This window comes from Klebsiella sp. SYXHC3, from assembly GCF_057196925.1.
Map to the genome: position 1 here is coordinate 741,897 of NZ_JBXUNG010000001.1, position 698,598 is coordinate 1,440,494.

Consider the following 698,598-nt stretch of genomic DNA (forward strand, 5'->3'; position numbering starts at 1 on the left):
ACTTCTACCTGATACAGTCAAATTACTACACTCAACAGTTCAGGTAATACAAAATGAATGACCAATTCTATGAAACTCATGCACAGATACTTGCACTAAGAAACGCAATCGCTTTTATCGTTCAAACTTTGCCTAAGGAACAAAAGGAAGTTGTTCTTCGCGCACTAACCATACTTTCAAGTGTGAAGTTAATGCAAGGCATTGAACTTTCTTCAGCGAGCGATATCACAGAGAAAACTGCTGATAAAATGAACGATGCATATGAAGATATCTTTAAGGTGATTATCAGTCTTTCTACTCAAAACGTAGAGCCTGAGCAGAAGCAATATTTGCAATAGCTTCCCTTCAACCTCATTGTGGCCAGTATTAAAAATACCGGCCTTTCCTAGCTTCTTTTAGGTTAAGTTTAATATTCTTTTAGCTTGCAATTATTTAGTGCAGAAAACTACTTCGCACCAATTATGCATGTCAAGTCAAAACCATATGTAGTTAGCACCATGCGCCAGGGTCTAAGTTTCATGAATATCATAAATTTATATTATTGCTGAATAACATTCATGCTGCGGATAATTCCGCCCGAGTGTTAAGCTATTGAAAGAGTCATATCCCGACCGTCTTGGTTACCCGTCTGGAACTATCCTCTCCGGGCGGGATTTTTTTTCAGCACATCATTATCAAAGCCACTCTATGGAATGACTTCTGTAATGCCATAAAAAACCACCCGTAGGTGGCCTTTGTGATGACAACGAATTCAGTATTAATAAAGGAAGTCTCAACGCTCAGCTCTCTGGCTTACTCGGACGGAGCTTTGATTTTAAAATATATTTTTTTTGTTAAGCCTTGAACCGGTTTATTGATTTCATAACGCCATTGAGCCATTGCCGCAATGACTGCAGAGTCGAAGAGGTGCTGAGGTTCTGATTTTAGAATCCAAACCTTTGATATCTTCCCATCAACTCCTACGTTATATCTAACCGTCACATCTCCTTCAATTCTGTTAGCTAGTGCGTAATATGGATATGCTGGGCTCGGAGAATATAGCAGCTTTGGATGCGGGTTTTTAACGGGGCTGACACACCCCAGAAGCATACCACACAGGAAGATCGTACCGATAAATCCCTTTTTCATAACAACACCAATATCGTAAATGATAATCAACATTATCAAGGTACAGCCTTCACGTGTAGATGAGAACACCTATTAATAGTAGACATTGGGGTCCTCATCCGAGGAGAGGTTTCTGTAATGCTTAATCTTCCAACTGAAGTACACCGTGCTCTTCTGACTCGGAGTAGGCGACAATGCCCTCATAACCCGGCACAGTGCTGCCGTCATCAGCTTCAAATTCGGGGATGCAGGCCTGAGTGATCGTATAAGCGGGTTGACCATCCTGTTCGGCGAAGTCTGCCAGAGCTTTGATTTGCTCTGCGGTAAGAATTAATGGAGTCATGTTTTATCCTTTGATAGGAATATTGTTGGCGTTATCCCTTAGTGGGGTTAGCGAATGGGGAAGTTAATGAGGAACATAAGACCGATAAACGCGCACAGAATCCCAATAACTCCACCCACAACAATGAGCGCCCAAACGATAATGGTTCCTATGGTTGCAATCATTTCTTAGACTCTTCGGTAGGTTGTGGATAAGCAGCAGAAAAAAAATCATAAATATGTACCGCTTACGCTTGTTGTTTCTGAGCTGGCTCCTAGGCTAAAAGAGCCATTACATAAAAGACCTTGCGTTTACTTACCCGTGGACCTCAAGGATGAGGCCATTTATTTAACTCAATGAGTAGGGGTAATGCTCTGGCAGTTGGCCAGCACCGATTTGTTGTGCGTCAGGATGTCGCGCTTGGTCTGCTTATCCAGCACAGCGATATCGTGGTCGGTCAGGTAGATAATTCGTACCCAGTTGCAGGCCGTATCAACCACCACCGGGGCGGGTAAACTTTTCGCGCAGCTCCCGATCAACATCGTCATCAGGCATATGGCTAACAGTCTGCTGTACATTGCTGGCCTCTCTGGTGGCTTCCTCTTTCCGTTCAGCCGCGGCAACGCTGGCGGTGGCGTTCTCTTCGGCGCGTTGCTGTTCGGCTTTCGCTTCTGCTTTGTTGGTACCGCGAGCATGGCCAATACCGAATGCACCAGCGATAGCACCCAGGATGAGGGCCGCCAGCCCAGCAATAATTTCAAAACTCATTGCTGCGGCTCCTTCTGTTCGTCGGCCTTATCTTTCAATGCCGGCTGGCGTACGTATTGTGAGAGCACCGCCAGCACTACCAGCGCAGGGCTAATTAGTGCAACGATATTTGGCGGAAGGATGTTTTTGATATCCGGCGGCAGCATTGCCCATGCATGAAGTGCTGCATCCGGGAACGACTGCGCCCATACACCGACCAGCGCGCCAGCAGCTCCCAGACGAACAGACCAAGTTCTAAGTAACAGGCGAGCATGTCCCACAAACTCAAGCCGGGTATACTTTTTTAACAGCAACAACGTTAAAACAGCCACCAGCGCAAGCAGGAAGAAGATAATTAGCTTCATAGGTTTACTCTCTCCTTCACCCACCCGAAGAGAAATTCTTCATTGGCTTCCCGCGCTTCCGCAAGTTCGAGATACCGTGCGCCCTGACTGCAGTTCAACCCTTTCAGTATCACCGTGACCCCTGCGCTACCCCGGACGGCGAGGTAACTGCGCAGCGCGGCGATTGTGATGTTCCCAATGACGCCATCCGGTTTCAGGTCGGGATACAGTTTGCCGCGTTGGTTCAGTGCCGTCAGCCAACGCTGCAGGAACGTTGTGGAAACACGCGGCCCCATGTTGACGCCGGTATCGCATAACTCTTCTGCGATTGATGGTGACAATTCGGCGATCTTGTCAAATTTGGGTTCCAGCCAATACTGCTGCATATAGATTTCTTTCGCAGTTTCCCGAGGGAGCTCTTTCATATCGCCTTTGTAACCGTATGCACGCGCTGTGTTCTGCGTGATACCCCAGCGAGTAGGGCCACCTTTATCATTCGGGTTATTAACGTAACCCCCCTCTTTGCCGAGAATGGCTTCAATGATCTGGTCTGCTGTCATTGTGCTTTCACTCCTGTAATACGCTCCCAGAAATACGTAAGGGCGACAGAGCCCATTGCACCGCTGATACCAGCAGTCGCCAGAATCATGTAAATACTTAGGCCGCTCTCGATGCTAACTAACCCACCGATAACCCCGGTAAATCCAGAAACCACAATTTGCGCCAGAGCATTTATCCAGCTCCATTTTGCTTTGCCCTGCTTCACATCAATCAGGAATCGGACCAGCCCGCCCCACCCCGCAATGATCAGCAGAGCGAGCCAGGTAATCCCGGCAATGCTCTCTTTGTCTTGCATATGTTTAGCCATGGTTTCACCTCCGGGTTAACGGGGTGCTGTGTGTGTGAAAGGATCAGGACCGTCGGGCTGGTTTATCAACAAAGCTCGTCGCAGATGATTCCCGCTGTCCTGAAAATAAAAAAGGCCACCAGGAAGGTAGCCTTCAAAGCGAGCAGATTGGTAGTGTTACCCGGCTAAAAATCCGAGTCAAAACAATCCCTGCCTTTATGCAAGGAGCATTAAAAGGTTCAGGGGAAATACAGTGGGTTAGCGAGAGCTAAATGACCTAACGCTCTCCAAGTTCTGAAGATATTTTCCAATACACTTCCATGATACTATTTGAGTAGATGTCACCATCAGGCATTGAATCAGTTGCTCTCGCTGCATTCCTGAGCGTAGCTAAAATATGCTTCCCACGCTCGCTATCACTCGGCTCCCAGTAAGGCAGTTTAGTTCCATCATCAAACTCTAGGAAATGATAGGCATTTATCTTTTTTGCCCCATCCATTTTTTCATTGGCAATAGTTATGAGCTCGTCGACATCAACATGTTCAGCATTCTGAATCCTATAACGAATGTTTCCCAGCAACATTTGAGTAGCATGGTAAGCACGAGCATACTGATTTCGATCTTTTGCAGCCGCTACAAGTTCTTTGCTTAGAGAATAATGCCCATATCCCAATATGAGAAACCAAACAGCAGAAAAGACCAGGGCAGAATAAACCCAGCCATGGCTGATCATCCAATACATGGCACCAATAATAATTATTATTTCAATAAGTAGACGTTTCATCACTAAACCTAAACTTTAGAATATTTGTTTAGATTATCTGACAAATCATAGGAGAGCGTTAAGGTCTAGGTGCGAAAAGCCCCGCACGATGGCGAGGCTCTTAATTTGGTCGACAATCGAAGCTATGGCGACGATATCAGATTTATATGAAATATATGCTTTTCAGTTCGGTTTTGCAAGACTTACATCTAAATTTGTCGCCTTTTGTTGTGAACGTGATCGCGTAGTCGATATGAGCGCGTCGCTATCAAGCCTAACTAAGTTGCTGCGCATAGCCAGCCAATGGGGTAGATAGGTTTCTGTCCATGTGGATTTTGCTACGCCCACCAGTTCCGCCAGTTCCTTATATTCGTATGTGTCACGCCCCGCCAGTTCGGCTTGGACATCCTGCGCTGCCAGCCAGATAAGCTGACGAAGGCGGTCGACTGTTTTCTTTGCAATGCGAATGCCGGCCAACTTCTCGCTGAATTGTTCCCACGCCCACCGGGTGATTGTCTCCTGGTGCTCCCAACAGATATTGTCGCTGTAGTTCCAGAGCAACCAAGCTTTTTGATGCTTCTCCAGCGACAGGATGGCGCGGCGCCAGCTGGCAGTAGAAAACTCAACAGGCTGCACCAGGGCTATGGCTGAGCCTTTGGCGCGGGACTGCTTGCCAGGAACCGGAGGATTACTCGGCTTAACCATTCTCCCTGTTGCAGGGTCGACTACCTTCATCCGCTTATTGCTGCGCGCCGTCGCTTCAAACATTGCGTTCTCAGCAAAGGCTACCAGTTGCCCTTTCGTCGCACCGCTCAGATCGGCGGTGGCCACTATCAGCTGCTGGCGAACATACTCAAGGTACTGGGTATTCATACTTTCTCTCCTGAAGCCTGATAGATGCGGACGAAATTCTTCAAAATGCGGTAGTCAACTAAGACGGTGCCGCGGTGCCGGCAGAGGCGGAGCTTGTGCCAGCGGTCGCGGATGCGTTCGATAACGTCACGGCTCATGCGGCCTCCGCCATAAGCTGGTCATACGTCAGGTAAAGGCCCCAGCAGCTAAACAGCACATGTGCCTTAACAACGGCCATTTCCTCGTTGTTCCACCGGCAGAACCATCTGATCGCTCCCATCGTCTCGCTCTCAATCTGATGCGATCCGTTCAGGTGGATGGGATAGACCATGTCATCAAAGACAGCAGCAGTGGACATTGGGTATTGGATTTTGCTCATGCGGCCTCCCGTTGTTTTATTAGCGCACGGCGTAGCGCGCTGTAATGGCGCCTGATGCCTTCCAGTTCTTCGATGGTGTATCGGTGAGGAGTGTTGTTGTTTTCCAGATCTTCGACGCGCTCAGCACCGATTTTCTCTACCAGGCCAATGCGGTACTGCTGCTGGTTTCCTGACATCTGCACGTTGCAGTGATGGCACTGCTTGTGAATGTTGTCCTCGTTGTAGCGCAGGTGCGATGCTTTACCGCGGGAACGGTAATGGCCGGCTTCCCACTGAACCGTATCTAATGTGCCGCAGCTGATGCACGGCAGATCATGGTCACGTTCGCGTATGTAGTCATTAACGACTCGCTGTGTCATATCCTCCCAATGTCTGAGAGGCTTCACCGCGGCTTTGCGTTTACGCCATTCGGCGCGCTCTTTCTTCGCATTCGCCTGCACCTGTTTTTCGCGCTTCTTCTCCAGTTCCTGCATGGCATATTCAGCGCCATGCTCAGGACAGCACCAGCGATGATTTTCGAATGCAGGAGTGAATTTCACCCGACATATTTTACAGCGTCGTTGGGGTTTCTTTGCCATGTTCACCCCCATATCCGGTTGCGCCAGCGGGAATCAGGCCGCGGTGGATTCTTGTCTTCCACCAGCTGAGCGCTGACGGTCCAGGTTGTAAAATCTGGGTTTAAGCTACGTTCGACCTTTACCCCACGCTTGCGGTACTTATCCATCAGTTCATCGGCCTGCTGGGTTGTGCAGTCGTGATGGTGAAACCATGAATATTTCATCGCCTCACCCCGCAAAGCTGAGCAATTGATACGCTGCATTTTCAGCAGCATCACGACTGGCGAATTTTTGGGACAGAATCCACCGCCAGAGCACATCTAATGAGGACTGGTAAAGCTGGTGGAATTCAGTTTCGTCCATACTGGCGAAAGAAATGCTACGGGGATGCTTTTTCAGAGTGCCATCCGGCAGTTGTAGCGCATCGTAATGGCCAGCTTCGACGATTACCCATGAGCGATAGGCGTCAAAGGATTTGCAGATGCTGATGCTTCCGGCTCGTTTTTCTGCGATGCGGTCAAGATACTGCTCTGCAATATCCTGGAATACCGATTCCCTGCCACCATGGGATGCAAGGAATTTGGAATAACCGAGAATCAGCCTGCGCTCGTTCGAAGAGATTGCGCCGCCGGTAGGCTCCCAGTATTCAAAGCCCAGATTGAGTAATGCGAAATATCGGCGGTGAAACGTCGGGTTGCGGACAAGCTTATAATCGGCCTCCAGGACGGCGCCGAGCTTGCATTTTGATTGCAGAAAATCGCTGGTCTCCGGCGTTGCGGGGATCAGGATGCCTTGAGAATGTTTTATTAAGTGCAAGTGCGCCATGGTTTCTCTCCGTGGCGCAGTAGGTTAACGGTTGTTCAGGCCGTTGATTTCATATTATCAGAAGGTGGGATAACTCGGTAGCCGAGGCGATGCAGAAAACTGGTCATTGTGTTGAGATTAAATATTCCCTCGTCCTCAAGTAGCGGTCGCATAGAAGTAATCCCGCTAGCCGTGTACACCAGGGCTCGGCCAGCGGCCCTGATACTGCCCACAATTTCACCTGTAGAACGTTTAACCAGATCGTAATACTCGTCACTCTCTCTGCGCATCCCTACCTCCCGGAAGCAAAATCATATACTGTGTTTTTATACAGTATAAATTAATGTTGAATCACTTACATGTGAAAATTACACGGTACGAGGGATATGATGGCAGATGAAGATCACCCTACAAGCCACTATTTTCAAAAGAGATTATCACAATTGAAAGTTTGGGAGTTTTGTTTAACTTTCATGGCTAACGGAGTGAAAAGTTTTTTGCGCGGTTGTCGACGGCATATTTTGTGTATCGTATAAGCCCCTATTTACCAGTGCAAAAAAAAACCCGCCGAAGCGGGTTTTCTCATGCTGCCTTACCATTTCTCTCTGTCAACTTTGGCAAAATTGAAAGTAGAAGGCTATCCAGTTGTATAGTCTGGCAGTTTAGAAGAGACGACTACCACTGGGTAAGATGCATTGACGCCATACTCAAGTAGTGAGCTAACCCGCCAGGCATTAACTAACCACTTTATTATGGCTACATCGAACATTTATTTCAGAAACTTGTTATACACGAAGAACTCAGTATCTCGCACAAATCCATTACGCTCATACAACGCCTGTGCACGGATGTTATCTGTAGCGGTACTAAGCATAATAAATGCCGAATCGCTCTCCTTCGCCAGTTGCTCAGCACGTGAGATTAGTTTGTGTGCCACACCATGCTTCCGAGCTGACTCATCAACGAAAAGGTCATAAAGCAACCAAATACGCTTCATCTCAAGAGAGCAAAATAAAGGATAGAGCTGCGTAAAGCCTACCGCTTTCCCATCAACCTCGGCGTAAAAGATCACGGACTCATTAAGCTGAAGGCGCTTGAGAATAAAATCTCTGGCCTGCGAGGCATTTTCTTCGACCTCGTAGAAACGACGGTACCCGAGATACAGGGGAAGGATAGTATCCACATCATGTGGTTGAGCCTGGTAAATCTTCATACAAAAACCTCATAACCAATGAGCGTATAATTGTATTACAAATAATTTTTCCGATTTGTCCTTTTGTGGGCTTAAGTTCACTTTTCGCCCCCTATTCTCCTGTTGGATTAATTTTTCGCCATAAAAGATAAAACCCGCCGAAGCGGGCTTTATCATGCTGCAATGTCTTTTTTCAGGCACATCTCCGGCAAATTAGCCCTCACCAGCGCCTCAGCGAATGGGGGCGGCACAGCGTTGCCGCAGCGCGCAACTTGCTTATCCTTCGCATACTTAACGCCGCGGTAATCTTGGTCAATGATGTACCAGTCCGGGAAGCCCTGCGCGCGGTACAGTTCGTGTGGCTGAAGCATACGCATGCCGATATCAACGATGCGGTAAGTTACCCCGGCGATTTCCACCAGCCCGGTGCTATCGGCTCCACAATACTCTTTCAGGAACGCTAGAACCTGTTGCGCGCGCTGCTCGTCGTAATGCTCAAAAGCGAGAGTGGTCTCAACTTCCCCGACGTGCTGGCCGCCGGCGGTAAGGGTCGGCATCGGTGCATCAGTCCGCTGTCCATCACGACAGGTACCGCGTAACTTGACCAAGTGAGAGGCAACAACGGCATGGTGATCGACAGTCGTCACGGAATGGGCAGGTTCATCAAGGCTGACGCCGGCGCCGGTATAGTTCCCGCCGTAGTGCTTCGCCAGGAATGCGCTCACCGTTGCGAATTTATTGCCACCGGCGGTAACAGTGCCCAGCGGGTTGCCTAGTTGCAGCACGCGCGGCTCCTGCCCGGAGCGTTCGCCATATCCCATCTGAATCAGCGTCGGCGTCACCAACTGCGATTTGCCTCCACCGCCCGCCGTGATAGTCGCGTTCGGCACGTCCGCCCGGTGGCCGATGCTGGCGCCAAACTGCCGGGCAATAACCGGAGCGACGACGCAGGCACGGGACTCTTTCAGGATGGTGTGAGCGGGTTTATCGAGCGGACGTGGTTTCGCCTGATATTCGCTGCCGCCATTCCCAGCCATAAACGGTGCTAACGTCGGGACGGCGAGCGCGTAGCCGAGTTTTTTTGTTATGGTCTGAAGGGGGGCGCCTAACTCTTGACCACGAAAACAATCGTATTGCCCTTTTGTCGTAGTGTGGTTGCACTTGACGATGAACGGCTCGGCACTGTCGATAACAAATCGCTGGATGCCCCGGGCAATGCGTCGGAGCGTATTTTTCGCCAGCGGCTTTTTGCGGCCAAAAATCGACGGCGCCGGGATAGACCAGTCGATGCATTCCGCAGCTGTACGCCATGGCGCCAGTTTGCCAGCAAACACTGCTGGTGATTTCGGATCCCCGTGAGTGGCTTCCGGCCAGACTATCGGTTGCCCGTCTCGGCGCATAACCATGAAAAAGCGTTTCCGGATCGTTGGTGTACCAAGGTCGGATGCTCGAAGTTCACGGTAATCCAGGTCATAACTCAGACCTTTTACCAGCCGTGCAGCATCCTCGCTATCAAGCGAAATATTCAGAAACTCGCAGCATTCGGCCAGCGCCGGATGGTTCGCGGGGATTCCGGTTGTCAGCATGCCGACGAAAGCCTGGAATGTTTCCCCGACGCGTTCCGGGTCTGGCCGCATTTCAGCAGCCAGCAGCGGCCCCCACGTTTTGAACTCTTCAACGTTCTCCAGCATCATCACCCGCGGGTCTACATCCAGCGCCCAGCGAAGGACTATCCACGCCAACCCACGGATTGATTTTTCTACCGGCTTCGCCCCTTTCGCTTTCGAAAAGTGGCGGCAGTCTGGCGAAAACCAGGCCAGTCCGACGCGGCGGTCGGCAGTCGCAACCTTAGGGCGAACCTCATACACAGATTCGCAATAGTGCAACGTATCCGGGTGGTTCGTGGTGTGCATAGCCACCGCGTTGGGATCGTGGTTTATAGCAATATCCACGCTGCGCCCGATCGCCATCTCTATTCCAGTACTCGCCCCACCACCACCAGCAAAGTTATCAACGATGATTTCTCTCACGCGTATTTCTCCATGGCACTGGCCAGCGAACGGGCCGCGGCGATGATTGTCGGCACCGGCATTTTTTCAAGCCACATGCGGTTGATATGGTGCTGTAATCGGCGCTGGTGATGCGCCGGTAGTTCTCCGGCGCTTTCTACATGAGACAGAACCATTGCAACCTCGGCGGGCCAGACGGTTTCAGGCACATCCACCAGCAACAACTGTTCCAGCTCCAGAATACGTTTGCAGGCATACTGCAGCGATGGTTCCATTTTCTTGTTCATGCCTGCGTTCCTTCCAAAGCAACCGCAATAGCTTCAAAAAAACCATCACGGGTATTATTTGTCATCGCTGGTACGAATGCAGCCATCAACAGCTCCTGATCGCAGTTTTCGTCTTCAGAGAGCATCGCTATTTTTTTATCCAGACGATTCTTTGCGTCCTGCAGTTGCTCGTTCTTACTGGCGCGTTGGATGTAGTCCGCAATGATTGCGATCGCTTTGTTCGTCAATTTCACTGTTACTTCACTCATAATTTGCTCCCGATTTTCTCAATCGTTTCCAGCAAAAGCCGACGGCGCGTGTTCTCGGCAAAGTGCCGGCGTCCGGTGTCTTTGTGGTAAAACTCGTTCTTTCCCACCACCCACATACTTTCAGTCGCGTGCAGTTTTTTACGTTTCGGACCGTCTTTGGTTATTACGATCCCGGTATGAGTTTTCACAATTGTCATATGCCCTCCCGGTACGAAGGGCATGGCCTGCTGGCATAAATGGCCTCCTGAACATCCAGGACCCGTTGGAATACCGGACTCCCCAACAGGCTGTAATTCATCCCAACAGCTGCTTTCGGAACCAGACCAAAACGCTTCATGTCAAAATCGATAACGGCGCGCTGGTCGCGGAATAAACCGGATCGGCCATGACGAACGACTTCGCCAGTGGCTTCCGCCTCGCGGAAATACTTCAGGACGGTATCGCGGCTTAACCCCAGTTTTTTCATTGCGTCGGTGGTCGTTAGGCGCCCCTGATGTTTCGTGATACGAATCACTGCGCGGACATACTCCCGGCGCTCAACAGCTGACAATGCTCTAGCCATGTTTTCCTCACTTAACGACGCGCAGATGGCGGACGTTTTTGCGATAACTATCCCAGACAAAGTTCACCCACATACCACCGTCCATCTGCAGACGGTCAAGGATCCGCGCGCCGAGGGTATCCGTCAGGGATTCATAATTCAGGTTGGTCAGAATGCCGACCGGACGCATGGATGACAGGCGACGATCGATAACCTGGTTCAGAATGACCTTCTCGCCGCTGCTGCCACGCTGAATCCCTACCTCGTCCAGGATGAGCAAATCAACCCGGCAAAGGTCGTCCAGTAGAGATGCTTCTGACTGCCCGTCGTCATAGCACTCACGAACACGTAGCATCAGGTCAGGAATAGTCACCACCAATACGGAATGTCCACCAGCCAGCAGGTGATTGCCGATTGCCGCCGCCAGATGGTTTTTCCCGGTACCAGGAGCTCCGCTAAATACAAAGCTTGCGAACCCGGAACCGAAGTTTTGTGCGTAGCTTTTTGCCATCGTCAGCGCCCGACGCTGCCCATCTCCTGCAACCTGATAATTTGCGAACGTGCAGCTGCGGTGCAGATCCTGTATCCCGGCACGACCGAAAATTTTCTCTGAACGTGCACGCTGGTTCTGCTTTTCCAGTTCCTCGCAGCGTTTTCGACCTTCCTCTGCCTGCCATGTGCGCCACTCGTCAACGCTGGCGAACTTCGGCTCAACACCTGGAGGGATAAGCTTTCTCAGCCGTTCCATCGCACTACCAGTACCAATCATATTTTTCATATCTACCCCCTGAACCCGCTGGGAATTAACTTACTGGGCTGGGACACTAGATTCGGATCCCGCTTTCCGGCAGCCGCGGTTGCGGTCCATGGTTCCTCGTAGTGCTTGGACGGACCGAAAAATGTGGATGCCTGTTTCACGAACTCGGTATTGAGTTTTCCGGCAGCAGTCACGTATGCAGCGTATCGACGAACGCCATCGATGAGCTCCTGCGCTGTCGCGCCGGATTTAATTCGGGCAGTCCAGGCTTTGAACGCGTCAGCCTTGCTGTTGCCTCCGGCTCGTTTCGGGTATTCCCTCCAGGCCTGTTCAAACTCCTCCGAATAACTGCTTTTCGGCTTTTCAGATGGAGCTTCATCTGAAAATTCACTATCCGGGGGTGTGGCGGAGCCATGCCCCAAGAGATCTTTATCTTTTTCTTGTTCCTGATCCTGTTCCTGATCTTGGCTTCCTAGCCCCTTCGAAGCCCCTTCCAAAATTCGGCGTGGTTCTCGCTTGATATTCAAATGAAAATCATTTTTGTAACGCTCGTAAAACTCTGAAAGAAAACGGTTTTCAGTAAGTGATGCATACTCACTTCTGACTCCAGCGCAACGGTTATCACCTGGCTTTAATGCTTTGCCTACCTGATAGGCGGCCATTTCATGCACCCAGACCATCTCTGTGTCCTCGTCATAGCTACAAAACCCCGCTTCTATGGACCTATTAAGCCCCTTCGAAGCCCCTTCCAAGCCCAAGCCTGTTTCATGGGCGATGTAAAGAATTGGCAGGTAATACAACCCGAGCATGTTTGCGTGTGGCGAGGTCATCAGATAGAACGAGACCACCTGCGCTTCAGCGCCTTTTTTCCGCAGTTCCCGACCTGTTTTCCCCAGCCAGAATTGCGGTGCGACTGTTGCATAGTCACGCATAGATACCCCTGAACTTATGACGTTGGTTTATCGGTCTTTTCTGCGTGCTGAAAGACAATATCAACGCACTGAAAGACACATTTTTGACAGATGGATACGCCGGGGCCGGCGATGAGAACGCCTGCAATCTCAATGTTGCTCGCCCCGCAAAAGGAGCATTTATGGGTCGCCTGGGCGTTTACCTCAGTCTTTGTTCCTGACATACTTACCTCGCAATTACCTCTTCGTTTTTGCACCTGAAAGCCGTTGGTGTTACAGCACCGCGGCTTTCGCCTTTTTGATACCCGACATTACAAAACCCCCAGCATTGAAGTGACGATGGCCATCAGTGGCGCCGTTAGTTCTGGGTCAACCCGGAACATCTCGACAATTCCCTCGCTCAGTTCTTTCAGCTTTTGATGGCGTGGAGCACCCATAGCAACAGCAACCTTCGCTTCGCTGGTCTCCTTCTCCAGCCGTGCCAGGCGGGACATGAAATTGTCTTCAGGCAACAGGCGGTGGCGGTATTCCAACGGGAGGACGGCCATGATGGCTGGCGTCAGAAGACGCACATTCGCGCGATACTTTTCCGAATCGACCTCGTTATCCAGGTAACGGAAAAGCTTCTGGCGGGCGCGGCTGATGTCCGCGGGAAATTCAATTTCTTCCCCGCCCTGCTGGCGCCACTCATCGATGATGTATGCCGAAACAACATCCTGACCTTCAGCTGCTGCCCAGGCGCGAACGGCAGAACGAATGCCGTCGTGATCTGCCACTTTCGCCTGATTTCGCTTTATCAGAGCGCCGGGGTTGAATCCGGTATTTTGTTGAAAGGAAAGTGTTTGCATGGTCATCCCGCCAGATTTTGTGAAGACAAACCGTCGTTTGGATTTGGGTAAAGGTCTGGGCGAAGTTCATGCGGAGTAACGCCGGTTACCCGGAAGATTTGGAAAACCCGAGACTGAGGAACGGCTCCCCCATGGCGATGCTTCCAATGGCTAATCGTCATAGATGAGACGTCCAGTTTTTCTGCTAGCTTCGTTGCGTCACCAGCGATTTGTATGGCTTTTTCTAATGCGTTCATAAACCACTCCGTTAAAGTTACAGAGCAGATTAAACATTATGTTTATTTTAATGTCAACTTTATGAATGTTGAGGTGGTAAACATTTAGTTTAAAATCGTGATATATGAGAAAAAATACGCACCAGTCCGACAACCCACAGGTCCAAAGGCTCAATGAAATAATTGAGATGAAGCGCATATCCAAAGCGGATATAGCGAGAATTTGTGGCGTAAGTTCGCAATCGGTTAACAACTGGTTTGTGCGGGGAGCGATCGGAAAGAGCTCGGCCATAAAGCTCGCTGATGCTCTTGGCGTAAGCCTTGAGTGGGTTTTAGGTCAGGACGTGGATGCAAATGATGGTTTACGCCCGGACGAGAAGCGGTTGCTGGAACTTTATAACCAACTCCCCAACGAAGAAGAGCAACAGAACATGCTGCGGATCGTATCTCTGCGGCTCAAAGAGCTCGATGAGCTGTATGCCAAGTACATGGGGCGAAGGATCAGGGGCGATGAAGAATATTGAAGCTAAGAGTTGCTTATGAATGATGAAATGTTATACGCCAGAATTGCGTATATTATCCCATTTCAAAAAGGCCCCGGTGCAAGTAGAGAGCCGGTTTTATTAATTCGCGCGCAACAGCATGAAGAAATAGCATTCGATATATCTTTATTTTTTATAGGGTTAAAGCCTAGCCAAGTCTATCTCGCGTCTTATTCTATCCGCCCAGCCAAAGAAGATGAGTTATATCCTCAATTTTTCTTTCAAAAAAAATTCAGAGTTGATGATATTGAGGCTATTGGCGGATTTTTGCCAGTTTCTTTCGACGCTCCAATTACCCTACCCCACGGTATTCCAACCGGCCAATATCGCATCGATGCCACACTGAATGTTGAGGGCGGGAATGAAGCTGAAACTAGGGCGGCGGTGTCTTTCATTGATGTAAGGATTGAAGGCTAACTTATGGTTGGTGATAGTGCAGAAATATCAATTCCCTCCTATCAGCAAGGTAGTATAAGCTTCACTGTAGAGAGGAAGGGAATTTCTGCTTCCTCTAACAGTGGCAATGGTAGAGGGCCTGATATGGAATCGCGAATCGCTAAGCTTGAATCTGATGTTGAGTACATCAAGCGTGATATAGCTGAACTAAAAACAGACATCAGGTCTGTAGATAGCAGGCTGGCCAATATCGAAACCGGTATCTCATCCATGAAAACAACGTTTAAAGCAACGGGCGTCGTTGTAGCTGGAGTTTTCTCATTCTGCGTTTACGTTTTCGGTAGCTACGTATCCAAGATTATTGATGCTTTGAATGAATTAGTTCTTAAGTGATTCAGTGGTTTAAGCCGCCGATTTCACTATTGAATCATCAAGATATTATCTGCACATAATAACCCGGCCACCGCGCCGGTTTTTTATTATCCGTACTCTTTTGGTAGCGACAGAACGTCAAGGGCCAATTCCACAGCCAGATCGACCTGGTCTTCCTGCCACAACACCTGAATCATCTCTATCAGCGCCTCTCTTGACGGCTCTTTCTTCTCAACCAGTAACTGCATAACCGCTATCCCGATAACCTGCGCTATTTGCGGGTGCATCTCCGCGAAAAACTCTTCCTCATACCGCATACCATTAGCCCTCACAGATGTTTTTATAACCAAAGAATAGACCCATAAACATACTCCCTGCACTAACCCAGCCCTCGCTATAAACTTTTTGTTTATACATAATTACTCATAATGTTGACACAGCATTAAACATTGTGTTTAATTAACTCCAGCAACACCCCACCAAGGCAGGACGCCCACGAAGTAGCTGCCCGGAGCATACGAATGCCGGGATGAGGTGGAAATATCAATGCGCAGTAGGTAGCAACGTTCCGCTGGCCGGCGACAAGGCAGAGGTTGAAATGAGTAAGCAAGGCATCAGAGCCCTGATCATTTCGGCAGTTATCGGGCTCTTCATCTGGACGGCGCTAATCAGCGCACTGTGGGAGTTATATCAATGGTCGATTTTGCACGTAAACCCGCTCGTCAGCAGGCTATTCGGTTAAGCCCTCTGTCAGCATTCATTCGTCGGGTGTGTTACATGCTCGCACAAAAAGGTGACCCTTCATGAACACGATGTTCGCACTGGTTCTCACTGTCGGCATGCTGACTGGCGGAAATCAGGACGTTCTTCTCGGTGTATATGACAGCGAGTCGGATTGTAAGAAAGCTGCAGTTGAGCAGGGAGTTGAAGAAAACTGTTACCCGCTTAAGGGAGTATTAGCAGAAAACCCAGCCGCATTTACGGCTCAGATGTAGGGGGGAGTTATGCAGAAGAAATGCGCTTATTGCCGCAAGCCGATTGAGGAAGGCAAGGAAGTAAAAATGACCATCCTCATCATTCACGGTTCGCAACTGGCGCCACGGGAAAGAACCTATTGCTCTACGAAGTGCGGTCAATACGACCAGATGGCCAACGAGGCCTAACGTAAAACCCGCCGAAGCGGGCTGTACGTCCGGTGACACCGACCAAAGTTCCACCGGAAATTACCAAAAACCAATGAACACCCTGAATGGGCGCTATCAATGGCCCGAGGGATTCTACATCCAAAATTGAGGCTATCACATGGAATATTTTTACCTGATAAAAGCGACTCAAAAATCGGGTAAAGCCGATGCTGTAATCTGGCGTTCTGCAAAAACCGAATCCCGCGCGCTGCTGCAACTGGACGTTGACCTGGAAGATGCTGAGATTGAAACAGGCCGCGGCAAAGACTATCAAAAGCCAATCCGTACCGATTTCCCGGTATTTAACGATCTCCCGGCTGAAGGTGTTCTCGATTACTCATGGTGTGAACGCTACCAGCTCGCCGACGATGGTCGCACCTGGGCACTGAAGCCAGGACAAGAGCCTGTAGACGTTCATCACACCGATGATGCTGAAGTATCCTCTGAGCCTGTCACTGGCGAGTTGGTTGATGACAATAGTGCTGACGATGCTGGTGATGTCGATACCGTGGAATCGTTCGGCAATGCTGAATACGAAAACGATACAAACGCCCTGTTCAATATTGCTGAGCAGCCGTTCCGCATTAAGCTACTGGCGCAGTACATGGCGAACGATAACCACGTCTATCAAATCAGTATTCCGCACCGTAAAGAGCTCGCCGTTCTGGAAATGGATACCGATAACTCCGCAGTGCAGGATCTGATTCTCGCCGCTGAGAACGTCCAGGGGTTGAAGGATGCCGACATGCCTACCCTGTGGAAATTTACCAGCGCCAACAAAGCTGTATTTCCTGAAGGTAAGCGCCACGAACTGGGCAAGCGTATCCAGTTTGCAAAACTGTGGTTTGAAACTCCGCACATTGACCGCGGCAAACTCGTTCTCGAATGGTCTGCCGGAAATTACATTTCTTCCGTTCAGAAAACGGACACCGGCACGAATGCTGGCGGCGGTAATAAAACCGATCGCAACCCTGACTACACCCATACCCTTGATACGCTTGATGTTGAGATTGCGCTGGCCACAATGCCGATGGATTTCGATATCTACAATTTCCCGGCATCCATTCATCGCCGGGCTAAAGAAATCGTCCAGAAAAAAGAAAGCCCGTTCAAAGAATGGTCTGCTGCGCTGCGTAAAACCGCAGGCATCCTGGATTATTCACGCGCTGCCATTTTTGCCCTCATTCGTGGCGCCACCAGCGATATTCATCATTTCCCGGTAAGTCTGCAGACCTATATCAATGCGAACCTGACAGAGCATAAGCATGACACGCCCTCTGCTGAAACGCTTGAGAAAGCCGGGCATGTCTCATCTGCCGCCGTCGCTGAACGGTCAGCCGTGGATAAGATTCTCGCAGCTGAACGCGGTGAATATATCGAAGGGGTAAGCGATCCAGATGCACCGAACTGGGTAACGGAAGACCTGACTAAACCCAAACAGCCTGAAGTTTCAAACATGGGCAATGGTGTTTTTTCGATTGATGGTCTGATGGATAGCCAGCCAGCATCATCACCAGCACTTTCTATCGTGGACCAGGCGCGCCAGCGCGCTGCAGAAGAAAAATTACATCCAGCTAATTCCGGGGAAACCACCAGCGATGTGCAGATGGAAACGGCTCAGTCAGTCAAAGACGAAAATGATAATGCGGTATCAGCAAGCGAAGGCACTGATGCAACTGCTCCGCAAGCAGATGCCGTGAACATGCGCGACATTCTTGCTGAGCGCTGCCCTGACCTTACCGCGGCAGTTTTGCAGGACCAGCAATCAGCAACTGCAGAAGAAGAGCATGAGCCAGAGCCGGAAGCAACAAAATGGCCTGAATTCTTCGAGCCTGGTCGATATGAAGGTGTTCCGAACGAGGTTTATCACGCGGCGAACGGCATCAGTTCAACTCAGGTTAAAGATGCCCGTATATCTCTGATGTACTTCGAAAAGCGTCACGTCTCGAAAGTCATTGAAAAAACGCGTTCTCCTGTTCTGGATATGGGCAATCTGGTGCATGCGCTGGCGCTGCAGCCTGAACAGCTGGAAAAAGAATTCAGCATCGAGCCGGAAATACCGGAAGGCGCCTTCACCACGACTGCGACGATCCGCGCGTTTATCGACGAGTACAACGCCGGTCTTCCGCCGCTGTTGAGTGCTGACGATATCAAAGCATTGCTGGAGGCGCACAACGCCACACTGCCTCAACCGGTTCCTATGGGTGATGACGTTACCCAAACAGGTGAAAATTACATGGCCTTACCCGCTGAATTTCAGCGCGTAGAAGATGGCCAGAAAGTTACCGCAGCCAAAATGAAGGCATGCATCAAAGAATATAACGCCACTCTGCCCACCCAGGTGAAAACCAGCGGTAGCCGTGATGCCCTGTTAGAACAGCTGGCGATTATCAATCCTGACATGGTCGCTCAGGAGGCCCAGAAGGCGCAGCCGCTGAAAGTATCAGGCAATAAAGCGGATCTGATTCAGACCGTGAAATCGGTTAAACCGGATGCCGTGTTTGCCGACGAACTGCTGGATGCATGGCGCGAAAACCCGGAAGGAAAAATACTGGTTACCCGCCAGCAGATGAGCACTGCGCTGGACATTCAGAAAGCACTATTAAATCACCCCACCGCCGGCAAGCTGCTCCAGCATCCGAACCGCGCCGTTGAGGTGAGCTATTTCGGTATTGATGAGGAAACCGGGCTGGAAGTTCGCGTGCGCCCTGACCTTGAGATAGACATGAGCGGCCTGCGCATTGGTGCGGACCTGAAGACCATCAGCATGTGGAACATCAAGCAGGAAGGCCTGCGCGCGAAGTTGCACAGGGAAATCATTGAGCGCGATTACCACCTCAGCGCGGCCATGTACTGCGAAACCGCTGCTCTGGATCAGTTCTTCTGGATTTTCGTCAACAAAGACGAGAACTACCACTGGATCGCCATCATCGAGGCATCCGCAGACCTGCTGGAACTGGGCATGCTCGAGTACCGCAAAATGATGCGCGCTATCGCTACCGGCTACGACACTGGGGAGTGGCCAGCTCCGATCATCGATGATTACACCGACGAACTTAACGATTTCGACCTGCGCCGTCTCGAAGCGCTGCGCGTACAGGCATAAGGGGAAAAACAATGTCCAATTTAGTCGCAACTACTGAAAACCAGACCCAGAAGATCGACAACGTTTCTATTCTGACGAATGGTGAATTGTTCAACCGCCTGCGCACGCTTTCTGAAGTAATGGCCAACAGTGGAAATTTCGTCCCTGAACATTACCGCGGTAAACCAGATGCGTGCATGGCTGTAGTGATGCAAGCAGCGCGTTGGGGTATGGATCCGTTTGCAGTGGCACAGAAAACCTTCATCGTGGGTAACTCAGGAGTGCTTGGCTATGAGGCACAACTGGTGAATGCGGTAATTAACACCATGGCCCCAACCAAAGACCGGATCCATTTTGAATGGTTTGGTGCATGGGAAAATATCGTTGGCCGCTTCATTAAAAAAACCAGCGGCAAAGGTAACGACTACATCGCGCCGGGCTGGGATTTGAAAGATGAAGCTGGTGTGGGCGTCCGCGCCTGGGCAACGCTCAAAGGAGAATCAGAACCTCGTGAGCTTGTGCTGATGCTTTCTCAGGCACAAGTACGCAATTCTACACTGTGGGCGAGCGACCCTCGCCAGCAGTTGGCCTATCTTGCCGTTAAACGTTGGGCGCGACTGTATTGTCCGGATGTAATCCTCGGGGTATATACCGCCGACGAAATTGACGAACGCGAAGAAAAGGTTATCAACCCGGCGCAAACAGAAAAAGTCACGCTGAATGAGATAACAAACTCGGTTGGCGCTTCCATCAGCACGCAAGAGTCTGCATCTAACGTCGACGCAGTTGCCGATGGACTCCGCGACCGAATTGATACAGCTGACTCAGTGGATCAGGCCAAAGCCATTCGCGTAGACATCGAATCACAGAAAGCTCTGCTGGGTACTGCTCTTTATACCGAGCTGAAGAATAAGGCGGTGAAGCGTTACTACCTTGTTGATGCGAAGAACAAAGTTGAGGCTGCCATAAATTCACTTCCTAACCCAGGGGATCCGGAAGCCGAAGCGTTATTCGCGAAGGCAGAAAGCACCCTGACCTCATCGCGCCGCCACCTGGGTGATGAACTGTATGACCAGTTCCGTATCACCCTGGACGACATGAAACCGGAATACCAGGGCTAAGGGAGGCGGGAGGGTTCGCCCTCCCGGTAGCGATATGAGCAAATCACTTAATGCACGTTGTATCCGCCGCTGGGAAGTTGAATTTAAACCACTCTGCGACTCAAAGCTTAATCCGTACTGGCGCAAGCGTGACCTGCGCGGGTATATCCGCGAAGCTGCGCTTACCACCGCTTACAGCATGGTCGAGAGCATGGCTGAACGTAACGCCAAAGTTGACTATGACGGCGCGCCTAATAGCTGGAGCTATGAGTTTTCTCTCTGGTACCGCTTACGCCGGGAAAAATATCTCAAAGAAGCGCGCGACTACCTGAATGAAGAAGCCACCAACGACGAGATCGACGAAGAAATAGAAAACGAGCTGGAGGCCTGGAATGACTGAACGCGGAATGAAATTCTCCAAATTCACTGAGCTGGTAGCCCTAATCTGGTCCAACCCAATGACGCAGCGGCGCGACCCGGAGATTACCATCTCTATTCACTCGCCGGGCAGTATTGGTGCGTCGCCATCCGTTGCTGTCGAGTCCATTCAGGCTGGCTTCGACTGGGATGCTGGGCAGGTGATGATTTACCCGGCCCAGCCACTTACCACGCTGACGCCTGAACAGGTGGCGGACATAACCACCAGCGTGCGGAAAGGCCAATCATGGCACGCATTTGAGGCTTACAAGAAGCACAAGGCCCAGCTGGAAAACGCAGCGCTTGAGCATGCGAAAGTCGCCGGGCAGCGCGACGAGCTTCTAGCGGCGCTGGTTTCCTTGGCTGCTGTCGCTCGCCGCTATCTTCCGGATTATGACGAGCATCCAGAAATACAGAAGACTGATGACGCCATCTCCCGCGTCAAAGGCGGTGCAGCATGAGTCTTAAACATCGATTACCTGAGCTCGAAGCCAGCATCGACCCTGCGGCATTGCGCGCGGCCGCCGACGAATATTCGGATCTGCTGCTGACTTTGTGCTTGTGCATGAAGATGGCCGGCCCCACACGAGCGAACGTGCGCACCTGCGCCACCGCGCTTAAAAAGCGCATGACAACATGGCACAGCCAGAAAGAGCTCAACGCAATTCTGTCGAGTTGGGATCCCGTTGGCTATGTTCTCGGCCTCCGCCGTGAAGCGAACGACAACGCGCGAGCAGCTGGCGATCCGGTTGATGTATTTGTATGAGGTGGATATGCGACTGATAAACCGAAGCAAGCAATCACCGCTAGGGCGCCAGGCTTGTGATGCCGCACTGGCAAAACACGTTGAGCTTTATGGCGATTATGGTCGGCAGAAAATGAAGCGGACTTATACCGTCGTGGTGCAGGGTTCAAAAATCACTGTTGAAGTGGTTAACCGACGCTGCAGTTACGTGGCTACTGCTATGAGCTGCGCCCGTAGGCTGCAGCATCTTCCTGGACAATGTAACTAAGGGGCTTTTATGAATAACGCATCTCATTTCCAAGATGAAATATTGGTAACCAGTGACATTCTGTCCAGATACAAAATTTCACGCAGCACACTGTATTTCTGGAGCACACCATCCCGGATGCCATCGTACTTTTCTCAGCCGTTTCCGAAGCCAAAAATAAATGGCAGCCCTAAAAGATGGCGTTTGTCAGACCTTCTTGCCTGGGAAGACAACATGAGTATCAAACCAGAGGCTGGCCAATCAACTTCTCAAGATGACGCTGCCAAACAGCAAGCCAATGACGCTGATCATCCAAATAATCGTGGAGGTTATACCGCGCCATGACTCCAGACATATGATGCCCTAGTAGCTTTTCCACAACATGTGGTGGCGCACCTAATTCAGAAAGGCGCGTCGCCACTGTTCTTCTCAGATCATGAAGCGACCAAGGTTTCATCCCTGTTTTTGCAATAATCTGCGCAGAGAACAGAGCCACGTTTGGTTGAAGTGGCGGCCTGTCATCTTCTGGCCCCCTGTATCGTGACAACGTCACAACATGTTTTGAAACTGATGTTTCTTTTTCAGCTACCATCATCTGTATTACAGCCTCAGGAAGCGCCCTTCTCACCGACTTCCCAGTTTTATAGTCACTTGCCGGGATAGTCCATGTTTGTTCCTTGAAATCAAACCATTCCCATTTCGCTGTTCTGATCTCTGTACTTCGACACCCAGTCATAATGAGAAACTTCATTATCAATTGCTGCCTATATTTCATCTGAGGCAGAGCATTCCAAACTGTAATGATTTCATCATCACTTAACCTGCGGTCTTTTACAGCTGCTGTGAGCCCTACATCTGATCGTCTAAGGCTTTCAATAGGGTTCACGTTAATTACCCCACGGTTGGAACAGAAACGAAATGTGCGCTGCATCAAACCCAGCATTTGCCCTGTAACCACCCTTCGTCCCATACCGTCAAAAAGATTAAGCCAGTGAGCTTTAGTTGTCTGATCTACAATCATATTTCCGAGTACTGGAGCTATATGATTATTGAAGTCGCGGCGGTTAACTTTGATTTTTACCAGACCTTCAGGGATGCAGTAGTACTTCTCCCAGTAATCGAATGCTTCTTTCACTGTAAGCGCTTCTACTTTTTTCTGTTTCTCGAGTACTACTTGCCGTCTAGGATCAAGCCCTTCCGCTAGCCAAGCCCTGAACTGCTGCCTACGTTCTCGCGCATGAGCTAATGAGGTGGTTGGATAATCACCAATCGTTAGTTGAGCGGCTTTCCCGTTCCATCTGTAGCGGTAAAAGAATGTTATACTGCCGGATGTAGACAACCTGACATTCAGACCATGTGCGTCTGAAATGACCTCGATTTGGTCTCTTTTTTTGCCAAGAGCTTTTCTTAATTTTGTGTCGGTAAGCAATGTGTACACTCCGGAAGAAGATATACACATCAGTGTACACATTATGCGTAAATTGATAACCTTCAAATCTATGAAGAACACACAAAAATAAAGCGTTACATACTGGCAAGGCGTTGATAATAGCGGAATTATTGAAAAGAAATAAAGCATGACTAACAAACTTAAAACGGATTCATATGCCCTACGATAGCGTCTATCTCGAAAAGCGCCCGCCCGGCGCATTGCGCACCGTATGGCGTAAATTCTACGGCGATACCACCGCGATGATTGGTTTATACGGCTGCGGCGCGCTGGTGCTGCTGTGCGTATTCGGCGGCTGGTTCGCGCCTTATGGCATCGATCAGCAGTTCCTCGGCTACCAGCTGCTGCCGCCTTCATGGTCGCGCTATGGCGAAGTGTCGTTCTTCCTCGGGACCGACGATCTTGGTCGCGATGTGCTAAGTCGCCTGCTCAGCGGCGCGGCGCCGACCGTCGGCGGCGCCTTTGTGGTCACGCTCGGCGCCGCGCTGTTCGGCCTGGTACTCGGCGTGATTGCTGGTTCCACCCACGGTTTGCGTTCAGCGATAATGAACCACATTCTCGACACCCTGCTGTCGATTCCGTCGCTGCTGCTGGCGATTATCGTCGTCGCATTCGCCGGACCGCATCTGAGCCATGCCATGTTCGCCGTCTGGCTGGCGCTGCTGCCGCGCATGGTGCGTTCGGTCTACAGCATGGTGCACGATGAACTGGAAAAAGAGTACGTGATTGCCGCCCGCCTCGACGGCGCTTCCACGCTCAATATTCTCTGGTTTGCGGTTCTGCCTAATATTACCGCAGGGCTGGTCACCGAAATTACCCGCGCGCTGTCGATGGCGATCCTCGACATTGCCGCGCTCGGTTTTCTCGACCTCGGCGCTCAGCTACCCTCTCCGGAATGGGGCGCCATGCTCGGCGACGCGCTGGAATTGATTTACGTCGCCCCCTGGACGGTCATGCTGCCGGGAGCGGCCATCATGATAAGCGTACTGCTCATCAATCTGCTGGGCGACGGTATTCGCCGCGCAATTATTGCCGGGGTTCAATAATGCCGTTACTGGATATTCGTAATCTCACCATTGAGTTTAAAACCAACGAGGGCTGGGTAAAGGCCGTCGATCGGGTCAGCCTGACGCTGGCTGAAGGTGAAGTCCGTGGTCTTGTCGGTGAATCAGGTTCCGGCAAAAGCTTAATCGCCAAGGCGATTTGCGGCGTCACCAAAGATAACTGGCGGGTCACCGCCGACCGTATGCGTTTTGATGATATCGATCTGCTGCGTCTCTCTAACCGCGAGCGCCGAAAACTGATTGGCCACAACGTATCGATGATCTTCCAGGAGCCGCAATCCTGTCTTGATCCTTCCGAGCGTATTGGGCTGCAGTTGATGCAAAATATCCCCGGCTGGACCTTTAAAGGCCACTGGTGGCAACGCTTTGGCTGGCGTAAGCGCCGCGCTATTGAACTGCTGCACCGGGTGGGAATTAAAGATCACAAAGATATTATGCGCAGCTTCCCCTACGAGCTGACCGACGGCGAATGTCAGAAGGTCATGATCGCCATCGCGCTTGCTAACCAGCCGCGCTTGCTGATTGCTGATGAACCCACTAACGCCATGGAGCCAACCACCCAGGCGCAGATTATTCGCCTGTTGACCCGGCTCAACCAGAATAACAACACCACTATTTTGCTGATCAGTCACGATATGCAGATGCTCAGCAAATGGGCGGATAAAATTAACGTCATGTATTGCGGGCAGACGGTGGAAACCGCGCCGAGCGAGGAGCTGGTGACCATCCCTCATCACCCCTACACTCAGGCATTGATTCGCGCCATCCCGGATTTCGGCAGCTCAATGCCGCATAAAAGCCGGCTGAATACCCTGCCCGGCGCCATTCCGCTGCTGGAACAACTGCCGATCGGCTGTCGGCTGGGGCCGCGTTGTCCCTATGCGCAACGCGAGTGTATCGTCACGCCGCGTTTGACCGGCGCGCGTAATCATCTGTACGCCTGTCATTTCCCGCTGAACATGGAGAAAGAGTGAAATGGTCGAAACATTGCTGGAAGTTCGCAATCTTAGTAAGACCTTTCGCTATCGCACCGGCTGGTTCCACCGTCAGACGGTAGAGGCGGTGAAGCCGCTGAGCTTTACCCTGCGCGAGCGTCAGACGCTGGCGATTATTGGTGAAAACGGCTCCGGTAAATCAACGCTGGCCAAAATGCTGGCCGGGATGGTTGAGCCGACCACCGGCGAACTGTTGATTGACGACCATCCGCTGGCGTTTGGCGACTACTCATTCCGCAGCCAGCGTATTCGCATGATTTTTCAGGATCCCTCGACCTCGCTCAACCCACGTCAGCGTATTTCGCAGATCCTCGATTTCCCGCTGCGTCTCAATACCGATCTTGAACCAGAAGCCCGGGAAAAGCAGATTATCGAGACGATGCGCATGGTGGGCTTGCTACCGGACCACGTCAGCTACTATCCGCATATGCTGGCGCCGGGGCAAAAGCAGCGCCTGGGTCTTGCTCGTGCCTTGATCCTGCGTCCGAAAGTGATTATCTGCGATGAGGCGCTGGCCTCGTTGGATATGTCGATGCGCTCGCAGCTAATCAACCTGATGCTGGAACTACAGGAAAAACAGGGAATATCCTACATCTATGTCACCCAGCATCTGGGGATGATGAAGCATATCAGCGATCAGGTGCTGGTGATGCACGAGGGTGAAGTGGTCGAACGCGGCAGCACCGCCGATGTGCTGGCCTCGCCGCTCCACGAACTGACCAAGCGGCTGATCGCCGGCCATTTCGGCGAGGCGCTGACTGCCGACGCCTGGCGAAAAGATGGTAAATAGCGTTAACCTTCCTTCAGGGGCGGCATAATAGCCGCCCCTGCCATTTATCACTGCGGGAACACGCTCAGCGCCGGTAATGGTCGGCGGTCAAAGCGGCGCAGCGCATAATACAACCATCCGGTACCTACCCAGCCGATAATCCATGACACATCATTGCCGGCGAATATCCACGTCAGCGAACCATGGAACAGCGGGTTCTCAATAAACGGCAGTTGAATAAGCACGCCAATGATATAAATGGTAATGGCATACAAATTCCAGAAACCATAGCGCTGATGCGGATCGCTAAGCGCCGGAATATCGACCGCGCCTTTAGAAATAATGTAGTAATCGGTCAGGCTGATGGCGCTCCAGGGAACGAAAAAGGCCAGCAGGAATAACAGGAAATGGGTGAAGTGCTTTAAGAAAGCCGGTTCGCTAAGCAGCGCGATAATACACGAAGCCGCGACCATCAGGACGACGAAAGCAACGCGGCATTTCTGCGACAACGCCGTCTGGCGACGGAAACCGGAAACAATGGTGGTCAGAGACATAAAACTGCCGTAGGCGTTAAGCGTCGTGAAGGTGATCTTGCCAAAGCAAATAGCAAAGTAGATAACCATCGCCATCACCTGGCTTTTACCCAATCCCACCAGATAACTCACTTCATGACCGGGGAAAGCGCTGCCGGCAATCGCGGCGGTAAACACCCCCAGCGTCATAGATGTCTGGGTTCCCAATACGGTACCGAAAAACACCGAGCAGAACGTTTTCGTTGCCGATACATTGCGTGGCAGGTAGCGCGAATAGTCGGACACATACGGGCAAAACGCGATTTGCCACGACGAGGATAGAGACACCGCCAGCAGGAACATCGGCAGGGAGAAATGGTTATTTTGCGCCAGGCCGCGAGATCCGCCGACATCAGTAACGTAACGAACATATAGACGAAGGCCAGAATGCCGATAATGCTCGCCAGTTTACCCAGCTTATGAATCACCTTATAACCCAGTACGGCAATGACAATAATAATCGCGCTGAATAGCAGCATTCCAGCGACATTGCTGATATTCAACAGCTTTGCCATCGCCTGCCCGGCCAGTACGGTACCGCTGGCGGAGAAGCCAACATACATGATGCAGACCAGTACCAGCGGCACTACCGCGCCAAAGACGCCAAACTGGGCGCGGCTTATTATCATCTGCGGCAAACCCAGCCGTGGTCCCTGCAGCGCATGCAGCGACATTACCGCCGCCCCCAGCACCTGACCGAGGAGAAGACCTATCAGCGACCACACCACGTCGCCGCCCAGCACCACGGCTAAAGCGCCGGTGACAATAGCGGTAATCTGCAGGTTGCCGCCAAACCACAGGGTAAACTGGCTAAACGGATGCCCATGCCTTTCGCGCTCGGGGATGTAATCAATCGACCGCGTTTCACTTAATCCAGCCTGACTATTTTTTGACTGCCCATCTGTAGATGAAAAAGAAGACATAGGTACCTCGCTATTATTATTTATTCACTCCCCATCTGACCGATCCTGTATATACAAGCATTGACAACTGCCCGCACCGCACGCATCCTATTTTTGTGATGAATATGTAAATTCTTTGTATTGCAAAAAGTAACAAAACCATAACAATAACGTTGATAACGCCTGCGCATACCGCGCTAAACCGAGGTGTAACGCTCATGATCGTTCCCGTCCAACTATCCACTCTGCCCGTCACGCCCTGGAAAAATGGCGCAGGCGAGACCCGTGAGATAGTCTGTGTCCCCTCTCCTGACGCCCCTTTTTTATGGCGAGCCAGCATTGCCACCCTGCAAAATGATGGTCCGTTTTCCTGCTTTCCCGGCGTCGACCGGGTCATTACTCTACTGGCCGGGCAGCCGCTGCGCCTGAAAGGCGAAGCTATCGATCACGCTTTGACGCTTTGGCAACCCTGGGCTTTTGCCGGCGAGTGGCCGTTGCGTAGCGAAGGGATCCGCGAACCCGGTCTCGACTTTAATATCATGACCCAGCGCAACCGCGCCGCCGCCGAGGTACGGGTCGTTGATGATATACAGACTCCCGGCGACGAAGGCGTCGCTTGGGTATTACAGGGGCGCTGGCAACTTGGTGAACGGCAATGTGAAGCGCAATCGGGTATTTTCTGGCATCAGCAAACGCCGGGCGAACTCGCACCGCTCACGACGGACGCCCTACTGTTACTCACCACGATCGTGCGCCGTTAACCGCAGAAATATCGGTAACGCGTCGTGATCTCAAGGTAAAACGTAGTGATTATCCGGTGATATACTGGGGTAAGCGCATTTATCATTACGCGCTGCGTTGCGATAGGCGGCACAAAAAATCGTGACACAAGGGGTCTTCAGTGGGATATAATTCCCGGCTAAATTTGAGTTATTTTGAAATAACAACGTTAACCGTTTGATTGTTAGAGTAAAAATAAGCAATAACGATAAGGATTAAAGCTATGGGTTTTCTTTCCGGTAAGCGCATTCTGATCACTGGCGTGGCCAGTAAACTGTCCATCGCCTACGGTATTGCGCAAGCAATGCACCGTGAAGGGGCTGAACTGGCATTCACCTATCAGAACGAAAAACTGAAAGGCCGCGTAGAAGAGTTTGCTGCTGCGCTGGGTTCTAACATTGTGCTGCAGTGCGACGTGGCTGAAGACGAAAGCATCACCGCGCTGTTCACTGAGCTTGAAAAAGTATGGCCGAAATTTGATGGTTTCGTGCACTCTATCGGTTATGCGCCGGCTGACCAGTTAGATGGCGACTACGTCAATGCCGTCACCCGCGAAGGTTTCAAAATTGCCCACGACATCAGCGCTTACAGCTTCGTGGCGATGGCGAAAGCTTGCCGCTCGATGCTGAACCCGGGCTCCGCGCTGCTGACCCTCTCCTATCTGGGCGCTGAGCGCGCTATCCCGAACTATAACGTGATGGGTCTGGCAAAAGCGTCTCTGGAAGCCAACGTACGCTATATGGCGAACGCGATGGGTCCGGAAGGTATTCGCGTTAACGCCATCTCCGCAGGTCCGATCCGCACCCTGGCGGCATCCGGTATCAAAGATTTCCGTAAAATGCTGGCGCACTGCGAAGCGGTCACCCCGATCCGTCGCACCGTCACCATCGAAGACGTCGGCAACAGCGCGGCCTTCCTGTGCTCTAACCTGTCTGCGGGCATCTCTGGTGAAGTCGTTCACGTTGACGGCGGTTTCAGCATCGCTGCGATGAACGAACTGGAACTGAAATAAGTTCCCTATCCTCCTCACCCCGGTGAGGAGGATCTCTCTCCTTTCTCTGCTTACGCTTCTCTTCTGTTATTCCAATCCGCTATTTGTTAGTACGTATCAATATTTTCTCCTGCTTCAGGGTTACGCCAGGATAGTTGTGCATAGAGGTACCGCGAAACGGCGGTTCGCCACCTACCGAACAAGGAACGCCCATGGAGCAACGCCGCGTGTATGGCAAAAACCACTGGTATCACGAGACCCAGTCAACCAATAGCCCGGTCGAGATTCTTCCTCTGGTCCCGGAGGCCGCTGACGTTGATGACCGTTTTTTGCTCGATCTGCCACTCGCAGCCGATCTCAGCCACCCTCATGAAGGCTGGCTGGCGCCCGCGCGTCAGTTGACAAAGGTCCTTTTCCCGGACAACGTCACGGTAACCCGATTACAAACCTTCAGCGCCTACGACCGTCTTAGCACCGCCCTGACCGTCGCTCAGGTCTACGGCGTACAGCGCTTGTGTAACCACTACGCCGCCCGTCTGGCGCCGTTGCCTGGCCCTGACTCCTCACGAGAAAGTAATCACCGGTTGGCGCAGATAACCCAGTACGCCCGCCAGTTAGCCAGTTCTCCTTCGGTTATCAACGAGGTCTCCCGCCGCCAGCTTGAGGAGGTCGGGCTGACCAGCCGCGATATTGTGTTAATTAACCAAATTATCGGCTTCGTGGGCTTTCAGGCCCGCGCGGTGGCCGCATTTCAGGCCGCGCTTGGGCAACCGGTACGCTGGCTTCCCGGTATGCCGCAGCAGAATGATGCCCCGGCAGAACGCTTTACTGATGTCACTGGAGAGTGGTCCCTGGATATCGATGATGCCGACCTGCGTTACGCCAATGATGACAAGCAAGTCAGGCTCGCCGCATGGAACCGTCATCCCGGCCTGCAGCCTCTCGCCCCCCTTCTGGCAACGGATGAAGGCGCGTTGGCCCTGCTACATCAACTGCTGAATCAACTGGATAATTCTGCGCAGCCCTTAAGCGCAATGGCGGCGTTACTCGCGGCGCGAATCAACGGCAGCGTCAGCTGTTTTAACGCCTGGAGAGCTCGCTGGACAGGTGACAACGGATTGTTGCAGGCACTGCGCGGCGATGAACGAACGGTTCAGCACTGGGCGCGAAGCCATTCTTTGGAACACGTTTTCCTACAGGCGGCGCAGCTATTGACTCGTGCGCCGGACCGTTTTAGCGCCGCGCAGCTAACTCCCCTCACTGAATATGGGCTTTCCCGCGTTGAGGCTATCGATCTGCTGGCGTGGTGCGGCCTCTGCGGGTGGCTGAACCGGCTTAAAATCGCCCTCGGTGAGGTACGTCAAGCGACGTAAAATGCTGAAACAGCGCTTGCTGAGGCAGGCATATTCGCGTAAAAATGTCAGCCGCTCTTTTAGCCACGAAAAAACCTAATTATGTTTCAGGACAACCCGCTGCTAGCGCAGCTTAAACAGCAATTGCATTCCCAGACTCCGCGCGTTGAAGGGGTCGTTAAAGGTACGGAAAAAGGTTTTGGCTTCCTTGAAGTCGACTCGCAAAAAAGCTACTTCATTCCGCCGCCGCAAATGAAAAAAGTGATGCATGGCGATCGTATTATCGCCGTGGTCCATACCGAAAAAGAACGTGAAAGCGCCGAGCCGGAAGAGCTGGTTGAGCCTTTCCTGACCCGTTTTGTCGGGAAAGTGCAGAAAAAAGACGATCGTCTGTCTATCGTTCCTGATCATCCGCTGCTGAAAGACGCCATCCCTTGCCGCGCCGCGCGCGGCGTAGAACACGACTTCAAACAGGGTGACTGGGCGGTGGCTGAAATGCGTCGCCATCCGCTGAAAGGCGACCGCGGTTTCTATGCCGAATTAACGCAATTCATCACCTTTAGCGACGATCATTTCGTGCCGTGGTGGGTGACGCTGGCGCGTCATAACCTGGAAAAAGAAGCTCCGAATGGCGTTGCCACCGAGATGCTCGATGAAGGACTGGAACGCCGCGATCTGACGGCGCTTGAGTTCGTAACCATCGACAGCGCCAGCACCGAAGATATGGACGATGCGCTGTATGTCGAGCGCGCCGACGACGGTAAACTGCTGCTGACCGTCGCTATCGCCGATCCGACAGCGTGGATTGCCGAGGGCAGTAAACTGGACAACGCGGCGAAAATCCGCGCCTTCACCAACTATCTGCCGGGCTTTAATATCCCGATGTTGCCGCGCGAGCTGTCTGACGATTTGTGCTCGCTGCGCGCCAACGAAGTGCGTCCGGTACTCGCCTGCCGCATGACTCTGGCGGCTGACGGCGCCATTGAAGATAATATCGAATTCTTCGCCGCAACTATCGAATCTAAAGCCAAACTGGCTTATGACGACGTCTCCAACTGGCTGGAAAATATCGGCTCATGGCAGCCTGCTGATGACGCTATCGCGCAGCAAATCAAACTGCTGCAGGAAGTCTGCCAGCGCCGCAGCGAATGGCGTCAAACCCACGCGCTGGTATTCAAAGACCGCCCTGATTATCGCTTCGTGTTGGGTGAGAAAGGTGAAGTGCTGGATATCGTTGCCGAACCGCGCCGCATCGCCAACCGCATCGTTGAAGAGTCGATGATTGCCGCTAATATCTGCGCGGCACGCGTGCTGCGCGATAACCTGGGCTTTGGCGTTTATAACGTGCACACCGGTTTCGATCCGGCTAACACCGAACAACTGGCCGCTCTGCTGAAGACGCACGATGTGCACGTCGATCCGCAGGAAGTCCTGACACTCGACGGTTTCTGTAAACTGCGCCGCGAACTGGATGCTCAGCCTTCAGGTTTCCTTGATAGCCGCATCCGCCGCTTCCAGTCGTTCGCCGAAATCAGTACCGAGCCAGGCCCACACTTCGGCCTTGGCCTGGAAGCTTACGCCACCTGGACTTCGCCAATCCGTAAATACGGCGATATGATCAACCACCGTCTGTTAAAAGCCGTCATCAAAGGCGAGACCATTGGTCGCCCGCAGGATGACGTCACCGTGCAGATGGCGGAACGCCGTCGTCTGAACCGGATGGCGGAACGCGACGTCGCAGATTGGCTGTATGCTCGCTTCCTCAATGATAAAGCCGGAACCGATACCCGCTACGCGGCAGAAATCATTGATGTCAGCCGCGGCGGCATGCGCGTGCGCCTGGTCGATAACGGCGCTGTCGCCTTTATCCCGGCACCTTTCCTGCACGCGGTGCGCGATGAACTGGTCTGCAGTCAGGAGAACGGAACCGTACAGATTAAAGGTGAAGTCGTTTACAAAGTCACCGATGTTATCGACGTGACTATCGCTGAAGTCCGTATGGAAACCCGCAGCGTCATCGCCCGTCCGGCGGCGTAACGCTTTTATGGCCCCTGCCCAGGGGCCATACATTTCTCGTTTTGAGTGAATATCGCCAGCCGCGCAAGGATGTGCGTTTTTTTCGCTTCTCTTTTGCAACTGTTTTTTGCATCATTGATTTCATTCATTTTTGTAACCAGGATAATGCTATGTCTGATCTGAATGCCCGCCTGCTCGCCCAACGTATCGATACCGTGCTGGATATTCTGGTTGCCGGAGATTATCACTCGGCGATCCATAATCTGGAGATCCTCAAAGCCGAGCTGCAGGCGTTGTCTCACGACGAGCCAGAGAAGGACTCAGGGCAATCGAAAGCGCCGTGGGAAATCTAAATCATTCCTGTCCCCCAGCACGCCTTAAGGCCTGCTGGGCGCCGTATAGACCTCTAACTGTGATGTAGCTATGAACGCCCGACAACAAAGTATTTTGCAAATGGTCATCGATAAAGGCCGTATGAGCGTAGCCGATCTGGCCAGGATGACCGGTGTCTCAGAAGTCACTATTCGTCAGGATCTGAATTCTCTGGAAAAACAAAGCTACCTGCGCCGTACCCACGGCTTTGCGGTACCGCTGGATAGTGAAGACGTCGAAACCCGGATGATGACCAACTTTGCCATTAAGCGTGAACTCGCCGCGCGCGCCGCGTCGCTGGTGGCAGCCGGAGAGACGGTGTTCATCGAAAATGGCAGTTCAAACGCCCTTCTGGCTCGCACATTGGCGGAACGAGGCGATATCACCATCATCACCGTGAGCAGCTATATCGCGCATTTACTCAAGGAAACGCCGGGCGAGGTGATTCTGCTGGGCGGTATTTATCAGAAGCGCAGTGAAAGCATGGTGGGCCCGTTAACCCGCCAGTGCATTCAGCAGGTACACTTTAGCAAGGCATTTATCGGCGTTGACGGCTGGCAGAGCGAAACCGGCTTCACCGGCCGCGACATGATGCGCGCCGATGTGGTTAATGCGGTGCTGGAAAAACAGTGCGAAGCCATTGTGCTGAGCGACAGCTCGAAATTCAGCGTTGTGCATCCCTATCCGCTGGGCCCGATTTCCCGTTTCAATCGCATCATTACCGATAATAATTTGCACGACACTATCCGCCAGCAGCTCACCGACAGCGGTTTAACCGTCGATATTGTTAACCCCGCCTGATCGCTTCCGCCAGCGCCCGATAAAATGGCGTTGGCGTCCCTTCTGCGTCTGAGAGTATTCCGACCCGCAATTAAGATTTTTTACCTGACGTTAAATTTTAAAATAAGTAGAATTATTATTAGCGATATAACAGGAAGTGACTATCACCTGCGTGATTAGAGCAACACCTGCGCAACTTAAGTTTCATGGAATAACCCGTAAGTCATAGCCTGTTGCTATGCTTAAAGGAAGTTGTATCCATGAATAGATTATTCAGGAGAATAAAATGATGACTTCGATGAGCAAAAAAATGGCTGCGGCCGTACTGGCGGTTACTGTAGTAATGTCTCTGAGCGCTTGCTCTCACTGGTCTAAACGCGACCGTAACACCGCAATCGGCGCCGGCGCCGGCGCACTGGGCGGCGCGGTATTAACTGACGGCAGCACCCTGGGCACCCTGGGTGGCGCAGCGGTTGGCGGCATCATTGGCCACCAGGTTGGCAAATAACCACCCCGCATATTAAATTAATAATAATTTCGTAGTTACTGACTCACGCATCTACAAATAATTAAGGCCACGGTAAATACCGTGGCCTTGTTGTTTATTTCATAGAAATTATCTTAGCCACCCGCTAATTTCACTTTCATCCCTTTGGCTTCCAGCAGTGATTTCAGCAAGTCGCGTTTATCCCCCTGAATTTCAATCACTCCATCTTTCAGTGAACCGCCGCAGCCGCATTTCTTTTTCAGCTCAGCGGCCAGCTTCGCCAGCGCGTCGTCATCCAGATCGATGCCGGTAATCAGGCAGACGCCCTTTCCTTTGCGCCCGCTGGTCTGGCGTTGAATACGCACGATGCCATCGCCTTTCGCTCGTTGCGGCGCCGCTTTCGGCTCTTCGATACGGCCGCTATCGGTGGAGTAAACCAGGCGGCTATTAGAATCACTCATTACGCCCCCTGCTTCAGCGATGCGTTGATTGCCGCAAGCGTTGCCGCCGGATCGGCAGACTGGGTAACCGGGCGACCAATCACCATATAATCAACTCCCGCCTGCTGCGCCTGTTCCGGGGTCATGATTCGGCGCTGGTCGCCAGCATCGCTGCCTGTAGGGCGGATCCCTGGCGTGACTAACTTAAATTCCTGCCCTAACTCCTGCTTAAAGCGGACGGCTTCCTGCGCGGAACAGACTACGCCGTCGAGACCACAGCGTTTGGTTAGCGCAGCCAGTTTAGCGGCATGATCGGCAGGAGAAAGCGTGATGCCAAGGTCCTGCAAATCGCTGGCTTCCATGCTGGTCAATACGGTGACCGCAATCAGTAACGGCGCCTCTTTTCCGAACGGCAACAGCGCCTCGCGGGCAGCCGTCATCATACGCGCGCCGCCGGAGGCGTGAACGTTCACCATCCATACGCCGAGTTCCGCCGCAGCGGCGACCGCACGTGCGGTGGTATTAGGAATATCGTGGAATTTCAGGTCGAGGAACACTTCAAAGCCGCGTTGATGCAGGTCGCGAACAAACTGCGGCCCCAGCAGCGTGAACATCTCCTTACCTACTTTCAACCGGCAGTCGCGGGGATCGATTCGATCAACAAAGGCTAACGCCTTGTCACGGTTATCATAATCAAGCGCAACAACGACGGGAGAGGATGTGATAACGCGAGGAGAAGAGGTAGCAGTAGACGTCATGACCGGACCTTAATTGTGGATGAGCGCCGCCAGGGCGCAAAAAAGGTAAACGGGCAGCATTCTACCTGCGAAGCGGGGAAAATGACAGGCTGCTTTTTCCCCTCTACAGACAAAAACGGGCACGCGGCAACAGGATTGGGCATGGTAAAACCCAGAAAAGTATGTTGTAACTAAAGTCTGGCTTTTTTTAGAAGTTACTGACCATCCAGGCCGCGAATCGGCTTGATAGTCGCCCACGAGCGGCAGGACGGGCAGTGCCAGTACAGGGTGTGGGAAGTAAAACCGCACTTCTGGCAGCGGTAGCGCGGTTTGCTCCGCACCTGTTCACCAACCATGTTACGCAAAACCCCCAGACTCGCCTTCGCGCGCCCTTCTTCCGCCTCATTAAGATGGTAGTCCATCAGTTTATGGAACACGCGCATCGTTGGGTGGCGTTCCAACTGGCGAGTTACATAGCTTTGCGCCGCTTCCGCCCCCTCCTGCTGCTCGATAATCTGCGCCAGCATGAGTTCCGCCGTCGCACCGGTGTTCTCTTCTACACAGCGGCGCAAGAACGCTTCCCACTCCGCATGCTTACCCAACTGCTGATAACAGGTTTGCAGCATTTCCAGGGTTTCACCCACCAGTTCTTTATCCTGGCCAATCACCCGTTCCAGGCTTTCTACCGCTTTCGCGTAGTCGCCTTTTTCCATCCACACGCGCCCCATCATAATCGAGACGCGGGCGCTGTTGCGGTCCGCAGACGCGCCTTTCTTCAGCAGCGTCATCGCTTTATCGAGATCGTTGCTGGCCATCTGCTGTAGCGCCAGTTCACACCAGAAGTTGGCGATGTCGCTGCGATGTTTTTCTTTGCCCAATTTTACCAGCCGTTCGGCGACTTCAATGGCGGACTGCCAATCGCTGGTCAGTTGATAAATCTGCAGCAGTTGTTGTAGCGCGCCCAGGCGGAAGTCGGTTTCATCCACCAGCTGCTTGAACATATCTTCCGCGCGATCGTACAGGCCAGCGGCCATATAATCGCGCCCCAACTGTTGGACGGCGAGCAGGCGTTGATCGTAGGTGAGCGAAGCGCTCTCCATCAGGCTTTGGTGAATACGGATGGCGCGGTCAACTTCGCCACGGGAACGAAACAGGTTGCCAAGCGTCAGATGAGCTTCGACGGTGCCGGTGTCCTCTTTTAACATATCGAGGAACAGATCTACGGCTTTGTCCTGCTGATTGCTCAGCAGGAAGTTGACCCCGGCCACGTAATCACGCGACAGGCGACTAGCATCGTCCTGTTTGGACTGTTGTGCGCTCCTGCGCCCCATATACCATCCATAGGCAGCGGCAACGGGAAGAAGCAGAAACAACAACTCCAGCATAGAAGGTTATTCCTTGACCGCAGGGACGCCGGCATCAGCGGGCGCCGCGGCCACTGGCGCGATCTGCTGCTCCAGGCGTTTAATTTTACGCTCGGCGCGCGCCAACGACACACGTACCCGCAGCCAGAACAGACCACAGATCAGCCAACCAATGGCAAATCCGCCAGCAAACAGTACCGCCAGCAGCGTGGAGATACGGAACTCACCCTGGGCAAGCAAATAGTTGAACGTGACCAGTTGGTCATTTTGCGCGCCCAGCGTCACAGAGATGACGAAGATAGCTAATACCAGTAAGAAAATAAGTAAATATTTCACATGACTTCCCGTTCTGTGGGTGACGCGAGTAAAACGCGTTCAAGCCCTATAAAGTATCATTTTCACCGCAGTGGTGAAATGGAAAAGCATGACACCCATCATGATATGCGGCCAGATGCCGCGAAATTCAACATAAACGCCGTCAGGTTGCGCGTTTTTTGATATCGCTCGCCTCTTCAACAGGCGGGGTTAACGGGCCGCAAAAACGCTGCGTGAGCCAGGTCGCTGCGGTAACCAGCAGCCATGAAAGGCTGGTCGCCACGATAAGATCCTGCGGCCAGTGCATACCCAACGCCAGACGACTGCCCATGACCGCAGTAGCCCAACCCAACAGCAAACCGATAGTTACCCAGCGCCGGCGCGGCCACAACAGCCCTACCCCCAGTAGCGCCCAACTGGCGGCAAACATGGTATGACCGGACGGAAAGGCAAAACCGGTCTCTTTTTGCCAGTGTTTACGCAAGAACCCCGGTATTGTCTGTTGTTCAGCCAATTGCTCATGCACCAGTTTAGCGCGTTCTTTACGTTTTAACTCATAGAATTGCGCCACCGGAACCTGTTGGGTTCGTTCTAACCAAATCACAAACGGCCGTGGTTCCTGCACCCGTTCTTTGATCCAGGATTTAAGCCCCTGTCCTGCCAGGATAGCGGCGCCGAGAATGAGAAACAGCACCAGCGCTTCGCGCAGACGAAATCGTAAACACCACAAAAACCAGCCAAATAGCGCTACGTGAGTAATTATTCCCCACGGCTGGGTGACGGTTTCAGTCACCCAGTACCACATTTTCAACATGGCCGGTGCTTGACCCGGCTGCCACTGCCAGCCGGAGAGCCAGACTATAACGGGCATAACAAGCAATAGCGCCGCCCCGATGGCGGTCCTTTTGGCAATTAACAGCATCGTATCTCCTTCTCTTTCCTTCTGAATATCATAACGGAAAGTAGATCGTTTGTGCGCTTTCCGCGCAGGCGGTCGTCGGTAATTAGGAGAACGTCGCGGCGTTGTGGCAAAATAGTAGTAAACAGAAAGCACATTCAGGTGCTGTCAGAATCTGGAGAATCACATGCAGCTTAAACGTGTGGCAGAAGCCAAACTGCCAACCCCCTGGGGCGATTTCCTGATGGTGGGCTTTGAAGAACTGGCAACCGGGCAAGATCATGTCGCGCTGGTGTATGGTGATATTTCGGGGCAAGCCCCGGTACTGGCTCGCGTACACTCAGAATGTCTGACGGGCGATGCCCTTTTTAGTCTGCGTTGTGATTGCGGTTTTCAGCTGGAAGCGGCGCTGTCGCACATCGCTGAAGAGGGACGCGGGATCCTGCTCTATCACCGTCAGGAAGGCCGAAATATCGGTTTGTTAAATAAAATTCGCGCTTACGCGCTACAGGATCAAGGCTACGATACCGTCGAAGCCAACCACCAGCTCGGCTTTGCCGCCGATGAGCGCGACTTTACGCTATGCGCCGACATGTTCAAACTGCTTGGCGTAGAGCAGGTTCGCCTGTTGACCAACAACCCGAAGAAAGTCGAAATTCTGACCGAGGCGGGGATCAATATCGTCGAGCGCGTGCCGCTCATCGTCGGGCGTAACCCGAAAAACGAACACTATCTCGATACCAAAGCTGCCAAGATGGGGCATCTGCTGAATAAATAAATCAGCTCCAGAATGAATCAGGGCCAGCATTCGCTGGCCCTTTCTTTTACAGCATATTACGAATCACATAATGCAGAATGCCGTCGTTCTGATAGTAAGTCAGTTCTGTCGCAGTATCGATACGACAGCGACACTGAATGACCTCCTGCTGTCCATCGGCGCGGGTAATCGTGACTGGAACCGTTGCCGCAGGATGCAGCGCCTGCAGGTTACTGATATCGATCCGCTCTTCGCCGGTCAGCTGTAGCGTTTTACGCGTCACGCCCTGCGGGAACTCCAGCGGTAATATTCCCATGCCAATGAGGTTGGAGCGGTGAATACGCTCGAAGGACTCGGCAATGACCACCCGCACGCCCAACAGACGCGGCCCTTTTGCCGCCCAGTCGCGGCTGGAGCCTGAGCCATACTCTTTACCGGCGATCACCGCCAGAGGGGTACCTTCAGCTTTGTACAGCATAGCCGCATCGTAGATGGCGATAGGCTGCGTGTCCGGCAAATGACGCGTCATCCCCCCTTCCACGCCCGGCACCATTTCGTTGCGGATACGGATATTCGCAAAGGTGCCGCGCATCATGACTTCATGGTTACCGCGTCGCGACCCATAAGAGTTGAAATCACCGCGCGCCACGCCGTGCTCCTGCAAATAGCGTCCTGCCGGGCTATCTGCCTTGATGCTTCCTGCCGGAGAGATATGGTCGGTGGTCACTGAATCGCCTAACATCGCCAGGATCCGGGCGCCGTGAATATCTTCTACCGGTTTCGGCTCAACCTCCATCTCATCAAAGAACGGCGACAGGCGAATATAGGTAGAGTCATCCTGCCAGCGATAGGTATCGGAACGCTCAACCTGAATCGCTTTCCACTCCTCGGTGCCTTCGAAGACTTCGGCATACTCTTTACGGAACATGTCGGTGGAAACCTGCTGCACCGCGCGAGCAATCTCCTCGCCGCTCGGCCAGATATCCTTCAGGAACACCGGCTTACCGTCTTTACCGACGCCGAGCGGTTCACGGGTCAGGTCAATGTTCATATTGCCAGCCAGCGCATAAGCCACGACCAGCGGTGGCGACGCCAGCCAGTTGGTTTTCACCAGCGGATGGATACGACCTTCGAAGTTACGGTTGCCGGAGAGCACTGCGCCGACGGTCAGGTCACCTTTTTTGATTGCCTCTTCGATAGGTTCCGGCAGCGGCCCGGAGTTACCGATACAGGTTGTGCAACCGTACCCTACGAGGTTAAAGCCCAACTCATCAAGATAAGGCGTCAACCCGGCATGCGCCAGATAATCAGAAACCACTTTCGAACCCGGCGCCAGCGAGGCTTTCACCCACGGCTGCGGTTTCAGGCCGCGCTCAACGGCGTTCTTCGCCAGCAGGCCGGCGGCCATCAGCACGCTCGGGTTGGAGGTATTGGTACATGAGGTGATTGCCGCAATCGCCACCGCGCCTTCCGGCAGCGAATAGCGTTGCCCATTGAGCGTATAATCAACCGGCTGGCGCGATTTTTGCGTTTGATTCACTTCCAGTTCGTTACTGGCGGCAAACGCTTTCGGCACATCGCCCAACGCGACGCGATCCTGCGGCCGTTTCGGCCCGGCGAGGCTGGCCTCAACCGTGCCCATATCCAGCGCCAGGGTGCTGGTAAAGACCGGCTCATCGCCCGTCTGCCGCCACATACCCTGCGCTTTGGCATAAGCTTCAACCAACGCCACCTGCTCTTCGCTGCGCCCGCTCAGGCGCATATAGCTGAGGGTCACTGCATCGATCGGGAAGAATCCGCAGGTCGCGCCATATTCCGGCGACATATTCGCAATGGTCGCCCGGTCGGCCAGCGGTAACGAGTCGAGACCATCGCCATAGAATTCGACGAACTTGCCTACCACACCGTGTTTGCGCAGCATCTGGGTCACTGTCAGCACTAGGTCGGTCGCGGTGATCCCTTCACGCAGTTTACCGGTCAGCTTGAAACCAACGACATCGGGAATGAGCATGGATACCGGCTGGCCAAGCATCGCGGCCTCCGCTTCAATCCCACCGACGCCCCACCCTAATACGCCAAGGCCGTTGATCATGGTGGTGTGCGAATCGGTACCCACCAGCGTATCCGGGTACGCCACCCATTCGCCATTCTGCAGTTCGCTCCAGACGGCACGGCCGAGATATTCAAGGTTCACCTGGTGGCAGATCCCGGTACCCGGCGGCACAACGCTAAAGCGGCTAAAGGCCTGCTGTCCCCAGCGCAGGAAAGCATAACGCTCGTGGTTCCGCTCCATTTCAAGACGCACGTTGTCTTCAAAAGCGTTTTCATTACCAAAACGGTCCACCGTCACCGAGTGGTCAATCACCAGGTCAACCGGCGAGAGCGGATTCACTTTCGCCGTATCGCCGCCCAGACGTTTTACCGCTTCGCGCATGGCAGCTAAATCGACCACCGCCGGTACGCCGGTGAAATCCTGCATCAGCACGCGTGCCGGGCGATAAGCGATTTCGCGGTCAGCATGCGCTGTCGCCAGCCAGCCGGCCAGCGCCTGAATGTCCTGTTCGGTGACCGAATCGCCGTCCTGCCAGCGCAGGAGGTTTTCAAGCAGAACTTTGAGAGATTTGGGCAGTCGAGTGAGATCGCCCAGTTGTTTAGCGGCCAGCGCCAGGCTGTAGTAATGGTAGGTTTTGTCTTTGACCTGTAGCGTATCCTTACTGGCTGCTCGTAATGTTGACGACATAGCTCCTCCTTTATCACAGGGATGCATGCCCTGAACTCCTCAGGGTCTTTATTAAAGATAACACAAACCTGACATAACACTTTGATAACAACTCAAATTGCTAAAATTGACAAAACCGTACAATTCAGAAATTTTGACGAGAATAGTATTACAGCGCGGATATATTTGATGAGAGTAAGTAAGTTCCGAAGCTGTTCACTGAGCGGGAATAGAAAAAGAGCTAATCACGACAAGCCGTGATTAGCTCAGGATGGATTAACATTTAAAGCTGATAAGTCGGAAAATAATTTCTTCCACATTGTTTCACAATTCCGGGTGCTAATTTTACCAACCTCCTTTTGTCACAAAAGTGAAATATAACCTTCTCTGATAAACTGCTTTAGCTAATAATCCAGATGAATAATGCAACGATGCACCAGAAAGCGCTAAGCCCCACCAGCAGTGAGCCCCAGACCTGACTGCGCAGCGTTGGATCGATTTCCGCTTTGTCACGTTGGTATGACATCGCGAGCTTTGTATAATCGATATTGTTTATCATTTCATCACCACCAATTGCTAAAATCATCAGGTACAGATAAATCTTAATAAGATATATAAAATAGATCCAGCTAATTCAGGAACAGGTAAAAGGCTTTTAGCCGTTATTTTGATCGCAGCGGGTATAATGAAAAAGTAATGAAGTGAAATACGCAGAAATGTGATTACAACGAGGTTTATAAGTTCTGATAAGGTCCATAATAGAAAATGGCACTCCCCGGAGGAAATGCCATTTAGCAATACGATTATTTTTCCGGCAGTTTAATATCTTTGAACATCGCCTCTATATCCTCATTCGAACGTAGCGCCACGGCTGTGTCTACCACATCCCGCGTCAAATGTGGCGCAAAACGCTGAATAAAATCATACATATAACTTCTGAGGAAGGTACTTCGGCGGAAGCCTATCTTGGTGGTGCTGTGGCTGAAAATACCATTGGCATCAAGTTTTACCAGGTCCGGATCGGACACTGGATCGACCGCCATGCTGGCAATGACTCCAACGCCAAGCCCTAAACGCACATAGGTTTTGATAACATCGGCATCAGTCGCGGTGAAGACGATACGCGGAGTGAGCCCGGCGCGATTAAATGCGGTATCCAGTTCGGAACGTCCGGTGAAGCCGAAGGTATAAGTCACCAGCGGGTACTGCGCCAGCTCTTCAATGGTCACCGAGCCTTTAGAAGCGAGCGGGTGATCCGGGGTCACCACAATTGAGCGGTTCCAGTGGTAACACGGCAGCATCACCAAATCGTCGTACAGATGCAGCGCTTCGGTAGCAATGGCAAAGTCGGCATTGCCCTTCGAAACCGCTTCTGCAATCTGCGTCGGCGACCCCTGATGCATATGCAAAGAGACCCGCGGATAACGCTCAATAAAGCCCTTAATCACCCCAGGCAGCGCGTAACGCGCCTGAGTATGGGTGGTGGCGACGTACAATGAGCCTTTATCCGGCCAGGTGTGCTCCCCTGCCACGGATTTAATGGCCTCAACTTTGGACAGCACTTCGCGCGCGATGCGGATAATTTCCTGCCCGGCTGGAGTGACCTGAGTTAAATGCTTGCCGCTGCGGGCAAATATCTGAATCCCTAACTCATCTTCCAGCATCCGCACCTGCTTGCTGATGCCTGGCTGCGAAGTATACAAGCCTTCGGCGGTAGAGGAGACATTCAGGTTATGGTTAACAACCTCAACGATGTAGCGGAGTTGCTGTAGTTTCATGGCTGATATCCGTAAACGCGTAAAATGAATCCGCTTAATACACATTATGTTCAGACTGCTGCCTGCTGGCGGCAAAATGCCAGACATTCCCTGCGGCGCGCCGAACCAGCGCCACAACGCGTCCTGAAACCGATGATGTATAAGACGATTTGATAATAAAAAAGTGATTCGCTATAACCACTATATCATTTATATCTACAGTGTATAGATGGTAACAAAAAATAATAAGTCGGTTATAAAGCGGGAGCGACGAGGCGGTGCGCGTGGATAATCGGAGAGAAAATGGGCCGCATTGCGGCCCATTCAGAAGGTTACTTTTTCGCTTCAGTCCATTTGCCGTCGATAAAGAAAGCGGACCAGCCGGTCGCTTTGCCCTCTTTCTCGGAGGAGACGTACTGTTGCTTGGTCTTACGACTAAAGCGTACCAGCGTTTTATTGCCTTCCGGATCCTGCTGCGGCGCATCGGCCAGATAACGCAGCTTTTCAGGCAGGCGATCGCGGAAGCGGTACAACTCTTCCACTAATGGCGCACGCGTTTCACGTGATTTCGGGAAGGTGTTTGCCGCCAGGAAAACGCCCGCCGCGCCATCGCGCAGGACGAAGTAAGCGTCGGACTTCTCGCATGGCAGTTCCGGTAAAGGCACCGGATCTTCCTTCGGCGGAGCCACTTCGCCATTACGCAGGATCTTACGCGTATTTTTACACTCGTCGTTGGTACAAGCCATGTACTTACCAAAACGCCCCATTTTCAGGTGCATTTCGGAGCCGCATTTCTCACACTCCACGATAGGGCCGTCATAGCCTTTGATACGGAACTCGCCCTCTTCAATCTCATAGCCATCGCAGGTCGGGTTGTTGCCGCAGACATGCAGTTTGCGCTTCGGATCGATAAGGTAACTGTCCATCGCGGTGCCGCATTTCTGACAGCGACGTTTAGCGCGCAGCGCGTTGGTTTCGGCATCATCGCCTTCCAGCACGTTGAGGACTTCGTTTTCCGGTACCAGGTTAATAGTGGTTTTGCAACGCTCTTTCGGCGACAGCGCGTAGCCAGAGCAGCCGAGGAATACCCCGGTACTGGCAGTACGAATGCCCATTTTACGCCCGCAGGTCGGGCAGTCGATGCTGGTCAGCACCATTGGGTTCGGCTGCATGCCGCCTTCTTCAGGATCCTTCTCAGCCGTCTGTAGCTGGGAAGTGAAATCGCCAAAGAAGTTATCCAGTACCTGTTTCCACTCGGCCTGATGATTAGCCACCTGATCGAGGCGGTCTTCCATCTGAGCGGTAAAATCGTAGTTCATCAGATCGCGGAAGTTCTCTTCCAGACGGTCGGTGACGATTTCACCCATCTTTTCAGCGTAAAAACGACGGTTCTCGGCACGTACATAGCCGCGGTCCTGGATGGTCGAAATGATCGACGCATAAGTGGACGGACGACCAATGCCGCGTTTTTCCAGCTCTTTCACCAGCGAGGCTTCGCTGAAACGCGCAGGCGGTTTGGTGAAGTGCTGCGCTGGGGTCAGTTCCACCAGGCTCAGGCTGTCGCCCTGATTGACCACCGGTAACGTACGGTCTTCATCGCCTTTACGCAGCGCGGGCATCACTTTCGTCCAGCCGTCAAAGCGCAGCGTACGTCCGCGGGCTTTCAGTTTGAACTCGCCAGCCTGTACCGTCAGGGTGGTTGAGTCGTATTTTGCCGGGGTCATCTGACAGGCGACGAACTGACGCCAAATCAGTTGATATAATTTCTGCGCATCGGCTTCCATGTCTTTCAGCGATTCCGCCATCACGTTCACGTCAGAAGGACGTATCGCTTCGTGCGCTTCCTGCGAATTTTCTTTGCTGGCGTACTGATTCGCGTTTTCAGGCAGGTATTTTTTGCCGAAGTTATCGCTGATATAGCCGCGAACCATGTTCAGCGCATCCTGACTCAGGTTGGTTGAGTCGGTACGCATGTAGGTAATATGGCCGGCTTCATACAAACGCTGGGCCATCATCATGGTTTTCTTCACGCCGAAGCCAAGACGGGTACTGGCGGCCTGTTGCAGCGTGGAGGTGATAAACGGCGCCCCCGGCTTGCTGCTGGTCGGCTTATCTTCGCGCTCCAGCACGCTATAGCGCGCTTTTTCCAGCAGCGCGACGGCAGCCATGGTTTCGTCGCGGTTAACCGGACGGAACGGCTTGTCATTCTTGTGAGTCACCTGCAGCGGTAACGCGTCGCCGCCCGGCGTGGTAGTACTGGCGTCGATCTCCCAGAACTCTTCCGGAACGAAGGCTTTAATTTCGCGCTCGCGTTCAACGACCAGGCGGACTGCGACAGACTGCACGCGTCCTGCGGACAGACCACGGGCAATTTTTTTCCACAGCAGTGGAGAAACCATATAGCCCACGACGCGGTCCATAAAGCGGCGCGCCTGCTGGGCATTAACACGATCGATATTCAGCTCGCCCGGCTTCTCAAAAGCCTGACGAATCGCGTTTTTGGTGATTTCATTAAACACCACGCGGCTGTACCGTTGCTCATCACCACCGATAACTTCCCGCAGGTGCCAGGCAATGGCTTCCCCTTCGCGGTCAAGGTCGGTTGCGAGATAGATGTGGTCGGCTTTTTCCGCCAACTGTTTGAGTTCTGAAACTACCTTTTCTTTACCCGGAAGTACTTCATAATGCGCATTCCAGTCGTGCCATGGGTCCACGCCCATGCGGTTGACCAGAGCGCCACGTTCATCCTTTTTAGGCTTTTTAGCCCCTTTGGTGGAGGTAGAGTCGGCGCTCTTTTTGGAAGCTGAGCCACTGGTCGGCAAATCGCGGATATGACCGACGCTGGATTTCACCACGTAGTCATTACCCAGATACTTATTGATCGTTTTGGCTTTTGCCGGGGACTCAACGATAACGAGAGCTTTACCCATATTCACCTTTACCTAATTTAATTCATCCAGGAATACATCGCACATTGATTCACCATCCACTAGCGACGTGCCTGATATGTTGCGGCCACGTCGATGGATATCAACCCTCTGCACGCCCAGTTTCACATCCATAAAACCAGATAGCTGAGTTTGCTGGCTTTTGCGAGCCAGGTTGCATAGCACGAAGAATTTTTGGCCGAATGTCAAGCAAATCTGTTGCCAGATCGCTGAAAGCGTCACACTGTACCTGATAAAATTCGTTACGCAACTTTATTAGCATGCAAAAGCTAACTCCGCCAGTAAAGTGATGTTTCTTAGCCAGTTGCAATTACCCCTGCACAATCAATGGAAAATTTGCCCGTTGCCCTCTCGCGGCGTAGACTACCGGCGAAGAACTACAGGAGTCCGTTATGCAAGGTACAACCCAACCCATCGAACGCCAGGCGTTACTTGAAATTGCCAACCAACTCATTCGCGATCATGAAGATACGTTAGCCGGAATTGAAGCCACCAACGTCGTTCAGCGTAACGGGGTTTTGGTGTTCAGCGGCGAGTTTTATCTTGATGAACAAGGTTTGCCGACAGCGAAGAGCACTGCCGTATTTAACATGTTCAAGTATCTCGCTCATGAGTTGTCAGATAAGTATCACCTGGTTGATTAATCGCCAGTCATTGATGGGCCGGCTCTCGGCTTAAGCCAGCCAGAAACAACAACGCGAGGTATCAGCCTCGCGTTGTTTTTATTACATTAACGGTTTTTGTCCACGCTGCCACCAGCGCAACAATAGACGGTCAGCGCTTTCCGCCGCGCTCCCGGTAACGCGATCGAGCAATTTCTTACGCTGCTGATAACGCACGCTAATCACATCGTGATTATCCATCATGCTCAACAGGAGTTCATCGCTGGTTTGTACCGCATCCGCCAGCCCTTTTTCCAGCGCCTGCACGCCGTACCAGTGCTCGCCGGTCGCCACCTTTTCGATATCCAGCGACGGGCGCATCTGATGGACGAAATCTTTAAAAAGCTGATGGGTTTCATTGAGATCGTCGCGGAACTTCTGTCGACCTTCCTCAGTGTTCTCGCCCAACATGGTTAACGTGCGTTTATATTGCCCGGCGGTATGGAGTTCAATATCGATGTCTTTATTTTTCAGGAAGCGATTGATGTTGGGGATCTGCGCCACTACGCCAATCGAGCCAAGGATAGCAAACGGCGCGCAGACGATTTTGTTCGCCACGCAGGCCATCATATAGCCGCCGCTGGCAGCGACCTTATCGACCGCGACCGTTAGCGGGATTTGTTTATCACGTAAGCGCTGCAGCTGCGAAGCCGCCAGGCCATAGCCGTGAACCACCCCGCCAGGGCTTTCCAGACGCACCACCACCTGGTCGCGCGCCTTCGCCGAGGCCAGCACCGCCGTAATTTCTTCACGCAGGCCGCTTACCTCATGAGCATCCATACTGCCTTTGAAATCCAGCACCCAGACACGCGCCTTGCCGCTGGGTTCCGCGGTACCCAATTTTGCCCGCGCTTTGGCCTCTTTGGCTTCCTGCTTATGTTTTTTCTTCTGCGCTTTATGCCAGAGTTTTTGCTGCGGGCCATCCAGTAGCGCCACCGCCAGCTCTTCTTTCATCTCCTTATATTGCTCGCTAAGATTCGTTACCCGCAGCTCGCCGCGCTGCTTCTTACGCTGAGTCAGATTAACGATAATGGCGGCGATAACCGCAATGGCGACGACGATAGTCGCAGCCTTGGCTAAAAATAAGCCGTACTGAGCAAGTAATTCCACGTTTTCACCTTGTGTAAAGCACTGACGTTGACGCACAGTGTACATCAGCCTTTATCATCAAGTCTCTGCGCTTTCCGTGCGCTGCGAGGCGCATTCCCGTTTTTTTTGTCGCAATGAAATCGTTGCAAGATATTAATTCTGCGAAGAGTTTCCCTTTGACTGATTGCAATCATCAATCGTTTGAGGCATAAAGCGCAAAAGTAAGATACCGAATAAGACATGGCCGTACGCAGGCCAGCAGAGGAGTCGCCGTGCACTATCAACCGCAATATCACCTACTTAAAGACCGTATCATTCTGGTCACCGGCGCCAGCGACGGCATTGGCCGTGAAGCCGCCCTCACCTATGCGCGCTACAGCGCAAGCGTGGTCCTGGTTGGCCGCAATGAAGAAAAACTGCGCGGCGTCGCGCAAGAAATTGAACAGGCTGGCGGTATTGCGGCACGCTGGTTCACCCTCGACCTGTTGACCTGCACGCCGCAGGAGTGCCAGCAGCTGGCGCAGAAAATCGCGATTCACTACCCGCGCCTTGACGGCGTGCTGCACAATGCCGGCCTGCTTGGCGACGTCTGTCCGATGGACCAGCAGGATCCTGAGGTATGGCAGCAGGTGATGCAGGTAAACGTTAACGGCACGTTTATGCTCACCCAGGCGCTTCTTCCTTTATTACTCAAGTCCGATTCCGGCTCGCTGGTGTTTACCTCTTCCAGCGTTGGCCGCCAGGGCCGCGCCAACTGGGGCGCCTACGCGGCCTCTAAATTCGCTACCGAAGGGATGATGCAGGTCCTGGCCGAAGAGTACCAAAGCCGTCATCTGCGGGTAAATTGTATTAATCCCGGCGGGACGCGTACCAAAATGCGCGCCAGCGCCTTCCCGACAGAAGATCCGCAAAAGCTGAAAACCCCCGCCGATATCATGCCGGTCTATTTATGGCTGATGGGCGACGATAGCCGGCGCAAAACCGGTATGACCTTCGATGCCCAGCCGGGGCGTAAACCAGGGATCTCCCAATGAGCGATCAACGCTACCGCGAGCGCCAGCAGCGGGTAAAAGACAAAGTCGATGCGCGGGTCGCCGCCGCCCAGCAAGAACGCGGCTTGATCATGGTATTTACCGGTAACGGCAAAGGCAAAACCACCGCCGCCTTCGGTACCGTCACCCGCGCGGTTGGACACGGTAAAAAAGCCGGCGTGGTGCAATTCATCAAAGGTACCTGGCCTAACGGTGAGCGTAATTTGCTGGAGCCGCACGGCGTCGAGTTCCAGGTGATGGCCACCGGCTTTACCTGGGATACGCAAAATCGCGACAGCGATACCGCCGCCTGTCTCGATGTCTGGCAGCACGGGCGCCGAATGCTCGCCGACGATAGCCTGGATCTGGTACTGCTGGATGAACTGACCTACATGGTGGCTTACGACTATCTGCCGCTGGAAGAAGTGCTGACGGCGCTGCGCAACCGCCCAGCGCATCAAACGGTGATGATTACTGGCCGCGGCTGCCACCGCGAGATTATCGAGATAGCTGACACCGTCAGCGAACTACGCCCGGTAAAGCACGCCTTTGACGCCGGGGTCAAAGCGCAGATGGGGATTGATTACTAACCGCCAGCCTCGCCAGCAGTTGGCCGTTTAATGGCAGGCATACGCAGTCCTCGCCGAGCGCCAGCTGCTGGTCGAGGACGTTTTGCCGCGAAACAAAGCGTTTGCGGTACTCGGTCGGCGTCAGTCCGCAGTATTTGTTAAAGGCGGCGATCAGGTATTTGTGCTCCTGAAAACCGCAGCTATGGCTGATTTCGGTGATCGGCGTACGCGTATCACGCAGTAGATTGCGAGCCTTATTCAGCCGCACCAGGGTCAGATACTCTTTAAAGTTGTAACGACTCACCCGCTTAAACAGCCGGGAAAACCACGAATAGCTCATGCCGCTGTGCTCTGCCACTTCGCTCAAGGTCAATGGCCGGTCGTAATGCAGATTAATATAATCAATGCCTTTTTTAATCATCGACTCTTCGCGTAGCGAGCTCTCCTCACGCTCCTGAGGCTCTCCTGCCGTCACCAATGCATCAAGCAGCAAATATATCGCCGCGATACGCTGGAATGGCGTACGGTTATCGACAAGCTGTTGCAGCAGCGCCGTTAACCGCTGGCGCACCTGCCAATCCACGCTCTGCGCAATACGCCCGGCGGTACACCACTCCAGCCGCGGAGAAGGATGCATTTCATCAAACAGACCTGGCGAAAACTGCACGGTGACCAGTTGGCTACCGGGCATCTCCGCGCTGAGTGAATGCACTTCCTCCGCGTTGATATACAACATATCGCCCGCGCACAATTGCCACTCCCGCTGGCCGACGGCCAGCGTGAAACCGCCATGCAGGACGGTGATAAGCTCCGGCGCCGGGTGCCAGTGAGGTTCGCAGTAGCGCACCTCGGCGGCGAAGACGTTGAGTTTCTCAGCGTCGAAGGCGATCAGCTCGTAGCCGCTATTGGTCGCCGGCTGCCCGCTTTGTGTCACCTGACGGGGATGCGTCACTGAAAACGGGAACACGGAGTACCTCCTGAACTTTTGTTGATTAATGACCCGCCAGCACGGCATTGAGTTCGTCGCGATCGATATCCAGCGCCAGGAACTCAGTCAATGCAATCAGCAAACCACAGAACAGATCCGGCGCCAGACGGATAAGCTTTTCACGTACCAGGTCTGGCGCTACCCCGCTCTTCGCCGATATCAGCGCTACCACGCGGGCAAAGGCTTCCGGCTGTTGAATAAGCTGCTGCAGAGAATTGTCGTCGCGCAGCGGTACGTAGCGCGCAGGGCAATCAATCTCAACACTTGCCGTTAAGGGAAGATCGCGAGACGAGGCGCCCACATAGATTTGCCACTGCCCTGGGGTCACCAGCCAATCCGCCAGCCCCGGATGATAGCAGGCTAAATCAGCGACGGGCAGCGCAAGCTCAACGCGACGCGTTTCCCCTGCCAGCAACGACACTTTGCTAAAGGCTTTCAGCGCGCGAACCTCGCGGATCAGCTCCCCTTTCGGGGCCGTAACATACAGCTGTACAATCTCCTTGCCCTCGCAATCGCCGATATTCGTTAAATCAAAGGCGACATGCAGGGTTTCGCCTTCGGCAAGCCGCGATGCGGAAAGCGCAAGATTGGCATAGCTGAATTGGGTATAGCTCAGGCCAAAGCCAAACGGGAAACGCGGCGAAAGAAGGCGTTTATCGTAATAGCGATAGCCGACAAATAGGCCCTCGCCATAGTGATGGCGCAGGTTTTCCCCCGGATACTGTAGCCAGGCAGGCGTCTCTTCGAGAGTATTTGGCACCGTGACGGTTAGCTTACCGCAGGGGTTGCGCTTACCGAAGAGAATTTCAGCCACAGCGCGCCCCATCCCCTGTCCGGCGAAGAAGGTTTCCAGCAGCGCCCGGCATTCGCCAAGCCATGGCATCACCACCGCATCGCTGTTGGCCAACACCACAACCACGTTTGGCTGTACCCCGGCGACCTCACGGATCAGCTGTTCGTGCGCGGGAAGAATATTCAGATCCTGGCGATCGCCATTCTCGCCATCTTCACCGACCGCCGTGCTGACAAAAATCACTGCCACATCGGCGGCTCCGGCGACGTCACGCGCCTGCGCCAGCGCCTGCTCGTCGCTTTGATTGTCGTCTGGCGCGCCCGGCGCCCAAGTGACCTTAAAGTCATCCCCGGCAAGATCGAAAATCTCATCCAGCGGACGGTCGAGTAAATAGGGAACCGTGGTGGCACAACCCGAGCCCTGAATAACCGGCTCCTGAGCGGGTTTACCGATCACCGCGATGCGCGGCGTTTTGTGTGGCTTCAGCGGCAGCAGATTGTCATCATTTTTCAGCAATACGATGGATTCTGCCGCTAAACGCTGCGATAACGCATGGTGTGCGGCAAAGTCAGCACGCGTGTGCGGCCGGCGATGTCGTTGCACTTTATCAACCAGTTCCAGCATCCGCAGACACGCCCGGTCGACCACCGGCATCGGTACCTCGCCGCAGGAGATTGCCGCCAGCAGGGTTTGTTTGTCCCGGCGGGTTTCCGGCATTGCCAGGTCGTTGCCGGCAAGCAGCGATGCCGGGCGATCTTTAATACCGTACCAGTCGGACATCACCAGACCGTCATACCCCCATTCATCACGCAATACCTGGGTCAGTAAGAACGGATCCTGCGATGTTTGAACGCCATTAAGACGGTTATAAGAAGACATCACCGTCCAGGGCTGGGATTTGGCGATCGCTCGTTGAAATCCGGCGAGATAGATTTCACGCAGCGCCCGCTCCTCAATAATCGAATCCATTTCGGTACGCCGATACTCGGAGTTATTGGCGGCAAAATGTTTAAGGCTGGCGCCAATGCCTTCGGCCTGTAAGCCGTTAATCAGCGCCGCGGCGATATCCCCACTAACGACCGGGTCCTCTGAATAGTATTCATAGCCGCGTCCAGCCAGCGGGGTGCGCCGAATGTTAATTCCCGGCCCCAATAGAATACCCACCCCCATCTGTTGGCATTCGCGCCCCAGCGCTTCGCCCATCTCCCGTACCAGTTCAACATCCCAGCTACAGGCCAGACTGGAGCCATTCGGAAAACAGGTGGCCGGCAGCGAGGCGCTGAACAACGCTTCGCTGCCGCCCTTGGCGACAGGCTCGTCGGCGCTGGCCTGGTCGGCGGTTTGGGTAATCACCGAGATGAAGTCATCCATGCTCCACTTTTCATTGCCATCTATTTGCGCGCTGCTATAGCGCACGCCGTAGGTACCATCGGTCATCACGATATCGGGGATACCGTGCTGCGGCATCGATGCCGTGCGCCACAGGCCGCTGCCGGTCAGCAGCGCCACTTTTTCCTCTACCGACATGGCGGCGATAACGGTACTAAAATCGTTGTTCATCTCTCTGACTCCTTGAGGTTAAAGCGCGTTTTGCTTACGCAGGCTGATTTTCTGCACGATATCGCGATAGGTATTTTCATCTAACGCATAGCAGGCCACGAAGATGGCGCTGATGGCGAACATTGCGCCGGGGAAAAGCGTCATCAGAATATTGATGCCATTAATCGCATCGCTGGTCACATTACCCGCATCATAGTGATAGAGATCCAGCATCCAGCCCGCGCAGCCGCCGCCAATCGCCATCGCAATTTTGGTGATGAAGTTAAAGAAACCGTAGATGGCGCCCTCAGAGCGTACACCGTGATGCCATTCAGCATATTCGACGGTGTCGGCAATCATCGACCACATGGCGACAAAGCCCATGCCAAGCGTAATGCTGTAAAGACACACGCCAATCATTATCAGCCACAGGTTATTACCAGCAATGAAATATTGCATCAGCACTCCCAGCACGCCAATTAACAACGCCAGAAGCGCCATTTTCTTTTTCCCCATTAACGCAATCACTTTCTCAGAGATAATGGTTCCAATAATATAAGCGCCAGACTGAATCATGAAGAAAGTAGCGGTAAACCCTTCGCTACCGATAATGTATTTAATAAAGTAAATAGCGATCGCCATCCATACGGTATAGGCGATATAGAAAAACACGGTAAATAATGAAAGATGAATCAGTGGTGCATTACCTAATACCGCACGGAACATTTCGCGAAGCGTCGGCGCATTCATTTTATCCTCTTCGCCAACGCGTTCTTTGGTCATGCCAAAACAGGCAAGAAACATAAAAGTCGCTAACAGCGCAAAGCAGGAAACGGCAAAGACATAGCCCATTTGTTTGTCGTTAAAGGGCGAAATCAGCCAGTCTGCCGTTGTGGAAACAATCAGATACCCGACAATAGCCAACACAAAGCGATATACCGACAGCGACGAACGCGAGGCCTCATGCTGCGTCAAGCGGTTGGTCAATGCCGAATAAGGTGTGTTAACCGCCGTATAGGCCAGGCAATAGATGGTATAGGAGGCCAGCGCGAAATAAAATTTAACTTCCCCGCCAAATGGCACAAAACACAACACGGTTAAAAAGCCTAACGGTATCGCACCATATAATAGCCAGGGACGCAATTTGCCATATTTACTCTGCGTTTTATCAATTGCAAAGCCAATCAGGATATTAAAAATTGCGTCAATCACCCGGGCAATCACAAAGATCAGACTCGCCTGTACCGCGCTGATGCCATAAACATTAGTATAAAAAAACAGTAAGAATAACGAGACAAAACCGAACGATAAATTAGAGGCGAAATCGCCTAAGCCATAGCCTATCTTTTCTTTTACGCCGATGACCACATAGCTTGCCGATAACTTTGTTGTTGTACTCATTGCGGGCTACCTGTTTTGTAATCAGTGCCGACAGTATATGGCGACGCTAATAACATCACTTTGCGTTATTTGTCTGCGTAATTCCTGTTTCTTGTCTTTATGCGAAAGTGTGAAAAATGTCACAAGCGAGGGAAAAGAGGAGCATCCCGGCGGGAACCCGCCGGAATGTACAGCATTAGCCGTTAGTCTTGTTGCGGGTGCTGGAACGGCGGTTGCCGTTATTCCCCTGGCGAGGATTGCCGCTGGTCTGGCTATGACGCTTGACGGCGCGGCGGATTTGATTCGCTTTCATACGACGGCGATCTTTCTCCACCGCTACTTTGCTTTCGGTTTCCGCTGGCAGCTCCACCAGTTCACGAAGATAGTTGGTCTGCGCCAGATCCAGTTCAGTCCAGCCGCCGCGCGGCAGGCCTTTCGGCAGCAGAATATCGCCGTAGCGTACGCGGATAAGACGGCTGACCTGAACGCCGACGGCTTCCCACAGGCGACGCACTTCGCGGTTGCGCCCTTCGGTCAAGGTAACGTTATACCATTGGTTGATCCCTTCACCGCCGGTGAACTTAATCGTTTTAAACGCTGCAGGGCCATCTTCTAACTGTACGCCACGCGCCAGCTGGCGCAGTTTGTCTTCATCGACCTGGCCGAAAACGCGGACGGCGTATTCACGCTCAACTTCGCGGCTTGGGTGCATCAAACGGTTCGCCAGTTCACCATCGGTGGTAAACAGCAGCAGGCCGCAGGTGTTCACATCGAGGCGACCTACCGCAATCCAGCGCGCGCCGCGCAGTTTCGGCAGACGGTCGAAAACCGTTGGGCGCCCTTCCGGATCGTTACGGGTGCAGAGTTCGCCTTCTGGTTTGTAATAGGCCAATACCCGACAAATTTGCTCGGCAGATTCTTTTACCGAAATAAGATGACCGTCGATACGGATTTTCAAACCAGGTACGATTTCAACACGATCGCCGAGGGTTGCGATCTTACCATCCACGCTGACGCGTCCAGCTTCGATGATAGTTTCAATTTCGCGGCGGGAGCCATGGCCAGCACGAGCCAGCACTTTCTGTAATTTCTCGCTCATAGAGCTTCCTTTAGGTGTCGCCTTCCCAGGCGTCTGATATGCTTTGGCAACAACAGGCCATATAAAACCACCAACCTGTTGTTATATAAATACTTTACACATTTTAAGGCGCCATTCGTCAGCACTGTAAAACAGCGCGCGCGCCTGCGTGGGCGAACATACTACACTAACTTCAAAATGAATGCTTCACTGCGATACATTTCTCTGTCTATAGATTATCGCTCGCCGTCAATGCACTTGCCAGGAAGGGAAAGTCGGCAAATGGCGCCGGGTGACCAAACAGATAACCTTGCGCTTTCTGGCAACCGAGGTCGCGTAACTGGTTTTTTATCGCCTCATCTTCAATACCCTCAGCAACGACGGGTACCTTAAACCCCTGAGCCAGCACAATCAGCGATGCAATCATCGATTCTGCTTTATCATCATCGGCAAATTGGCAAATCAGACGGCGGTCAATTTTGATGCTATCAAATGACAGCGTATGTAAATAAGGCAAACTGGATAAATTGACGCCAAAATCATCCAGCGCGACGGCAATACCATGGCGGCGGAGATAAGCAATCATCCGGCTAATTCGCACAGCATCATTCATCAATAACCGTTCGGTTATCTCAAGACAAATATTGCCCGTGACCAGCCCATGACGATAAATCGCATCCATTAAATGCCAGGCAAAATCCTGTTGCAGGAGTTGAATCGCCGATACGTTGATATGCAGAATAAAGTTCGCCGGCGCCCCGCGGAGAATCATCGCGGAAAGCTCCCGACAGGCCTGTTCAATAATCCAGCGTCCCAGCGGGATTATCAACCCGCTCTCTTCCGCCAGGGGGAGGAAACGATCGGGAGGAATTTCGCCTACCGTTTCGGAGCGCCAGCGAAGCAAACATTCTCCTTCCTGAAAAGCGCTTTGATCCCGCAAATCCACAATTGGCTGTAGCATCAGATGAAATTCATGTTGCTGGATCGCATCATGAAGATGCTCATGGAGTTGGATATTATAAAGCTCAGCCTCATGCATCTCGCCGCTGAAAAACGTCGCAACGCCGTTTCCCTGTTTCTGCGCATGGCGTAATGCAATCCATGCCTCACGCAACGTTTGTTCAATATTCTCTGCGTGGATCTCAGTCTTCACCAGGCCAATATTGCCGGTATAAACGTATTTGCTTGCCGTAGGAGACGCTTCATTATTGACGTCGATAAATAGTGAGGAGAGCAGTTCTCTGTAGCGCTGACGCTCTTTTGGCTGAGTTTGTCCTGGAAAAACCACGATGAGCTTATCCACTGTATCGCGGGCAATCAGCGTATTCGTCGGCAGTAAATTATGCAGGCGAAGAATATAATCGCTAATAAATTTTTCACCATACTCCGTACTTAAGGAATTGATAATAGCGTTCATATTACTGATATGCACCAGCGCGAGCAGGTTTCTACCTTGATATAGCGATGTCTGACGCAGTAACCCTGTCCGTGAGAATAACCCGGTGGTTTTATCCTCCTCTATTTCACGCCGTTGGGCGTCGAAACTTTCTGCCAGCTTATGCGATAGCGCCATAAATGTGGTTTCCAGAGAGGCTATTTCCGGGAAATGTCGCTTATTATCTGGCGGCGTCCAGCGGTGCGTCGCAAGCTGATCCGCTTTACGGACAATATCTCGCAGAGGTTTTACCACCTTCGCCAGGCCATAGAAAACCACCAGCAGACCAAGTACAAAAATGACAAACAGCATGCTCATGGTAATGGCTATATATTTAATGATGGTATGGGTAATCATTCTCGCCGGGCTAATCACAATCCCCGTCCAGTGCAATATGTCATCACGGTCGGTGATTGGAAAAGCATCAACATAATATTCTTCTTTGCCGGAACTGAAAAACTGCAATCCCGTATGGTGATTCGCTTTTAACGTGCGACTGGCTGCCACAACAACCGGTAAATGAGTGTTTTCAAGCGTTTGTAGATTCAGCCGTGAGTGTTTTCCCCCGGCCAGCATATTTCGCGTCAATGATGGCACTGATGAAGAAATGAGCTCATTTTTTTCATTAACAATCAGCAGAATACTTTCAGGATGGGGTTTAAAATTTTCCAGACTTTTATTTAGTTCGTTGAGGTGCAACTCGCTGGCGACGACGCCAACAAACTGTCCCTGGCGATTGAATGCGGGCGAGCTGAACGCAACGCCAATTTCATTTTCATATTCATAATCGCGAAAGGGTTTTGTCCAGTGCGGACGCTGGTCTTTGGCAACCGCCGCATACCATTCGCGCTGCGTTATTTGATAATCCGCAAGCACCGCTTTTTCCAATGAGTTCACCGTCAGGTGACTATACGCCGTCAGATGGTGATCTGTTTGCGCATCTTTTACCGCAAGATAATCATTCGACTCGGCCTGGCCGCGCGCCACTTGAATAAAATCGCCATTGACCGCGCCAAATCCGACCAGATTCAGATAATGTTTGTTGCTGAAGACGTTATTGGTGGTATTGACCATTTCGCCGATCAGGCTGCGAACCGGGATCGCAGTACTGGATTGACGTCCGATCGCATGAACCAGTATCGCGTTCGATTGCGCGGGAACATCAATATAATCGTGGATGACTTCCTCGATATTGACTCTTTTCGCACGCAGAATATCCTCACTCACCTCATCAAAAAAAGCATAACCTTCGTAGTAGAGAAAAGCATATGTCGTCAGCAGCACGACGAGAATTGTCGTGGCTAAGGTAAATATGATGGCCTGAGTTAGGGTGAACGGGTAGCTGTTGACCGAAAGCTGTTTTTTTAATATTTGCATCGTTATTATCGCCGTTGGTCTATCTCATCATTCCGGTTCAACAACGAAAAACCCATTGGCAACGTCAAAACTATCAAACGTTTTCGGCCGGGAATAATAATATCCCTGGGCCAAATCACAGCCCATCTGCTGCAGTTTTTCTGCCATTTCGCGCGTTTCAACGCCTTCGGCCACCAGCGGCACGGAAAAACTTCGCGCCAACATTAACACCGAGGCGATAACCGCTTCGTTTTTTTTATCATCAAGCACATTGCTGACAAACCCGCGGTCAATCTTCAGACAATCAAATGGCAGCGAATGCAGATACGAGAGGCTGGAATAACCGGAACCAAAATCATCAATCGCGATACATACGCCAAGACGACGTAGATAAGACAGTATTTCGACAATTCGCCACGTGTCATGCAGCAAGACGCTTTCGGTGATTTCAAGACAAATATTGCTGTTCATCAAATCATTAGCGTGAATTGATTCCAGCAGATGCTGAGCAAAATCAGGTTGCTGAAGCTGAATTGCCGAGATATTGACGTGCAGTTTAAAATCACGCGCCGCGCCGCGCGTGATAAACGCGGCAAGTTCACGACAGGCGGTTTCAATTATCCATTTCCCTAACGGCACAATCATGCCGGTGTGCTCGGCAAGGGCGATAAATTTGTCGGGCGGCACGAAACCCAACACATTTGATTGCCAGCGGATCAGGCATTCACCTTCTTTACAAGGCCGCTGCGATTCAAATGAAACGATCGGCTGCAAAACGAGATGGAAACCTTCCGAATGGAGATCGTCGCATAACGCCTGATGCAGACGCAGATTATTCACTTCCTCTTCACGCATGGCGGCCGTGAAAAGTTTACTCGTACCGCTACGCTCCATCTGGGCATGCTGTAAAGCCAGACTAACATTCATCAGACATTCGCCGATGTTCTCTGGGGTTAATGATTCAATCAACATGCCAATATGGCCAGTAAATATATGCGATTCGCCGGGCATATCAGAAGCAGACATACGAAAAACAGAAGCAAGTAGCGCGCTGTACCAGTCGACATCCTTTTCGGCATACATGCCATCAAAAGCGATAATGAACAAGTCTTCTCGATCACGACAACATAATGCCCCTTCAGGCAATATTTTGCGAAGGCGTAAAGTAAACTGGTGAATAAACTGTCGGGCCTGAGTCGTACCGAGCACATTCTTAACCGAGTTGTAGTTGTTAACGTATACCATCGCCAGCATATTGCGATGACGGTACAGCGACTCACAATGCAGTAAACCGCTACGGGTTAAAAAACCGGTTTCGCTATCTTCTTCCAGCTTCCGGCGTTTAGATTCGAAAGTGTCTGGAATAATTGCATACAGGTTGCTCAATGCTGCATCCAACGATGCTATTTCCGGAAATACGCGTTTAGTTGGTTTATTCCACGGCATTAACCCCAGACGCACTTTATCTGCAACGTCCTTTAAGGCGCCGGTGAAATGAGAAATAATCATCATCAGAATCAATATCAGAATAAAAATAAACAGTGTCGTGGCGAAGGTCACAAGTTGACGCTGTTTATTCATTTCCGCCATTTCCGCATGCTGTGGCGCGATAAGTACCGCCTTCCAGTTCAGCAGATGTTGGCGGTCCTGCACGCTAAAGGCGGTCGCCAACAAAGACTCGTCCTCTGTACGCAAGGAAAATGACGTCGGCGACGGCTGCGCCGAGGTAAGCTTTGCTATCAATTGGCGGTCCTGCTGCCATTTATGTTGGTTGCCGGAACGCGCGACAATGCGATTGTTGTCATCGATAAGCAGAAGAGCATAGCTTTTATCCGGCAGGAGACTCTGTAAATAAGCGGTCATATCTGCAGGAGTGGCGCCGCTGGCGATCGCCCCGACGAAGCGGCCTTGTTTATCGTACACTGGCTGGTTCCAGCTCATGATCAAACTGCCGGTAGAGAGAGAGCGTTGCCAGAAACCTTGCGTTTGCTGGCGAGCGCGGCGAAACTGCGGTAAATCAGCAACATTAAACGCGTTATTGACGTTGACAATATTGGTCTGCGGGCTTAACCCACTGTATTTAACCAGGGAGTGATGATTATCACGCTGGGTTCGTTGTAAATAAATTTGATTACTATGATTGTCACGAATAACAGCAATACTGGAGCCATTTTCCGCAAACCACGACAGACTCTGGAAGGCGGGCATGGTTTTAAACGCGCTCGCCGTCAAATACACCATTTCAGGAACTAAAGTATCCTTATCGATGTTGTTACTTTCGCCCTGAATATATTGTAAAAATAGATTCGTTATTTGTCGTGGGCGATCGACGGCATCCTCAAGTTTATGCTGAATAAACGCATACTGAGAACCAATGATTTTTTTATCAATGGCACTACTGACCTGACGCGACTGATAGTTAAACAAGCCAGTCAAACTGATAATAATCAGTATTAGCGCCAGCAGTGAAACCACCAGCACGCTTTTTACCAGGGTGATGGGATAGGTATTTGGGGTCAGCTTTGGCATATATTAACGGTAACACTAGAAAGCATGAAAAAATTGAACAGTACTTTCTTCCTCTTAAACGCGTCAGAGTGTTGAATAGTCAGCTTATGCATAATATTGAATTTCTTTCTGGAAGCAATATCAGTGAGTGATATCGTAAGCGGACTAATAATATAAATAAGAAAGGAGCGACTCAATGCGGAAAGGATTTTAAAATAAATTTAAGCCGCGGGCGACGCGTGAAACGCCACCCGCGAGAAGCATCACTGGAAGGGTTTGATATCACCGACGCCTTCACGAAGCACCACCGGCGCGTCTTCGGTCAGGTCGATAACCGTCGTCGGCTGCTGGCCAAGATAACCGCCGTGAATAATCAGATCGACCACCTTCTCCAGACGGTCTTTAATCTCTTCCGGATCGGACTCCGTGAATTCATTACCTGGCAGCATCAACGATGTCGAGAGCATCGGTTCGCCAAGCGTTTCCAGCAGCATCTGGGCGATAGGGTTCGCCGGCACGCGCATCCCAATGGTTTTACGCTTTTCTTGCAACAGGCGGCGCGGCACCTCTTTCGTTCCCTTAAGAATGAACGTGTAGTTGCCCGGCGTATTGTTTTTGATAAGACGAAACGCCACGTTATCGACAAACGCGTAGGTCGATAACTCGGAGAGATCGCGGCACATCAGGGTGAAATTGTGGCCATCCGGCAACTGACGGATACGGCAGATCCGCTCCATCGCCCCTTTATCTTCGATTTTGCAACCCAGGGCATAACCGGAGTCCGTTGGATAAACGATAACCCCGCCCTTACGCACAATTTCCACCGCCTGATTAATCAACCGCGCCTGCGGATTATCGGGATGGATATAGAAAAACTGGCTCATACTTCCCTCTCAATTTGTTCAGCGGCCACTTCCCAACTGCGCCAGATCCCTTCCACGCCAGCGGGTAGCCAAAGTTTGCGCCCCAGTTCAATCCACGGGCAGGGCTGGTGGAAATCCGAACCCTGCGACGCCATCAAACCAAACTGTTTCGCGTAGCTCGCCAGCTGCGCGCGCTCATGCGGCGCCTGCTGGCATTGGGCGACCTCCATCGCGTCGCCGCCCTGCTCGCTAAAATGGGCCAACAGCCGTTTCAACCATTTGGCGGAAAGATCGTAACGCCCCGGATGGGCGATCACCGCTTTGCCGCCAGAATGATGAATGACATCAATCGCTTGTTTTATTGTACACCACTGCGGCGGAACGTATCCGGTTTTCCCGCGGGCGAGATATTTTTTGAATACATCGGCAATATTGCTCGCAAAGCCGGCTTCAACTAAAAAGCGGGCAAAATGGCCGCGGGTGACCGCGCCGCCATCGGCGAGCTTTAACGCCCCTTCCCAGGCACCGGGGATACGCGCTTTCTCCAACCGTTCGGCAATCATCTGCCCGCGCTGGTTGCGCCGCGCTTTCTGTTCACAGAGCAGTTGCGTCATTGACGGATGGTTGATATCAATATTCAGTCCGACGATATGAATTTCGTGATTTTCCCACAGGGTGGAAATTTCTACCCCGGTGATAAGCGTGAGCGGCAGTTCAGCCCGCGCAATTTCGGCACGCGCTGCCGGAATGGCCGCCACGCTATCGTGATCGGTGATTGCCAGCGTCCCCACCCGCATCTCATGCGCGCGATGTACCAGCTCTTCTGGAGTCAATCGCCCATCGGAGGCGACGGTATGGCTGTGCAGGTCATAAATGACCGCGTAATTAGTGTCGCTCAAAATGGCTCCTGGTGGACCTGAACTGAAATAAGCGCATTATGATAACGACTGAGAAAGAAAATCTGCAAACAAGGGTTGACTTTATTTTCATGGACTAGTTAACTAGTACGCAAGTTCACACAACGGGTATCTCTGATGAAAGCGCAAATTATTACTCTTCATAGCTGGTGGCGTCGTTCCTGGAATCGGGCGGCGTGATCGCGTTTTGCACTCAGCAAACAGATACCGGGCCCGCCACTGAGCGGGCTTTTTTTTGAACAAAATAATGAACAGAACAGGCGAGAATGATAATGCAAACATCAAAACCAGCGCTCGAGCTTCTCACCAGCGACGCCATCTATCGCGAAAACCCGACGGCGTTATTCCATCAATTATGCGGCGCGCGTCCGGCAACCTTGCTGCTTGAATCGGCCGACATCGATAGTAAAGACGATTTAAAAAGCCTGCTGCTGGTCGATAGCGCCCTGCGCATTACCGCTCTTGGCAATACCGTCACTGTCCAGGCGCTTTCAGCGAACGGCGCCGCGCTGCTTGGACTGCTGGATAACGCATTGCCGTCCGGCATTGAGAATCTGCGCCAGCCGAACAGCCGGGTACTCACCTTCCCACCGGTTAGCGCCCTGTTGGATGAAGACGCTCGCCTGTGCTCGTTATCGGTGTTCGATGCGTTTCGTCTGTTACAGGATTTGGTCAGCGTCCCGCAGGCCGAGCGCGAAGCGATGTTCTTTGGCGGCCTGTTCGCTTACGACTTGGTGGCCGGTTTTGAGGATTTACCACCGCTCAATACCGATACCGCCTGCCCGGATTACTGTTTCTACCTGGCGGAAACGCTGCTGGTTATCGATCACCAGACCAAAAGCACCCGCATTCAGGCGAGCCTGTTCACGCCGCTGGAGAATGAGAAACAGCGTCTTCTGCAACGTATCGCCCAGCTTCGCCAGCAGTTAAATGAACCGCCCGCGCCGCTGCCGGTAACGACGGTTGCCGAAATGCGCTGCGACGTCGATCAGAGCGATGAAGAGTACGGCGCCGTGGTGCGCAAAATGCAGCGCGCCATTCGCGCGGGCGAAATTTTCCAGGTCGTGCCGTCGCGCCGTTTCTCACTTCCCTGCCCGTCGCCGCTGGCCTCGTACGATGTGCTGAAAAAGAGCAATCCCAGCCCGTATATGTTCTTTATGCAGGATAACGATTTCACCCTGTTCGGCGCATCGCCGGAAAGCTCGTTGAAATACGACGCCGTCAGCCGCCAGATTGAGATCTACCCCATTGCCGGCACCCGTCCTCGCGGCCGCCGCGCCGATGGTTCACTGGATCGCGATCTCGATAGCCGTATTGAGCTGGAGATGCGTACCGACCACAAAGAGCTTTCTGAACATCTGATGCTGGTTGACCTGGCCCGTAACGATCTGGCCCGCATCTGTACCCCGGGTAGCCGCTACGTAGCGGATTTGACCAAAGTCGATCGCTATTCCTTTGTGATGCATCTGGTTTCCCGCGTGGTCGGTGAACTGCGCCGCGACCTTGATGTCCTGCACGCCTACCGCGCCTGCATGAATATGGGCACCCTTAGCGGCGCGCCGAAAGTTCGCGCCATGCAGCTAATCGCCGCTGCGGAAGGCAAGCGTCGCGGTAGTTATGGCGGCGCGGTCGGCTACTTTACCGCCCATGGCGACCTCGATACCTGCATCGTGATCCGCTCAGCCTACGTTGAGGATGGCATTGCCACCGTGCAGGCAGGCGCCGGTATCGTGCTCGATTCCGTTCCGCAATCCGAGGCGGATGAAACCCGTAATAAAGCTCGCGCCGTGCTGCGCGCCATTGCTCAGGCCCATCACGCGAAGGAGACTTTCTAATGGCCGACATCCTGCTGCTCGATAATATCGACTCCTTTACCTATAACCTCGCCGACCAGCTGCGGGCTAACGGCCACAACGTGGTTATTTATCGTAATACCGTACCGGCGCAATCGCTGATTGAACGTATCGGCACCATGGATAATCCGGTGCTGATGCTCTCTCCGGGGCCGGGAACCCCAAGCGAAGCCGGCTGCATGCCCGAGCTGCTGACCCGCCTGCGCGGCAAGTTACCGATTATCGGTATCTGCCTCGGCCACCAGGCCATCGTGGAAGCCTACGGCGGCTATGTCGGCCAGGCGGGAGAAATCCTTCACGGCAAAGCGTCAAGCATTGAGCATGACGGCCAGGCGATGTTCGCCGGTCTCGCCAACCCGCTGCCGGTGGCCCGCTACCATTCTCTTGTCGGCAGCAATATTCCGGCCGGGCTCACCATTAACGCCAATTTCAACGGTATGGTGATGGCGGTTCGCCACGACGCCGATCGCGTCTGCGGCTTCCAGTTCCATCCGGAATCGATTCTGACTACCCAGGGAGCGCTACTGCTGGAGCAAACGCTGGCATGGGCGCTGCAGAAACTGGAGCAGACCAATGTCGTACAGCCGATTCTGGAAAAACTGTACCAGGCCGAGACGCTGAGCCAGCAGGAGAGCCACGTGCTGTTTTCCGCCGTCGTGCGCGGCGAAGTGAAGCCGGAACAGCTGGCCGCCGCGCTGGTAAGCATGAAAGTGCGCGGCGAACAACCACAGGAAATTGCCGGCGCCGCTACCGCGCTGCTGGAAAACGCCGCGCCGTTCCCGCGCCCGGATTATCAGTTTGCCGATATCGTCGGTACCGGCGGCGATGGCAGCAACAGTATCAATATCTCAACCGCCAGCGCCTTTGTCGCCGCCGCCTGCGGTTTAAAGGTGGCGAAACACGGTAACCGCAGCGTCTCCAGTAAATCTGGCTCGTCCGATCTGCTGGCCGCGTTTGGCATCAACCTGGATATGAATGCCGATAAATCGCGCGCCGCGCTGGATGAACTGGGCGTCTGCTTCCTGTTCGCGCCGAAATACCACACCGGTTTCCGCCACGCGATGCCGGTCCGCCAGCAGTTGAAAACGCGCACCTTGTTTAACGTGTTGGGGCCGCTTATCAATCCGGCGCACCCGCCGCTGGCGTTGATTGGCGTCTACAGCCCGGAACTGGTGTTGCCGATTGCAGAAACCTTGCGCGTACTCGGTTATCAACGTGCCGCCGTGGTACACAGCGGCGGCATGGACGAAGTCTCGTTGCATGCGCCGACCGTGGTCGCCGAACTCAATAACGGCGAAATCCAAAGCTATCAGCTGACCGCCGCCGACTTCGGCCTGACGCCATATCATCAGGATCAACTGGCCGGCGGCACGCCGGAAGAAAACCGTGACATTCTCACGCGCTTGCTACAAGGTAAAGGTGAAGCCGCTCATGAAGCCGCCGTCGCCGCCAACGTCGCCATGTTGATGCGTTTACACGGGCATGAAGACCTGAAAGCCAACGCCCGGCAGGTGCTGGATGTGCTGCACAGCGGAGCGGCCTATAACAGAGTGACCGCATTAGCGGCAAGAGGGTAAATAATGCAGACCGTTTTAGCAAAAATCGTTGCCGACAAAGCGATTTGGGTAGAAGCCCGCAAACAACAACAACCGTTAGCCAGTTTTCAGAATGACATCGTGCCGTCCGAACGCCATTTTTACGATGCGCTGGCCGGCGCCCGCACCGCTTTTATTCTCGAGTGCAAAAAGGCGTCGCCGTCGAAGGGACTGATTCGGGAAGATTTCGACCCGGCGACCATCGCCGGGATTTATAAGCACTACGCCTCGGCAATTTCGGTACTGTGCGATGAGAAATATTTTCAGGGCAGCTTTGATTTTCTGCCGATCGTCAGCAAAGTCGCGCCGCAGCCGATTCTGTGTAAAGACTTCACCATCGATCCTTACCAGATTTACCTCGCGCGTTACTACCAGGCCGATGCCTGCCTGTTGATGCTTTCGGTGCTCGATGACGATCAATATCGCCAGCTCGCCGCCGTCGCCCACAGTCTCAATATGGGCGTCCTGACCGAGGTCAGCAATGAAGAGGAGCTGGAGCGCGCGATTGCGCTGAAGGCCAAAGTCGTCGGCATTAACAACCGCGATCTGCGCGATATGTCGATTGATCTGAACCGCACGCGGCAATTGGCGCCGCGTCTCGGCCCGGATGTCACCGTGATCAGCGAATCCGGAATCCATACCTATGGCGAAGTCCGCGAGCTTAGCCACTTCGCCAACGGCTTCCTGATTGGCTCGGCGCTGATGGAACAACCGGACCTCAGCGCTGCGGTGAAGCGCGTGCTGTTAGGTGAGAACAAGGTCTGCGGCCTGACTCGTCCGCAGGATGCGCAAGTCGCCTGGGAGGCGGGCGCCATCTACGGCGGCCTGATTTTCGTCGATAGTTCGCCGCGTGCCGTTAACGACCAGCAGGCACAGGCGGTAATGGCCGCCGCGCCGCTTAGCTACGTTGGCGTGTTCCGTGATGCAGCCATTGAAGAGGTCGTCACCCGCGCGACCAAATTGAAACTCGCCGCGGTACAGCTTCATGGGAGCGAAGATCAGGCCTGGATTGATGCCCTGCGCGCGGCGCTGCCGGAGCAGATCCAAATCTGGAAGGCGCTGAGCGTAGGCGAAACGCTGCCGCCGCGTAACCTGAACCATGTGGCCAGATATGTCTTTGACAACGGTCAGGGCGGGAGCGGACAACGTTTCGACTGGTCGCTGCTGCAGGGCCAGGACCTGCGTAACGTGATGCTGGCAGGCGGCCTTAGCGCCGATAACTGCGTAGAAGCCGCGAAAAGCGGCTGTGCCGGACTCGATTTCAACTCAGGCGTAGAGTCGCAGCCGGGAATAAAAGAGGCAAGCCTGGTGGCTGCCGTTTTCCAGACGCTGCGCGCATATTAAGGAGCAATGCAATAATGAGCACTTTACTGAACCCGTATTTCGGCGAATTCGGCGGTATGTACGTTCCGCAGATCCTGATGCCCGCCCTGCGCCAGCTGGAAGAAGCTTTCGTCAGCGCGCAAAAAGATCCTGAATTTCAGGCTGAATTCACCGACCTGCTGAAAAACTACGCGGGTCGTCCGACGGCGCTGACCAAATGCCGCAATCTGACCGAAGGCACCCGCACCACGCTGTACCTCAAGCGTGAAGATCTGCTCCACGGCGGCGCGCACAAAACCAACCAGGTGCTGGGCCAGGCGCTACTCGCCAAACGTATGGGCAAAACGGAAATTATCGCCGAAACCGGCGCCGGCCAACACGGCGTCGCCTCGGCGCTGGCCAGCGCCCTGCTCGGTCTGAAATGCCGCATCTATATGGGCGCCAAAGACGTCGAGCGCCAGTCGCCGAACGTCTTCCGCATGCGCCTGATGGGTGCGGAGGTCATTCCAGTGCACAGCGGTTCCGCCACCCTGAAAGATGCCTGTAACGAAGCGCTGCGCGACTGGTCCGGCAGCTACGAGAAGGCGCACTACATGCTCGGCACTGCCGCTGGCCCGCATCCATTCCCGACTATCGTGCGTGAATTCCAGCGCATGATCGGCGAAGAAACCAAAGCGCAGATCCTTGAGAAAGAAGGACGCCTGCCGGACGCGGTGATCGCCTGCGTTGGCGGTGGTTCTAACGCCATCGGCATGTTCGCTGATTTCATTGATGAATCCCGCGTTGGCCTGATTGGCGTCGAGCCTGCCGGCCACGGTATCGAAACCGGCGAGCACGGCGCACCGCTGAAGCACGGTCGCGTCGGCATTTACTTCGGCATGAAGTCGCCGATGATGCAAACTTCCGACGGGCAGATCGAAGAATCTTATTCTATCTCCGCCGGGCTGGATTTCCCGTCAGTGGGTCCGCAGCATGCGTTCCTTAACAGCACCGGGCGCGCCGAGTATGTGTCAATTACCGACAACGAAGCGCTGGATGCCTTTAAAGCGCTCTCCCGCCATGAAGGCATTATTCCGGCGCTGGAGTCGTCGCACGCTCTGGCGCACGCGCTGAAGATGATGCGCGAGAATCCGGATAAAGAGCAGCTGCTGGTGGTTAACCTGTCTGGCCGCGGCGATAAAGACATCTTCACCGTACACGACATTTTGAAAGCGCGAGGGGAAATCTGATGGAACGTTACGAGACGCTATTTGCACAGTTAAAAAACCGCCAGGAAGGCGCCTTTGTTCCCTTCGTCACCCTCGGCGATCCGGGGCCGGAACAGTCGCTGAAAATCATCGATGCGCTGATTGAAGCCGGCGCCGATGCGCTGGAATTGGGGATCCCCTTCTCCGACCCGCTGGCCGACGGCCCGACGATTCAGGGTGCCACATTGCGCGCTTTTGCCGCCGGCGTCACCCCGGCGCAGTGCTTCGAAATGCTGGCGGCGATCCGCCACAAGCATCCGACAATCCCAATCGGCCTTTTGATGTACGCGAACCTGGTGTTCAGCCCGGGCATTGATGAGTTCTACGCCGAATGCGCGCGTGTCGGCGTGGATTCGGTTCTGGTCGCCGACGTGCCGGTCGAAGAGTCCGCCCCGTTCCGTCAGGCAGCGCTGCGCCATAACATTGCGCCGATTTTCATCTGCCCGCCAAATGCCGATGACGATTTACTGCGCCAGATTGCCTCCTATGGCCGCGGCTATACCTACCTGCTATCGCGCGCTGGCGTGACAGGCGCGGAAAACCGCGCCGCGCTGCCGCTGCATCATCTGATTGAAAAACTGGCGGAATACAACGCCGCGCCGCCGCTGCAGGGCTTTGGCATCTCGGCGCCGGAGCAGGTTTCGGCCGCTATTGACGCCGGTGCCGCCGGGGCAATATCCGGCTCGGCCATCGTCAAGATTATCGAGCGTAACCTTGAGCAGCCGCAAAACATGCTCGCAGAGCTAAAAACCTTCGTGCACAGTTTGAAAGCAGCGACCAAAACCGCCTGACCCTTTGTCGCCCGGCCTCACGCCGGGCGGCTATTTCCGCTGCAGGCTGTTGGCGTATTTTCGCGTTAAGCGAAACAGCGCCAGCACCTCGTCTTGCGACCACTCCGCCAGCACCTGATTCATTAACCGCCGCCGCGCAACGGCAATAGCGTCGATCATCCGCTGCCCCTTTTCGCTAAGCGTCACCTCGCTAATCCGCCGGTCTTTGGCATTGGCCTGCTTGCAGGCAAGGCCCTGAGCCTCCAGCTTTTTCACCTGCCGGCTGACGGTGGTGTAATCGCGGCCTAAATGATCCGCCAGCTCAACTACCCCCACCGGGCCATAGCGCCATACCGCCACCAGTAGTGGAAACAGCATCTGTTCAAGCTGTACCCCTGCCGCCTGCAATATTTGCTCATCACGCAGCGGTTGATTCATCACGCTGATGATGTCTAACAGCGCGCCGTGAAAGTCGGTGATGTCGTAATTATTATGTGCATCTTGCATATATTAGTTAACCGCGTATAGTGCTCCTGAAGAATATGTGCATATTACACATAATTATCATCAGGGGATAATGTTATGAAAGCCGCCGTGGTGTTTGATCTTAACGAAGGTCCGATATGGGCCGATTTTACCGAACCGCAGCCTGCAGCCGGATACACGCTGATCGACGTTCGCGCCGCCGCTATTAGCCACGTAGTTAAGGGCCGGGCATCGGGACGTCATTATAGTTTTGACGGCACGCTGCCGTTTGTCGTCGGTATCGATGGCGTCGGTATGACCTCTGACGGTCAGCGCGTCTATTTTGCTTTCCCCAGTGCGCCGTTCGGCAGTATGGCGCAACGCGCGCCGGTCGCGCTGCAGAATTGCCTGCCGCTGCCGGATGCACTTGATGACATCAGCGCTGCGGCCATGGCCAATCCGGGCATGTCTGCCTGGGCTGCGCTTGTCAAACGGGCGCAGTTTCAGGCCGGAGAAACGGTACTGATTAACGGCGCCACCGGCAGCGCCGGGCAGTTGGCAGTACAAATTGCCCGCTACCTCGGCGCAAAAAAAATCATTGCTACCGGGCGTAATACGCAGGCGCTGGCTGCCCTCGCAGCCGATGAGTGTATTGATTTAACCGCCGATGAGCAGACGCTTAGCGCACAATTCGCCGCCGCCAGCGCCGGGCAAGTTGATGCGATCGTGGATTATTTGTGGGGACGCAGCGCAGAGTTGCTGCTGCCCATGCTGGCGAAATATACCCCCGGCGATAAGCCGGTGCGTTATGTGCAGGTGGGTTCCCTTGCCGGGGCGGATATCGCGTTAAATGGCGCCGTGTTGCGCGCCGCGCCGCTACAGCTCATGGGCAGCGGCATCGGCAGCCTGACCATGCCGCAACTGCTGGCGGCAACCGGGGAGATGCTGCAGGCGGCGGTTCCCGGTCAGTTTACCATCGCCACCACGCCGCTGCCGCTCCGCGATGTCGCTACGGCATGGCCGCGTGATAATAGTCAGAAACGCACGGTTTTCACTCTTGATTAAAAAAATGCACCTCCGCACAAACTCTGGGGTTGATATCTTAAATGAGAAATATTATCTTTCTCATTACCGAATAGTTGAGTGAACAACTCAGGTATTCGGTACGACATTGCTCACATTGCTTCCAGTATTTTTGCCCGCGTTTATCGCGGGCTTTTTTTTTGACTCAACTTCAGCTTTTAGTGGTCGAGATACAGATAATGCAACCAGCTGGTCATCCGTAACAGCACCTTACGCATCACCGACACGTGGGCAAAATGGTCGGTATACACCGCCGCCTGGGCACTGACCCCATCAGGTAAATGGGCAAGATCGCGGCTCGCCGCCAGGTCAATCATCACATAAACCCCTTCCCGACCGGGCGTGGCGCTTAAACCCTGTAATGCGCCGCTCGCCTGGTAACTACCGTCGGGAATGGTTGGCAGTACCTTTGTGACCTTGCCGGCATACACCTGCCCCGGTAAGCCATTAAACACCACCTCTGCCTCGTCCCCCTGCTCCAGGCGCAGGATGGCGTTCTGGCGAAATACCGCCACCACCTGGCGTTTCTGCTGCGGAATAAAAATCATCACCGGTTTGAACGGCAGACGAACTGCCGTGGTTCCCGGACGCGCCAGCACCTGAGTGACATAACCATCGCTGGGCGCGCGGAATACCGTCTGTTCAAGGTCATAACGCGCCTCGGCAATCTGCGATTTCAGGCTGGCGATTTGCGCATCCTCGCCATTGAAACGCGCCGAAAGTCTTTCGAACTCCTGTTGATACTGGGCTTTAGCCGCCCGCAGGGCCGCAGATTGCGCTTGATATTGCTGCTCGGCGTGATTCACATCCTGCTCGGAAAAAGGATTTACCGGCATCGACGCGCCTTTCGCATAGCGCTGATAATCCTGACGGGCGCGTTCATATTCCGCCGTCATCCGCTGGACGTTGGCAGCGGCTTCACTCAGTGCCGCTTTCCGGGTTCTGATATCCGCTTCGGCGGCACTGAGATCCGCCTCCAGTTTATTCAATCGCGCGCGATAACGGCTATCATCAAGACGAAACAGCACCTCGCCTTTGCGTAATAACACATTCGTTTTATCGGTAACTTCTACGATGGCCCCCGACACCTGCGGTACAATCGGGATCGACAATGCTATTTTTTGCGCGCGGTCGGTATACGGGTGATTATAATTCATGGTCAGAATTAGCGCGCCGACAATAAACACGCCGCCAAGGACTGCCGTTGGCACCGTCCATTTATTAACCGGGATGCGGAAAATTTTAAATACGCCATAGGCCAACGCCACATAGCTAAGAATAATGAGTAAATCCATACACTGGCCTCAGCGGTTATTTGACGAGTTTGTCGTTACAGTTATCTGTTGCTCCTGCAGACGCTTGAGCTCGCTTTCAAGTTGCCTGATTCGCTGATGCATTTCGGCGCTATCTTCGCCTTTATGCGCCATTCCCCACCCGCGCTCGGGGCGATACAGCGTGGCCCAGATCCACAACAGCGGCCAAATCGCATGCAGGGTAAACAGGCTCACCCAGCCGGCGACATGAATTGCATCCTGGTGAGGATGCTGGCGTTTCTTGGCCAATAAATAGGGAATATCATGAATAATAATAATGCCGTAAAATAAAATTAAAAACACGGCAATTAACACGCCTAAGGCGAAGTAGTCGAGAAACATAATAACACCTGGTAATAAAAAAGGTAAACCGTACTAACTACGCTGTTTTATAATTAGCAATGCCACTCACTGTAATAGTGCAGCTGTTCCGAGAATAATCATTTTCCGACTGATAGACCAAATATTGATAACGGTAAAAATCAGTACTTTTATCTTTCCGGAATAATATCTCTTCCGCCGAAACCGATAGTCCCTTGATAATATCGTCATATTCAATATGTTTTTCTTTTTCGGTTACGCTGGAAGCGCACGCCGCCAGCAGCAAAATTGCAGATAACGCAGCCATTGTTGTTATTTTCATCGAATTATTTCTCTGTATTTTTCGGCTGTAATAAATAATCCACGCAAATAATACCCAGCTACTGGCCAGAAGTCATATGACAATGACGGCAAAGATGTATATCATTTTTGATATAGCAAACCAAAAGAACCAACCTTGTGAAAGAAAAAGACCTGCGCATTGACGAACTCCGCATCGTTCGCATGATTGCCGAAACGGCAAGCGTGAGCAAAGCCGCCCAACTACTGGACATGCCGCAGTCGAATGTGTCGCGGGCGCTGAATGCGCTGGAACGGCGCCTGGGGCTGGAGATCTTTATCCGCCATCCACGGGCGTTAATCCTGAGCGAGTTTGGCGAGCAGTTCCTGCGCCGGGCGGATATTCTGCTGGATAAGCATAATGATCTGCTGGATATGTCCGGTACCTGGAAACGCAGCCTCAACGGCATGGTGACGCTCGGCGCGCCGATCGGCATTCAGGCTTTCCTTGCCCGATACCTTTTGCCGCCGGTGCTACGTTCGGCGCCTGAATTAACCGTCAATATTCTCACCCGCAATCCCGACGAGCGCGAACAGAAACACGGGACGCTTTTCGATAGCGATTGCGATCTGCTGATTAGCTTTTTCCAACCGCAGGACGAAAGCCTGATCGCAAGGCCACTCACTCGCTTTCGCATGGGGCTGTTTGCCTGCGCGGATTATATTGTGCAGTGGCCTCTGCACGATGTTGATGAGCTTGCGCAGCACCGCTGCATCACTTTGCGTACGTTGGGCGGGATCCGCAACAGTTGGCATTGCTATAACGCCGCGGGTGAGAGTATTCAGGTAGAGGTCAACGGTTCCAGCGTATGCGATAACATTTTGCCGGCTATCGAGCTTGCCAAGCAGGGCCTGGGCATCGTATATGCCCCTTTTTACTCCGTCGCGGCGGAATTAGAAGCGGGTACGCTACAGCCCTGTCTGCCACGAGAACGCGGCGTGAATATGCAGGCGTGGTTGATTTATCGTCAACGAGGCGTGTTGCCGCATCGCGTGCAGGTGATAATGGATAGCATTATGGAAAGCGCCAAACTGCACGCCCATCGGTTGGTCTGAAGAGGATAAAACTGGCCGCGAACGGCCAGTTTTTTTAAACCATTAGAACCGATAACCGGCAGAGAACATAAACACCCACGGGTCCAGACGGGTACTGACGGTCTGATTCTCTCCGTTAGCTTTAAATTTCACGTCGGTGTCGATATCCATGTACCACACTGACATGTTCAGCAGCCAATTGCGGTCAATCAGATAATCCAGGCCAACCTGTCCTGCCGCGCCCCATGAATCCTTCAGGCTCAGGTCGGAAAGCCCGGCGTCCTTACCGGTATCGTTGAAATCATTGTTAAAGAAGGTTGTATAGTTAATACCGGCGCCGACATACGGGCGCACTTTGCTTTGCGCATCGCCAAAGTACCACTGCGCCATCAGCGTCGGCGGCAACTGGTGTACGGTAGCGATGGTGCCGGTCGGCCCGGTACCGACCTTGTGGCGGAACGGCGTTGCCGCCAGCAGTTCGATACCGATATTGTCGGTCGCCATATAGGTAAAGGTTAAACCTAACTGGGTGTTATTACTGACGTTAAAACCGCCGAGACTACCCAGTACGTTGTCAGAACCCTCAGTCGGGCGAACCGTCGCCGAACCCGCGCGAATAAAAAACTCCCCCGCTTCATGCGCCCAGGCGCTACCACCAGAAAGCGTACCTAAGATCAATGCCGCCGCTGCAATTTTCTTCATATCCATGTCCCCATTATGGTTTTTATCAGCGGCAGCAAATATACCTACAATGAGTTAGTTTTGATCTGTTTTAGATCACACCAGGCCATTAGATTTAACATTTATTGATCCAGATTAATTTTTGCAGCACTCAGTAACGTTCTGATTTGTCCTTACATCAATTTTTACCCGTGAGAAAAATTTTTGCGTCCCCCTCTTGTCGCCGATCGTGCGGATAGCTAATTTAATTGCCGACAATTTGTGTTGATGCGTTTTTTTCAGGTGTAATTATGAGTGAAATCAACCCGTGCATGACGTGCGGTGCCTGTTGTGCGTATTTTCGAGTCTCCTTCTATTGGGCTGAAGCCGACGACGCCGGCGGCGTGGTACCTACGCAGCTCACCGAACCCCTTACCCCTTTTCTGCGCTGCATGAGCGGCACCAATCAGCGGCAAAGCCGCTGCACAGCCTTAAGCGGCGAAATCGGCGAATCGGTGCACTGCACCATCTATCATCAGCGGCCTTCCCCCTGCCGCGAATTTGCTATGTCAGGCGAAGGCGGCGAACTCAACGAAGCGTGCGATCGCGCCCGTGCCCGCTACGGCCTGCCGCCGCTGGGAACTCTTTACAAAGATATACTTACCGTGACAGCGGCAGAGACTGCTACCCAACCACGTTTTGCGGTACAATCCCCGGCTAGTTAAAACACCTGCAAGACTCAAGGAGAATGCATGTCTATCACGGCGAAGTCCGTCTACCGTGACACGGGGAATTTTTTTCGTAATCAGTTCGTTACTATTCTGCTGATTGCGTTGTTATGCGCGTTCATCACGGTAGTCATTGGCCATGCCTTTTCGCCCAGTGACGAGCAGTTATCGATCCTCAGCGAAGGCGATAACCTGGCGGGCAGCGCCGGCTTGTTTGAGCTGGTGCAGAACATGACGCCGGAACAGCAGCAGATCTTGCTGCGCGCGTCGGCAGCCTCAACCTTCTCCGGCCTGGTGGGGAATGCCATCCTCGTCGGCGGCGTACTGTTGCTGATCCAGCTGATCTCCGCCGGGCATCGCGTCAGCGCGCTGCGGGCGATCGGCGCCGCGGCGCCGGTTCTGCCGAAACTGTTGCTGCTTATCCTGTTCACCACCTTCGTGGTACAGATGGGGATGATGCTGGTGCTGGTGCCGGGCGTGCTGCTGGCGATTGTCCTGGCGTTCGCGCCGGTGATGCTGGTGCAGGATAAAATCGGCATCTTTAGCGCAATGCGCGGCAGTATGCGTCTGGCGTGGGCTAATATGCGTCTGGTGGCGCCAGCGGTACTGGGCTGGCTGCTGGCAAAAACGGCGCTGCTGCTGCTTGCTTCAAGCTTCGCAACGCTGTCGCCAAACGTCGCCGCCGTGGTCATTAATACCATCAGCAATCTGTTCTCTGCGCTGTTGCTGATCTATTTGTTCCGCTTGTATATGCTTATTCGCAACTAACTTTAATCTGGGCCGAGTATTCCGGCCCTTCCTGAACGACGGAATTGATGTATGAAGCAGTTTCTCGATTTTTTACCGCTCGTAGTCTTCTTCGCTTTTTATAAGATTTACGATATCTACGCCGCAACCACCGCGCTGATCGTCGCCACCGCGGTGGTCCCCATTTATAGCTGGGTGCGCTATCGTAAAGTTGAAAAGATGGCGCTGATCACTTTTGTGCTTGTCGCCGTCTTCGGCGGTCTGACTATCTTCTTCCACAACGATGAATTCATTAAGTGGAAAGTGACCGTCATCTACGCCCTGTTTGCTGGCGCCCTGCTGTTCAGCCAGTGGGTAATGAAAAAACCGCTTATCCAACGCATGCTTGGCAAAGAGCTGACGCTGCCGCAGCAGGTGTGGTCACGGCTGAATCTGGCCTGGGCGCTGTTCTTTATTCTCTGCGGACTGGCCAATATCTACATCGCGTTCTGGCTGCCGCAGAATATCTGGGTCAACTTCAAAGTCTTCGGTTTAACGGCATTGACCCTGGTCTTCACCCTGTTGAGCGGCGTCTATATCTACCGCCACATGCCGCAGGACGATAAGCACTAATACCTCTCAACGGTACGCGCTGGCCGGCGCGTACCGCCTTCTTTTTTCAACTCGCGTCCCGACCTTTGCCAAAACCCCGTTTTAACCGTACCGACGGGCGTATTCCCCTATTCTCTCTGCGCCGTTTTCATAGTAGCATCGCGCCTGATCTTCTTTGACTAGTACAGAGTATAGAATGACAACAACAGATCTCGCCCCGAAGGGCGAATTGGTTTTACGTACCCTGGCCATGCCGGCGGATACCAACGCGAACGGTGATATTTTTGGCGGCTGGCTGATGTCGCAGATGGATATCGGCGGCGCGATTATGGCCAAAGAGATTGCCCGCGGCCGCGTTGTGACCGTCCGTGTTGATGGTATGACTTTTTTACGCCCGGTCGCCGTTGGCGATGTCGTGTGCTGCTATGCCCGCTGCGTAAAACGCGGTAACACCTCAATCACCATTAATATTGAGGTATGGGTGAAAAAAGTATCGACGGAACCGCTGGGCCAGCGTTATAAGGCAACGGAAGCCCTGTTTATTTATGTGGCGGTAGACAATGAAGGCAAGCCGCGAGCGCTGCCTGCCGAATGATAAATGGCCCGGTTACCCGGGCCGTTTGTCTATTTACAGGAAGCCAAGCAGTGAGAAGAAAACATAGCCAATCACAATCACCACAATCGGCAGCACGTAAAGCGTAAAATACTGCTTCAGGATGGTATGACGCGGTACGACAATACGTTCGGCAAGCTGTTCACGAGACAGACCTTCCGCTCCTTTAGCCTGTTCCAGAATCAACTGATCTTCCACCCCTTCGCGTAGAAACTTCGCCTGGCGGCCCATCCGCGCGCCGGAAGCCTGCAACGCCATGCCAACAAACACCAGCGCGTAGATAATCCAGAAACCGATGTTCAACGCATGTTTGAACTCCGGCAGCGGCGAGTTGTACCAGAAGAAATTCAGGAACGGCGTATTAAAACGCACCATCTCAATCATCAGGTGGGCGAAATCCATCATCACCGCATCAATACCCGGTTTCTTTTCGCTATGCTCGTACATAAATTTCAGTACGGAAATCAGCGTAGACAGCACGGCTGGAATGAAGATGACCCATCCCAAAATGCGTTTAATGACCGCAATGCGTCCAGCTTGTTGATACGTCATGAGTTCCCCTTGTTTAAAACGCCAGACTCTCCATGCCGCCATAGAGTCAGGTATAAGTCTATCTTCGTCAGCGAATTTCGCCTGCTTCAGCGCGGTATGATATACCATATGGACAATTTCGTTATCTACTTACGCCAATGGAGAGGAACTTATGTCAGCGAAGCGTCAGATTCTTGCCGCTATTTTCGATATGGATGGCCTGCTTATCGATTCAGAGCCGCTATGGGACCGCGCAGAGCTGGAGGTACTGGACAGCCTCGGAGTGGATATTAGCCGCCGTGATGAATTGCCGGACCTGCTGGGGCTGCGCATCGACCTGGTGGTCGATTTGTGGTTTGCGCAACAGCCCTGGCGCGGCCCAGACCGCGCAGAGGTAACCGCCAGCATTATCCGCCGCGCCATTCAACTGGTCGAGGAGTCGCGGCCGTTGCTGCCCGGCGTGCGTGAAGCCGTGGCGCTGTGTAAAGCCCAGGGACTAAAAATAGGTCTCGCTTCGGCGTCGCCGCTGCATATGCTGGAAAAAGTGCTGGAAATGTTTGAACTACGCGACCAGTTTGACGCGCTGGCTTCCGCCGAACATCTGCCATACAGCAAACCGCACCCCCAGGTCTATCTCGATTGCGCCGCTAAGCTTGGCATCGCGCCGATGTCTTGCGTGGCGCTGGAGGATTCTGTTAACGGCATGATCGCCAGCAAAGCGGCGCGAATGCGCTCAATTGTGGTTCCGGAAGCAGAAAACAGCCGCGATCCGCGTTTTGTACTGGCCGATGTGAAACTGACGTCTCTGCAGCAGCTGACGGTAGCAGATCTGCGCGGCTAAGCGGCGTGCGCTGACATTGGTGTCGTCAAAATGTGTCAACCTTGTGACAAAGAGTTACACCGTCACCTCTTCCGTATACTGTATAAAAACCCTATACTGTATGAATTGACAGTTTAGGGTTTTTATCATGACGGCGGAAGGCCACCTCTTCTTTTCTATCGCCTGTGCGGTATTTGCAAAAAATGCAGAATTAACCCCCGTGCTGGCGCAGGGGGACTGGTGGCATATCGTTCCTTCCGCCGTGCTGACCTGCCTGCTGCCCGATATCGACCATCCGAAATCGTTCCTCGGGCAGCGTTTAAGCTGGGTCTCCAAACCGGTAGCCCGCGCCTTTGGCCATCGCGGTTTTACCCACAGCCTGCTGGCGGTATTCGGCGCGCTGGCGCTGTTCTATCTTAAAGTGCCTGAGAGCTGGATTATCCCTGCCGATGCGCTGCAGGGTTTAGTGCTCGGCTACCTCAGTCATATACTCGCCGATATGCTCACCCCGGCCGGCGTACCGCTGCTGTGGCCCTGCCGCTGGCGGTTCCGCCTACCGATCCTCGCGCCGCGCAAAGGCAATCAGCTCGAGCGCGCGCTGTGCATGGCGCTGTTCATTTACGCCGTCTGGATGCCGCAAAGCATGGCCGAAAATAGCGCCGTGCGCTGGTCATCCAATATGATTAATTCGCTGCAAATAACCTTTAATCGCTTTATTAGCCATCAGGCTGAACGATAAATACGCTAAATGATTTTTTGGTTATAACCCATTCCATTTGAGTATAAGAAAGCAATAAGGCCTTCTGCTACTCTTGGCGCCATAAGAGTTGGTTTCAGACCAACCCAGGTAACAAGATATCAGGAGAACGGGGATGAATTTTCCATTAATAGCGAACGTTGTCGTGTTCGCGGTTTTACTGTTTGCGCTGGCTCAAACCCGCCACAAACAGTGGAGCCTCGCTAAAAAAGTACTGGTCGGTCTCGTTATCGGCGTTATCTTTGGTCTCGGCCTGCAGCTGGTTTACGGCTCCGACAGCCAGGTTCTGAAAGATTCTATTCAGTGGTTTAATATCGTCGGTAACGGCTATGTGCAACTGCTGCAGATGATCGTTATGCCGCTGGTCTTCGCCTCTATTCTGAGCGCGGTGGCGCGCCTGCACAATGCCTCACAGCTGGGTAAAATCAGTTTCCTGAGCATCGGTACGCTGTTGTTCACCACCCTTATCGCCGCGCTGGTCGGCGTACTGGTGACCAACCTGTTTGGCCTCACCGCTGAAGGCCTGGTACAGGGCAGCGCGGAAACCGCCCGTCTGAACGCCATCCAGAGCAACTATGTCGGTAAAGTATCAGATCTGAGCGTTCCGCAGCTGATCCTGTCGTTTGTGCCGAAAAACCCGTTTGCCGATCTGACCGGCGCGAACCCGACCTCGATCATCAGCATCGTTATCTTCTCGGCGTTCCTTGGCGTCGCGGCGCTGAAGCTGCTGAAAGACGATGTGGAGAAAGGCCAACGCGTCCTGACCGCCATCGACACGCTGCAGGGCTGGGTGATGAAGCTGGTGCGTCTGGTGATGCAGTTAACTCCGTACGGCGTGCTGGCGCTGATGACCAAAGTGGTTGCCGGTTCCAACCTGCACGACATCATCAAGCTCGGCGGTTTCGTAGTGGCTTCTTACATCGCGCTGGGCATCATGTTTGTGGTGCACGGTCTGCTGTTAGCCGTCAATGGCGTCAGTCCGCTGAAGTATTTCCGTAAAGTCTGGCCGGTGATTACCTTCGCCTTCACCAGCCGTTCCAGCGCGGCTTCTATTCCGCTGAACGTGGAAGCGCAGACGCGCCGTCTGGGCGTACCGGAATCCATTGCCAGCTTCTCCGCCTCATTCGGCGCGACGATTGGTCAGAACGGCTGCGCCGGTATCTATCCGGCAATGCTGGCGGTAATGGTCGCGCCAACCGTTGGCATCAACCCGCTGGATCCAATGTGGATTGCCACCCTCGTGGGTATCGTCACCGTGAGCTCCGCTGGCGTAGCCGGCGTTGGCGGCGGCGCCACCTTCGCGGCATTGATCGTGCTGCCGGCGATGGGTCTGCCGGTCACGCTGGTCGCACTGCTGATTTCCGTCGAGCCGCTGATTGATATGGGTCGTACCGCCCTCAACGTTAACGGTTCAATGACCGCCGGCACGCTGACCAGTCAGTGGCTGCGCCAGACGGATAAAGCCATCCTCGATAGTGAAGAAGACGCCGAACTGGCGCATCGCTAACGTTAACAGCCACAAAAAAGCCGCTGAATTTCAGCGGCTTTTTTATTTTCCTATGAGGTCATGCCTCTATTTCACCTTCCTGGCGAATCTGATTAGCCCAGCGCTGCGCCGATTCCGGCACGGTGAACGCCGGCGAGCGGCGGAAACGCTCGCCCATCAGTACAAAGGCGACATATTTGCCCCGCAATATCCAGACATCGCGAAAATGGTCCATTTTAACGGCATGATCCGGCGGCGCAGGCTCGACGCGCGGCACGTAGCTAATGATAGGGCGATTTTGTTGGCGCAATGATTTCATAACAGATGGATTCACTAAGCAAAGCGGGAACATAAACCCCTATCATAGCCGATTGCCCCCCTTTTCGTCGCCCCTCCTGGCACGATGCGCATTTTAGGATAACTCTATTCCTGCCTGAGCAGCATCCTCAGCACAATGTTCTATAGTTAGAAGGGTTTTGGTTTAGCAACGACCACTTTTAGCAATGAAAGCAGGAGACGAGCAGATGTCAGATAAGCACCACGACCCACACAGCCGACAGGCTCCGGTACACGATAGCGATGAAGCAAAACCGGGCCTCGATTCACTGGCGCCAGAAGACCGCGAGTGGCGCCCTACTCCCCAGCCAACCGCGCCCGGGGAGGAGCCGACGGCGCCGGGTAGCCTGAAAGCGCCGGATACCCACAGCATTAAATTAGATACCCTCGAGCCACAGCGTAAAGGCGGTGAAAACTTTCCGCTGACCACCAATCAGGGGGTACGCATCGCCGACGATCAAAACTCGTTACGCGCCGGCAACCGCGGACCAACGTTGCTTGAAGATTTTATCTTACGTGAGAAAATTACCCACTTTGACCATGAACGCATTCCCGAGCGTATCGTTCATGCTCGCGGTTCCGCCGCGCACGGCTATTTCCAGCCTTACAAAAGCCTGAAAGAAATTACCAAAGCCGATTTTCTGTCCGCGCCGGAAAAAATCACCCCTGTTTTCGTCCGCTTCTCCACCGTTCAGGGCGGCGCGGGCTCGGCCGATACCGTGCGCGATATCCGCGGCTTCGCCACCAAATTCTATACCGAAGAGGGCATTTTCGACCTGGTGGGCAATAACACGCCTATTTTCTTTATCCAGGATGCGATTAAATTTCCTGACTTTGTCCATGCGGTGAAACCCGAACCGCACTGGGCAATTCCGCAGGGACAAAGCGCCCATGACACCTTCTGGGACTATGTTTCGCTGCAGCCGGAAACATTACATAACGTGATGTGGGCCATGTCCGACCGCGGCTTGCCGCGCAGCTATCGCACAATGGAAGGCTTCGGTATTCATACCTTCCGCCTGATCAACGCTGAAGGCAAAGCCACCTTTGTGCGCTTCCACTGGAAGCCGGTGGCCGGTAAAGCATCACTGGTGTGGGATGAGGCGCAGAAATTAACAGGCCGCGATCCGGACTTCCATCGCCGCGATCTATGGGAAGCCATCGAGGCTGGCGATTATCCGGAATTTGAGCTCGGCCTGCAGTTAATTCCGGAGGAAAACGAGTTCAATTTCGACTTCGATCTGCTGGATCCGACCAAGCTCATTCCAGAAGCGCTGGTGCCCGTTCAACGAGTCGGCAAAATGGTGCTTAACCGTAACCCCGACAACTTCTTCGCTGAGAACGAACAGGCGGCATTCCATCCGGGTCATATTGTGCCGGGTATCGATTTTAGTAACGATCCGCTGTTACAAGGGCGACTCTTCTCCTATACCGATACGCAAATTAGCCGCCTCGGTGGGCCAAATTTCCACGAAATTCCGATTAACCGCCCTACCTGCCCGTATCATAATTTCCAGCGTGACGGCATGCACCGAATGGAGATTGATACCAATCCGGCAAACTATGAACCCAACTCTATCAACGATAACTGGCCTCGTGAAACGCCGCCGGCGCCGAAACGCGGCGGCTTTGAATCGCTGGCGGAACGCGTTGATGGCGAGAAAATCCGTAACCGTAGCCCCTCCTTCGGCGAGTACTACGCCCAGCCTCGCCTGTTCTGGCTCAGCCAGACGCCGATTGAGCAGCAGCACATTATCGGCGGCTTTAGTTTTGAGCTGAGCAAAGTGGTCAGAGTCTGGATCCGCGAGCGGGTGGTCGATCATCTGGCGCATATTGATATCGGGCTGGCGGAAGCGGTAGCCAACAATCTCGGTATCGAACTCAGCGATGAGCAGCGGAATATTGCTCCGCCTGCGCCGGTTAACGGCGTGGAGAAAGACCCGACCCTCAGCCTTTACGCCGATGGCGATGGCGACGTAAAAGGACGAATTGTCGCGGTATTACTCAACGAGAAGACCTGCGCGCAGGATGTACTCAACCTGCTACAGGCGCTACAGGCCATAGGCGTTCACAGCAAACTGCTCTATTCGCGTATGGGCGAAGTCAGCGCCGATGATGGATCGCAGCTACCGATCGCCGGAACCTTCGCCGGCTCGCCGTCGTTGACGGTTGATGCGGTTATCGTTCCCGGCGGCGATCTGAGCAGCATCAGCGATAACGGCGATGCCCGCTACTATCTGCTGGAAGCCTATAAGCATCTGAAGCCCATTTTACTGGCGGGCGATGCGCGGCAGTTTAGTTCGCTGCTACAGGTGCCCGCTACGGGTGAAGAAGGGGTTATCGAATGCGACGCGATTAATACGCTTAGCGTCGATAAGCTGCTGACGCTACTGGCCGCGCATCGCGTCTGGTCAAGAAGCAGTAAAGTTGCGGCCATACCCGCATAATAAAAAGCCCGGCAGTTCATGGCTGCCGGGCTTTCCTCTCTTTATACGTCGCGATAGTTTCCGAGCCGATAGCCACGTTCCGCAATAGCGTACTTCAGTTCGCCGGACGTCAGCACGTCCAGTTCGGTCAGCCGCGGATAGCAGTAAGCGCTGCACATAATGGTGTTATCGACAAATGCCGGATGACACATCACTTCCAGCGAGTTTTCCTGCCGTTCAATCGACGCATCCAGTGTCTGCAGGAACAGCGCTTGTGAAACCGCTTCACCATAAAATTCGCTGCTGAAGCCATCGCTACTGCGCGCCGCATCCTGGTCGAGGCCATTCAGCGCCGCCACCTGACGATCGATACGCAAAGCGACGCCCTTTTCGCGCGCAAAGGCGGCGACAATGGGATAGATCTGCGCGATCATATGCACATGGTGGTGGCTGTCGATATGCGTTGGTTCGCAACCAAACAGTTCGATAAAACGCCGGTACTGACACTCCAGTTCGTGGGCGATCTCATCCAGCGGCAGGCTGTCCTCTTCCGCCATCTGCCAAATCCATTTGCCCAACCGCCCGTCGCGGGTTAACCCCGGCATCGCCGATAATGGCTCGCCCAGCGTCAACACAAAGTGCATGCCTACCGCCAGCTCAGGCAGGCTACGGCTTAATTGGGCGGCGTGGCCGATAGCCGCGCCGTTGACCAACGCCGTAGTCGATGTCACCAGTCCATTCTTGCAGGCTTCGATAATGCCGTAATTCTGCCCTTTGCTCAGGCCATAATCATCGGCGTTAACGATCAATACGCGTTCCATCGGCCGCTCCCGTTACTGTTTCAGTTTTTCGATAGTCACTGCAAAGTTCGGCAGCCACTTCTCATGGGCGAGGATCATCTCCCGCGCCAACTGCTCGGCATCACGATCCGAATGAATCAGCGGGCTTAAATTGAACGCCAGCAGCACATCATTGAGCTCACCGCTCATTGCCGCCTGGCTGGCCGCCACTTCAAAGCCTTTGATGGTATAAATCAGCCCCAGCACTTTTTCATCAAAATGCGTGATTCGCGGCGTGGGTTTCGCACCGTCGCGGCCCAGCGTACAGGTCATTTCTACCGCCCAGTCGGCCGGAATATTATCAACATGGCCATGGTGCGGAATATTCACATAGTGCTCGGTCTGCTTATCATTGTAGATGGCATTAATCACCTCGCAGGCGGCATCAGAGTAGTAAGCGCCGCCGCGCTGCTCAAGCTCCTTCGGCTTAATGTTCAGATCCGGATTTTTGTACAGTTCGAACAGCTGCTTTTCAACCTTCTGTACGACCTGAGCGCGCGCGCCGCCTTTGTAGTATTCGCCCATCTCAATCGCCAGCATCTCTTTCGGCTTGAAGTAATAAAGCAGATATGAGCATGGGATCAGGCGCAGTGAGCGAATCAGCCCTTCGCTAAACGGCAGGTCGAAGATATTTTTCACCGAGTTCGCGGTCAGACGGCCAGAAGCCACGCCGTCCAGCAGTTCATCGAAGCGCGACACGCCATTGACCAGCACATCGCGAACGAACACCAGGTGGTTGAGACCGAACAGATCGATATTCAACTCATCGCTCGGACTCAGTTGCAGCACATCGGTAATAAACATCTTCATACCGATTGGAATGTTGCACACGCCGATAAAGCGTTTGAAATTGGTATGGCGGTATACCGCCTCGGTGACCATACCCGCCGGGTTGGTAAAGTTAATGATCCACGCATCGGGGCAAATTTCCTGCACATCTTTGACGATATCGAAAATCACCGGGATGGTACGCAGACCTTTAAACAGACCGCCCGCACCGTTGGTTTCCTGGCCAAGATAGCCATGGCTTAGCGGGATACGTTCATCTTTTTCACGCGCTTTCAGCTGGCCTACGCGCAGCTGCGTGGTGACGAAATCCGCCCCTTCCAGCGCCGCGCGGCGATCGAGAGTTTTGTAGACTTTCATCGGCACGCCGGCTTTTTCCACCATCCGCTGGCACAGCGCATGGATGATATCGAGCTTTTCCTGCCCTTCTTCCACGTCCACCAGCCACAGTTCCGTTACCGGCAGCTCGTGATAGCGTTTGAGGAAACCTTCCAGTAATTCCGGGGTATAGCTGCTGCCGCCGCCAATAGTCACGACTTTTAATTTCTGGCTCATATCTCTCTCCCTTAGGCGCTACGCGTAGACGTAGACCGCTCTCCGCATAAATGCGGACAGTTAACTTGAATGAATAAACCGCGCGGTAAATACCGCTGCGAGTTAATTAATATTGGTCAGTTGTTTGCGATAACTGCTTGGCGTAAATGAGGTCAGCCTTTTGAACGTTTTAATAAACAGACTTGGGCTGCTATATCCTGATTCATACGCAATATCAGTGACCGAATAGTTGGTGATTTCCAGCTGTTTTTTCGCGAAATTGATGCGGATATCATTAATGATCTGCATCGGCGTCTTACCATAATAGCGCTGGGTCGCCCGGGTTAAATATTCTTGCGTTTTCCCGGACAATTGCACCATATTTTCCAGCGCGCTTTCGCCAAATTTATTTTTATCGTGCATATCCTCTACGGTATTTTTCAGCCAGTGAGGGATCACATCTTCAACGGGCTCTTCACGATAATGACGCAAGCGGTTAATGGTGTAAAACGAGACCAGTTCAATAAATTCGTCAAATTCAGTCTCACGAAAATTCAGTGAAGCAATAACCGACTCGATATAACTGAGAAAGGCGCTTTGCACCGCATAGACCTGAGAGGCGACCAGCCCGAACGGCAGCAGCGGCAGATAATGTTTCTCAAAGAAGCGTCTGCTGATGCCAACGTTAAGAATGCGCGTCGCACCAAATTCATAAAAGCTCTGATGGTGCGACCCCATTGGGATAAAGACAAAATCCCCGCGCTCCAGCAGCACCCGTTTGCCATTAATTTCCTGATAATAGCGCCCGGTTAAAACGATAGTGAACTCGTAGTAATCATGCTGGTGAAGCCCGCTCACGCTCTCCGTTTTGTTATAGATGACCACATGAAAGTTTTTCCCGTTGAAGAGCTGTTGTTCCCTGGCGGTACTGATCTCTGTGGTCATCATCTTCGGCTGCCTCATCGTTCGGATAGCCTATTGTACCTTCTCGTGCAGCTCGATCAATTCGGCCACCAGTTCACGGGCCAGCATTGAGGTCATCAGATGATCCTGCGCATGAACCAGCACCAGACTCACCTTCATCTTGCCCTCGCCTTCATCGCTTTCAATAAGCTGGGTCTGGACGCGATGCGCTTCACTCAGCGCCATCCGCGATTGCTCCATCATCGATTTCGCGGCGGCAAAATCTCCCTGCTTCGCCTGCTTCAGCGCCGCATAGGCCAGGCTACGCGCCTGTCCGGAGTTAATAATCAGCCCCATCACCACCTCTTCGAGGTCATTTTCCGGGGTTTCTACCGCGTCGATGTTATCCAGATCAAACATAATATTTCCCTCGTTTCTCAGGCGGTACGGGGAGAACCCGTACCGCTCGACATCAGAATTTCAGTGCGTTAGCAATATCTTCTTCGCTTTCTTCCTGCTCGATGGTGCTCTGCGCTTTGTTCGACAGGATGACGAACGGCAGGTACACGGCAGTAGCGACACAAAGGTTGAAGAGCGCGACCAACAGGGCTGCAACGCTACCATTACTGTTAAAGAAGGCCCCCAAACCGGTTGGCATCGTCCACGGCGCCAGGTTGGTCACCGGTGGGATAATGCCCAGGCTGTATGCAGCCAGCGTAATCGCGGCCAGAATCGGTTGTACCAGCACGAACGGGATGAACATGACCGGGTTCATGATGATCGGCAGGCCGAACAGAATCGGTTCGTTAATCTGGAAGATGCCTGACGGCAGCGCCAGTTTAGCGACCTGACGATGATCGGCGCGGCGAGAAGCGATGAAGATGGCGATAATCAGACCCAGCGTCGCACCGGAACCACCCAGCAGGATGTAGGAGTCGAGCATCGGCTTCGCCCAGAAGTGGAACTGTTTGCCGGCTTCAATGGCCGCGTCGACAGAGCCATACTGGTTATACAGCGCGATGTTTTCCAGCGCCCACGGCGTCATAATGCCGTTATCCAGCGCCGTCAGCGCCAGCGAACCGTGCACCCCGAAGAACCACAGCAGGGAGTTAAAGATAACGTACGCCCAGCCAACGACGCTGCCCATCGCCGCCAGCGGCGTGGAGATGGAGTCCATGATGATCTGATGGAAGTTGCTGCCGTAGTTTGACAGAATCCACGAAATAATGCCGAAGACCGACAAAATCAGGAAGCCCGGGATCAGCGCCGAGAAGGAGCGCGATACCGATGACGGCACGCTATCCGGCAGTTTGATGACCCAGTTGCGGCGAATGACAAAGGTGAACAGTTCCGCCACCACCAGGCCGATAATCATCCCGGAGATGATGTTCTGCCCGCCGAGCCAGTTGGCGCCGACGGCATAGGCTTCACCCACGCTATAAGGCGTGACGGTCATAAAGGCGGCGACCGCCAGCAGACCAGCTGCCATAGGGTCGACTTTACGCTCTTCGGCCAGCGCGGCGCCGATAAAGAACGGCGCCATCAGCGACATAATGCCCAACGTACCGTTGTAAACATTACCGCCGATGGCTTTAAAGCCGTTTAAGGTTTCAATGGTGGAGGCATCCAGGCGAATCCCCATTGAATAAAAGAAAGAACCTTCACCAAAGCTCAGAAAAACGTTGTTGATTAATACGAACATGGCCCCGGCGAGGGTCAGCGGCATTAATTTAATAAAGCCGTTTTTAATCGCATTAATGTGCGGTTGCTTTCCTATTTTAACTGCAAAAGGAAGGAGTACCTTTTCAAGCGAATCGATCACTTTACTCATAGTCAATACCCTTAAAAGCCGCAATAAAATATTACGGCGATGATGTATGAAATTACTCTTTGACGGGAAAATAAACTGTTGAATATAGTGGCGGCTAGTATTAATTAACCACCAGACGCCAACATATCGCGAGTTTAAAAAATAAAATTATTGTGCTGCAGCTTTCTTAATGGCCGCGACGGCCGCCTTCAATACACCTAAACCATCGACTTTACCGTACAGAATGGAATCAATGACCTCTACCGGCTTGTTTGGCAGCAGACGTTGAATTTCCGGCAGCATATAAGCGATTTGGGGTCCTAATAATACAACATCAGCTTCCGGTCCTTTTTCACCGGCCAGCGTTTCAGGATACGCTTCAATAATTACCGGGACTTCATACTTTTCCGCCTGGGCGCGCATTTTGGAGACCAGTAATGAAGTGGACATGCCAGCCGAGCAGAACAGATAGATATGTTTCTTTTCCATGAACGCTTCCTCAATGTGTAGGACCTGGGCTTCAGCAATGGCTGAGAGCCGGTAAGACTGGTAACTTGCGGTTAGTTTTGTTTATGCATTGAGTATACGGCAACATTTGGCGGCAGGATAATTCCCTGTTGAACAGAATTGTCTCTCATTGACCTCGCGTTTTGACTACCCTCACATTTCCCCCAAATAATTCGCGCAATTAAATAAGCATTAGCCGCCATAAAAAAGCCCGACCAATAGTCGGGCTTTCGTAGCTCTCAGCTTGTGACGCGTAGTTATTTGTTGTTACGCGGATCGGTGTCGTACTCGGCGCAGGTCTGGTAGCCGGAGTTCATCACGTGGCCGGTCTCGTCCAGCGCGACAAAGTAGGTTTCAATTTTACCATCCCGTTGACCCAGGATATAAGTCTGGCAGGTTCCGCGCGCGTGAATCATGGTGACTTCAGACGACGGTTTACCGGCAATCTGCATAACCTGGCTACGGGTCATGCCTTTTTTGACATCCTTAACAACTGGCTGTGTGAACTGGTCTTTGGTGCGGTCATAGGCCGTACACCCTGCCAGCATGGTTAATACTGCTGCTGCGCCCATCAATCCTGCTAATTTTTTGTTCATATTCCGTCCTCATTATGTAATCGGCGTGTTTTAAGCCTGGAATAAAAAGCGTTATTTTTCAAGCCAAACGTCGAATTCATGTAAATTCAGAACTTTTCTGGTAACCAGATGTGAGCAAAAAATCAGCGACGGAACGTACTCCACTACCGATGTTTTCCCGCACCATAAATAAATGCTATGCCATTGGTTGCCTTCTTTTCCGTCAGTCAGCGGTACCAGCCTTGTCGTTTCGGCAGCAAAGAGGTAGTTTTAGACCATGCTGGTTGCCATACAGGCTCACTTTCCGGAGGGCGTAATGACGCTTCAACAACAAATTATCCAGGCGCTGGGCGCGAAGCCGCAGATTGATGTCGAAGGCGAAATTCGACGCAGCGTGGATTTCCTGAAATCCTATCTGCAGACCTATCCGTTCATTAAATCACTGGTGCTCGGCATTAGCGGCGGCCAGGATTCCACCCTTACCGGCAAACTATGCCAGATGGCGATCGATGAGCTGCGGGCTGAAAGCGGCGATCGGAGCCTGCAATTTATCGCCGTACGCCTGCCCTATGGCATCCAGGCCGATGAGCAGGATTGCCAGGATGCTATCGAATTTATCCAGCCTGACCGTGTGCTGACCGTCAATATCAAAGGCGCGGTGCTGGCCAGCGAGCAGGCGTTGCGTGAAGCGGGTATTGAGCTGAGCGACTTTGTTCGCGGCAACGAGAAAGCCCGTGAGCGAATGAAAGCGCAATACAGTATCGCCGGCATGACCAAAGGCGTGGTCGTGGGAACAGACCATGCCGCAGAAGCGATCACCGGCTTCTTTACCAAATACGGCGATGGCGGTACCGACATTAACCCGATCTTCCGTCTCAATAAACGTCAGGGCAAACAACTACTGGCGCAGTTGGGCTGTCCTGAGCACCTTTATATGAAGCAGCCGACCGCCGACCTCGAAGATGACCGCCCTTCTCTGCCGGATGAAGTCGCGCTGGGCGTAACCTACGAAAATATTGATGACTATCTGGAAGGCAAAACGCTGGATGAGAACATCGCCAAAACCATCGAAGGCTGGTATCTGAAAACCGAGCATAAGCGCCGCCCGCCAATCACCGTCTTCGACGATTTCTGGAAGAAATAACGGCTTCCCGACACCCCGGCCAGCGCCGGGGTTATTTTTTGTCCTTTTCGCCGCAAAACTCGCCTGCTATACTGGATGCATGCACAGTATCAGGAGTTGTTGTGGCCAGAAAACAATCTGCCCCGCGTCTGGAATTTGAGGCGGCGGCAATCTATGAGTATCCCGAACACTTGCGCCCATGGCTGGAGGCCTTGCCAAAGCTGCCTGGGGTGTATCAGTTCCATGGTGAAAGCGAGACGCTGCCGCTTTATATCGGAAAGAGCGTGAATATCCGCAGCCGTGTGCTGTCGCATTTGCGTACCGCAGATGAGGCCTCCATGTTGCGCCAGGCGCGACGCATCAGTTGGCAACGCACCGCCGGTGAATTAGGCGCGCTGTTACTTGAAGCGCGGTTAATTAAAGAACAGCAGCCGCTGTTTAATAAACGACTGCGGCGTAATAAACAGCTCTGCTCCTGGCTGCTGGAGTCGGGTAAACCGCAAGTTGTGTATGCGCGAGAAGTCGATTTCTCCCATCAGCAGCACCTGTACGGCCTGTTCGCTAACCGCCGCGCGGCATTACAGGCGCTACAAACCATCGCCGATGAGCACCGTCTGTGTTATGGCATTCTGGGGCTGGAGCCGCTGAGTCGCGGGCGCGCCTGTTTTCGTTCCGCACTGGGGCGCTGCGCCGGCGCCTGCTGTGGTAAAGAGAGCGTCGAAGATCATAACCAGCGGCTGCTGGCGCAAATGAGTAAACTTCAGCTGGTGTGCTGGCCGTGGGCGGGTCCGGTGGCGCTGGAAGAGCGCGGCCCGGATATGGTTCAGTACCATATCATTCATAACTGGCTGTGGCTGGGCGCGGTAGATTCACTGGCGCAAGCCGCTAAACTCACCACACTGCCTGCCGGTTTCGATCACGATGGCTACAAGATTCTTTGTAAGCCATTGCTCAGCGGTGAGTATCCGCTGCACCTTCTTGGCTAATGATATCGCAAACGTAAAAAACCGCCGGCCCTGCCCAAAGCCTTAATGGCAATGATTGGGCAAGACCGGCGGTCTTCATTCCGCGCGCTGAGTTACTCAGCAGGTGCAGGCATTTTACCTTCCGGCGCTTTACGTTCTGTCAGATGCTTCTCAAAATTCGCATTGAACTGTTTTTTCTGTTCCGGCGTCAGGATGTTGTAAATCTTGTTCTGGGTTTCCATGCGGGAAAGCATCATCTCTTTATGCTGTGCTTCCATCTTATCAATCTGCGCGCTGGCTTTCGCTTTGTCGAAAGTATCGCTGGCGATCAGATCGTGCATGGCGCGACGTTCGTCAAGGGACGGACGTTTCATGTTCTGGCGTTGGCTTTTCATGATGTCGCGAACCTGCTGCTTTTGCGCATCGGTCAGGTTCAGGTCTTTGAACATCATATCGTGATGACCCGGCATACCTTTATGGTGCATCATCGGTTTGCTGTCGGTTTGGGTGGTAGCGGTAGTATCGGCTGCGTGAGCCAGGTTAGCAGCACCCAGAGCCAGCGTAGAGGCAACAAACAGAGCAGTAATCTTCTTCATGGTTATGTCCTTACTATCAGTTATTCTGACGGCGCATTGCCGTGTTGACGAGATTAACTTTACGCGCTTTATCGTCAATTAATCAGTGCAAGAGTAAAACAATGAAAGTGTAAAAAACATTTTCTCACCAATTGTGGAGAAAATAAGGAAAATGAGGAGGGATATGCAACAAAAAATAAATAACAGGCTGTTTTATAAGGAAACTGTGAAGATTATAAAACAGTGGAGATTAAAAACAAAGCATTTAACCAGGAATAATCTGCAAACCATATCAATGGCACAAATAAATAAGATTGGCGCGCAGTGATATTTCACTCGATATTCACAACCGCGAACGACAACGGCTGTGAATAGTTAAGAAAGGAAATTACAACCGCTCCAGCATCAGCCCAGCCCGTAGCCCTGGCGCCACGCCGGGGTTGGGAAACAGCACGTACTCTTGCGCCTTTTCGACGACATAGCGCGTTTCGCCATCCTCCGCCAGCAGCGTCCCGGCGCTGAACGGCGTAAAATTGAGCGTCTCCCCCGACATATGCAACTGGAACTGGTCACTGTGGCGCGTGATCTGCTGCACCACCCGGTAGCGCAGCGGCGCAGTCGCTTCTGCCACCGCCAAATCGCCCACCAACAGCCTGCTTAACGCCCGCTGCGTCGCTGAGAACTGGGTTAAATCGTTGTCGCCAAAAGGCAGCGCTTTGCCCAATTCCAGCGTACAGGCCAGCGCGGCAAAACGTTCGCAACTAAAGTGGGTAAAGGTTCCCGCCGGTTGTTGATGGAACACCAGCGCCTCCAGCCCGGCCGCGCCAAGCCAGCTGAGAAAATCTTCGCTCCACGGCTCCTCGCGTGCCGGCAACACCCCAAAGCGCGGATGCAGCGAGCCGCGAATAGCGGTATGCATATCCAGATGCCAGCGCACGCCATGGCTATCGCTAAAGAAACGCGTCACAGCGCTTTCCAACTGCCGCGCCCGCACCGTTTCCCCACTGGGCGCGAACTTGCGCCAGCGTTCGCCGAACATGCGGTTCATATCGCTATCGAGATAGCGTTTATTTTGCCGCAGCGCCGGCGGGTTGCCGAATATCACCAACACACGCCAGCGCAGCGGGAGTTCGCCGCTAAACAACTGCTGAAGCAAAGCGTTGACTATCTCCACCGGCGCGGTTTCATTGCCGTGAATACCGCAGGAGAGTACCAGTGAACGTTCGCAGCGCGCATGCGGGGTCAGCAGCAGGATGCCGCAATCGATCCAGTGCCAACGAAAATGGGCGGTTTCGCCATGAAAATGATGCGGCCAGCGCCCCGCCAGAGTTAGTGCCAGAAAGTCGTCCACGACGCCTCCTCTATTACTGAAACGGATCGAGGAAAACTCGCAGGGCCGAGAATCCCGGCCCCGCGAACTTTCATCAACTTGCCTGCGATGAAAAATCCAGACCCGGACTGAGCGTCTCCGGTAGCGCCAGTTCGGCAGATTCCAGGCTGGCCATCGGCCAGGCGCAATAATCGGCGGCGTACCAGGCGCCTGGACGATGATTTCCCGAGGCGCCGGTTCCGCCAAACGGCGCGGTACTGGCGGCGCCGGTCAGCGGCTTGTTCCAGTTGACTATCCCGGCGCGGGCTTCCAGCAACAGGCGCTCGAACTTATCGCGCTCGGAGGAAATCAATCCGCAGGAGAGACCAAAACGGGTGGCGTTAGCCATCGCGATCGCTTGCGCGAAATCGTCATAGCGCCACACGCACAACAGCGGGCCAAAGACTTCTTCATCCGCCACCTGCTGCACGTTGCTCATGTCGATGATCCCCGGCGTCAGCAGCGAAGTGCCGTCGCGCAACAGACGCGGCTCCAGTAACGTCTGTCCGCCGCTCGCCACGTGCCCAAGCCAGGCCTGATGCACCTTTTGCGCGGCCTGCGGCGATACCAGCCCGCCCAGGAACGGCTGCGGCTGCGCATCCCACTCGCCGGGAATAAGACGTTGTGACACCGTCACTAAACGCTGCAAAAACGCGTCGCCCGCCGTGCCGCGCTTGACCAACAGGCGGCGCGCGCAGGTACAACGCTGCCCGGCGGTGATAAATGCCGACTGGATAGTCAGGTGAACCGCTGCGTCAATATCCTGCGGCTCGTCAACAATCAGCGGGTTATTGCCGCCCATTTCAAGGGCGAGGATTTTTTGCGGCTGCCCGGCCAGCTGACGATGCAGTTGGAAGCCGGTCGCGGAACTGCCGGTGAACAAGAGACCGTCGATATCCGCCTGCTCGCTCAGCGCCTCGCCTGTCTCCCGGCCGCCCTGCAGTAGATTCACGACTCCAGCGGGTAAGCCCGCCTCAGCCCACAGTTTAACCACCGCTTCGCCACTTTGCGGCGTAAGCTCGCTGGGTTTAAAGACGATGGTATTACCGGCGAGTAGCGCCGGTACGATGTGTCCGTTAGGTAAATGGCCCGGGAAGTTATACGGCCCGAACACCGCCAGCACCCCGTGGGGACGGTGGCGCAACGTGGCGGCGCCGTCGGCCATCGCCGTCTCGCTCTCGCCGGTGCGGCTATGGTAAGCGCGCACCGAGATCGCCACCTTATTTATCATGGCGGTAATTTCCGTGGCCGCCTCCCAGCGTGGTTTACCGGTCTCAGCGGCAATAATCGCCGTCAGCTGGCTTTTGTTCGCTTCCAGCAGCGCCGCAAACTTCTCGACGATCCCCTGACGCGCGCTAAATGGCAGGCGGGCCCAGGCGGGAAAAGCCTGACGCGCGGCGCTAACCGCCTGCGCGACCTGCCCGGCGTCGGCGTCATTTCCCTGCCACAGCAGCGCCTGGTTGACCGGGTTATATTTACTGCGCTGCGGGCCACGCCCGCTTTGCCATTCGCCGTTAATCCATAAACTCATGATGCTTTCTCCTCCGGGATCAGGCGGACCATCCGTACGCGGTCGCCTGGATGGCATTTCAGCGTATCCAGCTCACGCGCGCTCAGCAGCAACGTTTCGCTATCCGGGTCGGCATGGACCAGGATGGCGCGGAACTGCTGATACTGCTCGTTGGTGACCAGACACTGCGGCCACTCTCCAGGCGCAGGCTGCCCTTCTTCCACCGTCAGCAGGCGGCTTTTGCGTATCGCCCGCACCCGGTCGATTTCGCACTCCAGCGTCGGGCCGCCGTCGAAAATGTCGATGTAGTTGTTAAAACGGAAGCCTTCTTTTTCCAGTACCGCACGCGCAGGCGCCGTTTGCGGATGAACCTGGCCGATGACCGCCCGCGCTTCATCGGAGAGAAAGTCGATATATAACGGATGTTTTGGCATTAGTGCGGCGATAAACGCTTTTTTACCGGTGCCGGAGAGATAGTCGGCGCGGGAAAATTCAATCGCGAAGAAGCGCTTGCCGAGGCTTTCCCAGAACGGCGAATAGCCATGCTCATCAATCACGCCGCGCATCTCGGCAACCACTTTGTCATTAAAGTGGTCGCGGAAACCGGCCATAAACAGCAATCGCGATTTCGACAACAGGTAGCCGTTACCCTCTTTACGCCATGCCGGATCGAGAAACAGCGTGCAGAGTTCGCTACAGCCGGTGTGATCGTTGCTAAGGAACAGCGTCGGCAGCGCGTGATAAACGTTGAGCTCTTTTGATGCATGTACCTGCGTGCCGACCCGATAGTTGTACCAGGGATCGTTGAGGCCAACGGCGACTTCAATCGCGCAGATCCCAACGACCGCGCCGCTGACGCTATCTTCCAGCACAAAGACATAGCCCTGCTCGCTTTTAGGCAGTTCGCCGCGCCAGGTCCGCTGGGAGCGTTCAATGCGGGCAGCCAACGTGGGTTCGTCCGCCGGCAGCGACGTCAGGCCGCCGCCGGTTTCTCCCGCCAGGGCCATCAGCCCCGGCAAATCGGCTTTTTCAACCGGTCGGATCACCATCATGATGAAACTCCCGCAAGGAAGTGACGGCAGGCCAGCTCAAAGCGATCGAGACCGGTGTTCACCTCTTCCTCGCTCACGTTAAGGGCCGGAGCGAAGCGAACGACGTTTGCCCCGGCAATCAGTACCATCAGCCCGTCTTCCGCCGCCTGGGTACTAATGGCTTTAGCTTTCCCGGCATATTCGTCGTTCAGTACACAGCCAATCAGCAGTCCCAGTCCGCGAATTTCCTTGAACAGGCCGTATTTGGCGTTAATCGCGCTCAGGCGTTCGCTAAACCACTGGTGACGCTGTTTAACGCCGTTCAAGAGCGCTGGGGTATTGACGATAGACAGTAACTCCCCGGCAACAGCGGTGGCGAGTGGGTTACCGCCGTAAGTCGTGCCATGGGTGCCGACGGTCATCACGCTGGCGCATTTTTCCGTCGCCAACAGCGCGCCGATCGGGAAGCCGCCTCCCAGCGCTTTCGCCGTCGACAGGACATCCGGCGTCACCCCGTAGTGCATATAGGCATACAACTCGCCGGTACGACCGACGCCAGTTTGAACCTCATCAAAAATCAGTAGCGCGTTGTGCTGGTCGCACAGTTCACGCAGGCCACGTAAAAATTCCGCTTTCGCCGGCACCACGCCGCCCTCGCCCTGCATCGGCTCGACGATCACCGCGCAGGTGTCGTCATTAATCAGCGCCCGCGCCGAGTCGAGGTCGTTATAGGTAGCATGTTGGATCTGCGGCGGCAGCGGCGCAAAATCCTGCGAATAGGAAGGCTGGCCGCCAGCGGACACGGTGAACAACGTGCGCCCGTGGAAGGCGTTTTTGAACGCGACAATGCCGCTTTTGTGGCTGCCGTAATGATCGTGGGCGTATTTACGCGCCAGTTTCAGCGCCGCTTCGTTGGCTTCGGCGCCGGAGTTACAAAAGAAAACGCGGTCGGCAAAGGTGGCGTCGATAAGCTTTTTGGCAAGGCGCAGCGCCGGTTCGTTGGTATAGCCGTTACCGGTATGCCAGAATTTTCCCGCCTGCTCGGTCAGCGCTTTTACTAGCTGTGGATTAGCGTGTCCCAGCGCATTCACCGCGATACCGCCGGCAAAATCGATATACTCTTTCCCCTGCTGATCCCACAACCGTGAACCTTCGCCGCGTACCGGAATAAAAGCCGCCGGCGCATATACCGGCATCATCCATTGATCAAAATTGCTACGCGTAATTGACTGAGACATATCGACCTCTTCCGGTAAATTAAAAGTAAGCACAATGTTAAAATTTATGAGTTATTACGCTGTAAATGTAGATTGCACGCATCGTGCCAGCCAGAGGCAAAAATGCATAAATTGAGCTCAATCACGCGATATCAATGAGTTACAGATACTAACTATTCAATAAAAATGCATAATTAGTGAATAATCATCAAATAAACGGCGCTGGATAGAGGAAAACGACGAGAAGTTATGCAGCGATAAGATATAATTCTGTAATTGTGATCCTCAACGAAATTTATCGTAGATATCTGCGCTTTTTTGGCGCGACATGCGCCAAAACGGTGCATAATTTGTGCGATTCGCTCGCCAACCGCAGTAATCGGTAGAATTAACCACCTGCCGGCAGCCACCATGATGAAATTCTGCTAACATCCTTGCACTATTCACCTTGCACAGTGGCAGCGACTATGAAATTCATCTCTTTTAATATCAACGGCCTGCGTGCCCGCCCCCATCAACTGGCCGCCATCGTCGATAAACATCAGCCCGATGTTATCGGCCTCCAGGAAACCAAAGTACACGACGATATGTTTCCTCTCGAAGAGGTTGCGAAGCTGGGCTACAACGTCTTTTACCACGGGCAAAAAGGCCATTACGGCGTCGCGCTGCTGACCAAAGAGACTCCGATAGCCGTACGTCGCGGCTTCCCGGGCGACGGCGAAGATGCGCAGCGCCGCATCATCATGGCGGAAATCCCTTCACCGTTTGGTAATGTCACGGTAATTAACGGCTATTTCCCGCAAGGAGAGAGCCGTGACCACGAGACCAAGTTCCCGGCGAAAGCGGCGTTTTATCAGAATCTGCAGAACTACCTCGATACCGAGCTGAACAAAGAAAATCCGGTGCTTATCATGGGCGATATGAACATTAGCCCTACCGACCTTGATATCGGCATTGGCGAAGAGAACCGTAAGCGCTGGCTGCGCACCGGTAAATGTTCCTTCCTGCCGGAAGAGCGTGAATGGATGGATCGCCTGCTGGGCTGGGGCCTGGTCGATACCTGGCGTCACGCCAACCCGGATAATCATGACCGCTTCTCATGGTTCGATTACCGCTCTAAAGGTTTCGATGACAATCGCGGTCTGCGTATCGACCTGCTGCTGGCAAGCTCGCCGCTGGCTCAGCGCTGCGTCGAAACCGGCATCGATTACGACATCCGCGGGATGGAAAAGCCTTCCGATCATGCGCCGGTATGGGCAACCTTTAAACCATAACTCTTCTTTGGGGCTCCGGCGCGGAGCCCCGCTATCCTGAGCAAAATCAATAAAGTGAACGGTATACATTGTCGCTCGCGGCAATTTACTATACTGTCGCGCGCACCCGGCGTTTCCTGCCGGACAAAACGAAGACAGGAGACCCTCATGCAAAAGAAGCCGTTACCCGACACGCTATAAACTGCTGTTTGCCGTACTCCTGTTTGCCCTGCTGGCATGGCTTGTTCAGCACGCCGGGCTGACGAGACTGTTCAGCCACCTTCACGATCTTCAATTGCTTATTCTGCACAGCGGTAGCGCAGGTTATGCGCTTTATATCCTGCTGTTTATCATCGCCACCTTATGTCTGATGCCAGGCAGCGCGTTAGTCATCGTCGGCGGTATGATATTCGGCCCCTGGTTGGGCACGCTACTCTCGCTTATCGCCGCGACTGTCGCCTCATCGCTGTCGTTCCTGCTGGCCCGCTGGCTGGGCCGCGAAGCGCTGCAGCGCTATTGCGGTCACCACGCCGTTTTTCAGGCTTTCGAGCGCGGTATTGCCCGCAGCGGCTGCGATTTTCTGATTTTCACCAGGCTGGTGCCGCTGTTCCCTTATAATCTGCAGAATTATGCCTATGGGCTAACGGCGATCCCCTTCTGGTCCTTTACATTTATCTCCACCATCGCCACCCTACCGGGATTGTTTATTTATACTTTTATGGCTAGTGAACTGGCCCGCGATGGCATCACCCTGGCTTTTATTGGCAAACTCAGCATCGCCGGCCTGATGCTCTTTGTATTAACTCAGGCCGCCAGGCGTTATGGCCGCTATAAACACATTAGTGTCGCCACATCCGCGGTAAGCGATAAAAATGGATAACAGAAAACGGCTGTGGCTCTTACGCGGCACTATCATCCTGCTGGCACTGGCAGCGCTCGTCGGCTGGTGGTTAATACCGGGCGTACGCTCCTTTGTGCAACATAGCTTCAGCGCGTTTGCCACCCTCGATCAGCAAGCGCTGGAGCGTTTTATTCACGCTTATGGTCCGCTGGCAGCCCTGGTCTCTTTCGGGCTGATGATCCTGCAGGCGATTGTCGCGCCGCTGCCGGCATTTTTAATTACCTTTGCCAACGCTTCGCTGTTCGGCGCACTGTGGGGCGGCGTATTGTCATGGGTCAGCGCGATGGCTGGCGCGGCGTTGTGCTTTTTTATTGCCCGCGTACTGGGCCGTGAAGTGGTAGAAAAACTAACCGGCAAGGCGGTATTACAGAGCGTAGATGGTTTTTTTAGGCGCTACGGCAAGCACACCATCCTGGTTTGCCGCCTGCTGCCCTTCGTCCCTTTCGATCCGGTGAGTTACGCCGCTGGGCTAACCTCAATCCGCTTTCGCCATTTTATGTTTGCCACCGGCGTCGGCCAATTACCGGCGACTATCGTCTACTCGTGGGCCGGAAGCCTGCTGACGGGGGGGCTGTTCTGGCTGCTCAGCGGTTTATCTATTTTGTTCGCTTTAGCTATCGTAGTCGCGATAGTCAAAGCGCAATACGTTGCGCATCACAACAGGAAATCGCCATGAATCTACCGCCGTTAACGTCGATTCCATTGATCCTGCGCCCGCAGGCGTGGCTACACCGTCGCCATTATGGCGCGGTGCTCAGCCCTATCCGCTGGTGGGGGCGCATCCCGCTGGCGTTTTATCTGGTCTCCATGTTTGTCGGATATCTGGAACGCCGACGCTCGCCGCTCGATCCGCTGCTACGCTCGTTGGTGAGCGCCCGTATCGCCCAGCTGTGTCACTGTGGATTTTGCATTGATATCACCAGCATGAAACTGGCGCAGCGCGCCGGCGGCAGCGAAAAACTATTGGCGGTTAACGACTGGCGCAATAGCGGATTATTCAGCGATAGCGAACGGTTGGCACTGGAATATGCCGAAGCGGCGAGCATGACGCCGCCCGCCGTCGATGATGCGCTGCGCGCCCGGCTGGCGCAGCAGTTCGATGCTCAGGCGTTAACCGAACTAACCGCGCTGATCGGCCTGCAAAATTTATCCGCACGCTTTAATTCTGCGCTGGCGATCCCGGCGCAAGGCCTGTGCCAAATCCCGAAGCCCGATGTTTCCGACACTCATCCCTAAGGAGTCAATATGCGCAGTCTGCGTTATTGTTTAATTTGGCTTGCCGCGCTGCTGCTGGCCCCGACTCTCGCCAACGCCGACGAGAGCTGGCAGAGCATCAGCCAGCAGGCGCGCGGCCAGACGGTGTGGTTCAACGCCTGGGGCGGCGACCCGGCGGTTAACCGCTACCTCGACTGGGTCAGCGCCGAGGTGAAACGGGATTACGCCGTCGATCTGCGTATTGTACATATCGCCGATGCCGCCGATGCGGTCAAGCGTATTCAGACCGAGGCGCGTGCCGGGCGTTCCCGCGGCGGTTCAATCGATTTATTGTGGGTTAATGGCGAGAATTTTCGCACATTGAAGCAGGCGAATTTACTGCGCAGCGACTGGGCCGAGAAGTTGCCTAACTGGCGCTACGTCGATACGCGAAAACCGGTTCGGGAAGATTTCTCCATTGCCACCGATGGCGCGGAATCCCCGTGGGGCGGCGCGCAGCTGACTTTTATCGCCCGCCGATCGCAGCTGGCTCAACCACCGAGCAGCGCACAGGCGCTACTGGCTTTCGCCACAGCGCATCCAGGCAGCGTCACCTATCCGCGGCCGCCGGATTTTACCGGCACCGCTTTCCTTGAGCAGTTGCTGGTTGCGTTGACCGATCGGCCGGAGGCCCTGCGCCAGCCGCCGCAGGAGACAAGTTTCGCCGAGGTGACCGCGCCGCTTTGGGACTATCTCGACAGGCTACACCCGCTGCTCTGGCGCCAGGGCCGCGATTTTCCGCTGTCGCCGGCGCGGATGGACGCGATGATGGCGCAAGGCACGCTACAACTATCGCTGACCTTCAATCCGCTGCATGCGCAGCAAAAAGCCGCCAGCGGCGAACTTCCGCCAGACAGTTATAGCTTCGGTTTTAAACAAGGGATGCTCGGCAACGTGCATTTTGTCGCCATCCCCGCCAACGCCCGCGCGACGGCGGGCGCACAGGTGGTGGCTAACTTCCTGCTGTCGCCGCAGGCTCAGCTACGCAAAGCCGATCCGCAGATCTGGGGCGATCCCAGCGTACTCGATCCCGAAAAACTCAACGACGCTCAGCGCGCCGCATTTTACGCCGTGCAGCCGAAAGCGACGCCGCCAATGCTGGCTGAACCGCACGCCGCCTGGGTTGACGCGCTGGAGCAGGAATGGTTGCGCCGCTACGGTACCCACTAATTGCGCTGACATGGGGAGCGATAGCGCTTATCTACCTCCCCCTGCTTCCCGCCGCCGCGCTGATGGCGATACCTGCCGTCGACGCCGCGGCCTGGCGGGCGCTATTTAGCGATCCGCAGTTGCCGCAGGCGCTGGCGGCGACGCTAGTCTCTACGCTGCTGGCGGTGAGCGGCGCGCTGTTCATCACCCTGACGGTGATTGGCGCGTTATGGCCAGCCGCCGGCTGGCAGCGCCTGGCGAGAAGATTACCGCTGCTGCTGGCAGTACCCCATGTGGCTTTCGCTACCGCCGCCCTGCTGCTATTTGCCGAAGGCGGCTGGCTGTATCGTCTGTTTCCCGCATTGAGCCCACCGGTCGATCGCTACGGTATCGGTCTGGGCCTGACGATGGCGGTCAAAGAGAGCGCGTTTTTACTGTGGGTGGCGTATGGCGTACTGAGTGAAAAACAGCTGGCGGCCCAAAGCGTAGTGATGAAAACCCTCGGCTACAACCGCTGGCAATGTCTGCAGTGGATTATTGTGCCGGCACTGCTGCCATCGATGAGCCTTGTTCTGCTGGCCACCGTCGCCTGGAGTTTGTCGGCGGTGGATGTCGCTTTGGTGATCGGTCCGGGAAATCCGCCAACGCTAGCGGTACTGGCGTGGCAGTGGCTTAATCAGGGCGATCCGCTGCAACAGGCGAAAGGCGCGCTGGCCAGCCTGCTGCTGCTGGCGTTCACGTTAATCTTCGCGGCCATCGCATCGGTAGGCTGGCGCCGTTGGCGGCAAACTATTCCCGCACTATGCGGCAAGCGCGCCGCCCCTGCCAACGCAACGACCGGACATATCCTGGCACAGGCGGTACCCGCCTGCGGTCTGGTTTGCGCGTTGTTGTTGGCTGGCATTTCACAATGGACGCAGCCAACGGCTGAGGCGATCGGCAACAGCCTCTGGCTGGCGTTAGGCGCCGCGATACTGGGGGCCGTGCTGTGTCTGCTGTGGCTGGAGTTCGGTCCCGCCAGATATAACGGACTATGGCTGCCATTAATCGTGCCGTCGCTGCCGCTTGCCGATGGTCAATATCAATTAGCGCTTGTGGGCTGGCTCGATGGTCAATTGATGACGGTATTATGGGGGCATCTGTTATGGGTCGTGCCATGGATGCTGTTTATCCTCTCCCCGGCGTGGCGTAATCTGGATCCACGGTTGCTATTGATTGCCCGTACGCTTGGCTGGCGGCGCGGACGCCTGTTCTGGTGGGTCAAACTGCCGTCAATGGCGCGACCGCTGCTTACCGCGCTGGCGGTCGGGTTTTCGGTGAGTATCGCGCAATATCTGCCGACCGTGTGGCTCGGCGGCGGACGGACGCCGACGTTGACCAGCGAAGCGGTCGCGCTGAGCAGCGGCGGCGACAGTACGCGGCTTGCCGCACAAGCGCTGTGGCAATTGCTGCTACCGGCGATCTGCTTTATGGTTACTGCGCTGATAGCCTGGTTTATAGGCCGTCGCCGCCGGGGATTACGCTAATGCTAACCGTTCACAACCTGACATTAACCCTCCACCGCCAACCGCTGTTGTGTGGGGTAAATTTTTCTGTCGCCCCCGGCGAGGTGTTGGCGCTGATGGGCCCTTCCGGCTGCGGTAAATCAACCCTTTTCGCCTGGATGATCGGCGCGCTTGCCGACACCTTTCGCGCCGAAGGTGAATTATGGCTCAACAAACGCCGCTGCGACGGGCTCGCCACTGAAGCGCGACGCATTGGCATCCTGTTTCAGGATGCACTACTGTTTGACCACTTCAGCGTGGGGCACAATTTACAGCTCGCCCTGCCCGCTGAGATCCGCGGCGCGGCGCGCCAGAGCGAAGTTGAGCAAGCGCTGGTGCGCGCTGGCATGCCGGGGTTCGCCTCGCGCGATCCGGCCACGCTCTCCGGCGGACAGCGCGCGCGCGTCAGCCTGCTGCGCGCCCTGCTGGCGAGGCCGCAAGCGCTACTGCTGGATGAACCTTTTAATCGCCTGGATGCAGAACTTCGCGCCGATTTTCGCCAGTGGGTGTTTGCGGAAATTGACCGGCTGGCAATCCCGGCGGTGCTGGTGACTCACGACAGCCAGGATCTCCCACCGGGCGGACGCTGTATTAATATTGCCGCCTGGCAGGCAAATTCCGCCTAACCTGCGTTATCGCAAAGAAATTCCCTTATCAGGAGCAGAGAATGAGCCCTCCTCTTTCTACCGTCGGGCATTTCGATGAAACGTGTTTCTCAATTGACCGCACTCGCCCTGCTCATGGGGCTTGCTGCTTCCTCTACTTTCGCCGCTGATACCATGCCAACGCTGGACTTTTCAACGCTGCAACAGCAGCACGGCGTAGCGATAGATACCCGCCTCAGCGCTTTCTATAACGGTTGGCCGCAAAGCGCCAACGGCCCACAGGGCCATGAACCGCAGGCGCTAAACCTCTCCGCTACCTGGCTTGGCGCAATGAGCGACGAACAACTGCGCGCATGGGCTACTCAGCACCGGCTGCAGGCCGATACGCCAATCGCGTTATACGGTGGCGCTGACGATAACGCCAGGGTTGCGGCGCGCCTGAAAGAAGCCGGATTCACCAAACTCAGCACGCTTAGCGACGCCTTCAGTCAGGGCGAGCGCCTGCAGAAGCTGCCGCACTTTGAGCAGCTGGTATATCCGCAGTGGATCCACGATTTACAGCAAGGTAAAACCGTTACCGCCGCCCCGCAGGGCGACTGGAAACTGTTTGAAGTGGCCTGGGGCGCGCCGAAATTTTATCTGCTGAATCACATTCCCGGCGCCGGTTATATCGATACCAATGAAGTGGAAAGCGAGCCGCTGTGGAACAAAGTGTCCGATGAACAGCTAAAAGCGATGCTGGCTAAACACGGTATTCGTCATGACACCACGGTGATTCTGTACGGCCGCGACGTCTACGCCGCCGCGCGCGTCGCGCAGATCATGCTGTATGCTGGGGTGAAAGATGTCCGCCTGCTCGACGGCGGTTGGAAAAGCTGGTCCGACGCGAATCTGCCGGTCGAGCGCGGCATGCCAGCGAAAGAAAAAACGGTGACGGATTTCGGCGCGCCGATCCCCGGTCAGCCGCAGTTAATGCTCGATACCGAACAGGCGCGTGGGTTACTACACCGCCAGGATGCGTCGCTGGTCAGCGTCCGTTCGTGGCCGGAATTTATCGGCACCACCAGCGGCTACAGCTACATCAAGCCGAAGGGCGATATTGCCGGCGCCCGCTGGGGCCATGCCGGCAGCGATTCCACCCATATGGAAGACTTCCATAATCCGGACGGCACGATGCGCAGCGCCGACGATATCGCGGCGATGTGGAAACAGTGGAACATTCTGCCCAACCAGCAGGTCTCGTTTTACTGTGGCACAGGCTGGCGCGCCTCAGAGACCTTCATGTACGCCAGAGCGATGGGCTGGAAAAACGTCTCCGTTTACGACGGCGGCTGGTACGAATGGAGCGGTAATCCGCAAAATCCGGTAGCCACCGGCGAACGCGGCCCGGACAGCAGCAAATAATCCGCCTACTGAGGGAGGTTGTGGCTTTGCGCCTCCCTCAGCGTCAGGTAGCCGCTCCAGATACGGGTGAAGGTCGTCAGCCAGCATAACGCGCCGAAACACCACGCCAGCCAGGTGAAGTGCGCCGGAAACAGGCAACACAGCACAAATAGCAGGATTGTCTCCGTTCCTTCAGTCAACCCGCCAAGATAATAAAATGATTTATGCGCATAGCCCGGATTGGCAATTTGATGCTTTGCCGCGAGTGTCGCAAACGCCAGGAAACTGCTGCCGGTGCCGATAAACGCAAACAGCAGCCAGCCGCCCGCCAGCGCATTTTGCGCCGGGTCGGCAACAATAAAACCGAACGGCACCAGCGCGTAAAACAAAAAATCGAGCGAGATATCCAGAAATCCGCCGGCGTCGGTGAGACCACGCCGCCGCGCCAGCGCGCCATCCAGGCCATCCAGCAACCGGTTCAGCACAATGGCCGCCAGCGCGGCGCCGTACCAGCCGAGCGCCAGAAACGGCAGCGCCAGCACGCCGATAGCAAAACCGAAAAGCGTCAGGCCGTCAGGGGAGATCCCCGGACGATCGAGCCCGCGGGCGATGGCATTCAGGACGGGCTTCAATCGGGGATGCAGGCGGCTATCAAGCACGGTGACGTTCCATCAGGCTAAAAGGTTGTCGGTACAGGGGAAAGACGGAGATAATACGCCATTATAAGCAAGGCCGGTATTTGAATGATTCAGGACAACTATGCAAAAAATCATTGATGTTGTCGCCGCGATTATCGAACGCGACGGTAAAATCCTGCTGGCGCAGCGCCCGCCGCATGCCGATCAGCCTGGGCTGTGGGAGTTCGCCGGCGGCAAAGTCGAACATGGCGAAAGCCAGCCGCAGGCGTTAGCGCGCGAACTGGAAGAGGAGTTGGCTATCGTTGCGAGGCCAACCCGCTATATCGCCAGCCATCAACGGGAAGTCTCCGGACGTTTGATCCACCTGCATGCCTGGTGGATTGGCGAGTTTAGCGGTGAACCGGTCGCTCATTACCATAGCGAACTGCGCTGGTGTACGCCGTCGCAAGCATTAGAATTTGATCTGGCGTCGGCGGATATTCCTCTGCTGAATGCCTTTATCGCTCAACAGGCAGGTTAGTTTCGCCTCCCATCTTCGGCCTGGGTCATCGTTTTTAGTTATGACCCTTGTCGGATTATAAATTTTTCTCCGCGCTCAATTTTTCCTTGTCAGCCTAACTATTTCCGGTGTTATAGTCGGAAAATCGGCTTTTTCAAGGCCGTGTATAAAAAATAACAAGCAACCACAACCGTAAGGGGAAATTACATCTATGGATCAGGCGTGTACTCTGGAAAGTTTTCTCGCCCGCGTTCAACAGCGCGACCCGCATCAAACTGAATTCGCCCAAGCCGTCCGCGAAGTGATGACCACTCTGTGGCCGTTCCTTGAACAGAATCCGCGCTATCGTCAGCTCAATTTGCTGGAACGCCTGGTCGAACCGGAGCGCGTCATCCAGTTCCGCGTCGTCTGGGTTGACGATCGCAATCAGGTGCAGGTTAACCGCGCCTGGCGCGTGCAGTTCAACTCCGCGATTGGCCCATACAAAGGCGGCATGCGCTTCCACCCGTCGGTCAACCTGTCGATCCTTAAGTTCCTGGGCTTCGAACAGACCTTCAAAAACGCCCTCACCACGCTGCCGATGGGCGGCGGTAAAGGCGGCAGCGATTTCGACCCGAAAGGTAAAAGCGACGGCGAAGTGATGCGCTTCTGCCAGGCCTTGATGACGGAACTGTATCGTCACCTCGGCCCGGACACCGACGTTCCGGCGGGCGACATCGGCGTTGGCGGCCGCGAAGTCGGCTTTATGGCCGGCATGATGCGCAAGCTTTCCAACAATAGCGCCTGCGTCTTCACCGGCAAAGGTCTCTCCTTCGGCGGCAGTCTCATCCGCCCGGAGGCTACCGGTTACGGTCTGGTTTACTTTACAGAAGCGATGCTCAAGCGCCACGGTCTGGGCTTCGAAGGGATGCGCGTCGCGGTATCCGGATCCGGCAACGTGGCGCAGTTCGCCATTGAGAAAGCCATGGAATTCGGCGCGCGCGTCATTACCGCTTCCGATTCCAACGGTACGGTGGTAGACGAAGCCGGCTTCACTAAAGAAAAACTGGCCCGTCTGATCGACATTAAAGAGCGCAGCCACGGTCGCGTTGCCGATTACGCGCGCGAATTCGGTCTGACCTACCTCGAAGGCCAGCAGCCGTGGTCAGTGCCGGTAGATATTGCGCTGCCGTGCGCGACCCAGAACGAACTGGACGTCGATGCCGCGCAAATGCTGATCGCCAATGGCGTTAAAGCGGTTGCCGAAGGCGCCAACATGCCCACCACCATTGCCGCCACCGATCTGTTCCTCGATGCTGGCGTGCTGTTCGCGCCGGGCAAAGCTGCCAACGCCGGCGGCGTCGCCACATCCGGCCTTGAAATGGCGCAAAACGCCGCGCGTATGGGCTGGAAAGCGGAGAAAGTAGATGCGCGTTTGCATCACATCATGTTGGATATTCACCACGCCTGCGTCGAATACGGCGGTGAAGAGAAGCAGACCAACTATGTCCGCGGCGCCAATATCGCCGGCTTCGTCAAGGTCGCTGACGCCATGCTGGCGCAGGGTGTAATTTAATCTGTGTCTTTATCCCCGACGCCCGGCGTCGGGGATATCAACGCTACTCCATGGTAATCACCACTTTCCCCAGGTGATTACCGCTATCGAGGCAGGCATGCGCATGCGCGATTTCAGCCATCGGATAGCTGGCGTAAATCAGCGGTTTACATTTACCCTGCGACAGCAGCGGCCAGACATGGTGCTGTAGCGCCTGAGCGATCTGCCTTTTTTCTTCCGCGCTTCGTCCGCGCATCGTTGAACCGGTCACGGTCGCGCGCTTGAGCATCAAGGTTTGAATATCAACATCATGGGCGATTCGCCCGCCCATAAAGCCGATAATCACCAGCCGCCCATCTCGCTTCAGTAGTTCCAGATTACGATTAAAATAGGGGCCACCCACGATATCGAGAATAACGTCGACGCCTTTACCATCGGTCAGTTGATTGATTTTCTCGGCGAAATCATCGGTTTTGTAATTGATAGCCGTGGCAAAAGGACGCAACGCCGCCACTTTTTCTTCCTGCCCAACGGTGGTATAGACTTTCATACCTAACTCATGACACAGCAGGATCGCCGTTGTCCCGATGCCGCTGGCCCCGCCGTGAATCAGCACGCTTTCATGAGGTTGCGCCCTGCCCAGCTGAAACAGGTTGGCCCACACGGTAAAGAAAGTTTCAGGTATCGCCGCCGCTTCGCTAAAACTCAGCCCAGGCGGTATTGGCAACGTTTGCCCCGCCGGTACCGCGCAATACTCCGCATAGCCGCCACCGTTGGTCAGGGCGCAAACCTTATCGCCGGGATGAAAATCCGTCACCTGCGCTCCTACCGCCACAACCACTCCAGCGACTTCCAGCCCCGGTATCGGCGTTACCCCTTCCGGCATCGGATAAACGCCCTGCCGCTGTAAGATATCCGGCCGATTGACGCCAGCGGCTTTCACCTGGATCAGGACGTCGTTATCACCAACCGAAGGGATGTCGCCTTCACCAATCTGAAGAACCTCCGGGCCGCCCGGGTGACTAATTGAGATATATTTCACTGCTCCCCCCTCATCAGATTGCTGTTACTTTGCATATTCGTCGAGCAACGCTTGTGCCGCCAGTTGACCGAGCGCATTTGCCGCAAAAGGACTGTCCCCGGTCAGCACTTTACGATCCTGATGCACACGACCTTTAATATCGCTGTTTACGATTTCCAGCCCCATCGCTTTCAGCGCTTCGCCAAAATACCAGGTCAGGTGACCGGGCATATAGCCGATATCCGGCGTTTGTTTATCGGCTGCATCCGGAAACGCGCAAATGGCATAACCGTTTAACGGATTCTCCCCATGACGTAACGCGAGAAACGCCGCCGGGCCGTGACAGAGCGAAATCACAAACCGATCGTGCCGCAGCGCCCAGCGCAGCGTTTCAGCGACGGCTTCGCTCTCCGGCAGGCCGATAAGCGCACCGTGGCCGCCGGGAATAAATACCGCCGCATAGTCGCTATCAGCATCCAGCTGCCCCACAACATTTGAAAGCGCCAGCGGCTGGCGGAACTGCGGCAGATAACGCTCGAAGAACGGCATAATCTTTTGGTCTTCGCGCGGCATCGCCCAGTATTCGAACTTGGCCATTTGCCCGGAGAGCGTCGCAATATCAAAATCGAAACCTGCGGCGTGCAGATGGTACATCGGCAGCAGCGTCTCTACCGGATGATTACCGGTCGAAAAGAGCGCGCCGTTATCGGTAGGCAGATAACGTTCATCGGCGGCGATAACCAGCACTTTTCGCTGTCCATTATAGCGCCGCGTGTAATCAGCGCCGCTAAGGTCAGACACCGGGCTGGTAAACTGACTAAGGGAGTAGGCTGAAGGGAAAAAAGCATTCTCTTCAGCGTGGTCAACTTGCGGTTGTTTACTGATTTGTTCGCTCATCATCTTTTCCTTTTCATCCCTTCTTTAACATCAATAACCCTATTTTAGAGCAGGGAGGCGGAAATGATATGTGGGAAAACCCTCATCCGGGTTAAGCGCCCTCAGGCGGAAGTGCATTTTAGCTAAGCCCCTCGTGGCGAGGGGCGAAGAAAATTATTGCGGACTTTCCGGCGCGATGTCCGCCTCCGGCTTTTTCCCTTTCGGCTTGCCTTTCCCTTTACTAAACGACTTTTTCGCTCCGCCTGGCGCGACCAGCCCGCGGAACTGGCGCACCGGCGTGCTCCGCGCCTGATCGATAAGCTGGAACAGCGTCCCCACCAGCGGCTGCATAAAGTCCTGATAGCGGCACTGTTTTTCGCTGATTTGCGTCAATACCGATTCCCAGTGGGCGGTCATATCCGGGCGCGCGGCCATTTCCGGCAGAGAATGGATTAGCGCCCGACCGGCATCCGATGAGTGGATATAGCGCCCCTTTTTATTCAGGAAACCGCGCTTAAACAGCAGCTCAATAATCCCGGCGCGGGTCGCTTCCGTCCCCAGACCGTCGGTTGCGCGGAGGATCTTTTTCAGTTCTTTATCCTGCACAAAGCGGGCAATACCGGTCATCGCCGACAGTAACGTCGCGTCGGTAAAGTGGCGCGGCGGCTGGGTTTGTCGCTCCACCACTTCACCTTTTTCGCACAATAGCTCATCGCCTTTGGCGACCACCGGCAGCGGCGTACCGTCGTTCTCTTCGTCGCGCTCTTTGTTACCAAGCAGCGCGCGCCAGCCCGCTTCGGCGAGGAAGCGCGCCTTGGCGACAAATTTGCCGTTAGCAATATCCAGGTCAATCTGGCACTTGCGGAACACCGCATCCGGGCAGAACTGCATCAGATACTGACGAGCGATCAGGTTGTATACCTTCTCTTCGTTATCGTTGAGTTTGACCTGACTGCTGCGCGCGGTCGGGATAATGGCGTGGTGCGCATCGACCTTTTTATCATCCCAACAGCGGTTGCGGATCTCCGGATCCATCACCGGCTGCGGCAGCAGATCCGGCGCATGGACGCTAATCGCATTCAGTACCGCATGGCGGCCGGCAAAATGTTCCTCCGGCAGGTAGCGGCTATCCGAGCGCGGATAGGTAATCAGTTTGTGGGTCTCATACAGCTTCTGGCAGATATCCAGCACGTTCTGGGCGCTGAAGCCGAAACGTTTGGCCGCTTCGATCTGTAACGCCGACAGTGAAAACGGTAGCGGCGCCGGTTCGGAATCGCGCTTATCGTTATAGCCGGTCACGATTGCCGGCTGGCCTTCAATGCGTTTAACCACATGCTCGGCCAGCGGGCGATGCAGTAAACGCCCCTCTTCATCCTGATAGGGTTCGCAGGCTTCGCTCGGCACCCAGGTGGCGATAAACCGCTCGTCTTGCGGCGTGACAATATGCGCTTTGACGTCAAAGAAATCTTTGGCGACGAAGTTCTCGATCTCTTCATCGCGACGCACCACCAGCCCCAACACCGGCGTCTGTACGCGACCAACCGACAACACTCCCTGATAGCCGGCATTACGCCCGAGAATGGTGTAGGCGCGGGTCATGTTGATACCATACAGCCAGTCGGCGCGAGCGCGGGCCAGCGCCGACACACACAGCGGGACAAACTCGCTATTCGCGCGCAGGCGGTTAATCGCCCGCTCAACCGCCTGTGGGTTGAGGTCGTTAATCAGGCAACGCTGCACCTGCTGGCGCTTTTCCGGCGCCAGCTGCAGGTAGTCCAGCACCTCATCGACCAGCAGTTGCCCTTCTCTATCCGGGTCGCCCGCGTGAACCACTTCCTGCGCCTCGCCAAGCAGGCGCTTGATGACGTTCAGCTGTTTCGTGACCGACGGTTTTGGTTGCAGTTGCCACTTTTCCGGAACGATAGGTAGATCGAGCAGGTTCCAGCGCGCGTAGCGTCCGTCGTAAACATCCGGCTGCGCCTGCTCCAGCAGGTGACCGATACACCAGGTGACCACCTGCCCGTTGCCGCACTCAATAAAGCCATCGCCTTTGCGATGCGGTTTCGGCAACACATCGGCGATAGCGCGACCGAGACTCGGTTTTTCTGCAATAAACAACCGCATCTAATCAACGGATCTCGATCATTGGACGCCCGCCGCGGGCGGTTACCAGCTCGCCAATGGCGGCAAGCTTAATGCCAAATTCCGCGGCAGCGGCCTGGACTTCGGCTTCTGCTTCCGGCGTGACCGCCAGCAGCAGGCCGCCGGAAGTTTGCGGATCGCACAGCAGATCGCGCCATTCCGCCGGCATCTCGCCCATCAAATGACCGTAGCTGGCAAAGTTGCGTCCGGTGCCGCCCGGCACCGCCCCGGCGGCAATGTAAGCTTCAACGCCCGGGAGTTTAGGGATATCGGCGTAGTTTAGTTGCGCCTGAACGCCCGCGCCGCGGCAGACTTCGCTGAGATGCCCCAGCAGGCCGAAACCGGTGACGTCGGTCATCGCTTTTACCCCTTCGATATTGGCAAATGCGGCGCCGGCAAGGTTCATCTGGCACATGGTTTCCGTCGCCAGCCCTTGATGTTCCGGCTTCAGCAACGATTTCTTCTCGGCGGTAGTCAGCACGCCAATACCCAGTGGTTTGGTCAGATACAGCTTGCAGCCCGCCTGCGCGGTGCTGTTTTTCTTGATACGTTCGGTTGGCACCACGCCAGTCACCGCGAGCCCGAAAATCGGTTCCGGCGCATCGATGGAGTGACCGCCGGCCAGCGCAATCCCGGCCTGCTGGCAGGCAAAACGCCCGCCTTCAACCACTTCGCGAGCAATCTCCGGCGCCAGCGTGTTGATTGGCCAGCCAAGTATCGCAATCGCCATAATCGGTTTGCCGCCCATCGCGAAAATGTCGCTGATGGCGTTAGTCGCCGCGATACGGCCAAAATCAAAAGGATTATCGACGATCGGCATGAAAAAATCGGTGGTGCTGATGATCGACGTCCCGTTACCCAGATCGTAGACCGCCGCATCGTCGCTGGTTTCGTTGCCGACAAGCAGGTTCGGGTCGACAAACTTCGCCTGCTCGCTATGCAGAATGGTTTCCAGCACTTTAGGGGAAATTTTACAACCGCAACCGGCTCCGTGGCTGTATTGCGTTAAACGAATAGCTTGCTCGCTCATGGACATCTCCTGTCATTGCAATCCCGCTATGGTAGCGCCCAAACGGCAAGGTGATAAGTGCGACAGTCCGAAATCGCGAGTGGTTGCTCATTAAGCAGACAAATATGCGTTTTTGCGATACCGAACAATTTTTTCAATGTGATTTTAACTTTTACTTACAGATGACAAAAATGTGACTAAAAACAAAACCATTGTTCTGGACATATAACACCGTAAGGAAATGTAGATGAAAAAGCGCGTTCTCGCCCTCTGCCTCGCCAGCCTGTTTTCCGTTAACGCTTTCGCGCTGGTCCCTGCCGGCAATGATGCAACCACCAAACCGGATCTCTATTATCTGAAAAATGCACAGGCCATCGATAGTCTGGCGCTGTTGCCGCCGCCGCCGGAAGTTGGCAGCATCGCATTTTTAAACGATCAGGCGATGTATGAGAAAGGACGGCTGTTGCGCAATACCGAACGTGGCAAGCTGGCGGCTGAAGATGCTAACCTGAGCGCCGGCGGCGTCGCGAATGCCTTCTCCAGCGCTTTTGGTTCGCCCATCACCGAAAAAGACGCGCCGCAGTTACATAAGCTGCTGACAAATATGATTGAGGATGCCGGCGATCTGGCCACCCGCAGCGCGAAAGAGAAATATATGCGCATTCGCCCGTTTGCGTTCTACGGCGTTTCAACCTGTAACACTACCGAGCAGGACAAGCTGTCGAAAAACGGATCTTACCCTTCCGGCCATACCTCTATCGGTTGGGCAACCGCGCTGGTACTGGCGGAGATCAATCCGCAGCGGCAAAACGAAATTCTCAAACGCGGCTATGAGTTGGGCGAAAGCCGGGTTATCTGCGGCTATCATTGGCAGAGCGACGTCGATGCGGCGCGGATAGTCGGCTCGGCGGTGGTGGCGACCCTGCATACCAACCCGGCCTTCCAACAGCAGTTGCAGAAAGCAAAGGATGAATTCGCCAAAACGCAGAAGTAACGTCATCGCCCTTGCATTCCCGGAGGCGGCGCTTAACGCGCCTTCTCCGGGCTACCAAATCGCAAAACGCTGTAGCCCCGGTAAGCGGCAGCGCCAGTAGTTTCAGCCAGCATGGTGAATAAATTAAAGGCAGGCCGCACGGACCGTGGATACTGTTATCGGTTTGCAACTTTTTTAAGGTTTTTTCCCGGAGGCGGCGCGCTGCGCCTTCTCCGGGCTACTAAATCGCACAGCGCTGTAGCCCCGGTAAGCGCCAGCGCCATCCGGCGTAACAAGCACTGACTCAGAAGCGCGTGACGAACGGCGCGGTATCCGGGCGCGTAAACGTGGTTGATGCTTTTAACTGCGGCGTGCCAAGGTAGAGGAAACCGACAATTTTGTCCTGTTCGCGGCAGCCAAAGCCTTCGCGGACAACCGGACTCTCGGTTAACGCACCGCTACGCCAGATACCGTTATAGCCCTGCGCCACTGCGGCCATTTGCATCGCCATCACCGCACATCCTGCGGACATCTCCTGTTCCCACAGCGGTACCTTCGGATGTTCTTCGCAGCGTGCGACTACCGCGATAATCAACGGCGCACGGAACGGCGCATTACGTGCTTTTTCAATGGCTTTTTCATCCTGCCCGGCGGCCATCGCCCCTTTTTCCAGCAGTTGGCTAAAGCGTTCGCGGCCATCATCGGCAATAATAAAGAACCGCCACGGTTGTAACGTGCCGTGATCCGGCGCACGCATCCCCGCGTGAAGGATATTTTCCAGCTGTTCACCAGCCGGAGCCGGATCGGTCAGGCGCGACGCGCTGCGGCGATTTACCAGTAGTTCGAGAGCATCCATCTGTGTAACTCCTGTGATGTCATTTTGCATAAAATTAACATGCGCATGGATTTTGTTACAGCCCGATGGGTGATTCCTGCTGACAAGCGTCGGCACTCTCTTTAGGATAGCCAGACGCGGCAGCCCCTGCGGCTGACCCATCATCAAAATATTAGGGAGAATACATGCGAACCCTTTGGCGATTTCTTGCCGGATTTTTTAAATGGACATGGCGAATACTCAATTTCATTCGCCAATTCGCGCTGAACCTGGTGTTCCTGGTGTTAGTGCTGATTTGCGTCGGCATCTGGGCACAGTTTAGCAGCAGCACCGCGGAACATACCGCACGCGGCGCGCTGCTGATGGACATCACCGGCGTGGTCGTTGATAAGCCTTCCGCCAGCAGCAAGCTCGGGGTCATCGGCCGCCAGCTGTTCGGCGCCAGTTCCGATCGTCTGCAGGAGAACTCGCTGTTCGATATCGTACAGACGATTCGCCAGGCGAAAGACGACCGTAATATCACCGGTATCGTACTGGATCTGAAAAACTTCGTCGGCGGCGATCAGCCCTCGATGCAGTATATCGGTAAAGCGCTACGCGAGTTCCGCGACAGCGGTAAACCGGTATATGCCGTTGGCAGCAGCTACACCCAGGGACAATACTATCTGGCGAGTTTCGCCAATAAAATTTGGCTCTCGCCGCAGGGTGAAGTCGACCTGCACGGCTTTGCCACCAACGGCCTGTATTACAAGTCGCTGCTGGATAAACTGAAAGTCTCGACCCACGTTTTCCGCGTCGGTACTTACAAATCCGCCGTCGAGCCATTTATTCGCGACGACATGTCGCCGGCTGCGCGTGAAGCGGACAGCCGTTGGATCGGCGAACTGTGGCAGAACTATCTCAACACCATTGCCGCTAACCGCCAGATCACCGCGCAGCAGCTGTTCCCCGGCGCTCAGGGCGTGATCGACGGCCTGCGTAAAGTTGATGGCGATACCGCGAAATACGCGCTGGATAACAAGCTGGTCGACGAGCTGGCCACCTCGACGGAAGTGGAAAAAGCGCTGACTAAGCAGTTTGGCTGGAGCAAAGCGGATAACAACTATCGCGCCATCAGCTACTACGATTACAACGTCAAAGCGCCAACTGAACAGGGTTCGGCGGTTGCGGTTATCTTTGCTAATGGCGCCATCATGGACGGTGAGGAAACGCCGGGTAACGTCGGCGGCGACACCACCGCGGCGCAAATCCGCGACGCGCGCCTGGATCCGAAAGTAAAAGCGATCGTCCTGCGCGTCAACAGCCCGGGCGGCAGCGTCAGCGCCTCGGAGGTCATCCGCGAAGAGCTGGCGGCGGCGAAAGCGGCGGGTAAACCGGTGGTGGTCTCAATGGGCGGCATGGCGGCATCCGGCGGTTACTGGATCTCCACCCCGGCGGATTACATCGTGGCGAACCCGAGCACCCTCACCGGCTCCATCGGTATCTTCGGCGTGATTAACACGGTGGAAAATACGCTCGGTTCGATTGGCGTTCATACCGATGGCGTCGCCACTTCGCCACTGGCCGATGTCTCAACCACCAAATCGCTACCGCCGGAAGTGCAGCAGTTAATACAGCTGAGCATCGAAAATGGCTATAAGCGCTTTATCACCCTGGTGGCTAATGCGCGTAAGAGCACGCCGGAGAAGATTGACCAAATCGCGCAAGGCCACGTCTGGACCGGTGAAGACGCCAAGGCCAATGGTCTGGTAGATAGCCTCGGCGATTTCGACGATGCGGTGGCGAAAGCCGCGGAGCTGGCGAAACTGAAACAGTGGCATATCACCTGGTACCAGGAAGAACCCACGTTCTTCGCGATGGTGATGGATAGCCTGACCGGTTCAGTGCGCGCGGCTCTGCCGGCCGCGATTCAAGCATACCTGCCTGCGCCGGTTGTGGCAGCCGCGGACGTTGTGAAAACGGAAAGCGATAAACTGGCGGCATTTAACGATCCGCAGAATCGCTATGCCTTCTGTCTGACCTGCGCCAATATTCGTTAATCCCCCGTCTGCCCCCGCCGTGGGGCAGCGTTTCAACGACATTAAATTCAAGCGCTTCTCTGCAACTCCCAGGGTTAGCGCTTTATTTTTTTGCCTGCCACTTTATACTGCGCCTGTTCACGTCCAACCTAAGCGATGCTATGCAAAAGAAATCGATTTACGTTGCCTACACCGGTGGGACCATCGGTATGCAGCGCTCCGATCACGGTTATATCCCCGTTTCCGGCCACCTGCAGCGTCAGCTGGCGCTGATGCCCGAGTTCCACCGCCCGGAGATGCCGGACTTTACTATTCATGAATATGCGCCGTTGATGGACTCGTCTGATATGACGCCGGAAGACTGGCAGCATATCGCTGACGACATTCGCGACCACTACGACCAATACGATGGTTTCGTTATCCTGCACGGCACCGATACCATGGCCTTCACCGCTTCGGCACTGTCGTTCATGCTGGAGAACTTAGGTAAGCCGGTCATTGTGACAGGGTCACAAATCCCGCTAGCCGAGCTGCGTTCCGATGGGCAAATCAATTTGCTCAATGCGCTGTATGTCGCCGCCAACTACCCGATCAATGAAGTTTCGCTATTCTTCAATAATCGTCTGTATCGCGGCAACCGCACGACCAAGGCCCACGCAGACGGTTTTGATGCCTTTGCTTCGCCAAACCTGGCGCCGCTGCTGGAAGCCGGCATCCATATCCGCCGTCTCGGTACCCCGCCCGCGCCGCACGGAAAGGGCGAGCTGATCGTCCACCCCATTACGCCGCAGCCTATCGGCGTGGTCACTATCTATCCTGGGATTTCTGCCGATGTGGTGCGTAATTTCCTGCGTCAGCCGGTGAAAGCGCTGATCCTGCGCTCCTATGGCGTAGGCAATGCGCCGCAGAACGGCGAGTTTATTCAGGTCCTGGCGGAAGCCAGCCAGCGCGGTATTGTGGTGGTGAACCTGACGCAATGCATGTCGGGTAAGGTGAATATGGGTGGCTATGCCACCGGCAACGCGCTGGCGCAGGCCGGAGTCATTAGTGGTTTTGATATGACCGTGGAAGCGACGCTGACAAAGCTACACTATCTGCTCAGTCAGAACCTTGATGGTGCGGCCATTCGAAACGCCATGCAGCAAAACCTGCGCGGCGAGCTGACCCCCGATGAATAAGGAACATGCTATGAGCCACCGCGCGCTGCTATTGGTCGACCTGCAAAACGATTTCTGCGCTGGCGGCGCACTCGCCGTCCCCGAAGGCGACAGCACCATTGATATCGCAAATCAGCTGATCGACTGGAGCCTGGCGCGCGGCGACGCCATCATCGCAAGCCAGGACTGGCATCCGGCCAACCATGGTAGCTTTGCCAGTCAGCATCAGGCGGAACCCTATGCTCAGGGCGAGCTTGATGGCCTGCCGCAGACTTTCTGGCCCGATCACTGCGTGCAGCATAGCGATGGCGCCGCGCTGCACCCGCTACTCAAACAGCAGGCTATTAACGCCGTGTTTCATAAAGGGCAAAATCCGGTAATCGACAGCTACAGCGCGTTTTTCGACAACGGTCACAGGCAGAAAACCGAATTGGATGGCTGGCTGCGCGCGCACGGCGTGACGGAGCTGAATATTCTCGGCCTCGCGACGGATTACTGCGTTAAGTTTACCGTGCTTGATGCGCTGGATTTGGGCTACACCGTCAACGTGATCACCGACGGCTGTCGCGGCGTCAACCTGCAGCCGCAGGACAGCGCCGTTGCCTTTATGGAAATGGCCGCCGCCGGAGCTACGCTCTACACCCTTGATGACTGGCTGGAAACCCAGCCCTGACCTCACGCCCGGCGCACCTCACGCCGGGCGGTATTTACCGCCTCGTTGACCTCGATAAATTGAGCTGTCTCGCAGTTTCCCCGGATAAGGGCTGATACTGTGGACAGGCTGTTTTTTCGCCACGCCATTTCCGTGGCGTGTGCTTATTTATACCCTAAATAATTCAAGTTGTAGAAAGGCGGCAAGGGCGCGAATCCCCAGGAGCATAGATAACTATGTGACTGGGGTGAGTGCACGCTGCCAACGCATCTGCAGCTTGAAGTATGACGGGTATATCATTGTCAAAGAGGAACTCCGATGAAACTTTTGCCCTTGCTGGCAGCATTACCCCTGCTCTGCGCCTCTGTCGTTTCCGCGCAATCTTTCATGTCGGTCGGCTACTTCAACGGCGGCGGCGACGTCACCGCAGGCCCCGGCGGCGATATCGACAAGCTGGATGTCCGACAAATAACCCACCTTAACTACTCGTTCGGGCTTATCTACAACGATGAAAAAGACGAGACCAACGAGGCGCTGAAAGATCCTGAGCGTCTCCATCAAATCTGGCTGTCGCCAAAAGTACAGGCGGATTTACAAAAACTGCCGGCGCTACGTCAGCAAAATCCCGATCTGAAAGTCCTGCTCTCCGTTGGCGGCTGGGGCGCGCGTGGATTTTCCGGCGCGGCGGCCACGCCGGAAAGCCGAGCGGTATTTATCCGTTCGGTTCAGCAGGTCATTGACCAATATGGCCTTGATGGCATCGATCTTGACTGGGAATTTCCGGTTAACGGCGCCTGGGGATTGGTGGCCAGCCAGCCGGCGGATCGCGATAACTTTACCGCGTTGCTGAAAGAACTACGTGCCGCCGTTGGCACTAAGAAACTGGTGACCATCGCCGTTGGCGCCAATGTTGAAAGTCCAAAAAGCTGGGTCGACGTGAAAGCCGTCGCCCCACTGCTGGACTATATCAATCTGATGACCTACGACATGGCCTACGGCACGCAATATTTCAACTCAAATCTGTATGACTCCCGCCATTGGCCGACCGTCGCCGCAGCGGATAAATACAGCGCCGATTTTGTGGTAAATAACTATCTGGCTGCTGGCCTCAAACCCAGCCAGATGAATCTCGGCATTGGTTTCTATGGCCGGGTACCGAAACGTGCCGTCGAGCCAGGGATTGACTGGAGTAAGCCAGACGCGCAGAAAAACCCGGCTACCCAGCCTTACTTCGGGGCGCAGCAAATCGAGTTGTTTAAATCGCTGGGTTATGACCTGAGCAAAGATACCTATGTGAAATACAACGATATTGTTGCCAAACTGCTCAACGATCCGCAGAAACGCTTTACTGAGCACTGGGATGACGAAGCGAAGGTGCCGTGGTTATCGGTAAACTCTGCCGATGGCAAAGCGCTTTTCGCCCTGTCCTACGAGAATCCACGTTCGGTGGCGATCAAAGCCGATTACATCAAGAGCAAAGGGTTAGCGGGCGGCATGTTCTGGGAATATGGCGCAGATGACAAAAACCAGCTTGCCCGACAACTGGCCGAGTCGCTAGGTATCAAGACGCAGTAAAACACACACCCCGGAAGCACTGCGCGACCGGGGTGACTTAAAGAGCCGCCCGGTTAAACCGGGCGCTCAGTGCAGCAGATTACTGCGGTTTGAACGTCGCAATCGGCTTCGGCACGATACCGAAATCCTCTTTCAATTGCTGTTTGCTCTTCATCACCATCTGACCGTTGGTGTCGATGGTCATATGCTGCGCATCCGTGTTGTTGCGCGCCTGCCACAACATCACCAGCTGCATGCTGTTTTCTTTTTGTTCCGGGGTCAGCGCAACGCCGTCCGGCCATTTTCCTAACTCCACCGCGGTGGCTAAACGTTGGTACAGTTCCGGCGTCATACTGGCAATAATTTGCTCGATATCCATCTTCTGCTCATCCGTCTTGGAATAATTTGCTGAATCGTTTCTTAGCCTTTAGTTCGCTCGCCGTTTTGCTCATCGGTGAAGCTTAAAGAGGCCGAATTGACGCAAAAACGCTCGCCGGTCGGCTGCGGGCCATCCGGGAAGACATGCCCCAGGTGCGCATCGCAATTGCCACAGCGAATTTCAGTACGCTGCATCCCGTGGGAGTAATCATTGAGATAACGAATCGCGTCGTCGCTCACCGGCTCATAGAAGCTCGGCCAGCCGCAGCCGGAGTCATACTTGGATTGTGAGTGAAATAGCGGCGCATCGCAGACCAGGCAGTGGTAGATGCCGTCTTTTTTGTTATGCAGCAACCGTCCGGTAAACGGCGGTTCGGTACCGTGATTCTGCGTCACATAAAACTGCATCTCGCTCAATTCTTGTTTGAGCTCGTCAGGAGATGGTTTATTAGCCATGTGATTACTTCTCGCTTTGAAAGGGCAACTTTACCCGTCGATTCTAACAAAACATTAACAATGAAACCTGTACTTTTGTTCTAAACTTATCCGATGCCATCAGGCAGCCAGATAATTGTGATACTAATCACATTTTTATCTTATATGACCTTTAAAATTCCGGACGCAGTCCCCATATGGAATTGGGCTCAAAGGGAGAGTGAGGCAAATCAATCGCGCAAAGGTCTGCTCAGGATTGATTTGTCGCAATGATTGACACGATTCCGCTTGACGCTGCGTAAGGTTTTTGTAATTTTACAGGCAACCTTTTATTCACTAACAAATAGCTGGTGGAATATATGACTATCAAAGTAGGTATCAACGGTTTTGGCCGTATCGGTCGCATTGTTTTCCGTGCTGCTCAGAAACGTTCTGACATCGAGATCGTTGCAATCAACGACCTGTTAGACGCAGAGTACATGGCTTACATGCTGAAGTATGACTCCACTCACGGTCGTTTCGACGGTACCGTTGAAGTGAAAGACGGTCATCTGGTCGTTAACGGTAAAAAAATCCGTGTTACCGCTGAACGTGACCCGGCTAACCTGAAATGGGATGAAGTTGGTGTTGACGTTGTTGCTGAAGCAACCGGTATCTTCCTGACCGACGAAACCGCTCGTAAACACATCACCGCTGGCGCGAAAAAAGTCGTTCTGACTGGCCCGTCCAAAGACAACACTCCGATGTTCGTTCGCGGCGCTAACTTCGACACTTACGCAGGCCAGGACATCGTTTCTAACGCATCCTGCACCACCAACTGCCTGGCTCCGCTGGCTAAAGTCATCAACGACAACTTCGGTATCGTTGAAGGCCTGATGACCACCGTTCACGCTACTACCGCAACTCAGAAAACCGTTGATGGCCCGTCTCACAAAGACTGGCGCGGCGGCCGCGGCGCAGCGCAGAACATCATCCCGTCCTCTACCGGCGCTGCTAAAGCGGTAGGTAAAGTACTGCCAGAACTGAACGGCAAACTGACCGGTATGGCGTTCCGCGTTCCGACTCCGAACGTATCCGTTGTTGACCTGACCGTTCGTCTGGAAAAAGCAGCGTCCTACGAAGAAATCAAGAAAGCAATCAAAGCGGCTTCTGAAGGCGCAATGAAAGGCGTTCTGGGTTACACCGAAGACGACGTTGTATCTACCGATTTCAACGGCGAAGTTTGCACTTCCGTGTTCGATGCTAAAGCTGGTATCGCACTGAACGACAACTTCGTGAAACTGGTTTCCTGGTACGACAACGAAACTGGTTACTCCAACAAAGTTCTGGACCTGATTGCTCACATCTCCAAATAAGTTGAGATGAATAAGTAATCAATAAGAGCGGCTTCGGTCGCTCTTTTTTTTGCCCGAAAGAGGATGGCGTAATGATTAATAAAATTTTTGCTCTCCCGGTGATTGAACAACTTTCTCCTGCATTCTCCCGCCGCAAGCTGGACGATCTTGAACTTATCGTCGTTGACCACCCGCAGGTAAAAGCTTCCGTCGCCCTGCAGGGCGCTCACCTGCTCTCCTGGCAACCGGCCGGTGAAGAAGAAGTTTTGTGGTTGAGCAACAATACCCCATTTAAAAGCGGCGTCGCCCTGCGCGGCGGCGTACCCATCTGCTGGCCATGGTTCGGTCCGTCAGCGCAACAGGGGCTGCCGTCGCACGGTTTCGCACGCAACCTGCCGTGGGCGCTAAAATGCCAGGACGAAGATGAAAACGGCGTGATGCTGACCTTCGAACTGCAGAGCAGTGACGAAACCCGCAAATACTGGCCTCACGACTTCACGCTGTATGCGCGCTTCAAGCTGGGTAAGACCTGCGAGATCGAACTGGAAGCCCACGGCGAGTTTGAAACCACCTCCGCCCTGCACACCTACTTCAACGTTGGCGATATCACGGCAGTCAAAGTGAGCGGCCTTGGCGATCGCTATGTCGATAAAGTGCTGAATGCCGAAGAAGGTGTGCTGAAGGACGGCATCCAGACCTTCCCGGACCGCACCGACCGCGTTTATCTCAATGCCGAAGCCTGCAGCGTGATTCATGATGACGTCCTGCAGCGCAACATCGACGTGATCCATCGCCATCACGGTAACGTCGTTGCCTGGAACCCGGGCCCGGCGCTTTCCGTCAGCATGGGCGATATGCCGGATGATGGCTACAAAACTTTTGTTTGCGTGGAAACCTGCTGCGTGACCGTGCCGCAGAAAGCCAGCGAAGAGAAACCCACTCGCCTGGCGCAGACTATTCGCGTTGTGAAGCGTTAAGACCGACAAGCGTCTGGCGTGAGCGGATGGCGCTTCGCTTATCCGGCCTACTTAAAACCGTGTTTACTGAGGCGATAGTGGGCTCGACCCGTAGGCCGGGTAAGGCCTAGCCGCCACCCGGCATAAACGCGAATTGTAATATAGCAAAACAGGGCATAACGCCCTGTTTTGATGCACAAAAAAGTCTGTGGAAGTGCACCGTCAGAAGGTATAGGTGATCCCGGTCGAAATCAGGCCGCTCCAGGATTTGTCCACCATCGGGCTATCGGTGATTTCGTCAGACAGACGAGTGTAACGGGCAATACCGTAAACGCTCCAGTCGCCGAGGAAACGATAGTTCGCCGCCAGCTCCAGATACGGGTTCCAGCTGCTGTCAGGATCGTAGCTGCGCATGCCGCTGCGATTCGACTCATGCTTCGAGACGCCGTAGTAGTATTCGTTCTGATTGTCGCTGTTCCACTCCACGCCAATACCCGGCGTCAGGGTCAGGTTGCCGTTGGTATAACGGTACAGCCAGGCCATATCCCAGGTAATGCCATTGCTGTTGTCCAGCGTATCGCCGGCCAGCGTCGTACGCAGGAATCCGTACTGAGTGTTATGAACGTAGCTCAAACCCGCCATCATGGTGGATTTGCGGCGGTCCAGCTTGCGCATCTGCGAATTGTCGCTGTCGCCCGGCTTGAAATACATCGGCGACCAGTAAGCGGTCACGGACAGTTTGTCGTTGGTATCATTCCACAGGTAGTAGCCACCACCCAAACCGTGGAACCAGAAGTTATCACTTTCATAACTAATGACAGGTACCGGGTAAACATCTGCATCATATTGTTTATAAGGATGCTCGACGACGCCCACGCCGGCCCCCAGCGTTAACTTCCCGTCAGCGTGCACTGCGCCAGCTGACGTCGCGATGAACACACCCAGTGCCAGAAGTTTGATTTTAGTCACGATCCATATTCCTGTTGTCAAATAATTAGCGCGTGCAGTTTAACGTCGTAGAGGTCATGCCTCAAATGCTTTACTTGCTCTTACACTAAACCGAACAATTTCCCACTACTTGATGACCGTCCTCTTGCGACTTCATGACACATTGATGAAAGGCTTTGGCAAGATATGCGAAAAATTGCCTGGTTTCCGGATGAGTTATTGATATGTCATTGAAATTGAGTTTTAGCGGCATGCAAGTTTTCTAAATGCATCTACGCTTAAATTTAGAAGGTGTAGTCGCAGAGCACGTTATCCAAATCGCTTCTGTAACCTGGCACGAGGGTTGCTGATAAGTAAAGGATGTCGTTCAGCCTGCTCCTTCCGGGGGCCCCCACTATTCATATGAACGGCTCTCAACCTGTGCTAAAAAACGAAAGGACGGCATGCCATGAATATATTCGATCACTATCGCCAGCGCTATGAAGCTGCCAAGGACGAAGAGTTCACACTGCAGGAGTTTCTTACCATCTGCCGGCAAGATCGCAGTGCTTATGCCAACGCGGCAGAGCGGCTATTGACGGCCATTGGTGAACCAGTCATGGTCGATACGGCCCTGGAGCCGCGGCTGTCCCGCCTCTTTTCAAACCGGGTTGTTGCACGCTATCCGGCGTTTGAAGAGTTCTATGGTATGGAAGATGCCATCGAGCAGATTGTTTCCTATCTGAAACATGCTGCGCAGGGTCTGGAAGAGAAAAAACAGATTCTGTATCTGCTGGGGCCGGTTGGCGGCGGTAAATCCTCGCTGGCGGAACGCCTGAAATCGCTGATGCAAAGGGTGCCAATCTACGTGCTGAGCGCGAATGGCGAACGCAGCCCGGTCAACGATCACCCTCTGTGCCTGTTTAACCCGCAGGAGGACGCGCAGATCCTCAATAAAGAATACGGCATTCCTAACCGTTATCTCGGCACAATTATGTCGCCGTGGGCGGCTAAACGCCTGCACGAGTTCGGCGGTGATATCACTAAATTCCGCGTCGTGAAAGTGTGGCCGTCAATCCTCGAACAGATTGCCATCGCCAAAACGGAACCCGGTGATGAAAATAACCAGGACATTTCGGCGCTGGTGGGGAAAGTGGATATCCGTAAACTGGAACACTATGCGCAAAACGACCCGGATGCCTATGGTTACTCCGGCGCGCTATGCCGCGCCAACCAGGGGATCATGGAATTCGTCGAGATGTTTAAAGCGCCGATTAAAGTATTGCACCCACTGCTGACGGCGACCCAGGAAGGCAACTATAACGGTACCGAGGGTATCTCCGCCCTGCCGTTCAACGGCATTATCCTCGCGCACTCCAACGAATCCGAGTGGGTGACCTTCCGTAATAACAAAAACAACGAGGCGTTCCTTGACCGTGTCTATATCGTCAAAGTGCCTTATTGCCTGCGCATCTCGGAAGAGATCCGTATTTATGAAAAACTGTTGAATAACAGTGAGCTGACCCATGCGCCATGCGCCCCAGGAACGCTTGAAACGCTGTCGCGCTTCTCTATTCTGTCGCGCCTGAAAGAGCCGGAAAACTCGAGCATCTACTCGAAGATGCGCGTCTATGACGGCGAAAGCTTGAAAGATACCGACCCGAAAGCGAAATCCTACCAGGAGTATCGTGATTACGCTGGCGTCGATGAAGGGATGAACGGTCTCTCTACCCGTTTTGCCTTTAAAATTCTCTCAAGGGTGTTTAACTTCGATCATGCCGAAGTGGCGGCCAACCCGGTCCATCTGTTCTACGTACTGGAACAGCAAATCGAACGCGAACAGTTCCCGCAAGAGCAGGCCGAACGTTACCTGGAATTCCTCAAAGGCTATCTGATCCCGAAATACGCCGAATTTATCGGCAAAGAGATCCAAACGGCGTATCTTGAGTCTTATTCCGAATATGGACAGAACATTTTTGACAGATATGTCACTTATGCAGATTTCTGGATTCAGGATCAGGAGTACCGCGATCCGGATACCGGGCAACTGTTCGACCGTGAATCGCTGAATTCGGAACTGGAGAAAATCGAGAAGCCCGCCGGGATCAGCAACCCGAAAGATTTCCGTAATGAAATCGTCAACTTCGTGCTGCGCGCCAGAGCGAATAACAGCGGACGTAATCCGAACTGGACCAGTTATGAAAAACTGCGCACGGTTATTGAGAAGAAAATGTTCTCCAATACCGAGGAGCTGTTGCCGGTCATTTCGTTCAATGCCAAAACGTCTACCGACGAGCAGAAAAAACACGACGACTTCGTCGATCGCATGATGGAAAAAGGCTATACCCGTAAACAGGTACGCCTGCTGTGCGAATGGTACCTGCGGGTACGTAAATCGTCCTGATAGCGACCAACCCGGTAGCTGCGGCTGCCGGGTTTCAGCACCACTGCTCGTATAACGAAAGACATCTACCCTAATCAACATCAGGGTACAGTTGGCAAATGCAGTACAGGAGGGCATATGACCTGGTTCATAGACCGACGCCTGAACGGGAAGAACAAAAGCGCTGTCAATCGTCAGCGCTTTCTGCGCCGTTACAAGGCGCAGATAAAGCAGTCGATCTCCGAAGCCATCAATAAACGTTCGGTGACCGATATCGACAGCGGTGAATCCGTCTCCATTCCGACGGACGATATTAACGAGCCGATGTTTCATCAGGGGCGCGGCGGGCTTCGTAATCGCGTCCATCCCGGCAACGATCACTTTGTGCAGAACGACCGTATTGAACGCCCTCAGGGCGGCGGCGGCGGAGGCGGCGGTGGTCAGGGGCAAGCCAGCGCCGATGGCGAGGGCCAGGATGAATTCGTCTTTCAGATTTCGAAAGATGAATATCTTGACCTGCTGTTTGAAGATCTGGCCCTTCCCAACCTGAAGAAAAACCAGCAACGCCAGTTGAACGAGTTCAAAACCCATCGTGCGGGTTTTACCGCCAACGGCGTGCCGGCCAATATCAGCGTGGTGCGTTCATTGCAGAATTCGCTGGCGCGGCGAACCGCGATGACCGCCGGTAAACGGCGCGAACTGCGGGCGCTGGAAGACGATCTCGATACCATTGCCAAAAGCGAACCAGCGCAGTTGCTGGAAGAGGAGCGGCTACGTAAAGAAATTGCGGAACTACGGGCTAAAATTGAGCGCGTGCCGTTTATCGACACCTTTGATTTACGCTATAAAAACTATGAGAAACGACCGGAGCCTTCAAGTCAGGCGGTGATGTTCTGCCTGATGGATGTTTCTGGTTCAATGGACCAGTCCACCAAAGACATGGCGAAACGTTTTTACATTCTGCTGTATTTGTTCCTCAGCCGGACCTATAAAAACGTTGAAGTGGTCTATATTCGCCACCACACCCAGGCGAAAGAGGTGGATGAACATGAGTTTTTCTACTCCCAGGAAACCGGCGGTACGATTGTTTCAAGCGCCTTGAAGTTGATGGATGAGGTTGTTAAAGCCCGCTATGACCCGGCGCAGTGGAATATTTACGCCGCGCAGGCGTCGGATGGCGATAACTGGGCAGACGACTCGCCGCTGTGTCATGAACTGCTGGCGAAGAAAATATTGCCGGTGGTTCGTTACTACAGCTATATCGAAATCACCCGCCGCGCTCACCAGACTCTGTGGCGCGAATATGAACATCTGCAGGCGACGTTTGAGAATTTTGCTATGCAGCATATTCGCGATCAGGAAGATATTTATCCGGTGTTCCGCGAACTGTTTCATAAACAAGGCGCGACCAGTAATACTTAGCCTCATAAATCAGCCAGATAAATACCCGTTCTGGCTGATTTTTCTGTAACTAAAACACATTAATAGCCAGCCACAGTTCCGTTCATTTACATTTCGATAATTGTCGAATTAATCCTTTACGCATTGGGCCTCTGGACGGCTAAAATAAATCTTGCACTATTTTTTCTACTATGCGTTAATGGCTACGTCGATTTGAAAGACAGAAAGATATTACCCAAGCAGTTACTCACACCTCCAGGCGCTATCGCTGATACCACCTTTCCTGAGTCTCTCCAATAGTATTAAGATTCTTCTGCAAATCAAATCCTGTATGCTTTGATACATTAAAAAAATTGGATAGAAGATGACTAATAAGATTTATGACTTAGTAAAACGGTTAAACGCCGGCTAAATTTGATGCGAACTTCTGATTTACGATAACGATGACGGCTTTGACCTGAGTAGATAAATAAGAAGCATCTCATTCAAATCAACACAAAATGGCATAAATTGATAACATAATCTGTCAGCTATGCTATTTTTAGTAGTAACGCAAAATATTTTTCCGTTTTGCAGTTCAGCCCACCAGAAATTTACATATTCATCTGTGGGTAAGTGACAAAATGTAAAAAAACATAATAATATAAAAGGATAAAATTATGATTAACAATATTCATTTCCGATGCCCGTGCTGCCATGGGTCACAATACAGAACCTCACATTTTGACGTGAGCGAAAAAAACCCCTTCGGCGCGAAATGCATTTTTTGCAAATCCGACATGGTGACTTTTGACAATATCGAATCTATCGATGTTTATCAGCCTGTCATGTCACAACTCGCCGGAAGCAAAATGTTTGCCTCCGCCGCCTCATGAGTGGCCTTTGGCCAGTCCTGCGCACTCTTCAGACACGCGTCATGAAGAGTGCCGCATTTTAGTTAGTCCGCCCTGCCTCATTCTCCGCACCTACACTACCTGTCAGCATAGTTAATCTGACCAGCCGTTCGTTCACCCACGCTCTGGTAGCCTGTTTATCCACTATGATAAAATCAGCTAAACGGGTAAGACGAATCCAAACATCATGAAATTACAGAATAAATTACTGCGACATGTTATTTCCGCAGGCGTTGTGGTGTTGACGTCTTCTTTTCTTGTATACGAATTAATCGCTACCCACCGCGATATGTCAGGCTATATGCGATACATCATAGAAAAAGGAGAATCGACCTTTCTCTATGATAAGTATCAGAATCAACTCATCATCTCTCAGTTTCTGCGTAAGCTGGATACTCCCCCAAACCAAACAGAGGTAGAACAGGTCTGCAATAGCGTACAACACAACGGGGATGTCAGTGGTTTGAATATCGCCGGATATACCTATCACCAGTTGCATGGCACGCTAAGCGCCGCGCATGCCGACTGCGGCAAGTGGCGTGGCGATATTCCTGCACTCCAGGCATTCGATCGCGCGGTTGCCAAAAATGATAGCTGGCAGCCAGAGGTTCCCGCGACGCTCAAATCAGAAAAACGCTTTCGCTATTACATAGACCTGGTAAATAAATACATCTACTTTTATGCGCCCGTCAGAATTAAAAGTAATCCGATACAGAACTGGAATTTTCTTCAGGACAGTAAACTGGGTATTAGCCAGGCCAGCCTTGATGGTTTAGAACAGGGTCGTTCGCTCATCTCGACCGTGTATGTTGATGCGATGACGGGAAAGAATATTTTATCGTTTTTAACGCCAGTGTATTTCAAGGATAAGCTGAAAGGCGTAGTGATGGTCGATGTGACCGCGCAAGAGATTGAGGCCTTGTTATACACCAGCGACCGACCTTTGGTGTGGCGCTATCTGGATATTACCTTGAAGGATTCCGATACCGGCGCGCTCATTGAGGTACATCATAGTAAAACGCACCTGTTGAATTACGCCCATTACACCCATCAGGTAGCAGAAAACTTACGGATAACGCTGTCTCTGGATGTTATGTATTTTCTGCTTAGTTCATGGAAACTCTTCCTGTTTTATTTACTCTCTACCGCCGCATTACTGCATCTGGTGCGGGTTCATTTCCGCCTTTATAACTCGGTATCGAAAGAGAATATCAGCGATACCATGACCGGCCTTTATAATCGTAAAATCCTTACCCCGATGCTGGAGTCGCGCCTGCAACGACTTACCGCGCAAGGGGTTAACGTGGTAACGATGGCCCTTGACTGCGATGGACTGAAAAAGATCAACGATACCTGGGGGCATAACGCCGGCGACGAAGCGATTATTCTACTGGCGCAGGCTATTTCCGCATCCATTCGTAGCAGCGATTATGGCGTGCGCTTAGGAGGCGATGAGTTCTTTCTAATTCTGATCGATTATCCGGAAGCTGAAGCGGAAAATATCCCGGCGAGGATCCGGCAATATCTGGCGATTCATGACCATCAACAGCGCGTCGATTTCTCCTGGGGCGCAGCAAGTCTTGCGCCAGAACAGTCGCTCAGCGAAGCAATGAAAGCTGCCGATGCGCGCCTGTATATGAACAAAAAGCAGAAAAAAAGCCCCGGCATTCGCAGATAAGTTTTCATTACCGCCGCGCGGGGTTAAGCTTTGCCTTTTCTGTAGAGGAACCATCGCAGCATGCAATCGCCAGAGACCGCCGACATACACCAGCAATTATGCCGCCTCCTTGATGAGCAACAGGCCCGCTATCGGGTCATGGAACATGAAGCCGTTGGTAAATGTGAAGCCGTATCTGCAATCCGCGGTACCGCGCTGGGACAGGGCGCCAAAGCGCTGGTCTGTAAAGTGAAAGGTAATGGGGTAAACCAGCACGTGCTGGCTATCCTTGCCGCCGATCAGCAGGCCGATTTATCTCGCCTGGCTCAGCATATCGGCGGCAATAAAGCCTCACTCGCCAGCCCGGCAGAAGTCGATGCCCTTACCGCCTGCGTATTCGGCGCCATTCCGCCGTTTAGCTTCCACCCTAAGCTAAAACTGGTCGCCGACCCGTTGCTGTTCGAACGTTTTACAGAGATAGCCTTTAATGCCGGCCTGCTGGAAAAATCGATCATTATGAATACCGAGGATTATCTGCGTATCGCCCGCCCTGAGCTGGTCGCGTTCCGTCGCGTCATTTAGCGCATCGTCGGTATGCGACAAGGTTCGCGGGCGGCGCTGGTAGCCTTATTTGCAGCAAATAAATTAAAAGCCTGTTTATTCACGCGATTATGCGTAGAGTAAGCAGGTTTTCTTTTTTTATTTTGGCAAGGACCTCTGGCATGTTCGATACAACCCTATTTATTTTGCTGGGGCTGGCGGCACTCGGCTTTATCAGCCATAACACCACTGTCGCTATCTCAATACTGGTGCTCATCATCGTACGGGTGACACCGCTTAACGTTTTCTTCCCCTGGATTGAAAAGCAGGGGCTGAGCATCGGTATCATCATTCTGACCATCGGCGTGATGGCTCCCATCGCCAGCGGAACGTTACCGCCCTCGACGCTGATTCACTCTTTCGTCAACTGGAAGTCACTGCTGGCGATTGCCGTGGGCGTATTCGTCTCGTGGCTTGGCGGACGCGGAGTCGCGCTCATGGGTTCGCAGCCTCAACTGGTCGCAGGGCTGCTGGTGGGTACCGTGCTGGGCGTGGCGCTATTTCGCGGCGTCCCGGTCGGGCCGCTTATCGCCGCCGGTATTATTTCGCTTTTTATCGGAAAGGCTTAGCCAAACTGGCGTGGTAGCGGCCCGGCGTTTGCCCTAACCCTTTTTTGAACATGGTGATAAAGGCGGTTGTTGAATCATAACCGAGCGTCTGGGCGGTTTGCTGTACCGTCTGTCCGCGCACCAACATCTGCAGCGCCAGGATCAGCTGAAGTTGGTGCCGCCAGCGGCGAAAGCTAAGCCCGGTCTCCCGCACCACCAGCCGCGCCAGGTTGCGTTCGCTCATAGCGAACGCCGCCGCCCACTGCGAGAGCGTCTGCCAGTGTGCCGGATCGCGGGCCATGGTGTCGGCCATCCGGCGGATCTTCGGATGTCCTGAAACCGGCAATTGCAGATGTTCTTGCGGTTGTTGCGGTAGCTCATCAAATAATACCTGCACCAGGCGCTGCGTAGGCGGCGCGTCAAGCGCCTCCCTGCCGCGTTCCGCAAGGGTCATAATCAACTCTCGCACCAGGGGAGAGATTTTTAACGTGCAGCAATGCTCAGGCATCGGCGCCGCCCCCGGTTCTATGAACAAAAAGCACACCTGTGCCCCTGGCGTTGCGCGATTGCTGTGTGGAAGCAGGCCAGGAACCCACACCGCATACAGCGGCGGCACCATCCACATGGCGTTATCCACTTCGCAGGTTAAAGCGCCGTGCAACGCGAGGATCAGTTGACCTTTGCGGTGCTGATGGCGCGGAATGAACTGCTCGTCGTCCACCACCTGAATGCGAAACGCCAGCGCCGCTTCATGTCCGCTGTCTGGTTCATAGCCGTCTAAACCCAGTCCAATCATCAAATTGTCCGATATTAGCGATAATCTGTCATTTTAGCTTGATTCAAACAACCGTTAAACAGGCTATTGTTACGACCCTGTTTATTAGTCTGAGAACGTTATGAGTCCTGTTTCTTCCTCTGCCAACGGCAACAAACTGCTGCTGATTGTCGGAATTTTATTTATCGCCGCCACGCTACGGGTAACTTTCACCGGTATCGCCCCACTGCTGGATGCGATACGCGCTGAATACCAACTGACGACGGCGCAAACCGGGCTGCTCACGACCCTGCCGCTGCTGGCCTTCGGGCTGGTCTCGCCGCTGGCGGCCGGCGTCGCCCGCCGATTCGGCATAGAGCGTAGCCTGCTGCTGGCGATGGTGATTATTTGCCTCGGGATCGGATTACGTTCGCTCCCCTCAGCAGCCTGGCTGTATATTGGTACGGCGCTCATTGGCTGCGGAATCGCGCTGGGCAACGTGCTGCTGCCGGGGTTAATTAAGCGTGATTTTTCCGGCCATGTCGCTCGTATGACCGGCGCCTACTCCATTACCATGGGCGCAGCGGCGGCGGCAGGTTCCGCGATGGTGGTACCGCTGGCGCTGGCGGGTTTTGGCTGGCGCGGCGCACTGCTGCTACTGATGGTTTTCCCGCTGTTGGCGCTATTACTCTGGCTGCCGCAAGCGCGCCGCCAGGCTACCACGCCGATGACCGGATCGGGTGCCGCGCACAATCGGGGGATCTGGCGTTCAGCGCTGGCGTGGCAGGTCACGCTGTTCCTTGGGATTAACTCACTGGTCTATTACGTTATCGTCGGTTGGCTGCCCGCAATCCTGCAGAGTATGGGCTACAGCGAAGCGCAGGCTGGCTCTCTGCATGGCCTGTTGCAGTTGGCAACCGCCGCACCGGGCCTGGCCATCCCGCTGGTACTCCATCGCCTGAAAGATCAGCGCGGCATCGCCGTTCTGGTAGCCTTAATGTGCGTAGTAAGCACGCTGGGATTATGGTTACTGCCCGGTCAGGCGGTGATCTGGACATTGATTTTTGGCTTCGGATCCGGCGCCACCATGATCCTTGGCCTGACGTTTATTGGTCTACGCGCCAGCTCAGCGCATCAGGCCGCGGCCCTCTCCGGCATGGCGCAGACTATTGGTTATCTGCTGGCTGCCTGCGGACCGCCGCTCATCGGTAAAATCCATGATGCTTACGGCGACTGGCATATACCGTTAATCATCGTCGCACTCATCGCAGTGGTCATGGCGCTGTTCGGCGCCCTTGCCGGAAGGGCGCGCGAAATTCATTAATCACAAGAGTCGGCAGCCAGGGCTGCCGATTTTTTATTGTCGGGCCGCGTGCAGGAAAGCCTGTACCAGCGGCGCCGGACGCCCTTCCAGCGCGTTGCGCTCGTGCTGGAACAGCGTGGCGACGAAGAACGGATGGGTAGTTAACTCCACGGCGCGGATCTCGCCGTTCTCATCCCAACCGGTCACCCGCAGCGCGCCCTGCTCCAGTTCATGGGCAAAGCTTTCGGCAATGCCGTAGTTACAATGATATCCCTCTTCAATGCTGTCACGGCCATAAGCGCGGGCAATCAGCGTGTTCGCGCGCAGCTCGATAGCGTCTGATTTTTCCACCAGCGAACAGCTTAATGGCGCAATGACCATTCGCCCTTCGCTATCGGTTTCGGCGTGCGCCGCATCCTGCCATCCCATAACATTACGGGCATATTCGATAATCGCGTGCTGGAAGCCGCCGCAGGTACCGAGGAACGGAATGCTATTTTCGCGGGCGTAGCGAATGGCGATAAATGCGCCCTCGGCGTTTTTATACGGGCTGGCGGGAACCACCCAGATGGCGTCATAATCGGTGAGCCGGTCTGTGCTGGTAATCTCGCTGGTGGCTATCCAGTCATAACTCACCGGTTGTTCCAGAACCGCGGCAGCGTCATCGATAGCCAGCGGAATCGCCTTATGGGCAATCACATCAGGGTTATAATCGCCAACAAGGGCAATGCGCAAAGGGGTGTTCATAGCAGGATCCTTATGTCTGAGGATTATCGGGCAACACAAGGAACCTCAGATTAGCGATATCATTCGCGGAACACAATGGTTATTTAGCGGCACGCTGCACGGGCAAGCCGCCAGATAGACATAACGAGGGGAGAATAATGATGATTCAATGTAAACGCGTTTATGACCCTACAGAGGCCAGCGATGGTTACCGCGTGCTGGTCGATCGCCTGTGGCCACGCGGAATAAAAAAAGAGGATTTGCATTATGACGAATGGTGTAAAACCCTGACGCCTTCCAGCGATTTACGCAAGGCTCTTCACGGAGAAGCGATTGACTTCTCTCACTTCCGCCAGCAGTACCGCGAAGAGCTTGAAACCCATCGCGATGAAGGGCTACGGCTCGCCAAATTGGCCAATCAGCAACCCTTAACGCTGCTCTACGCGGCCAAAGATACGCAACAAAACCATGCGCTGGTGCTGGCGGAGTGGCTGAAAAGCTTAATCTAACGGCGGCGAATTATTTCTTCGCCGGATGATCGCGCCGCCACAGTTCCCATTCATCGAGCGTTTCGCCACTGGGAAGTTTACAGTCGGTGCGTACGCCCTGAGGTGTCTGGACCGGAACCTGCTTACCGCCCTTCTGGTCGCAATAGACGGCGGCCGGATTCGCCATGCCGATCGAATTTGGCGGCGGCGGCGCATCAGGCTGTTGTGACTGAGCGCAGCCCGCTAGCATCAGCGGCAACATCATTACTATCCACTTCATAATTACTCCTGTTTTATTCAAAGCGACCTTTCGCCCTGAATCTCCACGGTTTCTCCATTTTAACTACACTTTTGCCCTTTAGAGTAGCGCTCGTTCTCGAATTGACCAGAGAACAGATCATTCCATAATCAATGAGTTTTGCCCCATCGCCCCCGATGGGGCTTTTTTTTACCGTCGCGATAGCAGATATCCCCCTGCTAAATGTGATACATTCGTTATAAATATGTTTGTTATTAGCTGTTCGCTGCGCCAGCTCGCAGTGCTGCGCTAACCTCCGGGGGCCGTTTCATTCATGTCAGATTTCATTCTTGCCCGCGTCTCACAGACGCTTGCTACCGAACGAACGCTCGAAACGTTGGTGCGACAACTGCTGGAAATGCTGGAACTGGTGACTCGTATGGAGTCCACATACCTGACGCGGATTGATTTAGAAGCGCAGCGCCAGTTAGTCATGTATGCCCACAACAGCAGCGAAATGCAGATCCCGGAAGGTTTTTCCGTTCCCTGGGACGAGTCGCTTTGCAAACGCGCAATCGATGATAACTGTATATTTTGCAACGAGGTTGGCCAACGCTGGCGGTCCTGCACCGCCGCGCAGGAACTCGGGATCGCCACGTTCTTTAGTATTCCCGTCCATCTTGCCGATGGTTCGTTATATGGTACGTTGTGCGCCACAAGCCGCGTCAAACAGCCCTATAATCTGGAAGGCGAGCAGGTAATGACATTGTTCGCCGGCCTGATCTCCCATTACGTGGAGAAAGAGACGCTGGTTCAGCAACTGCGTAGCGCAAATGCGGCGCTGGAGATGCACTCCAATACCGATGAACTGACCGGTCTGGCCAACCGCCGCGCGTTGTTTAAACATCTTAAAACGCTGTTTACCCAAGCTCGCGCCCAGCAGCGCAGGCTCCTGCTTATTTTTATCGACCTCGACGATTTTAAAGCGATTAACGATAAACTGGGCCACCCCTGCGGCGACAGTTTTCTCATCCAGATAGGTGAACGATTAAGTGCCAACGTACGTAACGAAGATACCGTTGGCCGCCTCGGCGGCGATGAGTTTTTAATCATTGGCCCGGCACTTGAATCCCCTGAGCAGGAAGCGTTTATTGTCCACCTGCGCCAGCAGCTTACCGGGCGTTACCGCCTGGCCGGATACGGTATAGAATACCCTGGCGCCAGCTTTGGGGTCATCGATGTCGATCCGCAGAATATGGACGTTGAACAGGCGCTACGCGCAGCGGATGAGGCTATGTACCACGACAAAAACGCACGCCGCATGCTGACCATTTTCGATATCGACCAGAAAGCATAACTTTCCAGTATGATAGATAACATTACGTTAAGAGACAGGAACTAAGCATGAAATTGGGTATTCTTTTTCCGGTGGTGATTTTCATTGTCGCCGTGGTCTTTCTGGGCTGGTTTTTTGTTGGCGGCTATGCGGCGCCAGGGGGGGCATGATGAAAAAGACAACCATCATTATGATTATTGTCGCCATCGTGGTGGTCGCCGGCACCGAATTGGGCTGGTGGTAATCTCAAATTTTCCCGCGGCCCCGGTATTGCGGAGTTGTCTTATCTACTCAATAAGTTAAGACGATACACTCATTTCATCAGCCGCTTCGCTGTGTTTATGCAGCAAAGCGGGCATTAACTGGAGAAGTGAGTAATGAAAAAACCGATGGTGTTACCGTTGATTATTGCGCTGTGCACGCTGTTATCGGGATGTATCGTGGATGATGGTTATCATCATCGACACCACCACCACCATCATCATGATCGTGGCTGGTGACAGATAGGATCATTCAAAAAGGCGAACAAGAGTTCGCCTTTTTTGCATTTAGTCCTGACGGTCAGAACCTAAAAACAGAAAGCCCAGCGGGATAGCAAATAACACGGTGAACACGGTACTGTAAACCATCACCATCGCCCCCTGCAGGAAGAACATCGAGGTTGTCCACTCCGAGTACGGCATGTTGTACTCGCTCACCACGCCACCGAACGTTGCGCGGCCCACGACGGCAAGCGCAATGGCAAAAACTGTCGCCATCGACAACAGAAACTTCTTGCCGTTTTTATTACTGAGGATTTTTTGCAGAATCATCCGGGTTCCCTTCTCTGTGAGCGATAATCGGCTGTATATGTAACACCAATGCAATAAAAATTGAAGGGTTTTTGTTACAACACAGCGATTATCGCTGGCAGATCGTTTCCGGGATCAGGACTGCAGCGTCGCCAGGCGGGCGGCAAAACCCACAAAGACCAGACCGATAAGGCTGTTGCCCAATTTCGCCAGTTTCTTTTTGGTTTTCACATAGCGCGTCACAAACGAGCCAGAAAGGATAAGGAAGCTCATGTAGACAAAGCTAATGATCTCCAGCGTCAGCGCCAGGATAAAGAACGCGATGCCCGGCGATGTCGCATTAACGTCAATGAACTGGACGAAAAAAGAGACATAGAAAAGAATCGCTTTCGGGTTAGTCAGGCTCAGGGTTAACGAGCGTTTGAGGATGGCGCTCCCCGGCTCAGCATCGGCGGCATCATGCCCCTCGCGCTGTTTAAATACCGAGTAGAGCATTTTGGCGCCCAGCCAAAGCAGATAAATCGCGCCAAGATAGCGCACAATATTAAACAGCACCGGGGTCGTTTTGATAAGCGTCGCAACGCCAGCAAAAGCCAGGAACATCAGAACCGCATCGCCGATAAACACGCCAGCGGCGGCAAGGTATCCTTTCTTCACGCCGTGCGCGATACCGGTTTTCAGTACAAAAAAAGTATTGGGACCTGGTACGAGAATGATAAAAATAGCCCCGACCAGGTAGGTCAGATAATTCAAAACACCAAACTCAGCGAACACGCTGCACTCCTTCGCTTTCAACAAAAAGTATGATCCGGCTCACGTTAACGCAACTGCGGTCATTTTGAAAGCGTGGAGCGCAAGTGTTGTACTAATATACCGAGGTTTCGCCAAGCGGGCGGGTTTTGAACCGGCGATGCACCCACAGGTATTGCTCTGGTGCACGCAGGATTTCTCGTTCGATGACCTTGTTGATATAACTGGCGGCAATCTGTTTATCTTCGCCGGGGTAATCATTCATCACTTCACTGATGTGCAGGCTGTAACCTTTTCGATCCAGCTTGCGCACCATACTGATACTCAGCATTTTTGAACCGGAGAGGCGCGACAGCACCCAAGTACCATTAGTCGTCGCCGCCTGTGGAACCGAGAAAAACGGCGCAAATACGCTGCCCTTCGGGCCGTAATCCTGATCCGGCGCAAACCACACCGCCTCACCGGATTTCAGCGCATGCACCAGCCCGGAAAGATTACGGCGGTCGATCATTGCTTTATTCGAGCGCAGACGAGCGCGAGTCTGCACCCACTCCATAAGCGGGCTATTGTGCGGGCGATACGTCGCCATCATCGGACGACACAAGCCCATTGCTCGGCCACCCAGCTCCAGTGACATAAAGTGGATGCCAACAACCATCACGCCTTTATCGGCGCTGAGCGCATTGTTCAGATTGGCGATGCCTTCGACGTCAAACCACTTCTTAACGCGTTCATCGCTCCAGAACCACGCCATACCCGTTTCGATAAGCCCCATGCCGAGGGACATAAAGTTCTCTTCCAACAGCTTTTCACGAGCTGCGCTGGACATTTCCGGGAAGCACAGCTCAATGTTACGCCGGGCTATGTGTTCCCGACGCTTCAGGAAGCGACGCGATAGTCGCCCTGCGCTGGTGCCGAGCGTATGTAAAACGGGATAAGGTAGTTGGACGATTAACCAAAGAATGGCCAGGCCAAACCAGGTCACCCAATAGCGGGGAAGCAGTAGATTTTTTTTAAAGGCGCAAGACATGGTTTTTCCTGTAAACATTAAAATATAGGGTAACGCTTAAGGAAAAAACGAGTCCCTTCATCCGTCATTAGGCGATACAACGAGTAAGACAATAGTAATCCTGGTAAATTCACGGCAGCAAGAAAAAATTACACTTAACGCTAAAATACATAATAGACACACAGATGTTACAAAATGTAAAGTAAAAATGAAGTCCGTTCATTCATATTTACGCTGATAATCATTTTCGCGCTAATGATTTTTTCCGATATAGGAATGAACTTAAACTGCTATCTGGCGATTTTACAAACACAACTTCACGCAGGCCACTGCTGACGCCCCCTCCCGGCACATCACAGCCCGAACTCAAACGGTCAACAAACATTCAAGCATCGAATTCATTCACTAAAAATCATCACTGTAGATAATAATATTTACAGGACGCACTGACTCATTAAAATTTTAGTTATTGTGAAATATAAATAAGAACAGGATTATTTATGCTTGCTGATAAATACTGACAAAAGTATATAATTGAGACTAATAGTCACGTTTGCAATAATATAAATTATGCCATAACTGTTATTTTTCGCCCTTTTCAGGCAATAAAACTCCATGACCAATGCCTCCTCGCCAAATAGAGGCGAACAAAACATGAGAGCCGATTTGCACATGCTCCAACCCGCCCTTACAGCGCCGCGAAAGGTGATGTAAAAGCAATCAGTTCTCATCACAGGTAGATATGAATCAAACTGTGAAGAGATTCATCACGCTATTACCACAATGAAAGCGACTATGTGAGCTAAAATGAGTTGTTCACATAAGTGGGTGGCGTTTGAGTCTGGCGTCGATTCACCTGTCAGGCGCCAGGGGGATTTGATCGTGCTTGCCGGCGCCACAGGATTAACGGCAACAGCGGATTGCATGGACGGAGAGAAAAATGCGTATTGCCTTAAAGTCGGCTTTAATGCTGGTCACGCGCGTCATTAACGCTATCAACCCAAGGCTGGATCTGCATCTACAGCGCACGGCGCTGATAAGCTACAAATTATCGCTGGCGTTGGATCTTCCTGCGCCGCAACAAAAAACCATCTTTCTGGCTGCGCTGCTACATGATATCGGCGTGCTTGGCGATAAGCGGCGCATTGATTCGCTAAACGCAATAGACAACCTTTATGACCCGCATCAAATCCGTGGCGTACAGATGCTTGCCGGGCTGGATACTTTTACCCCTATCAGCCCTATTATTGGCGATCACCACTTCAGCCCAAGCCGCAAAGGCAATCTGGAGCAGCATATCGTCTATTTCGCGGACTGTTTTGAGCGTCTACTCCCTTCGCAAGGCGTCGTTGCCCCGGACCAACAAAGTGCTCTCATCGCCCGCTTTGTCGCTGACTATCGCGACATCGATCCTCCACTTTGCGATAGACTATGCGAACTGGCGCAACACCCTACCTTCTGGCGCCATATGCAAGCAGAGCATATTCAGCGGTTGCTGGAGATCGTCGGGCCGATTAATGACGTATATATTGACATCGATGGTCTAAAAGATATTTGTTTGTTGATCGCCAAAATTGTCGATACCTACAGTAGTTTCACCGCCAGCCACAGCATCATGGTTGGCGAAATTTCTTATGCCCTCGCCGTCTATATGCATCTGCCGCCGCCGGTGTGCCGCAAAATTGAAATTGCCGGCTATTTGCATGATATCGGCAAAATATATATTCCACTGGCGATCCTCGAAAAACAGGCTGAACTTAGCGATGACGAAGCACAATTGATCCGCGAGCATAGCTATATGACCGGTGAAATATTACGAGATTTCACCGATCTGGCGGAAATCATCGATTGGGCCGCTAACCATCATGAGAAACTCGATGGCAGTGGCTACCCGCTGAATTTAAATCATCGTTATTTACAACTTCCGGACAGAATTATCGCCGTTGCGGATATCTTTACCGCGCTCGTTGAGGATCGCCCGTATCGGCTCGGTATGCCATATCAGGAGGCGTTACAACTTATAGAAGCTGATGTTATAAATGGCGCTCTGGATAACGATGTGTATCTTGTATTGCGCCAGCATGCCCAGGCGCTACATCACCTCGTCACCCGCATACCGCGCGTCTGAACCTTCCGGTTGGCTACGGGGCTCTATAATAAAAATACCCATTTCTCGTTCATCTGCCTGCAAGGAAATACCCGGTGAGAATCGCCACCATGACTAACTGGGCCTACGGGATCACCGTAGGGCTGACCATTGCATCCGGTATGGCGATGCTAATCGCTTCCGGCGCCGATCGCGCTGAACGCCAGGCTGTACAACAACGGGATACGTTCGTTCGTCTCGCCGATGAGGTAGAACGCGACGCGTGGGAGCTTTCGGATCTCGTGCGACTGTATGTCATCGAAAAACAACCGGAGACGCTGCAACAGTATCGTCAGCAGGTCCAAACGCTCGAATCAATTGAAAACCGATTGCTTAAACTAAAAGATGTTGGCGCCAGCCAGCAGGAGCTGGCGCTGTTGCACGATGGTCTGCGTATTGCCGATGAATTACAAGATGAACAGCAGACCGCCATCGATCGCGTCGCTCGTGGCGAAGAGAAAGAGGCGATTTTGCAGGTTTACGGTAAGCCTTATGAGCAGGAGCTGGAGCGGGTGCAAACGCAAATCGATCATTTCCGCCTGCTGCTGGAAGGGCGAACAAACAACGCCATGCAGCAAGCGACTGAAAAATCGCGCCTCTGGCGGACGCTTTCGGAAGCGATGGTTGGCCTGACCGCCTTGATGTTTTTATTTGTTCTCGGCTTTATTCTCAAACGCCGGGTGCTCACCCCTGTGGTACGACTCAGCGATGTGGTACAACGTCTGGCATCGCAGGATTATGCCGTCGAACCACCACACTTCAAACAGATCGATGAAATTGGCGATATGGCGCAGGCGATCCGCATCTTTCGCGAAAATGGCCTTGCCCGCCAGCGCCTTGAACAACAACGCGATGCCGACTGGGCCGTTCGTGACCTGCTGGCGCGCATGACTCAACGCTTGCAGGGATGTGAGTCATTTGAGGATGTGGTGAAGGTCGCTGAACTTTTCGCCCCCAATATCGCGCCGGGCGTTCCTGGCCGACTGTATATTCTTGATACCGATCCCTGGCAAATGCGCTGCGTCGCGCAGTGGCTTTCGCCGCCGGACGAGGCGGCCGTGTTTTATCCCGATAAGTGCTGGGCAGTACGTCGAGGCCTGAGCCATCCGCCGGTTAACGGCGAACCGGACATCGCCTGCTATCATCTGCCGCAAGAATGCAACGAGCAATCATTGTGCGTTCCACTTATCGCGCAGGGTGAAGCCATTGGCCTGCTCTCTTTTCGTAATGTCACTAGTGAGACAGCCCCCTCTCGCGCTTATCTTGAACTCATGGCGGAAGCGTTGGGCCTGGCGCTATCCAACCAGCGTCTGCGCAATGCTCTGCTGGAAAAAGCGTTGTTTGATTCTCTGACCGGGTTGCGAAACCGCCATCATCTTGAGGAAGCGCTGCATACGCAGATGAATCTGGCGGTGCGCAACAACAGCCCGCTGAGCTGCCTGATGATCGATATCGATCACTTTAAGGCGGTTAACGATAATTACGGCCATGAGGCGGGCGATCTGGTGATTAAAAACGTCGCGGCGATCATCCAGCGCGCGGTACGCGATCTTGGCATGGCATTCCGCTATGGCGGCGAAGAGTTTTTGGTGCTGCTTTCCGGCAGCGATGAGGCCAGCGCAGAAGCCTGCGCGACTGAAATTTACAATAATGTGAGAAGTATGACTTTACGCTGCGGGCTGACGGATATAGGCCAGGTGAATGTGTCTATCGGTATTGCCAGCTATCCGCAACACGCGCAAAGCGACAGCCTGCTACGTGCCGCAGATGCCGCGTTGTATCGAGCGAAAGAGCTGGGACGCTCGCGAATTATCCGCTTTGATATGCTGAAATCGGCATAACATGTCACCCCAAACGGGAGTGTATCGGCTCCCGTTTGGCACATTACACCGATTTGTCCACCCGGGTATCATTTCCCGACGTCAGGATGCGCACCTTATCTCCCTTGTTGAAGATAAGCCGACCGTCGTATCCCTGTAGCACCTGTATCACTTGACCGCTACTGGTTTTGATTAACAGTTCAACCTGCTGAGCGCCCTGCTGCCGATCCTGGTGATAGCGAGAGGCGCCAGCTCCGGCCAGAGCGCCTGCGGCGGTCATCGCCGTCTGGCCTTTTCCGTTGCCGAACTGATGGCCGACCACGCCGCCCAGCGTTCCTGCCGCGAGCGTACGAAGCGGCTGGCGCTGATGCGGAGTGCTAATAATATGGCTTTCCTGTACGACGCCATAATCAACCAACGTTTTAGTCCCGGCGACGCCGGCCTGGCTAAACAACGCGGCCATTCCCAGCGCAATAAAGAGAAACTTCTTCATGATGACACCCTTGTCTTTTCATTGAGGAAAGTCACTATCAATGCTCCGCCGGACAGCGGAGCATTAGGACATTGCTTAGTTGAGAGCCTGCTGCAGATCTTTTTTTACCTGCTCGCGCTGTTCAGCCGTCAGCACCTGATTAATGCCGAAGTAATATTTCACGCGGTAATAACGCGTCTGCTGATCCAATTGCGCAAAAGCGGCTAGCTGCTGTTTTACTTTCGCATCGTCCCATTTACCGGACTGAATCACACCAACCAGAGCACCATCCTGGTAACCACCAATTTTGATATTTTTGAGATTTGTTTCCAGCTCCTGACGCAGGGCCTGAATTTTGCTGACCTGATCGTTGCTCAGCTTGAGATGTTGTACCACCGGGTCCTGGGATAACGGCGGCACTTCGGCTGTCGTCGCGGCCTGAGCGGCAACGGAAAGACCCGCAGCCATCACTACGGCGGCCAGGGTGTTACGCAAGAAAGTATTCACAATAAATTGTCCTTAATACGCTTTATAAAGAGTGCGGATTATTACCGCCGGAATATGATCCATCTGTAACTAAGCGTTAAATTTAAATCTGGACAAATTTACAATAGATTTTATTTAATAGATAAAATAGCTGAGATGTCAGCAGCCAATCTTTTTTTAACTACACTTATTGCTAAATTTGATGCATATTCTCTTCGCTTCATCAGGAACCTCTTATGCCACCACGTAGCGCCAGCGATCTGTACGCCGAAATGAAAAATATGTCAGTAGAAGAGCGTATTCGCTTTTTCTCGCTTTCGCTTGCGGAAATGCATCGTGAGCTGCAAGAGAGCATCAGCGAGATTGAGTCGATGCAGCGAGCGCTGGCCGAAAGCGAGGAGAACCATCGACAGCTGGTTGAGACTGCACAGGATGCGGTGATTACCATCAATCATGCTGGGGTGGTGATTAACTGGAACCAGGCCGCGGAAAGAATGTTCGGCTGGTCCGCAGGGGAGGCTATCGGCAACAACCTGGGCGAGATGATCGTGCCGGAAGAGTTTCGCGAGCAGCATGCGCGTGGTTTAATGCGCTTTCAGGCGGCTCAGCCGTCGAATATCCTTAATCGCACCATCGAAATTACCGCCCTGCATCGAACTAAAGGCAAATTCCCTATCGAACTGTCGATCTGGCCGCATCAGCAATCAGGCAAGCAGATTTTCTCCGCGTTTATTAGAGATATCACCGACCGTAAACAGCGGGAGCAGGTGGTCTGGTTGCACGCCAACTTCGACGCGCTGACCGGATTACCAAACCGCAGGCTGTTGGTTAATCGCCTGGAGCTGGCGATTACTCAGGCCATCGCCAATGAGACAGAAGTGGCGCTGCTCTTTATCGATCTCGACCGCTTTAAGCCAGTGAATGACGTTTACGGCCACGCCGTGGGTGACGAACTGCTGCGGCTGGTGGCGTTTCGTCTACAAAGCGTTTTACGAGAAGGTGATACGGTGGCCCGCCTCGGTGGCGATGAGTTTATCGCCCTGCTCCCTGGTTTAAAAGCAAACGATCCGCTCCCCCGACAAACGGCGGAAAAAATCAGCAATGCGCTGACTCAGTCATTTTTGATCCACGAGCATGTTATTACGATTTCCGGCAGCATCGGCATTGCGCTTTTCCCTCACGATGCCGCGGATGCCGATACATTGCTGAACAGTGCGGATAAAGCGATGTACAGTAGTAAGAAGGCGACGCCGCGAGAGAGGTAAGTGAGATTAGACAGCCGTTCAACGGCAAAATACAGGACCTGGAAATGCAGCGGGTTGCTGATACGATCGGTGTAGATCTCCTCTTTTTCTCCCCACACGCCCGTCTTCTCTGACCACACTATCTCGCCCTGTAATGACGTCAGGCGGTGCTGCCGGCTGCCAGTGTCAAAAATACCCTGTGCCGCCGGCTGGAATCTTTTTTCCCGACATTATTCCATTTGCTAAAAGGGCTTTCGCATTGCAAAAACCAACAGTAGCGTGGATTTTTATCATTTAAAGAAATAGTTCTTACTCTCGCTAAAAAATAAACTCTCTCATTTTCGATTACTTTATAAAATTTCCACTATGCCCTTTTATTTAAAAAAAACTCAAGGTACTTCTTAGGTCTGCCTTTAAATGCTCTCTCTTTTCCATAGCTATAAGCATCGTTAAAATATTTGTAAGCTTCATCAAATTGTTCTAGCTCATAACAAACCATACCCAGATCGATCGATGGCGCTGTATCTATCTCCGACCCTCTCGTTTGCAACGTCATTTCGCCCCATTTTTTTGCCTCATTGTAATCACCAAGGTCAAAATAAGCACTGAATATATTTGCGGAAATCCAGTTAGCAACTTGCCATTCTGGTTTTGGTTCAGGCAAAATACTCCAGGCTTTTTCATATTGCTCTAACGCCTGTGCATATTTTTTGTCATCATGCAACTCATTTCCTTTTTCAACAAAGGAGTTAACTTTGGATTCAATTCTTGGATTTTCGAGTTCTTTCATAGTGCAATACTCCTTTACTGGAAATACTGATATTTTTCTTCTGGGCCAATAAAATTTTCAAAATGTTTATATCTATCAGGAAGCAAGACTCCCTAACCCCTATGATTTCTTATATTTTTTTTACGGTTAGATTCTACATCGTAAAAATAATCTTTACAAAATACATCTAACGCATTTTCGATTGCCACAAATTTCATTCCCTTGCCCCCCTTTTCCTGAATGGTTTCTTTAACTTTTCCATTTATAATTATATAACCACCCAATAATGTTTCTCTAAATGAAAAAATATCATATTGAGATGCTGAAGCATTAAATTTAATTTCAAATGGGATAATATCACCAAATTTATCTTCTTCTAGAAGAGATTTTTTTCATCTAAAATCCCATTACCAGGAAAATATACATATCTAAAATAATCTCGTAGTACATGACCATTACCAATTGAGACTGGAGTTATTTTTCGATTAAAGAAAGTACTACAAGTGAATTTAGAAAAAATATCAAACATCTCTTTACTTAAAAAATGGCCGTAATCTTTTTTATAATAATCAAATTTTAGTGCTCCAACATTCTTTTCACATAGTAAAAAAATGTTCTCAGGACAGGCATCATCCGTTATTCGATAAGGAAATGAATAAATAGAGCTTTCTATTTTCCAATTTTCATTAATTTTTAAATTTTCATCAACCACCCCTTGTAAATTTCTTGGGACGAGAGACGAGTCAAAATCATTCATGATGATATAATAAGACATTAATTCATTCTCCTGCACTTTGTTGTTGGAATATGCCCCATCCATATTTTATTCTTCATATCTATCTGTATACGTCTTACAGATAATCTTGCCCCTTTGGCATCTAATATTCCAGCATTGTAGCGATCTTGTACACGAGCGATGCGCTGACGAACTATATCACTATAATTATGATGATTACTGCTATGGAAAACATCCATTCCTTTCCCTGCTCCTTGCTTCATCGCTGATGCACTGCCTGGAATATGAATACCGTTAAATGCTGAGTTCATGTCTTTTCCTATACCAATATTATCAAAGAACGACTGATTCTCTTTCCAGATTTCAACAGGTATAACATGGTGGGCAGATAGTCTATCTCCTACTTTTCCTGCCATCGCTTTATCCAAGATACCACTGTCGGATAATCCTAGCGGATCCACCCATCCCAGCGGGTTCGGCGCATACTGATAAACATTCAGCCCGCCGGCTAATCCAATCGGATCAGACGAACAATCCTATCCCCTGGGCCAATCGTACCGTCAACCCGCACCAATCTAAGCTATAAGATAGAGTTCCCAAAGCGCAGCGTTGCTATAAAGGCCGGGAAGAGTTAATTTATTATCCGGCTTTGATTTATTATTTACATGGATTCCAAAACGAATAATCTCCTATATATATTTCATTCAATTTCAAGTTGGACGGAATGTTATCTATACTGTCAGCTATCTCATCAAATGGTGATGGTAATATAAATTGAAAGCCAAAATCCTCGTCTATAATAATGGAACCATTAAATATTCTTTGCCGATTAGTGATTTTTTTTACCTTACCAAATTCTTGACCGGCATATAATAAGTTTTTGTATAACCCTGTGTAATTTTGATTGCATCCAATAGAAAATATATTTCCATCAGGTTCGGTTGATATAGTTAAAGTATCATCCAATACATAGGCAAATCTCTTACTCGCATCAGGTAGAAGATATTCTTTGTACTCAACACAATGGTCAGCGTACATTTCAGCAAGATAGACAGATATATTTGTATTTAACAGCACATCGCCTAACGAATGAAATGATTTTATTTCTGCAGAAAAATCAAACATTTTACATCCCTCCATTTACTAATACACCGTCGACATAAACAGGAGAGTCCTTTATTATATCATAATTCTCAAAACCACCATGTCCTATACGTCCATATACGATATCCTCACCTTCACTATTAGTCCTATAAATCTTCCAGTAATCATTTCCATGAATATTATGTTGTTTTGCGTTACTACCAGGATGATAATCTAATTTATATGTTGTACCAGATTTTGTCATTTTCACATATTGTATATGTTGATTAGTCTCAGGCCTACCAGCCTATGGATAGATCTTCGTCCAACCTTTAGATGTTAAAAGGGAGTCTATTTCAGCCGGAGTTTTACCTGTTAATTGATTTACCCAGCTTTGGGTTATATTGTCCTTTACCGCGAAGCCACATTTTAGTCCCAGCGGATCGATCCAGCTTAATGGATTCGGCGCATACTGATAAACATTCAGCCCACCGGCTAATCCAATCGGATCCTGGCTAATAAATCCCGCAATTTCAGGATCATAGTAACGATGTCGATTATAGTGCAGCCCCGTTTCAGCGTCAAAATACTGGCCCTGAAAACGCAGCGGGTTGCTGATACGATCGGCGTAGACCTCCCCTTTTTCTCCCCATACGCCCGTCTTCTCTGACCACACTATCTCGCCCTGCGATGGCGTCAGGCGGACCGGCACGCCGTTCGGGTCACAATGATAGTGTCAGTTCTCCTTCTTCCCACTTCCTACGTCAGCAGCGCCAGCGGCTGAAAACTTCCCGGATAGTACACGTACTCGCGCATACTGCTGAACAGCGCTGCCTACACTTTGTATTGTTGTAACTGGCTGCTAGTGTAAAATGGAAAGCACCCTATGTGGAAAAATCCAACAGAGTGCTATAAGTTGATTTAGTATATGAATAAGCATTCTTTATTGAATTACACAACCCCTCATTATGATAAAGTAATAAACGCATCGTTTTCCAGATAATAATTTAATCCTGAAAAAAACTCATCCACCGTCGCATTTGATTTTTGATTCAGTGTATTTTTGAGAACATCCATAAACTGATCGCCGTAAAAAAACAACTCCAATTCATTTTGCTCAACGTATTCAGGATAAACGTCTTCATCATCACTAACTTCAGGATACCGATCCAGATAGCAAACAAGTTCGGGGGTAGCAACAGCTTCATATTCCTTTGTGTAAAGGCAAAAATTGTCTTTTGTGTATCCCTGATGAACAATTTTCGTAATTAATTCTTTTAAGCTATATGGCTTTATATACTCGAGTTCTTTCATTAGCATCTCCCTCCTGCTTTACGTACTCTGACTGGTTTTAGATTGTCCGTCAACCAACCATTCCGACAAACCGGGATATCTCCCTGTTGAACCAAATTGCATCTATGGCATGAATGTATTTAAAAAGAATACGATAAATAAACTTATCATGTTAAAAAGAAACCCAATGGAATAAAGGCATGCTGAAGTAGTAAATCAAGCATTAGTTAAACAACAAAACCGGGAAAGTCTAATCTTCTTCCCCGGTGTTTAATTTATCTATTTTTAATAATATCCAAACCATCGTCTAATATTTTAGTATTGTTAACATCACCCCCACGATCTATATACCTAGACCATTTCGGATAATATTCCTTAAACAAAAGGTTACCGTCCTCCGTTAAATCAGAACTATACAAAACAAGATCTTCTCTTAGGCTACCATCCTCTTCAAACGGTTCTATTATAACTAAATTGTTTTCCTTTAGAAAATTCATTAATACTATTGTTATAGTAGTTATTTGTTCGCGATAAGACAAAGATTTACTTCTTTTCAATAAAGTTGAGTAATTAAATCTTAATAAATCCATGTTGTCACCTCCATTAATCAAGACGTATTATTCTAGATATATCGTCAGAAAGTTCTATCAATTTTTTTGTAACTGGATGACGGACAAAACCACCTCCAGCACTCCGAATAATTTCCTCTTTTGAAGATTGGGCGATTTTAGAAGCTGTTTTGCTAGTTACCTCTATTCCTTTCCAGCCATCCTTAGTCTTAACGACAAAATCAAGGATGCGAGAACCTTTTGTTTTACCTAGTTTGATTTCATCATCAACAAGACCAACAATTTTTCCCTGAGCATTACGTAAATGCCGCTGACTAATAACATTTTCAACACCGAAGATATTTTGCAATCGTGTTAAGAGTTTTGCTTCTCGGGCATCTCCATTAACTTTATTTGGTATACACGTTAGCCCCCACGGATCCACCCATCCCAGCGGGTTCGGCGCATACTGATAAACATTCAGCCCGCCGGCTAATCCAATCGGATCCTGGCTAATAAATCCCGCAATTTCAGGATCATAGTAACGATGTCGATTATAGTGCAGCCCCGTTTCAGCGTCAAAATACTGGCCCTGAAAATGCAGCGGGTTGCTGATACGATCGGCGTAGACCTCCCCTTTTTCTCCCCATACGCCCGTCTTCTCTGACCACACTATCTCGCCCTGTAATGACGTCAGGCGGACCGGCGCGCCGTTCGGGTCACAATGATAGTGCCAGCTCTCCTTCCTGCCCGCTTCCTGCGTCAGCAGCGCCAGCGGCTGAAAACTTCCCGGATAGTACACGTACTCGCGCATACTGCCGAACAGCGCGGCCTGCGCTTTCTGCCGCTGCAGCCGGCTGCCGGTATCAAAAATGCTCTGTGCCGCCAGCGGTTCGCGGGTGATAGTGACCGTTTCCCCCGCCAGCGCATCGCCCTGCCAGTAGAACCAGCGCGTCTCTTCCGCCGTCTGCTTGAACACCCGGCGCCCCAGCCCGTCATAGCCGTAACGCACCAGCCGCTCGCCCTTGCGCACCGCCACCAGCTGGCGGTTATCGTCCCAGCTGAAATCCTCTTTCTCGCCGTTATGCCGGACATCGCGCCGCTGTCGCAGCTCGCCCGCGCGATCGAATACATAACGCACCCCGCGCTGCTACCCCTCGCGGAACCAGCCCCCGGCGCTCTCATTCACCGCCCGGGTCTGCGTCTGCAGGTGGCTGCCCGCCGCATCCTGCACAAACTGCCGCAGCGTACCGTCCGGCGCGGTATGGGCCGTCGAGCATCCCACCGGATCGTAAGCGTAACGATCGCTGCCCCACAGGCTGTTATTTAATTAGCTAATTCAGCGTGCAGGATAACGTTGTTCTTCATAACCATTAGGAAATACATTTTTAATGGTATCGATGATCGCGTTTTTATACGAAAATACAACTTCAAATTCTGTAAAAGATGATTCTGAATGTTCCTTTTGCTGAACATATATTTTCTTAAGAATAGAGTCTTCATAAACATAATCAGATACACTGCCCCCATACATCCCCCAATTGAAATCTTTTTCAATCAATCCATCATTGTATACTGACAAAGAGATGTTTCGCAGCATACCGCCACTGGTAAAACAAACCCTTTCTAAGTTATCACCTTCATAGATACAAAACTCTTTGTTAATTATATTTGCTGCCTGTCCAAACATTTCTATTAACGATATACGTTCCTGGCTATCAAAGTGATAGATATGTGTATTTTTTACATTTGCAGGTAATTTATTAAGTTTCTTACCTATCTTAAATCCAGCTCGTTCGATTTCATAGGGTCGAAGATTATATAATGCACCTTTACTAACTACTACTTTAGTTTCGTTGAGTCTAACACTATATGACATAATATAGTTTTCACTATCAGAAACAATCTTACTAAACTTATCTTCTAAATTTTTCAATATAATCATTTATCATCACGTGATTTTATTTTTTAATTTATAACTATAGCTAACCCCTTCAACTTTTCGGTTGAATCATTATTAGTTAATGAGTCAAAATCATTCATGACACTATCATAAAAATAATTAACCCTCTCGTAATTTGTTGTTAGGATATACACTACTTATATTTTATTCTTCATATTCATCTGTATCTCGACATCTTTAAAATACATTAACAATGATGAGCGATACAACATTTTTCTTCAGGCCAGTTGCTCCTATCATACAGCGACATTAACCTAAGATTAAAATAAAGCCGGAGAATTTAGATTACCGGCTGATATAAAGTATGGCAAAAAAACGCACCTAGCCAAAGAAAAAATACATATAATTATCTACCAATTCAGTTGGAAGATTATTACTTAGAACTTCCTTCACCCTAAGCAAATATTCATTTTTATAATTAAAATCATCATCCGTGGTATCACATTCAAATTCGCTCTCTTCTAATTCAATCAGAGCGGAATATGTATCCAAAAAATTCCCTAGTGTGTTAGTTAATTTATATATATTTTTTTGCACACTTCCATATACAGCTGAATTATCGTCTAATACATCACAAAACAGAACGTCGCCATTACGTTCTGCAAAGATTACATAGTTCTTATCCCAATCATTTGTTCCATTTGGTATAAGCCAGCCTGACTGTATATTACCTAAGTCATACATTTCAATTATCTGAATGAAAAAATCGCCACCAAAGGTGGGTTTATCTTCAAGGATAATATGTTCATAAAAATACAACATATCCCCATGTAAAGGAATATCATGGTTCGAGTAGCCTAAATTTTCTTCAGTGTAGGACATTATACCCATACTTCTTTTGCTCTTCTGAAATGTCTCAATGAAATTTTGTAATGAGCTATCAATAGTCATATTTTCTCTACCCCTCACATTTACTTCGCAGTCTTGATGTGGATTCTCTATCTATCAAACGTCCATTTGTAACGTTTTGAGTATTACTCTATGCCCCCTCAGTCCATGAACATGTTCATTAAATCCACTGGGATGGTTATGATTTTGTAAGAATACAATATTTCTTGGATCTCCTTGCCATTTTGTACCTAATGAACCGTTTCCTTCAACTAAATTTATATGATGCCCTGTATAGCCAGCCCTTGACATTACTGAAGTAAGATCTTTATTGGATGTTTTCAAAATTAAATCTCTTTCTTCACTACTCCAATTGCGTGTTCCAATCCCACCGTTTTGTAATAACGCTTTCTCATGGACCCATGCTCTAGATATTGCAGTACTCATTTAAAGAATCATATGGCTTGTATCTGATTAAATCATCAGCGCTCAGCCCCCACGGATCCCCCCCATCCCAGCGGGTTCGGCGCATACTGGTAAACATTCAGCCCGCCGGCTAATCCAATCGGATCCTGGCTAATAAATCCCGCAATTTCAGGATCATAGTAACGATGTCGATTATAGTGTAGCCCCGTTTCAGCGTCAAAATACTGGCCCTGAAAACGCAGCGGGTTGCTGATACGATCGGCGTAGACCTCCCCTTTCTCTCCCCATACGCCCGTCTTCTCTGACCACACTATCTCGCCCTGCAATGACGTCAGGCGAACCGGTGCGCCGTTCGGGTCACAATGAGACGGGAATTAATACCGGAACCGGCGTCACCGTAAAAATATCGGGCGACTGTCTGGTACTGATGGCTGACAGCAACAAGATGCAGGTGTTTCGAGAGGAACTTTATCAAATTAAACAGGCGGTTAAGGGAATGAGGGATATACTTATTTAGAGGATTAAACATTGGTTAAAAAATAAAATCCGGGATGATTTTATGATTATCCCGGCTTCTTATTTTAAATACTTTCGAATATCTACTAGAAAAAATAACCACCTCCCCAAGAGGTGGTTTATATACAACAATAACAAATAAAGACACATAAGATGATAAATTTCATAGCATCAATATACTGTCGCCTTCTTTATCCATGGCAAAACTACCTAGCGCACCAAGGTCCAAAGAGTAGATCTCATCTGTTCCTTTTCGCAAGTTTATAAAGTACCCTAAATCACCATCTTGGCCAATCAACAAATAATCAGGTTCAACATCCTGGATAGTATAAGTCAAATTTCGCTCAAGTAAATCAATACAATTGAAAACATAGAAATGTTCTCCATTTGCTCTCTGAAATTCATAAGCATCAGTATCTTTTACGTTCTCTATTATAAACTTTTTATATTCATGAGGTAGTAACATACCAACATGTTTTTCAACCTTATGTAATTCATCAATTATATCTTTTTTTTCCATCTTGGTTTACCTTTAAAGGAATATTAATTTAAATATCAAAGTAAATGTTGTCGCAGTTAGACTCTCTCAGTTGTTCAAAATACTTATATGAATCACTAATCGATTTTCTGGCCTGCTGTTTAGGGACGCCTGCATCAATCATTTCTTTATAACTTATATGGAACTCTTGCTTCAATGTTGTATCCCATCCTCCTGGTAAGGCTCTTCGTGTACGTTGAGCTGAGCTAATATTTGCATGAGGACTGCCGGAAGCAGATCTAAGCAAAGTTGCAGGAGCTGTATTCCTCTGGTAACTATTTATTCTTCTCTTAGCCCAAGCATCCTGAATTGGGTGATGACTTTGTACAAACCCATCACTTTTGCTATTTGTATGTCCAGGAGCTCTGTTTACACCAGGAGAAAGATTACCATGCGGATCAACATCACCTTCTTTATAACCATCCGGAGCTTTGCATTTAGCTAACCCCCACGGATCCACCCATCCCAACGGGTTCGGCGCATACTGATAAACATTCAGCCCGCCGGCTAATCCAATCGGATCCTGGCTAATAAATCCCGCAATTTCAGGATCATAGTAACGATGTCGATTATAGTGCAGCCCCGTTTCAGCGTCAAAATACTGGCCCTGAAAACGCAGCGGGTTGCTGATACGATCGGCGTAGACCTCCCCCTTTTCTCCCCATACGCCCGTCTTCTCTGACCACACTATCTCGCCCTGTAATGACGTCATGCGGACCGGCGCGCCGTTCGGATCACAATGATAGTGCCAGCTCTCCTTCCTGCCCGCTTCCTGCGTCAGCAGCGCCAGCGGCTGAAAACTTCCCGGATAGTACACGTACTCGCGCATACTGCCGAACAGCGCGGCCTGCGCTTTCTGCCGCTGCAGCCGGCTGCCGGTATCAAAAATGCTCTGTGCCACCAGCGGTTCGCGGGTGATAGTGACCGTTTCCCCCGCCAGCGCGTCGCCCTGCCAGTAGAACCAGCGCGTCTCTTCCGCCGTCTGCTTGAACACCCGGCGCCCCAGCCCGTCATAGCCGTAACGCACCAGCCGCTCGCCCTTGCGCACCGCCACCAGTTGGCGGTTATCGTCCCAGCTGAAATCCTCTTTCTCGCCGTTATGCCGGACATCGCGCCGCTGTCGCAGCTCGCCCGCGCGATCGAATACATAACGCACCCCGCGCTGCTGCCCCTCGCGGAACCAGCCCCCGGCGCTCTCATTCACCGCCCGGGTCTGCGTCTGCAGGTGGCTGCCCGCCGCATCCTGCACAAACTGCCGCAGCGTACCGTCCGGCGCGGTATGGGCCGTCAAGCGCCCCACCGGATCGTAAGCGTAACGATCGCTGCCCCACAGGCTGTCATCGCGCCGGGTCAGGTTACCCAGCCTATCCCAGCTGAAGCCGCTGGCGAACAGCGGTAAATCATTCTGCAACACCTGCTGCGACGTCAGTTGGCCGAGCCGGTCGTAGGTGAAATGACGCGTCACCTCCGCCGACAGCTGCTCGCTGACCCGCCGCCCGGCCTCATCGTAACCCAGCACGATTGGCGCATCGTCATTCAGCTGGATCTGGCTCAGCCGGTCATACTCATCCATGGCGTAACGCACCTGATGACCGCTGTCGCTGCGCCGGGAGACCAGCAGGCCGCGCTCGTTATAGCCATAATGCAGCTGAAAACCGTCCTGCTCCTCCAGCAGCACCCGCCCGGCGTCATCATAGCGCCACGCCAGCCGCCGCCACGGATTCTCACACAGCACCATCCGTCCGCAGGGATCGTAATGATACTTCGCCTGCAGGGTATCGCCGCTGCGCCGCTCGCTTAGCCGCCCGCCGTGGTCGTAACCGTAGCGCACCAGCCGCCCCAGCGGATCCTCGCGGCTGATCAGCCGGTTGCCTTTATCCCAGCCATAACGGGTTATCTGTCCCCAGTAATCGGTCTCCGCGGCGATGCGCCCCAGCGCGTCGCGGTCCAGTTGCCAGCGCTGACCGTTCTGGTTGATCACCGCCAGCAGGCGATCTTCCAGGTCGTACTGATAGCTAAGCGTCGCGCCATCCGGCGTCTCGCAGGCGGCCAGCATTCCGGTGCGGTTATAACGAAAACGGGTTATCTGGCCGGCTTCATCGGTGAAGTGAAGTGGTGAATCTTCCCGGTCGTAAGCGACGCGAATTTCGCCGCCCTGCGGATTGACCATCGCCACCAGCCGATCCTTGCTGTCCCAGTGGAAACGGCTGCTGCCGCCGCCGGCGTCAATACGCTCCAGCAGGGTGCCGCGCGCGGAATGCCGCAGTTGAGTGGTTCCCGCGCCGGCCTGGCTCAGCGCCTGCAAAAAACCAAAACGATCATAGCGATAGCGACTCTGCCCGGAACCCGGCACGTCCGCCGCGCTCAGCTGCCCGTACTCATCATACTGATAGCGCGAGGTGACGCCGGTAGGGTCCGTTCCCGCCAGCAGGTTGCCGCGTTCGTCATAGTCCGAACGCCAGCAGGCGCCTTTCTCATCAATCAGCGTCAGCAGATCGCCGTCTTCATTGTAGGCCGCCTGAATCTGGCTACCGTCCGGCAGATGTTCGGCGATCATTCGCCCCTGTTCATCATACTCCCAACGACGCGTGCTGCCGTCCGGCTCAATGAGTTCGACGGTGCGGCCAAAATCATCGTAGTGGAAGACGGTATTGCCGCCGGTCGGATCGATCTCCGAAACCGGCAGGCCGTTATCATCAAAGCTGACAGACGTTACATGGCCGTTGGAATCGGTGATTTCCACTTCGTTGAGCAAGTCGTGCCAGGCGAAATGGTAATCCCATACGCCGCCGTCACCCCAGGCGTGAACCACCCGCCACTCGTCATTGAACTGGTAGTGGAAGCCCTGGCCGTTACGGTCGACATGGCTGGTCATATGGCGCTGTTGATAGTAGAAGCGCCGCGGATGCGAAAGCGCATCGATCTCCGCGCTCAATTGATTATCGCTATCGTATTCATAGCGGGTCAGCGGCGTGATTTCGTCATCCAGCGCGTTGCGCAGGCGTAGCCCCCGCAGGCGGCCATCCTGCCAGGTGACGAGGATCTCCCTGCCGCTCATGCCGCGCGTGCTGAACTCGCGAATACGCTCAAGCTCGCGCCCCTGCCAGTCGAACTGCCAGCCGTTACCGTTACGGTCCGCCAGCCGGTAAATCGCCAGCCGCCCGCGCTTACCGCGAAACTGCAGCCGCGCGCTCCCTTCCTGCTCAACATGCCAGAAGCATTCGCCATTGCGGGTTTCCCGCCACAGGCGGCTGCCGTCCGGCAGGCCGACAATACCCTGCTCGCGGCCGTCGGACTGCGGCAGTGCCGCAAACAGCGTCATCCCTTCCGGCTGAGTCAGCACCGCGACGCCTTCATCGGCCAGTATTTCAAGGCGGGTGTCCGCCGGGGTTGACCAGCCGTAACCGCACAGCCCTTCTTCATCGAGATCCGCCGACGAGTAGCTTCGCGTCCACGCCAGCGGCAGGCGGCCGGGTAACAGAAAATCCTCATGTTCCAGGCTCACGCTACCGTCGCGGATATCAACCGGTTCGGCGCGTAGCACCCGGCATTTCAGGACGCCGGGATCCATGTTGCGAAACAGCTTCTGGCGCAGCTTTTTAAACCGCCGCATAAACAGCCGCCACTGCGGCGTTTTTTTAACTTTCTTCAACCCCTTGCCCAACCCGCTTAACCCGGCGCGCATCAGCAGCGCCATCAGGTTGATGGTTGGCGGCCCGCCGACAATCACGTTGTTGGGAATGGCGAGATTAAACGTCAGCGGCAGCGTCAGCGAGAGCGGCTTTGGCTTGCTCAGCCGCTTCAGGCGGAACGGCGGCACCATTCCGAGGATGTTACAGCTCAGTACCGGCATGCCGATGCGGGAAAACGGTTCACCATCGACGGCGACGGTTTTGCTGCCCATAAACAGCTCGTCTTCCATCTGCGGGCCGCCGGGCGCGCGCAGCGGCGGCACCCACACGCCGCCGACCGGAATATGTACCGCAATACCGCCGGTCCCCGCGCTGGCGCGTTTGATGCTGTTGACGTGTACGGTAGTGCCCAGCAGCGGCAGATAATCAAACACGTCGAAAACGATGCCGATATGCGGCGTCGGCAGCGGCCAGGGATAAGTATGGATATCCAGGCCAAGCTGCGGGTCGAAGTGAGCGCCGGAGTGCATCAGACGCGCCTCAGAACATGGCGCGCAGCAGCGCGCGCAGGAAGGTGCGCACTTCGGTGGCGAAACCGCCGTCCGAAAGGCTTAAAAACAGGATTGCCAGCAGCGTCACGGCAACAATAATAATAATCCGGGTCTTCATAGCGGGTTGCTCCCTGCATTTTCAGTGGATGATGCATCGGTATTTCCCCAGGCAGGCAGGCTTTGCCATTCACCCGGCGGGGCATCAAAGGGGTGGGCGATCTCCGGCAGGCCGTTCCAGTGCGGATGCAGCTTCTCCCGCGCCAGGCGGATCACGCGGCGAAAGCTGTCATCGCCGCCGCGGATCAGTTTTTCCCGCGCTTCGCGGATCAGCGCGAACGCGGCTTCCAGCTGTAGCTGTAACTGCCGGTCCACGCGTTTTACCTGTTCGACGGCGGGTTCCCGCGGCAAGCGGTCTTCCGCCTGTTGGATTAAGCGCTGTTTTTCGCTTTGCCAGCGTGTCGCGCAGGCCTCAAGCGCCTCGGTCCGTCGTTTATCATGGATGCGCAGCAGATCCTGGAATGCCAGCGGCAGCGTGGTCTGGGCGCGCTCTTGCCGTGGGATCGGCTCCGCCGCCTGGATGGCGTGGGCATACTCCTCCATCGCTTTTGCCCGGTGCCCGGCGAGGTTGAGACAAAAACCGGACATCCGCCAGCCTTCTACGGCAAATACCGGGTGTGGAATGGTTTGCGCTTCGCCCGCCGCCCGGCGATAGCCTTTCGCCGCCTGGAGATACTCTTTACGCGCGAACCAGGCGCCGGCCTCGCCAAAAGTGCTTTGGGTACGCAGTTGTCCTTTAAGCGCCGGGTCGGCAATTTCGCCGCTGATGGTTTGCGCCTGGCGGTAGTGATCGACGGCCCGTTGATGATCGTTACCTTTCAACCAACCGCCGGCGATCAGGTTATGCATCATCGCCTGCTGGTCGGCCCAACCGCAGCGCTGGGCGACGCCGAGCGCCATACCGCCGCGCGCGGCCACCTGCGCGGCGCTGCCTTTTTCCAGCAGCAGCATGGCGTCAGCCAGATAGCGGCGAAACAACAGGCGATCGGGATTCGGATCGCTCTGCCCGCGCGCGGTTTGATGCATCACTTTCATACTGTCGACGTCATCGGTCAGCAGCCGTACCCTGCGTGGATGCGCCTCATGCAGCGGCTGCCAAATCGGTTGCTCAAGCGTGTCGATAAGTAACAGTCTGGCGTTGCACGCCTCCTGCGCCAGCCAGCCGTTCAACCAGCGGTTCAACGCCTTTTCATCGCTGACGGCGGAGGGTTTCAGCACCAACACCAGATATCGTAAATCGTCATGAAATGTCGTCGCAAAATCCTGCAGCATCTGCCGCAACTGCGCCGGGCTATAGGTTGGGAGAAAGCGTTCGGCATCCCATATGGCGGCATCCGGCGTCGCTTCGTAGTGTTCCACAAACTCGCGCCCGAGCGCCTCGCTGTAGCCATAGCCGGTATCAAACGGCGTGGTTAGCCCCAGCAGCAGATCCGGCAGCGAGCGGCCTTCAGGATGCTGCTGCAGCGCGATAAAACCATCAAGCAGCGACTCGCCGCCGGCAGGCGTCCGCCAGATAAATAAGCGGATCTGCTCCGCCTGCTCGCTGGCGTCCAGCCAGCTAAGCTCAAGCTCGCTCATTACTTTTTCGGTCGGATTCTTCGCCGCGTTCATTCCCTTTCCCTGTCAGGCATTGAGCTCAATCTTCTTACCATTCACCATCACGCCGGCGGCGTTAATGGTGATCGTCGACCCGCCAGCGGTAATCTCCACGCTGCCGTTGCTTATCAGAATGCCGCTTTCGCCCACGTTGATATGTACGGTATCGGTAGCGCTGTCGGTTACGCTCCCTTGCGTAAAGCGGGTATCACCGCCGGTGATGCTCAGGGTACGCCCGGCGCCGATCGTCACCTCTTGCTTACTGGTGATGGTCTGCGTTTGCTTACCGGTCACGGAAATATCGTGATTGCCGGTCACTCCCAGCGTCTGGTTGCCGGTGACCTGCACGTTACGGTTCTGCTGGACGCTGACGCTTTCGTTACCCTGCACCTGACGGGTGCGATCCTGTACGACCGTCAGTGACTGCTTGCCTTCGACGGTCGCGGTATGGTCGCTTTTCACCGTGGTGGTATGGTTGCCGCTGATGGTTTCATCGCGGTTCTGCTCAACGCTTAGGGTCTCATTCCCCTTCACGCTTTCGGTACGGTTCTGCTCAACGGTGGTGGTTTCATTACCATTGATGGTTTTGCTGCGATCTTTGCCGACGGTAACGCTTTCATTGCCATCCACCGTGCGGGTGCGGTTCTGTTTGATATGGCTGGTTTCGTCTTTGCCGACGGTTTTGGTGCGGTTATTGCCGACATCATGGGTCTCGTCGTTTTCGACTTCAGTATCCATGTTGCGCTCAGCGTGCAGCCAGAGCTGCTCTTCGCCGGGTTTATCTTCAAAACGCAGGGCGTTGGCGTTGTCCGGCGAACCATCCTTTGAGCGGCTCATAAAGCCCATTTGCGTGGCTGCCGCCGGTAGCGCCCACGGCGGCATACTGGCTTCGTTATAGACGCGGCCAATGACAATCGGCCGGTCCGGCTCGCCGTTAATAAAGTCCACCACCACTTCATCACCGACGCGTGGGATCTGCACCCCGCCGTAACCTTGCCCGGCCCAGGCGCTGGAAACGCGCACCCAACAGGAGCTATTTTCATCGCCCTGGCTTTCGCGGTCCCAGTGGAATTTCACCTTAATCCGGCCATATTTATCGGTCCAGATCGATTCTCCTTTCGGCCCTACCACGCGGGCGGTTTGCGGCCCGTAGGTGCGCGGCCAGTCGGTCCTTGACGCGGGGACAAATGGCGTCGCGGCGGGAATAACGGTGAATGCGATGCGGTGCTGCGCGGTATTTCCGCCGCCGGAGGCATACTGATTCTCTTCAAAATCATAGCGGGCGCCCACCACCAGCCATTTAGCGTTATCAGCCATGTTAGGCGCATGCGTCAGGGTAAACGTGTGTCCCGGGACGATACCGGTCGCGGTGGCGATACCCTGCGTTTGCTGCTGTTCGGCCTGCCAGGACTGCTGACGAATACGGGCGTAGGCTTCGCCGTCGCCGTGCTCCATAAAGCGCCCCGGCCAGTCGTAAACGTCGATTTTGCCCGGCGTCGGCGAGACCGGATTCTGCAGCGTTTGCAGCATCCAGGCGTGGGGCTTGCGAAAATCATAGTCATCGGTGCTGTAAAGCCCCGGCGTGACGACGTGGCTCGCCATCAGCTGGCTAATGCCCTCTTCGCCGACCGCGCCGCCGCCCGGTTGTGCATGCCAGGGAATAGTTTCATAACCGGGGAAGGATTCAGCCTGCTGATAGTCATCCATCAGCACCAGGGTATGGCCGTCTTTATCGTGGCGGAACAGATAGCTAATACCTTCCAGCTCCAGCAAACGGCTGATGAAATGGAAGCTGCTTTCCGCGTACTGTACACAATAATCCCACTGCCGGTAGCTACGCGTAAGTTTGTCCTCAAACTTAACGTTATGCTCGCTAAACAGTTTGGCCACGATATCCGGCACCCGCTGCTGCTGGAAAATACGGAAGTTGCGGTCGCGCATCATCGGCCAGAAATCGGGTTCCAGCGTGGTCTGATAGACGGCGTAGCGCGTCTCGCCAAGATCTTCGGCGCGTACGGTAACGGCGGTGATTTTGCCGGAAAGATAACGCTCCTGTCCCCATTGGCCGGGAACCGCCACCGTCATGTTTTTGCCGAGCATGGCCTGACGGTCGATAGCAAAATCCTGGCTGAGTAAATCGACCTGAAAGTGGAAAGGTTCGGACAGTTTCTCCTGCCCGCTGAATTTCCAGAATAATAACGAGGAGCTGTCGACAGATGACAGGATCGATATCCGATTAACCATATGGATTCCTTTATGGTGCAGGCAGCCGCGGGGCTAATTCCTTAAGATTAATAAATTATCCTGAATATTTATCAGAAGTCATCTCTCTGCCCGAGATTTCACCCAGGAATACTCTTAATTATTCAACTCTGTGCTTTTGTTCATCTTTATACCGTCATTATTAGTAGTGGAGCTTTCTTAACAGGCGTTAATTACTGGTTTGACTTATTAGAAACGGTAATGAGGTAAGTCTGAAAATAGTCTCCTGGCGCGAAGAAATATGTTTAAACCGGCCCGGACGCTTTAAAATAACCGCGGCTGCGAACTGCCATCACAGCCATTTGCTCACCGGCCTGCTCTTGCATACGGTCGGCCGGTGAGCAATCCCTGGTCGTTAATCGCTCAGACATCCCCTGTCTCGTTAATATCAGATCCTTTACCTCAGTCATATTCAGATTGTTTTTACATAAAATCGTCGCGCTATTTTCGCCAGCTAAACGGCGCAGTCGCTAATATTAGCGATGAGGTAATCTATTGTTTATCAATCGGCTTCAGACATAAAACCCCCCGCCTGCCGGGCGCTGGCGCAGGTTTTGATAAGGTACGACCCTCTTGATCTCTGCCATCGATCTACAATACTGTATATACATACAGTAAAGATAATCGGTGATCATCATGCAGTTTTTCACACTAACCGAACTACGCCAGATCGTGGCACTCCCCCTGTTCAGCGATCTTGTTCCCTGCGGTTTTCCTAGCCCCGCGCAGGATTATGTTGAACGGCGTATCGACCTGAATGAACTGCTGATTCAGCATCCTGGCGCCACCTACTTTGTGAAATCAAGCGGTGACTCAATGATTGGCGCTGGCATTGGTGATGGTGATTTACTGGTGGTGGATAGCTCCCGCAAGGCCGTCCATGGCAGCATCGTTATTGCCGCAGTGGATGGGGAATTCACGGTTAAGCGCCTCCAGTTACATCCTGTTGTCATGCTAAAACCTGATAATCCCGCCTACCAGCCGATTATGCCAGGCAGTGAAGAGTGTCTGGAAATCTTTGGCGTGGTGACCTACATCGTGAAATCGGCGGGCTGATCGTGTTTGCCCTGTGTGATGTGAACTCATTCTATGCTTCCTGTGAAACCGTCTTTCGCCCGGACTTACGCGGCCGCCCGGTGGTTGTTTTGTCCAATAATGACGGGTGTGTGATTTCACGTTCTGCGGAAGCCAAACCGTTTGTGAAAATGGGTGAACCGTACTTTAAACAAAAAGATATCTTCAGACATCATGGCGTGGTTTGCTTCAGTAGCAACTATGAACTCTACGCCGATATGTCCAACCGGGTAATGACGACGCTTGAAGAGATGTCGCCTCGCTGTGAAAAATACTCCATTGATGAAGTTTTTTGCGATCTTACCGGCGTGCGTAACTGCCGCGTTCTTACCGAATTTGGACATGAGCTCAGAGCCACGGTGCGGCAACGCACACACCTGACGGTGGGCGTCGGAATAGCCCAGACAAAAACGCTGGCTAAACTGGCGAATCATGCGGCAAAACGCTGGCAACAGCAGACAGGAGGCGTGGTTGACCTGTCGAATGCGGAGCGGCAAAGAAAATTGATGGCGGCGCTACCGGTGGAAGAGGTTTGGGGAGTGGGTCGACGCATAGCGAAGAGGCTTGAAACGATGGGGATCCGGACGGTATTGCAGCTGGCTGACACGGATATCCGCTTCATCAGGAAACACTTTAATGTCGTACTGGAAAGAACCGTCCGTGAATTACGCGGCGAGCCCTGTCTCGAGCTGGAAGAGTTTGCCCCGGTAAAGCAAGAGATTATCTGTTCCCGTTCGTTCGGCCATCGCATCACCGAGTACGAAGAAATGCGCCAGGCCATCTGTAGTTACGCTTCCCGGGCTGCAGAGAAACTTCGTCAGGAACATCAATACTGCCGGTTTATCTCTGTCTTTGTAAAAACGTCGCCCTTCGCGCCTGATGAACGGTATTACGCCAATAATGCCTCGGTCACCCTGCTTACCCCAACGCAGGACAGCAGAGATATTATCGCCGCCGCGACGCGTTGTCTGGATGCCATCTGGCAAAGTGGCTGTCGGTACCAGAAAGCCGGGGTGATGCTGGGCGATTTTTATAGCCAGGGCGTCGCGCAACTTAATCTGTTTGACGAAAATGCGCCACGAAAAAATAGCCAAAAACTGATGGAGGTGCTGGACCGCCTGAATGCTGAGGACGGACGTGGGACGCTTTACTTCGCCGGCCAGGGTATCCAGCAACCGTGGCAGATGAAGCGGGAAATGCTCTCCCCGCGATACACCACCCGATATAGCGATCTGCCCACGGTTAAATGATTCCCCGACAGGCCAAACCTTAAATAAAATCAGGTTTGGCCATCATGGCGTCCGTGAGGTTATTTATGGAATATAAAATTACGCAGCGCGTTTCTCACTTCTCCTTCCGCGGTTGCAGAACAAGTTGATGATGGCTGGCCTCAATGACGCGCGCGCGGTCCGGGTCAAGATCCTCACGGGCAAGCACCAGCTTCCAGTCGTTTTTCGTCAGATCCGGCGCCCGGAACAGCGCCACCACGGCAACATACTGCGCCTGTTCATCCAGCGGCATGGTGAGACTCATCTCCGTTCCCGGTTTGAGCACCAGGCTGCGGCTGGCCAGTTGGTCGTCTTTTAATATCTCCTCCCCCTCCGCCGCCAGCTGCTGGTAAACCGTCTTATCGAAAGTCTTGCGATCCTTCAGCACATAGACCCGCACCATCACCGGCTGGGAGGCGCTGTTATCCTCACGGTTATCGGTGTTTAACGCATTGCGCGCGCTAAAATCCAGACGCAGCGTTTTCACCTGGCGATAAAATACTGACTTTACGGCGGACGAAGCGCCGTCGCTGATTTTCTGTGTTAGCCCGCAACCCGCCAGCATGAACGGCAGAAGAATCAGTGCGGATAGTTTAAGCGAAGTGATATGCAACACGTTGGTTTCCTTGTGATAATGATGCAAGCGGCATGCCGCGGTAGCCGCCCAGTTCCGTGGTAAACGTGGCCGGTAAATCCGGCGGAACCGCGTCCCCCTCCATGCCCAGAACGCCGCTTATGCCGAGCATAAACGGCGATTCACCGAGTACCGGCGCGGGTAACAGCGGCGTGGGAAGCGTTAAGGTGATTTTGGCCTTATAGCGCCAGCCGAGATAAACCCGCAGCAGAACCAGAAAGTCCGCATAGATTTGCCCTTCCGGCATCCAGCCTGCGGCCTCGGCGATATCATCGGTGTACAGCGCGATCAGCAACTGGCTGGCAATCTCGGTCGTTTCATCGCCCAGCACCGTGTAGCCATCAAGCAGGAAATCGTTATCGCCGTAAAAACCCAGCGGCTGCGCCGGGTACACCGTCCGTGGGCAGTGCGGCGACGCTTCCGCCCGCGTATGGGGCGCCAACAATCGTACCAGCGCCTGAATCCCCTCTTCGGTACGCGCGGGCAGGCGCATCACGCTGAGTAATGCCAGAAAGCGAGATACCGGCGCGGCAATATGCTGAGCGGTGCCGGGAATGCCAAGCCCGATCAGCCCCAGCAGGCTCTGTGAAGTACGGTCGCGACCGCCGTCTTCAAAGGTTGCCGGATACGAGTATTTGCGCCAGATGCGATAAAACTGGCTCAGAATGCGGTGGTTAAAAATATCGAGAAATGCTTCCTGCGCCTCATGCCCTTCTCTTTGCTGCGCAATATCATCCAGCCAGGCGGTGGGCAACGGCGAATCGACACCGTATAGCCCCATAAAGGTGGTGCGCAGCGTCGGCGGCGCGTCGGGATGCGCCTCATCATACTCCACCGCTTTGAGTTCGCTGACCGGAAAACCCATCCCCGGATGCGGGCGAAAGCGTACCGGATCATCCGCCGGGTTTAGCGTGCTGCCTAATTCCGGCGCGCCAGGTCGCGATTTTTCCAGTAGCTGGCAGAAGCGGTAAAAGTTGATGCGCTGAATATCCCGCTCCAGCCGCGGGCTCAGCCGGGAATGCGGCGTTTGTGGTTCTCCAGCCATTCGAGACGCTCTCCGGTAGGTTGCAGTATCAGAATCAGACGATTAAACAGATGGATGTCGGTATACAGGGCAAAGAAGCGGTTGAGCATCTCGCCAAACAGGCAGATGTCACCGTGCCCGGCGAAGCCGTTACCGTCGAGCGTCACCTCTATCTGCACGCCGCGTAGAAAGTGCCCCTCGGCAAAACGTTCCACCTCACAGTGGCTCACGTCGACGATCGCCTGCAGGCGACGGCGGTTCATTTCGTTGTCCGTCCAGTCGTACAACGCCAGCGCGCCGCGCAACACCTCGGCGTTATCCATCATCCACAGGAAGCTGCTACCGAGATGGCTCAGTACCCGCCAGTGAAAACGGTCGCGATCCGGTGGATAACACGGCAACGTCGGCGCGCTGAGATTGCGCACCTGGAGTCGCGACATTGTGGATTTGACCACCGTGTCCAGCAGCGTGCTTTGCAGCGCCCGCCGCGGCAACTGGCCGTTGGTGCCGATCAGGCTCAATGACAGGGTTTCATTCTGCGGCACGCGATGCTGGTCAAACGCCTCGCCGCCCAGCGTCAGCCAGGTATCATGCAGCCCGGACGGGCCACGTTTAACGCGCGTGTGGTAATAATATTCCGGCGCATCATGGCGCAACATGCCGCCTTTGTGGCGAAAACTGGTAAACGGCACATACGCCTGGGTGCCGGAAAGGCGGGAGGAAGTGACGGACTCCACCGAATAGATTTCGGTGTGTCCATCCTGGACGCGCATGGGGCGCAGCAAATACTCACTTTGTAGTGAATCCAGATGCAGCGGGTCCGACTCCAGCGGAAACAGGTTAATAACCGGGCTGCAGTGTAGGCGCAGATGTTTCTCTGACAACGCATACTCCTGCGGCCACGGTTTATCCAGCACGACCTCGATCTCAAACCATCCCGGCGCATCAGGAAACGTCATATTCTCCAGCCCGCACAGCGCGACCGTCATAAACTTTTCTCGAAAGCTGAAATACTCCAGCAGCAACTGGTAGCCGCTGAACCCGCCGCTTTGAGGCAGCAGCGCCTCATCGCTGCCAAACCCGCAGACGGCAAAATGGGCCGCCAGCGGCCTGCTATCAGCCTCCCCCGCCAGACGTATGCCGATGTGCGCCACATTCAGGGTCAGCGCTTCATGCAGCGCGCAGGCCAATGGCGCATCGGCATTCAGATACAACGGAATACGGCTCAGGTCGAGCGCCCGCCAGTCCACCAGCGCGCTACAGTCAAAACGCAGACAAATCGCCTGGCGGCCGTCGGCCTGCGCCCTGACGCTGGCGCGGGAGAGCGCGAGCGGCTGCAAAGTTAGCGGCTGGGTCGTGGTGTAACGGCAGCGGGTGCCCGTCTCGCCGATGGGCCGGGAGATCACTTCCGTTCCCTTCTTCAGCCGCTGCGGCTCTTTCATCTCCCGCCAGTCGACGCTGAACTCCACCATCGCCAATGACGGAATGGTACGGAGATAATGCGGCCAGATCATACTCACCAGCCCGCCGGTCAGCTCCGGCAGGTCGTCGTCGAGCTTTTCGCGCAGCCGCCCCATCAGGAAAGCAAAACCTTCGAACAGGCGCTCAACATAGGGATCGCGGGCGCCGGCTTTATCGAGGTTTAACGCCGCGGCGCGATCGGGATGGGCGCGGGCAAACTCCTCGCCAGCCTCACGCAGATAGCGCATTTCAGCGTCAAAATAACGCAGAGTTAAATCGTCCATGGAATATCTCAGATGTCAGAATTGAAAAACTCGCTGCTTGTAAAGCAGCGCTTGCAGAGTGAATGTCGCCCCTTATTCCTCTACGTCACCGTCGGCAAACGGTTCTGCTTGGGAGGCCTCCACGATGAAAATCTGTGTCGGCAACGTGAAGTTTCGCAGTTTCAGCAACGCCAGCGGGCCATCGCCGAGTTCGGTACGCAGCAGCCACTGCAGTTGCCGGTTATCCGGCGTATTGACCGTCAGACGAAACAGCCCATCGCCGATCTGCTGGCGCTTCATTCTCTCCAGCATACGCAGCGTGCCCCACGGGCCGCTGTCGTTCGCCAATAGCCGAGCGCCCGCCGCCACTGAGCTCCAGCTCAGCATCGCGCCGGGTTTGTTGATAGTCCCCGGCCAGCGGAAACTTTTCCATTCGGCAAGCTGGTTAAAGTAGTGCAGATTCTGGCCGTCGAGGGTGAGTTGCGTTTCAACAATGCCCGGCGTCGCCACCCCCTGTAGTTCAAACCCCATTCCCTGACTGCCGTCGGTAAACAGGATGTCGGACAAGGAACTCAGTTGATTAATCGCCTTCAGGAAGGCCGGATTGAAAGTCAGCCCCTGACTGTGCGCGCTATCGGCCACCCAGCGGCTACCCTCCCGGTTGAGCACGCCGCCCAACTGTCGGGCAAGAAACTGGTCGATTCGCCCGCTATCGCGACGGATGAATGCCGCCAGCATCGGTAGCGAGACATCGTTTTTGCCCGCGGCAAACGGATAGCGGCCGTCGAAAGCCGAATGCCAGTTAGCGACCACAGAACGCTGCCACGCCTCGTTCAGGCTGGCCGCCGATGGCTGCAGCACCGTTTCCCAGGCCTGCGTCAGCGGCTGGACGAACATAGTCTGGCCGAAACCGCTCCACTCTTCGCCAAGGCTGGCCGCCACCAGGCTGCCGTACTCCTGGGTGTCGGTCAGGTCGACGCTTTTACCCTGGAACACGGTCTGCGCCAGCTGCTGCATCATCGCCTGCGGGTCGGGGGCGTTTGCCACCTGCTGGAGCCGCAGGCGTACGCGGGTCAGGCGCGTCAGCCAGGTCTGTAAACTGAGGGTGCTGTCTGCGGCGACCACGCTTTGAGAGGGATTTTTGCCCATCAGCGCCAGCAGCGGCCCAAAGGTACTCTCCAGCGGGCCGCGCGCGCCGCCGGCCTGCTGGTCGATAAACGGCTGCTTATCCTTATCGAGTAGATTTTTTGCCGATTTCACCAGCGAATCCGCCACGCCCTCACGCTGCTGACCGGTCTGCCCCTGCCAGGCAAGGGTATTCATCAACGCAATCAGCGGCGACTGACGAACGTCGCCCGCCAACGTCAGCTGATCGGTCACATCGGCAATATTGCGCGCCGGATTCAAGCGGATGCTATTGAGAAAACCCAACCACGCCCCGGCGAAATCGGTGAAATAACGATCGGTCAGCCGCTGTTTCAACGCCTCCGGGGAGACGTCGCCGCTGACGGTCTGGCGGCTATCGCTCAGCACCCAGTCGATCTCATCGCGCCTGGCCGCCACCGCCTTATCGATCGCCTCGCGCACGCCGCCCTCCCACGCCTGACGGGTAAACATCCCCGGCACCACCTCTTCCGTGGTAAACAACCGGCTGGCATTGGTCTGCGGCGTCATGTCTTCCAGCGTCATGTCGGCATAGTTACGGCGCACCTGCAGCAGCATGTTCTCGTAAAGTGTGCTTTCGGCGTTGCGCCGCCCGATTTGCGCCAGCAGCACCTGACGCGCTTGCGTCACCAGCGCGGCGTCCGGGGTGATTCTCCACGTCGGCTGCGACGGCAAGTTGTCCATATAGAAGCCCCATAAATCGGGGGCGATGCTCTGCCATAGCGCCGGGGCGACTCCCTGACGCGTCTGCTGCGCGGCGGTCATTGCCTGGCGGTAAAACGCCGCATCGGCTTTGTCCGGACGCGCCATCATCAGATAGGCCTTTAACTGGTCATAACCCGCTTTCGCCAGCTGCGCCCGCTGCGGGCTGCGCGGCGGCAGGTTGACCAACACCGTCAGTTGCCGGGTCAGCGCCTGCGCCGCGGCGTCGCGGATCAGACGCTGGTTAGCCCGCCCATACCACGGCAGCAGCGCGGCAGAAAGCGGCGCATTATGATTAAGACCAAAGCGCTGATACCAGGGCGTGCCGTTGGCGAGCTGATTCTGTAGACGGCCGATATCGTTGCGCAGCACCTGCAAATCGATCAGCTGCTGGTCGTTAACGACGGGCTGCCGCAGCAGCTGTACCCGCTGGGTGGCGCTGACAATTTGCTGGCGGTTGACGATAAAAGAGAGCAGGCTTCCCGCCGCCCACAGAGCAATCAGCGCCAGCAGGCCGACGCCGAGGGAGCGGCGCCACGCCACCCCCACCGGCACGCCGCGCGCGCGGCCGCAGTCTGCGATGATACCCTGCCAGACGGCCGGGGCCGGCCAACGGTGGGGATAGAGCCCATTGTCCACCGCTTCTTCCGCCTTTAACGAGGGGCTGAACAGCAGACCACGGAGCGGGATCTGTTGCAGATGCCCGGTAAGCCACGGCGTCAGTAGCGTCTTCCAGCCGCTGATACCGCCCTCCTTCAGCCATTTAGCGACACGCAGCAGGTAATCGTGGGACGTATCAGTGCACAACTGCTGGGTCCCCTGCGCCAGCATGGCGGGCAGAATGGCGCGAAGCTGCCGTTCAACATCCTGCGGGACGGCCCGCGGCGGGAACAACGCCCCCAGCGTCTGGGTAATGCGCGTATCCTGCGGCCAGTCGCTGTCGTGGAGTTGCCACAGATAGACCGGCGGCTGGTAGCGCAGAACCTGCGCAACCTGCTCCAGCGTTCGCAAATCCCCGTCCAGGGTCGCGGCTGTGGCCTGAGCATTGTCCAGCGCCAGCACGATACCATCCAGCGGCCGGCGGCCGCGCAGCCGACGCAGGGCGCTGAGCCGCTCGTTATCCACCGTCGCCGACAGGCTACCGCCGTGAATTAGCACCGTACCGCGGCCCTCCAGCCATTGCTGTTGCGCAAGGCCTGGAGCGATGGCGGCAATCTGCGCCGCCTCGCCAGCGACCCACAGCAGGCGGACCTTATTGCGCCACAATCGGCCGTAGCGGCGACGGAGAAAGTGCTTTAAGGACGCAAACGGCTGCGCCGGTTTTGTCTGCTGGCTAATAAAAGTCCGCGTCTGACGCTGTTGCCCATCGGCTTTTTGCCTGATAAACAGGTGGAAAGCAATAAAGCCCAGTATCCAGAGACAGAGACCATACGCCCAGATCAGGCCACAGACGGTCAATATCTCGCGGATCGCCGTCCACTGCAGCGTGCGGTTGGCGTGCCAGTTCCACCATCCCAGACCGCTCAGCAGGACCACAATTGTCCAGACGGCAAGACACAGGGTCGCGGTAGCCGCTACGGTCATTACCGCGGCATTTTTTTCCTTGAACATAAAATTGATGATTCCCTTAGCCACGGGCGTGCATCATCACGCCCGTATAGCGTTATTAAGGATACTTAGCGGATATAATGAATATGGCGATAACGAATTAAGGCAGCAGTATTTTAAAAGCCTCGCTTTTTATATCGCGATATATTTTACCCAACACGCCCGATACCGTATTCAGATCTTTCATATCCGTTCGCGCCTGCACTAATATATCGCCAACATTAATATCTATAATCGCTTTTACCCGCTGGCCAAATTGTTTCACCGAATCCCACGTATCGTCATCGTTATCGTAAATAGTCCGCGACGCAAAATAACCGTGTGAAAACGAGGAGTGCAGCGGGTCGTGATTATATTTGGCCAGCGTGTCATGCACGTAGTTATCGTAAAAATCCAGCATCGTCGGCGAGCCCATCAGCGCCGCCCGCCGGGCATCGCCGCTTTTCTTGATCTGGATATATTCCGACTCCTGCGCCGCCACCAGCGGACCGCCAAGCTGGTTGGTCTGCGTGGTGGGGATCACATCCAGCAACACCTGGGCCAGCAGCGCCACGATACCGGTATGGGCAAAATCATAGCCCCACGCCGCGCGGTCCAGCCGATCCTTATCGATAAACGGCACTTCTCGCGGTCCTTCGCTTTCCGCGGGCGCCGCCGCCGACGGCATCGCGCCGGATGATTCATTCAGCGCCTGCTGATAAAAAGGCTTGCGCTGATAATACTTATCGGCGTATTGCGGGCTGGCAAAGCGCTCGGTGCGCCAGGCGGTGATCCAGCTCAGCTGGTCCGCCAACATCACCTCCAGCGCTTTGGCCTTCAGCGGCACATACACCGGATCCGGCAGTTTGCCCATCGGGCCGTTCTCCGGCGGCTTCGCGGCGGCGGCGGCTTTCGCCTTATCGCCATCCGCCTTGTCGTGAGCTGCCTTCAGCGCGGCGACCGGATCCCGGCCCTGAGCCACGGCGATGGCCACCACCTCCGCCTCATTGACGGCCGGCGTTTCGGTCTTCGCCCCCGCCTGCTGCGCCCCGGCCTGCTGCCAGGCGTTAAACAGGGCAATGGCCTGGGCGGAGATTCTGAATTGTTTTAATACGTCACCTTGCATTATCCGATAGGTTTTCTCTTTAGCCCCGCCAGGCATCACCTCCTCAGGTACGCTCAGCGGCGCCCCGGCGTCAAAGGCGGCGGCATACATATCGTGCAGCACAATCTTTGACAGCAGGCTGGCGGCATCGGTCTGCACCTTACCGAGTTCGGTGGGCTTACAGTCGCCGCCGACATCGGCATGCATCCCGGGGTAGACCACCTCCACTGCCCCGGCCGGATATTTGCCGTCCGGACCGCGAATGGAGTCCAGCGGCAGGTCGCCGTGCTGCTCGTGGCCGGCGACAAAGTGGTAGCAGCTTTTTAAGAAGCCTTTGGTGGTCGGCAGCCGCAGGCTGTTGGCCGCCCAGCCCAGATGCCCGGTGGCCGACGGCAGGATATGCGGCACGCCAACCGCGGAGACCGTATCCAGCAGCCCCATAAACTCGATACTGATGGGGATGCCCAGCAGGGTCGGGCCGCCGGGCACCACCGTCCCCGCCGGCAGCATATTTGTCGCATCGAGCGGCATTTTAGCGTCATCGAGCAGCGACTCCAGCCCGCGGGCAAAGGCGCGGGCGGTGGCGGCCCCCCGGCAGTAGCCGTAGACAAAGAGCTTGATTTTGGCGATGCGCCGCTGCGAGCGCTGGATATGCAGCCGCGTCGGTTGCCGCGGCCACTGATTGACCACGCAGCCCAGATGATCGTCGCAGAATTTTTCAAGCGCGCTTTTACGGTTGAACTTCTGGGTCAGCCGCGAGAAGGGCCAGACGGTGGCCATACTTTGCCGATATCTGGTCAGTTCGCTGTCTTTGATCGCGGTTTTGTTCACCGCATAGCAGATGCTGCTGTAGGTTTTTAGCAGTGCCTGATTGATACGGTCCTCACCGCCGTTGGCAAACAGTTCGCCGTCCAGCGAGTAGTGCTCTTCGCCAATCTCCGGAAAGCGCGCCCCGCAGCCGGGAAAGTAGTAACAAAAGAAACCATCGTTATCAGCTGAAAAGCTCTGATCCGTCCAATTGGCCGCATGGTAAAGGCGGCCAATATTGGTCAGCGGCGGATTACGCGAGCCATACACTTCATCAGCACCTTCTTTATTACAACAGGTACCGTCGAAGAACAGGCTGATATGCAGGCTGGCCGGGCAGCCCGGTTCCGTTTTTTTGTCCGAGGGATGTTCTGACTCTTTAACATACCCCTCCAGGTACTGCCTGGCATAGTTACCTTCAGTCTGCGTTCTGCTCGCCGGCAGACGGCCACGCTCGTTGTATTCGGTTTTCTGCTGCGTGGAGTCATCAGCTGGCGCTTTCCCCTTTTTATCATCCGGCCCGGGAAACTTCGGCGGTAAGCTGGCCGCTTCCGCGGTGGAGGTTTTAACCGTGACCGGGGTAGCACCGGTCTGAAAAGCCGCAATAAGCGCCTTCAGTGAATTCAGCGTGGACTCTGCGGTGTCGGACATACGATGTTCTCCTTAACATGCTTATAAAGTATATTTTTTGCTCTTTCCTTCCAGTCTGGCGGCGACTGGGGAACCGGATACTCCGGTTGTCCCGGTGGAATGCAGGAACGGACTATCCGCACCTTATCGCAGGGGAAAATATGCACATGAAAACCGCAAGCCTGATCCTCCTCCCAGCGTTCGATAGGGACGATGATCGGCCCATGGCGCTGATAGTGAGTTTCATAATCATCGGGCATCTCACTCGATTTCATCCAGGAGTTAGGATCGGAAGTCCAGGTGATTTTTGCCGTCAGGCCCGGCCGCCAGACATCTGGCACCATCACGCAGCAGAAGCCGCCGCCGCCGCCGTAGGAGTTCGCCCTTGGCCCGCCGTAGCCGTTCACCTGCACCGAAACGATGGCATCCGGGCCGTGGTTTAACAACGTTATGTCGGCGGCGCTCATGCCGTCGCGACTGTGGTCGCGACAGCCCGTCAGCAGGCAGAGAAAAACGGCGACCAGCACCGCCAGTCCGCCGGGCAAAATACGGATATGCTTTATCATTGATGTGTCCTTACAAAAGAAATTAAATGCGTCGTTATTAAGAGATGACGTGATGACAGAATTATATTTTTGCTGATATATATACCTCCCGGATATTTGTGATGATGATATTTGTAGCGGTCAAATAAAATGGGCCGCTATAAATATCTTCAGCTGTATTCTCATATCCGTTCGCGCCTGCACTACTATATCGCCGACATTAATATCAATAATCATTTTTACCCGCAGGCTTGCGTGGTGGGAATAATATCCAGCAGCACCTGAGCCAGCAGCGCCACGATACCGGTATGGGCAAAGTCATAGCCCCACGCCGCGCGGTCCAGCCGATCCTTATCGATAAACGGCACTTCATGCGGCCCTTCGCTTTCCGCGGGCGCCGCCGCCGACGGCAGCGCGCTGACCTGCTCATTCAGCGCCTGCTGATAAAAAGGCTTGCGCTGATAATACTTATCGGCGTATTGCGGGCTGGCAAAGCGCTCGGTGCGCCAGGCGGTGATCCAGCTCAGCTGGTCCGCCAGCATCACCTCCAGCGCTTTGGCCTTCAGCGGCACATACACCGGATCCGGCAGTTTGCCCAGCGGACCGTTCTCCGGCGGCTTCGCGGCTGCGGCTTTCGCCTTATCGCTATCCGCCTTGTCGTGAGCCGCCTTCAGCGCGGCAACCGGATCCCGGCCCTGAGCCACGGCGATGGCCACCACCTCCGCCTCATTGACGGCCGGCGTTTCGCTCTTCGCCCCCGCCTGCTGCGCCCCGGCCTGCTGCCAGGCGTTAAACAGGGCGATGGCCTGGGCGGAGATTTTGAATTGATCCAGTAAATCATTGGTCATTACACGATACTTTTTGCCTTTAGCCCCCCCGGGCAACACTTCTTCAGGCACGCTCAGCGGCGCCCCGGCATCGAAGGCGGCGGCATACATATCGTGCAGCACAATCTTTGACAGCAGGCTGGCGGCATCGGTCTGCACTTTGCCGAGTTCGGTGGGTTTACAGTCACCGCCGACATCGGCATGCATCCCGGGATAGACCACCTCCACCGCCCCGGCCGGGTATTTACCGTCCGGACCGCGAATAGAGTCCAGCGGCAGGTCGCCATGCTGCTCGTGGCCGGCGACAAAGTGGTAGCAGCTTTTTAAGAAGCCTTTGGTGGTCGGCAACCGCAGGCTGTTGGCCGCCCAGCCCAGATGACCGGTGGCCGACGGCAGGATATGCGGCACGCCAACCGCGGAGACCGTATCCAGCAGCCCCATAAACTCGATACTGATGGGGATACTCAGCAGAGTCGGGCCGGCCGGAACCACCGTCCCCGCCGGCAGCATATTTGTCGCATCAAGCGGCATTTTAGCGTCATCGAGCAGCGACTCCAGCCCTCGGGCGAAGGCGCGGGCGGTGGCGGCCCCCCGGCAGTAGCCGTAGACAAAGAGCTTGATTTTGGCGATGCGCCGCTGCGAGCGCTGGATATACAGCCGCGTCGGCTGCCGCGGCCACTGGTTGACCACGCCGCCCAGATGGTCGTCGCAGAATTTTTCAAGCGCACTTTTACGGTTGAACTTCTGGGTCAGCCGCGAGAAGGGCCAGACGGTGGCCATACTTTGCCGATATCTGGTCAGTTCGCTGTCTTTGATCGCGGTTTTGTTCACCGCATAGCAGATGCTGCTGTAGGTTTTAAGCAGCGCCTGGTTGATACGGTCCTCACCGCCGTTGGCAAACAGCTCGCCGTCCAGCGAGTAGTGCTCTTCGCCAATCTCCGGAAAGCGCGCTCCGCAACCGGGAAAGTAGTAGCTGAAGTAACCGTCCGCTTCCGCAGGCGATGTCTGAGTTGTCCAGTTGGCTGCATGGTAAAGGCGGCCAATATTGGTCAGCGGCGGATTACGCGAACCATATACCTCATCGGCTCCCTCTTCATTACAACAGGTACCGTCAAAGAACAGGCTGATATGCAGGCTGGCGGGGCAGCCCGGTTCCGTTTTTTTGTCCGATTGATGATGGGACTCTTTAACATACCCCTCCAGGTACTGCCTGGCGTAGTTGCCTTCGGTCTGCGTTCTGCTCGCCGGCAGGCGACCGCGCTCGTTGTATTCGGTTTTCTGCTGCGTGGAGTTATCCGCTAACGTTTTCCCCTTTTTATCATCCGGCCCGGGAAACTTTGGCGGTAGGCTGGCCGCTTCCGCGGTGGAGGTTTTGACCGCGACCGGGGTGGCGCCGGTCTGAAAGGCGGCAATAAGCGCCTTCAGGGCATTCAGCGTGGACTCTGCGGTGTCGGACATACAACTTCCTCCTTAATATGTTTGAAAATAACGCTATCTGCTTTTTTTTCTTCGTCAGGTTCAGGTTGTACTGGGTATTCAGGGGAATCACGCATATGACAGGAACGGACTATCCGCACCTTATCGCAGGGGAAAATATGCACGTCGAAACCGCAGGCCTGCTCCTCCTCCCAGCGCTCAATCGGCACGGTAATTGGTCCATGGCGCTGATAGTATTGTGAATAGTTGTCAGGCATATTGCTGGATTTCATCCAGGAGTTAGGGTCGGAGGTCCAGGTGATTTTTGCCGTCAGCCCTGGGCGCCAGACATCAGGCACCATGACGCAGCAGAAGCCGCCGCCGCCGCCGTAGGGATTAGCTCTTGGCCCGCCGTAACCGTTCACCTGCATCGAAACAATGGCATCCGGACCGTGGTTATAGACATTTATATCGGCGCCGCTCATGCCGTCGCGACTGTGATCGCGGCAGGCCGTCAGCAGGCAGAGAAAAACGGCGGCCAGCACCGCCAGCCCGCCGGGCAAAATACGGATATGCTTTATCATTGATGTGTCCTTACAAAAAATTAAATGCGTCGTTATTAAGAGATGACGTGATGACAGAATTATATTTTTGCTGATATATATACCTCCCGAATATTTGTGATAATGATATTTGTAGCGGTCAAATAAATTTGGCCGCTACAGACATTAATACCGGTTTTCCAAATGATAAAATCGGGCGATATTAGTCAGCGGCGGGTTTCGCGAACCGTAGACCTCATCAGCCCCCTCTTTATTACAGCAGGTACCGTCGAAGAACAGACTGATATGCAGGCTGGCCGGGCAGCCCGGTTCCATTTTTTTGTCCGAGGGATGTTCTGACTCTTTAACATACCCTTCCAGGTACTGCCTGGCATAGTTGCCTTCGGTCTGCGTTCTGCTCGCTGGCAGACGGCCGCTCTCGTTGTATTCGGTTTTCTGCTGCGTGGAGTTATCCGCTGACGTTTTCCCCTTTTTATCATCCGGCCCGGGAAACTTTGGCGGTAGGCTGGCCGCTTCTGCGGTGGAGGTTTTGACCGCGACCGGAGTGGCACCGGTCTGAAAAGCCGCAATAAGCGCCTTCAGGGCATTCAGCGTGGAGTCTGCGGTGTCGGACATACAACTTCCTCCTTGATATGTTTGATAAGTATTTTCTGAGCTCTTTCCTTCCAGTCCGGTGGAGACTGGGGAACCGGATACCCCGGCTGTCCCGGTGGAATGCAGGAACGCACTATCCGCACCTTATCGCAGGGGAAAATATGCACATGAAAACCGCAGGCCTACTCCTCTTCCCAGCGCTCAATGGGTACGGTAATCGGTCCATGCCGCTGATAGTTTGTTTCATAATCGTCGGGCATCTCACTCGATTTCATCCAGGCATTAGGATCGGAAGTCCAGGCGATTTTTGCCGTCAATCCCGGGCGCCAGACATCTGGCACCATCACACAGCAGAAGCCGCCGCCGCCGCCGTAGGGATTCGCCCTTGGTCCGCCGTAGCCGTTCACCTGCACCGAAACAATGTCGTCCGGGCCGTGGTTTAAAAGGGTGATGTCAGCGCCGCTCATGCCGTCGCGACTGTGATCGCGACAGGCCGTCAGCAGGCAGAGAAAAACGGCGGCCAGCATCGCCAGTCCGCCGGGCAAAATACGGATATGCTTTATCAATGATGTGTCCTTACAGAACTGATAATCGCCTATTGATGATCAAAAGGGAGGATGTTTCATTCCTCAAAGTGGCTTTCGAACCAGGAAGCTAAATCGCCGATAAAATTCTGCTGATGCGCCTGCCAGCCGAGCTGCCAAAGAGTGTTAAATTTCTCCTCCTGGGTGGTAAAAAAGGTGCTGAATTTTTCAGAAACCGTAAATTGCTGGGCATCGATAGCGACATCCAGTTTCATCATTTGCTCATCGCTGAAATTAATCTTGATCGCCTCCGGGATCGCTGCCTGAACAGGCGAACACTCGCCTTCCAGCCAGCAGATCTTGTCGTCTCTATCGCGATAGCTCCAGAGATAAACCGGTTCTAAAAACCATGCTTTTTGTTCTTCAGTGAGCACATGCTGCATCAGCAACGGGAACATGCGGGTATCGTAATAACGCACCAGGCCAGAACGGTCTTCCCATGCGCCGTCGGCCAGATTGCGCAGGTGGGCGGCGAGCGTTGAAAAACTCAGTGGTGAGAGGAAGATCAGCAGACCCGGCTTGCAGGAAAATGCGGCGATCAGATCGGCAATCCACTGACGATGCTGCCAGCAGGCTGGCTCCAGCCGCATCAATAAAGGCGCCATCTCCAGCAGCGGCTCTTCCGGTTGCCCCTGATAGAGTGAGAACCACTGCACCGGAGGGGAAAGTCTATTTAAGCCATCCAATAACGGGTTGTCTAAAACGCCTTGATCGGCAATGAGATAGACGTCGCGCAGCGCGAGTTTGCGCGCAAATTGTTCCAACTTGCTCATCCATTCCTGATCCATTAACGACATGTTCACTCCTTCTTGTCTTGAGGTTGCGGTGCCGGGACTGCTGCGGTGACGATGCCCAGTGAGAGAGGGTGACGGGGATCGCGGGCGATCCAGCCGCAAGACTGATGAAAGCAGCGGGCAAATATTGCCGCCAGCGCGATGGTGATGAGCGGCTCCATCTGCCCCGTCTCACCCCAGTTTTCATCCTGCAGCAGTTGGTTGCTGTTCCAGCCGCTTTGCACCAGTTCCGGGATTTGCGGTTGTGTGAATGCGATACAGGGATCGGGCGGGCGTTCGGCCCCGCTTTGCTGCATCGCCCGCTGACAGACAAGTTGGATATTTTCCACCGCGGCGCCTTCATAAACCTCGCCGCGGGTCAGCCGCGCCTCCCCCTCCCGGGCCAGTAACCACAGCACGGCGGATTCCCCCGCTGGTCTCGCCGAATCCACCGTCGCCGCCACCGACTGGCACCCCGCCACCAGAATGAAACATTCGTCGCCGGCCGCATTAATGCGCGCGGTAATCTCCGATAAGCTGGCCTCGCCCTGCCAGGGTTCCGCCATATGCGGCAACTGAGCGGTGGGACAGCGCTTGCGCAGCTCGGCGCAAAATTCTCGCCACGCCGGTTCGCTGCCCTGCCAGTAACAGCCGCTCAGGCCGGGAAGTTGATGTTCGCCACGTTGCGCCAGCCATTGTTGCGCCAGCATTCGGGCTAGCTGCTGTTCACGCAGGTCGATATCGACGATGTCCGAGTGGATCAGCCGCAGCGCCCGCGCACCGGCCTCCAGTTTCTCTTTTGGCGCCTTGTGTTCTCGCTTCAGCAGCGTCTGCCAGCGCTCGGGTTCACACCCCACCGGCCCCAGCAGCACCGTTTCCACCAACCCAACGCTATATTGATGCCGGGCCCACCACGTTTGATGATCGAAATCGATCAACCGCTGGTAGTACTGGGTGTAGTGAACCGACAGGCGGTAATAAAGCAGACGCAGCATCCAGATGATGAGGACCAAAAGCATGGCGCTAACGATTGCGACGGTTATTAACGCCCCGCCACGCGCTTCGGCAGGCATTAACGCCGCGCCTCCTCCGCTGATAAGCGTCATCCCCGCGCCGACGGACAACCACCGTCCGTTGTGGGGCGGCGTGGCGGTTTTGTAAGGCAGATAGTCGGTTAGCTGTCTCATAGCGCGACTTCGCAATCAGGGCGTGAACTCACCAGCGTACAGCCGCAGGCGCAATGATGCCCGTCAAGAGCCACCGGAGAACCATCCACTTCATACAGCGAGCTTCCTTCGGCTATGACCGTCAGGCCATGTTCATTGCAGCTCACCTGGTCGCCTTTGCAGGCGATGCCTTTACCAAAACAGAGATAATGGCCGCCGATCACCGTACCGCCATGCTCACGCAAGGTATCACCCTGCCGAATAATGGGTTTCAAGGTCTGTTCCTCCGGGTAAGTTATATCTATGAGCGATTGTCAGGCGGCGCGGGGCACAAAAGCCTGAGCCAGTTCTTGCGCACGAATCAGGCAGTCTTTACATATCGATGTGGGAAGATCGGGAAGCGGAAACGTCTCGCCGGCCGGCCCCTGCATCTTATGCGTGCCTTTAAAACTGAGCAGACTCGGGCTGTGAAGATGGATTTCTCCCTGCGGCGTCAGGCGGATGTAGCCGCCGCCGCAGCCCAGGGTGATGCCATTTTTGGCGGTAAGCTGCAGATGTCCCTGCGTTGACTGCACGGTAATATCCTTCAGTGAAGTGAGCGCCAGCGTGTCGCCGTGCGACTCTATCTCCAGCGGTCCTTTCACCGATACCATACGCATCCCTTCGCGGTGGGAAAGCAGCGAGATTGCGTTTTTGCTATTCACCGACAGCCGGTTGCCGCTGGCCAGCGCAATATCGCTGGCGCTTTGCAGGTACAAGCCTTTACCACTCTGTAGCAGCGTCGTTTCCGCCGTCACGATGCCGATACCTTTCGGCGCGCTCATCAGCAGGACGGGGCTCGCCAGATTGACGGCTTTGCCGACGAACTGCTTTAACGTGCTGACATCCGGCGGGGTGTTGTAGTGGGTGCGGGCTATCTCCTGCCAGTCGTTGAGCTGAACAACGGCACTGCTGAGCAATTGACTGGCGGGATCCATTTCCACGACCGCGCCCATCGCTTTCAGTTGTTCATCGGCGCTAATAAATATTCCCTTACCGCCGCGGATCGCGCCGTAGCTGTCGGTGCGTAACTCAAATCCCTCACCGCGCGGCGTATTCTGATGATCCACCAGGTGGCCGAGGTTGAGCTGGCTCTTGCCGCCATATTCGGTGCTGACCTTAACGTGCTCTTTACCCCGAGTATCATCGAGGCGAATCTTGTTGTTCGCCGGCGTGCGCAGCACGTTACGCTTGTAGTTGTAGAGCGTCACGTGGTCCTGGTGCGTGGAGTCGTGCAGCGCGCCGACAATATAGGGCCTATCGGGATCCCCCTGCTCAAAAGCGATCGCCACTTCGGTGCCCGCTAACAACGGCAGATGCAGGCCAAAGGTTTCACCGGCGTAAGGACGCGCCTGGCGCACCCACAGGCTTTCCTCCCCCGGCTGCCAGCGATCGCGATCGAACAATAAGTTCACCCGATAACGTCCGTCGCGATCGATATGGCCATAGAGATCGTTGATTTTGGTGCTGGTGACGCGCGCCGGCAGCGTCCCGGCCATTCTGGGTTTGCTGATGACCGCCGGGCGAAAGCAGTAAGTCTCTACGCAGGGAATAGCCTGAAACGTCATGACGAAGCTGCGGTCGCGACGGGCGCGACAGTGAATCGCAGCGATCGCCACCCCCTGGCGCCAGACGTCCGTCACCTCTTCGCCGCCGCTCACTTTTAGCTGCTGGCCGGGAGCCAGCGCCGCGCAGTTGGTTTCCCCACTCAGCCGCGTCTGCTGGTTGAGATAACGCTCATGACGAATACGGGCATAAAAGGCCCCGCTCTCCGGGTCCGGAGTATGCTGGAAGCGATTACCCGGCGTCAGATAGTTGTCCGCCCAGTGATAGGCTTCACCATAGGTGGTGCTATCGCCACGGCTGACATTGACGTTGAGATTCATATCCTCTGGCGCGTTACGGTAGTTATAGTCACGAGTAAAGACCGAACGCTCAACTACGTGGTGTCGGCTCTGTAAGTCCCACACCGATTCGCTCCCGCCGTCATGCTGCCCGGAGGGAGCGACCGAAGGCAACGACAGTCCCGTCTCGTAGTGTTGCTGGTCATCGTAGAACTCCGCCACATCAATATTCAGCCGGGTATCGGCGGTAAAGCGAAACCAGATCCCCACCTCGCCTAACAGGCGGGAGATAAAGGTCAGATCGTCCTCGCCATACTGCATCACCTGTTCACGCCGCGGATACTCATGCGCCAGTTGAAAGACAAAATCTTCCCCGCGCATCTGGTGACGGGTTCTGAGAATGTGCTCCACAATCTGCGGCGCCGACATATCCTGATAAATCCGGTTCTGATGGCTCTTCGACAGTAGCGCCAGACGCGGCTGTAACGTCAAGGCGTAGCGCGTTTCCTCTTTTGCGGTGGAAAGCCGTTCAAAAGAGGTGATCACTCCCTGAAGAACGCGCACCGGTTGCTGGATCTTAATGCCAAATCCCTGGTCAACCGGCGCCTGCAAGGTCAGCGAGGCGTTTTGCAGCAACATCTGCTGCGGGGTGATAGCTTTATCGCTGCTGGTAAATTCAATGGTATAGCGGAAAGGCTCACTTAAGTTTTCCTCGCCTTCAAAGCACAGAACATCCAGCAACGAGTTACAACCATGCACCTGTAACAGATGATGGCTGTGGTTGAACAACAGAGGCTTTATGTCACTCATGATTTATTTTCCTGTATCAAACGCCATGCTCTTTATCCCCCTTCCATCGCCTTCGGCCACGCTACCGCCCGTCGCTGTTTCCTGTTGATAAGGAGCCCAAAAGCGCACAAGGTTGGGCAGATTGTGTTGACCCCGGTACCCGGCAACAAAAACGACGGACAGGAAAACCTGTCCGTACGAAGAGTCATGAGATGGTCGGTTTAGAAAGCGCCATCCGCCGGAGTTGAAGCGGAGTTCGTCGAAACCTGACAGGCGTCGGGCTGCGGCACCAGGCTAATTTCGACCCGGCGGTTCAGCGCCCGGCCTTGCTGCGCATCGTTGCTGGCGACCGGACGGCTTTCGCCATAACCCTGCACCGCAAAACAGCTTTCCGGCACGTCGCCGGTATCGCGCATCCAGTTACGCACCGATTCGGCACGCTTCAGGGAGAGTGTCTGGTTGGATTTATCATCGCCTACGCTGTCGGTATGTCCGGCGATGACGATTAGCCAACCGGGCCTGGCTTTGATCCCCACCAGCGAGTTCACCAGCAGCTTGGTGGACCCCGGTTTAAGCGTCCACTTGCCGGTGTCGAATAGCGACATACTGTCGAGACGGACAATTTTCGGTACGATTTTTTCTACCGCTTTCGGCGGCGGAGGTGGAGGGACGTAGGAACGAATTGCTGCCAGTACCGGCTGACGCAGACGCTCGCCGCGATAGAGCCCAAGGCCCAGCGCCAGCGGCGCGCCATCACGCGCGAAGGCGTCCAGTTGCGCCGCATCCTGACGCAAAATCTGTACGGCGCGGGCTTTTGCGGCATGGTCGTCCATCGCCGTCCGTTCATAGCGCTGAACATCAAAGCCAACCCGCTGGAGGAGTTGCTGGTTGTTCCATGCGCTGCAGCACAGCGCAATCAGGGCCGCGAGGGAGAACAGACAGAATGCCCGCCGCAGAGCACGGCTTTTCGGCGTGATGCCGCCGCCCTGCGGCAGTATCGGTAAAATGAAATCCGGCAGTTTCCGCGCTTCTGCAGCAATTTCCGGTAACCAGGCTGGTAGTGAGTTGATGGAAGTATGCTCAGACAGCCAACGCTGCCATAGATTATCCGCCACGGCAGGCGCCCCGGCTGGCGTGAAATGATACAGTACGACCACCGGAGCGATCGGGGGAACATCGTCGCTTGCCGCCGCCAGTACGTTTAACGCCATCTGCTGCGTAAAGCGGGCAAGCGCATTTATCCTAAGCTGCGCCGCCAGGCGATGAGCGCCATCAGCCTGCATCAACCAGCTTGCGCTGCTGCACGGTACGCCGTCAGGCAGCCACACCTGCAACGTCTCTCCGGCACGCGCTGTCTGCCATAACGGTTCCAGCGATGCGCCGGACAGAGAGCTGTTCAGCAGTAACGGTATCGCCCGACGGGTATCGCCCCGCGCCTGGGCAAGCTGCCAGCGCAACTCGCGTAGCCGCCCCGCCAGCACCGCGTCATCATCATGTTGTTGCGGCTGCATGCAGAACATCACCGCCAGTTGCGCAATGAGCGCCGGGCGCTCATTGCGCACATAACGCACCGTCTGCTGCAACGCGGCGGTGGCGACTCTCAGCCAGCACCCCTGTGAGGTACGATAAACCGCGCTTTCTCCCGGCCAGTCCGCCGTGTCGCCGCAGACCAGCACAATCGGCAGTCGATACGGCGCCGACGGTAGCTCAACCAGCCAGTCGGCATCCGCAGGCCGCTCACGTTGTTGGCGCCCGACGTAGACCAGCCCGGCCGCTACGCCCGCCGCCGTCAACCCAACAGCCAGCACCCGGCCACCGGTGGATAACGGCAGAAACAGCAGGATCATCAACACCGCCAGCAGACCGCCCCACAGCCAGAGCAGGCGCTGATAGCGCGCGCTCATTGTCCGCCTCCCAGTCGCAACGCCGCCACCAGGGCATCCAGCCAGTAGTTCAACCCCAACCACAACGCGGCCACCAGCACCAGCGACACGCCAATACTGACCGGCCAACGACGCAACCAGTCTGCCAGACCGCGGCGGCCGGATAGATTCGCCAGAATCGGCTGCTGAGGATCGCCCGCAAACGGCGGTACACGCTCGTCAAGCGCGCTGACGAGCGCTGCGCGCGCCGGATCATTGAAGCCATACCGCCCCTTAAACCCCAGCGCCAGCACCCGATGGAAACAAGTCAGAACGAGGTTATCCGGCGCCGGCTCGCGCAGCACCTGGCGGATGCGCTCATAGAGCGCATCTCCGGCTTCCATGCCGCCAAAATATTTAACCTCAAGCGGCCGATCGTACCAGGCGATACAGGCGTCATCTTCCTCATTGCGCCCTTTCGCGGTTTCATCCAGCAGCGCACACCACGCATAGAGGATATGCTGACGGTTCGCCTCGCTGATATCAGCGGTCACCAGCTGCGCCATCACCTGTTCAATGTTGTCTACACAACGCTGCCAGAGATGTTTCCCCTCCCCCTCGGCCAGTTTGGCGCCAAGGCGCAGTTCCGTCACCGTTAGCCAGCTATCCGCCAGCAGAGCATCAATATTGATATCCTGGGTCATGAGCGCAGCACCGCATAGAGTTCGAGTTCAGGGTCGCCCAGCAGGCCGGGCACGTAAAAGACGCAACTCCCTTCCGCCAGCATCGCCTGCGCCGCCGGATGAGTCATATCAAGGGTGAAATACTGATTCTCCAGGCGCAGCGGGATGGCGGCGGGAACATGACTCATGGCTTTCAGCGGAATGCCGGGCTGCGAACCGTTGACCACCCGGTCAACCTCATCGGGGCTACCGGCTTTACACTGTTGCGGAAACTGCTCCAGCAGTTGCGCCGCAGGCAGCGCAGAGCGTACTGAGAGATAAAAGTCGGCCTCTTCACGCAGCCTTGGGTCGTGCAGCCGGGCATGCCAGCGCTTACGCCGGTCATCGTGCGTCATTTCAATCGCCACAACCCGGGATGGCAGGCTGGCTTCGAGCAGTACGCCGAGTAATTTGAACAGCGGTGGAAAGACTTCCGTCAACGCCTGATGGCGATAGGGCGGAATATCCGCCGTGGTATGGTCAAGGGAGAAGGTCAACAGGCTGCCCGCCAGGCTGGCCAGCGCTTCATACAGCCGTTCCGGATGTACCTGCGGATGGCGCAGGAAATGGTTCAACACCGGCTCCGCGCTGTTAAGCGCGTTCAGCAGCCAAAACAGCGATACATCCGCTACCGCAAAATCCGCCATCCTGGCATTGCTTTCCCTACGCATGGCCATCAGGCGTTGCAGGCGCACACCCAGTTGATTCGTCAGCTGTTCCGTTTGTTCGTGCAGCCAGCGGCTGGCCAACACTTTCAGCAGCGGCGGGATAAAGTCCTCATCCAACGACCAGCAATCCTGACTGTCGCGACGTAATCTGGCGACGGCGACGGTTTGATAATCGCCGTTATTGTCATCCGCTGTGCGCAGCGTCAGTTGCGCAAGCATCACCGCAATTTGTCGACTGTCTTCGCCGTATCTGTTGCGTACTTCTCGCCAGGCCAAACGCCAACGTACCGGCCGCTCTGCGCGTTGTTCCATCTGCAGGCAGTTGCCGCCGTTTTCATGCTCATGAGGCAGCGCCAGCACCACCGTTAATTCGCGGCTTTCCGCTTGCGGCAACACCATGACCTCAGGCAGCGCATCAGCATTATCGCTGTCGATAAGCGTTCCATCAGGAAAGCGTATATAGAGGTGGCTGGCCTTCAGCTTCCCCTGTTTTAGCAATGCGGCGTCAAATTCGACGCGGATAATCCCCCAGGGATTCATCACGCCCAGACGGGCGATACATTCGCTTTGCCAGGCCGCCTGATTCACCTGTTGTTGAAAATGTTGTGGGGAGATCATCTGGCCCCTGCCCCACAGTGGTCGTAATGTCTTCATCGCACCTCCTGTGCGTTACTCTTGCTTCTTCAATAAGGTGTTCATCAATCCGATATTTAATTTCACCACGCTAAATGATTGGCGAACGGTATTTCGAAAGAGAAAAGTTGAATTATTATTATTGATATTTATTTTTTCTTGAATGATTAGCGGATGGGTTTTAATATTACTGAAACGACTCACGCTCAGGGATTTAAGCAACAGCCCGACAACCCTCTGTTCAATTTCGTTATGCAGTGCCAATTGTGAATGAATACGGGCACTGAGTCGCTCACCCGGAAAGGCGTCGTTCATTACATTCCTTATATATCCGAACCGTTTCAGAATGAATCGCTGGTTTTAGTTAACCACCCAGATTAATGAACTATATTTAGATTGATATCAAGAATATTCACCGAGAGAATAAAAAACAAAGCAACTGACAATTGCAATATGACAATATATTGCGTTGCAATAGGTGCTTTTCGCAGTAAATTAAACCAGAAACTTACTAACGGACGGGGCATGCGCCAATGATGCCTATTCCATTGATATAAATCATCACTTATCGCCAGGCCGCAGCAATATTGGCCTGAAAGGCTTTTTGTCACAATTATATTTTTGGCGAATTATTTACAAACACTCTACCTCGTCTTAAAGCGCACTAGCCGGAGAAATCTCCCTTCTACAGTGGAGAATGATTTTATTACCGGCAAGTAATATTCATTTAAATAATAGAACCCATTATTTACGCGCAATAATGGGTCAATCTCTTTTTTTCCCTTGACTCGGCTTATCCTGTTGCCCGCATCAGCAACCCGACAATAAACGCGCCGCCAAGCCCGGCAGTGATAATACCAATCGGTAATTCTTGATTCGCTATCAGGCTTCGGCTGAGTATATCGCCGCCAGTGAGCAATATCGCGCCAAGCAAACCGCACATCGGCACGGCCATTCGATGCCTGACGCCAACGGCCCGACGCGCCAGATAAGGCACCATCAGGCCGACGAAACCAATAACCCCGGTTATAGAAACCAGCAAAGCGGTAGCCAACGCGCAGCAGAGGAAGGTTTCGCTTCTCAACCGCTCAACCTCGACGCCCAGCGAGCAGGCCGTCTGCTCCCCCGCCAACAGCGCATCCAGCGCCCGCCAGCGGCGCAGGGTAAATCCACTCAACAACGCCAGGCTCAATAAGGGAATGAACAGGTTGTCCCATCGCGCCAGTCCCAGACCGCCCAATGACCAGAATAGCAACGAACCAGCCGCCCGCTGGTCGCCGGAAAAGACCAGATAGCTGGTCAGCGCGCTGAAAAGAAACGACACCGCCAGGCCACAGATGATTAATTGTTCCGCTCGCCTTAGCTGGTTGACGCGAAACAATATCATCACCGCCAGCGCGGATAATATCCCGCCGACGAAAGCCGAGCCCGGCAGCGTGAGTGGCCCCAGTACATCGCCGAAGCGGGTGATCACCAGCACCGCGCCAGCGGAAGCGCCTGAAGACAGGCCAAACAAAAACGGATCGGCCAGTTCGTTGCGTGTCGTGGTCTGTAAGAGCAAGCCGACGATCGCCAGCCCCGCGCCGGTTAGCGCCGCCAGCAGGACTCGCGGTAGGCGTAAGTCAATGACGATAGTTTTCACTATTTCGGCAACGGGAGCGGATGCCAGGCCCAACGCGGATAGCACCTGTCGCCACGAGAGTTCCACACTCCCCCACTGCAGACTCGCTATCATCATGCCGCATAAAACGACGGATGCCAGCGCCGTCCATAGAACAAAACGTTGCATTGACGGCCTCATTTCACGTCCGTGGCATATAAGAGGTGCGCCAGCTTCTCAACCGCCGCAATATTCGCCGGACCCGGAGTCAATTCAGCATACTGTAGCTTAAGATAACGCTGCTGCCGGACGGCGGGCGTCTGTTTCATCAGGGGATGAGATTCGAGTACACGCTGCAGCGCCGCGGTTCCCGTGCCGGTTTGGTAATCGAGCAGAATAATCACCTGTGGTTCGCTGGCCGCCACCGCCTCCCAGCTCGTCGTGGTCCAGTTCGCGTCCAGAGTATCCATCACGTTGCGTCCCCCGGCCGCCTCGATAATGGCCGTCGGCATCCCGTACTTGCCGCTGGTAAAGGGTTTATCCTCGCCGGAGTCATAGACAAAGACCCGCTGCGGCGGTGTATTCGCTGCCCTGACAGGCAGGTTCGCCAGCCGACGTTTCCACCCTTCCACCAGCGCTTCTGCCTGTTGTTGCTTGCCAAAAATCTTGCCCAACTTGAGTTCATCGTTGTAAAGCAAACTCATGTCGGCTTTCTTTGCCTGCCCGCCGGCCTGTACGCAACTTTCACTCAATACCAGCGCGTTAATTCCATATGGCGCCAGCGTCTGCGGCGTCACATCGCCGCCAATTTTCATGCCGTAGTTCCAGCCGGCGAAGAAAAAGTCTGGCCGGACCGCCAGCAGCGTTTCCAGCGACGGGTATTTAGGCGCCAGCTCGGGGATGGCCCCCATCGCTGCTTTAAACTGTGGCGTGAGTTTATACCAGCCGGTGATGCCGGTTAGCCCCACAATCCGATCCTGGAGATCGAGCGCGAAGGCCATTTCCGCCATATTAAGATCGTTAATTACCGCACGCAGTGGGGGTTGATTAAAGGTGATGGGTTTACCGCAGCTGTCCACGGTAACGGGAAATGGATTCGCTAACGCTAACGGGCTACTTAACAGCAGCCATAAGATAGTTAAAAGTCTGTTCATATTTACTCGAGGCCATTAAGCGCGATGAGGAACTTCAAAAATGCGCAGCGCTTTACCGCTCACGGGATGCGCCACGCGAAAACTGGTCATGCCAAAAACCGGATAGCTTACGCTGGGGTGCAGCGCAGCCTCGGGTACGTCGCAAATCACCTGCTTGCCGTGGTGGATAACCAGCATTCGGTCGGCAAAGGCTTCAGCCGCGGCAAGATCGTGTAATACCGCAATCACCGCCACCTCTGTGCGCTTTACCAGGGTAAGCAACTCGCTTCTCGCCAGCGGATCGAGGTGATTGGTCGGCTCATCCAGCAATAGTAATTCGGGGGATTGCGCCAGCGCGCGGGCAAGCGCGGCGCGCTGACGCTGACCACCGGAGAGGTTGCCCAGCGGGCGATGGCGTAAAGGCTGCAGACCCGTATCACTAATAACGCTATCCACGATGCGCCGTCCCTGCGCCGAGGACGGTGATTCGCGATACGGTAAACGGCCCAATTGAACATACTCTTCCACCGTCAGGCGCAAATCGGGGATATCGTTTTGCGACAGGAAGGCAATATTCCGCGCGCGCGCTTGTGGCGACAGATGCCGTAGTTGACACCCCTGCCAGTACAGCGTTCCTTTATCCGGATTGACTTCGCCAATAATGGCTCTTAATAGGCTCGACTTACCGCTGCCGTTAGGTCCAATAACCGCCAACTTTTCCCCGGCTCGGAGTGAGAAATGAATCCCGTCAAGTATTACCGTCCCCTTTTTGACAGTCAGACTCAGCCCCTTGATGCTAAGTATTTCAGTATCACTCTTAAGCATACTTATCGATTTTATTATGTTATAACATAACAACTATGTACCACAGCCAGCTCGTCTCTGCAAAGGGGGTTGCATAATTTGTTATCGCAATACTTTAAAAAAGGTCTTCAGTGCCGGAGCGTACACTCCCAGGTCGCCTTCCGGACAGAGATTCGCTATCATCCCCCCTCACCCTTATGCAGCGCCTGCCCATGTCCACCGTCATTGATACCTTTATCGCCCCACCTTGTTCCGCGCAGATTAAGATCCTCTACGAGGACGCGCATTTGTTGTTGATCGACAAACCCAGCGGCCTGCTCAGCCTGTCGGGTAAGAACCCGCAGAACCAGGATTCAGTTCATCATCGCCTGGTGCGGGATTTTCCGGGATGCACGCTGGTGCATCGACTCGATTTCGGGACGTCCGGGCTGATGGTGGTCGCACGTAACAAAACGATCAACGCCGCGCTGTGTCAGCAGTTCAGCCAGCGGGCGGTAAGCAAGGTCTATCACGCCCTGTTATGCGGACATCCAGAGGAAGATGAAGGGATTATAGACGCGCCGATTGCCAAGGATCCGGCGCTGTTTCCGCGCATGGCGATTAGCGCGCGTAATGGTAAACCGGCGCGCTCGCGCTATCAGGTGCTATCACGGGAATGGTTGCCAATAGCCGGTGGTTCGCTGGCGGTAACGCGCGTGCGGCTGCTGCCGGAAACCGGACGCACCCATCAGCTACGCATCCACTGCCAGCATCTCGGCTATCCGATTCTCGGCTGCGATCTCTACGGAGGGCTGGTGGAGCATCAGGCCTCACGCCTGATGCTCCACGCCAGTGAACTGCATTTTCATCATCCGGTCAGCGGTAAAGCGATAGCGGCGCGCCAGCCCAGTCCTTTTTGATTCGTCAGGCGCAAATCACTTTTATCGCCAGCCCGCCGCGCGAGGTTTCGCGATATTTATCGTTCATATCTTTGCCGGTTTCATACATCGTCTCAATAACCTTGTCGAGACAGACCCGCGGCTCGCTGGTACGACGGAGCGCCATCCGCGCGGCGTTTACCGCCTTCACCGCATTGATGGCATTGCGTTCGATGCAGGGAATTTGCACCTGTCCGGCCACCGGATCGCAGGTCAGACCGAGGTTATGTTCCATCGCAATTTCCGCGGCGTTGCATACCTGCGCCGGGCTGCCGCCAAGCAGTTCTGTCAACCCTGCCGCCGCCATAGAGCAGGCCACGCCAATTTCGCCCTGACAGCCAACTTCTGCGCCAGATATAGAGGCATTCATCTTATACAGTGAACCGATAGCCGCCGCAGCCAGCAGATAGCGGGCAATCGAGTTGGCATTGACCGGGCGGCGAAACTTGTCGTAATAGGCCAGAACCGCCGGAATAATCCCGCAAGCGCCATTGGTCGGCGCAGTGACGACCCGGCCACCGGCGGCGTTCTCTTCGCTCACCGCCAGCGCGAACATATTGATCCAGTCGATAACGTTCATCGGGTCGCGGGAAAGGCTGTCGCTGGCCACCAGCTGTCGGCGCAGCGCAGCCGCTCTGCGCGGTACGTTGAGCGGCCCCGGCAGCACGCCCTCGGTATTCATTCCCCGCTCAATACCGTTATGCATCACCGCGTAAATGGCGGCGAAACCGGCATCGATTTGTCCCTTATCGCGCAACGCCAGCTCGTTTTGCATCATCAGGCCAGAGATGGAAAGGCCATTGTGCTCGCACAGCTGAAGCAGTTGATGGGCGGAGCGGAAATCAAAGGGGACCGGCGTTGCAACATCGTGAGTCTGGCCAAAACATGCCTCCTCAACGATAAACCCGCCGCCAATTGAGTAATAGGTTTTGCTGAGTAGCGGCTGCTGATGATCCCAGGCGCTGATGCGCATACCGTTCTCATGGCGTGCCAGCGCGCTATCATGAAATACGATGCTCTCCGGCAGCGGGAAATCGACCTGTCGGCTCCCCTTCGCCACCGGCAGACGGCCGCTCTCTGTCACCCGCTGAATAAATGCCGGGATGGCGTCAATATCGACATCCTGCGGACTATTTCCGGCCAGCCCCATGATGATGGCGACATCGGTCGCGTGTCCTTTGCCGGTCAGCGATAGCGAACCGTACAGATCGACGACAATGCGCGTAGTCTGCGCCAGGTTGCCGCGGGTCGCCAGCTCGGTGATAAAACTTTTTCCTGCATTCATCGGCCCCACCGTATGGGAGCTCGAAGGGCCAATACCAATTTTGAAAATATCGAAAGCGCTAATCATATTCACACCTCGGTTTACCGTGTAGTGAAGACCAGGTTTCATAGCCACGAAAAAAATGGGGCGACCATGATCGTCGCCCCGTTGCGTTACAGCGCCTGGGTGAAGGTTCGCGAAATGACATCCTGCTGCTGTTCGTGGGTCAGCGCATTAAAGCGCACCGCATAGCCAGAGACGCGGATGGTCAGGTTCGGATAATTTTCCGGATGAGCTATGGCATCCAGCAGCATCTCGCGGTTCATCACGTTGACGTTCAGATGCTGACCGCCCTCGATCCGCTCTTCGTGGTGGAAGTAGCCATCAAGCAGACCGACGAGGTTGGTTTGCCGGACGCTCGCCTCTTTGCCTAACGCCGCCGGGACAATCGAGAAGGTATAAGAGATCCCGTCCTTCGCGTAGGCGAACGGCAACTTAGCCACGGAAGTCAACGAAGCGACCGCCCCTTTACGATCGCGGCCATGCATCGGATTTGCCCCCGGCGCAAACGGCGTACCGGCGCGGCGGCCATCCGGGGTATTACCAGTTTTCTGACCGTACACCACGTTTGAGGTAATCGTCAGAATCGACTGCGTCGGCACCGCGTTACGGTAGGTCGGCAACACCTTAATTTTCTTCATGAAACGTTCAACGAGATCGCAGGCGATACTATCAACGCGCCGATCGTTATTGCCATACTGCGGATAATCGCCTTCAATCTCAAAATCGATCGCCAGGCCGCTGTCGTCACGGATGGGTTTCACCTTCGCGTGCTTAATAGCCGAAAGCGAATCCGCCGCCACCGACAGACCGGCAATCCCGCAGGCCATGGTGCGGTATACATCGCGGTCGTGCAGCGCCATCAGCGAGGCTTCATAACTGTATTTATCATGCATGTAATGAATGATGTTCAGCGCGCTGATGTACTGCACCGCCAGCCAATCCATAAAATGATCGAGGCTGGCCATCACTTTGTCGTAATCCAGCACGTCGTCCATCAGCGGCGCGGTTTTCGGCCCGACCTGGATTTTGAGTTTCTCATCCACCCCGCCATTGATTGCGTACAGCAGCGTTTTGGCGAGGTTGGCGCGCGCGCCGAAGAACTGCATCTGTTTGCCGATGACCATCGGGCTGACGCAGCAGGCAATGGCGTAATCATCACTGTTGAAATCGGCGCGCATCAGGTCATCGTTTTCATACTGTAGCGAGGAAGTGACGATCGAGACCTGGGCGGCGTATTTCTTAAAGGCAATCGGCAGCGCTTCAGACCACAATACGGTAAGGTTAGGTTCCGGCGCCGGGCCCATGGTGTGCAACGTATGCAGATAGCGGAAAGAGTTTTTAGTCACCAGCGTGCGGCCATCCAGCCCCATCCCGCCAATCACTTCGGTTGCCCAGATGGGATCGCCGGAGAACAGCGTGTCGAATTCCGGCGTACGCAGGAAACGCACCATGCGGATCTTCATAATGAAGTGGTCGATCAGCTCCTGGGCCTGTTGTTCATTGAGGATCCCGGCGTGGAAGTCGCGCTCGATATAGATATCGAGGAAAGAGGCGGTGCGCCCCAGCGACATCGCGCCGCCGTTTTGCGATTTCACCGCCGCCAGATAGGCGAAGTACAACCACTGTACCGCTTCCTGGGCGTTGCGCGCCGGGCGGGAGATATCACAGCCATATTTCGCCGCCATCTCCTGCATTTGCAGCAGCGCGCGGCGGTGCTCCGCCAGCTCTTCACGCAGACGAATAGTGGCTTCCAGATCCTGCCCGCGCTCGAGCGTTGCCTGCAGATCGGCAAACTGTAGCTCACGTTCCCGCACCAGGTAGCGAATGCCGTATAGCGCCACCCGGCGGTAGTCGCCAATAATACGCCCGCGGCCATAGCCGTCCGGCAGGCCAGTCAACACGCCGGATTTACGGCAGCGCAGCATATCGGGCGAATAGGCGTCAAATACCCCCTGATTGTGGGTTTTACGCAGCTCGCTAAACAGATATTCAAACTGGCTATCCATTTCCCGGCCATAGGCATCAAACGAGCTTTTAATCATGTTAATGCCGCCAAACGGATGTAGCGCGCGCTTGAGCGGTTTATCCGTTTGCAGACCGACAATTTTCTCCAGCGCCTGGTCGATATAGCCGGCATCGTGAGCGGTAATGGTGGTGGCGATATTGGTATCAAAATCAACCGGCGCGTGGGTGGCGTTCTCTACGCGAATGCCAGCCATCACTTTTTCCCACAGCGCGGTCGTCGCCGGCGTCGCCTGTGCGAGGAACGATTCATCCCCGGTATATGGCGTATAGTTGTGCTGAATAAAGTCACGGACATTAATTTCTTCTTTCCAGTCCGTACCGTTAAATCCGTGCCATGCTTCGGCGTACAGCATATCGCTGGTATCGATATTTACCTTCATGAAAAATAATCTCTCTACAGGACAACAACGTAATTAAGCAAATTCCAGGGATGCATTAATTTTGCCTAAATGAATGGCATCGAGCGCAATCATCTTCTCTTCATTGGTGGGTATGACTGCAGATATCACTCGAGCCTCGCGGGAAGAAATAATACGTTCACCGGCGGAGTTGGGTTGTTTATTTAACGCATCGTTCAGGCTGACGCCGAATACCGCTAAATGCTCAATCACCAGTTGGCGGATTAATACCGAATTTTCGCCGATGCCGCCGGTAAAAATAATCGCGTCAAGGCGGCGTAGCGAGGCGGCATGGCCGGCAATGTGGCGGGCAATACGATGCACAAAGGTTTTAATCGCCAACCGCGCGCGTTCATGCCCCTCATGCCAGGCTTTTTCCAGCACCCGCAGGTCGGATGACAATCCGGATATCCCCAACAATCCGGACTCCTTATTCACCACGCGTTCCAGATCGCTGAGCGTCTGGTTAGTTTCGCCGGCAATCCACGCCATCGCGCCAAAATCGACATCCCCGCTGCGGGTGCCCATCATCAAACCTTCCAACGGCGTCATGCCCATCGAGGTGTCCGCGCTGTGGCCGTTGCGTACCGCGCAAATCGACGCGCCGTTGCCAAGATGAGCAATGACCAGCCCGCTATCCTGCTCGGGTAAATCAAGCAGCGCCAGCGCGCGCTGAGCCACATAACGGTGCGAGGTGCCGTGGAAACCATAGCGACGCACGCCCAATCGCTGGTAATAGTCCCACGGCAGGCCGTAAAGAAATGCCTCTGGCGCCAGCGTCTGATGAAAGCTGGTATCAAACACCGCCACCTGCAGTACGCCGGGGAATAACTGCTGCGCTGATTCAATACCGCTGAGATTGGCGTAATTATGTAGCGGCGCCAGCGGCGACACCTGGCGAATATTATCGATAACCTCATCGGTAATGATCGCCGATTCGGTAAATATGCTGCCGCCGTGCGCGATACGGTGGCCAATTAACGCCACGCTATCCATTAAATCTCGTTTTTCTAATTCAAATGCGATCGCCTTCAATGCGCCCTCATAGCTGCGGTGAGCCAGCTTAGCCGGCTCTCCACCATTTATTGACAGGAACGCATTTTCAGAATTAATGCCATCTGCAATACCAGCCATTAATACTTCACAGCTGGCGGCATCAAGTACTGAAAATTTAATTGAAGACGAGCCGCAGTTAATGACCAGTACTACCGGATATTCATTCATGTCATCACTCCGCTCGTCCTGAGCTTAATTAAAACAGTTTGTAAACGATGTTCAGAATGGTCAGCAGACCGATTACCGTGACGAAGACGTTGTCCAGGCGGCCGCGATATTTAGCCAACGATGGCGCTTTACGAATGGCGTACATCGGCAGCAGGCACAGCAGTGAGGCAATAATCGGCGCGCCCATCGCTTCAATCAGATCGAGAATGTTCGGGTTGGCGTAGGCGACAATCCACGTTGAGCCCATGATAAAGATCATGCTGATGGTGTTGAGCTTGCCGCTGGAAACGCGGGTTTTATCGCCTTTGTAGCCAAACTTCAGCACCAGACCGTTCAGGCCTTCCAGCGTGCCGAGATAGTGGCCGAAGAAGGATTTGAAAATCGCCACCAGCGCAATGATTGACGCGCCATATTCAAGCACCGTGGCAAAGGTGGATTTGGTGCCGGACAGCGAGGCGAAGTGGTTCGCCAGGTATGAGAGCACCGGGATATTCTGCGCCTTGGCATCGGCCATATTCTGCGGCGACAGAGTAAACAGGCAGCTGAAGGCAAAGAACATTACCACGGCCACCATCAGCATGCTGGCGCGAGAGATAATCTGAGAACATTTGCGCTCGGTGAACTCGCGACCAAACTCTTTTTCATACTCTTCGCGCTTGGAAACCACGAATGAAGAGACAATAGGCGAGAAGTTAAACGAGAACACCATAATCGAAATACCCAACCAGACGGTAACCAGAATGCCATCGTGACCGGTTAGCGAAATCTCGCTTAAATTGACCTGATCGATAACCGCGGAGTTCCAGTAAGGGATCAGCGACAGCGAAATCAGCACCAGGCTGGCGATAAATGGCCATACCAGATAGCTCATCACTTTCACCATCAGGTCTTTACCGAACCAGATGACGAACGCCATTAGCAGCAGCAGGAACAGCGCGACAAAACCACGGTTCAGCGCCGGCAACTGCAGCTGGTTTTCCCAGAAGGTCATAAAGGTATTAGTGATTGTCACGCCGTAAATCCACAGCAGCGGGCAAATCGCAAAGAAATAAAGGAAGGTAATCACCACCCCGCCGGTTTTACCAAAGTGCTCTTCTACCGTTTCGGTGATGTTGCCGGAAGGATTTGAGCCGGATAGGCACAGCCGCGCCAGCGCCCGGTGGCAATAGAAGGCGATCGGGTAGGCCAGCACTAACATCAGTAAGATGGGGATCAGGCCGCCGAAGCCGGCGCGGATCGGGAAGAATAATACCCCGGCGCCAATGGCGGTGCCGAATAAGCCCAGGGTCCAGGTGGTGTCCGATTTGCGCCAGGACGACTCTTTTGTCTGGCTGGATACAATGCTATCTGTAGTACTCATATCCTATCCTCATCAAAAAGATTAAGCGTCAACTAAACCAGTAATTTGCGATACGCGAGACAGGTCGATATTACCGCCGGAAATAATGCTGACGGTTTTTCGGTTCTGGATATAGCTGTCCAGCTTACCGCTTAATAATGCGGCACAGGCTAACGCCCCGGCCCCTTCGGTAATCACTTTATTGCGTTGAATAAGTGCGACCATACTGTTGCGAATTTCGTCTTCGCTAACCAGCACAATATCGTCGACTAATTCACGCACGATCTGATAGGTAATATTTCCCGGACGAGAAACGTCGCAACCGTCAGCAAGGGTGGCATTAGTGCGATGATTGGTAATTTCTCCGGCGTAATACGAGGCGGCCATGCCGTGAACGTTTTCCGACTGTACGCCAATAATACGAATAGTCGGGTTGATCGATTTAATCGCCACCGCGATACCGGCAATTAAACCGCCGCCGCCAATCGGCACAATAACGTTATCGACATCATATAAATCCTCCATGATTTCCAGACCAATAGTCCCCTGGCCGGCTATCACTTTCGGGTCATCGTAGGGAGGAATAAATATACGCCCTTCCATTTCGACAATTTCGCTGACTTTGGCGATAGTGTCGTTAAAGTTATCGCCATGTAGCACTACTTCCGCCGAATAGTCGCAGGTGGCGGCAACTTTCGATTTTGGCGCGCCTTTCGGCATCACCACTTTGCCGTCAATACCGAGCATAGCGCAGGAGAGCGAAACGCCCTGCGCATGGTTACCGGCGGAACACGCCACCACGCCTTTGCGCTTTTCGGCATCGGTCAGCGAGCTGAGTTTATTAAACGCGCCGCGAATTTTAAAAGAACCGGTGCGCTGCATATTTTCAAACTTAAGGAAGATTTCGCCTTTGCATCGTTCACTGAAATAATTTGAGCGCGGCATCCCCGTTTTATATATTTTACCTGCCAATCTTTTTTTCGCTTCGAGGATATCTTCAATAGCAACCGGAAGATCGTATGTAATATGCATGAGAACCTCTTAACCTGGAATTAAAAAATAGCGTTAATGGGCAGCGATTGATAAACAGATCGCAGCTTAAGTTTCAATCAATACAAAAAGACAATTAGTCCACGGTAATTAATTGTCGTCGTCGGCAGCCGCTATGGGCTGAATATTCTTTCGCTAATTCAACTAACGCCGAGGCCGCGCTTTTAATGCGATAATTTTTCGACCACACTGCAGCATAATGCGCCACCGGTAACGCATCCTCGACAGGAATGGTAATAAATTGATTAGAGCCAAAAGGTGCGGTCATATCACAAGGAATAACCGTCAGGAAATCAGCATTGAGAACAAGATTATAAATAGTAACGACAGAGTCTGTTTTAACGATGTTTTCATTGTTGATGCCGCTGCGTTGAAGCGTGGCGAGGAGTTCACTGTAGTAACCCATATTAGTTTGCGGCAATACCCACTGTTCGTGCTGTAACGATGCCAGCGTGGCACTGCCGCTGCGCGTTCGCGATTTGCTGGCCACCAGCACGAACTCCGATTCAAATAGCGGTTCGACATGCAGATCGTGCAGCTTCATCTCATCGCTCAACGTGCCGATGGCGAAATCGAGACGGCCATCGCGAATCGCCGGCAGGAACGATGAAAGCTGCGCTTCGTACATCGAGACCTGTGCTTTGGGAAATAACTTTTTGAATTTATGGATCATATCCGACATAAAAGTGAAGCCGATCAGCGACGGGAAACCGAAAGAGACGTCAACGACGGTGCTGCAGGTCATGCTGTTCATTTCGTTAACCATATTTTTCATTTCGCGGGTAATCGACTCCGACCAGCTCAACAGCACCTGTCCGGCCTCCGTCAACGTAACACCGGTATTTTTACGGACAATAAGCTCAGTGCCGAAATAGTCTTCAATATCATTAATCGTTTTACTGACTGCAGGTTGAGTTAATCCTAACTCTTTCGCTGCCGAACCAATCGAACCACTTCTGATCACCTCCTGGAATACAACCAGGTGCTGAGTTTTAGGGAGCGGAATAGTATTCATATTGGTTATCCACGTTAATGACTTTGTTGACGGCGGAAAGTGTATCAAATGATGATCCGCTGGTTGTGTGAGACCACTCACAAAGCACTTTCACCTATAATCAACCTCATCCATGAAACAAAATAAAGCAATTAAAATCAATAAGATAAAAACAAAAACATGAAATTAAGCATGATTTTAGTCAAAGAAATATGAGGGGATAAAAAATATTTATGGGGATAAAAAAGGTTAATTTTTAAGCTAAATGCGAGCAGGGAAAGGGTAATTTTCAAGCAATAAAAGGAGATATTTCACATTAATTCCTGATTAAAACACAGGTGTAAACAATCAAATAAAATGAGAAAACTGTATTTATTTCGATTTATTACGGGATGAGGTCACAATTTTTCACGTTATTTGTATGTAAAGATATATTTAATTAATTAAGTTGAAAACAAAAACAAACAATGAATTATCATTTACAACATTATTTTAACCTCATTTTTTAGCTATTTTATAGCAGGTAATTCCTTGATTAAAATCAATATCGATTTTTCATCCACTCACAAACCTGCTAAATAGTGATTTGTGCTAAACATCACAAATCCAAAAACTAATCATCAATGTATCGCAGATAACACCAACCGGTTAACGCGCAAATCACCGCACAGATTGCCAACGCGACGCCGAGCGATTGCCCCCACCCCACCAATGCCAGCCCCAAGCCGATAACCAAATAATAGGTCAGGCCGAACAGCGCTCCGGCGCTACCACGACAATCAGCGTAGTCGCTAAGCGCCGTTCCCAGCACTACGGGGATCGCCATGGCATAGGCTGTCGCCACTGCGATCATCGGCAGCAAAAAGAACCATGAATCCGCTAACAGGCATACGCCTGCGCTGGCGAGCAATAACAGCAGACCGGCACAGATAAAAATAGGCCGCTGCCCTGCTCCACGTCGCAGCAACAAACGATTGCCCTGCGCGCCAACCAACGCCCCTGCCGCCAGCGCCATGCCGCTATAGCCAAAGGTCCGCGCATCCAGCCCCAGGCGGGCAAAAAGGAAAGGTCCCTGGCTGTAATAGCTGAACAAACCGATATTCAATGCCGCCACCAGCGCCACCGCAAAACGGATTTTCGCATCCGCCAGCATGCGCAGCATTAACGGCCAGAGCGCCTGATCCCCCGTTCGCGGCGGCCGGGTTTCCGGCATGATCACCGCGCACAGCAGCAACAGCGCCGCCGCCAGCAACGCCAGTGCGCCGAAGACGCCGTTCATTCCGCGCCAGGCCGTCAGCACGCCGCCAAGATAAACGCCAATTGCCGGGCTGATAGCCAGCGCCATGCCGACAAAAGAAAAGATCGCCGCCAACCTCCGGCCATCAAACGCATCCCGCAGCACCGTTTGCCCAACCACCGACCCGATTGCCGCGCCGAAAGCCGCCACGATACGAGCCGCCAGCAGTACGCTAAAATCTGGCGCCGTCAGCGCCAGCATGCAGCCTGCGGTATACACCGCCAGACCGAGCAATAACGCCGGCCGCCGCCCGCGCCGGTCGCTGAACCAGCCCCAGAACAGCACGCCAACGGCAAAGCCAATAAAATAGACCGCCAGCGTCTGCGCCGCATCGGCGGCGCTAACGGAAAAATGTGCGCTGATATCAGTCAGCGCCGGGCTATAGATAGTTTCCGCGATTTGCGGAAACATGAGTAATGCGGTAACCAGCGCCATCGCCGAACGACTTAACATATCCACCTCCCTCGTCAAAGGCGCCATTGTAGGGAGCGGCAAAAACGGCGATTATAAATATAATGACATTTAACATCGAGAATCAGACATTATGGCATGGCTCAGCGCGGATGCATCCTTTGACCCTGATACGCTCAGTGCGCCGCTGATTGGCGTGCAATCCACGCTTAACGGCGATCATGACGACGGTCTGCATCGTCATCAAATGGGGCAGATGTTATTTACCCGTCAGGGTTGTATCCGGCTGACGCTAAATGATGGCGCGCTATTGTGTATGTTACCGCCGACCCGCGCGGCGTGGATCCCCGCAGGCGTGACGCACCGCGCCCAAATGCAGCACATCGTTGATTACCGTTCGGTGTGGTTCGCCAATACGCATTATCCCGAGTTACCCGCCGCCCCGGCCATCCTCAACGTTACCCCGCTGCTGCGCGAGTTGCTCGAACGCATTAGCGCCAGCCCGTGGGATACTGACTGGCAACAGGGCCCGGCCCGGCACCTGGCGGCGCTCTGCGTGGCGGAAATCGGCGCGGCAAAACATGAGCCGATGATGCTAACGCTGCCGCAGGATAAACGTCTGCGCCATCTCAACGGCCATGGGCAACCGCCGCAGCTTCAGCAACTGGCGGCGCAATGCGGCGCCGGAGAAAAGACCATCAGCCGCCTGTTTCAACGTGAAACCGGCATGTCATATCAGCAGTGGCGCCAACAGTGGCGGCTGATGAAAGCCGTTGAGCTATTGGCCAGCGGTCAACGCATTACGGATGTCGCCCAGGCGCTGGAGTTTGCCAGCGATAGCGCCTTTATCTACTTTTTCCGCAGCCAGACCGGCAAGCCCCCCGGACAATACATCGCCAGGTAAATAGTCTGTTTTCGGTCAAAATGTTAACTCCAACACGCGAAGCGGCCGATATTCGGCTAAGGTTTTCTGATGGCCGTTCGCAGTGGCGCGAAGTCAGCAAAACGCAAAAATGGAGAATTATCGATGACGAGATCGGTTCTACGTCGCCCGGAAACCCTGACCTACCTTATTCAACTGGCACTGGGAGGCGCAATATTAAGCCTGGCGACATTCGCCGCGCAGGCAGATGACAACACCTCCCCGGTACCGCAATCGCCTGATGAACTATTAGGCCCGCTGTTTAACGACGTGCAGAGCGCGAAACTATTCCCTGACCAAAAAACCTTCGCTGATGCGGTACCGAACAGCGATCCGCTGATGATCCTTGCCGACTATCGAATGCAAAAAAGCCAGGCCAGCTTCGATCTGCGCCATTTCGTTGAGATCAACTTCACCCTGCCGCGTGATAACGATCAATACGTGCCGCCGAAAGGACAAACTCTGCGTCAACACATCGATGGGCTATGGCCAGTATTAACCCGCAGCACCGTCGAGGTCGAGAAATGGGATTCGCTGCTGCCGCTGCCGAAACCTTATGTGGTACCCGGTGGACGCTTCCGCGAGGTTTATTACTGGGATAGTTATTTCACCATGCTGGGCCTCGCCGAAAGCGGGCACTGGGATAAAGTGGAAGACATGGTGGCCAACTTCGCCGCCGAAATAGACCGCTGGGGCCATATTCCAAACGGCAACCGCAGCTACTATCTGAGCCGTTCGCAGCCGCCGTTCTTCTCCTTTATGGTTGAGCTGCTGGCCAGCCACGATGGCGATCGGGCGCTAAAGACCTGGCTGCCGCAGATGGAAAAAGAGTATCGCTACTGGATGGAAGGCGCCGATGCGCTGACGCCCGGTAAAGCCAATAAACGCGTGGTGCGTATGGAAGATGGCGCGCTGCTCAACCGCTACTGGGATGATAACGATACACCGCGTCCGGAGTCCTGGCTGGACGATGTCACCACCGCCAAAAACAATCCTAACCGCCCGGCCACCGAAATCTATCGCGACCTACGTTCCGCCGCGGCTTCCGGATGGGACTTCAGCTCTCGCTGGATGGATAATCCGCAGCAACTGGGGACAATCCGCACCACCAGCATCATTCCGGTCGATCTCAATGCGCTGATGTTCCACATGGAGAAAACCATCGCCCGCGCCAGTAAGGCCGCTGGCGACAGCGCCAAAGCCGGACAGTACGATGCGCTAGCGAACGCCCGTCAGAAAGCGCTGGAAAAATATCTGTGGAACGATAAAGAAGGCTGGTATGCCGATTACGATCTGAAGAGCCATAAAGTCCGTAATCAGCTGACCGCCGCGGCGCTGTTCCCGCTGTACGTCAAAGCGGCCTCCAGCGAACGCGCCGCGAAAGTCGCCGCCGCCGCCGAAAGCCGCCTGCTGAAGCCCGGCGGCCTCACCACGACCACGGTCAATAGCGGCCAGCAATGGGACGCGCCAAACGGCTGGGCGCCGCTGCAGTGGGTGGCGGTGGAAGGCCTGCAGAACTACGGTCAGAAAAAGGTGGCCATGGAGGTCACCTGGCGCTTCCTCAGCAACGTCCAGCACACCTATGACAGCAAGCAGAAGCTGGTAGAGAAATATGACGTGAGTTCAACGGGTACCGGCGGCGGCGGCGGTGAATACCCGCTGCAGGACGGCTTTGGCTGGACCAATGGCGTGACGTTAAAGATGCTCGACCTGGTTTGCCCGCAGGAAAAACCGTGCGATGCCCTGCCGGCGACCCCGCCGACGCAGACAGAAAGCGCCACCGGCCAACAGCCAGCCGCGAACGATGCCGTGGCGGCTGCGGAGAAAAAAGCCCAGTAATCCCCCTGCGCGCGGCGATATCTTCGCCGCGCTTTTCCCATCGACGTCACCCCACCATCCGCTCGACAGCCAGCAAAATGTCTTCTTGCTCTGAGGAGGACTATTTTGCTTGATCATGCAAAAGCAAACGATAATAATTCGCATTATTTTTAACGAAAAAGCATTTCGTTTATTTCCGCGGCGGCGCACAGGAGTGCCAGACCGCGCTATTCAGGATTATGGCATGATCTCCTCTGTTTACTTCAAACGCTCCGCGCTGGTGTGCGCCCTCGCGGCCGCCTTCCCTCTCGCCGCGCAGGCGGAAGATACTCTAATCGTTACCGCAAAGCCTGACGACTCCGCCAGCGCGCAGACACAAGGCTATAGCGCCAAAACGTCAACCGTCGCCACGAAAACCGATCAGCCGTTGATAACTACCGCCCAGTCGGTATCGGTGATCACCCGCCAGCAGATCGCCGATCAGGGCGCCAATACCGTAAGCCAGGCGCTCCAGTATACGCCGGGGGTTTATTCCAGTTTTGGCGGCGGCGCGACGCGCTTTGATACCATCTCGCTGCGCGGCTACCACGGCGGCGACGTCGATAACCTGTTCCTTGACGGCATGCGCCTGATGAGCGATGGCGGCAGCCATAACGTGCTGCAGATCGATCCATGGTTTATTGAGCGCGTCGACGTCATCCGCGGCCCCTCTTCCGCCCTTTATGGCCAAAGCGTACCGGGCGGGGTGGTCAATTTGACCTCCAAACGGCCGCAGTTCAGCCAGCAGGGTCACTTTCGCCTGACCGGCGGCACGCAAAATACCAAGGGCGCGGCCTTTGACTATACCGACGCCATCAATGACCAGTGGGCCTGGCGGCTCATCGGCATGACCCGCAGCAGCGATACGCAGTATGACCATACCCGTGAAGAGCGCTACGCGATTTCGCCTTCCTTGCTGTGGCAGCCGGATAGCGATACTTCGCTGCTGTTGCGCGCCTACCTGCAAAAAGATCCCTCCGGCGGCTACCACGGCTCTCTGCCGCTGGATGGCACCCGTTACGCGCACAACGGCCGTAAACTTTCACCCAGCACCAATGAAGGCGATCCGGGCGATGGCTACCAGCGCCGCGAACAGATCTACAGTTACGAGTTCAACCACCAGTTTAACGATGTCTGGTCGGCCTACTCCGCGGGCAGCTATACCCATACAAATGTCTCGCTGGATCAGGTTTATCAGGTTGGCTGGGTAGGTGACAGCGACATGCTTTCCCGCGGCTACAGCGGTTCCCGCGGGTCGCTGGACGCCTGGTCAACCGATAACCGCCTGCGCGCCGATTTTACGACCGGTGAACTGGCGCATACGCTGATCCTCGGCGCTGAGTATCATCGCTTCCGCAACGATTTGTGGACCGGCGCCGGCAACGCGGCGCCGCTCAATCCGTTCACCGGCTATACGCCGCAAACCGGGCATACCATCACCTACAGCGATAATAATAATCGCCGTTATTACCAGACCGGGTTTTATCTGCAGGATGAAATGGTATGGAACCGCTGGCATCTTGATGTTTCCGGGCGCTACGACCGCATCGTTTCACAGCAGGTAAGCGACACCTCAGGCACGTCGAACCGCCGCTCCGACGATCACATCAGCGGCCGCGCCTCGCTGCTGTACGCGCTCGATAACGGCCTTTCGCCCTACTTAAGCTACAGCCAGGCGATTACCCCGGCGATGCTGCCGGGCGCCGATGGTACGTTATTAAAACCCACCACCGCCGAACAGGTAGAGGCTGGCCTGAAATTCCAGCCGCCGGGCAGCAGCGATTTGTATAGCATCGCGATATACGACTTGATGCAAAAGGATGTCGCCACCCGCGACCCGAACATTGCCACCGCCACCTATATTCCCGCCGGGAAAGTGCATTCGCAGGGCGTAGAGCTGGAAGCACATAACCAGATTACGCCGCAATTGAGCACTATTGCCTCTTATACCTGGAATCGCCTGCGCTTCCAGGACACGAAAGACGGCACCGATAGTAATACGCCGCAGCTGTCGCCAGATCAGATGGCCTCGTTCTGGGCGCGCTATCAATTGCCGGCGGGCATTACTGTTGGCGCGGGCGTGCGCTATATCGGTAAACAGTGGGCTGATGACGCCAATACCGAACGTTTACCGTCAGTCACCCTGATAGATGCGATGGCGCGCGCCGACCTCGGAGCGTGGTCGACAGCGATGAAAGGCGCCTATATTCAGGTTAACGCGAATAATATCGGCGATCGTGAATATCTTTCCGGCTGCTACGGCACCGGCAACTGTTACTGGGGGGCTGAACGTAGCGTCACGGCAACCGTGGGCTACGATTTCTGACAACGTTGCCTCCGGGCACCTCCCGGAGGCAACGCAAGGATAGGAATTACATCGCGTCCAGCGCTTTCTGCAGTTTCCAGATATAGCGCGGCGCCTGTGGGGCAGGATGCTTTTTCGCCACGTGTTCAAAGAACTCATCGGCATCGAGATCGTTAATCTCGTCAATAGCGTCCTGGCGATTCGACGAGAAAGTACGCAGCAGCGCGCCCGCGCCGTTGGCATAAGAGACCACCACCGCATAGCGCATCACCTGCGGGTCCTTAATCCCCGCCAGCGGGCCGTTTTCCAGAATACTCAGGTAAGCGGCCCCCATCGAGATATTGCGCTCTGGGTTCTTCAGTTCGCTTACCGAAGGCTGACCACGCCACCCCATCCGTTGATAGACATCACGCCCGGAGGTCGACGGCTTCAACTGCATCAGTCCTACCGCGCCGGATTTGCTGACCACCGAAGGATTACCGCCGGACTCAATCGCAATGATCGCCGTTATCAGCTGCGGGTCTACCCCCCACGCGGCGCCGGCTTTTTCGCTGATCGGCATCCACTGCATCGACCGCTTCACCGGGACTTCCGGGTTCCACGGCGGATTGGTGTAATCGTGCTTCGAGCTACAACCGGCCAACAATACAAATAAAAAAACAAACCATCTCAATTTCACACATCTATCCTTATTGGCTGAAGTTTGCCGCACGGAGATGACAATACACGTTCCAGGCGGCATGATAACCCTTTCATTCTTTGCAAGGAATTGCCATGTCTCAGTTTTATCTGGTCGCCCCTTCCGGTTACTGTATCAATCAACAGGCTGCGGCCCTTGGCGTGGCCCGTCTGCAGGAGGCCGGTCATCAGGTACTGAACCAACAGGCGATCTCCCGTCGACAGCAGCGTTTCGCCGGCAGCGACAGCGAACGCCTGGCCGATATTAACCAACTTGCGGCCCTCGAGGGAAAAAACCGCATCGTGCTGGCGGTACGCGGCGGCTATGGCGCCACCCGTTTACTACCGCAAATCGACTGGCAGGCATTGTCCGCGCGCCAGCGGCAGGATCCGCTGCTTATCTGCGGCCACAGTGATTTCACCGCCATCCAGATGGGACTGCTGGCTAAAGCCAACGCTATCAGCTTCAGTGGGCCGATGTTAGCGGGCAATTTCGGCGCTGAAACCCTGAATGCGTTTACTGAACATCACTTCTGGCAGGCGCTGCGCGAACCGGAGTTTACCCTCGAATGGCAAAGCGATGGCCCAACCTGCCGCGCCGAAGGCACCCTGTGGGGCGGCAATCTGGCGATGGTCACGTCGCTCATCGGCACGCCGTGGCTACCGCAGATTGACGGCGGTATTCTGGTGCTTGAGGATATCAACGAACACCCGTTCCGCGTAGAGCGTATGCTGCTGCAGTTGCTCAACAGCGGGATCCTTGCCCGCCAGCGGGCCATTGTGCTCGGCAGCTTTACCGGGGCGCAACCCAACGACTACGACGACGGTTACGATCTACCCACCGTCTACGCCTGGCTACGTCAGCAACTCGCCATCCCGCTGCTCACCGGACTCGAATTCGGTCATGAACAGCGCACCGTGACTTTGCCTCTCGGCGCACGGGCACGGCTGGTCAACAACGCCTCTGTCGCAACGTTAACGATAAGCGGCCATCCGGTGCTGGCGGAATAAAAATTCCTCTGCGCGAGTATCCTGAAAACGCGCGGATTGTTAAAATGGTGTAATTTTCACCCCTTCACGCTGACAAGGAGTACGTGAACATTGGACGCCGCTGCGGTCATTAGTCTGTTTATCCTGGGTTCTGTTTTAGTAACCTGCAGTATTTTATTGAGTTCTTTCTCCTCGCGCCTCGGCATCCCGATTCTGGTTATCTTCCTCGCTATCGGTATGCTGGCAGGCGTTGACGGTATCGGCGGCATTCCTTTCGATAACTATCCCTTCGCCTATATGGTGAGTAACCTCGCGCTGGCGGTGATCCTGCTGGACGGCGGTATGCGCACCCAGGCCAGTTCGTTTCGCGTGGCGCTCTGGCCAGCGCTATCGCTGGCGACGGTCGGCGTGCTGATAACCTCCGCCCTTACCGGGATGATGGCGGCATGGCTATTCAAGCTCGATTTAATCGAAGGGCTGCTGATCGGCGCCATTGTCGGCTCCACCGACGCGGCAGCGGTCTTCTCGCTGCTCGGCGGTAAAGGGCTTAACGAGCGCGTCGGCTCGACCCTTGAAATTGAATCCGGCAGTAACGACCCGATGGCGGTATTCCTCACCATTACCCTGATTGAAATGATCCAGCAGCATGAAGCCGGTCTGAGCTGGATGTTTGTGGTGCATATCATTCAACAGTTCGGTCTGGGTATCGCTATTGGTCTTGGCGGCGGCTATTTGCTGCTGCAGATGATTAACCGTATTGTCCTGCCCACCGGGCTCTACCCGCTGCTGGCGCTAAGCGGCGGGATCATGATTTTCGCCGTCACCACGTCTCTTAACGGTAGCGGTATCCTCGCGGTCTATCTCTGCGGTTTCCTGCTCGGTAATAAACCCATTCGCAACCGCCACGGCATTCTGCAAAACTTTGACGGCCTGGCGTGGCTGGCGCAAATCGCCATGTTCCTCGTCCTGGGTCTGCTGGTGACGCCGTCCGACCTGTGGCCGATCGCGATTCCGGCGCTACTGCTGTCAATGTGGATGATCTTCATCGCGCGTCCGCTGTCGGTATTCGCCGGCCTGCTGCCGTTCCGCGGTTTTAATCTGCGCGAGCGAGTGTTTATCAGTTGGGTCGGATTGCGCGGCGCGGTGCCGATTATCCTCGCTGTTTTCCCGATGATGGCCGGGCTTGAGAACGCGCGGCTGTTCTTTAACGTCGCCTTTTTCGTGGTGTTGATTTCACTGCTACTTCAGGGCACCTCGCTCTCCTGGGCGGCGAAAAAAGCGAAAGTCGTGGTACCACCGGTCGGCTGGCCTATCTCACGCGTCGGGCTGGATATCCATCCGGAAAATCCGTGGGAACAGTTTGTCTACCAGTTGGGTGATGATAAATGGTGCGTTGGCGCAGCGTTGCGCGACCTCCACATGCCGCCGGAGACGCGCATCGCGGCACTCTTCCGCGACAACGTACTGCTGCATCCTACCGGCAGCACGCGGCTGATGGATGGCGATATTCTTTGTGTTATCGGCCGCGAGCGCGACCTGCCGGCGTTAGGTAAAATGTTTAGCCAGTCGCCGCCGGTTTCTCTCGATCAGCGATTCTTTGGCGACTTCATCCTCGATGCGGAAGCTAAATTCGCCGACGTGGCGCAGATCTACGGCCTCGACGGCGGCGAGGAGTTTCGCGAGCATCAGCAGTCGCTGGGCGATGTGATACAGCAGCTATTAGGCGCCGCGCCGGTCGTTGGCGATCAGGTGGAGTTTGCCGGTATGGTGTGGACGGTCGCGGAAAAAGAGGACGATCACGTACTGAAGGTGGGTGTGCGGGTCGCGGAAGATGAGGCGGAGTGATCCGCCTCACACAAAGTTACACTGTCACTACCGGCACGCGTGGCGCCAGGGCGCACATTAATTCATAACCGACGGTGCCGCTGGCCGCAGCGACATCGTCAATCTTAATCTCCTGTCCCCATAACTCGACCGGTGCGCCAATACCCGCATGCGGGCAAGGCGTCAGATCTACCGCCAGCATATCCATCGAAACACGCCCGACGGTGGTGGTGCGTACGCCGTCGACCAGCACCGGCGTGCCGCTCGGGGCGACGCGCGGATAGCCGTCGGCATAACCGCAGGCGACAATGCCGATGCGCTGCTCGCCGGATGTCTGATACAGCCCACCATAGCCCACCCGTTCGCCGCTTTTCAGCGTCTGTACGGCAATCACTTCACTGCTGAGGGTCATCGCCGGTTTCAGGCCGCTATTGGCAATATCCCGCCACTGGCCCGACGGCGATGCGCCATACAGCACAATTCCCGGACGCACCCAATCAAAATGCGCCTCCGGATGCCACAGCGTGGCCGCCGAGTTCGATAGCGAACGCGGGCAGTCCAGCCCCTCCGCCGCCTGCTCGATACGGCGCATGGGCTCCGCGATGCCCTCCGGGTTTTCCGCATCAGCGAAATGCGACATCAGCGTCATTTCACCGACGTTGGCGAGCGATCGCAGCTGTTGCCAGACGGTATGCACTCGCTCGGGCATAAAGCCCAGCCTATTCATACCGCTATTCACTTTAAGATAGATATCCAGCGGCGCATGCAGTTTAGCCTGCTGCAGGGCTTTAATTTGCCAGTTGCTGTGTACGCTGGTGGTCAGACGATATTTATCAAGCAGCGCCAGTTCATCTGCGTGAAAGAACCCTTCCAGCAGTAGAATCGGTCCTTTCCAGCCCTTTTCCCGCAGCAGGATTGCCTCTTCGAGATTGAGCAATGCGTATCCATCTGCGGCGTTCAGCGCCTGCCACATCCGCGCCAGGCCGTGGCCATAGGCATTCGCCTTGACCACCGCCCAAACGCGCGCCCCAGGGGCGGCGCGGCGAACAATCTGTAAATTCTGACGTAAAGCCGACAGATCAATGCAGGCTTTTACCGGACGAGACATGGAGGCTCCTTAGTTATGCACGCCGTGCAGATGCTGAGCGCGAGCCGGCGTAAAGCCCGGGCTGTAACGCGCCACGGCCAGATCATCATAAGGGATCGCCGGCGTACGCCCGGAGATCAGGTCGCTCAGAAGCTGCCCGGACCCGCAGGCCATGGTCCAGCCCAGCGTACCGTGCCCGGTGTTCAGCCACAGGTTTTTGTACGGCGTACGGCCAACCACCGGCGTACCATCCGGCGTCATCGGCCGCAGGCCGGTCCAGAAGGTGGCCTGCTCAACGTAGCCGCCGCGCGGGAACAGATCGCGAACCACCATCTCCAGCGTCTCGCGGCGCGGCTTCAGCAACTCTTTATTGAAGCCGACAATTTCCGCCATCCCGCCAACGCGAATACGCTTATCGAAACGGGTAATGGCGATTTTGTAAGTCTCATCAAGGATAGTCGATACCGGCGCGCCGCTCTCTTCGGCAATCGGAATAGTCAACGAGTAGCCTTTCAGCGGATAGACCGGGATGTCCACCAGCCCTTTGAGCATCGCGGTGGAGTAAGAACCAAACGCCATCACGTAGGCGTCGCCCTTAATAATTTCCTCGCCGCATTTCACACCGGCGATTTGATCGCCTTCGTAAAGCAGCGCATCGACAGAGGTATTAAAGCGGAAAGTCACCCCTGCCGCCTCAGCCATCGCCGCCAGACGGGTGGTGAAGAGCTGGCAATCGCCGGTTTCATCGTTTGGCAGGCGCAGGCCGCCGGTCAGTTTATGGCTGACTTCCGCCAGCGCCGGTTCGACTTCGCGCAGGCGGTTGGCTTCCAGCAGTTGATACGGCACGCCGGCCTCTTCCAGCACGGCGATATCGCGAGTGGCGTTTTCATACTGTTTTTCGGTGCGGAAAAGCTGCAGGGTGCCCCCCTGGCGGCCTTCATACTGGATACCGGTGGTTTCACGCAGCGCTTTCAGGCAATCACGGCTATATTCCGCCAGGCGCACCATACGCCCTTTGTTTTCCATATAGTGGCGGGTATCGCAGTTACGCAGCATCTGCCACATCCACTTGAGCTGGAACTGCGTGCCGTCAAGGCCAATCGCCAATGGCGCATGGCGCTGGAACATCCATTTAATCGCCTTCAGCGGCACGCCCGGCGCCGCCCACGGCGCCGCGTAGCCGGGAGAGATCTGCCCGGCGTTGGCGGCGCTGGTTTCTTCAGCGGGCCCTGGCTGACGGTCGATAACCGTCACCTCATGTCCCGCCTGGCTTAAATACCAGGCGCTCGCTACCCCAACCACCCCACTTCCCAGTATGACGACTCGCATAGCCACTCCGTAATAGTTAAAGAACAATCATCTAATTACAAATTGATAACCCAGATGAAAATATTATTCAACATACGCTTTATTTATGGTGACTTATCTCACACCAAACCGCACCAGCACTGACACCAGAGATTTACGATCTCCTGCTGCGCTTTATTTTTCCTCAGTATAAAATGCTGCACAAATGTTAAATTAAGGCCTTTAGGATTGTGAAATCGCGAAGAAAAGAAATTACCCGCAGACGCAGTTTGTTATGGCGTGTTCTATGCTTGATAAGAGGTTCTCCACAAAGAGAGAACCACCAACAACGAGGGCGCGCTAATGGCTACGATTGATTCCATGAACAGGGACACCACCCGGTTAAGCGATGGACCCGACTGGACTTTTGAACTGCTGGAAACCTATCTCGCCGAGGTCGATCGGGTGGCGAAGCTGTATCGTCTTGACACCTATCCGCATCAAATCGAGGTGATCACCTCCGAACAGATGATGGACGCCTACTCCAGCGTCGGGATGCCGATCAACTATCCCCACTGGTCGTTCGGCAAAAAATTTATCGAAACCGAGCAGGCATATAAACACGGTCAGCAAGGTCTGGCCTATGAGATAGTCATCAACTCCAACCCTTGTATCGCTTATTTGATGGAGGAGAACACCATTACCATGCAGGCGCTGGTGATGGCGCACGCCTGTTATGGGCACAACTCCTTCTTTAAAAACAACTATCTGTTCCGCAGCTGGACCGATGCCAGCTCAATCATCGACTACCTTATATTCGCGCGTAAATACATTACCGAATGTGAAGAGCGCTACGGCGTCGATGAAGTCGAAAAATTGCTCGACTCCTGCCATGCGCTAATGAACTACGGTGTCGACCGCTACAAACGCCCGCAGAAAATATCGCTGCAGGAGGAGAAGGCGCGACAGAAAAGCCGCGAAGAGTATCTGCAAAGCCAGGTGAACATGCTGTGGCGTACTCTGCCAAAACGGGAAGAGGAAAAAGCCATCGAGGCGAGCCGCCGTTATCCTTCCGAACCGCAAGAGAACCTGCTGTACTTCATGGAGAAGAACGCGCCGCTGCTTGAGTCCTGGCAGCGCGAGATCCTGCGTATCGTGCGTAAGGTCAGCCAGTATTTTTATCCGCAGAAACAGACTCAGGTGATGAACGAGGGTTGGGCGACATTCTGGCACTACACCATCCTCAATCATCTGTATGACGAAGGAAAAGTGACAGAGCGCTTTATGCTGGAGTTTCTGCACAGCCACACCAACGTAGTGTTCCAGCCGCCCTACAACAGCCCGTGGTACAGCGGGATCAACCCCTACGCGCTGGGTTTCGCCATGTTCCAGGATATTAAACGTATCTGCCAGTCGCCAACGGAAGAAGATCGCTACTGGTTCCCGGATATCGCCGGTTCCGATTGGCTGGAGACGCTGCATTTCGCCATGCGCGATTTTAAAGATGAGAGCTTTATCAGCCAGTTCCTGTCGCCGAAGGTGATGCGCGATTTCCGCTTGTTCACCGTACTCGACGACGACCACAATAATTACCTGGAGATTTCCGCCATTCATAATGAGGAAGGCTATCGGGAAATTCGTTCTAAGCTGTCGGCGCAGTATAACCTCAGCAACCTCGAACCGAATATTCAGGTCTGGAACGTTGACCTGCGCGGCGACCGTTCGCTGACGCTGCGCTATGTGCCGCACAACCGCGTGCCGCTGGATAAGAGCCGCCGCGAGGTACTCAAACACGTTCACCGCCTGTGGGGCTTTGACGTGATCCTTGAGCAGCAGAATGCCGACGGCAGCGTTGAGCTGTTGGATCGCACGCCGCCGCGGCAGAACGCGCTGTAAGGCTGAAAAAAATGCCCGGATTTTCCGGGCCTTTTTATAGAGTGAGCCGTACTTAGCGCATATTAATGGCTAAATCGCCGGGCAGCGTTTTTTGCATCCGATGCCAGATCTCGCCGCTGTTGTGGCCATAGGCGCGGACGATTTCGTACACTTTATCGTGCTGACTTTCTTCGCACACTTTCGCCAACTGGTGATAGAAACCCAGCGCCAGGCTACGCGCTTCCGGATTAGCAAAATAGTGACGGCCGATGCGGGTATACAGCCCCTTCATGCCGTTGAGGATCAGACCGTAGATCGGGTTGCCGGAGGCAAACGCCAGACCGCGGAAGATGTTGTAATCCAGCTCGGCGAAAGCGTCGGCATGATCTTCAACTTCACGGGCGGTAGACAGTACCTCCAGCGCTTTGTCCGGGTGCTGGCGGAAGGCGGTACGAATAAAAATCGTCGAGATATTGGTTCGCACCGACAGCAAGTTATCAATCAGTTGCGGCACGCTATCGTGGTCGAGGCGCGCCAGCGTCTCAAGAATATTCAGTCCGGAGGTTTCCCAGAAGTTGTTCACCTTCGTCGGTTTACCGTGCTGGATAGTCAGCCAGCCATCACGGGCCAGACGTTGCAACACTTCGCGCAGAGTTGTTCGGGTCACACCAATCAGTTCAGAAAGTTCACGTTCAGCAGGGAGAATAGATCCAGGCGGGAAACGGTTATTCCAGATACTTTCAATGATGTACTCTTCCGCGAAACCCGCAGGGCTTTGCGCCTTAATGACCATAGTAAGATTTCCATTACACAGCGTTGCAAATTGCACTCATCATACCAGAGCAGTCATACGCCAGATAGCATCTGAAAGTAATTAAAAGGGGATCGCCGTTTCATTTTCAGCTTTTGATTAACGCCTTCCATTACCTGTCATGCGCCGCGAAGAAAGTTGCTTCCCTTTTTACTCAACTGGTAATCTTGCAATAGTTACGCATAAAATCATGTTGTTTGACGGAAGGACCTCTGTCGTGGAAATGTCTTATGGCCGCGCCCTGTGGCGCAATTTTCTTGGCCAGTCGCCAGACTGGTACAAGCTTCTCCTGATTATCTTCCTGGTGGTTAACCCGCTGGCGTTTTATCTGCAACCATTTGTTGCCGGTTGGCTGTTAGTGGTGGAGTTTATCTTCACCCTGGCGATGGCGCTCAAATGCTACCCGCTACTGCCTGGCGGCCTGCTGGCGATAGAAGCGGTGCTGATCGGTATGACCAGCCCCGAACATATCCGCGAAGAGATAGCCAATAATCTCGAAGTCCTGCTGTTGCTGATGTTTATGGTGGCCGGGATCTATTTCATGAAGCAGCTATTGCTGTTTATTTTTACCCGTCTGTTGCTGGGGATCCGCAGCAAGATGCTGCTGTCGCTGGCCTTCTGCCTTGCGGCCGCTTTTCTCTCCGCCTTCCTCGACGCGCTCACCGTTGTGGCGGTGGTCATTAGCGTGGCAGTAGGCTTTTACGGCATTTATCATCGCGTCGCCTCCGCGCGGCCTGATGATAACGACATGCTTGATGACAGCCACATCGATCAGCATTACCGCGACGTGCTCGAACAGTTCCGCAGCTTTTTACGCAGCCTGATGATGCACGCCGGCGTCGGTACCGCCCTCGGCGGCGTGATGACCATGGTCGGCGAACCGCAGAACCTGATTATCGCCAAAGCCGCCGGCTGGCACTTCGGTGAGTTCTTTATCCGGATGTCGCCAGTAACCCTGCCGGTTATCCTGTGCGGTCTGATGACCTGCCTGCTGCTGGAAAAATTTCGTCTGTTCGGCTACGGCGAGCCGCTGCCAATACCGGTGCGCAAGGTATTGCAGGATTTCGACGACCGTAGCCGCCAGAGCCGCAGCCGCCAGGATCGGATGCGCCTTATCGCCCAGGGTATCATCGGCGTATGGCTGATTGCTGCCCTCGCCCTGCATCTGGCGGAAGTTGGCCTGATTGGCCTCTCCGTTATCGTGCTGGCAACCACCTTTTCCGGCGTGACCGACGAGCACGCCATCGGTAAAGCCTTTACCGAAGCGCTGCCGTTTACCGCCCTGCTGACGGTGTTTTTCGCCATCGTAGCGGTGATTATCGATCAGCATCTGTTTGCCCCAGTGATTGAGTTCGTCCTGCAGGCTTCGCCGCACGCTCAGCTATCGCTGTTCTATCTGTTTAACGGCCTGCTGTCGTCCATCTCCGATAACGTCTTTGTCGGTACGGTCTATATCAACGAAGCAAAAGCGGCGCTGGAGCATGGCGTTATCAGCCTGCAGCAGTTTGAAATGCTGGCGGTCGCCATTAATACCGGCACTAACCTGCCCTCCGTCGCCACCCCCAATGGCCAGGCCGCGTTTCTGTTCCTGTTGACCTCGGCGCTGGCGCCGCTGATCCGTCTCTCTTATGGCAGAATGGTGTGGATGGCGCTGCCTTATACCATCGTGTTAACGCTGGTCGGCCTGCTGTGCGTCGAAACCCTGTTGATGCCGGCCACCCAGTGGATGCTCAGCCACGGCTGGTTGACCACCCCAATACTGCCGTAATTGCGCAGCCCGTTACCCGGGTTCACCTCGGGTAACGAATATTCATTTACGTAATATTTTCCGACTAGCGGATGGCGTCGCGGTAGTTTTCGTTTACACTGCCATGATTTAGCATGTTCCAGGGAAATGATTATGTTGCAATACTTAAACCAGTGCTCACGGGGACGCGGCGCCTGGCTCTTGATGGCGTTAACCGCTTTTATACTTGAATTAGTGGCGCTGTGGTTCCAGCACGTGATGCTGCTGCAGCCCTGCGTGTTGTGTATTTATGAACGCTGCGCCCTGTTTGGCATTATGGGCGCCGGACTGGTGGGCGCTATCGCGCCGAAAACCCCGTTGCGCTACGTCGCGCTGCTGATCTGGCTGTACAGCGCCCTGCGCGGTCTGCAGTTAGCCTGGGAGCACACCATGATTCAGCTGCACCCTTCTCCGTTCCAGACCTGCGATTTCGCCGCGCGTTTCCCGACGTGGCTGCCGCTGGATAAATGGCTGCCGCAGGTATTCGTCGCCACCGGCGACTGTTCCGTGCGCCAGTGGGAATTCCTGACGCTGGAGATGCCGCAGTGGCTGGTAGGCATCTTTGCCGCTTATCTGGTCATCGGTCTGCTGGTGCTGATCGCTCAGCCATTTAAGGCTAAAAAACGCGATCTGTTCGGCCGTTAAGTTATCCTGCCAGATAGAAAACGCTCCTTCGGGGGCGTTTTTTATGCCTGTAAGTTGACGACGCCCCTTTAAAGATGCATATTAAATACATCTTATATGCATCCACTGAGGAGCTCACCATGTCTCACCTGCGTATCCCGGCTAACTGGAAAGTTAAACGCTCCACTCCGTTCTTCACTAAGGAAAATGTTCCGGCGGCGCTGCTCACCCATCACAATACTGCCGCTAACGTTTTCGGTCAGCTGTGCGTCATGGAAGGAACGGTAACTTACTACGGTTTTCATGACGAGCAGGCTACCGAGCCGGAGATGAAAGTCGTCATTAACGCCGGGCAGTTCGCCACCAGCCCACCGCAGTATTGGCACCGTATCGAGCTCAGCGATGATGCCCAGTTCAATATTAACTTCTGGGTTGAGGATGAAAGCCACGGCGAAGACGGCCTGTTCCACGCAAAGAAAAGCTAATCCCCTGATGCGCAAGCGGTTGATCATCGACGTCCGGATGTTTAAAGTCGTTACCCGAAAGGCTCGTCTTGTTTGAGTCTGAAATGGGATAAGTCACCATGAGCATAGTCTGGTATATGACGCTAATCTGCATTGTCGTAGCGTATTTAATGATGAGTTTCCTGCCCATCTGATCGCCGCAAGCAGTCACCGCGCCGGGGTGACCTGGCAACTCGTCAACGCCCTCTCAGCCCGGCCACCGCGCCGGGTCTATTTTTTTCTACATCTGCTTTACAAATATTCCTAAAGTTCCCCGCCCCCGCGCCGATGATGAAATGCCAAACACACCTGGTGATGATGACTTAAATGTGGGGTTTCCGATGAGTAGAAACGGCTGGCGTTCGCTTAGTGTTGTTATTTTTCCATGCGCTTTCTTGTGGGCGGGGATTATCTGGCTGGCATTGAGAATGATGGGATATTAATGCGAACAAAGAACCGGGCCGCGCAGGCAGGGAATGCCCGGTTCTAATATTTTGATGAGTTTACTGCGCCCAGTCTGGTTTGTTTAAAATAACCGGCCATGTGGTTGAAAAGTGGGGTAAAGTGAGTCGGAACTGGGCACAAACCAAAGCATTAGCGCAAGACGAATCATTACCCTAACCGGTTTTGAGTTGTTTTGCGCTAATTTTTTGCCCCATGCATGCCCCACCGCCAAATCCCCATCCGTTCTTTCCTCCATGATGATTTTGATGTGTACGGCGAGACACCGCCACCATACGAAATGAGTTAGGCATGTCAGTACATGCATTCGCTAATGCCATACAGGCATGCCTAAGGATAGAAGTGCGGAAACTAGCTTATGAAATATTTTAAATACTTTACCCTCATCACTATCCATGTAAACGTTAGGGATAGAATAAATGATAACGAAAAGTAGACTAACACTTTTTCAATATCACTTAAAACGAACCCTTTTGAGTTAACAACCCATTTAATTGCGTACATAAATGCATAGTGTGATAAGTAGACACCAAATGAGCATGCGCTAATTATGCTAAGGAATCGGCTATTTAAATTTTCAAATATATTTTTGCTTAATACAAATAAACCCACGCCAGAAATAAAGATAAATAGAGATCCGGTGTACCAGTGTAGCACATCATTAACTTTATGAGTCGCGATGTCGGTTGCCACGAGAATAAGTAAAGGTATGATTGTAATCATTAAGCATGGAATAACCCCATTGAATTTTACGTCATCTAATATGCCGCGTTCTAAAACCAAATATCCAACCATAAAATATGATATATATGAACCGGTGAAATCCCCTCCCATCCAAAACAATGCCCCCCATTCCCCGCCATAAAAACTGCCAGTAACTTTTATCTGGTTAAGCAGAACGCAAATTAGTATAAATATCAATATTTCCTTATTGGTCAATGATTTCAAGAGCCTGCCAAGGAAAGGAGCTATTAAGTACAATTGCGTTATGGAGTACATAAACCATAGTTGAGCCGCAGCGCCAAAATGACCAGGATAAATACCATTATAATTAATAAATGCTGAAGATACGGAGTCAATGAATCCAGATCCAGATGCATAAGTATTTACAGTATTAGTTATGACGGACCATAAGAAAATCAGAATAATAAACTGCGGTATTCTCTTTCTATAAAATGAAAGAATACTGGACTTTGCAGCCCTTGGAAGAACAAGGCCGCCTGAAATCATAAAGAATATAGGAACACCCAATCTATCAATGCTATAAAAAATGCTTCTTAATAGCTCACTGTGGATGCCGGCCTGCTCGTGTGAATGAGTAAAAACAACAAGGGCAATAGCAATAGCTCTAGACGCATCAAGCCAAAAAATCCTTTCCACGGATTAACTCTCTTATTAATATAAATACCACACCCCTTAATATCACAAATAGCATCATTATTTCCATTGAAAAATAACGACTTTGTAATCCAGATCAAATTTATTATGCTAATTCCCTCTGGGCATGACAGATGAAATTGATTTGTATACAAATTAAACCAATCACACCCGGATTTATAGTAACTATGTTGCATCACTCGCCTGAATAATCTATTTCTTCTGCACTCATTGATTCCAAAATTAGTGCATCCCGCTGCTCTTCCGTTACTTCTATTGCATCATCTGGGAGAGCGTAATTTGCGAAATCCATATCATAAAATCCCTTGGTGCTCTCGCTGTAATATATCGCCATTTTAATCCCCCTCACATTCCCATCTGATTAATGCTTTTGTTGAATTAGTTATGCGTCCTGTCTTGGGAGGATATCGACACAATGAACTGGACCATCACAGTATCCCGAAATATCGCTATCAAGGGGCATTTCACGCCACCAAAGACTGAAGAGAGTGGTATGCACCTGGTTCGTTCGGATCAACATGGAACAGCATTCTTACCCGGGCAGGGTTAAGACATCGCAGAGCTTACGAATCCAGGCACACATTTGCGTGTTGGGCATTAAGTGCAGGGGTGAACCCAAACTTCATTGCAACACAGATGGGTCACACTTCGGCGCAGATGTTTACAGCATTTACGGGAAATGGATGGCGGACAACAACGCTAATCAAATGGCAATTATGAATGCGAATTTCGGAGGTGATGCCCCGCTCATGCCCCAGGCATCAAATCAGTAATCAAAAACCCTTTCTAATTCAATGCTTCACTGAGCCCAATCCGGTTTATTTAAAATATGGTCCTGCCAGTCGACGACGGTGGACTCTTTAACCGCAATATGGCGCACGGAAATACGTTCGCCGTGCATCGCCACTTTTGAGCCGGTCACCAGCGGGTGCCAGTGCGGCAGCGCTTTACCTTCCGCCAGCAGGCGATAGGCGCAGGTGTGCGGCAGCCATTCGAAGGTCGGCAGATTATCACGCGTGAGTTTAATGCAGTCCGGTTCGTACTCGAAGCGACGCTCGTAGTTACGGCACTGGCAGGTTTTAATGTTGAGCTGACGGCAGGCGACGTTGGTAAAGTAAATCTCGTCGGTATCTTCATCCATCAGCTTATGCAGGCAGCACTGTCCGCAGCCGTCGCACAGTGATTCCCACTCCGCGTCGGTCATTTCATCCAGTGTTTTTTGTTGCCAGAAAGGTTGTTCGCTCATTGGGATGTCCGTCATTACAATTCAGGGTGCACCTTATAACCAGTCTGGCACGCCGATGCAAGTTTTGCCGCCCCAAAAGGCGGCAAGCGGACGTTACAGCACGCGGGTGGATAACGTCAAACCATTGAAGCCGACTTCCAGCTCATCGCCGCTGGCGAGCGGCCCGACCCCCTCCGGGGTCCCGGTCAGAATGATATCGCCCGCTTTCAGTGTAAAGAAGCGCGACATATAGGCAATGAGCGGTACGATCTTATGAATCATATCCGCAGTCGTCCCCTGCTGGCGAACTTCACCATTAATCTTCAGGCTTAGCGGCATATTTTGCGGATCGCCGTTGAACTCGGCGGCAGGAATAAAACCGGAGATTGGACAGGCGTTATCGAACCCCTTGGCTTTCTCCCATGGTTGCCCGGCCTTTTTCATCTTGCCCTGAATATCACGCAGGGTGAGATCCAGCGCTACGCCATAACCGGCAATCGCCTTGCGTACGTGGTCTTCGCTGGCCTGACGCAGAGTACTGCCAATCAGCACCGCCAGTTCAACCTCATGGTGCACCGAGCCCAATCCTTCAGGAAGTACCAACGGCTGGCGGATATCGCATAGCGCCGTTTCAGGTTTAATAAACAGCACCGGCTCTTCCGGCATCGCGCTGCCCATCTCCTTAATATGTTTTGCGTAATTACTGCCAACGCAAACCACTTTGCTCACTGGATAATCCAGTAACTCACCCTGCCAGTTATGATGTTGGTACATTATTTTCCCTCAATGGGTTAATCGGATTTATTCCCCTGTTCCGCGAGGTGTTTCTTAAGTAGATTCTCAGGAGGGGGAGGAAGTTGGAGGTAATAGCCCTGATCGACGAGCGCTTGTTTTACTTTTTCGAGGTCAGCGTTAGCCAGCGTCTTGCGCCCGTCGAGCGGCAGCAGCATGGTCATCTGCGGGGTGCCGAAGCTTGCCATCAGTTCCGGCGGGACGCGCGAGAAATCGTCCTTTTTTTCGACATATAAATAGGTTTGTTCACGTTTAGTACTTCGATAGATCACACAAAACATAGTTTTACTCGGAATTAGACCCGTGGTCACTTGCCTCAATATATGAGTGACTATAACATGCCTTTTAGTCTTCGGAATATCACCGCACTTCGGCGGATGATAAACAGCAAATTGAGTAAGGCCAGGATGTCAAATACGCCAATCGAACTTAAGGGCAGTAGCTTCACCTTATCTGTCGTTCATTTGCACGATGCAAATCCCGAGGTTATTCGTCAGGCGTTAGAAGACAAAATCGCCCAGGCTCCCGCTTTTTTACGTCATGCACCGGTCGTGGTCAACATCAGCAGTATTGAAGAGAGCGTCGACTGGCGCCCGATGCATGAAGCTATCGTCGCCACCGGTTTACGCATCATGGGGGTGAGCGGTTGTAAAATTTCCCGCCTGAAAACGGAAATCGACCGCGCCGGGATCCCGCTACTGACGGAAGGAAAAGAGAAAATCGTTCGTCAGGCGCCGCCGCCGGAACCCGTTGAACCGCCACCAGTTGCTACGCCGATCACAAAAACGCGTTTGATTGATCTGCCGGTACGTTCCGGTCAGCGCATTTATGCGCCACACTGTGATCTAATTGTTACAAACCATGTGAGTGCCGGAGCGGAACTTATCGCTGATGGTAACATCCATGTGTATGGCATGATGCGGGGACGTGCGCTGGCTGGCGCAAGCGGCGACAGAGATGCCCAAATATTTTGTACTAACCTCTCGGCGGAACTGGTGTCCATCGCAGGGGAATATTGGCTGAGCGATAACATCCCAGCTGAATTTTATGGCAAAGCGGCGCGCCTGCGTTTAGGCGACGGCGCTTTGACAATTCAACCGTTCAATTAATCCCTTTTTAACAAGGAATTTCTATGGCACGCATTATTGTTGTGACTTCGGGTAAAGGGGGCGTTGGTAAGACCACCTCCAGCGCGGCCATCGCTACTGGTTTGGCCCAGAAGGGAAAGAAAACTGTCGTTATCGACTTCGATATCGGCCTGCGTAACCTCGACCTGATTATGGGATGCGAGCGTCGGGTGGTTTATGATTTCGTCAACGTTATCCAGGGCGATGCCACTCTCAATCAGGCGCTAATCAAAGATAAGCGTACTGAAAATCTCTATATCCTTCCGGCTTCTCAGACCCGTGATAAAGACGCGCTGACCCGCGAAGGCGTAGATAAAGTTCTGGAAGAACTGAAAAAGATGGACTTCGATTTTATTGTCTGTGACTCCCCGGCAGGCATCGAAACTGGCGCGCTAATGGCGCTGTACTTCGCTGACGAAGCCATCATCACCACTAACCCGGAAGTCTCCTCCGTACGCGACTCCGACCGTATCCTTGGCATTCTGGCCTCCAAATCCCGTCGCGCGGAAAATGGCGACGAGCCGATTAAAGAGCACCTGCTGCTGACGCGCTACAACCCAGGCCGCGTGAACAAAGGCGACATGCTGAGCATGGAAGACGTGCTGGAAATTCTGCGCATCAACCTGGTGGGCGTGATTCCGGAAGATCAGTCTGTACTGCGCGCATCGAACCAGGGCGAGCCGGTGATTCTGGATACCGTTTCAGATGCGGGTAAAGCCTATGCGGATACTGTGGATCGTCTGCTCGGAGAAGAACGTCCTTTCCGCTTCATCGAAGAAGAGAAGAAAGGTTTCCTCAAACGCCTGTTCGGAGGATAAATTATGGCATTACTCGACTTTTTTCTCTCGCGAAAAAAGAACACGGCTAACATTGCGAAAGAACGCCTGCAAATCATCGTCGCGGAGCGCCGCCGCGGCGACGCGGAACCGCATTACCTGCCGCAGCTGCGCAAAGATATCCTGGAGGTCATCTGTAAATACGTGCAGATAGACCCAGAGATGGTCAGCGTACAGCTGGAACAGCGCGATGGTGATATTTCGATTCTCGAGCTGAACGTGACCCTGCCAGAAGCTGAAGAGTCGAAACCCTGACCCTGTTGTCGCATTAACGGCATCTCGCCGTAGTATTAAAAAAACCGGTCACGCAACGCGCGGCCGGTTTTTTTATGGCCTGAAGGGCGCTCAGGATTAGCGCGGGTAGTTGTTAAGCAGCGCGTTCAGACGCTCGGCCATCAATTCACCGCGCCAGCCGGAAACCAGCTCCGGCTCGCCGTTTTTGGTTTTCAGCTGCCAGTGCCAGTTCAGCAGTTGGTTGATCTGGCGGCGAGACGCCAGTAGTTCGGCGCTCACGCCCTTCTCGGCGCTCACTTCCTGTACCAGCGCTTTAATATCTTTAAAGGCTTTGCGGTATCCCGGCATATCGATCAGGTTTTGCAATGGCTCAGGCAGCGCCGATTCCGGCAAGGCCTGCGCTTTCTCAACCAGGCTAATCAACGTTTTGCCGTGGAAGCGAATTTCGCTACCGGATAAACCCAGACTATCAAGCTCACCGAGGCTGGTCGGCATATAGCGCGCCACGCTCCACAGATGCTCTTCGCGTACCACAAAGTTCACCGCCAGGTTACGCTCGCGCGCTTTGCGCAGACGCCACTCCGCCAGCAACTGCAGGCAGCCCAGCTGACGTGTACGCAGTTGCCAGGCATTGCCGATTTCCCGCCACGCCTCCGCCGGGTCAAGGACTTCCTGACGGCGCTGCTGCATCAGGTGACACTCGTTCAACGCTGCCGGCAGCCAGCCCGCATGGTCGGTTTCCGCCATTAATTTGCTGGCGATCGGCAACAGATACCAGACATCGGCGGCCGCGTATTCGCACTGACGCTCGGTCAGCGGGCGGGCCAGCCAATCGGTGCGTGATTCGCTTTTGTCCAGCGCGACGCCGGAATACTCTTCCACCATCGAAGCAAATCCCCACGACATCGGACGCCCGCAGAAAGCGGCCAGAATCTGGGTGTCGATCAGCGGCTGCGGCATCAGATTGAATGCGTTGAGGAAGACTTCTAAATCTTCGCTGCCCGCATGCAGATATTTGGTGACATTTTGGTTAAGCAGCAGCTCGCGCATCGGCGCCCAGTCGTTGATGGTCAACGGATCGATCAGAGAAACCTGTTTGCCGTCGAACAGCTGCAGCAAACCAAGCTGCGGATAGTAGGTGCGGGTGCGAACAAACTCGGTATCCAGCGCAACCGCGGGTGCCGAACTTGCCGCTTCACAGATAGCGCGCAGGCCATCGTCGGTGGTGATCATCTGATAGTTCAAATCATACTCTCTTAACTTGCGCCCATAAAAAACGCCGGCTTAGCCGGCGCAGGGCGACTCACTCGTTGCTTAGCCTTTATTGTCTACTTTAGCACGGGCTTCGTCACGCAGTTCTCGTCGTAAAATTTTGCCGACGTTGGATTTCGGCAGTTCATCACGAAACTCCACCAGCTTCGGCACTTTGTAGCCGGTCAAATGGCGACGACAGAAAGTAATCAGCGCTTCTTCGGTTAACGCGGCATCTTTCTTCACCACAAAGATCTTTACCGCTTCACCGCTGCTGCCGGAGGGTACGCCGACGGCGGCCACTTCCTGTACGCCGGAGTGCTGCATCACAACATCTTCGATTTCATTCGGATAGACGTTAAAACCGGAAACCAGAATCATATCTTTTTTACGATCGACGATCCGCAGGAAGCCTTCATCATCCATCACCGCGATATCGCCGGTATGCAGCCAGCCATCTTTAATGATTTCATCGGTGGCATCCGGACGCTGCCAGTAGCCCAGCATCACCTGCGGCCCTTTGATGCAAAGCTCGCCCGGCTCACCCGGCGCGACTTCATTATCGTCATCATCGACCAGCTTGGCTTCGGTCGATGGCACCGGCAAGCCGATGCTGCCGCTGTGGTAGTCGATATCATGCGGGTTCACGCTCACCAGCGGCGAGCACTCCGTCAGGCCGTAGCCCTCCAGCAGATACTGACCCGTCAGTTTCACCCAGCGCTCCGCTACCACCTGCTGCACCGGCATGCCGCCGCCGGCGGAAAGATGCAGCGAAGAGAAATCAAGCTGCTGGAATTCTTTATTGTTCAATAGCGCGTTAAACAAGGTATTCACCCCGGTCATCGCGGTGAAAGGATATTTTGCCAGCTCTTTTACCAGACCCGGAATATCGCGCGGATTGGTAATCAGCAGGTTCTGCCCGCCAAGTTCGATAAACAGCAGGCAGTTCATGGTCAAAGCGAAGATGTGATAGAGCGGCAGCGCGGTCACCACCAGCTCTTTACCGCGGTGCAGTAGCGGACCGTAGGTCGCATTCACCTGTTCAAGGTTAGCCAGCATATTGCGGTGGGTCAGCATCGCCCCTTTCGCCACGCCGGTGGTACCGCCGGTGTACTGCAGGAAGGCCAGATCGTCCGCGACGATTTCCGGCTTCACGTACTGCATACGGTAGCCATGCTGCAGGGCGCTACGAAATGAGATGGCGTCCGGTAGATGATATTTCGGCACCAGCCGCTTAATGTACTTCACCACAAAGTTAACCAGCGTCCCTTTGGCGGTGGAGAGCTGGTCGCCCATCCGCGTCAGGATGACGTGTTTTACCTGGGTTTTATCAACGACTTTCTCCAGGGTATGTGCGAAGTTGGAAACGATCACAATCGCCGCCGCGCCGCTGTCATTGAGCTGGTGCTCCAGTTCGCGCGGGGTATACAGCGGGTTAACGTTGACGGCAATCATTCCGGCACGCAGGATCCCAAACAGCGCCACCGGGTATTGCAGCAGGTTAGGCATCATCAGCGCGACGCGATCGCCCTTCTGTAGCCCTAAACCTTGCTGGAGATAAGCGGCGAAAGCGCGGCTGCGCTCTTCCAGCTTGCGGTAGGTCATCACCTCGCCCATGTTGATAAATGCCGGCTGATCGGCATAACGGGTGGTGGCGTGTTCAAACAATTCAACCAGGGATTGATAGCGGTCAGGATTTATCTCCGCCGGAACATCGGCGGGATAACGGTTTAGCCAAACCTTTTTCACTGCTTCACCTCTGAAATAGTTATTCGTCGTCATCACAGCCCCTGATCAACAAACATTTTGTTAACATTATATTAACTCAGCGTACCAGTTTATTAATTAGGCGTTTTTCAGGTTGCGAAGCGCGTCACTATTTATTTTTCTTATGAGACTTAAAAACACGAAACAGCGGGCTAGCCGCTGTTTCTATTCCGTTATAAAAACAACAAAATCATTCCGTTACGACATTTCTGACCTCGGCAGGGCCAGGGTTATACCAACCCCAACCGCCGTATCCGTAGCCCCAGGGGCGAGGGCCGAGCATCCACGGATCGATGGGCTGCGGCGGCATCACCACCTGCTGCACCACATTCCAGCGTTTATAGCCGGTGGCGTTCATCAACATGAATTTATACGGCGTTGCGCCAACTTTACCGTCGACAACGCCGCTAATCGGCCCAACCACGGTGACCAACTGGCCACGGAAATCGACCGGGTCGAGGAAACCGCTCACGTCGGCGAGGATACGGCCGCGCGAAGGTTCACCCAGTTCCGGTCGTGCGCCGCTATCCAGCGGTACGGTGGCAATCTCTAAGCGGGTTTTCCCCTGCTGGTTCTGCACGTTGACAACCTTACCGCCAAAACGTGCTTCCTGGCCGATATACAGCTGCGGCGCGTTCATCACCCGCACTAAATCCTGCTGCGGCGTAGGGCTGGTGCCTTTAATAGCATCCGGCACCGATACGCAGCCGCTTAGCGCAACGACAACCGCCGCAGCTAACAGCCAACGAACGCCCTGTTTTTGACCCGCCATAATGCGACTCCTTCTCTCAGTCTTCTCTCTACTGAGATTCACTCGCGGCCAGGAAGTTTCTTCCACGCCACTTCGTTTCGCAAATAAACGGGTTCCGCATGCTCAACGGCCACGGTTTTTCCCGCCGCCAGCAGCTGAATGGCCAGCGGCAGCATATCTTCTGCCGCCGGCAGTTCGACCTCGCCGCTGCTCAAGGTCAGCCCGCTCTCTTTCGCCAGATCCGGCCACGCCTGCCAGCCGGTGCCGACGGTAGCCCATTCGCCGGAAAGCCGCGCCAGGCGGTCGGCAACCGCAGCCGGTTTGAGGACCGCTTCTGTTTCTTCACCGTGCCAGACGCCATCTTCGTCGCGCTGATACTCGGCCCAGTAGACCTCGCCCATACGCGCGTCAATGGCCGCCAGCACACGAGTAGCGCCGGTTTTGCGCCACGCGCCCTGGGCCATCGTCGCCAGCGTAGAGACGCCGATCATTGGCAACTCAGCGCCCAGCGCCAGTCCTTGCGCAATACCGATACCAATACGTACGCCGGTAAAGCTGCCCGGTCCGCGGCCAAAGGCCAGCGCGTCAAGTTCATTCAGCGTAGTGCCGCTTTCAGTGAGGACCTCCTGCACCAGAGGCAGGATACGTTGGGTGTGTTCGCGAGGACAAATTTCAAAATGGGCGCTCTGGGCGCCATCATTCCACAGCGCCGCGGAGCACGCCTCCGTGGCGGTATCGATAGCCAAAATTCGCATGGGTGGTCACGCTCTCGTTACATATTCAAGGTATTGCAGGCGGTATATTTCTCGGCTGACGGACTCACCGCCGCCGCACCGCCCGAAATCCATTGGGGATAGCTGATTTACAAAATGGCGCGCAGCTTACCACATTTTGCGACGGATTACCTTGCCGGCGGTACAGCGAGAAAGCGCACTGCCCGGCGGATATCGCGGGTACGCGGCGCGGGTGGCAGGCTGGCCAGGAACACGGCGCCGTAAGGGCGCATCACCAGCCGGTTGTCACAGATAACCAGAACGCCGCGATCGTCAATATCGCGGATCAGGCGCCCCACGCCCTGTTTGAGGGTAATGACGGCATCCGGCAACTGCACTTCATCGAACGGGTCGCCACCGCGCAGTCGACAGTCTTCCATTCGCGCTTTGAGCAGCGGATCGTCCGGTGAGGTAAAGGGCAGCTTATCGATAATCACCAGCGACAGCGCGTCGCCGCGTACGTCGACCCCTTCCCAGAAGCTACTGGTCGCCACTAATAGCGCATTGCCGGCACTAACAAACTGCTGCAGCAGTTGACCTTTACTGGTCTCCCCTTGCAGCAGTACCGGCAGCGTCATGGTAGCGCGGAACTGCTCCGCCAGGTCGCGCATCATGGCGTGCGAGGTACATAGCATAAAGCAGCGGCCGTCGTTAGCTTCGATCAGCGGTTTCAGCATTGCCGCCAGATGGCGCGCCGCGCCGGGCTGGTTCGGCAGCGGTAAATTGCGCGGAACGCAGAGCAGCGCCTGATGTTGATAATCAAACGGGCTTGGCAGCAACAGCGTCTGCGCGTCATCGATGCCGAGGCGGGCGGTAAAGTGGTGGAGATCGTCATTCACCGACAGCGTCGCCGAGGTAAAGATCCAGCTTCCTGACTTTTGCGCCATCACCTCTTTAAACTTCTCCGCGACGGTCAACGGCGTCAGGGCGAGGGTAAAATGCCGCGAGGTGCATTCATACCAGTAGCTATAGCCCGGGTGATTGATCTCTTTAAGCCGCTTCAGGCGGCCACGGTAGAGCGTCGCACGCTCAAAGGCGGCGTCGAGCAGCGCCGAGCGGCCAAGCGAGAGTTTGGCGACGTCATAACACAGTTCAAGCGCGTCATCGAGCAGCAGCAGCGCGCGCTGAATGTGGCTATCCGCCAGCAGTTCGCGCAGATTGCCGCGATAGCCCGGATCGCCCAACTGCAGACGGAAATCCTGCGCGCTTTGCGCCAGACGATCGGCGCATTTTTGCAGCTGTTGGGTATCTTTTAGTTCAGTACGATAGGCAATGGTGATGTCTTTGGCCAAATCCAGTAGCTGGCGGCTGGAGAGCGACTGGCCAAAATACTGGCTGGCGATATCCGGCAGCTGATGGGCTTCATCGAATATCATCACTTCCGCTTCGGGGATCAGTTCGGCAAAGCCGCTCTCTTTCACCACCATATCGGCAAGGAACAGGTGATGGTTGACCACCACCACATCAGCATCCATCGCCTTCTTACGCGCTTTCACCACAAAGCAATCTTTATATAACGGGCAGTCGCTGCCGAGACAGTTATCGTTAGTGCTGGTCACCAGCGGCCAGGCCTGAGAATCTTCGGCGACGCTGGCGCAGGTGCTGATATCGCCATCCTGCGTCTGATTAGACCAGGAGCGCAGAAGAATTACGTCACTTAACGTTTGTACCGGCAGATCGCCGCCCGCCAGCGCCTGCTGTTCAAGGCGTTCAAGGCACAGGTAGTTTGAGCGCCCCTTTAACAGCGCCAGTTTGCCGGTGAATTTAAGTGCTTTAGCGACGGTCGGCAGGTCGCGGCTGTAGAGCTGATCCTGCAGCGCTTTCGAACCCGTGGAGATGATCACCTTTTTCTTCGCGCGCAGCGCGGGCGCCAGATAGGCGTAGGTTTTACCGGTGCCGGTCCCTGCTTCCACCACCAGCGGCCGGGAGGCGTCAATGGCTTCACTCACCGCTATCGCCATCTGGCGCTGCGGTTCGCGCGGCTTAAATCCCGGTATCGCCATGGCCAGCTGGCCGTCTGCTGCAAAATCGTCGATCACGTTGCCCCCTGGTTATTTGGACAGTGATTATGTCAGGGAGGACGGCGTTTCGCCAGCCCGGGTAGTGACGCGGGCGGAACATTGTGGCAGTCTTGCCGCAGCCAAATGGATAGAACAAAGAGGAAAGATAAATGACAATTACGCGTATTGATGCCGAAGCCCGCTGGTCTGATGTGGTAATTCACAACCAGACCATCTACTACACTGGGGTGCCGGAAAATCTCGACGCCGACGCGTTTGAGCAGACTGCCAACACCCTGGCGCAAATTGACGCGGTGCTGGAAAAACAGGGCAGCAATAAGTCACGTATTCTTGATGCCACCATTTTCCTCGCCAATAAAGATGATTTTGCGGCGATGAATAAAGCCTGGGACGCCTGGGTAGTCGCCGGTCACGCGCCGGTGCGCTGCACCGTACAGGCGACCCTGATGAAGCCGCAGTATAAAGTTGAGATTAAAATCATCGCCGCGGCGTAATTACTCGTCTTCGTCGTCATCTTCGAAGCGCGCTACGATCCGGTCGCCGGTGTGCGTGGCGCGCAGTTCATCGGCCACCAGGGCGATTGCCTGGCCGCTGCTCATTCCCTGCGCCATCAATTCCTGAATACGTTCGACCGCTTTTTGCTGTTGCTCATGGCTCAGCGAAGGTAAACCTGCAAACATCACTCACTCCTGCTACATTGTGGGGCGTAATTATTTCACGCCGTCCGCCATTTCGCCAGTGGGCGGCACATTAGGATCGAGGTTAATGTTGTCCCCCGCTATTATTACCCTGCCCTGGCGCCCGGATGCCGCCGAACGCTATTTCGCGCCGTTAAGCGCCGCGCCGTGGGCGATGCTGCTGCACTCCGGCTTCGCCGACCATCCGTATAGCCGTTTCGATATTATCGTTGCCGAACCGCGCGCGACGCTGGTTACCCGCGGCGAGCAAACCTGGGTCAACGACGGTGAAGGCGAATTTGTCTCGCAGGACGATCCGCTGCAGCTGCTGCAACAGCAGTTGAATCGCTGTCAGTTAACGCCGCAGGCCGATGATAACCTGCCGTTTCTCGGCGGCGCGCTGGGGCTATTCGGCTACGATCTTGGCCGCCGCTTTGAACGTCTTCCGACGCAAGCGCAGGCTGATATTGCCCTGCCGGAGATGGCGATAGGCATTTATGACTGGGCGCTGATCGTCGATCATCAACGCCAGCAGGTGTCGCTGCTGAGCTATGACGATCCGCAACGGCGCCTGCAGTGGCTGGAATCGCAAACGCGCCAGCCGGCTGAAGCTTTCTCCCTGACCTCCTGCTGGCAATCGAATATGAGCCGTCAGCAGTACGGCGAAAAATTCCGCCAGGTACAGGCGTACCTGCGCAGCGGCGACTGTTATCAGGTCAACCTGGCGCAGCGTTTTCAGGCCCGCTACCGCGGCGATGAATGGCAGGCATTTCGTAAGCTTAATGCCGCCAACCGCGCGCCGTTCAGCGCCTTCATTCGCCTGCCGGAAGGGGCGATTTTAAGCCTGTCTCCGGAGCGTTTTATTCAACTGCATCAGGGTGACATCCAGACGCGCCCCATTAAAGGCACGCTGCCGCGACTCGATTCCCCGCAGGAAGACGCTCGCCAGGCGGCAACGCTTGCCCACTCGCCGAAAGACCGCGCCGAAAATTTAATGATTGTCGATCTGATGCGCAATGATATCGGCCGCGTCGCCGTGCCGGGCAGCGTTCGCGTACCGGAACTGTTTGTGGTCGAACCGTTCCCGGCGGTGCATCACCTGGTGAGCACCATCACCGCACGATTGCCTGCTACGCTTGATGCCAGCGATCTGCTGCGCGCGGCCTTCCCTGGCGGTTCCATTACCGGAGCGCCAAAAGTTCGCGCCATGGAGATTATCGATGAACTTGAACCGCAGCGACGCAACGCATGGTGCGGCAGCATTGGTTATCTCAGCCTGTGCGGCAATATGGATACCAGCATTACTATTCGTACGATCACCGCCTGGCAGGGCCAACTGTACTGCTCCGCGGGCGGCGGTATCGTGGCGGACAGCGAAGAAGCCGCGGAATATCAGGAAACTTTTGATAAAGTTAACCGTATCCTGCATCAACTGGAGAGCTAGAACATGGCGGCTAACGCCCTCGATCTGGACGACTTTCTATCCCGTTTTCAACTGCTGCGCCCGCAGCCCTCGCCGCAGTCGCTGAACCAGCGCCAGGCGGCGGTACTGGTGCCGATTGTCCGTCGGCCGCAGCCGGGACTGTTGCTGACCCAGCGTTCGCCGCTGCTGCGCAAGCACGCGGGCCAGGTCGCCTTCCCCGGCGGCGCAGTAGATAACACCGACGCTACATTGATTGCCGCCGCGCTGCGCGAGGCGCAGGAAGAAGTGGCGATCCCGCCGGAAGCCGTTGAAGTGATCGGCGTGCTGCCGCCTGTCGACAGCGTCACCGGCTTTCAGGTGACGCCGGTTGTTGGCATAATCCCCCCGGACCTGCACTATCATGCCAGTCAGGACGAGGTGTCTGCGGTGTTTGAAATGCCGCTGGAAGAGGCGTTGCGCCTGGGTCGTTACCACCCGCTGGACATCCATCGGCGCGGTAATTCACATCGCGTCTGGCTATCGTGGTACCAACATTATTTTGTCTGGGGAATGACCGCCGGCATTATTCGCGAGCTGGCGCTGCAAATCGGCACTCGCCCTTAGCTATAATAAGTAATGAGAAGCCGCTCTCACTATTAGTAAAACCAAGGTTATCCATTAGTTTAATTCATGTGAATAGTTAAGCTGACAACCCGGTTCCCTCTTACACTATGCGCAGTTATTACATCGTTACCGCAACCGCGGTAACCCTGTCAGGAGTGTTATCGTGATTAGTATATTCGACATGTTCAAGGTGGGGATTGGTCCCTCATCTTCCCATACTGTAGGGCCGATGAAGGCCGGTAAACAGTTCGTCGATGACCTGGTCGAAAAGGGATTGCTTAATGAAGTGACGCGCGTCGCCGTTGACGTCTATGGGTCGCTTTCATTAACCGGCAAAGGCCACCACACGGACATCGCCATTATCATGGGACTGGCGGGCAATCTGCCTGCGACGGTCGATATTGACGCGATCCCGGCATTTATCCGCGACGTAGAAACCCGCGGCCGTCTGCTGCTGGCAAACGGGCAACACGAAGTCGACTTCCCGGCGGATGACGGCATGCGTTTTCGTAGCGACAACCTGCCGCTGCACGAAAACGGCATGACTATCCATGCGTGGGCCGGCGAGAAAGAAATCTACAGCAAGACTTACTATTCAATCGGCGGCGGTTTTATCGTCGACGAAGAGCATTTCGGCAAAGAAGACGCGAGCGAACTGCAGGTTCCGTATCCGTTTAAATCGGCACAGGAAATGCTGGGCTACTGCAAAGAAACCGGTCTGTCGCTCTCCGGCATGGTGATGCAAAACGAACTGGCGCTGCACAGCAAGCAAGAGATCGAGGCCTATTTTGAAAACGTCTGGCAAACCATGCGCGCCTGTATCGATCGCGGCATGAACACCGAAGGTGTGCTGCCGGGGCCGCTGCGCGTGCCGCGTCGCGCTTCGGCGCTGCGTCGTCTGCTGGTCGCCAGCGATAAGCTGTCTAACGACCCGATGAATGTTGTCGACTGGGTGAACATGTTCGCGCTGGCGGTCAACGAAGAGAACGCCGCCGGCGGCCGCGTTGTTACCGCGCCGACCAACGGCGCCTGTGGTATCGTTCCGGCAGTGCTCGCCTACTACGATCACTTTATCGAGTCCGTCAGCCCGGATATCTATATTCGCTACTTTATGGCGTCCGGCGCGATTGGCGCGCTGTACAAGATGAACGCGTCCATTTCCGGCGCGGAAGTCGGCTGTCAGGGCGAAGTCGGCGTCGCCTGTTCAATGGCAGCGGCGGGCCTGGCTGAACTGCTTGGCGCCAGCCCGGAGCAGGTTTGCGTGGCGGCGGAAATCGGCATGGAACATAACCTCGGCCTGACCTGCGACCCGGTCGCCGGCCAGGTTCAGGTGCCGTGCATCGAGCGAAACGCTATCGCCTCCGTGAAGGCGATTAACGCCGCGCGTATGGCGATGCGCCGCACCAGCGAACCGCGCGTCTCTCTCGATAAAGTTATCGAGACCATGTACGAAACGGGTAAAGACATGAACGCCAAATATCGCGAAACCTCTCGCGGCGGCCTGGCGATCAAAGTCCAGTGTGACTAAAACACGTCTGTGAAATGCGCCCTTTCCGGGCGCATTTTTCTTTTTCTCCCACCAACTTATCTTACCCACTACACTTGCTTTAAGCCGGCTGTTACTCTTATTCCTCTATTTAGCCGACAGGGCGCCTCGCATGCAAAATGCACAGAAGGTCATTTCGACATACCGCCGCAAGCGCATTCTGGTGTGCCTGGCCGTTGCATTTCTGACGCTTGCCGTCACCCTGACAATCCGATTTATTTCACAGCGTAGCCAAAATCAACAGCGCATCCAGACGGTGACCCGCAATATGGTGATCGCGATGGACAATATCCTGCAGCCGCTGGCGGCAAAACACGCTACCCTGCTGAGTATGGTGGGCAAACCCTGTCAGGATGTGCATCTTGAGCTGCGTAAAACCGCGGCCACACTGCAGACCGTACGCTCAATCATCCTTGTTCAATCCGGGATGGCCTACTGCTCCAGCATTTTTGGCCCGCGCCATGTGGCCATTCATCAGCTGCAGCCAACGTTGCCGGCAGTCAACCCGCTGTTGGCCTTTTCAACCGATAACTCGCTGCTCAAAGGCACACCGGTACTGATTCAGTGGTATCCCTCCTCCGTAAGCGGTGCCGACGGCGCGTTGTTAATTATCAATATTGAGCTGCTTGGCGAATTGATTCTCAAAGAAAAATCATCGTTGATAAGCGACATCAGCCTCACGGTAGGCAACAAGAGTTTTCTCAGCGATGTTGGCGTTGTTGCAAGCGATCGGTTGCCGGGTCTGCCGATAATTTACCGGCAAAGTTCCAGCCAGTTTCCCTTTACCATCAACATCAGCGGACCGGGAGCCTCCGCGGTAGCCTTAGAAGAGCTGCCCGCCGAATTACCGCTGGCGCTGATGTTCAGCCTGTTGATGACCGGTATCGCCTGGTTGACGACCGCAGGACGAATGACTTTCTCGCGCGAAATAACCCTGGGTATCGCCGCCCACGAGTTCGAGGTATGGTGCCAGCCGCTGCAGGATTTACGTACTCAGGAGTGTTGTGGCGTGGAAATTTTGCTGCGCTGGAACAATCCGCGCCGCGGAAATATCTCGCCGGATGTTTTTATCCCGATTGCTGAAGGCTACAACCTGATAGTCCCCCTGACCCGCTACGTCATCGCTGAAACCGCCCGCCGGCTGCATTATTTCCCGCAGGATGCCAATTTTCATATTGGTATTAACGTGGCGGCGCGTCATTTCAGCAACGGCGAGCTGCTGCGCGATCTGCACACCTATTGGTTCAGCGCTAATCCGGTACAGCAGCTGGTGGTCGAGCTGACCGAACGCGATGTCCTGCGTGAAGGCGATCATCACATGGCGGAGCACCTGCATTTTAAAGGCGTCCAGCTGGCCATTGATGACTTTGGCACCGGTAACAGTTCGCTATCCTGGCTGGAAAAACTTCGCCCGGATGTACTGAAAATTGATAAATCTTATACCGGCGCCATTGGCATTGATGGGGTCAACGCGACGGTAACCGATATGATTATCGCCCTGGCGCACCGACTCAAAATCGTCACCATTGCCGAAGGCGTCGAAACTCAGGAACAGAAGATTTACATGCGTAGCCACGGCGTGGATTTACTACAGGGATATTATTATGCCCGCCCGTTGCCGGTGGAGGATTTTCCGCGCTGGCTGGCGGAAGAGAAGCACCGTCTGGCGGCGACTGGGGGTAAAAAACAACCCGCCGGGCAAGTTTAGTCCGGCGGGTTCGGCATTACTCTTCTTCGTCGTTATCGTGGACGGTTTTAATGACCCGTACCAGATCGACGCGATAATCATTGGCTTCAACGATGGTGAACTGCAGCGGCGGCAGTTCGACAACATCGCCTATCCGCGGGATATGACCGTTCGCGGAGATAACCAGCCCGGCAACGGTCGCGATATCATCGTCTTCGTTGACCAGGTCGTCCAGCCCCAGCGCCTGCTGCAGCGCATGAAGGTCGGTTGACCCTTTGATTAACCACCCCTCGCCATCCAGTACAATTTCCGGCGTTTCATCCGCATCCGGGAACTCACCGGCAATCGCTTCCAGGACATCCAGCGGCGTCACCAGCCCCTGCACCACGCCAAATTCGTTGGTGACGATGACAAAGCTACCGCGCGCCCGGCGAAGCACGCCCAGCAGGTTGATCGGGTCCAGCGTTTCCGGCACCACAATCGCCGGAGAAGCGGAAGCCATTGCGGCAACGTTCTCGCCCGCTTCCAGCGCCACCAGCATCTCTTTGGCGCGTACAATACCAATGATTTCATCAAGTTCGCCGCGGCAAACCGGGAACATGCTGTGCGGGGAAGAAAGCAGCTGGCGACGAATTTCGTCTTCGCTCTGCTCAGCATCCACCCAGCTAATTTCGCCTCGAGGAGTCATGATACTGCGCAATGAGCGCTGCGCCAGGGTCAGCACGCCGTTAATCATATAGCGTTCTTCTTCAGCAAACGCCCCGTCCGGCACCGGCACTGCCGCCGGGCTATCGCTATCGTGCGCCACGGTCGCCTGTTTGCGACCGCCCATCAAGCGCAGAATCGCATCAGCGGTACGCGCACGCAGCGGCAACGTCGACTGGTGGCGGATAAAGTTACGCCGCGCCACCTGGTTAAAGAATTCAATGGTAATCGAGAAGCCAATCGCCGCGTACAGGTAACCCTTCGGAATATGGAAGCCAAAGCCTTCTGCCACCAGACTCAGACCAATCATCAGCAGGAAGCTCAGACACAGCACGACAACCGTCGGATGTTGGTTCACGAAGCGGGTTAACGGCTTCGAGGCCAGCAGCATCAGGATCATCGCAATAACGACCGCAGCCATCATCACCGGTAAATGGTTTACCATGCCGACGGCGGTAATCACCGCATCAAGCGAGAAGACGGCATCCAGCACCACAATTTGTAGCACGACGACCCAGAAGCTGGCATAGCCTTTGCCGTGACCGGCATCATGCTGGCGGTTTTCCAGTCGTTCATGAAGCTCTGTCGTCGCCTTGAATAGCAGGAAGATACCGCCGACCAGCATGATCAGATCGCGCCCGGAGAACGAAAAATCGCCTATGCTTATCAAAGGCTTGGTCAACGTGACCATCCACGAGATAACCGAGAGCAGTCCCAGGCGCATAATCAGCGCCAGCGACAGGCCGATGATACGTGCCTTATCACGCTGTTTTGGCGGCAGTTTATCGGCAAGGATGGCGATAAAGACCAGGTTATCGATACCCAGGACAATTTCGAGGACTACCAGCGTCAGCAGGCCAGCCCAGATGGTGGGATCCATTAAGAATTCCATGAGCGGCTCCCGTTAACGACAGCGGTAGTCATCGCGATGTCATGCACCGGCGAAACAATGGTTGCTGGTAAAAAAGCGTGTGTGGTTGAGGCGGCAGACGAGTGCCTGAGGGTGAAAAGACGTCGATGACGGTCCATACGGCGGGCTATGCCCTATACTCCTGAGTAATTAAACGGAAGATAAACATAGCAAAATATAGCGCAGAATTGGCAAAAATTTACCTGTCTTTGCAATAGCTAAGGCTATTTTTTGCGCTGCGAAATTATTGATTATTGAAGCGTAATTTACGGAGCTCCATCACATTAATTATTTTTTCACTATCTAAAATAATTCCCGGTAGTAATTAATTTAGATCTTACACCCTTACTGAATCGATTTTTCCACAAGAGTGATTCAGGATGTATCAGACCAGATGATGCATTCACCATAATAACGGAGGTAGCAAGTGACGATTGCTATTGTAATAGGCACACATGGTTGGGCTGCAGAACAACTGCTGAAAACCGCAGAAATGCTGTTGGGCGAGCAGGAAAACGTTGGCTGGATCGATTTCGTTCCTGGCGAAAATGCCGAAACGCTGATCGAAAAGTACAATGCACAGCTGGCAAAACTGGATACCACAAAAGGCGTGCTGTTCCTCGTTGATACGTGGGGCGGTAGTCCATTTAACGCGGCAAGCCGCATTGTTGTTGATAAAGAAAACTATGAAGTGATCGCTGGCGTCAACGTCCCGATGCTGGTTGAAACCTTCATGGCCCGCGATGACGATCCGTCGTTTGATGAGCTGGTGGCGCTGGCGGTGGAAACCGGTAGCGAAGGCGTGAAAGCGCTGAAAGCCAAACCGGTTGAAAAAGCGGCGCCGGTTCAGGCTGCCGCGCCGAAAGCGGCAACGCCCGCTAAACCGATGGGTCCAAATGATTACATGGTGATTGGCCTGGCGCGTATCGATGACCGTCTTATCCACGGCCAGGTTGCGACCCGCTGGACCAAAGAGACCAACGTCACCCGCATTATCGTGGTCAGCGATGAAGTTGCCGCCGACACGGTGCGCAAGACGCTGCTGACCCAGGTGGCTCCTCCGGGCGTGACCGCTCACGTTGTTGATGTCGCGAAGATGATTCGCGTCTATAACAACCCGAAATACGCCGGCGAGCGCGTCATGCTGCTGTTCACTAACCCAACAGACGTTGAACGTATTGTTGAAGGCGGCGTGAAAATTACCAGCGTCAACATCGGCGGTATGGCTTTCCGCCAGGGTAAAACGCAGGTCAATAACGCGATTTCGGTCGATGCGACAGATATCGAAGCATTCAAGAAGTTGAATGCCCGCGGTATTGAACTGGAAGCGCGTAAAGTTTCCACCGACCAGAAACTGAAAATGATGGATTTGATCGCCAAGGTGGGTAATTAACCCGGCGCTCGCGAGCCAACCTTCACTTTAAGACTTAATCAACAGGAGAAGTACAATGGAGATTACCCTTCTTCAGATTGTGCTGGTGTTCATCGTCGCGTGTATTGCGGGTATGGAGTCGGTACTTGATGAATTTCAGTTCCACCGTCCTCTGGTCGCCTGTACGTTAATTGGCGCCGTTCTCGGTGACATGAAAACCGGTATCATCATCGGCGGTACGCTGGAAATGATCGCTCTGGGCTGGATGAACATCGGTGCGGCAGTTGCGCCTGATGCCGCGCTGGCATCCATTATTTCTACCGTACTGGTTATCGCCGGTCACCAAAGCATTGGCGCCGGTATCGCTCTGGCTATCCCGCTGGCGGCGGCAGGCCAGGTTCTGACCATTATCGTTCGTACCATCACCGTTGCCTTCCAGCACGCGGCGGATAAAGCCGCTGAAAACGGTAACCTGACGGCCATCTCCTGGCTGCACGTTTCCTCGCTGTTCCTGCAGGCAATGCGTATCGCCATCCCGGCGGTTATCGTAGCCATCTCTGTCGGTACCAGCGAAGTTCAGGGTCTGCTGAATGCCATTCCGGAAGTCGTGACTGGCGGTCTGAATATCGCGGGCGGCATGATCGTCGTCGTCGGTTACGCGATGGTCATCAACATGATGCGCGCGGGCTATCTGATGCCGTTCTTCTATCTCGGTTTCGTCACCGCGGCCTTCACCAATTTCAACCTGGTTGCGCTGGGTGTGATTGGTGCCGTTATGGCCATTCTCTACATTCAGCTGAGCCCGAAATATAACCGCGTAGCGGGTGCCCCGGTTCAGGCGGCTGGTAACAACGATCTCGATAACGAACTGGACTAACAGGTGAGCGAAATGGTTGATATGACTAAAAATACCACCGAGAAAAAACTCACTCAGAGTGATATTCGTGGCGTGTTCATTCGTTCTAACCTGTTCCAGGGTTCATGGAACTTCGAACGTATGCAGGCGCTGGGCTTCTGCTTCTCTATGGTTCCGGCAATCCGTCGCCTGTACCCGGAGAACAACGATGCGCGTAAGCAGGCTATTAAGCGTCACCTTGAGTTCTTCAACACCCATCCGTACGTCGCGGCGCCGGTACTCGGCGTAACGCTGGCGATGGAAGAGCAGCGTGCTAACGGCGCGGAAATCGACGATGGCGCAATCAACGGTATCAAAGTCGGTTTGATGGGTCCGCTGGCAGGCGTCGGCGACCCGATCTTCTGGGGTACCGTGCGTCCGGTATTCGCCGCGCTCGGCGCCGGTATCGCGATGAGCGGTAGCCTGCTTGGTCCGCTACTGTTCTTCATCCTGTTCAATGCCGTGCGTCTGCTGACCCGCTACTACGGCGTAGCATACGGCTATCGTAAAGGCGTGGACATCGTTAAGGATATGGGCGGCGGCTTCCTGCAGAAACTGACCGAGGGGGCGTCAATCCTCGGCCTGTTTGTCATGGGGGCCCTGGTTAACAAATGGACGCACGTTAATATCCCGCTGGTGGTTTCCACGATCACCGGTCAGGATGGCCAGACTCGCGTGACCACCGTGCAGACCATCCTTGACCAGCTGATGCCGGGACTGGTGCCGCTGCTGCTGACCTTCGCCTGTATGTGGCTGCTGCGTAAGAAAGTCAACCCGCTGTGGATCATCGTTGGCTTCTTCGTCATCGGTATCGCCGGCTACGCGGTCGGCCTGCTGGGTCAATAATCATCACGTTGTAGGCCGGGGGCAGCTTTGTCCCCGGCTTTTTTTTAGCGTTAAAACGTGTACCTGTATGCAGGTCCACGCTGGCTGGAGGATCAATGGCAATCACGGAGCTGGTGCTCATTCTGTTTATCGTCGCCCTGGTGGCTTTCGCTATCTACGACCAATTCATCATGCCGCGCCGCAATGGCCCCACCCTGCTGTCAATCCCCCTGCTGCGTCGTGGACGCGTCGACGGGATGATTTTCGTCGGCCTGACGGCGATTCTCATTTACAACAATATTGCCAGCCACGGCGAAATAACCACCACCTGGTTATTATCTGCGCTGGCATTAATGGGGTTATATCTGTTCTGGATCCGTACGCCGCGAATTCTGTTCAAAAAGAGCGGTTTTTTCTTTGCCAACGTGTGGATTGAATATCCGCGGATTAAAGCGATGAATTTGTCTGAAGATGGCGTACTGGTGATGCAATTAGAGCAGCGGCGCCTGCTTATTCGCGTACGAAATATCGACGATCTGGAAAAAATATACAAACTACTCGTTACCAGTCAATAAGTTACAGATATAGCCTGCGCTATATTTCCGCCAGTCATTACTGTGGGAATATATAGCCATGGCTATATTTACCCGCCTCACCTCGTTATATTATTTAACCAATCCTTCACTTAATATTTTAAATGAAAATCGTTATCATTTATTGTAGCTAATATTATTTTTCTGTGATTGTTTTACCTTCTCAAAATATGTTAAGGTTGCGCCCGTCGTTGGGGAGTAGCCGATTTTCCGCAGGTGGAAAATGTACGTGTCAACATACTCGTTGCAAAACGTGGCACGTACGGGTTGAGCGGTCGTTCAATCAGGCGAGACCATAGATACATCACTGCTGTACGTTATGCTCAGGCTCCGCGTATGTTTACTGGGGGCAGCGATGTGTCATATGGATATTCCCCGGTCAGGACACGCTCATGAATATTTCTGCCACTATCCTTCTTGCCTTTGGTATGTCGATGGACGCGTTTGCCGCTTCTATCGGTAAAGGCGCCACCCTGCATAAACCTAAATTCTCCGAAGCGCTGCGCACCGGTCTTATATTCGGCGCGATCGAAACCCTGACGCCGCTGGTCGGCTGGGGGCTGGGCATGTTGGCCAGCCAGTTTGTACTGGAATGGAACCACTGGATCGCGTTCGTGCTGCTGGTGTTTCTCGGCGGGCGCATGGTGATTGAAGGTTTTCGCGGCGGCGATAACGATGAATGTGAAGCGCCGCGTCGCCACGGCTTCTGGTTGCTGGTGACTACCGCATTCGCCACCAGTCTTGACGCGATGGCCGTTGGCGTGGGGCTTGCTTTCCTGCAGGTCAATATTATCGCCACCGCGCTGGCTATCGGCTGCGCCACCTTTACCATGTCAACGCTGGGAATTATGGTTGGCCGCTTTATCGGCCCGCTGCTCGGCAAACGGGCCGAAATTCTCGGCGGTATCGTGCTAATCGGTATCGGCGCGCAGATTCTGTGGAGCCATTTCGCGCCGTAGCCCTTACGCCTCGTGCTGCCAGCAGTGAATCATGAAATCGGTCTGGCAGCCAAAGGTTTCCTGCTGGCGCAACGATTCACGGACTTCCGGTTTCGCTCGCCAGGCAAACGGCGTCATCTGCAGTAACGCTTCCGCCTGCGCGCCGCTCAACTGCATCGGATAGGCTAACTGCTGCTCATGACGCAGCGTAAAGCCCGGCATCGCTTCCCGGTTCTGTTCATGCAAACGAACTTCATCGTAGATCAGCCCTTTCAGCTCCATCAGATGACGCGGTCCCGGCGTGGCGGTAATCACCCAACCGCCTGCTTTTACTACACGCGCTAATTCGTCCGCGTTACAGGGCGCATAAATACGCACCACCGCGTCCAGAGACCGATCGGCAAAAGGCAACCGTTGGCTGGAAGCCACGCAGAATTCGACCTGCGGGTAACGTTTAGCGGCGGCGCGGATCGCCGATTTTGAGACATCGAGGCCGAAACTGCGTGCGGCAATGGCGGCGAAAGCATGGGTGTAATACCCCTCTCCGCAGCCGATATCCAGCAACTCGCCCGGCGCGAAAGTCCGCAGATAGCTGCAAATCGCCTCACGCAGCGGCTGATAATATCCGCCATCGAGGAAGGCGCGGCGCGCCTGCATCATCTCAGCGCTATCGCCCGGGTCGCGCGAACGTTTGAACTGCACCGGCAGTAAATTGACATACCCTTCCTTTGCCAGATCGAACTGGTGCCGCTGCGGGCAAATATAGCTATTTGCGCTGCGGCTAAGCGGCGCGTGGCATAGTGGACAGGTATAAGACATGATAACTCCGGTGGCGCTGAAAGGGCGAAAGTGTAGCGCTATTCGCCCTCGCAGACCACTGTTACAGCGCGGGAGCCGGATCCTCGCGGTTATGCATGACGATAAGATTCTCAGAGCCCTGCGGCATACCGTCGGGCATTACGTTTTCCAGACGCAACACATCGCCCATAATTTGGCTGAACACCGGCGCGGATACCGCCCCGCCGTAGTATTTACCGTTGCTGGGGTCGTTTATCACCACCACCAGCGCAAACTTCGGCTGACTGGCCGGCGCCACGCCGGCGGTGTAGGCGACGTATTTATCGATATATTTCCCGTCGGGGCCAATTTTCTTCGCCGTGCCGGTTTTCACCGCGATACGATAATCGCGTACCGCCGCTTTCGTCCCGCCCCCGCCCGGCAGCGCCACGCTCTCCATCATATGTTCCACTTCATGCACGATCTCCTGCGGCATAACTCGCGTACCGATAACCGGCGGATCGATACGGGTTATCGACAGCGGGCGTTCAATGCCGTAGCCGCCGATCGTCGCATAGACATGCGCCAGCTGCAGCGGGGTTACCATCAGTCCATAGCCAAAGGCGAAGGTGGCGCGATCCAGCTCACCCCAATAACGGCGATGCGGCATTAACCCGGAGCTTTCGCCGGTCAAGCCAAGCCCGGTCGGGTCGCCAAAGCCAAAGGCCTTGTAAGTGTCAATCAGATGCTGCACCGGCATCGCCAGCGAGAGGTGCGAAACTCCGGTATCGCTCGATTTTTGCAGAATACCGGTGAGCGTCAACTCAGGATAATAACCCACATCGCGAATGCGATGACCATCAAGGGTAAAGGGATGGGTATCAACCACGCTATCCGGCTGCACAATCCCCTGCTGCAGCGCGGTCATAATCACCAGCGGTTTGACCGTTGAACCCGGCTCAAAGGTATCGCTGATAGCGCGATTTCGAAAATCATCGAGCTGGGCGCTGTCGCGGTTATTAGGGTTGAAGTCCGGGTAACTGGCCATCGACAGGATTTCGCCGGTATCAATCTTGATTAATACCGCCGCGCCGGATTCCGCCTTATTCCACCGTACGGCATTATCCAACGCATCTTCCGTCACCGTCTGCAGGCGCTCGTCGATACTGAGCTGCAGGTTATGCGCCGGCACAGCGGCCTGCTCGGTAATATTCTCGATCACGTGGCCATGGCGGTCCTTACGCACCAGCCGACGCCCCGGCGTTCCCATGAGCTGTTTGTTAAAGCTTTTTTCAACCCCCTCGATCCCCTGATTATCCACGTTGGTAAAGCCCAGCAGGTTCGCCGCGACGTGCCCGGCGGGATAGAAGCGGCGTGATTCATCGCGCAGATAAACGCCCGGCAGGTGTAATTTATCGATCCACTCCGCCTGTTCCGGATTAACCTGACGCGCGAGATAGAGGAATCGGGCATGCGGATGTGACTGCACCCGATGAGAGAGGTCAATAAGATTGATATGCAACGCTTCCGCCATTGCCTGCCAGCGCGGACCATAGCCGACGCCGCCCTTTTCCAGCATGGTCTGCGGATCTATCCAGATAGCGCTTACCGGCACGCTCACCGCCAGCGGGCGTCCTTCACGATCGCTAATGGTTCCGCGCATCACGTCGATGGGTTCTTCGCGCAGCGAACGCATATCCTCTTGTTTAACCAGATTATCCGGAGAGACGATTTGCAGCCAACCTACCCTCGCCAGCAGAAATCCAAGACATCCCAAAATCGCCACACACAGCAACCCAAAACGGATAGGGAGAAAATTTCTGGCGGACTTACTTTTATTCTTTTGCACCGTAGCTCCAGTATTATTTTGCAACCACCTGATTTAACAGAAAATTGGCAAAACAGACTGCTAAACAGTGCTAATAAGGGTGATGTTTTGCAACAAAGCGCGTCGGAGGGGAAATATTGGAAATACTTTGCAACAGATGCTAAAAAGCCCCGCTATAGCGAGGCTTTCTTACAAGATGAGTGGTCTTGAATCAGATAGCAGTTACGTTAACTGCAGCCGGACCTTTCTGGCCGTCCTGAATTTCGAACTCAACGTTCTGGCCTTCAGCCAGAGTTTTGAAGCCGTTACCCTGGATTGCAGAGAAGTGTACGAACACGTCTTTGCTGCCATCAGCCGGAGTAATGAAGCCAAAACCTTTAGACTCGTTGAACCACTTAACTTGACCTTTAATCTTTGCCATTTGCAAAATTCCTTAAACTGTTTTCTTCACCCGCAGGTGCTTACATAGATAAAACTGACACATAACTGCATGAGGCACTAATATAAGGTTCGGCAGAGAAGCGGTATTCAACGACAACGTGTTTACTCAGGACTTCTTTACTGAAAATGCCACACATAAACAGAACTGTACCTCGTTTAACCCGAAACGTGTTATCACACACAACGTAAATAATGGCAAGCCATTTTTAAACGTGTCACGATCGTTCGCACAAATTATCAGGAAATCATTTGATCGCCTGCACATTTATGCGTCTTTGCCGCGCCTGGCTTATCTTTGCATCGTTACCAAACACACAATAACGTATGCCTGATAAATGCAACTTTTTTACCATAGCTCAACAACTTCTGTTCGTCCAGGTACGTACGTATACGAACTGCCATATTTGAGGGGGCGTTGCGGCATCATGTGCATAATGATGCGCAAATAACGTTAAAGAACAAGAGGAAATCGCCTTAACTCGCCGCGTAGTAGTGTTAATTAAACCCCTAACTCGTTACAGCACAAATATCCGCTAAAATAGCCCTTAATAATGAAATATTAATGACAAAGTATTGCCGTCAGGCAATAGAAACGTTTCGTTATTACTTTTTTTGATTAGCTCAAAAGATTATTCAATATGTGAAACAGAGCGTGGATGTTTAATTCATTAAACGGTAACGACCGGCCGCGAAATGGGGAATTACATAAGAATAAGTTATAGCAAAATTTTGTAGCACTCACAGGCGCGCACGCGATGTGCACACCTGTTCTTCAAACTTAACGTTCGGCAACGAGACGAATGAAATCGTCGTCGTTTTTCTCCTTCTCATCCGCTGAAGGTTCAGCAACCTCTTCTTTGTGCGGCGCATTGGCTTCACAGAGGCGGCGCAGCAGCGCATTTTGCCGCTTTTGTTGATCCAGCAGCGACTGCAGCAGTTCGATTTGCTCATTGCTACGTGAACTGGCGCGATTCACAAAGAACCATAACAGCAGCCCCACCAACAGCAGTACAACGGAAAGCGCCAGAGACGCCAGACTTACAATCCCAGGATTCAGTAACTCACTCATTTCACCACCTCAAAGAGAAGGCGTTCATTCTACCACCCGCGCGGCAGAAGAAAATCCGTCGGCACAAAAATGTCTTACCAGGGGATGAACTTGTTAATAGCGCAAATACCGCTGAAAAATTGCACATCCTGATCGCACATTACGTTAAGCATCTGAGTCCACAGCAGCAAACAACCCGCTATGACAACGATCAGCAAAACCCAGCGTAATTTTTTCACTCCACACTCCGTACCATAATCAGATGTTGCCAGGATAACACGACCTTCTTAAACCGCGGCTAACTGTAATACGAAAGGCAAGTTTAGGAATCATAGACTTGTATCAAATAGTGTTCGTGCCAGAATACACGGCAGGATCATACAAATAACGAGGCAAAAATGCGATTGATCATTCGCTCTATTGTCATACTGGCGATTGTCTGGATTGGCGTATTATTAAGCGGTTATGGCGTGTTAATTGGCAGCAATCAGAATGCTGGCGGGCTGGGACTGCAATGCAAATACCTGACAGCGCAGGGTATCACCACCGCACAATATGTTCATTCTGATAGCGGTATTATCGGTATTACCAACTGCCCTATTCTGCGCAAAAGCGTCAAGGTTATCGACCAGGGTTAAAATTACAGGAGCTACAGGGTAAGGTATTACGCTGTAGCTCATCATTCACTATCAGAACGGGTAACGGTTATAACCCATCTGCTCGGAAATCTTACGCGCCGCAGCGTGCAACATCGCCACATATTCGTGCAAACGTTCTTCAGAGAAACGCAGCGTCGGGAAGGAGATACTCAGGCCGGCAATCACCACGCCGAAGCGATCGAAGACCGGCACCGCAATACAGCGTAATCCTTCTTCCTGCTCCTCATTGTCTTCGCCATAGCCCTGCTCGCGCACCTGGTCCAGCACTTTCAATAGCGCGCTGGTATCAGTAATGGTTCGCTCGGTGCTACGTTTGTACTCGACGCCGTCCATGATTTGCTCGACTTCCGCCCGGTCGCGCCACGCCAGCAGCACTTTGCCAATGGCGGTGCTGTACAGCGGATTACGTCGGCCGATACGCGAATACATCCGCAGGTTGTACATGGAATCAATTTTGTGGATGTAAACGATGCTGTCTTCATCCAGCGCGCCGAGGTGAATCGTCTCTTTGGTCAGGCGAGAAATTTCACGCATCTGGATATCCGCGCTGCGGATCAGGTCAACGTTCTGCAACGCCCGCGCGCCAAGCTCGAACAACTTCAGCGTTAAAGAATATTTCTCAGACTCGCCTTCCTGTGCGACATAGCCCAGTGACTTCATAGTCTGTAAAAAACGATACACCGTGCTTTTAGACATCATCACACGCTGTGACAATTCGGTGATACCAATCTCACGCTCTTCGCCCAAAGCCTGCAGGATGCCAAAAACTTTTAATACTGAAGAGACAGAATCTGGCTGTTTATCCATATCAGCAGCTGCCATTGTTCACCTCATCGTAACTGTTTTATAAAATTCAGAACTGTTTTTTATTATAAATTCACATTATGACCGTCGCAATCGTTGTTCTGCGAGTTGGTTACAAATCTGCGACTTATGGTTGAATAATCAATGCTAAAATCATTAATCAGAAAATAGTTTCCTCTAAGACTTAAACTTCACATGGAAAAAAAACTTTTGGATGGCCTGCCGGTTCCCCAGCGTTACGGCGCCATTCTGACGATTGTATTAGGCCTGACGATGGCCGTACTCGACGGCGCTATCGCCAACGTCGCCCTGCCGACTATCGCCACCGACCTGAATGCCTCGCCGGCATCTTCAATCTGGATAGTCAACGCCTATCAAATCGCTATCGTCATCGCCCTGCTGCCACTCTCGTTTCTTGGCGATATGGTTGGCTATCGACGAATCTATAAAATTGGTCTGGTAGTGTTTACCATCACCTCGCTGATTTGCGCCCTCTCCCGAAGTCTCGAGATGTTAACGCTGGCGCGTGTGGCCCAGGGGCTGGGCGGCGCGGCGCTGATGAGCGTCAACACGGCGCTGATTCGTCTTATCTATCCTAAGAGGCAGCTAGGTCGCGGAATGGGCATCAACTCTTTCGTCGTTGCCGTCTCCTCCGCCGCGGGGCCTACCATTGCCGCCGCTATCCTCTCGCTTGCTTCCTGGCAATGGCTGTTTTTAATCAACGTACCGCTGGGGATTATTTCCATCTTCCTCGCCATGCGCTTTTTACCGCCCAACAGCAGCGCCAGCAAGATTACCCGTTTCGATCTGCCGAGCGCGATGATGAACGCCCTCACCTTCGGGCTGCTCATCACGGCGCTCGGCGGCTTTGCCCAGGGGCAATCCGGTTACCTGGTATTGGCCGAGGTCATTGCTATGCTGATTATCGGCTTCTTCTTTGTTCGCCGGCAGTTGCGCATGCCGGTCCCACTGCTGCCGGTTGATTTACTGCGCATTCCAATCTTTTCGCTCTCTATCTGCACCTCGATATGCTCTTTTTGCGCGCAGATGCTGGCGATGGTTTCCCTGCCCTTTTTCCTGCAAACCGTTATCGGACGCAGCGAAGTAGAGACCGGGTTACTGTTAACGCCGTGGCCGTTGGCGACCATGGTGATGGCCCCTCTGGCGGGTTATTTGATCGAAAAGGTTCATGCCGGGCTGTTGGGGGCAATGGGACTGCTGATCATGGCCTGCGGCCTGTTTGGCCTTGCGCTATTACCCTCTTCACCTTCCGATCTCGATATTATCTGGCGGATGGCGTTGTGCGGCGCAGGTTTCGGACTGTTTCAGTCGCCAAACAACCATACCATTGTCTCCTCTGCGCCAGGCCATCGCAGCGGCGGCGCCAGCGGTATGCTGGGTACCGCACGCTTACTGGGGCAAAGTAGCGGCGCCGCGCTGGTCGCCCTGCTGTTTAACCTGGCAGGCAATAGCGGCACCCACACCGCGCTTCTGCTGGCCGGTTCCTTGGCGGTCATTGCCGCCGCCATCAGCGGTCTACGTGTAACTCAACCGCGCGCCGCCTGATAACGAGCGGCCAAAAAAAATCCGCAGCCGGAAAGCTGCGGATTTTTATTTTCAGCGTCTGCACGGCAGATTATTTCAGGTATTCTCCGCTACGCAGCGCTTCAATACGTTTGTCCAACGGCGGGTGGGTCATGAACAGTTCGCTCATCGATTTCGCTTTACCGTTGATACAGAACGCCATCATGCTGCTGGCTTCCTGCGGTTCATAGCTGGTTTTCAAACGCTGCAATGCAGCAATCATTTTCTCACGACCGACCAGTTTGGCGGAACCTGCATCGGCATGGAATTCACGATAGCGCGAGAACCACATGGTGATGATGCTGGCGAGAATACCGAATACCAGTTCCAGTACGGTAGCGACCGCAAAGTAGATAAGCGGGTTACCGTTGCTGCTTTCACCTTCATCTTCACGGTTACCGCCGAGGAAACCGGCCGCAATCTGCGCGATAACGCGGGAAATAAAGATAACGAAGGTGTTCACCACCCCCTGAATCAGCGTCATGGTGACCATGTCGCCATTAGCAATATGGCTGATTTCGTGAGCGATAACGGCTTCCGCTTCGTCACGGCTCATATTCTGCAGCAGACCGGTACTCACGGCGACCAGAGAAGCGTCGCGGCGCGCGCCGGTGGCGAAGGCGTTGATGTCAGGGGCGTGATAAATCGCCACCTGCGGCATGGCGATGCCTGCCTGCTGCGCCTGCTGTGCGACGGTGTTCATCAACCAACGCTCAGTTTCGTTACGCGGCTGTTCGATAACTTCCCCACCAACCGACTTCAGCGCCATCCATTTCGACATCAACAGCGAAACGATCGAGCCGCCAAAACCAAACAGCAGCGCCATGATTAGCAGGCCGGTCATGCTGCTCGACTGGATCCCCGTCAGGCTAAGCACCAGGCCAAACACCACCATGACTGCCAGGTTAGTCAGCAGGAAAAGCGCGATTCGCATCATAATATTCTTTTTACCTCGATTTAACAAAACGCACTATGCGATACCCCATATCGTATGGGTCAGATACTAATTTTCAACGATCAGACCCCGCTAAGTCACGAGAAAGACACAACTTTACATTTTGTAGCATATCGCTGACACCCCAGGCGAGTGTTGACAATTTTGTTGAATAAAGTCGACAGCCGGATGAGGACAGAAAAAGAAACGGGCACAATCACCTGTGCCCGTTGAGGAGTTATTTGCTAACCGGCGGTTCTACCGGAGGCTGCGCTTTTTCCTGTTGCGCCAGGTCAATCGCGATATGCACGGTTTCATCAAGATACGGATCCGGCTCCTGATAATCCTTCGGCAGATCGTCTATCTTTTTGAGAAGCGGCTTGCCTTCGCGCTTAAGGCGATCGTTTACCCGCGCCAGACGAATCGCATCATCTTCTTCATTCTCTTTCTCACGCTGCGCGTAGTTCAGAGAAACGATATTGCGCTTATCTTTCATGGCGTTAAAGCGCGCAATATCCTTCATGATGTACTGGAATTCCGGATCTTTTGCGATACGGTCTTCATGGCGCTTAAGCAGTTCAGGTTCGAACGGTTTCATATCGCCGGACTTCACGTAGGTCGCCGGATCGATGCTATCCCACGGCAGCGCGTTATCTTCATACTGCTCGCCGGTATCGCGATCTTCTTTACCGGTTGGCATCATGATGTCCGGAGTAACCCCTTTACGCTGAGTGCTGCCGCCGTTAATGCGGTAGAACTTCTGGATGGTGTACTGCACGGAACCTAATGCCGGCCATTCCGGGCGCAGCATCTGATCGTAGATACGGTTCAGCGAACGATACTGCTGAACGGTGCCTTTACCGAAGGTCTGCTCGCCGACGATCAGCGCACGGCCATAGTCCTGCATCGCGGCAGCAAAAATTTCCGATGCTGAAGCGCTGAAGCGATCGACTAAGACCACCAGCGGGCCTTTATAGTAAACCACACCGTCGGTATCGCTATCTTCGCGGACCTTACCGTTGTTATCACGCACCTGTACTACCGGGCCGGATGGGATAAACAGACCAGAAAGCGAAACCGCCTCCGTCAGCGCCCCACCGCCGTTACTGCGCAAATCGATGACGATACTGCTGACGTTCTGTTTTTCCAGCTTCTGCAGTTGCACTTTGACATCATCAGTCAGGCCAACGTAGAAACCCGGGATATCCAGCACGCCGACTTTTTCTTTACCGACGGTTTTGACCGACATCTTAACCGCGCGATCTTCAAGACGAATACGCTCGCGGGTCAGAGTAACAATACGGGTTTTCGCCCCTTTGCCAGCCGGCAGAACCTCCAGGCGAACTTTGCTGCCCTTCGGCCCTTTGATAAGCGCGACAACATCGTCCAGCCGCCAGCCGATAACATCAACCATGCTCTTACCCGGCTGACCAACGCCGACGATACGGTCGCCAACGCTAATCGCTTTGCTCTTCGCCGCCGGGCCGCCGGCAACCAGTGAATTGATCACCGTGTAGTCGTCGTCCATCTGCAGCACCGCGCCAATACCTTCCAGAGACAGGCTCATTTCAGTATTAAACTGTTCGGTGTTACGCGGGGAGAGATAGTTGGTATGCGGGTCGATTTCGCGGGCGAAAGCGGTCATCGCCAGCGAGAAGACGTCTTCGCTGTTGGTTTGGGCCAGGCGACGAATCGCAAACTTATAACGCCGGGTCAGGGTTTCACGAATTTCTTTATCGTCTTTACCCGCTAGCTTCAGGCTCAGTTCATCGAACTTCACCTTGGCGTCCCACAACGCGTTAAGCTCGGCTTCATCCTTCGGCCACGGCGCCTTGCTGCGATCGAGGTTGAAGTTGTCGTTGCCGGTAAAATTCATCGGACGATCCAGTACCTTCAGGGCGTACTGGTAACGCTCAAAGCGACGCTTCTGCGCGAGGTTGTACAGGTCGTAGAAAACGTCCAGTTTGCCGCTGCGCAGTTCATCACCGATTTTATTTTTTTGCGCCGCAAACTGAGAAACATCGCTGGCCAACAGCACGTTATGGCTGTAATCCAGCAGATTCAGATAGCGGTCGAAAATCTTTGCCGAAAAGGCGTTGTCGAGATCAAACTGCCGATAATGGGAGCGGGTAAAGCGCGAGGTAACGCGCTCGCTCACCGTCGCGTGCTGCGGCTCTTCTTTCAGCACGGGAATTTGATCGACTCGGGTGATATCGTCCACGGCGAAGGCATGGCCTGATATTGCTAGCAGGCCCGCAAGCGCGGTGAGCTTAAAAAGTTTGTTCATGCCTGGCCCGGCCTCCGTTTCAGAACACCAGGTGTTCTGCGCGTACAATCATTGACATACCAGAAGTCAGCTGTACACGAACGCCATCTTTGGTGATTTCCACAACGGTGGCGTCCATTGCGTTGTTGCCTGCTTTCACCTTCAGAGCCTGACCGACGCTCAATACAGAGACGTCAGACACCGGGGTAAGACGTTGCTCTTCACGCGGTGCTTTGGCAGCTGCAGGACGCGGCTTACGCTGTTCACTACCTTCTTTACGGCGAGCCTGCGGCTGAGGACGCGGTTTACGCTCGCGGCGTGCACCTTCTTCCTGCTGGCCTGCCGCGGCAGCGGCTTCGCGCTTTTTAGCCTGCTGGCTGGCGCGCTGCGCCTGAACGCGAGCTTTGGCTTCTTCGAGCTGCTGACGGGCGTGAGCAACGTGTTGCTCTTCCAGTTCACCGCACGGGTTGCCGTCGAGATCGACGCGAATCGCTCCCGCTTTCACGCCGTACAGATAACGCCAGCTCGAAGTATAAAGACGTAAGGCAGCGCGCAGTTGGGTTTTGCTGAGATTCATCTCGCCGCCAACTCGCTCTACAAGATCCTGAAAAATACCGATTTTCAGGGGGCGCGCTTCGCCTTCAGCGCTGAAACACTGAGGAAAACGTTCGGCCAGAAACGCGATTACTTCTTTACTGCTATTCAACTTAGGTTGATTTTCCATGAAATTTCCTGATTACAACGGACGTAGCCAACAAGCCGCAGGCATGAACAGGCGTCATTATAATGACGTCATCGCTAAATGCTACGTTATCCGTTGATTATCCTGCGACGTGGGCAAAGATTTTTTGATAATCGGTCGCCGCAATCAGCGTTTCGAGGCGCGAGACCAGCTCTGCAAGCCCCTGTTCGTCTTCTGCGGTGAAGCGGGAATACGCCGTGCTATCGATATCCAGTACGCCGATAATCTGATTATTCACCTGCAACGGAAAGACGATTTCCGAATTGCTGGCGGCATCACAGGCGATATGGCCGTCAAACGCATGGACATCTTCCACGCGCTGGACGCGGTTCTGCGCCACGGCGGAACCGCACACGCCGCGGCCGACCGGAATACGTACACAGGCCAGCTTACCCTGGAACGGCCCCAGCACCAGCGTATCGCCTTCCAGGAGATAAAAACCGGCCCAGTTGACCTCTTCCAGGCGTTCAAACAGTAACGCGCTGGTATTTGAGATCATTGCCAAAAAACTGGTTTCTCCTGCCATAAGCGCCTGAAAATCGCGGTTCAGATCCGCGTAGAATTCTGTTTTGTTCATTTTTTAATCACTTAGTTGTCTTACTATCTCATCTGCAGATGCCTACTAAAATAAGCATTAAATGCCTTCGGGCTCAAGATGAATTCATTCCTGGGTTAATATAGTGGGATACATTCATTCCCGAACGTAATAAATGCTGATAAAAACACCCTCAATCACGCCGACGAAGAAGATTACCGTTCATTCGGTCAGTTCGCCAACGCCGCATGCGCACTATCAGCGCTGTACGCAGTGCGACATGCTGTTCCGCATACCGGTTGTGAAAAGAAATCAATGCGCCTGGTGTCCGCGGTGCAATGCGAAGGTACGCGACGGCCGCGATTGGTCCCTTTCCCGGCTCGCCAGTATGGCGTTTACAATGATGTTGCTGATGCCGTTCGCCTGGAGCGAGCCGCTACTGCGTTTGCATCTGCTCGGCGTGCGCATTGACGCCAACGTCCTGCAGGGGATCTGGCAGATGACCAACCAGGGCGATCCCATTACCGCTGCGATGGTGCTCTTCTGCGCGGTGGTTGCGCCCGTCCTGCTGGTGGTCTCCATCGCCTACCTTTGGCTTGGCAACGTGCTGGGGATGAACCTACGTCCGGTGCTGCTGATGCTCGGCAAACTGAAAGAGTGGGTGATGCTGGACATTTATCTGGTCGGTATCGGCGTCGCCTCCATTAAGGTCCAGGACTATGCTTTCCTGCAGCCCGGCATCGGCCTGATCGCCTTTATCGCGCTGACCCTACTCAGCATCCTGACGCTCATCCACATGAACGTTGAAGAGTTGTGGGAGCGTTTTTATCCCGAACGTCCGGCCATGCGCTACGACACCAATCTTCAGGTTTGCACCGGCTGTCACTATACCGGTTATCGCGACTCCCGCGGCCGCTGCCGCCGGTGCCATACCTCACTGCATCATCGCCGGCCGCAAAGCCTGCAGCGCAGTTGGGCGGCTTTGATTGCGTCGCTGGTTTTCCTGCTGCCGGCCAACCTGCTGCCGATTTCGATAATCTACGTCAATGGCGCGCGCCAGGAAGATACGATTCTTTCGGGGATCATTTCACTCGCCAACAGCAACATCGCAATCGCCGGCGTAGTGTTCATCGCCAGTATTTTGGTACCATTCACCAAAGTTATAGTGTTATTTACCCTGCTGGTCAGCATACAATTCAAGTGCGAACAGGGGCTACGTACGCGTATCCTGCTGCTGCGGCTGATTACCTGGATCGGCCGCTGGTCGATGTTGGATCTGTTTGTTATCTCATTAACCATGTCGTTGATAAACCGCGATCAGCTCCTGGCCTTTACCATGGGGCCGGCGGCGGTCTATTTCGGCGGCGCGGTGATTTTAACTATCCTTGCAGTTGAATGGCTGGACAGCCGCTTACTTTGGGACGCTCATGAGTCAGGAAACGCCCGCTTCGCCGACTGAAGCCAAAATAAAAACCAAACGCCGTATCTCGCCATTCTGGCTGTTGCCGGTCATCGCGCTGATGATTGCCGGATGGCTCATCTGGACCAGCTTTGAAGGTCGGGGAACGACGATTACCATCGATTTCCAGTCCGCAAACGGGATTGTTCCGGGACGTACCCCTATCCGCTATCAAGGGGTAGAGGTTGGTACGGTACAGGATATCTCTTTGAGTAAGGACCTCAGCAAGATTGAAGTTTCCGCCAGCGTGAAGAGCGATATGAAAGACGCGCTGCGCAAAGATACCCAGTTCTGGCTGGTGACGCCAAAAGCCTCTCTGGCCGGCGTTTCCGGGCTGGATGCGCTGGTCGGCGGTAACTATATCGGTATGATGCCGGGCAAAGGCGAACCGGAAGATCATTTCGTCGCTCTGGATACTCAGCCGAAATACCGCATCAACAACGGCGAACTGATGATTCATCTGCAGGCGCCGGATCTCGGTTCGCTGAACAGCGGATCGCTGGTCTATTTCCGTAAAATCCCGGTTGGCCGGGTGTATGACTACACGCTCAACGCCAACAATCAGGGGGTGACGATTGATGTATTAATCGAACGTCGCTTCACTAATCTGGTGAAAAAAGGCAGCCGGTTCTGGAACGTCTCCGGGATTAAAGCCGACGTCAGCCTGAGCGGCGCCAAAGTCCAGCTGGAAAACCTCTCCGCGTTAGTTAACGGCGCCATCGCCTTTGACTCGCCTGACGACTCCAAAGCGGCGGCGCAAAACGACGAGTACAATCTGTACGAAGATCTGGCGCACAGCCAGCGCGGGGTGCTGGTGACGTTGGAGCTACCCGACGGCGATGGGTTGAAAGCAGGTTCTACGCCGCTGATGTACCAGGGGCTGGAAGTGGGACAGTTAACCAAACTCAATCTCAATCCCGGCGGTAAAGTTACCGGTGAGATGACCGTCGACCCGAGTGTGGTCACCCTGCTTCGGGATAAGACGCTGATTCAAATGAAGAAGCCGAAAATCTCACTGGATAACCCAAGCGTTAGCGCCCTACTCACCGGCAATACTTTTGAACTGGTCCCTGGTGACGGCGAGCCGCGCAATCACTTTATGGTGATGCCAGCCGATAAAGCGCTACTGGAAGAGCCGAACGTCGCCACCGTTACTTTATCGGCGCCGGAAAGCTATGGCGTTTCCGCCGGCCAGCCGCTGATGCTGCACGGCGTTAAAGTCGGCCAGGTACTGGAACGCAAGCTAACCGCAGAGGGTGTCACTTTCCAGGTCGCCATTGCGCCGGAGTATCGCAATCTGGTACGCGGCGATAGCAAATTTGTCGTCAACAGCCGCCTTGATGTGAAAGTTGGGCTGGATGGCGTGCAGGTGCTTGGCGCCAGCGCCAGCGAATGGGTCGATGGCGGGATCCGCATCATCCCCGGCGAAAAAGGGGAAATGCAGAGTCGCTATCCGCTGTATGCCAACCTGGAAAAAGCGCAGGAAAATAGCCTCAGTGAAATCCCGACCACCACGCTGAGTCTTTCCGCGGAAACGCTGCCCGATGTGCAGGCAGGCTCCGTGGTGTTGTATCGCAAATTCGCCGTCGGTGAGATCATCTCGGTGAAACCTCGTAGTAATGCTTTCGATATCGATCTGCATATCAAACCGGAATATCGCCACCTGCTGACCAATAACAGCGTCTTCTGGGCCGAAGGCGGCGCGAAGGTAAAACTCGACGGTAATGGGCTAACCGTGCAGGCGTCGCCGCTGGCGCGCGCGCTGAAAGGCGCGATCAGCTTTGATAACCTCAACGGCAGCAGCGCCAACGCGCGCTTGAACAATAAGCGTGTCCTGTACGCCTCCGAAACCGCCGCCCGCGCGGTGGGTGGCCAGATCACGCTGCACGCTTTCGATGCCGGTAAAATGGCGGCAGGCATGCCGATTCGCTACCTCGGTATCGACATCGGCCAGATCCAGTCGCTGGAGTTGATTACGGCAAAAAATGAAGTTCAGGCGAAAGCGGTGCTTTATCCGGAATATGTCGGCACCTTTGCCCGTGCCGGTACCCGCTTCTCGGTGATTACGCCGCAGATCTCTGCCGCCGGCGTTGAACATCTGGACACGATCTTCCAGTCATATATCAACGTTGAACCTGGCCGTGGTTCGCCGCGCCGCGACTTCGAGATTCAGGACACCACCATCACCGATTCGCGCTACATCGACGGCCTGAGTATTATCGTCGAAGTGCCGGAAGCCGGTTCGCTTGATATTGGTACGCCGGTGCTGTTCCGCGGCCTGGAAGTGGGTACCGTGACCGGGCTGACGCTGGGCTCGATGTCCGACCGCGTAATGGTTAAGCTGCGTATCAGTAAGCGCTACCAGTACTTAGTGCGCAATAACTCGGTGTTCTGGCTGGCTTCCGGCTATAGCCTCGACTTCGGCCTGATTGGCGGAGTGGTGAAGACGGGTACCTTTAACCAGTTTATCCGCGGCGGTATCGCCTTTGCCACCCCGCCGGGAACGCCACTGGCGCCAAAAGCGCAGGATGGCAAACACTTCCTACTGCTGGAAAGCGAGCCGAAAGAGTGGCGCGATTGGGGAACGGCACTGCCTAATTAATTCCCAATGCCTCATAAACGCCCCGGTGTCCCGCGCCGGGGCGTTTATGATAAACTGCGCACCCTTTTTTCTTGTGGTGCGCTGCTCGTGGCTCAAAACGCTGTCTATCTTCCGGAACCCTTCCTCGCTCAAATGCGTGCGGCTATGCCAACGCATCTCTCTTTCGATGACTTTATCGCCGCCTGCCAGCGTCCGCTGCGCCGCAGCATTCGCGTCAATACGTTGAAGATAACGGTCGCGGATTTTCTGCAACTGGTCGCCCCTTACGGCTGGCAGTTAACGCCGGTTCCGTGGTGTGCCGAGGGTTTCTGGATCGAGCGTGATGATGACGATGTACTACCGCTGGGCAGCACCGCCGAGCATCTGAGCGGACTATTTTATATTCAGGAAGCGAGCTCGATGCTGCCGGTGGCGGCGCTGTTCGCCGATGGTGAAATGCCCGAGCGAGTGATGGACGTCGCCGCTGCGCCGGGTTCCAAGACCACGCAGATAGCCGCCCGGATGGGCAACCACGGAGCGATCCTGGCCAACGAATTTTCTGCCAGCCGGGTGAAAGTGCTGCACGCCAATATCAGCCGCTGCGGCATTAATAACGTTGCCCTCACCCACTTCGACGGGCGCGTCTTCGGCGCCGCGCTGCCTGAATGCTTTGATGCCATTTTGCTTGACGCCCCCTGCTCGGGCGAAGGAGTGGTGCGTAAAGATCCCGACGCGCTGAAAAACTGGTCGCCGGAAAGTAATCAGGAGATTGCCGCCACCCAACGTGAGCTCATTGACAGCGCCTTTCATGCTCTGCGTCCTGGCGGCACCCTCGTCTACTCCACCTGTACGCTGAACCGTGAAGAAAACGAGGAAGTGGTTAACTGGCTGCTGCAAACCTACCCGCAGGCGGTTGAAGTCCTGACGCTGGATTCACTCTTCCCGCAGGCTCGCGAAGCGCTCACCGACGAAGGTTTCCTGCACGTATTCCCGCAGATTTTTGATTGTGAAGGTTTTTTCGTTGCCCGCCTGCGTAAAACCGCCTCTATCGATCCGCTGCCTGCGCCTGGCTATAAAGTAGGCAAGTTCCCCTTCACACCGATGAAGGGGCGGGAAGCCGCCGCAGTCGCCGCCGCCGCTAATGCTGTTGGCCTGCAATGGCCAGAGCATCTTCGTTTATGGCAACGCGATAAAGAAATCTGGCTGTTCCCGCAAGAACTGGAAGCGTTAATCGGCAGGGTTCGTTTTTCTCGCATTGGGATTCGTCTCGCTGAAACACATAACAAAGGCTACCGCTGGCAACATGAAGCGGTGATCTCACTGGCCACGCCAGAGGCTCCTTTTGAGCTCACCTTAACGGAAGCGGAGGAGTGGTACCGTGGACGCGATGTCTATCCCGAAGCGCCGCCGCAGCAGGACGATGTCATCGTCACTTTCCAGGGAATGCCATTAGGGCTCGCTAAACGCGTAGGGTCACGTCTGAAAAATAGTTATCCCCGCGAACTGGTGCGCGACGGCAAACTCTTCGCCGGAAAGTCGTGACCGCGCGCTAAAAAGCGCACTTTTTGACTGGCGATTTACTCCCCGTTGTCTACGCTGAAAAATGACGGCCTAACTGGTCGTACCACAACTCAGCAGACAAACGGGGTGAATGATGAGTAAAACTAACGTACGAATCGGCGCGTTTGAAATCGACGACGCCGAGCTGCACGGCGAATCACAGGGTGAGCGAACGTTAAGCATTCCTTGTAAATCCGATCCTGACTTATGCATGCAACTGGACGCCTGGGATGCCGAGACCAGCGTTCCCGCCATTCTCAATGGCGAACATTCTGTACTCTACCGTAAACATTACGATCGCCAATCCGATGCCTGGGTCATGCGCCTTGCCTGACTCAAATAAACCCGTCGTCTGAGACGGGTTATTTATATCCCTCCCCCGCTGCGCTAACTTCCCCTACACTTACCTTATGTTTATTCGCTTATGAGGGCTGGATGTTCGCCTTAGTATTATTCATTTGCTATCTGGACGGCGGGTGCGAAGACATCGTGGTTGATGTTTACAATAGCGAGCGACAATGCCTCGTCGCGATGGACGATCAGCGAATTCGCCAGGGCGGCTGTTTCCCGGTAGAAGATTTTATCGACGGCTTCTGGCGTCCAGCGACGGAATATAGCGACTTTTAAACAGCCGACTGCAGTTGCACCAGCGTTAACTCGCCGCCAAATACCGCGCCGGTATCAATGTAGTGTTGGTTATCACTATCGTAACGATGTTTAAGCGGCGTATGGCCAAACCAAAAGTGATCGGCCCCGGCGATCTCACCGTGCCGCCCCGCCAGATGATCGGTCAAACGCTGGCGGCTCCAGAGTACCTGATGCTCTGCCACGGGCAACTGCCAACGGTAGACGCTGGCTGGATAGTCGGCATGGGCAATCACGTGGGTGGTATCCTGGCAGCGAAGTTCAATGATCAGCGGCAAATTCCAGCAACGAGTAAACAACAAATCAGCCAACCGTTTCTGTTCTTGTGAGGCCGTTTGATACCAGTCGCCACCGTTCATCGTCCACAGCGCCATCTCCCCGCTCGCCCGCGCATCCAGGGCCATCTGCTCATGATTACCGCGCACTGCTCTGAACCACTGGCAACGAAGCAAACCCAGACATTCCACGCTTTGCGGCCCACGGTCAATCAGATCGCCAACGGAAATCAGAAGATCCTTCCCAGGGTCAAATTTCAGCTTGCGCAACTGAGACATTAATAAATCAAAACAACCATGTAGATCGCCCACCAGCCAAATATTACGCCAGGCGCAACCATCTTCTCGCTGATACATATTTCACCCCCTCACTTAATTATACAAAATATGACTGAAAGCGATGTTGAAAATTCATACGTCAATCAACGTTAAACAAGGCGCAAATATAGTCTGGCGAGCCATTAAGGTTGTCCGATGAGATCCTTAAAATAAAGCTCAAATAATGACGAGGTATGACATCGTGACGGACAATAGCCTGCATTCATCATGCACACTTCAGCAACGCTCAAATTTGATTGCCGATCTGGTAATGGGGCGTATCACGCCCGCGCCTATCTGGCAAAAGCGCAACTATCGGCTTAAATTTTTTCTGCGTACGGCACTGTTCTATCAGCCGACCCGCGAGATGCTGGACACCCTTTCTGCGCGTGGTGATTTCCGCCAACTGCTGGCGGCGCAGGCTACGCTGCCAGGTAAAGTACATCGCCAGTATTTAGTGCGCGACCTTAACGCCCGTCAGCGTTCCCAGGCTATCATTAGCCACTATCAGTACGTCGACTCGCTGGGCGAGAACCGATTGGCAACGGCCATGATATCGCCGTCAGAACGACCGTTACTGACCCTGTCCGCTAAAGATGATGCGGCCTTCACGCTCTTTGCCTCGTCAGCCGGCAAAGCCGAACGAGAAGGTGAAACGACTCTTTGGCTTCGCGATAGCCAGCAGCAACTGTTAGCCAGCGCTACGTTTAGCGTGATTCACCATCAAGGAGAGTGGCAACTGGTCATCGGCGGCCTGCAGGGACCGCGCCGCAATGTCTCTCATGACGCAATTAAACACGCGACCCGCGCCTGCTACGGCCTGTTCCCCAAACGTCTGCTGCTGGAATTCATCTGGCTGTTGGCCGGCCAAAGCAATATTCAGGCTATTTACGCCGTCAGCGATAATGGCCACGTATTCCGCGCTCTGCGCTATCGTTTGAGCAAAGGTCGGCACTTCCATGCCAGCTACGATGAGTTCTGGCAATCAATTGAAGGTGTGCGTAACGATAGTTACCGCTGGCGCTTGCCGCTGAAGCTGGAAAGGAAATCGCTGGAAAGTATCGCCAGCAAAAAACGCGCCGAATATCGCCGCCGTTTCCAGTTAATGGATGATATGGCCGTACAGGTGGCTAATCTGCTACGCGTAAAATAAATATTCATCTCTTATTACGAAAAAATTTCGCCGTTTTAAATAACGGCGTTTTCATTTGCAGATACTTTGGTTAATATCGTGGCCTGTTGATAATTGGTTTAAGTTGGCCATTGACACCATGAGTAAAACTGAAATTTTCCTGCTACTGATTATCCTGCTTATTTTAGGCAGTGCCCTGTGGTTTATTTTCAGTGACGAGATATGGGTATTGGTCAGCTATCTGGAAACTTCACTCTATCCAACGTTAATCACCCCAGAATAACTCCATCGCTCAACACGCAAACCGCATTAATGGTATAGCATTCCATCATTGCCTTATTTTATTTATCATACAAATATGTATACTAGCGGCTTCCGATGTAGACCCACCTTTCACCTGCACTATGGGTCTGGTTGCGTGCAGGTGTCTTCTTTCTGTTGTTTTTTTACTCTCCCCCCCTACTAACTTCTTCCCTGGCATTTCGCCAAAAATATGCGCTAACACGACAATTGCAAAAATTATACTAAGCCCTTCTTTCTGCTATTCATAAAATTCAGAACAAACCACAGAAAAACAATCATAAACAAGAAGTTAAAACCATATAGAAACAAGAAACTAGCTCAAAACACCATTAATAACAATAAAACAGACAAATATAAAAAAATAAGCATTTTTCCAGACAGCGATTATATGTTGATTAATGGGATTAATCTCATCTTCACAAAAACAGGGTTTTACTTAGCGGCTTTCAATCCAGAGGTTCACCATGAACGTCCACACTTTTTCGCGCACTTTGCCTGGTATCTTTATCACAACAGCGCTTCTCGTTCAGGCGCCATGGGTCGCTGCAGCAGGGCTAACCACAGGTACATTGACGGGTCAGGTCGGGGTGCAGTTGACTATCGGCTCGGGCTGTACCGTCACCAATGGTTCCAGCGCAAGCGGCGTAAACAGCTGGGGTACCATTGATTTCGGCACCTATAGCGATTTGGTTAACGCCATAGATAGCAATCTGATTGGCAGCGGCGGCGCCAGCGCGGTCTCAATCATCTGTAGCAATAACCTTCCCGCAACGCTGACATTGAATAACGGTCAGCATGTAGGGACAACCGGACTGCGCCAAATGCAAAGCGCCGACGGCGATCAAATTGCCTACCGGCTTTACTCAAATAGCACCCGTCAGGCTGAATTTACCAGTGCCGGTATCGGTATCACGGGGACGGGTAGCGCTCAGGAAATCCCGATTTATGCCCGGGTGTTGCCGGCAGATCAAGGCGGCGTAACCGCCCCTGCTGAGGGTTTCTACCAGGACGTGGTCACTGCAACATTAACCTGGTAACGCTGTGGAGAAACGGATGTCATGTTGCGCACAATTTGGCTACTCATATTCTTTTTTTCGACCACAGCCGTCTGGGCTGACAGTGCGCAGAAAACCTTCAAAGTGACCGCGCAGATCACGACCGGCTGCCTGCTTGGCAACGGAACAGGGACCCCTGGCGCTGATTTTGGCACCTTAAATTTTGGCTCCATGTCATCGCTTTATAGCAATGTTGATGTCGCCAGCTCCGCTGGCGCGGGTTCTATCGTTGTCGCGTGTACGCCGGGGATGGCGATCTCGCTGGCGCTTGACTATGGCGTCAACGGCGGCTCTGCGGCTCAACGCTATATGTCCAACGCCACCGGCAGTACGCTGGCTTACCAGCTTTTTCAGGATGCTAACCGCTCTACCGTTTGGGGGACTGGCGCTCAAGCCTACAGCGTCGCCTCATTCCCCAACACGACACAAACTTATACGGTTTATGGCCGCCTTTTTGCCACGAATGGCTTCCCGGCGCAAGGTTCATACACTGATACCGTTACGGTCACGCTGACCTATTAAAATAAGACAGGTTGAATATGATTCATCGTTGTATTGTTGTTTTGCTGGGTTCATCAATAAGTCTTAACGCCTGGGGCGCCAGCTCGGTGCTGGTGTGGCCTATTTTTCAAACCATCAGCGCCAGCGATAAAGGCTCTGAACTGTGGCTGGAAAACCGCGGCGCGACGGCGGTAAATTTACAACTACGCATTTTCGGTTGGGATCAAAAAGAATCTAAAGATCTTTATGCCGATCAAAACGATGTGGTCTCCAGCCCCCCGTTCGCCAATGTTCAGCCAGGACAACGTCAACTTATTCGCCTGATGCGTGTGTCTCCGGTCGCCAGCGGCCAGGAAAAATCATATCGAATCGTGATTGATGAAATTCCCGCGGCGCAGCCGACAAAACAGACTGACAAGAGTTCAGCCGGCCTGAATATGCGCATGCGCTATGTACTGCCTTTGTTTATCTACGGGCAAGGCGCGCAACCGTTGAAGCTGGAAAGCAGCGTCGAACCAATACGAACCGCGCTAAGCTGGTCGCTTAGCGGTCAGAATCTGTGTATTAACAATGCCGGGAATCAACACGCCAGGTTGAGTAATGTCTACTGGTCAACATCAGCAGGAAAGCCGCAGGTCGAACAAACTCAGGGTTTACTGGGGTATGTGCTGGCTAAACGTCGCGTCTGTTTCCCGACATCAGGCCGCGCGGCGAACGCATCCGGGATGCGCCTGTTTGCGAAATTGACTGATAATAGTCAGGCGGTGGAAATTCCGGCAGCGCGTTAACCATGAGGCTTCTCATCGGAACCGGTGGTCTGCTGGCTATTGCTTCGGCAACGGCCTGGGCGGCTACCTATGATTCGTTACCCGCACCTGCGGCCACGCCAGGCACACAGCAGGAGTACGTGCTGTATCTCGGTATTTCCGTCAACGGCAACACGCCTGTGGGTACCGTGCCGGTGAAAGTGATTAATGATCGTTATTGGATCTCCGCTGCGGTACTCAAGCAGATGTGGATCCCTGTTCCCGACGGCAAAACGCTGGTTGACGTAGGAGAGATAGCGGAGGTCAAGGTCGTTTACGACCAGCCCGGGCAAATGCTGAAATTAACCGTTCCGGATAATTGGCTGCCGGAGCAGCATATTGGTAATAGTCGCGAGCAGGAGTATCTGCAGGCGATCAGTACCCCTGGGCTGTTGTTTAACTACGATTCCTATAGCCTGGCTTCTTCTGGCGGCGAGCGAACCACCAGCACCTCGACGGAATTTCGCCTTTTCGGCCCAGCCGGGGTGTTTTCAAACAATGCGGTGATCAGACAGAACTGGTCATCTCGTCACGACGATAGCCAACAAGGCTATATTCGCTACGATTCGCTGTGGAAATATAGCGACCCGGAAAGTCTGCTCAGCTACCAGGCGGGGGATGTGGTAAGTAATGCTTTAACCTGGAGTAGTTCAGTACGTGTTGGTGGTATTCGTCTCAGCCGTAACTTTGCGGTACGCCCTGACCTGATCACCTACCCTTTGCTCAATCTTTCCGGTAGCGCGGCGGTCCCCTCCAGTGTCGATCTCTTTATCAACGGCTACAAAGCCAGCTCAACGCAAATTAACGGCGGCCCTTATACTCTCACCAACGTACCCTACATCAGCGGCGCCGGCGAAGCGACTATCGTCACAACCGATGCGCTTGGCCGCCAGGTCTCCACTAGCGTGCCTTTTTATGTCTCCAACACTCTGCTACGCCAGGGACTCAGCGATTTCGATTTTACCCTCGGCGCGTTGCGTAATAATTACGGCACTAAAAACGCCGACTACGGTGCCGGCGCCGTCAGCGCGATCTATCGCTATGGCTTGACCAATTGGCTGACGGTGTCAACGCATACTGAAGACCGGCAAGGATTAACCAACGGCGGTATCGGCAGCGACATCACTATTGGCACGATTGGCACCTTGAGCCTGTCTGCCAGTGCGAGCCAGAGTGATAAGCAGGGCAACCAGTATTCCGCGGGCTATTCGTACTACGGCAATATCTGGGGGATTAACTATCAGCATATTCAACGCAGCGAGAATTTCGCCAATCTCTCCAGCTATCGCTCAACGACAACCCTCAGCCGTCAGTCAGACCAGGCGACATTAAGTCTCAGCCCATGGGGAAAAGTGCTTGGCGCATTTAGCCTCGGATATTTCGATATCCAGGCCCAGGACAACAGCCGCACCCGGCTGATGAACTTTTCCTGGAGCCGCAGCCTGTGGCGGAACAGCAGCTTTAACCTGAGCATCAACCGCGATTTGCAGGCAGACACCTACTCCAGCATGATGCAGATAACCATTCCCTTCGACAGTTTCGGTTCACTGCAGTTAAGCAGCCAGCGCGCCAGCTCCGGCGAGTGGGGGCAAAACGTCGCCTACAATCGTTCCGCCCCTGCGGAAGGCGGTTTCGGCTGGAATTTAGCCCACTCCATCAGTGGAGATCGCTACAGCCAGGCGGATCTGACCTGGGTGAATGATGTTTCAACCTTGAGCGGCGGTTATTACGGTTCGCAGCATGATAATCAGGGCTGGTTTGAAGCAGCAGGCTCGGTGGTAATGATGGATAGCAGCCTGTTCTTCGCGCGACGAATCAGCGATTCATTTATCGTCGTCTCGACCGCCGGCTATCCGGACGTCGCGGTCAATTATGAAAATCGAAAAGTCGGCACTACCGACGATAGCGGGCACCTGCTGATCCCGTGGGCCGCCGCCTGGTATCCGGGCAAAGTGACCCTCGACACTCTGCCGCTGCCAACCGACGTTGAGGCTAAAGTCGTCGAGAAACGCATTGCGGTGCGGGAAGCCAGCGGTGCGCTGGTTGATTTCCCGGTTACACGCGTGCGTTCGGCCTCGATAACTTTGGTTGATAAAACGGGTCATCCTTTGCCGCTGGGAACGGCCGTTGAGGAACTTACCAGCCAGCAGTCTGGCGTGGTCGGTTATGACGGTCTGGTGTGGTTTACCCATCTAAACCAGCAAAACCAATTAGTTATTCACACGGCTAACGGCGAATGCCGGGCTTTATTCACGCTGCCGGAATCTACGCCGGTGCCACAACGTATCGGCCCACTAAGCTGTGGCTAAGAATGAACGGAGATGACTTTGAAAGCGATTCTTTGGTTATGTTCATTACTCGTTATTTCAGGCTACAGCGGCTTGATACACGCAGATTGCAAGATTAAGCCTAGCTCGCCTAATTTTGGCTCAGTGAGATCGTTTGATGTGGCGGCAACTCCGCAAGGGGTAAGCGCCGGTGCAGGCTTTAGCTGTACCAACATACTATCGCTTTTTTCAACCAGCACCATTACCGCAACGCTCAAAGATTCGGCAAATAAAAGTGGCAAAATCCCTCGACTTTATAACAGCGCTAACAACGCCTGGATCCCCTATCGAGTTTGTAAAGATGCCGGCTGTAACCCGTCGTATCAAATTGATGGTGCAATCCCCTGGACCATTAACGCGTTGATTGATCTATTAGGCTTATTTAATACCAGTGACGGAACCATTCCGCTTTATTTCCAGACAATAGCAGGAAGTAATATCCCTGCGGGAACCTATAACGACACCTTGACCATTGAATGGAAATATCACTATTGCCTGATAGGCGCGCTGGGGATCTGCGTACCGGACGATGGCACGTTAACTTCACAAGTTCTTATAACTATGAACGTGACTAACTATTGCTATATTGATGACGCGCCCGATGTCGCCTTCTCCACAGCGGCTCTGGTAGCCGCTTTTAGCGAGGTCAGCGGGCAGTTAACGATCCGCTGCACGCAGAATGCGGCATACAGCATTAACCTTTCCAGCATCAACGCCCTTAACGGCAGTTGGCGGCAAATGAGCCAAACGATTAATTCGACAAATTATTACCTGCAATATCAGCTTTATAAAACCGACGGTAGCGCCTGGACGCCAACAGCAGATGTCAGCCTGGTGGGAAATGGCAACGCACAGCTAACAAACTTCAAAGCTCGGGTGAACGCCTCACAGAGCAATCAACCTGCTGGCGTGTACAGTGATACGGTATTGGTTACCGTGAGCTATTGATTATATTGTCACGTTTTTTTGTAAAGGGAATGTTAAGAATAACTTTGTTGTGATATAAGGGAAAAAGCTCAGCGTTCAGCCGTATGAGCATTAACAATGGATGTGTATAACTCGCTGAATAATAGATAAAAAGAGACCGAACACGATTCCTGTATTCGGTCCAGGGAAATGGCTCTTGGGAGAGAGCCGTGCGCTAAAAGTTGGCATTAATGCAGGCTAAGTCGCCTTGCCTTATAAGAATAGTTGACTGTGACAGGTTTTCCAGTCCGCGACAAAAGCGGTTGAAAAATTGCTGACAAAATCCGTTGCGCCAACAAAAAACCGCCGCGTTTTCTTACTGGACGCCGGCGGTTTTTTATCTTTAAAACAAAGTGATATAGGTAATTATCAGCAGAGCTTTTGCGCACGTTCGATAAATGGCGCCAGGCTCATTTTTTGTCCCGGATGCTGCGGGTCGTCGGCCTGGATGACAGAAATCGGCTGAGCGCTGGTCTTGCCGGCCTTCACTTCCTGCTCGGCGACATCATTCAGCGGATACTGCACCAGGGTGCTCGGGTTGATGGCGTACAGCGCATTACCCGGGCGGCAGGTTAACATGACTTCTTCACGGGTGAACGCCCAGTTGTCCTTACCCACTTCAAAACGGCTCACGGTAATCACCTGCGGCGCCGCCAGCGCGGCGCCTGAGCTTGCCAGTAATAACATTGTCAGAACGATTTTTTTCATCATTTAGCCAGTTAATTCAATTAGGTTGCCAGGTCGCGAACAGGCTGACGGCAAGTATCGCCAGCGCGGCAAGCGCCATTTCCAGCTGTGTAGTGCGTAAAATAGTTCGTTCCGCCCACGAGCCGTTACCTGACATTCGCGGTACCAGAACATACCTGTTCACCAGCGCAATTGCTACCATCCCGGCGACCAGCGCACATTTGAACAACAACACCGTTCCCCACGGTGAGTCGCCAATCAGCTGTCCCTGTATCAACAGCGTATTGCCAATCCCGCTGGCAATCGCGCCAGCCACGGCCAGATGCCCATAGTGTGAAAAACGCATCATGGCGGTTATCGCTACCTGACGCCAGCGCCCGCGCGCCAGTCGCAGGCAGTAGACAAATGGCAACAGCCCGCCGGCCCATGCCGAGACGCAAAACAGATGTAACGCGTGATTGGTGCGCTGTAATGCGCCAACCCAACCATCATGCATCGCCGCATGCCCCACGCCAGCCATCAACAACAACTGCGCGCAAAATAGCAGTAACAATAGACGCGCCGGGCGACGGGGTTTGATCCACGCGACCGCCAGCGCAATCCACGCCAGCACCACCTGCCACAGCCAAACGCCGCCAAACTGCGTCCCGATAACAGCGCGCCAGATTGTGGGTTGCCAGACATCATTCCAGCCATCGCCCATCAACCCGCCCTGCGCCATCAGCATCAAGGTAGCTGAAATAGCGCTAATCATTAGCAGGTAGCGCAGCAGTGGATAAAAGCGCTGCATCAACAGGCGACGCAGCGAGACTGGCGCCCACCATGCGCCGTACAGCGCGCAACCGAAGGCCGTCATCAATGAGATGAAGTGGACAAACCGCAGGCCGACATACACTCCCGACAGCATGGATTACTTCACGCTGAAGTGGTATTGCCCTTTGGTCTTATGGCCGTCAACGGAGACCACATGCCACTCTACGGTGTACTCGCCCGCCGCCAGCGGTTCATTCAGCGGCAGCGTTAATTGCGCTTTATTACCGTCGCTGCGGGCCAGTTTGCCGGTAGCGACAGGTTTATTCTGCGGGCCGCTGAGGGTCACGCCGCTGAAGGAGAGCTCGACGCCTTCACTAAATGTTAACGTGAGCGCCTGCGGCGAAACGGAGACCGTCGAATCGGCCGCCGGGATTTGTTGTTGCAGATGAGCATGAGCAAAAACGCTGGCGGTGGTTAACATAGCGCTGAGAAATACGGCGGCACTTAGCGCGCGTCCGGCGATGGTTCGCATAAACATCATTCCTTTTTGTTATGTATGTTGGACAGAGAATAACCCTGTATAATAGCAGAGTCGAGCTAAGCATCCGGGACTTGCCTTTCAGCGTCACGCTTAGTAACTTTTGCGCCGTAATGAAGGAGGTACTGATGGCAAATAATCTGGCAAAAATTTCGCAAGATGAAATGGACAAGGTCAACGTTGACCTCGCAGCGGCCGGCGTCGCCTTTAAAGAACGCTACAATATGCCCGTCGTTGCCGATCTCGTCGAGCGAGAGCAACCGGCTCACCTGCGCGACTGGTTTCGTGAACGATTGATCGCGCACCGTCTGGCATCCGTGTCACTTTCCCGCCTGCCGTATGAACCGAAAGCGAAATGATTGCTCATTCCTTGAGGATCCCCCCATTGGCAACCGCCGCACATTCTATTACGCTGGGGTTTTTGGCGAGGAGTAAGCCATGCTGCGCGTAATCGATACCGAAACCTGCGGTTTGCAGGGCGGCATTGTTGAAATTGCCTCCGTCGATATCATCGACGGCCGGATAACCAATCCCATGAGTCATCTGGTGCGCCCTGACCGCCCAATCAGCCCGCAGGCAATGGCAATCCATCGCATCACTGAAGAGATGGTGGCCGATAAGCCCTGGATTGAAGAAATCGTGCCGCACTACCAGGGCAGCCCATGGTATGTCGCCCATAACGCCAGCTTTGATCGCCGGGTATTACCGGAAATGAACGGCGAGTGGATTTGTACTATGAAGCTGGCGCGCCGCCTGTGGCCGGGGATTAAGTACAGCAATATGGGGTTGTATAAGTCGCGCAAGCTGAGCGTAGCCACACCGCCGGGTTTGCATCACCACCGCGCGCTGTACGACTGCTATATCACCGCCGCCCTACTGTTGGATATCATGCAGGTTTCCGGCTGGTCGCCGGATGAAATGGCCGACATAACCGGCCGCCCGGCGCTGCTGACTACCTTTACCTTCGGCAAATATCGCGGCAAAGCGGTGTCGGAAGTGGCGGAAAACGATCCAGGTTATTTACGTTGGCTGTTCAATAACCTGGACCGGATGAGCCCGGAACTGCGTCTGACCCTCAAACACTATCTCGGCGAATAACGCTACACTTCCACCTTGCCGGGCAAAGTCCCTTGCGCGAGGGCGATTAAAAAGGCGTACTCCAATGCCACGCCCTCGTAGCTTTTAAACCGTCCCGACTTACCGCCATGTCCGGAATCCATATCGGTACATAACAGCAGCAGATTGTCGTCGGTTTTCAGCTCGCGTAGCTTCGCCACCCACTTCGCGGGCTCCCAATATTGCACCTGCGAATCATGCAGCCCGGTGGTCACTAACATATGCGGATAAGCCTGGGCTGAGACGCCATCATAGGGGCTATAGCTCTTCATATAGTGATAATAGGTTTCGTCCTGCGGATTCCCCCACTCCTCAAACTCACCGGTCGTGAGCGGAATAGATTCGTCGAGCATGGTGGTCAGTACGTCAACAAACGGCACCTGCGCTACCACGCCGTGGAACAAATCCGGTCGTTGGTTAATCGCCACGCCCATCAACATGCCGCCGGCGCTGCCGCCCATGCCATAACATAATTTAGGGTCGCCATATCCCTGCGCCAGCAGCGCATCGCAGACGTCCAGATAATCGTTAAAGGTATTCTTCTTGTTGAGGAATTTGCCGTCTTCATACCACTGCTGTCCAAGTTCGCCGCCGCCGCGAATATGGGCTATTGCAAAGACAAAACCTCGATCCAGCAGGCTCAAACGGCTGGCGCTAAAATCAGCGTCCATGCTGGCGCCGTAAGATCCATAGCCGTACACCAGTAACGGGTTGGCCCCTTTGCGAAAGTGTTCGCGGTGATAAACCAGCGATACCGGCACCTCCACGCCATCACGCGCTTTCACCCACAGGTGTTCGCTGCGATAACAGGCGGCGTCAAAGCCCTGCACTTCCTGTTGCTTGATAACCCGCCGCTCGCCGGTATCCATATCCAGCTCAAATAGCGTATCCGGGGTGGTCATCGATGAATAACCGTAGCGCAGCCTTGACGTTTCCGGTTCGGGATTATAGGCAAGCCAGGTGACGTAAGCGGGATCGTCAAAGGCAATGCCAACCACTTCCCGCGTTTTACGGTTGATCTGCCGCAGGCTGGTCAAGCCCCGCTGACGCTCCTCGACCACCAGCCAGTCGGTGAATAGAGTAAAACCTTCGAGCATCACATCGGGACGCGCCGGGATCAGCGTCTGCCACTGGTCTTCGTCGCGGAGCACGGTGCGGTAAAGCCCGAAGTTTTTGCCCTCGCGATTAGAACGCAGATAAAACGCGTGCTGATAATGATCGAGGCTATATTCATGATCCTTGCGTCGTGGCAAAAAACACACCGGCTCCGCATCGGGAAGCTCCGGGTTAAGTAATAACACTTCGCTGGTAGTGGCGCTGGCAAGGTAAATCACCACAAACTGCTGGGAGGTGGTCTTATGCACGCTGACATAAAACGTGTCGTCTTTCTCTTCGTAGACCAGTACATCGTTATCTGCGGTGGTACCAACGGCATGTCGCCAGACCTGATACGGCAGCAGCGTCGTCGGGTGTTTGCGCACGTACCACAAGAAGCGCGAGTCGTTGCTCCAGGCGAATCCTGGCGTGACGTTTTCCAGGATCTCCGCCGACCATTCGCCGCTGCTCAGATCCTTAAAACGTAAGCCATACTGACGTCGTGAAAGGTAATCTTCCGCCACCGCCATCAGTTGATTGTTCGGCGCGACGCCTAATCCGCCGAGGGTGTAAAATTCGCTTTTCGCCGCCCGTTGGTTGGCATCAAGCAAAATCTCCCATTCATCCCACTCTTCTTTGAGCACTGACTGACGTTGGTAGATCGCATATTCACAGCCCGGTTCATAAACCTGGCGATAGCGGTAGCCATTTTTGCTATAGGGAGCGGAGACCTCCCGCTGCGGAATGCGATCGATGATTTCCTTCAGCACCCGCTCCTGCAGGCTGCTTTGCGAGTCCATCACCTTTTTACCGTAGTCATTTTCCTGATGGAGATAGTCCAGCACTTCCGGGCGCGCGCGTTCGTCATCGCGCAGCCAGTAGTAATTATCGATGCGAGTGTCGCCATGTAGCGTCATGGCGTGGGGGATCCGTTTAGCTTTCGGTAGCATGCGTTATTCTTCTGCGTCTTATTATGGAATCACAAAATCACTCAGGGCATCGTGCGCCCTGAACGATGTCGTGTCTATAAGGGTGGCAAAAGTGGCCAGCGATGCAAGCGGAACGCTCTCTTTTAAGAATCAAGCGCCTGCTTTTGCGCCTGAACATCGCGTTCTATCTCTTCGCGGACATCTTCAGGCAGTTTAAGCGCGTCACCGAGCGCATCCAGGTAGCTGCGCTCCATAAAATGGTCGATATCAATTACCGCGCAGCTGAGGTAGTAAATTTCCAGCGCTTCTTGCCCATCGCGCACGCTTTGCGCCAGCCGTTGCGGGTCGAGCGGCTGGGTTAAAACCCTGTCGATCAACACCCGGCCCTGCACGTCGATGTTCGCCGCTCGCAACTGCTCTTCTATATGCTGACGTTCACGCTCGTCAATATGACCGTCGCTTTTGGCGGCGAAGACTAACGCGGTAATCAGCCGCTCGCTGCGCGCATCGAGCACAACCGGTTCCTGGGTAGACGCTGTTGATGTCTGTGTCGCGATATCTGCCTGCTGGCCGCGCATTTTTTGCTGATACTTATTCCACAGCACGCTGCCGGCCACCGCGCCACCGCCAACCAGCAGCGCGCCGGTGCCATATTTCGCCAGCAGCTTACGCGATGATTTGCTGGCGACCAACAAGCCAGCAAGGCCGCCCAAGGCGCCGGGCAGCAGGTTTTTAGCGGATGAAGATTTTTCAGCGGAGACGGGATTGCCCTGCTGGCCCAGCAGGGACTGGAGTTGATTAAGCCAGTTAGCCATAACATTCCTCATAGCGCGAGATGCAATGCCATCAGCCTAAACGACAAGACGTCAGGAAATGTTATGACTGGCTAAAGATGCGAAAATTTCCGCTTCGCCGGTTATCAGGCGGCCTTTGCTTTGCGCGGCTTTTTCGCGGCGCCTTCTTCGGCGGCACCAGGCTGAGCTTCATCCTCTGTAGGCGCAGACTCCGGCATTTCTGCCGCCGCCTCAGCATGCTCTTCTGCTTCCGGCAATTTCCCTGACTTCAGAATGTGGTGTAAGGCGTCTTTGCGCTCGGCCAGCCACATCGACATATTGTCACGCTGAGCTTCATCCAATTCCAGCGGGCACGTGACCAGCCAGTCATTGAGCACCTCTGCCAAATCGAGCATTTTGTCGTAAGCATCGGCCTCTTTTTTGCTGGCAAAAGACATTTTTTCCTCACCTTCACGGATCACGACGTATTTGATTTCAACCGCCATTGTGCAGCCTCTTTATACTGTATTTATATACAGTATATCAAATTTCGCCGCTGTTCTCAACTTACGCGTGTAAAGACAGACGCAAACGTTTTCGTTTATAATGCGCGCCATGTTCTGTTTACGCTGAGAGTAGGTTATGACTTTATTAGGCACCGCGCTGCGCCCCGCGGCCACGAAGGTAATGTTATTAGGTTCCGGCGAGCTCGGAAAAGAAGTCGCCATTGAGTGCCAGCGGTTGGGTATTGAAACCATCGCCGTCGACCGCTATCCCGATGCGCCGGCGATGCAGGTGGCCCATCGTTCGCACGTCATCAATATGCTGCACGGCGACGCGCTGCGTGAACTGATCGCCTTAGAAAAGCCGGATTATATCGTGCCGGAGATCGAAGCCATTGCCACCGACACGCTTGTTGAGCTGGAGCAGGCCGGGCAAAAAGTAGTGCCGACGGCGAGAGCCGCAAAACTCACCATGAATCGCGAAGGCATTCGCCGCCTCGCGGCCGAAGAGCTGCAAATTCCCACCTCTGCCTATCGTTTTGCCGACAGTGAAGAGGGGTTCCGCGCTGCCGTCGACGAAATTGGTTTGCCTTGTATCGTTAAGCCGGTGATGAGCTCCTCCGGTAAAGGCCAGAGCTTTATCCGCTCGGCTGACCAGCTCAGCGCCGCCTGGCAATACGCCCAACAAGGCGGGCGCGCAGGCGCCGGACGCGTCATCGTCGAAGGGGTGGTAAATTTTGATTTTGAAATTACGCTGCTCACCGTCAGCGCCGTCGACGGCGTCCACTTTTGCGCCCCGGTAGGTCATCGACAGGAAGATGGCGACTACCGTGAATCCTGGCAGCCGCAGCAGATGAGCGATCTCGCGCTGCAACGCGCGCAGGAGATCGCCCGCAAAGTGGTGCTGGCGCTGGGGGGATATGGACTGTTCGGCGTTGAATTGTTCGTTTGCGGCGATGAGGTGATCTTCAGTGAAGTCTCCCCTCGCCCGCACGATACCGGTATGGTCACTCTGATCTCGCAGGATCTTTCGGAATTCGCCCTGCACGTTCGCGCCTTCCTCGGCCTGCCGATCGGCGCCATCCGCCAGTATGGACCGGCGGCATCGGCGGTGATTTTACCGCAGCTAACCAGTGAGAACGTGACCTTTAGCAATCTACAGGCCGCCGTCGGCGCGGGTCTGCAGTTGCGTCTGTTCGGTAAACCGGAAATCGCCGGCGCGCGTCGCCTGGGCGTGACCCTGGCGGTTGCTGACAACGTCGATGAAGCCATCAGCCGCGCCAAAACCGCCGCCGCCGCGGTTGTCGTGAAGGGATAAAAAAAGCCCGGTCGCTCACGCGTGCCGGGCTTCTGTCATTACAGGCGCAGAAATTATTTCGCGCCTTCTACCGCTTCGCGGGCCAGTTTGGTGATGCGATCGTAGTCGCCGTTTTCCAGCGCGTCGGCCGGAACCAGCCAGGAGCCGCCGATGCACAGCACGCTGTTCAGCGCCAGATAGTCGCGGTAATTCGCCGGAGAGATGCCGCCGGTCGGGCAAAAACGAATGTGGCCGAATGGACCGGCAATCGCCTGCAACGCTTTCACGCCGCCGTTCGCTTCCGCCGGGAAGAATTTGAACTCTTTCAGGCCATACTGCATGCCCAGCATCAACTCGGATACGGTGCTAATACCCGGGATCAGCGGGATGGTGCCTTCGCCGGTCGCCGCTTTCAGCAGGGATTCGGTCAGGCCCGGGCTGATAGCGAACTGCGCGCCTGCTTCAGTAACGGCTTTCAGCTGCTCAACGTTGGTCACAGTACCGGCGCCGACAATCGCCTCCGGCACTTCTTTGGCGATAGCGCGGATAGCTTCCAGCGCGCACTCGGTGCGCAGCGTAACTTCCAGAACGCGTACACCACCGGCAACCAGCGCTTTCGCCATCGGCACCGCGTGTTCCAGCTTTTTCACCACGATAACCGGTACGACCGGGCCGTTAGTCAGGATTGCTTCTGCAGTTGTTTTCCAGTTTTTCATCAGAGTTTTCTCTCGCCAGATCTACAAATCGAATCGTCTTAAAAAGTAATGCAGGTTGCGCCCTGCTCGGCTCCGGAGAGCTTCTCGCGCAGCGCGCCGAACATCTCGCGGCCGGTTCCGACCCGCGAGCTGCTCAGGTCCGGAATATGCGGCTGGCGTGCGGCCAGTTCAGCTTCATCTACCAGCAGGGTCAATTCGCCGGTCTGCCCGTTAACGCGAATCATGTCGCCATCGCGCACTTTCGCCAGCAGCCCGCCATCGTAGGCTTCAGGAGTAACATGGATGGCTGACGGTACCTTGCCTGATGCGCCGGAAAGTCGGCCATCGGTGACCAGCGCAATTTTGAAACGGCGGTCCAATAATACACCAAGTGGCGGCATAAGTTTATGTAATTCTGGCATGCCGTTCGCTTTCGGCCCCTGATGGCGTACAACGACTACGCAATCTTTATCCAGCAGCCCCGCTTCAAACGCCGGCAGTACGTCGTGCTGGCTCTCAAAGACGACCGCTGGCGCTTCGATAATCTGGTTCTCAACCGGCACCGCGGAGGTCTTCATGACCGCACGACCGAGGTTACCGCTCAGCACTTTGGTACCGCCATGGCGGGAGAATGGTTTCTCGAAGGTAGCGATGACCTGATCGTCAAGCGGCGCGGTCGCCCCTTCACGCCAGTCCAGCTCACCGTTATTCAGCCAGGGTTCCATGGTGTAACGCGACAAGCCGAAGCCGGCGACGGTATTGACATCTTCATGCAGCAATCCGCCTTTCAGCAGCTCGCGCACCAGTACCGGCACGCCGCCTGCCGCCTGGAAGTGGTTAATGTCCGCCGGACCGTTTGGATACAGACGCGCCAGCAGCGGCACCACATCAGAAAGATCGGAGAAATCATCCCAGTTAATGATAATGCCCGCCGCACGCGCCATCGCCACCAGGTGCATCGTATGGTTGGTGGAGCCGCCGGTCGCCAGCAGCGCAACGATACCGTTGACCACCACTTTTTCGTCAATCATTTTACCCAGCGGCATCCACTCATTGCCGTTGCCGGTCATGCGCGTCACCTGACGAGCTGCGGCGCTGGTCAGCGCTTCGCGCAACGGGGCGTCCGGATGAACAAACGAGGAACCTGGCAGCTGCATGCCCATAAACTCAACCACCATCTGGTTGGTGTTGGCGGTACCGTAGAAGGTACAGGTGCCCGGGGCATGATAAGAGGCGGCTTCGGATTCAAGCAGCGCCATACGGTCAACTTTACCTTCGGCGTACAGCTGACGAATGCGCACTTTTTCTTTGTTCGGCAGGCCGCTGGCCATCGGCCCAGACGGAATAAACACCGACGGCAGATGGCCGAAGGAGAGCGCCGCCATGGTCAGTCCGGGAACAATTTTATCGCATACGCCAAGATACAACGCGCCGTCGAACATATTGTGCGACAGGCCGATGGCGGCAGACATGGCAATCACTTCGCGGCTCAGCAGCGACAGCTCCATGCCATCCTGACCCTGCGTCACGCCGTCACACATTGCCGGCACGCCACCAGCCACTTGCCCTACCGCATTGGCGGAGTGCAAGGCTTTACGGATGATATCCGGATAATGTTCATAAGGCTGGTGAGCGGACAACATATCGTTATAGGAGGTGATAATAGCGATGTTGTTGCGCAACATGCTCTTCAGCGACGCTTTATCATCTGCCTGACAGGCGGCAAAACCGTGCGCCAGGTTACCGCAGGCCAACTGCGAACGATGGACGGTATCGCTTTTGGCTTGATTAATTCGTGCGAGGTAGGCTGAGCGGGTTTCGCGTGACCGTTCGATAATGCGATTTGTTACCCGTAACATTGTCGAATTCATAGAGGCTCCTCAAAATTTATCTGTCCGGCCACCACGCGATGACGACGAAAAATGGTGTAAATGGCACCACCACTGGGGCTCAGGGGCAAAATGTCTACAGGCAGTGTAATAAAAAAAGCCCCGGGGGTGAATCCTCCCGGGGCTTAAAAGATTAAAAATTATGCGCCAGACTGCGCCAGATCATGTTACCGGTAAAATAACTCTCCCGGATTAACGCTAGTCTTACTCGAATTCGTTCCAGGAACGGCCATCGCGAGTGATCATCGCCACCGACGCCACCGGTCCCCAGGTACCTGCCTGGTAAGGCTTCGGCGCATCGCCGTCGGCCGCCCATGCGCCGGTAATGGAGTCAACCCACTTCCACGCTTCTTCCACTTCATCGCGTCGCACGAACAGCGCCTGAATACCGCGCATGGTTTCCAGCAGCAGGCGTTCATAGGCATCCGCTAAGTGCGTCTGATTGAAGGTTTCGGAGTAGCTCAGATCCAGCTTGGTGATCTGCAGATTATGCTTGTGATCGAGGCCTGGAACTTTGTTAAGCACCTGAATATCCACACCTTCATCCGGCTGCAGACGAATGGTCAATTTATTCTGCGGCAGCTCCTGCCAGGTCTCTTTGAACAGATTCAATTCCGGAGTTTTGAAGTACACCACCACTTCGGAGCATTTCGTCGGCAGGCGTTTACCGGTACGCAGGTAGAACGGCACCCCAGCCCAACGCCAGTTATCGATATCCACGCGAATGGCTACGAAGGTCTCCGTGTTGCTGGATTTGTTAGCGCCCTCTTCTTCCAGATAGCCCGGTACTTTTTTACCTTGCGCAAACCCGGCGGTGTACTGACCGCGGACGGTTTTCTCACGCACGTTAGAGCGATCGATACGGCGCAGCGATTTCAGCACTTTCACTTTTTCATCGCGGATGCTGTCGGCAGTCAGATCCGACGGCGGCGACATGGCGATCATGCACAGGATCTGCAGCAAATGGTTCTGGATCATGTCGCGCATCTGCCCGGCTTGATCGAAATAACCCCAGCGGCCTTCAATACCCACTTCTTCCGCCACGGTGATTTCAACGTGATCAATAGTGCGGCAGTCCCAGTTATTAACAAACAAGGAGTTAGCAAAGCGCAGCGCCAGCAGGTTCAGTACCGTCTCTTTACCCAAATAATGGTCGATACGGTAAACCTGGCACTCTTCGAAATACTCGCCCACCTGGTCATTAATTTCCCGGGAGGTTTCCAGTGAGGTACCGAGCGGTTTTTCCATCACCACCCGCGCGGGCTTGGCATTCAGCTTCGCTTCGCCCAGGCCTTTGCAGATAGCGCCGAACGTGCTTGGCGGCATCGCGAAGTAGTTAATGGTGACGCGGTTTTCCTGATCCAGCATATCGCCCAGACGCGTAAAACCGCTGGTATCGTTGACATCAAGATTACAGAAGTCCAGACGACCGCTCAGGGTATCCCATAAACCTTCGTCGATTTTCTCTTTCATGAAGGTTTCTAACGCTTCACGCACAACTTTGGTGTAAGCGTCTTTATCCCAATCAGCGCGACCGACGCCGATGATGCGGGTTTCAGGGTTTATCTGGCCAGCTTTTTCAAGCTGATACAGGGAAGGCAACAGTTTACGGCGCGCGAGGTCACCTTTCGCGCCGAAAATGACCAGATCGCATGCCTGGGCCGTTTGCGTTACCGCCATGTCATTCTCCTCAGTTGATAGTCTGGTGCTTATGCCAGGCTAAATTTGTAATTTTCTTACGCTGCACTGTACTGTGTTTACGAATTTCCTGAAACCCTTGGCGGTGCTTTCCCGACGTTACCGCACATAGAGGAAAAGCGTTCGCCGACAAATTGGGCATCAGGCTAAGAATGTTCGTTGTTTCGTCTGGTTTTCAGTTAGTAAAATACGACTCTGATCATGTAATGAAAAAAAACGACATTTTTTCTCGTCATTCCTCACCGCTTCTGATTGCGGAGGGGTATATTCTTGCTAAAACGCCTGATGATTTCACCCATTAATGAAATCGTTTCCATTGATGAGCGCCTGTAAACAATGAACATGCTGGAAAAAATCCAGTCCCGACTGGAAAACCTTAGCAAATCTGAACGCAAAGTGGCGGAAGTCATTCTTGCCACACCGGCGCAGGCCATTCACTCAAGCATAGCGGCCCTCGCGCTGGAAGCCGGCGTCAGCGAGCCGACCGTAAACCGATTTTGTCGCAGCCTGGAAACCCGGGGGTTCCCCGATTTTAAACTGCACCTGGCGCAAAGTCTGGCACACGGTACCCTCTATGTTAACCGTAATGTCGATGAAGACGACAGCGTCGAATCCTATACGGCGAAAATTTTCGAATCGGCGATGGCCAGCCTCGATCAGGTACATCATGCGCTGGATATGTCCGCGGTCAACCGGGCAGTGGATCTACTTACCCAGGCGAAGAAAATTTCCTTCTTCGGCCTGGGGTCTTCAGCAGCCGTCGCGCATGACGCGATGAATAAATTTTTCCGTTTTAACGTCCCGGTCATCTACTCCGACGATATTGTCCTGCAGCGCATGAGCTGTATGAATTGTAACGATGATGACGTGGTGGTCATCATTTCACATACCGGACGCACCAAAAGCCTGGTTGAACTGGCGCAGTTAGCGCGTGAAAACGATGCCATGGTCATTGCCATCACTTCGGCCGGGACCCCGCTGGCGCGGGAGTCGACGCTGGCCATTACCCTGGATGTTCCGGAAGACACCGATATTTATATGCCGATGGTGTCGCGCCTGGCCCAGCTCACGGTGATTGATGTGCTGGCGACCGGCTTTACCCTGCGCCGTGGAGCAAAATTCAGAGATAACTTGAAGAGGGTCAAGGAAGCGCTGAAGGAATCGCGCTTTGATAAAGAACTACTCATTAGTAGTGATAAACAATAATAGTCATTATAAGTCAGAGACCAATTATGTCCCGGTAGCGTAGCAGTTCCGCCCGTTAGCGAATTTGGCGCTACCGAATCCATGTTCACGCAACACCAAAGTTGTTTCAGTCAACGGAGTATTACATGTCCAGAAGGCTTCGCAGAACCAAAATCGTAACGACCTTAGGCCCAGCAACTGACCGCGATAACAACCTCGAAAAAGTTATCGCCGCGGGCGCTAACGTCGTACGCATGAACTTCTCTCACGGTACCCCGGAAGATCACCAGCTCCGCGCAGACAAAGTCCGTGAAATTGCAGCAAAACTGGGCCGTCACGTTGCGATTCTCGGCGACCTGCAGGGGCCGAAAATCCGCGTCTCTACCTTCAAAGAAGGCAAAATTTTCCTCAACATTGGCGACAAATTCCTGCTCGACGCCAACCTGGGCAAAGGCGAAGGCGATAAAGAAAAAGTCGGCATCGACTATAAAGGCCTGCCGGCGGACGTCGTTCCAGGCGATATCCTGCTGCTCGACGATGGACGCGTGCAGTTGAAGGTCCTGGAAGTACAGGGGATGAAAGTTTTCACCGAAGTTACCGTTGGTGGCCCGCTATCTAACAATAAAGGTATCAACAAACTCGGCGGCGGGCTGTCTGCAGAAGCGTTAACCGATAAAGACAAAGCCGATATCGTTACCGCCGCAAAAATTGGCGTTGATTACCTGGCGGTCTCCTTCCCGCGCTGCGGCGAAGACCTGAACTACGCTCGCCGTCTGGCCCGTGACGCTGGCTGCGATGCGAAAATCGTCGCTAAAGTCGAGCGTGCGGAAGCGGTCTGCGACCAGGACGCCATGGACGACGTTATTCTCGCCTCCGATGTGGTGATGGTAGCTCGCGGCGATCTCGGTGTGGAAATCGGCGATCCGGAATTGGTGGGTATCCAGAAGGCGCTGATCCGCCGCGCTCGCCAGCTTAATCGCTCGGTCATCACCGCCACGCAGATGATGGAATCAATGATTACCAATCCGATGCCGACCCGCGCGGAAGTCATGGACGTGGCGAACGCCGTACTGGACGGTACCGATGCCGTGATGCTCTCCGCAGAAACCGCTGCCGGCCAGTATCCGTCAGAAACCGTCGCCGCGATGGCGCGGGTGTGCCTGGGCGCGGAGAAGATCCCAAGTCTCAACGTTTCCAAACACCGTCTTGACGTCCAGTTCGACAATGTCGAAGAAGCGATTGCCATGTCGGCGATGTATGCGGCCAACCACCTGAAAGGTATTACCGCGATTATCACCATGACCGAGTCCGGCCGCACCGCGTTGATGACTTCACGTATCAGCTCCGGCCTGCCAATTTTCGCCCTCTCCCGTCACGAGCGTACTCTGAACCTGACGGCGCTCTATCGTGGCGTGACTCCGGTTCATTTCGACAGCCATAACGACGGCGTTGCCGCCGCGCACGACGCGGTTAACCTGCTGCGTGATAAAGGCTATCTGGTCTCCGGCGACCTGGTGGTCGTCACCCAGGGCGACGTGATGAGCACCATCGGCAGCACCAACACCACCCGTATCCTGACCGTTGAGTAATCGCCTTCAGTGATGGGAAAGCCTCCTTACGGAGGCTTTTTTATGCTTGTTATCCTGGTAAATACAGGCATCACAACATGCCGGCGATGGTAGCATACGGAAATGTTTTGTAGGCCCGCGCAAGCACAGCGCCGCCGGGCAATATCCGCGGATAAAGAGCCGCTTTTGCGCCGGATGGCGGCTGCGCCTTATCCGGCCTACGGTCTGGTAAATGCAGGCGCCGTAGCCCTGCTCAGCGCAGCATACAGCTTACTTCTTCGGAAATAGTTCGTTGCGCTTGTAAGGCTCGGTTTCGCCCGGCTTACGCGTCTTCAGCAGTTTCAGGATCCAGGTATACTGCTCAGGATGCGGCCTGACGAAAATCTCAACCTCTTCGTTCATACGGCGCGCAATCGTCGTATCATCAGCTTCCAGCAGATCGTCCATCGGCGGGCGCACCAGCACCGTCAGGCGATGCGTTTTACCGTCATACACCGGGAACAGCGGTACTACGCGCGCGCGGCAGACTTTCATCAAACGACCAATCGCCGGAAGAGTCGCTTTATAAGTCGCGAAGAAATCGACAAATTCGCTATGCTCGGCGCCGTGATCCTGGTCGGGCAGATAATAGCCCCAGTATCCCTGGCGAACCGATTGAATAAATGGCTTGATACCATCGTTACGCGCGTGCATCCGCCCGCCGAAACGACGGCGCACGGTGTTCCAGACATAGTCAAATACCGGATTCCCCTGGTTATGGAACATCGCCGCCATTTTTTGCCCGCCCGAAGCCATCAGCATCGCCGGAATATCCACGCCCCAGGCGTGCGGCACTAAAAAGATGACCTTTTCATTATTGCGGCGCATCTCGTCGATGATCTCTTTCCCCTGCCAGTCAACGCGGGACATCACGCGCTGCGGATCGCGCATGCCGAGTTCGGCCATCATCACCATCGCCTGCGGAGCCGACATATACATCGCATCAATGATCGCTTCACGCTCTTGCTCACTTTTTTCCGGGAAGCAGTACAACAGGTTAATCTGCGCCCGACGGCGCGAGCTCTTTGCCAGACGCCCAACGAAACGCCCCAGTTTGCCGAGAATAGGATCGCGGAAAGAGGGAGGGGTCAGCGCAATACCGGCGAAGGCGAAAACGCCCAACCACGCGCCCCAATAGCGCGGCAGTAAAAAAGATTTCTCAAATTTTGGGATAAACTCAATGTTATTTTTTTTCGTTTCCATGCCCGGTCCGCAGAAGGTCTGCTCAATCAATAAAGATAATGGCTTAGTTTAGCGATACGTCACTCATCGCACAAAAGAAAAAGCCGGCGCATTACGGACGCCGGCTTTCTGTAATGATTATTCAGGCTAATCAAAGCGCAGTTGCGGGATAACCTCTTTGGCCTGCGCCAGATAATCGGTACGATCGGAACCGGTTAAGCCTTCGGTACGCGGCAGTTTCGCCGTCAGCGGGTTAACCGCCTGCTGGTTAATCCAGACTTCATAGTGCAGATGCGGGCCAGTAGAACGCCCGGTATTGCCCGACAGCGCGATACGATCGCCGCGTTTCACTTTCTGCCCCGGTTTCACCAGCAGCTTGCGCAGGTGCATATAGCGGGTGGTATAGGTTCGGCCATGACGCACGGCAACATAGTAGCCTGCCGCGCCGCTGCGTTTCGCCACCACCACTTCACCATCGCCGACGGAAAGCACCGGCGTGCCCTGCGGCATAGCGAAGTCAACGCCGCGATGCGGCGCGACGCGCCCGGTCACTGGATTCAGGCGACGCGGGTTGAAGTTAGACGACACGCGGAACTGACGCGAGGTCGGGAAGCGCAGGAAGCCCTTCGCCAGGCCCGTACCGTTGCGATCGTAGAATTTGCCATCTTCGGCGCGGATCGCGTAATAGTCTTTGCCATCGGAACGTAAACGCACGCCTAACAGCTGGCTCTGCTCGCGCTTGCCATCAAGCATTTCACGCGACATCAGGACCGAGAATTCATCGCCTTTTTTCAGCTTACGGAAGTCCATCTGCCACTGCATCGCTTTGATGACCGCGCTGATTTCCGAGCTGGTAAGGCCAGCATCACGGGCGCTGGAGACGAAGCTGGCGCCAACGGTGCCTTTCAGGACGTTGTTGACCCAATCCCCTTTCTGCAGCTCGCTGCTCATTTTAAAACCATTGGCGACGCGGTTATAAGTACGCGTCTCACGGCGCGACATCTCCCACGTCAAGCTTTGTAGATCGCCATCAGCGGTTAGCGTCCAGGAGAGCTGTTGACCAATTTTAAGATTACGCAGCTCTTTATCAGCAGAGGAGAGTTGAGCGATATCGCCCATATCAATACCGTACTGATTAAGAATACTGCTCAGCGTATCGCCGGTAGAAACCACATATTCATGGCCGCCGGAGTCGCTATCGGATTTGTCATCGAGCTCATCCTGCGGGATAGCTTCTTCTTCCTGCGGCGCCTGATCGATGGGTTCGGAAGCTTCCGGCAGCAGAGAGCGGATTTCGCTTTTTTCCAGCTCAATCGTTCTGACTATCGGGGCTGATTCCGGGTGGTAGATGTAGGGCCGCCAGACGGCGACCGCTAACGTTAGAACGCTCAACGACCCCAGCATAACGCGATGGGGTCGCGGCAGATTGTTGAATGCCTGAGTGACAGCGCGGGCTATCTGTTGCACGTATTCACTTCCTCGTTAATCTCCTTTCAGGCAGCTTGAATACTGATGCCCCAACTGGCTCAGGAACTGAGGGTAACTGTCTTTACCCAACTTAATTCCGATTCCAAGTGGATCCAGGGTTCCCATGCGCACGGAGGTCCCCCTGGCAACAGCTTCGATGACCGCTGGCCTGAATTGTGGCTCAGCAAAAACGCAAGTCGCTTTTTGCTCAACCAACTGTGTTCTTATTTCGTGTAAACGCTGCGCACCAGGCTGGATTTCAGGGTTGACGGTAAAATGCCCCAATGAGGTCAAACCGTAATGTTTTTCGTAGTAGCCATAGGCATCATGAAAAACGAAATACCCCTTACCTTTCACCGGCGCCAGCTCGTTACTCACCTGTTTGTCGGTTGCGGCTAATTTTGCCTCAAATTCCTTCAGGTTGGCGTCAAGTTTGGCTCGACTCTGCGGCATAAGTTCCAATAATTTATCGTGGATTGCAACCGCTGAGAGCCGCGCTATCTCTGGGGAGAGCCACAGATGCATATTGTAAATGCCGTGATGGTGATCGCCGTCACTTTTTTCGCCATTAGCATGTTCGTGACCATGTTCGTCATCGTCATCATCCGTCCCTTGGATGAGCAACGGTTTCACCCCATCCAACTGGGCGATGGTGACCTTTTTCTGCTCCGCAATGCTTTGCGTTGACTTGTCCATGAATGCTTCCATTTCTGGACCAATCCATACCACTAAGTCTGCGTTCTGTAAGCGTTTTACATCAGACGGGCGTAGTGAATAATCATGCTCGGAAGCCCCGTCAGGCAACAACACCTGAGTCTCCGTCACGCCATCGGCGATAGCGGAAGCGATAAAGCCAAGGGGTTTCATGGAAGCGACGACGGCGGCATTAGCTACCGGGGCATGAGCGAACAAAAAAGCGGCGCTAAGTCCAGCGCAAAGAAGCGTATTTTTATGTAACATAATGCGACTAATCATCGTAATGAGCGAAAGTGATGTGATATTATAACATTCAATCGCTAGTGCAACCCCTAATTTGACATGACGAATCTTGTAACGCTGGAAAAAGTCGCGGTCGTCTACGGCCAGCGGCGCGTGTTGTCTGACATTTCGCTAACGCTAAAACCAGGCAAAATTTTAACGCTTCTTGGCCCGAACGGCGCCGGGAAATCGACGCTGGTACGCGTAGTGCTCGGCCTGGTGACGCCGACCGAAGGTGCTATCCAGCGCGAGAAAAATCTGCGTATCGGCTACGTACCACAAAAACTGCATCTTGATGCTACTATGCCGCTGACGGTCAGCCGCTTTATGCGCCTGCGTCCAGGTACGCGCAAGCAGGATATTATGCCGGCGCTGCAGCGCGTGCAGGCCGGGCATCTTATCGATGCGCCAATGCAAAAACTCTCCGGCGGCGAAACCCAGCGCGTGTTGCTGGCGCGAGCCCTGTTAAATCAGCCACAACTGCTGGTGCTGGATGAACCTACCCAGGGCGTCGACGTTAATGGGCAGGTAGCGCTGTATGATTTAATTAATCAACTGCGTCAGGAGCTGAACTGCGCGGTCTTAATGGTTTCCCACGATCTCCACCTGGTGATGGCCAAAACCGATGAAGTGCTGTGCCTGAACCAGCATATTTGCTGCTCCGGAACTCCGGAAGTGGTCTCGATGCACCCTGAATTTATCTCCATGTTCGGCCCGCGCGGCGCGGAACAGCTGGGGATTTATCGTCACCAACATAATCACCGCCACGACCTGCAGGGGCGGATTGTACTGCGTCGGGGAAATGGCCGCTAATGATTGAATTACTGTTACCCGGCTGGTTAGCCGGCATGATGCTTGCCTGCGCGGCGGGCCCCCTGGGTTCGTTCGTGGTCTGGCGGAGAATGTCCTACTTTGGCGATACGCTGGCGCATGCTTCGCTGCTTGGGGTGGCGTTTGGGCTGCTGCTCAACGTGAATCCGTTTTATGCGGTTATCGTGGTCACGCTGCTGCTGGCGGGCGGCCTGGTGTGGCTGGAAAAACGCCCTCACCTGGCGGTCGATACCCTGCTGGGTATTATGGCCCACAGCGCGCTGTCGCTCGGTCTGGTGGTGGTGAGCCTGATGTCGAACGTGCGCGTCGACCTGATGGCCTATCTGTTTGGCGATCTATTAGCCGTTACCCCACAGGATTTAATCTCCATTGCATCAGGCGTAGTGGTGGTGGTCGCGATATTGCTCTGGCAGTGGCGTAACCTGCTGGCGATGACCATCAGCCCTGATTTAGCGTTTGTTGACGGCGTGAAGTTACAGCGGGTTAAGCTGCTGCTGATGCTGGTGACGGCATTGACTATCGGCGTGGCAATGAAATTCGTCGGCGCGCTGATCATCACTTCGCTGTTGATAATCCCGGCCGCTACCGCCCGCCGCTTTGCCCGCACGCCGGAACAGATGGCCGCGGTGGCAGTTGGCGTGGGTATGCTGGCGGTGACCGGAGGATTAACCTTCTCGGCGTTCTACGATACCCCAGCAGGGCCTTCGGTTGTGCTGTGCGCTGCGGCGCTGTTTGTTCTGAGTATGATGAAGAAAACGGCGAGTTGATTGAGAGGCTACCCGGTAGCGCAAAGCTACCGGGTTTCATCAGGGCATTTCCGGCGGGGTAATACCGAAGTGATTCCAGGCGCGCACCGTCGCCATTCGGCCACGCGGCGTGCGCTGCAGGAACCCCTGCTGAATTAAGTACGGCTCCAGCACGTCTTCAATGGTTTCCCGCTCCTCGCCAATAGCCGCCGCGAGGTTATCGAGGCCGACCGGACCACCAAAGAATTTATCGATCACCGCCAATAGCAGCTTGCGATCCATATAATCAAACCCTTCGGCATCCACGTTGAGCATATCCAGCGCCTGAGCGGCGATTTCCGCCGAGATAGAGCCATCGTGGCGCACTTCGGCAAAATCGCGCACCCGGCGCAGCAGGCGGTTGGCGATACGCGGCGTACCGCGTGCGCGGCGGGCGACTTCCAGCGCCCCTTCCTCGCTCATCTCCAGCCCCATATGACGGGCGCTGCGACCAACGATATGCTGCAGGTCAGGCACCTGATAAAACTCGAGGCGCTGTACGATACCGAAGCGGTCGCGCAGCGGCGAAGTCAATGAGCCGGCGCGGGTGGTGGCGCCAATCAGGGTAAACGGCGGCAGATCGATTTTAATCGAGCGCGCGGCCGGGCCTTCGCCAATCATGATATCCAGTTGGTAATCTTCCATCGCCGGATACAGCACCTCTTCCACTACCGGTGAAAGGCGGTGGATCTCATCAATAAACAGGACATCATGCGGCTCAAGGTTGGTCAGCATTGCCGCCAGGTCGCCAGCCTTTTCCAGCACCGGGCCGGAGGTGGTACGCAGATTCACGCCCATTTCGTTGGCGACGATATTGGCAAGCGTGGTTTTCCCCAACCCTGGCGGGCCAAAAATTAACAAGTGATCGAGCGCATCGCCGCGCAGTTTCGCCGCCTGGATAAAGATCTCCATCTGCGAACGCACCTGCGGCTGGCCGACGTACTCTGCGAGCAATTTGGGGCGGATAGCGCGGTCAGCGGCCTCTTCGAAACCAATGCTGTCGCCTGATACCAGCCGATCTGCTTCAATCATCCCTTACCTCACAACGCCGCGCGCAGCGCTTCGCGGATTAGCGTTTCACTGTTAGCATCCGGACGGGCGATTTTGCTCACCATCCGGCTGGCCTCTTGTGGTTTATAGCCCAGCGCCACCAGCGCGGCAACCGCTTCTTGCTCCGCGTCGTCGGCAGTTGGGCCGGCAGGCGTGGTCAGCACCAGATCGGCGGCCGGAGTAAACAGGTCGCCATGCAGGCCTTTGAAGCGATCTTTCATCTCGACGATTAAACGCTCGGCAGTTTTCTTGCCGATACCCGGCAGTTTCACCAGCGAGGCGACTTCTTCACGCTCAACGGCGTTCACAAACTGCTGCGCCGACATGCCGGAAAGGATAGCCAGCGCCAGCTTCGGCCCGACGCCGTTGGTTTTGATAAGCTCTTTAAACAGGGTGCGTTCCTGCTTGTTGTTAAAGCCGTACAGCAGCTGCGCGTCTTCGCGTACCACAAAATGGGTGAAGACGATGGCTTCCTGCCCGGCTTCCGGTAGCTCGTAGAAGCAGGTCATCGGCATATGGACTTCATAACCTACGCCCCCGGTTTCCAGTAATACCAGCGGGGGTTGCTTTTCGAGAATGATGCCTCTGAGTCTGCCTATCACGTAGCGCTCCTGAATAAAGGGCCGAAAGTTTAATGCGTTATCATAAAAAAAGGCTGGATGAATATCCAGCCTGATTTGTGATTATCGTAACCGCCCTCGCGCCAGATTGAGCCGGGTCTCGCTAATCTGAGCCAGGTTCTGACTGAGGTGGCAATGGGTGATGGCGATGGCCAGCGCATCCGCCGCATCCGCCTGCGGATTTGCCGGAAGTTTCAGCAAGGTACGCACCATATGCTGTACCTGGCTCTTTTCCGCGCTACCAATACCGACGACGGTTTGCTTAACCTGGCGGGCGGCGTACTCAAAGACCGGCAGGTCCTGGTTCGTCGCCGCGACAATCGCCACTCCGCGCGCCTGCCCAAGCTTCAACGCCGAATCGGCATTTTTCGCCATAAAGACCTGCTCGATAGCGAAATAGTCGGGCTGGAACTGGGTAATAATTTCGGTGACGCCGGCGTATATCAGCTTCAGCCGCGACGGCAGATCGTCTACTTTGGTGCGGATACATCCGCTGCCAAGGTAGCTCAACTGCCGTCCGACCTGGCGAATCACGCCATAACCGGTCACGCGTGACCCCGGGTCAATGCCGAGAATAATGGCCATCACGCGCCTCCAGTAATAACTCACCCGCAATACCGGCTACCGGCATCACAGCGTTGCGGCAACCTCATCGGAGATTTCGCCGTTATGATACACTTCCTGCACGTCGTCGCAGTCTTCCAGCATATCAATAAGACGCAGCAGCTTCGGCGCGGTTTCCGCATCCATATCCGCTTTAGTCGACGGGATCATTGAGACTTCAGCAGCATCGGCTTTCAGGCCAGCGGCTTCCAGCGCATCACGTACCGCGCCCATCTCTTCCCAGGCGGTGTAAACGTCAATGGCGCCGTCATCATAGGTGACAACGTCTTCAGCACCCGCTTCCAGCGCAGCTTCCATGATGGTGTCTTCGTCGCCTTTCTCGAAGGAGATCACGCCTTTTTTGCTGAACAGATAGGCCACAGAACCGTCGGTTCCGAGGTTACCACCGGTTTTGGTAAAGGCGTGGCGCACTTCGGCTACGGTACGGTTACGGTTGTCGCTCAGACATTCAACCATTACCGCGGTGCCGCCCGGGCCGTAACCTTCATAAATGATGGTTTCCATGTTCGCGTCTTCATCACCGCCGACGCCGCGCGCGATGGCGCGGTTCAGGGTGTCGCGAGTCATGTTGTTGGACAGCGCTTTATCTACCGCCGCGCGCAGACGCGGGTTGGATGCCGGATCGCCGCCGCCCAGACGCGCAGCGGTGACCAGCTCGCGAATGATTTTAGTAAAGATCTTACCGCGCTTGGCATCTTGTGCCGCTTTGCGGTGTTTGGTGTTGGCCCATTTACTATGACCTGCCATAAAAAACTCTCCAAAAAAGCCGTCTTTCCGCGGCAAACGCCGCGGGAAGTTACCCGGCGTTAATTACAAATTCTTCAATCGCCTGCCGGTTGCTCCACGATTTAGTTAGCGCGGCGGCATCCGACGCGCTAACCCAGCGGTAATCCAGATGTTCAGTGAAAACAATCTGGCGCTCATGGGGCAGCGCAAGACGGAACCAAAATTCCGTATTGCGCTCGACGCCCGGCGCATAGCGATGACGTAAGTGAGAAAATATCTCGAACTCCACCGTACGCTGACAGTCAATTAAGGCCAGTTGCTCGCGAGCAACGTCAATGGCGACCTCTTCCTTTACTTCGCGCGCGGCGGCCTGCAACGCGGTTTCCCCCTCTTCCAGGCTGCCGGTAACCGACTGCCAGAAAGCGGGATCGTCGCGTCGCTGCAACATCAGCACCCGCTTCGTATCTTCGGCGTAAATCACCACCAGAACGGAGACGGGCAGCTTGAATGACATCTTAGTTGTTCTCCGGAGACTCTTTTGCCTCTTTCGCCACAACCTGAATCCCCAGTTCGCCTAACGCGGCAGGATTCGCGAAGCTCGGCGCTTCGGTCATCAGGCACGCGGCAGCCGTGGTTTTCGGGAAGGCGATAACGTCACGGATGTTATCGGTACCGGTCAGCAGCATGGTCAGGCGATCGAGGCCAAACGCCAGGCCGGCGTGCGGCGGGGTACCGTATTTCAGCGCATCCAGCAGGAAGCCGAATTTTTCACGCTGTTCTTGTTCGTTAATGCCCAGAATACCAAACACGGTTTGCTGCATTTCACCGCTGTGGATACGCACCGAACCACCACCGACTTCGTAGCCATTGATGACCATGTCGTAGGCGTTAGCCACAGCGTCTTCCGGCGCGGCTTTCAGCTCAGCGGCGGTCATATCTTTCGGCGAGGTGAACGGGTGGTGCATCGCGGTCAGGCCGCCTTCACCGTCGTCTTCGAACATTGGGAAGTCGATAACCCACAGCGGCGCCCATTTGGTCTCGTCGGTGAGATTCAGGTCTTTGCCCAGCTTCAGACGCAGCGCGCCGAGGGCATCAGCAACCACTTTCTTGTTGTCAGCGCCGAAGAAGATCATGTCGCCGTCCTGCGCGCCGGTGCGCTCAAGGATAGCTTCCACGATTTCGGCGTTGAGGAATTTCGCCACCGGGCTATTGATGCCTTCAAGGCCCTTCGCACGCTCGGTCACTTTAATATAGGCCAACCCTTTCGCACCGTAGATCTGCACGAATTTGCCGTATTCATCAATCTGTTTACGGGTCAGCGCCGCACCGCCCGGTACGCGTAAGGCAGCAACGCGGCCTTTGGCGTCGTTAGCCGGGCCGGAGAAGACGGCGAATTCTACTGCTTTCACCAGATCGGCTACGTCTACCAGTTCCATCGGGTTACGCAGGTCCGGTTTATCGGAACCGTAACGACGCTCCGCTTCGGCAAAAGTCATCACCGGGAATTGACCGAGGTCTACGCCCTTCACGTCCTGCCACAGCTTACGTACCAGATCTTCCATCACTTCACGCACCTGCGGCGCGGTCATGAACGAGGTTTCAACATCAATCTGGGTAAATTCAGGCTGACGGTCGGCACGCAGGTCTTCGTCGCGGAAGCATTTGACTATCTGATAGTAACGATCGAAGCCGGACATCATCAGTAGCTGTTTGAACAGCTGCGGAGACTGCGGCAGCGCGTAGAATTTACCTTTATGGACGCGCGACGGCACCAGATAGTCACGCGCGCCTTCCGGCGTAGCTTTGGTCAGCATCGGGGTTTCGATATCGAGGAACCCGTGATCGTCCATGAAGCGGCGCACGAAGCTGGTGATTTTGGCGCGGGTTTTCAGGCGCTGAGCCATTTCCGGACGACGCAGGTCAAGATAGCGGTATTTCAGGCGCGCTTCTTCGGTGTTGACGTGGTTGGAGTCCAGCGGCAGCGCTTCCGCGCGGTTGATGATGGTCAGGTCAGACGCCAGAACTTCGATTTCGCCGGTGGCCATCTCGCGGTTAACGTTGCGCTCTTCACGCGCGCGCACGGTGCCGGTGATTTGGATGCAGAACTCATTACGCAGTTCGGAAGCCAGTTTTAATGCATCCGCACGATCCGGATCGAAAAACACCTGCACGATGCCTTCACGGTCGCGCATATCGATGAAGATAAGGCTACCGAGATCACGACGACGGTTGACCCAACCACACAGGGTCACTTGCTGCCCCACGTGGGACTGACGTAGCTGTCCGCAATATTCTGTACGCATGAGATATCCCTTAACTTAGCCGCAGGCGGATGTTGCCTGCCTTGCAGGCGACGAGGTCGCAGCTTTGCTGAATGTCACTACTGAATGAAAAAAGGCGGCTATTATACTGGAAATTCTGTCTGACGATAAGCCCGACGCAGTTTGTACGCTGCTTTGCTGCGCGCTTATTGCTTGTGCTCACATAAATTAACAAAATTTGTTACCCTTGAGCTGAATTAGCAACGGTATTGTAGCGGCCTGACAACAGAACAAGATACGGGGATACCATGTTAGAACTCAATGCGAAAAAGACCGCGCTGGTCATTATTGACCTGCAAGAAGGCATTTTACCTTTTGCCGGCGGTCCGCATCGCGCCGACGAGGTGGTGACGCGCGCGGCAAAGCTAGCTGAAAAATGTCGTCAACAGGGTTCGCCCGTCATCATGGTTCGAGTGGGCTGGTCCGCCGATTTCGCCGAAGCGTTAAAACAGCCGGTAGATGCCCAGACTGGCGCCGTAAAATTACCTGAAAACTGGTGGGTCTATCCGCCGGCGCTCGGCAAACAGGATAGCGATATCGAAGTCACGAAACGCCAGTGGGGCGCGTTCTACGGCACCGATCTTGAACTGCAGCTTCGCCGCCGCGGTATCGACACCATTATTCTTTGCGGTATCTCCACCAATATCGGCGTGGAATCCACCGCCCGCAATGCCTGGGAATTGGGTTTCAGTCTGGTCATCGCCGAGGATGCATGCAGCGCCGCCTCCGCCGAACAGCATCAGGGCAGTATGACCCATATCTTCCCGCGCATCGCCCGCGTGCGCAGCACTGAGGACATTCTCGCCGCCTTATGATTTATATCGGGCTCCCGCAATGGTCGCACCCTAAATGGGTGCGCCTTGGCATCACCGGCCTTGAAGAGTATGCCCGCCATTTTAACTGCGTGGAGGGTAATACCACCCTGTATGCCTTACCAAAGGCCGAGATAGTCGATCGCTGGTTTCAACAAACTCACGATGATTTTCGGTTCTGTTTTAAATTCCCGGCCACGATTTCGCATCAGGCGGCGCTGCGCGACTGCGACGACTTAAGCCACGAATTTTTTACTCGTCTGGCGCCGCTGGAATCGCGCATCGGCCAGTACTGGCTTCAGTTGCCCGCCACCTTCGGCCCGCGCGACCTCCCTGCCCTGTGGCAGTTTCTCGATACGCTACCGAAAAACTTCACCTACGGCGTTGAAGTTCGCCATCCTGAGTTTTTCGCCAAAGGCGATGCTGAACAACAGCTTAATCGTGGCTTGCACCAGCGCAACGCCAACCGCGTGATCCTCGATAGCCGCCCGGTACATAGCGCCGTCGCGCGCAACCCGGCGATGATTGACGCGCAAAAAAAGAAACCCAAAGTTCCGGTTCACGCGGTCATGACCGCGGAGCAGCCGATGGTGCGTTTTATCGGCAGCGACGATATGGCGCAGAATCGCGAATTATTTCGCGTCTGGTTACAGACGCTGCCAAAGTGGCATCAGTCAGCCACGCCATGGCTGTTTCTACATACCCCGGATATCGCCCAGGCGCCTGAACTGGTGGATACGCTATGGGAAGATTTACGTGCGGTGCTGCCGGGCGTCGGCGCCGCGCCGTCAATTCCGCAGCAATCCTCGCTTTTCTGATATCCTGCTATGATAGTCGGAGCCACCTGACATAATTAAAGGGAGTTTTGGGTATGGTCAGCGCGCTGTATGCGGTTTTGGGTGCGTTATTGTTAATCAAGTTTTCCTTCGACGTGGTACGTCTGCGCATGCAGTATCGCGTCGGCTATGGCGACGGTGGTTTTAGTGAACTACAGGTCGCTATTCGCGTTCATGGCAATGCGGTGGAATACGTCCCCATTGGGCTCATTCTGCTGTTGTTCATGGAAATGAACGGCGCGCTAACCTGGATGGTGCACGTTTGCGGTATTTTGCTGATTGCCGGACGCCTGATGCACTCGTACGGTTTCCATCATCGCCTGTTCCGCTGGCGGCGTTCCGGAATGAGCGCCACCTGGTGCTCGCTGTTGCTGATGGTGCTGGCTAACCTGTGGTATATGCCCTGGGAGTTGGTTTTCTCCCTGCGTTAGCGCACAATACGCCGTTTTCGTTTTTTCGGGTTTAACGTTATGTCTCACCGCGACACGCTTTTTTCCGCGCCGATCGCCAGTCTCGGCGACTGGACCTTTGATGAACGGGTAGCCGAAGTCTTCCCGGATATGATCCAGCGCTCTGTTCCTGGTTACTCCAATATTATTTCGATGATCGGCATGCTGGCTGAGCGTTTTGTTCAGCCAAACACTCAGGTTTACGATCTCGGCTGCTCGCTCGGCGCCGCGACGCTTTCCGTGCGTCGCAATATCGCGCATCCGGGATGCAAAATTATCGCCATTGATAACTCCCCGGCGATGGTAGAACGCTGCCGTCGTCATATTGATGCCTATAAAGCGCCGACGCCGGTTGAGGTTATTGAGGGCGATATTCGCCATATCGCCATTGAAAATGCCTCCATGGTCGTGCTGAACTTCACTATTCAGTTCCTCGAGCCGAGCGAACGTCAGGCGATCCTGGATAAAGTCTATCAAGGGCTCAATCCGGGCGGCGCGCTGGTGCTTTCCGAAAAATTCAGCTTTGAAGATGCCAACGTCGGCGAACTGCTGTTTAACATGCACCATGACTTCAAACGCGCCAATGGCTATAGCGAACTGGAAATCAGCCAGAAGCGCAGCATGCTGGAAAACGTCATGCTGACGGATTCAGTGGAAACCCACAAAGCACGACTGCGCCAGGCGGGGTTTGAACATGCCGAACTGTGGTTCCAGTGCTTTAATTTTGGTTCATTGGTGGCGGTTAAATCCGAGGAACGGGCATGATCGACTTCAGTAATTTTTATCAGTTGATCGCGAAAGGACCGCTCTCCCACTGGCTGGAAACGCTGCCCGCTCAGGTCGCGGCCTGGCAACGCGAAGCGCTGCACGGCAAGTTTCGCGAATGGGAACGCGCCGTTGAGTTTCTGCCCGAGCTGGCGCCCTGGCGTCTCGATCTATTGCATAGCGTCACGGCGGAAAGCGAAACGCCACTCAGCGAAGGCCACCAGCTGCGAATTGAGAATCTGCTGCGAAACCTGATGCCGTGGCGTAAAGGCCCTTATTCGCTGTATGGCATTAATATCGATACCGAATGGCGTTCCGACCTGAAATGGGAACGCGTGCTGCCGCATCTTTCCGATCTCACCGGTCGTACTATCCTCGATGTCGGCTGCGGCAGTGGTTATCACATGTGGCGGATGATTGGCGCCGGCGCGCATCTGGCGGTCGGTATCGACCCAACGCAGCTGTTCTTATGCCAGTTTGAAGCGGTACGCAAACTCATCGGCAACGATCAGCGCGCGCACCTGCTGCCGCTAGGCATCGAACAACTGCCGGCGCTGGAAGCCTTTGATACCGTCTTTTCGATGGGTGTGCTCTATCACCGCCGTTCCCCGCTGGATCATCTGTGGCAGCTCAAAGATCAGTTAGCCCCCGGCGGCGAGCTGGTACTGGAGACGCTGGTCATTGAAGGTGATGAGAACACCGTGCTGGTGCCCGGCGACCGCTACGCGCAAATGCGTAACGTTTATTTCATTCCTTCCGCCGCCGCGCTAAAACAGTGGCTGGAGAAGTGCGGATTCATCGATGTGCGCATTGTTGATACCTGCGTCACCACCAGCGAAGAGCAGCGCCGCACCGAATGGATGACGACGGAATCACTCGCCGACTTCCTCGATCCACATGACAGCAGCAAAACGCTGGAAGGTTATCCCGCGCCGCTGCGCGCGGTGATCGTCGCCACTAAACCAGAGACGCAGCAGTCACTGGCGAAAAAAGCAGCCGCGGCCAGAGCGTAATTGACCTCGAGCGACTACTGACGCTCGCGGGATAAAAAAAGGCCCCTGTTGAAATTGCAGGGGCCTGGTACGGGCAATCATCATATTGGGCGACATGATGTGCAGCAAAAAACGGTTAGCTTCGCGGGCTAATCCCGCGCGGCTGAAATAATTTGTTTCATTTCCGCCACCGCCTCGCCGTTAACGGCATAGCGGCAATATTCATCGGCATCTGCGTCGGTGGACATCGATAACCCCGGATTACGAAAGCGCATCGGTGATGGCAACCACTGCCCCGCAGAGCTATGCACCTCTTTGAGGCCTGCCTGCAGAAACTTTTGCAGATTGGCAGCCCGCACTCCCGCTCCGGCCATAATGATTGGAGTATCGCCCAGCGCAATTAGTTCCATAATTTTTGCAAGACCTTGCTCCGCCGTTGGCCGTTGTCCAGAAGTGAGGATACGCGCAACCCCCAGTTCAGCAAGCGAATGCCATGCCTGACGCGGGTCGGCGCACATATCAAAGGCCCGGTGGAAGGTCACCGCCAGCGGCCCCGCCGCCGCCATAATTTTTTGCATGCGGGGGATATCCACCTGGCCGTCAGCATCGAGTACGCCGATCACCAGGCCAGCAAAACCCAGATCTCTGACCGTCGCTACATCATCCAGCATGGCGGCAAACTCGCCGTCGGTGTAACAAAAATCGCCGCCGCGCGGACGGATAATCGGATGAACCGGAATCGAGATATTGTTTCGCACCGAACGCAGCACGCCCAACGACGGCGTTAACCCGCCCTCCTGCGGCGCGGCGCAAAGTTCAATGCGATCGGCGCCGCAACGCTGCGCCTCCAGCGCGCATTCCATGCTATAGCAGCAAACTTCCAGTAACATCGATTCCTTCTCCATTTTCATCACGGGCAACACAGCATGTCACGATTTTTCCCCGCAGACGCCGCGCGGCTTCACACTGTTAAGTATCGGATCGCTCGCTGGCGACGATTTGCTCGATCGACCAGGGGTGGAATTTAATGGTCACTTTGCCGTCCGTGACCGCCAGCGTCGGGTTCGGCAAACGTTCACGCTCCCCTTTCGGCGAACTGGTTTTCACGAAAAGCCCCGGCTGGCTGAGTCCATCATCGGAAAGCAAGGCCAGCGCGCGAGCATTGAGGGTTTCCGGGTCACCCGGCAAAACGATTTCGATATGTTCCCAGCCTTCGTGCGGGTAACGTTTTTCACCCGGCCAGGGCAACTCCACAACCGTAAAGCGCCAGTGGGCGACACAGATAGGTTCGGCAAGCTTAAATAAGCAAATGGGGCGGCCATTAATGATATTTTCCGATAGTAACGTGCCGCAACGCTCCAGCCCCTGCCGCCAGCGCTCCGCCGTCGTATTTTGATGACAACGCAGCGAAATATGGTCGGCGTCCAGCGGCGCAAGCTCCAATCCCAACCGTTCGGCCAGCGCTTGCAGCGCATCGCTAAAACGCGGTAAATCCGCCGAAATATCATTCAGTTCATCAATTTGCTGCCAGTTCGCCATCTTGCGCCTCGGTGATCGCTAAAAAGGCTAATTTATCCTGTTTCGCCGCCCCGACCAACCGCCAATCCGCGCGCCGAAACAACGAATGGTTATTGATTAAGCGTGCTGCCCGGCAACTTACGTGTGGTGCTGACGACGGGGCGCAAATGCAGTATACTCCCGCCTTAATTTGTCCATGTTCCGGCGCCGCCCCACAGGGGTTCTCGCGCCTTAAAAGTAAGGTATTCCGGTGAATATTCAGGCTCTTCTCTCAGAAAAAGTCAGCCAGGCCCTGATCGCGGCAGGCGCGCCTGCCGATTGCGAACCTCAGGTCCGCCAGTCAGCAAAAGTTCAGTTCGGCGACTATCAGGCCAATGGCGTGATGGCGGTGGCCAAAAAACTGGGCATGGCGCCGCGACAACTTGCAGAGCAGGTACTGTCTCATCTCGATCTGAACGGCATTGCCAATAAAGTCGAAATCGCCGGACCGGGCTTTATCAATATTTTCCTCGATCCAGCCTTCCTGGCGGACAACGTCAATCTCGCGCTGCAGTCCGAGCGCCTGGGCGTGGCGAAACCACAGCCGCAGACCATCGTTGTTGACTACTCCGCGCCGAACGTGGCGAAAGAGATGCACGTCGGCCATCTACGTTCAACCATCATCGGCGATGCCTCGGTACGTACTCTGGAATTCCTCGGCCATCGCGTTATCCGCGCCAACCACGTTGGTGACTGGGGTACCCAGTTCGGGATGCTGATCGCTTATCTGGAAAAGCAGCAGCAGGAAAACGCCGGCGAAATGGCGCTGGCCGACCTCGAAGGTTTCTACCGCGAAGCGAAAAAACACTATGACGAAGACGAAGCATTCGCCGAGCGCGCGCGTAGCTACGTGGTTAAGCTGCAGGGTGGCGACGAGTACTTCCTGCAGATGTGGCGCAAACTGGTCGACATCACCATGTCGCAAAACCAGATCACCTACGATCGCCTGAATGTCACCCTGACCCGCGATGATGTGATGGGTGAAAGCCTGTACAACCCGATGCTGCCGGGGATCGTTGCCGATCTGAAAGCAAAAGGCATGGCCGTCGAGAGCGAAGGCGCGACCGTGGTCTTCCTTGATGAATACAAAAACAAAGAAGGCGAACCGATGGGCGTCATCATCCAGAAAAAGGATGGCGGCTACCTCTACACGACTACCGATATCGCCTGCGCAAAATACCGTTATGAAACGCTGCATGCCGACCGCGTGCTCTACTACATCGACTCTCGTCAGCATCAGCATCTGATGCAGGCGTGGACTATCGTCCGTAAAGCCGGCTATGTACCGGAATCCGTACCGCTGGAACATCACATGTTCGGCATGATGCTCGGTAAAGACGGTAAACCGTTCAAAACACGCGCCGGCGGTACCGTCAAACTGGCCGATCTGCTGGACGAAGCGCTGGAGCGCGCACGCCGCCTGGTGGCTGAGAAGAACCCGGATATGCCGGCCGATGAGCTGGAAAAACTGGCCAATGCGGTGGGTATTGGCGCGGTGAAATATGCCGATCTGTCGAAAAACCGCACTACCGATTACATTTTCGACTGGGACAACATGCTGGCGTTCGAAGGTAATACCGCGCCTTACATGCAGTATGCCTATACCCGTGTGCTGTCGGTGTTCCGTAAAGCCGGTATCGACGAAAGCGCGCTGGCTGCCGCACCGGTAGTTATTAGTGAAGATCGCGAAGCGCAGTTGGCTGCCCGCCTGCTGCAGTTCGAAGAAACGCTGGCCGTCGTCGCCCGTGAAGGTACTCCGCACGTAATGTGCGCCTACCTGTACGATCTGGCCGGTCTGTTCTCTGGTTTCTACGAACACTGCCCGATCCTCAGCGCCGAAAGCGAAGAGGCCCGTAATAGCCGCCTGAAACTGGCGTTGCTGACGGCGAAGACGCTGAAGTTGGGCCTCGATACTCTGGGCATTGAGACCGTAGAGCGGATGTAAAAAACAAACCCGGTGAAAGCCGGGTTTGTTTTATTAGTCGCCCCGGTACGCGCAACGCGGCCGGGGAATCTATGCCGCTATCAGAAATATTTGCGCAGATACTCCGTCAGACAAAGAATCGCCATCGCCTGGCCGTACGGCATCGAGGTGAGCGGAATTTGCCGGTAAAAATCGAGATCGGAGCCCATCCCAGTACCAAACGAGGTTTGCAGCAGTTCCCCCTCTGGTGAAATATTTCGCACAATCCCGCGTATCGCCTTTTCGGCAACCTCGGTGTACTCCGCCCCGACATAACGCTTACGTATCGCTTTCAGGATGCCGTAAGCGAAGCCCGCCGTCGCCGACGCTTCAAGATAGGAATGCGGATCGTCGAGCAGGGTATGCCAGAGCCCACTCTCATCCTGACATTTCGCTAACGCGGCAATTTGCGCATTCAGTACCTGTAGCAGATAGCGGCGCACCGCACTCCCCTCTGGCAAATCCACCAGCTCAAGGAAGTCAGGGATCACGATAGTGAGCCAGCTGTTACCCCGTGCCCAGCGCGCACGCGCAAAGTTGTGCCGACCGTCGTAATTCCAGCCGTGGAACCACAGGCCTGTCTCTTTGTCCATCAGGTTCTGTACATGCAGCAAGAACTGATAGGTTGCTTCTTCAATGTATTGCGGACGATTTAGTAATTTACCGATTTTGGCTAGCGGCAGCACCGTCATCATTAGCGTGTCATCCCACATCTGCTGATGGTTCTCTTCCGCCAGGGTAATGTGCTGCATGCCTCCCTGCTCGGTGCGCGGCATCTCATGCATCGCCCACTCGGCCCAGCTATCGAGCCACGGTAGATACTCCTGGCGCCCGGTCTCTTCATAGCGATAAGCCAGCGTCAGAAACGGCGCCATGGTATTAACGTTTTTGGTGGTTGCACCTTCGGCGAAGCGATCGGCGAACCAGCCGTCAATGATATCGCACATCGCGGTATCGCCGGTTTGTTGATAATACTGGTAGATGCCGTACAGCCCAACGCCGTGGGTCCACTCCCAACCGGCCCAACCTTTGGTATCGATGACTCGCCCATCGTCCAGCCGCAGTAAAAACTGCCCGTTGTCATCCTTAATATTCACCAGGTTTTGCGTCACATTACGGATCAATGCCTGCAGCTCGCTGCGAGCGATAAAGCGCTCAGGCTGACGCAGTAATGGGCTATGTTTGACCGGCCAAACTTTCATGTTCTTAACCTCTGGTATATGTCGAATTCAAAGTGCCGCCCTGATTCAGCGCCGGGGCGGCAGGTTTATTGCGATTCAGGTAGCCAATGTTGTTATTACCCCACAGGCAGTCGTAAGGCATCCCCGCCAGCTGCTCAACCACCGCGCGGTTTTCCGCTGTCGCCCGCTCGGGCTGTGCGTAACCGATATCACGCATCACCATCGTCTCGGCGCGGAGCACGCTGTGCGTATGCAGATTGAGTTTAAAGCGCAGGGAGACCAGGAAGCCGCAGGCCAGCACCACCAACGTACCGACGCTAAGGATCAACAGAATGGTATGACTGACGCCTGCCGGCTGAATTTTTTGCCCGGAGACAAAGCCCGATAGTTGCATGATAATGCCAACCAGCATCACCGCCCCCGCCTGCGACGCTTTGCGGGTCAGCGTCATAATACCGGCGAAAATGCCCTCCCGACGCTGGCCGGTAATGACTTCGTCGACATCGGCAATATAGGTGTAAGTATTCCACGGCACGTAGTTAATGCCGCCGCGTCCGAGACCCGCGATAGCGGAAATGAGCAGTAATAATGAATAGACGTCGCTTAGCCCCGCGTAATAGAGCACCGCATAAGAGAGAGAGCTCAAACCAAACAGCACCACTACCATGCGATATGAAGGCGCCGGGCCAAAGCGAATGCAGAGCGGGATCATGGCGATAACCGCGATGAACTGGAAGATAGCCATCGTGCCGAGTAAGTTAGAGGCGACAGAAGCGTCCTGCATCAGCACAAAGACCACGTAATAGGTAAACACGGCGTTGAACACGTCCTGAGCGATATAACCGCCCAGATACATACCAAGATGCTGACGGAAGATTTTAATTCGCAGCGTAGAGCTGAGCTCAATAAACAGGCGATTAAGACTCTGCGCGAGCGTTAAGTTGCGCTTTTCTTCTTCCGCGCGTAACGCTGCTTCAGACCACGCTTCCCGCGGACGTTCCCAGGTGAAAAACCAGACGAAGGTCAGCATTAGCGCGCACAGGACCGAAAAGACCAGGCTCGCATAAAAAAATGAGCTGGCGTTATCTTTACCCAGTTGGGTGAGCAGGATCCCCGGTAAAAACGAGGCTAATATCGCCGACATTTGCGCCATGGAAATACGCGCGCCGGAAAATTTGGTCTTCTGTTTGAAATCATCGGTCATCTCCGGTACCAGCGTCTCGTAGGGCACCAGAATCATGGTATAGACAATATCAAACAGCAGATAAGTTGCGAGGTAGTACCAGAACCCCATATCGCCTACCCACATCATTGAGTAGCTAAAAACGCAGGGAATACCGAGCAAAATAAAAAATTTGCGTCTGCCGAACCGCTTACCCAGCCAGGTAGAGCCAAAGTTATCGGTTAAGAAGCCCATCAGCGGGCTGACGACCGCGTCGAGCACGCGCGCGGTGGCGAAAATGAGCGTCGCCTCAATGGGCGATAGCCCGCAGAAGGTGGTGTAAAAATAGAGTAGCCATGCTGCGGTCAGCGCGGTGGTTCCCGCGCCGAGAAAATCGCCGGAACCATAGGCGAGATAATTAGCCAAACCGATTTTTCGTGTTTTCATCGCCGTAAATCCTGTCTCTTTTTATTAGATAACTTCGGCCTTACCACGGGCTATACCGAAGTTTTGCGGATACATGGCTACAGTAAGATCATGAAAACCGGCTTACCTTTGCGTTTTTGCCAGTACCAATCATTCAGTGGCAAAAAAACAAAGGGGCGGGCAACATGCGTCACCGATTTATAAAACAGCGTTTCTTTTAAAGCAAAAGAGAGAATCATTTTTGCGAGTCGGCTGCCAGAATCTGATACCACACGGTCGGAGAAAGGCGTTTTTAACCGCGCGAATAACCCTTGTGGAAAAATGGAATTAGGAGTAAAGAAGGAAGAAAGGTCCCGTTGCGTATCTCAAGGAGGCTAGATGCCCTACTCTCATCTGTTAGTCGCCGTCGCCCCAACGCCGGAAAGCCGCATGTTGGTCAATAAAGCGGTGTCTATCGCACGTCCGTCCAATGCGCAGGTCAGCCTGATTACGCTGGCGACAGATCCGGAAATGTATAATCAGTTCGCCGCGCCGATGATGGAAAATTTGCGAGAGATAATGCAGGAGGAGACCCGTAGTTTTCTTAATGAACTCGCCGCCCAGGCGGACTACCCTATCAGCAAAATGACCATCGCCAGCGGCGAACTTTGCCACCACGTGAAGGATTTTTGCCTTCAGCATCACGTCGACCTGGTCATCTGCGGCAACCACAACCAGAGCCTGTTTTCCCGCGCTACCTGTTCAGCGAAGAATATCGTCGGCAGCAGCGGCGTCGATGTGCTGTTGGTTTCCCTGGAATAAGCTGATGCCGAAGCATCAGCCGTTTTGACTACGCGGAGGGAGTAACTACGGTTGGCTGCTGGCAGCTATCTTCAGGCGACTTTACCCGCTTTAGATCGGCAACGAACTGCGCCTGCCAGTTATCAATATCATTACTCTCGATCGCCTTGAGCATTTTGCCATGGCGAATAATTCGCTCGGCAAGCGGCATCGTTAGCGCGCGATCCAGCGCCGCCGCCACTTCATCGCGATCGTAGGGGTTGACGATGAGCGCGGAAGTCAGTTCATTAGCCGCGCCAGCGAACTGCGATAGCACCAACACCCCAGGGTTTTCAGGGTCCTGCGCGGCGACAAACTCCTTGGCCACGAGGTTCATGCCGTCGCGTAGCGGTGTGACCAGGCCCACGTCGGAATAACGAAATACCTTCATGAGCAGTTTGCGATCGAAGTGCTGATTCAGATAATACAGCGGCGTCCACCCCAATTGACCATAGTGGCCGTTGATGCGTCCCGCGGCGGTTTCCAGTTGGTGGCGGATATCCTGATAAGCCTGTACATCACCCCGCGAAGTGGGCGCTATCTGGGTATAGCGAATTTTCCCACGATGCTGGGGGTAGTTTTCCAGCAGCGCTTCGTAAGCCTGAAAACGCTCCGGCAGCCCCTTGGAGTAATCCAGGCGCTCAACGGAAAAAATATTCTTCACCCCTTTCAGTTCAGCTTTCAACTGAGCCAGCTTCGGCGGCAGCGGCCCGCTGGCGCTGCGCGCGACTTCCTGAGGTTCGATGCTTATTGGATAGACCGCAGTACGGAACGTCTTACCCCAGGCACGGTATTGCTGGTGACCCACTTCGCACAAGGTAGTTTGTTGGGCGACGCAATCAACAAACGCCTGCCGGTCGTTTTCGGTTTGAAAGCCCAAAAGGTCATAATCACACAGCTGCTCAAGTAGTTCGGCATGCGGGGGCAACGCATTGAATATTTCAGGCGTTGGAAACGGAATATGTAAGAAGAAACCAATGCGGTTCTTCACACCGTTTTTGCGTAATTCGCTGGCAAATGGCAACAGATGATAATCATGAACCCATACCATATCGTCATCGGCTAGCAGCGGCAGCAGCTTTTGCGCCACAGCGGCGTTAACCCGCAGATACCCCTCCCACGCCGGACGCTGAAAATTGACTAAGTCGAGACGATAGTGAAATGCGGGCCATAGCACCGCATTGGAAAACTGATTGTAGTAGAGCTCGTGATCTTCTTCGCTAAGGTTGAATGAGGCCCACGAAATATCCCCTTTACTCACCTTCTTCAACGGCTGGCTATCATCACCGATTTCCCCACTCCAACCAAACCACGTGCCGCCGCTCGCTTTCAGCGCACCTAAAATACCCACCGCCAGGCCACCTGCGCTGGCCTTTTTATCATTTGGCGTTGCAATACGGTTAGATACTACGACTAAACGACTCATGGTCATCCCTCCCGTTAGTGAATACATCCAGGCTTTGCATATTGCCGACAACATGGCGTAACCACTGATGTACGGCGGCAACATTCGCCAGCCGCCAGCGCGCCTGTGTGTCGCCTTGTCCAACTTTAATCGATACTCCGCCTAATTGATTAACCATAGTAAAACCCGCCTCATCAGTCAGGTCATCGCCGATAAATACCGGCTTTCGTCCCGCAAAAGGCGCTTCCCGCATAAACGCGGCGATTGCTTCACCTTTGTTAATGCCACGTGGTTTGATCTCAACGACACACTTCCCTTGCTGAATGGCCAGAATCGGATAACGCTGCACGATATCCTGCGCCAGCGCCAGGATGGCGCTCTGGTGTTGTGGTGCCTGACGGTAATGCAGCGCAAAAGCGATGCCTTTATCCTCCAGTTCACTGCCAGGCAGCGCCTGTAGCGCCGAAGTTAATGCTTCGCCGACCTCACGGCTCAATGCCGGCGGCAGTGATACATCGTGCCTTTTTCCATTGATATCGCGGCGTTCAGCCCCGTGGACGCCGGCAAGCGGCAGTCGCCAGTGACGGGTTAGTTCATCAAGCTCTGTTAGTGAGCGCCCTGAAATCAATGCCACAGCATCATGTTGTCGCTGTGCCAGTAATCGCAACATCTGAAGGACGTCTTCGGGGATAACAACCTGATCGGGATGAGGTTTGATATCGGCAAGCGTGCCGTCAAGATCCAGAAAAAATGCGTGGTTTCCGGTTAGCTCAGGCGGTACAGATATCTGGTCAGCCACCCTGTGTTCCTCCTTATCATGGCCAGCATTACGCTGGTTGTTAACTAATTGTTAGCCATGTAAGTATAGACAGTGTGACCAGCCTCGCCATTTTTGATAGTCACCGCCAGCGCAGCGGGCGCCGGCGGCACATTATGATGTAGACTTAAAAGTTGCGCGCAATTAAACCGCGCGTTTCGCTTTTTGCTTGTATCGGTCGAAGATAACCGCTGCCAGCAATATCACCCCGCGGACTACATATTGTGAGAATGGCGAAATATTCAGCAGGTTCATCGCATTCTCCACGGTACCCAGGATTAGGATCCCGGCCACCACATAAGAGATCTTACCGATCCCGCCTTTTAGCGATACGCCGCCCAGGACACATGCCGAGATCACAATCAGTTCATAACCAATTGAGGTCATAGGCTGGCCACTGGTCATGCGCGAAGCCAGGATAATCCCCGCCGCCGCCGATACCAGACCTGAAAGAACAAAGATGATGATCTTGGTACGAACAACCGGCACCCCTGCAAGTCGCGCCGCCTCCTCATTGCCCCCTATGGCCAGCGTGTTGCGGCCAAAGGTGGTTTTATTCAGCAGCAGTCCAAAGACGATCAGGCAGGCAACCGTCAGCCAGATTGGCGCTGGCAGCCCCAACCAGTTGGCATAACCCAGAGTAAAGAAACGTTCATCCTCAATGCCAACCGCTTTACCATCGGAAATAATATAGGCCAGCCCACGGACGATTTGCATGGTAGCCAGAGTTGTGATCAGCGCGTTGATCTTCAAACGCGCAATAACAAAACCATTTACCAACCCGCTGACAGCACCCAGCAAAAGCCCGGCGGCAATGCCAATCCATAAGCTTTCGGTCAGGTTAATCACTACCGCCGTCGTCACACCGGCGCAGGCAATGACCGAAGCGACTGACAAATCAAAATCCCCGGAGGCCAGGCAGAACAACATGCCGCAGGCCACCATTCCCGACATGGAAATCGCCAGCCCCAGCCCTTTCATATTGACGAAAGAGGCAAAGTTGGGAACAAAGATCACGCAGCCGATGAACAACACGGCGAAGACCACCAGCATACCAAACTGATCCCAGATTCGACCGAAGCTGAAGGAGGATCGTGCGGCGCTCGGCGTAGTTACAGATGACATCATTCACTCCTTACTCAGGCTACGGCCTGGCTGACTTTAGGCATCGCAAGGCTCAGCGCCTGCTGTTCATTCGCATCTTCATGCAGCAATTCACCGGCCACTTCACCTTCGCGCATCACCACGATGCGGTCGGCGACGCCGAGCACCTCTGGCAGGTCGCTGGAGGCAAAAACAACCGCCACGCCAGAAGCTGCCAGCGCATAGATAACGTTGTAGATTTCATGCTTTGCGCCGACATCAATGCCGCGGGTCGGTTCATCAAGCAGAATCACCTTCATCTCTTCCGACAACCAGCGGCCCAGAATGGCTTTTTGCTGATTACCACCGGAGAGATTCATAATTAACTGCTCAGCTCCCGGGGTTTTGATATTGAGCGATTTGATATGTTGTTCGGCATTACTCGCTTCCCAGGCATTGTTAATCAGGCAGCCGGCATGAATATGCTTACGCCGCGCGCTGATATTGATGTTGTCACGCACCGAATGTACCGGAATGATGCCCTCGGCTTTACGATCCTCCGGACACAGCATCATGCCCGCCTGAATCGCCTGCGCCGGTTTGCGAATATTTATCGCCTGACCATCAATATAGAGCTGACCGCTGGTAATTCTGCTGCCGCCAAACAGCCCCTTCATTAGTTCGCTGCGCCCGGCGCCGACCAGACCAAACAGGCCGACAATTTCACCGCTGCGTACCGATAAACTGATTGGCATTCTGACACCAGGCGCTTTAACCTGATCCAGTCGCAGCCGCTCGCTGCCATATTCACGCGCTTTCCAGCCATAGATATCGCCAAGATTACGCCCCACCATCGCCTGCACGAGGGCATCGTGATCCACCAGCCGCATGTCGTCAAAGGTCCGCACGTAGCGGCCATCTTTAAACACGGTAATGGCATCGCTGAGGGCGAAAATTTCCTCCATACGGTGCGAGACGTAAATAATCACTCGCCCTTCTTCACGCAGCTCGCGAATCACGCGAAAAAGGTTGTCGATTTCGCGCGCAGAGAGTGAGCTGGTTGGTTCATCAAATGCAATAATCTTCGCGTTACGCGCCAGCGCCTTGGCGATCTCCACCATCTGCCACTGGCCGATCGACAAATACTTCAGCGGCGTTTCCGGGTCGATATCCAGTCCCAGATGTTCCAACTGCAGCCGCGCTTCATAATTCAATAAAGACCGATTCACAATGCCGCCTTTATGCGGTAACTGACCAAGATAGATATTCTCGGCAACGGTCATTTCCGGGATCAGATGAAGTTCCTGATAAATAATCGCTACGCCAGCATTTAGCGCAGCGGTAGTATTCGTAAATGCCATTTGCTGACCATCAATTTGCAGATGCCCGGCAGTTGGAATGTAGTTACCGCTGAGAATTTTTAAGAGGGTGGACTTCCCGGCGCCGTTTTCACCCATCAACGCGTGGATCTGCCCGCGATAGCAGTCAAAGCTGATGTCAGACAGTGCTTTAACGCCCGGGAACGTCATGGTGATACCGCGAAATGAGAGATAAGGGATAGATTGTTGCATAACGACTCCGCTCTTCTACGCATAACCTCCCGCCAGAGCGGGAGGCAGAATGAACCCGGCCTTACAGCCCTTTCTTCGCCAACTCTTGTTTGAAGTTGTCGCGGGTAATCAGCACCACGTCAGTCACGGCGGTAAATTTCGGCGGCTCGGTGCCTTTGGTCACCCAGTTGTAGAGCATCTCACTGGTTTTATAGCCATGGATATCCGGGCTTGGCAGCAGAGATCCATAGAACCCCGTCGGCTGGGCTTTCGAAAGCTCGTTCACCGCATCAACACCATTAATACCGATGCCGATAACATCCGGCGCTTTAAAGCCCTGGCCTTCAGTTGCCCGTACGCCGCCCAGCACGGTGTTATCGTTCATACCCACGATTAACCAATGCTTAACCTGCGGATGCTGCACCAACATGGAGTTACCGGCATCGAACGCTCCAGGAATGTCGTTAGATTTGGTCGGTACACGATAGATCTGTTTTTCCGGGAACCCCGCTGCTTTCAATGCGTCAATCGAGCCAGTGGTACGGCGTCGGGCAGTATCCAGTTCATCGGCGGTAATCGCCATCACGCCGGTATCTTTCACGTCCCAGCCGCGTTTTTGCATCTCTTTATACAATTCCTGCCCCTGACGAGCGCCGATTTCGCTGGCGGCCATCATGACCAGCGGCACGCTCTCCATCGGCTTACCTTTGGCATTAACAAACTGATCGTCAACGGTGATAACTTTCATGTCATAGCCGCGAGCCTTCGCAACAATCGCCGACCCCAGTTTTGGGTCCGGCGTGCAGATGACAAATCCCTTCGCGCCGCTGGCGGCGAGACTGTCGATCGCATTAAGCGTCTTTTCACCATCTGGCACCGCGATTTTAATCACCTCAAAGCCCAAATCCTTACCGGCTTTATCAGCAAATTTCCACTCGGTCTGGAACCAGGGCTCCTCCGGTTGCTTCACCAGGAAACCGAGCTTGAGGTTTTCAGCCATAGCTGATTGTGACATAACCGCCGCGAGGCCAATGGCCGCCAGCGCTTTAGTAAATTTGTGCATGGTAAACTCCAGCTTTAATTCGCTTTTCTGTAGGGGAAAATCGGACTTAAATTTTTTATCGGTCTTAAAACAAGGCATTAGAAAAATCGCAATCAACATTGCCGTTGTTAAAATAGTTTTAACTGGAAATTATTTATCCATACGAGAGCGTCATCACACCGCAGAATTACAGTAGTTGCGTACATAAATTCAGCAAAAAATGACATAAAAAAAACGCTAATTGTCAGACAATTAGCGTTATGCGTGGCACAATAATCCATATCACCAGCAGACTTATCCTTGTAGGTTCGCTAACGCCATCCCGGGCTACTCTGTCCTGCGATTTGCCGCCAGCTTATATGTTATTCTTCCACTTCTAACAAAAGATGATCTATCACAAGTTCATTATCCTCTCGCTATTTTCGAATAATGAATAAGCTATGATCGATATATGAATTTACCGTTAAATCAACTTCATTAATACAAATTTACTAGCCCTACGAACCCTTGAATATAACCATTTAAATTCAATACATTACGATTTAAAAACCACAAAAAAGACAATTAAAACAAGCAGTAAAACTGATGTTGTAACAAATCGTAAATAACGCATGTTGAGAGTTTTCTTATTCGGAACATAAGGGTATTCTTGATGTAACGGCAGATATAAATAAATAGTCACGTGCAAATGGATTGCACCGTGTTTATTTCCTGCCTATTGCGTTGCGCTTGCAAAACTCGCCTGTGCGAGGCGATGGTAGCGCGTCATACTTCCCTTGCGGATAAATAAGGATATTGTTATGGCAGTTCCAGGAATGGTTCAGAAATTAAATACCCAGATTAATCTTGAGTTTCACGCATCAAATGTTTATCTACATTTAGGTGAATGGTGCGCGCAGCAGCGTCTCAACGGCACAGCAACCTTCTTGCGCACCCGTGCGCAATCCAGCGTGACGTTAATGATGCAGGTTTTTGACTATATGAAAAAGGCCGGCGCCTGGCCAATTGTCAAAGCCGACGAAAGCTATCCCCCGCAATGCACAACGCTTGAAGAAGTGTTTGCCAAAACTCTCGAAGAGTATCAGCAACGTAGCAGCATGCTGTCCGGCCTGGCGCAGGAAGCAAAAGCGCAGCGCGATGACACGACGTGGCGTTTTTTGACTCTGCTGGAAAAAGAGCAGCAGCAAGATGGGCTGTTACTGCAAACCGTCCTTGAAGAAATACGTACTGCTGATAAAGCCGGGCTCGGTATGGAGCAGACAGACCGTCGACTACTCAATCTCATCTCGCCACAAAAGCACTAATTGAATCTGGCCGTTCCAGACTGGAACGGCCAGGCAATCAACTTCTCAGAGATAAAGCTAGTGCGCCTCACCCTGCGGGGTAAATTTCAGTTCAATCAGTGCAATTGCTTTTTGTACTGCGCGCAGCGTCACCGGATCCGCCGAAGCAGGGTTACTCGCAAAATCAATCGCTTTTAACTGCGTCGCCATTTTTTCGCGCACTTCGACCGGGGCGATAACGTCAATCACATCAAGGATCTGTTTGATGACCAGCTGGCATGCGACGACATCGGAAACCAACTCATCTTGTTCAGTGAAAGGTTGAGACATTTTTTACTCCTATTTTCAGGAGCGTAATAGTAACCTAAATCGCACCAGATAAAAAAACATGTGCGGGAGCGGCGAAAAGAAAACGTACCGCAAAGATACTTATTCATTTTGCTATGGCAACGACACAATGGGTACAACAACAATTACGCCAAAAACAGGCGCTTTTTCCGCCCCGGCATTATTGGTGGCTGGCGCTTTCTTTATGGAATTTCTCGATGGCACGGTCATCGCTACCGCCCTGCCTGATATGGCAAAGGATTTTGGCGTAGCGGCGGTCGCGCTCAATATTGGCATCAGCGCCTACCTGATCACCCTCGCGGTACTGATCCCCGCCAGCGGCTGGATCGCCGACCGCTTCGGCGCGCGGAAAGTGTTTACGCTGGCCCTCGCCATTTTTACCCTCGCCTCCGTTTTCTGCGGTTTATCGCGCAACATCGAAAGCTTTGTGACAATGCGCATTCTACAGGGCGTCGGCGGCGCGCTGATGGTCCCCGTCGGGCGCCTGGCGGTATTGCGCACCACTCCCAAAGATCAGCTCATCAAGGCAATAGCCACGCTGACCTGGCCGGCGTTGGTCGCACCGATAATCGGCCCGCCGCTCGGGGGCTTTATTACCAGTTACGCCAGCTGGCACTGGATCTTTTTTATTAACGTGCCGCTCGGACTACTGGCGATGGCGCTCTCGCTACGCATCATTCCCAATATCCGTGAAGAAGAACGCCGCCCCTTCGATCTACCCGGTTTTCTGACGACGTCACTGGCGATGATAAGCCTGGTGGCAGCGATGGAACGACTCGGCGACCGACAGCCACAGAGCTGGCAAACGCTGGCGCTCATGGCGACAGGTATCGGCTGTATGTTTTTCGCTCTACGCCATTTCCGCCGCGCCGCCTGGCCAATGGTACGGTTGGACGCTTTGCAGGTTCCTACATTCCGGGTAACCATGTACGGCGGTTCACTGTTTCGCGCGTCGATAAGCGCCGTCCCATTCCTGCTTCCATTGCTATTCCAGGTGGGTTTCGGCATGGATCCTTTTCATTCTGGACTGCTGGTGCTGGCCGTTTTTGTCGGCAATCTCACTATCAAGCCTGCAACCACGCCGCTCATCCGCTGGTTGGGGTTTCGCCGCTTATTGCTGATTAACGGTGCGCTGAATGTCGCCTCGCTACTTGCCTGCGCGCTGTTAACGCCGCAAACGCCGGTATGGCTGATAATGTTGATCCTCTATCTTGGCGGGGTGTTCCGTTCCATCCAATTTACCGGCGTCAGTACGCTCGCTTTTGCCGACGTTCCTTCCGCGCAGATGAGTTATGCCAATACGCTGTTCAGCACCGCTTCACAGCTGGCGGTTGGGCTCGGTATCACTCTCGGCGCCATCGGCATCCGCATCGGTGAACAGTTGAGCGAGTGGTTGAATCTGGCGACTCTACCGGGAATTAGCTTCCGCTTGGCGTTTGTCTTTATTGCGCTGATTTGTTTGGTAGGGATGATTGATACGCTACATCTTACGCGAGATGCCGGCAGCACGGTATCCAGTAAAGAACGACCATAACAAACAGGCCCGCGTATTGATGCAGGCCTGTTTGAAAAGCCCTATTAGCCTATAATCTGGCGTACGAAAGCTTCGATTTCTTTATCCTGGCAGTTTTCGAAGAAGCATTGCTGGAACCGCGGCCCGGAAACGGCGGTTTTTACCAGTTCCGGATCGATAGCTCGTAAGGTATCAAGATAATTTTCTTTCACCACCGCCGCTTTCACTTTATTCAGGATCCCGGCATTGCGGACCTGCGGCTCTTTACGTTCCGGCGGATACCCCTCGCCATTACGGCCCGTAAAGGCCTTCTCAAAAATAAAGCGCACGTTCAATTCCGCCCCCCAGCCAAAGCCTTTAGCAAAAGGCAGCGACAACGCGTTACCGTTGTTGATTTGGGCAAACAGGAAGGCATCCGCAGGGTCGATACAATAACCACAGACCACTCCCGGATGGATATTCAATGACATCAACGCCCCCTGGCCAGTGCCGCAACCGGTCACCACGAAATCGACCGCTTTAGAATTCAGCAGGATGCTGGCCATGATGCCCAGATGGATATAGGTGAGATGATGATCGTGCTCATCGCTCATTCCTACGTTGTAAACCGGGAAGCCTTTTTCATCGGCAACGGCGTTTAACTCGTTGAGGATGATGGCATTTTTGCTAGCCTGGCTGTTTTCCATCATCAGTGCGATTTTCATGCTTCACTCTCCTGAATGCTCTGCGGGCACGGCCCGATAGTTCGTTAGCGTTAACAGGACTCTACTACTTCATAAATGCGTTTTCAAACTTTATGAAAAGCTGTTTTACAAAAATCTTAGCGCGTCACATTTTGAGCCTCCCTCAGCCCAGTTTTCCCCTTTCAGGTTCAGAACATTAAATATTCGTTGTTTCGCTTCGCGCGATAACTTACGAAATAAATATCAAATTAAAACCATTCTCATTTATTATTATATTGCCAATGCGTTTTATTCCCATTTGCATTTTTAATAATTAATTTTTTTAATTTACTTTTTGCAAATAAATTACTAACAAATTATAGTGACGGCACACTATGATTTAATCTTTATTTCCGGAGTGGACGCCATGCTGAAAGCAGAAATGATCGAAAAACTTAATGAGCAAATGAATCTTGAGCTTTATTCTTCTTTGCTTTATCAGCAGATGAGCGCATGGTGCAGCTACCATAGCTTTGAAGGTGCAGCCGCCTTTCTCCGCCGCCACGCGCAGGAAGAAATGACGCACATGCAGCGCCTGTTCGACTATTTGACCGATACCGGCAGCCTGCCGCGTATTAACGCTATTAGCTCGCCGTTTGCCGAATATGCTTCACTTGATGAACTGTTCCGTCAGACCTATGAACATGAACAGTTAATTACGCAAAAAATTAATGAACTGGCGCATGCCGCGATGACCAATCAGGATTACCCGACCTTTAATTTCCTGCAATGGTACGTAGCAGAACAGCATGAAGAAGAGAAATTATTCAAATCTGTTATTGATAAACTGACCCTTGCCGGTAAAAGCGGTGAAGGCCTGTACTTTATCGATAAAGAACTGGCAACCCTCGACACGCAAAACTAATTCCCACAGCGGCGGCCGCCCTGGCCGCCGCGCGCTCAATGACGGCAAATTTTACTCTCGCTGGTATTGAAACCCTCTTCCACCGCAATGAATTTACCTTTCTGCTGCAAAAACGTCACCAGCTGCGCCGCGTCCAGATCCTGCGCCGAGCAGGTGTGAAAGCGAGCATCTTCGCCAAATTGCCTCTTAATGGCCGCTTCGAGACTGGCAACGTTGTACGACTCGCCCGATGCGATCATCATCTGTAATACTTCATGACCGTGAATAGATGACATAACTCCTCCTGAAAAGCAGGCAGCATATATCAGCATGCGCCTGGCGGCTTTGCGCCAACGCAGTCTTTTCTGCCCCCCAGAGACGTAAAGATATAATTACACCACTTGTAACCATCATTTGACGAAATCACTCATTTCACATACTCTGCGCGACATAATTATTCGTTCCTTCCTTCATAGATAGAGAAAAGCGTGAAGAACCGCACTCTGGGTAGTATTTTAATCGTTGCCGGCACCACCATTGGCGCCGGTATGTTGGCGATGCCGCTCGCTTCGGCGGGAGTCGGTTTTGGCGTCACCCTGGTATTACTGATCTCGCTGTGGGCGCTGATGTGCTATACCGCCCTGCTGCTGCTGGAAGTCTATCAGCATGTCCCTGCGGATATGGGGTTAGGCTCACTGGCGGCGCGCTATCTCGGCCGCTACGGCCAATGGGTCACCGGTTTCTGTATGCTTTTTCTGATGTATGCGCTTACGGCGGCCTATATCAGCGGCGCTGGGGAGCTGCTGGCCTCCAGTCTGAATCAGTGGCTGAACTGGAACCTACCGCCTTCTGCCGGCGTATTGCTCTTTACCGGCATTGGCGGCGCAGTGGTTTGCATAGGGACTTCCCTGGTCGATCTGTTTAACCGCTTTTTATTCAGCGCCAAAATTATCTTCCTCGCGGTGATGCTGGTGCTGCTGCTGCCGCATATTCACCAGATAAATCTCCTGACTCTGCCGTTACAGCAAGGCCTGGCGCTGTCCGCTATTCCGGTGATTTTCACCTCGTTTGGTTTTCACGGTAGTATTCCCAGCATCGTTAGCTATCTGAATGGCGATATTCGTAAGCTGCGCCGCGTCTTTATCATCGGTAGCTTTATTCCGCTGGTCGCCTATATTTTCTGGCAACTCGCCACGCTTGGCAGCATCGACTCTCCGGCCTTTACCGCCGTGCTGGCGCAGAATTCCGGCCTGAACGGCCTGCTGGCAGCAATCCGCGACGTTGTCGCCTCGCCGCATGTAGAGGTGGCGGTACATCTGTTCGCCGACTTCGCTCTGGCGACGTCTTTCCTCGGCGTCGCATTGGGTTTGTTTGATTACCTGGCAGATTTGTTCCAGCGTAAAAATACCCCTGCCGGACGTATACAGAGCGGCGTCATCACTTTCCTGCCGCCGCTGGCTTTCGCCCTGTTCTATCCGCGAGGTTTCGTGATGGCGCTGGGCTACGCCGGCGTGGCGCTCGCCGTACTGGCGCTGATGTTGCCATCATTATTAGTAATGAAAAGCCGAAAACTGCACCCACAGGCAACCTGGCGTGTACCGGGCGGTTCGATTGCGCTCTGGCTGGTATTGGGCTGTGGAGTGGCGATAGTGGCCATTCAATTCAGCATTGTGGCAGGATTATTACCCGCTGTGGGGTAAACAAAAGGGGCCTGGTTGGCCCCTTTAGTTATTTAGCTAAACAACACTGCTTATACTTTTTGCCGCTACCGCAGGGGCAAGGATCATTACGCCCCACCTTGGTCTCATTTCTTACCGGTTGCTGCACGGCCGTCGGCTGAGCATTCTCCATCCAGTAATTATATAAAGCCAGCGCGGCGGGCTTTATGCTATCAACGCTTTCGACAAATTCATCCGCGGTCAGCGTATCGAGCGCTTCGAAGCGTTCTTCCGTTCCGTGTAACGCAATGGCATCAAGCTGTGGCTGCAGTTCCGCAGGTAACGTCGACCAGTCGCAGAGGGCAACGCCACGCATATAGCCGAAACACCACTCTTCAACAATGGTCAGTTCCTGGCCTTCAAACTCGCGGGTGCCAAACAGCGGATCAAACTGCTCCGGATAGTCAGCCAGGCGTTCAGCGATGTCGCTCATATGCTGCAGCGTCAGGTTAACGAAACGGTCGCGCTCGCGATCGTTAGCCCAGCGCGGTACATTATCCGCCCCGCCCCAGATAGCAAGCAGCCACTGTGCTGGTTCGATTTCGCTCGGCCCGGATAAGATAGCCGTTAATAGACCATCAAGTTCGGAAACATCAAGGATGGCGCCCTCGGTGGCATATTTCGACAGGATCTCATCCAGCCACTCAAGTTCACTTTCGTTCAGGGGTCCGGTTTTCATTACAGGCTCATGATGGTAGAAAAATGGCGCTTACAGTAGCGAAAATGGGAGGAGAAAACTACCCGCTCTCGCTCACACAGGTGAATTTATTAACGCCGGGCCTGCCCGGCGGCGGATCGGTTACATATCTTTAATGATATTAGCGCGCATCACTTCGTATTCACTTGCGCTAATAACGCCGTCATCAAGCATTTTCTTAGCCTGTGCCAGGCGCTCTCTGACATCATCCGCGGCAGAACTCTTGCCCATCGAATTACCGCCGCTGTTGTCATCGTTCTGTTCATCACCAAAGCGGTTGCTGCCAACGGTACCACGGGTAAAAATCATCCAAATCGACATTACCAACGCGGCCAGGCCGCCCAGCGCGATCACCCATACCCATACTGCGGCTCTACCCTCTTCGACGGTAGCGGCAATACCAATCAGACCGATCAGCATAATGCCGTAGGGCGCCAGCAACCACCAGCCGGATTTGTTGAGATCGTGCAAACGACGCACCGCAACCGCGATCCCCGGAATGATAATAATTAACCCGAAGATACCGCCAACGACGGGGATCAATCCCAGGATCGCGGACAATATAAAGTTAGCAATGGTAAAAACCACATATTCCTGGCGCGCGGATCGGCCGCGGAAAGTGGCATATTTTCGAAAACAGTTCCCGTAGCTTTCAAGCAACGTGGCCATAAGATCCCTCATATATAGTTATATTGCCATAAAGGCATCACATCCCCAAAGGACATTAATTCAGCATTATCTGCAACGCTGGTAATATATTACCTTAAATAGTTTACGAGTTTCCTGACAAAAATAGGGAGGGAACAGACGCCAAACTTCAGCGTAGATCAAGCTTATCCATGACCGATTTAACATCGTTAATGGCATCCGTGGAAAGCGGGGCTAATGGTCGCGGTAAACACTCTACTTCGGCTAGTTCAAGAATAGAGGCGGCAGCGGCAATCACTTTGAGACTACCGTGCTGTCTGAACAATGCCCATAATGGCTCCAGACGTTCGCTTAGTGCCGATGCCTGCTGCCGCTCGCCACTTAACGCTGCTGCGGTAATATTTTGGGCAATTTGCGGGAACAGACCGGCGCAAACGGAATACCACAGATTACAGCCAGCGTTAAACCCTGCCGCGGCAAAAGCGTCGCCGCTGACGCCAATACTCACTCGCTGCGGCAATCGCTGACGAAGCGTCGCCACTCTGACGCCAGCCTGGTCGGCCGGCAAACCGGGGATCTTGATTGATGCGATATTGGATAACGAAGCAATACGCTCAACAAGCGCATCAGAAAAGGCTCTGTGGGTGGTGCGCGGGTTATCATAGATACAAATAGGTACCGACACATGGCGGTTAACCGTCTGGAACAGTGTAAACACCTCATCATCCGTCAGAGGCTGGTAGTTCAGCACCGGTAGCAGCACAGCATCCGCCCCCGCCTGCTGAGCATCCTCAGCAAGACGTAGAATCATATCCGTAGCCATCGCGCCTATCCCGACCATCATCGGGACCCCTTGCGCATGTTGTTTTGCCGCCAGGACCACCATTTTGCGCTGCTCGCGGCTCAAATAGGCGTAGCTGCCGGTTGAGCCCAGAATGCCCAGCGAATCAACTCGCGCCGAGACCAGACGTTCGATGATTTTTATTAGCGCGCGACTATCTACTTCATTGTTGCGCATCGGCGTCAGCGGAAAAGCACACAATCCGGTAAACATATTTCCCCTACTCCTGTTGCCTGGTTCGAAAATCCCGTTAAGCGTAGCAAGCACCGCAGGTTTTGTCATAGGACAAATAACGTTTATAGCACTCGGAGTCTATCTCTGCAGGTGGAGTATATTAGGAATGATGTCAGGAAATGACGCTTCGGAAATGAAAAAACCACCCGGAGGTGGTTTCACGACACTGCTTATTGCTTTGATTATTCTACTTTATCCCAATGGTACCCGGAGTGGGACTTGAACCCACACAGCGCGAACGCCGAGGGATTTTAAATCCCTTGTGTCTACCGATTCCACCATCCGGGCTCGGGATATAAAGTGGAGGCGCGTTCCGGAGTCGAACCGGACTAGACGGATTTGCAATCCGCTACATAACCGCTTTGCTAACGCGCCTTTAATACCTAAACACCCGCTACTGCCGATGCTTTTAATTTGGAGCGGGAAACGAGACTCGAACTCGCGACCCCGACCTTGGCAAGGTCGTGCTCTACCAACTGAGCTATTCCCGCATCATCAAGTAGATTAGCTAATCACTTGATTTTGTTATCGTCTGGAAGACTGTGCCGCCGTTCGATGCGTTGCATTCTACTTATCTCACGCGGTGAGTCAACGGTATTTTTCGCAACTTCGTGTCGTTTGCTGAAATTTGCGTCGAAACGATCACTGTTCAAGCAAATCGCCGCGCGCAGCGTTCAAATATTGTAACATTGACCACAGCGTCAACACCGCAGCAACCATGAACAGAACGATACCAGCCCACTCCACCCACACATTAGGCCTCCACAGCATCCAGACCAGTGCCGCCATCTGGGCCGTCGTTTTCACTTTACCAATCCATGATACGGCTACGCTGCTGCGTTTACCCAGCTCAGCCATCCACTCGCGCAGAGCAGAAATAATAATTTCACGCGCGATCATTGTCGCTGCCGGCAAAGTCACCCACCAGGTATGATAGTGTTCTGCGACCAACACCATGGCAATAGCCACCATCACTTTATCCGCAACCGGATCAAGGAAGGCGCCAAAGCGAGTGCTCTGGTTCCAGCGACGCGCCAGATAGCCATCAAACCAATCGGTAACAGCGGCAACAAAGAAAATCAATGCGCAGACAAAAGGCGCCCAGCTAAAAGGCAGATAGAACGCCAGCACAAAAAACGGTATCAGAATAACGCGAAACAGAGTGAGCAACGTCGGAATATTAAATTGCATGGTAACGGGTAACTGTATGTTGTAAGTGTTAATTAGCCCTATGGTGCTACAGAGCCCCTAATGTTTCAACGAGTAGTAGATCTTTTCTGCCAGTCCGTGAGATATACCCGGAACTTGCGCAATTTCCTCTACGCTGGCTTTCTGCAACCCCTGCAGACCCCCCATATATTTCAACAACATTTGTCGGCGTTTCGGGCCAATACCCTCAATCGTCTCAAGTGTACTGGTACTTTTCACCTTCGCCCGTTTTTTACGATGCCCTGAGATAGCGTGATCGTGGGATTCGTCGCGAATGTGCTGGATAACATGCAGAGCAGGAGAATCCGGCGGCAGACTAAAGCCCTCACCTTCTGGCTCAAAGAATAACGTCTCCAACCCGACTTTACGATCGCTCCCCTTCGCCACCCCCAGCAGTAGCGGATGATTTTTATCCCATGGCACATCCAGTTCGGCAAACACGGCTTTGGCCTGACCAAGCTGGCCCTTACCGCCGTCTATCAGGATAACGTCCGGGATTTTATTCTCTTCAATTGCTTTACCGTACCGGCGTCGTAATACCTGATTCATGGCCGCGTAATCATCACCAGGGGTAATACCGGTAATATTGTAGCGGCGGTATTCCGCCCGTAGCGGACCATTGCTATCGAACACCACGCAGGATGCGACGGTTTGCTCCCCCATGGTATGGCTGATATCAAAGCACTCCATCCGCGTCACCGCCGGCAGCTTAAGTAGTGTCGCCAGAGCCTGCAGACGTTGGCTGACCGTTGATTGTTGCGACAGTTTGGTAGTAAGCGCAACGGCGGCGTTGGTGCGCGCCAGCTTCAGATAACGCGCGCGATCGCCGCGGGGTTTAGTCTGCACATTCACCCGACGACCGGCCAGCTCGGACAACGAATCCGCAAGCAGGGTTTTATCGCTCAAGTTGAAATCGAGTAAAATTTCCCCCGGTAAGGTTCGCATCTGGCTGCCCTGTAGATAGAACTGCCCCACAAAGGTTTCCACTACCTCACCCAACTCAGTGCCACCCGGAAATTTCGGGAAATAACTGCGGCTACCGAGAACCTTACCCTGGCGAATAAACAGCACATGCACACAGGCCATTCCGGCATCAAAAGCCACGCCGATAACATCCAGATCGTCACCATTATTGGAAACGAACTGTTTCTCCGTCACCCGACGTACCGCCTGGATCTGATCGCGGATGCGGGCGGCTTCTTCAAATTCAAGCGCCTGGCTGGCCTTTTCCATCCGGGCAATCAGTTGCGTCAATACCTGATCGTCTTTCCCGGCGAGAAACAGCCGCACGTATTCTACCTGCTGCTGGTACTCTTCTTCACTTACAAGTCCGGCGACGCACGGTCCTAAACAACGGCCAATTTGATATTGCAGACAGGGACGAGATCGATTGCGGTAGACGCTATTTTCACATTGGCGAATGGGGAAAATTTTTTGCAGCAGCGCGAGCGTTTCGCGAACGGCATAGCCGTTAGGGAATGGGCCAAAATATTCGCCTTTGGCGTGTTTAGCGCCACGGTGCATCGCCAGTCGTGGATGGGTATCGCCGCTGAGGAAAATAAAGGGATAGGATTTATCGTCACGCAGCAGCACGTTATAACGCGGTTGATACAGCTTGATGTAGTTATGCTCAAGCAGCAGCGCTTCCGTTTCGGTATGGGTAACGGTCACGTCAATTTGCGCGATCAACGCCACCAGAGCCTCGGTTTTACGCGAAGCCAGGTTGCTGCGAAAATAGCTGCTAAGGCGCTTTTTCAGATCTTTTGCTTTGCCAACATAAATGACGGTACCACCAGCATCATACATACGATAGACGCCCGGTTGGCTGGTCACCGTCTTGAGGAAAGCTTTTGCGTCAAAAACATTACTCACTGACTTGCTAACGACTCCGCATTGCACAGGCCATGGCGAATTGCCAGGTGAGTTAGCTCCACATCGCCATGAATGTTTAATTTGCTGAACATTCGATAACGATAGCTATTCACCGTCTTGGGACTCAGATTTAACTGTTCTGAGATCTCATTGACCTTTTGGCCCTTAGTGATCATCAGCATAATCTGCAACTCGCGTTCAGACAAACTGGCAAACGGTGATTCCGTTTTTTCCGGTTCAATCTGACTGAGCGCCATCTGTTGGGCGATATCGGAAGCGATATAACGTTGACCCGAAGCAACACAACGAATCGCATTTACCACTTCCTGCGGGGCAGCACCTTTACTTAAGTAACCGGCGGCGCCAGCCTGCATGACCTTCGCAGGCAGCGGATTTTCAGTATGCACGGTCAACATGATCACTTTGGTATCGACAATGGAGCGCGCGATTTTTCGCGTCGCTTCAAGCCCCCCAATACCAGGCATGTTCATATCCATCAGGACGACGTCCACAGGATTCGCACGGCACCACTTAACGGCATCCTCGCCGCAGCAGGCCTCACCGACAACTTTAATCCCTTTTATATCTTCCAGAATGCGTCGTATCCCTGCGCGCACTAGTTCGTGGTCATCAACAAGAAGTACGTTGATCAAAGGAATAATCTCCAGAATTAGGGATAACGCTACTGATAGTTTATCTCCCATATATTACCGGGTTTTATCGTAACTTTAAAAGCCCAAAAAGTGTCCTGAAGAAGATTTCCCTCCCATTTATGGCAATTTGTCTCCACACCAGGTGGAAACCTATACAGAACATATAGTTGGATTATGTTTCTTTTTTAACAATCTCCCTACAGAAGGCGCAAAAAAAGCAACAGAACGGGTTGCGGATTAATAGGATTCGAAAGATGTAACAATAATTAACTTCCGCCAAAAGCGGCGGAAAATATTAACGATGAGCACTTAGATGAACAGATATTATTCAGTAAATTTAACCGCTCAGCGCGCAACATCAGCAACACAAATCACGCGCTCCTTTTTTTTCTACTGCTTGTGGTATACTGCGCCGCCTTAACATTTAGTATTGCGCGACAGCGCTGATAGCAAACGAGGATATCGATGAGCACACCAGATTTTTCCACTGCAGAAAATAATCAACAGCTGGCGCAGGAAGTCTCCTGCTTGAAAGCCCTGCTGACGCTAATGCTTCAGGCTATGGGTCAGGCAGATGCTGGCCGCGTGATTATTAAAATGGAAAAGCAAATCGCGCAGATGGAAGATGAGGCTCAGGCTGCCGTATTCTCCAGCACCGTTAAGCAAATTAAACAAGCTTACCGTCAGTAAGAAAGGACCGGCTGAAAGCGATCGCTGACAGCCGGTTTCACGTCTGACACGCAGAACGAGCGATTCGCTCAAATTAATCCTGTTGCGACGGCATAACAGGCAATTTGCGTTTTGTTGGGGGCGTTAAATTTCCGCTGCATATTCTTCTGATGAAAATTGACCGTATTTTCTGAAATAGACAATATCATCGCCACCTCTGCCGAGGTCTTTCCTTCTGCGGTCCATTTTAGGATCTCCAGCTCGCGCCGGCTAAACTTCATCTCCGGCGGCATAACCATTTCATCCTCCAGCCGCAGCAACGCCAGCAGGCTAAGCTCGGTCAGCGTTCTTAGACGTAACTCTAATTCGTCCTCGTGATACGGACCCGGCTGCGCATTTTTAGCAGAAACCGATAAGAAGCCCAACGCATGATTTGGCAAGGTCAGACACTGCGTCACGCCTTTATTTAAACCATGATCGCGCGCGCCATTCCACAATTCTGGGGTCTCGCAAAAAAGCTGGTCATTCCATGGTAGATGTCCACGAAGAAAATTTTCTCTGCGTAATACCGGATCAATAGCAAAATAATTCTCCGCCTGATAATGTGACATCCAGGCCTGAGGATAAGTTGATTGCAACGTCAGTTTCGGGCGTGTAAAAGGCACCGGATGGCGCACACAGAGTGCGTAGTAGTCGTATTCCAGTTCTTCTGTTTGCTGTTGGAGAAGGTTATAAACCGAATCCCCATCATGAGTTGACTGGAATTGTTGCAGCATTTCCCGCCGCCAGCTGAAAAAATCAATGTCCCTCATAACCTACCAAATAACCCCTGATTGATAATCATTATTATAAATACATAAAACTAACACATAAATCTTATTTATATGTATAAAATAACGTAGCCATCGCATTATTCGATTTTCGCTGACGATTATTTATCGAACTAAGGAAGAAAATATGTTCTGCCTCGCCAGCAACGGCGGTGATTGGCAGGTTGTCCGATCGCGGCCCCCAGCCAATTGTGAGGACCACGATGAGAGAGAAGTGTTACTGCATGAGAAATTTTTCGAGGAACTGACGAGTACGCGGTTGCTGCGGGTTAGCAAATAGCTCTCTGGCCTTACCTTGTTCGACGATACGCCCCTGATCCATGAAAATGGCGCGGTCGGCGACATCGCGAGCGAAACTCATCTCATGGGTGACAATAACCATGGTGCGCTTTTCCTGCGCCAGTTGACGGATGGTGTTGAGTACCTCGCCCACTAACTCTGGATCCAATGCAGAAGTTGGCTCATCAAAAAGAATAACATCCGGGCGCATTGCTAACGCGCGGGCAATCGCCACACGCTGCTGCTGCCCGCCGGATAAACGACGCGGATAGCTATTCTCTTTTCCCGACAACCCTACCTTTGCCAGCAGTTCACGCGCCAGAGAAATGGCCTCGTTCTTATCTTCGCCTTTGACGATAACCGGCCCTTCAATAATATTTTCCAGCACCGTACGATGCGGGAAAAGATTGAAGTTCTGGAACACAAAGCCAACATGCTGTCGCAGACGGCGGATCAACCCTTTTTGCTGGCCAATACTACGCGAAGTATCGATAGTCACATCGCCTACGCGAATGGTACCGCTTTCGGGGTGTTCAAGCAGGTTAATGCTGCGCAACAGCGTGGTTTTACCAGAGCCGCTTGGGCCGATAATCGCCACGACCTCCCCTTCCTGAACCTCGAGATCGATACCGTGCAGCACGGTCTGCCCGTGGAATTTTTTCACCAGTTTTTTTACTTCAATCGCACTCATTTTGGATCACGCTCCTGGCGATTCAGCTGATTTTCAAAATAATTCTGCAAGGTTGATAGTACGGTCGCCATCACCCAATAGATCAGCGAGGCGGCCAGATACATCGTAAATACTTCCAGCGTACGTGAGGTAATTAACTGTGCCTGGCGGAACAGTTCCGGTACCTGAATCGTCGCCGCCAGCGAAGTATCTTTGACAAGGCTGATAAAGCTGTTAGAGAGCGGCGGCAGCGCCACGCGGGCAGCCTGCGGTAAAATAGCCCGACGCAAAGTCTGCCACGGCGTCATGCCGATACTGGCGGCGGCTTCCCACTGCCCTTTGTCTATAGAGGCAATCGCCGCGCGCAGCGTTTCCGCCGCATAGGCCGCTGTATTCAATGACAGGCCAATCATCGCCGCCGGAATCGGATCCAGCTCAATGCCGAACTGCGGCAAACCGTAATAGATCATGAACAGTTGGGCAATCAGCGGGGTGCCACGGAAAATAGAGATATACATCCGCGCCAGCCATCTGACCGGCCAGATTGACGACATGCGCATCAGTGCGAGGATAAATCCCAGCAGCAGGCCGAAGAACATACCGCCGATGCTCAGTTGTAACGTAAAAACTGCGCCCTTTAACAGGTAAGGCGCGGAGTCAATGACCAGTTGGATACTTTCTTGCATTCGATTTATTCTGCATTAGACGTGCGGATGATAAGCAAACAGCGCAGGCGCGCCACCGGTATGGATAAACAGAATCGGCCCCTCATCCTTAAAGCGATTCTGATTAATGCCATCAATCAGCCCGGCCATGGCCTTTCCGGTATAAACCGGATCCAGCAGGATACCTTCCAGCTGCGCCAGCAGTTTCACCGCTTCCATGCCTTCTTCATTGGGCGTACCGTATCCGGGAGCAAAATAATCATCCCACAAGGTAATCTCCGCTTTGGCCTGCAGCTCAAGACTGTTGGCAACGGCCTGCTGCAGCGTCACCACCTTAGGCAACTGGTCGGCAACGCTACGTGACACGGTCACCCCTATTAATTCTGCATTTGGCATCAGCTGTTCCAGGCCTACCGCCAGCCCGGCATGAGTACCCGCGCTACCGGAGGCAACCACTACCGAAGAGATCTCCACCGCTCCTTCACATTGCTGGGCGATTTCCAGTGCGCTTTCGACATAACCTAACGCGCCCAGGGCGTTAGATCCGCCGACCGGAATGACATATGGACGGTATCCCTGAGCTTCAATACGTGTCGCCAGCTCTTCAAGCTGCGCGTTGGGATCGGTTAATGCATCACACATCTCAACCTGAGTATTGAACAGATCCAGCAGCAGGCGATTACCGTTGGTCAGATAATTTTCAGCACGCGTGCCTATCGGATTTTCCAACAACGCGACGCAGTGCAGCCCCAGTTTCGCAGCCACGGCTGCCGTCTGGCGCACATGGTTCGATTGAATCGCCCCTGCGGTGATCAGCGTATCAGCGCCCTCACGCAGCGCATCGGCGGCGAGGAACTCCAGCTTACGCAGTTTATTTCCTCCCATCGCCATGGGGGTGACATCATCGCGTTTTATAAAAATATCCCGTCCGAGATGATCGGACAGGCGTGGTAGATATTCCAGCGGCGTCGGCGCGCCAATAAATTCCAGGCGCGGAAAACGCGTTAAATTTTGTAGTGACATGGCACCTCCAGACTCAGTTATCCTTATTATGCACGCAGTTGCTGGCGAAATAAAAAAAGGCGCCGTTATCAGCGCCTTTTTTCATCTTCAGACGTTACTTAGTGACGTCAGCACCAAACCATTTTTCTGAAAGCGCCTTCAGGCTGCCATCTTTCTGCATATCTGCAATAGCGGTGTCCACCGCTTTCAGCAGATCTTCATTTCCTTTACGTAACGCCACCCCGGACTCCTGACGGGAGAATGCTTCACCGGTTACAGCCAGAGTGTTGTTCGTTTTCTTGACCAAATCCAACGCTGCCAGACGGTCAACCAAAATGGCGTCAATACGGCCTACGCGCAGGTCCTGATATTTTGTCGGGTCATCATCATAGGTGCGGATATCAACGCCCTGTACGTTCTGGCGCAACCACTCTTCATAATTGGTACCCAGGCCAACGCCGACTTTTTTACCTTTCAGGTCCGCCGCGGTTTTAATCACGCCTTCGTTACCCTTTTTCACCAGCGCCTGAACACCAGAAATAGTATAAGGGGTGGAGAAGTCGTATTTTTTCTTGCGCTGGTCGGAAATAGTGACCTGGTTAATCACCACATCAATACGTTTAGAATCGAGAGAAGCCAGCATGCCGTCCCATTTGGTGGGTTTGAGATCGGCTTTCACCCCGATGTGTTTCGCCAGTTCATTGGCAAACTCAACTTCAAAACCGGTCAATTTGCCATCATCGCCTTGATAACTAAACGGCGGGTATGTACCTTCCAGGCCAACGCGTAGCGTGCCGCGCTCTTTGACCTGATTAAGCAGATTTTCAGCGGCGAAGCTTTTCACGCTTACACCAGCCATCAATGCTACGGCCATTGCGCCCATCAGCGCCTGACGACCCAGAAGTGCTAATTTCATAGATACCCCGAATATAATGAGATTTTCGTGTAGTGTAAGGCGTTTAGCAGCAGCCTACCAACATCTATCCGCTACATCTTATGCCAATTTATTATATATGCGGCTATTTAGGGTATAGCGAAAAAGCAACGAAATTATTCATATTTGCCAGTTATCTCCCATACTGCAAAGGTCAGCTTGATGACGCCAGGAGCATGGAAGATGAAAAATCCCACGTTGTTGCAATGTTTTCACTGGTATTACCCGGAAGGTGGCGAGTTATGGCGGGAAGTAGAAGCCCTTGCGCCAAATCTCAATGAAATTGGCATTAATATGATTTGGTTGCCGCCCGCCTATAAGGGCGCTTCCGGCGGTTATTCAGTTGGCTACGATAGTTACGATCTTTTCGACCTCGGTGAATTCGATCAGAAAGGATCGGTTGCCACCAAATACGGCGATAAAGCTCAGCTGTTAGCGGCGATTAATGCGCTAAAAGAACATCAAATTGCCGTACTTCTTGATGTCGTCGTAAACCACAAGATGGGCGCCGATGAGAAAGAACGCATCCGCGTACAACGCGTTGATGAACAGGACCGCACGCAAATCGCGGAAGAAATCATCGAATGTGAAGCCTGGACCCGCTATACCTTTCCGGGCCGCGGTGGCAAATATTCACAATTTATCTGGGACTATAAATGTTTTAGCGGTATCGACCATATCGAAAATCCCGATGAAGATGGCGTATTCAAAGTTGTTAATGACTACACCGGCGATGGCTGGAACGATCAGGTCGACGATGAAATGGGCAACTTCGATTATCTCATGGGCGAAAATATCGATTTCCGTAACCATGCCGTGACCGAAGAGATAAAATATTGGGCCCGCTGGGTCATTGAACAGACCGGCTGCGATGGTTTCCGCCTGGATGCCGTCAAACATATTCCGGCATGGTTTTATAAAGAGTGGATTGAGCATGTGCAGGGGGCCACCGATAAACCGCTATTTATTGTTGCCGAATACTGGTCACACGAGGTGGATAAGCTACAGCAGTACATCGACCTTGTTGACGGTAATACCATGCTGTTTGATGCGCCGCTGCAGATGAAATTCCATGAAGCCTCGCGTCAGGGCCGCGATTACGACATGAGTCAAATCTTCACCGGGACGCTGGTGGAAGCCGACCCATTCCATGCGGTCACGTTGGTCACAAATCATGACACCCAACCGCTTCAGGCGCTGGAAGCGCCGGTCGAGGCCTGGTTTAAGCCGTTAGCCTATGCGCTGATTTTACTGCGTGAAAACGGTGTTCCCTCGGTATTTTACGCCGACCTGTTCGGCGCAAGTTATGAAGATACCGGCGGAGATGGCCAGACATACTCCATCGAGATGCCGGTTATCGAGCAGCTTCACGAACTCATCGATGCGCGTCAGCGTTTCGCCCACGGCGTACAAACGCTGTGGTTCGATCATCCTAACTGTATCGCCTTCAGCCGCAGCGGCACCGATGAACATCCTGGCTGCGTAGTGGTGCTCTCCAACGGCGACGATGGCGAGAAAACGTTACCGCTTGGCGAGAATTATGCCAATAAACGCTGGAAGGATTTTCTCAATAATCGACAAGAGGTTATTGAGACTGATGACGAGGGCAATGCCGTATTCACCTGTAATGCAGGCAGCGTAAGCGTGTGGGTGATTGAAGAGGTGCTTTGAGGTCAGCGGGCTGGCTTTATAGCCGGCCCGCCAACATCGATTACTGCGCGGTCGTACTCGCCGTCTGGTTCTTTTTCCAGGCCTGCTCGCATTCCGGCGTTAAGCGTTCAACACGGGTTAACGTCATTCGATCGTATTCCAGCGAGTTTCCAGTACGTTCAATAGGATAAATATCGAGGCTGCTGGTCACATTATAAACCTGATTGTCGCGGTTCATTAATTTTCCCGGCTCAGCAATTACCCGCTGCCACTGACGGCAATCGAGAGTATCTCCGTCTTTGGTAACGATAAACGTCGCAATCGCCTCAGGACTTACCATTGCGCTCTGCGGTCCCTTCGATTGCCAGAACCCTTCCAGCCCTGCAGGCGCCGGCGCTTTGACCACCGCCTCATAGGTATCAACCTGAACGCATCCGGCCAGGGTAAGCAGCGCGCCAGCCATAACAATCTTTTTCATCATCCATCCCACAAACCGATAAAAAAGTATTGTGGCATTAAAGCGTTAAGGCCGCCACCCCTGCGCGATGCTCCCATTGCTTAGCTTCGCCGTCAATCTCAGCATTTATTCTTACCGATTATTATTAGTTGTATGAAACCTGAATGACAAATGCATTTTTTGAATAGAATACAGCCAACGCCAATTTAATAGGCTGCTCCTCCATAAGGATAATCCGAAAATAAATTACAATTCTGGCGACGACATGCCGCGACACCGGGCATTATTACTGTCAGGGTCTGTTTATTCTTTTTCTATGGCTTTACTTTGAGAATATTCCTGGCAAATTATGAGTATTATTAGCGAATAGTTTAGCTTGGCTAATGCTTTCCGCATAAAGTCAGGTGTTACAAAAATGGACTTCATCACACGGCCTGGGCCAGATGAATTATCGTTACGTGTTGATTGAGGATGGGTCATGTCAACGATTATCATGGATTTGTGCAGCTATACCCGGCTAGGTTTAACCGGATATCTGGCAAGCCGGGGAATAAAGAAGCGCGATATCATTGAGGTGCGTAGCGCACAGAGTTTGAAAGAGCGCTGCGAATCGCTGCGTCCGGCGGTTGTGTTTCTCAACGAAGACTGTTTTATACATCACGAAGAGAGCAATCAACTTATCCGCGACATCATTACCACCTACCCCGATACTCTATTTGTTATTTTTATGTCGCTGGCCAACATCCATTTTGATCACTATTTACTTGTACGCAAGAATTTACTTATCAGCTCAAAATCCCTTACGCCGAAAGACCTTGATAACATACTGGGTAATTATCTGCAGACCGATAGCGCCAATAATCTAAACCAATTACGTACCCGCATTCCCACTCTATCGCTCAGTCAGGCCGAATCGAATATGCTGCAAATGTGGATGGCCGGCCACGCTACTTCACATATTTCCAGGCAGATGAATATCAAAGCAAAAACCGTTTCGTCACATAAAGGTAATATTAAGAAAAAAATCCAGACACACAATAAACAGGTGATTTACCACATTGTTCGGTTGGCTGAAAACATTACTTCCGGCATTTACGTCAATATGCGCTGATGGCAAACTGGCGGCGATTACCGCCAGTTTCTGAATGGGGGCCTACTCTGCTTTCTCAACAAAGATGCCGTCCGGATGCCCCACTTCATTGAAAAACCAGATCCCCAGCGGGTAATCTTCCAGCGCTACAAGATACATGGTTCCTTCACTAAACGACTCAATTGCCAGTACTACCCCCGATCGACGTGGGCCACCGTCGGTCTTTACCGTGACACGATCGTTTACCTGCATAACTCGCCTCCTCTCGTTTTGAGCCAGTGTAGAACAAAAGCTGACTTCACGCAGCGTTCAGCCAGCGCAACTGGCGTTTTTATAGACCGTCTATACTTAAAGAGGCCCTTTCAGAGCCGAGCGAGGTAGTGATGATGAAATCCGCTAAAGACCACGGTGTGATGAATACCGACGGGATTGACGTTAATGTCGATGCCCTGCTGGCGGCGATCAATGAGATTAGCGAAAGCGAAGTACATCGTAGTGAAGATGATCCGCATCATGTCAGTATCGATGGCCGTGATGAACACACATGGCGCGAGCTGGCCGAAGCCTTTGAGCTTGATATTCATGACTTTAGCGTTACTGAAGCCAATCGCTAAGCTCAGGTGAAAAAAATCCCGACTCGCAGGAGTCGGGATCAAACTTGCTAATGCAAGAAGCACTTGAAAATTCGTTACACCGGGAAATCCGATGCATGGAAGACATTATCCTCAATTATTTTGCATGACAAGAAGTATTCATGATGAGAATTATTGAGAAATGCGGCTTATATGTACAACCTATTTAATAACCCAGGCGCGACAAGGCTTGCCTGTTATCGTTCTTTTACGAACGGTATGCTTGTGTCATACGTTTTTTAAGAATTTTCCCATACCGAAGAGCAACAACACGGCAATAAAGGTGAGCATCCTCACATTACCAGGCCCTACCCAGCCGAACAAACCCGATTACGTCCATTCTGCTTTGCCAGATACAGGCGATGATCGGCAATCGACTGCAGCTCCTCAAAGTTAAACTCATCTGATGTTTCGCTACTACTGATCCCCAGCGAGGCGCTGAGCCGCAAACTAACGCTATTGTGCAACAATATCTCCCGGCTATGGATACGCAGACGAATACGCTCAGCAATCGCACGCGCTTGCGGCAGTTGGGTATTGGGTAGAACGATACAGAACTCTTCACCACCAACGCGTCCGGCAATATCCTGCTCGCGAATCTGTCCCATAATAGTACTGCCAACCAACGTCAAAACACGGTCCCCTGCCTGGTGACCATGTTTATCATTGATGCCTTTAAAATAATCCAGATCCAGCTGTATGACGGATATCGGTTGATTATTCCGCCGGCAGCTTCGGGCCGCCGCGATCGCCCGTTCAAACAGAGCGCCGCGATTTAGCAGCCGCGTTAATGCGTCATGCCAGGCCTGCCACTCAAGGGACGCCTGCAACACGCTCATGTTGATGACCATACGGCGAATAACCCCCCACGACACAATCAACATGAGGGTAAACATTAACCACATCAGGGTCAGTGCGATGGAAATCGTCCCGAAATCACCACGCACTCCTTCCTTCAAAGTATGAATATGCAACAGTACGCCGTCAAAGTTGCGGATCTTTTCCCAACTGATATAGCGAGTTAACTGACGTATGCCGCCATGGTTATCATTGGTCAACGCATAACGAAGTTGTTCTTGTTCCTTTGGCGAGAGCGGCGTCAGGACATCATCCGGCGCCGAAGAGGCGAGCAAATTGAGCTGCTTGTCATACAGTTGATACTCGCCCATTTGCCCTCCTTTTACCGCACTGACCAGAAAATTCTGCAGGTCGCGGATGGAAAAATCCATCGCCAGCACCCCCAGCCAGTAGTGCTCATAATCAAGAGGGATCGAGGCCGTAACCACCTGCGGTTGCGTATACCCGTCTTCTTGTTGAGTCGTTTGCCAGAGGATCCCTCGCCCTGGATTATCACGCTGGGTTTGCCGCATAAACCATGCTGACCCCGTATCTCGCGAGAACTGCGCCAGCACCTGGCTGGAACTGCGCGGGGCATCGGTAGTGGTATAAAACCCGCTGCGAGAAACGTAGGACATGCGCTCGCTGAAAATTCTGTTGTTATTGGTCAAACGCAGAAGATAGCCCAGCTCAAGGGTAGCCATCAGTTCATTGCTGGCCTGAGGATTATTACGCGACAACAGATCATCAGCGTCGACAAAAGAATCTGAAACCCCGTATACCGTCAGAGTACGCCGGTTGTTTAGCTCGACTGACCAGATGGGATCATGACGTTTACTGATGTACTCCTGTTCGGCCCGGCGCAGAATGGCGAAATCCAGCGGATTCTCCAGTGCTGATTGCATGCTGTTGCGAAAAAAGAGCAGACGATTGAGATTAAATTGCAACAGCCCATCCATTTCATGGGCCACGTTCTCAAGATTATTACGTTGGTTGGCGACGTAGGCTTCTTCCAGTACGCGGATTTCTCGCCAGATGAGCAACGTTGAAAAGAACAGCACCACGATGAAACAGATATTGACCACTCGCCCCGGATTGAAGAGGCGATGAAACTTTTTTGGCCAGAGCGGCTTATCCATTATTTACTCGCAGTACGGTCAAAGAAACCAACAACATCAACGCTCCTTGTCCGAACGTAATCAATATTAAAAGCGCCCGCACCAGCGGGCGCTGCACATCTAATTATGCTGCGAATGTTGCCCTTCGCCGCGGACCAACTCATCTTCACGGAAGGCTTCACGCTGTACGACCTGTCCGTCATACCACCGGCACTCGACCATATCGTCGGCAATGCCGGTGACCACCATCCGCGGCCCGCCGTTTTTTCGTCTGACTTCATCACTGACCAACAAGACCATTTTTGCCTCCGGTATCAGGAAGAAACTGTTTCACCTTAGACGACCCCGGCCCATTTTGCGTAGCCGGCGCAGGGATTTATTTCGCTTTACCGCGTAACGCGGTGATAGCTTTAACGACGCCAAAGACGATAGCGCCAATGATAAATCCTAGCACCAGATTAGCGGCCACAGGCAATGTGGATGCCAGCATTCCGCTTAGCCCATGGGCAAAATTCTCGATGAAATGATGCAGCGGCGCTACGCCGTGAACCACGATACCGCCGCCAACCAGAAACATCGCCAGGGTACCGACGAAAGTCAGAATTTTCATCAATCGCGGCGCGATGGCCAGGAGCGCTTTTCCAACCCACTGCGCCAGTGCGCTTTTCTTCTCCGCCAGCCAATATCCCATGTCATCGAGCTTAACAATGACGCCCACCAGGCCATAAACCCCAACGGTCACGAGAATGGCGATGCCGGATAAAATCAGGATCTGATTAAGCAATGGCGCATCAGCTACAATACCCAGGGTAATCGCGACGATTTCGGCTGATAAGATAAAGTCGGTACGGATCGCCCCTTTTACTTTATCGCGCTCAAAGGCCTGCGGATCCTGGGCTGCAAGCGTTTCCAGCCGCTGCTGGCGCAATTTCGGATCCTCCTTATTCTTGCGCGCGTGCAGGTTATGCAGCACTTTTTCAAAGCCTTCAAAGCAGAGAAATGCGCCGCCCAGCATCAATAGCGGCGTAATGGCCCAGGGAATAAAGGCGCTGATGAGTAACGCCAGCGGCACCAGAATCACTTTATTCAGGAACGAGCCTTTTGCCACTCCCCATACCACCGGGAGCTCGCGGTTGGCTCTTACGCCTGTGACCTGCTGCGCATTGAGAGAAAGATCATCGCCCAGTACGCCAGCCGTTTTCTTGGCCGCCAGTTTTCCCATGACGGAGATATCGTCCAGCAGCGTGGCAATATCGTCCAATAAGGTTAAAAGACTACTTCCCGCCAAAATGTGCTTCCTTCAATTTCTGTTTATGAAACATAGAGTATGAGGCAAAAGCGCCCTCTCGCCCAGAGATGTCATTAGTCAACAAAAATATAACAAAAAAAGCACATTGAAAGCGCTCGCCAGCACGTTAGTTTTCACGTTAACTATATGTTCCCTTTCTATCTCTTTTCGTCGCGAGGAAGTATGTCTACCCGTCAGCTGTTACCCCTTATCGGCGCGCTGTTTGCGCTGTATATCATTTGGGGTTCAACCTATTTTGCTATCGCTATTGGCGTTGCCAGCTGGCCGCCGTTGATGATGGCCGGGATCCGCTTTCTCTCTGCCGGCGGCGTGTTGCTTATCTATTTACTGGCCACCGGCCATAAACTCCCGGCCCGCCGGCCGCTACTTAATGCGGCCCTGATAGGCATCCTGTTGCTTGCCGTCGGCAATGGCTTCGTCACCCTTGCAGAACATCAGCATGTACCATCAGGCATCGCAGCGGTGATGGTCGCCACCGTACCGCTGTTTACGCTCTGCTTCAGCCGTTTTTTTGGCATTGCTACGCGCAAGCTGGAATGGTTCGGTATTGCGATCGGTCTGGCGGGAATAGTGATGCTCAATAGCGGCGGCAACCTCAGTGGCAATCCCTGGGGCGCATTGCTGATTCTGATTGGTTCCCTGAGCTGGGCATTTGGCTCGGTTTACGGTTCCCGTATTGAATTACCAACCGGGATGATGGCGGGCGCGATTGAAATGCTGGCGGCAGGGATGGTGCTTTCCGCGGCATCCTGGTTCTCAGGCGAAAAACTCGCTCAAATGCCCTCCTGGTCTGGAATATTTGCCGTTGCGTATCTGGCCATTTTTGGCTCGCTTATCGCCATCAACGCCTATATGTATCTGATACGTAACGTAACGCCGGCGGTTGCTACCAGCTATGCCTATGTCAATCCGGTTGTCGCCGTGCTGCTGGGGACCGGATTTGGCGGCGAAAGTCTCTCATTTATCGAATGGCTGGCGCTGGCGGTGATTATTTTCGCGGTCGTGCTGGTGACACTAGGTAAATATCTCTTCCCTGCCCGCTCAACCGTTACGCCTTGTCAATCGGATCGATAAAACCGATTCCCTGAGTGTCGATCTGCGCGCAATCGCCACCGCCGCAGATCCACTCCTCCAGACGATCGCATAAAGCCTCATCGCTTAATTTCTGCCGCCCGCGGAGCGCGCACTCCCAGACAATCAGCACCCGCCAGCCTTGTGCTAACAACATCGCCAGGTCGCGGCGATCGCGCTGCACGTTAGCGCCAATTTTTTTCAACCAGAAATCGGTACGGGTCGCCGGTACTTTAAACAGATAACAGTGATGATGATGCCAAAAGCAGCCATGGGTGAAAATAACGCAGCGGTAGTCAGACAGCAGAAAATCAGGCCGCCCCGGTAGCGATGCCTCCTGAACGCGAAAAGTGAATCCGGCCTGCGTTAGCAGCGCCGCCAGCCGCTTCTCAATTGCCGTATCGCGGGTCGCGATAGCGCGCATATTTTTACTACGGGTGGCCTTATCATGAACGTCCGCCATCGCTATCTCCTGCAACGCGCCGCTTTACCGCCTCGGAAATTCGCGGCACCAGCAGCTTCGCTACCGCGGCAAACACCGGAACAATCACCGAGTTGCCGAACTGGCGATAGGCCTGGGTATCGGAAACCGGAATACGAAAACGGTATTCTCCCGGGGCTTCGAACCCCATCAACCGTGCGCATTCACGCGGCGTTAAACGCCGCGGGCGGCGCTGTTGATTTTGTGGATCGTCAAAGTGCTTTTCGCCCAATGGCTTATCCCAACCGCGATCGACCAGAATCTCAGCGCCATCTTTGTAGTAGCGCGCCGAAAGCGTTCGCGCAACGCTGCCTGGATTGGTCGGGTCGACCAGACCGTAGCCAAAACCGTTGCCACGCGCCTGATGTTTACGCGCGTAGCGGTAGAGATATTTCCATAAAACCGGCGTCAGGATGAATTTAGCATCGACGGTGGGATCCAATAACTCGCCAAAGGTCGGCCGCTGCGTCGGGTACAGGCTGGCGATATCGCGCAGCGTAAATCCTTCATGCAATTGTAAATCGCGACGGAAACCCACCAGCACGATACGCTCACGGTGTTGGGGTAAGAAATGACGCCCATCGATCACTTTTGGATCATCGACGCCCGCATGATCGGCATCCGCCACCTCATAGCCTAGTTCATCCAGCGTCTGCATGATAATACGGAAGGTTCTTCCTTGATCGTGGCTCTTCAGATTCTTGACGTTTTCCAGCACGAAGATCGGCGGACGGCGGGCGGCAATAATTCTAACGACATCAAAAAACAGCGTTCCCTGAGTTTCACAGGCAAAACCATGAGCGCGCCCCATGGCATTTTTCTTGGATACTCCGGCGAGCGAAAAAGGCTGACAGGGGAAGCCCGCGAGCAGTACATCATGTTGCGGGATCGCCTCACGGATAGACTTCGCCGCCTCTTCATCACTGATATCGGCGCGCTGGCTGAGAGTGATTTCGCGGATATCGGCGTTAAAGCTGTGCTCTTGCGGATCGCAATACCAGTTAGCTTTATAGGTACGTACGGCGTGTTTATTCCACTCGCTGGTAAATACGCACTGCCCACCAATAGCTTCAAAGCCGTGACGAATGCCGCCGATGCCGGCGAAGAGATCGATAAAACGAAAGGCATAGTCCGGATGATGGCGCGGCGGGGCCGGTAACAGGCTCGCCAGATGAGCGCACTCCGCGTTAGTCAATCTACTTGCCGCACGGCTCACCGTCGCCACCCGTTTGAGTATCGCCGGGCTCCAGTGCTGGTCGCCAACCGCGACCAGCTGTGCGACCAGGGTTTTGACATCATATATCGTCATCAACTGGCGCAACAACGCCTGCACGTGTTCCCCTGACGGTAAAGACAGGAGGTTTTCTTGGGATAAATTTTGCGGCATAACCTCAACCAGCACGGACAATTTTTGCAGAGAGTACCACAAATAGTCGCAACGGATTTAAACCGCTGGCGCAAAGCGGCGTAAAACCGCTTCATCCAACGACAACGGGTCGCCACGCAGTTCGGCGCTCAGCTTCGCCATAAATTGCACCAGAAATTGGGCGTTATGCACCGCCAAGGCTCTTCCCTGCTCCGTTTGCATGGTCTCAGGCAGACGGAGCAATTTGCTCTGGAAATGGTCGAGAGCATATTTCTTGTCATCAAGATCGCGCTGGTCAGCAAAGGGGTCGTTAGCATCAAACAAAATCGTGTTTAGCGCGCCTGAAACGGCAAAGACACGGGCCAGGCCAATTGCGCCCAAAGCTTCCAGACGATCTGCATCCTGGACAATTTTTGCCTCTACGCTTTGTGGCAGTATAGCCGCACTAAAGCTATGCGCTTCAATGGCATGCATAACAGCAGGATAACGGTCGTCTGGAAAGTCGGGAAAAGCGCTTTGCAGGATAGACCGCGTTTTCTGCGCCGCCATGCGTGAAGAATGATGACGTTGAGGATGGTTTTTAGCCAGGCTGACAATATCGTGAAAGTAGCAGGCCGTCAGGATAACCAACTCGTCAGCGCCGCTCTCGTCGACCAGTTGCTGCGCGGTACTCCAGACGCGGCGAAAGTGCGAAATGTCATGCGCCGCATCTTCCTGTGCATGATGCGTATTTAACCAGTTTTCAAATCGTTGTTGCCATTCAGCTAATAACATGAGCGTTTCCTGATGCCTGGGACTAGCCACGAGCATAGCAACTTTAATCGCGCTGTTCATGTACCTGAATAGGGGGACGCGTGTACCAGGCTATCGCCCCAAGGATTAACCCCACTGCCCCCAGCACCAAAAAACCCAGCAGCGCGCCAATCCATTTGCCCGCCGTTGATCCCCATTCACCATCAATGCTGGCGCCGGGAACACTTTGAATCCGCCCCACTATCCACCAGTACCGTACCATCGCCCACACAAAGTAAGCGCAAAAAGCGTAAAAAGCCCATAACGCCAGCTTTCCAACGGGCCCCCGTTTCGCTTTCGTGTCCATTAAATCCTTCTCCATACATCAACCACAACGCATCATCGTCAACCACACATTTGTGACGCAAATCACATTATACAATTATCATGCTTATCTGGAAGCATGAGTGTAGTACTGAGCGCTTTTGGACATCCGTGAACGCAGGAGCGGTACTCCCCTATATATTACGGCTGTGTTCATGCTTTTAAATAAGACGATTTGCTGAAATTCAGCGATGTTCGTTATCAAACAAAATTATTTCAAATGATGACTTATCACTTTATAACCGATGATATTATTATGCCATTTACAATACACATATCATTATCATGAAAAATTAAAAAACCTTTAGTATCAACAACCATAATAAGTCACTAATAAGCCATGGAAATATTCATTACCCAAAGAATAGAAAATACATATATTGAATATAAAATAAATATTTTGAAATATTTTAATATACTTTTATTACATTTTTTATTTAATTAAAAATGAACTTAAGCGGCTAGTATCGATTTGTCATTCCACAGGGAATTAGACAATTCATATTAATTATGATTAAAGGGAATACATAATGAAAAGAAAAGTATTGGCTATTATGCTGCCAGCGTTATTAGCAGCAGGCGCGGCGCACTCTGCGGAAATTTATAATAAAAACGGCAATAAACTGGACCTCTACGGAAAAGTTGACGGCCTGCACTATTTCACTGACGATGCTTCTGAAGATGGCGACCAAACCTACGTACGTTTCGGCCTGAAAGGCGAAACACAGATCAACGATCAGCTGACCGGCTACGGCCAGTGGGAATACAATATTCAGGCTAACACCACTGAAGGTGAAGGCGCTAACTCCTGGACCCGTCTGGGTTTCGCGGGTCTGAAATTTGCTGATTACGGTTCACTGGACTACGGCCGCAACTACGGCGTTATTTATGATGTTGAAGCCTGGACCGATGTGCTGCCGGAATTCGGCGGCGATACCTACACCCAAACTGACGTCTTCATGCTCGGCCGTACCAACGGCGTGGCGACCTACCGCAACAGCGATTTCTTCGGCCTGGTAGATGGTCTGAACTTTGCCCTGCAGTATCAGGGTAATAACGAAAACGCGGGTTCTGGCGAAGGCACCAATAACGGTGGCGATCGTAAACTGGCGCGTGAAAATGGCGACGGCTTCGGTATCTCTACTTCCTACGATTTTGGTATGGGCATCAGCTTCGGCGCGGCATATGCTTCTTCCGATCGTACCAACAATCAGGTGGCTGCCTCTGCCAGCAGCGCATACGCCGGCGGCGATAAAGCCGATGCCTGGACCGTAGGCGCGAAATACGATGCTAACAACATCTACCTGGCAGCGATGTACGCGGAAACCCGCAACATGACCTCCTTCGGTAAATCCACCAGCTATCTCGGCGGCGGTATTGCCAACAAGACGCAGAACTTCGAAGTCGTTGCCCAGTATCAGTTCGATGATTACGGTTTACCGCTGCGCCCATCCGTTGCATATCTGCAGTCTAAAGGTAAAGACCTGTACAACAGCGGCGACAAAGACCTGGTTAAATACGTTGATGTGGGTATGACTTACTACTTCAACAAAAACATGTCCACCTATGTTGATTACAAAATCAACCTGCTGGACGAAGATGACTACTTCTACCGCGCAAACGGCATCGCCACCGATGACGTTGTCGCGCTGGGTCTGGTCTACCAGTTCTAAGATCCCCTCATGACCAAAGCCTGCCACGCGCAGGCTTTTTTATTTTAACGGTCAGCCAATACTGCCTCGCGCGACGTCGGCATCAATTCACTGAATTCATTTAAATTTCGCCAAGGAAGTGGCTCAATAGCACTTCAGCAGCGGAAGGGATACTCGCGAGCGCACGAGAGCGGAAACGCTGAAATTTAGTCCTGGTCTGAGTCAGAAAATGAGAAGATTCTTTGGCGCCCTTGTCTGCTTCAGCGCTATGCTTTTTTGTAAAGGGATTGTCTCAGCGGGATATGCATCACTGAAAAGGATAAGCGTAAGTGATTGAATAGTGGCGGAGAGAGGGGGATTTGAACCCCCGGTAGAGTTGCCCCTACTCCGGTTTTCGAGACCGGTCCGTTCAGCCGCTCCGGCATCTCTCCGCTGTTGAGGTTGCTATAATGCCAGGTTCTTTGGCATTTTAATAGCTCCAGTCCCTTAAATTGAGTTCAAGTGACGACTTTGCGAGCGATATGATGTTTAAATGGCCGTGGAAAGCAGAAGAACAGACAGGCAATGGCGAAATCCCGTGGGAACAAGCGGTTGCCATTCCGGTTTTAGCAAACCTCACTCATCAGGAACAGCAACAGCTGTGCCAAATGGCAGCACGTTTTTTACAGCAAAAACGTCTGGTGCCGTTACAGGGATTTGAGTTAACCCCATTACATAGCGCGCGTATCGCCCTACTCTTTTGTCTGCCGGTGCTGGAGCTTGGCCTTGAGTGGTTAGATGGCTTCCATGAAGTCCTGATCTACCCAGCGCCCTTCGTCGTCGATGACGAATGGGAAGATGACATCGGCCTGGTGCATAATCAACGCGTTGTGCAATCCGGGCAAAGCTGGCAGCAGGGTCCCATTATCCTTAACTGGTTAGATATTCAGGACTCTTTCGATGCCTCAGGTTTTAACCTGGTGGTGCACGAGGTCGCGCATAAACTGGATTCACGTAACGGCGATCGCGCCAGCGGCGTCCCTTTTATTCCCTTGCGTGAAGTCGCTGGTTGGGAACACGACCTGCATGCAGCGATGAACAACATTCAGGATGAAATCGATCTGGTCGGCGAAAGCGCCGCCAGCATTGATGCCTATGCGGCAACCGATCCGGCTGAGTGCTTTGCGGTGCTCTCAGAATATTTCTTTAGCGCACCGGAGCTATTCGCACCTCGCTTCCCGGCGCTATGGCAGCGGTTCTGCCTGTTCTATCGTCAGGATCCGCTACAGCGTTTACGGGAAAACGATCTACTGGATGAAGACGACGTGCGCGTTGTTCATTAAAAGCCCACTTTGAACTAAATTTCGCCAATTGAATCAGCTGGTTAAATTTAGTGTTGACACTAAAATGCGAGGCCATTAGTATGCGCCTCGTTCACACGATTCCTCTGTAGTTCAGTCGGTAGAACGGCGGACTGTTAATCCGTATGTCACTGGTTCGAGTCCAGTCAGAGGAGCCAAATTTAAAAAGCCTGCTTTCGAGCAGGCTTTTTGCTTTTTAACATCCACGCCAGTTAAAAACTGCTTTCTACCGCTGAACGACTAATATTCACCGGCATCCCGGAGCGCCTCTGTAACGCTGAATCCGCGCGCCCGACATTCACGCCCGCGCCCTGTACAAACTCACGGATTGCCGGGGTGTATGGCAGCGGTACTTTACGGTCTGACTGAAATTCAGCGCGATTACGCGATAACGGTTCATGCACTTCCAGCCAGCGGCTACCGTCCGGTTCAGTCGTGTATTTTACCGGCTGATCGATAATCTGTACTCGCGTGCCAACGGGCACATTATCGAACAGGTATTTGATGTCATCGTTGCGCAGGCGAATACAGCCCTGGCTCACCCGCAGGCCAATGCCAAAATTGGCATTCGTTCCATGAATGGCATACAACCTGCCAATATAGATAGCATACAGCCCCATCGGATTATCTGGCCCGGCGGGCACCATCGCCGGCAGGGTTTTACCTTCTTTGGCATACTCGCGACGGGTATTCGCCGTCGGCACCCAGGTAGGCCCTTCCTGCTTACGTTCCACCGCCGTCACCCAATTACGCGGCGTCTCGCGCCCCGCCTGACCGATACCGATCGGTAACACCTCGACGGTAGTGCCCTCAGGCGGATAATAATAAAGCCGCATCTCGGCGACGTTTATCACGATACCGCTACGTACAGTAGCAGGCAGGATCAATTGCTGTGGGATAATCAACGAGCTTCCCGATTTGGGCAGATAGACATCGACGCCGGGGTTAGCCTCCAGCATATTGCTCAGCCCCTGCCCGTACTGCGCGGCAAAGGTTTCCAGCGGTTGGGTATTACGCTCGGGCACGTTAATTTTCATCGGGCTGCCAACCAGACGACTCCCTTCCGGCGGCAACGGATAACTTACCGCCAATGCGCTGTGGCTGGCCAACATCATCACCAGAGAGCAAAGCAACTTCATACGCCGCACCATCATTTTCCCTTCCTCAGTCGCGACTCACGTGAATGAATTATAGCTGCTTTGTCGCCTCCCGCTTGCCCGCTGGCCGCACTCAGATTTGATAATCGATCGCCACTTCCTCCGGCTCCATCGCCTGGCGCTTAATCTCATCCAGCGATAGTCCAGCATTGCACAGTTCAATGAAGCGCCAGACGTAGTTACGTTGTAACTGACCGCGTTTGAGCCCCAACCAAACGGTATTGGCATCAAAGAGATGGCGTGTTTCCAGCCGGGTAAAGGTATCCGCTTCGCGAGCATCGCCGGATTGCTCCGCCACCAGCCCCACGCCCAAGCCCAGCTCCACGTAAGTTTTGATCACATCCGAATCCTGGGCGCTGAGGACGATATCCGGCATCAGCCCTTTACGGGTGAAAGCTTCATCAATACGCGAGCGCCCGGTGATCCCCTGACGGTAGGTAATTAACGGCCAGCGCGCAATAGCCTCGAGCGTGAGCGGCGTAACCTCAATCAGTGGATGATCTTTTGGCACTAACAGACTGTGGTGCCAGCGAAACCAGGGGAATGCCACCAGCGTCGGGTCGTTACTTAAGCGCTCGCTGGCGATACCAATATCCGCCCCGCCGTTGTGCAACAACGCCTCGATTTCCTGCGGCGTCCCTTGCACCAGTTCCAACCGCACTTCGGGGAAAAGTTCGCGAAAAGCTTTAATTACCGGCGGTAGGCTATAACGCGCCTGAGTATGCGTGGTGGCAATAGTTAATACGCCTGAAGCGTCATTGGTAAAAAGATCGGCCAGCCGGCGAACATTGCTGGCCTCGTTGAGGATCCTTTCGGCAATGGAAAGCAGCGCTTTACCGGGTTCGGTCATCCCCAGAAGACGCTTACCGCGGCGGATAAAGATTTCTATCCCCAGCTCTTCTTCCAGCTCACGAATATGGCGGCTGACGCCAGATTGCGAGGTGTACAGCATATTAGCGACTTCCGTCAGGTTGTAATCCCGACGGGCCGCCTCGCGAATAATTTTTAGTTGCTGGAAATTCACCTTTTCCCCCAGGTCTTCAGACATAACATGATGTCTATTGTTAAAGTCTGTTTACCCGGCAAACAAATAATAAAAACCAGCAACTTATTCCTTAAAAGAATATAACCTAACTGACCAGCTGTAATTCACGATTCTCCAACGAAGGACGGCTGACCAGCGACAGCAGGATATCTTTGACCGCCTGAGCCTGAGGAGATAAACCGCCGCGCGCCGAGGTATTCAGTGAGAGCGACAGGCTCATCGACGGGGTGCTGATGCGCGCCATCCAGCCATTTGCCGTAGCACACAGCGAGCGCGCCGCCGATTCCGGCAGTACGGTAACGCCCATTCCACTGGCGATAGCGGCAGTTAATGTAGTGATGGATTCGATCTCGCCGATCACTTTTGCCGACAGGCGGCGTAAGGTAAAGGCTTCCGTCACCCTGGCACAGACAGCGCTATAGTCACGCGGTAAAAACAGACTCATCTCCGCCACCGCAGAGAGATCAACGCTTTGTCCCGGGCAGTTTTGCGTGCCGACCAGATACAAATCCTCTTTTAGCAACGGCTGGCTGACCACTCCCGCTACCGGCGAACGTTCGTACAACACCGCCATATCCAGTTGGCCGCCAAGCAGCTTGTCATTTAAAACGCTGCCGCTACATTCCTGCAGATAGACGTTGACCTCGGGAAGCTCATTACGCACGGTCTGCAGCAACGGCATGGTGATCGCCGAAGCCGCCGTTCCCGGCGCAAGGCCAATCGCCACCTGCCCGCTCAGCGTCTGGCCCACATTATGTACCGCCAGATGCGCCTGTTCACACTGACGCAAAATGGTTCGCGCGTGGGTATAGAGAATTTTCCCCGCTTCGGTTGGCGTAACGCCTCGTTTGGTGCGGATCAGCAGTTTCTGCTCCAGTTCACCTTCCAGGGTCGCTACCTGCTGACTCAGCGCCGGTTGTGCGATATGCAAGACTTCAGCGGCCTGGGTCAGACTGCCGATATCGACGATTTTCACAAAATACTTCAGTCGTCTTAAGTTCATTTTGCCTCCTGTAAGGGAATGCCACTACTGGCCATTAAGTTACAGGGATTTTGCAAGATGCTTGCCAGGTTTTACGTAGCCGCTCACCGCCCTGCTGGCGCGGTAAAATAAGGGTTAGTGATAATACTGCTGGCTTCCATGAGCGCATGATATGCCCCATCAGGGGTATAAATGCACCATTTTGGTGCGTTTCCGCCGGGGTCTACTCTAAAAGGGTTTTGATTGTTGAAATTGTCAGCAGTCGAACGCTTTATGGCGATTCAGCCTTTGACAACACCCTAAGTCATCGATAATATGCGCCCCGTTCACACGATTCCTCTGTAGTTCAGTCGGTAGAACGGCGGACTGTTAATCCGTATGTCACTGGTTCGAGTCCAGTCAGAGGAGCCAAATTTAGAAAAGCCTGCTTTCGAGCAGGCTTTTTGCTTTTATTTGCTTTATACACCTTCTGCTTTGATTATCACTTGCGTTAAGGTAGCGTCATCGTTCGTTTCACCAGATGATCCTGCATGTTTATCGTTACCGGCACCTTCCGCGATTTACCTTTTATTCAGTATGCCGAGTGCGGCTATCTTCGCGCTGACCCGGCGTTAAAATTTTGTCGGGTACGTTTCGCCAGGACACAATTACAGGACGCACTTTTCAACCAATACGCCGTCCCGTTCCCTTCTGCTCTTGCGGGCGCCGTCGTAAAACGTAAAGCCGAATATCTGGCCGGGCGCTACTGTGCGCACTATTTACTGCGACAAGCCGGCTGCTTAGAGCCGGTGTTAAGCGCCGCCGATCGCGCGCCAGTTTGGCCGGCAGGCTGGCGAGGAAGCGTCTCGCATAGCGAAGATATCGCCATCGCGGTGGTTGCCGCAGAGGCCGACGGCCGGTATCCCGGGGTCGATATCGAGCATCTGCAACCGGGGGTCATGCTGGAAAGCGCCGATATGTTTGTCTCGAGAACGGAACAGACGCTGCTTTCCTGTTGTGGGCTGGATATGGAGTGGGCACTGCTGCTGGCTTTCTCAGCCAAAGAGAGCCTGTTCAAAGCGCTATATCCGCGTGTACAGCAGATGTTTGATTTTGATGCCGCCGCCATAGTCGCAGTCGACCCGGCAAAACAGCGTTTCACGTTACGCCTCAATAAAACGCTCAGCGACGCCTTTGCCGCAGGTAGCCCGTTCAGCGGCGAATATCACTTCAGTGAAGGCACCGTTCTTACCTGCCTGTGCTAGCTGTTCATTTCGCCCCTTCGGGATTATGATGGCGCTAACTATTTGACCTGCATACAGTGATAGATAAATGGATGTCATCGGCATCATTATGTCAGCGGGGAAATCCTCCGTCGACGTAGCGCTTTATACCTTATTACCCATTATGGTCGTCATGCTGATCATAATGAAATATCTCGAAGTCCGCGGAATTCTCGACATCATCGTACGCTGGCTGGCGCCGCTGCTAAAACCCTTTGGGTTGACCGGCATGAGCGCCTTCGCGCTGATTCAGATAAATTTTGTGAGTTTTGCCGCCCCGCTCGCCACGCTGGCGATTATGGATAAACGTGGTGTTTCCGACCGACAAATGGCCGCCACCCTGGCGATGGTGTTCGCCATGGGCCAGGGCAACGTTTTCTACCCCTTAACGCCGTTTGGCCTGCACTGGCTGGCCGCAATCACCATTTCTATTGTCGGTGGACTCTGCGCCGCAGCGGTCTGCTGGTACGCCACCGGGCGTAAGTTATCCATTGTCGAGAGCAGCCGGGCAGAAGTACTCCCGGAAAGCGAACAAAATAATCACGGGCTGATTGCGGTGATCAATAGCGCCGGCGCCGACGCTATCCGCCTGGCGCTTGGCGCCGTGCCGATGCTGATTTTATCTTTGACCATCGTCGGCCTGATGCAGGCGGCTGGCGTCATCGAAATGCTGCAGCGCGTGCTGATGCCGCTGCTGCAATGGCTACATATCCCGGAAAACTTCGTTCTGCCCGCGCTGGTGAAATGTGTGGCGGGCGGTACCGCCTATTTTGGGGTTATCTCCGAGCTGGCGCAGCAGGGAAAAGTGACGCTCAGCCAGATTAACGCCTCCGCGGGGCTGCTCATCCAGACTTTCGACCTACCCGGCATCGGCATTTTCCTTGGCGTCAGCTCAAGATTTGTGCGTCTTTTCCGCTTCGTCGCCCCTGCCGCCCTCATCGGTATTGCGCTGCGGACGGTATTGCACATCCTGGTGTTCTGAGCCCAACGGTAGACGCTGATCAATCCGCTGCAGCAGGTAGGGGAAAAACGGGTTAGAGGTGGCGCGCATTAACGTATCAAGACCGACGCTCAGCGTCGCGGTCTCGCCGCGTAGCGAAATGGTGCCAAGACTAATACCGCTAAGGTTTTTCTCCGTCGGCTCGCGGCCATACAGCGAATCGGCGATGGGGAACGGCACCGCGATATGCGAAAGCGAGTACATATCCTGCGGCCAGGACAAATGCAGCGCCTGGGTTCTCTCGGCGGTTTGCCCCGCCAGTGTCAGGCGCGCGACGGTATCGAGGGTGTGCTGAGTCGCATTCGTCACGATCGTCGTGGAGTACGGACGCGGCGCCGGAGGTAACAAGGTATTCACCGCCGAATAAGTCGCCGGGCGAAACAGCGCCCGCAGGTTCGCCGCCTATTAATATCGAAAATCACCAGTTCGCTGCCGTTGTCCGGCAAATAGCGGTATAACGAATCAACCACTGCTCGAGTACTGACCGTAGAATCAATCACCGACTGAAAGGTTAACACCGGCGCGATAGAAGTTAGCCGCTGGCTCTGCGCCGCCTGGATAATCTGTTTTTGTAAGGCCTGGGTCAGCAGCCACGACTGGCGCGCTGCCTTTACCGGAAATGAATTGTACTTATAAGGGTTAAACTCCGGAATGACGTTTAGCCACGCCGCGCGCGCAAAGGCGGGAAACACCGAAGGCAGGCCAGCCAACCCGGCGAAACGGGCGAAAGCGGTGACGCCAATCATCGGCGAAAGTAGAATAATCTGCTGCGGCCTGACCAGCGATTTATCGGTCAGTTCATCAAGCGCATACTTCAACGCCAGCGCGCCGCCGTTAGAATATCCCACCAGATGCAGCGGCACATCCCCACCGGCAAGTCGCGTCGCTTCTCGTACCGCCAGGCGAGTTGTCGCCAGCCACTGTTGCCAATCAACGTGGGTTAATGCGCCAGGCGCGGTACCGTGGCCGGGTAAGCGCGGCGCCACCGCGACAAAACCTTGCCGTTGATACTCTTCCGCCAGATAGCGCACGCTGTAGGGAGAGTCGGTTAATCCATGCAGCAACACCACCGCCCCACGCGGTTTGCCGGATGGCAGTAGGATAAAGGAGCGATTCCAGTCTGGCGTAAAGCGTTGTGGGTAGACCAGGCTGTCGCGATAAAAGCGATTTAGCGGCGTTTTGTCAGCGGCTGATAGCTGGTCACTGACCTCACGCCGCAAATCAGCAAATATTTCATCTTCCCGCTTGAGATAGCTGGCAAAGCTGGCGCGGTCGATTTCACCGGCGGTCATCTCATCCCCAGACCAGGTATGCCAGCGCTGCAACGCGGGGCCGCGTTCCGATTCATAGATTCGTCCGATGAAAAACACCACCACAACAATAGCGGCGGCGACCAGCGCTTTTTTCGCCAGCGAGACTATCCTTAATCCAGATTGATTCAGAATCTTGTTAAATCGCATCAAAGCCATAGGTGTTATTTGCCTGTCCCGCTGCATCGCCGAGTTAAGATTTAACAACGTCAGCTAAACGTAAATTAAACCAATGGGTAGTTTCAGTTGTCTTTAAAACGATAACACGGCAATTATCATTCTGAGTGTAACAAGCCTGGGTGAAAACATGGAGTGGTGGGTAAAGAAAGTACGGAAAAATTCCTCTACAGCAACGACTTGCGTGGTTCTACAGAGCGGTCAGTTCGTGGTGATTGCTGAAATCGAAAGCCGATGCAGACTGCAGGAAGGCGATAAGTTAACGCCTGGCCCTAATGCGCTTTATTACATCAACAATAACGGCGCGGCGACATTAAGAGTGATAAGCGCAAGTAATTTTAGCGCCGGACGTTGGGCACAGACAGCCTGATCCTGGGTGGCTAAGCTTTTATTATCAACGAGTTTGAATATTTATCCGGGACAGTAATTTTCCTTCGCCATTTTCACGCTGTAGCATACTATCGTCAGTATCAGCAGACCTGAAACAAGGAGCGAATGATGAACCAGAAGGCCGTCAGTCTGACCCCGGAGCAGGCGCTTTCCCAGTTGGAAGCGCAGTATGAAAGAGCGGTTAACGCGTTGCGTAAGGCCATTGGCGAGTACATTCACCACAATATTCTTCCTGATGAAATAGCCCGTGCTGAAGGCTTATTCGTCTATCCTCAATTGTCTGTCTCGTGGGATGGCGCCGAGCACAAAGCCTTAAAAACCCGAGCCTGGGGGCGATTCACCCATGCAGGCTGCTACACCACCACCATTACCAATCCAAAACTCTTTCGCGCTTATCTGCTGGAACAATTAACTCTGCTGTATCAGGATTACGGCGCGCATATTAGCGTCGGCAATTCGCAGCACGAAATTCCCTTCCCTTACGTGATTGATGGCTCTGCGCTGACGCTGGATCGCTCGATGAGCGCCGGATTAACGCGTTATTTTCCGACCACCGAACTGTCACAAATTGGCGATGAAACCGCCGATGGTCTGTTCCACGCCACCGAGTATTATCCGCTGTCGCATTTTGACGCCCGCCGCGTCGATTTTTCACTGGCACGCCTGAAGCACTACACCGGCACGCCGGTTGAACACTTCCAGCCGTATGTCTTGTTTACCAACTACACGCGTTACGTCGATGAATTCGTCAGTTGGGGCTGTAGCCAGATCCTCGATCCGGATAGCCCGTACATTGCCCTCTCCTGTGCGGGCGGGATTTGGATCACCGCCGACACGGAGGCACCGGAAGAGGCGATTTCCGATCTGGCATGGAAAAAACACCAGATGCCGGCCTGGCACCTGATCACTAACGACGGTCAGGGCATTACATTGATCAACATCGGCGTCGGCCCGGCCAATGCCAAAAATATTTGCGATCATCTCGCGGTGCTGCGCCCTGACGTCTGGCTGATGATTGGTCACTGTGGCGGTCTGCGTGAGAGCCAGTCGATAGGCGACTATGTACTGGCGCATGCCTATTTACGTGACGACCACGTACTGGATGCGGTGCTGCCGCCGGATATTCCCATCCCGAGTATCGCCGAAGTGCAGCGCGCGCTGTATGACGCCACTAAACAGGTTAGCGGCATGCCGGGGGAAGAGGTCAAACAGCGTCTGCGTACCGGTACGGTGGTGACCACCGATGATCGCAACTGGGAATTGCGTTATTCCGCCTCGGCGCTGCGCTTTAACCTTAGCCGGGCGGTAGCCATCGATATGGAAAGCGCCACCATCGCCGCGCAGGGCTACCGTTTCCGCGTACCTTACGGCACGCTGCTGTGCGTCTCCGATAAGCCGCTGCATGGCGAGATTAAGCTACCGGGACAAGCGAACCGCTTCTACGAAGGGGCGATTTCCGAGCATCTGCAGATAGGGATCCGCGCCATCGATCTGCTGCGCGCCGAGGGCGACCATATGCACTCCCGCAAGCTGCGTACCTTCAACGAACCGCCGTTCCGTTAATCCGCCCACCCGCTTTGTATGGCATCATGCAAAGCGGGTATACCGCAAATCTAGCGAGAATAAGCCAGCGTTCGGGATAAATAATATCGATATAATGAGAAGCCCCCCAGGGCTGCGGCGATTACCGAATTCACCAGCCAGACAGCTGCAAAATTAAAGTACTCGAGTATGACGCTGTTGATGGCGTTGGCCGCAAATAACCCGCCAGCCGCCACCAGTGAAATAGCGCCATCGCGCCCCATGCAATACCGGCACATAATTCATTAAAAATACGGCTAAATACCGTCTGTGCGAAAATAACGAACAAGGTATTAACGAAGAAAACCACGCTAACAAAATACTCGCTATACTGGTGGGTGATAAATATTGGCAACAGGTACTCAATATGAGAGTAAAAATACATAAAGAAAAATTGCAGGGCAAAAACGGGGAATAACGCTGGATTAAACAGGCTAGCCGAGAGCTCGACTATCAGCGACCGGCGCCCCGCCAATACCATTCATCACCGCAGAAACGAGCAGGATCTCATGATTCGCATTCAGAGCCAGAAGCGCAAACGACAGCGCGCGCACCCCCACCCCGGCAAGGGCGGCATAAACGGCAGGAAAAATATCAGCCATGCTGCCGCCAAATAAAGCGAAAACGCGCTGTGAAATGACTTTAATTGAGACCAACACACCGGCAAATGCCACGCCACAACCTAAATTATCTGACACATAAATGGCATAGTAAGGATTGATAATAAAGCTGCCGAGGCTGAATATGAACAACGACAGCAAATAGTTCAGACTACGTTTATCGTGGCAGATAAAAGAGGATTTCATTTGTGCTCCACGCGCTTAGCTAATTTCAGCGGCAGACTCAATAGCCGTCGCCAGCGTCTCTAATGAATTGAGTAACTGCTCATGGCTACTATCGCGCAAAATGATATGGCCAATAAAATCGGCATTCGTCTTAATTTCGCCATTAAGGATGTCGCCGATTTTGGCTGAAAAGCTGGCTTCATGAAGCGTAATACCCGCCTGCAATGCCAATTGCTCAACATCTGGTAATGCCTGCAAGGTTCCTGATACGCGGGCCCGAAGCATGCGGATACCAGAGTAATAGTTCTGTTTGAGCGGCTCAGCCGTATATTTACCCTCCGCAGCCCAACATAGCCACAGCAGCCATGGATTGAAATTTTCAAAGCTCAACATCGCCAGATCCCAAATATGCATACCGGCAGGGCGCATATTGGTTTCAACAGCGGCCGTCGCGCCGGGAAGTAAAAATATTTCGTTATGCCAGGCGCCATTCGACGACGACACCAGTTCACGCATATGTTCGCCTGCAGAACGCAGCAGTATTTCATCCGCCGGGGTCAAACAGGCAGGCACCACCTGTTGATACTCCGCACGGTAGTGGCCTTCAGTAGTATGCTTTTCCGTGATCCACTGCTTACCCGCCACACTATCCCAACTAAATTCTTTCGCATTTTCGATAAGAGATTCCACCAGGATCCCTGCTTCGCGATAAGGCGCCAGTGAAGCCCAGATAGACTCGCATTGCTCAATATACTCAATCACCTGGCACCCGCGGCTATTGCCCTCCTTCGCTGGCTTGATAAACGCCTTACCGCCTAACGAATCGACCAGATCTTTAAGTTCATTCAATGATGTTACCGGCTGGCTGGTTACCGTCCGATAACCGGCGGGATGGAATGAAGCCCTGGCATCCAGTTGACGGAATATTTGCTTATCCAGCCCTGCTTTTGCTTGTTCTGGCAGCGCGCCGGGTAGTCTGTTCTTTTGCGCCAGCAGCGCCCCCAAAGGAACACCTCGATCGGAAAATGGTAAAATACCGATGGGAGAAAGTGATTCGGTTGCCAGATATTGATGAACGACATCCGCTGAGGCCGGGAGTTGTGTAACTTCAAGCGTTGTTTCAATCACCAGATCAGCAAATTGCTCATCGCTTGCTGTTTTTTTCTCAGTAATTAATACAACTTTGGCGTCAAAATATTTTTGTGCCTCAACGCGAATTTTAGCAACATCATAAATTCTGACGTTATTATATCCAACGACAATAAAGCATGGCGTATTCATGATAAGGCTTCCACTGTGCAGGTATTAAAAATTGACTCAATGACTCTTGCGATTTTCGTTTGCTCGCCAAAGACCACACCACTCAATGGCGAGGTTGTCGGTGAGTAAGAAATTGTGCCGCGCGAGGAGACATCCTGATTTTGCACTGGCACGCCAGCCGCACCGTTTGATCTTCTATACCAAGCAATTTGAATAAACGTTTCTCTTTTAAAGTCTTGCCCGTGATATTCTCCATCCCTGATAATACCTTGACTCGACACAACCCACAGTTTCCAGTTTTACAACCAAACCTCATGTTCTCCCTGCATTCTAAAAGGCTCACCACATCCCTGAAAGTGAATTCAGTTTCACTTTTCACAAACATCACTGACGGCATCTATATTTTCCTTATAGAATTTATTTGATGAGTACTTATATTTCCACAGCCAAAGTAATAACGCGACAATAGAAATTAAAGAAAGCACTTCTGTGTTAATCGCCACCGGAAAATAACGCATAACCAGAACCGTTAATCCTGCGCCAAGACTGACGGACAACTCTTTTATTAACAGAGAATTTTCTTGCGCTGCACAATAGTCAATATAACTCAATGCACATTCAGCAATTGATAGTATTGTTAGCCATACCGCTGCTCCCCAAAAAGTATAAACATGGAAAATGCCAGGTACTGCCAAAACGATCAAACCAAGAAGTATAATCACTATCGACAACAGCATTGCTTTATCGCCACTGCGATTAATAAGCGCCATTAATGGTATCTGTATTAATGCAACAATTGCGCTGTTAAAGATGATCATCATGCCATACCAGGCTGGTAGAGTCTGTCGATGAACCAGAATTTCCTGCGGCAGGATAGAGAATACCGCAAATAATTTAACCCCAGTAACAATCCCTGCTAATACCCATTTCAACTTTCCAGATTTGGCAAAGTTCTTCGTCAGTAGCGTCTGCGCCGTCAGGTCACTTGATAAACTAAAATGGCGTGCGGTTGGTAAACAAACGAGCAATAAAGCAGCAATTACAATATAAAATAATAATGGACTCCAGTGCGGATAGAGTAATAATAACCCGGCACACAGACTGCCGAGATTAAGCATAATTTTATTATTAGCCGCTCCTGCCGGGGTTCTGGCCGCATCATTCTTCACGATATAACCCAGCACGGCGACACCATAGCTAAAGAGGACCACCGCCAGCCAATTGACGCCCGTTGCAACATTTAGTGCTAATAATACTATTCCCAGCAGCGAGACCGACAGAGTAACTATTAATGCACGTTGACCAAACAGACCTAGCGTCAATGGGGTCAATATCAACAGAAACCGATAACCAAAAGCCAGTAAGGCATTACTGGTCGTGTCTAACCAAACATTGGCCTGCCCGAGCAGGGAAAACAGGGCAATTGCAGAGACCATCCGTAGTAACAATAGCTGGGCGGAAGACGCTCCCAACCTTTTGATAAATAATAAATAAAAGTTATTTTTTGCCGCTGTCATACACTCATCTTCAGAACCACAATTGATGGGCTAAAGATATATCGCGTTAGTGTAGTACTGTTCATAGAATGTTTAGCGAAATATTCGCTTTCCTTACAGGTAAAATCTCCGGTACAGTTCGAAGAGTCAAGGCAAGTATCAGAGGTAGCCCCATTTTTAGCTTATCCCAACTACAACTGGTGAATGGCACTGCCAAAGTCACCCAGATTGTTGATTTTATCAGCGCGGCAATCATCGGCGGCCAATTATTACCGGGCAGTCGTTTACCTTCCCTGAGGGAATTCTGCGACCAGGTTGAAACCAGTAAATTTACCGTTGTGGAAGCACTGGAACGTTTGCGTGCCAGAGGACTGATCACCTCTATTCAGGGAAGAGGATATTTTGTCAGCCATGCACGGCAAACGACTGAGATTGACGCCGACAAGCCTCTTTCGTTAGTCAGCCCCGATCTGCATTCAAGACTGAAACACGCTTTTGCAAAAAGTAGCGATATTCTTCGTCCCGGATGCGGTTTTTTGCCTGAAGAGTGGCTGGATACTGAATTTTTCCGTAAAGCGCTACGCCAGATTATCCGCAAACCGCAGCTAAAATTCTCTGAGTACGGTAATCCACGAGGATACCTGCCATTGAGAAAAACACTGCAGATGAAAATGAATGAGGCGGGAATTAGCGTACCGGTTGAGCAGATTATTATGGCGAATAGCACCATGAATGCCATCGACATGCTGTTCCGTATTCTGATCAAACCTGGCGATACCGTGCTGATTGACGACCCTTGCTATTTCAATTTTCGCGCCAGTCTGAGTCAGCATCAGGCCAATGTTGTCTTTATCCCTCGCGGTCATACAGGGGTTGATATTGATGAGCTTGAAACCTTATTAAAAGAGTCCCGGCCCAGGGCTTATCTCACCTCCGGACTAATGCACAACCCCACCGGGCAAAGTTATAGTCTGGAAGAGATGTTTGCTTTAATCACCGTATTAAACCGCTACGATTGTCATCTCATTGAAGATGACCTGTATCATGACCTGATGGAACCGGCAACCAAGCCAATGTCGGCGCTTGCCGGGCTCACTAATGCCAGTTATATATCCGGCTTCTCAAAATTGCTGAGCGCCAATATGCGGGTTGCTTATATTGCAACGAACCCATTGCTGGCTGAAAAATTAGTACAGCTAAAACAGCAGACTGGCGGCGTCACCTGTGAATTTACCGAGCAGACATTACATCAATTCTTCCGTGACGGTAGCTATAATCGCCATCAGCGCCGGCTTATTGGTAATTTGAGTGACGTCTCCTCGCGGGTAAAAAGCTGGCTTCAGGAAGCAGGTTGTCGTTTCCCGGTCGTCCATTCTTACGGGTTGTTTTTATGGGCTGAATTGCCTGAACATATCGATAGTGAAACGCTGGCTGAAAGAGCATTAGCGCAGGGTCTGGCTCTGGCGCCAGGTACGCTGTTTTGTCAAAAAGCAGAAGGGCTACGCTATATGCGCTTTAATATCGCCCATAGCCACAATGATAAAGTTGCCGCGCTGGTTACCCGGTTACTAAAACCCTAATCCCCTGCTGAGACAAACCTGACTATGTGGTTTGTCTCAATACCTTAGGCTGACCCCATCTGACCAGTAAAACAAAAAAGCCTGATGATACATTAGCATCATCAGGCGTTTTGATAACTTCACGAAGCATGACTTCATGAAGTCCTGAATTTGGCTCCTCTGACTGGACTCGAACCAGTGACATACGGATTAACAGTCCGCCGTTCTACCGACTGAACTACAGAGGAATCGTGTGAACGGGGCGAATATTAACGACCACGCTCAGCCATGTCAAAGGTGTTTTTTATAATGGTGTTCGTTTGCCGATTTATTCTTCACTTCGTCTAAAAAGTAACACTTATCCAGTATATTCATGACTTTTCTTCCAGCCGAGCCTTTAATCGCGGGTACTTCCACAACCAACGCCCGGTGATCATCCGGCGATAGAACAACAGGCCGCGCACCGCCCAGTCGAGCACCATACCCAGCCAGACGCCGATGACGCCCATGCCCAGCATGATCCCCAGCGTATAGCCTGCAACCACCCGGCAACCCCACATACCCAGCATCGACACCCACATGGTGTAACGCACGTCGCGCGCGCCTTTAAAGGCGCAAGGCAAGGTCCAGGAGAGCGACCAAATTGGCATAAACAGGGCATTAAGCCACAATAGCTCTTTAACCACCACTTTTACATCTTCTTCGCTAGTGTAGAACGAAGCGATCAGGCCGGCGAACGGCGCGGTGCCCCAGGCGATAAGCGTCAGGATAATAGTCGACAGCCAGAACACGAACCAGGCCTGACGTTCCGCCTGACCAACCTGCCCTTTCCCCAGCCGTTTACCGGTAATAATGGTAGAAGCCGATCCCAGCGCGTTACCCGGCAGGTTAATTAACGAAGCCACCGAGAAGGCAATAAAGTTCCCGGCGATGACGTTGGTCCCCATACCGGCAACAAACATCTGCGTCAGCAGCTTGCCGCCGTTAAACAGTACCGATTCGATGCTCGCCGGGATACCAATACCCATCACCTCCCAGATAATGGCAAAGTTAAACGGCTTAAAGTAACTCTTCAGCGAAATACGCAGCGCCGGGTTAAAACCTGTCATCAATACCCAAATGGTTGCCAACGCGCCAATATAGCGGGCAATAGTCAACCCCAACCCGGCGCCGACAAAGCCGAGCCCCTGCCTGGAGAAGATGCCGTAAATCAGGATACTGCTGATAATAATATTGAGAATATTCATCCCGCCGTTAATCAACAGCGGTATTTTGGTGGTCCCCGCGCCGCGAAGCGCGCCGCTACCAATTAAGGCAATGGCCGCCGCCGGATAGCTCAGCACGGTCAGTTCGAGATAGGTTAGGGCCAGCGCTTTAACCTGAACCGTGGCGTCGCCGGCAACGATATCGATAATCTGCTGGCCAAAGGCGTGAATAACCGCCGCCAGCACGATCGAGAACAAGGTCATGATCGCCAGCGATTGCCGCGCAGCCGCCCTCGCCCGTTTTCTGTCGCGCTTGCCGAGGCTGAAGGCCACTACCACGGTGGTGCCAAGATCAATCGCGGCAAAGAACGACATAATGACCATATTAAAGCTGTCGGCTAACCCCACCCCGGCCATTGCTTCTTTACCGAGCCAGCTTACAAGGAAAGTACTCAGCACGCCCATCAATAATACGCAGGCGTTTTCCAGCAGGATCGGTACGGCAAGGGGACTGATTTCACGCCAGTAGAGCACACGATAGCTCTTGCGCTTTTTAAACCAGGACGTGCGCGCTACGGCCTGGCGTACTGCTGAAGTGACGTTCAAGGGAGACCTTAGTGAGAAGAGTTGAAACAACATTTCAAATGATGATTGAGAAATGCTAATCCTGCAAAGTATTTTTCCTGGTAAATTGTCGGCAAATACGACAAATTGTTGATAGATGCGGCAGGCGTGACGCTGCAGTTGAATTGATGTTTGACAAAAATTTTTTCGCCGCTAAGATACCACTCCACACGATTCCTCTGTAGTTCAGTCGGTAGAACGGCGGACTGTTAATCCGTATGTCACTGGTTCGAGTCCAGTCAGAGGAGCCAGATTCAGAAAAGCCTGCTTACGAGCAGGCTTTTTGCTTCCTTATCGCAATACTTTCAATCTATCTCTATTCAGAAATTATCTACGCGTTCGATCATTCGTATTTGATGCTGTGCTCATCCTGCAGCCTGATTTTCACCAGCACCGCACCCAGCAACGCCAGATCCGCCAGCACCGCCAGAGCGTAGACAAAGCCTCCCTTTCCTGAATCGGCATAGTGATTGGTTAGCAGAATCGCCAGGGTAATAAAAACGATACTCGCTATCATCGGGATGTTCGGCATCATCCCCAACAAACCTCTTTCTGCCGCATGGGTTTGCCAGACAATGCCCAGCCCTAATCCACCAAAGACGATTCCCGGAATGAGCTCCAGCCAACCGTGTTCGCTATTCCATATCACCAGAACCAGCAACCAACCTATAGCGGACAGCACAAAGGCATAACACGATATTGTCACGCTATAATGCGCTGGCCACGGCTGCCAACGCGCGATTGCATAGCCAACAGCAAAAGCTCCCGCCAGCGCCAATAGCAACGCCAAACTGGCGATAGCGCCGATGATGGCGGAAATGCTCAATAACAGCGCGCCTGCCGCGAATAAGCTGCTTAGCGCGATAGCTTGCGCACGCGGTTCAGCACCGGATGTCGCTACCGCAGCACGCGGGTGCAGGAAAATACTCATTTTTCACTCCTGACATTCTCAAACGATGATGAATTAAATTCAGCTCTTATTTCACATTTCAGTAGACTAGCGCCTGTATAATTACCCACACAAACGCATAGATTTCAGCCATAGATGAGAAAAACTCAGCCATGAGAAAAAACCGTCTCCCCCCGCTGGGCGCGCTACGCGCCTTTCATGCCGTTGCCCGCTGCCGCAGTTTTAAACGCGCCGCCGATATGCTCGGGGTGAGCGCTACCGCAGTAAGTCATCAAATCAAGCTGCTGGAATCTGTGCTGGAGTGCCGGGTCTGTGAACGCAATGCCCTTGGCGTCAGCCTTACCGAAAGCGGCGAAATTCTCTATGTCGGAACCCAGCGCGCCTTTAGCGCGCTGGAAGAGGCTACCGCGCAAATTGTTCGCTCACACCAGCCGCCGTCGCTCACCGTCACCACGACTTCCAACTTTCTGACTCACTGGCTGGTACCGAGACTGGCAGCATTTAAAGCGAAATTCCCCGCCATTGACCTGCGGCTACATACCAGCGTCGAACGGGTGGATCTCAACCAGCGCAGCGTGGATGTCGCGATTCGCTATCGTGAAACGCCGGAGCGCGAACTGCACTGTACCTTGCTACATGAAGACCGATTTATCGTCGTCGCCAGCCCCGCGCTGGGTATTACACGGCTGGAGGATTTGCATCACGCGACCCTGTTCCACGTTGAACATCGTCACGTTCCGGCAGATTCGCCGGGCTGGGAGAACTGGCAACGCCGCTACGGACCACCGCAGCTGAATATCGACGCAGGGTTAACCTTCAGCGACGAGACGCATGCGCTACAGGCGGCGGTGGCGGGACAAGGCGTGGTGATTGCCAGCGAACTGCTGGCGCGCGATCTGTTGCAACGCGGGGTATTAACGGCGCCATTTGAAATGTTCTTACCGGGAGCAAACTATTATCTGGTGGCGACACAAGAGTTAGCCCAGCGCGCCGATATCAGCGCCTTGCGGGACTGGTTACTGCAGCAGATAGCGATGAGTTGAAACCAGAGATAGAGGCAGATATCGGACGATATCTGCCTGACTGAATTTTTACCAACCGCAGACGTTAGTCTCTTCGTCAGACTCATAACCGCGCACAATATTGATGAGCTCTTTCACCGCATCAGCGGCATGCAGTGGATCCTGAAGCGCCTCGATTGCAGCAAAATCTTTATCTACCGATACACCGTTATTATTGTTCGTCACCATCAGGCTGAACCCTTTGCCCTGTGCGTTATCGGTTGAAAGATCCTGAAGCAATTCCGCTACTGCCTGAACCGCGATATCAGGGACATAAAGCGCCATCGGCTTGAGATAAGTTTTCTCTCGTTTTTCATTATTGTTGTTATTGACTATCGCTAATGAGTAACCTTTATTTTCACTGTTCATAGACTCAACTTATCCCTCAATCAGAATTTTAGGGTCGACGTAAAAATCGACATTAAATACAGTATCGTCAGTTAATGCCTCAATGCAGTGCCATTTTTCCGGAGGAAAGACACCAAACTGCCCCGCTTCAATAGTCATCGTTTCAACAGGGTCTGGGCTCGTTTCATCGGCATAACCATAATAGCGTATTGCGCCCTGCATCACCGATAAACGCGGGTAGACGCCCTGTCGCGTACCGGCATCAAGATGGCGCTTCCAGATGGACGCGGGCGCGGTCTCTTTGGTCCACATGGGGGTGGAACGGGTCTGAACATAATGGGTAGGTATAATGATTCGTTGCATGATTTGCCTCTCTTTCCGCGCCGTGAAATAGCGCCGCGAATGGAACGATATATTGCATATCATATACCCCTTTCAATTGCTAAGGGTATTATTTTTTCGAATCTATTTTACCTACCACTATTTATACCCATTACGGATTATCGTTATTTAAAATATAAAAAAGCGCCAGTGATAGTTCACCGGCGCCAGTTTAAAGACTGAGGATTATCTTGTTTCAGTTGTTATTTAACTGCCCCGGCTTGCCAATTAAATAGCCCTGAACGAGATCGCAACCCAATTGTTGCAGCGAGGTTAATTGTTCCTCGGTTTCAACACCTTCGGCGACAATGCGCATATGTAAGCTTTTCCCCATACTGATGATCAGGCGCACAATATCGAGGTCATCTTTTTGCATAGGTATATTGACCACAAACGAGCGATCAATTTTGATCTTATCAAAGGGGAAATAACTTAACCGTGACAATGACGAATACCCGGTGCCAAAATCGTCAATCGAAATCTGAATCCCCTGCTCGCGTAACTGGCTGAGGATCTCCAGCGAGCGCGTATTTTCGTTAAATACATCAGATTCCGTAATCTCAAGATCAAGGCGCCGCGGGTCGAGGCCCGTCTTCTTTAGCACCGCAACCACCGTGTCTGTGAGTGAGGTATTGATAAGTTGAATCGGTGAGACGTTAACCGAAACTTTCAGTGGTTGCTCCCAGCGGGCCGCTTCCTCACAGGCGGTCTTCAGCACCCACTCGCCAAGTTGGTTAATCAGGCCGGTTTTCTCCGCCACCGGGATAAATTCCGTAGGCGGTACCATGCCCCGCAGCGGATGAAACCAGCGAACCAGCGCTTCGTAACCATAAATTTCACGCGACACCGTGTCGGCGATCGGCTGGTAGTAAACCTTGAACTGGTCATTTTCCAGCGCATGCAGCAGATCGTCCTCAAAGGATTTGTTGTCCTGTAAACGTTGCAACATGCCGGGACGGAAAATCTCCACATGTCCCGCACCGGATTTTTTCGCTTCATACAACGCCAGATCGGCACATTTGTATAAGTAATCAGTGCGGCTTTCAGCATCGGAGATTACGATGCCAATGCAAGCCCCGATGTTAATTAATGAATCGTAGATCTGGTACGGCTGGCTGATTTTCTCGCGGATCACATCCGCCCGCTCCAGCGCCATTTCTTCGCTCAGATCCTGCGATACCAGGGCAAATTCGTCGCCGCCAAGCCGGTACAGCGTCTCTGATGTTTTACGGAAGAACGACAGGCGGCTGGCGAGCTCCTGCAGCAGTTTGTCACCAGCATCATGCCCCAGGGTATCGTTAACATCTTTAAAATTATCCAGGTCGAACAGCATAACCACAGCGCAACCATGATAAGGTTTCACGTGATTAACCACTTCCTGTAGCCTCTGCCAGAAAGAGAGGCGATTAGGCATGCCTGTTAACGAATCGTGATAAGCATCATATTGCAACCGGCGGTTCTGTACCTGCAGTTTCTCTTTCGACAGCTGCAAGTCATTCGCGAGCAATTTCATGCGCACATGAGCGCGGCGCAAGTTGTTATTTTGCCGAAGCATCAATAGCCCAAGAGTGATACACATCGTAATCAGCAAGATTGAAATCACCGAATAGATGTAATAGAGATGCTGAATCTTATCGTGCGTAAGATTAACGACATCAAAGTCCTGCGCCAGGGTCATGGAGGCCAGTGAGGTCATCGGACCATCTAACTTACTCATGGTATGCAGCAGAGTCACCATCTGCTCAGGCGTCATGGTGTCCAGTTGCCGATCGAGTTGATCGAGGATCTGAATCAGACTGGTCACCGTTGCCTGCCGCTGCTCGCTTTTTCTGATAAACTGACCAAGATCGCCCTGTTGCAGCAGCTCGATCTGGCTCATCATTATTTCCAGGCGCAGGCGTACCTCATCGCGGTCGGTCCCCTTCACGTTCAGCGCCAGGGCGCTTAAACGAGCCTCCAGACGCATATATTCAGAGACCATCTGGGATACGGACCACGAGTCGGTATAACGTGTTAATTTTTGCAGCTCACTCTGCCGCTCATGCACCAGATAGGTAATGTATCCGGTGACGATAAAAAGCGACAAAATAATGGCAGTGAGTATTCGATTCAAGATCAGAGCCTTACTCAATTATAATCTTTGAAACCTGCCATGCCGAGCGGGAATAATAGATTTGGTTCTGTAACTCCGCGCTACTATCGTAGGGATAAACAATAAAAAGGGGCCCTTTGTCACGAATGCGCATATATTCACCATTCATCTTCAGCGCCAGGATCACCGGGAATTTATGAAAATCCTCCACCGGTACCTCAGTGGTATAATCGTTAAGGGCCATCACCTTCGCCGTCTTACCTTGCGCACCCACTAAGTCCATAAGTTTGCTAAGTGAAATACCATCAAAGCGCACTTTCCCTGAATACCACGGAGTGGTGGTGATCACTGTCTCATTGCCCAATTTTTCTAGCGCGGCAATGTCAAATACGGCGGTATCACCTTCGTTTGTATTGGTAATCTTTCCTGAAATGGTTAAAACGGGTTTGCCTGTTGGCGCAGGCAGTTTTTCTGCGAAAGCATTGGGTAAAACCAAAACATAAAATAAAACTGCAAAAATTAGACGCATATCACCCACCATATCCAGCGTTGGAGATAGTAATTGTAAACCATTTACGTGAATTCTTAAAAGCTGTCCCAGTAGGACCACAAAAATAAAATAGCAGTTATGGTCAACAGTTAACCCACGCCAGTGGTGGAAATTAAATGTTCGATTTAGACATTTTTTACTTTATTGTCTTTCATGCTGGTAAAAAACTTTTCAGCTGCGCTTATGCGCGGTAATCTCGTTAACGGCGCGAAGATAAGAAAGCGTCTCATTCAAATAATAACAAGTTAACAACAAACAGGACAGGCATGGACTCAACGCTTATTTCTCCCGACTCCGGCAAGGGGGTTGCTTCTCTTCATCGCGCTCGTCGTGCGGCATGGGGAAGCTTTGCCGGCGCCGTCGTCGACTGGTACGATTTTCTGTTGTACGGCATTACCGCCGCACTGGTGTTCAACCGCGAATTTTTCCCACAAATTGGCCCGGCGATGGGCACGCTCGCAGCCTTCGCGACCTTCGGCGTCGGCTTCCTCTTCCGCCCGCTCGGCGGCATTATCTTCGGCCATTTCGGCGACCGTTTAGGCCGTAAGCGCATGCTGATGATGACCGTGTGGATGATGGGGATCGCCACCGCCTGCATCGGCCTACTGCCTTCCTTTAACCAAATTGGCTGGTGGGCGCCGGTTTTATTGGTTATTTTACGCGCAGTGCAGGGCTTCGCCGTCGGCGGCGAATGGGGCGGCGCGGCGCTGCTGTCGGTTGAAAGCGCGCCAAAAAACAAAAAGGCGTTCTATAGCAGCGGCGTGCAGGTGGGTTATGGCGTCGGTCTGTTACTCTCTACTGGGCTGGTATCGCTTATCAGCAGTTTCACCACCGATGAGCAGTTCCTTAGCTGGGGCTGGCGCCTGCCATTCCTGTTTAGCGTAGTGCTGGTACTGGGGGCATTGTGGATCCGCAACGGCATGACCGAGTCGGCAGAATTTGAACAACAGCTGCAGAAAACGCCAGCCGCGGTGAAAAAACGCCTGCCGGTACTGGAAGCGTTGGCGCGCCATCCCGGCGCCTTCTTATTGATCATCGCCCTGCGCCTGTGTGAACTGTTAACGATGTACATCGTGACCGCCTTCGCCCTCAACTACTCGACACAAAACCTCGGCCTGCCGCGTGAACTGTTCCTCAATATTGGGTTGCTGGTGGGCGGTATTAGCTGTATTACCATTCCCTGCTTTGCGTGGCTGGCGGATAGGTTTGGCCGCCGTCGTATCTATATTACCGGGGCACTGATCGGAACATTAAGCGGCTTCCCCTTCTTTATGGCGCTGGAGCAGCACTCGCTGTTCTGGATCCTGTTTTTTGCCCTGATGCTGGCCAACATCGCCCATGATATGGTGGTCTGCGTACAGCAGCCGATGTTTACCGAAATGTTTGGCGCCAGCTATCGTTACAGCGGCGCAGGCGTAGGCTACCAGGTGGCCAGCGTGGTCGGCGGAGGTTTTACGCCATTTATCGCCGCCGCGCTGGTCACCTTCTCTGGCGGGTCATGGCATAGCGTGGCGATTTATCTGACGGTCGGCTGCCTGCTCTCCGCCGTTACGGCGATGTTGATGAAAACCCGCCATCCGGCATAAAAACGGAGGCTTTATGCGCGAACCACATAACGCAGGCTGTTTGCCCATCCGCTTCAATACCGGCGGATTACCGATTGTCCGTTGCGATGATCCCACGCTCGCCGAACAGCCTCTGTTCGAGCGCGCGCGCGGCGGCGAAGCCGTCGCTCAACTCTGGCAGGCGCCGCAAGGGTTCGTGGTTCCTGGCAGTTACCGGAAATTCGCCAATCTGGCCACCGTCAGTGAATCCTTTGCCGCCGGTGGCTGGCCGGTGTGGATGCGTCGATCCGGAGGCGGGCTGGTGCCGCAGGGGCCCGGGATCCTCAACCTGAGTCTTGCCTGGCCGGTAATCCAGCCATTAGGCGAAGCCGCCGAACCCATCTATCTGTTGTTATGTGGAATATTGCAACGCACGCTTTCGACTCTTGGCGTCGAAAGCCATTTTCAGGCCGTCAGCGGTTCTTTTTGCGACGGCCGCTATAATCTGGCCTGCGGTGAGGGAGAAAACGCGCGCAAGATTGCCGGTACCGCTCAATACTGGCGGCCCATAGCCGAAAGCCAGGGTCACATTGTCCTGGCGCACGCCGTGATATTACTGGATGCCGATCTGCAGGCCGCACATCAGGCGGCCAATGATATTGAGGCGCTGCTCGGCAGCGGTAAGGTCTACCGCGCGGACAAAACGATTACGCTCGCCGAATTATTGCCCGGTGAACCCGACCTCATCGAGCGATTCAGGCTGGCGCTAGCTAAGGCATTGCAACGGGTGTCTTAATAGCATCACTGGCGCGCTTTTTGACCGGCGGCAAGACGCAGACGGGCCTGCTGTTCGATATTCTCCAGCAGTTCCTGCACATCGTCCTCGCCGATATCAAGGAACTGCCCTTCCATCAGCGCGGCGTGAATATCTTCGCGAGTGACTGCAATCCCCATCGGCACTACATTCGGCTTCACCTCTTCCGCCGCCAGCGGATGCGGATAGCGGCGCCCGACCAGATTGTTGAAGACGATCGCCAGCAGCGCCAACATCATGGAGTTCAATAATACCGGCGTCAGCACAAACTGGTAGCCTTCACTGTGTACGCCGGCGCCGCCAAGGATGGCCGTGAGCGCCACCGCGCCGCCAGGTGGATGCAGACAACGCAAAAAGTACATTCCAGCGATCGCCAGCGCCGCCGCCAGGCCGCAGGCGATTGCCGTATCCGGCACCAGTAGTCCGACGGTGACGCCGATCAGCGCCGAAAGCACGTTGCCGCCAACGATAGACCAGGGCTGAGCAAGCGGGCTGCTGGGCACGCCAAATAGCAATACCGCCGAGGCCCCCATCGGCGCAATAAACCACAGATTTACCTCACCCAACAGCCAGTGGCTGAACATACTGGTCACCGCCAGTCCGGTTCCCGCACCGATCGATCCCAGCACAATATGCTTTTTAGCAACGGGTAAGGCATGAGGTTTTAAACGGCCAAGAAAAATACGCGCGCGAGAAAATAGCGGGCGCTGTAAAACGCGTAACATCGAACGAATCGCTCACATCATAGGAATAAATGATGTTTCATTGTCTTTATTTAACCATTCATTAACAACCATGTATTTATGATGCCTATTATTTGCAACTTTACCGGGCAGTGTGGGTTATGTGATTTTTACACCCTGCGTTAGAATCATCTTCCCCACCGGGGTTAAACCCACTCTACGGATTAAAGGTCACAATACGGTGAATAATAAGACAAATTTAACGAAAGAAGTGGCATGGGCCAGCCAGAATATGCCGCGTACCCTGCGTCAGGTGGCGGCCCTTCCTGACCTCAGCGAAGTGCGCCTGGCCTGCTGTATGCATCTGGATATGAAAATGATCCCGCTGGTGCAGGGGCTCCTTGAGAAAGGGGCGAAAGTCTTTTTGACCACCTGTAATCCAACCACCGTGCAGGATGAGGTTGTCTCCTGGCTAGTGGAGCGCGGCGCGGAAGCCTGCGCCTGGCGCAATATGAGCGACGCCGACTGGCAACAATCATGGGAAAAAGCCATCGCCTGGGGGCCAACTCACCTTTGTGAAATGGGTGCAGATATTACCACCCTGCTCCACCAGCGTGGCGAGTTCGGCAATGTCGTCGCCGGCCTTGAAGCCACCGGCTCCGGCGTCAATCGCCTCGGTGATATTCGCCCCGGCTACCCTATCTTTAACTGGGATGATCTGCCGGTCAAAGAAGGGCTACATAACCGCCATATGGTTGGCCTGACGGCCTGGCACACATTCTTCCAGACTACTCACCTGACCCTACATGAGAAAAAAGTGCTGGTGATCGGCTACGGCCTGGTCGGGCAAGGCGTCGCCGCCGCGGCAAAAGCCTTCGGCGGCCAGGTTATGGTGGCGGAAATCGATCCCGCGCGCCGTTTACAGGCCGCTTATGACGGCTGGCATGTCGTGGATTTACAGGATGCCATCGCATCAGCCGACGTCGTCGCTACCGCCACCGGCGGCAAAAAAGTGGTCAACAGCCTGGCGCTGGACAGCGCTAAAGATGGGGGGTTTATTCTCAACGTCGGCCACGTGGCGGAAGAGATTGACTGCGAACACCTGCGCCAGTTCCCGCATGAAGAGGTTATGCCCTATATCAACGCTTATCGGATGCCGGGGAAAACAATCTATCTAATGGCCGATGGCTCAATGCTCAACCTTACCGCCGGTTTTGGCGATAGCCTGAATGCGTTTGATGTCACCCTTGCGGTGATGGCTAGCGGCATTCGTCATATCGTTACCGACGGCATGCAGGCTAAAGCGGATGTTTATCTGCTGCCGCAAAGCGTGTGGCAGCAGGTGCTGTAAGCACTGTTTCGGGGGGCCGGTCGGCGCCCCGAAGCCGCTTAACGGGTTTCCGGCAGCACGATATTGCTCTCAGCCAGCGTCCCCATATTGTTGAACATTGCCCCTGCCGCCTCGACCAGATACATGGCTAACGCCGCGCCGCTGCCCTCGCCTAAGCGCATGCCCATCTCCAGATAAGGTTGCAACTGCAGGTGCTCCAGCGCAATACTTGCCCCCTTCTCCGCCGACAGATGCGACGGAATCAGGTACGGATGCAACTGTGGCGCGATCCGGCAGGCCGCCAGTGCTGAAGCGTACGATAAAAAGCCATCGAGTATCACCGGCAATCCGCAGGAAGCGGCGCCCAGCATGACCCCAGCCATCCCGAGCAAATCAAAACCGCCTACTTTTGCCAGCACATCAAGGCCATCGCCCGCTGACGGCTGATTGACCGCTATCGCCCGGCGTACCACTTCCGCCTTATGCGCCAGTTGCGATAGCGGAAGGTTTGCGCCGATGCCCACAACATCGCCGGCATCATGGCCGGTCAGCACGCTGACCACGGCCGCAGCAGGCGTGGTGTTCGCCATCCCCAGCTCGCCCACGCCGAACAGACGCACGCCCTGGTCCGCAAGCTGGCGGGTGTAGCGCATGCTCGCCAGTAGCAGCGCTTCGGCCTGCTCCCGGCTCATCGCCGCGGTACAGGCAATATTGCCGCTGCCGCGCTCCACTTTCATATTTACCAGCCCAGGGATCGGTTCGGCGTCAATACCGATGTCAACTACCTGAACATCAGCCCCGGCCTGCGCTGCCAGCACGCAAACGCCGGTATTCTTACGGGTCATATTGGCCGCCTGGATAGCGGTCACCGCTTGTGGCGAGACGGTAACACCTTCATGCCAGACGCCGTGGTCGGCGCACATGACCACGATAGTTTTGCGTGCAAAACGTAGCCCGCCCTGTAGCCCCGGCATACCGGCCAACTGAATCGCCAGTGATTCCAGACGTCCCAGGCTGCCGGGCGGTTTCAACAAGCCATCAATATGCTCACGAGCCCGCGACATCGCGCTTTCGTCCGGCCGCGGGATGGCCGCTAACCATTCACTTATTGTATTCATATGCTTCCTGTCAGCGCGGTGTGTACTCTATAGCAACGCCAGTAAAAAGATAACTTCGCCCAGTTCAATGGCCGCCCCAAGCGTATCGCCGGTCTGCCCGCCCAGCGTGCGCTTCAGCGCCTGGCCAAGCGCCGATACCACCAGCAGCGTTATAACCGCAGCCAGCAGGCCATGCACGCCCAGCAGCAACGTTGCCAGCGCCAAGGATAGCGCCAGGGTAATGACGGTCTGTCGGAAAGTCACCTTGCCAATAAATACGTTACCAAGCCCCTGCTCCCGGGCATAGCGCTGGCGGTACATTAGCAACACCGACATCCCTCGCGCCACGGCACAAGATGCGGCCAACGCGGTCAGCATCGAGGTACCGCGCAGCGCCAGTTCGCTAATGACGAGAACCTTCGCCATCAGCACAAAGATCAGCGCCAGTCCGCCGTGCGTCCCCAAGCGGCTATCGCGCATGATCTCCAGCATCCGTTCGCGGCGGCGGGCGGAAAAGATCCCATCGCAGGTATCCGCCAGGCCATCAAGATGAAAACCGCCGGTCAGCAGCGCCAGCGCCAGTACGGCAAACAGCGCGGCCAACGGCAGGCCGCACCAGGCATGAAGCGCCAGCATCACCAGCCCGGCAATCGCGCCAAGTAGTAACCCCACCAGTGGAAAAGTAACAATCCCGCGCTCATATTGATCGATTTCCAGCCCCTGCGACCAGCGGGCCGGAACCGGCAAGCGGCTCATAAAAGAAAGCGTGGCAAAGAACGATTTAATCATTTGATTTTGACTCCTATCCCTGAAACAACCAGCCACACCTCATCGGCAGCCGCGGCCAGCATCTGATTCACGCGCCCGGCAATATCACGAAAATGCCGCGCCAGCCGGTTGTCCGGCACGATTCCCAGCCCCACCTCATTGGTAACCAACAGCACCGGCGATGGGCAGGCGCGGCAGGCAGCAATCAGCTGAGTGATTTCTTGCGTGACTGCCTTTTCCATCGCAACGTAATCCCATTCATCAGGATCCGTTTCCCCACCTTCAGCGAACAGAATATTGGTGACCAGTGTAGTGACGCACTCAAGCAAAATGGCTTCATCGGGTACATTATCGGGGGTAATGAGTGGCGTTAGATCACGGCTGCGCTCTGCAGTACGCCAGTGCGGCGGGCGGCTATTGCGGTGATGTTGAATGCGTGCGGCCATTTCATCGTCAATAGCGGCTGAAGTGGCGATATAGAGCACCGACGCGAAGGATTGGATTAAAGATTCGGCGTGACGGCTTTTGCCGCTACGCGCGCCGCCGGTAATCAGTATCATCGCGGCGGTACCTGTAGCTGGGACAGCATGTGATAAACCCTTCCGGTATCAATAAGTTCACGGCGGCAGTATAACAAACTGTCGGCTTAAAGGGAGATGCTTATACGGAGGTTTAACGGCAGGAAGATGGAGGAGCCCGGCGGCCAGCACTGCCGCCGGAACTAATGAGTGGTTTATTCGCCGACTTTGGCTTCACCCATCACTTTGAGTTTTTTGGAGATGTCGCGACGCTCTTTCGACAGCTCGGCGTTTTTGATGATGTAATCGTCAACGCGGTCTTCATAATCGGTTTTCATGCTGGCGATGATACCCTGAATGGCTTCTACGCTCATACCCGGCTTGATGTAGTCGCTGAGGTTGTCCAGCAGCAGGACACGCTTCTGGTTATCACGGATCTTTTTCTCAACGTCCTGAATTTCACGCTGCAGCTTGTTCTTACGACGGAACAGACGAACAAACTCCAGAACGTCCTGGAAAGAAGGCTTAGTTGTTTCCATTTTTACACCCCTAATATTTGAGATTCGGATTCGCTAAAGCGACTGCCCTATAGGGCTAACATAACTGCTAGCAGTCGCTGATGACAATGTTTTTTCCTTTGCGTTTATCATAACCCTAAATGCTGCTGAATCGAAGCAACCTGTTCACTTCGCGCACGTATCTGTCTTTTATTTGCGCAGCGCGCGGCAAATAAGGTGCGACAGCAGCTCAAGCTGGCGCGCCAGCTCAATGGTCAGCCAAACATAGCCGTGAATCGGCGTTTCCGACAGATTATCGCCCTGATGCTCTTTGATAAGCTGTCGCAACTCGACCACAATCTCGTTGAGTTTCTCGGTGTTGGCGCGTACCGGCTGCGGGTTTCCCTCATACAAGGCATGGGCGATGGTCAGCAACGTTTGCTGGGTCATCCGTTGGGTTTCGCGCAAAGTCTGGGCGTTAAGCATCACAAAATGGCCCTGGCGAGAGGCCCAGTAAGCGTTGATCTGCAGTTCCAGCATGCATACCAGATTACGGCTGACGGTCTGAATTGCTTCGAAGATTGCTTTCTGAATATGCGTTTCTTTGCTGGCCGGGGTTATCAACCCACGCATTTTCACCACATCATTGAGCGCTTTCTGAAGATGTTTTTCCAGCCGCGGACGCTCAACCAGATTTGGCGAAAAACCGGCCTGATACAACCGATTAAACGTTGTAACGTAATTCGCCATCTGGATGCGCCAGTGCAAAAACGCCCGCTGCGGCCAGATACCGGTAAACAGCATCGCCAACAGTGAACCGAAGATGACATCGCCGCTTCGCCACAGCGCGGTGTTCATATCGCCCGGCGGCGCGCCCACCACCACCGCCAGCGTAATGCCAATCAGCAGCGCCTGATAGGGCCGCTTGCCGAGCGCCAACCAGCCGCAAAGGAACATCGCCACCGCGCACCACAGCACCATGATTGGCAGTGAGATAAGCTCGAGTTTGAGCGCCACCAGCCCCAGTACCGAACCGAGGATAGTGCCGCCAATACGTTCGAAGGCCCGCGGCACCACATTGCCCCAGAAAGAGATAGGCCCCATCACCACCACCAGGGTGATCAGAGGCCAGGTGCCCTCCGGCACGTTCAGCAGACGCACCAGCAGGAAGGTCAGGACAAAAGCCAGCGCGATGCGGATACCGTGTACAATTCGGTAATGACGATACAGACGGATCTCAAATGGCTTAAGTGATTTATCAGCGCGCACGGCCTGCTCCGGCAAACAGAAAAGGCCAATTGTAGCCGCTTTTTTCACGAGCGCACTGCGCTAATGTAAAAAACCTTGTCAAGATAAGGGATAACGACTTACGAGCCGATACGGTTCACCGCCACGTACATCTCAATATCCCAGTGACCATCCTGGTTGCCATCGTTAAGATAAATTTCAAAACAGGGCTTATCCGCGATTTGGAACTCTCTGCTCTGCAGCAGGCTGTCAAAGAACTGCAGCCACGGCGTGGAGAAGTCGTGGTTAATGACCCGCGCGCTGGCGCAGGCGTAATCGCCGCCGGCAATTGCGGTGAGGATGACCCCTTCACTATTCGGCGGGATGACGTAATCATCCGCCACGGTAACAACGGTGTCACAACGCAGTTTTTCCGCCGGTACCTGCTGCGGATTATCATAATAAACCGCGACCCACTCCTGCGCAGGCACCTGGTGGTGACTGACCCACGCCGCCAGTTGTTCAAACCCCTGCTTTACGGTCTGCTCCCAGGGGCCAACCATATGAAACCCGGCAATCTTGCGGGCATCGAGAGATTGAATGCTGTAGTTCATAGCGCCTCCAGTGTTGATAAAATACTGTATAAATATACACCAAATTTAGCAGCCGGATGAACAACAGTATGTGCGCGGATTCACAGAGTCGCCACAAGCGCGAAATGAATAAAGCCCGCCGCAGAGTGCGGCGGGCCAGAGGGTAACAAGATTAAATGCCGTGATGCAGATAATCGCTCAGGCGGGAAAACATCCCACCCTTGCCGACGCTTTCCAGGGTCACCAGCGGCCAATGCCCGACCACTTTGTCGCCATCGTAAAGCGAGATTTCGCCCACGCGTTGGTTAGCGGCGATCGGCGCTTCCAGATCCTTGGTATCCAGCACATATTTTGCTTTGATACGTGGAACTTCTGATTTCGGGATCGCGAGCCAGAAGTCCTGATCGGTGCCGAGCTTGATCTGCTCTTTGTCGCCATACCAGATATGTTCGACGCCGACCTGCTTACCTTTTTGCAGCACCTGCACGGTGTCGAAGTTCTGCTGACCCCAGTGCAGCAGTTTAGCCGCCTGCTCTTCTCGCCCTTTTGGACTATCGGCCCCCATCACCACGGCAATCAAACGACGCTGGCCATCGACCGCCGAGGCAATAAGATTGAAGCCCGCTCCTGAGGTATGGCCGGTTTTCAGGCCATCGACATTCATGGTTTTGTCCCACAGCAAACCGTTACGGTTCTGCTGGGTGATACCGTTCCACGTCAGGCTTTTTTCGCTATACATGTGATAGACATCCGGCTCGCCGTGAATAATCGCCCGCGACAACACCGCTAAATCATAGGCGGAGCTATGCTGGCCAGGCGCGTCGAGTCCGTGGACGGTTTCAAAATGGGTGTCTTTCAAATGCAATTTTTCAACGTAGCTATTCATCAACGCGACAAATTGCGGTTGGCCGCCGGCGACATAGTCAGCGAGCGCGACGCAGGCGTCATTACCGGAATCGACGATCAGCCCGCGGCTAAGATCGCGAACGCTAACCCGATCGCCCGCTTTAAGGAACATCAGCGAAGAACCGTTAAACACTGGATTGCCCTTGGCCCAGGCATCCTTACCGACGGTGACCATATCATCAAAGGTAATGCGATGGCTGTCGATGGCGCGGTCGACAACGTAACCGGTCATCAGTTTGGTCAGGCTGGCGGGGTTACGCTGTTGATGTTCATTACCGGCGGTCAGGATTTGACCGGTAGTGTAGTCCATCAGCACCCAGGAACCGGCCTGGATCGATGGCGGCGTCACGGTGACGGGCAAATCAGCGGCAGCAAATGCGCAGGAAACGCTCGAAGCGAGCAAAGTTACAGCAAATAAAAAACGGCCTTTCAACGGCATATCCTCAAGATTCACAGATTCGCCGTCCTTTTTACGGAAGTTCGCCTGAGAGATCAGGGCTAAATTGCAAGAAAATATGACATGACAGTAGATGCATCTGACCGTTACCCTTCTGATGGCTCTACAAATCGTTTACCATACGGAATGCCTTACACCATGGATAACGAATCGATTATGCAAGACAGCGCCAATCAGCCTGGATTTTTATTCCACGACTACGAAACCTTCGGTACCAGCCCTTCGCTCGACCGGCCGGCGCAGTTCGCCGCCATCCGTACCGATAGCGATCTGAATGTCATTGGCGAACCAGAAGTCTTCTACTGCAAGCCTGCGGACGACTACCTGCCGCAACCACAGGCGGTGATGATTACCGGAATTACGCCACAGGAAGCGCTGGCCAAAGGCGACAACGAGGCCGCTTTCGCCCGCCGCATCAACGATCTGTTCACGGTGCCGAAAACCTGTATCGTCGGCTACAACAATGTCCGCTTTGATGATGAAGTCAGCCGTAATATTTTTTACCGCAACTTTTACGATCCGTACGCCTGGAGCTGGCAGCATGATAATTCGCGCTGGGACCTGCTGGATGTGATGCGCGCCTGCTATGCCCTGCGCCCGGAAGGTATCAACTGGCCGGAAAATGAAGACGGTCTGCCAAGCTTCCGCCTTGAGCATCTGACCGTCGCGAATGGCATAGAGCATAGCAATGCCCACGATGCGATGGCCGATGTGTACGCCACTATTGCGATGGCGAAACTGGTGAAGACCCATCAGCCGCGCCTGTTTGACTATCTGTACAGTCATCGAAATAAACGCAAGCTGGCGACGTTAATCGACGTGCCGCAGTTGAAACCACTGGTCCACGTTTCCGGTATGTTCGGCGCCGCCCGCGGCAACACTAGCCTGGTCGCGCCGCTGGCCTGGCATCCGGATAACCGCAATGCGGTGATTATGGTTGACCTGGCGGGGGATATGTCGCCGTTGTTGGAGCTCGACGCCGATACATTGCGCGAGCGCCTGTATACTCCGCGAGACGAACTCGGCTATTTACCGGCAGCGCCAATTAAGCTGGTGCATTTAAACAAATGCCCGGTGCTGGCGCAGGCCAATACGTTGCGTCCGCAGGATGCCGACCGTTTAGGTATCAATACTCAGCGCTGCCTGGAGAACGCCCAACTGCTGCGCGCAAATCCGCAGGTACGTGAGAAAGTGGTGGCCCTGTATGCCGAAGCCGAACCGTTCGTGCCATCGGATAATGTTGACGCCCAACTGTACAACGGATTCTTTAGCGATGCCGATCGCGCGGCGATGAAGATAGTGCTGGAAACCGAACCGCGTAACCTGCCAGCGCTGGATATTACGTTTGCGGATAAACGCATTGAACGCCTGCTGTTTAACTACCGCGCGCGTAACTTCCCCGGTACGCTTGATGAAAACGAACAGCAGCGCTGGTTAGAGCACCGCCGTAACGTCTTTACGCCAGAGTTTTTGCAGGCCTATGCCGATGAACTGCAGGTGATGTATCAACAGTATGCTGACGATAGTGAAAAACAAGCCCTGTTGAAAGCGCTGTGGCAATATGCGCAGGAAATCGTTTAACCCGGGCCAGGCCGTCACCGTAGCCCGGGAGTACTAACTTAACTTTTCGCGCGGCTGGCGATGATATCGTCGGCCACGTTACGCGGCGCTTCTGCGTAATGATGGAACTCCATGCTATAGGTCGCGCGACCCTGCGACATCGAGCGCAGCGTGGTGGAATAACCGAACATTTCGGCCAGCGGCACATCGGCGCGAATAATCTGGCTACCGAAACGCTCCTCCATCCCCTGCACCATTCCGCGACGGGAAGAGAGATCGCCCATAATATTGCCGGCGTACTCTTCCGGCGTCTCCACCTCGACGTGCATCACCGGCTCCAGGATCACCGGGTCCGCTTTTCGCGCCCCTTCCTTAAAGCCGAAAATCGCCGCCATACGGAAAGCCATTTCGGAGGAGTCGACGTCATGATACGAACCAAACGTCAGGGTCGCTTTAACGTCGACAACCGGATAGCCCGCCAGCACGCCGGTGCCCATCGCTTCACGCAGCCCTTTTTCCACAGAAGGGATGTATTCACGCGGTACGACTCCGCCTTTGGTGGCATCTTCAAACACAAAGCCGCTCCCCGCCGCCAATGGCTCCAGGGTCAGCACGACGTGCCCATACTGCCCCTTACCGCCGGACTGACGCACAAATTTGCCTTCCACATCCTTCACCGTTTTACGGATGGTTTCCCGATAGGTAACCTGCGGACGGCCAATATTCGCCTCAACGCCGAACTCGCGTTTCATGCGGTCGACGATAATCTCCAGATGCAACTCCCCCATCCCGGAGATAATCGTCTGCCCGGACTCTTCATCGGTATGCAAGCGGAACGACGGATCCTCGGAAGCCAACCGCTGTAGCGCAATGCCCATTTTCTCCTGGTCGGCCTTGGTCTTCGGTTCAATCGCCAGCGAAATGACCGGTTCCGGGAACTCCATACGCTCAAGAGTGATGACCGCATCCGGATCGCACAGCGTATCGCCCGTCGTGACATCTTTTAGACCAACACAGGCGGCAATATCACCGGCATGCAGCTCGTCGACTTCGTGGCGATCGTTGGCATGCATCAGCACGATGCGCCCGATACGCTCTTTCTTGCCCTTCACCGGGTTAAAGACCGCATCGCCTTTTTTCAACGTCCCGGAATAGACGCGAATAAAGGTCAACTGGCCGACGTAGGGATCGGTCATGAGTTTAAACGCCAGCGCCGACAGCGGCTCATCGTCACTCGGGTGACGCTCCGCCGGTTGCCCCTTATCATCAATGCCCTGAATCGCCGGAATATCCAGCGGCGACGGCATTAACTCAACGACCGCATCGAGCATCCGCTGCACGCCTTTATTTTTAAAGGCGCTGCCGCAGAGCACCGGCTGGATTTCGCCGCCAACCGTGCGTTTACGTAGCCCGGCCACAATTTCCGCTTCGCTCAGTTCACCGCTTTCGAGATATTTATCCATCAGCTCATCACTGGCTTCCGCCGCAGCCGAAACCATTTTTTCCCGCCACTCCTGAGCCGTCGGCAGCAGGTCATCAGGCACAGGCGCATAGCTGAACGTCATCCCCTGCGTTGCATCATCCCACAGAATGGCCCGCATCTTTATCAGGTCGATGACGCCGGTGAAATGCTCTTCAGCGCCAATGGGGATAACAATCGGCACCGGATTGGCCTTCAGGCGATCGATCATCATTTGCACCACGCGGAAGAAATCGGCGCCCGGGCGGTCCATTTTGTTAACGAAAGCCAACCGCGGGACGTGATACTTGTTGGCCTGCCGCCAGACGGTCTCCGACTGCGGCTGCACGCCGCCGACCGAGTCATAGACCATCACCGCGCCGTCCAGCACGCGCATCGAACGTTCTACTTCGATGGTAAAGTCCACGTGCCCCGGGGTATCAATGATATTGATACGATGGGGCTCAAAGCTGCGGTCCATCCCGGGCCAGAAGCAGCTTACCGCTGCGGAAGTAATGGTAATCCCACGCTCCTGCTCCTGCGCCATCCAGTCGGTAGTTGCCGCGCCATCGTGTACTTCACCCAGCTTATGGCTCATCCCGGTGTAAAACAGAATGCGCTCAGTGGTGGTGGTTTTGCCGGCATCGATATGCGCGGAGATACCGATGTTGCGATAACGTTCGAGGGGGATGGGTCGGGGCATGATGCGTCCTTAGTCATTTTGACTGTCAATGAGCGGCTAAATCTGCCGCGGTTAGGTTTACGGCATCTATAATAGTACAACTGTACGAGTATACCCGAACTATCTTCACTATCACTGCTATCGGTCAGCTTGCGACGGCGCGCGTGGCACAAGAAAAGGAGTTTGGGTATAGTAGCCGCCAGCCGCCGATACGGGTTGCTGTTCGCGTGAACAGCACAACCGCCGACACAGGAATATTATGATCGCCAATCACCCCGAACGTGAACAAATTCGCCTCGAAAATGTTCTTTTTGCCCTGGGCAACCCCTTGCGGCTGGAAATCATTCGCACGCTCTCCGACGGCAGCGAGCAGAGTTGTAACGCATTGCGCAAAGAAGATATCGCTAAATCCACCATGACTCACCACTGGCGGGTGCTGCGCGACAGCGGCGTGATCTGGCAACGCCCTCAGGGGCGGGAAAATCTCATTTCGCTTCGCCGCGACGATTTGGATGCCCGTTTTCCAGGGCTGTTGGATACGCTGCTTAATGTGATGCGACAGGAGAAGTAAGCCATCCCTATGCCCCCGGTAAAGCGACAGCCGCCAGAGGGGAAAACCAGCGGACGCCAGAAACAAAAAAGCCGGAGGTCTCCCTCCGGCTTTTCTATCATAAAGCGTAATTATGCAACGTCTTCGTACTGCGGTACCGGGTTGCGGAAGCTTTTGGTTACGCACGCCAGGTAAATCAGACCGATACCGGCCCAGATCAGACCCAGGATCATCGAGCTCTCTTCCAGGTTAACCCACAGCGCGCCAACGGTCAGAGCGCCGCACATCGGCAGGAACAGATACTGGAAGTGGTCTTTCAGCGTCTTGTTGCGTTTCTCGCGGATCCAGAACTGCGAGATAACCGACAGGTTAACGAAGGTGAACGCCACCAGCGCACCGAAGTTAATCAGCGCAGTCGCCATCACCAGGTCAAAGTTAATCGCCAGCAGCGCGATCGCGCCAACCAGGATGATGTTCATCGCCGGGGTGCGCCAGGTCGGATGCACGTAGCCGAAGAAGCTTTTCGGGAATACGCCATCACGGCCCATCACGTACATCAGACGCGCAACGCCAGCATGCGCCGCCATACCGGAAGCCAGCACGGTGATGGTGGAGAAGATCAGCGCGCCTACCTGGAAGGCTTTACCTGCCACATACAGCATGATTTCAGGCTGTGAGGCATCCGGATCCTTAAAGCGCGAGATATCCGGGAAGTACAGCTGCAGGAAGTAGGTGGCAAAAATGAAGATCAGGCCGCCAATCAGCGCAGTCAGGAAGATAGCGCGCGGAATAACGCGTTCTGCATCTTTGGTCTCTTCAGACAGATTGCTGATGCCGTCAAAGCCGGTAAATGAGAAGCAGAGTATCGTCGCCCCGGTAATCATCGGGATAACGTGCGCATCGCCGGACCAGAACGGACGACTGCTGGCCAGCGTACCGGCGCCCTCGCCTTCAAATACGCCATACACCACCATGCCGAGGATCACGGCAATCAGTACCACCTGCAGCACCACGATAACGGTGTTGAAGTTGGCGACGGACTTGATGCTGCGCAGGTTAAAGGCGGTCATGAACGCGACCAGCGCGATAACAAACACCCACGATGGAATCGAAGGCACCAGCGCTTCAAAGTAGATTTTCGCCAACAGGATGTTGATCATCGGCGCGAACAGGTAGTCGAGCAGAGAAGACCAACCCACCATGAAGCCAACGGTCGGGCTAATGGATTTCTGGGCGTAGGTATACGCGGAACCCGCGGAAGGATAACGGCGTACCAGCTTCCCGTAGCTCAGCGCAGTAAAAAGAATAGCGATTAACGCAAAGGCGTAGGCCGTCGGCACGTGACCGTCGGTCATACCAGAGACGATACCAAACGTATCGAACAGCGTCATCGGCTGCATATAGGCCAGGCCCATCATTACAACCGGAACTAACGTAAGGGTTTTACGTAATTCCACGCGAGAGGTATTTGGAGTAGCGTTATGCGACATAGTTATCCCCTTTTACGGCGAAGGCCAGCGCGTAAGCAAAAAATTGCCCCATTTCTTTCTATTCCTCAGCGACAACGACTGTCGGTTTTTAGTAAATATCTATCCGGTACGAAGCCCGGCCTCTTGGTATTGAATGATGTGTCTTTCGACCAAAAAAATAACCGACACTTTAAAAAAAGCGTCGGCTAGTCTCTGGTTTTCAGGCTGCGTATTTTGCAACAACTTCTGGCTTAATGACAAGATGTTGAAAGGTTTATTAATAGGCTAAGAATTCTAACCGCCTAATATTCATACTATTTTAGTATTGTAGATCTGACGAATAGCACTATTTGCTAATATCGCTTGTAACCACCATTGCGCGGCAAGGCCAAAAACGTCTTCATTCCAGCCAATCCATGCCCGATACAGCCGCGCAGGTGTGCTAATACGTTTCTCGACCAATTTTCCATTCTCCAGCCAGGCCTCTGCCAGATAGCGCGGCAGGTAAGCCCAGCCCAGGCCGGCGCATACCAGCTCCAGCAGGCTATTCATATCATAAACCGTCACACTCTCCTGCTTTTCGCTTTGCAGCAACCCGGCATTGCAAATAATCGCCCGATATCGCTGTAACACCCGCAAATTCAACGGTTCCTTAGCCTGCGCCAGTGGATGATTAATCGCGACAACAAAACACAGATCCACATCGCCAAGCAGACTAAAACCATAACCCACCAGCGTTGGCGGCTCGTTAAGCGCGCCCAGCACCATGTCGACCTCGCCTGCCGCCAGAGCATCCCAACCGCCAGCGCTAGTGAACTGCAAACGGGTCACGTTGCGTTGTTGATAAAACTGTTCCATCAGTGAAGTTAAAAGAGAGAAAGGAAAAGTCATATCGACACTGATGGTCAGGGTATTTTCCCAGCCCTGATGTAGCCTGATGGCCTGCAGCTCAAGTTCGCGAGCGGTATGGAGTAGCTCACGTCCTTTCTCCAGCAGCATCTGCCCGGTGCAAGTAAAGCGCGCCCGATGACCGCTGCGATCCAGCAGTTGGATATTCAGATCGCTTTCTAATTTATGGATGGTATAGCTCAGCGCCGAGGGGGTTTTATAGAGCTTTGCCGAAGCCGCGGCAAAGCTCCCCTCTTTTTCTAAGGCATCAAGAATTACGAGAACATCCAGCAGTGGTTTCATCGCCCCCCCTTACGGTACGCGATCGTCTGCTGGCGATTACTCCATTGGCATCACCAGCGGATCGGGGTACTGGTATTCAAAGCCAAGCTCATAGCATATCCGGTTGCCATCAATGATTTTACCTTTACCCCCCTCCGGGTTATCGGTAAATACCGGTAACGGCAGCCCAAGTTCACGGGCCATCTGCGGATAAAAGACGCCGCGCGCCGGATGCTGCGGCGCACATATATTATAGATGTGTCCGCCTTTCGGGGCCTGAAGCAATAGCTCAATCGCGGCAATAACGTCCTGCAGATGCACCAGATTGACCCCGTGCTGGCCATCCGGGGCCGATTTACCGGCAAAGAAACGGCCCGGATGGCGCGATGGCCCAACCAACCCGGCGAGACGCAGAATATCCACCGAGGTACCCGGCAACGCATGCAGCCAGTCTTCCAGCTCTTTCAGTACCCTGCCGCTGGCGGTTTGTGGATTGCGCGGCGAATTTTCCTTCATCGTCCCTTCGGTATTGCCATAAACCGAGGTCGAACTGGTAAAAATAATGCGTGGAATATGCCGCGAGAGCGCGGTATCAACAATCTCCTGCACCGCCTGTAGATAAAAATCTTCCCCGGGGCCCGTGCGCCGCGCAGGTAACGTGATAACCAGCGCATCGACGTTCATCATCGCGTCCAGATCCTCAGCCTCACAGATCAGCTGGGGTTCAAGACGCAGCGGATATCCTTCAATACCGCACATCCGCGCCGCCTCCACGCCGTCCTGCGTCGTTTTACTGCCGGTGACATGCCAACCGCGTGCGCGCAATGACAACGCAAGCGGCATGCCCAGCCACCCTAACCCGACAATCGCGACCTTTTTCATACCCTGGCTCCTGACTCATTCGCTGTGCTGATACTAGGCTACGCTAGCCCGCGAGACCTGACAATTTGTTCGACGAATATGAAATGAATTAATGATGGAAAAAAGGGCTTGCTTTATGCGCCGCAACTGGTTTAGGTTAAAAGACATCAAATGCATAGTCATTCAAAGAGAATTTTATGAACAGCGTTCAATTTAAAAACCACCATCATCACCATCATCCTGACTAGTCTTTCAGGCGATGTGTGCTGGAAGACGTTTGGATCTTCCAGTGGTGCATGAACGCAAAGAGAGCCCCCGGAAGATTCACTTCCGGGGGCTTTTTTTTGGACCGAATTCGGACAGATTCAGACAGGTATTCAGAGGAAAACAACAATGTTAGACAACACCCGTTTACGCATAGCTATTCAGAAATCCGGCCGTTTGAGTGAAGATTCACGCGAACTGCTCGGCCGCTGCGGCATTAAAGTCAACCTGCATACCCAGCGTCTGATCGCCCTTGCGGAAAACATGCCGATCGATATTCTGCGCGTTCGCGATGACGATATTCCGGGGCTGGTGATGGACGGCGTTGTCGACCTTGGCATTATCGGCGAGAACGTGCTGGAAGAAGAACTGCTGAGCCGCCGCGCGCAGGGCGAAGACCCGCGCTACTTTACCCTGCGTCGTCTGGACTTTGGCGGATGCCGTCTGTCGCTTGCGACACCGGTGGATGAAAACTGGAATGGCCCGGCGGCGCTGGACGGCAAACGCATCGCCACCTCTTACCCGCACCTGTTAAAACGCTATCTCGATCAGAAAGGTATCTCCTTTAAATCCTGTCTGCTAAACGGTTCTGTCGAAGTCGCCCCGCGCGCTGGCCTTGCCGACGCCATCTGCGATCTCGTTTCTACCGGCGCAACCCTTGAAGCTAACGGCCTGCGCGAAGTTGAAGTTATTTATCGTTCCAAAGCCTGCCTGATCCAGCGCGACGGCGAGATGGACGAGGCGAAACAGCAGCTGATCGACCGTCTGCTGACCCGCATTCAGGGGGTTATCCAGGCCCGCGAATCGAAATACATCATGATGCACGCGCCGACCGAACGGCTGGAGGAAGTGGTGGCGCTGCTGCCGGGCGCCGAACGACCAACTATTCTGCCGCTGGCGGGCGATAAACAGCGGGTAGCGATGCACATGGTCAGCAGCGAAACTCTGTTCTGGGAAACCATGGAAAAACTGAAAGCGCTTGGCGCCAGCTCCATCCTGGTGCTGCCGATCGAGAAGATGATGGAGTAATCCAGCTATCCGCATACGGGACAAACAGGGGAAATGACCATGAGCTTCAATACCATTATCGACTGGAATAGCTGCAGCGCCGCACAACAGCAACAACTCTTAATGCGCCCGGCGATTTCAGCTTCCGAGAGCATCAGCAAAACGGTAGCCGGGATCCTCGGCAACGTTAAAGAGAATGGCGATGCCGCTTTACGCGAATATAGCGCCAAATTCGATAAAACCACCGTCACGGCGCTGAAAGTATCTGACGAAGAAATTGCCGCTGCCGGCGCGCGTCTCAGCGACGAACTCAAACAAGCGATGGCGGTAGCGGTCAATAATATCGAGACCTTTCACAACGCACAGCGGTTGCAGGTTGTCGATGTTGAGACCCAGCCCGGCGTACGCTGCCAGCAGCTTACCCGCCCTATCGCCTCTGTCGGCTTATATATTCCGGGCGGCTCGGCGCCGCTGTTTTCAACGGTGCTAATGCTGGCAACGCCAGCTCGCATTGCCGGCTGTCAGGAAGTGGTGCTGTGTTCGCCGCCGCCGATTGCCGATGAAATTCTTTATGCGGCGCAGCTGTGCGGCGTGCGTAATATCTTTAACGTCGGCGGCGCGCAGGCTATCGCGGCAATGGCCTTCGGCACCGAATCGGTGGCGAAAGTCGCTAAAATCTTTGGCCCTGGCAACGCCTTCGTCACCGAGGCCAAGCGCCAGGTCAGCCAGCGCCTCGACGGCGCGGCTATCGATATGCCTGCCGGCCCGTCGGAGGTTCTGGTGATTGCCGACGGCGGCGCAACGCCAGATTTCGTCGCCTCCGATTTACTCTCCCAGGCGGAACATGGCCCGGATTCCCAGGTTATCCTGCTGACCCCCGACGCCGACATGGGCTCCCGGGTCGCCGCAGCGGTTGAACGTCAGTTGGCTGCCCTGCCGCGTGCTGAAACCGCACGTGAAGCGCTTTCCGCCAGCCGTATTATTGTCGCTCGCGATCTCGCGCAATGTGTAGAGATCTCAAATCAGTACGGACCGGAGCACCTGATTATCCAGACCCGCAACGCCCGTGAACTGGTTGACGGCATTACCAGCGCTGGTTCGGTATTCCTCGGCGACTGGTCGCCAGAATCGGCAGGTGATTACGCCTCCGGCACCAACCACGTGCTGCCGACCTACGGCTACACTGCCACCTGTTCCAGCCTCGGTCTGGCGGATTTCCAAAAGCGCATGACCGTACAGGAGCTGACGCGTGAAGGCTTCGCCTCCCTCGCCCCGACTATCGAGATCCTGGCCGCAGCCGAACTGCTGACCGCCCACAAAAACGCCGTGACGCTACGCGTAGCCGCCCTTAAGGAGCAAGCATGAGCATTGAAGACTTAGCCCGCGCCAATATCCGCGCGCTGACGCCGTATCAATCCGCCCGCCGTCTTGGGGGAAAAGGCGACGTGTGGCTGAACGCCAACGAATTCCCCACCGCCGTGGAATTCCAGTTAACCGAACAGACGCTGAACCGCTATCCGGAGCCGCAGCCGAAAGCGGTTATCGAAAACTACGCGCAATATGCCGGCGTAACACCAGAGCAGGTACTGGTGAGCCGCGGGGCTGACGAAGGTATCGAGTTATTGATCCGCGCTTTTTGCGAACCCGGTGAGGACGCGGTCCTTTATTGCCCACCTACCTACGGCATGTATAGCGTCAGCGCCGAAACCATCGGCGTTGAGTGCCGCACGGTGCCGACGCTCGCCGACTGGCAGCTTGATTTACCGGGTATCGAAGCAAATCTCACCGGCGTGAAAGTGGTCTTTGTCTGCAGCCCGAATAATCCAACCGGGCAGATAATCAATCCGCAAGATTTCCGCGCCCTGCTGGAAATGACGCGCGGTAAAGCTATCGTGGTAGCGGATGAAGCCTATATTGAGTTCTGCCCGCAGGCGTCGCTCGCTGGTTGGCTAAATGAATACCCGCACCTGGTTATCCTGCGCACCTTATCGAAAGCCTTTGCGCTGGCGGGGTTGCGCTGCGGTTTTACGCTGGCTAACGCAGAGGTAATTAATGTACTGCTAAAAGTCATCGCACCTTATCCGCTCTCGACGCCGGTTGCCGATATCGCCGCCCAGGCGTTGAGCCCGGCAGGAATTGCCGCTATGCGCGCGCGAGTAGCGCAGATCCTTGATGAACGCGCTTACCTGGTCGATGCGCTGCGCGAGATCGCCTGCGTCGAACAGGTGTTCGATTCCGAGACCAACTACCTGCTGGCGCGGATAACCGCCTCCAGCGCGGTGTTTAAATCTTTGTGGGATCAGGGCATTATCTTACGTGACCAAAATAAACAACCCTCATTAAGCGGCTGTTTGCGTATCACTATCGGTACCCGTGCAGAGAGCCAGCGCGTGATTGACGCTTTGACTGCGGAGAATGTATGACCCAGAAGTTTCTCTTTATTGACCGTGACGGTACGCTTATCTCTGAACCGCCAGTTGATTTTCAGGTAGACCGGTTTGAAAAACTGGCCTTCGAGCCGCAGGTGATCCCGGCGCTGCTTAAGCTGCAGCAGGAAGGTTACAAGCTGGTGATGATCACCAACCAGGACGGCCTTGGTACCGAAAGCCTTCCGCAGGAGGAATTCGACGGCCCACACAACCTGATGATGCAGGTCTTCTCCTCGCAGGGCATTAACTTCGAAGACGTCCTGATCTGCCCGCACATGCCTGGCGATAACTGTGACTGCCGTAAGCCGAAGACCCAGTTGGTATTGCCGTGGCTGGAAGACGGCGTGATGGATAAAACTCACAGTTATGTCATCGGCGACCGCGCCACCGATATCGAGTTGGCGGATAACATGGGTATCACCGGCCTGCGCTATAACAGTGAAACGCTGAACTGGCCGACCATCTGCGAACAGCTGACCCGTCGCGACCGCTATGCTCACGTTGAGCGCATCACCAAAGAGACCCAGGTTGACGTTAAAGTCTGGCTGGACCGTGAAGGCGGCAGTAAGATCCACACCGGCGTTGGTTTCTTCGATCACATGCTCGATCAGATCGCCACCCACGGCGGCTTTCGCCTGGAGATTAACGTCGGCGGCGATCTTTACATCGACGATCACCACACCGTAGAAGATACCGGCCTGGCGTTAGGCGAAGCGTTGAAGCTGGCGCTGGGTGATAAGCGCGGCATTAACCGCTTTGGCTTTGTGCTGCCGATGGATGAGTGCCTGGCGCGCTGCGCGCTGGATATCTCTGGCCGTCCGCACCTCGAATATAAAGCTGACTTCACCTATCAGCGCGTTGGCGATCTGAGCACCGAGATGGTCGAACACTTCTTCCGCTCGCTCTCCTATACCATGGCGGTGACGCTGCACCTGAAAACCAAAGGTAAAAACGATCATCACCGCGTCGAGAGCCTGTTCAAAGCCTTCGGTCGTACGCTGCGCCAGGCCATTCGGGTCCAGGGCGACACGTTGCCATCGTCAAAAGGGGTATTGTGATGAACGTGGTGATCCTCGATACCGGGTGCGCCAACCTCAGCTCGGTGAAATCTGCGGTGAGCCGCCACGGCTATGAGCCAGTGGTCAGCCGCGAGCCGGATGTTGTTCTACGCGCCGATAAACTTTTTCTGCCCGGCGTCGGCACCGCGCAGGCTGCGATGGATCAGCTGCGCGAACGTGAGCTCATTGATCTTATTAAAGCTTGTACCCAGCCGGTGCTGGGGATCTGTCTTGGCATGCAGTTACTCGGGAGCCGCAGTGAAGAGACAAACGGCGTCGAGCTGCTGGGCATTATTGATGAAGAGGTGCCGAAAATGACCGATCACGGGCTGCCGCTACCGCATATGGGGTGGAACCGGGTGTATGCCAAAGCCGGCGATCGCCTGTTCCGCGGCATTGAAGAAGGCGCGTATTTCTATTTCGTCCATAGCTACGCCATGCCGGTCAATCCGTACACTATCGCCCAATGCAACTACGGCGAGGCCTTCACCGCGGCGGTACAGAAAGATAACTTCTTTGGCGTACAGTTCCACCCTGAGCGCTCGGGTAGCGCCGGTGCGCAGCTGCTGAAAAATTTCCTGGAGATGTAATGATCATTCCAGCTTTAGATTTAATTGACGGTACAGTGGTACGCCTGCATCAGGGCGACTATGGCCAGCAGCGCGACTATGGCAACGATCCGTTACCACGCCTGCAATCCTATGCAGACCAGGGCGCGGAAGTATTGCACCTGGTCGATCTGACCGGAGCAAAAGATCCGGCAAAACGCCAGATTCCGCTGCTTAAGACCTTAGTCGCCGGCGTTACGGTACCGGTACAGGTCGGCGGCGGCGTACGTACAGAAGAAGACGTTGCCGCACTGCTTGACGCCGGCGTGGCGCGCGTGGTGGTCGGTTCAACGGCGGTAAAATCGCCGGAGGTGGTCAAAGCCTGGTTTAAACGCTTTGGCCCCGAACATCTGGTACTGGCGCTGGACGTACGCATTGATGCCGATGGCAATAAACAGGTGGCGGTGAGCGGCTGGCAGGAAAACTCTGGCGTCACTCTGGAAGAGCTGGTGGAGAGCTATCTGCCGGTCGGCTTGCAACATGTGCTGTGTACCGATATCTCCCGCGATGGCACTCTCGCGGGTTCCAACGTCTCACTGTATGAAGAAGTCTGCGCACGTTATCCGCAGGTGGCGTTCCAGTCTTCCGGTGGGATCGGCGGTCTCAACGATATTGCCGCGCTGCGCGGAACCGGCGTTCGCGGCGTGATCGTCGGCCGCGCGCTGCTGGAAGGTAAATTCAACGTAACGGAGGCTATCCAATGCTGGCAAAACGGATAATCCCCTGCCTTGACGTCCGCGACGGCCAGGTAGTGAAAGGCGTACAGTTCCGCAATCACGAAATTATCGGCGATATTGTGCCGCTGGCAAAACGCTATGCCGATGAAGGCGCGGATGAACTGGTGTTCTACGATATCACCGCCTCCAGCGATGGCCGGGTAGTCGATAAAAGTTGGGTTTCGCGCGTGGCGGAAGTGATTGATATTCCATTCTGCGTCGCGGGCGGGATTAAATCTCTGGAAGACGCAGCGCAGATCCTCTCCTTCGGCGCAGATAAAATTTCAATTAACTCGCCTGCGCTTGCGGATCCAACGTTAATTACCCGCCTCGCCGATCGCTTTGGCGTGCAGTGCATCGTGGTAGGTATCGATACCTGGTTTGATGAACAAACCGGTAAATATCACGTTAATCAGTACACCGGCGATGAAAGCCGGACTCGCGTCACCCAATGGGAGACGCTGGATTGGGTGCAGGAAGTACAAAAGCGCGGAGCGGGAGAAATCGTCCTCAACATGATGAACCAGGACGGCGTGCGCAACGGTTACGATCTGGATCAGCTCAGAAAGGTCCGTGAAGTGTGTAACGTTCCGTTAATTGCCTCCGGCGGCGCCGGAACCATGGAGCACTTCCTTGAGGCCTTCCGCGACGCCAACGTCGATGGCGCCCTCGCCGCTTCCGTATTCCATAAACAGATTATTAATATTGGCGAATTAAAAACGTTCCTGGCAGCCCAGGGCGTGGAGATCAGGGTATGTTGAGTGAACAGCTGGATTGGCAAAAAACCGACGGCATGATGCCGGCCATCATACAGCACGCAGAATCTGGCGAAGTGTTAATGCTGGGATATATGAATGAGGACGCGCTGGCGAAAACGCAAGAAAGCGGCAAAGTGACCTTCTACTCGCGCACCAAACAGCGCCTGTGGACAAAGGGTGAAACCTCCGGCAACTTTCTTAATGTGGTCAGCATCACCCCGGATTGCGATAACGATACCTTGCTAGTATTGGTCAACCCGACAGGCCCGACCTGCCACAAAGGGACGTCAAGCTGCTTTGGGGAGACCGGACACCAGTGGTTGTTCCTCTATCAACTGGAACAACTGCTGGCCGAGCGCAAACATGCCGACCCGGAGAGCTCATACACTGCGAAACTGTATGCCAGCGGCACCAAACGTATTGCGCAGAAAGTGGGGGAAGAAGGCGTGGAGACCGCGCTGGCCGCGACGGTAAATGACAAGTTTGAACTGAAGAATGAGGCGTCAGACCTGATGTATCACCTGCTGGTGCTGTTGCAGGACCAGGGGCTGAATTTAGGGGAAGTGATTGATAATTTAAGGGCGAGGCATAAGTAAAATGTAACAGGTAGAAAATTACTCTGGTTTAATATGATCAACATTTAAACCAGAGTTAATGTATTAACAGACGATTAAGGATGTTGCGGTAAAGGCACATCTCTTAATTCAGAGAAACGGATAGCATCCTCTTTTTCATTCAGCACGAAATCAGAGTTTTTTACTGCATCCCGCAAATGTTGGTCGGAGACAGAATAACCCATCATTTCTAAAACCAGAAGCTTGGTTAAATCTGATGAAAAATAATGATTATTATTGCGTAATTGTTCAGCCTTCGCGCACCAGGAAGCATCATTCATCAGCAATGGGATTTTATACATTTCATTGTCGCTGGAAGGGAAGCCATGACCCTGACCCACCACTTCACCATGATCAGAAACATAAACCAATTTGTAATCTTTAAGATAGGTATCCGCGAGAGTAAAGATACTTTTTAAGGTATCATCTACGTTATAAATAGACGCATCATAATCATCAACCATCGGGTTACCCCCATCACCTCGGCGAGCAGAATAAGGTAAATGGTTGCCCATCAAATGAATGACGTAAAAGTTTCTCTCTTGTGATTCTTTAAAGTAATGCTTGATTGCAGGTAATAGTTTTTCGTCCTGCCCTTCGTTAATTGGGAAACGGGTATTATTTTCTTCAGGAGTTTGCAATACTTCCGCATATTTAGCCAGATAGCCAAAGGGTTTGTTCCACATATTGTTTTGCATTTGAGAGTCGAACCAATATGTATGGTACCCCTGCAACTCTGCCATTTCGATAAGATTCTTATACTTAAATAAATTACCACGCTGCAAAGGCGTTTCGAAAGAAACTAGCATTGGTACAGCAAGTCGTGTTTGCGCAGCCGGTGAATGCACATTGTTAACGACGCAGATTTTTCCATCTCTATCCATCTGCGATAAGTTTGGTGTGGTGTCTTTACCATAACCGTAGATGCCATAACGACCAGGATTGGATGATTCGCCGATGACATAAATAATATTTGTGCTGCCTGCTGTTTTATTCTTAATATAATCAGGATATTCTTCATGATCAACCTTTTTATATTTGACATCATCCACTATATTTTCAGCGATGATAGAAACAGAGGAAATGAGAGGACCAAAAAAAATCTTGTACTGGTCGATATATGGCTGAGAAATAAAAGTTGGTGAGTATTCGAGATTGTTAATGAAGAATTTTGCACCCCAAAAGCTGATACCATCGAATACTGGCTTCGAAAGAATAAGAATAAGACAGACAGCCAAAACTACACGCTCTTTAATAGAGTAGCATGCTTTCGGAATTTTAATCGATAACAGCGAGATCACGAACAGTATAAAAAGAAAACCGACCAGGAATTTGAGACCAAACGTCTGCACCGTACCTAATGATACAGAAAGACCTACGCCGAAGGTAGACATTACCATACTTGTGGAAAGGCCACCGTACTTTTGATAGATAAAATAGGTCAAAAAAGTAATTAATGAAACAAAAACCACAAGGCTATTTCTAATTATTCTGTTGCGAATGCAGAAAATTAAGCGCAGTAAAAGAAAAACAGAAAAGAAAGTGGTGAAAAACACATTTGTGGGATCAAGCCAGCACAAAGCAAGCGACAGAAAAAAAAGTATAAAATAGAGAAATCTTCTGGTTTTCAAGTAGCCTAAAAATTTAAAAAAATTGCTCATGCAAACTCCAAAAAAAATTCAAAAAAACAATTTCTATGATTCTGCGTGTTGTCATTTTATGATTTTAACACACCCTGGCGCGCAGTCGCCCATACACATGTCGAATTATTATTTCTGGCAAATTAAACCATATATAAATCATTACCACTTGCAGATAAACGATGACTTCCAGTAAAGATATTTAAAACCTAATAATATCTAACTATTCATATCAATAACGTGAAGCTGGTCACACCCTCCAATTCAAAGAATATCATTCATTACCGCCTATATGGATGCATTAAAATTTTAAAAGATCTCAAACAATCCAGCGAAATTTAAATTTAAAGGTAATCAGGCTGAACTAAATTCGTAAACAGCCACACCTTCTGGTCGTGGCTTTCCGTTAACATTAAAAAAATAGGCCCCAATTGTAAACAATTGGGGCCTGTATTAAAACTTAGTTTTCCAAAAATCTTTAGTCGTCAACCGGGTAATTTCAGACTGATAAGACTCAAGTCGTTTCTTTAAGGAAAATAACGTGTTAAAGCTAAGTAAACTTGCATTTAAAACAACACGGAAAAACTTCTCTTTTGAATGCGACAATTTCATTGCTGAACCATTCATTTGCGAAACATAGTAAACATCATTTCGCATAAACACCATATTAGTCGGGTTTTTGTGTGTTTCAGGTATTAAACGAGCTCTTTTATTAAAGAAATATTTGGGAATAAGATGGCCATTTAATGTCAAGTATCTTAAGGCCTTATGTATTTTATTTTCTTTTATATACAAAAAAGAATCTGTTTCAATTTTTAATAAATCACTTGAAGGTATATTAAATCTCTCATTAATAGTAAGCTGATTTATCTTTTTTCGTACTTCAGCGCAATCTACATTGTTTTCCCAAAAATCTATCCCACTCATGCAGTCTTTATAAGCTTGTACAACAGCCTGCGCACTTTCATAGCGGTTAGCCATCGATAGAATTATAACTTCACGCATGAAAAATGCTGAGAGCATTATTCTATTACGCCAGGTAACTTTTCGGCAGGAACTCATAAACATAGCTCGGAAGCTAAGATAAAAGACTAGCGGGTTCAGTTTTCTATTGAAATCCATCTGCCAGGATGCAATGCCATTGAGAGTGATAATCTTATGATTATCGTTCATTAGCCCAAATAGCATATCATCACCCCGGACAAAGAAAGGGAATGGATAGTATTTAGTATTCTTTATATTAAACGCATAAAACCACCATGCTCCATATCCCAAAGCCTCTTCTTCATCAAAACTAATAATACCTGAGCGCTCAGAGACATTTAAGCCTATCTTTGCCGGGCGATGAAAAATACCATCGCAGAAAACTACAGCACCGGCTTCATGCACAATTCTTGGCCTTTCTTCATAGAGCATAGCAGCCGATACAGCCAGATTATCATCATTTGACAGAGAAAGAAGTGCAAATGTACGTCGAATTGAATCGATTTCACATGCTGCATCATCATCCATAAATATACAATGTGTAAAAGTGCCTTCGTCCGTTAACTCACACAAGCCTCGAGAAAACCCACCGGCACCGCCAAGGTTTTTATTTTTGACTATATTTACTTCAGGATAATCGATACCATCAACATCATTACCATTGTTAATTAAATATAGTTGTATTTTATTTACATAGCGTGAATCAGTTAACAATTCATCACGAATACGTTTGACCGACTTAACAACTTGTTCTTCACGATTAAACGTTGTTATAACTAACCCGAGTTTGACATCTTTACAAGGTGAAGAGGTATAAAATGAAAAGGATTCAATTACGCTTTCTTCAAATGCTCGCCATCTTAAGTAGATATAGCCGGTATGTAATCCACTCAGTGAAAATTGCACTTCGCCTTCATCATTATCGATAATAATTTGCTCTAAAACTTCATCTTTACTATCGTTAAAGTGATTGATGTAAAGGCAACCTTTCCCACGAACTTTATATGTTACTAAAAGATTATCAATGGTTGTGTTTTCTTTCCATTTCTTCACACTAAGAGAGTTAAAGAAGGAATCAAAACTAATCACCGCATTTTTAGGAACGTGAATTTCTTTACTGTTTAAGTCAGCAAAAACCCGCTCTCCTGCACGGTAATATAACGACTCATCAGTACACAACCCAATGCTAGGAACTATAATATCCTGAACCAATAATCTCATGATGCCTCTTATTATCTCATTGCCTTGTTTCATAAATTAATATAAAACAATTAAATCATTCTAGAACAAATTATATAATGGTGTTAAATGTATTCCGCTTCTAAATACATACGCAACATTTAATATCGAAAAGTGATTACTCATTATATATTTCCTGATAGACTTTGAGCGTTTGCTCAATAACCATTGTTGACGTAAAACGGTCTTCGATATTTTGCCTGGCATTTTTCCCCATGCGATCTCGCTCATCGGGATTTGTGATCAATAAACTAATTTTATCAGCCAGTTTGCTGACATTGCTTCGCTCTACAACGAATCCATTATAGTTGTCTACTATCAAAGCATTGCAACCATCATTATCATAGACGACACAAGGCCGACCTACGGCCCCGGCTTCTAATAATATTCGCGGGATTCCTTCTGGGTAAAGTGATGGTAATGCAACAACATGCGCCGCTTCAAGCAATCCTTTGATATCTGTTCGAGTTCCCAACCATTCGATATCATCTTGATCTTGCCATTGCTGAATTTGTTTACGACTAATGGCATCTTCATCATTATCTACCAAGATTCCTGCCACTTTTAGAATACAATCGATGCCCCGTTGCTTTAATAAATTTTTTGCTTGGATTAGATCATTCAAACCTTTGCTTTTAAGCATTCGTCCAGCAAAAAAAATTGTTGCTGGGCTATCTTTTTTTTGGGTTTTAAAATTAAAATAAGATATATCTATGCCTGCACCATCAATTACAATGCTGTTATTTTTAGGTAAGTGCAGCAATGATAGCATTTTATGTTGATCGTTTCGGTGTTCAAACACCAATTTATAATTTATATTATTGAAAAGATAGCGATATAATTTTGTAACTATTACTTTTAAAGTTCTAAAAATAATTCTATTACTTTCGAATACACGCCCTAAGCCAACAAAACTATAAACCAAACCAACATTATTATATTTAGCCCATAGGCAACTGATGACCCCAGGCTTTATTGTTATACAATGTAATATGTCTGGTTTTACTTTATCAAGAATTTTTTTAGCTACCAAAAAATCTTTTATAAAAACTAATGGATTAATATTTTTCTCATCAATATAAGTATTGATGCAGTGAAAGCCCAAAGAACTCAATCTTTGAACTGTTGCAGCATCAGAAAAGTTAGCAATCACATATACTTCATAACCACTTTTAATTGCTGCAACACCTCTATCAACCCAATGGAGTTCGAAATACCAGGCAGAGTTAACAAAGTAGCAAAGTTTTCTTTTCATATAAGTTAAATACCTTGACCTCTGCGTCCTTTAACTCCATCACTAATCCCTTTTATTATACCACCGATGGCTTTTTTAGGGTCAGGATTTTTGATTCCTATCAAGATGTACTTAAACACCCTCAATAAAATATCAATCCTCGAAAATGGGGATTTTTTTGGGAACAGTACTCTCGACAGGATTAGATTTCTTACTAAATAATATAATTTCCAGGAGGGCACAGGCTTAGTGCTAGTATCTACATCATGTGTTATGATCAACTCAGGAACATATATTATTGGTATATCATTGAGCCTTAATTGATAGCTAAAATAAACATCGTCAAAATAGATAAACAGATCATCATAAATATAATCAATTGACGACTTTAGCAGTTTAACATCGATTAGCATTCCGACAAATGATACACTCGATACGTTTTCTTTGGATTGACCATTTGGAATGAATTTTTCAGGCTGTCGTAGATAGGCAATGTTCTCAAGAATCCCATGTGGATATTTTTTCCATGGTACATTCATCTTGCAAACGTTATTTTCTGTATCTAATACCTTACAGCAGTACACCGTTCCTTGCTGCACTTGCCATCCAATTAAATTATCATAAAAATCAGTATATGGGTAAGCATCATCATCGTAAAAAAGAACCCAATCACTACTCAGGTTTTCGGTTATCCATCGCGCTCCGTATTTAAAACCGCCAGCCCCACCACTGTTTATCTCGCGATGTAAAACTATTATCCGTTCATCACAAAAAGAATCAAGATAGGATTGAGTATCATCAGTTGACGCATTGTTAACCACAACGATATATTGAAAAGGCAACGCCAGCGTTGCCTCAATTGTTGTTTTTAACTTATCTAACCGATTATAAGTGACGATTAGAGCAACAACATTCATCTGACTTTAACCGTAAATACAGGCATAACTGAATTCTGCTCTAAAGACTTAAGATAAGTACGGCCAGTTTCCAGAGCTTCGGCAATTGTCACATCCATATCCAAATAACGGTAAGTACCCAGACGACCAACAAAAGTAATGTTTGCTTCTTGTTCAGCACGATCGAGATAATTTTGTAACATCTCCATTTCCCCTACCTGGCGAATTGGGTAGTACGGGATATCCTCGGGTTCACATGAGCGGCTGAACTCACGGTAACAGATTGATTTATCATGATTTTCCCATGGAGCAAAGTATTTATGCTCGGTTATACGAGTATAAGGAACCTCTTGCTCACCATAATTCATGACTGCACAGCCTTGATAATCACCTTCGGTGCGGAATGCATCAAAATCTAACGTGCGATAACCCAAGCGCCCCATATCATAGTTATAGAAACCATCCAAAGCACCACTATAAAAGACATGGTCATATTCATTACGGGACTGTTCATTAAACCGTGTATTTAGAGACACTGAAATATTCTCGTGAGCCAGTATCTTATCTACGATCACCGTATAGCCGTCTTTTGGCATGCCCTGATATTTATGATTAAAGTAGTTATCATCATAATTAAAGCGGACAGGCAAGCGCTTAAGAATTGAAGCAGGGAGTTCGGATGGTGACATTCCCCACTGTTTTATGGTGTAACCTTTAAAAAAGGCTTCATATAATTCTTTGCCCACAAAACGCAATGCCTGCTCTTCAAATGTTGCTGGCTCTTTAATTGTTTTATCACTTTTCTCATCAATCAATTTGCGAGCTTCAGTTGGAGAACAAGTGGTGTGGAAGAATTGGTTGATGGTATGTAGGTTGATTGGTAAGGAAAATACTTGCCCATTTACCGTCGTTTTCACACGGTTCACATATGGCATCATTTCGGTGTATTGGTTGATGTACTCCCATACTTCAGCATTGTCAGTATGGAAAATATGAGGGCCATATGTATGAACCATAACGTCGGTTTCAGTATCCCGCTCACTATAGCAGTTACCAGCGACATGTGGCCGGCTGTCAATGATTGTGACCTTATGACCAGCTTCAGCCAATAAGCGACCAATAACCGCGCCAGAAAATCCTGCGCCTACAATAAGAACATTCTTCTGCATTCGTTTTTCCATCAAGCCATCGAGGCTACATATTCATCAACAATCGAGCTTGCCTCACCGATAGCTTTCAACCGGTGATTTTCCACCCACACTACTTTATCGCAAATTTTCATAACGTCGTTCATGCTGTGGCTAACAAACAGGATCGTTACCCCACGTTTTCTAAATTCATTGATTGTTTCAATACATTTACGTTGAAATGCAATATCACCAACTGCCAGAACTTCGTCAATAATCAATACATCCGGGTCAACCTGACTTATAACAGAAAAACCCAGTTTCGCCAGCATGCCACTGGAGTATACACGTATAGGCTCATCAATGAACTCACCTAACTCTGAAAACTCGATAATCTTATCGAGCCTCTTGTTAACTTCTGCTCTACGCAACCCCAACAACGTGGCATTTAATTTGATATTTTCACGGCCAGTAAGTTCCGGATGAAAACCACCTCCCAGTTCAAGCATCGAAGCCACTCGCCCAACAACTTTTACTTCACCCTTGCTTGGCTTTAGCACGCCAGCAACGAGACCAAGGGTAGTACTTTTACCGGCTCCATTCCTACCAATCAATGCGACAGACTCACCTTTGTTCACACTGAATGATACGTTTTCTATCGCCAGATACTTACGCCCTTTAAGTAAGTTAAATGCCCGACGAGGGTGAAAAAATAAATCTTTAATGCCAGAGCCAATATGATGATAAAGGGGGTACTCTTTGGTTACATTGCAAAATTCAATAACGGTTGTCATCACAAAATCTCTGCAAATCGGTATTTTAATTTATTAAAGACCCACACTCCGAGCATCAAAACAACAATGCCAGAAGAATATAGATAAGTAATATGCATGTAATCCAGATTACCATTCATAAGAAGATCCCGCCAGGCTATGATCATGCTTGCCAGTGGGTTATAATCAATAATCCAGCTAAACTGCTGCGGAATCATGTCAGAATTATAGAGTATCGGAGTACAATAGAACATCAGCATAATACCTAAGGCGACAAATCGCTCCAGGTCACGGAAGAACAAATTTAAGGTAGATAAGATCAGTGCAAATCCAAATGTAAAAATAATCTGTCCGACAGCCAAAACAGGAATACCCCAAAGCCAACTAAGAGATGGTGACATCCCGTAAATATAGAGAAAAACTGCAATCACAGGAATTGTACATAAAAAATGTAACCCTTCCATCATCACATTACTTAGAGGAATAACTGACCGCGGGAATACCGTCTTCTTAATAATCTGTGCGTTTGATATAAAAGAAAATAATGAATTTGTTGCCGAACTTGCAAACCATTGCCATGGGAACAAACCGGTAATGAGGAAAACGGTATAATTTGGAATTTGAACTCTCATTACCATTTTAAATATAAAATAGTAAATCATCGCAAATAATAAAGGGTTTGCAATAGACCATAAATATCCAAAAATGCTACTTTTGTAGCGCACTTTTAAATCTTTATTGGTAATTACAATAAGTAAATCAAATAAATATCCTAAATTAAACTTCATTATTTGCACTCATTTTTTAGAAATTTACCACGCAACCATAATTTCCTCTGTCACTTCAGAAGGAAAAAGTGCATAGCTATCATATCAACATAATCATAACAAAGTACCCTGGCACAGTGCAGTGTTTATATCTATGGTATAGATAAACACTTCTCGCTAGCTATAGACCACTCAACAACCTGCGATAGTACCAGGCACTACTTTGTATATGTTACGGAGTAAACTATTTGGCTACGATGTATCATCATGAACGCCTATGGCTATCTATTCAGCTAATCAGGGACACGCTACCGCCATTGGCTATCGCAACCAAAACGCGTAGAATAAGTTTGATTTTAAAAAAAACCCATAAACCTCACAGGCTTACATCTAAAATGCTGTAGCAGAAGTTCATGGTTTCACTCCATCCCAAGCAGAAATTTTACTCCCACTCAGAAAGCAGTCACTCTCTATGTTTTAGAGTCGACATTCCATCAGGTTTGTCTCATTTCAGGCCACATAACCCCCCTCTTTGAGGCGTAACTCCACTTGAGTTATCCTACTGGAACCCAGCATCACCCTTGGCTGTATATCAGCCTATTATGGTAATAGAATCAGTAAGTTGCAATGTAAGCTTCTTAAACGGACACCATGTGAATGAAACAGCAGCATAGTATACCCCCGGGCTATGAGAATAAAAGAGAAAAAGCACTATCAACAGGTAAAGGAGATGCTTACTACCGTTATGTCCAACTCTATTTAAACATCCAGCTACAACTAAATACATACGTACACCAATGTGAGTGATTTTCACTCTCATATAAGACCACAATCCCCTGATGTTTGGCTTTTAACGTTTTTCCTCCAGGCCCTTTCCTAAGCATCAAGTAAACAAGGTGATCCATGCATCCGCCCTGTGTACAATAGGTGCTTATAAGTAGTGGGACATAACGTTCCTGGAGGATATGAATGAAATTTTTAGTCACTGGAGCTGCAGGCTTCATCGGCTTCCATGTATGTCAGCGCCTGCTGGAGTCTGGTCATGAGGTTGTTGGCATCGACAACATGAATGACTATTACGATGTTAGCCTCAAACAAGCGCGTCTGGATCTCCTGAAAACACCTTTGTTCAGTTTTTATAAAATTGATCTCGCTGACCGGGTAAACATGGAGCAACTTTTTGCGTCAGAGAAGTTTAATCGAGTCATTCACCTCGCTGCGCAAGCAGGGGTACGTTATTCGCTGGAAAACCCACATGCCTATGCTGACGCTAATCTGATGGGGTTCCTGAATATCCTCGAAGGTTGTCGTCATACTAAAGTTGAGCATCTGGTCTACGCATCATCCAGTTCTGTTTATGGCTTAAATCGTAAGATGCCGTTCTCAACTGACGACTCGGTGGATCATCCGGTATCGCTGTACGCGGCGACTAAAAAAGCCAACGAGTTGATGGCACATACTTATGCGCACCTGTATGGTATTCCGACAACCGGGCTACGTTTCTTTACCGTCTATGGTCCCTGGGGGCGCCCGGACATGGCATTGTTCAAATTTACGAAAGCCATGCTCGAAGGTCAAAGTATCGACGTCTACAACTACGGAAAAATGAAGCGAGACTTCACCTATATTGATGACATCGTCGAAGCTATTGTTCGTATTCAGGATGTCATTCCGCAGCCAGATCCAAACTGGACGGTTGAAGCTGGCTCACCGGCAACCAGCTCAGCACCTTACCGCGTATATAACATTGGGAATAGTTCGCCGGTCGAGTTAATGGATTACATTACTGCCCTGGAAGAGGCTATGGGAATGGAAGCGAAGAAAAATATGATGCCAATGCAACCGGGCGATGTACTGGAGACAAGCGCTGAAACGCAGCCGCTGTATGATCTGGTTGGCTTTAAACCGCAAACATCAGTAAAGGAAGGCGTGAAGAACTTTGTCGAGTGGTATAAAGCTTACTATAAATCCTGAGGACCGTTTCAGTAACAAAGTCGCTCTATTCAATTAGCGGCTTTGTTACATAAGAATGATTCATGCAATATTCATTTGGCCTTCATTGCCCTTCCTTAAATTCTTTGCAGATAGCAAGCATGTAATTTTTTAGTCAGAATGCCGCGAATTATGCTATTTCGATGTCGTTCAGCAGAACTTTTCGACATTACTACTCATTTCTTTTTGCAATTCAGGATTGTTGCCAGGAGGACACAGGAAAGGTCACAAAGGAAGAGGATGTGATGGCAGAACGCTAAGTTGTACCATTGAGCGTTCTACCATCTTAAAGAAGGTTAATCAGTCATTACCAAAGAGATCACGAGTATACACTTTGTCTTGTACATCCATCAACTCATCGGCCATTCGGTTAGAGATGATGACATCGGCTTCTTGTTTGAAAGCATCCAGATCACGTACTACCCGCGAATTAAAGAAATCTTCTTCTTTCATCACAGGTTCATAAATAATAACAGGAATCCCTTTAGCTTTAATTCGTTTCATGATTCCCTGGATGGAAGATGCCCGGAAGTTATCAGAACCACTCTTCATAATTAAGCGGTATACACCGACAACTTTTGGTTTCCGAGCCAGAATAGAATCAGCAATGAAATCTTTACGAGTACGGTTGGCATCGACAATTGCAGAAATAATATTGTTCGGTACGGACTCATAGTTCGCCAACAGCTGCTTGGTATCTTTCGGTAAGCAGTAACCACCATAGCCAAAGGACGGATTGTTGTAGTGGTTACCGATACGTGGATCCAGGCAAACCCCTTCAATGATCTGTTTGCTATTCAGCCCCTGACTTTCAGCATAGCTGTCAAGCTCATTGAAATAGGCCACCCGCAGCGCCAGGTATGTGTTAGCGAACAGTTTGATCGCTTCAGCTTCCGTGGAGTCGGTAAACAGAGTCGGAATTTCCTGCTTGATCGCCCCTTCTTTTAAGAGTTCAGCGAAACGCTCGGCACGTGCAGAGCGCTCACCGATAACAATGCGCGACGGATGCAGATTGTCATATAGAGCCCTCCCCTCCCGCAAAAACTCCGGAGAGAATATGACGTTGTCGATACCAAAACGCTCCTTGATGTCGCGAGTAAAACCAACCGGTATTGTTGATTTTATAATCATTACCGCTTGAGGATTAATCTCAGTGACATCACGAATGACGGCTTCGACAGTAGACGTATTGAAATAGTTTGTCTTGGGATCATAGTCGGTCGGGGTAGCGATAATGACATAATCAGCATCACGATAAGCATCATACTTATCCGTAGTGGCGCGGAAGTTAAGTGGTTTATCTGTAAGATACTCCTGGATTTCTTTATCAACAATCGGGGAGATCTTCTGGTTAAGCATATCAACTTTAGCTTGTACGATATCTAATGCGACCACTTCGTGGTGCTGAGCGATCAGGATACCGTTCGAAAGACCAACATAACCTGTACCGGAAATAGTAATTTTCATTCGATCACACTTAAATAAGTTAACTGGATAATGGCGGAAAGCCACAAAATTAAAAATGCTGTTGGCGGTTTTACGCTCTGACCAGAGGGATGTCAAGAATAAGCCATAAGGTCAATAATACATTAAAAGTCTAACCTTATGGCTTCTATCACAGCTCGCGCATTATTTGAGTAGTGCTAAGATCTCTTCAGTTTTTACCTTCATTAACGTGTCATCTGCTCTGGACTCAACGTTCAGACGCACCACCGGCTCCGTGTTGGACGTGCGCAGGTTAAAGCGCCACTCAGGATATTCAATACTGATCCCGTCCGTTGTGTCGATGTCGATGGCCGCCGGCTCATACTGCGCCCGGATGCGGGCGATCGCTTCCGCCGCATTCCCCAGCTTGCGGTTGATCTCCCCCGACGCCGGGTACGCCGCCTGGCGGTCCGCTACCAGCGATTTCAGCGAACTGTTCTTCAGGCACAGCAGCTCCGCCACCAGCAGCCACGGGATCATCCCGCTGTCGCAGTAGGCGAAGTCGCGGAAGTAGTGGTGCGCACTCATCTCACCGCCGTAGATGGCGTCTTCCTGGCGCATCCGCTCTTTGATGAACGCATGCCCGGTCTTCGACATCACCGGCTGGCCGCCGCTACGGGTCACGATGTCCACCGTGTTCCACGTCAGGCGCGGGTCGTGAATGATTTTCGCCCCCGGCTGCTTCTGCAGGAACGCTTCCGCAAGCAGGCCGACAATGTAGTACCCCTCAATAAACGCCCCCTCGTCATCGAACAGGAAGCAGCGGTCGAAGTCGCCGTCAAAGGCAATCCCCATATCCGCCTGATGCGCGCGCACTGCGTCGGCGGTGTCCTGACGGCACTCCGGCAGCAGCGGATTCGGGATACCGTTCGGGAAATGGCCGTCCGGCTGGTGATGCACCTTGATAAAGGTCACTGGCGCCCCGGCCGCCGCGAAGCGTTTCTCCACCTCATCAATCACATGCCCCGCCGCCCCGTTGCCGGAGTTCACCACCAGCTTCAGCGGACGGGTGAAGTTCGCCAGGTCCACGTAACCCATCAGGTGGTCAACGTACTCCTTCAGCACCGAAATCTGGCGCAGGGTCCCGCGACGTGCCGGGTCCACCGGCGGGAACTGGTTTTCCTCCGCCAGGCACTGAATATCGCGCAGCCCGGTATCGCCGCTGATGGGCTTCGCGTTCTCGCGCACCAGTTTCATACCGTTGTAGTTCATCGGGTTGTGGCTCGCCGTCACCTCGATACCGCCGTCCACCCCGAGGTGGAAGGTGGCAAAGTAGATCTCTTCGGTACCGCTCAGACCGATATCCAGCACATCGGTGCCGGCGTCCATCAGCCCTCGGGCCAGCGCCAACTTCAGCGACTCGCTGGTGAGGCGCACATCGCCCCCCACCACTATCTTCCCGGGTTTCAGAAATTCGCCGTAGGCGCGGCCGATACGGTAGGCAATGTCCTCGTTTAGCTCATCACCAAGCTCACCACGGATGTCATAAGCCTTAAAGCATGTTAACTGTGTCATTCTGCATCTTGTCCCGAAAAAAATTAGCAACGACCATACTGATCTTTAATACGGATAATGTCGTCCTCACCGAGGTAAGACCCCGACTGGATCTCCAGTACTTCCAGCGGAATGCGGCCCGGATTCTCCAGGCAATGCTCAGCGCCGATGGGAATAAAGGTGGACTGGTTCTCGGTCAGCAGGAACTGCTTGCCGTTAACCGTCACCTGCCCGGTACCGGCGAGGATCACCCAGTGCTCGGCGCGGTGGTGGTGCATCTGCATCGAGAAGGCGCCGCCCGGTTTCACTGTGATGCGATTAACGTTAAAACGGGGTGTTTGGACCACAACGTCGGAGCGGCCCCAGGGACGGTAAATCTCGCGGTGTCGCTTGTACTCGCTGCGCTGGTTTTCTTTCAGGAATTCAACAGCCTTCTTAACGTCCTGAGAGCGATCGCGGTTCATCACCAGCACCGCGTCCTTGGTACTGACAATCACCAGATTCTCCACACCAATAGCGGCTACCAGTTTTTCATCACTGTTGATGTAGCAGTTCTGACTGTTGTGCACCCACGCGTCGCCGCTAAGTACGTTACCCTGTTCATCTTTTGGACTGACGTCCCACAGGGCGGACCACGAGCCGACGTCGCTCCAGTCGGCATCGAGACCGACCACCACCGCGTCGGCAGTTTTCTCCATCACCGCGTAGTCAACTGACTCATCAGGACATTCGCAGAAAATGTCATGCGGGATGTTAATGAAATCACTGCCGTTGTCGGCTGCACTCACAGCAGCCTGGCAGGCTTCCAGGATATCCGGACGAAACTTGGCCAACTCAGAGATATACTTTTTCGCCCGGAACATAAACATGCCGCTATTCCAGTAGTATTCACCAGAGGCAAGATAAGCCTGAGCACGCTCCATGTCAGGCTTTTCCACAAAACGGGCAACCTGGTAAGGCGTATGCTCACCTTCATTTAGCGCCGTACCACGTTGGATATAGCCGTAACCGGTTTCAGGCGCATTCGGTACAATGCCGAAAGTTACCAGATGGCCTGCATCGGCATACTGTTCGGCAACACGGATAGCATCGTGGAAAACCGATTGGTTATTGATGATATGGTCAGCCGCCAGCACCAGCATCAACGGGTCGTCACCATTACGCATAGCCTGAAGAGCCGCGAGCGCGATGGCCGGGGCGGTATTGCGACCGACGGGCTCAAGGATGATGTTATTCGTCAGTTTGTTCAGCTGGCGCAACTGTTCTGCCACCAGGAAGCGATGCTCTTCGTTACAGATAACCATCGGCTCATGAATTTCAAGGCCCGAGAGTCGGGTGATGGTTTCTTGCAACATAGAGTTCTGCCCAAACAGGCGGAGGAACTGTTTCGGATAAAGCTCACGTGACATCGGCCAGAGACGACTGCCGGTACCACCAGCCATTATCACCGGAAGTAACATATTAATATCCTTTAGTTAAAGCTCAGTTATTTAACGCTCAGTAAATTACTGAGGCCAGAAGCAGACTGATATAGGCGTATGAGTTAATAAGTATGGTAATTATTTAAAATTAAAGATTAGATATATTTTTAGAAGGGAATATTTTAGTCAATTAATAAAATAGAAGATATATTTAAAGCAGTCAGGCCAAATGGCCTGACTATGACAGATAATATTATTCCAACCATTCAGTATGGAAAATACCTTCTTTGTCTGTACGCTTGTAGGTGTGAGCACCAAAGTAATCACGCTGAGCCTGAATCAGATTAGCTGGCAGAACTGCGGAGCGATAGCTATCGTAGTAGGCAATTGCTGCAGAGAAGGTCGGTACTGGAATACCATTCTGCACAGCATAAGCAACCACATCACGGAGAGCCTGCTGATAATCATCAGCAACCTGTTTAAAGTATGGCGCCAGCAGCAGGTTAGCAATCCCGGCATTTTGCTCGTAAGCATCGGTGATTTTCTGCAGGAACTGCGCACGAATGATACAACCAGCACGGAAAATCTTAGCGATCTCGCCGTAGTTGAGATCCCAGTGATATTCATCAGAGGCGGCACGTAACTGCGAGAAGCCCTGAGCATAGGAGACAATCTTACCGAGGTACAACGCGCGACGCACTTTCTCGATAAATTCCGCTTTATCACCAGCCGGCTGAGCATGCGGGCCGCTCAGCACTTTCGATGCCGCTACACGCTGGTCTTTAAGAGAAGAGATATAACGAGCAAACACGGACTCCGTGATCAGAGACAGAGGTTCGCCTAGATCCAGAGAGCTCTGACTGGTCCACTTACCGGTCCCCTTGTTCGCAGCTTCATCAAGAATAACATCGACGAGATATTTACCCTCATCATCTTTCTTGGTGAAAATATCTTTAGTGATGTCGATTAGGTAGCTACTCAGCTCACCTTCGTTCCATTCGGTGAAGGTTTGCGCTAGCTCTTCATTGGACAGCACCAGACCACCTTTCAGCAGCGCATAGGCTTCTGCAATCAGTTGCATATCGCCATACTCGATGCCGTTATGAACCATTTTCACATAATGGCCAGAACCGTCAGCCCCGATATAAGTGACACAAGGTTCGCCATCCTCAGCAACCGCAGCAATCTGCTTCAGTATCGGAGCAACCAGTTCATAGGCTTCTTTCTGGCCACCAGGCATGATGGAAGGTCCTTTAAGAGCCCCCTCTTCACCACCGGAAACGCCAGTACCAATGAAGTTAAAACCTTCAGCAGACAGCTCACGGTTACGACGGATGGTGTCCTGGAAGAATGTGTTACCACCGTCGATAATGATGTCGCCTTTATCAAGATAAGGCTTCAGCGAATCAATAGCGCTGTCAGTGCCAGCTCCAGCCTTAACCATCAACAGGATACGGCGTGGCGTTTCGAGGGATTCAACGAACTCTTGTACTGTGTAGTAAGGAACTAGTTTCTTGCCGGGATTTTCGGCAATCACTTCTTCAGTCTTTTCACGTGAGCGGTTGAAAATGGAGACGGTATAACCGCGGCTTTCGATGTTTAGCGCAAGGTTGCGCCCCATCACTGCCATACCGACAACCCCGATCTGTTGCTTGGACATTACATACTCCTGTCAGGTGTGGTCACTGCGACATATGCACAGCTTAAATGTGATGATAATGTTAGCTCAAAGCATAGGGTCCTCATAGCGAAAATTGATTAGTTGGCATAAAATATAACCCTATAGAACTAGAAATGAACAACGTGGAATATAAAATCAAAAGCTAATATGCAGATTTATTTATAAAACCCTTAAAAATAGTTAGAAAAATTATTTTAAGATCTAGCCAAATACTCCATCCACGGATGTATAACAAGTCATACTCAACTCTTTTTTCCATCTTTTCAAGTGTATCAGTTTCACCACGCCAGCCATTTATTTGCGCCAATCCTGTAATACCAGGTTTAACTTTGTGTCGAAGCATATATCCCTGAATCAAGGTACGGTACTGTTCATTATGGGAAACAGCGTGCGGTCTTGGTCCTACAACAGACATTTGCCCAAACAACACATTGAAAAACTGAGGGAGTTCATCAAGAGATGTGCTCCGCAAAAACTTGCCAACTTTGGTAACCCGGATATCATTCTTAGTTGCCTGAACTACCTTATCATCATTCTCCATTACAGTCATAGAGCGAAACTTCCAGACTTGGATAGGTTTGCCATCCATACCATATCTAATTTGTTTAAATATAACCGGACCATTGGAGCTTAATTTTACTGCCAATGAAATTATTAAAAGAATTGGCGAAATGAATAACAAAATAATCGAAGAAACCAAAATATCCTCAAGCCGTTTGAATACCATATTGATGCCATTCAAAGGAGAATCAAATAGAGGAACAACTGGCAAACCATTAATCTCCTCTGTCCTTGACTGAAGAATGTTAAAGGTGAAAACGTCAGGAATTAAAAGAACCGAACACGTAGTATCAGCTAATTGACTAACAATATTATTTATTTTCACCTCATCTTTCATGCTCATCGCAATATAAATGCGGTCAATTTTACCATCTCGTGCATTTATAATTAACTCTTCCGTAGTTCCAGCATATGGAATATTTGCATAATCAATGTCACTTCGTGGTTCATCATCATATATACCACTGACAACAAAGCCGAGCCAAGGTGCCTCAATAAAGCCTTTAAGTAAATTAACGCCTGCGGGTAAAGATCCAACAACAGCCACTCTTCGGGTATTATAACCAAGTTTACGAAGAATGCCTGCAAGTAAACGAATAGATAAACGACATGCAAGGAATCCGATACTAACAAAAAAATACCACTGGATAAAAAAATAAAAATTCATCTCAGTAGATAAGTCTAAAGACAAAAGCCCCAAAGTAATTAAAGAACAAAAAGACCAATTCTTAAGAAATAAATTAAATTCAGTGGAAAAAGCAACCCCACGCCACGACCGATAAAAGTCAGTAATTCCTCCTATCATCTGAAATATTGCTAATGCTAATAATGGCATCAATATATGATGATAGTCAAAGTTTATAGAATTGATTATGCAAACCAAATACAAACCGAAAAATATTATAATCACATCCGAGAAGCGTTGAGCCATTGAAATCAATGAGGCATTGGCATTTGAACGATTGCGATGATTAAAAGTAGACATGGAAATTTCCTTTAGATATAGACATGTATAACCTCAAATCAATCTATATGTACATCCTAACTGAATAAGCCATATTAATAATCATAATGTAGATATATGTTTAATCAAATATTTCACCATAATCAACAAGCATTATCAAAATATTGTTTTATATGCATATCTATAGCAAAACCGATATCATTTATCACTTAAGAGAAAAATATTTATTTAACTGCCATAGGTTACAAAACTAAAATTAACAATGCTAATATCAAAAGTGAAATAAAACTTACAACACTACAGAAGGGATATTTGTGAATTAAGATATTTTATTAATTTATCTCGTTCAGGGTAAGCAGTTTTGCTTGTGTTGTCACAATAACCGCTAGCTAACTCAATGGCTTTACAAAAAGAATCAAAATCATTTGCCACAAAAACATTACTTAGTGAAGAGAATCGGTTCGCAGAATCAGTTTGATGATCATTTCTATGTTCATTTAATGAACCAAGTCGAGGAACAATTACTATCGGTTTATTTAATTCAATAGCCCTAATTATATTCCCCATCCCCGCATGAGAAATAAAAACCGAACATTCATCAATGTACTTTGAAAATTCTTCCTCAGAGACAAACATTCTGACTAAAATATTATCTAGTTTTTTAGAATTAACCTCACCACCGGATTGTATAACTATTCTCTTTTGCTGTTTGTTTACAAATTCAGACCAGCGATATAAATAATCCACTAATCTAGAAAAAGGAAGTTGAGTGCCTACACTACAAAAAATCATTAAATAACCCGCCCGTGGTAACTAATTTTTTTTCCATCGCCAAGATGGCCCCATTGTGTCAAGACCTGATTACTAAAAAATCGTGCCAGTCTTCCAGATAATGATAACTTCTCAGTATTTGCTATACTATCAATCCAAATAGTTTTTCCTCCTAATAGTCTAGTAAAAAGCAGACATAAAAGTCCAGGAGCTGCTCCTGTTGAGATAGCTAGTGTAGGCCTGATCTTAAAAATATATAGAAGAATTATAATACTACCCATCAATATTTTGAATGGCTTGCTTTTATTGAAATCAGGTATAGTTTTTACATCCTTCCCTAAACATCTAATTCCATCAGAAGTAGAGGCGATATGAAATTCATGCCTTTCCAGTTTTAGTTCTTTAATTATTCGTGTCAACTGGACCCAATGCCCACCACCAGAGCTAACAAATAAAATCCGTCCCATCTTATAACCTCGTTATATTGCGTTGAAATCCGTTATTTTTCTTTTGATCTTTTCAGCCTGATATTTCCATCTGTTTTTACGCTCTGATTTTAATATTTTAGTTTTAACATGTAATTCTTGGGTATGCTCAACAGCATAAACGCAGCCCATACTTATAGACTTAGCGTCAAGGGATTCAACAAAAATCGCAGCATCACCAAATAGGTTTCGAAGAGTTGTAGTGTCTGATAAAACCATTGGTTTATCAGCACTTAAAGCTTCATTAGAAACACTTAGTTGCACATTATCACGTGTGGTCAACCCCAAAATTACGCTACTAGATAAGAACAAATCATCGTAAGCCTTTTTGGTTAAATATCCAGTAAATATTACATTGTCAGGAGCTAGTTTTATTACATCGGGAGAAATTTTTCCATTATGGTTTCCGGTAATATTGAAAGTTATATGTGGAAGCTCTTTCGCAGCACAAAGGACGACATCGAGGGGTTCATCGACATCAAATGAACAAGGAAATAAAATAGTGTTCTTTAAAGATTCACTATTCCCAGTTGAGTATGAGAAAGGCATATCTTCAAGAACAAAAACATTTTTTTTATTAATACCTTTATATATCAACTCAGTTTTAACCTGCTCATTATGAGCAACAAGAATATCTATTCTATTAAGCGCAGAACGTACAAATGGGAAATTAAACCATTTTGGCCTTAATGCACTATTATGAAAGTCACCAATCAAAAAAACACTGTTCCTTCTTAAACGTTTGTAAGCGATTCCAACAAAAACCATAAATGTTGGAGGTAATTGCATCCACACTACATCTGGTTTTTCACGCGCTAATATATTTATGGTCTTGATTATCTTTATAAGATAATCAAGTGGTTTTAATAATTTATGTCTAAATTTAGTAGTAATATAATAATCGCTATACTCCCAAAATTCTTTCATAACATCAGCTCTTCGCTGAAAGCTAACCCATGCAATCATAACGGATCTCACAGACACCTCTTAAATATTAAATGGCAAACCATACAGGAAAAGATGCTTCATATTTAATGTCACGTTTTCTATGGCATATGAATTTGGCTGGACTTCCCCCCCAAACTTCATAACTAGGAATGTTTTTTGTTACTACACTTCCCGGATATACGACAGCTCCTTCAGCAAGAGTAACACCTGGCATTATTAATACATTAGGAAATACCCATGAATTTGACCCAATTTGTACTCTTCCTTTTACAAGCTTTGCAAATGGATCATCTAAATCATGACCCATTGTATAAATTTTAACGCAATGCGAGATATTAACATTATCACCAATATCTAACCCACCTCTATTATCCAGAAAGCAGCCATAGTTAATCGTTGAATGCTTACCTATTGATAAACTGCCGATATCAAATATTTTAACTTTGCGATGAACCGTACTCTTATTTCCCACAATAGCTCTAAATAAAACACGTAACAAGAATCGCCTAACCACAAAAAAAGTCGATAGTGATAAGATAGCATTTAGAAAACCTATAATCACTTTTTTAGCATTCAACTTAATCAGTTTCATCATGTTCGCATCTCATTTGCTTTGAGAACCAATCCGATATTTTAATATCCTTGAAGTCAAGATACTGGAGTTCCTTAGGCGCAAAACTAGGATTATTGCCACCATAAAAAGTTGAAAACAGGACGCCGTCGATTTTTAAATTACGAGTTTTTCTGAATAAAACATCCCGCCTATCAATAACTAATTTATTGTTAACCCATAACTTCACAATTCCATTTTGAAAATTAACCGTATTGAGCTTAACTTTAAGAGTTATATTTTGCCATTCTCCGCGAGGATAAAACCATGGCAAGCCAGATAATCCAACCCCCCACTTCTGTTTTTTGTCTTCCTGAGGAAGATATGCATAAACTTTGCCCATACCATTCTCTACCCAAAGTAAACGAACACTGAATCCATCATATCCGTTTGGTATTTTTCCTCCAGTATTTCCATTTCCACCATATAGACCTGGTAACTTTCCCCCTTTAACGAAATCAAAAGATTTAGGAAATCGAACAGAATACTGTATAATAGCACATTCCTTATTTCTACTATAAAACGGGGCCCATTTAAAATTCATCCCTCCAGATGGAAGATGTTTACTTTTCATCGATTGAGGATCAAAGGAACCTGCTGGATAATACACTCTGAACGCACCTTCCTTTTCATCGAATACATAATAATTCCGGATCCCTTCAATATTCAGAATATCTTGTTTAAAAGTATCGTTAAGACCTAATTTTTTAAAATCCAACTCATCTGCTAAAGATTGTCTAGGCATTATTAAAGATAAGGCTATGCAGATAACGTTAAGATCAAACGTTATCCTTAAGCCATTTTGTAAATTCATCAATTGCATCTTTCACCTTTTGATGATTTTTAGTTATCTCTTGTTCCAAATTAACTCTTAACTGTTCTTTATCTTTCCTGAAACAGATCAATGCTTCATCAAAAGCTTTATGTTCCGCTATTTTCACTATAATATTTCCGTCCGAAATCATATCATGAACTTTTAGCAGTTTATTCTCAATTGCAACAGCAATTGTTGGTACACCTAAAGAAGCAGGAAGCAGTACACCATGCGCTCTAGAGCTGATGATAACTTCACTATTGCCAACGAATTCATTCATGAATTCAACTATCGAATAGTTTCTTGCATCCCAAACCAGCCAGTCAATATTATCATTTTTTGCAATTAAGTCCTCTTCACGTTCTTTATACACTGATACGAACCGAACCTTTTCACCATTATTAATCAAATAGTTACCAAATTTAATCAACTCTTTAGTAAAATCCTGCCCATTCTTATCATGTGGCCAATCTCTTAATACAATTGAGATATACCCCTTGTCAGAATAGTATGGCTTTTTTATCTGATTAGGGTACCAAATGTCAGATAATAAAGTAGGATCAGTAAATTCTGAAACAGACTCATTGCCAAGCATTTTACAATAGGCTTTACTTTTATCATCCCTAACCGAAACATAGTCACATTTATTTATTATTTCAACTGCACGCTGATATCCCTTGCCGTGATTATCAAATGGTCCTAAGCCAATACAAAATGCAGCAAGTTTCCTTGGTATATAAATTTTATCTAACCCGCCGCACGAGGATACCTTCAGTCGTTCTATCGCAGTGAATAGATTTTCTTGGGCTTTTATAGATTTTATAACTTTAGAAATTAAACTCGATTTGACTCCGGGAGGTGGGTTAAATGAAAAAAATTGCCCCCCCCCACCAAACACAACAACATCCGCTGAGATAGGTTTTTTTATATGTATCCAGTCAATATTAGAATTATATTTTCTTGCTAGTGATGGGTGTTCAACCCCTACTGAAATAAATTTTTCCGGCACTACCTTCTTTACTATATTTATAACACTCAACATCAGTACATCATCACCGATATTACCAGGGGCATACGCGCCACGAATATATATTTTATTTTTTTTCATGAACGATTTACTTCCTTATTTTTATCAAATCTATAGATTTGAATACTGAAAAAACCATAATAACAACACATGCTATAGCTTTAAGAATCAGGCTGTCAATTCGAAAGCTTACATAAATAGAAATCATGGGAACAAAAATCAAAGTTAAGACATGTATATTAAAAATCATGGATATGTCAATAATCTTCCTTTTTAAAAAATAAGGTATTGTAATTATGAAATGTATAAACTGTGAAAAAAACAACGCACCAGTAATTCCAACAGCTCCATATTTTTTAGTTTTCCAAGTCAACGCTACAAATATAAACGCCCATCCTAAATTGCTCAGCACGCTGAACCATGATAGATTTAATATAATTATTTTTCTAGCAACCCCCCCCTTAAATGATGTTAAAATTGCGCTAAATAATACAAATATTACGCTAACTTTAAAGTCAGAGGTTAAATTAAACTTCCCATAAATCCTTACAAACAAGTCAACAAAAATAATAAGAGGCACTGTGCATATTACCGTAAAAAGCCAACTCGAATAGAAATTAATTCTATCTAGCAACTCATTGTTTTTATCTTTATTTGCAGCCAACATAGGAATTAAAACAGCACCTAGCACAACAGAAACTTGCGTAAAAATAGAACTCCATTGCATTGATGCAGCAAAAACCGCAAGTTGGTTAAGACCATCTGAAAGGACTGACAATAGCTTATTAGAATACCACGTAATAGGAGCAACAATAATGCCGGTGAGGAAAACTGGCAACCCTACATGGGTAATAACTCCTCTTTCTCGCCATGAACTTTTAATAATAAATCTGACATGATTTTTTTTAAGTATAAAAAATATAAAAAGGATACTTATAATAAGAGTCACTGACTGGCTAATAATTACGCTATAAAATGCTCCGCTAATACCATATTTAGATGTTAATACATATGCAAATGGTACGGATATACCTGCATAAAGCAAATTGATCGCTGCATTTAATTTAAAATTTCTAAAACCGGAAAAAACGCCCTGAACCCACCCCAATCCAATCGTAAGAACAATAATACCAGCTGTACTGCTAACAAATATCAAATAGTCTTCATGAAACAGCAAGTATATAGAAAATTCATTAGGAAAAAAATTGGCGCAAAGACAAATAGTTGATGCGAACAACATAGAAAAAATTAATGTTGCCACGATTCCCGCGCCTACCTTATTTTTATCAAATTCTATATATTCAGCTATATGCTTAGAGGTGGCGGTTGTTATCGATTGAGAGAAAACATTCGCGAGCATCACTACCACGCTTTGTATTATCGCAAATATAGCAAACTTTTCTGCTCCTAAAATTCTAGCCACAATAATTCCAACAATAACAAATGAAATCTTATTTGCAAAAGTTGAAATCATACTCCAGGTTGAGTCTTTTAACAATCTCGATAAAATTGAATTATTTTGCATATGCATATACCCTATACAACTTCTTTTCTGTTAAGTAATATCATAACGGCTCCCCCAACAATAATCCCTAAGGAATAAGGGTGATAAGGTATAGCTGACACAAAATACATTATTAAACAAAATATTATAACTGCTTTTTTTACGTTTGCTTCAAGACCATTAACAGCAACCTTTGTAAATAAAGCAATAAGCATAAGTCCAAACAATCCATATTTAACATACATTGTTAAATATAAGCTATCAACGGAAATGTTTTGGGTCTCAAGACCACGGTATGCAAACCACGGGATATCAAAATATGTTCCAGCTCCCAATCCAAATATATAGTTATACCATGACATTTTATCAATTAAACTTAGAGCAGGTGAAAATCTGTTAGTGATCTGGAAGAGCAGTACATCGCCTGAAAATCCATTTACCACCCTATCAGCACCAACATAAACACTCACCCCCAAAAAAAGACCAGCAACAAGAATAGCGGATAGGGAGTATATAGCCATTTTCTTTACATCTTTAACGCTAACAAAGATTATACTTGCGAAGATGGCCAAAAGCATAAAGCGGGAGTTACCAACTAGCACACAAAGAATTGCTGCATAGAAACATAATCTAGCCCATTTTCCACATTCATTCTTCATGTTGCTAGTAAAATAATTGATAATGTATATCGCTGCAACGTAAGTTGATGCATCAAGATATCTATAAGAGTTATCTTCATAATATTCATCTTTATACACTGATACTCCAAGTCTCGGTAATATCAGATGAATAATGCTAAATATAAACATTACAAACAAAATCTTAAATATTGTATTTTTATTATAGCCATCAATCCTCAGCACTAACCCAGAGAAATAAACAGCTGTAAAAATCATTATAACTGGCCGAATATCTTTTAATAGATATTTATCTACAATATTATTACTGACAACAGACACAAGTATAATACATAGATATGTAAAAATACCGAAAAGAGTCGAGTACGGAATAGAGATATTTTTCTCACTACTATAACTCATGATGCTTTTAAGTATTAGTATAAAAAAACCAATCAGATAGAAATCAAAATAGTACACCCCTTGCAGCGATATAAAATCTGCGTAGGAGTTCCCTGTAGGTATAATGGCTATAATCAAAAGAAATATAAAAAAAGATTTTTTTGGCGAGCCAATCAACATTATAATAGAAAACACTATGAACATCGAGAAGATTATAAAAAACATATTCTTATTTCCTATTACATTTTTTCCCTATACACACTCCAGCTACATAATTAATTATCATTCATATTCCTTTTATTTTCCTATTGAACTCTTTCTTATTTATTCATTTCTATGGAGCACAAACCCGCTGAAAAACAGGTAATTCTTCGACGAATTACCTGATATTTCAATAACTATTTTTCATCTGTGTATGAATATCCATAACTACTATATCCATATGAATAATAGTTACTTGCCTTCTTCACAACACCATTGAGTATACAACCTTTAACGCTAACACCGCTGTGCTCAAATCTCTTAACACTAATTTCAATTTCTTTGGCTGTATTTTGTTCAAATCGTGCGATCAACAGTGTGGTGCCAACATAGTTACCTATTATTGCGGCATCTGTTACTGCGAGAATTGGAGGTGTATCCAAAACAACGATATCATAATGTGAACTGGCCCAATTAATCACCTCTCCGAAATGACGATGCATCAGCAACTCAGCAGGATTTGGTGGTACCATTCCTCTTGATATAAAATCAAAACCAATTGAGTCTATTTTTTTTATAGCTTTCGATATTTCAATTTTCCCAGATAATATATCTGATAGCCCATTATCATTACTCACATTGAATAGTCTATGTGTGTACCCTTTACGCATATCTACATCAATATAGAGAACCTTCTTACCTGTTTGTGCAATAACTGCTGCTAAGTTAGAGCTCACGAAAGTTTTTCCTGCATTCGGGCTTGCCCCCGAAATCATTAATACATTATTCCTAGCTTCCATCATTGCAAAATGGAGGCTGGTCCTAAGCCCTCTAATTGATTCTATTGCTAAATCAGCGGGATTATCCAATGCTAATAAAGCATTTTTTTGCTCAAGCTTATTCTTACTCCAATTCCGAGTTTTATCTGCTTTCTTAGCATATTCTTCTGAAACGGGGATGCTTGCATAAACATTAATCCCCAGTTCTTCTAGTTGTTCTGGTGTTTCAATCCCTCGACGTAAGAACACACGAACGAGAACTAAGCCAACAGATACAACCCCTCCAAGAATTACACCAATTAACACCACTAATATTTTATTAGGTTTGACGGGTTTTGGCTGAGTTACAGCTTCATCAATAATGCGTACGTTACCTATTGCACTTGATTTTGCAATATTTAATTCCTGCTGACGATTCAGTAATTGCATATATACTGCACGACCAGATTCAACATCTCGACTCAATCGAAGTATGTCTTGCTGTGTTTCCGGCATTGCTGAAACTCGTTTATTTAGTTTAGCTTTTTCATCTTGTAATGTTTTTCTCTTCTCCATTAATGCTTTATATGTCGGATGTTCTTTAGTATAAAGCTGAGATATTTCTGACTCTCTAAATGTTAATTCATTTAACTGATTGTCTACATTAACAATTTGATCAAGAACTGATTTTGCTTCTAGCGATAAATCTACCGAGTCATTTTTTTTGCGAAATGCATTCAATTTATCTTCAGCTAAATCAAGTTCATTTCGAACTTTTGGCAGTTGATTGTCTAAAAACTCTAAACTTTTTTCATCTTGTGCTGCTTGCCTTGCAATATTTTGAGTTAAATAATTATTAGTAATACTGTCTACAGTTTTTTTAATTAATGAAGCATCATCACCAATTAACGAAACATTTAAAATACCTGTATCCTTCCCTTGATCAGTAACATTAAGATATTTTTGCAACTCAGTTATTGCCTGCAATTTAGAAATATAGCTAATTGTGAATTCAGTACCAACATCAGCATTTATTTTGTCAATTTTTATTGAGATCGCTTTACCATCTACTAATTCACCTACTATTCCATTAATACTAAAATCATCACCTGATAATAAATATCTATTGTCCCCTAATACCTTTAGCGTCAATTCTAATGGTTGATCGTTATTCTCAGATAGGGGCATATTTAAATGTGAGATCGAAACCTCTCCACTTTTTTCCCCAGTAATCCGGGCTATCCCACGGCCAATTAACGGTATATAATTTTGCTGAATTTCAGTTTGTAAGTTTAAATCATCTACCGTCTTTCCGAGGATCATACGAGATTGTAATAATGCAATTTCTGGGGCAGATTGCGGTTGGCTATCAGGAAGCATTTGGCTAATATTACTTAGTATGGCATTGGCTTGCTTCTGCTCAACCTGAACGAGAGCATCAGCTTGATATATAGGAGTTGCAAAAAGTGCATAAATAATTGCTATTAATGTAAATAATGAAGTGACCGATATAATTAATTTTCGATGATCGATTAGCTCTCCAACTAATCTAGATAAATCGATTTCACTCGCATCGTTCACATTTGTTTTGTTAGCTGATGATGACATAACCTAATTCCTGATTTTATGCGCTTAGTTTTTTAGCCCAGAACTTTCCGGCTTGCTCAATTAATTTATAGACAGACAGGAACGCTTCTTCGCTTTTTTTATAGGGATCCGGGATTTCCCGTTGATCTATCCAATGTCCAAAAAGCATTGTTTTACCTCTTGCCTCTGGAGCAATCCGACCAATTTGTTCTAAATGATATTTTTCCATTACTAAAATCAAATCATATTGTCGCCCCAAAGAGGAAGTAAACTGCTGTCCACTATGCCCCTCCAAAGAGATTCCATGCTGAGCGGCAATTTTCACCGCGCTAGGATCTGCTGTATGATTAACGAGTGCTCCAGTACCCGCCGAGTCAATTTTTTTATTAGGTAACAAATCCCTGAGAAAGCGCTCCCCTATGGGCGAACGACAAATATTCCCAGTGCATACAATAAGAATTCTGTCAAACATTTCTATCACCAAGTTCTAATAAACTTGCCGGTTTCAGTCATATCATGGACACCAGTTATTGTTGGTACCAACTGGGAAATCACGCGATTCCAACGAACAATAGGAGCAGTAGTAACATAAACAATGTCATATGGTTGTAACTGGAATTCTGTACCCAGTACCATTGCTGAAGCATCTTGAGCATTAAGTTGATAAATATTAGCGATTTTACCTTGCTTATCATCTTTTAACTGTCGAATAACAAAGACTCCTGTAGCATCACTAAATGTCTGTGACATACCTTCGGCATTTCCTAGCGCTTCAGCTACAGTCATACCACTGCGATCCATTTTTAAAGTACTCTGTTTGCCAACCTCTCCCATTACAAACACTTTCAAGTCGTCATTTCGAGGAACAAACAAAATATCCCCAGGATAAAGGAGGTGGTTTTGGGTTAGATCGCCTTTTTGCATTAACGCATATAATGAGATTTTTGTATCCTTACCATTATGCGTAAGAACCACATTTCGCCAATCAGCATCAGGCGCAAGACCACCAGCAGTATTAATGGCATCCATAACAGTTAATGGAATATTCGTGATTGGCTGTTGTCCTGATTTTACGACTTCGCCCGTCACATATGCCTTTTGGGAACGAAATGCAGCAATGCTAACGTCAACTTGAGGGCTTTCAATGTAAGTAGTCAAACGACTAGCGATATCTTGACGTACTTGACTGAGGGTTTTTCCTGCCACCTGGACTTTACCAATATACGGGTAGAATATAGTACCGTCAGAATTGACCCAGTTGCCTGTATCGCTAGCGCTACGGTATTGCCCTGCTGGGGTAGTCAGTTCCGGATGATCCCATACCGTGACCATCAACACATCACCAATTCCAATACGATATTCATAGCTTTGGAGTAAGCTATCCAACTGCGGGTTAGGTCGAGCCAGAATAGTTTCTGGACGCAGTTGATCAATTAGGCCTGGCGTCATCGGATAAACATTTATCAGTTTATCCAAATCATAGTCACTATCCGGGAGTTCCACTGTGTTCTTGCGCAAGCTATTTAATCCCTGCCCTGGAACAATGGTACAACCCACCAAAAGACTCATTGCTAACGCCACTGCTGAAACCCTAATAATTTTTTTCTTCATAATGTCACATCATCAATAATTCAAATTTTACCAAGTTCTGAGTTGCTGCTTTGAGTCGCTACTAGCTTGAAGCTATTTTCTGTCCAACCACTAGTTTTCCCGCTCATTACATAGCTCTCATTCTATAAACTAAACGGAATCTCTATCCCGGCACTGGCGCCTATATCATCACTATCACTGTTATCGGCATTGGTGTACCAAAGATTTGTATTCAGGCGAACCGACTTATAAACATCGCCACTCCAGCCCAGTTGAACCCCTTTCAAAGTATCCGAGTGAGGGAATGCTTTATTAATCAATTGATTTTCAGGATTGACTTTCGCATATACCAAGCGTGTACTCCATCGCTGATTATCTTCCGTTACCAGTTCGACTTTTCCAGCCACTAATTGGCCATCCCCTCCCATTGCATCACCCAATGGGTAACCCTGTTGGTAGTAACCATCTTTATAGATGTGGTGGGTATAAATATAATCTGTACGACTCCTGTCATCACGAGTGTCATGGGTCTCTACATACCAGTTAACGGCATTTTTGCCCCAAGCATGATGCCCTTCAACCCCGGCAAGATACATATTAGCGGAAGGCAGATAGCCCGCTTCATCCTCACCAACCATCTGGCCATAGACACTGATCGGCCAACCAAGTGTCGGCTCCAGCTTGAATTTAAAATCGAAACCAGCTAGCTGGTTACCTGGTTCATTGTCGGTGCCGGTATTATCCTGACCGGTAAACCCATCCCAGAAGCTACTAAACGATTGTGGTCGCCCTTCCCCACCCCACTGCATAATGCGTGAGGCACCAAGTTCCAGCGACTGGAATGGTGAGAAGGTCAAACGACCACCAATGATTTTGGTATGCGGCACCGCAGTATACTGATTCATCTGACTGGCGGAAATTTGATACTGCCACGGACCAATCCAGCGTAACCACCATGTCTCCGGAGCAGCTTGCTCTGCGCGCTGCATTAATAAACCGGTCATTGGTCTGGCTGCATCGCCGCGGATCAGACTGCCTTCATAACCCGGCCCCCACCATTGCGGCACTTGACCGAAAGATAACCACTGATTCCAGAACTTGACGGCGCCATATGCGCCATTGGCATTAAAACGTGAACCGTTGCTAATACGTTCGCCGCCTTCAACATTGCCCTGCAGATGCACATCCCACCACTCACCGCTGTTATTAAAAGCAAGAGATAGCGAGTTATCTGCCGGCTGGCTTTGGCCAAAGCCCTGTGGCGTGCCTGGTTGGTCAGTCGACGTATAGCCGCTAACGCGAAAATCCGCCTTCAGATTAGAAAGCCGCTGATTGATGCGCGCCAGTACGACTTGTTCAGAGGAATATGAAGGTTTTGCTTTTTTCAACGCTCGGGTGATTTCTTCCTGACTGAGCGGCCAGGTGGAAAGACTGAGATGAATGACCCCACGATCGGAAAGCCATGCCAGATCGTTACGGAGTTCATTATCATTTTGCACCAATCCAGCTGCATATACCTGTGAGCTAACTGATGCAACCAGACCCAAAGCAAGTGCGATACGAGCAATTTTCATCATTGTTCAAGTTCCATTTACGAGTCCCTTCCCACCAGGTGGGTACGGCAATGGGGATTTTTAAGAATCAGGAGCTTATGAGTTCAACAAGCCTTTTTTTTACAACAGCGATCCATCGCCTCGATAGACAACCCCCTCAAAGTACGAGCGGTTTGCTGTAAACGGATGTGAACTTAACGCATTCATAATGTAAGCGATATTGGTTGCCAAGGCTACTTTCACGGACTCAATAATGTGCACATGATCAGAAGTCGATGACGTAGCTCGGCGTAGGGCTGATTGACTCAGGCCTTTTCAATACGAGGAGGACCGGGGAACTGGATACGCTACCGCCCTTGGCTTAACAGCTACCAACGCACTGTACCTCTTATCCAGCAATTTTCTTTACGTCCTGTTGTTGGTTAATTAACCACAACTATTATTTTTACCGCCCCGAGTTTACGAGATTCTTCCTGCAAATGGCAGTATAAATTTAACCACACAGACCTGTTAAGATGATATTTTTCATTTTCCCCGGCAGGATTTCATCCGTTAATAAGATTATTTGATGGATTCTTTCCCCATCCGGCATGATATTACCACCGCAACAGTATGGATACGTAACTGCATGATTATAAAGAAAATAAAATAATCCGCATGATTAATGCAAAAAAACAACTATAGAACAGTCAACTACAAAATATGATAGCCATCATTACCCACTTCGTTTATGGGTTCCAGAAAGATAACTCTGATTTCCGAAATTCCGTTTTGATTTAAGAATCATCCTAGCCGCAATATCATGATAGTTCGTGCTTTCAAGTATTCTGTTAACATTATTATGTTTCATCTTTATGAAAGCCACGATTCTATTATCCCTTAATTGTCCGCAGTCTGGCATTTTATCATACCAATCACCCCAGGCTGATAATGTACAGCTTGGTCGAATTGCATGATTAATATATATGCTTATGCAGATCGGCTCTGGTGAACGGTTTGTCCAATGGGCCGATCATGGTTGCAACTTCCCCCAGCAGCGATTGTGTTGGCGCTTTAGCCCCGGTGTTTAACAGCACAAGGGGAATGATTACCATGCTCAGCGCTCCTGCCCATGAGATCTGCGCAGTGCGCGATGAATGCGTACGCCATTGCAACAGCAGAAAAATCAAACTCCCGCAGGCTCCGAGGATAAATCCACTCACCACTTCCGATACCGAATGTGCATGCATCATCAAACGGGAATAGCCAACTATGACAGCAAGGGCATAACCTACGAATACGGCGCTACAGCGGACGGAGAAAGGCGCCCGTGAGGTTAACAGCCATAAAAGGATTGGCCAAAAAGCGGTAGAAAGTGCGGTATGTCCGCTGAAACCGGTAAAATCGATTTCCCGTATGCCAATACCCCAGCCCATAAAAGCCAGCTTTGAAATACACACGACAGTACCCGTAATGCCAAAAAGCAACGCCCATTGCCAGGCCAGCGTCCGGGATGCTTTACGCAGCGCCAGCACCGCAAACAGCACCACTGCACTAGGCAGTAGCACGGTACTATCGCCAAAAAAAGAGACTAATTGCCAGTTCATTTACGCTTCATCCTCTGACGATACATCCCTTTTCCCTGTATCTTATCCATGATCTCCCTATGGGCATATTCATCCATCAACATTACGTTTTTATGCATGTATCACCGTTGTTTAATGGGTAAACATGATCTCAGTCAAGTTTTATTTCGCATCGCTAGCTTTTGTTGCGTACATTTCGTTAAGAAAGCTCACACTAAGAAACTATCAGCTAAGCATTATTTTAACTCATCTGACCAAATGCCCGGCTCACGCCCTGCCCATCATCGATAAGCCATCAAATCCACATACTTGATAAGATTCAACTGAGATGAAAATCTCATTGCATTTACTGCACCGAATGCTAATAACCTCGGTCTCATTTCAGTTGGATCTTGTTACGCTGGCGCGACACCAAACATCTTGATGTTATCTGCACGCCAGCTCTCGCTCGTATTAAGCGATCAGTTTCACGCCAGCAGCTTCTTGATGCTCTCGCGGAATTTGGTCCCTTCTTTATGGTTACGTAAGCCGTAACTCACAAAAGCCTGCATGTAACCCATTTTTTTGCCGCAGTCGTAGCTCTCACCGGTCATCAACATGGCATCGACAGACTGTTTCTTTGCCAGTGCCGCAATAGCATCCGTTAATTGAATACGGCCCCAGGCGCCAGGTTCAGTACGCTCGAGTTCTTCCCAGATATCAGCAGACAGCACATAACGACCTACGGCCATCAGGTCAGAGTCGAGCGTTTGTGGTTCGTCTGGTTTTTCAATAAATTCAACAATACGGCCAATCTCTCCTTCCACTTTCAAGCCATCTTTGGTTTGAATGACGGAATATTCAGAGAGATCGCCAGGCATTCGTTTGGCCAGAACCTGGCTGCGCCCGGTTTCATTGAAACGCGCGACCATTGCCGCCAGGTTATAACGTAGCGGATCGGCGCTTGCGCCATCAAGAATGATATCCGGTAACACCACAACAAACGGATTATTGCCAACGGCCGGGCGCGCACAGAGGATAGAATGCCCCAGGCCCAGTTGCTGGCCCTGACGAACGTTCATTATCGTTACGCCTGGCGGACAAATCGCCTGAACTTCGGCTAATAGTTGACGCTTAACACGCTGCTCGAGTAGCGCTTCCAGCTCATAGGAGGTATCAAAATGGTTTTCTACAGCATTCTTAGATGAATGGGTGACCAGCACAATTTCTTTGATTCCGGCGGCGACAATCTCATCGACGATATACTGAACCATCGGCTTATCAACGATTGGCAGCATCTCTTTCGGTATCGCTTTGGTGGCAGGCAACATATGCATCCCTAACCCTGCTACCGGAATAATTGCTTTCAAACTCACCATTATTTCATCCACCTATATGGTTATAAACTTTCGAATTTTTGTCAGAACGTTGATGTCACTGGCATTTGTTTGTGATGGTACAGCATCGTGTCGCGCACGACTTTAACCAAAATCCTAAATTACTCTCTTAGTCCAAGAATACACGCAAAAAATGCTAGCTGACAGGTCGCTTTAAGAAAATTCTCACGCGTTTGTCCTGGTCAATCGGCCTTCGAATAAACAGAGCAAGAAAAACGCTTAATCCATTGTTATTAAACAATAATAATTGATCCATGTTCCTGGCGATAAGCTACTTACTCTGCAGATTTAACACCTTCTTTCTTAAAAATCACCGTGGTAAGCCACTACAGAAAAAGTCAAATCCCATGCGAACGAGCAATTTGGCGATAGCAATCAGCAAAATCGTCTAAACTTTGGACAAAAGCTTCGCTAACTAACCTTCTTACCCGTGGATTAACCCCTTGGCCATCGATGATACTGCTGATTTTATGCAACATTGAGCCATGTTAAGGGTCTTATTAAACGCAGGTCCTGACAAGCTACGGAATTCAGTAGGAATATTCCCCTTAATAACATTTTGGTGAAAAATACGGCAATATTTTGACTTTACCCGTTGTTAATAACCCCTCCTTATCCCTGCTATTACCGCACAGTAATTACAGGGATTTCTAATTAATTCCAAATCAGCCCAGATCGATCTTAAACACCCGATATTTAGCAGTGGTTAATTACGTTACCGCTTTCGTTTGATATGCCAGACTGGTGCGCGTTGCCGCGATAAATCGTTGCATTTTACCTGGCGCTTATCCATGATCGATAGATCATACGATTATGTTGTAAAGGTTCTAAGTGATTATGGAATGGATTGCCGATCCCTCGATCTGGGCTGGTCTCATTACACTGGTGGTTATCGAACTGGTTCTGGGGATAGATAACCTGGTATTTATTGCGATCCTTGCTGAAAAGCTTCCCCCGGCACAACGCGATCGCGCTCGCGTTACCGGCCTGCTATTGGCAATGGTGATGCGTCTGGTACTGCTGGCGTCAATTTCCTGGTTAGTCACCCTCACGACACCGCTCTTCAACTGGCATGACTTAAGCTTCAGCGCCCGCGATTTGATCATGTTATTTGGTGGACTGTTCCTGCTGTTTAAAGCCACCGTTGAGCTTAATGAGCGGCTGGAAGGAAAAGACAGTAATAACCCCACGCAGCGTAAAGGCGCGAAGTTCTGGGGCGTGGTGGCGCAAATAGTCGTACTTGATGCTATTTTCTCGCTGGATTCGGTCATTACCGCGGTGGGTATGGTTGATCACCTGGCGGTGATGATGGCAGCGGTCATCATTGCCATTACGCTGATGCTGATGGCCAGCAAAGCTCTCACACGCTTTGTCAACAGCCACCCCACGATCGTCATTCTGTGCCTGAGTTTCCTGCTGATGATCGGTTTTAGCCTGATTGCCGAAGGATTTGGTTTCCCAATCCCGAAAGGCTATCTGTATGCCGCCATCGGTTTCTCGGTGATGATCGAATCGTTCAACCAGTTAGCCATCTTCAATCGCCGCCGTTTCCTCTCGGCCAATCTGACCATGCGACAGCGGACGACTGAAGCGGTGATGAATCTGCTAAGCGGGCGCAAAGAGAATGCAGAGCTTGATACCGAGACGGCAACCATGGTCGCCGACCAGGGCGAAAGTCCGTTGTTTAATCCGCAGGAACGCTTAATGATTGAGCGCGTTCTCAATCTGAATCAACGTACCGTCAGCAGCATTATGACTTCACGTCATGATATTGAGCACATCGACTTAAGCGCGCCTGAAGAGGAAGTTCGCGCACTGCTGGAGAAAAACCAGCATACCCGTATTGTCGTCACCGGCGGCAACGATAACGAAGATCTGTTGGGGGTTGTTCATGTTATCGACCTGCTACAACAGTCATTACGCAATGAGCCGCTGGATTTACACGTTCTGCTACGCCAACCGCTTATTTTTCCGGAAACCTTGCCGTTGCTCCCGGCGCTGGAGCAGTTTCGCCAGGCGCGGACGCACTTTGCTTTTGTGGTTGACGAATTTGGCTCCGTTGAAGGCCTGGTAACCATCAGCGATGTTATGGAAACCATTGCGGGTAATCTGCCTAATGAAGTCGAGGAGATCGATGCTCGTCATGACATTCACAAAAACGCCGATGGCAGCTGGACCGCTAACGGCCATATGCCGCTGGAAGATCTGGTTCAGTACGTTCCGCTGCCGTTGGATGATAAACGTGAATATCACACAATAGCCGGATTATTGATGGAATATTTGCAGCACATTCCTGCCGCTGGCGAAGAAGTGAAAATCGGCGGTTATACGCTGCGTACTCTGGAAGTGGAAAGCCACAGGGTGCAGAAAGTACAGATTATCCCGCCGGTTGAAGTAGAAGATGAATTAGATTATGAAGTGTGAATGAAGTTGAGGGTTAAGCCGCCGCGAGTTGCTCGCGGCGGCTTAATGATTACAGCTTATCAAGCAGTTTCTTCACATCTTTGCCGTTCTGGCTATTACTGTTGCGTTCCGCCCACTCATTCAAACGCTGTCTGGCTTCGTCCTGCAACTGCTTACGCAGGATCTGATCTACCTGTAGGCTATAGCTTAGCGACTGCCACTTGCCATAGATACGTAGCGGGATTGCCGTCTGCTTGAGACGATCAATAAGCTTGCTTTCGCCTTTCCAACCGCCTAACACCCGCACGTTGAAATGCATGTCGCAATCCTCTGCTTGCAGATTCAGATTACCTTGCCCGGTCAACGCCATCATTGCCGACTGTCCCTGCAAGCCGTTAAGCGTGATTTGGCCATTATTCAGGGTCAAATCACTGCTTAATGCGTCAAGCTGGGTCGCGTTATCGAAGTTTTCCTGCGCCTGTACATTAGTGCTCCTCGCCACAGCCTGTTGTACTAGCTGCTGGAAGTTGAGCCCTTCGGTACGCGTATCCTTCATCTGCAGCTGTGCCTGTCCCTGCCAGTTGCGACGGAAGTCTTCTGCATCAATGCGCGGCCCCGAGAAATCACCTTTCAGGGATAATTTCCCCGTCAGGTTAATCGGGTAGTTAAACGCCTGCAAAATGGTACCGATTTCCACATTATCCAGTTGTGGCTGGAAAGCGACATGCGAAGTGTTGCCTCTGACATCCAGCATCCCAGGTAACGAGAGACGTCCCTCTCCCAGACTACCCTCCAGCTGTTTCACCGTCAGCAGCCCCTGCTGGTTAGTGATATCACTCTTCACCTGGCTGAATCGCATACCACGCCACTGCACCTGGTCCGCCGACAGCGCCAGTTGGCCGTTAAAGCCAAGCAAACTATGATAATCCTGTTGAATATCGCTATCAGCAATCACAGGGCGTAGCTGTCTCGGCTGGCTTTGTCCACGCTGATCGACATTCCCTTCATTGGCCGTCGCGCTTTGTGCAAGCAAACTATCCAGATTCAGGGTGGTCGCCTGCAGGTTTAGCGCCCAGTCAGGTTTCTCCCCCAGTACAACACTACCGCTGCCGGTAATTGCGCTGCCATTAGCAGTGAGATTGAGATTGTTGAAATCGAGTTTTTTCGCTTCTTCGATCCAGCTGGCTTGCAGACTTCCCTGCCCGCTCAGGCCGTCCGGCGGCAGCTCCGCCCCACGTACCTGCCAGTTAAGCTGCGAAAAATCCGCTTTTAAAGAGTGAGGGTAATCGCCGCCCTGAACCTGGGCGGTAAAGGACAACGTTAAGTCACGTTGATCGCGATTGACCCTGCCGGAGAAATCTACCGTCGCCAGATGGTTGTCATCCTGCTCCATCTGTAAGCGTATATCGCGCACGGTAACCTGTTCGCCATTTTCATGCTGGAAGAACAGGACGCTATCGGCCACCTGCAGTTTACGGACATCGTAGGACCATCCGCGATCTTGCGGCGCCTGCGGCAACGTATTGTCATGTGGCACCACCGGCGCGTTCTGGTTACGCACCGCTTCCGTTTTCGCGGTAAGCTGAATGACCGCGCCTTTCAACATCACCTGCTTCACCTGCAGTTGGTGAGAAAGTAGCGGCATCAGCGCAACATCCAGCCGCATGTTATCGGCACGCACAACCGGTTCGGAAGCGCCTGGCGCCGTCAGCGCCATACGACCGGAGAGAATACTCAGCTGCGGCCAAACATGCCAACGCAGCGGCCCGTCAAGCTTCAGTTGATAGCCGCTACGCTCCGCCACTTCCTGCACCATATAGTTGCGGAAGTCATTAGGGTTGACCAGCAGCACCAGCGCAGCGAGCCCCGCAACAATGACGGTCAACAAGATCATCAGCGTGGTCAGAATTCGTCTCATGGCATCCTCGATAAGCCGCTAACTTTATCAATCCTTGTCGATTCGACTCGCTACCGCGCCCTGCTGGTCGCGATATTTGGCATCTTCACGGCGGTTATATGGCCGCGCCGCCGGGCCCGAAAGCGGCTCAAAGCTCAGCGCGCCAATGGGCATTCCCGGGCGCAACGCCAACGGCAGCTTGCCGGAATTATAGAATTCCAGCACGATGCAGCCAGACCAACCCGGATCAATACGGTGCGCAGTGACGTGTACCATCAGCCCAAGGCGCGCCAGTGACGAACGGCCATCAAGCCAGCCGACGAGGTCAGCCGGAAGCGTTACTGACTCATAAGTCACAGCCAGCGCTAATTCTCCTGGATGAAGATAGAAAGCCTCGCCTTCCGGCAGTACGATCTCTTCGCTCATTACCCGGTCCAGCGCCGCGCTCACTTCCGCCTTCGGGCCGCTCAGGTCAATAAACGGCGCCGTATGACCGCGGAAGGTACGGAATTTATTGCCTAAGCGAACGTCAACGGTGGCGCCGTTAATTCGATCCACCGGCGGGCGCGGGCTGATTGCCAGGCGCCCTTCATCCAACCAGGCTTCTATATCTCGGTCACACAGACGCATGAGCTTTCTCCTTTAAGGCATCTAGCCCTTACGCTTTCCGGGAATAAGGGCAATTGGGATTCTCTTTGCACGTTACACAATTAGTACGTGTTATTCAAAGAACTGACTGATTTTGGCCTTCAGAATATCGATGGCAATACGGTTTTTACCGCCGCGCGGGACAATGATGTCAGCATATTGCTTGGAAGGTTCAATAAATTGCAGGAACATTGGCCGCACCGTCTTCTGATACTGCGCCATCACCGAGTCCATGGAACGGCCACGCTCGTTAACATCACGCTTGATGCGGCGCATCAGACAGATATCCAGCGGGGTATCGACGAAAATAGAGAAGTTTAATTCATTGCGCAGTCTGGCATCCGTCAACAGCAGGATCCCTTCGAGAATGATCACTTTCTTCGGTTGAATATGAATAGTTTCCGGCATACGCGTATGTTCAACGTAGCTATACACGGGCAATTCAATTGGCTGGCCGCTTTTCAGCGTCTGTAAATGCTGGAACAGCAAGCTATGATCCATTGAGCTTGGATGGTCATAGTTGGTTTTTACACGCTCTTCCATCGACAGATGGCTTTGATCTTTGTAATAGCTGTCTTCTGGAATAACGCCAATATGCTCATCGCCAACTTGTTCACGTAATTCACGATAAAGTGTGCTGGCGATAAGGCTTTTGCCCGAAGCCGATGCGCCGGCGATGCCTACAATGACGCACTGATGAGACGTATCAGTCATAAATTTTTGCGACCTGATTAACCTGGATGTAGATGGAGGGTGACGGTTGACCGTCAAACGCGGCAATTATAGGGATTTCAGGGCGGCGATACCAGTGATATGCGCCCTGTACGCCTATTCCTCGTCCGGCGCCCAGCCTTCGGTGTACCAGATATGCAACAAAGCATAGGAGCGCCAGGGTTGCCAGCGGCTGGCATAACGCGCAATACGCGCAGGCGTCATTCCGGGAAAACGCTGTTTAATCAGATAGTCATCGGGCAGAAAAATATCTTTTGCCTGCCAACCGCGCAGCGCATAGTAATTCGCCGTCCAGCGACCGATGCCCGGCAGACTCTGCAATTGTTTCATGCCGGTTGCCATATCAGCAGGCGCCGTCAACGGCAATTCTCCGCTCAATGCCGCTTTGCCAAGGTGAATTAACGCTTCCGCGCGGCGAAGCGGCATCCCTAACGCCTTAAGCGCCAAAGGGTCGGCTTGCGCCAGTTTCTGCGGTACGGGAAAAATAACATAACCTGGCGCTTCGCTTAACGCTTCCCCATAGACCGCGGCCACTTTCGCCGTCAGCTTCGCCGCCATCGCTACGCTCACCAGTTGCCCCAATACCGCGCGCACCGCCTGTTCAAACGCATCCAGCGCCCCCGGCAAGCGAAGTCCTGGTCGCGGCTGCGCCAGTTTGCCTAAGGTTTGCGTGACCTCAAATGGATCGCATGCTAAATCAAACAGTTGCGCTACACGCGCCAGGCACTGGTCTGCTACCGGTAACAGCCCATGAGAAAGCGTAACCTGGAACCCCTGGCTGCGTTCATCCGGTTTAACGGTAATCAATCCACGATGCCCATCTAAACTGAAGCTGCGGGTATATTGATCTTCATGGAAGGTTTCAATTCCCGCCACCGCACGCGCGCTGAGAAACGCGAACATCCATTTCCAGTCATAGGGCGCTCGCCAGGATAATAATGTCATGCACTCTCCTTATTAATCGCGACAAGCATAGATGCTCTAAGCCTGCTGCGCCTTGCTTTTAAATTCCAGTTGTCGGCATGGCGGCAATCCGCTAAAGTCGCCCCCCTTCTTCACTGGCATGGGGATTTTTCAGGTCATGTTTATTGGTTTTGACTATGGTACCGCCAACTGTTCGGTCGCCGTCATGCAGGATAATGCGCCACGGCTTTTAACGCTGGAAAACGGTAGCCCGCTGCTGCCATCAATGCTTTGCGCCCCGACGCGCGAAGCGGTCAGCGAATGGCTATACCGCCATCATAATGTCCCGGCCGACGGCGCAGAAAATCAGGCGCTACTACGACGCGCCATTAATTATAACCGTGATGAAGATATCGAAGTCCTGGGCAACAGCGTCCAGTTCGGCCTCGCCTCATTGCATCAATACGTTGACGATCCGGAAGAGGTCTACTTCGTTAAGTCGCCAAAATCGTTTCTTGGCGCCAATGGCCTGAAACCCCAGCAGGTCGCGTTATTTGAAGATCTGGTCTGCGCGATGATGCTACATATCAAACAGCAGGCGCAGTCTCAGCTTAGTGAACAGATTACCCAGGCGGTTATTGGTCGACCAATTAACTTCCAGGGTCTTGGCGGCGATGACGCTAACGCTCAGGCACAGGGTATTCTCGAACGCGCGGCGACGCGAGCAGGATTCAACGATGTCGTGTTTCAGTTTGAACCCGTTGCGGCGGGGTTAGATTTTGAAGCCACGCTCAATGATGAAAAACGCGTGCTTGTCGTCGATATCGGCGGCGGCACCACCGACTGCTCACTGCTGTTGATGGGGCCGCAATGGCGGCAGAAAGCCGACCGTCAGGATAGCCTGCTGGGCCACAGCGGCTGCCGTATCGGCGGTAACGATTTGGATATCGCCCTGGCCTTCAAATGCCTGATGCCGTTACTCGGCATGGGCGGTGAAACGGAAAAAGGCATTGCGCTGCCGGTACTGCCCTGGTGGAATGCGGTGGCGATTAACGACGTCCCGGCGCAGAGCGATTTTTACAGCGCCGCCAACGGACGTATGCTCAATGACCTGCTGCGCGACGCTCGCGATGCCGACAAGGTCGCACTGCTGCTTAAAGTCTGGCGTCAGCGCCTGAGCTATCGCCTGGTACGCAGCGCGGAAGAGAGCAAAATCGCCCTTTCCGCTCAGCCGGATTTCAACGCCGAACTGCCGTTTATTAGCGATGAGCTGGCTACCACTATCAGCCAGCAGGGGCTGGAAGAGGCGCTCAATCAACCGCTGGCTCGCATCATGGAGCAGGTAAAGTTAGCGCTGGAAAGCAGCCATGAAACCCCGGACGTTATCTATCTCACCGGCGGTAGCGCACGATCGCCGTTAATTAAAAAGGCGCTGGCCGCACAGCTGCCGGGAATACCGATCGCCGGCGGCGATGATTTTGGTTCCGTTACCGCCGGGCTTGCCCGCTGGGCGCAGGTGGTTTTTGCCTGAAACGCGAGCGCCATCCGGTAACCTGAGTTGACTTTGCCGCTTTTTCGTCCTAACTTGCAGGATGAAGGGTAAGGGAGGATTTCTCCTCCCCCTGGCGTCTTAGTAAGCCGGTAAGCTAATCACTAAGAGTATCACCAGTATGATGACCAGGTTCATCATAACCCTTTCCTTATTTAAGGCCCCTTCCTCAGGAGGGGCTTTCCTGTATTTAGCCTCCGCTAAATCAAGCTGACGTTACCATGCCGCGTCTGACACATTTCTTTTAGCGTTCGGCTTTGCGAGCCTCCTCGTGAAAGCCCGCCAATTCAGACCTTTCCATACGCTCTTTTCATAATTCCTCCATTTTTGCAGGGCGTTCCGTTACTAAACTAGTATCATTCAGCGAAAGCTTCAGAATGAGATAGCAAAATAATGAAAAGCAGTAACACACTTCGTTGGGGAATAGTCCTGACGGTAATTTTGGCGGCGGGAGCCGCCTATTGGTTCTGGCACGATCGCTCCGAAGAGACAACCGCAGGCGCTGCTGGCGCGAGTCAACAAGGAGCAAAGGCGCCTGCCGGGGCGCGTCACGGGCGTTTTGGGGCAACGCTGGCCCCGGTGCAGGCGGCCACTGCCACCAGCGAATCCGTCCCCCGCTATCTTACTGGCCTGGGGACTATCGCCGCGGCGAACACCGTGACCGTACGCAGTCGGGTTGACGGCCAGTTACTGAGTATCCATTTCCAGGAAGGTCAGCAGGTAAAAGCCGGCGATCTGCTGGCGCAAATCGATCCCAGCCAGTTCAAGGTCGCGCTGGCCCAGGCGCAGGGGCAGCTTGCCAAAGATAACGCCACCCTCGCAAACGCGCGCCGCGATCTCGCTCGCTATCAACAACTGGTCAAAACCAACCTTATCTCCCGTCAGGAGCTGGATACCCAGCAGTCGCTGGTGGTCGAATCCGCCGGTACGGTTAAAGCCGATCAGGCCGCCGTCGCCAGTGCGCAACTGCAGCTGGACTGGACCCGCATCACCGCGCCGATTGACGGCCGCGTGGGCCTGAAACAGGTCGACATCGGCAACCAAATCTCCAGTGGCGACACTACCGGCATTGTCGTTCTCACGCAAACTCACCCTATCGATTTGGTCTTTACCCTGCCGGAAAGCGATATCGCCACCGTGGTACAGGCGCAGAAAGCCGGTAAAACGCTGAGCGTCGAGGCCTGGGACCGAACCAATAAACAGAAGATCAGTACAGGTAGCCTGCTGAGCCTCGATAACCAAATCGATGCCACCACCGGCACCATTAAGCTTAAAGCGCGCTTTAATAACCTCGATGACGCGCTGTTCCCGAATCAGTTCGTCAATGCCAGAATGCTGGTGGATACCGAGCAGGATGCGGTAGTGATCCCCACCGCCGCGCTACAAATGGGCAACGAGGGGCACTTCGTGTGGGTGCTGAACAGTGAGAATAAAGTCAGTAAACATACGGTCACGCCGGGTATTCAGGATAGCCAAAAAGTGGTGATTAACGCCGGGCTGTCAGCGGGCGACCGGGTGGTGACCGATGGTATCGATCGCCTGACGGAAGGCGCGAAGGTCGAAGTCGTCGAAGCTCACAGCGCCGTGCAGGAACAACCTACCACCCGCCCGAGTGGTAAAAACGGAGCGGGCGCCTGATGCAAGTCTTACCCCCGAGCAGTACGGGCGGCCCCTCCAGGCTGTTTATTATGCGTCCGGTGGCGACAACGCTACTAATGGTCGCCATTCTGCTGGCCGGTATCATCGGCTATCGCTTCCTGCCGGTCTCTGCGCTGCCGGAAGTTGACTACCCGACCATTCAGGTAGTAACGCTCTACCCCGGCGCCAGCCCGGATGTGGTGACGTCATCGATTACCGCACCGCTGGAACGCCAGTTTGGCCAGATGTCCGGCCTTAAGCAGATGTCCTCACAAAGCTCGGGCGGCGCGTCGGTCATTACTCTGCAGTTCCAACTGACCCTGGCGCTGGATGTCGCCGAACAGGAAGTGCAGGCGGCCATCAACGCCGCGACCAACCTGCTGCCGTCTGATTTACCCAACCCGCCGGTTTACAGCAAAGTGAACCCGGCGGATCCGCCGATCATGACCCTGGCCGTGACCTCCAGCGCGATGCCGATGACGCAGGTTGAAGATATGGTGGAAACTCGGGTAGCGCAGAAGATATCTCAGGTTTCCGGGGTCGGCCTGGTGACGCTGGCCGGCGGCCAACGTCCTGCGGTACGCGTTAAGCTCAATGCCCAGGCGATCGCCGCGTTAGGTTTGACCAGCGAAACCGTGCGTACCGCCATTACCAGCGCTAACGTGAATTCAGCGAAAGGCAGCCTTGACGGCCCGGCCCGCGCGGTCACCCTTTCCGCCAACGATCAGATGCAGTCGGCGGAAGATTACCGTCGGCTGATTATCGCCTATCAGAACGGCGCGCCGATCCGTCTTGGCGATGTCGCGACCATCGAACAGGGCGCCGAGAACGCCTGGCTGGGGGCGTGGGCCAATAAGCAGCGGGCGATCGTGATGAACGTCCAACGCCAGCCGGGAGCGAACATCATCGCCACCGCCGACAGCATCCGCCAGATGCTGCCGCAACTGACCGAGAGCCTGCCTAAATCCGTTAAGGTACAGGTGCTTTCTGACCGCACCACCAATATTCGCGCGTCGGTCAGCGATACCCAGTTCGAATTGCTGCTGGCCATCGCGCTGGTGGTGATGATCATTTATCTCTTCTTGCGCAATGTCCCGGCGACTATCATCCCCGGCGTCGCCGTGCCGCTGTCGCTGGTCGGCACCTTCGCGGTCATGGTGTTCCTTGATTTTTCAATCAACAACCTGACGCTAATGGCATTGACCATCGCCACCGGTTTCGTCGTCGATGACGCCATCGTGGTTATTGAAAATATCTCCCGCTACATTGAAAAGGGTGAGAAACCGCTTGCCGCCGCGCTGAAAGGCGCGGGGGAAATCGGCTTCACGATTATTTCATTAACCTTCTCGCTGATTGCCGTACTGATTCCGCTGCTGTTTATGGGTGATATCGTTGGGCGATTGTTCCGTGAATTCGCCATTACCCTGGCAGTGGCGATTCTGATTTCGGCGGTGGTCTCGCTGACCCTGACGCCGATGATGTGCGCGCGGATGTTAAGCCACGAATCGCTGCGCAAACAAAACCGCTTTTCGCGGGCCAGCGAGCGTTTCTTCGAGCGGGTGATTGCCGTCTATGGCCGCTGGCTAAGCCGGGTACTAAACCACCCATGGCTAACGTTGAGCGTGGCGTTAAGCACCCTGGCGTTATCGATTCTGCTGTGGGTCTTTATCCCGAAAGGCTTCTTCCCAATCCAGGATAACGGCATTATTCAGGGCACGTTACAGGCCCCGCAGTCGGTGTCGTTCGCCAGTATGGCGCAACGCCAGCAGCAGGTATCCGATCTGATTCTGAAAGATCCGGCGGTTGAAAGCCTGACGTCGTTCGTCGGCGTTGATGGCACCAATCCGGCGCTGAACAGCGCGCGTCTGCAGATTAACCTCAAACCACTGGATGAACGCGACGATCGCGTGCAAACGGTCATCAGCCGTCTGCAGCAATCGGTGGCTAGCGTACCGGGTATTGAGCTTTATCTCCAGCCAACGCAGGATCTGACTATCGATACCACCGTCAGTCGCACTCAGTATCAGTTTACCCTGCAGGCTAACTCGCTTGATGCGCTGAGCAACTGGGTGCCGCAATTGCTGTCGCGCCTGCAATCCTTACCCCAGCTTGCCGACGTCAGCAGCGACTGGCAGGATAAAGGGCTCGCGGCTTATATTAATGTCGATCGCGATAGCGCCAGCCGGCTGGGTATTTCCATGGCGGATGTCGATAACGCGCTGTATAACGCCTTTGGCCAAAGGCTGATCTCGACAATTTATACCCAGGCCAACCAATATCGTGTGGTACTGGAGCACGACACCCAGGCGACGCCGGGGCTAGCGGCTCTTGATAATATCCGCCTCACCAGCAGCGATGGCGGTATCGTGCCTCTGAAATCCATCGCCAGCGTCGAGCAGCGTTTTACCCCGCTGTCGGTGAACCATCTCGATCAGTTCCCGGTGACCACTATTTCATTCAACGTGCCGGATAACTACTCCCTCGGCGAAGCGGTAGAGGCTATTTTGTCAGCCGAGCAGTCGCTGGATTTCCCAAGCGACATCCGCACCCAGTTCCAGGGCAGCTCCCTCGCGTTCCAGTCGGCGCTCGGTAGCACCGTCTGGCTGGTCGTCGCGGCGGTCGTCGCCATGTATATCGTCCTCGGCGTGCTGTACGAAAGCTTCATTCATCCCATCACCATTCTTTCTACCCTGCCGACCGCTGGCGTCGGGGCGCTGCTGGCGCTATGGCTGGCCGGTAGCGAGCTGGATGTGATTGCCATCATCGGCATCATTCTGCTGATTGGTATCGTGAAGAAAAACGCCATCATGATGATTGACTTTGCCCTCGCCGCCGAGCGCGAGCAGGGAATGCCGCCGCGCGAAGCCATTTATCAGGCCTGCCTGCTGCGCTTCCGTCCGATTCTGATGACCACCCTCGCCGCCCTGCTCGGCGCGCTGCCCTTGATGCTCAGCACCGGCGTCGGCGCCGAGTTACGCCGCCCATTGGGGATTGGTATGGTTGGCGGTCTGATGCTCAGCCAGGTACTGACGTTATTCACCACGCCGGTGATTTATCTGCTGTTCGACCGGCTATCGCTGTATATGAAGAGCCGCTTCCCGCGTCGTGAAGAGGAGGCGTAAGTGAAGTTATTCGCTCTCTTCATTTATCGGCCGGTGGCGACGATTCTTATCTCGCTGGCGATTACCCTATGCGGGATCCTCGGATTCCGCCTGCTGCCGGTCGCACCGCTGCCGCAGGTGGATTTCCCGGTGATCATGATTAGCGCCTCGCTGCCCGGCGCCTCGCCGGAAACCATGGCCTCGTCGGTGGCAACACCGCTGGAACGCTCGCTGGGGCGCATTGCCGGGGTCAATGAAATGACCTCGTCGAGCTCGCTTGGCAGTACCCGCATCATCATGGAGTTTAATTTCGATCGCGATATTAACGGCGCCGCCCGTGACGTGCAGGCGGCGATTAATGCCGCGCAAAGTCTGCTGCCGAGCGGGATGCCCAGCCGCCCCACGTATCGCAAAGCTAACCCGTCCGATGCGCCGATCATGATCCTGACGCTCACCTCGGATACCTATTCGCAAGGCGAGTTGTACGATTTCGCGTCAACCCAGCTGGCGCAAACCATCGCGCAGATTGACGGCGTCGGCGATGTCGACGTCGGCGGCAGCTCACTGCCGGCGGTGCGCGTCGACCTTAACCCGCAGGCGCTATTTAACCAGGGCGTCTCACTGGACGCCGTGCGCAGCGCCATTGATAACGCCAACGTGCGTCGCCCGCAGGGCGCGCTGGAAGATAAGACCCACCGCTGGCAGGTGCAGACCAACGATGAATTGAAAACCGCGGCGGAATATTTGCCGGTGATCGTCCACTACAATAACGGCGCGGCGGTACGCCTTGGCGACGTGGCAAAAGTGACGGATTCAGTGCAGGATGTGCGTAACGCCGGGATGACCAACGCCAAACCGGCGATCCTGTTGATGATCCGCAAGCTGCCGGAAGCCAACATCATTCAGACGGTTGATAGCATTCGCGCCCGCCTGCCGGAACTACAGCGTACCATCCCCGCCGCCATTGATTTACAGATTGCGCAGGATCGTTCGCCCACCATCCGCGCTTCGCTGGAAGAGGTCGAACAAACGCTGGTGATTTCGGTCGCACTGGTGATTCTGGTGGTCTTTCTGTTTTTGCGCTCCGGGCGCGCAACGCTTATCCCGGCCGTCGCCGTACCGGTATCGTTAATCGGTACCTTTGCCGCGATGTATTTGTGCGGCTTCAGCCTCAATAATCTGTCGTTAATGGCGCTGACCATCGCCACCGGTTTCGTTGTCGATGACGCCATCGTGGTGCTGGAGAATATTTCCCGCCATCTTGAGGCGGGAATGAAACCGCTGCAGGCCGCGTTACAGGGCAGCCGTGAAGTCGGCTTTACCGTGCTGTCGATGAGCCTGTCGCTGGTGGCGGTGTTCTTACCGCTGCTGCTGATGGGCGGCCTGCCGGGTCGTCTGCTGCGCGAGTTCGCCGTCACGCTATCAGTAGCGATCGGTATTTCGCTCGCCGTGTCGCTCACGCTGACGCCAATGATGTGCGGCTGGCTGCTGAAAAGCGGCAAACCTCATGAACCAACGCGCAAGCGTGGCTTTGGCCGCCTGCTGGTCACTATTCAGGGCGGCTATGGCAAATCGTTAAAATGGGTGCTGAAGCATAGTCGCCTGACTGGCCTGGTGCTGCTCGGTACGATGGCGCTCAGCGTGTGGCTGTATATCGCCATTCCGAAAACCTTCTTCCCGGAGCAGGACACCGGGGTGCTGATGGGCGGCATTCAGGCGGATCAGAGTATTTCGTTCCAGGCGATGCGCGGCAAACTGCAGGACTTTATGAAGATCATCCGCGAGGATCCGGCGGTCGATAACGTGACCGGTTTTACCGGCGGCTCGCGGGTGAATAGCGGTATGATGTTTATCACCCTGAAACCGCGCGACCAACGCCACGAAACGGCGCAGCAAATCATCGACCGGCTGCGGAAAAAACTGGCGAAAGAGCCCGGCGCTAATCTGTTCCTGATGGCGGTGCAGGATATCCGCGTTGGCGGACGTCAGTCGAACGCCAGCTATCAGTACACCCTGTTATCGGACGATCTGTCGGCGCTGCGTGAATGGGAGCCAAAAATCCGCAAGGCGCTGGCGGCGCTGCCGGAACTGGCCGACGTTAACTCGGATCAGCAAGATAACGGCGCGGAGATGGATCTGGTCTACGACCGCGACACCATGTCACGCCTGGGCGTCAGCGTGCAGGATGCCAACAGCCTGTTAAACAACGCTTTCGGCCAGCGGCAGATCTCGACCATCTATCAACCTTTGAACCAGTACAAAGTGGTGATGGAAGTCGATCCGCTTTATACCCAGGACGTTAGCGCGCTGGAGCAAATGTTTGTCATTAGTAACGACGGTAAACCCATCCCGCTGTCATACTTCGCCAAATGGCAACCGGCGAACGCACCGCTTTCGGTCAACCACCAGGGGCTATCGGCCGCCTCGACCATCTCCTTCAACCTGCCGACCGGCAAATCGCTGTCGGAAGCCAGCGACGCCATTGACCGGGCGATGACCCAGCTTGGCGTGCCGTCGAGCGTGCGAGGATCGTTTGCCGGCACCGCACAGGTATTCCAGCAGACGATGAACTCACAGGCGATCCTGATTATCGCCGCCATCGCCACGGTGTATATCGTGCTGGGGATCCTCTACGAAAGCTACGTGCATCCGTTAACCATTCTCTCAACCCTGCCGTCAGCGGGGGTTGGCGCGCTGCTGGCGCTGGAATTATTTGGCGCCCCATTCAGCCTAATCGCCCTGATAGGGATCATGCTATTAATTGGCATCGTAAAGAAAAACGCCATCATGATGGTCGATTTCGCCCTTGAAGCGCAGCGTACCGGCAATCTTCCGCCGGAAGAAGCGATATTCCAGGCCTGTTTGCTGCGTTTTCGCCCGATCATGATGACCACCCTGGCGGCGCTATTCGGCGCGCTGCCGCTGGTGCTATCGGGCGGCGACGGGTCCGAACTGCGGCAGCCGTTGGGGATCACCATTGTCGGTGGCCTGGTCATGAGCCAGTTGCTGACGCTGTACACCACCCCGGTGGTCTATTTGTTCTTTGATCGTCTGCGGCTGCGTTTTACGCGCAAGCCTGCTCAACCGGTAAGCGAATAAGATGACAGATCTGCCCGCCAGCGTACGCTGGCAGTTATGGATTGTGGCCTTCGGCTTCTTTATGCAGTCGCTGGATACCACCATCGTCAACACCGCCCTGCCCTCGATGGCCAATAGCCTTGGGGAGAGCCCGCTGCACATGCATATGGTAGTGGTCTCGTATGTGCTTACGGTGGCGGTCATGCTGCCGGCCAGCGGCTGGCTGGCGGACCGGGTTGGCGTGCGCAATATCTTTTTCAGCGCCATTGTGTTGTTTACCGCCGGTTCGCTGTTCTGCGCCCAGGCCAGCACTCTCGATCAGTTAGTGATGTCCCGGGTGCTGCAGGGCGTCGGCGGCGCGATGATGGTGCCGGTCGGGCGGCTAACGGTGATGAAAATCGTTCCGCGCGATCAGTATATGGCGGCGATGACCTTCGTCACCCTGCCCGGCCAGGTTGGACCGCTGCTCGGCCCGGCGCTTGGCGGGGTACTGGTCGAATATGCCTCCTGGCACTGGATTTTCTTGATTAACATCCCGGTTGGCATCATCGGCGCTATCGCCACATTATGCCTGATGCCGAACTACACCCTGCAGACCCGGCGCTTTGATATCCTTGGTTTTATTCTGCTGGCGACAGGAATGGCCGCCCTGACGCTGGCGCTTGACGGCAAAAAAGGGCTGGGTATCTCGCCGCTGCTGCTCGCCGTGCTGGTCACCGGTGGCCTGATGGCGATAGTTTTTTATTTGTGGCACGCCCGTGACAACGTTAACGCATTGTTTAGCCTCAAACTGTTTCGCAATAAAACCTTCTCGCTCGGTCTTGGCGGCAGCTTCGCCGGGCGTATCGGCAGCGGGATGTTACCGTTTATGACCCCGGTATTCCTGCAAATTGGCCTCGGCTTCTCGCCGTTCCACGCCGGGCTGATGATGATCCCCATGGTGCTGGGCAGCATGGGGATGAAACGCATCGTGGTGCAGGTAGTGAATCGCTTTGGCTATCGCCGCGTGCTGGTTTTCGCGACGCTCGGCCTGGCGCTGGTGAGTTTACTGTTCATGGCCGTCGCACTGGCCGGCTGGTACTGGCTGCTGCCGCTGGTGCTGTTCCTGCAGGGCATGATTAACTCCAGCCGTTTCTCGTCGATGAATACTCTGACGCTAAAAGACCTGCCTGATGAGTTGGCCAGCAGCGGTAACAGCCTGCTCTCAATGGTCATGCAGCTCTCGATGAGTATCGGCGTGACCATCGCCGGGCTACTGCTCGGCATGTACGGCCAGCAGCATATCAGCGCCGATGCGCCAGCTGTCCATCAGGTTTTCCTCTATACCTATCTGAGCATGGCGGTGATTATCGCTCTCCCGGCGCTCATCTTTTCCCGTGTACCGAACGATGTCGGCAGCAACACCGTCATCCGCCGACGCAAAAGGAGTGAATCGTGAAACTTTGGCGCCCGGGTATCACCGGTAAGCTGTTCCTGGCTATTTTCGCCACCTGTATCGTGCTGCTGATTAGCATGCATTGGGCAGTGCGCATCAGCTTTGAGCGCGGCTTTATCGACTATATTAAACGCGGTAATGAACAACGACTAACGATGCTCGGCGACGCGCTGAGTGAACAGTACGAGCAGCACGGCGACTGGAAATTTTTGCGCAACAACGATCGTTTTATCTTCCAGTTACTGCGCACCTTCGAGCGCGATAACGACGAACGTCCACCGGGTGGGCCGGGGCCGCATGGCGAGCCAGGGCCAATGCCCGGCCCTGGCCCGCGGCCCGATATGCCGCCGCACGGCTGGCGCACGCAATTTTGGGTTGTCGATCAACAAGGGCGCGTGCTGGTAGGCCCGCGGGCGCCGGTCCCGCAGGACGGTACCCGCCGTAACATTGTCGTCGACGGCGTGACCGTCGGGGCGGTGATCGCCTCGCCGGTTGAGCGGCTCACGCGCAACACGGATATTAATTTCGACCGCCAGCAAAAACGCACCAGTTGGCTGATTGTCGCCCTTGCCACCCTCCTCGCCGCGCTGGCCACCTTCCCGCTGGCCCGCGGGCTGCTGGCGCCGGTCAAACGGCTGGTGGAAGGCACCCATAAGCTGGCGGCGGGCGATTTCTCCACCCGCGTCACGGTCACCGGCGGGGATGAACTGGGCCGTCTGGCGCAGGATTTTAACCAGCTTGCCAGTACGCTTGAGCGTAACCAACAGATGCGCCGCGATTTAATGGCCGATATTTCGCATGAACTCCGCACGCCGCTAGCGGTCCTGCGCGGCGAGCTGGAGGCTATTCAGGACGGAGTGCGTAAATTCACCCCGGATTCGATCTCTTCGCTGCAGGCGGAAGTCGGCACGCTTACCAAGCTGGTGGACGATCTGCATCAGTTGTCGATGTCCGATGAAGGCGCGTTAGCCTACCAGAAAGAGTCGGTGGATTTAATTGCGCTGCTGGAGGTCGCCGCAGGGGCGTTCCGCGAACGTTTCGCCAGCCGCGGCTTGACCATCGGCGTCTCGCTGCCGGATAACGCTATCGTTTTCGGCGATCGCGATCGTCTGATGCAGCTGTTCAATAACCTGCTGGAAAACAGCCTACGCTATACCGACAGCGGCGGCCGCCTGCAGATTGACGCCAAACAAAATGGTCGCATGTTGACGCTCGATTTCGCCGATAGCGGCCCCGGCGTTAGCGACGAGCAGCTGGCGCGGCTCTGCGAGCGTTTTTATCGCACCGAGGGCTCACGCAACCGGGCCAGCGGTGGATCCGGTCTTGGGCTGGCAATCTGTATGAATATCGTCGCCGCCCACGGCGGCAGCCTGAACGCCGGTCATTCGCCTTTTGGCGGGGTTAGCATTAAAGTAGAGTTACCTCTGGAACAGGATTTATCGAGGGATGTATGAGCGAATTACCTATTGATGAAAACACGCCGCGCATTTTAATCGTGGAAGACGAGCCCAAACTCGGTCAGTTGTTGATCGACTATTTGCAAGCTGCGAGCTATGCGCCAACGCTCATTGCGCATGGCGATCAAGTACTGCCCTACGTCCGCCAGACGCCCCCGCATTTGATCCTGCTCGATTTAATGCTGCCGGGCACCGACGGCCTGACCCTGTGCCGCGAAATCCGCCGATTTTCCGAGATACCGATTGTGATGGTCACTGCCAAAATCGAGGAGATCGATCGCCTGCTGGGGCTGGAAATCGGCGCCGATGACTATATCTGCAAACCGTACAGCCCGCGTGAAGTCGTGGCCCGTGTGAAGACGATCCTGCGTCGCTGTAAACCACAGCGCGACCTGCAGGCTCTGGATGCGCAAAGTCCGCTAATTGTTGACGAAAGCCGCTTCCAGGCCTCGTGGCGCGAAAAAATGCTGGACCTGACTCCCGCCGAGTTTCGGCTATTAAAAACGCTGTCGCAGGAGCCGGGTAAAGTCTTCTCCCGCGAACAACTGCTCAATCATCTGTACGACGATTATCGCGTAGTTACCGACCGTACCATCGACAGCCATATTAAAAACCTGCGCCGTAAGCTGGAATCGCTGGACGCGGAGCAGTCGTTTATTCGCGCCGTCTACGGCGTTGGCTATCGCTGGGAAGCCGACGCCTGTAGAATGGCTTGAACATCGCGCCTCTTAGCGCAGAGAGGCGCGAAGGTTTACTCCCTCTTTCCACAGCGCTACAATGCCCGCCCTTAATGTGGGGACACTCCCCCGAATCGCCGTACCTGGTGCGGCGAGTCTGACCTGTCATCAGAACGAGAAAATCATGTTTAAACCGGAACTGCTTTCCCCGGCGGGAACGCTGAAAAATATGCGTTACGCTTTCGCTTATGGCGCCGATGCGGTCTACGCCGGCCAGCCGCGTTACTCACTGCGCGTACGCAACAACGAATTCAACCACGAAAACCTGCAGCTCGGCATCAATGAGGCCCATGAGCTGGGGAAAAAATTCTATGTGGTGGTTAACATCGCGCCGCATAACGCCAAGCTGAAAACGTTCATTCGCGATCTCAAACCGGTAGTGGAAATGGGCCCGGACGCGCTGATTATGTCCGATCCTGGTTTAATCATGCTGGTGCGGGAAAACTTCCCTGATATGCCGATCCACCTGTCGGTACAGGCCAACGCCGTCAACTGGGCGACGGTGAAATTCTGGCAGCAAATGGGGTTGACCCGCGTGATCCTCTCCCGCGAACTGTCGCTGGACGAGATCGCCGAAATTCGCAGCCAGGTGCCGGAGATGGAAATCGAGATTTTCGTCCACGGCGCGCTGTGCATGGCCTACTCCGGCCGCTGCCTGCTCTCCGGCTATATCAATAAACGTGACCCTAACCAGGGCACCTGTACCAACGCCTGCCGCTGGGAGTACAACGTCCAGGAAGGCAAAGAAGATGACGTGGGTAATATCGTCCACAAGCATGAACCTATCCCGGTGCAGAACGTTGAACCGACTCTCGGTATCGGCGCGCCAACCGACCAGGTATTTATGATTGAGGAAGCCAAACGTCCGGGCGAGTATATGACCGCCTTTGAGGATGAGCATGGCACTTACATCATGAACTCCAAAGATCTGCGCGCTATTGCCCACGTTGAGCGTCTGACCCAGATGGGCGTTCATTCGCTGAAGATTGAAGGCCGCACCAAATCCTTCTACTACTGCGCGCGCACCGCCCAGGTGTACCGTAAAGCGATCGACGACGCCGCCGCCGGTAAACCGTTCGACACCAGTCTGCTGGAGACGCTGGAAGGTCTGGCCCACCGCGGCTATACCGAAGGCTTCCTGCGCCGCCACACCCACGACGACTATCAGAATTATGAATACGGCTATTCGGTTTCCGAACGCCAGCAGTTTGTCGGCGAATTCACCGGCAAGCGTCATGGTCATCTGGCCGAAGTGGCGGTGAAAAATAAGTTCTCGGTCGGCGACAGCCTGGAGGTCATGACTCCGCAAGGTAACGTCAACTTTACGCTCGAACATATGGAGAACGCCAAAGGCGAAGCAATGCCTGTCGCGCCGGGAGACGGTTATATCGTCTGGCTGCCGCTGCCGGAGGATATGGCGCTGGAGTATGGGTTGCTGATGCGTAATTTTAACGGCGAGTCGACGCGCAATCCGCATAAAAATTAGTTTATTGGCGTTATTTTTTCATTATGTATGGATATTAGAATCGGATCACATACCGTTTCGTTCGAAGCAGGTATCATCCATTTCGCTGAAAAACATAACCCATAAATGCTAGCTGTACCAGGAACCACCTCCTTAGCCTGCGTAATCTCCCTTACGCGGGCTTATTTTTTATGCATCCTATTTTCCCGACTTTCTTATTCCATGACGCCATTCATGCGATACACTGAGGATGACGACTAAGAATGAGGCGATAAAGGATGACCCAATTTCCAGCCAGCTTATTAATTCTCAACGGTAAAGGCGCGAATGAGCCCCAACTGCGCGAAGCCGTTAATCTCCTGCGCGAAGAAGGTATCGAGATACACGTCCGCGTGACTTGGGAGAAAGGCGATGCGATTCGTTTTGTCGAGGAAGCCGAAACGCTCAGGGTGGCGACGGTGATTGCCGGCGGCGGCGATGGCACGATTAATGAAGTCGCCACCGCGCTGGTCCAGCGCGGCAGCAACATGGCGCTGGGAATACTCCCCCTCGGCACAGCCAATGATTTCGCCACCAGCGTCGGCATCCCGCAGGATTTAGCCAGCGCGCTGAAGCTGGCGATAGCCGGGCGCGACGTCCCTATTGATGTGGTTCGCGTGAATAACGAGGCCGGATTTATCAATATGGCCACCGGCGGCTTTGGTACCCGTATCACCACCGAAACGCCGGAAAAACTAAAAGCCGCGCTCGGCGGCGTCTCCTATCTGATTCACGGCCTGACGCGCATGGATACCCTAAAGCCGGACCGCTGCGAAATTCGCGGCGAGAACTTTCACTGGCAGGGCGACGCGCTGGTTATCGGCATCGGCAATGGCCGCCAGGCCGGTGGCGGCCAGCAACTGTGTCCTGAGGCATTAATTAACGACGGGCTACTGCATCTGCGTATTTTCACCGGCGAAGAGTTGCTGCCTGCGCTGTTTAGCACCCTCGCTAATCCCGATAATTCGCCAAATCTGATCGATGGCGTATCGCCGTGGTTTGAAGTCACCGCCGCCCATGAAATGACCTTCAACCTGGATGGAGAACCGCTGAGCGGCAAATCCTTCCGTATGGAAATCCTCGGCGAGGCGCTACGCTGCCGTCTGCCGCCGGACTGTATGTTACTGCGTTAAAACATCAGGGCGGGATATACCCGCCCTGATAACGTTATGAATATTCTACCCCTTCCCTGACGCCGCTTGCCTTACGGGCAAAGCCCGGCTGATCGACACGAATAAACGGGCACAGACAAAACGCCAGCAGATAGAGCGCGGTATAGGCCACCACCACGCCGATGGTGCTGAAGTGCGGCAGCAGCACCACCGCAATCGCCGGTGCGAGGAAGTTCGACAGCCCGGCCGACAGGTTGTAGACCGAAATCGCCGCCCCTTTATGCTCTGGCTCCAGCGCCGGAAACACCGCCGCCATCGGCACAAACGCCGCGACAAAAATCCCCAGCGCAATCGCCGGCACCAGCGCCATGGCGAAGTTATGGCCGAAGTGCTGCGGCAGGTAGTAAAACGCCAGGCTCGACAGCGCCATGCCGATGCAGCCGAACCAGCGCACCACTTTCATCCAGCCCAGTTTCTCCGCCACAATCCCCCAGAAGACGTTGGAGAAGATGGTGGTGAAGAAGAACGCCGCCCACACCTGCAGCCATTCGGAAGTGGTGAAACCGAGTTCATCAACGAACATCATCGGCATGACCACCGCGAAGCCGAACAGTGACAGGGTGTTGATAATACGCACGATGCTGGAGAGCATAATGCTGCGGTTGGTGTAGATAAGGGTCACCGCGCGCCCCAGCTCGGAGAACTTCTCGCGGGTGGTGAGATTCTGCATATGGCGCGGGGTTTCGGTGTTGCGCAGCGCCGCCAGGGCAATCAGCCCGCCGGTGACGCAGAACGCCAGCGCCAGCCACAGGGTGCCCATCTCGCCAACGTGCGGAATGGTGAAGCTTGGAATATAGCTGCCGAACACGCCGATGCCGACGGAGTAGACCGCCCAGAACCAGCCCAGGGCCGAGCTGGAGCTGTCGCTGCGGACGTTATGAATAATGGCGACGATAAACGAATAGAGGAACAGCGGATAGGCCAGGCCGCGGATGCCGTAAAACAGCAGGATTAAGGCGTAGTTGGCGCGACCGAGGCCGAAGACGAGGAACAGGACGTGGAACACGCACCACAGCACGAAACCGATAAACATGGTTTTACGCGGGGTGATAATTTCCGCGACCACGCCGGAGACCCAGGCCGAGAGGGCGGCGGCGAGGCCGTAGAGGGTAAAGGCGAAAGAGGCCTGCGCCGGGCTGAAGCCCAGCTCCTTGATGTAGTGCGAGAGAAAGGCGAGTTCAAAACCATCGCCGGTCATAAACACGGCGATGGCGACGTATCCCCAGATAAGATTCAGCGGCAGACCGAGCCACTGTTGGTGATTAACGGACATGGTGACCTCGTTGTTGTAGGGTGCAGGAGAATCACTCCGGCAGTTTCGCCGGAGCGTCATATGTCTTATTGCTGTCGAAAATGTCGGTCGTTGAGGTACAGAGACTGGAAATGGGCGTAACGCTGCATCAACGCCTGATGACGCTGCGGATCCGCCTGCCAGGTTTGCCAGATTTCCGGCTTATGACAAACGCTGGCCAGCGGTTTGCCCGCCGCCAGGCAGGCCAGACGCGCCGCTCCGAGCGCGCCGCCGGTTTCCCCGCCTTTATGCGTCACCACCGGCATCGCCAGTATATCCGCCAGCAGTTGCGCCCAGAACGGACTGCGGGCGCCGCCGCCAACCAGTGAGCACTGGTCGATACGGGTTCCGCTCTCCTGCAACACGCGCAGGCCGTCAGCAATACCGAAGCTCACTCCCTCCAGCACCGCATATCCCAGTTGAGCGCGCAGGCTGGCATGGGTCATTCCCCAGAACATACCGCGCGCCAGAGGATCGTTATGCGGGGTACGCTCGCCGGAAAGATAAGGCAGGAAGTATGGCGCATTGGCTTTTTCGTCTTCGCTTAACTGGGCGACCTCCTCCAGCAGCGCCACTTCGGTGGTGCCGGTCAGACGACAGAACCACTGCAGACAGCTGGCGGCGCTGAGCATCACGCTCATCTGGTGCCACAGGTTCGGCAGCACATGACAGAAAGCATGCACCGCCGACTGCGGCGCCGGACGATAGCGATCGGTGACGACAAACAGTACGCCGGAGGTACCCAGCGAGATAAAAGCGTCTCCCGGCGACACCGCGCCAACGCCAATCGCGCTGACCGCATTATCGCCGCCGCCCCCCGCCACCAGCACCGAAGGATTAAGCCCCCAGCGTTCGGCAATGTCTGCCGCCAGCGTGGCGGAAACGTCGCATCCTTCCATCAGTTCCGGCATTTGTTGCCGCGTCAGGCCGCACTTCTGCAGCAGCGCGTCGGACCAGTCCCGCCGCGCAACATCCAGCCACAGCGTCCCGGCGGCATCCGACATATCGGAGACTTTTTTGCCGGTCATCTTGTAGCGCAGAAAATCCTTCGGCAACAGCACGCAGGCGGTACGGGCGAAATGCTGCGGTTCGTGACGCCGCACCCACAGCAGTTTCGGCGCGGTAAACCCCGGCATTGCCAGATTACCGGCCACCTGATGCAGCTCCGGCGCCATCTCTTCAAGCTCGGCGCACTCCTGCGCGCAGCGGGTATCATTCCATAAAATCGCCGGGCGAATCACTTCGCCGCTGGCATCCAGCAGTACGGCGCCGTGCATCTGTCCGGAAAGGCCGATGGCTTTAATTGCCGACCAATGGCTCGCGCACTTCTCGCGCAGAGTGGCAATCAGATATTCCGTCGCTTCCCACCACGCCTGCGGCGATTGTTCGGACCACTGCGGATGCGGCCGTTGAATGGTCAACGGCGCGCTATGACTGGCGACGACCGTATTATTTTCATCCAGCACCAGCGCTTTAACTTCCGAAGTGCCGAGATCGATACCTAAATACATAGCGCCTCCTGCTGGGTCAACGCGTAGACGGCGGCGATTTGCTCACGCAGCAGCGCCTGAAAATCCGCCGATTCCGCCAGCTCGCCAAATAAGGCTTTATCAGCAGCGTACCGGGCGATCGGATCAGGCGAATTAAACATGGCGTGTACCGCCGATTCATCAAGAATTCCGTCCTGGTACTGATACGGTAAAGCCCCTTTATGCCACTGCTGCATAAAGACAAAGAACAGCGCCGGCAACATAGCGGTAGCCTGCGGGCGCACGCCGCGCTGGTAGCACTCCTGCAGGGTTGGGGCAATCATCGCCGGGATTTTTGAGAATCCATCGGCTGCCACCCGCTGGTTGGTGTCCTGGATATAGGGGTTGGTAAAACGCTTGAGTACCACGTCGCGATAGGTTGCCAGGTCGATGCCGTTATCACCCAGACACGGGATCACATCTTCGCTGACGTAACGGTCAGCAATGGCGTAGATGGCATCGGTAAGCGTACTCTCGTGAATATATTGCTGGCCCAACAGGGTTCCCGCCCAGGCAATACAGCTATGTGACGCGTTAAGAATTCGAATCTTCGCCTCTTCATAGGGGATAACCGACGCCACCATCTCCACGCCCACCGTCTCAAGCGCCGGGCGCTCAGCGCGGAAATTATCTTCCACTACCCATTGAATAAAGGTTTCGCCCATCACCGACGCTTTATCATCGATGCCGGTTTGCGCTTTGATACGTGGCGCCAGATCGGCGGCCGGGCGCGGCGTAATACGATCGACCATGGTGTTTGGGCAGGTCGCGTTCGCCGCCAGCCAGTCAATAACCTGCTGTTTACCGGTCAGTTGCAGAAACTCCACCAGCCCATCATGGAAACGTTCGCCGTTGTGGCGCACGTTGTCACAGTTGAGCAGCGTCAGCGGACCCGCATCGTCGGCGATGCGTTTTTCAAGAATCCGGGTGATGGTGCCATAAATGGTTTTGCAATCTCCCTGCAAATCGGCCTGCAGATCGGCGTTGCTGGTTTCCAGGCGATGCTGCGTATTGAGGTAATAACCCCCTTCCGTCACCGTGAAAGCAATGACTTTAGTCTGCGGGTTCGCGCCTTCATCAATCAGCGGCTGCAGTCCCGCCTGCCACGGCAGTAATTTTTGAATTGAGGCGATCTCTTCATATTCGCGCTCCCCTTCCGGGCTCACCGTCTCGAGGACGTAGCGCCCTCTCTGCTCCGCCAGCGCCTGCACCACATGCTCGGCGTCGTTACGAATATTTCCCGCCGCGATATGCCAGCGCGAATCGCCGGAAACCCGCAGTCGATGCAGGTACCACGCCTGATGGGCGCGATGAAAAGAACCGAGACCGATGTGAAGCCATGTGAATTGCGTATTCATGTTCTGCTCTCCTTGAGGTGATGCGGCTCACTGTAGATGATCATTTGAATCAAATAAGAGCTACGGATCACAAAAGAGCAATTACCCATTCAAATTACAAATGACCAAAACAGAGCAAAAGCTTGCCTGTTTGGAAAACCGCAGCCAAAATGCGGGTATCTGCGCTACCGCGCCCGCGTATTTAAGGCAGGACACCGTGAGTAAAGAAGACGACATCAGGCTGGATCAGAAGGTCCGTGCCGCATGGATGTACTACATTGCCGGTCAGAATCAGAGCGAAATCGCCAGCCACCTTGGCACCTCAAGGCCGGTGGTCCAGCGCCTGATCGCCGCGGCGAAGGAAGAAGGTATTGTGTCGATTGGCTTGCATCATCCTGTGGCGAACTGCCTCGATTATGCGCAGTTGTTGCAGGAAAAGTATCAACTCATCGAGTGCAATATCGTGCCGACCTACAACGAAGAGAGCACGCTGGATAGCGTTTCTTTCGGCTGTTATCAGCTGATGGCCCGCTACCTGCAGAGCGATAACGCCAAAATAATCGGCATTGGTTCTGGATTAACGCTGAAAAAAACCATTCAGCGCATTGATTTCGATAGCCCAAACAGCCGCTGCGTGGCGCTGATTAGCGCAATGAACGATGAGGGGAAATGCAACTACTACGATGATGTGCCGTTGCTGCTGGCGCGGAAAATTCAGGCCAACTACTATCAGTGGCCCGCGCCGCGCTATGCGCAAACCCGTCAGGAACATGAGATGTGGTGCGGCAGCCGCCTGTTCAGCAATGTTTCTGCCGCAGCGCAGCAGGCGGACGTTATTTTCGTCGGTATCGGCCCATTGGGTACCCAAAGCCCGATCTTCAAAGACGGGTTTATTAATAAAGTCCAACTGGATGAACTGACGGCGCGCGGCGGCATCGGCGAGATCCTCGGCCGCTTTATCGATGCCGACGGCGGCGTCGTCGACAGCGAAATTAATCGGCTGATCACCAGCTACGATATCCGCCAAAACCAGTGCCCGCGAATAGCCGTCGCCTGTGGCGAGAACAAGCGCCCGGCGATCCTCGCGGCGTTAAAAGGTGGCTGGATTAACGGCCTGGTGACCGATGAACATACCGCCCGCTGGCTGCTGACGCGCTAGCGCCAGCGGCTTTTCACGCCAGATGCTCGCGGCTGCTAATCAGCAGCGGCGGGATCTCTACCCGCTGCTGGCTGGCTTCACCTGCGTCGATGATATTGAATACCGCTTCCAGCATCGCCGGGACGTTCTGCTGCACCATGTCAATATCGTGACCCAATAGATAAACAAATGGGTCCCAGTCAAAACAGCCCATCGGCGGCTGCTCGACGCCGGTCAGCCCCAACTGCGCCAGCCATCTCACCACCCCTTCCAGCGAGATGGTCGAGTTAACAAAGAACCCCTGCAGATGTTCATCGGCGCTTTTGAAACGCGCCTGCATGCAGGCTTCCACTTTGCCTTTTGAATAGCCCGGAGAAAGAATATTCTCTTCCGGCACGCTCATGCCGCGCGCCTCATGAGCATCGCGAAATCCGCGCAAACGCTCCAGGGTGTTGTGGTCGCTGCTGCGCCCGCCGACAAAAAACAGCGGCGCCAGTTTGCCGTGGCGATTGAGGCTGTTATCAAGAATTTTATCGGTCAACGCGCGGGCGCCCGCGTAGTTATCGGAGATCACCGACGGTGCGGTGGAGCCCGGCAGGTCAAGGTTGACCGTCGGCACCCCCGCCTGCTGACATAGCTCGGTAATTTTATCCGGATTAGTCGCCCCGGTCGCCACCACCCAGTCCACCTGCCAGGAGAGCATCGCTTTCACCGCTTCGATTTCCAGCTCCGGTCGACGGCGAGTACAGGTAATAATCGGCAGCAGGCCGCGCTCACGCGCCATCTCTTCAAAGCCTTCCGCCACGGAACCAAAATAGCGGTTGTCGTATTTGGGGACAATCATCCCGATGACATGCGATTTTTTACTGCGCAACATGCTGGCCTGGCGATTAATCGCGTAGCCCTGTTCTTGCGCAATCCGCGTCACTTTTTCCGCAAGTTTGGCGCTGATACGGCGTTTTTTCCAGTTGCCATTGAGGATCGCGCTCACCGCGCTTGCCGAAACGCCGGATAATTCCGCCAGATCGTAGATAGTGATTTTTTTCATTTTCCCAACTTGCGTCACAAATTCATTTCGCTGTTAATTTCCCCACTTGCTCAATCGATGAAGCTGGCGCAACATTAGCTTCATCGATTGAGCAACCATGACGCTCGCTAGCGTATACACTCAATAATCGTTCAGACATCAGCAAATTGAAATAAATGGTGCTGATATTCAATAGCTTAACTTAGTTACTCCTGCTCTGACAGGCCAGATTGTTGTAGCAGGTAACCGCTCCTCAAGCTCGTCGAGTCCCGCTTGATGAGCAAAACAGACAACATGAAGGATTATAAAATGAACCACTCTGTATCCTCTATGAATACTTCTCTTAGCGGCAAAGTCGCCGCGGTCACCGGCGCCGCTTCCGGCATTGGTCTTGAATGCGCGAAAACCCTGCTTGGCGCGGGCGCGAAGGTGGTTCTGATCGACCGTGAAGGCGAAAAGCTCAACAAGATTGTGGCAGAGCTTGGCGAAAACGCTTTTGCTTTACAGGTCGATCTGATGCAGGGCGATCAGGTGGATAAGATCATTGACGGCATCCTGCAACTTGCCGGACGTCTCGATATCTTCCACGCCAACGCCGGCGCTTACATCGGCGGCCCGGTCGCTGAGGGCGACCCGGACGTCTGGGATCGCGTGCTGCACCTCAATACTAACGCCGCCTTCCGCTGCGTGCGTAGCGTGCTGCCGCATATGATCGCGCAAAAATCCGGCGATATTATTTTCACCAGCTCCATCGCCGGCGTGGTGCCGGTTATCTGGGAACCTATCTATACCGCGTCAAAATTCGCCGTACAGGCGTTTGTTCATACCACCCGCCGCCAGGTTTCCCAACACGGCGTCCGCGTCGGCGCGGTACTGCCGGGCCCGGTGGTCACCGCCCTGCTCGATGACTGGCCGAAAGAGAAAATGGAAGAAGCGCTGGCCAACGGCAGCCTGATGCAGCCTATCGAAGTTGCCGAATCGGTGCTGTTTATGGTCACCCGTTCGAAAAACGTCACCGTGCGCGACCTGGTTATTCTGCCTAACAGCGTTGATTTATAACCCCCGGTATCGGTGACTAAAAGGACGATTTTATGAATGGTGAGACTCAAACCCTCATTGGCGTCGATGTCGGCTCCGGCAGCGTACGCGCCGGGGTATTTAACCTCAGCGGCGAACTGCTGGCCCACGCCACCCGGGAGATCACCCTCTTCCGTAGCGCCGGCAGCGTGGTGGAACAATCCAGCCGCGAAATCTGGCAGGCGGTTTGCGACTGCATTAAACGCGCGGTTGAAAAGGCCGCTGTCTCTCCGCACTCGGTTGCCGGTATCGGCTTCGACGCTACCTGCTCGTTGGTGGTAATCGGTGAGAATGACGCGCCGCTGGCCGTCGGCCCCAGCGAAGAGGCGGATCGCAATATCATCGTCTGGATGGATCACCGCGCCACCGAACAGGCGGAACGCATCAATGCCACCCGCCATCCGGTGCTGCAGTACGTCGGCGGGACTATCTCCCCGGAGATGGAGACGCCGAAGCTGCTGTGGCTGAAAGAAAACCGTCCGCAGATTTTTGCCGCCGCGCGCCATTTCTTCGACCTGGCCGACTATCTCACCTGGCGCGCGACCGGCGATCTGGCCCGCTCCGTCTGTACCGTCACCTGTAAATGGACCTATCTGGCCCATGAAAAACGCTGGGATGCCGACTACTTTCGCCAGATTGGCCTCGCAGAGCTGGCGGAGGAAGACTTCGCTCGTATCGGCCAGCGCATTGTCGATCCGGGTACGCCCTGTGGTGATGGGTTAACCGCGGCGGCGGCTAAAGAGATGGGCCTGCCTGTCGGTACGCCGGTGGCGGTCGGGATGATCGACGCCCATGCAGGCGGCATCGGCACCGTCGGCGTACTCAACGGCGCGGTGAATAATATGGCCTACGTCTTCGGCACCTCCTCCTGCACCATGACTACCACCGAGAAAGCGGTGTTCGTTCCTGGCGTCTGGGGGCCTTACTATTCGGCGATGGTACCGGGTAACTGGCTGAACGAAGGCGGACAAAGCGCCGCCGGCGCGGCTATCGACCAGTTACTGAGCTTCCATCCGGCAGCGGTAGAAGCGCGTGAACTGGCCAAAGCCGCCGCCGTTCCGCTGCCGGTCTGGCTGGCGGATCGCGTGCTGGCGCAGGTTGCCTCGCCGTCGGAGGCGGTGCAGCTGGCTGATGGACTGCATGTCGTGCCGGAGTTTCTCGGCAATCGCGCGCCGCTTGCCGACCCCCACGCGAAAGCGCTGATTGCCGGGCTGGGGATGGAGCGGGATCTTGATAATCTGACCGCGCTGTACGTCGCCGGATTATGCGGAATTGGCTACGGCCTGCGGCAGATCCTTGATGCCCAACGCGCCTGTGGTATTGAGAACGAAAATATCGTTATCAGCGGCGGCGCGGGTCAGCACCCGCTGGTACGCCAGCTGTTGGCCGACGCCTGCGGCGTGACCGTGGTCAGCACAGCCTGTAGCGAACCCGTATTGCTGGGTTCCGCCATCCTCGGCGCCGTCGCGGGCAACGTCGCCGCCTCGCTACCGGACGCCATGAAGCGGTTCACCAGAGTGGATAAAACCTATCGTAGCGAACCGGCGTTTAGCTCGCTACATCAACGCAGGTATGAGGCCTACAAAGCGCTACAACAGGCCGGTCGGCTAATCCGCGAATAACATACCTCTTTAATTTAATAACAATAATGCTCCGCTGTTGTGCAGCGGAGCCGCTCCTCTGCATCCTGAAATCGAGGTTAACATGTCCGTTAATAACCAACAGTGGTTCGGTCTGCCGCTGAATCTTATCTGGGGATACGTCGCCATCGCCGTGTTTATGACCGGCGACGGTTTTGAACTCGCCTTCCTCTCGCACTACATCAAGGAGCTGGGCTTCAGCCCGGCGCAGGCCTCTTTCGCCTTTACCCTCTACGGCCTCGCCGCCGCCCTCTCGGCCTGGGTCTCCGGCGTGGTCGCGGAAATTATCACCCCGCGTAAAACCATGTTTATCGGTTTCGTGCTGTGGTGCGTGTTCCACGTCCTGTTCCTCGTCTTCGGCCTCGGTCGCGCCAACTACGCCTTAATCCTGCTGTTTTACGGCATCCGCGGCCTGGCCTATCCGCTGTTCCTCTATTCGTTTATCGTCGCCATTATCCATAACGTCCGCAGCGACAGCTCCAGCTCGGCCCTGGGCTGGTTCTGGGCGGTCTACTCCGTCGGCATCGGCGTGTTCGGCAGCTATATTCCGAGCTTCACCATTCCGCACATTGGCGAGATGGGCACCCTGTGGCTGGCGCTGGCGTTCTGCGTCACCGGCGGGCTGATTGCCCTGACGGCGCTGCGCAACACCGAAACCCCGCGCCATATGCAGAACCTCACCACCCGCGAGAAGTTCTCCGAGCTGGGGCGCGCGGTGACCCTTATCTACACCAACCGCAGCATTATGCTCTCCAGCATCGTGCGCATTATCAACACCCTGTCGCTGTTCGGCTTCGCGGTGGTCATGCCAATGATGTTCGTCGATGAGCTTGGCTTCACCACTTCCGAATGGCTGCAGGTGTGGGCGGCGTTCTTCTTCACCACCATCTTCTCCAACGTCTTCTGGGGGATTGTGGCGGAGAAACTGGGCTGGATGAAAGTGGTGCGCTGGTTCGGCTGCATCGGCATGGCGCTGTCGAGTCTGGCGTTTTACTACCTGCCGCAGCACTTCGGCCATAACTTCGCCATGGCGCTGGTGCCGGCAATTGCGCTGGGGATTTTTGTCGCGGCGTTCGTGCCGATGGCGGCGGTGTTCCCGGCGCTGGAGCCAGAGCATAAAGGGGCGGCGATTTCGGTCTACAACCTGTCGGCCGGGCTGTCGAACTTCCTCGCACCGGCGATTGCGGTGGTGCTGCTGCCGCACTTCAGCACCATCGGCGTGGTGGTGGCCTATACCGCGCTCTATCTGCTGGCGTTTTGTCTGTGCCCGTTTATTCGCGTTGAGCAGCCCGGTTTTGCTACCAGCGAAGCGGCTGAACCGCTGAACGTCAGCACAGTAAAATCATAAAAAACCCCGGAGACCGGGGTAAGTAAAATAGTCAATCCGGGCCTCGTGCCCGGATTTTTGCCTTACGCGATGGTGACTTTGCCATCCAGATAGACATCCTGCACCGCATTGATCAGCTTCACGCCTTCGCTCATCGATTTCTTAAAGGCTTTACGACCGAGGATCAGCCCCATGCCGCCGGCGCGTTTATTAATCACCGCCGTGCGCACCGCATCGGCAAGATCGGTTTCGCCGCCCGCCGCCCCGCCGGAGTTAATCAACCCGGCGCGGCCCATGTAGCAGTTCGCCAGTTGATAGCGCACCAGATCGATCGGGTTATCGCTGGTCAGCTTGCTGTAGACGCGATCGTCGGTATAACCAAAGTTCACCGCTTTATAGCCGCCGTTATTCTCGGCCATTTTCTGCTTCACGATATCAGCGCCAATGGTGGCGGCCAGATGGTTGGCCTGGCCGGTCAGGTCAGCGGAAACGTGGTAATCGACGCCATCTTTTTTGAATGCCGGGTTGCGCAGATAGGCCCACAGCACGGTGACCAGGCCGAGCTCGTGCGCGCGTTCAAAGGCGGCGGATATCTCTTCAATCTGCCGACGCGACTGTTCGGAGCCGAAATAGATCGTCGCGCCAACCGCAACCGCGCCCATGTTGAACGCCTGTTCGACGCTGGCGTACAGGGTCTGGTCATACTCGGTCGGGTAGCTCAACGTTTCGTTATGGTTGAGCTTAACGAGGAATGGAATGCGGTGCGCGTAGCGGCGCGATACCGAGGCCAGTACGCCATAGGTAGAAGCCACGCAGTTACAGCCGGCTTCGATGGCGAGTTCCACGATATTCTTCGGATCGAAGTAGAGCGGGTTGGCGGCGAACGACGCGCCCGCCGAGTGCTCTACGCCCTGGTCGACCGGCAGAATGGACAGGTATCCCGTTCCCGCCAGACGCCCGGTGTTGTAGAGGGTCTGCATATTACGCAGCACCGCAGGCGGGCGGTTGTTATCCACCATCACCCGGTCGACGTAATCCGCTCCCGGTAAATAGAGTTGATCGGCTGGAATAGTCATACAACGGTGCTGTAAAAGGCTGTCGGCATCTTTGCCAAGCAACTGCGTAATATCAGTCATAGCTATCTCCCGTAAGTGCTGGCCGCAGCCAGCATGTTTTATCCCAACCCAAAAATTTTGGGCAGGTTAAGCCTGGTACCGAGTTAGCATATTTTCCAGCCGGGAGCGCGTTTTTTCAGTAGATTCTGCTGTCTCGTTTCACTGCCATTTACCACCAGGCGTGGAAATGATGTACCGGGCCGATACCGTGCCCCACTTCCAGCGAATCGGCCTGCGCCAGCGCCGCCGACAGCCAGCCCTTCGCTTCGGCGACCGTTTGTCCCCAATCGGCATAGCGCGGACGCAGCGCCGCCAGCGCGGCAGATAACGTACAGCCGGTACCGTGGGTATTTTTGGTCTGCACGCGCGGCGCGGTAAAGCGCTGTTCGCCTTCGCGGGTAAACAGCCAGTCCGGGCTTTCGGCGTCGTCCAGATGTCCGCCCTTCATTAATACCGCCCCGCAGCCTAGCGCCAACAGCGCCCTGCCCTGTTCCAGCATCTCGCGCTCGCTTTGCGCATGCGGCGCATCGAGCAGCGCCGCGGCCTCCGGCAAATTCGGGGTGATCAGTGAAACGTGCGGCAGCAGGCGCTGGCGCAGCGTCGCAATGGCGGAAGGGGATAACAGCGGATCGCCGCTTTTCGCCAGCATTACGGTATCCAGCACCACGTTGGCAATTTGATAGCGGGCAAGACGTTCCGCCACCGCTTCAACGATATCGGTTTCCGCCAGCATGCCGATTTTCGTAGTATCGATTCGCACGTCGCTAAACACCGAATCCAGCTGCGCCGCCACGAAGTCCGGCTCAATGCGGTATACCGACTGCACGCCGCGGGTATTCTGCGCCACCAGCGCGGTGATCACCGAGCAGCCGTAAGCGCCGAGTGCGGAGAATGTTTTGAGGTCGGCCTGGATCCCGGCGCCGCCGCTGGGATCGGTGCCGGCGATGGTTAAGGCGTTAATCCGCTTCATGCCGCCACCTCCGCGTATAACGCGTCGAGGAATGCCGGGATAAAACTGCCGGGGCCGCCGTGTCGCGCCGCTTCACCTCCCGCCATTTTCATCAGGCCGCAGGCGGCTGCCACGTTTTGCAGCCGATCGCCGGGCATCGCGGCGCTTGCCGCCACAACCGCGGATAACGCGCAGCCGGTCCCCACCACCCGCGTCATCAGGACATTACCGCCGCTCACGGCAAGCGTGCGCTCACCGTCGCTGATGTAATCCACCTCGCCCGTCACCGCGACCACGGTATTGAGCTTGCGCGCCAGCACCTGGGCTGCGGGTAACGCCGCAGCTACGCTATCGGTCGTGTCCACGCCGCGCCCGCCGCCGCTGCTCCCCGCCAGCGCCATGATTTCCGAGGCGTTACCGCGAATCGCCGCAGGCCGCAGTTCCAGTAATTCGCGACAAAAATCGGTACGCAGCGTCAGCGCGCCGACGGCAACCGGATCCAGCGTCCAGGGTTTTCCCGCCTGGCGGGCGCTCTGCGCCGCCGCTCGCATCGCATTGGCGCGCTCAGTGGTTAAGGTCCCGACATTAATCAATAGCGCATCGGCAATGGCGGCAAACTGCGCGGCTTCCGTAGGATCAATCACCATCGCCGGCGAGGCGCCAATAGCCAGCAGGACGTTAGCGGTGAAAGTCTGGACCACATCGTTGGTCATACAGTGAACAAGCGGCGAAGAGGTGCGGAAAAGCTGCTGCAGGTGCGCGATATGCGCCGGATTTAGCGGTTGATGCATGGTTTGCTCCCGCCAGATGAGGAAGCAGCGCAGACCATGCGGTCTCTGACTTCCCTACGCTGGCATTATCCAGATCAGGTGGTACGGGTATTTCTCAGCCTTCACAAAGAAGGGCACCCCGAGTCATTTGGTACAAAATGGCGACTAACGTTCCGTTAATCTTTAATCAGGATAGTAATGCCAGCGATAAGTCTTGTAAACGGTAAAAGCGGTAGATCTACTGGCGATATGTCCCTTAATCGTACAACCATCTCCCGGCTTTGGCAGACTGGATAAACATATCAATGGTGAACTCTGGAACATCTACTGGTTCAGGCTTTTTAAATGGATTCCATGAAAAATTGACTTCGGGATAGTACGTTTCAAGATGGAAATTCGACATGTCGACGTTGAACTCTTTTTCATAGTCTTCAACCAACTCTTCAACGTCATCTTGATCTAACTGGACATCAAAATGAATACTCGAGTCTGCCGTGTATGTAGCGTATTTCTTGTTCCTGAGGATATAGGTCCCACTACGAATAGTGAACAACTTGATGACGCGTTTTTCGATATCTTCTACCATAGCTTATCGTTGCCCCGCGCGATGGTATTGTATTCAATGATCGTGTTGTAAATGATCTGCGATACATCAGCCACAATGATCACTTCACCAATGAGGGGAATAGTCCGTCCCACCCACGTTCCAATTTTCCTCACCATCCTCCTTTTTGCAGTCCATGGAGTATAACCGCCAATCCATGTAGGCATTTTTAACCCAAATGGGAACATTCTATTGCCAAATACTCGTCTGGCACCTTTCGATAGTCTGGATGTTCCAGGAATTGCCGTTCCGGGTTTAGCCCGTGTCGCCTGATCATTTATACCCGCATACAGTGCATATACAGAGGCAACATCTTTGATACCAAATTGATCAGCAGTATTGAAGACAAAGACCATGAAAAATAGTTCTGAGGCGGTAAGGTTTGAACGCCCCGCAAAAAAGTATGTTCCATTTATTTCCTCAACAGTATCCACTTCATAATCCCTTATGATCCTTGTAGAAAGCGCCATCATAATGGCTGATTTGCATACCGTCATTACGCGTCGTTGTATCATCCTTGTACGTTTGCCACAGAGACGCCACTTTTTCCTGCGCCATGTAAGCGATTACACAAAATTTTAGCTATCCGTGCGGCGGTTGATTTAGATCACAATTCACTTAATAACCATAAGACATAGTTACTACGCGTTACTAACTAAGCGAACACAGTAACCGCAGTAGTCGCCGCTGCCGTTAGTTTGCATAACATGTTAAAAATAATTTCGACACTAAGGTCGTTAATGATGAAAGTGAAACACGTTTCTATGCTGCTGCTGGCACTCAGCGCAGCCATCGCGATTGGTTGCAGTTCACCAGCGCAGCGTATGGCCGAGTGCGAAGCACAGGGGATCAGTAAAGATGCCTGTTATATTGCGGAACAAAACAAACAGGCTACGGTGAATGCCGCAGCGGAGAAACAGGCGCTGGAAAATGCACAGGCTTTATATCCCGTGCAGAAAGCGCAATCCAGCAAAAAAGTGAAGATCTTCAATGGTATGAAGCTGGTCACAAACTCAACCGGGCTGACAGTTGATGGCAAACCCGCGGCCTTAGACGAAAGCAATGCTGACGCGAAAACCTATTCTCAGGGTTTATACGTTTTTATTGTCTACCAATCAGGAAAAATTGCCGTCATGCAGGACGGTAAATTTTTAGGCTACGCCAAATAGCGCCGCTTCATTGTTAATTTAAAAGCGGCCTAAGGGCCGCTTTTTCCCTTCTCCGCAGTAGCCGACACGTCAAACGCCGAGCTAAATAAGCGACATTAATCCCATTGGATAAATCTCATTTTACCTACGAGAGTGTGGTTTTTTAATTAATGTATTTTTTTTGTAACCACAAACTTGCTCAATGTAAACAATAGGTTATAGTTCAAGAAAGCGTTACAAGCTGTAACACCACGTCAGATCGGAATTAACGAGTGAATCGCCATTAAGGTAAGAGGATTCCAATGAAATTGACCCCCATAGTAAAAGGATTGGCCATTGCTGGCTTGCTGTCATCGATCAGCTTGTCAGCATGGGCGGAAGTCGCCGCAAAAGAAGCGACCGCTGCCACTAAACAAGCCAACGACGCTCTCTATAACCAACTCCCCTTCTCAGATAACACCGATTTCACCAACGCCCATAAAGGGTTTATTGCCGCCCTGCCCACCGAGATCATTAAAGGAGAACAAGGTAACGTAGTATGGGATCCGCAACAGTACTCTTTCATCAAAGAAGGTGAAAAAGCCCCGGATACCGTCAACCCGAGCCTGTGGCGGCAGTCGCAGCTGATTAACATCAGCGGCCTGTTTGAGGTGACCGACGGCGTCTACCAGATCCGCAATCTGGATCTTTCCAACATGACCATCATCGAAGGTAAAGAAGGCATTACCGTCGTGGATCCGCTGGTGTCGGCAGAAACCGCTAAAGTGGGCATGGATCTGTATTACAAAAACCGCGGTAAGAAACCGGTCGTCGCCGTTATCTATACCCACAGCCACGTTGACCACTACGGCGGGGTGCGCGGCGTAGTAGATGAAGCGGATGTGAAATCCGGGAAAGTGAAAATTTACGCGCCGTCCGGCTTTATGGAAGCGGCGGTGGCTGAAAACATTATGGCCGGTAACGTCATGAGCCGCCGCGCCAGCTACATGTACGGCAACCTGCTGAAACCATCGGCCACCGGACAGGTCGGCGCCGGTCTGGGCACCACCACCTCGGCGGGTACCGTTACCCTGATTGCCCCAACTAATATCATTGAAAAAGACGGTCAGAAAGAAGTTATTGACGGTCTGACCTATGACTTTATGCTGGCGCCAGGTTCAGAAGCGCCATCGGAAATGCTGTGGTTCATCGAAGAGAAAAAACTGATTGAATCCGCGGAAGACGTAACACACACCCTGCACAACACCTATTCGCTGCGCGGCGCGAAAATCCGCGAACCGCTGCCGTGGTCGAAGTACATCAACGAAGCGATTGTACGCTGGGGCGACAAGGCTGAGATTATTATGGCTCAGCACCACTGGCCGACCTGGGGCAACGAAAACGTGGTCAACCTGCTTAAGAGCCAGCGTGACCTGTACCGTTACATTAACGACCAGACCCTGCGTATGGCTAACGAAGGGCTGACTCGCGATGAAATTGCCGCTAAATTCAAACTGCCGGATAGCCTTGCCAACACCTGGGCTAACCGCGGTTACTACGGCTCTGTTAGCCACGACGTGAAAGCCACCTACGTGCTGTATCTCGGCTGGTTCGACGGCAACCCGGCCACCCTCGACGAACTGCCGCCGGAAGAAGCGGCGAAGAAATTCGTCGATTACATGGGCGGCGCCGATGCCATCATGAAGAAAGCGAAAGAGGATTACGACCAGGGTAACTATCGTTGGGTAGCTCAGGTGGTCAGTAAAATCGTCTTCGCCGATCCGAAAAACCAGGATGCGCGTAATCTGGAAGCAGATGCCCTTGAACAGTTAGGCTATCAGGCGGAATCCGGCCCGTGGCGTAACTTCTACCTCACCGGCGCGCAGGAGTTGCGTAACGGCGTGGTGAAAGGACCAACCCCGAACACCGCCAGCCCGGATACCGTACGCGCGATGACACCAGAAATGTTCTTCGACTATCTGGCGGTGCACATCAACGGCGAGAAAGCGGGTAACGCGAAATCGGTCTTTAATATCGATCTCGGCAGCGACGGCGGCAAGTATAAGCTGGAGCTGGAAAACGGCGTACTGAACCATACCGCTAATGCGGAAGCGAAAGATGCCGATACCACTATCGCCCTCAACCGCGCCACCCTGAATAAGATCATCCTCAAAGAGGAGACGCTGAAGCAGGCCGTTGATAACGGCGATGCGAAAATCACCGGTAACGCCGATAAGCTCAATGAAATGCTGGGCTATATGGACAAGTTCGAATTCTGGTTCGACATCGTTACGCCATAATGTCCTGCTCCCGCGGCGCCCGGTCGCGGGAGTTTTCCCTCTCTGCTAGTAGGCTTCCGGCAATGGTCGGTCGATAGAAACCAGTTTGCCGCGCTTCATCGTGATATAGCCCCCGGCTTTCAGATCCGCCAGCACCCGAAAAACATGCGTGCGCGACAGATTAGTACGCTTAATAATAAACAGCGCCAGGCCTTCGTTTTCCCCCTGATGGGTACTCTGGCGATAAAGATAACGAAACAGCATCGGCCTGATGGTCTGATAGCTGGTCATCTGTCGGCGTTCGTTATGAAGATCGATAGTAAAGATCGACATATAGGTCAGAATGGTCGCCAGCTCCTGCACGCGTTCAGGGCCGCCGTGTAAAAAGATTTGGTCAAAGACATCATAAGTGACGTTAACCAGCTTCACCGCTGCGCTACCGATATATTCAAACTTCGCCAGCGGGCAGTACCTTTCCATAAGCCCTATCGGCATATACTCAATGGAATTACCAATATGAAGGCCACTATCCGGCATTAATATTGACAGCGAACCTTCAGTGCAAAAATAAATATATCCTGGCTGAATTGCTAATTTTTTATTAGCCGCAACCGTCAGGGCTTCCCCTTGCGCAATTATTTGCGGAAAAAAGGCATCAATGTTGAGTTGCTGATAATAGCTATGGATATCCTGAAAATTCACGCTATGCCCCTTGCTGCGCAGTCTGCTGTGGTATCGAGTATAGCAGCGAAGTGATAGCAGATTCGAGGGTGATTATTTCTTTGATAATGACCAGTCCCATATGGGACTATCAACGCAAAGTATTCGCTTTAAAATGGCCAGTAATTAGTCCGCATTTGAATTATCCGCTGATATTAAACATTGATAGCGGAACAAATAATCTAAGAGGCCATGCAATGAAATTAAATCAGATCGCTAAACATCTGGCTCTGGCCGGTGTTTTAACTTCGCTGTCGCTTTCCGCCTTCGCTGCCGCCCAGCAGCAGGACGCCACCCCGGCAACTCAGCAGGCAAATAACGCGCTGTACAACAAACTGCCGTTTGCCGATAAAACTGATTTCGATAACGCGCATAAAGGTTTTATCGCCGCGCTGCCGCAGACCATGATTAAAGGCGAGCAAGGCAACGTTATCTGGAACCCGGCAAAATATGACTTCGTCAAAGAAGGTGAAAAAGCCCCGGATACCGTTAACCCGAGCCTGTGGCGCCAGTCACAGCTGATTAATATCGGCGGCCTGTTTAAAGTCACCGACGGTGTTTATCAGATCCGTAATCTCGATCTCTCCAACATGACCATCATCGAAGGCGAGAAAGGGATCACCGTTATCGACCCGCTGCTGAGCGCCGAGCCGGCGAAAGAAGCGATGGATCTCTACTACGCCAACCGCGGTAAAAAGCCGGTTGTCGCCGTCCTGTTCACCCACAGCCATGTTGACCACTACGGCGGCATCCGCGGCGTGGTTGATGAAGCCGACGTGAAGGCTGGCAAAGTAAAAATCTACGCCCCGGCCGGATTCATGGAAGAAGCGGTTTCCGAGAACATTATGGCCGGTACCGCGATGAGTCGTCGCGCCAGCTATATGTACGGCAACCTGCTGAAGCCTGACGCCAAAGGCCAGGTCGGCGCTGGTCTTGGCACCACCACCTCTGCGGGTACCGTGACGCTGCTCCAGCCGACCAACTACATCACTAAAACCGGCCAGCAGGAAGTGATTGATGGCCTGACCTACGACTTCATGATGGCACCAGGTTCCGAAGCACCGTCGGAAATGCTGTGGTATGTCAAAGAGAAGAAAATGATTGAAGCGGCAGAGGATGTTACCCATACCCTGCACAACACTTACTCGCTACGCGGCGCGAAGATCCGCGATCCGCTGGCCTGGTCAAAATATATTAACGCCGCTATCGACCGCTGGGGCAACGATGCTGAAGTCATTATCGCTCAGCACCACTGGCCAACCTGGGGTAATGACAACATTATCAAGCTGATGAAAGGTCAGCGCGACATGTATCGCTACATCAACGACCAGACCCTGCGTATGGCCAACGAAGGCCTGACCCGCGATGAAATCGCCGCTAACTTCAAGCTACCGGAATCGCTGGAAAAACAGTGGTCGAGCCGCGGTTATTACGGCTCCGTCAGCCACGATGTGAAAGCGACGTACGTTTACTACCTCGGCTGGTTCGATGGCAACCCGGCGACCCTCGACGAGCTGCCGCCGCAACAGGCTGCGAAGAAGTTCGTTGAATACATGGGCGGCGCCGATGCCATCATGCAGAAAGCCAAAGCCGACTATCAGCAGGGGAACTACCGCTGGGTGGCGCAGGTGACCAGTAAAATCGTCTTCGCCGACCCGCAGAATGCCGATGCGCGTAACCTCGAAGCGGATGCCCTGGAGCAGTTAGGCTACCAGGCGGAAGCCGGTACCTGGCGCAACTTCTACCTGACCGGCGCGCAGGAACTGCGTAACGGCGTACAGAAGCTCCCGACGCCTAACACCGCCAGCCCGGATACCGTTCGTGCAATGACTCCGGAGATGTTCTTCGACTACCTGGGCGTACATATCAACGGCCAGAAAGCCGGCGCGGCAAAAGCGGTCTTCAACATCGATCTTGGTAAAGATGGCGGTAAGTACAAGCTGGAGCTGGAAAATGGCGTGCTTAACCACACCGCTAATGCGGTAGCAGACAACGCTGACGCCAGTATTACTCTGAACCGCGATACCCTGAACAAGATCATTTTGAAACAGGAAACGCTGAAGCAGGCTGAAGATAAGGGCGACGTCAAGATTAGCGGCAATGGCGCTAAGCTCGATGAAATGCTGAGCTACATGGACAAATTTGAATTCTGGTTCAACATTGTCACCCCGTAAGCGATAATCGCTGAATCTCCCTCGCGCCCTTTCTGGCCGCGGGGGATTTTTTTATCCATTCGCCTCGCATGTTCTGATTTGCGTTCCCCTCGCCGCAGGCCCAAAATGAGTTCAGGACTGTTTTATTGCGCGGAGGTATATATGACCGTTTATCACCATGCGCTGGTACTGATTAATAGCAGCCTTGATGGTGTTCCGTTGCTACAACACGCCGCCAGGATGGCGCAGGAAAACGGGATGCGGATTACCATCGCCCACATCAGCACCGACTACCGGGCGCTTAATTACGTGTCCGACAGCCTGCAGAATGATGAAGTATCGCAAGAGGTCATTCAGGCCAAAGCCCTGCTCAACGAGCTGGCGACGACCGTCGCCCTGCCGGTACAGACGCTATCGCTGGTGACGACCCGCCGTTTTGCTGATGTCGAAGAGTGCGTACAACAACGCCATATCGATTTAATTATCGCCGGACACCATAACCGGCTGCTGGGGGTGCTGTCCTCGCACTCGCTGGAGTACATCAACCATTTGACGGTGGACGTACTGATAAAACACCTGCCCTAGCGCAATGCGGACTGTAACAGAGAAAAACACTCTTCGATTAACGGTGCAAGCGCCTGCGGCCCACGCATCAGGGCCACCGTCCGCGTGAGCGCCGGCTGCTGCAGTTGCGCCACCTTTAACGCCGGATCGTGCAAATAGGTCGTATACAGCGCCGGGAGAATGGCCACCGCCAGCCGCGAACGTACCAGCCCATAAAGGGTTTCGATATAGTCTACCTGGTAACGCGTCGTTAAGGTCAAACGCTGGCTTTCCACCAGCGCCGCCACCAGCCGCTGAATATTCCCCTTTGAGAAAACGGCAATATCACGGCCTACCAACTGCTTCCACGGTAAATTTGGCTGCGCAGCGAGCGGATCGTCGCGGTGCAGTACCACCACGAACGGATCCTCGCGTAGCGGATAAACCAGTAGCTCAGCTGGTAGCGAACTGTCGATCGCGCCGATACCAAAATCAATCTCACCGCTTTGCAGCGCCCGCATTAACGCATCGTTGGTCTGGTCATGAAATTCAATGCGCAGACGCGGAAAGGCTTGCGCCAGGGTTTGCGGCAGCAGCGGAAACAGCAGTGAGCTCACCGACGGCACCAGCCCGATCCGCACCGTGCCATCGCCGCCCGCTTCCACAATCTGCTGCATATCAAAAAAAGAAGCCTGGGCCACGCTCAGTATCCGCTGGGCATGGGGTAAAATCGCCGACCCCAGTTCCGTCAGGGTCACCGCCGAGGCGGTACGATTGACCAGCTTGCCGCCGATCACGGTTTCAATCTGCCGCAGCGCGCTGCTGAGCGCCGGTTGGCTAATCGCCAGCCGATTGGCGGTATCGGTAAAATGGCGCAACTGAGCCAGGGTCACAAAATACTGCAGCTGCTTCAGCGAGAGCGCGGGCAAACGTTGCCAGGGTTCGTTCATTGTCAGGTTCGCTACCAATGGTCATACAGAATAACCCGAGCTTATCGGGCGATAAATTTATTCATCTGGGCAAACGTTTGCTGTGCCCCTAGAGTATCCGCATTATCCTTGTGGTGGAGTTGTTATGTCCAGCAATGCTGAAGTCCGTCGTCGCGCGGTGCAGGCCGCACGCGGCGAATCCCCGTTTGATCTGTTGCTCGTCGATGCGCAGATCGTCGATATGGCCACTGGCGAAATCCGCGACGCCGACGTTGGCATCGTTGGCGACATGATTGCCAGCGTGCATCCGCGCGGCAGCCGCGCCGACGCCCATGAAGTGCGCTCGCTGCAGGGCGGCTATCTGTCGCCTGGCTTGATGGACACCCACGTACACCTTGAAAGTTCGCATCTACCGCCCGAGCGCTATGCCGAAATCGTCCTGACGCAGGGTACCACCGCGGTGTTCTGGGACCCGCATGAGCTGGCAAACGTGCTCGGCGTCGATGGCGTGCGCTACGCGGTTGATGCCAGTCGCCACCTGCCGCTACAGGTGATGGTGGCCGCGCCATCCAGCGTCCCCTCTACGCCAGGTCTCGAAATGTCCGGCGCTGATTTCGCCGGTGCTGAAATGGAAACCATGCTCGGCTGGCCGGAAGTACGCGGCGTGGCGGAAGTGATGGATATGCATGGCGTGCTGAACGGTAGCGAACGGATGCAGGAGATTGTCCAGGCCGGGCTTAACAGCGGCAAACTGATTGAGGGCCATGCCCGTGGGCTCAGCGGCGCCGATTTGCAGGCGTATCTCGCCGCCGGCGTCACCTCCGATCACGAACTGACTTCAGCGGCCGATGCGCTGGAAAAACTGCGCGCCGGGCTGACTATCGAAATTCGCGGCTCGCACCCCTACCTGCTGCCCGACATCGTTGCGGCGTTAAAAACGCTGCCGCATCTCTCCTCGCAAATCACCGTCTGCACCGATGACGTACCGCCGGATATGCTGCTGGAGAAAGGCGGCGTTATCGCCCTGCTCAACCTGCTGATTGCACACGGTTTGCCAACGGTCGATGTGCTGCGTTTCGCCACCCTCAATGCGGCTATTCGCCTGCAGCGTAACGATCTTGGGCTGATTGCCGCAGGACGGCGCGCGGATCTGGTGGTGTTTGATTCGCTGGAGAAACTCGAGGCTCAGGAGGTCTATGTCGGCGGCAAACTTATCGCTCGTAACGGTCACCTGCTAACCCCCCTTGCCGCCGCGCCCGGCGTGACGCCGCCGCGTGATACCTTGCAGTTAGCCCCCCTCGATGCAGAAGATTTTGTTCTGCGAATTAAGAGCATTCGCCATGGCGTCGCCCGCCTGCGCCACATCAGCGGCGCGCGCTTCACGAAATGGGGTGAAGTAGAAGTACAGATCCGCGACGGCGAAGTACAACTGCCCGCGGGCTTTAGCCTGATTTGGGTGAAACACCGCCATGGCCGCCATCAGGCAACGCCGCAAATCGCCCTGCTCGAAGGCTGGGGCGAGCTGCGTGGCGCCATTGCCACCAGCTACTCGCATGACTCACATAACCTGGTGGTGCTCGGGCGTGATGCGAATGATATGGCGCTGGCGGCAAATCAGTTGATCGCTTCCGGCGGCGGAATGGCGCTGGCGCAACAGGGCGAGCTCCTGGCCCATGTGGCGATGCCGATTGCCGGAATGCTCTCCGATCTTCCCGCCGCCGAGCTGGCGCGGCAGTTCCGCGAGCTGCGAGATTTAAGCAGTAAAGTCGCCGACTGGGAGCCGCCATACCGGGTATTTAAAGCGATTGAAGGCACCTGCCTCGCCTGTAATGCCGGGCCGCATCTAACCGATTTGGGTCTCACCGACGGCGGCAGTCGCCAGATAGTTGACCCGTTGATAGCCTGCCGGGAGACTCCGGCGCCAACTCATCACAACAATAATCCTCAGGGAGCCTGAGCATGGCCGATAACACACTTCATACTTCTGCCCGTAGCCACTGGCTGGAGCGCCGCTTTGCGCTGCACTCACGGGGCGGTTCGCTACGCACCGAATGCCTGGCCGGGATCACCGGCTTTCTCGCCGCCGCCTATTTACTGGTGGTTATTCCAGGACTGCTGGCGATTGGCGGAATGGATAAAGGCGCCGCCACCACCGGCACCATCCTGGTCTTTGTCGCCGGTTCGTTATTAATGGCGTTTTATGCCAACCTGCCGTTTATCGTCGGTCCGGGCATTGGCGGCTCGGTACTGGTGGGGGTGACGCTGGCGGGCAGCGAAGGTATTGGCTGGCAGATAGGCCTCGGGATTGCCTGCTGGTCGGGGATCCTCTTCTTCCTGTTGACCCAATTCGGCCTGCGCGAAGTGGTCACCCGCTCGGTACCGCAGTCAATTAAGCTGGGACTCACGGCCTCGATCGGGTTATTCGTTGCGGTGCTCGGCTTTCGCAATGCCGGGCTGGTGCTGGCGAATGCCAAAACCAACGCCCTGATGCTCGGTGATTTTCTTGCCCCCGGCGCGCTGGTGGCGCTGTGCGGCCTGTTTCTGGCGATAGCGCTACAGGCGCGTAAAGTGCCAGGCGCGATATTGTGGGCCATTCTTTTCGCCACCCTGGTGGGTATTCCATTCGGCGTAACAAAGCTACCGGGCAGCTTTATTGATGTTCCTCACTCGCTGGCTCCGGTGTTCGGGCAAATCGATCTGTTGGGGGCATTAAATATCGCCTTCCTGCCATTCCTGTTCGTCTTTTTCGCGTCCGAGTTTTTCTCGACCATGGGTACGACGCTGGCGGTCGGCGGCGAGGCGGGCTTACTGGATGAAGAAGGCAACATGCCGCAGATTAATCGCCCGTTTATGGTCGATTCGATTGCCGCCGCGCTGGGCCCGTGGGTCGGTATTCCGGCGGCCACGGCGCTGATTGAATCATCCGCGGCAGCGGAAGCCGGCGGCAAGACCGGCCTCACCGCGCTGGCGGCGGCGGTGATGTTCCTGCTGATGTTGCTGTTTACGCCGGTGGCGCTCATGATCCCTAAAGAGGCCACCGCGCCGGCGTTAATTTTGATAGGCCTGAACATGTTTAGCGGCCTGCGCAAAGTCGATCTGGGGAACTTTACCGACGGACTGCCGGTGTTAATGATGGTGATGATTACGCTAATCGCCAACAGCTTCGGCACCGGTATTGCCGGTGGGCTGCTGTTTTATATTGTCATCAAAGCGATCGCCGGTAAGTGGCGTGAAATTCCGATTGGCCTGTGGGTGCTGGCGATCCCGCTAATCTATTACTTCGCGACCTTAGTTAAGCACTAAGCGCTTCACAATGTGATTTCACCTCTTGATATAACAAACGCACCGCGGCAGAGAGCTGTTTGCGGTGCGGACAAATCATGTTCAGCGGCGTTAAATCGCCCTGAAAGTCCGGCAGCAACCGCACCAGACGCCCTTCCCGCAGGTCGTCGCTGACATCAAGAAACGATTTATAAGCGATCCCCTCCCCGGCTACCGCCAGCCGACGGATCACCTCCGCATCATCGCTCATAATCGCGCCGTTCATCTCCACGGTATGCACTTCATTACCTGAAATCAGCGGCCAGCGGTCAAAAGGGCGGCCGCGTAATACGTACAACAGCGCGCTGTGCCGGGATAACTCCTCCAGACTACTGATTTGACCGTGGCGGGCAACCCACTGCGGTGAAGCCACCAACACCCGACGGTTTTCCGGCGCGACGGGCAGCGAGATAAACGAAGCGTCTTCGTGGTAGCCGTAGCGAAAAGCGACATCCACCGGATCTTTAAACACGTCGGTCAGATGATCGGAAAAGTGCAGCCGCAGGCGCAGCGCCGGGTGACGTTCGCGAAAAGCGCAAAACACCTTGAGCAGCAGGTTACGTCCAAGATCGGATGGCACGGCGATTTGCAGCGTGCCGCGGACTTCATCCCCCGGCGCCTGAATTTTCTGTAGCCCGGCCTGAAGGGTATCAAGCATCTGGGTGGCGTAGGGCAGCCAGGTTTCGCCCTCCGGGGTCAGGCGCAGGCTACGGGTCGAACGGGCAAAAAGACGAATGTTGAGCGTCGTCTCCAGGCGTTTGATCGCCGCGCTGACCTGCGCTGGCTGCTGCCCCGCCTCCCGCGCCGCCTCGCTAAAACTGCCTAACGCCGCCGCGCGGACAAATAAGGTCAGATCTTCCAGCCTGAACATGCCAATTCTCCCCTGCTTCAGAATGCTCCCAAAATAGCGATTTACCGCCTAACAACGCAAGCGGGACAAGACTTCAGCCGTGTTTTGCTTACACTTTTTAAAAAACCAGTGCTTGCCATTTCAGCAGCGCTTCAGGAATGATACGAGGCTGCTATTTTGAGTCCAGGTAATATTGAGGAAAATATGCGTAAAACAAAAATGATGCTTCTGGGCGTACTTCTTGTCAGCGCCAGCGCAAGCTGGGCGGCGCCGGCCTCCGGGATTGAACAGTATGCGATGAAAGAATTCACCGCTGATTTTACCCAATTTCATATTGGCGATACCGTGCCGGCGATGTACCTCACTCCAGAGTACAACATCAAACAGTGGCAATTGCGTAACCTGCCCGCGCCGGATGCCGGCAGTCACTGGACCTATATGGGCGGCAACTACGTTCTGATCACCGACACCGAAGGCAAGATCCTGAAAGTGTATGACGGCGAGATCTTCTATCATCGCTAAGTCCTCGACGCAGGCGCAATTGCGCATTCGCCCCGGTCGCGCCAGCGACTACCCTCGCCTGCGTCAGCTGTTTCTTGACGTGCGTCTTGCCTCATGGACATGGCTTAACGGCGATCAATGGCGGCTGGAAGATTTTGATGCCGTGGTGCAAGACGAACAGCTATGGGTCGCCGAATGCGGCGATGTGCTGGCAGGATTCGCCTCGGTGTGGGTTATCGACAACTTCCTGCATAACCTGTTTGTGGATCCGCAGTGGCAGGGAAAAGGCGTCGGTAGCCTGCTGCTGGAACAGGTTCAGCGCTCATTCAAGCACAGTGGTACGCTGAAGTGTCTGTCGCGAAATGAAAACGCCCTGCGCTTCTACCAGCATCACGGCTGGAAACTCGAAGCACAGGGCGCGTCTCCTGACGGAGATTATTGGCTGATGCGTTACACCCAGCCTTAAACGGCGCGGAAGGCAATCTCGCTCGGGATAACCTCGCCCTGCCAGTACATCTGCGCCGCCACGCGTCCCGCCAGCTGGCGGTAGATATCGGTAAACTCGCTTTCCGGACGCGCAATAACCGTCGGCGTACCTTTATCCAGATCTTCACGCAGCGTGATATGCAATGGCAACTGGCCTAGCAACTGAGTGTGGTACTTCGCCGCCAGCTTCTCGGCGCCGCCAGTGCCAAAGATAGGTTCGTGGTGGCCACAGTTGCTGCAGATATGCATGCTCATGTTTTCCACGATGCCTACGACCGGCACTTCTACTTTCTCAAACATCACGATGCCTTTTTTGGCGTCGATCAGCGCGATGTCCTGCGGCGTCGTCACCACCACCGCGCCGGTTACCGGAATGTTCTGCGCCAGGGTCAGCTGGATGTCGCCCGTTCCCGGCGGCATATCCAGCACCAGGTAATCCAGATCCGGCCACAGCGTCTCCTGCAGCATCTGCATCAGCGCCTTGCTGGCCATCGGGCCGCGCCACACCATGGCGTTGTCATCGGTCACCAGATATCCGATGGAGTTCGTCGCCAGGCCATACTTCATAATCGGCGCCATATGGGTGCCATCCGGTGATGTCGGGCGGCTGTCTTCCGCGCCAAGCATGGTCGGAATCGACGGACCATAGATGTCGGCATCAAGGATACCCACTTTGGCCCCTTCCGCCGCCAGCGCCAGCGCGAGGTTGACGGCGGTAGAGGATTTGCCCACCCCGCCTTTACCGGAACTGACGGCGATGATGTTTTTCACGCCATTAATACCCGGCTGGTTTTTCACCCGCTTCAGGGTGGCGATACTGTGAGAGAGCTTCCAGTCGATGGCTTTCGCGCCGGTGATACGCAGCAGCTCGGCGCTGCATTGCTCCTTCAACGCCTCAAACGCGCGGGTCCAGACGAACGGCATTTGGATCTCGATATGCACGGTATCGTCAAGCCAGGCGACATGGTGCAGCGCCTTTAGCGTGGTGAGGTTATGTTTCAGGGTTGGGTGCTGGAAATTAGCCAGAGTCCCGGCGACCATCGCACGTAGACGTTCGGGGGATTTGGCCTGGGATTGCGAACTCATCCCGACTCCTTTGTTATTGTGAGTTGATTCTTGTCCGTTAAGTTTACCTGAAAGGGAATAATTCCCCCACAATAAGCTTTGGGCTTACCAAATTATTGCCTTTCAGGTAACATCAAAAGCCCTTTTTACAACAGAAGATGTAATGCCCACTATGACTCAAGTCGCGAAAAAAATTCTGGTAACGTGCGCGCTGCCGTACGCCAACGGCTCTATCCACCTCGGCCACATGCTGGAGCACATCCAGGCTGATGTCTGGGTCCGTTACCAGCGAATGCGCGGCCACGAAGTCAACTTCATCTGCGCCGACGACGCTCACGGCACCCCGATTATGCTGAAAGCCCAGCAGCTTGGCATCACCCCGGAGCAGATGATTGGCGAAATGAGTCAGGAGCATCAGACCGATTTTGCCGGTTTCGATATCAGCTACGACAACTATCACTCGACGCACAGCGACGAGAACCGCGAGCTGTCGGAGCTTATCTATACCCGTCTGAAAGAAAACGGTTTTATTAAAAACCGCACTATCTCTCAGCTCTACGATCCGGAAAAGGGCATGTTCCTGCCGGACCGTTTCGTCAAAGGTACCTGTCCGAAGTGTAAATCCCCGGACCAGTACGGCGATAACTGCGAAGTCTGCGGCGCCACCTACAGCCCAACTGAGCTCATCGATCCGAAGTCCGTGGTTTCCGGCGCGACGCCGGTGATGCGTGAATCCGAGCACTTCTTCTTCGACCTGCCGTCCTTTAGCGAAATGCTGCAGGCGTGGACCCGCAGCGGCGCGCTGCAGGAGCAGGTGGCGAACAAAATGCAGGAGTGGTTCGAATCCGGCCTGCAACAGTGGGATATTTCCCGTGACGCGCCGTACTTTGGCTTTGAAATTCCCAACGCGCCGGGCAAATACTTCTACGTCTGGCTGGATGCGCCGATCGGTTACATGGGTTCCTTTAAGAATCTGTGCGACAAACGCGGCGACACCACCAGCTTCGATGAATACTGGAAGAAAGATTCCAGTGCCGAGCTGTATCACTTCATCGGTAAAGATATCGTGTACTTCCACAGCCTGTTCTGGCCGGCCATGCTGGAAGGCAGCAATTTCCGTAAGCCGACCAACCTGTTCGTTCACGGCTATGTCACGGTAAACGGCGCCAAGATGTCCAAATCACGCGGTACCTTTATCAAGGCCAGCACCTGGCTGAACCATTTCGACGCCGACAGCCTGCGCTACTACTACACCGCTAAGCTCTCTTCGCGCATTGATGATATCGACCTGAACCTGGAAGACTTTATCCAGCGCGTTAACGCCGATATCGTTAACAAAGTGGTGAACCTGGCTTCGCGTAACGCCGGCTTTATCAATAAGCGCTTCGACGGGATGCTCTCCGCCGAACTGGCTGACCCGGCGCTGTATAAAACCTTCACCGATGCGGCTGCCGCTATCGGCGAAGCGTGGGAAAGCCGCGAGTTCGGTAAAGCCATCCGCGAAATTATGGCGCTGGCCGACGTCGCTAACCGCTATGTTGACGAGCAGGCGCCGTGGGTGGTGGCAAAACAGGAAGGCCGCGACGCCGATCTGCAGGCAATCTGCACCATGGGGCTGAACATGTTCCGCGTGCTGATGACCTGGCTGAAGCCGGTTCTGCCGGGGCTGAGCGCGCGCGCTGAAGCATTCCTCAACACCGAGCTGAGCTGGGACGCCATCCAGCAGCCGCTGCTGGCGCACAAGGTTAACGCCTTCAAAGCGCTGTACAACCGCATTGAGATGAAACAGGTCGAAGCGCTGGTGGAAGCCTCTAAAGAAGAAGTGAAAGCCGCCGCCGCGCCGGTGACTGGCCCGCTGGCCGATGATCCGATCCAGGAAACTATCGCCTTTGACGATTTCGCCAAGGTGGATATGCGTATCGCGCTGATTGAAAACGCCGAGTTCGTCGACGGTTCCGATAAGCTGCTGCGCCTGACTCTCGATCTCGGCGGCGAGAAGCGCAACGTCTTCTCCGGCATCCGCTCCGCCTACCCGGACCCGCAGGCGCTCATTGGCCGCCTGACAGTGATGGTCGCCAACCTGGCGCCGCGTAAAATGCGCTTCGGCATCTCCGAAGGGATGGTGATGGCCGCCGGCCCTGGCGGGAAAGATATCTTCCTGTTAAGCCCTGACAGCGGCGCACAGCCGGGTCAGCAGGTTAAATAACCTCCGTAAAAGCGCTGCTCCGGCAGCGCTTTTTTATTCCCTTCACGCCTTCTGTTGCGACAACGCGCAATAGCCATAATAATCATTACTGTCTGCTCCTCTCTGGACGCGCAATACCACTCAACATAGGGAATCGTGATGAAATTTAACCGCAAGATGGCTGGCGTGCTGGCCGTATCTGTTCTGCTGGCGGCCCTCGCCGGCTGCGATAATAAAAAAGAAGAGAGTAAAACCTTTGCGCTGAATACCAACGGCGTCGAACTCAGCTTTACCTACCACTATGACGGCGACAAAGTATTGCGTCAGGATGCCGACAACACCATTCCCTATAAATCGATCGGCGCCGAAAATAAAGAACAGGCGCGGGCCATTATTGAGCCGATTAGCAGCGTGTATCGTAATCTACAGGGCGTAGAACAGACCATCGACTATAAAGATTCCTATGCGCTTGAGCATCTGACCGTGGATTTTAGCAAAGCGAAAATCAGCGAGCTGTGCAAACTGCCGGGCTCGATGTTCACCGACTGCTCACAACAGTTTGTTTCACTATCTGTGTCAACTAAATTGCTGGAATCGCAGGGTTTTAAAGAGGTGAAGAAGTAAAGAGGTGCAGGGCCCGGGCGCAGGCCCGGGTCAAGTCAGGCGCTTAGCCTTTGGCGTGCTCGCGTTCGGTAAGACCGCGCAGGAAATAGCGCAAAAACTGATCGCCGCATTCGCGGTAGTTTTTGTGGTCCGGCGCGCGCATCATGGCGGTGATTTCCGGCATCGACACACGGAATTTTTGCTGAGTCAGGATTGCCAGAATGTCGTCGGTCTTCAATGAGAAGGCGATACGCAATTTTTTCAGTACGATATTGTTATTCACCCGGCGCTCGACCGCCAGCGGCGGCGCCGACTCATCTTTACCACGCTTGTCGTAAATCAGACCGTTGAGGAAATTCGACAGCACGACATCCGGGCAGCGCGCAAACCCTTCTTCCTCTTCTTTTTTCAGCCAGGGTACCAGTTGTTCCGCACTCACCGGCGCATCCGCCAGCGCAAAGATGCGTACCAGACCGTTATTATTCGTTTTCAGGGTGTAGCGCAGGCTACGTAAAATATCGTTACTGATCATAATGCCTTCATGATGAAAAATGCTGGCGCTAAGTCTACCATGATTCCGCGTTTTTACAGCCCAATCGCCTCCTTCAGGCTTTTCAGATAGCGGCGGCTGACCGGCACCGTTTGCCCGGCGCGCATTAACAATTCCGCCTGCCCATTCTCCTCAAGGCGGATCTCCTTCAAATGCGCCATGTTAACGAGATATTGACGGTGGCAGCGCAACAGCGGCGTACGGCTTTCCAGCGTACGCAAAGTCAGTTCGGTAAACCCTTCTTTGCCTTCGCTATCGGTGACGTAAATCCCGCTCATCCGGCTACTCACAAAAGCCACATCTTCCATCTGCAGCAACCAGATGCGGCTGTGACCGGTGCAGGGAATGTACTTCAGCGCCTGCCGGGCATCATCCAACAGGGATACATCCTGCAGGCTGCGCTCCTGGCGCAGGCGGCTCAGGGTTTTCTCCAGCCGGGCGTTTTCGATCGGCTTGAGCAGATAATCAAAGGCGTGCTCTTCAAAGGCCTTCACCGCATATTCATCGAAGGCGGTTAAAAAGACGATATAGGGGCGATGCTCTGGATCGAGCATACCAACCATCTCCAACCCACTGATGCGCGGCATTTGAATGTCCAGAAACAACACGTCGGGACGCAGCTTATGCACCGCGCCAATCGCCTCGACGGCGTTGCCGCATTCGCCGACGATATCAATATCGCTTTGCGCCTCCAGCAGAATGCGCAGATTTTCCCGCGCCAGCGGCTCATCATCGACGATTAAAACTTTTAGCATGCATTCTCCTCCAGAGGCAGTCGCAGCGTAATGCGGGTAAAATGTTCCGCTTCGCAAGCGACGCTAATTCCGCAGTCGGCGCCGAAGCGCGTACGCAGTCTTCTGTCCACCAGGCTCATTCCGAGCCCGCTGGCATTAGGGTTATCCCGATACAGACCGGCGTTATCTTCCACATCCAGCTGTAACCAACGCTCATGCTGACTGGCGCGAATGGTAATTTCGCCTACGCCAAGATGCTGAGAAGTGCCGTGCTTGATCGCGTTTTCGACTATCGGCTGTAACGTAAACGCCGGTAGCTGCAGATGTTCAAGCGATGCAGGAACCTGCATACGTATCTGTAAATTATCCTGGAATCGCGCCTTCTCAATTTGCAGATAGGCATTCACATGTTCAATTTCGTCCGCCAGAGTGACGATCTCCGTTGGTCGCTTCAGATTTTTGCGAAAGAAGGTTGATAGATACTGCACCAGTTGTCCGGCCTGATCGCTATCGCGGCGAATCACTGCCTTCAGCGTGTTCAGGGCGTTGAACAAAAAGTGCGGGTTGACCTGAGCATGTAGCAGCTTAATTTCCGACTGGGTCAGTAACGCCTTCTGCCGTTCATACTGACCGGCAAGGATCTGCGCCGACAGTAGCTGGGCGATCCCCTCCCCCAGCGTACGGTTAATCGAGCTGAACAAGCGGTTTTTCGCTTCATATAGCTTAATGGTGCCAATAACCCGTTGATTCTCGCCGCGTAACGGGATCACCAGCGTCGAGCCCAGTTTACAGCCAGGATGAATTGAACAGCGGTACGGCACTTCGTTGCCGTCGGCATAAACCACTTCGCCGGTATCAATCGCCCTTTGCGTATAGGATGATGAGATCGGCTTACCTGGTAGATGGTGGTCATCGCCGATGCCGGTAAACGCCAGCAGCCGCTCGCGGTCGGTAATGGCTACAGCGCCGATATCCAGTTCCTGAATCAGCACCTGAGCCACCTTCATACTATTCTCTTCGTTGAATCCCTGACGCAGGATCCCCTCGGTAGAGGCCGCCACTTTCAGCGCGGTGGCGGAAAAAGCCGACGTGTATTTTTCAAACATCGCCCGCTTATCCAGCAGGATACGCATAAATAGCGCGGCGCCGACGGTATTGGTAACCATCATCGGCGCGGCAATACTCTGTACCAGGTGCAGCGCATCCTGAAAGGGTCGCGCAATGAGCAGGATTATCAGCATCTGTACCAGTTCAGCGAAAAAGGTAATCGCCCCGGCGGTAAGCGGGCTGAACACTTTATCCGGGCGGCCGCGCCTGATTAGAATGCTGTGCACCAGACCACCGAGCAGCCCTTCGACAATGGTCGACACCATACAGCTTAACGCCGTCATTCCGCCCAGCGAATAACGATGCAAGCCCCCGGTCAGGCCCACCAGGCCGCCGACCACCGGGCCGCCGAGCAGGCCGCCCATCACTGCGCCAATAGCGCGGGTATTTGCAATAGAATCTTCGATATGCAGACCGAAATAGGTCCCCATAATGCAAAAAATTGAGAAGGTGACATAGCACAGTAACTTATGCGGCAAACGCACGGTGACCTGCATCAGGGGAATGAACAGCCGCGTTTTACTCATCAGCCAGGCGATGACCAGAAACACGCACATCTGCTGGAGCAGCAGCAATACCAGATCGAACTCGTACATACCCGCAAACCACACAACCTTTGAAAGCGCGTAACATACACTGACCGCCGATAACTTTCTTTGAAGCGATACAAGAAAATGATAAATCATGGTGACGATCACACTTCCCATCGTCTCATTAGCGCCAGAAAGCGCAAAAAATGAACAATTGATAAACCCCTTCTACAGTTAAATCAGGAGAACACGGCGGGAGGGGAAAATGGCGCTGTATACGATAGGCGAAGTGGCTCAGCTTTGTGATATCAATCCCGTGACGCTGCGAGCCTGGCAGCGACGTTATGAACTTATTAAACCGCAGCGCACCGATGGCGGTCATCGATTATTCAATGACAATGAAATTGAGCGTATTCGCGAAATTAAGCGCTGGATTGATGCCGGCGTACAGGTCAGCAAGGTAAAAAACCTGCTACCTGACCGCGAAGAGGATGCTGAAGACGGCTGGCGCGAACAGCAGGAGATATTGCTCGGTTTTCTACAGGAAGGTCATTACCAACGCTTGCGCCTATGGCTAAAAGAGCGCAGCCACAGCTATTCCGCGCAAACGCTGGTCCATTACCTGATTAATCCGCTCCGCCACCGCCTGTTAAGCCCGCAGCCAACGCTACTGGCGCTGCGCAGCCTGCTCGACGGCATCTTGATCAATCATATCGCCCAATGTCTCGCCCATGCCTGGAAACGCCCCGGCCATCACGCGGTGGTGGTTGGCTGGAATACCGATGACACCACCCGACTGTGGCTGGAGGGCTGGAAAGCCTGCGAGCAAGGTTGGCGGGTCGACGTTGTCGCACATTCCCTGAACCAGATCCGTCCGCAACTGTTTCCCGACAGCACCCTACTGGTGTGGTGCCCCACACCGCCAGGTAGTCCACAGGCAGCACAGCTTCGCGATTGGGAACAGCGGGAAAACCTGATCTGGCTAAATAGCAATTAATGTTTCGTTAACACCAGCGCTTCACCGTATAATCCCTCCGTTAACAAAAGGAGCCTATCATGAAGCCTGCGAAAATCGCGGTCATTACCCTCTTCTTATGCATGGCCATCGGCGGGATCGGCGGCGTGATGCTAGCGGGTTACTCGTTTATTGTTCGCGGTGGTGTCGGCTGACCCACTGGTTTAGCCGTTCGAAAAAGCGATCGATGATGATCGCCGCCAGCGCTACCAGCAGCGCCCCCTGCAGCACGTAAGCGGTATTAAAGCCGCTGAGGCCGATAATAATTGGCGTGCCGAGCGTGTTGGCGCCCACCGTTGAGGCAATGGTTGCCGTACCAATATTGACGATGACCGAAGTGCGGATCCCGGCCAGCATGACCGGGGCCGCCAGCGGCAGCTCCACTTTGCACAACCGCTGCCAGCCGCTCATCCCCATCCCCTCGGCAATGTTCCATACCCCAGGCGATATCGAACTTAATCCAGCCAACGTCCCCTGCAGCACGGGCAATATTCCGTACAGCGCCAGCGCGATAAGCGCCGGTTGCCAGCCGAAGCCCATCACCGGTACCGCAATCGCCAGTACCGCCACCGGCGGAAATGTCTGTCCCATGGCGGCAATGGTCTCCACCAGTGGACGAAACTCTCGTCCGGCGGGCCGGGTGACGATAACCCCGGCCCCGATACCGATAACCGTTGCGACAAGGCTTGATAACGCCACCAGCCAAAAATGCGCCAGCGTCAGCGCCAGAAAACTCTCCTGCTGATAAACCGGGCGCGGCAGTTCCGGAAATAGCCAGCTAAACAGCGGCGCGCTATGGGGCAACACCAGCAGCAGCGCGATAAACAGCGCCACCAACCACAGCAGCGGATCGCGAAGCGCCTTCACGCCCCACCTCCATCACGTAACAAATCAGCAAAGTGCAACGTACCGCACGCTTCGCCCTGTTCATCAACCACCGGCAAAACGTCGCGACGGTGAGCGACAAACTGCGACAATGCCTCGCGCAACGTCATTGAGACGTTTAGCGCATCGCCCGCCAGCCGCTCATCCCGGCGTAAATAATCCCCGACGCCGCGTAGCGAGAGCAGCCGAACCCCTAGTTCACTGCGGCCAAAGAAGGTTTCGACAAAGGCGTTCTTTGGCTCCAGCAACATCTGTAACGGCTCTCCCTGCTGCACCACTTCGCCGCCGTCCATCAGCACCAGATGATCCGCCAGGCGTAGCGCTTCATCGATATCATGGGTGACGAGCACAATCGTGCGCCCAAACAGACGATGAATGCGCAACATCTCCTGCTGCAGCGCTTCGCGGGTCACCGGATCCAGCGCGCCGAACGGCTCATCCATTAACAGCACCTCCGGGTTGGCCGCCAGCGCCCGCGCCACGCCGACGCGCTGCTGCTGGCCCCCGGAAAGCTGATGTGGGTAGCGATCGCGTAGTAGAGGCTCCAGGCCTAATAACGCCATCAATTCATCAACCCGCTCGGTAATTTTTGCGCGCGGCCACTTTTGCAACTGCGGCACGGTGGCGATATTTTGCGCCACCGTCCAGTGTGGAAACAGGCCAATTGACTGAATGGCGTACCCCATACGGCGGCGCAGCGCCAGCAATGGCTGTCGACGGATATCCTCGCCGGCGAAGCGTATCACTCCGCTATCCTGTTCCACCAGTTGGTTAATCATCTTCAGGGTGGTTGATTTTCCGGAGCCGGAAGTACCAATCAGCACCGAAAACGCCCCCTCGCGCAGATGCAGGTTGAGATCTTTCACCGCGGGTTGCCCGGCAAAGGCTTTATTCACCCCGTCGAACTCAATCATGCGTTTCTCCTTTTAGTAACGCGCTCCACAGTGCAAACACGGCATCCACGACTACCGCCAACGCAATCGTCGGAATGACGCCCAGCAGCACCAAATCCAGCGCGCTGCTGAGGAGCCCCTGAAACACCAAAGCGCCGAAGCCGCCCGCGCCTATCAACGCCGCTACCACCGCCATACCGACAGTCTGTACGCTGACCACCCGCAGGCTGCGCAACAGGACCGGCAGCGCCAACGGTAACTGAACCTGGCGAAAACGCTGGGAGCCGTTCATTCCCATTGCGGTTGCGCTTTCCAGCGCCTCGCGTGGTACCTGTTGCAGCCCGGTCACCACCCCGCGTACCAGCGGCAATAACGCATATAGCACCAGTGCGATTAGCGCCGGCGCCAGGCCGGTTCCGGAAATGCCAATTTTGCCCAGTAGCGGAAAATGGCGCGTCAACCCGGCCAACGGCGCGATCAACAAACCGAAGAGCGCCACCGAAGGAATAGTTTGAATCACATTAAGGAAGGTAAATACTGGCGCCTGCCAGTGCGGTCGCCGCCAGAGGGCGAAGCCTATCGATAGACCCAATAATAATCCGGGCAGCAACGTCCCGAACAACAACCACAGGTGCTGACGCAGCGCGTCATTAAAGACATCCTCACGGTTAGCATATTCTTTCAGCAAAGAGAGTTGATCGAGCGACCCATGCCACAGCAGCAGGCACGGTAGCAGCCAAAGCTGCGCATTCAGCAGCCAACGCCATAAAGCGTGCGGAGTCAGGCGGCGGATAGTATCGCTGGCGAGTAGCAGACATAGCGCCAGCGAAAGCCATAATCCGCTTCCGGGAGAGGTACGCGCCAGCGGGGAGCCCTGTTGCACCAGCTGTAGCGCGATGTCTCCGGCGCCCCACATTAGTAGTGGCAGGAGCAAATCGGCAATAAGCAGGCTACCGAGCAGCGCCAGACGGCCTGGGATCCAGCACAATAACAACAGCAGCAGCGCGCCCGCCAGCTGCGCCGCCGCCAGCCACGGCATCTGCGTCCATAGCCAGCGCGCTTCACCGGAAAGCAGACGATTAGGGGCATAAGTGACGAATGGCAGCGCCGTCACGGCCAACAGCAGTAGCGTGAGCAGCAGCGCCACGCGGTTATAACAACGAATAGTCACTCGTATTTACTTCAGCAGCCCTTTTTGTTGCAGGTAATCGGCGGCTACGCTCTTCGCGTCACGCCCTTCAACGGCAATGCTGGCGTTTAATTTCTGCAACGTTTTTTCATCGAGGCTGGCAAACACCGGTTCCAACCACTGCGCCATCTGCGGATACACCTTCAGCACCGCTTCACGCACAACCGGCGTCGGGGCGTAAATAGGCTGTACGCCTTTTGGATCGCTCAGGGTTTGCAGCCCCAAAGCCGCTACCGGGCCATCGGTGCCATAGGCCATCGCCGCGTTTACGCCGGAGGTTTGCTGCGCCGCCGCTTTAATGGTCACCGCGGTATCGCCGCCCGCCAGCGACAACAGCTGATTCTGATTGAGCTTAAAGCCATAGGCTTTTTCGAACGCCGGGAGAGCATCGGCGCGCTCGATAAACTCCGCGGAAGCCGCCAGTTTAAAATCGCCGCCCTTCTGTAGATAGGCGCTAAGATCGGCCAATGAAGCAAGATGATTTTGCTCCGCCACTTCCTGTCGCACCGCGATAGTCCAGGTATTATTGGCGGGAGCCGGGGTCAGCCAGACCAGCTTGTTTTTTTCCGCGTCCAGCTTTTTAACTTTTTCATAGCCCTGTTTGGCGTTTTTCCACGCCGGGTCATTTTCATCTTTAAAGAAGAAAGCCCCGTTGCCGGTGTATTCCGGATAGATATCCAGCTCACCGGCGGTAATCGCTCCGCGAACCACCGGCGTGGTGCCAAGCTGGACTTTATTGACCGTTTTCACGCCGTGGCTTTCCAGTACCTGCAAAATGATATTGCCGAGCAGCGCCCCTTCCGTATCGATTTTCGAACCCACTTTCACCGGTTCCGCCGCCTGCAGCGGCAGGCTGACCAGCGCCACTAGCGCCAACGCGCCTGACCATTTCGTTGCCATCATCCTGCTTCCTTCTCTTCTTTTGCGCTCCGTTTACAGAAGCTTAAGAGAAAAGCGTAGTCCATTTGGCCGGCGAACGAAAAAAAAAGGCCGATTAATCGGCCTTTCAGGAGTAATACCCGGTTTATCCCCTTTGACAGGGCTATCGATTACAGCAACTCAAATTCGCTCTGCTTAACGCGGGCGGAATCCACCCCAATAAAGACGTTGAATTTGCCCGGTTCAGCAACGTATTTCATCTGCTGGTTCCAGAATTTCAGCGCTTCAACATCAATCGGGAAGCTGACGGTTTGCGTCTCACCCGGCTTGAGATTCACCTTCTTAAAGCCGCGCAGCATTTTCACCGGCCGGCTCATCGACGCGGTCACGTCCTGCAAATAAAGCTGGATCACCGTCGCCCCTTCGCGCTTGCCGGTGTTGGTCACCTGCACGCTGGCGGTCACGCTGCCGTCGCGCGGCATCGTTGGCGCCGACATTTTAACATCCGAAACGCTGAAGGTGGTGTAGCTCAGGCCATAACCAAATGGATACAGCGGACCATTCGCTTGATCAAAATAACGCGACGTGTATTTATTGGGTTTTTCCGGATTATACGGACGGCCGGTATTCAGGTGGCTGTAGTAGGTCGGGATCTGCCCCACCGAACGCGGGAAGGACATCGGCAGCTTACCGGAAGGGTTGTAATCGCCAAACAGCACATCGGCGATTGCATGGCCGCCTTCAGTACCGGCAAACCAGGTCTCCAGCAGCGCATCCGCCTGCTGATCCTCTTTCACCAGCGCCAGCGGACGCCCGTTCATCAGCACCAGCACCAGCGGCTTACCGGTCGCTTTCAGCGCGCTAATCAGATCGCGTTGGCTTTGCGGCAGGGTGATATCGGTCCGGCTGGAAGCCTCATGCGCCATGCCCTGCGCTTCACCCACTACCGCAACAACCACGTCGGACTGTTTCGCCGCCGCCACGGCTTCATCGATCATCTCCTGCGGCGAGCGCGGATCGACCTGCACCGCTTTCTCATACAGGTTAAGGAAATCGACAATGCCTTTATCGTCGGTAACGTTAGCGCCTTTGGCATAAATCACTTTGCCTTTATCGCCCAGCGCTTCTTTAATGCCAGTCAGCACGGTGACCGACTGATCGGCCACGCCCGCCGCCGACCAGCTGCCCATCATGTCGCGCTTGCTATCCGCCAGCGCGCCTACTACGGCGATCGTGCCGGATTTTTTCAGCGGCAGCGTATCGAGACGATTTTTCAGCAGCACCAGGCTTTCTCGCGCCACTTCACGCGCCTCTTTACGATGCAGACGGCTTTCGGCGTTGGTGTCCTGCGGGTCGGATGCTTTCGGCCCCAGATGGCTGTACGGATCGTTGAACAGCCCCATATCATACTTGACGTTGAGCACGTGGCGGGTAGCGTCATCCAGTTCGGCCATCGTCACCTTACCGGATTTCACCAGCCCCGGCAGATATTTGCTGTAGTACTCATCGCTCATGCTCATGTTGATACCGGACTTCAGCGCGACGCGCACCGCGTCTTCCGGGTCGGAGGCGACACCGTGTTTAATCAACTCTTTGATGGCGCCATGGTCGGAAACGGTGATGCCTTTAAAGCCCCACTGGTCGCGCAGGACGTCTTTCAGCAGCCAGGAATCGGAAGTCGCCGGCGTACCGTTGAGCGAGTTTAGCGCCACCATCACCGCGCCGCTGCCGGCATCGAGACCGGCTTTATACGGCGGCATGTAGTCGTTGAACAGGCGCTGCGGGCTCATATCGACGGTGTTGTACTCTTTGCCGCCTTCAACCGCGCCGTAGGCGGCGAAGTGTTTAACGCTGGTCATCACCGAATAGCGGTCTGCCGGGCTCTTACCCTGCATCGACTCCACCATCGCTTTACCCATCACGGTGGTCAGGTAAGTATCCTCGCCAAAACCTTCGGAGGCGCGGCCCCAGCGCGGGTCGCGAGAGACGTCGACCATCGGCGCCCAGGTCATATTGAGACCATCGTCAGCCGCTTCATAGGCCGAGATACGTCCGACGGTATTCACCGCGTCGAGATTAAAAGAGGAGGCCAGGCCGAGGCTTATCGGAAAGACGGTACGCTGGCCGTGCAGCACATCGTAGGCGAAAAACAGCGGGATCTTCAGGCGGCTTAGCTGCATCACCTGATCCTGCATCACGCGGATATCAGGCCGGGTCACGGTATTAAAAATCGCCCCTACCTGACCGTCTTTGATCATTTCCCGGATCGCCTCTTTCGGGTTATCCGGACCGACGCTGATTAGGCGCAGCTGACCGATTTTTTCATCGACCGTCATTTTTTTCAGCAGTTCGCTAACAAACGCATCTCGCGCCTCCGGCGTCAGCGGATGGTTACCAAACAGTTCATCCGCCAGCGCGGGTTGCAGCGCCAGGCTCACGGCGACGCCAACAGTACACAACCATTTCATTATTATGTATCCCTCTTTGATTCGGTGCTAATAGCCCAGCGAAAACGCAGCAAAAACCGCAGTTTGCCATATATATAAACAACGCGCCCGTAGAATGCTAAGGTTCTTATCTGATTTATAGAAACATTCATACACCAAATTGTCATACAAAGCGGTATGCTAACAGCGATATAGCTTTTCTGTGCCCACAAGGAGTGAATCATGTCATCTGCAACAACAATAAATAACCCTCCCTTTTTGGCGGAACTGGCGCGGCTGGTTGGCTCCTCGCATCTGTTAACCGATCCGGCGAAAACCCAGCGTTACCGGAAAGGTTTCCGCTCCGGCCACGGCGATGCGCTGGCGGTGGTGTTCCCCGGTACCCTGCTTGAACTATGGCGGGTGCTCAGCGCCTGCGTCCAGGCCGACAAAATTATCCTGATGCAGGCGGCGAATACCGGCCTCACCGAAGGCTCCACTCCAAGTGGCAATGATTACGATCGCGAAATCGTCATTATCAGCACGCTGCGTCTGGATAAGCTGCATCTGCTGGATAAGGGCGAGCAGGTGCTGGCCTACCCTGGCACCACCCTCTATTCACTGGAAAAAGCGCTAAAACCGCTGGGCCGCGAACCGCACTCGGTGATCGGCTCTTCCTGCATCGGCGCATCCGTCATCGGCGGTATCTGTAACAACTCCGGCGGATCGCTGGTGCAGCGCGGACCGGCCTATACCGAAATGTCGCTGTTCGCGCAGATTGACGCCGACGGCAAACTGAAGTTAGTCAACCATCTGGGAATCGATCTTGGCTCAACGCCGGAGCAAATCCTGAGCCGTCTCGACGATGATCGTATCAACGATACAGACGTGCAGCACGATGGCCGCCACGCCCACGATCACGATTACGTTACCCGCGTGCGCGACGTCAACGCCGATACCCCGGCTCGCTATAACGCCGACCCGGACCGCCTGTTCGAATCCTCCGGCTGCGCCGGCAAGCTGGCGGTCTTCGCCGTCCGTCTCGATACTTTTCCGGCGGAAAAACGCCAGCAGGTGTTCTATATCGGCACCAATCAGCCGGAAGTGCTCACCGAAATCCGCCGCCACATCCTCGCTGAATTCAATAATCTGCCGGTAGCCGGTGAATATATGCACCGCGATATTTACGATATCGCCGAAAAATATGGCAAAGACACCTTCCTGATGATCGATAAGCTCGGCACCGACAAAATGCCGTTCTTCTTCACCATGAAGGGGCGCACCGACGCGATGCTGGAAAAAGTCTCCCTGTTCAAGCCGCACTTCACCGACCGCTTTATGCAGAAGCTCGGTCACGCCTTCCCGGCGCACCTGCCGGAGCGTATGAAAACCTGGCGTGATAAGTACGAACATCATCTGCTGCTGAAGATGGCCGGCGACGGCATCGAAGAAGCGCAGAAGTGGCTTACGGAGTATTTCCAGCAGGCCGAAGGCGATTTCTTTGTCTGTACCGCGGAAGAAGGCAGCAAGGCATTCCTGCACCGCTTCGCCGCCGCCGGCGCGGCGATCCGCTATCAGGCGGTACATGCCGACGAAGTGGAAGATATTCTGGCGCTGGACATCGCCCTGCGCCGCAATGACACCGAATGGTTCGAACATCTGCCGGCGGAAATCGACAGCCAGTTGGTCTACAAGCTCTACTATGGCCACTTTATGTGTCACGTCTTCCACCAGGATTACATCGTGAAGAAAGGGGTAGACGCGCACGAACTGAAGGAAAAAATGCTGGATCTGTTGAAAGCGCGCGGCGCGCAGTACCCGGCGGAGCACAACGTCGGCCATCTGTATGAAGCGGCGGAGAGTTTAAAACGCTTCTATCGCCAGAACGATCCCACCAACAGCATGAATCCAGGGATCGGCAAAACCAGCAAACAAAAATACTGGGGCGAGGTGCAGAAACCGACGGAAGCACAATAATCGTTAACCAGGACTGTTCAGCCGCGGGGCTTCTGTATTACGCTGCATGCCGGAGAAAAAGACTCTCCGGCCAATTAGCTTGAGGAGCCCCCATGTCCGCCAAGGATAAGTTACAAGACGCCGACTTAGAGATCCGCGAAGCGTTGCCTGATGACGCGCATGCGATTGCCGCGCTGTACGTCTGGCACGTGCTTAATGGCCGCGCCTCGTTTGAAGAGATCCCGCCTACCGTCGACGAAATGCGCAAGCGAATCAAAACCGTGCGCGATAACGGGCTTCCGTGGCTGGTCGCGCTGTGGCGCGGCACCATTGTCGGCTACTGCTACGCCACCTTTTACCGCCCTCGCCCGGCCTATCGCTATACGCTGGAAGAGTCCATATACGTTGAGTCCGGCATGGGCGGGCGCGGCATCGGCAGCGCGCTGCTGACACGCCTCATCGCGCAATGTGAACAGGGGCCGTGGCGGCAGATGCTGGCGATTATCGGCGACGGACATAACAACGCCGGCTCGATTGCCATCCATAAGAAATTTGGCTTTACCGTTGCCGGACAGCTGCGCAGCGTCGGCTATAAGATGGGCGACTGGCGCGATACCCTAATCATGCAGCGCCAGCTTGGCGACGGCGACTGGACGTTACCGGAGTGATATCAAAATTCCCGGATTGCGGCGCAATCCGGGGGAAGGACAAATTAATCGTTCTGCGCGGTCTGCGTGCCGCCTTTCAGCATCGCTTCCGCCATCTGCGCTTCACGCTGCTTTTTATAGCTCAATGCGGACGCCGGAACCGGCATCACCTTACCGGTTTCAATCCAGGTCCGTAACCGGCTGGCGTCGGCAAAGTGGGTATATTTGCCAAACGCGTCCATTACCACCAGCGCCACCGGGCGTTGATTAATCACCGTACGCATAATCAGGCAGTGGCCGGCGGCGTTGGTAAAGCCGGTTTTGGTCAGCTGAATATTCCAGTTATCGCGATACACCAGATGGTTGGTATTGCGGAACGGCAAGGTATACGCCGGATGCGCAAAGGTGGCGGTATCTTCTTTGGTGGTGCTTAGCTGGCCGATCAGCGGATATTGTTCGCTGGCGATCAGCAGCTTAGTCAGATCGCGCGCCGTGGAGACGTTATGCACCGACAGGCCGGTCGGCTCAACATAGCGTGTGTGGGTCATACCCAGCGCCTGCGCTTTGGCGTTCATCGCGCGGATAAAAGCGTTATAACCGCCAGGATAGTGGTGCGCCAGGCTGGCGGCGGCACGGTTTTCCGAAGACATCAGCGCCAGCAGCAGCATATTGCGGCGGCTGATTTGGCTGTTAAGTCGTACGCGGGAATAGATACCTTTCATCTCCGGCGTCTGGCTGATATCAACGGTCAGCATCTCGTCCAGCGGTAAATGCGCATCCAGCACCACCATGGCGGTCATCACTTTGGTAATAGACGCCATCGGGCGCACCAAATCGGGCTGGCTGGCGTAAATGATTTTCTTGGTCGCCAGATCGACGATCATCGCGCTACCGGAAGCGATATCCGGCTGTGAAGCGGCGGTTACCGCAGTGGTTTTTGCTATCGCCTGGGGCGCAAAAGGCACAGCCAGCAGCAAAGTCAGGCTGAGCAAAGAAATTCGAAAATTCGGCATCATGGGCATTCTGAAAAGTATTTTTGCACGTTATAGAACGTACGCCGCGGCGTAAAGTGAGCTACGCCGCTGGCAAACGCCATCATACCGCGTCATAACGCCCTGAGGCCAATAAGAATCGTGAGTAAATGCTGCATTGCCGACATAATTATTCATTTCTGCCGGCAATGCATTTGATTAGAAGAGTCGGTACCCGTAGCCCCACAGCACGACGGTGATCGCCAGCAGCACTTCCAGCACCAGCACCCCGATAGCCAGGGTTGAGCTGGCGAAGCTGAGCCCCTCTTCCTTATTAATACTCAGGAAGGTCGGAATACCCAGATACAACAGATAACCGGTGTAAAACAGCGCGATGGTGCCTATCAGCGCGCACAGCCATACCAGCGGATAGAGCGCCACGATCCCGCTTAAAAATAGCGGCGTCGCGACGTAGCCGGCAAAGACCATACAGCGTTTGAGCGACGGCTGCTGCGGATAGCTTCTGGCCATCCACCAGATCACCCGCCCCATCACCGCCACCCCCGCTAACATCACGGCGTAAAACAGTACCGCTAATACCAACCCGGTCATCAGCGAGAGCTTAATCACCGTACCGTCGCCGAAGTTCCAGCCGAGCTGCGTCGTACCGATAAAGGCGCAGATAACCGGAACCGCCGCCATCACCAGCACATGGTGCGTGTAGTGGTGCGAAACGGTCTCATTTTCACTCTTGATCACGCTCATCTCTTGATTAGGATGAGCGAAGAGTCCCCAGACATGGTTCATAGCGTCCCCCTTGTCACGGCTTCGTACAGCACTGATCCAAGTATAATTCACTCTGTAGATTATTTTGTGTACAGCGATAAAAATCCGCTTCAGCGCGTTTTAATCATCAGGGTGTATGATTAAGGGACTGGTAAGAGTAGGAGTTTATGTTTATATGGATATCAATCACCTGATTTCCCAATACGGCTACGCGGCGCTGGTTATTGGCAGCATCGCAGAAGGTGAAACCATCACCATCCTTGGCGGCGTGGCGGCACATCAGGGTCTATTGAAGTTTCCTTTGGTGGTCATCGCCGTGGCCTTAGGCGGCATGATCGGCGATCAGCTGTTGTATTTCCTTGGACGTCAGTTCGGCGGTAAGCTACTGCGCCGCTTCTCGCGGCAGAAGGCGCGCATCCGTAAAGCGCAGCGCCTGATTCAGCGCCATCCCTATCTGTTCGTTATCGGCACCCGCTTTATGTACGGCTTTCGGGTTATCGGCCCGGTCTTGATCGGCGCCAGCCGCTTGCCGCCAAAAATATTTCTACCGCTGAATATTTTTGGCGCCATCGTTTGGGCGCTGATTTTTACTACCCTTGGCTATCTTGGCGGCGAAGCGATCGGCCCGTGGCTGCACCATCTCGATCAGCACGTTAAACACTGGATCTGGCTGATCCTCGTAGTGGCGCTGGTGGTCGGGGTTCATCTGTGGCTGAAACGCCGGGAAGCGAAAAGAAAAGAGGAAGATACAGAGGATGATAATCAATAGCGGCGCCGCGCGCCGCTATTGATGCCGTTATTTTGTCGTCTGGTGATAACCGCCGCCCAGTGCGGAAGTCAGCTGAATGCTGGCATCCAGCCATTGGCCGTGCAGACGCAGTGCGGTGATTCGCTCCTGTAGCGCAGGCAGCTTCGCCATGCTCACGCGGGAACCGGATAAGATTCCCGCATTCATCCGCGCCTGGGCGAGATTGACCACCCGCTGCGCGTCTTTCTCCACCTGCTGCTGCTGCTGGTTTTTCTCCATCAGCGTCTCTACCTGGCTTGCGGTTTTCGCTACCTGGTTCACCGCATCGACCACGGCTTTGTTGTATTTAGCGATCGACAGGCCGTTCTGCGCGCTGGCGATGTCGAGATTGGCATTCAGCCTGCCGCTATCAAAGATAGGCAGCGTCAGCCCGGCGGTGACGCCCATCTGCTGCGCCGAATGGCGGAACAGATCGCTTAAATGCAGCGCATCCTGTTGCAGGAACGCCATCAGGTTGATATCCGGATAAAACGCCGCTTTCGCCGCATCAACTTCGCTTAGCGAGGATTCAATATACCAGTGGGCTTCCTGCAGATCCGGACGGCGGGCCAGCAGTTCATAACCCAGTTCGCTCGGCATTTGCGCGCTGACTGCGGGCAGCGGCGCCGCTCGCAGATTGAGCGACTGGCTCTGGTTGTTGGTTAACGCCATCAGCCGCGCTTCAATCTCTTTCATATTACCCGCCACGTCGGCCAGCTGCTGATCGGTTTTGCTGACGTTAATGTCGTTCTCCGCCCCTTCGGCGGAGTTGGTGATGCCACGCTGATAGAGCGCGGTATCGACGCTAACAATATTATTCTGTTCGCTTTTGACCTGCTGCAGCACCGTTTTCACCGCTGCTTCGGTCTGCCACTGCCAGTACAGGCGCGCCACGCTGCTGGCCAGCAGCTCGCGGGTCTGCGCCTGCTCGGCGACCTGGGCTTTCACTTCGCCGATACGCGCTTTCACCAACGCACGGTTTTTCCCCCACAGATCCAGATCCCAACCGGCAGTCAGGCCAAAGGTACCATTGGTGTACCAGGGCCCGGTGTTGCCGTCGGTATCGGTAGCGAACGGTCCCATCAGGCCTTCCGCGGACATTTTCTGCCGTTCGATATCGGCGGAGAAATCCATCTCCGGACCAAGATTCGCCTGCGACATTCGCGCCTGCGCTTCGGCCAGTTTGATGCGCTGCGCGGCAATTTGCATGTCCGGGGCATTGGCTAACGCGCGCTGAATCAGATTATCCAGCTGGGCATCGTGGTAGTCTTTCCACCAGTCGGTGTGCGGCCAGCCATTTTTTACGGCGGCGGGAAGATCCATCGAAACATGAGATGCCGGGGTTTGCTGCTTTAAAGGGCCGCCAATGTCATGGGATGGCGCGCAGCCAGCCAGCGCGATGGCCAGTGGCAGTGCCGCCAGCACGCTTTTGCTCAGTGTAAGGTTCATTCTTCAGGTCGGGTTACTTATAAAGGTTGGTCATCATAAATTAATTGAATGACGTTCGTTAAGTAAAGCGTGTGCATTGACAATGAGTCAGCTAAAAATAAACAAAGTTATTATTGGAGTTGCAATGAGTCAGAACATTTATGACGATCCCGGTTTCTTTGCCGGTTACGCCACCCTTGATCGTTCGGTGAAGGGGCTTGACGGCGCGCCGGAGTGGCCGGCAATTCAGCGCCTGCTGCCAGCGTTAGACGGCCTGCGAGTAGTCGATCTCGGCTGCGGATACGGCTGGTTTTGCCGCTGGGCGCAGCATCAGGGGGCAAAACAGATAATCGGTTTCGATCTCTCCAGCCGGATGCTGGAGCGCGCGCGGGAGATGACCACCGGCGAAACTATCGAATATCGCTGCGCCGACCTGCAAACCCTGACGCTGCCCGCCGAGAGCTGCGATCTGGTCTACAGTTCGCTGGCGCTGCATTACCTGCCGGATGTCGCCCCGCTGTTCGCCACGCTCTATCAGGCGCTGGTTCCCGGCGGTACGCTGGTCTTCTCCGCCGAACATCCCATCTATACCGCGCCGCTGCAGCAGGGCTGGCAGGTAGATGAAAAGGGGCGGAAACGCTGGCCGGTGAGCCACTATCAGCAGGAAGGCGAACGTATCAGCAACTGGTTTGCCGAGGGGGTGATTAAACAGCATCGCAAACTCTCAAGCTGGATTAACGCGCTCATCGCCGCCGGTTTTGTGCTGGAGCAGCTTGATGAGTGGGGCCCGAGCGCCGAGCAAATCGCCGCCCAACCGGCGCTGGAGGAAGAGAAAGAGCGTCCGATGATCTTTTTACTGCGCGCCGGTAAACCGGCTTAAACGGCATGCGGCCCGGATCAACCGGGCCGCCGAACAGCTTATTCCTGCAGGCTACCGCCGTTACTGGCAATCACCGCCTGATACCAGGCAAAGCTTTTCTTCTTACGCCGTTCAAGCGTTCCCTGCCCGCGATCGTCACGATCGACATAGATAAAACCGTAGCGCTTGGACATCTCGGCCTTCGACGCGCTAACCAGATCGATTGGCCCCCAACTGGTAAAGCCCATCAGTTCAACGCCGTCAGCAATGGCTTCGCGCGCCTGCACCAGATGATCGTTGAGATAGCTGATGCGATAGTCATCGTTGATGCTGCCGTCGGCTTCGATTTTATCTTTCGCCCCCAGACCATTTTCAACGATAAACAACGGCTTCTGATAGCGGTCCCACAGTACGTTCAACAGGGTACGCAGCCCCAGCGGGTCTATCTGCCAGCCCCACTCCGAGCTTGCCAGATGCGGATTCGGCACCATGCTGAGAATGTTACCGCGCGCCTGCTGGTTCAGCGCTTCATCGGCGGTGACGCAGCCGGTCATATAGTAGCTAAAGGAGATAAAATCGACGGTCTCTTTCAGCGCTTCCCGGTCGCCGTCGGTGATGGTCAGCGTAATATCGTTTTCGCGGAAATAGCGCTGCATGTATCCCGGATAGGCACCACGGCACTGCACATCGCCGAAGAACTGCCAGCTGCGGTTTTGCTGCAGCGTTTCAAAGACATCTTCCGGCTTGCAGCTCAGCGGATACATCAACCCGCCGAGCAGCATATTGCCAATTTTCCCTTGCGGTACCAGTTCATGACAGGCTTTGACCGCCAGCGCGCTGGCTACCAGCTGGTGGTGGATAGCCTGATAAACTTCGCCTTTGCTGCTACCGGCCGGCAGCCCGACGCCGGTCATTGGCGCATGTAGCGACATATTAATTTCGTTAAAGGTGAGCCACAGTTTGACCTGATTTTTATAGCGGCTGAATACCGTTCTGGCGTAGCGTTCGAAAAAGCCAATCACCTTGCGACTGCCCCAGCCGCCATAGTTTTTTACCAGCGCCCACGGCATCTCGTAGTGCGATAGCGTCACCAGCGGAGTGATATTATGCGCGGCCATCTCGGCAAACAGCTTGTCGTAGAAGGCCAGCCCGGCTTCGTTCGGCTCGGCGTCATCACCGTTCGGGAAGATACGCGTCCAGGCGATCGAGACCCGCAGACAGTTGAAACCCATCTCAGCGAACAGCGCGATATCCTGCGGGTAACGATGGTAAAAATCGATCGCCACATCTTTAATACCGCTGTCGCCCGCAACGCGCTCCACGACGTCGCCGAATACCCCCTGCGGCTGCACGTCGGAGGTGGATAAACCTTTGCCATCTTCCAGATACGCCCCTTCGACCTGATTTGCCGCGGTGGCGCCGCCCCATAAAAAGCCCTGTGGGAATGTTTTCATCGCTCTCTCCTGTAATTAATGGCTGACGGACAACAGCGGCTGGCCGGCATCCACGACGCTCGCGGATACAATCTCAACGCTACGGTAATCATCGCTGTTGCTGATAATAATTGGGGTCGCCAGGTCGTAACCGGCGTCCAGAATAGCCTGACGGTCGAACTCCAGCAGCAAATCGCCGGCCTGAACTCTATCCCCTTCTTTGACATGGGCGGTAAACGGTACGCCGTCGAGTTTGACGGTATCAATGCCGACATGGATCAGTAGCTCAATGCCGCTGTCGCTCAGCAGGCCGATGGCGTGTTTAGTCTGAAACAGCGAGGCGACCTCGCCAGAAAACGGGGCAATGACCTTGCCCACCGCCGGAATAATGGCCACGCCTTTACCCAGCAGACCGCTGGCGAAGGTGCTATCCGGCACCTGATCGAGGGCCAGCACGCGGCCGGACATCGGCGCCAGAATATCGTTTTCCGCCGCAGGCGCGACGACGACGGCGCCTTCCGCCTGGCTGCGCGGTAAGCCGGCGAAGAAGGTCAATACGCAGGCGAGAATGAAAGCCACCCCGGTGCCGATTAATCCGCCCCACACGCTAAAATCAATACCGCCGGGCGGGATCATCTGCGCCGGAAAGAAAATGTTCGGCACCCCAAAGGAATAGGCGTAGCTATTACTGAAGGCGGTGATCGCGCCGCCAATCGCGCCGGCGATACACCCGAAGATAAACGGGCGACGTAACGGCAGCGTCAGGCCATAAATGGCAGGCTCCGTGATGCCAAACAGCCCGGCGGAAAACGCGGAACCGGCCAGCATCCGCTGACGCGAATCGCGCGTGGCCAGCAGTATCCCCAGCACGGCGCCCACCTGGGCTATCACCGCCGGCAGAATAATTGGCAGCATAGAATCATGCCCCAACACGGTCATGTTATTGATCATCAACGGTATCAGCCCCCAGTGCAGGCCGAAAATAACGCATACCTGCCATAGCGCGCCCAGCACTGCGCCTGCCAGCCATGGGGCAAAAACGTAGATAACCTGATAGCCATTGGCAATCATGTGGCTCAGCCAGGTCGCCAGCGGGCCTATCACCAGAAAGGTCAGCGGCACTACCACCGCCAGGCAGATTGCCGGAGTAAAAAAGTTCTTCATCGCGGACGGCAGCACCGCGTTACTCTTCCGTTCCAGCCAGCAGCAGACCCAGGAGGCGAGGATAATCGGGATCACCGAGGAGCTATAATTGATATAGGTCACCGGTATACCGAGGAAGTGCTCCACGGGCGCCCCCGTCTGACTGGCTTCAAAGGCCTGAATCATCAGCGGGTGGGTTAATGCCCCGCCGATCACCATTGAGATAAACGGGTTGCCGCCAAACTTTTTGCCGGCGGTGTAGCCAAGAAACAGCGGGAAGAAAAAGAACAGCGCATCGCTGGCGGCAAACCAGATTTTATAGGTCCCCTGCTGCGGCGTGAGCCATCCGCAGGTTAGCGCCAGCGCCAGCAGACCTTTCAGCAGACCCGTCGCCGCCATCACGCCAATAAAAGGGGTAAAGATGCCGGAGATGATGTCGATGAGTTGACTTAATACCGAGCTTTTCGCCGCTTTCTCCTGCGGCACCGGTTCGCTGTCGTCGCTTAACCCCGCCTGCTGGCGCACTGCCAGCCAGACATCGTGAACATGGTTACCGATGACCACCTGAAACTGGCCGCCGCTTTCTACCACCATGATCACACCGGGGTTCGCCTTCAGCCCTTCGGCATCGGCCTTCGCATTATCCTTCAATTTGAAACGCAGACGTGTCGCGCAGTGAACCAGACTCACAATATTCTCTTTGTCGCCGACGCGGTGAAGAATATCCTGCGCGAGTGCTTTATATTCCATGCTCTTTTCCTTACTGCCGCTGCCCACAGACAACCGGCGACTGAGTAGTAAAAATAAAAAAACCCGAGAACCACGCCGGTTGGCGTCGCGCTCAGGTTTTGCCTGCATCATGCAGTAACAATCCAGTTTTGTGGGGGAATTAACGCCCCTCTTTTCTTACCCGTTCAATATGAATGGCAAGAAACATAATCTCTTCGGTGGTCAGCGCCCGTTGATAATTCTTTTGCAAGTGCTTCGCCACCGTTTCCGCGCACTTCCACGCTTTGGCGTAGTTATCTTTCACCGCGCTGTGCAGCGTGACGTCGTCATCCTGCACTACCGTTCGCGTTAACATGCGCTGGGCGAAAAACTTCAGGTGGGTCACAAAGCGCTGGTAGCTGAGCGACTCTTCGTCATAGTTAAGCTGCAGCTGATACTTCACCAGTTGCAGGATCTCCTGCATCACCCGCGTCACGTGCATCACTTCCGGCATTTCGCTGTTGAGCTGCGCCGTCACCAGATGCAAAGCGATAAACCCGGCTTCATCCTCGGCAAGCTCGACGCCCAGCCGGCGGGCGATAATGGCCCTCGCCTCCTGACCCAGTTCGAACTCCTTCGGATACAGCCGTTTAATCTCCCACAGCAGCACGTTGCGAATCGCGACGCCGTTTTTCTGCCGCTCGATGGCAAAGTGACAGTGGTCAGTTAAGGTGATATATAAACTTTCCTGTAACTTTCCCAACCGCCCGCGGGCCAGGTCGATGATACGATCGCAGGTGGTCATCACTTCTAACGGTATCTGACTGAGTAATTCGCCTAAGCGGCCAACCAGTTCATCGCTTTGTAAGGCGAAGACTTTTTCAATTTTACTTTCGTCCAACGAGTCGCCCACGCGCTTTTGAAAGGCCAGCCCTCGCCCCATCACCACCTGTTCGCGCTGCTGCTCGTTGACCACTACCACCACGTTATTATTAAGTACTTTGGCGATTAGCATATGAACCCCAGAAACAAAAAAACCTGACCCCCGACAAATGCCAGGTAATCAGGTTTCGCCTGCCGAAGCAGTAGCAATCCAACTATTGCACTGTATCAACTTCTTGTGGCGACTCAAGCGCGAAGGAATAAAAACGTGATACAGCTCGCGTCGCATCGTGCAAGGATGAGTGCTAATTAATAAAGTGCGTACGGAATAACACCGCCTTATCTAATAACGTGCAATGGCGTTCGCTATCTCTGCTGAGGTTTGCAAGGTGCGAATTTCATTAAAGAGGCCAAGCGCTTCCGTGTATTCTTTGCGTAAATAGCCCAGCCACTGCTTAATGCGCGCCACGTGATATAAACCGGTATCCCCCTGCTTTTCCAGCTGGGTATATTTTTTGAGTAACTCAACCACCTGCGGCCACGGCATACGCGGTTCATTGTATTTAATTACCCGGCTGAGATTCGGCACGTTGAGCGCGCCGCGGCCAATCATCACTGAATCACAGCCGGTGACGGCCATGCACTCCTGCGCGCTTTGCCAGTCCCAGATTTCGCCGTTGGCAACCACCGGAATAGTCAGGCGCTGGCGGATTTCTCCGATGGCCTGCCAGTTGATACGTTCAGCTTTGTAACCATCCTCTTTCGTGCGGCCATGCACCACCAGCTCGCTGGCGCCCGCCTGCTGTACCGCGTCGGCGATTTCAAAGCGCCGTTCGCCGCTGTCCCAGCCGAGGCGAACTTTCACCGTCACCGGCAGGTGATCGGGAACCGCTTCGCGCATGGCTTTCGCCCCGCGATAGATAAGCTCGGGATCTTTCAATAACGTCGCACCGCCGCCGCTGCCGTTCACCAGTTTCGATGGACAGCCGCAGTTTAAATCCACGCCCCAAGAGCCAAGCTCCACCGCGCGGGCGGCGTTTTCCGCCAGCCATTGCGGGTATTGCCCCAACAATTGCACGCGCACCCGGGTGCCGGACGGAGTGCGACTTTGATGGTGCAGTTCCGGGCACAGTCTATAGAACGATTTTACCGGCAGCAGCTGGTCCACCACGCGCAGAAATTCGGTGATGCACAGATCGTAATCGTTAACCTCGGTCAGCAGCTCGCGCACCAGCGAATCGAGCACGCCTTCCATTGGCGCCAGTAATACACGCATATCGTTACCCGGAAAAAAAAGAGGCGCTATGGTAGCGCCTCTGTGCGTCGGTTGAAAGACCTCAATACCAGACCTTAGCGTGGTTCGAGGCAGTTATCCTCTTTCCAGCCGTAAAGCCACTCGATACCGCGGTAAAATTCATCCTGCGCTTTGCCCTTCCAGAGAAGATTACGTACCTGACGTTCGACCCCCGCCGCGTGATAAATCCGCCCCATTTCACGGGTTGACCAGACAATTCGCGCGGTACGCGGAATACGCACCGACTCGTACAGCGCGAAGGCGCGAGCGGCGTCGCCGTCGCACTGCTGCAGCGCTTTACCTATCGTTACCGCATCCTCCAGCGCCATGCAGGCGCCCTGCGCCATATATTGCGCTACCGGATGGGCGGCATCCCCAACCAGGGTAATGCGATCGTTGCCCCACTTTGCAACAGGCTCGCGGTCGGCGGTGGACCAGCGGCGCCAGGAAGTCGGCTTGTCGAGCATCTGCCGCGGGCGCGGATGAATCCCTTTAAAGTAAGAGAGCACCTCTTCTTTACTACCGTCGCGCACGCCCCACTCTTCGCTTTCGCGGCTATGGAAGGTGACCACAAGGTTGTACTGTTTGCCGCCGCGCAGCGGATAATGCACCAAATGACAATGCGGCCCGGCCCACAGTACCGGCGCGTTAATACGCAGGTCTTCCGGCATGTCGGCCGCCTCGATCACCGCGCGGTACACCACGTGGCCGGTGACCCGCGGCGCATCGCCGAGCAGACTCTGGCGCACCACTGACTTCACGCCGTCGCAGCCCAGCAGAATATCGGCGGTCCAGCTGTTGCCTTTGTCATCAAAGACCGTCACGTCATCGGCGGTCTGGCGGATATCCACCACCTGAGTTGAAGTCCGGTATTCCACGCCGGGATGGGTCAGCGCGGCTTCCCAGACGGTGGCGTGAATGTCCACCCGATGGATCACCGCATACGGGCCGCCGAAATGGTCACGGAAGGCCTGCCCGGTCTCGATACGCACTACCTCTTCCCCATTCACCGCATCCATCATCGTGATATGGTCGGTAAACACCGCGCGCTGGCGCGCCACTTCGCCGACGCCGAGGCTATCCAGCGCTGAAAACGCATTCGGCCCCAGCTGAATACCGGCGCCGATTTCACCGATTTCATGCGCCTTTTCCAGCAGCATCACTTTGATCCCCTGGCGCGCCAGAGAGAGCGCCGTCGCCGCGCCGCCAATGCCGCCGCCAACGATAATTGCTCGCGTCACTTTCGCCATTTTCCCTCCTCCCTAGGCCGGAATTTTGTCTTGTTGATTTTCCGGCGCGGCGGCGATAAACGCCGGTAACCGGGTACAGGCGTCGTAAACCGCCTGGCAGCGCGGATAATGGCTCAAATCACACCCCATCCGCTGCGCGTTGGCCCATTGCGGCACCAGACAACAGTCGGCGAGCGTTGGTCTATCGCCGATGCAGAAAGCGCCGGATTTCGATTGTCGCAGCAGTTGCTCCAGCGCGCTCAGCCCCTGCTGGATCCAGTGGGCATACCAGCGTTTTTTGTCCGCTTCGCTGACCTTCAACTCATCGCTAAGGTAGCGCAAGACCCGCATGTTATTAATCGGATGAATATCGCAGGCGATGGCGTAGACCATCTCCAGCACCCGCATCCGCGCGGGATCCTCCTGCGGCAGCAGCGGCATTTGTGGGTAGTGGCGGTCAAGCCAGTCAACAATCGCCAGCGACTGACCCAGCGATTCACCGTCATCGGTGATAAGCGTCGGCACCAGCCCAACCGGATTGAGCCGCCGGTACTCCAGCGCATTCTGCGCCCCGATGCGGATATTCACCCCAACGCTCTGATAATCGATGCCCTTGAGGGCCAGCGCGATGCGCACCCGATATGAGGCAGAGCTATTAAAAAAACTGTACAGCTTCATTGTTCACCTCACACCACGCGAACGGCGATAGGCGTCAGTCCGTCTACGTTGCCGGTAATCACATCCCCCTTTACCACCGCGCCGACGCCCTCCGGCGTGCCGGTGAAAATCAGATCGCCGGGCTGTAGTTCAAAAAAGCCCGAGAGATAGCTGATGGTTTCATTTACCGACCAGATGAGGTGGCGTATATCGCTACGCTGATGATCTTCACCATTCACCTGCAGCCAGATCCCGGCCTGATTCACCTCGCGCGCCTCGGCGGCTTTATGCAGCGGCGCGACAGGAGCGGAAAGATCGAACGCTTTACCTATCTCCCACGGGCGCCCCATCTGGCGCATCTCCATCTGGCGGTCGCGGCGGGTCATATCGAGTCCGGTGGCATAGCCCCAGATATATTCCTGCGCCTGCTCCAGCGGGATGTCGCGTCCCGCTTTGCCGATGGCGACCACCAGCTCAATCTCGTAGTGATAGTTGTCGGTCTGCGCCGGATACGGCAGATCCAGCGTTTCGCCAGCCGCCACCGGCACAACCGCATCCGCCGGTTTACAAAAGAAGAAAGGTGGTTCGCGATCCGGATCGAAGCCCATTTCACGAGCGTGGGCGGCATAGTTACGGCCAACGCAGTAAACGCGGCGTACCGGGAACTGCTCATCGCTGCCAACAACCGGGATGCTAATCGGCGCCTGGGGTGCAAAAACGTATTGAGTCATCATTGTTTTCCTTCTTATTAATAACGCGCTTCGCGGAACAGGCCTAAGGCCTCCTGTACCGGACGGTCCGAGAAGCTAAATAGCACGCACTCTTCGCTGGCGTTGAACGATACGCCGTGCCAGGTTGGCGCCACGAAGATGTCTTTCGCCTGGAATGCAAAGGTTTGTTCGCCAATCGTCACCTGGCCGCTACCTTCTACTACGTGGTAGATGGTGCTATCGGTGGTTTTCGCCACCCGCGACCGGAACCCTTTCGGCAACAGTTGCAGGAAAGCGCCCATCGAGGGCATCGGATAGCCGCCAGTGACCGGGTTGACGTAGCGCATCTTGTAGCCGTCCCATTCGTCGGCCTCGCCAAGATGGGTCAGGTCGTGCAGCGCCTCGCGGCTACGGTCGTAGCGGTAGTTAAAGATCGGCGAGGAATTTCCCACCTGATGGCGCAGCGGCAACATGTTGGCAGCGTAGCGCGGCAGGTAGTCGCCCTCTTTACGCGTCACCGGCTGCTGCTCCTGCGGATAATCTTCAGCAAAGCCGCAGCCGAGATAGTTGACCAGCGGTAAATCGAGACCATCGAGCCAGACCACCGGTTCATCGCCAGGATTGCCGTGATCGTGCCAGCGCCACTGTGGGGTCAGAATAAAATCGCCGGGGCGCATTGGCGTGCGCTCGCCGTCGACGGCGGTGAACGCGCCATGGCCTTCCACGATAAAGCGCAGCGCCGACTGATTGTGACGGTGGCTCGGCGCCACCTCGCCAGGCATGATGAGCTGCAGGCCGGCATACAGCGACGCGGTAATGGACGACTGGCCGCGCAGCTGCGGGTTCTCCAGCACCAGTACCCGACGCACCGCCTCTTTAGCGCCGATTAACTGCCCGCTTTCCAGCAGCAGCGGGCGAATTTCCTGATAGTTCCAGTACGCCGGGGCGCAGTTGGCATTCGGCGTTTGCGGCACCAGGTGGTGCAAGGATTCCCACAGCGGCGTCAGATTCTGCCCGGCAATATGCTGGTAGAACTGCTGGCGTTCGCGGTTCGATTGCGGAGTAGATAGGGTCATTATTGTTCTCCTTATTTATTCGCGACACCCGCAGAGGGCAGCGCGTCGGGTACAGATCCAGGACGGCGAACCGCCAGCATCAGCATGATGAGCATCACCGCGCCGATCGCCGCCGGTACCGCTATAACGTAAAACAGCGTGTCGAAAGAGAGATTCATCGCCATCATCATGCCGCCGGAGAGCGAACCAACGATGGCGCCGCAGCGGCCGATGGCGTTGGACCAGCTGACCCCGGTCGCGCGGCTCTGGGTTGGGTAAAGGGTGGCGGTCAGCGCATTCAGGCCCACCTGCGAACCACTCACGCCAATTCCGGTGCCGAAAATCGCCAGCGTCATCAGCCACAATCCGTTTTCGCTTAAACCGATCATCACGATGCACAACGCGCCCAGGCAATAACTTAGCGCCAGTACAAAGAAGGGATTGAAACGGTCCATCAGGATGCCGAGCAACAGTGCGCCGAGCGTGCCGCCCACCTGAAACGCGGCGGTCACCCACGAAGCGTGCTGTAAATCGATACCACGATGGTTAAGCAGCGTCGGCATCCAACTGGAGAGCAAATAGATAATCAGCAGGCTCATAAAGAACACCACCCAGAGCATCAAGGTGATCGCCAGTTGTCGGCCGGCAAACAGCTGGCTAATGCTGCCTTTCGGCCCGGCTGCCGGTTCGTCGAGCCAGAAATGGGTCTCGGGATAGCGCTCGCCGGTGATAGCGCTGACGGTTCTGGCGATGGTCGCCTGCGGCAGTCCGCGGCGAACCTGCCAGCGCGGCGATTCCGGCAGCGCCCACAGCAGCGCGACGGCCAGCAGCAGCGGCAGGATCCCGCCTAAGGCCAGAATGCCGTGCCAGCCGATATGCGCCACCAGTTGGGCGCTCACCACGCCGCCCAGCGCCGAACCCAGCGTGAAGCCGCAGAACATCAGGGTAACTAACGCACCGCGGCGGCGGGCGGGCAGATATTCCGAAGTCATGGTGATGGTGTTGGGCATCGCCCCGCCTAATCCCAGACCGGTGAGGAAACGCAGAAAAACCAGCATCTCTAGATTCGTCGAGAATGCGGAGAGCAGACTAAACAGGCCAAACAGCGCCACGCAAAACTCAATCACCCGTTTACGACCGAAACGGTCGGAAAGCGGGCCGCAGAGCAGCGCCCCGGCGGTCAATCCCAATAGTCCGGCGCCAAACAGCGGCGCGAGGTCGCTGGCGCTCAATTGCCAGTGAACACGGATATCGGGAGCGATAAAGCCAATGGCGGCGGTGTCAAATCCATCAAGCATCACCACCAGAAAACAGCAGATAATCACACGCCACTGCAGGGCGCCAACCGGCGCTGCGTTAAGTAACGTCTGTAGTTCACGTCGTTGAGCCATAATGATGCCTCAGTGCAGGTCAGGGTAGATGTTGTATTTATTTCTTTTATGTTGCGATTTTGTAACCATGGCGATGAAATGTACAATGGCTTTTCGGGCATAGACATAACCTGGAGGTTATCGGCTGATGGCGAACTGGACGCAAAAGTTGAAGCTGCAGCATTTGAAAATGCTGGTGGCGCTGGGTGAGCAAGGCAATCTCACGCAGGTCGCGAAAATGATGAATATTACCCAGCCCGCACTCTCTAAGTGGCTGACGCAATTTGAAGAAGAAGTCGGCATGCCGCTCTTTGAGCGCCACAGTAAGGGCCTGCGCCCTTCGGAAGGCGGCAAACTGCTGCTTCAGCACGCCCAGCGGCTAATCAACGATATGTCGCGCTCGCAGTACGAGATCGAGCGCTTTAAGCAAGGCGGACTGGTCGGCAGCCTGATGATCGGCTGCTCTCCCGTGGCGACAGACTGCGTGGCGCAGGCGATCCTCTCCCTGCTTAAAGAGATGCCGACCCTGCATCTGAATATCGAAGAAAAAGTGATGACCCCGCTGCTGCACGACCTGCTCTCCGGCGTGGTCGATGTGGTCGTCGGACGTGTTGGCGGCCGCGCGCTGGAACTGCCGCTCAACTATCGTGTGCTCTATACCGAACCGGTGTGCTTCGTCGCCCGTCCCGACCATCCGCTGGCTAGCATGCCGCGTCTGAGCTGGGCGGATCTCGCCGTCTGGCGCTGGATAGTCTGGCCTACCGGCACGCCCATTCGTCAGAGCATTGATAACGCGCTGGTCGATAACGGCGTCATGCTGCCGGAGAATACTATCGAGTCAGCCTCAATGAATGTCACCAGCAATTTGCTGCAAAGCAGCGATATGATCTCTATTCTTTCTTTGCGGCTGGCGCAGCATTACGCCGAACATCGGCAGCTGACGATTCTGAATTTGCCGCGTATTGAACAAAAAGGTAGCGTTGGGGTGTTCTGGCGCAAAAGCGAAGTACCATCGCTGGCGCTCACTCGTTTTCTGCACTACCTCGCAGAATAAGGCCGCTGTTCCCATTTTCTATGCTGACGATGCCTAGAATTCATGATGTGATCGGTAGCACATTTCAGGGTTTAATTGTATGATGAATGGCAGTTCATCAAGGGTTATTACCATGAGTAAGTCGCTGAATATTATCTGGCAGTACGTGCGAGCTTTCGTCCTGATTTACGCCTGCTTGTATGCAGGCATTTTTATCGCCGGGCTACTGCCCATCACGATCCCCGGCAGCATTATCGGCATGCTGATTTTGTTCGTGCTGCTGGCGCTGCAAATTATGCCGCCGCAGTGGGTCAACCCCGGCTGCAACATTCTGATCCGCTACATGGCGCTGCTGTTCGTGCCTATCGGCGTTGGCGTAATGCAGTACTGGGATTTACTGCGTGCGCAGCTGGGACCGGTGGCGGTGTCCTGCGCCGTCAGTACTTTATTAGTCTTTTTGGTGGTGAGCTGGAGCTCGCATCTGGTCCACGGTGAACGCAAAATCATCGGGCAAAAAGGAAGTAAAAAATGATCCATGAAATGTGGTGGTCGCTACCGTTAACGCTGATTGTCTTTTTCCTTGCCCGCAAGCTGGCGGCGCGGTTTAAATTTCCGCTGCTCAACCCGCTGCTGGTCGCCATGGTGGTCATTATTCCTTTCCTGCTGGTCACCGGTATTTCTTATGAACGCTATTTTGCCGGCAGCAAAATCCTTAACGATCTGCTGCAGCCGGCGGTGGTTGCGCTGGCCTTTCCGCTATATGAACAACTGCACCAGATCCGCGCGCGTTGGAAATCCATCATCACCATCTGCTTTATCGGTAGCTGCGTGGCGATGATCACCGGTACCACCGTCGCTCTGCTGATGGGCGCCACCCCGCAAATCGCCGCTTCCATTATGCCAAAATCCGTCACCACGCCAATTGCCATGGCGGTCAGCGGCAGTATTGGCGGTATTCCAGCGATTAGCGCCGTGTGCGTCATTTTCGTTGGGATCCTCGGCGCGGTGTTCGGCCATACGCTGCTTAACGCCATGCGTATTCATACTAAAGCATCCCGCGGCCTGTCGATGGGTACCGCCTCGCACGCCCTCGGCACCGCGCGTTGCGCCGAACTGGACTACCAGGAAGGGGCGTTTAGCTCGCTGGCGCTGGTACTGTGCGGAATTATTACCTCGCTGGTCGCGCCTTTTCTGTTCCCGGTGATCGTCGCTGTTGTCGGATAATTGTGATTTGCATCACATTTATAAATGCAACAAATTATCGTTGCATAAACAATGAGACTTATGTCACATATGGGTCCCGTGCGGGCCCGTACACTAGCTTCCCATTACATTGTTATGAGGCAACGCTATGCACTCTCGTTTTCAAGCTGCTTTGACTAATCTGGCGGCAGACCTGCAGGCGGCCATCGCCCCGATGCTCGCAGACCCTCACTTCCCGGCGCTGCTCGAAGCCGATCAGGTGGCGACGCTACAACAAGCAACAGGTTTGGATGAAGACGCGCTGGCCTTTGCGCTACTGCCGCTTGCCGCCGCCTGCGCCCGCGCCGATCTTTCTCACTTTAACGTTGGCGCTATCGCCCGCGGCGTGAGCGGTCGCTGGTACTTCGGCGGCAACATGGAATTCCTCGGCGCCACCATGCAACAGACCGTCCACGCGGAACAGAGCGCCATCAGCCACGCCTGGCTACGCGGCGAAAAATCCCTGCGCGCCATTACCGTCAACTACACGCCTTGCGGTCACTGCCGCCAGTTTATGAATGAACTGAATAGCGGTCTGGCGCTGCGCATTCATCTGCCGGGTCGCGAAGCGCACTCCCTGCAGCACTATCTGCCGGACGCCTTTGGCCCGAAAGACCTGGAAATCAAAACTCTGCTGATGGATGAGCAGGATCACGGCTTCCCCCTCAGCGGCGATGCGCTCACGCAGGCGGCTATTCAGGCGGCGAACCGCTGCCACGCGCCGTACAGCAACTCCCCTTCCGGCGTGGCGCTGGAGCTGAAAGACGGCACCATTTTCTGCGGCAGCTACGCGGAAAACGCGGCGTTCAATCCAACACTACCGCCGCTACAGGGCGCGCTGAACCTGCTGAGCCTTAACGGTTACGACTATCCGGATATCCAGCGCGCGCTGTTGGCCGAGAAAGCCGATGCATCGCTTATCCAGTGGGATGCGACCGTCGCGACCCTGAAAGCGTTGGGCTGTCAGAATATCGACCGCGTGCTGTTAGGTTAATTAGCCTGATAGCCTGAGCAGATTGCCGGATGCGCCTTTGGCTTCTCCGGCCTGGATTCGGTAATCTGCCATATTGCTGAAAATCCCCGCAATTAAACGATGGTTTCTTGCGCTTACCCGGCGGGTAAAGTAGCCTGAAGCTTCCCTCGTCCACCATTGAGTCAAGTTCATGTTAAAGCGTGTGTTATACAGCCTGTTAGTCCTGCTCGGCCTGCTGCTGTTGACCGTGCTGGGTCTTGACCGCTGGATGAGCTGGAAAACCGCGCCCTATATTTACGATGAGCTGCAGGATCTCCCCTACCGCCAGGTGGGCGTGGTGTTGGGCACTGCCAAATATTATCGCACCGGCGTGATCAATCAGTATTATCGTTATCGGATCCAGGGCGCGCTCAACGCCTACAATAGCGGTAAGGTTAATTATCTGCTGTTGAGCGGTGACAACGCCTTGCAAAGCTATAACGAACCGATGACCATGCGCCGCGATCTGATTAAAGCCGGCGTCGATCCGGCGGATATCGTGCTGGACTATGCCGGTTTCCGTACCCTCGATTCGATCGTGCGCACCCGCAAAGTGTTCGATACCAATGATTTTATTATTATCACCCAGCGCTTCCATTGCGAACGCGCGCTGTTTATCGCCCTGCATATGGGGATTCAGGCGCAGTGCTATGCGGTGCCTTCGCCGAAGGATATGTGGACCGTACGTCTGCGCGAGTTTGGCGCCCGGTTTGGCGCGCTGGCGGATCTCTATATCTTCAAACGCGAACCGCGTTTCCTCGGGCCGCTGATCCCCATTCCGGCGCAGCAGCATGAAGTTCCGGAGGATGCGCAATCCTACCCGGCGGTCACGCCCGAGCAGTTACTGGAGCTACAGAAAGAAAAATAGCCGCCGTCGTTTTATCGAATTTCAGGCATAAAAAACCCGCGCCAGGCGCGGGTTTTTTATATGTTCAATCTTATTTCTTACGCGCGTACTTCAGTGAATCCAGCGCCACAGCGAAGATGATAATCGCCCCTTTAATAATGTACTGCCAGTATGGATTGACGCCAATGTAGGTCAGACCATAGTTGATGACGGTAAAAATAATGACCCCGGTCACCACGCCGAAAACCGTACCCACGCCGCCGCTGAAGGAAACGCCCCCCACCACGCAGGCGGCAATCGCATCCAGTTCGTACATAAAGCCGAGGTTGTTGGTCGCCGAACCGATACGTCCGGCTTCCAGCAGCCCGCCGAAGGCGTAAAACACCCCGGACAGGGCATAAATCATCAGCAGGTTCAGCGCCACGTTAACGCCGGAGACACGCGCCGCTTCCGGGTTGCCGCCGATAGCGAAGATGTTTTTACCGAAACGGGTTTTATTCCACAGGATCCACACGAAGAAGATAGCGATCAGCGCGTAGAAAGTGATGTACGACAGGCGGAATGAACCTAAAGCGACAAAGCCCTGGGCAAACTGCGAGAAGTGGCTGTCGAAACCGGAAATCGGCGACGCGCCGACAAAGTCGTAGTACAGGGAGTTGATACCGTAAACGATGATCATCGTCCCCAAGGTAGTGATAAACGGCGTCACGTTGAGATAGGCAATGACGATACCGTTAATCAAGCCAATCACCGCGCCGATCGCGCAGACCAGCAGAATCACCAACGGAATCGGCATGGTCGCCATCTCCGGGAACACCTTGTTGGCGTTATCCACCGCCTGCAGCATGGTAGCCGCTACCACCGCCGCCAGACCCACCTGACGTCCGGCGGAAAGGTCGGTCCCCTGGGTGACAATCAGTCCGGCGACGCCGAGCGCGATGATAATACGTACCGAGGATTGCGTCAGGATGTTACTTAAGTTCAACAGACTTAAGAAGGTCGGGTCCTGGAAAATAATAATGGCCAGTAAGACCAAAAGTACAACGTAAATCCCACCCTCTTTCAGGTAAGTGAGGAAACTCTTTTTATTTAACGCACTCATGGAAAGCCCCTGATCTCAAAGGTGCAATGATGCAAGACGCAGAATTTCATTTTGCGTCGTGGTTTTGGTCTCAACAATTCCGGCAACCAGCCCGTTACTCATAACCAGAATACGGTCGGTAATTCCCAGCAGTTCCGGCATTTCGGAAGAGATAATAATGATGCCCTTATCTTTTTTGGCCAGTTCGGCAATCAGCTGATAAATTTCGAATTTGGCCCCGACGTCAATCCCGCGGGTCGGTTCATCAAGCATTAATATTTCCGGTTGGGTTAATAACCAACGACCGATAATAACCTTCTGCTGATTCCCGCCGGAAAGCGAACCGATTTGCGTTTGATGGCCTGGGGTTTTAACCCGCATGGAATCGATAACCCATTGGGTGTCGCTTTTCATCCGCGAATTATCCAGCAGACCGACCTTGTTTTTATACTTCTTGATATTTGATATCAGCGAGTTAAAACCAATATCGAGGTAAGCATAAATTCCCGTCGAGCGACGCTCTTCGGTCACCAGCGCAAAGCCGTGGTTTATCGCCTCGTTAGCGCTATGGTTATTAATTTTTTTGCCATGCAGGGTAATTGTGCCGCTGGCCTTTTCGCGGATGCCAAACAGCGTTTCAACAATATCGGTACGTTTAGCGCCCACCAGTCCGGCAATGCCGAGGATTTCACCTTTATGCAGATCGAATGAGACATCGCGAATTGACGGCTGGCGCAGCGAGGTCAGGTTACGAACTTCAAGGATTACTTCGCCCGGTTTGTTTTGTTTATCCGGAAAACGCTGGTTCAGCGAACGGCCAACCATCATCGCGATGATCTTATCCATATCCAGCCCCTCCAGCGGCTGGGTGGCAATCCACTGACCATCGCGCAGGATCGTAATCTCATCGCATAGCTGAAATATCTCCTCCATTTTATGGGAGATATAAACAATACCGCAGCCACGCTCTTTCAGCTTGCGGATTATTTTAAACAGGTGATTGACCTCTTTTTCTGTCAGCGATGAGGTAGGCTCATCCATAATGACGATTTTCGCGTCATAGGAGAATGCTTTGGCAATTTCAATCATCTGCATCTGCGATACCGATAAAGTCCCCACGCGAGCGCGCGGATCAATATCAATATCGAGTTCATCAAATATCGCTTTGGTATCGCGATACATTTTATCCTGATCGACAAACATGCCTTTGGTGGGGTAACGTCCCAGCCACATGTTGTCCATGACCGAACGTTGAAGTACCAGGTTTAATTCCTGGTGCACCATAGAAATACCGTTTTCCAACGCTTCTTTCGCCGAATGGAAATCGATTTCTTTTCCCTGAAAAAGAATACTGCCGGAATCTTTTTGATAGATTCCAAATAAGCATTTTAATAATGTCGATTTACCCGCGCCATTCTCACCCATTAATGCATGGATAGAGTGCGGACGAACCTTCAGGTTGACATTATCAAGAGCTTTAACGCCGGGGAAAGATTTGTTGATGTCACTCATTTCCAACAAATATTCGCCCGACTGTACGCTATTATTGCTGACCATAGTTATACCTGGCTGCGTTCGTGCCGATCCGCGACGATAAGTTATATCGCAGCAAAATCGGCTTCGGTATCAGGAATAATCGGGCGCGCGAGCGCGCCCGCAATGCATGAAGAACTTATTTACCGATAAACTGGCTGAGGTTGTCTTTATCTACGCCTACGTACGGTACGCGGACAATCTTATTCTCAATTTTCCAGTTGGTGCCAGCAGCGGGCTCTTTGCCGTCAGCCAGGTTCTTCGCCAGATCGAAGGTCGCTTTGGCCTGGTTGTTGGCGTCGTTCAGCACGGTACCGGCCATCGCGCCGGATTTCACCAGCGCCAGCGCTTCAGGCAGGGCATCGACGCCGAACACCGGAATGCTGCTCTTGTTATGCGCTTTCAGCGCTTCTACCGCGCCCATCGCCATCGCATCGTTGTTCGCGATGACCACTTCGATTTTGTTGGCGTTCGGGCCGGAGAGCCAGGCGTCCATTTTATCTTTCGCTTGCGCGGTATCCCACATGGCGGTATCTAACGCCAGTTGCTGAGTTTTAAGACCTTTTTCATTCAGCTCTTTGATAACGTAGGAAGTACGCGCTTCGGCATCCGGGTGGCCCGGCTCGCCTTTCAACAGAACAAACTGAATCTGACCATCTTTGTTCAGATCCCAGTTTGGATTCGCTTTCCAGTGTTTGGCGATAAGATCGCCCTGGATAATCCCGGATTCTTTGGAGTCGGTACCCACATAATAGGCTTTATCGTAGCTATCCAGCGCCTTGCGCGACGGCTCTTTGTTAAAGAACACCACCGGCACATTTTGCCCGCGCGCTTTGTCGATAACCGTACCCGCCGCCGCCGGGTCAACCAGGTTGATCGCCAGCGCCTTCACCCCTTTCGCCAGCAGCACGTCGATCTGATCGTTCTGTTTGGACTGATCGTTCTGCGAGTCATTCATCAGCAGTTGCACGTCCGGCGCAGATTTGCCGTCTTTTTCGATAGCTTTACGCACGACGGACATAAAGTTGTCGTCATACTTGTAGATCGTAACGCCGATACGGGTATCCGCGGCATGCGCTGCGGCGCCGAAAAGCATACCAGCCATGACGGCGGACAGAGCTAAGACCTTCTTATTCATGGAATCTCCGGTTTTATTATTTTGCATCGTTTTTTTTGGCGTGAAGATAGCTGGCGGGAGTTGTTACATTAGGGTTACCGCACAACGATATTCACAACGTTAATTCTGTCTTCCGTGTAGGGTAACGCTCCAGAAAAACGGCTTCATCAAGTGCCTAACCTATTGTTTAAGATGATGTTTAAACGCATCATCAGCACAGTCTGGTTCGGACTGGTCAACGCTGCCATCATAAACAGCGTAATGTTAATATACTGTGAATTTACTCACAGATTGAAAGCGGTTACATCGATGGATAGATTCAGTTAGTGATCGGCCCCACACTTTGCTTCTGCGTCACAGAATGGCGGCGCACCAGCGTGGGCATAAAACAGTGGCTGGCCTCACTATCGAGTTTTCCTGCCGCCCCTTGTAGCGCCAGTTCAGTAGCCAATTTGGCCATCGACATAATGGGATAGCGCACCGTGGTCAGCTGCGGATCGGTGTAACGGGAAATGGGAATGTCATCAAAGCCAATCAGCGAGAGATGCTGCGGCACAGCAATGCCGTTATCCTTGAGGGTGGTGAGCGCGCCAGCAGCCATACTGTCGTTATAGGCAAACACTGCCGTCAGGCCTAAATTACGCCCAAGCAGTTCCACCATCGCCGCTTCGCCGCCCTGCATATCCGGCGATCCCGAGCCAATCCAACTTTCCGGGGCGATAATACCCTGCTCCTGCAGCGCCTTACTCCACCCTTCACGGCGCAGTTCATCATCCTCAATGCCGTGGTTGGAAGAGAGATAGCCAATCCGCTGATGGCCGTGATTGAGCAGCATCCGCGTAGCCATGAGCGCGCCGCTGACGTTATCGAGACCCACACAGCGGTGCGCGAAGCCGGGTACAATGCGGTTAATCAGCACCATGCCCGGAATATGCTGCATAAAATCGCCGAGTTCGGCATCGCTTAACGCTTTCGAATGCACGATAAGCGCCGAACAGCGCTGGCGAATCAGCACCTCAATGGCGTTGCGCTCTTTTTCAGCTTCATGATAACTGTTGCCGATCAGGACATATTTCTGGTGCTGCTGCGCGACGGTATCCACCGCTTTCACCAGCGCGCCGAAAAAGGCGTCCGACACATCCATCACCACCACGCCGATGGTATCGCTAACCTGGGTCGCCAGCGCCTGGGCATTGGCATTGGGTCGATAGCCCAGCTGCGCGACCGCTTTCATCACCGCTTCCCGCGTATCCGGGCTCACCAGCGCGCTGTTGTTCAGCACCCGTGAGACCGTCGCTACGGAGACCCCCGCCTGACGGGCGACATCACGAATGGTGATCATGGAGACCCACCTTAATAGCATTACAATACGTCACACCCACCTCCTGTGTTCAGCAAGGTGGCTATTCTGGCAGTGACGCGCGCCGCGCTACGTGAGTGAGGTCACACCGCTGGAAACGGTTACATCCATTTTGTTAATGATTGTGATCGAGATCGTTATACGGATGTATCTCTTGTTGTTGTCCCTGAGGCTCTCAGGGTTAACTGACGCCATAGCCACTCAACGGGCCCCTGGCGGAAATGACGCAGCCAAAACTGCGAGAAGAGGAGATTAACGGCCCACACCGCCGGCACAAAGGCCAACAGCTGAAAACGGTCAAATTTCATAAACAGGCCGAGATGATAGAACAGCGTGGTGCAGATCAGGGTTTGCAGTAAATAGTTACTGAGCGCCATCCGCCCAACGCAAGCAATCGCGCCGACCAGACGGAAGCGGCATAATTGCGGCCAGAATCCCCACGCCAGCGCGGCATAGCCGATAGTTTGAAGCGGCGCGCCAAGTTCACGCGGCGCCTGCAGCAGAAAACCGCACCAGCGGTAGTCCCATTGCAAGTACCACTGCGCGGCGATGGCCGGCACATTCACCGCCATCCCGGCAATAATCAGCACCAACCCGACGCGGCGGTAGTGACTAAGGCTAAACTGCCCTTTCAACCAGCCGCAGCGCATTAGCGCCGCGCCCATTAGCATCATCCCCGCCAGCTGCCAGCCGTACTGCACGCCCAGCGCCACCAGGTTACCGGACAGCATATCCGCGCGATTGCTCACCGCCTCCATACCGCCTTTGAGCTTCCAGAACTGTTCATACTGCACATTCGCGGCATCGGGCACCCATGACCGGCTGGCGCCGTTGGCGGAAATCAATCCCAGCAATACCAGCACCGCAATACCGATGAGATATAGCACTACGCCGGTATTAAATAGCGATTTAACGTGTTGGGCATCGCGTACCATGCGCCAGGCAATTAGCCCCACCAGCGCATAGGCCAGCAGAATATCGCCATCCCAGAAAAAGAGGCCGTGAATAAAACCAAGTAGGGCAAGCAGCGTTAGCCGTGACTGGATCCAGCGTTTACCGCGTACCAGCAGCATTTGTAATCCGGCGCCGAACAGCAGAGCAAACAGGGTGAGGAATTTCACCTGCGCAAACAGGTCGAGGATTGCCCAGCTCCAGGCGTCGCTCAGCGAAATACTCCCGGCCCATGCAGGATTAAGATAGGCCGCCTTCGGCAAGCCGAAGGCGGTGATATTCAGTAGCAGAATGCCGAGGATGGCGACGCCGCGAACGAAGTCCAGCGTGACGTTTCTCTCCATGCACCCTGCTCCGAATTAATTGTGGTGACGTACGGCGCGCAGGAACTCCTGGCGGGTATTCTGGCTGGATTTAAACAGACCGCCAAGCGAAGTGGTGGTCGTGGCGCTGGTCGCATCGCGGATGCCGCGCGCTTTCACGCAGTAATGCACCGCGTCAATGGATACCGCGACGTTACTGGTACCGAGCAGGGTCTGCAGCGCAGTGAGGATCTGCTGCGTCAGGCGCTCCTGCACCTGCGGACGCTGGGCAAAGAACTGCACGATGCGGTTAATTTTCGACAGGCCGATTACCGAATCTTTCGGGATATAAGCTACGGTCGCTTTGCCGTCAATCGTCACAAAGTGATGTTCACAGGTACTGGTCAGCGTGATATCGCGAACCGTCACCATCTCGTCAACTTTCATTTTGTTTTCAATAACGGTGATTTTCGGGAATCTGGCATAATCCAGACCGGAGAAAATCTCATCAACGTACATTTTTGCGATGCGATGCGGAGTCTCCATCAGGCTGTCGTCACTGAGATCAAGATTCAGCAGCTGCATAATCTCAGTCATGTGCCCGGCGATCAGACGCTTGCGCGTTTCATTATCAATTTCTTGTACTGGCGGACGCAGCGGCGTCTCCAGCCCACGAGCGACCAGCGCTTCATGAACGAGTATGGCTTCTTTACTCAATGATGACATTTAGGTTCTCCTGCAGGTGTGGCGCTCTTTGCTCTTCTGAGGGCAAAGTTTGCACTCATTGTGCGTGAGGTGGCGCACATAATCCAGTAGCCGTCACGATAATTATTGAAATTGGCGCAACCTTTCATTTTTACCGCTGCGGTTGGACGTTGTCGATGCGCCACGCCAGCGAGCCCCGCCGCTACCGCGCGCAATCATAAGTACTGTAGATGTTCTGAGATGTTCTTTATAACTCGTATTAATGATGCAATAGCTTTGCGCGACGGGAAAGTGAAAGTTGCTCACCGGTTAATGAAATATCTGTATTATTAAGCATTACACATAGATACCCGAGGAGCCCTGCATGGAACTGCTTGAAGAGCATCGCTGTTACGAGGGTCGACAGCAACGCTGGCGTCATCACTCCAGTACCCTGAACTGCGCCATGACGTTTAGCATCTTTTTACCGCCGGCGACGGAAACCGCCCCGCCGCCGGTGCTGTACTGGCTATCCGGTTTGACCTGCAATGACGAAAACTTTACCACTAAGGCCGGCGCTCAGCGGATAGCCGCCGAACTTGGCATTGCGCTGGTGATGCCCGACACCAGCCCGCGCGGTGATGACGTCGCCGATGATGCCGGTTACGATCTCGGTAAAGGCGCAGGTTTTTACCTCAACGCCACTCAGGCGCCGTGGGCGGCCCATTTTCGCATGTACGACTACCTGCGCGATGAGCTGCCGCAGTTGATTAACCGTCAATTTAAGGTCGCCGACCGTTGCGCTATCAGCGGCCACTCGATGGGCGGCCACGGCGCGCTCATCATGGCGCTGAAAAACCCAGGGCGCTTTACCTGCGTCTCGGCCTTCGCGCCGATCGTCAACCCATGCAAAGTTCCGTGGGGACAAAAGGCGTTCAGCGCCTATCTCGGCGATGATGAGGCGACCTGGCAGGAGTGGGACAGCTGCGCACTCATGCAGGCAAGCCAGGCCGGGGATGCCATTCCCACATTAATTGACCAGGGTGACGCCGACCAGTTTCTCGGTACCCAGCTACAGCCCGCGGTGCTGGCGGAGGTAGCGCGACAGAAACAGTGGCCGCTGAGCCTGCGTATCCAGCCCGGCTACGACCACAGCTACTATTTCATTGCCACCTTTATAGAAGATCATCTGCGCTTCCACGCGAAGCATCTGTTTAAGTAACCCTCTATTTCCCTCCGCCGGGCATCCTCCGCTTGCCCGGCTTTATATCTTTGTCAGGAACTATCTTGTCGCTACGGGCGATAATTTGTTATTTAAAACACAACATATATGATTTAGCATATATGTACCTCCATGATAATCTGGTCAACCATGATAAAACCTATCCAGCTATTTAAAATTCTGGCGGATGAAACCCGTCTAGCCATCATCATGTTGCTGCGTGAGTCCGGCGAACTGTGCGTCTGCGATTTGTGTGCCGCCACCGGGCAATCCCAGCCGAAAATATCGCGTCATATGGCGATATTACGTGAGTCCGGACTGGTGCTCGACCGTCGGCAAGGGAAATGGGTCCACTATCGCCTCTCGCCCCATATGCCGGCTTGGGCGGCGAAGATCATTGCCGCATCCTGGCAGAGCATGAGAGAAGATATTGACGAATGGCGCAAGAAATCAGCGTGTAGCACCTGTTGATACATATATATAAACGCATATATCGGAGTAGAGAATGTTGTTGGCAGGTAGTCTCTTTTTATTCACGCTGGTGTTGGTTATCTGGCAGCCCCGGGGCCTCAGCATCGGCTGGAGCGCGAGTATTGGCGCAGTGCTGGCGCTGGTCAGCGGCGTTATTCATCCCAGTGATATTCCTGTGGTCTGGAATATCGTCTGGAACGCAACTGCGACTTTTATCGCGGTAATTATCATCAGCCTGCTGCTCGATGAATCGGGCTTTTTTGAATGGGCCGCGCTGCATGTCTCCCGCTGGGGCAACGGGCGCGGTCGTCTGCTGTTTAGCTGGATTATCCTGTTAGGCGCGACCGTTGCGGCGCTGTTTGCTAACGATGGAGCAGCGCTCATTCTGACTCCCATCGTCATTGCCATGCTGCTCGCTCTGGGGTTCAGCAAAAGGACAACATTGGCCTTTGTCATGGCAGCCGGGTTTATTGCCGATACCGCCAGCCTGCCGCTTATCGTTTCTAATCTGGTAAACATTGTCTCTGCTGACTTCTTCCGGCTTGGTTTTACGCAATACGCCTCTGTAATGGTTCCTGTTGATATTGCTGCCATCGCGGCCACGCTGGGCATGCTGCATCTGTTTTTCCGCCGGGATATTCCGGCAACCTACAACGTCACTTTGCTGAAAACGCCTGCCAGCGCGATTAAAGATCCCGCAACCTTCAAGGCTGGCTGGGTTGTTCTGCTTTTGTTGCTGGTTGGTTTCTTTGTTCTTGAACCGCAGGGGCTGCCCGTTAGCGCCATCGCCGCTGTCGGAGCCGCTGTTCTGTTTGCCGTTGCGAAAAAAGGTCACGCTATCAATACCGGTAAAGTATTGCGCGGCGCGCCCTGGCAGATCGTTATTTTCTCGCTGGGTATGTACCTGGTGGTCTACGGTCTGCGCAATGCGGGCTTAACGGAATATCTGTCGGGTGTCCTGAATATGCTGGCGGATAAGGGACTGCTGGCGGCAACGTTTGGCACGGGCTTCCTGACCGCTTTCCTGTCGTCGGTAATGAACAATATGCCAACGGTCCTGGTGGGCGCGCTGTCGATTGAAGGAAGCACCGCTTCTGGCGTTATCAAAGAAGCGATGATCTACGCCAACGTGATTGGGTGCGATTTAGGCCCCAAAATCACGCCAATAGGCAGTCTGGCGACCCTGCTGTGGCTGCACGTACTGTCGCAGAAGAGTATGACCATCAGTTGGGGATATTACTTCCGCACCGGCATCATCATGACGCTACCCGTGCTGTTTGTCACTCTGGCCGCGCTGGCGCTGCGGCTCTCTCTCACTCTATAACGAGACACTTATATGAGTAATATCACCATCTATCACAACCCGGCCTGCGGCACGTCACGTAATACGCTGGAGATGATCCGTAACAGCGGTAATGAACCCACCGTTATTCACTACCTTGAAACACCGCCGACTCACGATGAGCTGGTTAAACTTATCGCAGAGATGGGGATCGCGGTGCGTACTCTGCTACGCGAGAATGTTGAACCTTATGCCCAGTTGGGACTCGCGGAGGACAAGTTCACCGACGAACAGTTAATAGAATTTATGCTCGCTCATCCCATCCTGATTAATCGCCCTATTGTGGTCACTGAACGGGGAACCCGCTTATGTCGGCCTTCTGAAGTGGTGCTGGATATCCTGCCCGATCCGCGGCAAGGCGCTTTTAGCAAAGAGGATGGAGAAAAGGTGGTGGATGAAAGAGGCAAGCGGCTGATACCTGGCGGATAGCGGCGTACACGTTTTATCGGGGCTGCCGCCACTGAAGTTACTTCAGCGGCGGCAGACAGTTTATCGCTATCAGAAGCGGTAATCGACGGCCATAAAGTAGCGACGGCCATCTTCGGTATAGCTGTAATCGTCGCGGTTCAGATCTTTGTCGCCAACGTTAAGCACGCCGGAGCGCAGTTTCACGTTTTTACTGACCTGCCACGCGGCGCCGATATCGAACATGGTATAACCGCCTGGGGTTTTACCCGTCGCGCTTACTGCACGCTGCTCGCCGGTATAGTTGGCCGTGACGTAGAAAGACCAATCTTCAAGCGGCTTCCAATCGAGCGTACCGTTAGCGGTATGGAACGGCAGCGTCTGCAGCGGTTTATTGCCGCCATTGCTCAGATCGCGACCATCGTTATAGGTGTAGTTGACCGTCAGTTTCCACTCTTCGCCAAACGGCACTTTCACTTCGGTCTCTACGCCTTTAATCCGCGCTTTGTTGACGTTGAAGTAGCGGAATACCGGCACACGCTTACCGTTCACGGTCTTCCAGCCGACGAAGTTCGGGTAACCCGGCGCTTCGCTGGCGCTGGAGGTGCGCAGGATGTCGATCATATCGTCAACGTTGTTCTGGAAGGCGGTCACGCTGCCTTCAACCCCTTCCAGCCAGCCCTCTTCACCGCTGTAATACAGACCGAGCTCAAAGCTTTCGCTGGTTTCCGGCTTCAAATCCGGGTTACCGATAATGCTGCAGCTACCGCGACAGGAGTTGGTGGTCCAGTCCGGGTTCAATTGCAGCAGCGACGGCGCTTTAAAGGCCGTAGCCCAACCGCCTTTCACGGTCACGGTATCGGTGGCGTTATAGACCAGATACGCACGCGGGCTCCAGTGATCGCCGTAGGTTTGGTGATCGTCCATACGGATGCCGGTGGTCAGCGCCAGCGGTTCAAAGATCCGCCACTCGTCTTCGAGGAATAGCGCGTACTGGCTGGCGGAAGTCGATTTGCCGCCGCTGCTCAGGTTCACCGGATCTTTGAGTTTATCGTGGCGCCATTCGCCGCCGAGGGTGACGATCTGGTTGATCATACCCAGCGGCATCACATATTTACCATCGACCGCATTACTCTCAGAAGTAATAGTGCCCGCCTGCCCTGGATTTTTGTTATCCACTTTCTCGCCGTAGAATTTCACTTCGCTATTGCCGACATCCCAGCGCCCGTTATGGGTCAAAGAGTAGTTCTGACGTTCGAGGCGGTTTTTGTCGAGCGAGTCTGAATCGCGATCCTGGCGATCGAAACCGTAGCCGGCGGTAATGTCCTGATTCTCCGTTGGCGTCCAGGCGAACTCAACGTTACCGTCGCGGCTGGTAAAGCCTTCAATGCGCGGCGTTTCGCCCGCGGCGTTGCTGGAAGATTGCTGATCGTCTTTACTGCGTTTCGCCAGGCTGCCGTAGGCTTTCATCCCCAGCACGCCGTCAATCAGCGGGCCGCTGGTGAAGAACTGGCCGTTATAAGTGTCACCGCGATCGCGGTGTTCCTGAATGGTGGCATCGCTGCTGAGGGTACCGGTCCATTTCTGGCCGATTTTTTTGGTAATGATATTGACCACGCCGCCGAGCGCATCGGAACCGTACAGGGAAGACATCGGGCCGCGCACTACCTCAATCCGTTCGATGGAGTCCACCGGGATCCAGTTCAGATCGAAATCGTTATGGCGGAAGACGGCATTACGCGAGTTGACGCGTTTGCCATCGATCAGGATCAGCGTATAGCTGCTATCCAGACCGCGGATGCTGACACCCTTGCGGTTATCCCCTTCGTTGGTGAGCTGAACGCCAGGCACATCGCGCAACACGTCCTTCAGGTTCTGCACCGGCTTACGCTGCAAGTCCTGTTGGGTGATCACGCTGATACTGGCGGGGGCATCTTTGACGCTCTGTTCAGTCGCCGCGGCGGTGACAACCAGCGTTTCGTCATCATTTGCGGCCAGCGCCGGAAATGCCAATGCTACGACGGACGCGCACAGTCCCGCCCGGGCAAAAGGGTTTAACCTGAACATACCAAATCTCCATGAGGTCAACTACAAATCAAACAAAGGGTGCTGCTTGCACATCCTGTCGACACGCGGCTCTGGCGGCCGCGCGCAATTTTTTTACAGTCGATGTGGCTGGTCACCCCTTGCCTTTCGTAGTTGAGCGGCAAGATATGGAGATTGGCTTCATCCTGAATTTTCCGAAATGATAAGGATAATGATTACAATTATCAATACAATTATGAAGAAGTGTGTCCGTTTGTAAGCCTTGCTGGCATAAAAAAAGCCCTCTTTAAAAGAGGGCTTTATCGAAAGCGGTAGAGTGTGGAATTAGCCTTTAAAGCGTTCCGGGAACTTCATTTCGCTGTAGCGCACGAAGCGGGTACCTTTCACCAGCTTGTAACCAAACCAGATAACCAGGAACAGCGGAATGCCGATGTAGGTCGCAGCCACGCCGCCCCAATCAATAGTATCCTTGAGGAAGGCTTCGTAGTTCTGGCCAAGGGTGATGATAAGGCACAGTACGAAGGCGAAGATCGGCCCCAGCGGGAAGAACCCGGAGCGGTACGGCAGGTTATTAATATCGTTACCCTGCAACACGTATCCACGACGGAAACGGTAGTGGCTGATCGCAATACCCAACCAGGCGATAAAGCCAGTCATCCCGGAGGTATTCAGCAGCCACAGGTAAACCGTCTGGTTGCCGAACATTGAGGTCAGGAAGCACAGCGCCGCAATCACGGTAGTCGCATACAGCGCATTGCGCGGTACGCCGCCTCTCGACAGCTTCGAGAAAATGCGCGGCGCTTTGCCGTCGCACGCCAGGGTATACAACATACGCGTAGAGGCGTACATCCCGGAGTTACCCGCCGACAGCACCGCCGTCAGGATAACCGCGTTCATGATCGCCGCCGCAGAGAGCAGACCGGCGTGCTCGAATACCAGAGTGAACGGGCTAACGGAAATATCTTTAACGTCGTTACGCAGCAGGCTCGGATCGGTATACGGGATGATCAGGCTGATAATCAAAATCGCAAAGACATAGAACAGCAGGATACGCCAGAACACCTGACGCACCGCGCGCGGAATGTTCTTCTCCGGATTTTCCGATTCGCCCGCGGCAATACCGATGAGCTCGGTGCCCTGGAAAGAGAAGCCGACAATCATCGCCACGCCGATCATCGCCGCAAAACCGCCGGCAAACGGCGCGTCATCAATGCCCCAGTTGCTCCAGCCCGCCGGCGTGGTGCCTTCGAAGATGCCAAAAATCATCATAATGCCGACGATGATAAAGATAATCACGGTGGCAACTTTAATCAGCGAGAACCAGTACTCCGCTTCGCCGAAGCCGCGAACCGAGATCCAGTTCAGCAGGAACATGATGCCGAGGAATAAGGCGCTCCAGATCCAGCCGGGTGTATCCGGGAACCAGTAGCTCATCACCAGCTGCGAAGCAACGAGGTCAACGGCGATAGTCACCGCCCAGTTGTACCAGTAGTTCCAGCCCAGCGCGAAACCAAAGCCTTCTTCTACGTAGTTCTGACCGTAGGTGGCGAAGGAGCCTGAAACCGGCATAAACGCCGCCAGCTCGCCGAGACTGGTCATCAGGAAATACACCATCAGACCGATCAGAATGTAGGAAAGCAGCGCGCCGCCGGGGCCTGCCTGAGAAATTGTTGCGCCAGAGGCAACGAAAAGACCTGTACCGATGGAACCGCCAATAGCGATCATGGTCAAGTGGCGCGCTTTTAGCTCGCGGCGGAGCGTGGGCGCTTCTGTGGTTTTAGTTTCCGAAACCATGTGAAAATGCTATCCATCCAAAAAATGAGGCGCGATTGTAGCAGACGATCGTCCATCCATCCGGTACAAATGCAAAGTTATAAGAGAGCTTCATGATCTGACACAAATTATTAGTAAAGCAGTAATCCTGCATTGGCGCATAAAAAAACAGACAAAAAATCGTGGCTTACGTCGTTGCTAGCGCTACACCTCGCAGTAGCGGATAAAGCGCTGCAGCGCCTTGGAAACATGTTTTTGCCGATGGCGAATACGCCACAACGTGCGCGTCAGGCGCGGCAGCGGCAGCTTGAGCTCCACCAGCGTTCCGGCCTCCAGCTGTTCGGCAATGACTCGCCGAGACAGGCAGCTGATGCCTAGTCCGTGGCGCACCGCATGTTTAATCGCCTCTGAGTTGCCAAGCTCCATGCCTAACTGGAACGCGGGCAGATGCGACAACAGCACATAATCGACGATCTCCCGCGTGCCGGAGCCATGCTCGCGCAGGATCCACTGCGCTTCCGCCAGCCGTTGCAGCGTCAATTCGCCCTCTAAGAACGGCGAATCAGGGGCGGCGAACACCACCAGTTCATCTTCAATCCACGGCTCGGCGATAATATCCGCCGCGTGGCATGGCCCTTCAATCAGGCCAATATCGACGCGCAAATCGCTGACCGCATTGATCACATCCTGGCTGTTGCCGACGCTCAGCTCCAGCGGCAGTTCAGGGAAGTCGCGGCGGTAGCGGGCGATGATTTCCGGCAGAATATAGTTGCCGATGGTGCTACTGGCATAAACGCGGATTGCGCCATTATCGCCGCGAAACAGCTGTTCTATCTCTCCGGCGCGCTCCAGCAGCGCCAGCGCCCGCGGGTAGAGCAAGCGGCCATGCTCGTTGACCACCAGCCGTTTACCGACGCGGTCAAACAGCTGAACGCCGAGTTGCCCCTCCAGGTCGGTTAGCGCCGCGCTCACCGCCGACTGCGACAGCGCCAGCATCTGTGACGCCTGCGTCGTTGACCCGCTTTTCAAAACCTCAGCAAAAACTTCCAGTTGCCGTAGCGTGATATGCATAACTCACCTGTTTATTAGCCCAAGCTGGATAACCGTCAACGCTATGGTGACATAAATCAGCAGGGCTGTGGCCTGAAGGATGAAGGGTATAACCCAAAATCATTCGTGCTGCAGAAAGGCGGCAAGTGAGCGACAAATTCGTCAGGAACGAATTTGACCAGTCAAAGGCTGGCCTCCGGTGAGGGACAAGGATGTCCCTCATTAATCCCCAGGAGCTTACATCAGTAAGTGACTGGGGTGAGTAAACGCAGCCAACACATCTGCAGCGCGAAGGATGAAGGGTTTATCACTTATTCCGATAGATTATAAATATATAATCAATTTTATTTTTAAACCAGCCAGTCGTATTCTTTGCCCAGACAAAGGAGAAGGTTATGACAGCACTCACTTTACCCACTAAACATCGCACCCTGTGGCATTTCGTCCCAGGCCTGGCGCTGACCGCCGCGTTGACCTGCGCCGCCCTGTGGGCAGGCAGTTTCCCTGCTATCGCCGGCGCGGGCTTCAGCGCGCTGACGCTGGCAATCTTGTTCGGCATGGTGGTCGGTAACACCGTTTATCCCAAAATTTGGCAGTCCTGCGACGGCGGGGTGATTTTCGCCAAGCAGTATCTGCTGCGCCTGGGGATCATTCTTTATGGTTTTCGTCTGACGTTTGCCCAGATTGCTGACGTCGGCGTCAGCGGGATCCTGATTGACGTACTGACGCTGTCCAGCACTTTCTTTATCGCCTGTTTCCTCGGGCAGAAGGTTTTCGGGCTCGATAAACATACCAGCTGGCTTATCGGCGCCGGTAGCAGCATCTGCGGCGCCGCGGCGGTCCTGGCCACCGAGCCGGTCGTCAAAGCCGAAGCCAGTAAAGTGACGGTCGCCGTGGCGACAGTGGTTATCTTCGGTACTATCGCTATCTTCCTCTACCCGGCGATGTACCCGCTGCTGGCGCACTGGTTCACTCCGGAAGCCTACGGCATCTATATGGGCTCCACCATGCATGAAGTCGCTCAGGTGGTCGCCGCCGGTCATGCGGTTAGCCCGGACGCCGAAAATGCGGCGGTTATCGCCAAAATGCTGCGCGTGATGATGCTGGCTCCGTTCCTGCTGTTCATTGCTGCTCGTGTGAAACAACTGGCGCCAGCCGGTAACGGCGAAAAGAGCAAAATCACCATTCCGTGGTTTGCCATTCTGTTTATTCTGGTGGCGGTATTTAACTCCTTCCACCTGCTGCCGAAAGCCGTCGTCGATATGCTGGTCACCCTCGATACCGTACTGCTGGCGATGGCGATGGCCGCGCTGGGCTTAACCACCCACGTCAGCGCACTGAAAAAAGCCGGTGCGAAGCCGCTGCTGATGGCGCTGATGCTGTTCGTCTGGCTGATTGTTGGCGGCGGCGCGATTAACTTCGCTATCCACCACCTGATTGGCTAAGCAGTAAGTTTTCTCGTCGATATTCATTCATTGCTGTAACTCTCCGGTTAAGCCGCTATCATTACCCTCCCCCCAGCGGCTTAACTGGAGTTTTTTTATGAAATATATTGGAGCGCACGTTAGCGCCTCCGGCGGGCTGGCCAATGCCGCCATCCGCGCCGCCGAAATCGAAGCGACCGCCTTCGCCCTGTTCACCAAAAATCAGCGTCAATGGCGCGCCGCGCCGCTCACCGACGAAGCGATTGCCGAATTCAAAGCCGCCTGCGAAAAATATCACTTCGGCCCGGGGCAGATCCTGCCGCACGACAGCTACCTGATTAACCTCGGTCACCCGGTCGAAGAAGCGCTGGAGAAATCCCGCGAGGCGTTTATCGATGAATTAACCCGCTGCCAGCAGTTGGGATTAACGCTGCTCAACTTCCATCCGGGCAGCCACCTGCAGCAGATCCCGGAAGATGAATGCCTGGCGCGTATCGCTGAATCCATCAACATCGCGCTGGCGAAAACCGAAGGCGTGACCGCGGTTATCGAAAATACCGCCGGTCAGGGCAGTAACCTCGGTTTTAAATTTGAGCATCTTGCCGCCATCATTGACGGCGTTGAAGACAAATCCCGCGTTGGCGTCTGCATCGATACCTGCCACGCTTTCGCCGCCGGCTATGACCTACGCAGCGCGGAGGAGTGTGAAAAGACCTTCGCCGAATTCGAACGGATCGTCGGCTTCCAGTATCTGCGCGGCATGCACCTGAATGATGCCAAAAGCGCTTTTGGCAGCCGCGTCGACCGTCACCATAGCCTGGGTGAAGGCAATATCGGCCATGATGCTTTTCGTTGGATCATGCAGGATAACCGTTTCGATGGTATCCCGCTGATTCTGGAAACCATTAACCCGGATATCTGGGCGGAAGAAATTGCCTGGCTGCGGGCGCAGCAGACCGCCGAAGTGGCCTGAATCCAGACACAAAAAAAGGGCCGACAAATCGGCCCTTTTTTATTGCGCTTATATTACGCCGCTTTTTCAGCTTCCGCCGCCGGCGCTTCCGGGCGCTTCAGCACCGCGTAAGAGAGACCCGCAACCAGCGTACCGGCAATAATCGCCAGCAGATAACCCAGCACCGGAGTGATGGCGCCTGGGATCAGCAGAACGAACAGACCGCCATGCGGCGCCATCAGTTTCGCGCCTACCGCCATCGAGATAGCGCCGGTCACCGCGCCGCCAACGATACAGCAAGGCAGTACGCGCATCGGGTCACGTGCGGCGAATGGAATCGCCCCTTCGGTAATGAAGCACAGACCCAGAACCAGCGCCGCTTTACCGCCTTCACGCTGCGATTTATCGAACTTGTGGCGGGCAATCAGCGTCGCCAGGCCAAGCGCCAGCGGTGGCACCATACCGGCCGCCATAATCGCCGCCATCGGCGCATAGGTTTGAGTACTCAACAGACCCACACCGAAAGCATAAGCCGCTTTGTTCACCGGGCCGCCCATATCGGTACACATCATGCCGCCAAGGATCGCGCCGAGCAGCACCGCGTTCGCCGTCCCCATGGTTTGCAGCCAGTGGGTGAGCCAGGCCAGGATACCCGCCACCGGTTTACCGATCAGGTAGATCATCGCCAGACCAACAATCAGGCTGGAAATCAGTGGAATGATCAGAATCGGCTTCAACGCTTCCATACTCTGCGGCAGTTTCAGCTTAGTGCTGATTAACTTCGCCACATAACCGGCAAGGAAACCGGCGATAATACCGCCGATAAAGCCGGAACCGCCGCTCACGGCCAGCATACCGCCGATAAGGCCAGGCGTCAGACCCGGACGGTCAGCGATGGAGAAAGCGATAAAGCCAGCCAGTACCGGCACCATCAGCGCAAAGGCTGAACCGCCGCCGATTTGCATCAACGCCGCCGCCATGGTGTCTTTCACTTCAAACGCTTTAATACCGAACGCGAACGACAGCGCGATACACAGACCGCCTGCTACCACCATCGGCAGCATGTAGGAGACGCCGGTCAGCAGGTGACGATAAGCGCCAGCCGACTCTTTTTTACCTTCGCCGGAGGCCTGCGGTTTGCCGGATGGCTGGTACGGTTTTGCTTCCGCAACGGCTTTATCCAGTTCCTGCGCGGTTTTCTTCAGCGCCAGTCCGGTAGTGGTGCGATACATCGGTTTACCAGCGAACTTCGCCAGATCGACTTCGATATCGGCGGCGACGATCACCAGATCTGCCTGCTCCACCTCTTCCGGGGTAATGGCATTACCGGCCCCCACTGAGCCACGGGTTTCTACTTTCACCCACCAGCCGCGTTTTTTGGCTTCAGTTTCGATGGCTTCCGCCGCCATAAAGGTATGAGCTACGCCGGTCGGACAAGCGGTAACGGCGACAATACGTTTCTGCCCCTGGGCGGCGGCCGGAACGGCTACCGCCGCTGGCGCAACGTACGGCTTAGCGTGATCTTTCGCTTCACCCAGGAACAGCTCCGGATGGGCGACAGCACGGTTGATATCGCCCAGATAGACGTTTTTACCATTCAGCGCGCTATCGGCCGGCAGCGCGGTCCCCAGTACGATGGCCAGTTCGGCATCGTTCGGGTTATCAATCAGCTCAAGGTGCGCTTTCTGCGCCGCGGCGCTGAGCAGGGTCTTCGCCATGTAGGCGCGAGCCTGGCCAAGCCCGGCATCAATAATCAGCAGCGTTTTCATTATGCCTCTCCTGCTGTCAATTAAAGGGTTGTAAGTCGACGCGCGCCATCATTGCGGCCAACTGGGTACGATCGGTAATGCCAACGTTGCTCTGGCTGACGGCCAGGGCGGCGACGGCGGTCGCCAGGCGCAGGGTATGCTCGCTGGATTCACGCATCAGCAGGCCGTAAATCAGGCCGCCGACCATCGAATCACCGGCGCCGACGGTGCTGACGACCTCTACTGAAGGCGGTTTGGCAATCCATTCGCCGGAGGCGTTAACCCACAGCGCGCCCTCTTCGCCTAACGAAATCACCACGTGGGCGATACCTTGCTCGCGCAGCGCATGGGCGGCGTCGATAACATCTTTCATCTCCGGCAACTTGCGGCCAGCCCAGATTTCCAGCTCGCGGCGGTTTGGTTTTACCAGCCACGGCGCGGCTTTCAGCCCTGCAACCAGCGCTTCACGGCTGCTATCGAAAATAATGCACGGGCACTGGCTGCGCAGGCGCGTCATCCAGTCGGTAAAGGCTTCCGGACTCACGCCGGACGGCAGGCTGCCGCTGACGCAAACCATATCGAACTGCCCCAGCCAGCTCAGAGAATCATTAACGAAACGCTCCCAGTCCGCCGGTGTCACTTCGAAACCGGAGAAGTTGAAATCGGTCACTTCGCCATCTTTTTCCGTCAGCTTGACGTTAATACGGGTACGCCCCTGCACCACCTGGAAGCGGTTGGCGATACCCAGCTCGCTAAACAGCTGCTGGAAGCCATCCTGGTTATCTTTACCGAGGAAGCCGCCGACGGTGACGTCGATGCCAAGATCTTTCAGCACCTTCGCCACGTTGATACCTTTGCCTGCCGCATGCAGGCCGGTAGTACGTACCAGGTTCACTTCGCCACGTTCGATTTCCGGGGTGAAACCCACCAGGTCGTATGCCGGATTTAAAGTAATCGTTGCTACACGTCTGCTCATTTATGCGCCCTCCCCAAGGCCTGCGGCGATCGCTTCGCCAATCGCATCCAGCGCTTGTTGCGCATCTTCACCCTGCGCGGTAAAACGCAGACGGTGACCTTTTTTCACACCCAGCGCCACGACCTTCATCAGGCTGCGGCCATTGGCCGGCTTGCCGGAACCATCGAGGTTGGTAACGGTAATGTCGCTGGAGAATTGTTTAATCGTATTCACCAGCATCGTGCCCGGACGTGCGTGCAGCCCGTGCTCGTTGCGTACCACAAACTCGGCGTTCAGCACGTCTTCAGCAATGGCGTCGTCGCTGGTCAGCAGCGCCAGCAGCGTGGCGGCGTCGGCTTTTAGCAGATGCTCCGCTTTTTTATCAATAAGCAGATTGCTCAGGCGATTAAGCACCGCGGTCGGCTGCTCATCGGCCATCGCGACGGTGATCAGCAGCGCCACCGGCTGCCCGTCAGCGGTAAACGCATTGGCGGCGCGACTCACGGCGATAGCGCTGCGCAGGTTGCCTTCCGCACAGTCGTTCAACCAGATCCCCTGGCCCAGGTTGAGCGGCGCATCATTAATAGTGCGGCTGACGAAATCGGCGTTTACCGCCCCTGCCTCTTTCAGCCGCGCGGCGTTCAGCGCCTGCAGCGTCAGCAGATCGTTGGCGACCACGTCGAGGCTTAACGTTTCGTTGTCGAGCTTCAGCGCTTCGCTTTGCTTTTCGCCCATCAGCAGAGCGCGCAGTTCTTCTGCGGTGGTGACGGTTCTCAACTGTTCAGCCACCGAATCGTCGCTCAGGACGTGCGTCAACTGACGCAGCAGACCGAGGTGCTCGTCGGAGCTGGCGGCAATACCGATCGCCACATAAGCGGTTTGTCCTTCTCCCCAGGTCACGCCCTGCGGGAACTGATACACCTGTACGCCCGTTTTCAGAACCTGGTCGCGGGTATCGGTGGTGCCGTGCGGAATAGCGATGCCATTGCCGAGGAAAGTGGAGGTCTGCTGCTCGCGGGCAAGCATACCGTTAACGTAGCCGTCAGCCACATTACCCGCGCTAACCAGCGCGCCAGCAATCTGACGTATTGCCTCTTCTTTATTCGCGGCCTGCTGGCCGGGATGGATATCCTGTACAGATAACTGGAACATAGTTCTCCTCTCCGCTGAATTGAATCGTTTCAGCTAACATGAGAAAAAATACGCCACCCGATGACTGGATAATACTCTGATGACGCTGAAACGTTTCAATGAGTCTGTACCTTTCTTGCGCACTGCGCAAGTAAACTCCGAAGGTTGATAACAGAATTTAGAGATACCGCACATTTTTGCTGAAGCTAATGGTGAAACGCGCCATTGGCTTCAGCATTTTGCTGAACAACATAATTTGAAACGCCTTTTTAATTTTTCGTGCCATACCACTATTCATTTTATGGGTGTCGGCGTAAACTTCGCCTCTCCTGAAACCAATGATATTCCAGCATGCAAAACAGTAGCGCCGCCCTTCCCCGCCGCGGGTTCGACTTAACCTCCTCCGCTTTTCTTATCGTCGCCTTTCTGACGGGGATCGCCGGGGCCTTACAGACCCCGACCCTGAGCCTGTTTCTAACCAATGAGGTGCACGTTCGCCCGGCAATGGTCGGCTTTTTTTTTACCGGCAGCGCGGTCATCGGCATTCTGGTAAGTCAGTTTCTTGCCGGGCGTTCCGATCGTAAAGGCGATCGCAAGCAGCTGATTGTCGCCTGCTGCCTGCTGGGGGTGCTGGCCTGCGTGCTGTTCGCCTGGAACCGCAACTACTTTATTCTGCTGTTCGTCGGCGTCTTTCTCAGTAGTTTTGGCTCCACCGCCAACCCACAAATGTTCGCCCTCGCCCGCGAGCACGCGGACAAAACCGGGCGCGAGGCGGTGATGTTCAGCTCCATTCTGCGCGCGCAGGTCTCGCTAGCGTGGGTGATCGGCCCGCCGCTGGCCTACGCGCTGGCGATGGGTTTTGGTTTTACCGTGATGTATCTCAGCGCCGCCGTGGCGTTTATCGTCTGCGCGCTGATGGTCTGGTTCTTCCTGCCCAGCATGCGTAAAGAGAGCAAAACCGCCGGTGGTCATCTTGAAGCGCCGCGCACCAACCGCCGCGATGCGCTGCTGCTGTTCAGCATCTGTACGTTAATGTGGGGCACCAACAGCCTCTATATCATTAATATGCCGCTGTTTATCATTAATGAACTGCATCTGCCGGAGAAACTGGCCGGGCTGATGATGGGGACCGCCGCCGGGCTGGAAATCCCCACCATGCTGATTGCCGGTTATTACGCGAAACGTTTTGGAAAGCGCTTGTTGATGCGCATTGCCGCGCTTGCCGGACTGCTGTTTTATGTCGGTATGCTGACTGTCCATACCCCGGCCCTGTTGCTGGCGATGCAGGCGCTGAACGCGATTTACATCGGGATCCTGGCCGGTATCGGTATGCTCTATTTTCAGGATCTGATGCCGGGCCAGGCGGGCGCGGCGACCACGCTGTATACCAATACCACGCGCGTCGGCTGGATCATCGCCGGCTCGCTGGCGGGCGTTGTCGCGGAAATCTGGAGCTATCACGCGGTGTTCTGGATTGCGCTGGCGATGGGAATTATCGCCCAGGGCTGCCTGTGGCGGATTAAAGACGTTTAAGGCGCGGTCAGCGCTTCGAGATGAATGAGATAAGCCATCGCCTGCTGACGCGTGCTGCCGCACATTTCCGCGGCCGGCTGTAAACCTGCACAGACTTTAGGGCGCAGCGGCGAGGCAAAAATCTTGCAGCGCAGATGTTCATCCAGCTGCACGCATGGGGTGTTAGCCGGCTTGCCAAAAGTACAATTATTCATTGTTTAAAATTTGTATGTCTGCTGTTAGCATCTGAGCATCAGTCTATGAATCACTTGCTACCCGAAGGTAAGTACGATTAATGAAGCCTAAACTGTATTTGACCTGCTCCCTGTTGATTAATACACCGCGATGTTAGTAATGTCTTCATAAGCCGCATGAGGACATCCACATGAAGAAGAGTTTTTACGACGAACAGATCATCAGTATACTCCGCAAAGCTGAAGCCGGGGTTTCTGCCCGTGAGCTCTGCCGCAAGCACGCCATTTCCGATGCCACCTTTTATACCTGGCGTAAGAAGTATGGCGGTATGGAGGTGCCCGAGGTTAAGCGCCTGAAGTCGCTTGAGGAAGAGAACGCAAGACTCAAGAAGCTGCTTGCCGAAGCCATGCTGGATAAGGAGGGACTTCAGGTGGCTCTGGGGCAAAAGTACTGACGACAGACCAGAAACGGGAAGCCGTTGAGTTTATGTGTGATGCGACCGGTCTGTCTCAACGTCGTGCCTACCAGCTTACTGGTTTGTCCCTATCGACCTGCCGGCGTCCGGCGGCTGATGCGCATTTATCAGGGCGCATCACTGAGCTGGCACTGGAGCGTAGTCGTTTTGGCTACCGCCGCATCTGGCAGTTACTGCGCCGTGAAGGCCTTCATGTTAATCACAAGCGCGTGTACCGCCTTTATCATCTGAGAGGGCTGGGCGTAAAACGCAGACGACGTCGTAAAGGGCTGGCAACAGAACGTCCTCCGCTGCTCCGCCCGGCGGCGTCCAACCTGACCTGGTCGATGGATTTTGTCATGGACGCGCTCGCCACCGGTCGCAGGATCAAGTGCCTGACCTGTGTGGACGACTTCACGAAGGAGTGCCTGACACATTCGGGATTTCAGGCGTTCAGGTCATGCGTATTCTGGACAGCATTGCACTGTTTCGAGGCTATCCGGCGACGATAAGAACTGACCAGGGGCCGGAGTTCACCTGCCGCGCACTGGATCAATGGGCCTTTGAGCATGGTGTTGAGTTGCGCTTAATCCAGCCGGGCAAGCCAACGCAGAACGGATTTATTGAGAGCTTTAACGGACGATTTCGCAATGAATGTCTGAATGAGCACTGGTTCAGCGATATCGTTCACGCTAGGAAAGTTATTAATGACTGGCGGCAGGATTATAACGAGTGTCGTCCACATTCAGCACTGAATTATCAGACGCCATCAGAGTTTGCAGCACGGTGGCGAAATGAAAAATGTGAAGGTAAACAAACCGACATTACTAACTGATAGTTGTATCTAATACTGGGGGCAGGTCAGCTGACATAGCCCCCTCAAGGATATCACTTTAGCCAGTCGACGCAATGCCCTGCATTCATACTGAACAGCTATTCAAAATGCAGTATTACTCTTTATTGTTCTGACTTTTTCTTTATACCGCTGTTCTATAACACCCATGGAATAAAGTCTTCCGACAAGTTTACTTGTTATATTAGCATTAATTGCATATGGTTCATCTTTGATAATCCGCCATTGTTCCAGTTCTCTTGAGAGCAGCAGATGTTGTTCATTCCTAATTTTCAGGACATTGGAGTGCACAATAACTCCTGTCACCAATTTAGGAAGCTTTGCCCCATAAAGTTTAGTTTTTGTTGGATGAATCTGATGACCATGTTTAGCAACAATCTTTCTCATACAGGACATAAATAGTCGATTAACTTTCTCACCTGAAAAAGTAATATCATCAACATAGACTGTCATAGTCACATTTAATGACAGGCTTAAATTTTCTAGCTCTGTGAACATTCTAATGTTGGACCAAAATGCCAACGGCATACTAATCCTACTACCTGTAGGTATATGCCCATGGCAAGTGCAAATATGCGATAGAATATCAGCTATATCAGATGAAGTTTTCATCACAGAATAAAAGAAAGAAAAAACCATATTCCTTGTTGTCGATGGGAAAAATGATTTAATATCTGTCGTAAGCAAATTTAACTCATTTATATGCGCACTAGCATTACTAATATTGGAACATGTTTTTTTTCCAGAATGTAGATACAATGGAGTCTGAATGCGGCATATAAGACTAGCGATCCTCGTGTGCACCACATCCAGTTTGTGAACTGGCTTTTGTATTTTTCGCACTTTTCCTTTTTTTGATAATTGCTCAAATACAGAGTAGTTTTCATCATCGCTTGTTAACGTGCGGAAATCACAAAGGTTTATATTTAAAAGTTGTGCCAGCCTTTTTTTGCTTTTCAGTTTATATAGCGGGGAATCAATTAAATTGTATGATTTATCTCTCGTTGAGATTTTAAGTTTGGGTTTAGATTTCATTTTTTTTAGCAATCCATTCGACTACATTTAAAATTTTACCCGCACAATTCAGTCTAAACCGCTCTGAAAATTTATTACTTTTATACAAAGACTCGGAGAAAAAAAGTAATGATTTAACTGGGATGTCAAAATGTTCTGAGTACTTATTGAGCACATCTAACGAAGGAGCTACAGAACCATTTTCCAATAGTAAGATAGTTTCTTTTGGAAGAGAGATCGCCTGAGAAAGTTCCAAAACAGTTTGCTGATGGTATTGTCTTATCAATTTCAAGGCTTTATTTAACATACTTGTACCTACTTGTTTTGAAACTAGGGAGGACACATTACTCGTCTCCCCCTTCAAAATAGTTAATCACTGTACATATGATGTTAGCTACGCGAATTGCGAGTTTCACACCTTTCCATCCAGTAACCAACCACTTCTTCAAGGTTGATTTGCTCTGTGCCTGCTGTTCTTTAGTTAAGCTGTCTTTTTTCATGTCGACTTTTTCCTTATGTCCGATGGCGCGTGAACTTTTTGTTCACTGAAACACCAAAGGCTCGCCCTCATAAGGATGAGATTGAACAGCACTAGCTCCCCGCTCCACGAACCCTCTGTCGCCCAGAGGGTTCGAATACCCATCATGCTATGCTGCCAGTACTGCCCGGAGGCGTCAGGAGCCATGCGTGGGGGTAAATAGGTAGAAAGCGGTTAAGCTTTCCGCGAGTTTTACAACTCAGTTGATGACGATTTATCTCAAGTCTTAACTAATGCGTTCATGCTACAGCATTTATCTGAAAATGTTTAAAAAATTTATATAGCATTTATCATGTTGACATTGAGATTCTTATAACAAAAAAGACTATATTTCATTGCATTACCCTAGCACTGGCGCTTAAGGTACAGTCATAGACTCAAGCTGAATCAGAAAAGTCAGCGCTGCATCACGGTCTTCTCCGCACATTTCCTTAGACGGTTGCAAACTTCCGCAAACTTCTGGCCTCAACTCAGATCCAAAAATCATACAAAGATTTTCATTCGATAGCTGGACACACCTAGTATTAGCCGGCTTGCCGTCAGGCATTCCGGGAATGGGGCTTGAGATGGACGGCGCGGTGCAACAGGCTCCGCAGTCCGGGCGACATTCCATACCTGACTCCTTAATGAGTGGGAGGCGGACAGTAGCAAAATATCGCCCGTCAGGAAAGCTGAAGCTGGCGACACGGCTTTTTCAGCAGCGCCGATCGAAGATTTGCCAGGAGATAGCAAAAGTCGCGAATTCCGCTTGCCTGAAAGGCCCGGCGCGAGTAGTTTTACGCGATATTTTTGACCCTTTAAGTGACAGGATTACTGCAATGCCAAGAGCGAATGAAATTAAAAAAGGTATGGTGCTGAATTACAACGGCAAACTGCTGATTGTTAAAAATATTGATATTCAGTCGCCAAGCGCCCGTGGCGCAGCAACGCTGTATAAAATGCGTTTTTCCGACGTGCGTACCGGCCTGAAAGTAGAAGAACGTTTTAAAGGCGACGACATCGTTGATACCGTTACCCTGACCCGTCGTTTCGTTGACTTCTCCTACGTCGATGGCAACGAATACGTGTTCATGGATAAAGAAGACTATACCCCGTATACCTTCACCAAAGAGCAGATCGAAGAAGAGCTGCAGTTTATCCCGGAAGGCGGCATGCCGGATATGCAGGTTTTGACCTGGGATGGCCAGCTGCTGGCGCTGGAGCTGCCGCAGACCGTTGACCTGGAAATCGTAGAAACCGCGCCGGGAATCAAAGGCGCTTCCGCCAGTTCGCGCACCAAACCGGCCACCATGAGCACCGGGTTGGTGATTCAGGTTCCGGAATACCTGACCAGCGGCGAGAAAATCCGCATTCATATCGAAGAGTGCCGCTATATGGGCCGCGCGGACTAACCTCCCGCCTCTGACGGTTGCCCGGCCCAGCGTCACGCAGGCCGGACTCTTCCCGGATAGCGGCGCTGCGCACCTTATCCGGGCTACACAACTAACCTCCCGCCTCTGACGGTTGCCCGACCCAGCGTCGCGCAGGCCGGGGAATGTCCCGGATGGCGACGCTGCGCGCCTTATCCAGGCTACTCGCTGCCGATATCAGGCACAAAAAAGGACAGCCGCTGGCTGTCCTTTTGCTTTCCCTCACGCCACGATTACAGCAACTCAGGATATTTGGTCATCTTCAGCGCCAGCTCAACGCCGCGCACTTCCGCCATGCCTTTCAGACGGCCAATCGCCGAATAACCGGGGTTGGTTTTCTTACGCAGATCGTCAAGCATTTGATGCCCATGATCCGGACGGAACGGGATGGGACGCAGATCGCCTGCTTTCTTACGACGCCACTCTTCGCTCAGAATCGCATCAACCACCGCCACCATATTGACGTCGCCGTTCAGGTGCGCCGCCTCGTGGAAGGTTTTAGGATTCTCTTCACGGCAGGTAGAGCGCAAATGGGTAAAGTGGATACGATCGCCGAAGGTTTCCACCATCTTCACCAGATCGTTATCGGCACGCACGCCGTAGGATCCGGTACACATGGTAAAGCCGTTATAAATGCTGTCCACCGTCTCTTTCAACCACTGCATATCTTCGATAGTCGACACGATACGCGGCAGGCCGAGGATCGGACGCGGCGGATCGTCCGGGTGAACCGCCAGGCGCACGCCGACTTCTTCGCACACCGGCACAATCGCCCGCAGGAAGTAAGCCATGTTCTCACGCAATTGCGCTTTATCGATATGGTCATACTCCGCCAGACGTGCGCGGAACTGATCGAGGGTATAGCCCTCTTCCGCTCCCGGCAGACCAGCGATGATATTGCGGGTCAGCTTGTCGATATCCGCCGCGCTCATCGCCTTAAAGTAAACGTCCGCTTGCTGCTGTTCTTCAGCGCTGTAGTCAGCTTCGGCGCCCGGGCGTTTAAGGATGTGCAGTTCAAAAGCGGCGAAAGCAATCTGGTCAAAACGCAGCGCTTTGGAGCCATCAGCCAGCTGATATTCCAGATCGGTACGCGTCCAGTCCAGAATCGGCATGAAGTTATAGCACACGGTATCAATACCGCAGGCCGCCAGATTGCGGATGCTCTGCTGATAGTTGGCAATCCACTTCTCATATTGCCCGCTGTGAGTTTTGATATCCTCGTGCACCGGGATACTCTCAACAACCGACCAGCTCAGGCCTTTTTCCGCCAGTAGCGCTAAACGCTGTTGGATCTCTTCTACCGGCCAGACCTGGCCATTCGGAATATGATGCAACGCGGTCACGACACCCGTGGCGCCCGCCTGGCGCACATCATCAAGCGATACCGGATCGTTCGGTCCATACCAACGCCAGGTTTGCTCCATCGCAATGCCCTCTTTAAGTTGTTATACCAATAATGTGAAACATCATGACGACTACCATACATGCTTCTGCTGAATGGTCAATTTCCCCCGTAGCATTGATTGATCCAGCTCACACTAAGCGGATAAATTCGGCTTACCAATTTAAATTGTTGTCATATAACTTTACACTACCTCATGTTAATCATTGGTTAATCAGGTGTATAAAAATGACAACTATCGCTACCGCCGCGCTGCCAGCAGGCGTGCAACTTCCGCAATACGATCGCCGCCAATTGCGCTCGCGTATCGTGCACCTTGGTTTTGGCGCATTTCACCGTGCGCATCAGGCGCTGCTAACCGACCGGGTGCTTAACGCCAGCGGCGGCGACTGGGGAATTTGTGAAATCAGCCTGTTCAGCGGCGATAAGCTGATGAGCCAACTGCGTGCGCAAGACCACCTGTTTACGGTGCTGGAAAAAGGTGCTGAGGGTAACCAACCGATCGTGGTTGGCGCAGTACATGAATGCCTGAACGCCAAACTTGATTCCCTGGCAGCAATTATCGAAAAATTTTGCGAACCGCAGGTGGCTATCGTTTCGCTGACGATTACTGAGAAAGGTTATTGCATCGATCCGGCCACCGGTAAACTGGACCCAACCCAGCCGCGCATCGTTCACGATCTGGAAAACCCGACGCTGCCGCAGTCGGCTCCCGGTATTTTAGTTGAAGCGCTCAATCGCCGCCGCGAACGCGGACTCGCTCCCTTTACCGTACTCTCCTGCGACAATATTCCCGACAATGGTCACGTCGTGAAAAACGCCGTCCTCGGCATGGCTGAGAAACGAAGCCAGGAGTTGGCAAGCTGGATTGCTGAACATGTCAGCTTCCCCGGCACCATGGTTGACCGCATCGTCCCGGCCGCCACCGAAGAATCTTTGGCGGAGATTGCCTCCGTGCTGGGCGTTGACGATCCCTGCGCTATCAGCTGCGAACCGTTTATTCAATGGGTTGTGGAAGACAATTTTGTCGCCGGGCGTCCAGCCTGGGAAACCGCGGGCGTACAGATGACCAACGATGTCCTGCCGTGGGAACAAATGAAACTGCGCATGCTCAACGGTAGCCACTCCTTCCTCGCCTGGCTGGGCTACCTGGCGGGGCATGCGCACGTTAGCGACTGCATGCAGGACGATGTTTTCCGCCATGCCGCCCGTCGCCTGATGCTTGATGAACAAGCGCCAACGCTATCGATTACCGGCGTGGATTTAGTTGCCTATGCCGACAGCCTGATAACGCGCTTCGCCAATCCGGCCTTAAAGCATCGAACCTGGCAAATCGCCATGGACGGCAGTCAAAAGCTGCCGCAGCGCATGCTCGATAGTATACGCGTTCATCTGGCAAACGACAGCCGCTGGCCACTGCTGGCGCTGGGCGTGGCGGGCTGGATGCGTTACGTAAGCGGCGTCGACGACGCCGGGCAAGCCATTGACGTGCGCGACCCGCTAGTCGACAAAATCAAACGGTTGGTCGACGCCAGCCAGCAAGAGGAACGCGTCAGCGCCCTGCTTGGCCTGGAAGAGATATTTGGCAAAGATCTGCCGGGCAACCCGCAGTTTGTTGCTGAAATCACTTCAGCCTGGCATCAGTTAGCTAAATCAGGCGCACGCGAAGCCGTAGCTACCGCACTGCATAATTAACAATTTCTGCTGTTTAGCGGACAGAATGTTTTTCTGTCCGCAGTAATCCTTCTCTTTTTCCCCTTTTTTCGTCAGGATAGTCGCAACTGTTACAACATTACATTTCTATGCTGGAGGGGATGTGACCAAAACTAACCTGATCACGGGCTTTCTCGGCAGCGGCAAAACGACCTCGATTCTTCATTTACTGGCCCACAAACCTGCAAATGAAAAATGGGCCGTGCTGGTCAACGAGTTCGGCGAAGTCGGCATCGACGGCGCCCTGCTGGCGGAAAGCGGCGCGTTGCTAAAAGAGATCCCCGGCGGCTGCATGTGCTGCGTCAACGGTCTGCCAATGCAGGTTGGGCTCAATACGCTGTTGCGCCAGGGAAAGCCCGATCGTCTGCTGATTGAACCAACCGGTCTGGGTCATCCCAGGCAGATCCTTGATATCCTCACCGCTGCGGTCTACGAGCCGTGGATCGATCTGCGCGCGACGCTGTGCATTCTCGATCCGCGCCAGCTGTTGGAGGAAAAGATCGTAGCCAATGATAATTTCCGCGATCAGCTGGCCGCAGCCGATATCATCGTCGCCAATAAAAGCGATCGGGCGACGCCGGAAAGCGAGGCCGCTTTTGCCAACTGGTGGCAACAGTACGGGGGCGAGCGCCTGCAGGTGAACGCCACCCAGGGTAACATCGAGCTCGCGCTGCTGGATCTCCCGCGCCGTAACACCGCCCCGCTGCCGGCAAGCCCGGACCACGTGCATAGTCACGGGCAAAAGCAGGGTCTGGCGGCGTTGAATCTACCGGCGCATCAACGCTGGCGTCGCAGCGTTAACAGTGGTCAGGGATACCATGCCTGCGGATGGATTTTTGATGCTGATACCCAATTTGACACCGTTGGGTTGCTGGAGTGGGCGCGTCTGGCGCCGGTTGGCCGGGTGAAAGGCGTGATGCGAATTGCCGAGGGTCTGGTGCGTATCAACCGCCAGGGACTCGATCTGCATATCGAAACCCAAAACGCGCCGCCGCCGGATAGCCGCATCGAACTGATTTGTGAATCAGACGTTGACTGGAATGCCCTGCAGTCCTCGCTGTTGAAGCTTCGTTTAAGTTAATGCGGCTATGTTTGGCCGCTGTTTAAAAAAATCGCATCTGTTATGACTAAAAACCGTATTCCCCTTATCTTGCTGCTGAACGCCGCGGGCGTAGCCTTATTTTGTTCCTGGTATCTACCGGCAAATCACGGTTTCTGGTTCCCGCTTGACTCGGCTATTTTTCACTTCTTTAACCAGGGCGTCAGCGCCAACCACACCTATGCCTGGCTGTTAGCCATCATCAACAATCGCGCTTTCGACGCCTGCTCGCTGCTGGCGATGGGCTGCCTGATGCTCAGTTTCTGGATCAAAGCGCAGAGCGCTGAGCGCCGCCGCATAATCATTATGGGGCTGGTGATGTTGCTCGCAGCGGTAATTATCAATCAACTTGCCCAGCATCTGATGCCGGTACAGCGCGCCAGCCCTTCGCTGTTCTTTACGGATATTACGAAAGTCAGCGACGTGGTCTCATTGCCCACCAAAGACGCTTCAAAAGATAGCTTCCCGGGCGACCATGGCATGATGCTGCTCATTTTCGCCTCGTTTATGTGGCGATATTTCGGCCGCCGGGCATTTACCATTTCACTGATTATTTTTGTGGTTTTTGCTTTCCCGCGAGTGATGATCGGCGCCCATTGGTTCACCGATATTGCCGTAGGTTCACTCAGCGCGGTGCTGATTGGCGCGCCATGGGTATTAATGACCTCGCTTTCCGATAAGGCCATCGCCTGGTTTGACCGTTCGCTTCCGGGTGGAATAGCAAAAAATTAAGATCATTTTTACATTTTATTAATATTATCCATAAGGGGTCGTTCTGACCCCTTTTTTTATATTTGCTGATGATTTATTCGCGACATCATCTTCCTGTCACATTAATCATCATTGAAATGAAGATATTGCATATTTTTCAGCCAAAAAAGGCGCTATTTTCCCCTTTGCCGATGATTCACTTTTGGTCGCAAAAATACTTATAAGAAATCGCGCAAAACCGCTCGCCATCCCACGTTTGATAGGGTAATCTCTTTCTCGTTTTGCCTTCCCAAGCAACACAATTCATCATCCAAATAAATTTGTGCGGTACTCCACATTTTTAGGCTTAAGGAATTGTCTCATTGCTTTCTGGAATCTAGGCTCTACCACGTTTGGCATTTTTTATAACGACATTGTCGTTAAGGACAACAAGGGAAAATAAACATAATGGTCAAATCTCAGCCGATTTTGAGATATATCTTGCGGGTCGCCCCCGCGATTGCAGTTGCGGTTCTGCTTTCCGCGTGTAGTTCAACAAGTACCGCCAAGAATATGCATTCTGAGACGCATGCTGTGGGTAGTGGAGATTTATCATCACTGCAAGCTTCTCAGGATGAATTTGAAAAAATGGTCAGCAACCTGGACGTGAAGTCCCGTTTGATGGACCAGTATGCTAGCTGGAAAGGCGTGCGTTACCGCCTTGGCGGCAGCACCCGGAAAGGGATCGATTGCTCGGCATTCGTGCAGCGTACTTTCCGTGAACAATTTGGCCTGGAGCTGCCACGCTCAACTTCCGAGCAACAGGATTCCGGCAAATCGATTTCGCGCACTCAACTGCGTACCGGCGATTTAGTGCTGTTCCGCGCTGGCTCTACGGGTCGTCATGTTGGTATCTATATCGGCAACAACCAGTTTGTTCATGCCTCTACCAGCAGCGGCGTCACCATCTCAAGCCTGGATGAGCCATACTGGAAAAAGCGCTATAACGAAGCGCGTCGCGTTCTGAGTCGTTCCTGATTGTTCTTCTTACCGTGAGTTATCCCTTGGCTGACGGTAAGAAATGAAAAGAACACTGCCTCGGCAGTGTTTTTTTTTGCTTCTCCGCCGATGAACCCCGCAAAATAGGTTATGTCTTTATAAGCTATGTCTTTTAAAGGAAATGGAACCATACTCTTCAGGCATCCCATTGGCGTGATTCAATAATACGGACAGATTCTGGCCTATGCTAACCCGCTACTTTTCACCCCGACGTAAAATCTGGCTTACCAGTATTTGTATCGGCGTTGCCGTCGCGCTACTGGCCGGCAGCATCCAGTTTATGGTTATCTACCACAACCGCTCTGAGCGTTTCGATCAGATAATCAATAACGTCAGCCACTACCTTAATAGCTATTTCGCTGATTTAAGCAAAACCATTGATGGCCTGCAGCCGCTGCTCGATCAGCCCTGCGAACATATTGACTCCGGCCTCGCCGCCAGCGCCGCCTTTAGCCCCAACGTGCGTGCCTTCCTGCTGGTGAAAAACGGCAAAGCGTTCTGCTCATCCGCCACCGGTGCAATGGACACACCGTTTAAACAATTGATACCGCAGCTTGATACCAATAAACCTCTGGATATGGCCATCCTCCAGGGCACGCCGATGATGCCGAACACCGCCGCGCTGGCAATGTGGGTACAACGTCCCGGCGATCGAGACAGCGGCATTTTTGTATCCATCAATGCCAATCTGACGCCTTATATCCTCTATACCGCACGACAGAATGATTTCAGCGGCATTGCGCTGGCCATCGGCCATACGGCAATTTCGACCTTCAGCAGCAAAATTATCGATCCGCTATCATTGCCCAATGAGCCGATACGCCAGATTCAGGTTCCGGGGCTACCGCTAAAAGTGTATCTCTTTTCCAACAGCTGGCTTGGCGAGAATACCCAGTTCGCCCTGTTGCTCGGCGTGGTATGCGGCATGCTTGCCGGCTTGCTCAGCTACTACATCCTGACGATCAAATCCGATCCGCGGAAATCGATCCAACTGGGGATCAAAAACAACCAGTTCTACGTGGTCTACCAGCCGGTGGTAAAGGCCGATACCCTGCAGATTAGCGGCGTTGAAGTGCTGATGCGCTGGCGGCATCCGGTGGTAGGTGAAATCCCGCCTGACGTCTTTATTAATCTGGCGGAGACGCAGCAGATGATCGTGCCGCTTACCCATCACCTGTTAATGTTGATTGCCCGCGACGCGCCGACTCTGCAGCGTATTTTGCCGCGCGGTACCAAACTCGGTCTGAATATCTCGCCTGCCCACCTGCATGCCGCCGGATTTCAGCAAGATATGCAACGTTTTGCCGCCGCGTTACCCGCAAACTACTTCGACGTCGTGCTGGAGATAACCGAACGTTCGATGATCGATAAAAACCAGTCGATGGCCATTTTTGAGTGGCTGCATCAGCAGGGCTTCGAAATTGCGATCGATGATTTTGGTACCGGCCATAGCGCGCTGATTTATCTGGAGCGCTATAACTTTGATTATCTGAAGATCGATCGTGGTTTTGTGCAGGCGATCGGTACCGAAACCGTCACCTCTCCCGTACTGGATGCGGTGCTAACGCTAAGCCGCCGTCTGCAGCTGAAAACCGTGGCTGAAGGCGTAGAAACGCCGGAGCAGGCGGAATGGCTGCGCGCTCACGGCGTGAAGTATCTGCAAGGTTACTGCTTCAGCCGCCCGCTGCCGCTGGATAAACTGGTCGCCGCCCATGATGAACCGGCAAATTATTTCACAAGCCGCTGAGGGTCGCTTATGATGCGAAACCACCGGGGTTAATGGTCAGAGGATGATATTCCAACTATGTTTGCGCGCATCGGCCTGCTGCTGCTGGCTTTATTTAGCCTGAGTAGCCAGGCGCAAACCATTAAAGAGAGCGAAGCGTTCGCTATTATCGGCGAGCCAAAGTATGCCGTTGACTTTCATCACTTCGATTACGTCAATCCGGACGCGCCTAAAGGCGGCAGTATTACGCTTGCCGCCATTGGCACCTTTGACAATTTCAACCGCTACGCCCTGCGCGGTAACCCCGGCGTACGCACCGATGCGCTGTATGACACCCTGTTTACCACCTCGGACGATGAACCGGGCAGCTACTACCCGCTGATAGCCGATCGCGCGCGCTTTGCCGATGATTTCTCGTGGATGGAAATTACCATCAACCCGCGTGCCCGCTTTCATGACGGTAGCACGATTACCGCCAGCGACGTTGCTTTCACCTTCCACAAATTTATGACCGAAGGGGTACCGCAGTTCCGTCTTATCTATAAAGGGACGACCGTCAAAGCCATCGCCCCGCTGACGGTGCGCATCGAACTGGCCAAGCCGGGCAAAGAAAATATGCTCAGCCTGCTGTCGCTGCCGGTAATGCCTGAGTCATTCTGGCGCCATCATAAACTGAGTGACCCGCTTTCAACGCCGCCGCTCGCCAGTGGCCCCTATCGTATCAGCCGCTGGCGGATGGGGCAGTATATTGTCTATTCGCGAGTCGAGAACTACTGGGCCGCCGACCTGCCGGTAAACCGCGGGCGCTGGAACTTCGACACGATTCGCTACGACTACTATCTTGACGATAACGTCGCTTTCGAAGCCTTCAAGGCCGGAGCGGTAGATATGCGCGAGGAGAGTTCAACAAAAAACTGGGCCACGCGCTATATCGGGCGCAACTTTAGCAACGGTTATATTGTGAAAGACGATCGAACGAATACCTCGGCAAAGGATACCCGCTGGCTGGCTTTTAATATTCAACGCCCGGTCTTTGCCGACCGTCAGGTACGTGAGGCCATCACCCTTGCATTTGATTTCGAATGGATGAATAAGGCGCTGTTTTACGGCGCCTACAGTCGGCCAAACAGCTACTTTCAGAACACAGAATATGCCGCTCGTGATTACCCGAAGGCCGATGAGCTCGCCCTGCTGGCGCCGATGAAAAAAGAATTGCCGCCTGAGGTCTTTACCCGGATTTATCAGCCGCCAGTTTCCAGCGGCGATGGTTTTGACCGCGCCAATTTACTCAAAGCAGATGCCCTATTGAACCAGGCGGGATGGGTGCTAAAAAACCGTCAGCGCGTTAATGCCAAAACCGGCAAACCGCTGCGCTTTGAGCTGCTGCTCGCCTCCGGCGGCAACGTCAGTTGGGTTCTACCGTTCCAGCATAATTTACAGCGTTTAGGCGTGACGATGGATATCCGTCAGGTGGATAACTCCCAGGCCAACAGCCGACTGCGGAGCCGCGATTACGACATGATGCCCTCACTGTGGCGCGCCACCGCCTGGCCAGATACGGGCTTACAGGTTTCGTGGGCCTCGGACTATATTAACTCCAGCTATAACGCGCCGGGAGTGCAGAACCCGGCGGTCGACGCGTTGATTGCGCAGATCGTTCGCTGGCAGGGCAACAAACAGAAGCTTCTGCCGCTGGGCCGCGCGCTCGACCGGGTGCTGACATGGAACTATTACATGCTGCCGATGTGGTATATGGCTCAGGACCGGACGGCTTACTGGAATAAATTTTCCTTCCCGCAAACTCGCCCTACCTACTCCTCAGGCTTTGATGGCTGGTGGTACGATGTTAACAAAGCCGCCAGGCTTCCCGCGGACCGACGTTAAGGATTAAAGATGGGCGCCTACCTGCTCCGCCGACTATTACTGGTGATCCCGACGCTCTGGGCCATCATCACCATCAATTTTTTTATCGTGCAGATTGCGCCAGGCGGTCCGGTCGATCAGGCGATCGCCGCCGTGGAGTTCGGCGACCGTAGCGGGTTGCCCGGCGCAGGAGATAGCGGTATGGGCGCCAGTCATGCGCGTACCGGCGTTGGCAATATCAGTGAAGGCCATTATCGCGGCGGCCGTGGGCTCGATCCGGAAGTGATTGCCGAAATCACCCACCGCTACGGCTTCGATAAACCCATTCACGAACGCTACTTTAAGATGCTCGGCGACTATCTGCGTTTTGATTTTGGCGATAGCCTGTTTCGCAGCGCTTCGGTGCTGCAGTTGATTAAAGACAGCCTGCCGGTATCTATTACCCTCGGCCTGTGGAGCACGCTGATTATCTACCTGGTGTCGATACCGCTGGGGATCCGTAAAGCCGTCAGTAACGGCAGCCATTTCGACGTCTGGAGCAGCACTTTTATCATCATCGGTTACGCCATCCCGGCGTTTCTGTTCGCGATATTACTGATCGTGATCTTCGCCGGCGGCAGCTATTTCGATCTTTTTCCGCTGCGCGGCCTGGTCTCCGCTAATTTTGATAGCCTGCCGTGGTACCAGAAGATCGCCGACTATCTCTGGCATATCACCTTACCGGTGCTGGCGACGGTGATCGGCGGTTTTGCCGCCCTGACCATGCTAACTAAAAACAGTTTCCTTGATGAGATCCGCAAGCAATATGTAGTGACGGCCCGCGCTAAAGGTGTCGGGGAAAAACAGATCCTGTGGAAACACGTTTTCCGCAACGCCATGCTGTTGGTGATTGCCGGTTTTCCCGCCACCTTTATCAGCATGTTCTTTACCGGCTCGCTGCTGATTGAGGTGATGTTCTCGCTCAATGGTCTTGGGCTGCTCGGCTACGAAGCCACCGTGTCGCGCGATTATCCGGTGATGTTCGGCACTCTGTATATCTTCACGTTAATTGGCCTGTTATTAAACATTGTCAGCGACATCAGCTATACGCTGGTCGATCCGCGTATCGATTTCGAGGGCCGCTAATGTCATTTCTCTCCCCCGTTAATCAGGCCCGCTGGGCGCGTTTTCGCCACAACCGCCGCGGCTACTGGTCGCTGTGGATCTTCCTTGCGCTATTTATTTGCAGCCTGTGCGCCGAGCTTATCGCCAACGATAAACCACTGCTGGTGCAGTATCGCGGTAGTCTCTACGTACCGGCGCTGAAAACCTATAGCGAAACAACCTTTGGCGGTGATTTTGCCACCGCCGCCGACTATCAGGATCCCTGGCTGCAAAAGCGGCTGGCGGAAAACGGCTGGGTGCTGTGGGCCCCGGTGCGTTTCGGCGCCACCAGCATCAATTTCGCTACCGACAGCCCCTTCCCTTCGCCGCCGTCCCGGCACAACTGGCTGGGTACCGACGCTAACGGCGGCGATGTATTCGCACGGATCCTCTATGGCGCACGGATCTCATTATTATTCGGCCTACTGCTGACGTTCTTCTCCAGCGTGCTTGGCGTGCTTGCCGGGGCGCTGCAGGGCTACTACGGCGGTAAGCTCGACCTGTGGGGGCAGCGTTTTATTGAAGTATGGTCCGGCATGCCGACGCTATTTTTAATTATTCTGCTCTCAAGCGTGGTGCAACCTGACTTCTGGTGGCTGCTGGCGATTACCGTTTTATTTGGCTGGATGACGCTGGTCGGGGTGGTTCGCGCCGAGTTCCTGCGCACCCGTAACTACGATTATATTCGCGCCGCACAGGCGCTGGGGGTCAGCGATCGCCATATAATCCTGCGCCATATGCTGCCGAATGCGATGGTCGCTACCCTCACCTTCCTGCCGTTTATTTTGTGCAGTTCGATAACTACCCTGACCTCGCTCGACTTTCTCGGCTTTGGCCTGCCGCTAGGCTCGCCATCGCTGGGCGAACTGCTACTGCAGGGGAAAAATAACCTGCAGGCGCCGTGGCTGGGGATGGCGGCATTTTTGTCGGTGGCGGTGCTGCTGACGCTGCTAATTTTCATTGGCGAAGCGGTCCGCGACGCCTTCGATCCGGGTAAGGCGGTATAACATGGGCCAGCCATTATTAGACATTGACGACCTCTCTATCGCCTTCCGCCAGCAAGGGGCAAGCCAAACGGTCGTCAGCAACCTGACGCTGCGGATTGCCGCAGGTGAAACGCTGGCGTTGGTCGGCGAATCAGGCTCCGGCAAGAGCGTCTCCGCGCTGTCGGTACTGCGCCTCCTGCCCTCGCCGCCGGTCAGCTATCCCAGCGGCGATATTCGCTTTCACGGTCAATCATTGCTGCACGCCGATGAACGAACCCTGCGTGGGATCCGCGGCAACCGCATCGCGATGATTTTCCAGGAGCCGATGGTGTCGCTCAATCCGCTGCATAATCTGGAGAAACAACTGTACGAGGTGCTTTCGCTGCACCGCGGCATGCGCAAAGAGGCGGCGCGCGGCGAAATCCTCGACTGTCTGGATCGGGTTGGCATCCGCAACGCCTCACGACGGCTTGCCGACTATCCGCACCAGCTTTCCGGCGGCGAACGCCAACGGGTGATGATCGCCATGGCGCTGCTGACGCGCCCGGAGCTGCTCATTGCCGATGAACCGACCACCGCGCTGGACGTCTCGGTACAGGCGCAGATTCTGCAACTGCTGCGCGAACTGAAGCATGAGCTCAACATGGGGATGTTGTTCATCACCCATAATCTGAGCATCGTCCGCCAGCTTGCCGACCGGGTGGCGGTGATGCAAAACGGCCGCTGTGTCGAACAAAACGGCTGTCGGGAGCTGTTTCAGGCGCCAACGCACCCGTATACCCGCCGCCTGCTGGATAGCGAACCGGCCGGCAAACCGGTGCCGCTCCCCGCCGACGCACCCATCCTACTGCAGGCCCGCGATCTTAATGTCGCCTTCCCAATCCGCAAAGGGATCCTGCGCCGGGTCGTCGATCACAATCGAGTGGTCAACCATCTGACTTTTACCCTGCGGGCCGGAGAAACGCTGGGGCTAGTGGGAGAATCCGGCTCTGGCAAAAGCACTACCGGGCTGGCGCTGCTGCGGCTGATTAACTCCAGCGGAGAAATGCAGTTTGCCGGCGAGTCGATCCAGGGACGAAATCGCCGCCAGATGCTGCCGCTGCGCCGACGCATTCAGGTGGTCTTTCAGGATCCGAATTCATCCCTTAACCCGCGCCTGAGCGTCCTGCAGATTATCGAGGAAGGATTACGCGTTCACCAGCCGACGTTGACGTCCGCGCAACGTGAACAAGCGGTGATTCAGGTGATGCAGGAAGTGGAGCTCGATCCCGCGACGCGGCAGCGCTATCCGGCGGAATTCTCCGGCGGCCAGCGCCAGCGTATTGCCATTGCCCGGGCGCTGATCGTCAAACCGCAGCTGATTGTGTTGGATGAACCTACCTCATCGCTGGATAAAACCGTACAGGCGCAGATCCTGGCGCTACTGAAGACGCTACAGCAAAAGCATCAGCTGGCCTATCTGTTTATCAGTCACGATTTACGTGTTGTACGGACGCTCTGTCATCAGGTGATAGTGCTGCGGCAGGGAGAAGTCGTCGAGCAGGGTGAATGCGAGCGCGTATTTACGGCACCGCTTCAGGAGTACACCCGCCAGCTGCTGGCGTTAAGCTGACGGTCAGAAGGGGTTGTTGCCAGAGAAAGGCTCGGCAATGGCCACGCCGAAATTTTTCAGACGACAGGTAGCGGCAAACTCATCCTGCATATTAACGAACAGGCACGGTTCGCCTTCACACTCAAGAATGGAACAGTCCACTTCGATGTCGCTCAGCGCCTGGCTCAGCGTGCGCATCACCGGCCACGCTTTCTCGCCGTCCGGGCTGAGCAGTTTTAATGCCACCAGGCTATTTTCGCCCTCAGCGCCGTTTTGCGGAATCGGTTCAACTCTTGAACCCGCAAAACCGGCCAACCAGCGATAGCTCTGCGGCAGTCGGTGTACGATAGAGAGTTGCTGTGTATTCACTTGGTTTCCCCGGAAGCAAAAGGCTTCACAATAAATTTACATCAATATTAACACATTGTTGACAAATAGTCCTGCAACAGCTTAGAAAACGCTTACACCCGCATGGGGTCCGGGCTAACAGCTTATTATCCAGAACCTTATAGTTGCCTTGCGGAAACAGTTCGCGGCTATATGTACCCGTTTCTGTGATCCAAAACAACTTTTTTATCGCAACATTGCGACTTTTTACACTAATTGATTTTACATAAAAGAAACATATAGCTAAACAGGGAAGCCGATTTCGGTTGACATGTATCAAAAAAGGGGCGGAAATCGCCCCTGAAAATGTGACTTAATGTGCGACTTTTCGTCGCCGGCTGGCGTACAGATAGAAGAGAATGGAGCTAACGGCGCAAAATGCGATAGAAATCAGCATCGGCCAGGCGGTGGTAAAGGTGGCCATCGACAGCAATGCGCCGATAATCGCGCCAATCCCAAAGCGAAATGTTCCGGCCAGCGACGATGCGGTTCCCGCCATATGCGGAAACTCGTCGAGGATCACCGCCATGGCGTTAGAGGAGACCATCGATACGCAGCCGACGAACGCCGCCACGCCCACCACCAGCGACCAGAAACCAACATCAAGCAGCGCGCACACCACCATCCACACCGCCATCGCCAGCTGGATCCACAGCCCGGCTCTGAACATGTTCAATGCGCCGACCCGGCGGACAAAGCGGCTGTTAATGATGGTCATGATGAACAGGAACACGATATTCAGCGCAAAATAGTAGCCAAAGTGCTGCGGCGACACGTGATTAATGTTGATGTAGACGAATGGACCCGCGCTGAGAAATGAAAACATGCCGGCAAAACTGAAGCCGCTGGCCAACATATAGCTAAGTACCCGCTTGTGGCGGAACAGGGTGGCGAAGTTGCCAAGCGTGGTGCGAATATGAAATTTCTGCCGCCGTTCTACCGGCAGCGTCTCGCTAATAAAGAAAGCGATCATCGCCGATGCCAGCAGCGCCGCCAGCGCCAGGATCCAGAAAATCGCGTGCCAGCTGAACCATACCAGCACCGCGCCGCCGACCATCGGCGCCACCAGCGGCGCAATGGTGGTGACCAGCATGACAAACGACATCATGCGCGAGAACTCCTCTTTCGGGTAGATATCGCGCATCAGGGCGTTGATCACCACGCTGGCCGCCGCGGCCGCCAGGCCGTGGAAGAAACGCATAGTAATCAGCATCTCGATGGTCTGCGACAACGCGCAGGCCACCGCCGCCGCGGCGAATATCAGCGTCCCACCAAGGATCACCGGTTTACGGCCAATGCTGTCGGCCATCGGCCCGTACAGCAACTGCCCCAGCGCAAAGCCCAGAATATAGGTACTGAGCGTCATTTGCGCGCTGCCGTCCGGCACGTTGAACTGCGACGAGATGACCGGCAGCGCCGGCAGATACATATCAATCGACAGCGGCATTAACATGGCCAACAGGCCAAGAATAAACACAATCCCAAATGAAGAATTCTGCTTTGTCGTCACGTTTTACTCCGTGCTTGTGGGGCGCCAACGCTGGCGATTTCATCTTCCGTCAGCGGGCGGTATTCGCCGGGCTCCAGCGACGCATCGAGGGTAATGTCGCCGATACGCTCGCGATGTAATCCCACGACGTGGTTACCCACCGCCGCGAACATGCGTTTTACCTGGTGGTAGCGGCCTTCGCTGATGGTCAGGCGCACTTCTGTCGGAGTGATAACTTCGAGGACTGCAGGTTTGGTGAGATCTTTTTCATTATGCAACTGCACGCCTTTGGCAAACTGCTCGGCGACGCCCTCTTCCAGCGGATTTTCCAGCTCCACCAGATAGGTTTTTTCGCAGTGATGACGCGGCGAAGTGATGCGGTGCGACCACTGACCGTCATCGGTCATCAGTACCAGACCGGTGGTGTCGATATCCAGACGCCCGGCGGCGTGCAGCTTATGGGCAACCGGCTCATCGAGAAAATAAAGCACCGTTGGATGATCGGGATCGTCTGTTGAACAGACATAACCCTGCGGCTTGTTGAGCATAAAGTAACGGGGGCCGTGCTGCTGGGTCAGCGTATTGCCGTCATATTCCACCTCGTGCTCTGGCTGGAGCTTAAAGGAGGCATCTTTCACAATGTCGCCGTCCACGGTAACGCGGCTGCCGCGGATTTCACGCCCGGCAATAGCACGGCTGACGCCAAGCTGCTGAGCGATAAACTTATCAAGTCGCATGAGATTTTTTAGCCTGTAATAATGCTGGAGCGGGCATCTCGCCCGAAAAAGAAGAATTCCATTGGTTAGTATAACGGGCTCTTAACACCACTCAAGGGAAAAGATTCATGGCATACTATTTGCGAGTTAATTAACCCCCGAGAATTGATGACTTTTACACTACGTCCCTACCAAAAAGAGGCCGTTGACGCCACGCTCGCCTGGTTCCGCCGTCACCATGAGCCCGCCGCCATCGTACTGCCGACCGGCGCCGGCAAAAGCCTGGTGATCGCCGAACTGGCGCGGTTGGCGCGCGGACGCGTACTGGTTCTGGCCCACGTTAAAGAACTGGTGGCGCAGAATCACAGTAAATACTGTGCGCTTGGGCTGGAAGCGGATATTTTCGCCGCCGGTCTGCAGCGTAAGGAGAGCCAGGGCAAGGTGGTCTTCGGCAGCGTGCAGTCGGTGGCGCGTAATCTTGAGCAGTTTCAAAGCGAATTCTCCTTACTGATCGTCGATGAGTGCCACCGTATCAGCGACGATGACGACAGCCAGTATCAGCAAATCATCAGCCACCTGCGGCAGGTGAATCCGCATCTCAGGCTGCTTGGCCTGACCGCCACCCCTTTCCGCCTGGGCAAGGGTTGGATCTATCAGTTCCACTATCACGGTATGGTACGCGGCGACGAGAAAGCGCTGTTCCGCGACTGCATCTATGAACTGCCGCTGCGTTATATGATTAAGCACGGCTACCTGACGCCGCCTGAGCGCCTCGATATGCCGGTGGTACAGTACGATTTCAGCCGCCTGCAGGCGCAGAGCAATGGCCTGTTCAGCGAAGCTGACCTTAACCACGAGCTGAAAAAACAGCAGCGCATCACGCCGCATATCGTTAGCCAAATCGTTGAGTTTGCCGAAAACCGTAAAGGCGTGATGATCTTCGCCGCGACCGTCGAACACGCGCGGGAAATTACCGGCCTGCTGCCGCCCGCGCAGGCGGCGCTGATTACCGGCGAAACGCCGGGGCCGGAGCGCGATCGCATCATCGAAGCCTTTAAGGCGCAGCAGTACCGCTATCTGGTGAACGTCGCGGTACTGACCACCGGCTTTGATGCGCCGCACGTCGATCTTATCGCGATTCTTCGGCCAACCGAGTCGGTAAGCCTTTACCAACAAATTGTAGGCCGCGGCCTGCGTCTGGCGCCGGGCAAAACCGACTGTCTGATCCTCGACTATGCCGGCAACCCTCACGACCTGTACGCGCCGGAAGTCGGCACGCCAAAAGGCAAAAGCGATAATGTCCCGGTGCAGGTCTTCTGCCCGGCCTGCGGTTTCGCCAATACTTTTTGGGGTAAAACCACCGCCGACGGCACGTTGATTGAGCATTTTGGCCGCCGCTGCCAGGGCTGGTTCGAAGACGACGACGGCCACCGCGAACAGTGCGACTTCCGCTTTCGTTTTAAAAACTGCCCGCAGTGCAACGCCGAGAATGACATTGCCGCCCGCCGCTGTCGCGAGTGCGATACGGTGCTGGTCGACCCGGACGACATGCTGAAGGCGGCGCTGAAGCTTAAAGACGCGCTGGTATTGCGCTGCAGCGGCATGGCGCTGCAGCATGGCGGCGACGAAAAAGGCCCGTGGCTAAAAATCACCTATTACGATGAGGACGGCGCCGATGTGAGTGAGCGCTTCCGTTTGCAAACGCCCGCGCAGCGTACCGCCTTTGAGCAGTTATTTATCCGCCCACATACCCGTACGCCGGGCGTGCCGCTGCGCTGGATAACCCCGGCGGATATCATTGCCCAGCAGGCACTGCTGCGCCATCCGGACTTTGTCGTCGCCCGGATGAAGGGGCAATACTGGCAGGTGCGGGAAAAAGTGTTCGATTATCAGGGCCGTTTCCGTCGCGCCAATGAGCTACGTTAATCCGTCAAAAACTGAGGTTTTGATTGCCGCTGTGCCGATAGGCGGCTATAATGCCGCCCGCTTTTGCATTCGCAAAGCAGATAATCTGCCTGCTGCTGGGTCGCCTGTTGCAGGCTTTATATATAGAGAGACATCAATGTTTACTATCAACGCAGAAGTACGTAAAGAGCAGGGTAAGGGTGCGAGCCGCCGCCTGCGCGCAGCTAACAAGTTCCCGGCAATCATCTACGGTGGCGAAGCTGCTCCGGTTGCTATCGAACTGGACCACGACAAAGTATGGAACATGCAGGACAAAGCTGAGTTTTACGGCGAAGTACTGACTCTGGTTGTCGATGGCAAAGAAGAGAAAGTTAAAGTTCAGGCTGTTCAGCGTCACGCGTTCAAGCCGAAACTGACCCACATCGACTTCGTTCGCGCTTAATCGCCGATAGCAAGTTGTATGGCAAACGCCCTGGTGTCTTCCGACCCAGGGCGTTTTGTTATCTGCGCCGCCATAACCCTGGCGCGTCGTCAACAATCTCTCCCAGCGCGCGGTGTTTATTCATTCCCGGCAACCACAGCATCACCATGGTAACGTTAAGCCCCTGATTACCGACCTCGGTGGCAATTTCAGCAACCCCCTGCCACTCGGCGGGCCGTAAATGATCGGGTAAAAAACCCCAGCCCTGCCCCTGCTCCATTGCGTGGCGCAACATAGTGATTTCATTCATATACAGCGTATGGCCGGATATCTGCAGCCGGCGGGCGATTTGATCGTCGCTGCGCCGGTGCATGACTAACTGCGGGGTGAGCGATAAATTCAGCAACGTCAGCGGCCTTGCGGCATCAGCGAACAACCGCTGCGCGGCGTAAAAGCGTAAATCAACGGTACCCAGCGCCCGCCACTCCATTTCGCTACCCAGCGTACGATTGTTCGCCTGGCAAATGGCCATATCCGCGACGCCATCGCTCAACGCCTGCTCGGCTTCGCGACGCGACGCGCTCCAGCAGCTTAAACGGATCTGCCGCCGGGCAAGCGTATCGACCAGCAAACAGAGAAACTCACGCGGCACGAAGGGATCGTACACCAGGCGTAACTCCTGCCAGGCCGTTTGCGGCAGCGTTTGCGCAAAAGACTCGAAAGCCTGCGCCTGACGCAACAACAGGTGCGCCTGGCGAAAAAGCTGCTCGCCCTCGGCGGTTAAGGTCAGGCTACGCCCTGCACGGCTGAATAGCCGGTAGCCCAACGCATCTTCCAGATAATCCAGCAGATCGCGAAGCGTCGTACGGTCTTTCCCTAAACGGATCGCCGCCCGCGACAGGCTGCCGGTCTCAGCAATCGTCGCGAAGGCTTCAATCTGTGCAAATGAATACTGCAGGGTTTTCATCCTTCCCTCCCTTTCGGGGGAAAATCCCCCATGTAGTGATTTTAGCCGCCGCGCGCCGATTTATATACTGCGATGCGAATCTATGGCAAACGAGGAAATGAAAATGATAAGAAAACCACTGGCCCTGGCGTTAATTTTGGCGGCGCTGCCGGCGGCGGCAATGGCGCAAAACTGCGGCGGCCTGACGCTGGATGTCTGCCCCACGCCTTACGATCAAACGCTACCCGCGGCCAAAGACATGCTCACCTGGGATCAGACTTCACGCGTGATTGGCTTTCGTAATGACTATCGCAACTATGCTGGCGATGTATTCCGCCACGGCGCCTCAGTCCCGCTGGAGCGCGCTGAAAAGCAACTGACCGATGCCCGCTATACGCTCAACGGCCACACCTGGAATTTGCAGGATTACCTGAAGCGCGAAAACGTCAGCGGTATGCTGGTGCTGAAAGACGGTAAAGTCGCCTGGAAATATCTCGCCGAAGGTAATACCGACACCACGTTGTGGACCTCGCGCTCGGTGGGCAAATCGGTCGTCTCAACGCTGGTCGGCATCGCTATTCAACAGGGTAAAATCCACTCCCTCGACGACCTGATTACCGTTTATGAACCCGAACTGAAAGGCACCGCCTGGGACGGCGTAACGCTCAAGCAGCTCATTCAACATACCAGCGGCGTAGAATGGAATGAAGATTACACCAACCCACAGTCGCACTTCGCCCGCCTGACCCAGTGTGAAGCTCAGCCCGGCGCCTATGATTGCGTGCGTAAAATTGTGTCGACGCTGTCGCGCAAATATCCGGCAGGCGAGCAGTGGTCCTACTCTTCCGGCGGCGCCTGGCTGCTGGGCGATGTGCTGGAACGCGCGACCGGTATGTCGCTGGCCGCCTGGCTTGAGCAATCACTGTGGCAACCTGCGGGTATGGCCCACGATGGCGTCTGGCACGCCTACAAAAAAGGACAACATGATGTCGGCGCCCACGGCTTTAACGCCACCCTCGAAGACTGGGGCCGCTTTGGCGAGTTTGTCGCCCGCGATGGCCGCCTGAGCAACGGTAAACAGTTGGTGCCCGCTGGCTGGTTCGATCAAGCCGCAAGCTGGACAAAAGCGCTGAACTCGGTTTCAGCCGCGCATCCGGAAGGTATCTATGGCTATCAATGGTGGAATAACGCCATTCCGGCCAATGCGCAAAACGTACAGCCGACGCCGCAGGAAGGGCTAAAAGGCTCGCTGTGGGCGCTGGGGATCTACGGCCAGGTGATTATGGTCAACCGTGCGGAACATCTGGTGATCGTGCAGTGGTCAACCTGGCCGCAGGCGGAACCGTCCTTTAACGCACAGCCGCTGGAAGCGGCGCTGATGTACAGCGCTATTGCCCGCGAATTGCGCTAATCTCCCCTGCTCCTTGCCGCTTAACCGGCAAGGAGCGTATCGGCATTTAACGCCAGGTGCTGCAGCAGCATAATGGTTTTCGCATCCACGATTTCGCCATCGCGAATGGCCTGTAACGCCCGCGCCAGCGGCCACTCCAGCACTTCAATATCCTCTCCTTCCGCCGCCAGCCCGCCGCCATCGCCACGGCGATCGTCCGCGGAGTATTCGGCAATAAAGAAGTACAGCTTCTCGGTAACCGACCCCGGGCTCATAAACGCGGTGAATACCGGCTCAATGCGGGTAACGCGAAATCCGGTCTCCTCTTCCGCTTCGGCGATAATGCGCTCTTCCGGCGAGGCGTTATCCAGTAATCCCGCGGCAGCCTCGATCAGAAAGCCGTCGTGACCATTGATCCACACCGGAAAACGAAACTGGCGGATGAGCACCACGCTCTGCTTGTGGCGGTTATAGAGCAGAATAACCGCGCCGTTGCCGCGGTCGTAGGCTTCCCGGCTCTGCTCCTGCCAGCGCCCATCCCGGCGCAACAGCTCAAAGGTATATTTTTTCAGCGTGTACCAGTTATCGGACAAGAGCGTTTCGCGAACGTGGCGAACGCGCGGTGCGTCTTCATGCATGATATTTCCCCTTCCAAGGTGACAACTGGCAACATAACATGCATAATCGTGCACAAACAAGATCAATCGTGAAGTAAACAAAATGCTCGCCAGCCAGAGAAAACAGCACATCCTGCAGATCCTTGCCGCAGAAAAACAGGTGATGTCGGGGGAGTTAAGCCAGCGCTTTCAGGTCTCAGAAGACTCCATTCGTCGCGATCTGCGCGAACTGGCGGCGGAAGGTAAACTGCAACGGGTCCACGGCGGCGCGCTACCGGTATCCGCCGCTATCGCGCCAATCGAAAGCAGAAAAAGCGTGCAGATGGCTTCCAAACAGGCGATAGCCCGCCGGGCTGCGGCGCTTATCCAGCCAGGACAGGTAGTCATCGTCGACGGCGGCACCACCACCACGGCGATGATCGCCGCGCTACCTGCCGACCTTGCTTGCACCGTGGTGACGCACAGTCCGGGGATCGCCGTGGCGCTGGTCGAGCATCCACGGATCGACGTGATCCTGCTTGGCGGTACATTGTTTAAACATTCCGTAGTTACGGTCGGCGCCGGGACGCTGGCGGCGATGGCGCGGATTCATGCCGATCTGTTCTTTATGGGGGTTACCGGCGTGCACCCGCAGGCGGGCTTTACCACCGGTGATTATGAAGAGGCGGGCATTAAGCGCGCGCTGGCGGCCAGAGCCGCAGAAACCGTGGTGATGGCCTCTGCCGAAAAAATTAATTCCGCCTCCGCGTTTGCCATCGGCGAGCTTAATCTTGCCAGCACAGTGGTTATCGATAGCGAACTGGATGACAGGTTACGCCAGAAGCTTAAGCAAAGCGGCGTCGGGATTATTCAGGTAGCAGGTTAACCCGGCGGCATCATGTTCCGCCGGGATAATCAGCAGGGATTAATTACCGCCTGAGGTACGGCGCTGCAGCTGATCGCGCAGGTTCGGCGGCGTACCTTTAATGGTCAACGTATCCGTTGCCGGATCCCAGAATACGCGCTCGCCGAGCAGCATCGCATCAAAGTTAATGGTCAAGCCGCCGCCGCTACCGGCAAATTTGGTCAGCTGGCGCAGCGTACTGCGATCCGCCGGGAAGCTCTCTTCGAGCTCATAACCCTGCTCGGCGGTAAACTCCTGGAAACTCTTTTCGCTGACGCCGGAGAGCTCTTTCGACAACGATTCCAGCTCGATCTCTTCGCCCGCCTGCAGCTGTTCGTTACAGTAGGCGTACACCTGCTGGCGCACGTTCTGGCGCTCGGATTTATCCAGCTGCGCGTCAGCGGCGAAATCATCCACCGCCTGCAACAGACCGCGGTTCTGCGCTTTGGCATTGAGCCCTTCGCTGGCGCCGAGGAAGTCCATGAAGAAATCGGCGACTTTACGCCCCACCCGCCCTTTCAGGAAGGTCAGATAACGGGTCGATTCGGGATTGGTTTCCCACTCGGTCAGATCGATGCGCGCCACGATGTCGGCATGGTTGATGTCCAGGTAATGGGTGGAACTGATATCCAGCTCTTCGTTAACGCGCATGCTGCTCAGATTATTGAGCACCGCCACCAGCAGATACTCGACCGCCAGGTAACGATACTGACAGAACAGCACAATGCCGCCTTCGGCAAATGGATACTTCGCCAGCTCATCGCGCAGGCGGCCGGTGGCCGCACGGCTGAAAGGAAGAAATTCTTCTTCACCCTGACGCTGTAAACGCAACGCTTGCGCCAGCTCGCTCTCTTCATTAAAGAGGCCATAGGCTTTGCTTTTTGCGCTGTAGACACGATGCAGTTCGGCCATCATCTCCACGACAGTGGCATTTGGTTCCAGCAGCGACTCGCGTAGCACCAGTTCCAGATTCTGTTCATCACGTTTGATCAACTGATGCAGGGCAATCTGGTCGATATCCAGACTCATGTTAAACTCTCCTTTTAGACCGGGCGGTATTCAACCACCACCGGGACGACGACGCAACCGGCAGACGCCTCTTTTATGCTTGAGACTCGCGTGGCCGGGCGCTTTTGCGCCGTGGCGAAAAAATGCGGAAAAAAAGCTGCTGCTACGGTAATATGTTGCCCTTTCACGAACAAACAGATTTTGAGTTTATGCCACAAATATCCCGCTATAGCGATGAACAGGTCGAGCAGCTGCTCAGCGAGCTAACGAACGTCCTGGAAACACACAAAGCGCCGGTTGACCTGTCACTGATGGTGCTGGGCAATATGGTGACCAACCTGCTCAACAGTAGCGTCGCGCCGGCTCAGCGTCAGGCAATCGCCCGTTCTTTCGCCCAGGCGCTGCAATCGTCCATTAACGACGATCCCGCGCACTAAGGATAACGAACAACAGTATATGGTGACTCTTCGTCAGCCCTACCGAGAAAAAGTCTCCCAGATGGTCAGCTGGGGACACTGGTTCGCCCTGTTCAACATATTGTTGGCTATGGCGCTCGGCAGCCGCTATCTTTTTGTCGCCGACTGGCCAACGACGCTTGCCGGACGAGTATTCTCGTATGTCAGCCTCGTTGGTCATTTCAGTTTTCTGGTTTTCACCAGCTATGTACTGATTCTCTTCCCGCTGACCTTTATTGTCGGCTCGCAGCGGCTTATGCGCTTCCTGTCGGTTATCTTCGCCACCGCGGGGATGACGCTGCTGCTAATCGATAGCGAAGTTTTCACTCGCTTCCACCTGCACTTAAATCCCGTCGTCTGGGAACTGGTGATTAACCCCGATCAGAACGAGATGGCACGCGACTGGCAGCTGATGTTTATCAGCGTACCGATCATCTTCCTGATTGAGATGCTTTTCGCCACCTGGAGCTGGCAAAAGCTGCGCAGCCTGACGCGCCGTCGCCACTACGCGCGCCCCGTCGCCTGGTTTTTCTTTATTTCGTTTATCAGCAGCCACCTGATTTATATCTGGGCGGATGCCAATTTTTATCGCCCGATCACCATGCAGCGGGCCAACTTGCCGCTTTCTTATCCGATGACCGCCCGCCGCTTCCTTGAGAAGCATGGCCTGCTCGATGCGCAAGACTATCAGCGCCGTCTGGTTGAGCAAGGCGCGCCGGAAGCGGTTTCGGTGCAATATCCGCTGAGCGATCTGCGCTATCGCGACCTCGGTACGGGTTACAATGTACTGCTCATTACCGTGGATAACCTTAACTATTCACGTTTCGAGCAGAACATGCCGCAACTAGCGGCTTTTGCGAAAGAGAGCGTCAACTTTAGCCAGCATATGAGCTCCGGTAATAGCACCGACAGCGGGATGTTCGGCCTGTTCTACGGCATATCGCCGGGTTATATGGATGGCGTGCTCTCGGCGCGTATCCCGGCGGCGCTGATTACCGCCCTCAACCAACAGGGTTACCAGCTGGGCCTGTTCTCATCAGACGGTTTCAGCAGCCCGCTTTATCGCCAGGCGCTGCTGTCGGACTTCTCGCTGCCGGCGGCTAAAACGCAGAGCGATGAACAAACGGCCAACCAATGGATCGGCTGGCTGGATCGCTACGCCCTGGACGAGAACCGCTGGTTCTCGTGGGTATCGCTGAACGGCACTAATATTGATAACAGCCAGCAGCAGAATTTTGCGCGCACCTACGGCCGCGCCGCAGGCAACGTCGATACACAAATTGGCCGCGTGCTGGACGCGCTGCGTAAAGCGGGCAAACTGGATAATACGGTGGTGATAATTACCGCCGGGCACGGTATGCCGCTGGATAACAAGCAGGGTAAATTCGACTGGTCACGTGGCAACCTGCAGGTGCCGCTGGTTATCCACTGGCCGGGAACCCCAGCACAAGAGATCGCAACGCTCACGGATAACAAAGACGTGATGACGACGCTGATGCAGCGTCTGCTGCACGTGTCGACGCCAGCGAATGAATATTCGCAGGGCGAAGACCTGTTTAGCCCGGCACGCCGCCGCAGCTGGGTCACCGCCGCTAATAGCGATACTCTGGCGATTACCACGCCAACGATGACCGTGGTGCTCGACCACAACGGCACCTACCACACCTGGAACAGCGATGGTGAGAAAGTGAAAGACCAAAAACCGCAGCTCAGCCTGCTGCTGCAGGTGCTGACGGATGAAAAACGCTTTATCGCTAACTGATTGATTAATTTTAAATCAATCAGTTGTCGGTCGCTTGCATTCGATGGGGGAACGGGTAATATTATCCTCCACGCGTCGGCACGTAGCGCAGCCTGGTAGCGCACCGTCATGGGGTGTCGGGGGTCGGAGGTTCAAATCCTCTCGTGCCGACCAAAAATTTAACCGGTAGGTTGCTACAACCACCGGTCCCCTTTAGAACCCGCACTCTCCCTGAGAGCGCGGGTTTTTTAATGTTTGTACTCCCCTTCCCTTTGTGACTGCGATTATCCTGATGGCAAATTGTTAAATTCCATCTATCATTCGACTGTATTCGTTATCATCTGGAGCGGACCCAATGAGAGTTAAAGGACTTACCAAAGGATTTTTTATCCTTATTTTACTGATCGTTACCCTGGCCTTTTTTGACGTACTCTCCCCTTACTATTCCGCTATCCTGTGGGCAGCTATCCTGGCAGTGATATTTAATCCGGTAAAAAACAACATCCGTACGCGCATCGGTGAGCGCAACGGTATCGCGGCGCTACTGACCGTCGTGATTATCTGTCTTATTGTTTTCACCCCGTTGGCGATTATCATTTCGTCGCTAGCCTTCGAACTCAACGTGGTCTACACCAAGTTACAGCACAACGACACCCAGTTTCCGACGGTGGTCGCCAACCTGTTTGCCCATCTCCCGAGCTGGGCCAGAAGTTTCCTCTCCGAGCACAATCTCGATAGCGCGGAACAGATTCAGCAGCAGCTGTCCGATGCCGCCCTGAAAGGCGGGCAGTATCTGGCCGGTAGCGCCTTCCTGATTGGTAAAGGGACCTTTGGCTTTACCGTCAGCTTCGGCATTATGTTATACCTGCTGTTCTTCTTGCTGAAGGATGGCCCCTATCTGGTACTTCTGATCCTTGAATCCTTGCCGCTATCCAATTACGTAAAACAACATCTGTTTGCCAAATTCGCCGCCGTCGCGCGGGCGACGGTTAAAGGTACCGTTGCCGTCGCGCTGGCGCAGGGGGCGCTCGGCGGCTTTGCATTCTGGATTGTCGGTCTTGATGGCAGCATTCTGTGGGGCGCTTTAATGGCCTTTCTGTCGCTCATCCCGGCGGTGGGCTCCGCCATCATCTGGGTGCCGGCGGCGATTTACCTGTTCGCCACCGGGCAATTGTGGCAAGGGGCGTTTATTGTCGGTTTCTTCGTGATTGTCATCGGCCTGGTGGATAACATTCTGCGTCCGCTACTGGTGGGGAAAGATACCAAAATGCCGGATTATCTGATCCTGATTGCCACCCTTGGCGGCATGGAAATCTATGGCATCAACGGCTTTGTCATCGGCCCGCTGATTGCCGCCCTGTTTATTGCCTGCTGGAACCTGTTATCGGGCCGTGAACACGCCGGGAACGCCGACTTACTGGACGAAGAGTTTATTGAAGAAGCCAAAAACAGCCGCGATGAATAGCTAACGCAAGCCTCAGCTTGCTAGTGCATTTCACTATTCATATTGAAAATAATGGTAAATAACTCTTACCATTCACGACAATGATGTTAGTCTGTATTGGTTAGTAACGATAATAAAGGATGATCAACCGTGAAAAAAATCGCTACGCTTGCTGTTTCTCTGCTGGCCGTTGCCTGTGTTTCCACCAGCGCCTTAGCCGCTGAACAGCCGCTGGAGAAAGTCGCCCCCTATCCGAAAGCGGAAAAAGGGATGAAGCGTCAGGTGATTCAGCTGCCGCAGCAGCAGGATGAATCCGCGTTAAAAGTTGAACTGATGATTGGCCAGACGCTGGAAGTCGACTGCAACCATCACCGCCTGGGCGGTCAACTGGAAAGCAAAACCCTGGAAGGCTGGGGCTATGACTACTATGTCTTTGATAAGCTGACGTCCCCGGTTTCCACCATGATGGCCTGCCCGGACGGTAAGAAAGAGAAGAAATTTATTACCGCTGGTCTCGGCGATACAGGCCTGCTGCGTTACAACAGCAAGCTGCCGATCGTGGTTTATACTCCGGCCAACGTCGAAGTGAAATACCGCATCTGGAAAGCTGAAGAAACTATCGGTAATGCCGTTGAGCGTTAATCGCCTGCAGTAATACAAAACGGCAGCCCGAAGGCTGCCGTTTTTGTTATAGCGCGATATCCGCCATCGGTTTGCCGCCGGTCAACGGTTTGAGTTCGGCCTGCGGCACCTCGTCCGCCGCAGTCGTCGGCTCGTAGTGTAGCCCCAGCACTTCACTGGTCCACGCCAGCGCCTGCTCAATAGCGGCTGGGTTACCATCCAGACGCATACCGTAGCTCGGCACGATCTCTTTCATCTTCGCCTGCCAGGCCGGCGTCTGTACTTTGTCTTTGAAGACTTTCTCCAACAGCTGCACCATGATCGGCGCCGCCGTCGACGCGCCAGGAGAAGCGCCCAGCAGCGCGGCTACGGTGCCTTCATCATCGCACACCACTTCGGTGCCAAGGCGCAACACGCCGCCCATCTTCTTATCACGTTTGATAATCTGTACACGCTGACCGGCCTGCCACAGGCGCCAGTCCTCTTTGCGCGCTTCCGGGTAGTACTCGCACAGTGCGGCATGACGATCTTTATCTTTCTGCAATACCTGGCTAATCAGATATTTCACCAGGTCGAAGTTATCCATCCCGACGTTAAGCATCGGCAGAATATTCGAGGTATTCGTCGAGGCCAGCAGATCCCAAAGCGATCCATTTTTCAGGAAACGGGTCGAGAAGGTCGCGAATGGCCCGAACAGCACCACGCGTTTGCCGTCGATAATACGGGTGTCGATATGCGGCACCGACATCGGCGGCGCGCCAACTTCCGCCTGGCCGTAGACTTTCGCCAGGTGATGATTAACCACTTCCGGGTTCTCACACACCAGGAACTGTCCGCCAACCGGGAAGCCCGCGTACTCTTTCGCCTGCGGAATGCCGGTTTCCTGCAGCAGCGTCAGAGCAGCGCCACCCGCGCCAATAAAGATGAATTTGGTTTTGATCGTTCGCTTCTGGTGACGATTGTTGGCATCCGCCAGCGTCACCGTCCAGCTGTTGTCCGCATTGCGCTTAAAACGGCGAACGACGGTACCCAACTGGAGAGAGAAATTATCATGCGTCTGTAGCCCGGCGATCAGCTGGCGAGTGATCTCGCCGTAGTTAACGTCGGTGCCCATTTCAGTACGCGTTGCCGCCACTTTTTGCTGCGGATCGCGCCCTTCCATCACCAGCGGCGCCCACTCCTTGATCTGCTGATGATCTTCAGAATAGCGTATACCGCGGAACAGCTCGCTCTGCTGCAGCGCGGCGTAGCGCGCGCGCAGGAAGTTAACGTTGTCTTCACCCCACACAAAGCTCATGTGCGGCACGCTGTTAATAAAAGATTTCGGCTTAGTCAGGATGCCGCGGGTCACCTGGTGGGCCCAAAACTGACGAGAAATATGGAAGGACTCATTGATATCGACCGCTTTGTCGATATTGATTCCATTGGCGGTTTGCGGCGTGTAGTTAAGCTCCATCAGCGCCGCATGGCCGGTACCCGCATTGTTCCAGCCGTTCGAGCTTTCCTCGGCAACGCTGGTCATCTGCTCGACCATGGTAATAGACCAATCCGGCTCCAGTTCCTGCAGCCAGGTTCCCAACGTGGCGCTCATGATACCGCCGCCAATCAACAATACATCCGTCTCTTGCTCATGGCGGGTGTTGGTCCGATTTGTATTGGAACCAACCGCCTGTGAGCTGGGTACGGCCATCTTTTTCTTCATCGGATTTGAGCCTTACTTTTACTCGCTTTTTTTATTTAGCGCAGGTGAAACGATTCTCGGGATCAAAGGTACCACCTGTACTCAAAAATTTAAATATTGTTTAAATTTTAAGTTGAGTTTTGAGATCTGTTATAAAAATGTTTAATAAATGTGTACACAAAATCACTTTTTGTACTGGTATGATGGTCATTTCCGCGCTATCATCTCCCGTTCTGTGATGGAGCGCACGCCAACGGCGGCATGCCTCAATTCAAATTTTTTATCATCCGCGAACTTTTATGCCCTCAACTTCCCGCTCTCTCTCTCCGGCGTTGATAACACGCGAGACCCTTGCTGGCGTGCTGACTGCCCTGGCGTTAATTCCTGAAGTCATTTCATTTTCGGTCATTGCCGGCGTTGACCCGCAGGTCAGCCTGATTGCTTCGGTGGTGCTCTGTCTGGCGATGTCGGTTCTTGGCGGGCGCCCGGCGATGGTGACGGCGGCGGCAGGTTCTGTCGCCCTGGTGATCGGCCCGATGGTACATCAGCATGGCGTAGGGTATATTCTGCCTGCTGTCATTTTGGCTGGTATTATTCAAATTTTGTTTGGGATATGCGGTATGGCGCGGTTAATGCGCTTTATCCCGCCACCGGTGATGACCGGGTTTGTTAATGCGCTAGGCATTCTTATTTTTTTCGCCCAGGTTCCCCATTTCTGGAGCAGGCAGCCGCTCATCGTCGGCCTGTTCGTTCTGACGCTGCTCATCGTGCTGTGGGCGCCGCGTTTTATCAAAGCCGTGCCGGCGCCGCTTATTGCTATCATCCTCCTTACTGCTTATACCGTCACCAGCGGGCAGCTCCTGCCGACCGTGGGTGATGAAGGCGCTATGAGCGGCGGTCTACCGGGCTTCAACGCGCTGGCGGTACAGCTGGATTTAAGCACCTTAAAAATTATCTGGCCCTGCGCCCTGAGTATCGCCTTTGTCGGCCTGATGGAATCGCTGCTGACGGCAAAGCTGGTGGACGATCTCACCCATACGCCGTCAAATAAGTCGCGTGAGAGCGCAGGACTGGGGATCGCCAATATCCTCGCGGGCTGCTATGGCGGCATCGCCGGATGCGCGATGATCGGCCAGACTATCGTTAACGTAGAAATGGGCAAGGCGCGCAGCCGCCTATCGACGATAGTGGCCGGTATGGTACTGCTGCTTCTGGTGACGGTGCTAAGCCAGGTAATGGCCAAAATTCCAATGGCGGTGCTGGCCGGGGTCATGGTGATCGTGGCGGTGAAAACCTTCAGTTGGCAGAGTATTCGCCCAACCGCGCTGGCGCGCAATCCGTGGCCGGAAACGGTAGTCATGGCAGCGACCGTCGTCGTGACGGTCACTACCAGTAATCTGGCGATCGGCGTACTGGCGGGGCTTATCGCAATGGCGCTCATCCCTCGCCGCCTGCGCGTAAAAGCGCAGCTTACATCAGAAACAGCGTCGCCAGACCAAGGAAAATAAAGAAGCCGCCGGTATCGGTAATCGCGGTGATCATCACGCTGGAGCCGACCGCCGGATCGCGCCCCAGCTTGACCATCACCATCGGGATGATAACCCCCATCATCGCCGCCATCAGCAGGTTGAGCATCATCGCCAACGTCATCACCCCGCCAAGCTGCGGGTCATCGTACAGCCACCAGGTGATAGCGCCCATTATCCCGCCCCATACCAGGCCATTAATCAGCGCGACGCCCATCTCGCGCAGGATGAGGAAGGTAAAACTTCCCGGCTGGATCTGCTGCAGCGCCATCGCGCGGACGATCATGGTGATCGTCTGATTGCCGGTATTCCCACCAATCCCGGCGACGATCGGCATCAGCGAGGCCAGGGCCACCAGCTGCGAAATCGTATGTTCAAAGCCGTCGATCACCCGTGAAGCGATAAACGCCGTACAGAGGTTCACCGCCAGCCACGCCCAGCGGGTTTTCACCGCTTTGCTCACCGGCGCAAAAACATCATCATCTTCGCTCAGACCGCCCATCCGGCGCAGGTCGTTATCGGTCTCTTCGTACACCACATCGACGATCTCATCGATGGTCAAACGCCCCATCAGCTTGCCGTCGGCATCAATCACCGCAGCACTCAGTAAGTCGTCGCGTTCGAAGGTACGCGCCACTTTTTCCGCCTCTTCCTGCGGCTGGAAAGTCACCGGATCGCCTTCCATCACTTCGCCAACGCGCTTTTGCGCATCATTGAGCAGAATAGTCTGCAGCTCCAGCTCACCAAGCAGCAGTTTATTACGGGTGGTGACGAACAGTTTATCGGTGTTTTCCGGCATTTTGCCCAGACGGCGCAGATAGCGCTGTACCGCCGCCAGAGTGGCTTCCGGGCGTACGGTAATCACTTCAAATTCCATGATCGCGCCGACGGTGTTATCGGCGTAGCGCATCATCTGACGAATGCGCGCACGTTTATCCGGCGGCAGCGTCGCCAGCAGGCGGCCGGTTAAGTCGCGCGGCAGGTGCTGCAACAGGTAAACCTGTTCATCAATATCCAGCGATTGCAGGGCAAATATCAGGTCGTGATCGCTCATCTTGTCGATGAGATCGCCCCATACGCTCTCTGATGCCTCCAGCAGCACTTCGCCGCGCTTGTCATCGGCAACCAGCCCCCACAGCGCGGTACGCGCGTCATAGGGCAGCGCTTCCAGGGTATCGGCGAGATCCGGCGGCGGCAAATGCGACACCAGCACTTCCACTTCCGCCAGGTCATCGGCCAGCGTCCCTTCATCATAGCGCTCCGCGAGGGTGAGTTTCCCCAGCAGCGCGGAGGTGACGGCTTTATCAGTGCTCAATAGCCAAATCAGGCGGGCGCGTTCTTCATCGCGTAATCGGGCGCTTTTTTTATGCAAAACGGACATCGCTCAGGCAATCCTTGTGAGAATAGAAGTCGACCTGCATGGCCGCAGCCATAAGCATAGCGCGAGGAGGGGGAAATAATAACCGCCAGCAATTTATCTGCTGTAAAAACCAGCAATATGTCCCGAACGGGCGAGCACGACCGATCGGGTAACCAGCAAAACCGTCAGGCGGTACGCGCGACCGCGTCGCGGGTCGCCAGTTCGCGCTCAACGCCGGTGAGCTCGCTAAGCTTGCCGCTGCGCATCTCCAGCAGGCGATCGGCATGCTGGAAATAGTGATCATCGTGGCTGATAGCAAACACGGTTTTCCCCATTTGCTGCATCAGCGGTAATAACACCTGATAAAACTCGCGGCGGAAATGCGGATCCTGATCCGCAGCCCACTCATCGAGCAAAATGATATCGCGCTCTTCGGCCAGCGCCAGCAGCAGCGCCACGCGCTTTTTCTGTCCTTTAGACAGCTTCAGATCGAGAATTTTTCCCTCTTCCAGCTGCAACTTGTGGTCCATCTTCAGATACGCCAGCCACTTCGCGACCAGCGCCGGATCGGCGTGTTCGCCTTTTGGCCCTAACAGACGATCAAATAGCCAGACATCGGTAAATACCGCCGAGAACAGCTTGCGGTAATCTTCTGGTTTTTCCGCCGCCAGCGGCTGACCATCGAGCAGGATCTGCCCGGAGATCGGTTGATACAGCCCGGTCAGCAGCATCGCCAGCGTCGACTTGCCGCTGCCATTGCCGCCAATCAGAAACACCAATTCGCCGCGTTTGAGTGTCAGATTAATCGGCCCGACGGCAAAACTGTTATCCGGGTAGTGGAACGACACGTCGCGCAGCTCCAGGGTCTGCCAGTGCGGATGCGCCTGCGGCTCGGGGAAACCTGCGCGATAAGGCGCCAGCGCGAACTGATGCAGTTTATTGAATGCCACCTGAGCGCTGAGCAAGGTCGGCAACGCCCCCACCGCAGACAGCAGCGGCGTGCGCAGGAATAACAGCGTCAGAGAATAGGTCGCCGCCACCGCGGTATTGGCCCACCCGAGGCCATTCGCCATCCAGAACACCAGACCGATGGCGCCAAGCATCATGATATTCGACCAGTTCACCGCACTCAGGTGGAACGTATCGGCGCGAATGATGTGGTGCCGATAGTCGCGGGCATCCGGCAGATACAGCTGATTAAAAACATATTCGGCGCGTTCGCGGTTGAGCGTCAGCTCTTTGCGCCCTTCCAGCACCGTCTGATAATCATGATACAGCTTATCTTCGGTCTCACGCAGCGTCGCCATATGCTTATAGACGCGCGCCACCAGCACAAAGCCGCCCCAGATGGTGACCGCCATCCAGACCGCGGTCACCAGCATCATTTTACCTGACAGAAAAGCCAGGTAGGCGGCGGACCCGAAGGTCAGGATAATCCCCTGCACCAGTTCCGGCAGGCGCACAAAGGCGATGGTAATGTTACGCACGTCGCTAGTTAAGCCCGCCAGCAGCGAAGCGCTGCCGATTTTTTCGATCTTTTCGATTTGGGTGTCGAGAATGCGTTTAATAAATTCGCCGCGCAGGCGATAGACAAAGTGGTGACCAAGGGTGGTTAACGCCAACTGCGAGCCGAGCGTGACCGCCATCAACAGCAGCAGCAGGCCGAGAAACTCCGGCAGCACGGTGAGCGAGGTATCCACAAGGGAAATCAGGCGCAGGTTAATAAAGGCGATAAGCCCGATACCCAGCGCCGCGCTGAGCAAACTGAGCGCCATGACGGCAATGAACGGCCAGCGGTACTGGCGCCAAACAAGAACAAGTAATTCCATAAGCTACGATCCGGACAAGCAAACAGCCAGCAGTTTAAACGGCTTGCCGACGACAGCAAGAATAATTCTTATTTTTGTTTTTGCCGGTGACCCGCGAGGCGAAAAGTGAGGTTGTAGCGACAGGCGCCGGTCAGCGGATGCTCCCCCGGTTTAAGCGGCTGAATGCCGTGATAGAAGAGCCGTGATTCGCCGCCCCACACCACCACATCGCCATGCTCCAGCAGCAGCCGACGCAGCGGATCGTTACGTTTCAGCCCGCCAAACTGAAACACTGCCGGCAGTCCCAGCGACACCGAAACGATAGGCGCGCGCAAATCCCGCTCGTCTTTATCTTGATGCAGCGACAGCTTCGCGCCCGGCTGGTAGCGGTTAATCAAACAGGCGTCCGGGGAGAAATGCGCATAACCCGCCTCCTGCGCCGCCTCCGCCGCCAGTTGCTGAAAAATCAATGGCATCGGCGGCCAATGTTCGCCGGTCAACGGATCGCCCGGCGCATAGAGATAGCCGTGCATATCGGTTGTCCAGCCGAGTTGGCCACAGTTGGTCATGGCCACCGACATGGTATAACCGCCAGGGGTCACCATCTGGCGGAACGGAGAAGCGCTGGCTACCGCGGCGATGGCCTGCAGCAGCGCCGGCGCGCGCTGCACGGCGAAGCGGCGTAATATCATCGCCCCGGGGGCCAGCGGCTCCTGCCAGGGCGGCGTATCGGCAAACAGATCGAGCATTATTTCTCCCGCATTTTTGCTTCGCGCGCCAGCAGCAGCGCTTTACGTTCGCTTCCCCAACGATAGCCGGAAAGCGCCCCGCCCTCACGCACTACCCGATGGCAAGGAATGACTATCGCCAGTTTATTGGCAGCGCAGGCCCCGGCTACCGCTCTGACCGCGCGCGGTTGACCGATGCTATGCGCTACCTCGCGATAGCTGCGGGTTTCGCCTGCCGGGATCTGGCGCAAGGCTTGCCAGACCCGTTGCTGGAAAGCGGTACCACGAATATCCAGCGGCAAATTCACCGCCTGCTGCGGATTATCCAGATGGGCAACCACCTGCGCCACGCGTTCGGTAAACGTATCATCACCCGGCTGCAATTGGGCGCCGGGAAACAAGCTCGCCAGCTGCGCATATAACGCCTTATCGTCATCGCCCAATAATACGGCGCATACGCCACGTTCGCTGAACGCCACCAGGCACCGTCCTGAGGCGCTATTGCAGCAAACCCAGCTAATCAATATATCTTCGCCGCCGCGTTTAAACTGGCGGGCGGTCATGCCCAGCGTCTCGTTTGCCTGGCGATAATAGCTGGCGGAATCAGGGAAGCCGGCGGCTAATGCCGCGCTGGTGACGTTCTGGCCATGGCTTAATGCTTCGCGTAGGCGCCGCGCGCGCCACGCTTGCTGCCAGGCCTTGGGCGTAAGCCCGGTGACGGATTTAAAAATGCGATGGAAATGAAACGGGCTGACCGCCAGCTGCTGCGCCAGCGCCTCAAGGGTGATTGGCGCCTCTTGCTCCAGCAGACGACAGGCGGCGGCCACCTTCTCGACCCGCTGTTGGTCCGGGTCGAGATTATCCGGCCGACACCGTTTACAGGGGCGATATCCGGCGGCCTTTGCGGCTTCGACATCAGCATAAAAGCGGACATTCTCCCGAAGCGCACGCCGTGAACGGCACGAGGGACGGCAGCAGACGCCGGTGGTCAACACGGCGAAAACAAACTGCCCGTCGGCGCTGGCGTCGCGTTCGCAGACCGCCTGCCAGCGGCGGTCATCGTTAGTCATATCGGCAATCATCGGTTTCATAGCGGGCTCCTGCTGTAAGTGTATCCTTACTTTGCGCCTTGCTACGATCTAAAAAACTGCGCTTCTTGCTTTTTAATTCTGCTCGCCGACCAGGAAGGTGCGGAACTGCGGCGACATCCAGGTCTTAAAGCCATCGTCCTCTTTGACGATCATATAGACCGCCAGCCCCTGCTCGTGTGCCACCTGTTGCGCTTTTTCCGGCCCTAATACCATCAGCCCGGTATCCCAGCCGTCGGCTTCCAGCGCCGTCGGCGCAATCACCGTCACCGATACCAGCTTATGGTTGATGGGGTGGCCGGTTTGCGGATCGATAACGTGAGAAATACGTTTGCCGTCCAGCTCGTAGTAGTTGCGATAGCTGCCGGAGGTACTGATGCCGTGGCCGTTGATATCGACTATCGCCTGCACAGCGTTTTCACGGTCGGTCGGTTTTTGAATCGCCACCCGCCACGGTTTATCGTCGCCGTTCATGCCGCGGCTGACCAGCGCGCCGCCAACCGACACCAGATAGCGGGCGATCCCTTCCTGCTCCATCAGGCGCGCCAGATGATCGGCGGCATAGCCCTCGCCGACGGTGGAAAGATCGACAAATAAATCCGCAATATCTTTTTGTAGATATTGTTTATCGGCGCGGTTAATCACCGTCAGATGCTGCAGCCCGGTACGCGCTTTTGCCGCCGCGATTTGCTGCTCCGTCGGCGTTTTTACCGGCTGCTTATCCGGGCCAAAACCCCATAAATTGACCAGCGGCCCGACGGTAATGTCCATCGCTCCGGCGGTTTTGGCGCCAATACGCAGCGACAGAGTGACGATATCCGCCATCGCCTCGTTCACCGGCCACGGTTCGGTGGTGGCGGCATGATTGAAGCGCATCAGCGCGGAGTCGTTTTTCCAGGTCGAAAGCAGCCAATCATCGCCGTCGAGCTGCGCCTGAACTTTATGGCGTAAATCTTCGGCTTTCGCCGGATCCAACCCAACAACGCTAACGCGCCAGTAGGTCCCCATCGTTTTGCCATCGAGCACGGTGGCGGCGGATTTTGGCGTGGCCGGTGATGTCGCGGAATCACAGCCGGTAAGCAGAACGCAGAGGCCGAAAAAGGCGGCGCGGAAAAAGGTGGTATCCATGAAAACGGGCTCCTGTTACAAAGGCAGCCAGAGTATACCAGCGAGGTTAAACCGGGCATAAAAAAAGGCGCCCGCAGGCGCCTTTTTCAACACTTCAGCTTGCTTAGAACTGGTAAACCAGGCCCAGAGCCACAACGTTGTCAGTAGAGATGCTTGCATCTTTAGTGAACTTGTTGTCGTCCAGCAGGTTGATTTTGTAATCAACGTAGGTGGACATGTTTTTGTTGAAGTAGTAGGTCGCACCCAGGTCAACATATTTCAGGATGTCCTGGTCGCCGTAACGGCCCATGTCTTTACCTTTAGACTGCAGGTAAGCCACGGACGGACGCAGACCGAAGTCGAACTGGTACTGAGCAACTACTTCGAAGTTCTGCGCTTTGTTAGCAAAACCGATGTTACCGGTGCGGGTTGCGTTGTAAGTCTGGGTGTACTGAGTCGCCAGGTAGATGTTGTTGGCGTCGTATTTCAGACCACCGGTGTAGGTTTCAGCGTGATCGCCTTCACCCAGAACACCGTAACGACCACCATCGGTCTTAGACACGAAGGTAGAGTTGTTCTGCTCGTCGGTACGTTTAGAGCTGGAGTACGCGAAACCAGCGCTGATGCCGTCCCAGATATCATAAGTTACGGAGGTGCCGAAGCCTTCGCCGTTCTGTTTCTGGAAGTCACGACCGTTGTTGGTCTGATCTTCGCCGCTCACGCTGCCGTTTTTACCCTGGTACTGCAGAGCAAAGTTCAGGCCGTCAACCAGACCGAAGAAGTCAGAGTTACGGTAGGTGGCAACACCGTTAGCACGGGACTGCAGGAAGTTGTCGGAACCGTAGGTGTCGCCGCCGAATTCCGGCAGAACGTCGGTCCAGGAAGTTACGTCGTAAACAACGCCGTAGTTACGACCGTAGTCGAAAGAACCCGCGTCGCCGAATTTCAGACCCGCGAAGGCCAGACGAGTCCATGCCTGGTCGCTGGAGCTTTCAGTGTTGTTCGCCTGAACGTTGTATTCCCACTGGCCGTAACCGGTCAGCTGGTCGTTGATCTGGGTTTCGCCTTTCACGCCGATACGCATGTAGGTCTGGTCGCCGTCGACGCTGTCGTCGGAAGAGAAGTAGTGCAGACCGTCGATTTTACCGTACAGGTCTAATTTGTTGCCGTCTTTGTTATAAATTTCAGCCGCATTTGCTGCGCCCGCTACCAGCAGTGCTGGTACCAGGAGGGACAGTACTTTAACTTTCATGTTATTAACCCTCTGTTTGTTATATGCCTTTTATTATTGCCACTGCTTACTGATTACCCTTCTAATCAGTCGGCTGTATTCATTGTGCTGCAAAATGCAGAATAATCCAACAAGAATATGATACGAAAACTTCTAAGGTGTTTCAAAATGCGCACAAGATGTTTCAATTTGTAAATGCCAAGGAACTTTTTAGGCGCAATAAAGGTCGCAAAAATAAGCACCAAAAATCAAAAAAATAATATTTTCATTAAAAATCATTGCATTATAAGCATTCAAATGTATAGCACTGAATGGTAAAACAAAATCCTCCCCGAAGACTAAAATAATCCTCGCTATCATCATTAACTTTATTTATTACCGTCATTCAGTTCTGAATGTCTGTTTACCCCTATTTCAACCGGATGCCTCGCATCCGGTTTTTTTTACCCTTCTTTACGTATCTTGAATTATGCTGTGCTAACGCAGCAAAAAAATAACGACTATTAATCAATCAATTCCGAATGAAAGTCAGCCTATTTGGCCAATTTCTTGTTTTTTAGTGCTATTTATCTGCAAGAAATGTCGGTTAATTGTACAAGATCAATTCAACTGTACATATTTGTCGCATCTATGGTTTTGAGAGAAATCTCAGCATTAAAAGATCCCTCAGCGTCAATCTGTTGTATGGATTTCCCGCGTTAGCCTTTATACTTCCTGCCAGTATTCGTTGTGCTGCCCGTCACTATGGCGCAACATCCTGTTTACAAACACTACTGAGCAGCTCTGCCACGCGATGACCCAAAAAAAATTCTCCCTGATCCCCGGTAGCATCACCCGGTTCTTCATCTTGATGGTTATCGTCTTGCTCGCGACGATGGGCGTGATGATCCAAAGTTCGGTTAATACGTGGCTAAAAGACCGGAGTTACCAGGTGGTTGATATCAGCCACGCTTTACACAAACGCATTGATACCTGGCGTTATGCCACCTGGCAGATTTACGACAACATTGCCGCCACCAGCTCAAGTACCTCAAGCGATGGTCTGCAGGAGACGCGGCTGAAGCAGGATGTGTACTATCTGGAAAAGCCGCGACGTAAGACCGAAGCGCTGATCTTCGGCTCTCATGACAGCTCGACGCTTGAGATGACGCAGAAAATTTCCAACTACCTCGATATTTTATGGGGCGCGGAAACCATTCCCTGGTCGATGTATTACCTGAATGGGTTGGATAACAGCCTGATTCTGGTCTCCACCCTGCCGCTGAAAGATCTGTCTTCGAGTTTTAAAGAATCGACGATTAGCAGTGTGGTGGAATCCCGCCGCGCCGAAATGCTCCTGCAGGCAAACACGCTGGACGAACGGGAAACCTTTTCTTCACTGCGTCACCTGACGTGGCAAAATGGCCATTACTTCACGCTGCGTACCACTTTTAACCAGCCGGGTCACCTGGCAACGGTTGTCGCCTTCGATTTACCGATTAACGACCTCATCCCCCCGAGCATGTCGCTGGACAGCTTCCGTCTCGAGCCAGATCCGGCGCAAAATGGCGCTAGCAGCGCAGACAAAGAAGCCGTTGATAACGTTAGCGTCAGCTTTAATGGCCTGCGTATTGAGATAACCACTGCCATCAATACCACCGGCATGCGGCTGGTGTGGGTCGTGCCGTTCAGCACTTTGCTAATGGAATCCTTACAGAATATTTTACTGCCGCTGCTGCTCACCATTGGCCTGCTGGCGTTAACCCTGTTTGGCTTTACCACTTTCCGCAACTATAGCGGCCGCCGTACCCCCGGCAGCGTAAGCACGGCCCCCACCGCGGCCAACAGCGAGCTGCGCGCTCAGCGCGCAATTAATGAAGAGATCGTCTCTTTGCTACCGTTGGGCCTGTTGGTGCACGATCAGGAAGCCAATCGCACCATTATTAGTAACCCGATTGCCGATCATCTGCTGCCGCACCTCAACCTGCAGAACATCACCAATATGGCCGATCAGCATCAAGGGGTGATTCAGGCGACGATCAATAATGAACTTTATGAAATCCGCCAGTACCGCAGCCAGGTGGCTCCTCGCACGCAGATCCTGATTATTCGCGACCAGGATAGAGAAGTGATGGTGAACAAAAAACTCAAACAGGCCCAGCGTCTGTATGAGAAAAATCAGCAGGGGCGCATCGCCTTTATGCAGAATATTGGCGCCGCGCTGAAAGAACCGGCGCAGGCGCTGGCGCAGGAGGCGGCGGCCGTCGGGATTCATGAAAGCCGCAAACTAGCGCAGCACGCTGATGAACTGGTTCATCTTGTCGATGAGATTCAGTTGGCGAACTTACTGGAAAGCGATACCTGGAAAACCACCCCCGGTTTGTTCTCCATTCAGGGCTTAATAGATGAAGTGGTTCCTGAAGTCCTGCCGATGGTGAAACGCAAAGGACTTCAGCTGTTAATCAATAATGCGCTGCCGGCCAATGAGCAGCGCTACGGCGACTGCGACGCGCTGCGCCGAACGCTATTACTTCTGATTCAATACGCGATCACCACCACCCCCATCGGTAAAATTACTCTTGAGGTGAGCAAAGATGAATCTGCCGACGATCGTCTGACCTTCCGTATCCTCGATACTGGCAATGGCGTGAGCGGCAATGAAATCGATAATATGCACTTCCCGTTCCTTAATGAGACGCAAGCCGACCAGTACGGCAAAGCCAACGCCCTCACCTTCTGGCTGTGCGACCGGTTAACTCGCAAGCTTGGCGGACAGCTTAATATTAAGGCGCGGGAGTCGCTCGGCACCCGCTACTCGCTACACCTTAAAATGGCGGCGAGTGAGGAAGAGAGCGACTCCGGCGAACATCTGCTGGACGATGTGGTCGTGATGATTGACATCACCGCCAATGAAGTGCGCCGCATTGTGACGCGTCAGTTAGAGAGCTGGGGCGCAAGCTGCATCACCCCGGACGAAAGGCTCACAAGTCAAGAGTATGATCTCTTTTTAACGGATAATCCGTCTAATCTTACTGCTTCAGGCTTGCTTTTAAGCGATGATGAGGTTGGGATACGCAAAATTGGCCCAGGTCAGTTGAGCGTCAATTTTAATATCAGCACTGCCATGCAGGAAGCTATCCTGCAGCTGATTGAGCAGCAGCTGGCGCAAGAAGAGGTTCAGCCCTCCTCAACAGGAAACGAGGGGAATGCGGAACTCCATGCCAGCGGCTATTACGCGCTGTTTGCCGACACGGTACCGGATGATGTTCAGAGATTGTATACTGAATTCACCACCAGCGATTTCGCTGCGCTGGCGCAGACCGCTCACCGCCTTAAAGGCGCGTTTGCTATGCTTAATTTGATACCCGGCAAGCAGTTATGTGAAGCGCTTGAGCATCTGATTCATGAACGAGATACTCAAGGTATAGAAAAATACATCAGCGACATTGACGGTTACGTCAAGAGCTTGCTGTAGCAAGGTAGCCTAATACATGAACAATATGAACGTAATTATTGCCGATGACCATCCGATCGTACTGTTCGGCATTCGCAAATCACTTGAGCAGATCGAGTGGGTGAATGTTGTTGGCGAATTTGAAGATTCCACAGCTCTGATTAACAATCTTCCTAAACTTGACGCGCACGTCCTGATTACCGACTTGTCGATGCCTGGCGACAAATATGGCGATGGGATCACCCTGATCAAATACATCAAACGCCATTTTCCGGAGCTGTCGATCATTGTCCTGACGATGAACAACAATCCGGCGATCCTGAGCGCAGTACTGGATCTCGACATTGAGGGGATCGTGCTGAAACAGGGCGCGCCGACCGATCTGCCGAAAGCGCTGGCCGCGCTGCAGAAAGGCAAAAAGTTTACTCCGGAAAGCGTCTCCCGCCTGCTGGAAAAAATCAGCGCCGGCGGTTATGGCGACAAACGCCTGTCGCCGAAAGAGAGTGAGGTTCTGCGTTTGTTCGCTGAAGGCTTCCTGGTCACCGAGATCGCCAAAAAGCTGAACCGCAGCATTAAAACCATCAGTAGCCAGAAGAAATCGGCCATGATGAAGCTGGGTGTCGAAAATGATATCGCACTGCTGAACTACCTCTCTTCCGTTTCTCTTACCTCAACGGATAAAGAGTAATTCACTTTTCCCGGATGGCGGCCAGCCGCCGTTTCCGGGCCATTCTGAAACTTTATTCCCGCCCCGGAGAGCATCGCGCGCCGGGGAGCTCTCAGCACCATTCCGTGCGGCCTCAGCTTGTTTTTCTGGCTTTACGTACCTGCGCGGCATAGGTGGCCAGCGTGTGCTTGAGGATATCCAGCGTTACTGGTTTTGACAGACAGCTATCCATTCCCGACTCCAGACAGCGTTGTTTTTCTTCCGCCAGCGCGTTAGCCGTGACGCCAATAACCGGTAGCGTCATCTCCAGTTGACGGATCCGCTGCGTCAGACGGTAACCATCCATGTTTGGCATGTTCACGTCGCTGAGAACAATATCAATATGTTGTTTACTCAGGACGTTAAGCGCATCGACGCCATCATTAGCCGTCACGCATTGATAACCCAGTGAGCCAAGCTGATCGGCCAACAGGCGGCGGTTAATCGGATGATCGTCGACCACCAGAATCATCATGTCGTCATTGCTGACCGTTGGCGCGTCGTGGGCCGACAGCGCCGGACCATTCTCTTCTACCGCCAGCGCCAGATGCAGCAGGCGTCCCAGCAACGGCAGAAGTTCATGCGGCGTGGTGACGCTATGCAACCACTCTCCCGGCGCGCGCTCAACGGGGATACCGATATGCCGACGGCAGAAGATCACCGCAGCGCTTCCCGGCCAACGCCCGCTGAGTTCATCATCGGTTAATAAAATATCGTCAGCGGCTGGCGTCTGGCCAGCAAATTGCCGTACCGTCAGGCCATGATATTGCAGCAACGATTCGATAAACAGCGCCAGTGACGTATTATGAATCGCCAGCCAACAGGTGCTGTTGCTGTGCTGTTCGGCCAACAGCGGCGGCATCTGCTGCATGCCGTATAACGGAATGCGAATGGTGAAACGGCTCCCCATGCCGGGTTCAGTTTCCACGTCAATGTCGCCATCCATCATGCTGATGAGTTTTTCACAGATAGCCAGTCCCAGGCCGGTTCCCTGGAAATTACGCTGCACCCCGGTACCAACCTGGAAGAACGGGTCGAACAGGCGCACAACCTCTTTCGCCGGGATCCCTTCGCCGGTATCACGTACGCTAATTTGCAGATAGTCGCCGGCGCGCCGTACATGCAGCACGATACAGCCGGTATCGGTAAATTTAATGGCGTTACTCAGCAGGTTGGAAATGACCTGCTGCAGGCGCATCGGGTCGCCAATCATCGTCTGCGGGACATCCGGCTCAATGAAGCAGTACAGCCCAAGCTGCTTGCGCACCACCAGCGGTAGATAGTTCGCCGAAATATGATTCATGACCTCGCGCGGCGAAAACTCTCGTGGCTCGATTTTGAGCTGCTCAGACTCAATTTTCGAGAAGTCGAGAATATCGCTGATAATCTTCAAAAGCAGGCTGGAGGAGTTATTCATCGCCGTCACCAGCCGATCGACTCCCTTCGGCAACGCTTTGGTCTGCAGCAGGTCGAGGTTGCCAATAATGCCGTACAGCGGCGTACGCAGCTCGTGGCTGACGGTGGCAAGGAACATCGATTTCGACTGACTGGCCTGCTCCGCCGCCTGGGCCATCTCCTGCAGCGACTCTTCCATTTTCACACGGGCGGAAACGTCAACCAGCACGCAAATGGCGACGTTTTCATTACGATATCGCGAGTGTACAAAACTAATCTGCAGGTTGGTGTTGTTGCTGGTTAACACGTCGACGAAGTTGACCTGCTGGCCGCAAATAATCTGCGTGAGCCGCTGGCGATCTTCGTGAGTCAGCATATTCAGATAGTTATGCGCCAGTTCGTTACTCAGTATATTGGTGCCGTCCTGCGTGCGTAGAATGCAGATCCCGACCGGCGCGGAGGCGACGATCTTACGGTTGAACTGCTCATGTTCCTCCAGCCGCTGAGCGTCGTTTTCCGCCGGAATAAATATCCGCCGTTCATACATACGCGCCAGCGCGAACAGGATAGCGCCGGTCAGGATATTCAGCACGATAGCGTTGAGGATCAGCATCCTGATACGCTCCAGCACCTGATCGACGGAAACAGAATAGACAATGCTCAGCGATGATGGCAGCAGGCTCTTTTTCAGCACCAGCTCGCGGAAACCAGAGCTGTAACCAAACCACATCCGCTCCTGCATCCAGCGGGTTTCCGGTTTAATGCTGTTATCCGGCCCGGCAAGGGAAATGAGCTGCTGACCGTTATCATCGAGGATCGTCACGCTCATCGGCAGGCTACCTGGCGTAAAGAAGCTCTCCATGCGGATAGTCTGCTCAACGCCGAGCATCGCCTGCAGACGGTTAGCCATGTAGATTGGCGTCAGAGCATAGAAATAACCGACGCCTGGACGCACGCCCTGGCTAATCCAGAACAGGTTATTGCCGCGCTCGTTTTGCGGCGCATCGCGATATTGTTCGATACGCTGATGCAGCACCTTCAGCGCCTGATCGCGCTCCAGCGGCATATCGCGCAGGCCGAAGTTAGCCATGCAGAGGTTGTCGCTGCCAATTAAAAAAATACGGTTCAGGTCGTAGGCGGCAGAGAAATTATCCCGCCAGTAGCGCATGAACCACGCCAGCGATTGCAGTGAGTTGCGCCAGGTGCCGCTCATTGCGCCGCAGTCGGAATCCGGATACAGCGGTTCAAAATTAGGGATTGTGATATTGCCACTATTGGCAAGTAGCGCGCTACCCTCGCTCCCGGTCGCCGCGCGGTTGCCTGCGACGTACTTCAGCTCTTTGATGACATCCGCGGTACGCTGGATGTAGCGCTGGGCCTGGTCGGCGTTAAGATTCAGTTCCTGACGAATTTCCGATTCCCGTTCATGCAGCGCATTAACGATATAAAACACGGAGACAAAAGCAATCAGCATCCATAGCAGAACCGCCAGCGCTCTGAACAGATAACGAGAAACCTTTAAGGTCGTATGAAACGAGGCAAGATATTTCAATGGGGCAATGCTCGGTCGTCAGGGGCTCAACAGAATGGGGTTAAAGTAGCGGTAAATGGGCTCTGCCGCAATGTTAATGCAAAAAGGGCCGGGATAACACCCGGCCCTTTCAGAACATTTACCTGCGACGATTACTCTTCGTCTTCGGCGATGTCGTCGTCAGCGTCGTTTTCCGGCGCGATATCATCATCGCCTTCCGCTACGCTGCCATCGATGGCATCCAGTTCTTCGTCGTCAACCGGCTCAGCCACGCGCTGCAGGCCGACAACGTTTTCATCTTCCGCGGTACGGATCAGAATCACGCCCTGAGTATTACGACCCACGATGCTCACTTCAGAAACGCGAGTACGCACCAGGGTGCCCGCATCGGTAATCATCATGATCTGGTCGCAATCATCGACCTGCACGGCGCCGACCACGGAACCGTTACGTTCGGTGACCTTAATAGAGATAACGCCCTGCGTCGCACGCGACTTGGTCGGATACTCTTCGGCCGCGGTACGCTTGCCGTAACCGTTTTGCGTCACGGTCAGGATCGCCCCTTCGCCACGAGGAATAATCAGCGACACGACGCTATCTTCGCCCGCCAGCTTGATACCGCGTACGCCGGTTGCGGTACGGCCCATCGCGCGAACGGCGTCTTCTTTAAAGCGCACCACTTTACCAGCGGCGGAGAACAGCATCACTTCGTCCTGGCCAGAAGTCAGATCGACGCCGATCAGTTCGTCGCCTTCGTTCAGATTGACGGCGATGATACCGGCAGAACGCGGGCGGCTGAACTCGGTCAATGCCGTTTTCTTCACGGTACCGCTGGCGGTCGCCATAAAGACGTTAACGCCCTCTTCGTACTCGCGAACCGGCAGGATAGCGGTGATACGCTCGTCAGCTTCCAGCGGCAGCAGGTTGACGATTGGTCGACCACGCGCGCCGCGGCTGGCTTCCGGCAACTGATACACTTTCATCCAGTACAGACGACCACGGCTGGAGAAGCAGAGGATCGTGTCATGGGTGTTGGCCACCAGCAGACGGTCGATAAAGTCTTCTTCTTTAATACGCGCTGCCGATTTACCTTTACCGCCACGACGCTGCGCTTCGTAGTCGGTTAACGGTTGATATTTCACATAGCCCTGGTGCGACAGGGTCACGACAACATCTTCCTGGTTAATCAGGTCTTCGATATTGATATCAGCGCTGTTGGCGGTGATTTCGGTACGACGCGCATCGCCAAACTGTTCTTTAACCAGCTCCAGCTCTTCGCGAATAACTTCCATCAGACGATCGGCGCTGCCCAGGATGTGCAGCAGCTCGGCGATCTGATCCAGCAGCTCTTTGTACTCGTCGAGCAGTTTTTCATGCTCCAGACCGGTCAGTTTCTGCAGACGCAGATCCAGAATCGCCTGAGCCTGCTGTTCGGTCAGATAGTACTGGCCGTCACGCACGCCAAACTCTGGCTCCAGCCATTCCGGACGCGCGGCGTTATCGCCGGCGCGCTCCAGCATCGCGGATACATTGCCCAGATCCCATGAACGCGCGATTAAACCCGCTTTTGCTTCCGCCGGCGTCGGCGCGCGGCGAATCAGTTCAATGATCGGATCGATGTTAGCCAGCGCAATCGCCAGCGCTTCAAGGATATGCGCACGGTCGCGCGCCTTGCGCAGTTCGAAAATAGTACGACGAGTGACAACTTCGCGGCGGTGACGAACAAACGCCGCAATGATGTCCTTCAGGTTCATGATCTTCGGCTGACCGTGGTGCAGCGCAACCATGTTGATACCGAAGGAAACCTGCAGTTGGGTCTGGGAGTAGAGGTTGTTAAGAACCACTTCACCCACCGCGTCGCGTTTCACTTCGATAACGATACGCATACCGTCTTTGTCAGACTCGTCGCGCAGCGCGCTGATGCCTTCAACGCGTTTGTCTTTCACCAGCTCGGCGATTTTCTCAATCAGGCGCGCTTTGTTCACCTGATACGGAATTTCGTGCACGATGATGGTTTCACGGCCGGTTTTCGCGTCAGCTTCGACTTCCGCGCGCGCGCGAATGTAAACTTTACCGCGACCGGTACGATAGGCCTCTTCAATACCGCGACGGCCGTTAATGATAGCGGCGGTCGGGAAGTCCGGGCCCGGAATGTGTTCCATCAGCCCTTCAATGCTGATGTCTTCGTTGTCAACGTATGCCAGGCAGCCGTTGATGACTTCCGTCAGGTTATGCGGCGGAATGTTGGTCGCCATACCTACGGCGATACCGGAAGAACCGTTCACCAGCAGGTTAGGGATTTTTGTCGGCATGACGTCAGGGATTTTCTCCGTGCCGTCATAGTTGTCGACGAAATCAACCGTCTCTTTTTCGAGATCGGCCATCAGCTCATGAGCGATCTTCGACATACGGATTTCCGTATAACGCATCGCTGCGGCGGAGTCGCCATCGACAGAACCAAAGTTACCCTGGCCATCGACCAGCATATAACGCAAGGAGAACGGCTGCGCCATACGTACGATGGTGTCATAAACGGCGGTATCACCATGCGGGTGGTATTTACCGATTACGTCGCCAACGACACGGGCTGATTTTTTATAGGCTTTGTTCCAGTCATTGCCCAATACGTTCATGGCGTATAGTACGCGACGGTGTACCGGCTTCAGGCCATCTCGGACATCCGGCAGCGCACGGCCAACAATGACCGACATCGCATAATCCAGATACGAGCTTTTCAGCTCTTCCTCAATGTTGACCGGTGTAATTTCTCTCGCAAGGTCGCTCATCTAACCGCTATCCCTCTACTGTGTCCCGGATTCAAAGGTCGCAAATTATAACACAGCCGTCGTAATAGAGGTAAAGCAATACGGTTTATTCGTGGCAGTCTGCTGATATACTCGCAGGTCAGAACAGAAAAGGAGTAAAAGCGCCCATGAATGCCGAAAAACCGTCGGTGGCCCCCAACGTTGATCACAATGAAATCGCCAAATTTGAAGCCGTCGCCTCGCGCTGGTGGGATCTAGAAGGCGAGTTCAAACCGCTGCATCGCATCAACCCGTTGCGCCTTGGCTATATTGCCGAACGCTCCGGCGGCCTGTTCGGCAAAAAAGTGCTCGATGTCGGCTGCGGCGGCGGCATCCTCGCCGAAAGCATGGCGCGCGAAGGTGCGACGGTCACTGGTCTGGATATGGGCTTCGAGCCGCTGCAGGTCGCAAAACTGCACGCGCTGGAGAGCGGCGTTCAGGTAGAGTACGTACAAGAGACCGTCGAAGAGCATGCGGCGAAGCACACCCAGCAGTACGACGTCGTCACCTGTATGGAGATGCTCGAGCACGTCCCTGACCCACAGTCGGTAGTGCACGCCTGCGCGCGGCTAGTGAAGCCCGGCGGCCAGGTCTTCTTCTCGACCATTAACCGCAACGGCAAAGCGTGGCTGATGGCCGTGGTCGGCGCGGAATACGTGATGAAAATGGTGCCAAAAGGTACGCATGACGTTAAGAAATTTATCAAGCCGGCGGAGCTCATCGGCTGGATCGATCAGACTCCTCTGAAAGAGCAGCACATTACCGGCCTGCATTACAATCCGCTCACCAATACCTTCAAGCTGGCGCCGGGCGTTGATGTTAACTATATGTTGCATACAACGGCGAAAAAAGCATAACGTCATACGTTTTTATGATGATGATTGCGCGGCATCAAGCTGCGCAATTTTCCCTTCCGACGAAGAAATCAGCACTCGATCAAATTTTGATTTTTTTTTCTGTTTTATTGACTTCTTCTCCAGGCCTTATACGGCGTGGACTTAGCGATTATTACGCCTGCGCAACCTCAAATTAACGTCAAAATCAACCCTTGTACTCAAAAGAATCCTTACTAAAATAACTCACCATATAGCGTTCTTTTTATCGACAACCCCCTACATATAGTATTTATCCACAGAGTTAGTCACAACGACTGGCTGTGGATAAATGGGGGGATATTTTTTCTCACGGACAGGTAAAAACCACATGAATCAGAGTCTGCTGGTGACAAAGCGCGACGGTAGCACCGAGCGTATCAATCTCGACAAAATCCATCGCGTACTAGATTGGGCGGCAGAAGGACTGAATAACGTTTCGATTTCCCAGGTAGAGCTGCGTTCGCATATTCAGTTCTATGACGGCATTAAAACCGCCGACATCCACGAGACCATTATTAAGGCCGCAGCGGACCTGATCTCCCGCGATGCGCCGGACTACCAGTACCTGGCCGCGCGACTGGCGATTTTCCACCTGCGCAAGAAAGCGTTTGGCCAGTTTGAACCGCCGGCGCTGTACACCCATGTGGTGAACATGGTCGAAAAAGGTAAATACGATCATCATCTGCTGGAAGACTACACGGAAGAAGAGTTCCAGCAGATGGACGGTTTTATCGACCACTGGCGCGATATGAACTTCTCCTACGCGGCCGTTAAGCAGCTGGAAGGTAAATACCTGGTGCAGAACCGCGTCAGCGGCGAAATCTATGAAAGCGCCCAGTTCCTCTATATTCTGGTTGCGGCTTGCCTGTTCTCTAACTATCCTCGTGAGACCCGTCTGGACTATATCAAGCGTTTCTATGACGCGGTGTCCACCTTTAAAATCTCGCTGCCGACGCCGATCATGTCCGGCGTGCGTACCCCAACCCGTCAGTTCAGCTCCTGCGTACTGATCGAGTGCGGCGATAGCCTGGATTCGATCAACGCCACCTCCAGCGCGATTGTGAAATATGTTTCCCAGCGCGCCGGTATCGGTATCAACGCCGGCCGCATTCGTGCGCTGGGTAGCCCGATCCGCGGCGGCGAAGCCTTCCACACCGGCTGCATCCCGTTCTATAAGCACTTCCAGACCGCAGTGAAATCCTGTTCGCAGGGCGGCGTTCGCGGCGGCGCGGCCACCCTCTTCTATCCGATGTGGCATCTGGAAGTCGAAAGCCTGCTGGTGTTGAAAAACAACCGCGGCACCGACGCCAACCGCGTTCGCCACATGGACTACGGCGTGCAGATCAACAAGCTGATGTACACCCGCCTGCTGAAGGGCGAGGACATCACCCTGTTCAGCCCGTCCGACGTTCCTGGCCTGTACGATGCGTTCTTCGCCGATCAGGACGAGTTCGAACGCCTGTACACTAAATACGAAAAAGACGACAGTATCCGCAAACAGCGTATTAAAGCCGTTGAGCTGTTCTCGCTGATGATGCAGGAACGCGCCTCTACCGGCCGTATCTATATCCAGAACGTTGACCACTGCAACACCCACAGCCCGTTCGACCCGGTTGTCGCGCCGGTGCGCCAGTCTAACCTGTGCCTGGAAATCGCCCTGCCGACCAAACCGCTGGACGATGTGAACGACGAAAATGGCGAAATCGCGCTGTGCACGCTGTCGGCATTCAACCTTGGCGCCATCGATAGCCTCGATGAGCTGGAGGATCTGGCGGTACTGGCGGTGCGCGCGCTGGATGCGTTGCTGGATTATCAGGATTACCCAATCCCGGCGGCTAAACGTGGCGCGATGGGTCGTCGTACGCTGGGTATCGGCGTTATCAACTTCGCTTACTATCTGGCGAAACATGGCAAGCGCTACTCCGACGGCAGCGCCAACAATCTGACACACAAAACGTTCGAAGCTATTCAGTACTATCTGCTGAAGGCCTCCAACGAACTGGCTATCGAACAAGGCGCCTGCCCGTGGTTCAATGAAACCACCTACGCGCAGGGTATTCTGCCGATCGATACTTATAAGAAAGACCTGGATGCGATCGTGAGCGAATCTCTGCATTTCGACTGGGAGCAGCTGCGCGAATCCATTAAAACCCACGGCCTGCGTAACTCTACGCTCTCCGCGCTGATGCCGTCTGAGACCTCTTCGCAGATCTCCAACGCCACCAACGGCATCGAACCGCCGCGCGGCCACGTGAGCATCAAAGCGTCGAAAGATGGGATTTTGCGCCAGGTCGTTCCGGATTACGAAAATCTGCAGAACGCCTACGAACTGCTGTGGGAAATGCCGAATAACGACGGCTATCTGCAGCTGGTCGGCATCATGCAGAAGTTTATCGATCAGTCGATTTCCGCCAACACCAACTATGACCCGACGCGTTTCCCGTCCGGAAAAGTGCCGATGCAGCAGTTGCTGAAAGATCTGCTCAACGCCTATAAATTCGGCGTGAAAACGCTGTACTATCACAACACCCGTGATGGCGCGGAAGACGCCCAGGATGACCTGGCCCCGTCAATTCAGGACGACGGCTGCGAAAGCGGCGCATGTAAGATCTAAAGTATTTTTGCCGGGTGGCGCGATGCCTACCCGGCCTACGGTTTTGTAGGCCCGGCAAACGCAGTGTCGCCGGGCGATACAATCTCAACAGGACCCACTCATGGCATACACCACTTTTTCACAGACGAAAAACAATCAACTGCTTGAGCCGATGTTTTTTGGCCAGCCGGTTAACGTGGCCCGCTACGATCAGCAAAAATATGACATCTTTGAAAAGCTGATTGAAAAGCAGCTCTCCTTCTTCTGGCGCCCGGAAGAAGTCGACGTTTCGCGCGATCGCATCGACTATCAGGCGCTGCCGGAACATGAAAAGCATATATTCATCAGCAACCTGAAATATCAGACGCTGCTTGATTCCATTCAGGGCCGTAGCCCGAACGTCGCGCTGCTGCCGCTGATTTCCATCCCGGAACTGGAAACCTGGGTAGAAACCTGGGCCTTTTCCGAGACGATCCACTCGCGCTCCTATACCCACATTATTCGCAATATCGTCAACGACCCGGCGACGGTGTTCGACGATATCGTGACCAATGAGCAGATCCAGAAACGCGCGGAAGGCATCTCTCACTATTACGATTCTTTGATCGAAATGACCAGCTACTGGCATCTGCTGGGCGAAGGCACCCACACCGTCAACGGCAAAACCGTGACCGTGAATCTGCGCGAGCTGAAAAAGAAACTGTATCTGTGCCTGATGAGCGTCAACGCGCTGGAAGCAATCCGCTTCTACGTTAGCTTCGCCTGCTCTTTCGCCTTTGCCGAACGCAAGCTGATGGAAGGCAACGCCAAAATTATTCGCCTGATCGCCCGCGATGAAGCGCTGCACCTGACCGGCACTCAGCATATGCTGAACCTGCTGCGCTCCGGCAGCGACGATCCGGAAATGGCGGAAATCGCCGAAGAGTGCAAACAAGAGTGCTATGACCTGTTCGTGCTGGCGGCGCAGCAGGAAAAAGAGTGGGCGGACTATCTGTTCCGCGACGGCTCGATGATCGGCCTGAACAAAGATATTCTCTGCCAGTACGTCGAGTACATCACCAATATTCGCATGCAGGCGGTGGGCCTCGATCTACCGTTCCAGACCCGCTCCAACCCGATCCCATGGATCAATACCTGGCTGGTTTCCGACAACGTTCAGGTCGCGCCGCAGGAAGTGGAGGTCAGCTCTTATCTCGTCGGCCAGATCGATTCTGAAGTCGATGCCGACGATCTGAGCAACTTCCAGCTGTAATGAAGCGGATTTTCTTGAGGATTTCTGACACTCGCCTTGAGTGTCAGGATGAACATCCTTCCCTGTTGGCCGCGCTTGAATCGCATAACATCGACGTGGAGTATCAGTGCCGCGAAGGCTATTGCGGTTCCTGCCGCACGCGTCTGGTGTCAGGCCAGGTTGACTGGCTGACCGAACCGCTGGCGTTTATCCAGCCGGGAGAGATTTTGCCCTGCTGCTGCCGGGCGAAAGGCGATATTGAGATCGAGATGTAAGTGTTGTCGATGTGTGCGGCCTGATGCCCTCACCCCGGCCCTCTCCCACAGAGAGAGGGGGAAAACATAAAAGGGCCTTACGGCCCTTTTGCTTTATTTCGCGTCCAGGAACTGCACCGCTTTATCCGGGAAATCGGTAAACAAGCCGTCGACACCCGCCTGGTTATACAGCACGTCATAGAGCTGATTAACGTTAGTGGCGTACTCCGGCAACTGATCCGCGCGCACGGTGTACGGATGCACCTGCAGATGGCTGGCGTGCGCCTCTTTTACCATCGCCGTCAGCTTCACCGCGCCCGGCTTCGAGCCTTCCGCTACCAGCATATGGTAATCCGGGCCGATACCGTCGGCGTACTGCGCAATCTGCGCCATCGCCCCCGGCTTGAACATCCAGTCATAGCTGTAGTTCACCCATTTACCATCGGCCTGTTTCTGCTGCGTTTCATTCCAGTCGGTATAGGCGATGAGCTGCACCAGATTGAGATCCATCCCCATCTTCGGCTCCAGCTCATCCTTAATGCGTTTGAGCTCGTTGGCGTCAAAACATTGCAGATAAACCCTATCCTGCTTGCTGGTGTAGCCATATTCCTTCAGCACTTTCAGCGTGCTGGCGGCAATATCTTTGCCTTCCTGATGGTGGAACCACGGCGCTTTGATTTCCGGGTAGATACCGATATTTTTACCCGTCGAATGGTTTAGCCCCTGTACAAACTCAATCTCTTCTTCAAAGGTATGAATGCGGAAATCGGATTTGCCCATCGGGAAACGCCCAGGATAGGTTTGCACGTTTTTGCCATCTTTCGGCTCAAAACCTTCGGTGAACTTCAGCGACTTAATCTCGGCCAGGGTAAAGTCGATGGCGTAAAAACGGCCGTCTTTACGCGCCCGCTGCGGGAAACGCTGCGCAACGTCAGTCACCCGATCGAGATAGTGGTCATGCAACACCACCAGCCGGTCGTCTTTGGTCATCACCAGGTCTTGCTCAAGGTAATCCGCCCCCTGAGCGTAAGCCATCGCTTTCGCCGGCAGGGTATGTTCCGGCAGATACCCGCTGGCGCCGCGGTGGGCGATGACAATTTTCTCTGCCGCGACGGCGCTGAAGCACAGCGCCGAACTGGCCAAAATCATTCCGCTCATTAACGCGGTGAGTTTCATTTTCATCGCCGCTCCTTAGGCTTGTTTCAGTTGTTGATGATGGCGACGCTCGCCAAGCATGACGATAATCAACAGCAGTACCGCCAGTACGCTACCGCCAATCATCACCATGAAGCCGCCATCCCAGCCGAAGAAATCGACGGTATAGCCAACAATGGCGCTCGCGGCTACGGAACCGCCAAGATAACCGAACAGACCGGTGAAGCCCGCGGCGGTGCCGGCGGCTTTTTTCGGCGCCAGTTCCAGCGCATGCAGACCGATCAGCATCACCGGGCCGTAAATCAGGAAGCCAATGACGATCATACAGGCCATATCGACGCCCGGATTACCCGGCGGGTTCAGCCAGTAAACGATAGTGGCAATCGTCACCAGGGTCATAAAGAACACGCCGGTCGCGCCGCGGTTGCCTTTAAACACTTTGTCCGACATCCAGCCGCACAGCAAAGTACCGGGGATCCCCGCGTACTCATACAGGAAGTAGGCCCAGGAAGATTTATCCAGCGCGAAGTGTTTGACCTCTTTCAGGTAGGTCGGCGACCAGTCCAGAATGCCGTAGCGCAGCAGATAAACGAAGACGTTAGCGATCGCGATGTACCACAGCAGCTTGTTCGGCAGAATGTACTGCATAAAGATCTGCTTCGCCGTCAGCTCTTCTTCGTGCTTTTCGCTATAGTCATCCGGATAGTCGTTTTTATACTCTTCGATCGGCGGCAGACCGCAGGACTGCGGGGTATCGCGCATCATCGCGAAGGCAAAAATCGCCAGCAGGATCGCGCCGAAGGCCGGCATATACAGCGCCGCGTGCCAGTCGTTAAACCACGCCATCCCTAACAGGAACAGCAGCGGCGGAATACCGCCGCCGACGTTATGCGCGCAGTTCCACACTGAGACAATCCCGCCGCGTTCTTTCTGCGACCACCAGTGCACCATGGTACGACCACACGGCGGCCAGCCCATCCCCTGGAACCATCCGCACAGGAACAGTAATACGAACATGATCATGATGCTGGAAGTCGCCCACGGCACGAAGCCCATCACCAGCATCACCAGCGCCGCCAGAATTAACCCTGCCGGCAGGAAAATGCGCGGATTCGAGCGGTCGGAGACCGAGCCCATGATAAATTTCGAAAATCCGTAGGCGATAGAGATACCGGAAAGCGCGAAACCGAGGTCGCCACGAGAGAAGCCCTGCTCAATCAGATAAGGCATCGCCAGCGCAAAGTTCTTACGAACCAGATAGTAAGCGGCATAACCGAAGAAGATGCCAATAAAGATCTGCCAACGTAATCGACGATACAACGGGTCGATTTCCGCCGCCGGCAAACGCGCTTTATGCGCTGCGGGTTTAAAAATACTTAACATATCAGCCTCCGTGGCCATTGCTGTTTCACTGACATCGACGCAAAAAATCTAATTTATTCACGTACTTCTAATTAGGTCGCGATGGTAGGCAAAGCGTAGAACTAATACTGTGAAATATCGCACATTTTGTTACAGATATATGACAAAATTTTCCAATGTGAGCACAAAATCACAGCAAACGCTCGAATTGCGCGCAAATATGCTCGAAATCAAACATTCCACACTATTGATATGGCTAAATGGTGTAAAACGAAAGTAGAGGACCGGAAGATGGCCGAGACGCAAGAATTTGATGCGCTGATTATTGGCGGCGGCGCCACAGGCGCGGGAATCGCCCGCGACTGCGCCCTGCGCGGGTTACGTGTGGCGTTGATTGAGCGGCACGATATCGCCACCGGCGCCACCGGCCGCAACCATGGTCTGTTGCACAGCGGCGCGCGCTATGCCGTCACCGATAGCGAATCCGCGCGCGAATGTATCAGCGAGAATCGCATTTTACGTCGCATCGCCCGCCACTGCATTGAACCCACCAACGGGCTGTTTATCACCCTGCCTGAAGATGACATGGCCTGGCAGCAAACCTTTATCCACGCCTGTCAGCAGGCCGGTATTGATGCTAAACCGCTTACCCCCGCTGAAGCATTGCGTCTGGAACCCGCGGTCAACCCTACGCTGCTTGGCGCCGTACAAGTACCGGACGGCACCGTCGATCCGTTCCGCCTGACGGCAGCCAATATGCTCGACGCCCGCGAACACGGTGCGCAGATCCTTACCGGCTGCGAAGTCACCGGTCTGCTGCGCCAGGGCGATCGCGTGTACGGAGTACAGATCTACGATCATCAACACCGCGAAGCGCGTAGCATTCGCGCACAGGTCGTCGTCAACGCCGCCGGGATCTGGGGCCAACGCATCGCGGAGTACGCCGATCTGCGCATCTCCATGTTCCCGGCAAAAGGCTCGCTGCTGATCCTCGATCACCGCATTAATAACCAGGTGATTAACCGCTGCCGCAAGCCGGCGGATGCCGATATTCTGGTGCCCGGCGATACCATTTCGTTGATTGGCACCACCTCGACGCATATTCCTTATGACGAAATTGACGATAACCGGGTGACGACGGAAGAGGTCGATACGCTGCTGCGCGAAGGTGAAAAACTGGCGCCGATCATGGGGCGTACCCGGGTGCTACGCGCCTACTCCGGCGTCCGTCCGCTGGTCGCCAGCGATGACGATCCCAGCGGGCGCAGCGTCAGCCGCGGTATTGTGCTGCTCGACCACGCCCCGCGCGACGGTATGGAAGGCTTTATCACCATCACCGGCGGTAAGTTGATGACCTACCGTTTGATGGCGGAATGGGCCAGCGACGCCGTCTGCCGCAAACTCGGCAATGCTGAGCCGTGCCGCACCGCGGAGCGCCCGCTACCGGGTTCGCAGGAAGCCACAGAAACCACGCTGAAAAAGATTATCTCGCTACCGACGCCGCTGCGCGGGTCGGCGGTGTATCGCCACGGCGACCGCACCCCAGCATGGCTCGGCGACAGCCGCCAGCACCGTAGCCTGGTCTGCGAATGTGAAGCGGTCACCGCCGGGGAAGTGCAGTACGCGGTAGAGAATCTAGCGGTGAAGAATTTGCTCGACCTGCGCCGCCGTACCCGAGTCGGCATGGGCACCTGCCAGGGTGAACTGTGCGCCTGCCGCGCCGCCGGACTGCTCCAGCGCTTCAACGTCGCCACCCCGGCGCAGTCGTTAACTCAGCTGTCGGAATTTCTCAATGAGCGCTGGAAGGGCGTTCAGCCCATCGCCTGGGGCGACGCGCTGCGCGAAAGTGAATTTACCCGCTGGGTCTACCTCGGCTTATGCGGACTGCAAAAGGAGCATCAGGATGAAATTTGATTGCGCCATCGTCGGCGGCGGACTGGCCGGGCTGTTGTGCGGGCTGGCGCTGAATCAACACGGCCTACGCTGCGTGATAATCAGCCGTGGGCAAAGCGCGCTGCACTTTTCCTCTGCTTCATTAGACCTGCTCTCGGCGCTGCCGAACGGCGATACCGTCACTGATGTCGTACAAGGTCTTCAGCAACTGGCCGTTCAGCTTCCTGAACACACCTACTCCCGCCTCGGCGCCGACGCGGTGCTCGAATACGCCAGACAGACCGAAGCGCTGCTGGCCGCCTGCGGCGCGAACATGCAAGGCGAAGCGCGCCGACCGCACCTGCGGGTAACGCCGCTGGGGACGTTGCGACCGGCGTGGCTGTCGCCGGAAGAGGTTCCGCTGGCGCCCATCGCGCAGCAACGCGTATGCATGGTGGGGATTAGCGGTTTTGCCGATTTTCAACCGCATCTGGCCGCCGCCGCCCTCGGACAGAGCGGAGTGGATGCCGCCGCGGCGGAGATTGATTTACCGCTGCTTGATGTGCTGCGCGATAACCCTACGGAGTTCCGTGCCGCCAACATCGCCCGCGTGCTTGATGATGAAAACCTGTGGCCTGCCCTGCAGTCCGCGCTGCTGCCGCTGGCGCAAGAGTACGAGCTGCTGATGATGCCCGCCTGTTTTGGGCTCGCGGATAATCGCCTCTGGCATTGGCTACAAGAACATCTGCCCTGCCCGCTGCGCCTGCTGCCGACGCTGCCGCCTTCGGTGCCGGGGATGCGCCTGCATAGCCAGCTTCAGCGCCAGTTCATCCGCACCGGCGGTACCTGGCTTGCCGGCGACGAGGTGGTGAAAATCAGCCATCAGCAGGGCACCGTCGAGGCCGTCTGGACGCGAAATCACGGCGATATCGCACTGCGTCCGCGCTTTACCGTGTTGGCGAGCGGTAGCTTTTTCAGTAACGGTCTCGTCGCCACCCGTGATAGCGTGCGCGAACCGATTCTCGGCCTTGATCTGCAGCAAACGCTGGCGCGCGATAGCTGGTATCAGCGTGATTTCTTCGCATCACAACCGTGGCAGCGCTTTGGTTTGAAGACTGACCCCATGCTGCGCCCACACCTGCTCGGCCAGCCGCTAACGAATCTTTTCGCTATCGGCTCGCTGCTCGGCGGTTTCGATGCCATTCAACTCGGCTGCGGCGGCGGCGTTTGCGCCGTCACCGCGCTGCATGCCGCCAGACAGATCCACGCCCTTGCAGGAGGCCGGTCATGAACGATACCCGCTTTGAAAGCTGCATAAAATGCACGGTTTGTACCACCGCCTGCCCGGTGAGCCGGGTAAATCCGCGCTATCCCGGCCCGAAACAGGCGGGGCCGGACGGCGAACGTCTGCGTCTGAAAGATGGCGCGCTGTACGACGATGCGCTGAAATATTGTATTAATTGCAAACGCTGCGAGGTGGCCTGTCCATCTGATGTGAAAATCGGCGATATTATTCAACGCGCGCGTGCGCAGTACAGCCAGCAAACACCGACCCTGCGCGATGCCATCCTCAGCCATACCGACCTGATGGGTACCCTTTCCACGCCTTTTGCGCCGCTGGTCAACGCCACAACGGGGTTAAAACCGGTACGCCGCCTGCTCGACGCGGCGCTGAAAATCGACCATCGCCGCACGCTGCCGAAATATGGCTTCGGCACCTTTCGCCGCGCTTACCGCCAGCTCGCCGCCGCACAGGCGCAGTACAGCGAGCAGGTGGCTTTCTTCCATGGCTGCTACGTCAACTATAACCACCCGCAATTGGGTAAGGATCTGATTCGCGTCGTCAACGCGCTGGGTACCGGCGTGCAGCTCTTATCAAAAGAAAAATGCTGCGGCGTCCCGCTTATCGCCAACGGCTTTTTTGACAAAGCGCGCAAGCAAGCGCACAGCAACGTCGCCGCCATGCGCGAAAACAGCTTGCCGATCATCGCCACCTCTTCAACCTGTACTTTTACCCTGCGCGATGAATATCCCCATATCCTGGATATCGATAACAGCGATCTGCGCGATCGGGTGGAGTTAGCGACCCGCTGGATTTGGAAACAGCTCGATGCCGGCAAAACCCTTCCATTGCGCCCGCTGCCGCTGAAGGTGGTCTATCACACCCCATGTCATATGGAAAAAATGGGCTGGTCGCTATACACCCTTGAGCTTCTGCGCCAAATCCCGGGCCTACAACTGGAAGTGCTGGATTCGCAGTGCTGCGGTATCGCCGGCACCTTCGGCTTTAAGTCGGAAAACTATTCGTCGGCGCAGGCGATTGGCGCGCCATTATTTCGCCAGATTGAGGAGAGCGGCGCGGACGTAGTGATTACCGATTGCGAAACCTGCAAATGGCAGATTGAGATGTCCACCAGCAAGCGCTGCGAACATCCCATTACTCTGCTGGCGCAGGCGCTGGGCGCGCCTGCCTGAATCAGTCGATAAACAGCGTCTCGACGACGTTGATCCAACCATGCTCGCCGCTGACCGGCTTACCGTCGAGCCAGCGGCGCAGCATATTCAGCGCCATCATGGCGCAGACTTCTTGCCGCACCGACAGCCCGTGGCGATTCACGCTGAACTTGACCCTCAGCGCGTGCGTACCTTCCGGCGTCGCCAGCACAAAGTTCAGGTAATCGGCCTCCTGACCGCTGACCGACAACGCCAGCCCGGCAAAATGGTTAACGCGCCGCTCGGCGGCCCAGCGCGCCGATTGCGCTAAGGTCTCCTCCTGCGCCGGCACCACTTCGCTGGCGAGAAGCGGCGCGTTCGCCCGCCTCAGCTGCAGCGCCAGCAGGCCGCTGGTGAACTGTTCGCTCAAGGTCAGGCTAAGCTGACGCTCCTGCAGGCAACGCGCGATCTGCACAGGTAAGCCTTCCGTGCCCTCAAAGATAAGGCTCTCTCCGGCTACCTTATGCACTTCCGGCCACAGCGCCAGCATCGCATCGCGCTGCTCGGCAGGACCGGTTAGTTTTAGCTCGATAATCGGCATTGACGAGCGATAGCCCATCACCACACCAGGGGGGAGCTGCAGGTGATTAAGGCTCTGCGCCAGCTCGCTTTCTGAACGTCCGAAGGTGGTTAAACGCAGACAGACAGGCGGCGACGGAAGCGTGAAGCGCGCACGTAAACGCGGTACGATCTCCTGCTCGACCATAACTTTAAATTCAGACGGCACGCCGGGGGTGAAAAACATCAGGCAGCGGTTGAGCTGTACGGCGAACCCGCAGGCAGTGCCCACCGGGTTATTGATCATTTCGGCGCTGGCGGGGATTTCCGCCTGCTTGCGATTGCTTTCCGCCATCGGCCGACCGCGCTCGGCAAAGAATCGCGTCATCGTCTCCAGCCATTCAGCGTTGAGGACCAACCCTTCTCCTTTCGCCGTCGCCGCCGCCAGCGCGCTAAGATCGTCGCTGGTCGGCCCCAGGCCGCCATTCACGATCAGCACATCCGCCTGTTCGCTGCGTTCGCGCAAAATAGCCACCAGCGCATCGAGGTCATCGCCGACGGTATTGCGGCGCGTTAACGGTAAACCCTGATTAAAAAAGTAATCCGCCAGCCAGGCGGCATTGGTATCGACAATCTGCCCATGCAGCACTTCATCGCCGGTGGACAGCATTTCCACTTGTAGCATTATGAACTCCAGCCTGATAAGTCGAATTACTATAGCGCAAAGGCGCGGGCTGGCGACGAAGAAATTTGGCGCGGCGGAAGGCCGCGCCGGAGGATTAGAAGCTGGCGCTGGCGCCGATGTACGGACCGTCGGCGATGGTGTTATCACGGTTGCCGTCTTTGCCCGCCAGGTTCAGGTAGCGATAACCTGCCTGGATGCTAAGCGGACGCATGATGGTCCAGCTGGCGCCAACGTTCGCTTCTTCATAGCTATCGATGCCGCTGGAGAGTGAATCAGGCGAGTAGTAATAGTCGCCGTACAGACGGAAGCTATCGCCGATTTTCCACTGCAGGCCGCCGCCGACCGCGGCCGCATAACCTTCATCGCCCTGCTTCGGATTGGTGTAGATGCCTTTGCCGCCCACGGTCGCCAGGAATGGTCCCAGCGGAATATTTAGACCCAGGCCTAAGCCCGCGGCGTCGCCGTCGTTATCGCTGTGCAACCAGTTGCCGGAAATAGCCAGGCCGGTGGATTCGGTACCGAAGCCAACGCCGAGGTTGGTATAGTGCTCGCCGGCTTCGCCGGTAACGCTAATAGCATGGGCCGCCGAGGAAACCATCATTACCCCGGCCAGGGCCATAAAAATGCTCTTTTTCATTATTTACTCTATCCAGAAAAGAAGAATCAAAGAAGTCCCGAAAAAACCTGAAAATTCTACTGCGCACCCGTCAGGAATCAATGACCTGGCGAAATGATTTTTCACAAGAGTGTAACCAGTTGCGTCTTTTTACAGCAATACCGCCGCGCATTTGCGAAAGAATGCAAATTCTGCCGAATTTAAATTCATCAGAATTATATTGAATTGAGTTGTATTGATTAAATAAATCTATATTAACCTGCGCGATCGCCGTCGCGCAGGCCGTTTGAAGGAAGCAGAAAAATTAATGGGTGAGCAGGGCCAGACGCTCCGGCGCAAGCCCCGTCAGCTTCGCCACCAGCGCCGTATTTCCCTTGCGGTTTGCCGAGGCGCCTCGCAAACTGTTTCCTCGATACCTGGCCCGACTCACTGCGAAGGAGAAAAATCATGCGTCAAAGGACGATTGTTTGCCCGCTAATCCAAAATGATGGCCATTACCTGTTGTGCAAGATGGCTGCCGACCGCGGGGTTTTTCCCGGACAGTGGGCGCTGTCCGGCGGCGGCGTGGAGCCGGGGGAAACTATTGAAGAGGCGCTGCGACGTGAAGTCCGCGAGGAGCTTGGCGAAAAATTACAGTTGACCCGCATCACGCCATGGAGCTTCCGCGATGATACCCGCGTGAAAACCTATGCCGATGGTCGCCAGGAAGAGATCTACATGATCTATTTGATTTTCGATTGCATAAGCGCCAACCGCGAGGTCACGATCAACGAGGAATTCGACGATTACGCGTGGGTGAAGGGCGAAGACCTGCAACATTACGATCTTAATGCCGCGACCCGCCTCACCCTCAGCCAGAAAGGGCTGCTTTAAACCACGGTCAACAGACGCAGCGTCACCTTCAATCCCCCCAGGCTTTCGCTGCGCGACAGCTGAGGCCGACTACGATGTAGACGCGCGATATCGTTAACCAGCGCCAGGCCAAGCCCGGCGCCGGGTATGCCGCCGACGTTATCGAGCCGGCGAAACGGCGTCAGCGCCTGGTTAATCAGGTTTTCATCAATGCCCGGGCCGCTATCCTCCACGCTCAGCGTGACGGCTTCGCCATCGCGATGCAGGCTCAGCGTCACCGTCCCGCGTGCCGGAGTGTAGCGAATCGCATTGTCGAGCAGGTTGGCGCACAGTTCCCCCAACAAAACGCCATCCCCCAAAACGTTCACCGGCGACTGTTCGCCCTCATAACCCAGATCGATGTTTTTACTGCGCGCCTGGGCAATACGCGAAAAACAGCTATGGTGCACGACCTCCTGCAGATCGACCGCGACAAACGCCTGCTCGCCCTGCTCCCGGCGTTTCACCGTCGCCAGTTGCAACAAACGTTCGGTGAGTAAAATCGTATCATCCAGCGTCGCGCGCATGGCCTGCAAACTCTCGCGCCACAGCTGCGGATCCTCGCTGGCCAGCGCCACCGAGGCCTGGGTTTTCAGAACCGCCAGCGGCGTTTTTAACTGATGGGAGGCATCGGCGCTAAAGCGCTCTTGCCGGGAGATCATCACCCGCAGGCGGTCAATATAGCGGTTAAAAGCCACGATCAGCAGCCGCGTTTCCGACCACGGCAGCAATTCCGGTAGCGGCGTCAGCAGGCCGGGTTCGCGGCGCACCATCAGCGCCGAGAGCTGACGCATTGGGCGCAGAACGCGGCGCAGTAGCCACCCCGCCAGTACCAACGTCAACAGCACTAATAAGCCCTGTGACACCCAGGATGAAAACAGCAGTTGTCCGGCCAGCCAGCGCCGCGACTGCAGCGTTTCGGCAATATAAATCTCCGCCATTCCGACGATGCCGCCTTCGTTGACCGGCTGCAGCAGGCGCGCTACGCGGATGGCCTGGCCGCGGTATTCGGTATGATAAAACCATGCCAGCGCCGGATAGAGCTGGGTTCGTGACGTGGCCGGCGGCATCGCCGGCAGATCGTCAAAACCGGAGATCACTTTCCCCTGCGGGTCGACCACCTTGTAATACAGCCGGTCGTTCATGTTGAGTTCAAAGCTGTCCAGCACCACCCAGGGCACATTGACCTCCAGATGACCGCCGCGCACTACCAGCCGCTCCGCCACGGTGCGCGCCGAGGAGAGCAGCGTACGATCGTAGGCCTGCGTCGCCGCCTGCAGCGCGCTCACGTAGCTATTGAATGCCGATAACCCCCACAACAGCGCCAGCGGCAGGCCGAGAAACAGCAGCAGTTGGGCATACAGCGACTGCGGTTTACCCCATTTCATGCGGCTCACACTCCAGCAGATAACCCAGCCCGCGTAGCGTAGTGATACGCACGTTACCCTGCTGGAGTTTCTTGCGCAGGCGGTGAATATAAAGTTCGATGCTTTCCGGGCTGACGTCGTCGCTGAGGCTAAACACCTGTTCAAATAGCTGCTGGCGGGAAACCGGACGGGTACGGCGAAACATCAGCACTTTCAACAGCGCCAGCTCGCGCGGCGTCAGGGACAACATCTCACCACGCAGCAGAAAATAGCCTTCATCGCGATATTCCAGATCGCCAAGCTGCTGCACCTCATGCACCTGCCCTTCGCTGCGTCGCAGCAGCGCCCGCAGCCGGGCATCGAGCTCCTCCAGCTCAAAAGGTTTGGGTAGGTAATCGTCGGCGCCGACGTTCAGCCCTTTCACCCGATCCGCTACCGCGCTGCGCGCGGTCAACAGCAGCACCGGCAGCGTTTGTCCACGCTTACGCAACCGCTGTACCACCTCGAGACCATCTAAGCCCGGCATACCGATATCCAGCACCGCCAGCGCATATTTTTCGCTTTGCAGCAGGTGATCCGCCGCCCGGCCATCAAAAACGCAATCCACGGCAAAACCGCCCTGCACCAGCGCTTTTTCCAGCCAGTGAGCCAGCTCACGGTTATCCTCGGCTAATAAGAGACGCATATCACATCCTGTAAAGTTGCTGTCGCATTGAAAGGGAAATGAAAGGTAACTGTTTTAACAATCACGCAACCGAATCGCCACATGTCGGTTCACATAATCAGAAAAACATTCCCTGTACCTACTGAGGAAGCCTATGAAAACGCCATTTTTCCGCCATCTTAGCGCCATCGCGCTGTGCCTCTGTACAACCACCGCTTTCGCGGCGCAAGCCCCGTCCCGCACCGAATGTATCGCCCCCGCCAAACCCGGCGGCGGCTTTGACCTCACCTGTAAACTGATTCAGGTGAGCCTGATGGAAACCGGCGCGATCGAGAAACCGATGCGCGTTACCTATATGCCCGGCGGCGTCGGCGCAGTAGCCTACAACGCCATCGTCGCCCAGCGCCCGGCAGAGGCCGGAACCGTGGTCGCCTTTTCCGGCGGCTCGCTGTTGAATTTGTCACAGGGCAAATTCGGCCGCTACGGCGTTGATGACGTACGCTGGCTGGCCAGCGTCGGTACCGACTACGGCATGATTGCCGTGCGCGCCGATTCGCCATGGAAAGACCTGAAGTCATTCATGAGCGCAATGGAGAAAAATCCCGCCACTATCGTCATTGGCGCCGGGGCCTCCATCGGCAGCCAGGACTGGATGAAAGCGGCGCTGCTGGCGCAAAAAGCCAACGTTGACCCGCACAAGATGCGCTACGTCGCCTTTGAGGGCGGCGGCGAGCCGGTAACCGCCCTGCTCGGCAACCATGTGCAGGCGGTCTCCGGCGATCTAAGTGAAATGGTGCCGTACCTGCAGGGAAATAAGATCCGCGTCCTGGCGGTCTTCTCCAACGAACGTCTGCCGGGCGCGCTGGCTGATGTTCCTACCGCTAAAGAGCAGGGCTATGACCTGGTCTGGCCGATTATTCGCGGCTTCTTTATGGGCCCGAAAGTAAGCGATGCCGACTACCAGTGGTGGGTTGATGAATTCACTAAACTGCAGCAAACCGATGAGTTCAAAAAGCAACGTGAACTGCGCGGCCTGTTTGAATTCAACATGAACGGCAAGGAACTCGATACCTATGTAAAACAGCAGGTCAGCGATTATCGCGAACAGGCGAAAGCCTTTGGCCTGGCTAAATAATCCGCGGAGGCGCTAATGAGCGATCGTATCTTTGCCGGAGTCTGGCTGTTGTTATGCATTGGCGGCCTGTTTATCGCCTGGCAGATCCACAGCGAATACTCGTATGAACCCGTCGGCCCGCGCCCTTTCCCGTTGGGCATTATCGGCCTGATGCTGCTGTGTTCTGCGCTGATGCTGCTGCGTCGCCCGGACGCCATCGAGTGGCCGGGACGACATGTCCTGCAACGGCTGTTAACCATGGTCGTGGTGCTGGTGGTCTATGCCTGGGGATTTGAATGGCTGGGCTTTCCGCTGGCGACCGCGCTACTGACGGCGGTGATCGGCCTGCTATTCGGCGCCACGCTACCGGCGGCAGGCATTGCCGGCGTGGTGATGGGCGTCTCGTTATGGTACGCCTTCGATACCTTACTTGATGTGACTCTGCCGCTTGGCGTCTGGTTAAATTAACGGAGAAGCTTATGGATACCTGGATCTATCTGTCGCAGGGTTTCGCCGTCGCCATGACGCCGGAAAATCTGCTTATCGCCCTCATCGGCTGCTTTGTCGGAACCATCGTCGGGCTACTGCCCGGCCTCGGGCCGATTAACGGCGTCGCCATTCTGCTGCCGCTGGCCTTTGCCCTGCACCTGCCCGCGGAATCGGCGCTGATCCTGTTGGCGACGGTCTATATCGGTTGCGAATATGGCGGGCGTATTTCGTCTATCCTGCTGAACGTGCCCGGCGATGCCGCCGCCATCATGACGGCGCTTGATGGCTATCCCATGGCGCAGCAAGGGCGCGGCGGCGTCGCGCTGTCGATTTCCGCCGTCAGCTCTTTCTTCGGTTCGCTTATCGCGATCGGCGGCATTATTCTGTTCGCGCCGCTCCTCGCCCAGTGGTCGCTGGCGTTCGGCCCAGCGGAATATTTCGCGCTGATGGTGTTTGCCATCGCCTGCCTCGGCAGCATGATGGCGCAAAACCCGCTGAAGTCGTTCCTCGCGGCGTTAATCGGTTTGGGCCTGGCGACGGTGGGCGTGGATGCCAACACCGGGGTTTACCGCTTTACCTTCGACAGCGTCCATCTCTCCGATGGCGTTCAGTTTATAGTGGTGGTTATCGGTCTGTTCTCCGTTTCCGAGATCCTGTTGATGCTGGAGAGCACCAGCGGCGGGCAAACGCTGGTGCGTAAAACCGGGCGCATGCTATTTAACACCAAAGAGGCCGCGCAGTGCGTCGGCGCGACCCTGCGTTCTTCCGTGGTGGGTTTCTTCGTCGGTATTCTGCCCGGCGCCGGGGCGACCATCGCCAGCGCCATCACCTATATGACGGAGAAAAAAATCAGTGGTAATAGCGATAACTTCGGCAAGGGGGATATTCGCGGCGTAGCGGCGCCGGAAGCCGCGAATAACGCCTCCGCCTGCGGTTCGTTTATTCCAATGCTGACGCTCGGCGTGCCTGGTTCCGGGACCACCGCGGTCATGATGGGCGCGCTGACGCTATATAACATTACGCCCGGCCCGGCGATGTTCACCGAACAGCCGGATATCGTCTGGGGGCTCATCGCCGCGCTGCTTATCGCCAACGTGATGCTGCTTATTATGAACATTCCGCTTATTGGCCTGTTCACCCGCATGCTGACGATCCCGCTATGGTTCCTGGTACCGGCCATCGCCGCCGTTTCCGCCGTCGGCGTCTATGCGGTGCACAGCACCACCTTTGACCTGTTGCTGATGGTTGGCCTCGGCGTGCTCGGCTACATCATGCGTAAAATGCACTTTCCGATGTCGCCGCTGATCCTCGGTTTTGTGTTGGGCGAGATGCTGGAGCAGAACCTGCGCCGCGCGCTATCGATCAGCAACGGTAATCTGGCTATCCTCTGGGAAAGCGGCGTAACCAAAACATTGCTGATACTGGCTGTCGCCGTCCTGGTGGTACCGCCGCTGCTGCGTCTGAGACGTAAACAGCGCCAGCGCCGCGCCGAGGCTAATATCGGCTAAACCGGCGAATTGACCCATTCGCGCAGCGCCCGGCGCGAAATCTTAATCCCGCCGTTCTTTAACGTTTCCGGCAGCCGTAGCCACTGTACCGGCTGCTGGAAACGCGCTAACCGTTCAGCGCTCCATGCCACCAGCGTGGCCATTTCGCAGCCATCCTCGCATTCAACCACCGCCACCGGGCGTTGGCCGTATTCGATATCATCCTGCGGCACAATAAACACCTGCTGAACCTGCGGATGGGCGAGTATCACGCGCTCAACCTCCTCCGGCTGAATGCCTTCGCCGCCGCTAAAAAAGAGATTATCCAGCCGCCCAATAACCGACAGCCGACCGGCACGTAACGCTCCGCGATCGCGCGTCGCAAACCAGCCTTCATCGTTGGTTAATGGCAGCAGTTGACCATCGCGCCAGTAGCCTGCGGCCATGCTCGCCGCCCGCAGCCAGATCTCGCCGGCGACAATTTTTACCTCCCGTCCCGGCAGCGCTTCGCCCACATCCGCCGCTCCGTCGGCCTCTTTGGCGCAGACCGTGGAGGCGAATTCGGTGAGGCCGTAGCCGCAGAAGCTGCGTATTCCCTGCGCTCGCGCCCTTTCGGTCAGCTCGACGGGGATCGCCGCGCCGCCAAGCAGCACCGCCTTGAGTGAAACATCGACATCGCCATTTAGCAGGCGCCATAGCTGAGTCGGTACCAGCGAAGCATGGGTACAGCCCCGCAGCGCCTGCTCCAGCGGTTGTCTATCGCGCACCGTCAGCCGCGCGCCAGCCAGCAGCCAGCGCCAGATGATCCCCTGCCCGGAGACATGGAACAACGGCAGCGACAGCAGCCAGTCGTCTTCCGCGGCAAACGGCATCAGCGCCAGTACGCCAGCGGCGCTGGCCAGATGGGCGCTGGCGCTATGTACCGCCGCCTTCGGCAGGCCGGTTGAGCCGGAGGTTAACGTCATCGACACCAGCCGTTCGCCATGCCAGCAAACGGTACAAGCGCCTTCTGCCGCCTGCAGAGTTAACGCCGGTAAATTCTCCGGCAGCGTATCACCGTTAAGCACCAGTTGATGCTGTATGGTTAACGCAGGCAACAGTTCCTGCAGCAATGCCGTAGGCAACTGCGGATTAAGCGGCAGCACCCGCGCCCCGCACTGCAGCAGCGCCAGCCAGGCGAGTAGCGTCTCCGGCTGGTTGTAGGCCCGTAGCGCCACGCCCTGACCTTCCAATACGCCCTGCGCGGCAAAACCAGCCGCCAGCGCGTCAATCCGCGCGCATAGCTCACGCCAGGTCAACGCCTGGTCATTCAGGCGTAGCGCCTGCGACTCGCCGCGTAACTGACGCCAGTGGCGCCACGGCCAATCGGAAAACATCACAGCAGTTGCTCCAGCTCATCAGCATTGAAAATTGGCAGCGTACTCTCCGGCCACGCCCGCACCAGCTGCGCGCCCATCAGCGCCAGCGTATCGAGTCCGGGGATAGTCTGCGGAGTCAGCCAGGCGGCAATCCTCGCCAGTTGCGTTAACCCCAGGCTGGACTCGATCGACGAGCTAATCACCGCGCTCAGCCCCAGCGCATGCGCCGCGGCGACCTGTTGCTGAACCTTTTGCAAGCTGCCGGTCAGCGTCGGTTTGATCACCACCGCGCTCACGCCGGGCTCGGCGACAAAGCGGAAATCCGCCTCGCGCAGGCTTTCATCCCAGGCGATAGCAATACCGGTCTGCTGGCTGAATTCACGCGAATCGTCGCGGCTTTTGCACGGTTCTTCGAGAAAGGCAATGCGCTGGCGATAGGCCGGATTAACATATTTGGCGAACTGCTGCGCTTTGATCGGCGTCCACGCCCGGTTGGCATCCAGCCGCAGCTGCAGATCGGGGATCGCTTCCAGCAGCAGATTCACCACCATGCCGTCGCGTACCGCCTCCCACAACCCCACTTTCACCTTAGCGACTTTCTCGCCGGGCATCGCCGCCAGTTTGGCGAACAGTTCATCCGGGTCGCCGGAACAGAGCGGCGCCGCGCGATAATCCGCCGCCTGTGGTAGCTCGCCGCCAAGCTCCGCCTGCGCGCAGCTAATACCAAAAGCGACGGAGGGCTGCATAGGAAGCGGCGGCTCGGCGCCGTCGCGCCAGGCCCGCGCCCACGCCAGCAGTGCCATTTGCGCCTCTTCCAGCGTTTCGTCACTGAATCCCGGCAGGGGAGAAATTTCCCCCCAGCCTTCGCGTTCACCCTCCTGCAGACGGATGAACAGCCCGTCGCGGGTTTTTAACCGCCGTTCGCGCAGAACCACGCCCGCGTCCATCGGTATCTGCCAGCGGTAAACCTGCGAAACGCGCATTATGGATTCCGTTTAAATTTGCTGAAGTCCGGCTGACGTTTCTGGTTAAAAGCGTTACGTCCTTCCTGCCCTTCTTCCGTCATGTAGAACAGCATGGTGGCGTTACCCGCCAGCTCCTGCAGCCCGGCCTGGCCATCGCAGTCGGCATTCAACGCCGCTTTCAGGCAGCGCAGCGCCATCGGGCTGTTTTGCAGCATTTCACGACACCAGCGCACGGTCTCTTTTTCCAGATCCGCCAACGGGACCACGGTATTCACCAGCCCCATATCCAGCGCCTGCTGGGCGTCGTACTGACGGCACAGGAACCAGATTTCACGCGCTTTTTTCTGCCCGACGATACGCGCCATATAGGAAGCGCCCCAGCCGCCATCAAAGGAGCCGACTTTTGGCCCGGTCTGGCCAAAGATGGCATTATCCGCCGCGATGGTCAGGTCGCACATCATGTGCAGTACGTGGCCGCCGCCGATAGAGTAACCGGCGACCATCGCCACAACCGGTTTCGGGCAGGTGCGGATCTGGCGCTGGAAGTCGAGCACGTTGAGATGGTGAACGCCGGAGTCGTCCTGATAGCCGCCGTAGTCGCCGCGGACTTTCTGGTCGCCGCCGGCGCAGAAAGCTTTATCGCCTTCACCGGTCAGCACGATGACGCCGATATTGTCGTCATAGCGGGCATCCGCCAGCGCCTGAATCATCTCTTTGACGGTCAGCGGACGGAAGGCGTTGCGCACCTGCGGACGATTGATAGTGATTTTAGCAATCCCGTCAGTCGATTTTTGATAACGAATATCGGTATAGCCTTCTGAGCAATCGTGCCATTCAACGGGGGCGTAGAGCATTGCTTCATCAAGAGAGATCATAGAATGTCCTTCAGTTAACTTGCCAGAATCTGCGCCAGACAGGCAATCACCGCCGCGGGGTTGTCCCGGTGCGCGTTGTGTCCGGCATGGTGAATGATATGGATATCGGCGGCGAGCGCTTGCGCGATAGCGCGAAACTTCGCGTCGCGTTCGCCGCACAGGTAGTGAAAAGGAAAATCGCGAGCCTGCAGAGACGGGCGCAAATCGGCCTGCCGGGCAAGGGAGGTCGCCTCCAGCATCGCCGCCAGCGTAGCGCCGTTATTGCGGCGACGTAGGGTGACCAATGACTCGCGCTGCGCCGCATTCAGCGAAGCGAAAACCGGCTGCTGATACCAGTCGGCGAAGACCTGCACTAACGGCTCGCGGCGAAAACGTTCCGCCCAGGCGCTATCGTTGCCGCGCCGCGCCTGCCGCGACACTTCGTCCTGTAGGCCCGGATGTCCGCCCTCAACGATCAGGCCGCGCAGGCCCGCGCGCGGCTGGCAAGCGAAGTTCATCGCCACCCGGCCGCCCAGGGAGTAGCCTACCAGCCAATAATCAAGGATGTTGTAACTATTTAGCGTAGCCTGCAGTAATTCGCTAACCCCGGCAAAGCCATCAACCGCGATATCCGCCGATCCACCGTGCCCCGGCAGATCGAGATACAGCCGCGGCCAGGCCGGAAACGCTTCGCCAACCGTACGCCACTCGTCGCGGTCTCCGGAAAAGCCGTGCAGGAATACCAGCCAGGGATAACCCGGCTGGCCGCTTTCAACCGCCGCGTTGAGCGTCACAGGCGGCTTACCTGCGCCAGCAGTTGCTGAAGGGTCTGCGTACCGTCGGTCTCGTTAACCGCCAGCTCAATCACCGTCGCCCCGGCGCGGCGCCACGCGCCTGCCAGCGCCTCATCCAGCGACTGCCAGTCATCAGGGCGGTGATAAGCCAGACCGAACATCGCCGCCGCGTGGCTGAAATCCACGTCCTGCGGCATTAAATAGAACTGGCGGCGCTCGTCCTGCGGCGTCGGCAGCATAGAGAAAATCTGCCCGCCGTTATTATTGACCACGATCAGCACCAGCGGCGCCGACGCCTGGCGCAGCAGGGCCAGCGAGTTGAGATCGTATAACGCCGAAAGATCGCCGACGATCGCAAGCGTAGGCCGGGCGCTCGCCCGCTGCACGCCGGCGGCGGTCGCCAATAGGCCATCGATGCCGCTGGCGCCGCGATTACTGTAGACCGGATAACCCGCCGGCAGTTGCCCCAGCGCGTCTATCAGGCGTACCACTAAACTGTTGCCAACAAACAGCTGTCCCTGATCCGGCAAATAGCGCCGAATGCGCTGCGCCAGCTGCGCTTCGCCAAAAGGCTCGTTGCTGGCGACCGCGGCCTGCCACGCCTGCCCGGCAAGCTGCGGGATCACCGTCGCCCACGGCTGACGTTTCTCCGCCGGATGCAGTTCGAGCCAACGTTCAACGCTTGAGAGCAGACGGCGACCGCGGTGCTGCGCCGGATCGAGGCGACCGCGCAGATTATCCACCAGCCAGTATTCATCCGGCTCGCAGGTCGCCTGCCACTGGAGCACGCGTTTGCCGGTCAGACTGCTACCGAGTTGCACGACGATTTGCGCCTGCGCAAGTTCGCTGACCGCTTTACCGTTGCCCAGCCACAGGTCGGCGCACGGCAACGGCTGCCCGGTCTGCGACAGGACATCGCCAATCAGCGGCCAGCCGAGTGTCTGCGCCCATTCAGCCACTTTTTTACCTTCCGCGGCGCTCATCCTGCCCGCGACCACTACGCCGCGTTTTTGCCGCCAGAAGAACCAGTCGCGCTGTTTCTCACTCTCCATCTGCAGCGCCTGACGCAGCCAGGGCTTATCGCTCTGCCACCAGTCGCCGAGCTGCTGTTGCCACTCTAGCCCGGTATCGTCCATATCGCCATACAGGGGCTCAGCGAACGGGCAGTTGATATGTACCCCGCCGGCATGCAGCTCGCCCAGCGACTGATCGATGGTCGAGACCAACCAGCGGGCGGAAATATCCTGCGAAGGACGCGGTAAAGAAACGGTCTGCGCAGGATGAGAAGCAAACATTCCCGGTTGGCGGATGGCCTGATTGGCGCCGCAGTCGATAAGCTCCGGCGGGCGGTCGGCGGTCAGCAGGATCAGTTTTTCACCCGTCAGGCCCGCTTCAATCAGCGCCGGATAGAGATTCGCAGTTGCGGTTCCGGAGGTCACAATCACCGCCACCGGCTGGCGGCTGGCCTTCGCCAGTCCCAGCGCCAGGTGGCCAAGACCACGTTCGTCAAAATGAGTATGATGAATAAAAGCGCGGTTTTCCGCCGCCGCCAGGGTTAAGGGCGTCGAGCGCGAGCCTGGGGCAATGCAAATGTGCTGCACGCCGTGGCGGGTTAAAGCTTCAAGGATCACCGCCGCCCAGCGTCGGTTAAATGCGCTTACTGACATGAAATTGTCCGGTATCAAATATTGATGCTAAGTATAGATAAGGCAGAGTTGCGTCGTTTTGATATACGTCGTCTCTCTACGTTTCTGAAAGTAATAACGTTCGTAATCCCGCCGCTTTATTTTCTATTTCTTGCCACTCCTGCTGCGGGTCAGATCCGCTGACAATACCGGCCCCGGCATACAGCCTCAGAGTGTCGTTTTCGACTTTTGCCGAACGCAGCGCCACGCAAAACTCGCTTTGCGCCAGTGAAAGATAACCTGCGGAGCCGGCATACCATTCGCGGGTGAAAGGCTCATGGCGGCGGATGAACGCCAGCGCCGCCTGGCGCGGCAGCCCCGCCACCGCCGCGGTAGGCTGCAGCTGCAGCAGACAGCGGCTGTCGTCGGGCTCAGCCAGTTCGCACCAGATACAGCGCCGGAGATGCTGCACCTTACGCAGGCGTACGACCTGCGGCGGCAGAACGTCAAGCGTCGGCGACTCGCCCTGCAAACGCTGGCAGATATCCTCCACCACCAGCATATTTTCCCGCTGGTTTTTATCGTCTTTCATTAGCCAATCGGCCAACTGCTGCGCCCGGGCGTCATCGTGATGATTAGCGACGGTGCCCGCCAGCGCTTCGGTGCGCAGCAGCGCGCCGCGTCGCCGCCACAGCCGTTCTGGCGTGGAGCCGAGAAACGCCTGCTGTGGGCTAAAGGCCATCAGGAAGTGAAAACAGTTAAGATTGCTGCGCCGACTGGCCGCCATTATGGCAAACGCCTGCAGCGGCGCGCTAAAGCGTAAATCCGTGACCCGCGCCAGCACAACCTTATCCATTTCGCCGGCGCCGATTGCCTGCGTCGCCTGCGTAATCAGCTCGCGCCACTGCGGGTATTCTGGCGCATGCTGCTCGCTTTGCAGCGGTGGCATCGATGCCGCCGTCGCCTGCCCGCTATTTAATGATTGGAGAAACGCCCGCGCGGCGGCCGCGTCGTCAAGCAGCGAGGTCGCGCTGTGTACCACCAGCCGCAAAGTCGCTTTGCCGCCCAGGCGGCGCCACTCCAGCCGCGGCAGAAACAGATGACCCTGCTGCGGATCGAACGCATTCAGCCCGCTGATGCGCAGATCTTCCCGCCCCTGCGCGCATAAAAAATCATGCGCCGCGGACAAAGAGGCAAAGGTGGTTACTGCCCCCAGCGCCGCCAGCTCTTCATCGCCGTTACGCTGCTGCCAGTAGAATTGCGGCCAGCACGGCTGATGCGCGCACCACAGTAACGGGTCGAAGGCGTCGTTTAACGGGAATGGGATATCAAAAATTCGCGTGCCGGGTGACGGAGGGAAATCTCCAGCCAGGCAGCCCAGCAGGCTTTCCAGCGCGGTGGAAACAGACAGCACGCGAACCTCCACGAAATTAAAAACCCCACATTATAAAGGGTAGCTGCGATAAATAGCAGTACCCATCATGAGGGAGCGAACCTTAACAGGCCCGGCGAACGCCAGCCACTGGATTCGCTACAGGAGGAAAAGTATAGATAATTGATAGCGATACGCTATTACTATTTAGCTTCTTAATGAGTTGTGATGTCACGCGCCATACCGATATGGGCAATACCGTCCTCATCGTATACCTCCGTCACCGGCACAAAACCAAAGCTGGCATAAAATTTCTGCAGATGCGCCTGCGCCCCAAGATAAATCGCCTTCTGCGGCCAGTTCTGCCGGCAGCTGGCCAGCGCCTGCTCCATCAGCTGGTAGCCCAGCTTCTCGCCGCGCACGGACGGGCTAACGATAACCCGACCGATCACCACCGGTTCGAACTCCTCTTCGCTTTTGAGGATCCGCGCATAGGCCACCAGCTCTCCGTCGCGCCAGCCGAGCAGATGACGGTTCTCACCGACTAAATCATCGCCGTCGATATCCTGATAGACGCAGCGTTGTTCGACGACAAACACCGCGCTGCGCAGCTTCAGCAAGGCGTACAGTTGAGCAACGGTGAGCTCGCTGTGATGTAAATCCTGCCAGGTCATCATTTGTGACTCCTTATTGATATACTGATGCTTTACCACTCGCCTGAGGACACTGGACGATGGAATTAACATTTTTGGGGACATCCGCCGGCGTGCCGACCCGTACGCGTAATATGACGTCGATAATACTGAATTTGCAACAACCCACCAGCGCTGAAATGTGGTTGTTTGACTGCGGCGAAGGCACCCAGCATCAGTTTCTCCATACCCCTTACCACCCAGGCAAACTGAATAAAATTTTCATCACTCACCTGCACGGCGATCATCTGTTCGGCCTGCCCGGCCTGTTGTGCAGCCGCTCGATGCAGGGAAATTCGCTGCCGCTGACGGTTTACGGGCCAATAGGGATTAAAGAATTTATCGAAACCGCACTACGCCTGAGCGGCTCGTGGACCGATTATCCGCTCACTATCATCGAAGTCGGCCCCGGCCTGGTCTTCGACGAAGATGGCTATCGGGTCAGCGCGTACCCGCTCAGTCATCCGGTGGAGTGCTACGGCTACCGCATCGAACAGCATGACAAGCCCGGAACGCTCGATGCCGCCCAACTGATTGCCGATGGCGTGCGTCCGGGGCCGCTGTTCCATCAGCTCAAGCTCGGCCAGCGTGTTGAACTGGAAGATGGCCGGGTCATCGACGGTAGCCGCTATCTGGGACCATCGACGCCGGGTAAAACGCTGGCCATTTTTGGCGATACCGCCCCCTGCCCGCAGGCGCTGGAGATGGCGCGCAGCGCGGATGTGATAGTCCACGAAACCACGCTTGAGCAGGCGATGGCGGAGAAAGCCAATAGCCGTGGCCACTCTTCCAGTCAGCAAACCGCGGCGCTTGCCAAAGAAGCGGGGGTCGGCACGCTAATCGCCACCCACTTTAGCTCGCGCTACGATGCCGAAGGCTGCCTGCGTATGCTGGCGGAATGCCGGGAGATTTTCGCCAATACGCTACTGGCGGAAGATTTTATGGTCTATCGGCTGGCGTAAACCGCAGGCATAAAAAAACCGCCGACAAGTCGGCGGTTTTTTATTTATAGCGCAGATTACATCAGCGGCGTCGCCAGCTGCACGATGCTAATCAGCGGCTGCGGCCACACGCCGAGCACCAGCACCAGCAGCGCGGAGATCAGCACTACGATACCGCCGGCGCTGTACTGCCAGTTTGACGGCGCATCGCGGTTCAACTGCTCCGGGGCGCTGAGGTACAGGCTGACGGCAACGCGCAGATAGTAGTAGAGACCAATCGCCGAGCCGATCACGACCGCGGCAACCAGCCACCACAGGTGCGCATGCACACCGACGGCCAGCACGTAGAACTTACCGATAAAGCCGAGGGTCATCGGGATACCGGCCAGCGACAGCATCATCACCGTCATTACCGCCGACAGGATCGGACGGTGCCAGAAAAGACCACGGTAGGAGAACAGCGAGTCAGCATCCGGACCGCGGTACGGGCTGGACATCAGGCTGACCACGCCGAACGCGCCGAGGCTGCTGAACAGATAACCGGCCAGGTAGACGCCAACGGCTTCCATCGACATTTCGCCGCTCTGCAGGGCGATTAACGCCACCAGCAGATAGCCAAGGTGTGAGATGGAAGAGTAACCGAGCAGACGCTTAATGTTGGTCTGGCTCAGCGCCATCAGGTTACCGAAGATGATAGAGGCGAAGGCGATCAGGCCCAGCACCACGCGTACCGCTTCACTGTCGCCCACCGGCATGTACAGGAACAGACGCATCACCACGCCGAAGATGGCAATCTTGCTGGCGGTCGCCAGGAAGGTGGATACCGGCGCAGGCGCGCCCTGGTATACATCCGGCGTCCACAGGTGGAACGGCACCAGCGACAATTTAAAGCCAAGACCGACGATCATCAGACCGAGGCCCGCCAGCAGAAGCGGCTCGTGCAGCGCGTTGTCAGCCAGGCTCTTGCCCAGCGCGAGGAAGGACAGGTTACCGGAATTCGCATACACCAGCGCCATACCGAACAGCAGGAAAGACGAGGCTGCCGCGGAGAGGATGGTGTATTTGATGCTCGCTTCCAGCGAACGTTTCTGGCGGAAGGCGTAACCGACCAGGCCGAACAACGGCAGCGAAATCAATTCGATACCGAGGAACAGCGAGGCCAGGTGATTGGCGCCGGCCAGCAGAATGCCACCCAGTGCGGCGATCAGCACCAGCAGGTAGAACTCTTCTTTATTGTCCTTGTAACCCTCAAGCCATGGGTAGGCGAAAGTACAGGTCGCGAGGCTCGCCAACAGCACCAGCCCGGTATAGAGCATCGAGTAACCGTCAACGCGGATCAGCGGGGTGACGTCCATCGCCCCGTTCTGACCAACAAACCAGAGCGAGACCAGCGCGGCGTTAAGTCCGAGAACCGACAACGTGGCATTGAGAAAATGATTGCGTCGCCACGCAATGGAGAGCATCACAACCACCACCGTCAAGCCGACGATCAGCAGCGGTAGCAGTGCGATCAGTTGTTGTGGAGTTATTGTCATGGCGAATTACGGCCTTGTAGTAGAAACAGAATTAACAAACCACTGCTGAATGTTGCTCATCGCAGCATGCGAGGTGTCGAGAATCGGCTGCGGGAAGAAGCCCAACAGCACCAGCAGCACCACCAGCAGCAGGATGATAGACAGTTCACGCAGGGACATCCCCGGCAGCTCTTTCGTCGCGATTTCGCTTTTCGCCTTACCGAAGTAGGCGCGATGCAGCATCGACAGCGAGTAAACGGAAGCGAATACCAGACCAAAGGTCGAGATAACGGTAATCACCGGCACCACTTTATAGCTGCCGAACAGAATCATAAATTCGCCGACAAAGTTACCGGTGCCCGGCATCCCCAGGGTGGCGACAGCGAAGAACATCGACATCGCCGGCAGCCATTTAATTTTGCTCCACAAGCCGCCCATCTGGCGCATATCGCGGGTGTGCAGACGTTCGTACAGCTGGCCGCACAGAATGAACAGACCCGCCGCGGACAGACCGTGGGCAATCATCTGAATCACCGCCCCTTGATAAGCCAGCTGGCTACCGGTGTAGATAGCAATCAGCACGAAGCCCATGTGGGAAACGGAGGTGTAAGCAATCAGACGTTTGATATCGGTCTGGGCGAAGGCCATCCACGCGCCGTAGAAGATACCGATCACGCCCAGCCACATGGCGATTGGCGCAAACTCGGCGGAAGCGTTCGGGAACAGCGGCAGCGCAAAGCGCAGCAGACCGTAGGCCGCGGTTTTCAGCAAGATGCCCGCGAGGTCGACGGAACCGGCCGTCGGCGCCTGGGAGTGGGCGTCCGGTAGCCAGCCGTGCAGCGGTACTACCGGCATTTTCACCGCGAAGGCGATGAAGAAGCCGAGCATTAGCATGTATTCCACGCCGTGAGACATCGGAGTTTTCAGCAGCTCTTCATAGTTGAAGGTCCACACGCCGGTGGCGTTGAAGTGGACGAATGCCAGCGCCAGAATGGCGATCAGCATCACCAGACCGCTCGCCTGGGTATAGATGAAGAACTTGGTGGCCGCCGTGATACGCGTTTTACCGTCAGAGGCTTTGTGCCCCCACAGCGCGATCAGGAAGTACATCGGCACCAACATCATTTCCCAGAAGAAGAAGAACAGGAACATGTCGATGGCGAGGAATACCCCGATGACGCCGCCCAGGATCCACATCAGGTTGAGGTGGAAGAAGCCCTGGTACTTTTCGATTTCGCGCCAGGAACAGAGCACCGCCAACACGCCGAGCAGGCCGGTCAGCACCACCATCAGCAGCGACAGACCGTCAATCGCCAGATGGATGCTAATGCCGAAACGTGGGATCCACGGCAGCACGAATTCCGACTGCCACTGCGGAATCCCCGCGGATTGCGTCAGAGAATAGCCGCCCTGCATCCACAGCTGCAGGCCAAGCACCAGCGTCAGTCCCATGGTAATCAGCGCGATCCAGCGCGGCAGTTTCACGCCAAAGCGTTCAGTCTGCCAGCACAGGAAGCCGCCAATAAAGGGGATTAATATTAGCCAGGGTAATAACATGGCGATTTTTATTCCTTGTTAAAGTCCCGTTCAGGACCGATTTTCAACGAATTCGACTACATTCACGTTTGAGGGCGGTTTGTTGTGTCGGGTGGCGCTTCGCTTACCCGACCTACGGTTTCGTAGGCCCGGTAAGCGAAGCGCCACCGGGCAAAACCGCGCGCTCAAATCAACGCAGTACCATCAGCAGAGCCAGCACCACCACCGCGCCAATGCTCATTGAAGCCACATACCAGCGCAGATAGCCGTTCTCGCTCACCAGCAGACCTTTGCCTGCGAAGCGGGACAGAATCGCCGGGATATTCATCAACGAGTTCAGCGGATCGCTCTTCAGCAGCCAGGCAATGCCGAGGAATGGTTTGACGAACACTTTGTCGTATAACCAGTCGAAGCCCCAGGCATGGAACCACCAGGTGCCGAAGAAGCGGCCAGGCGCGCTGTTGGCGATGGAAGTCACCAGCGTACGTTTGCCCAGCCACAGCCATGCGGCGATCAGGATGCCGGCGATAGCGATAATCCCGGAGGTGATTTCCAGCGTCATCACGCTACCGTGAGCGAGCTCAGTGGTCTGCGGCAGTACGCCTTCCAGCGGCGGCACAATCAGCGCGCCAACGAAGGTGGACAGAATCAGCAGCACAATCAGCGGCAGGTGGTGGGTAATCCCCTTCCCTGCGTGCGCGTGAATTTGCTCTTTACCGTGGAACACGATGAAAATCATACGGAAGGTATACAGCGAGGTCATAAAGGCGCCGACCAGGCCCGCTACCATCAGATTGATATGACCGTTGGCCATCGCGCCAGCCAGAATCTCATCCTTACTGAAGAAGCCTGCGGTGATAAGCGGCAGAGCGGACAGCGCCGCGCCCCCCACCAGGAAGCAGACATAAACCAGCGGAATGGATTTGCGCAGGCCGCCCATCTTGAAGATGTTCTGTTCATGATGGCAGGCGAGGATCACCGAACCGGACGACAGGAACAGCAGCGCTTTAAAGAACGCGTGCGTCATCAGGTGGAAGATCGCTGCGTCCCATGCCTGCACGCCCAGCGCGAGGAACATGTAGCCAATCTGGCTCATGGTCGAGTAAGCCAGCACACGTTTGATGTCGGTCTGCACCAGCGCGGCGAAGCCCGCCAGCACCAGCGTGATTGCGCCAACGATACCGACCAGATGCAGCACTTCCGGCGTCATCAGGAACAGGCCGTGGGTACGGGCAATCAGGTACACGCCCGCGGTCACCATGGTAGCCGCGTGGATCAGCGCAGAGACCGGCGTTGGGCCCGCCATCGCATCGGCAAGCCACGTTTGCAGCGGCAACTGAGCGGATTTACCGACCGCGCCGCCGAGCAGCATCAGCGTCGCCCACTGCAGCGTGGTGCTGCCGTTTGCGAAGTGCTGCGGCGCCAGCTCAACCATTTCACGGAAGTTCAGGGTGCCCAATTCGTTATAAAGAATGAACAGCGCGAAGGCGAGGAACACGTCGCCGACGCGGGTGACTACGAACGCTTTCATCGCCGCGGCGTTGTTCTTCGGATCGGTGTAATAGAAGCCGATCAGCAGGTACGAACAGAGACCCACGCCTTCCCAACCCAGGTACATCAACAGCAGGTTATCGGCCAGCACCAGAACGACCATGCTGGCGATAAACAGGTTGGTGTAAGCGAAGAAGCGAGAGTAGCCCTCTTCGCCGCGCATGTACCAGGAGGCAAACATGTGGATCAGGAAGCCGACGCCGGTTACCACGGAGAGCATGGTCAGAGACAGGCCATCCAGCACCAGATTGAAGCCGATGTTGAAATCACCGACCGACATCCAGTTCCACAGCGGTACGCTGACCGCCTGTTTGCCGTTAGCGAAAAAGTCGACGCCGACGTACGCCGTCACCAGCGCCGCCAGGCCTACCGAGCCCATCCCAACGGTGGCGGAAAGATTTTCCGACCAGCGTCCGCGGGAGAAGGCCAGCAGCACAAAGCCAATCAATGGCAGAAGAATGGTTAAGGCAAGCATGTTCATCCACGCAACTCACTTACTGAATCGATGTTCAGGTTCTGGCGGCGACGATGGAGCTGCAGCAGCAGCGCCAGACCGATACTCGCTTCCGCAGCCGCGAGGCTGATGGCGAGGATATACATAATCTGACCATCAGTCTGGCCCCAGTAGCTTCCCGCGACCACGAATGCCAGCGCGGCGGCGTTAATCATGATTTCCAGGCTAATCAGCATAAATAGCAGATTGCGGCGGATCACAAGACCAGTCAGGCCGAGCACAAACAGGATGGCGGCGAGGATCAGTCCATGTGTTAAGGGGATCATGCGTGTTCCTCCGTTTTTCTTTTGTCGCTGTCATTCACGCGGTTGCTCAGCACCTCACCGGCGCGCTCTTCGCGGCCAATGTGGAAGGCGACAACCAGGCCCGCCAGCAGCAGCATGGAGGCCAGCTCCACCGCCAGGACGTACGGCCCAAACAGCGCAATACCCACTTCTTTGGCGTTGATCGCCGCGCCGTCGATACCCTGGTCATTAATGCCCAGGATGGCGTAAACGATAACTACCAGCAGCACCGCGGAAAGGATGGCCGGGCCAATCCAGATCCCCGGCTGCAGCCATTTGCGTTCCTGTTCGATCTCGGTGCCGCCCAGGTTGAGCATCATCACCACGAACACGAACAGCACCATAATGGCCCCGGCGTAAACGATGATTTCCAGCGCACCGGCGAAGTAAGCGCCCAGCGAGAAAAACACCCCGGCAATCGCTAACAGCGAAATGATCAGGTACAGCAGCGCGTGCACCGGATTGGTGTGGGTGACGACCCGCAAGGTTGCGAGGATGGCTATCAGGCCACAGATATAAAAAGCGAATTCCATTGCCCCTCTCCTTACGGTAACAGGCTCTTGACGTCGATTGGCTTAGCTTCGTTTTCCGCTTCGCCCTTATCTTTGCCGTCGATTGCCATACCCGCCATCCGGTAGAAGTTATATTCCGGGTATTTGCCCGGACCGGAAATCAGCAGATCCTCTTTTTCGTACACCAGATCCTGACGTTTGTATTCGCCCAGTTCGAAGTCCGGGGTCAACTGAATCGCCGTGGTCGGGCACGCTTCTTCGCACAGGCCGCAGAAAATGCAGCGTGAGAAGTTGATGCGGAAGAACTCCGGGTACCAGCGGCCATCTTTGGTCTCTGCTTTCTGCAGAGAAATACAGCCAACCGGGCAGGCTACCGCACACAGGTTACAGGCAACGCAGCGCTCTTCACCGTCCGGATCGCGCGTCAGCACGATACGGCCACGATAGCGCGGCGGCAGATATACCGGCTCTTCCGGGTACATCTGAGTTTCACGTTTGGCGAAGGCGTGCATCCCGATCATGCAAATACTGCGGACCTGGGTGCCGAACCCTACCAATAATTCTTTTAAGGTCATGTTCAATTCACCCCTTATTGCGCCTGCCAGAGAATGACAGCCGCCGTTACCAACAAGTTGACCAGCGTTAACGGCAGGCATACCTTCCAGCCAAAGGACATTACCTGGTCATAACGCGGACGCGGTAATGATGCGCGGATCAAAATGAACATCATCATGAAGAACGCGGTTTTCAGCGCGAACCAGATGAAAGGCGGTAACCACGGGCCATTCCAGCCGCCGAAGAACAGCGTAACGATCAGCGCTGAAACGGTGACAATCCCGATGTATTCGCCGACGAAGAACAGACCGAATTTCATACCGGAATATTCAATGTGGTAACCATCGGCCAGTTCCTGCTCCGCTTCCGGCTGGTCGAACGGGTGACGGTGACACACCGCCACGCCGGCGATGGCGAAAGTGACGAAGCCAAAGAACTGCGGGATGACGTTCCACAGATGCGCCTGGTTGTTGACGATATCGGTCATGTTGAATGACCCCGCCTGCGCCACCACGCCCATCAGGGAGAGACCGAGGAACACTTCGTAGCTCAGCGTTTGCGCAGAAGCACGCATCGCCCCCAGCAGCGAGTATTTGTTGTTGCTCGACCAACCGGCGAACAGGACCGCGTAAACCGCCAGGCCTGCCATCATCAGGAAGAACAGAATACCGATGTTCAGGTCGGCGACCACCCACGACGGGCTAACCGGCACGATAGCAAAAGCCAGCAGCAGCGAAGTAAAGGCGATAACCGGCGCCAGAGTAAAGATCACGCGATCGGAGAAGCGCGGGATCCAGTCCTCTTTGAAGAACATCTTGATCATGTCGGCGACCAGCTGCAGCGAACCGCCCCAGCCCACGCGGTTAGGTCCGTAGCGGTTCTGGAACAGGCCGAGCAGACGACGCTCGCCGAAGCTCATGAACGCGCCGCAGGTGACGACCACCAGCAGAATGACCACGGCCTTCAGGATGCTTAACAAAATGTCGATAAGATCCGGCGTTAACCAATTCATGCTTGCGCCTCCTGCAGTGAATCAATACGCGCCCCGGCCAGTACCGGCGCGATGCCTGGCATGCCCATCGGTAAGCCAACCTGTCCCGCGGCCAGCCCTTCAGAAATAACCAGCGGCAGACTCAGCGTCTGGCCTTCAACGCTGAAGGAAACCATCGCCCCGGCATTGACGCCAAGCTTTGCGGCATCCGCCGGGTTCAGCTTGATGTACGGCTCAGGCATCCGGCTCTGGAACACCGGAGAACGCTGCGACAGCTCATCGCTGCCAAACAGGTGGTAGTAAGGCGCGATACGCCATTTGCCCTCTTCCGCGTGGAAGCTGGCCGGAATCGCCGTGAAGTACTCCAGCCCGCTGGCGGAAGCTTCAATCAGACGCACGCCCGGATCGCCGTGGCGCAGTTTACCGCCCACTTCATCCTGGAATTTGTTCCATGCCTGCGGGGAGTTCCAGCCCGGCGCCCACGCAAACGGAATTTGCGAACGCGGCGCGGACGGCTGGTTGTTCCCTTCCATCGAGAAGGCGAACATGGTGTCTTTATCCTGCGGTTGGCGCGGTTCGTGCACGCTGATGTTGGCGCGCATCGCCGTGCGGCCGCTATAGCGGTGCGGTTCACGCGCCAGCTTCTGACCGCGAATGCGGAAGGTCGCATCCGGCGCGGCATCTTTAATGCCCGCCAGCTGCGGCAGCGCCGCAATCGCCGCATCGATGACGTGGTCCAGCTGCGTCCAGTCAACCTGACGGTTGTTGACGGTGCTGTGCAGCGAATGCAGCCAGCGCCAGCTTTCCAGCATCACGGTTTTCGCGTCGTAGTAAGCCGGATCGTAAACCTGGAAGAAACGCTGGGCGCGGCCTTCGTTGTTCACCACGGTACCGTCGCTTTCCGCAAAGCTTGCCGCGGAGAGCACCAGGTGAGCTTTGTCCATAATCGCGGTGCGCTGATGATCAACCACCATCACCAGCGGCGCTTTCGCCAGCGCAGCGTCGACGCGCGCGGCGGAAGCATGACGGTGCAGGTCGTTTTCCAGCACGATAACCGCATCTGCGGCACCGCTTTCCAGTTCGTCCAGCGCCTCTTCAAGCGAGCCGCCGCCGATCATGCCCAGGCCAACGCTGTTCACCGCGCGGGCGACCATAGTCACGCCAACATCGGCGCCGCGGCCTTTCAACGCTTTCGCCACGTTGGCGGCAGCCTGAATGATTTCCATGCTGCCGGCGTTAGTGCCGGAGATAATCAGCGGTTTTTTCGCCCCGGCCAGCGCCTGAACGATCACATCAACTTTACCCTGCAGGTCATGGCTCAGGCCATCAACCGCCGGCGCGCTGTTGTCCAGCGCATGGGCGATAGCAAAGCCCAGACGCGCCTGATCTTCCACCGGCGCGCGATAGGTCCACGCCGCGATGTCATCGAGGCGAGTGTCGTCGATATTAGTGACGAATAACGGATGCTTGGCGCGCTGTCCGATGTTGAGAATCGCCGCAATCTGCCAGTCGGCCACTTTCTGCGCCGCCGCCATTTCGCGTGCTTTCCCTTTCACCGCCTGGCGTACCGCCAGGGCAACGCGCGCACCGGTCTGGGTAATATCTTCGCCCAGCACCAGCACCGCATCGTAGGATTCGATATCGCGCAGCGTCGGGGTATGGATCCCGCCTTCACGCAGCACTTTGAGCATCATCTGCAGGCGCGCTTGTTCGCCTTTAGCGATGCCGGTATAGAAGTTTTCGCTACCGACCAGCTCACGCAGCGCGAAGTTGCTTTCAATGCTGGCGCGCGGAGAACCGATACCAATGACTTTCTTCGACTGACGCAGGATATCCGCCGCCCCCTGCATCGCCTGTTCGGCGTTGAGGGCGATCAGATCGTCGCCGCGGCGCTGAACCGGCTGACGCGGACGATCTTTGAGGTTTACGTAGCCATAGCCGAAACGACCGCGGTCGCAGAGGAAGTAGCGGTTAACGGTGCCGTTATAACGGTTTTCGATACGACGCAGCTCGCCATAGCGTTCGCCAGGGCTGATGTTACAGCCAATGGAACACTGCTGGCAGATGCTCGGCGCAAACTGCATGTCCCACTTACGGTTGTAACGCTCGGAGTGCGTTTTATCGGTGAAGACGCCGGTCGGGCAGACTTCAACCAGGTTACCGGAGAATTCGCTTTCCAGCGTGCCATCTTCCGGGCGGCCGAAGTAGACGTTGTCATGAGCGCCATAAACGCCCAGATCGGTGCCGTCGGCATAATCTTTATAGTAGCGAACGCAGCGGTAGCAGGCGATGCAGCGGTTCATTTCGTGAGAAATAAATGGCCCCAAATCCTGGTTGCGGTGGGTACGCTTGGTGAAACGATAGCGGCGGAAGCTATGGCCGGTCATGACCGTCATATCCTGCAGGTGGCAGTTACCCCCCTCTTCGCAGACCGGGCAGTCGTGCGGGTGGTTGGTCATCAGCCACTCCACCACGCTTTCGCGGAACTGCTTCGCTTCGCCGTCGTCAATAGAAATAAAGGTGCCGTCAGATGCCGGAGTCATACAGGACATCACCAGGCGACCACGCGTGTCTTCCGCGTTCTGATATTGCTTCACCGCACACTGGCGGCAAGCACCGACGCTCCCTAGCGCCGGGTGCCAGCAAAAGTATGGAATATCAAGACCAAGAGAGAGACAAGCCTCTAGCAGGTTGTCCGCTCCGTTGACCTCGTATTCTTTGCCGTCTACATGAATCGTAGCCATTTGCGTGCTTCCAAAAATAAAAAACCTTTAGATTACCAGCGCGTCTTAAGCAGGTTCGGCTGAATACCGTTAATTGCATGGGTATTGCTGAACTGCTGCTTAATGCCAGCCTCGAATTCTTCGCGGAAATATTTGATAGCGCTCTGCAGCGGTTCAACCGCGCCCGGCGCGTGCGCGCAGAAGGTTTTACCCGGCCCGAGGAATCGACACAGTTGCTCAAGAGTTTCGATATCGCCAGGCTGGCCTTCGCCGCGCTCCAGGGCGCGCAGGATCTTCACGCTCCACGGCAGGCCGTCGCGGCAAGGCGTACACCAGCCGCAGGATTCGCGGGCAAAAAATTCTTCGAGGTTGCGCACCAGCGGAACCATGCCGATCTCGTGGTCGACGGCCATCGCCAGCGCGGTGCCCAGACGGCTACCTGCTTTACCAATGCTTTCAAACTCCATCGGCAAATCGAGGTGCGCTTCGGTCAGGAAGTCGGTACCGGCGCCGCCCGGCTGCCAGGCTTTAAACTTCAGGCCATCGCGCATGCCGCCGGCGTAATCTTCGAGGATCTCGCGCGCGGTAGTACCGAACGGCAGCTCCCAGACGCCCGGATTCTTCACGCGCCCGGAGAAGCCCATCAGCTTGGTGCCGGCATCTTTGCTGGTTGAAATATTCTGGTACCACTCCACGCCGTTGGCGAGGATGGCAGGGACGTTGCACAGGGTTTCAACGTTGTTGACGCAGGTCGGTTTGCCCCACACGCCGGAGCTCGCCGGGAACGGCGGCTTGGAGCGCGGGTTCGCGCGACGGCCTTCCAGCGAGTTGATAAGCGCCGTCTCTTCACCGCAGATATAGCGCCCTGCCCCGGTGTGCACGAACAGCTCGAAGTCAAAACCGGTACCGAGGATATTTTTCCCCAACAGGCCCGCTTCGGTAGCTTCGGCAATCGCACGACGCAGATGCTGCGCCGCTTCGATATATTCGCCGCGCAGGAAGATGTAACCACGGTAGGCCTTCAGCGCAAAAGCGGAGATCAGCATGCCTTCCACCAGCAGGTGCGGCAGCTGTTCCATCAGCAGACGGTCTTTATAGGTACCTGGTTCCATTTCATCGGCATTACACAGCAGGTAACGGATGTTCATGGACTCGTCTTTCGGCATCAGGCTCCACTTCAGACCGGTGGAAAAGCCCGCGCCGCCGCGCCCTTTCAGGCCGGCGTCTTTTACTGCATTGACGATTTCATCCGGCGCCATGCCGCTTAAGGCCTTGCGCGCCCCTTCATAACCGTTTTTGCTGCGATACTCGTCCAGCCACACCGGCTGCTTGTCATCGCGCAGACGCCAGGTTAATGGATGCGTTTCGGCAGTACGAATAATGGTTTTCATTTATACCGCTCCAGGAGGTCAGGAATCGCTTCCGGCGTCAGATAACTGTGCGTGTCGTCATCAATCATCATGGTCGGCCCCTTGTCGCAGTTGCCAAGGCAACAGGTCGGCAGCAGCGTGAAGCGGCCATCAAAGGTGGTTTGACCCGGTTTGATGTCCAGCTTTTTCTCGATAGCCGACTGGATCCCCTGGAAACCGGTGATATGGCACACCACGCTGTCGCAGTAGCGGATCACGTGACGGCCAACCGGCTGGCGGAAGATCTGGCTGTAGAATGTCGCCACGCCTTCGACGTCGCTTGCCGGGATCCCCAGCACATCGGCGATCGCGTAGATCGCGCCATCCGGCACCCAGCCGCGCTGTTTTTGAACAATTTTCAGCGCTTCGATGGACGCCGCACGCGGGTCTTCGTAGTGGTGCTTTTCGTGCTCAATAGCCTCACGCTCTGCCGCACTCAGCTCAAAAGCCTCGGTTTGTGGTTGTTGATTCTCGTGCATAATTAGCGGTCCACGTCTGACATAACAAAATCGATACTACCCAGATAGACGATAAGGTCGGATACCAGGCTGCCGCGGATCGCCGCCGGGATCTGCTGCAGGTGCGCATAGCTCGGGGTACGAATACGGGTACGGTAGCTCATGGTGCTGCCGTCGCTGGTCAGGTAGTAACTGTTAATCCCCTTCGTCGCTTCAACCATCTGGAAGGATTCGTTGGCCGGCATCACCGGGCCCCAGGAAACCTGCAGGAAGTGCGTAATCAGGGTCTCAATGTGCTGCAGCGTGCGCTCTTTCGGCGGCGGCGTAGTCAGCGGGTGATCCGCTTTGAACGGGCCTTCCGGCATATTATCGAGGCACTGCTGGAGAATGCGCAGGCTCTGGCGCAGCTCTTCCACTTTCAGCATCACGCGGGTGTAGCAGTCGGAAACGCCGCCGCCGGTCGGGATTTCAAAGTCGAAGTTTTCGTAGCCAGAATAAGGACGCCATTTACGCACGTCGAAGCCGATACCGGTCGCGCGCAGACCTGCGCCAGTGGTGCCCCACTCCAGCGCTTCTTTTGCGGTGTAGGCGGCAACGCCTTTGGAACGGCCAATCAGAATGGTGTTGCGCAGCGCGGCTTTCTCATAGGAATCCAGGCGCTTCGGCATCCACTCAAGGAATTCACGCAGCAGGCGATCCCAGCCGCGCGGCAGGTCGTGGGCGACGCCGCCGATGCGGAACCATGCCGGGTGCATACGGAAACCGGTGATGGCTTCGACCAGATCGTAGATTTTCTGACGGTCGGTAAAGGCGAAGAAGACCGGGGTCATCGCGCCGACGTCCTGAATAAAGGTCGAGATATACAGCAGGTGGCTGTTGATGCGGAACAGTTCGGACAGCATCACGCGGATCACGTTCACGCGATCCGGCACGGTGATCCCGGCCAGTTTTTCCACCGCCAGCACGTACGGCATCTCATTGACGCAGCCGCCGAGGTATTCGATACGGTCGGTGTACGGGATGTAGCTGTGCCAGGACTGGCGTTCGCCCATCTTCTCCGCGCCGCGGTGGTGGTAGCCGATGTCCGGCACGCAGTCGACGATCTCTTCGCCATCCAACTGCAGAATAATACGGAATGCGCCGTGAGCGGACGGGTGGTTCGGGCCGAGGTTGAGGAACATAAAGTCCTCGTTTTCGGTGCCGCGCTTCATGCCCCACTCTTCCGGCTTGAAGGTTAACGCTTCCATTTCCAGATCCTGCTTGGCTTTAGTCAGCTCAAACGGATCGAATTCGGTGGCGCGCGCCGGATAGTCTTTACGCAGCGGGTGGCCTTCCCAGGTCGGCGGCATCATGATGCGGCGCAGATTCGGGTGACCGTCGAAGGTCACGCCAAACATTTCCCAGGTTTCACGCTCATACCAGTTGGCGTTAGGGAACAGTTTGGTGAAGGTCGGCAGATGCAGATCGTTTTCAGACAACGCCACCTTGAGCATGATATCGCGGTTGCGGTCTACTGAGATCAGGTGGTAGAAAACGGAAAAATCCGCGGCTGGCAAGCCATCGCGGTGCGTACGTAAACGTTCGTCCATGCCGTGCAGGTCAAACAGCATCACGTAAGGTTTCGGCAATCTCTTCAGGAAATCACCCACCTCAAGCAGCTGTTCGCGCTTCACCCACACCACCGGAACGCCGGTACGGGTAGGCTGAACGGTAAAGGCATCCGGCCCAAAACGGTTGCGCAGTTCGCCGATCACCGGGTCATCAAGGTGATCGCGGGTTTGCCAGGCTGGTGCGGCGTCATGCGCGGTTAAATCAGTCATATTGTTCACCATTGCAAAAGGTCCGTGGTGACTGCCGGGCGAGGCTTCGCTGCTTTTGTAGATTGATTTGCGAAGTCTGGTTCCCGCCCGCAGGCGCAAGTTAAATCTCGTCCGGAGTCCGCAGATTGGTCACCGCAATTCGTTCGCCGCGTTTACGCTCGCGCTCGGATTGCATGTTGGCGCGATAGACGCCCTGATCGCCAACCACCCATGAGAGAGGACGGCGCTCTTTACCAATGGATTCCTGCAGCAGCATCAGCGCCTGCATATAAGCTTCCGGACGCGGCGGACAGCCCGGGATGTAAACATCCACCGGAATAAACTTGTCCACGCCCTGGACGACGGAGTAGATATCGTACATCCCGCCGGAGTTAGCGCATGCGCCCATAGAGATAACCCACTTCGGCTCCAGCATCTGATCGTACAGGCGCTGAATAACCGGGGCCATTTTGGTGAAGCAGGTACCGGCGACCACCATCAGGTCGGCCTGACGCGGAGAGGCACGCAGTACTTCCGCGCCAAAACGCGCAACGTCATGCACCGCAGTGAATGACGTCACCATTTCTACATAGCAGCAAGACAGGCCGAAGTTGTACGGCCAAATCGAGTTCTTACGGCCCCAGTTCACCATGTCATGCAGCGCGTGTTCGAGTTTCCCCATATACACGCTTTTATTGACTTCTTGCTCCAGGGGGTCAGTTACGATCTCCTGTTTTTGCAGGGGGTAACGGTCGTTCTCACCGTTAGGATCTATGCGGGTGAGCGTATAATCCATCTTATTGCCTCGCTTTTACTGCATATGACGGTTAGTGGGACTGTCTGTTTCCGGGTTAACCAGCGTGCGACGGGAACGCGCAGGCGTCCAGTCCAGTGCGCCGATGCGAACGAGGTAAACCAGACCAGCCAGTAGCACTAAAATGAAAATTGCGGCTTCCACAAAGCCAACCCAGCCGCTTTCGCGAATGGATGTTGACCATGCGTAGAGATACAGGGCTTCCACGTCGAAGATAACGAAGAACATGGCGACCAGATAAAACTTCGCAGAAAGACGTAAGCGGGCCGAACCAACGGAGTCGATCCCCGATTCAAACGGCGTGTTTTTGCTACGCGCGCGCGCGCGACCGCCGAGGTACCAGCCGCCGACGAGCATCAGGCAGCACAGACCGATAGCGATGATGAGAAATATAGCGAATGCCCAATGATGAGCGATGACTTCAGTGGATGTTGACATACGCATTGCTTAACCAAAAAAGTGTAGCGCCAAAACCCTCTGCTCTTGATGGCAGATGAACGCCACAGCGTTTCACGGGAGGAATAAAAAAATGACCTTGCAAAAAAGCGTCCCTGGTTGATGAGGAAGCCCAAATGCCGTGGCTTTTTACCCCTTTCTTTAACCTTTTGTCAACTTTAACAAAAGTTTTAACTACATTAATTTACATTGGAATATTTTCATTAACATTAAATGCCCTTTGTTGCGTAATAACCTTGCATATCATTCGGATTTAGTGTTGTTGAATCGTGTCCGTTTTAGACGTAAATCAATTTCGCCAATCTATTTTGACAGGATTTGGCCGCGATTCCTCCCCCCAAGTAGGGGTATTTTCTTGATCTGTGACACGCTTTTGTTAATTACATCTGGAAAACGGCAACAATCCGTCCGGTTTTTTAACATTAGCAGGAAGTATTGAAACTGCAGCTAAAAACAGGGAAACAATAGCCGCTTTCAAGCTAACTGATTGATTCATAGATCAATAAATTATTAAACTGCTTAAAATCCTTGTAAAATATAAAAAAAAAGAGCCACTGACCTCATTTTGTCGATCGGCGGCTCTTTTTTACACTTACATTTTGTTACCGGATTATTGTGATCGATATATGATAATTCGGCTTTATGAAACCAGAGAACTGTCTCCCCCTTCCGGGGTATACAGCGTTTCCGTGTTCCACGGATTATGGTCCTGGCTCAGCGACTGAAAAATCGCCTGCGCCAGTTCGTTTTCCCGCTGCGGATTGCAGCTCAGCACATAGTGGGTATCAGGCAAGCCCGGTAGGCCATCGCTTTTACCCGGTACCCGTAACTCCGGACTCATCATTTCTACCGGACGTGCGGTGACGCCAAGGCCCGCTTTCACCGCCGCTTTCACCCCAGCTAAAGAACTGGCGGCATACGCCAAATGCCAGGGAACCTGCGCGGCATTCAGCGCGGAGATGATATCTTCGCGAAACGGCCCGGACTCTTCGAGCAGCACCAGCGGAACGGATTCACCCTGCGCCAGTACGTAATCCGCGGCGCAGTACCACAGCGTCGGCGAGGTACGCAGCGTCAGGACGTCAAATTCGCCGGTTTGATGCGTTGTTAATGCCAGGTCGATCTCGCCGCTGCCCAACTTCGCGACGATATCGGCGTAATTCAGGACCTTTATTTCCAGCGTCAGTTTGGGATAGAAGCTGCCGATTCGGTTGAGCAGGTAAGGCAGGATGGTATCCGCCGTTTCATCGGAAGCGCCGATAGTCAGCGTCCCCTGCAGGCTGCCAAACATCAGCGACATGCAGGCCTCATCATTAAAGCGCAGTATTTTGCGCGCGTAGCTGAGCAGTTGGATCCCCTGCTCGGTCAGTAATTTATTGCGCCCATGACGGGCGAAAAGCTCTTTGCCTACCAGTTGCTCCAGGCGCTGCATCTGCTGACTGACGGCGGACTGGGTACGACATACCGCGGCAGCGGCCGCCGCGAAGGTGCTCAGATCGGCGACAGCGACGAAGGTCCGCAGCAGATCGAGATCGAGATTCAGTATCGGACGATTTGCATTTATCATATTTCTTCACTTACAGGCGCTAATGCTGGCCTGCCTTGTTGATGCTGTATCCAGGTTTCCGGCTATTCCATGAGCCTCGTGCCGAGCGGACAAATTCCGCGGAGGACAACTGGAAGAACGTCATTGCATGTGAAAGCACTCGTTCGCGACAAATGTGCGAAAAATTTGAGTAATATTTTGTTCGTAGCTCTACGCATTTTTAATTACTGAGACTTAGGTTATGTGATGAATCTCAAACAAAGTCTGCAATAACAGATGTCGTTACGCCAGGAAGCCCGACACGCATAACAACGCCTGCTGAACACAAACAAAAAAGCCTGCAATAACAATATATTAATAAAATCACGCCGTTAAACAGAGGTTTACACGTCGATATTAACTGTCTTATCCTAACCGAAAACCACAATATTTATAAGCGCTAATCAGTATTATCTAAGGTAATTTTAAACTTTTTTGCAGCACTATAATTAAATTAACAAAAGCCGAAATAATCCATGCAACCAAATATACCTGATTCATTCATTGGCATGTTTTATTAAAAAAAATTAACATAGTTGCTACAGTCGCCATCGCCCTCTTTTTATTAGCATAGTGTCTTTTAGCGGTTAAAATTCCGGCAAACCGCTTTTTCCTTCAGCAACAAACCGGATAAACATCCATGTAATCACCTAATACGCGCAACATAAAACCATTCAAAAACCCATACCAGGCACATTATATAAAGAATAAGCCATTACACAGATAAATTCATTACTCTAAAAAAATACTAATAGCAAAATCTTCTCCTGTTAACCCTTCAAAACAGCGGGGATGCGGAGTACATTGTTCCGTGCTGACTTCCACGGCAGGGAGTGGCGATAACAGCTAAAAGGTCAAAGGTTCATGTCCCCTATCGAAAAATCCAGCAAGTTAGAGAATGTCTGTTACGACATCCGCGGTCCGGTTCTCAAAGAAGCAAAACGCCTTGAAGAAGAAGGCAACAAAGTACTCAAGCTGAATATCGGCAACCCGGCGCCGTTCGGCTTCGATGCGCCTGACGAAATCCTCGTCGACGTTATCCGCAATCTGCCGACCGCCCAGGGCTACAGCGACTCAAAAGGTCTCTATTCCGCCCGTAAAGCGATTATGCAGCACTACCAGGCGCGCGGGATGCGCGATGTTACCGTGGAAGATATCTATATCGGTAACGGCGTGTCCGAGCTGATCGTCCAGGCCATGCAGGCGCTGCTCAACAGCGGCGACGAAATGCTGGTTCCGGCTCCGGACTACCCGCTGTGGACCGCTGCGGTCTCCCTTTCCAGCGGCAAAGCGGTGCACTATCTGTGCGACGAATCCTCAGACTGGTTCCCGGACCTCGACGATATCCGCGCCAAAATTACGCCACGCACCCGCGGGATCGTCATCATTAACCCGAATAACCCGACGGGCGCCGTTTATTCCAAAGAACTGTTGCAGGAGATCGTCGAGATCGCCCGTCAGCACAACCTGATTATTTTCGCCGACGAAATCTACGACAAGATCCTGTACGACGATGCCGAACACCATTCGATCGCCGCGCTGGCGCCGGATATGCTGACCGTCACCTTTAACGGACTGTCGAAGACCTATCGTGTCGCCGGTTTCCGCCAGGGCTGGATGGTGCTTAACGGGCCGAAAAAGCACGCCAAAGGCTATATCGAAGGGCTGGAAATGCTGGCCTCGATGCGCCTGTGCGCCAACGTCCCGGCGCAACACGCTATCCAAACCGCGCTGGGCGGCTATCAGAGCATTAGCGAATTTATCATTCCGGGCGGGCGTTTGTATGAGCAACGCAACCGCGCCTGGGAGTTAATCAACGAGATCCCAGGCGTCTCCTGCGTCAAGCCGAAAGGCGCGCTGTATATGTTCCCGAAAATCGACGCCAAACGCTTTAATATCCACGATGACCAGAAAATGGTGCTCGATTTCCTGCTGCAGGAGAAAGTGCTGTTGGTTCAGGGTACCGCCTTTAACTGGCCGTGGCCGGATCATGTGCGTATCGTCACCCTGCCGCGTGAAGATGACCTGGAAATGGCGATTTCCCGCTTTGGCCGTTTCCTCTCCGGCTATCATCAGCTTTAATCGCGCCGCCGCCGGTATTTGCATCCGGCGGCGATCCCTGCGCACAATGGAACCTGATGTTGTCACCGCTTAAGGGTTCCTATGAGTCAGAGTCATTTCTTTGCCCACCTCTCCCGCCTGAAACTAATTAACCGCTGGCCTTTGATGCGCAACGTGCGTACCGAAAACGTCTCCGAGCACAGTCTGCAGGTGGCGATGGTCGCCCATGCGCTGGCGGCAATAAAGAACCGCAAGTTTGCCGGCCAGGTCAACGCCGAACGCATTGCCCTGCTGGCGATGTATCACGATGCCTCCGAGGTCCTCACCGGCGATCTGCCCACGCCGGTGAAATACTTCAATTCGCAGATTGCCCAGGAATATAAGGCGATTGAGAAAATCGCTCAGCAAAAACTGGTCGATATGGTTCCCGATGAGCTGCGCGATATCTTTGAGCCCCTGATTGATGAGCACCATTACAGTGAAGAAGAGCAGTCGATTGTGAAGCAGGCCGACGCCCTGTGCGCCTATCTGAAATGTCTTGAAGAGCTTTCCGCCGGCAATAACGAATTCCTGCTGGCTAAAGGTCGGCTGGAAAAAACACTGGAGTCGCGCCGTAGCCCGGAGATGGATTACTTTATGCAGGTATTTGTCCCGAGCTTCCAGCTGTCGCTCGATGAAATCAGCCAGGATTCACCGCTTTAATTTTCAGGCCGGGCATCCCCTGCCCGGCCTGAATGAATTAAAACGGAAAGAGTACCGGGATCAGCAGCACGCAGACCACCATCACCAGTACGGTGAAGGGCACACCGATTTTGACAAAATCACTGAACGAATATTTACCGGGTCCGAGCACCAGCGTGTTAACCGGTGAAGAGACCGGGGTCATGAAAGCCGCCGAAGCCGCCATCGCCACTACCATGGCAAAAGGATATGGCGAGACTCCCATCGATTTCGCCGCCGCCAGAGCAATCGGCGCCATCAGCACCGCCGTCGCGGTGTTAGAGATAAACAGACCAATCGCCGCACACATCACAAACAGGCAACCCAGCATCAAATAGGGGCCTTTACTCCCGGCGACGTCCATTAACCCCTGCACCACCAAATCCACGCCGCCGGTTTTCTGCAATGCCAGGGCGAACGGCATCATCCCCACAATCAAAATGATGCTCGGCCAGTGAATCGCCTTATAGGCGCTCTCGGCGTTGATGCAGCGAAACTTGCCCATCAACAGGCAGGCGATGATGGCAGCGATAGGGTTGGGGATTTCATCGGTAAGCATCAGCGCTACCATCAACACCAGGCAGAATATGGCGTGCGGCGCCTGACTGTGCGCTGGCGAAGCATCGTTGACCTCTACCGGCATATTCAGCACCACAAAATCGCGGCCACGTTTCGCCAACATGGCTATCTGCCGCCAGTTGCCGACCACCAGCATAATATCGCCTAACTGGAGAGGTTCATCGACTACCGCCCCGTCGAGCGCTTTACCATCGCGCTTCAGGCCAACGATATTCAGGCCAAAACGGGTACGAAAAGCCATCTCGCGCACCGTTTTACCGATAAGCTCTGAATCAGGGATTAACGAGACTTCAGCCATGCCGACGTCAAGCGCCTGATCGGCAAAGTATTCGCCACGCAGCACCATCGGCTCAAGCATCTGTTCGCCGCAAAACTGCCGCAGATCGACGTCGGAGGCTGACATATCGATCAGCAACACGTCACGGGCGCGAAACTCCGATACCCCGTTAACGTTGACAATCACCCGGCGAAAACGCCGCCAGCGTTCGACGCCGATAACGTTGGCGCAGTAGCGTTCACGCAGCTTTAAATCATCAAGCCGCTGGCCGATCATCGGCGAGCCCGGACGAATCGCCAGCCGGCGCGCCCTGCCGGTAAGGCGGTACTCTTTGATTAAATCACGAAAGGTGCTTTTCTTGCGCACATCGCGAGCGGCGCTGTCATCTTCGCTCTTCAGCATAAAGCGCATCACCAGCATATAGACGATACCCAGCACCAGCACCACCAGGCCAATCGGGGTCACGCTGAAGAAGCTGAATCCATGCAATCCTTCGCGCAGCAGTTCACTGTTGACCACCAGGTTCGGCGGCGTCGCCACCAGGGTCATCATGCCGCTAATCAGCCCGGCGAAGCTCAGCGGCATCATCAACCGCGATGGCGAGGTATTCATACGCAGCGAAACGCTGAGCACCACCGGAATAAATATCGCCACGACGCCGGTTGAGCTCATAAACGCGCCCAGCCCGGCAACGGTGAGCATCAGGTAGACCAGCATTTTGGTTTCGCTATTACCGGCAACCTTGACCAGCCAGGAGCCCATTTTAGTCGCCACGCCGGTGCGCACCAGGCCATCGCCAATGATAAATAACGCAGCAATGAGAATGACGTTCGGATCGCTAAAGCCGGAGAAGGCTTCGCTGAGGGTTAACGTACCGCTAAGCACAAACGCCACAATGATCATCAGCGCGATGGCATCCATGCGCACCTTGCCGGTTGCAAACAAGACAACCGCGATGGCCAGTAGCGATAACACCCAAATCAATTCACCGTTCACAACTTATCCTTGTCTGAAGAGGGAGCCGAAATTGTGGCACAAAAAAGCCCCGGCGACGCGGGGCTAAGTCATGAGATTATGCTTTAAGATTCACCTGAACATTGCCGTCCGCCTGCCGTTCAATGCGCAAACTTTCGAGAGTCGTCAGCACCAGATCGGCTTCATCAAGACGCGGCGCATCCGCCGGAACGTTGACGGCGATGGTGCGGCATCCGGCAGCCAGCCCGGAAAGCAGCCCCGCCGGCGCATCTTCAACCACAGCACACTGTTGCGCCGGTATCCCCAGCAGTTCAGCGCCGAGCAGATAAGCATCCGGCGCCGGTTTCCCCTTCTTCACCTGCTCGGCGGTAACGAACACTTTCGGCATCGGCAGACCTGCCGCGCGGTGGCGGGCGTGAGCAACCGGAATGGAACCCGAAGTCACGATAGCCCACGGGATCCCCGCTTCATTAAGCGTATTCAGCAAGCTTAACGCGCCCGGCAGTGCGACAATGCCGTCGATATCGGTGGCTTCAATCTGCTCAAGGAAGCGGAACTCGGCCTGAATATCCTCTTCGCTGCGCCCCGGCATAAAATGGCGAATCGAAGTGATGGCCTGTTTACCGTGAATGAAACCGAGAATTTCATCATGCGGAATGCCGAAACGATCGCCCCATTTACACCATGAACGCTCGACAACCGGTAAAGAATCCACCAGCGTCCCGTCGAGATCGAACAGGAAACCTTTACACTGCACGGGCACCTCCATCAGGCATTAATAATTTGGTTAATTTCGTTACTACTCAAATGATACTGGCGCGGACAGGAGTGCCAGGCGGCCAGCATACGCTGGTATTTTTCCCACATCGGCGTCTGCGAGTTAAAGCCGTGAGTTCCTGCGTCGAAGTGGCTATAGCGCCCTTCTACATTGACCATAAAGCGCACATAGCCGAGATAACGGGCCTCGGTGGCGACATCAAAGCCAAGGAAGGTGACCCGGCGTTCATCAATACCGGACGCATCTTTGAGGTTGGTCCACGAGACGTGCAGCGCGTGGTACATCTCCATGATATCGATAATCGTCCGGCAGGTTTCTTCCGTCAGTTGGCCAAATTCGCGGTCCAGCTCGCGCATTTGCAGCCCATATCCACGCTCGATGATGGTCTGTAGACGGCGGTAACGTTCAGCGTTGTCCGGGTCGAGCATAGTCATCATCTTGTACTGATTGGACAAAATCAGACGCTGCGCATTGGTCATTTCCATTTTTGACTCCTGTAGCACTTACGGCGTGAAATAAAGAAGGCGCATAAATCATGCGCCTTCTTTTATATGCGTTTTCCGTATGGAATTACAAATCATCAAGGAAAGTTTTATCCAGTTGTTTGAAGGCGCGCTTAAGCGTGTCAGCCAGCGCCTGGTAATCCGGCTTGCCGTCAACCGGCGCTAACGCCTGACCGGCCTCTTGTAATTTGCCGCGCACTTCATAAAACCAGTTCAGTATTGATGGCGGTAATGGCGTGACGGAACGCTTGCCCAACCACCACAGCCCCTGCATCGGCAGGCTTAAGGCAAATAGCGCGGTGGCGACGGCCGGGCCGAGCTGGCCGCCGAGCGCTATCTGCCAGCACAGGGTGAAGACCGCAACCGGCGGCATGATGCGAATCGCGTAGCGGGTGGCGCGAATAATGCGGTTTTCGATAAACACCGGCGCCAGCCGCTTATCGAGGGGCCAGGTCTTCGCATAGTGCTGCCCGCGACGAAACAAGCTAAAAAAGCTAACGGGGCGATTCTCAGGGGTCGACATGGCTATACCTCAACTTTACATATAAAACTTAAAATTTTCGTGCAAAACACCAACTGTGCATGACAACGTTCAAAAGATTTTGGCAATGGGTGCGGCAATCAGGTATCCTGTGCCCACCTGAGAGGGCGGTTAGACCCTTTTACCAGGTTAGTCAAATTATCGCATATTCTGCTGCTGGCGGAAAATTATGCAAAATGACATAAAATCATATGTACTTCCCTCATCGTGCCAGAAAACAGAACAAGGCATGATGTTAATCATAAATGTCGATGTCATCCTGCGCTACGCTTTGTGACACACTGATGTTTTTTTAGCCACGTATCATAAAAGGTACTTCCATGTCGAGTAAGTTAGTACTGGTTCTGAACTGCGGTAGCTCTTCCCTGAAATTTGCTATCCTGGATGCCGTTAACGGTGACGAATATCTCTCCGGTTTAGCCGAATGTTTCCATCTTCCTGAAGCCCGTATCAAATGGAAAATGGACGGCGGCAAACACGAAGCTGAGTTAGGCGCAGGCGCCGCTCACAGTGAAGCGCTGAACTTTATCGTTAACACTATTCTGGCACAAAAACCAGAACTGTCAGCACAGCTGACCGCAATTGGCCATCGTATCGTTCACGGCGGTGAAAAATACACCAGTTCCGTTGTCATCGACGATTCCGTTATTCAGGGCATCAAAGACTCCGCTTCCTTCGCACCGCTGCACAACCCGGCGCACCTGATCGGTATCGCTGAAGCGCTGAAATCCTTCCCGCACCTGAAAGACAAGAACGTTGCCGTGTTCGACACCGCGTTCCATCAGACCATGCCGGAAGAGTCCTACCTGTATGCCCTGCCGTACAGCCTGTACAAAGAGCACGGCGTACGTCGTTACGGCGCGCACGGCACCAGCCACTACTATGTGACTCAGGAAGCCGCTAAGGTTCTGAACAAGCCGGTTGAAGAACTGAACATCATCACCTGCCACCTCGGCAACGGCGGTTCCGTTTCCGCTATCCGTAACGGTAAATGCGTTGATACCTCCATGGGTCTGACCCCGCTGGAAGGTCTGGTGATGGGTACTCGCTCTGGCGATATCGACCCGGCAATCATTTTCCACCTGCACGACGCGCTGGGTATGAGCGTAGATGCTATCAACAAAATGCTGACCAAAGAGTCCGGCCTGCTGGGTCTGACCGAAGTCACCAGCGACTGCCGCTACGTTGAAGACAACTACGCGGATAAAGCTGACGCTAAACGCGCAATGGACGTTTACTGCCACCGTCTGGCGAAATACATCGGTTCTTACACCGCGCTGATGGATGGCCGTCTGGACGCCGTTGTCTTCACCGGTGGTATCGGTGAAAACGCCGCGATGGTTCGTGAACTGTCCCTGGGTAAACTGGGCGTTCTGGGCTTCGAAGTTGATCACGAGCGTAACCTGGCTGCCCGTTTCGGCAAGTCTGGCTTCATCAACAAAGAAGGCACCCGCCCTGCCGTGGTTATCCCGACCAACGAAGAGCTGGTGATCGCTCAAGACGCACACCGTCTGACCGCTTAATTCCACACCGCCAGCGATAATCCTGACTGCTTCGAGTTGCCACTTGAAGTATGAACGGTAAGCTGGCGGTGCTGTTTTGTATCCCGCCTAAAACTGGCGGTAACGAAAGAGGATATATCGTGTCCCGTACTATCATGCTGATCCCTACCGGAACCAGCGTAGGCCTGACCAGCGTCAGCCTCGGTGTTATCCGCGCTATGGAACGCAAAGGCGTTCGCCTGAGCGTCTTTAAACCTATCGCCCAGCCGCGTTCCGGTGGCGATACTCCAGACCAGACTACCACCATCGTTCGCGCCAGCTCTTCAACGACGACTGCCGCTGAACCGATGAACATGAGCCACGTTGAGTCGCTGCTGTCCAGCAACCAGAAAGACGTGCTGATGGAAGAGATCATCGCCAACTACCATGCCAACACTCAGGATGCTGAAGTGGTGCTGGTTGAAGGCCTGGTCCCGACTCGTAAACACCAGTTCGCTCAGTCTCTGAACTACGAAATCGCAAAAACGCTTAACGCGGAAATCGTCTTCGTGATGTCTCAGGGCACCGATACCCCGGAACAGCTGAACGAGCGTATCGAACTGACTCGCAACAGCTTTGGCGGCGCGAAAAACACCAGCATCACTGGCGTTATCGTTAACAAACTGAATGCTCCGGTTGATGAACAAGGCCGTACACGCCCTGACCTGTCCGAAATCTTTGACGACTCGTCTAAAGCGAAAGTCGTGAAGATCGACCCGGCTCAACTGCAGAATGGCAGCCCGCTGCCGGTGCTGGGCGCGGTGCCATGGAGCTTCGACCTGATCGCCACGCGCGCTATCGACATGGCGCATCACCTGAATGCGACCGTGATCAACGAAGGCGACATCAATACTCGCCGCGTGAAGTCTGTAACCTTCTGCGCGCGCAGCATTCCGCACATGCTGGAACACTTCCGTCCGGGTTCTCTGCTGGTGACTTCCGCAGACCGTCCTGACGTACTGGTCGCTGCCTGCCTGGCGGCGATGAACGGCGTAGAAATCGGCGCTATCCTGCTGACCGGCGGCTATGAAATGGACGCGCGCATCAGCAAGCTGTGCGAACGCGCTTTCGCCACCGGCCTGCCGGTATTCATGGTTAACACCAACACCTGGCAGACCTCTCTGAGCCTGCAGAGCTTCAACCTGGAAGTACCGGTTGACGATCACGAGCGCATCGAGAAAGTTCAGGAATACGTTGCTAACTATATCAACGCCGACTGGATCGAATCGCTGACCGCGACCTCCGAGCGCAGCCGTCGTCTGTCTCCGCCAGCCTTCCGCTACCAGCTGACCGAGCTGGCGCGTAAAGCGGGCAAACGCGTCGTTCTGCCGGAAGGCGACGAACCGCGTACCGTCAAAGCGGCGGCCATCTGTGCCGAGCGCGGTATTGCAACCTGCGTGCTGCTGGGCAACCCGGATGAGATCAACCGCGTTGCGGCCTCTCAGGGCGTAGAGCTGGGCGCTGGTATTGAAATCGTCGATCCGGAAGTGGTTCGCGAAAGCTACGTGGCGCGTCTGGTCGAACTGCGTAAGAACAAAGGCATGACCGAAGCGGTTGCGCGCGAACAGCTGGAAGATAACGTGGTTCTCGGCACCCTGATGCTGGAACAAGACGAAGTCGACGGCCTGGTATCCGGCGCGGTTCACACCACCGCCAATACCATCCGTCCGCCGCTGCAGCTTATCAAAACGGCGCCGGGCAGCTCGCTGGTCTCTTCCGTATTCTTCATGCTGCTGCCGGAACAGGTTTACGTTTACGGCGACTGCGCGATCAACCCGGATCCGACCGCAGAACAGCTGGCGGAAATCGCGATTCAGTCCGCTGATTCCGCGATTGCCTTCGGTATCGAACCGCGCGTGGCGATGCTCTCCTACTCCACCGGCACCTCCGGCGCAGGTAGCGATGTAGAAAAAGTACGCGAAGCAACTCGTCTGGCGCAGGAAAAACGTCCTGACCTGATGATCGACGGTCCGCTGCAGTATGATGCCGCGGTAATGGCCGATGTTGCGAAGTCCAAAGCGCCAAACTCTCCGGTAGCTGGCCGCGCGACCGTGTTCATCTTCCCGGATCTGAACACCGGTAACACCACTTACAAAGCCGTACAGCGTTCCGCTGACCTGATCTCTATCGGGCCGATGCTGCAGGGTATGCGTAAGCCGGTAAACGACCTGTCCCGCGGCGCGTTGGTAGACGATATCGTCTACACCATCGCACTGACGGCGATTCAGTCTTCTCAGCAGCAGAAATAATCTCCCGCTGAGACAAGAAAGGCAGCCAAATGGCTGCCTTTCTTATGGCTCTAACGCGTAAAGGAAATTACGCTTCGTCTTCTTCCGGCTCGTCGCGATCGTGGCCGGTATTGCCCGCGTTACGGGTCATCCACAGCGCCAGCGCTTTCAGTGAATCGGCGGTGAACTCATCGCAGCGCGCGGTGATCTCTTCCGGCGTCAACCAGCATACCTCGCTGACCTCTTCTTCCTGCAGAGCGAACGGGCCATGAGAAACACAGCTAAACAGGCTTCCCCAGACGCGGCAGTGTTTATCTTCGTAGTAGAATTGGCCGTGATCGGCAAAAGGCACGCCCGCAATCCCCAGCTCTTCTTCCGCTTCGCGGCGCGCGGAGTCCAGCAGCTGTTCATCCGCCTGCACCACGCCGCCTGCGGTCGCATCCAGCATGCCCGGCATGAAATCTTTGCTCTCGGTACGGCGCTGTACCAGAATCTTGCCCATCCCATCATGAACCACAATATAGGTCGCGCGGTGGCGCAGACACTGCGCGCGCATTTGCTCGCGGCTGGACTGTGCTATCACTTCATTGTTTTCATTAACAATATCGACCCATTCTGTGCTTGCCAAATGCTTCTGTTCCGCCATCAGGAAACCTTACTTTTAAGCGCTCTCGCGGCGCGTCTTTACGATTGAGGGGTAAATTACGGGTAAATCGCGGCCTCTGCAATAACCTGATTATCATTGAGTGCGAAAACCTGCAGCCGATCATCTTCCAGCATGCCATAGCTGGCGGCAAAGCCGCCTTTCGGGATGCTCACAGAGCCAGGATTGAAGAGGAATACATCGCCGCGTTTCTCGGCAACCGGAATATGAGTATGACCATAAGCCAGTACATCGCCAGCGGCGAGCGGCGGCAAATTATCCGGACTATAGAGATGACCGTGGGTCAAAAACAGGCGGTAGCGTTCGCTAAGCACCTGCTGCCAGGGGGCAGTAATGGGGAAATGCAGCAGCATTTGATCGACTTCGCTATCACAGTTACCGCGGACGGCGATAATCCGCTGCGCAACGCTGTTCAGCCGCTCGGCGACCTGCGCCGGCGCATACCCTTCCGGCAGCGCGTTGCGCGGCCCGTGATTGAGCACATCGCCGAGGATAACCAGCCACTGCGCCCCGCTCTGCGCGAAGCGTTCCAGAACGCGTTCGGTCGCAGGCAGCGAGCCGTGAATATCGGATGCGAACATCAGTTTCATATCAACCCCTTACCAGACAATACGGTCTGTCTATGATAACGGAACTGCCTGCGCTTATCAGCCGCTACGTTTAGCCGACAGTGCGGCATAACGCTGAACAGATGCCCGTTGCCACTGGAAGGTCGCATAGTCCGCCAGCGCTTCCGGCACCTCATCGCCGTTCAGCACCAGACGGTTTAGCATCAGCGCAAGATCGGCATCGGCGATACACCATTCGCCAAACAGATTCTGTCCGCCATGTGCCAAAAGCGCGCCGGCGGTAGCGAAGAGTTTAGCCGCGCTGGTTTGCCCCGCAGCGCTAAGCGCAGGCTTCTTCGCGCCGCCAAACACCACGTCGGTAGAACGTTCTTCGCGGATGGGCATCAGATCGCTTCGCAGCCAGGCCTGCACCTGCCGCGCCCGCGCGCGTTTTTGCAGGTCGTGCGGATACAAGCGCTCCCATTCCGGCGGCGCAAAGCGCTCGTCAAGGTATTCGGTGATGGCCGAGGATTCGCTCAGCGAAAAATTATCCACTTCCAGCAGCGGCACGCGCCGTGTCGCGGAGTAGCCCTTCCAGCCCGGCTGCAGATGCTCGCCGCTGTCGAGATTGACGGTTTTAAGGGTGAACGGCAGGCTTTTTTCCTGCAGCGCCACGTACACGGACATCACATAGGGGGAGAAAAAATCGGCATCGGACCACAGAGTAATAACAGGCTGATTCATGACATCCTCAATGAAGCCAGGGGGTGATAAATCAACATAGCTGGTCTGCTATAAGATGTCACTGGCAGCCACATGAGGATTTCGCAATTTTAATCTTTGCCCCGCGATGGCGCAGGTCGCCTATACTCGAAACGTTTGCGACCTTCGATGGCGGGAGACCTCATGATCGATCTTTACTACGCACCTACCCCCAACGGCCACAAAATCACTCTTTTTCTCGAAGAGGCGCAGCTGGCCTATCGCCTGATACGCGTCGATATCGGCAAAGGTGAACAGTTTCGCCCGCAGTTTCTGGCTATCTCGCCAAATAATAAGATCCCGGCGATCGTTGACCACGTTCCGGTCGACGGCGGCGCGCCGTTAAGCCTGTTTGAGTCAGGAGAAATCCTGCTCTATCTGGCGGAGAAATCGGGAAAATTACTAAGCGGCGAGCTGCGCGAGCGGCATACTACCCTGCAATGGCTATTCTGGCAGGTCGGCGGTCTGGGGCCAATGCTTGGGCAAAACCACCACTTTAACCATCACGCGCCTCAGGCTGTCCCTTACGCCATTGAACGCTATCAGGTCGAAAGCCAGCGCCTGTATGGCGTAATGAACCGGCGTCTTGAAACCAGTCCATGGTTGGGCGGCGAGCACTACAGTATCGCCGATATCGCCTGCTGGCCATGGATTAATGCCCACTCGCGCCAACGCATCGATCTTAGCCAGTTCCCGGCGGTGCATAACTGGTTTGAACGCATCCGCCAGCGCCCGGCAACGCAACAAGCGCTACTCAAAACGCAACAGTATTAATCCCCTGCTCGCAGGGCGTGCTTTCATGTATGATTGCGGAAATTACTACACGGAGGAAGCCTGCAATGTCTCAGCCAGACGCCATTATTCGTATTAAGAACCTGCGCCTGCGTACTTTTATTGGAATCAAAGAGGAAGAGATCGCCAACCGTCAGGACGTATTGGTGAATGTGGTGATTCACTATCCGGCCGATAAGGCTCGCGACAGCGAAGACATCAATGATGCCCTGAACTATCGCACCATTACTAAACGCATCATCAGCCATATCGAGAATAACCGCTTCTCGCTGCTGGAAAAATTAACCCAGGATGTGCTCAATATCGCATGCGAACATCACTGGGTCACTTATGCTGAAGTAGAGATCGATAAACTTCACGCGCTGCGCTATGCCGACTCAGTATCAATGACCATGAGCTGGCGGCGCTAAAACGTTTGTAAGGGAGGCGGTATGAAAATCCTGCTCACTGGCGGTACCGGGCTCATTGGTCGGCATCTTATTACCAGGCTGCTGGAACTTGGGCACCAGCTCACAGTTTCCACCCGCAACCCTGAACGCGCAAAAGCCCGTCTCGATCCCCGCGTCACGCTGTGGCGCGGTTTCGAAGGGCAAAACAACCTCGATGGCTTTGACGCCGTCATTAACCTTGCCGGCGAACCGATCGCCGATAAGCGCTGGACGGCAGAGCAAAAAGAGCGCCTGTGCCACAGCCGCTGGGACATCACCCGGCAACTGGTCGCGTTATTTAAAGCCAGCGAAACACCACCCTCCGTGCTGATTAGCGGTTCCGCTACCGGCTATTACGGCGATCTCGGAGAAGTCGTGGTGACCGAGGAAGAGCCGCCGCACAACGAATTTACCCATAAACTTTGCGCCCGCTGGGAGCAAATCGCCAGTGAGGCGCAAAGCGATCGCACGCGCGTGTGCCTGTTGCGCACCGGCGTCGTATTAGCGCCGCGCGGCGGGATCCTGGCCAAAATGACGCCAGCGTTTAAGCTCGGCCTGGGCGGCCCTATCGGCGACGGTCGTCAGTATCTGGCGTGGATCCATATCGATGATATGGTGAACGGGATCTTGTGGCTGCTGGATAACGATCTGCGCGGCCCGTTCAATATGGTCTCACCCTATCCCGTACGTAACGAACAGTTTGCCCACGCGCTCGGCCACGCGCTCAATCGCCCGGCGATTTTCCGCGTTCCCGCCGCCGCCATTCGCCTGCTGATGGGAGAATCTTCAGTACTGGTGCTCGGCGGCCAGCGCGCGCTGCCGAAGCGCCTGGAAGCCGCCGGCTTTAGCTTTCGCTGGTACGATCTGGAAGAGGCGCTGAAGGATGTGTTGGGCTAAGTCGATAAACGGGGAGCAACGGCTCCCCGTTTTCTTCCCTTGGGCGGAAGCCGCCTCGCAAATCGTTAATTCCTCGCTCTCCTTGCTACGCTTCTTGTGAAGCCCATTCCAACCGCAAAATTATTCTCCTGCCATAACGTCCTGACGAGGTATATACCCTCAAAAAGCGTTGACAACCGTCAACACTCTTTTTATTCTGAGCAGGATTTGACGATGAAGGAACATCCGGACAAACATATCAGGAAGGCGATTGCCACGGCGCTGGCGCGGGGGTGGATATTGCTGCCTGCAGGTAAAAGCGCTCATTGCTTTGGCCGCCTCGTCTGCGGCGTGACTGAACACCGGGAACATATGATGAGCATTTGGTCGACGCCCGCCGTCCCTGAAAACCACGCCCGGCAAATAATCAGAATGGTCAAACGGTGTCCCATCCCGGCTACCGCGCGCATCATGCATAAGGAACGCAAAACGATGCCGATATTTAATTTTACGCTGACGCTGTCCGGCGTCACCAGTCAAACGCCAGGACTGGAAGATGCGCTCTTTGCCGCAGGCTGTAGCGACGCGCTGGTCTGCTTTTACGGTACCGCGGTCTACCTCGAGTTCGATCGCGAGGGCCAATCGCTGGAGCAGGCGGCGCTATCCGCCATCCGCGATGTAGAAACCGCCGCGCTGCCAAGTATCCGCGTGGAGTCCATCGATTCGACACTGGTCGGGCTGAGCGATATCGCCGAACTTATCGGCGTCTCCCGCCAGGCGATCGCGCTATTAAAAGAGGGCGCTCGCGGCAGCGGGCGGTTTCCCGGCCCCGTACAGCGCGTGAAGGGCAATTCCCCTCTCTGGCGCTGGAAATCCGTCGTTGAATGGTTAGTCGCGGAAAAGCGCATCGCCGCCGATTCGCCGATGGTGGCTAACGCCCTACTGCTGGATAGCCTCAACCTGGCGCTACAGCTTCGCCGTTCACCGGAAAATCACCGCGTGCAGCGCTACCTGCAAAGTCTGAGCGCCACGTCACCCACGGGCTGATTCGCGAGGGCGAGCATGTTACCCGGCACAGCATGGTGGTAAAGTAGGCTTTCGTTTTAGCTGATTAATTGCTTTATGACTACGATAACAACGCCCCGCCTGTTGCTTTCCCGCTTCACTCCGGCCGATTGGCCCTTTTTTCTGCGTCTGCGTCAGGACCCTGACGTCATGCGTTACATGGGTGAGGTGTTAAGCGAAACGGCGCTACGCAGCGTGTTTGAATCCCGCTGCGAAGATCCCGGCGTCTTTGTGTTGCGCGATTCTGCCGGCACGCCGCTGGGGGATATTGGTCTGCGCATCAGCGCGAAAAACCCGCACGAGGCCGACGTCGGCTACGCGCTACTGCCGCAAGCGCAGGGTCAGGGCTACGCCAGCGAAGCGCTCCGCGCGATTTGTGATTACGGCTTTACCACCCTTGGCATCCACGCCATTAATGCCTGGGTGCTGGGAGATAACCAGGGGTCGTCGCGGCTGCTGGAAAAGCACGGTTTTGTACGCATTCAGGTGCTGGAAAATGCTTACCACCTCAACGGCGTGGATTACGATGATTGGATCTACCGGCTGGAGCGTTAAGTCATTCCCGGCGAGCGAACCCGCCGGGATAGAGGCGATTACTTCAGTGAACCTTTAAGGAACTGCTGCAGGCGCTGGCTTTTCGGGTTGCCGAATAGCTCGTCGGGATGTCCCTCTTCTTCGATTCTTCCCTGATGGAGGAAAATCACGTGTGAAGAGACGTGGCGGGCAAAACCCATTTCGTGGGTGACGACCACCATGGTTTTCCCCTCTTCCGCCAGTTTTTGCATAATACGCAACACTTCGCCCACCAGCTCCGGATCCAGTGCCGATGTCGGCTCATCAAACAGCAGCACATCCGGCTCCATCGCCAGCGCCCGCGCGATGGATACGCGCTGCTGCTGACCGCCGGAAAGATGTACCGGATATTTGATCTGCTGGCGTTCATCGATACCGACTTTCGCCAGATACTTCACCGCCCGATCGCGCGCTTCCTGTTTGTTGAGGCCGAGCACCTGAATCGGCGCCTCCATAACGTTTTCCAGTACCGTCATGTGGCTCCACAGGTTGAAGTGCTGGAACACCATCGTCAGGCGCGTGCGCAGCAGACGCAGCTGGTTTTTATCCGCTACCTTCAACTGGCCGTCTTTATCGCGCACCAGGCCAATATTCTGTCCGTTGACGATAATCGTTCCTTCGCTTGGCTTCTCCAGAAAGTTGATGCAGCGCAGAAAGGTACTTTTACCGGAACCCGATGAGCCGATAATACTAATCACGTCTCCGGCCTTCGCTTTCAGCGAGACGCCTTTCAGCACCTCGTGCTCACCGTAACGTTTATGCAGATCGATAACGCTTAATTTATTGTCGGTCATGGCTTTCTCAGTGCGTCGAAGAGGGTTTGATATGCTGCAGCCAGCGCTTTTCCGCCTTGCGGAACAAGCTAATCAGCACATACGAAATAATTAAGTACAGTACCGCGGCGATGCCGAAAGCGGTAAACGGCTGATAGGTCGCCGAGTTAATATCACGCGCAATTTTCAGCAAATCCGGCACCGTGGCGGTAAACGCCAGCGCCGTCGAGTGCAGCATCAGAATGACTTCGTTGCTGTACGCCGGTAGCGCAATACGCAGTGCCGACGGCAAAATAATGCAGCGGTATAGCTTAACTGACGAAAAGCCGTAAGCCCGCGCAGCCTCAATCTCGCCCGGCGCCACCGAACGAATCGCCCCCGCAAAAATCTCGGTGGTGTAGGCGCAGGTATTTAAGGTCAATGCCAACACCGTACAGTTCAGGCCGCTGCGGAAAAACGCATTCAACAGATCGCTGCCTTTGACGATTTCCAGCGTATACATCCCGGAGTAAAACACCAGCAGCTGCACGTACAGCGGCGTCCCGCGGAAAATATAGGTAAACAGCCAGATCGGAAACTGAATGTATTTATTGCTCGATACGCGCCCGATGGCGAGAAACACCGCAAGGATACCGCCCATCACCACTGAAGCAATCAACAGCCACAGGGTGATCGCCACGCCGGTAAAACGGTAACCGTCGGTCCACAGCAGGGATTTCCAGTACTCCTGAATAATTTCAATCACAGGTCAGCCCTCTTCACACCCACGGAGTAGCGGCGTTCAAGCAGCAGCAGCACACCATTGGAAATCGTGGTAAACACCAGATAGATCGCCCCGCAGACGATAGCGAAATAGAACGGCTGCCAGGTGCTTTTGCCCGCCAGCTGCGTTGCCTTCACCACGTCTTCCAGACCGAGCAGCGACACCAGCGCGGTGGCTTTGAGAATCACCTGCCAGTTGTTGCCGATACCGGGCAGCGCATAGCGCATCATCGCCGGAAACAGGATACGGCGGAACGTCTGCCAGCCGCTGAAGCCAAATGCCGTCGCCGCTTCAATATGGCCTTTCGGCACCGCCAGAAACGCGCCGCGGAATGTTTCAGTGAAGTACGCGCCATAGATAAATCCGAGGGTGATAATACCGGCGATCATCGGATCAATATCAAATTGCGCCATGCCTAATGCATCGGTGATGCTGTTAAGGGCGATCTGTAGCCCATAGAAAATCAGCAGCATCAGCACCAGATCCGGCACCCCGCGGATCAGCGTGGTATAGCCTTCAAACACCAGCGCCATAGGCCGGTTAGCGGATAATTTCGCCCCCGCGCCCACCAGCCCAATAAGGACCGCGAGCACTACCGAGCTAAGCGCCAGCTCAAGGGTGACCAGCGCGCCCTGAAAAATAACCTGTGAGAACCCGTACAGCATGCTGTCTGCCCTGTCTGTCATCGATCGCCGCACGTGAAAACGCGTGCGGCGAGGTACTAACGATGATTAGTCGCCGTACACGTTAAAGTCGAAATATTTCTTCGCCAGCTTGTCGTAAGTGCCGTCTTTACGCATCTCGGCGAAAGCTTTATTTAGCGCTTCACGCAGTTCGGTGTCGTCTTTACGCAGGCCCATGCCGGTACCGACGCCAAACAACTTCTCATCCTTAATGGACGGGCCGCCAAACTGATAATCTTTGCCAATCGGCTGTTTGAGGAAACCTTCGCTGGCGGCGACCTCATCCTGGAACGCAGCGTCAATACGGCCCGCGGTCAGGTCGGAATAAATATTGTCCTGGCCCTGATAGGAGACAATTTCAATGCCTTTCGGCGCCCAGTGCTCGTTGCCGTAGGTTTCCTGAGTGGTGCCCTGCAGAACGCCAATGCGCTTGCCTTTCAGCTTGCTCAGGTCTGGCGTAATATCGCTGCCCTTTTTCACCACCAGACGGGAGTCAGCGGCATAAAGTTTGTCGGTGAAGGCAATTTCCTGCTGGCGCTTTTCGGTAATCGACAGCGAGGACATAATCGCATCGATTTTCTTCGCTTTTAACGAGGGGATCAGCGCATCCAGCGGGTTTTCAACGAAGGTACATTGGGTATTAATACGCTTACACAGCTCTTTCGCCAGATCGATGTCAAAACCGATCAATTGGCCCTGCGCATTCTTCGATTCGAACGGCGCATAAGTAGGATCGGTACCAATACGGATTTTCTGTGGAATAGCTGCGAATACCGTGGAAACGCTGGAAAGGGCCAGCGCCAAAGAAAGAGACAACGCCAGTTTTTTCATAATTATCCTCAACAGACTGTCATTCTAACGGGTTTATTAGAAGCACTTACGCCAGTTATCGTGCCATTATTCGCCCTGCCAAGGCAAAGCAAAATGCGCATGAAAGCAGATTTTTTTGCATCAGAAACGCTTAACTATGCATTTTATGAACAAAGAAAAACTGCTGTCGCCCCATTCTGGTGCAAGCTATCAACCGCTTGCACCTATCAAGGGCAACAATAACCGCGTCGCAATGGAGCGGCCTGGCATAACCAGACCGCTACAGTCTTAATCGCCGTAGACGTTAAAGTTGAAGTATTTCTTCGCCATTTTGTCGTAGGTGCCGTCTTTACGCATTTCACCCAGCGCTTTGTCGAAAGCGGCTTTCAGCTCGCCATCTTCTTTGCGCAGGCCGATGCCGGTACCATCGCCGAAGTATTTTTTGTCTTTAACGGAAGGACCGGCAAACGCGTAGTCTTTACCGGCAGGTTGTTTGAGGAAACCTTCACTGGCCGCGACTTCATCCTGCAGCGCCGCGTCAAGGCGCCCTGCGGCGAGGTCGGAATAGATGAGATCCTGGTTAGCATAGGCGACAACATCCACGCCCTGGCTGCGCCAGCGTTCATTGGCATAGGCCTCCTGGGTGGAGCCCTGCAGTACGCCAACATGCTTGCCTTTCAGCGACTCCAGCGTCGGCTGAATCGGCGAGCCTTTTGCGGCAATCAGTCGAGAGTCTGCCGCATACAGCTTGTCAGAGAACGCAATCTCCTGCTGCCGTTTTTCGGTAATCGATAGCGACGAGATAATTGCGTCGATTTTCTTCGCTTTCAGCGAGGGGATCAGCGCGTCAAAATCGCTGCCCACCCAGGTGCACTTCACCTTGATACGCGAGCACAGTTCATTGCCCAGATCGATGTCAAAGCCAATAAAGTTGCCCTTCGAATCCTTCGACGAGAAAGGCGCATAGGTGGTATCGGTGCCGATGCGGATACTTTGCGGCAGCGCCGCAGATACGCTGGCGGCGCTGCTGATTCCCATGATTAACGAGAGAGCCAGGATCGTCTTCTTCATAGAAAGCCCTTAAGTGTCGTGATGTTGTTATGTTGTGCGCTGTCTGGTTATGTATGTTGCCGACGGTTCTTGCAGGTTTTATGCCATTTTCCCGGTGCGTGCCGGTAACAGCGTTAAATTTGTTAATATAAAGTTGCAAGATTGTCTTAAGAGGGAAGATACCAGCATTGGCGGATAAACCGCAGCGGCAAAACGCAAAAAAACAAATTAAATGTCGAGGATTTGATCAGGACAACAAAAATGCACCAGCGGAAGGCAAAGGTAAATAAAATGCACCAAACAGGTGCATCATACTCCGCCTTGCCAGCGGGTAAACAGGTCCTGCGGCAGGTCAATATCAAACTGATCGATCACCCGGTTAACCGTCTGATTAATCACATCATCCAGCGACTGGGGACGATGATAGAATGCCGGTACCGGCGGCATGATCACCGCGCCCATTTCCGCCGCCTGCACCATTAAACGCAGATGCCCCAGATGGAACGGCGTCTCGCGTACGCAAAGCACCAGCGGGCGACGCTCTTTTAACACCACGTCCGCCGCGCGGGTCAGTAGACCATCGGTATAGCTATTGACGATGCCAGAGAGCGTTTTCATCGAGCACGGTAGAATGACCATCCCGCTGGTTTTAAACGAGCCGGAGGAGATGCTGGCGGCGATATCGCGCGCGTCATGTACCACATCGGCCAGCGCCTGCACTTCCCGCAGCGAGTAGTCGGTTTCCAGCGACAGCGTCTGACGCGCCGCCTGGCTCATTATCAGATGGGTCTCGACCTCCGCGACGTCACGCAATACCTGTAGCAGGCGTACGCCGTAAATCGCGCCGCTGGCGCCGGAAATACCGATAATGAGTCGTTTCACGATGTTATACCCCTTGCGCATAGTGCCGCAGACTTTGCCGGATTATAGTCCCCGACGCAACCTGGCGGGTAAAAATAAAAAGGCCCGCGGTCCTCGAAAGACGGCGGGCCAGCGACAAGTGACGAATTAGCCTTCGTTATGCATCTCTAAGTTTTCAACTTCGGTTTGCAGTTGGACCGCTTTCGCATCGTCGTTGCGCAGGGAATCAAGATAATCGAGATACTGTTGGTCTACGTCTTTGGTGACGTACACGCCGTTAAAGACCGAACACTCGAACTGCTGAATATCCGGGTTTTCTGCGCGCACCGCTTCGATCAGATCGTTCAGATCCTGGAAAATCAGGCCGTCAGCGCCGATGATCTGACGGATCTCGTCAACTTCGCGACCGTGGGCGATAAGCTCGTTGGCGGTCGGCATATCGATACCGTAAACGTTAGGGAAGCGAATTTCCGGCGCCGCGGAGGCCAGATACACTTTCTTCGCACCGGCTTCGCGCGCCATTTCGATAATCTGTTCAGAGGTGGTGCCGCGAACGATAGAGTCGTCCACCAGCAGCACGTTCTTATCACGGAATTCGGCGCGGTTGGCGTTCAGCTTACGGCGCACGGACTTACGGCGCAGCTGCTGGCCCGGCATGATAAAGGTACGGCCGACATAGCGGTTTTTGACGAAACCCTGACGATAGGGTTTATCGAGGATACGGGCAATCTCCAGGGCGATATCGCAGGAGGTTTCCGGGATCGGAATAACGACATCGATATCCAGATCTTCCCACTCGCGGGCAATTTTCTCGCCAAGCTTCGTGCCCATGTTCACACGGGCGCTATAGACGGAAATCTTGTCGATAAAGGAGTCCGGACGCGCGAAATAGACGTATTCGAACAGGCACGGGTTACTGACCGGGTTTTCCGCACATTGACGGGTAAACAGCTGGCCTTTCTCGGTGATGTAGACCGCTTCGCCCGGCGCGACGTCGCGCAGAAACTCAAAGCCCAATGTATCCAGCGCCACGCTTTCGGAGGCGACCATATACTCGGTGCGGCCATCGCCGATATCGCGCTTGCCGAGCACCAGCGGACGAATACCGTTCGGGTCGCGGAAGGCGACCATGCCGTGGCCGATAATCATCGCCACGCAGGCGTATGCGCCGCGGATCTGGCGGTTCGTCGCGGCAATCGCGGCGAAAATGTTATCGGCTTCCAGCGGGTAATGACGGAAATTATCCAGCTCGCTGGCGAAGATATTGAGCAGAATTTCGGAATCGGAGGTGGTGTTGATGTGGCGGCGTTTTTCTTCAAACAGCTTTTGACGCAGCTCGTGGGCATTGGTCAGGTTGCCATTATGGGCCAACGTAATGCCGTAGGGCGAGTTAACGTAAAAAGGCTGCGCTTCAGAAGCGCTGGAACTGCCTGCCGTTGGGTAACGGACGTGGCCAATCCCCATATTTCCCTGCATACGCTGCATGTGGCGCGCTTCGAACACATCGCTCACCAGCCCGTTAGCTTTACGCAAACGGAAGCAGTTATTTGCATCAATGGTGATGATGCCCGCGGCATCCTGCCCACGATGCTGAAGCACCGTTAACGCGTCATAAATCGACTGGTTTACCGGCATAACACCGGCGATACCGACAATACCGCACATACGTCTTTTCCTCGTTAAGCTACATCCCAACGCTTATGCTTTGGGCAAGAAACTTGACGAGCTCTGCAGATAGTCAAAGAACCATCTGATAACGAAACTGAACTGCGGGATAAGCTCAGACTTTTGCCAGTCTTCACTTTTTGCCATACCGGTGAAGCTATCGAGAAAGAACAGAATAGCGGAGACGATCAGCACGCCGCGCAGGGCGCCAAAACAGATCCCCAACACCCTGTCTGTTCCTGACAGACCGGTTTTCTCTACCAGAGCGCCTATCACATAGTTAACGATAGCGCCGACGATAAGCGTTGCGATAAACAATATCGCGATAGCAATCCCATTTCGGACCAGTTCGTCTTCAAAGCCCGTGAACCAGACAGCCAGGTAAGTGTAGTAATGACTGGCGACAAAGAAGGCACATCCCCATGTCACCAGCGATAACGCTTCACGAACAAAGCCGCGGATAAGGCTAACCAAACAGGAAAAACCAATTACCGCAATAATGGCGTAATCAATCCAGACCATATACATCCCACGATTTTACGCCCTGTCGTCCGGTTCGGGGCGCATTCTAACAGAAAAAGAAAACGTTTGCGTAGGGATTTCCGTGCCCTACAGAAATAAAAATGGCGCTGAAAAAACATTCAACGCCATACTGCCTGACGCCTCTTCAGGGCGTATCCGGCAAGGGTTTCAGCAGGTTAACCCGCCTGCCAGCTCGCCCAATCAGAGCGGGTGGGATTTTAATTCGGGCTATATCCCATAACCACGCCGCTCAGACCAGAAATCTGCTGCAGCTCGCCGAGTTGCCCCTTCAGCTTGTCTTTCGACGCATCCGGCCCCACCAGAATACGGGTAATTTTACCCTGAACCGGCGTGGATGGCGATGTCCAGGCTTTAAAGCCCGAGGAACGCAGCTTACCGACGATTTCGTTAACCTTATCGGCATTCTTCAACGCCCCCAACTGCACTACATAGGCTTTCCCGGTCGGCGCCGGAATCGCGGCCTGCTGTTGTTGCGGCTGCGGTTGCGTTTTAGCCGGAGGCGGCGTCTGCGCAACCTGCTGAGGCTGCGGTTTCTCAACCGGCTTCGGCTGTGGTTTCGGCTGCGGCTTGGCGGCCACCACCGGCTCCTGGACTTCATCGAAGCTATTGTTGTTTACCGGGACGCGCGAAGGATCCAGCGATGGCGCCGCGGCGTCTCCCGCTCTCACCTCTTCCGCGGCACCTTCCGGCGGCTGCGAAGGCAGCGCCTGAGTAGCCGCCGGCAGCATATCCGGCTCATCGCGATCGCCAGGCTTCGGCACCAACGGGATCGCCGCAAACTCATCCTGATAATGTTTTTTCTGGCCATCGAGCAGACCCGGGAGAATAATTACCCCCAGCGCTACCAGTACAATCGTCCCGACTAAACGGTTCTGAAACTTACTCGCCACCGATTCTCCCCGCGTCTATCTCTTCCATTACATGCGCCACCGTGTGGAAGGAACCACACACCAGCACCGTATCTTCGGCTTTGGCATCCGCCATAGCGGCATGCCACGCCTGCGCTACGCTGTCATAACGTTGGCCCGCGCGCAGATGCGCAATCAGCTGGTCCGCCGTGGCGCCGCGCGGCCCTTCCAGCGGCGCGCAGTACCACGCGTCTACTTCAGGCGCCAGATTCGCCAGGGTTCCGGCGATATCTTTATCATGCAGCATACCAATAACCGCCAGTACGCGCCCCGTTTTCGCTAAGCTTTTGAGACGCCCGGCGAGATAAGCCGCCGCGTGCGGGTTATGCGCGACATCGAGGATCACCCGCGGCGCGTCGCTGATAATCTGAAAGCGGCCCGGGAGCATGGCGTGATGAATGCCGTCGCGCAGCGCCTGTTCAGCGACGTTAAGCCCGCTGGCGCGCAGCGCCGCCAGCGCCGTCGCGGCGTTGGGCAATGGAACCTGCGGCAGCGGCAGCCCTGCCAACTCGCCCTGACCATCGGTAAAGTTCCATGACTGGTCTGTCACGCTATAACGCCAGTCATGGTCGCGGCGCAGCAGCATCGCGCCCTTTTCATTCGCCACGTCGGCAATCATCTGCGGCATATCGGGCTCGCCCACCACCGCCGGTTTACCAGCGCGGAAGATACCCGCTTTTTCACGGCCAATGCTTTCACGATCCGGCCCCAGCCAGTCGGTATGATCCAGCGCGATGCTGGTGACCACCGCGACGTCGGCATCGACGATATTCGTGGCGTCCAGGCGTCCACCGAGGCCCACCTCCAGGATAACCACATCCAGCTGCGCCTGCTTAAACAGCCATAGCGCGGACAGCGTGCCAAATTCAAAATAGCTCAGCGAGATATCGCCGCGCGCCGCTTCGATTTCGGCAAATGAGGCGGTATGCGCCGCTTCCGGCAGCTCGGCGCCCTGGATACGCACGCGTTCGGTATAGCGCACCAGATGCGGCGAACTATACACGCCAACTTTATAGCCCGCCGCCATCAGCACCGATTCCAGCGTTCGGCAGGTGGTGCCTTTGCCGTTGGTACCCGCTACTGTAAAGACAAACGGCGCCGGTTTTAGTATCGCCATCCGTCCGGCGACTTCGCTCACCCGCGCCAGTCCCAGATCGATGGCTTTACTGTGCAGATGCTCCAGATAAGAAAGCCACGTAGCCAGGGGCGACGTGGCCTGAGGAATAGGATCTTTTTCCATGATGTCCGCGAGAGTTAACGGTAAAAAAAAGGGCAGCGCCTGTCGGCCCTGCCCTCTGCATTATCAGGCCTCTGGTTCCTGATCCGGTACCGGTGGTACCACCTCGCCCTCGTGAGGCGCATCGGCCTGCGGCGAAGGAAGGTTCATCAGTTTCGCCAGGATGCTGGCTAATTTCAGACGCATTTCAGGACGACGGATAATCATGTCGATCGCCCCTTTTTCAATCAGGAACTCACTGCGCTGGAACCCCGGCGGCAGCTTCTCACGCACGGTCTGCTCGATAACGCGAGGACCGGCGAAGCCGATCAGCGCTTTTGGCTCGGCGATATTCAGATCGCCCAGCATTGCGAAGCTCGCGGAGACGCCGCCCATAGTCGGGTCGGTCAGCACGGAGATGTACGGTAAACCGCGCTCCTGCATTTTCGCCAGCGCCGCGGAGGTCTTCGCCATCTGCATCAGCGACATTAGCGCTTCCTGCATACGGGCGCCGCCGGAGGCGGAGAAGCAGATCAGCGGGCAGTTGTCTTCCAGCGCCTGCTCAACCGCACGGACGAAACGCGCGCCGACAACGGAACCCATCGAACCACCCATAAAGGCGAATTCAAATGCCGCCGCCACGACAGGCATGCCGTGCAGGGTGCCTTTCATCACCACCAGCGCGTCTTTCTCGCCGGTCTCTTTCTGTGCAGAGGCCAGACGGTCTTTATACTTTTTCGAATCGCGGAACTTCAGCACATCCTTTGGCTCGAGCTCGCTACCCAGTTCCACGAGAGAACCTTCGTCCAGCAGGCTATGCAGGCGGTTGCGCGCCGACATACGCATGTGGTGATCGCACTTAGGGCAAACCTCCAGGTTGCGCTCCAGCTCTGCGCGGTACAGTACCTGACCGCAGCTGTCGCACTTGGTCCATACACCTTCAGGAATACTTGCCTTACGGGTGGGGGTTATATTGCTTTTAATTCGTTCAATCCAGCTCATTGATAACCTTTCTACCTGAACCTGGTCGATGCCAGTTTTGTCGCAAGGGGCGCATAATGCCACTTTTGCCCCTCACAGACCATGAATGTTGCACATTAAATCATAACATCCCGTAACATGGGATAAAAAAGTGGTCGAACCGCTCACACTTTGCGCGCCGGACGTCATAGCAACGCCCGGCGAGAATGCCGCTAAGGGCTTATTTAGCCTGCTTTGCCGCCGCCCGGCGATGGCGAATCACTTCGATAACGCCAGGCAGTACCGACAGGACGATAATCGCCACGATCAGCAGCTTCAGGTTTTCCTGTACGATCGGCAAATCACCGAACAGGTACCCGGCGTAGGTGAACAGCAGTACCCACAGCAGCGCGCCAACCACGTTGTACGCCGCAAAATGACGATAGGACATGTGACCCATTCCCGCCACAAACGGCGCAAAGGTTCTGACGATCGGCACAAAACGCGCGAGGATGATGGTTTTGCCGCCGTGGCGTTCATAGAAGGTATGGGTTTTGTCGAGATAGCTACGACGGAAAATCTTCGAGTTCGGATTGCTGAACAGCTTTTCGCCGAACAATCTACCGATGGTGTAGTTCAGGGCATCGCCAACAACGGCGGCAATGACCATCAGCGCAACCATCAGGTGTACGTTGAGATCGTTAGTTGGCAGCGCGGAGAGCGCGCCGGCGACGAACAACAGAGAATCTCCGGGCAGGAACGGCGTCACCACCAGGCCGGTTTCGCAGAACAGAATCAAGAACAGGATGGCGTAAACCCAGACGCCATACTGTGCGACCAGCTCCGCAAGGTGCACATCAATATGCAGGATGAAATCAATCAAAAAATGAATCAGGTCCATATTTGTCTTAGCCTTTAGTGACAACCGCCCCCTGTTACGGGGGCGCTGATATTAGTCCGCCAAAAACAGCGGGCCCATCGGCATCACCGGCAGGTCGAAATGGGCCGGATAATCCACCGACACCAGATACAATCCTTCCGCTTTCGCCGTCGCGGCAGCCAGAGTCCGGTCCTTCGCCGCCAGCAGTTCTGCAATCCAGCTCTCTGGCTGGTTTCCGGCGCCTACTTCCATCAGGCTGCCGACGATATTCCTAACCATATGATGAACAAAAGCGTTCGCTTTGATATCCACCACCACATAAGCCCCGTGACGGGTCACGTTGATATGCATCACGTTGCGCCACGGCGTGCGCGACTGACATTGCACCGCGCGAAACGAGGTGAAGTCATTCTCGCCAATTAAACACTGCGCGGCGCGATGCATCCGCCCGGCATCCAGAGGGTGGTAATAATGCGTCACCCCCTGGCTTAACACCGCCGGACGCAGGCGGTGATTATAGATGACGTAACGGTAACGACGGGCCGTCGCGCTGAAGCGGGCGTGAAAATCGTCCGCAACATGCTTCACCCAACGCACGGCGATGTCACCAGGTAAATTCGCATTTACGCCCAGCGTCCAGGCGGCGTCTTTACGCTGAGCGCGGGTTTCAAAGTGCACCACCTGGCCGGTACCGTGAACGCCGGCGTCGGTACGCCCGGCGCAGAATACGTGTACCGGTTCGGCCGCCACCTGCGACAGCGCCTTTTCCAGCTTTTCCTGCACGCTGCGCACTTCGTTTTGCCGCTGCCAGCCGTAGTATTTGCTGCCGTCGTACTCGATGCCCAGCGCGATTTTATACACCGGCTGCTGCTGTGCTCCAGACATCAGTACAAATACTCCTGAACCAGCTTCTCGGCGATTTTCACCGCCATCAGCGCGCCGCCAAAGCGCACGTTATCGGCCACCGACCAGAACTGAATCTGCTCGGGCATGCCGTAATCGTTATGCACGCAACCGATGGACAGACGCGCGTTACCGGAAGCATCGCCGACCTGCGTCGGGAACTCGCCCTCTTCAGAAAGCTCGATATCCTCGCCACGGGTAAAGGCGTCGCGCGCCTCCTCCGCCGCCAGCGGACGCAGCGCTTCAAAATTCACCATCTGCGCATGACCATAGAAGACCGGCGATTGCACGACGCTTGCGGAAATCATCAGGCCGTCATCCTGCAGAATTTTGCGCGCTTCATCGACGATACGTCGTTCTTCGCGCACGCTACCTTCGCGATCCGGCAGAATCGGCAGCATGTTGAAAGCCAGCTGGCGCCCAAAGAAATCGTCCTCATCAATCGGAATACCGTTCAGCAGTTTCGCGCTCTGCCCCGCCAGCGCATCGACCGCTTTTTTCCCCTGCGCCGAGGCAGACAGCAGGTTGGTAACGGTAATACGCGACAGGCCGCCATCATCGATCAGCGGCTTCAGCGCCGTCAGCAGCTGGCTGGTCAGGCTGTTTGGTACCGCAATCACGTTACGGTTGCGGTAGTCGCCGAGCACGAACGGGTTGACGTCCGGCACCACCAGCGGCACGTCCGGCTCCAGCGCAAACAGGCCGCTAAGATCGATAACCAGACAACCGGCGTTGGTGGCTTCTTCGACATACGCCGCGCTGGCTTCGACGCCCGCGGCGAAGAAAGCCAACTGGGCCTGGGTCCAGTCAAAGTCGGCGGCGTCCTGCACGATGACCGATTTGCCACCATAACGCAGATGTTCGCCCGCGCTTTCATTGCGCGCCAGCGCATAAATTTCGCCTACCGGAAACTGGCGTTCAGCAAGGGTTTCAAGCAGGGCTTCGCCTACGGCGCCGGTTGCGCCCAGTACGGCAATATTCCAGCCTTCAGACATGGTGGTGTACTCCAGAAAATAGCGACCCTGCCGGATTATCCGACAGGGGCATTAAGAAGATATTAACGAACAGGATGATGTACGGCATTAAAACCGAGCTGACGCAGCAGCGTCGCTGCTTTTTCATCGCTGCACTGTACGTACAGGGAAGACCATTCGCGGCGTTCCTGATAATTTTTGCGCAGCTTGTCGAATTCGCCGGCAATGCCTGCCACTTTACGCAGCGGCGCATCATCGCGGCGCACATCATACACCAAATGGACCAGCCTTTTCAGCGTCGCCTGATCGAGTGGGCCGTGCAGAGTGATGCGGCCAAATTCCGGCGCCGGCAGTAGCGTATCCAGCGCCACCTGCTGCGGATGGCCAATAAACGCGCTATAGGCTTCAAAAACCTGGGTGGTGCCGCGCGCTTTGCCTTCAAGGGTATAACCGGCGATATGCGAGGTACCGATATCGACACGCGCCAGCAACTCGGTATTCAGATCCGGTTCGGGTTCCCAGACGTCGAGCACCACGCTCAACTGCTGCCCGGCCTGCAAGCGCTTGAGCAGCGCCGCGTTATCCACCACCGGGCCACGGCAGGCGTTAATCAGGATCGCCCCCGGCTGCAGGCGGCAAATCAGCGCTTCATCGGCCAGATGCAGCGTTTTATACGGCCCGTCTTTAAACAACGGCGTGTGGAAAGTCAGGACATCCGCCTGCTGCACCAGCTCGTCCAGGCTGCGGAAGTCGCCTTCATCGCCACGATCGGCGCGCGGCGGATCGCAGAGTAATGTTTTAATTCCCAGCGCTTCCAGACGTTTTTGCAAACGCCCGCCAACGTTGCCGACGCCGACGATACCGACGGTACGATCAGCCAGCGCGAATCCGTCGCGCTCGGCGAGCATCAGCAGCGCCGAGAAAACATACTCCACCACCGCGATCGCATTACAGCCCGGCGCGGCGGAAAAGCCAATCCCCGCCTGCTGTAACCACGCTTGATCGACATGATCGGTGCCTGCGGTGGCGGTGCCGACAAACTTAATTGCCTTACCGGAGAGCAGCGCTTCATTCACCTTAGTGACGGAACGCACCATCAGCGCGTCGGCGTCGGTTAACGCTTCCTGCGGAATGGGACGACCGGGAACGGCCTGCACGTCTCCCAAACGGCTAAAAAGCTCACGCGCATAGGGCATATTTTCATCAACGAGGATTTTCACGGTTCAGTACCTGTCTGAGAACGAGAGTAAACCGGGGAAGTGTGCCATAATCTGGCCGCCAGGAACATCATCACCCGGCTTAAGTACAGCACTACGGTAAGGATTCATCATGACACCACCCGTTTCAGGTATGTCCGATCGCCCTCCGGGGACTGGCCCATCCGGCGCATCCGCCGTGGGCCCAAACGCGCTCACCATGCAGCAACGCACCGTTCTGGAGCGGCTGATAACGCGTCTGGTGACGCTGACATCGCAGCAAAACGCCGAAGTGTGGGCCTGCGTGAAGCACGATCTGGGTCTGAAAGGCGACACGCCGCTGCTGGCGAGCCATTTCAGCGCGGCTGAGAGCAACCTGAATCAGCGCTTAAGTATCGCTCAGCAAAACCACCACCATCGGCAAATTCTCGCCCAGCTCAGCGAACTGCTGACTCAGGGAAATAACCGTCAGGCGGTGAGCGATTATATCCGCCAGAATTACGGTCAAACCGTGCTGCATGCGCTGACCCAGGCACAGCTGGAGAACGTGCTGCATCTGCTGCAAAACGGCCAGTTGGCGATCCCGCAGCCGCAGCAGCGTACGCCGACGCTGCGCCCTTTGCTGCCGGCGGAACATAACACCCTGAATCAGCTAGTGACCAAACTGGCCGCCGCAACCGGCGAATCGAGCAAGCTTATCTGGCAATCAATGCTTGAGCTGTGCGGCGTGAAATCCGGCGAACTGATCCCCGCCACCCACTTCACCCCGCTCTCGTACTGGCTGCAGGCGCGACAAACGCTGAGCGCGCAAACCGCGCCGACGATGAATTCGCTGCAGGCAGCGCTCAAGCAACCGCTGGAGGCGCAGGAGTGGCAGAAAATCGCCGATTTCGCGCAAAGCAACTGGCAGGTGACGCCCACGACGACCTTAACCAGCCCGCAGGTGCTAACGCTATTAAATAAGGTCTTTGCGCTACGCGTAGCCCGCGCCCAGGCGACAATGGCAATTACCCCGGTCGAGCCCCTGCCCGCACCCCATGCGGTGTATAGCAAAAAAGCGTGGACGGTGGCGATTGCCCTGCTGGTGGTGATTATTCTGCTGTGGCTGGTGCTGTAAGCTAAAAACAATCATGGCGGTCAGAACGCCGCCATGATGCCATTACTTACGCAGCGTCAGTAAAGTGACACCAATGCCCAATACCGCGCAAATCGCCCCGGCAAGGAACACGGAAGCATAGCCAAGCGAGGTGGCAAGCAGGCCAGCCAGCGGGCCAGTGACGCCGTAAGAGATATCCTGAAACGCGGCATAGCCGCCAAGCGCGGTGCCGCGAACCTGGGCCGGAACCCGTTTGACTACCTCAACGCCCAGCGCCGGGAAGATGAGCGAGCAACCGCAGCCGGTCAAAGCGGCGCCCGCCAGCGCCACCCAGGCGCCCGGCGCTTGCCATAGCAGCGTCAGACCAATCGCTTCAATCAGCAGTGATACCATCGCCACCTTAATGCCGCCAAAGCGATCCGGCATCCAGCCGAACAGAATACGCATCAGGACAAAAGCGCCGCCAAACGCGGTCAACGTGAAGCCGGCCATCGCCCAGCCGTGGCTGGCGAAATAGAGTGAAACAAAGGTACCGATCACCGCAAAGCCGACGCCCTGCAGGCCGAGACCAATTCCCGGCCGCCAGATCATGCCGATGACGCTCCATAGCGAAGGACGCTCGCCGCCGTGGGCGGGAACTTTACGGACCGTGCCGTTAATCGCCCACGCCAGCAGCGGCAGCGCCATCGTGACGCAGGCCAACGCCGCCACGCCGAAGCGGCTGTAAATCAGCAGCCCCAGCGGCGCGCCCACCGCCAGCGCCCCGTACATCGCCATGCCGTTCCACGACATCACTTTACCGGAACGTCGCGGGCCAACCAGCCCTAATCCCCAGCTTAAGTTACCGGTCAGCAGTTGGCTTTCACCAAAGCCGAGAATCAAACGTCCCAGCACCAGCAGGCCAAATTTGGCCATTACCGGCACCGGCAGCAGCGCCGCCGCCAGCCAGGCGCAGCCGGCCAGAGCACAGGCCAACATTCCTTGCAGCACCGAGCGTTTCGCACCGTACTGATCGGCCAGTCTCCCGGCATAGCCGCGGGTTAATACCGTGGCGAGAAACTGGATGCCGACGGCCACGCCGACGAGTGTGTTGCCAAAGCCGAGATCGTGGTGCACAAATAGCGGGATAACCGGTAGCGGCAACCCCACGGTCATATAGGTCAGAAAAACCGCAAAGGTAATGCGAAATAGCGAGAGATTCTCTGAAGCGTTGTTTATCGTTTTTGTCGCTGCGGACATGCGTTACCCCAGTTTTGCAGAGCAAGGCGAGAAGATGAGATGGGAATGATGGCGAGCAATTTGCCTGCACTCGCCAGGCGCTGTCAAGACGTCAAAAAAGGGGAGCCTTGGGCTCCCCTGGTACTGACTCTAACCAATTAAGCGTTGTATTTACGCATAACCAGGGTCGCGTTGGTGCCGCCGAAGCCGAAGCTGTTGGACATCACGGTGGTCAACTGAGCATCGGTCGGTTTGGTGACGATGTTAAGGCCGGCAGCCTGCTCGTCCATCTCTTCGATGTTGATGCTTGGCGCGATAAAACCGTGCTCCAGCATCAGCAGAGAGTAGATGGCTTCCTGTACGCCTGCGGCGCCCAGAGAGTGGCCGGTCATCGCTTTGGTGGCGGAGATAGCCGGGCTGTTGTCACCGAAGACTTCGCGGATAGCGCCCAGCTCTTTCACGTCGCCTACCGGAGTAGAAGTGCCGTGGGAGTTCAGGTAGTCGATCGGAGTATCAACGCCGTGCATCGCCATCTGCATGCAGCGCACTGCGCCTTCGCCAGATGGAGCAACCATGTCCGCGCCATCGGAAGTCGCGCCGTAACCGACGATTTCCGCATAGATATGCGCGCCGCGCGCCAGCGCGTGTTCCAGCTCTTCCACCACGACCATGCCGCCGCCGCCCGCGATAACGAAACCGTCGCGGTTCGCATCATAGGTACGGGACGCTTTGTCCGGAGAATCGTTGTATTTGGTGGACAGCGCGCCCATGGCGTCGAATTCGCAAGCCATTTCCCAGCACAGCTCTTCGCCGCCGCCGGCAAAGACGATGTCCTGTTTGCCCAGCTGAATCTGTTCTACCGCGTTACCGATGCAGTGTGCGGAAGTGGCGCAAGCGGAGCTGATAGAGTAGTTGACGCCGTGGATTTTAAACGGCGTGGCGAGGCAGGCAGATACGCCGGAAGCCATCGCTTTAGTCACAACGTATGGGCCCACGGCTTTCAGACCACGCGGACTACGCATGGCATCGGCGCCGAAGACCTGGAATTTCGGGGATCCGCCGCCGGAACCTGCAATCAGGCCGACACGCGGGTTGTTCTGGTATGCTTCCGGCGCCAGACCGGCGTCGGCTACCGCCTGCTCCATGGACAGATAAGCATAGATAGATGCATCGCTCATAAAGCGAACTACTTTGCGGTCAATGAGGCCCGTGGTATCCAGTTTGACGTTGCCCCACACGTGGCTACGCATTCCTGAATCCTTCAGCTCCTGAGAGAAAGTGATCCCTGAACGTCCTTCACGCAGAGATGCCAGGACTTCCTGCTGGTTATTACCGATGCTGGAAACGATGCCCAAGCCAGTAATCACTGCACGTTTCATTCAATACCTCTGTAAGTCGCACTATTTTAAGTTTCGAGTCGCACAATAGCGTACACTTGTACGCCGAACAAGTCCGATCAGCCATTTTGTGTATAAATTTGCGCCTTCTGGCACACATCGTTAAGATCGCGCTACGCCTTGTGATTCGAGTAACTTACGTGAAACAAAACGCCATACAACCCGCCAACCTGGAATTCAACGCTGAGGGTACACCTGTTTCCCGAGATTTTGACGACGTTTATTTTTCTAATGACAACGGTCTGGAAGAGACGCGCTACGTTTTTCTCAACGGCAACCGGCTTGATAGCCGTTTTCCAACCCACCCGCGCCCGCTGTTTATCGTCGCGGAGAGCGGCTTCGGCACCGGGCTCAATTTCCTGACGCTGTGGCAGGCGTTTGCTGTTTTTCGTCGCGATAATCCGCAGGCTACGCTGCAAAGATTACATTTCATCAGTTTTGAAAAATTTCCCCTGAAGGCCGACGACCTGCGCCTGGCGCACCAGCACTGGCCGGAACTGGCGCCATGGGCTGAACAGCTACAGGCGCAGTGGCCATTGCCAATCGCGGGCTGCCACCGCCTGCTGCTCGACGATGGCCGCGTCACGCTGGATTTATGGTTTGGCGATATCAACACGCTCACCGACCAGCTTGACGATTCACTCAACCGCCAGGTCGACGCCTGGTTCCTCGACGGCTTCGCGCCGGCGAAAAACCCGGATATGTGGACGCCGGGGCTGTTTTCCGCCATGGCACGTCTGGCCCGCCCCGGCGGCACGCTGGCGACCTTCACCTCCGCTGGCTTCGTTCGCCGCGGGCTGCAGGAGGCCGGCTTTAGCATGCAAAAACGCAAAGGCTTTGGTCGCAAGCGCGAAATGCTAATCGGTGAATTGACCGCCGACGTTCCGACATTCGCGCGGACGCCATGGTTTGCCCGCAGCGGTAGTCAATCGCGCGAAGCGGCGGTGATCGGCGGCGGTATCGCCAGCGCCCTGCTCTCGCTGGCGCTGCTGCGTCGCGGCTGGCAGGTGACGTTGTACTGCGCTGACGATGCGCCCGCCAGCGGCGCATCCGGCAATCGTCAGGGCGCGCTGTATCCGCTATTAAGCCAGCACGACCCTTCGCTGGCGCGCTTTTTCCCGGCGGCGTTTACTTTCGCGCGCCGCCTCTACGACGCCCTGCCAGTGGAATTTGATCATCAATGGTGCGGCGTAACCCAACTCGCCTGGGATGAAAAAAGCACGCAGAAAATCGCCCAAATGCTGGCTTCAGATTTACCGGCGGAGATCGCCTGCGCGGTGACGGCGGAGCAGGTTGCTGAACTGACCGGCGTTGATACCGGCTGCGGCGGTATCACCTATCCGGCCGGCGGCTGGCTGTGCCCGCAGCAGTTGACGGCAGAATTACTGGCGCTGGCGGCGACGCAGGGACTACGCAGCCACTACGGTTATCCCGTCGAAACGCTCAGCGCGGAGGGCGACGGCTGGTTGCTCAATCAGCAGCATCGTCATCAGGCGGTAGTACTGGCGAACGGACATCGCCTGACTGATTTTGCCCAGACCAGGCAGTTACCGGCTTATCCGGTCGGCGGCCAGGTCAGCCATATACCCACCACGCCGGGGCTTTCTGCCCTGCGCCAGGTGTTATGCTATGACGGCTATCTGACGCCACAAAACCCCGAGAATCAGCAACACTGTATCGGCGCCAGCTATCATCGCGGCAAGACGGATACCGATTTCAGCGCCGAAGATCAGTGGCAGAATCGCCAGCGCCTGATTGATTGTTTCCCGCAGGCGGCATGGGCAAAAGAGGTGGATGTTAGCGGCAACGAAGCCCGCTGCGGCGTACGCTGCGCCACCCGCGACCACCTGCCGATGGTGGGCAACGTTCCGGATTATGAGAAAACGTTGACGCAGTACGCCACGCTTCACCAACAGCAGGAAAATGTCGGCAGTGCGCCGGTCTATCACAATCTGTTTATGCTCGCGGCATTGGGATCTCGTGGGTTGTGCACCGCGCCATTGAGCGCCGAACTGCTGGCCGCGCAGATGAGTGAAGAACCGCTACCGCTGGATAGCGAAACCCTCGCGGCGCTGAATCCGAATCGGCTGTGGGTGAGAAAACTGCTGAAGGGAAAAGCGGTAAAATAACGCCGACTTGCGCCTTATCCCGACCTGGGTTTAGTCGCCCCGGTAGGCGCAGCGCGACCGGGGAGAGTTTCCGGATGTGGGCTAACGCCTCATCCGGATGACACCATTTATCAGGCCTGATTTTTCGCCTGCTGGTACAGGTTATTCCACATCCCTTGCACCAGAATCTGATCCGGCGGCGACAGTTCGCCCGCGCTGATGGCCTTTTCCAGGCTGCTGGCGACTTTATCATTAATCGCCTGCGCCGTATGTTCCCCTTCCCCTTCCAGCTCAGCCACCGCCAGCGTCAGGTGGCCGCGCAGATAACCGCCAGCAAACAGTTCGTCATCACTGGCGTGGTCTACCATATCGTCAATTAACGCCAGAATGCGTGATTCAAACTCCGCGATCATCGTCTTTCCTCTTTCATTTGTAGAACGTGGCTTTAGTGCAGGTCTTCCGGCCACGGAAATTGTTCTGCCGTCAGCGGCGGCGTTTGATAATACTGTTGCAGCGCGCGAATAAAGCGTGCCGGTCGCTCAGGGATCCCTTGCTCCAGATAGGTCATCACCTGGGCATGTACGCGCCGTTGAAAGGCGATGCGGTCAGGCTCAAAGTCGCCTTCGAGGTTGTCACAGCTGACGTTAAACGGAAATCCCGCCGCCGTGCAGAACAACCAGTCAAAAGCCTGTGGCTTGACCTCGACGTCTTCGAACTTGCTTTGCGTCATCGCATCGCGGCCGTCCGGGCAGTACCAGTAACCAAAATCTACCTGCTCGCGCCGCGCCTTGCCGGCGATACACCAGTGGGAAATTTCGTGCAGCGCGCTGGCGTAAAAGCCGTGAGCAAACACGATCCGGTTGTATGGCACTTCGCTATCTGCAGGAAGATAGATCGGTTCGTCGTCGCCTTTAATCAGACGGGTATTAAAATCATCGGCAAAGCAGCCGTCGAAGATCTCGACCAACTGCTGATAATGGTGTTGCTGTTGCATTAGTGAATTCCCAACCACTGCAAAATCTCAGCCCCGTGGCTGTCGTAAAGAAGTTTAGCGCTCATCACCGCGGAGACGATGACGATCATCGGCCGAATCAGCGACTGCCCTTTACTCAGCACCAGCCGCGAACCGGCGCGAGCGCCGATAAACTGCCCGGCCATCATCACAAAACCGGTGGCCCAAATCACTTTGCCGCCAATGATAAATAGCAGCAGGCCGCCAATATTGGAGGTGGCGTTTAGCAGTTTGGCGTGAGCGGTGGATTTCGCGAGATTAAACCCGGCGAGCGTCACAAAGGCCAGCGCATAAAAAGAACCGGCGCCGGGGCCAAAAAAACCGTCGTAGAAACCCACGCTGCCGCCAGCGACCAGCGCGAACGGCAAACCATACAGGCGACGCTGACGATCGGATTCGCCAAGCTTAGGCATCAGCAAAAAGTACAGCCCAATGCCGATCACCAGCAGCGGCAGGATTTGCTTCAAAATATCGGACTGCACGTGCTGCACCAGCAGCGCCCCCGCCGTCGAGCCGATAAACGTCATCAGAATATTGAGTTTCTGATCGGCAAGATTTACCACCTTGCGACGGATAAAGTAGAGCGTCGCGGAAATGGAACCGCCGCACGCCTGTAGCTTATTGGTCGCCAATGCCTGAGCGGGCGGCATACCTGCCGCCATCAACGCCGGGACGGTTAACAACCCGCCGCCGCCAGCTAAGGAATCAATAAATCCGGCCAGAATCGCGACGAAAAAGAGCGCCACCAAAACCATTGGCGACACCATAAACAGTTCGACAAAACTATCCATTAGAGAAGATGCTCATCCAGTAGCGCCTGGCAGGAAGGCGGCAGCGGAGGCGGCGTCTTCTTCACAGGTGGGGTTGACCCAGGTTTAGGCGGTTCAAACCAGCTTTGCAGCTCGGCTCCGCAGCCATCGCCAGCCGGCGGCGGCGCTTGATCTTCGCACTCAAGGCTGCCCGCCGGGCAGCGCAGGCGCACATGCATGTGGGCGCGATGCTGGAACCACGGGCGAACTTTGCGTAGCCATTGGCGATCGTTACCAGCATCGAGGCACAATTGCTGTTTGATAGCCGGGTTGACGAAAATACGCGTTACATCGTTATCTTCCGCCGCCATTTTAATCAGGTTGCTGATTTGCGGGCTCCACAGTGACGGCACCACCCGCTTGCCATCACGGGCGACTAAATCCAGCGCCTGTGGTTTCAGCAGTTGCGCGGAGGTCCAGCGGGTCTGCGGCAATTGCAGGAAAATATCAACATCCAGACCCGACTGATGGCTAGCGTGGCCGCCGTTAAAGCGCCCGCCGGCAGGCATGCCCATATCGCCAATCAGCACCGTCCCCATACCTTTATTGTGCGCCTGCAAACTCAGCCGCTGAATAAACTGCACGAGATCCGGATGGCCGAAATAGCGACGCTGATCGGTACGCATCACCTGGTAATCAGGGGAGTTCAACGGTAGCGGCTGGGCGCCGACGATGCAGCCATTGGCAAACGCGCCAATAGACTGGGCGCTGCCGCTAATCGGCTGGGATATTTTCTGCCACGGCGTCGCCGCCAGGCTGGCGGTGCTGGCCAAAAGCGCCAGCAGTGCGATAACGGTATTTTTCATCGGTTACCAGCGTGGAATTGATGTTGTCACGTCGCCATTCTGCGCGCGTTGACGCATAAAGTGATCCATTAACACGATAGCCAGCATGGCCTCGGCGATCGGAACCGCGCGAATGCCGACGCACGGATCGTGACGCCCTTTGGTGATCATTTCGACTTCTTCGCCGAAGCGGTTAATCGTATGACCGGGAACGGTAATACTGGAGGTTGGCTTCAGCGCGATGTTAGCAACAATTTGCTGGCCGCTGCTGATACCGCCAAGAATGCCGCCGGCGTGGTTACTCTGGAAACCGGCTTTGGTGATTTCGTCGCGGTTTTCGCTGCCGCGCAGTTTGACCACCTCAAAACCATCACCGATTTCTACCCCTTTCACCGCGTTGATGCTCATCAGCGCGTGGGCGATATCGGCATCCAGGCGATCGAACACCGGCTCGCCGAGGCCCGGAGGAACGCCGTCAGCCACGACGGTCACTTTCGCGCCAATAGAGTCGCCCTCTTTTTTCAGGCCGCGCATCAGTTCATCCAGCGCGTCGATTTTATCCGGATCCGGGCAGAAGAACGGGTTCTGCTCAACCTGATCCCAGTCTTTGATGGCCAACGGAATATCGCCCATCTGCGTCAGGCAGCCGCGGATCACAATACCAAATTTAGCCGCGAGGAATTTTTTGGCAATCGCCCCGGCCGCCACGCGCATCGCGGTTTCACGCGCAGACGAACGGCCGCCGCCGCGATAGTCGCGCAGGCCGTATTTCTGCTCGTAGGTGTAATCCGCATGACCCGGGCGGAACAGATCTTTAATCGCGCCGTAGTCCTGGGAACGCTGATCGGTGTTTTCAATCAACAGGCCAATACTGGTGCCGGTGGTCACGCCTTCGAAGACGCCGGAAAGGATTTTCACCTGGTCCGGTTCGCGGCGCTGGGTGGTGTAACGCGATGTCCCAGGGCGACGGCGATCCAGATCGTGCTGCAGGTCAGCTTCGGTCAGCGGAATGCCTGGCGGCACCCCGTCGACGATGCAACCCAGCGCCAGGCCGTGCGATTCGCCGAAGGTGGTGACGCGAAAGAGTTGTCCAATTGTATTTCCTGCCATCACGGCTCCATTCTTTTCGTTATGTTTGCGTGTTGTTTTTTTTAGTCTTTATAAATGCCGAAATGCGCACGCGCGTCAATGAGCTGCTGTTTAGTCAGCATAAAGACGCCATCACCGCCGTTATCAAACTCAAGCCAGGTGAACGGCACGTCCGGGTACTGCTCCATCAGATGTACCATGCTGTTACCGACTTCACAAATCAGAATACCGTCGTCGTTGAGGTAATCCGGCGCGCAGCCAAGAATGCGGCGCGTCAGCTTCAGGCCATCGCTACCGGAAGCCAGACCCAGAACCGGCTCATGCTCATATTCATCAGGCAGATCGGCCATATCTTCTTCATCAACGTACGGCGGATTGGTCACGATCAGATCGTACTGCAGCTTCGGCAGATCGCGGAACAGATCGGAACGGATCGGGGTAACCTGGTTAATCAGGCCATGTTCTTCAACGTTATGTTCGGCAACGGCCAGTGCGTCCGGGGAGATATCGACAGCGTCGACTTCGGCTTCCGGGAAGGCATAGGCGCAGGCGATGGCAATACAGGCGCTACCGGTACACATATCGAGAATATGCTGCGGTTTGTGGTTTATCAGCCCGGCGAACTGGTTATTGATCAGTTCGCCAATCGGCGAGCGCGGTACCAGCACGCGCTCATCAACATAGAATTCATGGCCGCAGAACCATGCTTTGTTGGTCAGGTAAGCGACGGGAATGCGTTCGTTGACGCGGCGAATCACGCGCTCGACGATACGATGTTTTTCGCTGGAGGTCAGGCGCGCGGTGCGCATATCTTCCGGTATATCTAACGGCAGGTACAGCGAGGGTAATACCAGCTGTACGGCCTCATCCCACGGGTTATCGGTGCCATGACCGTACCAGATGTTGGCGGCGCTAAAACGACTTACCGCCCAACGCAGCATGTCCTGAATGGTCTGCAGCTCATTGACCGCTTCATCAACAAAAATTTTATCCACGCAATCCTCCAGGGCACGCTCTGCTATAAATTCGGCGGCTAGTTTGCCACGATGGCGGCGATAAATCAGCATTCTTGCGCAGCCGGAGTGGGGAAAAATAGGTTTTCCTTGCCTGAAGCGCGGGCGAGTCGGGTAAACTAACGAAAAGAAATAGTGAGATTGGGCAATGAAAAAGAAAACACCACTAAGCGCGGAGGATCAGGCGCTGTTCCGCCAGCTAATGACCGGCACCCGGCAAATTAAACAGGACACTATCGTACACCGCCCGCAGCGCAAGAAGCTCAGCGAGGTTCCGCCTAAGCGATTGCTGCAGGAACAGGTGGATAACAGCCACTATTTTTCCGACGAATTTCAGCCGTTGCTCAATACGGAAGGCGCGATGAAGTACGTGCGCGCGGATGTCAGCCATTTTGAGCTGAAAAAGCTGCGCCGCGGCGACTATTCGCCGGAGCTGTTTCTCGATTTGCATGGCCTGACCCAGATGCAGGCAAAACAAGAATTGGGCGCGCTGATTGCCGCCTGCCGCCGCGAACATATCTTCTGCGCCTGCGTGATGCACGGACACGGCAAACACATCCTCAAGCAGCAAACGCCGCTGTGGCTGGCGCAACATCCGCATATTATGGCGTTCCATCAGGCACCAAAAGAGTACGGCGGCGATGCCGCGCTATTGGTACTGATTGAAGTTGAAGAGTGGTTGCCGCCGGAGCTTCCGTAAGCGGAAGCTCCGAGGGTGGAAAGCCTTAGATGGCTTTCGCCATTCTCAAATTGCAGGGGCTCATCTGCCAGTTGAATTCGCCCTTGCCGTCGGCGTCGAGGGTGACGCAGGCAATCGCTGAGGTAGTAAACATCGGGGGCGTTTCCCCCGGGCACAGCTCTGAGACGAGGTACCCCACCAACGGCAGGTGTGAAACGACCAGCGCCGTTTTCACGCCCTCATTCGCCAGCGCCTGAAGATAAGCGCTAACCATCCCTACATCGCCGCACGGCGTGAGTTCCGGCATCACGTCGACATCTTTCGGCAGGTTCATGCACTCCCCTACTACGTCGAGAGTTTGCTCTGCACGCAGGTAAGGGCTGACAAGCACCCGCTCAATATCCACTTTTTGACCTTTCAGCCAGGTTGCCATCTGACGAGATTCGTCACAACCGCAAACGGTTAAGGGACGAACGGAGTCACTGGCTGCATCGAGGGCAGCGTCGCCGTGACGCATGATAAAAACTTGCATATTGCACCGCTTTTGTTAACCAGAATCACCGCAACTCGCTCTGCGTAAACAATACGCAGGCGACCCGGTGGCCGGGCATTGTGCCTGATCCATCCAACGAATGAAACGCTGTTTTTTACCTCAATGGCGTAAGTATAGTCAATATTTGTTTACAAAACCGCCAATCAACAGCGCCAGTCCACGTTGGATTTACCTTCTTTTGACCATAACTTAGGTCGTCCGTTCACCAGTGGGCCAAAAGGTCGCCCTCTGCTCGGCCATGCGCAATAAGGTGTCGCACGGAGAAAAACGAGGGCCGTACTGTGCGGCCAGACGCTGCAAGATTGCGGCGACTTCACCCGCGCCGAGGCTATCCATATAGCGGAACGGGCCGCCGAGAAACGGCGGAAAACCTATACCAAAGACGGCGCCAATATCGCCATCACGCGCGCTACGTACGATCTGTTCATCAAAACAGCGCGCCGCCTCGTTGAGCATCATCATCACGCAGCGTTCAGCGACCTGCTGAGCAGACAAACGCGCCTGCGGGCTAGCCACTGCCAATAATGGGTAAATAGCCGGGTCAGCCCGTTTTTTGCTTTTACGCCTTTTTGTCTCATAAAGATAGAAACCGCGATTATTTTTTCTGCCTTTGCGATCGTCCTTCAAAATCGCGTCAATGATGTTTGCAGGCGGGCTAAAACGTTCACCAAAAGCGGTCTCCAGTACCGGGATAATCTTAGTGCCGGTATCAATGCCGACTTCATCCAGCAACTGAATAGGTCCAACCGGGAAACCAAATTTAACCAACGCATTATCAATATGTTCAACCGGCTCGCCCTCCAGCAGCAGGCGCATGGCTTCATTGATATAGGGCGCCAGAATACGGTTAACATAAAAACCGGCACGGTCGGCAACCACGATCGGCGTTTTGCCCTGCAGCTTCGCCAGCTTCACCACCGTGGCGATGGTTTGCTCATCGGTCGTTGCATGCGGGATAACCTCAACCAGCGGCATTTTTTCGACCGGGCTGAAAAAGTGCAGACCAATTACCTTCTCTGGCCGCGCGGCCTGAGCGGCGATCTCGCCGATCGGTAGCGATGAAGTATTAGAAGCAAAGATCGTCTGCGGCCCGCAGCATTGTTCGATCTCGCCAACCATCCGCTGCTTCAGCGCCAGATCCTCAAACACCGCTTCGATGACCACATCGCGATGGGCAAAGCCATGATAATCCGTAGCGCCGGAAATCAGCGCCAGCTGACGATCGCGTTCACTGGCGCGCAGATAGCGGCGACGCACCTGCTTATCCAGCAGATCCCAACTGTACTTGAGCGCATGATTGATGCCTTTCGCCTGAATGTCTTTTATGCGTACCGGCAGACCGCCTTTACAGGCGGTGACGTAAGCAATACCGCCCCCCATTAAGCCGCCGCCGAGTACAGCAATGCTATTCAGCGCAGCGGGGTCAGCTTCGGCGCCACGATCTTTTTTCAGATCGGTGCTGGCAAAGAAAATAGAACGTAACGCTTGCGATTGCGGCGTCATCGCCAGTTCGCCAAACGCTCGCGCCTCTTCGGCGTAACCGCTGCTGCAGCCGTGCGCCAGTCCGTTTTCTATCACCTGTAAAATACGTTCTGCCGCCGGGTAATTACCCTGCGTTTTTTGCCGGGTCTTTTTCGCCACCATGCGGAACAGCAGCTGACGCCCCAGAGGCCCGGCAAGTACCCGTTCGCGCACCGGTACAGTTCGGCTCGCCGGCCGGCCCTGTAGCGCCAGCTCAACCGCGGTCCGCAGCAATATTGATTGCGGGACAACATCGTCCACCAGCCCGGCTTTCAACGCCTGACGCGGACGCAATTGTTTACCGGTGAGGATCATTTCAAGCGCCGTACTGACGCCAATCAGCCGCGGCAGACGTTGAGTGCCGCCGGAGCCCGGTAGCAACCCCAGTTGCACTTCCGGCAATCCCAACCGCGTTTTATCATCGTCGCTACAGACACGCCCATGACAGGCCAGCGCCAGCTCCAGGCCGCCGCCAAGGCAGGCGCCGTGAATGGCGGCAATCACCGGGATAGAAAGCGCGTGGATCTCGGACATGATCTGCTGGCCCTGGCGCGCCAGCGCTTCGGCTTCTGCTGCGCTGGTACAACGAGCAATCATGTTGATATCCGCGCCGGCGATAAAGTTGTCGGGTTTAGCGGAGATAAATACGGCGCCGCGCAGCGCCTTATTTTCGCGGAGCTGGCGGATAATCGTCCGCACCTCGCCGCCGAACTCGGCTTTCAGGGTATTCATCTTTTCGCCGGGCGCGTCGATGGTAATAACGGCGATGTTATCCGGGCGAATTTCAAGCGTAAAAGCTGTTGCCGCTTCCATTATTCGGCCTCCAGAACCATAGCGGAACCTAAACCCCCCGCCGCGCAGGCGGTAACCAGACCAAATCCGCCGCCGCGGCGCCGGAGTTCATGCAACGTCTGGGTAATCATGCGCGCGCCGGTCGCCGCAAAAGGGTGTCCGTAGGCGATAGAGCCGCCCAGCACGTTGAACTTGCTGGCATCGACTTCCCCGGTTGCCTGTGAACGGCCCAGCACTTCCCGGGCGAAACGATTACTGGCTAAACATTGTAGATTCGCCAGCGTCTGCGCGGCGAAAGCTTCATGCATATCAATCAACGTGAGGTCTGCAAGGGTAATTCCCGCCCTATCCAACGCCAGCGGCGTCGCCCACGCCGGCCCCAGCAACATATCCTGCCAGACATCAATAGCGGTGAAAGCATAGCTACGCAGGTAGCCCAGCGGCGTTAACCCCAACTCTTTGGCCCGGGATTCGGTCATCATGATCACCGCGGCGGCGCCGTCGGTGAGCGGCGTACTGTTTGCCGCCGTGACGCTACCGTGTTTACGATCGAACGCCGGACGTAACTTTTGGTAATCCGCCAGGGTTGAATTCTTACGAATATTGTTGTCCTGCTCCAGCGGCTCGCGATAAGGCGGTACATAGGCCGTCATCACTTCACTGGCCAGTTTGCCCTCTTCCCAGGCGCGGGCGGCAAGCTGGTGTGAACGCAGCGCCAGCGCGTCCTGATCTTCACGGCTAATGCCCCAGGTTTTCGCCATCTGCTCAGCGGTGTCGCCCATCCGCAGGCCGGTGGAGTATTCCGCGACAGCAGGCGGCACCGGTAAAAGATCGCGCAGGCGCAGGCGGGAAAAGAGTTTTAGCCGTTGGCCAAGGGTGCGCGCTTTATTGGCATCCACCAGGGTGCGGGCCAGTTTTTTACTCACGCCGATGGGGAGAACGGAGGAGGAATCAGCGCCGCCGGCGATGCCCGCGCGGATCGTGCCGGCCATCAGGCTTTCGGCAATATTAGCTACCGCCTGGAAACTGGTGGCGCAGGCGCGGCTGACACTATAGGCGTCGGTATGTACATTCATGCCGGTACCGAGCACGATTTCACGAGCAATATTCGGCGCTTCCGGCATCTGTACAACCTGGCCGAAGACCAGTTGTTCAATCACTTCCGGGGGAATTTCACTGCGCGCCAGCATTTCGCCGACGACCATTTTACCCAGATCAACGGCCGGAACGCCGTGATACGCCGTCGCCTGACGGGCAAATGGGGTACGTAAACCGCTGACAATGGCAATGCGATCGCCCTGGCGGGTGATAAGCGGTAATGCCTGACTCATAACTCTCCCCTGTTAACCGATAAAACCAAGTGGTCTGACCTGATAACTAGTCTTAACTAATTTTTTACATTAAGCCAATCGGGGAAGAGAAAAAGTGGGAGCCAAAACACATTGAATAGAAAAGATAACGCCTCAAGAAAGAGGCGTTAAGAGAGAGGATTAACGTAACCCCAGCTGGAAGATCAGCGATTCCGCTTCGCAGCTAAAAACAAAATCGATATTCAACTGCACGCCGCCATCAACGTCGGTGAACGTCGAGTTAATTTTGCACGGTTCAGATTCCACATTGCGGGCTTTTTCGCTCAGCGCGGCGAGGGTTGCTTCCGCTTCAGCGCGGTTTGCAAACACGCGGCTGTAGGAGGCGGTGCAGTCGGTGTTGTCCACAATGGTGCCAACATCCATACAGCAGCAAACCGGGGTTTCATCAGCGCTACATTTACTCATCGTAGATTTCCTCTGTATATGCACCTTCGGTGCCAGACAAATAATGCGCCTATTTTACGCCCGCCCTCGTCCCCCCTCCAGTTGTTAATGGCAGGAAAACGCTTAAGTGACAGAAATCACACTTAAAAATGATCCAAAACAAAAATGCCCCAAATTGGGTATGACGAAGCAGGGCAATTTTGCCAGCTGGATCGCGTTTCTGTTATCACACTTGAAAAATCTTATAAACAAACTTGCAACAACTCATCTGGTCAGACCTATACTCAGGCCACTGGTCTGATTTCTCTGTTGTAAAGCAGACCCTACACTTCGCGCTTCTGTTACGGCATGTAACATAGTTTAAATAAAAATAACTCAATGAGGTTATGGGCATGAGCCAGAAAACCCGCTTTACCCAATCTGCCCTTGCAGTGGCTGTAGCACTTGTTTCAACCCAAGCCTGGTCCGCAGGATTCCAGTTAAATGAATTCTCCGCTTCCGGCCTTGGTCGTGCCTATTCCGGTGAAGGGGCAATCGCTGACGATGCGGGCAACGCCAGCCGTAACCCCGCGTTAATCATGATGTTTGACCGCCCGATGATGTCGGCAGGCGCCGTCTTCGTCGACCCGGACGTTAATGTTTCTGGTACTTCGCCGACCGGTAAAAGTCTGAATGCAGACAATATTGCCCCAACGGCATGGGTACCAAACCTCCACTTTGTTTCGCCAATTAACGATCAGTTTGGTTGGGGCGCATCTATCACCTCTAACTACGGTCTCGCGACTGAATTTGCTGATAACTATGCTGCCGGCAGTATGGGCGGCACAACCGATCTCACCACCGTTAACTTCAATTTAAGCGGCGCCTATCGCCTGAACAGCAACTGGAGCTTTGGTTTAGGTTTTGACGCGGTGTACGCGAAAGCGAAAATCGAACGCTACGCAGGTGATTTAGGACAAATCGTTGCCGGTTCCGGTAAACTGCCGCCAGCGCTGGCGGGCAGGGTCAGCCAGATCCCTGCCGACACTCAGATTGCGCATTTGAACGGCAACGAATGGGGTTTCGGCTGGAACGCCGGTATCCTGTATGAGCTGGATAAGAACAACCGCTATGGTTTCACCTACCGCTCGGAAGTTAAAATCGACTTTGATGGCAACTATAAGAGCGATCTGCCGTCCGCGTATAACCAGATCCTCGGCAACTTCGGTTTACCGGCCGGTACCGATGGCCGTACCACTAACGGCTCGCTGACCCTCAACTTGCCAGAGATGTGGGAACTGTCGGGTTATAACCGCGTCGCGCCGCAGTGGGCAGTTCACTATAGCCTGACCTACACCAGTTGGAGCCAGTTCCAGGAGCTGAAGGCCACCGGTAGCAATGGCCAGACGCTGTTCTATAAAGATGAAGGCTTTAAAGATGCTTACCGCATCGCGCTGGGTACCACCTATTACTATGACGATAACTGGACCTTCCGTACCGGTATCGCCTTCGATGATAGCCCGATTCCGGCTGGCACCCGCTCCATCTCTATCCCGGATCAGGATCGCCTGTGGCTGAGCGCCGGTACCACCTACGCGTTCAATAAAGATGCTTCAGTGGATGTTGGTGTCTCTTACATGCACGGTCAGCACGTGGAAATTAAAGAAGGTCCTTACACCTTCCGTTCTGAAGGTACCGCCTGGCTGTACGGCGCGAACTTCAACTACCGCTTCTGATAAGCCAACGGTATAAAAAAGGGTGAACATCATGTTCACCCTTTTTCTTTTCTGACCCGCGTGGATTACTGCGAATCGATATCTTTCAGCTCATCCTGAATCGCCTGCGCGTTCGGATTATCGGCCGGCGTCAGCTTACCGCCGTTGGCGATAAAGTCGTGCCGCTGGAAGTAGGCTTCACGCATCAGGATGTATGGATCGGAAGACTGGCGCAGCAGGCCGTCGGAATCCAGCAGCTGAGCGCGCGTTTCAATCCCTTCGACCGCCCATTTACCGATGGACATCGGCCAGGTCAGCCAGGAGAGTACCGGATACAAGCCATCGGCCATGTCGCCGCCCTCATCACGCAGGGTGAAACTACCATAGAACGGCAGCTGTACGTACGGGCCGTAGCCCACGCCGTAGTGGCCCAGCGTGCTACCAAAGCGATGCGGTTCAACGCGCTGCAGCTGCGGGTTCGCCATACCTGCGACGTCGATTAAGCCGCCCATCCCGAGAATAGTGTTAAGGAAGAAGCGTGTGAAATGCACCATGCCTTTATAGGGATCGCCCTGCAGGAAGGAGTTGACCATTACCGCCGGTTCTTCAAGGTTGCTGGTGAAGTTGCTTAAACCATTACGCGCCGGTTGCGGCACATAATCACGCCAGGCGACGGCGACGGGACGCAGTACATAAGGATCAACCACATTAAAGTTGAAGTTGAACATGGTACGGTTAAACCCTTCAAGCGGATCTGAACGCCCCTGCGGCCGATCGTCAGTGCTGGAACTGGCACATCCCACCAGCAATGTGGCGCCAAGCGCAAGCGCCGACAGGCGATAATTCATAGGTGTCTCCCTGTTAATTCTGACTATCGCTGGAGGCATCCGGGACGGCGCCCCCATTAGCATTTTATCGTTGGGTAGCTGCTTTCAGCATAGCCTTCTTTGGCATAATTGTTGCTCCCCGATTCTATACATATTTTGCAATATTCGTATTGCTATTCTTGCCATTGCGCTGAATTTAGGAGCATATCCTGTGCCGCCGCGCTGATTTATCTCTACGCTTAGTAACAAATACAAAGGGAGAGCAGCCATGACCCGACAAAATACCCCCGCCAGTATGCATGATAGCGATGAACGAGAAGTTGAAAGCGAAGAGAAGCAACATGGCGAGAAAATAGAAGTAGATGAAGAGCGTCTGCCTTCGCAGGCAATGGCTACCCATGAGGTGATTCGCCAGGAGGGTGAAAAGGAGCTCGAGCGCGATGCCATGGCGCTACTATGGTCAGCAATTGCCGCCGGTTTGTCGATTAGCGCCTCGCTGGTAGCCAAGGGGATTTTTCATGTTCACCTTGGCGCCCTGCCCGGCGGTTATCTGCTGGAGAATTTGGGATACACCTTCGGCTTTATTATTGTCATTCTCGCCCGCCAGCAGCTGTTTACGGAAAATACCGTCACCGCCGTGCTGCCGATTATGCATAAACCCAGCGCCGGTAATATTGCATTATTGCTGCGCCTGTGGGGTGTGGTGTTATTAGGTAATTTATTGGGTGGGGCTATCGCCGCCTGGGCGTTTAATATCATGCCGATTTTCGATGACGCCACTCGTGAGGCGTTTCAAAGCATCAGCCAGAAAGTCATGGAAAACACGCCGACCGAAATGTTTGCCAACGCGATTATTTCCGGCTGGCTGGTGGCGACAATGGTCTGGATGTTCCCGGCCGCCGGCTCGGCGAAAGTCATCGTCATCATCCTGATGACCTGGCTGATTGCGCTGGCGGACACCACGCATATCGTCGTCGGCAGTGTGGAAATTTTCTATCTGATTTTCAGCGGCGCCCTGCCCTGGCAGGAGTTCATCTGGCCCTTCGCGCTGCCGACGCTCGCCGGCAACATCTGCGGCGGCACCTTTATCTTCGCCCTGCTAAGCCACGCCCAGATTCGCAACGACATGACCCAGGAACAGAAAGCCAAAGCGAAGGCCGAAGCAGATAAAAAGGGCTAAACGGCTGCAAATTAAGCAATTAATCGCAATGCGCTTAACGGGCGGCGGAAAAAACGCTATAATCCCGCCGCCTTGTCCCCTTAGTTAAATGGATATAACGAGCCCCTCCTAAGGGCTAGTTGCAGGTTCGATTCCTGCAGGGGACACCATATCACCTTCTCCTGGCGTCTACCGAATTCAATAACCCCTTTATAATCAGCAATAAACCATCTACTTTAGCTAAGCTTTATCTGTAAGTATTCCAGTAAAAGGCCCGATCGTTAGTCGTAGATAGCGGCGAAAGCCTTCGTTTATCAGTTTTTCAAGCAGGCGGTTTAGATGAAACAATTCACCATCAGTGATATGCAGCAACAGAGCGCAGCCGCGGCGGCCGCTCCCCGCCTACGGGCGCATCGTAACTTCCATCCGGAACTCAGCGATCCGGTACAGCGTCTGGCCATTGCCATGGAGCCGGGAACCTACATTCGCCCTCACCGTCATCCTCATACTTTTGAGCTGCTGCTGCCGTTAAGCGGCCGTTTTGTAGTACTGAACTTCGATGAACAAGGCACCGTGACCCACCGCGTGGTATTAGGAGAAGAGTGCACGGCGCTGGAAATGGCGGCCGGCACCTGGCATGCGGTACTGTCGCTGGATCACGGCGGTATCATCTTTGAAGTCAAGCACGGAGGCTATCAGCCGGTAGCCGAACAGGATTCCGCGCCATGGGCGCCAGCCGAAGGCGCGCCAGGCACCGAGGAATTAATGGCGTGGTATGCCACGGCCCAGGTGGGGGATGGCGGTTTTACTCTTCAGAAGAGTGCTCGCTAATTTGAGCCTGCGATGATTACTGCAAAAAAGGCGCTGCGGCGTCTTTTTTATTTATATCATCTATAATTAATATAGAGTATATCCATCACCAGAATAAAGCACCACGGCTCACCCCATTTTTATCGTTAATTAAGCAATATTCTATACCTTATTAAGAAAAAGATATTATAATCGATTATGGTAGGTGTTTTAACTGCCGCCATCTGTCACATAAAGATTCTTCATTGTGGATTTATATTTCACTGCTGAATAATTTTTTATGGAAAGGATAGTGTAGTCGAACAACAACGCTGGCGCTCTGTTCATCAGGAACGCAGATTATTAAAAACATTTACATATAATTATCGCCATGAATAAGATAGAAAGAAACATTTGGAAGTTGAACAATCTCCCACCACTGGAGTATTGCTCTATCGCTCGTGCGCAAAAACTCCTGCAGTGCGAACTGGAAGATTTACTTCACTGGCACGATATCGGCGCTATCAGCCTGTGCCTGAAACTGAAAAAGAATCGCGGCACGCTCAATAGCGCCCTGACCCGGAATCAGGGGGTTGGCGACTCATCATACGGCTACGGCGGTTTTGATGACATTACCAAAGCCAACAAGCCCTGGTCTCAGCACTCTAAAATAAACAACATCATCACCCTGAATGAAAATGTGTCGGTCATTGATGCCGATCACGACAGCGCCATCGCCAAAATTAAACTCAACGTTTCTGTTTCTGGTTTATGGCACACTCATTCAAGAAATTTAATGGATGTGCTGGAGAATCCGGATAACATTCAACAAGAAGATACGCTGAGCATTATCTCCCCGGCTAAAAACGTCATCTACTGCAATTTCATTCCTGATAATGATGATAAGCCGACGATTGAGCTTAACAAGCTGTATATTACCAGCAAAGAAATTGAGAAAATTTACGAGCACACCATCAGCAGTCGTCCGCTAGAGTATTCTGAGGCCGCGATGAATTCATATAATGAAAAAACCATTAATGAGCCATCAACACCGCCACAAAATAAGCTATTACTCGAATTCATTAATTATATTATTCAATCCAACCCGGCTTTTAATCGCGATTTACTGAATGCGACAGAAAGCAGTAAACAGCTCGCCTTTAAATCCATTATGGAAAAGTTAAAAAAAGAAGGCATCGTCACCAACGAAAATCATTCGATGGCTTCACTCTCTGAACTGATTCTCAGTTCATAATACTCACTTTTGTGCGGATTATTCACACGAATAATCCGCCATTGTCCATAGTGATAGTACCGATACCGCCACACTTTACTTTCTCGATCAAAAGCAAAGCAAAAAAAAGTACGATAAAAAACAAAAAAAATTCCCCAACACGTGCTCTATCGTCTATATATCTTCTGGTGTTTATCACAGACGATTCACATTCACTTCATCATTTCACGCCAACTATGAGCTCATGCTGAAACTATCCCGATGCCCTGTAGTCGTTCTCGGTACCCTTGCTTTGTATTGTGGTTCCACTCGCGCTGAGGTCGACCTCGGCTCGATCGACATTTTTTCTGCTGATAACCCGAATAGCCCGGTGCCGAAAGGTTGGGTTCTCGGCGGCGCCGCGATTAGCGGTACCGCGCGCTACCAAAAGCAGGACAACGAAACCCACTTTATTCCCGGCGGATTATATTTTGGCGACCAGTTAATCTATCTGGGCGACCGCGCCCGCTACTATTTTCATCTTGATGACACTATCGCGCTATACGGCTACGGACGCTGGCGTTTCGGTAATTTAGATCCCGACGACGATGCGGCTTTTAGGGGGATGAACGAACGTAAAGGCGAACTGGAAGGCGGTATTGGCGCCACATGGATCACACCATACGCGCTGATAAGCGCGCGCATCAGTTCAGATATCAGCGGCCGCAGCAACGGCCAGGAGCTGCTGCTATGGGCTGATTTTCCAATCATCAAAGACAATCTGCTGGTGATGCCGGGGATGGGCCTGATGGTACGTAGTCATAATATGGCGAACTACTATTTTGGCGGCATATCAGCAAGCGAGGCGACGCCCGAGCGTCCCCAATGGGATACCGGCACGACGGTATCACCAATGGTCGCCATCATTACCAGCTACCGCTTCAGCCCCCACTGGGTCGGAATGATAGCGGCAAACTACGAACGCTATGATGATGATATTGCCAATAGTCCCATTGTCCAGCACAGCGGCGAACTGTATGGCATCCTCGGCGTCGGATATACCTGGTAGAACATCAGGGCATTTCCTCAATCCATAAGTTAATCTGATTAACGCAATTATAAATAAGTCTTTTAGCTTATGGCGTAAGCTCGCTACCCTGTTGCAGGATTCAATCTCCAGCCTGCCGCCGATTAAGTTCTTCTACCCGACTTTTACAGGAGCCGCTCATGCCTACTCATGATAACCATCTTCAGCGCGCCATTACGCTTGCCGCCGCTAATGTTGAAAACGGCGGCCGCCCGTTCGGCGCCGTCATCGTACGCCACGGCGAAGTCATTGCCGAAGCGGTGAATACCTTGCACCAGAGCGGCGATCCTACCGCACACGCTGAACTCAACGCCATCCGCGACGTTTCTCTACGTCTGGGCAATCAGGTATTGCGCGAATGCGTGGTTTACGCCAGCGGACAACCCTGCCCGATGTGTCTGAGCGCGATGTATTTAACCGGCGTGCGCGAAGTCTATTTTGCCAACAGCAATCAGGATGGCGAGCGTTTCAATCTCTCAACCGCCGCTATCTACCAACAATTGCAGCAGTCGGTGGACAACCAATCACTCCCCATTCACCACTGCCCACAACCCGAAGGGCTGGCCTTGTATCAGCGCTGGGCGGATAAAGCGTAATGAGCCAGACACAACGCAAAACGCTGACGCTATTTGTGCTGGTACTGATCGGCATTAATATGCGCCCGCTACTGACCTCGATAGGTCCATTACTGCCGCAACTGCAGCACGCAACAGGCATGAGCTTTACCCTGGTTTCACTACTGACCGCCCTTCCGGTCATCGCGATGGGGGTGCTGGCGCTAGCCGGAGGCTGGGTTAACCGCCACGTTAGTGAAAACCGCAGTATCGCGTTAAGTCTGCTGGCGATAGGCATTGGCGCAATCCTGCGTGAGCTGGCGCCGCAAAGCGGCCTGCTGCTTAGCAGCGCGCTGCTCGGCGGGATTGGCATCGGCGTGATTCAGGCGATTATACCCAGCGTCATTAAGCGTCTCTTTCATCACCGCACGCCGCAGGTGATGGGGTTATGGTCGGCGGCGCTGATGGGCGGGGGCGGCCTTGGCGCTGCGATCACCCCCTGGCTTGCGCAGCATAGCGCGCTCTGGCACCACGCGCTGGCGTGGTGGGCGCTACCGGCTCTGGCTGCGATCATTGGCTGGTTGCCGCTCTGCAAAATGTTACCCGCCGCGCCGGTTGCCGCATCGGCGCAAGTCGCGCCGGCGGTCTTTCGCCACCACCGCGCCTGGACGCTTGGCCTTTATTTCGGGCTGATCAATGGCGGCTACGCCAGCCTGATTGCCTGGTTACCACCCTATTATATGCAGCTTGGCCACAGCGCCCAGTTTAGCGGCACGCTTCTGGCGTTGATGACCGTCGGCCAAACCGCCGGCGCGCTGGTGCTGCCGATGCTCGCTCGCCACGAAGATCGACGTAAGCTGCTGATGCTGGCGCTGGCGCTGCAGTTGATCGGGTTCTGCGGTTTCATCTGGTGGCCACAACAATGGCCGCTGATGTGGGCTGTGAGTTGCGGCGTAGGACTAGGCGGCGCATTTCCGCTTTGTCTGGTGCTGGCGCTGGACCATTCGCCGCAGCCAGCCGTCGCCGCTCGGCTGGTGGCGTTTATGCAGGGCATCGGTTTTATTATCGCCGGGTTATCGCCATGGCTTTCTGGGCTGCTGCGCAGCCTGAGCGGAAACTACCAGCTGGACTGGGAATTCCACGCCATTTGCGTGTTCATCTTAATGGCGCTTACCTTACGCTTTGTGCCCGCACGTTATCCGCATCAGTGGCGCGCGCCGACGACAACCGCCCGCTAACCTCATCGCTCCAGGGTGCAGAAGATGATTTCTGCACCTCCCCGCCAATAGAAAAAATCCCAAAATCAAATAACTACGAAATGTCCGGGTATTGCTTTAAATCACCGTCGCCGTAATTGAATTTATTACCGAATGAAATTAATGTGTCGCCTATTCACGACAGTCGTAAGTAACTAAAAATTAATAAAAAAATGGATCTTGTTTCCACCATTTTTTAAGCGTACATTAGCGCCATCTGGAGCAAATAGCGCACAGAATTTCGGACTGCCGCAGCCGCCAGAATAGTCTGGTTTTATCTGCGACAGTCCCACAACGGTTAAAGTTAAATTCATTTAGGCGTTTCGCCGAAATGCGGAGTGACATGTCGTGAAATACTTTTTGATGGGAATTTCTTTTATGGTCATCGTTTGGGCCGGTACTTTCGCCCTGATGATTTAACCTGCTATGCAGCAAAGAAATGGGAGCCGGGCGGCTCCCATTTTTTATTCGTGGTGTTCAGTCACCGTTTTACTGGCCGCCGGTAGCAGTCCATCGGCGCGGAACATGGATTTGATGCCACGGATAGCCTGACGGATACGATCGCGGTTTTCGATCAACGCGAAACGCACGTGAGTATCGCCGTAGTCGCCAAAGCCGATTCCCGGCGAGACGCACACTTTAGCCTCCTGCAGCAGCTTTTTGGCGAATTCCAGCGATCCCATTGCCGCATATGGCTGCGGAATTTTGGCCCACACGTACATCGACGCTTTCGGGCACTCAACCATCCAGCCTGCCTCATGTAGCCCTTTCACCAGCACATCACGACGACGTTTATATTGTTCCGCAATATCGCGCACGCATTGCTGATCGCCTTCCAGTGCGGCGATCGCCGCCACCTGTAGCGGTGTAAAGGTCCCGTAGTCATGATAACTTTTGATGCGGGCCAACGCGTTAACCAGCGTTTTATTCCCCACCATAAAGCCGATACGCCAGCCGGCCATGTTGTAGCTTTTTGACAGGGTGAAGAATTCGACCGCCACATCGCGCGCGCCGGGCACCTGCATAATCGACGGCGCTTTCCAGCCATCATAGACGATATCAGCGTAGGCCAGATCGTGCACCACCAGCACGTCATAGCGTTTCGCCAGCGCCACCACCTTCTCAAAGAAATCGAGCTCGACGCACTGCGCGGTAGGGTTCGAGGGGAAGCCCAGAATCATCATTTTTGGCTTCGGATAACTCTCGCGGATCGCGCGTTCCAGTTCATTGAAGAAATCTACGCCTTCCACCAGCGGGACTGAACGGACCTGCGCCCCGGCGATAACCGCGCCGTAAATATGAATCGGATAGCTGGGGTTTGGCACCAGCACCGTATCGCCATGATCGAGCGTCGCCAGCATCAGATGCGCCAGTCCCTCTTTCGAACCAATCGTCACGATGGCTTCTGATTCCGGGTCGATATCGACGTCATAACGTTCCTGATACCAACGTGAAATCGCGCGGCGCAGACGAGGAATACCGCGAGAAGTAGAGTAACCGTGGGTATCCGGACGCTGGACGACGGTACACAGTTTTTCAACAATATGCGGCGGCGTGGCGCCATCCGGGTTGCCCATACTGAAATCGATAATATCTTCGCCGCGCCGACGCGCAGCCATCTTCAGTTCGGCAGTGATGTTAAAAACATACGGAGGGAGACGATCGATACGCGTAAAACGGCGTTCAGGACTGAATTCAGCCATAGATTCCTCAGATTAACGTTAGCGCCCGGACCGTCCGAGCGACGCGGCCACCGATGTGGCACGTTTAGAAAATAACCTGAAAAAAAACACGCTGTCGAGAGGGTTGATAAAAAATATTCGCCCACGCGTAAAACGGGTCATCACGCCTCAGTATGCGGCTGAACGTGTTCCCGAAACGAATGTAACGTAAATAAACAATCAACATATTGATATCATTTATAATACTCAAATGTATCATCGTTACTCATAAACGGCCTGATAGCTGGAGTGAGCGACTTATCCCCTTTAATTTTTAAGCCTGTTCCCCATTTATCTCTGCTGCTAGCCTTCTGGCGTGAGGTTTTCTATCATATTGCTTTCCCGCGAATCCTGGGCGCATCCATGCACGATATATTTAATATGCTGCTGGCGGTTTTTGACCGCGCGGCATTAATGCTCATTTGCCTCTTTTTTCTTATCCGCTTACGCCTGTTCCGCGAACTGCTGCATAAATCGGCGCATACGCCTCGCGAGCTGCTGGCGGTCACCGCCATTTTCTCCATGTTTGCGCTGTTCAGCACCTGGTCCGGCGTTCCGGTAGAGGGTTCGCTGGTCAACGTACGGATTATCGCGGTGATGTCCGGCGGGATCCTGTTTGGGCCGTGGGTCGGCGCGATTGTCGGCGTGATTGCCGGGGTACACCGCTATCTCATTGATATTGATGGTGTAACGGCCATCCCCTGCTTTATCACCAGCATTGTCGCCGGGCTACTTTCCGGGCTTATTAATCGCAAAATTCCGAAAGCCCAGCGCTGGAAGGTGGGGATTCTGGCCGGGATGCTGTGCGAAACGCTAACCATGATCCTCGTGGTGCTGTGGGCGCCGACGCTGGCGCTGGGGATCGATATTGTCTCCAAAATCGGTATTCCGATGATCCTTGGCAGCATCTGCATCGGTTTTATTGTGCTGCTGGTCCAGAGCGTGGAAGGCGAGAAAGAAGCCAGCGCGGCGCGCCAGGCAAAACTGGCGTTGGATATCGCCAACAAAACGCTGCCGCTGTTCCGCCATGTTAACAGCGAATCGCTGCGTCAGGTTTGCGATATTATTCGCCGGGACATCAATGCCGATGCGGTCGCGATTACCACCACTGACCGGGTGCTGGCCTATGTTGGTTACGGGGAAAATAACTATAACGATCGCAACAACGATATCAGCCCAACCACTCGTCAAGCCATTGAAAGCGACACCATCATCATTAAAAACAACGATGAAGCCTACAGAACGCCGGAGATCCACTCCATGCTGGTCATTCCGCTACGTGAGAAAGGTGTGGTGACCGGCACGTTGAAAATTTACTACTGCCATGCGCATCGTATTACCTCCTCACTGCAGGAGATGGCGATCGGCCTGTCGCAAATTATCTCCACTCAGCTTGAAGTCTCGCGGGCCGAACAACTACGAGAAATGGCCAATAAAGCGGAACTACGCGCCCTGCAGAGTAAAATTAATCCCCATTTTCTGTTTAATGCGCTTAACGCCATCTCCTCTTCCATCCGCATGAATCCGGATACCGCGCGACAGTTGATTTTCAATTTGTCGCGCTATTTACGCTATAACATTGAGTTAAAAGATGACGAGCAGATCGACATCAAGCGCGAGCTGTACCAAATTAAGGATTATATTGCGATCGAGCAGGCGCGATTCGGCGACAAGCTGACGGTGATTTATGATATTGACGAGGACGTCAGCTGCGTCATCCCCAGCCTGCTCATTCAGCCGCTGGTTGAAAACGCCATCGTCCACGGTATTCAACCCTGTCGGGGTAAGGGCGTGGTGACTATCGCCATCAACGAATGCGGAAACCGGGTGCGCATTAGCGTACGGGATACCGGTAACGGTATTGACCCGGCGGTGGTAGCCCGCGTCGAAGCCGACGAGATGCCGGGCAATAAAATTGGTCTGTTGAATGTTCATCATCGGGTGAAACTGCTCTACGGCGAAGGGCTGCATATCCGCCGCTTGACGCCGGGAACGGAGATTGCGTTCTACGTCCCCAACCAGCACGCCCCGGCGAGTGAACCGGTGTCGCTGTTGCCATGAGCGGAGAAAACATGAAAGTTATTATTGTGGAAGATGAGTTCCCGGCGCAGCAGGAACTCACCTGGTTGATTAATACTCACAGCCAGATGGAGATCGTCGGCACCTTTGACGACGGTCTCGATGTGCTGAAATTCCTGCAGCACAATAAAGTCGATGCCATCTTTCTCGACATCAATATTCCCTCTCTGGACGGCGTACTGCTGGCGCAAAATATTAGCCAGTTCGCGCATAAGCCGTTTATCGTTTTTATCACCGCGTGGAAAGAACATGCGGTGGAAGCCTTTGAACTGGAAGCGTTTGACTACATCCTTAAGCCTTATCAGGAATCGCGGATTATTAACATGCTGCAGAAGCTGTCCAGCGCCTGGCAGCAACAGCAGCAGGTGGCGGTGAGCGGCGCGCCCGCGCACAACCCGACCCGCGAAAACGACACCATTAATCTGATTAAAGACGAGCGGATCATCGTCACCAGCATTCACGATATTTATTACGCGGAAGCGCATGAAAAAATGACCTTCGTTTATACGCGCCGTGAATCATTCGTCATGCCGATGAACATCACTGAATTCTGCAGCAAACTGCCGGCTGCGCACTTCTTTCGCTGCCACCGCTCGTACTGCGTCAATCTGAATAAAATTCGCGAAATAGAGCCATGGTTCAACAACACCTACGTCCTACGGCTACGCGACCTTGAGTTTCAGGTGCCGGTCAGCCGCAGTAAGGTGAAAGAGTTTCGCCAGTTGATGAATCTGTAATGAGATGGGCGACGGCAGACACCGCCGCCCGGCTGAGAGTGGTTTAGAGGATATGCCCCAGCGTCTGGCGCAGATGCGCGCCGGAGCCCAGTAGGCCTGGGTTATCATGGACGATGAGATAAACCGGAATATCCTGCACGTAGGCTTTAAAGCGCCCTTTATCTTCAAACCCGCCGCGGAAACCCGACGCCTTAAAGAACTCAAGGAAACGCGGGACAATACCGCCCGCGATGTACACGCCGCCGAATGTGCCGAGGGTCAGCGCCAGGTTACCGCCAAAGCGCCCCATAATGACGCAGAATAGCGACAGCGCGCGGCGACAATCAATGCAGGTATCCGCCAGCGCGCGTTCAGTGACGTCCTTCGGTTGCAGGTTCTCCGGCAAACGGCCATCGGATTTAACAATCGCCCGATACAGATTAACTAATCCCGGGCCGGACAGAACGCGTTCGGCGGACACGTGGCCTAACTCGTTGCGTAGCTCCTCGAGAATAATGCCCTCTTCTTCGCTGTTCGGCGCGAAATCAACGTGGCCGCCCTCGCCAGGCAGGCTCACCCAGCGTTTATCAACGTGTACCAGGTGCGCTACGCCAAGACCGGTACCTGCGCCGTAGACTGCGATCGGTTTACCTTCCGCCGGTTGCGCGCCGCCGAACTGGATCAGATGCTCGTCTTTGAGCATTGGGATCGCCATCGACACCGCGGTAAAATCATTAATGATTTCCAGATGCGCGAATCCGAGGTTCTTTTTCATCTCGGCAATAGAAAAAGCCCAGGTATGGTTGGTCATCGCTACCCAGTCGCCGGTGATGGGGCACGCAATGGCGATGCAGCCATCATCGACCTTCACGGCTTGTTCGTCGAGATAGACGCGTACAACGGCCTCAAGGCTTGGATAATCGAGCCCGGAATAAGTTTTAGCGCGGGAAATCTCCCCGCTTGCGATATCACATAACGCCAGACGGGCGTTAGTTCCGCCGACGTCTCCTACTAAAGCAAATTTTGTCATTCCGTTACGGCTCCGCTAAAGTCAAAATAATTCTTTTCGCACACTGTAAATTCATGGCGACATAACAACAACGCCCAACGTACAGCCGCCGGTAGTTTAGCGACATTGGTCACATTTAGCCTGTAATCTATGTAACACGGCATCTTATGACCTACACGCAACGTCAGGTTTGGCCTTAAGTTTATCGTTTCAGCACCATTTGCGCCGAAGCTCTTTACAGAGACAGGCAAAGTAGCGCTTCAGGACATTTAAAAGGAACCCTTCATGTTGCACCCGCGCGCCAGAACGATGCTGTTGTTATCGATACCCGCCATTCTTATTGGTATCGCTTCCAGCCTGGTATTGATTGTGGCGATGAAGATCGCCGCGATTCTGCAGAGCATCTTGTGGAGCGACCTGCCGGCGCATGTCGGCATTGCCGCCGATAGCCCGCTGTGGATAATTGCCATCCTCACTCTCACCGGGATTGCCGTGGGGCTGGTAGTCCGTTTCAGCCCCGGTCATGGGGGGCCGGATCCGGCAACCGAATCCTTGATCGGCGCGCCCATCGCCACCAACGCGCTACCGGGGTTACTGGCGGCATTGATTCTCGGCCTCGCGGGCGGTGTCAGTCTCGGGCCGGAACATCCGATCATGGTCGTCAATATAGCGCTTGCCGTCGCCCTCGGTTCGCGCCTGTTTCCACGAGTAAGTTCGCTGGACTGGACAATTCTCGCCGCGTCGGGAACCATCGGCGCGCTGTTCGGCACGCCGGTTGCCGCGGCGCTTATTTTTTCGCAAACGCTCAATAGCAGCAGCGACGTTCCGTTATGGGACCGGCTGTTCGCCCCGCTGCTGGCGGCGGCGGCAGGCGCATTGACGACCGGTATTTTTTTCCATCCCAATTTCACTCTGCCAATCCCGCACTATCCGCACCTGCGCATCGTCGATATCATCAGCGGCGCGATTGTCACGCTTATCGCCATCGCCGTCGGCATGGTCGCCGTGTGGTGTCTGCCGCGTCTGCACGCGCTCATCCACCGGCTGAAAAACCCGGTGTTAATGCTGGGAATCGGTGGTTTTTTACTGGGGATCCTGGGCGTTATCGGCGGACATATTACGCTATTTAAAGGTCTGGACGAAATGCAGCAACTGGCCTCCAGCCAGACGCTTGGCGCCGGCGATTTTCTGCTCATTGCCGTGGTGAAATTGGCGGCGCTGGTGCTGGCGTCCGCATGCGGTTTCCGCGGCGGGCGTATTTTCCCGGCGGTGTTTGTCGGCGTCTCGTTGGGGCTAATGCTGCATGCTCACGTTGAAGCGGTACCGGCCGCCATTACCATCTCCTGCGCGATCCTCGGCCTGGTGCTGGTCGTTACCCGCGACGGCTGGCTGAGTCTGTTTATGGCGTCAGTAGTGGTGCCTGACACCACCCTGTTGCCGCTGCTTTGTATCGTGATGCTCCCGGCCTGGCTACTGCTGGCCGGGAAGCCGTTGATGATTGCCAAACGCCGCGGCGATTAGCCGCGGTTGTTGCGATTTTCCAGCGCCTGGGTGACCGCGCGTAAGAAATCAGGAATATCCATTTTCGGCAGCATAACTTCGACCATCGTTAGCTTATCGGAATTAACGCTATCGGCCATCGCCTCCGCCAATTCGCCGGTTTGCGTTACCCGCCAACAGCGGGAAGGCGTATCCGGCGCAAAAGCATCGGGGAAGCGGCTCCAGTCCCACAATGCGATATCGTTGTAGCGCTGTTCCGGCCCGTGAATCGCGCGCTCGACGGTGTAGCCCTCATTATTCAACAGCAAAATTAACAGCTTTTGCTTATCGCGCAGCATTGAGCTCATCTCCTGGATAGTGAGCTGGGCGGCGCCATCGCCAATGATTAATACCACCCTTCTGTCCGCGGCGGCTGTCTGTGCGCCGTAGGCGGCAGGTAGCGTAAAGCCGATTGAGCCCCATAGCGGCTGCACCAGCAGCGTCGCCTGGGAGGGAAGTTTTAATGAGGCGATGCCGAATGCCGAGGTCCCCTGATCGGCAAGAATAATATCGCCCGGCCGCAGCTGTTTCTCGACCGTACTCCAGAAGTTTTTCTGCGTCAGATTACCCTGCGGCGCGCCGGAAGCGTCGGGCGCGATGATATCTGGCGCGCTCCATTCGGCGGACAGCTTGCCAGAAACGTCAATGAGTGCCGCCAGCGCCTGATCCATCGGGATCCGGCTGAACCAGTGATCGCCAACCCGCGCGGCGAACGGCTGGATTTCGATGGTTTTCTCCGTTGGCAAATGATGTGTAAAGCCGGCGGTAATCGTATCGGTAAAGCGCGTACCCACGCAGATGATGGCATCGGCGCTTTCCATCGCCTCGCGAGTCTGCGGCGCGCTGGCGATCCCGCTATAGGTCCCGGCAAAACCTGAGCCTTGTTCGTCAAATAGCCCTTTCCCCATCAGCATGGTGGCGTGGGTTATCGGCGCGGACTTAACCCACTGCTGTAGTGTGTTTTGCAGACCGTAACGCTGGGCGAGAAAATCCGCCAGCAGCGACACGCGACGGCTGCTGCGTAACAGTTTGGCCGCGTGCTCGCGAAAGCCGGCAAGCTGGTTTTCATCGGCCGCCGGGCCCTTAATGACCAGCGCGCGGGCCGGCGGCACCGCGCGGGCTTTCGCCACGTCGGCAGGCAGCATCAGATACCCTGGGCGGTGGTGGGTCAGCATGTCGCTTAATATCCGGTCAATTTCATGACAGGCGTTGCCCGCCGTTAGCGTCGCCTGAGTACAGGTAATTTGTTCGCTCATCCGCGAGAAATGGGTGAAATCACCATCGCCGAGCGTATGGTGCAGGAGTTCACCGCGCTGCTGCGCGCCAGTCGAAGGGGCGCCCACAATATGCAGCACCGGGATATGTTCCGCATAACTACCGGCCACCCCATTCAACGCGCTTAACTCTCCTACGCCATAGGTGGTTAGCAGCGCGCCAGCGCCTTTTATACGCGCATAGCCGTCTGCGGCGTAGGCCGCGTTCAGTTCGTTAGCACAGCCGACCCATCCCAAATCTTGATGGGCTATCACGTGATCGAGAAACTGTAAGTTGTAATCACCAGGTACGCCGAACAGGCGATCGATACCACAATCTACGAGACGATCCAGCAGATAATCGCCAATGGTGTAAGTCGGTTGCATATCCATAATCCTTGTTGTTGTGCAGGTATTCTGAGTATTAGATATGCGTTTTACCTGTCCAGATTGTGAGCAACAAAGAGGGTGGAAAGCAAAATTTACGCGTTTTCCCCATATACTCCGCGTGCAACATTGATTAGTGTAAACGTATACACACCCTGTTTTGATGCGGAGGAAGTATGGTTTACCAGGCAAGCGACACGCGTTATCAGGCCATGGAGTACCGCCGATGCGGGCACAGCGGCCTGAAGCTACCGGCGATATCTCTCGGCCTGTGGCATAACTTTGGCGATGAAACACAGGTAGAGATCAGCCGCCAGTTGCTGCGTCACGCCTTCGACCTTGGTATTACCCACTTCGACCTGGCGAACAATTACGGCCCACCGCCGGGATCGGCGGAGAGCAACTTCGGGCGGATCCTGAAAGAAGATTTTCTGCCCTACCGCGACGAACTCATCATCTCCAGTAAAGCGGGCTATACCATGTGGGACGGCCCTTATGGCGACTGGGGATCGCGCAAGTATCTGGTCGCCAGCCTCAACCAGAGCCTGAAGCGGATGGGCCTTGAGTACGTCGATATCTTTTATCACCACCGCCCGGATCCGGAGACGCCGCTGGAGGAGACCATGCGGGCGCTGGATCATCTGGTTCGCCAGGGGAAAGCACTTTACGTTGGTTTATCAAACTACCCGCTTGAGCAGGCGCGTCAGGCTATCGCTATCCTCAACGATCTCGGCACGCCTTGCCTGATTCACCAACCCAAATATTCGATGTTTGAACGTTGGGTGGAAGAAGGATTATTAGCGATGTTGCAGGCCGAAGGCGTGGGAAGTATAGCGTTTTCACCGCTTGCCGGCGGCCAGTTGACCAACCGCTATCTAAACGGTATTCCGCCAGACTCGCGCGCAGCCAGCAATAGCCGTTTTTTACAGCCGGAACAGCTCACCGCCGAGCGGCTGGAAAAAGTCCGCCAGCTTGACGCCATTGCCGGGCGCCGTGGACAGAAGCTCTCACAGATGGCGTTAGCCTGGGTGCTGCGAGAAGATAAGGTGACGTCAGTGCTGATCGGCGCCAGTAAAACGGCGCAACTGGATGATGCCGTAGGCATGTTAAGCAATCGCCAGTTCAGCACTGAAGAGTGTGCCGCTATTGACGCGATCCTTGCGGTGTAAACTCATTTTTACTTTGGCAAAAAATGCTATTTCTTGCGATTTAAGAGTTCCCTGATGCTACGTCTCTTTACCGGCTCGTAATATCTGGTTAACAGGTCATTTAAGACCCGATCGTGAGGAGAAGAGTATGTTCAGGTCACTGATTCTGGCTGCGGTACTACTGGCATGCGCGCCGGTTATCGCTAATGCTGGTGAAATCACCCTGCTGCCATCGGTAAAATTACAAATTGGCGATCGTGACGGTTACGGTAACTACTGGGACGGTGGCGGCTGGCGCGACGGTGATTACTGGCGTCGTCATTATGAATGGCGCGATCACCGCTGGCATCGCCATGATAACGGCTGGCATCGCGGTTGGGATAAACGCGGCTGGGATCGTGGTCGCGCTTACGAGCGCGGCTATCGCGAAGGCTGGAACGATCGTCGTGGCGGCTGGGGCCGAGGCCCGGGCGGCGGACGTGGTCACGGCCACGGGCACCACTAATTGATAAAGGGAGCGCAAGCTCCCTTTTTTGTTGCCGTATTAATCTAATGCTGAACCAATAATCAGCCAGCCGTTCAGCGCCACCACAATCGCCACAATCAGCCAACCGATGCGTTTTACCCACCGACTATTAACCAGATCGCCCATTAACCGCGCATCGCTGGTAAAAATTAGCAGCGGCACCAGCGCCAGCGCAATCCCGAAGCTCAGCAACACCTGACTCATCACCAGGATACGCGTCGGGTCAAGCCCCATCATAATCACGATAAATGACGGCAGCATGGTGATTGTCCGGCGAAACCACAGCGGAATATGGAAGCGGATAAACCCCTGCATCACGACCTGCCCGGCAAGCGTTCCGACTACCGTCGACGAGAGACCGGCGGCAACCAGACTGAGACCAAAAACCGTCGCGGCGGCATGGCTGAGCAGCGGTTCGAGAGTTAAATAAGCCTGGTCGAGATCGGCCACGCCGGTGTGGCCGTTGAAGTGAAACGCAGCGGCGGCGGTCGCCATCATCGCCAGGTTAACGAAACCAGCGATGGTCATCGCAATCGCCACATCCCAACGCGTGGCGTTATAGCGTTCTTTGCGCGACCCATCGTGCAGGTTCTGCGTCAGCGACGAGTGCAGATAAATAACGTGCGGCATAATCGTCGCGCCGAGTACCCCGGCGGCAAGGAATACCGCCTCACCATTAGGCAGACTCGGAATAACCATGCCTTTGGTCAGCGGCGCTAACGCCGGCTGCGAGAAGATAAGTTCAACCACATAGGCCGCTGCTACAAACAACAGTAGCCCGCCAATGACTTTTTCCAGCGGTTTCTGCCCGCGACGCTGCAACATCAGGATCAGGAAAGTCGCGACACCGGTCAGCACCGCCCCCTGCAATAAGGAAATGCCGAGCAGCAGCTTAAAGCCGATGGCCGCACCGATAAATTCAGCCAGATCGGTCGCCATGGCGATAATTTCCGCCTGTACCCAATAAAACCATACCACCGGGCGCGGGTAGTGATCGCGGATCTGTTCCGCGAGGTTTTTACCGGTGGCGATACCAAGCTTGGCCGATAACACCTGAATCAGCATCGCCATCAGGTTCGCCCAGACCACTACCCATAATAATTGATAGCCAAAGCTGGCGCCTGCCTGGATATTCGTGGCGAAGTTACCCGGATCGATGTAGCCGATGGCAGCAATGAACGCGGGGCCCATCAGTGCGAGCCTCATCTTGCGCGCTGCGCGACCGCTGCTATTCTCAACGCGACTGCTAGTCATTTTCTGCCCCTGGAAATATAGCCTTTGCTATGTTTAATGCTATCAAAATGCGAATGATTATCAAGTTCATTTAGAAAGGTGATAATGATTGCTTTGATAGGAGGGAACGATAGTAGGCCAAACAACAAAACGGGCGTGAAGCTGTGGACAACGCGCCTTTCATCAGATTAGTACATTAATGCAACTTTTAATACCTTTGCATAACATAACAAAAATGTACGATTGATCACTATTTTTGTTATTGGTCACATATCCTTGCAATAGTGTGGATTCGATCTCGTTTTATTTAGGCTTGTTGCATAGAATGTGCACGGAAATTTAACCTGCCTCATATTTGGAGCAAATATGGACCGCGTCTTGCATTTTGTCCTCGCGATCGTTGTGGTGGCTATACTGGCCTTGTTGGTCAGTCACAACCGTAAGCAGATCCGCATTCGTTATGTTATTCAATTACTTGTTATTGAAGTTTTGCTGGCCTGGTTCTTCCTGAACTCCGATGTCGGTCTGGGTTTTGTGAAAGGCTTTTCCGAGATGTTCGAGAAACTTCTCGGTTTCGCCAACGAGGGCACCAACTTCGTATTCGGTAACATGAACGATAAAGGTCTGGCCTTCTTCTTCCTGAAGGTTTTGTGCCCAATCGTCTTTATTTCCGCGCTGATTGGTATTTTACAGCATATTCGCATTCTACCGATTGTCATCCGCGCTATCGGTACCGTGCTGTCGAAAGTTAACGGCATGGGTAAACTGGAATCTTTCAACGCCGTCAGCTCGCTGATCCTCGGTCAGTCGGAAAACTTCATCGCCTATAAAGATATTCTCGGCAAAATGTCGCGCAACCGTATGTACACCATGGCGGCAACCGCGATGTCTACCGTTTCGATGTCTATCGTCGGCGCGTATATGACTATGCTGCAGCCGAAGTATGTGGTTGCCGCGCTGGTGCTTAACATGTTCAGCACCTTTATCGTCCTGTCGCTGATTAACCCGTACCGCGTTGAGCAGAGCGAAGAAAACCTGCAGATGTCCAATCTGCACGAAGGTCAGAGCTTCTTCGAAATGCTGGGCGAATACATTCTGGCAGGCTTTAAAGTAGCGATTATCGTCGCGGCGATGCTGATCGGCTTTATCGCGCTGATTTCCGCACTCAACGCCCTGTTCGCGACCGTCACCGGCTGGTTTGGCTACAGCATCTCCTTCCAGGGGATCCTCGGCTACATCTTCTATCCGGTTGCGTGGGTGATGGGCGTGCCGGCGAGCGAAGCGCTGCAGGTGGGCAGTATTATGGCGACCAAACTGGTGTCTAACGAATTCGTGGCGATGATGGATCTGCAGAAAGTGGCAGCGACGCTCTCCCCGCGTGCGGAAGGTATCATCTCTATCTTCCTGGTCTCCTTCGCCAACTTCTCTTCTATCGGTATCATCGCTGGGGCAATTAAAGGCCTGAATGAAGAGCAGGGTAACGTGGTTTCCCGCTTTGGCCTGAAACTGGTTTACGGTTCCACGCTGGTCAGCGTGTTGTCAGCTTCCATCGCTGCGCTGGTGCTGTAATCCCAAACTGACGTTAATAGCATAACAAGCCGGGCAGCGTTATCGCCCGGCTTTTTTACGCCTTTAATTCGCTTAACGGCTGCGGTTTGCCAATCAGGTAACCCTGTAAATAATCGACGCCCAGCGCCAACAGCATCGCCTTTTGCGCCTCTGTCTCGACGTACTCTGCGACTACCGTAAGCTGTTTCGCCCGCGCGATTTCGATTATGGATTTGACGATAATCGCATCAAGCTGGTCGCTCTCGATTTCGTGCACGAAGCAGCCGTCAATTTTTACGATATCCGCCTGCAGGCTCTTCAGACGCTCATAGTTCGCGTAACCGGTACCGAAGTCATCAATGGCGATAGCGCAACCGAACTCACTCAGCAGCTGAATATTATGCATGCTGGTATCCGCATTCGAGAACGCCTGCTCCTCGGTTATCTCAATCGTAATATACGCAGGCGATACGCGATAACGCTTAAACAATGCGATAATCTGAGCGGCGCTATCCTTTTGCATCAGCGTATACGGCAGCAAATTGACGGAGAAGCGTCGGCCAGGATGGTGATCGATCTGGCTGAACAGCGTTTCCAGAACCAGCATATCGAAACGCTGGCTGAGGTTGAACTGCGCAATAAGCGGAATAAAACGATCCGGCGTGATAATCGTCTCGCCGCAACGCATACGGGTGAGGATTTCGTAATAGCCCTCCCCTTCTGCGTTCTGAATCGGCTGCGCATACAGCAGGAGGCTACGCTCGTTCAGCGCTTGTTTTATTTTCGTCAGCATCCGTACCTGTTCGGTCGTTTGATCGGAAACCTCTTCCTGCGCGATATCTAACGCCAGCACCCGCTGCACGGCGCCAGCCTGCTCCGATAACCAGCTAAGCTGGCCAAGCATGGGGTGTAATTCGGTCTCAATGCCGCTGTAACTACCCCACGCCGCGCCAAACTCTAAATCCAGATCCTGGTTATGCCAGTTAAATTTAGCGTGGTTAAGCATCGAGACGATGTGGTTTAACCGTGCCGCCGGTTCCGGCCCCTCTATCACCAGCAATAACTCGCTACCCGGGAGCTGATAAATTTTATCGTGGTGATCCAGGAGCGGCTGCAGACGGCGGGCTATTTGCCGTTTGCACTCTACACGCATCATCATGCCGTAGTGACGGCTAAGGAAGTCCAGGTTTTCGATACGCAGGCTGCTAATAACAACCCGAGGCGATTGGCGCAAATGCCCTTCCAGCGCCCGCAGATTGGGTAACCCGGTTAACGGATCTTCTTCAGCCCGATCGCGCCAGCGCTGTTTAATTCTCTCGCTACGCGAATAAATATCCGTCATGTAAAACAAACAAATCGTGAATGAAATTAACACCGACAGGACAAATGACAAGGAGTACCCCGATTGAACGCCCTGGAGAAAATTTTTGTTATAGGCCACTAAAAAGAATGCCGAAATAGCCCAGGTAATGCGAATTAATTCATGCCCCAGCCGGCCGATACCGATGAAGTAGAGAATAAAAATAATCGGCACCAGATATCCAGCAATTAAATCTGAATCAAAAGGCGCGCAAAGCACCAGCATGATTGTGATTAATGCCATAAACCAATATATGGTAAAGGCTCTTCTTTTTTTCACCAGCCACGGTTGGCAATGACGCAACCAAAACACCCGCCGGTAACGTGGGCAAACCATCATTCTCATCGGGTAATAGAAAGCGGTAGTAAAGATTAAGGCGGCGCATATCAACGCCTGGATATCAATAACGGAATAGATGATCGACGCGGTACTGAAGTAGCTGGAGACGGCAAGCGGGAAGGCGAAGAAGCGCCCCGCCAGATACATCGTCAGCTTAAGCAGAATGGGGGCAAAGAAGCCGCCCCAGAAGATACGGCGACCGATATGGCGCTTGGCAGGCCTTCCGCTACGCCATTTTTTCCCCGACAACGAGCGCATGATAGCGAAGGTGAAAAAGACGGAAAATAACTGACAAAATAACAGGATAGCGGCCTGTGTATAAGTTAGATCTATTACAAATGTATTAGTAATTGCAAACGCAACAATCAAGGGGGCAACGGCGTAACGGCCAAAAATACAAATGGTTGCGTACATTACGCTTAATGGCAGCCATGCCAGATAAATTTGTTTTCCGTCGATAAGGGTTTGCGGAGAAATTAATCGAGATAGCGGAATAAAAATCAAACAAACAATTAACGCCAGCAGAGTTTTTTTAACTTTGATGTTAAATATGTCAGTCATTATTGTTAATCAACACCTCTGCGGCTAAAAAATTATAAGCAATCAGAAAATAGTATGTTGGTTAATAATGGCAGGCAAGAAAATAAATCGAGAAAAATTCCTAAATTACGTTGGTTTTTATTTGCTCGATACACGCTGACGTAAGCTTAACGTCATTTACATTAACGGCGCAAAAAGCAAAAACCCCCGCCGTAGCGAGGGTTCGAATTTTGGTGGAGCTAAGCGGGATCGAACCGCTGACCTCTTGCATGCCATGCAAGCGCTCTCCCAGCTGAGCTATAGCCCC

General features: G+C 54.0%; 650 protein-coding genes, 11 tRNA genes, 16 pseudogenes, 2 riboswitches and 2 other annotated features. Of the genes and pseudogenes, 270 read left to right on the forward strand and 407 right to left on the reverse strand.

Annotated elements, in window-relative coordinates:
- Window positions 1-53: 53 nt before the first annotated feature.
- Window positions 54-338, forward strand: coding sequence for a hypothetical protein (locus tag AC2CGP_RS03590; RefSeq protein WP_047041390.1), 285 nt, complete (start codon window positions 54-56; stop codon window positions 336-338).
- A 454-nt stretch (window positions 339-792) separates the two neighbouring features.
- Here the strand turns inward: AC2CGP_RS03590 and AC2CGP_RS03595 are convergent, their stop codons facing one another.
- From AC2CGP_RS03595 to AC2CGP_RS03715, 25 genes are all read right to left on the reverse strand, one after another.
- On the reverse strand, window positions 793-1,161 hold the full coding sequence (locus tag AC2CGP_RS03595) for a TonB family protein (protein ID WP_484502269.1): 369 nt from the start codon (window positions 1,159-1,161) through the stop codon (window positions 793-795).
- Between the two features lie 88 nt (window positions 1,162-1,249).
- On the reverse strand, window positions 1,250-1,450 hold the full coding sequence (locus tag AC2CGP_RS03600; protein WP_048230975.1) for a hypothetical protein: 201 nt from the start codon (window positions 1,448-1,450) through the stop codon (window positions 1,250-1,252).
- A 332-nt stretch (window positions 1,451-1,782) separates the two neighbouring features.
- Complete coding sequence (locus AC2CGP_RS03605; RefSeq protein ID WP_484502270.1) at window positions 1,783-1,971, reverse strand: hypothetical protein; 189 nt, start codon at window positions 1,969-1,971, stop codon at window positions 1,783-1,785.
- Window positions 1,922-2,197 carry a hypothetical protein gene (locus AC2CGP_RS03610; RefSeq protein ID WP_484502271.1) on the reverse strand — a complete coding sequence of 92 codons (276 nt, stop codon included), beginning with the start codon at window positions 2,195-2,197 and terminating at the stop codon, window positions 1,922-1,924. Before AC2CGP_RS03610 ends, AC2CGP_RS03605 begins: the two co-directional genes overlap by 50 nt.
- Window positions 2,194-2,541 carry a DUF7940 domain-containing protein gene (locus AC2CGP_RS03615; protein WP_032712241.1) on the reverse strand — a complete coding sequence of 116 codons (348 nt, stop codon included), beginning with the start codon at window positions 2,539-2,541 and terminating at the stop codon, window positions 2,194-2,196. Before AC2CGP_RS03615 ends, AC2CGP_RS03610 begins: the two co-directional genes overlap by 4 nt.
- On the reverse strand, window positions 2,538-3,080 hold the full coding sequence (locus AC2CGP_RS03620) for a glycoside hydrolase family 108 protein (RefSeq protein WP_484502272.1): 543 nt from the start codon (window positions 3,078-3,080) through the stop codon (window positions 2,538-2,540). The genes AC2CGP_RS03615 and AC2CGP_RS03620 overlap by 4 nt, the downstream gene beginning before the upstream one ends.
- Entirely contained in the window at window positions 3,077-3,376 is a 300-nt protein-coding gene (locus AC2CGP_RS03625) for a phage holin family protein (protein ID WP_127175772.1), read from the reverse strand. The genes AC2CGP_RS03620 and AC2CGP_RS03625 overlap by 4 nt, the downstream gene beginning before the upstream one ends.
- Before the next feature lie 268 nt (window positions 3,377-3,644).
- Complete coding sequence (locus AC2CGP_RS03630; RefSeq protein ID WP_396264602.1) at window positions 3,645-4,151, reverse strand: hypothetical protein; 507 nt, start codon at window positions 4,149-4,151, stop codon at window positions 3,645-3,647.
- 162 nt (window positions 4,152-4,313) lie between these two features.
- Window positions 4,314-5,003, reverse strand: coding sequence for a bacteriophage antitermination protein Q (locus AC2CGP_RS03635; protein WP_484502273.1), 690 nt, complete (start codon window positions 5,001-5,003; stop codon window positions 4,314-4,316).
- The gene (locus AC2CGP_RS03640; protein WP_484502274.1) at window positions 5,000-5,140 is read right to left on the reverse strand and encodes a YlcG family protein; all 141 of its coding nucleotides are present in this window, start codon (window positions 5,138-5,140) and stop codon (window positions 5,000-5,002) included. Before AC2CGP_RS03640 ends, AC2CGP_RS03635 begins: the two co-directional genes overlap by 4 nt.
- Window positions 5,137-5,361: a protein ninY gene (locus tag AC2CGP_RS03645; RefSeq protein WP_484502275.1), complete on the reverse strand. Its 225-nt coding sequence runs from the start codon at window positions 5,359-5,361 to the stop codon at window positions 5,137-5,139. Before AC2CGP_RS03645 ends, AC2CGP_RS03640 begins: the two co-directional genes overlap by 4 nt.
- Window positions 5,358-5,939: a recombination protein NinG gene (locus AC2CGP_RS03650; protein WP_484502276.1), complete on the reverse strand. Its 582-nt coding sequence runs from the start codon at window positions 5,937-5,939 to the stop codon at window positions 5,358-5,360. Before AC2CGP_RS03650 ends, AC2CGP_RS03645 begins: the two co-directional genes overlap by 4 nt.
- Before the next feature lie 2 nt (window positions 5,940-5,941).
- Window positions 5,942-6,142: a hypothetical protein gene (locus AC2CGP_RS03655; RefSeq protein ID WP_484502277.1), complete on the reverse strand. Its 201-nt coding sequence runs from the start codon at window positions 6,140-6,142 to the stop codon at window positions 5,942-5,944.
- Between the two features lie 4 nt (window positions 6,143-6,146).
- The gene (locus tag AC2CGP_RS03660) at window positions 6,147-6,743 is read right to left on the reverse strand and encodes a DUF1367 family protein (RefSeq protein ID WP_484502278.1); all 597 of its coding nucleotides are present in this window, start codon (window positions 6,741-6,743) and stop codon (window positions 6,147-6,149) included.
- Window positions 6,744-7,491: 748 nt separating this feature from the next.
- A complete protein-coding gene (locus tag AC2CGP_RS03665) occupies window positions 7,492-7,935 on the reverse strand; it encodes a GNAT family N-acetyltransferase (RefSeq protein ID WP_004179624.1) in 444 nt (147 codons plus the stop codon).
- A 152-nt stretch (window positions 7,936-8,087) separates the two neighbouring features.
- The gene (locus tag AC2CGP_RS03670; protein WP_484502279.1) at window positions 8,088-9,944 is read right to left on the reverse strand and encodes a DNA cytosine methyltransferase; all 1,857 of its coding nucleotides are present in this window, start codon (window positions 9,942-9,944) and stop codon (window positions 8,088-8,090) included.
- Window positions 9,941-10,198, reverse strand: a complete 258-nt coding sequence (locus AC2CGP_RS03675; RefSeq protein ID WP_116548475.1) for a hypothetical protein — start codon at window positions 10,196-10,198, stop codon at window positions 9,941-9,943. Before AC2CGP_RS03675 ends, AC2CGP_RS03670 begins: the two co-directional genes overlap by 4 nt.
- A gap of 8 nt (window positions 10,199-10,206) precedes the next feature.
- Window positions 10,207-10,458, reverse strand: a complete 252-nt coding sequence (locus AC2CGP_RS03680; protein WP_116548385.1) for a hypothetical protein — start codon at window positions 10,456-10,458, stop codon at window positions 10,207-10,209.
- The gene (locus AC2CGP_RS03685; protein WP_213759759.1) at window positions 10,455-10,655 is read right to left on the reverse strand and encodes a hypothetical protein; all 201 of its coding nucleotides are present in this window, start codon (window positions 10,653-10,655) and stop codon (window positions 10,455-10,457) included. Before AC2CGP_RS03685 ends, AC2CGP_RS03680 begins: the two co-directional genes overlap by 4 nt.
- Window positions 10,652-11,020 (reverse strand): DUF977 family protein, encoded by a 369-nt coding sequence (locus AC2CGP_RS03690; RefSeq protein ID WP_259418576.1) that lies wholly within the window; start codon window positions 11,018-11,020, stop codon window positions 10,652-10,654. The genes AC2CGP_RS03685 and AC2CGP_RS03690 overlap by 4 nt, the downstream gene beginning before the upstream one ends.
- A gap of 7 nt (window positions 11,021-11,027) precedes the next feature.
- Window positions 11,028-11,777 (reverse strand): ATP-binding protein, encoded by a 750-nt coding sequence (locus AC2CGP_RS03695; RefSeq protein ID WP_198068533.1) that lies wholly within the window; start codon window positions 11,775-11,777, stop codon window positions 11,028-11,030.
- Window positions 11,778-11,779: 2 nt separating this feature from the next.
- Entirely contained in the window at window positions 11,780-12,688 is a 909-nt protein-coding gene (locus AC2CGP_RS03700) for a hypothetical protein (RefSeq protein WP_047052297.1), read from the reverse strand.
- A 14-nt stretch (window positions 12,689-12,702) separates the two neighbouring features.
- Window positions 12,703-12,891 carry a ClpX C4-type zinc finger protein gene (locus AC2CGP_RS03705; RefSeq protein ID WP_072057914.1) on the reverse strand — a complete coding sequence of 63 codons (189 nt, stop codon included), beginning with the start codon at window positions 12,889-12,891 and terminating at the stop codon, window positions 12,703-12,705.
- Window positions 12,892-12,978: 87 nt separating this feature from the next.
- Window positions 12,979-13,515 carry a toxin YdaT domain-containing protein gene (locus AC2CGP_RS03710; protein ID WP_101134784.1) on the reverse strand — a complete coding sequence of 179 codons (537 nt, stop codon included), beginning with the start codon at window positions 13,513-13,515 and terminating at the stop codon, window positions 12,979-12,981.
- A gap of 2 nt (window positions 13,516-13,517) precedes the next feature.
- A complete protein-coding gene (locus AC2CGP_RS03715; protein WP_029503646.1) occupies window positions 13,518-13,751 on the reverse strand; it encodes a transcriptional regulator in 234 nt (77 codons plus the stop codon).
- Between the two features lie 104 nt (window positions 13,752-13,855).
- Here AC2CGP_RS03715 and AC2CGP_RS03720 point away from each other — a divergent pair, with 104 nt between their 5' ends.
- From AC2CGP_RS03720 to AC2CGP_RS03730, 3 genes are read left to right on the forward strand one after another with little or no spacing between them, the layout of a single operon-like run.
- Window positions 13,856-14,254 (forward strand): helix-turn-helix domain-containing protein, encoded by a 399-nt coding sequence (locus AC2CGP_RS03720; RefSeq protein WP_198068537.1) that lies wholly within the window; start codon window positions 13,856-13,858, stop codon window positions 14,252-14,254.
- Between the two features lie 15 nt (window positions 14,255-14,269).
- Window positions 14,270-14,689 carry a hypothetical protein gene (locus AC2CGP_RS03725; protein ID WP_198068538.1) on the forward strand — a complete coding sequence of 140 codons (420 nt, stop codon included), beginning with the start codon at window positions 14,270-14,272 and terminating at the stop codon, window positions 14,687-14,689.
- A gap of 3 nt (window positions 14,690-14,692) precedes the next feature.
- Window positions 14,693-15,061: a hemolysin XhlA gene (locus AC2CGP_RS03730; RefSeq protein WP_063422095.1), complete on the forward strand. Its 369-nt coding sequence runs from the start codon at window positions 14,693-14,695 to the stop codon at window positions 15,059-15,061.
- Window positions 15,062-15,147: 86 nt separating this feature from the next.
- Here the strand turns inward: AC2CGP_RS03730 and AC2CGP_RS03735 are convergent, their stop codons facing one another.
- Entirely contained in the window at window positions 15,148-15,357 is a 210-nt protein-coding gene (locus tag AC2CGP_RS03735; RefSeq protein WP_198068540.1) for a hypothetical protein, read from the reverse strand.
- Between the two features lie 486 nt (window positions 15,358-15,843).
- Here AC2CGP_RS03735 and AC2CGP_RS03740 point away from each other — a divergent pair, with 486 nt between their 5' ends.
- From AC2CGP_RS03740 to AC2CGP_RS03775, 8 genes are all read left to right on the forward strand, one after another.
- Window positions 15,844-16,035, forward strand: coding sequence for a DUF1482 family protein (locus tag AC2CGP_RS03740; RefSeq protein WP_047037764.1), 192 nt, complete (start codon window positions 15,844-15,846; stop codon window positions 16,033-16,035).
- A 9-nt stretch (window positions 16,036-16,044) separates the two neighbouring features.
- On the forward strand, window positions 16,045-16,203 hold the full coding sequence (locus AC2CGP_RS03745; protein ID WP_045419483.1) for a YdaE family protein: 159 nt from the start codon (window positions 16,045-16,047) through the stop codon (window positions 16,201-16,203).
- 139 nt (window positions 16,204-16,342) lie between these two features.
- Complete coding sequence (locus AC2CGP_RS03750; RefSeq protein WP_484502280.1) at window positions 16,343-19,330, forward strand: RecE family exodeoxyribonuclease; 2,988 nt, start codon at window positions 16,343-16,345, stop codon at window positions 19,328-19,330.
- A gap of 11 nt (window positions 19,331-19,341) precedes the next feature.
- Complete coding sequence (locus AC2CGP_RS03755) at window positions 19,342-20,430, forward strand: RecT family recombinase (protein ID WP_484502281.1); 1,089 nt, start codon at window positions 19,342-19,344, stop codon at window positions 20,428-20,430.
- A gap of 34 nt (window positions 20,431-20,464) precedes the next feature.
- The gene (locus AC2CGP_RS03760; protein ID WP_142425946.1) at window positions 20,465-20,809 is read left to right on the forward strand and encodes a hypothetical protein; all 345 of its coding nucleotides are present in this window, start codon (window positions 20,465-20,467) and stop codon (window positions 20,807-20,809) included.
- Window positions 20,802-21,287 carry a hypothetical protein gene (locus AC2CGP_RS03765; RefSeq protein ID WP_396275829.1) on the forward strand — a complete coding sequence of 162 codons (486 nt, stop codon included), beginning with the start codon at window positions 20,802-20,804 and terminating at the stop codon, window positions 21,285-21,287. Before AC2CGP_RS03760 ends, AC2CGP_RS03765 begins: the two co-directional genes overlap by 8 nt.
- The gene (locus AC2CGP_RS03770) at window positions 21,284-21,592 is read left to right on the forward strand and encodes a DUF7740 domain-containing protein (protein WP_484502282.1); all 309 of its coding nucleotides are present in this window, start codon (window positions 21,284-21,286) and stop codon (window positions 21,590-21,592) included. The genes AC2CGP_RS03765 and AC2CGP_RS03770 overlap by 4 nt, the downstream gene beginning before the upstream one ends.
- Before the next feature lie 7 nt (window positions 21,593-21,599).
- The gene (locus tag AC2CGP_RS03775) at window positions 21,600-21,839 is read left to right on the forward strand and encodes a DUF4060 family protein (protein ID WP_071890774.1); all 240 of its coding nucleotides are present in this window, start codon (window positions 21,600-21,602) and stop codon (window positions 21,837-21,839) included.
- A gap of 220 nt (window positions 21,840-22,059) precedes the next feature.
- Here the strand turns inward: AC2CGP_RS03775 and AC2CGP_RS03780 are convergent, their stop codons facing one another.
- Window positions 22,060-23,277, reverse strand: coding sequence for a tyrosine-type recombinase/integrase (locus tag AC2CGP_RS03780; RefSeq protein ID WP_185906885.1), 1,218 nt, complete (start codon window positions 23,275-23,277; stop codon window positions 22,060-22,062).
- Between the two features lie 146 nt (window positions 23,278-23,423).
- Here AC2CGP_RS03780 and sapC point away from each other — a divergent pair, with 146 nt between their 5' ends.
- The 3 genes from sapC to sapF are packed head-to-tail and all read left to right on the forward strand — an operon-like array spanning window position 23,424 to window position 26,117.
- The gene (gene sapC / locus AC2CGP_RS03785; protein WP_020078584.1) at window positions 23,424-24,314 is read left to right on the forward strand and encodes a putrescine export ABC transporter permease SapC; all 891 of its coding nucleotides are present in this window, start codon (window positions 23,424-23,426) and stop codon (window positions 24,312-24,314) included.
- Window positions 24,314-25,306, forward strand: a complete 993-nt coding sequence (gene sapD / locus AC2CGP_RS03790) for a putrescine export ABC transporter ATP-binding protein SapD (protein ID WP_015366243.1) — start codon at window positions 24,314-24,316, stop codon at window positions 25,304-25,306. Before sapC ends, sapD begins: the two co-directional genes overlap by 1 nt.
- Window position 25,307: 1 nt before the next feature.
- Window positions 25,308-26,117, forward strand: coding sequence for a peptide ABC transporter ATP-binding protein SapF (gene sapF, locus AC2CGP_RS03795; RefSeq protein ID WP_032714707.1), 810 nt, complete (start codon window positions 25,308-25,310; stop codon window positions 26,115-26,117).
- A gap of 47 nt (window positions 26,118-26,164) precedes the next feature.
- Here the strand turns inward: sapF and AC2CGP_RS03800 are convergent.
- Window positions 26,165-27,591 (reverse strand): annotated as a pseudogene (locus AC2CGP_RS03800) (purine-cytosine permease family protein).
- A gap of 197 nt (window positions 27,592-27,788) precedes the next feature.
- On the opposite strand from AC2CGP_RS03800, the gene AC2CGP_RS03805 reads away from it, so the two are divergent.
- The 7 genes from AC2CGP_RS03805 (at window position 27,789) to osmB (ending at window position 34,369) form a co-directional block, all read left to right on the forward strand.
- Complete coding sequence (locus tag AC2CGP_RS03805) at window positions 27,789-28,331, forward strand: HutD/Ves family protein (RefSeq protein ID WP_015705731.1); 543 nt, start codon at window positions 27,789-27,791, stop codon at window positions 28,329-28,331.
- A 242-nt stretch (window positions 28,332-28,573) separates the two neighbouring features.
- Window positions 28,574-29,362, forward strand: a complete 789-nt coding sequence (fabI, locus tag AC2CGP_RS03810; protein ID WP_015366239.1) for an enoyl-ACP reductase FabI — start codon at window positions 28,574-28,576, stop codon at window positions 29,360-29,362.
- Between the two features lie 191 nt (window positions 29,363-29,553).
- A complete protein-coding gene (locus tag AC2CGP_RS03815; RefSeq protein WP_032708276.1) occupies window positions 29,554-30,714 on the forward strand; it encodes a carboxymuconolactone decarboxylase family protein in 1,161 nt (386 codons plus the stop codon).
- Window positions 30,715-30,795: 81 nt separating this feature from the next.
- On the forward strand, window positions 30,796-32,730 hold the full coding sequence (locus AC2CGP_RS03820) for an exoribonuclease II (RefSeq protein ID WP_032714713.1): 1,935 nt from the start codon (window positions 30,796-30,798) through the stop codon (window positions 32,728-32,730).
- A 149-nt stretch (window positions 32,731-32,879) separates the two neighbouring features.
- Window positions 32,880-33,062: a YciZ family protein gene (locus AC2CGP_RS03825; RefSeq protein ID WP_015366235.1), complete on the forward strand. Its 183-nt coding sequence runs from the start codon at window positions 32,880-32,882 to the stop codon at window positions 33,060-33,062.
- A gap of 70 nt (window positions 33,063-33,132) precedes the next feature.
- Window positions 33,133-33,882 (forward strand): DNA-binding transcriptional regulator YciT, encoded by a 750-nt coding sequence (yciT, locus tag AC2CGP_RS03830; RefSeq protein ID WP_015366234.1) that lies wholly within the window; start codon window positions 33,133-33,135, stop codon window positions 33,880-33,882.
- Window positions 33,883-34,150: 268 nt separating this feature from the next.
- Window positions 34,151-34,369 (forward strand): osmotically-inducible lipoprotein OsmB, encoded by a 219-nt coding sequence (gene osmB, locus AC2CGP_RS03835; protein ID WP_026612282.1) that lies wholly within the window; start codon window positions 34,151-34,153, stop codon window positions 34,367-34,369.
- Between the two features lie 113 nt (window positions 34,370-34,482).
- Here osmB and yciH read toward each other — a convergent pair whose 3' ends face one another.
- From yciH to pgpB, 5 genes are all read right to left on the reverse strand, one after another.
- Window positions 34,483-34,809: a stress response translation initiation inhibitor YciH gene (yciH, locus tag AC2CGP_RS03840; protein ID WP_015705734.1), complete on the reverse strand. Its 327-nt coding sequence runs from the start codon at window positions 34,807-34,809 to the stop codon at window positions 34,483-34,485.
- Window positions 34,809-35,546: an orotidine-5'-phosphate decarboxylase gene (pyrF, locus tag AC2CGP_RS03845; protein ID WP_015705735.1), complete on the reverse strand. Its 738-nt coding sequence runs from the start codon at window positions 35,544-35,546 to the stop codon at window positions 34,809-34,811. The genes yciH and pyrF overlap by 1 nt, the downstream gene beginning before the upstream one ends.
- A 194-nt stretch (window positions 35,547-35,740) precedes the next feature.
- Entirely contained in the window at window positions 35,741-36,910 is a 1,170-nt protein-coding gene (gene lapB / locus AC2CGP_RS03850) for a lipopolysaccharide assembly protein LapB (RefSeq protein WP_015366230.1), read from the reverse strand.
- A gap of 6 nt (window positions 36,911-36,916) precedes the next feature.
- Window positions 36,917-37,225, reverse strand: coding sequence for a LapA family protein (locus AC2CGP_RS03855; protein ID WP_015366229.1), 309 nt, complete (start codon window positions 37,223-37,225; stop codon window positions 36,917-36,919).
- Between the two features lie 142 nt (window positions 37,226-37,367).
- Entirely contained in the window at window positions 37,368-38,126 is a 759-nt protein-coding gene (gene pgpB, locus AC2CGP_RS03860) for a phosphatidylglycerophosphatase B (protein ID WP_015366228.1), read from the reverse strand.
- Window positions 38,127-38,289: 163 nt separating this feature from the next.
- Here pgpB and ribA point away from each other — a divergent pair, with 163 nt between their 5' ends.
- Window positions 38,290-38,880 carry a GTP cyclohydrolase II gene (ribA, locus tag AC2CGP_RS03865; protein WP_015366227.1) on the forward strand — a complete coding sequence of 197 codons (591 nt, stop codon included), beginning with the start codon at window positions 38,290-38,292 and terminating at the stop codon, window positions 38,878-38,880.
- Window positions 38,881-38,926: 46 nt separating this feature from the next.
- Here the strand turns inward: ribA and acnA are convergent, their stop codons facing one another.
- The 4 genes from acnA to topA all read right to left on the reverse strand — a co-directional run bounded on the left by acnA (window position 38,927) and on the right by topA (window position 46,265).
- Entirely contained in the window at window positions 38,927-41,599 is a 2,673-nt protein-coding gene (gene acnA / locus AC2CGP_RS03870) for an aconitate hydratase AcnA (RefSeq protein ID WP_015705737.1), read from the reverse strand.
- A 379-nt stretch (window positions 41,600-41,978) separates the two neighbouring features.
- A complete protein-coding gene (locus AC2CGP_RS03875; protein ID WP_072057012.1) occupies window positions 41,979-42,137 on the reverse strand; it encodes a YmiA family putative membrane protein in 159 nt (52 codons plus the stop codon).
- 244 nt (window positions 42,138-42,381) lie between these two features.
- A complete protein-coding gene (cysB, locus tag AC2CGP_RS03880; protein ID WP_015705738.1) occupies window positions 42,382-43,356 on the reverse strand; it encodes an HTH-type transcriptional regulator CysB in 975 nt (324 codons plus the stop codon).
- 311 nt (window positions 43,357-43,667) lie between these two features.
- Entirely contained in the window at window positions 43,668-46,265 is a 2,598-nt protein-coding gene (gene topA, locus AC2CGP_RS03885) for a type I DNA topoisomerase (RefSeq protein ID WP_045360425.1), read from the reverse strand.
- A 410-nt stretch (window positions 46,266-46,675) separates the two neighbouring features.
- Between topA and AC2CGP_RS03890 the strand changes: the two genes are divergently transcribed.
- Complete coding sequence (locus tag AC2CGP_RS03890) at window positions 46,676-46,927, forward strand: YciN family protein (protein WP_015366222.1); 252 nt, start codon at window positions 46,676-46,678, stop codon at window positions 46,925-46,927.
- Window positions 46,928-47,008: 81 nt separating this feature from the next.
- On the opposite strand, the gene sohB is transcribed toward AC2CGP_RS03890, so the two are convergent.
- Window positions 47,009-48,055, reverse strand: coding sequence for a protease SohB (gene sohB, locus AC2CGP_RS03895; protein WP_015366221.1), 1,047 nt, complete (start codon window positions 48,053-48,055; stop codon window positions 47,009-47,011).
- Between the two features lie 251 nt (window positions 48,056-48,306).
- Here sohB and AC2CGP_RS03900 point away from each other — a divergent pair, with 251 nt between their 5' ends.
- The gene (locus AC2CGP_RS03900) at window positions 48,307-49,068 is read left to right on the forward strand and encodes a YciK family oxidoreductase (RefSeq protein ID WP_015366220.1); all 762 of its coding nucleotides are present in this window, start codon (window positions 48,307-48,309) and stop codon (window positions 49,066-49,068) included.
- Window positions 49,065-49,655, forward strand: a complete 591-nt coding sequence (gene cobO, locus AC2CGP_RS03905; RefSeq protein WP_015366219.1) for a cob(I)yrinic acid a,c-diamide adenosyltransferase — start codon at window positions 49,065-49,067, stop codon at window positions 49,653-49,655. The genes AC2CGP_RS03900 and cobO overlap by 4 nt, the downstream gene beginning before the upstream one ends.
- On the opposite strand, the gene AC2CGP_RS03910 is transcribed toward cobO, so the two are convergent.
- The 8 genes from AC2CGP_RS03910 to rnm form a co-directional block, all read right to left on the reverse strand.
- Window positions 49,627-50,601 carry a helix-turn-helix transcriptional regulator gene (locus AC2CGP_RS03910; protein ID WP_213706649.1) on the reverse strand — a complete coding sequence of 325 codons (975 nt, stop codon included), beginning with the start codon at window positions 50,599-50,601 and terminating at the stop codon, window positions 49,627-49,629. The two genes, cobO and AC2CGP_RS03910, sit on opposite strands and share 29 nt — an antisense overlap.
- A 25-nt stretch (window positions 50,602-50,626) precedes the next feature.
- Window positions 50,627-52,975 carry a beta-glucosidase family protein gene (locus AC2CGP_RS03915; RefSeq protein ID WP_182941156.1) on the reverse strand — a complete coding sequence of 783 codons (2,349 nt, stop codon included), beginning with the start codon at window positions 52,973-52,975 and terminating at the stop codon, window positions 50,627-50,629.
- 18 nt (window positions 52,976-52,993) lie between these two features.
- A complete protein-coding gene (locus AC2CGP_RS03920) occupies window positions 52,994-54,355 on the reverse strand; it encodes an MFS transporter (RefSeq protein WP_032714718.1) in 1,362 nt (453 codons plus the stop codon).
- Between the two features lie 175 nt (window positions 54,356-54,530).
- Window positions 54,531-55,433, reverse strand: a complete 903-nt coding sequence (rluB, locus tag AC2CGP_RS03925) for a 23S rRNA pseudouridine(2605) synthase RluB (protein ID WP_015366215.1) — start codon at window positions 55,431-55,433, stop codon at window positions 54,531-54,533.
- A gap of 208 nt (window positions 55,434-55,641) precedes the next feature.
- Window positions 55,642-58,224 carry a bifunctional diguanylate cyclase/phosphodiesterase gene (locus AC2CGP_RS03930; RefSeq protein ID WP_213759737.1) on the reverse strand — a complete coding sequence of 861 codons (2,583 nt, stop codon included), beginning with the start codon at window positions 58,222-58,224 and terminating at the stop codon, window positions 55,642-55,644.
- 27 nt (window positions 58,225-58,251) lie between these two features.
- Window positions 58,252-60,732, reverse strand: a complete 2,481-nt coding sequence (locus tag AC2CGP_RS03935) for a bifunctional diguanylate cyclase/phosphodiesterase (protein ID WP_213759735.1) — start codon at window positions 60,730-60,732, stop codon at window positions 58,252-58,254.
- 242 nt (window positions 60,733-60,974) lie between these two features.
- Window positions 60,975-61,595 (reverse strand): L-threonylcarbamoyladenylate synthase, encoded by a 621-nt coding sequence (locus tag AC2CGP_RS03940; protein WP_015366212.1) that lies wholly within the window; start codon window positions 61,593-61,595, stop codon window positions 60,975-60,977.
- The gene (gene rnm / locus AC2CGP_RS03945) at window positions 61,592-62,473 is read right to left on the reverse strand and encodes an RNase RNM (RefSeq protein WP_213759733.1); all 882 of its coding nucleotides are present in this window, start codon (window positions 62,471-62,473) and stop codon (window positions 61,592-61,594) included. The genes AC2CGP_RS03940 and rnm overlap by 4 nt, the downstream gene beginning before the upstream one ends.
- Window positions 62,474-62,632: 159 nt before the next feature.
- Window positions 62,633-62,728 (forward strand) — a sequence feature (Trp leader region).
- Between the two features lie 35 nt (window positions 62,729-62,763).
- Between rnm and AC2CGP_RS03950 the strand changes: the two genes are divergently transcribed.
- Genes AC2CGP_RS03950 through trpA form a run of 5 tightly spaced genes read left to right on the forward strand, consistent with a single transcriptional unit; the run spans window position 62,764 to window position 69,300 of the window.
- Window positions 62,764-64,326, forward strand: a complete 1,563-nt coding sequence (locus tag AC2CGP_RS03950; RefSeq protein WP_047079553.1) for an anthranilate synthase component 1 — start codon at window positions 62,764-62,766, stop codon at window positions 64,324-64,326.
- On the forward strand, window positions 64,326-65,921 hold the full coding sequence (gene trpD, locus AC2CGP_RS03955) for a bifunctional anthranilate synthase glutamate amidotransferase component TrpG/anthranilate phosphoribosyltransferase TrpD (RefSeq protein WP_213759731.1): 1,596 nt from the start codon (window positions 64,326-64,328) through the stop codon (window positions 65,919-65,921). The genes AC2CGP_RS03950 and trpD overlap by 1 nt, the downstream gene beginning before the upstream one ends.
- Before the next feature lie 3 nt (window positions 65,922-65,924).
- Complete coding sequence (trpCF, locus tag AC2CGP_RS03960) at window positions 65,925-67,283, forward strand: bifunctional indole-3-glycerol-phosphate synthase TrpC/phosphoribosylanthranilate isomerase TrpF (RefSeq protein ID WP_047041332.1); 1,359 nt, start codon at window positions 65,925-65,927, stop codon at window positions 67,281-67,283.
- 14 nt (window positions 67,284-67,297) lie between these two features.
- Window positions 67,298-68,491, forward strand: a complete 1,194-nt coding sequence (trpB, locus tag AC2CGP_RS03965) for a tryptophan synthase subunit beta (RefSeq protein ID WP_015366207.1) — start codon at window positions 67,298-67,300, stop codon at window positions 68,489-68,491.
- Window positions 68,491-69,300, forward strand: coding sequence for a tryptophan synthase subunit alpha (trpA, locus tag AC2CGP_RS03970; RefSeq protein ID WP_015366206.1), 810 nt, complete (start codon window positions 68,491-68,493; stop codon window positions 69,298-69,300). The genes trpB and trpA overlap by 1 nt, the downstream gene beginning before the upstream one ends.
- Before the next feature lie 30 nt (window positions 69,301-69,330).
- On the opposite strand, the gene AC2CGP_RS03975 is transcribed toward trpA, so the two are convergent.
- Window positions 69,331-69,786 (reverse strand): MarR family winged helix-turn-helix transcriptional regulator, encoded by a 456-nt coding sequence (locus tag AC2CGP_RS03975; RefSeq protein ID WP_047041330.1) that lies wholly within the window; start codon window positions 69,784-69,786, stop codon window positions 69,331-69,333.
- Between the two features lie 75 nt (window positions 69,787-69,861).
- Between AC2CGP_RS03975 and AC2CGP_RS03980 the strand changes: the two genes are divergently transcribed.
- Window positions 69,862-70,809: a quinone oxidoreductase family protein gene (locus AC2CGP_RS03980; protein ID WP_213759730.1), complete on the forward strand. Its 948-nt coding sequence runs from the start codon at window positions 69,862-69,864 to the stop codon at window positions 70,807-70,809.
- Between the two features lie 176 nt (window positions 70,810-70,985).
- On the opposite strand, the gene AC2CGP_RS03985 is transcribed toward AC2CGP_RS03980, so the two are convergent.
- The 3 genes from AC2CGP_RS03985 to AC2CGP_RS03995 are packed head-to-tail and all read right to left on the reverse strand — an operon-like array spanning window position 70,986 to window position 72,783.
- On the reverse strand, window positions 70,986-72,122 hold the full coding sequence (locus AC2CGP_RS03985) for an HlyD family secretion protein (protein ID WP_213759729.1): 1,137 nt from the start codon (window positions 72,120-72,122) through the stop codon (window positions 70,986-70,988).
- Between the two features lie 9 nt (window positions 72,123-72,131).
- Window positions 72,132-72,482, reverse strand: a complete 351-nt coding sequence (locus tag AC2CGP_RS03990; protein WP_032708289.1) for a DUF3302 domain-containing protein — start codon at window positions 72,480-72,482, stop codon at window positions 72,132-72,134.
- 37 nt (window positions 72,483-72,519) lie between these two features.
- Window positions 72,520-72,783, reverse strand: a complete 264-nt coding sequence (locus AC2CGP_RS03995; protein ID WP_015366201.1) for a hypothetical protein — start codon at window positions 72,781-72,783, stop codon at window positions 72,520-72,522.
- Window positions 72,784-72,920: 137 nt separating this feature from the next.
- On the opposite strand from AC2CGP_RS03995, the gene AC2CGP_RS04000 reads away from it, so the two are divergent.
- Window positions 72,921-73,856: a LysR family transcriptional regulator gene (locus AC2CGP_RS04000; RefSeq protein ID WP_213759728.1), complete on the forward strand. Its 936-nt coding sequence runs from the start codon at window positions 72,921-72,923 to the stop codon at window positions 73,854-73,856.
- A 42-nt stretch (window positions 73,857-73,898) separates the two neighbouring features.
- On the opposite strand, the gene ompW is transcribed toward AC2CGP_RS04000, so the two are convergent.
- On the reverse strand, window positions 73,899-74,537 hold the full coding sequence (ompW, locus tag AC2CGP_RS04005; protein ID WP_015705753.1) for an outer membrane protein OmpW: 639 nt from the start codon (window positions 74,535-74,537) through the stop codon (window positions 73,899-73,901).
- A 269-nt stretch (window positions 74,538-74,806) separates the two neighbouring features.
- Between ompW and AC2CGP_RS04010 the strand changes: the two genes are divergently transcribed.
- The 4 genes from AC2CGP_RS04010 (at window position 74,807) to yciA (ending at window position 77,156) form a co-directional block, all read left to right on the forward strand.
- Window positions 74,807-75,220 carry a YkgJ family cysteine cluster protein gene (locus AC2CGP_RS04010; RefSeq protein WP_015366198.1) on the forward strand — a complete coding sequence of 138 codons (414 nt, stop codon included), beginning with the start codon at window positions 74,807-74,809 and terminating at the stop codon, window positions 75,218-75,220.
- A 27-nt stretch (window positions 75,221-75,247) separates the two neighbouring features.
- On the forward strand, window positions 75,248-75,991 hold the full coding sequence (locus AC2CGP_RS04015; protein WP_015366197.1) for a YciC family protein: 744 nt from the start codon (window positions 75,248-75,250) through the stop codon (window positions 75,989-75,991).
- Between the two features lie 51 nt (window positions 75,992-76,042).
- On the forward strand, window positions 76,043-76,582 hold the full coding sequence (locus AC2CGP_RS04020; RefSeq protein WP_484502283.1) for a septation protein A: 540 nt from the start codon (window positions 76,043-76,045) through the stop codon (window positions 76,580-76,582).
- 175 nt (window positions 76,583-76,757) lie between these two features.
- Complete coding sequence (yciA, locus tag AC2CGP_RS04025; protein WP_015705756.1) at window positions 76,758-77,156, forward strand: acyl-CoA thioester hydrolase YciA; 399 nt, start codon at window positions 76,758-76,760, stop codon at window positions 77,154-77,156.
- A 33-nt stretch (window positions 77,157-77,189) separates the two neighbouring features.
- Here the strand turns inward: yciA and AC2CGP_RS04030 are convergent, their stop codons facing one another.
- Window positions 77,190-77,726 (reverse strand): YniB family protein, encoded by a 537-nt coding sequence (locus tag AC2CGP_RS04030; protein WP_015705757.1) that lies wholly within the window; start codon window positions 77,724-77,726, stop codon window positions 77,190-77,192.
- Window positions 77,727-77,877: 151 nt separating this feature from the next.
- Between AC2CGP_RS04030 and hxpB the strand changes: the two genes are divergently transcribed.
- From hxpB to AC2CGP_RS04045, 3 genes are all read left to right on the forward strand, one after another.
- Window positions 77,878-78,546, forward strand: a complete 669-nt coding sequence (hxpB, locus tag AC2CGP_RS04035; RefSeq protein WP_015366193.1) for a hexitol phosphatase HxpB — start codon at window positions 77,878-77,880, stop codon at window positions 78,544-78,546.
- A gap of 127 nt (window positions 78,547-78,673) precedes the next feature.
- Complete coding sequence (locus AC2CGP_RS04040; protein ID WP_032708295.1) at window positions 78,674-79,264, forward strand: metal-dependent hydrolase; 591 nt, start codon at window positions 78,674-78,676, stop codon at window positions 79,262-79,264.
- A 133-nt stretch (window positions 79,265-79,397) separates the two neighbouring features.
- Window positions 79,398-80,789, forward strand: a complete 1,392-nt coding sequence (locus AC2CGP_RS04045) for an L-cystine transporter (protein ID WP_015366191.1) — start codon at window positions 79,398-79,400, stop codon at window positions 80,787-80,789.
- A 58-nt stretch (window positions 80,790-80,847) separates the two neighbouring features.
- Here AC2CGP_RS04045 and cedA read toward each other — a convergent pair whose 3' ends face one another.
- Entirely contained in the window at window positions 80,848-81,120 is a 273-nt protein-coding gene (cedA, locus tag AC2CGP_RS04050) for a cell division activator CedA (RefSeq protein ID WP_071596072.1), read from the reverse strand.
- A 172-nt stretch (window positions 81,121-81,292) separates the two neighbouring features.
- Here cedA and katE point away from each other — a divergent pair, with 172 nt between their 5' ends.
- Window positions 81,293-83,551: a catalase HPII gene (gene katE, locus AC2CGP_RS04055; RefSeq protein WP_047063789.1), complete on the forward strand. Its 2,259-nt coding sequence runs from the start codon at window positions 81,293-81,295 to the stop codon at window positions 83,549-83,551.
- A 41-nt stretch (window positions 83,552-83,592) separates the two neighbouring features.
- Here the strand turns inward: katE and chbG are convergent, their stop codons facing one another.
- The 8 genes and pseudogenes from chbG to osmE all read right to left on the reverse strand — a co-directional run bounded on the left by chbG (window position 83,593) and on the right by osmE (window position 89,505).
- Window positions 83,593-84,351 carry a chitin disaccharide deacetylase gene (gene chbG / locus AC2CGP_RS04060; RefSeq protein ID WP_032708299.1) on the reverse strand — a complete coding sequence of 253 codons (759 nt, stop codon included), beginning with the start codon at window positions 84,349-84,351 and terminating at the stop codon, window positions 83,593-83,595.
- Between the two features lie 12 nt (window positions 84,352-84,363).
- Entirely contained in the window at window positions 84,364-85,710 is a 1,347-nt protein-coding gene (locus AC2CGP_RS04065; protein WP_484502284.1) for a 6-phospho-beta-glucosidase, read from the reverse strand.
- 102 nt (window positions 85,711-85,812) lie between these two features.
- Window positions 85,813-86,652 carry a transcriptional regulator ChbR gene (gene chbR / locus AC2CGP_RS04070; RefSeq protein WP_026612280.1) on the reverse strand — a complete coding sequence of 280 codons (840 nt, stop codon included), beginning with the start codon at window positions 86,650-86,652 and terminating at the stop codon, window positions 85,813-85,815.
- Window positions 86,653-86,664: 12 nt separating this feature from the next.
- The gene (chbA, locus tag AC2CGP_RS04075; protein WP_015366185.1) at window positions 86,665-87,012 is read right to left on the reverse strand and encodes a PTS N,N'-diacetylchitobiose transporter subunit IIA; all 348 of its coding nucleotides are present in this window, start codon (window positions 87,010-87,012) and stop codon (window positions 86,665-86,667) included.
- A gap of 52 nt (window positions 87,013-87,064) precedes the next feature.
- A complete protein-coding gene (gene chbC, locus AC2CGP_RS04080; RefSeq protein ID WP_015366184.1) occupies window positions 87,065-88,423 on the reverse strand; it encodes a PTS N,N'-diacetylchitobiose transporter subunit IIC in 1,359 nt (452 codons plus the stop codon).
- A gap of 11 nt (window positions 88,424-88,434) precedes the next feature.
- Window positions 88,435-88,500: pseudogene (locus AC2CGP_RS04085) on the reverse strand (hypothetical protein); the annotation flags it as partial.
- A gap of 70 nt (window positions 88,501-88,570) precedes the next feature.
- Complete coding sequence (gene chbB / locus AC2CGP_RS04090; protein ID WP_015366183.1) at window positions 88,571-88,891, reverse strand: PTS N,N'-diacetylchitobiose transporter subunit IIB; 321 nt, start codon at window positions 88,889-88,891, stop codon at window positions 88,571-88,573.
- Window positions 88,892-89,166: 275 nt separating this feature from the next.
- On the reverse strand, window positions 89,167-89,505 hold the full coding sequence (gene osmE, locus AC2CGP_RS04095) for an osmotically-inducible lipoprotein OsmE (RefSeq protein WP_015366182.1): 339 nt from the start codon (window positions 89,503-89,505) through the stop codon (window positions 89,167-89,169).
- A gap of 295 nt (window positions 89,506-89,800) precedes the next feature.
- Here osmE and nadE point away from each other — a divergent pair, with 295 nt between their 5' ends.
- Window positions 89,801-90,628 (forward strand): ammonia-dependent NAD(+) synthetase, encoded by an 828-nt coding sequence (nadE, locus tag AC2CGP_RS04100; protein ID WP_015366181.1) that lies wholly within the window; start codon window positions 89,801-89,803, stop codon window positions 90,626-90,628.
- Window positions 90,629-90,729: 101 nt separating this feature from the next.
- Window positions 90,730-91,593: an excinuclease Cho gene (gene cho, locus AC2CGP_RS04105; RefSeq protein ID WP_032708300.1), complete on the forward strand. Its 864-nt coding sequence runs from the start codon at window positions 90,730-90,732 to the stop codon at window positions 91,591-91,593.
- A 92-nt stretch (window positions 91,594-91,685) separates the two neighbouring features.
- On the opposite strand, the gene spy is transcribed toward cho, so the two are convergent.
- The 5 genes from spy to astC all read right to left on the reverse strand — a co-directional run bounded on the left by spy (window position 91,686) and on the right by astC (window position 97,295).
- Window positions 91,686-92,168 (reverse strand): ATP-independent periplasmic protein-refolding chaperone Spy, encoded by a 483-nt coding sequence (gene spy / locus AC2CGP_RS04110; RefSeq protein ID WP_015366179.1) that lies wholly within the window; start codon window positions 92,166-92,168, stop codon window positions 91,686-91,688.
- A gap of 367 nt (window positions 92,169-92,535) precedes the next feature.
- Window positions 92,536-93,498: a succinylglutamate desuccinylase gene (gene astE / locus AC2CGP_RS04115; protein WP_015705766.1), complete on the reverse strand. Its 963-nt coding sequence runs from the start codon at window positions 93,496-93,498 to the stop codon at window positions 92,536-92,538.
- A 73-nt stretch (window positions 93,499-93,571) separates the two neighbouring features.
- Window positions 93,572-95,047 (reverse strand): succinylglutamate-semialdehyde dehydrogenase, encoded by a 1,476-nt coding sequence (gene astD / locus AC2CGP_RS04120; protein WP_411302977.1) that lies wholly within the window; start codon window positions 95,045-95,047, stop codon window positions 93,572-93,574.
- Entirely contained in the window at window positions 95,044-96,078 is a 1,035-nt protein-coding gene (gene astA, locus AC2CGP_RS04125) for an arginine N-succinyltransferase (RefSeq protein ID WP_032711851.1), read from the reverse strand. The genes astD and astA overlap by 4 nt, the downstream gene beginning before the upstream one ends.
- Window positions 96,075-97,295, reverse strand: coding sequence for a succinylornithine/acetylornithine transaminase (gene astC, locus AC2CGP_RS04130; RefSeq protein ID WP_046883185.1), 1,221 nt, complete (start codon window positions 97,293-97,295; stop codon window positions 96,075-96,077). Before astC ends, astA begins: the two co-directional genes overlap by 4 nt.
- 446 nt (window positions 97,296-97,741) lie before the next feature.
- Here astC and xthA point away from each other — a divergent pair, with 446 nt between their 5' ends.
- The 8 genes from xthA (at window position 97,742) to AC2CGP_RS04170 (ending at window position 105,384) form a co-directional block, all read left to right on the forward strand.
- Window positions 97,742-98,548, forward strand: coding sequence for an exodeoxyribonuclease III (xthA, locus tag AC2CGP_RS04135; RefSeq protein ID WP_015366172.1), 807 nt, complete (start codon window positions 97,742-97,744; stop codon window positions 98,546-98,548).
- Window positions 98,549-98,786: 238 nt separating this feature from the next.
- On the forward strand, window positions 98,787-99,407 hold the full coding sequence (locus AC2CGP_RS04140) for a TVP38/TMEM64 family protein (protein ID WP_224146699.1): 621 nt from the start codon (window positions 98,787-98,789) through the stop codon (window positions 99,405-99,407).
- Window positions 99,400-100,104 carry a TVP38/TMEM64 family protein gene (locus AC2CGP_RS04145; protein ID WP_411302976.1) on the forward strand — a complete coding sequence of 235 codons (705 nt, stop codon included), beginning with the start codon at window positions 99,400-99,402 and terminating at the stop codon, window positions 100,102-100,104. Before AC2CGP_RS04140 ends, AC2CGP_RS04145 begins: the two co-directional genes overlap by 8 nt.
- Entirely contained in the window at window positions 100,101-100,664 is a 564-nt protein-coding gene (locus AC2CGP_RS04150; RefSeq protein WP_411302975.1) for a carboxymuconolactone decarboxylase family protein, read from the forward strand. Before AC2CGP_RS04145 ends, AC2CGP_RS04150 begins: the two co-directional genes overlap by 4 nt.
- A 9-nt stretch (window positions 100,665-100,673) precedes the next feature.
- The gene (locus tag AC2CGP_RS04155; protein WP_072383761.1) at window positions 100,674-101,852 is read left to right on the forward strand and encodes an ABC transporter substrate-binding protein; all 1,179 of its coding nucleotides are present in this window, start codon (window positions 100,674-100,676) and stop codon (window positions 101,850-101,852) included.
- The gene (locus tag AC2CGP_RS04160; protein ID WP_484502285.1) at window positions 101,825-103,357 is read left to right on the forward strand and encodes an ABC transporter permease family protein; all 1,533 of its coding nucleotides are present in this window, start codon (window positions 101,825-101,827) and stop codon (window positions 103,355-103,357) included. Before AC2CGP_RS04155 ends, AC2CGP_RS04160 begins: the two co-directional genes overlap by 28 nt.
- Entirely contained in the window at window positions 103,357-104,001 is a 645-nt protein-coding gene (locus AC2CGP_RS04165; RefSeq protein WP_032708309.1) for an ATP-binding cassette domain-containing protein, read from the forward strand. Before AC2CGP_RS04160 ends, AC2CGP_RS04165 begins: the two co-directional genes overlap by 1 nt.
- Window positions 104,002-104,076: 75 nt before the next feature.
- Complete coding sequence (locus tag AC2CGP_RS04170; protein ID WP_032708310.1) at window positions 104,077-105,384, forward strand: sulfurtransferase; 1,308 nt, start codon at window positions 104,077-104,079, stop codon at window positions 105,382-105,384.
- 5 nt (window positions 105,385-105,389) lie between these two features.
- Here the strand turns inward: AC2CGP_RS04170 and AC2CGP_RS04175 are convergent, their stop codons facing one another.
- On the reverse strand, window positions 105,390-106,022 hold the full coding sequence (locus tag AC2CGP_RS04175; RefSeq protein WP_020078548.1) for a CDP-alcohol phosphatidyltransferase family protein: 633 nt from the start codon (window positions 106,020-106,022) through the stop codon (window positions 105,390-105,392).
- 100 nt (window positions 106,023-106,122) lie between these two features.
- Between AC2CGP_RS04175 and AC2CGP_RS04180 the strand changes: the two genes are divergently transcribed.
- Together AC2CGP_RS04180 and gdhA are read left to right on the forward strand one after the other, a co-directional pair.
- On the forward strand, window positions 106,123-106,521 hold the full coding sequence (locus AC2CGP_RS04180; protein WP_047079532.1) for a pyrimidine (deoxy)nucleoside triphosphate diphosphatase: 399 nt from the start codon (window positions 106,123-106,125) through the stop codon (window positions 106,519-106,521).
- 190 nt (window positions 106,522-106,711) lie between these two features.
- Window positions 106,712-108,055, forward strand: coding sequence for an NADP-specific glutamate dehydrogenase (gene gdhA, locus AC2CGP_RS04185; RefSeq protein ID WP_015705776.1), 1,344 nt, complete (start codon window positions 106,712-106,714; stop codon window positions 108,053-108,055).
- Window positions 108,056-108,098: 43 nt separating this feature from the next.
- Here gdhA and AC2CGP_RS04190 read toward each other — a convergent pair whose 3' ends face one another.
- The 4 genes from AC2CGP_RS04190 to selD all read right to left on the reverse strand — a co-directional run bounded on the left by AC2CGP_RS04190 (window position 108,099) and on the right by selD (window position 113,103).
- A complete protein-coding gene (locus AC2CGP_RS04190) occupies window positions 108,099-109,076 on the reverse strand; it encodes an NAD(P)H-quinone oxidoreductase (RefSeq protein WP_108429350.1) in 978 nt (325 codons plus the stop codon).
- Window positions 109,077-109,100: 24 nt separating this feature from the next.
- Window positions 109,101-109,952 (reverse strand): glyoxalase III HchA, encoded by an 852-nt coding sequence (gene hchA / locus AC2CGP_RS04195; protein ID WP_213759725.1) that lies wholly within the window; start codon window positions 109,950-109,952, stop codon window positions 109,101-109,103.
- A gap of 153 nt (window positions 109,953-110,105) precedes the next feature.
- On the reverse strand, window positions 110,106-112,055 hold the full coding sequence (locus AC2CGP_RS04200; protein WP_015705779.1) for a DNA topoisomerase III: 1,950 nt from the start codon (window positions 112,053-112,055) through the stop codon (window positions 110,106-110,108).
- Window positions 112,056-112,059: 4 nt separating this feature from the next.
- On the reverse strand, window positions 112,060-113,103 hold the full coding sequence (gene selD / locus AC2CGP_RS04205; protein ID WP_045360482.1) for a selenide, water dikinase SelD: 1,044 nt from the start codon (window positions 113,101-113,103) through the stop codon (window positions 112,060-112,062).
- A gap of 226 nt (window positions 113,104-113,329) precedes the next feature.
- On the opposite strand from selD, the gene phoC reads away from it, so the two are divergent.
- Entirely contained in the window at window positions 113,330-114,076 is a 747-nt protein-coding gene (gene phoC / locus AC2CGP_RS04210) for an acid phosphatase PhoC (RefSeq protein WP_015705781.1), read from the forward strand.
- A gap of 283 nt (window positions 114,077-114,359) precedes the next feature.
- Here phoC and AC2CGP_RS04215 read toward each other — a convergent pair whose 3' ends face one another.
- Window positions 114,360-114,911, reverse strand: coding sequence for an NAD(P)H nitroreductase (locus AC2CGP_RS04215; protein ID WP_015366154.1), 552 nt, complete (start codon window positions 114,909-114,911; stop codon window positions 114,360-114,362).
- 164 nt (window positions 114,912-115,075) lie between these two features.
- Between AC2CGP_RS04215 and sppA the strand changes: the two genes are divergently transcribed.
- The 4 genes from sppA (at window position 115,076) to chiD (ending at window position 120,292) form a co-directional block, all read left to right on the forward strand.
- Window positions 115,076-116,929, forward strand: a complete 1,854-nt coding sequence (gene sppA, locus AC2CGP_RS04220; RefSeq protein WP_032708317.1) for a signal peptide peptidase SppA — start codon at window positions 115,076-115,078, stop codon at window positions 116,927-116,929.
- A 140-nt stretch (window positions 116,930-117,069) separates the two neighbouring features.
- Complete coding sequence (ansA, locus tag AC2CGP_RS04225) at window positions 117,070-118,086, forward strand: asparaginase (protein WP_015366152.1); 1,017 nt, start codon at window positions 117,070-117,072, stop codon at window positions 118,084-118,086.
- Between the two features lie 10 nt (window positions 118,087-118,096).
- Entirely contained in the window at window positions 118,097-118,738 is a 642-nt protein-coding gene (pncA, locus tag AC2CGP_RS04230; RefSeq protein ID WP_015366151.1) for a bifunctional nicotinamidase/pyrazinamidase, read from the forward strand.
- Between the two features lie 297 nt (window positions 118,739-119,035).
- Window positions 119,036-120,292 carry a chitinase ChiD gene (chiD, locus tag AC2CGP_RS04235; RefSeq protein ID WP_047041312.1) on the forward strand — a complete coding sequence of 419 codons (1,257 nt, stop codon included), beginning with the start codon at window positions 119,036-119,038 and terminating at the stop codon, window positions 120,290-120,292.
- Window positions 120,293-120,371: 79 nt separating this feature from the next.
- Here the strand turns inward: chiD and AC2CGP_RS04240 are convergent, their stop codons facing one another.
- Entirely contained in the window at window positions 120,372-120,650 is a 279-nt protein-coding gene (locus AC2CGP_RS04240; RefSeq protein WP_015366149.1) for a YeaC family protein, read from the reverse strand.
- Between the two features lie 41 nt (window positions 120,651-120,691).
- A complete protein-coding gene (gene msrB, locus AC2CGP_RS04245; protein ID WP_015705785.1) occupies window positions 120,692-121,105 on the reverse strand; it encodes a peptide-methionine (R)-S-oxide reductase MsrB in 414 nt (137 codons plus the stop codon).
- A gap of 338 nt (window positions 121,106-121,443) precedes the next feature.
- Between msrB and gapA the strand changes: the two genes are divergently transcribed.
- On the forward strand, window positions 121,444-122,439 hold the full coding sequence (gene gapA, locus AC2CGP_RS04250) for a glyceraldehyde-3-phosphate dehydrogenase (RefSeq protein WP_004203784.1): 996 nt from the start codon (window positions 121,444-121,446) through the stop codon (window positions 122,437-122,439).
- A 71-nt stretch (window positions 122,440-122,510) separates the two neighbouring features.
- Entirely contained in the window at window positions 122,511-123,395 is an 885-nt protein-coding gene (locus AC2CGP_RS04255; RefSeq protein ID WP_015366147.1) for a D-hexose-6-phosphate mutarotase, read from the forward strand.
- Window positions 123,396-123,596: 201 nt separating this feature from the next.
- Here AC2CGP_RS04255 and AC2CGP_RS04260 read toward each other — a convergent pair whose 3' ends face one another.
- Window positions 123,597-124,343 carry a MipA/OmpV family protein gene (locus AC2CGP_RS04260; protein WP_015705786.1) on the reverse strand — a complete coding sequence of 249 codons (747 nt, stop codon included), beginning with the start codon at window positions 124,341-124,343 and terminating at the stop codon, window positions 123,597-123,599.
- A gap of 427 nt (window positions 124,344-124,770) precedes the next feature.
- On the opposite strand from AC2CGP_RS04260, the gene yeaG reads away from it, so the two are divergent.
- From yeaG to AC2CGP_RS04290, 6 genes are all read left to right on the forward strand, one after another.
- Window positions 124,771-126,705 carry a protein kinase YeaG gene (gene yeaG / locus AC2CGP_RS04265; protein WP_015366145.1) on the forward strand — a complete coding sequence of 645 codons (1,935 nt, stop codon included), beginning with the start codon at window positions 124,771-124,773 and terminating at the stop codon, window positions 126,703-126,705.
- Between the two features lie 117 nt (window positions 126,706-126,822).
- Window positions 126,823-128,106 (forward strand): YeaH/YhbH family protein, encoded by a 1,284-nt coding sequence (locus tag AC2CGP_RS04270; RefSeq protein ID WP_015366144.1) that lies wholly within the window; start codon window positions 126,823-126,825, stop codon window positions 128,104-128,106.
- A gap of 638 nt (window positions 128,107-128,744) precedes the next feature.
- A complete protein-coding gene (ymcF, locus tag AC2CGP_RS04275) occupies window positions 128,745-128,960 on the forward strand; it encodes a cold shock small protein YmcF (RefSeq protein WP_041165555.1) in 216 nt (71 codons plus the stop codon).
- 205 nt (window positions 128,961-129,165) lie between these two features.
- Window positions 129,166-130,656, forward strand: coding sequence for a diguanylate cyclase DgcJ (gene dgcJ / locus AC2CGP_RS04280; RefSeq protein WP_110915952.1), 1,491 nt, complete (start codon window positions 129,166-129,168; stop codon window positions 130,654-130,656).
- 60 nt (window positions 130,657-130,716) lie between these two features.
- Window positions 130,717-131,217: a YbaK/prolyl-tRNA synthetase associated domain-containing protein gene (locus AC2CGP_RS04285; RefSeq protein ID WP_015366141.1), complete on the forward strand. Its 501-nt coding sequence runs from the start codon at window positions 130,717-130,719 to the stop codon at window positions 131,215-131,217.
- A 140-nt stretch (window positions 131,218-131,357) separates the two neighbouring features.
- Window positions 131,358-131,804 (forward strand): DUF441 domain-containing protein, encoded by a 447-nt coding sequence (locus tag AC2CGP_RS04290; protein ID WP_015366140.1) that lies wholly within the window; start codon window positions 131,358-131,360, stop codon window positions 131,802-131,804.
- Here the strand turns inward: AC2CGP_RS04290 and AC2CGP_RS04295 are convergent.
- Window positions 131,788-132,582, reverse strand: coding sequence for an AraC family transcriptional regulator (locus tag AC2CGP_RS04295; protein WP_161798783.1), 795 nt, complete (start codon window positions 132,580-132,582; stop codon window positions 131,788-131,790). The two genes, AC2CGP_RS04290 and AC2CGP_RS04295, sit on opposite strands and share 17 nt — an antisense overlap.
- A gap of 97 nt (window positions 132,583-132,679) precedes the next feature.
- Between AC2CGP_RS04295 and AC2CGP_RS04300 the strand changes: the two genes are divergently transcribed.
- Window positions 132,680-133,861 (forward strand): CynX/NimT family MFS transporter, encoded by a 1,182-nt coding sequence (locus AC2CGP_RS04300; protein ID WP_015366138.1) that lies wholly within the window; start codon window positions 132,680-132,682, stop codon window positions 133,859-133,861.
- A gap of 33 nt (window positions 133,862-133,894) precedes the next feature.
- On the opposite strand, the gene AC2CGP_RS04305 is transcribed toward AC2CGP_RS04300, so the two are convergent.
- Window positions 133,895-134,587, reverse strand: coding sequence for a CTP synthase C-terminal region-related (seleno)protein (locus AC2CGP_RS04305; protein WP_015366137.1), 693 nt, complete (start codon window positions 134,585-134,587; stop codon window positions 133,895-133,897).
- Between the two features lie 140 nt (window positions 134,588-134,727).
- Between AC2CGP_RS04305 and AC2CGP_RS04310 the strand changes: the two genes are divergently transcribed.
- Window positions 134,728-135,075, forward strand: coding sequence for a DUF488 domain-containing protein (locus tag AC2CGP_RS04310; protein WP_015705791.1), 348 nt, complete (start codon window positions 134,728-134,730; stop codon window positions 135,073-135,075).
- 10 nt (window positions 135,076-135,085) lie between these two features.
- Here AC2CGP_RS04310 and AC2CGP_RS04315 read toward each other — a convergent pair whose 3' ends face one another.
- Window positions 135,086-135,334, reverse strand: coding sequence for a putative hemolysin (locus AC2CGP_RS04315; RefSeq protein WP_015366135.1), 249 nt, complete (start codon window positions 135,332-135,334; stop codon window positions 135,086-135,088).
- A gap of 292 nt (window positions 135,335-135,626) precedes the next feature.
- On the opposite strand from AC2CGP_RS04315, the gene AC2CGP_RS04320 reads away from it, so the two are divergent.
- The 4 genes from AC2CGP_RS04320 (at window position 135,627) to AC2CGP_RS04335 (ending at window position 137,128) form a co-directional block, all read left to right on the forward strand.
- Window positions 135,627-136,649 (forward strand): sensor domain-containing diguanylate cyclase, encoded by a 1,023-nt coding sequence (locus tag AC2CGP_RS04320; protein ID WP_020078531.1) that lies wholly within the window; start codon window positions 135,627-135,629, stop codon window positions 136,647-136,649.
- Between the two features lie 47 nt (window positions 136,650-136,696).
- Complete coding sequence (locus AC2CGP_RS04325; RefSeq protein ID WP_015705794.1) at window positions 136,697-136,798, forward strand: YoaK family small membrane protein; 102 nt, start codon at window positions 136,697-136,699, stop codon at window positions 136,796-136,798.
- Entirely contained in the window at window positions 136,798-136,872 is a 75-nt protein-coding gene (gene yoaJ, locus AC2CGP_RS04330) for a protein YoaJ (protein WP_100279139.1), read from the forward strand. Before AC2CGP_RS04325 ends, yoaJ begins: the two co-directional genes overlap by 1 nt.
- A gap of 133 nt (window positions 136,873-137,005) precedes the next feature.
- Window positions 137,006-137,128 carry a hypothetical protein gene (locus tag AC2CGP_RS04335; protein ID WP_015366133.1) on the forward strand — a complete coding sequence of 41 codons (123 nt, stop codon included), beginning with the start codon at window positions 137,006-137,008 and terminating at the stop codon, window positions 137,126-137,128.
- Between the two features lie 48 nt (window positions 137,129-137,176).
- Here AC2CGP_RS04335 and AC2CGP_RS04340 read toward each other — a convergent pair whose 3' ends face one another.
- The 3 genes from AC2CGP_RS04340 to lpxP form a co-directional block, all read right to left on the reverse strand.
- Window positions 137,177-137,440, reverse strand: coding sequence for a DUF2534 family protein (locus AC2CGP_RS04340; RefSeq protein ID WP_015366132.1), 264 nt, complete (start codon window positions 137,438-137,440; stop codon window positions 137,177-137,179).
- Between the two features lie 114 nt (window positions 137,441-137,554).
- Window positions 137,555-138,193, reverse strand: a complete 639-nt coding sequence (gene leuE / locus AC2CGP_RS04345) for a leucine efflux protein LeuE (protein WP_015705795.1) — start codon at window positions 138,191-138,193, stop codon at window positions 137,555-137,557.
- A gap of 91 nt (window positions 138,194-138,284) precedes the next feature.
- Complete coding sequence (gene lpxP / locus AC2CGP_RS04350; RefSeq protein WP_015366130.1) at window positions 138,285-139,199, reverse strand: kdo(2)-lipid IV(A) palmitoleoyltransferase; 915 nt, start codon at window positions 139,197-139,199, stop codon at window positions 138,285-138,287.
- 919 nt (window positions 139,200-140,118) lie between these two features.
- Between lpxP and AC2CGP_RS04355 the strand changes: the two genes are divergently transcribed.
- Window positions 140,119-141,306 carry an HD-GYP domain-containing protein gene (locus AC2CGP_RS04355; protein WP_032711871.1) on the forward strand — a complete coding sequence of 396 codons (1,188 nt, stop codon included), beginning with the start codon at window positions 140,119-140,121 and terminating at the stop codon, window positions 141,304-141,306.
- Window positions 141,307-141,380: 74 nt separating this feature from the next.
- Complete coding sequence (locus tag AC2CGP_RS04360) at window positions 141,381-143,165, forward strand: diguanylate cyclase (protein ID WP_046883173.1); 1,785 nt, start codon at window positions 141,381-141,383, stop codon at window positions 143,163-143,165.
- 43 nt (window positions 143,166-143,208) lie between these two features.
- Here AC2CGP_RS04360 and AC2CGP_RS04365 read toward each other — a convergent pair whose 3' ends face one another.
- Together AC2CGP_RS04365 and AC2CGP_RS04370 are read right to left on the reverse strand one after the other, a co-directional pair.
- A complete protein-coding gene (locus AC2CGP_RS04365; protein WP_015705797.1) occupies window positions 143,209-143,637 on the reverse strand; it encodes a glycine zipper 2TM domain-containing protein in 429 nt (142 codons plus the stop codon).
- A 75-nt stretch (window positions 143,638-143,712) separates the two neighbouring features.
- Entirely contained in the window at window positions 143,713-144,123 is a 411-nt protein-coding gene (locus AC2CGP_RS04370; RefSeq protein WP_080957142.1) for a Spy/CpxP family protein refolding chaperone, read from the reverse strand.
- Between the two features lie 215 nt (window positions 144,124-144,338).
- On the opposite strand from AC2CGP_RS04370, the gene AC2CGP_RS04375 reads away from it, so the two are divergent.
- Window positions 144,339-145,367: a diguanylate cyclase domain-containing protein gene (locus AC2CGP_RS04375; protein WP_046883172.1), complete on the forward strand. Its 1,029-nt coding sequence runs from the start codon at window positions 144,339-144,341 to the stop codon at window positions 145,365-145,367.
- Window positions 145,368-145,384: 17 nt separating this feature from the next.
- On the opposite strand, the pseudogene AC2CGP_RS04380 reads toward AC2CGP_RS04375, so the two are convergent.
- The 20 genes and pseudogenes from AC2CGP_RS04380 to AC2CGP_RS04475 form a co-directional block, all read right to left on the reverse strand.
- Window positions 145,385-145,513: pseudogene (locus AC2CGP_RS04380) on the reverse strand (sugar-binding protein); the annotation flags it as partial.
- Window positions 145,514-145,710: 197 nt separating this feature from the next.
- A complete protein-coding gene (locus AC2CGP_RS04385) occupies window positions 145,711-146,136 on the reverse strand; it encodes a tetratricopeptide repeat protein (protein ID WP_045413618.1) in 426 nt (141 codons plus the stop codon).
- Window positions 146,137-146,228: 92 nt separating this feature from the next.
- Window positions 146,229-146,471 carry an Imm43 family immunity protein gene (locus tag AC2CGP_RS04390; protein WP_484502316.1) on the reverse strand — a complete coding sequence of 81 codons (243 nt, stop codon included), beginning with the start codon at window positions 146,469-146,471 and terminating at the stop codon, window positions 146,229-146,231.
- A 20-nt stretch (window positions 146,472-146,491) separates the two neighbouring features.
- Window positions 146,492-146,890, reverse strand: a complete 399-nt coding sequence (locus AC2CGP_RS04395) for an Imm43 family immunity protein (protein WP_228304279.1) — start codon at window positions 146,888-146,890, stop codon at window positions 146,492-146,494.
- On the reverse strand, window positions 146,890-147,267 hold the full coding sequence (locus tag AC2CGP_RS04400) for an AHH domain-containing protein (protein ID WP_227542766.1): 378 nt from the start codon (window positions 147,265-147,267) through the stop codon (window positions 146,890-146,892). The genes AC2CGP_RS04395 and AC2CGP_RS04400 overlap by 1 nt, the downstream gene beginning before the upstream one ends.
- A gap of 241 nt (window positions 147,268-147,508) precedes the next feature.
- The gene (locus AC2CGP_RS04405; RefSeq protein ID WP_126034106.1) at window positions 147,509-147,976 is read right to left on the reverse strand and encodes a hypothetical protein; all 468 of its coding nucleotides are present in this window, start codon (window positions 147,974-147,976) and stop codon (window positions 147,509-147,511) included.
- 1 nt (window position 147,977) lies between these two features.
- Entirely contained in the window at window positions 147,978-148,199 is a 222-nt protein-coding gene (locus AC2CGP_RS04410) for a hypothetical protein (protein ID WP_227542765.1), read from the reverse strand.
- A 165-nt stretch (window positions 148,200-148,364) separates the two neighbouring features.
- Window positions 148,365-148,768: pseudogene (locus tag AC2CGP_RS04415) on the reverse strand (RHS repeat-associated core domain-containing protein); the annotation flags it as partial.
- A gap of 132 nt (window positions 148,769-148,900) precedes the next feature.
- Window positions 148,901-149,248, reverse strand: coding sequence for a DUF7716 domain-containing protein (locus AC2CGP_RS04420; protein WP_213760244.1), 348 nt, complete (start codon window positions 149,246-149,248; stop codon window positions 148,901-148,903).
- Window positions 149,249-149,502: 254 nt separating this feature from the next.
- Window positions 149,503-149,817 (reverse strand): hypothetical protein, encoded by a 315-nt coding sequence (locus AC2CGP_RS04425; protein WP_032708366.1) that lies wholly within the window; start codon window positions 149,815-149,817, stop codon window positions 149,503-149,505.
- A gap of 385 nt (window positions 149,818-150,202) precedes the next feature.
- Window positions 150,203-151,099, reverse strand: a pseudogene (locus AC2CGP_RS04430) (RHS repeat domain-containing protein); the annotation flags it as partial.
- 15 nt (window positions 151,100-151,114) lie between these two features.
- A complete protein-coding gene (locus AC2CGP_RS04435; RefSeq protein ID WP_213760253.1) occupies window positions 151,115-151,720 on the reverse strand; it encodes a hypothetical protein in 606 nt (201 codons plus the stop codon).
- A 339-nt stretch (window positions 151,721-152,059) separates the two neighbouring features.
- Complete coding sequence (locus AC2CGP_RS04440) at window positions 152,060-152,629, reverse strand: hypothetical protein (protein ID WP_213760252.1); 570 nt, start codon at window positions 152,627-152,629, stop codon at window positions 152,060-152,062.
- 54 nt (window positions 152,630-152,683) lie between these two features.
- Entirely contained in the window at window positions 152,684-153,013 is a 330-nt protein-coding gene (locus AC2CGP_RS04445; RefSeq protein ID WP_213760251.1) for a hypothetical protein, read from the reverse strand.
- Between the two features lie 35 nt (window positions 153,014-153,048).
- Complete coding sequence (locus AC2CGP_RS04450) at window positions 153,049-153,303, reverse strand: RHS repeat-associated core domain-containing protein (protein ID WP_410172149.1); 255 nt, start codon at window positions 153,301-153,303, stop codon at window positions 153,049-153,051.
- A gap of 368 nt (window positions 153,304-153,671) precedes the next feature.
- Window positions 153,672-154,028, reverse strand: coding sequence for a hypothetical protein (locus AC2CGP_RS04455; RefSeq protein WP_045389746.1), 357 nt, complete (start codon window positions 154,026-154,028; stop codon window positions 153,672-153,674).
- Window positions 154,029-154,056: 28 nt separating this feature from the next.
- Window positions 154,057-158,208 (reverse strand): RHS repeat-associated core domain-containing protein, encoded by a 4,152-nt coding sequence (locus AC2CGP_RS04460; protein ID WP_475702517.1) that lies wholly within the window; start codon window positions 158,206-158,208, stop codon window positions 154,057-154,059.
- Between the two features lie 10 nt (window positions 158,209-158,218).
- A complete protein-coding gene (locus AC2CGP_RS04465) occupies window positions 158,219-158,347 on the reverse strand; it encodes a hypothetical protein (RefSeq protein ID WP_015366119.1) in 129 nt (42 codons plus the stop codon).
- On the reverse strand, window positions 158,344-159,897 hold the full coding sequence (locus tag AC2CGP_RS04470; protein WP_213760232.1) for a hypothetical protein: 1,554 nt from the start codon (window positions 159,895-159,897) through the stop codon (window positions 158,344-158,346). Before AC2CGP_RS04470 ends, AC2CGP_RS04465 begins: the two co-directional genes overlap by 4 nt.
- A 12-nt stretch (window positions 159,898-159,909) precedes the next feature.
- Window positions 159,910-162,126 carry a type VI secretion system Vgr family protein gene (locus AC2CGP_RS04475; protein ID WP_045389741.1) on the reverse strand — a complete coding sequence of 739 codons (2,217 nt, stop codon included), beginning with the start codon at window positions 162,124-162,126 and terminating at the stop codon, window positions 159,910-159,912.
- A 654-nt stretch (window positions 162,127-162,780) separates the two neighbouring features.
- Between AC2CGP_RS04475 and AC2CGP_RS04480 the strand changes: the two genes are divergently transcribed.
- Window positions 162,781-163,200 carry a translesion error-prone DNA polymerase V autoproteolytic subunit gene (locus AC2CGP_RS04480; RefSeq protein WP_015705808.1) on the forward strand — a complete coding sequence of 140 codons (420 nt, stop codon included), beginning with the start codon at window positions 162,781-162,783 and terminating at the stop codon, window positions 163,198-163,200.
- Window positions 163,201-163,202: 2 nt separating this feature from the next.
- A complete protein-coding gene (locus tag AC2CGP_RS04485) occupies window positions 163,203-164,468 on the forward strand; it encodes a Y-family DNA polymerase (protein WP_015366112.1) in 1,266 nt (421 codons plus the stop codon).
- Window positions 164,469-164,562: 94 nt separating this feature from the next.
- Here AC2CGP_RS04485 and tssJ read toward each other — a convergent pair whose 3' ends face one another.
- The 21 genes and pseudogenes from tssJ to AC2CGP_RS04590 all read right to left on the reverse strand — a co-directional run bounded on the left by tssJ (window position 164,563) and on the right by AC2CGP_RS04590 (window position 190,446).
- The gene (gene tssJ, locus AC2CGP_RS04490) at window positions 164,563-165,102 is read right to left on the reverse strand and encodes a type VI secretion system lipoprotein TssJ (protein WP_032714761.1); all 540 of its coding nucleotides are present in this window, start codon (window positions 165,100-165,102) and stop codon (window positions 164,563-164,565) included.
- Window positions 165,080-166,165, reverse strand: coding sequence for a type VI secretion system baseplate subunit TssG (gene tssG / locus AC2CGP_RS04495; RefSeq protein WP_213760229.1), 1,086 nt, complete (start codon window positions 166,163-166,165; stop codon window positions 165,080-165,082). Before tssG ends, tssJ begins: the two co-directional genes overlap by 23 nt.
- On the reverse strand, window positions 166,129-167,889 hold the full coding sequence (gene tssF / locus AC2CGP_RS04500; RefSeq protein WP_213760227.1) for a type VI secretion system baseplate subunit TssF: 1,761 nt from the start codon (window positions 167,887-167,889) through the stop codon (window positions 166,129-166,131). Before tssF ends, tssG begins: the two co-directional genes overlap by 37 nt.
- Before the next feature lie 72 nt (window positions 167,890-167,961).
- Complete coding sequence (locus AC2CGP_RS04505) at window positions 167,962-171,345, reverse strand: ImcF-related family protein (RefSeq protein ID WP_213760226.1); 3,384 nt, start codon at window positions 171,343-171,345, stop codon at window positions 167,962-167,964.
- Window positions 171,346-171,442: 97 nt separating this feature from the next.
- Window positions 171,443-173,884 (reverse strand): phospholipase effector Tle1 domain-containing protein, encoded by a 2,442-nt coding sequence (locus tag AC2CGP_RS04510; protein ID WP_475702515.1) that lies wholly within the window; start codon window positions 173,882-173,884, stop codon window positions 171,443-171,445.
- On the reverse strand, window positions 173,857-174,429 hold the full coding sequence (gene tli1a, locus AC2CGP_RS04515; protein WP_045389854.1) for a Tli1a family immunity protein: 573 nt from the start codon (window positions 174,427-174,429) through the stop codon (window positions 173,857-173,859). The genes AC2CGP_RS04510 and tli1a (AC2CGP_RS04515) overlap by 28 nt, the downstream gene beginning before the upstream one ends.
- Before the next feature lie 218 nt (window positions 174,430-174,647).
- Window positions 174,648-176,693 (reverse strand): phospholipase effector Tle1 domain-containing protein, encoded by a 2,046-nt coding sequence (locus tag AC2CGP_RS04520; RefSeq protein WP_475702514.1) that lies wholly within the window; start codon window positions 176,691-176,693, stop codon window positions 174,648-174,650.
- A complete protein-coding gene (tli1a, locus tag AC2CGP_RS04525) occupies window positions 176,666-177,235 on the reverse strand; it encodes a Tli1a family immunity protein (protein WP_047053829.1) in 570 nt (189 codons plus the stop codon). Before tli1a (AC2CGP_RS04525) ends, AC2CGP_RS04520 begins: the two co-directional genes overlap by 28 nt.
- A 144-nt stretch (window positions 177,236-177,379) precedes the next feature.
- Complete coding sequence (locus AC2CGP_RS04530) at window positions 177,380-177,829, reverse strand: hypothetical protein (RefSeq protein ID WP_047053827.1); 450 nt, start codon at window positions 177,827-177,829, stop codon at window positions 177,380-177,382.
- Window positions 177,802-178,374 (reverse strand): annotated as a pseudogene (gene tli1a, locus AC2CGP_RS04535) (Tli1a family immunity protein). The gene AC2CGP_RS04530 and the pseudogene tli1a (AC2CGP_RS04535) overlap by 28 nt, the downstream one beginning before the upstream one ends.
- A gap of 56 nt (window positions 178,375-178,430) precedes the next feature.
- Entirely contained in the window at window positions 178,431-179,189 is a 759-nt protein-coding gene (tla1, locus tag AC2CGP_RS04540) for a toxin Tle1 chaperone Tla1 (protein WP_213760126.1), read from the reverse strand.
- Between the two features lie 2 nt (window positions 179,190-179,191).
- Window positions 179,192-180,352 (reverse strand): hypothetical protein, encoded by a 1,161-nt coding sequence (locus tag AC2CGP_RS04545; protein WP_213760127.1) that lies wholly within the window; start codon window positions 180,350-180,352, stop codon window positions 179,192-179,194.
- Window positions 180,349-180,606 (reverse strand): PAAR domain-containing protein, encoded by a 258-nt coding sequence (locus tag AC2CGP_RS04550; protein WP_015366096.1) that lies wholly within the window; start codon window positions 180,604-180,606, stop codon window positions 180,349-180,351. Before AC2CGP_RS04550 ends, AC2CGP_RS04545 begins: the two co-directional genes overlap by 4 nt.
- A gap of 39 nt (window positions 180,607-180,645) precedes the next feature.
- On the reverse strand, window positions 180,646-183,024 hold the full coding sequence (locus tag AC2CGP_RS04555; protein ID WP_213760128.1) for a type VI secretion system Vgr family protein: 2,379 nt from the start codon (window positions 183,022-183,024) through the stop codon (window positions 180,646-180,648).
- Between the two features lie 200 nt (window positions 183,025-183,224).
- Window positions 183,225-184,907, reverse strand: coding sequence for an OmpA family protein (locus tag AC2CGP_RS04560; protein ID WP_213760129.1), 1,683 nt, complete (start codon window positions 184,905-184,907; stop codon window positions 183,225-183,227).
- A complete protein-coding gene (tssL, locus tag AC2CGP_RS04565; protein ID WP_213194017.1) occupies window positions 184,904-185,569 on the reverse strand; it encodes a type VI secretion system protein TssL, short form in 666 nt (221 codons plus the stop codon). Before tssL ends, AC2CGP_RS04560 begins: the two co-directional genes overlap by 4 nt.
- On the reverse strand, window positions 185,566-186,909 hold the full coding sequence (gene tssK, locus AC2CGP_RS04570; protein ID WP_032714779.1) for a type VI secretion system baseplate subunit TssK: 1,344 nt from the start codon (window positions 186,907-186,909) through the stop codon (window positions 185,566-185,568). Before tssK ends, tssL begins: the two co-directional genes overlap by 4 nt.
- Window positions 186,910-186,924: 15 nt before the next feature.
- Entirely contained in the window at window positions 186,925-187,203 is a 279-nt protein-coding gene (locus tag AC2CGP_RS04575) for a hypothetical protein (RefSeq protein ID WP_475702511.1), read from the reverse strand.
- Between the two features lie 478 nt (window positions 187,204-187,681).
- Window positions 187,682-188,677, reverse strand: coding sequence for a FecCD family ABC transporter permease (locus AC2CGP_RS04580; RefSeq protein WP_072207418.1), 996 nt, complete (start codon window positions 188,675-188,677; stop codon window positions 187,682-187,684).
- 8 nt (window positions 188,678-188,685) lie between these two features.
- Window positions 188,686-189,642 (reverse strand): ABC transporter substrate-binding protein, encoded by a 957-nt coding sequence (locus AC2CGP_RS04585; RefSeq protein WP_213760132.1) that lies wholly within the window; start codon window positions 189,640-189,642, stop codon window positions 188,686-188,688.
- A 15-nt stretch (window positions 189,643-189,657) separates the two neighbouring features.
- Window positions 189,658-190,446 carry an ABC transporter ATP-binding protein gene (locus AC2CGP_RS04590; RefSeq protein ID WP_213760134.1) on the reverse strand — a complete coding sequence of 263 codons (789 nt, stop codon included), beginning with the start codon at window positions 190,444-190,446 and terminating at the stop codon, window positions 189,658-189,660.
- Between the two features lie 191 nt (window positions 190,447-190,637).
- On the opposite strand from AC2CGP_RS04590, the gene AC2CGP_RS04595 reads away from it, so the two are divergent.
- A complete protein-coding gene (locus AC2CGP_RS04595; RefSeq protein ID WP_015705830.1) occupies window positions 190,638-191,324 on the forward strand; it encodes an RluA family pseudouridine synthase in 687 nt (228 codons plus the stop codon).
- A gap of 4 nt (window positions 191,325-191,328) precedes the next feature.
- Here AC2CGP_RS04595 and tdcG read toward each other — a convergent pair whose 3' ends face one another.
- From tdcG to AC2CGP_RS04630, 7 genes are all read right to left on the reverse strand, one after another.
- Window positions 191,329-192,693 carry an L-serine ammonia-lyase gene (gene tdcG / locus AC2CGP_RS04600; protein ID WP_213760137.1) on the reverse strand — a complete coding sequence of 455 codons (1,365 nt, stop codon included), beginning with the start codon at window positions 192,691-192,693 and terminating at the stop codon, window positions 191,329-191,331.
- An 86-nt stretch (window positions 192,694-192,779) separates the two neighbouring features.
- Window positions 192,780-195,074: a formate C-acetyltransferase gene (gene pflB / locus AC2CGP_RS04605; RefSeq protein ID WP_015705832.1), complete on the reverse strand. Its 2,295-nt coding sequence runs from the start codon at window positions 195,072-195,074 to the stop codon at window positions 192,780-192,782.
- A 33-nt stretch (window positions 195,075-195,107) separates the two neighbouring features.
- Entirely contained in the window at window positions 195,108-196,316 is a 1,209-nt protein-coding gene (gene tdcD / locus AC2CGP_RS04610; protein ID WP_047053816.1) for a propionate kinase, read from the reverse strand.
- Window positions 196,317-196,344: 28 nt separating this feature from the next.
- Window positions 196,345-197,676, reverse strand: a complete 1,332-nt coding sequence (tdcC, locus tag AC2CGP_RS04615) for a threonine/serine transporter TdcC (RefSeq protein WP_020078491.1) — start codon at window positions 197,674-197,676, stop codon at window positions 196,345-196,347.
- Between the two features lie 21 nt (window positions 197,677-197,697).
- Window positions 197,698-198,687, reverse strand: a complete 990-nt coding sequence (gene tdcB, locus AC2CGP_RS04620) for a bifunctional threonine ammonia-lyase/L-serine ammonia-lyase TdcB (RefSeq protein ID WP_015366079.1) — start codon at window positions 198,685-198,687, stop codon at window positions 197,698-197,700.
- A 94-nt stretch (window positions 198,688-198,781) separates the two neighbouring features.
- Window positions 198,782-199,720 (reverse strand): transcriptional regulator TdcA, encoded by a 939-nt coding sequence (gene tdcA, locus AC2CGP_RS04625; RefSeq protein ID WP_015366078.1) that lies wholly within the window; start codon window positions 199,718-199,720, stop codon window positions 198,782-198,784.
- A 592-nt stretch (window positions 199,721-200,312) separates the two neighbouring features.
- Window positions 200,313-201,449 carry an MFS transporter gene (locus AC2CGP_RS04630; RefSeq protein WP_045387478.1) on the reverse strand — a complete coding sequence of 379 codons (1,137 nt, stop codon included), beginning with the start codon at window positions 201,447-201,449 and terminating at the stop codon, window positions 200,313-200,315.
- Window positions 201,450-201,540: 91 nt separating this feature from the next.
- On the opposite strand from AC2CGP_RS04630, the gene AC2CGP_RS04635 reads away from it, so the two are divergent.
- From AC2CGP_RS04635 to AC2CGP_RS04645, 3 genes are all read left to right on the forward strand, one after another.
- Window positions 201,541-202,311 (forward strand): AraC family transcriptional regulator, encoded by a 771-nt coding sequence (locus tag AC2CGP_RS04635; RefSeq protein WP_047058139.1) that lies wholly within the window; start codon window positions 201,541-201,543, stop codon window positions 202,309-202,311.
- Window positions 202,312-202,434: 123 nt separating this feature from the next.
- Window positions 202,435-204,168 (forward strand): alpha,alpha-trehalase, encoded by a 1,734-nt coding sequence (locus AC2CGP_RS04640; protein WP_484502286.1) that lies wholly within the window; start codon window positions 202,435-202,437, stop codon window positions 204,166-204,168.
- Between the two features lie 223 nt (window positions 204,169-204,391).
- Window positions 204,392-206,512, forward strand: a complete 2,121-nt coding sequence (locus AC2CGP_RS04645; RefSeq protein WP_484502287.1) for a TonB-dependent siderophore receptor — start codon at window positions 204,392-204,394, stop codon at window positions 206,510-206,512.
- A gap of 46 nt (window positions 206,513-206,558) precedes the next feature.
- Here AC2CGP_RS04645 and emtA read toward each other — a convergent pair whose 3' ends face one another.
- Entirely contained in the window at window positions 206,559-207,170 is a 612-nt protein-coding gene (gene emtA / locus AC2CGP_RS04650) for a membrane-bound lytic murein transglycosylase EmtA (RefSeq protein ID WP_015366071.1), read from the reverse strand.
- Between the two features lie 95 nt (window positions 207,171-207,265).
- On the opposite strand from emtA, the gene ldcA reads away from it, so the two are divergent.
- The gene (gene ldcA, locus AC2CGP_RS04655) at window positions 207,266-208,180 is read left to right on the forward strand and encodes a muramoyltetrapeptide carboxypeptidase (RefSeq protein WP_015366070.1); all 915 of its coding nucleotides are present in this window, start codon (window positions 207,266-207,268) and stop codon (window positions 208,178-208,180) included.
- 90 nt (window positions 208,181-208,270) lie between these two features.
- Window positions 208,271-210,004, forward strand: a complete 1,734-nt coding sequence (locus AC2CGP_RS04660; RefSeq protein WP_015366069.1) for a potassium/proton antiporter — start codon at window positions 208,271-208,273, stop codon at window positions 210,002-210,004.
- A gap of 16 nt (window positions 210,005-210,020) precedes the next feature.
- Here the strand turns inward: AC2CGP_RS04660 and dadX are convergent, their stop codons facing one another.
- Window positions 210,021-211,091, reverse strand: coding sequence for a catabolic alanine racemase DadX (dadX, locus tag AC2CGP_RS04665; protein ID WP_142689051.1), 1,071 nt, complete (start codon window positions 211,089-211,091; stop codon window positions 210,021-210,023).
- A gap of 9 nt (window positions 211,092-211,100) precedes the next feature.
- Window positions 211,101-212,399, reverse strand: a complete 1,299-nt coding sequence (locus tag AC2CGP_RS04670) for a D-amino acid dehydrogenase (RefSeq protein ID WP_126028128.1) — start codon at window positions 212,397-212,399, stop codon at window positions 211,101-211,103.
- 321 nt (window positions 212,400-212,720) lie between these two features.
- Here AC2CGP_RS04670 and AC2CGP_RS04675 point away from each other — a divergent pair, with 321 nt between their 5' ends.
- Complete coding sequence (locus AC2CGP_RS04675; protein WP_015705842.1) at window positions 212,721-214,253, forward strand: SpoVR family protein; 1,533 nt, start codon at window positions 212,721-212,723, stop codon at window positions 214,251-214,253.
- A 52-nt stretch (window positions 214,254-214,305) separates the two neighbouring features.
- Here AC2CGP_RS04675 and fadR read toward each other — a convergent pair whose 3' ends face one another.
- Window positions 214,306-215,025 (reverse strand): fatty acid metabolism transcriptional regulator FadR, encoded by a 720-nt coding sequence (fadR, locus tag AC2CGP_RS04680; RefSeq protein WP_015366064.1) that lies wholly within the window; start codon window positions 215,023-215,025, stop codon window positions 214,306-214,308.
- Between the two features lie 235 nt (window positions 215,026-215,260).
- Here fadR and nhaB point away from each other — a divergent pair, with 235 nt between their 5' ends.
- From nhaB to AC2CGP_RS04695, 3 genes are all read left to right on the forward strand, one after another.
- Window positions 215,261-216,811, forward strand: a complete 1,551-nt coding sequence (gene nhaB / locus AC2CGP_RS04685) for a sodium/proton antiporter NhaB (RefSeq protein WP_015366063.1) — start codon at window positions 215,261-215,263, stop codon at window positions 216,809-216,811.
- Between the two features lie 132 nt (window positions 216,812-216,943).
- Window positions 216,944-217,474 (forward strand): disulfide bond formation protein DsbB, encoded by a 531-nt coding sequence (gene dsbB, locus AC2CGP_RS04690; protein ID WP_015705844.1) that lies wholly within the window; start codon window positions 216,944-216,946, stop codon window positions 217,472-217,474.
- A gap of 119 nt (window positions 217,475-217,593) precedes the next feature.
- Window positions 217,594-217,938 (forward strand): TehB family protein, encoded by a 345-nt coding sequence (locus AC2CGP_RS04695; RefSeq protein WP_042893437.1) that lies wholly within the window; start codon window positions 217,594-217,596, stop codon window positions 217,936-217,938.
- An 831-nt stretch (window positions 217,939-218,769) separates the two neighbouring features.
- On the opposite strand, the gene AC2CGP_RS04700 is transcribed toward AC2CGP_RS04695, so the two are convergent.
- On the reverse strand, window positions 218,770-219,798 hold the full coding sequence (locus tag AC2CGP_RS04700) for an acyltransferase (RefSeq protein ID WP_049033686.1): 1,029 nt from the start codon (window positions 219,796-219,798) through the stop codon (window positions 218,770-218,772).
- Between the two features lie 193 nt (window positions 219,799-219,991).
- Window positions 219,992-220,150, reverse strand: a complete 159-nt coding sequence (locus AC2CGP_RS04705; protein ID WP_155959238.1) for a hypothetical protein — start codon at window positions 220,148-220,150, stop codon at window positions 219,992-219,994.
- Window positions 220,151-220,198: 48 nt separating this feature from the next.
- Here AC2CGP_RS04705 and AC2CGP_RS04710 point away from each other — a divergent pair.
- Window positions 220,199-220,589 (forward strand): annotated as a pseudogene (locus AC2CGP_RS04710) (site-specific integrase); the annotation flags it as partial.
- Window positions 220,590-220,615: 26 nt separating this feature from the next.
- Here AC2CGP_RS04710 and AC2CGP_RS04715 read toward each other — a convergent pair.
- The 3 genes from AC2CGP_RS04715 to AC2CGP_RS04725 form a co-directional block, all read right to left on the reverse strand.
- Window positions 220,616-221,062: a YcgN family cysteine cluster protein gene (locus AC2CGP_RS04715; protein ID WP_042893431.1), complete on the reverse strand. Its 447-nt coding sequence runs from the start codon at window positions 221,060-221,062 to the stop codon at window positions 220,616-220,618.
- A 93-nt stretch (window positions 221,063-221,155) separates the two neighbouring features.
- Window positions 221,156-221,815, reverse strand: a complete 660-nt coding sequence (locus tag AC2CGP_RS04720) for a fumarylacetoacetate hydrolase family protein (RefSeq protein WP_032705943.1) — start codon at window positions 221,813-221,815, stop codon at window positions 221,156-221,158.
- A 17-nt stretch (window positions 221,816-221,832) separates the two neighbouring features.
- Window positions 221,833-222,114, reverse strand: coding sequence for a YcgL domain-containing protein (locus tag AC2CGP_RS04725; protein WP_026612271.1), 282 nt, complete (start codon window positions 222,112-222,114; stop codon window positions 221,833-221,835).
- Window positions 222,115-222,240: 126 nt separating this feature from the next.
- Between AC2CGP_RS04725 and minC the strand changes: the two genes are divergently transcribed.
- Genes minC through minE form a run of 3 tightly spaced genes read left to right on the forward strand, consistent with a single transcriptional unit; the run spans window position 222,241 to window position 224,051 of the window.
- A complete protein-coding gene (gene minC / locus AC2CGP_RS04730) occupies window positions 222,241-222,942 on the forward strand; it encodes a septum site-determining protein MinC (RefSeq protein WP_015366055.1) in 702 nt (233 codons plus the stop codon).
- Between the two features lie 23 nt (window positions 222,943-222,965).
- Window positions 222,966-223,778 (forward strand): septum site-determining protein MinD, encoded by an 813-nt coding sequence (minD, locus tag AC2CGP_RS04735; protein WP_015366054.1) that lies wholly within the window; start codon window positions 222,966-222,968, stop codon window positions 223,776-223,778.
- A gap of 3 nt (window positions 223,779-223,781) precedes the next feature.
- Window positions 223,782-224,051 (forward strand): cell division topological specificity factor MinE, encoded by a 270-nt coding sequence (minE, locus tag AC2CGP_RS04740; protein ID WP_015366053.1) that lies wholly within the window; start codon window positions 223,782-223,784, stop codon window positions 224,049-224,051.
- 96 nt (window positions 224,052-224,147) lie between these two features.
- On the opposite strand, the gene rnd is transcribed toward minE, so the two are convergent.
- The 5 genes from rnd to yoaA all read right to left on the reverse strand — a co-directional run bounded on the left by rnd (window position 224,148) and on the right by yoaA (window position 230,611).
- Window positions 224,148-225,263: a ribonuclease D gene (gene rnd / locus AC2CGP_RS04745; protein WP_162182289.1), complete on the reverse strand. Its 1,116-nt coding sequence runs from the start codon at window positions 225,261-225,263 to the stop codon at window positions 224,148-224,150.
- A gap of 81 nt (window positions 225,264-225,344) precedes the next feature.
- Window positions 225,345-227,030 carry a long-chain-fatty-acid--CoA ligase FadD gene (gene fadD / locus AC2CGP_RS04750; RefSeq protein ID WP_015705923.1) on the reverse strand — a complete coding sequence of 562 codons (1,686 nt, stop codon included), beginning with the start codon at window positions 227,028-227,030 and terminating at the stop codon, window positions 225,345-225,347.
- 208 nt (window positions 227,031-227,238) lie between these two features.
- Window positions 227,239-227,820, reverse strand: a complete 582-nt coding sequence (locus AC2CGP_RS04755; protein ID WP_032714806.1) for a Slp family lipoprotein — start codon at window positions 227,818-227,820, stop codon at window positions 227,239-227,241.
- Between the two features lie 38 nt (window positions 227,821-227,858).
- Window positions 227,859-228,554: a tRNA (adenosine(37)-N6)-threonylcarbamoyltransferase complex dimerization subunit type 1 TsaB gene (gene tsaB / locus AC2CGP_RS04760; RefSeq protein ID WP_015705925.1), complete on the reverse strand. Its 696-nt coding sequence runs from the start codon at window positions 228,552-228,554 to the stop codon at window positions 227,859-227,861.
- A gap of 146 nt (window positions 228,555-228,700) precedes the next feature.
- Entirely contained in the window at window positions 228,701-230,611 is a 1,911-nt protein-coding gene (gene yoaA / locus AC2CGP_RS04765) for a DNA repair helicase YoaA (RefSeq protein WP_142962137.1), read from the reverse strand.
- A gap of 131 nt (window positions 230,612-230,742) precedes the next feature.
- Between yoaA and AC2CGP_RS04770 the strand changes: the two genes are divergently transcribed.
- Window positions 230,743-231,087, forward strand: coding sequence for a RidA family protein (locus AC2CGP_RS04770; RefSeq protein ID WP_015366047.1), 345 nt, complete (start codon window positions 230,743-230,745; stop codon window positions 231,085-231,087).
- On the opposite strand, the gene AC2CGP_RS04775 is transcribed toward AC2CGP_RS04770, so the two are convergent.
- Window positions 231,088-231,273, reverse strand: coding sequence for a YoaH family protein (locus tag AC2CGP_RS04775; RefSeq protein WP_015366046.1), 186 nt, complete (start codon window positions 231,271-231,273; stop codon window positions 231,088-231,090). It lies immediately after the preceding gene.
- 85 nt (window positions 231,274-231,358) lie between these two features.
- Between AC2CGP_RS04775 and pabB the strand changes: the two genes are divergently transcribed.
- The 4 genes from pabB to AC2CGP_RS04795 all read left to right on the forward strand — a co-directional run bounded on the left by pabB (window position 231,359) and on the right by AC2CGP_RS04795 (window position 236,550).
- Entirely contained in the window at window positions 231,359-232,714 is a 1,356-nt protein-coding gene (gene pabB / locus AC2CGP_RS04780; protein ID WP_059304755.1) for an aminodeoxychorismate synthase component 1, read from the forward strand.
- Window positions 232,715-232,717: 3 nt separating this feature from the next.
- Window positions 232,718-233,296 carry a CoA pyrophosphatase gene (locus tag AC2CGP_RS04785; RefSeq protein WP_015705928.1) on the forward strand — a complete coding sequence of 193 codons (579 nt, stop codon included), beginning with the start codon at window positions 232,718-232,720 and terminating at the stop codon, window positions 233,294-233,296.
- 163 nt (window positions 233,297-233,459) lie between these two features.
- Entirely contained in the window at window positions 233,460-234,824 is a 1,365-nt protein-coding gene (gene sdaA / locus AC2CGP_RS04790) for an L-serine ammonia-lyase (protein ID WP_015705929.1), read from the forward strand.
- A gap of 130 nt (window positions 234,825-234,954) precedes the next feature.
- Complete coding sequence (locus AC2CGP_RS04795; protein ID WP_015366042.1) at window positions 234,955-236,550, forward strand: EAL domain-containing protein; 1,596 nt, start codon at window positions 234,955-234,957, stop codon at window positions 236,548-236,550.
- A 16-nt stretch (window positions 236,551-236,566) separates the two neighbouring features.
- Here AC2CGP_RS04795 and yoaE read toward each other — a convergent pair whose 3' ends face one another.
- Window positions 236,567-238,126, reverse strand: a complete 1,560-nt coding sequence (gene yoaE, locus AC2CGP_RS04800) for a CNNM family cation transport protein YoaE (RefSeq protein WP_045411486.1) — start codon at window positions 238,124-238,126, stop codon at window positions 236,567-236,569.
- Window positions 238,127-238,571: 445 nt separating this feature from the next.
- On the opposite strand from yoaE, the gene manX reads away from it, so the two are divergent.
- The 5 genes from manX (at window position 238,572) to mntP (ending at window position 242,788) form a co-directional block, all read left to right on the forward strand.
- The gene (gene manX / locus AC2CGP_RS04805; RefSeq protein WP_015366040.1) at window positions 238,572-239,537 is read left to right on the forward strand and encodes a PTS mannose transporter subunit IIAB; all 966 of its coding nucleotides are present in this window, start codon (window positions 238,572-238,574) and stop codon (window positions 239,535-239,537) included.
- A 55-nt stretch (window positions 239,538-239,592) separates the two neighbouring features.
- Entirely contained in the window at window positions 239,593-240,393 is an 801-nt protein-coding gene (locus AC2CGP_RS04810) for a PTS mannose/fructose/sorbose transporter subunit IIC (RefSeq protein ID WP_047077062.1), read from the forward strand.
- Between the two features lie 12 nt (window positions 240,394-240,405).
- On the forward strand, window positions 240,406-241,257 hold the full coding sequence (locus AC2CGP_RS04815) for a PTS mannose transporter subunit IID (protein ID WP_015366038.1): 852 nt from the start codon (window positions 240,406-240,408) through the stop codon (window positions 241,255-241,257).
- A 95-nt stretch (window positions 241,258-241,352) separates the two neighbouring features.
- On the forward strand, window positions 241,353-241,811 hold the full coding sequence (locus AC2CGP_RS04820) for a DUF986 family protein (protein WP_213759641.1): 459 nt from the start codon (window positions 241,353-241,355) through the stop codon (window positions 241,809-241,811).
- Window positions 241,812-242,010: 199 nt separating this feature from the next.
- Window positions 242,011-242,114: riboswitch (yybP-ykoY riboswitch) on the forward strand.
- Window positions 242,115-242,221: 107 nt separating this feature from the next.
- Window positions 242,222-242,788 carry a manganese efflux pump MntP gene (mntP, locus tag AC2CGP_RS04825; protein ID WP_142962140.1) on the forward strand — a complete coding sequence of 189 codons (567 nt, stop codon included), beginning with the start codon at window positions 242,222-242,224 and terminating at the stop codon, window positions 242,786-242,788.
- 3 nt (window positions 242,789-242,791) lie between these two features.
- Here mntP and rlmA read toward each other — a convergent pair whose 3' ends face one another.
- The 6 genes and pseudogenes from rlmA to mgrB all read right to left on the reverse strand — a co-directional run bounded on the left by rlmA (window position 242,792) and on the right by mgrB (window position 247,100).
- On the reverse strand, window positions 242,792-243,586 hold the full coding sequence (gene rlmA / locus AC2CGP_RS04830; RefSeq protein WP_142962141.1) for a 23S rRNA (guanine(745)-N(1))-methyltransferase: 795 nt from the start codon (window positions 243,584-243,586) through the stop codon (window positions 242,792-242,794).
- A gap of 61 nt (window positions 243,587-243,647) precedes the next feature.
- Window positions 243,648-245,393, reverse strand: coding sequence for a peptidoglycan glycosyltransferase FtsI (ftsI, locus tag AC2CGP_RS04835; protein ID WP_213759640.1), 1,746 nt, complete (start codon window positions 245,391-245,393; stop codon window positions 243,648-243,650).
- A 190-nt stretch (window positions 245,394-245,583) separates the two neighbouring features.
- Entirely contained in the window at window positions 245,584-245,793 is a 210-nt protein-coding gene (gene cspE, locus AC2CGP_RS04840; RefSeq protein WP_001062678.1) for a transcription antiterminator/RNA stability regulator CspE, read from the reverse strand.
- 12 nt (window positions 245,794-245,805) lie between these two features.
- Window positions 245,806-245,950 (reverse strand): annotated as a pseudogene (locus tag AC2CGP_RS04845) (DUF2627 domain-containing protein).
- A 641-nt stretch (window positions 245,951-246,591) separates the two neighbouring features.
- On the reverse strand, window positions 246,592-246,882 hold the full coding sequence (locus AC2CGP_RS04850; RefSeq protein WP_015366033.1) for a YebO family protein: 291 nt from the start codon (window positions 246,880-246,882) through the stop codon (window positions 246,592-246,594).
- Between the two features lie 74 nt (window positions 246,883-246,956).
- Window positions 246,957-247,100, reverse strand: a complete 144-nt coding sequence (gene mgrB, locus AC2CGP_RS04855; RefSeq protein ID WP_015366032.1) for a PhoP/PhoQ regulatory lipoprotein MgrB — start codon at window positions 247,098-247,100, stop codon at window positions 246,957-246,959.
- A gap of 159 nt (window positions 247,101-247,259) precedes the next feature.
- On the opposite strand from mgrB, the gene AC2CGP_RS04860 reads away from it, so the two are divergent.
- Window positions 247,260-247,499 (forward strand): YobH family protein, encoded by a 240-nt coding sequence (locus tag AC2CGP_RS04860; protein ID WP_015705933.1) that lies wholly within the window; start codon window positions 247,260-247,262, stop codon window positions 247,497-247,499.
- Between the two features lie 51 nt (window positions 247,500-247,550).
- On the opposite strand, the gene kdgR is transcribed toward AC2CGP_RS04860, so the two are convergent.
- Window positions 247,551-248,342 (reverse strand): DNA-binding transcriptional regulator KdgR, encoded by a 792-nt coding sequence (kdgR, locus tag AC2CGP_RS04865; protein ID WP_015366030.1) that lies wholly within the window; start codon window positions 248,340-248,342, stop codon window positions 247,551-247,553.
- A gap of 177 nt (window positions 248,343-248,519) precedes the next feature.
- On the opposite strand from kdgR, the gene AC2CGP_RS04870 reads away from it, so the two are divergent.
- Complete coding sequence (locus AC2CGP_RS04870) at window positions 248,520-249,890, forward strand: MFS transporter (RefSeq protein WP_015705935.1); 1,371 nt, start codon at window positions 248,520-248,522, stop codon at window positions 249,888-249,890.
- Between the two features lie 70 nt (window positions 249,891-249,960).
- Here the strand turns inward: AC2CGP_RS04870 and htpX are convergent, their stop codons facing one another.
- The 4 genes and pseudogenes from htpX to AC2CGP_RS04890 form a co-directional block, all read right to left on the reverse strand.
- On the reverse strand, window positions 249,961-250,845 hold the full coding sequence (gene htpX, locus AC2CGP_RS04875) for a protease HtpX (RefSeq protein WP_015366028.1): 885 nt from the start codon (window positions 250,843-250,845) through the stop codon (window positions 249,961-249,963).
- A gap of 235 nt (window positions 250,846-251,080) precedes the next feature.
- Window positions 251,081-253,129: a carboxy terminal-processing peptidase gene (prc, locus tag AC2CGP_RS04880; protein ID WP_484502288.1), complete on the reverse strand. Its 2,049-nt coding sequence runs from the start codon at window positions 253,127-253,129 to the stop codon at window positions 251,081-251,083.
- 19 nt (window positions 253,130-253,148) lie between these two features.
- Window positions 253,149-253,832, reverse strand: coding sequence for an RNA chaperone ProQ (proQ, locus tag AC2CGP_RS04885; RefSeq protein WP_015366026.1), 684 nt, complete (start codon window positions 253,830-253,832; stop codon window positions 253,149-253,151).
- Between the two features lie 81 nt (window positions 253,833-253,913).
- Window positions 253,914-254,427: pseudogene (locus AC2CGP_RS04890) on the reverse strand (GAF domain-containing protein).
- Window positions 254,428-254,560: 133 nt separating this feature from the next.
- On the opposite strand from AC2CGP_RS04890, the gene yebS reads away from it, so the two are divergent.
- The 5 genes from yebS to AC2CGP_RS04915 all read left to right on the forward strand — a co-directional run bounded on the left by yebS (window position 254,561) and on the right by AC2CGP_RS04915 (window position 260,612).
- Window positions 254,561-255,844, forward strand: a complete 1,284-nt coding sequence (gene yebS, locus AC2CGP_RS04895; RefSeq protein WP_015705937.1) for a membrane integrity lipid transport subunit YebS — start codon at window positions 254,561-254,563, stop codon at window positions 255,842-255,844.
- Window positions 255,813-258,446 carry a PqiB family protein gene (locus AC2CGP_RS04900; RefSeq protein ID WP_015366023.1) on the forward strand — a complete coding sequence of 878 codons (2,634 nt, stop codon included), beginning with the start codon at window positions 255,813-255,815 and terminating at the stop codon, window positions 258,444-258,446. Before yebS ends, AC2CGP_RS04900 begins: the two co-directional genes overlap by 32 nt.
- Window positions 258,447-258,533: 87 nt before the next feature.
- Window positions 258,534-259,967, forward strand: coding sequence for a 16S rRNA (cytosine(1407)-C(5))-methyltransferase RsmF (gene rsmF / locus AC2CGP_RS04905; protein ID WP_072057024.1), 1,434 nt, complete (start codon window positions 258,534-258,536; stop codon window positions 259,965-259,967).
- Between the two features lie 112 nt (window positions 259,968-260,079).
- Window positions 260,080-260,319: a YebV family protein gene (locus AC2CGP_RS04910; protein ID WP_015705939.1), complete on the forward strand. Its 240-nt coding sequence runs from the start codon at window positions 260,080-260,082 to the stop codon at window positions 260,317-260,319.
- A gap of 101 nt (window positions 260,320-260,420) precedes the next feature.
- Entirely contained in the window at window positions 260,421-260,612 is a 192-nt protein-coding gene (locus AC2CGP_RS04915) for a YdfD/YebW family protein (protein WP_015366020.1), read from the forward strand.
- On the opposite strand, the gene pphA is transcribed toward AC2CGP_RS04915, so the two are convergent.
- Window positions 260,609-261,262 carry a protein-serine/threonine phosphatase gene (gene pphA / locus AC2CGP_RS04920; RefSeq protein ID WP_048228929.1) on the reverse strand — a complete coding sequence of 218 codons (654 nt, stop codon included), beginning with the start codon at window positions 261,260-261,262 and terminating at the stop codon, window positions 260,609-260,611. The genes AC2CGP_RS04915 and pphA overlap by 4 nt on opposite strands.
- A gap of 145 nt (window positions 261,263-261,407) precedes the next feature.
- Here pphA and AC2CGP_RS04925 point away from each other — a divergent pair, with 145 nt between their 5' ends.
- The 7 genes from AC2CGP_RS04925 (at window position 261,408) to AC2CGP_RS04955 (ending at window position 268,295) form a co-directional block, all read left to right on the forward strand.
- Window positions 261,408-262,376 carry a VirK/YbjX family protein gene (locus AC2CGP_RS04925; protein ID WP_162866925.1) on the forward strand — a complete coding sequence of 323 codons (969 nt, stop codon included), beginning with the start codon at window positions 261,408-261,410 and terminating at the stop codon, window positions 262,374-262,376.
- Between the two features lie 118 nt (window positions 262,377-262,494).
- On the forward strand, window positions 262,495-262,638 hold the full coding sequence (locus AC2CGP_RS04930; RefSeq protein WP_015366016.1) for an Ecr family regulatory small membrane protein: 144 nt from the start codon (window positions 262,495-262,497) through the stop codon (window positions 262,636-262,638).
- 484 nt (window positions 262,639-263,122) lie between these two features.
- Window positions 263,123-263,695 carry a Csu type fimbrial protein gene (locus AC2CGP_RS04935; protein ID WP_015705943.1) on the forward strand — a complete coding sequence of 191 codons (573 nt, stop codon included), beginning with the start codon at window positions 263,123-263,125 and terminating at the stop codon, window positions 263,693-263,695.
- A gap of 21 nt (window positions 263,696-263,716) precedes the next feature.
- Window positions 263,717-264,235 carry a Csu type fimbrial protein gene (locus tag AC2CGP_RS04940; protein ID WP_048228934.1) on the forward strand — a complete coding sequence of 173 codons (519 nt, stop codon included), beginning with the start codon at window positions 263,717-263,719 and terminating at the stop codon, window positions 264,233-264,235.
- 17 nt (window positions 264,236-264,252) lie between these two features.
- Entirely contained in the window at window positions 264,253-265,002 is a 750-nt protein-coding gene (locus AC2CGP_RS04945; protein WP_045365658.1) for a fimbrial biogenesis chaperone, read from the forward strand.
- A 2-nt stretch (window positions 265,003-265,004) separates the two neighbouring features.
- Window positions 265,005-267,329 (forward strand): fimbria/pilus outer membrane usher protein, encoded by a 2,325-nt coding sequence (locus tag AC2CGP_RS04950; RefSeq protein ID WP_484502289.1) that lies wholly within the window; start codon window positions 265,005-265,007, stop codon window positions 267,327-267,329.
- Between the two features lie 12 nt (window positions 267,330-267,341).
- Window positions 267,342-268,295 (forward strand): Csu type fimbrial protein, encoded by a 954-nt coding sequence (locus AC2CGP_RS04955; protein ID WP_074166497.1) that lies wholly within the window; start codon window positions 267,342-267,344, stop codon window positions 268,293-268,295.
- A 387-nt stretch (window positions 268,296-268,682) separates the two neighbouring features.
- Here the strand turns inward: AC2CGP_RS04955 and AC2CGP_RS04960 are convergent, their stop codons facing one another.
- Genes AC2CGP_RS04960 through yobA form a run of 3 tightly spaced genes read right to left on the reverse strand, consistent with a single transcriptional unit; the run spans window position 268,683 to window position 270,285 of the window.
- On the reverse strand, window positions 268,683-269,024 hold the full coding sequence (locus AC2CGP_RS04960) for a YebY family protein (protein ID WP_015705946.1): 342 nt from the start codon (window positions 269,022-269,024) through the stop codon (window positions 268,683-268,685).
- A gap of 13 nt (window positions 269,025-269,037) precedes the next feature.
- The gene (copD, locus tag AC2CGP_RS04965; RefSeq protein ID WP_042893412.1) at window positions 269,038-269,907 is read right to left on the reverse strand and encodes a copper homeostasis membrane protein CopD; all 870 of its coding nucleotides are present in this window, start codon (window positions 269,905-269,907) and stop codon (window positions 269,038-269,040) included.
- Between the two features lie 3 nt (window positions 269,908-269,910).
- Window positions 269,911-270,285 (reverse strand): CopC domain-containing protein YobA, encoded by a 375-nt coding sequence (gene yobA, locus AC2CGP_RS04970; RefSeq protein WP_026612268.1) that lies wholly within the window; start codon window positions 270,283-270,285, stop codon window positions 269,911-269,913.
- 134 nt (window positions 270,286-270,419) lie between these two features.
- On the opposite strand from yobA, the gene AC2CGP_RS04975 reads away from it, so the two are divergent.
- Both AC2CGP_RS04975 and exoX read left to right on the forward strand, forming a co-directional pair.
- Window positions 270,420-270,650: a DNA polymerase III subunit theta gene (locus AC2CGP_RS04975; protein WP_015366007.1), complete on the forward strand. Its 231-nt coding sequence runs from the start codon at window positions 270,420-270,422 to the stop codon at window positions 270,648-270,650.
- Between the two features lie 79 nt (window positions 270,651-270,729).
- Complete coding sequence (gene exoX, locus AC2CGP_RS04980) at window positions 270,730-271,389, forward strand: exodeoxyribonuclease X (RefSeq protein ID WP_015366006.1); 660 nt, start codon at window positions 270,730-270,732, stop codon at window positions 271,387-271,389.
- 2 nt (window positions 271,390-271,391) lie between these two features.
- On the opposite strand, the gene ptrB is transcribed toward exoX, so the two are convergent.
- The 3 genes from ptrB to AC2CGP_RS04995 form a co-directional block, all read right to left on the reverse strand.
- The gene (gene ptrB / locus AC2CGP_RS04985) at window positions 271,392-273,452 is read right to left on the reverse strand and encodes an oligopeptidase B (protein WP_015705949.1); all 2,061 of its coding nucleotides are present in this window, start codon (window positions 273,450-273,452) and stop codon (window positions 271,392-271,394) included.
- Between the two features lie 122 nt (window positions 273,453-273,574).
- Window positions 273,575-274,246 (reverse strand): tellurite resistance TerB family protein, encoded by a 672-nt coding sequence (locus AC2CGP_RS04990; RefSeq protein WP_015705950.1) that lies wholly within the window; start codon window positions 274,244-274,246, stop codon window positions 273,575-273,577.
- A 104-nt stretch (window positions 274,247-274,350) separates the two neighbouring features.
- The gene (locus AC2CGP_RS04995) at window positions 274,351-274,710 is read right to left on the reverse strand and encodes a YebG family protein (protein WP_015705951.1); all 360 of its coding nucleotides are present in this window, start codon (window positions 274,708-274,710) and stop codon (window positions 274,351-274,353) included.
- A gap of 136 nt (window positions 274,711-274,846) precedes the next feature.
- Between AC2CGP_RS04995 and purT the strand changes: the two genes are divergently transcribed.
- Window positions 274,847-276,025 (forward strand): formate-dependent phosphoribosylglycinamide formyltransferase, encoded by a 1,179-nt coding sequence (purT, locus tag AC2CGP_RS05000; RefSeq protein WP_063446397.1) that lies wholly within the window; start codon window positions 274,847-274,849, stop codon window positions 276,023-276,025.
- Window positions 276,026-276,078: 53 nt separating this feature from the next.
- Here the strand turns inward: purT and AC2CGP_RS05005 are convergent, their stop codons facing one another.
- From AC2CGP_RS05005 to zwf, 3 genes are all read right to left on the reverse strand, one after another.
- Window positions 276,079-276,720 (reverse strand): bifunctional 4-hydroxy-2-oxoglutarate aldolase/2-dehydro-3-deoxy-phosphogluconate aldolase, encoded by a 642-nt coding sequence (locus AC2CGP_RS05005; RefSeq protein WP_015366001.1) that lies wholly within the window; start codon window positions 276,718-276,720, stop codon window positions 276,079-276,081.
- Between the two features lie 38 nt (window positions 276,721-276,758).
- Entirely contained in the window at window positions 276,759-278,570 is a 1,812-nt protein-coding gene (edd, locus tag AC2CGP_RS05010) for a phosphogluconate dehydratase (protein WP_015366000.1), read from the reverse strand.
- Window positions 278,571-278,792: 222 nt separating this feature from the next.
- Window positions 278,793-280,268, reverse strand: a complete 1,476-nt coding sequence (gene zwf / locus AC2CGP_RS05015; RefSeq protein WP_015365999.1) for a glucose-6-phosphate dehydrogenase — start codon at window positions 280,266-280,268, stop codon at window positions 278,793-278,795.
- A 319-nt stretch (window positions 280,269-280,587) separates the two neighbouring features.
- Between zwf and AC2CGP_RS05020 the strand changes: the two are divergent.
- Window positions 280,588-281,492, forward strand: a pseudogene (locus AC2CGP_RS05020) (MurR/RpiR family transcriptional regulator).
- Window positions 281,493-281,617: 125 nt separating this feature from the next.
- A complete protein-coding gene (gene pyk, locus AC2CGP_RS05025) occupies window positions 281,618-283,060 on the forward strand; it encodes a pyruvate kinase (RefSeq protein WP_015365996.1) in 1,443 nt (480 codons plus the stop codon).
- A gap of 249 nt (window positions 283,061-283,309) precedes the next feature.
- Here pyk and lpxM read toward each other — a convergent pair whose 3' ends face one another.
- From lpxM to znuA, 3 genes are all read right to left on the reverse strand, one after another.
- Window positions 283,310-284,281, reverse strand: a complete 972-nt coding sequence (lpxM, locus tag AC2CGP_RS05030) for a lauroyl-Kdo(2)-lipid IV(A) myristoyltransferase (protein WP_045387535.1) — start codon at window positions 284,279-284,281, stop codon at window positions 283,310-283,312.
- Between the two features lie 126 nt (window positions 284,282-284,407).
- Window positions 284,408-285,727 carry a murein DD-endopeptidase MepM gene (mepM, locus tag AC2CGP_RS05035; protein ID WP_015365994.1) on the reverse strand — a complete coding sequence of 440 codons (1,320 nt, stop codon included), beginning with the start codon at window positions 285,725-285,727 and terminating at the stop codon, window positions 284,408-284,410.
- Window positions 285,728-285,742: 15 nt separating this feature from the next.
- Window positions 285,743-286,687, reverse strand: coding sequence for a zinc ABC transporter substrate-binding protein ZnuA (gene znuA / locus AC2CGP_RS05040; protein WP_047055909.1), 945 nt, complete (start codon window positions 286,685-286,687; stop codon window positions 285,743-285,745).
- Window positions 286,688-286,765: 78 nt separating this feature from the next.
- Between znuA and znuC the strand changes: the two genes are divergently transcribed.
- On the forward strand, window positions 286,766-287,518 hold the full coding sequence (gene znuC / locus AC2CGP_RS05045; RefSeq protein ID WP_015705955.1) for a zinc ABC transporter ATP-binding protein ZnuC: 753 nt from the start codon (window positions 286,766-286,768) through the stop codon (window positions 287,516-287,518).
- Entirely contained in the window at window positions 287,518-288,303 is a 786-nt protein-coding gene (znuB, locus tag AC2CGP_RS05050; protein WP_015365991.1) for a zinc ABC transporter permease subunit ZnuB, read from the forward strand. The genes znuC and znuB overlap by 1 nt, the downstream gene beginning before the upstream one ends.
- Before the next feature lie 39 nt (window positions 288,304-288,342).
- Here znuB and ruvB read toward each other — a convergent pair whose 3' ends face one another.
- The 6 genes from ruvB to aspS form a co-directional block, all read right to left on the reverse strand.
- A complete protein-coding gene (gene ruvB, locus AC2CGP_RS05055; RefSeq protein WP_015705957.1) occupies window positions 288,343-289,353 on the reverse strand; it encodes a Holliday junction branch migration DNA helicase RuvB in 1,011 nt (336 codons plus the stop codon).
- Window positions 289,354-289,361: 8 nt separating this feature from the next.
- Window positions 289,362-289,973: a Holliday junction branch migration protein RuvA gene (gene ruvA, locus AC2CGP_RS05060; protein WP_015365989.1), complete on the reverse strand. Its 612-nt coding sequence runs from the start codon at window positions 289,971-289,973 to the stop codon at window positions 289,362-289,364.
- 81 nt (window positions 289,974-290,054) lie between these two features.
- The gene (gene ruvC / locus AC2CGP_RS05065) at window positions 290,055-290,576 is read right to left on the reverse strand and encodes a crossover junction endodeoxyribonuclease RuvC (protein ID WP_015365988.1); all 522 of its coding nucleotides are present in this window, start codon (window positions 290,574-290,576) and stop codon (window positions 290,055-290,057) included.
- Window positions 290,577-290,621: 45 nt separating this feature from the next.
- Entirely contained in the window at window positions 290,622-291,362 is a 741-nt protein-coding gene (locus AC2CGP_RS05070) for a YebC/PmpR family DNA-binding transcriptional regulator (RefSeq protein ID WP_015365987.1), read from the reverse strand.
- A 49-nt stretch (window positions 291,363-291,411) separates the two neighbouring features.
- On the reverse strand, window positions 291,412-291,855 hold the full coding sequence (nudB, locus tag AC2CGP_RS05075) for a dihydroneopterin triphosphate diphosphatase (RefSeq protein ID WP_015365986.1): 444 nt from the start codon (window positions 291,853-291,855) through the stop codon (window positions 291,412-291,414).
- Window position 291,856: 1 nt separating this feature from the next.
- Complete coding sequence (aspS, locus tag AC2CGP_RS05080; RefSeq protein WP_020078458.1) at window positions 291,857-293,644, reverse strand: aspartate--tRNA ligase; 1,788 nt, start codon at window positions 293,642-293,644, stop codon at window positions 291,857-291,859.
- 266 nt (window positions 293,645-293,910) lie between these two features.
- Here aspS and AC2CGP_RS05085 point away from each other — a divergent pair, with 266 nt between their 5' ends.
- Genes AC2CGP_RS05085 through cmoB form a run of 5 tightly spaced genes read left to right on the forward strand, consistent with a single transcriptional unit; the run spans window position 293,911 to window position 297,537 of the window.
- Window positions 293,911-294,477, forward strand: a complete 567-nt coding sequence (locus tag AC2CGP_RS05085; RefSeq protein WP_015705959.1) for a hydrolase — start codon at window positions 293,911-293,913, stop codon at window positions 294,475-294,477.
- A complete protein-coding gene (locus AC2CGP_RS05090) occupies window positions 294,474-295,292 on the forward strand; it encodes a DUF72 domain-containing protein (protein WP_015705960.1) in 819 nt (272 codons plus the stop codon). The genes AC2CGP_RS05085 and AC2CGP_RS05090 overlap by 4 nt, the downstream gene beginning before the upstream one ends.
- Window positions 295,293-295,345: 53 nt before the next feature.
- Window positions 295,346-295,741, forward strand: a complete 396-nt coding sequence (locus tag AC2CGP_RS05095; RefSeq protein WP_015365982.1) for an MAPEG family protein — start codon at window positions 295,346-295,348, stop codon at window positions 295,739-295,741.
- Window positions 295,742-295,780: 39 nt separating this feature from the next.
- Window positions 295,781-296,524: a carboxy-S-adenosyl-L-methionine synthase CmoA gene (cmoA, locus tag AC2CGP_RS05100; RefSeq protein WP_015365981.1), complete on the forward strand. Its 744-nt coding sequence runs from the start codon at window positions 295,781-295,783 to the stop codon at window positions 296,522-296,524.
- Entirely contained in the window at window positions 296,521-297,537 is a 1,017-nt protein-coding gene (gene cmoB, locus AC2CGP_RS05105) for a tRNA 5-methoxyuridine(34)/uridine 5-oxyacetic acid(34) synthase CmoB (protein ID WP_015365980.1), read from the forward strand. Before cmoA ends, cmoB begins: the two co-directional genes overlap by 4 nt.
- Window positions 297,538-297,665: 128 nt before the next feature.
- Here the strand turns inward: cmoB and cutC are convergent, their stop codons facing one another.
- The gene (gene cutC / locus AC2CGP_RS05110; RefSeq protein ID WP_015365979.1) at window positions 297,666-298,406 is read right to left on the reverse strand and encodes a copper homeostasis protein CutC; all 741 of its coding nucleotides are present in this window, start codon (window positions 298,404-298,406) and stop codon (window positions 297,666-297,668) included.
- Between the two features lie 79 nt (window positions 298,407-298,485).
- A complete protein-coding gene (locus AC2CGP_RS05115) occupies window positions 298,486-299,055 on the reverse strand; it encodes a VOC family protein (RefSeq protein ID WP_484502290.1) in 570 nt (189 codons plus the stop codon).
- A 229-nt stretch (window positions 299,056-299,284) separates the two neighbouring features.
- On the opposite strand from AC2CGP_RS05115, the gene argS reads away from it, so the two are divergent.
- Window positions 299,285-301,018 (forward strand): arginine--tRNA ligase, encoded by a 1,734-nt coding sequence (argS, locus tag AC2CGP_RS05120; RefSeq protein ID WP_015365977.1) that lies wholly within the window; start codon window positions 299,285-299,287, stop codon window positions 301,016-301,018.
- 80 nt (window positions 301,019-301,098) lie between these two features.
- On the opposite strand, the gene bglB is transcribed toward argS, so the two are convergent.
- Entirely contained in the window at window positions 301,099-302,238 is a 1,140-nt protein-coding gene (gene bglB, locus AC2CGP_RS05125; RefSeq protein ID WP_205460659.1) for a beta-galactosidase BglB, read from the reverse strand.
- 4 nt (window positions 302,239-302,242) lie between these two features.
- Entirely contained in the window at window positions 302,243-303,826 is a 1,584-nt protein-coding gene (locus AC2CGP_RS05130) for an MFS transporter (RefSeq protein ID WP_049033707.1), read from the reverse strand.
- Window positions 303,827-304,183: 357 nt separating this feature from the next.
- Here AC2CGP_RS05130 and uspC point away from each other — a divergent pair, with 357 nt between their 5' ends.
- Window positions 304,184-304,606, forward strand: a complete 423-nt coding sequence (gene uspC, locus AC2CGP_RS05135) for a universal stress protein UspC (RefSeq protein WP_015705964.1) — start codon at window positions 304,184-304,186, stop codon at window positions 304,604-304,606.
- 28 nt (window positions 304,607-304,634) lie between these two features.
- On the opposite strand, the gene otsA is transcribed toward uspC, so the two are convergent.
- The 5 genes from otsA to AC2CGP_RS05160 all read right to left on the reverse strand — a co-directional run bounded on the left by otsA (window position 304,635) and on the right by AC2CGP_RS05160 (window position 310,542).
- A complete protein-coding gene (otsA, locus tag AC2CGP_RS05140) occupies window positions 304,635-306,050 on the reverse strand; it encodes an alpha,alpha-trehalose-phosphate synthase (RefSeq protein ID WP_015365972.1) in 1,416 nt (471 codons plus the stop codon).
- On the reverse strand, window positions 306,025-306,828 hold the full coding sequence (otsB, locus tag AC2CGP_RS05145; RefSeq protein ID WP_015365971.1) for a trehalose-phosphatase: 804 nt from the start codon (window positions 306,826-306,828) through the stop codon (window positions 306,025-306,027). Before otsB ends, otsA begins: the two co-directional genes overlap by 26 nt.
- Window positions 306,829-306,990: 162 nt before the next feature.
- Window positions 306,991-307,971 (reverse strand): L-arabinose ABC transporter permease AraH, encoded by a 981-nt coding sequence (gene araH, locus AC2CGP_RS05150; RefSeq protein WP_015365969.1) that lies wholly within the window; start codon window positions 307,969-307,971, stop codon window positions 306,991-306,993.
- A 14-nt stretch (window positions 307,972-307,985) separates the two neighbouring features.
- Window positions 307,986-309,500 (reverse strand): L-arabinose ABC transporter ATP-binding protein AraG, encoded by a 1,515-nt coding sequence (araG, locus tag AC2CGP_RS05155; RefSeq protein ID WP_020078451.1) that lies wholly within the window; start codon window positions 309,498-309,500, stop codon window positions 307,986-307,988.
- Window positions 309,501-309,561: 61 nt separating this feature from the next.
- The gene (locus AC2CGP_RS05160; protein ID WP_015705967.1) at window positions 309,562-310,542 is read right to left on the reverse strand and encodes an arabinose ABC transporter substrate-binding protein; all 981 of its coding nucleotides are present in this window, start codon (window positions 310,540-310,542) and stop codon (window positions 309,562-309,564) included.
- A 779-nt stretch (window positions 310,543-311,321) separates the two neighbouring features.
- Here AC2CGP_RS05160 and AC2CGP_RS05165 point away from each other — a divergent pair.
- Complete coding sequence (locus AC2CGP_RS05165; RefSeq protein ID WP_032714841.1) at window positions 311,322-311,825, forward strand: non-heme ferritin-like protein; 504 nt, start codon at window positions 311,322-311,324, stop codon at window positions 311,823-311,825.
- Window positions 311,826-311,882: 57 nt separating this feature from the next.
- Here the strand turns inward: AC2CGP_RS05165 and AC2CGP_RS05170 are convergent, their stop codons facing one another.
- Complete coding sequence (locus AC2CGP_RS05170) at window positions 311,883-312,134, reverse strand: DUF2766 family protein (protein ID WP_015365964.1); 252 nt, start codon at window positions 312,132-312,134, stop codon at window positions 311,883-311,885.
- Between the two features lie 127 nt (window positions 312,135-312,261).
- On the opposite strand from AC2CGP_RS05170, the gene AC2CGP_RS05175 reads away from it, so the two are divergent.
- Window positions 312,262-313,686 carry an MFS transporter gene (locus AC2CGP_RS05175; protein WP_042893474.1) on the forward strand — a complete coding sequence of 475 codons (1,425 nt, stop codon included), beginning with the start codon at window positions 312,262-312,264 and terminating at the stop codon, window positions 313,684-313,686.
- 44 nt (window positions 313,687-313,730) lie between these two features.
- Here AC2CGP_RS05175 and AC2CGP_RS05180 read toward each other — a convergent pair whose 3' ends face one another.
- Window positions 313,731-314,369 carry an RpiB/LacA/LacB family sugar-phosphate isomerase gene (locus AC2CGP_RS05180; RefSeq protein ID WP_015705970.1) on the reverse strand — a complete coding sequence of 213 codons (639 nt, stop codon included), beginning with the start codon at window positions 314,367-314,369 and terminating at the stop codon, window positions 313,731-313,733.
- A gap of 385 nt (window positions 314,370-314,754) precedes the next feature.
- Here AC2CGP_RS05180 and ftnA point away from each other — a divergent pair, with 385 nt between their 5' ends.
- Window positions 314,755-315,252: a non-heme ferritin gene (ftnA, locus tag AC2CGP_RS05185; protein ID WP_015365960.1), complete on the forward strand. Its 498-nt coding sequence runs from the start codon at window positions 314,755-314,757 to the stop codon at window positions 315,250-315,252.
- A gap of 35 nt (window positions 315,253-315,287) precedes the next feature.
- Here the strand turns inward: ftnA and AC2CGP_RS05190 are convergent, their stop codons facing one another.
- A complete protein-coding gene (locus AC2CGP_RS05190) occupies window positions 315,288-315,527 on the reverse strand; it encodes a YecH family metal-binding protein (protein ID WP_032714842.1) in 240 nt (79 codons plus the stop codon).
- 192 nt (window positions 315,528-315,719) lie between these two features.
- On the opposite strand from AC2CGP_RS05190, the gene tyrP reads away from it, so the two are divergent.
- Window positions 315,720-316,931 carry a tyrosine transporter TyrP gene (tyrP, locus tag AC2CGP_RS05195; protein WP_086630362.1) on the forward strand — a complete coding sequence of 404 codons (1,212 nt, stop codon included), beginning with the start codon at window positions 315,720-315,722 and terminating at the stop codon, window positions 316,929-316,931.
- Between the two features lie 28 nt (window positions 316,932-316,959).
- On the opposite strand, the gene AC2CGP_RS05200 is transcribed toward tyrP, so the two are convergent.
- From AC2CGP_RS05200 to uvrY, 9 genes are all read right to left on the reverse strand, one after another.
- Window positions 316,960-317,628: a YecA/YgfB family protein gene (locus AC2CGP_RS05200; protein WP_015705973.1), complete on the reverse strand. Its 669-nt coding sequence runs from the start codon at window positions 317,626-317,628 to the stop codon at window positions 316,960-316,962.
- Between the two features lie 120 nt (window positions 317,629-317,748).
- Window positions 317,749-318,327 (reverse strand): DUF805 domain-containing protein, encoded by a 579-nt coding sequence (locus AC2CGP_RS05205; RefSeq protein WP_411324574.1) that lies wholly within the window; start codon window positions 318,325-318,327, stop codon window positions 317,749-317,751.
- A gap of 136 nt (window positions 318,328-318,463) precedes the next feature.
- Window positions 318,464-319,348 carry a dihydrodipicolinate synthase family protein gene (locus tag AC2CGP_RS05210; RefSeq protein ID WP_163365938.1) on the reverse strand — a complete coding sequence of 295 codons (885 nt, stop codon included), beginning with the start codon at window positions 319,346-319,348 and terminating at the stop codon, window positions 318,464-318,466.
- 222 nt (window positions 319,349-319,570) lie between these two features.
- A tRNA-Leu gene (locus tag AC2CGP_RS05215) sits at window positions 319,571-319,657 on the reverse strand.
- A 13-nt stretch (window positions 319,658-319,670) separates the two neighbouring features.
- Window positions 319,671-319,744: transfer RNA gene (locus AC2CGP_RS05220), tRNA-Cys, on the reverse strand.
- A 40-nt stretch (window positions 319,745-319,784) separates the two neighbouring features.
- Window positions 319,785-319,860: transfer RNA gene (locus AC2CGP_RS05225), tRNA-Gly, on the reverse strand.
- Between the two features lie 151 nt (window positions 319,861-320,011).
- The gene (gene pgsA, locus AC2CGP_RS05230) at window positions 320,012-320,560 is read right to left on the reverse strand and encodes a CDP-diacylglycerol--glycerol-3-phosphate 3-phosphatidyltransferase (protein WP_015705976.1); all 549 of its coding nucleotides are present in this window, start codon (window positions 320,558-320,560) and stop codon (window positions 320,012-320,014) included.
- A 57-nt stretch (window positions 320,561-320,617) separates the two neighbouring features.
- The gene (uvrC, locus tag AC2CGP_RS05235; RefSeq protein ID WP_213759634.1) at window positions 320,618-322,450 is read right to left on the reverse strand and encodes an excinuclease ABC subunit UvrC; all 1,833 of its coding nucleotides are present in this window, start codon (window positions 322,448-322,450) and stop codon (window positions 320,618-320,620) included.
- Entirely contained in the window at window positions 322,447-323,103 is a 657-nt protein-coding gene (gene uvrY / locus AC2CGP_RS05240) for a UvrY/SirA/GacA family response regulator transcription factor (protein WP_015705978.1), read from the reverse strand. The genes uvrC and uvrY overlap by 4 nt, the downstream gene beginning before the upstream one ends.
- Before the next feature lie 465 nt (window positions 323,104-323,568).
- Here uvrY and AC2CGP_RS05245 point away from each other — a divergent pair, with 465 nt between their 5' ends.
- A complete protein-coding gene (locus AC2CGP_RS05245; RefSeq protein WP_015365908.1) occupies window positions 323,569-323,793 on the forward strand; it encodes a DUF2594 family protein in 225 nt (74 codons plus the stop codon).
- 68 nt (window positions 323,794-323,861) lie between these two features.
- Here the strand turns inward: AC2CGP_RS05245 and sdiA are convergent, their stop codons facing one another.
- The 5 genes from sdiA to tcyJ all read right to left on the reverse strand — a co-directional run bounded on the left by sdiA (window position 323,862) and on the right by tcyJ (window position 328,134).
- Complete coding sequence (gene sdiA, locus AC2CGP_RS05250) at window positions 323,862-324,584, reverse strand: quorum-sensing transcriptional regulator SdiA (RefSeq protein WP_020078446.1); 723 nt, start codon at window positions 324,582-324,584, stop codon at window positions 323,862-323,864.
- A gap of 235 nt (window positions 324,585-324,819) precedes the next feature.
- Window positions 324,820-325,572, reverse strand: coding sequence for an L-cystine ABC transporter ATP-binding protein TcyN (gene tcyN, locus AC2CGP_RS05255; protein WP_032708677.1), 753 nt, complete (start codon window positions 325,570-325,572; stop codon window positions 324,820-324,822).
- Window positions 325,569-326,237: a cystine ABC transporter permease gene (gene tcyL, locus AC2CGP_RS05260; protein WP_015705981.1), complete on the reverse strand. Its 669-nt coding sequence runs from the start codon at window positions 326,235-326,237 to the stop codon at window positions 325,569-325,571. Before tcyL ends, tcyN begins: the two co-directional genes overlap by 4 nt.
- A gap of 15 nt (window positions 326,238-326,252) precedes the next feature.
- Complete coding sequence (gene dcyD, locus AC2CGP_RS05265) at window positions 326,253-327,239, reverse strand: D-cysteine desulfhydrase (protein WP_015365903.1); 987 nt, start codon at window positions 327,237-327,239, stop codon at window positions 326,253-326,255.
- 94 nt (window positions 327,240-327,333) lie between these two features.
- Complete coding sequence (tcyJ, locus tag AC2CGP_RS05270; RefSeq protein WP_045387556.1) at window positions 327,334-328,134, reverse strand: cystine ABC transporter substrate-binding protein; 801 nt, start codon at window positions 328,132-328,134, stop codon at window positions 327,334-327,336.
- 201 nt (window positions 328,135-328,335) lie between these two features.
- On the opposite strand from tcyJ, the gene amyA reads away from it, so the two are divergent.
- Entirely contained in the window at window positions 328,336-329,823 is a 1,488-nt protein-coding gene (gene amyA, locus AC2CGP_RS05275) for an alpha-amylase (RefSeq protein WP_015705982.1), read from the forward strand.
- 40 nt (window positions 329,824-329,863) lie between these two features.
- On the opposite strand, the gene yedD is transcribed toward amyA, so the two are convergent.
- Window positions 329,864-330,283: a lipoprotein YedD gene (gene yedD, locus AC2CGP_RS05280; protein ID WP_162182287.1), complete on the reverse strand. Its 420-nt coding sequence runs from the start codon at window positions 330,281-330,283 to the stop codon at window positions 329,864-329,866.
- A 454-nt stretch (window positions 330,284-330,737) separates the two neighbouring features.
- Between yedD and rcsA the strand changes: the two genes are divergently transcribed.
- Window positions 330,738-331,370 carry a transcriptional regulator RcsA gene (rcsA, locus tag AC2CGP_RS05285; RefSeq protein ID WP_015365899.1) on the forward strand — a complete coding sequence of 211 codons (633 nt, stop codon included), beginning with the start codon at window positions 330,738-330,740 and terminating at the stop codon, window positions 331,368-331,370.
- A 42-nt stretch (window positions 331,371-331,412) separates the two neighbouring features.
- Here rcsA and dsrB read toward each other — a convergent pair whose 3' ends face one another.
- The gene (dsrB, locus tag AC2CGP_RS05290; protein ID WP_015365898.1) at window positions 331,413-331,601 is read right to left on the reverse strand and encodes a protein DsrB; all 189 of its coding nucleotides are present in this window, start codon (window positions 331,599-331,601) and stop codon (window positions 331,413-331,415) included.
- Window positions 331,602-331,735: 134 nt separating this feature from the next.
- On the opposite strand from dsrB, the gene yodD reads away from it, so the two are divergent.
- A complete protein-coding gene (yodD, locus tag AC2CGP_RS05295) occupies window positions 331,736-331,963 on the forward strand; it encodes a YodD family peroxide/acid resistance protein (protein ID WP_032705990.1) in 228 nt (75 codons plus the stop codon).
- Window positions 331,964-332,289: 326 nt separating this feature from the next.
- Here yodD and dgcQ read toward each other — a convergent pair whose 3' ends face one another.
- The 3 genes from dgcQ to AC2CGP_RS05310 form a co-directional block, all read right to left on the reverse strand.
- On the reverse strand, window positions 332,290-333,957 hold the full coding sequence (gene dgcQ / locus AC2CGP_RS05300) for a cellulose biosynthesis regulator diguanylate cyclase DgcQ (protein ID WP_213759633.1): 1,668 nt from the start codon (window positions 333,955-333,957) through the stop codon (window positions 332,290-332,292).
- A gap of 99 nt (window positions 333,958-334,056) precedes the next feature.
- Window positions 334,057-334,236 (reverse strand): YodC family protein, encoded by a 180-nt coding sequence (locus AC2CGP_RS05305; protein ID WP_015365895.1) that lies wholly within the window; start codon window positions 334,234-334,236, stop codon window positions 334,057-334,059.
- Window positions 334,237-334,312: 76 nt separating this feature from the next.
- On the reverse strand, window positions 334,313-335,224 hold the full coding sequence (locus AC2CGP_RS05310; protein WP_015705985.1) for a DUF808 family protein: 912 nt from the start codon (window positions 335,222-335,224) through the stop codon (window positions 334,313-334,315).
- A 183-nt stretch (window positions 335,225-335,407) separates the two neighbouring features.
- Here AC2CGP_RS05310 and yedA point away from each other — a divergent pair, with 183 nt between their 5' ends.
- Complete coding sequence (gene yedA, locus AC2CGP_RS05315; RefSeq protein ID WP_015365893.1) at window positions 335,408-336,319, forward strand: drug/metabolite exporter YedA; 912 nt, start codon at window positions 335,408-335,410, stop codon at window positions 336,317-336,319.
- On the opposite strand, the gene AC2CGP_RS05320 is transcribed toward yedA, so the two are convergent.
- Genes AC2CGP_RS05320 through drpB form a run of 4 tightly spaced genes read right to left on the reverse strand, consistent with a single transcriptional unit; the run spans window position 336,294 to window position 339,262 of the window.
- Window positions 336,294-336,779, reverse strand: a complete 486-nt coding sequence (locus AC2CGP_RS05320; protein ID WP_059443952.1) for a very short patch repair endonuclease — start codon at window positions 336,777-336,779, stop codon at window positions 336,294-336,296. The genes yedA and AC2CGP_RS05320 overlap by 26 nt on opposite strands.
- Window positions 336,763-338,184: a DNA cytosine methyltransferase gene (locus tag AC2CGP_RS05325; protein WP_213759632.1), complete on the reverse strand. Its 1,422-nt coding sequence runs from the start codon at window positions 338,182-338,184 to the stop codon at window positions 336,763-336,765. Before AC2CGP_RS05325 ends, AC2CGP_RS05320 begins: the two co-directional genes overlap by 17 nt.
- A gap of 57 nt (window positions 338,185-338,241) precedes the next feature.
- Window positions 338,242-338,937, reverse strand: a complete 696-nt coding sequence (locus AC2CGP_RS05330) for a phosphohydrolase (protein WP_045365610.1) — start codon at window positions 338,935-338,937, stop codon at window positions 338,242-338,244.
- Between the two features lie 43 nt (window positions 338,938-338,980).
- On the reverse strand, window positions 338,981-339,262 hold the full coding sequence (gene drpB, locus AC2CGP_RS05335) for a cell division protein DrpB (protein WP_015705988.1): 282 nt from the start codon (window positions 339,260-339,262) through the stop codon (window positions 338,981-338,983).
- A 547-nt stretch (window positions 339,263-339,809) separates the two neighbouring features.
- Between drpB and ompC the strand changes: the two genes are divergently transcribed.
- The gene (ompC, locus tag AC2CGP_RS05340; protein WP_015705989.1) at window positions 339,810-340,952 is read left to right on the forward strand and encodes a porin OmpC; all 1,143 of its coding nucleotides are present in this window, start codon (window positions 339,810-339,812) and stop codon (window positions 340,950-340,952) included.
- A 320-nt stretch (window positions 340,953-341,272) separates the two neighbouring features.
- Here ompC and AC2CGP_RS05345 read toward each other — a convergent pair.
- Window positions 341,273-341,362 (reverse strand) — tRNA-Ser (locus AC2CGP_RS05345).
- Between the two features lie 90 nt (window positions 341,363-341,452).
- Here AC2CGP_RS05345 and mtfA point away from each other — a divergent pair.
- Both mtfA and AC2CGP_RS05355 read left to right on the forward strand, forming a co-directional pair.
- Entirely contained in the window at window positions 341,453-342,253 is an 801-nt protein-coding gene (mtfA, locus tag AC2CGP_RS05350; RefSeq protein ID WP_213759631.1) for a DgsA anti-repressor MtfA, read from the forward strand.
- 100 nt (window positions 342,254-342,353) lie between these two features.
- Window positions 342,354-342,429 (forward strand) — tRNA-Asn (locus tag AC2CGP_RS05355).
- Window positions 342,430-342,483: 54 nt separating this feature from the next.
- Here AC2CGP_RS05355 and ldtA read toward each other — a convergent pair.
- The 3 genes from ldtA to nac all read right to left on the reverse strand — a co-directional run bounded on the left by ldtA (window position 342,484) and on the right by nac (window position 345,476).
- On the reverse strand, window positions 342,484-343,425 hold the full coding sequence (gene ldtA, locus AC2CGP_RS05360; RefSeq protein WP_015365885.1) for a L,D-transpeptidase: 942 nt from the start codon (window positions 343,423-343,425) through the stop codon (window positions 342,484-342,486).
- Between the two features lie 76 nt (window positions 343,426-343,501).
- Complete coding sequence (gene cbl / locus AC2CGP_RS05365) at window positions 343,502-344,452, reverse strand: HTH-type transcriptional regulator Cbl (RefSeq protein WP_015705998.1); 951 nt, start codon at window positions 344,450-344,452, stop codon at window positions 343,502-343,504.
- Between the two features lie 106 nt (window positions 344,453-344,558).
- Window positions 344,559-345,476 carry a nitrogen assimilation transcriptional regulator NAC gene (gene nac, locus AC2CGP_RS05370; protein WP_015365883.1) on the reverse strand — a complete coding sequence of 306 codons (918 nt, stop codon included), beginning with the start codon at window positions 345,474-345,476 and terminating at the stop codon, window positions 344,559-344,561.
- A 314-nt stretch (window positions 345,477-345,790) separates the two neighbouring features.
- On the opposite strand from nac, the gene AC2CGP_RS05375 reads away from it, so the two are divergent.
- The 3 genes from AC2CGP_RS05375 to AC2CGP_RS05385 all read left to right on the forward strand — a co-directional run bounded on the left by AC2CGP_RS05375 (window position 345,791) and on the right by AC2CGP_RS05385 (window position 347,699).
- Window positions 345,791-345,866, forward strand: a tRNA-Asn gene (locus AC2CGP_RS05375).
- A gap of 119 nt (window positions 345,867-345,985) precedes the next feature.
- Window positions 345,986-346,699, forward strand: coding sequence for a 4'-phosphopantetheinyl transferase superfamily protein (locus AC2CGP_RS05380; RefSeq protein WP_475702507.1), 714 nt, complete (start codon window positions 345,986-345,988; stop codon window positions 346,697-346,699).
- A gap of 67 nt (window positions 346,700-346,766) precedes the next feature.
- On the forward strand, window positions 346,767-347,699 hold the full coding sequence (locus tag AC2CGP_RS05385; protein ID WP_020078391.1) for a nucleoside recognition domain-containing protein: 933 nt from the start codon (window positions 346,767-346,769) through the stop codon (window positions 347,697-347,699).
- On the opposite strand, the pseudogene AC2CGP_RS05390 reads toward AC2CGP_RS05385, so the two are convergent.
- Window positions 347,610-349,186 (reverse strand): annotated as a pseudogene (locus tag AC2CGP_RS05390) (alpha/beta hydrolase). The gene AC2CGP_RS05385 and the pseudogene AC2CGP_RS05390 overlap by 90 nt on opposite strands.
- 148 nt (window positions 349,187-349,334) lie before the next feature.
- Between AC2CGP_RS05390 and AC2CGP_RS05395 the strand changes: the two are divergent.
- Window positions 349,335-349,574, forward strand: coding sequence for a histidine kinase (locus AC2CGP_RS05395; RefSeq protein ID WP_475702506.1), 240 nt, complete (start codon window positions 349,335-349,337; stop codon window positions 349,572-349,574).
- Window positions 349,575-349,702: 128 nt separating this feature from the next.
- Window positions 349,703-351,157 (forward strand): AMP nucleosidase, encoded by a 1,455-nt coding sequence (locus AC2CGP_RS05400; RefSeq protein ID WP_015365878.1) that lies wholly within the window; start codon window positions 349,703-349,705, stop codon window positions 351,155-351,157.
- 452 nt (window positions 351,158-351,609) lie between these two features.
- Here AC2CGP_RS05400 and AC2CGP_RS05405 read toward each other — a convergent pair whose 3' ends face one another.
- The 4 genes from AC2CGP_RS05405 to AC2CGP_RS05420 form a co-directional block, all read right to left on the reverse strand.
- Window positions 351,610-351,981 carry an MFS transporter gene (locus AC2CGP_RS05405; protein WP_475702505.1) on the reverse strand — a complete coding sequence of 124 codons (372 nt, stop codon included), beginning with the start codon at window positions 351,979-351,981 and terminating at the stop codon, window positions 351,610-351,612.
- Between the two features lie 15 nt (window positions 351,982-351,996).
- Window positions 351,997-353,241 carry an ATP-grasp domain-containing protein gene (locus tag AC2CGP_RS05410; protein WP_015706005.1) on the reverse strand — a complete coding sequence of 415 codons (1,245 nt, stop codon included), beginning with the start codon at window positions 353,239-353,241 and terminating at the stop codon, window positions 351,997-351,999.
- A gap of 82 nt (window positions 353,242-353,323) precedes the next feature.
- A complete protein-coding gene (locus AC2CGP_RS05415) occupies window positions 353,324-353,617 on the reverse strand; it encodes a 2Fe-2S iron-sulfur cluster-binding protein (protein WP_071647699.1) in 294 nt (97 codons plus the stop codon).
- Entirely contained in the window at window positions 353,589-354,737 is a 1,149-nt protein-coding gene (locus AC2CGP_RS05420; RefSeq protein WP_475702504.1) for a hypothetical protein, read from the reverse strand. Before AC2CGP_RS05420 ends, AC2CGP_RS05415 begins: the two co-directional genes overlap by 29 nt.
- Before the next feature lie 68 nt (window positions 354,738-354,805).
- Between AC2CGP_RS05420 and AC2CGP_RS05425 the strand changes: the two genes are divergently transcribed.
- Window positions 354,806-356,296: an aminotransferase-like domain-containing protein gene (locus tag AC2CGP_RS05425; RefSeq protein WP_223575817.1), complete on the forward strand. Its 1,491-nt coding sequence runs from the start codon at window positions 354,806-354,808 to the stop codon at window positions 356,294-356,296.
- 151 nt (window positions 356,297-356,447) lie between these two features.
- Here the strand turns inward: AC2CGP_RS05425 and AC2CGP_RS05430 are convergent.
- The 3 genes from AC2CGP_RS05430 to AC2CGP_RS05440 form a co-directional block, all read right to left on the reverse strand.
- Window positions 356,448-356,523 (reverse strand) — tRNA-Asn (locus AC2CGP_RS05430).
- Window positions 356,524-356,646: 123 nt separating this feature from the next.
- Window positions 356,647-358,086: an EmmdR/YeeO family multidrug/toxin efflux MATE transporter gene (locus tag AC2CGP_RS05435; RefSeq protein WP_484502291.1), complete on the reverse strand. Its 1,440-nt coding sequence runs from the start codon at window positions 358,084-358,086 to the stop codon at window positions 356,647-356,649.
- A gap of 8 nt (window positions 358,087-358,094) precedes the next feature.
- Window positions 358,095-358,274 carry a DUF5951 family protein gene (locus tag AC2CGP_RS05440; protein ID WP_015365869.1) on the reverse strand — a complete coding sequence of 60 codons (180 nt, stop codon included), beginning with the start codon at window positions 358,272-358,274 and terminating at the stop codon, window positions 358,095-358,097.
- Window positions 358,275-358,279: 5 nt separating this feature from the next.
- Here AC2CGP_RS05440 and AC2CGP_RS05445 point away from each other — a divergent pair.
- Window positions 358,280-358,355 (forward strand) — tRNA-Asn (locus AC2CGP_RS05445).
- 92 nt (window positions 358,356-358,447) lie between these two features.
- Here the strand turns inward: AC2CGP_RS05445 and AC2CGP_RS05450 are convergent.
- Window positions 358,448-359,035, reverse strand: a complete 588-nt coding sequence (locus AC2CGP_RS05450; RefSeq protein ID WP_475702503.1) for a hypothetical protein — start codon at window positions 359,033-359,035, stop codon at window positions 358,448-358,450.
- Window positions 359,036-359,166: 131 nt separating this feature from the next.
- Here AC2CGP_RS05450 and AC2CGP_RS05455 point away from each other — a divergent pair, with 131 nt between their 5' ends.
- Entirely contained in the window at window positions 359,167-360,057 is an 891-nt protein-coding gene (locus AC2CGP_RS05455; RefSeq protein WP_020078378.1) for a LysR substrate-binding domain-containing protein, read from the forward strand.
- Window positions 360,058-360,105: 48 nt separating this feature from the next.
- Here the strand turns inward: AC2CGP_RS05455 and AC2CGP_RS05460 are convergent, their stop codons facing one another.
- The 4 genes from AC2CGP_RS05460 to AC2CGP_RS05475 all read right to left on the reverse strand — a co-directional run bounded on the left by AC2CGP_RS05460 (window position 360,106) and on the right by AC2CGP_RS05475 (window position 363,425).
- Window positions 360,106-360,444: a DUF1869 domain-containing protein gene (locus tag AC2CGP_RS05460; protein WP_015706012.1), complete on the reverse strand. Its 339-nt coding sequence runs from the start codon at window positions 360,442-360,444 to the stop codon at window positions 360,106-360,108.
- Window positions 360,445-360,453: 9 nt separating this feature from the next.
- Complete coding sequence (locus tag AC2CGP_RS05465) at window positions 360,454-360,786, reverse strand: TehB family protein (RefSeq protein WP_015706013.1); 333 nt, start codon at window positions 360,784-360,786, stop codon at window positions 360,454-360,456.
- A 214-nt stretch (window positions 360,787-361,000) separates the two neighbouring features.
- Window positions 361,001-362,917 (reverse strand): putative bifunctional diguanylate cyclase/phosphodiesterase, encoded by a 1,917-nt coding sequence (locus tag AC2CGP_RS05470; protein WP_015706014.1) that lies wholly within the window; start codon window positions 362,915-362,917, stop codon window positions 361,001-361,003.
- Window positions 362,918-362,927: 10 nt separating this feature from the next.
- Window positions 362,928-363,425 carry a putative pterin-binding protein gene (locus AC2CGP_RS05475; RefSeq protein ID WP_015365842.1) on the reverse strand — a complete coding sequence of 166 codons (498 nt, stop codon included), beginning with the start codon at window positions 363,423-363,425 and terminating at the stop codon, window positions 362,928-362,930.
- 287 nt (window positions 363,426-363,712) lie between these two features.
- On the opposite strand from AC2CGP_RS05475, the gene shiA reads away from it, so the two are divergent.
- Together shiA and AC2CGP_RS05485 are read left to right on the forward strand one after the other, a co-directional pair.
- Window positions 363,713-365,032, forward strand: a complete 1,320-nt coding sequence (gene shiA / locus AC2CGP_RS05480; RefSeq protein ID WP_045361451.1) for a shikimate transporter — start codon at window positions 363,713-363,715, stop codon at window positions 365,030-365,032.
- Between the two features lie 13 nt (window positions 365,033-365,045).
- Window positions 365,046-365,786, forward strand: a complete 741-nt coding sequence (locus AC2CGP_RS05485; RefSeq protein WP_475702502.1) for a lipoyl protein ligase domain-containing protein — start codon at window positions 365,046-365,048, stop codon at window positions 365,784-365,786.
- 5 nt (window positions 365,787-365,791) lie between these two features.
- On the opposite strand, the gene AC2CGP_RS05490 is transcribed toward AC2CGP_RS05485, so the two are convergent.
- On the reverse strand, window positions 365,792-366,529 hold the full coding sequence (locus AC2CGP_RS05490; RefSeq protein WP_015365839.1) for an HPP family protein: 738 nt from the start codon (window positions 366,527-366,529) through the stop codon (window positions 365,792-365,794).
- Window positions 366,530-366,728: 199 nt separating this feature from the next.
- On the opposite strand from AC2CGP_RS05490, the gene AC2CGP_RS05495 reads away from it, so the two are divergent.
- Window positions 366,729-367,838, forward strand: coding sequence for an adenosylhomocysteinase (locus tag AC2CGP_RS05495; RefSeq protein ID WP_475702501.1), 1,110 nt, complete (start codon window positions 366,729-366,731; stop codon window positions 367,836-367,838).
- Window positions 367,839-367,876: 38 nt separating this feature from the next.
- On the opposite strand, the gene cobT is transcribed toward AC2CGP_RS05495, so the two are convergent.
- The 7 genes from cobT to dacD form a co-directional block, all read right to left on the reverse strand.
- Window positions 367,877-368,935, reverse strand: a complete 1,059-nt coding sequence (cobT, locus tag AC2CGP_RS05500; RefSeq protein ID WP_475702500.1) for a nicotinate-nucleotide--dimethylbenzimidazole phosphoribosyltransferase — start codon at window positions 368,933-368,935, stop codon at window positions 367,877-367,879.
- Window positions 368,936-368,962: 27 nt separating this feature from the next.
- Window positions 368,963-369,703 carry an adenosylcobinamide-GDP ribazoletransferase gene (gene cobS / locus AC2CGP_RS05505; protein ID WP_475702499.1) on the reverse strand — a complete coding sequence of 247 codons (741 nt, stop codon included), beginning with the start codon at window positions 369,701-369,703 and terminating at the stop codon, window positions 368,963-368,965.
- The gene (gene cobU / locus AC2CGP_RS05510; RefSeq protein WP_020078370.1) at window positions 369,700-370,242 is read right to left on the reverse strand and encodes a bifunctional adenosylcobinamide kinase/adenosylcobinamide-phosphate guanylyltransferase; all 543 of its coding nucleotides are present in this window, start codon (window positions 370,240-370,242) and stop codon (window positions 369,700-369,702) included. The genes cobS and cobU overlap by 4 nt, the downstream gene beginning before the upstream one ends.
- Window positions 370,243-370,415: 173 nt before the next feature.
- Window positions 370,416-370,739 (reverse strand): DUF496 family protein, encoded by a 324-nt coding sequence (locus AC2CGP_RS05515; RefSeq protein WP_015365834.1) that lies wholly within the window; start codon window positions 370,737-370,739, stop codon window positions 370,416-370,418.
- A 168-nt stretch (window positions 370,740-370,907) separates the two neighbouring features.
- A complete protein-coding gene (locus AC2CGP_RS05520) occupies window positions 370,908-371,966 on the reverse strand; it encodes an FUSC family protein (protein ID WP_113373700.1) in 1,059 nt (352 codons plus the stop codon).
- Between the two features lie 98 nt (window positions 371,967-372,064).
- Window positions 372,065-372,538: a DNA gyrase inhibitor SbmC gene (sbmC, locus tag AC2CGP_RS05525; RefSeq protein ID WP_045389247.1), complete on the reverse strand. Its 474-nt coding sequence runs from the start codon at window positions 372,536-372,538 to the stop codon at window positions 372,065-372,067.
- Window positions 372,539-372,689: 151 nt separating this feature from the next.
- Window positions 372,690-373,856: a serine-type D-Ala-D-Ala carboxypeptidase DacD gene (gene dacD / locus AC2CGP_RS05530; protein ID WP_015365831.1), complete on the reverse strand. Its 1,167-nt coding sequence runs from the start codon at window positions 373,854-373,856 to the stop codon at window positions 372,690-372,692.
- 180 nt (window positions 373,857-374,036) lie between these two features.
- Here dacD and sbcB point away from each other — a divergent pair, with 180 nt between their 5' ends.
- A complete protein-coding gene (sbcB, locus tag AC2CGP_RS05535; protein ID WP_320896859.1) occupies window positions 374,037-375,461 on the forward strand; it encodes an exodeoxyribonuclease I in 1,425 nt (474 codons plus the stop codon).
- A 38-nt stretch (window positions 375,462-375,499) separates the two neighbouring features.
- Here sbcB and fusA read toward each other — a convergent pair whose 3' ends face one another.
- Entirely contained in the window at window positions 375,500-377,602 is a 2,103-nt protein-coding gene (fusA, locus tag AC2CGP_RS05540) for an elongation factor G (protein WP_048229005.1), read from the reverse strand.
- Window positions 377,603-377,840: 238 nt separating this feature from the next.
- Here fusA and AC2CGP_RS05545 point away from each other — a divergent pair, with 238 nt between their 5' ends.
- Window positions 377,841-378,152 carry an ArsR/SmtB family transcription factor gene (locus AC2CGP_RS05545; protein ID WP_015365828.1) on the forward strand — a complete coding sequence of 104 codons (312 nt, stop codon included), beginning with the start codon at window positions 377,841-377,843 and terminating at the stop codon, window positions 378,150-378,152.
- 110 nt (window positions 378,153-378,262) lie between these two features.
- On the opposite strand, the gene plaP is transcribed toward AC2CGP_RS05545, so the two are convergent.
- The 4 genes from plaP to AC2CGP_RS05565 all read right to left on the reverse strand — a co-directional run bounded on the left by plaP (window position 378,263) and on the right by AC2CGP_RS05565 (window position 381,652).
- Window positions 378,263-379,621 carry a putrescine/proton symporter PlaP gene (plaP, locus tag AC2CGP_RS05550; protein WP_015365827.1) on the reverse strand — a complete coding sequence of 453 codons (1,359 nt, stop codon included), beginning with the start codon at window positions 379,619-379,621 and terminating at the stop codon, window positions 378,263-378,265.
- Window positions 379,611-379,673 carry a membrane protein YoeI gene (gene yoeI / locus AC2CGP_RS05555; RefSeq protein ID WP_098949253.1) on the reverse strand — a complete coding sequence of 21 codons (63 nt, stop codon included), beginning with the start codon at window positions 379,671-379,673 and terminating at the stop codon, window positions 379,611-379,613. Before yoeI ends, plaP begins: the two co-directional genes overlap by 11 nt.
- 236 nt (window positions 379,674-379,909) lie before the next feature.
- Window positions 379,910-380,791, reverse strand: coding sequence for a LysR substrate-binding domain-containing protein (locus AC2CGP_RS05560; RefSeq protein ID WP_475702498.1), 882 nt, complete (start codon window positions 380,789-380,791; stop codon window positions 379,910-379,912).
- 36 nt (window positions 380,792-380,827) lie between these two features.
- Window positions 380,828-381,652, reverse strand: a complete 825-nt coding sequence (locus tag AC2CGP_RS05565) for an SDR family oxidoreductase (protein ID WP_015365825.1) — start codon at window positions 381,650-381,652, stop codon at window positions 380,828-380,830.
- Between the two features lie 176 nt (window positions 381,653-381,828).
- Here AC2CGP_RS05565 and hisL point away from each other — a divergent pair, with 176 nt between their 5' ends.
- From hisL to hisIE, 9 genes are all read left to right on the forward strand, one after another.
- Window positions 381,829-381,879, forward strand: coding sequence for a his operon leader peptide (hisL, locus tag AC2CGP_RS05570; RefSeq protein ID WP_009654477.1), 51 nt, complete (start codon window positions 381,829-381,831; stop codon window positions 381,877-381,879).
- Window positions 381,855-381,977: a sequence feature (His leader region), on the forward strand. Its footprint overlaps the gene before it by 25 nt.
- 47 nt (window positions 381,978-382,024) lie before the next feature.
- A complete protein-coding gene (gene hisG / locus AC2CGP_RS05575) occupies window positions 382,025-382,924 on the forward strand; it encodes an ATP phosphoribosyltransferase (protein WP_015365824.1) in 900 nt (299 codons plus the stop codon).
- Between the two features lie 39 nt (window positions 382,925-382,963).
- Window positions 382,964-384,268, forward strand: a complete 1,305-nt coding sequence (gene hisD, locus AC2CGP_RS05580; RefSeq protein ID WP_063443183.1) for a histidinol dehydrogenase — start codon at window positions 382,964-382,966, stop codon at window positions 384,266-384,268.
- Window positions 384,265-385,326: a histidinol-phosphate transaminase gene (hisC, locus tag AC2CGP_RS05585; RefSeq protein WP_110916537.1), complete on the forward strand. Its 1,062-nt coding sequence runs from the start codon at window positions 384,265-384,267 to the stop codon at window positions 385,324-385,326. The genes hisD and hisC overlap by 4 nt, the downstream gene beginning before the upstream one ends.
- A complete protein-coding gene (hisB, locus tag AC2CGP_RS05590; RefSeq protein WP_213193843.1) occupies window positions 385,323-386,390 on the forward strand; it encodes a bifunctional histidinol-phosphatase/imidazoleglycerol-phosphate dehydratase HisB in 1,068 nt (355 codons plus the stop codon). Before hisC ends, hisB begins: the two co-directional genes overlap by 4 nt.
- Window positions 386,390-386,980, forward strand: a complete 591-nt coding sequence (gene hisH / locus AC2CGP_RS05595) for an imidazole glycerol phosphate synthase subunit HisH (protein WP_475702497.1) — start codon at window positions 386,390-386,392, stop codon at window positions 386,978-386,980. Before hisB ends, hisH begins: the two co-directional genes overlap by 1 nt.
- Entirely contained in the window at window positions 386,980-387,717 is a 738-nt protein-coding gene (gene hisA / locus AC2CGP_RS05600) for a 1-(5-phosphoribosyl)-5-[(5-phosphoribosylamino)methylideneamino]imidazole-4-carboxamide isomerase (RefSeq protein WP_015365819.1), read from the forward strand. The genes hisH and hisA overlap by 1 nt, the downstream gene beginning before the upstream one ends.
- Window positions 387,699-388,475 carry an imidazole glycerol phosphate synthase subunit HisF gene (hisF, locus tag AC2CGP_RS05605; RefSeq protein ID WP_015365818.1) on the forward strand — a complete coding sequence of 259 codons (777 nt, stop codon included), beginning with the start codon at window positions 387,699-387,701 and terminating at the stop codon, window positions 388,473-388,475. Before hisA ends, hisF begins: the two co-directional genes overlap by 19 nt.
- Window positions 388,469-389,068, forward strand: coding sequence for a bifunctional phosphoribosyl-AMP cyclohydrolase/phosphoribosyl-ATP diphosphatase HisIE (hisIE, locus tag AC2CGP_RS05610; RefSeq protein ID WP_058675542.1), 600 nt, complete (start codon window positions 388,469-388,471; stop codon window positions 389,066-389,068). The genes hisF and hisIE overlap by 7 nt, the downstream gene beginning before the upstream one ends.
- 74 nt (window positions 389,069-389,142) lie before the next feature.
- Here hisIE and AC2CGP_RS05615 read toward each other — a convergent pair whose 3' ends face one another.
- From AC2CGP_RS05615 to AC2CGP_RS05645, 7 genes are all read right to left on the reverse strand, one after another.
- A complete protein-coding gene (locus AC2CGP_RS05615) occupies window positions 389,143-390,747 on the reverse strand; it encodes a phosphoethanolamine transferase (RefSeq protein ID WP_213760015.1) in 1,605 nt (534 codons plus the stop codon).
- A gap of 432 nt (window positions 390,748-391,179) precedes the next feature.
- Window positions 391,180-392,931: a glycosyltransferase family protein gene (locus AC2CGP_RS05620; RefSeq protein ID WP_475702496.1), complete on the reverse strand. Its 1,752-nt coding sequence runs from the start codon at window positions 392,929-392,931 to the stop codon at window positions 391,180-391,182.
- 136 nt (window positions 392,932-393,067) lie between these two features.
- Entirely contained in the window at window positions 393,068-394,204 is a 1,137-nt protein-coding gene (locus tag AC2CGP_RS05625) for a glycosyltransferase (protein WP_475702495.1), read from the reverse strand.
- Window positions 394,205-394,209: 5 nt separating this feature from the next.
- Window positions 394,210-395,100: a glycosyltransferase gene (locus AC2CGP_RS05630; protein WP_045361505.1), complete on the reverse strand. Its 891-nt coding sequence runs from the start codon at window positions 395,098-395,100 to the stop codon at window positions 394,210-394,212.
- Complete coding sequence (gene glf / locus AC2CGP_RS05635; RefSeq protein WP_045361509.1) at window positions 395,097-396,248, reverse strand: UDP-galactopyranose mutase; 1,152 nt, start codon at window positions 396,246-396,248, stop codon at window positions 395,097-395,099. Before glf ends, AC2CGP_RS05630 begins: the two co-directional genes overlap by 4 nt.
- An 11-nt stretch (window positions 396,249-396,259) precedes the next feature.
- A complete protein-coding gene (locus AC2CGP_RS05640) occupies window positions 396,260-397,000 on the reverse strand; it encodes an ABC transporter ATP-binding protein (protein WP_042896047.1) in 741 nt (246 codons plus the stop codon).
- On the reverse strand, window positions 397,000-397,767 hold the full coding sequence (locus AC2CGP_RS05645; RefSeq protein WP_045361512.1) for an ABC transporter permease: 768 nt from the start codon (window positions 397,765-397,767) through the stop codon (window positions 397,000-397,002). Before AC2CGP_RS05645 ends, AC2CGP_RS05640 begins: the two co-directional genes overlap by 1 nt.
- A 948-nt stretch (window positions 397,768-398,715) precedes the next feature.
- Here AC2CGP_RS05645 and AC2CGP_RS05650 point away from each other — a divergent pair.
- Window positions 398,716-399,720, forward strand: coding sequence for an NAD-dependent epimerase (locus AC2CGP_RS05650; RefSeq protein WP_045361515.1), 1,005 nt, complete (start codon window positions 398,716-398,718; stop codon window positions 399,718-399,720).
- Window positions 399,721-400,038: 318 nt separating this feature from the next.
- Here AC2CGP_RS05650 and ugd read toward each other — a convergent pair whose 3' ends face one another.
- The 19 genes from ugd to galF form a co-directional block, all read right to left on the reverse strand.
- Window positions 400,039-401,205, reverse strand: coding sequence for a UDP-glucose 6-dehydrogenase (gene ugd / locus AC2CGP_RS05655; RefSeq protein WP_045361590.1), 1,167 nt, complete (start codon window positions 401,203-401,205; stop codon window positions 400,039-400,041).
- Between the two features lie 162 nt (window positions 401,206-401,367).
- Entirely contained in the window at window positions 401,368-402,738 is a 1,371-nt protein-coding gene (gene rfbK / locus AC2CGP_RS05660) for an O9 family phosphomannomutase RfbK (protein WP_484502292.1), read from the reverse strand.
- Between the two features lie 23 nt (window positions 402,739-402,761).
- Window positions 402,762-404,177, reverse strand: a complete 1,416-nt coding sequence (locus AC2CGP_RS05665) for a mannose-1-phosphate guanylyltransferase/mannose-6-phosphate isomerase (RefSeq protein WP_475702493.1) — start codon at window positions 404,175-404,177, stop codon at window positions 402,762-402,764.
- Window positions 404,178-404,391: 214 nt separating this feature from the next.
- Complete coding sequence (gndA, locus tag AC2CGP_RS05670; RefSeq protein ID WP_475702492.1) at window positions 404,392-405,798, reverse strand: NADP-dependent phosphogluconate dehydrogenase; 1,407 nt, start codon at window positions 405,796-405,798, stop codon at window positions 404,392-404,394.
- A 163-nt stretch (window positions 405,799-405,961) separates the two neighbouring features.
- Window positions 405,962-407,365 (reverse strand): undecaprenyl-phosphate glucose phosphotransferase, encoded by a 1,404-nt coding sequence (gene wcaJ, locus AC2CGP_RS05675; RefSeq protein WP_475702491.1) that lies wholly within the window; start codon window positions 407,363-407,365, stop codon window positions 405,962-405,964.
- 276 nt (window positions 407,366-407,641) lie between these two features.
- Complete coding sequence (locus AC2CGP_RS05680) at window positions 407,642-408,136, reverse strand: glycosyltransferase (RefSeq protein ID WP_475702490.1); 495 nt, start codon at window positions 408,134-408,136, stop codon at window positions 407,642-407,644.
- Complete coding sequence (locus AC2CGP_RS05685) at window positions 408,136-408,582, reverse strand: hypothetical protein (protein WP_475702489.1); 447 nt, start codon at window positions 408,580-408,582, stop codon at window positions 408,136-408,138. The genes AC2CGP_RS05680 and AC2CGP_RS05685 overlap by 1 nt, the downstream gene beginning before the upstream one ends.
- Before the next feature lie 12 nt (window positions 408,583-408,594).
- Window positions 408,595-409,527, reverse strand: coding sequence for a glycosyltransferase family protein (locus AC2CGP_RS05690; RefSeq protein ID WP_475702488.1), 933 nt, complete (start codon window positions 409,525-409,527; stop codon window positions 408,595-408,597).
- Between the two features lie 67 nt (window positions 409,528-409,594).
- The gene (locus AC2CGP_RS05695) at window positions 409,595-410,143 is read right to left on the reverse strand and encodes an acyltransferase (RefSeq protein WP_077258622.1); all 549 of its coding nucleotides are present in this window, start codon (window positions 410,141-410,143) and stop codon (window positions 409,595-409,597) included.
- Window positions 410,127-410,981 carry a polysaccharide lyase gene (locus AC2CGP_RS05700; protein ID WP_475702487.1) on the reverse strand — a complete coding sequence of 285 codons (855 nt, stop codon included), beginning with the start codon at window positions 410,979-410,981 and terminating at the stop codon, window positions 410,127-410,129. The genes AC2CGP_RS05695 and AC2CGP_RS05700 overlap by 17 nt, the downstream gene beginning before the upstream one ends.
- The gene (locus AC2CGP_RS05705; protein WP_475702486.1) at window positions 410,938-412,080 is read right to left on the reverse strand and encodes a polysaccharide pyruvyl transferase family protein; all 1,143 of its coding nucleotides are present in this window, start codon (window positions 412,078-412,080) and stop codon (window positions 410,938-410,940) included. Before AC2CGP_RS05705 ends, AC2CGP_RS05700 begins: the two co-directional genes overlap by 44 nt.
- A 7-nt stretch (window positions 412,081-412,087) precedes the next feature.
- On the reverse strand, window positions 412,088-413,524 hold the full coding sequence (locus tag AC2CGP_RS05710; protein ID WP_475702485.1) for an oligosaccharide flippase family protein: 1,437 nt from the start codon (window positions 413,522-413,524) through the stop codon (window positions 412,088-412,090).
- Between the two features lie 11 nt (window positions 413,525-413,535).
- The gene (locus AC2CGP_RS05715) at window positions 413,536-414,462 is read right to left on the reverse strand and encodes a DUF6369 family protein (protein WP_130944574.1); all 927 of its coding nucleotides are present in this window, start codon (window positions 414,460-414,462) and stop codon (window positions 413,536-413,538) included.
- Window positions 414,463-414,920: 458 nt separating this feature from the next.
- Entirely contained in the window at window positions 414,921-417,089 is a 2,169-nt protein-coding gene (locus tag AC2CGP_RS05720; RefSeq protein ID WP_484502293.1) for a polysaccharide biosynthesis tyrosine autokinase, read from the reverse strand.
- Window positions 417,090-417,105: 16 nt separating this feature from the next.
- Complete coding sequence (locus tag AC2CGP_RS05725; RefSeq protein WP_475702483.1) at window positions 417,106-417,540, reverse strand: arsenate reductase/protein-tyrosine-phosphatase family protein; 435 nt, start codon at window positions 417,538-417,540, stop codon at window positions 417,106-417,108.
- A 5-nt stretch (window positions 417,541-417,545) separates the two neighbouring features.
- Entirely contained in the window at window positions 417,546-418,679 is a 1,134-nt protein-coding gene (locus AC2CGP_RS05730) for a polysaccharide export protein (RefSeq protein WP_048969249.1), read from the reverse strand.
- A 122-nt stretch (window positions 418,680-418,801) separates the two neighbouring features.
- Window positions 418,802-420,235: a capsule assembly Wzi family protein gene (locus tag AC2CGP_RS05735; RefSeq protein WP_475702482.1), complete on the reverse strand. Its 1,434-nt coding sequence runs from the start codon at window positions 420,233-420,235 to the stop codon at window positions 418,802-418,804.
- A gap of 932 nt (window positions 420,236-421,167) precedes the next feature.
- Window positions 421,168-421,797: a phosphatase PAP2 family protein gene (locus AC2CGP_RS05740; RefSeq protein WP_475702481.1), complete on the reverse strand. Its 630-nt coding sequence runs from the start codon at window positions 421,795-421,797 to the stop codon at window positions 421,168-421,170.
- A gap of 446 nt (window positions 421,798-422,243) precedes the next feature.
- Window positions 422,244-423,134 (reverse strand): UTP--glucose-1-phosphate uridylyltransferase GalF, encoded by an 891-nt coding sequence (galF, locus tag AC2CGP_RS05745; RefSeq protein ID WP_015706060.1) that lies wholly within the window; start codon window positions 423,132-423,134, stop codon window positions 422,244-422,246.
- 855 nt (window positions 423,135-423,989) lie between these two features.
- Here galF and AC2CGP_RS05750 point away from each other — a divergent pair.
- Window positions 423,990-425,576, forward strand: a complete 1,587-nt coding sequence (locus AC2CGP_RS05750) for a TerC family protein (protein WP_015706061.1) — start codon at window positions 423,990-423,992, stop codon at window positions 425,574-425,576.
- A 49-nt stretch (window positions 425,577-425,625) separates the two neighbouring features.
- On the opposite strand, the gene asmA is transcribed toward AC2CGP_RS05750, so the two are convergent.
- The 4 genes from asmA to alkA form a co-directional block, all read right to left on the reverse strand.
- Window positions 425,626-427,473 carry an outer membrane assembly protein AsmA gene (asmA, locus tag AC2CGP_RS05755; protein ID WP_475702480.1) on the reverse strand — a complete coding sequence of 616 codons (1,848 nt, stop codon included), beginning with the start codon at window positions 427,471-427,473 and terminating at the stop codon, window positions 425,626-425,628.
- A gap of 27 nt (window positions 427,474-427,500) precedes the next feature.
- Entirely contained in the window at window positions 427,501-428,082 is a 582-nt protein-coding gene (dcd, locus tag AC2CGP_RS05760) for a dCTP deaminase (RefSeq protein WP_015365790.1), read from the reverse strand.
- Window positions 428,083-428,172: 90 nt separating this feature from the next.
- Window positions 428,173-428,814, reverse strand: a complete 642-nt coding sequence (gene udk, locus AC2CGP_RS05765) for a uridine kinase (protein WP_015365789.1) — start codon at window positions 428,812-428,814, stop codon at window positions 428,173-428,175.
- Between the two features lie 114 nt (window positions 428,815-428,928).
- Window positions 428,929-429,777 (reverse strand): DNA-3-methyladenine glycosylase 2, encoded by an 849-nt coding sequence (alkA, locus tag AC2CGP_RS05770; RefSeq protein WP_475702479.1) that lies wholly within the window; start codon window positions 429,775-429,777, stop codon window positions 428,929-428,931.
- A gap of 136 nt (window positions 429,778-429,913) precedes the next feature.
- Between alkA and yegD the strand changes: the two genes are divergently transcribed.
- Window positions 429,914-431,266: a molecular chaperone gene (gene yegD, locus AC2CGP_RS05775; RefSeq protein WP_015706063.1), complete on the forward strand. Its 1,353-nt coding sequence runs from the start codon at window positions 429,914-429,916 to the stop codon at window positions 431,264-431,266.
- Window positions 431,267-431,365: 99 nt separating this feature from the next.
- Here the strand turns inward: yegD and AC2CGP_RS05780 are convergent, their stop codons facing one another.
- Complete coding sequence (locus AC2CGP_RS05780; protein WP_108418926.1) at window positions 431,366-431,425, reverse strand: type I toxin-antitoxin system Ibs family toxin; 60 nt, start codon at window positions 431,423-431,425, stop codon at window positions 431,366-431,368.
- Window positions 431,426-431,677: 252 nt separating this feature from the next.
- Between AC2CGP_RS05780 and AC2CGP_RS05785 the strand changes: the two genes are divergently transcribed.
- From AC2CGP_RS05785 to yegS, 8 genes are all read left to right on the forward strand, one after another.
- A complete protein-coding gene (locus tag AC2CGP_RS05785) occupies window positions 431,678-432,922 on the forward strand; it encodes an MdtA/MuxA family multidrug efflux RND transporter periplasmic adaptor subunit (RefSeq protein ID WP_045367110.1) in 1,245 nt (414 codons plus the stop codon).
- Window positions 432,922-436,044: an MdtB/MuxB family multidrug efflux RND transporter permease subunit gene (locus tag AC2CGP_RS05790; protein ID WP_045412844.1), complete on the forward strand. Its 3,123-nt coding sequence runs from the start codon at window positions 432,922-432,924 to the stop codon at window positions 436,042-436,044. The genes AC2CGP_RS05785 and AC2CGP_RS05790 overlap by 1 nt, the downstream gene beginning before the upstream one ends.
- Entirely contained in the window at window positions 436,045-439,122 is a 3,078-nt protein-coding gene (mdtC, locus tag AC2CGP_RS05795; RefSeq protein WP_484502294.1) for a multidrug efflux RND transporter permease subunit MdtC, read from the forward strand.
- 1 nt (window position 439,123) lies between these two features.
- A complete protein-coding gene (gene mdtD, locus AC2CGP_RS05800; protein ID WP_325896230.1) occupies window positions 439,124-440,539 on the forward strand; it encodes an MFS transporter in 1,416 nt (471 codons plus the stop codon).
- Entirely contained in the window at window positions 440,536-441,990 is a 1,455-nt protein-coding gene (gene baeS, locus AC2CGP_RS05805; RefSeq protein WP_015706068.1) for an envelope stress sensor histidine kinase BaeS, read from the forward strand. Before mdtD ends, baeS begins: the two co-directional genes overlap by 4 nt.
- On the forward strand, window positions 441,987-442,709 hold the full coding sequence (baeR, locus tag AC2CGP_RS05810) for an envelope stress response regulator BaeR (protein WP_015365781.1): 723 nt from the start codon (window positions 441,987-441,989) through the stop codon (window positions 442,707-442,709). The genes baeS and baeR overlap by 4 nt, the downstream gene beginning before the upstream one ends.
- 145 nt (window positions 442,710-442,854) lie before the next feature.
- Window positions 442,855-444,216 carry a prephenate-dependent tRNA uridine(34) hydroxylase TrhP gene (gene trhP / locus AC2CGP_RS05815; protein ID WP_032708727.1) on the forward strand — a complete coding sequence of 454 codons (1,362 nt, stop codon included), beginning with the start codon at window positions 442,855-442,857 and terminating at the stop codon, window positions 444,214-444,216.
- A 257-nt stretch (window positions 444,217-444,473) separates the two neighbouring features.
- Complete coding sequence (gene yegS / locus AC2CGP_RS05820) at window positions 444,474-445,367, forward strand: lipid kinase YegS (RefSeq protein ID WP_015706070.1); 894 nt, start codon at window positions 444,474-444,476, stop codon at window positions 445,365-445,367.
- Window positions 445,368-445,401: 34 nt separating this feature from the next.
- Here the strand turns inward: yegS and AC2CGP_RS05825 are convergent, their stop codons facing one another.
- The 3 genes from AC2CGP_RS05825 to dalD all read right to left on the reverse strand — a co-directional run bounded on the left by AC2CGP_RS05825 (window position 445,402) and on the right by dalD (window position 449,584).
- The gene (locus tag AC2CGP_RS05825) at window positions 445,402-446,679 is read right to left on the reverse strand and encodes an RbtT/DalT/CsbX family MFS transporter (RefSeq protein ID WP_475702477.1); all 1,278 of its coding nucleotides are present in this window, start codon (window positions 446,677-446,679) and stop codon (window positions 445,402-445,404) included.
- A 65-nt stretch (window positions 446,680-446,744) separates the two neighbouring features.
- Window positions 446,745-448,208 carry a xylulokinase gene (gene xylB, locus AC2CGP_RS05830; protein WP_475702476.1) on the reverse strand — a complete coding sequence of 488 codons (1,464 nt, stop codon included), beginning with the start codon at window positions 448,206-448,208 and terminating at the stop codon, window positions 446,745-446,747.
- Window positions 448,199-449,584, reverse strand: a complete 1,386-nt coding sequence (gene dalD / locus AC2CGP_RS05835; protein WP_475702475.1) for a D-arabinitol 4-dehydrogenase — start codon at window positions 449,582-449,584, stop codon at window positions 448,199-448,201. The genes xylB and dalD overlap by 10 nt, the downstream gene beginning before the upstream one ends.
- A 196-nt stretch (window positions 449,585-449,780) precedes the next feature.
- Between dalD and AC2CGP_RS05840 the strand changes: the two genes are divergently transcribed.
- The gene (locus AC2CGP_RS05840; RefSeq protein WP_015365774.1) at window positions 449,781-450,722 is read left to right on the forward strand and encodes a sugar-binding transcriptional regulator; all 942 of its coding nucleotides are present in this window, start codon (window positions 449,781-449,783) and stop codon (window positions 450,720-450,722) included.
- Between the two features lie 13 nt (window positions 450,723-450,735).
- Here the strand turns inward: AC2CGP_RS05840 and AC2CGP_RS05845 are convergent, their stop codons facing one another.
- On the reverse strand, window positions 450,736-451,749 hold the full coding sequence (locus tag AC2CGP_RS05845) for a LacI family DNA-binding transcriptional regulator (protein WP_020078320.1): 1,014 nt from the start codon (window positions 451,747-451,749) through the stop codon (window positions 450,736-450,738).
- 288 nt (window positions 451,750-452,037) lie between these two features.
- Between AC2CGP_RS05845 and AC2CGP_RS05850 the strand changes: the two genes are divergently transcribed.
- From AC2CGP_RS05850 to AC2CGP_RS05860, 3 genes are all read left to right on the forward strand, one after another.
- Window positions 452,038-452,787, forward strand: coding sequence for an SDR family oxidoreductase (locus AC2CGP_RS05850; protein WP_045398225.1), 750 nt, complete (start codon window positions 452,038-452,040; stop codon window positions 452,785-452,787).
- Window positions 452,788-452,819: 32 nt separating this feature from the next.
- Entirely contained in the window at window positions 452,820-454,427 is a 1,608-nt protein-coding gene (locus AC2CGP_RS05855; protein WP_475702474.1) for an FGGY family pentulose kinase, read from the forward strand.
- Window positions 454,428-454,509: 82 nt separating this feature from the next.
- A complete protein-coding gene (locus AC2CGP_RS05860) occupies window positions 454,510-455,793 on the forward strand; it encodes an RbtT/DalT/CsbX family MFS transporter (RefSeq protein ID WP_475702473.1) in 1,284 nt (427 codons plus the stop codon).
- 62 nt (window positions 455,794-455,855) lie between these two features.
- Here the strand turns inward: AC2CGP_RS05860 and fbaB are convergent, their stop codons facing one another.
- The 5 genes from fbaB to AC2CGP_RS05885 form a co-directional block, all read right to left on the reverse strand.
- Window positions 455,856-456,908, reverse strand: a complete 1,053-nt coding sequence (gene fbaB / locus AC2CGP_RS05865) for a class I fructose-bisphosphate aldolase (protein WP_015365768.1) — start codon at window positions 456,906-456,908, stop codon at window positions 455,856-455,858.
- A gap of 148 nt (window positions 456,909-457,056) precedes the next feature.
- Complete coding sequence (gene thiD, locus AC2CGP_RS05870) at window positions 457,057-457,857, reverse strand: bifunctional hydroxymethylpyrimidine kinase/phosphomethylpyrimidine kinase (protein WP_015365767.1); 801 nt, start codon at window positions 457,855-457,857, stop codon at window positions 457,057-457,059.
- On the reverse strand, window positions 457,854-458,627 hold the full coding sequence (thiM, locus tag AC2CGP_RS05875) for a hydroxyethylthiazole kinase (RefSeq protein WP_484502295.1): 774 nt from the start codon (window positions 458,625-458,627) through the stop codon (window positions 457,854-457,856). The genes thiD and thiM overlap by 4 nt, the downstream gene beginning before the upstream one ends.
- Window positions 458,628-458,661: 34 nt before the next feature.
- Window positions 458,662-458,758: riboswitch (TPP riboswitch) on the reverse strand.
- A 104-nt stretch (window positions 458,759-458,862) separates the two neighbouring features.
- On the reverse strand, window positions 458,863-459,192 hold the full coding sequence (locus AC2CGP_RS05880) for a DUF1493 family protein (protein WP_047039775.1): 330 nt from the start codon (window positions 459,190-459,192) through the stop codon (window positions 458,863-458,865).
- Window positions 459,186-459,644 (reverse strand): STM2901 family protein, encoded by a 459-nt coding sequence (locus AC2CGP_RS05885; RefSeq protein ID WP_045389806.1) that lies wholly within the window; start codon window positions 459,642-459,644, stop codon window positions 459,186-459,188. The genes AC2CGP_RS05880 and AC2CGP_RS05885 overlap by 7 nt, the downstream gene beginning before the upstream one ends.
- A 309-nt stretch (window positions 459,645-459,953) precedes the next feature.
- On the opposite strand from AC2CGP_RS05885, the gene AC2CGP_RS05890 reads away from it, so the two are divergent.
- Both AC2CGP_RS05890 and AC2CGP_RS05895 read left to right on the forward strand, forming a co-directional pair.
- Window positions 459,954-460,379 (forward strand): lipoprotein precursor-like protein, encoded by a 426-nt coding sequence (locus tag AC2CGP_RS05890; RefSeq protein WP_032706050.1) that lies wholly within the window; start codon window positions 459,954-459,956, stop codon window positions 460,377-460,379.
- A 281-nt stretch (window positions 460,380-460,660) separates the two neighbouring features.
- Window positions 460,661-462,637, forward strand: coding sequence for an alkyl/aryl-sulfatase (locus tag AC2CGP_RS05895; RefSeq protein WP_015365761.1), 1,977 nt, complete (start codon window positions 460,661-460,663; stop codon window positions 462,635-462,637).
- 45 nt (window positions 462,638-462,682) lie between these two features.
- Here the strand turns inward: AC2CGP_RS05895 and AC2CGP_RS05900 are convergent, their stop codons facing one another.
- Window positions 462,683-463,318: a helix-turn-helix domain-containing protein gene (locus AC2CGP_RS05900; RefSeq protein ID WP_213759595.1), complete on the reverse strand. Its 636-nt coding sequence runs from the start codon at window positions 463,316-463,318 to the stop codon at window positions 462,683-462,685.
- Between the two features lie 215 nt (window positions 463,319-463,533).
- On the opposite strand from AC2CGP_RS05900, the gene AC2CGP_RS05905 reads away from it, so the two are divergent.
- Together AC2CGP_RS05905 and AC2CGP_RS05910 are read left to right on the forward strand one after the other, a co-directional pair.
- Window positions 463,534-465,510 (forward strand): alkyl/aryl-sulfatase, encoded by a 1,977-nt coding sequence (locus AC2CGP_RS05905; RefSeq protein ID WP_015365759.1) that lies wholly within the window; start codon window positions 463,534-463,536, stop codon window positions 465,508-465,510.
- 141 nt (window positions 465,511-465,651) lie between these two features.
- Window positions 465,652-466,074: a universal stress protein gene (locus tag AC2CGP_RS05910; RefSeq protein WP_015365758.1), complete on the forward strand. Its 423-nt coding sequence runs from the start codon at window positions 465,652-465,654 to the stop codon at window positions 466,072-466,074.
- Here AC2CGP_RS05910 and AC2CGP_RS05915 read toward each other — a convergent pair.
- On the reverse strand, window positions 466,071-466,982 hold the full coding sequence (locus AC2CGP_RS05915; protein WP_049033900.1) for a LysR family transcriptional regulator: 912 nt from the start codon (window positions 466,980-466,982) through the stop codon (window positions 466,071-466,073). The genes AC2CGP_RS05910 and AC2CGP_RS05915 overlap by 4 nt on opposite strands.
- Before the next feature lie 124 nt (window positions 466,983-467,106).
- On the opposite strand from AC2CGP_RS05915, the gene AC2CGP_RS05920 reads away from it, so the two are divergent.
- Window positions 467,107-468,918, forward strand: coding sequence for an adenine deaminase (locus AC2CGP_RS05920; protein WP_484502296.1), 1,812 nt, complete (start codon window positions 467,107-467,109; stop codon window positions 468,916-468,918).
- A 2-nt stretch (window positions 468,919-468,920) separates the two neighbouring features.
- On the forward strand, window positions 468,921-470,264 hold the full coding sequence (locus AC2CGP_RS05925) for an NCS2 family permease (protein ID WP_032708742.1): 1,344 nt from the start codon (window positions 468,921-468,923) through the stop codon (window positions 470,262-470,264).
- Here AC2CGP_RS05925 and AC2CGP_RS05930 read toward each other — a convergent pair.
- On the reverse strand, window positions 470,254-471,153 hold the full coding sequence (locus AC2CGP_RS05930) for a LysR family transcriptional regulator (protein WP_015365754.1): 900 nt from the start codon (window positions 471,151-471,153) through the stop codon (window positions 470,254-470,256). The two genes, AC2CGP_RS05925 and AC2CGP_RS05930, sit on opposite strands and share 11 nt — an antisense overlap.
- 183 nt (window positions 471,154-471,336) lie before the next feature.
- Between AC2CGP_RS05930 and AC2CGP_RS05935 the strand changes: the two genes are divergently transcribed.
- Both AC2CGP_RS05935 and AC2CGP_RS05940 read left to right on the forward strand, forming a co-directional pair.
- Window positions 471,337-471,654: an RcnB family protein gene (locus tag AC2CGP_RS05935; protein ID WP_042893809.1), complete on the forward strand. Its 318-nt coding sequence runs from the start codon at window positions 471,337-471,339 to the stop codon at window positions 471,652-471,654.
- Window positions 471,647-472,099: a GNAT family N-acetyltransferase gene (locus tag AC2CGP_RS05940; protein WP_448065557.1), complete on the forward strand. Its 453-nt coding sequence runs from the start codon at window positions 471,647-471,649 to the stop codon at window positions 472,097-472,099. Before AC2CGP_RS05935 ends, AC2CGP_RS05940 begins: the two co-directional genes overlap by 8 nt.
- On the opposite strand, the gene apbC is transcribed toward AC2CGP_RS05940, so the two are convergent.
- Window positions 472,096-473,205 (reverse strand): iron-sulfur cluster carrier protein ApbC, encoded by a 1,110-nt coding sequence (gene apbC, locus AC2CGP_RS05945; protein ID WP_015365751.1) that lies wholly within the window; start codon window positions 473,203-473,205, stop codon window positions 472,096-472,098. The two genes, AC2CGP_RS05940 and apbC, sit on opposite strands and share 4 nt — an antisense overlap.
- A 151-nt stretch (window positions 473,206-473,356) precedes the next feature.
- On the opposite strand from apbC, the gene metG reads away from it, so the two are divergent.
- Both metG and AC2CGP_RS05955 read left to right on the forward strand, forming a co-directional pair.
- Window positions 473,357-475,390: a methionine--tRNA ligase gene (gene metG / locus AC2CGP_RS05950; RefSeq protein WP_015706086.1), complete on the forward strand. Its 2,034-nt coding sequence runs from the start codon at window positions 473,357-473,359 to the stop codon at window positions 475,388-475,390.
- 138 nt (window positions 475,391-475,528) lie between these two features.
- A complete protein-coding gene (locus AC2CGP_RS05955) occupies window positions 475,529-475,993 on the forward strand; it encodes a YehR family lipoprotein (protein WP_015365748.1) in 465 nt (154 codons plus the stop codon).
- A 43-nt stretch (window positions 475,994-476,036) separates the two neighbouring features.
- Here the strand turns inward: AC2CGP_RS05955 and AC2CGP_RS05960 are convergent, their stop codons facing one another.
- From AC2CGP_RS05960 to AC2CGP_RS05970, 3 genes are read right to left on the reverse strand one after another with little or no spacing between them, the layout of a single operon-like run.
- The gene (locus AC2CGP_RS05960) at window positions 476,037-476,504 is read right to left on the reverse strand and encodes a YehS family protein (RefSeq protein ID WP_020078305.1); all 468 of its coding nucleotides are present in this window, start codon (window positions 476,502-476,504) and stop codon (window positions 476,037-476,039) included.
- 53 nt (window positions 476,505-476,557) lie between these two features.
- Window positions 476,558-477,277, reverse strand: a complete 720-nt coding sequence (gene btsR, locus AC2CGP_RS05965) for a two-component system response regulator BtsR (RefSeq protein WP_015365746.1) — start codon at window positions 477,275-477,277, stop codon at window positions 476,558-476,560.
- Window positions 477,271-478,959 (reverse strand): sensor histidine kinase, encoded by a 1,689-nt coding sequence (locus tag AC2CGP_RS05970; protein WP_015365745.1) that lies wholly within the window; start codon window positions 478,957-478,959, stop codon window positions 477,271-477,273. Before AC2CGP_RS05970 ends, btsR begins: the two co-directional genes overlap by 7 nt.
- A 199-nt stretch (window positions 478,960-479,158) precedes the next feature.
- Here AC2CGP_RS05970 and AC2CGP_RS05975 point away from each other — a divergent pair, with 199 nt between their 5' ends.
- Window positions 479,159-479,890, forward strand: a complete 732-nt coding sequence (locus AC2CGP_RS05975) for a MerR family transcriptional regulator (protein WP_015365744.1) — start codon at window positions 479,159-479,161, stop codon at window positions 479,888-479,890.
- A gap of 59 nt (window positions 479,891-479,949) precedes the next feature.
- On the forward strand, window positions 479,950-480,063 hold the full coding sequence (locus AC2CGP_RS05980) for a protein YohO (protein WP_015365743.1): 114 nt from the start codon (window positions 479,950-479,952) through the stop codon (window positions 480,061-480,063).
- Here AC2CGP_RS05980 and AC2CGP_RS05985 read toward each other — a convergent pair.
- The 5 genes and pseudogenes from AC2CGP_RS05985 to bglX all read right to left on the reverse strand — a co-directional run bounded on the left by AC2CGP_RS05985 (window position 480,038) and on the right by bglX (window position 486,222).
- Window positions 480,038-480,775, reverse strand: coding sequence for an ABC transporter permease (locus tag AC2CGP_RS05985; RefSeq protein WP_484502297.1), 738 nt, complete (start codon window positions 480,773-480,775; stop codon window positions 480,038-480,040). The genes AC2CGP_RS05980 and AC2CGP_RS05985 overlap by 26 nt on opposite strands.
- Window positions 480,762-481,707, reverse strand: a pseudogene (locus AC2CGP_RS05990) (ABC transporter ATP-binding protein); the annotation flags it as partial. The gene AC2CGP_RS05985 and the pseudogene AC2CGP_RS05990, both read right to left, overlap by 14 nt.
- Window positions 481,700-482,857 carry an ABC transporter permease gene (locus AC2CGP_RS05995; RefSeq protein WP_045359635.1) on the reverse strand — a complete coding sequence of 386 codons (1,158 nt, stop codon included), beginning with the start codon at window positions 482,855-482,857 and terminating at the stop codon, window positions 481,700-481,702. The gene AC2CGP_RS05995 and the pseudogene AC2CGP_RS05990, both read right to left, overlap by 8 nt.
- Window positions 482,858-482,863: 6 nt before the next feature.
- Window positions 482,864-483,778, reverse strand: coding sequence for a glycine betaine ABC transporter substrate-binding protein OsmF (osmF, locus tag AC2CGP_RS06000; RefSeq protein WP_045364267.1), 915 nt, complete (start codon window positions 483,776-483,778; stop codon window positions 482,864-482,866).
- Window positions 483,779-483,924: 146 nt separating this feature from the next.
- Window positions 483,925-486,222 (reverse strand): beta-glucosidase BglX, encoded by a 2,298-nt coding sequence (gene bglX, locus AC2CGP_RS06005; RefSeq protein WP_015706093.1) that lies wholly within the window; start codon window positions 486,220-486,222, stop codon window positions 483,925-483,927.
- Window positions 486,223-486,423: 201 nt separating this feature from the next.
- On the opposite strand from bglX, the gene dld reads away from it, so the two are divergent.
- Together dld and AC2CGP_RS06015 are read left to right on the forward strand one after the other, a co-directional pair.
- Window positions 486,424-488,157: a D-lactate dehydrogenase gene (gene dld / locus AC2CGP_RS06010; protein WP_047077008.1), complete on the forward strand. Its 1,734-nt coding sequence runs from the start codon at window positions 486,424-486,426 to the stop codon at window positions 488,155-488,157.
- A 92-nt stretch (window positions 488,158-488,249) separates the two neighbouring features.
- Window positions 488,250-488,804, forward strand: coding sequence for a GNAT family N-acetyltransferase (locus tag AC2CGP_RS06015; RefSeq protein ID WP_015365736.1), 555 nt, complete (start codon window positions 488,250-488,252; stop codon window positions 488,802-488,804).
- A 44-nt stretch (window positions 488,805-488,848) separates the two neighbouring features.
- Here AC2CGP_RS06015 and pbpG read toward each other — a convergent pair whose 3' ends face one another.
- Window positions 488,849-489,799 carry a D-alanyl-D-alanine endopeptidase gene (pbpG, locus tag AC2CGP_RS06020; protein WP_161798740.1) on the reverse strand — a complete coding sequence of 317 codons (951 nt, stop codon included), beginning with the start codon at window positions 489,797-489,799 and terminating at the stop codon, window positions 488,849-488,851.
- A gap of 174 nt (window positions 489,800-489,973) precedes the next feature.
- A complete protein-coding gene (locus AC2CGP_RS06025; protein WP_015365733.1) occupies window positions 489,974-490,561 on the reverse strand; it encodes a Yip1 family protein in 588 nt (195 codons plus the stop codon).
- 154 nt (window positions 490,562-490,715) lie between these two features.
- On the opposite strand from AC2CGP_RS06025, the gene AC2CGP_RS06030 reads away from it, so the two are divergent.
- Window positions 490,716-491,309, forward strand: coding sequence for a DedA family protein (locus AC2CGP_RS06030; protein ID WP_015365732.1), 594 nt, complete (start codon window positions 490,716-490,718; stop codon window positions 491,307-491,309).
- A gap of 27 nt (window positions 491,310-491,336) precedes the next feature.
- Here the strand turns inward: AC2CGP_RS06030 and mdtQ are convergent, their stop codons facing one another.
- On the reverse strand, window positions 491,337-492,776 hold the full coding sequence (gene mdtQ / locus AC2CGP_RS06035; RefSeq protein ID WP_032714965.1) for a multidrug resistance outer membrane protein MdtQ: 1,440 nt from the start codon (window positions 492,774-492,776) through the stop codon (window positions 491,337-491,339).
- Window positions 492,777-492,900: 124 nt separating this feature from the next.
- Here mdtQ and AC2CGP_RS06040 point away from each other — a divergent pair, with 124 nt between their 5' ends.
- The gene (locus AC2CGP_RS06040; RefSeq protein ID WP_484502298.1) at window positions 492,901-493,635 is read left to right on the forward strand and encodes a class I SAM-dependent methyltransferase; all 735 of its coding nucleotides are present in this window, start codon (window positions 492,901-492,903) and stop codon (window positions 493,633-493,635) included.
- Window positions 493,636-493,673: 38 nt separating this feature from the next.
- Here the strand turns inward: AC2CGP_RS06040 and AC2CGP_RS06045 are convergent, their stop codons facing one another.
- The 9 genes from AC2CGP_RS06045 to mhbT form a co-directional block, all read right to left on the reverse strand.
- Window positions 493,674-495,068, reverse strand: a complete 1,395-nt coding sequence (locus AC2CGP_RS06045) for a glycoside hydrolase family 1 protein (RefSeq protein ID WP_020078295.1) — start codon at window positions 495,066-495,068, stop codon at window positions 493,674-493,676.
- 15 nt (window positions 495,069-495,083) lie between these two features.
- On the reverse strand, window positions 495,084-497,051 hold the full coding sequence (gene bglF / locus AC2CGP_RS06050) for a PTS beta-glucoside transporter subunit IIABC (protein WP_484502299.1): 1,968 nt from the start codon (window positions 497,049-497,051) through the stop codon (window positions 495,084-495,086).
- Window positions 497,052-497,079: 28 nt separating this feature from the next.
- Window positions 497,080-497,913 carry a transcriptional antiterminator BglG gene (gene bglG, locus AC2CGP_RS06055; protein WP_015365726.1) on the reverse strand — a complete coding sequence of 278 codons (834 nt, stop codon included), beginning with the start codon at window positions 497,911-497,913 and terminating at the stop codon, window positions 497,080-497,082.
- A gap of 210 nt (window positions 497,914-498,123) precedes the next feature.
- Entirely contained in the window at window positions 498,124-499,056 is a 933-nt protein-coding gene (dusC, locus tag AC2CGP_RS06060; RefSeq protein WP_015365725.1) for a tRNA dihydrouridine(16) synthase DusC, read from the reverse strand.
- 74 nt (window positions 499,057-499,130) lie between these two features.
- Window positions 499,131-500,324 (reverse strand): 3-hydroxybenzoate 6-monooxygenase, encoded by a 1,194-nt coding sequence (locus tag AC2CGP_RS06065; protein ID WP_015365724.1) that lies wholly within the window; start codon window positions 500,322-500,324, stop codon window positions 499,131-499,133.
- 12 nt (window positions 500,325-500,336) lie between these two features.
- Entirely contained in the window at window positions 500,337-500,981 is a 645-nt protein-coding gene (gene maiA, locus AC2CGP_RS06070) for a maleylacetoacetate isomerase (protein ID WP_015365723.1), read from the reverse strand.
- Between the two features lie 8 nt (window positions 500,982-500,989).
- Window positions 500,990-501,691, reverse strand: a complete 702-nt coding sequence (locus tag AC2CGP_RS06075; protein WP_015365722.1) for a fumarylacetoacetate hydrolase family protein — start codon at window positions 501,689-501,691, stop codon at window positions 500,990-500,992.
- A 17-nt stretch (window positions 501,692-501,708) separates the two neighbouring features.
- Complete coding sequence (gene gtdA, locus AC2CGP_RS06080) at window positions 501,709-502,746, reverse strand: gentisate 1,2-dioxygenase (RefSeq protein WP_015365721.1); 1,038 nt, start codon at window positions 502,744-502,746, stop codon at window positions 501,709-501,711.
- Between the two features lie 11 nt (window positions 502,747-502,757).
- Complete coding sequence (gene mhbT / locus AC2CGP_RS06085) at window positions 502,758-504,116, reverse strand: 3-hydroxybenzoate transporter MhbT (RefSeq protein WP_484502300.1); 1,359 nt, start codon at window positions 504,114-504,116, stop codon at window positions 502,758-502,760.
- A 127-nt stretch (window positions 504,117-504,243) separates the two neighbouring features.
- On the opposite strand from mhbT, the gene AC2CGP_RS06090 reads away from it, so the two are divergent.
- The 5 genes from AC2CGP_RS06090 (at window position 504,244) to sanA (ending at window position 508,250) form a co-directional block, all read left to right on the forward strand.
- Complete coding sequence (locus tag AC2CGP_RS06090) at window positions 504,244-505,149, forward strand: LysR substrate-binding domain-containing protein (RefSeq protein WP_021464157.1); 906 nt, start codon at window positions 504,244-504,246, stop codon at window positions 505,147-505,149.
- 112 nt (window positions 505,150-505,261) lie between these two features.
- The gene (locus tag AC2CGP_RS06095) at window positions 505,262-505,660 is read left to right on the forward strand and encodes a CidA/LrgA family protein (RefSeq protein WP_020078292.1); all 399 of its coding nucleotides are present in this window, start codon (window positions 505,262-505,264) and stop codon (window positions 505,658-505,660) included.
- Window positions 505,657-506,352: a CidB/LrgB family autolysis modulator gene (locus AC2CGP_RS06100; protein ID WP_015365717.1), complete on the forward strand. Its 696-nt coding sequence runs from the start codon at window positions 505,657-505,659 to the stop codon at window positions 506,350-506,352. Before AC2CGP_RS06095 ends, AC2CGP_RS06100 begins: the two co-directional genes overlap by 4 nt.
- A 127-nt stretch (window positions 506,353-506,479) precedes the next feature.
- Window positions 506,480-507,364 carry a cytidine deaminase gene (gene cdd / locus AC2CGP_RS06105; RefSeq protein WP_015365716.1) on the forward strand — a complete coding sequence of 295 codons (885 nt, stop codon included), beginning with the start codon at window positions 506,480-506,482 and terminating at the stop codon, window positions 507,362-507,364.
- A gap of 169 nt (window positions 507,365-507,533) precedes the next feature.
- Complete coding sequence (gene sanA, locus AC2CGP_RS06110; protein WP_015365714.1) at window positions 507,534-508,250, forward strand: outer membrane permeability protein SanA; 717 nt, start codon at window positions 507,534-507,536, stop codon at window positions 508,248-508,250.
- Between the two features lie 70 nt (window positions 508,251-508,320).
- Here sanA and mglC read toward each other — a convergent pair whose 3' ends face one another.
- The 6 genes from mglC to folE all read right to left on the reverse strand — a co-directional run bounded on the left by mglC (window position 508,321) and on the right by folE (window position 515,299).
- Entirely contained in the window at window positions 508,321-509,331 is a 1,011-nt protein-coding gene (mglC, locus tag AC2CGP_RS06115; RefSeq protein ID WP_015365713.1) for a galactose/methyl galactoside ABC transporter permease MglC, read from the reverse strand.
- Between the two features lie 15 nt (window positions 509,332-509,346).
- Entirely contained in the window at window positions 509,347-510,867 is a 1,521-nt protein-coding gene (gene mglA / locus AC2CGP_RS06120) for a galactose/methyl galactoside ABC transporter ATP-binding protein MglA (RefSeq protein WP_015365712.1), read from the reverse strand.
- 115 nt (window positions 510,868-510,982) lie between these two features.
- Window positions 510,983-511,981: a galactose/glucose ABC transporter substrate-binding protein MglB gene (gene mglB, locus AC2CGP_RS06125; protein WP_015365711.1), complete on the reverse strand. Its 999-nt coding sequence runs from the start codon at window positions 511,979-511,981 to the stop codon at window positions 510,983-510,985.
- Window positions 511,982-512,279: 298 nt separating this feature from the next.
- A complete protein-coding gene (gene galS, locus AC2CGP_RS06130) occupies window positions 512,280-513,302 on the reverse strand; it encodes an HTH-type transcriptional regulator GalS (protein ID WP_045391291.1) in 1,023 nt (340 codons plus the stop codon).
- Window positions 513,303-513,457: 155 nt separating this feature from the next.
- Window positions 513,458-514,615, reverse strand: a complete 1,158-nt coding sequence (gene yeiB / locus AC2CGP_RS06135; RefSeq protein WP_484502301.1) for a DUF418 domain-containing protein YeiB — start codon at window positions 514,613-514,615, stop codon at window positions 513,458-513,460.
- A 15-nt stretch (window positions 514,616-514,630) separates the two neighbouring features.
- On the reverse strand, window positions 514,631-515,299 hold the full coding sequence (gene folE, locus AC2CGP_RS06140) for a GTP cyclohydrolase I FolE (RefSeq protein WP_015365708.1): 669 nt from the start codon (window positions 515,297-515,299) through the stop codon (window positions 514,631-514,633).
- A 343-nt stretch (window positions 515,300-515,642) separates the two neighbouring features.
- On the opposite strand from folE, the gene fghA reads away from it, so the two are divergent.
- The 4 genes from fghA to arsC all read left to right on the forward strand — a co-directional run bounded on the left by fghA (window position 515,643) and on the right by arsC (window position 518,721).
- Window positions 515,643-516,479, forward strand: coding sequence for an S-formylglutathione hydrolase (gene fghA, locus AC2CGP_RS06145; protein WP_484502302.1), 837 nt, complete (start codon window positions 515,643-515,645; stop codon window positions 516,477-516,479).
- 150 nt (window positions 516,480-516,629) lie between these two features.
- Window positions 516,630-516,950 (forward strand): metalloregulator ArsR/SmtB family transcription factor, encoded by a 321-nt coding sequence (locus tag AC2CGP_RS06150; protein ID WP_484502303.1) that lies wholly within the window; start codon window positions 516,630-516,632, stop codon window positions 516,948-516,950.
- Window positions 516,951-516,984: 34 nt separating this feature from the next.
- On the forward strand, window positions 516,985-518,274 hold the full coding sequence (locus AC2CGP_RS06155; RefSeq protein ID WP_484502304.1) for an arsenic transporter: 1,290 nt from the start codon (window positions 516,985-516,987) through the stop codon (window positions 518,272-518,274).
- A gap of 12 nt (window positions 518,275-518,286) precedes the next feature.
- Window positions 518,287-518,721 carry a glutaredoxin-dependent arsenate reductase gene (gene arsC / locus AC2CGP_RS06160; RefSeq protein ID WP_484502305.1) on the forward strand — a complete coding sequence of 145 codons (435 nt, stop codon included), beginning with the start codon at window positions 518,287-518,289 and terminating at the stop codon, window positions 518,719-518,721.
- A gap of 69 nt (window positions 518,722-518,790) precedes the next feature.
- Here the strand turns inward: arsC and cirA are convergent, their stop codons facing one another.
- The 3 genes from cirA to yieE all read right to left on the reverse strand — a co-directional run bounded on the left by cirA (window position 518,791) and on the right by yieE (window position 523,587).
- On the reverse strand, window positions 518,791-520,764 hold the full coding sequence (cirA, locus tag AC2CGP_RS06165) for a catecholate siderophore receptor CirA (RefSeq protein WP_015365703.1): 1,974 nt from the start codon (window positions 520,762-520,764) through the stop codon (window positions 518,791-518,793).
- Window positions 520,765-521,067: 303 nt separating this feature from the next.
- Window positions 521,068-522,537, reverse strand: a complete 1,470-nt coding sequence (locus AC2CGP_RS06170; protein ID WP_045376788.1) for an amino acid permease — start codon at window positions 522,535-522,537, stop codon at window positions 521,068-521,070.
- A 183-nt stretch (window positions 522,538-522,720) separates the two neighbouring features.
- Window positions 522,721-523,587, reverse strand: a complete 867-nt coding sequence (yieE, locus tag AC2CGP_RS06175; RefSeq protein WP_015365699.1) for a DNA-binding transcriptional regulator YeiE — start codon at window positions 523,585-523,587, stop codon at window positions 522,721-522,723.
- Window positions 523,588-523,961: 374 nt separating this feature from the next.
- Here yieE and AC2CGP_RS06180 point away from each other — a divergent pair, with 374 nt between their 5' ends.
- Window positions 523,962-525,011, forward strand: coding sequence for a YeiH family protein (locus AC2CGP_RS06180; protein WP_032712050.1), 1,050 nt, complete (start codon window positions 523,962-523,964; stop codon window positions 525,009-525,011).
- Window positions 525,012-525,108: 97 nt separating this feature from the next.
- Complete coding sequence (gene nfo / locus AC2CGP_RS06185) at window positions 525,109-525,963, forward strand: deoxyribonuclease IV (RefSeq protein WP_020078284.1); 855 nt, start codon at window positions 525,109-525,111, stop codon at window positions 525,961-525,963.
- A 53-nt stretch (window positions 525,964-526,016) separates the two neighbouring features.
- Here the strand turns inward: nfo and fruA are convergent, their stop codons facing one another.
- From fruA to fruB, 3 genes are read right to left on the reverse strand one after another with little or no spacing between them, the layout of a single operon-like run.
- Window positions 526,017-527,711 (reverse strand): PTS fructose transporter subunit IIBC, encoded by a 1,695-nt coding sequence (gene fruA / locus AC2CGP_RS06190; RefSeq protein WP_484502306.1) that lies wholly within the window; start codon window positions 527,709-527,711, stop codon window positions 526,017-526,019.
- 16 nt (window positions 527,712-527,727) lie between these two features.
- Window positions 527,728-528,666, reverse strand: a complete 939-nt coding sequence (gene fruK, locus AC2CGP_RS06195; RefSeq protein WP_015365695.1) for a 1-phosphofructokinase — start codon at window positions 528,664-528,666, stop codon at window positions 527,728-527,730.
- The gene (gene fruB / locus AC2CGP_RS06200) at window positions 528,667-529,797 is read right to left on the reverse strand and encodes a fused PTS fructose transporter subunit IIA/HPr protein (protein WP_045412276.1); all 1,131 of its coding nucleotides are present in this window, start codon (window positions 529,795-529,797) and stop codon (window positions 528,667-528,669) included. It abuts the gene before it with no gap.
- A gap of 330 nt (window positions 529,798-530,127) precedes the next feature.
- Here fruB and setB point away from each other — a divergent pair, with 330 nt between their 5' ends.
- Entirely contained in the window at window positions 530,128-531,309 is a 1,182-nt protein-coding gene (gene setB, locus AC2CGP_RS06205; protein WP_015706120.1) for a sugar efflux transporter SetB, read from the forward strand.
- Here setB and AC2CGP_RS06210 read toward each other — a convergent pair.
- A pseudogene (locus AC2CGP_RS06210) lies at window positions 531,306-531,485 on the reverse strand (YkgJ family cysteine cluster protein); the annotation flags it as partial. The gene setB and the pseudogene AC2CGP_RS06210 sit on opposite strands and share 4 nt — an antisense overlap.
- Window positions 531,486-531,673: 188 nt before the next feature.
- On the opposite strand from AC2CGP_RS06210, the pseudogene AC2CGP_RS06215 reads away from it, so the two are divergent.
- Window positions 531,674-532,772: pseudogene (locus AC2CGP_RS06215) on the forward strand (IS3 family transposase).
- 102 nt (window positions 532,773-532,874) lie between these two features.
- Here the strand turns inward: AC2CGP_RS06215 and AC2CGP_RS06220 are convergent.
- From AC2CGP_RS06220 to AC2CGP_RS06235, 4 genes are all read right to left on the reverse strand, one after another.
- Window positions 532,875-533,825, reverse strand: coding sequence for a reverse transcriptase family protein (locus AC2CGP_RS06220; RefSeq protein ID WP_196090077.1), 951 nt, complete (start codon window positions 533,823-533,825; stop codon window positions 532,875-532,877).
- Window positions 533,815-534,111, reverse strand: coding sequence for a helix-turn-helix transcriptional regulator (locus AC2CGP_RS06225; protein WP_263442019.1), 297 nt, complete (start codon window positions 534,109-534,111; stop codon window positions 533,815-533,817). The genes AC2CGP_RS06220 and AC2CGP_RS06225 overlap by 11 nt, the downstream gene beginning before the upstream one ends.
- Before the next feature lie 37 nt (window positions 534,112-534,148).
- Complete coding sequence (locus AC2CGP_RS06230) at window positions 534,149-534,304, reverse strand: hypothetical protein (protein WP_001461247.1); 156 nt, start codon at window positions 534,302-534,304, stop codon at window positions 534,149-534,151.
- A 396-nt stretch (window positions 534,305-534,700) separates the two neighbouring features.
- The gene (locus AC2CGP_RS06235) at window positions 534,701-534,955 is read right to left on the reverse strand and encodes a YkgJ family cysteine cluster protein (protein ID WP_484502307.1); all 255 of its coding nucleotides are present in this window, start codon (window positions 534,953-534,955) and stop codon (window positions 534,701-534,703) included.
- Window positions 534,956-535,160: 205 nt separating this feature from the next.
- Here AC2CGP_RS06235 and yeiP point away from each other — a divergent pair, with 205 nt between their 5' ends.
- Complete coding sequence (yeiP, locus tag AC2CGP_RS06240; RefSeq protein WP_015365690.1) at window positions 535,161-535,733, forward strand: elongation factor P-like protein YeiP; 573 nt, start codon at window positions 535,161-535,163, stop codon at window positions 535,731-535,733.
- A gap of 251 nt (window positions 535,734-535,984) precedes the next feature.
- Here the strand turns inward: yeiP and uxuA are convergent, their stop codons facing one another.
- Window positions 535,985-537,175: a mannonate dehydratase gene (gene uxuA, locus AC2CGP_RS06245; protein WP_047080703.1), complete on the reverse strand. Its 1,191-nt coding sequence runs from the start codon at window positions 537,173-537,175 to the stop codon at window positions 535,985-535,987.
- 206 nt (window positions 537,176-537,381) lie between these two features.
- On the opposite strand from uxuA, the gene AC2CGP_RS06250 reads away from it, so the two are divergent.
- From AC2CGP_RS06250 to yejF, 9 genes are all read left to right on the forward strand, one after another.
- The gene (locus AC2CGP_RS06250; RefSeq protein ID WP_484502308.1) at window positions 537,382-538,848 is read left to right on the forward strand and encodes a mannitol dehydrogenase family protein; all 1,467 of its coding nucleotides are present in this window, start codon (window positions 537,382-537,384) and stop codon (window positions 538,846-538,848) included.
- A 121-nt stretch (window positions 538,849-538,969) separates the two neighbouring features.
- Window positions 538,970-539,947: a CobW family GTP-binding protein gene (locus tag AC2CGP_RS06255; protein ID WP_048229090.1), complete on the forward strand. Its 978-nt coding sequence runs from the start codon at window positions 538,970-538,972 to the stop codon at window positions 539,945-539,947.
- Between the two features lie 42 nt (window positions 539,948-539,989).
- Window positions 539,990-540,697 carry a phosphatase PAP2 family protein gene (locus AC2CGP_RS06260; protein ID WP_110916253.1) on the forward strand — a complete coding sequence of 236 codons (708 nt, stop codon included), beginning with the start codon at window positions 539,990-539,992 and terminating at the stop codon, window positions 540,695-540,697.
- A 426-nt stretch (window positions 540,698-541,123) separates the two neighbouring features.
- Window positions 541,124-541,693, forward strand: a complete 570-nt coding sequence (mepS, locus tag AC2CGP_RS06265) for a bifunctional murein DD-endopeptidase/murein LD-carboxypeptidase (RefSeq protein ID WP_015706124.1) — start codon at window positions 541,124-541,126, stop codon at window positions 541,691-541,693.
- Between the two features lie 205 nt (window positions 541,694-541,898).
- Window positions 541,899-543,461, forward strand: a complete 1,563-nt coding sequence (locus AC2CGP_RS06270; protein ID WP_015365683.1) for a cyclic di-GMP phosphodiesterase — start codon at window positions 541,899-541,901, stop codon at window positions 543,459-543,461.
- A 57-nt stretch (window positions 543,462-543,518) separates the two neighbouring features.
- Window positions 543,519-545,324: an extracellular solute-binding protein gene (locus AC2CGP_RS06275; protein WP_484502309.1), complete on the forward strand. Its 1,806-nt coding sequence runs from the start codon at window positions 543,519-543,521 to the stop codon at window positions 545,322-545,324.
- 9 nt (window positions 545,325-545,333) lie between these two features.
- Window positions 545,334-546,428, forward strand: a complete 1,095-nt coding sequence (locus AC2CGP_RS06280) for a microcin C ABC transporter permease YejB (RefSeq protein WP_020078276.1) — start codon at window positions 545,334-545,336, stop codon at window positions 546,426-546,428.
- A complete protein-coding gene (locus AC2CGP_RS06285; protein ID WP_020078275.1) occupies window positions 546,428-547,453 on the forward strand; it encodes a microcin C ABC transporter permease in 1,026 nt (341 codons plus the stop codon). Before AC2CGP_RS06280 ends, AC2CGP_RS06285 begins: the two co-directional genes overlap by 1 nt.
- 1 nt (window position 547,454) lies before the next feature.
- Window positions 547,455-549,044 (forward strand): microcin C ABC transporter ATP-binding protein YejF, encoded by a 1,590-nt coding sequence (gene yejF, locus AC2CGP_RS06290; RefSeq protein ID WP_484502310.1) that lies wholly within the window; start codon window positions 547,455-547,457, stop codon window positions 549,042-549,044.
- A 3-nt stretch (window positions 549,045-549,047) separates the two neighbouring features.
- Here the strand turns inward: yejF and AC2CGP_RS06295 are convergent, their stop codons facing one another.
- The 3 genes from AC2CGP_RS06295 to rsuA form a co-directional block, all read right to left on the reverse strand.
- Window positions 549,048-549,392 (reverse strand): YejG family protein, encoded by a 345-nt coding sequence (locus tag AC2CGP_RS06295; protein WP_015365678.1) that lies wholly within the window; start codon window positions 549,390-549,392, stop codon window positions 549,048-549,050.
- Window positions 549,393-549,723: 331 nt separating this feature from the next.
- Window positions 549,724-550,920, reverse strand: a complete 1,197-nt coding sequence (locus tag AC2CGP_RS06300) for a Bcr/CflA family multidrug efflux MFS transporter (RefSeq protein ID WP_015365677.1) — start codon at window positions 550,918-550,920, stop codon at window positions 549,724-549,726.
- Window positions 550,917-551,636: a 16S rRNA pseudouridine(516) synthase RsuA gene (gene rsuA, locus AC2CGP_RS06305; RefSeq protein WP_015365676.1), complete on the reverse strand. Its 720-nt coding sequence runs from the start codon at window positions 551,634-551,636 to the stop codon at window positions 550,917-550,919. Before rsuA ends, AC2CGP_RS06300 begins: the two co-directional genes overlap by 4 nt.
- Before the next feature lie 147 nt (window positions 551,637-551,783).
- Between rsuA and radD the strand changes: the two genes are divergently transcribed.
- Window positions 551,784-553,541, forward strand: coding sequence for a DNA repair helicase RadD (gene radD / locus AC2CGP_RS06310; protein WP_032712059.1), 1,758 nt, complete (start codon window positions 551,784-551,786; stop codon window positions 553,539-553,541).
- Window positions 553,542-553,677: 136 nt separating this feature from the next.
- Window positions 553,678-553,962: a 50S ribosomal protein L25 gene (gene rplY, locus AC2CGP_RS06315; protein WP_020078271.1), complete on the forward strand. Its 285-nt coding sequence runs from the start codon at window positions 553,678-553,680 to the stop codon at window positions 553,960-553,962.
- A gap of 58 nt (window positions 553,963-554,020) precedes the next feature.
- Here the strand turns inward: rplY and AC2CGP_RS06320 are convergent, their stop codons facing one another.
- On the reverse strand, window positions 554,021-554,908 hold the full coding sequence (locus AC2CGP_RS06320) for a LysR family transcriptional regulator (protein ID WP_020078270.1): 888 nt from the start codon (window positions 554,906-554,908) through the stop codon (window positions 554,021-554,023).
- A 103-nt stretch (window positions 554,909-555,011) separates the two neighbouring features.
- On the opposite strand from AC2CGP_RS06320, the gene AC2CGP_RS06325 reads away from it, so the two are divergent.
- Window positions 555,012-556,298, forward strand: a complete 1,287-nt coding sequence (locus AC2CGP_RS06325; protein WP_020078269.1) for a serine hydrolase domain-containing protein — start codon at window positions 555,012-555,014, stop codon at window positions 556,296-556,298.
- Between the two features lie 20 nt (window positions 556,299-556,318).
- Here the strand turns inward: AC2CGP_RS06325 and AC2CGP_RS06330 are convergent, their stop codons facing one another.
- On the reverse strand, window positions 556,319-556,915 hold the full coding sequence (locus AC2CGP_RS06330) for an NUDIX domain-containing protein (RefSeq protein WP_015706131.1): 597 nt from the start codon (window positions 556,913-556,915) through the stop codon (window positions 556,319-556,321).
- An 82-nt stretch (window positions 556,916-556,997) separates the two neighbouring features.
- On the opposite strand from AC2CGP_RS06330, the gene AC2CGP_RS06335 reads away from it, so the two are divergent.
- Window positions 556,998-557,759, forward strand: coding sequence for a DeoR/GlpR family DNA-binding transcription regulator (locus AC2CGP_RS06335; RefSeq protein ID WP_213192628.1), 762 nt, complete (start codon window positions 556,998-557,000; stop codon window positions 557,757-557,759).
- Between the two features lie 39 nt (window positions 557,760-557,798).
- On the opposite strand, the gene yejK is transcribed toward AC2CGP_RS06335, so the two are convergent.
- Window positions 557,799-558,806 carry a nucleoid-associated protein YejK gene (gene yejK, locus AC2CGP_RS06340; RefSeq protein ID WP_015365669.1) on the reverse strand — a complete coding sequence of 336 codons (1,008 nt, stop codon included), beginning with the start codon at window positions 558,804-558,806 and terminating at the stop codon, window positions 557,799-557,801.
- A 188-nt stretch (window positions 558,807-558,994) separates the two neighbouring features.
- On the opposite strand from yejK, the gene AC2CGP_RS06345 reads away from it, so the two are divergent.
- The 5 genes from AC2CGP_RS06345 to eco all read left to right on the forward strand — a co-directional run bounded on the left by AC2CGP_RS06345 (window position 558,995) and on the right by eco (window position 563,067).
- Window positions 558,995-559,222 carry a YejL family protein gene (locus AC2CGP_RS06345; protein ID WP_015365667.1) on the forward strand — a complete coding sequence of 76 codons (228 nt, stop codon included), beginning with the start codon at window positions 558,995-558,997 and terminating at the stop codon, window positions 559,220-559,222.
- Window positions 559,223-559,241: 19 nt separating this feature from the next.
- Window positions 559,242-561,002, forward strand: a complete 1,761-nt coding sequence (yejM, locus tag AC2CGP_RS06350) for an LPS biosynthesis-modulating metalloenzyme YejM (RefSeq protein WP_484502311.1) — start codon at window positions 559,242-559,244, stop codon at window positions 561,000-561,002.
- A gap of 76 nt (window positions 561,003-561,078) precedes the next feature.
- Window positions 561,079-561,155 (forward strand) — tRNA-Pro (locus AC2CGP_RS06355).
- A gap of 181 nt (window positions 561,156-561,336) precedes the next feature.
- Window positions 561,337-562,446: an AI-2E family transporter gene (locus tag AC2CGP_RS06360; protein WP_015365665.1), complete on the forward strand. Its 1,110-nt coding sequence runs from the start codon at window positions 561,337-561,339 to the stop codon at window positions 562,444-562,446.
- Between the two features lie 129 nt (window positions 562,447-562,575).
- Complete coding sequence (eco, locus tag AC2CGP_RS06365) at window positions 562,576-563,067, forward strand: serine protease inhibitor ecotin (protein ID WP_032715000.1); 492 nt, start codon at window positions 562,576-562,578, stop codon at window positions 563,065-563,067.
- A gap of 46 nt (window positions 563,068-563,113) precedes the next feature.
- Here the strand turns inward: eco and mqo are convergent, their stop codons facing one another.
- Window positions 563,114-564,748, reverse strand: coding sequence for a malate dehydrogenase (quinone) (gene mqo, locus AC2CGP_RS06370; RefSeq protein ID WP_042893836.1), 1,635 nt, complete (start codon window positions 564,746-564,748; stop codon window positions 563,114-563,116).
- Window positions 564,749-565,026: 278 nt separating this feature from the next.
- On the opposite strand from mqo, the gene AC2CGP_RS06375 reads away from it, so the two are divergent.
- Complete coding sequence (locus tag AC2CGP_RS06375) at window positions 565,027-566,235, forward strand: SulP family inorganic anion transporter (protein WP_484502312.1); 1,209 nt, start codon at window positions 565,027-565,029, stop codon at window positions 566,233-566,235.
- On the opposite strand, the gene mgtE is transcribed toward AC2CGP_RS06375, so the two are convergent.
- The 6 genes from mgtE to AC2CGP_RS06405 form a co-directional block, all read right to left on the reverse strand.
- The gene (mgtE, locus tag AC2CGP_RS06380; protein ID WP_064736807.1) at window positions 566,198-567,634 is read right to left on the reverse strand and encodes a magnesium transporter; all 1,437 of its coding nucleotides are present in this window, start codon (window positions 567,632-567,634) and stop codon (window positions 566,198-566,200) included. The genes AC2CGP_RS06375 and mgtE overlap by 38 nt on opposite strands.
- Before the next feature lie 164 nt (window positions 567,635-567,798).
- The gene (locus AC2CGP_RS06385) at window positions 567,799-569,442 is read right to left on the reverse strand and encodes a multidrug ABC transporter permease/ATP-binding protein (RefSeq protein ID WP_047038204.1); all 1,644 of its coding nucleotides are present in this window, start codon (window positions 569,440-569,442) and stop codon (window positions 567,799-567,801) included.
- Between the two features lie 68 nt (window positions 569,443-569,510).
- The gene (gene alkB / locus AC2CGP_RS06390; RefSeq protein WP_045359596.1) at window positions 569,511-570,170 is read right to left on the reverse strand and encodes a DNA oxidative demethylase AlkB; all 660 of its coding nucleotides are present in this window, start codon (window positions 570,168-570,170) and stop codon (window positions 569,511-569,513) included.
- Window positions 570,170-571,240: a bifunctional DNA-binding transcriptional regulator/O6-methylguanine-DNA methyltransferase Ada gene (ada, locus tag AC2CGP_RS06395; RefSeq protein ID WP_059305332.1), complete on the reverse strand. Its 1,071-nt coding sequence runs from the start codon at window positions 571,238-571,240 to the stop codon at window positions 570,170-570,172. Before ada ends, alkB begins: the two co-directional genes overlap by 1 nt.
- Before the next feature lie 72 nt (window positions 571,241-571,312).
- The gene (apbE, locus tag AC2CGP_RS06400; protein WP_059305333.1) at window positions 571,313-572,365 is read right to left on the reverse strand and encodes an FAD:protein FMN transferase ApbE; all 1,053 of its coding nucleotides are present in this window, start codon (window positions 572,363-572,365) and stop codon (window positions 571,313-571,315) included.
- Between the two features lie 103 nt (window positions 572,366-572,468).
- On the reverse strand, window positions 572,469-573,596 hold the full coding sequence (locus tag AC2CGP_RS06405; RefSeq protein WP_015706141.1) for a porin OmpC: 1,128 nt from the start codon (window positions 573,594-573,596) through the stop codon (window positions 572,469-572,471).
- 772 nt (window positions 573,597-574,368) lie between these two features.
- Between AC2CGP_RS06405 and rcsD the strand changes: the two genes are divergently transcribed.
- Together rcsD and rcsB are read left to right on the forward strand one after the other, a co-directional pair.
- Window positions 574,369-577,029 (forward strand): phosphotransferase RcsD, encoded by a 2,661-nt coding sequence (rcsD, locus tag AC2CGP_RS06410; RefSeq protein WP_032706094.1) that lies wholly within the window; start codon window positions 574,369-574,371, stop codon window positions 577,027-577,029.
- Window positions 577,030-577,045: 16 nt separating this feature from the next.
- The gene (rcsB, locus tag AC2CGP_RS06415; protein WP_015365624.1) at window positions 577,046-577,696 is read left to right on the forward strand and encodes a response regulator transcription factor RcsB; all 651 of its coding nucleotides are present in this window, start codon (window positions 577,046-577,048) and stop codon (window positions 577,694-577,696) included.
- Between the two features lie 112 nt (window positions 577,697-577,808).
- Here rcsB and rcsC read toward each other — a convergent pair whose 3' ends face one another.
- Together rcsC and gyrA are read right to left on the reverse strand one after the other, a co-directional pair.
- Window positions 577,809-580,661 (reverse strand): two-component system sensor histidine kinase RcsC, encoded by a 2,853-nt coding sequence (gene rcsC / locus AC2CGP_RS06420; protein WP_047038213.1) that lies wholly within the window; start codon window positions 580,659-580,661, stop codon window positions 577,809-577,811.
- A gap of 131 nt (window positions 580,662-580,792) precedes the next feature.
- Entirely contained in the window at window positions 580,793-583,426 is a 2,634-nt protein-coding gene (gene gyrA, locus AC2CGP_RS06425; RefSeq protein ID WP_032710364.1) for a DNA topoisomerase (ATP-hydrolyzing) subunit A, read from the reverse strand.
- A 146-nt stretch (window positions 583,427-583,572) separates the two neighbouring features.
- On the opposite strand from gyrA, the gene ubiG reads away from it, so the two are divergent.
- The 4 genes from ubiG to yfaE all read left to right on the forward strand — a co-directional run bounded on the left by ubiG (window position 583,573) and on the right by yfaE (window position 588,418).
- Window positions 583,573-584,301 carry a bifunctional 2-polyprenyl-6-hydroxyphenol methylase/3-demethylubiquinol 3-O-methyltransferase UbiG gene (ubiG, locus tag AC2CGP_RS06430; protein WP_015365620.1) on the forward strand — a complete coding sequence of 243 codons (729 nt, stop codon included), beginning with the start codon at window positions 583,573-583,575 and terminating at the stop codon, window positions 584,299-584,301.
- A 346-nt stretch (window positions 584,302-584,647) separates the two neighbouring features.
- Window positions 584,648-586,933, forward strand: coding sequence for a class 1a ribonucleoside-diphosphate reductase subunit alpha (gene nrdA, locus AC2CGP_RS06435; protein WP_015365619.1), 2,286 nt, complete (start codon window positions 584,648-584,650; stop codon window positions 586,931-586,933).
- Between the two features lie 100 nt (window positions 586,934-587,033).
- On the forward strand, window positions 587,034-588,164 hold the full coding sequence (gene nrdB / locus AC2CGP_RS06440) for a class Ia ribonucleoside-diphosphate reductase subunit beta (RefSeq protein ID WP_015365618.1): 1,131 nt from the start codon (window positions 587,034-587,036) through the stop codon (window positions 588,162-588,164).
- A complete protein-coding gene (gene yfaE, locus AC2CGP_RS06445; RefSeq protein ID WP_015365617.1) occupies window positions 588,164-588,418 on the forward strand; it encodes a class I ribonucleotide reductase maintenance protein YfaE in 255 nt (84 codons plus the stop codon). The genes nrdB and yfaE overlap by 1 nt, the downstream gene beginning before the upstream one ends.
- Window positions 588,419-588,511: 93 nt before the next feature.
- Here yfaE and glpQ read toward each other — a convergent pair whose 3' ends face one another.
- Together glpQ and glpT are read right to left on the reverse strand one after the other, a co-directional pair.
- On the reverse strand, window positions 588,512-589,579 hold the full coding sequence (gene glpQ / locus AC2CGP_RS06450; protein ID WP_411303212.1) for a glycerophosphodiester phosphodiesterase: 1,068 nt from the start codon (window positions 589,577-589,579) through the stop codon (window positions 588,512-588,514).
- Window positions 589,580-589,588: 9 nt separating this feature from the next.
- Window positions 589,589-590,935 carry a glycerol-3-phosphate transporter gene (gene glpT / locus AC2CGP_RS06455; RefSeq protein WP_015365615.1) on the reverse strand — a complete coding sequence of 449 codons (1,347 nt, stop codon included), beginning with the start codon at window positions 590,933-590,935 and terminating at the stop codon, window positions 589,589-589,591.
- Between the two features lie 270 nt (window positions 590,936-591,205).
- Here glpT and glpA point away from each other — a divergent pair, with 270 nt between their 5' ends.
- Genes glpA through glpC form a run of 3 tightly spaced genes read left to right on the forward strand, consistent with a single transcriptional unit; the run spans window position 591,206 to window position 595,261 of the window.
- Window positions 591,206-592,828 carry an anaerobic glycerol-3-phosphate dehydrogenase subunit A gene (gene glpA, locus AC2CGP_RS06460; protein ID WP_348849997.1) on the forward strand — a complete coding sequence of 541 codons (1,623 nt, stop codon included), beginning with the start codon at window positions 591,206-591,208 and terminating at the stop codon, window positions 592,826-592,828.
- Window positions 592,818-594,077, forward strand: coding sequence for a glycerol-3-phosphate dehydrogenase subunit GlpB (glpB, locus tag AC2CGP_RS06465; RefSeq protein ID WP_411303213.1), 1,260 nt, complete (start codon window positions 592,818-592,820; stop codon window positions 594,075-594,077). The genes glpA and glpB overlap by 11 nt, the downstream gene beginning before the upstream one ends.
- Complete coding sequence (glpC, locus tag AC2CGP_RS06470) at window positions 594,074-595,261, forward strand: anaerobic glycerol-3-phosphate dehydrogenase subunit GlpC (RefSeq protein WP_045412308.1); 1,188 nt, start codon at window positions 594,074-594,076, stop codon at window positions 595,259-595,261. The genes glpB and glpC overlap by 4 nt, the downstream gene beginning before the upstream one ends.
- A 1-nt stretch (window position 595,262) precedes the next feature.
- On the opposite strand, the gene AC2CGP_RS06475 is transcribed toward glpC, so the two are convergent.
- Together AC2CGP_RS06475 and AC2CGP_RS06480 are read right to left on the reverse strand one after the other, a co-directional pair.
- Window positions 595,263-596,462: a nicotinamide mononucleotide deamidase-related protein YfaY gene (locus AC2CGP_RS06475; protein WP_086630446.1), complete on the reverse strand. Its 1,200-nt coding sequence runs from the start codon at window positions 596,460-596,462 to the stop codon at window positions 595,263-595,265.
- A gap of 94 nt (window positions 596,463-596,556) precedes the next feature.
- Complete coding sequence (locus AC2CGP_RS06480) at window positions 596,557-597,099, reverse strand: YfaZ family outer membrane protein (RefSeq protein ID WP_015365610.1); 543 nt, start codon at window positions 597,097-597,099, stop codon at window positions 596,557-596,559.
- Window positions 597,100-597,525: 426 nt separating this feature from the next.
- Between AC2CGP_RS06480 and nudI the strand changes: the two genes are divergently transcribed.
- Entirely contained in the window at window positions 597,526-597,951 is a 426-nt protein-coding gene (nudI, locus tag AC2CGP_RS06485; RefSeq protein ID WP_015365608.1) for a nucleoside triphosphatase NudI, read from the forward strand.
- Here nudI and AC2CGP_RS06490 read toward each other — a convergent pair.
- Window positions 597,948-599,357, reverse strand: coding sequence for a sensor histidine kinase (locus AC2CGP_RS06490; RefSeq protein WP_058676213.1), 1,410 nt, complete (start codon window positions 599,355-599,357; stop codon window positions 597,948-597,950). The two genes, nudI and AC2CGP_RS06490, sit on opposite strands and share 4 nt — an antisense overlap.
- Window positions 599,344-600,021, reverse strand: coding sequence for a transcriptional regulator TctD (gene tctD, locus AC2CGP_RS06495; protein ID WP_032715029.1), 678 nt, complete (start codon window positions 600,019-600,021; stop codon window positions 599,344-599,346). Before tctD ends, AC2CGP_RS06490 begins: the two co-directional genes overlap by 14 nt.
- A gap of 133 nt (window positions 600,022-600,154) precedes the next feature.
- Between tctD and AC2CGP_RS06500 the strand changes: the two genes are divergently transcribed.
- From AC2CGP_RS06500 to AC2CGP_RS06510, 3 genes are read left to right on the forward strand one after another with little or no spacing between them, the layout of a single operon-like run.
- Window positions 600,155-601,135, forward strand: a complete 981-nt coding sequence (locus AC2CGP_RS06500; RefSeq protein ID WP_015365605.1) for a Bug family tripartite tricarboxylate transporter substrate binding protein — start codon at window positions 600,155-600,157, stop codon at window positions 601,133-601,135.
- Between the two features lie 15 nt (window positions 601,136-601,150).
- Window positions 601,151-601,582, forward strand: a complete 432-nt coding sequence (locus AC2CGP_RS06505) for a tripartite tricarboxylate transporter TctB family protein (RefSeq protein WP_015365604.1) — start codon at window positions 601,151-601,153, stop codon at window positions 601,580-601,582.
- Between the two features lie 11 nt (window positions 601,583-601,593).
- A complete protein-coding gene (locus tag AC2CGP_RS06510; protein WP_015706152.1) occupies window positions 601,594-603,111 on the forward strand; it encodes a tripartite tricarboxylate transporter permease in 1,518 nt (505 codons plus the stop codon).
- Here AC2CGP_RS06510 and menE read toward each other — a convergent pair.
- The 7 genes from menE to AC2CGP_RS06545 all read right to left on the reverse strand — a co-directional run bounded on the left by menE (window position 603,108) and on the right by AC2CGP_RS06545 (window position 610,735).
- A complete protein-coding gene (gene menE / locus AC2CGP_RS06515; protein WP_484502313.1) occupies window positions 603,108-604,469 on the reverse strand; it encodes an o-succinylbenzoate--CoA ligase in 1,362 nt (453 codons plus the stop codon). The two genes, AC2CGP_RS06510 and menE, sit on opposite strands and share 4 nt — an antisense overlap.
- Window positions 604,466-605,431, reverse strand: coding sequence for an o-succinylbenzoate synthase (gene menC, locus AC2CGP_RS06520; RefSeq protein WP_047466126.1), 966 nt, complete (start codon window positions 605,429-605,431; stop codon window positions 604,466-604,468). Before menC ends, menE begins: the two co-directional genes overlap by 4 nt.
- Window positions 605,431-606,288: a 1,4-dihydroxy-2-naphthoyl-CoA synthase gene (menB, locus tag AC2CGP_RS06525; protein WP_015365600.1), complete on the reverse strand. Its 858-nt coding sequence runs from the start codon at window positions 606,286-606,288 to the stop codon at window positions 605,431-605,433. Before menB ends, menC begins: the two co-directional genes overlap by 1 nt.
- A gap of 14 nt (window positions 606,289-606,302) precedes the next feature.
- On the reverse strand, window positions 606,303-607,061 hold the full coding sequence (menH, locus tag AC2CGP_RS06530; RefSeq protein WP_213759575.1) for a 2-succinyl-6-hydroxy-2,4-cyclohexadiene-1-carboxylate synthase: 759 nt from the start codon (window positions 607,059-607,061) through the stop codon (window positions 606,303-606,305).
- On the reverse strand, window positions 607,058-608,728 hold the full coding sequence (gene menD, locus AC2CGP_RS06535) for a 2-succinyl-5-enolpyruvyl-6-hydroxy-3-cyclohexene-1-carboxylic-acid synthase (RefSeq protein WP_015706156.1): 1,671 nt from the start codon (window positions 608,726-608,728) through the stop codon (window positions 607,058-607,060). The genes menH and menD overlap by 4 nt, the downstream gene beginning before the upstream one ends.
- Window positions 608,729-608,804: 76 nt before the next feature.
- Window positions 608,805-610,100 (reverse strand): isochorismate synthase MenF, encoded by a 1,296-nt coding sequence (menF, locus tag AC2CGP_RS06540; protein ID WP_213759574.1) that lies wholly within the window; start codon window positions 610,098-610,100, stop codon window positions 608,805-608,807.
- Between the two features lie 173 nt (window positions 610,101-610,273).
- Window positions 610,274-610,735: a GNAT family N-acetyltransferase gene (locus AC2CGP_RS06545; RefSeq protein WP_015365596.1), complete on the reverse strand. Its 462-nt coding sequence runs from the start codon at window positions 610,733-610,735 to the stop codon at window positions 610,274-610,276.
- A gap of 56 nt (window positions 610,736-610,791) precedes the next feature.
- On the opposite strand from AC2CGP_RS06545, the gene rnz reads away from it, so the two are divergent.
- On the forward strand, window positions 610,792-611,712 hold the full coding sequence (rnz, locus tag AC2CGP_RS06550) for a ribonuclease Z (protein ID WP_213759573.1): 921 nt from the start codon (window positions 610,792-610,794) through the stop codon (window positions 611,710-611,712).
- A gap of 56 nt (window positions 611,713-611,768) precedes the next feature.
- Here rnz and nuoN read toward each other — a convergent pair whose 3' ends face one another.
- The 14 genes from nuoN to AC2CGP_RS06620 all read right to left on the reverse strand — a co-directional run bounded on the left by nuoN (window position 611,769) and on the right by AC2CGP_RS06620 (window position 628,374).
- Window positions 611,769-613,226, reverse strand: a complete 1,458-nt coding sequence (gene nuoN, locus AC2CGP_RS06555) for an NADH-quinone oxidoreductase subunit NuoN (RefSeq protein ID WP_015365594.1) — start codon at window positions 613,224-613,226, stop codon at window positions 611,769-611,771.
- 6 nt (window positions 613,227-613,232) lie between these two features.
- Complete coding sequence (nuoM, locus tag AC2CGP_RS06560) at window positions 613,233-614,762, reverse strand: NADH-quinone oxidoreductase subunit M (protein ID WP_015365593.1); 1,530 nt, start codon at window positions 614,760-614,762, stop codon at window positions 613,233-613,235.
- Between the two features lie 169 nt (window positions 614,763-614,931).
- A complete protein-coding gene (gene nuoL / locus AC2CGP_RS06565) occupies window positions 614,932-616,773 on the reverse strand; it encodes an NADH-quinone oxidoreductase subunit L (protein WP_032706101.1) in 1,842 nt (613 codons plus the stop codon).
- Window positions 616,770-617,072 (reverse strand): NADH-quinone oxidoreductase subunit NuoK, encoded by a 303-nt coding sequence (gene nuoK, locus AC2CGP_RS06570; protein ID WP_004865088.1) that lies wholly within the window; start codon window positions 617,070-617,072, stop codon window positions 616,770-616,772. Before nuoK ends, nuoL begins: the two co-directional genes overlap by 4 nt.
- Window positions 617,069-617,623, reverse strand: a complete 555-nt coding sequence (gene nuoJ / locus AC2CGP_RS06575; RefSeq protein WP_015365591.1) for an NADH-quinone oxidoreductase subunit J — start codon at window positions 617,621-617,623, stop codon at window positions 617,069-617,071. Before nuoJ ends, nuoK begins: the two co-directional genes overlap by 4 nt.
- An 11-nt stretch (window positions 617,624-617,634) precedes the next feature.
- Complete coding sequence (gene nuoI, locus AC2CGP_RS06580) at window positions 617,635-618,177, reverse strand: NADH-quinone oxidoreductase subunit NuoI (protein ID WP_015365590.1); 543 nt, start codon at window positions 618,175-618,177, stop codon at window positions 617,635-617,637.
- A gap of 14 nt (window positions 618,178-618,191) precedes the next feature.
- Window positions 618,192-619,169, reverse strand: a complete 978-nt coding sequence (gene nuoH, locus AC2CGP_RS06585; protein ID WP_139397477.1) for an NADH-quinone oxidoreductase subunit NuoH — start codon at window positions 619,167-619,169, stop codon at window positions 618,192-618,194.
- Window positions 619,166-621,892, reverse strand: a complete 2,727-nt coding sequence (gene nuoG / locus AC2CGP_RS06590) for an NADH-quinone oxidoreductase subunit NuoG (protein ID WP_171824516.1) — start codon at window positions 621,890-621,892, stop codon at window positions 619,166-619,168. The genes nuoH and nuoG overlap by 4 nt, the downstream gene beginning before the upstream one ends.
- 32 nt (window positions 621,893-621,924) lie before the next feature.
- Window positions 621,925-623,262 carry an NADH-quinone oxidoreductase subunit NuoF gene (gene nuoF / locus AC2CGP_RS06595; RefSeq protein WP_015365587.1) on the reverse strand — a complete coding sequence of 446 codons (1,338 nt, stop codon included), beginning with the start codon at window positions 623,260-623,262 and terminating at the stop codon, window positions 621,925-621,927.
- Window positions 623,259-623,759, reverse strand: coding sequence for an NADH-quinone oxidoreductase subunit NuoE (gene nuoE, locus AC2CGP_RS06600; RefSeq protein WP_015365586.1), 501 nt, complete (start codon window positions 623,757-623,759; stop codon window positions 623,259-623,261). The genes nuoF and nuoE overlap by 4 nt, the downstream gene beginning before the upstream one ends.
- A 2-nt stretch (window positions 623,760-623,761) precedes the next feature.
- On the reverse strand, window positions 623,762-625,570 hold the full coding sequence (nuoC, locus tag AC2CGP_RS06605) for an NADH-quinone oxidoreductase subunit C/D (protein WP_015365585.1): 1,809 nt from the start codon (window positions 625,568-625,570) through the stop codon (window positions 623,762-623,764).
- Between the two features lie 88 nt (window positions 625,571-625,658).
- Entirely contained in the window at window positions 625,659-626,333 is a 675-nt protein-coding gene (nuoB, locus tag AC2CGP_RS06610) for an NADH-quinone oxidoreductase subunit NuoB (RefSeq protein WP_002913178.1), read from the reverse strand.
- Between the two features lie 15 nt (window positions 626,334-626,348).
- Complete coding sequence (nuoA, locus tag AC2CGP_RS06615) at window positions 626,349-626,795, reverse strand: NADH-quinone oxidoreductase subunit NuoA (protein WP_002913181.1); 447 nt, start codon at window positions 626,793-626,795, stop codon at window positions 626,349-626,351.
- 652 nt (window positions 626,796-627,447) lie between these two features.
- Entirely contained in the window at window positions 627,448-628,374 is a 927-nt protein-coding gene (locus AC2CGP_RS06620) for a LysR substrate-binding domain-containing protein (RefSeq protein ID WP_475702469.1), read from the reverse strand.
- Between the two features lie 882 nt (window positions 628,375-629,256).
- Between AC2CGP_RS06620 and alaA the strand changes: the two genes are divergently transcribed.
- Complete coding sequence (alaA, locus tag AC2CGP_RS06625) at window positions 629,257-630,474, forward strand: alanine transaminase AlaA (RefSeq protein WP_015365583.1); 1,218 nt, start codon at window positions 629,257-629,259, stop codon at window positions 630,472-630,474.
- Between the two features lie 81 nt (window positions 630,475-630,555).
- The gene (gene yfbR / locus AC2CGP_RS06630) at window positions 630,556-631,155 is read left to right on the forward strand and encodes a 5'-deoxynucleotidase (RefSeq protein ID WP_045412328.1); all 600 of its coding nucleotides are present in this window, start codon (window positions 630,556-630,558) and stop codon (window positions 631,153-631,155) included.
- A gap of 37 nt (window positions 631,156-631,192) precedes the next feature.
- Here yfbR and AC2CGP_RS06635 read toward each other — a convergent pair whose 3' ends face one another.
- From AC2CGP_RS06635 to yfbV, 4 genes are all read right to left on the reverse strand, one after another.
- Entirely contained in the window at window positions 631,193-633,025 is a 1,833-nt protein-coding gene (locus tag AC2CGP_RS06635) for an SLC13 family permease (protein ID WP_015365581.1), read from the reverse strand.
- A gap of 76 nt (window positions 633,026-633,101) precedes the next feature.
- Window positions 633,102-633,761, reverse strand: coding sequence for a sugar phosphatase (locus AC2CGP_RS06640; protein ID WP_047043353.1), 660 nt, complete (start codon window positions 633,759-633,761; stop codon window positions 633,102-633,104).
- An 11-nt stretch (window positions 633,762-633,772) separates the two neighbouring features.
- A complete protein-coding gene (locus AC2CGP_RS06645; protein ID WP_015365579.1) occupies window positions 633,773-634,267 on the reverse strand; it encodes a YfbU family protein in 495 nt (164 codons plus the stop codon).
- 85 nt (window positions 634,268-634,352) lie between these two features.
- Window positions 634,353-634,808, reverse strand: a complete 456-nt coding sequence (gene yfbV / locus AC2CGP_RS06650; RefSeq protein WP_015365578.1) for a terminus macrodomain insulation protein YfbV — start codon at window positions 634,806-634,808, stop codon at window positions 634,353-634,355.
- Between the two features lie 338 nt (window positions 634,809-635,146).
- Here yfbV and ackA point away from each other — a divergent pair, with 338 nt between their 5' ends.
- Together ackA and pta are read left to right on the forward strand one after the other, a co-directional pair.
- The gene (gene ackA, locus AC2CGP_RS06655; protein WP_015365576.1) at window positions 635,147-636,349 is read left to right on the forward strand and encodes an acetate kinase; all 1,203 of its coding nucleotides are present in this window, start codon (window positions 635,147-635,149) and stop codon (window positions 636,347-636,349) included.
- A gap of 119 nt (window positions 636,350-636,468) precedes the next feature.
- Window positions 636,469-638,616, forward strand: coding sequence for a phosphate acetyltransferase (pta, locus tag AC2CGP_RS06660; RefSeq protein WP_026612251.1), 2,148 nt, complete (start codon window positions 636,469-636,471; stop codon window positions 638,614-638,616).
- A gap of 67 nt (window positions 638,617-638,683) precedes the next feature.
- Here pta and yfcD read toward each other — a convergent pair whose 3' ends face one another.
- Genes yfcD through yfcF form a run of 3 tightly spaced genes read right to left on the reverse strand, consistent with a single transcriptional unit; the run spans window position 638,684 to window position 640,551 of the window.
- Window positions 638,684-639,241: an NUDIX hydrolase YfcD gene (yfcD, locus tag AC2CGP_RS06665; RefSeq protein ID WP_015365574.1), complete on the reverse strand. Its 558-nt coding sequence runs from the start codon at window positions 639,239-639,241 to the stop codon at window positions 638,684-638,686.
- Between the two features lie 56 nt (window positions 639,242-639,297).
- Entirely contained in the window at window positions 639,298-639,849 is a 552-nt protein-coding gene (gene yfcE, locus AC2CGP_RS06670) for a phosphodiesterase (RefSeq protein ID WP_015365573.1), read from the reverse strand.
- A 57-nt stretch (window positions 639,850-639,906) separates the two neighbouring features.
- Window positions 639,907-640,551, reverse strand: coding sequence for a glutathione transferase (gene yfcF / locus AC2CGP_RS06675; RefSeq protein WP_015365572.1), 645 nt, complete (start codon window positions 640,549-640,551; stop codon window positions 639,907-639,909).
- A 162-nt stretch (window positions 640,552-640,713) separates the two neighbouring features.
- Here yfcF and yfcG point away from each other — a divergent pair, with 162 nt between their 5' ends.
- The 6 genes and pseudogenes from yfcG (at window position 640,714) to AC2CGP_RS06705 (ending at window position 644,343) form a co-directional block, all read left to right on the forward strand.
- The gene (gene yfcG, locus AC2CGP_RS06680) at window positions 640,714-641,343 is read left to right on the forward strand and encodes a GSH-dependent disulfide bond oxidoreductase (RefSeq protein ID WP_020078237.1); all 630 of its coding nucleotides are present in this window, start codon (window positions 640,714-640,716) and stop codon (window positions 641,341-641,343) included.
- A 65-nt stretch (window positions 641,344-641,408) separates the two neighbouring features.
- Complete coding sequence (folX, locus tag AC2CGP_RS06685) at window positions 641,409-641,771, forward strand: dihydroneopterin triphosphate 2'-epimerase (RefSeq protein ID WP_015365570.1); 363 nt, start codon at window positions 641,409-641,411, stop codon at window positions 641,769-641,771.
- Window positions 641,772-641,792: 21 nt separating this feature from the next.
- Entirely contained in the window at window positions 641,793-642,686 is an 894-nt protein-coding gene (locus AC2CGP_RS06690) for a TIGR01777 family oxidoreductase (RefSeq protein ID WP_020078236.1), read from the forward strand.
- A gap of 213 nt (window positions 642,687-642,899) precedes the next feature.
- A pseudogene (locus tag AC2CGP_RS06695) lies at window positions 642,900-643,148 on the forward strand (DNA-binding protein); the annotation flags it as partial.
- A 9-nt stretch (window positions 643,149-643,157) separates the two neighbouring features.
- Window positions 643,158-643,712, forward strand: coding sequence for a hypothetical protein (locus AC2CGP_RS06700; RefSeq protein WP_015706169.1), 555 nt, complete (start codon window positions 643,158-643,160; stop codon window positions 643,710-643,712).
- A gap of 75 nt (window positions 643,713-643,787) precedes the next feature.
- Window positions 643,788-644,343: pseudogene (locus AC2CGP_RS06705) on the forward strand (GNAT family N-acetyltransferase).
- Here the strand turns inward: AC2CGP_RS06705 and hisP are convergent.
- The 5 genes from hisP to argT form a co-directional block, all read right to left on the reverse strand.
- Window positions 644,324-645,097 carry a histidine ABC transporter ATP-binding protein HisP gene (hisP, locus tag AC2CGP_RS06710; protein ID WP_032708793.1) on the reverse strand — a complete coding sequence of 258 codons (774 nt, stop codon included), beginning with the start codon at window positions 645,095-645,097 and terminating at the stop codon, window positions 644,324-644,326. The pseudogene AC2CGP_RS06705 and the gene hisP overlap by 20 nt on opposite strands.
- A gap of 7 nt (window positions 645,098-645,104) precedes the next feature.
- Window positions 645,105-645,821 (reverse strand): ABC transporter permease, encoded by a 717-nt coding sequence (locus AC2CGP_RS06715; RefSeq protein ID WP_015365565.1) that lies wholly within the window; start codon window positions 645,819-645,821, stop codon window positions 645,105-645,107.
- Window positions 645,818-646,504, reverse strand: a complete 687-nt coding sequence (locus tag AC2CGP_RS06720; protein WP_015365564.1) for a histidine ABC transporter permease HisQ — start codon at window positions 646,502-646,504, stop codon at window positions 645,818-645,820. The genes AC2CGP_RS06715 and AC2CGP_RS06720 overlap by 4 nt, the downstream gene beginning before the upstream one ends.
- A 66-nt stretch (window positions 646,505-646,570) precedes the next feature.
- Window positions 646,571-647,353, reverse strand: a complete 783-nt coding sequence (gene hisJ, locus AC2CGP_RS06725) for a histidine ABC transporter substrate-binding protein HisJ (RefSeq protein ID WP_015365563.1) — start codon at window positions 647,351-647,353, stop codon at window positions 646,571-646,573.
- Window positions 647,354-647,620: 267 nt separating this feature from the next.
- A complete protein-coding gene (gene argT, locus AC2CGP_RS06730) occupies window positions 647,621-648,403 on the reverse strand; it encodes a lysine/arginine/ornithine ABC transporter substrate-binding protein ArgT (protein ID WP_015365561.1) in 783 nt (260 codons plus the stop codon).
- Window positions 648,404-648,452: 49 nt separating this feature from the next.
- Between argT and AC2CGP_RS06735 the strand changes: the two genes are divergently transcribed.
- Window positions 648,453-648,581, forward strand: coding sequence for a hypothetical protein (locus AC2CGP_RS06735; RefSeq protein ID WP_161798742.1), 129 nt, complete (start codon window positions 648,453-648,455; stop codon window positions 648,579-648,581).
- A 110-nt stretch (window positions 648,582-648,691) separates the two neighbouring features.
- Here the strand turns inward: AC2CGP_RS06735 and AC2CGP_RS06740 are convergent, their stop codons facing one another.
- The 10 genes from AC2CGP_RS06740 to pdxB form a co-directional block, all read right to left on the reverse strand.
- On the reverse strand, window positions 648,692-649,264 hold the full coding sequence (locus tag AC2CGP_RS06740; RefSeq protein ID WP_020078233.1) for a UbiX family flavin prenyltransferase: 573 nt from the start codon (window positions 649,262-649,264) through the stop codon (window positions 648,692-648,694).
- A 126-nt stretch (window positions 649,265-649,390) separates the two neighbouring features.
- Window positions 649,391-650,908 carry an amidophosphoribosyltransferase gene (gene purF / locus AC2CGP_RS06745; protein ID WP_015365559.1) on the reverse strand — a complete coding sequence of 506 codons (1,518 nt, stop codon included), beginning with the start codon at window positions 650,906-650,908 and terminating at the stop codon, window positions 649,391-649,393.
- Between the two features lie 33 nt (window positions 650,909-650,941).
- Window positions 650,942-651,430, reverse strand: coding sequence for a colicin V production protein (cvpA, locus tag AC2CGP_RS06750; protein WP_015706172.1), 489 nt, complete (start codon window positions 651,428-651,430; stop codon window positions 650,942-650,944).
- A 218-nt stretch (window positions 651,431-651,648) separates the two neighbouring features.
- Window positions 651,649-652,341: a cell division protein DedD gene (gene dedD, locus AC2CGP_RS06755; RefSeq protein ID WP_015365556.1), complete on the reverse strand. Its 693-nt coding sequence runs from the start codon at window positions 652,339-652,341 to the stop codon at window positions 651,649-651,651.
- A complete protein-coding gene (folC, locus tag AC2CGP_RS06760; protein WP_110915835.1) occupies window positions 652,331-653,599 on the reverse strand; it encodes a bifunctional tetrahydrofolate synthase/dihydrofolate synthase in 1,269 nt (422 codons plus the stop codon). The genes dedD and folC overlap by 11 nt, the downstream gene beginning before the upstream one ends.
- Before the next feature lie 63 nt (window positions 653,600-653,662).
- Window positions 653,663-654,577 carry an acetyl-CoA carboxylase, carboxyltransferase subunit beta gene (gene accD / locus AC2CGP_RS06765; protein ID WP_015365554.1) on the reverse strand — a complete coding sequence of 305 codons (915 nt, stop codon included), beginning with the start codon at window positions 654,575-654,577 and terminating at the stop codon, window positions 653,663-653,665.
- A 199-nt stretch (window positions 654,578-654,776) separates the two neighbouring features.
- A complete protein-coding gene (locus AC2CGP_RS06770) occupies window positions 654,777-655,436 on the reverse strand; it encodes a DedA family protein (protein WP_015365553.1) in 660 nt (219 codons plus the stop codon).
- A gap of 51 nt (window positions 655,437-655,487) precedes the next feature.
- Window positions 655,488-656,300 carry a tRNA pseudouridine(38-40) synthase TruA gene (gene truA / locus AC2CGP_RS06775; protein WP_126028386.1) on the reverse strand — a complete coding sequence of 271 codons (813 nt, stop codon included), beginning with the start codon at window positions 656,298-656,300 and terminating at the stop codon, window positions 655,488-655,490.
- On the reverse strand, window positions 656,300-657,313 hold the full coding sequence (locus tag AC2CGP_RS06780) for an aspartate-semialdehyde dehydrogenase (protein WP_015365551.1): 1,014 nt from the start codon (window positions 657,311-657,313) through the stop codon (window positions 656,300-656,302). The genes truA and AC2CGP_RS06780 overlap by 1 nt, the downstream gene beginning before the upstream one ends.
- Window positions 657,314-657,375: 62 nt before the next feature.
- Window positions 657,376-658,512 (reverse strand): 4-phosphoerythronate dehydrogenase PdxB, encoded by a 1,137-nt coding sequence (gene pdxB / locus AC2CGP_RS06785; protein WP_164518313.1) that lies wholly within the window; start codon window positions 658,510-658,512, stop codon window positions 657,376-657,378.
- A gap of 109 nt (window positions 658,513-658,621) precedes the next feature.
- On the opposite strand from pdxB, the gene flk reads away from it, so the two are divergent.
- On the forward strand, window positions 658,622-659,605 hold the full coding sequence (gene flk / locus AC2CGP_RS06790) for a flagella biosynthesis regulator Flk (protein ID WP_047080726.1): 984 nt from the start codon (window positions 658,622-658,624) through the stop codon (window positions 659,603-659,605).
- 42 nt (window positions 659,606-659,647) lie between these two features.
- Here flk and AC2CGP_RS06795 read toward each other — a convergent pair whose 3' ends face one another.
- Both AC2CGP_RS06795 and fabB read right to left on the reverse strand, forming a co-directional pair.
- Window positions 659,648-660,823 (reverse strand): MFS transporter, encoded by a 1,176-nt coding sequence (locus tag AC2CGP_RS06795; protein ID WP_015365548.1) that lies wholly within the window; start codon window positions 660,821-660,823, stop codon window positions 659,648-659,650.
- Window positions 660,824-660,960: 137 nt separating this feature from the next.
- Entirely contained in the window at window positions 660,961-662,181 is a 1,221-nt protein-coding gene (fabB, locus tag AC2CGP_RS06800; RefSeq protein WP_015706178.1) for a beta-ketoacyl-ACP synthase I, read from the reverse strand.
- A 158-nt stretch (window positions 662,182-662,339) separates the two neighbouring features.
- On the opposite strand from fabB, the gene mnmC reads away from it, so the two are divergent.
- Window positions 662,340-664,328 (forward strand): bifunctional tRNA (5-methylaminomethyl-2-thiouridine)(34)-methyltransferase MnmC2/FAD-dependent 5-carboxymethylaminomethyl-2-thiouridine(34) oxidoreductase MnmC1, encoded by a 1,989-nt coding sequence (gene mnmC / locus AC2CGP_RS06805; protein WP_126028387.1) that lies wholly within the window; start codon window positions 662,340-662,342, stop codon window positions 664,326-664,328.
- Window positions 664,329-664,438: 110 nt separating this feature from the next.
- Here the strand turns inward: mnmC and AC2CGP_RS06810 are convergent, their stop codons facing one another.
- The 6 genes from AC2CGP_RS06810 to prmB are packed head-to-tail and all read right to left on the reverse strand — an operon-like array spanning window position 664,439 to window position 668,997.
- On the reverse strand, window positions 664,439-664,720 hold the full coding sequence (locus AC2CGP_RS06810; RefSeq protein WP_015365545.1) for a YfcL family protein: 282 nt from the start codon (window positions 664,718-664,720) through the stop codon (window positions 664,439-664,441).
- A gap of 32 nt (window positions 664,721-664,752) precedes the next feature.
- Window positions 664,753-665,301 (reverse strand): elongation factor P hydroxylase, encoded by a 549-nt coding sequence (locus tag AC2CGP_RS06815; RefSeq protein WP_032708825.1) that lies wholly within the window; start codon window positions 665,299-665,301, stop codon window positions 664,753-664,755.
- Window positions 665,301-666,110 (reverse strand): sulfite exporter TauE/SafE family protein, encoded by an 810-nt coding sequence (locus tag AC2CGP_RS06820; RefSeq protein WP_015365543.1) that lies wholly within the window; start codon window positions 666,108-666,110, stop codon window positions 665,301-665,303. Before AC2CGP_RS06820 ends, AC2CGP_RS06815 begins: the two co-directional genes overlap by 1 nt.
- Window positions 666,110-666,934 (reverse strand): penicillin-insensitive murein endopeptidase, encoded by an 825-nt coding sequence (gene mepA, locus AC2CGP_RS06825; RefSeq protein ID WP_015706180.1) that lies wholly within the window; start codon window positions 666,932-666,934, stop codon window positions 666,110-666,112. The genes AC2CGP_RS06820 and mepA overlap by 1 nt, the downstream gene beginning before the upstream one ends.
- A gap of 3 nt (window positions 666,935-666,937) precedes the next feature.
- On the reverse strand, window positions 666,938-668,023 hold the full coding sequence (gene aroC / locus AC2CGP_RS06830; protein WP_015365541.1) for a chorismate synthase: 1,086 nt from the start codon (window positions 668,021-668,023) through the stop codon (window positions 666,938-666,940).
- Between the two features lie 41 nt (window positions 668,024-668,064).
- Window positions 668,065-668,997, reverse strand: a complete 933-nt coding sequence (gene prmB / locus AC2CGP_RS06835; protein WP_026612250.1) for a 50S ribosomal protein L3 N(5)-glutamine methyltransferase — start codon at window positions 668,995-668,997, stop codon at window positions 668,065-668,067.
- A 166-nt stretch (window positions 668,998-669,163) separates the two neighbouring features.
- Between prmB and smrB the strand changes: the two genes are divergently transcribed.
- The gene (smrB, locus tag AC2CGP_RS06840; protein WP_015365539.1) at window positions 669,164-669,715 is read left to right on the forward strand and encodes an endonuclease SmrB; all 552 of its coding nucleotides are present in this window, start codon (window positions 669,164-669,166) and stop codon (window positions 669,713-669,715) included.
- A gap of 25 nt (window positions 669,716-669,740) precedes the next feature.
- Here the strand turns inward: smrB and sixA are convergent, their stop codons facing one another.
- The 4 genes from sixA to AC2CGP_RS06860 all read right to left on the reverse strand — a co-directional run bounded on the left by sixA (window position 669,741) and on the right by AC2CGP_RS06860 (window position 674,335).
- On the reverse strand, window positions 669,741-670,226 hold the full coding sequence (sixA, locus tag AC2CGP_RS06845) for a phosphohistidine phosphatase SixA (protein WP_015365538.1): 486 nt from the start codon (window positions 670,224-670,226) through the stop codon (window positions 669,741-669,743).
- 210 nt (window positions 670,227-670,436) lie between these two features.
- Window positions 670,437-672,581, reverse strand: coding sequence for a fatty acid oxidation complex subunit alpha FadJ (gene fadJ, locus AC2CGP_RS06850; RefSeq protein ID WP_063443131.1), 2,145 nt, complete (start codon window positions 672,579-672,581; stop codon window positions 670,437-670,439).
- Window positions 672,581-673,891: an acetyl-CoA C-acyltransferase FadI gene (gene fadI, locus AC2CGP_RS06855; protein ID WP_020078224.1), complete on the reverse strand. Its 1,311-nt coding sequence runs from the start codon at window positions 673,889-673,891 to the stop codon at window positions 672,581-672,583. Before fadI ends, fadJ begins: the two co-directional genes overlap by 1 nt.
- 159 nt (window positions 673,892-674,050) lie before the next feature.
- Window positions 674,051-674,335 carry a YfcZ/YiiS family protein gene (locus AC2CGP_RS06860; RefSeq protein ID WP_015706185.1) on the reverse strand — a complete coding sequence of 95 codons (285 nt, stop codon included), beginning with the start codon at window positions 674,333-674,335 and terminating at the stop codon, window positions 674,051-674,053.
- Between the two features lie 371 nt (window positions 674,336-674,706).
- On the opposite strand from AC2CGP_RS06860, the gene fadL reads away from it, so the two are divergent.
- The gene (fadL, locus tag AC2CGP_RS06865) at window positions 674,707-676,029 is read left to right on the forward strand and encodes a long-chain fatty acid transporter FadL (protein WP_047038236.1); all 1,323 of its coding nucleotides are present in this window, start codon (window positions 674,707-674,709) and stop codon (window positions 676,027-676,029) included.
- 65 nt (window positions 676,030-676,094) lie between these two features.
- Here fadL and mlaA read toward each other — a convergent pair whose 3' ends face one another.
- On the reverse strand, window positions 676,095-676,856 hold the full coding sequence (gene mlaA / locus AC2CGP_RS06870; RefSeq protein WP_015365533.1) for a phospholipid-binding lipoprotein MlaA: 762 nt from the start codon (window positions 676,854-676,856) through the stop codon (window positions 676,095-676,097).
- 247 nt (window positions 676,857-677,103) lie between these two features.
- On the opposite strand from mlaA, the gene AC2CGP_RS06875 reads away from it, so the two are divergent.
- The 8 genes from AC2CGP_RS06875 (at window position 677,104) to ypdK (ending at window position 683,313) form a co-directional block, all read left to right on the forward strand.
- Window positions 677,104-678,015 (forward strand): formate/nitrite transporter family protein, encoded by a 912-nt coding sequence (locus tag AC2CGP_RS06875; RefSeq protein ID WP_048231128.1) that lies wholly within the window; start codon window positions 677,104-677,106, stop codon window positions 678,013-678,015.
- A 74-nt stretch (window positions 678,016-678,089) separates the two neighbouring features.
- Window positions 678,090-678,164 (forward strand) — tRNA-Arg (locus AC2CGP_RS06880).
- Window positions 678,165-678,333: 169 nt separating this feature from the next.
- Window positions 678,334-678,825, forward strand: a complete 492-nt coding sequence (locus AC2CGP_RS06885; protein ID WP_015365531.1) for a WbuC family cupin fold metalloprotein — start codon at window positions 678,334-678,336, stop codon at window positions 678,823-678,825.
- Window positions 678,826-679,174: 349 nt separating this feature from the next.
- Window positions 679,175-680,038 carry a hypothetical protein gene (locus tag AC2CGP_RS06890; protein WP_020078221.1) on the forward strand — a complete coding sequence of 288 codons (864 nt, stop codon included), beginning with the start codon at window positions 679,175-679,177 and terminating at the stop codon, window positions 680,036-680,038.
- A gap of 223 nt (window positions 680,039-680,261) precedes the next feature.
- Window positions 680,262-681,065, forward strand: a complete 804-nt coding sequence (locus tag AC2CGP_RS06895) for a MipA/OmpV family protein (protein ID WP_225623203.1) — start codon at window positions 680,262-680,264, stop codon at window positions 681,063-681,065.
- A 158-nt stretch (window positions 681,066-681,223) separates the two neighbouring features.
- Window positions 681,224-681,679: a nucleoside deaminase gene (locus AC2CGP_RS06900; protein ID WP_110915832.1), complete on the forward strand. Its 456-nt coding sequence runs from the start codon at window positions 681,224-681,226 to the stop codon at window positions 681,677-681,679.
- Window positions 681,679-682,875: a cyanate transporter gene (locus AC2CGP_RS06905; RefSeq protein WP_110915831.1), complete on the forward strand. Its 1,197-nt coding sequence runs from the start codon at window positions 681,679-681,681 to the stop codon at window positions 682,873-682,875. The genes AC2CGP_RS06900 and AC2CGP_RS06905 overlap by 1 nt, the downstream gene beginning before the upstream one ends.
- Before the next feature lie 366 nt (window positions 682,876-683,241).
- Window positions 683,242-683,313, forward strand: a complete 72-nt coding sequence (gene ypdK / locus AC2CGP_RS06910) for a membrane protein YpdK (protein WP_077777854.1) — start codon at window positions 683,242-683,244, stop codon at window positions 683,311-683,313.
- A gap of 44 nt (window positions 683,314-683,357) precedes the next feature.
- Here ypdK and alaC read toward each other — a convergent pair whose 3' ends face one another.
- Window positions 683,358-684,596, reverse strand: coding sequence for an alanine transaminase (gene alaC / locus AC2CGP_RS06915; RefSeq protein WP_020078217.1), 1,239 nt, complete (start codon window positions 684,594-684,596; stop codon window positions 683,358-683,360).
- A gap of 381 nt (window positions 684,597-684,977) precedes the next feature.
- Between alaC and AC2CGP_RS06920 the strand changes: the two genes are divergently transcribed.
- Together AC2CGP_RS06920 and AC2CGP_RS06925 are read left to right on the forward strand one after the other, a co-directional pair.
- Window positions 684,978-686,675, forward strand: coding sequence for a sensor histidine kinase (locus AC2CGP_RS06920; RefSeq protein ID WP_013878148.1), 1,698 nt, complete (start codon window positions 684,978-684,980; stop codon window positions 686,673-686,675).
- An 11-nt stretch (window positions 686,676-686,686) separates the two neighbouring features.
- Entirely contained in the window at window positions 686,687-687,430 is a 744-nt protein-coding gene (locus tag AC2CGP_RS06925) for a LytR/AlgR family response regulator transcription factor (RefSeq protein ID WP_013878149.1), read from the forward strand.
- A 43-nt stretch (window positions 687,431-687,473) separates the two neighbouring features.
- On the opposite strand, the gene glk is transcribed toward AC2CGP_RS06925, so the two are convergent.
- Window positions 687,474-688,439, reverse strand: a complete 966-nt coding sequence (gene glk / locus AC2CGP_RS06930; RefSeq protein WP_020078214.1) for a glucokinase — start codon at window positions 688,437-688,439, stop codon at window positions 687,474-687,476.
- 264 nt (window positions 688,440-688,703) lie between these two features.
- On the opposite strand from glk, the gene AC2CGP_RS06935 reads away from it, so the two are divergent.
- Window positions 688,704-689,939 carry an ion channel protein gene (locus AC2CGP_RS06935; protein ID WP_013878151.1) on the forward strand — a complete coding sequence of 412 codons (1,236 nt, stop codon included), beginning with the start codon at window positions 688,704-688,706 and terminating at the stop codon, window positions 689,937-689,939.
- On the opposite strand, the gene AC2CGP_RS06940 is transcribed toward AC2CGP_RS06935, so the two are convergent.
- A complete protein-coding gene (locus tag AC2CGP_RS06940) occupies window positions 689,936-691,597 on the reverse strand; it encodes an alpha-keto acid decarboxylase family protein (RefSeq protein ID WP_048231131.1) in 1,662 nt (553 codons plus the stop codon). The two genes, AC2CGP_RS06935 and AC2CGP_RS06940, sit on opposite strands and share 4 nt — an antisense overlap.
- 176 nt (window positions 691,598-691,773) lie before the next feature.
- Here AC2CGP_RS06940 and mgrA point away from each other — a divergent pair, with 176 nt between their 5' ends.
- Together mgrA and AC2CGP_RS06950 are read left to right on the forward strand one after the other, a co-directional pair.
- Window positions 691,774-692,766: an L-glyceraldehyde 3-phosphate reductase gene (gene mgrA, locus AC2CGP_RS06945; protein WP_213315640.1), complete on the forward strand. Its 993-nt coding sequence runs from the start codon at window positions 691,774-691,776 to the stop codon at window positions 692,764-692,766.
- A gap of 127 nt (window positions 692,767-692,893) precedes the next feature.
- Entirely contained in the window at window positions 692,894-693,250 is a 357-nt protein-coding gene (locus tag AC2CGP_RS06950) for a DUF2502 domain-containing protein (RefSeq protein ID WP_045362656.1), read from the forward strand.
- A 39-nt stretch (window positions 693,251-693,289) separates the two neighbouring features.
- Here AC2CGP_RS06950 and AC2CGP_RS06955 read toward each other — a convergent pair whose 3' ends face one another.
- Window positions 693,290-694,525, reverse strand: coding sequence for an Nramp family divalent metal transporter (locus tag AC2CGP_RS06955; protein WP_032715060.1), 1,236 nt, complete (start codon window positions 694,523-694,525; stop codon window positions 693,290-693,292).
- A 345-nt stretch (window positions 694,526-694,870) separates the two neighbouring features.
- Between AC2CGP_RS06955 and nupC the strand changes: the two genes are divergently transcribed.
- The gene (nupC, locus tag AC2CGP_RS06960) at window positions 694,871-696,073 is read left to right on the forward strand and encodes a nucleoside permease NupC (RefSeq protein ID WP_013878156.1); all 1,203 of its coding nucleotides are present in this window, start codon (window positions 694,871-694,873) and stop codon (window positions 696,071-696,073) included.
- Window positions 696,074-696,128: 55 nt separating this feature from the next.
- Here nupC and AC2CGP_RS06965 read toward each other — a convergent pair whose 3' ends face one another.
- Both AC2CGP_RS06965 and AC2CGP_RS06970 read right to left on the reverse strand, forming a co-directional pair.
- Window positions 696,129-698,312, reverse strand: a complete 2,184-nt coding sequence (locus tag AC2CGP_RS06965) for an EAL domain-containing protein (protein WP_015365516.1) — start codon at window positions 698,310-698,312, stop codon at window positions 696,129-696,131.
- Window positions 698,313-698,522: 210 nt separating this feature from the next.
- A tRNA-Ala gene (locus AC2CGP_RS06970) sits at window positions 698,523-698,598 on the reverse strand.

Bases quoted from the DNA above. Each gene is read 5' to 3' on its own strand.
- AC2CGP_RS03590 (WP_047041390.1), top strand. From the start codon at position 54: ATGAATGACCAATTCTATGAAACTCATGCACAGATACTTGCACTAAGA.
- AC2CGP_RS03595 (WP_484502269.1), bottom strand. From the start codon at position 1,161: ATGTTGATTATCATTTACGATATTGGTGTTGTTATGAAAAAGGGATTT.
- AC2CGP_RS03600 (WP_048230975.1), bottom strand. From the start codon at position 1,450: ATGACTCCATTAATTCTTACCGCAGAGCAAATCAAAGCTCTGGCAGAC.
- AC2CGP_RS03605 (WP_484502270.1), bottom strand. From the start codon at position 1,971: ATGTTGATCGGGAGCTGCGCGAAAAGTTTACCCGCCCCGGTGGTGGTT.
- AC2CGP_RS03610 (WP_484502271.1), bottom strand. From the start codon at position 2,197: ATGAGTTTTGAAATTATTGCTGGGCTGGCGGCCCTCATCCTGGGTGCT.
- AC2CGP_RS03615 (WP_032712241.1), bottom strand. From the start codon at position 2,541: ATGAAGCTAATTATCTTCTTCCTGCTTGCGCTGGTGGCTGTTTTAACG.
- AC2CGP_RS03620 (WP_484502272.1), bottom strand. From the start codon at position 3,080: ATGACAGCAGACCAGATCATTGAAGCCATTCTCGGCAAAGAGGGGGGT.
- AC2CGP_RS03625 (WP_127175772.1), bottom strand. From the start codon at position 3,376: ATGCAAGACAAAGAGAGCATTGCCGGGATTACCTGGCTCGCTCTGCTG.
- AC2CGP_RS03630 (WP_396264602.1), bottom strand. From the start codon at position 4,151: ATGAAACGTCTACTTATTGAAATAATAATTATTATTGGTGCCATGTAT.
- AC2CGP_RS03635 (WP_484502273.1), bottom strand. From the start codon at position 5,003: ATGAATACCCAGTACCTTGAGTATGTTCGCCAGCAGCTGATAGTGGCC.
- AC2CGP_RS03640 (WP_484502274.1), bottom strand. From the start codon at position 5,140: ATGAGCCGTGACGTTATCGAACGCATCCGCGACCGCTGGCACAAGCTC.
- AC2CGP_RS03645 (WP_484502275.1), bottom strand. From the start codon at position 5,361: ATGAGCAAAATCCAATACCCAATGTCCACTGCTGCTGTCTTTGATGAC.
- AC2CGP_RS03650 (WP_484502276.1), bottom strand. From the start codon at position 5,939: ATGGCAAAGAAACCCCAACGACGCTGTAAAATATGTCGGGTGAAATTC.
- AC2CGP_RS03655 (WP_484502277.1), bottom strand. From the start codon at position 6,142: ATGAAATATTCATGGTTTCACCATCACGACTGCACAACCCAGCAGGCC.
- AC2CGP_RS03660 (WP_484502278.1), bottom strand. From the start codon at position 6,743: ATGGCGCACTTGCACTTAATAAAACATTCTCAAGGCATCCTGATCCCC.
- AC2CGP_RS03665 (WP_004179624.1), bottom strand. From the start codon at position 7,935: ATGAAGATTTACCAGGCTCAACCACATGATGTGGATACTATCCTTCCC.
- AC2CGP_RS03675 (WP_116548475.1), bottom strand. From the start codon at position 10,198: ATGGAACCATCGCTGCAGTATGCCTGCAAACGTATTCTGGAGCTGGAA.
- AC2CGP_RS03680 (WP_116548385.1), bottom strand. From the start codon at position 10,458: ATGAGTGAAGTAACAGTGAAATTGACGAACAAAGCGATCGCAATCATT.
- AC2CGP_RS03685 (WP_213759759.1), bottom strand. From the start codon at position 10,655: ATGACAATTGTGAAAACTCATACCGGGATCGTAATAACCAAAGACGGT.
- AC2CGP_RS03690 (WP_259418576.1), bottom strand. From the start codon at position 11,020: ATGGCTAGAGCATTGTCAGCTGTTGAGCGCCGGGAGTATGTCCGCGCA.
- AC2CGP_RS03695 (WP_198068533.1), bottom strand. From the start codon at position 11,777: ATGAAAAATATGATTGGTACTGGTAGTGCGATGGAACGGCTGAGAAAG.
- AC2CGP_RS03700 (WP_047052297.1), bottom strand. From the start codon at position 12,688: ATGCGTGACTATGCAACAGTCGCACCGCAATTCTGGCTGGGGAAAACA.
- AC2CGP_RS03705 (WP_072057914.1), bottom strand. From the start codon at position 12,891: ATGTCAGGAACAAAGACTGAGGTAAACGCCCAGGCGACCCATAAATGC.
- AC2CGP_RS03710 (WP_101134784.1), bottom strand. From the start codon at position 13,515: ATGCAAACACTTTCCTTTCAACAAAATACCGGATTCAACCCCGGCGCT.
- AC2CGP_RS03715 (WP_029503646.1), bottom strand. From the start codon at position 13,751: ATGAACGCATTAGAAAAAGCCATACAAATCGCTGGTGACGCAACGAAG.
- AC2CGP_RS03720 (WP_198068537.1), top strand. From the start codon at position 13,856: ATGAGAAAAAATACGCACCAGTCCGACAACCCACAGGTCCAAAGGCTC.
- AC2CGP_RS03725 (WP_198068538.1), top strand. From the start codon at position 14,270: ATGAATGATGAAATGTTATACGCCAGAATTGCGTATATTATCCCATTT.
- AC2CGP_RS03730 (WP_063422095.1), top strand. From the start codon at position 14,693: ATGGTTGGTGATAGTGCAGAAATATCAATTCCCTCCTATCAGCAAGGT.
- AC2CGP_RS03735 (WP_198068540.1), bottom strand. From the start codon at position 15,357: ATGCGGTATGAGGAAGAGTTTTTCGCGGAGATGCACCCGCAAATAGCG.
- AC2CGP_RS03740 (WP_047037764.1), top strand. From the start codon at position 15,844: ATGAACACGATGTTCGCACTGGTTCTCACTGTCGGCATGCTGACTGGC.
- AC2CGP_RS03745 (WP_045419483.1), top strand. From the start codon at position 16,045: ATGCAGAAGAAATGCGCTTATTGCCGCAAGCCGATTGAGGAAGGCAAG.
- AC2CGP_RS03750 (WP_484502280.1), top strand. From the start codon at position 16,343: ATGGAATATTTTTACCTGATAAAAGCGACTCAAAAATCGGGTAAAGCC.
- AC2CGP_RS03755 (WP_484502281.1), top strand. From the start codon at position 19,342: ATGTCCAATTTAGTCGCAACTACTGAAAACCAGACCCAGAAGATCGAC.
- AC2CGP_RS03760 (WP_142425946.1), top strand. From the start codon at position 20,465: ATGAGCAAATCACTTAATGCACGTTGTATCCGCCGCTGGGAAGTTGAA.
- AC2CGP_RS03765 (WP_396275829.1), top strand. From the start codon at position 20,802: ATGACTGAACGCGGAATGAAATTCTCCAAATTCACTGAGCTGGTAGCC.
- AC2CGP_RS03770 (WP_484502282.1), top strand. From the start codon at position 21,284: ATGAGTCTTAAACATCGATTACCTGAGCTCGAAGCCAGCATCGACCCT.
- AC2CGP_RS03775 (WP_071890774.1), top strand. From the start codon at position 21,600: ATGCGACTGATAAACCGAAGCAAGCAATCACCGCTAGGGCGCCAGGCT.
- AC2CGP_RS03780 (WP_185906885.1), bottom strand. From the start codon at position 23,277: ATGTGTATATCTTCTTCCGGAGTGTACACATTGCTTACCGACACAAAA.
- sapC (WP_020078584.1), top strand. From the start codon at position 23,424: ATGCCCTACGATAGCGTCTATCTCGAAAAGCGCCCGCCCGGCGCATTG.
- sapD (WP_015366243.1), top strand. From the start codon at position 24,314: ATGCCGTTACTGGATATTCGTAATCTCACCATTGAGTTTAAAACCAAC.
- sapF (WP_032714707.1), top strand. From the start codon at position 25,308: ATGGTCGAAACATTGCTGGAAGTTCGCAATCTTAGTAAGACCTTTCGC.
- AC2CGP_RS03805 (WP_015705731.1), top strand. From the start codon at position 27,789: ATGATCGTTCCCGTCCAACTATCCACTCTGCCCGTCACGCCCTGGAAA.
- fabI (WP_015366239.1), top strand. From the start codon at position 28,574: ATGGGTTTTCTTTCCGGTAAGCGCATTCTGATCACTGGCGTGGCCAGT.
- AC2CGP_RS03815 (WP_032708276.1), top strand. From the start codon at position 29,554: ATGGAGCAACGCCGCGTGTATGGCAAAAACCACTGGTATCACGAGACC.
- AC2CGP_RS03820 (WP_032714713.1), top strand. From the start codon at position 30,796: ATGTTTCAGGACAACCCGCTGCTAGCGCAGCTTAAACAGCAATTGCAT.
- AC2CGP_RS03825 (WP_015366235.1), top strand. From the start codon at position 32,880: ATGTCTGATCTGAATGCCCGCCTGCTCGCCCAACGTATCGATACCGTG.
- yciT (WP_015366234.1), top strand. From the start codon at position 33,133: ATGAACGCCCGACAACAAAGTATTTTGCAAATGGTCATCGATAAAGGC.
- osmB (WP_026612282.1), top strand. From the start codon at position 34,151: ATGACTTCGATGAGCAAAAAAATGGCTGCGGCCGTACTGGCGGTTACT.
- yciH (WP_015705734.1), bottom strand. From the start codon at position 34,809: ATGAGTGATTCTAATAGCCGCCTGGTTTACTCCACCGATAGCGGCCGT.
- pyrF (WP_015705735.1), bottom strand. From the start codon at position 35,546: ATGACGTCTACTGCTACCTCTTCTCCTCGCGTTATCACATCCTCTCCC.
- lapB (WP_015366230.1), bottom strand. From the start codon at position 36,910: ATGCTGGAGTTGTTGTTTCTGCTTCTTCCCGTTGCCGCTGCCTATGGA.
- pgpB (WP_015366228.1), bottom strand. From the start codon at position 38,126: ATGCTGTTAATTGCCAAAAGGACCGCCATCGGGGCGGCGCTATTGCTT.
- ribA (WP_015366227.1), top strand. From the start codon at position 38,290: ATGCAGCTTAAACGTGTGGCAGAAGCCAAACTGCCAACCCCCTGGGGC.
- acnA (WP_015705737.1), bottom strand. From the start codon at position 41,599: ATGTCGTCAACATTACGAGCAGCCAGTAAGGATACGCTACAGGTCAAA.
- AC2CGP_RS03875 (WP_072057012.1), bottom strand. From the start codon at position 42,137: ATGATAAACAATATCGATTATACAAAGCTCGCGATGTCATACCAACGT.
- cysB (WP_015705738.1), bottom strand. From the start codon at position 43,356: ATGAAACTACAGCAACTCCGCTACATCGTTGAGGTTGTTAACCATAAC.
- topA (WP_045360425.1), bottom strand. From the start codon at position 46,265: ATGGGTAAAGCTCTCGTTATCGTTGAGTCCCCGGCAAAAGCCAAAACG.
- AC2CGP_RS03890 (WP_015366222.1), top strand. From the start codon at position 46,676: ATGCAAGGTACAACCCAACCCATCGAACGCCAGGCGTTACTTGAAATT.
- cobO (WP_015366219.1), top strand. From the start codon at position 49,065: ATGAGCGATCAACGCTACCGCGAGCGCCAGCAGCGGGTAAAAGACAAA.
- AC2CGP_RS03915 (WP_182941156.1), bottom strand. From the start codon at position 52,975: ATGAACAACGATTTTAGTACCGTTATCGCCGCCATGTCGGTAGAGGAA.
- AC2CGP_RS03920 (WP_032714718.1), bottom strand. From the start codon at position 54,355: ATGAGTACAACAACAAAGTTATCGGCAAGCTATGTGGTCATCGGCGTA.
- rluB (WP_015366215.1), bottom strand. From the start codon at position 55,433: ATGAGCGAGAAATTACAGAAAGTGCTGGCTCGTGCTGGCCATGGCTCC.
- AC2CGP_RS03930 (WP_213759737.1), bottom strand. From the start codon at position 58,224: ATGCAAATATTAAAAAAACAGCTTTCGGTCAACAGCTACCCGTTCACC.
- AC2CGP_RS03935 (WP_213759735.1), bottom strand. From the start codon at position 60,732: ATGCCAAAGCTGACCCCAAATACCTATCCCATCACCCTGGTAAAAAGC.
- AC2CGP_RS03940 (WP_015366212.1), bottom strand. From the start codon at position 61,595: ATGAGCCAGTTTTTCTATATCCATCCCGATAATCCGCAGGCGCGGTTG.
- AC2CGP_RS03950 (WP_047079553.1), top strand. From the start codon at position 62,764: ATGCAAACATCAAAACCAGCGCTCGAGCTTCTCACCAGCGACGCCATC.
- trpD (WP_213759731.1), top strand. From the start codon at position 64,326: ATGGCCGACATCCTGCTGCTCGATAATATCGACTCCTTTACCTATAAC.
- trpCF (WP_047041332.1), top strand. From the start codon at position 65,925: ATGCAGACCGTTTTAGCAAAAATCGTTGCCGACAAAGCGATTTGGGTA.
- trpB (WP_015366207.1), top strand. From the start codon at position 67,298: ATGAGCACTTTACTGAACCCGTATTTCGGCGAATTCGGCGGTATGTAC.
- trpA (WP_015366206.1), top strand. From the start codon at position 68,491: ATGGAACGTTACGAGACGCTATTTGCACAGTTAAAAAACCGCCAGGAA.
- AC2CGP_RS03975 (WP_047041330.1), bottom strand. From the start codon at position 69,786: ATGCAAGATGCACATAATAATTACGACATCACCGACTTTCACGGCGCG.
- AC2CGP_RS03980 (WP_213759730.1), top strand. From the start codon at position 69,862: ATGAAAGCCGCCGTGGTGTTTGATCTTAACGAAGGTCCGATATGGGCC.
- AC2CGP_RS03985 (WP_213759729.1), bottom strand. From the start codon at position 72,122: ATGGATTTACTCATTATTCTTAGCTATGTGGCGTTGGCCTATGGCGTA.
- AC2CGP_RS03990 (WP_032708289.1), bottom strand. From the start codon at position 72,482: ATGTTTCTCGACTACTTCGCCTTAGGCGTGTTAATTGCCGTGTTTTTA.
- AC2CGP_RS03995 (WP_015366201.1), bottom strand. From the start codon at position 72,783: ATGAAAATAACAACAATGGCTGCGTTATCTGCAATTTTGCTGCTGGCG.
- ompW (WP_015705753.1), bottom strand. From the start codon at position 74,537: ATGAAGAAAATTGCAGCGGCGGCATTGATCTTAGGTACGCTTTCTGGT.
- AC2CGP_RS04010 (WP_015366198.1), top strand. From the start codon at position 74,807: ATGAGTGAAATCAACCCGTGCATGACGTGCGGTGCCTGTTGTGCGTAT.
- AC2CGP_RS04015 (WP_015366197.1), top strand. From the start codon at position 75,248: ATGTCTATCACGGCGAAGTCCGTCTACCGTGACACGGGGAATTTTTTT.
- AC2CGP_RS04020 (WP_484502283.1), top strand. From the start codon at position 76,043: ATGAAGCAGTTTCTCGATTTTTTACCGCTCGTAGTCTTCTTCGCTTTT.
- yciA (WP_015705756.1), top strand. From the start codon at position 76,758: ATGACAACAACAGATCTCGCCCCGAAGGGCGAATTGGTTTTACGTACC.
- AC2CGP_RS04030 (WP_015705757.1), bottom strand. From the start codon at position 77,726: ATGACGTATCAACAAGCTGGACGCATTGCGGTCATTAAACGCATTTTG.
- hxpB (WP_015366193.1), top strand. From the start codon at position 77,878: ATGTCAGCGAAGCGTCAGATTCTTGCCGCTATTTTCGATATGGATGGC.
- AC2CGP_RS04040 (WP_032708295.1), top strand. From the start codon at position 78,674: ATGACGGCGGAAGGCCACCTCTTCTTTTCTATCGCCTGTGCGGTATTT.
- AC2CGP_RS04045 (WP_015366191.1), top strand. From the start codon at position 79,398: ATGAATTTTCCATTAATAGCGAACGTTGTCGTGTTCGCGGTTTTACTG.
- cedA (WP_071596072.1), bottom strand. From the start codon at position 81,120: ATGTTCCCGCTTTGCTTAGTGAATCCATCTGTTATGAAATCATTGCGC.
- katE (WP_047063789.1), top strand. From the start codon at position 81,293: ATGTCAGATAAGCACCACGACCCACACAGCCGACAGGCTCCGGTACAC.
- chbG (WP_032708299.1), bottom strand. From the start codon at position 84,351: ATGGAACGCGTATTGATCGTTAACGCCGATGATTATGGCCTGAGCAAA.
- AC2CGP_RS04065 (WP_484502284.1), bottom strand. From the start codon at position 85,710: ATGAGCCAGAAATTAAAAGTCGTGACTATTGGCGGCGGCAGCAGCTAT.
- chbR (WP_026612280.1), bottom strand. From the start codon at position 86,652: ATGAGGCAGCCGAAGATGATGACCACAGAGATCAGTACCGCCAGGGAA.
- chbA (WP_015366185.1), bottom strand. From the start codon at position 87,012: ATGTTTGATCTGGATAACATCGACGCGGTAGAAACCCCGGAAAATGAC.
- chbC (WP_015366184.1), bottom strand. From the start codon at position 88,423: ATGAGTAAAGTGATCGATTCGCTTGAAAAGGTACTCCTTCCTTTTGCA.
- chbB (WP_015366183.1), bottom strand. From the start codon at position 88,891: ATGGAAAAGAAACATATCTATCTGTTCTGCTCGGCTGGCATGTCCACT.
- osmE (WP_015366182.1), bottom strand. From the start codon at position 89,505: ATGAACAAAAAATTAGCAGGATTGATGGGCGCAGCAGCAGTATTAACC.
- nadE (WP_015366181.1), top strand. From the start codon at position 89,801: ATGACGCTTCAACAACAAATTATCCAGGCGCTGGGCGCGAAGCCGCAG.
- spy (WP_015366179.1), bottom strand. From the start codon at position 92,168: ATGAAGAAGATTACTGCTCTGTTTGTTGCCTCTACGCTGGCTCTGGGT.
- astD (WP_411302977.1), bottom strand. From the start codon at position 95,047: ATGAGTTTATGGATTAACGGCGAATGGCAAAGCGGGCGTGGCCCGCAG.
- astA (WP_032711851.1), bottom strand. From the start codon at position 96,078: ATGATGGTGATCCGACCGGTTGAAAAAGCCGATTTGCCGGGGCTGATG.
- astC (WP_046883185.1), bottom strand. From the start codon at position 97,295: ATGTCTCAGTCAATTACGCGTAGCAATTTTGATCAATGGATGATGCCG.
- xthA (WP_015366172.1), top strand. From the start codon at position 97,742: ATGAAATTCATCTCTTTTAATATCAACGGCCTGCGTGCCCGCCCCCAT.
- AC2CGP_RS04145 (WP_411302976.1), top strand. From the start codon at position 99,400: ATGGATAACAGAAAACGGCTGTGGCTCTTACGCGGCACTATCATCCTG.
- AC2CGP_RS04150 (WP_411302975.1), top strand. From the start codon at position 100,101: ATGAATCTACCGCCGTTAACGTCGATTCCATTGATCCTGCGCCCGCAG.
- AC2CGP_RS04155 (WP_072383761.1), top strand. From the start codon at position 100,674: ATGCGCAGTCTGCGTTATTGTTTAATTTGGCTTGCCGCGCTGCTGCTG.
- AC2CGP_RS04160 (WP_484502285.1), top strand. From the start codon at position 101,825: ATGGTTGCGCCGCTACGGTACCCACTAATTGCGCTGACATGGGGAGCG.
- AC2CGP_RS04165 (WP_032708309.1), top strand. From the start codon at position 103,357: ATGCTAACCGTTCACAACCTGACATTAACCCTCCACCGCCAACCGCTG.
- AC2CGP_RS04170 (WP_032708310.1), top strand. From the start codon at position 104,077: ATGAAACGTGTTTCTCAATTGACCGCACTCGCCCTGCTCATGGGGCTT.
- AC2CGP_RS04180 (WP_047079532.1), top strand. From the start codon at position 106,123: ATGCAAAAAATCATTGATGTTGTCGCCGCGATTATCGAACGCGACGGT.
- gdhA (WP_015705776.1), top strand. From the start codon at position 106,712: ATGGATCAGGCGTGTACTCTGGAAAGTTTTCTCGCCCGCGTTCAACAG.
- hchA (WP_213759725.1), bottom strand. From the start codon at position 109,952: ATGAGCGAACAAATCAGTAAACAACCGCAAGTTGACCACGCTGAAGAG.
- AC2CGP_RS04200 (WP_015705779.1), bottom strand. From the start codon at position 112,055: ATGCGGTTGTTTATTGCAGAAAAACCGAGTCTCGGTCGCGCTATCGCC.
- selD (WP_045360482.1), bottom strand. From the start codon at position 113,103: ATGAGCGAGCAAGCTATTCGTTTAACGCAATACAGCCACGGAGCCGGT.
- phoC (WP_015705781.1), top strand. From the start codon at position 113,330: ATGAAAAAGCGCGTTCTCGCCCTCTGCCTCGCCAGCCTGTTTTCCGTT.
- AC2CGP_RS04215 (WP_015366154.1), bottom strand. From the start codon at position 114,911: ATGGATGCTCTCGAACTACTGGTAAATCGCCGCAGCGCGTCGCGCCTG.
- sppA (WP_032708317.1), top strand. From the start codon at position 115,076: ATGCGAACCCTTTGGCGATTTCTTGCCGGATTTTTTAAATGGACATGG.
- ansA (WP_015366152.1), top strand. From the start codon at position 117,070: ATGCAAAAGAAATCGATTTACGTTGCCTACACCGGTGGGACCATCGGT.
- pncA (WP_015366151.1), top strand. From the start codon at position 118,097: ATGAGCCACCGCGCGCTGCTATTGGTCGACCTGCAAAACGATTTCTGC.
- chiD (WP_047041312.1), top strand. From the start codon at position 119,036: ATGAAACTTTTGCCCTTGCTGGCAGCATTACCCCTGCTCTGCGCCTCT.
- AC2CGP_RS04240 (WP_015366149.1), bottom strand. From the start codon at position 120,650: ATGGATATCGAGCAAATTATTGCCAGTATGACGCCGGAACTGTACCAA.
- msrB (WP_015705785.1), bottom strand. From the start codon at position 121,105: ATGGCTAATAAACCATCTCCTGACGAGCTCAAACAAGAATTGAGCGAG.
- gapA (WP_004203784.1), top strand. From the start codon at position 121,444: ATGACTATCAAAGTAGGTATCAACGGTTTTGGCCGTATCGGTCGCATT.
- AC2CGP_RS04255 (WP_015366147.1), top strand. From the start codon at position 122,511: ATGATTAATAAAATTTTTGCTCTCCCGGTGATTGAACAACTTTCTCCT.
- yeaG (WP_015366145.1), top strand. From the start codon at position 124,771: ATGAATATATTCGATCACTATCGCCAGCGCTATGAAGCTGCCAAGGAC.
- AC2CGP_RS04270 (WP_015366144.1), top strand. From the start codon at position 126,823: ATGACCTGGTTCATAGACCGACGCCTGAACGGGAAGAACAAAAGCGCT.
- ymcF (WP_041165555.1), top strand. From the start codon at position 128,745: ATGATTAACAATATTCATTTCCGATGCCCGTGCTGCCATGGGTCACAA.
- dgcJ (WP_110915952.1), top strand. From the start codon at position 129,166: ATGAAATTACAGAATAAATTACTGCGACATGTTATTTCCGCAGGCGTT.
- AC2CGP_RS04285 (WP_015366141.1), top strand. From the start codon at position 130,717: ATGCAATCGCCAGAGACCGCCGACATACACCAGCAATTATGCCGCCTC.
- AC2CGP_RS04290 (WP_015366140.1), top strand. From the start codon at position 131,358: ATGTTCGATACAACCCTATTTATTTTGCTGGGGCTGGCGGCACTCGGC.
- AC2CGP_RS04300 (WP_015366138.1), top strand. From the start codon at position 132,680: ATGAGTCCTGTTTCTTCCTCTGCCAACGGCAACAAACTGCTGCTGATT.
- AC2CGP_RS04305 (WP_015366137.1), bottom strand. From the start codon at position 134,587: ATGAACACCCCTTTGCGCATTGCCCTTGTTGGCGATTATAACCCTGAT.
- AC2CGP_RS04310 (WP_015705791.1), top strand. From the start codon at position 134,728: ATGATTCAATGTAAACGCGTTTATGACCCTACAGAGGCCAGCGATGGT.
- AC2CGP_RS04315 (WP_015366135.1), bottom strand. From the start codon at position 135,334: ATGAAGTGGATAGTAATGATGTTGCCGCTGATGCTAGCGGGCTGCGCT.
- AC2CGP_RS04320 (WP_020078531.1), top strand. From the start codon at position 135,627: ATGTCAGATTTCATTCTTGCCCGCGTCTCACAGACGCTTGCTACCGAA.
- AC2CGP_RS04325 (WP_015705794.1), top strand. From the start codon at position 136,697: ATGAAATTGGGTATTCTTTTTCCGGTGGTGATTTTCATTGTCGCCGTG.
- AC2CGP_RS04335 (WP_015366133.1), top strand. From the start codon at position 137,006: ATGAAAAAACCGATGGTGTTACCGTTGATTATTGCGCTGTGCACGCTG.
- AC2CGP_RS04340 (WP_015366132.1), bottom strand. From the start codon at position 137,440: ATGATTCTGCAAAAAATCCTCAGTAATAAAAACGGCAAGAAGTTTCTG.
- lpxP (WP_015366130.1), bottom strand. From the start codon at position 139,199: ATGTCTTGCGCCTTTAAAAAAAATCTACTGCTTCCCCGCTATTGGGTG.
- AC2CGP_RS04355 (WP_032711871.1), top strand. From the start codon at position 140,119: ATGCGTATTGCCTTAAAGTCGGCTTTAATGCTGGTCACGCGCGTCATT.
- AC2CGP_RS04365 (WP_015705797.1), bottom strand. From the start codon at position 143,637: ATGAAGAAGTTTCTCTTTATTGCGCTGGGAATGGCCGCGTTGTTTAGC.
- AC2CGP_RS04375 (WP_046883172.1), top strand. From the start codon at position 144,339: ATGCCACCACGTAGCGCCAGCGATCTGTACGCCGAAATGAAAAATATG.
- AC2CGP_RS04385 (WP_045413618.1), bottom strand. From the start codon at position 146,136: ATGAAAGAACTCGAAAATCCAAGAATTGAATCCAAAGTTAACTCCTTT.
- AC2CGP_RS04395 (WP_228304279.1), bottom strand. From the start codon at position 146,890: ATGTCTTATTATATCATCATGAATGATTTTGACTCGTCTCTCGTCCCA.
- AC2CGP_RS04400 (WP_227542766.1), bottom strand. From the start codon at position 147,267: ATGGCAGGAAAAGTAGGAGATAGACTATCTGCCCACCATGTTATACCT.
- AC2CGP_RS04405 (WP_126034106.1), bottom strand. From the start codon at position 147,976: ATGTTTGATTTTTCTGCAGAAATAAAATCATTTCATTCGTTAGGCGAT.
- AC2CGP_RS04410 (WP_227542765.1), bottom strand. From the start codon at position 148,199: ATGACAAAATCTGGTACAACATATAAATTAGATTATCATCCTGGTAGT.
- AC2CGP_RS04420 (WP_213760244.1), bottom strand. From the start codon at position 149,248: ATGAAAGAACTCGAGTATATAAAGCCATATAGCTTAAAAGAATTAATT.
- AC2CGP_RS04425 (WP_032708366.1), bottom strand. From the start codon at position 149,817: ATGGATTTATTAAGATTTAATTACTCAACTTTATTGAAAAGAAGTAAA.
- AC2CGP_RS04435 (WP_213760253.1), bottom strand. From the start codon at position 151,720: ATGATTATATTGAAAAATTTAGAAGATAAGTTTAGTAAGATTGTTTCT.
- AC2CGP_RS04440 (WP_213760252.1), bottom strand. From the start codon at position 152,629: ATGACTATTGATAGCTCATTACAAAATTTCATTGAGACATTTCAGAAG.
- AC2CGP_RS04445 (WP_213760251.1), bottom strand. From the start codon at position 153,013: ATGAGTACTGCAATATCTAGAGCATGGGTCCATGAGAAAGCGTTATTA.
- AC2CGP_RS04455 (WP_045389746.1), bottom strand. From the start codon at position 154,028: ATGGAAAAAAAAGATATAATTGATGAATTACATAAGGTTGAAAAACAT.
- AC2CGP_RS04460 (WP_475702517.1), bottom strand. From the start codon at position 158,208: ATGCACTCCGGCGCTCACTTCGACCCGCAGCTTGGCCTGGATATCCAT.
- AC2CGP_RS04465 (WP_015366119.1), bottom strand. From the start codon at position 158,347: ATGAAGACCCGGATTATTATTATTGTTGCCGTGACGCTGCTGGCAATC.
- AC2CGP_RS04470 (WP_213760232.1), bottom strand. From the start codon at position 159,897: ATGAACGCGGCGAAGAATCCGACCGAAAAAGTAATGAGCGAGCTTGAG.
- AC2CGP_RS04475 (WP_045389741.1), bottom strand. From the start codon at position 162,126: ATGGTTAATCGGATATCGATCCTGTCATCTGTCGACAGCTCCTCGTTA.
- AC2CGP_RS04480 (WP_015705808.1), top strand. From the start codon at position 162,781: ATGCAGTTTTTCACACTAACCGAACTACGCCAGATCGTGGCACTCCCC.
- tssG (WP_213760229.1), bottom strand. From the start codon at position 166,165: ATGGCTGGAGAACCACAAACGCCGCATTCCCGGCTGAGCCCGCGGCTG.
- tssF (WP_213760227.1), bottom strand. From the start codon at position 167,889: ATGGACGATTTAACTCTGCGTTATTTTGACGCTGAAATGCGCTATCTG.
- AC2CGP_RS04505 (WP_213760226.1), bottom strand. From the start codon at position 171,345: ATGTTCAAGGAAAAAAATGCCGCGGTAATGACCGTAGCGGCTACCGCG.
- AC2CGP_RS04510 (WP_475702515.1), bottom strand. From the start codon at position 173,884: ATGTCCGACACCGCAGAGTCCACGCTGAATTCACTGAAGGCGCTTATT.
- tli1a (WP_045389854.1), bottom strand. From the start codon at position 174,429: ATGATAAAGCATATCCGTATTTTGCCCGGCGGACTGGCGGTGCTGGTC.
- AC2CGP_RS04520 (WP_475702514.1), bottom strand. From the start codon at position 176,693: ATGTCCGACACCGCAGAGTCCACGCTGAATGCCCTGAAGGCGCTTATT.
- tli1a (WP_047053829.1), bottom strand. From the start codon at position 177,235: ATGATAAAGCATATCCGTATTTTGCCCGGCGGGCTGGCGGTGCTGGCC.
- AC2CGP_RS04530 (WP_047053827.1), bottom strand. From the start codon at position 177,829: ATGTCCGACACCGCAGACTCCACGCTGAATGCCCTGAAGGCGCTTATT.
- tla1 (WP_213760126.1), bottom strand. From the start codon at position 179,189: ATGTCGTTAATGGATCAGGAATGGATGAGCAAGTTGGAACAATTTGCG.
- AC2CGP_RS04545 (WP_213760127.1), bottom strand. From the start codon at position 180,352: ATGAGACAGCTAACCGACTATCTGCCTTACAAAACCGCCACGCCGCCC.
- AC2CGP_RS04555 (WP_213760128.1), bottom strand. From the start codon at position 183,024: ATGAGTGACATAAAGCCTCTGTTGTTCAACCACAGCCATCATCTGTTA.
- AC2CGP_RS04560 (WP_213760129.1), bottom strand. From the start codon at position 184,907: ATGAGCGCGCGCTATCAGCGCCTGCTCTGGCTGTGGGGCGGTCTGCTG.
- tssL (WP_213194017.1), bottom strand. From the start codon at position 185,569: ATGACCCAGGATATCAATATTGATGCTCTGCTGGCGGATAGCTGGCTA.
- tssK (WP_032714779.1), bottom strand. From the start codon at position 186,909: ATGAAGACATTACGACCACTGTGGGGCAGGGGCCAGATGATCTCCCCA.
- AC2CGP_RS04575 (WP_475702511.1), bottom strand. From the start codon at position 187,203: ATGAACGACGCCTTTCCGGGTGAGCGACTCAGTGCCCGTATTCATTCA.
- AC2CGP_RS04580 (WP_072207418.1), bottom strand. From the start codon at position 188,677: ATGCAACGTTTTGTTCTATGGACGGCGCTGGCATCCGTCGTTTTATGC.
- AC2CGP_RS04585 (WP_213760132.1), bottom strand. From the start codon at position 189,642: ATGAACAGACTTTTAACTATCTTATGGCTGCTGTTAAGTAGCCCGTTA.
- AC2CGP_RS04590 (WP_213760134.1), bottom strand. From the start codon at position 190,446: ATGCTTAAGAGTGATACTGAAATACTTAGCATCAAGGGGCTGAGTCTG.
- AC2CGP_RS04595 (WP_015705830.1), top strand. From the start codon at position 190,638: ATGTCCACCGTCATTGATACCTTTATCGCCCCACCTTGTTCCGCGCAG.
- tdcG (WP_213760137.1), bottom strand. From the start codon at position 192,693: ATGATTAGCGCTTTCGATATTTTCAAAATTGGTATTGGCCCTTCGAGC.
- pflB (WP_015705832.1), bottom strand. From the start codon at position 195,074: ATGAAGGTAAATATCGATACCAGCGATATGCTGTACGCCGAAGCATGG.
- tdcD (WP_047053816.1), bottom strand. From the start codon at position 196,316: ATGAATGAATATCCGGTAGTACTGGTCATTAACTGCGGCTCGTCTTCA.
- tdcC (WP_020078491.1), bottom strand. From the start codon at position 197,676: ATGAGTACTACAGATAGCATTGTATCCAGCCAGACAAAAGAGTCGTCC.
- tdcB (WP_015366079.1), bottom strand. From the start codon at position 198,687: ATGCATATTACATACGATCTTCCGGTTGCTATTGAAGATATCCTCGAA.
- tdcA (WP_015366078.1), bottom strand. From the start codon at position 199,720: ATGAATACTATTCCGCTCCCTAAAACTCAGCACCTGGTTGTATTCCAG.
- AC2CGP_RS04630 (WP_045387478.1), bottom strand. From the start codon at position 201,449: ATGTTAAGTCGTTCGGCGATGGCGCTGGTTACCGCATTACTCATGTTT.
- AC2CGP_RS04635 (WP_047058139.1), top strand. From the start codon at position 201,541: ATGGCATGGCTCAGCGCGGATGCATCCTTTGACCCTGATACGCTCAGT.
- AC2CGP_RS04640 (WP_484502286.1), top strand. From the start codon at position 202,435: ATGACGAGATCGGTTCTACGTCGCCCGGAAACCCTGACCTACCTTATT.
- AC2CGP_RS04645 (WP_484502287.1), top strand. From the start codon at position 204,392: ATGATCTCCTCTGTTTACTTCAAACGCTCCGCGCTGGTGTGCGCCCTC.
- ldcA (WP_015366070.1), top strand. From the start codon at position 207,266: ATGTCTCAGTTTTATCTGGTCGCCCCTTCCGGTTACTGTATCAATCAA.
- dadX (WP_142689051.1), bottom strand. From the start codon at position 211,091: ATGTCTCGTCCGGTAAAAGCCTGCATTGATCTGTCGGCTTTACGTCAG.
- AC2CGP_RS04670 (WP_126028128.1), bottom strand. From the start codon at position 212,399: ATGCGAGTCGTCATACTGGGAAGTGGGGTGGTTGGGGTAGCGAGCGCC.
- AC2CGP_RS04675 (WP_015705842.1), top strand. From the start codon at position 212,721: ATGGCTACGATTGATTCCATGAACAGGGACACCACCCGGTTAAGCGAT.
- fadR (WP_015366064.1), bottom strand. From the start codon at position 215,025: ATGGTCATTAAGGCGCAAAGCCCTGCGGGTTTCGCGGAAGAGTACATC.
- dsbB (WP_015705844.1), top strand. From the start codon at position 216,944: ATGTTGCAATACTTAAACCAGTGCTCACGGGGACGCGGCGCCTGGCTC.
- AC2CGP_RS04695 (WP_042893437.1), top strand. From the start codon at position 217,594: ATGTCTCACCTGCGTATCCCGGCTAACTGGAAAGTTAAACGCTCCACT.
- AC2CGP_RS04705 (WP_155959238.1), bottom strand. From the start codon at position 220,150: ATGGCGATATATTACAGCGAGAGCACCAAGGGATTTTATGATATGGAT.
- AC2CGP_RS04715 (WP_042893431.1), bottom strand. From the start codon at position 221,062: ATGAGCGAACAACCTTTCTGGCAACAAAAAACACTGGATGAAATGACC.
- AC2CGP_RS04720 (WP_032705943.1), bottom strand. From the start codon at position 221,815: ATGTACCAACATCATAACTGGCAGGGTGAGTTACTGGATTATCCAGTG.
- AC2CGP_RS04725 (WP_026612271.1), bottom strand. From the start codon at position 222,114: ATGTTTTGTGTGATCTATCGAAGTACTAAACGTGAACAAACCTATTTA.
- minC (WP_015366055.1), top strand. From the start codon at position 222,241: ATGTCAAATACGCCAATCGAACTTAAGGGCAGTAGCTTCACCTTATCT.
- minD (WP_015366054.1), top strand. From the start codon at position 222,966: ATGGCACGCATTATTGTTGTGACTTCGGGTAAAGGGGGCGTTGGTAAG.
- minE (WP_015366053.1), top strand. From the start codon at position 223,782: ATGGCATTACTCGACTTTTTTCTCTCGCGAAAAAAGAACACGGCTAAC.
- rnd (WP_162182289.1), bottom strand. From the start codon at position 225,263: ATGATCACCACCGACGATGGCCTGCGCGCTATCTGTGAAGCGGCAAGT.
- AC2CGP_RS04755 (WP_032714806.1), bottom strand. From the start codon at position 227,820: ATGGCGGGTCAAAAACAGGGCGTTCGTTGGCTGTTAGCTGCGGCGGTT.
- tsaB (WP_015705925.1), bottom strand. From the start codon at position 228,554: ATGCGAATTTTGGCTATCGATACCGCCACGGAGGCGTGCTCCGCGGCG.
- AC2CGP_RS04770 (WP_015366047.1), top strand. From the start codon at position 230,743: ATGACAATTACGCGTATTGATGCCGAAGCCCGCTGGTCTGATGTGGTA.
- AC2CGP_RS04775 (WP_015366046.1), bottom strand. From the start codon at position 231,273: ATGTTTGCAGGTTTACCTTCGCTGAGCCATGAGCAACAGCAAAAAGCG.
- pabB (WP_059304755.1), top strand. From the start codon at position 231,359: ATGTTGTCCCCCGCTATTATTACCCTGCCCTGGCGCCCGGATGCCGCC.
- AC2CGP_RS04785 (WP_015705928.1), top strand. From the start codon at position 232,718: ATGGCGGCTAACGCCCTCGATCTGGACGACTTTCTATCCCGTTTTCAA.
- AC2CGP_RS04795 (WP_015366042.1), top strand. From the start codon at position 234,955: ATGCAAAATGCACAGAAGGTCATTTCGACATACCGCCGCAAGCGCATT.
- yoaE (WP_045411486.1), bottom strand. From the start codon at position 238,126: ATGGAATTCTTAATGGATCCCACCATCTGGGCTGGCCTGCTGACGCTG.
- AC2CGP_RS04810 (WP_047077062.1), top strand. From the start codon at position 239,593: ATGGAGATTACCCTTCTTCAGATTGTGCTGGTGTTCATCGTCGCGTGT.
- AC2CGP_RS04815 (WP_015366038.1), top strand. From the start codon at position 240,406: ATGGTTGATATGACTAAAAATACCACCGAGAAAAAACTCACTCAGAGT.
- AC2CGP_RS04820 (WP_213759641.1), top strand. From the start codon at position 241,353: ATGGCAATCACGGAGCTGGTGCTCATTCTGTTTATCGTCGCCCTGGTG.
- mntP (WP_142962140.1), top strand. From the start codon at position 242,222: ATGAATATTTCTGCCACTATCCTTCTTGCCTTTGGTATGTCGATGGAC.
- rlmA (WP_142962141.1), bottom strand. From the start codon at position 243,586: ATGTCTTATACCTGTCCACTATGCCACGCGCCGCTTAGCCGCAGCGCA.
- cspE (WP_001062678.1), bottom strand. From the start codon at position 245,793: ATGGCAAAGATTAAAGGTCAAGTTAAGTGGTTCAACGAGTCTAAAGGT.
- AC2CGP_RS04850 (WP_015366033.1), bottom strand. From the start codon at position 246,882: ATGAGTGAGTTACTGAATCCTGGGATTGTAAGTCTGGCGTCTCTGGCG.
- AC2CGP_RS04860 (WP_015705933.1), top strand. From the start codon at position 247,260: ATGCGATTGATCATTCGCTCTATTGTCATACTGGCGATTGTCTGGATT.
- kdgR (WP_015366030.1), bottom strand. From the start codon at position 248,342: ATGGCAGCTGCTGATATGGATAAACAGCCAGATTCTGTCTCTTCAGTA.
- AC2CGP_RS04870 (WP_015705935.1), top strand. From the start codon at position 248,520: ATGGAAAAAAAACTTTTGGATGGCCTGCCGGTTCCCCAGCGTTACGGC.
- htpX (WP_015366028.1), bottom strand. From the start codon at position 250,845: ATGATGCGAATCGCGCTTTTCCTGCTGACTAACCTGGCAGTCATGGTG.
- prc (WP_484502288.1), bottom strand. From the start codon at position 253,129: ATGAACAAACTTTTTAAGCTCACCGCGCTTGCGGGCCTGCTAGCAATA.
- proQ (WP_015366026.1), bottom strand. From the start codon at position 253,832: ATGGAAAATCAACCTAAGTTGAATAGCAGTAAAGAAGTAATCGCGTTT.
- yebS (WP_015705937.1), top strand. From the start codon at position 254,561: ATGCTGATAAAAACACCCTCAATCACGCCGACGAAGAAGATTACCGTT.
- AC2CGP_RS04900 (WP_015366023.1), top strand. From the start codon at position 255,813: ATGAGTCAGGAAACGCCCGCTTCGCCGACTGAAGCCAAAATAAAAACC.
- AC2CGP_RS04910 (WP_015705939.1), top strand. From the start codon at position 260,080: ATGAGTAAAACTAACGTACGAATCGGCGCGTTTGAAATCGACGACGCC.
- AC2CGP_RS04915 (WP_015366020.1), top strand. From the start codon at position 260,421: ATGTTCGCCTTAGTATTATTCATTTGCTATCTGGACGGCGGGTGCGAA.
- pphA (WP_048228929.1), bottom strand. From the start codon at position 261,262: ATGTATCAGCGAGAAGATGGTTGCGCCTGGCGTAATATTTGGCTGGTG.
- AC2CGP_RS04925 (WP_162866925.1), top strand. From the start codon at position 261,408: ATGACGAGGTATGACATCGTGACGGACAATAGCCTGCATTCATCATGC.
- AC2CGP_RS04930 (WP_015366016.1), top strand. From the start codon at position 262,495: ATGAGTAAAACTGAAATTTTCCTGCTACTGATTATCCTGCTTATTTTA.
- AC2CGP_RS04935 (WP_015705943.1), top strand. From the start codon at position 263,123: ATGAACGTCCACACTTTTTCGCGCACTTTGCCTGGTATCTTTATCACA.
- AC2CGP_RS04940 (WP_048228934.1), top strand. From the start codon at position 263,717: ATGTTGCGCACAATTTGGCTACTCATATTCTTTTTTTCGACCACAGCC.
- AC2CGP_RS04945 (WP_045365658.1), top strand. From the start codon at position 264,253: ATGATTCATCGTTGTATTGTTGTTTTGCTGGGTTCATCAATAAGTCTT.
- AC2CGP_RS04950 (WP_484502289.1), top strand. From the start codon at position 265,005: ATGAGGCTTCTCATCGGAACCGGTGGTCTGCTGGCTATTGCTTCGGCA.
- AC2CGP_RS04955 (WP_074166497.1), top strand. From the start codon at position 267,342: ATGACTTTGAAAGCGATTCTTTGGTTATGTTCATTACTCGTTATTTCA.
- AC2CGP_RS04960 (WP_015705946.1), bottom strand. From the start codon at position 269,024: ATGATGAAAAAAATCGTTCTGACAATGTTATTACTGGCAAGCTCAGGC.
- copD (WP_042893412.1), bottom strand. From the start codon at position 269,907: ATGCTGTCGGGAGTGTATGTCGGCCTGCGGTTTGTCCACTTCATCTCA.
- yobA (WP_026612268.1), bottom strand. From the start codon at position 270,285: ATGCGAACCATCGCCGGACGCGCGCTAAGTGCCGCCGTATTTCTCAGC.
- AC2CGP_RS04975 (WP_015366007.1), top strand. From the start codon at position 270,420: ATGGCAAATAATCTGGCAAAAATTTCGCAAGATGAAATGGACAAGGTC.
- exoX (WP_015366006.1), top strand. From the start codon at position 270,730: ATGCTGCGCGTAATCGATACCGAAACCTGCGGTTTGCAGGGCGGCATT.
- ptrB (WP_015705949.1), bottom strand. From the start codon at position 273,452: ATGCTACCGAAAGCTAAACGGATCCCCCACGCCATGACGCTACATGGC.
- AC2CGP_RS04990 (WP_015705950.1), bottom strand. From the start codon at position 274,246: ATGGCTAACTGGCTTAATCAACTCCAGTCCCTGCTGGGCCAGCAGGGC.
- AC2CGP_RS04995 (WP_015705951.1), bottom strand. From the start codon at position 274,710: ATGGCGGTTGAAATCAAATACGTCGTGATCCGTGAAGGTGAGGAAAAA.
- purT (WP_063446397.1), top strand. From the start codon at position 274,847: ATGACTTTATTAGGCACCGCGCTGCGCCCCGCGGCCACGAAGGTAATG.
- AC2CGP_RS05005 (WP_015366001.1), bottom strand. From the start codon at position 276,720: ATGAAAAACTGGAAAACAACTGCAGAAGCAATCCTGACTAACGGCCCG.
- edd (WP_015366000.1), bottom strand. From the start codon at position 278,570: ATGAATTCGACAATGTTACGGGTAACAAATCGCATTATCGAACGGTCA.
- zwf (WP_015365999.1), bottom strand. From the start codon at position 280,268: ATGGCGGTAACGCAAACGGCCCAGGCATGCGATCTGGTCATTTTCGGC.
- pyk (WP_015365996.1), top strand. From the start codon at position 281,618: ATGTCCAGAAGGCTTCGCAGAACCAAAATCGTAACGACCTTAGGCCCA.
- lpxM (WP_045387535.1), bottom strand. From the start codon at position 284,281: ATGGAAACGAAAAAAAATAACATTGAGTTTATCCCAAAATTTGAGAAA.
- znuA (WP_047055909.1), bottom strand. From the start codon at position 286,687: ATGTTACATAAAAATACGCTTCTTTGCGCTGGACTTAGCGCCGCTTTT.
- znuC (WP_015705955.1), top strand. From the start codon at position 286,766: ATGACGAATCTTGTAACGCTGGAAAAAGTCGCGGTCGTCTACGGCCAG.
- znuB (WP_015365991.1), top strand. From the start codon at position 287,518: ATGATTGAATTACTGTTACCCGGCTGGTTAGCCGGCATGATGCTTGCC.
- ruvB (WP_015705957.1), bottom strand. From the start codon at position 289,353: ATGATTGAAGCAGATCGGCTGGTATCAGGCGACAGCATTGGTTTCGAA.
- ruvC (WP_015365988.1), bottom strand. From the start codon at position 290,576: ATGGCCATTATTCTCGGCATTGACCCGGGGTCACGCGTGACCGGTTAT.
- AC2CGP_RS05070 (WP_015365987.1), bottom strand. From the start codon at position 291,362: ATGGCAGGTCATAGTAAATGGGCCAACACCAAACACCGCAAAGCGGCA.
- nudB (WP_015365986.1), bottom strand. From the start codon at position 291,855: ATGTCATTCAAGCTGCCCGTCTCCGTTCTGGTGGTGATTTACGCCGAA.
- aspS (WP_020078458.1), bottom strand. From the start codon at position 293,644: ATGCGTACAGAATATTGCGGACAGCTACGTCAGTCCCACGTGGGGCAG.
- AC2CGP_RS05085 (WP_015705959.1), top strand. From the start codon at position 293,911: ATGTTAGAACTCAATGCGAAAAAGACCGCGCTGGTCATTATTGACCTG.
- AC2CGP_RS05090 (WP_015705960.1), top strand. From the start codon at position 294,474: ATGATTTATATCGGGCTCCCGCAATGGTCGCACCCTAAATGGGTGCGC.
- AC2CGP_RS05095 (WP_015365982.1), top strand. From the start codon at position 295,346: ATGGTCAGCGCGCTGTATGCGGTTTTGGGTGCGTTATTGTTAATCAAG.
- cmoA (WP_015365981.1), top strand. From the start codon at position 295,781: ATGTCTCACCGCGACACGCTTTTTTCCGCGCCGATCGCCAGTCTCGGC.
- cmoB (WP_015365980.1), top strand. From the start codon at position 296,521: ATGATCGACTTCAGTAATTTTTATCAGTTGATCGCGAAAGGACCGCTC.
- cutC (WP_015365979.1), bottom strand. From the start codon at position 298,406: ATGTTACTGGAAGTTTGCTGCTATAGCATGGAATGCGCGCTGGAGGCG.
- AC2CGP_RS05115 (WP_484502290.1), bottom strand. From the start codon at position 299,055: ATGGCGAACTGGCAGCAAATTGATGAACTGAATGATATTTCGGCGGAT.
- bglB (WP_205460659.1), bottom strand. From the start codon at position 302,238: ATGAAAGTTTGGCCGGTCAAACATAGCCCATTACTGCGTCAGCCTGAG.
- AC2CGP_RS05130 (WP_049033707.1), bottom strand. From the start codon at position 303,826: ATGAAAACACGAAAAATCGGTTTGGCTAATTATCTCGCCTATGGTTCC.
- uspC (WP_015705964.1), top strand. From the start codon at position 304,184: ATGCCCTACTCTCATCTGTTAGTCGCCGTCGCCCCAACGCCGGAAAGC.
- otsA (WP_015365972.1), bottom strand. From the start codon at position 306,050: ATGAGTCGTTTAGTCGTAGTATCTAACCGTATTGCAACGCCAAATGAT.
- araH (WP_015365969.1), bottom strand. From the start codon at position 307,971: ATGTCATCTGTAACTACGCCGAGCGCCGCACGATCCTCCTTCAGCTTC.
- araG (WP_020078451.1), bottom strand. From the start codon at position 309,500: ATGCAACAATCTATCCCTTATCTCTCATTTCGCGGTATCACCATGACG.
- AC2CGP_RS05160 (WP_015705967.1), bottom strand. From the start codon at position 310,542: ATGCACAAATTTACTAAAGCGCTGGCGGCCATTGGCCTCGCGGCGGTT.
- AC2CGP_RS05165 (WP_032714841.1), top strand. From the start codon at position 311,322: ATGGCAGTTCCAGGAATGGTTCAGAAATTAAATACCCAGATTAATCTT.
- AC2CGP_RS05170 (WP_015365964.1), bottom strand. From the start codon at position 312,134: ATGTCTCAACCTTTCACTGAACAAGATGAGTTGGTTTCCGATGTCGTC.
- AC2CGP_RS05175 (WP_042893474.1), top strand. From the start codon at position 312,262: ATGGGTACAACAACAATTACGCCAAAAACAGGCGCTTTTTCCGCCCCG.
- AC2CGP_RS05180 (WP_015705970.1), bottom strand. From the start codon at position 314,369: ATGAAAATCGCACTGATGATGGAAAACAGCCAGGCTAGCAAAAATGCC.
- ftnA (WP_015365960.1), top strand. From the start codon at position 314,755: ATGCTGAAAGCAGAAATGATCGAAAAACTTAATGAGCAAATGAATCTT.
- AC2CGP_RS05190 (WP_032714842.1), bottom strand. From the start codon at position 315,527: ATGTCATCTATTCACGGTCATGAAGTATTACAGATGATGATCGCATCG.
- AC2CGP_RS05200 (WP_015705973.1), bottom strand. From the start codon at position 317,628: ATGAAAACCGGACCCCTGAACGAAAGTGAACTTGAGTGGCTGGATGAG.
- AC2CGP_RS05205 (WP_411324574.1), bottom strand. From the start codon at position 318,327: ATGAGGGATCTTATGGCCACGTTGCTTGAAAGCTACGGGAACTGTTTT.
- AC2CGP_RS05210 (WP_163365938.1), bottom strand. From the start codon at position 319,348: ATGTTTACCGGATTGTGTGCTTTTCCGCTGACGCCGATGCGCAACAAT.
- pgsA (WP_015705976.1), bottom strand. From the start codon at position 320,560: ATGCAATTTAATATTCCGACGTTGCTCACTCTGTTTCGCGTTATTCTG.
- AC2CGP_RS05245 (WP_015365908.1), top strand. From the start codon at position 323,569: ATGAGCACACCAGATTTTTCCACTGCAGAAAATAATCAACAGCTGGCG.
- sdiA (WP_020078446.1), bottom strand. From the start codon at position 324,584: ATGAGGGACATTGATTTTTTCAGCTGGCGGCGGGAAATGCTGCAACAA.
- tcyN (WP_032708677.1), bottom strand. From the start codon at position 325,572: ATGAGTGCGATTGAAGTAAAAAAACTGGTGAAAAAATTCCACGGGCAG.
- tcyL (WP_015705981.1), bottom strand. From the start codon at position 326,237: ATGCAAGAAAGTATCCAACTGGTCATTGACTCCGCGCCTTACCTGTTA.
- dcyD (WP_015365903.1), bottom strand. From the start codon at position 327,239: ATGTCACTACAAAATTTAACGCGTTTTCCGCGCCTGGAATTTATTGGC.
- tcyJ (WP_045387556.1), bottom strand. From the start codon at position 328,134: ATGAAATTAGCACTTCTGGGTCGTCAGGCGCTGATGGGCGCAATGGCC.
- amyA (WP_015705982.1), top strand. From the start codon at position 328,336: ATGAAAAATCCCACGTTGTTGCAATGTTTTCACTGGTATTACCCGGAA.
- yedD (WP_162182287.1), bottom strand. From the start codon at position 330,283: ATGATGAAAAAGATTGTTATGGCTGGCGCGCTGCTTACCCTGGCCGGA.
- rcsA (WP_015365899.1), top strand. From the start codon at position 330,738: ATGTCAACGATTATCATGGATTTGTGCAGCTATACCCGGCTAGGTTTA.
- dsrB (WP_015365898.1), bottom strand. From the start codon at position 331,601: ATGCAGGTAAACGATCGTGTCACGGTAAAGACCGACGGTGGCCCACGT.
- yodD (WP_032705990.1), top strand. From the start codon at position 331,736: ATGAAATCCGCTAAAGACCACGGTGTGATGAATACCGACGGGATTGAC.
- dgcQ (WP_213759633.1), bottom strand. From the start codon at position 333,957: ATGGATAAGCCGCTCTGGCCAAAAAAGTTTCATCGCCTCTTCAATCCG.
- AC2CGP_RS05305 (WP_015365895.1), bottom strand. From the start codon at position 334,236: ATGGTCTTGTTGGTCAGTGATGAAGTCAGACGAAAAAACGGCGGGCCG.
- yedA (WP_015365893.1), top strand. From the start codon at position 335,408: ATGTCTACCCGTCAGCTGTTACCCCTTATCGGCGCGCTGTTTGCGCTG.
- AC2CGP_RS05320 (WP_059443952.1), bottom strand. From the start codon at position 336,779: ATGGCGGACGTTCATGATAAGGCCACCCGTAGTAAAAATATGCGCGCT.
- AC2CGP_RS05325 (WP_213759632.1), bottom strand. From the start codon at position 338,184: ATGCCGCAAAATTTATCCCAAGAAAACCTCCTGTCTTTACCGTCAGGG.
- AC2CGP_RS05330 (WP_045365610.1), bottom strand. From the start codon at position 338,937: ATGTTATTAGCTGAATGGCAACAACGATTTGAAAACTGGTTAAATACG.
- drpB (WP_015705988.1), bottom strand. From the start codon at position 339,262: ATGGACACGAAAGCGAAACGGGGGCCCGTTGGAAAGCTGGCGTTATGG.
- ompC (WP_015705989.1), top strand. From the start codon at position 339,810: ATGAAAAGAAAAGTATTGGCTATTATGCTGCCAGCGTTATTAGCAGCA.
- mtfA (WP_213759631.1), top strand. From the start codon at position 341,453: ATGATGTTTAAATGGCCGTGGAAAGCAGAAGAACAGACAGGCAATGGC.
- ldtA (WP_015365885.1), bottom strand. From the start codon at position 343,425: ATGATGGTGCGGCGTATGAAGTTGCTTTGCTCTCTGGTGATGATGTTG.
- nac (WP_015365883.1), bottom strand. From the start codon at position 345,476: ATGAACTTAAGACGACTGAAGTATTTTGTGAAAATCGTCGATATCGGC.
- AC2CGP_RS05380 (WP_475702507.1), top strand. From the start codon at position 345,986: ATGTTTATCGTTACCGGCACCTTCCGCGATTTACCTTTTATTCAGTAT.
- AC2CGP_RS05385 (WP_020078391.1), top strand. From the start codon at position 346,767: ATGGATGTCATCGGCATCATTATGTCAGCGGGGAAATCCTCCGTCGAC.
- AC2CGP_RS05395 (WP_475702506.1), top strand. From the start codon at position 349,335: ATGGAGTGGTGGGTAAAGAAAGTACGGAAAAATTCCTCTACAGCAACG.
- AC2CGP_RS05400 (WP_015365878.1), top strand. From the start codon at position 349,703: ATGAACCAGAAGGCCGTCAGTCTGACCCCGGAGCAGGCGCTTTCCCAG.
- AC2CGP_RS05405 (WP_475702505.1), bottom strand. From the start codon at position 351,981: ATGAAATCCTCTTTTATCTGCCACGATAAACGTAGTCTGAACTATTTG.
- AC2CGP_RS05410 (WP_015706005.1), bottom strand. From the start codon at position 353,241: ATGAATACGCCATGCTTTATTGTCGTTGGATATAATAACGTCAGAATT.
- AC2CGP_RS05415 (WP_071647699.1), bottom strand. From the start codon at position 353,617: ATGCCGTCAGTGATGTTTGTGAAAAGTGAAACTGAATTCACTTTCAGG.
- AC2CGP_RS05420 (WP_475702504.1), bottom strand. From the start codon at position 354,737: ATGACAGCGGCAAAAAATAACTTTTATTTATTATTTATCAAAAGGTTG.
- AC2CGP_RS05425 (WP_223575817.1), top strand. From the start codon at position 354,806: ATGTTTAGCGAAATATTCGCTTTCCTTACAGGTAAAATCTCCGGTACA.
- AC2CGP_RS05450 (WP_475702503.1), bottom strand. From the start codon at position 359,035: ATGAGTATTTTCCTGCACCCGCGTGCTGCGGTAGCGACATCCGGTGCT.
- AC2CGP_RS05455 (WP_020078378.1), top strand. From the start codon at position 359,167: ATGAGAAAAAACCGTCTCCCCCCGCTGGGCGCGCTACGCGCCTTTCAT.
- AC2CGP_RS05460 (WP_015706012.1), bottom strand. From the start codon at position 360,444: ATGAACAGTGAAAATAAAGGTTACTCATTAGCGATAGTCAATAACAAC.
- AC2CGP_RS05465 (WP_015706013.1), bottom strand. From the start codon at position 360,786: ATGCAACGAATCATTATACCTACCCATTATGTTCAGACCCGTTCCACC.
- AC2CGP_RS05475 (WP_015365842.1), bottom strand. From the start codon at position 363,425: ATGCGTCTAATTTTTGCAGTTTTATTTTATGTTTTGGTTTTACCCAAT.
- shiA (WP_045361451.1), top strand. From the start codon at position 363,713: ATGGACTCAACGCTTATTTCTCCCGACTCCGGCAAGGGGGTTGCTTCT.
- AC2CGP_RS05485 (WP_475702502.1), top strand. From the start codon at position 365,046: ATGCGCGAACCACATAACGCAGGCTGTTTGCCCATCCGCTTCAATACC.
- AC2CGP_RS05490 (WP_015365839.1), bottom strand. From the start codon at position 366,529: ATGTTACGCGTTTTACAGCGCCCGCTATTTTCTCGCGCGCGTATTTTT.
- cobT (WP_475702500.1), bottom strand. From the start codon at position 368,935: ATGAATACAATAAGTGAATGGTTAGCGGCCATCCCGCGGCCGGACGAA.
- cobS (WP_475702499.1), bottom strand. From the start codon at position 369,703: ATGATTAAATCGTTCTTTGCCACGCTTTCTTTTATGAGCCGCTTGCCG.
- cobU (WP_020078370.1), bottom strand. From the start codon at position 370,242: ATGATACTGATTACCGGCGGCGCGCGTAGCGGCAAAAGCCGTCACGCC.
- AC2CGP_RS05515 (WP_015365834.1), bottom strand. From the start codon at position 370,739: ATGGAAACAACTAAGCCTTCTTTCCAGGACGTTCTGGAGTTTGTTCGT.
- sbmC (WP_045389247.1), bottom strand. From the start codon at position 372,538: ATGAACTACAGCATTCAATCTCTCGATGCCCGCAAGATTGCCGGGTTT.
- sbcB (WP_320896859.1), top strand. From the start codon at position 374,037: ATGCAAGACAGCGCCAATCAGCCTGGATTTTTATTCCACGACTACGAA.
- fusA (WP_048229005.1), bottom strand. From the start codon at position 377,602: ATGCCCCGACCCATCCCCCTCGAACGTTATCGCAACATCGGTATCTCC.
- AC2CGP_RS05545 (WP_015365828.1), top strand. From the start codon at position 377,841: ATGATCGCCAATCACCCCGAACGTGAACAAATTCGCCTCGAAAATGTT.
- plaP (WP_015365827.1), bottom strand. From the start codon at position 379,621: ATGTCGCATAACGCTACTCCAAATACCTCTCGCGTGGAATTACGTAAA.
- AC2CGP_RS05560 (WP_475702498.1), bottom strand. From the start codon at position 380,791: ATGAAACCACTGCTGGATGTTCTCGTAATTCTTGATGCCTTAGAAAAA.
- AC2CGP_RS05565 (WP_015365825.1), bottom strand. From the start codon at position 381,652: ATGAAAAAGGTCGCGATTGTCGGGTTAGGGTGGCTGGGCATGCCGCTT.
- hisG (WP_015365824.1), top strand. From the start codon at position 382,025: ATGTTAGACAACACCCGTTTACGCATAGCTATTCAGAAATCCGGCCGT.
- hisD (WP_063443183.1), top strand. From the start codon at position 382,964: ATGAGCTTCAATACCATTATCGACTGGAATAGCTGCAGCGCCGCACAA.
- hisC (WP_110916537.1), top strand. From the start codon at position 384,265: ATGAGCATTGAAGACTTAGCCCGCGCCAATATCCGCGCGCTGACGCCG.
- hisB (WP_213193843.1), top strand. From the start codon at position 385,323: ATGACCCAGAAGTTTCTCTTTATTGACCGTGACGGTACGCTTATCTCT.
- hisH (WP_475702497.1), top strand. From the start codon at position 386,390: ATGAACGTGGTGATCCTCGATACCGGGTGCGCCAACCTCAGCTCGGTG.
- hisA (WP_015365819.1), top strand. From the start codon at position 386,980: ATGATCATTCCAGCTTTAGATTTAATTGACGGTACAGTGGTACGCCTG.
- hisF (WP_015365818.1), top strand. From the start codon at position 387,699: ATGCTGGCAAAACGGATAATCCCCTGCCTTGACGTCCGCGACGGCCAG.
- hisIE (WP_058675542.1), top strand. From the start codon at position 388,469: ATGTTGAGTGAACAGCTGGATTGGCAAAAAACCGACGGCATGATGCCG.
- AC2CGP_RS05615 (WP_213760015.1), bottom strand. From the start codon at position 390,747: ATGAGCAATTTTTTTAAATTTTTAGGCTACTTGAAAACCAGAAGATTT.
- AC2CGP_RS05620 (WP_475702496.1), bottom strand. From the start codon at position 392,931: ATGAGATTATTGGTTCAGGATATTATAGTTCCTAGCATTGGGTTGTGT.
- AC2CGP_RS05625 (WP_475702495.1), bottom strand. From the start codon at position 394,204: ATGAAAAGAAAACTTTGCTACTTTGTTAACTCTGCCTGGTATTTCGAA.
- AC2CGP_RS05630 (WP_045361505.1), bottom strand. From the start codon at position 395,100: ATGAATGTTGTTGCTCTAATCGTCACTTATAATCGGTTAGATAAGTTA.
- glf (WP_045361509.1), bottom strand. From the start codon at position 396,248: ATGCAGAAGAATGTTCTTATTGTAGGCGCAGGATTTTCTGGCGCGGTT.
- AC2CGP_RS05640 (WP_042896047.1), bottom strand. From the start codon at position 397,000: ATGACAACCGTTATTGAATTTTGCAATGTAACCAAAGAGTACCCCCTT.
- AC2CGP_RS05645 (WP_045361512.1), bottom strand. From the start codon at position 397,767: ATGAAGTTTAATTTAGGATATTTATTTGATTTACTTATTGTAATTACC.
- AC2CGP_RS05650 (WP_045361515.1), top strand. From the start codon at position 398,716: ATGAAATTTTTAGTCACTGGAGCTGCAGGCTTCATCGGCTTCCATGTA.
- ugd (WP_045361590.1), bottom strand. From the start codon at position 401,205: ATGAAAATTACTATTTCCGGTACAGGTTATGTTGGTCTTTCGAACGGT.
- rfbK (WP_484502292.1), bottom strand. From the start codon at position 402,738: ATGACACAGTTAACATGCTTTAAGGCTTATGACATCCGTGGTGAGCTT.
- AC2CGP_RS05665 (WP_475702493.1), bottom strand. From the start codon at position 404,177: ATGTTACTTCCGGTGATAATGGCTGGTGGTACCGGCAGTCGTCTCTGG.
- gndA (WP_475702492.1), bottom strand. From the start codon at position 405,798: ATGTCCAAGCAACAGATCGGGGTTGTCGGTATGGCAGTGATGGGGCGC.
- wcaJ (WP_475702491.1), bottom strand. From the start codon at position 407,365: ATGTCTACTTTTAATCATCGCAATCGTTCAAATGCCAATGCCTCATTG.
- AC2CGP_RS05680 (WP_475702490.1), bottom strand. From the start codon at position 408,136: ATGATTTTTTGTAGTGTAGGCACTCAACTTCCTTTTTCTAGATTAGTG.
- AC2CGP_RS05685 (WP_475702489.1), bottom strand. From the start codon at position 408,582: ATGGGACGGATTTTATTTGTTAGCTCTGGTGGTGGGCATTGGGTCCAG.
- AC2CGP_RS05690 (WP_475702488.1), bottom strand. From the start codon at position 409,527: ATGAAAGAATTTTGGGAGTATAGCGATTATTATATTACTACTAAATTT.
- AC2CGP_RS05695 (WP_077258622.1), bottom strand. From the start codon at position 410,143: ATGATGAAACTGATTAAGTTGAATGCTAAAAAAGTGATTATAGGTTTT.
- AC2CGP_RS05700 (WP_475702487.1), bottom strand. From the start codon at position 410,981: ATGCAATTGATGAATTTACAAAATGGCTTAAGGATAACGTTTGATCTT.
- AC2CGP_RS05705 (WP_475702486.1), bottom strand. From the start codon at position 412,080: ATGAAAAAAAATAAAATATATATTCGTGGCGCGTATGCCCCTGGTAAT.
- AC2CGP_RS05710 (WP_475702485.1), bottom strand. From the start codon at position 413,524: ATGCAAAATAATTCAATTTTATCGAGATTGTTAAAAGACTCAACCTGG.
- AC2CGP_RS05720 (WP_484502293.1), bottom strand. From the start codon at position 417,089: ATGTCATCATCAGCTAACAAAACAAATGTGAACGATGCGAGTGAAATC.
- AC2CGP_RS05725 (WP_475702483.1), bottom strand. From the start codon at position 417,540: ATGTTTGACAGAATTCTTATTGTATGCACTGGGAATATTTGTCGTTCG.
- AC2CGP_RS05730 (WP_048969249.1), bottom strand. From the start codon at position 418,679: ATGAAGAAAAAAATTATTAGGGTTTCAGCAGTGGCGTTAGCAATGAGT.
- AC2CGP_RS05735 (WP_475702482.1), bottom strand. From the start codon at position 420,235: ATGATGAAAATTGCTCGTATCGCACTTGCTTTGGGTCTGGTTGCATCA.
- AC2CGP_RS05740 (WP_475702481.1), bottom strand. From the start codon at position 421,797: ATGAACTGGCAATTAGTCTCTTTTTTTGGCGATAGTACCGTGCTACTG.
- galF (WP_015706060.1), bottom strand. From the start codon at position 423,134: ATGGTGAGTTTGAAAGCAATTATTCCGGTAGCAGGGTTAGGGATGCAT.
- AC2CGP_RS05750 (WP_015706061.1), top strand. From the start codon at position 423,990: ATGGAATGGATTGCCGATCCCTCGATCTGGGCTGGTCTCATTACACTG.
- asmA (WP_475702480.1), bottom strand. From the start codon at position 427,473: ATGAGACGAATTCTGACCACGCTGATGATCTTGTTGACCGTCATTGTT.
- dcd (WP_015365790.1), bottom strand. From the start codon at position 428,082: ATGCGTCTGTGTGACCGAGATATAGAAGCCTGGTTGGATGAAGGGCGC.
- udk (WP_015365789.1), bottom strand. From the start codon at position 428,814: ATGACTGATACGTCTCATCAGTGCGTCATTGTAGGCATCGCCGGCGCA.
- alkA (WP_475702479.1), bottom strand. From the start codon at position 429,777: ATGACATTATTATCCTGGCGAGCGCCCTATGACTGGAAATGGATGTTC.
- yegD (WP_015706063.1), top strand. From the start codon at position 429,914: ATGTTTATTGGTTTTGACTATGGTACCGCCAACTGTTCGGTCGCCGTC.
- AC2CGP_RS05785 (WP_045367110.1), top strand. From the start codon at position 431,678: ATGAAAAGCAGTAACACACTTCGTTGGGGAATAGTCCTGACGGTAATT.
- AC2CGP_RS05790 (WP_045412844.1), top strand. From the start codon at position 432,922: ATGCAAGTCTTACCCCCGAGCAGTACGGGCGGCCCCTCCAGGCTGTTT.
- mdtD (WP_325896230.1), top strand. From the start codon at position 439,124: ATGACAGATCTGCCCGCCAGCGTACGCTGGCAGTTATGGATTGTGGCC.
- baeR (WP_015365781.1), top strand. From the start codon at position 441,987: ATGAGCGAATTACCTATTGATGAAAACACGCCGCGCATTTTAATCGTG.
- trhP (WP_032708727.1), top strand. From the start codon at position 442,855: ATGTTTAAACCGGAACTGCTTTCCCCGGCGGGAACGCTGAAAAATATG.
- yegS (WP_015706070.1), top strand. From the start codon at position 444,474: ATGACCCAATTTCCAGCCAGCTTATTAATTCTCAACGGTAAAGGCGCG.
- AC2CGP_RS05825 (WP_475702477.1), bottom strand. From the start codon at position 446,679: ATGTCCGTTAATCACCAACAGTGGCTCGGTCTGCCGCTGAATCTTATC.
- xylB (WP_475702476.1), bottom strand. From the start codon at position 448,208: ATGTATTTAGGTATCGATCTCGGCACTTCGGAAGTTAAAGCGCTGGTG.
- dalD (WP_475702475.1), bottom strand. From the start codon at position 449,584: ATGAATACGCAATTCACATGGCTTCACATCGGTCTCGGTTCTTTTCAT.
- AC2CGP_RS05845 (WP_020078320.1), bottom strand. From the start codon at position 451,749: ATGAAAAAAATCACTATCTACGATCTGGCGGAATTATCCGGCGTTTCG.
- AC2CGP_RS05850 (WP_045398225.1), top strand. From the start codon at position 452,038: ATGAACCACTCTGTATCCTCTATGAATACTTCTCTTAGCGGCAAAGTC.
- AC2CGP_RS05855 (WP_475702474.1), top strand. From the start codon at position 452,820: ATGAATGGTGAGACTCAAACCCTCATTGGCGTCGATGTCGGCTCCGGC.
- AC2CGP_RS05860 (WP_475702473.1), top strand. From the start codon at position 454,510: ATGTCCGTTAATAACCAACAGTGGTTCGGTCTGCCGCTGAATCTTATC.
- fbaB (WP_015365768.1), bottom strand. From the start codon at position 456,908: ATGACTGATATTACGCAGTTGCTTGGCAAAGATGCCGACAGCCTTTTA.
- thiD (WP_015365767.1), bottom strand. From the start codon at position 457,857: ATGAAGCGGATTAACGCCTTAACCATCGCCGGCACCGATCCCAGCGGC.
- thiM (WP_484502295.1), bottom strand. From the start codon at position 458,627: ATGCATCAACCGCTAAATCCGGCGCATATCGCGCACCTGCAGCAGCTT.
- AC2CGP_RS05880 (WP_047039775.1), bottom strand. From the start codon at position 459,192: ATGGTAGAAGATATCGAAAAACGCGTCATCAAGTTGTTCACTATTCGT.
- AC2CGP_RS05890 (WP_032706050.1), top strand. From the start codon at position 459,954: ATGAAAGTGAAACACGTTTCTATGCTGCTGCTGGCACTCAGCGCAGCC.
- AC2CGP_RS05895 (WP_015365761.1), top strand. From the start codon at position 460,661: ATGAAATTGACCCCCATAGTAAAAGGATTGGCCATTGCTGGCTTGCTG.
- AC2CGP_RS05905 (WP_015365759.1), top strand. From the start codon at position 463,534: ATGAAATTAAATCAGATCGCTAAACATCTGGCTCTGGCCGGTGTTTTA.
- AC2CGP_RS05910 (WP_015365758.1), top strand. From the start codon at position 465,652: ATGACCGTTTATCACCATGCGCTGGTACTGATTAATAGCAGCCTTGAT.
- AC2CGP_RS05915 (WP_049033900.1), bottom strand. From the start codon at position 466,982: ATGAACGAACCCTGGCAACGTTTGCCCGCGCTCTCGCTGAAGCAGCTG.
- AC2CGP_RS05920 (WP_484502296.1), top strand. From the start codon at position 467,107: ATGTCCAGCAATGCTGAAGTCCGTCGTCGCGCGGTGCAGGCCGCACGC.
- AC2CGP_RS05925 (WP_032708742.1), top strand. From the start codon at position 468,921: ATGGCCGATAACACACTTCATACTTCTGCCCGTAGCCACTGGCTGGAG.
- AC2CGP_RS05930 (WP_015365754.1), bottom strand. From the start codon at position 471,153: ATGTTCAGGCTGGAAGATCTGACCTTATTTGTCCGCGCGGCGGCGTTA.
- AC2CGP_RS05935 (WP_042893809.1), top strand. From the start codon at position 471,337: ATGCGTAAAACAAAAATGATGCTTCTGGGCGTACTTCTTGTCAGCGCC.
- apbC (WP_015365751.1), bottom strand. From the start codon at position 473,205: ATGAGTTCGCAATCCCAGGCCAAATCCCCCGAACGTCTACGTGCGATG.
- metG (WP_015706086.1), top strand. From the start codon at position 473,357: ATGACTCAAGTCGCGAAAAAAATTCTGGTAACGTGCGCGCTGCCGTAC.
- AC2CGP_RS05955 (WP_015365748.1), top strand. From the start codon at position 475,529: ATGAAATTTAACCGCAAGATGGCTGGCGTGCTGGCCGTATCTGTTCTG.
- AC2CGP_RS05960 (WP_020078305.1), bottom strand. From the start codon at position 476,504: ATGATCAGTAACGATATTTTACGTAGCCTGCGCTACACCCTGAAAACG.
- btsR (WP_015365746.1), bottom strand. From the start codon at position 477,277: ATGCTAAAAGTTTTAATCGTCGATGATGAGCCGCTGGCGCGGGAAAAT.
- AC2CGP_RS05970 (WP_015365745.1), bottom strand. From the start codon at position 478,959: ATGTACGAGTTCGATCTGGTATTGCTGCTGCTCCAGCAGATGTGCGTG.
- AC2CGP_RS05975 (WP_015365744.1), top strand. From the start codon at position 479,159: ATGGCGCTGTATACGATAGGCGAAGTGGCTCAGCTTTGTGATATCAAT.
- AC2CGP_RS05980 (WP_015365743.1), top strand. From the start codon at position 479,950: ATGAAGCCTGCGAAAATCGCGGTCATTACCCTCTTCTTATGCATGGCC.
- osmF (WP_045364267.1), bottom strand. From the start codon at position 483,778: ATGATGGCAACGAAATGGTCAGGCGCGTTGGCGCTAGTGGCGCTGGTC.
- bglX (WP_015706093.1), bottom strand. From the start codon at position 486,222: ATGAAATGGTTGTGTACTGTTGGCGTCGCCGTGAGCCTGGCGCTGCAA.
- dld (WP_047077008.1), top strand. From the start codon at position 486,424: ATGTCATCTGCAACAACAATAAATAACCCTCCCTTTTTGGCGGAACTG.
- AC2CGP_RS06015 (WP_015365736.1), top strand. From the start codon at position 488,250: ATGTCCGCCAAGGATAAGTTACAAGACGCCGACTTAGAGATCCGCGAA.
- pbpG (WP_161798740.1), bottom strand. From the start codon at position 489,799: ATGATGCCGAATTTTCGAATTTCTTTGCTCAGCCTGACTTTGCTGCTG.
- AC2CGP_RS06025 (WP_015365733.1), bottom strand. From the start codon at position 490,561: ATGAACCATGTCTGGGGACTCTTCGCTCATCCTAATCAAGAGATGAGC.
- AC2CGP_RS06030 (WP_015365732.1), top strand. From the start codon at position 490,716: ATGGATATCAATCACCTGATTTCCCAATACGGCTACGCGGCGCTGGTT.
- mdtQ (WP_032714965.1), bottom strand. From the start codon at position 492,776: ATGAACCTTACACTGAGCAAAAGCGTGCTGGCGGCACTGCCACTGGCC.
- AC2CGP_RS06040 (WP_484502298.1), top strand. From the start codon at position 492,901: ATGAGTCAGAACATTTATGACGATCCCGGTTTCTTTGCCGGTTACGCC.
- AC2CGP_RS06045 (WP_020078295.1), bottom strand. From the start codon at position 495,068: ATGAAAACATTCCCACAGGGCTTTTTATGGGGCGGCGCCACCGCGGCA.
- bglF (WP_484502299.1), bottom strand. From the start codon at position 497,051: ATGATGCAGGCAAAACCTGAGCGCGACGCCAACCGGCGTGGTTCTCGG.
- bglG (WP_015365726.1), bottom strand. From the start codon at position 497,913: ATGCTAATCGCCAAAGTACTTAATAATAACGTGGTGGTAGTGGTCAAC.
- dusC (WP_015365725.1), bottom strand. From the start codon at position 499,056: ATGCGTGTATTACTGGCGCCAATGGAAGGCGTGCTCGATTCGCTGGTG.
- AC2CGP_RS06065 (WP_015365724.1), bottom strand. From the start codon at position 500,324: ATGGCGAAAGTGACGCGAGCAATTATCGTTGGCGGCGGCATTGGCGGC.
- maiA (WP_015365723.1), bottom strand. From the start codon at position 500,981: ATGAAGCTGTACAGTTTTTTTAATAGCTCTGCCTCATATCGGGTGCGC.
- AC2CGP_RS06075 (WP_015365722.1), bottom strand. From the start codon at position 501,691: ATGACTCAATACGTTTTTGCACCCCAGGCGCCGATTAGCATCCCGGTT.
- gtdA (WP_015365721.1), bottom strand. From the start codon at position 502,746: ATGACCCTATCTACTCCGCAATCGAACCGCGAACGCCAGCAGTTCTAC.
- mhbT (WP_484502300.1), bottom strand. From the start codon at position 504,116: ATGGCTCAACGACGTGAACTACAGACGTTACTTAACGCAGCGCCGGTT.
- AC2CGP_RS06090 (WP_021464157.1), top strand. From the start codon at position 504,244: ATGGCGAACTGGACGCAAAAGTTGAAGCTGCAGCATTTGAAAATGCTG.
- AC2CGP_RS06095 (WP_020078292.1), top strand. From the start codon at position 505,262: ATGAGTAAGTCGCTGAATATTATCTGGCAGTACGTGCGAGCTTTCGTC.
- AC2CGP_RS06100 (WP_015365717.1), top strand. From the start codon at position 505,657: ATGATCCATGAAATGTGGTGGTCGCTACCGTTAACGCTGATTGTCTTT.
- cdd (WP_015365716.1), top strand. From the start codon at position 506,480: ATGCACTCTCGTTTTCAAGCTGCTTTGACTAATCTGGCGGCAGACCTG.
- sanA (WP_015365714.1), top strand. From the start codon at position 507,534: ATGTTAAAGCGTGTGTTATACAGCCTGTTAGTCCTGCTCGGCCTGCTG.
- mglC (WP_015365713.1), bottom strand. From the start codon at position 509,331: ATGAGTGCGTTAAATAAAAAGAGTTTCCTCACTTACCTGAAAGAGGGT.
- mglA (WP_015365712.1), bottom strand. From the start codon at position 510,867: ATGGTCAGCAATAATAGCGTACAGTCGGGCGAATATTTGTTGGAAATG.
- mglB (WP_015365711.1), bottom strand. From the start codon at position 511,981: ATGAATAAGAAGGTCTTAGCTCTGTCCGCCGTCATGGCTGGTATGCTT.
- galS (WP_045391291.1), bottom strand. From the start codon at position 513,302: ATGATCACCATTCGTGATGTCGCCCGTCAGGCGGGGGTCTCCGTAGCG.
- yeiB (WP_484502301.1), bottom strand. From the start codon at position 514,615: ATGGAGAGAAACGTCACGCTGGACTTCGTTCGCGGCGTCGCCATCCTC.
- folE (WP_015365708.1), bottom strand. From the start codon at position 515,299: ATGTCATCATTGAGTAAAGAAGCCATACTCGTTCATGAAGCGCTGGTC.
- fghA (WP_484502302.1), top strand. From the start codon at position 515,643: ATGGAACTGCTTGAAGAGCATCGCTGTTACGAGGGTCGACAGCAACGC.
- AC2CGP_RS06150 (WP_484502303.1), top strand. From the start codon at position 516,630: ATGATAAAACCTATCCAGCTATTTAAAATTCTGGCGGATGAAACCCGT.
- AC2CGP_RS06155 (WP_484502304.1), top strand. From the start codon at position 516,985: ATGTTGTTGGCAGGTAGTCTCTTTTTATTCACGCTGGTGTTGGTTATC.
- arsC (WP_484502305.1), top strand. From the start codon at position 518,287: ATGAGTAATATCACCATCTATCACAACCCGGCCTGCGGCACGTCACGT.
- cirA (WP_015365703.1), bottom strand. From the start codon at position 520,764: ATGTTCAGGTTAAACCCTTTTGCCCGGGCGGGACTGTGCGCGTCCGTC.
- AC2CGP_RS06170 (WP_045376788.1), bottom strand. From the start codon at position 522,537: ATGGTTTCGGAAACTAAAACCACAGAAGCGCCCACGCTCCGCCGCGAG.
- yieE (WP_015365699.1), bottom strand. From the start codon at position 523,587: ATGCATATCACGCTACGGCAACTGGAAGTTTTTGCTGAGGTTTTGAAA.
- AC2CGP_RS06180 (WP_032712050.1), top strand. From the start codon at position 523,962: ATGACAGCACTCACTTTACCCACTAAACATCGCACCCTGTGGCATTTC.
- nfo (WP_020078284.1), top strand. From the start codon at position 525,109: ATGAAATATATTGGAGCGCACGTTAGCGCCTCCGGCGGGCTGGCCAAT.
- fruA (WP_484502306.1), bottom strand. From the start codon at position 527,711: ATGAAAACGCTGCTGATTATTGATGCCGGGCTTGGCCAGGCTCGCGCC.
- fruK (WP_015365695.1), bottom strand. From the start codon at position 528,666: ATGAGCAGACGTGTAGCAACGATTACTTTAAATCCGGCATACGACCTG.
- fruB (WP_045412276.1), bottom strand. From the start codon at position 529,797: ATGTTCCAGTTATCTGTACAGGATATCCATCCCGGCCAGCAGGCCGCG.
- setB (WP_015706120.1), top strand. From the start codon at position 530,128: ATGCAAAACAGTAGCGCCGCCCTTCCCCGCCGCGGGTTCGACTTAACC.
- AC2CGP_RS06220 (WP_196090077.1), bottom strand. From the start codon at position 533,825: ATGAAATCTAAACCCAAACTTAAAATCTCAACGAGAGATAAATCATAC.
- AC2CGP_RS06225 (WP_263442019.1), bottom strand. From the start codon at position 534,111: ATGTTAAATAAAGCCTTGAAATTGATAAGACAATACCATCAGCAAACT.
- AC2CGP_RS06230 (WP_001461247.1), bottom strand. From the start codon at position 534,304: ATGAAAAAAGACAGCTTAACTAAAGAACAGCAGGCACAGAGCAAATCA.
- AC2CGP_RS06235 (WP_484502307.1), bottom strand. From the start codon at position 534,955: ATGGAATGTCGCCCGGACTGCGGAGCCTGTTGCACCGCGCCGTCCATC.
- yeiP (WP_015365690.1), top strand. From the start codon at position 535,161: ATGCCAAGAGCGAATGAAATTAAAAAAGGTATGGTGCTGAATTACAAC.
- uxuA (WP_047080703.1), bottom strand. From the start codon at position 537,175: ATGGAGCAAACCTGGCGTTGGTATGGACCGAACGATCCGGTATCGCTT.
- AC2CGP_RS06250 (WP_484502308.1), top strand. From the start codon at position 537,382: ATGACAACTATCGCTACCGCCGCGCTGCCAGCAGGCGTGCAACTTCCG.
- AC2CGP_RS06260 (WP_110916253.1), top strand. From the start codon at position 539,990: ATGACTAAAAACCGTATTCCCCTTATCTTGCTGCTGAACGCCGCGGGC.
- mepS (WP_015706124.1), top strand. From the start codon at position 541,124: ATGGTCAAATCTCAGCCGATTTTGAGATATATCTTGCGGGTCGCCCCC.
- AC2CGP_RS06270 (WP_015365683.1), top strand. From the start codon at position 541,899: ATGCTAACCCGCTACTTTTCACCCCGACGTAAAATCTGGCTTACCAGT.
- AC2CGP_RS06275 (WP_484502309.1), top strand. From the start codon at position 543,519: ATGTTTGCGCGCATCGGCCTGCTGCTGCTGGCTTTATTTAGCCTGAGT.
- AC2CGP_RS06280 (WP_020078276.1), top strand. From the start codon at position 545,334: ATGGGCGCCTACCTGCTCCGCCGACTATTACTGGTGATCCCGACGCTC.
- AC2CGP_RS06285 (WP_020078275.1), top strand. From the start codon at position 546,428: ATGTCATTTCTCTCCCCCGTTAATCAGGCCCGCTGGGCGCGTTTTCGC.
- yejF (WP_484502310.1), top strand. From the start codon at position 547,455: ATGGGCCAGCCATTATTAGACATTGACGACCTCTCTATCGCCTTCCGC.
- rsuA (WP_015365676.1), bottom strand. From the start codon at position 551,636: ATGCGACTTGATAAGTTTATCGCTCAGCAGCTTGGCGTCAGCCGTGCT.
- radD (WP_032712059.1), top strand. From the start codon at position 551,784: ATGACTTTTACACTACGTCCCTACCAAAAAGAGGCCGTTGACGCCACG.
- rplY (WP_020078271.1), top strand. From the start codon at position 553,678: ATGTTTACTATCAACGCAGAAGTACGTAAAGAGCAGGGTAAGGGTGCG.
- AC2CGP_RS06320 (WP_020078270.1), bottom strand. From the start codon at position 554,908: ATGAAAACCCTGCAGTATTCATTTGCACAGATTGAAGCCTTCGCGACG.
- AC2CGP_RS06325 (WP_020078269.1), top strand. From the start codon at position 555,012: ATGATAAGAAAACCACTGGCCCTGGCGTTAATTTTGGCGGCGCTGCCG.
- AC2CGP_RS06330 (WP_015706131.1), bottom strand. From the start codon at position 556,915: ATGCATGAAGACGCACCGCGCGTTCGCCACGTTCGCGAAACGCTCTTG.
- AC2CGP_RS06335 (WP_213192628.1), top strand. From the start codon at position 556,998: ATGCTCGCCAGCCAGAGAAAACAGCACATCCTGCAGATCCTTGCCGCA.
- yejK (WP_015365669.1), bottom strand. From the start codon at position 558,806: ATGAGTCTGGATATCGACCAGATTGCCCTGCATCAGTTGATCAAACGT.
- AC2CGP_RS06345 (WP_015365667.1), top strand. From the start codon at position 558,995: ATGCCACAAATATCCCGCTATAGCGATGAACAGGTCGAGCAGCTGCTC.
- yejM (WP_484502311.1), top strand. From the start codon at position 559,242: ATGGTGACTCTTCGTCAGCCCTACCGAGAAAAAGTCTCCCAGATGGTC.
- AC2CGP_RS06360 (WP_015365665.1), top strand. From the start codon at position 561,337: ATGAGAGTTAAAGGACTTACCAAAGGATTTTTTATCCTTATTTTACTG.
- mqo (WP_042893836.1), bottom strand. From the start codon at position 564,748: ATGAAGAAAAAGATGGCCGTACCCAGCTCACAGGCGGTTGGTTCCAAT.
- AC2CGP_RS06375 (WP_484502312.1), top strand. From the start codon at position 565,027: ATGCCCTCAACTTCCCGCTCTCTCTCTCCGGCGTTGATAACACGCGAG.
- mgtE (WP_064736807.1), bottom strand. From the start codon at position 567,634: ATGTCCGTTTTGCATAAAAAAAGCGCCCGATTACGCGATGAAGAACGC.
- AC2CGP_RS06385 (WP_047038204.1), bottom strand. From the start codon at position 569,442: ATGGAATTACTTGTTCTTGTTTGGCGCCAGTACCGCTGGCCGTTCATT.
- alkB (WP_045359596.1), bottom strand. From the start codon at position 570,170: ATGCTCGATCTGTTTGCCGATACGCCGCCCTGGCAGGAGCCGCTGGCC.
- ada (WP_059305332.1), bottom strand. From the start codon at position 571,240: ATGAAACCGATGATTGCCGATATGACTAACGATGACCGCCGCTGGCAG.
- apbE (WP_059305333.1), bottom strand. From the start codon at position 572,365: ATGGATACCACCTTTTTCCGCGCCGCCTTTTTCGGCCTCTGCGTTCTG.
- AC2CGP_RS06405 (WP_015706141.1), bottom strand. From the start codon at position 573,596: ATGAAAGTTAAAGTACTGTCCCTCCTGGTACCAGCACTGCTGGTAGCG.
- rcsD (WP_032706094.1), top strand. From the start codon at position 574,369: ATGACCCAAAAAAAATTCTCCCTGATCCCCGGTAGCATCACCCGGTTC.
- rcsB (WP_015365624.1), top strand. From the start codon at position 577,046: ATGAACAATATGAACGTAATTATTGCCGATGACCATCCGATCGTACTG.
- gyrA (WP_032710364.1), bottom strand. From the start codon at position 583,426: ATGAGCGACCTTGCGAGAGAAATTACACCGGTCAACATTGAGGAAGAG.
- ubiG (WP_015365620.1), top strand. From the start codon at position 583,573: ATGAATGCCGAAAAACCGTCGGTGGCCCCCAACGTTGATCACAATGAA.
- nrdA (WP_015365619.1), top strand. From the start codon at position 584,648: ATGAATCAGAGTCTGCTGGTGACAAAGCGCGACGGTAGCACCGAGCGT.
- nrdB (WP_015365618.1), top strand. From the start codon at position 587,034: ATGGCATACACCACTTTTTCACAGACGAAAAACAATCAACTGCTTGAG.
- yfaE (WP_015365617.1), top strand. From the start codon at position 588,164: ATGAAGCGGATTTTCTTGAGGATTTCTGACACTCGCCTTGAGTGTCAG.
- glpQ (WP_411303212.1), bottom strand. From the start codon at position 589,579: ATGAAAATGAAACTCACCGCGTTAATGAGCGGAATGATTTTGGCCAGT.
- glpT (WP_015365615.1), bottom strand. From the start codon at position 590,935: ATGTTAAGTATTTTTAAACCCGCAGCGCATAAAGCGCGTTTGCCGGCG.
- glpA (WP_348849997.1), top strand. From the start codon at position 591,206: ATGGCCGAGACGCAAGAATTTGATGCGCTGATTATTGGCGGCGGCGCC.
- glpB (WP_411303213.1), top strand. From the start codon at position 592,818: ATGAAATTTGATTGCGCCATCGTCGGCGGCGGACTGGCCGGGCTGTTG.
- glpC (WP_045412308.1), top strand. From the start codon at position 594,074: ATGAACGATACCCGCTTTGAAAGCTGCATAAAATGCACGGTTTGTACC.
- AC2CGP_RS06475 (WP_086630446.1), bottom strand. From the start codon at position 596,462: ATGCTACAAGTGGAAATGCTGTCCACCGGCGATGAAGTGCTGCATGGG.
- AC2CGP_RS06480 (WP_015365610.1), bottom strand. From the start codon at position 597,099: ATGAAAAAGAGCATTTTTATGGCCCTGGCCGGGGTAATGATGGTTTCC.
- nudI (WP_015365608.1), top strand. From the start codon at position 597,526: ATGCGTCAAAGGACGATTGTTTGCCCGCTAATCCAAAATGATGGCCAT.
- AC2CGP_RS06490 (WP_058676213.1), bottom strand. From the start codon at position 599,357: ATGAAATGGGGTAAACCGCAGTCGCTGTATGCCCAACTGCTGCTGTTT.
- tctD (WP_032715029.1), bottom strand. From the start codon at position 600,021: ATGCGTCTCTTATTAGCCGAGGATAACCGTGAGCTGGCTCACTGGCTG.
- AC2CGP_RS06500 (WP_015365605.1), top strand. From the start codon at position 600,155: ATGAAAACGCCATTTTTCCGCCATCTTAGCGCCATCGCGCTGTGCCTC.
- AC2CGP_RS06505 (WP_015365604.1), top strand. From the start codon at position 601,151: ATGAGCGATCGTATCTTTGCCGGAGTCTGGCTGTTGTTATGCATTGGC.
- AC2CGP_RS06510 (WP_015706152.1), top strand. From the start codon at position 601,594: ATGGATACCTGGATCTATCTGTCGCAGGGTTTCGCCGTCGCCATGACG.
- menC (WP_047466126.1), bottom strand. From the start codon at position 605,431: ATGCGCGTTTCGCAGGTTTACCGCTGGCAGATACCGATGGACGCGGGC.
- menB (WP_015365600.1), bottom strand. From the start codon at position 606,288: ATGATCTCTCTTGATGAAGCAATGCTCTACGCCCCCGTTGAATGGCAC.
- menD (WP_015706156.1), bottom strand. From the start codon at position 608,728: ATGTCAGTAAGCGCATTTAACCGACGCTGGGCGGCGGTGATCCTTGAA.
- AC2CGP_RS06545 (WP_015365596.1), bottom strand. From the start codon at position 610,735: ATGATGACCTGGCAGGATTTACATCACAGCGAGCTCACCGTTGCTCAA.
- rnz (WP_213759573.1), top strand. From the start codon at position 610,792: ATGGAATTAACATTTTTGGGGACATCCGCCGGCGTGCCGACCCGTACG.
- nuoN (WP_015365594.1), bottom strand. From the start codon at position 613,226: ATGACAATAACTCCACAACAACTGATCGCACTGCTACCGCTGCTGATC.
- nuoM (WP_015365593.1), bottom strand. From the start codon at position 614,762: ATGTTATTACCCTGGCTAATATTAATCCCCTTTATTGGCGGCTTCCTG.
- nuoL (WP_032706101.1), bottom strand. From the start codon at position 616,773: ATGAACATGCTTGCCTTAACCATTCTTCTGCCATTGATTGGCTTTGTG.
- nuoK (WP_004865088.1), bottom strand. From the start codon at position 617,072: ATGATCCCCTTAACACATGGACTGATCCTCGCCGCCATCCTGTTTGTG.
- nuoJ (WP_015365591.1), bottom strand. From the start codon at position 617,623: ATGGAATTCGCTTTTTATATCTGTGGCCTGATAGCCATCCTCGCAACC.
- nuoI (WP_015365590.1), bottom strand. From the start codon at position 618,177: ATGACCTTAAAAGAATTATTGGTAGGGTTCGGCACCCAGGTCCGCAGT.
- nuoH (WP_139397477.1), bottom strand. From the start codon at position 619,169: ATGAATTGGTTAACGCCGGATCTTATCGACATTTTGTTAAGCATCCTG.
- nuoG (WP_171824516.1), bottom strand. From the start codon at position 621,892: ATGGCTACGATTCATGTAGACGGCAAAGAATACGAGGTCAACGGAGCG.
- nuoF (WP_015365587.1), bottom strand. From the start codon at position 623,262: ATGAAAACCATTATTCGTACTGCCGAAACGCATCCATTAACCTGGCGT.
- nuoE (WP_015365586.1), bottom strand. From the start codon at position 623,759: ATGCACGAGAATCAACAACCACAAACCGAGGCTTTTGAGCTGAGTGCG.
- nuoC (WP_015365585.1), bottom strand. From the start codon at position 625,570: ATGGTGAACAATATGACTGATTTAACCGCGCATGACGCCGCACCAGCC.
- nuoB (WP_002913178.1), bottom strand. From the start codon at position 626,333: ATGGATTATACGCTCACCCGCATAGATCCTAACGGTGAGAACGACCGT.
- nuoA (WP_002913181.1), bottom strand. From the start codon at position 626,795: ATGCGTATGTCAACATCCACTGAAGTCATCGCTCATCATTGGGCATTC.
- AC2CGP_RS06620 (WP_475702469.1), bottom strand. From the start codon at position 628,374: ATGATAAATGCAAATCGTCCGATACTGAATCTCGATCTCGATCTGCTG.
- alaA (WP_015365583.1), top strand. From the start codon at position 629,257: ATGTCCCCTATCGAAAAATCCAGCAAGTTAGAGAATGTCTGTTACGAC.
- yfbR (WP_045412328.1), top strand. From the start codon at position 630,556: ATGAGTCAGAGTCATTTCTTTGCCCACCTCTCCCGCCTGAAACTAATT.
- AC2CGP_RS06645 (WP_015365579.1), bottom strand. From the start codon at position 634,267: ATGGAAATGACCAATGCGCAGCGTCTGATTTTGTCCAATCAGTACAAG.
- yfbV (WP_015365578.1), bottom strand. From the start codon at position 634,808: ATGTCGACCCCTGAGAATCGCCCCGTTAGCTTTTTTAGCTTGTTTCGT.
- ackA (WP_015365576.1), top strand. From the start codon at position 635,147: ATGTCGAGTAAGTTAGTACTGGTTCTGAACTGCGGTAGCTCTTCCCTG.
- yfcD (WP_015365574.1), bottom strand. From the start codon at position 639,241: ATGGCGGAACAGAAGCATTTGGCAAGCACAGAATGGGTCGATATTGTT.
- yfcE (WP_015365573.1), bottom strand. From the start codon at position 639,849: ATGAAACTGATGTTCGCATCCGATATTCACGGCTCGCTGCCTGCGACC.
- yfcF (WP_015365572.1), bottom strand. From the start codon at position 640,551: ATGAATCAGCCTGTTATTACTCTGTGGTCCGATGCCGATTTTTTCTCC.
- yfcG (WP_020078237.1), top strand. From the start codon at position 640,714: ATGATCGATCTTTACTACGCACCTACCCCCAACGGCCACAAAATCACT.
- folX (WP_015365570.1), top strand. From the start codon at position 641,409: ATGTCTCAGCCAGACGCCATTATTCGTATTAAGAACCTGCGCCTGCGT.
- AC2CGP_RS06690 (WP_020078236.1), top strand. From the start codon at position 641,793: ATGAAAATCCTGCTCACTGGCGGTACCGGGCTCATTGGTCGGCATCTT.
- AC2CGP_RS06700 (WP_015706169.1), top strand. From the start codon at position 643,158: ATGCCGATATTTAATTTTACGCTGACGCTGTCCGGCGTCACCAGTCAA.
- hisP (WP_032708793.1), bottom strand. From the start codon at position 645,097: ATGACCGACAATAAATTAAGCGTTATCGATCTGCATAAACGTTACGGT.
- AC2CGP_RS06720 (WP_015365564.1), bottom strand. From the start codon at position 646,504: ATGCTGTACGGGTTCTCACAGGTTATTTTTCAGGGCGCGCTGGTCACC.
- hisJ (WP_015365563.1), bottom strand. From the start codon at position 647,353: ATGAAAAAACTGGCGTTGTCTCTTTCTTTGGCGCTGGCCCTTTCCAGC.
- argT (WP_015365561.1), bottom strand. From the start codon at position 648,403: ATGAAGAAGACGATCCTGGCTCTCTCGTTAATCATGGGAATCAGCAGC.
- AC2CGP_RS06735 (WP_161798742.1), top strand. From the start codon at position 648,453: ATGTATGTTGCCGACGGTTCTTGCAGGTTTTATGCCATTTTCCCGGTG.
- purF (WP_015365559.1), bottom strand. From the start codon at position 650,908: ATGTGCGGTATTGTCGGTATCGCCGGTGTTATGCCGGTAAACCAGTCG.
- cvpA (WP_015706172.1), bottom strand. From the start codon at position 651,430: ATGGTCTGGATTGATTACGCCATTATTGCGGTAATTGGTTTTTCCTGT.
- folC (WP_110915835.1), bottom strand. From the start codon at position 653,599: ATGGAAAAAGATCCTATTCCTCAGGCCACGTCGCCCCTGGCTACGTGG.
- accD (WP_015365554.1), bottom strand. From the start codon at position 654,577: ATGAGCTGGATTGAACGAATTAAAAGCAATATAACCCCCACCCGTAAG.
- AC2CGP_RS06770 (WP_015365553.1), bottom strand. From the start codon at position 655,436: ATGGACCTGATTCATTTTTTGATTGATTTCATCCTGCATATTGATGTG.
- truA (WP_126028386.1), bottom strand. From the start codon at position 656,300: ATGTCTGGAGCACAGCAGCAGCCGGTGTATAAAATCGCGCTGGGCATC.
- AC2CGP_RS06780 (WP_015365551.1), bottom strand. From the start codon at position 657,313: ATGTCTGAAGGCTGGAATATTGCCGTACTGGGCGCAACCGGCGCCGTA.
- flk (WP_047080726.1), top strand. From the start codon at position 658,622: ATGACACCACCCGTTTCAGGTATGTCCGATCGCCCTCCGGGGACTGGC.
- AC2CGP_RS06795 (WP_015365548.1), bottom strand. From the start codon at position 660,823: ATGTCCGCAGCGACAAAAACGATAAACAACGCTTCAGAGAATCTCTCG.
- fabB (WP_015706178.1), bottom strand. From the start codon at position 662,181: ATGAAACGTGCAGTGATTACTGGCTTGGGCATCGTTTCCAGCATCGGT.
- AC2CGP_RS06810 (WP_015365545.1), bottom strand. From the start codon at position 664,720: ATGATCGCGGAGTTTGAATCACGCATTCTGGCGTTAATTGACGATATG.
- AC2CGP_RS06815 (WP_032708825.1), bottom strand. From the start codon at position 665,301: ATGCAACAGCAACACCATTATCAGCAGTTGGTCGAGATCTTCGACGGC.
- AC2CGP_RS06820 (WP_015365543.1), bottom strand. From the start codon at position 666,110: ATGGATAGTTTTGTCGAACTGTTTATGGTGTCGCCAATGGTTTTGGTG.
- mepA (WP_015706180.1), bottom strand. From the start codon at position 666,934: ATGAAAAATACCGTTATCGCACTGCTGGCGCTTTTGGCCAGCACCGCC.
- aroC (WP_015365541.1), bottom strand. From the start codon at position 668,023: ATGGCAGGAAATACAATTGGACAACTCTTTCGCGTCACCACCTTCGGC.
- smrB (WP_015365539.1), top strand. From the start codon at position 669,164: ATGAAAAAGAAAACACCACTAAGCGCGGAGGATCAGGCGCTGTTCCGC.
- sixA (WP_015365538.1), bottom strand. From the start codon at position 670,226: ATGCAAGTTTTTATCATGCGTCACGGCGACGCTGCCCTCGATGCAGCC.
- fadJ (WP_063443131.1), bottom strand. From the start codon at position 672,581: ATGGAAGCGGCAACAGCTTTTACGCTTGAAATTCGCCCGGATAACATC.
- fadI (WP_020078224.1), bottom strand. From the start codon at position 673,891: ATGAGTCAGGCATTACCGCTTATCACCCGCCAGGGCGATCGCATTGCC.
- AC2CGP_RS06860 (WP_015706185.1), bottom strand. From the start codon at position 674,335: ATGAGTAAATGTAGCGCTGATGAAACCCCGGTTTGCTGCTGTATGGAT.
- fadL (WP_047038236.1), top strand. From the start codon at position 674,707: ATGAGCCAGAAAACCCGCTTTACCCAATCTGCCCTTGCAGTGGCTGTA.
- mlaA (WP_015365533.1), bottom strand. From the start codon at position 676,856: ATGAATTATCGCCTGTCGGCGCTTGCGCTTGGCGCCACATTGCTGGTG.
- AC2CGP_RS06875 (WP_048231128.1), top strand. From the start codon at position 677,104: ATGACCCGACAAAATACCCCCGCCAGTATGCATGATAGCGATGAACGA.
- AC2CGP_RS06885 (WP_015365531.1), top strand. From the start codon at position 678,334: ATGAAACAATTCACCATCAGTGATATGCAGCAACAGAGCGCAGCCGCG.
- AC2CGP_RS06890 (WP_020078221.1), top strand. From the start codon at position 679,175: ATGAATAAGATAGAAAGAAACATTTGGAAGTTGAACAATCTCCCACCA.
- AC2CGP_RS06895 (WP_225623203.1), top strand. From the start codon at position 680,262: ATGCTGAAACTATCCCGATGCCCTGTAGTCGTTCTCGGTACCCTTGCT.
- AC2CGP_RS06900 (WP_110915832.1), top strand. From the start codon at position 681,224: ATGCCTACTCATGATAACCATCTTCAGCGCGCCATTACGCTTGCCGCC.
- AC2CGP_RS06905 (WP_110915831.1), top strand. From the start codon at position 681,679: ATGAGCCAGACACAACGCAAAACGCTGACGCTATTTGTGCTGGTACTG.
- alaC (WP_020078217.1), bottom strand. From the start codon at position 684,596: ATGGCTGAATTCAGTCCTGAACGCCGTTTTACGCGTATCGATCGTCTC.
- AC2CGP_RS06920 (WP_013878148.1), top strand. From the start codon at position 684,978: ATGCACGATATATTTAATATGCTGCTGGCGGTTTTTGACCGCGCGGCA.
- AC2CGP_RS06925 (WP_013878149.1), top strand. From the start codon at position 686,687: ATGAAAGTTATTATTGTGGAAGATGAGTTCCCGGCGCAGCAGGAACTC.
- glk (WP_020078214.1), bottom strand. From the start codon at position 688,439: ATGACAAAATTTGCTTTAGTAGGAGACGTCGGCGGAACTAACGCCCGT.
- AC2CGP_RS06935 (WP_013878151.1), top strand. From the start codon at position 688,704: ATGTTGCACCCGCGCGCCAGAACGATGCTGTTGTTATCGATACCCGCC.
- AC2CGP_RS06940 (WP_048231131.1), bottom strand. From the start codon at position 691,597: ATGCAACCGACTTACACCATTGGCGATTATCTGCTGGATCGTCTCGTA.
- mgrA (WP_213315640.1), top strand. From the start codon at position 691,774: ATGGTTTACCAGGCAAGCGACACGCGTTATCAGGCCATGGAGTACCGC.
- AC2CGP_RS06950 (WP_045362656.1), top strand. From the start codon at position 692,894: ATGTTCAGGTCACTGATTCTGGCTGCGGTACTACTGGCATGCGCGCCG.
- AC2CGP_RS06955 (WP_032715060.1), bottom strand. From the start codon at position 694,525: ATGACTAGCAGTCGCGTTGAGAATAGCAGCGGTCGCGCAGCGCGCAAG.
- nupC (WP_013878156.1), top strand. From the start codon at position 694,871: ATGGACCGCGTCTTGCATTTTGTCCTCGCGATCGTTGTGGTGGCTATA.
- AC2CGP_RS06965 (WP_015365516.1), bottom strand. From the start codon at position 698,312: ATGACTGACATATTTAACATCAAAGTTAAAAAAACTCTGCTGGCGTTA.